Source organism: Rhizobium sp. ERR 1071, from assembly GCF_007828675.1.
Taxonomy (GTDB): Bacteria; Pseudomonadota; Alphaproteobacteria; order Rhizobiales; family Rhizobiaceae; genus Rhizobium; species Rhizobium dioscoreae.
The window spans coordinates 109,172-956,136 of the sequence record NZ_VITM01000003.1; the positions used below are offsets into that span (position 1 = coordinate 109,172).

835 protein-coding genes, 9 tRNA genes, 3 pseudogenes and 2 riboswitches (1 of these 849 cut by a window edge) are annotated in these 846,965 nt (G+C 60.5%); of the genes and pseudogenes, 377 read left to right on the plus strand and 470 right to left on the minus strand.

What is annotated here, in order from left to right; genetic code table 11:
* The 4 genes and pseudogenes from betA to FBZ99_RS10635 form a co-directional block, all read left to right on the plus strand.
* Positions 1–950, plus strand: the 3' portion of a protein-coding gene (betA, locus tag FBZ99_RS10620) for a choline dehydrogenase (RefSeq protein ID WP_113353952.1). The gene continues 703 nt to the left of window position 1, outside the view; 950 of the gene's 1,653 nt are visible here — the last part of the coding sequence; the start codon falls outside the window, past its left edge; its stop codon occupies positions 948–950.
* 85 nt (positions 951–1,035) lie between these two features.
* On the plus strand, positions 1,036–1,305 hold the full coding sequence (locus FBZ99_RS10625; RefSeq protein ID WP_113353951.1) for a type II toxin-antitoxin system Phd/YefM family antitoxin: 270 nt from the start codon (positions 1,036–1,038) through the stop codon (positions 1,303–1,305).
* Positions 1,292–1,722 (plus strand): annotated as a pseudogene (locus FBZ99_RS10630) (plasmid maintenance toxin (PemK-like)). Before FBZ99_RS10625 ends, FBZ99_RS10630 begins: the two are co-directional and overlap by 14 nt.
* 33 nt (positions 1,723–1,755) lie before the next feature.
* Positions 1,756–3,117 (plus strand): chloride channel protein, encoded by a 1,362-nt coding sequence (locus FBZ99_RS10635; RefSeq protein ID WP_113353950.1) that lies wholly within the window; start codon positions 1,756–1,758, stop codon positions 3,115–3,117.
* A 63-nt stretch (positions 3,118–3,180) separates the two neighbouring features.
* Here the strand turns inward: FBZ99_RS10635 and FBZ99_RS10640 are convergent, their stop codons facing one another.
* Positions 3,181–3,627 (minus strand): RrF2 family transcriptional regulator, encoded by a 447-nt coding sequence (locus FBZ99_RS10640; protein ID WP_069613821.1) that lies wholly within the window; start codon positions 3,625–3,627, stop codon positions 3,181–3,183.
* A gap of 489 nt (positions 3,628–4,116) precedes the next feature.
* On the opposite strand from FBZ99_RS10640, the gene FBZ99_RS10645 reads away from it, so the two are divergent.
* The 4 genes from FBZ99_RS10645 to FBZ99_RS10660 all read left to right on the plus strand — a co-directional run bounded on the left by FBZ99_RS10645 (position 4,117) and on the right by FBZ99_RS10660 (position 8,380).
* Positions 4,117–4,857, plus strand: coding sequence for a phosphoadenylyl-sulfate reductase (locus FBZ99_RS10645; protein WP_145633024.1), 741 nt, complete (start codon positions 4,117–4,119; stop codon positions 4,855–4,857).
* A gap of 126 nt (positions 4,858–4,983) precedes the next feature.
* Positions 4,984–5,937, plus strand: a complete 954-nt coding sequence (cysD, locus tag FBZ99_RS10650) for a sulfate adenylyltransferase subunit CysD (RefSeq protein ID WP_113331917.1) — start codon at positions 4,984–4,986, stop codon at positions 5,935–5,937.
* A 1-nt stretch (position 5,938) separates the two neighbouring features.
* Positions 5,939–7,441, plus strand: a complete 1,503-nt coding sequence (gene cysN / locus FBZ99_RS10655; RefSeq protein ID WP_145633027.1) for a sulfate adenylyltransferase subunit CysN — start codon at positions 5,939–5,941, stop codon at positions 7,439–7,441.
* 162 nt (positions 7,442–7,603) lie between these two features.
* Complete coding sequence (locus FBZ99_RS10660; protein WP_145633905.1) at positions 7,604–8,380, plus strand: alpha/beta fold hydrolase; 777 nt, start codon at positions 7,604–7,606, stop codon at positions 8,378–8,380.
* A gap of 94 nt (positions 8,381–8,474) precedes the next feature.
* On the opposite strand, the gene FBZ99_RS10665 is transcribed toward FBZ99_RS10660, so the two are convergent.
* Positions 8,475–8,774, minus strand: coding sequence for an ArsR/SmtB family transcription factor (locus tag FBZ99_RS10665; protein WP_113331920.1), 300 nt, complete (start codon positions 8,772–8,774; stop codon positions 8,475–8,477).
* 55 nt (positions 8,775–8,829) lie between these two features.
* Here FBZ99_RS10665 and FBZ99_RS10670 point away from each other — a divergent pair, with 55 nt between their 5' ends.
* Positions 8,830–9,774: a threonine/serine dehydratase gene (locus tag FBZ99_RS10670; RefSeq protein ID WP_145633030.1), complete on the plus strand. Its 945-nt coding sequence runs from the start codon at positions 8,830–8,832 to the stop codon at positions 9,772–9,774.
* A 54-nt stretch (positions 9,775–9,828) separates the two neighbouring features.
* Here the strand turns inward: FBZ99_RS10670 and hisC are convergent, their stop codons facing one another.
* Together hisC and FBZ99_RS10680 are read right to left on the minus strand one after the other, a co-directional pair.
* Entirely contained in the window at positions 9,829–10,887 is a 1,059-nt protein-coding gene (hisC, locus tag FBZ99_RS10675) for a histidinol-phosphate transaminase (protein ID WP_145633033.1), read from the minus strand.
* Positions 10,888–11,058: 171 nt separating this feature from the next.
* Entirely contained in the window at positions 11,059–11,982 is a 924-nt protein-coding gene (locus tag FBZ99_RS10680; RefSeq protein ID WP_113331923.1) for a LysR family transcriptional regulator, read from the minus strand.
* A 179-nt stretch (positions 11,983–12,161) separates the two neighbouring features.
* On the opposite strand from FBZ99_RS10680, the gene FBZ99_RS10685 reads away from it, so the two are divergent.
* The 4 genes from FBZ99_RS10685 to FBZ99_RS10700 all read left to right on the plus strand — a co-directional run bounded on the left by FBZ99_RS10685 (position 12,162) and on the right by FBZ99_RS10700 (position 17,226).
* Complete coding sequence (locus tag FBZ99_RS10685; protein ID WP_145320834.1) at positions 12,162–13,724, plus strand: MFS transporter; 1,563 nt, start codon at positions 12,162–12,164, stop codon at positions 13,722–13,724.
* Positions 13,725–13,964: 240 nt separating this feature from the next.
* Positions 13,965–14,312, plus strand: a complete 348-nt coding sequence (locus FBZ99_RS10690) for a hypothetical protein (protein WP_113353945.1) — start codon at positions 13,965–13,967, stop codon at positions 14,310–14,312.
* A gap of 431 nt (positions 14,313–14,743) precedes the next feature.
* Positions 14,744–15,805, plus strand: a complete 1,062-nt coding sequence (locus FBZ99_RS10695) for a porin (RefSeq protein WP_113331924.1) — start codon at positions 14,744–14,746, stop codon at positions 15,803–15,805.
* Between the two features lie 338 nt (positions 15,806–16,143).
* Complete coding sequence (locus FBZ99_RS10700) at positions 16,144–17,226, plus strand: 3-deoxy-7-phosphoheptulonate synthase (protein WP_173002495.1); 1,083 nt, start codon at positions 16,144–16,146, stop codon at positions 17,224–17,226.
* A gap of 31 nt (positions 17,227–17,257) precedes the next feature.
* On the opposite strand, the gene FBZ99_RS10705 is transcribed toward FBZ99_RS10700, so the two are convergent.
* From FBZ99_RS10705 to FBZ99_RS10730, 6 genes are all read right to left on the minus strand, one after another.
* Positions 17,258–17,674 carry a DUF6314 family protein gene (locus FBZ99_RS10705; RefSeq protein WP_145633036.1) on the minus strand — a complete coding sequence of 139 codons (417 nt, stop codon included), beginning with the start codon at positions 17,672–17,674 and terminating at the stop codon, positions 17,258–17,260.
* Complete coding sequence (gene msrA, locus FBZ99_RS10710; RefSeq protein ID WP_113331928.1) at positions 17,671–18,198, minus strand: peptide-methionine (S)-S-oxide reductase MsrA; 528 nt, start codon at positions 18,196–18,198, stop codon at positions 17,671–17,673. Before msrA ends, FBZ99_RS10705 begins: the two co-directional genes overlap by 4 nt.
* Positions 18,195–18,644: a peptide-methionine (R)-S-oxide reductase MsrB gene (gene msrB / locus FBZ99_RS10715; RefSeq protein ID WP_069613810.1), complete on the minus strand. Its 450-nt coding sequence runs from the start codon at positions 18,642–18,644 to the stop codon at positions 18,195–18,197. Before msrB ends, msrA begins: the two co-directional genes overlap by 4 nt.
* Positions 18,645–18,821: 177 nt before the next feature.
* On the minus strand, positions 18,822–19,319 hold the full coding sequence (locus tag FBZ99_RS10720) for a GAF domain-containing protein (protein ID WP_145633039.1): 498 nt from the start codon (positions 19,317–19,319) through the stop codon (positions 18,822–18,824).
* Positions 19,320–19,355: 36 nt separating this feature from the next.
* Positions 19,356–20,060, minus strand: a complete 705-nt coding sequence (locus FBZ99_RS10725) for a pentapeptide repeat-containing protein (protein ID WP_374430690.1) — start codon at positions 20,058–20,060, stop codon at positions 19,356–19,358.
* 440 nt (positions 20,061–20,500) lie between these two features.
* Positions 20,501–20,577: transfer RNA gene (locus FBZ99_RS10730), tRNA-Pro, on the minus strand.
* Positions 20,578–20,881: 304 nt separating this feature from the next.
* Between FBZ99_RS10730 and FBZ99_RS10735 the strand changes: the two genes are divergently transcribed.
* A complete protein-coding gene (locus tag FBZ99_RS10735; RefSeq protein ID WP_145633043.1) occupies positions 20,882–21,307 on the plus strand; it encodes a hypothetical protein in 426 nt (141 codons plus the stop codon).
* A 178-nt stretch (positions 21,308–21,485) separates the two neighbouring features.
* Entirely contained in the window at positions 21,486–21,866 is a 381-nt protein-coding gene (locus tag FBZ99_RS10740) for a hypothetical protein (RefSeq protein WP_145633046.1), read from the plus strand.
* A 23-nt stretch (positions 21,867–21,889) separates the two neighbouring features.
* Here FBZ99_RS10740 and FBZ99_RS10745 read toward each other — a convergent pair.
* Positions 21,890–21,964, minus strand: a tRNA-Gln gene (locus FBZ99_RS10745).
* Positions 21,965–22,121: 157 nt separating this feature from the next.
* Here FBZ99_RS10745 and FBZ99_RS10750 point away from each other — a divergent pair.
* Positions 22,122–22,424, plus strand: coding sequence for a cupin domain-containing protein (locus FBZ99_RS10750; RefSeq protein WP_145633050.1), 303 nt, complete (start codon positions 22,122–22,124; stop codon positions 22,422–22,424).
* Complete coding sequence (locus tag FBZ99_RS10755) at positions 22,421–23,329, plus strand: MBL fold metallo-hydrolase (protein WP_145633053.1); 909 nt, start codon at positions 22,421–22,423, stop codon at positions 23,327–23,329. The genes FBZ99_RS10750 and FBZ99_RS10755 overlap by 4 nt, the downstream gene beginning before the upstream one ends.
* Before the next feature lie 6 nt (positions 23,330–23,335).
* Here the strand turns inward: FBZ99_RS10755 and FBZ99_RS10760 are convergent, their stop codons facing one another.
* The gene (locus FBZ99_RS10760; protein WP_145633056.1) at positions 23,336–24,268 is read right to left on the minus strand and encodes a DUF1499 domain-containing protein; all 933 of its coding nucleotides are present in this window, start codon (positions 24,266–24,268) and stop codon (positions 23,336–23,338) included.
* 241 nt (positions 24,269–24,509) lie between these two features.
* Here FBZ99_RS10760 and FBZ99_RS10765 point away from each other — a divergent pair, with 241 nt between their 5' ends.
* Entirely contained in the window at positions 24,510–24,926 is a 417-nt protein-coding gene (locus FBZ99_RS10765; RefSeq protein ID WP_113331985.1) for a hypothetical protein, read from the plus strand.
* A gap of 91 nt (positions 24,927–25,017) precedes the next feature.
* Positions 25,018–25,299: a hypothetical protein gene (locus FBZ99_RS10770; protein ID WP_113353938.1), complete on the plus strand. Its 282-nt coding sequence runs from the start codon at positions 25,018–25,020 to the stop codon at positions 25,297–25,299.
* 24 nt (positions 25,300–25,323) lie between these two features.
* Here FBZ99_RS10770 and ppdK read toward each other — a convergent pair whose 3' ends face one another.
* The 7 genes from ppdK to FBZ99_RS10805 all read right to left on the minus strand — a co-directional run bounded on the left by ppdK (position 25,324) and on the right by FBZ99_RS10805 (position 35,188).
* A complete protein-coding gene (ppdK, locus tag FBZ99_RS10775; protein ID WP_145320857.1) occupies positions 25,324–27,990 on the minus strand; it encodes a pyruvate, phosphate dikinase in 2,667 nt (888 codons plus the stop codon).
* A gap of 168 nt (positions 27,991–28,158) precedes the next feature.
* Positions 28,159–29,484 (minus strand): hemolysin family protein, encoded by a 1,326-nt coding sequence (locus FBZ99_RS10780; RefSeq protein WP_145633059.1) that lies wholly within the window; start codon positions 29,482–29,484, stop codon positions 28,159–28,161.
* A gap of 125 nt (positions 29,485–29,609) precedes the next feature.
* Positions 29,610–33,071 (minus strand): chromosome segregation protein SMC, encoded by a 3,462-nt coding sequence (gene smc / locus FBZ99_RS10785; RefSeq protein WP_145633063.1) that lies wholly within the window; start codon positions 33,069–33,071, stop codon positions 29,610–29,612.
* A 186-nt stretch (positions 33,072–33,257) separates the two neighbouring features.
* The gene (locus tag FBZ99_RS10790) at positions 33,258–33,947 is read right to left on the minus strand and encodes a DsbA family protein (protein ID WP_069613791.1); all 690 of its coding nucleotides are present in this window, start codon (positions 33,945–33,947) and stop codon (positions 33,258–33,260) included.
* 181 nt (positions 33,948–34,128) lie between these two features.
* Complete coding sequence (locus FBZ99_RS10795; RefSeq protein WP_113331941.1) at positions 34,129–34,401, minus strand: type II toxin-antitoxin system RelE family toxin; 273 nt, start codon at positions 34,399–34,401, stop codon at positions 34,129–34,131.
* Positions 34,385–34,609, minus strand: coding sequence for a type II toxin-antitoxin system RelB family antitoxin (gene relB, locus FBZ99_RS10800; protein ID WP_069613789.1), 225 nt, complete (start codon positions 34,607–34,609; stop codon positions 34,385–34,387). The genes FBZ99_RS10795 and relB overlap by 17 nt, the downstream gene beginning before the upstream one ends.
* Before the next feature lie 84 nt (positions 34,610–34,693).
* Entirely contained in the window at positions 34,694–35,188 is a 495-nt protein-coding gene (locus FBZ99_RS10805) for a DUF721 domain-containing protein (protein ID WP_095434185.1), read from the minus strand.
* 95 nt (positions 35,189–35,283) lie between these two features.
* Here FBZ99_RS10805 and mutY point away from each other — a divergent pair, with 95 nt between their 5' ends.
* From mutY to FBZ99_RS10820, 3 genes are read left to right on the plus strand one after another with little or no spacing between them, the layout of a single operon-like run.
* Positions 35,284–36,399, plus strand: coding sequence for an A/G-specific adenine glycosylase (gene mutY, locus FBZ99_RS10810; protein WP_186450310.1), 1,116 nt, complete (start codon positions 35,284–35,286; stop codon positions 36,397–36,399).
* Positions 36,396–37,010, plus strand: a complete 615-nt coding sequence (locus tag FBZ99_RS10815) for an HAD family hydrolase (protein WP_145633072.1) — start codon at positions 36,396–36,398, stop codon at positions 37,008–37,010. Before mutY ends, FBZ99_RS10815 begins: the two co-directional genes overlap by 4 nt.
* 4 nt (positions 37,011–37,014) lie before the next feature.
* Entirely contained in the window at positions 37,015–37,380 is a 366-nt protein-coding gene (locus FBZ99_RS10820) for a nuclear transport factor 2 family protein (RefSeq protein ID WP_145633075.1), read from the plus strand.
* A 130-nt stretch (positions 37,381–37,510) separates the two neighbouring features.
* On the opposite strand, the gene FBZ99_RS10825 is transcribed toward FBZ99_RS10820, so the two are convergent.
* The 3 genes from FBZ99_RS10825 to FBZ99_RS10835 form a co-directional block, all read right to left on the minus strand.
* Positions 37,511–38,641 (minus strand): site-specific DNA-methyltransferase, encoded by a 1,131-nt coding sequence (locus FBZ99_RS10825; protein ID WP_095434181.1) that lies wholly within the window; start codon positions 38,639–38,641, stop codon positions 37,511–37,513.
* A gap of 157 nt (positions 38,642–38,798) precedes the next feature.
* Positions 38,799–39,146, minus strand: a complete 348-nt coding sequence (locus FBZ99_RS10830; protein ID WP_113353929.1) for an antibiotic biosynthesis monooxygenase family protein — start codon at positions 39,144–39,146, stop codon at positions 38,799–38,801.
* Positions 39,143–39,472 (minus strand): NIPSNAP family protein, encoded by a 330-nt coding sequence (locus FBZ99_RS10835; protein ID WP_113353928.1) that lies wholly within the window; start codon positions 39,470–39,472, stop codon positions 39,143–39,145. The genes FBZ99_RS10830 and FBZ99_RS10835 overlap by 4 nt, the downstream gene beginning before the upstream one ends.
* 72 nt (positions 39,473–39,544) lie before the next feature.
* Here FBZ99_RS10835 and FBZ99_RS10840 point away from each other — a divergent pair, with 72 nt between their 5' ends.
* Positions 39,545–40,285, plus strand: a complete 741-nt coding sequence (locus tag FBZ99_RS10840) for an ArsR/SmtB family transcription factor (protein WP_113390357.1) — start codon at positions 39,545–39,547, stop codon at positions 40,283–40,285.
* On the opposite strand, the gene FBZ99_RS10845 is transcribed toward FBZ99_RS10840, so the two are convergent.
* From FBZ99_RS10845 to FBZ99_RS10855, 3 genes are all read right to left on the minus strand, one after another.
* A complete protein-coding gene (locus FBZ99_RS10845) occupies positions 40,282–40,707 on the minus strand; it encodes a DUF1284 domain-containing protein (RefSeq protein ID WP_113390358.1) in 426 nt (141 codons plus the stop codon). The genes FBZ99_RS10840 and FBZ99_RS10845 overlap by 4 nt on opposite strands.
* The gene (locus tag FBZ99_RS10850) at positions 40,704–41,294 is read right to left on the minus strand and encodes a biotin transporter BioY (RefSeq protein WP_145633078.1); all 591 of its coding nucleotides are present in this window, start codon (positions 41,292–41,294) and stop codon (positions 40,704–40,706) included. Before FBZ99_RS10850 ends, FBZ99_RS10845 begins: the two co-directional genes overlap by 4 nt.
* 264 nt (positions 41,295–41,558) lie before the next feature.
* Positions 41,559–42,224, minus strand: coding sequence for a GntR family transcriptional regulator (locus tag FBZ99_RS10855; RefSeq protein WP_145633081.1), 666 nt, complete (start codon positions 42,222–42,224; stop codon positions 41,559–41,561).
* Between the two features lie 243 nt (positions 42,225–42,467).
* Here FBZ99_RS10855 and FBZ99_RS10860 point away from each other — a divergent pair, with 243 nt between their 5' ends.
* Positions 42,468–43,160 (plus strand): HAD family hydrolase, encoded by a 693-nt coding sequence (locus FBZ99_RS10860; RefSeq protein WP_113331986.1) that lies wholly within the window; start codon positions 42,468–42,470, stop codon positions 43,158–43,160.
* An 89-nt stretch (positions 43,161–43,249) separates the two neighbouring features.
* Here FBZ99_RS10860 and FBZ99_RS10865 read toward each other — a convergent pair whose 3' ends face one another.
* Positions 43,250–43,870: a hypothetical protein gene (locus tag FBZ99_RS10865; RefSeq protein WP_113331952.1), complete on the minus strand. Its 621-nt coding sequence runs from the start codon at positions 43,868–43,870 to the stop codon at positions 43,250–43,252.
* A gap of 313 nt (positions 43,871–44,183) precedes the next feature.
* Here FBZ99_RS10865 and thrC point away from each other — a divergent pair, with 313 nt between their 5' ends.
* From thrC to FBZ99_RS10885, 4 genes are read left to right on the plus strand one after another with little or no spacing between them, the layout of a single operon-like run.
* The gene (thrC, locus tag FBZ99_RS10870) at positions 44,184–45,581 is read left to right on the plus strand and encodes a threonine synthase (RefSeq protein WP_113390360.1); all 1,398 of its coding nucleotides are present in this window, start codon (positions 44,184–44,186) and stop codon (positions 45,579–45,581) included.
* Positions 45,582–45,601: 20 nt separating this feature from the next.
* The gene (locus tag FBZ99_RS10875) at positions 45,602–46,900 is read left to right on the plus strand and encodes a M16 family metallopeptidase (protein ID WP_113390361.1); all 1,299 of its coding nucleotides are present in this window, start codon (positions 45,602–45,604) and stop codon (positions 46,898–46,900) included.
* Between the two features lie 50 nt (positions 46,901–46,950).
* Complete coding sequence (locus FBZ99_RS10880; protein WP_113331954.1) at positions 46,951–47,565, plus strand: GNAT family N-acetyltransferase; 615 nt, start codon at positions 46,951–46,953, stop codon at positions 47,563–47,565.
* Entirely contained in the window at positions 47,562–50,474 is a 2,913-nt protein-coding gene (locus FBZ99_RS10885) for a sensor domain-containing phosphodiesterase (protein WP_371864889.1), read from the plus strand. Before FBZ99_RS10880 ends, FBZ99_RS10885 begins: the two co-directional genes overlap by 4 nt.
* A gap of 39 nt (positions 50,475–50,513) precedes the next feature.
* Here FBZ99_RS10885 and FBZ99_RS10890 read toward each other — a convergent pair whose 3' ends face one another.
* The 3 genes from FBZ99_RS10890 to FBZ99_RS10900 form a co-directional block, all read right to left on the minus strand.
* Complete coding sequence (locus FBZ99_RS10890; RefSeq protein WP_113390362.1) at positions 50,514–51,569, minus strand: zinc-binding metallopeptidase family protein; 1,056 nt, start codon at positions 51,567–51,569, stop codon at positions 50,514–50,516.
* 137 nt (positions 51,570–51,706) lie between these two features.
* The gene (locus FBZ99_RS10895; RefSeq protein ID WP_069613771.1) at positions 51,707–51,898 is read right to left on the minus strand and encodes a CsbD family protein; all 192 of its coding nucleotides are present in this window, start codon (positions 51,896–51,898) and stop codon (positions 51,707–51,709) included.
* A 95-nt stretch (positions 51,899–51,993) separates the two neighbouring features.
* On the minus strand, positions 51,994–52,599 hold the full coding sequence (locus tag FBZ99_RS10900; RefSeq protein ID WP_069613770.1) for a YqgE/AlgH family protein: 606 nt from the start codon (positions 52,597–52,599) through the stop codon (positions 51,994–51,996).
* 140 nt (positions 52,600–52,739) lie between these two features.
* Here FBZ99_RS10900 and FBZ99_RS10905 point away from each other — a divergent pair, with 140 nt between their 5' ends.
* On the plus strand, positions 52,740–53,567 hold the full coding sequence (locus tag FBZ99_RS10905) for a protein-disulfide reductase DsbD domain-containing protein (protein ID WP_145633084.1): 828 nt from the start codon (positions 52,740–52,742) through the stop codon (positions 53,565–53,567).
* 83 nt (positions 53,568–53,650) lie between these two features.
* Positions 53,651–54,136 carry a peroxiredoxin gene (locus FBZ99_RS10910; RefSeq protein WP_113390363.1) on the plus strand — a complete coding sequence of 162 codons (486 nt, stop codon included), beginning with the start codon at positions 53,651–53,653 and terminating at the stop codon, positions 54,134–54,136.
* A gap of 85 nt (positions 54,137–54,221) precedes the next feature.
* Here the strand turns inward: FBZ99_RS10910 and FBZ99_RS10915 are convergent, their stop codons facing one another.
* The gene (locus tag FBZ99_RS10915) at positions 54,222–54,590 is read right to left on the minus strand and encodes a VOC family protein (RefSeq protein WP_113390364.1); all 369 of its coding nucleotides are present in this window, start codon (positions 54,588–54,590) and stop codon (positions 54,222–54,224) included.
* A 101-nt stretch (positions 54,591–54,691) separates the two neighbouring features.
* Here FBZ99_RS10915 and FBZ99_RS10920 point away from each other — a divergent pair, with 101 nt between their 5' ends.
* The 4 genes from FBZ99_RS10920 to FBZ99_RS10935 are packed head-to-tail and all read left to right on the plus strand — an operon-like array spanning position 54,692 to position 57,492.
* Positions 54,692–54,922, plus strand: a complete 231-nt coding sequence (locus tag FBZ99_RS10920) for a hypothetical protein (protein ID WP_145633087.1) — start codon at positions 54,692–54,694, stop codon at positions 54,920–54,922.
* A complete protein-coding gene (locus tag FBZ99_RS10925) occupies positions 54,919–55,701 on the plus strand; it encodes a metal ABC transporter ATP-binding protein (protein ID WP_113390365.1) in 783 nt (260 codons plus the stop codon). Before FBZ99_RS10920 ends, FBZ99_RS10925 begins: the two co-directional genes overlap by 4 nt.
* Positions 55,698–56,570 carry a metal ABC transporter permease gene (locus FBZ99_RS10930; protein WP_113390366.1) on the plus strand — a complete coding sequence of 291 codons (873 nt, stop codon included), beginning with the start codon at positions 55,698–55,700 and terminating at the stop codon, positions 56,568–56,570. Before FBZ99_RS10925 ends, FBZ99_RS10930 begins: the two co-directional genes overlap by 4 nt.
* A gap of 19 nt (positions 56,571–56,589) precedes the next feature.
* The gene (locus FBZ99_RS10935; protein ID WP_113353915.1) at positions 56,590–57,492 is read left to right on the plus strand and encodes a metal ABC transporter solute-binding protein, Zn/Mn family; all 903 of its coding nucleotides are present in this window, start codon (positions 56,590–56,592) and stop codon (positions 57,490–57,492) included.
* 56 nt (positions 57,493–57,548) lie between these two features.
* On the opposite strand, the gene FBZ99_RS10940 is transcribed toward FBZ99_RS10935, so the two are convergent.
* Both FBZ99_RS10940 and FBZ99_RS10945 read right to left on the minus strand, forming a co-directional pair.
* A complete protein-coding gene (locus FBZ99_RS10940) occupies positions 57,549–57,857 on the minus strand; it encodes a Dabb family protein (protein ID WP_113331963.1) in 309 nt (102 codons plus the stop codon).
* A 120-nt stretch (positions 57,858–57,977) separates the two neighbouring features.
* Positions 57,978–58,877 carry a LysR family transcriptional regulator ArgP gene (locus FBZ99_RS10945; protein ID WP_113353914.1) on the minus strand — a complete coding sequence of 300 codons (900 nt, stop codon included), beginning with the start codon at positions 58,875–58,877 and terminating at the stop codon, positions 57,978–57,980.
* Between the two features lie 100 nt (positions 58,878–58,977).
* Here FBZ99_RS10945 and FBZ99_RS10950 point away from each other — a divergent pair, with 100 nt between their 5' ends.
* Positions 58,978–59,586 (plus strand): LysE/ArgO family amino acid transporter, encoded by a 609-nt coding sequence (locus FBZ99_RS10950; protein ID WP_113353913.1) that lies wholly within the window; start codon positions 58,978–58,980, stop codon positions 59,584–59,586.
* 111 nt (positions 59,587–59,697) lie between these two features.
* A complete protein-coding gene (locus FBZ99_RS10955) occupies positions 59,698–60,588 on the plus strand; it encodes a dihydrodipicolinate synthase family protein (RefSeq protein WP_113353912.1) in 891 nt (296 codons plus the stop codon).
* A gap of 45 nt (positions 60,589–60,633) precedes the next feature.
* On the opposite strand, the gene rnhA is transcribed toward FBZ99_RS10955, so the two are convergent.
* The 5 genes from rnhA to FBZ99_RS10980 form a co-directional block, all read right to left on the minus strand.
* Complete coding sequence (gene rnhA, locus FBZ99_RS10960) at positions 60,634–61,074, minus strand: ribonuclease HI (RefSeq protein WP_113353911.1); 441 nt, start codon at positions 61,072–61,074, stop codon at positions 60,634–60,636.
* On the minus strand, positions 61,071–62,036 hold the full coding sequence (locus tag FBZ99_RS10965) for a homoserine kinase (RefSeq protein ID WP_113353910.1): 966 nt from the start codon (positions 62,034–62,036) through the stop codon (positions 61,071–61,073). Before FBZ99_RS10965 ends, rnhA begins: the two co-directional genes overlap by 4 nt.
* Before the next feature lie 33 nt (positions 62,037–62,069).
* Positions 62,070–63,077 (minus strand): 4-hydroxy-3-methylbut-2-enyl diphosphate reductase, encoded by a 1,008-nt coding sequence (gene ispH, locus FBZ99_RS10970; protein WP_112722479.1) that lies wholly within the window; start codon positions 63,075–63,077, stop codon positions 62,070–62,072.
* 158 nt (positions 63,078–63,235) lie between these two features.
* A complete protein-coding gene (locus FBZ99_RS10975; protein ID WP_145633090.1) occupies positions 63,236–63,997 on the minus strand; it encodes an SURF1 family protein in 762 nt (253 codons plus the stop codon).
* On the minus strand, positions 63,990–64,409 hold the full coding sequence (locus tag FBZ99_RS10980; protein ID WP_069613871.1) for a DUF983 domain-containing protein: 420 nt from the start codon (positions 64,407–64,409) through the stop codon (positions 63,990–63,992). The genes FBZ99_RS10975 and FBZ99_RS10980 overlap by 8 nt, the downstream gene beginning before the upstream one ends.
* Positions 64,410–64,557: 148 nt before the next feature.
* On the opposite strand from FBZ99_RS10980, the gene FBZ99_RS10985 reads away from it, so the two are divergent.
* Entirely contained in the window at positions 64,558–65,208 is a 651-nt protein-coding gene (locus tag FBZ99_RS10985) for a chloramphenicol phosphotransferase CPT family protein (RefSeq protein WP_145633093.1), read from the plus strand.
* 61 nt (positions 65,209–65,269) lie between these two features.
* On the opposite strand, the gene FBZ99_RS10990 is transcribed toward FBZ99_RS10985, so the two are convergent.
* From FBZ99_RS10990 to coxB, 6 genes are all read right to left on the minus strand, one after another.
* Positions 65,270–66,148, minus strand: coding sequence for a cytochrome c oxidase subunit 3 (locus FBZ99_RS10990; RefSeq protein WP_145633096.1), 879 nt, complete (start codon positions 66,146–66,148; stop codon positions 65,270–65,272).
* Positions 66,149–66,211: 63 nt separating this feature from the next.
* Positions 66,212–66,823, minus strand: coding sequence for a cytochrome c oxidase assembly protein (locus FBZ99_RS10995; RefSeq protein ID WP_113331972.1), 612 nt, complete (start codon positions 66,821–66,823; stop codon positions 66,212–66,214).
* Positions 66,824–66,832: 9 nt separating this feature from the next.
* Positions 66,833–66,973 carry a hypothetical protein gene (locus tag FBZ99_RS11000; protein ID WP_015339051.1) on the minus strand — a complete coding sequence of 47 codons (141 nt, stop codon included), beginning with the start codon at positions 66,971–66,973 and terminating at the stop codon, positions 66,833–66,835.
* Positions 66,970–67,929 carry a heme o synthase gene (locus tag FBZ99_RS11005; RefSeq protein ID WP_113353907.1) on the minus strand — a complete coding sequence of 320 codons (960 nt, stop codon included), beginning with the start codon at positions 67,927–67,929 and terminating at the stop codon, positions 66,970–66,972. Before FBZ99_RS11005 ends, FBZ99_RS11000 begins: the two co-directional genes overlap by 4 nt.
* A gap of 58 nt (positions 67,930–67,987) precedes the next feature.
* Positions 67,988–69,682: a cytochrome c oxidase subunit I gene (gene ctaD / locus FBZ99_RS11010; RefSeq protein ID WP_145633099.1), complete on the minus strand. Its 1,695-nt coding sequence runs from the start codon at positions 69,680–69,682 to the stop codon at positions 67,988–67,990.
* A 13-nt stretch (positions 69,683–69,695) separates the two neighbouring features.
* Positions 69,696–70,586 (minus strand): cytochrome c oxidase subunit II, encoded by an 891-nt coding sequence (coxB, locus tag FBZ99_RS11015; protein ID WP_145633102.1) that lies wholly within the window; start codon positions 70,584–70,586, stop codon positions 69,696–69,698.
* Between the two features lie 337 nt (positions 70,587–70,923).
* On the opposite strand from coxB, the gene FBZ99_RS11020 reads away from it, so the two are divergent.
* On the plus strand, positions 70,924–71,547 hold the full coding sequence (locus FBZ99_RS11020) for an invasion associated locus B family protein (RefSeq protein ID WP_095436197.1): 624 nt from the start codon (positions 70,924–70,926) through the stop codon (positions 71,545–71,547).
* Between the two features lie 63 nt (positions 71,548–71,610).
* Positions 71,611–73,026 (plus strand): metalloprotease TldD, encoded by a 1,416-nt coding sequence (gene tldD / locus FBZ99_RS11025; RefSeq protein WP_145633105.1) that lies wholly within the window; start codon positions 71,611–71,613, stop codon positions 73,024–73,026.
* Positions 73,027–73,039: 13 nt separating this feature from the next.
* Here the strand turns inward: tldD and FBZ99_RS11030 are convergent, their stop codons facing one another.
* Positions 73,040–73,345 carry a pyrophosphatase gene (locus FBZ99_RS11030; protein WP_113331988.1) on the minus strand — a complete coding sequence of 102 codons (306 nt, stop codon included), beginning with the start codon at positions 73,343–73,345 and terminating at the stop codon, positions 73,040–73,042.
* A 106-nt stretch (positions 73,346–73,451) separates the two neighbouring features.
* Positions 73,452–74,771, minus strand: coding sequence for a D-alanyl-D-alanine carboxypeptidase family protein (locus FBZ99_RS11035; protein WP_113353903.1), 1,320 nt, complete (start codon positions 74,769–74,771; stop codon positions 73,452–73,454).
* Positions 74,772–74,998: 227 nt separating this feature from the next.
* On the opposite strand from FBZ99_RS11035, the gene FBZ99_RS11040 reads away from it, so the two are divergent.
* The gene (locus tag FBZ99_RS11040) at positions 74,999–76,051 is read left to right on the plus strand and encodes a polysaccharide deacetylase family protein (protein WP_113353902.1); all 1,053 of its coding nucleotides are present in this window, start codon (positions 74,999–75,001) and stop codon (positions 76,049–76,051) included.
* A 3-nt stretch (positions 76,052–76,054) separates the two neighbouring features.
* Here FBZ99_RS11040 and pdxH read toward each other — a convergent pair whose 3' ends face one another.
* Positions 76,055–76,675 (minus strand): pyridoxamine 5'-phosphate oxidase, encoded by a 621-nt coding sequence (pdxH, locus tag FBZ99_RS11045; protein WP_112605952.1) that lies wholly within the window; start codon positions 76,673–76,675, stop codon positions 76,055–76,057.
* Positions 76,676–76,739: 64 nt separating this feature from the next.
* Between pdxH and FBZ99_RS11050 the strand changes: the two genes are divergently transcribed.
* The 4 genes from FBZ99_RS11050 (at position 76,740) to FBZ99_RS11065 (ending at position 80,232) form a co-directional block, all read left to right on the plus strand.
* Entirely contained in the window at positions 76,740–77,198 is a 459-nt protein-coding gene (locus tag FBZ99_RS11050) for an RT0821/Lpp0805 family surface protein (RefSeq protein WP_069613743.1), read from the plus strand.
* A gap of 315 nt (positions 77,199–77,513) precedes the next feature.
* The gene (locus FBZ99_RS11055; protein WP_145633108.1) at positions 77,514–78,677 is read left to right on the plus strand and encodes a DnaJ domain-containing protein; all 1,164 of its coding nucleotides are present in this window, start codon (positions 77,514–77,516) and stop codon (positions 78,675–78,677) included.
* 122 nt (positions 78,678–78,799) lie between these two features.
* Positions 78,800–79,618 (plus strand): enoyl-ACP reductase FabI, encoded by an 819-nt coding sequence (gene fabI / locus FBZ99_RS11060; RefSeq protein ID WP_069613741.1) that lies wholly within the window; start codon positions 78,800–78,802, stop codon positions 79,616–79,618.
* Between the two features lie 17 nt (positions 79,619–79,635).
* A complete protein-coding gene (locus FBZ99_RS11065; RefSeq protein WP_069613740.1) occupies positions 79,636–80,232 on the plus strand; it encodes a histidine phosphatase family protein in 597 nt (198 codons plus the stop codon).
* Positions 80,233–80,449: 217 nt separating this feature from the next.
* Here FBZ99_RS11065 and FBZ99_RS11070 read toward each other — a convergent pair whose 3' ends face one another.
* Positions 80,450–80,710, minus strand: coding sequence for a DUF1344 domain-containing protein (locus tag FBZ99_RS11070; protein ID WP_015339036.1), 261 nt, complete (start codon positions 80,708–80,710; stop codon positions 80,450–80,452).
* A gap of 308 nt (positions 80,711–81,018) precedes the next feature.
* Here FBZ99_RS11070 and aroC point away from each other — a divergent pair, with 308 nt between their 5' ends.
* Together aroC and ribB are read left to right on the plus strand one after the other, a co-directional pair.
* Positions 81,019–82,116 carry a chorismate synthase gene (gene aroC, locus FBZ99_RS11075; RefSeq protein WP_145633110.1) on the plus strand — a complete coding sequence of 366 codons (1,098 nt, stop codon included), beginning with the start codon at positions 81,019–81,021 and terminating at the stop codon, positions 82,114–82,116.
* Positions 82,117–82,126: 10 nt separating this feature from the next.
* Positions 82,127–83,230, plus strand: coding sequence for a 3,4-dihydroxy-2-butanone-4-phosphate synthase (gene ribB, locus FBZ99_RS11080; RefSeq protein ID WP_145633113.1), 1,104 nt, complete (start codon positions 82,127–82,129; stop codon positions 83,228–83,230).
* A gap of 96 nt (positions 83,231–83,326) precedes the next feature.
* On the opposite strand, the gene FBZ99_RS11085 is transcribed toward ribB, so the two are convergent.
* From FBZ99_RS11085 to FBZ99_RS11095, 3 genes are all read right to left on the minus strand, one after another.
* Positions 83,327–83,872, minus strand: a complete 546-nt coding sequence (locus tag FBZ99_RS11085) for a GNAT family N-acetyltransferase (protein WP_145633116.1) — start codon at positions 83,870–83,872, stop codon at positions 83,327–83,329.
* 75 nt (positions 83,873–83,947) lie between these two features.
* The gene (locus tag FBZ99_RS11090; protein ID WP_145633121.1) at positions 83,948–85,006 is read right to left on the minus strand and encodes a dipeptidase; all 1,059 of its coding nucleotides are present in this window, start codon (positions 85,004–85,006) and stop codon (positions 83,948–83,950) included.
* An 85-nt stretch (positions 85,007–85,091) separates the two neighbouring features.
* Complete coding sequence (locus FBZ99_RS11095; protein WP_186450301.1) at positions 85,092–86,282, minus strand: winged helix-turn-helix domain-containing protein; 1,191 nt, start codon at positions 86,280–86,282, stop codon at positions 85,092–85,094.
* A gap of 107 nt (positions 86,283–86,389) precedes the next feature.
* Here FBZ99_RS11095 and FBZ99_RS11100 point away from each other — a divergent pair, with 107 nt between their 5' ends.
* From FBZ99_RS11100 to FBZ99_RS11110, 3 genes are read left to right on the plus strand one after another with little or no spacing between them, the layout of a single operon-like run.
* On the plus strand, positions 86,390–87,067 hold the full coding sequence (locus FBZ99_RS11100; RefSeq protein ID WP_113333627.1) for an energy-coupling factor ABC transporter ATP-binding protein: 678 nt from the start codon (positions 86,390–86,392) through the stop codon (positions 87,065–87,067).
* Complete coding sequence (locus FBZ99_RS11105; RefSeq protein WP_113333628.1) at positions 87,067–87,669, plus strand: energy-coupling factor transporter transmembrane component T family protein; 603 nt, start codon at positions 87,067–87,069, stop codon at positions 87,667–87,669. The genes FBZ99_RS11100 and FBZ99_RS11105 overlap by 1 nt, the downstream gene beginning before the upstream one ends.
* A gap of 28 nt (positions 87,670–87,697) precedes the next feature.
* On the plus strand, positions 87,698–88,255 hold the full coding sequence (locus tag FBZ99_RS11110) for a biotin transporter BioY (RefSeq protein ID WP_069613734.1): 558 nt from the start codon (positions 87,698–87,700) through the stop codon (positions 88,253–88,255).
* A 7-nt stretch (positions 88,256–88,262) separates the two neighbouring features.
* On the opposite strand, the gene FBZ99_RS11115 is transcribed toward FBZ99_RS11110, so the two are convergent.
* On the minus strand, positions 88,263–88,664 hold the full coding sequence (locus FBZ99_RS11115) for an acyl-CoA thioesterase (RefSeq protein ID WP_113353896.1): 402 nt from the start codon (positions 88,662–88,664) through the stop codon (positions 88,263–88,265).
* Between the two features lie 167 nt (positions 88,665–88,831).
* Between FBZ99_RS11115 and FBZ99_RS11120 the strand changes: the two genes are divergently transcribed.
* Positions 88,832–89,773 (plus strand): histone deacetylase family protein, encoded by a 942-nt coding sequence (locus FBZ99_RS11120; protein ID WP_113353895.1) that lies wholly within the window; start codon positions 88,832–88,834, stop codon positions 89,771–89,773.
* Positions 89,774–89,775: 2 nt separating this feature from the next.
* Complete coding sequence (locus FBZ99_RS11125) at positions 89,776–90,027, plus strand: exodeoxyribonuclease VII small subunit (protein WP_113353894.1); 252 nt, start codon at positions 89,776–89,778, stop codon at positions 90,025–90,027.
* Between the two features lie 75 nt (positions 90,028–90,102).
* Here FBZ99_RS11125 and FBZ99_RS11130 read toward each other — a convergent pair whose 3' ends face one another.
* Complete coding sequence (locus FBZ99_RS11130) at positions 90,103–90,636, minus strand: hypothetical protein (protein ID WP_113353893.1); 534 nt, start codon at positions 90,634–90,636, stop codon at positions 90,103–90,105.
* Between the two features lie 150 nt (positions 90,637–90,786).
* Between FBZ99_RS11130 and FBZ99_RS11135 the strand changes: the two genes are divergently transcribed.
* The gene (locus tag FBZ99_RS11135) at positions 90,787–91,710 is read left to right on the plus strand and encodes a pirin family protein (protein ID WP_113333633.1); all 924 of its coding nucleotides are present in this window, start codon (positions 90,787–90,789) and stop codon (positions 91,708–91,710) included.
* Positions 91,711–91,835: 125 nt separating this feature from the next.
* Positions 91,836–93,752 (plus strand): 1-deoxy-D-xylulose-5-phosphate synthase, encoded by a 1,917-nt coding sequence (dxs, locus tag FBZ99_RS11140; RefSeq protein ID WP_113353892.1) that lies wholly within the window; start codon positions 91,836–91,838, stop codon positions 93,750–93,752.
* Between the two features lie 72 nt (positions 93,753–93,824).
* Here dxs and FBZ99_RS11145 read toward each other — a convergent pair whose 3' ends face one another.
* Positions 93,825–95,807 carry a methyl-accepting chemotaxis protein gene (locus tag FBZ99_RS11145; RefSeq protein WP_113353891.1) on the minus strand — a complete coding sequence of 661 codons (1,983 nt, stop codon included), beginning with the start codon at positions 95,805–95,807 and terminating at the stop codon, positions 93,825–93,827.
* A gap of 224 nt (positions 95,808–96,031) precedes the next feature.
* Positions 96,032–97,039 carry a DUF4424 domain-containing protein gene (locus tag FBZ99_RS11150; protein ID WP_113353890.1) on the minus strand — a complete coding sequence of 336 codons (1,008 nt, stop codon included), beginning with the start codon at positions 97,037–97,039 and terminating at the stop codon, positions 96,032–96,034.
* A gap of 112 nt (positions 97,040–97,151) precedes the next feature.
* On the opposite strand from FBZ99_RS11150, the gene FBZ99_RS11155 reads away from it, so the two are divergent.
* Both FBZ99_RS11155 and FBZ99_RS11160 read left to right on the plus strand, forming a co-directional pair.
* Positions 97,152–97,892, plus strand: coding sequence for a TlyA family RNA methyltransferase (locus tag FBZ99_RS11155; protein ID WP_113353889.1), 741 nt, complete (start codon positions 97,152–97,154; stop codon positions 97,890–97,892).
* Entirely contained in the window at positions 97,889–99,139 is a 1,251-nt protein-coding gene (locus tag FBZ99_RS11160) for a class I SAM-dependent RNA methyltransferase (protein ID WP_113353888.1), read from the plus strand. Before FBZ99_RS11155 ends, FBZ99_RS11160 begins: the two co-directional genes overlap by 4 nt.
* Before the next feature lie 170 nt (positions 99,140–99,309).
* Here the strand turns inward: FBZ99_RS11160 and FBZ99_RS11165 are convergent, their stop codons facing one another.
* Positions 99,310–100,062, minus strand: coding sequence for a crotonase/enoyl-CoA hydratase family protein (locus tag FBZ99_RS11165; protein WP_145633125.1), 753 nt, complete (start codon positions 100,060–100,062; stop codon positions 99,310–99,312).
* Positions 100,063–100,071: 9 nt separating this feature from the next.
* Positions 100,072–101,850 carry an acyl-CoA dehydrogenase gene (locus FBZ99_RS11170; RefSeq protein ID WP_145633128.1) on the minus strand — a complete coding sequence of 593 codons (1,779 nt, stop codon included), beginning with the start codon at positions 101,848–101,850 and terminating at the stop codon, positions 100,072–100,074.
* Between the two features lie 289 nt (positions 101,851–102,139).
* Between FBZ99_RS11170 and FBZ99_RS11175 the strand changes: the two genes are divergently transcribed.
* Positions 102,140–103,141 carry a transporter gene (locus FBZ99_RS11175; RefSeq protein ID WP_113330486.1) on the plus strand — a complete coding sequence of 334 codons (1,002 nt, stop codon included), beginning with the start codon at positions 102,140–102,142 and terminating at the stop codon, positions 103,139–103,141.
* Positions 103,142–103,211: 70 nt separating this feature from the next.
* On the opposite strand, the gene FBZ99_RS11180 is transcribed toward FBZ99_RS11175, so the two are convergent.
* Positions 103,212–103,679, minus strand: coding sequence for a BA14K family protein (locus tag FBZ99_RS11180; RefSeq protein ID WP_145633131.1), 468 nt, complete (start codon positions 103,677–103,679; stop codon positions 103,212–103,214).
* Positions 103,680–103,985: 306 nt separating this feature from the next.
* Between FBZ99_RS11180 and FBZ99_RS11185 the strand changes: the two genes are divergently transcribed.
* Positions 103,986–104,936 carry a glycoside hydrolase family 25 protein gene (locus tag FBZ99_RS11185; RefSeq protein ID WP_246661114.1) on the plus strand — a complete coding sequence of 317 codons (951 nt, stop codon included), beginning with the start codon at positions 103,986–103,988 and terminating at the stop codon, positions 104,934–104,936.
* Between the two features lie 94 nt (positions 104,937–105,030).
* On the opposite strand, the gene FBZ99_RS11190 is transcribed toward FBZ99_RS11185, so the two are convergent.
* Positions 105,031–106,119, minus strand: coding sequence for a hybrid-cluster NAD(P)-dependent oxidoreductase (locus FBZ99_RS11190; RefSeq protein ID WP_145633136.1), 1,089 nt, complete (start codon positions 106,117–106,119; stop codon positions 105,031–105,033).
* A 2-nt stretch (positions 106,120–106,121) separates the two neighbouring features.
* Positions 106,122–107,366 (minus strand): aromatic ring-hydroxylating oxygenase subunit alpha, encoded by a 1,245-nt coding sequence (locus FBZ99_RS11195; RefSeq protein WP_145633139.1) that lies wholly within the window; start codon positions 107,364–107,366, stop codon positions 106,122–106,124.
* 96 nt (positions 107,367–107,462) lie between these two features.
* A riboswitch (cobalamin riboswitch) is annotated at positions 107,463–107,666 on the minus strand.
* Between the two features lie 349 nt (positions 107,667–108,015).
* Between FBZ99_RS11195 and FBZ99_RS11200 the strand changes: the two genes are divergently transcribed.
* The 3 genes from FBZ99_RS11200 to FBZ99_RS11210 are packed head-to-tail and all read left to right on the plus strand — an operon-like array spanning position 108,016 to position 111,131.
* Positions 108,016–108,633 (plus strand): DUF6656 family protein, encoded by a 618-nt coding sequence (locus FBZ99_RS11200; protein ID WP_145633142.1) that lies wholly within the window; start codon positions 108,016–108,018, stop codon positions 108,631–108,633.
* Positions 108,634–108,692: 59 nt separating this feature from the next.
* Entirely contained in the window at positions 108,693–109,667 is a 975-nt protein-coding gene (locus tag FBZ99_RS11205; RefSeq protein WP_145633145.1) for an L-threonylcarbamoyladenylate synthase, read from the plus strand.
* Positions 109,668–109,700: 33 nt separating this feature from the next.
* Complete coding sequence (locus FBZ99_RS11210; RefSeq protein WP_145633148.1) at positions 109,701–111,131, plus strand: FAD-binding oxidoreductase; 1,431 nt, start codon at positions 109,701–109,703, stop codon at positions 111,129–111,131.
* A 3-nt stretch (positions 111,132–111,134) separates the two neighbouring features.
* On the opposite strand, the gene phnF (FBZ99_RS11215) is transcribed toward FBZ99_RS11210, so the two are convergent.
* Positions 111,135–111,869, minus strand: a complete 735-nt coding sequence (gene phnF, locus FBZ99_RS11215) for a phosphonate metabolism transcriptional regulator PhnF (RefSeq protein ID WP_145633151.1) — start codon at positions 111,867–111,869, stop codon at positions 111,135–111,137.
* A gap of 72 nt (positions 111,870–111,941) precedes the next feature.
* On the opposite strand from phnF (FBZ99_RS11215), the gene FBZ99_RS11220 reads away from it, so the two are divergent.
* Positions 111,942–112,493: an MOSC domain-containing protein gene (locus tag FBZ99_RS11220; RefSeq protein WP_145633155.1), complete on the plus strand. Its 552-nt coding sequence runs from the start codon at positions 111,942–111,944 to the stop codon at positions 112,491–112,493.
* Between the two features lie 286 nt (positions 112,494–112,779).
* On the opposite strand, the gene FBZ99_RS11225 is transcribed toward FBZ99_RS11220, so the two are convergent.
* The gene (locus FBZ99_RS11225) at positions 112,780–115,464 is read right to left on the minus strand and encodes a DNA translocase FtsK (RefSeq protein WP_442966482.1); all 2,685 of its coding nucleotides are present in this window, start codon (positions 115,462–115,464) and stop codon (positions 112,780–112,782) included.
* A 512-nt stretch (positions 115,465–115,976) separates the two neighbouring features.
* Positions 115,977–118,493: a DUF1217 domain-containing protein gene (locus FBZ99_RS11230; protein ID WP_145633161.1), complete on the minus strand. Its 2,517-nt coding sequence runs from the start codon at positions 118,491–118,493 to the stop codon at positions 115,977–115,979.
* Positions 118,494–118,811: 318 nt separating this feature from the next.
* On the opposite strand from FBZ99_RS11230, the gene FBZ99_RS11235 reads away from it, so the two are divergent.
* Entirely contained in the window at positions 118,812–119,378 is a 567-nt protein-coding gene (locus FBZ99_RS11235) for a DUF6101 family protein (protein WP_069613709.1), read from the plus strand.
* Between the two features lie 69 nt (positions 119,379–119,447).
* On the opposite strand, the gene FBZ99_RS11240 is transcribed toward FBZ99_RS11235, so the two are convergent.
* From FBZ99_RS11240 to FBZ99_RS11250, 3 genes are all read right to left on the minus strand, one after another.
* Positions 119,448–119,903 (minus strand): GNAT family N-acetyltransferase, encoded by a 456-nt coding sequence (locus FBZ99_RS11240; protein ID WP_113353874.1) that lies wholly within the window; start codon positions 119,901–119,903, stop codon positions 119,448–119,450.
* A 40-nt stretch (positions 119,904–119,943) separates the two neighbouring features.
* Positions 119,944–120,906 carry a 4-hydroxybenzoate octaprenyltransferase gene (ubiA, locus tag FBZ99_RS11245; protein WP_145633907.1) on the minus strand — a complete coding sequence of 321 codons (963 nt, stop codon included), beginning with the start codon at positions 120,904–120,906 and terminating at the stop codon, positions 119,944–119,946.
* Positions 120,907–120,980: 74 nt separating this feature from the next.
* Complete coding sequence (locus tag FBZ99_RS11250; RefSeq protein WP_145633909.1) at positions 120,981–121,766, minus strand: MipA/OmpV family protein; 786 nt, start codon at positions 121,764–121,766, stop codon at positions 120,981–120,983.
* A gap of 294 nt (positions 121,767–122,060) precedes the next feature.
* On the opposite strand from FBZ99_RS11250, the gene FBZ99_RS11255 reads away from it, so the two are divergent.
* Positions 122,061–122,495: a hypothetical protein gene (locus FBZ99_RS11255; RefSeq protein ID WP_113353871.1), complete on the plus strand. Its 435-nt coding sequence runs from the start codon at positions 122,061–122,063 to the stop codon at positions 122,493–122,495.
* An 88-nt stretch (positions 122,496–122,583) separates the two neighbouring features.
* Here the strand turns inward: FBZ99_RS11255 and FBZ99_RS11260 are convergent, their stop codons facing one another.
* Together FBZ99_RS11260 and FBZ99_RS11265 are read right to left on the minus strand one after the other, a co-directional pair.
* On the minus strand, positions 122,584–123,843 hold the full coding sequence (locus FBZ99_RS11260) for an SAM-dependent methyltransferase (protein WP_145633164.1): 1,260 nt from the start codon (positions 123,841–123,843) through the stop codon (positions 122,584–122,586).
* Positions 123,844–123,987: 144 nt separating this feature from the next.
* A complete protein-coding gene (locus tag FBZ99_RS11265; RefSeq protein WP_145633167.1) occupies positions 123,988–126,297 on the minus strand; it encodes a Tex family protein in 2,310 nt (769 codons plus the stop codon).
* A 247-nt stretch (positions 126,298–126,544) separates the two neighbouring features.
* On the opposite strand from FBZ99_RS11265, the gene purD reads away from it, so the two are divergent.
* The 3 genes from purD (at position 126,545) to FBZ99_RS11280 (ending at position 130,528) form a co-directional block, all read left to right on the plus strand.
* Complete coding sequence (purD, locus tag FBZ99_RS11270) at positions 126,545–127,813, plus strand: phosphoribosylamine--glycine ligase (RefSeq protein WP_145633170.1); 1,269 nt, start codon at positions 126,545–126,547, stop codon at positions 127,811–127,813.
* A 112-nt stretch (positions 127,814–127,925) separates the two neighbouring features.
* Positions 127,926–128,354: a plant virulence effector HPE1-like domain-containing protein gene (locus tag FBZ99_RS11275; RefSeq protein WP_145633173.1), complete on the plus strand. Its 429-nt coding sequence runs from the start codon at positions 127,926–127,928 to the stop codon at positions 128,352–128,354.
* Between the two features lie 359 nt (positions 128,355–128,713).
* Positions 128,714–130,528 carry a methyl-accepting chemotaxis protein gene (locus FBZ99_RS11280; RefSeq protein WP_145633176.1) on the plus strand — a complete coding sequence of 605 codons (1,815 nt, stop codon included), beginning with the start codon at positions 128,714–128,716 and terminating at the stop codon, positions 130,526–130,528.
* A 75-nt stretch (positions 130,529–130,603) separates the two neighbouring features.
* On the opposite strand, the gene FBZ99_RS11285 is transcribed toward FBZ99_RS11280, so the two are convergent.
* The 10 genes from FBZ99_RS11285 to FBZ99_RS11330 form a co-directional block, all read right to left on the minus strand.
* On the minus strand, positions 130,604–131,098 hold the full coding sequence (locus tag FBZ99_RS11285) for a DUF523 domain-containing protein (protein ID WP_145633179.1): 495 nt from the start codon (positions 131,096–131,098) through the stop codon (positions 130,604–130,606).
* A gap of 14 nt (positions 131,099–131,112) precedes the next feature.
* A complete protein-coding gene (gene glyS / locus FBZ99_RS11290) occupies positions 131,113–133,227 on the minus strand; it encodes a glycine--tRNA ligase subunit beta (RefSeq protein WP_145633182.1) in 2,115 nt (704 codons plus the stop codon).
* Between the two features lie 85 nt (positions 133,228–133,312).
* Positions 133,313–135,247, minus strand: coding sequence for a DUF2207 domain-containing protein (locus FBZ99_RS11295; protein ID WP_145633187.1), 1,935 nt, complete (start codon positions 135,245–135,247; stop codon positions 133,313–133,315).
* Positions 135,248–135,341: 94 nt separating this feature from the next.
* A complete protein-coding gene (locus tag FBZ99_RS11300; protein WP_173004581.1) occupies positions 135,342–136,598 on the minus strand; it encodes a 3-phosphoshikimate 1-carboxyvinyltransferase in 1,257 nt (418 codons plus the stop codon).
* Between the two features lie 87 nt (positions 136,599–136,685).
* On the minus strand, positions 136,686–137,237 hold the full coding sequence (locus FBZ99_RS11305) for a LemA family protein (RefSeq protein WP_113353865.1): 552 nt from the start codon (positions 137,235–137,237) through the stop codon (positions 136,686–136,688).
* Positions 137,238–137,362: 125 nt separating this feature from the next.
* On the minus strand, positions 137,363–138,322 hold the full coding sequence (locus FBZ99_RS11310) for a glycine--tRNA ligase subunit alpha (RefSeq protein WP_113353864.1): 960 nt from the start codon (positions 138,320–138,322) through the stop codon (positions 137,363–137,365).
* Positions 138,323–138,441: 119 nt separating this feature from the next.
* Complete coding sequence (locus tag FBZ99_RS11315) at positions 138,442–138,633, minus strand: NfeD family protein (protein WP_113353863.1); 192 nt, start codon at positions 138,631–138,633, stop codon at positions 138,442–138,444.
* A gap of 16 nt (positions 138,634–138,649) precedes the next feature.
* Entirely contained in the window at positions 138,650–139,510 is an 861-nt protein-coding gene (locus FBZ99_RS11320) for a S49 family peptidase (RefSeq protein ID WP_145633189.1), read from the minus strand.
* Positions 139,511–139,619: 109 nt separating this feature from the next.
* The gene (locus tag FBZ99_RS11325) at positions 139,620–140,396 is read right to left on the minus strand and encodes a tRNA1(Val) (adenine(37)-N6)-methyltransferase (RefSeq protein WP_113353861.1); all 777 of its coding nucleotides are present in this window, start codon (positions 140,394–140,396) and stop codon (positions 139,620–139,622) included.
* Between the two features lie 8 nt (positions 140,397–140,404).
* Positions 140,405–140,635, minus strand: a complete 231-nt coding sequence (locus tag FBZ99_RS11330; protein ID WP_069612438.1) for a putative signal transducing protein — start codon at positions 140,633–140,635, stop codon at positions 140,405–140,407.
* A gap of 108 nt (positions 140,636–140,743) precedes the next feature.
* On the opposite strand from FBZ99_RS11330, the gene FBZ99_RS11335 reads away from it, so the two are divergent.
* The 4 genes from FBZ99_RS11335 (at position 140,744) to moaB (ending at position 145,217) form a co-directional block, all read left to right on the plus strand.
* On the plus strand, positions 140,744–141,760 hold the full coding sequence (locus FBZ99_RS11335) for a polyprenyl synthetase family protein (RefSeq protein WP_069612437.1): 1,017 nt from the start codon (positions 140,744–140,746) through the stop codon (positions 141,758–141,760).
* Positions 141,761–141,884: 124 nt separating this feature from the next.
* Positions 141,885–143,741, plus strand: a complete 1,857-nt coding sequence (locus FBZ99_RS11340) for a tetratricopeptide repeat protein (protein ID WP_113353860.1) — start codon at positions 141,885–141,887, stop codon at positions 143,739–143,741.
* Between the two features lie 7 nt (positions 143,742–143,748).
* Positions 143,749–144,663 (plus strand): 4-(cytidine 5'-diphospho)-2-C-methyl-D-erythritol kinase, encoded by a 915-nt coding sequence (locus FBZ99_RS11345; RefSeq protein ID WP_113330984.1) that lies wholly within the window; start codon positions 143,749–143,751, stop codon positions 144,661–144,663.
* Complete coding sequence (gene moaB, locus FBZ99_RS11350) at positions 144,663–145,217, plus strand: molybdenum cofactor biosynthesis protein B (RefSeq protein ID WP_113353859.1); 555 nt, start codon at positions 144,663–144,665, stop codon at positions 145,215–145,217. Before FBZ99_RS11345 ends, moaB begins: the two co-directional genes overlap by 1 nt.
* 31 nt (positions 145,218–145,248) lie before the next feature.
* Here the strand turns inward: moaB and FBZ99_RS11355 are convergent, their stop codons facing one another.
* Together FBZ99_RS11355 and FBZ99_RS11360 are read right to left on the minus strand one after the other, a co-directional pair.
* Positions 145,249–145,557 (minus strand): hypothetical protein, encoded by a 309-nt coding sequence (locus FBZ99_RS11355; protein WP_145633192.1) that lies wholly within the window; start codon positions 145,555–145,557, stop codon positions 145,249–145,251.
* 278 nt (positions 145,558–145,835) lie between these two features.
* Positions 145,836–146,354: a glycosyl transferase gene (locus FBZ99_RS11360; protein ID WP_113354075.1), complete on the minus strand. Its 519-nt coding sequence runs from the start codon at positions 146,352–146,354 to the stop codon at positions 145,836–145,838.
* A gap of 240 nt (positions 146,355–146,594) precedes the next feature.
* On the opposite strand from FBZ99_RS11360, the gene FBZ99_RS11365 reads away from it, so the two are divergent.
* Together FBZ99_RS11365 and FBZ99_RS11370 are read left to right on the plus strand one after the other, a co-directional pair.
* Positions 146,595–147,752, plus strand: coding sequence for a PA0069 family radical SAM protein (locus tag FBZ99_RS11365; protein ID WP_113330981.1), 1,158 nt, complete (start codon positions 146,595–146,597; stop codon positions 147,750–147,752).
* Between the two features lie 105 nt (positions 147,753–147,857).
* A complete protein-coding gene (locus FBZ99_RS11370; RefSeq protein ID WP_113330980.1) occupies positions 147,858–148,517 on the plus strand; it encodes a ribonuclease HII in 660 nt (219 codons plus the stop codon).
* Between the two features lie 4 nt (positions 148,518–148,521).
* On the opposite strand, the gene FBZ99_RS11375 is transcribed toward FBZ99_RS11370, so the two are convergent.
* The 12 genes from FBZ99_RS11375 to FBZ99_RS11430 all read right to left on the minus strand — a co-directional run bounded on the left by FBZ99_RS11375 (position 148,522) and on the right by FBZ99_RS11430 (position 160,673).
* A complete protein-coding gene (locus FBZ99_RS11375) occupies positions 148,522–149,286 on the minus strand; it encodes a phosphotransferase (protein WP_113353858.1) in 765 nt (254 codons plus the stop codon).
* 117 nt (positions 149,287–149,403) lie between these two features.
* Entirely contained in the window at positions 149,404–149,895 is a 492-nt protein-coding gene (locus FBZ99_RS11380) for a F0F1 ATP synthase subunit B (RefSeq protein WP_069612429.1), read from the minus strand.
* 3 nt (positions 149,896–149,898) lie between these two features.
* Positions 149,899–150,492: a F0F1 ATP synthase subunit B gene (locus tag FBZ99_RS11385; RefSeq protein ID WP_069612428.1), complete on the minus strand. Its 594-nt coding sequence runs from the start codon at positions 150,490–150,492 to the stop codon at positions 149,899–149,901.
* 78 nt (positions 150,493–150,570) lie between these two features.
* Positions 150,571–150,798, minus strand: coding sequence for a F0F1 ATP synthase subunit C (locus tag FBZ99_RS11390; RefSeq protein ID WP_015338972.1), 228 nt, complete (start codon positions 150,796–150,798; stop codon positions 150,571–150,573).
* A gap of 66 nt (positions 150,799–150,864) precedes the next feature.
* On the minus strand, positions 150,865–151,617 hold the full coding sequence (locus FBZ99_RS11395) for a F0F1 ATP synthase subunit A (RefSeq protein ID WP_092709533.1): 753 nt from the start codon (positions 151,615–151,617) through the stop codon (positions 150,865–150,867).
* A gap of 78 nt (positions 151,618–151,695) precedes the next feature.
* Complete coding sequence (locus FBZ99_RS11400; protein ID WP_113353857.1) at positions 151,696–152,040, minus strand: AtpZ/AtpI family protein; 345 nt, start codon at positions 152,038–152,040, stop codon at positions 151,696–151,698.
* Positions 152,041–152,353: 313 nt separating this feature from the next.
* A complete protein-coding gene (locus FBZ99_RS11405) occupies positions 152,354–153,532 on the minus strand; it encodes a cell wall hydrolase (RefSeq protein WP_113353856.1) in 1,179 nt (392 codons plus the stop codon).
* Between the two features lie 169 nt (positions 153,533–153,701).
* A complete protein-coding gene (locus tag FBZ99_RS11410) occupies positions 153,702–155,567 on the minus strand; it encodes a potassium transporter Kup (RefSeq protein WP_371864861.1) in 1,866 nt (621 codons plus the stop codon).
* A 53-nt stretch (positions 155,568–155,620) separates the two neighbouring features.
* Positions 155,621–156,598 (minus strand): magnesium transporter CorA family protein, encoded by a 978-nt coding sequence (locus FBZ99_RS11415; protein ID WP_113330975.1) that lies wholly within the window; start codon positions 156,596–156,598, stop codon positions 155,621–155,623.
* 414 nt (positions 156,599–157,012) lie between these two features.
* The gene (gene apbC, locus FBZ99_RS11420; RefSeq protein ID WP_145633195.1) at positions 157,013–158,173 is read right to left on the minus strand and encodes an iron-sulfur cluster carrier protein ApbC; all 1,161 of its coding nucleotides are present in this window, start codon (positions 158,171–158,173) and stop codon (positions 157,013–157,015) included.
* 622 nt (positions 158,174–158,795) lie between these two features.
* Positions 158,796–159,536: a helix-turn-helix transcriptional regulator gene (locus FBZ99_RS11425; protein WP_442966469.1), complete on the minus strand. Its 741-nt coding sequence runs from the start codon at positions 159,534–159,536 to the stop codon at positions 158,796–158,798.
* Positions 159,537–159,857: 321 nt separating this feature from the next.
* Positions 159,858–160,673 (minus strand): IclR family transcriptional regulator, encoded by an 816-nt coding sequence (locus tag FBZ99_RS11430; protein WP_113330973.1) that lies wholly within the window; start codon positions 160,671–160,673, stop codon positions 159,858–159,860.
* 119 nt (positions 160,674–160,792) lie between these two features.
* Between FBZ99_RS11430 and FBZ99_RS11435 the strand changes: the two genes are divergently transcribed.
* The 5 genes from FBZ99_RS11435 to FBZ99_RS11455 all read left to right on the plus strand — a co-directional run bounded on the left by FBZ99_RS11435 (position 160,793) and on the right by FBZ99_RS11455 (position 165,046).
* Positions 160,793–161,563 (plus strand): SDR family NAD(P)-dependent oxidoreductase, encoded by a 771-nt coding sequence (locus tag FBZ99_RS11435; protein WP_113353854.1) that lies wholly within the window; start codon positions 160,793–160,795, stop codon positions 161,561–161,563.
* A 37-nt stretch (positions 161,564–161,600) separates the two neighbouring features.
* Positions 161,601–162,533 carry a 2-dehydro-3-deoxygalactonokinase gene (locus FBZ99_RS11440; protein ID WP_145633198.1) on the plus strand — a complete coding sequence of 311 codons (933 nt, stop codon included), beginning with the start codon at positions 161,601–161,603 and terminating at the stop codon, positions 162,531–162,533.
* Complete coding sequence (locus FBZ99_RS11445; RefSeq protein WP_113353852.1) at positions 162,533–163,168, plus strand: 2-dehydro-3-deoxy-6-phosphogalactonate aldolase; 636 nt, start codon at positions 162,533–162,535, stop codon at positions 163,166–163,168. Before FBZ99_RS11440 ends, FBZ99_RS11445 begins: the two co-directional genes overlap by 1 nt.
* A 3-nt stretch (positions 163,169–163,171) precedes the next feature.
* Positions 163,172–164,059, plus strand: a complete 888-nt coding sequence (locus tag FBZ99_RS11450) for an SMP-30/gluconolactonase/LRE family protein (RefSeq protein ID WP_113353851.1) — start codon at positions 163,172–163,174, stop codon at positions 164,057–164,059.
* Between the two features lie 351 nt (positions 164,060–164,410).
* On the plus strand, positions 164,411–165,046 hold the full coding sequence (locus FBZ99_RS11455) for a PRC-barrel domain-containing protein (RefSeq protein WP_113330968.1): 636 nt from the start codon (positions 164,411–164,413) through the stop codon (positions 165,044–165,046).
* A gap of 87 nt (positions 165,047–165,133) precedes the next feature.
* On the opposite strand, the gene FBZ99_RS11460 is transcribed toward FBZ99_RS11455, so the two are convergent.
* Together FBZ99_RS11460 and FBZ99_RS11465 are read right to left on the minus strand one after the other, a co-directional pair.
* Positions 165,134–166,489, minus strand: coding sequence for a putative bifunctional diguanylate cyclase/phosphodiesterase (locus FBZ99_RS11460; RefSeq protein WP_113330967.1), 1,356 nt, complete (start codon positions 166,487–166,489; stop codon positions 165,134–165,136).
* Between the two features lie 127 nt (positions 166,490–166,616).
* Entirely contained in the window at positions 166,617–168,350 is a 1,734-nt protein-coding gene (locus FBZ99_RS11465) for a response regulator (protein WP_113353850.1), read from the minus strand.
* 344 nt (positions 168,351–168,694) lie between these two features.
* On the opposite strand from FBZ99_RS11465, the gene mutL reads away from it, so the two are divergent.
* The gene (gene mutL, locus FBZ99_RS11470) at positions 168,695–170,527 is read left to right on the plus strand and encodes a DNA mismatch repair endonuclease MutL (protein ID WP_145633201.1); all 1,833 of its coding nucleotides are present in this window, start codon (positions 168,695–168,697) and stop codon (positions 170,525–170,527) included.
* Positions 170,528–170,689: 162 nt separating this feature from the next.
* On the plus strand, positions 170,690–170,920 hold the full coding sequence (locus FBZ99_RS11475) for a DUF2093 domain-containing protein (protein ID WP_069612411.1): 231 nt from the start codon (positions 170,690–170,692) through the stop codon (positions 170,918–170,920).
* A 26-nt stretch (positions 170,921–170,946) separates the two neighbouring features.
* Here FBZ99_RS11475 and lpxK read toward each other — a convergent pair whose 3' ends face one another.
* The 6 genes from lpxK to FBZ99_RS11505 all read right to left on the minus strand — a co-directional run bounded on the left by lpxK (position 170,947) and on the right by FBZ99_RS11505 (position 176,813).
* Positions 170,947–171,993, minus strand: a complete 1,047-nt coding sequence (gene lpxK, locus FBZ99_RS11480; protein WP_145633204.1) for a tetraacyldisaccharide 4'-kinase — start codon at positions 171,991–171,993, stop codon at positions 170,947–170,949.
* 84 nt (positions 171,994–172,077) lie between these two features.
* Entirely contained in the window at positions 172,078–172,809 is a 732-nt protein-coding gene (locus tag FBZ99_RS11485) for an HAD family hydrolase (RefSeq protein ID WP_113420906.1), read from the minus strand.
* Positions 172,810–172,821: 12 nt separating this feature from the next.
* Positions 172,822–174,141, minus strand: coding sequence for a lipid IV(A) 3-deoxy-D-manno-octulosonic acid transferase (gene waaA / locus FBZ99_RS11490; RefSeq protein WP_113330962.1), 1,320 nt, complete (start codon positions 174,139–174,141; stop codon positions 172,822–172,824).
* 178 nt (positions 174,142–174,319) lie between these two features.
* Positions 174,320–174,565 carry a DUF4170 domain-containing protein gene (locus FBZ99_RS11495; protein ID WP_015338950.1) on the minus strand — a complete coding sequence of 82 codons (246 nt, stop codon included), beginning with the start codon at positions 174,563–174,565 and terminating at the stop codon, positions 174,320–174,322.
* A gap of 61 nt (positions 174,566–174,626) precedes the next feature.
* Positions 174,627–175,433, minus strand: a complete 807-nt coding sequence (locus FBZ99_RS11500) for a 3'(2'),5'-bisphosphate nucleotidase CysQ (RefSeq protein WP_113420907.1) — start codon at positions 175,431–175,433, stop codon at positions 174,627–174,629.
* Between the two features lie 27 nt (positions 175,434–175,460).
* A complete protein-coding gene (locus FBZ99_RS11505) occupies positions 175,461–176,813 on the minus strand; it encodes a TldD/PmbA family protein (RefSeq protein ID WP_145633209.1) in 1,353 nt (450 codons plus the stop codon).
* 150 nt (positions 176,814–176,963) lie between these two features.
* On the opposite strand from FBZ99_RS11505, the gene FBZ99_RS11510 reads away from it, so the two are divergent.
* On the plus strand, positions 176,964–178,784 hold the full coding sequence (locus FBZ99_RS11510; protein WP_113330959.1) for a monovalent cation:proton antiporter-2 (CPA2) family protein: 1,821 nt from the start codon (positions 176,964–176,966) through the stop codon (positions 178,782–178,784).
* Positions 178,785–178,838: 54 nt separating this feature from the next.
* Here FBZ99_RS11510 and FBZ99_RS11515 read toward each other — a convergent pair whose 3' ends face one another.
* From FBZ99_RS11515 to FBZ99_RS11525, 3 genes are read right to left on the minus strand one after another with little or no spacing between them, the layout of a single operon-like run.
* Complete coding sequence (locus FBZ99_RS11515; RefSeq protein WP_113330958.1) at positions 178,839–179,705, minus strand: patatin-like phospholipase family protein; 867 nt, start codon at positions 179,703–179,705, stop codon at positions 178,839–178,841.
* A gap of 17 nt (positions 179,706–179,722) precedes the next feature.
* Complete coding sequence (rsmD, locus tag FBZ99_RS11520) at positions 179,723–180,289, minus strand: 16S rRNA (guanine(966)-N(2))-methyltransferase RsmD (RefSeq protein WP_113353844.1); 567 nt, start codon at positions 180,287–180,289, stop codon at positions 179,723–179,725.
* A gap of 6 nt (positions 180,290–180,295) precedes the next feature.
* Positions 180,296–182,248 carry a pseudouridine synthase gene (locus FBZ99_RS11525; RefSeq protein WP_145633212.1) on the minus strand — a complete coding sequence of 651 codons (1,953 nt, stop codon included), beginning with the start codon at positions 182,246–182,248 and terminating at the stop codon, positions 180,296–180,298.
* Positions 182,249–182,320: 72 nt separating this feature from the next.
* Here FBZ99_RS11525 and FBZ99_RS11530 point away from each other — a divergent pair, with 72 nt between their 5' ends.
* Complete coding sequence (locus tag FBZ99_RS11530) at positions 182,321–182,779, plus strand: nucleoside deaminase (RefSeq protein ID WP_145633215.1); 459 nt, start codon at positions 182,321–182,323, stop codon at positions 182,777–182,779.
* A gap of 97 nt (positions 182,780–182,876) precedes the next feature.
* Here FBZ99_RS11530 and FBZ99_RS11535 read toward each other — a convergent pair whose 3' ends face one another.
* The 8 genes from FBZ99_RS11535 to FBZ99_RS11570 form a co-directional block, all read right to left on the minus strand.
* Entirely contained in the window at positions 182,877–183,506 is a 630-nt protein-coding gene (locus tag FBZ99_RS11535) for a hypothetical protein (protein WP_145633218.1), read from the minus strand.
* A gap of 134 nt (positions 183,507–183,640) precedes the next feature.
* Positions 183,641–186,523: an isoleucine--tRNA ligase gene (gene ileS, locus FBZ99_RS11540; protein WP_145633912.1), complete on the minus strand. Its 2,883-nt coding sequence runs from the start codon at positions 186,521–186,523 to the stop codon at positions 183,641–183,643.
* 299 nt (positions 186,524–186,822) lie between these two features.
* Positions 186,823–188,298 (minus strand): monocarboxylate uptake permease MctP, encoded by a 1,476-nt coding sequence (mctP, locus tag FBZ99_RS11545; RefSeq protein ID WP_113421450.1) that lies wholly within the window; start codon positions 188,296–188,298, stop codon positions 186,823–186,825.
* Positions 188,288–188,485, minus strand: a complete 198-nt coding sequence (locus FBZ99_RS11550) for a DUF3311 domain-containing protein (protein WP_068391887.1) — start codon at positions 188,483–188,485, stop codon at positions 188,288–188,290. The genes mctP and FBZ99_RS11550 overlap by 11 nt, the downstream gene beginning before the upstream one ends.
* A gap of 267 nt (positions 188,486–188,752) precedes the next feature.
* Positions 188,753–189,394: a response regulator gene (locus FBZ99_RS11555; RefSeq protein WP_145633222.1), complete on the minus strand. Its 642-nt coding sequence runs from the start codon at positions 189,392–189,394 to the stop codon at positions 188,753–188,755.
* Positions 189,391–190,767 (minus strand): cache domain-containing protein, encoded by a 1,377-nt coding sequence (locus tag FBZ99_RS11560; protein ID WP_113330951.1) that lies wholly within the window; start codon positions 190,765–190,767, stop codon positions 189,391–189,393. The genes FBZ99_RS11555 and FBZ99_RS11560 overlap by 4 nt, the downstream gene beginning before the upstream one ends.
* Positions 190,768–190,912: 145 nt before the next feature.
* Positions 190,913–191,896 (minus strand): bifunctional riboflavin kinase/FAD synthetase, encoded by a 984-nt coding sequence (locus FBZ99_RS11565; RefSeq protein ID WP_145633226.1) that lies wholly within the window; start codon positions 191,894–191,896, stop codon positions 190,913–190,915.
* A 15-nt stretch (positions 191,897–191,911) separates the two neighbouring features.
* Positions 191,912–192,760: a TIGR01459 family HAD-type hydrolase gene (locus FBZ99_RS11570; RefSeq protein ID WP_113330949.1), complete on the minus strand. Its 849-nt coding sequence runs from the start codon at positions 192,758–192,760 to the stop codon at positions 191,912–191,914.
* A gap of 424 nt (positions 192,761–193,184) precedes the next feature.
* On the opposite strand from FBZ99_RS11570, the gene groES reads away from it, so the two are divergent.
* The 3 genes from groES to FBZ99_RS11585 all read left to right on the plus strand — a co-directional run bounded on the left by groES (position 193,185) and on the right by FBZ99_RS11585 (position 196,325).
* Positions 193,185–193,481, plus strand: coding sequence for a co-chaperone GroES (gene groES / locus FBZ99_RS11575; protein ID WP_004109735.1), 297 nt, complete (start codon positions 193,185–193,187; stop codon positions 193,479–193,481).
* A gap of 75 nt (positions 193,482–193,556) precedes the next feature.
* Positions 193,557–195,197 carry a chaperonin GroEL gene (gene groL / locus FBZ99_RS11580; RefSeq protein WP_113330948.1) on the plus strand — a complete coding sequence of 547 codons (1,641 nt, stop codon included), beginning with the start codon at positions 193,557–193,559 and terminating at the stop codon, positions 195,195–195,197.
* Between the two features lie 681 nt (positions 195,198–195,878).
* Complete coding sequence (locus tag FBZ99_RS11585; RefSeq protein WP_246661099.1) at positions 195,879–196,325, plus strand: hypothetical protein; 447 nt, start codon at positions 195,879–195,881, stop codon at positions 196,323–196,325.
* Between the two features lie 57 nt (positions 196,326–196,382).
* On the opposite strand, the gene FBZ99_RS11590 is transcribed toward FBZ99_RS11585, so the two are convergent.
* The gene (locus tag FBZ99_RS11590) at positions 196,383–197,090 is read right to left on the minus strand and encodes a glutathione binding-like protein (protein WP_113353839.1); all 708 of its coding nucleotides are present in this window, start codon (positions 197,088–197,090) and stop codon (positions 196,383–196,385) included.
* Between the two features lie 214 nt (positions 197,091–197,304).
* Between FBZ99_RS11590 and FBZ99_RS11595 the strand changes: the two genes are divergently transcribed.
* Entirely contained in the window at positions 197,305–197,748 is a 444-nt protein-coding gene (locus FBZ99_RS11595) for a DoxX family protein (protein WP_113353838.1), read from the plus strand.
* A 76-nt stretch (positions 197,749–197,824) separates the two neighbouring features.
* Here the strand turns inward: FBZ99_RS11595 and hisG are convergent, their stop codons facing one another.
* From hisG to hisS, 3 genes are all read right to left on the minus strand, one after another.
* Positions 197,825–198,520, minus strand: coding sequence for an ATP phosphoribosyltransferase (gene hisG, locus FBZ99_RS11600; protein WP_113353837.1), 696 nt, complete (start codon positions 198,518–198,520; stop codon positions 197,825–197,827).
* Positions 198,520–199,638, minus strand: a complete 1,119-nt coding sequence (locus FBZ99_RS11605; RefSeq protein ID WP_145633230.1) for an ATP phosphoribosyltransferase regulatory subunit — start codon at positions 199,636–199,638, stop codon at positions 198,520–198,522. Before FBZ99_RS11605 ends, hisG begins: the two co-directional genes overlap by 1 nt.
* A 195-nt stretch (positions 199,639–199,833) precedes the next feature.
* Positions 199,834–201,357 carry a histidine--tRNA ligase gene (gene hisS / locus FBZ99_RS11610; RefSeq protein WP_113353835.1) on the minus strand — a complete coding sequence of 508 codons (1,524 nt, stop codon included), beginning with the start codon at positions 201,355–201,357 and terminating at the stop codon, positions 199,834–199,836.
* 126 nt (positions 201,358–201,483) lie between these two features.
* On the opposite strand from hisS, the gene FBZ99_RS11615 reads away from it, so the two are divergent.
* The 3 genes from FBZ99_RS11615 (at position 201,484) to copM (ending at position 202,893) form a co-directional block, all read left to right on the plus strand.
* Positions 201,484–202,011, plus strand: a complete 528-nt coding sequence (locus tag FBZ99_RS11615; RefSeq protein WP_113353834.1) for a 2'-5' RNA ligase family protein — start codon at positions 201,484–201,486, stop codon at positions 202,009–202,011.
* Positions 202,012–202,041: 30 nt separating this feature from the next.
* Positions 202,042–202,452, plus strand: coding sequence for a hypothetical protein (locus FBZ99_RS11620; protein WP_233788598.1), 411 nt, complete (start codon positions 202,042–202,044; stop codon positions 202,450–202,452).
* A gap of 72 nt (positions 202,453–202,524) precedes the next feature.
* The gene (gene copM, locus FBZ99_RS11625; RefSeq protein WP_113353833.1) at positions 202,525–202,893 is read left to right on the plus strand and encodes a CopM family metallochaperone; all 369 of its coding nucleotides are present in this window, start codon (positions 202,525–202,527) and stop codon (positions 202,891–202,893) included.
* 39 nt (positions 202,894–202,932) lie between these two features.
* Here copM and FBZ99_RS11630 read toward each other — a convergent pair whose 3' ends face one another.
* Positions 202,933–203,817, minus strand: coding sequence for a LysR family transcriptional regulator (locus FBZ99_RS11630; protein ID WP_246661100.1), 885 nt, complete (start codon positions 203,815–203,817; stop codon positions 202,933–202,935).
* Between the two features lie 84 nt (positions 203,818–203,901).
* On the opposite strand from FBZ99_RS11630, the gene FBZ99_RS11635 reads away from it, so the two are divergent.
* Positions 203,902–204,198, plus strand: a complete 297-nt coding sequence (locus tag FBZ99_RS11635; protein WP_113330149.1) for a YciI family protein — start codon at positions 203,902–203,904, stop codon at positions 204,196–204,198.
* 20 nt (positions 204,199–204,218) lie between these two features.
* Here the strand turns inward: FBZ99_RS11635 and FBZ99_RS11640 are convergent, their stop codons facing one another.
* On the minus strand, positions 204,219–205,118 hold the full coding sequence (locus FBZ99_RS11640; RefSeq protein WP_113353832.1) for a LysR family transcriptional regulator: 900 nt from the start codon (positions 205,116–205,118) through the stop codon (positions 204,219–204,221).
* A gap of 110 nt (positions 205,119–205,228) precedes the next feature.
* Here FBZ99_RS11640 and FBZ99_RS11645 point away from each other — a divergent pair, with 110 nt between their 5' ends.
* Positions 205,229–206,254, plus strand: a complete 1,026-nt coding sequence (locus FBZ99_RS11645) for a zinc-dependent alcohol dehydrogenase family protein (protein WP_113421432.1) — start codon at positions 205,229–205,231, stop codon at positions 206,252–206,254.
* Positions 206,255–206,302: 48 nt separating this feature from the next.
* Here FBZ99_RS11645 and FBZ99_RS11650 read toward each other — a convergent pair whose 3' ends face one another.
* Positions 206,303–207,352, minus strand: a complete 1,050-nt coding sequence (locus FBZ99_RS11650) for an aldo/keto reductase (RefSeq protein ID WP_145633234.1) — start codon at positions 207,350–207,352, stop codon at positions 206,303–206,305.
* 303 nt (positions 207,353–207,655) lie between these two features.
* On the opposite strand from FBZ99_RS11650, the gene FBZ99_RS11655 reads away from it, so the two are divergent.
* Positions 207,656–208,360 (plus strand): HAD family hydrolase, encoded by a 705-nt coding sequence (locus tag FBZ99_RS11655; RefSeq protein WP_015338919.1) that lies wholly within the window; start codon positions 207,656–207,658, stop codon positions 208,358–208,360.
* Positions 208,361–208,378: 18 nt separating this feature from the next.
* On the opposite strand, the gene FBZ99_RS11660 is transcribed toward FBZ99_RS11655, so the two are convergent.
* A complete protein-coding gene (locus FBZ99_RS11660) occupies positions 208,379–208,906 on the minus strand; it encodes a hypothetical protein (protein ID WP_442966475.1) in 528 nt (175 codons plus the stop codon).
* Positions 208,903–209,532 (minus strand): DNA-3-methyladenine glycosylase I, encoded by a 630-nt coding sequence (locus tag FBZ99_RS11665; protein WP_113421429.1) that lies wholly within the window; start codon positions 209,530–209,532, stop codon positions 208,903–208,905. Before FBZ99_RS11665 ends, FBZ99_RS11660 begins: the two co-directional genes overlap by 4 nt.
* Before the next feature lie 302 nt (positions 209,533–209,834).
* Between FBZ99_RS11665 and FBZ99_RS11670 the strand changes: the two genes are divergently transcribed.
* The 4 genes from FBZ99_RS11670 to FBZ99_RS11685 all read left to right on the plus strand — a co-directional run bounded on the left by FBZ99_RS11670 (position 209,835) and on the right by FBZ99_RS11685 (position 212,929).
* Entirely contained in the window at positions 209,835–210,617 is a 783-nt protein-coding gene (locus FBZ99_RS11670) for a L,D-transpeptidase (protein WP_113330142.1), read from the plus strand.
* Between the two features lie 216 nt (positions 210,618–210,833).
* Positions 210,834–211,532, plus strand: a complete 699-nt coding sequence (locus FBZ99_RS11675) for a L,D-transpeptidase (RefSeq protein ID WP_113353828.1) — start codon at positions 210,834–210,836, stop codon at positions 211,530–211,532.
* A 302-nt stretch (positions 211,533–211,834) separates the two neighbouring features.
* Positions 211,835–212,506, plus strand: coding sequence for an outer membrane protein (locus FBZ99_RS11680; RefSeq protein WP_113421428.1), 672 nt, complete (start codon positions 211,835–211,837; stop codon positions 212,504–212,506).
* A 75-nt stretch (positions 212,507–212,581) separates the two neighbouring features.
* Positions 212,582–212,929 (plus strand): DUF6881 domain-containing protein, encoded by a 348-nt coding sequence (locus FBZ99_RS11685; RefSeq protein ID WP_113353826.1) that lies wholly within the window; start codon positions 212,582–212,584, stop codon positions 212,927–212,929.
* Positions 212,930–212,977: 48 nt separating this feature from the next.
* Here the strand turns inward: FBZ99_RS11685 and glcF are convergent, their stop codons facing one another.
* The 3 genes from glcF to FBZ99_RS11700 form a co-directional block, all read right to left on the minus strand.
* Positions 212,978–214,297: a glycolate oxidase subunit GlcF gene (gene glcF, locus FBZ99_RS11690; RefSeq protein WP_113421427.1), complete on the minus strand. Its 1,320-nt coding sequence runs from the start codon at positions 214,295–214,297 to the stop codon at positions 212,978–212,980.
* A 231-nt stretch (positions 214,298–214,528) separates the two neighbouring features.
* The gene (locus FBZ99_RS11695; RefSeq protein ID WP_113353823.1) at positions 214,529–215,728 is read right to left on the minus strand and encodes an FAD-binding protein; all 1,200 of its coding nucleotides are present in this window, start codon (positions 215,726–215,728) and stop codon (positions 214,529–214,531) included.
* Entirely contained in the window at positions 215,725–217,164 is a 1,440-nt protein-coding gene (locus FBZ99_RS11700; protein WP_113353822.1) for an FAD-linked oxidase C-terminal domain-containing protein, read from the minus strand. The genes FBZ99_RS11695 and FBZ99_RS11700 overlap by 4 nt, the downstream gene beginning before the upstream one ends.
* Before the next feature lie 120 nt (positions 217,165–217,284).
* Here FBZ99_RS11700 and FBZ99_RS11705 point away from each other — a divergent pair, with 120 nt between their 5' ends.
* Positions 217,285–218,181 (plus strand): LysR family transcriptional regulator, encoded by an 897-nt coding sequence (locus FBZ99_RS11705; protein WP_112409939.1) that lies wholly within the window; start codon positions 217,285–217,287, stop codon positions 218,179–218,181.
* 28 nt (positions 218,182–218,209) lie between these two features.
* On the plus strand, positions 218,210–218,773 hold the full coding sequence (locus FBZ99_RS11710) for an O-acetyl-ADP-ribose deacetylase (protein ID WP_113353821.1): 564 nt from the start codon (positions 218,210–218,212) through the stop codon (positions 218,771–218,773).
* Between the two features lie 3 nt (positions 218,774–218,776).
* Here the strand turns inward: FBZ99_RS11710 and FBZ99_RS11715 are convergent, their stop codons facing one another.
* Positions 218,777–219,940: an adenosylhomocysteinase gene (locus tag FBZ99_RS11715; RefSeq protein WP_113353820.1), complete on the minus strand. Its 1,164-nt coding sequence runs from the start codon at positions 219,938–219,940 to the stop codon at positions 218,777–218,779.
* 127 nt (positions 219,941–220,067) lie between these two features.
* Positions 220,068–220,976, minus strand: coding sequence for a LysR substrate-binding domain-containing protein (locus FBZ99_RS11720; protein WP_113390235.1), 909 nt, complete (start codon positions 220,974–220,976; stop codon positions 220,068–220,070).
* Positions 220,977–221,278: 302 nt separating this feature from the next.
* On the opposite strand from FBZ99_RS11720, the gene FBZ99_RS11725 reads away from it, so the two are divergent.
* The 3 genes from FBZ99_RS11725 to FBZ99_RS11735 all read left to right on the plus strand — a co-directional run bounded on the left by FBZ99_RS11725 (position 221,279) and on the right by FBZ99_RS11735 (position 224,178).
* Positions 221,279–221,737, plus strand: coding sequence for an NUDIX hydrolase (locus tag FBZ99_RS11725; RefSeq protein ID WP_113390236.1), 459 nt, complete (start codon positions 221,279–221,281; stop codon positions 221,735–221,737).
* A gap of 96 nt (positions 221,738–221,833) precedes the next feature.
* Positions 221,834–223,369 (plus strand): inorganic phosphate transporter, encoded by a 1,536-nt coding sequence (locus FBZ99_RS11730; RefSeq protein ID WP_113353819.1) that lies wholly within the window; start codon positions 221,834–221,836, stop codon positions 223,367–223,369.
* A gap of 71 nt (positions 223,370–223,440) precedes the next feature.
* Positions 223,441–224,178 (plus strand): 16S rRNA (uracil(1498)-N(3))-methyltransferase, encoded by a 738-nt coding sequence (locus tag FBZ99_RS11735; protein ID WP_113395713.1) that lies wholly within the window; start codon positions 223,441–223,443, stop codon positions 224,176–224,178.
* Positions 224,179–224,182: 4 nt separating this feature from the next.
* Here FBZ99_RS11735 and FBZ99_RS11740 read toward each other — a convergent pair whose 3' ends face one another.
* Positions 224,183–224,797 carry a LysE family translocator gene (locus FBZ99_RS11740; protein WP_113330128.1) on the minus strand — a complete coding sequence of 205 codons (615 nt, stop codon included), beginning with the start codon at positions 224,795–224,797 and terminating at the stop codon, positions 224,183–224,185.
* Positions 224,798–225,040: 243 nt separating this feature from the next.
* Here FBZ99_RS11740 and FBZ99_RS11745 point away from each other — a divergent pair, with 243 nt between their 5' ends.
* The 3 genes from FBZ99_RS11745 (at position 225,041) to FBZ99_RS11755 (ending at position 228,537) form a co-directional block, all read left to right on the plus strand.
* Positions 225,041–226,414 (plus strand): glutamate--cysteine ligase, encoded by a 1,374-nt coding sequence (locus FBZ99_RS11745; RefSeq protein ID WP_113395714.1) that lies wholly within the window; start codon positions 225,041–225,043, stop codon positions 226,412–226,414.
* Positions 226,415–226,661: 247 nt separating this feature from the next.
* A complete protein-coding gene (locus tag FBZ99_RS11750; RefSeq protein WP_113395715.1) occupies positions 226,662–227,531 on the plus strand; it encodes a DUF937 domain-containing protein in 870 nt (289 codons plus the stop codon).
* Between the two features lie 127 nt (positions 227,532–227,658).
* Positions 227,659–228,537, plus strand: a complete 879-nt coding sequence (locus tag FBZ99_RS11755) for an aldo/keto reductase family oxidoreductase (RefSeq protein WP_113395716.1) — start codon at positions 227,659–227,661, stop codon at positions 228,535–228,537.
* A gap of 7 nt (positions 228,538–228,544) precedes the next feature.
* Here the strand turns inward: FBZ99_RS11755 and FBZ99_RS11760 are convergent, their stop codons facing one another.
* Positions 228,545–230,143, minus strand: coding sequence for an ABC-F family ATP-binding cassette domain-containing protein (locus tag FBZ99_RS11760; protein ID WP_145633237.1), 1,599 nt, complete (start codon positions 230,141–230,143; stop codon positions 228,545–228,547).
* Here FBZ99_RS11760 and FBZ99_RS33085 point away from each other — a divergent pair.
* The gene (locus tag FBZ99_RS33085; protein ID WP_186450304.1) at positions 230,142–230,279 is read left to right on the plus strand and encodes a hypothetical protein; all 138 of its coding nucleotides are present in this window, start codon (positions 230,142–230,144) and stop codon (positions 230,277–230,279) included. The genes FBZ99_RS11760 and FBZ99_RS33085 overlap by 2 nt on opposite strands.
* A 13-nt stretch (positions 230,280–230,292) precedes the next feature.
* Here the strand turns inward: FBZ99_RS33085 and FBZ99_RS11765 are convergent, their stop codons facing one another.
* Together FBZ99_RS11765 and FBZ99_RS11770 are read right to left on the minus strand one after the other, a co-directional pair.
* Positions 230,293–230,871 carry a dienelactone hydrolase family protein gene (locus FBZ99_RS11765; protein WP_145633240.1) on the minus strand — a complete coding sequence of 193 codons (579 nt, stop codon included), beginning with the start codon at positions 230,869–230,871 and terminating at the stop codon, positions 230,293–230,295.
* A gap of 191 nt (positions 230,872–231,062) precedes the next feature.
* Positions 231,063–231,362, minus strand: a complete 300-nt coding sequence (locus FBZ99_RS11770) for a DUF1127 domain-containing protein (protein ID WP_145633242.1) — start codon at positions 231,360–231,362, stop codon at positions 231,063–231,065.
* Between the two features lie 201 nt (positions 231,363–231,563).
* Between FBZ99_RS11770 and FBZ99_RS11775 the strand changes: the two genes are divergently transcribed.
* Positions 231,564–232,517, plus strand: a complete 954-nt coding sequence (locus FBZ99_RS11775; protein ID WP_069612360.1) for a LysR substrate-binding domain-containing protein — start codon at positions 231,564–231,566, stop codon at positions 232,515–232,517.
* Positions 232,518–232,551: 34 nt separating this feature from the next.
* On the opposite strand, the gene FBZ99_RS11780 is transcribed toward FBZ99_RS11775, so the two are convergent.
* From FBZ99_RS11780 to guaB, 5 genes and pseudogenes are all read right to left on the minus strand, one after another.
* The gene (locus FBZ99_RS11780; protein ID WP_145633244.1) at positions 232,552–233,184 is read right to left on the minus strand and encodes a TetR/AcrR family transcriptional regulator; all 633 of its coding nucleotides are present in this window, start codon (positions 233,182–233,184) and stop codon (positions 232,552–232,554) included.
* Between the two features lie 209 nt (positions 233,185–233,393).
* A pseudogene (locus tag FBZ99_RS11785) lies at positions 233,394–234,274 on the minus strand (dienelactone hydrolase family protein).
* Positions 234,275–234,418: 144 nt separating this feature from the next.
* Entirely contained in the window at positions 234,419–234,841 is a 423-nt protein-coding gene (locus FBZ99_RS11790) for an MAPEG family protein (RefSeq protein ID WP_113353810.1), read from the minus strand.
* A gap of 98 nt (positions 234,842–234,939) precedes the next feature.
* Complete coding sequence (locus FBZ99_RS11795; protein WP_113390245.1) at positions 234,940–235,530, minus strand: hypothetical protein; 591 nt, start codon at positions 235,528–235,530, stop codon at positions 234,940–234,942.
* Positions 235,531–235,533: 3 nt separating this feature from the next.
* Positions 235,534–237,018 carry an IMP dehydrogenase gene (guaB, locus tag FBZ99_RS11800; RefSeq protein WP_113353808.1) on the minus strand — a complete coding sequence of 495 codons (1,485 nt, stop codon included), beginning with the start codon at positions 237,016–237,018 and terminating at the stop codon, positions 235,534–235,536.
* Between the two features lie 326 nt (positions 237,019–237,344).
* Between guaB and FBZ99_RS11805 the strand changes: the two genes are divergently transcribed.
* The 3 genes and pseudogenes from FBZ99_RS11805 to FBZ99_RS11815 all read left to right on the plus strand — a co-directional run bounded on the left by FBZ99_RS11805 (position 237,345) and on the right by FBZ99_RS11815 (position 239,420).
* Entirely contained in the window at positions 237,345–237,716 is a 372-nt protein-coding gene (locus FBZ99_RS11805) for an NIPSNAP family protein (RefSeq protein WP_113390246.1), read from the plus strand.
* Positions 237,717–237,731: 15 nt separating this feature from the next.
* Positions 237,732–238,403 carry a glycerol-3-phosphate 1-O-acyltransferase PlsY gene (gene plsY / locus FBZ99_RS11810; protein WP_113390247.1) on the plus strand — a complete coding sequence of 224 codons (672 nt, stop codon included), beginning with the start codon at positions 237,732–237,734 and terminating at the stop codon, positions 238,401–238,403.
* 99 nt (positions 238,404–238,502) lie between these two features.
* A pseudogene (locus FBZ99_RS11815) lies at positions 238,503–239,420 on the plus strand (alpha/beta fold hydrolase).
* Positions 239,421–239,449: 29 nt separating this feature from the next.
* Here FBZ99_RS11815 and FBZ99_RS11820 read toward each other — a convergent pair.
* Positions 239,450–240,322, minus strand: coding sequence for an MBL fold metallo-hydrolase (locus tag FBZ99_RS11820; protein WP_113353805.1), 873 nt, complete (start codon positions 240,320–240,322; stop codon positions 239,450–239,452).
* A 347-nt stretch (positions 240,323–240,669) separates the two neighbouring features.
* Here FBZ99_RS11820 and FBZ99_RS11825 point away from each other — a divergent pair, with 347 nt between their 5' ends.
* Positions 240,670–242,100: an MFS transporter gene (locus FBZ99_RS11825; protein ID WP_113353804.1), complete on the plus strand. Its 1,431-nt coding sequence runs from the start codon at positions 240,670–240,672 to the stop codon at positions 242,098–242,100.
* 77 nt (positions 242,101–242,177) lie between these two features.
* Here FBZ99_RS11825 and FBZ99_RS11830 read toward each other — a convergent pair whose 3' ends face one another.
* From FBZ99_RS11830 to FBZ99_RS11850, 5 genes are all read right to left on the minus strand, one after another.
* Positions 242,178–242,915, minus strand: coding sequence for an RlmE family RNA methyltransferase (locus FBZ99_RS11830; RefSeq protein WP_113353803.1), 738 nt, complete (start codon positions 242,913–242,915; stop codon positions 242,178–242,180).
* Complete coding sequence (locus tag FBZ99_RS11835) at positions 242,912–244,489, minus strand: Ppx/GppA phosphatase family protein (RefSeq protein WP_113330115.1); 1,578 nt, start codon at positions 244,487–244,489, stop codon at positions 242,912–242,914. Before FBZ99_RS11835 ends, FBZ99_RS11830 begins: the two co-directional genes overlap by 4 nt.
* 145 nt (positions 244,490–244,634) lie before the next feature.
* Positions 244,635–245,438: an anti-sigma factor family protein gene (locus FBZ99_RS11840; protein ID WP_113354069.1), complete on the minus strand. Its 804-nt coding sequence runs from the start codon at positions 245,436–245,438 to the stop codon at positions 244,635–244,637.
* Positions 245,431–246,075 carry an RNA polymerase sigma factor gene (locus FBZ99_RS11845; protein WP_113330114.1) on the minus strand — a complete coding sequence of 215 codons (645 nt, stop codon included), beginning with the start codon at positions 246,073–246,075 and terminating at the stop codon, positions 245,431–245,433. The genes FBZ99_RS11840 and FBZ99_RS11845 overlap by 8 nt, the downstream gene beginning before the upstream one ends.
* 62 nt (positions 246,076–246,137) lie before the next feature.
* The gene (locus tag FBZ99_RS11850) at positions 246,138–246,680 is read right to left on the minus strand and encodes a tetratricopeptide repeat protein (RefSeq protein ID WP_069612348.1); all 543 of its coding nucleotides are present in this window, start codon (positions 246,678–246,680) and stop codon (positions 246,138–246,140) included.
* Between the two features lie 197 nt (positions 246,681–246,877).
* Here FBZ99_RS11850 and FBZ99_RS11855 point away from each other — a divergent pair, with 197 nt between their 5' ends.
* The 3 genes from FBZ99_RS11855 to FBZ99_RS11865 all read left to right on the plus strand — a co-directional run bounded on the left by FBZ99_RS11855 (position 246,878) and on the right by FBZ99_RS11865 (position 249,792).
* Positions 246,878–247,930 carry a type III polyketide synthase gene (locus tag FBZ99_RS11855; RefSeq protein WP_145633247.1) on the plus strand — a complete coding sequence of 351 codons (1,053 nt, stop codon included), beginning with the start codon at positions 246,878–246,880 and terminating at the stop codon, positions 247,928–247,930.
* Positions 247,930–248,427, plus strand: a complete 498-nt coding sequence (locus FBZ99_RS11860) for an isoprenylcysteine carboxyl methyltransferase family protein (RefSeq protein ID WP_113353801.1) — start codon at positions 247,930–247,932, stop codon at positions 248,425–248,427. The genes FBZ99_RS11855 and FBZ99_RS11860 overlap by 1 nt, the downstream gene beginning before the upstream one ends.
* A 117-nt stretch (positions 248,428–248,544) precedes the next feature.
* Positions 248,545–249,792 (plus strand): NAD(P)/FAD-dependent oxidoreductase, encoded by a 1,248-nt coding sequence (locus FBZ99_RS11865; RefSeq protein WP_145633249.1) that lies wholly within the window; start codon positions 248,545–248,547, stop codon positions 249,790–249,792.
* Between the two features lie 7 nt (positions 249,793–249,799).
* Here FBZ99_RS11865 and FBZ99_RS11870 read toward each other — a convergent pair whose 3' ends face one another.
* The 9 genes from FBZ99_RS11870 to FBZ99_RS11910 all read right to left on the minus strand — a co-directional run bounded on the left by FBZ99_RS11870 (position 249,800) and on the right by FBZ99_RS11910 (position 258,952).
* The gene (locus FBZ99_RS11870) at positions 249,800–250,327 is read right to left on the minus strand and encodes a gluconokinase (RefSeq protein ID WP_145633251.1); all 528 of its coding nucleotides are present in this window, start codon (positions 250,325–250,327) and stop codon (positions 249,800–249,802) included.
* Between the two features lie 74 nt (positions 250,328–250,401).
* Positions 250,402–251,355 carry a peptide ABC transporter ATP-binding protein gene (locus tag FBZ99_RS11875; RefSeq protein ID WP_145322539.1) on the minus strand — a complete coding sequence of 318 codons (954 nt, stop codon included), beginning with the start codon at positions 251,353–251,355 and terminating at the stop codon, positions 250,402–250,404.
* Positions 251,352–252,368 (minus strand): ABC transporter ATP-binding protein, encoded by a 1,017-nt coding sequence (locus FBZ99_RS11880; protein WP_145633254.1) that lies wholly within the window; start codon positions 252,366–252,368, stop codon positions 251,352–251,354. Before FBZ99_RS11880 ends, FBZ99_RS11875 begins: the two co-directional genes overlap by 4 nt.
* The gene (locus FBZ99_RS11885) at positions 252,368–253,276 is read right to left on the minus strand and encodes an ABC transporter permease subunit (protein WP_113330107.1); all 909 of its coding nucleotides are present in this window, start codon (positions 253,274–253,276) and stop codon (positions 252,368–252,370) included. Before FBZ99_RS11885 ends, FBZ99_RS11880 begins: the two co-directional genes overlap by 1 nt.
* Before the next feature lie 10 nt (positions 253,277–253,286).
* Positions 253,287–254,291 carry an ABC transporter permease subunit gene (locus tag FBZ99_RS11890; RefSeq protein ID WP_145633256.1) on the minus strand — a complete coding sequence of 335 codons (1,005 nt, stop codon included), beginning with the start codon at positions 254,289–254,291 and terminating at the stop codon, positions 253,287–253,289.
* Positions 254,292–254,380: 89 nt separating this feature from the next.
* The gene (locus FBZ99_RS11895; RefSeq protein WP_113330106.1) at positions 254,381–255,976 is read right to left on the minus strand and encodes an ABC transporter substrate-binding protein; all 1,596 of its coding nucleotides are present in this window, start codon (positions 255,974–255,976) and stop codon (positions 254,381–254,383) included.
* 342 nt (positions 255,977–256,318) lie between these two features.
* The gene (gene rirA, locus FBZ99_RS11900; protein ID WP_113330105.1) at positions 256,319–256,807 is read right to left on the minus strand and encodes an iron-responsive transcriptional regulator RirA; all 489 of its coding nucleotides are present in this window, start codon (positions 256,805–256,807) and stop codon (positions 256,319–256,321) included.
* Between the two features lie 156 nt (positions 256,808–256,963).
* On the minus strand, positions 256,964–257,311 hold the full coding sequence (locus tag FBZ99_RS11905; protein ID WP_106996675.1) for a VOC family protein: 348 nt from the start codon (positions 257,309–257,311) through the stop codon (positions 256,964–256,966).
* Between the two features lie 144 nt (positions 257,312–257,455).
* Positions 257,456–258,952: a CoA-acylating methylmalonate-semialdehyde dehydrogenase gene (locus FBZ99_RS11910; RefSeq protein WP_113330103.1), complete on the minus strand. Its 1,497-nt coding sequence runs from the start codon at positions 258,950–258,952 to the stop codon at positions 257,456–257,458.
* A 126-nt stretch (positions 258,953–259,078) separates the two neighbouring features.
* Between FBZ99_RS11910 and FBZ99_RS11915 the strand changes: the two genes are divergently transcribed.
* Positions 259,079–259,960: a LysR family transcriptional regulator gene (locus FBZ99_RS11915; protein WP_113330102.1), complete on the plus strand. Its 882-nt coding sequence runs from the start codon at positions 259,079–259,081 to the stop codon at positions 259,958–259,960.
* A gap of 40 nt (positions 259,961–260,000) precedes the next feature.
* Here the strand turns inward: FBZ99_RS11915 and FBZ99_RS11920 are convergent, their stop codons facing one another.
* Positions 260,001–260,207: a hypothetical protein gene (locus FBZ99_RS11920; RefSeq protein ID WP_145322533.1), complete on the minus strand. Its 207-nt coding sequence runs from the start codon at positions 260,205–260,207 to the stop codon at positions 260,001–260,003.
* Positions 260,208–260,397: 190 nt separating this feature from the next.
* On the opposite strand from FBZ99_RS11920, the gene FBZ99_RS33090 reads away from it, so the two are divergent.
* Positions 260,398–260,544, plus strand: coding sequence for a hypothetical protein (locus FBZ99_RS33090; protein ID WP_167078186.1), 147 nt, complete (start codon positions 260,398–260,400; stop codon positions 260,542–260,544).
* Positions 260,545–260,596: 52 nt separating this feature from the next.
* Here FBZ99_RS33090 and FBZ99_RS11925 read toward each other — a convergent pair.
* Positions 260,597–260,673, minus strand: a tRNA-His gene (locus tag FBZ99_RS11925).
* A 220-nt stretch (positions 260,674–260,893) separates the two neighbouring features.
* Positions 260,894–261,340 (minus strand): phasin, encoded by a 447-nt coding sequence (locus FBZ99_RS11930; protein ID WP_069612335.1) that lies wholly within the window; start codon positions 261,338–261,340, stop codon positions 260,894–260,896.
* A 222-nt stretch (positions 261,341–261,562) separates the two neighbouring features.
* Here FBZ99_RS11930 and FBZ99_RS11935 point away from each other — a divergent pair, with 222 nt between their 5' ends.
* Positions 261,563–265,240, plus strand: coding sequence for an ATP-binding protein (locus FBZ99_RS11935; protein ID WP_145633258.1), 3,678 nt, complete (start codon positions 261,563–261,565; stop codon positions 265,238–265,240).
* Positions 265,241–265,258: 18 nt separating this feature from the next.
* On the opposite strand, the gene FBZ99_RS11940 is transcribed toward FBZ99_RS11935, so the two are convergent.
* The 3 genes from FBZ99_RS11940 to FBZ99_RS11950 form a co-directional block, all read right to left on the minus strand.
* Positions 265,259–265,660, minus strand: a complete 402-nt coding sequence (locus tag FBZ99_RS11940) for a GFA family protein (protein WP_145633260.1) — start codon at positions 265,658–265,660, stop codon at positions 265,259–265,261.
* A gap of 127 nt (positions 265,661–265,787) precedes the next feature.
* Complete coding sequence (gene chrA / locus FBZ99_RS11945; protein WP_145633262.1) at positions 265,788–267,191, minus strand: chromate efflux transporter; 1,404 nt, start codon at positions 267,189–267,191, stop codon at positions 265,788–265,790.
* Positions 267,192–267,197: 6 nt separating this feature from the next.
* Complete coding sequence (locus FBZ99_RS11950) at positions 267,198–268,010, minus strand: chromate resistance protein ChrB domain-containing protein (RefSeq protein ID WP_145633264.1); 813 nt, start codon at positions 268,008–268,010, stop codon at positions 267,198–267,200.
* A 358-nt stretch (positions 268,011–268,368) separates the two neighbouring features.
* Here FBZ99_RS11950 and FBZ99_RS11955 point away from each other — a divergent pair, with 358 nt between their 5' ends.
* Positions 268,369–269,391 carry a class I SAM-dependent methyltransferase gene (locus tag FBZ99_RS11955; protein WP_145633266.1) on the plus strand — a complete coding sequence of 341 codons (1,023 nt, stop codon included), beginning with the start codon at positions 268,369–268,371 and terminating at the stop codon, positions 269,389–269,391.
* An 88-nt stretch (positions 269,392–269,479) separates the two neighbouring features.
* On the opposite strand, the gene FBZ99_RS11960 is transcribed toward FBZ99_RS11955, so the two are convergent.
* Together FBZ99_RS11960 and FBZ99_RS11965 are read right to left on the minus strand one after the other, a co-directional pair.
* Entirely contained in the window at positions 269,480–271,396 is a 1,917-nt protein-coding gene (locus FBZ99_RS11960) for a DEAD/DEAH box helicase (RefSeq protein ID WP_145633916.1), read from the minus strand.
* Positions 271,397–271,750: 354 nt separating this feature from the next.
* Positions 271,751–273,703, minus strand: a complete 1,953-nt coding sequence (locus FBZ99_RS11965) for an acetoacetate--CoA ligase (protein WP_145633268.1) — start codon at positions 273,701–273,703, stop codon at positions 271,751–271,753.
* 166 nt (positions 273,704–273,869) lie between these two features.
* Here FBZ99_RS11965 and FBZ99_RS11970 point away from each other — a divergent pair, with 166 nt between their 5' ends.
* A complete protein-coding gene (locus tag FBZ99_RS11970; protein ID WP_145633270.1) occupies positions 273,870–275,765 on the plus strand; it encodes an AsmA family protein in 1,896 nt (631 codons plus the stop codon).
* 28 nt (positions 275,766–275,793) lie between these two features.
* On the opposite strand, the gene FBZ99_RS11975 is transcribed toward FBZ99_RS11970, so the two are convergent.
* The 4 genes from FBZ99_RS11975 to FBZ99_RS11990 all read right to left on the minus strand — a co-directional run bounded on the left by FBZ99_RS11975 (position 275,794) and on the right by FBZ99_RS11990 (position 279,887).
* Positions 275,794–276,609 carry an ABC transporter permease subunit gene (locus FBZ99_RS11975; RefSeq protein WP_113330093.1) on the minus strand — a complete coding sequence of 272 codons (816 nt, stop codon included), beginning with the start codon at positions 276,607–276,609 and terminating at the stop codon, positions 275,794–275,796.
* 3 nt (positions 276,610–276,612) lie between these two features.
* Positions 276,613–277,524, minus strand: coding sequence for an ABC transporter permease subunit (locus FBZ99_RS11980; RefSeq protein ID WP_113330092.1), 912 nt, complete (start codon positions 277,522–277,524; stop codon positions 276,613–276,615).
* 2 nt (positions 277,525–277,526) lie between these two features.
* On the minus strand, positions 277,527–278,669 hold the full coding sequence (locus FBZ99_RS11985; RefSeq protein ID WP_113353788.1) for an ABC transporter ATP-binding protein: 1,143 nt from the start codon (positions 278,667–278,669) through the stop codon (positions 277,527–277,529).
* Positions 278,670–278,798: 129 nt separating this feature from the next.
* Positions 278,799–279,887, minus strand: a complete 1,089-nt coding sequence (locus tag FBZ99_RS11990; protein ID WP_233788612.1) for a polyamine ABC transporter substrate-binding protein — start codon at positions 279,885–279,887, stop codon at positions 278,799–278,801.
* A gap of 339 nt (positions 279,888–280,226) precedes the next feature.
* Between FBZ99_RS11990 and FBZ99_RS11995 the strand changes: the two genes are divergently transcribed.
* Complete coding sequence (locus FBZ99_RS11995; protein WP_113353787.1) at positions 280,227–281,225, plus strand: aldo/keto reductase; 999 nt, start codon at positions 280,227–280,229, stop codon at positions 281,223–281,225.
* Between the two features lie 36 nt (positions 281,226–281,261).
* Here the strand turns inward: FBZ99_RS11995 and FBZ99_RS12000 are convergent, their stop codons facing one another.
* On the minus strand, positions 281,262–282,134 hold the full coding sequence (locus FBZ99_RS12000) for a LysR family transcriptional regulator (protein ID WP_145633272.1): 873 nt from the start codon (positions 282,132–282,134) through the stop codon (positions 281,262–281,264).
* An 87-nt stretch (positions 282,135–282,221) separates the two neighbouring features.
* Between FBZ99_RS12000 and FBZ99_RS12005 the strand changes: the two genes are divergently transcribed.
* Positions 282,222–282,479 carry a hypothetical protein gene (locus FBZ99_RS12005; protein ID WP_113353786.1) on the plus strand — a complete coding sequence of 86 codons (258 nt, stop codon included), beginning with the start codon at positions 282,222–282,224 and terminating at the stop codon, positions 282,477–282,479.
* Here the strand turns inward: FBZ99_RS12005 and FBZ99_RS12010 are convergent.
* The 3 genes from FBZ99_RS12010 to FBZ99_RS12015 form a co-directional block, all read right to left on the minus strand.
* A complete protein-coding gene (locus FBZ99_RS12010; RefSeq protein ID WP_145633275.1) occupies positions 282,455–284,992 on the minus strand; it encodes a methyl-accepting chemotaxis protein in 2,538 nt (845 codons plus the stop codon). The two genes, FBZ99_RS12005 and FBZ99_RS12010, sit on opposite strands and share 25 nt — an antisense overlap.
* A gap of 323 nt (positions 284,993–285,315) precedes the next feature.
* A complete protein-coding gene (locus tag FBZ99_RS33095) occupies positions 285,316–285,459 on the minus strand; it encodes a hypothetical protein (protein WP_173002499.1) in 144 nt (47 codons plus the stop codon).
* A 154-nt stretch (positions 285,460–285,613) separates the two neighbouring features.
* The gene (locus tag FBZ99_RS12015; RefSeq protein WP_113353784.1) at positions 285,614–286,795 is read right to left on the minus strand and encodes an NAD(P)/FAD-dependent oxidoreductase; all 1,182 of its coding nucleotides are present in this window, start codon (positions 286,793–286,795) and stop codon (positions 285,614–285,616) included.
* Between the two features lie 137 nt (positions 286,796–286,932).
* Between FBZ99_RS12015 and FBZ99_RS12020 the strand changes: the two genes are divergently transcribed.
* The 5 genes from FBZ99_RS12020 to edd all read left to right on the plus strand — a co-directional run bounded on the left by FBZ99_RS12020 (position 286,933) and on the right by edd (position 293,991).
* Positions 286,933–288,369, plus strand: coding sequence for a glutamine synthetase family protein (locus tag FBZ99_RS12020; RefSeq protein WP_113390257.1), 1,437 nt, complete (start codon positions 286,933–286,935; stop codon positions 288,367–288,369).
* A gap of 12 nt (positions 288,370–288,381) precedes the next feature.
* On the plus strand, positions 288,382–289,680 hold the full coding sequence (locus FBZ99_RS12025; RefSeq protein ID WP_145633278.1) for an NAD(P)/FAD-dependent oxidoreductase: 1,299 nt from the start codon (positions 288,382–288,384) through the stop codon (positions 289,678–289,680).
* A gap of 131 nt (positions 289,681–289,811) precedes the next feature.
* A complete protein-coding gene (gene zwf, locus FBZ99_RS12030; protein ID WP_095433980.1) occupies positions 289,812–291,287 on the plus strand; it encodes a glucose-6-phosphate dehydrogenase in 1,476 nt (491 codons plus the stop codon).
* Positions 291,288–291,302: 15 nt separating this feature from the next.
* Positions 291,303–292,001 carry a 6-phosphogluconolactonase gene (gene pgl / locus FBZ99_RS12035; protein ID WP_113330082.1) on the plus strand — a complete coding sequence of 233 codons (699 nt, stop codon included), beginning with the start codon at positions 291,303–291,305 and terminating at the stop codon, positions 291,999–292,001.
* Positions 292,002–292,167: 166 nt separating this feature from the next.
* Positions 292,168–293,991: a phosphogluconate dehydratase gene (gene edd / locus FBZ99_RS12040; RefSeq protein ID WP_145633281.1), complete on the plus strand. Its 1,824-nt coding sequence runs from the start codon at positions 292,168–292,170 to the stop codon at positions 293,989–293,991.
* A gap of 41 nt (positions 293,992–294,032) precedes the next feature.
* Here edd and FBZ99_RS12045 read toward each other — a convergent pair whose 3' ends face one another.
* Positions 294,033–294,863: a DUF3313 domain-containing protein gene (locus FBZ99_RS12045; protein WP_442966476.1), complete on the minus strand. Its 831-nt coding sequence runs from the start codon at positions 294,861–294,863 to the stop codon at positions 294,033–294,035.
* Between the two features lie 294 nt (positions 294,864–295,157).
* Between FBZ99_RS12045 and FBZ99_RS12050 the strand changes: the two genes are divergently transcribed.
* The gene (locus FBZ99_RS12050) at positions 295,158–295,754 is read left to right on the plus strand and encodes a TetR/AcrR family transcriptional regulator (RefSeq protein ID WP_113353779.1); all 597 of its coding nucleotides are present in this window, start codon (positions 295,158–295,160) and stop codon (positions 295,752–295,754) included.
* A gap of 46 nt (positions 295,755–295,800) precedes the next feature.
* Here FBZ99_RS12050 and FBZ99_RS12055 read toward each other — a convergent pair whose 3' ends face one another.
* From FBZ99_RS12055 to FBZ99_RS12080, 6 genes are all read right to left on the minus strand, one after another.
* Positions 295,801–296,154, minus strand: coding sequence for a hypothetical protein (locus FBZ99_RS12055; protein ID WP_113330160.1), 354 nt, complete (start codon positions 296,152–296,154; stop codon positions 295,801–295,803).
* Positions 296,155–296,345: 191 nt separating this feature from the next.
* Positions 296,346–297,434 (minus strand): ABC transporter ATP-binding protein, encoded by a 1,089-nt coding sequence (locus FBZ99_RS12060; RefSeq protein ID WP_145633284.1) that lies wholly within the window; start codon positions 297,432–297,434, stop codon positions 296,346–296,348.
* A 21-nt stretch (positions 297,435–297,455) separates the two neighbouring features.
* Positions 297,456–299,108 carry a beta-galactosidase BglA gene (gene bglA, locus FBZ99_RS12065; protein WP_113353777.1) on the minus strand — a complete coding sequence of 551 codons (1,653 nt, stop codon included), beginning with the start codon at positions 299,106–299,108 and terminating at the stop codon, positions 297,456–297,458.
* A 36-nt stretch (positions 299,109–299,144) separates the two neighbouring features.
* Positions 299,145–300,299: a carbohydrate ABC transporter permease gene (locus FBZ99_RS12070; RefSeq protein WP_145633287.1), complete on the minus strand. Its 1,155-nt coding sequence runs from the start codon at positions 300,297–300,299 to the stop codon at positions 299,145–299,147.
* A 1-nt stretch (position 300,300) separates the two neighbouring features.
* A complete protein-coding gene (locus tag FBZ99_RS12075) occupies positions 300,301–301,317 on the minus strand; it encodes a carbohydrate ABC transporter permease (protein WP_145633290.1) in 1,017 nt (338 codons plus the stop codon).
* Positions 301,318–301,441: 124 nt separating this feature from the next.
* Positions 301,442–302,803, minus strand: a complete 1,362-nt coding sequence (locus FBZ99_RS12080) for an ABC transporter substrate-binding protein (protein WP_145633293.1) — start codon at positions 302,801–302,803, stop codon at positions 301,442–301,444.
* Between the two features lie 310 nt (positions 302,804–303,113).
* Here FBZ99_RS12080 and FBZ99_RS12085 point away from each other — a divergent pair, with 310 nt between their 5' ends.
* On the plus strand, positions 303,114–304,145 hold the full coding sequence (locus FBZ99_RS12085) for a substrate-binding domain-containing protein (protein WP_113330073.1): 1,032 nt from the start codon (positions 303,114–303,116) through the stop codon (positions 304,143–304,145).
* Between the two features lie 7 nt (positions 304,146–304,152).
* Here FBZ99_RS12085 and folD read toward each other — a convergent pair whose 3' ends face one another.
* The 24 genes from folD to FBZ99_RS12205 form a co-directional block, all read right to left on the minus strand.
* A complete protein-coding gene (folD, locus tag FBZ99_RS12090; protein ID WP_145633297.1) occupies positions 304,153–305,052 on the minus strand; it encodes a bifunctional methylenetetrahydrofolate dehydrogenase/methenyltetrahydrofolate cyclohydrolase FolD in 900 nt (299 codons plus the stop codon).
* 117 nt (positions 305,053–305,169) lie between these two features.
* Positions 305,170–306,969 (minus strand): GumC family protein, encoded by a 1,800-nt coding sequence (locus FBZ99_RS12095; RefSeq protein ID WP_246661102.1) that lies wholly within the window; start codon positions 306,967–306,969, stop codon positions 305,170–305,172.
* A gap of 219 nt (positions 306,970–307,188) precedes the next feature.
* A complete protein-coding gene (locus tag FBZ99_RS12100) occupies positions 307,189–308,028 on the minus strand; it encodes a WecB/TagA/CpsF family glycosyltransferase (protein WP_113355693.1) in 840 nt (279 codons plus the stop codon).
* 253 nt (positions 308,029–308,281) lie between these two features.
* Positions 308,282–308,809: a hypothetical protein gene (locus FBZ99_RS12105; protein ID WP_145633301.1), complete on the minus strand. Its 528-nt coding sequence runs from the start codon at positions 308,807–308,809 to the stop codon at positions 308,282–308,284.
* Positions 308,806–309,174, minus strand: a complete 369-nt coding sequence (locus FBZ99_RS12110; RefSeq protein ID WP_095433968.1) for a hypothetical protein — start codon at positions 309,172–309,174, stop codon at positions 308,806–308,808. The genes FBZ99_RS12105 and FBZ99_RS12110 overlap by 4 nt, the downstream gene beginning before the upstream one ends.
* A gap of 23 nt (positions 309,175–309,197) precedes the next feature.
* Positions 309,198–309,785, minus strand: a complete 588-nt coding sequence (locus tag FBZ99_RS12115; RefSeq protein ID WP_145633304.1) for a rod-binding protein — start codon at positions 309,783–309,785, stop codon at positions 309,198–309,200.
* Positions 309,786–309,919: 134 nt separating this feature from the next.
* Positions 309,920–310,336, minus strand: a complete 417-nt coding sequence (locus FBZ99_RS12120; RefSeq protein WP_069611339.1) for a hypothetical protein — start codon at positions 310,334–310,336, stop codon at positions 309,920–309,922.
* 71 nt (positions 310,337–310,407) lie between these two features.
* Positions 310,408–311,160: a flagellar biosynthetic protein FliR gene (gene fliR, locus FBZ99_RS12125; RefSeq protein WP_069611338.1), complete on the minus strand. Its 753-nt coding sequence runs from the start codon at positions 311,158–311,160 to the stop codon at positions 310,408–310,410.
* Positions 311,157–313,244 (minus strand): flagellar biosynthesis protein FlhA, encoded by a 2,088-nt coding sequence (gene flhA, locus FBZ99_RS12130; RefSeq protein WP_113355679.1) that lies wholly within the window; start codon positions 313,242–313,244, stop codon positions 311,157–311,159. Before flhA ends, fliR begins: the two co-directional genes overlap by 4 nt.
* 148 nt (positions 313,245–313,392) lie before the next feature.
* Complete coding sequence (fliQ, locus tag FBZ99_RS12135) at positions 313,393–313,659, minus strand: flagellar biosynthesis protein FliQ (protein WP_075855152.1); 267 nt, start codon at positions 313,657–313,659, stop codon at positions 313,393–313,395.
* A 29-nt stretch (positions 313,660–313,688) separates the two neighbouring features.
* Complete coding sequence (gene flgD / locus FBZ99_RS12140; protein ID WP_113355681.1) at positions 313,689–314,186, minus strand: flagellar hook assembly protein FlgD; 498 nt, start codon at positions 314,184–314,186, stop codon at positions 313,689–313,691.
* Entirely contained in the window at positions 314,174–314,626 is a 453-nt protein-coding gene (gene flbT, locus FBZ99_RS12145; protein WP_095433964.1) for a flagellar biosynthesis repressor FlbT, read from the minus strand. The genes flgD and flbT overlap by 13 nt, the downstream gene beginning before the upstream one ends.
* Positions 314,623–314,970, minus strand: coding sequence for a flagellar biosynthesis regulator FlaF (flaF, locus tag FBZ99_RS12150; protein ID WP_113330066.1), 348 nt, complete (start codon positions 314,968–314,970; stop codon positions 314,623–314,625). The genes flbT and flaF overlap by 4 nt, the downstream gene beginning before the upstream one ends.
* A 37-nt stretch (positions 314,971–315,007) precedes the next feature.
* A complete protein-coding gene (locus tag FBZ99_RS12155) occupies positions 315,008–316,057 on the minus strand; it encodes a flagellar hook-associated family protein (protein ID WP_145633307.1) in 1,050 nt (349 codons plus the stop codon).
* A gap of 3 nt (positions 316,058–316,060) precedes the next feature.
* Positions 316,061–317,551, minus strand: a complete 1,491-nt coding sequence (gene flgK / locus FBZ99_RS12160) for a flagellar hook-associated protein FlgK (protein ID WP_145633310.1) — start codon at positions 317,549–317,551, stop codon at positions 316,061–316,063.
* 24 nt (positions 317,552–317,575) lie between these two features.
* Positions 317,576–317,839, minus strand: coding sequence for a hypothetical protein (locus FBZ99_RS12165; RefSeq protein ID WP_145633313.1), 264 nt, complete (start codon positions 317,837–317,839; stop codon positions 317,576–317,578).
* 288 nt (positions 317,840–318,127) lie between these two features.
* A complete protein-coding gene (rem, locus tag FBZ99_RS12170) occupies positions 318,128–318,799 on the minus strand; it encodes a transcriptional activator Rem (protein WP_069611329.1) in 672 nt (223 codons plus the stop codon).
* Positions 318,800–319,078: 279 nt separating this feature from the next.
* On the minus strand, positions 319,079–319,702 hold the full coding sequence (locus FBZ99_RS12175) for a lytic transglycosylase domain-containing protein (RefSeq protein WP_442966478.1): 624 nt from the start codon (positions 319,700–319,702) through the stop codon (positions 319,079–319,081).
* Entirely contained in the window at positions 319,614–321,254 is a 1,641-nt protein-coding gene (fliK, locus tag FBZ99_RS12180) for a flagellar hook-length control protein FliK (protein WP_145633316.1), read from the minus strand. Before fliK ends, FBZ99_RS12175 begins: the two co-directional genes overlap by 89 nt.
* A gap of 1 nt (position 321,255) precedes the next feature.
* Positions 321,256–322,560, minus strand: a complete 1,305-nt coding sequence (motC, locus tag FBZ99_RS12185) for a chemotaxis protein MotC (RefSeq protein ID WP_113355686.1) — start codon at positions 322,558–322,560, stop codon at positions 321,256–321,258.
* A 3-nt stretch (positions 322,561–322,563) separates the two neighbouring features.
* Positions 322,564–323,994 (minus strand): MotB family protein, encoded by a 1,431-nt coding sequence (locus tag FBZ99_RS12190; RefSeq protein WP_145633319.1) that lies wholly within the window; start codon positions 323,992–323,994, stop codon positions 322,564–322,566.
* Positions 323,991–324,623 carry a hypothetical protein gene (locus tag FBZ99_RS12195; protein WP_145633321.1) on the minus strand — a complete coding sequence of 211 codons (633 nt, stop codon included), beginning with the start codon at positions 324,621–324,623 and terminating at the stop codon, positions 323,991–323,993. Before FBZ99_RS12195 ends, FBZ99_RS12190 begins: the two co-directional genes overlap by 4 nt.
* 243 nt (positions 324,624–324,866) lie before the next feature.
* On the minus strand, positions 324,867–325,847 hold the full coding sequence (locus FBZ99_RS12200; RefSeq protein ID WP_113330057.1) for a flagellin N-terminal helical domain-containing protein: 981 nt from the start codon (positions 325,845–325,847) through the stop codon (positions 324,867–324,869).
* A 255-nt stretch (positions 325,848–326,102) separates the two neighbouring features.
* Positions 326,103–327,023: a flagellin N-terminal helical domain-containing protein gene (locus FBZ99_RS12205; protein WP_113330056.1), complete on the minus strand. Its 921-nt coding sequence runs from the start codon at positions 327,021–327,023 to the stop codon at positions 326,103–326,105.
* A gap of 451 nt (positions 327,024–327,474) precedes the next feature.
* Between FBZ99_RS12205 and FBZ99_RS12210 the strand changes: the two genes are divergently transcribed.
* Positions 327,475–328,962: a pyridoxal phosphate-dependent decarboxylase family protein gene (locus tag FBZ99_RS12210; protein ID WP_145633324.1), complete on the plus strand. Its 1,488-nt coding sequence runs from the start codon at positions 327,475–327,477 to the stop codon at positions 328,960–328,962.
* On the plus strand, positions 328,956–330,206 hold the full coding sequence (locus FBZ99_RS12215) for an ATP-grasp domain-containing protein (RefSeq protein ID WP_113330054.1): 1,251 nt from the start codon (positions 328,956–328,958) through the stop codon (positions 330,204–330,206). Before FBZ99_RS12210 ends, FBZ99_RS12215 begins: the two co-directional genes overlap by 7 nt.
* A gap of 206 nt (positions 330,207–330,412) precedes the next feature.
* On the opposite strand, the gene FBZ99_RS12220 is transcribed toward FBZ99_RS12215, so the two are convergent.
* Together FBZ99_RS12220 and FBZ99_RS12225 are read right to left on the minus strand one after the other, a co-directional pair.
* Positions 330,413–331,327 carry a flagellin N-terminal helical domain-containing protein gene (locus FBZ99_RS12220; protein WP_145633327.1) on the minus strand — a complete coding sequence of 305 codons (915 nt, stop codon included), beginning with the start codon at positions 331,325–331,327 and terminating at the stop codon, positions 330,413–330,415.
* Positions 331,328–331,582: 255 nt separating this feature from the next.
* Positions 331,583–332,497, minus strand: coding sequence for a flagellin N-terminal helical domain-containing protein (locus tag FBZ99_RS12225; RefSeq protein WP_113406423.1), 915 nt, complete (start codon positions 332,495–332,497; stop codon positions 331,583–331,585).
* Positions 332,498–332,829: 332 nt separating this feature from the next.
* Here FBZ99_RS12225 and FBZ99_RS12230 point away from each other — a divergent pair, with 332 nt between their 5' ends.
* Positions 332,830–334,773, plus strand: a complete 1,944-nt coding sequence (locus FBZ99_RS12230) for an O-linked N-acetylglucosamine transferase, SPINDLY family protein (protein ID WP_145633331.1) — start codon at positions 332,830–332,832, stop codon at positions 334,771–334,773.
* A 53-nt stretch (positions 334,774–334,826) separates the two neighbouring features.
* Here FBZ99_RS12230 and fliP read toward each other — a convergent pair whose 3' ends face one another.
* The 13 genes from fliP to flgF form a co-directional block, all read right to left on the minus strand.
* Positions 334,827–335,585, minus strand: a complete 759-nt coding sequence (gene fliP, locus FBZ99_RS12235) for a flagellar type III secretion system pore protein FliP (protein ID WP_162748776.1) — start codon at positions 335,583–335,585, stop codon at positions 334,827–334,829.
* Complete coding sequence (locus FBZ99_RS12240; RefSeq protein WP_113332083.1) at positions 335,582–336,076, minus strand: flagellar basal body-associated FliL family protein; 495 nt, start codon at positions 336,074–336,076, stop codon at positions 335,582–335,584. The genes fliP and FBZ99_RS12240 overlap by 4 nt, the downstream gene beginning before the upstream one ends.
* A 24-nt stretch (positions 336,077–336,100) precedes the next feature.
* On the minus strand, positions 336,101–336,814 hold the full coding sequence (gene flgH, locus FBZ99_RS12245; RefSeq protein WP_092709116.1) for a flagellar basal body L-ring protein FlgH: 714 nt from the start codon (positions 336,812–336,814) through the stop codon (positions 336,101–336,103).
* On the minus strand, positions 336,811–337,341 hold the full coding sequence (locus FBZ99_RS12250) for a MotE family protein (protein WP_113332082.1): 531 nt from the start codon (positions 337,339–337,341) through the stop codon (positions 336,811–336,813). Before FBZ99_RS12250 ends, flgH begins: the two co-directional genes overlap by 4 nt.
* The gene (locus FBZ99_RS12255; RefSeq protein ID WP_069611314.1) at positions 337,338–338,456 is read right to left on the minus strand and encodes a flagellar basal body P-ring protein FlgI; all 1,119 of its coding nucleotides are present in this window, start codon (positions 338,454–338,456) and stop codon (positions 337,338–337,340) included. The genes FBZ99_RS12250 and FBZ99_RS12255 overlap by 4 nt, the downstream gene beginning before the upstream one ends.
* Positions 338,453–338,938, minus strand: a complete 486-nt coding sequence (gene flgA, locus FBZ99_RS12260) for a flagellar basal body P-ring formation chaperone FlgA (RefSeq protein ID WP_371865506.1) — start codon at positions 338,936–338,938, stop codon at positions 338,453–338,455. Before flgA ends, FBZ99_RS12255 begins: the two co-directional genes overlap by 4 nt.
* Before the next feature lie 34 nt (positions 338,939–338,972).
* Positions 338,973–339,761 carry a flagellar basal-body rod protein FlgG gene (flgG, locus tag FBZ99_RS12265; protein WP_092709105.1) on the minus strand — a complete coding sequence of 263 codons (789 nt, stop codon included), beginning with the start codon at positions 339,759–339,761 and terminating at the stop codon, positions 338,973–338,975.
* Between the two features lie 97 nt (positions 339,762–339,858).
* The gene (locus FBZ99_RS12270) at positions 339,859–340,209 is read right to left on the minus strand and encodes a flagellar hook-basal body complex protein FliE (RefSeq protein WP_113332081.1); all 351 of its coding nucleotides are present in this window, start codon (positions 340,207–340,209) and stop codon (positions 339,859–339,861) included.
* A complete protein-coding gene (flgC, locus tag FBZ99_RS12275; protein WP_069611310.1) occupies positions 340,206–340,622 on the minus strand; it encodes a flagellar basal body rod protein FlgC in 417 nt (138 codons plus the stop codon). Before flgC ends, FBZ99_RS12270 begins: the two co-directional genes overlap by 4 nt.
* 16 nt (positions 340,623–340,638) lie before the next feature.
* The gene (gene flgB / locus FBZ99_RS12280) at positions 340,639–341,031 is read right to left on the minus strand and encodes a flagellar basal body rod protein FlgB (protein ID WP_069611309.1); all 393 of its coding nucleotides are present in this window, start codon (positions 341,029–341,031) and stop codon (positions 340,639–340,641) included.
* Positions 341,032–341,150: 119 nt separating this feature from the next.
* The gene (locus FBZ99_RS12285) at positions 341,151–341,696 is read right to left on the minus strand and encodes a flagellar protein (RefSeq protein WP_113332080.1); all 546 of its coding nucleotides are present in this window, start codon (positions 341,694–341,696) and stop codon (positions 341,151–341,153) included.
* Between the two features lie 85 nt (positions 341,697–341,781).
* On the minus strand, positions 341,782–343,167 hold the full coding sequence (fliI, locus tag FBZ99_RS12290; RefSeq protein ID WP_145633335.1) for a flagellar protein export ATPase FliI: 1,386 nt from the start codon (positions 343,165–343,167) through the stop codon (positions 341,782–341,784).
* A 12-nt stretch (positions 343,168–343,179) separates the two neighbouring features.
* On the minus strand, positions 343,180–343,914 hold the full coding sequence (gene flgF, locus FBZ99_RS12295; RefSeq protein WP_113332078.1) for a flagellar basal-body rod protein FlgF: 735 nt from the start codon (positions 343,912–343,914) through the stop codon (positions 343,180–343,182).
* 223 nt (positions 343,915–344,137) lie between these two features.
* On the opposite strand from flgF, the gene motA reads away from it, so the two are divergent.
* From motA to FBZ99_RS12325, 6 genes are all read left to right on the plus strand, one after another.
* Positions 344,138–345,010, plus strand: a complete 873-nt coding sequence (gene motA / locus FBZ99_RS12300) for a flagellar motor stator protein MotA (RefSeq protein WP_069611305.1) — start codon at positions 344,138–344,140, stop codon at positions 345,008–345,010.
* A 2-nt stretch (positions 345,011–345,012) separates the two neighbouring features.
* Complete coding sequence (locus FBZ99_RS12305) at positions 345,013–345,960, plus strand: FliM/FliN family flagellar motor switch protein (RefSeq protein ID WP_371864870.1); 948 nt, start codon at positions 345,013–345,015, stop codon at positions 345,958–345,960.
* Positions 345,961–346,023: 63 nt separating this feature from the next.
* Complete coding sequence (fliN, locus tag FBZ99_RS12310) at positions 346,024–346,554, plus strand: flagellar motor switch protein FliN (protein ID WP_113332076.1); 531 nt, start codon at positions 346,024–346,026, stop codon at positions 346,552–346,554.
* 50 nt (positions 346,555–346,604) lie between these two features.
* Positions 346,605–347,648, plus strand: a complete 1,044-nt coding sequence (gene fliG, locus FBZ99_RS12315) for a flagellar motor switch protein FliG (protein WP_069611302.1) — start codon at positions 346,605–346,607, stop codon at positions 347,646–347,648.
* Positions 347,649–347,741: 93 nt separating this feature from the next.
* The gene (gene flhB, locus FBZ99_RS12320; RefSeq protein WP_113332074.1) at positions 347,742–348,821 is read left to right on the plus strand and encodes a flagellar biosynthesis protein FlhB; all 1,080 of its coding nucleotides are present in this window, start codon (positions 347,742–347,744) and stop codon (positions 348,819–348,821) included.
* A gap of 5 nt (positions 348,822–348,826) precedes the next feature.
* A complete protein-coding gene (locus FBZ99_RS12325) occupies positions 348,827–349,267 on the plus strand; it encodes a hypothetical protein (protein ID WP_092709076.1) in 441 nt (146 codons plus the stop codon).
* Between the two features lie 143 nt (positions 349,268–349,410).
* On the opposite strand, the gene visR is transcribed toward FBZ99_RS12325, so the two are convergent.
* The 13 genes from visR to FBZ99_RS12390 form a co-directional block, all read right to left on the minus strand.
* Positions 349,411–350,157, minus strand: coding sequence for a transcriptional regulator VisR (visR, locus tag FBZ99_RS12330; RefSeq protein ID WP_371864866.1), 747 nt, complete (start codon positions 350,155–350,157; stop codon positions 349,411–349,413).
* A gap of 11 nt (positions 350,158–350,168) precedes the next feature.
* Positions 350,169–350,906, minus strand: coding sequence for a transcriptional regulator VisN (visN, locus tag FBZ99_RS12335; protein ID WP_113332073.1), 738 nt, complete (start codon positions 350,904–350,906; stop codon positions 350,169–350,171).
* Between the two features lie 520 nt (positions 350,907–351,426).
* Positions 351,427–353,103 (minus strand): flagellar basal-body MS-ring/collar protein FliF, encoded by a 1,677-nt coding sequence (gene fliF / locus FBZ99_RS12340; protein WP_113332072.1) that lies wholly within the window; start codon positions 353,101–353,103, stop codon positions 351,427–351,429.
* Between the two features lie 168 nt (positions 353,104–353,271).
* Positions 353,272–353,673, minus strand: a complete 402-nt coding sequence (cheT, locus tag FBZ99_RS12345; RefSeq protein WP_113332071.1) for a chemotaxis protein CheT — start codon at positions 353,671–353,673, stop codon at positions 353,272–353,274.
* Positions 353,674–353,689: 16 nt separating this feature from the next.
* Positions 353,690–354,244 carry a chemoreceptor glutamine deamidase CheD gene (gene cheD / locus FBZ99_RS12350; RefSeq protein WP_095433934.1) on the minus strand — a complete coding sequence of 185 codons (555 nt, stop codon included), beginning with the start codon at positions 354,242–354,244 and terminating at the stop codon, positions 353,690–353,692.
* Positions 354,241–354,630, minus strand: a complete 390-nt coding sequence (locus FBZ99_RS12355; protein WP_095433933.1) for a response regulator — start codon at positions 354,628–354,630, stop codon at positions 354,241–354,243. Before FBZ99_RS12355 ends, cheD begins: the two co-directional genes overlap by 4 nt.
* Positions 354,630–355,673, minus strand: coding sequence for a protein-glutamate O-methylesterase CheB (gene cheB, locus FBZ99_RS12360; protein WP_113332070.1), 1,044 nt, complete (start codon positions 355,671–355,673; stop codon positions 354,630–354,632). Before cheB ends, FBZ99_RS12355 begins: the two co-directional genes overlap by 1 nt.
* Positions 355,670–356,578 carry a protein-glutamate O-methyltransferase CheR gene (gene cheR / locus FBZ99_RS12365; protein WP_113332069.1) on the minus strand — a complete coding sequence of 303 codons (909 nt, stop codon included), beginning with the start codon at positions 356,576–356,578 and terminating at the stop codon, positions 355,670–355,672. The genes cheB and cheR overlap by 4 nt, the downstream gene beginning before the upstream one ends.
* On the minus strand, positions 356,575–357,042 hold the full coding sequence (locus tag FBZ99_RS12370; protein ID WP_113332068.1) for a chemotaxis protein CheW: 468 nt from the start codon (positions 357,040–357,042) through the stop codon (positions 356,575–356,577). Before FBZ99_RS12370 ends, cheR begins: the two co-directional genes overlap by 4 nt.
* Before the next feature lie 4 nt (positions 357,043–357,046).
* Positions 357,047–359,332, minus strand: coding sequence for a chemotaxis protein CheA (locus tag FBZ99_RS12375; RefSeq protein WP_113332067.1), 2,286 nt, complete (start codon positions 359,330–359,332; stop codon positions 357,047–357,049).
* Positions 359,333–359,348: 16 nt separating this feature from the next.
* Entirely contained in the window at positions 359,349–359,714 is a 366-nt protein-coding gene (gene cheY1, locus FBZ99_RS12380) for a chemotaxis response regulator CheY1 (RefSeq protein WP_004128526.1), read from the minus strand.
* The gene (locus FBZ99_RS12385) at positions 359,711–360,007 is read right to left on the minus strand and encodes an STAS domain-containing protein (protein WP_069611290.1); all 297 of its coding nucleotides are present in this window, start codon (positions 360,005–360,007) and stop codon (positions 359,711–359,713) included. The genes cheY1 and FBZ99_RS12385 overlap by 4 nt, the downstream gene beginning before the upstream one ends.
* Before the next feature lie 62 nt (positions 360,008–360,069).
* A complete protein-coding gene (locus tag FBZ99_RS12390; RefSeq protein ID WP_145633921.1) occupies positions 360,070–361,716 on the minus strand; it encodes a globin-coupled sensor protein in 1,647 nt (548 codons plus the stop codon).
* Positions 361,717–362,434: 718 nt separating this feature from the next.
* On the opposite strand from FBZ99_RS12390, the gene FBZ99_RS12395 reads away from it, so the two are divergent.
* From FBZ99_RS12395 to secD, 3 genes are all read left to right on the plus strand, one after another.
* Positions 362,435–363,955: an ArnT family glycosyltransferase gene (locus FBZ99_RS12395; protein ID WP_145633341.1), complete on the plus strand. Its 1,521-nt coding sequence runs from the start codon at positions 362,435–362,437 to the stop codon at positions 363,953–363,955.
* Positions 363,956–364,092: 137 nt separating this feature from the next.
* Entirely contained in the window at positions 364,093–364,512 is a 420-nt protein-coding gene (locus FBZ99_RS12400; protein WP_145633344.1) for a hypothetical protein, read from the plus strand.
* Positions 364,513–364,605: 93 nt separating this feature from the next.
* On the plus strand, positions 364,606–367,161 hold the full coding sequence (gene secD, locus FBZ99_RS12405; RefSeq protein WP_113351218.1) for a protein translocase subunit SecD: 2,556 nt from the start codon (positions 364,606–364,608) through the stop codon (positions 367,159–367,161).
* Between the two features lie 48 nt (positions 367,162–367,209).
* Here secD and FBZ99_RS12410 read toward each other — a convergent pair whose 3' ends face one another.
* Entirely contained in the window at positions 367,210–368,085 is an 876-nt protein-coding gene (locus tag FBZ99_RS12410) for an SMP-30/gluconolactonase/LRE family protein (RefSeq protein ID WP_145633347.1), read from the minus strand.
* Between the two features lie 271 nt (positions 368,086–368,356).
* On the opposite strand from FBZ99_RS12410, the gene FBZ99_RS12415 reads away from it, so the two are divergent.
* A complete protein-coding gene (locus FBZ99_RS12415) occupies positions 368,357–370,426 on the plus strand; it encodes an ATP-dependent helicase (protein ID WP_145633351.1) in 2,070 nt (689 codons plus the stop codon).
* 292 nt (positions 370,427–370,718) lie between these two features.
* Here the strand turns inward: FBZ99_RS12415 and mmsB are convergent, their stop codons facing one another.
* The 8 genes from mmsB to FBZ99_RS12455 form a co-directional block, all read right to left on the minus strand.
* Positions 370,719–371,600, minus strand: a complete 882-nt coding sequence (gene mmsB, locus FBZ99_RS12420) for a 3-hydroxyisobutyrate dehydrogenase (protein ID WP_145633354.1) — start codon at positions 371,598–371,600, stop codon at positions 370,719–370,721.
* Between the two features lie 22 nt (positions 371,601–371,622).
* The gene (locus tag FBZ99_RS12425) at positions 371,623–372,681 is read right to left on the minus strand and encodes an enoyl-CoA hydratase/isomerase family protein (protein ID WP_145633357.1); all 1,059 of its coding nucleotides are present in this window, start codon (positions 372,679–372,681) and stop codon (positions 371,623–371,625) included.
* A gap of 38 nt (positions 372,682–372,719) precedes the next feature.
* Positions 372,720–374,315: a GMC family oxidoreductase gene (locus FBZ99_RS12430; protein ID WP_145633361.1), complete on the minus strand. Its 1,596-nt coding sequence runs from the start codon at positions 374,313–374,315 to the stop codon at positions 372,720–372,722.
* Between the two features lie 386 nt (positions 374,316–374,701).
* The gene (locus FBZ99_RS12435; RefSeq protein WP_145633364.1) at positions 374,702–375,685 is read right to left on the minus strand and encodes a branched-chain amino acid ABC transporter permease; all 984 of its coding nucleotides are present in this window, start codon (positions 375,683–375,685) and stop codon (positions 374,702–374,704) included.
* A 1-nt stretch (position 375,686) separates the two neighbouring features.
* Positions 375,687–376,574, minus strand: coding sequence for a branched-chain amino acid ABC transporter permease (locus FBZ99_RS12440; RefSeq protein ID WP_113332057.1), 888 nt, complete (start codon positions 376,572–376,574; stop codon positions 375,687–375,689).
* Between the two features lie 2 nt (positions 376,575–376,576).
* The gene (locus FBZ99_RS12445) at positions 376,577–377,278 is read right to left on the minus strand and encodes an ABC transporter ATP-binding protein (RefSeq protein WP_113332056.1); all 702 of its coding nucleotides are present in this window, start codon (positions 377,276–377,278) and stop codon (positions 376,577–376,579) included.
* Between the two features lie 2 nt (positions 377,279–377,280).
* A complete protein-coding gene (locus FBZ99_RS12450) occupies positions 377,281–378,063 on the minus strand; it encodes an ABC transporter ATP-binding protein (RefSeq protein ID WP_113351225.1) in 783 nt (260 codons plus the stop codon).
* Between the two features lie 15 nt (positions 378,064–378,078).
* Positions 378,079–379,287 carry an ABC transporter substrate-binding protein gene (locus FBZ99_RS12455; protein ID WP_069611277.1) on the minus strand — a complete coding sequence of 403 codons (1,209 nt, stop codon included), beginning with the start codon at positions 379,285–379,287 and terminating at the stop codon, positions 378,079–378,081.
* Positions 379,288–379,459: 172 nt separating this feature from the next.
* Here FBZ99_RS12455 and FBZ99_RS12460 point away from each other — a divergent pair, with 172 nt between their 5' ends.
* A complete protein-coding gene (locus tag FBZ99_RS12460) occupies positions 379,460–380,386 on the plus strand; it encodes a LysR family transcriptional regulator (protein WP_145633369.1) in 927 nt (308 codons plus the stop codon).
* 12 nt (positions 380,387–380,398) lie between these two features.
* Here FBZ99_RS12460 and galE read toward each other — a convergent pair whose 3' ends face one another.
* The 4 genes from galE to FBZ99_RS12480 all read right to left on the minus strand — a co-directional run bounded on the left by galE (position 380,399) and on the right by FBZ99_RS12480 (position 384,409).
* Positions 380,399–381,436 (minus strand): UDP-glucose 4-epimerase GalE, encoded by a 1,038-nt coding sequence (galE, locus tag FBZ99_RS12465; RefSeq protein WP_145633372.1) that lies wholly within the window; start codon positions 381,434–381,436, stop codon positions 380,399–380,401.
* Positions 381,437–381,856: 420 nt separating this feature from the next.
* Positions 381,857–383,023 (minus strand): pyridoxal phosphate-dependent aminotransferase, encoded by a 1,167-nt coding sequence (locus FBZ99_RS12470; RefSeq protein ID WP_113332052.1) that lies wholly within the window; start codon positions 383,021–383,023, stop codon positions 381,857–381,859.
* A 144-nt stretch (positions 383,024–383,167) separates the two neighbouring features.
* A complete protein-coding gene (mscL, locus tag FBZ99_RS12475; RefSeq protein ID WP_145633375.1) occupies positions 383,168–383,593 on the minus strand; it encodes a large conductance mechanosensitive channel protein MscL in 426 nt (141 codons plus the stop codon).
* 249 nt (positions 383,594–383,842) lie between these two features.
* Positions 383,843–384,409: a TetR/AcrR family transcriptional regulator gene (locus FBZ99_RS12480; RefSeq protein WP_113332050.1), complete on the minus strand. Its 567-nt coding sequence runs from the start codon at positions 384,407–384,409 to the stop codon at positions 383,843–383,845.
* Positions 384,410–384,546: 137 nt separating this feature from the next.
* Here FBZ99_RS12480 and FBZ99_RS12485 point away from each other — a divergent pair, with 137 nt between their 5' ends.
* On the plus strand, positions 384,547–385,758 hold the full coding sequence (locus tag FBZ99_RS12485; RefSeq protein WP_145633378.1) for an MFS transporter: 1,212 nt from the start codon (positions 384,547–384,549) through the stop codon (positions 385,756–385,758).
* Positions 385,759–385,865: 107 nt separating this feature from the next.
* On the opposite strand, the gene FBZ99_RS12490 is transcribed toward FBZ99_RS12485, so the two are convergent.
* The 4 genes from FBZ99_RS12490 to FBZ99_RS12505 form a co-directional block, all read right to left on the minus strand.
* Positions 385,866–388,076 carry a 3-hydroxyacyl-CoA dehydrogenase NAD-binding domain-containing protein gene (locus FBZ99_RS12490; protein ID WP_145322407.1) on the minus strand — a complete coding sequence of 737 codons (2,211 nt, stop codon included), beginning with the start codon at positions 388,074–388,076 and terminating at the stop codon, positions 385,866–385,868.
* A 13-nt stretch (positions 388,077–388,089) separates the two neighbouring features.
* On the minus strand, positions 388,090–389,298 hold the full coding sequence (locus FBZ99_RS12495; RefSeq protein ID WP_145633383.1) for an acetyl-CoA C-acetyltransferase: 1,209 nt from the start codon (positions 389,296–389,298) through the stop codon (positions 388,090–388,092).
* Between the two features lie 35 nt (positions 389,299–389,333).
* Positions 389,334–391,130 (minus strand): acyl-CoA dehydrogenase C-terminal domain-containing protein, encoded by a 1,797-nt coding sequence (locus tag FBZ99_RS12500; protein WP_145633386.1) that lies wholly within the window; start codon positions 391,128–391,130, stop codon positions 389,334–389,336.
* 85 nt (positions 391,131–391,215) lie between these two features.
* Positions 391,216–391,572 (minus strand): hypothetical protein, encoded by a 357-nt coding sequence (locus FBZ99_RS12505; RefSeq protein WP_145633389.1) that lies wholly within the window; start codon positions 391,570–391,572, stop codon positions 391,216–391,218.
* A gap of 39 nt (positions 391,573–391,611) precedes the next feature.
* Here FBZ99_RS12505 and FBZ99_RS12510 point away from each other — a divergent pair, with 39 nt between their 5' ends.
* The 3 genes from FBZ99_RS12510 to FBZ99_RS12520 all read left to right on the plus strand — a co-directional run bounded on the left by FBZ99_RS12510 (position 391,612) and on the right by FBZ99_RS12520 (position 397,312).
* A complete protein-coding gene (locus FBZ99_RS12510) occupies positions 391,612–395,295 on the plus strand; it encodes a peptidoglycan-binding protein (RefSeq protein ID WP_145633392.1) in 3,684 nt (1,227 codons plus the stop codon).
* Between the two features lie 287 nt (positions 395,296–395,582).
* On the plus strand, positions 395,583–396,506 hold the full coding sequence (locus FBZ99_RS12515) for a sulfite exporter TauE/SafE family protein (protein ID WP_113332044.1): 924 nt from the start codon (positions 395,583–395,585) through the stop codon (positions 396,504–396,506).
* A complete protein-coding gene (locus FBZ99_RS12520) occupies positions 396,503–397,312 on the plus strand; it encodes a TIGR02186 family protein (RefSeq protein ID WP_145633394.1) in 810 nt (269 codons plus the stop codon). Before FBZ99_RS12515 ends, FBZ99_RS12520 begins: the two co-directional genes overlap by 4 nt.
* Here FBZ99_RS12520 and FBZ99_RS12525 read toward each other — a convergent pair whose 3' ends face one another.
* Positions 397,313–397,816 (minus strand): winged helix-turn-helix transcriptional regulator, encoded by a 504-nt coding sequence (locus FBZ99_RS12525; protein ID WP_113351237.1) that lies wholly within the window; start codon positions 397,814–397,816, stop codon positions 397,313–397,315. It lies immediately after the preceding gene.
* A 111-nt stretch (positions 397,817–397,927) separates the two neighbouring features.
* Here FBZ99_RS12525 and FBZ99_RS12530 point away from each other — a divergent pair, with 111 nt between their 5' ends.
* Positions 397,928–398,488 carry a dihydrofolate reductase family protein gene (locus FBZ99_RS12530; protein ID WP_145633397.1) on the plus strand — a complete coding sequence of 187 codons (561 nt, stop codon included), beginning with the start codon at positions 397,928–397,930 and terminating at the stop codon, positions 398,486–398,488.
* On the opposite strand, the gene pdeM is transcribed toward FBZ99_RS12530, so the two are convergent.
* Together pdeM and FBZ99_RS12540 are read right to left on the minus strand one after the other, a co-directional pair.
* Positions 398,485–399,219, minus strand: coding sequence for a ligase-associated DNA damage response endonuclease PdeM (gene pdeM / locus FBZ99_RS12535; RefSeq protein ID WP_113332040.1), 735 nt, complete (start codon positions 399,217–399,219; stop codon positions 398,485–398,487). The two genes, FBZ99_RS12530 and pdeM, sit on opposite strands and share 4 nt — an antisense overlap.
* Positions 399,220–399,260: 41 nt before the next feature.
* On the minus strand, positions 399,261–401,771 hold the full coding sequence (locus tag FBZ99_RS12540) for a ligase-associated DNA damage response DEXH box helicase (protein ID WP_145633400.1): 2,511 nt from the start codon (positions 401,769–401,771) through the stop codon (positions 399,261–399,263).
* A gap of 227 nt (positions 401,772–401,998) precedes the next feature.
* Here FBZ99_RS12540 and FBZ99_RS12545 point away from each other — a divergent pair, with 227 nt between their 5' ends.
* Positions 401,999–402,502 (plus strand): RrF2 family transcriptional regulator, encoded by a 504-nt coding sequence (locus FBZ99_RS12545; protein ID WP_113332039.1) that lies wholly within the window; start codon positions 401,999–402,001, stop codon positions 402,500–402,502.
* Between the two features lie 29 nt (positions 402,503–402,531).
* Entirely contained in the window at positions 402,532–402,993 is a 462-nt protein-coding gene (locus FBZ99_RS12550; RefSeq protein WP_145633403.1) for a carboxymuconolactone decarboxylase family protein, read from the plus strand.
* 87 nt (positions 402,994–403,080) lie between these two features.
* Here the strand turns inward: FBZ99_RS12550 and FBZ99_RS12555 are convergent, their stop codons facing one another.
* On the minus strand, positions 403,081–404,121 hold the full coding sequence (locus FBZ99_RS12555; RefSeq protein WP_145633407.1) for a glutamine synthetase beta-grasp domain-containing protein: 1,041 nt from the start codon (positions 404,119–404,121) through the stop codon (positions 403,081–403,083).
* A gap of 445 nt (positions 404,122–404,566) precedes the next feature.
* Here FBZ99_RS12555 and FBZ99_RS12560 point away from each other — a divergent pair, with 445 nt between their 5' ends.
* Positions 404,567–404,758 (plus strand): DUF2735 domain-containing protein, encoded by a 192-nt coding sequence (locus FBZ99_RS12560; protein WP_015338743.1) that lies wholly within the window; start codon positions 404,567–404,569, stop codon positions 404,756–404,758.
* A 9-nt stretch (positions 404,759–404,767) separates the two neighbouring features.
* Here the strand turns inward: FBZ99_RS12560 and FBZ99_RS12565 are convergent, their stop codons facing one another.
* Positions 404,768–405,403, minus strand: a complete 636-nt coding sequence (locus FBZ99_RS12565) for a YitT family protein (protein WP_113332037.1) — start codon at positions 405,401–405,403, stop codon at positions 404,768–404,770.
* A 107-nt stretch (positions 405,404–405,510) separates the two neighbouring features.
* Positions 405,511–406,455, minus strand: a complete 945-nt coding sequence (locus FBZ99_RS12570) for a methyltransferase domain-containing protein (protein WP_145633410.1) — start codon at positions 406,453–406,455, stop codon at positions 405,511–405,513.
* A 165-nt stretch (positions 406,456–406,620) separates the two neighbouring features.
* Here FBZ99_RS12570 and FBZ99_RS12575 point away from each other — a divergent pair, with 165 nt between their 5' ends.
* Genes FBZ99_RS12575 through FBZ99_RS12585 form a run of 3 tightly spaced genes read left to right on the plus strand, consistent with a single transcriptional unit; the run spans position 406,621 to position 408,758 of the window.
* Positions 406,621–406,887 (plus strand): DUF6460 domain-containing protein, encoded by a 267-nt coding sequence (locus tag FBZ99_RS12575; protein ID WP_145633413.1) that lies wholly within the window; start codon positions 406,621–406,623, stop codon positions 406,885–406,887.
* 1 nt (position 406,888) lies between these two features.
* Entirely contained in the window at positions 406,889–407,392 is a 504-nt protein-coding gene (locus FBZ99_RS12580; protein WP_113332034.1) for a CAP domain-containing protein, read from the plus strand.
* Between the two features lie 16 nt (positions 407,393–407,408).
* Positions 407,409–408,758 (plus strand): MATE family efflux transporter, encoded by a 1,350-nt coding sequence (locus tag FBZ99_RS12585; RefSeq protein WP_145633416.1) that lies wholly within the window; start codon positions 407,409–407,411, stop codon positions 408,756–408,758.
* On the opposite strand, the gene FBZ99_RS12590 is transcribed toward FBZ99_RS12585, so the two are convergent.
* The gene (locus tag FBZ99_RS12590) at positions 408,734–409,822 is read right to left on the minus strand and encodes a quinone-dependent dihydroorotate dehydrogenase (RefSeq protein ID WP_145633419.1); all 1,089 of its coding nucleotides are present in this window, start codon (positions 409,820–409,822) and stop codon (positions 408,734–408,736) included. The genes FBZ99_RS12585 and FBZ99_RS12590 overlap by 25 nt on opposite strands.
* A complete protein-coding gene (locus tag FBZ99_RS12595; protein ID WP_145633422.1) occupies positions 409,819–410,175 on the minus strand; it encodes a DUF952 domain-containing protein in 357 nt (118 codons plus the stop codon). Before FBZ99_RS12595 ends, FBZ99_RS12590 begins: the two co-directional genes overlap by 4 nt.
* Before the next feature lie 104 nt (positions 410,176–410,279).
* On the opposite strand from FBZ99_RS12595, the gene FBZ99_RS12600 reads away from it, so the two are divergent.
* From FBZ99_RS12600 to FBZ99_RS12615, 4 genes are all read left to right on the plus strand, one after another.
* Positions 410,280–410,708 (plus strand): hypothetical protein, encoded by a 429-nt coding sequence (locus FBZ99_RS12600; protein ID WP_113332092.1) that lies wholly within the window; start codon positions 410,280–410,282, stop codon positions 410,706–410,708.
* Positions 410,709–410,845: 137 nt separating this feature from the next.
* Positions 410,846–411,514 carry a S24 family peptidase gene (locus tag FBZ99_RS12605; protein ID WP_113332030.1) on the plus strand — a complete coding sequence of 223 codons (669 nt, stop codon included), beginning with the start codon at positions 410,846–410,848 and terminating at the stop codon, positions 411,512–411,514.
* A 15-nt stretch (positions 411,515–411,529) separates the two neighbouring features.
* Positions 411,530–412,807, plus strand: coding sequence for a hypothetical protein (locus tag FBZ99_RS12610; RefSeq protein WP_113332029.1), 1,278 nt, complete (start codon positions 411,530–411,532; stop codon positions 412,805–412,807).
* Between the two features lie 178 nt (positions 412,808–412,985).
* Positions 412,986–413,399: a tellurite resistance TerB family protein gene (locus tag FBZ99_RS12615; protein ID WP_015338732.1), complete on the plus strand. Its 414-nt coding sequence runs from the start codon at positions 412,986–412,988 to the stop codon at positions 413,397–413,399.
* Between the two features lie 24 nt (positions 413,400–413,423).
* Here the strand turns inward: FBZ99_RS12615 and FBZ99_RS12620 are convergent, their stop codons facing one another.
* The 3 genes from FBZ99_RS12620 to FBZ99_RS12630 form a co-directional block, all read right to left on the minus strand.
* On the minus strand, positions 413,424–414,233 hold the full coding sequence (locus tag FBZ99_RS12620; RefSeq protein WP_233788613.1) for a transporter substrate-binding domain-containing protein: 810 nt from the start codon (positions 414,231–414,233) through the stop codon (positions 413,424–413,426).
* 200 nt (positions 414,234–414,433) lie between these two features.
* On the minus strand, positions 414,434–415,009 hold the full coding sequence (locus tag FBZ99_RS12625; RefSeq protein WP_113351252.1) for an acyltransferase: 576 nt from the start codon (positions 415,007–415,009) through the stop codon (positions 414,434–414,436).
* A 112-nt stretch (positions 415,010–415,121) separates the two neighbouring features.
* On the minus strand, positions 415,122–416,348 hold the full coding sequence (locus tag FBZ99_RS12630; protein ID WP_145633425.1) for an MFS transporter: 1,227 nt from the start codon (positions 416,346–416,348) through the stop codon (positions 415,122–415,124).
* A 99-nt stretch (positions 416,349–416,447) separates the two neighbouring features.
* Here FBZ99_RS12630 and FBZ99_RS12635 point away from each other — a divergent pair, with 99 nt between their 5' ends.
* Positions 416,448–417,356 carry a LysR family transcriptional regulator gene (locus FBZ99_RS12635; RefSeq protein WP_112722064.1) on the plus strand — a complete coding sequence of 303 codons (909 nt, stop codon included), beginning with the start codon at positions 416,448–416,450 and terminating at the stop codon, positions 417,354–417,356.
* Between the two features lie 6 nt (positions 417,357–417,362).
* Here the strand turns inward: FBZ99_RS12635 and FBZ99_RS12640 are convergent.
* Together FBZ99_RS12640 and FBZ99_RS12645 are read right to left on the minus strand one after the other, a co-directional pair.
* Positions 417,363–417,436 (minus strand) — tRNA-Gly (locus FBZ99_RS12640).
* A 58-nt stretch (positions 417,437–417,494) separates the two neighbouring features.
* The gene (locus FBZ99_RS12645; protein WP_069611245.1) at positions 417,495–418,589 is read right to left on the minus strand and encodes a 2'-deoxycytidine 5'-triphosphate deaminase; all 1,095 of its coding nucleotides are present in this window, start codon (positions 418,587–418,589) and stop codon (positions 417,495–417,497) included.
* A gap of 72 nt (positions 418,590–418,661) precedes the next feature.
* Positions 418,662–418,740: riboswitch (SAM riboswitch) on the plus strand.
* A gap of 43 nt (positions 418,741–418,783) precedes the next feature.
* Between FBZ99_RS12645 and FBZ99_RS12650 the strand changes: the two genes are divergently transcribed.
* Positions 418,784–419,971, plus strand: a complete 1,188-nt coding sequence (locus FBZ99_RS12650; RefSeq protein WP_113332023.1) for an O-succinylhomoserine sulfhydrylase — start codon at positions 418,784–418,786, stop codon at positions 419,969–419,971.
* A gap of 80 nt (positions 419,972–420,051) precedes the next feature.
* Here FBZ99_RS12650 and FBZ99_RS12655 read toward each other — a convergent pair whose 3' ends face one another.
* Complete coding sequence (locus tag FBZ99_RS12655; protein WP_145633428.1) at positions 420,052–420,765, minus strand: DNA helicase; 714 nt, start codon at positions 420,763–420,765, stop codon at positions 420,052–420,054.
* A gap of 610 nt (positions 420,766–421,375) precedes the next feature.
* On the opposite strand from FBZ99_RS12655, the gene apaG reads away from it, so the two are divergent.
* Positions 421,376–421,768 (plus strand): Co2+/Mg2+ efflux protein ApaG, encoded by a 393-nt coding sequence (gene apaG, locus FBZ99_RS12660; protein ID WP_113332090.1) that lies wholly within the window; start codon positions 421,376–421,378, stop codon positions 421,766–421,768.
* Positions 421,769–421,787: 19 nt separating this feature from the next.
* Here the strand turns inward: apaG and FBZ99_RS12665 are convergent, their stop codons facing one another.
* The 3 genes from FBZ99_RS12665 to FBZ99_RS12675 all read right to left on the minus strand — a co-directional run bounded on the left by FBZ99_RS12665 (position 421,788) and on the right by FBZ99_RS12675 (position 425,016).
* On the minus strand, positions 421,788–422,777 hold the full coding sequence (locus FBZ99_RS12665; protein WP_145633431.1) for an Hsp33 family molecular chaperone: 990 nt from the start codon (positions 422,775–422,777) through the stop codon (positions 421,788–421,790).
* Positions 422,778–422,825: 48 nt separating this feature from the next.
* Positions 422,826–423,743: an ornithine carbamoyltransferase gene (gene argF, locus FBZ99_RS12670; protein WP_069611241.1), complete on the minus strand. Its 918-nt coding sequence runs from the start codon at positions 423,741–423,743 to the stop codon at positions 422,826–422,828.
* A 73-nt stretch (positions 423,744–423,816) separates the two neighbouring features.
* Positions 423,817–425,016: an aspartate aminotransferase family protein gene (locus FBZ99_RS12675; RefSeq protein ID WP_113332020.1), complete on the minus strand. Its 1,200-nt coding sequence runs from the start codon at positions 425,014–425,016 to the stop codon at positions 423,817–423,819.
* Between the two features lie 424 nt (positions 425,017–425,440).
* On the opposite strand from FBZ99_RS12675, the gene FBZ99_RS12685 reads away from it, so the two are divergent.
* Positions 425,441–425,968: a GcrA family cell cycle regulator gene (locus FBZ99_RS12685; protein ID WP_113332019.1), complete on the plus strand. Its 528-nt coding sequence runs from the start codon at positions 425,441–425,443 to the stop codon at positions 425,966–425,968.
* A gap of 89 nt (positions 425,969–426,057) precedes the next feature.
* Here FBZ99_RS12685 and phoB read toward each other — a convergent pair whose 3' ends face one another.
* The 7 genes from phoB to phoR all read right to left on the minus strand — a co-directional run bounded on the left by phoB (position 426,058) and on the right by phoR (position 433,718).
* Positions 426,058–426,741, minus strand: coding sequence for a phosphate regulon transcriptional regulator PhoB (phoB, locus tag FBZ99_RS12690; RefSeq protein ID WP_004128368.1), 684 nt, complete (start codon positions 426,739–426,741; stop codon positions 426,058–426,060).
* Between the two features lie 31 nt (positions 426,742–426,772).
* Positions 426,773–427,486: a phosphate signaling complex protein PhoU gene (gene phoU / locus FBZ99_RS12695; protein WP_015338719.1), complete on the minus strand. Its 714-nt coding sequence runs from the start codon at positions 427,484–427,486 to the stop codon at positions 426,773–426,775.
* A 50-nt stretch (positions 427,487–427,536) separates the two neighbouring features.
* Complete coding sequence (gene pstB, locus FBZ99_RS12700) at positions 427,537–428,352, minus strand: phosphate ABC transporter ATP-binding protein PstB (RefSeq protein WP_113332018.1); 816 nt, start codon at positions 428,350–428,352, stop codon at positions 427,537–427,539.
* Positions 428,353–428,367: 15 nt separating this feature from the next.
* Positions 428,368–429,702: a PstA family ABC transporter permease gene (gene pstA, locus FBZ99_RS12705; protein WP_442966479.1), complete on the minus strand. Its 1,335-nt coding sequence runs from the start codon at positions 429,700–429,702 to the stop codon at positions 428,368–428,370.
* Positions 429,699–431,180, minus strand: a complete 1,482-nt coding sequence (gene pstC, locus FBZ99_RS12710; RefSeq protein WP_145633434.1) for a phosphate ABC transporter permease subunit PstC — start codon at positions 431,178–431,180, stop codon at positions 429,699–429,701. The genes pstA and pstC overlap by 4 nt, the downstream gene beginning before the upstream one ends.
* A gap of 62 nt (positions 431,181–431,242) precedes the next feature.
* A complete protein-coding gene (locus FBZ99_RS12715; protein ID WP_113351261.1) occupies positions 431,243–432,277 on the minus strand; it encodes a substrate-binding domain-containing protein in 1,035 nt (344 codons plus the stop codon).
* A 184-nt stretch (positions 432,278–432,461) separates the two neighbouring features.
* A complete protein-coding gene (phoR, locus tag FBZ99_RS12720; RefSeq protein WP_145633438.1) occupies positions 432,462–433,718 on the minus strand; it encodes a phosphate regulon sensor histidine kinase PhoR in 1,257 nt (418 codons plus the stop codon).
* A 243-nt stretch (positions 433,719–433,961) separates the two neighbouring features.
* Between phoR and ppk2 the strand changes: the two genes are divergently transcribed.
* Entirely contained in the window at positions 433,962–434,843 is an 882-nt protein-coding gene (gene ppk2, locus FBZ99_RS12725; protein WP_113332014.1) for a polyphosphate kinase 2, read from the plus strand.
* A 24-nt stretch (positions 434,844–434,867) separates the two neighbouring features.
* Here ppk2 and FBZ99_RS12730 read toward each other — a convergent pair whose 3' ends face one another.
* Complete coding sequence (locus FBZ99_RS12730; protein ID WP_113332013.1) at positions 434,868–436,115, minus strand: hypothetical protein; 1,248 nt, start codon at positions 436,113–436,115, stop codon at positions 434,868–434,870.
* A gap of 352 nt (positions 436,116–436,467) precedes the next feature.
* Here FBZ99_RS12730 and FBZ99_RS12735 point away from each other — a divergent pair, with 352 nt between their 5' ends.
* The 4 genes from FBZ99_RS12735 (at position 436,468) to FBZ99_RS12750 (ending at position 438,491) form a co-directional block, all read left to right on the plus strand.
* The gene (locus tag FBZ99_RS12735; protein WP_145633441.1) at positions 436,468–437,427 is read left to right on the plus strand and encodes an NAD(P)H-dependent flavin oxidoreductase; all 960 of its coding nucleotides are present in this window, start codon (positions 436,468–436,470) and stop codon (positions 437,425–437,427) included.
* A gap of 138 nt (positions 437,428–437,565) precedes the next feature.
* Positions 437,566–437,641, plus strand: a tRNA-Thr gene (locus tag FBZ99_RS12740).
* A 276-nt stretch (positions 437,642–437,917) separates the two neighbouring features.
* On the plus strand, positions 437,918–438,166 hold the full coding sequence (locus FBZ99_RS12745; protein ID WP_113351266.1) for a DUF982 domain-containing protein: 249 nt from the start codon (positions 437,918–437,920) through the stop codon (positions 438,164–438,166).
* Positions 438,167–438,239: 73 nt separating this feature from the next.
* Entirely contained in the window at positions 438,240–438,491 is a 252-nt protein-coding gene (locus FBZ99_RS12750; RefSeq protein ID WP_069611230.1) for a DUF982 domain-containing protein, read from the plus strand.
* Between the two features lie 264 nt (positions 438,492–438,755).
* Here the strand turns inward: FBZ99_RS12750 and FBZ99_RS12755 are convergent, their stop codons facing one another.
* Positions 438,756–439,361, minus strand: coding sequence for a class I SAM-dependent methyltransferase (locus FBZ99_RS12755; RefSeq protein ID WP_069611385.1), 606 nt, complete (start codon positions 439,359–439,361; stop codon positions 438,756–438,758).
* Between the two features lie 302 nt (positions 439,362–439,663).
* Between FBZ99_RS12755 and FBZ99_RS12760 the strand changes: the two genes are divergently transcribed.
* Both FBZ99_RS12760 and FBZ99_RS12765 read left to right on the plus strand, forming a co-directional pair.
* Entirely contained in the window at positions 439,664–440,542 is an 879-nt protein-coding gene (locus tag FBZ99_RS12760; protein ID WP_145633444.1) for a glycosyltransferase family 2 protein, read from the plus strand.
* 152 nt (positions 440,543–440,694) lie between these two features.
* Positions 440,695–440,994, plus strand: coding sequence for a putative quinol monooxygenase (locus FBZ99_RS12765; RefSeq protein WP_092708861.1), 300 nt, complete (start codon positions 440,695–440,697; stop codon positions 440,992–440,994).
* Positions 440,995–441,071: 77 nt separating this feature from the next.
* Here FBZ99_RS12765 and FBZ99_RS12770 read toward each other — a convergent pair whose 3' ends face one another.
* From FBZ99_RS12770 to FBZ99_RS12780, 3 genes are all read right to left on the minus strand, one after another.
* The gene (locus FBZ99_RS12770) at positions 441,072–441,470 is read right to left on the minus strand and encodes a hypothetical protein (RefSeq protein ID WP_186450305.1); all 399 of its coding nucleotides are present in this window, start codon (positions 441,468–441,470) and stop codon (positions 441,072–441,074) included.
* Between the two features lie 275 nt (positions 441,471–441,745).
* Complete coding sequence (locus FBZ99_RS12775; RefSeq protein ID WP_145633446.1) at positions 441,746–441,958, minus strand: hypothetical protein; 213 nt, start codon at positions 441,956–441,958, stop codon at positions 441,746–441,748.
* Positions 441,959–442,053: 95 nt separating this feature from the next.
* Complete coding sequence (locus FBZ99_RS12780) at positions 442,054–443,250, minus strand: LysR family transcriptional regulator (RefSeq protein WP_246661117.1); 1,197 nt, start codon at positions 443,248–443,250, stop codon at positions 442,054–442,056.
* Here FBZ99_RS12780 and FBZ99_RS33435 point away from each other — a divergent pair.
* From FBZ99_RS33435 to FBZ99_RS12800, 5 genes are all read left to right on the plus strand, one after another.
* Positions 443,147–443,437: a hypothetical protein gene (locus FBZ99_RS33435; RefSeq protein ID WP_233789963.1), complete on the plus strand. Its 291-nt coding sequence runs from the start codon at positions 443,147–443,149 to the stop codon at positions 443,435–443,437. The two genes, FBZ99_RS12780 and FBZ99_RS33435, sit on opposite strands and share 104 nt — an antisense overlap.
* Before the next feature lie 287 nt (positions 443,438–443,724).
* Complete coding sequence (osmF, locus tag FBZ99_RS12785) at positions 443,725–444,633, plus strand: glycine betaine ABC transporter substrate-binding protein OsmF (protein WP_145633451.1); 909 nt, start codon at positions 443,725–443,727, stop codon at positions 444,631–444,633.
* A gap of 233 nt (positions 444,634–444,866) precedes the next feature.
* On the plus strand, positions 444,867–446,033 hold the full coding sequence (locus tag FBZ99_RS12790) for an ABC transporter permease (RefSeq protein WP_113332006.1): 1,167 nt from the start codon (positions 444,867–444,869) through the stop codon (positions 446,031–446,033).
* Positions 446,030–446,977 carry an ABC transporter ATP-binding protein gene (locus FBZ99_RS12795; RefSeq protein WP_113332005.1) on the plus strand — a complete coding sequence of 316 codons (948 nt, stop codon included), beginning with the start codon at positions 446,030–446,032 and terminating at the stop codon, positions 446,975–446,977. The genes FBZ99_RS12790 and FBZ99_RS12795 overlap by 4 nt, the downstream gene beginning before the upstream one ends.
* Positions 446,974–447,723, plus strand: a complete 750-nt coding sequence (locus FBZ99_RS12800; protein ID WP_113332004.1) for an ABC transporter permease — start codon at positions 446,974–446,976, stop codon at positions 447,721–447,723. Before FBZ99_RS12795 ends, FBZ99_RS12800 begins: the two co-directional genes overlap by 4 nt.
* 12 nt (positions 447,724–447,735) lie before the next feature.
* Here the strand turns inward: FBZ99_RS12800 and FBZ99_RS12805 are convergent, their stop codons facing one another.
* A complete protein-coding gene (locus tag FBZ99_RS12805) occupies positions 447,736–448,131 on the minus strand; it encodes a YciI family protein (RefSeq protein WP_145633454.1) in 396 nt (131 codons plus the stop codon).
* A gap of 178 nt (positions 448,132–448,309) precedes the next feature.
* On the opposite strand from FBZ99_RS12805, the gene FBZ99_RS12810 reads away from it, so the two are divergent.
* Positions 448,310–448,705 carry a VOC family protein gene (locus tag FBZ99_RS12810; RefSeq protein WP_145633456.1) on the plus strand — a complete coding sequence of 132 codons (396 nt, stop codon included), beginning with the start codon at positions 448,310–448,312 and terminating at the stop codon, positions 448,703–448,705.
* A gap of 57 nt (positions 448,706–448,762) precedes the next feature.
* Here the strand turns inward: FBZ99_RS12810 and FBZ99_RS12815 are convergent, their stop codons facing one another.
* Entirely contained in the window at positions 448,763–449,155 is a 393-nt protein-coding gene (locus FBZ99_RS12815) for a PRC-barrel domain-containing protein (protein WP_095433862.1), read from the minus strand.
* 348 nt (positions 449,156–449,503) lie between these two features.
* On the opposite strand from FBZ99_RS12815, the gene FBZ99_RS12820 reads away from it, so the two are divergent.
* Both FBZ99_RS12820 and pgi read left to right on the plus strand, forming a co-directional pair.
* Positions 449,504–451,201, plus strand: coding sequence for a long-chain fatty acid--CoA ligase (locus FBZ99_RS12820; protein WP_113351277.1), 1,698 nt, complete (start codon positions 449,504–449,506; stop codon positions 451,199–451,201).
* 174 nt (positions 451,202–451,375) lie between these two features.
* Positions 451,376–453,001 (plus strand): glucose-6-phosphate isomerase, encoded by a 1,626-nt coding sequence (pgi, locus tag FBZ99_RS12825; RefSeq protein ID WP_095433860.1) that lies wholly within the window; start codon positions 451,376–451,378, stop codon positions 452,999–453,001.
* A 397-nt stretch (positions 453,002–453,398) separates the two neighbouring features.
* Here the strand turns inward: pgi and FBZ99_RS12830 are convergent, their stop codons facing one another.
* The 3 genes from FBZ99_RS12830 to FBZ99_RS12840 all read right to left on the minus strand — a co-directional run bounded on the left by FBZ99_RS12830 (position 453,399) and on the right by FBZ99_RS12840 (position 455,877).
* The gene (locus FBZ99_RS12830; RefSeq protein WP_113332000.1) at positions 453,399–454,325 is read right to left on the minus strand and encodes a carbohydrate kinase family protein; all 927 of its coding nucleotides are present in this window, start codon (positions 454,323–454,325) and stop codon (positions 453,399–453,401) included.
* Positions 454,326–454,402: 77 nt separating this feature from the next.
* On the minus strand, positions 454,403–455,101 hold the full coding sequence (locus FBZ99_RS12835) for an orotate phosphoribosyltransferase (RefSeq protein WP_095433858.1): 699 nt from the start codon (positions 455,099–455,101) through the stop codon (positions 454,403–454,405).
* Between the two features lie 125 nt (positions 455,102–455,226).
* Positions 455,227–455,877, minus strand: coding sequence for a TetR/AcrR family transcriptional regulator (locus tag FBZ99_RS12840; RefSeq protein WP_145322344.1), 651 nt, complete (start codon positions 455,875–455,877; stop codon positions 455,227–455,229).
* A gap of 99 nt (positions 455,878–455,976) precedes the next feature.
* Here FBZ99_RS12840 and FBZ99_RS12845 point away from each other — a divergent pair, with 99 nt between their 5' ends.
* Positions 455,977–456,807 carry an NmrA family NAD(P)-binding protein gene (locus FBZ99_RS12845; protein WP_145633459.1) on the plus strand — a complete coding sequence of 277 codons (831 nt, stop codon included), beginning with the start codon at positions 455,977–455,979 and terminating at the stop codon, positions 456,805–456,807.
* Entirely contained in the window at positions 456,804–457,283 is a 480-nt protein-coding gene (locus tag FBZ99_RS12850; RefSeq protein ID WP_442966480.1) for an anthrone oxygenase family protein, read from the plus strand. The genes FBZ99_RS12845 and FBZ99_RS12850 overlap by 4 nt, the downstream gene beginning before the upstream one ends.
* Before the next feature lie 38 nt (positions 457,284–457,321).
* On the opposite strand, the gene FBZ99_RS12855 is transcribed toward FBZ99_RS12850, so the two are convergent.
* From FBZ99_RS12855 to FBZ99_RS12880, 6 genes are all read right to left on the minus strand, one after another.
* On the minus strand, positions 457,322–458,473 hold the full coding sequence (locus FBZ99_RS12855) for a GGDEF domain-containing protein (RefSeq protein WP_113332086.1): 1,152 nt from the start codon (positions 458,471–458,473) through the stop codon (positions 457,322–457,324).
* Positions 458,474–458,670: 197 nt separating this feature from the next.
* Complete coding sequence (pyrC, locus tag FBZ99_RS12860; RefSeq protein ID WP_113390028.1) at positions 458,671–459,711, minus strand: dihydroorotase; 1,041 nt, start codon at positions 459,709–459,711, stop codon at positions 458,671–458,673.
* 142 nt (positions 459,712–459,853) lie between these two features.
* Positions 459,854–460,486, minus strand: a complete 633-nt coding sequence (locus FBZ99_RS12865) for a nucleoside triphosphate hydrolase (protein WP_113351280.1) — start codon at positions 460,484–460,486, stop codon at positions 459,854–459,856.
* Positions 460,483–461,292 (minus strand): ATP-binding cassette domain-containing protein, encoded by an 810-nt coding sequence (locus FBZ99_RS12870; RefSeq protein ID WP_173002500.1) that lies wholly within the window; start codon positions 461,290–461,292, stop codon positions 460,483–460,485. The genes FBZ99_RS12865 and FBZ99_RS12870 overlap by 4 nt, the downstream gene beginning before the upstream one ends.
* Positions 461,268–462,332 carry an ABC transporter permease gene (locus FBZ99_RS12875; protein WP_113331993.1) on the minus strand — a complete coding sequence of 355 codons (1,065 nt, stop codon included), beginning with the start codon at positions 462,330–462,332 and terminating at the stop codon, positions 461,268–461,270. The genes FBZ99_RS12870 and FBZ99_RS12875 overlap by 25 nt, the downstream gene beginning before the upstream one ends.
* A 171-nt stretch (positions 462,333–462,503) precedes the next feature.
* Positions 462,504–463,529: a sugar ABC transporter substrate-binding protein gene (locus FBZ99_RS12880; protein ID WP_113331992.1), complete on the minus strand. Its 1,026-nt coding sequence runs from the start codon at positions 463,527–463,529 to the stop codon at positions 462,504–462,506.
* 245 nt (positions 463,530–463,774) lie between these two features.
* Here FBZ99_RS12880 and FBZ99_RS12885 point away from each other — a divergent pair, with 245 nt between their 5' ends.
* Both FBZ99_RS12885 and FBZ99_RS12890 read left to right on the plus strand, forming a co-directional pair.
* Positions 463,775–465,022 (plus strand): ROK family transcriptional regulator, encoded by a 1,248-nt coding sequence (locus tag FBZ99_RS12885; RefSeq protein WP_145633462.1) that lies wholly within the window; start codon positions 463,775–463,777, stop codon positions 465,020–465,022.
* Positions 465,006–465,440: an RbsD/FucU family protein gene (locus FBZ99_RS12890; protein ID WP_113331990.1), complete on the plus strand. Its 435-nt coding sequence runs from the start codon at positions 465,006–465,008 to the stop codon at positions 465,438–465,440. The genes FBZ99_RS12885 and FBZ99_RS12890 overlap by 17 nt, the downstream gene beginning before the upstream one ends.
* Before the next feature lie 198 nt (positions 465,441–465,638).
* Here FBZ99_RS12890 and FBZ99_RS12895 read toward each other — a convergent pair whose 3' ends face one another.
* The 5 genes from FBZ99_RS12895 to FBZ99_RS12920 form a co-directional block, all read right to left on the minus strand.
* Complete coding sequence (locus FBZ99_RS12895; RefSeq protein ID WP_145322336.1) at positions 465,639–466,676, minus strand: 4-hydroxyproline epimerase; 1,038 nt, start codon at positions 466,674–466,676, stop codon at positions 465,639–465,641.
* A gap of 174 nt (positions 466,677–466,850) precedes the next feature.
* Complete coding sequence (locus FBZ99_RS12900) at positions 466,851–468,143, minus strand: alpha/beta hydrolase (RefSeq protein WP_442966483.1); 1,293 nt, start codon at positions 468,141–468,143, stop codon at positions 466,851–466,853.
* A gap of 556 nt (positions 468,144–468,699) precedes the next feature.
* Positions 468,700–469,581, minus strand: coding sequence for an aldo/keto reductase (locus tag FBZ99_RS12910; RefSeq protein WP_113330032.1), 882 nt, complete (start codon positions 469,579–469,581; stop codon positions 468,700–468,702).
* 212 nt (positions 469,582–469,793) lie between these two features.
* Positions 469,794–470,438, minus strand: a complete 645-nt coding sequence (locus FBZ99_RS12915; protein ID WP_145633471.1) for a TetR family transcriptional regulator — start codon at positions 470,436–470,438, stop codon at positions 469,794–469,796.
* 59 nt (positions 470,439–470,497) lie between these two features.
* Positions 470,498–471,145 (minus strand): class I SAM-dependent methyltransferase, encoded by a 648-nt coding sequence (locus FBZ99_RS12920; RefSeq protein WP_113390021.1) that lies wholly within the window; start codon positions 471,143–471,145, stop codon positions 470,498–470,500.
* Positions 471,146–471,362: 217 nt separating this feature from the next.
* Between FBZ99_RS12920 and FBZ99_RS12925 the strand changes: the two genes are divergently transcribed.
* Positions 471,363–472,283 (plus strand): oxidoreductase, encoded by a 921-nt coding sequence (locus FBZ99_RS12925; RefSeq protein ID WP_145633474.1) that lies wholly within the window; start codon positions 471,363–471,365, stop codon positions 472,281–472,283.
* A gap of 74 nt (positions 472,284–472,357) precedes the next feature.
* Here the strand turns inward: FBZ99_RS12925 and FBZ99_RS12930 are convergent, their stop codons facing one another.
* Entirely contained in the window at positions 472,358–472,690 is a 333-nt protein-coding gene (locus FBZ99_RS12930) for a BA14K family protein (RefSeq protein ID WP_233788615.1), read from the minus strand.
* A 290-nt stretch (positions 472,691–472,980) separates the two neighbouring features.
* Here FBZ99_RS12930 and FBZ99_RS12935 point away from each other — a divergent pair, with 290 nt between their 5' ends.
* Both FBZ99_RS12935 and FBZ99_RS12940 read left to right on the plus strand, forming a co-directional pair.
* Complete coding sequence (locus FBZ99_RS12935) at positions 472,981–473,430, plus strand: MarR family winged helix-turn-helix transcriptional regulator (protein WP_113330027.1); 450 nt, start codon at positions 472,981–472,983, stop codon at positions 473,428–473,430.
* The gene (locus FBZ99_RS12940; protein ID WP_113390018.1) at positions 473,427–474,983 is read left to right on the plus strand and encodes an MDR family MFS transporter; all 1,557 of its coding nucleotides are present in this window, start codon (positions 473,427–473,429) and stop codon (positions 474,981–474,983) included. The genes FBZ99_RS12935 and FBZ99_RS12940 overlap by 4 nt, the downstream gene beginning before the upstream one ends.
* Positions 474,984–475,073: 90 nt before the next feature.
* Here the strand turns inward: FBZ99_RS12940 and FBZ99_RS12945 are convergent, their stop codons facing one another.
* Positions 475,074–475,517 (minus strand): SgcJ/EcaC family oxidoreductase, encoded by a 444-nt coding sequence (locus FBZ99_RS12945; protein WP_113330025.1) that lies wholly within the window; start codon positions 475,515–475,517, stop codon positions 475,074–475,076.
* A gap of 61 nt (positions 475,518–475,578) precedes the next feature.
* On the opposite strand from FBZ99_RS12945, the gene FBZ99_RS12950 reads away from it, so the two are divergent.
* On the plus strand, positions 475,579–476,019 hold the full coding sequence (locus FBZ99_RS12950; protein WP_113330024.1) for a MarR family winged helix-turn-helix transcriptional regulator: 441 nt from the start codon (positions 475,579–475,581) through the stop codon (positions 476,017–476,019).
* 243 nt (positions 476,020–476,262) lie between these two features.
* On the opposite strand, the gene FBZ99_RS12955 is transcribed toward FBZ99_RS12950, so the two are convergent.
* The 3 genes from FBZ99_RS12955 to FBZ99_RS12965 form a co-directional block, all read right to left on the minus strand.
* Positions 476,263–476,339, minus strand: a tRNA-Arg gene (locus FBZ99_RS12955).
* A gap of 125 nt (positions 476,340–476,464) precedes the next feature.
* On the minus strand, positions 476,465–477,985 hold the full coding sequence (locus tag FBZ99_RS12960; RefSeq protein ID WP_113390017.1) for a sensor histidine kinase: 1,521 nt from the start codon (positions 477,983–477,985) through the stop codon (positions 476,465–476,467).
* Between the two features lie 173 nt (positions 477,986–478,158).
* Positions 478,159–480,165 (minus strand): HAMP domain-containing methyl-accepting chemotaxis protein, encoded by a 2,007-nt coding sequence (locus tag FBZ99_RS12965; RefSeq protein WP_113390016.1) that lies wholly within the window; start codon positions 480,163–480,165, stop codon positions 478,159–478,161.
* A 419-nt stretch (positions 480,166–480,584) separates the two neighbouring features.
* On the opposite strand from FBZ99_RS12965, the gene rpmH reads away from it, so the two are divergent.
* The 3 genes from rpmH to yidC are packed head-to-tail and all read left to right on the plus strand — an operon-like array spanning position 480,585 to position 482,948.
* Positions 480,585–480,719, plus strand: coding sequence for a 50S ribosomal protein L34 (gene rpmH, locus FBZ99_RS12970; protein WP_041677194.1), 135 nt, complete (start codon positions 480,585–480,587; stop codon positions 480,717–480,719).
* 25 nt (positions 480,720–480,744) lie between these two features.
* A complete protein-coding gene (gene rnpA / locus FBZ99_RS12975) occupies positions 480,745–481,146 on the plus strand; it encodes a ribonuclease P protein component (protein WP_015338668.1) in 402 nt (133 codons plus the stop codon).
* Positions 481,146–482,948: a membrane protein insertase YidC gene (yidC, locus tag FBZ99_RS12980; RefSeq protein ID WP_113330022.1), complete on the plus strand. Its 1,803-nt coding sequence runs from the start codon at positions 481,146–481,148 to the stop codon at positions 482,946–482,948. The genes rnpA and yidC overlap by 1 nt, the downstream gene beginning before the upstream one ends.
* Before the next feature lie 91 nt (positions 482,949–483,039).
* On the opposite strand, the gene arsK is transcribed toward yidC, so the two are convergent.
* From arsK to FBZ99_RS13000, 4 genes are read right to left on the minus strand one after another with little or no spacing between them, the layout of a single operon-like run.
* Positions 483,040–484,233 (minus strand): arsenite efflux MFS transporter ArsK, encoded by a 1,194-nt coding sequence (arsK, locus tag FBZ99_RS12985; RefSeq protein ID WP_113351293.1) that lies wholly within the window; start codon positions 484,231–484,233, stop codon positions 483,040–483,042.
* The gene (gene arsC, locus FBZ99_RS12990; protein WP_113330021.1) at positions 484,208–484,636 is read right to left on the minus strand and encodes an arsenate reductase (glutaredoxin); all 429 of its coding nucleotides are present in this window, start codon (positions 484,634–484,636) and stop codon (positions 484,208–484,210) included. Before arsC (FBZ99_RS12990) ends, arsK begins: the two co-directional genes overlap by 26 nt.
* Positions 484,633–485,334 carry an aquaporin gene (locus tag FBZ99_RS12995; protein ID WP_113390015.1) on the minus strand — a complete coding sequence of 234 codons (702 nt, stop codon included), beginning with the start codon at positions 485,332–485,334 and terminating at the stop codon, positions 484,633–484,635. Before FBZ99_RS12995 ends, arsC (FBZ99_RS12990) begins: the two co-directional genes overlap by 4 nt.
* A gap of 25 nt (positions 485,335–485,359) precedes the next feature.
* Positions 485,360–485,713, minus strand: coding sequence for an ArsR/SmtB family transcription factor (locus FBZ99_RS13000; RefSeq protein WP_113330020.1), 354 nt, complete (start codon positions 485,711–485,713; stop codon positions 485,360–485,362).
* 42 nt (positions 485,714–485,755) lie between these two features.
* On the opposite strand from FBZ99_RS13000, the gene FBZ99_RS13005 reads away from it, so the two are divergent.
* A complete protein-coding gene (locus FBZ99_RS13005; RefSeq protein ID WP_113390014.1) occupies positions 485,756–486,268 on the plus strand; it encodes a DUF6428 family protein in 513 nt (170 codons plus the stop codon).
* Between the two features lie 124 nt (positions 486,269–486,392).
* Entirely contained in the window at positions 486,393–487,052 is a 660-nt protein-coding gene (yihA, locus tag FBZ99_RS13010) for a ribosome biogenesis GTP-binding protein YihA/YsxC (RefSeq protein ID WP_113231905.1), read from the plus strand.
* A gap of 73 nt (positions 487,053–487,125) precedes the next feature.
* On the opposite strand, the gene FBZ99_RS13015 is transcribed toward yihA, so the two are convergent.
* The 3 genes from FBZ99_RS13015 to FBZ99_RS13025 all read right to left on the minus strand — a co-directional run bounded on the left by FBZ99_RS13015 (position 487,126) and on the right by FBZ99_RS13025 (position 489,040).
* Entirely contained in the window at positions 487,126–487,683 is a 558-nt protein-coding gene (locus tag FBZ99_RS13015) for a fasciclin domain-containing protein (RefSeq protein ID WP_113390013.1), read from the minus strand.
* A gap of 107 nt (positions 487,684–487,790) precedes the next feature.
* A complete protein-coding gene (locus tag FBZ99_RS13020) occupies positions 487,791–488,504 on the minus strand; it encodes an anti-sigma factor (protein WP_092715039.1) in 714 nt (237 codons plus the stop codon).
* Complete coding sequence (locus FBZ99_RS13025) at positions 488,501–489,040, minus strand: sigma-70 family RNA polymerase sigma factor (RefSeq protein ID WP_113390012.1); 540 nt, start codon at positions 489,038–489,040, stop codon at positions 488,501–488,503. Before FBZ99_RS13025 ends, FBZ99_RS13020 begins: the two co-directional genes overlap by 4 nt.
* Before the next feature lie 285 nt (positions 489,041–489,325).
* Between FBZ99_RS13025 and argB the strand changes: the two genes are divergently transcribed.
* The gene (gene argB, locus FBZ99_RS13030) at positions 489,326–490,213 is read left to right on the plus strand and encodes an acetylglutamate kinase (protein ID WP_015338657.1); all 888 of its coding nucleotides are present in this window, start codon (positions 489,326–489,328) and stop codon (positions 490,211–490,213) included.
* A 66-nt stretch (positions 490,214–490,279) separates the two neighbouring features.
* Here the strand turns inward: argB and FBZ99_RS13035 are convergent, their stop codons facing one another.
* Entirely contained in the window at positions 490,280–491,050 is a 771-nt protein-coding gene (locus FBZ99_RS13035) for an isocitrate lyase/PEP mutase family protein (RefSeq protein ID WP_095433830.1), read from the minus strand.
* A 217-nt stretch (positions 491,051–491,267) separates the two neighbouring features.
* On the opposite strand from FBZ99_RS13035, the gene FBZ99_RS13040 reads away from it, so the two are divergent.
* Together FBZ99_RS13040 and FBZ99_RS13045 are read left to right on the plus strand one after the other, a co-directional pair.
* Positions 491,268–491,972: a pyrimidine 5'-nucleotidase gene (locus FBZ99_RS13040; protein ID WP_113390011.1), complete on the plus strand. Its 705-nt coding sequence runs from the start codon at positions 491,268–491,270 to the stop codon at positions 491,970–491,972.
* A 113-nt stretch (positions 491,973–492,085) separates the two neighbouring features.
* The gene (locus FBZ99_RS13045; protein WP_113390010.1) at positions 492,086–492,751 is read left to right on the plus strand and encodes a calcium-binding protein; all 666 of its coding nucleotides are present in this window, start codon (positions 492,086–492,088) and stop codon (positions 492,749–492,751) included.
* Positions 492,752–492,822: 71 nt separating this feature from the next.
* Here FBZ99_RS13045 and FBZ99_RS13050 read toward each other — a convergent pair whose 3' ends face one another.
* On the minus strand, positions 492,823–493,695 hold the full coding sequence (locus FBZ99_RS13050; protein ID WP_145633477.1) for an LOG family protein: 873 nt from the start codon (positions 493,693–493,695) through the stop codon (positions 492,823–492,825).
* A gap of 215 nt (positions 493,696–493,910) precedes the next feature.
* Here FBZ99_RS13050 and dapD point away from each other — a divergent pair, with 215 nt between their 5' ends.
* The 3 genes from dapD to FBZ99_RS13065 all read left to right on the plus strand — a co-directional run bounded on the left by dapD (position 493,911) and on the right by FBZ99_RS13065 (position 496,707).
* A complete protein-coding gene (dapD, locus tag FBZ99_RS13055) occupies positions 493,911–494,768 on the plus strand; it encodes a 2,3,4,5-tetrahydropyridine-2,6-dicarboxylate N-succinyltransferase (protein ID WP_145633480.1) in 858 nt (285 codons plus the stop codon).
* Positions 494,769–494,927: 159 nt separating this feature from the next.
* Positions 494,928–496,121 (plus strand): succinyl-diaminopimelate desuccinylase, encoded by a 1,194-nt coding sequence (gene dapE, locus FBZ99_RS13060; RefSeq protein ID WP_113390008.1) that lies wholly within the window; start codon positions 494,928–494,930, stop codon positions 496,119–496,121.
* Entirely contained in the window at positions 496,108–496,707 is a 600-nt protein-coding gene (locus tag FBZ99_RS13065; protein WP_069611175.1) for a hypothetical protein, read from the plus strand. The genes dapE and FBZ99_RS13065 overlap by 14 nt, the downstream gene beginning before the upstream one ends.
* A 12-nt stretch (positions 496,708–496,719) precedes the next feature.
* Here the strand turns inward: FBZ99_RS13065 and arsC (FBZ99_RS13070) are convergent, their stop codons facing one another.
* From arsC (FBZ99_RS13070) to def, 6 genes are all read right to left on the minus strand, one after another.
* Entirely contained in the window at positions 496,720–497,121 is a 402-nt protein-coding gene (gene arsC / locus FBZ99_RS13070) for an arsenate reductase (glutaredoxin) (protein ID WP_145633483.1), read from the minus strand.
* On the minus strand, positions 497,099–497,905 hold the full coding sequence (truA, locus tag FBZ99_RS13075; protein WP_145633486.1) for a tRNA pseudouridine(38-40) synthase TruA: 807 nt from the start codon (positions 497,903–497,905) through the stop codon (positions 497,099–497,101). Before truA ends, arsC (FBZ99_RS13070) begins: the two co-directional genes overlap by 23 nt.
* On the minus strand, positions 497,905–498,852 hold the full coding sequence (fmt, locus tag FBZ99_RS13080; RefSeq protein ID WP_145633489.1) for a methionyl-tRNA formyltransferase: 948 nt from the start codon (positions 498,850–498,852) through the stop codon (positions 497,905–497,907). The genes truA and fmt overlap by 1 nt, the downstream gene beginning before the upstream one ends.
* Positions 498,853–498,924: 72 nt before the next feature.
* Complete coding sequence (locus FBZ99_RS13085; protein WP_113330006.1) at positions 498,925–499,344, minus strand: type II toxin-antitoxin system VapC family toxin; 420 nt, start codon at positions 499,342–499,344, stop codon at positions 498,925–498,927.
* 15 nt (positions 499,345–499,359) lie between these two features.
* A complete protein-coding gene (locus FBZ99_RS13090; RefSeq protein ID WP_145633492.1) occupies positions 499,360–499,620 on the minus strand; it encodes a FitA-like ribbon-helix-helix domain-containing protein in 261 nt (86 codons plus the stop codon).
* Between the two features lie 65 nt (positions 499,621–499,685).
* Positions 499,686–500,201: a peptide deformylase gene (gene def, locus FBZ99_RS13095; RefSeq protein ID WP_145633495.1), complete on the minus strand. Its 516-nt coding sequence runs from the start codon at positions 500,199–500,201 to the stop codon at positions 499,686–499,688.
* Positions 500,202–500,387: 186 nt separating this feature from the next.
* Here def and FBZ99_RS13100 point away from each other — a divergent pair, with 186 nt between their 5' ends.
* The 3 genes from FBZ99_RS13100 (at position 500,388) to FBZ99_RS13110 (ending at position 505,107) form a co-directional block, all read left to right on the plus strand.
* On the plus strand, positions 500,388–501,566 hold the full coding sequence (locus FBZ99_RS13100) for a DNA recombination protein RmuC (RefSeq protein WP_145633497.1): 1,179 nt from the start codon (positions 500,388–500,390) through the stop codon (positions 501,564–501,566).
* 101 nt (positions 501,567–501,667) lie between these two features.
* Complete coding sequence (locus FBZ99_RS13105) at positions 501,668–502,567, plus strand: ribokinase (protein WP_145633500.1); 900 nt, start codon at positions 501,668–501,670, stop codon at positions 502,565–502,567.
* Between the two features lie 194 nt (positions 502,568–502,761).
* Positions 502,762–505,107: a methyl-accepting chemotaxis protein gene (locus FBZ99_RS13110; protein WP_145633503.1), complete on the plus strand. Its 2,346-nt coding sequence runs from the start codon at positions 502,762–502,764 to the stop codon at positions 505,105–505,107.
* Positions 505,108–505,175: 68 nt separating this feature from the next.
* Here FBZ99_RS13110 and FBZ99_RS13115 read toward each other — a convergent pair whose 3' ends face one another.
* Complete coding sequence (locus FBZ99_RS13115; protein WP_113351306.1) at positions 505,176–506,120, minus strand: nucleoside hydrolase; 945 nt, start codon at positions 506,118–506,120, stop codon at positions 505,176–505,178.
* A gap of 231 nt (positions 506,121–506,351) precedes the next feature.
* On the opposite strand from FBZ99_RS13115, the gene FBZ99_RS13120 reads away from it, so the two are divergent.
* Complete coding sequence (locus FBZ99_RS13120) at positions 506,352–506,783, plus strand: Hsp20 family protein (protein WP_113351307.1); 432 nt, start codon at positions 506,352–506,354, stop codon at positions 506,781–506,783.
* Positions 506,784–506,940: 157 nt separating this feature from the next.
* Complete coding sequence (locus FBZ99_RS13125; RefSeq protein WP_069611167.1) at positions 506,941–507,198, plus strand: DUF1150 family protein; 258 nt, start codon at positions 506,941–506,943, stop codon at positions 507,196–507,198.
* Between the two features lie 161 nt (positions 507,199–507,359).
* Here FBZ99_RS13125 and trmB read toward each other — a convergent pair whose 3' ends face one another.
* The 20 genes from trmB to mutS form a co-directional block, all read right to left on the minus strand.
* A complete protein-coding gene (gene trmB, locus FBZ99_RS13130; RefSeq protein ID WP_113351308.1) occupies positions 507,360–508,061 on the minus strand; it encodes a tRNA (guanine(46)-N(7))-methyltransferase TrmB in 702 nt (233 codons plus the stop codon).
* Complete coding sequence (gene metK, locus FBZ99_RS13135; protein WP_095433815.1) at positions 508,058–509,311, minus strand: methionine adenosyltransferase; 1,254 nt, start codon at positions 509,309–509,311, stop codon at positions 508,058–508,060. Before metK ends, trmB begins: the two co-directional genes overlap by 4 nt.
* 187 nt (positions 509,312–509,498) lie before the next feature.
* Entirely contained in the window at positions 509,499–509,918 is a 420-nt protein-coding gene (locus FBZ99_RS13140; RefSeq protein WP_041677790.1) for a helix-turn-helix domain-containing protein, read from the minus strand.
* Between the two features lie 151 nt (positions 509,919–510,069).
* Entirely contained in the window at positions 510,070–511,671 is a 1,602-nt protein-coding gene (gene lnt / locus FBZ99_RS13145; protein ID WP_113351309.1) for an apolipoprotein N-acyltransferase, read from the minus strand.
* Between the two features lie 78 nt (positions 511,672–511,749).
* Positions 511,750–512,922, minus strand: a complete 1,173-nt coding sequence (locus tag FBZ99_RS13150) for a hemolysin family protein (RefSeq protein ID WP_145633506.1) — start codon at positions 512,920–512,922, stop codon at positions 511,750–511,752.
* Positions 512,923–512,947: 25 nt separating this feature from the next.
* Positions 512,948–513,454, minus strand: a complete 507-nt coding sequence (gene ybeY / locus FBZ99_RS13155; RefSeq protein ID WP_113329998.1) for an rRNA maturation RNase YbeY — start codon at positions 513,452–513,454, stop codon at positions 512,948–512,950.
* A gap of 19 nt (positions 513,455–513,473) precedes the next feature.
* Positions 513,474–514,526, minus strand: a complete 1,053-nt coding sequence (locus FBZ99_RS13160; RefSeq protein WP_069611161.1) for a PhoH family protein — start codon at positions 514,524–514,526, stop codon at positions 513,474–513,476.
* 30 nt (positions 514,527–514,556) lie between these two features.
* Positions 514,557–515,969, minus strand: coding sequence for a tRNA (N6-isopentenyl adenosine(37)-C2)-methylthiotransferase MiaB (gene miaB / locus FBZ99_RS13165; RefSeq protein WP_113329997.1), 1,413 nt, complete (start codon positions 515,967–515,969; stop codon positions 514,557–514,559).
* A 61-nt stretch (positions 515,970–516,030) separates the two neighbouring features.
* Positions 516,031–516,828 carry a lysophospholipid acyltransferase family protein gene (locus FBZ99_RS13170; protein WP_145633509.1) on the minus strand — a complete coding sequence of 266 codons (798 nt, stop codon included), beginning with the start codon at positions 516,826–516,828 and terminating at the stop codon, positions 516,031–516,033.
* A gap of 30 nt (positions 516,829–516,858) precedes the next feature.
* The gene (locus FBZ99_RS13175) at positions 516,859–517,287 is read right to left on the minus strand and encodes a Fur family transcriptional regulator (RefSeq protein WP_095433808.1); all 429 of its coding nucleotides are present in this window, start codon (positions 517,285–517,287) and stop codon (positions 516,859–516,861) included.
* Between the two features lie 39 nt (positions 517,288–517,326).
* Positions 517,327–517,821 carry a GNAT family N-acetyltransferase gene (locus FBZ99_RS13180; RefSeq protein WP_113329994.1) on the minus strand — a complete coding sequence of 165 codons (495 nt, stop codon included), beginning with the start codon at positions 517,819–517,821 and terminating at the stop codon, positions 517,327–517,329.
* 2 nt (positions 517,822–517,823) lie between these two features.
* Positions 517,824–518,480: a tRNA (adenosine(37)-N6)-threonylcarbamoyltransferase complex dimerization subunit type 1 TsaB gene (gene tsaB, locus FBZ99_RS13185; RefSeq protein ID WP_145633512.1), complete on the minus strand. Its 657-nt coding sequence runs from the start codon at positions 518,478–518,480 to the stop codon at positions 517,824–517,826.
* A gap of 24 nt (positions 518,481–518,504) precedes the next feature.
* Entirely contained in the window at positions 518,505–519,071 is a 567-nt protein-coding gene (locus FBZ99_RS13190; RefSeq protein WP_069611377.1) for a NifU family protein, read from the minus strand.
* Positions 519,072–519,187: 116 nt separating this feature from the next.
* Entirely contained in the window at positions 519,188–519,679 is a 492-nt protein-coding gene (locus FBZ99_RS13195; protein WP_095433804.1) for a universal stress protein, read from the minus strand.
* Between the two features lie 75 nt (positions 519,680–519,754).
* Complete coding sequence (gene trpS / locus FBZ99_RS13200) at positions 519,755–520,819, minus strand: tryptophan--tRNA ligase (RefSeq protein WP_112722011.1); 1,065 nt, start codon at positions 520,817–520,819, stop codon at positions 519,755–519,757.
* Between the two features lie 111 nt (positions 520,820–520,930).
* On the minus strand, positions 520,931–521,323 hold the full coding sequence (locus tag FBZ99_RS13205) for a VOC family protein (RefSeq protein ID WP_145633514.1): 393 nt from the start codon (positions 521,321–521,323) through the stop codon (positions 520,931–520,933).
* Between the two features lie 115 nt (positions 521,324–521,438).
* On the minus strand, positions 521,439–523,040 hold the full coding sequence (murJ, locus tag FBZ99_RS13210; RefSeq protein WP_113329991.1) for a murein biosynthesis integral membrane protein MurJ: 1,602 nt from the start codon (positions 523,038–523,040) through the stop codon (positions 521,439–521,441).
* Positions 523,037–525,952 carry a [protein-PII] uridylyltransferase gene (locus FBZ99_RS13215; RefSeq protein ID WP_113351316.1) on the minus strand — a complete coding sequence of 972 codons (2,916 nt, stop codon included), beginning with the start codon at positions 525,950–525,952 and terminating at the stop codon, positions 523,037–523,039. The genes murJ and FBZ99_RS13215 overlap by 4 nt, the downstream gene beginning before the upstream one ends.
* Before the next feature lie 158 nt (positions 525,953–526,110).
* Complete coding sequence (locus FBZ99_RS13220) at positions 526,111–526,407, minus strand: hypothetical protein (protein ID WP_244575268.1); 297 nt, start codon at positions 526,405–526,407, stop codon at positions 526,111–526,113.
* Between the two features lie 25 nt (positions 526,408–526,432).
* Positions 526,433–529,090 carry a DNA mismatch repair protein MutS gene (gene mutS, locus FBZ99_RS13225; RefSeq protein WP_442966484.1) on the minus strand — a complete coding sequence of 886 codons (2,658 nt, stop codon included), beginning with the start codon at positions 529,088–529,090 and terminating at the stop codon, positions 526,433–526,435.
* A 197-nt stretch (positions 529,091–529,287) separates the two neighbouring features.
* On the opposite strand from mutS, the gene FBZ99_RS13230 reads away from it, so the two are divergent.
* Both FBZ99_RS13230 and FBZ99_RS13235 read left to right on the plus strand, forming a co-directional pair.
* Complete coding sequence (locus FBZ99_RS13230) at positions 529,288–531,576, plus strand: NADP-dependent malic enzyme (RefSeq protein WP_145633520.1); 2,289 nt, start codon at positions 529,288–529,290, stop codon at positions 531,574–531,576.
* A gap of 77 nt (positions 531,577–531,653) precedes the next feature.
* Complete coding sequence (locus tag FBZ99_RS13235; RefSeq protein WP_113329986.1) at positions 531,654–533,063, plus strand: adenylate/guanylate cyclase domain-containing protein; 1,410 nt, start codon at positions 531,654–531,656, stop codon at positions 533,061–533,063.
* Positions 533,064–533,069: 6 nt separating this feature from the next.
* On the opposite strand, the gene FBZ99_RS13240 is transcribed toward FBZ99_RS13235, so the two are convergent.
* From FBZ99_RS13240 to FBZ99_RS13260, 5 genes are all read right to left on the minus strand, one after another.
* The gene (locus FBZ99_RS13240; protein WP_113329985.1) at positions 533,070–533,948 is read right to left on the minus strand and encodes a GNAT family N-acetyltransferase; all 879 of its coding nucleotides are present in this window, start codon (positions 533,946–533,948) and stop codon (positions 533,070–533,072) included.
* Between the two features lie 231 nt (positions 533,949–534,179).
* Positions 534,180–536,465, minus strand: a complete 2,286-nt coding sequence (locus FBZ99_RS13245) for a hybrid sensor histidine kinase/response regulator (protein ID WP_145633523.1) — start codon at positions 536,463–536,465, stop codon at positions 534,180–534,182.
* A gap of 55 nt (positions 536,466–536,520) precedes the next feature.
* Positions 536,521–537,039 carry a signal peptidase II gene (gene lspA, locus FBZ99_RS13250; RefSeq protein WP_069611144.1) on the minus strand — a complete coding sequence of 173 codons (519 nt, stop codon included), beginning with the start codon at positions 537,037–537,039 and terminating at the stop codon, positions 536,521–536,523.
* Positions 537,036–537,896, minus strand: a complete 861-nt coding sequence (locus tag FBZ99_RS13255; protein WP_113351321.1) for a TrmH family RNA methyltransferase — start codon at positions 537,894–537,896, stop codon at positions 537,036–537,038. Before FBZ99_RS13255 ends, lspA begins: the two co-directional genes overlap by 4 nt.
* Positions 537,893–539,041, minus strand: a complete 1,149-nt coding sequence (locus FBZ99_RS13260) for a class I SAM-dependent methyltransferase (RefSeq protein ID WP_145633526.1) — start codon at positions 539,039–539,041, stop codon at positions 537,893–537,895. The genes FBZ99_RS13255 and FBZ99_RS13260 overlap by 4 nt, the downstream gene beginning before the upstream one ends.
* Positions 539,042–539,153: 112 nt before the next feature.
* Here FBZ99_RS13260 and FBZ99_RS13265 point away from each other — a divergent pair, with 112 nt between their 5' ends.
* Together FBZ99_RS13265 and FBZ99_RS13270 are read left to right on the plus strand one after the other, a co-directional pair.
* Complete coding sequence (locus FBZ99_RS13265) at positions 539,154–539,606, plus strand: SRPBCC family protein (RefSeq protein WP_113329981.1); 453 nt, start codon at positions 539,154–539,156, stop codon at positions 539,604–539,606.
* A gap of 36 nt (positions 539,607–539,642) precedes the next feature.
* Positions 539,643–540,101 (plus strand): GNAT family N-acetyltransferase, encoded by a 459-nt coding sequence (locus FBZ99_RS13270; protein WP_145633529.1) that lies wholly within the window; start codon positions 539,643–539,645, stop codon positions 540,099–540,101.
* Here FBZ99_RS13270 and FBZ99_RS13275 read toward each other — a convergent pair.
* The 3 genes from FBZ99_RS13275 to sppA all read right to left on the minus strand — a co-directional run bounded on the left by FBZ99_RS13275 (position 540,093) and on the right by sppA (position 541,884).
* Positions 540,093–540,425 carry a LapA family protein gene (locus FBZ99_RS13275; RefSeq protein WP_145633532.1) on the minus strand — a complete coding sequence of 111 codons (333 nt, stop codon included), beginning with the start codon at positions 540,423–540,425 and terminating at the stop codon, positions 540,093–540,095. The two genes, FBZ99_RS13270 and FBZ99_RS13275, sit on opposite strands and share 9 nt — an antisense overlap.
* A 167-nt stretch (positions 540,426–540,592) precedes the next feature.
* Positions 540,593–540,901, minus strand: a complete 309-nt coding sequence (locus FBZ99_RS13280; RefSeq protein WP_015338608.1) for an integration host factor subunit beta — start codon at positions 540,899–540,901, stop codon at positions 540,593–540,595.
* Between the two features lie 26 nt (positions 540,902–540,927).
* The gene (gene sppA / locus FBZ99_RS13285; protein ID WP_113390000.1) at positions 540,928–541,884 is read right to left on the minus strand and encodes a signal peptide peptidase SppA; all 957 of its coding nucleotides are present in this window, start codon (positions 541,882–541,884) and stop codon (positions 540,928–540,930) included.
* Between the two features lie 325 nt (positions 541,885–542,209).
* Here sppA and lptC point away from each other — a divergent pair, with 325 nt between their 5' ends.
* The 6 genes from lptC (at position 542,210) to ptsN (ending at position 547,506) form a co-directional block, all read left to right on the plus strand.
* A complete protein-coding gene (lptC, locus tag FBZ99_RS13290) occupies positions 542,210–542,896 on the plus strand; it encodes an LPS export ABC transporter periplasmic protein LptC (protein ID WP_113329978.1) in 687 nt (228 codons plus the stop codon).
* Positions 542,893–543,546: an LptA/OstA family protein gene (locus FBZ99_RS13295; RefSeq protein WP_113351325.1), complete on the plus strand. Its 654-nt coding sequence runs from the start codon at positions 542,893–542,895 to the stop codon at positions 543,544–543,546. The genes lptC and FBZ99_RS13295 overlap by 4 nt, the downstream gene beginning before the upstream one ends.
* A gap of 37 nt (positions 543,547–543,583) precedes the next feature.
* Complete coding sequence (gene lptB, locus FBZ99_RS13300; RefSeq protein WP_208409503.1) at positions 543,584–544,372, plus strand: LPS export ABC transporter ATP-binding protein; 789 nt, start codon at positions 543,584–543,586, stop codon at positions 544,370–544,372.
* A gap of 195 nt (positions 544,373–544,567) precedes the next feature.
* Positions 544,568–546,127 (plus strand): RNA polymerase factor sigma-54, encoded by a 1,560-nt coding sequence (rpoN, locus tag FBZ99_RS13305; RefSeq protein WP_113351326.1) that lies wholly within the window; start codon positions 544,568–544,570, stop codon positions 546,125–546,127.
* A gap of 250 nt (positions 546,128–546,377) precedes the next feature.
* The gene (gene hpf, locus FBZ99_RS13310; protein ID WP_095433787.1) at positions 546,378–546,953 is read left to right on the plus strand and encodes a ribosome hibernation-promoting factor, HPF/YfiA family; all 576 of its coding nucleotides are present in this window, start codon (positions 546,378–546,380) and stop codon (positions 546,951–546,953) included.
* 88 nt (positions 546,954–547,041) lie between these two features.
* Positions 547,042–547,506, plus strand: coding sequence for a PTS IIA-like nitrogen regulatory protein PtsN (ptsN, locus tag FBZ99_RS13315; RefSeq protein ID WP_113329975.1), 465 nt, complete (start codon positions 547,042–547,044; stop codon positions 547,504–547,506).
* 92 nt (positions 547,507–547,598) lie between these two features.
* Here the strand turns inward: ptsN and grpE are convergent, their stop codons facing one another.
* The gene (grpE, locus tag FBZ99_RS13320) at positions 547,599–548,240 is read right to left on the minus strand and encodes a nucleotide exchange factor GrpE (RefSeq protein ID WP_112722001.1); all 642 of its coding nucleotides are present in this window, start codon (positions 548,238–548,240) and stop codon (positions 547,599–547,601) included.
* A 215-nt stretch (positions 548,241–548,455) separates the two neighbouring features.
* Between grpE and FBZ99_RS13325 the strand changes: the two genes are divergently transcribed.
* On the plus strand, positions 548,456–548,890 hold the full coding sequence (locus FBZ99_RS13325) for a GFA family protein (protein WP_145633534.1): 435 nt from the start codon (positions 548,456–548,458) through the stop codon (positions 548,888–548,890).
* A gap of 22 nt (positions 548,891–548,912) precedes the next feature.
* Here the strand turns inward: FBZ99_RS13325 and hrcA are convergent, their stop codons facing one another.
* Positions 548,913–550,001, minus strand: a complete 1,089-nt coding sequence (gene hrcA, locus FBZ99_RS13330) for a heat-inducible transcriptional repressor HrcA (protein ID WP_069611131.1) — start codon at positions 549,999–550,001, stop codon at positions 548,913–548,915.
* 172 nt (positions 550,002–550,173) lie between these two features.
* Between hrcA and rph the strand changes: the two genes are divergently transcribed.
* From rph to hemW, 4 genes are read left to right on the plus strand one after another with little or no spacing between them, the layout of a single operon-like run.
* A complete protein-coding gene (gene rph, locus FBZ99_RS13335; protein ID WP_015338597.1) occupies positions 550,174–550,890 on the plus strand; it encodes a ribonuclease PH in 717 nt (238 codons plus the stop codon).
* Positions 550,891–550,901: 11 nt separating this feature from the next.
* Positions 550,902–551,318 carry a VOC family protein gene (locus tag FBZ99_RS13340; RefSeq protein ID WP_145633537.1) on the plus strand — a complete coding sequence of 139 codons (417 nt, stop codon included), beginning with the start codon at positions 550,902–550,904 and terminating at the stop codon, positions 551,316–551,318.
* 11 nt (positions 551,319–551,329) lie between these two features.
* The gene (gene rdgB, locus FBZ99_RS13345) at positions 551,330–551,974 is read left to right on the plus strand and encodes an RdgB/HAM1 family non-canonical purine NTP pyrophosphatase (protein ID WP_113351329.1); all 645 of its coding nucleotides are present in this window, start codon (positions 551,330–551,332) and stop codon (positions 551,972–551,974) included.
* 36 nt (positions 551,975–552,010) lie between these two features.
* On the plus strand, positions 552,011–553,186 hold the full coding sequence (hemW, locus tag FBZ99_RS13350) for a radical SAM family heme chaperone HemW (protein ID WP_112722000.1): 1,176 nt from the start codon (positions 552,011–552,013) through the stop codon (positions 553,184–553,186).
* 293 nt (positions 553,187–553,479) lie between these two features.
* Here the strand turns inward: hemW and FBZ99_RS13355 are convergent, their stop codons facing one another.
* Entirely contained in the window at positions 553,480–554,409 is a 930-nt protein-coding gene (locus FBZ99_RS13355) for a DMT family transporter (RefSeq protein ID WP_145633540.1), read from the minus strand.
* 151 nt (positions 554,410–554,560) lie between these two features.
* On the opposite strand from FBZ99_RS13355, the gene gcvA reads away from it, so the two are divergent.
* Positions 554,561–555,457 (plus strand): transcriptional regulator GcvA, encoded by an 897-nt coding sequence (gene gcvA / locus FBZ99_RS13360; RefSeq protein WP_173004585.1) that lies wholly within the window; start codon positions 554,561–554,563, stop codon positions 555,455–555,457.
* A 78-nt stretch (positions 555,458–555,535) separates the two neighbouring features.
* Here the strand turns inward: gcvA and dnaA are convergent, their stop codons facing one another.
* The 4 genes from dnaA to mutM form a co-directional block, all read right to left on the minus strand.
* Positions 555,536–557,086, minus strand: coding sequence for a chromosomal replication initiator protein DnaA (gene dnaA / locus FBZ99_RS13365; protein WP_069611125.1), 1,551 nt, complete (start codon positions 557,084–557,086; stop codon positions 555,536–555,538).
* 871 nt (positions 557,087–557,957) lie between these two features.
* The gene (rpsT, locus tag FBZ99_RS13370; protein WP_004108374.1) at positions 557,958–558,233 is read right to left on the minus strand and encodes a 30S ribosomal protein S20; all 276 of its coding nucleotides are present in this window, start codon (positions 558,231–558,233) and stop codon (positions 557,958–557,960) included.
* Between the two features lie 193 nt (positions 558,234–558,426).
* A complete protein-coding gene (locus FBZ99_RS13375) occupies positions 558,427–559,200 on the minus strand; it encodes an enoyl-CoA hydratase (RefSeq protein ID WP_113351333.1) in 774 nt (257 codons plus the stop codon).
* 34 nt (positions 559,201–559,234) lie between these two features.
* Positions 559,235–560,125, minus strand: a complete 891-nt coding sequence (mutM, locus tag FBZ99_RS13380) for a bifunctional DNA-formamidopyrimidine glycosylase/DNA-(apurinic or apyrimidinic site) lyase (RefSeq protein WP_113351334.1) — start codon at positions 560,123–560,125, stop codon at positions 559,235–559,237.
* 246 nt (positions 560,126–560,371) lie between these two features.
* Here mutM and ubiE point away from each other — a divergent pair, with 246 nt between their 5' ends.
* The 11 genes from ubiE (at position 560,372) to FBZ99_RS13435 (ending at position 572,078) form a co-directional block, all read left to right on the plus strand.
* A complete protein-coding gene (ubiE, locus tag FBZ99_RS13385; protein ID WP_113351335.1) occupies positions 560,372–561,148 on the plus strand; it encodes a bifunctional demethylmenaquinone methyltransferase/2-methoxy-6-polyprenyl-1,4-benzoquinol methylase UbiE in 777 nt (258 codons plus the stop codon).
* Between the two features lie 62 nt (positions 561,149–561,210).
* On the plus strand, positions 561,211–562,785 hold the full coding sequence (gene ubiB / locus FBZ99_RS13390; RefSeq protein WP_145322233.1) for a 2-polyprenylphenol 6-hydroxylase: 1,575 nt from the start codon (positions 561,211–561,213) through the stop codon (positions 562,783–562,785).
* 209 nt (positions 562,786–562,994) lie between these two features.
* Positions 562,995–564,578: an aromatic amino acid lyase gene (locus FBZ99_RS13395; protein ID WP_113329965.1), complete on the plus strand. Its 1,584-nt coding sequence runs from the start codon at positions 562,995–562,997 to the stop codon at positions 564,576–564,578.
* A 26-nt stretch (positions 564,579–564,604) separates the two neighbouring features.
* Complete coding sequence (locus FBZ99_RS13400) at positions 564,605–565,987, plus strand: dihydroorotase (protein WP_145633546.1); 1,383 nt, start codon at positions 564,605–564,607, stop codon at positions 565,985–565,987.
* A complete protein-coding gene (locus FBZ99_RS13405) occupies positions 565,987–567,261 on the plus strand; it encodes a Zn-dependent hydrolase (RefSeq protein ID WP_145633549.1) in 1,275 nt (424 codons plus the stop codon). Before FBZ99_RS13400 ends, FBZ99_RS13405 begins: the two co-directional genes overlap by 1 nt.
* A 3-nt stretch (positions 567,262–567,264) precedes the next feature.
* The gene (locus FBZ99_RS13410) at positions 567,265–568,365 is read left to right on the plus strand and encodes a DUF917 domain-containing protein (RefSeq protein WP_145633552.1); all 1,101 of its coding nucleotides are present in this window, start codon (positions 567,265–567,267) and stop codon (positions 568,363–568,365) included.
* A 30-nt stretch (positions 568,366–568,395) separates the two neighbouring features.
* Entirely contained in the window at positions 568,396–568,725 is a 330-nt protein-coding gene (locus FBZ99_RS13415) for a TfoX/Sxy family protein (RefSeq protein WP_145633555.1), read from the plus strand.
* A 239-nt stretch (positions 568,726–568,964) separates the two neighbouring features.
* The gene (locus tag FBZ99_RS13420; protein WP_145633558.1) at positions 568,965–570,626 is read left to right on the plus strand and encodes a urocanate hydratase; all 1,662 of its coding nucleotides are present in this window, start codon (positions 568,965–568,967) and stop codon (positions 570,624–570,626) included.
* A gap of 68 nt (positions 570,627–570,694) precedes the next feature.
* Positions 570,695–571,369, plus strand: coding sequence for a spermidine synthase (locus FBZ99_RS13425; protein WP_113329960.1), 675 nt, complete (start codon positions 570,695–570,697; stop codon positions 571,367–571,369).
* A gap of 65 nt (positions 571,370–571,434) precedes the next feature.
* A complete protein-coding gene (gene vapB, locus FBZ99_RS13430) occupies positions 571,435–571,677 on the plus strand; it encodes a type II toxin-antitoxin system antitoxin VapB (protein WP_113351342.1) in 243 nt (80 codons plus the stop codon).
* On the plus strand, positions 571,674–572,078 hold the full coding sequence (locus tag FBZ99_RS13435) for a type II toxin-antitoxin system VapC family toxin (protein ID WP_113351343.1): 405 nt from the start codon (positions 571,674–571,676) through the stop codon (positions 572,076–572,078). The genes vapB and FBZ99_RS13435 overlap by 4 nt, the downstream gene beginning before the upstream one ends.
* Here FBZ99_RS13435 and FBZ99_RS13440 read toward each other — a convergent pair.
* The 5 genes from FBZ99_RS13440 to FBZ99_RS13460 all read right to left on the minus strand — a co-directional run bounded on the left by FBZ99_RS13440 (position 572,075) and on the right by FBZ99_RS13460 (position 575,068).
* Positions 572,075–572,479: a GFA family protein gene (locus FBZ99_RS13440; protein WP_145633561.1), complete on the minus strand. Its 405-nt coding sequence runs from the start codon at positions 572,477–572,479 to the stop codon at positions 572,075–572,077. The genes FBZ99_RS13435 and FBZ99_RS13440 overlap by 4 nt on opposite strands.
* Before the next feature lie 5 nt (positions 572,480–572,484).
* A complete protein-coding gene (locus tag FBZ99_RS13445; RefSeq protein ID WP_145633565.1) occupies positions 572,485–572,967 on the minus strand; it encodes an SRPBCC family protein in 483 nt (160 codons plus the stop codon).
* Positions 572,951–573,292, minus strand: a complete 342-nt coding sequence (locus tag FBZ99_RS13450) for an ArsR/SmtB family transcription factor (protein ID WP_113329955.1) — start codon at positions 573,290–573,292, stop codon at positions 572,951–572,953. The genes FBZ99_RS13445 and FBZ99_RS13450 overlap by 17 nt, the downstream gene beginning before the upstream one ends.
* A gap of 91 nt (positions 573,293–573,383) precedes the next feature.
* A complete protein-coding gene (locus FBZ99_RS13455) occupies positions 573,384–573,770 on the minus strand; it encodes a VOC family protein (protein ID WP_069611110.1) in 387 nt (128 codons plus the stop codon).
* Between the two features lie 14 nt (positions 573,771–573,784).
* On the minus strand, positions 573,785–575,068 hold the full coding sequence (locus FBZ99_RS13460) for an MFS transporter (protein ID WP_145633569.1): 1,284 nt from the start codon (positions 575,066–575,068) through the stop codon (positions 573,785–573,787).
* 97 nt (positions 575,069–575,165) lie between these two features.
* On the opposite strand from FBZ99_RS13460, the gene FBZ99_RS13465 reads away from it, so the two are divergent.
* Positions 575,166–576,041 carry a LysR family transcriptional regulator gene (locus FBZ99_RS13465; protein ID WP_145633572.1) on the plus strand — a complete coding sequence of 292 codons (876 nt, stop codon included), beginning with the start codon at positions 575,166–575,168 and terminating at the stop codon, positions 576,039–576,041.
* On the opposite strand, the gene FBZ99_RS13470 is transcribed toward FBZ99_RS13465, so the two are convergent.
* Positions 576,042–576,947 carry a LysR family transcriptional regulator gene (locus FBZ99_RS13470; RefSeq protein WP_145633575.1) on the minus strand — a complete coding sequence of 302 codons (906 nt, stop codon included), beginning with the start codon at positions 576,945–576,947 and terminating at the stop codon, positions 576,042–576,044.
* 119 nt (positions 576,948–577,066) lie between these two features.
* Between FBZ99_RS13470 and FBZ99_RS13475 the strand changes: the two genes are divergently transcribed.
* Positions 577,067–577,831, plus strand: a complete 765-nt coding sequence (locus FBZ99_RS13475) for an SDR family oxidoreductase (protein WP_145633578.1) — start codon at positions 577,067–577,069, stop codon at positions 577,829–577,831.
* A gap of 141 nt (positions 577,832–577,972) precedes the next feature.
* Here FBZ99_RS13475 and FBZ99_RS13480 read toward each other — a convergent pair whose 3' ends face one another.
* Positions 577,973–578,419 (minus strand): nuclear transport factor 2 family protein, encoded by a 447-nt coding sequence (locus FBZ99_RS13480; RefSeq protein WP_186450311.1) that lies wholly within the window; start codon positions 578,417–578,419, stop codon positions 577,973–577,975.
* Positions 578,420–578,655: 236 nt separating this feature from the next.
* Here FBZ99_RS13480 and coaBC point away from each other — a divergent pair, with 236 nt between their 5' ends.
* Positions 578,656–579,867 carry a bifunctional phosphopantothenoylcysteine decarboxylase/phosphopantothenate--cysteine ligase CoaBC gene (gene coaBC, locus FBZ99_RS13485; RefSeq protein ID WP_113351352.1) on the plus strand — a complete coding sequence of 404 codons (1,212 nt, stop codon included), beginning with the start codon at positions 578,656–578,658 and terminating at the stop codon, positions 579,865–579,867.
* Here the strand turns inward: coaBC and FBZ99_RS13490 are convergent.
* Positions 579,854–580,669 (minus strand): class II glutamine amidotransferase, encoded by an 816-nt coding sequence (locus FBZ99_RS13490; protein ID WP_113351353.1) that lies wholly within the window; start codon positions 580,667–580,669, stop codon positions 579,854–579,856. The two genes, coaBC and FBZ99_RS13490, sit on opposite strands and share 14 nt — an antisense overlap.
* 659 nt (positions 580,670–581,328) lie before the next feature.
* On the opposite strand from FBZ99_RS13490, the gene otsB reads away from it, so the two are divergent.
* Together otsB and otsA are read left to right on the plus strand one after the other, a co-directional pair.
* Positions 581,329–582,123 (plus strand): trehalose-phosphatase, encoded by a 795-nt coding sequence (gene otsB, locus FBZ99_RS13495; protein WP_113389997.1) that lies wholly within the window; start codon positions 581,329–581,331, stop codon positions 582,121–582,123.
* A gap of 51 nt (positions 582,124–582,174) precedes the next feature.
* The gene (gene otsA / locus FBZ99_RS13500) at positions 582,175–583,551 is read left to right on the plus strand and encodes an alpha,alpha-trehalose-phosphate synthase (UDP-forming) (protein WP_113329945.1); all 1,377 of its coding nucleotides are present in this window, start codon (positions 582,175–582,177) and stop codon (positions 583,549–583,551) included.
* A gap of 10 nt (positions 583,552–583,561) precedes the next feature.
* On the opposite strand, the gene FBZ99_RS13505 is transcribed toward otsA, so the two are convergent.
* The gene (locus FBZ99_RS13505; protein ID WP_145633581.1) at positions 583,562–584,464 is read right to left on the minus strand and encodes a choline sulfate utilization transcriptional regulator; all 903 of its coding nucleotides are present in this window, start codon (positions 584,462–584,464) and stop codon (positions 583,562–583,564) included.
* Between the two features lie 99 nt (positions 584,465–584,563).
* Here FBZ99_RS13505 and FBZ99_RS13510 point away from each other — a divergent pair, with 99 nt between their 5' ends.
* The 3 genes from FBZ99_RS13510 (at position 584,564) to FBZ99_RS13520 (ending at position 587,320) form a co-directional block, all read left to right on the plus strand.
* Entirely contained in the window at positions 584,564–585,511 is a 948-nt protein-coding gene (locus FBZ99_RS13510) for a choline ABC transporter substrate-binding protein (RefSeq protein ID WP_246661103.1), read from the plus strand.
* A gap of 20 nt (positions 585,512–585,531) precedes the next feature.
* Positions 585,532–587,046 (plus strand): choline-sulfatase, encoded by a 1,515-nt coding sequence (gene betC, locus FBZ99_RS13515; RefSeq protein WP_145633584.1) that lies wholly within the window; start codon positions 585,532–585,534, stop codon positions 587,044–587,046.
* 64 nt (positions 587,047–587,110) lie between these two features.
* Entirely contained in the window at positions 587,111–587,320 is a 210-nt protein-coding gene (locus tag FBZ99_RS13520; RefSeq protein WP_145633587.1) for a TOBE domain-containing protein, read from the plus strand.
* Positions 587,321–587,374: 54 nt separating this feature from the next.
* On the opposite strand, the gene tsaA is transcribed toward FBZ99_RS13520, so the two are convergent.
* Both tsaA and FBZ99_RS13530 read right to left on the minus strand, forming a co-directional pair.
* Complete coding sequence (gene tsaA / locus FBZ99_RS13525; RefSeq protein WP_145633590.1) at positions 587,375–587,905, minus strand: tRNA (N6-threonylcarbamoyladenosine(37)-N6)-methyltransferase TrmO; 531 nt, start codon at positions 587,903–587,905, stop codon at positions 587,375–587,377.
* Positions 587,906–587,928: 23 nt separating this feature from the next.
* Positions 587,929–588,954: an iron ABC transporter substrate-binding protein gene (locus FBZ99_RS13530; RefSeq protein WP_113329939.1), complete on the minus strand. Its 1,026-nt coding sequence runs from the start codon at positions 588,952–588,954 to the stop codon at positions 587,929–587,931.
* Between the two features lie 302 nt (positions 588,955–589,256).
* Between FBZ99_RS13530 and FBZ99_RS13535 the strand changes: the two genes are divergently transcribed.
* Positions 589,257–589,649, plus strand: a complete 393-nt coding sequence (locus tag FBZ99_RS13535) for a nuclear transport factor 2 family protein (protein WP_113421023.1) — start codon at positions 589,257–589,259, stop codon at positions 589,647–589,649.
* A gap of 69 nt (positions 589,650–589,718) precedes the next feature.
* Positions 589,719–590,546 (plus strand): helix-turn-helix domain-containing protein, encoded by an 828-nt coding sequence (locus tag FBZ99_RS13540; protein WP_145633593.1) that lies wholly within the window; start codon positions 589,719–589,721, stop codon positions 590,544–590,546.
* 39 nt (positions 590,547–590,585) lie between these two features.
* Here FBZ99_RS13540 and FBZ99_RS13545 read toward each other — a convergent pair whose 3' ends face one another.
* Entirely contained in the window at positions 590,586–592,169 is a 1,584-nt protein-coding gene (locus FBZ99_RS13545; RefSeq protein WP_113329936.1) for a peptide chain release factor 3, read from the minus strand.
* A gap of 91 nt (positions 592,170–592,260) precedes the next feature.
* On the opposite strand from FBZ99_RS13545, the gene dut reads away from it, so the two are divergent.
* Complete coding sequence (gene dut / locus FBZ99_RS13550) at positions 592,261–592,731, plus strand: dUTP diphosphatase (RefSeq protein WP_145633596.1); 471 nt, start codon at positions 592,261–592,263, stop codon at positions 592,729–592,731.
* On the plus strand, positions 592,731–593,624 hold the full coding sequence (locus FBZ99_RS13555; protein WP_145633599.1) for a GNAT family N-acetyltransferase: 894 nt from the start codon (positions 592,731–592,733) through the stop codon (positions 593,622–593,624). The genes dut and FBZ99_RS13555 overlap by 1 nt, the downstream gene beginning before the upstream one ends.
* A 77-nt stretch (positions 593,625–593,701) precedes the next feature.
* Here FBZ99_RS13555 and FBZ99_RS13560 read toward each other — a convergent pair whose 3' ends face one another.
* Positions 593,702–594,166, minus strand: a complete 465-nt coding sequence (locus FBZ99_RS13560; RefSeq protein WP_145633929.1) for an Lrp/AsnC family transcriptional regulator — start codon at positions 594,164–594,166, stop codon at positions 593,702–593,704.
* A gap of 108 nt (positions 594,167–594,274) precedes the next feature.
* Here FBZ99_RS13560 and FBZ99_RS13565 point away from each other — a divergent pair, with 108 nt between their 5' ends.
* Positions 594,275–595,189, plus strand: coding sequence for a DMT family transporter (locus FBZ99_RS13565; protein WP_113351364.1), 915 nt, complete (start codon positions 594,275–594,277; stop codon positions 595,187–595,189).
* Complete coding sequence (locus FBZ99_RS13570; RefSeq protein ID WP_113329931.1) at positions 595,186–595,488, plus strand: NIPSNAP family protein; 303 nt, start codon at positions 595,186–595,188, stop codon at positions 595,486–595,488. The genes FBZ99_RS13565 and FBZ99_RS13570 overlap by 4 nt, the downstream gene beginning before the upstream one ends.
* Positions 595,489–595,490: 2 nt before the next feature.
* Here the strand turns inward: FBZ99_RS13570 and FBZ99_RS13575 are convergent, their stop codons facing one another.
* From FBZ99_RS13575 to FBZ99_RS13585, 3 genes are read right to left on the minus strand one after another with little or no spacing between them, the layout of a single operon-like run.
* The gene (locus FBZ99_RS13575; RefSeq protein WP_113351365.1) at positions 595,491–596,117 is read right to left on the minus strand and encodes a hypothetical protein; all 627 of its coding nucleotides are present in this window, start codon (positions 596,115–596,117) and stop codon (positions 595,491–595,493) included.
* Positions 596,117–596,749 carry a LysE family translocator gene (locus tag FBZ99_RS13580; RefSeq protein ID WP_113329929.1) on the minus strand — a complete coding sequence of 211 codons (633 nt, stop codon included), beginning with the start codon at positions 596,747–596,749 and terminating at the stop codon, positions 596,117–596,119. Before FBZ99_RS13580 ends, FBZ99_RS13575 begins: the two co-directional genes overlap by 1 nt.
* Positions 596,750–596,771: 22 nt before the next feature.
* Positions 596,772–597,329, minus strand: coding sequence for a cysteine hydrolase family protein (locus tag FBZ99_RS13585; RefSeq protein ID WP_113351366.1), 558 nt, complete (start codon positions 597,327–597,329; stop codon positions 596,772–596,774).
* Positions 597,330–597,458: 129 nt separating this feature from the next.
* On the opposite strand from FBZ99_RS13585, the gene FBZ99_RS13590 reads away from it, so the two are divergent.
* Positions 597,459–598,076, plus strand: coding sequence for a LysE family translocator (locus FBZ99_RS13590; RefSeq protein WP_145633602.1), 618 nt, complete (start codon positions 597,459–597,461; stop codon positions 598,074–598,076).
* Between the two features lie 136 nt (positions 598,077–598,212).
* Positions 598,213–599,181: a cysteine synthase A gene (gene cysK / locus FBZ99_RS13595; protein WP_145322177.1), complete on the plus strand. Its 969-nt coding sequence runs from the start codon at positions 598,213–598,215 to the stop codon at positions 599,179–599,181.
* Positions 599,182–599,282: 101 nt separating this feature from the next.
* Here the strand turns inward: cysK and FBZ99_RS13600 are convergent, their stop codons facing one another.
* The 6 genes from FBZ99_RS13600 to rsmI form a co-directional block, all read right to left on the minus strand.
* Positions 599,283–600,815: a YifB family Mg chelatase-like AAA ATPase gene (locus FBZ99_RS13600; protein WP_069611083.1), complete on the minus strand. Its 1,533-nt coding sequence runs from the start codon at positions 600,813–600,815 to the stop codon at positions 599,283–599,285.
* 191 nt (positions 600,816–601,006) lie between these two features.
* On the minus strand, positions 601,007–601,954 hold the full coding sequence (gene gshB / locus FBZ99_RS13605) for a glutathione synthase (protein WP_145633607.1): 948 nt from the start codon (positions 601,952–601,954) through the stop codon (positions 601,007–601,009).
* A 90-nt stretch (positions 601,955–602,044) separates the two neighbouring features.
* Complete coding sequence (locus FBZ99_RS13610) at positions 602,045–602,548, minus strand: cupin domain-containing protein (RefSeq protein ID WP_095433739.1); 504 nt, start codon at positions 602,546–602,548, stop codon at positions 602,045–602,047.
* A gap of 98 nt (positions 602,549–602,646) precedes the next feature.
* Positions 602,647–603,642: an endonuclease/exonuclease/phosphatase family protein gene (locus FBZ99_RS13615; protein ID WP_145633610.1), complete on the minus strand. Its 996-nt coding sequence runs from the start codon at positions 603,640–603,642 to the stop codon at positions 602,647–602,649.
* A gap of 100 nt (positions 603,643–603,742) precedes the next feature.
* On the minus strand, positions 603,743–604,123 hold the full coding sequence (locus FBZ99_RS13620; protein WP_113351371.1) for a YraN family protein: 381 nt from the start codon (positions 604,121–604,123) through the stop codon (positions 603,743–603,745).
* A complete protein-coding gene (gene rsmI / locus FBZ99_RS13625; RefSeq protein ID WP_145633613.1) occupies positions 604,116–605,024 on the minus strand; it encodes a 16S rRNA (cytidine(1402)-2'-O)-methyltransferase in 909 nt (302 codons plus the stop codon). The genes FBZ99_RS13620 and rsmI overlap by 8 nt, the downstream gene beginning before the upstream one ends.
* Before the next feature lie 252 nt (positions 605,025–605,276).
* Here rsmI and dnaN point away from each other — a divergent pair, with 252 nt between their 5' ends.
* From dnaN to FBZ99_RS33100, 7 genes are all read left to right on the plus strand, one after another.
* Positions 605,277–606,395, plus strand: coding sequence for a DNA polymerase III subunit beta (dnaN, locus tag FBZ99_RS13630; RefSeq protein ID WP_113329920.1), 1,119 nt, complete (start codon positions 605,277–605,279; stop codon positions 606,393–606,395).
* A 160-nt stretch (positions 606,396–606,555) separates the two neighbouring features.
* Positions 606,556–607,149 carry a phospholipid N-methyltransferase PmtA gene (gene pmtA, locus FBZ99_RS13635; RefSeq protein WP_145633617.1) on the plus strand — a complete coding sequence of 198 codons (594 nt, stop codon included), beginning with the start codon at positions 606,556–606,558 and terminating at the stop codon, positions 607,147–607,149.
* 19 nt (positions 607,150–607,168) lie between these two features.
* Positions 607,169–607,756: a histidine phosphatase family protein gene (locus FBZ99_RS13640; protein ID WP_145322141.1), complete on the plus strand. Its 588-nt coding sequence runs from the start codon at positions 607,169–607,171 to the stop codon at positions 607,754–607,756.
* 1 nt (position 607,757) lies between these two features.
* A complete protein-coding gene (gene pyrF, locus FBZ99_RS13645; protein WP_113329917.1) occupies positions 607,758–608,450 on the plus strand; it encodes an orotidine-5'-phosphate decarboxylase in 693 nt (230 codons plus the stop codon).
* A 27-nt stretch (positions 608,451–608,477) separates the two neighbouring features.
* Positions 608,478–608,765, plus strand: a complete 288-nt coding sequence (locus tag FBZ99_RS13650) for a DUF1330 domain-containing protein (RefSeq protein WP_015338538.1) — start codon at positions 608,478–608,480, stop codon at positions 608,763–608,765.
* 112 nt (positions 608,766–608,877) lie between these two features.
* Positions 608,878–609,858 (plus strand): complex I NDUFA9 subunit family protein, encoded by a 981-nt coding sequence (locus FBZ99_RS13655; protein WP_145633620.1) that lies wholly within the window; start codon positions 608,878–608,880, stop codon positions 609,856–609,858.
* Positions 609,859–610,145: 287 nt separating this feature from the next.
* Positions 610,146–610,310: a hypothetical protein gene (locus FBZ99_RS33100; RefSeq protein WP_186450306.1), complete on the plus strand. Its 165-nt coding sequence runs from the start codon at positions 610,146–610,148 to the stop codon at positions 610,308–610,310.
* A 68-nt stretch (positions 610,311–610,378) separates the two neighbouring features.
* On the opposite strand, the gene FBZ99_RS13660 is transcribed toward FBZ99_RS33100, so the two are convergent.
* Complete coding sequence (locus FBZ99_RS13660; protein ID WP_145633623.1) at positions 610,379–611,176, minus strand: undecaprenyl-diphosphate phosphatase; 798 nt, start codon at positions 611,174–611,176, stop codon at positions 610,379–610,381.
* 151 nt (positions 611,177–611,327) lie between these two features.
* On the opposite strand from FBZ99_RS13660, the gene FBZ99_RS13665 reads away from it, so the two are divergent.
* From FBZ99_RS13665 to FBZ99_RS13715, 10 genes are all read left to right on the plus strand, one after another.
* A complete protein-coding gene (locus tag FBZ99_RS13665) occupies positions 611,328–612,020 on the plus strand; it encodes a glutathione S-transferase family protein (protein WP_015338534.1) in 693 nt (230 codons plus the stop codon).
* Positions 612,021–612,095: 75 nt separating this feature from the next.
* The gene (gene queG, locus FBZ99_RS13670) at positions 612,096–613,253 is read left to right on the plus strand and encodes a tRNA epoxyqueuosine(34) reductase QueG (RefSeq protein ID WP_145633626.1); all 1,158 of its coding nucleotides are present in this window, start codon (positions 612,096–612,098) and stop codon (positions 613,251–613,253) included.
* Complete coding sequence (locus FBZ99_RS13675; protein ID WP_145633629.1) at positions 613,253–614,125, plus strand: SDR family oxidoreductase; 873 nt, start codon at positions 613,253–613,255, stop codon at positions 614,123–614,125. Before queG ends, FBZ99_RS13675 begins: the two co-directional genes overlap by 1 nt.
* A gap of 397 nt (positions 614,126–614,522) precedes the next feature.
* A complete protein-coding gene (locus tag FBZ99_RS13680) occupies positions 614,523–614,891 on the plus strand; it encodes a septal ring lytic transglycosylase RlpA family protein (RefSeq protein WP_069611070.1) in 369 nt (122 codons plus the stop codon).
* A 208-nt stretch (positions 614,892–615,099) separates the two neighbouring features.
* The gene (locus FBZ99_RS13685) at positions 615,100–616,389 is read left to right on the plus strand and encodes an RsmB/NOP family class I SAM-dependent RNA methyltransferase (protein ID WP_113389992.1); all 1,290 of its coding nucleotides are present in this window, start codon (positions 615,100–615,102) and stop codon (positions 616,387–616,389) included.
* Between the two features lie 220 nt (positions 616,390–616,609).
* Positions 616,610–617,899: an imelysin family protein gene (locus FBZ99_RS13690; protein ID WP_113389991.1), complete on the plus strand. Its 1,290-nt coding sequence runs from the start codon at positions 616,610–616,612 to the stop codon at positions 617,897–617,899.
* A 45-nt stretch (positions 617,900–617,944) separates the two neighbouring features.
* On the plus strand, positions 617,945–619,504 hold the full coding sequence (locus FBZ99_RS13695; protein WP_113390066.1) for a di-heme oxidoreductase family protein: 1,560 nt from the start codon (positions 617,945–617,947) through the stop codon (positions 619,502–619,504).
* Entirely contained in the window at positions 619,504–620,613 is a 1,110-nt protein-coding gene (locus FBZ99_RS13700; RefSeq protein ID WP_113389990.1) for an imelysin family protein, read from the plus strand. Before FBZ99_RS13695 ends, FBZ99_RS13700 begins: the two co-directional genes overlap by 1 nt.
* A gap of 5 nt (positions 620,614–620,618) precedes the next feature.
* The gene (locus FBZ99_RS13705; RefSeq protein WP_145633633.1) at positions 620,619–621,704 is read left to right on the plus strand and encodes a DUF1513 domain-containing protein; all 1,086 of its coding nucleotides are present in this window, start codon (positions 620,619–620,621) and stop codon (positions 621,702–621,704) included.
* A 531-nt stretch (positions 621,705–622,235) separates the two neighbouring features.
* Positions 622,236–623,039 (plus strand): alpha/beta fold hydrolase, encoded by an 804-nt coding sequence (locus FBZ99_RS13715; protein ID WP_145633636.1) that lies wholly within the window; start codon positions 622,236–622,238, stop codon positions 623,037–623,039.
* A 14-nt stretch (positions 623,040–623,053) separates the two neighbouring features.
* On the opposite strand, the gene FBZ99_RS13720 is transcribed toward FBZ99_RS13715, so the two are convergent.
* A complete protein-coding gene (locus FBZ99_RS13720; protein ID WP_145633931.1) occupies positions 623,054–624,130 on the minus strand; it encodes a DUF2252 family protein in 1,077 nt (358 codons plus the stop codon).
* A gap of 162 nt (positions 624,131–624,292) precedes the next feature.
* On the opposite strand from FBZ99_RS13720, the gene FBZ99_RS13725 reads away from it, so the two are divergent.
* The 3 genes from FBZ99_RS13725 to guaA all read left to right on the plus strand — a co-directional run bounded on the left by FBZ99_RS13725 (position 624,293) and on the right by guaA (position 627,058).
* On the plus strand, positions 624,293–624,754 hold the full coding sequence (locus FBZ99_RS13725; protein WP_145633640.1) for a PaaI family thioesterase: 462 nt from the start codon (positions 624,293–624,295) through the stop codon (positions 624,752–624,754).
* A complete protein-coding gene (locus FBZ99_RS13730; protein ID WP_069611064.1) occupies positions 624,751–625,392 on the plus strand; it encodes a 5'-methylthioadenosine/S-adenosylhomocysteine nucleosidase in 642 nt (213 codons plus the stop codon). The genes FBZ99_RS13725 and FBZ99_RS13730 overlap by 4 nt, the downstream gene beginning before the upstream one ends.
* Positions 625,393–625,495: 103 nt before the next feature.
* Positions 625,496–627,058 (plus strand): glutamine-hydrolyzing GMP synthase, encoded by a 1,563-nt coding sequence (gene guaA, locus FBZ99_RS13735; protein ID WP_069611063.1) that lies wholly within the window; start codon positions 625,496–625,498, stop codon positions 627,056–627,058.
* Positions 627,059–627,293: 235 nt separating this feature from the next.
* Here guaA and FBZ99_RS13740 read toward each other — a convergent pair whose 3' ends face one another.
* Positions 627,294–627,857, minus strand: a complete 564-nt coding sequence (locus FBZ99_RS13740) for a TetR/AcrR family transcriptional regulator (protein ID WP_145322127.1) — start codon at positions 627,855–627,857, stop codon at positions 627,294–627,296.
* A gap of 81 nt (positions 627,858–627,938) precedes the next feature.
* Here FBZ99_RS13740 and FBZ99_RS13745 point away from each other — a divergent pair, with 81 nt between their 5' ends.
* Entirely contained in the window at positions 627,939–628,988 is a 1,050-nt protein-coding gene (locus tag FBZ99_RS13745; protein WP_145633643.1) for an aldo/keto reductase, read from the plus strand.
* A 200-nt stretch (positions 628,989–629,188) separates the two neighbouring features.
* On the opposite strand, the gene FBZ99_RS13750 is transcribed toward FBZ99_RS13745, so the two are convergent.
* A complete protein-coding gene (locus FBZ99_RS13750) occupies positions 629,189–630,112 on the minus strand; it encodes an AraC family transcriptional regulator (RefSeq protein ID WP_145633646.1) in 924 nt (307 codons plus the stop codon).
* 130 nt (positions 630,113–630,242) lie between these two features.
* On the opposite strand from FBZ99_RS13750, the gene FBZ99_RS13755 reads away from it, so the two are divergent.
* Complete coding sequence (locus FBZ99_RS13755) at positions 630,243–630,965, plus strand: SDR family oxidoreductase (RefSeq protein WP_145633648.1); 723 nt, start codon at positions 630,243–630,245, stop codon at positions 630,963–630,965.
* Between the two features lie 288 nt (positions 630,966–631,253).
* Here the strand turns inward: FBZ99_RS13755 and FBZ99_RS13760 are convergent, their stop codons facing one another.
* Positions 631,254–631,694: a hypothetical protein gene (locus tag FBZ99_RS13760; protein WP_069611058.1), complete on the minus strand. Its 441-nt coding sequence runs from the start codon at positions 631,692–631,694 to the stop codon at positions 631,254–631,256.
* 303 nt (positions 631,695–631,997) lie between these two features.
* Positions 631,998–632,969: a LysR family transcriptional regulator gene (locus tag FBZ99_RS13765; RefSeq protein ID WP_145633651.1), complete on the minus strand. Its 972-nt coding sequence runs from the start codon at positions 632,967–632,969 to the stop codon at positions 631,998–632,000.
* Positions 632,970–633,122: 153 nt separating this feature from the next.
* Between FBZ99_RS13765 and FBZ99_RS13770 the strand changes: the two genes are divergently transcribed.
* From FBZ99_RS13770 to FBZ99_RS13785, 4 genes are all read left to right on the plus strand, one after another.
* Positions 633,123–633,467 (plus strand): hypothetical protein, encoded by a 345-nt coding sequence (locus FBZ99_RS13770; RefSeq protein WP_233788606.1) that lies wholly within the window; start codon positions 633,123–633,125, stop codon positions 633,465–633,467.
* 76 nt (positions 633,468–633,543) lie between these two features.
* Positions 633,544–634,047 carry a hypothetical protein gene (locus tag FBZ99_RS13775; protein WP_113351388.1) on the plus strand — a complete coding sequence of 168 codons (504 nt, stop codon included), beginning with the start codon at positions 633,544–633,546 and terminating at the stop codon, positions 634,045–634,047.
* 164 nt (positions 634,048–634,211) lie between these two features.
* On the plus strand, positions 634,212–634,586 hold the full coding sequence (locus FBZ99_RS13780) for a DUF4180 domain-containing protein (protein WP_113351389.1): 375 nt from the start codon (positions 634,212–634,214) through the stop codon (positions 634,584–634,586).
* A gap of 17 nt (positions 634,587–634,603) precedes the next feature.
* Positions 634,604–635,152 carry a GNAT family N-acetyltransferase gene (locus tag FBZ99_RS13785; RefSeq protein WP_113351390.1) on the plus strand — a complete coding sequence of 183 codons (549 nt, stop codon included), beginning with the start codon at positions 634,604–634,606 and terminating at the stop codon, positions 635,150–635,152.
* 39 nt (positions 635,153–635,191) lie between these two features.
* On the opposite strand, the gene FBZ99_RS13790 is transcribed toward FBZ99_RS13785, so the two are convergent.
* Positions 635,192–635,755 carry a methylated-DNA--[protein]-cysteine S-methyltransferase gene (locus FBZ99_RS13790; protein WP_113351391.1) on the minus strand — a complete coding sequence of 188 codons (564 nt, stop codon included), beginning with the start codon at positions 635,753–635,755 and terminating at the stop codon, positions 635,192–635,194.
* 501 nt (positions 635,756–636,256) lie between these two features.
* Here FBZ99_RS13790 and FBZ99_RS13795 point away from each other — a divergent pair.
* A complete protein-coding gene (locus FBZ99_RS13795) occupies positions 636,257–636,868 on the plus strand; it encodes a 2'-5' RNA ligase family protein (protein ID WP_113351393.1) in 612 nt (203 codons plus the stop codon).
* A 9-nt stretch (positions 636,869–636,877) separates the two neighbouring features.
* Here the strand turns inward: FBZ99_RS13795 and FBZ99_RS13800 are convergent, their stop codons facing one another.
* Positions 636,878–638,521, minus strand: a complete 1,644-nt coding sequence (locus FBZ99_RS13800) for a SulP family inorganic anion transporter (protein WP_145633656.1) — start codon at positions 638,519–638,521, stop codon at positions 636,878–636,880.
* Between the two features lie 90 nt (positions 638,522–638,611).
* Entirely contained in the window at positions 638,612–639,493 is an 882-nt protein-coding gene (locus tag FBZ99_RS13805; protein WP_113390065.1) for a LysR family transcriptional regulator, read from the minus strand.
* A gap of 91 nt (positions 639,494–639,584) precedes the next feature.
* Here FBZ99_RS13805 and FBZ99_RS13810 point away from each other — a divergent pair, with 91 nt between their 5' ends.
* From FBZ99_RS13810 to FBZ99_RS13820, 3 genes are all read left to right on the plus strand, one after another.
* Positions 639,585–640,559 carry a quinone oxidoreductase family protein gene (locus FBZ99_RS13810; protein WP_145633659.1) on the plus strand — a complete coding sequence of 325 codons (975 nt, stop codon included), beginning with the start codon at positions 639,585–639,587 and terminating at the stop codon, positions 640,557–640,559.
* Between the two features lie 291 nt (positions 640,560–640,850).
* Positions 640,851–642,032, plus strand: a complete 1,182-nt coding sequence (locus tag FBZ99_RS13815; RefSeq protein ID WP_145633662.1) for an MFS transporter — start codon at positions 640,851–640,853, stop codon at positions 642,030–642,032.
* Positions 642,033–642,150: 118 nt separating this feature from the next.
* Complete coding sequence (locus FBZ99_RS13820; protein WP_145323450.1) at positions 642,151–643,215, plus strand: M14 family zinc carboxypeptidase; 1,065 nt, start codon at positions 642,151–642,153, stop codon at positions 643,213–643,215.
* Positions 643,216–643,221: 6 nt separating this feature from the next.
* Here FBZ99_RS13820 and FBZ99_RS33105 read toward each other — a convergent pair whose 3' ends face one another.
* The gene (locus FBZ99_RS33105; RefSeq protein ID WP_186450307.1) at positions 643,222–643,374 is read right to left on the minus strand and encodes a hypothetical protein; all 153 of its coding nucleotides are present in this window, start codon (positions 643,372–643,374) and stop codon (positions 643,222–643,224) included.
* A 131-nt stretch (positions 643,375–643,505) separates the two neighbouring features.
* Positions 643,506–644,027 carry a MarR family winged helix-turn-helix transcriptional regulator gene (locus tag FBZ99_RS13825; protein ID WP_145633665.1) on the minus strand — a complete coding sequence of 174 codons (522 nt, stop codon included), beginning with the start codon at positions 644,025–644,027 and terminating at the stop codon, positions 643,506–643,508.
* A gap of 155 nt (positions 644,028–644,182) precedes the next feature.
* Between FBZ99_RS13825 and FBZ99_RS13830 the strand changes: the two genes are divergently transcribed.
* The 3 genes from FBZ99_RS13830 to FBZ99_RS13840 all read left to right on the plus strand — a co-directional run bounded on the left by FBZ99_RS13830 (position 644,183) and on the right by FBZ99_RS13840 (position 646,370).
* Positions 644,183–644,539 carry an ArsC family reductase gene (locus tag FBZ99_RS13830; RefSeq protein WP_145633668.1) on the plus strand — a complete coding sequence of 119 codons (357 nt, stop codon included), beginning with the start codon at positions 644,183–644,185 and terminating at the stop codon, positions 644,537–644,539.
* Positions 644,540–644,548: 9 nt separating this feature from the next.
* Positions 644,549–645,022 (plus strand): Cys-tRNA(Pro) deacylase, encoded by a 474-nt coding sequence (gene ybaK / locus FBZ99_RS13835; RefSeq protein WP_113390838.1) that lies wholly within the window; start codon positions 644,549–644,551, stop codon positions 645,020–645,022.
* 94 nt (positions 645,023–645,116) lie between these two features.
* Positions 645,117–646,370: an aminopeptidase gene (locus tag FBZ99_RS13840; protein ID WP_145633673.1), complete on the plus strand. Its 1,254-nt coding sequence runs from the start codon at positions 645,117–645,119 to the stop codon at positions 646,368–646,370.
* A gap of 73 nt (positions 646,371–646,443) precedes the next feature.
* Here FBZ99_RS13840 and FBZ99_RS13845 read toward each other — a convergent pair whose 3' ends face one another.
* Positions 646,444–647,034, minus strand: a complete 591-nt coding sequence (locus FBZ99_RS13845; RefSeq protein WP_145633677.1) for an NAD(P)H-dependent oxidoreductase — start codon at positions 647,032–647,034, stop codon at positions 646,444–646,446.
* Positions 647,034–648,650 (minus strand): exodeoxyribonuclease VII large subunit, encoded by a 1,617-nt coding sequence (gene xseA / locus FBZ99_RS13850; RefSeq protein ID WP_145633679.1) that lies wholly within the window; start codon positions 648,648–648,650, stop codon positions 647,034–647,036. The genes FBZ99_RS13845 and xseA overlap by 1 nt, the downstream gene beginning before the upstream one ends.
* 237 nt (positions 648,651–648,887) lie before the next feature.
* Here xseA and FBZ99_RS13855 point away from each other — a divergent pair, with 237 nt between their 5' ends.
* Positions 648,888–649,115 (plus strand): homogentisate export protein, encoded by a 228-nt coding sequence (locus tag FBZ99_RS13855; protein ID WP_069611044.1) that lies wholly within the window; start codon positions 648,888–648,890, stop codon positions 649,113–649,115.
* Between the two features lie 89 nt (positions 649,116–649,204).
* Here FBZ99_RS13855 and FBZ99_RS13860 read toward each other — a convergent pair whose 3' ends face one another.
* Complete coding sequence (locus FBZ99_RS13860) at positions 649,205–651,043, minus strand: hypothetical protein (RefSeq protein ID WP_145633682.1); 1,839 nt, start codon at positions 651,041–651,043, stop codon at positions 649,205–649,207.
* A 239-nt stretch (positions 651,044–651,282) separates the two neighbouring features.
* On the opposite strand from FBZ99_RS13860, the gene FBZ99_RS13865 reads away from it, so the two are divergent.
* Positions 651,283–652,296: a glycosyltransferase gene (locus tag FBZ99_RS13865; protein ID WP_113390834.1), complete on the plus strand. Its 1,014-nt coding sequence runs from the start codon at positions 651,283–651,285 to the stop codon at positions 652,294–652,296.
* Positions 652,293–652,679: a GtrA family protein gene (locus FBZ99_RS13870; protein WP_113390833.1), complete on the plus strand. Its 387-nt coding sequence runs from the start codon at positions 652,293–652,295 to the stop codon at positions 652,677–652,679. Before FBZ99_RS13865 ends, FBZ99_RS13870 begins: the two co-directional genes overlap by 4 nt.
* Before the next feature lie 63 nt (positions 652,680–652,742).
* On the opposite strand, the gene FBZ99_RS13875 is transcribed toward FBZ99_RS13870, so the two are convergent.
* Entirely contained in the window at positions 652,743–653,729 is a 987-nt protein-coding gene (locus FBZ99_RS13875) for a Gfo/Idh/MocA family protein (protein ID WP_113390832.1), read from the minus strand.
* Positions 653,730–654,046: 317 nt separating this feature from the next.
* Between FBZ99_RS13875 and FBZ99_RS13880 the strand changes: the two genes are divergently transcribed.
* From FBZ99_RS13880 to FBZ99_RS13895, 4 genes are all read left to right on the plus strand, one after another.
* Positions 654,047–654,616, plus strand: coding sequence for an isochorismatase family protein (locus tag FBZ99_RS13880; RefSeq protein WP_145633686.1), 570 nt, complete (start codon positions 654,047–654,049; stop codon positions 654,614–654,616).
* Positions 654,613–655,611 carry a GlxA family transcriptional regulator gene (locus FBZ99_RS13885; RefSeq protein ID WP_145633689.1) on the plus strand — a complete coding sequence of 333 codons (999 nt, stop codon included), beginning with the start codon at positions 654,613–654,615 and terminating at the stop codon, positions 655,609–655,611. The genes FBZ99_RS13880 and FBZ99_RS13885 overlap by 4 nt, the downstream gene beginning before the upstream one ends.
* A gap of 104 nt (positions 655,612–655,715) precedes the next feature.
* Positions 655,716–656,666, plus strand: coding sequence for an aldo/keto reductase (locus tag FBZ99_RS13890; RefSeq protein ID WP_145633692.1), 951 nt, complete (start codon positions 655,716–655,718; stop codon positions 656,664–656,666).
* A 13-nt stretch (positions 656,667–656,679) separates the two neighbouring features.
* Positions 656,680–657,123 carry a GNAT family N-acetyltransferase gene (locus FBZ99_RS13895; RefSeq protein ID WP_113351406.1) on the plus strand — a complete coding sequence of 148 codons (444 nt, stop codon included), beginning with the start codon at positions 656,680–656,682 and terminating at the stop codon, positions 657,121–657,123.
* Here the strand turns inward: FBZ99_RS13895 and FBZ99_RS13900 are convergent.
* The gene (locus FBZ99_RS13900) at positions 657,113–657,730 is read right to left on the minus strand and encodes a hypothetical protein (protein WP_145633697.1); all 618 of its coding nucleotides are present in this window, start codon (positions 657,728–657,730) and stop codon (positions 657,113–657,115) included. The two genes, FBZ99_RS13895 and FBZ99_RS13900, sit on opposite strands and share 11 nt — an antisense overlap.
* Before the next feature lie 83 nt (positions 657,731–657,813).
* The gene (locus FBZ99_RS13905; protein WP_145633700.1) at positions 657,814–658,707 is read right to left on the minus strand and encodes a LysR family transcriptional regulator; all 894 of its coding nucleotides are present in this window, start codon (positions 658,705–658,707) and stop codon (positions 657,814–657,816) included.
* A 131-nt stretch (positions 658,708–658,838) separates the two neighbouring features.
* On the opposite strand from FBZ99_RS13905, the gene FBZ99_RS13910 reads away from it, so the two are divergent.
* From FBZ99_RS13910 to FBZ99_RS13925, 4 genes are all read left to right on the plus strand, one after another.
* Positions 658,839–659,834, plus strand: a complete 996-nt coding sequence (locus FBZ99_RS13910) for an aldo/keto reductase (protein ID WP_113351409.1) — start codon at positions 658,839–658,841, stop codon at positions 659,832–659,834.
* A gap of 255 nt (positions 659,835–660,089) precedes the next feature.
* Positions 660,090–665,612 (plus strand): alpha-2-macroglobulin family protein, encoded by a 5,523-nt coding sequence (locus FBZ99_RS13915; protein WP_145633703.1) that lies wholly within the window; start codon positions 660,090–660,092, stop codon positions 665,610–665,612.
* 9 nt (positions 665,613–665,621) lie between these two features.
* The gene (gene pbpC, locus FBZ99_RS13920; RefSeq protein ID WP_145633706.1) at positions 665,622–667,709 is read left to right on the plus strand and encodes a penicillin-binding protein 1C; all 2,088 of its coding nucleotides are present in this window, start codon (positions 665,622–665,624) and stop codon (positions 667,707–667,709) included.
* Positions 667,710–667,802: 93 nt separating this feature from the next.
* Entirely contained in the window at positions 667,803–668,162 is a 360-nt protein-coding gene (locus FBZ99_RS13925) for a nuclear transport factor 2 family protein (RefSeq protein ID WP_113329872.1), read from the plus strand.
* Positions 668,163–668,425: 263 nt separating this feature from the next.
* Here FBZ99_RS13925 and pheT read toward each other — a convergent pair whose 3' ends face one another.
* The 6 genes from pheT to infC form a co-directional block, all read right to left on the minus strand.
* A complete protein-coding gene (pheT, locus tag FBZ99_RS13930; protein WP_145633709.1) occupies positions 668,426–670,849 on the minus strand; it encodes a phenylalanine--tRNA ligase subunit beta in 2,424 nt (807 codons plus the stop codon).
* 16 nt (positions 670,850–670,865) lie between these two features.
* Positions 670,866–671,948 carry a phenylalanine--tRNA ligase subunit alpha gene (pheS, locus tag FBZ99_RS13935; RefSeq protein WP_112722780.1) on the minus strand — a complete coding sequence of 361 codons (1,083 nt, stop codon included), beginning with the start codon at positions 671,946–671,948 and terminating at the stop codon, positions 670,866–670,868.
* 36 nt (positions 671,949–671,984) lie between these two features.
* Entirely contained in the window at positions 671,985–672,821 is an 837-nt protein-coding gene (locus FBZ99_RS13940) for a serine/threonine protein phosphatase (protein WP_246661105.1), read from the minus strand.
* 138 nt (positions 672,822–672,959) lie between these two features.
* Entirely contained in the window at positions 672,960–673,364 is a 405-nt protein-coding gene (gene rplT / locus FBZ99_RS13945; RefSeq protein ID WP_069611027.1) for a 50S ribosomal protein L20, read from the minus strand.
* 37 nt (positions 673,365–673,401) lie between these two features.
* On the minus strand, positions 673,402–673,605 hold the full coding sequence (gene rpmI, locus FBZ99_RS13950; protein WP_069611026.1) for a 50S ribosomal protein L35: 204 nt from the start codon (positions 673,603–673,605) through the stop codon (positions 673,402–673,404).
* A gap of 321 nt (positions 673,606–673,926) precedes the next feature.
* Entirely contained in the window at positions 673,927–674,463 is a 537-nt protein-coding gene (infC, locus tag FBZ99_RS13955) for a translation initiation factor IF-3 (protein ID WP_173002511.1), read from the minus strand.
* A 278-nt stretch (positions 674,464–674,741) separates the two neighbouring features.
* Here infC and FBZ99_RS13960 point away from each other — a divergent pair, with 278 nt between their 5' ends.
* Together FBZ99_RS13960 and FBZ99_RS13965 are read left to right on the plus strand one after the other, a co-directional pair.
* Positions 674,742–675,554 (plus strand): alpha/beta hydrolase, encoded by an 813-nt coding sequence (locus FBZ99_RS13960; protein WP_113329869.1) that lies wholly within the window; start codon positions 674,742–674,744, stop codon positions 675,552–675,554.
* Between the two features lie 235 nt (positions 675,555–675,789).
* Positions 675,790–676,389 carry a transglutaminase-like cysteine peptidase gene (locus tag FBZ99_RS13965; RefSeq protein WP_113329868.1) on the plus strand — a complete coding sequence of 200 codons (600 nt, stop codon included), beginning with the start codon at positions 675,790–675,792 and terminating at the stop codon, positions 676,387–676,389.
* Positions 676,390–676,512: 123 nt separating this feature from the next.
* On the opposite strand, the gene FBZ99_RS13970 is transcribed toward FBZ99_RS13965, so the two are convergent.
* Positions 676,513–676,701 carry a hypothetical protein gene (locus FBZ99_RS13970; RefSeq protein WP_069611022.1) on the minus strand — a complete coding sequence of 63 codons (189 nt, stop codon included), beginning with the start codon at positions 676,699–676,701 and terminating at the stop codon, positions 676,513–676,515.
* A gap of 239 nt (positions 676,702–676,940) precedes the next feature.
* Positions 676,941–677,924 carry an iron exporter MbfA gene (gene mbfA, locus FBZ99_RS13975; protein ID WP_113329866.1) on the minus strand — a complete coding sequence of 328 codons (984 nt, stop codon included), beginning with the start codon at positions 677,922–677,924 and terminating at the stop codon, positions 676,941–676,943.
* Positions 677,925–678,186: 262 nt separating this feature from the next.
* Here mbfA and FBZ99_RS13980 point away from each other — a divergent pair, with 262 nt between their 5' ends.
* Entirely contained in the window at positions 678,187–678,654 is a 468-nt protein-coding gene (locus FBZ99_RS13980) for a group III truncated hemoglobin (protein WP_113329865.1), read from the plus strand.
* Between the two features lie 65 nt (positions 678,655–678,719).
* Here FBZ99_RS13980 and FBZ99_RS13985 read toward each other — a convergent pair whose 3' ends face one another.
* A complete protein-coding gene (locus tag FBZ99_RS13985) occupies positions 678,720–679,277 on the minus strand; it encodes a DUF308 domain-containing protein (protein WP_113329864.1) in 558 nt (185 codons plus the stop codon).
* Positions 679,278–679,416: 139 nt separating this feature from the next.
* Between FBZ99_RS13985 and FBZ99_RS13990 the strand changes: the two genes are divergently transcribed.
* The gene (locus FBZ99_RS13990; protein ID WP_145633711.1) at positions 679,417–680,001 is read left to right on the plus strand and encodes a TetR/AcrR family transcriptional regulator; all 585 of its coding nucleotides are present in this window, start codon (positions 679,417–679,419) and stop codon (positions 679,999–680,001) included.
* Between the two features lie 53 nt (positions 680,002–680,054).
* Here FBZ99_RS13990 and FBZ99_RS13995 read toward each other — a convergent pair whose 3' ends face one another.
* Together FBZ99_RS13995 and FBZ99_RS14000 are read right to left on the minus strand one after the other, a co-directional pair.
* Positions 680,055–680,969, minus strand: a complete 915-nt coding sequence (locus FBZ99_RS13995) for an EamA family transporter (RefSeq protein ID WP_173002502.1) — start codon at positions 680,967–680,969, stop codon at positions 680,055–680,057.
* A gap of 96 nt (positions 680,970–681,065) precedes the next feature.
* Positions 681,066–682,091, minus strand: coding sequence for a histone deacetylase family protein (locus FBZ99_RS14000; protein WP_113351417.1), 1,026 nt, complete (start codon positions 682,089–682,091; stop codon positions 681,066–681,068).
* Positions 682,092–682,239: 148 nt separating this feature from the next.
* Between FBZ99_RS14000 and FBZ99_RS14005 the strand changes: the two genes are divergently transcribed.
* Positions 682,240–682,845: an HAD-IA family hydrolase gene (locus FBZ99_RS14005; RefSeq protein WP_113329862.1), complete on the plus strand. Its 606-nt coding sequence runs from the start codon at positions 682,240–682,242 to the stop codon at positions 682,843–682,845.
* Positions 682,846–682,854: 9 nt separating this feature from the next.
* On the opposite strand, the gene FBZ99_RS14010 is transcribed toward FBZ99_RS14005, so the two are convergent.
* Positions 682,855–683,376, minus strand: a complete 522-nt coding sequence (locus FBZ99_RS14010; protein ID WP_113351419.1) for a GNAT family N-acetyltransferase — start codon at positions 683,374–683,376, stop codon at positions 682,855–682,857.
* A gap of 17 nt (positions 683,377–683,393) precedes the next feature.
* Positions 683,394–683,966, minus strand: a complete 573-nt coding sequence (locus tag FBZ99_RS14015) for a helix-turn-helix domain-containing protein (protein ID WP_145633714.1) — start codon at positions 683,964–683,966, stop codon at positions 683,394–683,396.
* Between the two features lie 171 nt (positions 683,967–684,137).
* Between FBZ99_RS14015 and lepA the strand changes: the two genes are divergently transcribed.
* The 3 genes from lepA to FBZ99_RS14030 are packed head-to-tail and all read left to right on the plus strand — an operon-like array spanning position 684,138 to position 686,559.
* Entirely contained in the window at positions 684,138–685,970 is a 1,833-nt protein-coding gene (lepA, locus tag FBZ99_RS14020) for a translation elongation factor 4 (RefSeq protein WP_113329859.1), read from the plus strand.
* Between the two features lie 59 nt (positions 685,971–686,029).
* Positions 686,030–686,260 (plus strand): type II toxin-antitoxin system CcdA family antitoxin, encoded by a 231-nt coding sequence (locus FBZ99_RS14025; RefSeq protein WP_112508970.1) that lies wholly within the window; start codon positions 686,030–686,032, stop codon positions 686,258–686,260.
* A complete protein-coding gene (locus FBZ99_RS14030) occupies positions 686,260–686,559 on the plus strand; it encodes a CcdB family protein (protein WP_113329858.1) in 300 nt (99 codons plus the stop codon). Before FBZ99_RS14025 ends, FBZ99_RS14030 begins: the two co-directional genes overlap by 1 nt.
* 2 nt (positions 686,560–686,561) lie before the next feature.
* Here the strand turns inward: FBZ99_RS14030 and FBZ99_RS14035 are convergent, their stop codons facing one another.
* Both FBZ99_RS14035 and FBZ99_RS14040 read right to left on the minus strand, forming a co-directional pair.
* Entirely contained in the window at positions 686,562–687,017 is a 456-nt protein-coding gene (locus FBZ99_RS14035; protein WP_145633717.1) for a GFA family protein, read from the minus strand.
* 85 nt (positions 687,018–687,102) lie between these two features.
* Entirely contained in the window at positions 687,103–687,837 is a 735-nt protein-coding gene (locus tag FBZ99_RS14040; RefSeq protein ID WP_145633720.1) for a type 1 glutamine amidotransferase, read from the minus strand.
* Between the two features lie 226 nt (positions 687,838–688,063).
* Between FBZ99_RS14040 and FBZ99_RS14045 the strand changes: the two genes are divergently transcribed.
* On the plus strand, positions 688,064–688,357 hold the full coding sequence (locus FBZ99_RS14045; protein ID WP_034514177.1) for a SelT/SelW/SelH family protein: 294 nt from the start codon (positions 688,064–688,066) through the stop codon (positions 688,355–688,357).
* A 16-nt stretch (positions 688,358–688,373) separates the two neighbouring features.
* Here FBZ99_RS14045 and FBZ99_RS14050 read toward each other — a convergent pair whose 3' ends face one another.
* The gene (locus FBZ99_RS14050; protein WP_113329855.1) at positions 688,374–688,802 is read right to left on the minus strand and encodes a BA14K family protein; all 429 of its coding nucleotides are present in this window, start codon (positions 688,800–688,802) and stop codon (positions 688,374–688,376) included.
* Between the two features lie 189 nt (positions 688,803–688,991).
* Here FBZ99_RS14050 and FBZ99_RS14055 point away from each other — a divergent pair, with 189 nt between their 5' ends.
* The 3 genes from FBZ99_RS14055 to FBZ99_RS33770 all read left to right on the plus strand — a co-directional run bounded on the left by FBZ99_RS14055 (position 688,992) and on the right by FBZ99_RS33770 (position 691,006).
* A complete protein-coding gene (locus tag FBZ99_RS14055) occupies positions 688,992–690,413 on the plus strand; it encodes a phosphomannomutase (RefSeq protein WP_186450312.1) in 1,422 nt (473 codons plus the stop codon).
* Between the two features lie 92 nt (positions 690,414–690,505).
* Positions 690,506–690,590 (plus strand) — tRNA-Leu (locus tag FBZ99_RS14060).
* A 287-nt stretch (positions 690,591–690,877) separates the two neighbouring features.
* Entirely contained in the window at positions 690,878–691,006 is a 129-nt protein-coding gene (locus FBZ99_RS33770; RefSeq protein ID WP_257714003.1) for a hypothetical protein, read from the plus strand.
* 43 nt (positions 691,007–691,049) lie between these two features.
* Here FBZ99_RS33770 and FBZ99_RS14065 read toward each other — a convergent pair whose 3' ends face one another.
* On the minus strand, positions 691,050–691,316 hold the full coding sequence (locus FBZ99_RS14065; protein WP_113390827.1) for a DUF982 domain-containing protein: 267 nt from the start codon (positions 691,314–691,316) through the stop codon (positions 691,050–691,052).
* A gap of 302 nt (positions 691,317–691,618) precedes the next feature.
* Between FBZ99_RS14065 and FBZ99_RS14070 the strand changes: the two genes are divergently transcribed.
* Positions 691,619–691,801 (plus strand): hypothetical protein, encoded by a 183-nt coding sequence (locus FBZ99_RS14070; RefSeq protein ID WP_069611006.1) that lies wholly within the window; start codon positions 691,619–691,621, stop codon positions 691,799–691,801.
* A 225-nt stretch (positions 691,802–692,026) separates the two neighbouring features.
* On the opposite strand, the gene FBZ99_RS14075 is transcribed toward FBZ99_RS14070, so the two are convergent.
* Both FBZ99_RS14075 and FBZ99_RS14080 read right to left on the minus strand, forming a co-directional pair.
* Complete coding sequence (locus FBZ99_RS14075; protein ID WP_113351427.1) at positions 692,027–692,803, minus strand: SDR family oxidoreductase; 777 nt, start codon at positions 692,801–692,803, stop codon at positions 692,027–692,029.
* A gap of 105 nt (positions 692,804–692,908) precedes the next feature.
* A complete protein-coding gene (locus tag FBZ99_RS14080; protein ID WP_113329839.1) occupies positions 692,909–693,772 on the minus strand; it encodes a MurR/RpiR family transcriptional regulator in 864 nt (287 codons plus the stop codon).
* A 274-nt stretch (positions 693,773–694,046) separates the two neighbouring features.
* On the opposite strand from FBZ99_RS14080, the gene FBZ99_RS14085 reads away from it, so the two are divergent.
* From FBZ99_RS14085 to FBZ99_RS14095, 3 genes are read left to right on the plus strand one after another with little or no spacing between them, the layout of a single operon-like run.
* On the plus strand, positions 694,047–694,532 hold the full coding sequence (locus tag FBZ99_RS14085; RefSeq protein ID WP_113390843.1) for a hypothetical protein: 486 nt from the start codon (positions 694,047–694,049) through the stop codon (positions 694,530–694,532).
* Between the two features lie 11 nt (positions 694,533–694,543).
* Entirely contained in the window at positions 694,544–696,019 is a 1,476-nt protein-coding gene (locus tag FBZ99_RS14090) for a M81 family metallopeptidase (protein ID WP_145633726.1), read from the plus strand.
* Between the two features lies 1 nt (position 696,020).
* Entirely contained in the window at positions 696,021–697,136 is a 1,116-nt protein-coding gene (locus FBZ99_RS14095; RefSeq protein ID WP_246661106.1) for a D-TA family PLP-dependent enzyme, read from the plus strand.
* 171 nt (positions 697,137–697,307) lie between these two features.
* Here the strand turns inward: FBZ99_RS14095 and FBZ99_RS14100 are convergent, their stop codons facing one another.
* The 6 genes from FBZ99_RS14100 to FBZ99_RS14125 form a co-directional block, all read right to left on the minus strand.
* Entirely contained in the window at positions 697,308–698,441 is a 1,134-nt protein-coding gene (locus tag FBZ99_RS14100; protein ID WP_145633729.1) for an ABC transporter ATP-binding protein, read from the minus strand.
* 84 nt (positions 698,442–698,525) lie between these two features.
* Entirely contained in the window at positions 698,526–699,755 is a 1,230-nt protein-coding gene (locus tag FBZ99_RS14105) for an ABC transporter substrate-binding protein (RefSeq protein ID WP_113329836.1), read from the minus strand.
* Positions 699,756–699,791: 36 nt separating this feature from the next.
* Positions 699,792–700,649 carry a carbohydrate ABC transporter permease gene (locus tag FBZ99_RS14110; protein ID WP_112722798.1) on the minus strand — a complete coding sequence of 286 codons (858 nt, stop codon included), beginning with the start codon at positions 700,647–700,649 and terminating at the stop codon, positions 699,792–699,794.
* Positions 700,646–701,533: a carbohydrate ABC transporter permease gene (locus FBZ99_RS14115; protein WP_113329835.1), complete on the minus strand. Its 888-nt coding sequence runs from the start codon at positions 701,531–701,533 to the stop codon at positions 700,646–700,648. Before FBZ99_RS14115 ends, FBZ99_RS14110 begins: the two co-directional genes overlap by 4 nt.
* A gap of 13 nt (positions 701,534–701,546) precedes the next feature.
* Positions 701,547–702,704: a Gfo/Idh/MocA family protein gene (locus tag FBZ99_RS14120; RefSeq protein ID WP_095433652.1), complete on the minus strand. Its 1,158-nt coding sequence runs from the start codon at positions 702,702–702,704 to the stop codon at positions 701,547–701,549.
* A gap of 192 nt (positions 702,705–702,896) precedes the next feature.
* A complete protein-coding gene (locus FBZ99_RS14125) occupies positions 702,897–703,229 on the minus strand; it encodes a hypothetical protein (protein WP_113329833.1) in 333 nt (110 codons plus the stop codon).
* Positions 703,230–703,477: 248 nt separating this feature from the next.
* Between FBZ99_RS14125 and FBZ99_RS14130 the strand changes: the two genes are divergently transcribed.
* A complete protein-coding gene (locus FBZ99_RS14130) occupies positions 703,478–704,338 on the plus strand; it encodes a glycosyltransferase family 25 protein (protein WP_246661107.1) in 861 nt (286 codons plus the stop codon).
* Between the two features lie 68 nt (positions 704,339–704,406).
* Here FBZ99_RS14130 and FBZ99_RS14135 read toward each other — a convergent pair whose 3' ends face one another.
* Positions 704,407–706,392, minus strand: coding sequence for a polysaccharide biosynthesis protein (locus FBZ99_RS14135; RefSeq protein WP_113329832.1), 1,986 nt, complete (start codon positions 706,390–706,392; stop codon positions 704,407–704,409).
* Between the two features lie 215 nt (positions 706,393–706,607).
* A complete protein-coding gene (locus tag FBZ99_RS14140) occupies positions 706,608–708,284 on the minus strand; it encodes a GumC family protein (protein ID WP_145633733.1) in 1,677 nt (558 codons plus the stop codon).
* Positions 708,285–708,478: 194 nt separating this feature from the next.
* Between FBZ99_RS14140 and FBZ99_RS14145 the strand changes: the two genes are divergently transcribed.
* From FBZ99_RS14145 to FBZ99_RS14200, 12 genes are all read left to right on the plus strand, one after another.
* Positions 708,479–709,558: a glycoside hydrolase family 5 protein gene (locus tag FBZ99_RS14145; RefSeq protein ID WP_145323477.1), complete on the plus strand. Its 1,080-nt coding sequence runs from the start codon at positions 708,479–708,481 to the stop codon at positions 709,556–709,558.
* Positions 709,559–709,646: 88 nt separating this feature from the next.
* Positions 709,647–710,882 (plus strand): hypothetical protein, encoded by a 1,236-nt coding sequence (locus FBZ99_RS14150; RefSeq protein ID WP_112722803.1) that lies wholly within the window; start codon positions 709,647–709,649, stop codon positions 710,880–710,882.
* 154 nt (positions 710,883–711,036) lie between these two features.
* The gene (gene purU, locus FBZ99_RS14155; RefSeq protein ID WP_145633736.1) at positions 711,037–711,921 is read left to right on the plus strand and encodes a formyltetrahydrofolate deformylase; all 885 of its coding nucleotides are present in this window, start codon (positions 711,037–711,039) and stop codon (positions 711,919–711,921) included.
* 99 nt (positions 711,922–712,020) lie between these two features.
* Positions 712,021–712,572, plus strand: a complete 552-nt coding sequence (locus tag FBZ99_RS14160) for a hypothetical protein (protein ID WP_145633741.1) — start codon at positions 712,021–712,023, stop codon at positions 712,570–712,572.
* Between the two features lie 134 nt (positions 712,573–712,706).
* Positions 712,707–715,634 carry an aminotransferase gene (locus tag FBZ99_RS14165; RefSeq protein WP_145633746.1) on the plus strand — a complete coding sequence of 976 codons (2,928 nt, stop codon included), beginning with the start codon at positions 712,707–712,709 and terminating at the stop codon, positions 715,632–715,634.
* A 509-nt stretch (positions 715,635–716,143) separates the two neighbouring features.
* A complete protein-coding gene (locus FBZ99_RS14170; RefSeq protein ID WP_015338438.1) occupies positions 716,144–716,338 on the plus strand; it encodes a hypothetical protein in 195 nt (64 codons plus the stop codon).
* Positions 716,339–716,599: 261 nt separating this feature from the next.
* Positions 716,600–717,598 carry a P1 family peptidase gene (locus tag FBZ99_RS14175; RefSeq protein ID WP_145633749.1) on the plus strand — a complete coding sequence of 333 codons (999 nt, stop codon included), beginning with the start codon at positions 716,600–716,602 and terminating at the stop codon, positions 717,596–717,598.
* 15 nt (positions 717,599–717,613) lie between these two features.
* Complete coding sequence (locus tag FBZ99_RS14180) at positions 717,614–718,531, plus strand: LysR substrate-binding domain-containing protein (protein WP_145633754.1); 918 nt, start codon at positions 717,614–717,616, stop codon at positions 718,529–718,531.
* 156 nt (positions 718,532–718,687) lie between these two features.
* Positions 718,688–720,217, plus strand: a complete 1,530-nt coding sequence (locus FBZ99_RS14185) for an ABC transporter substrate-binding protein (protein ID WP_145633758.1) — start codon at positions 718,688–718,690, stop codon at positions 720,215–720,217.
* A gap of 277 nt (positions 720,218–720,494) precedes the next feature.
* A complete protein-coding gene (locus tag FBZ99_RS14190) occupies positions 720,495–721,448 on the plus strand; it encodes an ABC transporter permease (protein ID WP_145633761.1) in 954 nt (317 codons plus the stop codon).
* Positions 721,445–722,311, plus strand: a complete 867-nt coding sequence (locus FBZ99_RS14195; protein ID WP_145633765.1) for an ABC transporter permease — start codon at positions 721,445–721,447, stop codon at positions 722,309–722,311. The genes FBZ99_RS14190 and FBZ99_RS14195 overlap by 4 nt, the downstream gene beginning before the upstream one ends.
* Positions 722,312–722,334: 23 nt before the next feature.
* Complete coding sequence (locus tag FBZ99_RS14200) at positions 722,335–723,726, plus strand: amidase (protein WP_145633769.1); 1,392 nt, start codon at positions 722,335–722,337, stop codon at positions 723,724–723,726.
* Positions 723,727–723,747: 21 nt separating this feature from the next.
* Here FBZ99_RS14200 and FBZ99_RS14205 read toward each other — a convergent pair whose 3' ends face one another.
* Positions 723,748–724,227, minus strand: coding sequence for an Lrp/AsnC family transcriptional regulator (locus FBZ99_RS14205; RefSeq protein WP_113330459.1), 480 nt, complete (start codon positions 724,225–724,227; stop codon positions 723,748–723,750).
* Between the two features lie 124 nt (positions 724,228–724,351).
* Here FBZ99_RS14205 and FBZ99_RS14210 point away from each other — a divergent pair, with 124 nt between their 5' ends.
* Positions 724,352–725,278, plus strand: coding sequence for a DMT family transporter (locus FBZ99_RS14210; protein ID WP_145633773.1), 927 nt, complete (start codon positions 724,352–724,354; stop codon positions 725,276–725,278).
* A 55-nt stretch (positions 725,279–725,333) separates the two neighbouring features.
* Here the strand turns inward: FBZ99_RS14210 and FBZ99_RS14215 are convergent, their stop codons facing one another.
* The 3 genes from FBZ99_RS14215 to FBZ99_RS14225 form a co-directional block, all read right to left on the minus strand.
* Complete coding sequence (locus tag FBZ99_RS14215) at positions 725,334–726,188, minus strand: C40 family peptidase (RefSeq protein WP_145633778.1); 855 nt, start codon at positions 726,186–726,188, stop codon at positions 725,334–725,336.
* Between the two features lie 16 nt (positions 726,189–726,204).
* Entirely contained in the window at positions 726,205–726,549 is a 345-nt protein-coding gene (locus tag FBZ99_RS14220; RefSeq protein ID WP_145633783.1) for a MarR family transcriptional regulator, read from the minus strand.
* A gap of 572 nt (positions 726,550–727,121) precedes the next feature.
* Entirely contained in the window at positions 727,122–728,513 is a 1,392-nt protein-coding gene (locus tag FBZ99_RS14225) for a leucyl aminopeptidase family protein (protein ID WP_145633788.1), read from the minus strand.
* 148 nt (positions 728,514–728,661) lie between these two features.
* Here FBZ99_RS14225 and FBZ99_RS14230 point away from each other — a divergent pair, with 148 nt between their 5' ends.
* Complete coding sequence (locus tag FBZ99_RS14230) at positions 728,662–729,492, plus strand: tetratricopeptide repeat protein (protein ID WP_113330643.1); 831 nt, start codon at positions 728,662–728,664, stop codon at positions 729,490–729,492.
* A gap of 194 nt (positions 729,493–729,686) precedes the next feature.
* Here the strand turns inward: FBZ99_RS14230 and FBZ99_RS14235 are convergent, their stop codons facing one another.
* The 10 genes from FBZ99_RS14235 to FBZ99_RS14280 form a co-directional block, all read right to left on the minus strand.
* Positions 729,687–730,331: a LysE family translocator gene (locus FBZ99_RS14235; RefSeq protein WP_113351445.1), complete on the minus strand. Its 645-nt coding sequence runs from the start codon at positions 730,329–730,331 to the stop codon at positions 729,687–729,689.
* 123 nt (positions 730,332–730,454) lie between these two features.
* Positions 730,455–731,432 carry a type II secretion system F family protein gene (locus FBZ99_RS14240; protein WP_069610978.1) on the minus strand — a complete coding sequence of 326 codons (978 nt, stop codon included), beginning with the start codon at positions 731,430–731,432 and terminating at the stop codon, positions 730,455–730,457.
* 21 nt (positions 731,433–731,453) lie between these two features.
* Entirely contained in the window at positions 731,454–732,461 is a 1,008-nt protein-coding gene (locus FBZ99_RS14245; RefSeq protein ID WP_145633791.1) for a type II secretion system F family protein, read from the minus strand.
* Positions 732,462–732,469: 8 nt separating this feature from the next.
* The gene (locus FBZ99_RS14250; protein WP_145633796.1) at positions 732,470–733,954 is read right to left on the minus strand and encodes a CpaF family protein; all 1,485 of its coding nucleotides are present in this window, start codon (positions 733,952–733,954) and stop codon (positions 732,470–732,472) included.
* A 77-nt stretch (positions 733,955–734,031) separates the two neighbouring features.
* On the minus strand, positions 734,032–735,303 hold the full coding sequence (locus FBZ99_RS14255; protein WP_145633799.1) for an AAA family ATPase: 1,272 nt from the start codon (positions 735,301–735,303) through the stop codon (positions 734,032–734,034).
* Between the two features lie 31 nt (positions 735,304–735,334).
* Positions 735,335–736,066: a CpaD family pilus assembly protein gene (locus FBZ99_RS14260; RefSeq protein ID WP_145633804.1), complete on the minus strand. Its 732-nt coding sequence runs from the start codon at positions 736,064–736,066 to the stop codon at positions 735,335–735,337.
* Between the two features lie 53 nt (positions 736,067–736,119).
* On the minus strand, positions 736,120–737,652 hold the full coding sequence (locus FBZ99_RS14265; protein ID WP_145633807.1) for a type II and III secretion system protein family protein: 1,533 nt from the start codon (positions 737,650–737,652) through the stop codon (positions 736,120–736,122).
* A gap of 14 nt (positions 737,653–737,666) precedes the next feature.
* Complete coding sequence (cpaB, locus tag FBZ99_RS14270; RefSeq protein ID WP_145633810.1) at positions 737,667–738,482, minus strand: Flp pilus assembly protein CpaB; 816 nt, start codon at positions 738,480–738,482, stop codon at positions 737,667–737,669.
* A 156-nt stretch (positions 738,483–738,638) separates the two neighbouring features.
* The gene (locus FBZ99_RS14275) at positions 738,639–739,151 is read right to left on the minus strand and encodes an A24 family peptidase (RefSeq protein ID WP_145633813.1); all 513 of its coding nucleotides are present in this window, start codon (positions 739,149–739,151) and stop codon (positions 738,639–738,641) included.
* Positions 739,152–739,248: 97 nt separating this feature from the next.
* Entirely contained in the window at positions 739,249–739,434 is a 186-nt protein-coding gene (locus tag FBZ99_RS14280; RefSeq protein ID WP_113351451.1) for a Flp family type IVb pilin, read from the minus strand.
* A 403-nt stretch (positions 739,435–739,837) separates the two neighbouring features.
* On the opposite strand from FBZ99_RS14280, the gene FBZ99_RS14285 reads away from it, so the two are divergent.
* From FBZ99_RS14285 to FBZ99_RS14315, 7 genes are all read left to right on the plus strand, one after another.
* Positions 739,838–740,266, plus strand: a complete 429-nt coding sequence (locus tag FBZ99_RS14285) for a pilus assembly protein N-terminal domain-containing protein (protein ID WP_113420610.1) — start codon at positions 739,838–739,840, stop codon at positions 740,264–740,266.
* A gap of 154 nt (positions 740,267–740,420) precedes the next feature.
* Positions 740,421–741,041 (plus strand): TadE/TadG family type IV pilus assembly protein, encoded by a 621-nt coding sequence (locus tag FBZ99_RS14290; RefSeq protein ID WP_113391022.1) that lies wholly within the window; start codon positions 740,421–740,423, stop codon positions 741,039–741,041.
* 14 nt (positions 741,042–741,055) lie between these two features.
* Entirely contained in the window at positions 741,056–741,628 is a 573-nt protein-coding gene (locus tag FBZ99_RS14295; protein WP_113391040.1) for a TadE/TadG family type IV pilus assembly protein, read from the plus strand.
* 128 nt (positions 741,629–741,756) lie between these two features.
* Entirely contained in the window at positions 741,757–742,977 is a 1,221-nt protein-coding gene (locus FBZ99_RS14300) for a phosphopentomutase (protein WP_145633815.1), read from the plus strand.
* Positions 742,974–743,954, plus strand: a complete 981-nt coding sequence (locus tag FBZ99_RS14305) for an adenosine deaminase (protein WP_145633819.1) — start codon at positions 742,974–742,976, stop codon at positions 743,952–743,954. Before FBZ99_RS14300 ends, FBZ99_RS14305 begins: the two co-directional genes overlap by 4 nt.
* 109 nt (positions 743,955–744,063) lie before the next feature.
* Positions 744,064–744,693 (plus strand): uracil phosphoribosyltransferase, encoded by a 630-nt coding sequence (gene upp / locus FBZ99_RS14310; protein WP_015338410.1) that lies wholly within the window; start codon positions 744,064–744,066, stop codon positions 744,691–744,693.
* Between the two features lie 126 nt (positions 744,694–744,819).
* Positions 744,820–745,344 (plus strand): TIGR02281 family clan AA aspartic protease, encoded by a 525-nt coding sequence (locus tag FBZ99_RS14315; RefSeq protein ID WP_113420611.1) that lies wholly within the window; start codon positions 744,820–744,822, stop codon positions 745,342–745,344.
* A gap of 47 nt (positions 745,345–745,391) precedes the next feature.
* On the opposite strand, the gene deoA is transcribed toward FBZ99_RS14315, so the two are convergent.
* From deoA to FBZ99_RS14360, 9 genes are all read right to left on the minus strand, one after another.
* Entirely contained in the window at positions 745,392–746,699 is a 1,308-nt protein-coding gene (gene deoA, locus FBZ99_RS14320; RefSeq protein WP_145633822.1) for a thymidine phosphorylase, read from the minus strand.
* Positions 746,700–746,702: 3 nt separating this feature from the next.
* Positions 746,703–747,476 (minus strand): deoxyribose-phosphate aldolase, encoded by a 774-nt coding sequence (gene deoC / locus FBZ99_RS14325; protein ID WP_113391017.1) that lies wholly within the window; start codon positions 747,474–747,476, stop codon positions 746,703–746,705.
* Positions 747,473–748,279, minus strand: a complete 807-nt coding sequence (locus FBZ99_RS14330) for a purine-nucleoside phosphorylase (RefSeq protein ID WP_145633824.1) — start codon at positions 748,277–748,279, stop codon at positions 747,473–747,475. Before FBZ99_RS14330 ends, deoC begins: the two co-directional genes overlap by 4 nt.
* Positions 748,276–748,668, minus strand: a complete 393-nt coding sequence (locus FBZ99_RS14335; protein WP_069610963.1) for a cytidine deaminase — start codon at positions 748,666–748,668, stop codon at positions 748,276–748,278. The genes FBZ99_RS14330 and FBZ99_RS14335 overlap by 4 nt, the downstream gene beginning before the upstream one ends.
* Before the next feature lie 4 nt (positions 748,669–748,672).
* A complete protein-coding gene (locus FBZ99_RS14340; protein WP_145633827.1) occupies positions 748,673–749,644 on the minus strand; it encodes an ABC transporter permease in 972 nt (323 codons plus the stop codon).
* Between the two features lie 10 nt (positions 749,645–749,654).
* Positions 749,655–750,758 carry an ABC transporter permease gene (locus FBZ99_RS14345; protein WP_113330623.1) on the minus strand — a complete coding sequence of 368 codons (1,104 nt, stop codon included), beginning with the start codon at positions 750,756–750,758 and terminating at the stop codon, positions 749,655–749,657.
* A gap of 7 nt (positions 750,759–750,765) precedes the next feature.
* Positions 750,766–752,277: an ABC transporter ATP-binding protein gene (locus tag FBZ99_RS14350; protein ID WP_113391014.1), complete on the minus strand. Its 1,512-nt coding sequence runs from the start codon at positions 752,275–752,277 to the stop codon at positions 750,766–750,768.
* Between the two features lie 80 nt (positions 752,278–752,357).
* Positions 752,358–753,353, minus strand: a complete 996-nt coding sequence (locus FBZ99_RS14355; RefSeq protein ID WP_113391013.1) for a BMP family lipoprotein — start codon at positions 753,351–753,353, stop codon at positions 752,358–752,360.
* 370 nt (positions 753,354–753,723) lie between these two features.
* Positions 753,724–754,041, minus strand: a complete 318-nt coding sequence (locus FBZ99_RS14360; protein WP_075856392.1) for a hypothetical protein — start codon at positions 754,039–754,041, stop codon at positions 753,724–753,726.
* 233 nt (positions 754,042–754,274) lie between these two features.
* Here FBZ99_RS14360 and FBZ99_RS14365 point away from each other — a divergent pair.
* Positions 754,275–754,364: transfer RNA gene (locus FBZ99_RS14365), tRNA-Ser, on the plus strand.
* Positions 754,365–754,390: 26 nt separating this feature from the next.
* Here FBZ99_RS14365 and FBZ99_RS14370 read toward each other — a convergent pair.
* From FBZ99_RS14370 to FBZ99_RS14380, 3 genes are read right to left on the minus strand one after another with little or no spacing between them, the layout of a single operon-like run.
* Positions 754,391–754,969: a TetR/AcrR family transcriptional regulator gene (locus tag FBZ99_RS14370; RefSeq protein ID WP_145633830.1), complete on the minus strand. Its 579-nt coding sequence runs from the start codon at positions 754,967–754,969 to the stop codon at positions 754,391–754,393.
* On the minus strand, positions 754,966–755,502 hold the full coding sequence (locus tag FBZ99_RS14375) for a dihydrofolate reductase family protein (RefSeq protein ID WP_113391011.1): 537 nt from the start codon (positions 755,500–755,502) through the stop codon (positions 754,966–754,968). Before FBZ99_RS14375 ends, FBZ99_RS14370 begins: the two co-directional genes overlap by 4 nt.
* Before the next feature lie 30 nt (positions 755,503–755,532).
* A complete protein-coding gene (locus tag FBZ99_RS14380; RefSeq protein ID WP_145633833.1) occupies positions 755,533–757,119 on the minus strand; it encodes an FAD-dependent monooxygenase in 1,587 nt (528 codons plus the stop codon).
* A 219-nt stretch (positions 757,120–757,338) separates the two neighbouring features.
* Between FBZ99_RS14380 and FBZ99_RS14385 the strand changes: the two genes are divergently transcribed.
* On the plus strand, positions 757,339–757,965 hold the full coding sequence (locus FBZ99_RS14385; RefSeq protein WP_145323330.1) for a TetR/AcrR family transcriptional regulator: 627 nt from the start codon (positions 757,339–757,341) through the stop codon (positions 757,963–757,965).
* Positions 757,966–758,088: 123 nt separating this feature from the next.
* Here the strand turns inward: FBZ99_RS14385 and FBZ99_RS14390 are convergent, their stop codons facing one another.
* Entirely contained in the window at positions 758,089–758,985 is an 897-nt protein-coding gene (locus tag FBZ99_RS14390) for an SDR family oxidoreductase (RefSeq protein WP_145633836.1), read from the minus strand.
* A gap of 93 nt (positions 758,986–759,078) precedes the next feature.
* Here FBZ99_RS14390 and FBZ99_RS14395 point away from each other — a divergent pair, with 93 nt between their 5' ends.
* Both FBZ99_RS14395 and FBZ99_RS14400 read left to right on the plus strand, forming a co-directional pair.
* Positions 759,079–759,912, plus strand: a complete 834-nt coding sequence (locus FBZ99_RS14395; protein WP_145633840.1) for a helix-turn-helix transcriptional regulator — start codon at positions 759,079–759,081, stop codon at positions 759,910–759,912.
* Positions 759,913–760,154: 242 nt separating this feature from the next.
* Positions 760,155–761,096 carry an SDR family oxidoreductase gene (locus FBZ99_RS14400; protein WP_186450308.1) on the plus strand — a complete coding sequence of 314 codons (942 nt, stop codon included), beginning with the start codon at positions 760,155–760,157 and terminating at the stop codon, positions 761,094–761,096.
* A 16-nt stretch (positions 761,097–761,112) separates the two neighbouring features.
* Here the strand turns inward: FBZ99_RS14400 and attM are convergent, their stop codons facing one another.
* On the minus strand, positions 761,113–761,904 hold the full coding sequence (attM, locus tag FBZ99_RS14405; protein ID WP_145633842.1) for an AttM family quorum-quenching N-acyl homoserine lactonase: 792 nt from the start codon (positions 761,902–761,904) through the stop codon (positions 761,113–761,115).
* A 122-nt stretch (positions 761,905–762,026) separates the two neighbouring features.
* On the opposite strand from attM, the gene FBZ99_RS14410 reads away from it, so the two are divergent.
* On the plus strand, positions 762,027–762,929 hold the full coding sequence (locus FBZ99_RS14410; protein ID WP_145633844.1) for a LysR family transcriptional regulator: 903 nt from the start codon (positions 762,027–762,029) through the stop codon (positions 762,927–762,929).
* 11 nt (positions 762,930–762,940) lie between these two features.
* On the opposite strand, the gene FBZ99_RS14415 is transcribed toward FBZ99_RS14410, so the two are convergent.
* On the minus strand, positions 762,941–764,239 hold the full coding sequence (locus FBZ99_RS14415; protein ID WP_145633846.1) for an MFS transporter: 1,299 nt from the start codon (positions 764,237–764,239) through the stop codon (positions 762,941–762,943).
* A gap of 109 nt (positions 764,240–764,348) precedes the next feature.
* On the opposite strand from FBZ99_RS14415, the gene FBZ99_RS14420 reads away from it, so the two are divergent.
* Positions 764,349–764,801, plus strand: coding sequence for a winged helix-turn-helix transcriptional regulator (locus FBZ99_RS14420; protein WP_145633848.1), 453 nt, complete (start codon positions 764,349–764,351; stop codon positions 764,799–764,801).
* Between the two features lie 48 nt (positions 764,802–764,849).
* Here the strand turns inward: FBZ99_RS14420 and FBZ99_RS14425 are convergent, their stop codons facing one another.
* The 4 genes from FBZ99_RS14425 to FBZ99_RS14440 form a co-directional block, all read right to left on the minus strand.
* The gene (locus FBZ99_RS14425) at positions 764,850–765,731 is read right to left on the minus strand and encodes an NAD(P)/FAD-dependent oxidoreductase (protein ID WP_145633940.1); all 882 of its coding nucleotides are present in this window, start codon (positions 765,729–765,731) and stop codon (positions 764,850–764,852) included.
* Positions 765,728–766,177: an RrF2 family transcriptional regulator gene (locus FBZ99_RS14430; protein WP_145633851.1), complete on the minus strand. Its 450-nt coding sequence runs from the start codon at positions 766,175–766,177 to the stop codon at positions 765,728–765,730. The genes FBZ99_RS14425 and FBZ99_RS14430 overlap by 4 nt, the downstream gene beginning before the upstream one ends.
* A gap of 68 nt (positions 766,178–766,245) precedes the next feature.
* On the minus strand, positions 766,246–766,830 hold the full coding sequence (locus FBZ99_RS14435; RefSeq protein ID WP_145633854.1) for an isochorismatase family protein: 585 nt from the start codon (positions 766,828–766,830) through the stop codon (positions 766,246–766,248).
* 79 nt (positions 766,831–766,909) lie between these two features.
* A complete protein-coding gene (locus FBZ99_RS14440; protein ID WP_145633857.1) occupies positions 766,910–767,659 on the minus strand; it encodes a sulfite exporter TauE/SafE family protein in 750 nt (249 codons plus the stop codon).
* A 98-nt stretch (positions 767,660–767,757) separates the two neighbouring features.
* Here FBZ99_RS14440 and FBZ99_RS14445 point away from each other — a divergent pair, with 98 nt between their 5' ends.
* The 4 genes from FBZ99_RS14445 (at position 767,758) to FBZ99_RS14460 (ending at position 771,513) form a co-directional block, all read left to right on the plus strand.
* Complete coding sequence (locus FBZ99_RS14445; RefSeq protein ID WP_145633859.1) at positions 767,758–768,639, plus strand: LysR family transcriptional regulator; 882 nt, start codon at positions 767,758–767,760, stop codon at positions 768,637–768,639.
* Between the two features lie 84 nt (positions 768,640–768,723).
* On the plus strand, positions 768,724–769,530 hold the full coding sequence (locus FBZ99_RS14450; RefSeq protein WP_145633863.1) for an alpha/beta fold hydrolase: 807 nt from the start codon (positions 768,724–768,726) through the stop codon (positions 769,528–769,530).
* A gap of 136 nt (positions 769,531–769,666) precedes the next feature.
* Positions 769,667–770,788 carry an alkene reductase gene (locus tag FBZ99_RS14455; protein WP_145633866.1) on the plus strand — a complete coding sequence of 374 codons (1,122 nt, stop codon included), beginning with the start codon at positions 769,667–769,669 and terminating at the stop codon, positions 770,786–770,788.
* Positions 770,785–771,513 (plus strand): SDR family NAD(P)-dependent oxidoreductase, encoded by a 729-nt coding sequence (locus FBZ99_RS14460; RefSeq protein WP_145633868.1) that lies wholly within the window; start codon positions 770,785–770,787, stop codon positions 771,511–771,513. Before FBZ99_RS14455 ends, FBZ99_RS14460 begins: the two co-directional genes overlap by 4 nt.
* 31 nt (positions 771,514–771,544) lie before the next feature.
* Here FBZ99_RS14460 and FBZ99_RS14465 read toward each other — a convergent pair whose 3' ends face one another.
* Positions 771,545–771,832, minus strand: a complete 288-nt coding sequence (locus FBZ99_RS14465; protein WP_145633871.1) for a hypothetical protein — start codon at positions 771,830–771,832, stop codon at positions 771,545–771,547.
* A gap of 151 nt (positions 771,833–771,983) precedes the next feature.
* Between FBZ99_RS14465 and FBZ99_RS14470 the strand changes: the two genes are divergently transcribed.
* Complete coding sequence (locus FBZ99_RS14470; RefSeq protein ID WP_145633874.1) at positions 771,984–773,051, plus strand: LacI family DNA-binding transcriptional regulator; 1,068 nt, start codon at positions 771,984–771,986, stop codon at positions 773,049–773,051.
* Between the two features lie 97 nt (positions 773,052–773,148).
* Here FBZ99_RS14470 and FBZ99_RS14475 read toward each other — a convergent pair whose 3' ends face one another.
* Positions 773,149–775,335 carry a mechanosensitive ion channel family protein gene (locus FBZ99_RS14475; protein WP_145633876.1) on the minus strand — a complete coding sequence of 729 codons (2,187 nt, stop codon included), beginning with the start codon at positions 775,333–775,335 and terminating at the stop codon, positions 773,149–773,151.
* A 166-nt stretch (positions 775,336–775,501) separates the two neighbouring features.
* Between FBZ99_RS14475 and FBZ99_RS14480 the strand changes: the two genes are divergently transcribed.
* Positions 775,502–776,473 carry a hypothetical protein gene (locus FBZ99_RS14480; RefSeq protein WP_246661109.1) on the plus strand — a complete coding sequence of 324 codons (972 nt, stop codon included), beginning with the start codon at positions 775,502–775,504 and terminating at the stop codon, positions 776,471–776,473.
* A 30-nt stretch (positions 776,474–776,503) separates the two neighbouring features.
* Here the strand turns inward: FBZ99_RS14480 and pncB are convergent, their stop codons facing one another.
* From pncB to FBZ99_RS14525, 9 genes are all read right to left on the minus strand, one after another.
* Entirely contained in the window at positions 776,504–777,808 is a 1,305-nt protein-coding gene (pncB, locus tag FBZ99_RS14485) for a nicotinate phosphoribosyltransferase (RefSeq protein WP_113351483.1), read from the minus strand.
* 196 nt (positions 777,809–778,004) lie between these two features.
* The gene (locus tag FBZ99_RS14490) at positions 778,005–778,964 is read right to left on the minus strand and encodes a 2-hydroxyacid dehydrogenase (RefSeq protein WP_145323299.1); all 960 of its coding nucleotides are present in this window, start codon (positions 778,962–778,964) and stop codon (positions 778,005–778,007) included.
* 11 nt (positions 778,965–778,975) lie between these two features.
* Positions 778,976–780,604, minus strand: a complete 1,629-nt coding sequence (locus tag FBZ99_RS14495) for an ABC transporter ATP-binding protein (RefSeq protein WP_145633881.1) — start codon at positions 780,602–780,604, stop codon at positions 778,976–778,978.
* Positions 780,601–781,098: a type II toxin-antitoxin system VapC family toxin gene (locus FBZ99_RS14500; RefSeq protein WP_145633884.1), complete on the minus strand. Its 498-nt coding sequence runs from the start codon at positions 781,096–781,098 to the stop codon at positions 780,601–780,603. Before FBZ99_RS14500 ends, FBZ99_RS14495 begins: the two co-directional genes overlap by 4 nt.
* Complete coding sequence (locus FBZ99_RS14505; protein ID WP_145633886.1) at positions 781,095–781,385, minus strand: hypothetical protein; 291 nt, start codon at positions 781,383–781,385, stop codon at positions 781,095–781,097. The genes FBZ99_RS14500 and FBZ99_RS14505 overlap by 4 nt, the downstream gene beginning before the upstream one ends.
* Positions 781,386–781,454: 69 nt before the next feature.
* Positions 781,455–782,609, minus strand: coding sequence for an ABC transporter permease (locus FBZ99_RS14510; protein WP_113397335.1), 1,155 nt, complete (start codon positions 782,607–782,609; stop codon positions 781,455–781,457).
* On the minus strand, positions 782,609–783,703 hold the full coding sequence (locus FBZ99_RS14515; RefSeq protein WP_113351489.1) for a microcin C ABC transporter permease YejB: 1,095 nt from the start codon (positions 783,701–783,703) through the stop codon (positions 782,609–782,611). The genes FBZ99_RS14510 and FBZ99_RS14515 overlap by 1 nt, the downstream gene beginning before the upstream one ends.
* Positions 783,704–783,874: 171 nt before the next feature.
* The gene (locus FBZ99_RS14520) at positions 783,875–785,728 is read right to left on the minus strand and encodes an extracellular solute-binding protein (protein WP_113351490.1); all 1,854 of its coding nucleotides are present in this window, start codon (positions 785,726–785,728) and stop codon (positions 783,875–783,877) included.
* Positions 785,729–785,834: 106 nt separating this feature from the next.
* On the minus strand, positions 785,835–786,455 hold the full coding sequence (locus FBZ99_RS14525; RefSeq protein WP_113351491.1) for a TetR/AcrR family transcriptional regulator: 621 nt from the start codon (positions 786,453–786,455) through the stop codon (positions 785,835–785,837).
* A gap of 52 nt (positions 786,456–786,507) precedes the next feature.
* On the opposite strand from FBZ99_RS14525, the gene FBZ99_RS14530 reads away from it, so the two are divergent.
* The 9 genes from FBZ99_RS14530 to FBZ99_RS14570 all read left to right on the plus strand — a co-directional run bounded on the left by FBZ99_RS14530 (position 786,508) and on the right by FBZ99_RS14570 (position 794,075).
* The gene (locus FBZ99_RS14530) at positions 786,508–787,134 is read left to right on the plus strand and encodes an isochorismatase family protein (protein WP_145633887.1); all 627 of its coding nucleotides are present in this window, start codon (positions 786,508–786,510) and stop codon (positions 787,132–787,134) included.
* Positions 787,135–787,220: 86 nt separating this feature from the next.
* Entirely contained in the window at positions 787,221–788,255 is a 1,035-nt protein-coding gene (gene mepA, locus FBZ99_RS14535; RefSeq protein ID WP_145633888.1) for a penicillin-insensitive murein endopeptidase, read from the plus strand.
* Positions 788,256–788,354: 99 nt separating this feature from the next.
* On the plus strand, positions 788,355–788,735 hold the full coding sequence (locus tag FBZ99_RS14540) for a methylglyoxal synthase (RefSeq protein ID WP_113330590.1): 381 nt from the start codon (positions 788,355–788,357) through the stop codon (positions 788,733–788,735).
* Positions 788,736–788,769: 34 nt separating this feature from the next.
* Positions 788,770–789,792 (plus strand): glucokinase, encoded by a 1,023-nt coding sequence (locus FBZ99_RS14545; protein WP_113390795.1) that lies wholly within the window; start codon positions 788,770–788,772, stop codon positions 789,790–789,792.
* 262 nt (positions 789,793–790,054) lie between these two features.
* On the plus strand, positions 790,055–791,794 hold the full coding sequence (locus FBZ99_RS14550; protein ID WP_371864951.1) for an ABC transporter ATP-binding protein: 1,740 nt from the start codon (positions 790,055–790,057) through the stop codon (positions 791,792–791,794).
* A 14-nt stretch (positions 791,795–791,808) separates the two neighbouring features.
* A complete protein-coding gene (gene dapB, locus FBZ99_RS14555) occupies positions 791,809–792,633 on the plus strand; it encodes a 4-hydroxy-tetrahydrodipicolinate reductase (protein WP_113390793.1) in 825 nt (274 codons plus the stop codon).
* Positions 792,634–792,754: 121 nt separating this feature from the next.
* Complete coding sequence (locus FBZ99_RS14560) at positions 792,755–793,390, plus strand: 2,3-bisphosphoglycerate-dependent phosphoglycerate mutase (RefSeq protein WP_113333851.1); 636 nt, start codon at positions 792,755–792,757, stop codon at positions 793,388–793,390.
* 101 nt (positions 793,391–793,491) lie between these two features.
* The gene (locus FBZ99_RS14565) at positions 793,492–793,782 is read left to right on the plus strand and encodes a CopG family ribbon-helix-helix protein (protein ID WP_113390792.1); all 291 of its coding nucleotides are present in this window, start codon (positions 793,492–793,494) and stop codon (positions 793,780–793,782) included.
* Between the two features lie 41 nt (positions 793,783–793,823).
* Entirely contained in the window at positions 793,824–794,075 is a 252-nt protein-coding gene (locus FBZ99_RS14570) for a type II toxin-antitoxin system RelE/ParE family toxin (protein ID WP_113333853.1), read from the plus strand.
* 7 nt (positions 794,076–794,082) lie between these two features.
* On the opposite strand, the gene phnF (FBZ99_RS14575) is transcribed toward FBZ99_RS14570, so the two are convergent.
* Positions 794,083–794,817, minus strand: a complete 735-nt coding sequence (gene phnF / locus FBZ99_RS14575) for a phosphonate metabolism transcriptional regulator PhnF (RefSeq protein WP_113333854.1) — start codon at positions 794,815–794,817, stop codon at positions 794,083–794,085.
* Between the two features lie 101 nt (positions 794,818–794,918).
* Here phnF (FBZ99_RS14575) and phnG point away from each other — a divergent pair, with 101 nt between their 5' ends.
* The 15 genes from phnG to phnN all read left to right on the plus strand — a co-directional run bounded on the left by phnG (position 794,919) and on the right by phnN (position 807,910).
* Entirely contained in the window at positions 794,919–795,395 is a 477-nt protein-coding gene (gene phnG / locus FBZ99_RS14580; RefSeq protein WP_113333855.1) for a phosphonate C-P lyase system protein PhnG, read from the plus strand.
* On the plus strand, positions 795,395–796,021 hold the full coding sequence (gene phnH / locus FBZ99_RS14585; RefSeq protein ID WP_113390790.1) for a phosphonate C-P lyase system protein PhnH: 627 nt from the start codon (positions 795,395–795,397) through the stop codon (positions 796,019–796,021). The genes phnG and phnH overlap by 1 nt, the downstream gene beginning before the upstream one ends.
* A gap of 3 nt (positions 796,022–796,024) precedes the next feature.
* The gene (locus FBZ99_RS14590) at positions 796,025–797,134 is read left to right on the plus strand and encodes a carbon-phosphorus lyase complex subunit PhnI (RefSeq protein ID WP_113333857.1); all 1,110 of its coding nucleotides are present in this window, start codon (positions 796,025–796,027) and stop codon (positions 797,132–797,134) included.
* Positions 797,131–798,024: an alpha-D-ribose 1-methylphosphonate 5-phosphate C-P-lyase PhnJ gene (locus tag FBZ99_RS14595; protein ID WP_113333858.1), complete on the plus strand. Its 894-nt coding sequence runs from the start codon at positions 797,131–797,133 to the stop codon at positions 798,022–798,024. Before FBZ99_RS14590 ends, FBZ99_RS14595 begins: the two co-directional genes overlap by 4 nt.
* Positions 798,021–798,797 (plus strand): phosphonate C-P lyase system protein PhnK, encoded by a 777-nt coding sequence (phnK, locus tag FBZ99_RS14600; RefSeq protein ID WP_015338361.1) that lies wholly within the window; start codon positions 798,021–798,023, stop codon positions 798,795–798,797. Before FBZ99_RS14595 ends, phnK begins: the two co-directional genes overlap by 4 nt.
* A 9-nt stretch (positions 798,798–798,806) precedes the next feature.
* Complete coding sequence (gene phnL / locus FBZ99_RS14605) at positions 798,807–799,514, plus strand: phosphonate C-P lyase system protein PhnL (RefSeq protein ID WP_113333859.1); 708 nt, start codon at positions 798,807–798,809, stop codon at positions 799,512–799,514.
* The gene (locus FBZ99_RS14610) at positions 799,511–800,128 is read left to right on the plus strand and encodes a DapH/DapD/GlmU-related protein (protein WP_113333860.1); all 618 of its coding nucleotides are present in this window, start codon (positions 799,511–799,513) and stop codon (positions 800,126–800,128) included. Before phnL ends, FBZ99_RS14610 begins: the two co-directional genes overlap by 4 nt.
* A 90-nt stretch (positions 800,129–800,218) precedes the next feature.
* The gene (locus tag FBZ99_RS14615; RefSeq protein ID WP_113333861.1) at positions 800,219–800,773 is read left to right on the plus strand and encodes a pyridoxamine 5'-phosphate oxidase family protein; all 555 of its coding nucleotides are present in this window, start codon (positions 800,219–800,221) and stop codon (positions 800,771–800,773) included.
* A 224-nt stretch (positions 800,774–800,997) separates the two neighbouring features.
* Positions 800,998–801,852, plus strand: coding sequence for a phosphonate ABC transporter ATP-binding protein (phnC, locus tag FBZ99_RS14620; RefSeq protein WP_112722839.1), 855 nt, complete (start codon positions 800,998–801,000; stop codon positions 801,850–801,852).
* A 95-nt stretch (positions 801,853–801,947) separates the two neighbouring features.
* Positions 801,948–802,859 carry a phosphonate ABC transporter substrate-binding protein gene (phnD, locus tag FBZ99_RS14625; RefSeq protein ID WP_113333862.1) on the plus strand — a complete coding sequence of 304 codons (912 nt, stop codon included), beginning with the start codon at positions 801,948–801,950 and terminating at the stop codon, positions 802,857–802,859.
* Between the two features lie 82 nt (positions 802,860–802,941).
* A complete protein-coding gene (phnE, locus tag FBZ99_RS14630; protein ID WP_113351507.1) occupies positions 802,942–803,922 on the plus strand; it encodes a phosphonate ABC transporter, permease protein PhnE in 981 nt (326 codons plus the stop codon).
* An 8-nt stretch (positions 803,923–803,930) separates the two neighbouring features.
* Complete coding sequence (phnE, locus tag FBZ99_RS14635; RefSeq protein WP_113390788.1) at positions 803,931–805,277, plus strand: phosphonate ABC transporter, permease protein PhnE; 1,347 nt, start codon at positions 803,931–803,933, stop codon at positions 805,275–805,277.
* A gap of 189 nt (positions 805,278–805,466) precedes the next feature.
* Entirely contained in the window at positions 805,467–806,153 is a 687-nt protein-coding gene (locus tag FBZ99_RS14640) for a DUF1045 domain-containing protein (RefSeq protein WP_113351508.1), read from the plus strand.
* A gap of 15 nt (positions 806,154–806,168) precedes the next feature.
* On the plus strand, positions 806,169–807,308 hold the full coding sequence (locus FBZ99_RS14645; protein WP_113351509.1) for an alpha-D-ribose 1-methylphosphonate 5-triphosphate diphosphatase: 1,140 nt from the start codon (positions 806,169–806,171) through the stop codon (positions 807,306–807,308).
* On the plus strand, positions 807,305–807,910 hold the full coding sequence (phnN, locus tag FBZ99_RS14650; protein WP_113351510.1) for a phosphonate metabolism protein/1,5-bisphosphokinase (PRPP-forming) PhnN: 606 nt from the start codon (positions 807,305–807,307) through the stop codon (positions 807,908–807,910). Before FBZ99_RS14645 ends, phnN begins: the two co-directional genes overlap by 4 nt.
* A gap of 21 nt (positions 807,911–807,931) precedes the next feature.
* On the opposite strand, the gene FBZ99_RS33875 is transcribed toward phnN, so the two are convergent.
* On the minus strand, positions 807,932–808,270 hold the full coding sequence (locus tag FBZ99_RS33875) for an immunity protein Imm33 domain-containing protein (RefSeq protein WP_442966481.1): 339 nt from the start codon (positions 808,268–808,270) through the stop codon (positions 807,932–807,934).
* Complete coding sequence (gene polA, locus FBZ99_RS14660) at positions 808,233–811,235, minus strand: DNA polymerase I (RefSeq protein WP_113395912.1); 3,003 nt, start codon at positions 811,233–811,235, stop codon at positions 808,233–808,235. Before polA ends, FBZ99_RS33875 begins: the two co-directional genes overlap by 38 nt.
* Before the next feature lie 537 nt (positions 811,236–811,772).
* Between polA and FBZ99_RS14665 the strand changes: the two genes are divergently transcribed.
* Positions 811,773–812,189 (plus strand): MarR family winged helix-turn-helix transcriptional regulator, encoded by a 417-nt coding sequence (locus FBZ99_RS14665; RefSeq protein ID WP_145633890.1) that lies wholly within the window; start codon positions 811,773–811,775, stop codon positions 812,187–812,189.
* Between the two features lie 79 nt (positions 812,190–812,268).
* Here the strand turns inward: FBZ99_RS14665 and FBZ99_RS14670 are convergent, their stop codons facing one another.
* Positions 812,269–814,611 (minus strand): bifunctional diguanylate cyclase/phosphodiesterase, encoded by a 2,343-nt coding sequence (locus FBZ99_RS14670; protein WP_113352063.1) that lies wholly within the window; start codon positions 814,609–814,611, stop codon positions 812,269–812,271.
* A gap of 199 nt (positions 814,612–814,810) precedes the next feature.
* Here FBZ99_RS14670 and FBZ99_RS14675 point away from each other — a divergent pair, with 199 nt between their 5' ends.
* On the plus strand, positions 814,811–816,199 hold the full coding sequence (locus FBZ99_RS14675; RefSeq protein ID WP_113352064.1) for a M20/M25/M40 family metallo-hydrolase: 1,389 nt from the start codon (positions 814,811–814,813) through the stop codon (positions 816,197–816,199).
* 126 nt (positions 816,200–816,325) lie between these two features.
* A complete protein-coding gene (locus FBZ99_RS14680; protein ID WP_145633892.1) occupies positions 816,326–817,249 on the plus strand; it encodes a nucleoside hydrolase in 924 nt (307 codons plus the stop codon).
* Positions 817,250–817,333: 84 nt separating this feature from the next.
* On the opposite strand, the gene FBZ99_RS14685 is transcribed toward FBZ99_RS14680, so the two are convergent.
* From FBZ99_RS14685 to FBZ99_RS14705, 5 genes are all read right to left on the minus strand, one after another.
* Complete coding sequence (locus FBZ99_RS14685; RefSeq protein WP_113352066.1) at positions 817,334–818,506, minus strand: M20 aminoacylase family protein; 1,173 nt, start codon at positions 818,504–818,506, stop codon at positions 817,334–817,336.
* A 185-nt stretch (positions 818,507–818,691) separates the two neighbouring features.
* Positions 818,692–819,753 (minus strand): ABC transporter ATP-binding protein, encoded by a 1,062-nt coding sequence (locus tag FBZ99_RS14690; RefSeq protein ID WP_113352067.1) that lies wholly within the window; start codon positions 819,751–819,753, stop codon positions 818,692–818,694.
* Entirely contained in the window at positions 819,750–821,297 is a 1,548-nt protein-coding gene (locus FBZ99_RS14695) for an ABC transporter permease (protein ID WP_233790154.1), read from the minus strand. Before FBZ99_RS14695 ends, FBZ99_RS14690 begins: the two co-directional genes overlap by 4 nt.
* Before the next feature lie 217 nt (positions 821,298–821,514).
* The gene (locus tag FBZ99_RS14700; protein WP_113420626.1) at positions 821,515–822,531 is read right to left on the minus strand and encodes an iron ABC transporter substrate-binding protein; all 1,017 of its coding nucleotides are present in this window, start codon (positions 822,529–822,531) and stop codon (positions 821,515–821,517) included.
* A 119-nt stretch (positions 822,532–822,650) separates the two neighbouring features.
* A complete protein-coding gene (locus FBZ99_RS14705) occupies positions 822,651–823,535 on the minus strand; it encodes a LysR family transcriptional regulator (protein WP_173002579.1) in 885 nt (294 codons plus the stop codon).
* 98 nt (positions 823,536–823,633) lie between these two features.
* On the opposite strand from FBZ99_RS14705, the gene FBZ99_RS14710 reads away from it, so the two are divergent.
* Both FBZ99_RS14710 and FBZ99_RS14715 read left to right on the plus strand, forming a co-directional pair.
* Positions 823,634–824,041, plus strand: coding sequence for a CidA/LrgA family protein (locus FBZ99_RS14710; protein ID WP_113390784.1), 408 nt, complete (start codon positions 823,634–823,636; stop codon positions 824,039–824,041).
* Positions 824,028–824,732: an LrgB family protein gene (locus FBZ99_RS14715; RefSeq protein ID WP_145633894.1), complete on the plus strand. Its 705-nt coding sequence runs from the start codon at positions 824,028–824,030 to the stop codon at positions 824,730–824,732. The genes FBZ99_RS14710 and FBZ99_RS14715 overlap by 14 nt, the downstream gene beginning before the upstream one ends.
* A 57-nt stretch (positions 824,733–824,789) precedes the next feature.
* Here the strand turns inward: FBZ99_RS14715 and FBZ99_RS14720 are convergent, their stop codons facing one another.
* Positions 824,790–826,127, minus strand: coding sequence for an MFS transporter (locus FBZ99_RS14720; protein ID WP_095433551.1), 1,338 nt, complete (start codon positions 826,125–826,127; stop codon positions 824,790–824,792).
* Positions 826,128–826,519: 392 nt separating this feature from the next.
* On the opposite strand from FBZ99_RS14720, the gene cyoA reads away from it, so the two are divergent.
* The 5 genes from cyoA to FBZ99_RS14745 all read left to right on the plus strand — a co-directional run bounded on the left by cyoA (position 826,520) and on the right by FBZ99_RS14745 (position 831,675).
* On the plus strand, positions 826,520–827,638 hold the full coding sequence (cyoA, locus tag FBZ99_RS14725) for a ubiquinol oxidase subunit II (protein WP_113352072.1): 1,119 nt from the start codon (positions 826,520–826,522) through the stop codon (positions 827,636–827,638).
* Positions 827,639–827,685: 47 nt separating this feature from the next.
* Positions 827,686–829,689 carry a cytochrome o ubiquinol oxidase subunit I gene (gene cyoB / locus FBZ99_RS14730; RefSeq protein ID WP_069610896.1) on the plus strand — a complete coding sequence of 668 codons (2,004 nt, stop codon included), beginning with the start codon at positions 827,686–827,688 and terminating at the stop codon, positions 829,687–829,689.
* 5 nt (positions 829,690–829,694) lie between these two features.
* A complete protein-coding gene (cyoC, locus tag FBZ99_RS14735; protein ID WP_095433549.1) occupies positions 829,695–830,324 on the plus strand; it encodes a cytochrome o ubiquinol oxidase subunit III in 630 nt (209 codons plus the stop codon).
* A complete protein-coding gene (cyoD, locus tag FBZ99_RS14740; protein WP_092714481.1) occupies positions 830,321–830,725 on the plus strand; it encodes a cytochrome o ubiquinol oxidase subunit IV in 405 nt (134 codons plus the stop codon). The genes cyoC and cyoD overlap by 4 nt, the downstream gene beginning before the upstream one ends.
* A 185-nt stretch (positions 830,726–830,910) precedes the next feature.
* A complete protein-coding gene (locus tag FBZ99_RS14745) occupies positions 830,911–831,675 on the plus strand; it encodes an SURF1 family protein (RefSeq protein WP_113352073.1) in 765 nt (254 codons plus the stop codon).
* Between the two features lie 239 nt (positions 831,676–831,914).
* On the opposite strand, the gene FBZ99_RS33335 is transcribed toward FBZ99_RS14745, so the two are convergent.
* Together FBZ99_RS33335 and FBZ99_RS14750 are read right to left on the minus strand one after the other, a co-directional pair.
* The gene (locus tag FBZ99_RS33335) at positions 831,915–832,193 is read right to left on the minus strand and encodes a hypothetical protein (RefSeq protein ID WP_210248378.1); all 279 of its coding nucleotides are present in this window, start codon (positions 832,191–832,193) and stop codon (positions 831,915–831,917) included.
* Positions 832,194–832,220: 27 nt separating this feature from the next.
* Entirely contained in the window at positions 832,221–832,787 is a 567-nt protein-coding gene (locus FBZ99_RS14750; RefSeq protein ID WP_113352074.1) for a histidine phosphatase family protein, read from the minus strand.
* Between the two features lie 245 nt (positions 832,788–833,032).
* On the opposite strand from FBZ99_RS14750, the gene FBZ99_RS14755 reads away from it, so the two are divergent.
* From FBZ99_RS14755 to FBZ99_RS14765, 3 genes are read left to right on the plus strand one after another with little or no spacing between them, the layout of a single operon-like run.
* Positions 833,033–833,242: a CbtB domain-containing protein gene (locus FBZ99_RS14755; protein WP_113352075.1), complete on the plus strand. Its 210-nt coding sequence runs from the start codon at positions 833,033–833,035 to the stop codon at positions 833,240–833,242.
* A 12-nt stretch (positions 833,243–833,254) separates the two neighbouring features.
* Positions 833,255–833,995: a CbtA family protein gene (locus FBZ99_RS14760; RefSeq protein WP_113395918.1), complete on the plus strand. Its 741-nt coding sequence runs from the start codon at positions 833,255–833,257 to the stop codon at positions 833,993–833,995.
* Positions 833,996–834,029: 34 nt separating this feature from the next.
* On the plus strand, positions 834,030–834,656 hold the full coding sequence (locus tag FBZ99_RS14765; RefSeq protein ID WP_113395919.1) for a hypothetical protein: 627 nt from the start codon (positions 834,030–834,032) through the stop codon (positions 834,654–834,656).
* Between the two features lie 72 nt (positions 834,657–834,728).
* On the opposite strand, the gene FBZ99_RS14770 is transcribed toward FBZ99_RS14765, so the two are convergent.
* Positions 834,729–835,037, minus strand: a complete 309-nt coding sequence (locus FBZ99_RS14770; protein ID WP_095433542.1) for a GCG_CRPN prefix-to-repeats domain-containing protein — start codon at positions 835,035–835,037, stop codon at positions 834,729–834,731.
* A 240-nt stretch (positions 835,038–835,277) separates the two neighbouring features.
* Between FBZ99_RS14770 and FBZ99_RS14775 the strand changes: the two genes are divergently transcribed.
* Positions 835,278–836,885, plus strand: coding sequence for an inorganic phosphate transporter (locus FBZ99_RS14775; RefSeq protein ID WP_113352078.1), 1,608 nt, complete (start codon positions 835,278–835,280; stop codon positions 836,883–836,885).
* A gap of 209 nt (positions 836,886–837,094) precedes the next feature.
* On the opposite strand, the gene FBZ99_RS14780 is transcribed toward FBZ99_RS14775, so the two are convergent.
* The 5 genes from FBZ99_RS14780 to FBZ99_RS14800 form a co-directional block, all read right to left on the minus strand.
* On the minus strand, positions 837,095–837,544 hold the full coding sequence (locus FBZ99_RS14780) for a MucR family transcriptional regulator (RefSeq protein ID WP_113352079.1): 450 nt from the start codon (positions 837,542–837,544) through the stop codon (positions 837,095–837,097).
* 170 nt (positions 837,545–837,714) lie between these two features.
* Complete coding sequence (locus tag FBZ99_RS14785; RefSeq protein WP_186450309.1) at positions 837,715–838,302, minus strand: helix-turn-helix domain-containing protein; 588 nt, start codon at positions 838,300–838,302, stop codon at positions 837,715–837,717.
* Between the two features lie 100 nt (positions 838,303–838,402).
* The gene (locus FBZ99_RS14790) at positions 838,403–839,191 is read right to left on the minus strand and encodes an EAL domain-containing protein (RefSeq protein ID WP_145633896.1); all 789 of its coding nucleotides are present in this window, start codon (positions 839,189–839,191) and stop codon (positions 838,403–838,405) included.
* Positions 839,192–839,524: 333 nt separating this feature from the next.
* Positions 839,525–840,298, minus strand: coding sequence for a sugar phosphate isomerase/epimerase family protein (locus FBZ99_RS14795; protein WP_246661110.1), 774 nt, complete (start codon positions 840,296–840,298; stop codon positions 839,525–839,527).
* A 284-nt stretch (positions 840,299–840,582) separates the two neighbouring features.
* Entirely contained in the window at positions 840,583–842,460 is a 1,878-nt protein-coding gene (locus tag FBZ99_RS14800) for an adenine deaminase (RefSeq protein ID WP_113420636.1), read from the minus strand.
* 496 nt (positions 842,461–842,956) lie between these two features.
* Between FBZ99_RS14800 and FBZ99_RS14805 the strand changes: the two genes are divergently transcribed.
* Genes FBZ99_RS14805 through FBZ99_RS14820 form a run of 4 tightly spaced genes read left to right on the plus strand, consistent with a single transcriptional unit; the run spans position 842,957 to position 846,660 of the window.
* The gene (locus FBZ99_RS14805; protein WP_246661118.1) at positions 842,957–843,934 is read left to right on the plus strand and encodes an ABC transporter substrate-binding protein; all 978 of its coding nucleotides are present in this window, start codon (positions 842,957–842,959) and stop codon (positions 843,932–843,934) included.
* A gap of 45 nt (positions 843,935–843,979) precedes the next feature.
* The gene (locus FBZ99_RS14810; RefSeq protein WP_113420631.1) at positions 843,980–844,804 is read left to right on the plus strand and encodes an ABC transporter permease; all 825 of its coding nucleotides are present in this window, start codon (positions 843,980–843,982) and stop codon (positions 844,802–844,804) included.
* On the plus strand, positions 844,804–845,595 hold the full coding sequence (locus FBZ99_RS14815) for an ABC transporter permease (RefSeq protein ID WP_145633942.1): 792 nt from the start codon (positions 844,804–844,806) through the stop codon (positions 845,593–845,595). Before FBZ99_RS14810 ends, FBZ99_RS14815 begins: the two co-directional genes overlap by 1 nt.
* 6 nt (positions 845,596–845,601) lie before the next feature.
* Positions 845,602–846,660 (plus strand): ABC transporter ATP-binding protein, encoded by a 1,059-nt coding sequence (locus FBZ99_RS14820; RefSeq protein WP_113352085.1) that lies wholly within the window; start codon positions 845,602–845,604, stop codon positions 846,658–846,660.
* A gap of 210 nt (positions 846,661–846,870) precedes the next feature.
* Here FBZ99_RS14820 and FBZ99_RS14825 read toward each other — a convergent pair.
* A tRNA-Met gene (locus FBZ99_RS14825) sits at positions 846,871–846,947 on the minus strand.
* Between the last annotated feature and the right edge of the window lie 18 nt (positions 846,948–846,965).

Consider the following 846,965-nt stretch of genomic DNA (forward strand, 5'->3'; position numbering starts at 1 on the left):
ACGGCAAGATCGAGATCGTTAAGGCAAACCGCGAGGTGATCGTCTCCGCCTCCTCGTTCAATTCTCCGAAGCTGCTGATGCTATCCGGCATCGGGCCTGGGCAGCATCTGCGCGACATGGGCATCGAGGTGAAGGCCGACCGGCCGGGCGTCGGCGCCAACCTGCAGGACCATATGGAATTCTATTTCCAGCAGACCAGTCTGAAGCCGGTGTCGCTCTATTCCTGGCTTCCCTGGTACATGCAGGGGATTGCCGGCGCGCAATGGCTCTTCTTCAAGAAGGGCCTCGGCACCTCCAACCAGTTCGAGGCCTGCGCCTTCCTGCGGTCCGCGCCCGGCGTCAAACAGCCCGACATTCAGTACCACTTCCTTCCCGTCGCCATCAGCTATGACGGCAAGGCGGCCGCCAAGAGCCATGGCTTCCAGGTGCATGTCGGCTACAACCTCTCGAAATCGCGCGGCAACGTCACGCTGCGCTCTTCCGACCCGAAGGCGGATCCCGTTATCCGCTTCAACTATATGAGCCATCCGGAAGACTGGGAGAAGTTCCGCCACTGCGTGCGCCTTACCCGCGAGATCTTCGGGCAGAAGGCCTTCGACGAATATCGTGGACCGGAAATCCAGCCCGGACCGAACGTTCAGACCGACGACGAGATCGACGCCTTCCTGCGCGAACATCTGGAAAGCGCCTATCATCCCTGCGGCACCTGCAAAATGGGCTCAAAGGACGATCCCATGGCGGTGGTCGATCCCGACACCCGCGTCATCGGCGTCGACGGCCTGCGTGTCGCCGACAGCTCGATCTTCCCGCATGTGACCTATGGAAACCTGAACGGCCCTTCGATCATGACAGGCGAAAAGGCGGCCGATCACATTCTCGGCAAGCCGAGGCTGGCACGCTCGAACCAGGAGCCCTGGATCAATCCGCGGTGGGAGACCAGCGATCGGTGAGATTTCCGTCGGGGCGGTACCAATTCCATGGGATAACTTGCGGGATTTACGGAAAGTCCGTATAATTTCGTCAAGGAGATTTTTCATGAAGACGGTAACTGCCGCCGAAGCTTCCAAGAATTTTGGCGCATTTCAAGATGCAGCCATGCGCGATCCGGTTGTCATTACCAAGAACGGCCGGCCGCGAACGGTGCTGCTCGCTTATGAAGATTATCAGCGCCTGCTGCGACGAGATAGGCAGGTCCAACTGACAGCTGAGCTTTCAGAGGCCGATATTGCCGCCGTCGAAGCAGCCGAGATGGAAACCGGTCACGAGCATCTTGATGATGAACTAAAGCCGCATGCTGCCCGCTGAAGTCAAGGTCGGTTTCGTCTTTCGCTATTCCTATCTTTGGCACAGGGAGCGACTTGAGGGACGCGAAGAAGGCGTGAAGGATCGCCCCTGCCTCGTGTTGGCACTTGTTGTCGATGATGCGGATGGAACCAAGCGGGTTCGTGTCCTTCCTGTCACGCATTCGCTGCCGGACAACGCCTCCATGGCCATCGAACTTCCAGCACCGGTAAAATTCCGGCTTGGTCTGGACGACATCCCTTCATGGATCATCCTTTCAGAAAGCAACTATTTTGCCTGGCCGGGACCGGATATTCGCCCGTCGGAAACGAAAGCGGCTATCTCGGACCATTGCCACCCAGTCTTTTCAACGAAGTGAAACATCGTTTCGTGGCTTTGGCACGACAATCGGTGCATAGATCGGTTGCCAGGACAGAATAGTGCCCACCAATTCCCCGCCCTGAAGAGCGTCTCATGCCCCCTATCTATCGCAAGTCCAAGCTGCTCCGCCGTTCCCGCGTCATCTGGGGCTCGTTCAATCTCTGGCGACCGCGTCTGGTGTTCTGGACGGGCGCTCTGGCTATCGGCGTCATTAGTGTCGGCTTTGCCAAGCTCGCCGATGTGGCGCAGCGGGCTTTTACCGGCGTAACGCAATCGGATGAATGGATGTGGCTGCTGCCGCTGCTTTTGACGCCGCTCGGTTTCGTCCTGTCTGCATATCTGGCTGCGACGCTGTTTCCCAATTCGCAAGGGAGCGGCATTCCGCAGGCGATTGCCGCGCGGCACCTGCATCATGAAGAGGATCGAACAAAGCTGCTCTCGCTCAGGCTGGCTTTCGGCAAGATCGTGCTGACAATATTGGGGCTTCTAAGCGGAGCCTCGATCGGCCGCGAGGGGCCGACGGTGCAGGTTGGCGCGTCCTTCATGCTGGCCGTTGCCCGCTTCGGCGGCATGGCGCAGGCCAAGGGGCTTATCCTTGCCGGTTCCGCCGCCGGCATCGCCGCTGCCTTCAACACGCCGCTTGCGGGTATCGTCTTTGCCATCGAGGAGATGAGCCGGACCTATGAATCCCGGGCCAACGGTCTGGTTCTGACCGCCGTCATTCTTTCCGGCCTTGCCGCACTCGGCCTTTCCGGCAGCTACAATTATTTCGGTACGGCCGATGCGGCGCCGACGATGCTTCGGGACTGGATCGTCATGCTGATCTGCGGTGTCGGCGGCGGTGCACTCGGTGCCACCTTCAGCGGATTGGCGCTTTATGCCGGCATTCGCATCCGCCGCTGGGCACAACCACAGCCGCTGAAACGCATGCTGATCCTTGCCGGCCTCTGTGGCCTTGTCGTTGCCGCCGTCGGCGTGCTTTCCGGCGGCCAAACCTTCGGCACCGGTTACGAGCAAGCCCGCGGCGCGGTGGAAGGACACGCCCTGCCCCTGCTCTTCTTCGTCGAGAAGCTGCTGGCAAGCTTCCTGTCGATGATATCAGGCATTCCCGGCGGCATCTTCGCGCCATCACTTGCCGTCGGTGCCGGTTTCGGCAGCACGGTCGGCACACTGGTCGGTGGCGGCGTGGCGCTTGCGGCGATCCTCGGCATGGCCGGCTATTTCGCCGGCGTGGTGCAGGCGCCGATGACGGCCTTCGTCATCATCCTGGAAATGACGGGCGATCACCAGGCCGTCATCCCGATCATGGCTGTATCGATGATCGGCTATGTGACCTCGCGGCTACTGTCGCGCGAGCCCTTGTATCATGGGCTGTCCCGCGTCTTCATCGCAGCAGCAATCCGCGCCCGGCGTGCCATGGAAAAGGAAGGTGGCGAGGAACACGCCACCCACTGAATGCCGAAGCTCTGCCGATGCCGGAGAAAGGCACATGGTAGGCCTTTCCCGGCCTTGACCTATCTAAGCCATCAACCTGGCGACTTCCGCGCCATCAGGCTGAGCGATGGCATCGGCTATGGTCGTCGAGAAGAGAACCTTGCGGGTCGCATCCGCCACCCGGGCAAAGACGTGGCGGATCTCGCAATTCTGCTCACCGTCGCAGTCGTCGCAGCGACGATAGGCGGTGAGCGAGAGACAGGGTAGCGGCGCCAGCGGCCCGTCGATAACCCGCAGGATTTCGCCGAAGGTGATCTCATCCGCCGGCTTGCGCAGGAGATAACCGCCCTGCTTGCCGCGACGGCTGATGACAATGCCCTGATGCTTCAGGTCGAGAAGGATCTGTTCGAGGAATTTCTTCGGGATCTTTTGCTGGGCAGCGATGTCGGAAATCATCATCGGCTCACCCGCCTCGGATTGGGCCAAGGCAGACAGCGCCCGCAGCGCATATTTTGCTTTCTGAGTAATCATTTCGAACCGCTTCACACACACATGCGATACGTCCGGTCGAGCGATTCGGCCGGTCCGCTCCAGAACTCCTCAGCCCTCGTCCCCGGGGCAATTTCGAAGCACTCACACCCTTGGCGCACGGCCAGGAAACGTTAGCAACCCAGACTTGTTATCATTCTTTGTCGCTATGCCCATAGTTTAGCGCAAAATCCACCGCAGTGCATCATTTTGGGCATCACTTCCGATTTCCATTTGACAAGCTATGTGTAACTCTACTATTTCTATAGACATTAAAGCAAGCACTTAAACATGGTCAGCCATATCGAGTGCTTCCGAAGGGCCGCTTCCCGCGGCAAAACGCCTTGGTTAACAGCCGAGGCGGTCGCTTTTCCTTATCGGCGCTGCTTCATGGAGATATTTACTCTCCAGCCGCTCCCTTTCGAAATCTATTTTTCTGTCCGCTGCCGTTGCGAACTGCGATACTCCCGGCAACATCAGGACAGGATCCCCATGACTGCCATTACCCTTATTGAAGATGCCGCGACGCTCAACAGCCAGCTTGCATCGCTCGATCTTGCCGGCCGTCTGTCTCTCGTGGCCGGCCTCGGTGGCCGTGCCGTGTTTACGACGTCGCTCGGGATCGAAGATCAGGTGATCACAGCGGAGATCGGCAATCACCGCCTGCCGATCGAAGTGGCGACCCTGCAGACCGGCCGTCTCTTCCCGGAAACGCTCGCCCTGATCGACGAGACGGAAAGCCAATACGATATCAAGATCGTCCGCTACGAGCCGGAACAGGCCGATATCGACGCCTATGCGGAAAAATACGGTCTGAACGGTTTCTACGAGAGCGTCGAAGCCAGGCATGCCTGTTGCGGCGTGCGCAAGTTGAAGCCGCTTTCGCGAGCACTTTCGGGCGCCAACATCTGGATCACCGGCCTGCGCCGCGGCCAGTCCGCCAACCGCGCCGATACGCCCTTCGCCGAATTCGACCCCGAGCGCAACCTGGTCAAGATCAACCCACTCGCAGACTGGGATATCGACGCGATCCGCGCCTATGTCGCCGATAACAGCGTTCCGGTGAACCCGCTGCATGCACGCGGCTACCCCTCGATCGGCTGCGAGCCCTGCACCCGCGCCATCAAGCCGGGCGAGCCCGAGCGGGCCGGCCGCTGGTGGTGGGAAAACGATGAGAAGCGCGAATGCGGCCTGCATGTCCACGAAGAAGGCGCTGCCGCAACAGCACAATAAGACACCCGCCGGCTCCCGGCATCGATCCGAAGCGCGTTTCCTACGCCGCTGTTCAACCGGGAACCAACGCATCCATTCTTTCCGACCAAGTTTCGGTCGGGACATTTGAAAGTTCTGGAGTCATCAATGCCCGATAGCCGTCCGGATACGGAAATCTCCCATCCGCAAAGCGTCAAGCCGCCCCTCGATCCCCATCTGAAGGCGCTCGAAAACGAAGCGATTCATATCTTCCGTGAGGTTGCTGCCGAGTTCGAGCGTCCGGTCATGCTCTATTCGATCGGCAAGGATTCGTCGGTGCTGCTGCATCTGGCGCGCAAGGCCTTTTATCCCGGCCGCGTCCCCTTCCCGCTCCTGCATGTGAACACCGGCTGGAAATTCGCCGAGATGATCACCTTCCGCGACGAGATCGTGAAGAAGTATGATCTCGATCTCATCGAGCACATCAATCCGCGCGGCAAGGCTGAGAATATCACGCCCTTCACCTATGGCTCGGCCCGCTACACCGACATCATGAAAACGGAAGCGCTGCGCCATGCGCTCGATGCCGGCCAGTTCGACGCAGCTTTCGGCGGTGCTCGCCGCGACGAGGAAGCCTCGCGCGCCAAGGAGCGCATCTATTCCTTCCGCACGCCGGACCATCGCTGGGATCCGCGCAACCAGCGCCCGGAACTCTGGAACATCTATAACGGCCAGATCCGCAAGGGCGAAAGCGTTCGCGTCTTCCCGCTCTCCAACTGGACCGAGGTCGATATCTGGCGCTACATCCAGGCCGAGGAAATCCCGATCGTGCCGCTCTATTTCGCGGCCAAGCGCCCGATCGTCGAGCGCGACGGCATGATGATCATGGCAGCAGATCCAAGGCTCGAGCTGCTGCCGGGCGAAACCAAGCGCGAGGAAGTGATCCGCTTCCGCACCCTCGGCTGCTTCCCACTGACCGGGGCCATCCGTTCCACTGCGACGACACTCGAAGACATTATTGCAGAGCTGGAAATCGCCACGGTTTCCGAACGGCAGGGCCGCGCAATCGACCGCGACCAGTCCGGCTCCATGGAAAAGAAGAAGCGTGAAGGATATTTCTGAGATGACCGCAAACGCCAACGTCGTCACGATGCCCGTTGTTGGGCCCGCTGTTGGGTCTGCCGCCGAACCGGCCAAGGCTCTCCGCGATTCGCGTCCGCTTCGCCTGATTACCTGCGGCAGCGTGGATGACGGCAAGTCCACGCTGATCGGCCGTCTCCTTTGGGATACCAAGGCAGTCAAGGAAGACCAGGCCGCCACGCTCCAGCGCGATTCCACCGGCAAGCAGAACGATCTCGGCCTGCCCGATTTCGCATTGCTGCTCGACGGTCTGCAGGCCGAGCGCGAACAAGGCATCACCATCGATGTCGCCTATCGCTATTTCTCGACCGACAAGCGCTCCTTCATCGTTGCCGACACGCCAGGCCACGAGCAGTACACCCGCAACATGGCAACCGGTGCCTCGACCGCCGACCTCGCCGTGCTGCTGGTCGATGCGCGTATGGGCATCCTCGAACAGACCCGCCGCCATGCGACTATCGCGTCGCTGCTCGGCATCAAGCAGTTCGTGCTCGCCGTCAACAAGATCGACCTGACGAATTACGACCGCGCCGGTTTCGAAAAGATTTCCAACGACTTCCGCGAGTTTGCCTTGTCGCTCGGCGTCAAGCAGATCACCGCCATCCCGATGTCAGCGCTGAAGGGTGAAAACGTCGTCTATTCCGGCCAAGCCGCCATGCCGTGGTACACCGGCCCGACGCTGGTCGAAACGCTGGAACTAGCGACTGTTCGCTCGGCGCAGACGGTCGGCTTTCGCCTTTCAGTGCAGCGCGTCTCCCGCCCGGGTGAGAGCTTCCGCGGCTATCAGGGAACGGTTGCCGGCGGCTCGGTCAAGCCCGGCGATAGCGTCATGATCCTGCCCTCGGGCATGGTCGCCAATGTCTCGAAGATCGTCACCTTCGATCTCGTGCGCAACGCGGCGGTCGCCGGCGATGCCATCACCCTCGTTCTTGACCGCCAGGTGGACGTATCGCGCGGCGACATGATCGTCGCCATCGACAGCCAGCCGCAGACGGGCCTTTCCTTCGACGCGCAGATCGTAGCACTACAGCCGGAAGGCATCGAACCCGGCAAGCGCTATTGGTTGAAGAGCGGCAGCCGCCGTCAGCGTGTGCAAGTGCAGCCGCTCGCCCAGCTCGAGCTGAAGACCGGCGCCTGGGCACCGGCGCAGGCGCTGTGGATGAACGCGATCGGCAAGGTTCGCCTGACCTTCGACGAGAGCGCCATCTTCGACCCCTACGAGCAGAACCGTTCGACAGGCTCCTTCATCCTGATCGATCCCGACAGCAACAACACGGTTGCCGGCGGCATGATCACCGGTAAGCGTTCCGATGTCGGCGGTATCCACAAGGATGGCCAGCGCGTTCTCCTGTCGCTGCCGGCCGATCTCGCCGAGCAGATCATGGCAAGCGAACTCTTCGCCAGCCGCCGCGACGAAACGGACGTGCGCCGCGTCACCGCTGCGCAGGCCGCGGAAATCTGGGCGAACGCGGCAAGCGACATCTGATCGCTCAACCTCCGGCTCACTGATCGGCGGCTCTGTCAAAAGATTTGCCGCCGGTCAGAACCTGACTGACCCCTACGGGCGCTCGTGCTGGCAGCAAGGTTGCGCCCATGTCTGGATGAGACGCAGCTCGATTACGCGAAACAACAATTATCGGGTCGTAGCGTGAAAACTTTCCAATCAGGAACGGCACAAGGCGCCATAAGATTTCATGACATACCGGGACCAGAGGATGAGCCGCCGTTGCTCTTCATCCACGGTCTCGGATGCGCATCTTCGTGCGACTATCCCACGGTTGCGGCAAATCCGGCCCTGTCAGGACGGAGATTATTGCTGATCGATTTGCCGGGGTCAGGTTTCAGCGACCACCCTGCCGATTTCGGATATGGCATTACCGATCACGCTCAAACGATCGTCGAATTTATCCGCGTCTCGAAGCTGGAGTCCGTCGATCTTTTCGGCCACAGCATGGGCGGCGCCGTCGCCATCAAGGTCGCTCATCTTCTACGTGAGTGCGTGCGGCATCTTGTGTTGAGCGAACCCAATCTCGATTCGGGAGGCGGTTTCTTTAGCCGCAAGATTGCCGAGATGAGCGAGGCCGACTATCTGGCACATGGCCATGCTGACCTCATTCGGACCTGCATGACGGACGGAAACGACATCTGGGGTGCATCTCTATCGATATCATCGCCCTACGCCGTTCATCGTTCCGCATCTTCCCTGGTCCTGGGCGATTCTCCGACCTGGCGCGAACAATTATATCAATTGCCCATGCCAAGGACGGTGATCTTCGGCGAAAACTCGCTGCCCGATCCGGATTGGGAAGCTCTGCCAAGACACGGAATCGGTGTGGAAATGGTCGATCGGGCGGGGCACTCGATGGCTTGGGAAAACCCTCAAGGCTTGGCGGCTGCCATAAAACGAGGTTTGATCCTGCAATAGGTCTTCCCCCGATTTCTTGTCCATGAGCCGGTTCCAGCTCACTACGCCATTTTCGCTTGGAGACGCCCGTTAGGCCAGCAGCGCAGTGATACACCTAAAGGTCCGCAACGAGCGCAGCCAGCAGTGCCATACGATCTTCATCGCGCTTGTAAAAAATCCACTGCTTGATTCGCTTAGGCCGAACGAGACCGGCTTGCACCAGAATGCGCATGTGCTCGCTCAACGTTGCCTGCGAGATCTCCAGTTTCTCGGCGATGAGAAGCGCGCAGACGCCATCCTCGACCAGATCACCATCGATCTGTGGTGGGAAATGAGCCCGGGGCTCCCTCAGCCACCTGAGAATCCTGATGCGGCGTTCGTTCGCCAAAGCCTTGATGAGATCGACCTCTTGCATTTCGTCAGTTTGCTAAGTAACAAAATACTTGTCAACCTCCGCCCGCGAGATGCCTATGCTTGCCGACACAACAATCACCCCCGAACGCATCGCACAGACCGAAAAGCGCATCCGCCCGCATATCCGCCACACGCCGGTTCTGCGGGCGGATTTGGCGGACTTCGGCCTTGCTTCCGGCTCCGTCGATTTCAAGCTCGAGTTTCTGCAGCATTCCGGCACGTTCAAAGCGCGCGGCGCCTTTTCGAGCCTGCTCGGCAGAGAGGTGCCGAAAGCCGGCGTTGTTGCCGCCTCCGGCGGCAATCACGGCGCGGCAGTCGCCTACGCCGCCATGCGGCTCGGCATTCCGGCGACGATCTTCGTGCCGAGCGTGACGTCGCCAGCCAAGGCCGAGCGCATCCGCGGCTACGGAGCCAACCTCGTGATCGGCGGCGAGCGCTATGCCGATGCGCTGGCGGCCAGCCAGCAATGGGTCGAGGAACGCGGTGCGATGGCGATCCATGCCTTTGACCAGCCGGAGACCTTGCTGGGACAAGGAACCACCGGGCTTGAGATCGAGGCTGACATTCCCGATATCGACACGCTGCTGGTCGCTGTCGGCGGCGGTGGACTGATCGGCGGCATTGCCGCATGGTTCCGGGGTCGCGTCCGGGTCGTCGCTGTCGAACCAGATGGGGCGCCGACACTCTGGAAGGCCTTCGAGGCCGGTAAACCTGTCGAAGCGCCGGCAGGCAGCATTGCCGCCGATTCACTTGCGCCGAAGCGTGTCGGAGACATCATGTTCCCGATTGCACAAGCCTATGTGCAGCGCCCCGTGCTCGTATCCGACGACGAAATCCGGCTGGGGCAACAGGTTTTGTGGGATCGGCTGCGGATTGTCGCCGAACCAGGCGGCGCGACGGCCTTTGCCGCACTACTTGCCGGCAAATATGTTCCCGCTCCGGACGAGCGGGTGGCCGTGCTGCTTTGTGGCGCCAACACCACCGCGGTTCGGTTTGACTGAGGTAATCGGCCCTTCTGGCATTCTGCCTCAAAGTGACCGTCCGAGGCCGTTAGCTCACTGCAAAATGTCGCCGAGCGCCGTCACCAGCCGGTCGCACTCCTCATCCGTGCCGATGCTGATGCGCAGGAAGTCGCCGATACGCTCGCCGGAAAACCGTCTTACCAGAATGTTCCTGCTCCGCAACTCTGCCGCCAGTTCCGCGCCTGGCCGGCTCGGATGCCGCGCGAAAAGAAAATTGGTGGATGACGGTAGGACTTGAAAGCCCAGTTCCCTGAGATCGGCAGCCAGCCGTTCCCGGCTGGCGATGATCATGGCGCGATGGCGCTCGAACCAGTCCCGATCCTTCCAGGCCGCTATGGCACCTGCCTGCGCAAGCCGATCAAGAGGATAGGAATTGAAGCTGTCCTTGACCCTTTCCAGTGCCTCGATGAGCGGCCTTTGCCCGACGGCGAAGCCCACCCGCAAGCCGGCAAGCCCGCGCGACTTCGAGAGGGTCTGAATGACAAGCAGATTCGGATATGTGCGGACGAGTGGAACCGCGCTCTCGCCGCCGAAATCGACATAGGCTTCGTCGATAACAACGACCTGATCGGGATGATCCTTGAGGAGGCTTTCGATATCGACCAGAGGCAGGCCGATCCCTGTGGGCGCATTGGGATTGGGCAGGATGATTGCGCCGCAGGGCTGGCGATAATCGTCAATGCGGACGCGCATTTCGGTGTCGACCGGAATCTGCCGGAACTCGATCCCATAGAGGCGGCAATAGGTGGGGTAGAAGCTATAGGTAATATCGGGGAAAAGCAGCGGTTCCTCATGGTTCAGCAGCGCCTGGAACGTATGGGCCAAAACCTCGTCCGATCCATTGCCGACGAAGACCTCGTCCTTGTCGAGCCCGAAGCTTTCGGCAATTGCGATGCGCAGCTCCTGCGCCGTCGGATCCGGATAGAGCCGAAGCGTATCGGATGTAGCCTTAGAGATCGCCTCCAGGGCAAGCGGCGAAGGACCGTAAGGGCTCTCATTGGTATTGAGCTTGGTTATTCCGCCGGTTGTCGGCTGCTCGCCGGCGACATAGGGGGTCAAGGAATGAACAATCGGGCTCCAGAAGCGGCTCATTGGGATTTCCAAATTTTGGCGGTTGGGAACTGCGGATTGCTGCGGCAGGTCTGCATATGAAGCCAACACCGTCGCAAAATCGAACTCCCACGACAACTGTCTCTCAGGCGATTCTGGAAATTATCATTATGACCAACAGAGGGTATTCGAGCCGGCCCCAAAGCTTCTGTCCTAAGCGGCAGTGGTCGCCGGCAAGACATCGCAGCTTTTCGCGAACAGCCGCTCGCTCAGAAAATCGACGAAAACGCGGACCTTGGGCGACATATGGCGGTTGGATGGCCAGAGCAGGTGGAAATGGCCGGGTTCATCGATGAAATCGTCGAGAACCGTTCTGAGCTTTCCTTCCGCAAGCGTGCTGCGCACGAGGAAATCCGGCATGCAGCCGATGCCGAGGCCGGCGACGGTCGCGCCGCGCACCGCTTCCATATTGTTGCAGGAGAAAGCCGTTCGCATTCGAAGATCCGCCTCGCTCTCGGGCATTTTCAATGGCCAATCCTGCAGCTTGCCGCTATTCGGGAAACGAAACCTGACGGCCAGATGCTCGTTGAGATCACGCGGGCAACCGGGAATGCCGAAGCGTTCGAGATAGCTGGGCGCGGCGCAGAGCAACATCTGAAACGGGCGCAAGGTGCGCGATATCAGCCGCGAATCCGGCAGATCACCGCTGCGGATCGCGACATCGACCCCCTCCTCGATCATATCGACGATACGGTCGTTGAAATCGATGTCGAGCTCGACCTCGGGATAACGAGCAACGAATTCCGGCACGACGGGCAAGAGGAAGTGATAGCTGACGATGGGCACGCTGACCCGCAGCCGCCCGCGCGGCACCGCGACAGCCTGCGCAAGCGAGGCTTGCGCATCGTCGAGATCGTCAAGCACGCGCCGGCAACGCTCGTGAAAGAGCCGCCCTTCCTCGGTCAACCGAATGCTGCGCGTGGAACGCTGCAGCAACCGGACGCCAAGCTGATGCTCCAGATTGCTGACCGCCTTGCCGACAGCGGAGGCCGAAAGGCCGAGCACGCGTCCGGCAGCGGCAAAGCTGCCGAGATCCGCGGTGCGAACGAAGGCTGTCAATCCGCTTAAACGATCCATGGGCGCGCTCCATTCGAGAGTTTTATTCCGGTATATACGGAAAAATAGCGCAATTATCATCTGATTGCAGCGAATATATCTTGCTCAGGTCATTTGAAGCGCAGGCGCGGGCCTTTGGCCAACATCACTCCCAGGATTGCCTGCCGCTTCCTTCCTTGCTCAAACCCAACGGTAATCCGATGACCTCTCCCCAGACAAAGGTCGCAAGTCCGACCGAGAAATTCTTCGTCCTTGTCGCCGTCTGCTGCGCTGCAGCGGCGATGCCGCTAACATTCACCGGCCCAGCCGTCGCCCTGCCGGCCATCAGCCGCATGCTCGGCGGCAGCCCGATCGCGCTCAACTGGGTCACCAACGCCTTCATGCTGACCTTCGGCAGCTGCCTGATGGCCTCGGGCGCGCTGGCTGACAGCTTTGGCCGCCGGCGCATCTTTCTGACCGGCGTCGGTTGCTTCGCGCTGTTCTCAGCCGGATTGGCGCTGGCCAACAACATCGTCTGGTTCGATATACTGAGGGCACTGCAGGGCCTCGGCGCTGCGGCCGCCTTTTCCGGTGGCATGGCCTCGCTGGCTCAGGAGTTCGACGGGGCGGCAAGGATGCGTGCCTTCAGCATCGTCGGCTCCAGCTTCGGCGTAGGTCTCGCCTTCGGGCCGATCGCCTCCGGTCTGATGATCGATGCCTTCGGCTGGCCCTCCATCTTCATCCTCGTGGTTGCGCTGGCATTGCTCGCACTTGGCCTCGGCGCCTGTTTCCTGCGCGAATCCAAAGATCCCGATGCGGCGGGGCTAGATTGGCCGGGCGCCCTGAGCTTTACACTTGCCTTGACGCTCTTCACCTATGGCGTTCTGCGCGCGCCGGAAACCGGCTGGAGTGATCCGCTCGTCATCGCCCTGCTGGCCGGCGCCGCAGTGCTCTTTCTTGCCTTCGCTATCATCGAGCGCGTCGTGAAGCGACCCATGCTGGATCTCAGCCTGTTTCGCTATCCGCGTTTCGTCGGCGTGCAGCTTCTGGCGGCGGCACCGGCTTACGCCTTCGTCGTATTGCTGATCCTGCTGCCCGTGCGTTTCGTCGGCATCGAAGGCATGAGCGAGATCGCCGCCGGGCGGATGATGGTCGCGCTTTCGGCGCCGCTGCTCATCCTGCCGATCGTCGCCGGGCTCCTCACCCGCTGGTTCAGCCCCGCAACGATCTGCGGCGCCGGTCTCATTATCTCGGCGACGGGCCTTTTCTGGCTTAGCCATTTTGCCGCCGGCTCGGCCCCATCCGCTCTCATCGGCCCGCTGCTGACGATCGGGGTCGGCATCAGCTTGCCCTGGGGCCTAATGGACGGGCTTGCCGTCAGCGTCGTCCCCAAGGAGCGAGCCGGCATGGCGACCGGCATCTTCAGCACCACCCGCGTCGCCGGCGAAGGGGTGGCGCTTGCCGTCGTCAGCGCCATCCTCTCCGCCTTCATTCAATCGAATCTCGGCGTATCCGCTGGCGAGCACGCCGCTATGGCTGCCCAGCAGCTAGTAACAGGCAATCTGACCGCCGCGGCATCGACTGTGCCGGCAATCGGGCATGACACGCTTATTCTGGGTTATGGCAACGCCTTCGGCGCGCTCCTCTGGCTTCTGACTGCCATCACCGTCCTGACGGCGATCGTCGTCTTTTCCTTCCTCGGCCGTTCATCATCAACCGTTGCCGCAGACGATGAAGAGCAATTGGACGAGGATGAAGATGCGCTTCGCGTATCGAAAGCTTAAGCAGCATTGATGACTGGCCGGAAAGGTAACGCGGCCAGTCCACTCACTGACGGCGGCACAGCAAGAAGGCGAATCGAAGGCCAAACACGGCCGAAAACCTTACCGCGCCGCAACAGAATATTTCGAAACCACATAAAATGTGCGCGCTAGATTCGTGCGCCAACGATCTTCGCAGCGGCGTCAGGCTGGCGTTTATATTCGCCGCTGCTATATCATATCCTCATGATATCAGACCGGTTTTTGAAGATTATTGCCTGGACCTATATTGCGGCGCTTATCGGCGTAACGCTTGCTCATCTCAATTGGCAGGCCACATTCGGCAATCCGTTTGACATCTTTCGCGCCCTTGCGCTCTGCGTAGCAGGCATGCTTGCCCGCCTCGCCTACCCGCAGTCTCCCTCCTTCACTTGTCTCCTGATGATCGGCAGCGTGCTGGCGCTTTCCCTTTCGCATCTGTTGGCAAGCGGCAATTACGGTTCGCCGCTCGACATCATCGTCGGCATGACCAGCGGGCTCTGGGGCATCATGATCGGCTCTATATTAAGCAAACTCATCGTCTCAGCCTCGAAGCGACCAGCCTCATACTAACCGACCGGAAGAGCTGGCGATGGCCTGAATAGACCCCTTGGCTGCCGCGAGAGGGCGATGACGTGGTGTAGCCACCAAATGGGCAACTGCATTTGGCCGAGCACGCCGCAATAAATATTATCAAATAATATTCGAATAAGATAAGGAACCGTATTCTATCTTAAAATGACTATTGCGTAGCCAATATTATGCAGAACTTATCATTTTGTTTACGCCTGTTGCTTTCTTGCAACTCGAACTTAAATTTCACGAAAAAGTCATCCCGAGAAAAATATATCATATAACTTTGCAGGAATTCGTCTTTAATAGCGACCAGAAGCGGGTGGGGCCCGTTTCTCCCGAGTCGGGGTTTTTAAACAGGGATAGGGTTAAGGCACGTCGATTTTTCGGCGCGATTGCCTATGCCCAATCTATATTGGATTGGAGTTTTTATGAACATCAAGAGCCTTCTTCTCGGCTCCGCTGCTGCCCTGGCAGTAGTTTCTGGCGCTCAGGCAGCCGACGCTATCGTTGCTGCCGAGCCGGAACCGCTGGAATACGTTCGCATCTGCGACGCATATGGCGCTGGCTACTTCTTCATCCCGGGTACGGAAACCTGCCTCAAGATCGGCGGTTATGTCCGTACCGAAGGCAAGTGGTACGACGCCTACAACCCGAACAGCCACAATGGCACGCTCTGGCACACGCGCGCTCATCTGAGCCTCGACACTGCGACCGACACCGAATATGGCCCGCTGAAGACCAACACGGTCATCCGTTGGGACTGGCAGGATGGCGGCTCGACCACCACGAAGCTGCTGTTCGCAAACATCAGCCTCGGTGGCTTTCTGGTCGGTAAGGCTGACTCCCAGTACAACTCGTACATCGGTTACGCTGGCAATGTCATCAACGACGACGTGGTCAATGACGGCCCGTACGAACTCAACCAGTTGACCTACAACTATGACGCCGGCAACGGCTTCACGGCTGTGATCTCGGTTGAAGACTCGAACTCCGGTTCGGGCGCTACGGGTGCAAACGGCGAAAACAGCACCAACCACTACGCTCCGGACGTTGTTGCCGGTGCTGGTTACAAGGCTGGTAACTTCGGCTTTAAGATCGTCGGCGGTTATGACTCCATCGTCGAAGAAGGCGCCATCAAGGCTCGCGTCGATGCCGACTTCGGCGTCTTCAAGGCCTTCTTGATGGGCGGCTGGAACACCGATGGCGACAAGCTGAACAAGTATGCAAACGCCAACGGCGCTGGCTCTGCCAAGGGCATCGGCTGGGGCGACTGGGCTGTCTGGGGCGGCTTCACCGTTCCGATCAACGAAAAGCTGCAGGCGAACGCTCAGGTTGCCTACACCGACTCGAAGATTTTCGCAGCCACCGCGAACGTCCGTTGGAACCCGGTCAAGAACCTGCAGATCACGCCGGAAGTATCCTACACCAACTGGGACTCCATCAATCAGGACCAGTGGGCTGGCGTTCTCCGCTTCCAGCGTAGCTTCTAAGACCACTTTACTGAGATCTGATCTGACTTGACCCCTGATCGGATGGGGATCGGCCTTACTTCCAGCGAAGTCGGGCCGATCCTTCCGAGACAGGGGTAAGTCATTTTTTCTGAAGGCTGGCTCTGCAGCATGCCGTCTGAAATCTCAATCTTCCTCATCGACACCAGGCATTTTTTATCGTAGAGACAGCCCATGTCTTTCGCTCACGCATATTCCGCACGATTTTATTCGTACCGCTGCTCTCAGCGGAGACGGGCCTGTGCGTAGTTAGAAAAGACACGACAGCAAAGACCCGAACAGCCGCTAGTTCTACCTGGCGGCTTTTTTGTCGCCACGGTATGACCCCAAAAGGAACCGATACCGTGTTGAATTCCACTGACGACTTGCGCATTGTCGAGATCACGGCGCTGACACCGCCATCTCGAATTATCGATGAAATCCCCCGCGACGAGGCGGTGACAGCGACCGTCACCGGGGCGCGCAACGCCGTCCACAACATCCTGCGCGACGAAGACGACCGACTGATCGTTGTGATCGGCCCCTGCTCCATTCACGATCCGGCTGCTGCCCACGAGTATGCCGCCCTGCTCAGGGAACAACGGGACCGCTTCGCGGACGATCTCGAAATCATCATGCGCGTCTATTTCGAGAAGCCACGTACGACGGTTGGCTGGAAGGGTCTGATCAACGACCCGCATCTCGACGGCAGCTACCGCATCGAGGAAGGCCTGCGCATCGCCCGCAAGCTGCTGTTCGACGTCAACGAGATCGGTCTGCCGGCAGGCTGCGAATATCTCGATACGATCACGCCGCAATATATTTCCGATCTCGTGAGCTGGGGCGCGATCGGCGCGAGGACGACCGAAAGCCAGGTGCATCGGCAGCTCGCATCCGGCCTCTCCTGCCCTGTCGGCTTCAAGAACGGCACGAATGGCGACGTGCGCATCGCGCTCGACGCAATCGTCGCGGCATCGCAACCGCATCACTTCCCGGCCGTGACCAAGGAAGGCCTTGCCGCGATCGCCTCGACCCGCGGCAACGAGGATTGTCACATCATCCTGCGAGGCGGCAGAGAGCCCAATTATGACGCCGAAAGCGTGCAGTCGACGGCAGAACAGTCCCTCAAGGTCGGGCTCGAGCCGCGCATCATCATCGACGCCAGCCATGCCAACAGCAGCAAGAACCCGGAAAACCAACCGCTCGTCGTCACATCGGTCGCGGAGCAGGTCGCAGGCGGGGATCGGCGGATCAAAGGCATGATGATGGAGAGCAATCTCGTCGCCGGCCGCCAGGATCTCGTGCCGGGCAAGCCTTTGGTTTACGGCCAAAGCATCACGGATGGCTGCATCGACTGGCCGACCTCGGTGCGCACGCTGGAAGATTTGGCGAAGGCCGTCCGGGCACGGCGCCAGGCTCGCTAACGCGGCCTCCCATTCGGGAGACCGGTTCCGATCAAATGCGTCGGTAGTGCGCGAGGCTCAGGTAGTTTTTTCTGGGCCCGCGCACATGCCACATCTCCGCCCAATCATCCGACGTGCGAAAGAACAGACGGCCTCGATAAAGATCGGGACCGCAGTGATGGGTGACGCGCTGCGAGGCGCCCTCACCGATGCGAATGAATTCCGAAAGATTGGGGAAACGCACGACGAGATCGTCGTCGGCATCGTCAAGCCGATAGGTGCGGCTGCTTCTCAGCGTTGCATGGTCGCTTCGCGTATCGCCATATTCCTCGAACTGGACAGGCGTAACGAACGCCTGCCCTTCGAATGTGACCAAGGAGCGATTGAAGCGATCGATGATCCGCCGCTTCACCTCCCATGAGCCAAGGAAGGAGTCCAGCCGGCCAGCGCCGGCCGATCCTTTCATCATGACGCCGCGCGCTGCGCTGCGTCGGCCTGCCGGCGCGGCAGTTTCCAGCCCGGCCGGATGAAGTGGCAGGTATAGCCGTTCGGATAGCGCTCCAGATAATCCTGGTGCTCCGGCTCTGCCTGCCAGAAATCGCCGACGGGGGCGACCTCAGTGACGACCTTGCCGGGCCAAAGGCCGGAAGCGTCGACATCGGCGATCGTATCCAACGCGACCTGCTTCTGCTCTTCGCTGGTGTAGAAGATCGCCGAGCGGTAGCTCAAACCGACATCGTTGCCCTGCCGGTTGCGCGTGGTCGGATCATGGATCTGGAAGAAGAATTCCAGCAGATCGCGATAGCTGATCTTCTGCGGATCGAAAATGATTTCGATCGCCTCGGCATGGGTGCCGTGGTTGCGGTAGGTGGCGTTGCGGACATCGCCGCCGCTATAGCCGACGCGCGTCGAGATGACGCCGTTGTAACGGCGGATGAGATCCTGCATGCCCCAGAAGCAACCGCCGGCGAGAACTGCACGTTCCGTTGTCATCTTACATCCTCCACTTGATCGATATAGGCACCATAGCCCTCTGCCTCCATGCGGTCACGCGGCACGAAGCGAAGCGAGGCGGAATTGATGCAATAGCGCAAGCCGCCGCGATCGATCGGACCATCCGGGAAAACATGGCCCAGATGGCTGTCGCCATTGGCCGAGCGCACTTCGACGCGCACCATGCCATGCGACATGTCGGTCAATTCGCTGACATTGGCGGGTTCGATCGGCTTGGTGAAGCTCGGCCAGCCGCAGCCGGAATCGAATTTGTCGGCGGAAGCAAAAAGCGGCTCGCCCGAGACGATATCGACATAGATGCCCGGCTGCTTGTTATAGAGATATTCACCGGAGCCGGGACGTTCCGTGCCGCTCTGCTGCGTCACGCGATACTGCTCAGGGGTAAGCTTGGCGATGGCCTCTGCCGTCTTGCTGTATTTGCCCATTGTTGTTCTCCTTGCCCCTCGGCACGCCCTCCGAGCTTGGCCTGGTCCTGGGGACACGGAGAGGGCCGGATGAAGCTCGAGCAGCGCTGAGGGAGTGTTTGCAGGGCCAATATAGGTATCACGCGATCGATTTGCCATATCGATCACGACTGCGTGACGCCCAGCCCTTCCTGCAGCTTAGCCATTCGCCTCGCTTGAGGCCGCATAAATCGCGGCGAGCGCCTCGATACCGGCTTGATCGTCACCATCGAAGCGGCCGGGCAGCGGGCTATCGAGATCGATGACGCCGAAGACATTCCCATCGCGAAAGAGCGGCACGACCAGCTCCGATCGCGAGGCCGCATCGCAGGCGATATGCCCGGGAAAGGCATGCACATCCTCGACGAGGACCGACTGCGCCCTTTCGACCGCTGTTCCGCAGACGCCGCGACCGACGGCAATGCGGACACAAGCGGGCTTGCCTTGAAACGGCCCCAACACAAGCTCGTCTTCCCTGTGAAGGAAATAAAAGCCCGCCCAATTAAGCTCCGGCAGCATCTGGAAGATCAGCGCCGAGGTATTGGCCGCATTGGCAATCCCATCGCGCTCACCATCAAGCAAGGCCTTCAGCTGATCCGCAAGCTCTCGATAGAATTCGAGCTTGCTGTCGTGTGAGATCGATTTTTCTACGAACATGGGTTGCTCTTTCAAGTGTCTGTCGCGAAAAGACCGTCAGTCCTTCTCATCGGGCGGGCAAGGCCAGCTGGACGGCGCCTTCAGCCAGGACGGCAATATGGTCGTATTGTCCCCACAAGCCAGATTGATCTGCGCCTGCTGCAGACCGCTTGCCTTCGAAAGATCAAGACCCTCGATGCGCGTCAGATACATGAAGGCGCCACTGAAGGAGGTCGACCCGTCCATCACCGCGCCATTCAACGTGGCGCGCGAGAGATTGGCGAAGGAGAAATTCGCGCCCGTCAGCACGGCCTTGTCGAAATCGGCACGGCCGAGCTCCGCCTTCTGAAAATCGGCGTTCTTCAGCTGCGCGCCGGCAAATTCGGCGCGCTGCAATTCGGCATTGGCAAAGGACGCGCCATTGGCGGAGGCGTTGCTGAAATCGGAGCGATATGCCTCGATCTTGGCGAAGTTGGCGCCGTCGGCCTTGGCATTCTTCAGCCAGGCACGCACCAGAGTCGCTTTCTCGAGATTGGCCGAGGTCAGATTGGTGTCGCTGAGATCGGTGCTGTCGAAATGCGCGCCGGCCAGATTGGCACCGTGAAGGTCGCTGCTCTGCAGCATGATATTGGTCTTGCTGCAGCCGCTCCAGTCAAGCCCAGGTCCGGCGACATTGCCGCAATCGGCGGCACGCAGGGCATTGCTGCTGGAACCCAGAAGAAATGCGGCGCTCAACGCCAGCACACTGAAGCCGGTAGCGATTCCCAATCTCTTTCCAACGGCCTTACTGCGCAAAGCGCTGTTAGTCTGCCGTCGCCCCATGATCGTCTCCCCAGCCAATCTGGCCACCCCGTCAACAAGACCCATTCCGTTACTCCGCTCCAGCACCTGCCAGCCGAACTCTCGCCTGAGTCGGATGCACGTCCCTCTTCCTTGTATATGGTGCTTCGGGCGACAAAAAGAGCTGGTTTTGTAAAAGCGTACCTGAGGCGCGGTTTGGATGTGAGCTTATGAAAGGGGGGAATAGGCGACAGGTACCAGAAGGATTGCGGCAAAGCCTCATACGCCCGTCCTTGAAGAGCGAGACGGTCTGATCGAAACGCCGCCATCAGGCATTGGCGAAACCCCGCCCGGCCCTGTAAGGCGAGCAGACAGCACTCTTAAATGGGAGATTTTTCGGGAACAAGATCAGTATTTTAAGCTGGTCGGAGTGGAGTGATTCGAACACTCGACCCCCACGTCCCGAACGTGGTGCGCTACCAGACTGCGCTACACTCCGTGACCAGCGGCGCTTCTATAGACCAGCCGTTTTTGATGCACAAGCACCAATCTCAAAAAACCTTTTGATTTTTGACGAAAAAATTACAACCGCATCTGCCTAGAAAACCGGCAGGAAACAGCGGCCGAAAATGCCGGCGTGCAAAAGACGCAACAGATCAAGTAAAATCCCGTTTGTACACGCTGATGGGAATTTTCTTTTGCCGGCTTTGGCGCTAAAGCCCTAAGCGGGACAGGTGGAAATGTCGTGGGACAGCGCGGCTTTTCCGCAACCTTATGCGTGACAGAAGCTCAAGGACGACACGATGAATATCCGCATGATGACCGCGGCTGGACTGTTGCTGGCGCTGGCCGGTTGCAGCACCACGACGACAACAACGACAGCAGCCCTGCCGCTGCTTGCGAAGAACCCCGTTCAGGATCGCTGGCAGGGCCAGTCCGCAGGCCGCTTCTTCGCGGCTTACGGCCCGCCGATCTCAGATCGCGATGAAGGCGGTAATCGCGTCTACACCTGGCGTGGCGGCTACAAGAACGTCACCATCGTCAACAAGGACGGCAAGAAAGCCGGCAAGCGCTCCCTCAGCTGCAAGGCCGACATCGTCACCAACCAGAGCTACGAAATCCGCTCGGTTAAAATCCTCGGCGACCAGCCCGGCGTCAGCGGACCATCCTATTGCGCCGAGCTTCTGGCTCCACCGGAAAAGGCTGCAAAAGCCGAACAAGCGGACTAAGGCCAAAAGCTTCATCCCGAAACAATATCAGCGGGCGGCCTGCGAGGGCTGCCTGTTTTTGTGTGCAAGTCACCCACCTAGGGATTTCTCCTCACCCTTCGTTATTTCACTATAGACATCTTAAAAGTTATATCGTTGATTGCAACTTCAACGTTAATTTACTTTTATTGGTGCTAATATGAAGTTGAAATCCCTTGCGGCATTGGCCGGAATATCTGCGCTCGCAAGCTGTGCAACCACCCCCGGATCGCCGATGGAAACTTACCTAAACCGCTATGCGGGCGCGGAAACGATTGCCACGAACTGTCCGGCTTACGGTGGATACAGCTCGGTTGTACAAATGCGCGCCGATGCCGAGAAAAACCTTGCCCAGGCGAAAGCACTCGGCGCGACGGACGCGGACGTTAAGAAGGCTCGCGACCGGGTGAACGGAAACTTCGTAGGCGCATCGATCTTGGTTGGCGACATGCAGGCTTGCAGCGCATTCATGAACAAGCTTGCATGGGCAGGATCAACACCTGTTGAGCCCGCGGTCGTCAAGCCGAAGAAGGTCAACTAATCACTGCTTTGTCGGATGTCGTGTGGCTGGGGCGCCAGGATTCGAACCTGGGAATGCCGGTACCAAAAACCGGTGCCTTACCGCTTGGCGACGCCCCAACAGAGAAATAGCTGTCATGCCAGCCAAATCGGCGTCTGATTAGCAAAGGTCGCATCGCGCTACAATGACTAAGTGATGTGCGGATGCATATTTCTGTGTGCTTTCTGCGCGGCTATGATAGGTCTTGTTGCACCGCATTTGAAGTGAAGAGGTCCGATGAGCCAGTTTCGCGCCCGCCCTCCGGCCATGCCCACCGTGCTTCTCGACGACGCTGTCTGCCGCATCACGCGCTGGGATTTCGAGCCTGGCGCCGATACCGGCCATCATGTGCATGGCCTTGGCTATGTCGTGGTGCCGATGACCGATTGCCAGTTTCTGCTGGAGGAGCCCGGCGGTATCAAGCGTGTCGATATCGCCAGGGGCGCTGCCTACCGGCGCGAGGCGGGCGTGGAGCACAATGTCGTCAATGCCGGCACCGAGCCGATGTCATTCATCGAAATCGAATACAAGCAATCATGAGCACGCCCGACTTCGACCTCGCCTTCGAGCCCGCCTATGGCCGCGCTGTCCCCGTTGCGCCTGGCATCAAGCGGATGACGGTCAACAATCCCAGCGCCTTCACGTTCCACGGCACCAACAGCTACATCGTCGGCGGCTCTTCCGTCGCCATCATCGACCCGGGCCCGGAGAATGAAGAGCATTTCGCTGCCCTGATGGCGGCGCTGAAGGGGCGCGAGGTCACGCATATCTTTGTCAGCCATACTCATCGCGATCACTCTCCGCTGGCGAAGCGGCTGAAGGAGGCGACGGGGGCGCTGACCGTCGGCGAAGGGCCGCATCGGGCTGCGCGGCCGCTGCATCAGGGCGAGGTCAATCCCTTTGCCGAAAGCTCCGACATGGAGTTTCAGCCCGATATCGTGCTCGCCGATGGTCAAAACGTCTCTGGAGACGGTTGGACGATGACGGCGCTGCTGACGCCTGGCCATACGGCCAACCACGCTTGCTTCGCGCTCGAGGGCACGGGCATCGTCTTTTCCGCCGATCATGTCATGGCCTGGGCGACCTCGATCGTCGCGCCTCCTGACGGATCGATGGCGGATTACATGGCCTCGCTGGAGCGGCTTCTCGCCCGCGACGACGAGCTGTTCCTGCCCGGACATGGCGGGCCGGTGAAGGAGCCGGCCTCCTTCATGCGCGGCCTCAGAACCCACCGGCGCATGCGCGAGCGCGCCGTGCTGGAACGCATCAAGGCCGGCGACCGGCTGATCCCGGACATGGTGAAGGCCATTTATCGCGATACGGACCCGCGCCTGCATGGCGCAGCAGCACTTTCGGTGCTGGCGCATCTGGAAGACTTAGTGGAGAAGGGGCAGGTGGAAACCGATGGGCCGCCGGCGCTGTTGGGAACATATCGACCGGCTTGAGCCGTCTCAGCTTCCGGCGATGCCGAGCAGTTCGGCATCCAGCGCCTTCAGGTAACCATCGGCCAGATCGGCGCTGACCCCGAGATCATCCTGGCCGTAGCGGGAGGCAACACGGATATCGACCAGCGTCGTTTCCGCCTCCTCGCGAATACGGATCAGTATGTCGCATGGCAGGCCAAAAATGCGGGTTCGTACCTCGCCCTGCAGAATGACGTCGGTATTCTGGCGGATGAGTTCCGCCACTCCGTCACGGAAGGGACGTGGCGTCGGCACAGGAACGATAGCGGGCACATCGCCGGCGGCGCTGTCATCCTGGGCTGGATTGACGGTCTGCGGGCGTCCACGCCGTTTCGGCCTCACATTGCCATTCGGATCGGCCACATCGGCGCCTTCGGCCTTGACGATGGTGATGTGATAATCATGCGCAACCTTGCGCACCGCCTCCAACACACGGTCGGCAGCGCCCTCGTAGCGGCGGCTGATCAAAGCGGGATAGGCATCGAACTGCGCCTCGCGTTCCTGCTGCGTCACCAGATGGCGCGGCGGCAGCCACAACTGCCGCGCATCCGGCGTCGCCAGCCATTCCGGCGGATCGTTGAGATCGGTCGAAATCTCGTAGATATGCGGCCGGGTCCAGTAGCGCTCGGCACCGAAACCGAAAATCGCCAGCGGCAGGGCGGCATAGACGAGCGCCTTGACGGCGGAGACACCACCGATGGCGGCACTCTGCCAGAGCTGAGCAAGACCGACCAGCGCGAGCAGCACCGCCAGGATGGCGCAGCCAGCAGAAATCAGGAGCAGCAGAACGAAGTAAGGCGTTTCCAGCGGCCCGAAGCGGTGGCCGATCAGCGTCACTCCGCAGAGAACCAATGCAAACGAAGCGATCAAACGCGCGGCGCGGGCGGCATGTGAAACAGGACGGTCGAAACGAATGGTCATCAAAGGCTCGTCGGCGCGTCGGATCGGAAGCCGGATGCACCGAATCCCAGAAAGCGACTTATGTTTAGATCAAGAAATGCCGAAAATAAATCGAATGTCACGGCATCGGTGTCCAATGTTTTGTCCAAGCTCAAACCAGTAACGCCTAGACCAAAAACGTGAGCACTTGCTTAAATTCCTAAAAAAGGCCATTCTTTAGCGTTTTATCGAGGCTGTGAAAGGACTTGATGAGATGGAACCGATGCTTTCTCAAGACGTCACTGCCAAATCAGTGCCGGGAGCGGCGATTGCCGGAACCGATACGATCGACCCGTTCCTGCCGCTGGAGCTGCTTGAACTGGAGCTTTCGCTTGAGGGTTTTTCCGGCGGCGAACCTGGCTTCTGCGAAGCCGTGCGCAAGGCCGCTTCGGCCGTGCAGGGCGACTTCCTGTTCGATCTGCCGGCTGAAGGGCTGATACCCGATTGCCGCAGATTGGCGGTGCTGCGAATTCCCGAAGGGAATGCAACGATGCGCACCCTCTTTGCCGCTCTGGACGAAGACGGTGCGGAAATCCGCCTGCTGCAGCCGGATGAAGACACCGCGCACCTGCTGCGCTTCGCCGATGCCTTTGTCGATCTCTTGCAGCGGATGCCGACAAAGCCGAAGGAAGCGGCCTAAGCAACCTGGCTGCGGTGGTAATACGTCTTTCGCGCCACCACGCGCGACGCTATAGTTTGTGCCTGTAAATCCGCATTCAGGATAACATGTCATGCGTATCGCAGCTTCCGCACTATCTCTTCTCGCCATTATGCTTGCACTCTCCTCCTGCCAGACGGCCGAAGAAATCCGGGCGGCCGATGCGTCAAGATGCAGCGGCTATGGCTTTAAGCCAGGCACCCAGAACTTTGCCAATTGCCTGATGAATCAGGATCTTAGCCGGCGCGCGGATCAGCGGGCTTTCATGGAAAGCAATGACGACTTCTTCTGGGGTCCGACCATTGTCGTCGGCGGTCCGGGATATTACTACCATCGCGGCTACTGGCGCCACTGACCTGCATATTTCAGAATTAGAGAATCAGGCTCGCCCCTTGATCGCTGCTTGCGCCGCCGCAAGCCGCGCGATCGGCACGCGGAACGGCGAACAGGATACGTAATCCAATCCGATATCCTCGCAGAAATGGATAGACGCGGGATCGCCGCCATGCTCGCCGCAGATGCCGAGCTTCATGTCGTTGCGCGTGCGGCGGCCGCGCTCCGACGCGATGCGGATGAGTTCGCCGACCCCGTCGAAATCGAGCGATATGAAGGGGTCATGCTCGATGATGCCCTTGCGCTGATAGGTCGGGATGAAGGCGGCAGCGTCATCGCGTGACATGCCGAATGTCGTCTGCGTCAGATCGTTCGTACCGAAGGAGAAAAATTCGGCAGCCTCCGCGATGATATGGGCACGCAAGGCCGCGCGCGGCAGCTCGATCATCGTGCCGACGAGATAGTCGATCTTCATTTTCGCTTCGGTCATCACGGCACGCGCCACCTCATCGATGCGGGCCTTGACGTAATCGAGCTCCGAGCGCAGACCGACGAGCGGCACCATGATTTCGGGCACAACGGCAGCCCCCGTCTCGCGTGCAGCGAGGACCGCCGCCTCGAAGATGGCGCGGGCCTGCATTTCGACGATCTCCGGATAGGAAATCGCCAGGCGACAACCGCGATGGCCAAGCATGGGATTGAACTCGTGCAGCGCATCCACCCGCTGGCGCAGCGCGGCCGGCTCCATGCTCATGATGCCGGCAACCTCGGCAATCTCCTCATCCGTTTTCGGCAGGAATTCGTGCAGTGGCGGATCAAGCAGGCGGATCGTCACCGGCAGGCCATGCATGATGGTGAAAAGGCCGGTGAAATCGAGCCGCTGCATCGGCATGAGCTTGGCGAGGGCGGCGCGGCGCCCCGTTTCGTCCTCCGCAAGGATCATCTCGCGCATCACATGGATACGGTCGCCTTCGAAGAACATGTGCTCGGTGCGGCAAAGGCCGATGCCCTCGGCGCCGAAGGAGCGGGCCGCGCGCGCATCGGCAGGTGTGTCGGCGTTGGTGCGCACCGTCATGCGGCGCGAGCGGTCCGCCCAGGCCATGATGCGCCCGAAATCACCTGACAATTCCGGCTGTATCATCGGCACTTCGCCCTTCAGGACCTGGCCGGTAGAGCCGTCTATCGTGACGATATCGCCCCTCTTCAAGGTGACGCCAATACCGATCAGCTTCTCATTACGCATGTCAATGCGCATGGTGCCGGCGCCGACGACGCAAGGAATGCCCATGCCGCGGGCAACGACGGCCGCGTGGCTGGTCATGCCGCCGCGGGTGGTCAGGATCGCCTCGGCGGCATGCATGCCGTGAATATCTTCGGGGCTCGTCTCGATCCGTACGAGAATGGCTTTGCGGCCTTCTTCCTCGGCAATGATCGCCTCTTCCGCGGTGAAGACGATTTCGCCCGTCGCAGCCCCCGGAGATGCGGGCAAGCCGGAGCCGATGACCTCGCGGTGGACGCGCGGGTCGATCGTCGGATGCAGAAGCTGGTCCAGCGACGTCGGATCGATGCGGGAAACAGCTTCGTCTTCGGTAATCAATCCCTCATCGACCATGTCGACGGCGATCTTCATCGCCGCCTTGGTGGTTCGCTTGGCATTCCGCGTCTGCAGCATCCAAAGCTTGCCGCGCTCGATGGTGAACTCCAGGTCCTGCACGTCGCGGTAATGCGCTTCCAGCTGTGCGCAAATGCTGCGGAACTCGGCAAAGGCTTCCGGCATCAGCTTTTCCATCGACGGCTTGTCATAGCCCGACGCGATCCGGGCGACTTCCGTGATGCTTTGCGGCGTGCGGATGCCGGCAACGACATCCTCCCCTTGCGCATTGACGAGGAATTCGCCGTAAAGCTCCTTCTCGCCCGTCGACGGATTTCGCGTGAAGGCGACGCCTGTCGCGGACGAATTGCCGAGATTGCCGAACACCATCGCCTGGATATTAACGGCGGTGCCCCAGGCCTCTGGAATATTATGCAGATTGCGATAGGTGACGGCGCGCGCGTTCATCCAGCTGGCAAAAACGGCACCGACAGCGCCCCAGAGCTGAACTTCCGGCTCCTGTGGGAAGGCCTCGCCCAATTCTTCCTCGATGACTGCCTTGTAGATCGAGACGACATGCTGCCATTCGACGGCGGTCAGATCGGTATCGAACTCATGACCGAACCGGGCCTTCTCATCCTCCAGGATCTCTTCGAAGACCTCATTGTCGAGACCCATGACGACATCGGCATACATCTGGATGAACCGGCGATAGCTGTCCCACGCAAAACGGGCATCGCCGGCATCGTGGCCGAGCGCCTGCACTGTAGCGTCATTGAGCCCGAGATTGAGAACTGTATCCATCATGCCCGGCATAGAGGCGCGGCCGCCGGAGCGCACGGATACCAGCAGCGGTCGTTCCGTATCGCCGAACTTGCGCCCGGTGATGGCCTCCATTCGCTGCAGACCTCGCATGACCTGCGGCTTCAGCTCTTCAGGGATTTTACGGCCGTTCTTGTAATAGAAGCTGCAGACATCGCTGACGATCGTCAGTCCCGGTGGAACCGGCAGGCCGAGATTGCACATTTCAGCAAGATTTGCGCCCTTGCCGCCGAGCCGTTCAAAATCGCCGGCGCCCCCCTCGGCCTTACCGTCGCCGAATGTGTAGACCCAATTCGTCATCGTCTCCGTCCAACTCCTCCGGTTGAACTTAATTCACTGCAGCACAAATGAAAATCGACAAATATGGCAAAATGTTGCAGTGCACAATAAATATGACCCGGCGGCTCCCGATTTCAATCGATTGATCGGAATCGGGAGCCTTCGGGTCCATCCAGAGCGACTTGACGGCTAAGGTTGCGGCTCGCGCTTGGCGAGAATCTTGTCGATGCGCATGCCGTCGAGATCGACGATCTCGAAATGCCAGCCGCCGAAGGAGAAGCTTTCGCCCACTTCTGGCAGATGGCCGAGCTGGTAAAGCGCAAAGCCTGCGAGCGTGTGGAAATTGACGTCCTCGTCGCTGAAACGCAGTCCCAGCCGCGCGAAGGCATCATAGACAGGCATCATCCCCTCCATCAGCAAGGATCCGTCGGCCCGCTCGACGACATCGGGCGTGTCGTTTTCCAGATCGGGCAGATCGCCGGCGATCGCTTCCAGAAGGTCCGTCTGAGTGACGATTCCTTCCAGACTGCCATATTCGTCGATGACCATGGCGAGGCGGACTGGCGCACGTTTGAAGTTTTCAAGCACCTTGAAGACGGCCGTGGATTCATGAACGACCAGCGGCTGGCGGATGACGGCCATCGGGTTCAGCGGCTCGCCGTTCAGAAGCTGGTCAAGCAAATCCTTCTTCAGGATCATGCCGATCGGCTCGTCGATCGATCCGCGGCCGACGAGAAGCTGCTCAAACCGACTTTCGCGGATGGTTTTCTGCATTTCCTCCGGTGGGTCTTCGGCATCGATCCATTCGACCTCGAGCCGCGGCGTCATGATGTCGGAGACGTCGCGGTCGCCGATATTGAAGACGCGTTCGACCAGATCCTGCTGCGCCTGTTCCAACAGACCAGCCTCCTGGCTTTCGGCGATCAGGAGCTTGATCTCGGCCGGCGAATGCAGCGAGCCCTCGCCGGCACCGGGACGCAGGCCGAAAAGGCGGAGCACGAGATTGCCGAGGCCGTTCAGCACGGTAATGGCCGGACGCAGCAAGAAGAGGAACAGGCCGAGCGGACGCACGACGCCAAGCGCGGTGCCTTCGCTGCGCTGCAACGCCAGGCTCTTCGGCGCAAGCTCGCCAAGCACGATATGAAGCGCCGTGATGATGATAAAGGAAATGGCGACGGCGATCGCATGCGACCCAGCCGCAGCCCATGTTCCGGGCAGAAAATCGAGCAGCGGCTCGAGCAGATGAGCAAGAGCGGGTTCGCCGACCCAACCGAGGGCAAGCGAGGAAATGGTGATGCCGAGCTGCGTGGCGGCGAGATTGGCATCGAGATTATCGACCGCCTTCTGCAGCGCCTTGGCGTTCATGCGCCCTTCGGCAACGAGCTCCGTCACGCGGCTGCGGCGGACGGACACCAGAGAAAACTCCGCCGCAACGAAAAAACCGTTGGCGGCGACGAGCAGCAATACGGCAAGTATTCCGAGGATATCGAAAATACCGCCAGTCGAGTCAGACATACTTCCCTTCCGGGCGGATCAGCGCCCATGTTGTTGATTTAAAGACGACGCTAGCACGCTTTAGGGCTGTGCGGCAGACGACGGAGCAATTTCTTGTCGAAACGGGAACAGTTTTATCATCGCTCTCAGGCGATCTCGCGCAGCCGTTCGGCGGTCTGCAGGTCGACGGAGACGAGCTGCGAGACGCCCTGCTCCGCCATGGTGACGCCGAAGAGACGATCCATGCGGGCCATGGTGATGGGATTGTGGGTGATGACCACGAAGCGAGTCTCAGTAGAGGCCGCCATCTCGTCCATAAGGTTGCAGTAGCGCTCGACATTGTGGTCATCGAGCGGCGCATCCACTTCGTCCAGAACGCAGATCGGCGCGGGATTGGTGAGGAACACCGCAAAGATCAGCGCCATGGCCGTCAGTGCCTGCTCGCCGCCGGAAAGCAGCGTCATGGTCTGCGGCTTCTTGCCGGGCGGCCGGGCGAGAATTTCGAGGCCTGCCTCCAGCGGATCGTCGGATTCGATCAGCTGCAGTTCGGCCGTGCCACCGCCGAAAAGATGGGTGAACAGCCGCTGGAACTGCGCATTGACGATGTCGAAGGCGACAATCAGGCGTTCGCGGCCCTCGCGGTTGAGGCTCTGGATCGCACCGCGCAGCTTCCGGATGGCGTCGATGACGTCATCGCGTTCCTTGATCAGCGCCTGCAGCCGCTCCGTCAGCTCCTTGCTTTCCTCTTCTGCGCGCAGATTGACGGCACCGAGACGCTCGCGCTCGATCTTCAGCCGCTCCAGCTCGCGCTCGACTTCGCGGAGGTCAGGCACGTTTTGCGATACTGAAAGGCCGGTCAGGCGCATCGCCTCATGCGGCTCGACGTTCAGGGCTTGGCGGATGCGCAATTCGCTTTCCTGCCGACGCTCACGCGCCGACACCAGCCGCTCCTCGACGCGGCCGCGCTTTTCCCGGCTTTCGGCGAGCTCGGAGAGTGCCGTCGCCGCATGGCGATCGGCTTCGCGCTGGATGCCTTCAGCTTCGGCAAGACGGTCTGCGGCCTGTCGGCGGGCATCCTCGGCCTTCTGCAGCTCGTTCATCAAGGCGCGGCGCTTGTCATCGAACTCATCGGGTGCCAGATCGAGCTCAGCCGCCTCTTCGCGCGCTTCCTCTTCACGGTCGCGCAGCGTCTGAATGTGCTCCTCGGCGCTGGCGGCGCGCTGATGCCAGGTGTCGCGCTCCTGCTGGATCGCCAGGATACGACGTTGCCGCGCCTCGTTTTCGCGGTTCAAGCCCTCATGGCGGGCGCGTGCTTCGGCCAGCACGCCCCGATCCGTTGCGACTTCGGCCTGCTGGTCGCGCAACTTCAGATCGATGGCGTCGAGATTCGGCGCGTCTTCCAGCTCGATGCGGGCATTTTCATCCTGCATGACAACGTCTTCCAGCTGCTCCTGCAGCCGGCTGACGGCCTCAATGATGACGTCACGGCGGCGGATGAGATCGCCGGAAGCGCGCTCTGCGGCAGCGAGCGCTTCGCGCGCCTCGGCCAGATGACGGGCAGCAAGACGGCTTGCGTCACGGGCGGTCGTGAGATGACCTTCTTCTGCGCGGATCGCATCGGCGGCTGCTGACAGGCGCTCCTCGGCCTCGGCTAGCACATCGCGCGCAAGCTCCGCTTCGGCTTCCAACTCAGAAAGACGGTTCTTCTGGGCAAGCCGCAGGGCAGCCGCACTCGGCGCATCCGCTCCGGTCACGTGACCGTCCCAGCGAAACACGGCGCCATCCCTGGTCACCAGCCGCTGTCCCGGCTTCAGCTCGGGCATCAGCCGCAGCGCGTCTTCCACCGAGACAATGCCGATCTGGCGCAGACGCCGCGTCAATGCCGCCGGCGCGCCGACATGGGTAATCAACGGCGCGGCACCTTCCGGCAAGGCCGGGTCGTTCGCACCGCTGCCATTATCCGACCAATAGACGGGTGCCTCGGAGCTGAGCGAGGATTCCAGATCATCGCCAAGGGCTGCGCCAAGCGCCGTTTCGAAGCCACGGTCGACACGCAGCTCTTCGGCGACAGGGGAAAAGGCACCGGACGTATCGCCCGCCGCCAGCATCTTGGAAATGGTCCGCGCCTCGGTTTCCAGCGCATTCAGACGCGCCCGCGCCTGCTCAACGGGGCCACGCGACAGCGCCTCGGTTTCACGCGCCTTGGCAAGAACGGCTTCGACACGCTGGATCTCGCTTTCCGCATCCGCAACGACGTTTTCCGCCGCCTCGACCATGTCGCGCTTTTCACTCGGGTCGGGCAGATCGGCCATCTTTTCGTCGATGGCGGCAAGCTCGCGGTTCGCTTCATCGGCCTGTCGCTCGAGCCGCATCTTGCGATCGGCCAGATCGCGGATGGCGCGCTCCAGCTGATTGCGAGCGGCGGCAGCTTCAGCACGTTCTGCGGTCAGCGTCGTAAATATCCGCTCGCTGTCGGCGAGCTTGGTGGCCGCTTCCTCGAAGGCTAAGCGCGTTTCTTCGGCAAGCCTGCCGGAATCGGCAAGAATATCGGCGAGATCGGCTTCTTCCGCGTCGAGTTTTGCCAAAATAGCAGCGTTGTCGGCGACAAGCCGCTGCTCGCGGCTGATGTCCTCCGCCAGCTGTGCCAGCCGACGAATCAATTCATCCCGCCGGCGGAGGATGCGGTTGACATCTTCCTCCAGCTGGGAGCGGGCGATCTGCAGACGCTGCAAAGCGGCGGCGGCTTTCGCCTCCTCGTCGCGCAGTTCAGGTAGCTTGAGGCTGGCGATGCCCTGTGCCTTTGCCGCTTCCATCTGGATCTGCGCCTTTTCGGCGACGAGCACTGTTGCCTGGTTGAGCGCACTATCGGCTTCGGCTTCGGCTTCCTTGGCCTGCACCCAGTGGATATGCAGCAGCATGGCCTCGCGGGCGCGGATATCGGCCGAGAGCATCTTGAAGCGATTGGCCTGCCGCGCCTGGCGCTTCAGGCTCTCGATCTGGCTTTCGAGCTGCGATGTTACATCATCTAGGCGCTCAAGATTGCTTTCGGCCGCACGCAGACGAAGTTCGGCTTCATGACGGCGCGAATGCAGGCCGGAAATGCCGGCTGCTTCTTCAAGCAGCTGGCGCCTCGCCTGCGGCTTGGCTTGAATGAGTTCGCCAATACGCCCCTGCCCGACCATGGAAGGCGAACGGGCACCGGTGGAAGCATCGGCAAACAGCAGCTGCACATCCTTGGCGCGCGCTTCCTTGCCGTTGATGCGATAGATTGAGCCCTGTTCGCGCTCGATGCGGCGCGTGACCTGGATCTCGTCGCTGTCGTTGAAGGCGGCAGGCGCGGTGCGATCGCTATTGTCGAGGTAGAGGCCGACTTCGGCGGTGTTGCGGGCCGGGCGATTGCCGGATCCGGAGAAGATCACGTCATCCATGCCGGACGCGCGCATGTTCTTGTAGGAATTCTCGCCCATGACCCAGCGCAGGGCTTCGACAAGATTGGACTTGCCGCAGCCATTCGGACCGACGACACCGGTCAGGCCACGCTCAATGACGAATTCCGCCGGTTCGACGAAGGATTTGAAGCCGACAAGTCTCAGCCTGTTGAATTTCATCGGCTGATCTCCACCCTCCCCTTGAAGGGCAGAGTCGGACCTGAGGTCCGGGGCGAGGTAATCATGCGTTCACCCCGGAAATCACCCCCACCCGCGCGTTCCACGCGACCTCCCCCCTCGAGAGGGAGGTAATGGAAAACAGGCGTGCAATCTCGGCCGCCCGCCTGTGATGTAAAAAGGCGCGGATCAGAGCAGGCTGTCGATAAGCTTCGACATGGCAGCAACAGACATGTCCCCTGCATAGCGCTTGCCATTGATCAGGAAGGTCGGCGTCGCATTGACGCCGAAATCCTTGGCTGCGCGTTCCCGTACGGAATTGACATCATCCAGAAGCTTCTGGTTCGTCAAGCATTTCGTGAAGCTATCCTCAGTAAAACCAGCGAGTTTCGACATCTGGAGCAACGCGGCACGGCCGTCGACATCTGGAGAAGCCCAGGCGATCTGCTGCTTGAAGAGCATTTCGACCATCGGCATGTACTGTTCCTGCGGGGCGCAGCGGGCCAGCATGAAGGCTGCGGCAGCGCGCGGATCGAAGGGGAATTCGCGGATGATGAAGCGAACCTTGCCGGTATCGACATATTTCTGCTTGATCGTGTCGAAGGTCGTGACGGCAAAATGCGCGCAGTGCGGGCAGGTCAGCGACATGTATTCCACGATCTTGACCGGCGCATCTTCCTTGCCGAGTGCGATCTCCGGCAGCGGGCCGGGCTTCAGCACTTCATTCATGTCGACATTGCCGTCCGACGGCGGAACTTCGTCTTCTGCAGTTGCGGCGGATGCGGTGCCTGCAACGGCAGAGAACGCCACGGAAAGGGCTGCAACGGCAGAACCGCCCAGCAGGTGGCGTTTGGTCAAGAGCATGTCGGACATCGGCATAGAGTCACCCGTCGTTAAAGAGGCTTCGAATGTTTCATGCGATATAACGGCAGCTTGCCGCTAACAAGGCACGGTTGGCCAACTTTCTTCAAAGAATTGTGACCGGGGAAAGACAAAAAGCTAAAATTGCTGCCGGAATCGCAACCAGACAATTAGCTGTATCGAATACAGCATGGTCGGATTATTTTCGATAGACTTCACGTCTGTTGCCGATTCGAACGATCAGTATCCGCACGGCTCTATCTTCTATGTGCGCGATAATACGATAATCCCCTACTCTGTATTTCCAGAAATCGCCGAGTTCCGAGCCCTTCAGCGCCTCTCCGATGGCACGCGGATCATCCAGCTTGGCAACACGGTCGTAAAGAAACTTCAAGATTCGGCGGGAAACCTCATGTCCGAGTTTGTCTAATTCGCGCTCGGCGGCTCGTTGAAATTCAATCTGCCACGCCATAACGCGCCATCAGTTCGGCCAGCGAAACGGTGTCACTCTCACCACGGCGAAGCTCTTCGAGACGCTTTTCCGCCAAATAGATATCCTCAAGATCATCAAGATGCTCGAGAATTGCTTCGCGCGCATAGAAACTCTTGCTGCGCCCCGTACGCTTGGCGAGCTCATCGAGCCTTGCTTCAATTTCCGGCGGAAGCCTCAGGGCCAGCATAACATTAAACTCCGTTTGCTATACAAATATAGCAACTCGGGAGCGGATATCCAACCGGATTTCGAAATTCAGCTCCGCTATCTTCTAGCGCCGTTTCCAAGCCATGGCCGTTCCTAAACGCTGAACGGCGGCCCTGATCTTCTCATCTTCAATGCCGTCCATCATGTCAGCCAGCTTGCGGGCCGCCTCGCCCTTCAGTGGCGGCGGCGTGCGCGAACGCTTGGACGCGACCGAAACCGGCTTCTGCACGATGCGGATCTGGTTGACGGCATAGAAACCGAAGAAGCTGTTAATGCGCTGGATGAGTTCACCCTGGGCATGGGTCAGGAAGAGCGCGCGGGCGCCCTCGCAGGCGATCGTCAGCACGCCAGGCTGATAGCGGTCGTCCATGCCGGGACCGGTTCGCTTCGCCCACGCGATCTTCTCCGGCCGTGTGCAATCGGCAAAGTCCTCGCCGGCGATCTCGTCCCAGCAGCCGAGCAGCGTTGTATTGATACCTGCGCGCTTTGCCAGCACGGGATCGACAATGCCGTTGGTCAGCTCGGAAATCTGCTTTTCGCCTTTTCGGGGATAACTCATTTCAACTGGGTCTCTACACAGGCTTTATGCGTCCGGCACCTTGATCGCCCGACACAGCTTGGCCAAGTATAGAGCACTTCCCCTCGACGCGGCAAATCATGACGACGACTTTAGAATCCCCCACGGCCGCATCGCTGCTTGCCTGGTACGACCGCCATCATCGCGACCTGCCCTGGCGGGTTTCGCCAGCGATGGCAGCACGCGGCGTGAAGCCGGACCCCTATCGCGTCTGGCTGTCGGAAGTGATGCTGCAGCAGACGACCGTGCCGGCGGTCAAAGCCTATTTCGCGAAATTCCTGGAGCGCTGGCCGACTGTCAATGATCTCGCCGCCGCTGCGAATGAAGACGTCATGGCCGCCTGGGCGGGGCTCGGCTATTACGCGCGCGCCCGCAATCTGAAGAAATGCGCCGAAGCGGTTGCCGCAGACCATGCTGGCCGCTTTCCCGATACCGAGGAAGGGCTGCGAGCGCTTCCAGGCATCGGCGATTATACATCCGCCGCCGTCGCCGCCATCGCGTTCAATCGCCAGGCGGCCGTGATGGACGGCAATGTCGAGCGCGTCATTTCCCGCCTCTACGCGATTTCGACGCCGCTCCCCGGCGCCAAGCCGCTGATGAAACAGAAGGTGGCAGCGCTGACGCCGGCCGACCGGCCGGGCGATTTTGCCCAGGCGATGATGGATCTCGGCGCGACGATCTGCACGCCGAAGCGTCCGGTCTGTTCGCTCTGTCCCTTCAACGGCGCTTGTCAGGCGCTGGCTGCGCATGATCCCGAACGTTTCCCGGTCAAGGCAGCCAAGAAGGAAAAGCCGGTGCGCCAGGGCGCGGCCTTCGTCGCCGTCAATGACGAGGGGGAAATCTTCCTGCGGCGGCGTGTGGAAAGCGGGTTGCTCGGGGGCATGACCGAGGTTCCGACGACCGGCTGGACGGCGCGGATCGACGGCGAGACCGGCATCGAGGCCGCGCCCTTTCCGGCCGACTGGCAGCCGGCAGGCTCGGTGACGCATGTCTTCACGCATTTCGAATTGAGATTGTCGATCTGGCGTGCCAAGTCGGTGACGCAGAAGGACAACCATGACGGATGGTGGGCGCCGGTTACAAATCTTGAAGAGCAGGCACTCCCGACAGTCATGAAAAAAGCAATCGCTCAGGCTATTCCCAATGCGTTCGCAAAAATGCCTTTAGAGCAAAAATCAGGAATTCATTCATGACGACGGAAATACGGCACATCGTTTTCGATATTGGCAAGGTTCTCATCCACTATGATCCAAACCTTCCCTACAGCCGGATCATTCCGGACGATGCTGAGCGAGAATGGTTCTTCGCCAATGTCTGCACTCATGAATGGAACCTCGAGCAGGATCGCGGCCGCACCTGGAGCGATGCCGAGGCGCTGCTGATCGCCGATCATCCCGAACGGGAAGAGCAAATCCGCAGCTTTCGCAAATATTGGCACGAGATGGTTCCGCATGCCTATGAAGACAGCGTCGCTATTCTGGAACAGCTCATCGCGGAAGGCCGCGATGTCACCATGCTGACCAATTTCGCCTCTGACACGTTCCGCGAAGCACAGGAGCGCTATCCCTTCCTCAAGAAGCCGCGCGGCGTGACGGTTTCGGGCGATATCGGCCTGATCAAGCCGGATGTCGCGATTTATGATACCCACGCCAAGAGCTTCGGTCTCGACCCTGCCTCGACGATCTTTATCGATGATTCCCAGGCGAACGTCGAAGGCGCGCGCGCTGCCGGCTGGCATGCTGTTCACTTCACCGGCGCCGAGAAGCTGCGCAGCGATCTCGCCGCCCATGGCATAAAGGTTTAAGCCGATGACCTTCGATCCCGCAGAACGCATTGAGCTGTTCCATGACGCGATCAACCGCCTCGACTATGAGGCGATCGAAAATTTCTTCGCCGAGGATGCGACCTATGTCTCCAACGGCGTCGGCAGCCTTGCCGGCCGCGCGGCGATCATGGAAGCCTTCCGCGGCTATTTCGACACCTATCCGGATCAGACCGCATCCAACTCGCTGGTGGAGACGCGGACCCCACTGTCCGGCCGTGCCGTCTGGTCTGTCCGCGCAACCAACAGCAAGACGGGCAAGCCGCTGATCCGCGAAGGCGAGGAAACGATTACCTTTAACGAGGACGGTCGCGTCGTGCGCGTCGATGTCACGGATTACCAGGACTTCTAAAATCTGAAGTTAAAGACGCGCAGGGCCTTGCCGGATAGATCGTCCGGCAAGGCCCTGCGCATTTCACCTTCTTCCCTGACTGGAGGTACACGGCGGAAGAAGGCGGATATGTTGCGGAAAATGGCTGAGGCTATTCAACCTTGGCCAGATCGCTGCGGATGATGGCTCTGAGTTCGTCGATCGGACGCAGGGAACGGCCGTCGTCGAAATGCCAGAACATCCACCCATTGCATGCATCAAGGCCCTGAACTTTCGCGCCAAGGCGATGAATGGAACCGGCCTCGCCGCCGGAAGCGACCGTGCCATCAGCCCGCACGATGGCACTATAGCGGCGCTTTGCATCGGTCAGCACCTGGCCGGGTTTGATGAGGCCGCTCTCGATCAGAACGTTGAACGCAACGCGCACTTCCGCCTTCTTGCCGGTCATGACGGTCAGTTCCGCCTTGCCGAGCGGCTCGACGGCGGCGATACGGGCGCTGGCCGCATCGATATAATCCTGCTCGCGCTCGATGCCGACGAAGTGGCGGCCGAGACGCTTGGCAACCGCGCCCGTCGTGCCCGATCCAAAGAAGGGATCGAGAATGATGTCGCCAGGCTTCGACGAAGCCATAATGACACGGGCCAGCAGCGCTTCCGGCTTCTGCGTCGGATGCACCTTCTTGCCGTCGTCGCCCTTCAGCCGCTCATTGCCGCTGCAGATCGGAAACAGCCAATCGGAGCGCATCTGCACATCGTCGTTGGCGGCCTTCATCGCATCATAGTTGAAGGTATAGCCCTTCGCCTTGGCGTTCGGGCTCGCCCAGATCATCGTCTCATGCGCGTTCTGGAAGCGGCGGCCCTTGAAATTCGGCATCGGGTTGGTCTTGCGCCAGACGATGTCGTTGAGGATCCAGAAGTTCAGATCCTGCAGCGTCGCGCCGACGCGGAAGATGTTGTGATAGGAGCCGATGACCCAGATCGTGCCCGTTGGCTTCAGCACGCGGCGGCAGGCGAGCAGCCAGGCGCGGGTGAAGGCGTCGTAGGCTTCGAAAGAGGCGAACTGGTCCCATTCGTCATCGACTGCATCGACAAGCGACTGGTCCGGACGATGCAGCGTGCCGCCAAGCTGGAGGTTGTATGGTGGGTCGGCGAAGATGACGTCGACGGATTGATTGGGCAGTGCCTCAAGAGCGGCCACGCAATCGCCCTTGATGATCGTGTCGATCCAGGACCCCGGAACGGCTGAAGTCCTGAGGTCGGCAAGCGGGAAAACTGACGCCATGTGATACTCGCTGTTACACTTACTCGGTGCTCTTAACTGAGTGTTATGGTTACCTAACTTGGTTACCAAAGGCTAAAGCGGCGTCATATTTTCTGCATTCCCAACGAAGCCGCCGGGAATGCAGGCCTCATCGTAAGGCGCTATCGCGTTGAAAGCCCTAGATATCGTGGACTGCGTGACTGTCGTCGGGCGCTTCCGCGCGTTCCGTCATACCGTAATCGCGAAGCACCTGCGCGACACGCAAACGATAGTCGGCAAAGACTGTCTTGCGCCCCGCTTTCTGGGCGGCGCGATGCGCCTCGCGGTTTCGCCATTCGCGAACGGCGGCCTCGTCGCGCCAGAAGGACAGCGACAGGATCTTGCCCGGCTGGGTCAGGCTTTCGAAGCGTTCGATGGAGACGAAACCGTCGATCGCTTCCAGTTCCGAACGCAGCCTTGCGGCAATATCGAGATAGTGCTGGCGTTCGTCGGGATGGGGAATAACTTCGAAAATGACTGCGATCACGGCGATATCCTCGGAGCATGCGGCAGCGAGACATTCTTCAGGAAAATGCGGTCTTCCTGCAAGATGAAGCGCTCGCGGCGAGCAAAATCGAGATTGGCCTGCGCCAGCGGATCGGCGGCTAGGCTCTTGCGATAAGCCTCGTAGGCGGCGAGATTTTCGATGTTGTAGATGCCATAGGCTGTTGTCAGCGAGCCTTCATGCGGAGCGAAATAGCCGATCAGGTCCGCGCCATTGCGTGGGATGACCTGGCCCCAGGCTTTGCCATACGCTGCGAAGGCGTCCTGCTTGAACGGGTCGATCTGGTAGCGGATGAGACAGGTAATCATGGGTTTTCTCCTTTGCTGATGCCGCTGTTTTCGCACATTGCAGCACGGAGATGGTTCGGTTACGATCGAAGTATGAAAGAAGGTCCAGACATAGCACAGATCGGCTCGCTGATCGGCGATCCCGCGCGAGCGAACATTTTGACAGCGCTGATGGGCGGCCGGGCGTTGACGGCAACGGAACTGGCGGCGGCTGCCGGCGTGACATTGCAGACCGCCAGCGCCCATCTTGCCAAACTTGAAGCGGGAGGCCTGCTGGCACAACGCAAGCAGGGCCGCCATCGCTATTTCACGCTGGCAGACGATCGCGTCGGCAAGCTGCTTGAGGGTATCATGGGTTTTGCAGCCAGCCGTGGCCATCTGCGCCATCGTCCCGGCCCGAAGGAGCCGGCCCTGCGCAAGGCACGCATCTGCTACGACCATCTAGCCGGCGATTACGGCGTGCGCATGCTCGACAGCCTGATCGAGGCCGGGTCGATCTCCGCGGTCGGCGAAGGTCTGAGCCTGACGGACGATGGCGAAAGGCATCTTGGAACGATCGGCATCGACGTCTCCGGATTGCGCTCGAGCCGCCGCCCGCTTTGCCGATCCTGCCTGGATTGGAGCGAGCGGCGCGCGCATCTTGCAGGCAGCCTCGGCAAGGCGCTGCTTTCGAATTTTCTCGACAAGGGTTGGGCGCGGCGAACCGAAAACAGCCGCTCGATCTTCTTCACGCCCGAGGGCGAGCGCCGCTTTTTGGCGCTCTTTCCACTTGAGTTGAGCGATGGCGCCCGGCAGCCAGAGGCCTCACAGCCAGAGCTGGATAACACGCCTTAAGCTGCCTTGATCAGGACACCGCTGAAATTGCTTGCAGCAATGCGGCTGCAGAGGTCGCCCCATTCGCAGCCGATGCAGGCATGACGGATTTCACCGCCGGCGAAATTGCGGCGAAGCTTAGAAAGCAGGATGGCATCAGGCACCAGCACCGTGCCTATGCCGATCTCTTCGCCCAGCAAGGCCGCGACATCGGCAAGGGCAGTTGCATCCCGCTCGATGACCGAAGCCTTGAAGCAGTGTGGCTCCTCCCCGTTCAGGAGCGGAGCGCAGACGTCATCGGGGCCGGAGACCAGTTTGATCTTCTCCCCTTCCGACAGCCGCTCGGCGATGCGGCGATAATTGTCGGTGAAGGCTGAGGTATAGCCTTCACCGACGAAGGTCAGCATGCAGAGCAGATGATGGGCGCGAAGCCTGACGGTCAATTCAGACGCGCCTTGCCGCTATAGACCTGAATGGTCTTCAGCACTGCGGCTGCAAGCGCGGACTTGAGGACGGCGCCGAGGATGAAGGGCGCCACGCCAAGCAGCCAGCCTTTTTCCGCACCGATCAGCGCTGCAAGCCATGCGCCGCCGATCGCAAGGCAGAGAATGTTAGCCGAGAGATGCGCCAGAAAGCTGCGCACGACGCGGTTGCCGCTCCAACCTCGCTCGCCAAGCCAGCCGACGAGGGCTGCGATGATCGGGAAGGATGCGAGATAACCCGCCGTCGGACCCATGAAGGGCGCAATGCCGCCTGCCCCGCCGGCGAGCACCGGAAAGCCGATCGCGGCTTCGCCCAGCCACGCGAGAACCGTAACTGCGCCAAGACGCCAGCCATAAAGAGCACCGATCATGGTAATCGCGAATGTCTGCATGGTGATCGGCACCGGTATCATCGGCACCGAGATTCGCGATGCGAGTGCCAGGATCAGTGTTCCGGCGAGAACGAATACAGTCTTGGCAACAAGCGAACGCTGACCAAGGCGAAGCGGATCGAAAGCGACTTCATCGTGATGCTGCAACAGGGACATAGGCTCTCCTTTCAAAATTATAGATAATTTTTGAGTCTCATCTATTTTATGAGAGAGATTGCGAAATCAGGCAAGTGGCAAGCTCCGGATATTTTGAGTAAGCGCGAAATCCTTTTGAAAAATAAGTGTAATAAATCCGGAAAGCGCGGCGAACCGCAGCTGAAATGCTGATCGAGATGCAACAGCGGCAAAACGAAGAAACTCCGCGCGGAGTACAGTTCGCGAGGCACGCCCTACAAGGCATCTCAAAATTATCTATAATTTTTAGCCGACGATTGCAAAGGCGTCGCGTGTCGATCCGGTAGGTGTGCGCACCGGCGCGCGGCCGATCCATTGCACATGCTTCTGCAGAATAGCAGCCGCCTCGTCTGCCCGCCCTTGGCGCAGCGCCGCCAGAATGGCGCGGTGGTCATGATCCGTGCGTTTTTCCCAGCCGGGCCAGGCAGAAAAGAGAAAGCGGGCGCTCGCCGCATGCAAATCATCGATAGCGGCAAGAAGACGCGCCATGCCGCAAGGCGCCAGGATCAGGCGATGGAAACGGCGGTTTGCTTCCTCCCAGGCGTGGACGTCACCGGCGGCATCGCCATCGCGTGTCGCCTGCTCGGCCTCGTCCAGAATGGCTGACGTCAGATGCGGGGCCGCATGCTTGAGTGCAAGACCTTCAAGGGCTGCGCGCATCTCCGCGACCTCGCGGACCTCCTTGAGATCGAAGGAGGCGACGCGCACGCCGCGACGCGGAAGGCTGATCGCCAGCCCCTGCGCCTCGAGCCGCCGGAACGCCTCACGCACGGGCACATGGCTGGTGCCGAACTCCTCGGCGATGTGATCCTGCCGCAGGCGGGCATCGGGCGCGATCTCGCCGCGGATGATGCGGTCGGCAAGCACCCGGCTGATGCGGCTGGCAATGGTGTCGTCGCGCTCCTTGGCCATGGCCGATCCTTAAAGGCGGGTCAATCCGATGTCGAGGGCCGATATCGAGCGACAAGAAATCGTCATCACCTCTTTTGCGCATTTCGACCTTTTCGCTCACTGCAGCGCAGCCATGCCCGCCAATTGGTTGAGCTTTGCCGACATATCGTGTAAAGCCCGGCGGTCATTTTTCAGAGCATGCCCCGAAACATCAATGGTTTCCTGTAGCGTGCCGAACTCAGCCACATCAAAGGCAGCAATTTCATGAGCAATGGCTTCGACCTCATCATCTTCGACTGCGACGGCGTTCTGGTCGATTCGGAAATCATCGCGGCACAAGTCGAATCCAAACTGCTGACCGATGCGGGCTATCCGATCAGCACCGAGGAAATGGGTGAACGCTTCGCCGGCATGACCTGGCGCAACATCCTGTTCGAAGTCGAGCGCGAGGCCAGTATTCCCCTCTCCGCTTCGCTGCTCGACAAATCGGAAAAGCTGCTCGACCTGGCGCTTGCCAGCGACGTTCAGCCTATCCCTGGCGTTCCGCTGGCGCTGTCACGCCTGCCGATACCGCGCTGCATCTGCTCGAATTCCAGCTTCGCCCGCATCGAGATGATGCTGACGAAGGTCGGCTACCTCAAACTGTTTGCTCCTAATATCTTTTCCGCCAAGGATCTCGGCGCCGACCGCGTCAAGCCCAAACCGGACATTTTCCTGCATGGCGCCAAGCAGATGAATGTCAGCCCAGCCAATACTATTGTCGTCGAAGATTCGGTTCACGGCGTTCAGGCAGCGCGCGCCGCCGGCATGCGCGTCATCGGCTTCACCGGCGCATCGCACACCTATCCTTCGCATGCCGACCGTCTGACCGATGCCGGCGCCGAAACCGTCGTCAGCCGCATGGCCGACTTGCCGGGCGTGGTCATGGCGCTCGCCGAATGGGACGGCGTGCTCTGAGGCAATAGGCAATAGGCAAGATGTTGCGGCCATAGTGCCGGCGGCAGCAGGGACAAGGTGATCTTTTCCTACTGCCTACTGCTCCAACCTTAGTGACGCTTCTTGCGCGCTGGCTTCTCGCCCTTTGCCGGCTTCTGCGGGCCTTGGTCGAAGCCGATCTGGACGATGGTGAAGCCGCCCGAGCCGCCGGCAACCTGGATGTCGTCATCCGTGAAGAGGAACTGCGCCGTGCTTTCGCCCGGCGGGATTTCCGCCGTATACATGATGGTCTTGCTATAGAGCGCGTTGTCATTGTCCATGACCGCAACATGGATCGGCAGGGTTACCTTGCCGGAGCTGCCCATGGGGCCAGCAACCAGGCGCCCCTGCGCCACGACGTGAATGCCGAGGCTTGTTCCATCGGTGGTGCACTGGCGGGTCGCCTGCGCCAGCGAAGCCTGATAGACCAGCTGGTTCGGATCGTCCTTGGCGCCCTTGGCGTAGGTGCGATAGACCGAATCCTCGTCGCGGATGACCGCCTGCGGGCACTTGCCGGCAACATAGGTCTGGCCGCCCGTAGGTGCGGCAGTCGTGGCTCCGGTTTGCGGCGCTACCGTTACATCCGTTGCCGGCTGTTTTTCACTGTTGCCGCCGATGCCGAGAGTGCTGCAACCCGTCAGGAATGCCAGAAGCGAAGCGGAGAAAAGACGACGCGAAACCTTGCCAAACACTATAATTCCACCCTCTCCATATATTTCATATAATCGGCCTGCAGCCTGTCAAACGGGCCTTTTATGACACTTGGCGATGGTCTATACCAGCGACGCAGCGAAAAATCGATTGGGTAGACACCGTTTTGGCTCACTTTTCGAGATCGACACATTGCCACAAACAGACGCCACATGGCGCCGATCCCACGCGCCTTGCGCAAACGCGAAAACCACGCGGCTGATCCGACGCAAAAAGACCGGCCGTCGTCTCTTCGTTCCTCTACCCTCTCAATCGATCACTCAGGCAATTTTGCGACCAAAGGAATTCTAGACCGTGGACTATATTTCAACGCGGGGAGAAGCCCCTGCCCTTGGCTTCTGCGACGCCCTCCTGGCCGGCCTTGCTCGTGACGGCGGGCTCTATGTTCCCCGTGAATGGCCGGTCCTGACGAAGAAGGAAATCCGCGCCTTTCGCGGCAAGAGCTATCAGGATGTCGCCTTCGCGGTGCTTTCGCCCTTCACCAATGGCGAGATTCCGGCAGATGTCTTCCGCGGCATGATCGATGATGCCTACGCCACGTTCCGGCATCCGGCAGTGGCGCCGCTCCTCCAGACCGGGCCGAACAGTTTCGTCATGGAGCTTTTTCACGGCACGACACTCGCCTTCAAGGATGTCGCCATGCAGCTGCTGGCGCGGCTGATGGACTATGCGCTGGAGAAGCGCGGCCAGCGGGCGACCATCGTCGGCGCGACCTCGGGCGATACCGGCGGCGCGGCAATCGACGCCTTTGCCGGACGCGAGCGCACCGATATCTTCATTCTCTTCCCGCATGGAAAAGTCTCGCCGGTACAGCAGCGGCAGATGACCACGTCGACGGCAGCGAATGTGCATGCGCTGGCCATCAAGGGCAATTTCGACGATTGCCAGAACCTCGTCAAAGCCATGTTCAACGATGCCCCCTTCCGCGACAAGGTGAGGCTCTCCGGCGTCAATTCCATCAACTGGGCGCGAATCATGGCGCAGGTGGTCTACTATTTCACCACCGCTGTTGCTCTCGGCGGCCCTGACCGAAAGATTTCCTTCACGGTGCCGACGGGCAATTTCGGCGACATTTTCGCCGGCTACGTCGCAAAGCGCATGGGCCTGCCGATCGAAAAACTGGTCATCGCCACCAACGAGAACGATATTCTGGCGCGCATGCTGAAGTCAGGCCGCTATGAGATGCGCTCGGTAAAAGCCACCACCTCGCCGTCGATGGATATCCAGATCTCCTCCAATTTCGAGCGCCTGCTGTTCGAGGCCAACGGCCGGGATGCCTCCAAGGTGCGCGCCGCCATGGAAAGCCTGAAGCAGTCGAACGGATTTTCAGTCAGCGAAGAAGCCCTGAAGCTTATCAAGAAGGACTTCCGAGCCGGCCGCGCCAGCGAGAAGCAGGTGGCCGAAACGATCCGCAAAACCCTTGCCGACACAGGCTATTTGCTCGATCCGCATACGGCGATCGGCGTCTTCATTGCGGACAAAAACGAGCGTCCCAGCAGCCCGATGGTGACGCTTGCGACAGCACACCCGGCAAAATTCCCCGCCGCAGTAAAATCCGCATCCGGTATTGACCCGGCGCTTCCGACGTGGCTTGCTGGTCTGATGACCAGGGAGGAGCGTTTCGACATTCTCGATCCGGAACTTAAAGCCGTTGAAAGCTTTATCGGCAAGCATGCCCGGACCGGCGAATAACAGACGCGGAAAGACAGGCGATGACAGTGGAGTGCACCCGGCTAGCGTCCGGGCTGACAGTAGCGACCCAATCGATGCCACACCTCGAAAGCGTGGCACTCGGCGTTTGGATCAAGTCGGGTTCGCGTAACGAAACCGAGGCAGAACACGGTATCGCGCATCTGCTCGAACATATGGCGTTCAAGGGCACAGCGCGGCGCTCCGCCCGGCAGATCGCCGAGGAAATCGAGAATGTCGGCGGCGAAGTCAACGCCGCCACCTCGACGGAAACCACGTCTTATTATGCCCGCGTGCTGAAGGATCATGTGCCGCTCGCCGTCGATATCCTTGCCGATATCCTAACGGAATCCGCTTTCGACGAGGAAGAGCTGGCGCGCGAAAAACAGGTCATCCTGCAGGAAATCAATGCCGCGAACGACACGCCCGACGATGTCGTCTTCGACAAGTTTTCCGAGGTCGCCTATCGCGGCCAGACGCTTGGGCGCGCCATTCTCGGCACACCGGAGACTGTCGTCTCCTTCTCGCCAGAACAGATCCGCCATTATCTCGGCCGCAACTATACGACCGACCGCATGTTCGTCGTGGCGGCCGGCGCAGTCGACCATGAAAGCTTCGTGCGGCAGGTCGAGGAGCGCTTCTCCACTCTTCCGACGAAACCGTCCGCTCCACCCGTTATCGAGCCGGCGCGTTATATCGGCGGCAACATTCGCGAAACCCGCGATCTGATGGATGCGCAGATCCTGCTCGGCTTCGAAGGCCGCGCCTATCATACCCGCGATTTCTACTGCTCGCAGATCCTCGCCAATATCCTCGGCGGCGGCATGTCCTCGCGGCTATTCCAGGAAGTGCGCGAATTCCGCGGCCTCTGTTATTCGGTCTATGCCTTTCATTGGGGCTTCTCCGACACGGGCATCTTCGGCATCCATGCGGCGACCGGCGGCGAGAACCTGCCGGAACTGCTGCCCGTCATTGTCGACGAGCTGCATAAATCCTCGCATGACATTCAGCAGCAGGAAATCGAGCGCGCCCGCGCCCAGATCCGCGCGCAGCTGCTGATGGGCCAGGAAAGCCCGGCTGCCCGCGCCGGCCAGGTCGCACGACAGATGATGCTTTATGGCCGCCCCATCCCGAACCAGGAGATGCTGGAGCGCCTGGAAGGCATCACGATCGACCGCCTGACGGATCTTGCCGGTCGCTTGTTCTTCGATACAGTACCGACGCTTTCTGCGATCGGACCGCTGGAGCAGCTCGCCCCGATGGAGGACATCGTAACCTCGCTGTCGGCGCCGGTCCCTGCCTCCAGAAGCGCGAGCGGCTAAGGGCACGCCGCGGGCCTATGGGTGCAATTCTCGGGGGAGTGCTTGGCGGCATGCAAAAATCTGTCTTTCGGTTTCTCTCACGTCATACGGACGCGGTTGAACTCGAAAACGACAATTATTTGCTGCGTTTGCCACGCTACTCCGATTTCAATCAATGGCATAAGCTTCGGGCGGAAAGCCGGCGCTTTCTCGAACCCTGGGAGCCTACCTGGCGACACGACGAGCTGACCGAGGGCGCCTATCGGGCACGCATCATCCGCGGAAAGCAGGAATACAGCTCCGGCCAGGCCATACCGCTCTTCATTTTTCTCAGGGAAAACATGACGCTGGTTGGCGGCATCACGATCGGCTATATTCGCCGAGGTGCTGCGCAGAGCTGCATGATCGGATATTGGATGGGCGAGCGCTACTCCGGTCAGGGCCATATGTTCGCCGCACTTCAGTTGGTTATACCCTATATCTTTTCCGGACTTGAGTTGCACCGAATTGAAGCAGCCTGTATTCCGGATAACGAGCGTAGCATGCGGCTTTTGGAAAAAGCCGGTTTCCAGCGGGAAGGTCATTTGCGCGGTTATCTTAAAATCAACGGTCAGTGGCGCGACCATGTGATGTTTTCAAGGTTGGCATCCGACACCAACCCGAACCGAAGCTTCGACCAGCGATGATCGCCGGAATGATGCAGACGTGGCCAACGGCCCGCCGGCTATGCGCCGTGATCGCAACGCTCGCGGCCGCCATGCTGCTGTTGACCGCCGGAATGGCCGATGCAGCCGAGCCCGTGAAGATCTCGCGCGACGATACTGCGCTCGATCTCACAGCGACGACCGAAATCTACACCAATCAGGGTGAAGCCTTCCAAGTTTCGACAGCGGCCGGCGCCGACGGCATCCGCCGCCGCATCGAGGTTCGCTCCTCTTCACCTAATCATCAGGGCGACTGGGCGGTTTTCGCGCTCGCCAACGTTTCCGAAGAGCAGCTTGAGCGCGTCATCGTCGCGCCGCATTTCCGTCTCGTGAATTCAAAGGTCTTCTGGCCCGATCTCGGCTCGCAGCGCATCGTCGCGATCACGCCGAGCGAAGGTTTTGCGCTCGATCGTCAGCCGAGCGACGAGGCTGACGTCTTCCGTATCACGTTGAACCCCGGCGCCGTCGTCACCTTCGTTGCCGAACTTTCGTCACCGAACCTGCCGCAGCTCTATCTCTGGGAACCAAACGCCTACAAGGATACGGTCAACGCCTTCACGCTCTATCGCGGCATCGTGCTCGGGATTGCCGGCCTGCTAGCGGTGTTCCTGACCATTCTTTTCGTCGTCAAGGGCACGTCGATGCTGCCGGCCACGGCGGCGCTCGCTTGGGCGGTGCTCGGCTATATCTGCGTGGACTTCGGCTTCCTCGGCAAGCTCATCAGCATCACGTCAAGCGACCAGCGAATATGGCGCGCCTGTGCGGAAGTGGCGCTAGCGTCGAGCCTGGTGATCTTCCTCTTCACCTATCTCAATCTCAATCGCTGGCACGCCCATCTCGGTTATGTGACACTTGCCTGGGTGCTCGGCCTTGCCCTCCTCTTCGGCGTGGCGATCTACGATCCGTCGATTGCAGCCGGCATTGCGCGGCTGTCGCTGGCACTGACGGCAACAGCCGGCCTGCTGCTCATCATCTATCTCGGCTTCAGCCGTTATGACCGGGCCATCCTGCTCGTGCCGGCCTGGGCCCTGATCCTCGTCTGGCTGTTCGGCGCCTGGATGACGGTCATGGGCAAGCTCGACAATGACATCATCCAGCCGGCACTCGGCGGCGGCCTCGTTCTCATCGTCCTGCTGATCGGCTTCACTGTCATGCAGCACGCTTTTGCCGGCGGCGCCTTCCAGCAGGGCCTGTTCTCGGATCTGGAGCGGCAGTCCCTGGCGCTGACAGGCTCCGGCGATACCGTATGGGACTGGGACGTGGCGCGCGACCGCGTAGTGACGACGCCCGATATCTCGGTGAAGCTCGGCCTCTCGCCCGGAACCATGCATGGCGCGGCGCGCAACTGGCTGCCGCGGCTGCATCCCGACGACCGCGACCGCTTCCGAGCGACGCTCGACGTCCTTCTGGAGCATCGGCGCGGCCGATTGAACCATGAATTCCGCATCCGCGCGGAGGATGGACATTTCCACTGGCTGTCGATCCGCGCCCGGCCGGTGCTGGGGTCGAACGGCGAGATCATTCGCTGCGTCGGCACGATCGTCGACATTACCGAACAAAAGAATTCAGTCGAACGATTGCTGCACGACGCTGTGCACGACAATCTGACCGGGCTCCCGAACCGTCAGGTCTTCCTCGATCGCTTGCAAGCCGTTCTGACGCTGGCTTCCGATGGAAATCAATTGCGGCCGACGGTTATGGTCATCGACATCGATCGCTATAAACTCGTCAACGATACGCTTGGCTTTGCCGCAGGCGACAATATCCTAATCGCATTGACCCGTCGCCTTCGCCGCCTGATGAAGCCGCAGGATACGCTGGCGCGTCTTTCGGGCGACCAGTTCGGCCTCATCCTCGTTTCCGAACGCGATCCCGCCAAGGTCGCCGACTTCGCAGACGCGATCAGCAAGGCGATCATGGTGCCGATCAATTTCGCCAACCGCGAGATCATTTTGACGGCATCGGTCGGGTTGACCTCGTGGGTCGACCAGCAGGAAAATGCGGCCGGGATGCTGAGCGATGCGGAACTCGCCATGTATCGCGCCAAGCGCGCCGGCGGCAACCGCGTCGAACCTTTCCAACCCGCCTTCCGCAGCTTCGGCACCGACCGGCTGCAGCTCGAAACCGATCTGCGCCGCGCCGTCGAACGCAAGGAACTTTCGCTCGTCTATCAGCCGATCGTTCGGCTTGAGGATGCAGAAATCGCAGGCTTCGAGGCGCTGATGCGCTGGGAGCATCCGAAGCGCGGTAACATTCCGCCATCGGAATTCATCCCGATCGCGGAGGCTTCCGACATCATCGGTCCGCTCGGCATGTTCGCACTGGAGCAGGCAACCAACGACCTCAAGGCATGGCAACGACAGACTGGCGACCTGCCGCTGTTCGTCTCCATCAACCTTTCCAGCGTGCAACTGCTCAACAACGAGCTTTACGACGATATCCGCGCCCTGCTCGCCAAGACCCATTGCGATCCAAGCCGCATCAAGCTGGAATTGACGGAATCGCAGGTGATGGAGAATCCGGAACAGGCGCGGCTCGTGCTCGACAAGCTGCGCGAAGCCGGCATCGGTTTGGCGCTCGATGATTTCGGCACCGGCTATTCCTCGCTCGCCTATCTCACCCGCTTCCCCTTCGATACGATCAAGCTCGACAAGGCGATGGTCCGCGACGATAGCGACAAGAAGGCTGTCCTGTTGCGCTCGGTCATTTCCATGGCGCGCGAACTCAATATGCGCGTCGTCGCCGAGGGCATCGAATCGGAAGAGGATGCGCTGGAGCTCGCCAAGATCGGCTGCAGCTACGGCCAGAGTTTCATCTTTGGTCCGCCGATGGGCTCGGATTCGGTGATCCGTCTGCTCAAGGAACGCTTTCCGCTGACGAAGCGCGCCTGAGGCCTTCGCGAACCGCCTTCGACGATGTGCGGCGCCTCATCAGGCGTTGTCGATCAATTCTCTTATGTAGTCGAGCTTCGCGACCACCGGCGGCGAGAGAATGAAGGGATAGGAATCCGGCTGCCCCATGCTGCGCTGGATGGAATTGATCGCTACGCTCAAAGGGATCCAGGCGCTGACGAGCTGCTCGGCGCTTTCTGCCTTGTAAGGATTGAAATCCACCTCGGCCGCCATGTCGTGATAGCGATGGGGATCGATCGCCAGGCCGAAGGAACGCGCCGTTTCCAGCGTATCGACGATGTGCAGATAATGCGCAAAGCATTCGGCGAAATCCTCCCAGGGATGGGAGCTGGCATAGGCGCTGATGAAACTTTCCTGCCAGCTTGCAGGCGGGCCATGGTCGTAATGGGCCTGGAGTGCGGCGCCATAATCGGCGCGCTCGTCGCCGAAGACGGCGCGAAAGGCATCGAATTGTCCACGATCGCGGACAAGCTTGTTCCAGATGAAATGGCCGGTCTCGTGGCGGAAGTGGCCAAGCAAGGTGCGATAGGGCTCATTCATGGAAGTACGCGCCTGTTCGCGCGTCACATCGTCGGCCTCGGCGGCCCGAATGGCGATCAGTCCCTCCTCGTGACCGGTCATCGCCGGGACCACGGTATTGCCCTGCACCTCATCCTCCAGGAAATCGAAGACGAGCCCACCTTCGGGGTCCTGCTGCCGATCGGGATGCGGCAGGTTCCACCGCAAGAGCGAATAAAACAAATGCCGCTGCGCCTGGCTGATGCGCCGCCAGCGATCTATACCCTGTTGCGTGCCGGTGTTCGGCACGAGACGATTGTGCCGACATGCAACGCAATAGGGCTGCGGATCGTCCGCATCAATGAGCCAATTGCAGATATCGAGTTCGGCATTCGCGCAGAAGCGAACATGCCGGGTCTGTTCGGAGACCGGGTACCAGTTCGTCTCAGTTTCTGCTTCCAGGGCATATATCGCCAAGCGATCCGGGACGAAACCGAGCTGATGACCACATCGAATGCATTGCCTGTTATCGAAATGAACAGGCTGTCCGCAATGATCGCACGTGAAAAGCCGCATGCTCCCCTCGGAAAACTTATTGGCAGGCAATAAAGAGCCTGCCACGTTTCCGTAACAGGCTCCTCCTCCCAACATCGCCGCTTCGACGTCAATTCAGACGGAGCAGCGACCATGGATTGACAAAAACAAGCAGCCGGTCACATCCGGTCCACCGCTCCCTTGACCTTATCCTTGGCCTTGCCAACGGCGGTTTGCACCTTACCCTTGGCTTCCTGTGCAGCGCCCTTGGCGCGCATTTCCTTGTCATTCGTCGCCTTGCCGGCCATCTGCTTGGCCTTGCCGGCAATTTCGTTCGCCTTACCGGACACCTTGTCGGTCGTGCTGCTCATGTCTGACGCCTCCTTGGCTGCGACAGCGGAATTGCCGTCGCTCTGTCGGGAAAACGTCACGCACGCTACTTCGTTCCAAAACAACGCAAATCGGCTCAGCTATGGCCGGCATGCGGTGACAGCATGACCGGATTGATACCCATGAGAGCCAGCGCACGATCATACTTGTTCTCGAGGCTGCGATCGAAGATCAATTCTTCGTTTGCAGGGCAGTTCAGCCAGCCATTGTTGCCGATCTCCGCCTCGAGCTGACCAGCGCCCCAGCCGGCATAGCCGAGCAACATCGTCGCGCGCTTCGGACCGCTCCCCTTGGAAATGGCCCTGACGATATCGAGCGTCGCCGTCAGGCTGATATCGTCACTGACCGGAATGCTGCTGTCGCTGATGTAATCGTCGGAATGCAGGACGAAACCTCGGCCGCTTTCGACGGGACCGCCGGTCTGGATCGGGAAATCGCGCGCCATCTGCGGAAGCACGATAGCATCGTCGTCCTTGATCATTTCGAGATGCAAGAGGACGTCGGTGAATGTCAGCTTCTGAGCCCGGTTGATGACGAAGCCCATGGCACCGGCATCGGAATGGGCACAGATATAAACAACCGTGCGATGAAAGTTCCGATCCTCCATGCCGGGCATGGCGATCAGGAACTGACCGTCGAGAAAACCTCTTTCGCGTCTATTCTTCAGCGTCGATAGGGACATCGTGCCTCCTGACCGCAGTTCGCAACTGCGCCGCCTCATACCAAGATGGGGCAATGTCATAAATCAATCAACTGAAAATGATCATTTACCTCTTCGGTCGTGCTGGCTCCCGGCGACCCAATCCGCTAAATCCTTGTTCCATGATCGAAATAAGTACCGTTGCCCGCCTGTCGGCGCTTCTCACCACTTTGTTTTTCAGCACCGCGGCGGCTCATGCCGCAACGAGTGAGTGGATAGACAATCAGGGCGGCAGAATGCGTCTGATCGCACTGGCGCCGGACGCAGAAGGGCATATCCGCGCCGCCTTGCAGATCGAGCCGGAGCCGGGCTGGATCACCTATTGGCGCGAGCCGGGTGAGGGCGGAATTCCGCCGCAAATAACGCCGGCAGCCGGCAGCGGCGTAACACTGGAAAGGGCGGACTATCCCGCGCCGAAGCCGATCCGCGTCGGCCCCATCCAGGAAATCGGCTACGACGCGCCGGTCACGTTTCCGCTCGATCTGCGCGTCACCGGCAAGGCGCCGGCAAAGCTTGAGCTGACGGCCTTCATCGGCCTCTGCAAGGATATCTGCATCCCTTTCCAGGCCGAATATTCCCTGCCCTTGCCGGCAGATGTGCAGCCAACCTCGCATGAACTGGCTTTGCTCTATGCGGCAAAGGCCGTGCTACCGCAGCCTCCCTCCCCGGATTTCGCCGTCCAGAGCCATAAGTTCTCCAACGACGGCAAGAGCCTTTCCCTGCATCTGACACTGCCGGAAGCGAGCGGAAATGCACCTGAGATCTATGTCACGGGGCCATCCGGCTATGTGTTCTTTCAGCAAGCGAATGCGAAGCGGGAGGGAATTTCCTTCTCGGCCGATATAGTAATCGGCAAACTACCGAAGGATTATGATCCGAAGGGCCAAAGCTGGGGTATTCTGGTCGTCGATGGCGATCGGGCGATGGAAACCACCCTTGCGCTCGAATAGGCGGGATCTATAGTTCTCTGAACCGTCTTCAAACCATCGGCGGCCGTTCGAGCGCCCCGAAACAACGACCCAAGGAGAGAGCCATGACTATCGCCATCGGCGACACGCTGCCTGCCGCCACCTTCAAGGAAAAGACCGCCGACGGACCGGTCGAGATCAGCACCGAGCAGCTGTTTGCCGGCAAGCGCGTCGTCCTCTTCGCCGTTCCCGGCGCATTTACGCCCACCTGCTCGCTCAATCACCTGCCGGGCTTCCTCGAAAACCGCGACGCCATTCTCGCCAAGGGCATCGATGATATCGCCGTCGTTTCCATCAACGACTGGCACGTCATGGGCGCCTGGGCGCAGTCGTCCGGTGGCCTCGGCAAGATCCACTTCCTCGCCGATTGGGACGGCGCCTTCACCAAGGCGCTCGGCCTCGACGTCGATCTCTCGGCCGGCGGCCTCGGCATTCGCTCCAAGCGCTATTCCATGCTGGTGGAAAACGGCGTGGTGAAGACGCTCAATATCGAGGAAAGCCCCGGTCAGGCCACGGTTTCGGGCGCCGCTGCCATGATGGAGCAGCTTTAGAATTCTGATGGATTTGGAATGCCGGGCGCTCCTGCGCCCGGCCTATCTTCGGGCTGTGGAAGGCTCAAGTCATCCCTTAATCCTTTTACCTGCTTGTTACCCGGATATAATAGCCATCAGGATCTACGATACGGAAATCGCGCAGCCCCCATGGCTGCAAGGCAAGCTTGGATACCGGATGGCCGCCGGCTTTAGCGATACCATAGAAACTTTCCACATCCTCGACGCTTAGCACGATTTCGATGCCAAGACCTGGTCGTTCGCCATTGGCAGCTCGAAGTGGATGATCAGGCCCAAGAGCCTCCCGCTTGTTGACGGAAATGATAGCCTCGCCATTCGAGAGCATCGTGTATTGCTCGCCTGTCTCGCCAACCACCTGGAAGTTCAGTGTCCGTCGATAGAATTCTATCGACGCCGTCACATCGGCAACAAACAGCTCAAGCCTTAGCTTCATGACATTGTCTCCTACCCGCCTCGTAAATTTTGTCGCTCGATGCTGCGTGAAAATATAACTGTCGTGAGCCTCATGGCGATAAGGCGCGGACATTATTGCCGGTGAATATTCCAGCGTTGTTCACCGCAGTTCACCGCCGCCTCTTTTTCGCCGCATTTCATCGGCTACAACACGTAATGTTATTACATAATGAAAGCCCTGAAATGCCTTTTGACCGTGATCCCTTCGCTTCGTCCCTCATGGGGCGCTCGGCTTTGATGCGCCTTGCCTATGTGGCGGTGGGCATTGCAGTGCTTTGGGCTGCTATCGGCTGGGCGGTGGCTTTGGCATGAATGATCTGATCCGCCTCAACAATCTCACCGTCACCTATGAACGTCATCCAGCCGTACACCATCTCTCTGGCGGCTTTGCTGCCGGCAGCCTGACGGCGATTGCCGGGCCGAACGGTGCCGGAAAGTCGACTTTACTGAAGGCGATTGTCGGAGAGCTGCGGCCGGCGGAAGGGTCGATCGATCGTGGCAAGCTGACGCGCAACGATTTTGGCTATCTGCCCCAAGTGGCCGATATCGCCAGGCGCTTTCCGATTTCGGTTGCCGATACCGTCATGCTCGGTGCCTGGAAGAATGCCGGCGCCTTTGGGCGGTTCTCGCGGAAAGACGCCGAGCGGGCGCGCGAGGCGCTCGGCATCGTCGGGCTTTCGGGCTTCGAACGGCGGCATATCGGCTCGCTTTCGGCCGGACAGTTCCAGCGCGTGCTGTTTGCGCGGCTGCTGCTGCAGGATGCTCGTGTCATCTTGCTGGACGAACCCTTCACGGCGATCGACCAGCGCACGACGCGCGATCTTCTCGACCTCGTGCTGCGATGGAACCGGGAGGGACGCACGGTCATCGCCGTACTGCACGATTTCGAGCAGGTGCGAAGCTATTTCCCCGAAACGCTGCTGATCGCCCGCAAACTCGTGGGATGGGGCAGGACGGAAGATGTCATGAGCCCAACGAACCTCATCAAAGCGCGCGCCATGGCCGAGCGCTGGGATGAGGAGGCCGCGACATGCCTCCCCGAAGAAGAGCACGACGAAGGCGGCCTCGTGAAGCGGGAGCCGGCCGAATGACCGTCTACGATATCTTCCTCACACCCTTTGCGGACTATGGTTTCATGCGGCGCGCGCTGATTGCCTGCGTCTGCCTCGGCCTCGGCTCCGGCCCGATCGGCGTCTTCCTGATGCTCAGGCGCATGAGCCTGATGGGCGATGCCATGAGTCATGCCGTTCTGCCTGGCGCCGCTATCGGCTACCTCATTGCCGGCTCGCTGTCGCTGACCGCGATGGGGCTTGGCGGGCTCGTGGCCGGCCTTTCGGTGGCGCTGCTCTCCGGGCTCGTCAGCCGCGCGACCGTGCTGCAGGAGGATGCGAGCTTTGCCAGCTTCTATCTGACCTCGCTGGCGCTCGGCGTCCTCATCGTGTCACTACGCGGCTCCAACATCGATCTCCTGCATGTGCTCTTCGGCACCATTCTCGCGATCGATGCGCCGGCTCTCTACCAGATCGGTGCGATTACGACGGTGACGCTGCTGGCTCTCGCCGTCATCTACCGGCCGCTTGTCATGGAATGCTTCGATCCGGGTTTCCTGCGTGCTGTCGGCGGGCGCGGACCGCTCTATCATTTCCTGTTTCTGCTGCTGGTCGTGCTCAATCTCGTCGCGAGCTTTCAGGCGCTCGGTACGCTGATGGCCGTCGGGCTGATGATGCTGCCGGCCGCCGTGGCTCAGCTCTGGTCGCGCAGCCTACCCGCCATGATGATGATTGCGACGGGAACGGCGATAGTGGCAGGCTATCTAGGCCTCATCGCATCATACCATCTCGAATTTGCATCAGGCCCGACCATCATCATCACCGCCAGCCTGATCTACGGCTTCTCCATTCTCTTCGCACCTTCGGGCCTTGCCCGGCGGCTCTTCCCCCGTCCCCATCTCCGGGGCTAATCTGAACAAGGAGACCCACATGAACAAACAGAGACTGCTTCTCTCAGCCGCCGCGGCAGCCTTCGTCGCCTTCGGCGTCGCTGCACCAGCCTCCGCCGAGACACTCAATGTCGTTGCGTCCTTCACCGTGCTTGCCGATGTCGTCAAGCAGGTCGGCGGCAATCATGTGAAGGTGTCGAGCCTCGTCGGCCCGAATGGCGACCCCCATGAATTCGAGCCCTCGCCAGCCGATGCCAAGACGTTGAATGCCGCCAAGGTCGTCTTCGTCAGCGGCGAAGGCCTGGAAGGCTGGATGGACCGGCTGATTACCGCGTCCGGCTACAAGGGAACGCCCGTTGTCACCTCCGAAGGCGTCAACACCCGCACCATGGTCGACGATGGCAAGACCGTCACCGATCCGCATGTCTGGAATAGCCCGGTCAATGTGAAGGTCTGGGTCGCCAATATCGAAAAGGCTCTTTCCGCCGCCGATCCGGCTGACGCCGCCGACTTCAAGGCCAATGCCGAGCGCTATACGAAGGTGCTGACGGAGCTTGACGCCTATGCGCACGGCAAGTTCGACAAGATCCCGGACGATCGCCGCAAGGTGCTGACCAGCCACGACGCCTTTGGCTATTTCGGCCGCGAATACAAGGTCAACTTCCTCTCGCCGCTCGGCGTTTCGACGGAGACGGAGGCGTCGGCCGCCGACGTCGCCAAGCTGATCGAGCAGATCAAGACCGAGCATGTGAAGACCTATTTCTTCGAGAATTCGAACGATCCGCGCCTCGTCAAGCAGGTCGCCAAGGCAACCGGCGCCGAGCCGGGCGGCGAGCTCTATGTCGAATCGCTGTCAAAGGCCAACGGGCCGGCTTCGACTTACGAAAAAATGTTCCGTTATAACGTTGACCAGCTCGCCGCTGCGATGGCGAAATCGAGCTGATCGACCGGATCCGGTCGCAGGCTTACCCCGTCTGCGGCCGGATCCTGGCGGCTATTTCAAAGATTGAAATCAAAAACCATTAGGCCGGCCAGACCGCCGTCGGTGGAGGAAACGATGCGTTCGCCGACAGCCACATGTTCGGGATGGATGAGATAGGCATCACGCGCCTCCACACTCTCGAAGGTGACGGCAAATCCATCGGCGAAGCCGCCATGCAAGCCTTCGGGCGATACGTTTGGCCCATATTTCACATCGACAATGCCCGGAATGACCTTCTGCAAGGCGACGACAGAGTCGAAGAGCGCGGTCTTCTCATCCTGTGTCAGGGCGGATTTGAGTCTAAGAAAAACGCAATGCAGGATCATAAAACAATCTCCCTGGAAGTCGGGGGCAGCATAGAGGGAAAGGACAGCCGGGCAAGGCACCAATTCGCGAACATTGCGTTCCGGCAGCGAGGCGAATGGCAAGGTGTTTAGAAGCATTGCTCATGCTGACAGATGAGCTTTGGCTGCCGCTGTGATCTCGCGCGTCAGCTCGGCAAGCCGGTCGGCTGCGAGACGATTCACTTGCCAATATAATGGAATGTCCAGCGGCGTGTCGGGGATCAGTTCCACCAAGCGCCCAGCCTCCAGATGCTCCCGCACAAGCTGAATGGGATTCATGCCCCATCCCATGCCTGCAAGGCTGGCATCGACGAAGCCCTGCGTCGACGGCAGCCAATGGCTCGGATAGGCAAAATCCTCTCCGAAAGTCTGGCGTAACCACCGGCTTTGAAGCCTGTCCTTCTGGTTGAAGGTCAGGGCCGGCGCATTCCGGATCGCTTGCGGGGTAACGCCCTGTGCAAAATGCCGGGCAACGAAATCCGGGCTTGCCGTCGCATGGTAGCGGAGGGCGCCGAGGGACATGCGCCGGCATCCCTGGATCGGCTTCTCCAGGCCGGTGACGGCGGCGATGACCCGGCCGCGCTGCAGCCATTCGGCGGTATGATCCTGGTCGTCGATGGCGATATTCAGCAGATAGGGGGAGCGTTTGGCAAAACCCGATATGGCTTCCACGAACCACGTCCCGAGGCTATCGGCGTTCGTGGCGATGTGAAGCGTAACCCTTTGCTTGGGCTCCTCGGGATCGATGAGTGCCGGCAAACGTCCGAAAAGCTCGTCTTCGAGCATGCCGACATTCTCCATATGGCGGCAGAGCCATTCGCCCTTCTCCGTTGCGGTGCAGGGATTACCCCTGACGATCAGGACGATGCCCAGGCGTTCTTCCAGCTGCTTCACCCGCTGCGAGACGGCCGAAGGCGTGACGCTGAGAAGGGTCGCCGCCTTTTCGAAACTGCCTGTCTGGACGACCATGGAGACGGCACGGAGAGCAGAATAATCGAGCATGGATTAGTTTTTCTTAATCAGGATTAGCAACATTAACTAGCCTAAATCTTCTTGTGCCGATACCGGAAATGCTCATTGATTTTGGAGCATTTCGGCTAGGATGAATTTTTCGATCTATATGACGGGCCTGATGATGGGGCTCAGCCTGATTGTCGCGATCGGCGCGCAAAATGCCTTCGTCCTGCGTCAGGGCCTCCGCAACGAGCATGTCTTAGCCGTATGCCTTGCATGCGCGCTCTCCGATGCCGCGCTCATCATCCTCGGGGTGACGAGCTTCCGCCAGATCTCGGCGCTGTTGCCCTGGCTCGATCCTGTCATGCGCTATGCCGGGGCAGCCTTCCTCATCTGGTACGGAGCCAGGAGCCTCTACTCCGCCTTTCGCTCGTCCGCGGTGCTGGCCGCCGGAGAAGCGAAATCATCGAGCTTCCGGCAGACGCTTGCCATGTGCCTGGCGCTCACCTGGCTCAACCCGCATGTCTATCTCGATACCGTCGCGCTGCTCGGCACGATCTCGACCCGATTTCCGGGAAACGAGGCCTCATTTGCGGCGGGGGCCATGACCGGCTCTTTCCTGTTCTTCTTTTCGCTTGGCTTTGGCGCGCGATGGCTAAGGCCGATCTTCGCGAAGCCCGCCTCCTGGCGCGTTCTGGAAACGCTCATCGCGCTTACCATGTGGATGATCGCCACCAAGTTGCTGAGCGGAGTATGATTTTACAACATATTCTATCGACAGCCATACGGCGCTCAGCATAGGAGGATTCCAGGCTCTGCTTTTCGATCGCTACCGCTGCTCATGGCCTGACAGAGAAGGAAAACAATTGTGACGCTCTTTACAGGACTTTCGGCCTTTCCAATTACTCCGACCGACGCTTCCGGACGCGTGGATGTTGCAGCTCTCACCCACCTGCTTGAACGCATTCAACGGGCGGGCGCTGATTCCATCGGGTTGCTCGGCAGTACGGGCGGTTACGCCTTTCTGTCACGCGACGAGCGCCGGCGGGCAGTACAGGCGGCGATGACAAGTGTCGGCGGCAAGATCCCGGTCATCGTCGGTGTCGGAGCATTGCGGACCGACGAAGCTCAGGCATTGGCGCGTGATGCCAAGTCGGCCGGCGCGGATGGGCTACTGCTGGCGCCCGTATCCTATACTCCACTCACAGAGGAAGAGGTCTACCAGCACTTCGCAGCCGTCGCGGAGGCCGGCGAGCTGCCGCTCTGCATCTACAACAATCCCGGCACAACGAAATTCACATTCAGCGATCGACTGATTGTACGGCTGGCAAAGGTGGCGAACATCGTGGCGGTGAAGATGCCTCTGCCGCAAGATGGCGATTTCAAGGGAGAGATAGCGCGCCTGCGCCAGGAAACGTCAAAGGGTTTCGCCATCGGCTATAGCGGCGATTGGGGGGCCGCAGCCGGGCTACTGGCCGGCGCCGACGCCTGGTACAGCGTGATCGCCGGCCTCCTGCCCGCCGAGGCGCTGGCGCTCACACGGGCCGCCCAGGCCGGCAACGTCGCCGAAGCCGAACGGCTCGATCAAAAATTCCAGCCGCTATGGAGCCTGTTCAAGGAGTTCGGCAGCTTCCGTGTCATGTATGCGATTGCGGAAGCACTCGATCTTTGCCGGATCGATCCACCGCGCCCAATCCTGCCCCTCTCCGCAACCGAAAAGCCAAGAGTGAGAAGCGCGCTCGATCATATCTTAGCGTGATCGAGTTCTATGTGACGCGGCTAGTCCGAGTTTATTGCCGACGAGCTACTTCCGCTTAAACGGCTCCATGCCCTTGCGGGCCAGCTCGTCGGCCCGCTCGTTCTCCGGGTGTCCTGCATGCCCCTTTACCCAGTGCAGCATCACCTTGTGTCTGTTATAGGCCTCGTCCAGCGCCTGCCAGAGCTCGGCATTCTTCACCGGCTTCTTGTCTGCGGTCTTCCAGCCGTTCTTCTTCCAGCCGAAGATCCACTTGGTGATGCCGTCCTTGACGTAGACGCTGTCAGTATAGAGATCGACCTCGCATGGGCTCTTCAGGGCGCCGAGTGCCGAGATCGCGGCCATCAGCTCCATGCGGTTGTTGGTCGTCTCTGCCTCGCCGCCGGAGAGTTCCTTTTCCACCTCGCCGTAACGAAGCACGGCGCCCCAGCCGCCGGGGCCGGGATTGCCGGAGCAGGCGCCGTCGGTAAAAATATCGACGTGCTTCATGCCTTCAGCCCATATTCGGCGGCCGCGGCAATCTGGCGGTGGAAGCGCAGCTTGCGCAGATATTCGATCGGATCTTTCTTGGTGACGAGAGCGCCGGCGGGGGTCGTCAGCCAGTCGTAGAGACGTGTCAGGAAGAAGCGCAACGCCGAGCCGCGGGCCAGCGTCGGCAGGGCGGCGATTTCAGCCTCGCTCAACGGCCGCACGCTCTGATATCCCTCAAGCAGCGCCATTCCCTTGGTGATGTTGTAGGCGTGATCTTTCTCGAAGCACCAGGCATTCAGGCAGATCGCGACATCGTAGGCGAGCTGATCGTTGCAGGCGAAATAGAAATCGATCAAGCCGGACAGGGTGTCGCCGAGGAAGAAGACATTGTCCGGGAAAAGATCGGCGTGGATGACGCCTTCGGACAGACCCTTCGGCCAATGCTTTCCAAGGAAATCGAGTTCGCCGCGGATCTCACCCTGCAGGCCGGCCTCGACTTCGTCGGCGCGGGCCTCTGATTTTTCCCAGAGCGCTTGCCAGCCCTCAAGCGACAGCGCGTTCGGGCGGCGGATCTCGAAACCCTCACCGGCAATATGCATAGCGGCCAGCGCTTTGCCGACTTCGCGGCAGTGATGTGCCTCGGGCTTGCGCAGCCACATGCCCTCGAGGAAGGAGATCAGGGCGGCAGGACGCCCGGAGAGATGACCGAGCAAGGCACCGTCACGGCGCGGCAGGGGTAGCGGGCAGGACAGGCCGCGGCTCGCCAGATGCTGCATCAGCCCCAGGAAGAACGGCAGATCGCCCTTGTCGACGCGCTTCTCATAAAGCGTCAGGATCAGCGGATCGCGGCTCGTATGCAGCAGGAAGTTCGAATTCTCGACGCCTTCGGCAATGCCCTTGTAGGAGAGCAATTCACCGACATCATATTCGGTCAGGAACCACTTCAAATCGTCTTCGGTAATATCGGTATAAACGGCCACGAAACAGTCCCGAACTTGAGCGCCTTAGGTCGGCTATTCGCCGTTGACGAAAGCCATGTCTGCTGTCGTCAGCTCTATACTGCGAAGCTCGCGATTGACGAGGAAATTCTCGGTTTCCTTCACAGTTTCAGCGAGTTCCACCACAGCATTATAGCGGGCGCGGAAAGCTTCGATAATCTCGTTGACGATGACTTCTGGCGCAGATGCACCAGCCGAGAGGCCAACGGTCTTGATATCGCCGATATCGTCCCAATCGATCTCGGCGGCGCGCTGGACGAGAACGGATTTCTTCGCCCCTGCCCTCAACGCCACTTCGACGAGGCGCTTGGAATTCGACGAATTCGGCGCACCGACGACGATGAAGAGATCGCAGCCCGGCGCCGCCTCCTTTACCACTTCCTGGCGGTTGGTCGTGGCATAGCAAATCGAGTCCGCCGCTGGCGCAGTCAGATTGGGGAAGCGCTCCTGCAGCCGCGCGATGACGCCGGCGGTATCATCGACCGAAAGCGTCGTCTGCGTGACGAAGCCGAGATTGTCGGGATCATCAGGCTGGTAGACATCGGCATCCTCCACCGTTTCGATCAGCGACACGGCACCTTCCGGCAGCTGGCCCATCGTACCGATCACTTCCGGGTGGCCGGCATGGCCGATCAGGACGACGTGGCGGCCAAGGCGATTGTGGCGCATGGCCTGCTTGTGCACCTTGGAGACAAGCGGACAGGTGGCATCGAGATAGAAGAGATTGCGCGCATCGGCATCGGCCGGCACGGATTTCGGCACGCCATGCGCCGAGAAGACGACGGGCTGGGCGCGATGCTCGGCCGGGATTTCATCCAGCTCCTCAACGAAGATGGCGCCCTTGGCTTCCAGACCTTCAACGACATAGCGATTGTGCACGATCTCGTGGCGGACATAGACAGGCGCGCCATAGGCCTTCAGCGCCAGAACGACGATCTGGATGGCTCGGTCGACGCCGGCGCAGAAGCCGCGCGGCCCGCAAAGCCGGATGGTCAGGTCAGGTTTGGAAACAGCTATGTTCATATCTCTTCCGAAATGCGACAGAGGCTCGAGCCATAGATAGGGCTGCCCTGCCGCCTGCTCCACTGGTCCGCGCGATCCTATTGAAACCGCTGCGCACTTTTTGGGATCATGCTCTAGCGGAATATTCCATCGAAATGAAGCTATTCTATTGCATGCCTCTACTGTGAGGGCGCGTCCGGATGGCGTTTGCGCCGCCAGGATATGGCGACGATCGCTGCCAGCGCCACCGCTAAGCCATACCAGGTCACCGCATATTGCAGGTGATTGTTCGGCAGATCGATGATGGTGACGCCGCCGATCGGCACCCCCCCTGGATTGGGTGTCTTGTCGGCGTCGATGAAGAAGGGCAGCACCTTGTCCTTCGGCAGGCCGACGCTGGCAGCCATGACATCCAGATCCTTCCAGAAGAAGATGTTCTTGCCGAGATCATTGTCCGGCATGCCGTCGGGCCGGGCGACGAGCTTTGCGCGAGCGAGACCGATAACGGTCTGTTCGCCCGTCAGTTCGCCCTGCTTGCGCTTTTCGGGGTCCTTCGCCTCTGTAGGAACGAAGCCTCGATTAACGAAGATGAAGCGGCCGTCATCCAGCTGCAGCGGCGTATAAATGTGATAGCCGGGATCGCCATCGTAGGTGGCGAGGAAATGCCGCTCCTTGTCGTTGAGGTAATGGCCGGTGGCGGTTACGACGCGATATTCGATATCGCCGCCGGATGCCGCCATCGTCTCGATCGCCGACAAGGGCATAGCCGGTGCGTCCTTGCGGGCCGCGATGTCGGCCAGCAGTCCCTCTTTCCATTGCAGCCGCTCGACCTGCCATGTTCCAAGCCCGATGAGGATGACGAGCGCCGCGAGAAGAAGCAGTGCCTTGGCGATCTGCCACAAGGGATTGGCACGACGCACAGGCACTGCGGACTCAGTCACGATGGACGCGCCCTTCGGCGGCGTTGTTGCGATATTGCAGGGCGATCAGGATGCCCTTGCACCAGCGTAACGATAGAAGCGAAAGGATGATCGTCAGCGGCGCGAACAACACGATATAGACCCAGATCGGCGGCGCATAGTTGATCTGCATCCACAGGACCGAGCCGATAATGATGAAGCCGACGATCAGGATGACGAAGACCGCCGGGCCATCGCCCGCATCCGCGAAGGCGTAATCGAGATCGCAGGCCGCACAGCGCGGTTTCAGCGACAATAATCCATCGAAGAGCTTGCCTTGGCCGCAACGCGGGCAACATCCCTGTATGCCGACCTTAAAGGGATCGACGGGCGCAAAGAGGGCGCTGTCGCTGTGGGATGCCTCGTTTGGCGTCTTGTCTTGCTCTGAGCTCAAAGTTCTGTCTCGATCAGCCTAAAATAGCGGGCGATCACATGAACCTCGCCCCTATCATTATAACTAACTGCGAAGCATGCATCCGTCCAATCGAAAAGCTCTCAGCTCCTCCTCATCAGCCTCAAAACAAGCAAAGGGGATCGAATTCATGCCATTCAGCGAAAGCCGGCCGGCTGGCCAGATCGTCATTCTCAACGGTGCGCCGCGATCCGGAAAAAGCAGCATCGTCGAGGCGATACAGGCCGATTTTGAAGGCGTGTGGGTGAATCTCGGCGTCGACGCCTATGTGCGGCATATCACGCCTCCACGCTACCGTCCGGGCATCGGCTTGCGTCCCGGTGGCGAGCGGCCTGATCTCGAGCCGCTGGTTGCGCGCCTTTATGCCGCACTCTATGCCTCGATCGCCGCACATAGCCGCATGGGATTGAATGTCGTCGCCGAATTCGGTCATCATGACAGCTATTCGCAGCCGCTCGGCATTCTCGCTGATTGCGCCCGGCTGCTGACGGGGCTGCCCGTTCTGTTCGTCGGCGTGCGCTGCCCACTCGATGTCGTGATGGGGCGGCGGCTGGCCGAAGGGCCGGAAAGACGAGACACTTACGTCAAGCTCGAGGCTGGCATGCCTGTCCCTGCGCCGGTCATTGCCTGGCAGGAACAGGTACATCGGCCCGGAATCTATGATCTGGAGGTCGATACGTCGGTGAAAAGCCCCAAGGCATGCGCCGAGCAAATCCGGCAGTTGCTCGCTGAAGGTCTGCCTCATCCGACGGCATTCGAGAGGATTGCCTCAAGGGATTGAGGCCAAAAAATAAAAGGCGGTCGTCCAGCGCCCGCCTTTTGTTTTCAGAGATCGATACCGATCAGCCCGCCGCAAGCGGTGCGCCCCAGCTGCCCCAGACATAGATGCAGAAGAACAGGAACAGCCAGACGACGTCGACGAAGTGCCAGTACCAGGCGGCCGCTTCGAAGCCGAAATGCTGCTTCGGTGTGAAATCGCCCCGGATGGCGCGGACGAGGCAGACCAACAGGAAGATCGTACCGATCAGAACGTGGAAGCCGTGGAAGCCTGTCGCCATGAAGAAGGTCGCGCCATAGATCGAGTTTCTGAACTCGAACGGCGCGTGGGCATATTCATAGGCCTGGACGCAGGAGAACAAAGCGCCGAGCAGAACGGTGAGCGTCAGGCCCTGGATTAGGCCCTTGCGGTCGCCATGCAGCAACGCGTGGTGAGCCCAGGTGACGGTCGTGCCCGACAGCAGCAGGATGATGGTGTTGTAGATCGGCAGGTGCCAGGGGTCGAGAACCTCAACGCCTTTCGGCGGGAACTGGCCGCCAAGGAAGGCCGTGCGCGACGCCTGGATCGCCTCGTTCGGGAACAGGCTGACATCGAAATAGGCCCAGAACCAGGCGACGAAGAACATCACTTCGGAAGCGATGAACATGATCATGCCGTAGCGCAGATGCAGCGATACGACGCGGGTATGCGCGCCCTCATGCGCCTCCTTGATCGTGTCGGCCCACCAGCCATACATGACGTAGAGGATCACGGCGAGGCCGATGAAGAACAGCCAGGGCTGCGCGAAATTGATCCCGAACAGATGCACCGCGCCGCCATTCAGGTAGCGCATGAAGCAGACGCCGCCGAAGGTGATCACGAAGGCCCCAAGGGCCGCAATGATCGGCCACGGGCTGGGATCGATAATGTGATAATCATGTTTTCTCTGATGCGCCTCGGCCATATCAGCAATCCCCGAATAACTTTTTCCCATATTGCTTCCGGTCAAACCGAGAAGCACTCTCCATCAAAGTTTCTTTTCCACCGGCTTCGTACTGCCGTCATTGGAAGCCACGGGCTTTACGCCTTCCCGTGGGTAATAGGTATAGGACAGTGTCAGCGCATTGATCGTCTTGGTTTCCACAGCCTTGGTGATCTCAGGATCGACATAGAAAACCACCGACATCTCGCGCTTTTCGCCGGGCGCGAGATCCGTCTCGTTGAAGCAGAAACACTGGACCTTGTTGAAATAGACCCCGGCTTCCAGCGGCGTGACATTGAAGATCGCCTGGCCGCGCTCCATCTTGTCCGACTTGTTTTCGATCTGGAACTTGACCTCGACCGTCTCGCCGATCTTCGGGTTCACCGACTTCTGCAGCGGCTTGAAATCCCACGGCAGGCCCGGCGCGACATTGGCGTCGAACGAAACCTGGATCTGCTTGTCGAGGATGACGTTCGAGACCTGCTCGACGCGCTGCGTCGTGCCGTTATAGCCCGTCACCTGGCAGAACATGCGATAGAGCGGCACGGCAGCGGCGCACATGGCGCTCATGCCGACGACGAAGCTCAGGCACATGGCAACGATCATGCCGTTGTTACGGCCGCCGCTTCTCGTGCTCTTTGTGACCTCCCCCTCCATGACGCCTCCTCAAACGTGTCCGGAACCGACCTTGATGATGGTGATTGCGTAAAACAGCACCACCAGACCGGCAAGCACCAGCCCGAGCGCGATATTGCGCCCTCGCCGCGATTTCTTCTGCGCCTCGGTCAGCTTGACGAGTTCGATCATAGCCAGCCTCCACCGCTGCCCGACATCAGAACGGTAACGAGCCGGTCGATCAGCAGCGCGGAAAAGATCGCGAAAAGATAGAAAATGGAGAAGCCGAAGAGCTTCTTTGCCGGCACCATCTTCACGTCGCCATCGGCCATGCGCCAGACGGCGATGGAACAGTGCACGAAGATCACGCCGAGGATCGCGGCAACAATACCATAGCCAAGGCTCGCAAAGCCCATGAAGGCCGGCACGACGCCGACGATCGCGGTCAACACCGCATAGACGACGATCTGATTCTTCGTTGTCTGGATACCCGAGACATTCGGCAGCATCGGCACGTCGACGGCCTCGTAATCACCCATCTTGAAGAGCGCCAGTGCCCAGAAATGGGCCGGCGTCCAAAGGAAAATGATGAGGAAGAGCACGATGCTCTCGACCGGCACGCTGCCGGTCACGCAGGCCCAGCCGATCACGGGCGGGAAAGCGCCGGCTGCACCGCCGATGACGATGTTTTGCGGCGTCGAGCGCTTCAGCCACATCGTGTAGACGACGGCATAGAAGAAAATGGTGAAGGCAAGAATGCCGGCGGAAAGCCAATTGATTGCAAGACCGAGGATCGTCACCGAGAAGCCTGACAGCACCAGGCCGAAGGCCAGGGCTTCCGACGGATTGATACGGCCTGAAGGTATCGGCCGGCTCTTGGTGCGGGTCATGACGGCGTCGATATCGGCGTCGTACCACATGTTCAAGGCACCAGATGCACCGGCACCGACCGCAATGCAGAGGATAGCAATGAAGCCGAGAACGGGGTTGATATGACCGGGGGCCAGCACCAGGCCGGTGAAGGCAGTAAAGACGACCAGCGACATCACGCGCGGCTTCAGAAGCTCGAAATAATCGCGCGCACCCGCTTCCGACAGGCCGGTTTCGCCTTGCTTTGCGAGCGCTTCGTGATTGTCGATGACCGTCATTCTCTCTTCCAATTATCCGTTGAGCCGGACGCCGCTGATCACGGCGTCCGGAAATGAGCTACTTGATGCGCGGCAGCTCTTCCCACTGATGGTGCGGCGGCGGCGACGACAGCTGCCATTCCAGCGTGGTCGCACCATCGCCCCAGGGATTATCGCCTGCGACGCGCTTCTTTACGAAGGCATCTATAACGCCCCAGAAGAAGAAGCAAAGGCCTACGGCTGCGACATAGGAGCCGATGGAGGATACGAAGTTCCAGCCGGCATAGGCATCCGGATAGTCGATATAGCGGCGCGGCATGCCCGCACGGCCCAGGAAGTGCTGCGGGAAGAACACCATGTTGACACCGATGAAGGTGATCCAGAAGTGCCAGTTGCCGATCCGCTCATTGTACATGTAGCCGGTCATCTTCGGGAACCAGTAGTACCAGGCGGCGAAGATGGCAAAGACGGCGCCGAGCGACAGAACGTAGTGGAAGTGAGCCACCACGTAATAGGTCGCATGCAGTTCGCGGTCGAGGCCGGCATTGGCGAGCTGGACGCCAGTGACGCCGCCGAGCGTGAACAGGAAGATGAAGCCGAGCGCCCAGATCATCGGCGTGCGGAACTGGATCGAACCGCCCCACATGGTCGCGATCCACGAGAAGACCTTCACGCCTGTCGGAACCGCGATGACCATCGTCGCGAAGACGAAGTAGCGCTGGGTGTCGAGCGAGAGGCCGGTCACGTACATGTGGTGGGCCCAGACGACGAAGCCGACGGCGCCGATCGCGACCATGGCGTAGGCCATGCCGAGATAGCCGAAGATCGGCTTGCGCGAGAAGGTCGAGATGATGTGGCTGATCATGCCGAAACCGGGCAGGATCAGGATGTAGACTTCCGGATGGCCAAAGAACCAGAAGAGGTGCTGATAGAGCAGCGGGTCGCCGCCGCCTTCCGGCGCGAAGAAGGTCGTGCCGAAGTTGCGATCCGTCAGAACCATGGTGATGGCGCCAGCCAAAACCGGGAGCGACAGCAGCAGCAGGAAGGCGGTGATCAGAACCGACCAGGCAAACAGCGGCATCTTGTGCAGCGTCATGCCGGGAGCGCGCATGTTCAGGATCGTGGTGATGAAGTTGATCGCACCGAGAATCGATGAGGCACCGGCAATGTGCAGCGCGAAGATGACCAGATCGATCGCCGGGCCGGGATGGCCGACCGTGCCAGACAAGGGCACATACATCGTCCAGCCGCCGCCTGCGCCGTAAGCGCCTGCCGGGCCTTCGACAAACATCGAGAGAATGAGCAGCAGGAAGGCCGGAACGAGCAGCCAGAACGAAATGTTGTTCAGGCGCGGGAACGCCATATCGGGCGCGCCGATCATGATCGGCACCATCCAGTTGGCAAAGCCGCCGATCATCGCCGGCATGACCATGAAGAAGATCATGATCAGCGCGTGGGCGGTGACGAAGACGTTGTACATCTGCTTGCCGCCATCAATGGCAGCATCGCCCGAAAAGCCGTAGACCATCGACGCCAGACCGCTGAAGATCTGGATGCCGGGCTCCTGCAATTCCATGCGAATGGCAACGGAGAGGAGGAAGCCGATCACACCCGCGAAGATCGCGAAGATCAGATAGAGCGTGCCGATGTCCTTGTGATTCGTCGAAAACAGCCAACGTTCGGCGAAGGTCTGCTTGTATGCGTGATGATCGTCATGCGCGTGAGCGTCGTGAAGCTCATTCGAGTGATCGTCGTGTGCCTTGGATCCAGCCATTGTTCCTACCCTCTTACTTCGCCGTGTTTTCCGCGACATTGACGGTCGTCGGCTGATCGACGGCGGCCATCAGAGCCTTGTTCGCCTTGCCGACGTCGGTTGCAGCAGCGGCAAGCCACTGCTTATACTGATCATCGGAGACGACGCGGATGGCGATCGGCATGAAAGAGTGATCCTTGCCGCAGAGCTCGGAACACTGTCCATAGTACAAGCCTTCGCGGTCGGCATTGAACCAGGTTTCGTTCAGACGGCCCGGAATGGCATCGATCCTGATGCCGAAGGCGGGCATGGCGAAGGAATGGATGACGTCGGCCGGTGCGGCGGTGACAAGAAGGCGAACGTTCTTGCCGACAGGCACGACCATTTCATTGTCGACGGCAAGCAGCCGCGGATATTTCGACTTGTCGTCCTTGCCGGCGGCGGTGCGGTCCTGCTCCTTCAGCATGAAGGAATCGAAAGCAACCGGCGTCGCGCCGCTGCCCTCATATTCATAATTCCACTGCCATTGCGTCGCCGTCGCCTTGACGGTGACATCCGTCTTCTCCGGGAAGGTCAGCTGATCGGTCAGTAGATTGAAGGAGGGAATGGCCAGGAAGAGAAGAATGAGGACCGGCCCGATGGTCCAGATGACTTCGATCAGCGTGTTGTGACTCGTCTTGGATGGAACCGGGTTCTTGGAGGCCCGGAACTTGACCATGACCACCACCAGGAGGGCCAGAACAAGCAGCGTGATCGGAATGATAAACCAAAGCGTGTATGCCTCAAACCAGCGGATTTGATGCATGTTGCCGGTTGCCGCCTGCTGCATACCGGTTTCCCAAGGTCTCGGCTGATCGGCGTAGCTACCTGTCGCAAAAAGCAGACAGATCATAGCTGCCAGAGCCGCGTAAGCTCTCTTAATCACGATGTCTCTCCCTCCAGCGTTTGATCCCAGATCTTCCTCAAACGCAGTATCCCTACAATCCATTGCGCTTCAAACCACAGTTTGGGGTACTCCGCAACAACTCAAGACATTTGTTAGTGCGGCATTTTTGCGCGAATATCCCCCCATGCTTGTCCCGGACATGGCAAGCATTTCATCATCATACGAAAAATTGCATCGCGGTCCATGGCGCCGCCGGGACAAAATGGAGTAGACGTCGTATTTCCGCCGTAGTCGGTTGGAATCCAGCAGCCGGGGCTTTTCATTTGCCGGCCTGGGCTTCAACAATAGCGGCACTGATTCGAATCTAGAGGTTTCCATGGGTTTTCGTTCCCTCGCCCGGCTTTTGCTTGTTACCGGCAGCGTCGCTGCCGCAGTTGCCGCACCCGCATGGGCGCAACAGGCACAGCAGACTCAGCCGCCGGCGCAGCAGACCCAACAGTTGCAGCCGGACCAGCCGGGCCAACAGCAGCCGCATACGCAGCAGGTGCCAACGAGCCAGGTTCCGCAGCCGCCGGGTACGGTTCGCTCCAGCCATGGCGCATGGTCCGTCGTCTGCGACAAGCCGGCAGGCGCGGCAACCGAGCAATGCGCGCTGATGCAGAACGTGATTGCGGAGGATCGTCCCGAAATCGGTTTGTCCGTCGTCGTGCTGAAGACGGCTGACCGCAAATCCAAGATCCTTCGCGTGCTGGCGCCGCTCGGCGTGCTGCTGCCCAACGGTCTCGGCCTCAATATCGATGGTAAGGATATCGGCCGCGCCTATTTCGTGCGCTGCTTCTCCGATGGCTGCTACGCCGAAGTCGTGCTGGAGGATCAATTGCTGAAGACGCTGCGCAGCGGCGCCACGGCAACCTTCATCGTCTTCCAGTCGCCGGAAGAAGGGATCGGCATCCCTGTGGACTTGAAGGGCTTCGCGGACGGCTACGACGCCCTTCCCTGACCGGATGGGCTTGCTCTTGCGCGGTGCGAAGCCTACATCGGCTCTGAACGGAGCACATGACCCATGAATACCGATCTCCTTACCCTTTTCGATGCCGATGAAGCCAAGCTGCGCGGCATCGTGGCCGAGGCACTGTCCGGCGCCGACGACGGCGAACTCTTCGTCGAGCATGTCCAGGCGGAATCGCTGACCTTCGACAATGGACGTATGAAGGGCGGCAGCTTCAACACCGAGCAGGGCTTCGGCCTTCGCGCCGTTGCCGGCGAAGCGGTGGGCTATGCCCATGCGGGCGACCTGTCCGAAGCCGCCCTGAAGCGCGCCGCCGATGCGGTACGTGCGGTGACATCGGGCTATGCCGGCTCCTATGCAGCAGCGCCACAGCGTACCAACAAGGTGCTCTATGGCGACGAGAACCCGATCGGCACGCCGAGCTTCGAGGAAAAGGCAAAGCTCCTGCAGCGGATCGACAGCTATCTGCGCGACAAGAACGACAAGGTGCGCCAGGTGACGGCATCCATCGCCGCAAGCTGGCAGGTGGTCGACATTCTGCGCGCCGATGGTCATCGCCTCCGCGATGTCAGGCCGATGACGCGCGTCAATATCTCTGTCATCGTGGGTGACGGCGACCGGCAGGAATCCGGCTCCTTCGGCACTGGCGGCCGCATCGGCTTCGGCGATTTCGTCACAGAAGACAATTGGCATCACGGCGCCGACGAGGCGCTTCGCCAGGCGCTCGTCAATCTCGAGGCGATCGAGGCACCCGCCGGCACGATGGATGTCGTGCTCGGCTCCGGCTGGCCGGGCGTCATGCTGCACGAAGCCGTCGGCCACGGGCTGGAAGGCGATTTCAACCGCAAGAAGACATCGGCTTTCGCGGGGCTGCTCGGCCAGATGGTCGCCACTCCCGGCGTTACCGTCGTCGATGACGGCACGATCGAGAACCGCCGCGGCTCAATCACCGTCGACGATGAAGGCACGCCTTCGGCCTACAACGTGCTGATCGAGAATGGCAAACTGGTGGGCTACATGCAGGACCGACAGAATGCCCGGCTGATGGGCATGAAGGCGACCGGCAACGGCCGCCGCCAGGGCTATGCCCATACGCCGATGCCGCGCATGACCAACACCTATATGCTTGGCGGCGACAAGACGCCGGACGAAATCATCGCTTCGGTGAAGAAGGGCATCTACGCCGTTTCCTTCGGCGGTGGTCAGGTGGATATCACCTCAGGCAAATTCGTCTTCGGCTGCACCGAAGCCTACCTCATCGAGGATGGCAAGGTCGGCGCTCCTATCAAGGGAGCCATGCTGATCGGCAACGGGCCGGATGCGATGAAGCGCGTTTCGATGATCGGCAACGACATGAAACTCGATACCGGCATCGGCAATTGCGGCAAAGCCGGCCAATGGGTTCCCGTCGGCGTCGGTCAGCCGCATCTGCGCATGGACCAGATCACGGTGGGCGGCACCAAGGCTTAACCGCCCCGGCCTGCTACGCCTGAGGGCGAAAGAGCCACTTGCGCTCGACGGCAGCCGGCAGATCGAGGCCGTTGCGATGCGCGAATAGAAGAATATGGCCGAGCACATCGGCCGTTTCATCGGCAAGCGCCGTCGCAAGATCCGCGTCGCTCATGCCCTTGCGCCGCCCGCGGCCGGTGACCTTGTTCCAGATCTGGACCAACTCGCCCATTTCTTCCTGGAGTTTCAACACGAACCAGTCGTCGTCGCGCTCCATGCCGTTGTCGGCGGCGTAGCGTGCCGAAGCCGTTTCGAATTGCTCCATCAGATCTTTCAGCATCGAAATCGTTCCCTTTATGTTCCATTCAAATGAACGATTCCCGCAAAAAAGTCGAGCCGGCGGAGATTTGCTCCGCCGGCTCGCTTCTATCCAATCAAGATTGTGTTCAGCCCTTGCTCGGCAGGAGCATGCAATCGAAGTCCTTGCGCTTCAGAGCGGAGCAGGCCGAACTTGCATCGTCGCGGCTTGCAAAGCCGGTGAAGCGGGCGCGATAGACCGTGCTGGCGCCCTTGCCGACGGCTTCGGTATAGGGCGAGGCATTGGCGAGCGCATTGCCGGCCTTGGACTTCGCTTCCGAGAGCAAATCCTTGGCAGCCTGAGCGGTTGGCGTCGCCGCGATCTGCACCTGCCAGCTTCCGGATACCATCGGCTTGCTGGCGGCTGCCGCCTGCTTGTTGTCGACGAGGATCTCGTCCATCGCAGCCGGGCGATCCATCGGCACGGTGACGTTCGAGGTGGCGGCGAATGCCATTGGGACAACCTCGGTACGCTTGCGCGCCGGCGCAGGTGTCGTCGTGGCAGTGGTTTGGGCATCGACATCGACGGCAACATCGTCCGATGCAGACGCCACTTCAACCTGCTTGCCCATCTTGCCGCCGCCGACGCTCGCCATCAGGCGCGATGTTGCGATGGGGGCTGCCTTGGGCACATAGCGGTCCAGCAGCGACGCCATCATCGCGTCGCGACCGCGCGCCGTGGCGCCGCCCATGACGACGCCGATCACGCGGCGATTGCCCTGGCGCACGGCGCTGACGAGGTTGAAGCCGGAGGCATTCGTATAGCCGGTCTTGATACCGTCCATGCCCTCATAGCGATACATCAGGTTGTTATGGCCGCGCACGTAGTGGCCGCGGTAGTTGAAGCTCGTCTGCGAGAAGAGCCGGTACTCCTGGGGATAGTTATTGATGAGCGCGACGGCGAGCGTCGACATATCTCGCGCCGTCGTCCACTGCTGCATGTTCGGAAGACCGGATGCATTCAGGAAGGTGGTGCGGCGCATGCCGAGTTCGCGTGCTTTCTGCGTCATCATCCGCGCAAAACCGCTCTCGCTGCCGCCGAGCGCTTCCGCCATGGCGGTAGCGGCATCGTTGGCGGACTTGATGATCATGCCATCGACGGCTTCGCGGACAGTCACCGTACCACCGGGCTTGAGGCCCAGCTTGGTTGGCGGCTTGGCGGCAGCGAAGCGCGAAACCAGGATCCGCGTGTTCCAGCTCAGCTTGCCGCGATGGATCGCCTCGAAGGTCATGTAAAGGGTCATCATCTTCGTCAGCGATGCCGGATGGTTGAGGTCATCCGCATTGCTCGACGCCAGCACTTTGCCGGTCTTCGCATCCATGATGAAATAGGCGCTGCCGGCGAAGCTCGCTACAGGAGCGCTCAACAGCAAGACGGCCGCAGACAAAGCCATCAGAAGTCGTTTCATAATTGTCCCCAACCGAAAGAATGCCAACACACCGCATCAATCCCTGTATGATTTTGCGACAAAAAGCCTGATACCGGTGCGATATTGAGGCAACAGCCTCGATAGTTCTTCAATTTTGCCTTTCCTGGTAAAATAAGCATTAACGCATTGGAAATTATGACGAAGATTCAGTAAGGTTTAACGGGAATGCGCTACAGCGTTGACATTGGTCAACCGGGTCGAGCCGCATGGAACAGGGCATCAAGGTCCGCCTCAAGCGCACGATGATCTCAAGCGGGCTTGAGGCTGCCGCACTTTTGAAAGGTGCGGGGCTGATGCGCGATGTTGCCGGCCTCGGCACGATCTTCACCCTTCATCACGTCCGCCCTGCCCTCCCCTGCCGTTTTACACCCAATGCGCATCTGGAGGTCTCGCCCGACTTTCTCGATCAGGCGATCGCCCGGCTAAAACGGGACGGTTACGAGTTCATTGCACTCGACGCTCTTCCGTCACGGGCAAAAGAGGCCGGCAAGCCACCCTTCGTCGCCGTCACGCTCGACGATGGCAATCGGGACAATCTTGAACACGCCCTGCCAATCTTCGCACGCCACGATGTGCCCTTCACCGTCTTCGTCGCCCAGGGGCTTTCGGAGCGGACGCATAGTTTATGGTGGGAGACGCTGGGCGAACTGCTTGGCCGGCTTGATCGCCTGACATTCGATTTCGGGTCAGGAGAAGAGTTTCTGCCATTCGGCAAGGATAGCCAGAAGCATGCGGCATTTGCCCGCTTCGCCGCCTTTGTCCATAGTCATGAAGAAAGCGAAGCCGTCGGCCGGATCGATGAGCTTGCCCGGCGTCATGGTCTGGAACCGGTCGATATCGTCCGTGCATCTATCATGGATCGAGATGAATTGCGGCAGCTCGCTCGCCATCCCCTTGCCTCGCTCGGCGCCCATACGGTGAGCCATCGGGCCTTGGCAAGGCTCCCCGAAGCGGAGGCTGTCGCGGAGATGGCGCTTTCGGCCGATTATGTCGCCGACATCACCGGAAAGCGGCCAACCACGATCGCCTACCCCTATGGCACGAACGAGGCAGTCTCGGCGCGCGAGGGACGGCTTGCGGCTGAACTCGGCTTCTCCGTCGGCGTCACGACCCGCCCCGGCACGATCACGGCAGCAAACGGCAACTCCCTGCTATTGCCGCGGCTATCGCTGAACGGCCATTACCAGAAGCCCCGCTATGCGTCGGCGCTTGCATCCGGCATCCCCATGCGGCTGATGGGGCGCCGGGAAACGGCATAGGATTTACGGATACATCCGCACCTTTTGCCAGGCACCCTCCGGTACGTCACGGCGAAATTCGATGCGATCGTGCAGGCGGAACTGGCGGTCGTGCCAGAATTCGATCGACAGTGGCCGGATGCGGAAGCCGGACCAGTAAGGCGGGCGCGGAATATCGCCGATCGCGTAACGGGCGGTATATTCGGCAACGGCCTTTTCCAGCGCGAAGCGGCCTTCCAGTGGTCGCGACTGCTTTGAGGCCCAAGCGCCGATGCGGCTGCCGCGAGGCCTTGTCTTATAATATTCGTCGGCTTCCTTATCGCTCACCACTTCAACCAGGCCACGCAGGCGCACCTGGCGACGCAACGACTTCCAGTGGAAGCACATGGCCGCTTTCTTCTGGGAAAGAATTTCTTGGCCTTTCTGGCTCTCGAAATTTGTATAGAATACGAATCCGTCGCTATCGAAACCTTTCAGAAGAACCATGCGGACATTTGGCAGGCCATCCTTATCCACCGTTGCCAGCGCTACCGCATTCGGATCGTTCGGTTCGGTGGTCTCCGCCTCACGCAGCCAGGACGCAAAGAGACTGAAAGGTTCATTCTGCTCAGTGAAGTCACCGCTTGTTAACTCGTTTTCCGACATATTAATTCAAAAGCTCCGCAATTCCTAATAACCGCCGGCCCCTCTGGCTGGCCAAGACGTTCGGGTGGAAGTCATAGCAAAGTCGATCGTTCATACAAAGCGCAAGCTTGCAAAAGGCGTGACGATGGCTGTCGCCCTAGTCTCCCTTTTCACCCTTGGCGGCTGCGTCGGCGGCGGCATGGACTATCTGAGCTCGGCCAAAGTGGATCGCAGCGTATCGACGGGCACCGTGCCGACGGCCCCCGTAACGACGGACAGCATCTCCGACGAGACCACGGTGCGCAATGCCGTTACCTCGGCGGATCTCCACAAACTCAACGGTCAGCCCATACCCTGGGCAAACACCTCAACCGGCAGTGCCGGTGTCATCGACACGATTGTCGAAAGCAATGCGTCCGGCGTGGTCTGCCGCCAATTCCGCACCAGCCGGCACTCTTATCAGGGCGTCGCCAACTTCTCCGGCAGGACTTGCCTCGTCGGGCTTGGTGAATGGCAGTTGCTCAGCTTCCAGCAGGCGGGCTGATCGCCGCCCTCCTGTTTTTCGGCGCCTCTAAAGCATTTTGGTTCCGCACGCATGATGTTGACATCTGCGCCCACGATTTGGCTGCGAATTTCGGGCATCATCTGTTAGCGATTGGCTAACCATGCCTCAAAATGGGGATCTGCTGCCCCTCTCCCTCGTAACGCCTGATTAGCAACTCCTCCCGCAGGATCGGCTCATCGGCGCACCAGCCTTGCCTCCCATGACGGGGGCAGGATGGCGAAGCGCTATCAATTGGTTCTTTGCTTGGGGTGCTGCGATGGGGCTCGGCACCACCCACGAATGATGGCGGGAAAGATGCGCGATCCGTATAAGGTGCTGGGCGTTAGGAAAGATGCGGGGACGGACGACATCAAATCGGCCTGGCGTAGCTTGGCCAAGACCGCGCATCCCGATCACAATCCTGGCGATCCGACCGCGTCGGAACGGTTTGCCGAAATCGGCCGGGCTTACGAGACGCTGAAGGATCCGCAAAAGCGCAGCCGCTACGACCAGATCGCACGTATGGCCGAGGCAAAGGGTCAGAGCCAGGAACAGACGATCATGCAGCAGCGGCAGGCGGCTCGCGAGGCTGCCGAGCGGGCCAAGGCCGCGCGCGCCAATGCCGACAAGATCATGGAAGAGCTCGCGCGGGCCAACGCCCGCAAAGCGGCAGCCTCTGCTGCATCCGGCCAACAGGGCAATGCCACCGAATCTCCGGAAGACATGGTCGAACGCATTTTCGGAGTGAAGACCGGCCAGGCGCCGCAGGCACCGGCCACGGCGGCAACAGGCGTAAAGCAGGCGGAAAAACCGCAGGAGCAACCCGATACCGCGGCACCGGAAGAGCCGCAGGTGGAAGAGGAGCAGCTTGCCACGGTTTCAGCAGCTGCCGGCTCGCGCTCCGCCTTCGGCATCCTCGGCTCTCTGGTACGACGCATCACGGGCGGCAGTGCGCCCGAAAAGCCGCCGGAGAAAACCCCGGAGGTCGCCGCCGAAGCCACGGTAACGCTCGACGACATGCTGAAGAGCCGCTGGATTGCCGTTCCGCTGCCCGACAACCGGGAGGCGCGCTTTCAGGCGACGACTGATATCTCCAATGGCCAGGTGCTTCACCTCAAGGGCCAGGGACTGAAACTGCAGGGCATGTTGCGCGGCGATGTCGCCGTCACCGTTCACCTATCGACCGACGGACGCTTCACGCTCGACGGAAGCGATGTGCGTACAATATTACCCATTACGATAGAGAATGCCGTTCTAGGTTGCGAAACCACGGTCGAAGGATTGAACGGACCGGTCAGGATCACGGTGCCGGCCTGGTCCGGTTCGGATCAGGTCGTGCGCATTTCCGGCGAGGGATTGCCCGACGGCAATGGCGGAAAAGGCGATCTCATCGTCGAATTGCGGCTGATGCTGTGGGAAAAACCCGACGATAAGGTCACGGATCTCATGCGCAGCATGCGCGAGGGGCTTTTCCTGTGAAATTTTGGTGACAACAGCACCCTTTGTTACGATCCCTAACAGTTGATGATCTTTACGATGCTTGAACAGGGGAACGGCCTATGCCATAGGCAGGGTCATTCGAAAGTTCAAGGGAGCAGAATATGGCTCAATCCACTGGCCTCATGGCAGGCAAACGCGGCGTCATCCTCGGCGTAGCAAACAACCGTTCGATAGCGTGGGGTATTGCCAAGGCCTGTTCGGATGCCGGAGCCGAAATCGCATTGACGTGGCAGGGCGATGCCCTGAAGAAGCGCGTCGAGCCGCTTGCTCAGGAACTCGGCGCATTTATGGCTGGCCATTGCGACGTAACCGAGCCGGCAACGATCGATGCCGTCATGGACACGCTTGAGGCGAAATGGGGCAAGATCGATTTCGTCGTGCATGCCATCGCGTTTTCCGACAAGGACGAGCTGACCGGCCGTTACCTCGATACCAGCCGCGACAACTTCACGAAGACGATGGATATCTCCGTCTATTCCTTCACGGCGGTTGCACAGCGCGCCGAGCGAATCATGAATGACGGCGGCTCGATGATCACCCTCACCTATTACGGTGCGGAAAAGGTCATGCCGCACTACAACGTCATGGGTGTCGCGAAGGCTGCTTTGGAAGCCAGCGTGCGCTACCTCGCAGTCGATCTCGGCAGCCGCGGTATTCGCGTCAACGCGATCTCGGCAGGTCCGATCAAGACGCTCGCAGCGTCCGGCATCGGCGACTTCCGCTACATCCTGAAGTGGAATGAGTACAACGCACCGCTGAAGCGGACCGTCACGATCGACGAAGTCGGCAATTCCGCCCTCTATCTGCTGTCCGATCTGTCGACGGCCGTGACCGGCGAAATCCATCACGTCGATTCGGGCTATCATACGGTCGGCATGAAGGCCGTGGACGCGCCCGACATTTCCGTCGCGAAGGACTGACCAACAGGAAGCTGACCGTGTCGCCCATCCTCTATGTGATACGTCACGGTCAGACCGACTGGAATGCCGAGCGTCGCCTGCAGGGGCAGAAAGACATCGATCTCAACGCCATCGGCCGCGAACAGGCGCGGCAGAACGGCATCGATCTCGCCGAAATCCTCGCATTCGAAAACCGGCCCTTCGATTTCGTCGCCAGCCCCTTGCGGCGCACGCGCGAAACCATGGAAATCGCCAGAGATGCCATGGGCCTGCCGCCCAAGGACTATGCGACCGACGACAGGCTCGTCGAACTGTCCTTCGGAGCCTGGGAAGGCTTTACACTCAAGGAATTGAAGGCAACAGCGCCCGACCGGCTCGCGGAGCGCAAGGCGAATAAATGGGACTTCATCCCGCCTGGCGAAGATGCCGAAAGCTATGAAATCCTCTCCTGGCGCGTCGGCTCATGGCTGGCATCCGTCGACCGCCCGACGGTCTGCGTCACGCATGGCGGCGTCATCCGTACGCTGTTCCGTCTGATCGGCGATGTCGAAAAGGAAGAGGCGGCGGAAATCCCGATCCATCAGGACCAGATCCTGAAGGTCGATCCGCAGATGAAGATCATCGGTTGGATGTAGACGGTTCCCGATTAAAGCATGTCGCGCAGAAGTGTGCAGCGGTTTGGGACAATGACATACCCAAATCAAAGATCTAAAGCGCAAGAAGCGAATCCGAAAGATCGCGATGCGCTTCGGGCGCGGATGGCTGCGTGATTTGGGAGCGAGCGAAGAAGAATAATCACCTTGAAGGCGGGAAAACCGTCCAAGACCGCCGGCTGCCCGGCGGCAGCGCTATCTACTGGACGATATCGAGATCGTTGACGACGCGCTTGCCGTCGACTTCCGTATAGAAGACCACCACCTTCACACCGGCCTGCAGGCCACTGAAATCGAAATCCTCCGGCACCTGATAGCTCTTTCCGTCATCCAGCGTGATGTTGAAGTTCTTCGCGTCGACCTTCTTGATGACGGCTTCGACATCGGCGCTTTCAGCAAAACCGGCGACAGGAGCAAGCAGGCTTGCCGTGGCCAAAAGCGTCGCTACAAAGAAGCGCATCGTCGTCACCCTTCAGGTAAATTGATTATGATTTCTTATGCGGGCTAGAAAACACGTCGAATATGGCGGAAGTTGCCCCCAATAATGACTTCGCCCGCCCAAATGGTGAATGCTTCGTCACAATCCACAATTCGGATTAATCTTTGTTTACCATGCCGATGCTTGAGGAGGAAAAGGGCCGGTCGCCGTTTCCGAGGCAAGTGAAAGAAAGATTTTGTCTTGTCGGCATTTTGGCCTATGAGTGGGCCGAAATTGCAAGAGACAAGACGCGGCCTGCCGGTCAGGCTGCGCTAATCCGGTCGTTTTACATGTCGCACAATACATTCGGTCACCTCTTCCGCGTCACCACCTGGGGCGAAAGCCACGGTCCAGCGCTCGGCTGCGTCGTCGACGGCTGTCCTCCAGGCCTCCGTTTCAAGCTGCAGGACATTCAAACCTGGCTCGACAAGCGCAAGCCGGGCCAATCGCGCTTCGTGACGCAGCGGCGCGAGGACGATCTCGTCAAGGTTCTGTCGGGCGTCATGATGGACGAGGACGGCGAGACGATGATCTCGACCGGCACACCGATCTCGATGCTGATCGAGAATACCGATCAGCGCTCGAAGGATTACGGCGAGATCGCTAGGCGTTACCGCCCCGGCCATGCAGACTACACCTATGATGTCAAATACGGCATTCGCGACTACCGCGGCGGCGGCCGCTCATCAGCCCGCGAAACCGCGGCGCGCGTCGCTGCCGGCGGCATCGCCCGTCTCGTAGTGCCCGGCGTGACGATCCGTGGCGCGCTGGTGCAAATCGGCAAGCACAAGATCAACCGTGCCAACTGGGATTGGGCGCAGGTGGATCAGAACCCGTTCTTTGCGCCTGATCCCGAAATCGTGCCTATTTGGGAAGACTATCTCGACGGTATCCGCAAGGCCGGCTCCTCGATCGGTGCCGTGGTGGAAGTGGTGGCGGAAGGCGTGCCGGCCGGTCTCGGCGCTCCGATCTATGGCAAGCTCGACCAGGATATCGCCTCGCTGCTGATGTCGATCAATGCCGTCAAGGGCGTCGAAATCGGTGAGGGTTTCGCCTCCGCTGAACTCACAGGCGAGGAAAATGCCGATGCCATGCGCATGGGCAATGACGGCAAGCGCATCTTCCTGTCCAATCATGCCGGCGGCATCCTGGGTGGCATTTCCACCGGCGAGCCCATCGTCGCGCGCTTTGCCATCAAGCCGACCTCCTCGATCCTGACGGAACGCCAGTCGATCGATGCCGATGGCAACAATGTCGATGTCCGCACCAAGGGCCGCCACGATCCTTGCGTCGGCATTCGTGCCGTGCCGATCGGCGAGGCGATGGTCGCCTGCGCCGTTGCCGATCATTATCTGAGGGATCGCGGCCAGACGGGCCAGCAGAGGTAGGAACTTCGAGATGTCTTACGACCAGAAGCGTGTTGTCGATGCCATAAGGGCTTTCGAAGCCGGCGAGATCGTCGTCGTCATGGACGACAATGACCGCGAGAACGAAGGCGATCTGATCGTTGCCGCCGTTCACTGCACGCCGGACAAGATGGCTTTCATCGTCCGGCACACGTCCGGCATCGTCTGCACGCCGATGCCGCGCGAAGAAGCCAAGCGGCTCAACCTCAATGCCATGGTCGCAGAAAACGACTCAGCACATACGACGGCCTTCACCGTTTCCGTCGATTTCAAGCATGGCACCACAACAGGCATTTCCGCCGACGACCGGACCCTGACGGTTCGAAACCTCGCCAATCCGAATGTCGGGCCGACGGATTTCGTTCGTCCGGGCCATATCTTCCCGCTGGTTGCGCGCGAAGGCGGCGTGCTCATGCGTTCGGGCCATACGGAAGCCGCCGTCGATCTCTGCAAGCTTGCCGGCCTGCCGCCGATCGGCGTCATCAGCGAGCTCGTCAATGATGACGGTACGGTGACGCGCGGCCAGCAAGTGGTGGAATTCGCCGAGCAGAACGGGCTGAAGCTGGTTTCCGTCGCCGACCTCATCGCCTATCGCCAGCGCAAGGAAACCCTCATCGAGCTCGGCACCAGCTTCGACATCGAAACATCGTTCGGCAAGGCGCGCGCCCATACCTATTCCCTGCCCTGGGACCCGATGCAGCATCTTGCCGTCGTTTTCGGCGATATTCGCGACGGCGTCGATATCCCGGTTCGACTGCATCCGGAAAATGTCGCCGAGGATCTGTTCGGCAAGCGCCGTCCGGTCGATTTCTACATGAAGAAGATCGCCGAGGAAGGCCGGGGCGTCATCGTCTATTTGCGCGAAGGCTCCGTCGGTGTCGGTCATTTCGACAATGGTCGCAAGGCGCGTCAGGCCGAGCGCGAGAGCCACGCCGAGGCACAGGCGCGCGACAGCGAATGGCTGGAAATCGGGCTTGGCGCGCAGATCCTGAAGGATCTCGGCGTCAGCTCGATCAAGCTGCTCACTAGCCGCGAACGGCACTATGTCGGCTTGGAAGGGTTCGGCATCAAGATTGCCAAGACGGAGATCTGCTGATCTTTGTCCTCCCCTCGAGCAGGAGGGGTCTGGGTGGGGTGATGTCTGACGGCACTCATGGGTCATTCCACCCGCGCGCTGCGCGTGACCGCCCCCTCAAAGGCGAGGTGCCGAAAACTCGCGATCCAGCAGGCCCATCATGATGTCGTCGTGCCAGCGGCCATTGACGTAAGCGGTCTCCCGCTCCCTCCCTTCGACGATGAAGCCGCATTTTTCATAGGCGCGGATGGCGCGCTCGTTGTAGGCGAGCACGCGTATTCCGATGCGATGCAGTCTCATCTCGCCGAAGGCATGATCCAGCAGAAGAGTGATCGCTTCCGTGCCAAAGCCTTTACCAAGCAGCGCCGGATTATAGATCCCGATTGCCATCGTCGCGCGTCGGTCCTGGCGATTGACGTTGTCCAATCGGATTATGCCGGCAAAGACGCCGTCGATTTCGATAACCCAGGCATGAGGCTGATCGGCAAGGCCCTGAACCCATCGCGTTGCGCCCTCCCGGGTGATGGGCTCGATGTCCTCCTTGTTAACGCCATACATCTCCGCGATCTCGGCATTCGTACCTAAAGCGAAGCGCACATCGGCGTCCTCGGCACATGGCGGGCGGAGCCTAACATTGCGGCCTTTTAGAATCAGCGACGACAACGAACTCTCCTCTTCGGGTGTTCTTCTGCCTATTGGACTCTGTTAGTTATGTCCCTTCAAGGGGGGTGACAAAGCTTACGATCGATCCGGCCATGTGGCATCGAATAGGCGAAGCCAATTGTCATAGGCGAATTTTCGCAGGGTTAATTCATCGAATCCGCTTTGGCGCATGGCCTCCACGAGCCGCGGCAAGCCGCTTGCGTCTCCGATCTCACGAGGCATGACGGCGCCATCGAAATCCGATCCAAGCGCGACCCCATCCGCGCCGATGCGGGCGCTGAGATAGTCGATCTGGCGAACGACCGCTTCGAGCGGGGTATCCTCGTCAAGATTGGCATCCGCGCGGATATCGTTGACGGCAAGATTCAACCCAACGACGCCACCTGTATCGCGGATGGCGTCCAATTGCCGGTCGGTGAGGTTTCGGGTCGACGGGCATATGGCATGAGCGCAGGCATGCGTGGCGACAAGCGGAGCGGTGCTCAATGCGGCCACGTCCCAAAATCCGCGCTCGTTCAGATGGGAAACATCGATCATGATCCCGAGTTCGTTGCACCTTCTGACCAGACCCTTTCCCAAATCCGTGAGGCCGGGTCCAGTATCTGGCGATCTCGGATAGGCGAACGGAACGCCGTAACCAAAGATATTCGGGCGGCTCCATACGATGCCCAGGGATCGAAGGCCGGCATTGTGGAGGCTATCCAGATAGCCGAGATCGGGGCCGATGGCGTCGGCGCCTTCCATATGGAGTACGATGGCGAATGCGCCGTCATATTCAGCCGCCTTGATCTCCCTTACGCTCGTTGCCACACGGATTTTATCGCCCGAGCGTCCAATCAGCTTCCTTATCGCCGCAAGCTGCCCGTCGATTTGCCGACGGGCATGATCCTGATGCAAAGCTTCGGCATAGCGAACTTCGTAGCCATTTTGGGTGATCGTCAGATCATCTACCGGCTCATGCTCCGGCGCGGCGTACATCGCAAACAATCCGCCGGCTAAGCCTCCTTCGAGTGCTCGCGGAAGATCGAGATGCCCAGCCTCGGACCGGGCCAAAAAATCACGGCCGTCAGGCTTGTAATCCAGCATGAACTGGACCGCATCATTATGCCCATCGAAGATTCGGATAGTGTTCATGCGATCGCAGTCCCGATAGGTCAGAGGCAGTTTCGCTCTCGCGTCAACGCAATTCGCTGCCGATTCCCCGAAAAAGGAATATCGGTTATCCCCGCCAGCCGTCGAGAAACACGACCTTCTCGACGCCGGTGAAACGGGCAACACGTTCCAGCTCCGCTTCCAGCTTCTCCAGCCGGCCGGCCGATGCCTTGACGCCCGGCTCCAGCCACAGGCGTTTGACATCGAGCGTCCCCGCCTTGCGGTCGGCCTTCATGTCGATCCGTCCGATCAACCGGTCGCCCTCCAGCAATGGGAAGACGTAGTAGCCGTATTCGCGCTTCGGTTCGGGCACGAAAATCTCGATGCGGTAGAAGAAGCCGAAGAGACGTTCGGTCCGATTGCGATCGCGCAGAGTCGGATCGAAGGGGCTCAGCACGCGGATGCGCGCCGGTGCCTCGGCATGACTGTCGAGCGTGTCATGGAAATCGAGGAAGGCGAAGGACGAGCGCGGCTTGCCGCCGGCGGCAGGCTCGACCAGTACTTCGGTCAATTCGTCTCGATGAGTCTCGACCCAGCTCTTGGCTTCCTGCGGCGTGACCAGATCCCAGAAGGCGGCGATTTCGCCCGAGGTGGCAAAGCCGAGGCGCTGCAGCGCGCTTCGGCAAGCCCAGTCGACAAATTCGTCATGCTCCACTTCGGGCTCATGGAAATGGGCCGGAAGGACGCGTTCGACGAGGTCGTAGACCTTTTGAAAATTAGTGCGGCCGGCGATGGCAAACTTGCCGGTGCGCCAGAAATATTCGAGCGCCGTCTTGTTTGGGTGCCAATTCCACCAGCCGCCGGAGACATGATCCTCCGCCTTGACCTCGCGGGCGGTGATCGCGCCGTTCTTCAGCACGCGCTCGTAGGTTTCCTCGAAAGCCGCCTCGAAGCCCTCCCCGCGCCATTTGCGCCAGCGTGCGATGATTGCCTCATCCTCGCGGCGGAAGCGGTGCTTCCAATAGACGAAGAAGGCGCTCGGCAGGATGGAGGCATCATGCGTCCAGTTCTCGAAGAGTGCACCGTCCTTCTCCAAGAGTTCGGTCAGATGTTCACGCCGATAGGTCTGGTTGCGCGAAAACAGGATCTGGTGATGGGCGCGCTCGACGGTGGCGATACTGTCCACCTGCACGAAGCCGATGTCGTGGATGAGCTGCAGCAGCCCCGCCTTGGTCAAGGCGCGGTTCGGCGGATTGGCAAGACCTTGCTTGGCAAGGAACACGCGGCGGGCGTCACGATTCGAAAGCAGATTCGTCATTGCAGGATCATAGGCATAAATTCCCATGCTTTCAAAGAGGCGTCGATTTGATAATTCGATGCAATGCGCTATAGCTCCGCGATCACACTACCGAACAGGAAAGCCGCTTGGACATCCGCTTCGAAACCGCTGGCGTCGATTATGGCAAGCGCACTGCGCTGTTTCCTCTGAATCTCACGCTTCAGGAGCGCCGCATCGGGGTGATCGGCCTCAACGGTTCCGGCAAGACGACCTTCGCGCGGCTGATCAACGGGCTCATCAAGCCAACAACGGGGCGCGTCGTGGTTGATGGGCTCGACACGGTCGGCGATGCTGCCAAGGTGCTCGGCAAGGTCGGTTATATCTTCCAGTCGCCGCAAAACCAGATCATCCTGCCCATTGTGCGCGACGACATCGCCTTCGGCCTCAAGGCGCGCGGATATGACAAGGCGCAGATCGATGCGGCGGTCGAGGGCATTCTTGGCCGCTTCGGCGTCGGTCATCTCGGCGCGCGGCGGGCACATGAGCTCTCCGGGGGCGAATTACAGATGGCTGCCCTTTGCTCGGTGCTGGTGACTGGCCCGGATATCCTCATTCTGGACGAGCCGACGAACCAACTCGACCTCAAGAACCGGGCGCTGGTGCAGAAGACCATGATGGGGCTGCCGGAAAGTGTCATCGTCATCAGCCACGACCTACCCCTGCTCGAAGGTTTCGAGCGGGTGCTTTTGTTCGACCAAGGCCGGCTCGTCGCCGACGCTCCGGCAGCGGAGGCGATTGCACGCTATAGGGAGATGGCGGGCTGATGCAGACGCTGCATGTCGATGTCGATACCTGGCTGCACCGGCTTTCGCCGCGCGTGAAGCTGCTGGTACTGACCGCATTCGGCATATTGCTTTTCCTGACGCAGTCCATCGCGGTGCTTGCCTGCGCAAGCCTTGTCGGCGCCGCCCTTTATCTTCGCAGCGGTCTGCCGGTCGGAGACGCATTGAAGCGGCTGCGGCCGATCCTGATCTCGATTGCCGTGCTCGCAATTTTCGCAGCGCTCGTCGGCCCGCTTCACGCCGCCATCGTCACGGCGCTCAGACTGACAGCGCTGGCAATGTTCGCCGCCACGGTGACGGCCACGACCTCGATGGCCGCCTTTATCGATGAAATCACCGCGCTTGCCATGCCGCTCGAAAAGATCGGCTTGCTCAAGGCCGCCGATATCGGACTTGCGATCGGCCTCGTTATTCGTTTCGTCCCCGAGATCCTCGATCGTTATCATGCGATCCGCGAAGCGCATCAGGCGCGCGGGATCAAGGTTCGCCTGGCAACCACGCTCGCGCCGCTCATCATCCTGACGCTGCGCGATGCGGACAATATTGCGGCGGCGATTGACGCGCGGGGCATTCGGCGTCAATGAACATAGGTCTTTTTCGGAAGGAGCCGCCATGAACACCCGCGATCTCGTCCTCTCGGCGCTGTTTGCCGCCATCATCGTGGCGCTCGGCCTGTTGCCGCCGATCCCCATCGGCATCATTCCGGTTCCGATCACCGCCCAGTCGCTCGGCGTCATGCTCGCCGGCGTCGTCCTCGGCGCCAAGCGCGGGACGATCGCGGTGCTGCTGGTAGTGGTGCTTGTTTCGATCGGCCTGCCGGTCCTTTCCGGCGGCCGCGGCGGCCTTGCCGTCTTTGCCGGCCCGACAGCCGGCTTCTTCGTCGGCTGGATCTTCGCTGCCTTCATCACCGGCTATCTCTCGGAACGATTGGTGAAGCCGGAACAGAGCGGCCTGGTTCAAGGTGTCGGCTTCTTCATCGCTGCTGTTATCGGTGGGGTGGTGGTGCTGTACGCGTTCGGCATTGCCTGGCTCGCCATCAATATCGGTTTCAGCAAGGCGTTTATCGGGTCCCTGGGCTTCGTGCCGGGCGATGTCATCAAGGCCGTCGTCGCAGCCCTGGTCGGCCGCGCTGTCATGGTCGGCTATCCGCTTCTGCCGCAGCGGAGCTAAATCGAGACTAAGCCAGATATTTGTAGAGCCAGTCGCGCGTGTCTTCCGGCAGTGGCACCGGGTCATGCTCATCGCCACGCACCGCGAGCCAGAGGATTTCCACCTCCGCTGCCAATTCGTTGCCAGTTTCAACCGCGACAACGAAACCGATCGACTTGCCGCCAATCTTGTTGACGCTGATCGAGTAACGGGCAAGGTCGTCATAGTGCAGGGCGCGGTGCAGCGAGCACGATGCCTTCTTGGCGATATAGAGAGGCTCGTCGTCGACCAGCGGCCGCGTGCGCCAAAAGTTGGAGAGTGCGGTCTCGGCTTGCGAGATGTAGGAGGCGATAAACATCTGGCCGTGCCGGTCGACATCACGCGGCGGCACCCTTACCTCGATGACATCGGATCGTTCTACTCTCGCCATCACGCAACAACCCTGGCCGACGCCGTACTGACCTTAATGAAAGCTTAACACCGCGCCTCGATAAGTAAACGGCGCCACTTCAAAGTGGTTAAGATGGATTGTTGACATTGTAGTGACATTGTCCATGTCCTGTAATAGGCGTCATACCTCGTTTATAGATTGGCCCCATGAGCACACGTCTTTACGAACATCCGATCTTTCTTGAACACATCGTTCCTCCTGGCCATCCGGAGCGACCGGACCGGCTTCGCTCGCTGAACATTGCGCTGGAGCATCCAAATTTCGAGAGGCTGGACCGGCGAAAGGCGCCGCCCGCGCATGAGGATGCGATCCTGCTTGCGCATCCCGAGGAGCATCTGGATTTCGTGCTGCGTTCGATGCCGGACAGAGGTGACGAGGGCGAGATCAACCAGATCGAGGCGGATACCTATGCCAGCCCGAAGACGCTGCAGGCGATCATGCATGGCGTCGGCGGCGCCATGGCGGCGGTCGACGACGTCTTCTCCGGTGCGGCCGACAATGTCTTCGTCGCGGCCCGGCCGCCCGGCCACCATGCCGAGAAGACCAAGGCCATGGGTTTCTGCTTCTTCAACAATGCCGCGATCGCCGCCCGCCATGCGCAAAAGGCCCATGGTGCCGAGCGCGTCGCCATCGTCGATTGGGACGTGCATCACGGCAATGGCACGCAGGATATCTTCTGGGACGATCCGTCCGTGCTCTTCTGTTCCACTCACCAGATGCCACTCTATCCCGGCACGGGCAAGAAGGACGAACGCGGCGCGCACAACACCATCGTCAATGCGCCGCTGTCCCCCAATACCGGCGGCGATCATTTTCGCGAAGCCTTCAAGTCCCGCGTGCTGCCGGCGCTCACCGACTTCCGCCCCGACCTCATCATCATCTCGGCGGGCTTCGATGCCCATCACCGCGATCCCCTGGCGCAGCTGAACCTGACGGGCGAGGATTTCGACTGGGCGACGGGGCGACTGCTCGAGGTTGCCGACCGCAGCGCCAAGAACCGGGTCGTCAGCCTGCTCGAAGGCGGCTATGATCTGGAAGGTCTCGCCGAGTCGGCGGGAATGCATATTCTACGCATGATGAAAGGTTGACGATGAGCGAGAACGCCAAGGCAGATGTATCAGGCTATTCCTTCGAGAAGGCCGTGGCGGAGCTGGAAAGCATCGTTGCCCGGCTCGAACGCGGCGATGTGGCGCTGGATGAATCTATCGCCATCTACGAGCGCGGCGAAGCGCTGAAGAAGCATTGCGAGGCGCTGCTTTCGGCTGCGGAAAACCGCATCGAGAAGATCAGGCTCGATCGCGCCGGCAAGCCGCATGGCACGGAAGCGCTGGATGGCGCGTGAGGCGGGCGGCTGCACGCGCCTACCGGAATCGCCATGAGTCTCGCGCAGGCGCTTTGATGCGGATGAACGATTTCGTCAAGGCGACATGAACTGTATGTAACCATCGTGGTTGAGCGAAAACCCGAAGCTGGTCCGCTTTCCGTTTATGGATACGTGATACTCTCTGCCTCTATCGCCAATTTTGAACGCATCCGGATATTTTGTTTTGATGACGTCTGCGAATTGGCGTTCGATCGTCTCATCGTCTGCCATCCCTGGATGACGGCGATACTTCGTATCACATAGTCCGTCTGGATTGATGATAACAATCAGCGATCGATCGTCCGTTGCCCCCTCGAAATATGTATACTTGCCAGAAATCAAACTCGAACCTTGCTTGGTTTGAAACGACTTAACCCCATAGCGGGCTGCAGCCGCCCGAGCCTGCGTATAGGGCGCGCTAGAAGCAAAGCAAATATCTCGAAACGCAGCAACCGCAGGTTCAATTGCCGTCGGATCGGCAGCTTTTTTAGCAAACTGCTGCTCAGGCCGGTCACCCGTCGTGGTGCATGCGGCCAGCATTCCTCCCAAGAGAAAGGCAAACAGTACTTTGCTTCCGCGCATGTCCATGCTTATTCGTCTCCAAAATTACCCCGCTGTTCACATAGCGCGCAATGTTAAACAACCCTTTGAAACAATCCTTATAAACGCCTGGACAGCGGAATTTGAGTTTCCCAACCTTTCTCGCTAGGTTGAGCCCCAACCGAAAGGAGAGCCTTCATGTCCTTCTTCCCAGGAAACGATCCGCAGGCGGGTGACGCCTTCGCCTGCGATGCGATCGAGAATCTGATTATCCCGCGCACCAGCGACCTCGGCGGCTTCTCCGTGCGGCGCGCGCTTCCGAGCAGCCGGCGCCGGCTGGTGGGACCGTTCATCTTCTTCGACCGCATGGGGCCAGCCATTTTGCGGCCGGGCCAAGCGCTCGATGTGCGCCCACATCCGCATATTGGCCTTTCCACCGTCACCTACCTCTTCGACGGCGAGATCCGCCATATGGACAGCCTCGGCACGGCCAAGGTGATCCGTCCCGGCGACATCAACCTGATGACGGCCGGGCGCGGCATCGTGCATTCCGAGCGCACGCCGGAGAACCTGCGCGACCATCCATTTTCCATGTCCGGCCTGCAGACATGGCTGGCGCTGCCCGACGACAAGGAGGAGATCGATCCCTCCTTCGCCCACACGGAAAAGGACGAGCTGCCTGTCATCGCCGATGGCGGCGTGAGCGGGCGCGTGGTGATCGGTAATTTCGAGGGCCTGGAATCGCCGGTGAAATCCTTCTCGGACACTCTCTATGTCGATCTTCAGCTGCAGCCGAACACGACGTTTCCTTTTGGGGCAGCGCATGAGGAACGGGCAGTCTATATTCTCTCCGGTTCGCTCGTCGTCGCCGGCGACCGTTTCGAGCAGGATCAGCTTCTCGTCTTCCGCCCCGGTGACGCGATAACGCTGGGGGCCGGCGAAAAAGGCTGTCATCTCATGCTTTTTGGCGGTGCAGCGCTTAATTCGAAGCGCTATATCTGGTGGAATTTCGTCTCGTCCTCGAAGGAGCGTATCGAAAAAGCCAAAGAAGAATGGCGCACGGGCCGCTTCGATATCGTGCCGGGCGACGAGGAAGAGTTCATTCCCCTGCCGGAGGGCTAACGGGTTCATAACACTCCCACATGTTTCTTGTTCGGGAGCACCTTGAATTCGGCGTCTTTTGTCGCAATCTGTTTTGACGTAAAGGCGGACAACCGCCCAAGAATAGCAAGAAAGAGGCATCAGCCTTGACACAAATGCCAGAGACGCCCCTGCTCGACCGGGTCCAATATCCCTCCGACCTGCGAAAGCTGGAGGACCGGGAACTGCCGCAGCTCGCCCGCGAAGTCCGCGACGAGATGATCGATGCGGTTTCGCGCACCGGCGGACATCTTGGTGCCGGCCTCGGCGTGGTCGAATTGACCATTGCCATCCACAGCGTCTTCGATACGCCGAACGATCGTTTGATCTTCGATGTCGGACATCAGTGTTATCCGCACAAGATCCTGACTGGGCGTCGCGACCGCATTCGCACGCTGCGCCAGGAAAACGGTCTTTCCGGCTTCACGCGCCGGGCCGAAAGCGAGTACGATCCTTTCGGCGCAGCGCATTCCTCGACTTCCATTTCCGCCGGCCTCGGCATGGCTGTTGCCGCCGAGCTCGAAAACAGCGACCGCCGGGTGATCGCCGTCATCGGCGACGGTGCCATGTCAGCCGGCATGGCTTATGAGGCGCTGAACAATGCCGGCGCGCTCGATGCCCGGCTGATCGTCATTCTCAACGACAATGACATGTCGATTGCCCCGCCGACGGGAGCGATGAGCGCCTATCTCGCCCGCCTCGCCTCCGGCCGCACCTATATGGGCTTCCGGGATTTTGGAAAGAAACTGACCGCTTATCTCGGCAAGAAGGTCGACCGCGCCATCACGCGGGCAGTCGAACACGCACGGGGCTATGTAACCGGCGGCACCATGTTCGAGGAGATGGGCTTCTACCATATCGGTCCGATCGACGGCCATTCCTTCGAACATCTGCTGCCCGTGCTGCGCAATGTGCGCGACAATGCACAGGGACCGGTGCTGATCCATGTCGTGACGCAGAAGGGCAAGGGCTATCCCCCAGCCGAAGCGGCTGCCGACAAATATCATGGCGTCAACAAGTTCGACGTCATCACCGGCGCTCAGACGAAAGTGAAGCCGAATGCGCCGAGCTACACAAGCGTCTTTGCGGACGCTTTGGTGCAGGAAGCGACGCTCGACGACAAAATCGTCGGTATCACCGCCGCCATGCCGAACGGCACCGGCCTCGACAAGCTGCAGGAGTTCTTCCCGAAGCGCTGTTTCGATGTCGGAATTGCCGAGCAGCATGCCGTGACTTTCGCCGCCGGCCTCGCTGCAGAAGGTTATAAGCCCTTCGCCGCCCTTTATTCCACCTTCCTGCAGCGCGCCTATGACCAGGTGGTGCATGATGTGGCCATTCAAGGGCTGCCGGTCCGTTTCCCGATCGACCGCGCCGGCTTCGTCGGTGCCGATGGCCCGACGCATGCTGGCTCCTTCGACACCGCTTTCCTCGCGACTCTGCCGGGCTTCGTCGTCATGGCCGCGGCAGACGAGGCGGAGCTGAAGCACATGGTGCGCACCGCTGCCGCCTATGATCTGGGTCCGATCTCCTTCCGCTATCCGCGCGGTGAAGGCGTCGGCGTCGATCTGCCGGAACGCGGCCAGATCCTCGAAATCGGCAAGGGTCGCGTCATCAAGCAGGGCACGAAGGTCGCCCTACTCTCCTTCGGCACGCGTCTCGCCGATAGTCTTGCAGCCGCCGAGGATCTCGATGCCGCCGGTCTTTCGACGACAGTTGCGGACGCGCGCTTCGCCAAGCCGCTCGATCACGACCTCATCCGCCAGCTTGCCGCCCATCACGAGATGCTGATCACCATCGAGGAAGGTTCGGTCGGCGGCTTCGGCAGCCAGGTCATGCAGTTCCTTGCCAATGAGGGCCTGCTGGACAACGGCCTGAAAATCCGTTCGCTCGTCATGCCCGATATCTGGATGGAACAGGCAAAGCCCGAAGCCATGAATGCCCGGGCCGGTCTCGACCGTGCCGGCATCGTGCAAACGGTCTTCCGCACGCTCGGCCACGGCCGCATCGTCGAAGCTGCTGGATAGCTTTACCTCCCCTTGTGGGCTGGGCTATCGCATACGGGCGATAGCTCTGCCATCAAAGGGAGGGTTGCTTAATCAGAATTCTTCCCAATCGTCCTGGGGTGCGGCGGCGGAAGCCGTTGCCTTACCGGCAAAGGCCTTGGCGACCGTACGCCCGAGAGCGCGGGCCGGAGACATGGCCGGCTTCGAATGCGCCGTTGCCGCGACTGGCCGTGCCGGCGTTGCCGATATGGGCCGGGCGGGCATTACCCGAGCAGGTGCAGCCTGCACGGAATTGCCGAGACGGAATTGCTGCAGCAGCTCGTTGAGTGCAGCTGCTTCGCGGGCGAGCGCATGGCTTGCCGCCGTCTGCTCCTCGACCATCGCGGCATTCTTCTGGGTGCCCTGGTCCATATTGTTGACGGCCGTGTTGATCTCCTGCAGGCCGGTCGACTGCTCGCGGGTCGCCGTCACGATCGCGCCGACATGGCGGTTGATCTCTTGCACTTCGGATACGATCAATTCCAGCGCCTTGCCGGTCTCGCCGACCAGCGACACACCCGTATTGACCTGATCGCTCGATGTCGTGATGAGCGACTTGATTTCCTTGGCGGCATTGGCCGAACGCTGTGCAAGCTCGCGCACTTCCTGGGCGACGACGGCAAAGCCCTTGCCGGCATCTCCGGCACGTGCTGCCTCGACGCCGGCATTCAGCGCCAGAAGATTGGTCTGGAACGCGATGTCGTCGATGACGCTGATGATGTTGCTGATCTCGCCCGAGGATCTTTCAATCTGCTGCATGGCCGCGACGGCTTTGCGAACCACTTCGCCCGATCGCTCCGCACCGAGGCGGGCGCGTTCGACGAGATGGCCGACATCCTCGGCGCGCTTGGCAGAGTCACGAACGGTCGTCGTGACCTGTTCCAGTGCTGCGGCAGTCTCCTCGACAGCGGCAGCCTGCTGCTCGGTGCGATGCGCCAGATCATCGGCGGCCGCACGAATTTCGTCAGCACCTGCATTGATGGCGCGGGCATTGGAGCCGACAGACTGCAGGGCGGCCTCCAGCTTCTCGACTGCATTGTTGAAATCAGCGCGAACGCTGTCGAATTGCGGTGCAAAGCTGTTGTTAAGGCGGGTTGCGACATTACCCGACGATAGAGCCGAGAGGCCGCCGGCGAGCGCTTCCATGGCGAAGCGGATTTCGCCTTCTTCACGCGCCTTCTGCTCGTCATTCATCAGGCGCTGACGTTCGGCATCACCACGCATGCGCTCGGTCTCGCCAGCAAGACGCAGCTTCTCGATGCCGGCCTCCTTGAAGACGAGGACGGCATCCGCCATACGGCCGATTTCGTCGCCGCGGCCGACAGCCGGGACTTCGATATCGTGCTCGCCGTTTGCCAGACGGCCCATGGCCGCCGTCATGCCGACGATCGGGCGCACGATAATGCGCGAGAGCAGCCAGGCAAGCACAGCGGCGGCTAGCGAGGCCAAGATACTGCCAAGAATGAGGGTCAGGCGAAGATCGCCATTGGCATCGTCCTGCATGGCTGCCAGGTCGCTCGCCCTGGCGCGTGCGGCCTTCTTGATCTTGGCGGCAGCTTCACGGAAGCCGTCAAGCTGACCCTTGGTTTCGTTCTGGCCGATCTTGACGATCTGATCGAGCGGCATCTCGGTTTCCTTGCGCGCCTTGGCCTGTGGCTCCGCGAGCTGATGGAAATAGAGATCGGCAGCCTTCTGCATGTTGTCGATCGCCTGCAGCAGATCCGGAGAATCGGCGGCCGCCTCCTTGGCGGCTGCGATGCTCTTCAGCATCCGCTCGCGATTGTTGAAGATATCGCCATAGGTGCTGTCGCTGCGCAGAAGCAGAAAGCCGCGCAGGTTGACGGCCTGTTCCAGCATGGCCTGCAGCGAATCATCGATCAGGCTGACAAGCTGCTGCGATTTTGCCTGCTCATCGGCGGCTCCGGCCGAGACGTCCTGCTTTGCATAGACGAAAGCAGAAACACAGGCAAAAATGGCGATCAGAGCCGTAAATGTAATGGCAAGCTTGCCATTCAAAGAGAGTTTTTTCGCAAACATGAGCGAGCGCCTCCTGAGCGCCGGTCCTGGCGAGCATCCTCCGGCCGTCATTGGGAGGGAGTACGGCCGATGCTCGAAGAATTCAGGGAGGGCATGATTGGGACGCAGACGCGTGAAGCCTTCATGGCAGGCGGTGATCTGGAAGCGGATCACCGCAATCCTCGGCATGAGTAGAGGTTTCGGCTTTAAATTTATTTAATTTGCGCGGACTGCTCAGCTTAGCGCTAGTTCACCGCCGCCGCGGCCAGGATCAGGATTTCCAGATCGTGCTCCGGGTAAAAATCCTGCGCTGTCATCTGGAACGTCGTCGCGCCGATCTTCTTCACATTCGTACCGCAAAAGCTGATGTAGTTCTCGGGACTGCCCTTATCGACTGTCAGCTCGAAATGCTTGATCGGGCCGGACCAGTTGGCACCTGTCGTCAGCACATAGGAGATCCAGCTTTCGGTATAGCCGCGACCACCCTTGTCGGCCGCTGCGGCAAGCTTGACGGCCGTCTTCAGAAAGGCCTCATCGAGGCAATATTTGGCGCGATAGTTCTGCAGCTGCTGCTTCTGGTAATCTTCGTCGCCGGCAAAGGTGATGGCGACGGTTCCGCCGACGCTCGGCTTGTAGCGATGCTCCACGGCGATCCTGGCCTTGGCCGGAAACTTGGTGCGCCACCAATAGGTCGTGTGCAGCGTCCACATCGGCGTCGGATGATGTTTCATGCCCTGGCCGTCGGCGTCGTATTCATCATCGGCGATCAGTCCGCGGGCTCTCCAATCCTCGAGCACATCGACGGGCAATTTAGCGACAGCATCCGTCGCCGCCTTGCTGAGCGGCAGCAGCGGCACGCCGTGAGCCTTCAGTTCGTCGGTCATGTCGACTCCGGCAACCGATACGCGCTGCTGCAGGATCGGCGTGATGGCCTTGCCGCCCTGTGTGACGGTGAAGCCGAGGAAATTGTCGGAATCGACATTTCCGGCATCAACCATGCTGTCGATGTCGCCCTTGATATCGGGCATCGGAAAGGCGACGACGCTTTCGACGTCCTTATCGGACATGTTTTCAAAGACGTAATCGACACGGACCTGTTCTGGCGAAATGAACAACTTTTCCTGATCCATGCTGATATCGCCGGTGCGGACATAGGCGAGACCGCCCGTCTTCAGCTCGGCCATCGTGTCGTTCGCCATAGCCGGAGCCGCTGACATCGCCATCAGCGCAGCATAGCCACCAATCTTCCACATGATGCCCCTCGCCCATTGATCGCGGCGATTATGGCTGGCCGCTATCCGACGTCAACGCCGATTACAGCATAAAAGGCTTGCAACATAATGCATTGCCCGGCATGGACAGCCCATGTCCGAACCGCAACGCCTCGATCAGCTTCTTGTCACCCTTTCGCTCTTCGCCAGCCGCTCGCGCGCTCGCGATGCGATCCAGCGCGGTACGGTCACCGTGAACGGCAAGATCGTGACGAAGCCGGGAGCACTTTTTTCCGAAAATGCCAAGATCAGTATCGACGATCCGGCGCAGGATTATGTTTCCCGCGCCGCGTTGAAGCTGGTGGCGGCGCTCGATCATTTCGGTCTCGATCCGCGCGGACAGCATTGCCTCGATGTTGGCGCATCGACAGGCGGCTTTACCGAAGTGCTGCTTCAGCGCGGCGCTACTCATGTCACGGCAATCGATGTCGGCCACGACCAGATGCATCCGCGCATAGCGGACGATCCACGCGTCACCAATATCGAGGGGCTCAACGCGCGCAACCTGACGGCAGAAGATATCGGCGAACCTTTCACCTTCGTCGTTTCCGATGTCTCCTTCATTTCGCTGAAGCTAGCTCTCGCGCCGGTGCTCGCGCTCGCCGAACCCGGCGCGCGGGCGGCGCTGCTGGTCAAGCCGCAATTCGAGGCGGGCCGCGATGCGATCGGCAAGGCCGGGCTTTTGAAGGACCCCTCCTCCGCTCCGGCTGTGGCCGCCGAACTCGAGCGCTGGTTCACCGAAGACATGGGTTGGCAAAGCCTCGGCCTCATCGCCTCGCCGATCGCTGGCGGCGACGGCAATCAGGAATTTCTTCTCGCAGGGATCAAGCCATGAGCACCGAAACCATTACCATTCAAAAGCTCGGCGCCCAGGGCGACGGCATCGCGCAGGGCACCGATGGCCCGATCTACGTGCCCTTCACCCTACCGGGCGAAAACGTCGCCATCGCGCGGGTGAAAAGCCAAGGCACGTTGATGTCGATTACGACGGCCTCACCGGATCGCCAGGAGCCGCACTGTCGGCATTTCGGCCCACATGGCGTCAACGGCGCCTGCGGCGGCTGCACCCTGCAACATTATGCCGATGCGCCCTATCGCGCCTTCAAGCGTCAGCTCGTGGTCGATGCCCTGCGCTCCAAGGGCCTGACGCCCGAAGTGGACGATATCGTCGCCGCGCATCCGGGCGAGCGCCGCAGGGTCGTCTTCGCCGCGCGCAAGACTGAAAAGGATATGCTGATCGGCTTCAATCAGGCCGAAAGCCACCACATCGTCGCCATCGAGGAATGTCCCATCGCCTCGGCCGGCATCATGGCCAGGCTGCCCGCCATCAAGACGATTGCAGCGGCAATCGCCATCAATGCCGAAGCCTTCCGCATCTCCGTATTGGAGACGCAGACGGGCCTCGATCTCGCCGTCGACGGCATCAAATCTCTTTCGGACAAACAGCGCCGCAGCACGATCGAAACCGTGCTGTCACTTCGTGGCATCGCCCGCGTCTCGCTGAACGGCGAAATTCTGGTGGAGCCGGTAAAGCCGATCATCGATTTCGGCGGCGTACAGGTTGCGCCGCCGCCGGGTGCCTTCACACAGGCGACCAAGCAGGCCGAGGACGCCATGGCGGAGCTGGTTGCAACCCATGTCGGCAAGGCCAAGCGTATCGCCGATCTCTTCGCCGGCAGCGGCACCTTCTCGCTTCGCCTGGCACGGATCGGGCGGGTGCATGCGGTCGAAGGTGAGGCCAAGCCACTTGCCGCTTTGGATCATGCCGCCCGCAACACGCAGGGACTGAAGCCGGTCACCGTGGAACGCCGCGATCTTTTCCGCCGGCCCTTGATGGCGCAGGAATTGAAGGTCTACGATGCCGCTGTCTTCGACCCGCCGCGCGCCGGCGCGGAATTCCAGAGCAAGGAACTGGCCCGCTCCCAAGTCAAGAAGATCGTTGCCGTCTCCTGCAATCCGCTGACCCTCGCCCGCGATCTCGCTATCCTGGTCGAGGGCGGCTACCGCATTACGCGGGTGACGCCGATCGACCAGTTCCTGTGGACCTCGCATGTCGAAGTCGTTGCGGCGCTGGAGAAGTAGCTCTCTTCGCCAGAAGTTTGGTGGTCGGCCCTCGTGGTTCGAGGCTACGCCCTCTGGGCTTCGCACCTCACCATGAGGGCGGAGTAGCTCACGATCGAGATGCGCCAGAGATTAGCCTTCATGCTGAGGAGGCCCGAAGGGCCGTCTCGAAGCACGAGGGCGGGTGAGCTTCACCGCTTCATGAAGGCTTCGAAAGCCGCGCGGGCCTCGGCGCTTTTCAGCTGGGCGGCGAAATATTCGGCTTCCTCCTGGATGCGGTCGAGGACGGCATCGGTTGGGTCTCGCATCAAGTCACGCGCAATCCGCAGAGCCTCGGGCGGCTTGGCGGCGAGTTTTGCAGCCAGCGACAGCGTTTCGGTCTCCACCGTTTCCGGTGACGCCACCTTCCAGATCAGGCCCGCCTCCTTCGCTTTGGAAGCGGAGAATCCTTCGCCGAGAGCAAGCAGGGCGAAGGCACGCTGATGTCCCATCACGCGCGGAGCAAGCAGGCTTGAAGCCGCTTCCGGAACCAGCGCAAGATCGACGAAGGGTGTCTTGAACAGACTGCGGTCGGAAGCGACCGTCAAGTCGCAATGAAGGTGGATCGTGGTGCCAATGCCGATCGCCAGACCATCGACACCAGAGACGACGGGCTTCTTTGTGCTCGCCAGTGCAACGAGAAAATCAATGACTTCGCGCCCCATATTGCCGCTCATGGCGAAGGCAAGGAAATCCGCCAGATCGTTGCCGGCGGAAAAACAGCCTTCCGTGCCAAGAAAGACGTGGACGCGGATATCCGGCGCAGCTTCCGCTGCCTTGAGCGCATCGGTCATGGCCTGATACATGGCGCGCGTGATGGCATTCTTCTTTTCCGGCCGGTTGAAGCGGATGATCTGGACCTGCGGCGCAGTCTCGGGGCGTTCGATCAGGATGTGGTCGGTCATGGCTTTTCCTCAGGCTAGTGCGGCGCGGGCGGCTTCGAGGCTGGATGCGCCGGCGATGACCCGATCAGAGAGAGCGGCGGTCTCGGCCAGAAGATTTTCGGCAGCGAACCGGCAGAGTGCTATGCGCTTGGCGCCTTCGCCGTCGCCTGCATCGGCAAGGCCACCCTTGGCTAGATACGAGCCGGTCAGCACCAGGCCGAAAAGCCGCTGGTAAGGCGTGGCGCCCGCCAGAGCTTCGGCAACGGCGCCTTCTGCCTGTTTCGACAGGAGCCATTCGCTCGTCTTTTCGAGATCGACAATGGCTGCTTGCAGCCGCGGCGCCGTTTCACCGAAGCCTTCGAGATTGGATTTCGCGACACTATCGGCAATCTCACGCAGTTCAGCAATGACGCCGCGCACATGATCGCCATTGCCGATTGTCAGCTTGCGCGTCACCAGATCGATCGCCTGGATGCCGTTGGTGCCCTCGTAGATCGGTGCGATGCGCACATCGCGCAGCAGGCGTGCTGCCCCCGTCTCCTCGATGAAGCCCATGCCGCCATGAACCTGTATGCCAAGCGATGCGGCATCGACGCCGGCATCGGTGGAAAAGGATTTGGCGATCGGCGTCAGCAATGCTGCACGCTCCTGCCAATATTTCGCCCTCTCGGGATCGCGATGCGACATGTCGATCGCCTGTGCACAGGCGTAGCAGATCGCGCGCCCCCCTTGAGTCAGGGCTTTCATCGTCAGCAGCATACGCGCGACATCGGGATGCTCGATGATGGGGCTCATGCCTGATACGGCCGTGCCCGGCGCGCGGCCCTGGGTGCGCTCCCGGCTATAGGCGATGGCCTTCTGGGTTGCCGCTTCCGCAATCGCCACGCCCTGAATGCCGACAGCCAATCTGGCATTGTTCATCATCGTGAACATGCAGGCGAGGCCCTTGTTCTCCTCGCCCACCAGCCAGCCGACGGCGCCCTTTTCCGCACCATATTTGCCATCGCCATAGATCATCGTGCAGGTCGGTGAACCATGGATGCCGAGCTTATGTTCCAGCGAATGCACGAAAAGATCGTTGCGGGCGCCGAGCGAACCATCCTCATTCACAAGGAATTTCGGCACGAGAAACAGCGAAATGCCGCGCGTGCCGGCCGGCGCATCCGGAAGGCGGGCGAGAACGAGATGGATGATGTTCTCGGTCGCTTCGTGATCGCCCCAGGTGATGAAAATCTTCTGGCCGAAGATGCGATAGGTGCCGTCATCGCGGCGTTCGGCGCGGGAGCGCAGAGCGCCGACATCGGAACCCGCATGCGGCTCCGTCAGGTTCATGGTCCCCGTCCACTCGCCCGAGACGAGCTTTGCCAGATATGTCTTCTTGAGGTCTTCGCTGCCGTGAGCCCGCAGCGCTTCGACCGCTCCCATGGTCAGCGTCGGCGCGAGGCCGAAGGCCATCGAGGCGGAATTCCACATTTCCAGCGTCGCGATGTTCAGCATGTGCGGCAGACCCTGCCCACCGAACTCCTCGGGCGCGGTCAGGCCATTCCAACCGCCAGCGATCCAGTCGCGGTAGAGCTTCTCCCAGCCATCGGGAAGAACCACCTTGCCATCCGCCAGCCTTGCGCCTTGCTTATCGCCATTCTCGGCAAGCGGCTCCACCTCTTCGCCGGCGAAACGCCCGGCTTCCGACAGGATGGCATCGACAAGATCGGTGCTGAGATCGCCGAGAACGCCCTCTTCCATGGCGCGCTCCATGCCAACGACATGTTTCAGGGTGAACGCGATTTCTTCGACAGGCGCCTTGTACATGATGATTTCCTCCGGATCGATACGAGCGATGGCCCGCCTCATCCGGACCATCGGCCATTTGTGGTTATAGCTAGTTTATTTTTACGTAAACGTCAATTTTCTCAAATTGCAGGAAGCATCGATTTCCATCATCTCGCGAACCCGAACGTGACATGTGTCTTACGCGTGCCGAGCGGCCGTGACATCGCCGCCTATATCCGCGATTATTCCGCCAAAGCAGCGACTTGCATAAACAATCGTCATGAACGAAGACTAAGGCAACTGTTCAGACAATGCGAATGATGCCCCCATGAACACGCTCACGTCAGCCAACACCATACCAGGCTTTATCTGGGCATACCGTCTCCGTCCCGGCGAAACCAAGCCGGAGCGCCTACCTGACGATACCGATCGTTCGAGGCTGTTCGGCGACGACGGCTTTCTCTGGCTGCATCTCAATCTCGTGGATGCCCGGGTGCCGGCCTTCCTCGAGGATGCGCCGGGGCTGAACGAAGCCGCCCGCATAGCGCTGACCACGCATGAGACACATGCAACGATTACGGTCGACGAACAGATGCTTTTCGGCACATTGGTCGACTTCCAGCGCGACTTTGCCCACAACACCCACGACATCGGCTGGCTGCATTTCGCACTGACCGATCGCCTGCTGATAACAACCCGGCTGCAGCCGCTGCGCAGCCTGGACAGGACCCGGGTGCTGATCGAAAAAAACGCCGCACGATTTTCCAATCCTGTTGATATTTTCGAGCTGATCGTCGTCGAGTTCCAACGAACCCTGATCTCCGTCGTCATCGAAATCAGCGAAGAGCTGAATGGCATTGAGGATTTCGTCCACGGCAATACGTCGCGCGACGAGCGTGCCAAGCTGCCGCCCATCCGCAGGACGATCGTGCGCCTGCATCGCCATCTGCGGACCGTTCTCTCGTTGATGCGCCACGCCGCTGCCTCCGACGACGAGGAAATGCCGCTCGGCTTCGAGGATGTCGCCGGCCGGCTGACGGGACGCCTCGAAGCGGTCGAGCACGACGTCTATGCACTGCAGGAACGGGCGAGGCTGCTGCACGAAGAGATCGATTCGAAGCTTGCCTCCGAGATCAATCGGCATCTCTACATCCTGTCGATCATGACCGCGTTTCTGCTGCCGCCGACGCTGGTGACCGGATTCTTCGGCATGAACACATCAGGGTTGCCGCTGGCGAGCGGTGCAAGTGGCACCGGATATGCGGTTGGCTTCATCATCGCCTCCATGCTGCTGGCATGGTGGCTACTCAAGCGGGTCAATATTCTCTGACGTCGAATCATGCAAAAAGCCGCCCGGCGAAAAACCGGACGGCTGGCATTGGTCGTTCTGGAAACGCTGCTTAGAAATACGGCGAATAGCACTGACGGCGCGGGCCGGAATTCGGCTGGAAGGTATTGTCGTAGGCGCGATAGGAGCGATAGCGTGACTCGCACCAGGCGACATGGCGCGGGTTGATGCCCGCGGACGGAGCCGGAGCCGGCTCATAGTAGCGCGGCTGGCTGGCGATCGCGCCGCCGATCAGCGCGCCTGCGCCGAAGGCAGCCAGCGGGAACCAATAGCCGTCATGATAGCGATAGCCATGACGATACCCTCGATAACCACGATAGCCGCCATACCAGCCGCGGCGGTAGTAGCCACCATGGCGCCACTGCACCTGTTCGACATTACCAGGCGCGGCCTGGGTGGGCGCGGCCTGTTTTACAATCGGTGCGGCCGGCATCTGCATGGCAAAAGACGGTGTGAAGCTCGTCAGGGCGACGGCAGCCGTTAAGGTGACTGTCGCGATTTTTGCACGGAAACCAAGCATTTTCATCTCCATTCCCTGGTTTGACTTGATACTCAAGCCTGTAGCGTTTCATGTCGGGAATGCTTCCCGAGCAAGGTTTCGCCGCCTGCTTCGTCGCATATCCGAATAGACGGCAAGAAACGCGGCAGCGCGTTATTTAGTTCCTCAAATCCCTACCGATTTAAGGAGTTACGAGGGGCTCCACGATGAACTTATAGTGATTGCTTTCTTAACCCAAGATTAACCAGCAATCCTTACTATTATTTCATGAAAGGATACCGAAAGAGTAACCTCCTCATTTACAGCTTGCTGACGATCCTGGCCCTGATGGGGCCGGTCTCCAAGCCGTCGGCCGGCGAAAGCCAGCCCTGGGGCGATCCGAAAAACGCCCTGATTGTCGATGCTTACGAGCTGAACACCATCGACTGGAACGCGTTTCTGCAGGACAAACGGATAGCCGGCTTCATCTCCAAGGCGTCCGACGGACTTCCTGAAAGCTTCAGTTGCACAGGCGACCATGGCGGCGATACGGTGGCCCATTGCAGGACGATGTGGCGCAAATACGCAGTTAGCCGCGAACTGTTTCAAACCCGTCGCATGCTGGCAAAGACGAATGGCCTGTTATGGGGCGCCTATCATCTGGGACGCCCGGGCAATCCGATCGATCAGGCCAATCATTTTCTCGACTACGCCAACCCTCAGCCCGATGAACTGATGGTGCTCGATATCGACGGCATGGACGCGGCGCAGTTCATGTCGCTGGATGACGCGCAGATCTATGTTGCCCACATCAAGGTCAGGACCGGGCGCTACCCCATTCTCTACGTCAATCACAACACGGCCCGATACATAGCCGACCATCGCGGCACTTATCCGCTGCTGTCGCGGCTGCCCTTGTGGTATGCGCGCTACAAGCCCGATGTCAAAGGCACTTTTCCACTCGGCAACTGGGACAATTATGCCATCTGGCAGTTCGCTTCCTCAGACAATTGCTCGGAGAAAAGCTGCCCCTATCGCGTGCCGGGCACGCTCACCGATATCGACGTCAATGTCGTGCCGATGACGAAGATTCAGCTTGCCAAAATCTGGCCGCAGGGTGATCTCCTGCCGGCCAAACCCCTGCCCGCACCGGACGTGACGATCGCGCTCGCACAGATGTGCAGCGGGCCGCGGCAGACGCTCGTTTCGCTCATGGCCGACGTCGACCCAGTCGTCACTGCCTCGACCCCGCGATCGAAGCCGGTCGAGATCAACGAGCTGAATTACCAGGATTTCTAGAGTATCTTCGCTTTTCCTCGAATCGCGAAAACGCTCTATCTTCTTGTTTGTTTACGCATTCCGGACGGAAAACCGCTGCGCACCTGGAAATGCTCTACGCCTCGATCTGCACATCCGTCTTCGGGCGCGAACAGCAGGCGAGGATATAGCCCTCGTCGATCTCGTCATCGAGGATGCCGCCATTGTGGCTCATCTCGACTTCGCCGGAGAGCTTCATGACCCGGCATGTCCCGCAAAGACCGGATTCGCAGGCGGCACCGATGCGCACGCCGGCGCCACGGGCCGCCTGAAGCACGGTCTGGCCCGCTGCGCAGGCCACATCCTTGCCCGCCATGGTGAAACGGATCGTGGTCGCCGCCTCGCCCGATGCATCGTCCGAGACCTCTGCAAGCGGCGTTGCCGCATTGGCCGGCTGGAAGCTTTCCTGATGATAGCGCGACATGTCGAAACCATGCGCTTCCAGCATGGAACGCACGGCATCCATGAAGACTTCCGGGCCGCAGCAGAAGATCGTCCGGTCCATGAAATCGGGTGCCAGCAGACCGATCTTCGCCTTGTCGATGCGGCCCTTCAAACCCGACCAGAGATCGGTGCGGCCGCAGCCCTCGACGATGAAGCCGAGATTGAGGTTCGGCATGAAGCGGGCGAGATATTCGAGCTCGGAGCGGAAGATGATGTCCGTCGGGCTGCGGGAGCAATTAACGAAAGTAATGTCAGACAGCGGTGCTATATCGGACATATACCGCGTCATCGACATCATCGGCGTGATGCCGGAGCCGGCCGAGACGAAGAGATATTTCTCGCCGGGATGGCGGATGTGGCTGAAATCGCCGAGCGGACCGAAAGCCTTGATGCGCATGCTCGGTTTCAGGTTCTCGAACATCCAGCGCGTGCCGATGCTGTCCTTCTGCGCCTTCACCGTCACGGCGACCGAGAAGGGCCGCGACGGCGTCGACGACAGCGTATACGTGCGCATGACCGGCTCCGGAGCGGTCGGCAATTCCAGCGTGACGAACTGGCCCGGCAGATAGCGGAACCAGTTATCCTTGTCGGACCTGAAGGTGAAGGTCATCACGTCGGGCGCTTCGGGCGTTGCCGAGAGGCACTCAAGCACATGCTGCCTGTCATTCCAGGGCTGCATCTGGTCGAGATGGCGATGCGGATAGGAGACGGTCATGTTCATGCTCAAGCAACCGCCGACAGCTTGGCCTGATCGCCCTGCAGCCGGTTGATCATGAAGGTCGTGTACCATTCGACGAACTGCATGACGCCGCCTTCATGGATCTCCGAATAGGGACCGGGTTCATAGGCCGGCGAGCGGATGCCGAAGGCATTTTCCTCGACGATGCGGCGATCCTGGTCGTTGGTTTCGGTCCAGACGTGCGTCAGTTCCTCGATATTGTAGTCCACGCCTTCGACCGCATCCTTGTGAACGAGCCACTTCGTGGTGACGGCCGTTTCCTCTGCGCTGATCGGCAGGACGCGGAAGGAGATCGCGTGGTCGCCGAGGATGTGGTTCCAGGTCGTCGGATAGTGGAACAGCAGCATGGTGCCGATGCCGTTGATCGTCACGTCAGATGAAAGCGGCCGCCTGACGGCATTCTGGCCGGACATGGTGTAGCTCTCGGCCCCTTCGATCAGCGGCATGCGGGCGGCGCGGAACTGTCCATCCGGCGAGATCTTGAACTCGCTCGGCAGGCCGGCAGCTTCGCAGCGCTGCCAGTGTTCAGCGATAACGGGGTCGTTCATCGCGCCCTGCACGCCGGTGACGGTCGGAGCTTCCGGGAAGGTGCGGCAAAGTTCGGGGTGATTAGCCGCGCAATGGTAGCATTCGCGGTTGTTTTCCCAGACGAGTTTCCAGTTGCCCTTTTCGATAATGGTGCTCTGGAAGGCGACCTTGGCTTCGCTGATGCGATGCGGCGCCATGTAGGGCTCGATCGTCGCGCGAACCGGGGCGAAATCGGGAGCGTTCTGCGCGAGGCAGATGAAGATGTAGCCACCGACACTTTCGCAGTGAATCGGCTTTAGCGAATACTGGCTCTTGTCGAAATCCTCCGCCATCTGGCGGGCAAAGAGCAGCGAGCCGTCAAGTTCGTAGGTCCACTGGTGATAGGGGCAGACGAGCTTTGCCGAGGAGCCGCGCTCGGTGGTGCAGACGCGTGAGCCGCGATGGCGACAGCTATTGTGGAAGGCGCGGATGACCTGATCGCGGCCGCGGACGATGACGACGGGATAATCGCCGATCTGGACAGTGAAATAGTTGCCCGCACGCGGCACTTCGCAATCGTGGCCGATGAAGAGCCAATCGCGATAGTAGATCGTCTCCATGTCGAGCTTGAAGTAATCCTGATCGATGTAGAAGGGTTGCTCCAGGCTGAAACCCGTCCGGTGGTTCTTCAGTTGCCGCAGAACTTTGCTGCCGATGTCCATTTGCCTATCCTTAGCAGTACCAGGAGGCGGGCAAAGGACATGCACGGCCGATTGGGAGCGGCCAAAAGCAATGTCCCGACCACCCGCCGCGGTCAGTAAACCTATGTGCCCAAGGCTGGTTTCCGGGCTCTGGAGCGGCCCTGTTTCCAGAGCCCCATGGCACCTTCCCAGGTCGATCGACCCAGTGGCTTTATCCGCCATGCCTCACTCCACCACCGTTGCGGGGGCAGCGCCGGATTTTGACCGGCTTCCCAATTCTCCGTCTCCCTAGCGGACGGCACCTTGAGATTGATGGCATCATAGCTCCCGGCTCCGCCAGCCGCTGCGCTGCAATGCGACATCGGCTCCGAAATTGACGACAGGCGAAACGGGGCGCCGGGACGGTTGCATATCATGAAGATATTGGAAGGTGATTCAATCATTTAGTCGCCCGCGCGAGAGGTGGCCCGAGCATCGCATTTGCATTCTGCCAATGACGCTTTATTCTGATTGCGACAAGCCCGCGAGCGGTCGCTAATCAGGAGAATAAGTGGGCGGCGGAGAGCGCCTGCAGAGTCGGTAGCGGTAGTCTTGGCTCAGGCGCGATCAAGCTCGGCTCAAGCTCCGTAATCCATCATGTTCTCCAAAGAGTTTTATAGCGAGATCCGGCATGGCCAAACTCAGATATTTCGACGCTGGGAAGCCCGCCGAGCCCGAACCGGCGCCACCGGTATCGACGACGGGCTACAGCGAATTCCTGCGCACCGGCCGCATCAACCGCAACAGGCCACATTGGCTGGCAGAAGAGCGGGAATATCTTACCCATGAGCAGGTGGCTGTGCGCACGGCACAGAAGCTCAGGGATGCCGGCGAAAAGACCCATGACCGGCTCAACAGCTTCCATAAATCCATCCGCTTTCCGAAGCTCATCTTTCATCACACGCTGAAGGACACGCCGCATCTCGGCTACTGCCACGTCACCGCGGCGCGGACGCAGTTCGCGCATTACGAGGACGTGAACTGGGCCTTCTATATCGCCAATTTCTTTGCCCGCATCGGCCAGGAAGAGAACTTCTTCGAGGACATCAGCCTCAAATATTCGCGGATGTATTTCGCCGTCGCCATCCACCCGGACAAGGGCACGGAAGACAAAAAGCTGACGATCAATCGCGACGTCAGAGGCAATGGCGTGCTGTTCCACACTCACGATCCGCAGATCGCCATCCGCAACGTTCTTCTGCTCGGCGCCCGCAACGAACAGCTTCGCGACATCATTCGCCAGCTTTGACGATTGATCCGAAAACTCGAAGGGCATAAGAAACGGCCTGAACTGCAAGCAGGCAGGCCATGGCACGACACATAGACATTCTCGAACATCCGCAAACGGCAATAGAAGTGGCGACGGCAACGCTTGCCGAGGGTCTGCCGATCGGGCTGCCGACGGAGACGGTCTACGGCCTTGCCGCCGATGCCACCAATCCCGCCGCGATTACCCGGATCTATGAGACGAAGGGCCGTCCGCGCTTCAATCCACTGATCTGCCATATGAGCGATCTCGCCATGGCCGAACGCTATGCGGTCTTCGATCCTACCTCCCGTAAATTGGCGGAAGCTTTCTGGCCCGGCCCGCTGACGCTGGTGCTACCGCTGAGACCCGACAGCGGCATCCATCCGCTCGCGACCGCAGGGCTCGATACGGTCGGCATCCGCGTGCCGCAGGGCTTTGCCGGCGATCTGATCCGCGCCTTCGGCCGTCCGCTTGCCGCGCCGAGCGCCAATACTTCGGGCAAGATCAGCGCCACAAGCGCCGATCATGTGAGTGACGACCTCGGGGAGCGGATCACGCTCATCCTCGATGCCGGGGCCTCGATCGTCGGCGTGGAATCGACCATCGTCAAGGTCGAGGATGGCGAGATGCGGCTCCTGCGGCCCGGCGGGCTGGCGGCCAGCGAGATCGAACGAGTGGCCGGCAAGGCGCTGAAGCGCAAGAAGAAGGCTTCAGCTGCCATCGAGGCGCCCGGCATGCTCGCTTCGCATTATGCACCGGGCGCTGCCGTGCGGCTCGACGCGACTGAGGTTTCCGCGAACGAAGCGCTGATCCGCTTTGGAACACCAGATATTCCCGGCATCGAAAAGGCTATTGCCGTACTGGATCTGAGCGCCAGCGGCGATCTTTCGGAAGCTGCCGCAAACCTTTTCGATTTCATGAAGCGCGCCGATGCCACCGGCGCGACAACGATTGCTTTCTCGCATATTCCCGACGAGGGCCTCGGCGAGGCCATCAACGACCGGCTGCGCCGCGCCGCCGCGCCCAGAGAATAAATCAGCCCGACGTCATCAGGCAAAGGACACGCCATGAGCAGCTCCGCCCCCTCTTCCGACCTTCTCGATCGCTTCGCCGCCATCGTCGGCGAAAAGCATGCCATACGGGACCCGGCGGAAATTGCGCCGCATCTGGTGGAAAACCGCGGGCTCTATCACGGCACCTCGCCCATGCTGCTTAAGCCCGGCTCGGTAGAAGAGGTTTCGGCCATCCTCAAGCTTGCCAGCGAGACCGGCGCGGCCATCGTTCCCCAGACCGGCAATACCGGCCTTGTCGGCGGGCAAACGCCGCGCGAGGGTGGTTCCGACATCATCCTTTCGCTGGAGCGCATGAACCGCATCCGCGATATCGATCCGGTCGGCAACACCATGATCGTCGACGGTGGCTGCATTCTCGCGGATGTCCATAAGGCTGCGGCCGAGCATGGCCGCATGTTTCCGCTTTCGCTTGGTTCCGAGGGCTCCTGCCGTGTCGCCGGCAATCTTTCCACCAACGCCGGGGGTACGGCCGTTCTCGCCTATGGCAACATGCGCCAGCTTTGCCTCGGCCTCGAAGTTGTGCTGCCCACGGGCGAGATCTGGAACGGACTGCGCCGTCTGAAGAAGGACAATACCGGCTACGATCTGCGCGATCTCTTCATCGGCGCGGAAGGCACGCTCGGCGTCATCACCGGCGCGGTGCTGAAGCTTTTCCCGCAGCCGCTTGGCCATCAGGTGGCCTTTGCCGGCCTGCAATCGGTCGATGACGCGCTGACTTTATTCAAGAATGCCTCCAGCCTCTGCGGCACGGCACTGACTGGTTTCGAGCTGATGCCGCGCATCGGCGTCGAGTTCACCACGCGGCATATTCCGGGCGTGCGCGACCCGCTCGACACAGCCCATCCCTGGTATGTCCTGATCGATATTTCCACCTCGGATTCGGCTGAGACCGCCGAGCGGATGATGACGGCGCTGCTCGAGCAAGGCTATGAGGCCGGACTGATCCAGGATGCGACCATTGCCAGCTCGGAAGCGCAGCAGAAGGCCATCTGGCATATGCGTGAGAGCATGTCGGATGCACAGAAGCCGGAAGGCGGCTCGATCAAGCACGATGTTTCCGTGCCGGTCGCGCAAATCCCGCAATTCATGGCGGAAGCCGAAAAGGCCGTTGTCGGTGCCATGCCGGGCGCGCGTGTCTGCGCCTTCGGCCATATGGGCGACGGCAATATTCACTACAACATCTCGCAGCCCGTCGGCGCCGACAAGGCGGAGTTCATCGGCCGGTGGCGCGAGATGAACAAGATCGTGCATGGTCTGGTGCTACAGCATGGCGGCTCGATCTCGGCCGAGCACGGCATCGGCCAGCTGAAGCGCGACGAGCTTGCTTCCATCCGCTCGGAGATCGAAATCGACCTGATGCGCCGGATCAAGACGGCTTTCGATCCGGCAGGCATCATGAATCCGGGCAAGGTCCTCAAGGTCTGAGGCTCAAACCGTCACGACGACCCGCTCCGAAGCAAAGCAGCCAATCTGGCAGGAAATCACATTGCCATCGGCATCGATGTCTTCGCCGGCATAGGCAAGCACTGGCGCGAGGCGCGATTGCTGCAGCAGACGGGCTTCCGCTTCAGTCGGCATGCGCGCGGTGATGTCGGTGGAGCGTCGCCAATAGTCGGCCACGCCATAATCCTTCAGCGCCGCCGTGAATGAGCCCATTACGGTGAATTTCTCTGCCAAACCGGGGAAGCGCTTGGCCGAGCAGCTGCGCATCACGACCGAGACGGGAAGCGCATCGGCATAGGCTACCAGGCACATTTCCAGCACCGCCTCGCCCGGCTGAAGATTGAGCCGCGTGGCGATATCGGCAATTGCCGGAACTTCCCTGGCTGAGACAACCTTGCGCGTGAGGTTCGCATCCGTCGCGGTCAGATCCTTGATGAACCGTACCTTGTCGCCCAACTGGAAACGAACGGGCATATCGGCACGGACATAGGCGCCGCTGCCGCGCGCCACGCGCAACAAGCCCTCCCCTTCCAGCTCGGCAATCGCGCGGCGCATCGTCACCCGGGAGACACCGAATTGTTCGGACAAAGCGCGCTCGCCCGGCAGCCGGCTGCCGGGCGCATGCGTGCCCGTATCGATGGCATTTCTCAGCTTCGCGGCAACGGCCGCCCAGCCTCCCGCAGCCCTTACGCCTTTGTCCTGTCGATTTTTCTCTTCCATCACCAATCTATTGCCTTGAAATTGGTATATACCAATTTATAAAGATCCAGCTCGTTTATGGAAGGGATCGGCATGGGCGACAAGCGGATATATGTCACGTCGGTTAGCAGCAGCGGTGTTCACGCGTTCAGCAAGCAGACCAAGGATCATATTCAATTGTTGGCCGGACTTGGCGTCGAAGGCGACGCGCATATGGGGGTGACGGTGAAGCATCGCTCGCGCGTCGCGATCGACCCAACCCAACCCAACCTGCGCCAGGTGCACCTCATTCAGGAAGAGTTGTTCGACGAGCTCACTGAAAAGGGTTTTTCCGTTTCGCCGGGTGACATGGGCGAGAATATTGCCACCCGAGGGATCGATCTGCTTTCTCTGCCGCAAGGCACGCGCCTGCATATCGGCGTTGAAGCGATCGTCGAGGTGACGGGCTTGCGCAATCCCTGCAAGCAGATCGACAATTTTCAGAAAGGCCTGCTGCATGCCGTGCTCGACAAGGATGCTGATGGCGGGTTGGTCCGCAAGGCGGGCATCATGGGCATCGTCTCGAGGGGCGGCCGTGTGCAGCCCGATGACGAGATCCGTATCGAGTTGCCGCCGCTGCCGCATGTGAAGCTTGAGCGGGTTTGATGCGCTCCGTATGAAGAGAAGTTAGCCTTGAATATGTTGTGCCTCTGATACCCCCCTCTGTCACTTACGTGACATCTCCCCCACAAGGGGGGGAGATTGTTGGGAGTATGTCGCACCGCTTTGCCAAATCATCGTGCTTTGGTTTCTGCAGGCGGGAGGTTCGTTTGCGGCGACAAAGTGCTACGGGCCGCCAATCTCCCCCCCTTGTGGGGGAGATGTCCCGATAGGGACAGAGGGGGGTGCGCACTCTCAGCAACAACCGCGGCCAGCGTCACCCCCCGCTGGATCAATCGAAATCGTCCTGGCCCGAATTGCCGCCGCCATTGCGGTTGCCGGAGATGATCTCGCGTTTGCCGACATGGTTGGCGGGGCCGACGAGACCGTCTTTTTCCATGCGCTCGACCAGCGATGCCGCGCGGTTGTAGCCGATGCCGAGGCGGCGCTGGATGTAAGAGGTCGAGCACTTCTTGTCGCGCATGACCACCTTGATCGCCTGCTCGTAGAGATCGTCGCCGTCTTCCGAGGCAATCGCACCCTTGTCGAAGACGGCTGTGTCTTCTTCCTCGTCTTCCTCATCCTCGTCGGCGGTCACCGTGTCGAGATATTCCGGACGGCCCTGCAGCTTCAGATGTGCCACGACCTTCTCGACTTCCTCGTCGGAGACGAAGGGGCCGTGGACACGGGAGATGCGGCCGCCGCCGGCCATGTGCAGCATATCACCCTGGCCGAGGAGCTGTTCGGCCCCCTGCTCGCCGAGAATGGTGCGGCTGTCGATCTTCGACGTCACCTGGAAGGAGATGCGGGTCGGGAAGTTTGCCTTGATCGTGCCGGTGATGACGTCGACTGAGGGACGCTGCGTCGCCATGATCAGGTGGATGCCAGCGGCGCGCGCCATCTGCGCCAGACGCTGGATCGCACCTTCGATCTCCTTGCCGGCGACCATCATCAGATCGGCCATTTCGTCGACGATGACCACGATATAGGGCATCGGCGTCAGGTCCATTTCCTGTTGCTCTTCGATCGGGGCACCAGTGCCCTTGTCGAAGCCGGTCTGGACCATGACGTGGATCGTCTCGCCCTTTTCCTTGGCGGAGGCAACGCGGCTGTTGTAGCCGTCGATGTTGCGCACGCCGAGGCGCGACATCTTCTTGTAGCGATCCTCCATTTCGCGCACGGCCCATTTCAGCGCCATGACGGCTTTCTTGGGATCGGTCACGACCGGGGTCAGCAGGTGCGGAATGCCGTCATAGACGGAGAGTTCCAGCATCTTCGGATCGACCATGATCAGGCGGCACTGTTCCGGGGTCATGCGATAGAGCAGCGACAGGATCATCGTGTTGATGGCGACGGACTTGCCCGAGCCGGTGGTGCCGGCCACGAGCAGATGCGGCATCTTCGCGAGTTCTGCGATGACAGGCTCGCCGCCGATTGTCTTGCCGAGGCCGAGCGCCAGCTTGTAGCCGCTCTTCTCGAAATCGGGCGAATCGATCATCTCGCGGAAATAAACCGTCTCGCGGTTGACGTTCGGCAGTTCGATGCCAATGACGTTGCGGCCGGGAACGACGGCAACGCGAGCCGAGAGGGCCGACATCGAACGGGCGATATCGTCCGCAAGGTTGATGACGCGCGAGGATTTGACGCCGGGCGCCGGCTCGAATTCATAAAGGGTTACGACCGGGCCTGGACGAACATGGATGATCTCGCCCTTGACGCCGAAATCCTCGAGCACGCTTTCCAACAGGCCAGCATTCTGCTCCAGCGTTTCCTGCGTCATGATTACGCCGGAACGGGCAACAGGCTCCTGCAGCAATTCACGCGGCGGCAGCTCATATTCGCCATCAGCGGTGCGGGCAATCGGGCGCCATTCGGGCGGCGTCAGGGAGACGGGCCGGCGCGGCGAGATCGGCAAAGGCGGCGCGTCGATCAAACGCTGAGCAGCGGCCTCGACGGCGGGAATGGTGGATATAGCCTTGGCAACCGGTTCAGCAGCGGCCGGAGCGGCGACCTTCGCCGGCATCGGTGCCACGACCATGACGGGAGCGGGGCGCGTTTCGACGGCCGGAGCGCTTTCAGCACCATAAACGGCGGTGACGAAGGCAGGCGGAACGAATGTCTCGGCTGAGGCCTCAACGACAGGCTGCGGCTCCGGCTGCGGCGCTTCCTCAGAAGCTGCCACAACTTCGATGACCGGAGCCAGAATGGCAGCCTCCAGCGCTGCGAGCTCGTCCATGGCAGGGTTGCTCAGATCTGCCGCCGGCTGGCTGGAAATGGTTTCGACTGGTGCTGGAACCTCTACTGACGGAGGCTGCACGGCAACGGGCTGCGGCTCGATGGCCGCTGCCGGGCGGCGGCACTCGACGACGCGGAACTTTGCGATGATCGATTCGGCATCGACTTCCGGCCTGGACGGCGCGGGCTGCTTCGGCTCACCCCTGAGGGCAGAAACGAACTCGCCGTCGAACGGCATCGCGTCCCAGAAAGCGAAATCGGAAAGATGGGCAAGACGCGACTCGACCACAGGCGCGGCTACGGACTCGGGAACACTTGACTGTACAGGGGAAGCATCCAGCGCGATCGCGGGAGCTTTCGAGAATGCGGTAGCGATAACGGTCATCTCCAATGCGTCCGGCTCGGTTGCCGGGGAATTCTGAATTACTGTCGGAATATAGCCTTCCACCACCAGCGGCATGTCTTCGAGCGGTGGCAGATGGAACTCGTCCTGCCGCACGGGCGGGACGACAATGGCTGCAGCAGGTGCTTCGGCCACAACACGCGGCTCCATCACCCGCATCGCGGCATGCGCGGAAGCTTGCAGCCGGATCTCGGGCTTCGGCTCGGCAGGCGGACGGCGGCTGATGATTTCGTTTTCACGCGTGCGGGTAAAGCGCACGTTCGGCCCCATCAGGAAGGCATTCTGCCAACCTGGAGACGCGAGATCTTCCGCAGAGATCCCCTGCGGCAGAACCGGCATTTCCTGTTCGCTCGTAACCGCAGCGGCTTGCAACGCCTCTACAACGGGCGGTGGCGCAGCGGCGGTGCGCTTCCTCACCTCGTCGGCAAGGCGCTTTTCCTCGGCTTGGCGCTGCTCTTCCGCCTTGCGCTTGGCTTCGCGGGCATTGCGAATCTTCTCTTCCAGAAACGCGCGGCGAGCAGCGATCTGCTCGGCCCGGCGGGCCTCTTCGGCCGCCTGCTCCGGGTCGAGATCCCCCTCCGGCTGGACGCCTTGCGAGGCATTGGAAAGTGTCGTTCGGGAAAGACGCATGAGACCTGCAACCCAGTCATTGATATTGCCGTTGGCTTCTCAAATCGAATAGGGCAAGGATGGTTAATAAGTTCCTTCCTGCCGTTGTGGAAAGCTGCCATTCCACACCCGAAAAACACGTCCGAATATGCTCAGAAACCCTGCGAAAACAAGGGTATGGCAAGCCCCCGCCGCGCGGAAGCGCAACGGGGGAGACAGGTTAGATTTTTTGCGGGAACCTTTTACCGCGACGAGGACAGCTGCGCGATGGAAAGCAGCGTATCGGCGCTGATGCCGGAGCTCGACGACGAGCCCGTGAGAATCGATAGCGCCGGCGATGTCGAGGAGGTCGTATTGTTCTCCATGTCATACATCGCGGAGAATCGCTGTAGCAGCTGATTGACCTTATCCGGGTCCTGCAGATCGCTCACATTTACGAACTTGCTCAGCATGCTGGCCTGGGTATCGACATCCATATTGGAGATCGAGCTTGGCAGGTTGTAGGTGGTGGTGATGACCTCATAAAGCGCCGAATCGCCCATGATGTCATAGATCGAGTTGATATCGGGCGCCTTGCGCTGGAAGTAGAGCGCCAGTCGCACGCCGGGATTGGTCTCGCCTTGCTGATCTTCCAACGTTTGATGCAGAAAGAGATCATTGGTCGCCGCAAGGGCGCCCTGGTTTTGCGCGGTGCCGAGCTTGCTGTCGGTCAGGTTGCCGTCGGTGCCGAAATTGAACGCCTCGACGATGCTCTTGAACTTGGCGCCATCGGTCGTGTTGATGAAGCTCTTCGAATCGGACGGATCGGAGGCGAAAGCCTTCTTCAGCGTCGCCGTATCGACCGTCTTCGGATCGATGCCATTGGCCGTCAGGATGAAATTCGTAAGCTTGCTGTCGGCCAGGAGATCCGTGACGCTGGTCACCTTGACGATATTGGTTGCGAAATAGGTGCCTGCGGTTTTGGCATCGCTGGTGGCTTTGGTCAGCTCGGCGCCCGACAGTCCCGCCGTGGTGCGGCTGGAATATTCCGAGATATAGCTGTTGATTTGCGTTTGCGACAAAGACTGCACCGGAGCCTTCAGATTGCCTTTGCTGTCGAAATTGAAGGCCTTGGCAAGCGCGGTAAAACGAGAGTCCTTGAGCGAGTTGACATAGCTCTTCGGATCGTAAGGATCGCTTTCGAGAATCTTCGTCAGCTGAGACTTCGTGACTTCGTTCTCGCCGATGCCATAGGCACGCAGCGCCATCTGATAGAGTTCCGGCGCACTGTCGTTGGAGGTATCACTGTCGGACGTATTGCTCGCAAAGAAATCCTTGATGGTCTTCACGTCAGCGATGCGGTTCTTGTAGTTGTTGACCGCATCCGTGGTCAGGGTCGATTGCGACGACTGATAGTTGCTCATATAGGCCTTGGAGGCCGCGTCGATCTCAGACTGGGACTGCGCGGTCTGACCGGAAGCAAGCGTCCCGTCCGACTGGAAATTGAATTGGGAGACGACATCGGTCAGACCGAAGATGGCGGCGGTCGTCGAATCGCCGAAGGCGTTCTTGAAGACGACGGCTGGCGTCGTCGGATCGATGCCGTAAGCCGTCTTGATGTAATCGAAAAGGCGCGTGTCCGACGTCAGCTGGTCGACCGACGTGATGGAGCTGATATGATTCTTGTAATAGAGATCGTTGTCGGTTGCGCCGACGCTCGTCGTGAACGAAGGCACGGTGGAATTGTAGGCGCTCATCACATCGGCCTGCTGGCTGAGCGTCTGCGGCCCTCCGGGATAGTTCGCGGTATAGCCTGCCGTGGTGGCGCTTATCTGGTCAGATGTCTGTGCTTGTGAACCGGATGCGACGGTGCCGTCGCTCTGGAAGTTGAATTCCGCCATGACGGCGGTCAGCCCGTTCGAACTTGCGGTGCTGGCATCCTTGGCCGAAGCATTGAACTGGTCTGCCGTAATGTAGGACGGAATATTGAATGCCGTCTTGACGTACTGGAACAGCTGCGGATTGGACGTCAGCTGATCGACCGAGGTGACGCTGCCGATATTGGCCTCGTAATAGGCCGTGTCGCCGTCCGGCGTCGATGTCTTGACCGTGCCATCGGCATTGAAATTGAATTCCGCCACTAGGGCCTTGTCGGCAGTGCCGCCATTCTGATTGACGTAGCTGTTCGGATCGCTGAGATCGCTCGTCAGCATCTGCTTCAGAGCCGAATTCGACACATAGGTCGGGTCGATACCGTAGGCCTGCAGCACATAATTACGTAGGCGGGTATTACCGAGCAGGTCATCGACCGTCTTAACCGAGCTGATATTCTGGCTGTAATAGGTCGTTTCGGTCGCCGCCGACGTCTCCTCATTCGTAAAGGATTGTTGGTAAAGCCCGATGAGGTCGTCTTCCTGCGTGCTGGTTTGTGCCGTATTCGTCGTACCCGTCGCGCTCGTGCCGAAATTGAACGCCGCAGCGAATTCTTTGTAGCGCGGATCGGTGAGCTTATTGGCAAAACTGCTGGAGTCGCTCAGGTCGCTGGTCAGGACCTGTTTCATAAAGGCCTTGGCGTAGGTCATGTCGGAAAGCCCGTAGGCTTCCATTGCGTAACTGTATAATTGATAGTCATTCAGGAAGCTGTCGACGTCCGTTACTTTGCCGATATTGGCGTTGTAATAGTCGATCAAACGCTTGTTTTGCGACTGCCGCGCCACCTGGTTGAGTGAGGTCGCCATATCTCTGGTTGCGATCGTATAACCAAGATAAGTGGAAATCATCAGCAGAATCCCAATAGATCTCTAATAAAGGGGGCGAATCTGGCTGACATTATTTCATACAAACCTTACCTGAGACTTACACGCACTCACCTTATGCGTGCACTATACTGACCCACCACCCTGCCCTGTGTTCACCTTATGGAAACCCTGATGCATTCGACTTTGCTAACCATTTGAGGACGCAAAGTTTTCTTAACCTCGATTTTTAAGCTGTCTGGAAGGGACGGCGCCTAATCTGCCCCACAACGAGAGGACAAAAGTTCTCCGAGAGAAGACCGGAACAACCGGCTCTCAGGTAAAGCAAGGGTAGAAAAATCGATGACTAATACCGTCCTGAAGCCCGACTGGGCTGGAACCACACTGCGGCTTGATCCGGCGCGCTTCCCGCAACAGGTCAGCTACGCCATGCGAGGTGCCGAAGGTGATGTCACCATTACGATCGACGAGCGCGGCGCAGTGCTGCGCAAGATCCTGCCGTCCAGCGGCCTGCCGCTGTCCGTTGCCTTGCCCAAGCGTGCATTCCAGGGTGTAGCCGCCCGCGCCATAGATCACGGCGACGGCGAAGTCACCGTCACGCTGGAACTGCATCACTCCGATCCAGACCTCTGCATCCCCCTTCTCGTGGCCCACGATTTGAGCGACATCGCCGCCGACTGGCGCTCCTGGTCGGAAGCCTTCCGTATTCCGATGCTGATGATCGAAGCCGACGGCGTGGCCCGTCCGCTGGAAGAACATCTCGGCGGTGTCCGCTCGCAGGACAGCCAGCCGCGTCGCCGCCATTCCTACTTCGCAAATCGCCGCCCACGCTTCCTCGTGCGCCGCACGACCGGCAAGCTCGGCATCAAGATGAAAATTCAGGGTCGCGAGATCATCGCCAGACATTAAGCCGATAAGGCTTGAAACCGAATATCGCCAGAAACCGGCCGCGGGAAAACCGATTCCGCGGCCGAACTCTTATGGTATCAGCGAGCGTTCCATGATGATCGTTCGTTCATCGCCATGGAAACTCTCGCCGACAGCATGGAAGCCGAGCTTTTCGTAAAAGCCCTGCGCGGTAATCGACGAGGGGACGGACAGGGTAGTATTGCCACCTACCCTCGCCGCCCGTTCGATTGCCGCCATCAGGTAGGCGCCAATGCCACGTCGCTGCGCGGAGGGAGAGACGAACACCGTGCGCACGACGGCGCGGTCAAGGCTCGCGGTGCCGACAATGTTTCCATCTTCGACCGCCACGAAGACCGTTCTGCTGCTCATGAGCCTGCGCGAGCCAGCGGGACTAAAGCTTTCGGCAACGCGCGCGATGATATCGGGGGAATAATCCTGAGCGTTGCTCTCGTGAAGTGCGGTCAGGATTACGCCGCTGATCGCCTCGGTGTCCGCCTCTGAGGCCAGACGGATTTCGCATGCCATGACGCCCTCCTCTGGAACCTGATGCGGCGCATCCCTTCCTTCAGGGAGCAAGAAACAGGAACGACAGGAAAAGACCGGCGAAGATGATCAGCCCGACCCGATTGTTTGATTTGAAGAGGGCCAGGCATTGTGCGCCGTCGTTGATATCGAGCACGGCGATCTGATAGGCGAACATGCCGCCGGCGACGGCTAGGCCGAGATAGGCCAGCCAGCTTGTACCTGCGAGTGCAAAGGATAGCAGCATCAGAAGCAGCGTCGCCCCATAGAGCCCGACCAGCCAGAGGCGCGTCTGATCGCCGAAAAGCCGGGCAGTCGAGCGCACACCGATCAGCTCATCATCCTCCTTGTCCTGATGCGCGTAGATCGTATCGTAACCGATGGTCCAGAGGATGGCGGCGAGATAGAGCACGATCGGGGCAAGCGACAGGCTGCCGAAGAGACCCGCCCAGCCCATCAGAGCGCCCCAGGAAAAGGCAAGGCCAAGGAAGAATTGCGGCCAGTCGGTAAAGCGCTTTGCAAAGGGATAGAGCGCAACGATGCCGAGCGACAGGACACCGAGCACGACGGCAAACCAATTGAACTGCAGCAGCACCAGCAAGCCGACGAGAGCCTGCAATGCGATGAACACTTTGGCCTGAAGGCGCGTTACGCGGCCCGATGGCAGCGGGCGCGAGCGGGTGCGCGCCACCGACATATCGATCTCGTGGTCGACCAGATCGTTGTAGGTACAGCCGGCACCGCGCATCGCGACGGCGCCGATGAAATAGAGGAAGAGATGGTAGATCACTACGAAGCCGGGGGAGCCATGTCCCAGGGCGACGGAGGCATTGGCCGCAAGCGCGACGGACCAGAAACATGGCCACATCAGGAGCTGCCAGCCGATCGGCCTGTCCCAGCGTGCAAGCTGGGCGTATGGCCAAAGCGTCGGGGGCAGAACGCGGTAGACCCAGTTGCCGGATGGCGCGTCAGCGACGCGCCCGTTGATGTCGCCTGTGTTTTGCATAGGCGAGTAGTAGTGATATCCGGCACCCGAGGTCAAGCGGCGAGGCCATAACGAGATATGACCTCGTCCGTTGCTCAGTTCATCGTGAAATTGAACTTGTAGCTGGCGGAAACCCCGATCAGCAGCTGGTTACGGTCGCCACGCTCGCGCACGAGGCTGCTGTCGGCAGCCGGGCCGGTGAGCCGGGTATATTCGAGGAAGGTGCTGGTGGTCCAGTTCTGCGAGGCCTTCCAGGTCAGTGCGCCGCCGAAACCGACCGATTTGACGCCGCCGCCGGGCTTGTAGCCGCTGAGGCCGGAGGCAGCCGATTCGCGCGCATTGACGCCATAATAGGTGTTGAAATAGTCGCTGCTGGCGAGCGTCATGCGCGGACCGGCCGAGGCGCGAAGCTCCGGCGTGATGTCGGTAAAGGCATCCACCGCGGCATCGGCGACGACGCCGCTATGGGCGCGAATGCCCTGGCGAACTTCGACGCGGGCACGCAGCCAGTCCGTGGGATAGGCTTCAGCAAAGCCGCCGGCTTCCACACCCCACTTGACCTTCTTCAATCCCCTCAGCTCGTGCCCATCGCTGCTGTCGCGGCTCGGCACAAACTTGCCGACGATGCCGATGCGGAATGCATCGCTTTCGATCAGGGCGAAGGAGGGATTGTCGTTGCGCGAGGAAAAGCGAGGGCCAGGACCCTGCCGGCCGATGGATACCAACGGCGACCATTGCAGCTTGTTGTGCTTGCCGCCTTCGAACTTCGGTGCAGAGAAACCGGCCGCACCGACGCTTAGGTACCAGTCACCGGACCACAAATGCTGGCCGTCGCCCGCCTCAGCAGCGCCGCCATAGGCGATAGCGGAGAGGCCGCCAATGAAAAGGAACCTTAACTTTGTAAACACAACGAAACTCCATGATACGCAATACAAAGGGCCGGAGGACCCGAGAGTTGCCTCAAATTATGCGGATCGCGTTACCGCTCCCTTAACCACAAGACGCCGAATCCAGTCAGAACATCAAATTCAGGTTGCTCTAACCGGATGCCATTCGACATGCGCAGGCCTATCGTGCTGATTTAATTTCTGTATAGATACTCAATCGTGGGTAATGGTCGCAATTGCCAAGTGCCCGCCATCTCATAGCCCCCAATTTCAAAAGATGAGAAACGAATGAAGAACATATCCCTGATCTCCTTAGGTCTGATCCTGACTGCCGGCGTGGCGCTTTCCGGCTGCGTCGGCACTCCGATCGGCGGGGCGAAACAAAGTCATTTTTCGGGAAGCGTCGCCCCCGGCAAGAAGACGAAGATTACGAGTACTTCGCTCGTGAAACAGGACTGCACCTTTGCGGGATTTCCCTATACGGGCGTCATCAAGCAGCCTGCCCACGGCAAGGTTGACGTCGAGCATGGCCCGGTCGCGGCAAAGTTCCCGAAAGACAGCAATGCCTATCTGTGCTCGGGCAAGACGGTCCAGGGGAACATTGTCTACTACACGCCGAATCCCGGTTTCTCGGGCACCGACCAATTCACCCTGCGCCTTGCGGGACTGAATACGGATGGTACGGTGCAAGACGGCACCTTCACCGTCCATGTCGGCAGATAGCAACTTTGACGACCTGCAGGCATGAATAAAAAAGCCGGACCGTGGCTTTCCGCGGTCCGGCCCCGTCAAACGGCGCGATGACGGAGGCTCAGAACGTCACCTTCTCCAAAGGTACACGCCCCGCCTCGAATTCCTTCAGCTTCGCCTCGCGTTCCGCGATGTAATTGCGGTTGTCGGGGACGGCGAACTGGTTCTTGGTGATCTGGAGCTGCATGATGAAGAGCTCATCCCAGCGGAAGCCCATTTCGGAGCCGGCCAGATAGAACTCCCACATGCGGAAGAATTTTTCGTCGTAGAGCGCGACGGCATCGGCCTTGTGCATCACGAAGCGGTTGCGCCAATGCCTCAGCGTATAGGCATAGTGCATCGGCAGGGTCTCGACATCACGCGTGAGCAAACCCGCCTTTTCCAGCGGCGGCGTGGTCTCGCCGATCGACGGAATGTAGCCGCCAGGGAAAATATATTTTTCGATGAAGGCGTTGGTGGCAAAGCTCGGCTTCGGGCGGGCGATGGAGTGCAACAGCATGACCCCGTTATCATCAAGCAGCTCCGAAACCTTGCGGAAGAACTTGCCGTAATCGCCGATGCCGACATGCTCGAACATGCCAACCGAGACGATACGGTCGAATTTCTTGCCGGTCATGTAGCGATAATCCTGCAGCTCGAAGCGGACGCGATCGGAGAGGCCACGCTTGGCCGCCCGCTCACGCGATACCTTGAGCTGCTCTTCGCTGAGCGTGATGCCGGTCACGTCGAGGCCGGGATAGGCCTCGGCGAGATACATGGCCATACCGCCCCAGCCGGAGCCGATTTCCAATACCTTCTGGCCGGGCTCGACCAGCAGTTTGGCAGCGATGTGCCGTTTCTTGGCGACCTGCGCTTCATCCAGGCTGATGCCAGGCGGATTGAAATAGGCGCAGGAATATTGCCAGTCCTCATCGAGGAAGAGATCGAAGAGCTTCGCTGAGAGATCGTAGTGATGCGCGACATTGTATTTGTTGCGATTGATCGGCGAGCGGCTCTTGATCTGCTGCCAGGCGATACGACCGATCAGCAGCGCCGCCATGCGGAAGTCGAAGACCTCATTGGTGGTATTCTGCTTCACCAGCGACAGGAACTCGTAAATGTCGCCCTGCTCCAGGATGAAGCGGCCTTCCATATACATTTCGCCGAGCTTGAGCGTCGGATCGCGGGCAACCGCATCTTCAGCCTGCTGATCGGCAAACCGGACGGCTACCGTCTCTCCGGTTCCGTCGCCGACCACATGGGTCTCGCCGGATGCGAGCGTAAGCCTGAGTGAACCTTTACGGATGATTTTCTGGACGAGAGGAAAAAGGGTCGACGCCATGGACGCCTCGAATGTTATGACATGACATTAAGGCAACTTTAACGCCTCACAGCGTCGTGGCAAGCGCACCTTTTCACAGTCATTGGCACTCTGGCAACAACACTGCCAGAGTGTGACATTCTTGCACGAAGTTCCGCTAAGTCCTTATTTTCGTTTGAGTGCATCGGCCAACGCGGCGCCAAAACTACCCTGCTGCTCGGTCTTCGGACGAGGATTTCCCTTAACGCCCGCGTTGCGCGGACCACCCTGTTCGCGTGTATCCCGCCCGGACGGCGCCGCCACAGTGCTGCCATCTTTACGCATGGAGAGGCCGATTCGCTTGCGCTTCGCGTCGACTTCCACAACCCTGACCTTGACGACATCGCCGGCCTTCACGACCTCATGCGGGTCCTCGATGAAGCGATCCGCCAACTGCGAGACATGCACCAAACCGTCCTGATGGACGCCGATGTCGACGAAGGCGCCGAAGGCCGCGACATTCGTTACGGTGCCTTCCAGCAGCATTCCCGGCTTGAGGTCGCTGATCTCGTTGACACCGTCGGCGAAGGTTGCGGTCTTGAAGCTCGGGCGCGGGTCGCGGCCCGGTTTTTCCAATTCGGCGATGATGTCGCGCACGGTCGGGAGGCCGAATTTGTCGTCGATAAACTGCCGGGGATCGATGGCCTTCAGCGTTGCCGTATCGCCCATCAGCGTGCGGAGATCACGGCCGCAGGCAGCGACGATCTTCTTGGCCACACCATAGGCCTCCGGGTGCACCGAGGAAGCGTCGAGCGGCTCCTTGCCATTCGGGATGCGCAGGAAGCCGGCGCATTGCTCGAAGGTGCGCTGGCCGAGACGGGCGACTTTCAGGAGATCGCGCCGCGTCTCGAATGGCCCCTCGCCGTCGCGATGCCTAACGATAGCATCGGCGATCGACGGCCCGAGGCCGGAGACGCGGGAAAGCAGCGGCGCCGAGGCCGTGTTCAGGTCGACACCAACGGCATTCACCGCATCCTCGACCACGGCATCCAGCGAGCGCGACAGCTTCTGCTGGTCGACATCGTGCTGGTACTGGCCGACGCCGATCGACTTCGGCTCGATCTTTACCAGTTCGGCCAGCGGGTCTTGCAGGCGGCGGGCGATGGAGACGGCGCCACGCAGCGAGACGTCAAGCCCGGGGAATTCAAGCGCAGCCGTTTCCGAGGCAGAGTAAACCGATGCACCGGCTTCGGAGACGATGACCTTGGTCGGCTTCGGCGCCGGCAGTTCGGCCAGCATGTCGGCCACCAGCTTTTCGGTTTCGCGGCTGCCGGTGCCGTTGCCGATCGCGATCAGCTCGACCTTGTGCTTGCGGATGAGCGAGGCAAGTGCGGCCTGTGTGCCGTGTACGTCGTTCTTCGGCGGAAAGGGATAGACCGTCGTCGTCTCTAGCAGCTTGCCCGTACCGTCCACCACGGCGACCTTGACGCCGGTGCGGATGCCGGGATCGAGGCCCATAGTAGCGCGCGAGCCCGCCGGCGCTGCCAGCAGCAGATCCTTCAAATTGCGGGCGAAGACGTGGATCGCTTCTTCTTCGGCACGTTCGCGCAGTTCGCGCATCAGGTCGAGCGACAGCGACATCGAAAGTTTGACGCGCCAGGTCCAGCTTGCGACTTCCGTCAGCCAGCGGTCGCCGGGCCGGCTGGCGCCGATATCATAGGCCGCAGTGATCATGCGCTCGACCGGCTTGTTGGGCGAGACGGCATCCGTATCAACCTCAATGGTCAGCGTCAGCACCTCTTCGTTCCAGCCGCGCAGCATGGCGAGCGCCCGATGACCGGGCGCTGTCGCCCAACGCTCCTGATGGGCGAAATAGTCGGAGAACTTGGCGCCTGCCTCCTGCTTGCCGTCGACGACAGCGGCCTTCAGCGTGGCACGGGTCTTCATATAATTGCGCAGCTTACCGAGCAGATCGGCATTTTCAGCAATGCCTTCGGCGATGATATCGCGCGCGCCTTCCAGCGCCGTCTTCACGTCAGGCACATCGGCCGTGATAAAGCCCTCGGCCAACACCGTGGGATCCTTGGAGCGATCACCGAGGATCGTGTCGGCCAAGGGGCCGAGGCCGCGCTCCCTGGCAATCTCGGCGCGCGTGCGGCGCTTCGGCTTGTAGGGCAGATAGAGGTCTTCCAGCTCGGACTTGGTGGCGACGGTGCCGATCTTGGCCATCAACTCGTCGGTCATCTTGCCCTGGCTGGTGATGGATTCAATGATGGCCGCACGGCGAGCCTCGAGTTCACGCAGATAGACGAGACGTTCCGAGAGCGTGCGAAGCTGGGTATCGTCGAGGCCACCGGTTACTTCCTTGCGGTAGCGCGCGATGAAGGGCACGGTCGCGCCTTCATCCAGGAGTTCAATGGCGGCCTTGGCTTGATCCGGGCGGGCATTGATCTCGGCGGCGATGGTTGCGGCAAGGGAACGGATATCAGCGGCCATGTGTCTCTCTGAACTGAACGAGCGTGATGGGGACCATAAGCATGATCCCGCGGACATAAGAAGCGGTTTTCGCCACGCAACACGTTAATCCCGGCGCGGAGATGGCGTGGAGGGCGAAAGCCGTTTCCGCTTTAGCGGGATAAAAAGGCATGGCAATGTTGCCGGCCCTGCCTCCACAGGATTTGCCGCTTGACCTTTGGCTCAACCCCCCTTAACCGCGCAAAAGGACGCAACGAAAGGGCAAGCCATGAGAGTTCTGTTGATCGGATCGGGCGGACGCGAACACGCACTGGCCTGGAAACTGGCGCAATCGCCCCTGATGACGGAATTCTACGCCGCACCCGGCAATCCCGGCATTGCCGAGCACGCGACGCTTGCGGCGCTCGACATCGACAATCATGACGCCGTTGTCGCCTTCTGCAAGGACAAGGCCATCGACTTCGTCGTGGTCGGCCCGGAAGCGCCTCTGGTCGCCGGCATTGCCGATGCGCTGCGCGCCGCCGGCATAGCCGTCTTCGGCCCTTCCGCGGCGGCAGCCCAGCTCGAAGGGTCCAAGGGTTTCACCAAAGATATCTGCGCCCGCTACAATATTCCGACAGGTGCCTACCAGCGCTTCAACAATGCGCCGAAGGCAAAAGCCTATGTCCGCGCTCAGGGCGCGCCGATCGTCGTGAAGGCAGACGGCCTTGCGGCAGGCAAGGGCGTCACCGTCGCCATGACCATCGACGAAGCACTTGCCGCGATCGACGATTGCTTCGAGGGCGCTTTCGGCGAGGCCGGGGCGGAAGTGGTGATCGAGGCCTATCTCGACGGCGAGGAGGCAAGCTTCTTCTGCCTTTGCGATGGCAAGCACGCGCTGGCGCTGGCGACCGCCCAGGACCATAAGCGCGTCGGCGATGGCGATACCGGCCCGAACACTGGCGGCATGGGCGCGTACTCCCCTGCTCCCGTGATGACGCCAGACATGGTCGAGCGCACCATGAAGGAAATCATCGAGCCGACGATGCGCGGCATGGCGGAAAGCGGCCATCCCTTCAGCGGCGTCTTCTTCGCCGGGCTGATGATCACCGCCAAGGGGCCAGAACTGATCGAATACAATGTCCGCTTCGGCGATCCCGAATGCCAGGTGCTGATGATGCGGCTGAAGAGCGATCTGCTGCCGCTGCTTTATGCCTGCGCCAACGGCACCCTGGATCAGATGACGGCCGAATGGAGCGACGACCCGGCGCTGACCGTCGTCATGGCCTCGAAGGGCTATCCCGGTTCCTATGCCAAGAACACGCCGATCACAGCGCTGCCCGCGGATGGTGAAAACGAGAAGGTGTTCCATGCCGGCACAGCCCTGAAGGACGGGGCGCTGGTTGCAACCGGTGGTCGGGTGCTGAATATTACCGCAACGGGCAACACAGTGGGCGAAGCAAAGGAACGCGCCTATGCCCTGGCCAGCAAGGTGAAATGGGATAACGGCTTCTATCGCAATGATATCGGCTGGCGTGCAGTGGAGCGCGAAAAGTAAACATCCCTGCGGCTCTGCAATTGCAAGTCCATTAAATTTTTACCTAATCTCCTGACGGGATGGAAATAAAGCGACACTAATGTCTTCGTCACTATAGGCGGAGTTCTTGGTTATGCGTTCCTTTTTTCTGACCTTGGCGTGCGTACTGGCCGGCGGCTCCGCCATGGCGTCGTCGATTCAGCCGATCAACGGCACGATGATCGGCGGCAGAGGCAGCATTATCGACAAGAGCTGTGCCGAATGCCCTCCGCTGAAGCCGCCGGTCACGGAAAAGGAATATACCGTGCCGGCGCTGGAGCCTGGCACCCAATCCGTGGTCGTGCGCAATATCGATGGTCAGAAAAGGGTCGTCCGCACCGAAGCGTGGATGGGCGGCTCGCCTGTTAACTTCGTCAGCAAACCGACGCCAGAAGCGCTTGCTGCGGCCGGTGAACCTGCCGATGGGATCGACATGACCGCTCAGACGGCGGCTTTGCCCAACTCCTCCGTAGCTCGCGAACCTGCGCCGCTCGATATTTCAGGCTTCCAGCTTCGCCAGTAATCTTCACAAGGCGTTCCCGCGTTTGGGCGTGTGCGAAATGCCGACTATATTCATACTTCGAAATATATCATTTTCATATTCGGCAGAATTAAATAATCCTTCACAAAACCTAAGTTTCACTTGTGTGATCTTCAAATATAATTACGTATTACTTACAATGATTGCGCATATCTGCGGTTTAATTCGAAATTAAATACAACCAAACCCAGCGATTAAAGCTTTTTTAGACATAAACAGCGATTTTACTGTCACCGGACAGCAGCATGTCATTTAAGCGGCGGCAAGCGTATTGGGATTCTCTCAGGCGATCGCACAGGCGGTAGGAAACCGCACCGGTATTCACCCCTGTGGGAGGCACCATGAAGAATCTCAAGATATCGCATCAATTGTTTGCCCTGCTTGGCGTCCTGATGGCCGCCTTCGCGGTGGCCACTTATTTCCAGATCCGGTCCCAGGCCGATTCCATTTACGATGATCGCTTCGACATGCTGCGCACGCAGGTCGAATCCGGCATCTCGGTTTTGAATCAGTATTATCAGCGCGAAAAATCCGGCGAGATGAGCCATGAGGCGGCCCAGGCCGAAGCCTTCAAGGTCCTGTCGCACGTCAGCTTTGCGCCGGCAGGCTATCTCTTCGGTTTCGATTACAATGTGATCCAGCGCATTCATCCGAGCCCCGTCAATATCGGCAAGGATATGTCCGGCCAAGTCGACAAGAATGGCACCCATTTCAGCAAGGAAATGGTCGAGAAGGGCATCAAGGGCGGCGGCCGCACCATCTATTACTGGAACAAGCCGGGTCACTCCGACAGCGAGTTCTTCCTGAAGGGCAGCTATTCGGCAGCTTTCGCTCCCTGGCAGATCGTGCTCGGCTGCGGTGTCTACATGGATGACCTCGAGGCACAGATCAATGCCACGATGTGGCGTGCTCTCATGATCTGCGGCATCGTCTTCCTGATCGGTATCGGCGCCGCCTTCTACTTCATCCGCGGCATCACGAAGCCGCTGACCGACGTCCACGCAGCCCTGAAGGCCGTCGCGGACGAAGACGTGAAGACCGCCATCCCGCATACCGAGATGCGCAATGAAATCGGCCTGATGGCGAAGGCGACCCAGGCGCTGCAGGAAAAGGTTCGCGAACGTCATGCGCTTGCCGACCGTCAGGCGGCACAGGAGCTGGAAATCAGCAACGAACGCGAACAGAACCTGCGCCAGCAGCAGGACGAGGCCCGCGAACAGGCCCGCGTCGTTGCGGTCATCGGCAAGTCGCTCGAAGAGCTTGCTCGCGGCGATCTGACGGTGCGCTGCGGCGATCTCGGCGCCAGCTATGCCGGCCTTCGCAACAACTTCAATGAGGCACTGTCGCACCTCGAAGCCGCCATGGGTCGCGTCAACGCCAAGGGCAACGACATCGGCCTCAGCAAGGAAGAAATCCGTCGCGCCTCCAACGAGCTGTCGCAGCGCACCGAGCGACAGGCCGCAAGCCTGGAAGAAACCTCGGCAGCGCTCGACGAACTCACTGTCGCCGTCCGTCAGACCGCGGAAGGCGCCGATGAGGCCAGCAAGCGCGTCCATGCCGTCAGCGCCGAAGCATCGCGCAGCGATGCTGTGGTTGCTCAGGCGATCGAAGCGATGAGCGGCATCGAGAAATCTTCGGCCGAAATCGGCAAGATCATCGGCGTCATCGACGAGATCGCCTTCCAGACCAACCTGTTGGCGCTCAACGCCGGTGTGGAAGCGGCTCGTGCCGGCGAATCCGGCAAGGGCTTTGCGGTCGTCGCCCAGGAAGTGCGTGAACTCGCCCAGCGCTCCGCCGCAGCCGCGAAGGAGATCAAGGACCAGATCGCCCGCTCTTCCGGTCAGGTCGATCAGGGCGTTCGCCTTGTCGGTGAGGCAGGCGAAGCGCTGAAACGCATCTCCGGTCAGATCAAGGCAGCCAATGAGATCGTCTCGAAGATCGCCCACAGCGCCTCCGAGCAGGATACGACGCTGCGCTCGATCTCGTCCTCGATGAACCAGCTCGATGCCGCCACGCAGCAGAACGCCGCCATGGCTGAGGAAACCACCGCATCGGCCGAGACGCTCGCCGCCGACACGGAAGATCTTCTTGCCCTCATCCGCGGCTTCCGTGTCAACGAAGGCCGCGCAACCATGGATCATCGCCGCGCCGCCTGATCAGTACAGCTGCAAAAATGGGAAACCGCCGGCCTCGCATCCGGCGGTTTTCTTTTGAGCAAAGCTTTTGCTGCGTCAGTCTGCGACCTTCAACCGCTCGACCAACCTGTCGATCTCGCGATCGGAATAGACCTCGATACCGGCCTGCTGGAGCAGCGCCGCCGTGACGCCGCGGCCGTTCTGCTTGCCGCCGGAAAATGTGCCGTCATAGATGAAGCCGGAGCCGCAGGATGGGCTGCCGTCGATCAGGAGAGCGTAACGACAGCCGGTTTCCGTTGCGAGCGCCAGCGCATTTTCCGCCGCCTGGCGAAATTCCGCCGTGACATCGCCGCCGGTGATTTCCATTACCCGTGCGGTGCCGGCAAGCACATCCTCGCCCGTGGCACCGCCTGCAATTTCGGCAGGCGGTCTTGGAACCGCCATGCCGGCGGACATTTCCGGGCAGATCGTCACCAACCGCCCCTCCTCCCGCCAGCGATCGATCGCCGGATGGACAAGAGCCTTGGAGCGGCCGTCATAGCGGACGGCATGGCCCATGAGGCAGGCGCTGACGAGGATCTTTCCGGTCATCGCGCCCCCATGTCTTATCCCGCGATCTTCGAGAAGTCAGCGACCGTGCCGGTTGCCTCACGGATCAGGCGCAGCAGCGCCAGGCGATTGGCGCGGATAGCGGCGTCTTCGTCATTGACGAGTACATCCTCGAAGAAGCGGTCGACGGACGCGCGCAGCTTGGAAAGGGCGGCCATGGCCGAGCGGAAGTCTTCCTTGGCGATCGCGGCGGAAGCCTCGGCGGAAGCAGCCTTGACGGCGGCGAAGAGATCCTTTTCCGCATCGAGCTTCAGCAGCGCTTCCGAAACGCCGTCAGCGACGACCGTGCCCTTCTTTTCCTCGGCGGCGAGCAGCTGCGTGGCACGCTTGGTGCCGGCGAGCAGGTTCTTGCCATCCTCGGAGGTGATGAAGGCGGTCAGCGCCTCGACGCGGCGGGCGACCATCAGCAGATCATCGGCCTCCGGGGTCAGCACGGCATCGATGAGGTCATGACGGGCGCCGAGATCGCGCAGATAGACCTTCAGGCGATCGTGGAAGAAGGCAAGCAGATCGGCATCCCTGGTGGTCGCCAGCAGCGGCAGGCGCACGCCGCGCTCCAATAGGATACGGACGACACCGAGGGCTGCGCGGCGCAGTGCATAAGGGTCCTTCGAGCCCGTGGGCTTTTCATCGATCGCCCAGAAGCCGACGAGCGTATCCAGCTTGTCGGCAAGCGCAACCGTGATCGCAACCTTGTCCTCGGGGACACGGTCGGACGGACCTTGCGGCTTGTAGTGGTCTTCGATAGCCGTTGCCACAGAAGCGTTCTCGCCCTGTAGCGATGCGTATTTGCGGCCCATGACGCCTTGCAGCTCGGGGAATTCGCCGACGGCTTCGGTGCGCAGATCGGCCTTGGCGAGCACGACGGCGCGGTCGACCAGAGCGGCATCGGCGCCGGTGATCTTGGCGAGGTCAGCGGCCAGCGCGCGGATGCGGGCGACGCGCTCGCCCTGGCTGCCAAGCTTGGCATGGAAGGTGACGTTCAGGGCATCGAGCTTGGCCATGCGCTGATCGAGCGGCTTCTTTAGATCGAGGCCGAACTTTTTGGCGGAGGCTTCCAGCATCTCGAGATCGGGCAGATCGCCCTGGTCGCGCTTCCAAAAGTGCAGCGCGTCGGACAGACGAGCGCGCACGACCTTGCCGTTGCCGTGGATGATTTCCTTGCCGCCATCCGTCGCCTGGATATTGGCGACGAGAATGAAGCGGTTGGACAGCGTCTCGCCGGCCGGTGGCCGCGTGACGAAACACTTCTGATTGGTCTTGATGGTCAGGCGGATGATTTCCGACGGGATCGAGAGATAATCCTCCTCGAAGGAGCCCATCAGCACCTGCGGCCATTCGACGAGGCCGGAAACTTCCTCCAGCAGGCCTTCATCCTCGACCAGTTCCAGGCCGTTGGCAAAGGCGATGTCGCGGGCATCGTGCAGGATAATGTCCTTGCGGCGCTCGGCATCGAGAACGACATAAGCCTTTTCCAGGCTCGCGACATAATCATCGAAGCGCTTGACCGTGATCGGGCCTGGCGCATGGAAGCGATGGCCATAGGTCACATTCGAGGCGACGATGCCGTCGATCTCGAAGGGGATGACGACGGTTTCCTCATGCTCGGTGCCGTAGACGCAGACGATCGATTGCAGCGGGCGCACCCAGCGCAGCGAGCCGGGCTTTACTGATGCCTTACCCCAGCGCATCGATTTCGGCCAAGGGAAGTTGCGGATGATATCGGGCATCACGGAAGCGACAATCTCTTCCGCGGCGCGGCCGGGCTTGGAAATCACCGCAACGTAGAAATCGCCCTTCTTCGGGTCGCTTTGCACCTGTGCCTCGGCAATGGAGGACAGGCCGGCGCCGCGCAGGAAGCCTTCGATCGCCTTTTCATTGGCATCGGTGCGCGGACCCTTGCGCTCCTCGCGCACGTCGGCGGAGCGCGCCGTCAGCCCGCGAATGTCGAGCGTGAGGCGCCGCGGCGTCCAATATTCCCTGGCGCCCTCATAGGACAGACCAGCCTCGACCAGCGCATCGGTCACCAGCTTCTTCAGGTCGCCGGCAGCCTTGCGCTGCATACGGGCGGGAATTTCCTCGGAGCGGAGTTCGAGAAGGAGATCGGGCATGGGAGCTGTCTTTACGTTGAGGCAGAAATGATCCGGGCGGACTTAGCAAGCCCGGCGGCAAAAGTCACCAAGGCAAACGGCGAATTTACCACCCTCCTCCGCCTCCACCGCCTCCTCCACCACCGGAAGATCCACCATCGCCGCCTCCACCGCCGAAAGCGGAGGATGAATTCGATGCCGGTGCAGGAATCGTCGAGGCTATGGCCGACGCCATGGAAGAGGAAAAGTCGCCGATCCTGCCGCCGATATTACCAGGGCGGAAATCGCCGGAATACCAGACCGGTGCGTAGGCTGCCGCGGCTGCACCTGCGGCGGTCGCAAGCCAGGTCTCGAAAGCGCTCGACCAGGGCTTTTCGACACCGAGCGCGACCGCATAGGGCAGCAGTTTTTCGAAATGCTGCGGCGACATCTGCGGCGCGCCCTGCATGTTCATCCGGTCTCGTTCGGCGAGCGTCAGATATTGCCGGAGGCCGGCGATGCCATCCATCATCTTGCGTCCAAGCGGTGTCGGCGCGCCCATCAGGAAATAGAAGACGACGTTGAGCGCAAAAATGCCGACGATGCCCGCCACTAGCGGCAGCAGGCCCGCTTCCCACAGTGGCACGACCGCGGCGGCAAAGCCGTTGACCGCGACGGATACCAATACGAAGCCGAAGAAGGCGCAGATCAGAACGGAAAGAATTCGCTGGCCGAGACTGGCGTTGGGACGCCGGAATCTTCGACCGATGATATTGGTAAAGATGGTCACGAAAATCGACAGGACACCGGGCATGACGATCAGCGGCACCGCATTTTCATGCAACCGCCCGAAGATGATGATGGATGCCAGGATCAAAACCGAGAGAGCAACACCGACCACGACATAGAGCGAGTTGGCCTTGTAATACTCGCCGCGATGATCGCGCTCGATCGCGCTGCGAAACTTCGCACCCAAACCCTGCACCGCCTCGCCGTTTTCCTTGTCTATGACGAGCGGAGAAAATGGTCCGACGGCCTGCATCAGCACCTTGTCGCCGCCGCTGAGATCGCCGCCGGCCTTGCCGGTCGGGCGGACAACGACCTTTTCCTTCAGATCATCGAGAATGACATAGCCGCGCACGGCAAGGTCGATTGCCGTCGCAGAGAATGCCGTCCAGCCGGAACTGGCGAAGCCCCTGTTATCGATATAGTTCACGAGCGCCGGCGAAATACCGTCAGGCGGGTCCCAGCGTGGGACCATAACACCTGCAGGCGGATCTCGCCCGACTGCGATCCAGCTTCGCATGTAATAGGCAAACAGCAGGATCAACCCGCCGATGGCTATGATCGTATCGAGATGATCCCGAAGGAACCAGCCCCATTGCTGGCTGTCGCTCGGCGGCGCGATCGCTCCTTTGGCCAGCTTGATGGCGATCGTCAGGCCCTCGGCGGTGGCGAGCGGCCTGGTTGTCGCGAAGGTAACAATATTGCCCTGTTGGCTCGCACTTGCGTTCTTGCCCGTAGCGCCGAGCGGCCCCGTAAAGAAGGCAAGCTGCTGCGGCTGCACGCCGTCGGGCAAGGTGACGATTGCCTTCGCGTTGATGATCGGGAACAGCCAGCCGTTGCCCGTCACGTTCCAGTAAAGCTCGTCGTGATCACCGAAATAGCGCATCTGCCTGTTGGTGTCATACGTCAGGCGAAATGTATGCGGGCCTGGGTTTAGAATACGATCGGCCTTGCCGATATAGATGCGTTCGCCGCCGCTGATACGCTCGCTGCGCCAATCCTCCGGCTGGCCGTCACGCTCGACGGAGACCACCTTGAAATCCACCTCGATTTCGCGGCCGGCGGCATCTGTCATCGTCAGCGGGAAATCCCGGAAGATGCCGCGGCGGATATCACGCCCCTCTGCATTTACGGAGATCGTCTCGACGACCCGCATGGAGCCGTCGCGATGCAGCGCGATTGCCTGATCGAAATTGGTGATGAGCTCGGCTGCCGTCACCGCCGTTGCACAAATCAGCAGGCACAGAGCCAGAAAGAATCCGCAAAGCCGTGTCATCACTCCCCCAAAGGATGGCCGCGGCGCCGCTGCTGCCGGCGCCGCTTTGCGTCATGATTATTCCGCGCTCAGCCTCCCTTGAGATGGCGGAGCGTCAGTCTTCGTAGGTGACTCCCAGCGACGCCAGCACGTTCCAATAGGATGGGAAAGTCTTGGCGACGCAATCGGGGTCGAGAATGGTGATGCCGCCGATCTTCAGGCCGGCAAGCGCGAAGCTCATGGCAATGCGATGATCGGCGAAACTGTCGATCTCCGCCGGCAGCAGCTTGCCGGCAAGGCTCGGATCGGAGGCGACGATCAGATCATCTCCCTCTTCCGTGCCGAGGCCGGGCACGATGCGCGACAGGCCGCTCGACAGCGCCCGGACGCGGTCGCATTCCTTGACGCGGAGATTGGCGATGCCGACGAAGCGCACCGGCGTCTCGTTGAAGGCGGCGAGAACAGCAAGCGTCGGAATGGCGTCCTGCATCTGCGATCCGTCGATGACGGCGGGCAGGTGCGGGAATTGCGAAATCACCTCATAGGCGCGCGCATCCGGCTGCGAAAATTCGCTTGCCGGCGTGCCGAGATCGATCTTGCCGCCGGTCAGCACTTCCGCCGCCCAGAGATAGGTCGCGGCCGAGGCGTCCGGCTCGATGAGGAAGTCCGCCGCGTGATAACCGGTCGGCTCCACCCGCCAGGCGACCGGGCTGACGCGTTCGACCCTGGCGCCGAAGGCGCGCATGGCGGCCACAGTCAGATCGATATAGCCGAGAGCGCCGATATCCTCGCCCAGCAGCTCGACGTCGACGGGCCGGTCGCCGCCGGCGGCCATCATCAGAAGCGCAGAGACATATTGGCTGGACAGGCCGCCATCGATCTGCACGCGGCTTGCTTCGAAGCGGCCGGTGCCATTGATGGTGACAGGCGGGCAGCCAGTTTCCGTGGAGGCATCGATGCCGAGCGAGCGCAGCGCGTCGACGAGCGGGCCGATCGGCCGCTTGCGCATATGGGCGTCGCCATCGACGACGACCTTGCCCTCGACCAGCGCAGCAGCGGCCGTCAGGAAGCGCGTCGCGGTGCCGGCATTGCCGAGAAAGAGAGGGGCAGCAGGCGCCTTCAGCTTGCCGCTACCGGTCACGATGAAGGTCGTGTCGTCGGGCTCGTCGATGACAACGTCCATGGCGCGCAACGCTTCGGCCATATAGCGGGTATCGTCGCTCTTTAGCGCGCCGGTCAGCCGGCTCGTGCCCTTGGCAAGGCCAGCCAGCAGCAGTGCGCGATTGGTAATCGACTTCGATCCGGGCGGCATGGCGCGTCCGGTCAAAGGCTTGCCCGGCGGGATAATCGTGAGTTTGGCTCTACCCATCATCATTCTCTTTGGTCAGTCAGGAAGCCGGCCGATGGCCGGCGGTCGGCATCCTTTACCGCCTCGCATGAAAAACCGATAGCGGGAATCTCAGAACTTTACCGTAGGAACGGCGCGGTCGGCTTCGTTGGTGATCTCGAAATAGGCCTTCTTGGTAAATCCGAAGGGGCCGGCGATGAGATTGTTTGGGAAGGTCTCGACCTTGACGTTCAGATCGCGCGCAGCGCCATTGTAATAGCGGCGGGACATCTGGATCTCGCCTTCCACGCCCTCGAGTGAGCGCTGCAGTTCCAGGAAGTTGGTATTGGCCTTGAGGTCGGGATAGGCTTCGGCGAGCGCGATCACCCGGCCAAGCGCCTGCGACAACAAGCCCTCCACTTGACCACGTGCCGCGACATCCCCTGCTGGCACCGCCTGCGCCTTGTTCCGCAGTTCAACAACCTCTTCCAAGGTTTGGCGCTCATGCCCGGCATAGCCTTTGACCGTCTCGACCAGATTGGGAATGAGGTCGGCGCGGCGCTTCAACTGCACGTCGATGCCTGACCAGGCCTCCTCAGCCACCTGACGTGCGCGGACGAGCCCGTTATAGGCGAACACGACATAGAGCGCGGCCAGCACTATGATCGCGAGAAGAATAAGCATCTGAAATCCCCCGTGGCGACTACAACCCAAGGGACACTAGGCAGATTTCACGCCAATGTCACCCGGCTTTAACGGTAGCGCAGAGCCAAGATAGGGCCGCAATGCCCAATCCTGGGGAGCTTGCCTCAAGCGGCCTGCTGGTTCCAGTTGACGCCGCCGGCATCCGTCAGCAGGAAGGCTTCGCCGCAAGCCTTGGCGAGCGTGCGCACGCGCAGGATGTAGCTCTGGCGTTCCGTCACCGAGATGACGCCACGGGCGTCGAGCAGGTTGAAGACGTGGCTCGCCTTGATGCACTGGTCGTAAGCCGGGAAGACGCATTTGTGCAGGCGATGGTTTTCGCTGTCGCCGGGGGCGCCGGCAGCCAGCAATGCCTGGCATTCCTTTTCGGCATCGATGAAATGGCGATGCAGCGTCTCGGTATTGGCATATTCGAAATTATGCCGGGAGTATTCCTGCTCGGCCTGGAGAAAGACATCGCCGTAGGTGATCTTGTCTTCGCCTTCGAGGCCGTTGAAGTTCAGGTCATAGACGCTGTCGACGCCCTGAACATAGGTCGCAAGACGCTCTAAGCCGTAGGTCAGCTCACCGGCGACGGGAGCGCATTCGATGCCGCAGACCTGCTGGAAATAGGTGAACTGTGAGACTTCCATGCCATCGCACCAGCATTCCCAGCCGAGGCCCCATGCGCCGAGCGTCGGGCTTTCCCAATCGTCCTCGACGAAGCGGATATCGTGCAGAAGCGGATCGAGGCCGATCGCCTTCAACGAGCCGAGATAGAGCTCCTGCAGATTAGGCGGATTAGGCTTCAGGATGACCTGATACTGATAATAGTGCTGCAGGCGGTTCGGATTCTCGCCATAGCGGCCATCGGACGGGCGGCGCGACGGCTGGACATAGGCAGCGCGCCACGGCTTGGGACCGAGCGAGCGCAGCGTGGTCGCCGGATGGAACGTGCCGGCGCCGACCTCCATGTCGTACGGCTGCAGAACCGCGCAACCCTTATCGGCCCAGTAATTGTGCAGCGTCAGGATCAGCGCCTGAAAGGAGCGCTTCGGGTTCATATGGTCGGGCACGTTGGCAGTCATGGGAACTGATTTCTTCCGCTAGCGAATGGTTTGGCGGACAGGTGCCACGGCGGGACGAACGGGTCAAGGCTTTGCAGCACAAACGGCGCTGCAGCCTACCTCATCGAGGCATATGAGTTTTATTCATCCTCGCGCTTCACGTGATACTCGCCGGTCTTCGGGTCCTTGACCAAGGTTCCCATCGCGCCGGTACGGCGTTCCGTTTCGGCGCGATGGGATTTTTCGGCGAGCTTCTGTGCATCGCGCACGAAACGCCGATAGAGCAGCCAGAGGCCGCCGACGGCGACGACAAAGAAGATGATCTGGGGCATTACCCAGCGCTCCCGCTTACAATCCGTACCGGCTCCACAATGCCCTTCCCTCTGCCGCTTCCGCAAGCCCGGATGCAAGCCCGGCGCCGAGGCCATCCATGCTCCCAAGCGAGATGCCCGGAGCCTTGCGGCCGAAAAGGCTGCGCGGCGTGGTGATCAACATAGGCTTGACCTTATCGCCGAAGCGCTTCCTCAGCTCCTGGCGCATGTCGCCGAGACCATCGATCAGGCCGAGCTCCAGCCCGCGGCTGCCGGTCCAGAACAGGCCGGAGAACACCGTTTCGTCAGCCGAGAGTTTTCCTGTACGACGCTCGAGCACCATTTCGATTAAGACCTTGTGGATCTCCAGCTGCAGGCTCTTTAGATATTCAATGTCCTTTTCCTTCTCCGGCTTGAAGGGATCGAGGATCACCTTGTTCTCGCCGGCGGTATAGACGCGGCGCTCGACGCCGATCTTCTTCAGGAGCTCCGGAAATCCGAACCCGCCGGAAACGACGCCGATCGAACCTACGATCGAGGTGGCATCGGCAATGATTTCATCGCCGGCCAATGCAATCATGTAGCCACCGGAGGCCGCAACGTCCTCGACGAAGACCAGAACCTTCTTGTTTTTCTCGGCGGCCAGATCGCGGATACGATTGTAGATCATCCGCGACTGCACCGGAGAGCCGCCCGGCGAATTGACGATAATGGCGACAGCCGGCGCCGGCTTCATACCGAAGGCTTTTTCAAGAGCCTGGGATGAGCCTGCCAGATTCAGCGATTGCCGCAGCGGCCCTCCCCCGGAAGAGATGACGCCGCTCAGGCGGACGACGGGGACGATCACCTCCTCCTTGCGGAAGCGCTTCGGAAGCATGCGTCTCAAGAACCCAACCATTCGTCATCCCTGTTTCATGATGTTTGTTGCCCGTGATGTATGCATGGAAATGGCAAACGCAATATTGCGGATTGTATTTGATGCTCTGACGCTGAGGGCAGCCGAATGGCTATCGGCGCGGATACGAAGCGCGGCCGTTGTTCATATCATCGACGAAATCGGTGAATTTATGCGTCCCTTCGCCGTGCATGATCAGAGGTGCGCGCAGCGCCAGCCTCGCCCTCGAACCCTTGATCGCCGTCACCAGGATGCGCACCGCACTCTCGCCTTCGCGGGGATGGATCGGTGTGATTTCAATGCCGCCGAAGCGGCGACCGCAGGCGGCGATGATCTCGCCGATCGACTCCGGCCGGGCGATCAGCGACAGCTGCCCACCAGGGATCATGATCGCACCTGCCGTGCGAATCCATTTCTCGAACAGTCCGTCCGTCATGGCATGTGCCTCTGCCTTCAAGGCGTCGGGCGTCAACCGGTCGCTGGCATCGTTGAAAGGCGGGTTCATGATGACATGGTGGAAGCTGTCGTCGACAAGCCCCGCCTCGTTGCGATCCTTGCCGGTCAGCGTCACGTCGGCCTCGATAACGGACACGCGGCCGGCAAAACGGGCATTTTCCGGCAACGAAAGGCTCCTGCGCGCGAACTCGGCCATGTCGGACGAGCGCTCGAACAGCACGACCTCCGCCCGGTCGAGTCTCGAGGCCACGGCCATTCCGGCTGCTCCAGCACCTGCGCCGAGATCCGCCACCCGGATCGTCCGCTCATCTGCGACGAGGGCCGCCAGCAACATGGCATCCATACCGGAGCGGTGCCCCCTGCCTTTCGGCTGCACGACATGGAAAGCGCCGCGGTGGAAGGCATCGATGGTTTCGGAGGGCTTGCCGGTCATGGCCGACCTCAGGTCCGCACCGGGCGCAGTTCGTCACCGAGACCGGCATCAATGAGGATGCGGCGCGCCAGATCGGCACGCTCTTCTTCCACCAGAAAGCGGCGGGGCAGCATGCCGAGCGAACCCTCCAGAACGCTCATCGCCTGATCCGCCACCAGGCAATGGATTCCTGCATCCTTCATCAGACTCTCCGCAAATGAGAGAAGGACCGGGTCGTTGGTGCGGATCAGCTCGTGCATAAGCCTTAGAATTCCTGTCAAATTTACGCGACGAGACAATTCGCCTCTTGCCGCCTCTTTCGCCCCTTCTTATTGTGCTTTGCAGGAAATGAACAGGAGTCCGGATCGTTGGGCGTCGTGATACCGCTGGAAGAAAGCAAGAATAAACTGGCATCCATCAAGCCTTTGGTGGACCTGACCAAGGCGGACATGGAACGCGTCAATCAGCTCATCCTGTCCAAGGCCGGCTCCGATGTGCAGATGATCCCCGAGGTTGCGGAGCACCTCATCTCCTCCGGCGGCAAGCGTTTGCGGCCGATGCTGACGATCGCGTCCGCCGCACTTTACGGCTATCAGGGCGACAATCACATCAAGCTCGCGACATCGGTCGAATTCCTGCATACGGCGACGCTGCTGCACGACGACGTCGTCGATGAAAGCGATCTGCGCCGCGGCAAATCCACGGCCCGGATGATCTGGGGCAACCAGGCGAGCGTTCTGGTCGGCGATTTCCTGCTCGGCCAGGCTTTCCGCATGATGGTGGAAGTCGGCTCGCTCGAAGCGCTCGACGTACTCTCTTCGGCAGCCTGCGTTATCGCGGAAGGCGAAGTGCTGCAGCTTTCCGTTTCCAAGAACATGGAGACGACGGAAGACGATTATCTCTCGGTCATCCGCGCCAAGACCGCGGCGCTCTTTGCCGCCGCGGCCGAAGTCGGCCCGATCGTCGCCAATGCCGGCAAGGCGGAGCGCAATGCGCTGAAATCCTACGGCACCAATCTCGGCCTAGCCTTCCAGCTCGTCGACGATGCGCTCGATTACGGCGGCAAGGCTGCCGACCTCGGCAAGAATGTCGGCGACGATTTCCGCGAGGGCAAGATCACGCTTCCGGTGATCCTCGCCTATCGCCGCGGCACCGAGAAGGAACGCGCCTTCTGGCGTGAGGCCATCGAAACCGGCGATAACAGCGACGAGAATCTCGAAAAGGCCCTCGGCCTGATCACGAAATACGGCGCGTTGGCTGACACAATTGCCCGCGCCGTACACTACGGCACGATTGCCCGCGACGCCTTGGCGCCATTGCCGGAAACGCCCTGGAAATCGGCACTTCTGGAAGTGATCGATTTCTGCATCGAACGCGTTAATTGATGGCGGTGGCCTGAATTTGTTGCAGGGCCGCTTCAAAAAAGCCATCCTGTTGTGAATCAGTTGACACGAATGCGTTGTGCCGCCGGCGAAGTCGCCGGCCATTCCCTTGATGAAAGGCTTTCTAATGCGGCAGAGACTTGCCATCCGTTTCCTTTCGGGCGTAGCCTTGGCGGCAATCCTTTCGGTGTCCGCCCTGACTGGCGCGCGCGCAGAGGATAAGCCGGCAGCGCCGGAGGCCAGTGCTCCGGTCACTTCTTTCGATCCGGATAGCGTCGATACGTTCGCAGGCGCGTTCCTCGCCGCCCGTACCGCAGATGTCGATCATGACTACGATACTGCCATTGCGCTCTACAAAAAGGCACTGATGATCGATCCGAGCAATCCGGAAATTCGCCAGCGGCTGATGATCTCGCTGCTGCTGAACGGCAATCTGGAAGAAGGCGTCAAATACGCCAACGAGTTGAAGAGCGATCCTTCGGTCGAGCGTGTCACGACGATCGTGCGTGGCATGGATGCCATCCGCCGCCATGAATACCGCACCGCGCAGGAAATCCTCAAATATAACGGTCCGAACGATCTCGACCGGATGATGACCAACCTGCTCGCCGCCTGGGCGCGTGCCGGATCCGGCCGCGGCAAGGAAGCAATCTCGATGATCGACAAGATGAAGGGCCCGGATTGGTTCAACATCTTCAAGAACTATCATGCCGGCGCCATTGCGCTGACGCTGGGCGACCTGAAGTCGGCACGCTCTCACCTTAACGATGCCATCCTCGACAAGACCGGCGGCGCGACCGCACCTGACACCTTCATGCGCGCCGTCATGGCGCTCGCACGCCTCGAAGCCAAGGCCGGAGACAAGCAGAAGGCCCTGGATGCGATTTCCGTCGGCGACAATCTCGTCAGCAATTATGCGCCGCTGAATGCACTGCGCGACAGCATCAGCAAGGGCGATACGCCGGATCAGCAGGTGACGAACGCCAGCGAGGGTGCGGCCGCCGTTCTCTTCACCATCGGTGCCGCGCTGAACCGCGACGGGGCCGAAGATGTCGTCTCGCTCTATCTACAGATTGCCAATTCTCTCGACCCGAAGGCGGCCGATACGCTGGTCCTGCTCGGCGGGCTGGCCGAAAAACAGGAGCAGACCGATCGCGCGATCGCCTTCTACAAGAAGGTGCCCGATAATTCGCCGATGGCCCGCATCTCCGAGCTGCAGCTCGGCCTCGCACTCGCCCAGGCAGGTAAAATCGACGATGCACGCAAACATCTCAAGGCGCTGATCGATTCCGATCCCAACGATGTCCGCAGCTATCTCGCCTACGGCAGCGTGCTTTCCGACGCCAAGGACTTCCAGTCCATGGCCGATAATTACGACAAGGCCGTGCAGATCATCGGCCCAGTGCCGAAGCGCAGCGACTGGGCGGTTTTCTTCCAGCGCGGCATTGCCTATGAGCGGCTGAAGAAATGGGCGGATGCCGAGCCGAACTTCAAGAAGGCCCTCGAACTCAATCCGGACCAACCGCAGGTGCTGAATTATCTGGGCTATTCCTGGGTCGACATGAACATGAACCTCGACCAGGGTTTGGACATGATCAAGAAGGCCGTCGATCTGAGGCCGGATGACGGCTATATCGTCGATTCCCTTGGCTGGGCCTATTTCCGCCTCAACCGTTTCGATGATGCGGTGAGCGAATTGGAGCGGGCAGCGCAGCTCAAGGCCGGCGATCCGACGATCAACGACCATCTCGGCGACGCCTACTGGCGCGTCAATCGCAAGCTCGAAGCCGTCTATCAGTGGAACCGGGCGCTCGCCTCGAAGCCGGAAGAGGCCGATATTCCGAAGATCAAGGAGAAGGTCGAGAAGGGCTTGCCGCCGCTCGACAACGACCCGAAGACTGTTGACAAAAGCAAGCTGCCCGATCCAGCACCCGCGCCCTCGCCCGACACGAACGCTCCGGCGCCGGTCGACAAGAAGTCCTAAGATTTCCATGAGCACGATCTTGGCTGCGGGCGATTTCGACCTCACGGAAGAAGCGCCCGCAAAGATCAATCTTGCACTGCATGTCACGGGCCGCCGAGCCGATGGCTATCATTTGCTCGATATGCTCGTCAGCTTTGCCCGCCATGGCGACCGTCTTTTCTTTCGCGCAAGTGCGGATGACGATTTCAGTCTCTCTGGACGTTTTGGCCCGTTGCTTTCGGCCGATGCCGAGGCCGGCGACAATCTCGTTCTCAAGGCGCGCGATCTCTTGCGGCAGGCAGTCAACTCGGCCGGCTTCGATGCCCCCCCTGCCCATATTCATCTGGAAAAGAATCTACCGATCGCATCCGGCATCGGCGGCGGCTCGGCGGACGCGGCGGCGACCTTGCGCGGGCTGATGCGGCTATGGCGCGTTACCCTGCCGGAGGCGACGGTCAAAACCATCGCCTTGAAACTCGGCGCCGATGTGCCGATGTGCCTTGCCAGCCAACCACTGGTCGCGCGCGGGATTGGCGAGGCGATAGACCTGCTGCGGGGATTTCCCGCCTTTGCCGTGGTTCTCGGCAATCCGCTTGTCGGCGTCTCGACATCGGATGTGTTTCGGCAGCTCACCCGCAAGGACAATCCGCCGCTCTTGTTTCCATCACAGATGCCGCAGGGACACGGCGAATGGATCGACACGATCAAGACCCTGCGCAACGATCTGGAACCGCCGGCACGCTCGATCTGCGGTGAGATTTCAGCGCTCTCCGGCCTGATCGAAAGCCAGGGGCCGATCATGACGCGCATGTCCGGTTCCGGTGCGACGTGCTTCGGTATTTTCAACGATATCGAACAGGCGACGGCCGCCGCCGCTTCGCTTCACAGGCAGCGGCCGGACTGGTATTTCCAGGTAACCGAAACGATCGCGGGAGAGGCATGATGGCAGCGTTAGGCAACGAAAGATCCTTCATTCCCGTCGGCATCGCCGTGCTGACCGTTTCCGATACACGCACGCTCGCTGACGATAAATCCGGCGATACGCTGGTTGCCCGCATTGCAGAGGCGGGTCACAGGCTTGCCGCCCGCGCCATCGTGCCAGACGACAAGGAGCGCATCCGCGCGCAGGTGGAAGCCTGGACGAAGGACGATGCGATTGATGTGGTGATTACCACCGGCGGGACTGGCTTTACCGGCCGCGATGTCACGCCCGAGGCGCTGGAGCCGCTGTTCGAGAAGCGGATGGATGGGTTTTCCGAGGTCTTCCATCGCATTTCCTACGACAAGATCGGCACGGCGACGATCCAGTCACGGGCCACCGGCGGTGTGGTCAATGCCACCTTCATTTTCGTACTGCCGGGTTCGCCTGGCGCCTGCAAGGATGCATGGGACGGCATCTTGAAGGCGCAACTCGACTATCGCCACATGCCCTGCAATTTCGTGGAGATCATGCCGCGCCTCGACGAGCATCTAAAGCGCGGCGCCGGCTCGAGATAGGTCTTCTGCTCAACGCGATATTGCGCGTCGATCATGCCTTCGGCAGAACAGGAATTGATTCCCAAGAATCGCCGGTGAGAATGATGCAGCTCCGGCCGGATACGTCGCTCATCAGCAGTGTCCAGTTGCCGCTCTCGGCGGCGTAGATCTCAACAATCGTGCTCTGATCGAGCTTGCCGACGGCCGAAAGCTTTTCCGAAAGATGGTCGCCAAGAAACGCGACGATATCGACGCGTTGAGCGCAGGCCAAGGTCACCTGAGCGGCGGCAATGCCGGGGAAAAGAGTTGCACTTGCAACGAAGATCGTTGTCATGAGGCGGTAGAGCATCGTGCGTTTCATAACGCACCTCCTTTCGCCGAAATCCCGGCAGAAAAGGAGAGTTCCGCTGACCAGTTCCGCCTGATATCGGCATCTTCATGGTCGGCCGCCTGACGCGACACGCATAAGGTGCCGCCACATGCAAATTATCGCAGCTATTCGCGCGTTTACAAATGGAATCTGCGGAACGCTAGAGCAGTTCCAGCAAAAGTGCGAAGCGATTTTGCGTCCGGAGCTGCGTAAAAACAAAAAGATGGAGCGTTTTTGCAATTCGAAGAAATGCGGAAATGCTCTAGGCCCTATCGCGCCGCGCGTGCCACCCAGGACGGAATGAGCTCGCTTGAAAGCCGTCGGCCCTTCTGTCCCTTGGCGAACTCCGCCAGCCCCATGCCCGACCTGGCGACGGCGATCGCCTGGTGCTTGGAAAGCAGCAACCCCAGTTCCAGCGGCGCCGTACGACGGCCGATTCGCTTCAGAAACGGGCGACGATAGCCGCGCGATGCTGTAAAGCGCGCCGGCACCTTGTTCAGCGAGACATATTCGGCGATCTCATCGATCCAGCCGGCTTGCGGCCGTGCGCCCGGCTCGATCAGCAGCAACCATTCGCCCCTCGCAGACCGCAATATATCCTTGATATCCCACTGCGAATAAAAGCGGCAGCCGGCGGCATCGGCCACCTTCGATGTGCCGTCCCTGGAACCGTGATCAAGCACGACCACGTCGCTGACCAGCCCTTCGACCGCTCCTGCCACCAATGCCGCCAATGTCTGCGCCAGCTCGGGTTCGTGATCCTGGCATTCGATGATGACCGTCAACATTGCCCATTTATAGAGCGGCGCATAATTTATTGCCAGCACCTAACCCTCAGGCTCGAGCGTTTAAGAAAAGCATCATAAGCGGCCGAAATTCTCACGGCCGGCGCCGCCGAATACCTCCCGTGAATGAGATGGAAAATGACGGTCGCGGATTTTTGTTCTTGCAATGTTCTCATTTGTCGGATAGGAATTTAATCATCTTAGACGCGGCATGCGATGGCATGAGCCGCCCTGGAGCTACCGATGAACGAGCAGTCCCTTGCAGGGCAGGCCGCTTTCGCGCCTGCCAACACGGCAGATGTTGCCAATGCTTTGATCGCCGATGCCGGTCTCAGGGTCGACGTCGAGCGCCGGCGTGGGCGCGGCGCCGGATTGAACCCGAGCGGCCGGTTCGAGCCGCAGCAGCGCGAAGCTTTCGACGACGGCTGGCAAAGCTGGGAAGAGTTGCCGCCATTCAAAACCGAAGTGCAGGTGGAGAAGCCGCGCACGGCCATTACCCGCAACGAATCCCCCGATATTCCCTTCGACCGATCAATCAATCCTTATCGCGGCTGCGAGCACGGCTGCATCTATTGCTTCGCACGGCCGACGCATGCCTATATGGGACTGTCGGCGGGGCTGGATTTCGAATCGAAGCTCTTTGCCAAGCCGGATGCCGCCAAACTTCTGGAGCGTGAGCTGGCAAAGCCCGGCTACAAGCCGCGGGTGATTGCCATCGGCACCAATACCGACCCCTATCAGCCGATCGAGAAGGAATGGCGGATCATGCGCCAGATTCTCGAAGTGCTGAACCGGGCGAACCATCCGGTTGCCATCGTCACCAAGTCGGCGCTGATCATGCGCGATATCGACATTCTGAAAGAGATGGCCGCCAAGAACCTGGTGCGCGTAGGCCTGTCGGTGACGACACTCGACCGCAAGCTCGCGCGCACCATGGAGCCGCGAGCCGCGACGCCGCCGCGGCGGCTGGAGGCGATCCAGGCTTTGAGCGAGGCGGGGATCCGCACCTCGATCATGGTGGCACCAATCATTCCAGCGCTCAACGACCATGAGATCGAGCGTATCCTCGACGCCGGCAAGGCGGCCGGTGCGCTGGAGGCAAGCTATGTCATCCTGCGGCTGCCGCTGGAAGTAAGCCCGCTCTTCCGCGACTGGCTGCTGCAGCATTATCCGGATCGCTATCGTCACGTCATGTCGCTGATCCGCTCGATGCGCGGTGGCAAGGATTACGATGCCGAATTCGGCAAGCGCATGAAGGGTGCCGGACCCTATGCCTGGCAGATCAGCCGCCGTTTCGAGATGGCGACCCGCCGGCTCGCGCTCACACGCCGCAATATTGCGCTACGCGACGACCTGTTCGTGCCGCCGGATGGCAGCGGCGTGCAGCTGTCGCTGCTCTGACGATCCCTGCGGGTTTTCCCTGTACCCGCTGGAAAAGCCCCTGGCTTCGCCGCCATGATCCACCGGGGGCTTGCAGGAGATCGGGTGGTGTGCGAGCTTCGCCGCATGTCACGCCGTGCACCACCCGATTCTCCAATGCTGTTCGAGGATGTTCCGCTCGTCCCCACTTTCGAGCTGGAACTGATTGCGCGCCGTGCCGGCCATTGGCCGGTTGCCGGGGCCGATGAGGCAGGCCGAGGCCCACTTGCCGGACCGGTCGTGGCGGCCGCCGTCATTCTCGATCCAGAGCGTATCCCGAACGGGCTAAACGATTCCAAACAGCTGACAGCCGCCAGACGTGAGGAACTGTTCGTCGAAATCCTGGCGACGGCAACCGTGTCCATCGCCTCGTCGAGTGCCGGCCGTATCGACACGACCGATATTCGCAAGGCAAGCCTCGATGCGATGCGCCGTGCCATTTGCGGGCTTGCCGTGCCGGCGAGCTATGTGTTGACCGATGGGCTCGACGTGCCTGTTGGGCTCGCCTGCCCAGGAAAAGCCGTGGTCAAAGGTGATGCGCGCTCCTTCTCCATTGCTGCCGCTTCGATCGTGGCCAAGGTGACACGCGACAGAATGATGGCGCGTGCTGGTGTCGTTTTTCCGGCCTATGGTTTCGCGGCCCATGCCGGCTATGGCACGGCGCAGCATCGTGCAGGTATCGAGGAGCATGGTCCCTGCCCGCTGCACCGCATGAGCTTTCGCCCCTTGCGCAAAGAGGTCATCTAAGCACTCAGCCCGTCAGCCCCGCGGCGATTTCAGCCGACCGCTTTCTGATATATGCAACATCTTCTCTGTAGACGCGGTCATGTCCCTCGTGGAGATTCCGACGATATCTCTCGATGCCGCGGGCAGCTTCCCGTTCCATGAAGGCCAAAAGAGCCTCGAGCCGCTCGACGATGACGTCAGGCAATGAGGGACGCTCGGCAATGGACAGGCCATAGGCATCGACAAAGACGCGGGCGCGACCAACTTGGGCGGCAAGTGTGTCCATTCCGTCGACGGCGACGCTGGAGGACAGCGGCGCCCAGCGATAGACGGCATAGGCCAGATCCCACATTCGCGAACCGGGATGCGCAGCCTCGAAATCGATGATACCGGTCACTTCGCCATCGTTCAGGACGACATTGTAGGGAGCAAAATCCCCATGGCAGATGACCTCGCAAGGCGAGCGGGCCGGCAGTTGCCAGGTGTGATCGGCCTCAAGGTCCTTTGCGAACAAGCGGGAACAATCGTGATAGCGACGCAGCAGCGATGCAGCCGACCGCAGCGCCATTTCGCCGCGCATATCAATGCAGTCATCGAGATCGCCCGTATCCCCGAGCAGATAGGTTACCCGCTCCCAGGCCTCGTCATATCCAGCCGAAATCGGAGCTGCATCGAATCCGTGCCGATGCAGCGCAGCCAGCAAGGCGTGGACGCCGGGTGTCCATGCCGCAGCCGGTCTCACGATGAGATCGCCTTGACGAAACGGTTCGCCGCCTGTCGCTGCCTGCATCCATCCCTCCTCAATCTCATGATTTTGCTGTTGGTTCCGGCAATGATCAAGCCAGCAGGAGGGAAATAAAAAACCCCGCCGAAGCGGGGCTCTTTCGAATTTCGATATTCCCAGGGCTTAGTTCAGCCGCGTCTTCACTTCCTTGACGGCATCGCTGAAGAGACCGGACTGGACGTTCCCATCGGCCTTCTTGGCAAGCACCGATTCAGCAGCGGCGATCGCGAGGTCGACAGCAGCGGAGCGGACCGCCTTCATCGCATCGGCTTCAGCCTGCTTGATCTTCTGCTCGGACAAAGCCGTGCGGTTGGCAACGAATTCCTCGGTCTTCTTGCGAGCCTCGGTCGTCAGCATTTCCGCTTCGCGCTCAGCTGCGGCAACGATGTGTGCTGCCTCAGCCTCGGCTTCCTTGCGCTTGCGCTGATATTCGGCCAGCAGATGCTGGGCCTCTTCACGCAGGCGCTTGGCTTCCGCCAGCTCGTTGCGGATCTGATCTGCGCGGTCGTCCAGCGACTTTGCCATCATGCCCGGAACCTTCAGGTAAACGATCAGGCCGAGGAAGATGAGAAGGCTGACAAAGGCGAAGAAGGTGTTGTCTAAAGCGAACTCCATGGATCACCCCTCCTGCTTGGCGGCGGCGGCTGCAACCGCAGAGGCGACATCGGCCTTGCCGGCGACATTGCCGACCAGCTGCTCGACGACAGCGCTAGCCGTCTCCTCGGCAATCGCACCGACATCACCGAAGGCTTTCGCCTTGATTTCAGCAATGCGGCCTTCTGCGGCCTTGAGCTTCTCAGCCAGGCTTGCCTCGATCGCCTTGCGATCCTCTTCGGCCTTGGCCTTGGCGGCATCGCGGGCAGTGGCGCCGATGGAATTCGCCTTGGCGCGCGCAGCGGCCAATTCGCTTTCATAGGTCGCGACGGCGGCATCGGCTTCAGCCTTCAGACGCGAGGCCTCTTCGATATCCTGGGCGATCCGGTCGTGCCGGCTTTCCAGAATGCTGCCGACGCGCGGAATAACGATCTTCTGCATGGCCACGTAGAAGATGACGAAGGTGATCACCAGCCAAAACAGCTGTGACGGATACGTCGTATGGTCAAACGGCGGGAATACGCCGCCGTGATGGCCTTCATTCGGCGCACCCGTTTCCGTGTGCACCGCTCCGGCGGCCGGCGGTGCTTCTTCAGCATATGCCGGGGTCACAAACATGCTCACCTCCAGGTGGTCTGCAAATACAAAGAATCACGGCTCGCTGCCCGCGAACCGTGATCTATGACGCCGCTGATATCAGACGGCGAAGAGCAGGAGGAGAGCGACGAGCAGCGAGAAGATGCCCAGAGCTTCCGTAACGGCGAAGCCGAATACCAGACGGCCGAACTGGCTGTCAGCAGCCGACGGGTTGCGCAGTGCGCCGGACAGGTAGCTGCCGAAGATATTGCCGAGGCCGAGAGCCGTGCCGGCCATACCAAAGCAAGCCAAACCTGCGCCGATGAACTTTGCTGCTTCCGCGTCCATGTTGAACTCCTTTGAAATGGTTGTGCGGTGAATGACTGACGCCGTTAGACGCCAATGTCTTTATCCTTAGTGGCCGCCCGGATGGATTGCGTCGTTGAGGTACATGCAAGTCAGCACCGCAAAGACGTAAGCCTGAAGGAAGGCGACAAGGAACTCGAGACCGGTGAGGGCGACGGTCATGATAAGAGGGAGAACAGCCCCGCCGATACCAAGCGCGCCGAGTGCTCCGAGCGAGGCGACGAAGCCCGCGAACACCTTAAGCGTGATATGACCGGCCAGCATGTTGGCGAAAAGACGAACGGAGAGCGAAACCGGACGGGACAGGAAGGAGATGATCTCAATCGCCACTACCAGCGGCAGAAGAACACCCGGAACACCCTGCGGGACGAAGATCTTGAAGAAGCCGAAACCATGCTTGATCAAGCCGTAGAAGATAACGGTGAAGATGACAAGCAGCGCAAGCGCCAGTGTCACGATGATCTGGCTGGTGACGGTGTAGAAGTAAGGAACAAGGCCGAGCAGGTTTGCCGTCAGGACGAACATGAAGAGAGAGAAGACCAGCGGGAAGAACTTCATTCCCTTTGTCCCCGCCCCCTCTTTCAACATCGAGGCAATGAACTCATAGGCCATTTCCGCCACCGACTGCGAGCGCGTCGGGATGACGCCGCGCGGCGCACTGGCGAAATAAAGGAAGCCAGCGGAGAGAACTGCGGAGGCAACCATGAACAGCGAGGCGTTGGTGAACGAAAAATCAATTCCGCCGATATCGATCGGGATAATCTTGAAGATCAGGAACTGATGGGTAGGATCGTTTGCCACCGCTTGTTCTCTTTCATTTTTCCGCTCCACCGAGCGGATGCTTCTCATCTGGAAACAGCGCCGCAGCGTTGCCTCCGCTCATTTCTTATCAGGCCTACCCTCGCCCGGCACCGGTGTCGCCACCTTGCCCGCAGAGCGCAGCACATTCAAAACGCCGGCACAAAATCCGAGAAGCAGCAAGATAATCATGCCCCACGGCGTCGTACCGACAAAACGGTCGAAGACATAGCCCAGAACGGCGCCAACGATGATTGCGGCTATGAACTCGCTGGAAAGCTTCATCGCCTGAGCGTAGCCCTTACGGCTTTCCTCGGCGCGAACCTCCCCGCGTTCATCCTCTCTCACCGCAGCGCGCTTGGTCGCCAATTCGGCTTCCAGCTGCGCCCGCCGCTGTTCCAGACCTTCGTCGCGGTCATCCGTCATGGTGGCATCCTCCCCATTTTCGTTGCGCGTAATCCCTGTACCCCGGTCAACGCGTAAACGAACAGCAGGTTTCGCCACCTTTCGGCCCGTTTTGAAGTCGCGCGCAACATAGTTTTAGGAAAAAGCATAGTCAAGGCGTAGGCGTCATCTGTCCAGCCATAAATTAGCCCAATTAAATCATGATCTTAGAGCGAAAGAGCCATATTGACCGAAAACTGAGCCGAAGAATCCTCTTCAGCCCGCGCTTTCCTGTGGCTTTTTTGCCAGGAGAAGCGACCTCGCCCGCGGTGTCAATCTGCCGGAACCGGGCGCATCAGCTCCAGCCGCCGCCATAGGTCCTGTAAAAGATGTGCATGCCTATGCGGCCGACCTTCACCATTTCGGCAGCCCATTTCGGCCGGACATAGACAGCATGGTAATGAGTGGCGGAACCGACTTCCGGCAGCCAGATCTTGCCGGCGGTCACGGCCATGGCGACCTGACGGGCAATGCGCCAGTGTTCGGGAGAATTGACGCGCTCCTTGACGTTGTCGCAGGCGAAGGAAAACTGGCAAGCGTTGGTCCAATCCTCGTTCTGATAGACGACGCCGCAAATGGTCTTCGGGTAGGCCGGGTTGCGGACACGATTGAGGATGACCTGGGCAACGGCCGCCTGTCCTTTCACGGACTCGCCCCTCGCCTCGAAATAGATGCCAGTGGCAAGGCACTGCTGCTCGTCGGGCGAGAAAACCGATGGCGGCAGGACATTGGCGGCCCAGGCATGATCCTTCGGGCCGATCTGCGGCACGAAGCGGCCTTCACCGTCCTGATCCCTGGCGAGAATGGAATCGAAGGGCGAGACACGGGCATAGTCCGGCGCCGGCGAGGCATAGGCCGCGGCCAGAACATCGGCATTCTGATTGGTGACCAGATTGGCGATATAGGCCGGCACGCTATCATCAGGCTTTGGCGGCTCTTTCTTGTAGAAGGCGGTGGCAATCTGGATTTCCTTGCCGCCGAGCTTCGGCTTCAGGAAGGCGGTGCGCTCGCCAGTCGCAGATTCCGGCCGAAGCAGCATGCTCTGGCGCTGCAGCACCGAGCCTGCGGAAAAATCCTTCGGCGGCTGCATCGGCGTGATGGCCACCACCCTGCCTTTCTTGTCCTGCCGGTTGATGCGGTCTTCATCGGGCCGGGGATCGCTGCCCTTGGCTTCGGATTGGAACGCGACGCGGCGCCCGTCCGGCAACACCAGACCGCCATCTCCAATGGCGGCAGAAGCCTTGACATCACCGAAGGCCAGTTCCGCCTGATGGGTGGAGCCGGCCGGCGAGTCCGTCATCACCATGCGCCAATTGGCCCCTTCCCTGTCGATCCCGGCAAGCAGGCCGGCAAGGTCGCCATAGGCTGCTGTCGATGGAAAAATAAGCCAGGCGCAAAGCCCGAAGACGGCTGGAGAGGTCCAATTTTGTGGCAGGAACCGCGACTTGCGGCTAACGGAACGCGAGCGAGACAACACCGGACTCCAAACGGCACTCGAAACTAGGAGCCGGAATAATCTCCCATTAACCTTGATGGATGGTTAATTCGGACGAATCTATGGTTATGCAGGTGGTGAACCGAAAACAAAAAAGGCCTGGCGGAGATCCGCCAGGCCTTTTGAACGAACAGCACGAATATCTGCGTCAGATGATGACGTGCGAACCCAGTTCCACAACGCGGTTGGCAGGCAGGCGGAAGTAGTCGGAGGGGTCGGTCGCGGCGTTGGCGAGCGCGATATAGAGCCGGTCCTGCCAGTGCGGCATACCGGATTTCGCATCCGGCACCAGCTTGCGGCGGCCGAGATAGAAGGAGGTCGACATGATGTCGAACTTCAGGCCCGTCTTGCGCAGGGTTGCGAGCGCCTGCGAGACATTCTGCGATTCCATGAAGCCGAAGCGCAGCTCGACGCGCGAGAAGCGCTCCGAGACCTTCTCGACCGAATAGCGATCCTCCTGGGCGACGCGCGGCTTGTTGATGGTGCGGATCGTCAGGATGACGTTCTTGTCGTGCAGGACGTGATTGTGCTTCAGATTGTGCAGCAGCGCGGCGGGCGCAGATTCCGGATCGCTGGTCAGGAAGATTGCCGTACCGGGCACATGCGCGGGCGAATGATCGCTCTTGCGCTCGATGGAGCTGACGAAGGACGACAGCGGGATATCGGTGTGCCGCGTCTTTTCCATCAAGATCGAGGTGCCGCGGCGCCAGGTCCACATGATCACCGTGAAGGCCGTTGCGATCATGACGGGAACATAGCCGCCGTCGTGGATCTTCAGGAGGTTGGCGCCGAGGAAGACGAATTCCAGCAGCAAAAGCGGTGTGAGCACGGCAACCGCCATCGGCAGCGTCCAGTTCCAGCGGACTCGGACGAATTCAAATGCCATGATCGAGGTGACGACCATCGCGCCAGTCACCGAAATACCATAGGCCGTTGCCAACGCATCCGAGGTCTTGAAGGCCAATACGAGGAAGATGACGCCGAAGAACAGGACCGTATTGACCGATGGCAGGAAGATCTGCCCGGTATTGGTCTCGGAGGTAAAGAGGATTTCCATACGCGGCAGGAAGCCGAGGTGAATCGCCTGACGCGTGAGCGAGAAAGCACCCGTGATGACGGCCTGGCTCGCAATGATCGTCGCCATCGTGGCGAGAATGACCACCGGCAGAATCGCCCAATGCGGATACATCAGGAAGAACGGGTCCGACATAGCCATGGGCTCGCGCAGCACCAGCGCGCCCTGACCGAAGTAGTTCAAGGTCAGCGACGGAAACACCAGTACGAACCAGGCCCACTGAATCGGGCGGCGGCCGAAATGGCCGAGGTCGGCATAGAGCGCTTCCGCGCCCGTCACCGTCAGGAACACAGCACCGAGAACGACGACGCCGAGGAAGCCCTCGCGCATCAGAAAGCTCACCGCATACCAGGGATTCAGCGCTGCCAGAATGCTGTAATCATCGGAAATATGCATGATGCCGGCAAGACCCATGACGATGAACCAAAGCGCCGTGATCGGACCGAAGAAACGGGCGACGGCACCGGTACCATGCGACTGGATCGCGAAAAGCAATGCCAGGATCGCCACCGATATCGGGACGATATAATCCGACAATTGCGGGGTCACCAGCTTCAGACCCTCGACAGCGGAAAGAACGGAAAGCGCCGGAGTGATCATCGCATCACCGAGGAAGAGCGCGGCACCCAAAAGGCCCAGCAGCATCAGGATGGCCGTGTGGCCATTCGCCGTCTTCATCAACAGCGCCAGCAGCGACAAGGTGCCGCCTTCGCCGTCGTTGTCCGCACGCAGCAGAAAAAGGACATATTTGATCGTGACGATGATGGTCAGCGTCCAGAACATCAGCGACACGACGCTGATGACTTCGCCGCGCGTCAGACCATCGGCGGCCACCGGCTTCAATGCTTCGCGAAAGGCATAAAGCGGGCTCGTACCAATGTCGCCATAAACAACGCCGATCGAGCCGAGGGCGAGGTATGCGAGCTTACGAGCGTTCATTTTCCCGTCGGGAGAATGATGGGTTTCGTTAGACATTCAGGATCACTAGACTCTCAGAGCCAGCCTTTCCAGCGAAAAAAGAAAAACGGAACGATGGCGGAAACCACCATCAGCAACAACGATGTCGGGTAACCGTAGGCAAAGTGCAGTTCGGGCATATGCTCGAAATTCATGCCGTAGACGGACGCCACGAGCGTCGGCGGCAGAAATACCACCGAAGCGATCGAAAAGATCTTGATGATGGCATTCTGCTCGATATTGATCAGCCCGAGCGATGCATCCAGCAGGAAGGTGATGTTTCCCGCGACGAAGGATGCATGCTCCGACAGTGACTGCACATCCCGCGAGACGTTGCGACACAGTTCCCTGGCCTCGTGGTCCTGCTGCATGGCGGGGATGGTATGAAGAAAGGTCAGCAGCCGGGACAGCGAACTCAGACTGTCACGCACCTTGCTGAGCGTACGGTGATAGCCTGCGATGTCCTTGAGCTTTTCTTCCAGATAGTTCGCCGGGCGGCGGATCTTCTTTACGCGATCGCCGAACACGTGCACCGACAATATATCGATACCCGCCACGGTCTGTTCAAGGACCTCGGCGGTACGGTCGACGATGGTTTCGAGAAGCTTGGCAAGAAGCGCGACACCCGTGCGCCGCTCCTGCGGAATACGCTGCAGCGCTGCGATGAAGAGTGCGAAGGACTTCGGCTGCGCATAGCGGATGGTGACCAGCCGATGTCCCGTCAGGATGAAGGCGACATCGGTGAGCATCGGCAGATTGGTGTCGGCCTTCCACAGCAGCGAGGCCGTGAGAAAGACAGAGCCGTTTTCGACATAGAGGCGGCTCGACGGCTCGATGTCCTTCATGTCCTCGCGCGTGGGCACCTCGAGCCCAAGCAGGCGCTCGATATTGGCCTCTTCCTCACGCGTGGGATCGACCATATCGATCCAGACGGCATTGTCAGGCAAGCGGTCGGCGGCCGAAAGATCGGGCAGCTGAAGCGGCTTGGAATCTGAGCAATAGGCAGTTATCAACTGCTTGCTCCCACAGCAGCGGAGAGGAAGCCGCCATCAAGGCGCCTTGCGCGCTCTTGCCGCGATCCCACCAATGGCCAATGAAAAAAGCTCATAAAACCCCGGTCGTATCCCGCCGGTCCGGCCGGGAATCCGTGTCCATGTTCCATTGCGCTGCTGTACCAATCCTTCGCCCGTCCTGGCGAAGCCGCCTGCTCGGACGAAATAAAACCACCATGCGGCGGAGGGCGGTCATCGGAAATGCCCGACCAGTTCCACGCCGGCGGCGCATATGCAGCAAAGCTCGCAAAGAATCAAGTCACAACCTCTTCATTGCGCGATTTCACCGCAGTTTGGCTAAACTTGCGAAGTCATAGCACAGGACGCCGACAAGACAATCCGTCACTATACGGAAAGCAGACATGTCTTTGTGAATTATTCAAATACGATCGATGGCGCCGCGCGCTGCGGTGCGCCTGCCACTTGCTTCCAGACATTGGCTGCGATCTCGCGATAAATATTCGCAACCACCCCATTTGGCTCGGCAGCGACGAGCGGCGTGCCGGCATCCGAAGTTTCGCGGATGCCCATGGTCAGAGGCACCTCCCCCAGGAAAGGCACGCCGATGCGTTCTGCCTCCTTGCGGGCGCCACCATGGCCAAAGATATCGTAGCGCGCACCGGTATCCGGCGCGATGAAATAGCTCATGTTCTCGACAATGCCGAGGACAGGAACCTCGACCTTGCGGAACATGTTCAGGCCCTTGCGCGCATCGATCAAGGCCAGATCCTGCGGCGTAGACACGATAACGGCACCGGCAAGCGGCACCTGCTGCGCCATGGTGAGCTGCACGTCCCCGGTGCCGGGCGGCATGTCCACCACGAGCACGTCAAGCTCGCCCCAGGCGACCTCGCGCAGCATCTGCAGCAGAGCGGACTGCACCATCGGCCCGCGCCAGATCATCGCCGTTTCCTCTTCGACGAGGAAGCCCATCGACATGACCTTGAGGCCGTAGTTCTCCATGGGATTGATGATGCGCCCATCGATCTGGGTGGGCCGTCCGGAAATCTTCAGGAGGCGCGGCATCGAAGGACCGTAGATATCGGCATCCAGGATGCCGACCTTCAGGCCGTTGGCAAGCAGCCCCAGCGCCAGATTGACCGCCGTCGTCGATTTGCCGACACCGCCCTTGCCCGAGGCGACCGCGATGATGGCCTTGACGCCCGGAACACCGATCTTGGCGGCGCGGGGCGGCTGTTGCGGCGCGTGCTGATGAGGATGCGAATGGGAATGGCCTCGCGGGGCAGCTTGCACAGGCGCGGCCCGCGGCGCCGGAGCGCCAGCCTTCTTGTCGGCCGTCAGCGCGACCAGGGCGCCTTTGACACCGGGCATATCCTTGACGACACGCTCGGCGGCAAGACGCATCGGCTCCAGATCCTTGGCGCGCTCGGCGGGTACGGTGATGGAGAAATAGACCTTACCATCGGAGATGAAGACATCCGACACCATGCCGAGTTCGACGATGTTGTGCTCCAGGTCCGGGCCGCGAACCGTCTTCAACGTTTCCAGCACCTGTTCCTTGGTGATGTCTGCCATTTCATCCTCACTGCAGAATCCTTTTCGGCAGCGCCGCAGGGAGCGCACGCTTTCCGAAATCATTCTGGCTTAGATAGTAGAGAGGCGGGACTTCGCCAAACGAAATTCGGAACGCCGTCGATAAAATGCGTCTTCGTTGCGGCCGGCAGGTCCGCCGGGTCCATAAAGAACCCTTACCAGCCGCAACGCGCTCCCAATTCGGGAAGACATGATCGCGGGCCGAGATAGAACACTCGTCTGAAAGGAATAGGGCAAAGGCGCGAAAATCGTCCCACAAGCGCGCCCGAAATTGCTAAGCGTGTTAAATAAGCAACAACCGCCGCCGACCCCCTCGCCGGGAGAAGCTATGGCGACGGGGCATCGGCGACGGTCGTTTGATCCGCGCACGTTTCATCGGCGCTGTTATCAAAGTCCCCTCTGGACCTCTGCCTTTTTATAAGCAGGAAGCGTGCCAGTTTTCAGAAAACCAGGGAAATAACGGTATTTCAATTTGTTAGTCGCTGTCCGCCTGGATCGGCATGATCGATCATCGCCATAGGGTTCGTCATATTTTATTCGCAGCGCACAAAATTCATTCACACGCTGCTCGAATCTCGATCATCACGTGGAGACGACAACGTCATTATTTGATCAATCCAACGCGCAAAGCCTTGGCGACGGCCTGAGTGCGGTTGACGGTGTCGAGCTTCTTGGTGGCGCGGTTGAGGTAGTGATTGACCGTATGTTCGGACAGAGACAGGATTTCGGCGATCTCGGCGCTGGTCTTTCCGGCCGCTGTCCAGTTCAGGCAATCGATCTCCCGGTCGGTCAGGGCATCGACGACGCGAACATCGAGATTGCGGATTTCCGCAAGCCGGTCATAGACGTGAACTGCTATATAGAAAAGGTCCTTGACCTCCTCCATCGAAAAGAGCTCGCGATCGCCAGCCAAACAAACCGCGCCGCGAAGACCGGAGGCATCGTGCGTCGGGAAATAGACGAAGCGCGTCATGCGGAAACGTTCGAACAGAGCCACCACGAGCTGCGACTTGCTCTCCTCGCGATTGGGGCTTGTTGTCACCTCATAAAGAAAGGGCAGCGTGGAGCCGCGCAGACGCTGCAGCGGGGGGCTGGTCGACAACAGGTTTTCCTGATCGTAGATCGACAGCAGCTCTGCCGGCCAATTGTTGATGACTGAATTGCTCTGCAGGTCCGAGGACGTAATAGGCGGCAGATTGAGCACCATGAAGGCCCGGCAACGATAGGCCTCCGTCAGGCCCTTCATGAAACGGAACACATCGAACTGCGTCTTAAGCCTGCTGATTTCCTCGATAAAGTCCTCGCCACGAGGGGACATGCCCGCCTGTATCAATGCCGCCATCATCAGTCTTCTTTATGTAAAAGAGGAAGAAAATACGAAACTTCCGTCTCTTGTCCCTCACGATTATCGTACGGCAGCCGGTCTCAGCCGCTCGGCAAAATATAAGTTTTCCAAAATCATGACTGCATCAACGCCCGTTACTATTATGTCCGCCCAACACCTCGCCAAATCCTGTATGGTTCCAATAATCACTTGCGGATAATGGCAGTTCTTCCGCATATCTCAACAGTAAAATTCAAGATAAACGAGCAATTTCGCTAAGATCAGGCACCGACAGCATTAAATCCGCGAGTTTCCGACAGCCGTTGCGCGAAATTTATGGAGTCAGCGCTTAGGCCCCATGCGGTTGCGCATGTCCGTCATGATCGAATCAGCAGCAGCAACCACCAAAGGCGCCCATGCCTTCAACTTTTCCAGTGTGACGCGATAGGCCGGGCCGGTCACCGAGACGCCGGCCAGCATATGCCCATCGTCGGAACGGATCGGGGCGGCAACGCAGCAAATGCCGCTTTCATGCTCCTCGAGATCGAAGGCATAGCCTCGCTTCCTGATTTCCGAAACATCGAAAAGCAGCTCCGAGACATTGCGAAGCGTATGCTCGGTATAAGGGCGATATTCGAGGCATGAGATTCTCGCATCCAGCTCGGCATCGTCGAGCGCGGAAAGCGCCGCCTTGCCTACACCGGTACAATAGGCCGGAGATGCATTGCCGACCTGCGAATACATGCGTACGGATTGGCGACCCTCGACCTTGTCGAGATAGATGACCTCCGTGCCACGCAGGACGCCAAGATGGACGGTTTCGCCGGTCACCTCCTGCAGGCGGTGCAGATGTGGCTCAGCAACCGCGCGAAACTCGTTGCGCGCCCAGCTGCGCGAGGCAAGCGTCAAGAGCCGCAATCCAATCAGATAACGACCATCGCGGTCGACCTCCAGCAGCCCTTCCTCGACAAGGTGCGACAATTGGCGATGCAATGTGCCGCGCGGCTGATCGGAGAGCGAAAGGATGTCGGTAAAGCGCATCGGGCCATCGGCGAGCGCGACAAGATCGAGCAGGGAGACGAGCTTTCCCAGCGTTCCGGTTTCCCGGTCGCGATGCCCTTTATTTTTTCCACCCTCTGAACCCAGATCCACGTTCATTCATTTATCTCTGGCAGAGCCGCACTATCCTTGACACCGCGCAAGGGTAGATCGATAATTCCATATAGTCAAATTATGTTCCGAATAATGGAACTTTCGATTGATCCGGGAGGAGACATTTGGTGGATACTCAGGCGCAATTTCCCGATCTGAAAGATCGCACCGTCCTCATCACCGGCGGCGGCTCCGGCATCGGCGCAAGCCTTGTGGAGGCCTTTGCCAATCAGGGCGCAAAGGTTGCCTTCATCGATATCATCGAAGAAGCGAGCAAGGCACTGGCGGCCAAGCTTTCGACGCAATCCGCCCATCCTGTTTCCTTCTATCACGCTGACCTGCGTGATATCGGCGCGATCAAAAGCGCGATTGCTGCGGTTGAGTCCGATCTCGGGGCGATCCGTGTCCTCGTCAACAATGCAGCCTGGGACGACCGGCACGATATCGACACCACGACCGAAGAATACTGGGACAACAATCAGGCAATCAACCTGAAGCAGGTCTTCTTCGTCTCGCAGGCGGCTGCACCCGGCATGCGCGCCGCCGGCGGCGGGGCCATCATCAATTTCTCCTCGATCGTCTTCAAGATGAACCCGCCGCTGCTGTCCTCCTACGCGACCGCGAAGTCCGGTATCATCGGGTTGACCAAGAGCTTTGCCGGGCGCTTCGGTCCCGAGAACATCCGCGTCAATGCCGTCCTGCCGGGAATGATCGTCACCAAGCGACAGCTCGACCTCTGGCTGACCGAAGAGGGCATGGCGAAGACGATAGACCGGCAATGCCTGAAGCGCGTGCTGAGCGCCGACGATCTGGTCGGGCCGGTGCTCTTCCTGGCTTCGGACTGCTCCGGCGCCATGACCGGACAAGCTATCACCGTCGACGGCGGTATTTTCTAATCTCAAGAGTTCTGACGTAAGACTTGGAGCATTTCTCATGACGAAACCCGCATATGTCGCGGTGGACTGGGGCACCAGCAGTTTCCGGCTGTGGCTGACTGGCGAAGACGGCAGCATACTGGCAGAGCGCCGCAGCGGCGAAGGCATGACCACGGCGGCCCAGATCGGCTTTGCCAAGGTCTTGCAATCGCATCTCGATGCCATATCCGCACCGGACGCCCTTCCCGTCATCGTCTGCGGCATGGCCGGAGCGCGCCAGGGCTGGGTGGAAGCCGGATATATCGACACGCCGACCTCACTTGCCGCCATCCTGACAGGCGCCGTTTCCGTGCCCGGACAATCCCGCGACGTGCGCATCCTGCCGGGTCTCGCACAGCGCAGCCAGCAGATGCCCGATGTCATGCGCGGCGAGGAAACGCAGCTGCTCGGCGCGATTGCCGCCGATGCGAAGGGCGAACAGCTCGTGTGCATGCCGGGAACGCATTCGAAATGGGTGCGCGTGCTGGATGGCCAGGTGACAGGTTTTTCCACCTTCATGACGGGCGAGCTTTTCGACGTCATTACCAAGCACAGCATCCTGTCGCATGCCGTTGCCGGCGCTGCGGACATGCCGCCCGACACGAAGGCGTTCGAGGCTGCCCTCAAGACGGCCCTCGACAAGCCGGCCCTCGTCACCAACCTGCTGTTCACGGCCCGCTCCGGCCAGCTCCTGAACGGGCTTACGGCCGCCGGCGCCCAGGCACTGATCTCGAGCACCCTGATCGGTGCGGAAATCGCCGGCGCGCTCGATTCGGCGGGGCAGAATGCGGCCATCACGCTGGTCGCTTCCGGCCGCCTCCAGGCTCTCTATGAAGACGCCTTCCGCACCCTTTCCCTCAATTACAAGACCATCGATGCCGATGCCGCCGTCCGTCGCGGACTGTCCGCTGCGGCCGAAGCGATCTGGTTCAAGAAAGAAAGCAAAAGCTGATGACGACCCGCATTCCCTTCCCGCCCATGAAGCGCCCGCTCATTGCCATTCTTCGCGGCATCAAGCCGGAGGAGACGGCCGATATCGTCGGCACGCTGATCGAGACAGGTTTCACGGCAATCGAAATTCCGCTGAATTCGCCGGAACCGTTCCGCTCTATCGAGATCGCCGCCAAGATGGCGCCTGCGGATTGCCTGATCGGCGCAGGCACGGTGCTGACGGTGGAAGACGTCGACCGGCTGGATGGCGCCGGCGGCAAGCTCTTGGTGACACCGAATGTCGAGCCCACGGTCATCAGCCGCGCCCGCGACAAGGGCATGGTGACGATGCCCGGCGTCTTCACCGCCACGGAAGCGCTTTCGGCCGCCCGCGCCGGTGCCACCGGTCTCAAATTCTTCCCCGCCGGCGTGCTCGGCGCCTCCGGTATCACAGCCATTCGCGCCGTCTTGCCGCCCGAGCTCGTCATTGCGGCGGTCGGCGGCGTTTCGGACAAGAATTTCGCCGATTACACCAAGGCCGGCGTGCTCGCCTTCGGCCTCGGCACCAGTCTTTACAAGCCGGGAATGACGGCTGCAGAGGTTGCCGAACGCGCCAAGGTCACCATTTACGCCTATGATGCAGCCGTAGGAGCCTGATCTATGACCGATATTCATGATTTCCAGGGCAATATTCTCTGCAACACGTCCTCCGTCCTGGGAGAAGGCCCGACCTACGACCCCGATACAGACACCGTATGGTGGTTCAACATCCTCGGCAAGGAACTGCACGAACTGCACCTGCCGACCGGAAAGAAACAGGTTCACGAGCTGCCGATGATGGCAAGCGTGCTGGCTCGCGTCGATGCGGAGCGGCAGATGATCGCCACCGAGCAGGGACTGTTCCTGCGCGATATCGCAACCGGCGAATTGAGCTTCTATACGGCCATTGAAGCAGACAAGCCTGAAAACCGTTCCAATGACGGGCGCACGCATGTTTCCGGATCGCTCTGGATCGGCACCATGGGCAAGCGCGCCGAGATGCAGGCAGGCGCGATCTATCATGTCGCCGGCGGCAAGGTTACGAAGATCTTCGACCAGATCAGCATTCCGAATTCCATCTGCTTTTCTCCCGATGGCACGATCGGCTATTTCACCGATACCCGCGTCAGTCAGCTGATGCGCGTGCTCGTCGACCCCGAGACGGGACTCCCGACCGGCGAGCCGATCGTCATGGTCGACAGCATGGAAGATCCTGGCGGCCTTGATGGTTCGGTCTGCGACGCGGACGGCTATATCTGGAATGCGCGCTGGGGTTCCGGCTTCGTCGACAAATACAGCCCGGACGGCCTGCGCATCGAGCGCTATCGCGTGCCCGCCATGCAGCCCTCCTGCCCCGCCTTCATCGGCAAGAATGCGGACCGGCTGGCCGTGACGACCGCCTGGGAAGGCTTGGATGAGGAAGCGCGCTCCATGCAGCCGCAGGCGGGTGCTCTTCTGGAACTCGGCCTGACGGTGAAGGGCGTTTTCGACCCTCCATACAAGCTTTGATTGAAATCCCTCCTCAGCCGTTCGATGCGGAAGAGGAGATTACTTCTATGATCGATGCGATATCCAGCTTTTCCGGCTTGCGAAAAAACCGCGATCCGCATCGATCCATTCTCTAATTCGGCCAATCCCCAGGTTGTTTCTCAAAACGTCGACCCGCTGTTTTCATGCTATATTCCGTCCGTTTTCAACTTCCGCCTGTTGGCTTCTGCAACTTTTGACGGAACCAAAACCTCACTAATCCATTTGCCCTTATGACCGGTACGATGAAGGCCGGCAAACGGAGGTTTCACCGCGCTGGTCAGCATGCGCGCCCGATAAAGCATGCCCATCGGAATGAAAGGTAGGTTCACGATGACTGGGAAACTCTTCACTTCTGTCGCTGCAGGCGCAATCTTCGCCACGGCCTCGGTACTTTCGCCGATGGCGTTCGCTCAAGCGCAACAACCGTCGAACGGGGGAGCCGGCAATACCGGCAACAATGCGCCAATGACGCAATCCGCCCCGGCGACACCGGATGCCACAAAGCCGAGTAACCCGACGCCGCAAACCAAGGCTCAGGCACCCGCACCGTCGCCAGGCGCCGAACAGGCCGGCGGCTATATGACCACGCAGTCGGCCGATCAGATCAGTGCCAGGACCTATATGGGTCAGTCTGTCTATAACGGCCAGAATGAAAGCATTGGCAGCATCAACGACCTGATCCTGCAGAAGCAGGGCGGTGTTATCGCCGCGGTCGTCGGCGTCGGCGGTTTCCTTGGCCTCGGCCAGAAAAACGTCGCCGTACCGTTCGACAAGATCAACGCCACGCAGAATCCGCAGGACGGCACCGTCAAGCTCACGACGACCGAAACGGCCGACTCGCTGAAGGCTGCCCCAGAATTCAAGACCCTGTCGATGCAGGCTTCCGAAAAGGCGGCTCAATCGTCCGGTACGTCGACAATGCCGGCCACCGACAACACCACGACTTCGTCGACCACCAACAAGTAACTATCGACAAAGGTTGGACGAAATACAGAAGCGGCGGCCTTATGGGCCGCCGTTTTCTTTGACCATCTTTCACCCTGCTTTTTAGGATTAGGCAATTTCGCGTTCGTGGCTGAGATCGAAATAATGGGTCTGCAGGTAGCGAAGCGTCGCAGCGCTATCGACCGGCTTTCCAAAATAGTAGCCCTGCCCCATGGCGCAGCCCAGTGCCTTCAGCTTCGCCGCTTCAGCATGGTCCTCGATACCTTCCGCGACCACACGCAGGTCAAGCCCTTCGCACATGGCAAGAACAGCCTTGATGATGTGCTCGGAGGCCCTGTCCGAATTCATGCGCGAGACGAAGGCCCGATCGATCTTGACCTTATCGAAGATGAATTCGCGCAAGCGTCCAAGGCTGGACTGACCGGTGCCGAAATCATCGAGAGAGATGCGCACGCCGACCGCTCGAAGATCGGCGATGATGCGATGGGCGGTATCGGCCGAGCTCATGACGGCCGTTTCCGTGATTTCAAGTTCGAGGCGGTGCGGGTCCAGACCGGCGCGTGTCAGGATGGCGAGAATGCTGCTGCTGGTGCCGGGATCCATCAGCTGCGCCGAGGAGAGATTGAAGGACAGAAACAGTTCGCGCGGCCACGAGAGCGCCGCCTCCGCCGCTTTTCGCAGCAGCGTTTCGGATAGCGCATCGATAAAGCCTCGTTCCTCGGCAAGCGGCACGAAGACAGCCGGTGAGACAAAGCCGAGATCCGGATCGTTCCAACGCGCCAAGGCCTCGAAACCGAGAACCATGTTGTTGGCAAGCGAGACGATCGGCTGGAAATGCACATCGATGGAGTCGGAAATGATGGCGTTGCGCAGCGCCTGCTCCAGCTGCGTCGCACGCTTCATCTCCTGCGCAATCTCTCTGGAATAGACGGTGATCTGGCCGCGGCCGCGACGCTTGGAGCGATAGAGCGCCGTATCCGCATTTTTCAGGAGATCGTCGAATTCTTCTCCGGCGAAAGGATGAATGGCAAAGCCGAAGGATGCGGAAAGGCGGACATTGCGATCGCCAAGATCATAGGGCGCTGACAGCACTTCGCGGATCATCTGCCCGAATTTCTCGGCGCCGACGCGTTCGAAGACAAGCGGCAGTACAAAGGCGAATTCATCGCCGTCGTGACGCGTCACCAGTGCGCCGTCGGGTATGCAGGCCTTCAGACGGTGAGCAACCTGGCAGAGGATCTCATCGCCCGCGTCGACGCCGAACAGGTCATTGATCGGCTTGAAGGCATCGAGATTGACGATGCCGATCGTAAAGGGTGCAGGATCGCCGGCACGCTCAAGCGAAAGCGCGCGCGCACGCTCGCGCATGCGATGGCGATTGCCCAACCCGGTGAGCGGATCGGTATAAGCGATTGCCTGCGGCTGCTGATTGACTGGCCCCGGCAGCATCTCAGTCGATTTCATATTTGGTTCCGGCCTTTTCTCCACCCGGGGGAAGAGCATGCCGAGGAAGTCTTAACAAAGGATGCCAAGATGACAGTCATTCGGCGTCGGCGATAAGTTGCCGTCGGGGGTGATATCATTGTAACATTTATCTATTTTGCGCCTTCAGGGCACCGCGCATATGCTTCTGAAATACCGTTTCGATGATATCGGGACTAACCGGTTTCAGGATGACGTCGTCCATGCCGACATCGGCGCACTCCTTGCGGTCGCGCTCGAAAGCCTGCGTCAGAACACCGATGATCGGCGTATAGGAGCCGGTACCCTTTTCCGCGCCGCGGATCAGCCGGGTGGATTCAAAGCCGTTCAGTCCCGGCAACGAAATGTCCATCAGGATCAGTTCCGGACGATGCTCCTGCCACAGGCGCACCGCCTCGTCACCACTTGCGGCGATCACATAGCTGTATCCCAAGCCCTCGAGGATCTGCGAGAAGACGATCTGGTTGATATCATTGTCTTCAGCGACCAGAATCTGCGCCCGGCGCTCCTCGCCGGTCGCACGCCGCCATTCGGGCGCGAGCCCCGGCTCCATGCTCTCGCCAGGCTCGCCACGGATGTTGCGATTGAAATGGCGCGCGATCAGGAAGGCAAGCTCGGTTGCCAGCTGCGATCCGTTCAGCGACAACGCGGCTAGGTTCTGCCGCTCGGCCAGCTCAATTCCGCGCTTGCCGAGCTGGTTGTCGACGATGACCAGATCGATCTTGACGCCATGCGCGCTTGCCACGTCCAGAAATGCCGCCTCTTCATTCTCGTTGTGCACGACGCAGGCTTCGAAGCCGTATTTCTCGAGCGTCTTCAGAGCCGCCGTTTCGGCAGCGAAATCCGGCGTCACGACGAGCACCTTGCGGCCGCTGAAATTCTCCGGAACGAAGGTCTCCATCGCCGCCGGACGGCGCGAAATGGTCTGTAGCGCGACCATCGGAACATAGGCGCGGCGATAGGAGCGATCGCCGTTTTCCCGAATGCTCGACGCGAGCGCGAACTCGTCGAAGTCGCCGCCATCCTTGGGCAGGTCCTGCATGGTGCAGACCAGGAAATAGCGGCCCGGCTTGCCGATGCGCTGCTTGCGGGTGACGATGTCGCGCTCGACACCGTCGCGGGCGATCTGACGCTGCCGCGAGATCGACATTTCACCGGTCTCGATCACATGCCGATCGCTCTCATAGAAGCGATTGGCAAGGTCGGTGGAAAAGATATCGATGCTCTTGCGACCGCGCACTTCGTCAGCCGCCGTCTGGTACTTGTCGCAGAACGCCCGGTTGACTGCGACGTAGACGAGATTCTGGTCCTTGACGAAAACCGGAAAGGGCAAGTTGTCGAGAATATCCTCGGTCAGCTGCACGCGCTCCATGTCGACGCGCCATTGATCTTCGCGTTTCCTGGCTTCGGAAACATCGGAAATGATGCAGAAGCCGATGCCCGAGGATAGTCGTCGGTTGAGGATGCGCACCCAGCGGTCGTCGGCAAAATGCTCGGTGGTCTCGTAGCGTTCACGCCAATGGGTGGCTATGCGCTGCGATATCCAATCGTCGCGGCTCGCAGCTGTTTTGGTCTGATGCCGCTGATAGGCTACTCCAGTATCGAAGACGGCGCCTAGAAAATCGCGCAGCCGCGTGGAAGGTTGCAGGAAATCAGGCGTGATTGGGAAGAAGTTCAGAACCTGACGGCTGGCAAACAGCAAGAGGTCGTTCTTGTCGTAGGCGAAAAAGGCGCTGGAAAGACCATCGCAAAAGGCATCGAAGAACATCGTCTGCAGACTGCCGCCGAAAGGGGCATCAGCCGTCATCATTGCCAAAGCTGCCTTTTCAGTCTCGGCAGTCATTCGTCGGATTCCTACGCTCAACCAGTTTCACAACACGGCAAATCGACAGGGCGGCATTCGCTCTGCAAGGCAAGTTCATGGGAGTTGCATGCTGGCCTTGGCACTTGAAGCAGATGGCACCTGGCTCCATTTTGACTGATGGCCACCAACCTGCCATCGAGAGCCGTCAGCATGCACGAAACGCGCCACCTGCGGTCATTTCAAGTTCTGTCTCCGCAACCTGTCATCATTCCCTTAAACATTGATTAAATTTCTTAACAAAGTCGCCATGTAAACGGGTGGATCAAGGCGGCAAAATCGCCTTTCCTCTTCCCTCGCCGCCGCGAATCCACGAGAATGCAGCCATGGCCATCAAGCAACTTTCCGAGACCCTGATCAATCAGATCGCCGCCGGCGAAGTCATCGAACGCCCGGCGAGCGCCGCCAAGGAACTGATCGAAAACGCGCTCGATGCCGGTGCAACCCGCATCGAGATCGCGACCGCTGGCGGCGGCAAGGCTCTGCTAAGGGTGACCGATAACGGCTCGGGCATGGAGGAAACCGACCTCGAACTCGCGGTACGGCGCCACTGCACCTCGAAGATTTCCGATACGCTGGAAGACATTCGCACCCTCGGTTTTCGCGGCGAGGCCTTGCCCTCCATCGGCTCGGTGGCGAAGCTTTCGATCGCAAGCCGCAGAGTGGGTGCGGCCGGCGGCGCCGAGATCGCGGTTGCAGGCGGCAAGGTTCTGCATCTGCGCCCGGTGGCCGCCAATCCGGGCACGATCGTCGAGGTACGCGACCTGTTTTTTGCGACGCCGGCGCGCCTGAAATTCCTGAAGACGGAAAAGGCGGAGGCGGCCGCGATCACCGAAGTCGTCAAGCGCATGGCAATTGCCTTTCCGCGCGTGCGCTTCGTTCTGTCGGGCACCGACCGCTCGACGCTGGAATTTCCCGCGACCGGCGATGATCATCTCGCCCGCATGGCACAGATACTGGGTGCCGATTTCAAGGACAATGCTATCGCGCTCGATGCCGTGCGTGAGGATGTGAGCCTTACCGGTTTTGCCGGCGTGCCGACCTTCAACCGCGGCAACTCCGCGCATCAATATGCTTTCGTCAATGGCCGGCCGGTGCAGGACAAGCTGATCCTCTCGGCGATCCGCGGCGCCTATGCCGAAACCATCCCCGCCGGACGCTATCCTATCGCTGTCCTTTCGCTGACGCTCGATCCGGCGCTGGTCGACGTCAACGTGCATCCGGCGAAATCCGACGTGCGCTTCCGCGATCCCGGTCTCGTACGCGGCCTGATCGTCGGCGCTGTGCGCGAAGCGCTCTCGCGGGAGGGCGACCGCGCAGCAACGACCGGCGCTGACGGCATGCTGCGGGCGTTTACCGCCGGACGCTCCGCCTTTCAGCAGGGTTGGCGACCCTCGCCGGCAGCGGCTCCCTGGACGCCGACAACGTCTCCATCTCGTCCCTATGAGCAAGCCGCGGCAACAGCAGGTTACGGATTTGCCGAAAGACCGCAGGCGGCTTTCGAGGGACTTGCCATGCCCACCGCTCGCGCCGAAGCACCGCCGCCGGCCGAAACGACGCGTGCCGAGGAACCCGCGCGATTCCCGCTGGGTGCCGCCCGCGCGCAGCTGCACGAGAATTATATCGTCGCCCAGACGGAGAACGGACTTGTGATCGTCGATCAGCACGCCGCGCATGAGCGGCTGGTGTTCGAGGCCATGCGCAAGGCCCTGCATTCGAAACGTCTGTCCTCGCAGGTCTTGCTCATTCCCGAGATCGTCGACCTGCCCGAGGAGGATTGCGACCGGCTGATGGTGTTTGCCGAAGAGCTGGGCGAGCTTGGCCTCGCCATCGAACGCTTCGGCCCCGGCGCAGTCGCCGTACGGGAGACGCCGGCGATGCTCGGCGAAGTCGATGCGCAGGGCCTGATCCGACAGCTGGCCGACGAGATCGCCGAATGGGATACCGCCTCTGGCCTTGCCGCCAAGCTGGAATATGTGGCCGCGACCATGGCCTGCCACGGTTCGGTGCGATCCGGCCGGCGCCTACGCCCGGAAGAGATGAATGCGCTTTTGCGCCAGATGGAGGCAACGCCAGGCTCCGGGCAGTGCAATCACGGCAGGCCGACCTATATAGAGTTGAAGCTTACAGACATCGAACGACTGTTCGGGCGCAGCTAACCTCAGCTATTTCCAAAAGGAACTTTTCCGGGAAATAGTCTGGAAAAGTCGCGTCTGCTGCGTAATTTTAAAGTGCCACAGCGACCTTTGCGCGTCATATTTGACGCGCGGCGCTGTAGTGCGGTATGGCAATTAGGTGACAGAGATCGAGGACGGCATCAGATGAATCTTTTCGAAGGACATGGAAACCGCGAGGCGAAAGTTCGCTATCTCGACGGCGATTTCCAGATCCTGATGCCGGGCTCCTATGTCGTCTGCGCCATGACTGGCAAACATATCGCGCTCGACGAGCTGCGCTACTGGAGCGTTGCCCGCCAAGAGCCTTATGCCGACGTCATCACCTCGCTCGAAGCCGAAAAACGCGCCGGCGCACTGCCCAATCAGAAGCGCTGATTTCCCGCTGAGCAGCTGATCTAGTTCTAAGCCGGTTTGCCGCGCTTTTCCCGCAGGCGACGCTCTCTGGCGGCTGCAACAGCCCTGTCGATAATCAGGGCCGGAGCCAGCGGATCGTCAAAGACCATATCGATCTCAATTACCCTGCAGCGCTGCAGCAATTCCTCGGTGCGGCCATGATGGCCGATCAAGCGCACGTAGTCCTTCGAGGTGGTGACGATCTCGAGCCCTTCGCGCGAGGCGATGTCGAGCATGTCGGAGACGTCGTCTTCGCCAGGATGTTCGTGATCTCCGAAGCTGCGCCGGACGGCGATCTCAGCCCCTAGCGTCTCCACTGTGCGGAAGAACTTGGCGGGATCGGCGATGCCGGCAAAGGCAAGTACCTTGCGGCCGCGCATATCCTCCTGCCCGCGCACCCTGACGCTTGCGGAAAAGAAGGGCTTCCCCGCCCTTGCCGCAAGGCGAACGACGCGATCGGCGGCAGTGCCCTCGCCGACTTTTAGCAGGCCGGATGCAAAGAGGAGTTGCGTGCGCAGCGGCGCGCGCACAGGACCGCCTGGAACGAGGTGCCCGTTGCCGATACCTCTGCCGGCATCGATCACCACAAGGGCATAGTCGATGGCGAGCTGCGCGCTCTGGAAACCGTCATCCATGATGATGATGTCGGCGCCCTCGCGCACCAGCCTTTCCGCGCCATCGCCCCGACGACGGGCAATGACCGTCAGCGCCTCGCGGGCAAGCAGCAGCGGCTCGTCGCCAACAGCCGTGGCATGATGGTGCGAGGGATCAACGATCGTGGTGACATCGAGCGAGCCGCCATAACCACGGCTCAGGAAACCAGGCTTCAGCCCCTTCGCCTTCACGGCCTGGGCAAGTGCAAGCGCCGTCGGCGTCTTGCCGGCGCCGCCGACCGTGAAATTACCGACGCAGATAACAGGCACCGGCACGGAAGCCCGTTTGCCATTCACCATGCGATGCCCGGCGATACGGCCATACAGGAACGAAAAGGGTAAGAGCCCCCAGGCACGCCAATCCGGCTTTCGCCACCAAAAAGGTGGGGCCTCCGATACCATGCGTCTAATCCAGCCCTATTCTTGTGCCCACGACAAAGCGGCAAGAAAGGCCAGATTGCGTGAAAAAGCAAGCCATTGCCATGATCAGGCCGATTGCGCCACAGGCAAGAGCAGGCTTTCCAGCTCGGTAATGTCGTTGAGACAATAGTCGGAGCCCGCTGTCAGCGTTTCGCGCGAGCCGGTGCCCGTCAGCACGCCGACGGTCAGGCCCACACCGGCATTGCGGCCCATGTGGAGATCATGATTATTGTCGCCGACGACGGCGACCTGTGCCGGCGAAAGGCCGGTCGCGGCGTAAAAGCCGAGCACCATTCCAGGCTCCGGCTTGGTGCCGAAGCCACTGTCGTAGCCGGCGATATAATCGACATAGTCGATGAAGCCGAAGCGGCGCGCCGTCTGGCGGATGGAGCGCTCATTATCGCTGGAGGCAACGCCGAGTTTGTAGCCGCGCTCATGCAGGCGCCGGAAGAAGGCGGCGAGATCTGTCACGGGCGAAGAGAAATCGGCTGCATGTGCAAAAAGCGCGTCGAGTTTTTCCACTAGCTCCGCGACATCCACTTTCGAGCCGGCGGCCACCAGCCCCTCGGAAATCTGCCTGGTATTGCCGGCAGCAAGCAGGCTGTCGGGCACAATGTGACCGGAAATCGGGTCCATGCCGCAGGCGGAGAGAAGGTGATCGGCGAGGATAGGATCGTCTTGAGCAGCGATGCGTGCGAGCTCACGATTGACCGGCAGCCAGCTCTGGTCATAGTCGAGCAACGTGCCGTCCTTGTCAAAAAGAATGCCCGCAATCGCTCCCAGCTTGGCCGCTGTCATGCCCTTCCCTTCTTATCCGTTCGCCATCGTCTTCGGCATCAGCCGTGCCTTGACCGAAAGCGGATTGATATAAGGCTCCAGCCCCTTCACCGTTGCTGCCAGTGCACCACGCATTTCATGCACGGCTGCGAAGCCGGCATCGATCATGCTGCGTCGTGCCGTGTCGTTGGTGAGCAAATAATGGACGCCGCGCGCCAGCATCTCGGTATCGCGCACCATGCGGGCGCTGCCGCGGCGGGCGAGCAGCTGATAGGAATCGCGGAAATTCTGGACATGACCGCCGGTCAAAATCGCGCAGCCGAGCATGGCCGGCTCAAGCGGATTCTGGCCGCCTTCATTGAACAGCGACTTGCCCATGAAGGCGACTTCGGTCATCCGCAGATAAAGCCCCATCTCACCTATGGTATCGCCAAGGAAGACATCGACATCCGACGAAAGGATATCGTTGCGAGTGCGGCGCGCCACTTTGAGACCCTGTTCCGCGAGCATAGCCTCGATCGCGTCGCTGCGCTCGGGATGGCGCGGCACGATGATGGTAAGCTGGCCGTTATGCTCCTTTAGCATCGAGTGGACGGAGGCTGCAGCACCCTCCTCGCCCTCGAAAGTGGAGACCGCGGCCCAGGTCTTGCGGTCGCCAATCTGCTTCATGTAGCCGGCGAGTGTCGGTGCATCATAGGACGGTGCATCCGTATCCACCTTGAGATTGCCCGATTTCAGAACCTGCAAAGCGCCAAGATCGCGGAAGCGTTCGGCGTCGAGGTCGGACTGGGCCACGACCAGCGCCAGATTTTCAAACAACGCCTCGGCAAGCGAGAGATGCCGGCTCCAGCGTTCAAAGGATCGATCCGACATGCGGGCGTTGACGAGGATCTGCGGAATGCGCTTGCGGCCAAGCTCCATGATCGTTGTCGGCCAGATCTCGGATTCGGCAAAAATGGCGCAATCGGGCTGCCAGTAGTCGAGGAAGCGCTTGATGGCGGGCTTGAGATCGAGCGGCACGTATTGATGGATGACCTCTTCGCCAAGACGTTGCTGCGCAACCTTGGCCGAGGTCATCGTGCCCGTCGTCAGGATAACGTGAATGTCGCGGCGACGGATCTCGCGGATCAACGGAATGACGGCCGAGGTTTCCCCCACGCTCGCGGCATGGAACCAGATCAACGGCCCCTGCGGGCGGTTGGCGCTCGCATAACCCGAGCGCTCCAGTTTGCGGGAACTATCTTCCTTGCCCTTGGCCGCGCGAACCGCGAGATAAGGCCCGATGAATGGATAGACTGCGATTCCGCCAAAGCGATAGGCGCTCAAGGCAAGACGCGCCCTGAGGCTACTCATTTCGTTCGCCTCCTATCCCAGCTGATCACCATCAATGCCAAATCCCGATTATCAACCGGCCGAATAAACAGCCGAATTTTCGTTCTTATTGTGTCAAAGATACTGCTTCATGACCGGATTTAAAGCGACGGGGCTGTACCGGATAGAGATATCAAATGCAAAATTCGGTGCGAGGCGCTTAGGATGCCGCTTTTTCCTGCGGATCGAGCAAGCGATGCAGATGGACAATGAAATAACGCATATGGGCATTGTCAACGGTCTGCTGCGCCTTGGACTTCCATGCCACCAGCGCGCTTGCATAGTCGGGATACATGCCGACGATATCGAGCTCGTTGAGATTGCGGAACTGGACCTCTTCGAGGTTTTCCAATTCACCGCCGAAGACAAGGTGCAGGAGCTGCTTTTTGCCGCTGGTATCAGTCATTTTCGTCTCTTTCTACTGTCGTCCCCCTCCGTCCTTCATCTGCGGGATTTTGACGGAAAGGTCAACCGTCTCGTCGGTTCGATAGTTGATGGAGAAACTCCGGTAATTGCGATGCCGATGCGCCGCAAAGCTCGTCATGCGATACTTCGGCGCGATTGTAGCTGAGGGTATTGCCCGAAAGGTCCACGAGCGCGCCGCCGGCCCGCTCCAGAATGAGATCGGCGGCGGCCAGATCCCAGTCATGCGAGTTGCGCTTGACGATCGTTCCTTCGAGGCGCCCGTCCGCCACCATGGCGAGGCGATAGGCAAGTGACGGCACGTGCTTCACCCGCTCGACCGTCTTGCGGAAATCCGGATCGACGCCCTTCAGCATATCCTCGCCGGTCGCCAGCCGATGGATGTCATCACCGACTCTCTGAGACACGCGGATCGGCTTGCCGTTCTTCAGGGCCTCCCCACCAGCCGTCGCCACGAAGAGCTCGTCAAGCGCCGGCGCGTAGAGCACGCCCGCCACAGGCCGCCCATCGGTGACGACGGCGACGCTGACGCACCAAAGATCCAGGCCCGCAAGAAATCCCCTGGTGCCGTCGATGGGATCGACGACGAAGACGGTCTCGTGCTTCAGACGCTCGGCATCGTCGTCGGTTTCCTCGGAAAGCCAGCCGTAGTCCGGGCGCGCCGAGCGCAATGTGACGGCAAGGCTTTCGTTCGCCGCAAAATCGGCAGCACTGACCGGGGACTGGCCGTTGTTCTTCCACCAGACCTCCGGCGATTGCCGGAAGAAACCGAGAGCGATCTTGCCCGCCTCGAGCGCGGCACCCACGATCAGGTTCACGTCGCTCAATTGGCCGGCCTTGCTATCGATCATTGATTAATTCCAATCTCCGCTCGTTTCTCAGCGGCCTGCCAGCGTCATGCCCTCAATGGCAAGCGTCGGAGCAGCGATGCCGAAATCGCGGTCGATGTCGTTTGCCGGCGTGACGCGCATGAACATGTCCTTCAGGTTGGAGGCGATCGTCACCTCTGAAACCGGGAAGGTCAATTCGCCGTTCTCGATCCAGAAACCGGTGGCGCCGCGGCTGTACTCGCCTGTTATCATGTTGACGCCCTGGCCGATCAACTCGGTAACATAGAAGCCGGTTCCGACGTTGCGGATCAGGTCCTCCGGCGAAATATCGCCCGGCTCCAGCGCCAGGTTGGTGGACGCGGGTGATACGGACGTACCACCGCGCACGCCGCGGCCGTTGGTCTTCAGTCCGCCGCCGATTTCCCGCGCGGTTGCCGTGGACAGGAACCAGGACTGCAGCACGCCGTCCTCGATCATGACGAGCCGCTTGCCCGATACGCCCTCGCCGTCGAAGGGGCGCGAGGATGGGCCACGCACGATCAGCGGATCGTCCGTGATCGAGAGGCCCGATTTCAGCACCTGCTGGCCCATCTTGTCGCGCAGGAAGCTGGTCTTGCGGGCGATGGAAGCGCCATTGATCGCGCCGGCAATATGGCCGACGAAGCCGCGGGCGACGCGCGGGTCGAAAACGACGGTGACGTTCTTGCCCGTCGGAACCTGGCGCGGATTGAGCCGTTTGACGACTCGTTCGCCGGCGCGGCGGCCGATCTCCCCGGCCGCATCAAGATCGGCGAAATAGAGGCGGCTGTCGAAATCATAGTCGCGCTCCATGCCGGTGCCTTCGCCAGCAATGACGCTGACGGAGCGCCCGAAGCGCGAGCCCATATAGTGGCCGGCAAAACCATGTGAGGTGACGAGCACGAGGCCGCCCATGCCGGCCGAAGCGCCGGCACCGGAAGAATTGGTGACGCCAGGAACAGCGAGTGCCGCAGCTTCGGTCGCAAGGGCCGCTTCGCGCAGCTGCTCCGTGGAGACCTCGGTCGGATCGAACAGTTCGAGGTCGGGATAGCTCTTGGCGAGATCCGCTTCGTCAGCGAGGCAGGCAAAGGGATCTTCCGGAGAAACCTTGGCCATGGCGACCGCGCGTTCGGCAAGAGCGTTGAGATCGAAGCCGGGATTGGCCGAAACACTCGCCACGCGATTGCCGACGAAGACCCTCAGCGAGAAGTCGTCGCTCTCGGAGGATTCCGTGCCTTCGACCTTGCCGAGACGGATGCTGACGGAATGGGCCCTCGACCGCACCACGACGGCATCGGCGGCATCCGCACCGGCTTTCCGGGCGAGGTCGATCAACTGGCTGGCACGGGAAAGCAGAGTGGCGGAATCGATTTCAGAGGTCATGACTTGGCCTTTCCTTCGCGTTCCATTTATTGTGCACTACATGAAGCATCAAGGGCGGCAAAGCCGATTCTTGTTCTAATCCCTTCACGCATGGTTGTTTATCATGATCATGCGTCGCAACACCGCCTGCCCGATAGAAAGAAACAGACGATGTCCGCCCCCAATACGCTTTTCACTGAAACCCTGCTGCTGCTCGGCGGTGCCGTCGTCACGGCGCCTATCTTCAAGAAACTGGGGCTTGGCACCGTGCTCGGCTATCTCGCCGCCGGCGTTGTGATCGGGCCGATTCTCCACAGCATCAGCGACAGCGAGGCCGTGCTGGCCGTGGCCGAACTCGGCGTCGTCTTCCTGCTCTTCATCATCGGCCTGGAACTGAAGCCGTCCCGCCTCTGGCAGATGCGCCGGGATATTTTCGGTCTCGGCACGGCACAGGTGGTTCTCAGCGGACTTGCGCTGATGGTGGCCGCCTATTTCGGGGGCATTGCCGGCTGGAAGGGCAGCATCATCATCGGCTTCGGCCTGGCGCTTTCCTCGACGGCGTTTGCGATGCAGATCCTCGAGCAACAGGGCGACGTCAACACGAAATACGGCCAGCGCTCCTTCTCGATGCTGCTGCTGCAGGATCTTGCCATCGTGCCGCTGCTGGCGCTGATCACCGTTCTCGACGGCGTGCAGGAAACCGCCAATCCACTGCCAAGTCTCGCCATTGCCATCGGCGCAGTGGCAGCGATGATCATCGCAGGGCGCTATCTGCTGACGCCGCTGTTTCAGGTGATCGCACGCACCGGCGCACGGGAAGCGATGATTGCCGCCGCCCTATTCGTCGTCATGGGATCGGCAACGCTGATGCAGCTTGCCGGCCTCTCCATGGCGATGGGTGCCTTCCTCTCCGGTGTGATGCTGGCCGAATCCTCCTATCGGCATGAGCTGGAAGCAGATATCGAGCCCTTCCGCGGCGTATTGCTCGCCATTTTCTTCATCGCAGTCGGCCTGTCACTGAAACTCGACGTCATCCTCGACAACTGGGTGATGATCGTGCTCGCCGTCCCGGTAATGATGGTCATCAAGGCGGTCGTGATCTATGCGCTCTGCCGGGTCGCAGGCTCACCGCACAATGATGCCGTCCGTATCGCGGGGCTGCTGCCGCAAGGCGGCGAATTCGGTTTCGTGCTCTTCAGCGCGGCCAGCGCCAGCGGCAATCTTTTCTCGGCGAACACGGCATCGATGCTGATCGCCATCGTGACACTATCGATGGCGCTGACACCGCTCAGTTCCGCGCTGGCGAAACGGCTGGTGAAGGGCGATACGCAGGAAGAGCTGGATGAGGATTTCGAAGGGGCCGGTTCCGATGTGCTGATGATCGGCTTTTCGCGTTTCGGTCAGATCGCCGCACAGATCCTGCTTGCCAGCGGTCGCGACGTGACCGTCATCGATTTCTCCGCCGACCGCATCCGCCAGGCATCGAGCTTCGGCTTCCGGATCTATTTCGGCGACGGCACACGCAAGGACGTGCTGCGCTCTGCTGGTATCGATCGCGCCAAGATCGTCGTCGTCAGCACGCATCTGCGCGAGGTGACGGACAAGATCGTCGAACTTGTGCAGACGGACTATCCGCATGCGCGCCTTTTCGTCCGCTCTTATGATCGTATTCACTCGATCGAACTGCGTCACAAGGGCGTGGATTATGAGCTGCGCGAGACGCTGGAATCCGGCCTGCTCTTCGGCCGCCGCACCCTGGAAGCACTTGGCGTCAGCGAAGCCGAGGCCTATGAAATCGGCGAGGATATCCGCAAGCGCGACGAGCAAAGGCTCGTACTACAGGTGAGCGAGGGCCTGCAGGCCGGGACAGACATGCTCTATTCGCGCCCGGTCAAGCCCGAACCGCTGGTCAAGCCGAAGCGTGCCGCCGACACTTACAGCGACGCCGACGATCTGGTGGCATTGCCACAAGAAGAGCCGGAGCGGGTTTAGTCGCTTCGTTTGCATAATCCTGGCGAAACACAGCCAGCGGCTTACTGGCGGATACTAATTCTTCGCGGTCATCACCCGGTCGAGCGCGAATTTCAGCTCGTCCTTGATGCCGGCCGACATGGCGAGAATGTCGCGCGCCTTCAGGAAATCGAGGACGCCGGTGCGGCCGACAGCGGGGCGCAGGAAGATTTGAGGTGCTTGCAGGCGCAGCTTCAGGGCAATATTGGACTGCATGGTGAGCTGGCCGGCACCGAACAGGCTCTCGATACGGTTCGGAACCTGTCGGCCACTGCCTTCCGGCCCGCCGACGACGTCGATGCCGATGATGATATCGGCAAGACCGGCCAAATGTTCATAAGGAACCGGATTCATGATACCGCCATCGATCATCACGCGATCTCCGAGCTTAACCGGCATGAATACGGCGGGAATGGCCGCAGAAGCGGCGAGCACGGGGAAGAGTTCGCCCTTCTCGATGACGACCTCCGCCTGGTCGTAATAATCGGTCGTGACCACCTTCAGCGGGATGTGCAGCTCGGAAAAGCTTTCCGGGATGGCCGGCGGCAGGAAGGTGCGCAGAATGCGTTCGAGATTGAATTGACCGAAGCGGATGCTGCGCATGCTGACCGGCCGCAGGCTCCAGATCTTGTTGAGAACGGCCGGGCGATTACCGACGGTTGCCAGGGTATAATCGCGGATCTCAGCACCGCTCATGCCGACGGCCATGGCCGCGCCCATGATCGAGCCGATGGAGGAGCCTGCTATGGCGACGGGGCGAATGCCGAGCTCGTCCAGCGCCTCTATGATATGAATATGGGCGAGACCGCGCGCACCGCCGCAGCCGAAGGCGACTGCGACGCTCGGCGTGCCGGAGGCGGCGAGCGGATAGTCGCTGCCGACGAAATCAGCATAATCGCCCATGTTGCTCTCCTCCTCCGTCAGGCCGCCAGCGGCTGGTAGCGGAAGAAATGCATCTTGCTGTCGCCGAAGGTTCGCTCCTCCAGAAACAGGAAATCCGATGGCGCGGCAATTGTGACATCGGCGCGCTCCTCGAGGATCGCCAGAGCACCCGGTACCAGCCAGCCACCGGCGGCAGCGGCTGCGAAAGCCTTCTCGCCCAGCCCCTTGCCGTATGGCGGATCGGCGAAGAGAAAATCGAAGGGTTCGAGATTGCCGACGCTGCCGAGGTCCGTCGCGTCACGACGCAGCATGCGCGTGCGGCCATGCAGGCCGAGCGCATCGATGTTCTCCCAGAGAAGGCCCCTGCCCTCGACGCTGCTTTCCACGAAGAGCACGTGACGGCAGCCCCGCGAGGCTGCCTCCAGCCCGACGGCGCCGGTGCCGGCAAAAACGTCCATCATCCGCGTGCCATCGATGGCCTCGGGATAGGCGTGGTTCAGAATGTTGAACAGGCTTTCGCGCGTGCGATCCGCCGTCGGACGAATATCGTTCGACTTCGGCGTTGCAAGCGAGCGACCGCGAAACTCACCGCCGACGATCCTCACCGCGCGTCAGCCCCTGCCGCCCTTGGGGCCGCCCCTGCCGGGGCCACCCCGACCGGAACCGCCGCGCGGACCGCCGGATGGGCGACCTGCGCCACCCGGCTTGCCGCCAAAGCCACGCGAGCCACCGGGCTTTCCGCCCGGCTTACCGCCAAAGGATTTGCCGCCAGGCTTCTTGCCGAAGGGCTTGCCGGCCGGCCGATCGCCGAAGGAACGTTCGCCCTGAGGACGATCACCGAAGGGTCGGTCACCACGGGGCGGACGATCACCAAACGGGCGATCGCCGCGGGGGCGTTCGGAGCGCTGTTCACCGCCGAAAGACTTGCTACGCGGACGCTCGTCTCCCTCGGCACGCGGACGCCGGTCGCCACGAGGCTTGTCGCCGAAAGGCCGGTCACCGCGAGCAGGTCGATCTCCGAAGGACCGTTCGGAGCGGGCTTCACCCTGGAAGGACTTCGCACGAGGACGGTCACCACTCTCCGACCGAGAACTGCGTTCGCCGCGCGGACGATCGCCAAACGCCCGATCGCCGCGGGGACGATCACCAAACGGTCGTTCCCCACGGGCGGGACGATCACCCTGGGGGCGATCGCCGCGCGAGCGCTTGCGATCGAAGCCCTCGTCGTCGCCACGCGACCTGCGCGGCGCTTCCTCGCTCGAACGAATCCATTCGCCATCGCCTTCGTCGACGCGATTGATGCGGACGCGCGGGCCTTCGTCTGGACGGTCGAAGCCGCTGCGCTGTGGGCGTTCAATCTCGCCACGGCGGAAGGTGGTCTTTGCATTCTTGGCGGCCTTCGCTGCCGCCTTTTCACCGAGCGGGCGGGCGCCTGGCGCCATCCAGACGTTGGCGCTGCGGCGCGGGCCGAGCGACTGGCGCTTCGCCCGGTCGTCGTCCTTGTGGCCGCCTTCGCGGCGATCATCACGCTTGGCATCGCGCTTGGTGTCCAGACGGCTCAAGGCGCGCTCGCGCTTATCCTCGGGACGCTCGCGACGCGGGCGCTCTTCCTTGGCCGTGCGAGCCGGCTTCCCAGCATCCGCCTCTTCCGGCTCGGCCACGGCCGGGGCGTTATAGAGCGGCGCATCGAAATTCGCCTTGGCATCTTCGACTAGGCGCGGACCGAGCTGATCGCGCAGCGTGCGGCCGCGCACCTCGAGCACATGGCCTTCCGGCAACTCGCCGAGCTGGAACGGGCCATAGGAGATGCGGATCAGGCGATTGACCTCGAGGCCGAGCGCGCCGAGCACGTTCTTGATTTCGCGGTTCTTGCCTTCGCGCAGGCCCATGGTGATCCAGACGTTGGACCCTTGCGTGCGATCAAGCGTCGCGTCGATCGAGCCGTAAAGCACGCCGTCGACAGCAATGCCTTCCTTCAGCTTGTCGAGCGCTTCCTGATCGATCTCGCCATGAGCGCGCACGCGGTAGCGGCGCAGCCAGCCGGTGGTCGGCAATTCCAGAACGCGGGCAAGGCCGCCGTCATTGGTCAGCAGCAGCAAACCTTCGGTGTTGATATCGAGGCGGCCGATCGACATGACGCGCGGCAGTTCTTCCGGCAGGTTGTCGAAAACGGTTGGACGCCCTTCCGGATCGGCATTGGTGGTCACCAGGCCTGCCGGCTTGTGATAGAGCCACAGGCGGGTGCGCTCGATGCCGCGGATCGGCACGCCGTCGACCTCGATCTTGTCGGCGAGCGTCACATTGACCACGGGCGTATCGAGGAGCACGCCGTTGAGCTTGACGCGGCCATCCAGGATCATGCGCTCGATATCGCGGCGAGACGCCACGCCGGCGCGCGCCATCACCTTGGAAATGCGCTCGGCCTTTCCCTCCTCGACCGCGGTCGCTTCCGCAGCTTTAACGGCTGCGGCCTTCGCAGGCTTCGCGCCATCGCGCTTTATCGTCTTCTTGTCGCCAGCAAAGGGTTTAGACCCAGGCCGCTTGGGCTTGTCATTCATCGTCATTTGTTGTTTGCCTGAATTTTTAACGCGTGTTCCTATCAGGTCACGCCCTTGCGGTTAAGTGGAAAAACTTGAATGGCGGCTACAAATCAATTCATGGAGCTTGCTTTGGTCGAAGCGCGCCGCGCTGGAGAACGTGGCGAAGTGCCGATCGGCGCCGTCGTCGTGCTCGACAACAAGGTCATCGCGGCGGCCGGCAACCGCACTCGCGAGTTCAATGACGTCACCGCCCATGCCGAAATCGTCGCCATCCGCCTGGCCTGCGAGGAACTGGGCCAGGAACGTCTTGCGGGCGCCGATCTCTATGTGACGCTGGAACCCTGTACCATGTGCGCCGCTGCCATTTCGTTCGCGCGCATCCGCCGTCTCTATTATGGTGCCGAAGATCCGAAGGGCGGCGGTGTCGACAATGGCGTGCGCTTCTATCGTCAACCAACCTGTCATCATGCGCCGGAGGTCTATTCCGGCCTCGGCGAAACCGCATCCGCCGACATCCTCAGAGGTTTCTTCCAAGCGAAACGCTCCGAAGACTGAAAAAAGCGGCGCTGCAACACTTTAAAATTCTGCATAATTTTCCCTTAAATCGATTCCGATTTAAGGATTATGCAGCTGCCGCCGCCTTGAAATCTTTTTACTGGAAAGGCTTCCACCAGCTGCTGTTGTTGGTCTGCTGTGCGGCTTCGGCATCCTTCTTGCGCTTCTTTTCCTTCTTCGACTCGGGCGTGCCGAGATCGTTCAAAGCAGACTGATCGGATACCTGGCGATATTGCTGCGGCGGGTCGATCAGATAGCGACGCTGATCGATATAGGTGCCAGCCTGGTCCTGACGGGCAGCGCGATAGGCAGCGGTCTGCTGCGCTTCGCTCAGATGGTTCTTGGCGCTGTCGGCCTGAGCCAGCGGCGAGCGATAGTTGACGTCGTTCTTCTTCTCGTCGGCTTCTGCGGCAAGGCGCTTGCGGGCATCTTCCGGCGATTCCAGCCAGGCCGGGTTGTCCTTGCTGGCCAGCGACTGCTGCGGCTGAGTCAGGGTGTTCTTGTCGCCACCAATAACCAGACCAGGTCTGTTCGGGTATTTTACACCCTTGTCTTTCGGCGTTGCGGCAGAAACGGAGGCGATATCGCCGAGGTCATCGAGGAGCTGGACGCCGGCCGTCTTGTCGGTGCCGTAAGTCGGGCTGCTAAGGCAACCGGACATGGCGCCGCAGCCAACCACAAGTGCCGCCAAGCTGACGCCGACACGAACCTTATGCATCGCTCTCATGAAAACCCTTCCCAGCCATGCCGGAATAAACGCAATAGGACCCCATTCAACGGCAACTGCCGTAAAATTCTGGCCATTTTCAGGCAGCTTTTACCGGATGAACGCCGCAAAGGCAATTCATCCGGCAATTTTCTTCAGTTGATAGCTGCAAGCTCGCGGAGTGCCGCAGCGTCGCGCGCCGAGACATCCGGGTATTCCGGATCCGAGCCGACATCCGTGGTGATGCGCCACGAACGGGCGCATTTGCGGCCTTCGGCAAGCTTGGGCACGACGCTGACCTTCGCGTCGTCGTCGAGACGGAAGGCATCCGCAGGCCCCTGTTCGCCAAGGATGGTGATACCGGAGGTGATGCAGATTTCGGAGAAGTCCTGCCCTTCGAGCACCTTCAGCAGCTCGGGATCGGCGACATAGACCACCGGGGCAGCCTCCAGCGAGGAGCCGATGCGCTTGTCCTTGCGCTCGATTTCCAGAGCGCCGGTGACGACGCTGCGCACAGCGCGGATCTTCTTCCACTTCTCGGCCAGCGCCTCGTTCTTCCATTCGGCCGGAACGGTGACGAACTGCTCGAGATGAACGGAAACCGCCGACGGATTGCGCGAGAGCCAAGCCTCTTCCGTGGTGAAGGGCAGCATCGGCGCCAGCCACGTCACCATGCAATCGAAGATCGTGCGGATAACGGCGAGAGCGGCACGGCGGCGCAGGCTCGACGGCGCATCACAGTAGAGCGCATCCTTGCGAACGTCGAAGTAGAAGGCCGACAGCTCGACATTGGCGAAATCGATCAAGGCGCGGGCGATGCGCTTGAAGTCGAAGGCGTCGTAGCTTTCGCGCACCAGCTCGTCGAGCTCGGCGAGACGGTGCAGCATCAGCTGCTCAAGCTCCGGCATGTCGGCATAGGCGATCACTTCGCCCTTATCGTGCGCCAGCGTGCCGAGCATCCAGCGGATGGTGTTGCGCAGCTTGCGATAGGCATCGACATTGGTCTGGATGATAGCCTTGCCAAGGCGCTGATCTTCCCAGTAGTCCGTGGTCATGACCCAGAGGCGCAGGATATCGGCGCCAGCGTCCTTCATCACGTCCTGCGGGGCAACGACGTTGCCGAGCGACTTCGACTGTTTGCGGCCCTGTTCGTCCATGGTGAAGCCATGCGTGACGACCGTATCGTAAGGCGCACGGCCGCGGGTCGCGGCACTTTCGAGCAGCGACGAGTGGAACCAGCCGCGATGCTGGTCGGAGCCTTCGAGATAGACATCCGCCGGCCACTTCAGGTCCGGGCGGTCTTCCAGCGTGAAGGTGTGGGTCGAACCGGAATCGAACCATACGTCGAGGATGTCCATGACCTGCGTCCAGGGCTCGTTGGCCTTCTCGCCAAGGAAGCGCTCGCGCGCGCCTTCCGCGAACCAGGCATCGGCGCCTTCCTGCTCGAAAGCCTCGAGGATACGGGCATTCACGCCGTCATCCTGCAGGATGTTGCCCTGCTCGTCGACGAAGATCGCGATCGGCACGCCCCAGGCGCGCTGGCGCGACAACACCCAATCCGGGCGCTGTTCGATCATGGCGCGCAGGCGGTTCTGGCCGGCAGCCGGCACGAAGCGGGTGTCGTGGATCGCCTTCAAGGCGCGCGAACGCAGCGTCGAACCGTCAGCGAAGTCCTTGTCCATATAGACGAACCACTGCGGCGTGTTGCGGAAAATGACCGGCTTTTTCGACCGCCAGGAATGCGGATAGGAATGCTTCAGCCTGCCGCGCGCAAACAGCGTGTTCGTCTCGATCAGCGCCTTGATGACGAGATCGTTGGCATTGCCCTTCTTGCCGTTGTCGTCCATGACGCGGCCGCCTTCGAAGCCGGGGGCATCGGCGGTGTAGAAGCCTGCGTCATCGACCGGGAACGGGATGGCGGAGGAGATGCCACGCTTTTCGAGGTCGCGTGCATGCGACATCCAGGCATCAAAGTCCTCGCGGCCGTGGCTGGGTGCGGTGTGCACGAAGCCCGTACCGGCATCATCGGTGACGTGATCGCCATCGAGCAGCGGCACCTTGAAGCCATAACCGAGCGAGACAAGCGGGTGCGAGCAGGTGACTGCGGCCAGATCGGCAGCGGTCACATCCGCCAGTCGCTTGTATTGCAGCTTTGCCTTGGCGAAGGATTCCTCGGCGAGCTTGTCGGCAAAGATCAGCTTCTCGCCGGGACGCGGACCGAAATCATTGGCGGCTTCCGTGACCTCATAGAGGCCATAGGACACGCGCGAGGAGTATGCGATCGCGCGATTACCGGGGATCGTCCAGGGAGTGGTCGTCCAGATGACGACGAAGGCACCGGCGAGATGCGCCGGGCCTTCAGCCACCGGGAACTTCACCCAGATCGTGTCACTCTCGACATCGGCATATTCGACTTCGGCTTCGGCAAGCGCCGTGCGCTCGACCACCGACCACATGACCGGCTTGGAGCCGCGATAAAGCTGACCGGTACGGGCAATCTTCAGAAGCTCGCCGGCGATGCGGGATTCCGCATGGAAGTTCATGGTGAGATAGGGATTGTCGAAATCGCCCGTAATGCCCAAACGCTTGAACTCCTCGGACTGGATCTTGATCCAGCCGGCAGCGAAGTCGCGGCACTCCTGGCGAAACTCGTTCACCGGAACTTCGTCCTTGTTCTTGCCCTTCTCACGGTACTTTTCCTCGATCTTCCATTCGATCGGCAGACCGTGGCAATCCCAGCCGGGAACGTAGTTGCTGTCATAGCCGCGCATCTGAAACGAGCGGGTGATGACGTCCTTGAGGATCTTGTTGAGCGCATGGCCGATGTGGATATGGCCATTGGCGTAGGGCGGGCCGTCATGCAGCACGAACTTTTCGCGGCCGACGGCGGAAGCGCGCAGCTTCTTATAAAGGTTCATCTCCTCCCAGCGCTTCACCAGTTCCGGCTCCTTCTGCGGCAGCCCGGCCCGCATCGGAAAATCGGTTTCCGGCAGGTAAAGGGTCTTGGAGTAATCCATCTTTTCAGCGGTATCGGTCATAGTCGTGACAATTGCCTCGGTGTCTCGGGCGTCTTGCGCCTGAACTGGCGCAGCCATATGGGGATTTTTCGGCGGCGGAAAGCGCCTCTTGAACGAGACGCCAAAAACCCGGACCTTCCGGCAGCTTAGAGCGCGCGGAAGGCCGGGCCAATAATTCGTATCGATAGGCTCAGCCGAAATTGGGTCATGGTCGCCGGTTCATAGGCGTTTTTTCCAAGGAAAGGAAGAGGAAACAACGCAGCCGGCATAGAGAATGGCCGCGAACGTTTCCATCCGCGGCCATATGGGCATTGTTCGGATCAGGCCCGTGCTTCCGCCCGCGCCGGCATCACCGCATTGACGATGATCGCCACGACGATATTGGCAAGAAGCGCCAGCAGTCCGGTGTAGACAGTGAAACCCGCTTCGCCGAGGGGGACCATATGCAGCGGCTTCCAGCCGGCATCCCAGACGAGATAGGTGCCGCCAAAGAAGCCGACGAACCAGCCGACAAGCAGAGCCGGCGCACGGAACCACTTGGTGTAGAGGCCGAAGACCAGGGCCGGCAGCGTCTGCAGAATCCAGATGCCGCCGAGCAGCTGGAGATCGAGCGCGAATTGCGTCGGCAGGAAAATGATGACCAGAAGTGCGCCGATCTTGACGACGAGCGAGGTCATCTTGGCAACCTTTGCCTCGCCGGCATCGGAAACCTGCGGATCGACATAGGCCTTCCAGAAGTTGCGGGTGAAGAGATTGGCAGCGCCAATGCTCATCACGGCCGCGGGAACCAGCGCGCCGATGGCGATGGCCGCGAAGGCGAAACCTGCAAACCAGCTCGAGAAGAGCGTCTGGAATAGCGCCGGAACGACATCGTTCGGGCTATCCAGCTTCAGTTGCGCCGCATGGCCCATATAGCCGAGCAGTGCCAGGAGACCGAGCAGCAGCGTATAGGCCGGCAGCAGCACCGCATTCTTGCGGATGGTATTACCGCTGTTGGAGGCGAAGATGCCGGTCAGCGTATGCGGATACATGAAGGCCGCCAGCGCCGAGCCGAGCGCCAAAGTCGCGTAGGCGACGTACTGGTTGCCGCCGAGCAGCAGGCTGCCTGCTCCCTTGGCCTTGAAATCCGCATCGGCGGCCGCAAAGACATTGGCATAACCACCGAGCTTGGCCGGAATGAGTGCGATCGCCGCGATCACCACGATATAGATCATGATGTCCTTGACGAAGGCAATCAGCGCCGGAGCGCGAAGGCCGGCCGAATAGGTATAGAGCGCCAGAATGATGAAGGCGACGGCAAGCGGCAATTCGCCATGAAGTCCGAGCGCCTTGAACACCGCCGTCATGCCGACGAGCTGCAGGGCAATGTAGGGCATGGTGGCGATGACGCCCGTCAGAGCGACCGCCAGTTCCAGCGCCCGCGAGCCATATTGCCCGTGGACGACATCGCCCGCCGTGACATAGCCGTGGTCCTTCGCACGCCTCCAGAGAAGCGGCATGACCATGAAGACGAACGGGTAGACGACGATCGTATAGGGCAGCGCGAAGAAGCCATAGGCACCGACCGTGTAGACCAGGGCTGGAACCGCGATGACCGTATAGGCGGTGTAAAAGTCGCCGCCGACGAGGAACCAGGTGATCCAGGTGCCGAAGGTGCGGCCGCCAAGACCCCATTCATCAATATGGGCAAGAGTCTTCGGTCGGCGCCAGCGGGCAGCGACAAAGCCCATGACGGTCACGAGGGCCAGGAAGAAGATGAAGACGGCAAGAGCTGTCGGATCGATATCAGTCATCATGGCGCATGCTCCGATAGGCGATCCAGGTCAGGAAGGCGGTGATCGGCACCCAGGCCAGCTGATACCAGTAGAAGAAGGGGAAACCCAACAGCACCGGATCGTGGCTGTTGTAGAAGGGGACCCAAAGCAAGCCTATGTAGGGAATGACGAGCAGCCAGCAGGCCGCCGTCCCGAAACGTTTGTCCATGTCCGATACCTCTCACGCGGTGTCTGCGCGCCACCTTGTTGCAGTTGTCAGAGTGGAAGGGGTGCATCAGTCTGCGATTGCAATGTAGGCCCTAGGACCGGAGCCGAGGAGCTTTGGCTATGCAGAGCCAGACCAACGAATGTGAATTCCTCCCAACGGCCCGCCTGCGGGCAGCCGCTGATAAAGTCCTACGGCGAGTCTACCATCCGAACAAGATATTAGCTGATGCGAAATCGTCAAACCTACCCAGAAGTGGGTAGGCGGACGTTAGCCCGCCGCGGTTGCGATGCCGTGGTCAAGCGCGTAGCGGATCAGACCGGCGGTCGTTGCGATGCCAAGCTTCTTCTTCAAATTCTTGCGATGCGTTTCCGCCGTCGCGGGCGTGATCTGAAGCTCTTCGGCAATCTCGCGATTACTCCTGCCTGTAACGATCAAGCCCAGAATGTGCCGCTCGCGCGGGGTCAGAGGATCAGCCTCATTTTGCGCCGTATCTGCCACCAGTATGTCGCGAACGCCGGACGAGAAATAAGTCCCGCCGGCTGCTACCGTCTCGATGGCGCAGACGACTTCATCCGTCGAAACATCCTTGAGGATATATCCGACCGCACCGCGCATGATCGACGAGGAGATGTATTCGCGGCTGTCATGCATGGACAGCATCACGATCCGCGTCTCCGGAAGCTCCCGGCGAAAGAGCTCGATCGCCTCGATACCGCTCAGCTTCGGCATATTGATATCCATCAAGGTAACCTGTGGGAGCGTCCGTCGTCCGACCTCCAGGCCGATCTGCGCAAGGTTTGCCGTCCCGACCACCTCTATGTGGTCGAACGTCTCCAGCACGGCTTTCAATCCGTCCAACACCACGGGATGATTGTCGATCAACAGAACACTGATCCTGTCGCTTTTCATGCCGCATCCACCTTTGCTCTTGGCGAGGCATTGGCCGATTTCGGCAGCATCGCAATCAGTGTCGTACCATCAGCCTTGCTCTGGACAAGAAGCAGGCCGCGGAAATGTGCCATCCGCTCCTGCATGTTCCTCAGCCCAAGTCCGCCTTTGCCGTCGCCAGTGCCGTCAAAACCAATGCCGTTGTCCGAAATTCTCAAGCGTGCGCGCCCACGATCACTCCAAAGTTTGATCGCAAGAACCGTCGCCCCGGAATGGCGCTCCACATTGTTCAAGGCCTCCTGCGCGACACGGTAGAGCGCGGTATTGGCTTCCGGCTTCAGCATGCTGGTGAAGCCGGAAGCCTCGATCTCGGTTGCGATGCCGGTCCGCTCGGCGAAATTGTTCGCGAGTGCGGTCAGCGCCGCCGTCAAGCCGAGATCATCCAGCACGCGGGGACGCAGATCATGCGAGAGCCGCCTGATGTCCTTGATTGCGCTGTTCAGAGTATCGATACCCTTCTCGATCGTCGTGGCGGCATCATCGACCTGGTTTCGTACCTTGCGGTTGGCAAGGTCCATGACATAGCGCACGCCGAGGAGATTCTGCGACACGCCATCGTGCAGTTCACGCGCAAGGCGGGCGCGTTCCTCCTCCTGCGTATCAATCACTCTTTGCGTCAGCTCCTTCAGCCGACCATCGGCCATGCGTCGCTCACGGAAGGTCAAGAGCATGCAAGTCGTGAAGACGACCAGAACAGCAGGGACGGCAATGAGTGTGACGACGACAAAGGTTCCTTTTATGTTTGCCCGCATGGCGGCATTGGCCGCAGCAGTCTGGGTAAAAATATCATCCAGATAGACGCCGGTTCCGACAACCCAGTGCCATTTATCAAGGCCGACAGCGAATGAGAGCTTATCGGCGACACGGCCGGTGGAAGGCTTCTCCCATTTGTACTGGTGCAGACCCCCGCCGGCTTTTGCGGTCTTGATGAGCTCCGCGATGACCTTGTCGCCGTCCGGATCGGTCAAATCGATCCAATTGCGCCCGTTACGAAATCTCTCGCGCGGATGAACGATGTTGTTGCCATCATAGTCGTAGACGAAGAAGTATCCGTCCGGGCCATAATCAAGCGACGTCAGGATCGCGGCTACCTTGTCCTTAGCGGCTTGATCGTCCGGGGCTGCGTCCCGATAGATCGCCTGAATGGCCGACACGGCAAGATTTGTAAGGTTGACGATCTCCGTTTCCTTCGCCCTCAGCATGTTCTGTTCGAAGGTCTCGATATTGCTCTTGGTAAGATTGGTCGACTGCCAGGTAATGAAGGCAGTGATTGCCAGGATCGAGATGACGAGAGGCGCGAGCGCGAGCGCAATAATCTGGTTGCGTAGTGTCAACGATTGCTCCTCCCAAAAACCGGCGCGGAACAATGATCCTTGTCGGGCATGAATTCAACAGTCTCTTGGCGGCGTTGATGTCAGCCCGAAATCGGAGCGATGATACGAGGCGGAAAACCTTTTCCACCCCATCACTTCGCGAATATCAGTCGAAGGCGATGACGCGATCAAGCTCGCCGAGCGGCTGGACGCCGGCAAGCAGCGCGCGCGCCTCATCCTCGTCCTTGCGGATCTGTGCGACCAGCGGGTCGAGACCTTCGAACTTCAGTTCGGGGCGGAGATAGCCGAAGAAAGAGACCGAACAGACCTGTCCGTAGAGATCGCCGCTGAAATCGAAGACAAAGGTCTCCAGCAGCGGCGCGCCGTTATCCGTCACCGTCGGACGCCGGCCGTAGCTGGCGACGCCATCGCGGACGATACCATCGGCCGTTCGGAAGCGAACCGCATAGATGCCTGCCCTCAGCGATGACTCTGGCGGCAGCTGCATATTTGCCGTAGGGAAGCCGAGCGTGCGGCCAAGCTTCTCGCCGCCGATAACGGGCGCCTGAACGGTATAGCGATAGCCAAGCAGACCGGCGGCTTGGGCGACATCGCCTTCCGCGAGCAGCGCACGAATGCGGCTCGACGAGATGACCTCCGTGTTTTCGTCGCGGAAGGCATCGATAAGCGTCACGCCGAAACCGTTGTGACTGCCGGCATTCATGAGGAAGGCGGGGCCTCCCTGGCGATCATGGCCGAAATGGAAATCGAAGCCAGTGACAACTTCCGACGCGTGCAGCCAGTCGATCAGGATCGAGTGGACGAACTCGTCCGCCGAACGCTGCGAGAAGGTGCGATCGAAGGGATATTCGATGACCGCGTTGAAGCCGAGCGCTTCGAGGAGACGTGCTCGAAGCGGCGCAGGCGTCAGACGGAAAACAGGCTGATCGGGCTTGAAGACGGTGCGCGGATGCGGCTCGAAGGTGAGCACCAGCGCCGGCACGCCGCGCTCCCTGGCGATCTCCAGCGCACGTGTCAGCACAGACTGATGGCCGCGGTGCACACCGTCGAAATTGCCGATGGCGACCACCCCGCCCTTCAGGGCATCGGGAAGCGGCTCGCGGGTTTCGTTGCGATGGAAAACGGTCATCGACTGCCACTCTCCTCAGACAAGGCGCGGCATCCACCACTTCGGCGAGGCCTGCTCGCGCGCCAGGAAGGCGCCGAGCGCGGCCTCATCCGTATGCCCCTCGACGACATATTCGCGGGCGTGGATGCCATGGCTGATATAAAGAAGATCGAGGCCGTAATCGAGTGCGCCGCGCACGTCGGTCGGCATGCCGTCGCCGATCGCCACGACACGCGACAGCGGAAACTCGCTTTTCACCTCGCGGGCCGCCGCGATCGCGGCATCATAGATCGGCTGGTGCGGCTTGCCGGCGATGCGCGTCTGGCCACCAAGCCGCTCATAATAGGCGGCCATAGCGCCGGCGCAGGGGATCATGCGGTGGCCGCGCTCGACCACAAGATCCGGATTGGCGCAGATCAGCGGCACCTTGCGAGCCGACCAGGCCGTCAGCATGTCGGTATAATCGTCAGGTGTTTCGGTCTCGTCGTCAAAGAAACCTGTGCAGACGATGCTTTCGGCCTCGCCAGCGTCGACGCGCTGAACGTCAAGGCCTTCCAGGATGCCGATGTCACGCTCGGGGCCGAGCAGAAACACCTTTTTCGGTCCCTCGGCAATCAGCCTGCGGGTGACATCGCCCGAGGTGATGATGCGATCGTAAACGCTGTCGGGAACCCCGATCGCACGCAGCTGCTCGACGACCTTCGGAGCGACGCGTGGAGAGTTGGTGATGAGGACGACAGCAAGGCCTTCGCCGCGGGCCGCTTCGAGCGCGATGGAGGCCTCCTTGTAGGCCGTGACGCCGTTATGGAGCACGCCCCAGACATCGCAGAGCGCAACATCATAAAGTCCGCCGATGTCGCGAAAGCTCTCGATCCGTTTGCCCATGCCATCCTCGCATCAAATAAATCACGGGCTGACATCGCAAACCGGCCGGCAAATTACAAGAGCGGCATGCAAGGTTTTTGCGTCGCACAAGGCCTGAGAAGCAGACATGTGCAAGCTCGGCGAGCGGCAAGATTGCGCAGCGGAAGCAACAGCATGACGCTCTCGAAAAGGTGCGACCTGACCCTTTCTGAAGAGGGGAAAATGAGAGGAGCTTCGCAACGACGTGCTACACGCCACTGCCATGGGCGTTAATCATCCTCAAAACAAGCCGTTACGCGCCGCAAAAAATTCACAGTGCTGTCCTTGACTCGTCCGGAAGCCACCCCTAAATCACCGTCGCTAGCACTCTCCAAGGATGAGTGCTAACAAAATCCATACGGATCTCCGCTGATCCGTGAATGTCATTTGATCGAGGGATTAGACAATGGCAAGCACCAATTTCCGCCCCCTTCATGACCGCGTCGTCGTTCGCCGCGTCGAGTCGGAAGAAAAGACCAAGGGTGGCATCATCATTCCCGATACCGCCAAGGAAAAGCCGCAGGAAGGCGAAATCGTCGCCGTCGGCTCCGGCGCTCGCGATGAATCCGGCAAGGTCGTAGCACTCGACGTCAAGGTTGGCGATCGCGTTCTGTTCGGCAAGTGGTCCGGCACCGAAGTCAAGCTCAACGGCGAAGACCTTCTGATCATGAAGGAAGCCGACATCATGGGCATCATCGGCTAATCCGGCCGGTTCCCTTTATCCGATACAGCTGACGGGCCTTAAAGCCCGGAAAACGCGAATTCAGGAGTTTCAAACATGGCAGCTAAAGAAGTAAAATTCGGCCGCAGCGCCCGCGAAAAGATGCTTCGTGGCGTCGACATCCTCGCTGACGCAGTGAAGGTCACGCTCGGCCCGAAGGGTCGTAACGTCGTTATCGACAAGTCCTTCGGCGCTCCGCGCATCACCAAGGACGGCGTTTCTGTCGCCAAGGAAATCGAACTCGAAGACAAGTTCGAGAACATGGGCGCCCAGATGGTCCGCGAAGTCGCTTCGAAGACCAACGATGTCGCTGGTGACGGCACCACCACCGCAACCGTTCTTGCCCAGGCAATCGTTCGCGAAGGCGCTAAGGCTGTTGCAGCCGGCATGAACCCGATGGATCTGAAGCGCGGCATCGACCTCGCTGTTGCAGAAGTCGTCAAGGACCTGCTCGCCAAGGCCAAGAAGATCAACACTTCGGAAGAAGTTGCCCAGGTCGGCACGATCTCCGCAAACGGCGAAAAGCAGATCGGTCTCGATATTGCCGAAGCCATGCAGAAGGTCGGCAACGAAGGCGTCATCACGGTTGAAGAAGCCAAGACCGCCGAAACCGAACTCGAAGTCGTCGAAGGCATGCAGTTCGACCGTGGCTACCTCAGCCCCTACTTCGTAACCAACCCGGAAAAGATGGTGGCCGACCTCGAAGACGCCTTCATCCTCCTGCACGAGAAGAAGCTCTCGAACCTGCAGGCCATGCTCCCGGTTCTCGAAGCCGTCGTTCAGACCGGCAAGCCGCTCCTCATCATCGCTGAGGACGTCGAAGGCGAAGCGCTTGCGACCCTCGTCGTCAACAAGCTGCGTGGCGGCCTGAAGATCGCTGCTGTCAAGGCTCCGGGCTTCGGCGATCGCCGTAAGGCCATGCTGGAAGACATCGCCATCCTGACGGGCGGCACTGTCATCTCCGAAGATCTCGGCATCAAGCTCGAGTCTGTCACCCTCGACATGCTCGGCCGCGCCAAGAAGGTTTCGATCTCCAAGGAAAACACCACGATCGTCGACGGCGCTGGCGCCAAGTCCGACATCGAAGGCCGTGTTGCCCAGATCAAGGCCCAGATCGAAGAAACCACCTCTGACTACGACCGCGAAAAGCTGCAGGAACGCCTTGCCAAGCTCGCTGGCGGCGTTGCCGTTATCCGCGTTGGCGGCTCGACGGAAATCGAAGTCAAGGAAAAGAAGGACCGCATCGACGACGCTCTGAACGCGACGCGCGCTGCCGTTCAGGAAGGCATCGTACCGGGCGGCGGTACCGCTCTGCTGCGTTCTTCCGTCAAGATCTCGGTCAAGGGCGAAAACGAAGACCAGGAAGCCGGCATCAACATCGTTCGCCGCGCTCTGCAGTCCCCGGCTCGCCAGATCGCTGAAAACGCTGGTGACGAAGCTTCGATCGTTGTCGGCAAGATCCTCGACAAGAACGAAGACAACTGGGGCTACAATGCTCAGACGGGCGTCTACGGCGATATGATCGCCATGGGCATCGTCGACCCGGTCAAGGTCGTTCGCACGGCTCTGCAGGATGCAGCTTCGGTTGCTTCGCTGCTGATCACCACCGAAGCCATGATCGCCGAACTGCCGAAGAAGGATGCCCCTGCTGGCATGCCGGGCGGCATGGGTGGCATGGGCGGCATGGACATGATGTGATAGGCCAACAGGCCTAATCGCAGGAATGTCCATAAAGCTTCGCCCATGCACTTTAGTGCTTCAGGCCGCCAAGCGGCCTGAAGTGGCGGCATGGACATGATGTGATAGGCCAACAGGCCTAATCGCAGGAATGTCCATAAAGCTTCGCCCATGCATTTTAGTGCTTCAGGCCGCCAAGCGGCCTGAAGTGGCGGCATGGACATGATGTGATAGGCCAACGCCTGTTGCGATTGTTCAATCCGACATCCGGAATTGATGAAGGGCGGCCCTCGGGTCGCCCTTTTTAATTGTGCCGAAACTGCACAACTGCAATTCCTGCAAGATTCTATCGTGTTGCAAATTTTGCAACTTGCCCATTGCTGTTTTCGAAAAAGCCCCTATAACTCGCAGCGCAGCGATTTTGGAGAGTTAGCTGCAATACACGTAATTTTTACTTCTTTTGGACAGGCTTAATCTGCGGCTTGGCATGATCATAACCTTGCGCGCTGGCGCTGTCCTGATTTATTACTTGAAATGACTTCATAAACTGGAACGCCATCCCGAAAAGCATTGTCGACAGCGAAGCAGCGGAGGCACGCCTCGGCCATAAGCTGCGGCGCAAAATGCAGGGGGACCTTCCATCCGGGGAAATACGGAATTGAAGTGAGGCGCGGGAAACCATGCGCTCTTGTGGGGATCATCTTGTTCAAGATTGCCAAAGCCAATTTTTCCGCACCATTTGCTCCCGGCTCGCTGGAGTTCGAAGGCCATAACCCCGATCTTCTGGCACAATTCTGTGTTTCCGAGGGATGGACCGGCGATCTTTCAAGCGGCATCATCAAACTTGGGCAGTGGAGCACGATGCTGCACGGGCTGAGCTCCTCGGAATGTGGCTTGCTGAGCCTCATGCATTGCTATGATCCGCACGATCGAGCGCGTATCCTCGATCTCTTCGAGCAGGCGGCAACCGCAAACTCTTCTTTCTGTTATTCCACGACGACGCTCGGCACCGGCGGCCATCGCCAGCCGGTCTTTTGCGTTGGCGAATCCGTTGCCGCCGACAAGCAACGTGCCGGCAGCATGGTCGGCGTCTTCCTGTTTCCACGCTTCAAGCTGGAACCGGGCAGCCAGCTCGCCACCCGGCAGTAAACCGCTGTCGATGATGGTCGGGTGAGTTCGCCTGACCCGTTACTTGGTTCAACCTGATCAATCCCGCTTGGGAATGCTGAGACCACGCTGGCTTGCCGGGCGCGCAAGGGCTCGCTCCAGCCAGGCCATGACCGAGGGGAAACTTTCGAACTCCAGAACCTCGCGGCCGCCATAGAAGACGTCGACGCCGCGGACCCAAGGGAAAGTGGTGATGTCGGCGATGGTGTATTCATCGCCCATGATCCATTCGCGTCCCTGCAGGCGGCTCTCCAGAACGCCGAGAAGGCGCTTGGCCTCGTCGCGATAACGCTCGACCGGATAGGGGTTATTGGCGACCTTTTCGGCAGCGAATTTGAAGAAATGGCCGAACTGCCCGAACATCGGACCGACGCCGGCCATCTGGAAGAAAACCCATTCCAGCGTTTCGTAACGCCTAGCTGCGTCGCTTGGCATGAGCTTGCCGGTCTTCTCCGCCAGATAGACCAGGATCGCGCCGGATTCGAACAGACCGATCGGCTTGCCGCCGGGACCATTGGGATCGATGATTGCCGGAATGCGGCCATTCGGATTCAGCGAAACGAATTCAGGAGACTTCTGGTCGTTGGTGCCGAAGGAGATCAGATGCGGCTCATAGGGCAGACCAAGCTCTTCCAGCGCGATCGACACCTTGACGCCGTTCGGCGTCGGCAGCGAGTAGAGCTGGATAATATCCGGATTGCTGGCAGGCCAGCGTTTCGTGATCGGAAAGGACGACAGATCGGCCATGGGCTTGCTCCTGAAGGCTATGATTTGACAACTGATTTGCCGCCACAATAGCCGATAGGGCTTGTATGGGAAGTGTTATCTCAGCGGCCCATTGTTCAATGATTGTGAACTAATTGTGCGCAGTTGTTTATCTTTCCAACCTCCCAAAAATCACGAATATCTGTCTCCAGAAATTGTCGCCACCCGATCCCGAGTGAATTTACTGGAGACTGTCATGTCCAATACCAACAACGTCATCATTCTTGTGGCGCGCATCCTGCTCGCCTTCATGTTCATCTTTGCCGGCTTCGGCAAGCTGACCGATCCTGCAGGTACCGCCGGCATGATTGCCGGCGCCGGTATGCCTGCCGCAACGCTGCTTACCTATCTTGCCGGCGCGTTTGAATTCGTCACCGGCGTCTGCGTCCTCATCGGCTTCCAGGTCCGTATCGTCGGCTGGCTTCTTGCCCTCTTCTGTGTCTTCACCGGCGTCGTCTTCCACCTGCCGACCGTCAATGTTCCGGACTTCCCGGCTGCCGCCAACGGCTGGATCAACGGCCTAAACTTCGTGAACTTCCTGAAGAACATCACGCTCGCCGGCGCCTACATCATGCTCGCCACCAACGGCGCAGGCGTCTACTCGGTCGACGCACGCCGCGGTGCCTACGCAGCCGCCTGATTGCTGCATATTTCCCAAGAAAAAAGGCCCGCCGGAATTCCGGCGGGCCTTTTCGCATGAATAGGAAATTGGAAAATCAGAGCGCGCTGCGCACGGCAGATATGATGCGCTCAACCATCGGATCGCCATTGTGGCTCTCCTTGCGGGCACGCACCAGACACGCCTCAGAGCGCAGGATGACGCCATCCGACAGGACCTTCAGATGGTTCGCCTTAAGCGTCGAGCCGGTGGAGGTGATGTCGACGATGATGTCGGCCGAGCCGGCAGCGGGTGCCCCTTCCGTCGCACCGAGACTTTCGACGATGCGATAGAGCTGAATGCCATGCTGGCTGGAGAAGAACTGCTGCGTCAGCCGCCAGTATTTGGTCGCGACCGTCAGCCTGCGGCCGTGACGAGCGCGGAAATCGGCGGCGACATCGCCGAGATCGGCCATCGTGTCGACATCGAGCCAGATATCCGGCACGGCGACGACGACATCGGCATGGCCGAAGCCGAGCCTGGCGCAGAATTCGACGCGGCGATCAGCCTCCGCCATGCCCTCGCGCACGAGGTCTTCGCCGGTGATGCCGAAATCGACGCTGCCATTGCCGATCTCTCGCGAGATTTCCGAGGCCGACAGGAAGGCGATCTCGACACCTTCAAAGCCTTCGACACGGCCGCGATAGGAACGGTCATTGCCGACGGCGACGATCGGCATGCCGGCGCGCTCGAAGATCGCGGCGCAATCGTCCTTCATCCGGCCCTTTGAAGGAATCGCTATCGTAATGGTCATCAGGCTGCCCTCACGGTTTCGATACGGTCGAGCCAGAGCGCGAAGCCGACAGCCGGGATATGGTCCTTGGCACCGAGCAGGGTCATCAACCGGTCGAAGCGGCCGCCGCCGGCCAGCACCGCGCTCGACCCTTCCACCGTCACCTCGAAGACGAGACCGGTATAGTAGTCGAGCGGACGACCGAAGGCGGCACGATAGTCGATCTTGGAAGCATCGACACCGGCGCGGGCCAATGCCGCGACGCGGGCGTCGAAGCTTTCCAGGGCCTTCCCCAGCTTCAGACCTGCCGCGTCGGCAAAACCCGCTAGTGCGGCGGAAGCATCCGAGAGCGGTACGCTCAGGGACAAGAACTCCTCCAGCACGCGGAAGGCCGCATCGTCGAGCCGCGTTTCCGATAGGACCAGCTTCTCACGAAGGCGGCGAGCGATCTCCTGCGGCGAGCGGCTGGCATTGGTGGAATAGCCGGTTGCGTGCATGGTGGCATCGATATGCCTGACCAGCCCCTGTTCGTCGCCACGGCTCAGGAAATCGAGCACATGGGCATCGAGCCCGGTGACCGGCTGCGGGCTTGCAAGATTCGCCAGCAGGGTTTCGAGCTGCATCATGTTGCCGAAAGCGTGGATCAGCCGCTTCTGCCAGCCGGATGGCAGGCCGAGCGCCTGCACAACGGCCTCGAACACGGCCTGATCGCCAAGCGTCACGGAGAGCGGTTTACCGGGCACCACGCGATCGAGGATACCGATGGCATCGCTGATGGCGCGAGCATCGGCGCTCGCCGTATTGCCATCACCCAAATCCTCTATGCCGGCCTGATAGAACTCATGGCCGCCTTCGCGGCGCTGGCGAAAGATCTCGCCGAGATAGGAGTAACGCTTCGGGGTGCCGGTGGCGGTCTCGATATGGCGCAGACAGACGGGAATGGTGAACTCCGGGCGCAGGCAAAGGCTGGCACCGGTTTCGCTTTCGGTCATGAAGATGCGCCGGCGGAGATCCTCGCCGGCCATATCGAGAAAGGGCTCGGCCGGCTGGATGATGGGCGTATCCACCCTCTCCGTCCCACGAACGGAAAATTCGTCCAGCAGGTCGCTGGCAAAATTCGGGAGGTTGATCAGAGGCATGGGGCTATTCTCCCCTTCTCCCCGGCGGGGAGAAGGTGCCCGACAGGGCGGATGAGGGGGCCGAGGAACGAAGTGACGAGGATTCTGAGCGCCAACGTACGAATAGCTCGCGTGAGCCCAGAGCCCCCCTCATCCGACCCTTCGGGCCACCTTCTCCCCGAGGGGAGAAGGGGAAAGCGAGACTGCTCGATCCACTCAGACATTGCCGAGCGCCCTCTTCCGGTCTTCCGCCTGTGCCGCCAAGATAGCTTTGACCTTCTCGATCAGCTCGGCTTCCGGCACGGTTTCCTGGGCCACGCGGGCTTCGCGCCAGCTGGCATTGTCCTCGATCTCGCCGGAAAGGCGCTTGCCTTCAATCAGATCCTTGATCTGGACGACGCCCTGGGCACGCTCGTCGCCGCCCTGGATGATGGCGATCGGGCAGCCGCGGCGATCGGCATATTTCAGCTGATTGCCGAACTTCTTCCAGTTGCCCTGGAACATCTCAGCGCGGATGCCGGCGGCGCGCAGATGCTGCGTGAAGCGCTGGTAGCGTCCCATGGCATCGACATCGCCGTCCATGACGGTGACAAGCACGGGCTCGATCACCTCGTCCATGCCGAGCTTGCCGAGATTCTTCAGCGCCGTCATCAGGCGCGACACGCCGATGGAAAAGCCTGTGGCCGGCACCGGCTGGCCCATGAAGCGCGAGACGAGCCCGTCGTAACGACCGCCCCCACCCACCGAGCCGAAGACGACCTTCTCGCCCTTCTCGTTGGTGACGTCGAACAGCAACTCGGCTTCGTAGACGGGGCCGGTATAATATTCGAGACCACGCACGACGGACGGATCGATCTTGATGCGATCCGCTCCATAGCCGGCGCTTGTCACAAGGCTGCCGATGAAATTCAGCTCCTCGACGCCTTCGCCGCCTTTGGACGTGCCGGCGACAAGCGCGGCAAGCTGGGCGGCACTTTCGGCATAGTCCTTGATGCCAACAAAGAAGAGCACCTTCTCGATCTGGTCGCTGTTGAGGCCTGCACCCTTGGTGAAGTCGCCGGACTCATCCTTGCGGCCGGGGCCGAGCAGCAGCGCCACGCCTTCCGGACCGAACTTGTCGAGCTTGTCGATGGCGCGCAGCACGTTCAGCCGCTGGGCAGCCTTGTCATCGCCACCGAGGCCGATGGCTTCCAATACACCATCGAGAACCTTGCGGTTGTTGACGCGAACCACATAGTCGCCCCGCTTGATACCCAAGGCTTCCAGAGTGTCCGCCATCATCATGCACATTTCGGCATCGGCCTGTACGCCCGGCGCGCCGACGGTATCAGCGTCAAACTGCATGAACTGGCGGAAGCGGCCCGGGCCCGGCTTCTCGTTGCGGAAGACATAGCCGGCGCGATAGGTGCGGTAGGGAAGCTGGATCTCGTTGAAATTCTCAGCGACATGACGGGCGAGCGGCGCCGTCAGATCATAGCGCAGCGACATCCACTGTTCGTCGTCATCCTGTAGCGAGAAAACGCCCTCGTTCGGCCGGTCGCTATCGGGCAGGAACTTGCCCAGCGCATCGGTATATTCGAACAGCGGCGTTTCAACGGGATCGAAGCCATAATGCTCGTAAACTGCCCGGATCTTGGAGGTCATCTCGTTAACGGCGCGAATGTCGCTGGCCGAACGATCGACAAAGCCGCGCGGCAGGCGGGCCTTGAGCTTCTGCAGTTTCTTTTGTTTGTCGCTCATCTCTAGGGTAATCCGGTATGGGAACAGTCGCGGTTAACTAGCGGATTGGGCTGAATGCGGCAAGGATTGTTATATGTTAGCGGCCGACAAAACCGAGAAAAGCCGGAGAAGGCAGCATAGGGAACCATGCCACACGCAATCGTTTTGAAATGCACGGATAACAGCGCCGGTCCGGTTCTCGATCTCTGGCGGGAGGCGAGCCGGTTCGAAACCTCTCCATCGATGCTGGCACTCAACTATCCGCCGCATCTGACATTTGCAGTCTATGAAGACATTGCCGTTTCCTCCCTCGTCGCCGCCGCTCAAAAGGCCTTCGCGAACGTGCCGCCGCTATCGGTCGAGTTTTCGGGGATCAGCCATTTTCCGGACGAGATGCTGGTGCTTTGGGCGCGCCCAGCCGACGATCGCGTGCTGAGATGCATACACCGCGCCATTCACGACGAGATCGACCCTAGCCTTTGTCATGAGCATTCCCGCCCGGATCGCTGGCAGCCGCACTGCACCATTGCGATGAAGATCCCGGCGAACGCGGCGGAAGAGGCTCTGAGATGGTCGGCCGCAAGGCCAGCCCAGTTTACGCTCACCTTCGATGTGGTGGATTGCATCCGCTTTCCGCCGATCGAAATCATCAGGGAAGTCAAACTGCTGCCTTGATCGCCTTCCAGTGTCCGGGGAATGCAATTCATGCTTGCTTTCACGGATTGCACGGCTAGGTTTCTGTTTATGCGCGCGCTTGCGATCCTGACAATGCTGATTGCCTGGTTGCTTTACGGTGCCATGCCGGCGCTGGCGAATTGCCCTGTCTGCGCTTCCGCCATGTCCCTGTCGGCGACCATGAGCATACATGATGGCATCACCGATATGCCTGGCATGGCCGGTCACGGCAACATGGGCAAGCCCCAGCAAACGAAGCCGGAAAATCCTTGCGCCGGCGGCATGGCGCATGTGGCGTCTTGCGCTGCCTGCCTTGCCTTGATGCCGACCCTTGCAGTCGAAGACGGCAAACACGCCATCTCCTATCCAGTGCCGGCGCCCGGCCAGCGCCTTGCCGGTTCCCTGCCGCAGCCGACAGCGCCCCCTCCCCGTTTCACCTGACGATCTCCTGCATTCAATCGACGAGCGCTGCCGCTCAAATCCAGATACCGTTCAGAAACGGAGAGAATCCCTATGTCTACTTCAAAATCGCTGATGCTTGCCGGCGTATTCGCCTTTGCGATCGCCCTTCCTGCCCTTGCCGACGACATGAAGAGCATGGACATGAGCAAGCCGATGGGCGACCAGAGCGCTTCCAGCAAGGCGTTCAACGACGCCATGGGCAAGATGCACAAGGACATGATGATCCACTATAGCGGCGATGCCGATGCGGATTTCGTCCGCGGCATGATCCCGCACCATCAGGGCGCGATCGACATGGCGAAGATCGAGCTGAAATACGGCAAGGATCCCGAACTGCGCAAACTGGCGGAAGCCGTCATTACCGCGCAGGAAGCCGAGATCAAGGAAATGAAAGCCTGGCTGCAGAAGCACGGCAAGTAATTCACCCGATCACGAGAGGCGGCATCCCTGCCGCCTCTCTTACCGCTCCGAATGCGGACGGCGGAATATCCCATCCAACCAACCGGAAACGGCGCGAATGCGCACGAGTGGACGAAGCTCGGCATGCATCAGCAGCCACATCTCTCGCACCGGCAGATTGCTGTCGCCGCTATTGACGCGGCAAAGACCTCCCACATTCCCGGCCAGGATTTTCGGCAGCAGTGCGCGCCCCAATCCTGAAGCTGCGGCCTGCAGCAGAGCCTCGGCATCGTTGACCGCAAGCTGGCTGGAACGACCTGACTTTTCTGCCTGTGCGGCAATCCAGCGGGCATGCGGCAGATGCGCCATTGCCTCTTCATAGATGATCCACGGCAAATCTTCTGCATGCCTCTCCTGCCCGGCAGCGACGTAGACGGCATAGTCAAGCGTCGCGATCCGCCTGGCGACGACTTTGCCGTTTGTCATATCGGCAGGTCTTGCAAGGCGCAGCGCCATGTCTGCCTCGCGCCGCGTCAGGTTGAGATTTCTGGAATCGCCGATGAGTTCCAATTGCAGGCCGGAATGCTGCGCCAACAGGCTGGGTAGCGCGGGGATCAACAGCCGGCTGATGAAGGATGGCGCCGCCGTGAGGCGTACCTTGCCGAGTGCCATGGGATCGGCTGCATCCAACGCACCCGACAGCGCCATGACTTCGGCCTCGATCGTCTCGGCCTTCGCGACCGCGATCTCGCCCGCTGGCGTCGGCAATAAGGCGCCACCTCCATCGCGCGCAAACAGCGTCGTGCCGAGGCGTTTTTCCAGAATGCGCAGGCGGCGACCGACCGTCGTCGCATCAGTGCCAAGCACTCTGCCGGCGGCGGCAAAGGATCCACCCCGCGCGAGCGCCAGAATATGGCGCAGGTCATTCCAATCGACGTCGTGCAATTTTGCAGCTCCTTACGGCAAACTTACCGCGTGTATCGGCATTATTGCAGTCATAGACTGGAAATATCCAGTAAGGAGATAACGATGACCCTGTTCGCTGTCCTGTTCGAGGATGATCAACAAAACGCCGCCGCGATCCGCAAGGAATATCTGCCTCGTCACTTCGCTTTCCTGGAGGCGAATGCCGCTTCCATCAGGACGGCGGGACCACTCAGCCGGGAGGGCGATGCTTTTGCCGGCGGCCTGTGGCTCGTCGAAGTGGAGACCGCCGATGCCATCGATCGTCTGGTGAAGGAAGATCCATTCTGGGCGGCAGGCCTGCGCAAATCCGTCAAGGTCTTTCGTTGGAACCAGGTATTTGCGGAGGGCGCACTCCTTTAACCGGAGGCATCGTCACATGCTCAGTCCATGATTGCAGGCAGGCGCGCGGCGAGCAGGTCGATGACCACGCGCATCTTCAGCGAAAGCTGTGGCACCTGCGGCCAGACGGCATAGACGTTGACGGGCCGGCTGGAGACATTGAGCACCTGCATGAGCTTACCGGCGCGCACATAGTCCCGCACCAGCCAACAGGGCAGCCACGCAATGCCCATCCCCGCGGCAGCCGCATCCGCAATGACCTCCAGGTCATCGAGACGCAACCGCGTCTGCGGAAAATAGTCGACGGCCGCTCCATCTTCCTGCAGGAAGGTCCATCTCTTGGCTTCTCCCGATCTGGCATAGACGACGAGATCGTGGCTATCGAGATCGGCAATGGTCTGGGGCGTACCTCTGGCGACTAGATAATCCGGCGAGGCGCATAGCGTCATGCGATGGAGGGCGATCTTGCGCGCGGCAAGGCCGGCTTCGTCCCGCAACACGCCGTTGCGAATGGCGAGATCGAAACCCTCGTCGAAGAGATCGACCACGCGATCGCTGAAGGAAAGGTCGAGCTCAAGTTTGGGGTGGATACGCGCCAATTCCAGCAACAGCGGAGCAGCGCAGCGACGACCGAAAAGGACAGGCATGGAGATACGAAGACGTCCGGTAACCTCCCGCTTGCCCGATTCCAGCATAGCCTCGCCAGACTGTATCTCATCCAGCGCCCGGCGGCAGCGCTCATAAAAAGCTTGGCCTTCGTCCGTCAGGCTCTGCATGCGGGTGGTGCGGTGAAAGAGGCGCACATTCAGGCGCCGCTCCAGTCTGGCGATGGTCTTGCCGATCGCCGAGCGGGAGAGATTCATGCGCGCCGCCGCGGCCGAAAAGCCGCCGGCCTCGACCGCCTCCACGAATTCGGGAATGCCGTTGAGCATGTCATTCATGATGATTGCTTCCCTTAAGGAACCAGTAAGCGGAAATAATATCGCCACTGGCGATCAGAAAGCAACGATATGCTCGGTCCATTGCTTCCAATTTCTCTCAGGAGATCATGATGACGAAGACTATGAAGCGCTGGACTCTTGATACGATTGCCGTCGGTGCTCCCTTGAACCTCACGGAAACGGCAGTATCCAAACCCGCGCGCGGCGAAGTGCTTGTGCGAGTCAAAGCCGTTTCACTGAACTATCGCGACAAGCTCGTGCGTGAGACCGGCATGGGCCTACCGATCCAATTTCCCTTCGTGCCGGCCTCCGATATGGCGGGCGTCGTCGAAGCGGTGGGAGACGACGTAACCAGATTCTCCGTCGGCGATCGGGTCATTTCGACTTTCCATCCGGGCTGGATCGACGGCAAGCCGCTCGGCGATGCACGTACACCGCCCTACAAGACGCTTGGCGGCTTCTATCCCGGCGTGCTCTCCGAATATATCGCCATGCCGGAGGGTTGGTTCGTATCGGCACCCAAGAGCCTCGATTATGCCGAGGCAAGCACCCTGCCCTGCGCCGGTCTCACGGCCTGGTTCGCGCTGGTGGAGCGCGGCAAGGTCAAGCCCGGTGACAGCGTATTGGTGCAGGGAACGGGCGGCGTGGCGCTGTTTGGCCTGCAGATCGCCGCGGCCCAGGGCGCCGAGGTCTTCGTAACCTCCTCTGGACCGGAAAAGCTCGAGCGGGCAAAGGCTTTGGGCGCTCATCACGGCATTGACCGCAACAAAGCCGATTGGGTGGAAGAGGTCTATCGCCTCACCAACGATCGCGGCATCGACCATATCATCGAAATTGCCGGTGGCCCGAATTTCGGCCAGTCCCTGAAGGCGGTGGCGCCTCATGGCCAGATCTCCGTTATCGGTGTCCTCGAGGGCTTCGACATCTCCGGTCCGGTGGCACCGCTGCTGCTAAAGTCTCCCACCGTGCAGGGCATCGGCGTCGGCCATCGCCGCTCGCTTGAAGACTTCGTGCTCGCGGTCGACAGCATCGGCCTGAAGCCCGTCATCGGCCATCGCTATGCACTCAGCGAGGTGCCGGCCGCCTTCGACCAGCTCGATCGCGGCCCCTTCGGCAAGATCGTCATCGAGCTTTGACGTGGAGCCGGGCCGCCGCGAGAAGCTGCGGCCCGGCTTTGAACGATATCAGGCCTTCGGTTCGAAGGGCTGCGGCACGCGTTGGGCACCCTGACGGGCCAGCATCCAGCCGGGATATTCGGGCGCAAGCGCGCTGACCTCATCGAGCTTGGCCATATCGTCGGCATCGAGCTTCAGCTTGACGGCCGCCAAATTCTGATCGAGCTGATCGAGGCGCTTGGCGCCGATGATGATGCTCGTGACGAAGGGCTTCGCCAGGATCCAGGCAAGTGCCACCGTGGCGACGCTTGCACCATGCTTCTCGGCAACTTCGCGCATGGCGGCGACGCAGGCCCAGGCTCGATCCTTGTCGACGGGCGGGAAATCGAAGCTCGCACGCCGGCCCTCGCCGTTGCCCGGGGCGCCCGGGCCATACTTGCCCGAGAGCAGACCACCGGCGAGCGGCGACCAGACCATGAGCCCGAGCTTTTCCTCAGCCATGACAGGCACGATTTCACGCTCCAGATCGCGGCCGGCGATGGAATAATAGGCCTGCACCGTCTCGAAGCGGGCGAAACCGCGGCGCTCAGAAATGCCGAGCGCCTTGGCGATGCGCCAAGCCTGCCAGTTGGAGACGCCGACATAACGCACAAGACCGCGCGAAACGAGATCGTCCAGCGCCCGCAGCGTCTCGTCGATCGGTGTCACGATATCGGTGCCGTGGATCTGATAGAGATCGATATGATCGGTCTGCAGTCGGTCAAGGCTTGCTTGCACCGAGTCCATGATATGGCCGCGCGAGGCGCCGCGATCGTTCGGCTTGTCGCCCATGACGCCATAGACCTTGGTAGCGATGACGACATCCTTGCGGGGAACGCCGAGATTCTTGAGAGCTTGGCCGAGCAGCTCTTCGGAATTGCCGAAGGAATAGACGTCGGCGGTGTCGATGAAGTTGACGCCGGCGGCGAGCGAGCCTTCGACGATCTTGTCGGCCAGCGCCTGGTCCACATCTGCGATCGAGCCCCAGGGCGTGTTGGGATTGGCTTCACCGAAGGTCATCGTCCCCAGGCAGAGTTCGGAGACGAAAAGGCCGGTATTGCCGAGTTGGTTATAACGCATAGGAGAAATTCCCTTGTGGTCAGCCGGAAGACTCTTCCGGCCGGTGAACGCTTATCTTTTCGCTATAGATTGGCCTCGGCATGGCAGCCGCTGTCGGCGCTGCCCTGGGAGGTCATAAGACAGTCGTCGAGGCCGGGCTCTGGCTCCGCGGCGATCGAGACAACAAGGACATAATGCACCGGAAACCGATTTCAACGCGAGACCTCGGACCGATCACGATGCGGTGACCGACGCTTGCTCTTGCGTCCGACCAGGCGCGGATTAGACTCCAGCCTTCATATCATGCGCAGAACGGATAGATCGATGACGCAACGTCCCCTAACGACAATCGGCTTCGACGCCGATGACACGCTCTGGCAGAACGAACAATTCTATCGGCTGACGGAACTGCAGTTTACCGAGTTACTCGCCGATCACGCCGCAAGCGATGTCATTTCCGCGCGCCTGCTGGAGGCGGAGAAGCGTAATCTTCGTCACTATGGCTTCGGCATCAAAGGCTTTACCCTCTCGATGATCGAAACAGCCATCGAGATCACCGAGGGCGAAGTGCCATCGACCGTCATCGCGCAGATCCTCGATATCGGCCGCGATCTCCTCGCCCACCCCGTCGAGACATTGCCGCATGTTCGCCAAACGCTGGAGGCCCTCTCGGGAAAGTATCTGTTGGTGCTGATTACCAAGGGCGATCTGTTCGATCAGGAGCGCAAGCTTGCCCAATCCGGGCTCGGCGACCTCTTCGATGCGGTCGAAATCGTCTCGGACAAGAATGCGTCCACCTATCGCCGCATCTTTTCCAAGGTGGGCGACGGGCCGGAACGGGCGATGATGATCGGCAATTCGCTGAAATCGGACATCGTGCCGGCGCTTGCTGCCGGCAGCTACGGCGTCTTCGTACCGCACGAGCTTACATGGTCGTTCGAGCATGTCGAGGAACCGACCGACGCACCACGTTTCCGCAAGATCGGCCATCTCGGCGAATTGCATGGCGTGATCGAAGCGTTGCAATAACCCTTACTGTCCCTGCGTCTACTGTCCCTGCTTCGAACGCGGCGGAAACAGCATCGGTCCCTGATCCTTCTGCTGATCAGCCGGCGCCTGCTGCGCGGCCGGCGGATTGGGGTCGATGAGGATCTCGTATGGCGCGCCGAGACCGCGCCGGCGCGTGACGCGCGAATAATAGGGCTTGATCAGCCAGGTCGTATCCTCATTGACGGTGACGTCGGCGGTGTTGCCGTCTTCATCCGTGCCGAAGAAGGATTCATCCTCGCTCGACGAGAGGTCGAAGATCGCCATATAGGCATATTTGCTCTTCGAGTTGAAGGTAATCCGCACATGCTGGCCCTTCTTCAGCGGCAGCATGTAGACCTTGCCCTTGCCGAATTTCGTCCAGCCCGTCAGCCGCTCGAGGACGGCCGGCAGGGCGATCTTTTCAAGCTTTTCGCCACGATCGAGCTGCGGCAGCTGCTGTTGCTGGGTATTGCTTTGCGCATGGGCCACTGCGGCGTTGAACAGCGCAACCATCGTCAGCGAAAGACCAAGAAGCACAGCTCTCACGGTCGCACCAATGCGCAACGCATCGCCTCCACCTCTTTCCGGCAATAGCAGCCCTCGATGTGGTCGTTGACCAGGCCCATGGCCTGCATGAAGGCATAAACTGTGGTCGGGCCGACAAAGGTCCAGCCGCGTTTCTTCAGATCCTTCGAAATCCGCACCGAAGCCGCTGTGGTCGGATTGGCGCGCAGATGGGCAAGGTCGAAGATCTCCGGTCGCTCGGCGGCGGTCGGCTCATGGCTCCAGAAATAGCGGGCGAGCGAACCGAATTCGTCGCGCATCTCAATGGCGCGGCGAGCATTGTTGATGGTGGAAACGATCTTGCCGCGATGGCGGATGATGCCGGCATCGCCGAGGCAGCGCTCGATATCAGCCTCGCCAAACTTGGCGACTTTCTCGAAATCGAAGCCCGCAAAAGCGGCGCGAAAATTCTCGCGCTTGCGCAGTATCGTCAGCCAGGACAGGCCCGACTGGAAGCCTTCGAGGCAGATCTTTTCAAACAGCCTGACGTCATTGACAACAGGCCGCCCCCATTCCTCGTCGTGATAGCGCTGATATTCCGGCAGATTGCCGTGCCAGAAGCAGCGGTTCTTGCCATCTTCGCCGGTGATAATGCCTGTTTCGGCCATTTTCGCGTTTCGTCCCCTATTTCAGCAGGCGCTACCGGGAGCCGGTATGCAACTATCGGATAAATTGAGATCAATCAAACGCTTAAATTCATAGACTGACTTCGACGACCGCGCATTCCGATTCATGATTTACCACTTGCAAACCATCTTTCCAAACCAAGCGGTAACCCTGACAAAGCTTTATCGGCTTCGCGGCATTTTGATGAATAGATGTTTACCATTCGCTCGCGTGCAAGTGGCACCATGGTTTCGACCGGGTGCTTTCGCGCCCATCTTCGGCCCATGTGTAGAGAGTTTGTCCGATGATGAAACATGCCGTCCTGTTTGCCGCGGGCGCTCTAAGCCTGCTTGCCTCCACCGCCTTTGCCGACGATCGCTATCAGTCGCGCCCGCCCGTCATCGTCAGTCCCGATCTGACCGCCCCCTGGGTGATGCAGCTTGGCGGCGGCAACGTGCAGCCGGTCGTCTATCCCCGCCCGATGGCGCGCCGCGCCGCCGATCCCAGAATGGAGCAGCAGGCCAATCCGCAGGTGCGCCAGGTCGTGCAGCCGCGCGGGCTGTTTGCACGTCCCGCCGTGCAGCAGGTCGCCATGGCCCGTCCGCAATATCCGGCAATCCGTGGCCAGATCGATCCGCAGTTCCTGCCGCAGATCGTCGACTATCAGACGAAGGAAAAGCCCGGCAGCATCGTCATTGATACCAACAACCGTTTCCTTTATCTGGTGATGGATGGCGGCAAGGCGCGGCGCTATGGCGTCGGCGTCGGCAAGCCGGGCTTCGAATGGGCCGGCGCTCACACCGTGACCCGCAAGCAGGAATGGCCGGACTGGACGCCGCCGGCCGAAATGATCTCCCGCGAAGCAGCCAAGGGCCATTATCTGCCGGCGCACATGGAAGGCGGTGAAGGCAATCCGCTCGGCGCCCGCGCCATGTATCTCGGCTCCACCCTCTATCGCATCCATGGCACCAACGCGCCCTGGACGATCGGCAGTGCCGTCTCCTCCGGCTGCATCCGGCTTCGCAACGAGGATGTCATCGACCTCTACAACCGCGTCAAGGTCGGCACCCGCGTCACCGTCATGTAATCTTGAAGGACGGCGACCTATGCGGCGATACTATCCCATCGAAGGGGCAGTATTCGCCGCACCGGAAAGCCCTCCACTATAATTCAGACTATAGTCTGATCCGCGATAGAAGAGAGGCCGGTTCTTCCAGGCCATTCTCCTTATCGGGCATTTTGATCTTGATCCCTTCGTCGGTTCCGGTAGTTTCCTAGCGAATTCAACGAGGGGAATGCCATTATGAAAGCAGCATTGTCGATCGTGACGACAGGTGTCGTTGCGGCGTGTCTTCTTGCAGCATCGAACGCAGCAGCCTTCACCGCTTCAGCACCCATTGCGACGTCGGCCACGCGCGCCGACGTAATCAAGGTGGCGATGGAACCGCAGGGCCAGGTAAAGCCGCAGTTTCAGCGGCGCATGGTGCGGCTGGCAACGAACGAGGAGCCGGGCACCGTCATCGTCGACACCAACAACAAGTATCTCTACCTCGTCGAAGGCAATAATCGCGCAAGACGCTACGGCATCGGCGTCGGCCGCGACGGCTTCGGCTGGTCGGGCGTGGTCAAGGTCGGCCGCAAGGCGGAATGGCCCGGCTGGACTCCGCCGCCGGAAATGATCGTTCGCGAAGCCAAGAAGGGCCACAAGCTGCCGGCCTATCAGGAAGGCGGCGAAGATAACCCGCTCGGCGCGCGCGCCATGTACCTCTATCGCAACGGTAACGACACCGCCTTCCGCATCCATGGGACCAACCAGCCATGGAGCATCGGCCTCAACATGTCCTCCGGCTGCATCCGCATGATGAACAAGGATGTGATCGATCTCTATGACCGCGTTCCGGTCGGCACGAAGGTCATCGTCGTCGGTCCCGGCAACAAGCAGGGCGAGGTCAGCTATCAGGATCGCGGCGTCGATGTGCTGAGAACCCTGTTCGGCGGCTGATAGATTCCGCCCGAATCAGGCATCAAGATAACGGGCGTCCTTTCCTGGCATGGCATCATTCACGCCACGGAAGGATGCCCGTATCACTTGCAATAGCTCATTGCGTGCAGGCGCGGATGGAGACACTGTTGCGCCGGTGTTACAGCCTGCAACTTATCACGCTGCACCGCTGAAAAACGGCGCGTCGCCTTCAGTTTGACGTCAGTTTTCCCGCCTAAGCCGTACTTGCCTACCCATGACTGCAATAGAAGTGTCATGGAAGCGCGTTTAGATGGCGGCACTTTGGCATTCGGGGATTTCATATGCATCGTGCATTTCGCATCAAGCAGCCGGCATTCGCCGCGCTTGCGACTTCCGCATTCATATTTGCCGCAAGCTCTGCCTCGGCAGAGATGCAATTTTCCGCTTACGGCGGCATACAGGGCGCGACGGGCAGCAATGTGACCACGTCGGACGGCGCCGATTTCGACCCGAACTGGTCGGGCAAATCCTTCAAGATGCCGCCCTATTTCGGCTTCCGCGGCATCTGGTGGCTCGATGAGTTCGACAAGCCGAACTGGGGCGTGTCGCTCGATTATACCCATGCGAAGGTCTATGGCGATCTCGGCAATACGCCCGGCTGGTCGCATTTCGAATTCACAGACGGCCTGAACATGCTGACGCTGAACGCGCTCTACCGCTTCCAGGATCCGAGCCGCAACTGGACGCCCTATGTGGGCTTGGGTGCCGGTATCAACGTGCCGCACGTCGAAGTCACCCGCGCATCGGGCACAACCTTCGACTACCAGTTCGGCGGTGCTTCGCTGCAGGCACAGGCGGGCGTCAGCTATCAGTTCGCCAAGCACTGGTCGACCTTCGTCGAATACAAGGGCAACTACAACTTCGTGAACAACGTCTCGATCGACAGCGGCGATACGCTGAAGACCAGGGTCTTTACGCACGCGCTCGACTTCGGCATTTCGTTCAACTTCTGACGTTCCTCAGGCTGAAGTCGCAATCGATCCCTCAAACCGGTTCAGGCTTGGGGGATCTTGTGCTATGTTTCAGCCATGAGCTTTTTCTACTACCGATGTGACTGGATCCATCCGGAAAGCGAGGAGCCAGTCATCGTTTATTATGAAGTCGATGTCGCCGGCGATGTTCCGCGACTGATCGACGTGTTCGCGGACGGCCGCCGGCATTGTATGTCGGTTGCCGACTATGCTGCATTGGGCCGTGAGAGGCCGCGAGTCACCAGCCTTGTGGAAGGCTCGTTCTATGACGGCATCGCCGGCCTGGTGGATGGCCTCTTCTTCGAGGAAGGACAGGATCGCATCAGCATGACGCAGATTGCCGCCGACCGGTTCGAGGTCGAATGGCAGGCTCATCGCCTGCCCACGCCGGACAAGCTGCATTAGGACGCAATTCCAGACGAAAAACCGCTCTGCACTTTTCCTGGAATTGCTCTAAGCAGCAGCCGGCTGCAGGCCCTTCAGTTTCGCCGGTATCTCGCCGCCATAGGCCCAATCCAGCAATTCCACCGTATGCAGGATGGGAATGCCGGTTCCGGTGGCGATCTGGGTGATGCAGCCGATGTTGCCCGTTGCGATGATATCGGCTTTCGTCGCCTCGATGTTCCTGACCTTGCGCGCTTTCAGCTCGGCCGAAATTTCCGGCTGCATGATGTTGTAGGTGCCGGCCGAGCCGCAACAAAGATGTCCCTCCGCCGGGTCGCGCACCGTGAAGCCGGCCGCCTTCAAAAGCAGCTTCGGCGCCATTGTGATCTTCTGCCCATGCTGCATGGAGCAGGCGGAATGATAGGCGACCGCGATGCCGCGCGGCATATGTGACGGAAGGTCGAGACTTGCGAGATATTCCGTGACGTCCTTGGCAAGCGCCGAGACCCTTGCCGCCTCGTCGGCATAGGCCGGATCGAGGCGCAGCATATGACCATAATCCTTGATCGTCGTGCCGCAGCCTGAAGCGGTGACGATGATGGCATCAAGCCCTCCGGCCTCGATCTCGCGTAGCCACACATCCACATTGGCGCGGGCGGCGGCGAGCGCCTGTTCCTCGCGGCCCATGTGATGAACCAGCGAACCGCAGCACACTTCCCCCTCCGGCACGACGACCTCGATACCAAGGCGCGTCAGCAGGCGGATGGTGGCCGCGTTGATTTCGGGATCGAGCACCGGCTGGGCGCAGCCCGTCAGGATCGCCACGCGACCGCGCCGCTCCGCTTGCGGCTCGTAGCGGGCGGGCTTGGCAAAGGTAGATGGCGCTGGGATGCTGCGCGGCGCAAGATCGAGCATGGCAGCGAAAGCCTTCAATGCTGGAACGCGCTTCAACAGCCCCTTGAACGGTCGGCCAAAATTCGCAAGCTGCAGGGCCAGCCGGAAGCGGCGGGGATAGGGCAAAACAGCGGCCAGCACATTGCGGGTCAGCCGGTCCATCAGCGGACGTTTGTAGGTATTCTCGACATGGACGCGCGCGTGGTCGATCAGGCGCATGTAATCGACACCGGAAGGACAGGTCGTGGTGCAGGCAAGGCAGGAAAGGCAGCGGTCGATATGTGTCACCACTTCGGCATCGGCTGGCCGGCCGTTTTCCAGCATATCCTTGATGAGATAGATGCGGCCGCGCGGGCTGTCGAGCTCATTGCCGAGCGTCACGTAGGTCGGACAGGTGGCGGTGCAGAAGCCGCAATGGACGCATTTGCGCAGGATCGCCTCGGATTCGGCCACATGCGGATCGGCAAGCTGTTCGGGCGTGAAATTGGTTTGCATCAGCCGAGCCCTCGATTCTTGCCTACCAGAACAAAGGCGCCCATCATATCCCGTCGAGCCCCCTCATCCGCGCTGTCGGGCACCTTCTCCCCAGGGGGAGAAGGAGGAATCCATCTTCCTCCTCCCCTGCCGGAAAGAAAATCGTGGAATCGCGGCAAACAAGGTCATTCCCTCTCCGCCGCAGGGAGAGGGCTAGGGTGAGGGGGTAACCAGCCAAAGACTCCATCCGCATCACCCCATCTTCCCCGGATTGAAAATCCCGGCCGGATCAAATTTTTCCTTCACGCGCACAGACAGCAGCGCCACCGCTTCGGGCTGCGGCTGGAAAGCCGCTGTCGTCGCGCGGTGGGCCGGGGTGGCGCGCATCAAGGTGGCATGCCCACCGCCTAAAGCATGAATGTAGCGCCTGAGCATATCGCCTTCGGGTTCTGCTTCCATGCGCATCCAGACAAGACCACCCTGCCAGTCATAATAGGCATCCACGCCTTCTTCCAGACGAAGTGCCGCGACGAGCTGGTGGCCGATGCTGGGTGCCACGGACACACGCCAAACGGGGCGCGTCGTGCCATCCGCATAGGGCTTTACATCGCGGATCTCGCGCCAGAGCCTGCGGCTGTCATCTTCTGCAAGGCGCTTCACCGACCCGAGCCGGGCCATCGCGGCGGTAAGCTTTTCGCCGCGGACCGAGACGGAGCCCGGAAGCCCCTCAATGCGCAGCACAGTCGCCTCCCCTTGCGGCAGCTTGCCGTCGAGAAAGAACCAGGCGACGGTCAGCGGCAGATGGGCGGCGCCCGATACCTCGAGCGGCAGAGCCATGGCCGCAGCCATGGCATTGGCGGCTTCCGCATCGTTGAGGCCGGAGACGACGATCGTTTCCTCCGTCTTCGGCTTTGGCGGCACGCGGAACGTTACTTCGGTCAGAAGGCCGAGCGTACCGTGCGAGCCGGCCATCAGCTTGACCAGATCGAGGCCGGTGACATTCTTCATCACCCTCCCCCCGGCCTTGACGATTTCACCCCTGCCATTGACGAAGCGGACGCCGAGCAGGCTGTCGCGCGCGGCACCGCTGACGAAACGGCGCGGCCCGGAGACATTGGCCGCGAAGATGCCGCCGATCGTCGGCTCACCTTCAGTCGCCATCAGCGGCCTATGATCCATGGGCTCGAAGGCCATCATCTGGCCGGCCTCGGCAAGAGCGGCCTCGATCTCCGCGGCCGGGGTGCCGGCGCGAGCCGTCATCACCATCTCACCTGGATTGTAGGCGACAATACCGGTCAGGTCACTTGACGAGAGCACCGCTTCGGACGCGACCGCATTGCCGAAGCCGGATCGCGTGTTGCCGCCGACGACTGCAAGAGCCGCAGCGCGCGCGGCATGATCACTGATGATGGAGGCCGCTTCCTCCTCAGTCCTGGGGTGAAATTCCGTCATGCGGCATTGCGTCCATCGAGGGGGAAGACCTTGGATGGGTTGAGGATCCAGCCCGGGTCGAAAGCGGCGCGGACCGACATCATCTGGGCAAGATCGACATCGGCATATTGATGACGCATCAGGTCGCGCTTCTCGATGCCCACACCATGCTCGCCGGTGAGGCAACCGCCGGCATCGACGCAGAGCCGCAGGATATCGTTGCCGGCCGCTTCCGCCCTGGCTGCCTCATCGGGGTCATTGGCATTGAAGAGGATCAGTGGATGCATATTGCCATCGCCTGCGTGGAAAACATTGGCGACGCGCAAGCCATAGCGATCGACGATCTCCGTCGTCTTCTGCAGGACATAGGAGAGCTGGCTGAGCGGCACGGTGCCGTCCATGCAGATATAGTCGGCAATGCGGCCAGTGGCACCGAAGGCGGATTTCCGGCCTTTCCAGATCAGCGCCGCCTCGGTCGCCGACTGGCATTCGCGCACGGTCTTGACCTTGTGGGTGCGGGCAATGGCGACGATGCTAGTCAGCATATCGTCCATTTCGGCTTCCGAGCCTTCAACCTCGACGATCAGCAGGGCCCCTACATCAAGGGGATAGCCGGCTTTGGCAAAGGCTTCACAGATCTCGATCGCCGGCTTGTCCATGAATTCAATGGCAACAGGGATGATCCCGGCGGCAATCACATCGGCCACACAGGCGCCGGCCTCCTCGGAACTGTCGAAGCCGAAGAGCACCGGCCGGGCGCCTTCTGGCTTGGCGATGAGCCGCACCGTCGCCTCTGTGACAATGCCGAGCTGGCCTTCGGAGCCGCAGACAAGGCCGAGCAGATCGTAGCCCGCCGCATCCAGCGCCTTGCCGCCGAGATCGATGACGGTGCCGTCGGTCAACACCAGCTTGACGCCGAGCAGATTGTTCGTCGTGACACCGTATTTCAAGCAGTGGGCGCCGCCGGAATTCATGCCGATATTGCCGCCGATGGTGCAGGCGAGCTGCGAACTCGGATCGGGCGCATAGAAGAAGCCGTCAGCCGAAACGCTTTCGGAGACGTGCAGGTTCGTCACCCCCGCCTGCACGGTCGCAGTGCGGTTGGCATAATCGATATCGAGGATGCGGTTCATCTTGGAGAGGCCGAGAACGACGGCATCCTCCTGCGGGATGGCGCCGCCGGAGAGCGATGTGCCGGCACCGCGCGGCACGACGGGAATGCCGTAGCGGTGACAATATTTCATGACGGCCGCCACTTCCGCCGTCGAGCGTGGCAAGGCGACGGCGAGCGGCAGGCGGCGATAGGACACGAAGGCATCAGTTTCGAAGGGCACGAGTTCGCGCTGCTCGTGGATCAGGCATTCCGGCGCGAGAAGATCCGCGAGGTCTGCAACGATCGCGCTGCGCCGCGCCAGAACATCCGCACGCGGCTCCAGAAATGAAATGGCCTCGGCCATGCGGTCCTCCTTCTGCATCCCATTACGGACGCAGCCCCTTTTAGCGCATTACAGGCTTAGCGCTTTCCCAAGTTTGGAGCAAATGATAAGCACTTATTCCAAAACAGGAAATAATTCTGCATGACCAATTTAGGGGATCTCGAAATCTTCGCCAGCGTAGTTGCGACCGGCAGCATGTCCCTGACAGGCCGCGCACTCGGCTTTTCGCCGGCCGTCATTTCCAAGCGGATCAAGCGCCTTGAAGACAGGCTCGGCACGCGGCTTCTGCAGCGTACCACGCGGCAGATTTCGCTGACGGAAGCGGGTCAGGGGTTCTACGATCGGGTGCTTGCCATTCTTGCCGGGCTGGAAGAAGCGGAAGCCTATATTGCCGGGCGCTCTTCGCAGATGCACGGCACCCTGAAAATCTCCGCTCCGACATCTTTCGGCCGGCTGCATATCGCGCCACATCTGAAATCCTTCATGCAGGCCCATCCCGAACTGGCGCTCAATCTGGTGCTCAGCGACGAATTCGTCGATATCGTCGGCGGCGGCTTCGATCTTGCCATCCGCATTGCCGAGCTCACGGATTCCAGTCTCGTCGCGCGCAGGCTCGCGCCGGTGCGTCGTGTGCTCTGCGCCTCCCCTGCCTATATCGACGCCCATGGCATGCCCGAGGATATCGACGATCTGCGCCGGCATATCTGCCTACCTGCGCACAATCTCGATCCGTGGCGGCTGGAGGGACCGAAAGGCAGCCTGATCTTCCGCCCCGAGGGCAGGCTCATCACCAATTCCAGCGAGGTCGTGCGCGAAGCCGTCATCGCCGGCCTCGGCATTGCGCTGCGTTCCACCTGGGATATCGGGCCGGAATTGCGGGACGGCCGCCTCGTTCAGGTGCTGCCAGCCTATGAAGGCTCGCACAATGTGACGCTATCAGCCGTTTACCCCAGCCGGCAGTTCCTGCCGGCGAAAGTGCGCGTCTTCATCGACTTTCTGGCGGAACTTTACGGCCCTGTTCCCTATTGGGAGCGATGAGAACCCTTATAGGATCGAGGAGACCGTCATGTCCGCGCCCGAGACCATCCGTTCCGATCTTGATCTCAACTCGAAGACGCGCCTCACCGTGATGCTTGGCGATATCACCAAGCTTTCGGTCGATGCCATCGTCAATGCGGCCAATAGCAGCCTGCTCGGCGGCGGTGGCGTGGACGGGGCGATCCATCGCGCCGCCGGGCCAGATCTCCTGGCGGAATGCCGGACACTGAATGGTTGCAAGACCGGCCAGGCAAAGATGACCGGCGGATATCGTCTGCCTGCAACGCATGTGATCCATACTGTCGGCCCCGTCTGGAATGGCGGAAACCATGGCGAAGAGGAGCTGCTTGCCGACTGCTATCGCAACAGTCTCAACCTTGCCCGGCAACACGATCTGAAGACCATCGCCTTTCCTGCCATTTCCACCGGCGTCTATCGCTTTCCCGCCGAGCCGGCAGCGGGAATCGCGATCCGTGCTACCCTTGCCGAAAGCGAGGATGGCGCGTTCGATGAGATCATCTTCTGCTGCTTCGGCGACGAAATGGCGGCACTCTACGAACGATTGCTGCCGCAGGCGCTGTCCGGAACCTGATGCCTATCGCGCCAGGTCGAGATAGGCGGAGGCGACTAGGGCATCGATGTCAGTGGGAACGGGGATGACGCAGGCTTCCTTGCCAAGGCTGCCCTTGGCGACCCTCTCCAGGCATCGCGCCTGCAGGGCAAAGCCGAGATCCATGGATTCGACGGTATTCCCCAGCGGACGCGGGCCGGCCAGATTGGCCATGTGGCCGCCGCCGAGAATGTGGAAGGCACGGCCATCTCGCATGCGGACGGTCTCGATCTGCTCAGCTTCGTACTGATCGACGCCGGCGACATCGGGACTGTCGCGGAAGCCTTCGACATCAATCTCATGCGGGAAGTGGCCGCCGTTCATCAAGATCGCGCCATCCTTGATCAAGGGCAGATCGGCAACCGTGATGATGCCTGGATAGCCTGTCACAGTGATCAGGATATCGGCAGAGCGGATCGCCGATTCACGTAGCGGCGTCGTGAAGCCGTCGAGATGTGCTTCAAGCGTCGTGACCGGATCGATATCGACAACGCTGACGGTGGAGAATGCATTGCGGAAGCATGTAGCGGTGCCCTTGCCACAGGCACCGTAACCAAAGACGGTCACATGTTTGCCATTGGTGGAGCGGTTGGTGAAGCGCAGATAGCTCTCGAAGAGGCTTTGCCCGACAGCATGCCGGTTTTCGGCGAACTGCTTGATCGGGCTGTCGTTGATAATGAGGATCGGCATGTTGAGCTTGTCGCGCATCGGCATCAGCCGGGTGCGGCCGGATGTGGTTTCCTCGGTGCCGCCAAGCAGATTAGCATAGGGCCTGTCGGCCGCGCGGGCGAAGAGATCGCCGCCATTGTCGAGCAGCAGGTCCGGCTTTTCCGCCAGGATCGCGTCGAGACTCGCACCATGCTCCTCAGCGTCGCGGGTCTGTGTCGCAAAGACCTTGATGCCCTGAGCGCGCAGATAGTCCACCGTTTCCGGCTGGGTGCTGTTGAGATTGCCGGTGCAGACGAGATCCGCGCCGCCGGCACGCAGCGTCATCAGCAGCGCAACGGTCTTCGGCTCGAGGTGAATGCCGGTGCCGATTGTGAGGCCGGCAAAGGGTTTTGTGTCACGAAATTCCGCTGTTGTGGCCGCCAGCAGACGGCAGCTGCGCGCCACCCAGTCGATACGCGAAAGAGAAGAAGGCTGATCCATGATGCGCTCCTGCCGGTTGGTTCGATGCCGCGATCTGGCATGATCCCGAAGGAGGTGTCGATGGACATTGCACTGCGTTGCATGGCAGAAAATCTGCCATATGAATGCGTCTCTCTTTGATGTTGTGCTAAGCTGGTTCGGCCCCCGCCTTGCTTAGCCAATCCGCCAATCGCACCAACGCCGGGTCCTTCACATCGCTGCTGCGAAGGCTGAGGCTATAGCCCGCCGGCCTACGGATGAAGCCGAATGGCGCGACCAAAGTACCGCGATCGAAATCCTCGCCAATGGCGGTGCGCGGGGCGATGGCGACCCCGAGACCCGAGCGGGCGGCGCCGAGCGCAAGCAGCAGGTCTTCAAATTCGCGACTGCCGGCAAAGCGGATGGGGGCGTGACCGCTTTCGGCAAACCAATCCTCCCACAGGCTCGGGGCGGAACGGCTTGCAAGGGCAACAGCTCCGGCAAGTGCCGGAACACCGTTGGCAAGTCCGAGGCGATCGGCGACATCGGGCGTTGCGATGGGACCGAACTCATCCTCCATGAAGCGGATAGCGGTGATATCGCGCATCGGCCGGTATTCGCCGCCCATGATGACCGCTTCCAGGTCGGGGCGCTTGGCAAGCGGCTCGACTGTCGCCATCGGCACGATGTCGATATCGATATCCTGAAGTACCGTCTGAAGCGCGGCGACGCGCGGCATCAGCCACCAGACGGCAAAAGCCGAGGGAACGCCGAGTCGAATCGACCGCGGTTCGCCAACGGAAAGTTCGGCGGAGGCCCGCGTGAGGATGCCAAAGGCGACACCAACGGAATCGGCGAATGCCCTGCCCTTCGCCGTCAACACCAGCCTGCCATTCTCCCGGTCGAACAGGGGTACGCCAAAATGTGCCTCCAGCAGGTTCAGCTGTTGCCTGATAGCCCCGCGCACGACGCCAAGCTCATCGGCCGCCTTCAGGATGCTGCCGCAGCGCGCAACCGCATCGAAGGCACGCAGCGCGTTCAAGGGCGGCAGGCGTCGAGGCGGGATGCGTTCGGACATAATAAGTTTTTTCTTTCTTTCCAAAACGATAGCAGCCACATCCATACGATTGCGCCATCTGCGGCACGAAAATGCTGTTGAATGTCGCTTTCAGCACAATCGCTGGCGAATATCAGAAGACAAATCTTTGCATTTTTCTCTACGCAACACTCAATAATTTTGTGGGGAAATACCATATAGCCTTATATGGAGCGCAAAATTTTTCCGCACCGTGATAATATAGATTCCAGCCTTCACTCCAACTCTCAAAGGTGAACCGACAATTGGCCTTTCTCAGCCGCATAGCAAATGATGTGCAACTCATGTTTCGGCGTCCGCCGCGACAGCAATATGCTGCGCTTTGTTATCGGGTGAAAAAGAAAACCGGTCATCTTGAGATTTTGTTGCTGACCAGCCGCGACACCGGTCGCTGGGTCATCCCCAAGGGATGGCCTATGCCCGGCAAGCTCTCCCATGAAGTTGCTGCTCGCGAAGCCTATGAAGAGGCAGGCGTGCGCGGCGTGGTGGAAACTGAGCCGCTCGGCTCGTTCGGCTACGACAAGGTGCTCAAGGACGGCATCCAGGTGCCATGCCGCGTGCAGGTCTACGCTCTCGAAGTCAACGAACTCGTCAAGAACTTCAAGGAAAAGGGCGAGCGCTCCATGGAGTGGGTCTCCTGCGAGGAAGCAGCCGAACGCGTTCGCGAACCGGAACTGCACGATCTCATTCTCGCCTTCGCCCGCCGGATGCCGGCCGCTCCGGTGGTTTCGCAGGCCGAGTAAGCCACATTACTCACAAAAAACTGTGCCAGTATGCTTGGTGGATATTGCGCGCCTTATCGGTCAGCGCAATACGAGAGTTTTGATTCAGAGAATCGCATGCCCGACCGACCGGCCACACCTGTAAAAAGGACGCTCGACAAGGACCTCGACAAATTCACCTATGTCGAGGACGCGACGCATCACGTCACGAGGCGTCTGGTGGCGCCGGGTATCGGCCTAATCTTCCTCGGTCTCGCCATGGTCTTCGCCGGCATCTACGTTTTCAACCAGCCGCGCGCGACGCTGATCTTTGCCGCCGTAGCCCTTGCCGGCTACATGGCCATGAACATCGGCGCGAAAGACGTCGCCAACAATGTCGGTGCGGCGGTCGGTGCGCGCGCGATCACCATGACGCAGGCCCTCGTCATGGCCGCCATCTTCGAGATCCTCGGCGCGACGATTGCCGGCGGCCCAGTCATCAATACGATCTCGACGCATATCGTCGATACCAATCGCATCGTCAGCATCGGCAAACTTGCCTGGCTGATGATGGCGGCCCTGCTTGCCGCAGCACTCTGGATCAATTTCGCCACCTGGCTGAAAGCGCCGGTTTCGACGACACATACGATCGTCGGCGCCGTCGTGGGTGCAGGCTTTGCCGCTGTCGGCCCGGAACTCGTGAACTGGAACACGCTGGCGGCCATCTCGGCCGGCTGGGTGATAACACCCTTTCTCGGCGGCACCATCGCGGCCAGCATCCTCTACTTCATCGAGACCTTCATCATCTATCGCGACGACAAGATTGCCGCCGCCAGATATTGGATTCCGATCCTGATCGGACTGATGGCCGGCGCCTTCTCGGGCTATCTCGTGGTCCAGCTCGAACCCAAAGGTACGATACCCAATATCCTCAATCTTGCGATCGGCCTCAGTGTCGGCATCATCGCGTGGCTCGGCGCATGGCCGCTTGTGGCGGCGCAATCGGCGGGATTGGAAAACAAGAACAGCTCGTTGCGCAAGCTTTTCCGCCTGCCGTTGATCTGCTCTGCAGCCCTGATGTCCTTCGCGCATGGCGCCAACGACGTCGCCAACGCCATCGGCCCGCTCGCTGCGATCGTTCGCGATGTCGGGCTTGGCGGCTCGCTCACCGTGCTGGCCGAGACAAGCACGCAGAAGGCGCCCTTCTGGGTCGTCATGATCGGCGGCTGCGGCATCTCCGTTGGCGTTCTGCTCTATGGGCCGCGGCTCATCCGTCTGCTTGGCGAACAGATCACCAAGCTCAATCCGATGCGTGCCTATTGCGTCGCCGTGTCTGCGGCCCTCACCGTCATCGTCGCCGCCTGGTTCGGTTTCCCCGTGAGCTCGACCCACATTACCGTTGGCGCGGTCTTCGGCGTTGGCTTCTTTCGCGAGTGGTCCACCGTCCGTTCCAAGCGGCGATTTGACTATATGCGTAAAAAGGCCGAGGCGGCGGGCATACCCTGGAGCGAGCCGGAAGCCACCGATGAGCGCAATCCCGATGAGGTTCATCGCCGCCGGCTCGTGCGCCGCTCGCATTTCATGACCATCATCGCCGCCTGGGCGATCACCGTGCCGGTCGCTGCCCTGCTTGCCGCCGCCGTATATTGGGTTATGGTCGCGCTCTTCATTTAGAGCGGTTCGGCTTCTCGCCGGATCTTCGAGCCGCTCCATCTCAGTGTTCCAGTTAATTCCGGGGGTAATCCATGCGCGCCAATTTCCGCATGCAGCGGCTGTACGTGACGGCAGACATCAAGGCTGGTACCGCCATCGAGGCTGACCAGGATCAGTTCAACTATCTCGCCAACGTGCTGCGCATGGAGGATGGTGCTGAACTTCTTGTCTTCAACGGCCGCGACGGAGAGTGGAAAGTCCGTGTCTCATTCCCCACCCGCAAGCGCATCCTGCTGACGCCGGTCGAGGAGACACGCCCGCAGCCGGCCCCCTCCGACCTGCACTACCTTTTCGCGCCGCTGAAAGTCGGGCGATTGGATTATCTCGTGCAGAAGGCGGTCGAAATGGGCGCCGGCCTCTTGCAGCCGGTGATGACACAGCATGTGCAAGGCAAGATCACCAACCTCGACAAGGTCAGGGCCAATGTCATCGAGGCGGCAGAGCAGTGCGGCATCCTCGGCATTCCCGACGTAGCCGAACCTGTGAAGCTTGCCGATCTGCTCGCCCGCTGGCCGCGCGAGCGCCGCATCATCTATTGCGACGAGGGCGATGCCGGCCAAAATCCGCTGCCGCTTTTGACGCGGGTAAAGGAGAAGCATCTGGCGCTGCTGGTCGGCCCCGAAGGCGGTTTTTCCGAAGAAGAGCGCTCCCTCTTGCGCAGCCTCGATTTCGTCACCGCCATTCCGCTTGGCCCGCGTATCCTGCGTGCCGATACGGCGGCTGTTGCGGCCATGGCGGTGATCCAGGCCGCGATCGGCGACTGGAACTGAGGCTTCACTCCAGTATGGCAGCGACGGTCGCAACGATCAGCAGGATCGCCAACGAGATGTTGACGATCCGCGAGATCTTCGGATCTTGAAGGAAACGGGATAGGGAAGCACCAACGAGAAGCCAGACCATATGGATGGCGACGATCATGGCCATGAGCAGCGCGATCTTGGCGGCGGCGTCGAGCAGCCTCTGATCCTGGAACAGGCTGACACCGGCAAAGACGGCTGCGATCGCGAGATAGGCCTTGGGATTGGCGACGGCCAGCAGGAACCCACCGGAAAAGGCAGGCGCCGCGACCTGATCGTCGCGGCGAGACAGCGGCGGCGCGGTGGCGATCTTGAAGGCGAGATAAAGGATATAGAGCGCCGAGACCACAGTCAGCAGGAGGGCACCATGCGGCACCGACAGCAGGACGGCAACGACGCCAGCCGCTACCGCGAGCAGAACAGCCACGGTGCCCGCAATAAGGCCGGAGACGTAACCGAGCGACCGTCGGAAGCCGTAGGCCGCTCCCATCGCCGTCGCGCTGATGGTCGAGGGACCGGGACTTCCCATGATGACGAGCGAGGCCAGAAGCAGCGTCAGTATAGGATAGTAAAGGTCGTTCGGACCGTTCATCGATATGCTCCGCCTGATGTCAGTGGAAGCAAAGCTATCGGCGTGACTAGCGGGATGTCTTGAACGCTTGTGCAAATATGCCGGTGGCTGACACGGCTGTGATGCAGTTGCGAGACATAAAATCCTATTTTTTTGAACGACCCTTGAAAGAAATTCACTTGCACCGTACCTCAATCCGCGTCAATCACCCTCCTATTGACCTGCGGCTTGCGCGGGTTCTCCTCCGAGATCTAAGGTAATACCATGGCGCGCGATACTACCGACCAGACTCCGCTCTCCTCGGTCTCGGAAATGACGGCCTATCTGGCCGCAGGCAGCAAACCGCAGGAGAAATTTCGCATCGGCACCGAGCACGAGAAATTCGTGTTCTTCCGCGCCGACAACAGCCCTGTGCCCTATTTCGGCGAGGCCAGCATTTCCGCGCTCCTCACGGGGCTGCAGAAGAAGAGCGGCTGGGATCCCATCATGGACGGCGACAATATCATCGGGCTCGGTGAACCCTCGGGCATGGGCGCCATCTCGATCGAGCCGGGCGGGCAGTTCGAACTCTCCGGCGCGCCGCTCGAAACCATTCACCAGACCTGTAAAGAATCGAATGCCCATCTAGCGACGGTGCGCGAAATTGCCGAGCCGATGGGCATTCGCTTCCTCGGCATCGGCGGCAGCCCGAAATGGACGCTCGCCGAAACGCCGCGCATGCCGAAATCGCGTTATGAGATCATGACCCGCTACATGCCGAAGGTCGGCACCATGGGTCTCGACATGATGTACCGCACCTGCACCATCCAGGTGAACCTCGACTTTTCGTCGGAAGCCGACATGCGCCGCAAGATGCGCGTGTCGATGAAACTGCAGTCGCTGGCAACGGCGCTCTTCGCCTCCTCCCCTTTCACCGATGGCATGCCAAACGGGCTTTCCTCCTGGCGCGGCGAAATATGGAAAGATACAGACAACCGCCGCGGCGGCCTGCTCGATTTCACCTTCAGGGATGATTTCGGCTTCGAAGACTATGTGAAGTGGGCGCTCGATGTGCCTATGTATTTCGTCGTTCGCGACGGCCGCTATCACGACTGTACGCACGTCACCTTCCGCCAGTTCATGGACGGTGCGCTGAAGGGTGAGATCGCCGATTGGGAGCCGACGATGGGCGACTGGACGAACCATCTCTCGACGCTGTTCCCCGATGTCCGCCTCAAGCGCTTCCTTGAGATGCGCGGCGCGGACGGCGGCCCCTGGCGCCGCATCTGTGCGCTGCCGGCCTTCTGGGTCGGCCTGCTCTATGACGACGAGGCACTGACAGCCGCCGACGAGCTGACCAAGGACTGGAACTTCCAAGAGGTCAATGCGCTGCGGAACGTCGTACCGGCACAGGGCCTGAAGGCGGCGATCAAGGGCCATGGCCTCCTCGAAATCGCTCGCGAAGTGGTCGGCATTTCCCGTCTCGGGCTGAAGAACCGCAATCGCTTGAATGGCGACGGGCAGGATGAAACCGTCTTCCTCGCACCGCTCGACGAAGTGCTCGCCAAGAAGGGCACGCTCGCCGACGATCTCTTGATGCTCTACAACGGCCGCTGGAACCAGTCGGTCGAGCCGATCTTCGAGGAATATCAGTACTGATAGGCGCTTATCTGCCGTCGCTGCCCGGCGACCCCACGGCAGAAACCGGTATGCGCCCTCCCTTTTCCGCTATACTATCGGAATCAAGCGCCGCCTGATTCCGAAGCGGCCTCCTAGAGCCGGATGATTTTAGGTCTGTTCGACCTAAAATCTGAATCCGCTCTAGAATCAAAGAAATAGAGCGTGATGTCATCCGAAAACCGCCTACACTTTTCGGCATCACGCTCTAGCGGGGAAAGGGACTTCGATGCTGCCACTCTTCGACATGATGATGCAGGCACAGAATGGCGCCGCCACGGACGCCATGGCCAAGCAGTTCAATCTGGCGCAGGAGCAGGCGACGAAGGCCATGGCCGCTCTGATGCCGGCCTTTTCCTCCGGCTTCAAGCGCAGCGCCACCGATCCCTATAATTTCGTCGGCGTGATGAGGGATATCTCGTCCGGCAATTATGCCAAATATTTCGAGGACATGACCAAGGCCTTTACGCCCGAGGGCATTGCCGACGGCAATGCCGTGCTCGGACGGCTGTTCGGCTCGAAGGAGGTTTCCCGCGCGGTCGCTGCCCAGGCCGCACAGATGACCGGCATCGGCCAGGAGATTTACAAGCGCATGCTGCCGGCCATGGCGGATACGCTGATGGGCGGTCTCTTCAAGGAAACCAGCGGCCAGATCCCGCAGATGGCCAATCCCTTCCTCAACACCGATATGGGCGAGATGATGCAGGGCTGGCTGCAGAGCATCGGCTTTGCGCCCAAGCAGCAGCCGACGCCGCAGGCGAGCATCTTCGACAATCCTTTCACCCAGGCAATGGAGCTGATGTTCGGCGCCGATTCGGTCAAGCGCGAGAAGCCGGCGCCGACCAATCCTTTCCTCGACAATCCCTTCGCCAAGGCGTTTCAGGACATGATGAAGAACTTCCCGATGCCGTCAGAGCCGCCGAAGGAAGAGCCGAAGGCCAAGCCCGCCGTCGGCGTCGACATGGCGGCCTATACCGAGATGTTCAACGCCATGTTCGACAGCGGCCTCGAAGTGCAGAAGACCTATCAGAAAAACATGGAAGCGATCTTCGACAGCTATTTGAAGAGCGAGGACAAGCCTGCTCCGAAACAGAAGTGATGCTTGGCTACTCGCTTTCGATTCCTGCTCACTGTTCACAATTCCGCACAGCCCGTACGCATTGCGCCCGGTTATCATACACTGCGACTGAGCCTATTTCTGCTTTCATCTTGAAAAGGAGATAGCCATGTCCAGCATCGATCAATCCGGAAGCTTCACCCTCGGCAACCTCAAGGTCAAACGGCTCGGCTACGGCGCCATGCAGCTTGCGGGCCCCGGCGTGTTCGGCCCGCCGAAGGACCACGAGACGGCACTCGCGGTTCTGCGCGAAGCCATCGCCTCCGGCATTGACCATATCGATACCAGCGATTTCTACGGTCCGCATGTAACCAACCAGCTGATCCGGGAAGCGCTCCATCCCTATCGCGACGATCTCGTCATCGTCACAAAAATCGGCGCACGGCGCGGTGCAGATGCCTCCTGGCTCCCGGCCTTCTCCGCCGATGAGCTGAAGCAGGCGGTGCACGATAATTTAAGCAATCTGGGACTGGATGTACTCGACGTCGTCAATCTCCGCGTCATGATCAACCCGCACCACCCGACCGAGGGTTCGATCGAGGCACCACTGACCGCCCTTGCGGAACTTAAGCAGCAGGGTCTGGTGCGCCATATCGGGCTGAGCAACGTCACACGCAGCCAGATTGCCGAGGGACGCAAGATCACCGAGATCGTCTGCGTCCAGAACCTCTACAATCTGGCGCAGCGTACGGATGACGCGCTGGTTGATGAGCTTGAGCGCGACGGGATCGCCTATGTGCCCTTCTTCCCGCTCGGCGGCTTCACGCCGCTGCAGTCCTCAGCGCTTTCCGATGTCGCTGCCCGGCTGAACGCGACGCCCATGCAGGTGGCTCTTGCCTGGCTGCTGCAGCGTGCCCCCAATATCCTGCTCATTCCCGGTACGTCGTCGCTTACGCATCTCAAGCAGAATATCGCGGCTGCGGAACTCAAGCTGCCGGAGGATGCGATTGCCGAACTCGATCGCATCGCCAGCACCAGCCACGCCTGACGCCCCTTCACCGATCCGAGGGGAATCGAGCAGGCAACTCGAGCCGCCTCTCTATGCCGATATTGTCGAGAAACACCTCATCGTGGCTGACGACCAGAAGCGAGCCGTCATAGGCCCGCAGCCCGGCCTCGACCGCCGCGATCGAATCGATATCGAGATGGTTGGTCGGTTCGTCGAGGATCAACAGCGATGGCGGCACCGTGCCGCCGAGCACGCAGGCAAGCCCGGCGCGCAGAAGCTGGCCGCCGCTCAGACTGGAGGCGGTCTGCAACGCGGCATTAGCCCGGAACATGAAGCGCGCCAGGGCAGCCCGGCAGGCATTTTCATCCGCATCAGGGTTGATCCTGCGGAAATTGTCGCGGATCGAAATCGATGGATCGAGAAGGCTGACCCTTTGGTCCAGTAAAGCGGAATGGACGACCCGCACCGTGCCGCTCCAGGGTTTTAGCGCGCCGGAGACCAGCGTCAGCAGTGTCGTCTTGCCCGAGCCGTTCGGCCCGGTGACGGCAACGCGTTCCGGCCCCGTCATGATGAAATTGAAGTCGCGCAGGATTGGCCGCTCTGGCTCGTAGCCAGCAGTGACGCCTTCCATCTTGAGGACGATCCTGTTTGCTGGCAATCCTGATGTCGGCAGCTTCACGGTCAGCGGCTGTAGAACCTCTATCTTCTCGCGGGCGGCAGCGGCATCCTGCAGAGCCTGGGCGCGGCGGCGTTCGGCGAGCCGCGTATTCTCCGCGCTTGTCATTTCAGCCCGCTCCTTCAAGCCGCCGAGCATGATGCGCGGAATACCGCCCTTGGCCGCCATCTTCCGGCCCGCCTTGTCTCGCCGTGCCTGCCGTTCGATGGCCGCCTGGGCACTTCTTTCCACTTCGGCGACACGCTTCTCTGCCTCGGTAAAATCATGTTCGGCGGCGGAAAGCTCCAGCGCCTTGCGTTCGCGATACTGCGTCCAGTTGCCGCCATAACGGGAGGCGCCGAGCGATGTCAGTTCGACAATCGCATCCATGATGTCGAGCAACTCGCGATCGTGGCTGATGACGATGGCACCTGCCCTCCAGCCCGCAAGCAGATCGATGACAGCTGCGCGGCCGTCGCGATCGAGATTGTTTGTGGGTTCGTCGAGGATCAGGAAATCAGGATCGTCGACGATAAGGGCAGCAAGACCGCAACGGGTGCGCTGTCCCCCCGACAGGGTCGCGAGAGGCGTTTCCGGGACGACGTCCAGCCCGACACGATCAAGAGCCGCGGCGATGCGTGACTCGAGAGTCCAGTCAGCCAATGCGAGTTCATCATTGGTCGCCTCGCCGGCTTCCGCCCGCTTCAGGACAGCAAGGGCTTCGCTTGCACCGAAGAGATCGGCGACGGTTTCGTCCGCCTCCACCTGCACGCTCTGGCGCAGGATTCCCAATCGGCCGTTGAACGAGATGCTGCCGGATTGCGGCTGCAGCTCGCCGGAGATCAGCTTGGTCAGCGTCGTCTTGCCGACGCCGTTGCGTCCGACAAGGCCGGTGCGCTCGGCGCCGAAGCTCAGATCGAGATGGGAAAGAAGCGGCCGGCCGTCAGGCGTGGACCACGAGAGATTGGATAGAACGATGGATATGGGCATGAGCAAGAATGTCCTCGATGGCAAGGCTGAACGGCATTGCGGTCGAGATGGAATCCATTGCTGCACACATCCTGTTGGTATCAACGATGCTCATAAATTAGGCGAGCGGCATCATCAGTTCAAGTCCTACGAGTGAAGATGCAGGCATTTCACGTATTGGCATCGATGGCGCCAAGGAAGTCGATGACACGCTTCCAGGTGAGATCGGCGGCCTGGGCGTTATAATCCGGCAGGCTGGCATCGGTGTATAGGTGGCCGCCGCCCGGATACCGAAAGATTTCTGCCGCGATGCCGGACTTGGTGACGCCTTGCCGCCAGGTGGCAACGTCTTCCTCCGGTTCGAACGGATCGGGATCTGCCAGATGAAGCTGCAGGGGCAGACCCTTGCGGGCATTTTCGGCGATGGAGGCAATGCCATGCAGGAACAGGATGCCGGCGGTCTTTTCCCGCTTCGGCCAGAGGCTGGCGGCGACGGCGGCGCCCATCGAAAAGCCCGCCAGCACGGTCGAGGCCGGCAGACCGGCCAACGCCCATTCGGCGCGCTCGCAGATCGTTGCCCAGCCGATCTCGTCCTTGAATTCGAACCCTTCTTCGATCGATCGGGCGATCAGGCCGTCATAGAGATCCGGCGCGAAAGCCTTGTGGCCTGCCGCCTGCACACGCTCGACCGCCTCATGCTCGAGCGAGCGCAGACCATAGACGGAGTGGAAGAAGATCACGGTTGCCATCGTTGCTTCCCTATTGTTCGGATCTGGTCGTTAGATAAGACGGTTGCCGCCGTAGGCAACTTGCCCGCGCATCATCTATGACAGAAACCGGTCTTCAGAAAGAAAAAACCCGGTGTTGGCCCTTGGGCCGAACACCGGGAAAGAGGCAGGGCTTATTGGCTATCACCCTGCGGGGAAACTATTGTCCGCCATCAGCCTCTTAAGCTGCTGGAGGCAGAGAGGCGCGTGCAGCGACGCGCGGAATTGGTGAGATGGCCGGACGGATCCCCGAAGAAGGTCGAGGTGGTCAGCGCAGCGTTCAGATCCTGCCTGGTGAGGCCGATATCGTGCAGCTGACTGTCGTTCAGCTCATTCAGATATTCGATTTCCTTGCGATTTCGGATTGCGCGCCAGATCGATGCGACATTGCTCAAAGCAAGCATACCCCGTGCCGTCAGCGACAGCGATGGCGTTGCTAGGCCGAGGTCAAGGGTCCGATCTGTCGTGCGCATTTCCGTATTCCTTTTCTTTGGGCACACGCGAGCCCAGCCCCTTTTCGGCGATCCGGAAAAGGGGTGTAGGCCGGGAGGAGTTCGACAGGTGTTTCTGTTCGATTGGTATGCTGAATTACATTCAGAAGATGCCAAAGGCCTATTGATCAGTCCAACGAATGTTTCTAATGATAACTATCAAACTCCTTTATAGGTGAGCCCATGTCCGCGCCGCTTGATATCGATCAGTTGCAGACCTTCATCGCAATCGTGGATTCCGGAAGCTTCACCAAGGCGGCCGACCGCGTGTTCAAGACGCAATCGGCCGTCTCCATGCAGATGCGGCGACTGGAAGAGCGCGTCGGCAAGCAGCTTTTCATCAAGGACGGCCGCGGCAACCGCCTGACGGCGGAAGGCGACAAGCTGCTGAACTATGCCCGCCGCATCATTCGCCTGAACAACGAAGCCATCGCCGCTTTCGATGACAACCGTCTCGAAGGCACGCTGCGCATCGGCACACCGGACGATTATGCCGACCGCTACATGCCCGAAATCATCGGCCGCTTCGCCAAGACGCATCCGAATGTCGAGCTCTACATCGTCTGCGAACCCTCGGTCGACCTTGCCGAGCGCATGCATCGCGGCGAGCTCGATATCGCGCTCGTCACCCACAATCCGCGCGAACGCATGTCGGACGTCGTTCGAACGGAACCGCTCTGCTGGGTCGGCTCGGCCAACCATCCGCTGCGCGACGATGCGCCCATTCCGCTCGCCGTCGGCCGTCGTGATTGTCAGTGGCGCCAGCTCGCCTGCTCGGCGCTTGATGCCGGCGGCCGCGACTATCAGATCCTGTTCACCAGCTGGTCCTGCACTGTCGTTGCCGCGGCCGTGCTGGCCGGCATGGCGGTTTCGGTCATGCCGGAATCGGCGCTCAGGACCGGCATGAAGGTACTGACCCAAGCCGATGGCTTCCCACCGCTGCCGCCGGTGCAGATCGGCATCATGAAGCGGGCCGGCCTTTCCGTATCGCTGATGAACGCCATCACAGCGCATATCTCGGCCTGCCTCGACAACATCACGCCGGCTGCGGTGGATGACGATCTTGATGGCGAGGTGAAAACCTACACGCGCTTCTATCCGCGACTGCGCGCCGGGCACATTCTACCGGGCTGGTGAGCTCGAAGCGCACCAGCCTGTTACTTTCGAGTGGTTACTGCTCCGGCTCCGCCAGCAGGGTGGCGCGGATCACCTGCTTCCATTCGTGCAACATGCGCTTTGCCATCTCGTCGTCGCTCATGATGGCAAAACGGACGGATGCGCCGATCAGATGGCTGAACAGCTGCGTGCGCGCCTCGAGGTCGATGCGGCTTTCAGCCGGCAGAAAAGGCCGAATGCTGTCCAGGAAAATTTCGGCGACACGATTGCTGTGTTGAATGTTGAGCTGAAGGATATCCCTGTCGATGTCCGTACCTAGCCAGACGCCGAGATAGGCGGGATCGCTGCGAAACTCGTGATAATACCAATCGATCATGGTGCAGACGAGCTCGATGGCGTGATCGAGCGATGTCACGAAGGCAAAAGCCTCTCCCACCTTTAGCCTGATGCGGCTGGAATGCCGTTCGAGCAAGGCACGGACGATCGCCGCCTTGTCCGGAAAATACTGATAGACGGAGCCGATCGGGATCGCGGCAACCGCAGCCAGCTCGGTCATCTTCATTGCGCTCACCCCCTTCTCGGCGATCAGCGCGGCCGCGACCGACAGAATGGCATCGACACGCTGGATGCTTCGCTCCTGCTGTGGCCTCTTTCGGAACGTAATGCGGTCGGGACTATCCGGATTCATGCTCTTCCCGTTTCATTCTCACACTGAACGGCGCTCAAGCGCGCAGACGCTATGACACCAGACGCGTTCAATGCGCGTAAACGGGAAAAGCTCAATTTTAATCATCACTTAGGAGCCGTAATCAGACTCCGGAAAACGAGGCCGAAACATGGTTTCGCCCTCGTAACCAACCGATCGCCGACACGTCGACATCGGCGATTTGTGTCGTTCTAGGACACGTATTTCTTCAAGAATTCCACCGTCCTTCCCCAGGCGAGATCGGCTGCCTTCTTGTCGTAACGGGCGGCCGACGTGTCATTGTTGAAAGCATGATTGACGCCTTCATAGACGAAGATTTCGAAGGTCTTACCGCCTGCCTGCAGCTCCTTGCGATAGGCATCGATACCGGCGTTGATACGATCGTCGAGGCCGGCATAGTGTAGCAATAGGGCCGCCTTGATTTTCGGAACCTCGCCCGCAGGCGGCTGCGCGCCGTAATAGGCAACGCCTGCCTTCAGCTCCGGCGAGATGGTCGCAAAACGGTTGACTAGGCCACCACCCCAGCAGAAGCCGACGGCACCGACCTTGCCGTTGGCGCCATCCGTCTTTGCGAGGTAAGTCAGGCTCGCTTCGGCATTGGCGGCCGTCAATGCCGGATCGAGATTGGTGAACATGTCGCGTGCCTTGTCCTCATCCTCGGGCGTGCCGCCGAGCGGAGACAAGAAATCCGGCGCCAGCGCCACGAAACCTTCCAGCGCCACGCGGCGGGCGACATCGCGGATATGCGGGTTGAGGCCTCGGTTCTCGTGGATGACGATGACACCACCGAGCTTGTCGGCCGCATCTTTCGGGCGGGCGAGATACCCCTTCATCTCGCCCTTGCTGCCGGCAAAGGTCACGTCCTTCGTGTCCAGCCTGCTATCGTCGGCGGCAATGATCTCGGCACTCGCCTTTTGGCGGCAAGCAGCGGCGCGATGGCGGCGGCGGCCCCGGCCGAGCCTGCGAGCTTGGTCAGCTTTTCCATGAAACCCCGACGATCGAGCGTCAGATGCGTGTATTCGTCATAGGCGTTGATCATCGCCTGCGTCACAACCGGCTTTTCCGTGCTCATGATCCTGTTCTCCCTGTTTCCCCGGCAGCAGGCAACAAACGACCGGCCACCCGCTGACAAGATAGGTCAGCGGATCTCACCGCAATGGGAAAGGAAAAACACAAACGCGTTACCGCAGGTTGCGGCTGCGGTCGTCATCCTGCATCAGGAGAAGGTGAGCCAGATGCCGAGCCAGCCCCACATGCAGACCAGGGCTGCAAAACCAAGGGCGAAGAGCGGACTGCGATAGCGCAGATCGTTGCTGGTCACATGCACGAAGGCATGAGCGTAGCGTGCCGCGACAAAAATCCAGGCGAGGATCACGGCCGCCAGATTATCGGCCTGTGTGGTGTAGAGTACGATGCAGCAGGCATGGAAGAGCAAGGGAAGTTCGAACTGATTGGCGAGGCTGTTTCGCACTACCAAGCTTTCCGCTGGCTCATCGGCTGCATGATTTTCGCGGAATTGCTCTGGCTGAATGCGGCCGGCCTTCACCAGCACACGGCGGCGCCATCCCAGGAGCGCATAGAGGATGAAAACCAGTACCGCATGCGCCACCATGGGCCAGAACATTTCATAGCCTGTCACGCGGCCAACTCCTTTGGAACTTCCGAAAGCTATACAGTAGATCTGAAATGCTGCAGCGACCTTTGCGCGTCGCATATGACGCGCGGCACTGTAGTCGATCAGGACGGTTTGGAACTGTCGCGCGATAGGTAGCGAAAAATCGCAAAACGGACCAGCAGAATCACTGTCACAACCAGCGTCAGAAATTTCAGCCTGATGATGATGGGCAGGAGGGTCGCAAGCAGCGATACCGTGGCATCGGAGGGCATTGCCGGCGGATAGAGCATCAGGCCGGCGATATTCTCGGCATAATCGACAAGCGTATAAAAGATCGGCAGGCAGAAAATGACCGTGGTCCCACCCGGTGGGATCGGCCGGCCGAAGAAAAAACCGCCGGGGCCGACCAGCCGCATCAGGCAAAACAGCAACCCGCCCAGCACCAGCGGGAAGATCAGCTCCGGCCCGAGATACATAGAATGCAGGATCGCGGCCGGATCGGGATGCTCCTTGAGATAGCGCAGCATGGCGATGACATCTTCGCTCTCATAGCCGCCGATGCGCACATCGAGCATCGACTGGCCGGCGGCGGCATCGCTGAATGCTCTTGCGAAGCCGGCATAGATCCAGGCGAAGAGTGCCAGCGAAAGAGCCGCAAGGATCGCCGCCAGGCCCTGTAAGGACCTGGCGTTGCCCGAAGCGCGATCTGCCATCAATCAGCCGCCTGCGCCCGGATAGTTCGGGCTTTCGCGGGTGATCGTGACGTCATGGGCATGGCTTTCGCGCAGGCCCGCGCCGGAGATGCGCACGAAGGTCGCGCGCTCCTGGAAATCCTTGAGGTCGGCACCGCCGACATAGCCCATGGCCGCTTTGAGGCCGCCTGCGAGCTGATGCAGCACGCCGGAGACAGGCCCCTTATAGGGAACCTGGCCTTCGATGCCTTCCGGCACGAGCTTCAACGTGTCGCGGACCTCGGCCTGGAAGTAGCGGTCGGCCGAGCCGCGCGCCATGGCGCCGACGGAGCCCATGCCGCGATAGGCCTTGAAGGAGCGGCCCTGGTAGAGATAAACCTCGCCCGGGCTTTCATCCGTACCGGCAAGCAGCGAGCCGATCATCGCTGCGGAAGCGCCGGCGGCGATCGCCTTTGCCAGGTCGCCGGAGAACTTGATGCCGCCATCGGCGATGACGGGAATGTTCTGAGCCTGCGCAGCCTCGACCGCCGACATGATGGCTGCGAGCTGCGGCACACCAACACCAGCGACGATACGGGTCGTGCAGATGGAGCCGGGGCCGATACCGACCTTGACGGCGTCAGCGCCGGCATCGATCAACGCCCGCGTGCCGTCATAGGTGGCGACATTGCCGGCCATGATGCGGACGGAGTTGGACAGCTTCTTGACGCGGGTGACGGCATCGAGAACGCGCTGCGAGTGACCATGGGCGGTATCGACGACCAGAAGGTCGACGCCAGCCTCAATCAGGCGTTCGGCACGTTCGAAACCGTCATCGCCGACGCTGATGGCGGCGGCAGCGCGCAGGCGGCCCTGAGCATCCTTCGAAGCGTTCGGGTTCAGCTGCGACTTCTCGATATCCTTGACGGTGATCAAACCGACCAGACGGCTGTCAGCGTCAACGACAAGCAGCTTTTCGATGCGGTGCTTGTGCAGCAGGCGCTTGGCTTCCTGTTGCTGGACGCTTTCTGCGACCGTGACCAGATTTTCGCGGGTCATCAGCTCGAAGATCTTCTGGGAGGGGTCGGAGGCGAAGCGGACGTCGCGATTGGTGAGGATGCCGACGAGGCGGTGCGACTTTTCGACGACCGGGATTCCGGAAATGCCGTGGGCCTTCATCAGAGCAAGCGCTTCGGCAAGCGTGGCGTCGGGGCCGATGGTGACCGGATTGACCACCATGCCGCTTTCGAACTTCTTGACCTGGCGGACCTCTTCGGCCTGCTGCACCGGTGTCAGATTGCGGTGGATAACACCCATGCCGCCGGCTTGGGCCATGGCGATCGCAAGACGGCTTTCCGTGACCGTATCCATGGCGGCGGAGAGGATCGGCAGGTTGAGCTCGATGTCCTGGGCGATGCGGGTGGCGATATTCGTCTGGCCCGGCATGACCTCCGAGTGTCCCGGCTGCAGGAGCACGTCGTCGAATGTGAGGGCATCCAACCCGGTTGACGTTTCAATAATGCGTGCCATGGCCAATTCCTTCGTCTGTGAAAAACAGGAAAGCCCGGAACGAATCGTCTACCGGGCGATCTTGCAAGTGTTGCTTGGAAGTTGGCGAGGGCTGGTAACACGTTCATGACAGGAAGGGAATAGCAAAAAGCGAGGGGCAGATATGCTAAGCCTTGGCTTCAGCGCGGGATTCGGCTCCACGTCATCGTCAGGCGCTTCCGACAGGGGCAACGGCGGCAGTCTATTCCGGAAAATTGTGCCATGACATACTGTGCCATGGCATAAGGTATCACGGTCGGCCGGACGCAGGAGCCCTTGGGCCTGCTGGTTAAAGAAATGGTCTTTCAATGCACAAAAGCCCGGTTACATGCGAAGTTCGCTACCGCATCGATCACCATAGAATTTCGGAATTCGAAGCCTATGGTCGGATTTGGATCGAACTCATCGAACGCCATGGCGGAACGCATCACGGCTACTTCATACCCAGAGACAAGCCGGCAGAGGCGGGAGTGAGCTTTCCGGGCATAGGTGAAGAAGGCTCCGGCGACATTGCGGTCGCATTATTCACATTTCCAGATGAGACAACCTACCTGCAATACCGCGAGCGTGTTGCAGCCGATCCGGACGGAATTGCCGCAAACGAACGCTTCGGTAGGAGTCCACCATTCATCAGCTACGAGCGAACTTTCTTGCGGCCGGTGCTACGGGTAAAGTCTTAAACAGAGGTGACACTCATGGGTTTCTGGATAGCAAGCGTCGCGGGATTGGCGATCGCCTATCTCTTCGGCTCCATACCCACGGGCTATCTGGCGGGGAGACTGCTCAAGGGCGTTGATATTCGGGACCTCGGTTCCAAATCGACTGGCGCAACGAACGTATTGCGGACCCTTGGGAAGTGGCCAGCCTTGGCGGTGCTCCTGGTCGATGTGCTGAAAGGGGCCGCGGCGATCGTCTTTGCCCGTTGGTTCTATCCTTGGCTCCAAACATTGCCGTCCGTGTCGCCGCCAACTGCGCTTGATCAGCAAAACTTCGTTTTGTGGGCGGTTTGCTTAGCGGGACTCGCAGTCTTGCTGGGGCATAGCCGCCCGATCTGGCTGAATTTTAAGGGCGGCAAATCCGTCGCAACGGGACTTGGCCTGTTGCTGGCGATAGCCTGGCCGGTGGGATTAGGTGCAGTGACCGTTTTTGGCATTACGCTGGCTATTTTTCGGATTGTTTCTCTCGGCTCAATCCTGGCAGCTTTGACGGCGATTGCCCTTGTCTGCGGCTTGGAGCAGCCGTTGCCATATCGATTGCTGGTGATTGCCGGTAGCCTTTATGTGATCGTGCGCCATCGTATGAATATTCAGCGACTGCTGGCAGGAACGGAACCTCGTCTCGGGCGAAGTGCCGTGATCCGGAATTGAATGCGCGGAGCTTTTGCGAATTTCGGTTGTGACCTGGAGCCGGTTTTGCCATGCTGAAATGCCTCTCGGATGCACCATTGATCGGTAGAGGAATGCCACATGAAGACAGTCACAGCCGGCGTTCTGGAAATCGCTTATCGGGAAAGCGGGCCGCCCGACGGCCAGCCGGTGATCCTTTTGCACGGCTTCCCGTATGACATTCATGCTTACGATCAGGTGGCCGAGCGACTCGCTTGAGATGGATGGCATTGCTTCGTGCCGTTCCTGCGTGGATTCGGCTCGACGCGATTCCTTTCCGACGAAACCTTCCGGTCAGGAGAGCAAGCCGCTCTCGGTTCGGACCTTCTGGCTTTCATGGACGCGCTTGGTATTTCTTCGGCGACGCTTGGCGGCTATGATTGGGGTGGCCGGGCAGCCTGTATTGTCGCTGCCCTTTGGCCCGAGCGTGTTCGCGGTTTGGTAAGCTGCGGGACGGGATACAACATCCAGAACATCACCGCCGCCGGCCAACCCGCGTCGCCCGAAGAGGAATATCGCTATTGGTATCAATATTACTTCCATTCGGAGCGTGGCCGAAGAGGACTGAGCGAGAAACGCTGCGAGCTTTGCCGTTTCATCTGGAAGCTATGGTCTCCCACATGGAGTTTTGTTGACGCAACTTACGAACAGAGCTTTGCGGCATTTGAAAATCCGGATTTTGTGGATGTCGTCATTCATTCCTATCGACATCGGTTCGGCGGTACTCCCGGAGATCCAGAGCTCCAGTCCATAGAGGCAGAACTAGCCAAGCAACCTGATATCGTCGTGCCAACCTTTGTTCTGCAAGGTGCCGACGACGGTGTCGATCCACCTGATGCAATCGACCATGCCGCGCCGCATTTCAAGGCCGCGTTTTACCAACGACGTATTATTGCAGGGGTTGGACACAATCTGCCGCAGGAGGCGCCTGCTGCTTTTGCAGGCGCCATCCGTGCCGTTACGCATCAAGATAATGGTCTCTTTCGCGACCGTTCTTGAGCTTACATCCCGCCATCAAGTCGCTGTCTTCAAACATCGAACTGGTAGCTTTTCGGAATGTAGCGAAAACCTTCCGACTGTTTTTCGACGAAGCCAACGGCGGGGAAAGGCATGTGGAAGCCGAGGAAGGGAATGCGGTCGGCGGCGATCATATCGAAGATGCGGCGGCGGGTTTTCGCGGCCTGCGCCTTGTCCGCATCGAAGCGGACTTCCCAATCCGGGCGGCCGAGCGATAGGACATAATGGTTGGCGGTATCGCCGGTCATGACGAGTTGGCTGCCGCCGGATTCCAGGTGGAAGACGAGATGGCCGGGCGTGTGGCCGGGCGCCAGCATGGCGGTCATGCCGCTGACGATCTGGTCGCCATCCCTAAGGAAGGTCATCTTTTCGGCGAAGGGCACGACATTGGCGAGGACGGCCTTATGGCCGCCTTCCGCCGGTGTTCCCTCACGCGCCGTATCGGTCCAGAACCCATATTCGATCTCGCCGGCAACGTAGCGAGCATTCGGAAAGGCCGGGCCATCCTCCTCCATCAATCCATTGATATGATCGCCGTGTAGATGCGTGAGAGCGACGACCGTGACCTGCTCAGGCGTGTAGCCGACCGCCTTCAGCCCTTCGCGAAAGCGGCCGAGGCCACGAGCGCGACCGGCGGCACCAAAGCCGGTATCGACGACGATCACGTCGGAGCCGGTGTCGATGATGGCGGGCGCGTAGCTGTTGACGAATTTTTCCGTCGGCAGGAAATTCTGCTCCAGCAGTTTGCGAACGGTGTCCGGCGCCTGGTTCGAGCCGAAAGTTTCCCAGGGGTTGTCCATGATGTTAGCGCCGTCCTTGACGACGGTGACGGTGCAGGATCCCAATTTGAACCGATGCGTATCCGGGGGCAGGACGGCAGTCATGAACTCACTCCTTATGTTGATGCGCAGCGTAAGCTGCGCCTATCGCAGCCTCCGGTGACGGCGGCCTGGAAGTTGCGCGTCTACGACCGAAAATTTGGTCATGACAACACAATCCAAATCCGCTAATAGACCGGACGACGTTTTATGCGTTTAGCATTTCCATGCTCTTAGCATATGTCAAATCCTGCGTCCCACCCGATGCGGCAGTGGATATCACGAAGACGTGATCCCCAGGCGCTGATGGAGCAAAATCCAGGATTGGCAGCAGCCTCGCATAGGACTACAGAGCGGCTGATCGCACCCTGAGCGGCGGCTTTCCGAAGACAGACCTATCAAGGCGGATGCCCATGAATCGCATCGTTCCATTGATCCTCGCCGTAGCCCTTTTCATGGAACAGATGGATTCCACCGTCATCGCGACAGCGCTGCCGGCCATCGCCAATGATCTGCATGTCGGCCCGATCACGCTAAAGCTGGCGCTGACCTCCTACATGGTATCGCTGGCCGTCTTCATCCCGATCAGCGGCTGGATGGCGGATCGCTTTGGCGCGAAGAACATTTTCCGCGTGGCCATCTGTGTCTTCGTTATCGGCTCCATCATGTGCGCCTTCTCGGGCGGCCTCGTGGAATTCGTCTTCGCCCGCTTCCTGCAGGGCGTCGGCGGCTCGATGATGACGCCGGTCGGGCGCCTTGTGCTGGTGCGCACCACGCAGAAGAGCGATCTCGTTTCGGCGATGGCGCTGCTCTCCATTCCCGCGCTCGTGGGCCCGCTTGCCGGTCCTCCGCTCGGCGGCTTCATCACCACCTACGCTTCCTGGCACTGGATCTTCCTGATCAACGTGCCCGTCGGCATCCTCGGCGTGATCTTGGCGTCAATCTTCCTGCCCGATGTGGAAGCGACAATGCCGCCGAAGCTCGATGTCATCGGTTTCCTGCTGACCTCTTTCGCCGCATCCGGCATAGTCTTCGGCATGTCCGTCATCAGCCTGCCGGCTCTACCGCCCTATATCGGCATCTCCGCCGTCGTCATCGGCTTCGTCTGCGGCTTTCTCTATATCGGCCATGCGCGCCGTCACCCGGCCCCGATCCTTGATCTCACGCTGCTGAAGAACGCCACCTTCCGCGCCTCGGTCACCGGCGGCACGCTGTTCCGCATCTGCATCGGCGCCATGCCCTTCCTGACACCCTTGATGCTGCAGCTCGGCTTCGGCCTCAATCCATTCCAGTCCGGCCTCATCACCTTTGCCGGTGCCATCGGCGCGATCTCGACGAAATTCATCGCCCGCCGGGTCTTTACCGCCGTGGGCTTCAAGACAGCGCTGCTTTCGGCCGCGGCCATCACCACCCTGACGACGATCTGCACGGGCTTCTTCCAGCCCTGGACGCCGCACCTCATCATTGTCGGCATCCTGCTGATTGGCGGCTTCTCGCGCTCCTTCTTCTTCACCGGCATCAATGCGCTTGCCTTCGCCGATATCAACGACAAGCAGGCAAGCCAGGCGACATCGATGAGCTCGGTCATGCAGCAGATCAGCCTGGCGCTCGGTGTTGCCGTCGCCGCCATGATCCTGGAAACCTCGACCTTCTTCAGCGGGACGGAACTGCAGGTCCGCGATTTCCATATCGCCTTCTTCTGCATCTCGGTTCTGACCGTACTTGCGACCATCCCCTTCATCCGGATGGATCGCAGTGCCGGTGCCATGGTCTCCGGCCATAAGGCCGGTCTCAAGCGCGTCGCCGCCCTTCAGCCGCAGGTGCAGCAGCCGGCCGCAAAATGACAACACGATCCCTACGCTTGGGCAACGCCGTAGCGTAATCGAGATCTCGCCGATTCATGGATCGAGAGCCGCCGAACTTAACGCACGGCGGCGGCTTCCGCCTCTTCTGTCTCGCCTTCCGGCTTCCGGCCCTTGAAACCCTTCGCCAGCAGGAACATTTCCACCGACTCGGCTCTGGATGCGCCGGGCTTCACATGGATGACCTGACGGAAATTCTGCTTCAGGAAGGTCAAGAGGTCACGCTCGGTACCCCCCTGGAAGGTCTTGGCAAGGAAATGGCCACCTTCGGCCAGCACCTCGACGGCGAAATGCGCAGCCACTTCGCAAAGATGCATCGTGCGCAGATGGTCGGTGCGGTGATGGCCCGTCGTCGGCGCCGCCATATCGGATATCACGAGATCCGGTGTGCCGCCGACGGCATCGATCAGCCGCTGCGGCGCTGCCGGATCGAGGAAATCGAGCTGCAGGATACTGACGCCGGGTATCGGCGCCATTTCGAGGAAATCGATGGCGGCGACGCGGATATCCTCCTCGGTCGAGTCGGTCACCTTGGCGGCGATCTGTGACCAGCTGCCCGGAGCGGCACCCAGATCGATGATGCGTCGCGCGCCCTTGAGGATCTGATGCTTCTCGTCGATCTCCAGCAGCTTGAAAGCGGCGCGGGCACGATAGCCTTCCAGCTGGGCGCGCTGCACATAGGGATCGTTGATATGGCGCTGCAGCCATTGCCGCGACGAGGCCTTCAGCTTCTTTTTCTTGACGCGCTGGCCGAGCTTGCGGCCCGTGCGGTTGCCGGCGATGGTTGGCTTGGTCACGTCTGCGGCCCCTTCATATCCCTCGGTCGATGACCCCGGCGCGAGCGGCCTCGCCGCCAAACGCCGTCGTCTGCCATCATGTCGGTCAGCAGTCCCTCGCGCAGGCCGCGATCAGCAACGCGCATGCGCGGGCTCGGCCAGCGGCGGCGGATCGCCTCTAGAATGGCGCAACCCGCCAGCACCAGATCGGCACGATCCGGCCCGATGCAGGGATTGGCGGCGCGGCCGGCAAAATCCCAGGACAGGAGCTTCGCCTGCATCGCACTCACTTCATCATCCGACAGCCAGACGCCATCGACCCGGCGCCGATCGTAGCGCGGCAGATCAAGATGGACGCCTGCAAGCGTTGTCACCGTGCCTGAAGTCCCGATCAAGTGGAAGTCGCCGCTGTCACGTGCGGCGCCATGAACCGGCGGGCAATCGAAACGCTCGAGCATGCGCTGAACCTCACACACCATCGTCTCGAACAGCTCCGGCGTTACATCGCGCCCGCCATGCCGTTCCGAGAGGGTGACGACACCGACCGGCAGCGAAGTCCAATGGGTGATGTGATTGGCCAGCCGGCTGGAGCGATTCTCGCCGATGCGGATAACGGCAATTTCCGAAGAGCCGCCGCCAATATCGAACAGCACGACCGAGCGCGCCTCCGGTCCCACGAGCGACGAGCAACCGGAAACGGCAAGCCGCGCCTCGGTTTCGCGGTCGATGATTTCGAGCTGCAATCCGGTCTCTTCGGTCACCCTTGCTAGAAACGCTTCGCCGTTGTCAGCGGCGCGGCAGGCCTCGGTCGCGATCAGCCGCATGCGCCGGATCTCGCGGGTCTTCAGCTTGGCCGCGCAGATGCGCAGCGCTTCCACGGCGCGGTCCATGGCATCGCTGGAGAGACGGCCACTGGCGCCGAGCCCTTCGCCAAGACGCACGATGCGGGAAAATGCATCAACCACTCGGAACTGACCCGGACGTGTCGGCTGCGCGATCAGCAGACGGCAATTGTTGGTGCCGAGATCGAGAGCGGCATAGAGATCGAGCGGACGGGAATCAGCCTCGGCATAATGGTGCTGCCCCTGGCCTTCACGTCGCGGCTGAGGCTGCCGGTTCTGACGGTGATCGTCGTGGGTCGGAGCGTGGACATTCGCCTGCGTATTCGCTGGAGCGACGATCTGCGCCGTCTTCTCATGCACGAGAGGCCGACCCTGCAGGCCGCGCTTGCTGCGATGCTTGCGCCGATTCTTGCCGCTCTTATGCGAGGAGGGATGGCCATGCTCAGTCGAAGCGCGATGCTCCGCCTGTGATGAAAACTGCTGTGTTGACGAAGAAGGCTGCGCGCCACCCTGGGCTGCGCCGCGTGCACGGCGGCGGCGCTTGCGCTTTCTAGCCGGCGAGCCGGCCTCATCCTCTGCTGGGCGCTGCGCCACCTGGCTGGACTTACCTGCCTGGCTAGCCTCCGCAGAATGAGCGTTCGGGCGGCCATGACCGCGCTTACGCTTCGCGCGCCGGGAGGATTTACCCTTCCTGCGCTCTGCTGCCGGCGCCCCGTCTGCCTGCGGCGCTAGGCCGCTTTCGGGGTCACTCACGTATCTTTTCCACCGCACCGCGCAAGGCCTTGGGGGCATGCTGCTGGCGCTCGTTCGATTTTCGTTGGGCAAAGAATACCAGCAGGATGGGTTTTCGCCAAATTCTTTTTGAATCACGCCATTTTAGTCGCACCGGAAACAGCCCTCAGGCGATGAGGTGCGCCCTGACATCAGCTGCAAGTTGCTGCATCCGATCGATCGGCGCGTGACCGATCAGCATGAAGGCGTGTGTGGCGCTCGACCAATAGACGACATTCATGCCGCGACGATTTTCCATGTCCGGCGCGGCCATACCCCTGGTGGACCGAACGATGCAGAGTGCCATCGGGCCGCTTTCCGGATCGAGATAGGCGATCTGGGCGAGTGGCTTGCTGTCATAATTCAGGATCTGAGCACGCTTGAACTCTATGCCCGGCATGGCAATCGCCTCGGGCGCCAGCGGCAAATCCAACTTGGCACCGACCTCATTCAACTGCGCGACCTGCTGCGCATGGTCTCCGGCCGGAGCACTCAGCGTATCCGCCGTATAGAGCGAAAGATATTCCGCCACGACGGCACGCCATTCGGCATCCTCGTCCGGCTTCGAAAGCTTACGGCCGATGCCGATCACAGCGCGGTCGATGGCGATGGCGGCTACGAAACTCGCAGCCATTGCGGCCAGGAAACCGCGGCGGCCAATGCCAGCGGCGCGGACCTTGCTTTCCTTTGACGAGGGAATGGCGGCAAGCATGGCATCCAGCTTCGCAGCCGGCGCCTTGGCGAGCATCGGCTGAAACGCTTCAGAAAAGGGCAGCGTGCTGCGCGACAAAAAATCGAAACGCTCCGCCACGTGCTCGTCGCTGGCGATTAGCCCCTCGATCCTATCGCGGTCGGCAGCATCCAGCTCGCCATCGATGAAGGCGGTGAGCTGTTCGTCCGTAACCGTCGGTCCTTTGTTCAATTCACTCATTTCCATTCCCCAGTCGCCCACCTCCGGATGCATTTCCGTCAGCCGCCACCCCCATGCCATCAGCGAGCTTCGCCCGCGCTGCCGCCAATCGGCTCATGACGGTTCCGATCGGCACATCGAGAATTTCAGCCACTTCACGATAGGAAAGCCCCTCGACATAGGCCAGGAACACGGCAGTGCGCTGTGCTTCCGGCAATGCCTGCACGCGCTGCAAGACCTGCCCGGCGAGAACACGCGTTTCGGTTTCCTGTGCGCCGTCAAATACGAGCGTCTCGTCGGCATCGACGAAGCCCTGCCCCATACGCACACGGCGCGAACGGACCTCGTTCAGCCAGATCGAATGAAGGATGGCAAACAGCCAGCGGTCGAGCCTCGTGCCGGCGGTAAACTGCGCCGCCCGCTCCAAAGCTCTGACGCAGGTCGCCTGCACGAGATCATCCGCCACGTCGCGCTGGCGCGACAGCACCACGCCGTAGCGCCACAACCGCGTCAGATGCTGGGACAGGCCTGCCCTGATATCCTCTTCGCTCGCTATGACATCCTCCGCGGCATTCGCAGGTCCGGAAACCGCCGACCTTTTCGGCGGCTCCGTTGCTGTCAGACTATAAGCAGAAATAGCACCACGAGCGACCGGCATCACTCCCATATCTCTCGCAAGGCTCCCTGCTTGCCGTCTTTATCACTGACCCGGACCTGCGATCACAGGCTGGACGGATTCATGATCGCGGCGTGGAGATCGCGATACTCCTCGCAGCTCGTATTGCCGCAGAGCGTCTTGATCGTGTTCAGCTGATCCTTGGCGAGGTCCATCTGACCCTTGATGACGTAGGCTTCGCCGAGATATTCACGAACCAGCGTGTACTTCGGATCCATGGCGACGGACTTCTGGTAATAGGAAATGCCTTCGTCAGTGCGGCCGAGCTTGCGGGTAACATAGCCGCGATAGTTCAGCGCTTCTGCCGTATTCGGGTTCTTCATCGTGTCGAGAACCGCCAGGGCTTCCTCGTAACGATGATCCTTCTTGGCGAGCGAATAGGCGTAGTCGGCGCGGTTTTCGTCGGTGACATTGGCGCTCTGCTGCTTGACGCACTTCTTCGCCTTCTGATCGTAGATCTCGCCCTTCTTGCAGGTCGGCGTCGTGCTGGAATCGTCGCCGGCGGCGAAGACGGGAACGGCGAAAGCGCCGAGGGTCAGGCCTGCACCGAGGGCGATGGAAGCCAGGCGAAATGCTTTGGTCGTCATGGAATGTCTCCTTGGCAAAATGAACGTTGCGAGGGGAGAACACACCGTCTGCATATTTTATTCGAACGACCCGAGAATTTTTTCGACGCATCCTATGTCGAGACGCCGTCACTGTTTCGTGACTGCTCTGGCATCGAATAGACCACCGCTATCGCGTGTTTCAGCCGACATGCCCCTCAAGGGCACAGGAGAAACTCGTGACCGATACCGTCAAACTTCTAAGCCTTGCCGTCGCAACGCCCGACAACATCATCCTCCAGACCGAAGCCGCCGAGACGGCGGGCCGTCTGTTCTCGGACCGTTTTCAGGATTTCAAATATCTCGCCCGCGTGTTCGAGAGCACCGGCATTCGCCAGCGCCATCTGGCGCGGCCGCTTTCCTGGTTCGAACAGCCGCATGGCTGGCAGGACCGCATGGCCGCCTATGCGGACGAGGCCTCCGAACTTTTCCGCCGCTCCGCAACAGCAGCGCTACAGCGGGCCGGTCTCGAGGCCAGAGAGGTCGACTGCATCGTCACGGCTTCGTCCACAGGGCTTGCGACGCCGAGCCTCGAGGCACGGCTTGCGAGCGAGATGGGCTTCCGCCTGGATATCGAGCGCGTGCCGATCTTCGGGCTCGGCTGTGCTGCCGGCGTATCCGGCCTTGCCGTTGCGACGAAGATGGCAAGAAGCCGGCCGGGCGCCGTCGTGCTCTTCGTCGCGATCGAGCTCTGCTCGCTCGCCTTCCGCCTAGACGAACTGACACGGCCCAACATTATAGCCACCGCGCTGTTCGGCGATGGAGCAGCAGCCTGTGTGCTGCGAGCCGGCGAAGGCGGCATTGCGGAAATCGAAACGACAGGCGAACATCTTTTCCCCGACAGCCTCGGCATCATGGGCTGGAAGATCGACGATACCGGTTTTGGCATCATCCTCGAACAATCACTGCCGGTCTTCGCCGAAACGCATCTGAGGCGCGCGGTTGCCGGGATTCTGGAGCGATCCAGGCTTTTGATCTCCGATGTCGACCGCTTCATTTGCCATCCCGGCGGCGCCAAGGTGTTGTCGGCCCTCGAGAAGTCGCTCGGCCTTGAAGAAGGTTCGCTCGATATCGAGCGCGAGGTGATCGGCGACTATGGCAACATGTCCTCTCCCACCGTGCTGTTCGTGCTGGAGCGGGTGATTGCGGCCGGATTGCCGGAGCGTTCCGCCCTACTCGCCATGGGGCCGGGATTTTCGGCAAGCTGCATTACCCTGAGGAGGGTTGCATGATGCTGTGGCCATCGATCGCGCTTCTGACCTTCGTGACGCTGCAGCGGCTGGCAGAGCTCGTCTATGCCAGGCACAATACCGCGGCGCTCCTTGCCCGCGGCGCTCGGGAACATGCGCCGGAGCATTATCCCTTCATGGTGGCGATGCATACGACATGGCTGATAGGATTGTGGTTGCTCGCCATCGGCCGGTCGGTCGATCCCGCCTGGTTTGTGCTCTTCATGGTGCTGCAGGGACTGCGTCTCTGGGTGCTGGTGACACTCAAGGATCGTTGGACGACACGCATCATCATCCTGCCCCGCGCGGCGCTGGTGACCAAAGGACCCTATCGCTTCCTCAGCCATCCGAACTATGCCGTTGTCGTCGGCGAGATCGCCGTCTTGCCGCTCGCTTTCGGCATGCCGCTTTATGCCGCGATCTTTTCTCTGCTCAACGGCATCATTCTTGCGATCCGCATCCGCGCCGAAAACGCCTGCCTGCGACAGACTGCAAGCTGATCCGCATTTTTCAATTGCGCCACTGAAATTTGGCAGGCATTTTCGATGCTTAGAGCGCGGTCAGGCAATGCGGAGCGACCGGGCGCAATGCGATGAGCATGCGGATAGCAGGGTAAGATGACAAAGGACGCAATCGTTCTCGGTGCTGGTATCGTCGGGGTTTCGACGGCAATCCATCTGCAGCGGCGGGGACGGCAAGTCGTCCTCGTCGATCGCCAGCCACCGGGTCAGGGAACGTCCTTCGGCAATGCCGGCCTCATCCAGCGCGAGGGCGTGGTGCCCTATGGCTTCCCCCAGCAGTTCGGCCTGCTGCTGCGCTATGCCTTCAATAACCGCATCGACGCGCATTACCATCTGCGCGCGCTGCCGGCGCAGATCGCCTTTCTTGCCCGCTATTGGTGGAACTCCAATACCAAGCGCCATGAGATGATTTCGCGCGCCTATGCGCCGCTCATCGAACATTCCGTCAGCGAACACAACGATCTCATCCAAGCCTCGCATGCCGAGGAGCTCATTCGCAAGAATGGCTGGATGGAGCTCTTCCGCTCGAACGAGAAGCGGGATGCCGAGTTTGCCGAAGCGGAGCGCCTCAGCCGCGAATTCGGCATCGGCTATGACGCGCTGAACAGCGCAGAGATCGCAAGTGCCGAGCCGCATCTGAGAGGCAGCTTTGCCGGAGCACTTCGCTGGCGCGATCCCTGGTCGGTGCTGGACCCGCACGGATTGACGGCCGCCTATCGGCGATATTTCGAAAGCATTGGCGGCCGTGTGACGACCGGAGACGCGGTTTCGCTCGGCATGGCAGGTTCGGCCTGGAGAATGGTGACGGCGGAGGGATCGATCGAGGCGGAGGATGTCGTCGTCGCACTCGGCCCCTGGGCTGATATCGTCACGAAACGCTTCGGCTATGCTTTCCCGCTCGGCGTCAAGCGCGGCTACCACATGCATTACGCCGCCGAGGGCAATGCCATCCTCAACAACTGGATGCTGGATGCCGAGCGTGGCTATCTGCTGGCGCCGATGAGCCGGGGCATCCGGCTGACGACCGGCGCCGAATTCGCCCTGCGCGATGCTCCGAAGACGCCGGTCCAGCTCGATCGCGCGGAGGCCGTCGCCCGCACCACCTTTCCGCTCGGCGAACGGCTCGATCCGGAACCCTGGATGGGCGCGCGCCCCTGTACGCCCGACATGATGCCGATTATCGGCAAGGCGCCGCGCCACAATGGCCTATGGTTCGCCTTCGGCCATGCGCATCATGGATTGACGCTCGGCCCGGTGACCGGCCGCGTGCTCGCCGAACTCATCACCGGTGAGAAGCCGTTCATCGATATTTCGGCTTATGCTCCTAGCCGATTCGCGCCCTGAGCCTTTTTTAGAGAATAGCCTTGAGACTTTTGACGGAGGCCTCGACGATCTCCTCGATCGTCGCGTCGATGTCGACGGTCACGACGCCGGGCTCGCCGGTCGGCACTTCCAAAGTCTGCAGCTGACTTTCGAGCAGTGACGCCGGCATGAAATGCCCCTTGCGCTCGCCCATGCGCTTCGTCAGCAGTTCCTTCGAGCCTTCGAGATAGATGAAATAGAGATGGCCGCCGGCAGACGCCCGCAGGCGTTCGCGATAGACACGCTTGAGCGCCGAGCAGGTAACGACAACGCCCTCGTTTTTTGCAAGGCTTGCCGATATTTCCTGACCGATCTTTTCGAGCCAGGGCCAACGATCCTCGTCCGTCAGGGGGATGCCCTTGCTCATCTTCTCGACATTGGCGGCCGGATGCAGCGCGTCGCCTTCGATAAAATGGATGCCAAGCTTGGCCGCGACACCCTCACCGATTGAGGATTTGCCACTGCCGCTCACACCCATGACGATGATGGCAAGGGGAACGTCTTGATTATCGCGCATAAGGCCTGTCCGGAATGATTGACTTGAACGGGGCACGACCGGTCTCGCCAGCCGTGCCCGACTCACAACTTGGATCAATCCAGCGGAAAGAAACAGGAAAATTTATGCGTTCCCTCGCCCGCGAGTTCCGGTTCGACCTGCCGGCACTTGTCTTGGGCACGCCAGCAGCGCGGATTGAAGTGGCAGCCCTTCGGCGGATTGAGCGGCGACGGCAATTCGCCCTGAAGGCGGATGCGGTTCTTTTCGCGATCCGGATCGGCGATCGGCGTCGCCGACAGAAGGGCGGCAGTATAGGGATGGCGCGGCCGGGTGAAGACCTCTTCCGCCGTGCCGGTTTCCACCGGGCGTCCGAGATACATAACCATCACGTCGTCTGCGATGTGACGGACGACGGAAAGGCCATGCGAGATAAAGAGGTAGGCAAGGCCCATCTCTTTCTGCAGGTCCATCAGCAAGTTCAGGACCTGCGCCTGAATCGACAGATCGAGTGCGGACACCGGCTCATCGAGCACCAGCACCTTCGGCCGCAGCATCAGGGCGCGTGCGATGGCGATGCGCTGGCGCTGGCCGCCCGAGAACATATGCGGATAACGATCGTAGTGTTCCGGGCGCAGACCGACGCGCGCCATCATCTCCTCCACCTTGCGGCGGCGCGTCGCGGCATCATCATCCGTGTTGATCTTCAGTGGCTCTTCCAGGATGGAGCCGACCTTCTGACGCGGGTTCAGCGAGCCATAGGGGTTCTGAAACACGATCTGCACGGCGCTGCGCAGGCTGCGATCGCCGAGCCTGGCGGGCTTGCCGTCGATCAGCAATTCGCCGGCCGTCGGATTTTCGATCATCGTCACCAGGCGAGCGAGCGTCGACTTACCGCAGCCGGATTCGCCGACGACAGCGAGCGTGCGGCCCGACTGCAGGCTGAAGCTGACACCGTTCAGCGCCTTGACGGTCGCTTCCGGTTTGAAGGTGCCGCGCTTGACGGTGTAGAAACGGGCGAGATCGCGCCCTTCGAGAACAGCGCCGGTCATGCGGCACCTCCTGCTTTTTGCGTGGCGGCAATCCCGGGGTGGCCGAGCGGCTTGCCATGTTGCAGCGGATAATTGCATAGGGCTACGCCCAGTTCAGGCCCCTGACGCTTGACGCCCTTGTCGCATTCCGGCGTTGCAAAGGAGCAGCGCGGCGCAAAGAGACAGCCCCTGGGACGATCGTGCTGGCCGGGAACGACGCCGGCGATCGATGGCAGGCGCTCGCCGACTTCGGCACGCTCCGGCAGAGCCGAGAGAAGGGCTGCCGTGTAGGGATGATGCGGATCGCGGAACAGAGCCTTGACCGGCTGCTCCTCGACCTTCTGGCCGGCATATTGCACCTGCACGCGCTCGGCGGTTTCCGCAACCACACCCATGTCGTGGGTGATGAGCACGAGCGCCATGCCCTGCTCCCGCTGCAGGCGCACGAGCAGATCGAGGATCTGCGCCTGGATCGTCACGTCGAGCGCGGTCGTGGGCTCATCGGCGATCAGAAGCTTCGGATTGCAGGCGAGCGCCATGGCGATCATGACGCGCTGGCTCATGCCACCAGACATCTGATGCGGAAAGTTCGACAGACGATCCTCGGGAGCTGGAATGCCAACGAGATTCAGCAGTTCGATCGAACGCTGGCGGCGCGCTTTACGGTCGAGGCCCATGTGGATGCGCAGTGTCTCGCCGAGCTGGAAGCCGACCGTGAAGCACGGATTGAGGCTCGACATGGGTTCCTGGAAGATCATTGCCATGTCCTTGCCGATGATCTTACGGCGCTGGCGCGAGGAGATGCCGCGCAGATCCTTGCCATCGAACATCATGCGGTCGGCGGTGATCTTCGCCGTCCAGGGCAGAAGGCCCATCATGGCAAGCATGGAGACGGATTTGCCGGAACCGGATTCGCCGACGATCGAGAGGATTTCTCCCTTGTCGCAGGTGAGCGAAACACCATCGACCGCCCGGAACAGGCCGGACGAGGTCTGGAATTCAACGGATAGGTTTTCAATATCGAGGAGTGCCATTACGACCTCTTCAGCTTCGGGTCGAACGCATCGCGCAGGCCGTCGCCCATCAGATTGATGGCGAGCACCGTGATCAGGATGCAGAGACCGGGGAAAGTAACGAGCCAAGGGTTGCTCTGGAAGAATTCGCGCGAGTCGGCGAGCATCGTGCCCCATTCCGGCGTCGGCGGCTGGGCGCCTTGACCGAGAAAGCCGAGGGCTGCGGCATCGAGAATGGCGGCCGAAAAGGCAAGCGTCGCCTGCACGATCAGCGGACCGAGGCAATTCGGCAGGATCGTCTTGAACATCAGCCGCAGAGGACCGGCGCCGGCAACACGCGAGGCGATGACATATTCCTTGTCGCGCTCAGCCATGACGGAAGCGCGGGTCAGACGAACGAAATGCGGCTGGTTGACGATGGAGATCGCGATCATCGCATTGGTCAGGCCCGGTCCGAGGATTGCCACCAGCACCAGGGCAAGCAGCAATGACGGGATGGCAAGAATGATGTCCATGATGCGCATTATGATCGTATCGATGCGGCCACGGGCGTAGCCGGCGACAAGGCCTATCAAGATGCCGGCGATCGCCGAAAGCGAGGCAACGACGAGGCCGATAAACAGCGAGAAGCGCGTGCCGTAGATGAGGCGCGACAGGAGATCGCGACCATTGGCATCGGTGCCGAGCAGGAAACTGCTGTTGCTGCCCTCCGCCCAAGCTGGCGGCAGGCGCTGCATGTCGCTGCCGTAAGCGGCATCGGGATTGTGAGGCGCCACGACGCCGGCAAAGATTGCCAGAAACAGGACGAAGAGGAAGATCGCAAGGCCGATGACGGCGCCTTTGTTGCGAGAGAAATAATACCAGAACTCCGCAAGAGCGGAAGGACGGTCGGATTTGACACTAACCGTTTTGACGCTAACCGTGCTCATGGGGCCGCTCCTAGTGACGAATGCGTGGGTTGACGAAGCCGTAGAGCAGGTCGACAGCAAGATTGACGAGCATGACGATGCCAGCGATCAGCAACAGGCCACCCTGCACCACCGGATAATCGCGCTTGAAGACGGCGTCGATCATCCATTTGCCGATGCCTGGCCAGGAGAAGATGCTTTCCGTCAGGATGGCGCCGCCAAGCAGCACACCGACCTGCAGGCCGATCGTGGTGACGACGGGGATCATCGCATTTCGCAACGCATGCACGGAAACGACGCGCAGCGGTGAGAGCCCCTTGGAGCGCGCCGTGCGCACATAATCCTCGCCCAGCACTTCCAGCATGGCTGAGCGCGTCTGGCGCGCAATGACGGCCAGCGGAATGGTGCCGAGCACGATGGTCGGCAGGATCAGCGAATTCAAAGCGGACCAGAAGGCGCCCTTCTGACCGGAGAGGAGGCTATCGATCAGCATGAAGCCGGTGATCGGCTTGAAGAAATAGATGAGGCCGATGCGGCCGGAAACCGGCGTCCAGTGCAAATAGCCGTTGAAGACGATGATCAGCAGCAGGCCCCACCAGAAGATCGGCATGGAATAGCCGACAAGAGCCACACCCATGACGCTTTGATCGAACCATGTGCCGCGCTTGACGGCGGCGAAAACGCCGGCCGGAATGCCAAGACAGATCGCAAGGATCATGGCGCAGATCGACAATTCGAGCGTTGCCGGGAAGAAGGTCAGGAAATCGGTCAGCACGTCACGCTTTGTCGTGATCGAGGTGCCGAGGTCGCCGTGAAGAGCATTCCAGATATATCGGCCGTACTGGACGATCATCGGCTGGTCGTAACCGAGATCGTGGGTGATCTGCGCATGGCGTTCCGGCGACATGACGCGTTCGCCCGACAGCAGCATGACAGGATCGCCAGGAAGCAGGCGGATGAAGGAGAAGGCGACGATCGATACGCCGAGAAATGTCGGGATCAGCACCGCTAGCCGGCTGAGAAGAAATCGCAACATGGCAGATGTCCAAATTTTTCCGGCGGTCAGACAGGGTGTCTGACCGCCGGGTCGCCCGGTCTTAGCCGGGCATTCTCACAGATTTTTCGTTATTCGGCGATATCGACGCCATCGAAGCGGTGAACGCCGACCGGATCCTGGAAGTAACCGGAGACATTCTTCGTCATCGGGATGAACTCTTCGGAATGGTCGATGGTCATCCAGGGAGCTTCGCGCTTGAAGACGACCTGAGCCTGTTCGTAGAGCTTGGTGCGCTCCTTGACGTCGGCTGTCTGCTTGGCCTTCTTCACGAGATCGTCGAATTCCTTGTTGCACCACTGCGCGCGGTTGTTGCCGCCGACGGCATCGCAGCCGAGAAGCGTGTCAAGGAAGTTATCCGGATCGCCGTTGTCACCGGTCCAGCCGAGGATGGCCGCACCGTCGCGGTCCTTGGCGGAGGAGAGCTTCAGGTACTGAGCCCAGTCGTAGGTGACGATCTCGACCTTGACGCCGATCTTGGCGAGGTCTGCCTGCATAAGTTCGGCGGCACGGCGGGCGTTCAGCATGTACGGACGCGAAACCGGCATTGCCCAGATCTTCATGCTCAGATCCTTGACGCCAGCCTTTTCAAGCAGCTTCTTGGCTTCGTCCGGATTGTAGGCGTCGTCCTTCACGTCCTTGTTGTAGGACCACATGGTCGGCGGGATCGGGTTGGTCGCAACCTTGCCGGAACCCTGGAAGACGGCGTCGACGATGGCCTGTTTGTTGACGGCCATGTTGATCGCCTTGCGAACTTCGACCTTGTCGAACGGCGCAACGAGCGTGTTGTAGGCGAGGTAGGAAACGTTCAGGCCGGCCTGTTCGAGAACCTTGAGGTTCTTGTCAGCCTTCAGATCCTTGATGTCGGCGGCGTTCGGGTAAGGCATGAGGTTGCATTCGCCGGACTTCAGCTTCTGCGCGCGGACGGATGCATCCGGCGTAATCGCGAAGACGAGATCGTCGATCTTCTCCTTGCCCTTGAAGTAGGTTTCGTTCGCCTTGTAGCGGATGACGGCATCCGGCTGGTACGCGACGAAGGTGAACGCGCCGGTGCCGAGCGGCTGCTGGTTCATCTGCTCCATCTTCTTGTCGGCCTGCAGCTTGTCTGCATATTCCTTCGACAGGATCGAGGCGAAGTCCATGGCGAGGTCGGCGAGGAACGGAGCTTCCGGACGGTTCAGAACGAACTTGACGGTGAGGTCATCAACCTTGTCGATCGACTTGATGAGCTTGGGGAAGCCCATGCCGTCGGCATATTCATAGGAACCGCCGGCAACATACTTGGCCCACGGATTGTCCGTACCGAGCTGACGGCCGATCGAGAAGATGACGTCGTCGGCATTGAGGTCACGCGTCGGCGTGAAGAAATCGGTCGTCTGGAACTTCACGCCCTTGCGAAGCTTGAAGGTGTATTCCTTGCCGTCGGGGGAAACGGTCCAGCTTTCGGCGAGGCCGGGTTCGATCTCGGTGCTGCCGTGCTTGAATTCGACAAGACGGCTATAAACCGTGCGCGAGGAAGCATCAAATGTGGTGCCGGCGGTATAGATGCCGGGATCGAAACCTTCCGGCGAACCTTCCGAGCAATAGACAAGCGTTTTCGACCAGGCGGACGTCGCCATGACCGAAGCCAAGGCTGTCACTGCCAGCAGGACAGAAATCTTTTTCATGATATCGTTTCCCAGATTTGTTATTCTTTTGAAGCCGTGGACACCACCAGAGGTTCCCATCCGGATCGCGCCGATGGAACTTTATTTTAAGTTTGAAAGCAACAAGCGCCGCCTAAAATTTTTCCAATTTCTATAGTTTGGAAATTTTTGGGCGAAAAAACCTTTGAATTGGTAATTTTCTGGCAAAAAATTACGTGCTTTTGGTTGATTCAGAATGATTTGCCGTTTTCCTCTTTCCATCCGCCAACGGCCTATTGCCCGGATAGGAGGCAATACAAACGAAAATCCGCAGCTACCGGCGGTAACTGCGGACCAAAACATGACCGAACTTCGGATAACCGATTAGGCGGCCGGGGCCGCGACCACCGGCTTCTTCGCAATCGCCTTGTGATCTTTGTCGGTGAGGCCGAGCAGGAAGTTGATCTGCGGGCGGGCCTTGACGAGGTCGTCGATGGAATATTCGGTCAGAACGTCGAAGAAAGCATTGAGCGCCTTGCGCAACGCCGAGTTGAGGCCGCAGCTATCGACTAGCGGGCATTCCACCACCCCATCCTCGAAGCACTCCGCCATGGCGAAACTGTCCTCGGTGACGCGGACAACGTCGAACAGGCTGATATCGGTCGCCGGCTTCGCAAGCCGCACACCGCCATTGCGGCCACGCACAGTTTCAACGAGACCTGCCTTGGTCAGCGGCTGCAGGATCTTGAAGAGGAACAGCTCGGACACGCTGTATGCCTTGGCGATCTCCGGGATGCGGCTGAGATGGCCTTCATTGGCGGCGCAATACATCAGCATGCGCACGGCGTAATTGGTCTGCTTGGTCAAGCGCATGCCGATCTCCTGGAATCAAGGCTGCTTAGGGGCTGACCCCGTATATAGTGGCTTTCTTAGTTTTGAACAATTCCAAAATATGAAATTCATATTCAGCTTATTTAGAAAGCCTGCCCTCCAGCCCCTGCCGACCTCCAATCGGCGATGCCCCGAAGCTCATGGCACGGAAATCCAGACCGCCATTTCGCAGCCGCCCGGCTCGCGGAAATGAAACCGACGGCCGCCCGGAAAATCGAAAGCCGGACGGGTGATGACGCCGCCGGCAAATTCGACGGCGCGCTGTGCGGCCTCCAGATCGGTGGTGCGCACGACGGGCAAAGGCGTGCCGGCCGCCTCCCCCGCATCTCCGTCAATGCCGGCATCTATTCCGGCCGCCTCGATGACATGGTAGGTCGGCCCATAGCTGACGAAGCTCCAGTCGAAGGCTTCCTCGAAGAAGCGGCGGGTCTTCAGGCCATCTTTCGACGGAAATTCGAGATAGTCGATCTGATAGGTCATGGCCATCGCTCAGCCCTCCCGTTGTTCTTGTTTTGTTCTAGATGAAAACAGCGGCCCTGACAAGATGACTCCATCGAAAACAAACGCAATAAAAAAGCCGCCGCCCGAAAATACCGGACGACGGCTGATACGAGCCGGTGATTGCGATGCTTACTTCATCGTCGGCATCACGAATTCCGCACCGTCCTTGATGCCCGACGGCCAGCGGGCAGTGATCGTCTTGGTGCGCGTCCAGAACTTAATCGAATCCGTGCCGTGCTGGTTGAGATCGCCGAAGCTCGATGCCTTCCAGCCGCCGAAGGAGTGGTAGGCGAGCGGAACCGGGATTGGAACGTTGACGCCAATCATGCCGATATTGATGCGCGAGGCGAAATCGCGGGCAGCATCGCCGTCGCGGGTGTAGATGGCGACGCCGTTGCCGTATTCGTGCTTCATCGGCAGATCGAGCGCTTCTTCGTAGTTCTTGGCGCGAACGACCGAGAGAACCGGTCCGAAGATCTCGGTCTTGTAGATATCCATGTCCGGCTTGACGTGATCGAACAGCGTGCCGCCGACAAAATAGCCGTCCTCATAGCCCTGCAGCTTGAAGCCGCGACCGTCGACGACCAACTTGGCGCCTTCCTCGACACCGCGATCGATTAGGCCGTTGACGCGGTTATAGGCATCCTTGGTGACGAGCGGGCCCATGTCTGCCTTGTCATCGGTATAGGGGCCGATGCGCAGGGATTCGATCTTCGGCACCAGCTTCTCGACGAGACGGTTAGCGGTCTCTTCGCCGACCGGAACTGCTACAGAGACCGCCATGCAGCGTTCGCCGGCAGAGCCGTAGCCGGCGCCCATCAGGGCGTTGACGGCCTGGTCCATATCCGCGTCGGGCATGATGATCATGTGGTTCTTGGCGCCGCCGAAGCACTGGGCGCGCTTGCCGTTCATCGCGGCCGTGCCATAGACGTAGCGGGCGATCGGCGTGGAGCCGACGAAGGAAACGGCAGCGATATCCGGATCGGTCAGGATGGCGTCGACGGCGGCCTTGTCGCCGTTGACGACGTTGAGGATGCCGGCAGGCAGGCCGGCTTCGATCATCAGTTCGGCCAGGCGGAGCGGCACGGACGGATCGCGCTCGGACGGCTTCAGGATGAAGGCGTTACCGCAGGCGATGGCCGGGGCGAACATCCACATCGGGATCATGGCCGGAAAGTTGAACGGCGTGATGCCGGCGCCGACGCCGACAGCTTGGCGGATGGAATACATGTCGATCGCCGGGCCGGCGCCTTCGGTAAACTCACCCTTCTGCAGATGCGGAATGCCGCAGACGAATTCGCAGACTTCGAGGCCGCGGACGATATCGCCCTTGGAATCCTCGACCGTCTTGCCGTGCTCCTTGGAAAGAAGCGTCGCCAGCTCGTCCATGTTCTGGTTCAGAAGCTCGACGAATTTGAAGAAGACGCGGGCGCGACGCTGCGGGTTGGTGGCGGCCCATTTCGGCTGAGCGGCCTTGGCATTTTCGACGGCTGCGCGCAGTTCCTCGACGCTGGCGAGCGCGACGGTTGCCTGCACTTCGCCGGTTGCCGGATTGTAGACGTTGCTCGTACGTCCGCTCGTACCGGCGACGTGCTTGCCGCCGATGAAATGACCGATCTCACGCATGGATGTGCCTCCTCGTTTTCTTGGATGATGACAGGATGGCACTTCAATTTGCACAAATCAATGAGCTGCTATAAGCAACCGCTGTGCAGAAATTGAAGTCCTTCTTGTGCAAGAGAGGGTGTGTGAATGGATTGGGATGATGTCCGGATGTTTCTGGCTGTGGCCCGCACGGGCCAAATCCTGGCCGCTTCGAAACGGCTCGGCGTCAACCACGCCACCCTCTCCCGTCGCGTGACGACGCTGGAAGAGCGCTTGAAGACGCGGTTGCTCGTGCGCCGCACCAATGGCTGCGATCTGACCGCCGAAGGCGAGATCTTCCTGCACGCGGCGGAGCGCATGGAAACGGAGATGCTGCGCGCGCAGGCGAGCGTCGGCCACCTCGACAGCGCGATCACCGGGACGGTGCGCATCGGCGCGCCTGATGGCTTCGGCGTTTCCTTTCTCGCGCCGCGGCTCGGGCGGCTGATCGCCCGTTATCCGGAGCTGCGTATCCAGCTTGTGCCTGTTCCCCGCTCTTTCTCGCTGTCGCAGCGCGAGGCCGATATCGCCATCACGCTCGAACGTCCCGAGCAAGGTCGCCTGGTCTCATCGAAGCTGACGGATTACACGCTCGGGCTCTATGCTTCCAAAGCCTATCTGGAACAGGCCGGATTGCCCGACAGCGTGGAAGCACTAAAGCTGCATCCGCGCGTGGGCTATGTCGAAGACCTGATCTTTACGGCTTCGCTCAATTTTTCCGGCGAGATCATGCGCAGTTGGGACGCCTCCTTCGAGATATCCACAGCGATTGGCCAAACGGAAGCGGTGCGCTCCGGCGCCGGCATCGGCATCCTGCATGATTACATCGCCAGGCAGTTTCCGGAGCTGACGCGCATCCTGCCCGATATCTCCATTAAGCGTGCCTATTGGACGACCTACCATGAAAGTGCCCGCGACCTGGTGCGTGTGCGCACCGTCGCGGACTTCCTGCAGGAGCTTGTCAGCGAGGAGCGGCGGATCTTCCTGTAAAATGATGCCGATAGACGCGCTTCCTGCTCGCAGGCAGAGGTCACGGCATCAAGCTACACCACCATGACGGCGCATGCGGCGGCTGAGTTTCCGCATGCTTCGGCGGTTCCTCATTCTCATCCGGATTGGGAACGGGAACTTCATCCGGCAGCCTGTCCGGATCCGGCTCCTCGACAGGCGGCTTCGGTGTCCAGCCGGGTTCGGGCATCGGAGGCGTCTCGGGGATCGGCTCGTTCGGTACAGACATGTCCGCTCCTTTCGTCTCGTTGCCGATATGGACACAACGACCAGCAATGCGGACGGTTCCAAGATATTTCGGCATGCGGCCCGCATTTGTGGCGTGGGCGGGTCCGGCACTCCTCCCCGTTCGTCCCTCGCCGCTGGACAAAGGCCGGACGAAGCCTAGTATTTTAGACAGAGATCAGGGAGCCAGGACGATGAGCGACAAGAAGCAGCAGAAACTGGACGAGAAAAAGCACAAGGAACAGGACGATTATCTGGAGGAAGCGCTGGAAGAGACTTTTCCGGCAAGCGATCCGATATCGCCAGGTCACGTGTCCAAGAAGCCTGAAGACAAGAAATAATCCCACAAGGCTAAAGGCGTCGGTATCTTGTAAAGGATGGATCGGGAGAGAATGGTACGGTTGAGTGGGGTCGAACCACTGACCTCAGGTGCCACAAACCTGCGCTCTAACCAACTGAGCTACAACCGCACATGATCGCGTTGCCGCGTCAACGGGGGTCACATACGAGGACTTTGAAATTATTTCAAGTCCTATCTCCCCGCAATATAAAAAAGCTTTGCAGATATCCAAATGATGATGCTGGGCCGGATATCGGCCAAGCCGGCTTGAGCTGCAAATGAAAAGTCCCGCCCCAGGGTTTTCACCTGGGAACGGGACATTCATGCCTTGGGAGGCTTATTGGAAATGATCAGGCCTTGAAGGAGGCCATTGCCTTTTCAGCGGCGTCCTTGGCGGGCTTTGCCAGCTTTTCGGCAACCTTCTTGGTGGTGTCCTGAATGGACTTGGCCTGCTCGACGGTGACTTCGGCCTGCTTGCGGATGAAGGCGGTCTGAAGTTCGAAGAGTTCTGCAACGGACTTGACGCGAAGCAGGGCTTCCATGTGAGCCAGCGAGCTTTCGGCATTGGTGCGCAGAACGTCGATGGCCTTGAGGCCGATTTCGACCGAGCCGGCCTGTGCGGTCTGCACGGTTGCCTCAACCGTCTTGCCGGCTTCCTCGGTGGCAGCCTTCAGCTTGGCAAAGGCTTCCTTGGACTGGGCAGCACCCTTTTCCGCGAAATCGCGGAAGGATTCGGAGAACTTGGACGGATCGAATGCAGCCGTTGAAAAAACGTCGTCTTTCTTTACAGTAGCCATGATTACGCTCCTAAAAGGGCCCTCCCTGAGGCGCCCGTCGTGAACTTGTGTGAGGGGTATATAATATAAAATATTGTGCAGTGCAACATATTTGTGCGTCGCACAATACGTTAACCTTTCCGGCCGAAAAATGGGCCGCTCGCTGGACCGAAAAGCGGGGCGCCGTTATTAATAAACTGTTAAATCACGAGAGGCGATCACGCCCGCAAAACAGGTTGGAAAATGCCCGCAATTCAATATCCGTTCATTGACATTGCCGTGCATCCGCGCGTTCGGGAGCGTTTCGCGCGCGGTGAAGCCATGGTCATGTTCTCGACCGGCATGGATCGCGTGCTCTGGGCCAATGGCGCCGGCGCCAACCTTTTCGGCTATGATGTCATTTACGATTTCGTCGAACAGGGACCGAAGCCAGGCGACGTCTCGTTCCGCCAGATCGAGGCGACGGCGCGCGGCCTTGGTACTATCGGCGATCAGCGCACATTCCTGATCCGCATGGCTTCCGGCTTCCAGCGGGCTGTCGTCAATGCCGCCGTCGAGCTGATCCGCATTCAGGCCGGCGAAGAGGCTGTGCTGTTTTCCTCTCCGGTCTCTTCGAAGCCGCTTTCCTCGGCCGAATGCGCCAAGCGCATGATCGACGGGTTCGACGATCCTGATACCCATATTGCCGTCATCGGCCGCGACGGCGAAATCGTTACCGCCTCTGCTGGCTTCAGAACACTCGGCGTAACGCCGCAGACCGCACGGATGCTGACGACCATGGCCGGCGCCCAGCCGGACCGGCTGATCAAGCGGCCCATCCCGACCGGACGTGGCTATCTGCCTGCCGCCATCGGCAAGCTCTCCGAAATTCCGGCCCTACACCTGCTCTTCGTTGTCGAAACAGTGCTTGGCCATCTCGACCCGACGGGAAGCCTTGCCGAGGAGACCAGCCTTGCCGCCGTCGAGCCGCAGGCGGAGGAAGTCCGTAAGGAGCTGGAGGCAGCGGCGCCGGACGAGGAGCCGAAAGCTGCTCCGGCCGCACCTTTCGGCGATGTTATCGATGCGGTAGCCGGCATCGAAGAGCTGGACGAAACGCCGGAATATCGCGAGGACGAACAAGCGGAGGCGACCCCGGCCAACGGAAGCTCCGGTGAGACCGGAACGGACGCGACCGCCGATGCGGATGGCACGCCCGGCGCAGTTGCCGAGACCGAAGTTCACGCCAATGAGCATCAGCCGGAAACCGTGCCGGATAGCGAAGATAAGGCCGCCTCAGAGACAAAGACGGCAGCGGAACCGCCTCCGCCGGAAACTCACACCAATCCGGAAACCCGCACCGATATTGAAAACACCCCTGCGGAAGGTTTCAGCTTCAAGCACAACGGGCGCGCCACCCGTTTCGTCTGGAAGATCGATGCCGCCGGCCATTTCAGCGAGGTTTCCCGCGAATTTGCCGATGCCGTGGGACCGCATGCCGCCCAGATTGCCGGCACGGCCTTTGCCGATGTCGCCCGCCGCTTCAATCTCGATCCGGACGGCAAGATCGCGGAACTATTGGCGCGGCGCGACACATGGTCCGGCCGCACGATCTACTGGCCGGTGGAGGGCACGAGCCTGACCGTGCCGGTCGATCTCGCCGCTTTGCCGACCTATACCCGCAGCCGCGAATTCGATGGCTTCCGGGGCTTCGGCGTCGTCCGCCTGGCGGATGCCATCGAAGATCCGATGAAGCGCGGCATGACCCTCGGCACCCATGCAGTTGGAGACGCCGCGCCTATCGCCGAATTGCCCCCCGAAGTGGAAACTGCATCCAACGAGCAATCACCCGCTACCGAAGCTGAACTATCCCCAGCGACGGAAGAGATTGAAAATCCGGCTCAGGATAGCGCAGAATCCGCCCCGATCTCGCATTACGAACCGCCGGCACTGCGGATTTCCGAGACGCCGAACCGTCGCGAGTCGGACAAGGTCGTTCGTCTGCACGAGCGTCGGACATTGACGCAGACTGCCCTTTCGCTGAGCGAACAGGCAGCCTTCCGCGAAATCGCACGACAGCTCGAACCTTTCGGCAAGCGCACGGAACCGCCAGCGGAGCAGCCTCACGACGGGCAGCATGAGCATGAGGAGGGTACAGACACTCCTCCACAACCGAATGCGGCCGACGAAATCCTCTCCGAGGCATCCGAAACAACGGACGGACACGGCCATGCCGATGACCAGCCGCCAGCAGCGGCAATTGCGGAAGAGAACGTCGCGACGCCAGTTGTGACATTCGTCGAGGCTGCGGATGATAAGAGCGCAAAAGCGGCTGACGGAGCCGCAGCCGAAGCATCGCCGGCATCGGCCGAGCCGGAGGAGGATTTCGACCCGCTGGATGTCCTGAACAACGCGATTCCGCCGCGCGTGAAGATGCGCACCGGCCTGTCGCCGGACATCATCGACCAGCTGCCGCTCGCGATCCTCATCCACGCCGGGGATCGCCTGATCCACGGCAATCCGGAATTCCTGCGGCTGACCGGCTATGACAGCCTTGATGAGCTCGAGCAGGTCGGCGGACTTGATGCGCTGCTGCAACGCAACGATCTCGAAGGCAAGACCGAGCAGCCCGGCACGATGATGGTCGTGCGCGCCGACGATGCACTGGTGCCGGTGACGGCTCGGCTGCAGTCGATCCGTTGGGAAGACGGCACAGCCTTGATGCTGGCGTTGATGCCGGTGGAAAGAAGCGAGCCGCCAGCACCGCCGCCACAACCAATTCCTGAAGAGGCTCGCCCGGAGCGCATCCTCGAAAAGGTCGCGAAGCTGCAGGTCGAGATCGAGGAACTGCGCTCGACGCTGGAAACGGCGACGGATGGCGTGATCATCATCGGCCAGGACGGCGAGATCCGCTCGATGAACCGCTCGGCGAGCGCCCTCTTCAACTATGACGACCAGGAGACCCGCGGCAAACCCTTCGTCATGCTGTTTGCGCATGAAAGCCAGAAGGCAGTGCTCGACTATCTCGGCGGCCTTTCGGGCCATGGCGTCGCCAGCGTGCTGAACGACGGCCGCGAAGTGATCGGCCGCGAGGCTTCCGGCGGTTTCGTGCCGCTGTTCATGACCATGGGTCGGCTGAATTCCTCGAACGGTTACTGCGCCGTCATCCGCGACATCACGCAATGGAAGCGCACCGAAGAAGAGCTGCGCAACGCCAAGCGTGCCGCCGAAACCGCCAACGCGCACAAGACCGACTTTCTGGCTCGCGTCAGCCATGAAATCCGCACGCCGCTCAACGCCATCATCGGCTTTTCCGACATGATGGCCGGTGAGCGTTTCGGGCCGATCGGCCATTCGCGCTATGTCGAATATGCGACCGATATCGGCCGCTCCGGTCGCCACGTGCTGGACATCGTGAACGACCTTCTCGACATCTCGAAGATTGAAGCCGGCGAGATGGACTTGGATTTCGCATCGGTCGGCCTGAACGAAGCGATCACCGAAGCGGTGTCGCTGGTGCAACCGCAGGCTAACAGCCAGCGCGTCATCATCCGCACCGCACTTTCTCAGGCTGTGCCTAATGTCGTGGCCGATTTGCGCTCGATCAAGCAAATTGCGCTCAACATTCTCTCCAATGCCATCCGCTTCACGCCATCGGGCGGGCAGATCGTCGTGTCGACTGCGTATGAGGGCAATGGCAGCGTCGTGATGCGCATCCGGGATACCGGCGTCGGCATGACACGCTCGGAGCTGGAGCAGGCCATGAAGCCGTTCCGGCAGGTGTCCACCAATTCCCGCAAGCGCGGCGACGGCACCGGCCTCGGCCTGCCACTGACCAAGGCGATGGTCGATGCCAACCGCGCGACCTTCTCGATCAATTCCGCCCCGAACGAGGGCACGCTGGTCGAGATCACCTTCCCCTCGCCGCGGGTGCTGGCAAACTGAGACAGTCTCGGCTCGCCATCAAAACCAAAGATCGCGCACGCATCGTCCGTCGGAAGGAAGATCTTCAAACGTGTCGAGCCCATCGAAATGATCGATCGGGAGGTCGGCAACGAGATCCGGCGGCGCCAGCCGAACATTGACCGCCATGCGCCGGCGGCCATCCTTTTGCAGCCTTAAGCCCCGCCAGCTCACGACGCAGGCGCAGGACGGGCAGAACAGTATTTCGAGAGAGGGCTTGTTCTTGCCGACGCGGGTATAGGAGGCAGTCTGGCCCGTGACGGAGACCCGCTCCTCTTCGTAGTCATAGGCCCACAGCGCACCGTAACGCCGGCAGAGCGTGCAGTTGCAGGCTGTAATTGAGCCTGGATCGCCTTCAAGCGTCCAGCCCGCCTTGCCGCAATGACAGGAGCCGATCAGCATGGGTGCACCACTCCATTCGCTGCCTGGTCGAAGGAGCGGCATTCTGCCTTAGTCACGAGATCCCTGCAAATGCGCGGGAGAACACGAATTCTCACTCCCGGCCACCGACGCGACGAATGCTCGGCTTTCAGGAAACGAGGACAGTCCAGCCAACACCCAAAGCGGCAGATGCCAACAAGGTCGATATTACTGACATCTTCAGGCGAAAAATGGCCATCGCTGCCAACAGGGTCAGCACCAGCGAGGGTAATGAAAGCGACGTCAGGACGGGCACATCCATCGCCCAGGAGCCATAGGTGAAACTCGTGGTCTCACGGAACAGCACATGGAGCCCGAACCAAATCGCGAGATTGAGGATGACGCCCACCACCGCTGCCGTTATTGCCGACATGGCGCCGGTCAGCGCGACATTCCCGCGCATCTTCTCGATGAATGGCGCGCCTGCGAAAATCCAAAGGAAGCTCGGCAGGAAGGTGACCCATGTTGTCAGCACCGCGGCAAAGGTTGCTGCCGCAAGAGGGCTGAGGGTGCCGGGATTACGATAGCCTGCCAGGAAACCAACGAACTGCGTGACCATGATCAGCGGTCCAGGCGTCGTTTCCGCCATCCCTAAACCATCGAGCATCTCGCCCGGCCGCAGCCAGCCCAGCTGCTGCACGGCCTCCTGCGCGACATAGGCCAGCACGGCATAGGCGCCGCCAAAGGTGACAACTGCCATCTCGCTGAAGAATATGCCGATTTTGGAAAAGACGTTATCGGGGTCGAGCGTAACCAGCAGGGCCGCGACTGGAATGAGCCACGCGGCCGCCAGCGCACCTGACGTCTTCAAAGACCAGGCGAGGTTCGGTCGCGCGTGCAAAGGGATCTCCTCGCCAAGAACGGAGTCCTTATCTTCCAGAATTGCCCCGGAGCCCGACTTGTGTCCGCCGCCCATCCTAAAGGCCGCGACCCCTGCCTGGGAGGCCAGGTAGCCGATAAGTCCGGCTCCAACGATGATGACGGGGAATGGAACATGCAGGAAGAAGATCGCCACAAAGGCAGCGGCGGCCAAAGCGACCATAGCCCTGCTTTTGAGGGCTCGACTCCCGATGCGAAAGACCGCCTGGACGACGACCGCCAGCACGGCGCATTTGAGCCCGAAGAACATCCCTTCGATAAAGGTCAGGCTCCCGAACAGGACGTAGACATAACTGAGCGCAAGGATTGCAATGAAGCCCGGCAGGACGAATAGAATGCCGGCGATCATGCCACCCAGCGTCCTGTTCAGCAGCCAGCCGATATAGATAGCGAGCTGATGCGCTTCGGGGCCTGGCAGCAACATGCAGTAGTTCAGGGCATGAAGGAACCTGTGCTCTCCCACCCATTTCTTCTCATCGACGACGATGCGGTGCATGACGGCGATCTGCCCCGCCGGCCCGCCGAAGCTCAAGGCGGCAACGCGGGTCCAGACCTTGACGGCCTCATGAAGGGGGACGATGTCCCGATCAGCCGCGCTTGATCGCTCGGCTGTATTTTTTACGAGATCGGTCATAGTCGGTTATATCTTCCTTGGATTTGGCCAGTTGTGCGTCTCTTCTGTCGCGTCACGACACCAACGATAGAAGGCATCATAGAGCGTCATGCCGGCTTCCAGCTGTTGCAGGTCGTCGTTGAACATTCGCGAAAGGCCAAGCGAGGCCGCAAGCAACCCCGGCACTTCAGGCGCGAGCTCGGGCCGGGCGGTATCGGCTCCCCGAACGATGGTTGCAAGATGAAGGAGAGGTTCAGTGCCGAGACCGAATTCCTCGATCATGACATCGAAGGTGCATAACTCGCCACGATGGCTCCAGAAGACGTCTTCGATATCGAATGGTGTTGCCTTGAAGCGATCGGCAACAGGCGCAACTTCGGTTGCCGGAACGAACAGGAAGATCGCTGACGGATCGATAAAGCGCCGGATCAGCCATGGGCAGGCGATGCGATCGATCTTCGGCCGTGCCCTCGTTACCCATACGGTTCGCCCCTTGGCATCGCGGAGAGGCAGCTTTTCCTCGGCGACCAACATGTACTTCGCGCTGCGCCACGCTTCGAACCCACCTTCAAGGACCTCCGCCTCCTTTCCGACGACACGCAGATGGGCAGCAACTCCGTGAGCGAGTTTCTGTCCTTTCTGGCAGAGTATGATGGCAGGTCCCGCCAGTTCGTTCGCCCAGTCCGCTACCCTTCGATAGTCGCGGCGGATGGAGCCGGGAATAAGACGGGGATCGGCGGCGAAATCCTCGTCATTGCGGACATCGATAATCGTCGGCAAACCGGGCGTGCCGATAATACGATTAAGCTTGTCGGGTGTGATTTCCAGAAATGACGGCATGGCGCGTCCTCCGTTGGCTCGGTTTTAAGGACGCGATTCTTCAGCCGTAGCCTCGTGGGGTGATCGCAACCCCATAATTAATTTTCTGCCTGACGCGTTCCAAATGTCAAGCCGAATAACCGCGTGCTGCACCGGCAGGCATTTTTCGGCTTCTGCAGCCACTTACAGATTACCTATGACGTCGTGGTGTCGCGAAGTTCTGCGGCAACGATGAAAGACCGCGCTGCCGATCAAGAATATCTGATGTACCTCTGAAGTATTATCGACGACAAACTTAAAGTCCGTCGCCTTTTGTGAGATAATTCATCGTTGCGACCGACTATTCCGGTCGGTCATTGGGCACATAAGGGGGGATCCAATGTCAACGACGGCAGTAGAAGCAGACGTAGGCGAAGTTTCACCTAATCTAGTGGTCGATGCGATGTTTGCGTGCCGAAAGACGGCCGCCATCGTAGCCGCCATAGAACTCGATCTTTTTACTCTAATCGGTGACGGCAGCAATGCGGCATCCTTGGCGGCCGCAGCAAATGCAGCCGAAAGAGGCGTGCGCATTCTGTGCGACTATCTTGTTGTGAACGGCTTTCTCACGAAAACAGGCAATCAATACGCTCTGACACCATCCAGCCGGGTCTTCCTCGACCGGCATTCGCCAGCCTATATGGGCGCGGCCATCGAATTCCTGGCCGCACCGGAAATCCTCAAGCAGATCCTAGACAATCCGGCTTCCTATGTCCGCAACGGCGGATCCATTGGATTGGCAAATATGTCTCCGGACAATCCGGTTTGGGTGAAATTTGCTCGCGGCATGGGCTCGTTCACAGGCGGCAGCGCCATCAGCCTCGCTGCCGAAATGTCCAATTTGCCCATGCAGCCAAGGAAAATACTTGATATTGCCGCAGGGCACGGACTTTTCGGGATCGAGATGGCGAAGGCTTTTCCTTCGGCCGAGATCGTTGCGGTCGATTGGGGCTCCGTTCTGGAATTGGCCAAACATAATGCGCAGCAATTTGGCGTCGCCGAGCGCTACAAGGTCATTCCGGGCAGTGCATTCGAAGTCGACTGGGGCACGGATTATGATCTTATCCTGCTGCCGAACTTCCTGCATCACTTCGACCTGGAAACCTGTGCAGGATTGCTGCGGAAGAGCCGAGCCAGCCTGAGCACCGAGGGTAAGGTGGTTGCGGTGGAATTCGTGCCGAACGATGATCTCGTATCCCCGCCCTTCCCCGCCGCTTTCTCATGGGAGATGCTGGCCAGTACGCCAAAAGGCGAGGCCTACCCGCAGAAGGACCTGGCTGAGATGGCTAGGCGTGCCGGTTTTCATAATGTGAGGATAAAGCCACTACCACCGTCGCCGGCAAGCCTGATCTTCTTCGAGTAGCAATGCCGGGAGTACCGGTCTCCTCTTGCCGGCAGATGCGGAGATAGCGCCGAGGGGGCCGCCGCCCCCTTGAACTCGCTGATAGAAGTTAATTGTCCTGCGCCCGCGCGGCCTTGCGCTTGGCCCTCGAATTCGGCTTGCCTGCTGGCGGGCCGTCGTTCTTGGCGAAGCCCGGTTTGCCGGGCTTTTTCGCCCAGGGCTTCTTGTCGGAACGCTCGGAAATGCCGCCCTCGCCCGCATGCGCCCGTTCCGGCTTGCGGTCGGACTTCCATTTCGGCTTGGGCGTGTCGTTCGAGCGGGCGCCCTTGTCGGCAAAAGGCTTCTTCTTTGCGAAGCCGCCTTCCCGCTTGGCCTGGAAATCCGGCACGCCGGCAAGCGGCTTGACACGGATGCCGCGCTCGAGGGTCTTGTCGGGGCCGATGGCCGCGAGGAAGCGCTCGAAACTCTCCTGCGAGAGCTCGACGAAGGTCTCCTCGGGCTGCATCTTGATGGCGCCGATGTCGCGCTTGGTCAGATTGCCATTGCGGCAAAGCATGGGGATCAGCCAGCGCGGTTCGGCATTCTGCTTGCGTCCGACAGAGAGCGATACCCAGAGGCCATCGGTGAAGTCGTTGCGTCCCGCAGACGAGCCCTCATCGCGTGGCGTGACCGGAAAGTCATCCCGACGTGGCTTTCTGCGCTCGCCTTCGGCCGGCACGTCCTGCAGCTCCTCGGGCGCAGAATGGCCGGCGCGATATTGCCGCAGGAATGCAGCTGCCACCTGCTCGGCGCCATGGCGCTCCAGCAGCTGTTGAACGATCGACTGCTCGTCTTCGGCAAGCGGCGCTGTAAAGACCGGATCGGCGAGAAGACGCTCATCATCCCGCTGGCTCACCTCGTCGGCTGACGGCGGCTTTGCCCAGGTGGCGCGGATACGGGCGGCTTCCAGCAGGCGCTCCGTGCGGCGACGGGCGCTCAGCGGCACGATCATGGCGCTGACGCCCTTGTTGCCGGCGCGGCCAGTGCGGCCGCTGCGATGCAGCAGCGTTTCCGGATTGGTCGGCAGATCGGCATGGATGACCAGTTCCAGGCCCGGCAGATCGATGCCGCGGGCCGCGACGTCGGTTGCGATACAGACGCGGGCGCGGCCGTCGCGCATGGCCTGCAGGGCGTGCGTGCGCTCGTTCTGGCTGAGCTCGCCCGAGAGAGCGACAACCGAAAAGCCGCGATTGTTGAAGCGGGCCGTCAGATGATTGACGGCGGCGCGCGTCGAACAGAAGACGATGGCATTGCGCGCCTCATAGTAGCGCAGCACGTTGATGATGGCGTTTTCCCTGTCGCTCGGAACCACGGTCAGCGCGCGATAGTCGATATCGACATGCTGCTTGGCTTCGGAAGCCGTGGCGATGCGGACAGCGTCGCGCTGGTAGTTTTCGGCAAGCTTGGCGATCGAGCGCGGCACCGTGGCGGAAAACATCAGGGTGCGGCGCTCGGAGGGTGCTGCTTCCAGGATGAATTCCAGATCCTCGCGGAAACCGAGATCAAGCATCTCGTCCGCCTCGTCGAGCACAACGGCCTTGAGTTCGGAGATATCGAGCGAGTTGCGGCGGATGTGATCGCAGAGACGGCCGGGTGTGCCGACGACGATATGAGCGCCGCGCTCGAGCGTGCGTCGCTCCGTGCGCATGTCCATGCCGCCGACGCAGGACGCAATGGTCGCACCCGTCAGCCCATAGAGCCATTCCAGCTCGCGCTGCACCTGCAGCGCCAGTTCGCGGGTCGGTGCAATCGCCAGCGCCAGCGGAGCACCTGCGCGGCCAAACCGTTCCGCGCCGTCAAGGAGGCCGGGCGCCAGCGCCAAGCCGAAGGCAACCGTCTTGCCCGAGCCGGTCTGAGCCGAGACAAGCGCATCTTTGCCAGCGAGGCCGGGATCGAGCATGGCCTTTTGCACCGGCGTCAGCGTTTCATACCCGCGCTTCGCCAAAGCCTGGGCGATCGCAGGAGCGATGCCTTCGAATTCAGTCATCATCTGTCTTTCGGAATTCTTCGCACACCATCAGGTGGCGATCATCGTGGTTCGCACGTCGCGAACCTCTTCTTCAGGCGTGCACATACTTGCTCAATGCGTCAATGTACAGAGCAGACACGGATTCGTGACGAGGAAACGAAAAAAAGGCAGCGAACCGCGCTGCCTTTGAAGTTTATGCTGTCGAAAGCAAGCTCGAGTCGGGGAACTTCATGTCTCGGGAGCCGAGAGTGGCTCCAATCCGCTCCAGCTCATGCGAACGGCCTCAAGTTAGCCTTTACTTTTGACCAAGCTTTCTTAACGCGAGGTTAGCAAACGATGGTCATCGTTTGCCCCTCAATTTTAAGGCTCACCTTAACTTCTGAGTTCTTCCAGCCCGGCAAAGAGATCCAGCGCTTCCGGATTGGCGAGCGCCTCCTTGTTCTTGACCGGACGGCCATGCACCACCTCGCGCACCGCAAGCTCGACGATCTTGCCGGATTTCGTGCGGGGGATATCGGCAACGGCGATGATCTTGGCCGGCACATGGCGCGGTGAGGCGCCGGTGCGGATGCGGGTCTTCATCGCCTTGACGAGATCTTCGGTCAGGGAGACGCCGGCGGCAAGGCGAACGAAGAGCACGACGCGGACATCATCATCCCAATCCTGACCGATACAGAGCGCCTCCAGAACCTCGGGAATCTGCTCGACCTGGTTGTAGATCTCGGCCGTGCCGATGCGCACGCCGCCGGGATTGAGCGTGGCGTCGGAGCGGCCGTGAATGATGAGGCCGCCATGCTCTGTCCACTCTGCGAAATCCCCGTGGCACCAGATATTGTCGAAGCGCTCGAAATAGGCAGCCCGATATTTGGCGCGCTCCGGATCATTCCAGAACATGACCGGCATGGAGGGGAAGGCTTTGGTGCAGACAAGCTCGCCCTTCTCGCCGCGCACCGGCTTGCCTTCGTCGTTCCAGACATCGACGGCAAGTCCGAGGCCCGGCCCCTGGATCTCACCGCGCCAGACCGCTTGCAGCGGATTGCCGAGCACGAAACAGGAGACGATATCCGTGCCGCCGGAAATGGAGGCCAGCTGGATATCGTCCTTGATGCCCTCATAGACGAAGGTGAAGCCCTCGGGCGACAGCGGCGAGCCGGTGGAGGTCATCAGCCGCAGGCTCGAAAGATCATGCGAGGTCTTCGGCGTCAGGCCGCTCTTATGGACTGCGTCGATATATTTGGCCGAGGTGCCGAACAGCGCGAATTTCTCTTCTTGCGCATAGTCGAACAAAATGCTGCCATCGGGGGCGAAGGGGGAACCATCGTAAAGGCAGAGCGTCGCGCCGGCGGCAAGGCCGGTCGCCAGCCAGTTCCACATCATCCAGCCGCAGGTGGTGAAATAGAAGACCTTTTCGCCGGGCACGACGCCGCAATGGAGGCGATGCTCCTTGAGGAGCTGCAGCAGCGCGCCTCCGGTGGAGTGCACGATGCATTTCGGAACGCCTGTGGTGCCTGAAGAAAACAGGATGAATAGCGGGTGGGAGAAGGACACGGGCACAAACTCGACCGGCTTCGCCTCGAAGGGCGCGACTAGATCACCAAGGGTCCTCGCGCCCGGTGTCGCTGCCACGACGGCTTCGGCATTGCCGGCATAGGGCACGATTATGGTAGGCGCTTTCAGGCGCTGGGCGATGGCGCTGACCTTTGCTGTGACGTCCTGCAGCTTGCCGCTGTACCAATAGCCGCTGCACGCGATGAAGAGCTTCGGCTCGATCTGGCCGAAACGATCCATGACGCCCTGCTCGCCGAAATCCGGCGAACAGGAGGACCAGATCGCACCGATCGACGCGGCCGCCAGCATGCAGGCGATGGTTTCGGGCATGTTCGGCATCATTGCAGCGATGCGGTCGCCCTTGCCGATACCCTCGGCGCGATAGGCCTGCTGCAGGCGGGAGACCATGGCGGCCAGCCGATCCCACGACCAGCGATCGCGCACCTTGTCCTCGCCCCAGAACACAAGCGCATCGCCCTCGCCGCTTCGCGAGAGCAGGTTTTCCGCGAAATTCAGCTCGGCATCGGGAAAGAAGCGGGCATCCAGCATGACATCGCCATGGATTAACGCCCGTTCACCGCGCTTGCCCTTCACACCGCAGAAATCCCAGACCGCCGACCAGAAGTTCTCACGGTCGGCGATGGACCAGGCGTGGAGGCTGGCAAAGTCGGACAGCGGGAGGTCGAAACGGCGGTTGCATTCCTGCATGAAAGCGAACATCGGACTCTGGCGGCGAAACGTTTCCGATGGTGTCCAGAGCGGCTGCTGATCCTGCATATTTCTCTCCCCGCGTTTCGCTCTATATATAGCGATGTTGCAGCGCATTATAAAACATGGTGTTGTGGGCATTGCCAGTGCGTGACGTTTGCATCCGACAAACATTTCCTATATCCGGCAAACTCAGGCAGATTATCCCTATCAGTTCAAGAGTCTCCTCGGGATCATGAGTGCTTCGAAAAACAACAAGTGGCGGTTGACGATGCGTTCGGCCTCGCGCTGGCTGCCTGCTGTTGCTCGCACGACCGGCATCATTCTTCTCACGATCCTCATCGTGTTCGCTGTCTTCAGAGCGACCGCGCCTTTCCTGATTTCAAGCGGTCTGGTGCGCTCCGGCATCGAGAAGGCATTATCGGACTGGACGGGATATCGAGCCCAGATCGAAGGCGACCCGACGCTCGAATTCTGGCCGACCCCGCGCGTGACGCTCAATCAGGTCACCATCCGTGAGCCGTCGCGAAACGGCAAGGTCCTCGGCCATGTCGACAGCCTCTCCGCGGATTTCTCGCTATGGTCGGCGATCCGCGGGCATGCGCATTTTCACGAATTCCATTTCCTGCGCCCGATCCTCTATATCCGCCGCGACGAGAACGGCCTGATCGACTGGACGAACGAAGGCCGCCTTTCCAAGGCGATCGAACAGGCCGAAACCTCCTCCGGCCAGGGCATGCGGATGAGCAAGGAACAGGATGCCGCCATCGGCATGCTGACTATCGAGGACGGAAGCGTCGAAATGACCGACGAGCGCAGCGGCAGCATCTACAAGCTGAACGCCGTCAATGCCGACATCGCCTGGCCGCGGCTTTCCCAGTCGCTGAGCGCTGTCATTCTTGCCCGCTTCAACGGTCAGGACATCAAGCTGAACTTCGACTCGACGCAGCCCCTGCTCTTCTTCGCCGGCAAGAATGTGAACACCACGACCAGCTTCGTTTCGCCGCTGATCAGCTGGACCTATACAGGCATTACCAGCATATCGGATTTTTCGGCACTTTCGGGCAATCTGGATCTGAGTGTGCCCAACGTGCCCTCCTTCATCGCCTGGAGCGGGCAGCACCTGCCGGCAGCCGACGCCCTTAAGAATATTTCGCTCAGCGCCAATATCGCAGCAATCGATAACGGCCTGCGCTTCAACAACCTCAGCTTCAAAGTCAACGATTCCGCCGCTTCCGGCATCATGGATCTGAACTATACGAAATCGGGCAAGCCGAAGATTTCCGGTACGCTTGCCTTCGACCAGATGAACCTCAATCCGTTCCTGGCCGCCTTCTCCATGCGTCTGGCCGCGGAAACCGCGATTGATGCGCTGTTGAACGGCAATCCGCTGCAGCGGCTCGATCTCGATATGCGGCTGTCGTCGAGCAAGGCAGCTCTCGGCCCCTTCCAGTTCGAGAATATCGGCGCCAGCCTGCTGGTGGCAGGCGGCAAGGCGAAATTCGACATAGGCGACAGCAGCTTCGAGAGCGGTTCGCTGACCGCGCATCTGGAGGTCGCACCAGGCGATTTCGATGGCGGCGGCAAATTGCAGATATCGATCCGCAACGCCGATTTTGGTGGCCTCTTCACGCGCCTGAAGCTGGTAGGCCCGTTGCCGATGCCCTCATCGGCTTCACTGGATCTTTCGCTCAGCACCTCGAAGCCGATCTGGGTTGCCACGCTCAGCGACGTCGCCGGCACGCTGCACTTCACCTCGTCGGCAGGATCGTTTCGCCAATTCGATATCTCGACCTTCCGAACGCTCGCCGCCGAGAAGGCTTTCTTCCGGATGAGCGATATCGCCGATTCTTCTTTCGACTTCGATAGCATCAGCGTGGATGCCAGTTTTGCGAAGGGGTCCGCCGAGGTGCAGAACGCAGCCATTGCGGGCCGCAACGAAACGATCAGCTTCAACGGCGTCGTTCCGTTCCGCACCAACGGGCTGGCACTCTCCGGCGCGCTCGAGGCGACCTCGCCCTCCGACGCGGACGAACTGCCGATGCTGCCCTTCTTCATCGGCGGCAGCTGGCCGAATCCGGTGATTTCGCCGGTCGCAACGCTTCTGCAGAAGCCCATGCAACAGCCGTAGTTCTTTCACGCCGTTCAGCCGCAGCACTTCAAGCTGCTGCAGCCGCCTGCTCGTCCCTCTGCCGTTGGACCTCCCGGCGCTTCGTCGCGATGGAGGCGCAGATAACGCCCACGGCGACCACGCCGATCAGGATGGTGCAGATGGCGTTGATTTCCGGCGTCACGCCAAGCTTCACCTGACTATAGATCAGCATCGGCAGGGTCTTGGCGCCGGCACCCGAAGCGAAAGTGGCAATGACCAGATCGTCGAGCGACAGGGTGAGTGCCAGCACCCAGCCGGAGAAGACCGCCGGTGCGATGATCGGCAGCGTCACCTCGAAGAAGGTGCGCACCGGCGGCGCACCGAGATCCATCGCCGCTTCCTCGATCGAGCGATCGAAGGTCAGCAGGCGCGACTGCACGACAACGGCGACGAAGCACATGGTGAGCGTCGTATGCGCCATGACGATCGTCCAGAAGCCGCGATCGACGCCTGACGTGACGAAGAGCAGCAACAGCGACAAGCCGGTGATGACATCTGGCATGACCAGCGGCGCATAGATCATGCCCGAAAACAGAATGCGGCCGCGGAAGCGCGTATAGCGCACAAGGGTAATGGCCGCGAGCGTGCCGAGCACCGTCGCAATCGTCGCCGAGAGCAACGCGATGCGCACTGTAAGCCAGGCGGCGCTCAGCATCGTATCATTGCTGAAGAGGTGCACGTACCATTGCGTCGAGAAGCCGCCCCAGACGGTGACGAGGCGCGAGCTGTTGAATGAATAGATGACCAGCAGCAGGATCGGCAGGTAGAGGAAGGCCAGACCGAGGGTGACCGAGACGATGTTGAAGCGGGACCAGCGGATCATAAGTTATCTCCCCTTCTCATCGGCTTTCGCCTGGAAATGCTGGAAGAAGACGATGGGCACCACCAGCACCAGAAGCAGGATGGTCGCCACCGCCGAGGCGAGCGGCCAGTCTGTATTGCTGTAGAATTCCGTCCAGAGCACCTTGCCGATCATCAGGGTTTGCGAGCCGCCGAGCAGGTCGGGGATGACGAACTCACCGACAGCTGGGATGAAGACCAGCATGCAGCCGGCGATAACACCAGGAACCGAGAGCGGAAAGGTGACGCGCCAGAAGGCGCCGATCGGCGTGCAGCCGAGATCCTGCGCGGCCTCTATCAGCGTGCCGTCCATCTTTTCCAGCGCGGAATAGAGCGGCAGCACCATAAACGGCAGGTAGGAATAGACCATGCCGATATAGACGGCGGTATTGGTGTTCAGGATGACGAGCGGCTCATGGATGATGCCGAGCGCCATCAGCAACTGGTTCAACAGGCCCGTCGTGCTCAGGATCGACATCCAGGAATAGACGCGGATCAGAAAGCTCGTCCAGAAGGGCAGGATGACCAGCATCAGCAAGGTCGGCCGGATCGTGCGCGGCGCCTGCGCCATGCCATAAGCGATCGGATAGGCGATGATCAGCGTCAATAACGTAGAGATGCCGGCGATCTGCAGGCTCTCGATATAGGCGTTCATATAGAGCGGGTCGCCGGCAAGCCATGTGTAATTGTCGAACGACATGGTCTGCAGCTTGTCCCACCAGTCGCTGAAACTGTCGCTCCAGGCGAAGGACGGGTCGTAGGGCGGCACCGACAAGGCCTTCGTCGACAGCGAGATGCGGAAGACGATGAGGAAGGGCGCGAGAAAGAAGATCAGCAACCAAGCATAGGGAACGATGATCACGAGGCGCTGATAGATTAGGGAACCGAGCGCTTTCATGATCAATCCTTCAGCAAGACGCCGGCATTTTCGTCGAAGGAGACCCAGACGTTCTGGTCGTAGGCGAATGGCTCTTCCACGGCGCGGACAGCGTTCAGCGACGAGGCCTTGACCACCTGCCCGCTCTTCAGCTTGACGTGGAAGACGGTCATGTCGCCGAGATAGGCGATATCCCATATCTCGCCTTCGGCCGCATTGACCGAGGCATTGGCCGGCGGGCGCGGCGTCACTCTGAGCTTCTCCGGACGGATGGCGAGGCTGGCTCGGCTTCCCGCCGAGGGCGTGTCTCCGGAAGCCGTGCGCACCGTGAAGCCCGATTCGACCGCTATCTCGACGATGCCGGATTGTGCCGAGGTGACGTTGCCGTCGAGGATGTTCACATCGCCGATGAAGTCTGCAACGAAGCGGCAATTGGGCGCCTCGTAGATCTCGGCCGGCGTTGCCACCTGCACCACCTTGCCGTGGCTCATGACCGCGATGCGGTCGGCCATGGTCATTGCTTCTTCCTGGTCGTGGGTGACGACGACGAAGGTCAGCCCCAGGCTCTGCTGCAGATCCATGAGTTCGAACTGCGTCTCTTCGCGCAGCTTCTTGTCGAGCGCGCCAAGGGGTTCGTCAAGCAGCAGCACTTTCGGGCGCTTTGCAAGCGAGCGGGCCAAGGCCACGCGCTGGCGCTGGCCGCCGGACAGCTGATTGGGCTTGCGCTTGGCGAATTGCTCCAGCTTGACGAGCTTCAGCATCTGCCCGACTCGATCGTCGATCTCAGCTTTCGGCATGCCATCCTGGCGCAAGCCAAAGGCTATGTTCTTTTCCACCGACATATGCGGAAACAGCGCGTAGGACTGGAACATCATGTTGACTGGGCGGCGATAGGGCGGCGTACCGGCGAGATCCTGACCATCGAGCACGATCTCGCCCGTCGTCGGCTGTTCGAAGCCCGCGAGCATGCGCAAAAGCGTAGATTTGCCGCAGCCGGATGCGCCGAGAAGGGCAAAGAATTCACGATTGTAGATATTCAGGGAGAGGTTATCGACGGCGGTGAAATCTCCGAACTTCTTGGTCACGTTCTTGAAGGAAATGTAAGGCTTGGCCGAAGGATCGATCCAAGGAGCAAAAGAACGCCGGATATTACCGAGTGACTTCATTATCTATCCCCAATTGAACGCCATTGTAGCGCGCGTCGCGCCGGCTCTTCCCCATCCCGGCACGTTCGTGATTCCTGACTTTATCCTCATAAGGAAAGGCCCGGACGTTGCCGTCCGGGCCGCTTCGATTTATTGGCCTGTCGTGACCTTTGTCCACAAGCGCGTCGCCAAGCGCTGCGTTTTAGAGTCCCAAGGGGTCAGCGTGTACAGTTTCTCGCGAACCGCATCCGTGGGATAAACGGCCGGATCATCGAGTACATCCTTGCTCACGAACTGCTGCGACGCCTTGTTGCCGTTGGCATAGGCAGTGAAGTTGCTGGCCTTGGCGATGACCTCAGGCTTCATGATGTAGTTGAGGAAGATATGCGCCTCCTCGACATGCGGCGCATCGGCAGGGATCGCCATGACGTCGAACCACATCTGCGCGCCCTTGGTGGGAATCGAATAGGCGATGTTGACGCCGTTCTTCGCTTCGGCGGCGCGGTTGCGGGCCTGCAGCACGTCGCCGGAATAACCAAACGCCAGGCAGATATCGCCATTGGCAAGCGCGTTAATGTATTCGGAGGAGTGGAACTTGCGCACGAAGGGACGGATCGCGGTCAGGAGATCCTCGGCCTTCTTGAAGTCCTCCTGCTTTGTCGAATTCGGGTCGAGGCCCAGATAGCGCAGCGCGGCCGGGATGACGTCGGTCGGTGAATCCAGCACGTAAATGCCGCAATCCTTGAACTTTGCGGCGAGCTTCGGATCGAAGATCACGTTGATATCGGGAGCGTCGTCGGTGCCGAGGATCTGCTTCACCTTGTCGACGTTGTAGCCGACACCGCTCGTGCCCCACATATAGTCGATGGCGTATTGGTTACCAGGATCATAGGTGGCGATGCGCTGCTGCACCGTATCCCACATGTTGGAGATGTTTGGCAGCTTGGACTTGTCGAGCTTCTGGAAGACGCCGGCCTTGATCTGGCGCTGCAGGAAATAGGCGGTCGGGACGACGATGTCGTAGCCGGTCTTGCCGGCCAGCAGCTTGGTTTCCAGCGTCTCGTTCTGGTCGAAGGTATCGTAGACGACCTTGATGCCGGTTTCCTTGGTGAAATCCTCCAGGATCGAATTGTCGATATAATCCGACCAGTTGTAGATATTGACGACCTTGTCTTCTGCCTGAGCGACCGTTGCCAGCGAAACGACGGCAAACGCCGTTGCTGCAAGCCGTGCGAACATGGACTTCATAGTCTCTCCTGTTTTGTTCAAGGGCATCCAGGCGATACCCAACCCTCTGTTTTTCCCGCTAGACTAGAAAGGAAATCGGAAGGCGACAAGGGAAAAAGCAAGCCGGCATAAGCTTTAGCCGTTTTCCCCGAAAACGACCGATCTCCAAGCAAAATTGCCCGCCAAGAGACAATGCCGTTCGCACGCAATTGTGAATGCAGGGCTTGCTTCGCACGTGAATGCGGAAGCAGGCTTTGCTAACATCGAGACGTTCTCGTCCACAAACATTCTCACGCCTGTTTCGCCATCCTGCCCAGCGGGCAAACTCAAACCCATCAGCGGGGACCTATCATGCAGTATCAAAAATTCGGCAATACCGGTCTCAGCGTCTCGCGCCTGTGTCTCGGCACGATGACCTTCGGCCTGCAGATCGAGCAGGAAGAGATCGCCCATGCCATTCTCGACAAGGCGGCCGATGCCGGAGTCAATTTCATCGACACCGCCGATGTCTACCCGCTCGGCGGCGGCGAGCAGCTTGCCGGCCGCACCGAGGAGATTGTCGGCCGCTGGCTGAAGGGCAAGCGCGACCGCTTCATCGTCGCGACGAAGGCTGTCGGAAAGGTCGGCCCGTCTCCTTGGGATCAGGGCGCGTCGCGCAAGCATCTTCTCGACGCCATCGACGCTTCGCTGCGGCGCCTGGGCACCGATTATGTCGACCTTTACCAGCTGCATTCGGACGATCGCGAGACGCCGATCGACGAGACGCTGGAGGCGCTCGATACCATCGTGCGCTCCGGCAAGGCCCGCTATGTCGGCGTGTCGAACTTCCTCGCCTACCGGCTGGCACTGGCGCTCGGCCGCGCCGATTTCCTGCGCACCGCGCGCTTCGTGTCGGTGCAGCCGCGCTACAATCTCTTGTTCCGCCAGATCGAGCGCGAGCTTCTGCCGCTTGCCGAAGAACAGCACCTCGCCGTCATCCCCTACAACCCGATCGCCGGCGGCCTCCTTACCGGTAAGCACAAGCACGATGTCGCACCGACAGAAGGTCGCTTCAGCGCGCAGCTGCGCAGCGCCGGCAGCAATTATCTGCAGCGCTATTGGCATGAACGCGAATTTGCCACGATCGAGAAGTTGCGCGGCATAGCCGAAGAGGCCGGGCAATCGCTGACCAAGCTTGCCGTCGCCTGGGTGGCCGCCAATCCGGTCATCACGTCAGCCATTATCGGCGCCAGCCGCCCCGAACAGCTCACGGACACGCTGGCCGCCATCGACCTGAAGCTTGATCCGGAACTGAAGGCGAAGCTTGACGAGGCCACGGTCGAATATCGCTGGGGCGACGCAGCTCGGTGACGAAGCACGATCGGCGGTCAATTGCCGCGGGTTTCTTTACAGATAGGTCGGACGCTTGCCGGCAAAGAGCTCGGCGTGGCTTTTCAGCAATTTGGTCATGCGGTCGACCACGGTGCGGATTTCCCGGCGATGACGGTCGGCATTGTTCATGACGATCCACTGCCGATGGCGCAGCTCCGGAATTTCCTCGCCGACCCGCGCCAGCCACGGCTCCTGGTCGCCGACGAAGCAGGGCAGAACGGCAATGCCGGAGCCGGCAAGCACCAGATCGCGTAGCGAACGCGGCCGGCTGACCGTGAAAACGATTTCCTCGCGCTTGTTCTGGTGCGGCCAGCGCAGATAGGCCGAGATCGCCTCCTCCTCCGCTACCGCGATCCAGCGCTGCGGGCCGGAAAAGCGCATGTTGCGGGCCTGATAGGCAGCATAGGCGACATCGCCGATCTTGATGGCGGCGAGATTGGTCTCCTCCGGCTCGAAGGCACGGATGCCGATATCGCTTTCGCGATGGGCGAGGCTGGCGCGGCGTTCGCCGAGATGAAGGTCGATGCCAAACCCGTCACGTTCAGAGCAGATAGTCGGCATGTTCTGGCTGAGCAGCCAGCCGACCCAGGTGCCGGCAGCGATACGCACGATCGATGCACCCTGAGCATCGCGCTGCCAGCTATCGACCTTGCGGGCGGCGGCTTCCATCTCCAGCAGTTGGTCGAACAGCGCCTGGCCATTGCCGGTCAGCGTGTAGCCAGCCTGGCTACGCTCGAACAGCGGGCGTCCGATCTGTCCCTCCAGCTCCAGCATGCGCCGGCCGATCGTCGCCGGGCTCAAGCCGCTGGAAGCAACCGCGCCGGTCAGGCCGCCACCACGGGCGACATCCAGAAAAAGCTGATAGGAATCCCATGTCGTGTTTTTCATAATTGAAAAACATAAGATGATCATGGCTGTTTATAAAGCAAATTCGTATGTGTAGTTGAAGGGATGCCTCACGGAAGGAGACATCTCATGATGGACAGCATGGCCCTGGCGAAAGCCATAGAAATACAGAGCCTGGCGCGCGAAGAGCAATGGCGCTGCAACGAAGATTTATTCTACCTTGACTACGGGCTCGAGCCGCCGCGGCTCTTCATATGGATTGAGCGGATATTTGTCGCTTTGAGCACCCGACTCCAGGCAATGAAAAAGGCGGACCGGCCGGAAATGGGCCGATCCGCCTGCGATAGCAACGCCCGCTGCGGTCAGGCCGCCTGCTCACGCATGTAGTTCGCGCTATAGCCGGTCTCGATCTTGAACTGCAGGATAAGGTGCAGCAGGGCATCGGCCTCGGTGGCGAGCTCGCGGCTCGCCGCCGTGGTTTCTTCTACCATGCCGGCATTCTGTTGGGTCATCTGATCCATGTGATTGACCGAGGAGTTGACCTCCTGCAGCGCGCTTGCCTGATCGTGGCTGGCGCGGGCGATCATCTCCACGTGGTGGCTGATCGTCACGATCTGGCTGCTGATCCGCGCGAGCACCGAACCGGCCTCCTGCACATACTGCGAACCGGAATTGACCTCCTCGGTCGACTTGTTGATGAGCCCCTTGATCTCCTTGGCGGCAGCGGCCGAGCGCTGTGCCAGCTCGCGCACCTCCATGGCGACGACCGCGAAGCCCTTGCCCGCATCGCCTGCGCGGGCGGCTTCGATACCGGCATTGAGCGCAAGAAGGTTGGTCTGGAAAGCGATCTCGTCGATGACGCCGATGATCTGCTCGATCCGGCGCGAGGCCTCCTCGATACGCGACATGGCATCGATGGCGTTGCCGACGACGACAGAGCTGTCATCGGCACTGCGCTTGGCTTCGCGCACGATTGCATCCGCGTCCTTCGCGCGCTCGGCAGATGAACGGACCGTCGTGGTGATCTGGTCGACGGCAGCGGCGGTCTGCTCCAGCGATGAGGCCTGCTGCTCGGTGCGCTTGGAGAGATCCTCGGCGGAAGCCGCCATCTGAGCGCCGTTGCTCTGGATCATCTCGACATTGCTGCGGACCTGGCTCAGCGTCTGTTGCAGGCGGGACAGCGAACTGTTGAAGTCCTGGCGCAGCTGCTCGAGGCGGCCGATGAAAGGCGTGTCGATCGTCGCCGAGATATCGCCCTGGGCAAGGCGCTCGAGACCGGCGGCAAGCTCGCTGACGGCATAGTCGATCTGACGGTCGAGCTCGCGCTTTTCGGCATCGTTGCGCTGGCGTTCGTGCTCTGCGGCAGCACGCTCCTCGTCACTCTGCTCCTCGATGCGGATCTTCGAAATGGCGTTTTCCTTGAAGATGCCGAGGGCTCTGGCCATGTCGCCGATCTCGTCGCGACGCTGCTCGCCGGAGATCGAAGTCTCCAGCATGCCATCGGCGATGCGGCGCATGGCGGCGGTGATCTGCCCGATCGGACGCTGCAGGGTCAGGACGAGCGCGATGCCACCAGCAACCGAGAGGATGATGCCAAGTGCAGTTGCCAGGATGGATATGGAATTTGCCTGGTTGCGCTCGCTGCCGGCGCTCTGCTTCTGCGTCTCGGCGAAAGCGGTCAGCTGGCCCCAGACCTGATCGAGCTGCTGGCGGGCACTGGCATATTCGCCGATCCGCTGATTGATGGTATCGACCAGCTTGCCGCCGGCCTCATCCATGGACTTGATGGCCGGACGAATGGCCGAGTCGATGTCGCCGGCGAAATCCATGCTCTTCGCGCTCTGGTTCAGCGTATCGATATCGCCACCGAGCTTGGAGACTTCCTGGCGCAGGCGGACGAGATTGTCCTTGTTCGTATTGGCGTTGAAATCGGCCAGCACGAGCTGCAGCGAATAGATCGAGTCTTCAAGGCGGCGCGTGTCCTGCAGGACCGAATTGGTCTGTGCGACTCGGGCATCGAGGGAGACGAAGGTCGTGGTCGCCTGGCGCATCATCTGCGTCGCCGTCAGCTGCGTATAGGTCGAGGTCTGGCGGAAGCGCGAAAGCAGCCGGCTGATATTGGTGATCGTATCGTCGGTCGGAATATCCGTGCTTTCGGTGAAGGCAGCAAGATCCTTGATGGTACCCACGAGCGACTGGACAACGCTCTTCTGGTTCTGCGGCAAGGCAAGGTCGATGGAGCGCTGCGCCTTGTTCAGGTCCGGCAGCCGGTCCTTCAGTACCTTGACCTTGTCGGCCGGTGTCGCGGCCTTGTTGAAGTCTTCGGCAACAGAGGCCAGCATATCGCCGCCCTTCAGCAGGCGGTCGGCGGAGCGCAACGTGGAGGTCGCGTCCGCCTGGTCCTGACGCATCCGGTCTTCCAGCTGCTGGCTGTTGAAATTGACGTTGAAGCGGGCACTGATCAAGGCGCGCTGGGCGTCGTCGATCGTCTTGCGCAGCGAGAGTTCCTGTTCGTGCAGAGACCACAGCCTGCCGACGAGGTTGGACATGTCGGCGGTCTTTGCCATCGCGTCGGTCAGATTGTCGCGACCATCCGCATCCGCACCGAGCTGGCCGAGAGTCGCATTCAGCACGCCCTGCTGCGACTTGATGTCCTCATAGAGCTTGTCGCGCTGCTGTGTGTTCGTGATGCGCAGGAAGTCATCCATGGAACCATAGAGGTTCTTGAACCCGGTCAGGGACTGCAGGACGCTGTTGGAGATCTCCATGCGGCCCTGAAGCAGGCCCGACGCATAAAGCCCGGTAAGGCCCACGGCGGAAATGCTGATGACGAACGGCAGGACGAATATCAGAACTTTCGTCTTGATGTTGAAACGCGACAATATCTTGTCAATGAACATTTTGGCCCAGACCTCTCACACACCGCTCCCCCGTCGACGCCGCCTCGGCGCTGACCGGATGTATAATCATCATTCTTGAAATATCAGCAGGCGGGGTTCCCGAGTATAAGTCGGGAAGCAATCATTGCTTCGGCTCCAGCTTGCAGTAGAGCGCCCCAAGAAATCGACAGGGATTGTCGGCGTGATTAATTAATTTTCAGATAAGGATGTAGTGTGACCCGCAGCATACAATCGAACGCTGAAAAGCGGAGGGAGAGATCTATCTCTGTGCGCGAGCCAAGGCTGCCGTTCGACGACGGCCAAGAGCAATGTGGCGGCTGAAATCAGAAGCCGCGTACGGTAAGGTAGGCGATGCAAGCGGCAGTAACGCCGGTCGCCAACATCAACAGTCTTGCCGCCAAAAGCTTGGCATTGTCACGGGTCTGAGCGATTGCAATAGCGCGAGCGCGACGATGTGTTCTGTTCATGAGTATATTCCCATTTTCGCACTGACACGATAACCGGCAAATGGTGCTTTCGGCAACTGCCAATGTATTCACTAATAATGTAGGAAAGGAAAACGCGAGAAACAGAGGCCGGTTCCATTTTCTCAAGGCGCCGACAAGGCCTTGAAACGGCAGTTCAAGCCGCTTCGCCGGCTACATGCCCGGAGGCCCACGCCCATTGGAAATTATAGCCGCCGAGCCAGCCGGTCACGTCGACGCATTCGCCGATGAAGAACAGGCCGGGATTGGTTTTCGCCTGCATCGTCCGCGAATCGAGGCAAGCCGTATCGATGCCGCCGAGGGTCACTTCGGCGGTGCGATAGCCTTCCGATCCGGAAGGTTTGACCGGCCAGGACTGAATAGAAGCCGCGAGCTGCTGCAGGCGTTTGTCCGACAGATCGGCCATGTTGCCGGAAATGCCCTCGCTCTCGACAATGTGCTGAGCCAACCGTTTCGGCAGGATTTCCGCAAGCGCCGTCTGCGCAGATTGCCGGCCATTGACCTGCTTGGCCTTCTTCAGCAGTGCGAAAATGTCGATATCGGGCTCGATCGCGACGGTGATGTCCTCGCCTTCCCGCCAATAGGAGGAAATCTGCAGAATGGCGGGGCCGCTGAGGCCGCGATGGGTAAAGAGCAGGGCCTCGCGGAATGCCGTCTTGCCGTGGCGGATCTCGGCGGGGGCAGCAATGCCCGACAACGGAGCCAGACGCTGAAGCAATTGCGGATCGAGCGTCAGCGGCACAAGGCCCGGCCGCGTTTCGACGACAGGCACGCCGAATTGCTCGGCAATGCGATAGGCAAAACCTGTCGCGCCCATCTTCGGGATCGACTTCCCGCCCGTGGCGACGACCAGCGAGGATGCTTCGAAGGCGCCTTCGGATGTGCTGACACGATAGCCGCCCGCCTTCTGCTCGATGCCGCTGATCTCCGTTCGCAGTCGCAGTTGCGCACCGGCCGCACGCATCTCGTCGGTCAGCATGCGGATGATATCCTTGGCGCTATCATCGCAGAAGAGTTGGCCGAGCGTCTTTTCATGCCAGCCGATGCCATGGCGCTCGACCATGGCCAGAAAATCGGCAGGCGTGAAACGCGCCAGCGCCGATTTGGCGAAATGCGGATTGGCGGACAGGAAGTTCTTCGGACCGGCATGGATATTGGTGAAATTGCAGCGGCCGCCGCCGGAAATGCGGATCTTTTCGCCGGGTGCGGCGGCATGATCGAGCACGAGAACGGACCGACCGCGCTGGCCGGCGCGGATGGCGCACATCATGCCGGCAGCGCCTGCGCCAAGGACGATCACATCATATCTGCCGGTCACGCTTCAGCCCTTTATTCTTCGCCGCGCTCTCTCGTCATTTTTCCATCATACGGCGAAAGTCCGAGCGGTTTTCCCCCTCGCCAATTGGCAAACTGCAGTTATGATGCACTCACCGATCAACCCAAATACGGTGTTTTATGCCCGCGAGAAAGACCCCGCTGAAAGCTTCCATACCCGTCTCGAAAGCCCCTACAGTCCCTCCTTCTCTGAGATCGGCGCGCGGCGTGGCAAACTGGAAGGAAGCGGCTCAATGGCTGCGGGCACGCGGGATCGAGGACATAGAATGCATCACGCCGGACCTTGCCGGCGTGCCGCGCGGCAAGATGATGCCGACATCGAAATTCACCTCCAACACATCGCTGGCACTGCCCTCGGCGATCTATCGACACACGATCTCCGGCGAATATCCGGAAGAGACCGAAAGCTTCCGCTACGAGCCGCGGGACAATGACCTGAAGCTGGTCCCCGACCTGTCGACGCTGTCAGTCGTGCCCTGGGAAACGGATCCGACCGCGCAGGTCATCTGCGATATCGTCAATTCCGAGGGACAGGAAGTCTCCTATACGCCGCGCAACGTGCTGAAGCGCATCATGGGGCTCTATTGCGATCGCGGCTGGAAGCCGGTGGTGGCGCCGGAAATCGAATTCTATCTCGTCGCCAAGAATGACGATCCGGATTATCCGCTGCACCCGCCGAAGGGTCGTTCCGGCCGCTCGATCCTCGGCGGCCAAGGCTATTCGATCGCCGGCATCAACGAGTTCGACGAGCTGATCGACGACATCTATCACTTCTCCGAGAAGCAGGGCCTTGAGATCGATACGCTGATCCATGAAGAAGGGCCGGCGCAGCTGGAAATCAACCTGCGCCATGGCGATCCGATCGAGCTTGCCGACCAGGTGTTCATGTTCAAGCGCACGATCCGCGAGGCGGCGCTGAAGCACGGCATCTACGCGACCTTCATGGCCAAACCGATGCAGAGCCAGCCTGGCTCGGCGATGCACATCCATCAGTCTGTCGTGAACATCGAGACGGGCAAGAACGTCTTCACCAATCCGGATGGCAGTCCCTCGCCCGAATTCTTCCATTTCATCGGCGGCATGCAGCGCTTCGTGCCGAATGCGCTCGCTATGCTCGCGCCCTATGTGAACTCCTATCGCCGGCTGGCGCCGAACATGTCCTGCCCTGTCAACAATGCCTGGGGCTACGACAACCGTACCACAGCTTTCCGCGTGCCAATCTCCGATCCGCAGGCGAGACGTGTGGAAAACCGGCTGCCGAGCTCGGATGCCAATCCCTATCTGGCGCTCGCAGCCTCGCTTGCCTCCGGCCTGCTCGGCATCATGAAAAAGGTGGAGCCGACGGCGCCAACCGAGGATTCCGCCAACGAAGGCTCCATCGACCTGCCGCGCGGTCTCCTCGAAGCCATCGCACTGATGGAAGACGAGCCGGCCTTCGAAGAGGTCTTCGGCCAGGATTTCATCGGTATCTATGCCGGCGTGAAACGCGGCGAGTTCGAGACCTTCATGCAGGTGATCAGCCCGTGGGAGCGGGAATTCCTTCTGCTCAACGTGTGAGGGAGATCGCCCATGACATTGCAGGAAACTTGGCAGAGCCCGATTGCTCCAGGCCTTTCCTTCTACCAGGCGACCGTCGGCCCGCGTCCGATCTATCCGAAGCTCGACGGCTCGCGCCGCGCAGATGTCGCGATCATCGGCGGTGGCTATACCGGCCTTCAGGCCGCCTACAACCTCGCCAAAGGCGGTGTCGACGTCGTTCTGATCGACGCCAACCGCTTCGGCGACGGCGCGTCCGGGCGTAACGGCGGACAGCTCGGCACCGGCCAGCGCTGGTGGCCGGAAGAGCTCGAAGAGAAAATTGGCTATGAGCGATCGAAGGCCCTCTTCGATCTGGCCGAAGATGCCAAGCGGCATCTTCTCGATTTCGCGTCCGAGCATGGCATCGACATCGATTTCCTGCCCGGCCAGATGAATGTCACGCATAAGCGCAGCTACAAGCGCGACTATATGGACAGTGCGGAGATCGCAGCGACCCGCTACGGCTATCCGCATATGACGTTCATGGATGAGGCCGAAACCCAGGAGCGGCTGGGGTCGAGGTTCTATCTCTATGGCGTTCGCGATATGGGCACGGGTCATATCCACCCGCTGAAGCTACTGATCGGCCTTGCCCGCATCGCGGCTGAGGCCGGTGCGTCTCTCTTCGAGATGACCAAGGCGAAGGGTTTTCAGCGGGCCGGCGGCAAGACGATCATCGAAACGGATGGCGGCGAGATCACCGCCGACCGCGTGCTGATCGCCTGCAACGGCTACATCGGCAATCTGGAGCCGGTGACGGCAAGTCACGTCATGCCGATCCGCTCCTTCATCGGTGCGACCGAACCGCTCGACCGCTTTCCGCAGGTTCTTCCCGGCAACGAGGCGGTGGCCGATTCGCGATTCGTCGTGCGCTATTTCCGCAAATCGAGGGATGGACGTCTGCTGTTCGGCGGGCGCGAGGCTTATACATCAGACAATCCGCGCGACATAACGCAGCACATCCGCCGGCAAATCACCGAAATCTATCCTGCTCTCGGCGATATCAGGATCGACTATGCCTGGGGCGGTTCGGTCGGCATCACCATGCCGCGCCAGCCCTTCGTGCGCGAAGTCATGCCGGGCGTGACCTCGATCGGCGGCTATTCCGGCCATGGGGTGATGCTGTCAAATTATTGCGGTAAACTCTATGCGAAAACGGTTCTCGGGAATGCGGACGAGCTTCATCTCTTCAAGGAGCTGAACATTCCGCCCTTCCCCGGCGGTGCGCGCATGCGGGCGCCTCTGTTGTTCCTGGCGCTCTCGTGGTTTGCGTTGCGCGACAGGTTTTGAAAACCGGAAGATGATTTCTTCCGCCGGCAATCCGCTCTAAAAAGCGCATCTGAATTTTGCGATGCACACTGGCCTTTTTAAATCGATTAGATTAAAAGGGGCCTCAACCAAGACCGATTGAGAGATAGCTCATGAGCAGCCAGATCATTCCCGTTGAACCATTTGATTATGTCGTTTTCGGCGGCAGCGGCGACCTTGCCGAACGCAAGCTCCTGCCCGCTCTTTACCATCGTCAGGTCGAAGGTCAGTTTTCCGAGCCAACCCGCATCATCGGCGCTTCGCGCAGCGCGCTTTCCAATGAGGAATATCGCAAATTTGCCGACGCCGCCCTCAAGGAACACCTGAAGAAGGGCGAATATGACGACGCCGAGGTCAAGAAGTTCCTCGCTCGTCTGTTCTACGTACCCGTTGACGCCCGCAGCGACGCCGGCTGGGATCAGCTCAAGAAGATCCTGGACGAAGGCAAGGAGCGCGTGCGCGCCTTCTATCTCGCCGTCGCTCCGGGCATCTTCGGCGACATCTCGCAGAAGATCCACGATCACAAGCTGATCACCAAGCAGACCCGTATCGTCGTCGAAAAGCCGATCGGCCGCGACCTTGCATCCGCCCTGCAGCTGAACGACACGATCGGCAAGGTCTTCAAGGAAGAGCAGATTTTCCGCATCGACCACTATCTCGGCAAGGAAACGGTGCAGAACCTGATGGCGCTGCGCTTTGCCAATGCGCTCTACGAGCCGCTATGGAACGCCAATCATATCGACCACGTCCAGATCACCGTCGCTGAATCGGTCGGTCTCGAAGGCCGCGCCGGCTACTACGACACCGCCGGCGCCCTGCGCGACATGGTACAGAACCACATCCTGCAGCTGCTTTGCCTGACCGCGATGGAAATCCCCTCCTCGATGGATTCGGAAGCCGTTCGCGACGAGAAGCTGAAGGTGCTGCGCGCGCTGAAGCCGATCGACGCTTCCAACGTCGAGCAAGCAACGGTTCGCGGTCAGTACCGCGCCGGCGCCTCGGCAGGCGGTCCGGTCAAGGGCTACCTCGACGAACTGGAAGGCGGCGTTTCCAACACCGAAACCTTCGTCGCCATCAAGGCCGAAATCGGCAACTGGCGCTGGGCTGGCGTTCCCTTCTACATCCGCACCGGCAAGCGTCTTGCCGGCCGTATGTCGGAGATCGTCATCACCTTCAAGCACATTCCCCACACCATCTTCGATCAGGCTGCCGGCCGCATCGTCGCCAACCAGCTCATCATCCGCCTGCAGCCGGATGAAGGCGTCAAGCAGTCGCTGATGATCAAGGACCCAGGCCCGGGCGGCATGCGCCTGCGCAACGTCTCACTCGATATGAGCTTCGCGTCTGCCTTCAACGTCCGTAATCCGGATGCCTACGAGCGCCTGCTGATGGACGTCATCCGCTCCAACCAGACGCTGTTCATGCGCCGCGACGAAGTCGAAGCCGCATGGGAATGGGTCGACCCGATCCTCAAGGGTTGGGAAGAAGCCAGCCAGCAGGTGCAGGGCTACACGGCAGGCACCTGGGGTCCGAGCCAGGCTATTGCGCTTATCGAGCGTGACGGCCGCACCTGGCACGACGATATCTAATCTGGGACGATAACGATGACAGCGAATATGCATGCTTTTGCCAATGGTGCCGAACTCGCCGGCAAGCTCGCGGACAAGGTGGCCGAGACCCTCTCGGTCGCCGTCGCGACGCGCGGCTCCGCAAGCATCGCGGTCTCCGGTGGCTCGACGCCGAAGGCCTTCTTCCAGGCGCTGTCATCGCGCTCGATCGAATGGGGCAAGGTGACGATCACCCTCGTCGACGAACGCTTCGTGCCGGCGGACAATCCGCGTTCGAACCACCTGCTCGTTCAGGAAAACCTGCTGAAGGACAAGGCGGCAGCCGCCAAGTTCCTTCCGCTCTATCAGGCTGCGGCCTCTGTCGAAGAGGCTGCAGTTATCGCCACGGAAGAAACCAAGGCTATCGGCCATCCCTTCGATGTCGCCATTCTCGGCATGGGCAATGACGGCCACACCGCCTCCTTCTTTCCCGGCGGCAGCAATCTCAAGACCGCACTCGATCCGAACACCCCGCGCGGCATCATCACGATGGAAGCGGAAGGTGCCGGTGAGCCGCGGCTGACATTCACTTTCTCCAGCCTTCAGGATGCCCGATTGCTGGTGCTCCATATCGAGGGAGAAGGAAAGAAAGAGGTTCTCGCCAAAGCCGAAGCGGCGGGCGAGGAAACCGAGATGCCGATCCGCTCCATGCTGCGACGGGCGGCTTCCCCGGTCGAGATTTATTGGGCTCCCTGACACGGCCGACAGGCCTCGTCATCGAACCCTGAATGACACAGCAACCTATGCTGCGCCATGTGCCCTTGCGGGCGCAGCGACAAAGCATTGACTTTTGGACCCCGCGCCACGCCCCACCGAGACAGATCTTCGGGCATTGCGCAGAACAGACGGAGGCAGATCGACCATGGCCGCTGACGCCCGCATTTCCAAGATCACCACACGCATCGTCGAGCGCTCGAAGCCGACGCGCGAACGCTATCTGGACCGCCTGCGCAATGCCGCAACGAAGGGCGCGCAGCGCTCCGTGCTTGGCTGCGCCAATCTTGCGCATGGCTTCGCCATCTGTTCCCCCTCCGAGAAGGATGCGCTGGCCGGAGACCGCGTGCCCAATCTCGGGATCATCACCTCCTACAACGATATGCTCTCGGCACATCAGCCCTTTGAGACTTATCCTGCGATCATTCGCGAGGCGGCGGCGCAAGCGGGCGGTATCGCCCAGGTGGCTGGCGGCGTGCCGGCCATGTGCGACGGCGTCACGCAGGGCCAGCCCGGCATGGAGCTCTCGCTCTTCTCGCGGGACCTGATTGCCATGTCGGCTGCCGTCGGCCTGTCGCACAATATGTTCGATGCGGCCGTCTTCCTCGGCGTCTGCGACAAGATCGTTCCCGGCCTCGTCATCGCCGCTCTCTCCTTCGGCCATCTGCCTGCCGTCTTCATCCCGGCCGGCCCGATGACCTCGGGGTTGCCGAACGACGAGAAGTCACGCGTACGCCAGCTCTATGCCGAAGGTAAGGTCGGCCGCGCTGAACTCCTCGAAGCGGAATCGAAATCCTATCATGGCCCCGGCACCTGCACCTTCTACGGCACGGCCAATTCCAATCAGATGCTGATGGAGATCATGGGCTTCCACATGCCAGGCGCCTCCTTTATCAATCCCGGCACGCCGCTGCGCGAGGCTCTGACGCGCGAGGCGACCAAGCGCGCACTCGCCATCACCGCCATGGGCAATGAATTCACGCCGGCCGGCGAGATGATCGACGAGCGCTCGATCGTCAACGGCGTCGTCGGCCTGCATGCGACCGGCGGCTCGACGAACCACACAATGCACATCGTCGCCATGGCTCGCGCGGCCGGCATCGTGCTCACCTGGCAGGATATTTCCGAGCTTTCCGACATCATCCCGCTGCTTGCCCGCGTCTATCCGAACGGGCTTGCCGACGTGAACCATTTCCATGCTGCCGGCGGTATGGGCTTCCTCATCAAGGAACTTCTGAAGAAGGGGCTGCTGCACGACGACGTGCGCACCGTCTACGGCCAGGGCCTCGAGAGCTACTCCATCGACGTCAAGCTCGGTGCTGACGGCAATGTGGTGCGCGAGCCAGCCCCGGACAAAAGCCACGACCCGAAAGTGCTGGCAAGCATCGACACGCCCTTCCAGAGCAATGGCGGCCTGAAGATGCTGCGCGGCAATATCGGCAAGGCGGTCATCAAGATTTCCGCCGTCAAGGCGGAGCGCCACATCATCGAAGCGCCGGCCGTGATCTTCCACGACCAGCTCGAGATGCAGCAGGCCTTCAAGGACGGCAAGCTGAACCGCGATTTCGTCGCCGTCGTCCGCTTCCAAGGACCGAAGGCCAACGGCATGCCCGAGCTGCACAAGCTGACGCCGGCACTCGGCGTGCTGCAGGATCGCGGTTTCCGCGTGGCTCTGTTGACCGACGGCCGCATGTCGGGCGCATCGGGCAAGGTCCCGGCCGCCATTCACGTAACGCCGGAGGCCGTCGACGGTGGCCCTATCGCCCGTATTCGCGAAGGCGACATCATCCGCATCGATGCGATCGCCGGTACGCTGGAAGTCCTCGTCGATGCCGCCGATATGGCGGAGCGGGAGCCCGTGGTCGCCGATCTCTCGGAGAATGAATTCGGCATGGGCCGCGAGCTCTTCGTACCGTTCCGCCACGCCGCGGGGCCGGCGGATCAGGGCGCAAGCGTCCTGTTCCGCCACTGAGATTGTCCGCCGGATTTCGGCAGGGCGACATCGAAGGCTGCTCAAGGAGCTTTCGATGCCGTATTTCCTGCTGCCGGCGGAGCCTTGTCCGTCCATGCCGGCGGAAGGCCGAGGCGCGCTCCGACGAAGCCTGTCACGCCGGGGGACTTCCCGAATACCTTGCAGGCATCGTATTTCGGGGCGCGGCCGACGAGGGCCGCCAATTTCGCCTTGGAAGGGAACGAGGGCACCGCGCCGAACGGCGTCTTGCCCTTGACCAGCATCTTGCTGAAATCGCCGCCGAATTTGGCGGCGAGGCTATAGGCATCCCCTTCCTTGGCGATGGTGCCCGAATCAAAAAATGCGTTCGCGCCACGTCCCCAGATCATGACAGCCTTCTGTACGCCTTGGGGATTGAAAGCCTCTGCCTCGAGCGAGAGGCTGCCCATGCCGATCGGAATACGCGGAACCGGAACCGGTACACCCGGCAGCAATACGCTCTTGCCCACAGACGCAACTTTCGAGACTCCGACGGCGGTGGCATTCGTTGCCCTGACCTGTGTCACGACGGCGCGGACGGTCAAATCCGCTGGCTCGGACAGACCGACGACGGCAAAGCGTTCGCTCAATCCGGAACAAAGCGCCCTGTCGACGGCATTGGTGACGAGATCGCGCTGTTTGGGTGTAAAGGCGGCGTTTTCGGCGCGCATGGAAAAAGCCGTGGGAATGATCTTCACGGTTTTGGCCGCAAGAACATCGTCCTTGCTCACCCTCAGAAGCGAGTGTGCGACCAGCCCGTCCGATCGGGCCAGGCCATCATAGGATCGCAGGGATCCCGCCCGATCCAGCGGCGCGGCGGCACAGCCTCCTAGCACGCTCAACAGCAGAGCCATCGAGCAAATATCGCGCCTCCGACGGCTTTCGGCGGCATATGGACCATACGTCTTACTTCCATCGTGATTTGAGATTGCATTGGCTGCCATGGATGTTTGTGCTCCTGCACCGGGTTATGAACATCAGCATCAACATTAAATATCGCACTGAGTGTAATATTAATATCGGCCGATTTGCGGCAATCGGGGAGCGAAGCGGAGAATTTATTTCACCAGAGATGGAGACCACAGAGAAGGAGCCACGGGGCATGCGCCAGATTTGAGCGGCGTTGCGACTCATGCCAAAATGATCCAATGCACGATGCACCATCCAAGCCGGAAGGCCTGCGCCAACAGAAGCGCCGCGTGACCTTTCAACGCATAGCGGACGTCGGAATGAAATCCTTTCTTGAGAAAGGTTATCAGGAAACGACAATCGAGGAGATTGCGGCAGCAGCCGGGATTTCCCGCCGGACTTTCTTTTATTACTTCAAGAGCAAGGACGATATTCTTCTGGCGCATCAACGCCGATATATGGATGCGCTGCGGACTGGCATCATGGAGAGTGCCTCAGCCGGGCGCCCCCTAGAGGTCGTCCATCAAGCCACCCTGGGACTTGTGGTCCGTATCGAGGCGGAAGCGCCTCGGCTTCTGGAGACTGCCAAGCTTTTACGTCAAAGCGAGATCTTGCGCGCCCGCGCACGAGGCAACTCTTTGGAGCTCGAGCAAATCGCCTACCAAACCCTGTGCGAATTGTTTCCGACGAAGGACCCAGACGGTCTGCGGCTGGTTTCGATGATCGCAGTCAGTCCGCTGCGCCTGTCGGTCGACAAATGGTTGCGGGAAAATGGCAGACTGCCGCTGATCAAATATCTTGAGGATGCGCTCGAAAAATGGCGGACGGAAATCTGAACCGTCTGCCGTACGGATCGCTATGCCCGTTTCTTGTGGCCGTCGATCAGGCGCGGATATCGAGCACGCGGTTCTTATGGGCCGGATGCGTGCTGTAGACGAAGATCTTGTTCATTTCCTTCTCGGTGAGAAGACGCAGGAAACGAACTTCGACGGTGTTGTTGGAGAAGACCTTCATCAACACGCAGCCGATCTTGGTAATGCGCGCGTCGGGGATATCCAGATAGAATTGCTTCGGCAGATTATACTGGGTGAGGATCGCGAGAACCGCACTGCTCTGCGAGATACGAATAATATCGCAGCGGCGGGACGCAAGGTTCATCACACCCTTTTCGGTGTATTCGAGGCGCGCCGCATTCATCGTATCTTCCATGCGGAACCGCACCTCGCGGTCATACATGAAGGATTCTTCTTTGTTGAGGAAATGCTGACCCGAATTAGCTCTGCCGAACGCGGCCATCTTGGTAGACCCCTGAAGTATATTATGGAGGGAGACTATCAGCCGGTCTTTAACAGAAGGTTTGAACGCGCCGGCCCAAGATGAATTTTGTTATTCACCTTTGTTTGAGCCGGCGACGCTCCCGTAAGCCACTACTTGCGATAGGAATGGCCGCTGGCATCGAACAGATGCAGCTTCTGCCGGTCGGCCGTAAAGCGCATCTTCTGCCCGCGATGAATATCGGCAATGCCGGGAATCTTGACGATAATCGGCTCGCCATCGACCAGACCTTCGAGATAGAGCTGGGTCACTTCGCCAAGCGCCTCGACGATGGAAACCTCGCCTTCGAAGAGATAGTCGTCACCGGTTGCGACGCGCAGGTCTTCCGGACGCACACCGAAGCTCGCCGTCTTGCCCTTCTCGTCGGCCGTCGTCGGAACATCCAGCGTCACGGCCTTGCCGCCCGTCAGCGTCACGGTGGTCGTCGAGCCGGTTTCGGTTACCGTCGCCGGGATGATGTTCATGGCGGGCGAGCCGATGAACTTGGCGACGAACAGATTGGCCGGGCGCTCGTAAAGCTCGAGCGGTGCACCGACCTGTTCGACGCGGCCGGCTGACAGCACCACGATGCGATCGGCCAGCGTCATGGCCTCCACCTGGTCGTGGGTGACGTAAATCATCGTCGTCTCTGGCATCGACTGGCTGAGCTTGGCGATCTCGATGCGGGTCGCGACACGGAGCGCGGCGTCGAGGTTCGACAGCGGCTCGTCGAACAGGAAGACCTTCGGATTGCGGCAGATGGCGCGGCCGATGGCGACGCGCTGGCGCTGACCACCCGAAAGTGCCTTCGGCAGACGCTCCAGATATTGCGTGAGTTGCAGGCTCGCTGCCGCCGCCCTCACGCGACGGGCGATCTCCTGCTTGCTTTCGCCGGCGATGCGCATGCCGAAGGCCATGTTGTCGTAGACCGTCATATGCGGGTAGAGCGCGTAGGATTGGAAGACCATGGCAATGCCGCGCCGCGACGGCGGCACCTCATTCACCTTCTGCCCGGCGATCATCATATCCCCGGCCGTGATGCTCTCCAGGCCGGCGATCATCCTGAGCAAGGTGGACTTGCCGCAGCCGGAGGGGCCGACGAAGACGATGAATTCGCCTTCGTTGATCTCCAGATCGATGCCGTGCAGCACATGCACGCTGCCGTAGGATTTCTTGATATCCTTCAGAACAAGTCCCGTCATTATGCTTCCTCCTCCCAAAGGTCAGGCAAGACGCGCGAAGTAGGCGCCCCAGGCCGGAATATCGATCTTGTTGCCGTAGTTGTTGCTGGTAAATCCGTGTCCCGTCAACGCCTGCCAATTGCCATCAGGCAGGGCTGCCAGCGTTTCGACAGGGCTCATGTTGAAGACGCAGAGAATGGTCTCACCGGCATAAGTGCGGGTGTAGATCAGCACGTCGCCCTGCGGCTCCGAAAAGGCAATCTCGCCCTTGGCGAAGGCCGGATGCTGCTTCCGGAAGGCGAGGAAGCGACGGTACTGCTCCAGCACCGAATTTTCATCGCCCTGCTGGACGCTGACGGCGCGCAGAATATGCTCGACCGGCACCGGCAGCCAAGGTTTGACGGTGGAAAAGCCTCCCTGCGCCACCTGGCTGTCCCAGACCATCGGCGTACGGCAACCATCTCGCCCCTTGAATTCCGGCCAGAACTGGATGCCATAGGGGTCCTGCAGGTCCTGATAGGCGAGATCGGCTTCCGTCAGCGCCAGTTCCTCACCCTGATAGAGGCAGACGGAGCCGCGCAGGGTCAGCAGCAGCGCCGCATAGAGCTTGGCGAAAGCATCGCGGTCCGCCACCAGATTGCCCCAGCGGCTGACATGGCGCACGACGTCGTGGTTGGAGAAGGCCCAGCACGCCCAGCCTTCTGGAGCAGCCGTGTCGAAGTCGTTCATCACCTCTTCGACGCGATCCGGCGACAGTGCATCCGGCGCCAGGAATTCGAAGGCGTAGCACATATGCATCTTGTCGCCGCCGGAGGTGTATTCGCCGACGATTTCGAGGCCACGCTGGCTGTCGCCCACTTCGCCGACGGCGGCAATCGCCGGATATTCGTCGAGGACGGCACGGAAGCGCTTCAGGAATTCCAGGTTCTCGGGACGATTCTTGTCGTAGAGATGCTCCTGGAAGTTATAGGGATTGACCGCCGGCGCGGTGGAGGCGTTGCGGCGCGAGGGCTCCAGCGCCGGGTTGTCGCGCAATTCCTTGTCGTGGAAGTAAAAATTGATGGTGTCAAGGCGGAAGCCATCGACGCCGCGATCGAGCCAGAAACGTACGACGTCAAGCAAGCGATCCTGCACCTCGGGATTATGCAGGTTCATATCCGGCTGCGAGGTCAGGAAGTTGTGCAGGTAATATTGCATGCGGGTCGGATCCCACGCCCAGGCCGAGCCGCCGAAGATCGACAGCCAGTTGTTGGGCGGCGTGCCGTCCGGCTTGGCATCGGCCCAGACGTACCAGTCGGCCTTGGGGTTATTCTTGCTCGAACGGCTCTCGACGAACCAGGGATGGCGATCCGAGCTGTGCGACAGCACCAGATCGATCATCACCTTGATGCCGAGACGATGAGCTTCCGTCACCATCGCATCGAAATCGGCGAGCGAACCGAAGATCGGATCGACGTCCTCGTAATTGGAGACGTCATAGCCGAAATCGCGCATCGGCGACGTGAAGAACGGCGAAATCCAGATCGCATCGACGCCAAGCGATGCGACATGCGGCAGGCGGACGGCGATGCCCTTGAGATCGCCGATGCCGTCGCCGTTGGAGTCCTGATAGGAACGCGGATAGATCTGATAGATCACGGCGCCGCGCCACCAGTCCTTGTCAACTTCCGAAGCCGATTGAAGAGCAATGCTCATGCTGAATGGGTCCTGTAGTAAGTACGTGTTTTTGAATCAGCCCCCCTTCACCGACCCGGCAAGCAGACCGCGCACGAGATAGCGCTGCAGACCAAAGAAGACGAGGAGTGGGATAAGGATGGTGACGAAGGCCGAGGCCGTCAGGATTTCCCAGTTGCCGCCGCGCGAGCCGAGCAGCGCGTTGAGGGCGGCCGTGAGCACGAGGTGATCTTTGTCGGTGCCGAGGAAGACCATCGCGATCAGAAGGTCGTTCCACACCCAGAGAAACTGGAAGATCGCGAAGGAGGCCAGTGCCGGGAATGACAGCGGCACGATGATCTTGACGAAGATATCGAAATCGCTGGCGCCATCGACGCGGGCGGATTCGATGATTTCCTTCGGCAGGCCGGCAATATAGTTGCGCAGGAGATAGATGGCGAGCGGCAGACCGAAGGCCGTATGCGCCAGCCAGATGCCGGGATAGGTCTTCGACGGCACGCCGAACATCTGGCCGATCTCGTTATAGATGCGCAGGAGCGGAATCAGCGACATCTGCAGCGGCACGACGATCAGGCCGACGACGAGCGCAATCAGAATCGCGCGGCCTGGAAACTCCATCCAGGCAAGCGCATAGGCCGCAAAGGCAGCGATCAGGATCGGAATGACCGTCGCGGGAATCGTTACCGTCAGCGAGTTGATGAAGGACTGGCCGATACCCTCGCCGCCCAGCACGTTGCGATAGTTGTCGAGCGTGAATTGCGGCGGCGTGGCGACCGTCAAATAGACGCGCTTCGCCCGCGCATCAGCTTCGAACGGGCCATTCTTCTGATAGCGATAGCTTCCGTCAGAGTTGATTGTCAGCGTCTCACCATTTTCCAGCGCGGCGGGAGCGCCAGCCTTGTAGGCTGCCGGCTCCTGTACGCGCAGGCCGAAGGACTGGATCTTGCCGCCGCCTTCGACGGCGAGCGTGCCTGATATCACGAAATTTGCGCCGTCCGGCTTTGCCTTATCCGGACCGTCGAGGCGGGCTGCCGTGGTGCGCGACGAGCCGGCAAAGGCCGTCCACCAGCCGGAAGCGACGATCTGATCCTTGTCGCGCAGTGCCGTGACGAAGATGCCGAGCGTCGGCAACAGCCAGATAAGGACGATGAGCAATACCGCGGCGTGAACGAAGATGCGGGCGGGGCCGATGCGACCGAGATTTCCAATCATGTCAGCGCCCCTTCGTTTCTGCGTTTGCACGGCGAATGTTCCAGATCATGATCGGCGTGACCGCGATCATGATGACCAACGCGATGACGGCGCTTCGACCACTGTCGCCGCCGCCGCGGAACATCCAGTTGAACATCAGGTTGGCGAGCACCATCGTGTTCCATTGACCGTTGGTCATGGTGAGCACGATGTCGAACACCTTGAGGACAAGGATGGTGATCGTGGTCCAAACCGTGGCAATCGTGCCCCAGACCTGTGGCACCATGATCTTCCAGAAGATCTGCCAGCCATTGGCGCCATCGATGACGGCCGCTTCGATCGTCTCCTCCGGAATGCCGCGCAGGGCCGCCGAAAGGATGACCATGGCAAAACCGGTCTGGATCCAGATCAGCATGACCATCAGGAAGAAGTTGTTCCAGAACGGAATGGTGATCCAGACCTCCGGCGTGCCGCCGAACAACTGGACGATGGCATTCAGTAGGCCGATCTGCGCGTCGGTGCCGCCACGATATTCATAGATGAATTTCCAGATGACCGAGGCGCCGACGAAGGAAATCGCCATCGGCATGAAGATGACGGCCTTGGCGATGTTGCCCCACCAGATGCGGTCGGTCATGACGGCGATGACGAGGCCGAAGAAGGTGCAGGCGGCCGGAACCACGGCCAACCAGAGAATGTTGTTGAAGATCGACTGGCGGAATTCGGTGTCGTTGAGCGCCCACATATAGTTGGCACCGCCGACGAATTTGCTGCCGTCCGGCCCGTAGAAGGACAGGATGAAGGTCGCGACGACGGGATAGACGAGATAGACGACGAGCAGGAGCAGTGCCGGCCCCAAAAACAGCCAGGGGCGGATGAGGCCACGGCGGCGAAGATTGACAGCCGCCTGATGGACGTCGTCACCCTCCCGCGCCGGGAAAATCACGTCCAGAAACTTGTTGGAGAACCAAAAATAAGCGGCGCAAATGGCAACGCCGAATATCATGGCGCCAATCGCCGATACGATCTGCGAAAACATCCCTTCCCTCCCCGAATTCTCTGCTTTTGTCCATCAGTCGGGCATCGGCCGCGCTGAAGGGCGCGTCGTTATATGCAGTATGGCGCCGCCGGCGAAATGCCGGCGACGGCAGGGCTATGATGTCTTACTTGATGGCGTCCCAGGACTTCTGGATACCGTCGGCTATATCCTGAGCGGACTTGCCGCCGACGAAATCCACCATGCCCGTCCAGAACGAGCCTGCGCCGATCTTACCCGGCATCAGGTCGGAACCGTCGAAGCGGAAGGTGGTCGCCGTGGTCAGAATTTCGCCTTCCTTACGCAGCGTGTCGTTGGCGTAGGCAGCCGTGTTGACGGACTTGTAGGGCGTCAGGAAGCCGGACTGGGCCATCCAGACTTCCTGGGCGATCGGCGTCTGCAGGAACTGGATAAAGGCGCGAGCGGCCTTCGAATCCTTGGTGATGGCTGCCAGCGTGCCGGCACCGAGAACCGGCTTACCGAGTTCAGGATGCGCGGCGCTGGGCGGGAAGTAGAAGAAGTCCGCATCCTGGCCGAGCTTGGTGCCTTCCGGGAAGAAGGACGGGATGAAGGATGCCTGCTTGTGAAGGTAGCACTTCGGTGGGACCGTGAAGAGGCCCTTCGGGCTGTCACGGAAGTCGGTCGAGGCAACGGCCGCAACACCGCCGGCAACATATTTCGGATTCTTTGCAAACTTGCCGAATTCATCGATCGCCGCAACGACCTTCGGATCGTTGAACTTCAGCGAGTTATCGACCCAGTGATCATAATCCTGCGGCGTATTCAGACGCAGCATCAGATCTTCCACCCAGTCGGTTGCCGGCCAGCCGGTCGCACCGCCAGAACCGAGGCCGATGCACCAGGGGGTACCGCCATCCTTGACGATCTGATCCGAAAGCTTGATCAGGTCCTCCATGGTCGTCGGAACCTTGTAGCCGGCTTCCTCGAAATTCTCAGGCACATACCAAACCAGCGACTTCAGGTCGGCCTTGTAGGGGAAGGCATAGAAGGCGTCCTTGCCGTCCTTGCCCTTGTAGGTGCCGTAGCCGACCCAGCTGTCGCCGGCGCCGTAATTGGTCTTGACCCAGGACGAGAGATCATCACCGAGCGGCGTTAGATAGCCCTTGCTGGCAAGGTTCGCGAGCAGGCCCGGCTGCGGGAGAATGGCGACATTCGGCGGCGACCCCGCCTGCGTGTCGATGACGATCTGCTGCTCGTAGTTTTCCGAGGACGAATATTTGGCGTTTACGCCGGTCGCTTCGGTGAAGTAGTTCAGGACGCTGGTGAAGAGAGCCTCGTCCTCGCCGCGCCAGGGGCCGAAGATGGTCAGCGTCTCGCCCTTCAGGTCGGCATGCGCCGCCTTGAAGTCGTCATAGCTCTTCCAGTTGAACTTGGAGTCCTGGCCCGGCTGGAACTTCAGATCGGCAGCCATCGCCGTACCGGCCACCAGAGCGGCGGCAGCGACGGTCATCAGAAACATTTTCTTCATGCGGTTGTCCTCCCTAATAACGAAACCCATGAGCCCGGCACCGTTTTGTGCTGCGCGCCCCATTCCTCAAAGCGCTTTGGCTACTCCTGTCATCCATTGAGAGCGGGATAAAGTCAAGCGATTTTCAGATTTCAGCCAGTATACACAGCAATTCTCGCGTTGCAGCATAGAATGCATGTCGATTTTTCACTAATTATCTTGTTTCCCACGCTTCTGCTGCTACATAATTGAAAGCGCTTTGAAAGCCTGAGACTTTTCGGGAGGTTGTCTCGGCATCGTGGCGGCATGCAGTTGGAGGAGCCGAAATACCGTGAATCTGAAACAGCTATCGCACATGCTCGGGCTGTCGCAGACGACAGTCAGCCGGGCATTGAACGGATATCCGGAGGTCAATCGCGAGACTCGCGAGCGCGTTCTCAAAGCGGTTCGGGAAACCGGCTACCGACCGAACAAGGCGGCCCAGAGACTAGCGACCGGCAAAGCCGGCTCAATCGGGCTCGTCATGCCGACCTCACCCGGAAATTCCTCGGATGTGCACTTCTCGGAGTTTCTGACCGGCCTTGGCGAAGAAGCCTTGCGGCACGACTTCCATTTCGTATTGACTCCGGCGGATCCGAATGATGAGGTCGGCGCCTTGCGGCGGCTGGCCGCCAGCGGCAATGTCGACGCGCTGTTCGTCAACTATATGCGCGGCCACGACCCCCGCCTGGAAATGCTGAAGTCGCTCTCCATGCCCTTCCTCGTGCATGGACGATCGATCGGCTCCGAGCCGGACTATCCCTTCCTGGATCTCGACAACGAAGCCGCTTTCTACGATGCCACGAAGCTGCTGCTGCAGCTCGGCCATCGGCGCTTTGCTCTTCTGAACGGCCCGATCTACCTCGATTTCGCCATTCGCCGGAAGAACGGCGTGGATGCGGCCCTCGCCGAACGTGGCCTGGCGCTTGAGGAGGCCTGCACCAGCCATACGCCGATGACGGACGAACAGGGCCTGCTCGTCATGGAACGCATTCTGCAGATGGAAAAAGATAAGCGCCCGACGGCCGTGCTTTGCTCGAGTACGGTGCTGGCGCTCGGCGCCGTTCGCGCCATCAATCAGGCAAAGCTCAGGCTTGGCGAGGACATCTCGATGATTGCCCATGACGACGTGTTGACCTTGCTCAAGCCGGAAAACTTCACCGTGCCGCTGACGACCACGCGCTCATCACTGCGAGCCGCCGGCGTGCGCATCGCCGAACGGCTCATCGGGGAAATCAAGCACACCGAAACATTTCCTGCGCAGGAATTGTGGAAGGCGGAACTGATCGTACGCGCATCGACCGGCGTTGCGCCGGCCGACTGATATCTGTTTAGAATTTCGGCGGCTTCTGACCCGCGGCGCGATGGGCAGCGATGACGGTATTGGCCATCAGCATGGCGATCGTCATCGGTCCGACACCGCCTGGAACCGGCGTGATCGCGGCGGCGACTTCGGATGCTTCACCATAGGCGACATCGCCCACCAGCCGGCTCTTGCCTTCGCCGCGCTCCGGTGCTTCGATCCGGTTGATGCCGACATCGATGACGGTGGCACCGGGCTTCACCCAATCGGCCTTGACCAGCTCCGGACGTCCCACAGCCGCCACCAGAATATCGGCGCCTCTTGCCACCGAGGCGAGATCCTTCGTGCGCGAATGCGCCGTGGTCACCGTCGCATTGGCGGAAAGCAGCAATTGCGCCATCGGCTTGCCGAACAGGTTGGAGCGGCCGATGACGACGGCATTCAGCCCCGACAGGTCCTCGCCATGGATGGAGCGTACCAAAAGCATGGCGCCGGCCGGCGTGCACGAGATCAGCCCGGTTTCGAGATCGCCGGTCGCAAGCTTGCCTGCATTGACAACATGTAGGCCATCGACATCCTTCTCAGGACGGATCGACTGAATGATCGCATCGGAATTCAGATGCTTCGGCAGCGGCAGCTGCACGAGAATGCCGTGGATAGAGGGATCGTCGTTCAGGGAAGCCACGAGCTTCGCTAGTTCTTCCTGCGTCGTTTCCGCCGGCAGCGTGTGCTGGATGGACTTGAAGCCGCACTCCTTGGCCATCTTGCTCTTGGAGTTCACATAGGCGTGGCTGGCCGGATCATCGCCGACGATGACGACCGCAAGCCCGGTCTTCACACCGGCCTCCGCCTCAAGCCCAGCCGCTGCAGCCTTCACGGCCTCGATCACCGAAGCCGCCGCTTTCTTACCGTCGATCACTGTCGTCACGCTCGTCTCCCGATCATGAATTCGCTGGCAATCTACAGGCCATCCGCCCGAGGGAGTTGCCTGCCAACGCCCTATGGTGTCTGAAAGCGGTAATTGCAAGGTAAAACGATGGGGCGCTCAGCCGCGATCCTGATGCCGGCGCACCGCGTAGGTTTCGACTTTGGCACGGAGGGATGCAAGTTCCTGCTGGATGCGGACCCACTCGTCCGCCATATCGAGCCGATCTGCACCATCGGAAACAAGAGCAGCCGATGGTTCCGGCGCGATCGCCGGCAATGATGGGAGCTCCATATCATCGTCATGATGCAAAGCGTGAGCCATCGGCATGATGCTCTCCTCGTCCGCTTGGTCTTCTGCCAGTTCCGCGCTGGCCAGCCACTTGCGCAGGAATATGGCGCAAAGTGCCAGGCCAAACCCCGCGAGGAAGCCAGCAGCCTGATTGCTCGCAAGATGATCATCCAGCGGCGCGGCGGAAGCGACCGCCTGGGACAATACCGTCAGCGGTGGCTTGGCTTCCGACACCGTCATGGCGGCATTCTGCTGGTCCGCCTCATAGTGGCTCTGCGCTGTCGCGACGGCATTCTGGAGCTGTGCGAGACGGCCGAGATCGACATCGCTCCCCGCCTGACTGACGGCAGTCATTTGCGAAGAGAGAGAAGCCTGTTTCTCAAGAGCCGCTTTCACGTCCGCTTCGCTGCTGACGGCCAGACGTTGTAGCTGGCTGCGCATATTGGCCGCAAGATCATCGACGGTGGCCTGCTGTGCAAGCAGGCGAGGATGGCGCGGGCCGAGCTGCACCGAGAGCTGGGTCAGCTGTGATTTGGCGGCGTTGTAACGGCTGCGCAGATCATCAAGTCCCGGCGACGAAAGATCGCCTGACAATGCACCGGTCAGCACCGATGCCAGCGTGGCCGATTTGACGGCCGCGAGACGGGCCTTGGCGGTGCGTACCGCCAGATCGGCTGCCTTTATCTGCGCATCCAGCTGCTGACGCTGCTGCCGGAGCGCTTCCGCCGCAGCAATCCTGTCTTCGCCATAGCGCGCCTTGAATTCGGCAAGGGCGGCGGAGGCGCGATCGAGCTCCTTTCGGCTGCGATCAGCCGCCGTTTCGACCTCAAGCGACGTACCGGCCGCCTTTGCAACAGCGGGATCATAAAGGGAAGCGATAACAAGCCGGTTGGCAATATCGGCCGATCTGGCAGGATCGCCCGACGTAACGCTGAGACGTAGCAGACCCGTCTGATTATCGATATCGACGGCAATGTCTTTGCGCAGCGTTGCCTGCGCGCGTGACGGCGCGTCGGATGCGTTGCCGCTGCCGGAAAGCAGCTCGACGGCAACTCCGAGAGCGCCTGCGCGACTGCCGGTAAATTCCGGATCGCGGTCAAGCTTCATCCTGGCGACAATGTCAGACAATACGGCTGGAGCGACGAGACGCGTCGCCGCGACATCCAGCAGGGCCTGACGCCCGCGACCTTCGCCCTCCGCATGCAAAACAGCCTGCGACACATAGAGCGGCGGCGGGGCAAGCAGGGTGGGAATAGCCGCCCCCATCAGCGCGGCCGCGGCAATGAAACAGAGAGCGCCAAAGCTGAGGGACCAGCGTCCGGCCCGAGATACTTGTTCAACGACAACCGGAGCGAGGGCGACCTGCCGCGGAAGCTCCCCTATGCCTTCAAGCAGATCGGGCACGAATTCCAGCAAATCGGGCGTAGGCTCCGATGCCTGCTCGGATATTTCGCGGCGTTCCGGGCGGTAGACGTGCGAGACATCTTCCGTCTGCTCAGCCGCCGTTCCGATCTCCGGCGATCGTCCTCGACCGGACACCGGATAGGGATCGCCATTCAACCGTCTGCGCAGGATGGCGCGCAGTTCTGCATCGCGCGGGTCGTCGGAGTTGGCAGCGCGTAAGTTCACCGTGCTACCCAAGCCATCATCTTCATCGTAAGGGGAGATATGCCGGACGGATCGCCGCGAAACCTTTTGGGTTTCCGCATCGTCGGGGTGGAATCCGGTCCTGGCTTTGCTTTCAAACATGGCGGGTTATCTCGCGCACATGGTCCGAGACCAATGCAAATGGTTAACCCACTCTAAAATTTCATGCCAAAGAAAGAGTTAACGCCAAGCCCGCAAATACTAGCTTGCTAATTTATTCGGCGGGGCAATACGCCGCTGCGGCAAAGGATGCGGCTCTGCGCGAAGGACGCGCTCCTTGCGACCGAACTGATGCCTGACAACCTGATAGAAGAATAGCGGTATGCCCAGCATGTAACGCCGCCAGAGCCTATTCGGCTCCAACACCAGACGAAACAGCCACTCGCTGCGCATCGCACGCACGAGCCTTGGCGCCCGCGGCACCGTCTCGGAAATGAAATCGAACAAAGCGCCGACGGTCAGGACGAGGCGTGCATGCTGCGGCCCGACATGTTCGGCAACCCATTTTTCCTGCAGCGGCGTGCCCATTCCGACGATCAGCACGTCGATCTTCTGGCGGCTGATTTCCGCGGTCACTGCATTGCTCCGCGCCGGATCGAAGAAACCGTCCGATACGACGATGAACTGGTGCCACGGGGCGTGCTGGCGAAATTTCTCCGCTGCCTTCTCGACGACGGAGCGCTTGCCGCCCAAGAGACCGATCCGCCTCGGCCGCTCCATGAATGTCAGCAGCGCGGGCACGAAATCCGTGCCGTTCAGATTGGCCGGGAAAGGTTCGCCATGAGCGACGCGCGATGCGATGTCGAGGCCAACGCCGTCAGGAAGAACCAGATTATGCTCAAGGACATTGCGGTAGCTGTCATCGCGCAGCATGACCAGCATGTTATGGGCATTGACGAAGGAGATCGAGGTCTGTCCGACCGGCAGGGACGCAAGCTCGTTGACAAACGTCAGCGCGTCATCCCAGCCCAGATCGCATACCGGCAGATCGAAGATCATGCGGCGCGACGCGACGACGGCAAAATCGGCTACCTGGTTCAATCCAACACCCTCCTGCCCGGCATCGCTAACGCGCATGATGCGGGTACGCATAAAGCCCATGCCCCTCACCGTTCATCGGTGCGGCGACTGGGAGGCATGGCTTGGAGGAGTTTATAGCAAGACAAATCCAACTTTCCGTTAGGAAGGAAGGTTGGATTTGCCGGATGTCAGCAGGGATCTGTTAAGCATATCTGCAGAATGTAAGATATTGCTTACATTCTTGCGTGAATCGACATCTTGCGGCCGGGAAATATTACTCGACCGGCACCTTGTCCTTGGCCGCATCCTGCACGACCTTGACAGGCTTGACCGTTCTCTTGCCCACGCTTTCCCCGCCATGGGTTTCTTCCTTGGAGAGATAGTCAAGCTGTTCGATCAGCACGTCGGCGACGTAATCGCCGCCGAGCCGCTCGTTCATCCGCTTCTTCAGATCGGCGCGGAAGGCGGCAACGTCGAAATTCTGTGCATGCGAGATATCGATCGTCTTGTTGCCGATCAACAGCGAAAAGAGCTCGTCGGTCGTCAACTCCGGCAGAGGTATCTGAAACGCATTCGCCTTGCCCTTTTCCATCATGAAGGAAATGCGCGTCAGGAAATAGCCGGTCACCTGGCCGTTGGAGATAACGGGGACGTTGATCGACTCGCCCTTGACGAGCTCCTGCTGCGCCTTCTTGGCGTCATCAGGACTGATCGCGGGCGCCGTCGCCACCTGCACCGAAAAATAGACCGAGGCCAATGTTACGGCGCAGACCCACAGGCCGGTGATAACGAGCTTGATCATCCGGCCTCACGGACGCGGAATTGCTCCTGCGAATAGGTGCCATCCGCATCGGCATTCTGCACGGCATTCTTCAAAATCTCGGCGACGGCGCGCACGGCCTCGAGATGAGCCTCGACGCGGCGGGCGTTCAGAACCAGCTTCTTCTTCAGATCATGCAGCTGCTCGATATGGGCGGCGGCGAGATCGGCCGGATCGGTATCGCGAAACAGCATCGACAATTCGTAAAGGCAGCGGCTCTTGTGAGCGTTCGATACCTTGAGATCGAATTCCGGGTCGGTGCCGATCCGGTTGTTCTCATTGTCGATGATCATCTCCAGGCGGCCAAGGACAGACTTGATCCGATAGTCCTGCGACATCATTTCCATGTTTGTTTCCTCGCTCATGCTTTCTAGGACGTCAACGAATTCTGGTTGGTGATGCTGTTGTTGCCGTCATTATCGGCATCGGCGGCGGCCAGCGTCTTGCGCTGAAAATCGGTAATCGCACTAAGCGCCATCTTCTTGTCATTCTCATCGGTCGCGGAGTGGATGGCGCCGGTATTGCGCATCTTGTCGACCTGCTCCTTGTACATTTTCTCAGCGATGCCCACGCCGCCATTCTTGGAGATCGTGTCGCCCAACTGCTCGGCCATCATGCCCTTCCAGATTTCGCCGGCGGAACCCTTGCCGTAGAGCGTCTCGCTGCTCGGCAGCATGTTCTTCACGAAGTTCTGCAGCACCATGGACTCGAACTTGCGATAGGCCTGCGGGACCTTGGTCCCAGCCACATGCGTACTGGCGTTGGCGAGGCCCGCCTGGGTGGCGGCGCTGTTCATCGCATCCACCGTCGCGCCGAAGCCATTGCCGTTTTCGGCCAGGCTGGTGGCGGCGAAAGCGGCCCGATTGGCAGCAAGCTTGGCCTGCGCGGCCTCGACATCGGCGGGATTTGCCGCCTTGACGACATCGAGGACCAAATCACTCGGAGGCGAAATAGCCACGTCACGTCTCCTTCTGCTCTCGCATATCCGGAAAATGCGCAGCTCAGCGCCTATCTCAGGACATGTCGAATCAAACTGTTAGAGCAGGTCGGCAACCCAACGCTGCGAATCCCGCTCCATGATCGCGACGATTATTATTTTTGAACCTTGCTGGAGGCTGGCGTTGCGCCGGCGAAACGCTGATCGATGATATCGTAGACGGCATTGTCGTCCGATTCTCGCAATTCGAGCTCGCGCGCATCCTTCATGTGCTCTTCCAGCCTGTCGGCCTTGGTGCGCTCCTGCTGGACCTTCATCTGAATGAGCGTCTGGATGCTTTCCAGCTGCTGATCCCGGATCATCAGGCGGCCGTAACGCTCGGCGTAATGGATCGAGAACGCCATGTGCACCGGATCGACCGAACCGATGGCAACCATGACCCGCTCCATCGCTTCCGTCACTTCGGCGCGCTGCCGGGTCGTATCGGCAAGCTCGTTTTCCGCCATCCGTTCCAGATGGCGCTGCACTGCGACCAGGCGCTTCAGTTTTTCGGAGCGGTTTTTCTCCGCCATCGTCTACCTACCCGCCGGCTGCTTTTGCCGGCCCTGCCCGAATCGGGCTTCGTCATCTGTCCGCCTACGGGCTAATGCCCGTTAAAGACGGTGAGGAACGCACTGGAAAACTGACTGACCAGGGCCGCGATGCTGAGATAGAGCATGAACAGCCCTCCCATCAGCAGATACGGCGTGGAAATGAAATAGATCGGTATCTGCGGTGCCAGCTTGTTGATGAAGCCGATCGAAATCTGGAACATCAGGCCGTAGAGCACGAAGGGGCTTGCCAGCCGCAGCATGATGAAGAAGGTCGTCTCCAGCGTATCCGTAATCGAGATCAGCGCGGCGCGCGGCTCAATGTGGCCACCGAAGGGGATGACCGAATAGGAATCGACCAGCGCCTGCAAAACATAATGGTGAAAATCCATAATGAAGAGAATCATCAGCCCGCAAAAGCTGACGAGGCTGGTGAGCGATGTTTCGTTCGATTCCTCGATGATGTCGGCGCCGCCGGGCGCGTTGAATCCGATCATCATCGATATGACCGTGCCGGTGAATTGCAGGCCCAGCGTATAGATCCTGGCCATCATCCCATACATCAATCCGATGACGGTTTCGGTAAAGATGAGGCCGATATAGTTCGCATCGCCCTTCGACACCTGCGGATAGATCGTGTTCCAGAGCAACGGCAGGATCGCCATCGTCAGTGCTGCGGAAAGAAGCAGCCTGATCTGCGGGGGAACGCGACCGGAGGAAAATCCCGGGAGGACCATCATGCAGCCGCCGATGCGGCAGAAGGCGACGAACAACGCCAGAATGGTCCCCTGCGGGTCTGAAATCATGAAATCGAACCTAGAATCTTGATCTCGATCCCCTTGGCCAATTCCACATGCGACAGAACCGGAAGCGTCGCGAACAGGCGTTCGATGATCATGCGTACATAGGAGCGCGTTTCCGGCGACGTGACAAGAACGAAGGGCATGCCCCGGTCCATGTATTCACGGATAACTTTTCCGGCCTGCTCGCTGAACTCTTCCAGGCTGCGCGGGTCGATGTCGAATTCGACGATTTCGCCCTTCTGGTCGCGCTTCAGCGCCTGGTGGAAAATCAGATCCCATTTGCTGCCGAGTCTGAGGACGCGCAGCACGCCGTTATCGGCCAGATCGCCGCAGAGTTGCTGCGCCATGCGTACGCGCACGTGCTCGACGATCTGCTCGGTCTTGCGCACATGCGGCGCGAGTTCAGCGACCGCTTCGAGAATGAGGTGCAGGTTGCGGATCGAGACGCGTTCGGCAAGCAACAGCTTCAGCACGGCCTGCAGGCCGGAATAGGACATGTGCGACGAGCAGATTTCGTCGGCGAGCTTCTTGTATTCCGGATCGAGACGTTCGATTAGGATCTTGACGTCCTTGTAGGACAGCAATGCCGGCAGGTTGTTGCGGATGACTTCGCTCATATGGGTGAGCACGACGGAGACGTTGTCGATCGGCTGGAAACCCTCGCGCTTCAGATCCTCGGTAAAGGCTTCGAGAACGGAGACGGCGGGCATGCCGAAAGCGGGTTCGCGAATCTCATCACCCGGAACGGTCGGCTTGCGGCCGGAACCTGTGACGACAAGCACTTCGCCGACACGCAGCATGTTGGAGGCGATCGTCGTGCCGTGGATGCGAATCTGATACGACTTGTCGGCAATCGCCATGTCGTCGATAACCTTGATCTCCGGCACGACGAAGCCGTATTGCGTCGCGAACTTCTTACGCATCTTGCCGACGCGGAAGGCGAGCTCCTGGTGAGCGCCGAGCAGGCGGGTAGAGACGATCTTGCCGAGCGCCAGTTCGATTTCGGCAGTCTTCAGAACCGACTTGACCGAATCCTTTTCCATTTCCTTCGTCTGCATCACCTTCTGCTCTTCAGCATCGCGGCGAAGCTTGTTCTCGGCTTCGATCTGGCGCGGAATGAACCAGGCGCCGGCAGCCATCAGGCCGCCAAGGAAAACGAAGGGAAGGAAGGGCATGCCAGGCATGATGGCTAGGATGCCCATGAGAACCGCCGAGACGGCGAGCGCGCGCGGATAGCCGCTCAGCTGATTGACGACGGCCTGGTCGGTAGAGCCGGCCGTGCCGCCGCGCGAAACGAGAAGGCCGGCAGCGAGAGAGACGATGAGCGCCGGCATCTGCGAAACCAGACCGTCGCCGACGGAGAGCTTCACGAAAACGTCGGCAGCCTGGCCGATCGGCATGCCATGACGGAAATAGCCGATAATGATGCCGCCGAAGACGTTGATGCAGGTAATCAGAAGGCCGGCAACCGCGTCACCGCGTACGAATTTGGAGGCACCGTCCATCGCGCCGAAGAAGGAGCTTTCCTCTTCCAGTTCGCGGCGGCGGCGCTGCGCTTCCTTCTCATCGATGAGGCCGGCGGAAAGATCGGCGTCGATCGCCATCTGCTTGCCGGGGATGGCATCGAGAGTGAAGCGGGCGCCCACTTCGGCGATACGGGTCGCACCCTTGGTGATGACGATGAAGTTGATGGTGATGAGGATCAGGAAGACGATCAGACCGATGACGAAATCGCCGGACATGACCAGGCTGGAAAAGCCGGCGATGACGCCGCCGGCGGCATCGTGCCCTTCATAGCCGTGCGAAAGGATGACGCGGGTCGTGGCGATGTTCAGCGCCAGACGCGTCATCGTCGCGATCAGCAGGATCGTCGGGAAAGACGAGAATTCCAGCGGCTTCTTGATCCAGAGCGCCACCATGAGGATCAGCACGGAGAACGCGATCGAGAAAGCCAGTCCAAGGTCGATCAGAAACGGCGGGATCGGCAGGAACAGCACGCACAGGATGACCATGATACCGAGGGCAAACCCGATATCGCGTATGCTGGGATTGGCTTTGGGAAGTGCTATTGCGGGTGGTTGTGCCATCGACCGGTTCCGTCTCTTCATGAGAGGTGGCAAACGGCTGACCCGCCTGCCCTATTGGAACCGACCTCTAAAGGTCGAAGCTTGCGCGAGCATGGCCGTTGCCATTGATGCGCGCGATCCGGAGGCCGAAATGGCCTTCAGACTTATCTTAGAAACCCGATTGGATGCGGGAGAAGACGAGATTGGTGAAGATCGAAATCTGCGCGCCGACGAACGGTGCCGAGATGCCGATCGTGACCATGACGGCGACGATCTTCGGCACGAAGGTCAAGGTCGCTTCCTGCACCTGGGTCAGCGCCTGGATCAGGGCGATCACCAGACCGACGACCATGGCGGCGACGACAGCCGGACCGGAAGCCACAAGTACCGTCCAGATCGCAGCCTGGAAAATATCTAAGGCATCGGCTTCATTCATGGCATGTCCACTCCCGGTTCAGCGGCTCCTCATGAGCTGCTGGTCGAATCCGTGCTCGACGAATCGCTGCTGGTGCTACTATCGCTCGACGTGGCCGGCGGATCAATGGTCGTGCCTGCCGGAGCGATCGTAACGCCGGCCTGGATCAGGATCTTGTCGCCGGCATCGGTCTGGGCGATGATGCCGTCCGTGTAGACGGTCACTTCCTTGATCGTGCCCGTCGTCTTACCATCGGCGCTCATGATCTGCTTGCCGATATAGTCCGACGCCTGCGAGATCCATTGGTTCTGCAACACCGTTTCCAGATGCGAGTTCGTCTGGATCTGTTGTTCGACCTGAGAGAAGCTCGCCAGCTGAGAAATCTGCTGGCTGGCGTCCATCGGGTCGGTCGGATCCTGGTTCTGCATCTGCGCGATGAGAAGCTGCAGGAAGTCGTTATAATTTAGGTTGGCGCTCGCCGATGCGGCAGCAGCAGTCTTCGAGGAGCTGCTGCTCGTGCTGCTGTTGACGGCGTCTACCGTTGCCATGGAGCAATCTCCCGACGGATGTGCTCGATCGTCGCCGCCGGCATTTCCTGATTGTTCAGAATATTGTCTTCGACCGGGTAGAGACCGCGGATCGCCTTCAGCGCATCGAAGGCGCGGCCGGTGGCAACGAGGCCGTCGATGCGCTTCAGCTCGGCCAGCACTTCCTCATTGTGGAAGCACGACAGCAGCATGACGATCGACTTGCGGAACATCGCCGTCGACTGTTCCTTGCCTTCCGGATTGATGAGAATCATCTGCGCGATGAAATAGAGCTGACGCAAGGGCGTCGTTGCGTCCTCCGGCTGGAGCACGTGGTTCTCGAGCAGGAATGTCACATCATTCAGGAATTCCAGAGCAACCTTGCGATCGACGCGCAGGACGGCCCCGTTGATAAAGATCTTTTCCCCGGCTTTAAGCGATATGCGAAGCGTACTTTTCATTTAAGTCCATCCCTGATGATGGTGGTGACATCGATGATGCCTTGATAGTTTTCCGACTGGCGCCGCCTGATCCGTTCGCATTCCTTTAATATCCAGATGGCGATCGAAATCAGATTGGCGCGCAGCTCGACGTTGAGCTGGTTCTCCGGGCTTTTGAGGTCCTCGACAAAGCTTACCCATAGGCGTCGCGTATAGAAGAGAGCCTCGATCGCTTCACGGCCGTATTTCCCCGCATCACGGGCCGCAGAGAGAAGAGCTATCGACCGGTCCAGAACTTGTCGTTCTCGTTCCTTGGCGTCGGCCACTGCATCCTGCATGACTTCCGCATATGAGAACTGATACATTCATGCATCCTTCCTGGTCATTACTTCCCTTTGATCATCAAAGGTAATTTACAAGGCTTAACTGCTGGATCTTTGAAACAATCGTGTAAGCCGTTTCGAGCTGGGTCTCGAGACTGTTGACCTTGGTCGATGCCTCATAAGGATCGACTCCGGTCAAGTCACCGATACTGGTGTTGAGAATAGCCTTCTGGGCATTCAGCGTCGTATTCGCGTCCGACAGTCGCGACTGCGAGAGACCGAGCTGACTTGCCTGGCTGTTCAACCCGTCGATCGACTGGCGCGTATAGCTGATGGCCTGCTGTGTGACGGCATTCACCGCACTTTGATTGAGGCCTGGCGGCGTACCCATCAGCGCATTGGTCACGCTGGTCGCGAGTGCCAGATACCGCATGCCGGACGAATTCGAGTTCGTCGAGGTTTCGATGACTTCCGAATTATTGATGCGGCTCGTCATATTCTGATCGGACGCACTCGACCAGCTCGACCAGCTGCTGTCTGATGTGAACATCGGCCCGACGGTATTGGTGATGAAATCCGTTATCTGGTCGGCTGATATGGTATCTGCAGTTACCGGCGGTGACTGATTTGCCATGTAAGTCGCAAGCTGCGCCTGAATATCCGAGTTCGTTGCCGAGGAATTATCCGTCATCGGCTGGACATCGGTATTGGTTCCGGCAAAGAGATACTCGCCATTCACCATCGTATTGGCCGATGCAATGACGCTCGACAGGGTCGAGCTCGCCGTCTGCTGCGCCAGGGCAACGCTGCTGCCATCGGTGTTGCCGCTCAGCGCCACGAGCTGGTCCATCAGGTTCTGTGCCTGCGTGCCCATGCCGGTCAAGGCGGTTTGCGACGTCGTCATACGCTGGTTCGCAATGGAATTGCTGCTGAGAATGGAATCGATGCGCGACACTTCCCGCGTCAGATTCACATTGAGCGACGTGTTGCTGCCAAGCGCTACGCCGATGTCGGCATAGACGCCCGTGGTCGCCTCGGTCGATGCACTCGTCATCTCATTCTGCGCCTGACGAATCGTCTGACGCATGGCGTTCTGAATGGCCGTGCTCGAAATGAAAGAAAGTTTCATGGCTTAGCTCGCAATATCCAGTACAGATTGAAGCATTTCATTGACTGCGTTCAATATCTTCGTTCCAGCCTTGTAGGACTGTTCGATATCCATCATCAGCGTCAGTTCTTCATCGAGATTGACGCCCGTCGCATTCGAATAGGCGCTCGAGGAGCGCGATAGAGCAGCAGAGGTATTTTCCCCCGCCGTCGTTGCCGTGCTGCGCTGGCCCTCGAGCCAACCGATGGAGCTCGCCGAATAATCCATGAGCGTGGCATTGGTGTCGGAGCCAGCGGCAGGATCGAACGCCATCTTCGTATTCATGGCAGTGATAAAGCCATCAAGCTGGGTGGAATATCCACTGTCGCCGCTGGTATTCTTGGTATAACCGGTTTCACCAGTAGTACTATCGTTATTAATACCACCATCACGTAGCAACGTCGGGTCACCACCTTGAGACGTGATTAATTTCGAATTAACGGTTATCGAGCCCGCCAAGCCCGTGACTGCCGTACCGCTGGCCGGAACGGTGCCACCGCTCCAGGTGAACAGGCCAGGCAGAGTCGGTTTTGAAGAATCGCTGTTCGTTTCCGCAAAGACCGTAACCAGCCCTCGAGCCATTTCATCAAGCTGCTTCTGATAGGTCGGCGCAACATCATCGCGAATCTGAAGTGCCGCCTGAAGCGTGCCTTGTGCCGTCGTATTCGCGCCCTGGCCTGGAGTCAGCGCAACCCCATCGATGTAAACGCTGTTGCCTGTCGTGTCTGCCGTGTAGGTACTCGTCGGCTGGAACGTCACCGAGCGCGGAATGGTCTCGAACAGGGTCGTTCCGCTCGTGGTGTAAAGCGCCATGTCGTTGTTGCCGCGCGTCACGGTTGTCACGCCGACGATCTTCGAAATCTGGTTCAGGATCGAATCGCGCTGGTCCATCGCGTCGGCAAGGGCGCTCGATGTCGGGCCAGCCGTGGTCGTTGCCGATTTCACCGCGTCGTTGGCGGTCTGGAACTGCTTCAGCAGGCTGTTCAGCGTATCGACGTCGGAGCTGATCTGCTTGTCGGCGTCGGTACGGGCGCTCTGCACTGCCGCCGTGGCATTGTTGAGCGATGTCGCCAGGCTTTGGGCCGCATTGATCGCAGATTGCGCAGCCGTCGCGTTGGATGGCGATCCCGCATAGTTCTGCATCGCATCCTGAAATGCCGACAGATAAGTCGACGGCGCGATCTCGTTGTCGTTGCCGCCAAGCGTGGCCGACTGAAGGTTGCTGTAGGCATTCAGCAGCAGCTGCTGTGCCGAATCCGACGAGGCCGAGCTGAGATAGGCCTTCTGTAATGCCGGTTCGCTGCTGCGGGCAATCTGCACCACCTGAGCACCAGCCATATTGGTCGTCACCACCGCCTGACGACGCGAATAATTCGTGTTGTTGGCATTGGCGATATTGTTCGACACGACGCTGCTCTGCGTGCCGGTATTGTTGAATATTGCCTGCGCGTTATTGAGAGCTGTTGTGAGCGACATGACTGACTCGATACCCTATTCGTTTTAGCGCGGCAGATTGGCCGAAGGCGCGCAGGAAGTGTCGGAATAGCCTGTCAGAGCAAGGCCGGCGAAATAGACCAGATTTTCATTAGCAGATGGACGACCACCGGAACGAACCGGAGCCACCCTCCCGCAAACATGGCGCAAGACGAGAGCACCGTCGCCTGCAGAGATAGCACGGCGAACCGGCGTCACACCGACACAGCCGCCAAAAGCGGCGCCGAGGCGAAGCGCCTGCGCATCCACTTCCGCAAGTGCAGTCTTCATGCTGCCGAAATTCCTCATCTGGAATCCTCGTTATCCTTCATACGACTGAGAGTAGGTGGCGGGCCTTGCGTGAAGCTGTCTGAGAGGACGAAAAACCGATCATCGCGAAAAGCTTCGTCAAGAGCGCCATCGGGCGATCATGCTACGGACTGCTGTGCACCGAAATGGTAAGGAATAACGTACCTTCCGGCGCCGTGCCGATCAGGCAGCCGAAAAGGAACAGGCCCGAGAATCAGCTGATTCTCGGGCCTGTTCATGAGTTTAGTATGGGGATGTACGACCGGAACATCAGCTCCAGTCGATGCAGTAGCCGAGGAAGCGCTTCGAATCGACGGGGTCGAAGCCGAGCTTCTTGCGCAGCTTCTTGCGCAGCTTCGAAATATGGCTTTCGACGACATTCTCTTCGACTTCCTCGTCGAAGATGCCGTAGATGGCGTTGAAGATCTGGGTCTTCGTCACACGGCGACCGCGATTGGCGATCAAATATTCGAGGATGCGGCGCTCGCGGCGCGGCAAGGCGAATACGGAACCGTTGATTTCCGGATCGCGGCCATCTGCGAAGACGCGAATGGGGCCAATATCGGTATAGTTGCTGATCGCCTTCAAGCGGCGGCGGATCGCCGCGGCCCTGGCAAGAATTTCGCGAGGATGCACCGGCTTGCGCACGACATCGTCGACGCCACAATCGAAAAGTGCAAGCGTGGCTTCCAGCGAGGGCTGGTCGCTCACCGCGATAACAGGTGCTGCCGTCCGGTCGCGAATCGCCCTTGGAAGCTCATGCACCTGCTGACCCTGTCCGATCAGAAAGGCTTCCACCGCAGCAATATCGCCCTCTGCTGCCGTCGTCACCCATTCGCCGAATTCACGCGGATCAAATCCCGTCGAAGGGATGCCCTCGCGTCCAAACAGTGATGTATATCCGTCCTTAACGAGCTCTCGCTCATCAACCACTACGATCATTCGTCCGCCTCCGAATCAGTGTGGTGTTTCGATGATCTATGGGTACGAATCGGGCGAATCACGAACAACTGTCGGAAATGAGTGGCAGAAATTAATAATTGATTAACTTTGTAGGGGCGATTTGCACTAGATATAGTAGGTGGTCGGCGCTTTACACCGATAAAAAAGTTGTTAGTGGACGTATTATTAACATGCGCATTTTAGGCAAATCGACGGCAGTCAACCGCTTCGATTGGGTTAGCGCCGGCTAACCGGAGAGCACATACAACCTGTAATTGCTTACTCCCGGCAGAACATCGCCGCATTGGGCGTCCATTTTCCGTAGCCTGTGGCGACCAGATTGGCGATCACCCGGCAGACATAGACCTTCTGGGCGGGGTCATTGTTCGGGCCAGCATGGTATCTAGCTACCGCCATCGTCCAGGTCTCATGCCTGTCATGCAGATTGCGGAGAAACTTTGCGGCATACTCGACATTGCTACGCGGGTCGAACATGGCGTTGACGGATGTAAAGTTTTCGCCGTGGAAATACTGATTGATCTGCATGCAGCCGACATCGATAAGCTTCGCCCCGTTCTGCCGTGCCGCAGCGAATATCTGCAGGGCGGCGTCCTCGGATGGTGGAAAGATCGGCCGCCCCTCGACATTGAGAGCGTAGGGATAGAGCGATCCCTTGCGACCCGTTTCCGTTAGACCCACCGAATAAAGAATCCCTTCCGGTATTCCGTATTTCGCGGCGGCAGACTGGATTTCGCGTTCGCAAAGACCGGCTGCACCATTGTCAGGCGGTGCCGGATTGCCCGACGCATGCGCCTCAGAGGTAAACCGCCCCAGAGCGAGAACGCTGCACGCCACCAGCAGCGCCGTCCTCAACACCGCGCTCACCCGAACTGCGATTGCCATCGTTTCCATTTGCCTGCTGCCCTGAATAGTTCTGGCCTCTCGGGCGTGCGTCGCCCCCCTGTCCCTGGTTCAAAAGGGACTGTTGCTGTGGCTGGTTCGATCCGGAATTGCGGCCGCTATCCGACTGCTGGTCGGCATTGGACGCCATGGAGACGGTGATATTGTCGACCTGATAGCCTTGTGCGCGCAATGCATCGACCATGCGGCTTTGATCGGCGTGAAGCTGCCTGTAGGCTTCGCTCGTCTGAACCTTCAGATCGACGCTCAGCTGGTCTCCGGAGAGCCGCATGGTTGCCGTCACGTCGCCGAGATTGTCGGGGCGCAGCTGGATCTTCAGCGTATTGACGACCTTGCCGGTGCTGGTCAGGTTCGCGGCGTTGGAGAGCGCCGAGCCTGGCTGCATCGCCGCCGACCATTCGTGGTCGCCCGCCAGGGTTCCAGCAACGAGTGCCGAGTTGGAATTGGCGGCAAGCCCGAGATAGCGGCGCGAATCCAGCACGGTGACCGCCACCGCATCGCCGCCTGTAGCAGCACCGACTTTGACATCGGCAACGTCATCGCCGCTCTTGCTGATCGACAGGTCGAGCGCGCTGCCACGGCCATCCGCCCGCGTCAGGCGGAATGTTTGCGCAACATCCGCTCCCTTGCCGTCGTCTGGCAGCGTCAAGGCCGTGTCCGAGGCGTCCGCGAGGGCAGCTTTGCCTGATGGCAATGTCTGGACCTTGGCATCGTCTGTTGTCTTGCCCGCCAGCGTCGTGCTGACCTGGGTTGTGCTGGCCTGGGTCGTGCTAACCTGCGTCACCGCGATGGGCTGCGCAACGTTCAGCAGCGACAATGCATCGGAAATCGTATTGGCCGGCTGGCTGCCTTGCGTCGATGCAGGCTTACCGTCATCCGTGGACTGGACATCCTTTCCATCCTTCACCGCGGGCATCTTACCGTCGCCCTTGATCGGCGCCGTCTGACCGTCAGTCGTCGCGACATCGGCCAGTTGCTGCGCGATCTCGGCCAGCTGATCGAGCGCCGTCGGAGGCACCTGCACCTTGCCGGTGTCAATCGTCGGCGTGGTGGGATCGGCGGCTGCGGCCGGCTGATCGCCATCGATAGGGGTAGCCTCGCCTTCGCCAGCCGCGGAGGCTGCCTTCTGCAACTCGATCAGCGATTTCGAGAGCGAGGCGACACCGGCGGGCTGCGAAGCTTTCGTGCCCTTGGCAAGGCCGGCGGGATTGGCGAGATTGGCTCCGGACGTATCGATCATTCCAACTCCGGCATTGGCGCTGTCATCGACGGTAAGGGTTATCGCGGCGAGATTGCTCGCTGCCGTCTTCACCGCGCCAGTGTCGTCATCCGCATTGTCACCAGTTGTCGTGTTCGCGTCCGTCGCCACATCGGTTCCGGTATTCGAACCGGCAGATTTGCGTCCATTGCCGAGCGAACTGGTCAGAGCATCGATAAAACCCTTGCCGTCATCCTGCTTTGTCGAGCGAGTGCCTTTGGCAACAGCAAGAATATCCGCCCCCGATGAGGCGCCAGACACACCGATGTCGTTCATATCAATGACTTTCCTGCTTCAACAGGCCGTCGATGGCATCCAGCTTCGAGCGGCTCGTCGTGACGAATGCGTTGAACGAAGAGTCGGCCTCCTGCCGCCCTCCTTTCGGGGCGGGAGCCGCGTTTGGCGGGGCTCCCTGCTCAACACCCGCCGTGCCGGGAGATTGGCCTCCCGATTGATTCGTCACAGCAGCATCGTGTTCAGTCTTCTGTTGGTTGGGCAGGTTAGGAACATTGCCTTGCCCGAGGCTTGCAGCGTCGGGCGTGCGCAGTATCTCTGCCGCCACAGCCTTTGCGGCGTCGCGCAGAGCCCGGTCGCGCGCATTCAGTTCGCCCGCCGGCATCTGGTTCACATCGTTGATCGCCGACTTCCATTCGGGCGTGGATATGCCCGCCACACCGCCATAGAAGTTCGCCAGCGCGCCAAAGGCATCGCCGCCGTCATTAGAGATTGCCTGGGCGCGGTTGGCTGCGAGCGCGGCAAGATCGGCCTTGCCGGCGATCGCGGCACGGCGTGCCATGCGCAGATAGATCTCCCGCTGTCTCGGCGGGTCCATGAAGGATAGGATGTCGATGATGTCCTGTTGCTTGACATCGGAATCGTGATCCACCACCAGCTGCACAAAAAGATCCGCAAACTGGCTGGCGTAGGGCGAATGCAGGAAGCGCCGCGTATAACGCTGCGCATAATCAAGCCCTTGCGGCACCATGCCCGCATCGGCGCAGAGAGCCAGCGAGCGGCGTAGCGCCGATTCCTCGACGATCGTGCCGGGCGCCATCAGCCGCGCCCAGTCGTAAAGCGGCAAGGCGGCCTTGGCGTTCTTGCCCGACATGACGTTGCCGGCAACCAACGAGAGGTAGGGGCCGATCGGCTTGTCGCGATATTCCTTGGAAATATCGACAAGCGTGTTGACGACCAGCAGACCCTTGCCGTTCAGGTATTTCCGCAGAACATCCGCAACGCGATTGTCGAAATTGCCATTGACGTCACGCGACATCAGATATTCGAGCGTTTCGGGATTGCCGCCGCTCATGGCGTAGATCAGTGCCGCGTCGACGTTACGGTTGTCCTCGAATACGGATTTGTCCGCATTGCGCAAGCGCTCGTCTATGGTGGCGAGCAGAAAGCGCTGCATCTCTCCGGCGGAACTATCGCCGGCAACAACGGAATCCTGGACGAATTCGAGCGAGCGCAGCATCTTGTAGAGCGGCAGGTTGTCCTGCCCCTCAGCGCTTGCAGCCCCCGGCATCAACATGCCGAGGGTAAGCGTGAGCGCAAGGTGATGACGATGCTGTTTGCGCGCCATGGACTATCCCTGCTTGCCTTGGCTCGACTTGCTCTTGCCCGAAGCGGGCTTCGCGGGAGCCTGCGTTCCCGAAGCCGCGGGATCCGTCGCTGCCTGGTTCGAGGGGTTAGCGATCAGGATCTCGATACGGCGGTTGGCATCGTTAAAGGGATCGTTGGGCAGTTTCAGACGCCTGTCCGCAAAACCGGACACTTGAACGATCCGCTTCTCGTCCAGCCCGCCGCTCGTCAGCATGTAATAGGCGCTCTGGGCACGATCGAGCGACAGGCGCCAGTTGTCATTGCGACCGCCGACCATATAGGGGCGTCCGTCGGTATGGCCGCGGATCAAGATCGATCCCTTGTGTTCCGAGAGGATCTTTCCGATCTTTTCCATCGCCAGCACCATCTCGCGCCGGGGAACTGCCGAACCGATATTGAACATCGGATCGTTTGTTTGATCGGAGATCGTTACGAGCACGCCGCCTTCCGCGGCGCTGACCTGCAGCCCTTCGGCCAGCTGACCGGCAACACCCTTGATCTCGGCCTGGATGGTCTGCTGCAGATCTTTGGCCTCCTGCTGCTGCGCCTTCGTCGGCTGAACATCCTTGTTCTCCGCCGAAGCGGCATTGTCCTCAGGCGCGGATGCATCGCTCTGCATAGTGGCCTTGGCAACCTGCTGAGCCTGCGTCGGCTTTTCCGGCGCCTTGCCGGCCGCTTGCTGCTCGCTCACCGTCGGCTGTTGTTCAGGCGTTTGCGGCTGATCGGCTGGCTGACCCGTATCCGCAGCTGTCGCCCTCGACAGAGCGATGACCTCACCCTTGGGCGATTGATCCGACTTGGCGGACTGTTCCTCGTTCGCCTTCTTCGAAGCGCTGGAAACCTGAACCTGCTTGGTCCAGAAATCCGGATCGAACGGATCGCGATAGGCCTGGCCGCCATCGGCACCGGTCGCTGGACCTGACTGAGCCGCCCCACCCTCGCCCTTGGCGCTGACATTGGCCTGCTGACCGACTTCCTGTGCGATCTCGGCCAGGACCGAATAGGGATTCTCGAAGAAATCCGCTTCGGAATAGTTCGTCTGATCGCCCGATGTCGAGGTCAGGTCCTCGCCGGTCTTAGCCGATTTGCCATCATTCGGCTTTTCCTGCGGCTTGTCGGACTTCTGCTGATTCTTTTCACCCTGAGCCTGATCGACGGGTTTCTTGAGACCCTTTTCCGTCGGCTTCTCGTCGGCGAGCTTGATCGGATTGAAATAGGAGGCGACCGAGGCCTTCGTCTCTTCATTGGCAGCGTTCACCAGCCACATGACCAGGAAGAAGGCCATCATGGCCGTCATGAAGTCGGCATAGGCGATTTTCCACGCGCCGCCATGGCCGCCTTCGTGATCACCGCCGCCGTGGCGCTTGACGATGATGATCTCGTGCTTGCCGTGATTTTGATCGCCGTCGCTCATTTCAGGATCTCTTTCAGGCTAGCGGCCCAGGCGGACATACGGGTCACGAGAACGCTCTCGCCGATCGTAACGGTGAGATCGACATCATCAGCCTCGACGTGGCGCAGCAACGCGCCGTCATCGCCGAGATGATCATGAAGGACCTCGAAAAGATGACGCGGACCGCTGACCGAGATCGGCCCGGCGCTGCCGTCGAGGATCGCGGCCCTGACCAGTTCGGCAAGATCGGCGACGGCCTTGGCCGTCAGCGTCTCGGTCATGACCGGCGCAAGAATGGCGGCGGCTTCGGTGCTGATCGCCTGCCCGAGCATCGTGGCGATGCGCGTCATATCCGCAGCGATCTTGTCCGCCGCCTGCTCTTCGTAGCGTATCCGCAGCGCATCCATTTCGGCGCGAAACGACTGGGCCATGGCATCGATCTCGGCCTGATGCCTTTGCGTCAGTTCCTGCGTCGCCGCCTCATGCCCTTCCGCATAGGCGACACGGCGCTCGGCCTCGACATCAACAGGCGGCTCGAGCGGGCTTTCGGCAAACTCGACCGGTTCCGCAAACGCCATATCCTCGACATGGGGCAGCGGGGCCTGTTCGGCGCTGAAATCCTTGAGATATCGGGACAGTGTCAAGCTCACGCGCGCATCTCCCCATTCGCGCCGCAGAGACGCTGCAAGTCGATGCCGACAGCCGGCCGATCCATTCCCATTCTCAAAACGTCGATCATCACGCTTCCGGTTTCCGTCCTCAGGCAGCACCTTCCGGGACCAATGTCACCGGCACATTGTGCAGCCAAGCCACTGCGAAGGACCGTAGGCAGCCAAACTTGTGCGAGGATGAATGCGATGCGGTATTGCCGATCGGACGGCGGCACCCGGCAATCATTTCGACTGGAGAATAATCAGCACCTTGCTCGCCATGCTATTGGCGATCGACAATGCCTGCACACCCATCTGCTGCGCCGTCTGCAGGGCGCTCTGCCGCGCAGAGGCCTCTTCCATATTCGTATCGACGAGATCGCCGACGCTGCTCTTGATGGCATCGCTGAGCTTGGAAATATAATCCGACTGATCGTCGATGTTCGACTTCATCAGGCCCAATGTCGAATCCGCCGATGTTGCCGACTTCAGGAGCGAGTTGGTAACATTGATCATATCGGTCAGTTCGTCATCGGTCGTGCTGCTCGATAGGGCGATCTCGGTTCCGCCCGTCGGCGTCGTGCCGCCGGTGGCGGAGAGGAGGTAATAATTGCGAGGCGTGCTGCTGCCGCTGCCCGAAGCATCGAAGGTGCTTGCATCAACATTCTTCGTCAACAAACCCCGCTCGGGTTTGACAGTATCGACCATCAAGGTCTGGGAACTGTCATAGCTGATCGTCGTGAAGCTGATCTGGCCGCCCGTTCCACGCGTGAAGTTGCTGATCACCGACTGCTGGGTGGAGGGTTGCTGCTCCGTATTATAGAGCCAGTTCTCGCCGGAAAAGGATGCCGACTGGGTGACGGATTGCAGCTGGTTCTTGAGCTGCTGGATGTCGGAGTTGATAGCGTTCTTGTCGGTGCCTGGCTCCTTTGCCGAAACCAGCTTGGACTGAATCTGGGTCAGAAGGCTGACGACCGTATCCATGGCGGTGGATGCGGTATCGACCTTGGACGCACCGAGGCCCAGCGCGTCCGTAATCGTGGAAAGGCTGCTCTGGTCCGAGCGCATGGTGGTCGCCATAGACCAATAGGTGGGATCATCGCTCGCCGTCTGGATGCGGTAACCGGACGAAACCTGCTGCTGCACGACATCGAGATCTTTGTTGATACCGCGCAACACGGTCAGCGCCGCCGACGTGGTGGGATTCGTCGTCACATTGCTCATCTGAAAATCCGTAGTTCCATTGGGACTGGCAAGCCGGACCGATCCGGCAGCAACGATTGGCCTCATGCCCACCAGCGGGAGATATCCCAGCGCGGCCCGTCGCTAAAGCGCGATCCGGCAATCGCTTGGAAGGAGAACGGAGCCGGATCTGCGCAGAGACTGCAAATCAATTAGCGGCAACGTTAACAAAAGCTTATACGCGGCGACAAGAGGGAAAAGCCGCCGCGCCATTTCAACGCAAGCTCCAGTCAAGGCTCACTTGAAGAGAGCAAGAACATTCTGCGCGCTCGTGTTGGCAATCTGCAGCGACTGGATGGCCAGCTGCTGCTGGGTCTGCAGCGCCGAGAGCCTGCTCGATTCTTCTTCCATATCCGCGTCGACGAGCTTGCCGACGCCGGAATCGATGGTATCGCGCAGGGTGGAGACGAAGCTCGTCTGCAGATCGATGCGGGTCGAGAGAGAGCCGAGCTGCGACGCCGTGCTGTTCATGGCGTTAAGGGCGCCCTGCACCAGGTTCATCGCCAAGCCGATATCGCCGCTCGTCATGTTGGTGATATCGAGGCTGAAGACGGAATAGTCGTTGCCGTTGATGGTCTGCTTGCTGCCGAGGATGCCCGAGCTCGTATCGATCGTCCCGCTGCTGTTCGCGCCGAAGAGGACGTTGCCCTGCGAGCTGGTATCGAAGGCGTAGCTGGTGCTGTTGACGGAAACCGTACCGTCATTGTTGCGCACGAAGGAGGAGACGACGGAGGCCGAGGCGCCATTGACCGCATACATCCAGTTCTGCCCGGAGAAGGATGCGGATTGCGCAATGCTCTCCAGCTGCTGTTGCAGCTGCGTGACCTCTTCCTGGACGTCGGCCTTCGACACGCTGTTTTCCGTTGCCGCGACGAGCTTGTCCTTGATCTGCTGAACGACCGTGATGGCGTTGTCCATCGCCGTATAGGCAGTGTCGACCTTTGCCGCGCCCAGGCCCAATGCGTCCGAGACGGCTGAAAGCGCGCTATTGTCGGACCGCATGGTCGTTGCGATCGACCAATAGGCGGCATTGTCAGCTGCCTTGGCTACCTTGTAGCCCGAGGAAACGCGGCTCTGCGTATCCTGCAGGTTCGTGTTGATGGAGCGCAGGGTCTGGAGGGCGGACATCGCCGCGTCGTTGGTGAGAATGCTGGTCATCGAAAAGTGCCCCTTATGGCTGAATTTGGAAGGGACATTCCGGTCTGCGGCCGGGAACGGCAATCAGCCTCATGCTTGTTAACCGCCTCTTAGGGGAGGTTAACCAACCGTTGCGCTAGCTGCAACTGACAGGAATAGGGTTAATAAAAGATTAATGCCGACCATAAAAGTTAATGGAATCATCCTTTCCGTTATATGGCCGTCAGGTATCGTGGCATCGCCTGCGCTACCTTTCATTGAACCCGAGGGAGGCCTATCCGCGCAGCGCGTGTCGACATGCCGCTTTCCAGCCGGATATCATCGTTTGACGCGCAGCAAGTACCGCAAGTCAGCCTCGCGCCACCTTCGGCATCGTAGATAGCCGCTATCAGTCCAATGTCGGACGAAGACGGCCGTCTTCTGCAGCGTCCCGGCGATGATGCCGGCACCAGCGGCCATATGTGAGGTTGAGATGTTCAGTTTGCAGGACGCCGGATGGGCGGCGGTTGATCGCCAAGAGCGAACAAGCCTCGACCCCGACGACTGGCAGGCTCTGCGCAGGCAGGGTCACCAGATGCTCGACGACATGTTCGATCATCTCCAGACGCTCGGAACAAAGCCGGTCTGGCAACACGCCCCCTCCTCCGCCCGCGCCCTGTTCGATGCGCCTCTGCCGGTCGAAGCCAGCGAGCTGGCCGAAGTCCACGCCATTTTTCGGGAAAATATCCTCCCCTATGGCAGCGGCAATATTCACCCGGGTTTCATGGGCTGGGTCCAGGGCGGCGGCACGGTTACCGGCATGCTGGCCGAAATGCTCGCCGGCGGGTTGAATGCCAATCTCGGCGGACGCGACCATATGCCGATCGAAGTCGAGCGCCAGATCATCCGCTGGGCGCGCGAGATCTTCTCCTTTCCGGAGACGGCAGGCGGTATTTTCCTCACCGGCGCATCGCAGGCCAATTTCGTCGCGGTGCAGATCGCCAGATGCCGGAAGCTCGGCCGCGATGTGCGCGCAACCGGTCTGTCCGACGAATCCCGGCTCGTCGCCTATGCATCGAACGAGGTTCATGGCTGTGTTCCCCGCGCGTTCGAAATGTCCGGTATCGGCAGCGCTCAGCTCCGGCGCATTGCCGTCAATGACCTTGGCCAGATCGATATCGGCGCGCTGGAAGAGGCGATCCTTCGCGACAAACGGGAAGGTCTTGTGCCGTTCCTCGTCATCGGCAGTGCGGGAACGGTCAATACCGGTGCCGTCGATGACCTCGCCGGTTTGCGGCATATCGCCGACAGTTACGATCTTCATTTTCACGTCGACGGCGCGCTGGGCGCCCTCGGCGTGTTGAGCCCCGACCTTGCGCATCTGTTCGCAGGGATCGACAGTTGCGATTCGCTCGCTTTCGATTTCCACAAATGGGGCCAGGTGCCATACGATGCCGGCTTCCTGCTCGTGCGCGACAGTGAATGGCAGCGGCAGACCTTTGCCTCGGACGCCGCCTATCTCAGCCGCGCAGCCACCGGGCTTGCAGGCGGAGACTGGTGGCCCTGCGACTACGGTCCGGATCTGTCGCGCGGTTTCAGGGCGCTGAAGACCTGGTTCACGCTGAAAACCTACGGCGTCAAAGCTCTCGGAGACGCCATAAGCGCCAACTGCCGGCTGGCCCGCAGGCTGGCCGAGAGCATCGAACAGGAACCTCGGCTGACATTGCTCGCACCGGTCGCGCTCAATATCGTCTGCTTCGCCTATGTCGGCGAGGATGGAACTGTACCTGCATCCGTCAACTCCCAGATCGTCGAGCGGCTGCACGCCGAAGGCCGCGTCGCTCCATCCCTGACCCATCTGAACGGACAACCGGCAATCCGCGCCGCGATCGTGAACCATCGCACGCGACGGGCGGATATCGACGAGCTCGTTCATAGCGTTTTGACAATCGGCCCCCGACAGGATTTCCCCCAATGCTGATGACCAAAGCCCCAGGCATCGAACCGGCTTCGACCAATATGCCGGACGCCTCCCGAATTCTCGGCATGCAGAGAATCGTCTCGCTCGTCTATGCCGGCCGCGACGTAACGCCGCTATGGAACGAGCTCATGCAGCGTGTGACGGCCGATTCGGCCGATGCGGCCGCACTCATGGACCTGGCGATCATCCTGCAAACGCTCGGCCGCACCGAAGAGGCACGCCAGATCCTGAAGAACGCCGTGCAGCTGCGGCGGGACTTCCGCGTCGTCCACGGCAACGGAACCGGACCGCGCCTCTTGGCCTTCGTCACCGAAGGCGATTTCATGGCCAACACGCCGCTGGATTTTCTGCTGGCGGGCAGCGATTGCGTACTATGGCTGCGCTATGTCGACCTGCAAACCTCTGCACTCATCGGTCTGCCGGAGCATGACGTCGCCTTCATGGCAATCGGAGAGTCAACTGAAAACGCGCCCCTGCTCGCCCATATGCGGGGGCTTCTTGCGAAGTTCGACGGTCTCGTGATGAACCGCAACCCGGAACTGATCGCGAGGCTTACGCGCGACGGAGTGAGCGGAATGCTGGCAAACGAACCGTCGATCCTCTCCCCTACCACCCATCGCGTATCGCGCGACGATCTCGCAGCCGTCGCCGTCGGCGCCAAGCAGCTGAAAGACTGCGCCCCAGGCCTGGCCTTCCCGCTGGTCGTGCGCCCGCTCAGCACACATGCCGGTAATGGAATGGAGCGCGTCTCCGATCCGGCTGAACTGGCAGCCTTTCTCGCAGCACAGCCGGCATCCGAGCTTTACGTGGCACCCTTCATCGATTTCCGCGGGGCCGACGGCTATTACAACAAGCAGCGCGTCGTATTCATCGACGGCAAGGCCTTCGCCAGCCACATGGCGCTCTCGGACCACTGGATCGTGCACTATCTGAGTGCCGGGATGGGTCAGAGTGCCGCAAAACGAGCTGTCGAACAGGCATGGATGGAAGATTTCGACTGCGATTTCGCCGTCCGCCACGAAGAGAGTTTTGCAGCACTCTGCCGTCATATCAAACTCGACTATTTCGGCATCGACTGCGCGGAGCTTCCTGACGGTCGTCTGTTGGTATTCGAGCTCGATGTGGCAATGGTGGTCCACAATATGGATGACCCTGTCGTCTATCCCTACAAGCAGGTTGCCATGCGCAAGCTGTTCGATGGCTTCGTCGATGCCATCAGGCGAAGGGCGAATAGTGCGCTTTAGAGCAATTCCAGGAAAAGTGCGCAGCGGTTTTCCGTCCGGAATTGCGAGACAACAAAGAGATAGAGCGGCTCAGAGATTCTGTGAAAAACTGAACCGCTCCAGGCTCGCAGCCGGATTGCGACGTCGCGCAAAACGAAAACCGCGCCTTCCGGAGAAGGCGCGGCAAGGTCGTATCCTGTTTGGCCAACGTGTGCTGGCGCTTCCTATTAACGGAAGAGCGACAGGATCTGCTGGGTCGAGGAGTTGGCGATCGACAGGGACTGAACAGCCAGCTGCTGCTGCGTCTGCAGAGCAGACAGCTTGCTCGATTCTTCTTCCATGTCGGCGTCAACCAGCTTGCCAACGCCCGACTGGATCGAGTCGGAGAGCGAGGAAGCGAAGCTCGTCTGCAGGTCGATACGGCTGGAGATGGAGCCGAGCTTCGAACCCAGGCTGGTGAGCGAGTTCAGAGCGGTCTGAACCATGTTGAGCGCGCTGGAGATCTGGCCGCCCGTCATGTTGGTGATGTCGAGGCTGAAGACCGAAGCGCCGACGGTGCTGTCCTTCGTGCCGAGGATGCCCGAAGCCGTGTCGATCGTGCCGGCTGCATTGGCGCCGAACAGAACGTTGCCGGTTGCGCCGGTGTTGAAGGCGTAGGAGGTCGAGCTGACCGAAACGGTGCCGTTGGTGCCGCGGATGAACGAGGAAACAACCGAAGCCGAGTCGTTGTTTGCGGCCATGACCCAGTTTTCGCCGTTGAACGAAGCGGACTGGGCAACGCTCTGAAGCTGCTGCTGCAGCTGCGTGATTTCTTCCTGAACAGACTTCTTGTCGACCGACGGTTCCATCGCGGTTGCAAGCTTGTCCTTGATCTGGCCGACGACGTCGATCGCGCTGGTGACGGCCGTCGATGCGGTGTCAACCTTGGCAGCGCCGAGGCCGAGAGCGTCGGAAACGGCGCCGATGGCGCTGTTGTCGGACTTCATGCTGGTGGCGATCGACCAGTAGGCAGCGTTGTCGGAAGCCTTGGAGATGCGCAGGCCAGAAGAAACGGCGTTCTGCGTGTCCTGCAGGTTCGAGCCGATGGTACGCAGCGTCTGGAGAGCAGCCATTGCGGCGTTGTTGGTAAGAATGCTCGTCATGATATTTGCCCCTTTGGCAGTGGTTGAATAAGGGACATTCCGGACCTAAAACCGGTAACGGCATTCAGCATCATGCCTATTAACCAAATTCGTTAAGGTTAACTCGCCGCTTCGATGGTCCTAAGAAACAGCAATATAGTTAAGAAAAGCTGAACCGCGTTTGGCCAAAAAATATAAAAAAAACCGCGCCTTAGATAGGCGCGGTTAACTTGTTGTTTAGGATTTTCGACCAACGCGCCGCGTTGGCGCTTCCTATTAACGGAAGAGCGACAGGATCGACTGGGTCGAGGAGTTGGCGATCGACAGGGACTGGATAGCCAGCTGCTGCTGCGTCTGCAGAGCAGACAGCTTGCTGGATTCCTGTTCCATGTCGGCGTCAACCAGCTTGCCAACGCCCGACTGGATCGAGTCGGAGAGCGACGAAGCGAAGCTCGTCTGCAGGTCGATACGGCTGGAGATGGAGCCGAGCTTCGAACCCAGGCTGGTCATGGAGTTCAGAGCAGTCTGAACCATGTTGAGCGCGCTGGAGATCTGGCCGGAAGTCATGCTGCTGATGTCGAGGCTGAAGACCGAAGCGCCGACGGTGGTGTCCTTCGTGCCGAGGATGCCCGAAGCCGTGTCGATCGTGCCGGCTGCATTGGCGCCGAACAGAACGTTGCCGGTTGCGCCGGTGTTGAAGGCGTAGGAGGTCGTGCTGACCGAAACGGTGCCGTTGGTGCCGCGGATGAACGAGGAAACAACCGAAGCCGAGCCGTTGTTTGCAGCCATGACCCAGTTTTCGCCGTTGAACGAAGCCGACTGGGCAACGCTCTGAAGCTGCTGCTGCAGCTGGCCGATTTCTTCCTGAACGGACTTCTTGTCGACCGAGCCTTCCATGGCGGTTGCAAGCTTGTCCTTGATCTGGCCGACGATGTCGATCGCGCTGGTGACGGCCGTCGATGCGGTGTCAACCTTGGCAGCGCCGAGGCCGAGAGCGTCGGAAACGGCGCCGATGGCGCTGTTGTCGGACTTCATGCTCGTGGCGATCGACCAGTAAGCAGCGTTGTCGGAAGCCTTGGAGATGCGCAAGCCGGAAGAAACGGCGTTCTGCGTGTCCTGCAGGTTGCTGCTGATGTTCTGCAGCGTCTGGAGGGCGGCCATTGCGGAATTGTTGGTGATAATGCTGGTCATAGGAGTGTCCCCTGGAAACTGGATACAAAAGGAGGACATACCGGACTGGAAATACCGGCGATGACGGAGCAGCTTCATGCCCCTCGATCCATTTTCCTAGAGGACCAAACCCGTCATGTCGCGAGAAAGTTCGCATCCATTGCTTGCCAATTTCTTAAATCCGGGACCAGTGGACACCGCCTCTCTGGAACGTGGCTAAGAATCCGTAAAGGCAATTTCGACCGGTGCTTCGGTTTCAGGCAAGCTCCGTGAGGGATCATGAAGCGAATCCATGATGCCGGCCCTCGCCCTTCGGCGGGAGCCAGTCAACATATCGCTCGGAGTTCTCGCTCGTGAATACAAAAAATGCCTTTGTGACAGCGTCCGGCTTCTACCAGAAGGGCCAATATACACGCGCACTCGAAACGCTGAACGAGCTGCTGAACATCGACAGATCGCCCAAGACCTATGCGCTGCTGGCAAAGACGCTGCTGAAACTCGGCTTCCGATCGGATGCGGCAAGCGCCTACGAGCTAGCCGGCCGGCAAAAGCCACAGCGCGACGACTATCTTCGGGAAGCTCTGCTGCTGCACGGCGACTGCGGCAACGACGATCAGGCTCTCGCGATCGGAAGTCTGATCCTGCCCCTGGCATTCAAGGATCCGGACCTTGCCTTCGTCCTCAGCCGCATCTTTCTCGCCCGTCAGCAAAAGGATTTGCTGACGGGCTTCAAGACGGTGCTCGTCGAAGGACCGGAACTCAAGCATCGCCAGATGGCCGCAAGGCTGCTGACCGACGATCTCTATGACGAAAGCAACCGGCACATCGTCACAACCCTGTTCAAGAAGCATCCCGACCATGTCATTTTCCGCGCGCTCTACCTGATCTTCGCGCGCGAGGTGTCCGATCTGGCCGCCGTCGAAAAACATATGGCCCCGGTCCTGGCATCGCTTGCACAGGGCAAGCTCGAGCATGTCATTCCGGACAATCCCTTCTTCCATCTCCATTGGTGCGGCGACGAGGCGCTTAACAAGCTCGCGGTCCACGACACCGATCCATTGCCGGCGGGCCATGCGGAAGCCCGCCGCAAGCTGCCGCATACATGGGGCGGCAAGATCCGCATCGGCTATCTCTCCTCCGATTTCTGGCCGGGACACGCGACGATGAAGCTAATGCAGCGCGTCCTCGAGTTGCACGACAAGGATCGGTTCGAAATCACCCTTTTCGACCACTCGGAGACGGCTCACCAGAAAGAGGAGGCTTTCGACTATTCGGCAATGGGGACCACGGTCGACATTCGCGGCCTTTCCAACCAGGCTGCAGCAGAAGCGATCCGCGCCCGTGGAATCGACATTCTCGTCGATCTCAAGGGGCATACAAAGGGAAGTCGCGCTTTTATCCTCAACTACATGCCGGCTCCGATCCATGTCGCCTGGCTGGGCTTTCCGGGCACGACCGTCAACATCGACCTCGACTACATCGTCGGCGACCATTACGTCCTGCCGGATCAGTCGAAGGCGCATTTCTACGAAAAATATTGTCGCCTGCCCGAATGCTACCAGCCGAACGATCCGCTCAACCGCCCGAAGCCGCGGCCGACAACGCGCGCGGAACACGGGCTGCCCGAGGACGCTTTCGTTTACGCTTCCTTCAACGGCAACCGCAAGATCACACCGCAGATGGTCGACGTATGGTGCAATATTCTCAAGCGCAGCAAGAACAGCGTGCTCTGGCTGCTGTGCAACGGCCCTCGCGCGGAGGCCAATATCTGGTCGCGCCTGGAAGCCCGCGGCGTCAACCGCAAGCGGGTCGTCTTTACCAGCCGCATTCGCTACGAGGACCATATCGACCGCCAGCAGCTTGCCGATCTCGGCCTCGATACCTTCCCCGTCAACGGCCATACGACGACCTCGGAACAGCTCTGGGGCGGCCTGCCGGTTCTCACCATCAAGGGCACCAATTTCGCTTCGCGCGTCAGCGAAAGCCTGCTGAATGCCATCGGCCTGCCGGAATTGGTGGCCGACGACGTCCAGGCCTATGAAGACATGGCCGTGCAGCTCGCCGGCCAGCCGGAGCGGATTGCCCAGTTCAAGGAAACGCTAGCGGCCAATCGCTACATCAAGCCGCTCTTCGATGCCGAACGCTTCACGCATCATCTGGAGACGGCCTTTGAGATGATGGCAGCGCGGGCCAAGCAGGGGCTTGCACCCGATCACATGGACGTGCCGGCACTGCCGCCGCGCGCGGAACCGTTCATGGAAGACGACCGGAATTCGGCGGCAATCGCGGCCGAATAAGTTTCAGCGATCATCGGGGCAAGAGCTCCGGTGATCGCCTTCCGCTCATAATATCAGTGGAAAGAGCGGACCAGGCTGCCGACCAGAAGGTTCCAGCCGTCGATCAGCACAAAAAAGAGAATCTTGAACGGCAGAGAGATCGAGGTTGGCGGCAGCATCATCATGCCCATCGCCATGACGATGGTCGAAACGATCAGGTCGATGACCAGAAACGGCAGGACCACAAGGAAACCGATTTCGAAGCCTCGGCGAATTTCCGAGATCATGAAGGCCGGGATCAGCACGCGATAATCGATCTTGTTGTCGACCACCGTCGTCTGGCCGCGTTCCTGTGCGAGGTCGACGAAAAGCTTCAGGTCCTTGTCGCGCGTATTGTTGGACATGAAGGTGCGGAAGGGCTCGGCGATGCGCTGCACTGCGTCCGCTTCCGAAATCTGATTGGCCAGCAGCGGCTGCACGCCATCCTTCCAGGCCTGATCGAAGGTCGGCGACATGACGTAGAAAGTCATGAAAAGGGCGAGGCTCAGCAGGATCATGTTCGACGGCGTCGTCGCAAGGCCCATGCCGGTGCGCAGGATCGAAAAGGCGATGATGAAGCGCGGAAAGCTCGTCACCATGATCAGGATACCCGGCGCGATCGACAGGATCGTCAGAAGCCCGAAGGTACGGATGATCCAGGCGGCAACCGAGCCGTTGACCGGCGCGTTCAGAAGATCGGTCGGAAGCTGCTGCGACAATTGCTGCGCCGCCGCCAGCTCAGGCGACAAGACAGCAATCACGAATATAAATAGAGCAAGTGCTGGTCGACTCATTCGATCACGAAAGTTCTGAAGATAACTTTCGATACTCGTCCTTCCGAGCGCAGGTCAACACGCTCCTGAATGTCATCCCTAAGATATTGCAGGCCCCGTGCACCTTCGATCTGCTGCAAGGAAACCGTGCGGATATAAGCCAGGATATCCTGATGGATCGCCTGGGCGAGCTGTGCGTCCGGCGGCCCCTTGAAAACCAGCGCAAGCTCCAGCCTGATCCAGCTCTGCGAGGGATAAGCGAGATTGGTGGTGATCGGATCGAGCGCAACGATGCCGTTTGCCTGGGCGGCTGCCGCAGCCTGCTTGCTGTCGCCGCCGGCCTTTGCAATCGCCTGCACGGCCGCAGTGGCCTCCTTGATCCGCGGCGCCACCATGGTTCCCAGGACCCAGCCGCCGCCGCCGCCGAGCACGGTCAGCACCAGTAGCCCGACAATCATCATGATCATCGGCGATCCCTTGCCCTTTGCCGGTTCGTCTGCGGCTGCTGCCATATTCCCTATCCGTTCACTGTCAAATCAGAGCGGCGAGAGCAGGTCGACGGCCTGCTGCCCCCTCGGCGGCTGCTGTATTTCCGTCAGGCGGCCACGGCCGCCATAGGAGATGCGCGCCTCGGCGATCTTGTCGTAGGAAATGGTATTCTCGGAGGTGACGTCTTGCGGCCGGACGATGCCGGCGACGTTGAGAATGCGGATTTCCTGGTTCATGCGCACTTCCTGCGAACCGCTGATCATCAGGTTGCCGTTTTCGAGAATGCCCGTTACGACAGCTGCGACCAGAAGGTTGATCTGCTCGGAACGCTGCATCTTGCCTTTGCTGTCGGTGCTGGTGTCAGAGCCTGAAGTCGCGTCAGCATTGGTGCTTGGCTGCCAGCCAAAGATCTTGGCGGTGATGTTCCAGTTCATATCGCTCTTGTTCGTGCGATTGCGATTGGTCTCGTTATCCCAATTCGCCTTGTCATTGATCTGGATCGTAACAGTCAGGATGTCGCCGACATTGAGTGCACGCGCATCCTTGAACAGGGCGGCCTGCGAATCATTCCAGAGCGAATAGCCCTGCGCGACTTGATGGGGCCGCTTCGGATACTGCGACATCTGCGGCGTCTGCGCATATTGCAGGCCGCTGCCGATCGGACTCATGGCAGGCGCCCTGCCGATTTCCTTGAGGGCCTGCGACTGGCAACCGGCGAGGAAGACGACGATTGCGCAGGCGGCCGTAAGACGCGTGTTCATGAGGGGTCCTTCGACTTCGATGTATTCGGGTCGGATGCGCTGGCGATGATATTGGTGATCATGGCCGCCTTCTTCGCATCCATTTCCGCCAGGATCAGGCTCGACTGGCGCGCAGAAAGCTTCATGATGATGGCTGCGGCAGTTACGGTCCTGACATCGTTGAGGCTTGCCGCTGCGGCATCCGGCTTCATGTTCTTGTAGATATCGACCAGGCCGAGATCGGCCGTCTTGAGGAAGTCGTCGCGCTTTTTCAGCCAATCCTCATATTCGGCCTTGCGCTTGTCCATGGTGGCAATGCGCTGATCGACATCCGCCTGCAGCTTTTCCAATTCCTGCTTTTGCAGCAGATAGCGCTGGTCTCGAGCCGGATCGGCGATATTGGTGCAGAACTGGCGGATCTCGTCCTGGCTCGAAGCTGGATCGGCGACCGGCTTCGGCGCCTCTTGCGCCGCGGCCGTCGTCAGCGACAACAGCGCGGCGAGGCTGGCGGTGATCAGCATTTTTCTGGCAATGGCGGTCGAGATCATTGCAATACGAGCTCCGCTTGCAGGGCGCCGGCCGACTTGATGCCTTGCAGGATGGCGATGATGCCGTCCGGCTTGACGCCGATATTGTTGAGGCCGGAGACCAGCGTCTTCAGATCAGGCCCTTCCAGCACGGCCACGCGGCCGCCGCTCTTGGTGGCAGTGATATCGGTCTGATCCTGGATCGCCGTCTGGCCGTCCGAGAAGGGTTCCGGCTGGATCACCTGCGGGTTCTCGCTCACCTGCACGGTCAGCGTTCCGTAGCTGACGGCGACCGGCGAGACGCGGACATCGGCACCAATGACGATCGTTCCGGTGCGCTCGTTGATGACGACCTTGGCCGGCGTATCGGTCTGAACGTTGAGATTTTCGATGTCGGCCATCAGCCGCGTCAGATCCGCCATCTTCGGCTTGGCGATCGTCACCTCCTGTGAATCCTTGGCTTCTGCGATCGGCGCACCGAAACGCGAGGTCGCCCAGGTATTGACCGTATCGGCGATGCGAATCGAGGTGGAGAAGTCCGGATTGCGCAGTTGCAGGACCAGGTTAACGGAATCCTTGAAGCGCGACGGCAGTTCGCGCTCGATGATGGCGCCGCCGGGCACGCGGCCAGCCGTCGTGACACCTTCGGTCACCGTGGCGGCGGCGCCCTGCGCCTGGAAACCGGATACGATGACCGAGCCCTGCGCCACGGCATAGATCTGCCCGTCGGCGCCGCTCAGAGAAGTCATGATCAGCGTGCCGCCGCGCAGCGACGTCGCATCGCCGAGCGAGCTGACCGTCACGTCGATGCGACTGCCCGGGCTTGCAAAGGGCGGCAGGTTCGCCGTCACCATGACGGCGGCGGTGTTCTTGGCGGCAGACTGGCCACCCTGCGTCGAGATGCCGAGGTTCTGCAGCATCGCGCGCATAGACTGTTCGGTGAATGGCGAGGAACGCAGACCGTCGCCGGTCCCCTGGAGACCGACGATCAGGCCGTAGCCGATCAGCTGATTGTCGCGGCCGGATTGCAGCGAGGCAATATCCTTGATGCGCGATTGCATCGCGAGAGCCGGATCGGCCGCGATCAGGCTCGGCAATGCGAACAGGATTGCGAGTAGTTGACGAAGCCGTTTCATTTCGCGACCACGCGGATCGTACCGTTTTGCAGGACCGTGCCGTTCACGATGATGCCGGAGTCCATGTTGCGGGCGCGGACGTTATCGCCGACGGCGCCATCATCCAGCGGCGTGCCGGCCGCCGTGATCGTCATGGTACCCATGCTCATCACCAGACGGACATTGGAGCCGCGCGTTACCGCATAGGGCTGGCGCAGCGCGGAGATGGAAATCGTGCGGCCGGGAAGAAGCGTGCGCTTCGACACCAGACCGGTGACCTCGCGGAGCCGCTTGGCATAGTCGCCGCTCAGGTTTGGATTGGTGACCTCGACCTCCTCGAGCTGGCCGCTGCTGATGATATCGCCCGGATAGATCGTCTCGGTCGGCACCACGGCAGTTCCGAGGCTGGAGCCGTCGGCACTCATTGCGCCGGCCGGCGCAGCCGACGCGAATACGACGGAGAGGCTCGCTGCGGCGAACCATGCCATTGCCAAGCTTTTCATCCGGCGAAACCTCATGTTCGGCCCGTCCCTCTTGCTACTTCAGGTTCTTGCTGACGATCTGCGCCATTTCGTCGGCCGTCGTAATGACCTTCGAATTCATCTCGTAGGCGCGTTGCGCAGTGATCAGATCGGTGATTTCCTTGACCGGATCGACATTCGACGATTCCAGATAGTTTTGCTTCAGATAGGCAAAGCCGTTCTGGTTCGGATCGGAGACGACGGGATCGCCGGAGGCAGGCGTCTGCGTGAAGAGGTTGCTGCCCATCGGCTGCAGGCCGGCTTCATTGACGAAATTGGCGATCTGCAGCTGGCCGAGTACAGTCGGCGTGGTCGCCGTGCCGATGATCGCCGACACCTGGCCGGATTGGCTGATGGTGAGGCTGCTGGCATTGTTCGGGATCGTGATGCCAGGCTCCAATACGTTGCCATCGGGGGTGACGATCTGGCCGGTGTCGCTCTTGTTGAAGGAGCCGGCGCGGGTATATGCGGTCGTGCCGTCGGGCATCTGGATCTGGAACCAGCCGCGACCGACGAGGGCTACGTCGAGCTCGTTCTGGGTCTGCGACAGCTCGCCCTGCACCTGGATGTTGCGCACGGCTACGGTCTGAACGCCGAGGCCGATGTTAGCGCCTTCCGGCACGACTGCCTGGTTCGGCCTGTTGGCGATGCCCTTGGCGCGCTCGGTCTGGTAGAGAAGGTCGGAAAACTCGGCGCGCGAGCGCTTGTAACCCGTCGTATTGATGTTCGCGATGTTGTTCGCGATCACTTCGAGATTGGTCTGCTGGGCGTCCATGCCCGTCGCGGCAATTGCGAGCGCTCTCATGCTTTCGTCCTTCGAGCCAGGGCGGAACCTTCGAAACCGCGAAGCGGCCTGCGAACAACTCACGCCAAATCAATTAATTAGAGCGGGAAACCCCGCGCTAGATCTGCATCTTCGTAATATCGAGGAACGCCGAGACCACCTTGTCGCGCAGTGCGATCGCGGTCTGCAGGGTCTGATCGGCCTGCATGACCTTGTCGACGACTTCGCGGGTACTCATCGTGCCCTTGATGCCGGCGAAGGAGGCGTTTTCGGCGTCCTTCAGCGAGTTGATGGAATCCTTCGCGACATTCGACATGACCGACGCGAAGCTCATTCCGGCATCCGCGCCCGCAGCGACGGCCGGCGAGGCATTCAGGGCGCTGGAAGCGGCGGAGGTCAGATCCGTGGCGATGCTGCCGAGGCCGCGGGTCGCCGAAAGAGAGGCTACATTCTTAACCGAGTCGATCATTGGTTCTTCAGCAGATCAATAGTGGAGGAAATGAGATCACGGGCCTGTCTGACCGTCTGCAGATTGGCCTCGTAGGAACGGTTGGCCTCCCGCATATCGGCCATCTCGACGAGAATGTTGACGTTGGGCATCTTGACGTAGCCCTTTTGGTCGGCGGCCGGATTACTGGGATCGTATTCTTCGACGAATTTGCCCGTGTCCTCGCCGAGCTTCTTGACGCCGACCGTGGTGACGCCGTTAGCGCGATCCATCTCGGCGCCGAAGGTCACGGTCTTGCGCCGATAGGGATCGGCACCCGGCGTATCGCCCGTCGAACGGGCGTTGGCGATATTTTCGGAGACAATGCGCAGACGAGTCGATTGAGCCTCCAGGCCGGAGCCCGCAATCTTCAATGCGGCTGATAAAGGGTCCATGACATCTTCACTTCATCTATTGTTTTACGGTCATCAACATCATGCGATGAAAGGAGCCGACGAGAGCGGTGTTCAAGCTGTACTGGCGCTTGATTTCACCGGCCTTGGCGAGCTCGTCTTCCAGGCCGACGGTGTTACCCGACTCCTGGACACCAATTTCCTGATTGAGCGGCGCTTCCTCCACGTTGACGTTGCCGCTCGTGCTGAATTCGCTGCCCGAAAGATGCGCGGGATTGGTCCGGACCATACCGACGTTCTGGTTGTCCAGAACGGCCTGGAATGGCGTGACATCCTTGGCGTGAAACTTCGGCGTATTGGCATTGGCGATATTGCCGGCAACAACCTGCTGACGTACCTGGAGCCACTCGGCTTGCCGCGAGGCCAGGTCAAAGAGCTGAATGGGTTGCATGGGCTTCTCTCCGTTCTTACACTGTGAATCTAGCGGGATAATCTTGCGTGGGACTTGCGAGAAATGCGTTCCTGTAAAGTCTTCGAAGTGCCTGAAATCCAGGCGATTCCGGGTTTTCCTCAATTGTTGCCGTAGACATCGCCCGTCGAGGTGACGATGACCCATTTTCCCTCTCGCTGTTCGATCGAGGCCAACCGGCTGTTGTCGGGCAAAAGCGATCCGACGCGCACGACATACATGCCGGTGCCGTCCTCGATCAGCGCGCGGCCATTGGCGACATGCAGCAGCTGGAAGGCGGACTTGCCGGGGAACGGCTGCTGATCGGCCGGCGGCCCCTTGTCCTCCTCACGGCCGGCATTGCTGACCGTCGCCGTCGTCAGCGGATCGGGAATCAAATCTTTCGGCTCGGAGGGATTCTTGTTCACCATGGCGAGCGGCGACACGCTGACGATGGTGCGGCCAGGCCAGTTCGGAAGATCGCGGGTGCGATCGCCTTCGGCCACCTGAATGCCGAATTTGTCCGGGTTCAGAAAGACGTACCAGGGGAAGAAGGCAGAGGCACCGGCAAGCGCCAGTCCAGTAAAGGCCAGAGCCTTGTCCGTAACGGTTCGCCTTCTCGCCGATTTCGGCGGGGCGACCGGTTCGTCAGCGTCGGATTCTTTCACTTCTGGTCCCTTTTTAGGCATGACATTCGGCGATATCCGGCAGATTGCGGACAAGGAAAAATCGAGGTAGTGCTGTGCCCAACCATCACTTGGCTCTGGCGGGGACACCGCTCGAAGCGTTTCTGAGAGCCGTCGCAAGATCGGTGAAGGCATCCACCGACGGCTCTTCACCCGGGGTCTGCTTCAGTATGTCGTAGATGATCGGTACCTGACGCACGGCGATGTCGAGATCGGCGTCGCTGCCCTGGCGATAGCCGCCGATCAGGCGCAGATCGCGCGTCTCCTCGTAGCGGTGCACCAGCGCCTTCAGGCGGGACACCAGTTTTTCCTGATCGGAAGTCCAGGCCTTGCGGGCAAGACGCGATACGGATGCCAATGGATCGATCGGCGGGTAACGCCCTTCTTCGGCAAGGCTGCGCTGCAGGACGATGTGACCGTCGAGAATGCCGCGGGTGGAATCGGCGATCGGATCGTTGTGGTTGTCGCCATCGACGAGGATGGAGATGATCGCGGTGATGGTGCCGGTGCCTTCCGGTCCGGGGCCTGCCCGCTCGAGAAGGCGCGGCAATTCGGTGAAGACGGACGCTGGATATCCGCGTGCGATCGGCGGCTCGCCGGAGGCAGTGGCCACTTCGCGGATGGCATGGGCGAAACGGGTGACGCTGTCGACGATCAGGAGAACGTTGTCGCCCTTGTCGCGGAAATGTTCGGCGATTGTGATGGCCGAAAGCGGCGCCATCTTGCGCAGCATCGGGCTCTCGTCGCTGGTCGCAACGACGGCGACCGACTTCTGCATGTGGGAACCGAGCGTATCCTCGATAAACTCACGCACTTCGCGGCCGCGTTCGCCGACGAGCGCAATCACCACCTTGTCGAAGGCTTCGGCCCTCGCCAGCATCGACAGCAGCGTCGACTTGCCGACGCCGGAGCCGGCAAAGATGCCGAGGCGTTGTCCCAGGCAGAGCGGCGAGAAGATATCGATGGCACGCACGCCGGTCTTGAAGCCGGTTTCGACGCGCTTTCGCGTCATCGAAGGCGGAGCCGTATTGGAGATTGGGCGTGCTTCCAGACCCGTTGTCAGCGGCCCCAACCCATCGATCGGCTCGCCGAGCGAGTTGATCGTGCGGCCGCACCAGCTGTCATCGGGTGCGATACGGAAGGCGCCCTTGCGGATGATGGTATCCTGGATGCCGATCGGCTCGCCGGGTTCGATCGGACAGACATAGGTGAGATCCGGTTCGACGCGGACGACCTCGCCGAGGTGGATGCCCGTCTGCGACCGATGCGCAACGAAATCGCCGAGACGCACCTGCCTGGAAAGGCCGGCAACCGTATAGTGTCCGGCAGCGATGGTGCGCACATGACCACCATGGGCCACGGCATTCTCCGCCATCGCATATTGGCCCGCCAGAAGGGCCATATGCGAAAGCTTCGGCGATATTGCGCCCTCCGGCAACCGATCCTCGACCATGACAAGCCCTCTTTACTGGCTGCCGCCGAGGGTCTTGATGGCATCGGTGAGCGTGCCTTCACTGCTGCTGGTGAGCGTGCTGATATTGTCGAAGGCGCGGCTGACCTCGATCAGATTGGTCATTTCCCGCATGCCGTTGACGTTGGAATTTTCGAGATAGCCCTGGGCGATGCCGATGTTCGAGCGGTCGATGACCGCCTGTGGCGCATCGGTCGGCAGGATGCCGCTGTTTTCATAGCGCAGGAAGCCCTTGCTGACATCGGCACTATAGAGACCGATCTGGCCCATGCTGCGGCCGTTCTGCATGATGGTCCCGTTCGACGCGACACTCGGCGGGCCACCGGCGGGGTCGAGCTGGATCGGCGCACCGCCAGGATCGAGGACCGGGAAGCCACGCGTGGAAACCAGCGCGCCGCTTTCAGTCATGGTGAAGCGGCCGTCGCGCGTCAGCACCAGGCCAGCCGGCGTGTTCATGCCGAAATAGGCATCGCCCTTGACGGCGAAATCGAAGAGATTGCCGGTGTTCTGAAGTTCGCCATTGTCAGTGGAGAGATAGTCGTTGCCTTGCGAGACGAAGGCGACCTTGGCGTTGAGCTTGTTTTGCGTATTGCTGAGGACCTGATCGAACTTGACCTCGGTACCGCGGAAGCCCGTCGTATTCACGTTGGCCAAATTGTCGGCGATCGTCGTCAGACGCCGCTCGAGCGCCATCTGGGACGACAGCGCGACATAAATACCAGACTGCATTTTCAACGCCCTCCGGACATTGGAGAATAACGGGAAAGGAAACGCCGCCGGCGCTCCTACATTTCGTTAGCGGGGCATGGATGCCCTTACCCGCCATCCTGCAGGGCTTGGCTTGTGCGAAGCTGACAAGGCAAAAAGGATGTTCGGAGACCCATCGAACAGCCTCACGCAAGGCAGGTCCCCTAGTTCATCGTATGAAGCAACGTTCAGGTGTGGACCGACGATGAATATTATTATCGGATTTGTAGTGACCTGCGGCTGCATCATAGGCAGCTTTATGGCTATGGGCGGAGACGTAGGCGCGCTGTTCCAGCCCTTCGAATTTGTCATTATCGCAGGCGCCGGTCTCGGCGGCTTCATTATGGCCAATCCGATGAAGGTGGTGAAGGATTCGGGCAAGGCGCTCGGAGAGGCCTTCCGCCATGCGGTTCCCAAGGAGCGCGACTATCTCGACACGCTCGGCGTGCTCTATGCTCTGATGCGCGATCTGCGCACCAAGTCGCGCAACGAGATCGAAGCCCATATCGACAATCCCGACGAATCGACGATCTTCAAGGCCGCTCCGACGGTTCTGAAGAACAAGGATCTGACCGCCTTCATCTGCGACTATGTCCGCCTCATCATCATCGGCAACGCCCGCTCGCACGAGATCGAGGCGCTGATGGACGAAGAGCTCGACACGATGCAGCACGACAAGATGAAGCCCTATCATTCGATCACGATCATGGGCGATTCCTTCCCGGCGATCGGTATCGTCGCCGCCGTTCTCGGCGTCATCAAGGCGATGAGCCACATCAACGAATCACCGGAAGTGCTCGGCCACCTCATCGGCTCGGCGCTGGTCGGCACCTTCCTCGGCATCATCCTGTCCTATTCCGTCTGCGCACCGCTGGTTTCCCAGATCAAGGTCGTGCGCAACAAGCAGCATCGCCTCTACGTCATCGTGAAGCAGACGCTGCTTGCCTACATGAACGGATCGGTGCCGCAGGTCGCACTCGAATACGGCCGCAAGACCATCTCCTCCTATGAGCGCCCCTCGATCGACGCCGTCGAGCAGGAAATGATGAACCCCGGCGGTGAAAGCAAGGCAGCCTGACGATCATGAGCCAGCAATCCGCGCATAGGGCACAGACGATGGACCGCACCCTTTTTGCCAAGCTCACCGGCAATCTCGGCGATCAGGCAACACTTGCGAAACTCGGCACCGCCTTCGCCCAGGTTTATGCCGAATTCCTGCCCGACATCATCAAGACCGAGACAGGCCTGGATATCAACGTCGCCTATGCCGGCTGCCAGTCCGGTTCGATGAACGAGCTGATCGCCAAGCTGGGCGGCAACCACGCACTGGTCAACGGTTCGCTGCGCAACTGGGCCCCGAACTTCATCCTCGGCTGCGGCGCCGGCTTCATCATGACGCTGATGGAGCATATGCTTGGCGCGCGCGCCGAAGATATGGAAGCGCCGGTCGCGCGCCCGCTTTCGGTGATCGAACTCGATCTTTCCGTCATGGTGTTCGAAAAGATCGCCAAAGTGCTTCGCTCGGCGGTGAATGCTGCCGGCGGTTTCGAGCCCTACCTCGATCCGCCCTACAATATCGAGGATCGCCCGGTTGCCATCGGTGACAACGGTAACGACTTTGCCGCTGCGATCACGATGACGATCTCGCTCGGCAAATCGATTTCCCATATCGTCATCATCGTACCGCAACGGGATCTGCTGCGCACCGTCGTCAGCACGCCTCGCGCCAAGAACCCGACCGCCGCTTCCCAGGCATGGTCGGAGCAGCTCAGCGAGCAGGTCCGCCGCTCGCAGGTGACGCTTGAGGCGCGAATTCGGCTCGAATCGCTGACGCTCGACACCATTTCCAAGCTTGCGGTTGGCGATATCATTCCTTTCATGGACACGGGCGATGTCCGCGTCGAAGTCAGCGCCAACAACAAAGACCTTTACATCTGCGAATTCGGCCGCTCTGGCGAAAATTATACGGTGCGCGTCAAGGACAACGTCAATTCCGACGACGAGCTTCTCAGACACTTGATGAATTGATCGGCTGGCGCGTGGCCCCGCACACGGCAGCTTGAGGCAAGTTTCAACTGGAATAGTGATTTCATGGCTACGAAGACGACACAGCAAAGCAGCGAGGAATCGCTGGAGATTTCAAACAGCGACGCCGCCTTAGATGAGGCCATCGATGGTCTGCGCGGCGTCCTGAAGAAAGACAATGAAGGCGGTCTGCCCGATTTCGAGGCCGACGCATTCGGCGCGCAAACAGGCACGGATCTCTCCACCTTCGGCGATTTCGGGGACGACAACTCCGCTCCAGCCTTCGATGACGGCGAGTTCGGCGGCGTGTCTGCGGCACCGGCTGCCCCCGGCAGCGCGCTCACTGCGAATATGGACCTGATCATGGATATCCCGATCGACGTCCAGATCGTGCTCGGCAGCAGCCGCATGCCGGTGTCCGGCCTGATGAACCTGGCCGAGGGCGCAATCATCGCACTGGACAAGAAGATCGGCGAACCGGTCGAAATTACCGTGAACGGCCGCAAGATCGGCCGGGGCGAGATTACCGTTCTGGAACATGACGACACCAGATTCGGCATCAAGCTCACTGAAATTTATAACGCGAAGAAAAGCTGAACCCGGCTCAGGATGAGCCCACTCCCCCTGGCGGGACGGAGACGAAGACCATGATGGACTTTGACGATTTCAGCGGCGCGATCGCCGAGAAACCGTTATCTCAGACTGAAAAGGCAGCCGCCGTCCTTCTCGCCATGGGCAAGCAAGTGGCGGGACGGCTGCTGAAATACTTCACGCAGGCCGAGCTGCAGATGATCATCGCCTCAGCGCAATCACTGCGGGTTATTCCGCCGGACGAGCTGGCACAGCTCGTCGCGGAATTCGAAGACCTCTTCACCGAGGGCGCCGGCCTCATGGACAACGCCAAGGCCATCGAGAGCATTCTCGAAGAGGGCCTGACACCGGACGAGGTCGACAGCCTGCTTGGCCGTCGCACGGCGTTCCAGGCCTACGAGACATCCATCTGGGATCGCCTGGGCGAGGCCGATCCGGTCTTCGTCGCCAAGTTCTTCCTGCGCGAGCATCCTCAGACGATCGCCTATGTGCTTTCCATGATGCCTTCGGCCTTCGGCGCGAAGATCCTGCTGCAGCTCCCCGAAGCCCAGCGCGCCGACATCATGAACCGCACCGTCAATATCAAGGACGTCAGCCCCAAGGCTGCCCAGATAATCGAAAACCGCGTTCTCGGGCTGATGGCTGAGATCGACGCCGAACGCAACGCGTCCGGTTCCACGAAGGTTGCCGATCTGATGAACGAACTCGACAAGCCGGTGGTCGATACGCTGCTGAGTTCGCTGGAATCGATCAACAAGGAATCGGTCGAGAAGGTTCGCCCGAAGATCTTCCTCTTCGACGATCTCACCCGTATGCCGCAGCCGAGCCGCGTCCTGCTGCTCAACGACATCGCCGCCGACATCCTGACGATGGCGCTGCGGGGATCCGGCAACGAGATCCGCGAGATCGTGCTGTCCTCGATCAGCCCGCGTCAGCGCCGCATGATCGAATCCGACCTGCAGATGGGCAATGCCGGCATAAACCCGCGCGAAATCGCGATTGCCCGGCGTGCCATCGCCCAGGAAGCCATTCGTCTGGCCAACTCCGGCCAGATCGAGCTCAAGACCAAGGAAAATACGCCTGTGGAAGAAGCGGCGTAAACGCGGCGCGACTCAGCTAAAACATCATAGACTGACAAGCTATGGGCCGCGCATGATGCGCGGCCTCTTTCCGTTTCGCAGAGGGCGGCTGCTTTGGCTGACGAAGACAAGGACAGTAAAACAGAAAAACCGACGGAGAAAAAACTCCGCGATACGATCGAGAAGGGCAATGTCCCTCACTCCAGGGAAGCAACGCTCTTTGCTTCCATGCTCGCGACCGTCATCTACGTCACCTTCTTTCTCCCCGAACGCATGGGCCGCATGGGCGAGGTTCTGCGCGATCTCTTCGAAAAGCCGGATCAATGGCAGCTGGAGACAGGCCCCGACGCCATCTCGCTGTTTACGCGCATAGGCTGGGAAGTCGGCAACATGGTGCTGCCGGCGGTCGTGCTCTTCTTCGTCTTCGGGATCGGCGCCTCGATCTTCCAGAACCTGCCTACCCCCGTTCTCGAACGAATCAGGCCACAGTTTTCGCGCATATCGCCGGCGAAAGGTTTCACGCGCATCTTCAGCGCGACCGGCATGGTGGAATTTGGCAAATCCCTCGCAAAAATCGTGCTGGTCAGCATCGTCATGTTTTTCGTGCTGCGCAGCCAGTACTTCCATGCGATGGATTCGATGGTGTCCGACCCGCAGACCATCTTCGTGCGTCTGTCGACGATCGTTCAGCGCATCCTGATCATCGTGCTGATGGCGACCGTCGTCGTCGGTGTTGCCGACCTGTTGTGGAGCCGGCATCACTGGTTCGACCAATTGAAGATGACGAAGCAGGAGGTCAAGGACGAGCACAAGCAGTCGCAGGGTGACCCGATCGTCAAGTCTCGCCAGCGCTCGATCGCGCGCGACCGCGCCCGCCGCCGCATGATGAAGCAGGTGCCGCGCGCCACCCTCGTCATCGCCAACCCGACTCACTTCGCCGTCGCACTTCGCTATGTGCGCGAGGAAAACGACGCCCCTGTCGTCGTCGCCAAAGGCCAGGACCTGATTGCTCTGAAAATCAGGGAGATAGCCGAGGCCAACAATATTCCCGTTTTCGAAGACCCGCCGCTCGCGCGCTCCATGTTTGCGCAAGTCTCGGTTGATAGCGTCATACCGTCAGTATTTTACAAGGCTGTCGCAGAACTCATCCATCGGATCTATGCCGCGCAGTCGAATAGAAAACGGGTACGATAAACCAAATGAAAAAATGCCCCTACTCTGCCCAGCGTGAACAAATACTAGCCGAAGCCATCAGCCCGGTCGCAAGCGAGCTGCGCCTCCTCGATGCCGCCGATCTGATCTCGCTGCTGCGCTTCGAACGATATGGCAACCTCGCTGACCTCGTCGCCTCGGCCGCAGAGCTCTATTTTCTTCCCGGCACGGTCAATTTCGGGCTCGGCGGCGACTACAAGCTCGATTGGGGCGGGCCGGCGGAAGTGACGCTCGATCTGGAGATCAAGCCGCGGGGCGTTACCATCTATGCCAAGCTTTCGCTGGCGGAGCACCATGCGGGCATCGAGATCAACCACATTGCCTTCGACAAGGCCTCCGTCGATCCCGACGAGAACACGGCGCTGCTCGCCCGCAGCCTAAGGGACGCGCGTTACGTCGTCCGCGGCGAGGCCGCACACGCATTCTGAGGAATTCCTTTTTCAAAAATCGGCAAAGTGATTCGCGAGAGCGGCGTGCATCCGGCAGAAACCGGAACGCCGCTCAATTCATTTGTTCAGCAAGGTGTCGCAGGTGATTTCGTCTTGCGGCAGTGCCCCAAGGCGCCGCTATCTCAGCTTATGTAGCCGAAGCGGATCGCCTTCGCGATGGCCTGGATGCGGTTGACGCTGTCGAGCTTGATCGTCGCCGATCCGAGATAAGCGTTGACGGTATGCACCGACAATCCAAGCTTGTCGGCAATCTCTTCGCTGATGCGCCCGTCGCCGGCAAGCTGCAGGCAGGCGATTTCGCGCTCGCTCAGCGCTTCGGCCGCCTGTGAACGGCGCTCATCCAGCGACAGGAGCTGCATCATGATCTGGCAACTGCGGCCGTGCAGCTCGACGATCATATCGCTCGAGAGATCCATGAACTTGGCCGTAAAGACGGTGTAGCCGTTGCCGACGGCGCCGAGCCGCACGGGAAAGGCGGCGCCGGCAAAAGGCAGGAGATGCGGCTTCAGGCGCTGCGTGAAGACGGCAAAATCCGGCGTCTCGGCGGTGCTGTCGCTGTCGCGCCCGTTCCACATCAGCGGCAGCAGCGATTTGTCGATATGCTCGATCAGTGCTTCGCCATAGGCCTCCACAAAGGATTTGCCGACGACGGAGTTGGCCGAGCCCCAATTATCGAGTTCGCATACCAGGCGCTGCTTATGCGGCAGGCCGGAGCCGTGCAGGCGATAAACGGCAAAATGCTGCGCGTCGATCAGCTTTTGCATCGATACCAGCTTCGGGAACAGATCGGAGCGGCCGGAGATCCGTCCGGAACGGGTAAGCCGTGATTCGCCCGGCATATCCGTCGTCCTGTCTGGCTGATAGCGCATCCGGTCGGCCCTTAAACGAGATTATTGCGCACTGCAAAGGCGATAGCCTCCGAGCGGGTCTTGGTGGCGGTCTTGCGCATGACGCTGGTAATATAGTTGTTGATGGTATTGCGCGAGATCCCGAGGATCATCGCGATCTCATCGCTCGTCTTGCCTTCGGCGATCCAGAACAGGCATTCCAGCTCGCGCTCGGTCAGATCGAAATCGCGCTCCAGCTTGCCCTCGAAGCAACGCGTGGAACTGGCGAGATAGCCGGCCAGGAGGCCGACATCCCTCAACCGCTCGGGCAGAAGCACCGCCGCTTCGCTCGCCAGCAGCAGCAGGGAGAAGCGGGTGCGACCGACATTGAACGTCAAGGCATGATATTGCCGGCCCACACCGTCAGGCAGCGAGACATCATCGGGAAGCAGCGCCAGGCTTGGCTGAAACAGCGCCATGCACTTTTCAAGCTCGCCGATGCGGCCATAACCGCTTGTCAGCTCCGTTGCCAGACGCCGGACGAGATCGAAGGGCCAATCGGAGGAAATCACGAAGTCGAGCCCGCTTTCCTGGATGAGATCGGACCTGACAAGAAGATAATGGGAGGCGCCGGCGTAGCTCGCCAAGGCGTGAAGGCCGGCTTGAAGATAGGCAGGGCCTGAAACGGCATTCAGCTGCAGAATGAGCTGCTCGCGCGACATAGCTCCGGCGGACGCGATCGATCGCGCATCCCTATCGCCTTTGCTCATCTGCGATATCTGCATGTCCATACTTGCATTTCCTGCCGCTGTTGGACGATCGGCCGTCAACGAGAGCATTGTTCCGTCAGAACCCAATCCCTTCACCTCAGAGAATCGGCAGCGAATCTCGACGAGGCATCGAAGCCGGATCTTTCTCTACCGCGACCCAACACTTCCGGCGGATACGGATGGATGGGCGCATGTCTCATCCCTGAATTCGACACCCGCAATCGCACCGGCGCGCACTGCCGCAAGCACGATCTACGAATCATGAGCTAATTTCCCGCTCCGGAATCTACAAACTTAAAACATGCGAAACGCGGAAAACGATGGTCGATTCGCTCGGAATACACAGTTGTTACGCAATAGATACAGTATTTGTAAGTCGATTCTTTATACCCAGCAACCGTATATCCATTGAAATTCCATCTTACGAACACGTCAATTCGGCTAGCCGCGACTAATTGATCACAGGTGGCATCGACAATGATGCAAGTTCAAATGTCATCCCCTGGATAGAAAAAGGACCGGGAATTTCCCGGTCCTTTTGTCAGGCGGCCTGGTCGACGGCCCATTTTCTGAGGATCTTTGCAGCGCGTTCTTCGCTGATTTCCACCATGCGGGACAGGCGGCGCTCCGGCCCTTCCTTGACGCGGCGGTTGAAGGTTCCGCCATCGTCGCCCATCGTCAGCAGGTCGTCGGTGCTGTCGAAGCCGAAGTCCGAGCCGAAGCCGTCCATCAGTGCCGCGCCGGGGCCGCCGACCGCCGGCGCGAAATCCGGCAATTCCAGGCCCGCTGCTTCCGGAAGAGCCGTGCTACTGGACGAGCCGCCGAGCGAGCGGATCAGCGGACGGAAGCCCATCCAGACGATCAGGAAGGCGACCGCGACGAAGGCCAGCGAGTTGATGATGCCAGCCATGTTGCGGCTCAACATATCGGTAATGCTGAAGCTGGAGGATGTGTCTTCAAGCAGCTGGTTGTCGAGGAAGTCCATGGCATTGACGGTAACGATGTCGCCGCGGGCCGGATCAACGCCTGCAGCGGTGGCGACGATCTTCTGCATTTCCGCAATATAGGCGTCGATCTTGGCCTGATCAGCGCCCTGGCCGACCATTTGCGCGATGCGGCCCTTATTGACCACCACGGCGACGGACAGTTTTTCGATCTTGTAGCTGGTGCGGGTCGTGGCCGTCGTCTTGCTGTTGATTTCGTAGTTGGTCTGCTCCTCGCGCTTGTCGGACTGATCGTTCGACGTCGGCGTGTTGCCGCCGGATTGCGGGGCCGCCTGCGGAATATTCTGCTCCACGGTCGCGGCGCTGTCGGGCTGGCTCTGCTGCGACTTCTGCGCTTCCTTCACGGTGCGGACGGAGCGTTCGACCTTCGAGTCCGGATCGTATGTGGTTTCCTGCACCTGCTGGCTGTCGGTATTCAGCTGTGCCGTCACACTGGAGCGGAAATTATCCATGCCGAGGAAGGGCGCCAAGGCCTTATCGATGTTGGATTCGACTTCGCTCTGCACGTTCTGCACGATGCCGAGATTGCGGCTGAGAGCGCCGTTGCCGGGATCGTCGCCCGATGCGAGCAACTGGCCCGTGGAGTCGAGGATCGTTACATCATCGACCTCCAGGCCAGGAACGGCTGACGCGACGAGGTGGCGGATAGCCGAAGCCGATTTGCGGGCAGCTTCCGCACTCGCGCGGATCATGACGGATGCCGTCGGCTTCTGATCCGCCTTCCGGAAATTGCCGACATCCTGCATGACGATATGGACGCGGGCGGCGCTGATGCCGGCGATCGAGGTGATGGTGCGGCTGATTTCGCCCTCGAGGGCACGGACGCGGGTGACTTCCTGCATGAAGGAGGTTAGACCGAGCGAACCGACATTGTCGAAGAGCTCATAGCCGGCCTTGCCGCTGGTGGGCAGGCCGCGTTCAGCAAGAAGCGCGCGGGCCTTGCCGGTCATGCCCGCCGGAACGGTCAGGCTGGAGCCATCCGTACCGACCTGGAAATTGATCTTGGCTTCCGCGAGCGCGATGCTGATCTGGTTGAGATCCGTCGCATCCAGGCCGACATACAATGTCTCCTGTGCGGGCTTATTGACATAGAGGGCTGCAAAAAGGATCAGCAGCATGGACACGGCGCCCACGCCCCCCAGGATCATCAGCCGCGTTCTCCCGAGATTCTGAAGATTCCGAAGCAGGGGAACTAATTGATTTAACAGATTCATTCTGTTCTCGCACGATTCGTCAAAGACCTGATGGCTTTGTGCTATGCGGCGAAAATAGAAATCGAAACTTGTGCGAACGTTTCGTCCGGCCAGAAGAGCCCAGGAAAAAGCCGGGAAGAAATGCAGGAGATTATATAAGAAAAACAGTATCTATTGCTGACGACGCGGTCAGAAGAAATCGAAATCGCCGGCAGCCTTTGCCATGGGTTGGGCCATGGTCTGCGAATGCGCGTGAAAACCGCCGCCGCCGAGCGCCTTTTGCATCTCCGTCAGCTTGACCAGGCTCAGCGCCGTCGCGAGATCCACCGTCCAGCCCTCGGGCATGGTGCCGGCAATGGTATCGATGAATTCGGCGATGCCGCGCGTCTTCTGCACGGCGAGATCAATACCCTGGACGACCTTCATGGCCTCCGGCGAGGCCAGTATATTGGCGTCGCTGATGTCAAGCAGCTGGGGCTCGATGCGTTCGATCAGATAGGCGATGTCATGCAATTCGGAAACGATGCGCAGAAGGATAGCCGGAAGCGTCTCCTCGATGGCAGCCGTCTCAACGCGCTGGAAGGGGGTCATGCGCTTGCCTCGTTGATCAGAAAAATTCGATCGTGTTGTCAACCGGCTTCGGAGCAATGACCGGACGCTGCTCCAGCGCCACGGTCTTCTGTGTCTCGGCGCCGGTCAGCGGATATTGCCTGGCCCTTCCGGAGATTGGCCAATATTCGATCTTGCGCCCGTGTTCGCCGCCGGTGCTGGAGCTGACGACCGGGATGCCTTCGTCTTTCAGAAATTGCATGGCAAAGACCGCGTTCTGCTCGCCGACATTGGAGAAGGTCGCGATCGTCTTGGCGCCGCCGAAAACTTTCGCCTCGAGCCGGTCACGCCTTGCGCCCTTCTTCAGGAGGCCGTTGATCAAAAGTTCCATCAGGTGCACGCCGTAACGCGTCGCATCGCCGCCGCTCATCGGCGAGTTCGCCATTCCCGGAAGAAGGAAATGGTTCATCCCGCCAACGCCAGCGATGGGATCGCGCAGGCAAGCCGCCACGCAAGAGCCGAGAATGGTCGTCAGCACCACTTCGGGATCGCTGATGACCTTGTACTCGCCCTGAATAATATGCACGCGGCGGGCAGCACCTTCGACGATCATTTTAGAGCTCCGAAGACGGCCTCGATGGCAGCTTTCATCTTTTCGATGGTAAAGGGCTTGGCGAGCACGTTGTTGGCACCGAGCTGCGCCGCCTTCTGAACCAGCGCACGGTCGCCCTGCGCCGTCAGGATGATGAAGGCCGCCTTCTTGGTCGTCGGGTTGGTGCGCACCGCCTGCAGGAGGCCGAGCCCGTCCATCTTCGGCATGTTGAAATCGGAGATGACGAGATGATGCGGCTGCTGCTGCATGATCTTCATCCCCTGCTCACCGTCGCCGGCAGCCGTGATCTGCTTGAATCCGAGCTGCGTCAGCGCATCGCTCAGCAGCAGGCGGCTGGTGACCTGATCGTCAACGATCAGAACTTTGATTTTCTCCGCTAGAGACATTATTCGCTCCCTTCCTTTCGGGCGGCTGTGGCTTTCAAAATTTCCTCGCCAATGGCGTTCAGCGGAAACTGCTGTTCGACTGCACCAAGCTCGTGGGCGACCCTCGGCATACCGTAGACCACGCAGGTCTTCTCGTTCTGCCCGATGGTGCGCGCGCCGGCATGGCGCATCTTGAGGAGACCGGCGGCGCCGTCGCGCCCCATGCCGGTCAGGATCACGCCGACGGCATTGCGGCCTGCCAGTTCGGCAACCGAATCAAAAAGCACGTCGACGGAAGGGCGATGGCCGTTCACCGGCCCGCCGTCTACCAGACGGCAATGGGGGGCGGATGCATTGGCGACCCTGAGGTGCCTTTCGCCGCCCGGCGCCAGATAGATTTTGCCGATTTCGAGCCGCGCACCATCGGTCGCCTCCTGGACGACCGGGGCGCAGAGGCGATTCAGGCGCTCGGCGAAGCTGCGCGTGAAGGTCGGCGGCATATGCTGCGTGATGACCGTCGGCGGACAATTGACCGGGAACTTCTGCAAGACGTTGATCAGCGCCTCGACGCCGCCGGTGGAGGAACCGATCGCGACGATCTTGCGGCCCACACGGAAATCCGCGACGGCCGGCGGCTGCGCGCGCTGGGCGGCGGGCTTCACATATTGACGTTGAGAGCGGGCAGCCGCCTTTACCTTCTCTGCCAGATCGCCGAAGGGATGCGGCTCGCCCGGGGACGGCTTTCCGACGCAATCGAACGCACCGATTTCGAGCGCGGCAAGCGTCGCATCGGCGCCGCGATGGGTCATCGTGGAAACCATGATGACGGGCATGGGCCTGAGCGTCATGATCTTTTCCAGGAATTCGAGGCCGTTCATGTTCGGCATCTCGATATCGAGCGTGACGACATCCGGATTGAGCGCCTTGATGGCGGCGCGCGCTTCCATCGCATCGCCGGCCTGGCCGATGACATCGACCTCTGGATCGGCACGCAGGACGGCGGTGATCAGGCCGCGCATCGTCGGGGAGTCATCGACCACGAGAACACGAGCAGGAGAATTCATGGCTTCCTCCCCGCGGTCTTGCCGAGATAGCGATAGGTGGTGATGCCGATATTATCGAAGACGTGCTTGGCCTCGCCGGCGACCCGCTCGGAGTGGCCGATATAGAGATGGCCGGCATCCTGCAGCTGGCCGGCAAAGCGCGTCCAGATCTTCGTCTGCGTCGGCTCGTCGAAGTAGATGACGACGTTGCGGCAGAAGATGACGTCGAACAGGCCCTTGAAGGGCCATTGCCCGAGCAGGTTCAGCTCGTTGAAGGTAATGAGCCGCTTGACGCGATCGTCGATCTGGAATTTGCGGCGGCCCTGGACATTGACTTCCTGGAACCACTGCTTGCGCATGGCCGGAGAAACCGTTTCGAGAGAAGACTCGTCATAGGCACCAGCGCGGGCAAGCCCGAGGATCTTGGGGTCGATATCCGTTGCCAGGATCTTGAAATCGAAATCGGCGACATTCGGCATCAAGGCAAGCACCGTCAGCGCGATCGAGTAAGGCTCCTGCCCGTCAGAACAGGCGGCCGACCAGATGCGCACCCGGCCGCCAGCCTTGGCGCGCGCCAGGAGACCCGGCAGAACCTCGTCGCGCAGATGATCGAAATGATGGTTTTCGCGGAAGAAGCGGGTGAAATTGGTCGTCAGATGCGACAGCATCTCGCGACGCGCCGCACTTCCTGCGGGCGAAGACACCAGCTGGCAGTAGTCGCGGAAGCCGGAGAGCCCCAGCGCGCGGATATGCTTCGACAGCCTGGAATAGACGAGCGATGCCTTGCTCTCATTGAGAGAAATGCCCGCATCCGAATAGATCATGGCGGCGATTTCCGAGAGGTCGCGGCGCGTCAGCGGATATTCGCCGCTCGCCAGCACCTCATCGGGAGACGCCTTGAAATCCATTGCTCCCATCACGCTCATGCAGCCTCGCTTTCGCTTTCAGGGAACAGGGCTTCCAGTTCGATCAGACAGATCATGCGGCGGTCGATCGCCACGATGCCGCGGGCAAACTGCCGCTCGTGATCGGAGGAGACTTCCGGCGTTGGCTGGATGCTGTCGTCGGTGATCGTCAGAATGTCCGATACGGCGTCAACAAGAAGACCGACCACCTTGCGCTTCACTTGCGCGACGATGATCACATGCCGAGCCGTCGGTTCCGCACGCTTCATGCCGAGCCGGGCGGAGAGATCGATGATCGGCAGCACGGCGCCGCGCAGGTTGATGACGCCGAGCATGTAACCGGGCGCATGCGGCATGGCCGTTGCCGGGGTCCAGCCGCGGATTTCACGAACCGACATGATGTCGACGCAGAATTCCTGGTCGCCGATGCGGAAGGCGATCAGCTCGCGATTGCCCTGGCTCAGGCTCTTGACGGCATAGGACATCAACTCACCCCACCGCCGCATAAGACATTTCAGGCTTCAGCGACTGGCCGCGCGAAGCGCCGACCACTGCATCGACGTCAAGGATCAGCGCCACGCGTCCATCGCCGAGGATGGTTGCCGCCGCAATGCCCGGGACATGCGTGTAGTTGGCCTCGAGGCTCTTGATGACGACTTGGCGCTGGCCCTGAATGGCATCGACCATGAGGGCGCGCTGACCGCCGCCTTCCGATTCCACCAGCAGCGCGACGCCTTCGACCGGATTGGCCTGCGTGGCACGGAAATTCAGGATGCGGCCGACATCGACCAGCGGGCAGAAGCTGTTGCGGATCGAGATCAGACGATGGTTCGCACCGAAGGAGTGGATAGCGGACGCTTCGGGCTGCAGCGTTTCGACGATCGCCGTCAGCGGCACGACGAGCGTCTGGCCGGCAACGGTGACCACCATGCCGTCGAGGACTGCGAGCGTCAGCGGCAGGCTCATCGTGAAGACAGAACCCTGCCCCGGCTTGGAGCTGATGTTGATGCGGCCGCCGAGCGCCTGGATCGAGCGCTTGACCACGTCCATGCCGACGCCTCGGCCTGAGATGTCAGAGATCTTGTCGGCGGTCGAGAAGCCCGGCAGGAAGATCAGGTTGTCGACTTCCTCATCCGAAAGATTGGCATCGGCTGCGATCAGGTCGTTATCGATCGCCTTCTGGCGGACTTTCTCGCGGTTGATGCCGGCCCCATCGTCGGCAAGCTCGATGAGGATGCGGCCGGAGCGATGCTTTGCCGTCAGGCGAACGGTGCCTTCCGGGTTCTTGCCGAGTGCCGCGCGTTTTTCCGGCGTTTCGACGCCATGGTCGACCGCATTGCGGATCATGTGGGTGAGCGGCTCGGCAAGCTTGTCGATGACGGTCTTGTCGACTTCGGTGTTCTCGCCCTCGGTGATCAGGCGGATCGACTTGCCGGTCATGTCGGCGATTTCGCGGACGATACGCGACATACGCTGGAAGACCGGCTTCACCGGCTGGGCGCGGATCGCCATGACGCTGTCCTGAATCTCGCGGGTGAGCTGCTGCAGCTCTTCGAGACCCATGTTGATGGAGGATGCGCCGTTGTTGTCGTTCTCGATGACGCTCTGGGAGAGCATCGCCTGATTGATGACAAGCTCGCCGACAAGGTTGATCAGGCGGTCGACACGATCGAGATCGACACGGATGGTCTGGCCGGCGGCGGCAGCGGCGGCACTGTTCTGCGCCGCGGCTGCATTGGAAGCGGCAGCGGCGGCAAGGGCGGCTTCCTTCTTTTCGACGCGTGCGGCAGCGGAGGCGAGCTGCGTGACGTTGCTTGCGGTTTCCGCAGCAGCCACGGCGGCAGCGACGTCGTTTCTCGGCGCGGATGTCTCCTCTATGGTTTCGGCAGCCGGTGCGGCGCCGTCATCGAGGATCGAGAGATCGAAGGGCACCGGTATCATCGGCAATTCTTCGCCACTCGAAGACCCGCCGCTTCCAGCCAGCTGGACATCGAGATCGCAGTCCCATTCAGCAAATTCGAAGACGGTGCGAATGGCGTCTTCGCCCTTGTCCGTCTTAATGGAGATCGCCCATTTGAAATAGGCGCCTTCGGGATCGAGATCGATAAGACCCGGCAGCGCATCCATATCGCAGAAGATATTCATCTCGCCGAGCCGCGAGAGATCGCGCAGCAGCAGCGTCGCATCATTGCCCTTGGCGTAGAGATCGGACCGCGGCTTGAAATTGACTTCATATTCCGGCCTGGCATCGACGGCAGGCTCATCGCTGCCGAAATCGTCGTCGAAGCTGAAGGGAATCGGCTGGAAACCGCTTTCGTCCGTGGGCGCAGGCGCGGCCACGACGGGCTTCGAAGCAACATCGGCAACCGCCGCTGCCGACGGCGCGGGAATATCGCCATTTGCCAGCGCTTCCAGTTCCTTGACGAGGCCGCGGCTGCGCGCCGGATCGACACTGCCGCCATCACGGGCGGCGTTGGTGAGATCCGCCAGCACGTCGGCCGCCTTGAGCATGACCTTCAGGACATCCTGGGTCGGCTCCAGCTTGTTGGATCGAACGCAATCGAGTGTGGTCTCGAAGACGTGGGCGAATGCGACCAGGTCGTCCAGACCGAAGGCCCCTGCCCCACCCTTGATGGAATGAACGGCGCGGAATACGGCATTGACGGTTTCCGGGTCACGGTCGCCATCATTCAATTTCAGGAGACCGGATTCCAGTTCAGCGAGCTGCTCTTCGCACTCCTGGAAGAAAATCTCTTTGATTTCGTTCATATCCATAAGGGGCGGATCCTGTTTAGGCGGTTACGCGCTCGATGGCATCGATCAGCTTGGCGGGATCGAACGGCTTGACGATCCAGCCGGTCGCGCCGGCCTGGCGGGCACGGTTCTTCTTTTCCGCATCACTCTCCGTCGTCAGCACGAGGATCGGCACGGCGCGGTATCTGTCGTTGCGGCGAACGCCCTCGATGAAGCCAAAGCCGTCAAGGCGCGGCATATTGATGTCGGTGACGATGACATCGGGATTGGCTTCTTCCAGAATTTCCAGGCCTTCGACACCGTCTTCGGCCTGAATGGTCTCGAAACCCGCATTGTTGAGAGTGACGAGAAGCATGTTTCGAATGGTCCGTGAATCATCCACGGTCAGCACTTTTTTCTTCATTGCCGGATCTCCTTGGCAAGCAGATGGGAGATATCCACCCCGATCACCTGCATCGTTTTTTGAAATGCATCCGACACCTTGGAGAAGGTGAAGGAGAGCTTGTCCTCATCCCAGGTCTTGGCGGCGGCCATGATGACCTGCACGCACAAGGTCCCGATCCTTTCGACGCCGGACGCATCGATCGCGACATTGCTGCCGCGCAACCCCATCAACGTGCCGCGAAGGGCGGAGGCCTCGTTGAGGTCCAGCACCGCGGCCAGACTGATTGTCTTTTCGCCTTTCCTGCTCGGCATCGCGTCATTCCCCGTTGTCTGAAATCAGGCCCGTCGGCCCGCATATGCATGAAACTGAAAGATCAATAGGCATTGCGATCGCCTCCCGCTGCGGTCCTGCGAAGCGGGAAGCCGAAATCGGCCATCTCCTCGTCATTCTGCGCAGCGCCGAATTCCTCGCGGGCGGGGAGCTGTCGCTGCTGCGCGGCTCTGACCGGCACGCCAGCGACGGCATGCCGCCGCTCGCGCTCGATGCGGAACTCGCGGATGGTTCGGCCGAGCTCGACGACGACGGTATGCAGGTGATCGGCATCTTGCTCGGAGCGGCTGGCATTGCTGCCGGCGGCGGCCGCCCGCTCGCTGTGGCCGCCGATATCCGATGTCAGCGCCTGAAGGCCGGCAACCTGTTCGTCGCTCGCAGCCGCAATTCCGGAAATGGCTTCGTTGATATCCGTCACCTGGCGCACAATGCTGCCGATCGCGTCCTGGGTGCGGCCGACCATCTGGACGCCCGCATCTACCTGCGCCTTGGTTCCCGTCACCAGCACCTTGATCTCGCGGGCCGCATCGGCGGAACGCTGGGCAAGCGCGCGAACTTCCTGCGCGACGACGGCAAAGCCGCGGCCACTGTCGCCGGCGCGGGCTGCCTCGATGCCGGCATTGAGTGCGAGAAGATTGGTCTGGAAGGCAATCTCATCGATGACGCCGATGATCTGGCCGATCTTTTCGGCTGACGTTTCGATATCGGCCATAGCGGAGATCGCCTGCCCGACGATCCTTCCGCTGTCTTCCGCCGCGATGCGGGTCGATGCCGTCACGCGCTCGGCAGAACGGGTGTTGGCCGCATTGCCGCGCACCTGATCGGCTAGCTCTGCAAGCTGCTTTGCGGAGGCCGCAAGTCCTCGCGACTGTTCGGACGATTTTTCAGCCAAGGATTTCGCGGAGCGGGAAATGGCGCCGCTCGTCGCTTCAGCCGCCTCCACACCACCGGACAGGGCCGAAAACTGCTGCTGAATGTCCTCCAGCGCCGCATTCAAAGCTTCCGCGACCTCGGCATAGGCTTCAGGACAATCCATTGGCACCCGGGTCGTCAGATCGCGATCGGCAAGGCCATTGGCAAGCTCGGTAATAAAAGCCGCAGCCTCGGCGCGATCGGTAGCCCGCTGTTCGGCCAGTGCCCGCTGGTGACCGACCCGCAATTCGTTGAACCGCAACGAGACAGCAATTTCGACATCGACCATCACCAGGCGCACGACCGATGTCACGAGTTCGCCCAATTCACGGGCGCGACGCTTGGCTCCGGGCAGGATGGCTCGGCTGCCCATGTCTTCGAGAAGGCCGGCAAGAAGATGCTCCAGCACGACCCCATGGCCCGCAACGTGCCAGCGTGGATCGAGCCCCATCTTGCTTTCGCTGTCGGACAGAACCTTGACGCGCTCGGCATAAAGGCTGTCGAAGCGTGCATCCGTCAGCACATCCCAATGGGAGGATTGCAGATCCTGAAGGCGTTCGAGCTGGCTTTCGCTCGAAAAATTGCGCGCGGCGTCCGGATAGGCCTGAAAGCGGTGGAAAAGATCGCGCAGGCCGGCTTTCAGATGCGCTTCGAGCATTGGCCGGTGACGGCGCAAGGTTTCGCATTGCCCGGCATCGAGACCAGCAAAACGCAAACGGTCGCGAAGGCTGCCAGCCTGCGCCCTGCGTGCCTGATCTGACGGCGAATCCTGCGCCAAAGTCGTCCCTGCCGAACTGCCGCGCATTCAAGCGCCGGCGAAACCGCTGATGATCCGCGCCAGGCGCAATGAGGAGGCGAGGAAAGGCAGCCGTAGCCGTCGATCATGTGATCGAGGCACCGAAGCTCGCTCGTTCATCAAAGTCTATTGCGGACCTGTTTGATGACATGGATACCGGATCGGACCCGGTACGACGGGGCGGCTTCATGCCTGCTGAGAACGAGTCACAATTTTCCCATTCCGACGTTCAGGCTCAATATTTATGGTTAATTCCTTGCCCGAAGGTTAATGACGGAAGAAGGCATGTCTCCTACTGATCTATACTAAATTAGCGATTACTTTCAGATATAGTTTGTCGCCGTGGAAGAACATCGATCGCAAGTCACGAGCAAGCTTCATCCCTTACTACCCAAGGGATAGACACTTCCGATGTCGCTACGGAGAGAGCAATGATTGTTCTTGGTTTGACCGCCTCGCTGATGGCCAGCTTGACGCTTGCGGCCTTCATGCTTCTGTCCCGCATCGAAGCGGCGCGCGGCAAAGCTACCCCTCGCATTCTCTAGGAGCTTTAACGGACATCTGATATCCGAAATCGGACATATGGCACTTCGCGGCCACACGATGCGAGCGCTGTAGTTCCCGCGGATGGCAGGAGCTAGCTTTGGCCTCAATAGTTCCGTATTAAGCCTCACGATCAGGCACCGAGACCCATCCTTTAATGCTCGACACGACCCATTCCCGAACAAATGCCCAGAAACTTTCGCTGGGCCTCGCCCTTGCGATCATCTTCGGAGTAACGCTCTGGCGCGTGCTCATGTTGCTCCTCAACAGGACGGACCTCTTCGTCGATGAGGCACAATATTGGTTCTGGGGCCAGAATCTGGATTTCGGCTATTATTCCAAGCCGCCGATGATTGCCTGGGTCATCCGCTTCTTCAATACGATCTCCGGCTCGGATTCGACCTTCTGGATCCGCATATCGGCGCCGCTCTTCCATCTTGCCACCGCCCTGATGCTGATGTGCACGACGCGGCGGCTGATCGACGACGAGACCGGACGCGAGATCGCGCCATGGGTCGGCGTCATCTTCATCACGCTGCCGGCTGCCTCGCTTTCCGCCGTGCTGGTATCGACGGACACGATCCAGATCCTGTTCGTAACCATCGCCATCTGGGCTTTTATCGGGCTGACCAGGCGTTCCTCGGTGCTGGAAGCTGTCATCCTCGGTGCCAGCCTCGGCATCGCCTTCCTGACGAAATATTCGGTGCTCTTCCTTCTGCCCGGTGTCGGCATTGCCATGCTGACGATGCGTTCGGCGCGTATCGCCTGGCGGGACGTTGCCATTGCCGCCATTATCGGGGCCATCGTCGTTTCCCCCAATCTCTGGTGGAATCTCACCCATGATGCGACGACCATAAAGCACACCGAAAACATCGCCCAATGGAGCAAGAGCGGCGGCGGCAACACCCTGCTGAAGCACATACTCAACGGGCTCAGCTTCTTCGGTGCCCAGTTCGGCGTCGTCGGCCCGGTCGTCTTCTACGCGCTTTTGTGGGCGACGTGGCGATTGATCCGCGGGCAGAGCGACGACCGGGAAAAGCTGCTGTTCTGGCTCTCTGTGCCTGTCGTGGCGCTGATCACGCTGCAGGCCCTCCTCGCCAAGGCCTATGCCAACTGGGCCGTCTCGGCTTATGCCGCAGGCACCATTCTCGCCGTCTGGCTGCTCTATCGCCTGACGAAAAAGGGGCTGAGCACCTCGCTTATCATAGGCGCCGTCGTCGCCTTCGTGATCCCGGTGCTGACGGTGTTTGCCTATGACATCAAGCTGCCGAACGGCGATCTTGTCATGAAGCGCTATGTCGGCCGCAGCGTCATCAGTGAAGAAATCGCCAATATCGCCACGGAGGCGAAACTGACTGAAATCGTTGCCCAGGACCGCGATATCCTCGCCGATCTCTACTACACGCTGAAAGGCAAGCCGTTCCACATCTATGCCCGCCACTTCGGCGGCTTCCCCGCGAATTATTACGAGCAGGATTTCTCCCTGCCGGTCAGCGTGACCGGTCCGGTCTTGTTCGTCGACAACGATCCGATCGATTGCCCGGAAGGCCAGGCCGAACTCATCAAGAGCTGGTCGCCACCCTATGGCGAGATGAAGGGCAAGACGCTTTATGCCTATCGCGTCCCGGCATCCTGCCTGGCGCCTAAATCGTCGGCAGCGGGTGCGACGGAAAATTAAGAAATCGAGCCGGGACTGTTGACCGGCTCGTGCAACTGCATCATGACAGGCCACACTAGGAAGACGCCAAGCGTCCTGTTATCATGACCGAACCGCTGGAGTTCGCTCCGGCAAAGGAATGAAGGCATTTTGGACCGTTGAGCCCGCTTGAATTCGGCGCCGCCGACAGCGAAGATAGAGACGACAGGACGCACCGCGCCGGAGCGCGCGTGATCGCCTCGCTGTTCGTCGCATTCTTCGCCTATATCGGATTGGCGCTTGGCGGTGGCATCAACCTTGCCGCGCGCGCCGATGCGGACGCGCTCTCCTCGGGCAAAGACACCCAGCCTCTCTATCTATCACTGCGTGACCCGGTCCGCGGAATCGTCGTTGCCGATCGGCTGGTGACGCCGAAAGCTACATGGCACGATATAGGGCCTGCAACGCTTGCTGCCCTCCCTACCCTCGGATATCCGGCAACCTCGTGGCAATCGTACCGCCCGGATGATGCCACACGGTTCGAATCCCTGGCGTTTCACGCCTATCTCGCACGTGCGCCTCCAGGCGCGCTCGCCTAAGCGTTTGGCGCAGACGCGCTGAATTTCCGACACGACCTCAAGTCCGCCTGCGGCCAGACCGTCGGCATAAGCCTATTTTCAAGGATAATACCCATGCGTACCTCACCATGGCTCGTGGCACTCTATACGGTGATCATCGTCATTGGCTTTCTGATCGCACTGCCGAACGCGCTGCCGCCGTCGGTTCTCAGCAAGATCCCATCCTGGCTGCCTCATAGCCAGGTTTCGCTCGGCCTCGACCTTCGCGGCGGCTCCTATCTCGTTCTCGAAGTCGACGAGAAGGACCTGACGAACGGCCGGCTGCAATCGCTGCAGCAGGACGCGCGCCGCGTGCTGCGCGACAAGAACATCCAGACCCGCTCGATCGTCCGCAATGGCGACCAGATCGTCGTGACGCTCAGCGACGCCTCGCAGAGCAGCGATGCCGTGACGCAGCTGCAGACGCTGGCCAATACGATCACGTCGGGCCTCTCGGCCGGCCAGTCCGATCTCAACATCAAGCCGAATGGCGCGACGATCGCGATGTCCTTCTCGCCGGCCGGTATTTCGGCCAACGTCGATTCCGCCGTTCAGCAGAGCCTTGAAGTTATCCGCAAGCGCGTCGACCAGGTGGGCGTTGCCGAGCCAACCATTCAGCGCGTCGGTCCGAACCGCGTTCTCGTCCAGCTTCCCGGCGCACAGGATCCGTCGCACCTGCGCGAGCTTCTCGGCTCGACCGCGAAGATGTCCTTCCATCTGCTGGCCGATAACGTCGACCCGAACAATCCCGGCCCCGGCGTCACCATCATGAAGGACGAGCAGGGCAACAGCTATCCGGTTCTCGACCGCATCGAACTGTCCGGCGACCGCCTGACGGATGCCCGCGTCAGCTTCGATCCGAACACGCACGAGCCGCTCGTCACCTTCCGCTTCGACAGCGCCGGCGCCAACCGGTTTGCCGAAATCACCCGCGAAAATGTCGGCAAGCCCTTCGCCATCGTCCTCGACAACAAGGTTCTGAGTGCGCCTAATATCCGCGAGCCGATCACCGGCGGCTCGGGCCAGATCTCCGGCAACTTCACCGCAGACAGCGCCACCACGCTTGCAGCCTTGCTGCGCGCCGGTGCCCTGCCGGCCAAGCTCACCGTCATCGAGGAGCGCACCGTCGGCGCCGACCTTGGTAGCGACGCGATCCAGAAGGGCATCTATAGCGGCCTGGTCGGCTTCGTTCTGGTTGCCGCCTTCATCTTCGTGCTCTATGGCGCCTGGGGGATTCTGGCGAATGTTGCCCTGCTCATCCACACGGTCCTGACCTTCTCGGCCCTGACGCTTGTCGGCGCCACGCTGACGCTGCCCGGCATCGCCGGCGTCGTCCTTGGTATCGGCCTCGCGGTTGATGCCAACGTTCTCATCAACGAGCGCATCCGCGAAGAAACCCGGAAGGGCCGCGGCGCCTTCGCCGCCATCGATAACGGTTTCAAGAAGGCTTATTCGACGATCATCGACGGCAACATGACGGCGCTGATTGCCGCCGCCATCCTGTTCTACTTCGGCTCCGGCCCGGTTCGCGGCTTTGCCGTGACCATGGGTCTCGGCCTCATCATCTCAATGTTCACCTCCGTCGCCTTCGTGCGTGTCGTGATGATCGCCATCACCCGTCGCCGCAAGCTGAAGGTGATCAACATCAGGCCGCTGATCCCCTTCAGCCCCTATGACAAGCACATCCAGTTCATGAAGGCCCGCTTCTTCGGCGTCACCGTCTCGGCGATCCTGTCGCTCGCCTCGGTGGTCCTGTTCATCCATCCGGGCCTCAACTACGGCGTTGATTTCCGCGGCGGTATCCAGATGTCGGTCAAGACCAAGGACGCGGCCGATCTGGCGACGTTCCGCGAGGGTCTGAACACGCTCGGCCTCGGCGAAATCGCACTGCAGTCCTTCGGCGACAATAACAGCCTCCTTGTCCGCGCCCAGCGCCAGGACGGCGGCGAAGAGGCGCAGACGGCGGCAGTGACCAAGCTTAAAGCCGAAATCGTCAAGATCGACCCGAGCGCGACCATCGAAGGCACCGATGTCATCGGTCCGAAGGTTTCGGGCGAGCTTGCCTGGGCCGGCATCCTGTCGGTCGTGATCGCCAGCCTGGCGATGCTGTTCTACATCTGGTATCGCTTCGAATGGCCGTTCGCGGTCGGCGCCATCGTGACGCTGGTGCTCGACGTCACCAAGGCGATCGGCTTCTTCGCGATCACCGGCCTCGATTTCAACCTGACGGCCATCGCCGCGATCCTGACGCTTGTGGGATATTCGGTGAACGACAAGGTCGTGGTCTATGACCGCATGCGTGAAAACATGCGGCTCTACAAGTCGATGCCGCTGCGCGACATCATCGACAAATCGATCAACGAGACCCTGGCGCGAAGCCTCTATACCAACGCCACTGCCTTCCTGGCGCTGGTGCCGATGGCAATCTGGGGCGGCAGCGCCGTCTCCAGCTTCGCGATCCCGATGGTGTTCGGCATCCTCGTTGCCGGCGCCTCGTCGGTCTTCATCGCCGCACCGATCCTGCTGTTCCTCGGCGACTGGCGCCGCCGTCATGCCAAGCCGGTTGCCAATGATACGGCATCGACAGACGGCAAATCCGGTAAGGACAACAAGCAGATTCCTGCGGCATAATAAATGAAAAGAGGACATGCCCGGCTTCGGGGCATGTCCTTCGCCGCCCTACGAAATCGGCGGCATATGCAAAGGCAAGCCCGGACGCGGCGCCGTAATCTTTTCCACGACACCGTTTTCCTGTTCGCTGACGAGCAGATGTTTGCCGTCGACGGTAAAAGCAATATTAGCTGGGCGCGCGCCGTCCGTGCGGATATGACCGGCCATTTTTCCCTCGGCGTCCACCATGGAAATTTCACCCAGGCCGTACATGGCGCAGTAAAGCATGCCGCTGCGATCAAAGGCGAGGCCGGCCGGCCCGCGCAGCGCGTTCACGGCGGGCGATGTCATCGACTGGACAAACATTTCCTGCCTGCCGCCAACGACCTGCCGATAGATTTTTCCAGTCAGTGTTTCACTATAATAGAGCAATCCATCGGCATCGAAGGCAATGCCGCTCGCAAAGAGCAGACCGGCTGCGAGGACACGGATGACCCGTCCCTCAGCCGGATCGATCTGATAGACGCAGCCATTGTAAGCCGCCTTGAAGAAATCGGGATGGATGTGGCCGCCTTCGAGAAGATTGGCAAGACGGATGCCAGAATCAGTCATGTAAAGCAGGCCGTCGGGTCCGAAAGCGAGTGCATTCGGATGCAGAAACGGACCATCCGCGCTACCCTCGATGACTTGCAGGACGCGGCCTTGCGCCGATAATCTGACAAGAGAATTCTCCGGGCCGTTGGCTACCCAGAAACATCCGTCGCCATCGACCGCAATCCCCATCGGCCGGCCGCCGACCCGGCAAAGTTCCTGCGGTACGCCGCTTGCGTCGAAAAGTTTCAGACAGCGGCGACTGGCATCCATTTCCACGACCGTCAGGCGGCCGTCCGGCAAAGCCACGAGGCCGCTAGGCAGACGCAGCCCGGTGGCAATCGTTTCGTTCATGTTTTGAAACCTTCATTCTACGCATTACGAAGCCCCAAAAACTCAAAATGCTGCGCCGGAATGATACATAAGCACGAAGAAGATCCTTTTCGAGCCGGACGAGTGCAAATCCGGATAAGATTCTTGCGCCGGAGGTCATCCGCGTGCAGGCCCTGTTCATCTTGACAGGCTTTGGCGATTCGGAACATCCATAGAACGTCCCTATATTTTCGCGCTTGCGATTCGCCGCATGCCGCGCTCCGCCTGCTGCCGGAGGTATTCAGGAGAGTTGATGACCGCCGCCTATCTGGAAAAGCTGAACCCGGAGCAACGGCTGGCGGTGGAACATGGCACGACGGCAGGCGACGGTCATATTGCCGGGCCGCTGCTCGTCATCGCCGGGGCCGGCTCCGGCAAGACGAATACGCTTGCCCATCGCGTCGCGCATCTAATCGTTAGAGGTGCGGACCCGCGCCGCATCCTGCTGATGACCTTTTCGCGCCGCGCTGCCGCCGAGATGGGCCGTCGCGTCGAGCGGATCTGCCGCGAGGTGCTGGGGGCCAATGCCGGTATCACCGCCGACGCGCTTGCCTGGAGCGGCACATTCCACGGTATCGGCGCGCGTCTGTTACGGGATTATGCCGAGCAGATCGGCATCGACCCGGCCTTCACGATCCACGACCGGGAAGACAGCGCCGATCTCATGAACCTCGCGCGCCACGACCTCGGCTTTTCGAAGACGGAGAACCGCTTCCCGACCAAGGCGACGTGCCTTGCGATCTATTCGCGCTCCGTCAATGCGGAAGCGCCGCTCGACGGCGTGCTGCGGGATTACTTCCCGTGGTGCGCCATGTGGGAGCAGCAGCTGCGTGATCTCTTCGCCTCTTATGTCGAGGCGAAACAGGCGCAGAACGTGCTCGATTACGACGACTTGCTGCTCTATTGGGCGCATATGCTGCAGGAGCCGCTGATCGCCGAGGATATCGGCAGCCGCTTCGACCATGTGCTTGTCGACGAATATCAGGACACCAACCGGCTGCAGTCCTCCATTCTGCTGGCTCTCAAGCCCGATGGCCGCGGACTGACCGTCGTCGGTGACGATGCGCAGTCGATCTATTCCTTCCGCGCCGCGACCGTGCGCAACATTCTCGACTTCCCGAAAGCCTTCACACCCTCGGCCGATATCGTGACGCTCGACCGCAACTACCGTTCGACGCAGCCGATCCTTGCTGCCGCCAACGCTGTAATCGATCTCGCCTCGGAGCGCTTCACCAAGAACCTGCGCACCGAACGGCAAAGCACGGAACGGCCGCGGCTGGTGACGGTGCGCGACGAGGCCGATCAGGCGCGCTACATCGCCGATCAGATACTGGAAAATCGTGAGGGCGGCGTAAGGCTGAAGCAACAGGCAGTGCTATTCCGCACCTCCAGCCATAGCGGCCCGCTGGAAGTGGAACTCACCCGGCGCAACATTCCCTTCGTCAAGTTCGGTGGGCTGAAGTTCCTCGATAGCGCTCATGTCAAGGATATGCTGGCGGCGCTTCGCTTCGCCCAGAACCCGCGCGATCGCGTCGCCGGCTTCCGCCTGATGCAGCTCTTGCCCGGCGTCGGCCCCTCCACGGCGCAGCGCGTGCTCGACCAGATCGGCGAAGAGGCAAGCCCGATTACCGCACTCACCGAACTGCCGCCACCGCCGCGCACGGGAGACGACTGGGCCGCTTTCGTCGAGACGATGCGCAAGGTCAAAAGCGGCAAGGCCGGCTGGCCGGCGGAAATCGGCCTCGTTCGCCAATGGTACGAGCCACATCTGGAACGCGCGCATGAGGATGCCGCGACCCGCCAGGCGGATCTCGTCCAGCTCGAACAGATCGCCGCGGGCTACGGCTCGCGCGAGCGCTTCCTCACGGAATTGACGCTTGATCCGCCTGACGCCACCAGCGATCAGGCCGGCGTGCCGCTGCTGGACGAGGACTACCTGATCCTGTCGACTATCCATTCCGCCAAGGGCCAGGAATGGACGAAGGTCTTCATCCTCAACGCCGTCGACGGCTGCATCCCCGCCGATCTCGCGGTCGGATCATCGGCCGAGATCGAGGAGGAACGGCGGCTGCTCTACGTCGCTATGACCAGGGCGAAGGACAATCTCGACCTCGTCATTCCGCAGCGCTTCTTCGTGCACGGCCAGCATGCGCAGGGCGACAAGCATGTCTTTGCCTCGCGCACCCGTTTCATTCCCGCGACCTTGCTGCAGTTCTTCGAGATTTGCGGCTGGCCGCAGGCACGGCCTGAAAGTGCCGCCGCGATCCGGGCGCGGGAGGTACGCGTCGATGTGGGCGCGCGGATGCGGGGCATGTGGCGGTGAATTGGGGTTATTGAGGCCGGGCGGGTCAGGCATGTTCTTCGATGCCGCCTCCGCAAGTTCCTTCTCCCCTCGGGGAGAAGGTGGCCCGAAGGGTCGGATGAGGGGGTGACGGATTTGAATACGCGGGCTTTCGTGCTCTTGGCGGCCCCCTCATCCGCCTGTCGGCACCTTCTCCCCGAGGGGAGAAGGGGTGCGTAGCAACGACCTCATTTCATATGCGATTCCCCTGCCGCGGGCGGGGGGAGGGTCGGGTGAGGGGCAGCCCTGCACCCGGCTAACTATCCAGCCATCCTCACTTGGCCTCGCGAAACATCTCGATGATTGCCGAAAAATCGCGGCCGCCATTGCCGAGCTTTTCGAAGAGCGCGTAGAGCTGCGCCGCCTCTGCGCCCAGCGGTGTTGACGCGCCGCTGGAGAGTGCCGCTTCCTGAGATAGCCGTAGATCCTTGAGCATCAACGCCGCCGCAAAGCCGGGCTTGTAATCATTGTTGGCCGGAGATGTCGGCACGGGACCGGGCACCGGGCAATAAGTATTGATCGACCAGCATTGGCCGGAGGAAGTCGAGGCGACATCGAAGAGAGCCTGATGCGAGAGGCCGAGCTTTTCGCCAAGCACGAAGGCCTCGCAGACGCCGATCATCGAGATACCGAGAATCATGTTGTTGCAGATCTTCGCCGCCTGGCCGGCGCCGGCATCGCCGCAATGGACGATCTTCTTGCCCATCACCTCGAGCAACGGCTTGGCGGCAGTAAAGCTCTCCGTCGAGCCGCCCGCCATGAAAGTCAGCGTTCCCGCTGCGGCGCCGCCTGTGCCGCCGGAAACGGGCGCATCGAGCGAGAGGCAACCAGCATCACCGGCCATCGCATGCGCCTTGCGGGCGCTATCGACATCGATGGTGGAGCTGTCGATCAACAGGGTCCCCTTGGGCACGGAGCGCAGCACGTCGGTCCAGACGGTGAGGACATGCTGGCCCTTCGGCAGCATGGTCACGACCACCTCTGCATCCGCCAGGGCTTCGGTGAGCACGCTGGCAGGCTTTACCCCCGATGCTTCGGCTGCCTTCAGCACATCATGCGAAAGGTCGAATCCTGTGACGGCGTGGCTGGCCTTGACGAGATTGGCGGCCATCGGGCCCCCCATATTGCCGAGGCCGATGAAGGCGATCCGTGTCATGATGTTTTCCTCCCATGATCGGTTATTTTGCGAAAAGCGGTGGCTGCGCCGGTATGAAGAAGCGGTCGATGGCAGCCGCCGTCACTTCGGCAAGGCTCGCCGGCGACCATTTCGGATTGCGGTCCTTGTCGATGACGGCAGCACGCACGCCTTCGTAGAAATCGTGATTATACAATATGCCCTTGCAGGCGCCGAGTTCACGATTGAGGCATTCGGCAAGATCGGCGCTCCTTCGCCCTGCCCTGAGAAGCCGCAAGGTCAGCTTCAGGCTGGTCGGCGAGCGGCTGGCAATCACGCTTGCGGCTTCAGCGGCAAACTCTCCGGGCTCACCGGCCAAGGCCTTCAGAATCTCCTCCACCGTGTTTGCCGAAAACGCCCGGTCGATCACATCCCGATTTGCGGCAAGCCGGCTTTCGCCGGCGTCTACCGCCATCGTCCGGATCAGCGCATGCACGTCTGGTGCCGTGGCCGAGGTAGACAATGCCGCAATCGCATCGACCAGAGCCGGCAGTTGCGACGATACCACACAGTGATCGGCAAAGCCGGCATGGATGACATCGGCGGCGCCGATGGTCAGGCCTGTTAGGCCCATCCAGGTGCCGGCTTCCCCCGGTGCCTGCGGCAGCAGCCAGGTGGCGCCGACATCCGGGAAATAGCCGATGCCGGTTTCGGGCATGGCGAGGCGCGTACGCTCGGTGACGACCCGATGGCTGCCATGCGCCGAAAGTCCGACGCCGCCGCCCATGGTGATGCCATCCATCAGCACCACATAAGGTTTGGGATAGCGCGAGATGGCGTGGTTGAGCAGGAATTCCTCGCGCCAGAAGGTTTCCGCTTCATCGGAGCCGTCCTTGCCGCTCTGATGCAGCAGGCGGATATCGCCGCCGGCGCAGAAGCCGCGCTCCCCCTCGCCCAAAACGATGACGCTCGCAATGGCCGGATCGGCGGCGAAATCCTCCAGTGCCGGAGCGATGACCCGCACCATCGGCAATGTCAAGCTATTCAACGCCTTCGGCCGGTTGAGCCTGATAATCCCGGCCGACCCGCGCCGCTCGATGATGACTTCGTCCGTGCTATCCATGCAAATCTCCTGTCCTGCTGCCACCGATCCTCAGGGATTCATCTATTGTCGGCAAGGATCATTTCGGCTGCCTTTTCGGCGATCATGATGGTTGGCGAATTGGTGTTACCAGACGTGATCGACGGCATGACAGACGCATCGGCGATGCGCAGCCTTGCCAATGCCCTGAGCCGCAGGCGCGGATCAACGACGCTTTGCGCGTCACCGCCCATGCGGCATGTGCCGACCGGATGGAAAATCGTCGTGCCGATATCGCCGGCGGCGCGTTCCAGATCGGCGTCCGTCTCGTAGGTCGGCCCGGGCTTGAACTCCTCCGGTCTGAACCGGGCAAAGGAAGGCTGCGCCACAATCCGCCGCGTCAGGCGAATGGAGCGTACGGCGATCTCCCGATCTCGCGCAGCAGAAAGATAATTCGGGCTGATGGCCGGCTGCAGGGCGAAATCGGGGCTGCGCACATGCACCGAGCCGCGGCTTTCGGGTCGCAGATTGCAGACGCTGGCGGTGATGGCTGGAAAAGGGTGGACAGGATCGCCGAACTTGTCGAGCGAGACCGGCTGCACATGGTATTGCAGATCCGGCGTTTCCTTGTCCGGCCCCGAGCGGGTGAAGATACCGAGCTGGCTTGGCGCCATTGCCATAGGGCCTGAACGGCGAACCAGATATTCGAGGCCGATCGCAGCCTTGCCGATCAGCTTGGTCGCCTTCTCGTTCAACGTAGGGACGCCGGTCACCTTATAGGCAAGGCGCAGCTGCAGATGATCCTGCAGGTTCTCGCCGACGGACCGGACCTCGCGGACGACGTCGATACCGGCTTTGCTCAGCACCTCGCCGTTGCCGATGCCTGACAGCTCCAGAATATGCGGCGATCCGATGGAACCGGCCGATAGCACCGTCTCCTTGTTCGCATAGGCGCGCTTTGCCACGCCATCATGCTGGAACTCGACGCCGGTCACGGCATCGTCCTCGACGATCAGGCGACGGACCTGCGCCTTGGTATAGACGGTGAGATTGCCGCGCTTCATCGCCGGACGCAGGAAGGCTTTCGTGGTGTTCCAGCGGATGCCGGCGCGCTGGTTGACGTCGAAATAGCCGGAACCTTCGTTGTTGCCGCGATTGAAATCCGCCGTCTCGGGGATACCGGCCTCCTTGGCCGCGGCCTGGAAAGCGTCGAGCACGGCCCAGCGCACGCGGGCCTTCTCGACCCGCCATTCGCCGCCGGCGCCATGCATCTCATCCTTGCCGCGATAATGATCCTCGGACTTGATGAAATAGGGCAATACGTCGTCCCAACCCCAGCCGGCGCAGCCGAGTTGGCGCCAGAGATCGTAGTCGCGCGACTGGCCGCGCATGTAGATCATGCCGTTGATGGAGGAGCAGCCGCCGAGCACCTTGCCACGCGGATAGTTCAGCGATCGACCGTTGAGACCTGCTTCGGGGGACGTGGTGAAACACCAGTCGGTGCGGGGATTGTTGATGCAATAGAGATAGCCGACCGGGATGTGGATCCAGTGGTAATTATCTTTGCCGCCGGCTTCCAGCAGCAGCACCCTGTTGTTGTGATCGGCCGAAAGCCGGTTGGCAAGCACGCATCCGGCACTGCCGGCACCGATGATGATGTAGTCGAAGCGGTCCATTGGCATGCCCCCTCACCCTAACCCTCTCCCCGAGGGGGAGAGGGGACTATTTCGGCATTTGCCTCGGCCCCGTATCCGATGATCGTCAAAGACAGTTCCCCCTCTCCCCTCGGGGCAGGGGTATCGCATATGAGCGGAGATCGCCGCCGTCCCCCTTCTCCCCAGCGGGGAGAAGGTGCCGACAGGCGGATGAGGGGGTGCCTGCCAAGACCACAAAAATCCATGAATTCAAATCGATAACCCCCTCGTCCGACCCTTCGGGCCACCTTCTCCCCAAGGGGAGAAGAAGCTTATGGTGCTCGTCCGCCTCCATATGCGATAGCCCTGCCCCTCGGGGAGAGGGCTGGGGTGAGGGGGTGCACAACAAGTACGCATAGGTTTGATCATTACCGCCGATATTCAAACCCCAGCTTCCGTCCCAGCCGCGAGGCATAGAATTCGCCGATAACCCCGCGGCGGAAGAGCAAGACGCAGACCATGAAGACGATGCCGGTGATGATGGTGACGGGGAATTCCGAGGTGGCGAGATAGTTTTCCAGCGTCGCCACGAACCCCGCGCCAAAAATCGGGCCGATCAACGTGCCGATGCCGCCAAGCAAGGTCATGAGAATGACTTCGCCGGACATCTGCCAGGCGACGTCCGTCAGCGTCGCGAACTGGAAGACCAGCGCCTTGACCGCTCCGGCAAGCCCCGCAAGTGCCGCCGACATGACGAAGGCGCCGAGCTTATAATGCGCGACGGAATAGCCAAGCGAAATCGCCCGCTGCTCGTTCTCGCGGATCGATTTCAGGATCATGCCGAAGGGCGAATTGATGAAACGCCAGATGATCAGCACGCCGATCAGGAAGATCGCGAGGACGAAATAGTACATGTTGAAGGAGTTGTTGAGATCGAGGACGCCTAGGAGGTAGCCGCGCGGCACCGACTGAATGCCATCCTCGCCATGGGTAAATGCCGCCTGCAGGCAGAAGAAATAGAACATGTAGGAGAGCGCCAGCGTGATCATGGCGAAATAGATGCCCTGCCTGCGGATGGCGACGAAGCCCATGACGAGGCCGAGCAGCGACGCGCCGGCGACGCCGATCAGGATGCCGAGTTCGGGCGGAAGCCCCCACTCCTTCACCGCATGGGCGGCGAAATAAGCGGCCCCGCCGAAGAAGGTGGCATGGCCGAAGGAGAGCAGACCGGCATAGCCGAGCAGCAGATTGAAGGCGCAAGCGAACAGCGCGAAGCAGAGCACCTTCATGACGAAGATCGGGTAGATGAAGAACGGCGCCCAGATCAGGCCAACGAGGCCGAGGATCAGCAACAGCTTCCGCACCGAAAGCTTCGGACGCTCCTTGGAACTCAAGCTGATCAATCCAGCCATATCACGCCTCCCGACCGAAGAGACCCGCGGGCCTCAGAAGCAGCACGATTGCCATGATGACAAAGATGACGATGTTGGAAGCTTCCGGATAGAAGACCTTGGTCAGGCCCTCGGCAATCCCAAGCATATAGCCTGTCACGATCGCCCCCATGATCGAGCCCATGCCGCCGACGACCACGACGGCGAAGACGATGATGATCATGTTCGACCCCATCAGCGGCGAAACCTGATAGATCGGTGCTGCGAGCACCCCGGCGAAGGCGGCAAGCGCGACGCCGAAACCATAGGTCAGCGTCAGGAGCACCGGCACGTTGACGCCGAAAACCTGGACGAGCGTGGAATTCTCGGTCGCGGCGCGCAGATAAGCGCCAAGCTTGGTCTTTTCGATCAGCAGCCAAGTGCCGATGCAGACGACCAGCGAGGCAATAACCACCCAGCCGCGATAGACGGGCAGGAACATGAAGCCGATATTTTTTGCTCCCGCCAATTCCGTCGGGACGGCATAGGGCTGGCCGGAGGAGCCGTAGAGATAGCGGAAGGTCCCTTCGATGGTCAGCGCCATGCCGAAGGTGAAGAGCAAGCCATAGAGCGGGTCGACCCTGTAGAGCCGACGCAGGCAGAACCGCTCGACCAGCGCGCCAAACAGGCCGACAGTCAGCGGTGCCAAAACGAGGGCCGGCCAATAGCCGATGCCTGTATAGGCGAGCAGCAGATAGGCGGTGAAGGCGCCGAGCATATAGAGCGCGCCATGGGCGAAATTGATGACCCTGAGCATGCCGAAGATGATCGCGAGGCCAAGGCTCAGCAAGGCGTAGAAGGAGCCGTTGATCAGCCCGATCAGCAATTGACCGAGAAGAGCCTGGGCGGGGATGCCGAATATCGTCGTCATGCTCAGACCCCCAGAACCTTGTGCAGCATATCCATGCGCTCGGAGAGTTCGCCGACCGGGAATTCCGAGACCATCTGGCCGTGATCCATCACATAGAAGCGATCGGCGATGCGGCTGGCAAAGCGGAAATTCTGCTCGACGAGCAATATGGTCATGCCGCGGCCTTTCAGCTTCTGCAGGACTTCGCCGATGCGCTGAACGATGACCGGGGCAAGGCCCTCGGTCGGTTCGTCAAGCAGCAGCATACGGACGCCGGTGCGCAGGATGCGGGCCATGGCGAGCATCTGCTGCTCGCCGCCGGAGAGCCTTGTACCGATACTATTGCGCCGCTCATGCAGGTTTGGAAATAGCTCGAAGATCTCGTCGAGCGTCATGCCGCCTGCCGCCACGACCGGCGGCAGCATCAGGTTTTCATAGACGCTGAGCGTGGAAAATATGCCGCGCTCTTCCGGCACGAAGCCGATACCCTGATGTGCCGTCTTGTGCAGCGGCACCTGCATCATGTCCTTGCCGGCAAAGGTGACCCTGCCCTTGCGGGCGCGGACGATGCCGACGATGGTGCGCAATGTCGTCGTCTTGCCGACGCCGTTGCGGCCGAGGATGGTAACGGTTTCCCCCTCGCCCACACGCATGTCGACGCCATGCAGGATGTGACTTTCACCATACCAGGCATTGAGGTCCTGAACGTCCAGAAGCGGCGCCATCGTCAAGCCTCCTCCGTGCCCATATAGGCTTCGCGGACGCGCGGGTCTTTGCTGACCGTCGCATAATCGCCCTGGGCCAGGATTTCGCCGCGCTGCAGCACGGTGACATGATGGCAGATATCGGCAACGACCGAGAGATTGTGCTCCACCATGAGCACAGCCCTGTCGCGCGCCACATCTCGGATGATGGCGGAAACGGTGTTTACGTCCTCCAGCCCCATGCCGGCCATCGGCTCGTCGAGCAGCAGCACCTTCGGGTCGAGCGCAAGCGTCGTCGCGATCTCCAGCACGCGCTTGCGGCCATAGGAAAGATCGGCTGCTACAGCATCACGCTCCTTCGACAGACCGACAGAGGCGATGAGCTGTTCGGCGCGGGCATTGAGGCTGTCGAGAGCGGATAGCGGCCGCCAGAACTGGTGGGCGAGATTGTTCGGCCGCTGCAAGGCGACACGGACATTGTCCAGCACCGTCAGATGCGGGAAGACGGCGGAAATCTGGAAGGAGCGCACGAGACCCATGCGCGCGACCTTGTCAGGTCTTGTCTTGGTGATATCGGTGCCGAGCAGCGTGATCGTGCCATGCGTCGGCTGCAGGAATTTGGTCAGGAGATTAAAGACCGTCGTCTTGCCGGCGCCATTCGGGCCGATCAGCGCATGGACTTGGGCGTGATGTACGTCAAGATCGACATTCTTGACGGCGGTGAATCCGCCGAAATCGCGCCGCAGTCCCCGGGCGGATAAGACCACCCGGGGCTCTTCATGCGGATGTGTCGCGGACATCGCCATGAGCTGTTCCAAGCCCTATTGCTTGACGAGGTCGCAGCCGCTCTTGGCCGGATCGATATAGGCTTCCTTGCCGGGAATCGTCGCCAGCACGTTGAAGTAATCCCACGGCTCCTTGCTCTCTTCCGGCTTCTTGACCTGAAGCAGATACATGTCGTGGATCATGCGGCCGTTGGCGCCGACCGTGCCACCACGGCCGAAGAAATCATCAACAGGCATTTCATGCAGCTGCTTGGCAACGGCGTCGGTATCATCCGTGCCGGCTTTCTGCACGGCCTTCAGATATTGCATCACGGCGGAATAGGTGCCCGCATGGATCATGTTCGGCATCTTGCCGGTGCGGGCAAAGAAGCGCTTGCCGAATTCGCGGCTCTTGTCGTCGAGGTTCCAGTAGTAGCCTTCGGTCAGCGTCAGGCCTTGCGCCGCCTGCAGCCCGAGGCCGTGCACTTCGGCGAGCGTGAAGAGCAGTGCCGCCAGATGCTGGCCGCCCTGGGTGATGCCGAATTCCGAGGCCTGCTTGATGGCGTTTGACGTGTCGAGGCCGGCATTGGCAAGGCCGATGACCTTGGCGCCAGAGGACTGCGCCTGCAGCAGGAAGGAAGAGAAATCATTGGTCGACAGCGGATGGCGGACGGAGCCGAGCACCTTACCACCGCTTGCCTTGACGAAATCGCTGGTCTGCTGCTCAAGCGAGTAGCCGAAAGCGTAGTCCGCGGTCAGGAAGAACCATGTGTCGCCGCCCTGCTTGACGAGCGCGCCGCCGGTACCGACGGCCAGGGCATGCGTGTCATAGGCCCAGTGGAAGCCATAGGGCGAGCATTGCTTGCCGGTGAGATCGGTGGTCGCGGCGCCGGTGACGATATCGATCTTCTTCTTTTCCTTGGCGACCGCCTGCACGGCGAGCGCGACCGACGAGGTCGTCAGCTCCATGATGGCATCGACCTTGTCCTGGTCGTACCATTGGCGGGCGATGTTGGAGGCGATATCGGGCTTGTTCTGGTGGTCGGCATCGACGATCTCGATCGGCACACCTAGAACCTTGCCGCCGAAATCCTCGGCGGCCATCTTGGCGGCCGCTACCGACGACTTGCCGCCGAAATCCGCATAGACTCCGGACTGATCGTTCAGAATGCCGATCTTGACGACACCATCGGATGGGCCGGCGGCGAAGGCCGCGGTGCCGGCTGCAAGCAGAAATGCAAGGGATGCAATAAGACTCTTTCGCATATCCTCTCCTCCCAGAGATTTGGCAAAAACGAATCTGTTCAAAATTGGCCAGCCGTTTTCCTCAAAACGGCTTTTCCCGATAGGCAAGATCACGGAATTCGCGCGTTGACGCAAGTCGCGATTGCAACTAATTCCAAACAAGGTCTGTTCATTTTTGAACAGAGGGGGAGGCATGAAGCGCACGCCGCATTTTACCTGGGACGATCTGCAGTTCTTCCTCGCCGTTGCGCGAACGGGGCAACTTTCGACTGCGGCGCGACAGCTGCGTACCAGCCATGCCACGGTCTCGCGCCGTATCGACCGGCTGGAATTCGCCTTGAAGGTCAAGCTCTTCGAGCGCAATCCGCGCGGCTACATGCTGACCGGAATGGGGCAGCGCTTCGTCGACACGGCCGAAAGAATGGAGCAGGAAACCGAGCGTCTGCGGACCGACCTTTCGACGGGATCGGCAGCCCAAGGCGGCGTGGTGCGCATCAGTGCGCCGGAGGGATTTTCCAATTTCTTCTTCACCGGCGTTCTGCCGGAATTCACTGCGAAACATCCGAACATTTCGCTGGAGCTAATCACCATCCAGCAGATCATGTCGCTCTCGCGCAAGGAAGCCGACATCGTCGTGGTGCTCGACCCGCCAAAGGCGGGACCCTACTTCACCGAAAAACTGACAGACTATCATCTGCAGGTCTACGGATCGCGCGATTACCTTGCCCGCCATCCGCCAATCGAAAGCCGCGACGACCTGCCTGACTTCACCTTCATCGGCTATATCGAGGATATGATCTTCGCGCCGGGTCTTGATTATCTCGATGACGTCCATCCGCGTATCAGGCCGCAATTCCAGAGCTCGAGCATCTTTGCGCAGCTGACGGCAACAAAGAACGGCCAGGGGCTGTGCGTGCTGCCGTTCTTCATCGCCGGCAAACATCCGGATCTGCAGGTCGTGCTACCACATGAGGTGGATCTCAAGCGCCACTACTGGATCACCTGCCACCGCGATCTGCGCCAATCGCCACGCGTGCGCACCGTCATCGATTTTTTGGCGGAAGCCGTACGCAGGAACGCACCGGCGTTTCTAGGCCCCTGGAGAAAAACCGAGAACTGAGATCGCTTCAGGCTATAGCGTGCTCGGGGCAGCATAGATCTTGCCGAGCCCGGCGGCATCGAAGCTCGCCCGCTCGACGAGGCGAAGCTCCCAATCCAGCGACGAACGCACGATCGTTTCCAAGCTGTCGTGTTTTGGAACCCAGCCCAGCTCGCGACGAGCAAGCGTCGCGTCCGCGACAATGCTCGCCATATCGCCGGCCCGGCGCGGAGCGATATGGATGCGGAAGGAACGGCCATGGATGCGCATGACCATGTTGAGCACGTCAAGCACGGAATAACCGTGGCCATAGCCGCAATTGGCAACCAGCGAGCGGCCGCCATCGCGCAGATGGCGCAAGGCCACGAGATGCGCCTCAACAAGATCGCTCACGTGGATGTAGTCGCGCACGCCGGTGCCGTCATGTGTCGCGTAATCCGTGCCGTAGATATCCACCTGACGGCGGCGGCCGAGGGCCGCCTCGCAGGCGACCTTGATGAGATGGGTGGCACCATCAGTGGACTGACCAGCCCTTCCCCCAGGATCAGCGCCGGCGACATTGAAATAACGCAGCGCCACATAGCGGAAATCATAGGCCGCGGCGGCATCGCGCAGCATCAGCTCGGACATCAGCTTGGATTGACCATAGGGGGATTCAGGCCGCAACGGCACATCTTCGCTAACCGGTCGATCCGCGGGCTGCTGACCATAAACAGCAGCGGTGGACGAGAAGACGAAATGGCGGATGCCGGCCCTGACGGCGGCGCTCATCAGGGCGCGGGTCTTGCCGGTGTTGTTTTCGTAATAGGCAAGAGGATCCTCGATCGACATCGGCACGACGGCAGAGCCAGCGAAATGGATGATGGCTTCTATATCGTTTTCGGCGAAAATCGTTTTGAGCAGCGCCTCGTCAGCGACATCGCCGAGATAGAAGCGGGCCGCGGGCGGCACTGCCCAGCGAAAGCCTGTGGAAAGGCAATCGAGAACAACAACGTCCTCGCCCGCGTCAAGCAATCTCCAGACCATGTGGCTGCCGATATAGCCGGCTCCGCCCGTCACCAAGACAGTCATTCTTCGCGTCCCCGCCAAGTCTTATCGGCGATATATGAGGCCGCTTCCCCTGCGAAATTGATTAAAAGCCGGAGGTGGGGCGGGAAAGATTGCGGGAATGGTTAGAGGGGGCTTTCGCAGTTTGATTGGATTTTATGGATTGGGTGTGCGACGGCAGGCCTCGCATATATCGGAGAGTGCATACCCCCCTCTGTCACTTCGTGACATCTCCCCCACAAGGGGGGAGATCGTTGGGAGGTTGCTGCCCCCTTCACCAAAACAATGAAGTTTCGGCTTCAGCAGATATGATGTTCTTGGGTGTGAGAAGCTGCCGCGAGTTTCCAATCTCCCCCCTTGTGGGGGAGATGTCGCGAAAGCGACAGAGGGGGGTATCGGGACCAGCCAAATCAAACGCTGTCGGCCGCAGCACACAGATCGTACCTACAAACTCAAAATATACCGGCTCAACCTTTCCGCGGCATCCGCCACCTGCACCGGATCGCGCAGGAAGCAGGCGCGCATGAACAGCTCTCCGCCCAAACCGAAGGCCGTTCCGGGTGCTAGGCCGACGCCGGTCTTATCGACGATGTCAATGGCGGCCTTGCGGCTGTCGGTGACGCCGTCGATCCTGAGGAAGGAATAGAGCGCGCCATCCGGCTTCAGCGTCTGCACGCGATTGGTGGCGATCAGCGCGTCGCAGAGGATGTCGCGCGAGCGAGTGGCCTTTTCGATATTGGAGCGAACGAAATCATCGCCCTCGTTCAGCGCTGCAACCGCGCCTCTCTGCATGAACTGCGCGACGCCGGAAGTCGAATATTGCACGAGGTTTTCGATCACCTGTCCGAGCTCGGCCGGTGCGACGATCCAGCCGACACGCCAGCCGGTCATCGACCAGTTCTTCGAGAAAGAATTGACGAAGAGAATCTTGTCGTCGGCTTCCTTGACATCCAGGAAGCTCGGCGCGCGGCCGCCCGCATAGTAATAGAGCGCGTAGATTTCATCGGCCATGATCCAGAGATCATGCTTGCGCGCCAAAGCGAGGATATCGCGAAGATCCTGATGGGTCGCCGTCCAGCCTGTGGGGTTGGACGGGGTATTGATGAAGAGGCCCTTGGTCTTCGGCGTAATCGCCGCTTCCAGCCGGTTGAGATCGAGCGACCATTTGCCGTGTTCAAACTGTAAGGGTACGGCGACGGAACGGGCGCCTGCGATCTCGAGCGCCGCAGCAATGTTCGGCCAGGCGGGCGACAGATAGACCATCTCGTCGCCGGGAGCGGTGATCGCCTGCACGGACAGCTGGATCGCCTGCATGCCGGAGCCGACGACATAGAAATTCTCCATCGGCAGCAAGGTGCCGAAATGCCGGCCATAATAATCGGCGAGCGCCTGACGCAGCTCGGGAATACCGCGCTGCCAGGTGTAAAAGGTTTCGCCGGCGTTGAGCGAGGCCATGGCGGCGCGGTTGATGAAATCCGGCGTCGGCAGATCGCCCTCACCGACCCAGAGTGGCAACAGGCCCTCACGGCCGCGGGCATAGTTGACAACTTCCACGATCCCGCTTTCGGGTGCTGCGAGCGCGCGTGGGCTGAGGCTATCTAGTATCGACATGCAAAGTCTCCGGTTTCTGCCTTCATAAAGCAGAGCGGCGGACAAATCCCATGACTTTGCCTTAGTGACCGATCGATTTTGGTGATGAATAAAGCCCCGATCCTTCCGGAAACCGGGGCTTTGAAAGAGGTTGAAGCAAGCCCGTCAGCGCTTGGCGAGAAGATCGCGGATTTCGGTGAGCAACTGAACGTCGGCCGGCGGCGGAGCTGCCTCGGCAACCTTGTCTTCCTTGCGCTCCAGCTGGGCACGCAGCGTGTTCACGCCCTTGACCATCAGGAAGATGATCCAGGCGAGGATGAGGAAGTTGATGAGGACGGTGATGAAGTTGCCGTAAGCGAAGACCGCCCCCTGGGCACGGGCGGCTGCCAGCGTCGGCGCATTGACCGTCGAGGAAAGGCCGATGAAGTAATTGGAAAAATCGAAGCCGCCGAAAATCGCGCCGACGATCGGCATGATGATATCGTCAACCAGCGATTTCACGATGCCGCCGAAAGCGCCGCCGATGATCACGCCGACTGCGAGATCCATGACATTGCCGCGGGCGATAAATGCCTTGAATTCATTTAGCATTGAGCAGTCCCCTTCGCGTTGCCGTTGAATTCACTGATGATAATTAGCACCATCTTTTTCCTTATTTTTCAACAGCAAATTGATCAGGAGCCATGTCCAGGCATGCATATCCCATGATAATTTCACCACATTAGCAACTTTAGGGCGCATATATTCGGCAGCTTGTTCGTCAGTTGCGAGCAACCGAGCCGAGGCCCCTGGATGTACATCAGGGATCTCGGTGAGTCGTTCGGCATAGTCGGCCGCGCTTCAAGCGCTGACCGCACTCTCCCGCATCACTTTCGCGACGAGCTTGCGAACGTAGTCAGGACCGGGCGCCTGATCGAAGAGAATGCGATAGATGATCGGCGAGATGACGTGATCCATCAGTTCCACCAAAGTCGGAAAGGGCTCGCCAGCCGCCTCCGCCCGCGCAATAAATACGCTTAGTTGGCAGCGTGTATAGGTGCAGCATTTTTCCGCATTTGCGCTATCGGGTACCGCGAGAACATCGCGCAGCAGTTGCCGTCCGACTCCCGAGGCCATTTCATCGGCATATTGCTCGACCCAGGCCTCCAGGTCCTCCCGGGCGCTGCCAATCCTGGCGGGCTCGCCTTCAGGCTGCAGGCGCGATGCGGCGACGTCGGCCAAAAGCGCCTGAAGATCGCCCCAGCGGCGGTAGATCGTCGACGGCGTGACATTGGCGCGCTGCGCGATCAGCGGGATCGTCACATCGGCGCGATCCATCGTCGCCAGCATGTCGCGGACGGATTGATGCACGGCCGCTTGCACTCTGGCGCTGCGCCCGCCGGGGCGGGGATTTTCTCTGTAGCCCATAAGCCCTTGCCAATTTTTCCCGTTTTGCGGATCGTGAATGATCGTGGACATTCACTAACGCAAATTATTTGTTTTTATACATCAGGCGCCCTATATGCGTCTAACGCAATCTTTTAGCTTTAGGTAGGATATAGTCGATGACCGAACTCGATTCCACCGGCAGCGCTCCGATTTCACCAGCCAGACGCCTGGCGCCTTTCTATTATGCCGCAACCAGCGCGCTGTTTTTGGCTGCCTCGTCCGTACCGACGCCTCTCTATCGCCTTTATCAGCAGGCCTTTGCCTTTTCGCCGGTGCTGCTTACGGTGATCTTCGCCGTCTATGCCTTCTCCCTTCTCGCCGCGCTCCTCATCGTCGGCTCGATCTCCGACCATCTCGGCCGTCGGCCTGTGATCTTTGCTTCGATCCTCCTCAATATGGTGGCGATAGTCCTGTTTTTAATGGCCAGGGGTTCGGATTGGCTGATTGCCGCGCGCATCGTGCAGGGCTTCGCGACGGGCACCGCCGTCAGTTCCGTCGGTGCCGCCCTTGTCGATCTCGATCCGATCAGGGGATCGATCACCAACAGCCTTGCCCCGCTTGTGGGCATGGCGATCGGCACGATCGGTACGAGCCTGCTGATCCAGTTTGCGCCGGCCCCGACCGTACTCGTCTATATCGTCACGCTTGCCCTGCTGGCGCTGCAAGCCGCGCTGCTATGGCTGATGCCGGAGACTACAAGCCGACGGGCCGGCGTGCTCGCATCGCTGAAGCCGGAAGTCGCCGTTCCCCAGCAGGCGCGGCGGACGCTGCTGGCGCTGACGCCGATCAATATCGCAGTTTGGGCGCTCGCCGGCTTCTATCTGTCGCTGGTACCCTCGCTGGTCACTGCGACCACCGGCAGCACGGCGCCGCTGGTCGGCGGCTCCGTGGTCGCAGCCTTGACGATCAGCGGCGCGGCAGCCGTCTTCCTGCTACGCAAGAAATCCGCCGTCACGATCATGAAGTTCGGCATACCAACCATGAGCTTCGGCATACTGACCATCATCGCCGGCATGCATGCGGCTGAAGTGTCGATCCTCGCTCTGGGAACTCTGATTGCCGGCTCGGGCTTCGGGGCAGCTTTCCTCGGCACGGTCAGAAGCATCATGCCACTGGCAAAGCCCGACGAACGCGCCGGGTTGCTTTCGGCCTTCTACATCCAGAGCTACCTCGCCTTCAGCGTCCCCACCATCCTCGCCGGCTTCCTATCGAAAGCGCTCGGCTTTGCCGAAGCCGCCGATATCTATGCGGCGGCGATCCTTCTACTCATCGGCTGGGGCGTCGTTGCGCTGAGGGCGGGGCAAGAGAAGCCATTGAGCAACGCGTAAGCAAAATCTTACGTATTCGCCATTGATCTAGGCTGAACCAATCAACAAAAAAGGGCCGCTCCTGACAGGGGCGGCCCATGATTTGTCGCGAGCAATAGCTCTCCGGTTCAGGCCGCCTTCTTGGCGCCATAGGGATCGAAGCGGCCGTAGAAGGTCTCGCCCTTTGCGGCCATATCCTTCAGAAGCGCTGTGGGCTGGAAATGCGGGCCGTAGGGGGCCGCCAGCTTTTCGCAGAGCTCCACGAAAGCCTTCACACCCATGCCATCGATGTAGGACAGCGCACCGCCGGTATAGGGCGCGAAGCCGAAGCCGAGGATGGAGCCGACATCGGCCTCGCGCGGGTCGGTGACGATGCCTTCCTCGATGGTGCGGGCAGCTTCCAGCGCGATCGTGACGAGGAAGCGCTGCTTCAGCACGTTGACATCGATCTCATCGGCCTTCTTCTGCGGATAGAGATCCTTGAGGCCTGGCCAGAGCGACTTCTTCGCCGGCTTCGGCGGGTAATCGTAGAAGCCCCTGGAGTTCTTCCGGCCTAAACGACCCTCGCCTTCGACGAGACCGCTGATCAGCTGCATGTGACGCGGGTCGACGGCTTTCTCGCCGAGATCGGCAACCGTCGCCTTCAGGATCTTGTAGGACAGATCGATAGCGACTTCATCGTTCAGCGCCAGAGGCCCGACAGGCATACCAGCCATCTTGGCGGCATTCTCGATCATGGCTGCGGGCACGCCTTCGATCAGCATGTCATAGGCTTCGTGGATATAGCGGAAGACGCAGCGATTGACGAAGAAGCCACGGGTATCATTGACGACGATCGGCGTCTTCTTGATGGCGGCGACATAGTCGAGCGCAACCGCCAGCGCATGGTCGCCGGTTTCCTTGCCGAGGATGACTTCGGTCAGCATCATCTTCTCGACCGGCGAGAAGAAGTGGACGCCGATGAAATCGACCGGGCCCTTGGAATTCTTCGCAAGGCCGGTGATCGGCAGCGTCGAGGTGTTGGAGGCAAAGACGGCGCCGGCCGGCAGCACGGCTTCGACGGCCTCGATAACGGCCTTCTTGACGTCGCGATCCTCGAACACGGCTTCGATGACGAGATCGGCATCCTTGAGATCGGCGTAATCGGCCGACGGCGTGATGCGCGAGAGCAGAGCTGCGCCTTCGTCCTGCGTCAACCTTCCCTTACCGATCGAGTCCTTGACCAGCCCCTCGCCGACGCCCTTGCCCTTGGTTGCGGCTTCGATATCGCGGTCGATAAGCGTGACCGGGATGCCGGCGGCAGCCGTGACATAGGCGATGGACGCGCCCATGAAGCCGGCGCCGACGACGCCGACCTTCTTCAGCTCCGTCTTCGGCTGGCCGGCCGGGCGGCGGGCGCCCTTGCCGAGTTCCTGCATGGAGATGAACAGCGAGCGGATCATCGAATAGGCTTCGGTGGTCTGCAGCACATGGGTGAAATAGCGCTGCTCGATCTTCAGGCCGGTATCGAAGGGAACCTGCAGGCCTTCATAGACGCATTTGAGGATGGCGAGCGCTGCCGGATAATTGCCCGATGTCTCGCGACGCAGGATGGCCGGGGCTGCCGGCCAGAGCTGGGCCGCGGCCGGCGTCCAGATGCCGCCGCCCGGTGCCTTGAAGCCCTTTTCGTCCCAGGGGGCGACGGGCTTCAAGCCATCCTTGATCATCTGCTTGGCGGCCGGGATCAGCTGATCCGGCTCGACCACCTGATGCACGAGGTTCATCGCCTTGGCGCGCGCCGCCGTCAGCGACTGGCCCGTCGTCATCATCTGCAGCGCCGATTGTGCATCCGTCAGGCGCGAGATGCGCTGCGTGCCGCCGGCGCCGGGGAAGATGCCGACCTTGACCTCGGGCAGCGCAATCTTGACGCTCTTGGCGCTCGACGCAACACGGCCGTGGCAGGCGAGCGACAGCTCGAAAGCGCCGCCCATGCAGGTGCCGTTGATGGCCGAAACCCAGGGCTTGCCGCAGGTTTCGAGCTTGCGGAACAGGCCCGTCATGCGCCCGACGAGATCGAAGAGCTTCTGTGTGGCAGCGGCCGGGTCCTTCGCCTTTTCCTCCTGATAGAAGGAAAACATCGACTTGATCATCGAGAGATCGGCGCCGCCGGAGAAGGAGGATTTGCCTGAGGTGAAGACCACGCCCTTGACGGCCGCATCGGCAACCGTGGCATCGATGATGGCGTTCAGCTCTTCCAAGACCTCGGCGGTGAAGACGTTCATGGACTTGCCGGGCATGTCCCAGGTAACGAGGGCTATGCCGTCTGCGTCGGTTTCGACGGTGAAATTCGTGTAAGCCATTGGTTTCCCCTCCTCAGACGCGTTCGACGATCGTAGCCGTGCCCATGCCGGCGCCGATGCAGAGTGTCACGAGCGCCGTATTGAGATCGCGGCGTTCCAGCTCGTCCAGCACGGTGCCGAGGATCATCGCGCCGGTGGCACCCAGCGGATGGCCCATGGCGATGGCGCCGCCATTGACGTTGATCTTGTCGTGCTCGATATCGAAGGCCTGCATGTAGCGCAGCACGACGGCGGCAAAGGCTTCGTTGAGTTCGAAAAGATCGATGTCGGCAAGCGTCAAGCCGCTGCGCTTCAAGAGCTTTTCGGTAACGTCGACCGGGCCGGTCAGCATCAGTGCCGGGTCGGAGCCGATATTGGCGAAGGCCTTGATGCGGCCGCGTGGCTTCAGCCCCATGCTCTCACCGCCCGCCTTGGAGCCGAGCAGAACGGCAGCGGCGCCATCGACGATGCCGGAGGAGTTGCCGGCATGGTGGACGTAGTTGATGCGCTCGACTTCCGGATGGGCCTGGATGGCGACGGCTTCGAAGCCGCCCATCTCGCCGGGCATCTGGAAGGACGGATTGAGCGAGGCGAGTGCCTGCATATCGGTGCCGGGGCGCATGTACTCGTCGCGGTCGAGAATGGTCAGGCCGTTGATGTCCTTCACCGGAATGACCGAATTCTTGAAGTAGCCCTTCTCCCAGGCATTGGCGGCGCGCTTCTGGCTTTCGACGGCATAAGCATCGACGTCATCGCGCGAGAAACCGTATTTGGTGGCGATGAGATCGGCCGAGACGCCCTGCGGCATGAAATAGGCCGGGAAGTTGACGGAGGGGTCCATGAACCAGGCACCACCCGACATGCCCAAGCCGACGCGCGACATGCTTTCGACGCCGCCGGCGATGACGATGTCATCAGCCCCTTGCGCGATCTTGGCCGCGCCGAAATTCACGGCATCAAGGCCCGAGGCGCAGAAGCGGGAAATTTGCATGCCTGGCGCCTTGGTGGAATAGCCGGCTTCGAAGGCAGCGCCCCTCGGGATAACGGCGCCTGCTTCCATGACAGGATCGACGCAGCCCATAATGATGTCATCAACCGTTTCGGTATCGAGGCCGTTGCGGTCGCGGATCGCCTCCAGCGTCTTGGCGGCAAGGCGCACGGAAGGCACTTCGTGCAGCGCCCCATCCTTCTTGCCCCGCCCGCGCGGCGTGCGCACGTGGTCGTAAATGAAAACCTCGGTCATGTCTCATCTCCCTGCAGCGGCTGGCGCCGCCTTGATCAAAAGGCTTCCGCCGCCAGTTCCATCATCGTGTCGGCACCGGTTTCGATGCGCGCCTTGCGCAGCGCCGTTTCCGGCATGATGCGCTCCATGTAGAACCGCGCCGTGACAAGCTTGTTCTTCAGATAATCCTCGCGCGCGCTGTCGCCAGCCGCAAGGCCTGCCTGCGCCGCCTTGGCCATCTTCGCCCACATGTAGCCGAGAACGACGAGGCCGAAGAGGTGCATGTAATCGGTCGAGCCGGCACCGGCATTGTCGGGCTTAGCCATGGCATTCTGCATGAACCACATGGTCGCGGCCTGTACATCGTTCAAGCCCTTCTTCAGATGCTTGGTGAAGAAGGCCATCTGCTCGTCGCTGCGGTTTTCCTCGCAGAAATCGCCGATTTCCTTGAAGAGCGCCATGACGGCGCGGCCGCCGTTCAGCGCCAGCTTGCGGCCCACGAGATCGAGCGCCTGAATGCCGTTGGCACCCTCGTAAATCATGGTAATGCGGGCATCGCGGACATACTGGCTCATGCCATGCTCTTCGATGTAGCCATGACCGCCGAAGACCTGTTGCGCCATGACGGCATGCTCGAAGCCCTTGTCGGTCAGGACGCCCTTCAGGATCGGCGTCGCCAGACCCAGGATATCGTCGGCTGCCTGCCGTTCCTTCTCGTCCGGGGAGCGATGGGCGATATCGGATTTCAGCGCGGTCCAGAGCAGGAAGGCGCGGCCGGCCTCGTTGAAGGCGCGGATGGTCATCAGCGAGCGACGGATATCCGGATGGACGATGATCGGGTCCGCCTTCTTGTCGGGCGCCTTCGGGCCGGAGAGCGAGCGGCCCTGAATGCGCTCGCGGGCATAATTGGCCGCGTTCTGATAGGCGATCTCGGCGATGGAGAGACCCTGCAGGCCGACGCCGAGGCGAGCCTCGTTCATCATCACGAACATGGCGTTGAGGCCCTTGTTCTCCGCACCGATCAGGAAGCCTGTGGCCTCATCATAGTTCATGACGCAAGTGGCATTGCCGTGGATGCCCATCTTGTGCTCGATCGCGCCGCAGGAGACAGGGTTGCGATCACCGAGCGAACCGTCTTCCTTGACGAGGAACTTCGGCACGATGAACAGCGAGATGCCCTTGGTGCCTTCGGGTGCACCTTCGATGCGGGCAAGGACGAGATGGACGATATTATCCGTCATGTCGTGCTCACCGGCCGAAATGAAGATCTTCTGGCCTGATATCTTGTAGCTGCCGTCGGCTTGCGGAACCGCCTTGGTGCGCAGCAAGCCGAGATCGGTGCCGCAATGCGGCTCGGTGAGGTTCATGGTACCGGACCAGCTGCCCTCCACCATCTTCGGCAGATAAGTCTGCTTCTGTGCATCGGTGCCATGCACGAGGATGGCGGCAATCGCGCCCTGCGTCAGGCCCGGATACATCATCAGCGACATGTTGGCGGCGGAGGTATATTCGCCGACGGCGCAGTGCAGCACATAGGGAAGCCCCTGCCCGCCGAATTCTTCCGGCACGGCAAGACCCAGCCAGCCGCCTTCGCGATAGGCGTGATAGGCTTCCTTGAAGCCCTTCGGCGTGGAGACGGTGCCGTCGTCATGGCGCACGCAGCCTTCCTGATCGCCGGAATAATTGAGCGGGAAAAGCACCTCTTCCGACATCTTGGCCGCTTCGCCGACGATCGCTTCGATCATGTCAGGCGCGGCATCAGCATAACCCGGAAGATTGTTGTAGCGCTCCAGCCCAAGCACATCGTTCAGGACGAAGAGCGTATCGTTCACCGGGGCCTTGTAGACTGGCATTTCTCGAATTCCTCCAATTCGCCGCCGGACCTTGAGATTCCGGCCACTGTCATACTCTTACAAAATATTGACGTTTGCGTAAACGTCAAATTCGTGTCTCGCGGTGAAATTTTGGTGAAGCCGATGAGGGAGAGCATTCCGCATGTCGCCGATACCTCCCCTCTGCCCAAGCAAACTGGTGCTGCCTCAGCGCAAGAATATCAGGCGGCGGTACAGCAGAACCAAAATAAAAGGTTAAGACATCAGGCAAACTTAACGAGTTGTTTACCACGTTTCGTAAATTGTACGAGTTGAGCAGCAGTGCTTCGCGTTTTTTCAACTTATGCTTGGAAATCGCGCTGTCTTTGCCGCTCTGTTTGAGGAAAGCCAATAGATTTATCCCTTTCCGAACGGCGGGATGCAGACAGCAAGGCGATGCAGCAACGTCTTCTTTCGTCAGCATGACGGCCTGGTGGTCCACAGTTCGAGGCGAGCAAGAGATATGAGCGGATCGCGATCAAATCATACCGGAACCGGTGACTGGACGTCGCTGGATGCTCTGAGCCGCACAATCGAGGGGCTGGAAGCACGCATCGAAGGGCTGATGGGAACTGCCGCCGCGCGCGATACGCGCCAGCGCGTCGCTGCCGGCTATGCGCCTGCTCCCGAACGAGCCGCACCCGAGCGGATGCCGCCCCGCCCCGAACGCGAACAATATGCCAGCCGCGCTTACGAGCGCCCGCTGCGCAACGAACGCCATGAGAGCGACCTTCGCTCCGATCCGTTTGCCGAAATCCGTCAGCGTCAGCGCACGCTGGAAGCAAACCGCGAACGTCTGCAGCCACGGCGTGAGGAAATCGCGCATGCAGAACTGCAGCCGGCACGACGTCCGATCGACAGCTATCCCCAGCGCCAGCCGATGCGGGCCGCTGCCGCCGACGCACCGGTCGATATCGCCCAGGCGCTCGTCAACCTTCGCCAGGATCTGAAGCGCGACATCGCCGATAGCGTGAGCCGCGAAGTTACTGCCCTGCGTGCCGAAATCCGCGATATCCGCGAAAACGCCGAGGACAAGCATTTCGTCGCCGATGTCCGCCAGGACATGGCCAGGCTTGCCGACAGCATCAACCAGCTCGCCGGTCAGCCGGAGACTGCCGGACTGAAAGCGGAATTCGACGAGCTGCGTTCGCTGATGGACGGTCTCGCCCGCGAAGAGTCGCTTCACCATGTCGAGCGCCAGGTGAAGGCGATCGACACGTCGGGCCTGCAGGACGAGCTCGTCTCGCTTGCCTATCGTCTCGATGACATCAAGCAGCATCTCGGCGGCATGAACGACAGCCCGGCCGTGCATGCGCTGGAAACCAAGCTGCTGACGATCGCGACCGCGATGGAAAGCCTCGGTTCGATGATGCAGCCGCAGGACCAGGCCATGCAGCGGCTGGAAGGCCGCCTCAGCGGCCTTGCCGATCAGATCGACCTGATGAGCCGCGATGCAGGCCGGCGTCAGCCTGCCGACGACCTTTCCGGCCGCCTTGAAGCGCTCGCCATGCGCATCGACGAACTCGGCAGCGCCAAGGCCGTCGCCCGCCTCGAGGAGCGGCTGGACCAGCTTTCGCATCTGATGGAGCGTTCGCAGAAGGCCACGCCGCAGCCGGAGCTCGTCACCTATCTCGCCGACATCTCCCATAAGATCGATGCGCTGGAACATGGGTCTGTCGGCAACGCGCTGGCCGACCGGCTGGATTATCTCGCTCGCCGCATCGACGAGATCGATTTCCATCCGTCCGCGCCAGCCGCAAGCCTCGACGACAGCATGGCACGCCGGCTCGAAGGCCGTCTCTCCGATATCGCGGCCCGGCTGGAAGCGAGCACTGCCGCTCCGCCGACGGATACGCAGGCGCTGCGCAGTCTCGAAGAGCAGATCGCCCATCTCTCGACATTGCTGACGGCCGAGCCTCGCGCCGGCGGCGATCATCTGCCTCCGGATTTCGATCGCCGCATGAGCGCGATCGAGGACTATATGGCGACCAACGACGAATATATCATCGAAGCGGCCCGCCATGCGGCGGAAACCGTCGTCGAAGCGTATTCGCGCGAAGGCGCAATGGCTCATGGTGCACAGGCGGCCGATATGGCGGCATTGACGGCACTTGCCGAAGACCTTCGTCATCTTGAGGACCTCAGCCGCGCCAGCGACGAGCGCACGCACCGCACCTTCGAGGCTCTGCACGATACGCTGCTGCAGATCGCCGACCGTCTCGATCATATGGAACAGCGCAAGCCGGCGCCCGCCATGCCGGCCGCGACATTCGAAAGCGACGTCTTTGCCGAAGAGGATGCTCCGGCGCTGAGGCCGCCAATGGCCGCGCAGCAGAAGGCGGGTCCGATCATCCGCACGATGGCGCCTGCCGAAGCCTCGGTTTCAGCCGAAGTCGCGGTCGCGCAGGCGATCGACGCCAACACGAAGGCTGAAATCAAGGCGGCAGCCAAGAAGAGCGGCAAGACCAGCCTGTTTGCCAGCCTCGGCAAGCGCTTCTTCATGCCAGAAAAGGCCGAACCGATCTTTCTGCCGGACCGCCCGGTCATCGAGCAGGCGCCGTCGATCGATCCCGCCGACGTGATGCCCGGCGAAGAGGCCAACGAACTGCTGGAGCCGGGCTCCGGCGCGCCTGACATCAAGAAGATCCTCGAGCGCGTGCGCGCCAGCCAGAACACGTCGCGCAGCGGAAACGCCCGCCAGCCGAGCGAGAACGAACGGGCCGATTATATCGCGGCCGCCCGCCGTGCCGCACAGGCCGCGGCCATGGAAGTCGACCAGACGCAGCGCTCGGCTCCTGCTTCCAAGAAAGATGCCAAGAAGGGCGGCGCGTTCTCACGCTTCCGCCGGCCTATCCTGCTTGCGCTGGGTGCAGTCATGCTCGCCATCATGGCTTATCCGCTGGCGAACACGCTGACACGCGGCCAGAAGGCGCCGGCACCGGCCCAGGTATCGACAATGGTCGCGCCTGCCGATAGTACCGCGATCAATACCGTCGCTGCCAACACGAACCCGGCCGCCAGCAATCAGCAGCCTGCTGCAAACCAGGCCGCCGCACCCTCGATTTCCACGACGGAGACGGCGGAAGTCCAGCCTGCACCCACGGCCACCGATCCCGCCGCCGCACCCGCGAATGATCACCTGACGGCAGCTACGCCGCTCGACGGCAACCAGACGGCAAGCGAAGAGTTGGCTCCTGCCGGCAGCGCACCTGCACAGCAGGCCACCGCCTTCGTTCAGACTGAGAACACATCCGCTGCCTCTCCCGCCACCACGCCGGCAGCGCCGGAAATCGCGGTACCCGACGGCATCCAGCCGCCATCGCTCGTCGCTGCCGCTAAATCGGCCGATCCGGTGGCGCTCTTCGAAATCGGCGCACGCTATACGGATGGCCGCGGCGTTGCTGCCGATATGAAGCAGGCTGCAACCTGGTATCAGCTTTCGGCCGACAAGGGTTATGCCCCGGCCCAGTATCGCCTCGCCAGCATGTATGAGAAGGGCAACGGCGTCGATCGCGACCTCGTCAAAGCCAAGCAGTATTACGAACAGGCCGCCAATCAGGGCAATGCCAGCGCCATGCACAATCTCGCGGTTCTCTACGCCTCGGGCACAGTAGGACCGCAGGATTATGATAGCGCGGCGAACTGGTTCGTCCGCGCCGCCAACCTCGGCGTCTCCGACAGCCAGTTCAACCTCGCAATCCTCTATGCGCGCGGCAACGGCGTGAAACAGGACCTGCAGGAATCCTACAAATGGTTCGCGATCGCCGCCAAGAGCGGTGACAAGGACGCCGCGCAGAAGCGTGACGAAGTGGCCAACGCCATGAAACCGGCCGATCTCGAAAGTGCGCGTGCCAAGGTCGATCTCTGGAAAGTGCAGCCGGCCGATCCGAAGGCCAACGGCACCGACATCCCCGACGAATGGACCACCGGCAAGGGCGTGAACACGGCTTCGATCGACATGAAGAAGGCGATCCGCAACATTCAGGCCATCCTCAACAAGAATGGCTTCGACGCCGGTGCACCCGACGGCACCATGGGAGACAAGACGGTAGCCGCCCTGAAGAGCTTCCAGAAATCTGTCGGCTTGCCGGCGGATGGACGGGTCACCGATCAGGTGGTCAAGGAGCTTCTCGCCCGCAACAAGTAGCTTCGGGCTGTCGTGCGAAAACGATCAACCAAAATGCCGGCGTCAGCACGCCGGCATTTTGTTTAGGTAGCTCAAAGCTGCCGCATCCCCTGCCAGCACCCACCATTCCGCTATACAGCGTCACAGAAAAGTGGAAAAAGCCGGGTTAGGGTGAATGCGGCAATTCGAAAACTGGGGCAGCTCGGCCTTTCCTAAGGCTCTGGCAATGATTTCAGATTAGAATCCGCCATTTAAGGGGAAATGGGCTTCGGTCACCGCGCCGAAAAGCCCGCAAATGGGAACAAGGCGTGACGATCTATCTGCCGATCGCAGAATTGTCGGTGAATATTTTGATTATTCTCGGCATGGGAGCAGCCGTAGGGTTTCTCTCCGGCATGTTTGGCGTCGGCGGCGGCTTCCTCATCACGCCTCTTCTGATTTTCTACAACATCCCGCCTGTTGTTGCCGTCGCCACCGGCTCCAATCAGGTCGTCGCCTCCTCGGTTTCGGGAGCGCTCAGCCATTTCCGCCGTGGCTCGCTCGACCTGAAACTGGGCTCGATCCTGCTGGCCGGCGGTCTCGCGGGGGCGACGTTCGGCCTCTGGCTATTCGTGCTCTTGCGAAGGCTCGGCCAGATCGACCTGATCATTTCCCTGATCTACGTGATTCTCCTCGGCACCGTAGGCTCGCTGATGCTATGGGAAAGCGTGCGAGCCATGCGCCGCGCAGCCGGCAAACTGCCCCCGGCAACCGGCAAGCCGCGCCATCACAACTGGGTACAGCGGCTGCCGTTGAAACTGCGGTTCAAGAAATCCAAGCTCTATCTCAGCGCCATTCCGGTCATCGGTCTTGGTTTCTTCGTCGGCATGCTGACGCCGATGGGTATCGGCGGCGGCTTCATTCTTGTGCCCGCCATGATCTATCTGCTGCGCGTGCCCACAAATGTCGTTGTCGGCACCTCGTTGTTCCAGGTCATTTTCGTGACGGCCTTTACGACAATCGTCCAGGCAGCCACCAACTATTCCGTCGATATCATCCTGGCCTTCCTCTTGATGGTGGCGGGCGTCGTCGGCGCGCAATACGGCGTGCGTGTCGGCCAGAAGCTGCGCGGCGAGCAATTGCGCGCACTCCTCGGCCTCCTCGTCCTGGCCGTCGGCCTTCGCCTCGTCATCACTCTCGTGGTGACGCCGGCGGACGTTTACTCCGTCGTCATGGAAGGGGTGAGCCGATGAGAGGATTCGGACTGCTCCTTGCCGCCGCATTGCTGCTCACTCCGTTCACCGCGCCGGCGCAAGTGCTGCTCGATCAGCCGACGACCTCGACCACGGCGCGGGAGACGATGGAGATCGGCACATCGACGAGCGAAATCGCCATCACCTCGGACTTCACCGGCGCCGATCTGACGATCTTCGGCGCCCTTTCCAACACCGACCAGCTGCTTCTGGCAATCGGCCAGTACGATATCGTCGTCGTGCTGGAGGGGCCGCGCGAGAATGCAACGGTTCGCAGGAAAGAGCGCGTCTTCGGCATATGGGTCAACACCCGCTCGATGACGTTCGAGCATGTGCCGGAAGCCTATTCGCTCTCGAGCACGCGTGCGGTCGACAATATCACCACGCCGCTCGAACTCAGCGACCGCGGCATTGGCGTCGACCATCTTCCGCTGACGCCGGTCGGCTTCGTCGGCAATGTTGGCGATGTCCCGGAATTCCGCAACGCCTTCCGACGCCTGCAGAAAGCCGGCGGGCTCTATGAAAGCGACCCCGCCGGCGTTCGCTTCGTCAGCTCCTCGCTCTTCAAGGCAACGCTCAGGGTTCCAGCCGATGTGCCGAATGGGGTGCATACAGTGCGCGCCTATCTTTTCAAGAGCGGCAAGTTCCTGAGCGAGAAATCGCTGCCGCTGCGCGTCATCAAGACGGGTATAGAGCAGACGATTACGGATGCGGCGCATCAGCGGCCGATCACCTATGGCATTTTCTCGGTGCTGCTCGCCCTCGTCACCGGCTGGGGCGCAAGCTTCATCTTCCGGAAGAACTGATCAACCGCTTTTCCGGCGATTGGCGACCTCGATATACGCTTCGGTCAACCGGCCGAGCACCGAGGGCGTGCCCGGGAGCAGCACCTTGCCGAGATGCTTGGCACGCAACTCCTCCATGAAATCATCCCAGAGTTTTGGGCCGCCATCCTCCAGGAGTTCGGCCCGGATCGACAGCTCCTCGGAAACCGGCAGATGCTTGCGGCCCCAGGCACCCATATGGGCAAAAATGGGCACGAGGTCGATCGACATTTCCGTCAGGCTGTAGACGGCCTTCTGCTTGTGAGTGGGATCGCTTTCGCGGGTCAGCAGACCACGTTCCACCAGCCGCTTCAGCCGATCGGCGAGAATATTGGAAGCAATCCTCTCCTGCGAATTCTGCAGCAACTCGCGAAAATGCCGGCGATTGCCGAACATGATGTCCCTGATGACGATCAGGCTCCAGCGATCACCGAGGATTTCCAGGGTCAAATTGATCGGGCAGCCGGAACGATGCACTGCGTCCATAAGGGCCTCCAAAAGACCGCTTGCATTTTGCTATCAGTACGATTAATTTGCAACTACTTTCTTTTAGCAACTAGTTTTGATTATGGTACGGTTATCACAATGGAGGAAGTGATGAGGAAGCTCGTTATCTGGAATCTCATGACGCTCGACGGCTATTTCGAGGGAACCAAGCCGTGGGACCTTGATTTTCATATGCTCGCCTGGGGCGATGAGCTGGAATATTATGCGACCGAGCTCGGCAAGGAAGGCGATCTGCTGATCTTCGGCCGCAAAACCTATGAAGGCATGGCCGCCTATTGGCCGACCGCGACGGAAGCGCCCGACATCGCCGCCTACATGAACGGTATCGCCAAGATTGCAGCCTCGCGGACGCTCGACAAGGCGGAGTGGAACAATACCCGCGTCGTTGGTGACATCGTCGCTGAGGTGAAAAAGCTGAAGCAAGAACCCGGCAAGACCATGTTCGTCTTCGGCAGCGCTGAAGTGACCGATGCATTGCTCAAGGCGGGGCTGGTCGATGAGCTCAGGATCTGCCTCGTTCCTGTCGTCCTCGGTGCCGGCAATCCGCATTTTAAACCGGCAGCCGACCAGCGCCCGATGAAGCTCATCGGCTCCACGCCCCTCAAAACCGGGGCTGTCATCCTGCGTTACGAACCGGCGAACGCGGCCTAGGCCGAGAGATTGCCGAACCGCACGGAGTAGATGCGGTCGCGGCCCAGCAGGTGCGCGATCAAGCTCTCGCGCTCGAAAAGGCCGGCCATGGCCTTGTGGCGAAGATCGAGGCCGCCGGTCATCACGCCGAAGGCGGGCATCAGCAGGCGGGCGCCATCGGTGGCAAAGCACGGGCGGCGCACCGATTTCTCGCGACGCCGAACGGTGGCCGAGGGATGCAGGTGGCCGGCGATCTCGCCGGCCTGCAACCCGGCCTTTGGCTCATGGCGGAACGTTAAACCACCGTAATGCATCTCATCAACCGAATGGCCGGGGAGATCGACGGTGCCATCCGGATCATGATTGCCGTTGATCCAGATCCATTCGCGGCCGCGCGCCATGTTAACGATCAGGCTGCGAAACTCTTCCGGCAAGTGCTGCGAACCGATCCGATCGTGGAAATTGTCGCCCAGCGACACCACGAGTTTCGGATCATAGCGGGAGATGACGGCGGAGAGGACCGTCAGGGTCGCCAGCGTATCGTAGGGCGGCAGCATCATGCCTCGGCGGGCAAAGGCCGCGCCCTTTTCCAGATGCAGATCGGAGACGACGAGAATGCCCGCATCCGGCAGATAGAGCGCGCCGAGCGGATCGCAGACGGCGGCGACGCCATGAATGACGGCCTCGACACCCAGCGCACTGGTTGCGCCGTTGCCTTCATTCATATCTCGCGCTAGCGCCAGGCGGTTCATCACCGTAACAATCTACCTTCGTCGTCTGCTTTGCAGCATCCCTATTCCATCGCTTCGCGGATCAGGTCGTCAGCCGCTTCCGCAAGCAGAGAATCGTGAGCCTCGCCCGGTACCGGCACCTTGCCGATTTCCAGCATCACCGGAACGGCGAGCGGAGAAATATGGTCCAGCGCGCGATGGGTGATATGGCCCCTGATTCGCTTCAGCATATCCGCAAGACGGCCAATATCCAAAAGTCCGGTCGCGGCATCCTGCCTCGTTGCCTGCAGCAGGATATGATCGGGCTCGTGGCTGCGCAGCACGTCGTAGATCAGATCGGCCGAGACGGTCACCTGCCGGCCGGTCTTTTCCTTGCCCGGATGCCGGCGCTCGATCAAGCCTGCAATCACGGCGCAATTGCGGAAGGTCCGCTTCAGCAGGAAAGATTCATCGAGCCAGGCTTCGAGATCGTCGCCGAGCATATCCTCGTCGAAGAGATCGGAGAGGCTGAGGCGCCCGTTGGCGATCATCAGTCCCATATCTTCAAGGCCCCAAATGCCGAGAGAATAATCGGTCGCGACGAAGCCCATGGGCTTGGCGCCGGCGCGCTCCAGCCTTCGGGTCAGCAGCATGCCGAGCGTCTGGTGCGCCAGCCTTCCCTCGAAAGGATAGGCAACCATGTAGGCGCGGCTGCCGCGCGGGAAGGTTTCGATCAGAAACTCGTCGCGCTTCGGCAGCAGCGACTTCTCGTTCTGAATTTCCAGCCAATCGCGCACCTGATCCGGCAGGCGGTGCCGCCGGTCGGGATCGGCTATCATCGCCCGCACCTGATCGGCCAGGTAGGTGGACAGCGGGAACTTGCCGCCGGCATAGGAGGGAATTTTCGGATCCAGCGAGAAGGCCTGCGACGCGAGGCATTCGCTCTCGCGGATGCCTTCGAAGCGCAGAACCTTGCCGGAAAAGAGGAAGGTATCGCCGGGTGACAACTGCTCGACGAAATATTCCTCGACCTTGCCGAGCGGCGCGCCGCCTCTTCCGAGTGAGCCCAGCGCGTTGCGCTTTACCAGGCGGATGTTGAGCATCGCCTCTTCGACGATCGTGCCGAGGTTCAGCCGGTATTGCTGGGCGACCTGCGGATTGGAGACGCGCCAGCGCCCATCCGCCGTCTTGCGGATACGGGCATAGCGCTCGTAAGTTCGGAGCGCATAGCCGCCGGTGGCGACGAAATCGATGATGCGCTCGAAGGTCTCCCAGGAAAGCTCGGCATACGGTGCTGCACTCTGCACCTCGTCATAAAGTTCGAGCATGTCAAAGGGCTCGGCGCAGGCCATGCCGAGCACATGCTGGGCGAGAACGTCGAGCGCTCCGGCGCCAATGGGTGGTGTGTCCTGCGCGCCGGTATAGTTGGCATCAAGCGCTCCCTGGCATTCCATGACTTCGAAGCGGTTGGCCGGCACAAGAATTGCTTTCGAGGGTTCATCCATGCGGTGATTGGCACGGCCGATGCGCTGGGCAAGGCGGCTTGCGCCTTTCGGCGCGCCGACATGAATGACAAGATCGACGTCGCCCCAATCTATACCGAGATCGAGCGTGGAGGTGGCGACGACGGCGCGCAGCCGGTTCTCCGCCATAGCCGCCTCCACCTTTCGGCGCTGGCCGACATCGAGCGAGCCGTGGTGCAGGGCGATCGGCAGATTGTCGTCATTGGCCGACCATAGCTCCTGGAACAGCATTTCGGCCTGCGAGCGCGTGTTGACGAAGAGCAGCGTCGTGCGATGGGCCTTCAGCTCGCGATAGATATCGGGGATCGCATATTTGGCCGAGTGGCCGGACCAGGGGATGCGCTCTTCCGTCGCAAGGATCGAGATATCGGGCTTGGCGCCACCTTCGACGATGACGAGGCCCGCATGGCGCTCCTCCCCCGGCCGCTGCGCTACCAGCCATTTCTGCAGATCTATGGGGTCGGCAACCGTCGCTGAAAGACCGATGGTCTGCACGCGCGGCGCCAGCTTGCGGATGCGGGCAAGGCCAAGGGACAGCATATGACCGCGCTTGGAGGTGACGAGCGAATGCAGTTCATCGAAGACGATGTATTTCAAATCCTTGAAGAAGCGCTCGGCCTCACGATTGGCGAGCAGCAGCGCCACCTGCTCCGGCGTCGTCAGCAGGATATCGGGCGGGTTGAGCTTCTGCCGCTGCCGCTTGCCGCTCGGCGTATCGCCGGTGCGGTTTTCGACCGTGACAGGCAGGCCCATCTCCGAAACGGGCTTCATCAGGTTGCGCTCGATATCGACCGCCAGCGCCTTCAGCGGCGAGATGTAGAGCGTATGGATGCCGGTGAAGGCCGAACCTGGTGGGATCTTGCCGCGCCGAGTGAGATCCGTCAGCGACGGCAGGAAGCCGGCGAGCGTCTTGCCGGCGCCAGTGGGCGCAATCAGCAGCGTGCTTTCGCCGGCTTCGGCGCGGGCCAGCAGCTCCAGCTGATGCGCACGCGGCTGCCAGCCCTTTTCCGCAAACCAGCGGAGAAAAGGGGCAGGTAAGACAAAGGGGTACTGCGCGTCGATCTGGTCCACGGGCTTCAATGTAATGGATATGCGGCGGATGAGAAGCGGGGAGACTTCGTGTCCTTTCGTTTCAGCGTTTGCGGAGAACGCAATACCCCCCTCTGTCACTGTTGTGACAGAGGGGGGTGTCAGACGTCCGACATATTCAAATGCAGCTTACATGCCGCTCATTTCAAGGGCCTTGACTCCCACCATAATCGTGGATAAAAATTATCTACAATTAGAAAGGCACCAAGATGAAGCTCGGAGACGGCGTCGAACAATCCATCCATTGCGTTGCCATGCTGTCGGGTTTGTCCGATGGCGGCGTGCTCTCGGCTGCGGCGCTTGCGGAATTTCACGGCGTTTCGGTCAGTTATCTTCTGAAGCACCTGCAGGCGCTTTCTGGCGCCGGCATTCTCGATACCGTGCCGGGGCCGAAGGGCGGATATCGGCTGGCGCGCAAGCCGGAGGAGATCACGCTTCTCGATATCGTACTGGCGGCTGAAGGCCCAGCACCCGCCTTCCGCTGCGCGGAAATCCGCCAGCGCGGCCCGAACCCGCTGGAAGGGCGCTACTTCGCCAAGCCCTGCGGCATCAATGCCGCCATGCTGGCAGCAGAACGCGTCTATCGGGCCGAATTGGCAAAGACAACGATCGCCGACGTGCTGACCGACCTCCGGCAGACGGACACGGACGGTGGCATAGCCGCGAGAGGCTGCGCCTTTCTCGAGCTGCATGAACGCAAGACCAGAAACTGAACCTCAATTTAAAACCCAAGGAGAAGACCATGCATCCGCGTTTCAATTTCGCCAAAGCCTCCCCGGACTCCTACAAGGCCGTCGTCGCGCTGGAAAACTTCGTTCAGAGCAGCGGCCTTGAGCGCCGCTTCATTCACCTGATCAAGCTCCGCGCCTCGCAGATCAACGGCTGCGCCTATTGCGTCGACATGCATGTGAAGGAAGCCCGCCACGATGGCTTGAGCGAACAGTGGATCAACCTGATGTGCGTCTGGTGGGAATCGCCAGTTTATGACGACCGCGAGCGTGCCCTGCTTCGGTGGGTCGATTCCGTCACCAAGATCGCCCAGACCGGCATTCCGGATGCCGATTTCGAACCGCTGAAACAGCATTTCAGCGAAGAAGAGATCGTCAAGATCACGGTCGCAATCGGCACGATCAACATCTGGAACCGTCTTGCCGTCGGCTTCCGCTCGCAGCATCCGTTGGATGCGGCAAGCAAGGCTGCCTAGAACCGTTATCATCAAAGCAAAAAGCGCGGGACCGGAATCCCGCGCTTTTCGTTTATCTCCGCCTCGGAAAACCGAGATCGAAATACGTCAGGCAGCAACCGAGCCGAAGCCAGCGGTCGGAACTTCCGAGATGGTCTTCAGAACCTGGGAAGCGATCTGGTAGGGGTCGCCTTGCGAGTTCGGGCGACGATCTTCGAGGTAGCCCTTGTAGTCGTTCTTGATGAACGAGTGCGGAACGCGGATCGAGGCGCCGCGGTCGGCAACGCCGTAGCTGAACTTGTTCCACGGAGCCGTTTCATGCTTGCCGGTCAGGCGCATGTGGTTGTCCGGACCGTAAACAGCGATGTGGGCTTCGAGGTTCTTGTCGAACTGAGCCATGAGTGCTTCGAAATAGGCCTTGCCGCCGACTTCGCGCATGAACTTGGTCGAGAAGTTGCAGTGCATGCCCGAGCCGTTCCAGTCGGTGTCGCCAAGCGGCTTGCAGTGGAACTCGATGTCGATGCCGTACTTTTCGCACAGACGCAGCAGCAGGTAGCGTGCCATCCAGATCTGGTCGGCGGCTTTCTTGGAGCCTTTGCCGAAAATCTGGAATTCCCACTGACCCTTGGCCACTTCGGCGTTGATGCCTTCGTGGTTGATGCCGGCTTCGAGGCAGAGGTCGAGGTGCTCTTCAACGATTTCGCGAGCGACATCGCCGACGTTCTTGTAGCCGACGCCAGTGTAGTACGGGCCCTGCGGAGCCGGATAGCCGGATTCCGGGAAGCCGAGCGGACGGCCGTCCTTGTAGAAGAAGTATTCCTGCTCGAAACCGAACCATGCGTCTTCATCGTCAAGGATGGTCGCGCGGCTGTTGGATTCGTGCGGGGTAACGCCATCAGGCATCATGACTTCGCACATGACGAGAGCGCCGTTGGTGCGGGCCGGGTCCGGATAGATAGCGACGGGCTTCAGCACGCAGTCGGAGCTGCGGCCTTCGGCCTGCATCGTCGACGAACCGTCGAAGCCCCAAAGCGGAAGCTGCTCGAGCGTCGGAAATGCGTCGAATTCCTTGATCTGCGTTTTACCGCGCAGGTTCGGTACCGGGGTGTACCCGTCGAGCCAGATGTACTCGAGCTTAAACTTCGTCATTACGCACCTCATAACAGTTAATCAGGCGAAGTAGGAAAAACTTGGCCGGCGCGCCCGCCGGAAAATTCCTCACTACGAACGGCTGCCAAGAGAGATGCATGTGCCGTGCCAGATCGCATCGACACCTAGCCCGCCAGGCGAGATTTTTATGATTGAGGCGTGTTCGGGCAAGATTTCCCAGTGCCAAGCATCAGATTCTTTTCAAATCGCCGCCATGGCTCCAATCGAGCTGCCAAAGTGTCGCAGGCTCGACCGGGCCCTAAAACGGATTGGAAAATCGGCAGACCAAAGAAACGGCATCGGCGACACCATCGTCGATTTGCCTATAATTTCATCATTTAGCATTTTTTTTAAGCGAAATGGTGATATTCGCCTTCGGCTTTGCTATATATGAGTTGTCTCTTGAAGCGCGCCCGCTTGAACACCAAAAAGGGAGAGACAAAGAATGGCAATCGGTACTCGGCACGAAACCGCAAAGATCTATCAGTTTCCCGTTACGGCTCGCCCCACGGCGCTCAGCCAGCGTCCGAAGGTGAACCTCACCCCGGATATCGGCCCGTCCATTGCCACGGCCGCATTCGATAGCTGGTATCACGAAGCCGCGATCGTCGAATCTGACGAGACCCGCAAGCAGTAGGCTTTAGCTTTACAGCGCTATATAGCGATCCGAGCGATGATTGATCGCGACGAAGAGATTGAGTGCGATTGCACCGATCACCGAGCAGATGACCACAGCAGGCGTGGTCACCGCAAAAGCGACCGCGAGCACGCATAGGTCGATTGCAAGCTGCACCAACCCTGCCCTCATGCCGAAACGCTCCTGCAGGTAAATCCCCAGAATGCCGACGCCGCCGAGGCTTGCCCGATGGCGATAGAGCGCGAGCAGCCCGAAGCCGAGCAGAATGCCGCCGAGCACCGCCGACCAGAGCGCGTTGATATGCGCGACATCGAAGAGCAGCGGCTGCAGGTTGGTCAGCAGCGAGGTGAGCGCAATGGCGATGAAGGTCTTGATGGTGAAGACCGGGCCGAGCTGTTTCAGAGACAGATAGAAGAACGGCAGATTGACCACGAAAAAGGCGAGGCCGAAATTCACGCCGGTCGCGTAATGCAGCAGGAAGGCGATGCCGGCAGTGCTGCCGGTCAGAAGGCCGGCGCTTGAAAGGCAAAATAGCCCAAGCGAGGAAATCAGACTGCCGGAGACGATGCCCTGAATATCCTCGATCCACGAATGCCGGGTCGCGGACGTATTCCAGATACCAAATGCGCTCTTTGCGTTTGCCATGTGATTTCCCCTGGGTTTCAAGGCTTTTTGCTGAAAGCTCAGGCGATAATCAAGCGAAAATACGTAAGCAATGCTGACCTATTTCAAATTCGCAAGATTCGAAATCATCAAGCCGATTTCCGGGTAAGGAACAGAATGCCGTGGACCGGTTTTCCGCCATCCATGCGAATGGTGCTGCGGGTGACATTCAGCACCGCAAAACCATGAGCGGCCAAAATCCGCCTGACATAGGCTTCCGAATGGGCGAACCGCAGGGAATCGCGCAGCACATAGCCGTCCGGCTGCTCCGCATCTTCAACCGAAAAGGCAAAGACGGCGCCATCGGCCGAAAGTTTCTGCACGATCGCCGTCACGCCATGCAAATCGCCGAGATACATCAGCACGTCGGCCGCAGTGATCAGATCTGCGCGGCCGGCCTCAAGCTCACCACCGAAAATGCCTGACAATTCCGGCTCAAGCGCGAGATCGGCCTGGCCGAGGTGATCGTAGACATTCTTTTCGGCCGCCTTGGCGAGCATGCCCTTCGACAGGTCGTAGCCTTCCAGCCGATCGACCCGGGCGCGGATTTCCGGCCCGAGCAGGCCCGTGCCGCAGCCAAGATCGATCGCGAGGCGGAAATGTTTCGGGATACCAGCCGTTTCGACAATTAGGCCGGCAAGCTTGCCGGGCACGCTGTAGCCGAGCTTCTCGACCAGCGAGGTTTCGAAGCGGTCGGCATAGTCGTCGAACAACCGCTCGACATAGAGGCTCGGTGGCCGGTCCGGCACATCGGCACCGCCGAGAACGGCAAGCTTGAGGCGGGCGCCGAAGACATCGCCTTGATCGAGCATCAGCACTTCGTTCAGCGCCGCGATTGCGCCGGATGCATCGCCGGCCTTCTCGCGATAGGTCGCAAGCGTGAACCAGCCCGCCGCCCAGCGTGGTACCAGCTCCAGCGCCTGCTCCATCAGCTCGGCCGCACTCGCGGGATCTCCGCTCTCGGCAAGCATCTTCGCATAATCGGCGCGGCGGTCGGCGATGACATCGCCGGAGGAAAGCTGGCTTGGCAGCATGTGTTTCATCCTGTTTGATGCTCGCCTTTGAACGCGGCCATAAAAAAACTCAAGTCCTATTTCAGGCAGGCGCTGGTTTAGGGTGTAAGCTGGGCGAAAGTGCTTGCGAGTCGCAGGTGCCGGCCCTATCTCAGCACCGACCGACTGCCATATGGAGACGTCAGCATGTCCGATCAGGTGAACAGATTCCTTGGCGACTCGCCAGGCAGAACGCTGGTGAAGCTCGTCATCGTGTCGCTCGTGGTCGGCTTCGTGATGAAGTTCTTCGGCTGGCGGCCGCTCGATTTCCTCTATGGCGTCCGTCGCTTCCTGCTCGATCTCTGGCACAGCGGCTTCGCTGCGCTTGGCGAGTTCGGCGATTATGTGCTGCTCGGCGCCTCCATCGTCATTCCCGTCTTCATCATACTTCGTTTGTTCCACTACCGCCGCTGACATGACCTCCCAGACACTGACCTGCACGCGCCGCGATGCGCTGCGCCTCGCCGCTCTTGCGCTCACCGCATCCGTCGCAAGCTGCGCCACGCCGCCTGCCCGGATTTCCAGCATCCCTGCCAGCGACCAGACCGCCTCTGCTCTGCCGCTCGTCAATGCACTGCGCGCCAAGAACGGCTTGCCACCATTGAAGATCGATACCGCTGCCAGCACCGCCGCCGTCTATCAGGCGAGGCGGATGGCGGATGCCGGCAAGATGGAGCACCTGATCGGCCTCGGCGACGATTTCGGCAAGCGGGTCAAGGCAAGCGGCGTCAAGCTGCCGGCAGCGGAGAACATTGCCGAGGGCCAGCGCGACGTGAATGCGGCGGTGACGGCCTGGATCAATTCGCCGAAGCATTTGCACAACATGCTCGGCAAATATGATGGCCTTGGCGTCGCTCTTGCCTATGCCCCCTCTTCCGGCGACAGGCCTTATTGGTCCATGGTGCTTTCCTCGAACTGAGGAGGCGTAACGTCAAATGGATGTCCAGCAAGGGAGCCGGCGGATTCTGCCCTTCGACGTGACGCATCGGCTCGTGCTGTCGATCGCGATTCCGATGACGCTCGGCTTCATGACGACACCGCTGCTCGGCCTTGTCGATACGGCCGTCGTCGGGCATCTCGGCCAGCCGGACGCGCTGGCGGGGCTTGCGATCGGCGCCGTGTTGTTTGATCTCCTTTTCTCAAGCTTCAACTTCCTGCGCGCCTCGACGACAGGGCTCACCGCGCAAGCCTACGGCCGTCATGACCGGCACGAACAGCAGGCCGTCTTCTGGCGCGCGCTGATATCGGCGCTCACATCAGGCATCCTGATCGTGCTCTTGTCGCCTCTTCTCCTTTGGCTCGGCCTCAAGCTCATGGGACCGCAAGGCGGCATCGCGGAGGCGACGCGCACCTATTTCTCCATCCGCATGCTGTCGGGACCGGCAGCGCTTGCCAATTACGCGCTGCTCGGCTTCGTGCTCGGCCGTGGTCAAGGCCGCATCGGGCTTTTGCTGCAGACCGTCATCAATGGCGTCAATATGGTGCTCGCCATCCTGCTCGGGCTCTATCTGGGCTGGGGTGTGGCGGGTGTTGCCTGGGGCACACTGATCGGCGAAGCGAGCGGCATGCTGCTCGGACTTTTGATCGTGCTGCGCAGTTTTGCCGGCGAGGAGCGCCCGGCGCGCGCGGAGCTGCTCTCGCGCACCAAGCTCACGCAGCTCTTCGCGCTCAACCGCGATATCCTCATCCGCACCTTCGTGCTGATTGCCGCCTTCACGCTGATGACGCGTATCGGCAACAGCTTCGGCGCCGTCATGCTCGCCGCCAATGCGGTGCTGATGAACTTCTTCCTGCTGTCGGGCTATTATCTCGACGGGCTCGCGAACGCAGCCGAGCAGATCACCGGCCGCTCGATCGGCGCCAATTACAGGCCGGCCTTCGAGCGCGGCTTGAAACTGACAGCGCTCTGGTCCTTCGGGTTGGCGCTTGCCGCCGCCATTTTTTTCTTTACGGTTGGGCCGGCGCTGATCCGCCTGCTGACAACTTCCGAAGAGGTGCGCCTCGCTGCGGAGACCTATCTGCCCTGGGCGGCAATCACCGGCCTGACTGGGGCGCTCGCCTTCCTGATGGATGGAGTCTTTATTGGCGCCACATGGTCGCGCGAGATGCGCAACAAGATGCTGCTATCCTTCGGCGGCTATCTCATAGCGCTCGCCGTCTTCGTGCCGACGCTTGGCAATCATGGCCTGTGGATGGCCATGAACGCCTTCCTGCTGTTTCGCGGCATCTTCCTGGCCATGGGCCTGAAGAAGCGGGCGGATCAGACGTTCCGATTCGCCCAGTAGTCCAGCTTGGTATCGCGCAGGTCGCGGATCGAGCCGGCGCGCTCGCGATCGAGCAACTTCGAGAGATCCGCCACGACGCGGCCCGGCAATCCCGGGCCTTCATAGACCATGCAGGAATAAAGTTGCACGAGATCCGCGCCGGCCTTGATCTTCTCCAGCGCCGTTTCCGCTGAGGAAACGCCGCCAACACCGATGATCGGCAGTGCGGCACCGACGCGGCGGCGCATCTTGGCAAGCACCACAGTCGATTTTTCGAAGACCGGCTTGCCGGAAAGGCCGCCTGCCTCTTTCGCCTGACGCTGGTCTTTCAAGCCATCACGCGAGAGCGTGGTGTTGGAGACAATCAGGCCATCGAGCGCATGCGACAATACTTCCGCGGCGATGTCATCCATGCCCTCCTCGGTAAGATCTGGCGCGATCTTGAGAAAGACGGGAATGCGCTTGCCGGCCTTGGCCGCTTCCTCGTCGCGCGCGGCAAGCACCGCCGACAAAAGGGCCGACAGGCTTTCGCGCGCCTGAAGATCGCGCAGGCCCGGCGTATTCGGCGAGGAGATATTGGCGGTGAAATAGCGCGCCACGGAATAGAAGCGGCGGATACCGGCGACATAATCGGCGATGCGGTCAGCGCTATCCTTGTTGGCGCCGATGTTGACGCCGATGATGCCGTTGCCGCGGATGGTTTTGAGGCGCTGAAATGCTGCCTCATGGCCCTCATTGTTGAAGCCCAGGCGGTTGATGACGCCTTCGTCTTCGACCAGCCGGAAGATGCGTGGGCGCGGATTGCCCGACTGCGCCTTCGGCGTGACCGTGCCGATCTCGGTGAAGCCGAAACCAAGCTTCAGCAGCGCCTCCGGCACTTCGGCATTCTTGTCGTAGCCGGCGGCCATGCCGATGGGGTTGACAAAGTCGAGCCCTGCCACGGTCTGGCGCAGGCGGGGATCGTTGCGTGTGCGGCAAGCGGGAACGAGGCCGGATTTCAGCGCCGCAATCGACATGCCGTGTGCCGTTTCCGGATCGAACAGGAACAGGCCGCGCCGGCCGAGGTCGCGAAAGGCGCCGATCATTCCGCCATCTCCGGAAAGAGGTGAGCTCCATCGTCGCCAATCGGCAGCGGCTTTTCCCAGAGCACGACCGAAAGTGGCAGCGGCGCATAGAGATGCGGGAAGAGATCGCCACCGCGCGAGGGTTCAAACACCACCTTGTCGCCGAGCGCGTCGCCGTCCACCGCCACCAGCAGCAAGCCGGTCTGTCCGGCGAAATGGCGCGCCGCCGTCTCTCTCGCTTGCTTCGCAGTGGAGAAATGAATGTAGCCATCGGTCAGATCGATCGCCGCGCCATGAAAAACGCCGGTTTGTCTGGCTTGCTGCCAGAGCGTGTCCGGCACGATCTTGTAAACCACTGGCATGGCGGTCATCATCCCTCTGTAAAGCTGTGCTGATAGGCTTTGCACGAAAACATCAGCCGATGTCCACGGTTTCCGTGATGGATTTGGGTTTTAACGCAGAAAATCCGGAGGATGACATGACGAAGGAACTGAAAATCGGTCTTGCAGCCATGCTGGTGCCCACTGCTATTCTTCTCTCCACGCCGGCTCTTTCAGCCGAACCGGATGCCGAACGCTTCCAGCTGGAGCGCAGTGGCGATCATTTCATCCGCCTCGACAAGCAGACCGGGGCGATGTCCATCTGCCAGGATCAGGGCGGCAATCTCGTCTGCCGCATGGCCGCCGACGAGCGCAGCGCCTATGACGACGAGCTCGATCGACTGTCCGATCGCGTGACGAAGCTGGAAAAGACCGTTGCCGCAAACAAGGGATCGAGCCTGCCCGACGACGCCGAGATCGACCGTACGCTCGGGATCATGCAGAAATTCATGCGTGGCTTCATGGGCATGGCGAAGGAATTCCAGAACGAGCAGCCGGACGCGAAGCCGCAGCCGCAGAAGACTTGAGACCGCGAAAAACCGCGGGCGAAAGCACGGGGATAAAGGACCGTATTCCTATACCGGTCTTTACTCGCCAAAATGCCTCGGTTAACCTTTTCTGAAGAGCAAAGCGCCGGGCGAGCCGGCGCGGATACCGAGCGGCGATGCTGTCACACGAGCAGATATGGGGTGCGATCGACCGGCTTGCCGAGCGGCATGCCCTGACCCCTTCCGGTCTCGCCCGCCGCGCCGGCCTCGATGCCACCTCCTTCAACAAATCGAAGCGGCTGAGCCAAGACGGACGCCTGCGCTGGCCCTCGACGGAATCGATCGCCAAGATCCTCGATGCGACGGGTGCCAGCCTGGAGCAGTTCCTGAGCTTCATCCGGCCCGCCGAGACGCCGGGCGCTACGACTCCACCAAACGGGATTTTGCCGGCCGGCAACGCCATACCTCTGATCGGCTTTGCCCAAGCGGGCGCAGGCGGCTTCTTCGACGATGGCGGATTTCCAGCCGGTCAGGGCTGGGACATGGTGGAATTTCCCGTCGCTGCCGGGCACAGGACCGGCGCCTACGCGCTGGAGGTGCAGGGCGAAAGCATGTTGCCGCTCTATCGCGACGGGGATATTCTGATTGTCGAGCCAGGTGCTCAGATCAGGAAAAACGACCGTGTCGTCGTGAAGACCCGCGAGGGCGAAGTCATGGCCAAGGTTCTGCTGCGGCAGAGCGCCAAGTCGATTGAGCTTTTGTCGCTCAATCCCGAACACCCCAACCGCAGCTTCGATCTTGCGGATGTGGAATGGATTGCCCGGATCATTTGGGCCAGCCAATAGGAAAGTTTTCTCGTTATGCGTCGTAATATTTGGCTTGCAGGTGCGGCAGGCGCGATCGTCGGTTCTTGGTTGACCCTCGTCGCGATTCAGGTCAGCGAGCGTGGTTTCAGCCTGCCCCACCGAGACCACAGCGACACGACGGCTCAAAGCAAGCCGGCTGTGACTGGGCCGGGCGAGACCGCCAAGGCCGGCACCACACCACCAAAGGCTATAGAAGCACCCAAGCCAGCCGAGACCACGAAGCAGAACGACGCAAATTCAGGTCAGGCGCAATCGGAGGGCCAACCGGTAGCGCAAGCCGCCGGCTCGGCCACGCAAGCAGCGAAGGATAAGGCAACGATCCTCGCCACAGCGTCCCCATCGACAAGCAGTTCCGACGGCAGTCCCGAGCTGTCCGCCGCTGCCATGGCGGCGGCTGCGGCGGCGAGCGATGGCGACGAGACTAAGGCCGCGGAAAACAAGACGGCGGCAGCGCCGCCGGTGACGCAACAGGACGACAAGGTTCCGACCGACGCTGCCCGTTCGAACGACGTATCGACGAAGCCAGAGGAAATCCAAAAGCTGCCGCCTGCGACAGATATGGCGAGCGGCAAGGACGCCGCCACGTCCCAGGCCCAGCAGTCAAGCGAAAACACGCCGGGCAAGGCGGTAGCCGCTTCATCGGAGACTGGGTCTGACGACCAGGCCAAGACCGATCCCATCCCGGACAACCGGATACCGGCCGACCAGATCGACAGGGAGACGGCGGCGGCCGAACATCGAACCCTGCCGCCGGAATTGCCGCGGCAGCAGCCAGCGTCTCAGTCCGAACAGGCAGCACTTGATCCCGCATCCAAGCCGCAGGAGCAGACGACAACGATCGAACTCGTCCGCCCCTTCTCGGATCAGGCCGGCATATTGACCATCACCGGTAGGAGCGTACAGCTCACCGGGATCATTCCGACCGATGTCGATCGAATGTGCACCGGCCCGAGCGGGAAGGACTGGCCCTGCGGCCAAGCCGCGCGCACGGCATTCCGCATGTATCTGCGTGGCCGATCGATCGATTGCGATGTGCCCGATGCCAACTGGAAAGGCACCGTCAAGGGCGCCTGCCGCTATGTCCGCGTCGATCTCAGCGCCTGGCTGGTGCGCTTCGGCTGGGCCGATCCGGAGCCAGGTTCGCCGCTTGCATCGCTCGTCGACGAGGCCAAGCAGAAGAAGCGCGGCATGTATGGCGACGATCCGCGCAAGAATGGAAAATCGACGCTCGGGCCGGCCTTGCCCAAGGAAGATCCGCTCAATCCGATCTGACGTCTTGCTTCAGCCACCACAGCGCCGCGCGTCATATATCGCGCGCAAAGGCCGCTACGGCACTTCCAATCCGCCGCATAATTCCTTAAATCGATTCCGATTCAAGGAATTATGCAGTAACTTTTGCCATGGGACGCGCGACTTTTCAGCTTGCCAAATTCAAAGGACTTCGCCTGTCATGAACAAGCCGCTTTCTGCTCACGAGGCCCTGATCTACGTCATGGTACTGGCCTCGGCCGTCGATCGCACGATGAACGACCGGGAGCTCAGCCGCATCGGGGAGCTCATTCACGCCCTGCCGGTCTTCAAGGGGTTCGACGACGAGAAGCTGATTTCCGTCTCTCGCGATTGCGCCAAGCTTCTTTCGAACAATGAGGGATTGGACATCGTGCTCGAAACCGTGCGCGATACGCTTCCCGCCCGTCTTTATGACACAGCCTACGCCCTTGCCGTCGAAGTCGCTTCGGCCGACCTGTCGGTCAAGGCCGAGGAATTGCGCCTGCTCAGCCTGCTTCGCGACCGTCTCGGCCTCGACAAACTGACTTGTGCGGCCATCGAACGCAGCGCAATCGCCCGTTATCGCAAGGCCTAGAGGCTTTTTCCGAAATTGCGCTAATCAGTAAAGCCCATAGGGAAAATAGCGCAGATAAATTTCCTGCAGCCTGCCATCGCGAGACAGCGTGGCAAGCGCATGGTTGATCGCCGCCGTCAGATCGGCGTCCTGCTGGCGCAGCATGATGGTCATGCCTTCGCCGAGAAATTGCTGTGACAGGTAGGGACCGTCAAAAAGAGCGCAGCATTTTTCCGCCGCCGGCGACGAGACCCAGAAGGAAAGCTGCAGGCCATCGGCAAATGCGGCATCGACCTTGCCGTCCTTGACGGCGGCCAGAAGCCCATCCTTGTCATCGAAGGGCACCGGCTTGATCGCCGGGAAGAAGGCCGTCAGCATTGCCTCATGCACTGTGCCCTTGACGACGCCAACAGGATGTCCCGAGAGCGAGGCAGCTGTCGTGCCGCCGATCAATGCCTTGAGATTGCGCACGAAACGGGCAGGCAACATCAGGAACGGCCGTGAAAAGGCGAAGGTCTTGCGCAGTTCGGGTGTGACCGCAACGCCGGCGATGACGGCATCGCCTTGCGAAGCGGCAAGTGCGCCCTGCAATTCGCCAAAGGGCAAGGCCTGGATCTGGCACTTGTCCGCTATTGCCAGCTCGTCGCAGATCTTGCGCGCCAGCTCGACATGGAAGCCGGTGAGCTTGCCGTTCTGATCGAGGAAATTGAAGGGCGGAAAGTCGATCGACGTCAGGAAGCGCAGTCTGACCAGCGAAGACAGATCCGGCTTCGGCAGGCGCTCACGCGCATCGAACAGGATCGGCAGGCTCGGCGGCTTCGTCTCCTGAGCGGCAAGCGGCAGGGTGCAGGACATGGCGATCAAGGCCGTAAGCGCAAGATGCCGGGCGGCCGACATGATCGAGGAAAGGCAAACACGCATGGTCTGGATCGGGCCTCCGGTCGTGGATGCACATTTCTGGTTTCACGAATCCGATGTAGCAGAGTCATGCCGCAGGGGGAATATCGCGGTCTGCTGATGGCCGAAGCTCCGGGATGAGCGACGTTCGAGCTTTTTTACTTTTTCTGCAGGACGAGCCGTTCAATCTTTCCCGATCGGGTGCCGCCCGCCTCTCCGCGCCGCTTCAACAGCCTTGCCGGGGTACCGACATAGATGCCGTAAGGCTCGGTCCTACCCTTGATGACAGCGTTGGCGCCGATAACGCATCCTTTGGAAATATGGGAGCCACCGAGGATCTTGGCGCCCGCTCCGATCCAGACATCGTCTTCGATGACGATCGGCTTCTTCGTCACGCCCTGAAGACGAATTGGGCGGGAAATATCATCGAAATTGTGATCGAAGGAAACGATCATCGCATGCGCAGCGATGCGTACATCATTGCCTATGACGATCCCGCCGCGGCCCAGCAGAATGCTGTAATCGTTGAAGGAGACGTGATTACCGATCTCGATGCTGCCTTCCTGTGCATCGATGACGACTCCCTTGCGGAAATGCACTCTTTCCCCGATGCGAACGTCGCCGCGCCGCCAGATGATCCTGGTGCCGAGAGGTACTTTCGTGCTGCGGGCAATCTTCAGCGCACCGCTTCGAAAGAGCGCCCTCAGCCTGTAAACCCAAGCTATTCCACGCATTCCGACGCTCCTGACAAGGGGCGCCTGTTTTTGCATGCTTGTCTGGCGGCCACCTGAATGCGTCACAGATGGCGATGCGGCAGCGCAGCCACAAGTGCTGTCCTTGCATTGCTCAGGTGCGCGCAGCAAGACCCGTGATCAATGCAATCACGCCAAAGCCCGCCGCCCCTGCGCATACGGCAGCCCAGCCGCCGAAATCCCATGCCGTGCCGGCGAGCGCCGATCCGAGAGCTCCGCCGAGGAAGAAGATGCCGACGAACAGACCATTGATCCGCCCGCGCGCCTCCGGCTTCAGGAGATTGACGGCACGGCGACCTAAGGTCTGATCGCCGGTGACGCCGACATCGAGCAAGACGGCGCTCATGCCCAGAAGGATCAACAGGGCCACGGAGCTGCCCGAGCGTATTCCACCCACCCAGGCGGCCAGCGCCATCGCGGCAAGCACGATCACATGGGAGGCCAATGTCGCCGTCCGCGTCCATCCCCTGTCGCCCATACGGCCGAAGACGGAGGTCGCCGCGGCACCACCGGCACCCACAAGGGCAAACAGCGCGATGCCGGATTGGCCGAGCGAGAACGGCGGCTGCGCCAGACGCAGTGCGACGGAAGTCCAGAACAGGCTGAAGCTCGCCATCATCAAGGCCGCCGTGAAGGCGCGCAGCCGCAGCACCGGTTCCTCCTGCAAAAGCTTGAAGAGCGAACCGATCAAGGCCCCGTAGTTCGTGCTGATCAGAGGGCGCCGCTCGGGCAGGCGCAGGGCAAGCACAGCGGCGAGGAGCGCAAGCGTTGCGGCGCTCAGGGCATAGAAACTTCTCCAGCCCCAAAAGTCGGCAATCAGGCTCGCCAAAGGGCGTGAGACAAGAATGCCGACCATGACGCCGCTCATGACATTGCCGATCACCCGGCCGCGATGTTCGGGCGGCGCCATCGCTGCCGCGATCGGCACGAGGATCTGGATGGCGGAGCAGGCCGCTCCCAGAAGGAAGAGGAAGATCAACAGGCTCCAGCCGGTCGGCGCGAAGGCGGCGGCAACGGCCATGACCAGAGCCGAAAGGAGCATGCGCAGCACCAGCTGCCGGTTCTCCATAAGGTCCGCCAGCGGCACCAGAAAGAACAGGCCGGCGGCGTAGCCAAGCAGCGAGGCCATGGCCACCAGGCCGGCACCGCTTTCGGAAAAGCCGAGCGACGGACCGATGATGCCGACCAGTGTCTGAGGCGCGAAAAGATTGATGATGATGACGCCGGTCGCGATGGCGAACAACAATGTCGAGGGAGCGGCCGTTGCTGCGGAAACCTCTTCCTCCGACTCGCTCGTGATGCATTCCGGGACCTGCGACATGATCTCTCCAAATTTCTGATAATAAAGATAGCCATCTTTATCGCTTCGTTGCATAATGCGGCAATTGAAATGAACTAATAATGATTATGCGAGCTCAGCATGAACATTCATGACCTGGAAGCTTTCGTCGCAGTGGTGGAAACAGGTTCGATCGTTGCCGCCTCCGCACGCATCAATCTGACCCAGCCAGGCATCACCCGCCGCATACAGAACCTGGAAGACAGCCTCGGCATCGCGCTGCTCGACCGGCAATCGAAGCCCTTGCGGCCGACGGCGGCAGGACGCGAGGCCTATGAGCATGGCCGTCGGGTGCTGCGCTCGCTCGACGATCTCAAGGCCGGCGTTTCGCCCGGCGGCACGATCGGCGGCGAATTCCGCCTCGGGATCATGCCCTATCTCTCCGAAGCGGCCTTATCGGCCCCGCTCGACGAATTGCGCGGCCAGTTTCCGCAATTGACGCTGCGCGTCGTCACCGGCTGGTCGCCGCAACTGATCGAACAGGTCGCTCACAGTCAGCTCGATGCGGCAACCGTCTGCCTCGCGGAAGGGCTGCAGCCGCCGGATAATGTCGTCGGCGAAATGCTCGGAGTCCATGCCGTCATTCTCGTCGCGGCACCGTCGCTGGGCGTCCCCAAGGAACCGAGATTGGAAGATCTCTCCCGCTTCCCGTGGATCATGAACCAGAGCGGCTGCGGCTTTCGCGCCTTCATCCAGCATCGCTTCGAAGCCGAACGCCTGCCCTTCGACGTCGGCGTCGAGGCCATGAGCGCCGATCTCAGAATGTCGCTGGTCGCGCGCGGTCTCGGCATCGGTGTTTTAACACCTGCCGCACTGGCGGACAGCCGCTGGCGCGATTTGGTCGAAATCGTCGAAGCCCCGGATTTCAGCCCGAAAGTCGTCAACTGGCTGGTGCATCGGCCGCCGGCGGGGCGGCTGGCGCGGCCGATCGCAATTTTTGGGGAAGCGCTGAAGGAAACGCTGAAAACGAAGAGACCGCTTCTGGCGTGAAGATTATGGAGCGGGTGAAGGGAATCGAACCCTCGTATTCAGCTTGGGAAGCTGCTGCTCTACCATTGAGCTACACCCGCCTGACATCGTGAGATGTCCAACAGTTACCGGCCTCTGTCAAGGCCGGTCGGCAATCGATCAAAGCCGGAAGTGCTTGGAGAGCTTCAGGCCCTGTGCCTGGTAGTTCGAGCCGAGGCCGGAGCCGTAGAGGCTGCTTGGCTGTTCCAGCATGTGTTCATAGATCAGGCGACCGACGATCTGGCCATCCTCGAGGATGAAGGGCACTTCGTGGCTGCGCACTTCAAGCACGGCGCGGCTGCCGCGGCCGCCGGCCGGGGCATGGCCGAAGCCGGGATCGAAGAAGCCGGCATAGTGGACGCGGAATTCGCCGACCAGCGGATCGAACGGCGTCATCTCGGCGGCGAAATGCGGCGGCACATGCACAGCCTCGCGCGAGACGAGGATGTAGAATTCATCGGGATCGAGGATCAGCTCGGTGCGGCCGCGGCTATAGAGCGGTTCCCAGAAATCGAAAATATCGTGCTGGGCCTTTTTGTCGACGTCGACGACGGCGGTATGGTGCTTGCCGCGATAGCCGATCAGGCCTTCCTTGTCGCCGGCAAGATCGATCGAGAGCGCGATGCCGCCGCCGGTGATATTCGGCTTCTTGCTGGCGACCAGCGTCTCGCTCTCGTGTAGCGCCAGCAGTTCCGGCTCGGTGAGCAGGGCCTGGCCGACGCGGAAGCGGATCTGCGACAGGCGCGAACCGCGGCGAACGACGATCGGGAAGGTGCGCGGGCTGATTTCGAGATAGAGCGGGCCGGAATAGCCGGCCGGGATCTTGTCGAACTCCTGCGCCCGGTCGGTGATGACGCGGGTGAAGATGTCGAGACGGCCGGTCGAGCTCTTCGGATTGGCGGAGGCCGACATATCCTCGGGTAGATCCAGCCGCTCCATCAGCGGCACAATATAGACGCAGCCCGTTTCCAGCACAGCGCCTTCGGAGAGATCGACCACATGCAGTTTCAGCCGGTCGAGCTTGTCGGCGACGAGATGTGATGGACCGGGCATGAAGCTGGCGCGGACGCGGAAGGCATGCGAGCCGAGCCGCAGGTCAAGGCTTGCCGGCTGGATCTGATCGACGTCCAGTTCTCTCTCGCTCGTCAGCCGCCCCGTTTCAAACAGCGCTGCGATGGCGCGATCGGCCAAAATTCCAGTATTGCGAGCCATCATGCTTCTCTCATAATTTGTCGCAGACAAAACCAAACTCGGGGAATTGACGCAAGCCGTCAACGGCAGTATTGCAACTTATCCCGTGGTGATTTGGCCGGTCGGCTTGCAGCCACGTTAAACAAATGGCTAAAAAGACCGGGGTTGAACCGGTCTGCTTTCGCGACCGGTTTTTTTGTTTTGAAAGTGGTGATGGCATGAGCAAGACTTGGCGCCCCGCAACCCAGCTCGTACACAACGGAACGCTCCGTTCGCAATTCGGCGAGACCTCCGAAGCAATCTATCTGACCCAGGGCTTCGTCTATGAGACCTCGGAAGCGGCGGAAGCCCGCTTCAAGGGCGAGACGGATGGTTTCATCTACGCCCGCTACGGCAGCCCCACCAACGACATGTTCGAAAAGCGCATGTGCGCGCTGGAAGGCGCTGAAGACGCCCGCGCCACCGCGTCCGGCATGGCCGCTGTCTCCGCAGCCATCCTTTGCCAGCTGAAGGCCGGCGATCATATCGTCGCTGCCCGCGCCCTCTTCGGCTCCTGCCGCTGGGTGGTCGAGACGCTGGCGCCGAAATACGGCATCGAATGCACGCTGGTCGACGGCCGCTTTACCGAGAACTGGGAAAAGGCCATCCGCCCGAACACCAAGGTGTTCTTCCTCGAAAGCCCGACCAACCCGACGCTGGAAGTGGTCGATATTGCCGCCGTCGCCAAGCTCGCCAACCAGATCGGCGCAAAGGTCGTGGTCGACAACGTCTTCGCCACGCCGCTCTTCCAAAAGCCTTTGGAACTCGGCGCCCATATCGTCGTCTACTCCGCCACCAAACATATCGACGGCCAAGGTCGTTCGCTTGGTGGCGTCATCCTTTCCGACAAGCAGTGGATCGACGAGAACCTGCAGGACTATTTCCGCCACACCGGCCCGGCCATGTCTCCCTTTACCGCCTGGACGCTGCTGAAAGGCATTGAGACGCTGCCGCTGCGCGTTGCGCAGCAGACGGCGAACGCCTCCAAGGTTGCCGATTTCCTCGCCGAGCAGACCAACAAGGTCGCCCGCGTGATCTATCCCGGCCGCAAGGACCATCCGCAGGCCGATATCATCGCCAAGCAGATGAGCGGCGGCTCTACGCTGGTCGCCTTCGAGCTCAAGGGCGGCAAGGAAGCGGCCTTCAAGCTGCAGAATGCGCTGGAGATCGTCAAGATTTCCAACAATCTCGGCGACTCGAAGAGCCTGATCACCCATCCTGCCACCACGACGCACAAGAACCTCACCGACGAGGCCCGCGCCGAGCTCGGCATTTCGCCGGGCACCGTGCGCTTCTCCGCCGGCATCGAAGACAGCGCGGATCTGGTCGAGGACTTCGCCCGCGCGCTCGAGCAGGTTTCCGCCTGATATCAATCGAGCCGCCCGGATTTTTCCGGGCGGCTCGACCTGCCCCCATCGGGCAATCTCGCGAAAGATAGGGTAGCTCGTCAGCTAGCGGCCTTGAATTCAACCAGACCGTTGTTCAGGAAGACCGTCTTGTCGAACAATTTAAGATCCAGCGGATTCGGCAGGCGAACATCCGAGAGATCGGGCACTGGTTTCAGCGCCGGATCATAGGAACGGTCGATCTGCGAGACAAAGACGACGATCACGCCTCTGGCGCGCGCAAACGCCTTCAGCGCCCGGACCTGGATCATCAGCTCCGGTTTTTCCCGTTTCTGATCGAGCAGCTGCAGAAAATCGACGACCGCCAACGTGCCACGCGGCGCACCGGCCAGCCTCTCGACGATATAATCGGCGCTGATGGCATCTGAATTGTCGAATTCAAACAGATCGGCAAATTCCGCATAATCGGCACCGATGACAGGAAAACGGTCCAGGACGACCTTTTCCGTGTCCTCCAGCGTGAAGAAGACACCGCGATTGCCAGCCTTCATGGCTTCGACGGCGAGCCGCAAGCTCATTAGGGTCTTGCCGTGACCGCGCCGCGCGCCGATCAGCACCAGATCGCCCGGGCTCAGACGCGAATATAGCTCACCGATGGGCACAGCTGAGCTCGTTTTGCTTGCGAGCAAGCTCCAGCCCGCAAAGCCTTCGCCAGCCGCGACGCGATCCAGCGCGGCGTGCAAGGGGATTTTCTGCTGGCGAGACAGGAGCCTAGCCTTGCGCTTTAAATGATAAACAGGGGCAGAAAGCCTCATCTAAACCTCCTATTGCGAGCAATGACCGCAACCCCTCCTTATGCCAGGCGCTCAAACAGTCGGTTTTGATATCGACGGCCCCGCATGAAATATACTTTCCCGAATGGAGGGGGGAGGCACGGGCCATGCCAGAATCAGATGATAGCCGAAATGCCTTCCGATGAAAATTGCGGTCACACCCCCAGGGAACATAAGATGAAATGAGGAATTATATGAGCTGGAGATTTTGATCGGCGGGCTGCAGATATGACGGGCAACCTACAAGTGCACCTTTGGCTGCGGCAAGCGTTTCTTCTCACCAAAAGTGGAGAGAGAGGCTTCATGTCAGAGAATACCAAATGACAGACGATTTGAGATACTTCTTTCGACGTCTCGTTAACCTTCGTTATTAGCTGTAATAGCTAAATGCCGGGAAGGCTCTACCCGTTCACGCAAGTTTTCATCACGCCGTTCCTTGACGGAGCGGGCTGGTTATAGGATACCGCTAGATATCCCGCTCTTGGCGGGGGTGGTGGAATGCGGATAATATGCCGCGAATGTGGAAATGCTGAAGCGGCAGTGAGGCTTGGAGAAGCGCTCGGCGCTTCAGGGCAGTGGCAAGGTATCAGGCATGTATCGCGCCCTAACACGCGACATCGAGGTTGTCGTCGAACCTTTTTATCTGGAGGAGCAATCCGATCCGGACGACGATCGCTATGTCTGGGGATACCGCATCGTCATATCCAACCATTCGAAGAAGGCCGTGAAGCTGGTGACACGCTACTGGCACATCACCGACATGAATGGCATGGTGGATGAGGTGACGGGGCCGGGCGTCGTCGGCGAGCAGCCGCATCTGAAACCCGGCGATACCTATGAATATTCATCGGGCTGCCCGCTGGATACGCCGTCAGGCATGATGTTCGGCCATTACCAGATGGAAACGGACGACGGAGAGCAATTCCATGTCAAGATCCCCGCCTTTTCTCTGGATACGCCCAACCTGTTGCGCACGCTGAACTGAGCCGACAAAATCGGCAACATCAGGCCGCCTCTATCTCCGACACGTCGAAGCGATACGTCGTAGAGCAGAATTCACAAGTGACGGCGATCTCGCCATTCTCCTGGCTGGCCTCGATCTCCTCGGCCGTGAAGCCCTTCAAGACGCCCTTCAGCTTGTCGCGCGAGCACGAACAGCGGTCATAGACGGCCTTCGGCTCGTAGACGCGTACGCCACGCTCGTGGAACAGGCGATAGAGAAGGCGCTCGGTGCCAACCTGCGGATCCGTCAGCTCATCGGCATCGATGGTTTCCACCAGGCTGCGTGCCTCCGCCCAGGCATCGTCTTCGACATGATCGCGCACGCCGGTATCGCCATCGCCGCCATGCAGGTCCGGCTGACGCATACGCTCGGGCGCTTCGGGCAGGAACTGCGCGATCAGGCCACCGGCCCGCCAGCGGTGACGCGGCTTGCCGTTCTCATCACGGTCGAAAAGTTCTGCCGCCCCCAGACGCACGCGCGTCGGGATCTGCTCCGACTGACGGAAATAGGTGCCGGCAATCTCTTCGAGCGAGGCGCCATCAAGCGCGACAATGCCCTGATAGGGCTGGCTGAAACGGCCCTGATCGATGGTGAAGGCGAGGACGCCCTTGCCGAGCAGCTGTTCCGGCTCGGTCCGGCCTTCGGCGACTGCCTTTTCCAGTGCTTCTTCGTCGAAACGGGCATAGGCGCGAACGTTTTCCGGCGTCGTGAAATCGGCAACCAGAAGGTCGACGGGACCGTCGCCCTTGGTCTGTACGGTAAACTTGCCTTCGAATTTCAGCGACGTGCCAAGCAGGACGGTCAGGACGATGGCCTCCGCCAGAAGGCGTGCAACCGGCGTCGGATAGTCATGCCGGGCAAGGATCGCGTCCAGCAGCGGACCGAGCTGTACGGCACGGCCGCGCACGTCCAGACCTTCCACCTGGAAGGGAACGACATGATCGTCACCGGCGAAATCAAACTGACCCAGCGTTGCGGCATTTTCGGCCATTGCTTTACTCCTACTGCGCCCGCGCCCTTGAGACGCGGTTTAATATCTTCAGATCGCGCCCAGGCACCAAGCAAGAATCGACTTTTGCGCATGAAGGCGGTTTTCCGCCTCATCGAAGACAACGGATTGCGGGCCATCGATCACCTCGTCCGTCACCTCCTCCCCGCGATGAGCAGGCAGGCAATGCATGAACAAAGCGTCTTTGCCGGCCTGTGCCATCAAAGCCTTGTTGACCTGATAGGGCTGGAAGACGTTGTGACCGCGTGCCCGGTGCTCCTGATTCATGGAAACCCAGGTATCGGTTACCACGCAATCGGCGCCGGCGACCGCACGGTCTGCATCATGCGAGAGCATGATTTCGGCGCCCTCGTTGCGGGCCCAGTTCAGATAGTGATCCTTCGGCTCGGAGCCAAGGGGTACCGCCATATTCATGCGATAGCCGAAGCGCGCGGCCCCTTCGATCAGCGAATGCAGCACGTTGTTGCCGTCGCCCGTCCAGGCGAGCGTCTTGCCCTTGATCGGGCCGCGATGCTCTTCGAAGGTCATGATGTCGGCCATGATCTGGCAAGGATGCGTATCGTCGGTCAGCGCATTGATGACGGGAACCGTCGCATGTTCCGCCAGCTCCAGCAGGCGCGAATGATCGGTCGTGCGGATCATGATGGCATCGACATAGCGCGACAGCACCTTGGCCGTATCGCCGATCGTTTCGGCGCGGCCAAGCTGCATTTCGGTGCCGGAGAGGAACAGCGTCTCGCCGCCCAGCTGTCGCATGCCGACATCGAAGGAAACGCGGGTTCGGGTGGACGGCTTCTCGAAGATCATCGCCAGCATCTTGCCGGCCAGCGGCTTGTCGGCAGTGCCGGCCTTCTGCGCGCTCTTTCGCACGATCGCGTCATCGATGATGTTGCGCAGATCGGCCGCCGGAACGGCAGAGAGGTCGAGAAAGTGTTTCGGAGAAGCCATGTCCTTACCTGTGCTCCAGAAAAAACAATAACGCCCGCGTGGGGCAGGAACGCCCCATCTACGGGCGTTGAACTCAAGCCGATTTCTTGGTGCGAGCTGCGCGCGCACGCTCGGCGGCACGCTCCAGGCGGGCAAGACCTTCGCGTGCTTCTTCGGCGGTGACGACCAGCGGCGGCAGAAGGCGGATGACGTTATCGCCGGCCGGCACGCCGAGCAGATGCTCGGCACGGATAGCCTGCAGCAGCTCTGCCTGCGGAATGGCCGCCTTGATGCCGAGCATCAGACCTTCGCCGCGAACGTCCTCGATGATGTCAGGAAAACGATCCTTGAGCGAGGCGAGCCCCTGGCGGAAGACCAGCGAGACATCGCGCACATGCTGCAGGAAGCCTTCGGCAAGCACGATATCGAGAACGGCATTTCCGACCGCCATGGCGAGCGGATTGCCGCCATAGGTGGAACCGTGGGTGCCTGCCTTCATGCCTGAGGCGGCTTCCGCCGTCGCAAGGCAGGCACCGAGCGGGAAACCGCCGCCGATGCCCTTGGCGACAGCCATGATATCAGGCTTGATGCCGGCCCATTCATAGGCGAAAAGCTTGCCAGTGCGGCCGACGCCACACTGTACTTCGTCGAGGATCAGCAGCAGGCCGTGTTCGTCGCAGATCTCACGCAGCCCGCGCAGGAATTCATTGGTGGCCGGACGGATGCCGCCCTCACCCTGGACCGGCTCGATCAGGATCCCGGCTGTCGCATCCGTGATGGCGGCACGCACGGCATCGAGATCACCGAACTGCACTTGGTCAAAACCCGGTGCCTTAGGCCCGAAGCCCTCGATATACTTCTCCTGGCCGCCGGCGGCGATGGTCGCGATGGTGCGGCCGTGGAAGGCGCCCTCGAAGGTGATGATGTGGAACTTTTCGGGATGCCCCTTGGCGAATTGATAGCGCCGCGCCGTCTTGATGGCGCATTCCAGCGCCTCGGCGCCCGAATTGGTGAAGAATACCTTGTCGGCGAAGGTCGCTTCCGTCAGCCGCTTCGACAGCTTCTCCTGACCGGGCACCTCGTAGAGGTTCGACAGGTGCCAGACCTTGTCGGCCTGGGCCTTCAATTCGGCGACGAGATGAGGATGGGCGTGACCGAGCGAGTTGACCGCGACGCCGGCTGCGAAATCGAGGTAGCGCTCGCCATTTTCGGTGACCAGCCAGACGCCCTCGCCTCGCTCGAACCGTAACGGAGCGCGCATATAGGTGTCATAAAGCGGCGTGGTCTCGGCCATGGCCATATCTCCTGATCACAACTTTAAGGACCGATCGCTTCGATTTGATGAAACGGGTCCGAAAAAATCAAAAATGCCGCCTTGCGGCGGCCCGGGCACTATTGATGTTTTGCATCGCGATGTCAACAAAACTGGCGTTTTAGCAGGTGCGAGATAGCGCTTGCGGGCAAAAGAGATAGGTTCGGCGGCGCCTATTGCAGAAATGCCACGCCTAGGCAGCAAGTTGGGGAAAACCTCGAAATCGATTCCTCAAGATTCTCGCGACTCTTGTCACGGAGTCAGCCTCACACTAGGTTAAAAAGCAATTGCTAGACTGCATGCGGCGGAACTAGTCACCACAATTTTAGAGCGTTTCGCGCCTCGTTCCCATGCGAGGCAATGGTGAGGGATTCTGCCATCGGAAACGCGACAGCGGAGACAGGGCATGAATTGGACAGACGAACGCGTCGAGAAGCTGAAAAAGCTATGGTCCGAAGGGTTGAGCGCCAGCCAGATCGCTGCGCAGCTCGGTGGCGTGAGCCGTAATGCCGTTATCGGCAAGGTGCACCGCCTGAACCTTCCTGGCCGAGCGAAGGCGGGCGGCACGGCAACCGCGACGCGCACGCCAAAGCGCAGTGCCGCGGCTCCTCGCGCAACGACCTACGGCTCGCGCGTCGCTACCCGCACCGTGGTCGCCCGCCAGCAGGGTGCAACCATGCTGAAGGAAGAGATCGAGATCGATTCCGTCAATGAAATTCAGTATCGCCCGGCATCGAACGTCGTCGTTCCGATCTCCCGCCGCCTCGGCCTGACGGAGCTGACGGAACGCACCTGCAAATGGCCGGTCGGGGATCCGCTGAAGGACGACTTCCACTTCTGCGGCAATGACAGCCCGGATTCGTCGCCCTACTGCACCTATCATCAGCGCATGGCCTACCAGCCGGTGCATGACCGCCGTCGCAACAACGGCTGAAAGTTACCGCAAGACAAAGAGAAACGGGCCCCTCGAGGCCCGTTTTTCTATTTCCGCCGCTATTTAGTAACACCCGAGCGGCAAGCCGCTCAGGCTTCCATGGAATAGCCCGCGCCGCGAACGGTACGGATGACATCCTGCATATTGGAGAAATTGAGCGCCTTGCGCAGACGGCCGACATGGACGTCGACCGTGCGTTCATCGACGTAGATATCGTGCCCCCATACGCCATCGAGTAGCTGCGAACGCGAGAAGACGCGGCCTGGCGAGGACATCAGGAACTCCAGCAGGCGGAATTCTGTCGGCCCCAGCCGGACTTCGCGGCTCTTGCGGTGGACGCGATGGGTTTCGCGGTCCAGCTCGATATCGCCGCAACGCAGCACCGTGGAGAGAACCTCCGGGCGGGCGCGCCGCAGCATCGCCTTGACGCGGGCCATCAGCTCCGGCGTCGAGAACGGCTTGACGACGTAATCGTCCGCGCCGGTCGAAAGTCCGCGCACGCGCTCGCTTTCCTCGCCGCGAGCCGTCAGCATGATGATCGGCAAGCGCTCCGTCTCCGGCCGCATACGCAGCCGGCGGCAGAGCTCGATGCCGGACACGCCGGGGAGCATCCAGTCGAGGATCAGGAGATCGGGGATGCGCTCCTGGAGACGCAGCTCGGCCTCATCACCTCTGAGGATCGTGTCGACCTCGAAGCCTTCGGCCTCAAGATTGTAGCGCAGCAGAACGCTAAGCGCTTCCTCGTCTTCTACAACAGCAACTCTCGGAACCATGCGCCTATGGTCTCCTTTCTTCGCTTCCAGATTATTCCGTCACTGCGCCGACGGTGTTGGCGGTATCGTCCTTCGGGCGCTCGCCTTCCGGCTGAGCACCGGTCGCCATGTAATAGATCGTCTCGGCGATGTTGGTGGCATGGTCGCCGATGCGCTCGATGTTCTTGGCGCAGAAGAGAAGATGCGTGCAGGTGGTGATGTTGCGCGGATCTTCCATCATGTAGGTCAGCATCTCGCGGAAGAGCGAGGTGTACATGGCGTCGATTTCCTCGTCGCGTTCGCGGATCGACACGGCCTTATCGGGCGAGCGGGTCGCGTAAACATCAAGAACTTCCTTGAGCTGGCTCAGTGCCAGTTCGGAGAGGTGTTCGATGCCACGAGCGAGACGACGCGGCACGCCCGTGCCCTGAACGGCGATGACGCGCTTTGCGGTATTCTTGCCGAGATCACCGACGCGCTCCAGATCGGAGGCGATGCGGATCGAGCCCATGATTTCGCGCAGGTCCGCTGCCATCGGCTGACGACGAGCGATGGTGACGATCGCCTTGTCACCAACTTCGCGCTCGGCATGGTCGAGAACGACGTCGTCGGAGATGACCTTCTGGGCCAGGGCCGCGTCGCTGTTGACGAGAGCGCGTACGCTGTCGCTAACCATCTGCTCGGCCAGGCCGCCCATTTCGGCAATGCGACGCGTCAGAAACTTCAGGTCTTCGTCATAGGCTGAGAGAATGTGAGTGGAGACCATTTTTCTATCCTCAAGTGAACTGTGTGAAAGGAGCCGCGCGCCTGCCATCATCAACCAAAACGGCCCATGATGTAATCCTGCGTGCGGAAATCGTCGGGATTGGTGAACATCTTATCGGTGTCGTTCTCCTCGACCAGGTGGCCGAGATGGAACATTGCGGTACGCTGCGAGACACGAGCGGCCTGCTGCATGGAATGCGTCACGATGACGATGGTAAAATTCTCCCGAAGCTCGTGGATGAGATCCTCGACCTTGGCGGTTGCGATCGGATCGAGCGCCGAGCACGGCTCATCCATCAGGATCACCTCCGGGCTGACAGCAACGGCGCGCGCGATGCAGAGGCGCTGCTGCTGGCCGCCCGACAGGCTCGTGCCGGCATCATGGAGCCGATCCTTCACCTCACCCCATAGACCGGCCTTCTGCAGACTGGTTTCGACGATATGCTCGAGATCGGCCTTTGAGCGATGCAGGCCATGGATGCGCGGGCCGTAGGCGACGTTCTCGTAGATCGACTTCGGAAACGGGTTGGGCTTCTGGAAGACCATGCCGACGCGGGCGCGCAATTCCACGACATCGATGCTGTCGTCGTAGACATCCTGATCGTCGAGCGTGATCTTGCCGGTGACGCGGCAGGTCTCGATCGTATCGTTCATGCGGTTGAGGCAGCGCAGGAAGGTGGACTTGCCACAGCCGGAAGGGCCGATCAGGGCCGTGACCGTATTGGCGCGGATCTTCAGATTGACGTCGAAGAGCGCCCGCTTGTCGCCGTAGAACACAGAAACGTCCTGGCCGATCATCTTGTAAGGGATCGTCGTCATCTTCTTGGCCAAGGCTCTTTCGCTGGCAGCTTCCGTCATCATGTTCATTTCGTGCGCCCTCCCTTACCAGCGCCGCTCGAAGCGGCGGCGCAGCAGGATGGCGCCGATGTTCATCGCGACGAGGAAGAAGAGGAGCACGATGATGGCGCCGGACGTTCTTTCGACGAAGGCTCGCTCGGCTTCGCTCGCCCACATATAGATCTGCACCGGCAACGCCGTCGAAGGATCGAGCGGCGATGCCGGATAATTGGCGACAAAGGCGACCATGCCGATCAGAAGCAGTGGCGCGGTCTCTCCGAGCGCATGGGCAAGCCCTAGGATCGTGCCCGTCAGAATGCCAGGCATCGCGAGCGGCAGAACATGATGTAAGACCATCTGCATGCGCGATGCGCCAAGACCGAGCGCCGCGCTGCGGATCGACGGCGGCACGGCACGCAAGGCCGAGCGCGTGGCGATGATGATCATCGGCAGCGTCATCAGGCTCAGTACAAGGCCGCCGACCAGCGATGCCGAGCGCGGCAGCCCCATCATGTTGATGAAGACCGAGAGACCCAGCAGGCCATAGACGATCGAGGGGACGGCAGCGAGATTGTTGATGTTGACCTCGATCAGATCCGTCAGCCGGTTCTTCGGTGCGAACTCTTCCAGATAGATCGAGGCAGCAACGCCGACCGGCAAGGCAAGCACGAGAACGGTCAGCATCAGGTAGAGCGAGCCGATCAGCGCGACACCAAGCCCGGCGGCTTCCGGCCGGCTCGAATTGCCCGACAGAAAGAGACCGCTGTTGAAGGCCTTGTGAAGCGCGCCGCTTTCGCTGAGTTGCTTCATCCATGCGACCTGGCGGTCGGAAATCTTGCGATCCTTCTCGCTGACGGTCAGATCGATCTGCCCCTTGTTGGCGGAATCGATGTTGGCGCTGGCCAGAAATGTGACGTTCTGTGTCGTCCCGATGATCGAGGGGTTGGCAACGACTCTGTCGCGCAACACGATCCTGGCACTGTCCGACACCATCGCCATCGCCTCGCGCACAAGCGTGCGATTGGCCGGATCGATGCCAAGCGCTTTCACCAACGCATCGCGCACCAGTACGGGGTAATTGGCAGCGATCAGCACCTTCGGATCGTTCATGCGCTTACCCGTCGGGTCGATTACCTTCTCGGTAAATTCGATCGGCAGGGTGATCGAAGTCTGGACAAAGGCGGTATAGCCTGTGCGGACCACGGTCGAGACCAGGATGATAAGGAAGACGAGACCGAAGATGACGGCGGTCATCCCATAGGCGCGAAAGCGACGCTCGGCGGCATAGCGCCGCTTAATGCCGATATCGCGGTGTACAGACGCACCCGGCGTCAGACCGCGCGGCATGTTGAGCTGAGAGGAAGATACGACGTCGCTCATTCGTATTGCTCCCTGTATCGACGGACAATGTAGAGCGCATAGACGTTGAGGCACAGCGTCAGGCAGAACAGCGTGATGCCGAGGGCGAAGGCGACGAGCGTCTGCGGCGAAGTGAACTCCAGATCGCCGGTCAGCTGATTGACGATCTTCACCGTGACCGTCGTCATCGGTTCGAAGGGATCGAGCTGCATGCGCGCGGCAACGCCTGCGGCCAGCACCACGATCATGGTTTCGCCGATCGCCCGCGACGCGGTCATCAGCAGCGCGCCGACGATGCCGGGAAGAGCGGCCGGCAGCAGGACGCGCTTGACCGTTTCCGAGCGGGTGGCGCCGAGGCCGAGCGAGCCGTCGCGCAGCGACCGCGGCACGGCCATGATGATATCGTCCGACAGCGAGGAGACGTAAGGGATGAGCATCACGCCCATGACGAAGCCAGCCGTCAAAACGCTCTGCGCCTCGATGAAGCTTCTGTAGTTTCCGGTCATAAGCCCGTCGATCTCGGCGGAGATATCGCGCAGGAAGGGGCCGACTGTGACAAGGGCGAAGAAGCCGTAGACGATCGTTGGAATGCCGGCCAGAACCTCCAGCATCGGCTTGGCGATGGAGCGAACGCGAGCCGAGGCATATTCGGCCATGTAGATCGCGGCGAACAGGCCGATAGGCACGGCAAAGAGCATGGCGACGAAGCCGATATAGACCGTACCTGCCAGGAGCGGGATCAGACCGAAGGTGCCCGAGGTCTGCGCGCCGGCGCCGGTGAAGCGCGGGTCCCAGACGGTACCGAAGAAGAACTCGCTGGCCGGCACCATACTGAAGAAACGCGCCGCTTCCGAAAGCATGGAAACGACGATGCCGACCGTTGTCAGCACCGCGATGGAGGAGGCAACGATCAGGGCTCCGAGGATGACCTGCTCGACCCGGTTGCGGGCGCGAAAACGCGGCGCAATCGCGTGAAGGCCATGGGCCGCGCAAAGCAACGACAGGACGATCGCCGCCGCCGCCATGACCATGCGGCTCAATTCGCGCATGCCATTATATCTATTCGCGGCCTCGATCATGTAGCCCGTGGGGCGTACGGCGAGTGGAACGCCCTTCTGCGCCAGCAGCAACTGAAGATCGGCCTTGCCGCCATCGACATCGGCAAGCTCCTGGCTATCGAGCATGCGCATGCCGCGGGCGATGCTGCGCACCATGCCGTAGCTGAGATTGAGCTCAGCCGGCGGCAGAGACTGAACCTCCTCGGGAAAGGATTTGGTCACCAGGCGGTCGATGACGATGGGACTGACGATCAGCCAGGCGCAGATGAGCGCCAGGGGCGGAAGTACCGCCCATATGGCGGCATAGGCACCGTGATAGCCGAGCCGGGAATGCATGGACGAAGACCTGCCGCCCGACAGCGCGGCCGCCCTCACCCGCCCCAGCACGAAAGCGGAGGCGCCGAAGACCGACAAGCAGAGCAGCAGCAGCGATACACTCATTCCCATTCCCCGGCGAACCCCGGGGCAGCCGAAAGCCGCCCTGGTGCCCGACCCTTCAGCAGTCACATGATCTTCCCGCCCGCGAAATCCTTGCGGATCTGGTCGCGTTCAGCATCCGGCGCCGGCACGAGGCCATATTCCGCCAGCGGGCCGTCCGGTCCGATCATCTGATCGCTCGTGAAGAAATCGACATATTCCTTGAGCCCCGGGACCACACCCAGATGGGCTTTCTTGACGTAGAAGAACAGCGGCCGCGATACCGGATAGGTGCCATCGGCGATCGTCTCGCCCGAGGGCACAATGCCGCTGACGGTGGCGACCTTCAGCTTGTCGGCGTTGTTCTGGAAAAAATACAGGCCGAACACGCCAATGCCATGCTTGTTGGCATTGATGCGGGCCAAGGTTTCGGGATAGTCGCCATCGATATCGACTGCGGCGCCATCCTTGCGCACGGCAATGCATTTCTTGGCCTGCTGAGCCGCGTCGGAGAATGCTACCTTGATGACATCGGCCGCGCCGGAAGCCTTGCAGCCGGCAGCAAGCACCTTCTCTTCGAAAACTTCGCGCGTGCCATGCTTCTCGCCCGGAATATAGGCGGCGATTTCAAAATCCGGCAGCGATGGATTGATCTCAGACCACTTCTTATAAGGATTGGCGACGAGCTTGCCATCGACGACGACCTCGGCAGCAAGCGCCTTGTAGAGATCGACCGGTTCGAACCTGATATCCGGATTGCTTTTGTCGAAAGCAAAGACGATGCCGTCATAGCCGATCTTGACCTGCTGGATGTCAGCGACACCGGCAGCCTTGCAGGCTGCGACTTCGCTGTCCTTGATGGGACGCGACGAATTGGCGATGTCGATCGAATCCGTTCCCACACCCTTGCAGAATTCCTTCAGGCCGGCTCCGGAGCCGCCGGACTCGACCACCGGGGTCTTAAAGTTGGTGAAGGTCTCGCCGAAAGTTTCGGCCACGATCTTGGCATATGGGAATACGGTCGATGAACCGGCGATCTGAATTTGATCGCGGGCGGTTGCAGTGCCGGCAAGGGCAACCGATGCAACCAGCGCAAGAATGGATATTTTCAAAGCATTCACAACGAATCCCCCTGATGAGCTTTGAAGAGCGCCGAGGTGGAGGCCACATCCACTTTTTCAGCAGTCCATTCTTACTGGCGAAAACACCGCCCTTTTATGTCAGGCGAGTGAAACAATTATGACAGGCTATATGCCTGATATAATTTGGATAAATCGCCACCTAAACCGGGGCAGGTAGAGCTTGTCAGAAGCGAACCGTAAAGTCGGTTCCCTTTCCGACTTCCGACTTGACGATCAGTCTGGCGCGATGGCGGGTCAGAATGTGCTTGACGATGGCAAGCCCGAGACCGGTTCCCTTCTTGGACCGGCTATCCTCAACGTTAACGCGATAGAAGCGCTCGGTCAGGCGCGGCACATGTTCTGCGGGTATCCCCGGCCCCTTGTCCGAGACGACGACCTCGACGGCCTGGCCGGCACCGTTCAGCAGCGAAACCTCGACCGACTTGCCTTCCTGGCCGTATTTGCAGGCATTCTCGATCAGGTTTTCGAAGACCTGCACCAGCTCGTCGCGATCGCCCAATACTTCCACCTTGCCCGCCGGCAAATGCAGATTGATGCTGACATCGAGATCACCGGCCAGCGGCAACAGGGAGTCTCGCACGTGGCCGAGCAGGGGCACGAGATCCACCTTCTGATCCGGCGCGATATGCGACTTCAGCTCCAGACGCGACAGCGACAGGAGGTCGTCGACCAGCCTGCTCATGCGCGTCGTCTGATCGAGCATGATGCCGAGGAAACGCTGCTGCGCCTTCGGATCGGCTTTGGCAGGTCCCTGGATCGTCTCGATGAAGCCTCGCAGCGACGCCAGCGGCGTGCGCAATTCGTGGCTGGCATTGGCGACGAAATCGGATCGCATGCGGTCGATGTGGCGCAGCTCCGATATGTCGCGGAAGGAGAGCAGGAAGAGCGCATCTTCCTGCCTGTCGATCTCCGGCAGATCAATCGGCGCGATGCGGACGACATAGACCCGTTCCGAAGGCAGGCGCTCGGAATGCTCGATCTGGTTCGGCGTATTGGTCGCGATGGTCTCGCGCACCATGTCGAGCAGACCCGGCGAGCGCAGCTTGGAGGAAATATGTGCGCCGATCGGAAAGGCACCGAAGGCTTTTTCGACGGCCATGTTCTGCACCAGCACCGATGCCTCTCGGTCGATGATCAGCACTGGCATATCGAGTGCTGCCAGTCCTGCAAAGGCGGTGCGGAGCAGGGCTTGCGCATCAACGGACGGAGTCTCGGCCTGCGACGGAACCTCGACCCGCTCGACGAGCGGCGGGCGAAGCAGTGTGACGATCATGACAATCGCCCAGATCCAGAATACGGCGCCGGTATTGATGCCTTCAAACAGGGCGAGTGCGGCAATCAGCGTCGCCAGAACCAGGATGGCGCTCTCCTGCCGCAGCCGAACTGCCAACCTCCTGACAAATGACCATTCGTCTTCCAACTGCGCCGTCCTTCGCCTGCCATCATGGAACGCTGGATTCCGCGTCTTATCTGCGATTCATGACAGAAGTATTCGGCTCTATCCACAGAAGCCAGTAACTGACAAAAATAAATGTAGCCGGCAAAGGAGGGTAGCCGTAAAGGGCTTGAAACTATTGAACAAAAGCTCCAGTTTCCTGGCCAAGCTTTTTTACCGCTGCCAGCGGTAGGGTTAACGCCGTGTAAACAGCCGAGGAGCCGACATATGGGGGAGAAGACAGAAAGCCGGGCAGTAGAGTTGGATATCCATGGCATCAAGCGCATATTCGATGTCGATGACCCCGTGCTCCCAAGCTGGATCGAAGACGAGGCGCTGACCTCGGGCGGCTATCCCTACAAGAAGAAGCTGAAGGAAGACGAATATCTCGACGAGCTGAAAGCGCTGCAGATCGAACTCATCAAGGTGCAGTTCTGGCTGCAGGCGACCGGCAAGCGAGTGATGGCGCTCTTCGAGGGGCGTGACGCCGCCGGCAAAGGAGGCTCGATCGCCGCGACGTCAGCCCATATGAACCCCCGTCTGGCGCGCGTGGTGGCGCTGACGAAGCCGACCGATCGCGAGGCCGGCCAATGGTATTTCCAGCGCTATGTCGCCCAGTTCCCGACGGCGGGCGAATTCGTGCTCTTCGACCGCTCATGGTACAACCGCGCTGGCGTCGAACCGGTCATGGGCTTCTGCACGCCGCAGCAATACGAGCAGTTCCTAAAGCAGGCCCCAAGGATGGAAAAGCTCATCGTCCAGGACGACATCTACTTCTTCAAATTCTATCTCGATATCGGCCGGGAGATGCAGCTGAAGCGCTTCCACGACCGGCGCCACGATCCGCGCGCCGTCTGGAAACTCTCCTCGATGGATATCGCCGCCCTGCCGAAATGGAAGGACTATAGCGAGAAGCGCGACCGCATGCTGAAGGATACGCATACGGACCACGCACCCTGGACTGTCCTCCGCGCCAACGACAAGCGGCGCGCACGCCTAAATCTTATCCGTCACATTCTGCTGACGCTCGACTATGACGGCAAGGACAAGGAAGCCATCGGCAAGGTCGACGACAAGATTCTCGGCATGGGATCGGATATCCTTGCCTGACGAGGTCGAGGCATCGCCCCGGGGTTATTGCCCGGGCAGGACGCGGATGGCGTAGATATTGATGCCGCGGGCCTTGCCATCGACATCGCTGTTGATGATGAGGCGTCCCGAACCCGTCGGCGCCATGGCGCGATCGAACTTGACCTGGAACAACGAATCCGTTTTTTGCCGGCTGACGGTGAAACGGTGCCGGCCGCAACGACCGAGAGAACCGAAATCGCACTCCACGGTGATCTGCGACGGCGCATCCGAGGTGGACTGCAATGTCAGCGCGACCGTCGAAGCCTTGCCGGCCATCTGCTGCAACACATTGACGGGCACCTCGACCGAGCCACTGCCGTCCGGACCGCTGCTAAGCGAGGTCAGCCTCACGGCCGGCCCTTCGTTTTCCGATACATTCTCGGCCTTCGATTGCGAGCCGGTCGTCACCTTCGGCGCGTCGGTGGGCTTCAATACCTCCAACCATTCCGCGGAGAAGCTGTTCTGCGGATCGATGGTCGCAAGGCCCGGATTGACCGGACCGCTATTGTCGTCCTGGTCCGAGGTATCGTCATCGTTGCTGTTGCCGCTGAAATCCTGCGAATCGACATGCGCCGGCGGATTGGGCACACTCGTATCCCTCTGGGATGCAGACATGAGCAAGCCCGAGGTCTTGATCCACCAGGCACCGACGCCGAGGAAGGCCAGCAGAATGCAGAAGACGAGCAGGCGCGAGAAGAACTTGCGCGGCTTGCGGCGCACGGCCGCCCGCTCCGGCTTGAAATTCATCGACCGCGGCGGCGGCGCATCAGCCGTCGGACGCACATCACTGTCCGCCCCGAGATGATCGGCCGGGCCGGCGCGCATATCGCCGAAATCGTCTTCACGTGCCGCCAGCTCGGTCGAGGTCGGCTCGGGCGGAACGGCCGGGCCTGCCGACGTTGGCGGATCACGTGTTTCTCCGCGCACGCTCATGACAGGCTCCTGCGGTCGTGCCGCTGCCTGCCTTGCATCGGACCTGGGTACGGAAGGAGAAACATGCGGAGCATCCAGCTCCGGTGAAACCGGCATCGCCTGCATGGGGCGGGCGCGTTCGTCGGCCTCAATCTCGCGGATCGTCGCCTCCAGACGCTGACGCTGGGCTGCAATGACGTTGATATCGGTAATGTCCTGCTTGCGAAGGCCGGCTTCCAGAGCCTGACGCGCCGATTGATAGATGCGAGCGCGAATTTCCGGATTGGCGCGATCAGACCGATCCAAGGCGCTTCTGATAGCCGTTTCTAATCCGCTCACATCCGATCCTTTACGCTCACTCGCAACATACGCGCATACTCTACCGATAAGGCAGCCATATTTTCATCATCCGTTAACCGGATTCGGTAACGCCCCGTTCTGCAATACGCAAGCCTCCGCCTTGGGTTAAGGGCACTCGGGCGGGGATAAACGGCAAAGACGACGCAAATGGGGTGGAGGTGAGGCAGTGGGCAGTGGGCGAAGGTATCGGACCGGGGCGGTCAAGCGCTATTCCTGTTGCCTATTGCCTATTGCCTACTGCCTTTCCCTGCCTCTTCCACCATCTTCCCCTCTCGATAGACATCTGCTATCCCTTTTGACGTTTTCGTAAACGTCAAAAGGGATGATGTTCATGGCCCTCCCCTCCATCCTGACCGAGCGTCTGCGCCTGCCGGTTGTGGCTTCGCCGCTTTTCATTATCTCGCACCCCGCTTTGACGCTCGCGCAATGCAAGGCCGGCGTTGTCGGCTCCTTTCCGGCGCTGAACGCACGTCCGGAAAGCCAGCTCGACGAATGGCTTGCCATGATCACAGAGGATCTTGCCGCACACAATGCCGCAAATCCGGACCGTCCGGCAGCTCCATTTGCGGTCAATCAGATCGTCCATACGTCGAACAAACGCCTCGAGCACGATCTGATGCTTTGCGTGAAATACAAGGTGCCGATCGTCATTTCCTCGCTCGGCGCCGTATCCGAGGTGAACGCCGCCGTGCATTCCTATGGCGGCATCGTGCTGCATGACATCATCAACAACCGGCATGCCAATTCGGCGATCCGCAAGGGTGCGGACGGGCTGATTGCCGTCGCTGCCGGCGCCGGCGGCCATGCCGGCCAGCTTTCGCCCTTCGCGCTGGTGCAGGAAATCCGCGAATGGTTCGATGGGCCGCTGCTCCTGGCCGGCGCCATCGCCACCGGCGGCGCCGTCCTGGCCGCCCAAGCGGCCGGCGCCGATCTTGCCTATATCGGCTCGCCCTTCATCGCCACGGAGGAGGCGCGCGCCGTGGACGCCTACAAGCAGGCGATCGTCGAGGGAACCGCCGCCGATATCGTCTACTCCAACTATTTCACCGGCGTTCTTGGGAATTATCTGAAGCCCTCCATTCGCGCCGCCGGCCTCGATCCGGACAATTTGCCAGAGGCCGATCCTTCCAAGATGGATTTCGAGGCCGCCACGACCGGCGTGAAGGCCTGGAAGGATATCTGGGGGTCCGGCCAGGGTATCGGCGCCGTCAAATCCATCCAGCCCGTATCCGCCCTCGTCGACAGGCTTGAGAGAGAATACCGACTGGCACGCGCCCGACTGGCACTTTGATCGGACGCGAAAGGTGGCATTTTTTTCACAAGCATCTCGCTTTTTTGCCAATTGGCAATTTGAGCGCTTGAAATCTCGCCACATAGACTGTATCAGCGCCATGCAAATCGCGGGGCCGAACCGAATGCTCCGCAGAATGCCGCTTTAGCTCAGTCGGTAGAGCACATCATTCGTAATGATGGGGTCACGTGTTCGAGTCACGTAAGCGGCACCATTTATCCCGTCTACTGCCCGAATATCCTCAGCTCCATTCCAGGCATCGCCAATCCTCAGCAAGTTCGCCCGCGCTGTCGACCAATTTGCCGCGAGAATTATCGATCCTGGCGTGATTGGTCAGCGCCCCACTCAGGCGCGATTTTGCTGATATCGCAGGCGTGCGGGCGAAGATTGATCACATATGCCTCAAAGCGGCCGGCGGATTAAGAAAGTTAAATGCGCGCCCAGTGGCAAAAGGGCCAAAACAGCCTCTGCCTTGACGGAGTCTGCTATCATGAACATCGTGCCGCACTTCTCTCCCATCCGCGTCATTCGCAACGGTTCCGGTGAAGCGAAGTCCGTAGGCACCGCCGAGGAAGTCTGGAAGACGCTTCTCGATGACTGGCCTTCGGAGGAAGGCGACTGCTTTCTGTCGGCATTGCTCATCTGCATCGACGTCCAGCGCGGCTGGCGAGCGCCTGAGGAAGCGCGCGTCGCCTTCATTGCCGCAGCGGCCGAAGCGGGAGTTCCCTTGCTGTCGTGACGGCGCGGATCCGGCCGACGGGGCTGCGGAACATTCCAGCCAACGGCACGTTGACCGCGGAAGGAGAAACCTCATGGCCCAATGGTGGAGCAAACCCGTAATCGTCGAGACCCGCAAAACGGGCGACCGGCTGGTGATATCGAATGCGGAACGCGCCATGGAATACATGGCGAAGGAGTGGCCGACGCTCGAGGACGGGCAAGCCTACAGGACCGCCAGAAAAGCGCTGCTGGACGCGCATGAGGGTAAGCTTGACGCGGAGAAAGCCAGGGAGGCCTTCATCGCGGCTTTGCAGGAAGGCGACATCTTTATTTTCGAGGATTGAGCCTGCATCGGTCCATGATCGGCCGGTGTTCAAATGCAGGCGGGAAGCTCCTCGCCAATAGGCCGGCCGCTGCAATCATCTCACGTCAGGCGCCGAACGGCAGCGGCCTTATTGAGCCCGCATCGGCGACGGGGTGCCTGCCGGCCATAGGCCATGACACCCAAAGCGCGGCGCGATCTTTCAGATTCGCTTTTCGCGCTTCAGATCTTTGATTTTGTGCATGTCATTGTCGCAAAACCGCTGCGCATTTTTACGCGACATGCTTCAAAGCCGCTTCAGCGAGAACGAAAAATGCCCATGGGATTCCAAGGTCATGTATTCGAACTGCCAATGGAAATCCTTACAGAACTTGGTGCAGGCTTCGACCACGCCATATGGAATGGCATCGACGACATTGCCGGTGCAGAAGTCGTGGCCGGCAATGCGGCCGTCCTGCTTGACCTTGAAGTGGCTGATCTGCAGCTCCTCCAGAGTCGTCTCGTAGCTGTGATTGGTGTCGACATAGACCCAATCGAAAAAGCTGTTGGGAAATTCCGAAAGCCGCACGGTGGAGTAGCCCTGGACGATGCGCAGGCGGCCTTGATCCAAGGCGCCCCGGAATTTTGACCTGATCTGCTCCAGGCCCTCCTGATAGCGGGGCGTATCCCACGCGTCGATCAGGTAAAGCTCTCGCGGCGCGTTCTTTTCAAAAATCTCGGCGGTGAAATCGCCGAAAGCCGCGCCGATCTCGGCGCAGACGCCGCCATGCGGCAGGCGGTGCAGCAGCTCGCCGCGATCGGGCAGCAGTCGGGCATTTTCCATGTGATGCAGGCCGAGCTGCGTATGCGGCATGCCGCTCTTGTACTGAAATCTCGAGTCGCGCGTTTGCATTTGGCAGCGGATACCTTCGATATTGGCTGAAGGGCAGATCGCATGGACGACCTGCTTCTGGACCGTGGGTGCTGTAAGTCTTGGCATTCATGGCTTGCGTCAGGCATTCGAGCCGATCGCAAATGCCGGCCCGCGAGACGGCCCCCTCTTTCGAAACGCTCCATCGACGGCTGTAAATGGGTCGGCCGCCGGCAACGAAACAGCTTTCGCGCGCAATCCGTTGAATGCATGCGATTAGCACAACCAAAGATTCAGCTTTTGGTGGTTCCGTGCGCCTTGGGATCATATTCTGGGGATGCATCATGAAAATTGCCGTTGGCGTGGCGACATGCGGTCGCAAGGCGATTCTGGGGGCGATGATCGACAGGCTTGCCGGACAGGCGCGCAAGCCGGATCATCTCTTCCTGTGCCCGGTCAAGAGTGACGACATCGACACGGAACGCTTACGTTCTGCGCCTTTTCCGGTGACGATCGTCTCCTCACCGCAGGGAAGCTGCCCGCAGCGCAATGCCATCATCGATGCGGCCGTCGGCATGGATGTGGTCGTCTTCTTCGATGACGATTTCTTCCCGGCAACCAACTATCTCGCCGAAACGGAAGCCCTGTTCGAGGCGGATGAGGAGATCGTCGTGGCGACCGGCGAAGTCGTCCTCGACGGTATCCTTGGACCGGGCCTGACGGCGGACGAGGCGGACGCGGCGCTCGCAGCCGATGCCACTCCCTTTCCGGCGCCAACGATCGAGGACACGCACAACGCCTATGGCTGCAATATGATTTTCCGCCGGAAGCAGATGCTCGCAAACGGCATCTATTTCGACGAGGATCTGCCGCTCTATGCCTGGCAGGAGGATGTGGATCTGTGCCGGCGGCTGCGTCCTTTCGGCAAGATCGTCAAGTTCAATCGCCTGCGTGGCGTCCATCTTGGCGTCAAGACTGGCCGCACATCGGGCTTGCGCCTTGGGTACTCCCAGGTCGCCAATCCGCTCTATCTCGTCAAGAAGCGCTCGGTCTCGCTGAAATGGGCGCTGAAGCTGATGGGCGGCAATATCGCCTCGAATGTTGTCGGCTCCGTCAACCCACCGCCCTATATCGACCGGCGGGGTCGCCTGCAGGGCAATCTCCTCGCGGTCGGCCATTTGCTGAGCGGATCGCTCGATCCGAAATACATTAATCGGATGTGAACGCCGCAATCCGGCAAGAATCCCATGCGCGATAAAAATTGAAGTTCGGCGTTCGGACGAACCTGTTCCGTGGTAATGGTTGAAACCGGCCGCACATCCGGTGGCGTCCGTTATTTTCCATCCTTATTGAATATCGCTTCAAGGACATCTCCATGATTCACGTACTCGCCATCCTCACCGCCCATCCCGGCAAGCGCGCCGAAGTGCTCGAAGCGTTCCAAGCGAATGTTCCGGCCGTCCACGCCGAAGACGGTTGTATCGAATATACCGCCGTCGTGGATGTCGAAGGGGCCGATCCGGCCTTTGGGCCTGACACCTTCGTCGTGGTCGAGAAATGGGAAAGCCTGGCAGCGCTGAAGGCGCATGCCGCTTCCGCGCATATGGCTGCCTACGGCGAGAAGGTGAAGCATCTGATGGCCGATCGCGCCGTTCACGTCCTGAACCCGGCGTGAACCTGTCGCTGCCGGACAGCTTCTGATGTCATCATGAAACGGCGCCCGGAGGCGCCGTTTTGCCAGCGGCCAGGCCGTCAATTGTGCGAGAAGTGCGGCTGGCTGTAATAGCGCCAGTGGCCACCCCCGCCGTGCCATCCGCGATGGCCGCCGGCATACCAGCCGTGATGGTATCCGCGCCCGCCATACCAACCGTGGTGGTGGCGATAGCCGCCATAGCCGCCGAAAACACCGAATACCCCTAAAGGATAGTAGGGCTGGTAATAACCGTAATAGGGTCGGTCATAGCCATAATACGGCGCGTAATAGCCGTAATAGGGGCGATAGTAGTGATGGCGGTAATAGTAGTGGTGGTGATAATGCCGATGGACGAACACCCGATGGTGGTGCCCATGGTGATGGGGACGCGCCTCGGCATAGGTTGCCGGCAACACGACCATACCTAGCGCAACCAGCGCTGTTGCCAGAATTTTCATTTCCAGCCTCCTTCAATGCCGGACGTAAACGCTACTCGTATTACTCGCGTCCTCCGGACGATATAGTAAACGCAACAGCGCCTTCGAAAGTTCCGTTATCCCCTGGAGAGCAGGCGTTTTCGCGACATCGCCATAGGTCCGCCGAAGCACGATCACGCGCTTGCCGGCCGATGGTTTCAACCGGCATCGTCAAGACGGAATGAGGAGGACGCAAGGGATGGGACAGTCGCAAAAACGGCGCCCCAGGGCGCCGTTTTCATACCCGCCTACAGCCATCAGGCATGCGAGAAATGCGGCTTGCTGTGCCAGCGATGATGGCGATGTCCATGCCGCCATCCCTCATGGCGATGCCAGCCATGATGATGAGGGCGATAGTCGCGATGGTGATGTTGATGCCAGCGGTGGTGGTGATGATCACGCGCCTCGGCATAGGTAGCGGGTAGAACAATAATGCCCAATGCGACGAGCGCAGTTGCAAGAATTTTCATCTATGGTCTCTCCTTGGGTGCCGAACGAGCCCCCCGGCTGCGTACGCCCGGACTAACCTAACCCACCTAAACGCGAATATGCCACGTTTGTTCCGCTACCCGCGGGACGACAGCCGCTTTCGTGCCGTTCCCATCTCTCCAACCAGTTCACCAACCGCCTGCTGGATCAACCGGCAGGCTTCCACCGAGGCTTTGCGGCCGTTATGGGCGAGATGATAGGACAGCGGCAATATCTCATCCGGATCGACGATGCGGACCTTGTCGGCGATCGGAAGCGCGCTGACCCGGCCGAGAAACGAGACGTAGCCGTGATTGGCAACGAGGTCGACGATGACGGGCAGCGAGTCGGCCGAGGTAATGTCGCGGCCGCGAAACCGGCGGCGGTCGCGACTGTCATAGCCGAAGGCCGTCGCGGCATTGCCGATACCGGTCCGGGGGCTCGGCACGCAGAGCGGATGATTTTCGACGAGCGCGGCGAATGTCTGCTCCGTGCTGTCGGGCGGGGCGATCGCCACCATGTCCGTGGCGATCAGTTCCACATGTTCGAAGGCATCGAGGCCGAAGACGGAATCGACGATGGCGACATCGATACGGCCTGATCGAAGCGCCTCGCGCAGATCATCGGCCGTCATCAGCATTAGCGACAGCATGTTGCGGTTGCCGCCGATGTTCCAGCGCGACACCAGGCTTGCAAGCGAGCGGGCGACCCAGCTTTCCGAACCGGTTGGAATGATCGAGCCGATGCGGACCGCGCGTGCAGTGCGCTGAAAGCGCTCGTCCGCCGCCGCTTTCATCTCGTCCCAGGCCTGCGCAATGGCGGAGAGAATGGCGTGAACCTGCTGTCCGGCCTCCGTCAGCATGGAGCCTTGCGCCTGCCGCGCGAACAGGCGGCAGCCGAACAATTCCTCCAGATTGGCGATCTGCAAGGAGAGCTGCGGCTGGCCAAGACGCAGGCGGCGGGCCGCACGATTGATGCTGCCCTGATCGGCAACCTCCAGAAAGCGTTCTATGGTGGCGATCTTCAGCGGCAGGCGCGCGGCCCATTGGTCATAGTCCCCGGGCGCCGGCGGCTCCTTCACCAGGGCGGAAAGCTGACGCATGCTCGCGAGAATAGGTTGCAGGCCCTTTTGAACCTTCGAACTCGCCAGAAGGGTTGCAAGCTCGCCGGAGGCGCGCTCGACAAGCTTCATGGCCAGCTCGGTCTCGAGCCGACGCAACGCGCTTGAGACGGTCGAAGCGGAAAAAGACAGCCGCCGCGCGGTCTCCCTCACCGAGCCGATGGAGAACACCATATCGGCTATGAACAATGCGCCGAGATACAAATCAGATCTCCTCAGCCGCAGCGCGCATCCTGGCTCGACCGCAGCAATATCAACAATATCCCGACGATATGCCGTGTTCTCGAAAAAAGATATCCCTAAGCCGAAAAGCGACGGCTATCGTTTCCTTGCCGCCTTACCGATCCAGCCGCAAAAATGAGATCGGAACAGCGCCAAACGGGTAAGGGGAACAAAAACAAACGCACTTGCCCCCGAAAAAAGAAATCCAATTTCGCGCGAATGTCGAGTACGCTCGTCATAATCGCGCGACTGCAACGGGTATCCGAAGCACATCGACTTTTCCGCGATGAGCGCTACCTGCCTGAAGCAGCCACGAATTCGCCTGTGGGCTGACGCCCGCTCCAAGCCTGCCTGTCCGGACTGCGGCCTTTCAAGGCGGCTCGGGCAAGCAGAAGAACGATTTAACGGGGTACAAAGGGAAACATCATGTTCAAGAAGCTTGCACTTGCCGCCACGCTGACGGCTCTCCTTGCCAGTGGCGCGAGCGCCGCCGACGTCGTCGTCTCCTCGAAGATCGACACCGAAGGCACGCTGCTCGGCAACATTATCCTCGCGGCGCTCAATGCCAACGGCATCAAGGCGCAGGACCGCATCGCGCTCGGCACGACGCCGGTCGTGCGCAAGGCGATTACCGCGGGCGAAATCGACATCTATGCCGAATATACCGGCAATGCCGGCTTCTTCTTCAACAAGGCCGACGATGCGGCCTGGAAAAACCCGCAGCAGGGCTACGATCTGGCGAAGACGCTGGACTATGACGCCAACAAGATCGTCTGGCTGACGCCCTCGCCCGCCAACAACACCTGGGCGATCGCTGTGCGCAGTGACGTCGCCGGCCCGGCCAAGCTGAAAACCATGTCGGACTTCGGCAAGTGGGTTGCCGGCGGCGGCTCTGTGAAGATCGCGGCCTCTTCCGAATTCGTCAACTCGCCGGCGGCTCTGCCGGCCTTCGAGACCACCTATAGCTTCAAGCTGAAGCCGGATCAGGAAGTGGTGCTTTCGGGAGGCGATACTGCGGCGACGATCAAGGCTGCGGCCGACCAAACCAACGGCGTCAACACGGCCATGGTCTACGGCACCGACGGCGCCATCGAAGCGGCGGAACTGACCGTGCTCGAGGACGACAAGAGCGTGCAGCCGGTCTATGCGCCAACGCCGATCATCCGCGAGGCCGTGCTGAAGGCCAATCCGAAGATCGAAGAGGTTCTGGCTCCGATCTTCAAGGGTCTGACCGCCGACGTGCTGCGCAAGCTCAACGGCCGCATCCAGGTCGATGGCGAGCCGGCCAAGGCTGTTGCCGAATCCTACCTCAAGGACAATGGCTTCCTGAAGTAAGGCATTGACGCTGCTCTCGAGCATGATGCCGAAAAGTGTCAACGGTTTTCGGACGACATCATGCTCTACTCCTCTGGTTCCGGAGCGGATTCAGATTTTAGGTCTAGCAGACCTAAAATCATCCTTTCCGGCGGCTCCATTTTGATAAGGTGGAGCCGCGGACATTCGAATGAGCATGATCTTGTCCGAACCCGCCTCGAATTCTGGGCTCATGCGCTGACGGAGCTTGCCTGATGGAAGATGCGCTAGCGGTCCGCAGAGTGGACCGTCTCGGAGTGGTATTGGTGGCCGGCGGCGTGCTGGCAACGGCCTGGATGCCGTTCATCATCGTCAAGGCAAACCGTATCGCCGCCGGCAAGCCGCAACTGCTGACGCAGCTCATTGCCCAGCCGTCCGCGCTATGCCTGCTCGTCCTTCTGGCCGCAGCCGCGCTCGCCGCGCTTTTCCTGCGCAACCAGGTCATTCGCCTCGGGATCGCAACACTCGCGATCGCCATGCTGATCGTGACCCTCGGACTGGTCTCGACGGCCGCGACGCCTGCGGGCAGCACCGTGGCACGTATTACGCCCGGCGGCTGCTTCTGGGTGCTGCTCGCAGTCGTGGGATTGATGATTTCGGATGCGCTGGTCAAGCTGCGGCTGACACCCTGGTTGCGGGTCGCGGCGCTGGCTGTTTATGCCGCCCTGCTTGCCGTCGTTCTGCGCTCCGGCCTGCTCAACAATCTCTCGATCATGAAGGAATACGCCAACAATGCCGACAAATTCTGGCATGAGGCGCTCAACCATGTGTTCCTGTCTCTGGGCTCGGTCGCCATCGCCATCGTGCTGGCGCTGCCGCTCGGCATCTTCTGCTATTGGCAACCTGGCATCCGCGCCGTGGTGCTGCGGGCGCTGAGCCTGGTGCAGACCATCCCCAGCCTTGCCCTATTCGGCATTCTCATGCTGCCGCTCGGCTATATCGCCGCGACCGTGCCTTTCGCCGCCGAGATCGGCGTCAAAGGCATTGGCGTGGCACCGGCGCTGGTAGCGCTCGTCATCTATTCCCTGCTGCCGATCGTCGCCAATACGGTCGTCGGCCTTGCCGGCGTCGACCCTTCCGTGCGAGATTCCGCCGCCGGCATGGGCCTGACGCGCCGGCAGATCCTCACCGGCATCGACCTGCCGCTCGCCTTCCCCGTCATCCTCACGGGCATCCGCATCGTGCTGGTACAGGCAATCGGCCTCGTCACCGTGGCGGCGCTGATCGGCGGCGGCGGCTTCGGTCTTTTCATCTTCCAGGGCATCGGCCAGACGGCCAATGACCTCGTGCTGCTCGGCGCCGTGCCGACGGTCTTTCTCGCCTTCTCATCGGCCGTCATCCTCGATGCGGTCATCGACAGCATCCGGGGACAACGCGTATGACCAGCATGATCGAGCTCAAGGGCGTCACCAAGCGGTATGGCAACGCAACGGTCGTCGACAATGTCAGCATGAGCATGGAGAAGGGCACAATCACCGTCATCGTCGGCACCTCCGGCTCCGGCAAATCGACGCTGATGCGCATGATCAACCGGCTGGTGCCGATATCGGGGGGCCACATCTCCGTTGCCGGCGAGGACATCATGAATGTGCCGGCGACCGAGCTTCGCCGCCGTATCGGCTATGCCATTCAGGGGCACGGGCTCTTTCCGCATCGCACCGTTGCGCAGAATATTGCTACCGTCCCCGAGCTGCTCGGCTGGGAAAAGACGCGCATCGACGGCCGTGTCGAAGAGCTCCTCAATCTTTTCCATCTCGACCCCGGCACCTTTGCCGGCAAATATCCAAGCCAGCTTTCCGGTGGCCAGCAACAGCGCGTCGGCGTCGCACGCGCGCTTGCAGCGGAACCGGAATTGCTGCTGATGGACGAGCCCTTCGGCGCACTCGACCCGGTCATCCGCGGCAAGGCGCAGGACGACCTGCTCGCCATCCAGAAGCAGTTCGGCACGACCATCGTCCTCGTCACCCACGATATGGACGAGGCCTTTCATCTCGGCGACCAGATCGCCGTCATGAGCGGCGGCAAGCTGCTGCAATGTTCCGAGCCCGAGAAGATCCTGACCGAGCCGGCCGATCCCTTCGTGCAGCAGCTGACCGGCACATCCGATCGTGCCTTGAAGCTGATGTCCCTGCTGCCGCTGAAGGAAAGCATGCAGCCGCCGCGGCCGGGCCTAGGCTACAGCCTGCCGCAAACCCTCAATCTTCGCGACGCTTTGGCCGAACTGATCTGGCAGGGCAAGGACGAGGCGACGGTCGAGGACGAGCGCAAAGTGCCCGTCGGCTCGATCTCGATCCAGCACCTGATCGAGCTGGGCCGCAAAGCATGAGATTTCTCGCCGCCAATCTCTTTCGCCTCCTGGCTCTGGCGCTGCTGCTGGTGATGCTCTTCCGTCCGGAATGGCTGATACCTGTTCTGGCACCGCTGACCAAATTCGGGGCGTCTCCGATCTATACGCAGAACAGCCTGCCGAGCCTGGCGCTCAGCCATCTCGAGCTGATCCTTGTCTCGATCGCCGCAAGCGGGATCCTGGCCGTGCTTGGCGGCATCTTCGTCACGCGGCCGATCGGCGCCGACTTCCTGCCGCTGTCGCGAGCGATCGCCAATGCCGGCCAGACCTTCCCGCCGGTTGCCGTGCTGGCGCTTGCGATCTCAACCACCGGCTTCGGCGCCGTCCCGACATTCATCGCGCTGTTTCTCTACGCGCTGCTGCCGATCTTCGAGAACACGGTCGCAGGCTTGCAGCAGGTACCCGCCTCGGTGCTCGAGGCCGCCGACGGCATGGGCATGAGCGGCTGGCAGCGGCTCTTCCGCGTCGAGCTGCCGCTCGCCCTGCCGCTCATCATCGAAGGGCTGAAAATCGCGACCGTGATCAATATTGGCACGGCGACGATCGGCTCCACCGTCGCCGCCAAGGGGCTGGGTGAAGTCATCATCGCCGGGCTCATCAACGACAACACCGCCTTCATCTTGCAGGGCGGCCTGATCGTCGGCCTCATGGCGGTGCTGATCTATGACGGCATGGAGATGATCGAGCGGTCGGTCACCAGCAAGATCGGCCTTCAACCTCATTGAGGTCGACGCCGATCACAGCTCCCCATCCTTGCCCTCGCCTGACGGCAAGGATGCGCCCGGCAGATAAAGCAGGACCGGCCTGATTTCGTAGATGGCTGTCGGATTGGCGCGGCGCAACTCGCGCGCGGCCTCCACCGCGCCCTCAATCGTCGGAAAATCGACGACGTAGAAGCCCAGCAGTTGCTCCTTGGTTTCTGCAAACGGTCCATCGATCACCATTCCCGCACCTGGCCCCCGCAAAGTGACGGCGTTTTGGGTCGATCCGAGACGCGCAGCCGGCCCCAGCGATTTCTGCGCGACCATGCGGTCATTGATCTCCAAAAGCTCCTTCATGAGCGCGGTATCCTCCTCCTTGCTCCAGGATTCGACGATACTTTCCTCGTGATAGGCCAGAATGGCGTAGTACATGGTTTCTCCCCCTTGAGCCCTATACGTGAGCGCCGGGGAGTTAAGCAGACCGATCGCAATCCGGGAACCCCGGATCTATGCTCGGCTGAAGATATGGCGAATTTCCCCATGCTTGCCTTCACTGGCTGCCGATGGCATTGGCTGCAATGATATGTTCCGACGATTTATGGAGGCACCGATGGCCAAGATGATTCACTCGATGATCCGCGTGCTGGACGAGGCGCGCTCGATCGAATTCTACGACAAGGCTTTCGGCCTGAAGGTTGCCGACCGTATTGCCTTCGAGACCTTTACCCTGGTCTATCTCAGCAATGCCGAGACCGGCTTCGAGCTGGAATTGACCATCAATCAGGGCCGCATCGAGCCTTATGCGCAAGGGGATGCCTACGGCCATCTCGCGGTTTCAGTTTCGGAACTGAAGGACGAGCATGCGCGTATGACCAAACTCGGGCTCAACCCCGGCAAGATCATCGAACTCAATCGTGATGGGAAGCTTTTTGCATTGCTGTTCTTCGTCACCGACCCCGATGGTTACAAGATCGAGGTGGTGCAAAGGCTTGGGCGGTTCAACTAGCCCAAACAGGGAGCGAGCCCCGCATCGGCGGGGCATCCGGCAGTTCCGCCAGCGCGCTCACATCCAATAGGGCGGCACGCCAAAATAATCGTGGCTCTTGTGGCCATGATTCTTATGGTCGTGGTCGTCCTTGGCAGCGAAGCGGCACGCCTTTTCGATGTCGTTCTTGGTCATGCTGACGCGATAGCCATCAATGTGGGCATCGTAGCGCAACTTCTCCCACGGCAGCCGGTAGTGCTCCTGGCCGATGCCGAAGAAACCGCCGAAGCTCAGAATGACGAAAGCGATGCGTCCATCACTTTTTTCCAGCATCAGCCGCTCGATATGACCAATCTGTTTGCCGTCTGAGCCGTACACTCTCGACCCTTCGACGCGATCGCAGGCGACCAGCATCGACATGTCCTTGATGTAAAGGTCACGACCCGAAAAATCGGCACTCTCTTTATGCATATGCGCACCTCCTTTTGGATACGCGTCACATAAACTATGGAGCGTCCGATCTGCTCTTTGGGGCAGCACGATGCTCCGATGGGTTTAAACCCATGGCGCTATTAACGCTCCGTTGTCATAAAAGTTCCAGTACTTTTTTCAAGATTGTAAAAAAACGTGAGCGCAAGACGATTATTGACGTTTACGTCAAGGTTATTGTAGCGTCGGTTTCGCTCCAATGATTTAGTTGAGAGCAAAGACTGCGGCGATGTGAAAAGCGGGAGACTTTTTGATCGTCCAATGACACTCTGCATAGCCGCCGCATATGACGGCGGGGCGTGGTGATGGTGCGTAGAGGAGGAAATGCGCATGAATTCAGTCTCCGCTCCTTCGGATAGACCGCAGGTCAAGAAAATATGGCTCGCCTCCTATCCGGATATCGTACCGGCGGAGCTGCCGCCGCTGGAACATGCATCGCTCGCCGAACTGCTGGAGGAAAGCTGCGCGCGTTATGCCGACAGACCCGCCTTCACCAGCATGGGCAAATCCATCACTTATCGCGATCTCGATCTGCAGACGCGCAAGATTGCCGCCTGGCTGCAGAGCCTTGGCCTGCAGAAGGGTGATCGCGTTGCCGTCATGATGCCGAACGTGCTGCAAAATCCGATCGCAGTTTATGGCATTCTTCGCGCCGGGCTCGTCGTCGTCAACGTCAACCCGCTCTACACGCCACGCGAGCTCGAACATCAGCTGCGCGATTGCGGCGCCAAGGCGATCTTCGTTCTGGAAAACTTCGCCCATACGGTCGAGCAGGTTCTGGCCCATACGGATGTACGCCATGTCGTCGTCACCGCGCTCGGCGACATGCTCGGCGCCAAGGGCCACATTGTCAACTTCATCGTCCGCAAAGTGAAGAAGCTGGTTCCAGCCTGGTCCATTCCCGGCCATCGCAGTTTCAAGAGCGTGATCGCCGAGGGCTCGCGTCTGCCCTTGAAGCTATCGGAACTGACCGGCAGCGACATCGCATTTCTGCAATATACCGGCGGTACGACCGGCGTCGCCAAGGGCGCGATCCTTACCCATGCCAATCTGCTCGCCAACCAGCTGCAATTGCTGCTCTGGCTCCAATCCGCCTATATCAACAAGCCGCGCCCGGAGCAGCTGACCTTTGTCTGCGCCTTGCCGCTCTATCATATCTTTGCACTGACGGTGAATTCGCTGATGGGCATGTCGCTCGGCGGCCATAATGTGCTGATCGCCAATCCACGCGACATACCGGCCTTCATCAAGGAGCTCGGTAAATACAAGTTCGACATGTTCCCCGGCCTGAACACGCTATTCAACGCGCTGATGAACAATCCGGAGTTTAGCAAACTCGACCTGTCCAATACCGCAACGCTTGCTGGCGGCATGGCGGTTCAGCGGCCAGTCGCCGAACGGTGGCAGAAGATGACGGGCGCCTGGATCACGGAGGGCTACGGCCTTTCCGAGACGTCGCCGGTTGCCAGCGCCAATCGTTTCGACAGCCCGGAATTTACCGGCACGATCGGCCTGCCGATTACGGGTACGGATTTCGATATTCGCGACGAGAACGGCAATTCCCTGCCGCTCGGCGAAGTCGGCGAAATCTGCATTCGCGGGCCGCAGGTCATGGCAGGCTACTGGAAGCAGCCGGCAGAGACCGCGCGCGTGATGACGCCGGACGGCTTCTTCCGCAGCGGCGACATGGGCTTCATGGACGAGCGCGGTTATACTAAGATCGTCGATCGCAAGAAGGATATGATCCTGGTCTCGGGCTTCAATGTCTATCCGAACGAGATCGAGGAAGTCGCCGTCATGCATCCGGGCGTTCTTGAGGCCGCGGCAATCGGCGTACCCGACCCGCATTCCGGTGAAGCGGTGAAGCTCTTCATCGTCAAGAAGGATCCGGCTTTGACGGAGGCCGATGTCAAGGCTCATTGCGCGGAAAACCTTACCAACTACAAGCGTCCGCGCTTCATTGAATTCCGCACCGAACTGCCGAAATCGAATGTCGGCAAGATCCTGCGCAAGGAGTTGCGCGGCTAACATAATTCGATGTCATTCAGGAAGCCGCTCGTGCTTTTTCACGAGCGGCTTTTTTCGTTTTGGGCGATAGGTGAACTTGATTTACGCCCTACATAGGGAATAGTTTTCGCGACCAATCTCAAAGCGCTTGGCCCGGTTTTGAAGGCCAGCAGCGCGAACCGCAAGGAGCCTCCCATGAACGCCCTCGTCGACCAACTGAAGAGCACCGCATCGGCAACGAAGGCCACGGATATTCGCGCCGCCTTCGCCGCCGATCCGAAACGCTTTTCCCGCTTCAGCGCCTCGTTCGACGATCTGTTGATGGATTACTCCAAGACGGCTGTTAACGACGATATCCTCGCCCTGCTCGAGAAGCTCGCAGCCGAGGGCGGCGTTGCCGCCAAGCGCGAGGAAATGTTTTCCGGCGTCGCGATCAACTTCACCGAAAATCGCGCCGTTCTGCACACTGCGCTGCGCAACCGCTCGAACAAGCCGGTGCTCGTCGACGGCAAGGATGTCATGCCCGACGTCAATGCTGTTCTGGCCGCCATGGGCAAGTTTGCCGACGGCATCCGCTCTGGCGCACTCAAGGGCTCCACGGGCAAGGCGATCACCGATGTCATCAATATCGGCATCGGCGGCTCCGATCTCGGGCCGGTCATGGCAACGCTGGCGCTCGCCCCCTACCACGACGGCCCGCGTTCGCACTTCATCTCGAATATCGATGGCGCCCATATCGCCGATATCCTGAAGCTCGTTAAGCCGGAAACGACGCTCTTCATCGTTGCTTCGAAGACCTTCACGACCATCGAGACGATGACGAACGCCCAGACGGCGCGCAAGTTCATCGCCGACGCGCTCGGCGAAGCTGCCGTGCAGCATCACTTCGCCGCCGTTTCGACGGCGCTCGATAAGGTCGCCGCCTTCGGTATCGACAGTGAACGCGTCTTTGGCTTCTGGGATTGGGTTGGCGGCCGCTATTCGATCTGGTCGGCGATCGGCCTGCCGCTGATGATCGCGATCGGCCCGGAAAACTTCGGCAAATTCCTCGATGGCGCGCATGCGATGGACAACCATTTCCGCCAGGCGCCATTCAAGGAAAACCTGCCGATGCTGCTCGGCCTTATCGGCTTCTATCACCGCAACGTGCTCGGCTATCCGACGCGTGCGATCCTGCCCTATGACCAGCGTCTCTCGCGCTTCCCGGCCTATCTGCAGCAGCTGGATATGGAATCGAACGGCAAGGGTGTCACCATCGACGGCACGCCGGTCGAAGGCAATTCCGGCCCGGTCGTCTGGGGCGAGCCCGGCACCAACGGCCAGCACGCCTTCTATCAGCTCATCCATCAGGGTACGAGCATCATCCCGGCCGAATTCATGATCGCCGCCAACGGCTTCGAGCCGGAGCTGCGCCACCAGCACGACCTGCTGATGGCCAACTGCCTGGCACAGTCGGAAGCGCTGATGAAGGGCCGCACCTTCGAGGAAGCCAAGGCTCAGCTCACCTCCAAGGGCATGGACGACAAGAAGGCTGATTTCATCGCGCCGCACCGCGTCTTCACCGGCAACCGCCCGTCGATCACCTTCGTCTATGACAAGCTGACGCCCTTTGCGCTCGGCCGCCTGATCGCGCTTTACGAACATCGCGTCTTCGTCGAGGGCGTGCTCTTCCGCATCAACTCCTTCGACCAATGGGGCGTCGAGCTCGGCAAGGAACTGGCAACAGGCCTGCTTCCGGTCATCGAAGGCAAGGAAAGCGCCGCCGGCCACGATTCCTCGACGCAAGGGCTGGTGGCAGCGCTCGCAAGCCGCGCGAAGTAAGCTGATTATCCACCTCCTCCTTGACGGGGGAGGTCGCCGCAAGGCGACGGGTGGGGGTGATTGAGCTCTCCGCATCGGAACGACCAAAGGATCACCCCACCTCGGCATGACGTGTCGACCCTCCCCTCAAGGGGAGGGTTTTGCTGGCTGAACGCTCTATCCGAATATGTCGTGAAAGTACCCCCCTCTGTCAGCTTCGCTGACATCTCCCCCACAAGGGGGGAGATCATTGGGAGTTTGCCGCGCGCTCCGCAAACAAAGCAAGCGCAGTCGGTTCGATATCAGCTTGAGGTGATGAAGCGCCGCGAATTACCGATCTCCCCCCTTGTGGGGGAGATGTCACGACAGTGACAGAGGGGGTGCAGCACTCTCCCCGCTTCCGAAAGCCGATAAACGATTACAGCCCGATCTCATGTGCCCAGGGCGGATTTGCACCCGCGCGCGACACAGTCACCGCCGCAGCCTTGGCGCCCAGAGCAAGCGCATCCTGCAACGCCTTCTCGTTCAGCGATGCCACCTGCGCCTTGGTCAGCAGATTGTTCATCTTCAGCGATGCCAGGATGCCGGCATCGAAGGTATCACCCGCCCCGACCGTATCGACGACCGTGACGCGCTCGCTCGGCACCGAGACCTTCAGCGACTTCGTATAGCCGGTTGCGCCTTCGGCACCCTTGGTGATGACGACGAGCTTGGCGCCCTGGTTCAGCCAATGGGCGGCGAGTTCGTCGTGATTGCCAGCAATACCGAACCATTCCAGATCCTCATCGGAGAATTTGAGAATGTCGGACATGGCAGCCATCCGGCTGATGCGACCCATATGAGCCGCCTTGTCCTTGATGAAGCCCGGACGAATGTTCGGATCTAGCGAGATGACGCGGCTCTGGTGCTCGCGCTTCATCAGCGCCTCATAGGTCGCGCCGCAGGGATCGGGGATGAGGCTGATCGCACCGAAATGCAGAGCTTCGCAATCAGTACCGAGCGTCGGGAGATCCGCCTCGGTGATCATGCGGCCAGCCGTGCCTTCATCGTAGAAGGCATAGGTCGCCTGACCATTGACGAGCTTGACGAAAGCAATCGTGCTTGGACGCGGCGTGATGGCGCAATAGCTGAAATCCACCTTGGCGGCCGACAACGTGTCGCGCAGGATTTCGCCCATCATGTCATCGGCAATGCCGGTGAAGAAGCCCGTGGGAATGCCGAGACGACCAAGCGCGATCGCAGTGTTGAAGATCGCGCCGCCGGCGTAAGGGGCGAAGCCCTTCTCACCCAGCGTCGTATCCCGCGGCAGCATATCGATCAAAGCTTCGCCACAGCACAATATCATTCCGGCCTCCCAAAGAGCGCGTCTGTCTTATCCAGTTACATAAATCGATTAGATAGATTCAATGCAAAAGCAAAGTGTCAGTTTGTCGGCAGCTCCGAAATGCCGCCATTCCAGCCGGACCAGGCGAGCGGCGCATTGAGAAAGGCCTCGACTTCTTCCAGCGTCTTGTCGTCGAACAGCTTCTGCTCCTTGGCGACGGCGAGCACTTCGCGCCAGGTCGTGATGTATTGCAGGCTGACTTTCCGGTTGGCAAAGCGTTCGACCGCCTCGGGGAAGATGCCGTAATAGAACAGCGCCATGCCATGATCGACAATGCCGCCGGCTGCGCGGATCGCATCGATGAAGGTGAACATGCTGCCGCCAGCCGTCGTCAGATCCTCGATGACGAGCACGCGCGCGCCGTCCTTCATGTCGCCTTCGATCTGCGCGTTGCGGCCATGGCCCTTCGGCTGCTTGCGCACATAGATCATCGGCAGGTTCAGGCGCTCGGCGAGGAAGGCGGCAAAGGGGATGCCCGCCGTCTCGCCGCCGGCGACGCAATCGAACTGCTCGAAGCCGACATTGCGAACGATGAGGCTTGCGGCGAAATCCATGACTGTCGAGCGGATGCGCGGATAGGAAATCAGCTTGCGGCAATCGATATAGACAGGACTCGCCATGCCGGACGCGAATTTGTAGGGCTTGTCGGCATTGAAGTGGACCGCCTTGATCTCCCAAAGCATCCTGGCCATCAGCTCGGCCATGACAGTGCGATCGGTGAATATCATCTGGGTCATACGAGGCCTCCTTCGCGAGCGCTAATGTTCCAGCGGCAATAGCAGCAAGCGGCCCGAGTTTCCAGACGTATGAAAGCTTTTGCCAATATCCTCTCGGCTGGCGCCCGCAGGGCGAGCCGAAGCAATCAGCGCAGTATACCAAGATCGGCAAGAAGCATGGCCTTGAACAGCTCGATGACCTTATCGCCTTCTTCTCTTTCGATCGAAATCGCATAGCGCACCGCGGCCGCGACGAGCTGCATGGTCAATCGGGCCGTTCTTGCAAGTTCGGAATCGTCGCGCTCCGGCCATAGGCGTTTTAGGACGGTCAGAAACGCCTGCGAATGCCATTCCATGTCTTCAGCATCGACCTTCTGCAGCAGCTTGTCGGCCTGAGTGGCATGCCAGATGTCGCGCATGACCGGCTCATTGAGAAACATGGCGTAGTAGCCATCGACAATGCGGCCAAGAGCGGATTGGAGCTGATCGCGGCTCTTGATCGTCGCCAACTCATCCTCGACGCATTGCCTGCCCTGCTCGTTGAAGCGCTCAGCCAGCACGCGGATGATCGCCGTCTTGTCGGGGAAATATTGGTAGAGCGAACCGAAGGAGACGCCTGCCTTTTCGACGATCTCGCCCATGCGTAGCGCATCGCTGCCGTTTTTCGCAATCAGCTCGGATGCCACCGAAAGGATGAGGTCGACGCGCTCGCGGCCGCGCTGCTGGCTGGGTATGCGTCGTGGTGTGCCCGCCTCATCCTTGCTGCGCCTGCGTCTCGCGATCAGTTCCCGCGCCATACCATTCCCCGCCTGTGCCTGTTGACAGGCAATATAAGAGAGTTTATCACATTTCGCAAATGAGAGAATTTATCACGTTTTGCGCTGGAGGAGCTTGAAATGCAGATCTCGACAATTGCCATCATCGGTGGATTGGGAAAAACCGGCGGCCGGGTCGCCGAGCGGCTGAAAGAGCGCGGCATCACGGCTCGCGCAGCCTCCCGCTCAACGACACCACGCTTCGATTGGCAGGACCGCAGCACATGGCGGCAGGCACTGGAAGGCGCTTCTGCCGCTTACGTCACGTTCCAGCCGGACCTTTCGGTCGATCGGGCGGCAGAAACCATCGGCGCTCTGGCAAAAGCCGCTATCGAGGCTGGTGTGGAACACATCGTGCTGCTTTCCGGGCGTGGTGAAGACGGAGCCGTTCGCAGCGAGGAAAAACTCAAGGCCACCGGCATCGGCTATACGGTGCTGCGCGCCAGCTGGTTCAACCAGAATTTCAGTGAGGGCGCCTTCGTGGACGGCCTCTTGCAGGGCAAGCTCGCTCTACCGGCCGGCGATGTCCCTGAGCCTTTCATCGACGCAGACGACATAGCGGATGCGGCCGTCGAATGTCTTATCGATCCGCGTCACCGCAACCAAACCTACGAACTGACGGGACCCCGCGCTTTAACCTTCCGCCAGGCGGTTTCCGAAATCGCGACGGCTTCGGACAGGACCATCGAATACGAAACGGTTCCGATCGACGCCTTCATCGCCGAGATGACTGCCTACGGCCTGCCACAGGAAACCACCGACCTCCTGCGTGAGCTTTTCACGCAGGTTCTTGACGGCCGCAATTCACCTGTCATGCACGGCATAAGGCAGATTCTCGGCAGGCAGCCTAAAGATTTTTCCGATTACGCCCGTGAAACCGCCGCAACCGGCATCTGGAGTATCCAGTCATGACCTTTCCGATCATGAATATCGCTCTCATCATCGCCGCGCTCAGCAGCGGTCTTCTCGCCGGCGTCTATTTCGCCTTCTCGACGTTTGTTATGCAGTCCCTCGCCCGCCTTCCGGTCGATCAAGGGATTGCTGCCATGCAATCAATCAACGTTACGATCGTGCGTTCGCCCTTCATCGTGCTGTTCCTGCTGACGGCAGCGCTGTCAGTCTTCATCGCCGTTATGGCCATCATCCATTGGCGGGGCAGCGTGAGCGTGATGATGCTGACGGGCGCCGCGCTCTATATCGTCGCGAGCTTTCTTTCGACCATGGTATTCAACGTGCCGCTGAACGACGCGCTCGACAAGATCGATGGCCATTCAGCCGAGGCGGTACAATTTTGGTCGACCTATCTCAGCGACTGGATGCGATGGAACCATGTGCGCACGGTCGCCTCGCTGCTCGCCGCATGCGCCTTCGTGAAGGCCATGTTCTGAAAACCTGGAAACGATCGGGCACCAGCCAAAGCGACCGGCTAGACAGCCCGCAGATAGGCCGCGACCTCCACACGGTTGCGGCCGTTTCGTTTTGCTTCGTAAAGCGCCTTGTCGGCGGCACGTAACACATCGTCGAAGCCGAGCCCTTTGGCAGTGCCGGTCGCGATACCGGCACTGACGGTGCAGGCGAGAGATTTGTCTTCGATGCTGATCGCCCGTGCTGCAAAGGCATCGCGCACCCGCTCGGCGACCTGCTCGGCCCGGCCCGGCAGCATATTGTCAAGCACGAGCGCGAACTCCTCGCCGCCGAGGCGGGCCACAGTGTCGGACGACCGCAGGCCGAAGGAGAGCTCCTCCGCGAAAAGCTTAAGCACAAGATCGCCGGCAGCATGGCCATGTTGATCGTTGATCGTCTTGAAGCGGTCTATATCGAAAATGATGACAGCCATCGAGGGACCGAAGGACCGGCGGCCGTAGAGATCGAACAGCGCGCGGCGATTGAGCAGCCCGGTCAGGGCATCGGTGATCGCCTCCTGACGATGAAATGCTGCTTGGCGCCACTGGTGCAAAGCGAGGGATAGAGCCCCGATCCCGGTCATTCCGGCGATGCAGACGGCGAGGCTGACATCCTCCGCCCAGTTATCCGGCGCATGACCGAGCACGAGCTTACCATCGGCAATCAGCACGGCCGCGCATAAGGCAAAGGAAATCGCCGTCAGCGTGTAAAGCGCCGTAATGCCGTAAAGCGGCGTCGGCGCCTCGCGCCGGCTGAGCCAATATTCGCGCGCCGTCAGAAGCAGCAGCACGCAGATGACAAGATTATCAGCGATGAAAGCCAGACCGTCGTAACCGACAAGCATCGGTCCGATCGATACTGTCATGCCAGACAAGCAACCAAGGGCAAAGCGGATCTTGGAAAGGCGACCCTTGCGAAACTGATAACCCGCCACCCATATCGTCGCGAAGCCGAGGAAGAATAAGACGAACGTCAAAATGGCGAAAATCGGCCTGGGATGGTCAACATAGGCGCCATAGGTGAAGATGCCACCGACGATAGGCACAAGACCGGCAGAACACGTCAGGAGGAAGGTATCGGGCCGACGCGAAAACCAGCTTCCGACCAACGTGACCGCCAGGCATGAGGCGGAAACGCCGAGGGCCAGAAGAAGCGAGTTGTAATCGACCAGCATCATGCTCTTTCAACGGTTTGGTTTCTACCGCAGGGGATTGCTGCCACGCTAGGCCGTCAGGGGTATCAAATTAGTTACGGCAAATAATAAAGAAAATGTATTTCAACAAAATATACGTTTCAAATCCCGGCATACACCAATGAAGTGTCGCAATACGTCTTATATGTTTATATTTACTTATGTAGATTAATCTGAAATTAAATCTCGACGTCCCAGTGCAAAGGGAACATCGGGTCGAAGACGGTGACCGGACCGGCGCCAGTTTCGATCTTTGCCGGGAAGGTTACAGCCTCGGGCCGGCGCACGAGGGTAATACTGTCCTCGTTGACCGGCAGGCCGTACCAGGTTGGGCCGTTCAGCGAAGCAAAGGCTTCGAGCCTGTCCAGCGCGCCTTCCTGCTCGAAGACATGGGCAAGACAGCTCATGGTGTTGATCGATGTATAAATGCCGGCGCAGCCACAGGCGCATTCCTTCAGCGGATCGACATGCGGAGCCGAATCCGTGCCGAGGAAGAACCGGGTATCGCCGCTGGTTGCGGCCGCACGCAGCGCCAGGCGATGGCTTTCGCGCTTGGCGACCGGCAGGCAATAATAATGTGGACGGATGCCGCCGACGAGGATGGCGTTGCGGTTGATGATCAGGTGATGCGTCGTGATCGAGCCGGCGAGGTTGGCCTTTGCCGATTTGATGTAGTTGATGCCATCTGACGTGGTCACATGCTCCATCGTGACCTTCAGTTCCGGCAAGCGCTGGCGCAAGGGATCGAGCACGGTTTCGATGAACACTGCCTCGCGATCGAAAATATCCACCTCCGGCGTCGTGACCTCGCCATGAACGCAGAGCGGCAGACCGATCTTTGCCATGCGCTCCAGCACCGGCATTGCCTTGTTCAGATCGCGCACGCCGCCATGCGAATTGGTCGTCGCGCCGGCCGGATAGAGTTTGACGGCGGTGATAAGGCCGCTCTTCTTGCCCTCTTCGACGTCGTCGGGGCTGGTATGCTCGGTAAGATAAAGCGTCATGAGCGGTTCGAACCGATCACCCGTCGGCAATGCCTTTAGGATGCGCTCGCGATAGGCAGTCGCATCCGCCGTGGTCACGACCGGCGGCACGAGATTGGGCATGATGATGGCGCGGGCGAAATGTTTGGAGGTATCAGCAATCACACCCTCCAGCATGGCTCCGTCACGCAAATGCAGATGCCAGTCGTCAGGACGGCGGATGGTGAGCTTTTGCATGGGCGCGACCTCTGGAAATGTGAGCGCAATCTCGTCAGGAAACCGTCTCGGCTTCTTCGGGATCGTGCTCTTTGATATCGCGCTTCGATAGCACCATACGCCCCCGCAAAACAATCCGCGACGGCGCTTAAATGATAGATGGTCAATCCTGCACGATGTCGATGGTGACGTCGGCCGGGCGGCGGTTCTCCAGAATCAGCCGGCCATTCGGCAGGTCGTTGCCATAGACCTTGGCATGAGCGGCCTCCTCATCGAGCTTGTAGCCCCGCCAGCGTGCCCATAGCCGCTCTTCCAGCACTTCCATCGGTGGGGCGAGCATGATCGAATAATCGAACATGCCTTCCAGCTCAGCCCATTTTCCCTGGCTGAACAGCAGATAATTCCCCTCGATGACGATGAAGCGATGATCGGCCGAGACGATGCGGGCAGAGGCGATCGCAATCTCCCGCGAACGGTCGAAGACCGGCACGAGGACCTCCTGATCGGCGGCACGCACGGCCTTGACGATATCGAGGAAGGCGCGCACGTCGAAACTGTCAGGCACACCCTTCCGTTTCAAAAGTCCCTTCTCGATCAGGACGGCATTGTCCATATGAAAGCCGTCCATCGGCAGGACTTCGGCGCTCTCGCCTCTCGCCTTCAAGACCTTGGCAACATTGTCGGCCAGGGTGGACTTGCCGGCACCGGGAGGGCCGGCAATCGCGACCAGGAATCGTTTCCTGTTGCCGGCGCGCGCGATGATCTCGCCGGCAACATCGTCAAGAGAGACGCTCATGCAGCAACATTCTCGACCGGCGGAGCTTTGGCGCCGGTCATGAAAGCAACAGCATCGGACATGGAATAATCCTTGGGATTGATGACGGTCAGGCGCCGTCCCAGGCGATGGATGTGAATACGATCCGCAACCTCGAAGACATGCGGCATATTGTGCGAGATCAGGACGATCGGCAAGCCGCGGGCGCGTACGTCGAGGATGAGTTCGAGAACCTTGCGGCTTTCCTTGACGCCAAGGGCGGCCGTCGGTTCGTCCATGATGACGACCTTGGAGCCGAAGGCGGCGGCACGCGCCACGGCGACACCCTGCCGCTGGCCGCCGGATAGCGTTTCCACCGCCTGGTTAATGTTCTGGATCGTCATCAGACCGAGCTCAGAGAGCTTGTCGCGGGCGCGCTTTTCCATAGCCGGGCGGTCGAGCATCCGGAACACGGAGCCGAGAATGCCCGGCCTGCGCACTTCGCGGCCTAGGAACATGTTGTCGGCGATCGAGAGCGCCGGCGACAGAGCCAGGTTCTGGTAGACCGTTTCGATGCCGGCCTCCCGCGCCTCCATGGGCGAGCGGAAGTGAACGGGCTTGCCTTCCAGCTTGATCTCGCCCTCATCGGGGGTGACTGCGCCGGAGATCGCCTTGATCAGCGAGGACTTGCCGGCGCCGTTATCGCCGATCACGGCAAGGATCTCGCCGGGATAGAGGTCGAAATCGGCATTGTCGAGGGCGGTCACGCGGCCATAGCGCTTCACGAGACCGCGGGCAGTGAGGATGGGTTCGACGGTCGTGGTCATGCCGATACCTTTCTGATCCATTGATCGATCGCGACGGCGCCGATGATGAGCACGCCCGTCAGGAGCACCTTCCACTGCGGATCGGCGCCGAGCATGTTGAGGCCCATGGAAACGACACCGACGATCATGGCGCCGAAGAGCGTGCCGAGGATCGAGCCGCGGCCGCCGAAGAGCGAGATGCCGCCGATCACGGTTGCTGTGATTGCCTGAAGATTGAAATCGGTCACCGCGGAAGACGGCGAGACCGACCCGTTGCGGCCGATGGAGACCCAGGCGGCAAGCGCTGCGATCAATCCCGAGACGCCATAGACGGCAAGAAGCACTTTCTTGGTCTGGATACCGGCGAGTTTCGCCGCTTCCGGATCGTCGCCGACGGCATAGACATGCCTGCCCCAGGCGGTGTGATTGAGGACATACCAGAGGCCGATGACGAGGAGCACCATGGCGATGACGCCGAGGGTGAGCACGGCACCGCCGACGCGGAAGCTCGCTGCGAAAAGATGCAGCAGCGGCGCCTTTTCATCGACATCGGTGTCGCGGATGGTTTCATTGGCCGAATAGATGAAGTTCGTCGCCATGACGATATTCCACGTGCCAAGCGTCACGATGAACGGCGGCAGCTTCATATTGGCGACAAGGAAGCCGTTGAGCAGCCCGCAGATGCCGCCCACGACCAGGCCGGCGACGATTGCTACAGGTGTCGGCAAGCCGTATGTCACGGCGACATTGCCCATGACGACCGAGGAGATGACCATGATGACGCCGATCGAGAGATCGATGCCGGCGGTCAGGATGACCAGCGTCTGGGCCGCGCCGAGAATGCCGACGATGGCGATCTGCTGCAGGATGAGCGTCAGCGTATAGGCGGAAAAGAACCTCCCGCCAATCGCGATACCAAAGATCACGATCGCCAGCACCAGGACGATCAGCGGCACCGCCGCCGGCGTCGAATGCAGAAAGTGCTGCACGCGCTTCAAAAGAGAGACATCGTTGTGCTCGAACGAAGCGACGTTCTTGTCGCTGCCGTCGAGAACACGTTCGAATTCCTGTGCTCCGGACATAATTATTCCTCCGCCACCGCGCACATGCGCGGAAACCGCCGGCTGTTGGGGGCCAGCCAGGATCTGAGCCCGACCGACGTGACTGTTGCGATTGTCTTCTCCCTGTCAAAGAGCCGCGCCATGAGGCGCATGACGCGGCTCTGAAGGGACTATATCACATTCGTGAGGGGCTTAGCCCCAGCACTTGTTGAGACCTTCCTTGGTGTCGATGGACTTCAGACCGGAGACCGGCTTGTCCGTCACCAGGGAAACGCCAGTGTCGAAGAAGGTCTTGCCTTCGGTCGGCTTCGGCTTCTCACCCGAGTCGGCGAACTTCTTGATCGCCTCGACGCCGAGGGCCGCCATCATCAGCGGATACTGCTGCGCAGTCGCGCCGATTACGCCATCCTTGACCGACTTGACGCCCGGGCAACCGCCGTCGATCGACACGATCAGCACCTGCTTTTCGAGGCCGACGGCCTTCAAAGCCTGATAGGCGCCGGTTGCAGCCGGCTCGTTGATCGTGTGGATGACGTTGATGCTGGAATCCTTCTGCAGAAGGTTTTCCATGGCCTTGCGGCCGCCCTCTTCGTTACCGTTGGTGACGTCATGGCCGACGATGCGCGCATCGGTTTCGTCACCGATCTTGTTCGGATCCTTCGGGTCGATGCCGAAGCCGATCATGAAGCCCTGGTCGCGCAGAACGTCGACCGACGGCTGCGACGGCGTCAGATCGAGGAAGCCGATCTTGGCGTCTTTGGCCTTGTCGCCCAGCGTTTCCTTGGCCCACTGGCCAACGAGTTTGCCGGCAAGCAGATTGTCCGTGGCAAAGGTGGCGTCGGCCGCATCGGCCGGCTCAAGCGGAGTGTCGAGCGCGATGACCAGCAGGCCGGCATCGCGTGCCTTCTTGACCGAGGGAACGATGCCCTTGGTGTCGGAGGCGGTGATCAGGATGCCCTTCGCGCCATCTGCGATGCAGCTCTCGATCGCAGCAACCTGGCTTTCGCTATCGCCATCGATCTTGCCGGCATAGGACTTCAGCGTCACGCCGAGTTCCTTGGCCTTGGCGGTCGCGCCCTCTTTCATCTTGACGAAGAAGGGATTGGTATCGGTCTTGGTGATGAGGCAGGCGGATACGCCGGCAGCCTTCGCAGGTGCGGCAAAAGCAACGCCGAGCGCCAGGGCGGCGACGGCGGCGGAAATAACAGATTTCTTCATTCAATCCTCCCGATGTTTAAAAGCCGGACCTTCCGGCAGCCCCGGGCCTCAACCCGGCTTGAAGACGCGCCATGCCTGTCGGATTATTTCCAGTGGACCTCCTCCACGGCCATATGCGCATCTCCTACCCCCATATCTGAACCTAAAGATTTCCAGCTGTCAATAAATAAATCGGATTGAATTATTAATTCGATGTGGCATTCTTGAAAAAAATCAGGCATGGCCATGATGGAAGGAGCAGGCCCATGTCTCTCGTGCAGGACCCGGAGGACACACCCACAACACCGGCGATTCTCGACCCCTCCGGGGGCGCGAACCAGCTTGGCGTGCGCGCCCATAACGAGCGGCTCGTGCTTTCGCTCGTTCGCCGTCACGGCGCGCTGTCGAAGGCCGATATCGCGCGGCGCAGCGGGCTTTCGGCGCAGACAGTCTCCGTCATCATGCGCGCGCTGGAGAAGGACGGGCTGCTATCCCGCGATGCTCCGGTGCGCGGCCGTGTCGGCCAGCCATCCATTCCCATGCGGCTCAACCCGGATGCGGTGCTCTCCTTCGGCGTCAAGATCGGCCGGCGCAGCGCCGACCTTGTGCTGATGGATTTTGTCGGCGGTATCAGGATGCAGCTGCATCAGACCTACCCATATCCGCTGCCGCAAGACATCATCGCCTTCGTCACGGCCGGCATCAGGGAATTGGAGGGACGCCTCCATGATGACCAGCGCCGCAAGATTGCCGGAATGGGCGTCGCGGCACCTTTCGAGCTCTGGAATTGGGCCGAGCAGGTAGGTGCCCCGCCCGGTGCGATGGATGCCTGGCGCGGCTTCGATCTGAGAACCGAAATCGCTTCGCGCGTCGCTTACCCTGTCTTCCTGCAGAACGACGCCACCAGCGCCTGCGGTGCCGAGCTGGTCTTCGGCGTCGGCCCGCATTATCCTGATTTCGTCTATTTCTTCATCGGTTCCTTCATCGGCGGCGGCATCGTCCTCAATTCATCCGTCTTTGTTGGCCGGACCGGGACGGCCGGCGCGCTCGGCCCTCTGCCCGTGCGCGGCCGCAACGGCGAGAACCGGCAGCTTCTGGAAATCGCCTCGATCTTCGTGCTGGAAAACCTATTGCGGGATCACGGTTTCGATCCACGCCCTCTCTGGTATTCGGGGGATAATTGGATCGATTTCGGCGAGCCGCTGGAGATCTGGATCCAGGATACGGCCAAGGCACTGGCACAGGCGATCGTCGCCTCTGCCTCCGTTCTTGATTTCAGCGCTGCCGTCATCGATGGCGGCTTCCCCGGCTGGGTGCGGGAACGCGTGGTGCGCGCAACCATCAAGGCAGCGGCGGAACTGGATCTTCAAGGTGTCGTCATGCCCGAGATCATCGAGGGCGCCGTGGGGCCGCAGGCCCGCGCCATCGGCGGCGCCAGCCTGCCGATCTTCGCGCGCTACCTCATCGACCAAAACGTTCTTTTCAAGGAGATTGAGCATGCTGAAGGGCATTGACCCGCTGTTGAGCCCGGAACTTCTGGCGACGCTACGCGCCATGGGCCACGGCGACGAGATCGCCCTTGTCGACGGCAATTATCCCGGTCTCGAACATGGACGCCGCCTCATCCGCCTCGACGGCCATGGCGTCATTCCCGTGCTCGATGCAGTGCTAAGCGTGCTGCCGATCGACGATTTCGTGCCGCAGGCGATTTTCCGGGCAACCGTCAAGCAGGACCGCGATGCCGTCGACCCCGTTCATGCGGAGATGATCGAGTGCTGTGCCCGTCATGTGCCAGATATGAATGTCGTGCCGCTACTGCCGGCGGAATTCTACGAGCGGGTGAAGCAGGCACATGCGCTGATCCAGACCAGCGAGCCCCGGCTCTATGGGAATATCATTCTGCGCAAGGGTGTGATTTATCCAGCAAAATAGCAGGCCCGCCGCTCATCCGGCCTTCGGCCACCTCTCCCCGCATGCGGGGAGAAGGAGATGGGCGCAACCGCAGCCTTCCTTCCCACACTTTACTCAGACGAGGATACAGGACTAGTCCCCTCTCCCCGCCTGCGGGGAGAGGGTTAGGGTGAGGGGCGAAACTCTCATAGATGGCAGAAGCTAATCATCCGCCTACCCTCAAATATCTCCAGCTGAAGGCCCCCAGACATCCGTCATGGCAAAACCTTCCGCCATCGGGTCGAAGGGATCGAGCGCCACCTGGCTCAAGCCAAAGGTGAAGCCGCGGCCGGTGATGGTCGGGATGACGGCCGGCTTGCCGGCAACTTCGGTCTCCGCCAGCAGGCCTACCTCGAACTCCGAACCGATGATCGAGCGGGATTTAAAGACATCGCCGACCTTGGCCTTGCCGCGGGCATGCAGCGTCGCCAGATTGGCGGAATTGCCGGTGCCGCAGGGCGAACGGTCGGCGCGGCCGGGCCACATGGTCGTGCAGGTGCGGATCGCGCCATCGGCGTCGATATCGCGGAACATGACATAGGCGACGCCGGAAATTGCGGGAATTTCCGGGTGGACCACGGTCATCGCCCGGTTGATCGCTTCCTTGAGGATCATGCCGGCCTGCACGAGGGCGGCTGCATTGGCCTTTTCGATCTTCAATCCGATCTGGCCGACATCAACAAGCGCATAGAAAATCCCGCCATAGCAGAGATCGAGCTTGATCCTGCCCCATTGCGGCGTCTCAAGCTCGACATCCAGCTCATGCACAAAGGACGGCACCATAGTCAGACGCACCTTTTCGCAGCGGCCGTCGCGGCAGGTCGCAGTCGCGCGCACGAGACCGGCGGCCGTATCGAGCGTGACGACGGTTTCAGGCTCCTTCATCTCGACAATGCCGGATTCGAGCAAAGCGGTGGTCACGCAGATGGAGTTCGAGCCGGAGCTTGCATGTGCCTGATCCGGCTGCAGGATGATGAAACCGGCATCGGCTTCAGGATGCTTAGCCGGCAACAGCAGGTTGACGGAGCCGATCGGCGCACCGCGCGGCTCCAGCACAAGGAAGCGCCGCAGTTCCTGACCCTTCGGATCCGTGTTCAGCCAATGCAGCTGCTCGGCAATGCTGTTGCCGGGGATTTTTGGGACGCCGCCGATGGCAACCTTGCCGATTTCACCTTCGCAGTGGACATCCAGCAGCTGGATTGTGCGCTTCCATCTCATTTCACAGGCTCCCATCGGACGTGTTGCGTCATGTCGCCGCCAACGCAGGCATTCTGGAGGGTAAACCGAGCGAGCGCCATGCACACCCCTCTGATATATCAGATCGAGCGGCGTGGCTATGGCGTTTTGCGGCGGCGCTGAAACGCCTCCGCTGAGGGACATGCCGCGACAGCGCTATTGCTTCAATGCGTCGCCGACATTGTTGCCGGTCGCCTCGACGCTATCGCCGAGCGAGCCGACGGTATTGTTCGCCGACGCACCGACGCGACGCCATTGCTCGCCGTAATTCGCCCGCGTCCGAGGATCGAAAATGGCAATCGGAGCGCTGACGGCAGCACCTGCGACACTGCCGACCGTCTGGGCAGCACCCATGGCGACCGCGCCGACGGCATCGCCGATGCCGACATCGGAATCGGTGATCGTCTGGCCCTCAATCAGCCGCGCGCCGATCAGCTTCACCACTTCCGGGCTTTCGGCGAACTTGCCGTGATTGAGGCCATCGCCAGTCTTGAGCTTGGTGAGATCCAGCACGGTGATCCCCTGTTTTTCCAGCTCGCTGCGATAGGGTTCAGCCGTCGGATCGATCTGGCCGAGGCGATCGATATTGCCGGAGATGCGCCGCGACAGCGAAAGCGCGCGGTCATCCCGCGAGACGAACAGCGTGAAATGCGGCTTGTCCTTGCCGAGTGCCGCGAACTGCCTTCCGAAGACATCGACGTCGAGATCGGGCGACGCCAGGATGACGTTCTTGATCTTCGGCGCGACGCGGCCATTGCGGATCGCCATCTGCCGCAGCGATTCGACCGCGAGCCAGCTGCCCATCGAATGCGCCATGACGGTGATGTCGCCGACAGCCGGATCGGCCGCAACGCGACGCAACAATTCCTCAAGCGAGTCGCGGGAATAGTTGGTGCTCTCCTTGTCGTAGGCATAATCGAAAATGCTGGCGCGCGACGGCCAGGTGAACACGATCGGCGCGACGTCGGCGTGCGAATCGTGAACAATCTGCGCGAAGCGGTAGACGGCATCCTCGTAGCGGTTGTTGAAGCCATGCACGAAAATCAGCACACGCTTGTTTTTCGGCAGTTCCGCATGCACCCAGGCTCGCCCGTCCGCCTCCGTCGCCAAAGGCTTGACGGCCGTCGTGACGAAATTCTTCAACGGATCGCCTGGCAGACGGCTCGGCCACTGCACCTGACCGACCTTGCGATTGGCCTCCGGCGGAATGGAAACACTGACGGCATCCACCTTGAGCCCCGGCCCGCGCTCGCCGGAAAACAGAATGGCCGGGTCCTTGTCCGGCAGGCGTGTCGTCGCGACGAGGAGATCGACCTTGGATGTGCCAGGCACGTTTTCACTGATGGGCTGCATAACCCCGATGGGACGGCCGCATCCGGCCAGCGACAATGTGGCAACGACAGCTACAGTTCGGAAAAACAGCTTTCCCCATCCGTCCGAACCCGCCATGCGCTGCATCATGCAACCCTTCCTTACCGCCATAACGTCGCGCCACTCTACGCATGGATACCTGCGGCGCAAGCGACTCCAGCGGTTCTTGACCACATGATGCGATGCTAATTCGCGGAAGCATTGCAAAGGCGCAACGCCTTTAAAGATCCGGGAAAATCACTGAAGAAGATAAAAAAAGAGCCCGACGCGGGAGGAGGATGCATCGGGCTCTTGATCCGGATTGGCAACTGGGAGGAGGAGGAGTGTTGCCAATCATTGAAGGAGCGCTGGGAGGAGGAGTGCGCTGCCTTCGAGGGAGTAGATATAATGCTCGCGACAGCATGAACAGATCATCTTTCGCATTGCAGCAATGCAATGAGCGCATTGCTTTCTCCGCAGATGCCAAAAATATCGCATAGCCACGGCATTTCCGAGGTTCCAACGCCTATTTTGCAGTCGTTATCGACCTAAATCCTCAGATTCACATGATTGTGATCGGCGTTTCTGCATGGGAAAGCACCCTCGCCGACGCTTGTCCGGTCAGCAACAGCCGACCGGACGAACGAATTTCGGCTTATGCGGCCTTGAAGGCTTTCTTGCCCTCGGCATCGAGCGCAGCAAACTCCTCGTCGGACAGAACGATATCGACCGCTGCGGTATTTTCCTCAAGATGCTTGACCTTGCCGGTTCCAGGAATCGGCAGCATTACGGGGCTGCGCTTCAGCACCCAGGCAAGTGCGATCTGGCTCGGAGCGGCATTGTGCTTCTTCGCGATGGTATCGAGCAGCGAGCCTTCCTTGGCGAGGTCGCCGGCGGCCAGCGGGAACCACGGGATGAAGCCGATGCCGTGCTTTTCGCAATAGTCGAGCACGTCTTCGCTGGTGCGATCGACCAGATTGTAACGGTTCTGCACCGTCACGACCTTGAAATGCTTCGATGCGGCTTCGATGTCGGCAACGGAGACTTCGCTCAAGCCCGCATGACGGATGATGCCGTCACTTAGCAACGATTTCACGGCGTCGAATTGCTCCGCCGCCGGCACCTTGGAATCGATGCGATGCAGTTGCCAGAGATCGATGCGATCGACGCCGAGGTTGCGCAGGCTCTTGTGCGCCTGCTGGATCAGATATTCAGGGCGACCCACGGGCACCCAGACATTCGGGCCGGTTCGGGTCAAACCGCCTTTGGTCGCGACCACGAGGCCATGACCGTAGGGATGGAGAGCCTCCTTGATCAGACGTTCGGAAACATCCGGACCATAGGAATCGGCCGTATCGATGAAATTGATGCCGAGTTCCGGCAGGCGCCTCAGCGTACGGACGGCTTCGTCATGATCCTCTGGCTCACCCCAGATACCGGCGCCGGTAATGCGCATGGCGCCGAAACCGAGACGATGAACGGGAAGGTCACCGCCGATCTTGAACTGACCGGACTTGGCTGCGTCGAATTCTGACATGGTTATAGTCCCTTTTGCTGATCTGAAATGTAGCTGGCGTTTCCGGCATCCGAGGGGAGCCGAGATTCGAGGGGCAAATCGAGGGTTTCGCGAGGGAGAGATACAGTCGCGATCCGATACTAGATGGGTCTGCATCGCGGCATATGCAATGTATCGATACGCGATGCGTCGCGACCGATCAGGGCGGTTTCCCTTAGTCTAGCCTGGTGCAGTCATGTACGCCGTTGCACCTGTTTGCCGAGATCGGCAAGCGTGGCCCAAAGTTCATCGAAGAGGTTACGAGCGAACTGCTCTACGGAAACATCCTGCGGAGATTGCATCCAGCGCTCGCTGCCGATGCGCAGCATCGTCACGACCGCGGCCGCAAGCATGCCAAGACGAAGACGCTCCTCCTCGCTGCCGCTGCCACGGGCAAACAGTGCATCCGCAAGCTTCTTCTCCAGCTTGGCATATTTGAGTTGGTCGCGTGCTTGAAGCGTCGGCGTATTGTGAATCAGGGCAGCCAGAGCAAGGCTCTGCGGATCGGCGATGGCAGCACGAAGGGCAGAATTAACAGCCCTCTCAATGACGTCGACGATCGAAACATCTTCGGGCTGCGCCGCGACCGCGCCGATCAGCTCACGGGCAAAACCATCCTGCCAGGCGGTGACCACATCTTCTTTGCTGGGGAAATAATCGAAGAAGCTGCGCTTGGAAACATCGGCAGCTTCCGTGATGTCCTCGATGGTGGTGGCCTCGAAGCCACGCTCGAGGAACAGCCGCAAGGCGGCGGATTCGATGCGTTCGCGGGTTTGACGACGCTTGCGTTCGCGCCGGCCTTCCTTCACCGCGCTATCGACATCCGGCTTTTTCGCCATCCGCTACCCCCGGAACTCACTTCGGGCCGCCCCAAATCGGCCTTGCCGGCTTCCGGCGCCTAAGCGCTGATTCCGGCATTCTCTCCGGTGCTACGATATTTGGAGCCAGCAATCGAGAGCTCCAGAGGATTTTGCCGCGATATCCTGTAGACGCCCGCCGGCGGAATGTTGCGCACCGTACCGCCGATGCGCTTTGCCGTAAGCCCCAGGCTTTCAAGGATCGGTTTCTGCACCGGACAGCGCGGGCCGTAGGTGAACTGATAGAAAGCCCCTCCCGGCTTCATCGTTTCAAAGGCGCCACCGACAATGGCCACGACCTTGGAGGGCGGCATGGACAGCAGCGGCAGGCCGCTGATGACGGCGCCGAAAGGCGCGTCATCGAAAAGTCCGCATCGGCCGAGCTGCGCCGCATCCATATGCACCACCCGCGCCGCCGGAAAACGCTCCCGCAGGCGAACAGCGAACTCCTCGCCGAATTCGACGAGTGTCAGCGCACTTTCGGGGACGCCACGCGCCAGCAGCGCCCGCGTGAATACGCCGGTGCCCGGACCAAGTTCGAGGATCGGACCATCGAACGGCTCGATCTCCTGGGTCATCAGCCTTGCCAGCCTCTCACCGGAGGGCGCCACAGCCGCAACACGCAGGGGATCGCTGACCCAGGAGCGGAAGAACTGCACAAAATCAGCGCATGAGGTCTTTGTCGTCATTCCGCAAATCCAATCTTCGGTCACATAATTTTATGAGGGCCGAACAGCGTGGCAATTCGAAGGCATGCCACGCCATTAGACCGTCGAAAGCCATTGATATGCAAGCATCATCGCATATTTTGCACTTACATATTTTCATTTATTGCAAACTTGCATTTAGTGTAGAAATTACCAGATACAATGGGCAATGCCAAAATCTCTTCACAGGAGCTCCGCAATGCCAGACTGGACAATAAAAGATATTCCGCCGCAGACGGGCCGCATCGCAGTCATTACCGGCGCCAACAGCGGTATCGGCTACGAAGCAGCAAAGGCTCTGGCAGGCGCCGGCGCAAAGGTCATCATCGCCTCACGAAACGAGGCCAGGGCCAATGAGGCACTCGCCAAGATCCGTGCGGCGACACCAGGCGCAGACGTGACATTCGAAGCGCTTGATCTTGCCAGCCTCGATTCCGTCGCGCGCACGGCAACCCGCATCGGCGATAGACTGCCGCATATCGATCTGCTCATCAACAATGCCGGTGTCATGGCCATCCCGGACCGGCATGAGACCGAAGATGGTTTCGAAATGCAGATGGGCGCCAATTATATCGGCCATTTCGCCTGGACGATGCGGCTGTTGCCAAAGGTTTCTGCTGCGGAAAATCCGCGAGTGGTCACGGTGAGCAGCCTGGCGCATCGCAGCGGCAGGATCAATTTCGACGATCTGCAGTGGCGCAAGCGCTATCGTCCCTGGCCCGCCTATTGCCAATCGAAGCTGGCAACGCTGCTGTTCAGCCTGGAGCTCGATCGCATCGCCCGCGCCGAAGGCTGGAAGCTGAAAAGCGTTGCCGCTCATCCCGGCTATGCCGCGACCGGCCTGCAGACCACGGGTCCGCGCATGGGCCGTGATCGGGCCGGCGGTCTCGAAATCGCGACAAAATTGCTGGGGCCGTTTCTATCGCATACGGCAGCAGCCGGCGCCCTCCCGACCCTCTTTGCGGCCACCTCGCCTACGGCGGAAGGCGGCGCCATGTATGGCCCGAACGGTTTCTATGAGCTCAAAGGTCCGCCGGTGCGTGCCAAGATTGCCGCTCATGCCCGTGATCAGGCGATCTGGCGGCGGCTGTGGGACGTCTCCGAACAGTTGACCGGTTGAAGACACCCTTCCCGCGACGGTCTGAAAAGAAATCCCTCTCCGCGAAACGGAGAGGGATTTCGATCTATTTCGTATTACGGGCTGACGCACTGGCGGCGCGGACCATTGGTCGGCTGATAGGTATTGTCCGACGCACGATAGGTCTTGTAGCGGCTTGCACACCAGCGGACATGCGCACTGCCGCGCGGCGGCTGCGAAACGGCTCCGCCAATGATCGCGCCGGCGGTGAAGGCGGCCATCGGATACCACCAGCCACCATGACGCCGGTAGCCCGGACGGTGATAGCGATAGCCGCGATGGCCATGCCAATAACCCGGGCGATGATGCGGACGGTAGTGAGGACGATAATGCGGACGGTGACGCCCGCGATAGTGCCTGTTGTGGTGGCGATATTGAACTTCGGTCAGGCCAGCGAGCTGATTGTCGGTCTGCTGGATTGCCGGCTGGATCAGCGGCTGAATCGGTGCAGCGGCCGCGGGGTCGAAAGACACTACCGCAAGCAGGGCGCTCAGGGCAGTCACTGTTACGGTTGTCAGGAATCGTTTCACAGCTCTTCTCCTCCTATCGAGTCGTAATACTGATGAACAACGCGCAATGATTGAAAATCTTTCACAATATTATTGCTTGCGCAAGTACATGCCGCACGATAGGTATATAGATAGGAAGCCTATCTATCTAGATGTGAACGAGTCTATCGATGAGCAAAGCCGACCGTCATCACGGAATCGAGGAAGCCTACGCGCTGGCCGAGGTGTTGCGTCCTGCCCTCCATCGCCTGCATCGACAATTGCGGCGCGAGAGCGACGAGGCCGGACTGTCGCCGCTGCATGCCTTGTTGCTCGTCGCCATCATGCGCCAGCCGGGCATCGGCGTTGCCGAATTGGCGCGGATGGAGAAGCTGCGCGGACCGACGATTTCAGGGCATGTGAAAGCCATGGAGCGGGATGGCCTCATCGCCCGTTCGGAACCGGACCCGAGCGACCGGCGCCGCAATGGTCTGGTGGCGACGGAGAAAGGTGAGGACATCATCCGCAGCCTGAAACGGCGGAGAACCGACTGGCTCGCCTCCGAACTCGCCAAACTGTCGCCGCAGCAGCGTGACGCCATTCGTGCCGCAATCGAACCGCTCATGGAGATCGGACAATGAATACCGCTCGCCCGAATGTTGCCCCACCATCCGCTCCGGCGGCAGGCGACCCGCCCGATCGTCGCGAGATTCGCGCCGTGATCCTCGGACTGATGATCGTTCTCGGCCTCGGCGCCATAGACCAGAGCATCGTCGCGACGGCGCTGCCGCGTATCGTCAGCGATCTCGGCGGGCTGACGCACCTCTCCTGGGTGGTCAGCGCCTATGTGCTCGCCTCAACCAGCACCATGCCGCTCTACGGCAAGCTCAGCGACCAATATGGCCGGAAGCCGATGATCTATGCGGCGATCCTCATCTTCCTTCTCGGCTCGGTGCTGAGCGGCATCGCGCAGACGCTGCCGCAGCTCATCATCTTCCGGGCGATCCAGGGTATCGGCGCCGGGGGATTGCTGCCGCTGGCCCAGATCATCATCGGCGATATCGTGCCGCCAGCCAGACGCGGCCGCAATCAAGGTTCGATCGCAGCCGTCTTCGCCATCTGCAGCGTCATCGGCCCGATCGCCGGTGGCGTCATCACCGATCTCCTGTCATGGCACTGGATCTTCTACGTCAACCTGCCGATCGGCGCCGTCGCGCTCGTTATGATCGGCCGGGCACTGAAGCGGCCGCATCAGGCGCGCAGCCGCCGCATCGACTATCTCGGCGCGGCGCTGCTGACCAGCTGCACGACCAGCTTCCTGCTGGTGCTGGCCCTCGGCGGCAATGAATGGTCCTGGAATTCGCCTGAGATTTTCGGGCTTTCCGCCCTTGCGTTCGTTCTCTTCGTCTTTTTCATTCTGCATATCCGGCATGAACCAGAGCCGGTGCTGCCGCCCGATCTCTTCCGCAACCGGCTGTTCGTCGTCGCCTGCACCGTGCTCGCCCTGACCTTCATGGGAATGCTGGGCGCAAGCCTCTTCTTTCCGCTGTTCTTTCAGATGGTCATGGGGGTCAGCCCATCGCATTCCGGCCTGCTCACCGGCCCGCTGATGATCGGCGTAGTCATCTCCTCCATGGTCAACGGTCGGGTGCTGCTGCATCGCTTCGGGCGCTACAAGCCGGCGCAGCTCTGCGGTCTCAGCCTCGCAACCGCTGCCTTCGCCGTACTCGCCTGGGCTGCAGCCACCAGTCAGGGCTTCTGGATCATCGAGCCGACGGTCTTTGCACTCGGCCTCGGTCTTGGCCTCGTCATGCCCACAATGACGATCGCGGTGCAGAATGCCCTGCCCCTAGCCCATCGCGGCGTGGGAACGGCGACGCTCGCCTTCTTCCGCTCGCTCGGCGGCCTTATCGGCGTTACCGGCTCCGGCGCCATCCTTGCCTATCGCGTTCAGAACGCTGGCGGCGCGCTGGATGGGATGCATGTATCGTCCTTGACCGAGGCTGGCATGAAACAGCTCGCTACGGTCTCTCCCGAGGCTCATGCCGCCGCGATAGCACTCTATCGTCACGCGATCGCCATGACCTTCGCAACGGGAACAGCCATCGTGGCGCTGGCGCTGATCGTGCTGTTGTTTCTGCCGGAATTGCCGCTGAAGATGGAGCATGGGCCGGAAAAGGCACGCCCAAGCTGAGCTGCGCACAATATGGCCACGGAAGCAGTAGTCCGGCGTCCCCATGCTTATTCGCAGGGACGCCCGCTTCGCTGGGTTCTGAAGAGTGCGTCAACTCTGCAGCTTACGCTGAGCTTCCGCTTTGCCGTCCTCGGGCAGGTCCATGTTGTGCATGACGGCGATCGACCAGACATCGTGTTCGCGCACGATCACCATGTTGATCAGCCCATGGCGTTCAGGCCATTCATTCCCTTGCGGATCGCGCGCGCCCGTCATGCTCCAGTGAATGTCGAGTGCGGCAACATCGGAGCGGATAGGACGCATTTGGGTTTTGGTGGCTTTGAGCTGACTGTCCTTGAACATCGTCTCGAATATGGGCCTATGAAACTGCTCGATCGATGATCGGCCCGTTGCCTTCATTCCAAATACGTTCGTGAAATCGGCGTCTTGCGCAAATATCGCGGAAAAGGCGCTGGCATCGTGGCTATTCCATGCGGCAACGAACGCATCAACGATTTGTTGCGCGGCCTGTCCAACGTCCGGATGCAGTGACATCTCACACTCCCTCCTTTAGTATGAATACCATACTATATGGCAACCGGACTTATTTGGAAATATGGTAACACCCTACACGCAATCACTTCTGCTCTACGCCTACCAGGCTTCCGCACAGGCGCTCATCCAGACACTGCACGAGCGCGGTCATCCAGCCATCAGACCGAAGCATGGCGCAGTCTTTGCCAATATTGATGAAGAAGGAACCAGAGCCAGCCTACTTGCCGAAAGGGCGGGCATGGGCAAGGCCGCAATGGGCGAACTGATCGATGACCTGGAACGTCTTGGCTATGTCAAGCGGGTGCCGGTTCCTACGGACAGGCGCGCCAAGCTCGTCACCGCCAGGCCGGAGGCGCGGCAGGTGATGCAAATCGTTCACGAATTTAACGACGGGATCGAACGGCAATATCGTGAGCTGTTGGGAGAGCAAGCCTATCAGATATTGCGCACCGCCCTGCGGACCATCGCGGCAAAGGAGGACATACAGCCCAGAATTCGTTAAGGCAAAGAAGCAGGCAGATATTCAGGCGGCGCAACATCGCTGACCGCGCAGCGGCATGGACATCACAGGCTATTGCGAATGCTTGCGCAGGTCGAAGCTAAGACATGTCGCGCAGAAGTGTTCGGCGGCTTTGCTGCAGCGACTGCGCAATATCAAAGACCCAACGCGCGAGAAGCGAATCTCAAGGATCGCGATACGCATTAGATAAGAAGATGCCAAGCTTGTTCTGGAATAGTGAAAAAATGGCGCACCCGAAGAGATTCGAACTCCTGACCCCCAGATTCGTAGTCTGGTGCTCTATCCAGCTGAGCTACGGGTGCGTGGCCGAAACGGAAGAAACCGTTGGCGTGGGCGGTTCTCTAAAGCCTCCCTTGAGGGAATGCAAGTGGATTTCTGAAAAAGATCGCGATTTTCGTGCATATTGACGCCAAGCAGCTGAAAACAATCAGTTTTCTTGGAGGCTTCTGCTCCGGTAGTCATCGAGGGATACCGGGCGGTCGGGAATTTCGATGCGAAACTGCGTGCCGGCCGCCGGTTTTTCGACGAGCGCAATGGTACCGCCATGGGCAAGGACGAGTTCACGGGCGATTGCCAGGCCAAGGCCGGTGCCGCCCGAGCGGGCTGAACCACGGAAAGCCGTGAACAGGTTCTCCCGCGCCTTTTGCGGCATGCCCGGCCCCGTATCGTCGACGGTAATGCTGACGACACTGCCGATTCGATGCGCCGAAACCGTGATCCGCCTGACGCTGTCGGGCTCCGCCTCGCCGAAAGCGATCAGCGCCTGATGGGCGTTGCGGCAAAGATTATGAATGACGCGGAACAGCTGCTCGCTGTCGGCATCGACCTCCAGGTCGGGGCTGAGCTGTTCGATGAACTCGATGCCGCTATCCGGATCGATCGCCAGAATATCGCGGACCTCCTCGACAAGCTCGAATATGCGAATCTTGCGCCGGCGCGGCGCCGATTCGGAGGTCTGGCCAAAGGAAAGAACTTCGGTCGTATAGCCGACGGCACGATCGATGGTGCGCAGCAGCTTCGGGGCGAAGCGCTTGACCATCGGGTCATCGACATCGACCAGGCGGTCCGACATCAGCTGCGCGGCCGAGAGAATATTGCGCATGTCATGGTTGATCTTCGACACGGCGAGGCCAAGGGCGGCAAGATTTTTCTGCTGCTTCAGCGTCTTCTGCAGCTGCGATTGCATCGAGGCCAAATGGCGTCCGGCAACAGCAAGCTCATCGCCGCCCTTGTCGGGAACGAGAACGCGGCCGGGATCCTCCGGATCATCGGAATAGGCCTGCATGCTGTCCGTCAGCCGGCGGATGGGACGAATCATCATGCGGTTGATCGCAAAGAAGATCAGTGTTGCGGTGAACAGCGAGATGAGAATGGACACGAAGAAGACGCTGGTCGAATAGGCAAGCATCGCATTGCGGAGACGTGTATCCTTCAGCACAACCTCGATACCGGTGTTGGCATCGCCGCCGACGGGGCCGAACACGCGGATGATGCGATTGCCGCCGAACAGCAGCGTATCGAGCGCATCCTTGATGGCGGTGAGCTGCGACACGTCGCTGAGATCGTATTTCTCATCGACGGAGGCTGGCATCTCGGCCGTCGCCAGCAGGCGCGACGTGCCGTCCTTGCGCAGGACGATGGCCCGCGTGCCAGTCGCCATCAGCGTCTCCTTTTGCAGAGCACGCGGCAACTCAGCCGGCTGCAGGCCGTCGATGACGATGGCGGCGGCGGCGGCGGTGTTCAGCCGATCCTCCAGCCATCGCAGCCGCATGTTGGCGACAGAGGGCACGAAGATCAGCACTTCCGCCAACGAAATGAAAACGACGGTGAGAATGAGAAGCTTGCCGGAGAGGCCGCCGAAAATGCCTGTAGGACGGCAAAGCTGGGACAGACGGCTTTTTTCAACCTTGCCGTCCTTTACGGCACCCTTATCCTGCCCACTGTCCATTTCAATTATCCCGCTTCGCCGCAAAGCGATCTGATGCGACCTGATCGAAACTAGATAATAGGCGATTGTCGGCTTTTTTCCAATCGGCTCCGGATTTTGACGCAAGACCAAGGCCGGCAACGACGCCCAAGCGCCGCAGCCAGCCTCATATCGGTGAGATCAGATCGGCAGGATCAGAACTCTTCCCAGCCCTGCGCAGCGGCAGCCGGAGCAAGCGCTCCTCCGCCAAATGCAGTCGCGACCCTGTCGATCATGCGCCGGGCCGGCGAAGCGGTCGGGCGATGCGTCTCGGCGCGCGCTGGAACGGGAGCGGAAACATTGGCTGCGTCGACCTTGAAACGCGAAACGAGGTGGACAAGACCATCCGCCTCGGCTGCCAATCGATGGGTCGCGGCCGAGGTTTCCTCGACCATGGCGGCGTTGCGCTGTGTGACTTCGTCCATCTGGTTGACAGCGTTGTTGACCTCGGACAGGCCAGTTGCCTGCTCGCGCGCCGCCGTTGCGATCGAGTGTATGTGGTCGTTGATCTTGAGGACGCGCGCTTCGATGGACGACAGCGCCTCGCCGGTCGCCTGCACAAGCTTGACGCCGATCTGCACCTCGCTACCGGACTTGCCGATCAAGGCCTTGATATCCTTGGCAGCTGTTGCGGAGCGCTGCGCAAGCTCGCGTACTTCCTGGGCAACTACCGCGAAGCCCTTGCCTGCCTCGCCGGCACGTGCGGCCTCGACGCCCGCATTCAATGCCAGAAGATTGGTCTGGAAGGCGATATCGTCGATCACACCGATGATCTGGCTGATCTCGCCCGATGCCTGCTCGATGCGTCCCATGGCGTCGATAGCGTTACGCACGACCGTGCCGGAACGGGCCGCATCGTCCTTGGCCTCGCTCACCATGACACTGGCTTCGCGTGCCCGCTCCGTGGAATTCTGCACGACGGAGGTGATCTGATCGAGCGCCGCCGAGGTCTCCTCCAGGGCGGCCGCCTGCTGTTCGGTGCGCTTGGAGAGGTCGTCGCTGGCGTGGCGGAGCTCGTTGGTGTTGGAGTTGATCGAACCAGTGGTCGCCCGCACCTCGCTCATGGTGCTCTTCAGCGTCGCAAGCGTCGTATTGACGTTCTGCTGCAGCTCGGCAAAGGCGCCCTGGAATTCGCCCTTCATCGCCTGGGTCAGATCTCCGTCAGCCAGGCTTGCAATGACGCGGCGGACCTCGCCGATTCCCGTGTCGACGCTGATCAGGAGCTCGTTGACGTTGCGCGCGAAGCGGTTGAGATTGACGTCACCGTAGTCCTTCTCGATGCGCTGGCTGAAATCGCCGGCTGCCGCGGCAGATACTGCGAGAGACATGCTCGATTGAAGCTCGTCGCTCTTGGCGCGCATGGCTGTTTCTTCGGCATTCATGCGGCGCACGGCATTGCCGTTTTCCTTGAAGACGTCGACGGCCGCGGCCATCTCGCCGATTTCGTCCCGGCGGCCGGCAAACGGCACCTCGATATCGAACTGGCCGTTGGCGACATTCTTTATCGCATCCGTCACCTTGCGGATCGGGCGGCTCAGGTGGACGGTTCCGATATAGGCTCCGAGGCCGACGCCCGCCACGATACCGGCAATCATGATGCCGAGGACGACCCACAGGACGTTGCTATGAAAAGCTGCAATCTCGGCTTCGGCTTTCGCCAGCTCCGCCTTGTCGGTCTGGACGATCGCATCGATCTCGGCCTGGAAAGCCTTGCGGTTGGCGCGGTTCGCCTCGTTGTTGCCCTGCTTGCCGGCGGCGTCCGGGCCATCGGTCACGCCGAGCCTGGCCGTTTCCGTGCGAAAGACGCGGAACTCCTGGGCGCGGGCCTGCAGCTTTGCGAATTCGGGCTTCTGCATCTCCGGCACCAGAGGCGCCCAGCTCGTCAGCACCTTGTCGATTTCGTCGAGATCGGCCATCAGCCCATCGGCAAAGGGTTTGGAATCCTTTGCCGCGGCAGCGGCATAGATGCCGCGCGCCTCCATGACCACTGCGGTCACGTAGCGATTCAGGCGCTCGCCCATGTAAGCGCGGCTCGCCGTCTGCTCATAGCTCTGTAATTTCTGGTCATATTGATGCAACGCATAGAGGGCAGTGGCGCCAATCAGAAGCGCCGCCCCGGCCATGACAGATACAAGCAGATTTATTTTGCCGCGAATTTTCACAATACCCCTCCGGCGCAGATCCCATCCCCCATAAATCGATGGGTTTTACGACATAGAGCTAGATATCGGCTAAAATCATTAACGTTATATTGAAGTATTTTTAATCTAAACGTACGGCATTCCTAACTATACTTTCCATATATTTTAGAATATCCTCAACCTATATTTAAGGTTGCGCACACATTCCGGCGAGCATTGCCGCCCAAGCACGTTGCCGCGGCCGATTGGCGCGAATTTGCCTGATTTCAAGGAATCTGCGCTCCTATAATTGACTTCCGGGGCCTTGATCCGTATAAGCCCGCGCACGTCCGGTCATGGAGCCTGCTTTTGCGGGCCAAGTCCGTTCGCCATAATCAACAACGCTCCTTGCTATTCAAAGCAAAGCTCAAGAAGGGCCGCACTCCGCGGTGTTTAAATAAATGAAGCGTACCTACCAACCATCCAAGCTTGTCCGCAAGCGTCGTCACGGCTTCCGTGCGCGTATGGCCACCAAGGGCGGCCGTGCGGTTCTTTCCGCTCGCCGTAACCGCGGCCGCAAGCGTCTTTCGGCCTAAGGGCCGAAGTGCCCGATAATCCAGGATGGCGGGCAAATTGACGAATGAACGACCCAAAAAGACTGTCGGGCGGCTGAAAAGCCGGCCGCAGTTTCTTGCAGTCCGCGAAGGCGAGAAGCGCAGAGGCAGCTTCTTTCTCATCGAAATGCTGGATCGCAAGACCGCCGACGCCGAACCCCGCGTCGGTTTTACCGTCACCAAAAAACATGGCAACGCGGTGGAGCGCAACCGCATGCGGCGCAGGCTGAAAGAAGCCGTGCGGCTTCACGCCGGATTTGCAATGCAGCCCGGACACGACTATGTGGTTGTCGCGCGACGCGAGGTGCTGACCGCGCCTTTCGAAAAACTGGCGAGCGAACTCGTAAGCCGCATCGAAACCAGGCCGAAACACCGGCGGTCGGAAAAGGACCGCTCCAGGAAAGTATGATGGAAAACAACCGCAATTACTTCATTGCAATTGCACTGTCTGTGCTGATTGTTCTCGGCTGGCAGTTTTTCTACATGAACCCGCGCCTCGAAGCGCAGCGTCAGGCCGAGCAAGCCGCCAAGCAGCACCAGCAGGCGCAGCAGGCCCAGACGACGCAGCCAGCTCCCGCGGGCACTGCGGTCAACGGTTCGCTGCCGGCGAATGGCCAGACGACCTCGGCGGTCCTCACCCGTGACCAGTCCGTCGAAAAGACCGCATCCGCGCGCGTTGTCATCGATACGCCCGCCCTTGCCGGCTCCATCAACCTGGAAGGCGCTCGCCTCGACGATCTCCGTCTGAAGGCCTATCACGAGACGGTCGACAAGAGCAGCCCGATCATCACCCTGTTCAGCCCGGCCGACACCAAGGACGGTTATTTCACCGAACTCGGCTATGTTGGCAGCGATGCGACCGGCGCAGTCCCAGGCCCTTCGACCCTGTGGAAGCTCACGAGCGGCGACAAGCTGACCGACAAGACGCCGGTGACACTGTCCTACACCAATGACAAGGGCATCACCTTCAGCCGCACGATCTCCGTCGACGATCGCTATATGTTCACGATCACCGACAAGATCGCCAACGCCAGCCAGGCGCCGATTGCACTGTCGAGCTATGGCCGCGTCACCCGCTACAACAAGCCCGAGACGCCTTCCGCCTACGTCCTGCATGAAGGCTTCATCGGCGTTATCGGCGATGACGGCCTGATCGAGACCAAATATGCGTCTACCGAAAAGGAAGCCACGACGCCCGCCAAGGCGACCGGCGGCTGGCTCGGCATGACGGACAAGTATTGGGCTGCAACCATCGTGCCGCCGCAGTCGACCGCTTATGACGCCCGCTTCTCGCACTTCGCGGATGGCACGCCGCGTTATCAGGCAGACTACAAGCAGGATGCGATCACGGTAGCCCCCGGCCAGTCGATTGACCTGAAGAACCTCGTCTTCGCCGGCGCCAAGGAAGTTCCGGTCATCGACCGCTATGAGACCAGCTATTCGATCCCGCGCTTCGACCGCCTGATCGACTGGGGCTGGTTCTATTTCATCACCAAGCCGATGTTCAAGCTGATGGATTTCTTCTTCCGCTACTTCGGCAATTTCGGCGTCGCCATCCTCTGCACCACCATCGTCGTCAAGGCGCTCTTCTTCCCGCTCGCCAGCCGGCAGTATGCCTCCATGGCGAACATGAAGCGCGTGCAGCCGAAGATGGAGGAGCTGAAGGCCAAATTCGGCGACGACCGCATGGCCCTGCAGCAGGCGACCATGCAGCTCTACAAGGAAGAGAAGATCAATCCGATCGCGGGTTGCTGGCCGGTGCTCTTGCAGATCCCGATCTTTTTCTCGCTCTACAAGGTGATCTACATCACCATCGAGATGCGCCATGCGCCGTTCTTCGGCTGGATCCAGGATCTTTCGGCTCCGGACCCGACCTCGATCGTCAACCTGTTCGGCCTGCTGCCGTTCGCGGCTCCGACCTTCCTGCATCTCGGCGTCTGGCCGCTGATCATGGGCGTCACCATGTTCCTGCAGATGCGCATGAACCCGACGCCTCCCGATCCGACCCAGGCGATGATCTTCAACTGGATGCCGCTGGTATTCATGTTCATGCTGGCAAGCTTCCCGGCCGGACTCGTGATCTACTGGGCCTGGAACAACACGCTCTCGGTCATCCAGCAGTCGATTATCATGAAGCGCCACGGCGTGAAGGTGGAGCTCTTCGACAATCTGAAGGGCCTCTTCAAACGAAAACCGGCACCATCGAAATGACGACAAAAGCCCTGCTCCGGTGGGGCTTTTTCTTTATCCGGCGGAGGTGCGATCGACGCGACCTCCAGCACCGATACACCGCCCATAATGGTCATCGCAATGCTGCGATGGAAGATAGCGCAACGATGGAAAGCCCGCCGAGAGCGGCCGTGACGGCGAGTGACGGCGTAATGCCGATATTCTCCATCGCGAAGGCCAGAGCGAACGGGGCAAGAGCTGAAAGGATCAGCCGCGCCGCCATCATCTTCCCCTGAAGCTTCCCGTAGCCGTCACTGCCGAAAAGATGCAGAGGCAGCGTGCCGGTGACGATGCTGAGGAGGCCGTTGCCCATGCCGAAGATTATCGCGAAGGCCATGGCGCCGGGCACGGAGGGAGCCGAAAGCAGAAGCACCAGCAGCCCGCCCGGAATCAGCGTCGAAGCGATCACGGCCAGATGGAGTGCTGGCAGGTTCTTGCCGAACACCATATTGGTGAGGCGGCTGCCGACCTGCGATGGGCCGAAGAGCGTCCCTACGAGAACCGCGGTCGCACTAAGACCAAGGCCGGACAGCAGCGGCACCAGATGCACCAGAACGGCCGAACTGACCAGCGACATCAGCGAAAAACCCGTAACCATGATTGCAAAGCCAAGGCGACGGCGAGCAGGTGGCAACACACCCTCTACGCGCCGAGCTACGGTCGATGCCTTCACCCCGCGCGAGACTCCCTGATGCGACAACCAGGCGTGGATTGGCAGGCAGATACAGAGGTTGAGCACGGCGAAAGCCAAATAGACGTTCTGCCATGTGAGATGCGCATGAAGTGCCGTGGTCATCGGCCAGAAGATTGTCGAGGCGAATCCGCCGATCAGCGTCAGATAGGTAATACTGCGGGAGGCGACCTGCGGTCGGATTTGCACGAGCAGCGCAAAGGCCGCGCCATACTGGACCAGATTGGCGGAAGCTTCGATCGCAACAAGTGCAGCGACATAGGCTGCCTTGTTGGGTGCAAAGGCACAGGCGGCCAGGGCGACAGCCGCCATGAGGGAGCCGATCGTCATCACCCGGGCGGCGCCGAGCCTGTCGAACAGCACGCCGAGCCACGGTGCGGTGAGGCCGCCGATCAGAAGCGCGACCGACAGCGCACCGAAAACCCATTCACTCGACCACGCGAACTGCGCGACCATATCGGGCGCGAGGATGCTGAAGCTGTAGTAGAGAGTGCCGTACCCGATGATCTGCGTGATGCCGAGCGCAAGCACTGCAAGAAGAGGCACCCGTTCAGACAAGGCGCTTGCCGTCAGCATCGAGAACCTGCTCGCCATCTTCCTTGGCGAACGGGCCTTTATGCGTATCGGGCAGGATATCCAGGACGACTTCCGAAGGCCGGGCAAGACGCGTGCCCATGGGCGTGACGACGAACGGGCGGTTGATCAGGATCGGATCCTTCAACATGGCATCGAGCAACTGGGCATCGGTCAGGTCCGGATTGTCGAGGCCGAGTTCGGCATAGGGCGTGCCATTTTGGCGGATCGCCTGCCGGACAGTCAAACCCGCATCGGCTATCATCTTGATGAGATCATCGCGACTTGGGGGATTGCTCAGATATTCGATGACGGTGGGCTCGATGCCGGCATTACGGATCATCGCCAGCGTGTTGCGCGAGGTGCCACAGTCTGGATTGTGGTAGATCGTGACATCCATGGTCATGGGGCAAGTTCCGTTTCAGCGAGAGTTTGAGGATTGCGGGCTTCCATTAGCAGCCAGCTCGCGAGCAACACCGCCAGCAATGCGCCGAGGATTTCCGCGACGATGAAACCCGACAGATCGACAGGACGGATGCCGGCGAAGGTGTTCGTCAGCGAGCGGGCGATTGCGACAGCCGGATTGGCGAAAGAGGTGGAAGCGGTGAACCAGTAGGCAGCCGTGATGTAGAGGCCGACCAGCCACGCCACGGCGTCGGCGCGAAACCGCAGGCCGGCGAGGATGAAGAAGACAAGGCCGAAGGTGGCCGTCACCTCGGCCAGCCATTGCGCGCCGCCGCTGCGAATGGTGGTCGAGGCCTGCAGCAACGGCAGTTCGAACATGGCATGCGCAAGGATCGTTCCGAAAATCCCGCCAAGGATCTGGGCGACGACATAGCCCAAAGCCGACATCGCGGTCAGCTCGCGCCGTATCGCAAAGACCAGCGATACGACCGGGTTGAAGTGAGCGCCGGATATCGGCCCCAGGACGGTGATCAGCACGACGAGGATCGCACCCGTAGGCAGCGTATTGGTGAGCAGCGCAAGCGCCGTATCGGTCGTCAGCCTGTCCGCCATGATGCCCGAACCGACCACCGTCGTGACCAGAAGACCCGTGCCCAAGGCCTCAGAGACAAGACGGCGCGAAAGCGGAAAAGATGTCATGGTTTCAGGCCCGAGATCAGCATATTCATGGAACGTTTCTCGCAGCTGGTACGCAGCAGGCAGCGACTTGCGTCGCCGGCGCGCAGACCTCCGGGTGCCCCGCGCAGCAGTCTTCCATCAGGAAGCGGACGAGACCTCCGAGCACATGGTAGTTGGCGGTGTAGACGATAGAGCGGGATTCCCGTTGCTGGCCAATGAGGCCGGCCCGATCCAGTTCCTTCAGATGGAATGAGACATTCGAGGGCGATACGCCGAGCTTCTCCGCAATCGCGCCCGCAGCCATGCCGTCAGGACCAGCAACGACGAGCATGCGGACGATCTGCAGGCGGGTCTCCTGAGAGAGAGCGCCGAACGAAGCGAGGGCTTGACCTTCATCCATATTTCAATAATCCTTGAAACGTTGAAATATGGAGTACCTCAAATGAACGCGATCGACAAGACCCCAGCTTCGGATATCAGCATCGGCCTTCTGCTTGAGACCTTGGCCGCTTCCCGCGATCTGCCCCTTGTATTCCGCTATAACGGACGGCCGGTGAGGCCAGGCTATCACGTCACAGAAGTCAAAGCCGGGCAGTTTTCGGCACTGGACTGCGGGGCCAATCCGGAAACATGGGCGGAGATTTTCGTGCAGCTTTGGGATATCGACGAAGGCAACCGCACGCATATGCCAGCGGGCAAATTCGCCGCTATCATCCGCAAAGTTTCCGAGCACGTGCAGCTCGACGGTTCCGCAAGGCTGACCTTTGAGGTAAGCGACGGGGTGCAGCCGATGCAGCTCTACTGCGCATCGACTCCCGCTATCGGTAACGGCGCGGTGCATGTTAACCTCATTCCCCGCGCAGCTAGCTGCAAGCCGCGTGACCGGTGGCTGGTCGCGCAAGCTCAAGCGGCGGCTTGCTGTGGCCCAGCAAATGCCGTCACGTGTTGCGGTTAGCCATTACCGACTCTTTGAGGCGGCATCGAAGCTCGGCGGCACGAAGCCAAATGCCGATCCAAACTTGACTTTCGCGGATAAAACCTCGAAGCCAATCCACTCATTCAAGCAAAAGACTGAGTAAATGGCAGATCAGACGACAAAAGACGACAAGCCGCTTTTCGGGCGTCCGTGGATTTTCATCCGTGGCGTGCCGTCGATGAAATTTCTGCCGCCGGAAGGGCCGCCGGAAATTGCTTTTGCCGGCCGCTCCAATGTCGGCAAGTCGTCGCTGATCAATGCCCTGGTCGGGCATAAGGGCCTGGCGCGTACCTCGAATACGCCGGGGCGCACGCAGGAGCTCAACTATTTCGTTCCCGACGGCTTTTCCGGCGAGGGCGGCGATCTGCCGCCGATGGCTCTGGTCGATATGCCGGGCTACGGTTATGCCGAAGCGCCGAAGGATCAGGTCGATGCCTGGACGAAGCTCGTCTTCGACTATCTGCGCGGGCGCACGACGCTGAAGCGCGTCTATGTGCTGATCGACAGCCGCCACGGTATCAAGAAGAACGATGCGGAGGTCCTGGACCTTCTCGACAAAGCTGCCGTTTCCTATCAGATCGTGCTGACCAAGACCGACAAGATCAAGGAAGCAGGCATACCGAAGCTGCTGGCCGATACCGCTGAAAAAATCCGCAAGCGCCCCGCCGCTTATCCCGGCATCCTCGCCACCTCATCGGAAAAAGGCGCTGGCCTTCAGGAATTGCGCGAGGCCATTGGCCTGACGGTCGGCATCCAGGTCTGAAGACCGACCGGTCAAGTGAGGCCGCCGCCCCCAACCCCGCATAAGGCGACGGCGGCCGTGTTGCCGCTAAGGATTACATCTTCGGCAACAACACCTTGTCGACCACATGGATCACGCCATTCGACTGCTTGACGTCGGCGATGCTGATATGGGCAATGCCGCCGGCTTCGTCGGTCAACGTCAGCTTGCCGCCCTTGTCCACGGCCTTGATCGTGCAGCCGCCGACCGTCTTCAGATCGTATTCGCCGCCCTTGCTCATTGCCCATTTCTTGATGGCGGCGGCCATGTCATCACCGGCGACGACGTGGCAGGTCAGCACCTTGACGAGCTTCTCCTTGTTCTCGGGCTTCAGCAGGGTTTCGACCGTGCCTGCTGGCAGCTGCTTGAAGGCTTCATTGGTCGGCGCAAAGACGGTGAATGGGCCTTTGCCTTCGAAGGTATCGACGAGGCCGGCCGCCTTGACGGCTGCGACCAGGGTCGTGTGATCCTTGGAATTGACGGCATTCTGGATGATGTTCTTGCTGGCATACATCGCAGCACCGCCCACCATCGGGTCCTTGGCATAGGCTAGGCTGCTTGCGGCCGACAGGATTGCGGCAGCGGCGGCAATGCGAAACACGGTCTTGATCATAACGTACCTCTTCCTCTCTGTTGCCCCGATCGGGCGGGGTCGGAAGAAGATACGGAGCATGCTGTCAGAGAGTTTCAGCCGCGAACGTTTTCGGGAGGCGAAATTCCTCAGGGCAAATGGATCGTGCCGGAAGCAACCACATCGCCCGTTGGTTTGCCGGTCGGCGAGCCGCCAAAGGGCTCGACACTGACGGCGATGATGGCGCCTTCAGTCAATTTGGCGTGAAGTTCCGGCGACAAGACGATTTCCCCATCGCCGGTCGGTGGCAGTATGCCCAGCGCCTCGGCGGGATCGCTGCCGCGAATCAGCCAGAGCTCCAGCGATTTCTCCTCGGGTTTGCCGGCGGCGACCGGCGTAATTTTCAGGCGCCCATTGGCGACGTCGTAATTGGCGAGGAGATTGAAGGGACTGTTCTGGCCGGAAAGGGATGCGGTGAGCTGCTTGCCCGGGCTCGTGCGCAAGCCGCCTTCATTCGTGATGGCGAAGACGAGTACGCCGGCCGCCAAGAACAGCGAGCCGAAGGCGACCGAGCGCCACAGCATCAGCGAATTCCAGAGATGGGCGCCGAACGCCGCTTCACCGAAAATCCGCTTTTCGATCTTCGGAAATACGGCGGCCGCAGGCGTCACCGCCTCATATTCCTCGTTGAATTCCGAGAGATTCTGCTCCCAGCGGCTGACGATTGCGGCGAACTGCCGGTCGCTGCGCATGCGGCGCTCGACCTTCTGCCGGTCTTCCAGGGAAAGCACGCCAAGCACATATTCTCCGGCCAGGACTTCATCGCGGGAGCGGCCTCCCTTGCTTTGATCGGGCGTACTCATCGGTCCATGCACTCTCTCAGTCTGATTAGGCTTCGGCGCAGCCAGGTGCGCATAGTATTCAATGGCACAGCGTGTTGGTCGGCGAGCTCCTGGTAGCTCAAGCCCTCGACATAGGCGCTGCGAACAGCCCGCGCACGATCAGCTTCCAACTCTTCCATGCACCTGTCAATCCGCCTTCCCTCTCCCTTCACGATTGCTTGCTCTTCGGGGCCGGGTTCCAGGTCGGCGAGATCGTAAGCGCTGTCTATTTCGTCAGCTACGGGCTTGCGGGCACGGACGAAATCGATGGCGCGATTGCGCGCGATCGTCATCAGCCAGGCCATTGCCGGCCCTTCCGCAACAGCAAATTGCTCGGCCCGCTGCCAGACCTTGATATAGACCTCCTGCAAAACCTCTTCAGCATCCGCCTTGTTGCCAACGATGCTCAGGCAAACACCGAGAAGTTTCGGGCTGGTACGCTTGTAGAGTGCGGCAAAGGCTTTCTGGTCGCGCATGGCAATGCGGCCAATCAGCGCTTCCGTCTCCTCGCTCGCCATCCAAATCCCCGGGGTACAACGCCTGCACCATCTTTAGAAGAAAACTCCGCCTCGGCAAACGCATCCGCACCATCAATTTCGGCGACGCTAATGTGACATAGCGTCAACGAAAGTGCAGCGCGATCTTTCAGATGCACTTTTCGCGCTTTAGGTCTTTGGTTTTTCGCATATCGTTGTCGCAAAACCGCTGAACACCTTTGCGCGACATGCTTTAATCCCGAGATCATTATTCCCTCTGTCAAAAACTTGAGATAAAAGGCCGCGATCAATTTCGAAGGGTGCACCATGTCCGAAGCCCAAAGCGAACTCCAAGCCAACCTGCTCGCACAGGCGCTGCCCTATATGCAGCGTTACGAAAACAAGACCATCGTCGTGAAATATGGTGGTCATGCCATGGGCAATGTCGAACTTGGCAAGGCCTTTGCGGCCGATATCGCGCTCCTGAAGCAGTCCGGCGTCAATCCGATCGTCGTCCATGGCGGCGGCCCGCAGATCGGCGCCATGCTGACGAAGATGGGCATCGAATCGAAGTTCGAAGGCGGCTTGCGGGTCACCGACCAGAAGACAGTCGAGATCGTCGAAATGGTGCTCGCCGGCTCGATCAACAAGGAAATCGTCGCGCTGATCAACCAAACCGGTGAATGGGCGATCGGCCTTTGCGGCAAGGACGGCAACATGGTCTTCGCCGAAAAAGCGCGCAAGACTATCAAGGACCCCGATTCCAACATCGAACGCGTACTCGATCTCGGTTTCGTCGGCGAAGTGGTCGAAGTCGATCGCACGCTGCTCGATCTGCTTGCCAAGTCCGAGATGATTCCGGTCATTGCCCCGGTCGCCCCCGGCCGCGACGGCGCGACCTATAACATCAACGCCGATACCTTTGCCGGCGCGATCGCAGGTGCGCTCAGTGCCACGCGCCTGCTTTTCCTCACGGATGTTCCCGGCGTCCTCGACAAGCAGGGCCAGCTCATCAAGGAATTGTCCGTCGCCCAGGCCCATGCGCTGATTGCCGACGGCACGATTTCCGGCGGCATGATTCCGAAGGTCGAGACCTGCATCGACGCCATCAAGGCCGGTGTTCAGGGCGTCGTTATCCTCAACGGCAAGACGGCCCATTCCGTGCTGCTCGAGATCTTTACCGAGCGCGGTGCGGGTACGTTGATCGTTCCCTGATAGGGCACACTCATTGAGAAAATTCAGGCGCTCCGCAAACGAGATTGCGAAGCGCCGAGGGGCTCGTCAGGACGGCCGATAGATCGCTTCGGCCTCGCTTTTCAGCATTCCCATGACCGAACGATAGGGAGCCGGCCCATAGCTGATGCGGCTGACACCCAGCCTTGCCATGGTCTCATTGTCCGGCGTGGTCGGCCGCACCATGATGTTAACAGGCAAAGGCGAGCGTTCGCAGAGGGCGCCGATCAAATCCGGTTCGACCAGGCCCGGCGCGAAGAAACCGCTGGCACCGGCCTCGGCAAAAGCATCGGCGCGCTGAAAGGCATCGTCCAGCAGCAGCTGATGATGCGCCGTATCGCTTTCCTGCAGGAAAAGATCGGTACGAGCGTTGATGAACAAGGGCATTTCCCGGCGATCGGCCATCTCGCGGATGGCGCGGATGCGTGCTGCCTGCGTTTCGATAGGATGAACGCCCTGGCCGCCGATCACCTGATCTTCGAAATTGATGCCGATGGCGCCGTGATCCATGATCTTTTCGACATTGGCGGCGACTTCCTCAGGCTCGACGGCATAACCGCCCTCGAAATCGACCGACAGAGGCAACGGGCTCGTCACCGAAATCAGCCTGGCGGTCACCGCCAGCAGCGATAGCGGGATTGCCTGGCCGTCCCCGAAACCATTGGCAGCGGCGACCGACCAACTCCCCGTTGCCAGCGCCTTAGCGCCGGCTTCAGTGACAGCCTTGGCAGAGCCCGCATCCCAAATATTGAAAAGGATCAGCGGCTCACCCTTCTTGTGCAGCCGCGCGAATTCCTGCGCCTTTTCCACCTGACTCATCGCATCCCCTCCGAAAAGCCCGGCCGGGTGATTTCTCCTCCGCGACCCAAAAGAGCGTAAGCTCTCCCTCACATGGCAAATAGAGTAAAACCCCGGAAATCAATGGTAAAATCATAGCCGGCATTAGATCGCACGGCAATCTCCCCAAAATGGTTGAGATGCGGCAGCATGAATATTTCCCTTCCCCCGTCCGGAGCGGGCGTGCCATAAGACAGGCATGAGCCAGACAAAAACACTATCCGAGCCAGCCGATTTCTCCCACATCCGTGATTGGGTATTCGATCTCGACAACACGCTCTATCCGCATCATGTCGATCTCTTCGCGCAGATCGATAAGAACATGACGGCTTACGTCTCCGCCCTTCTGCACATGGAGCGCGAAGAGGCCCGCAAGCTGCAAAAGCAATATTATCTCGATCACGGCACGACGCTGCAGGGTTTGATGATCCATCACGGCATCGACCCCAACGACTTCCTGGAGAAAGCGCACGCGATCGACTATTCGGCGCTGACGCCGCAGCCGGAGCTCGCCGCCGCCATCAAGGCACTGCCGGGACGCAAGTTCATCTTCACCAATGGCAGCGTCAAACACGCCCAGGCGACGGCCGGTGCACTCGGCATCCTCGATGGCTTCGACGATATTTTCGATATCGTCGCGGCTGACTATGTGCCGAAGCCTGCCGGCAGCACTTACGACAAATTCATGAGCCTTCATCGTGTCGATACGAACAGAGCGGCCATGTTCGAGGACCTGCCGCGCAATCTCACGGTACCCAAAGCGCTCGGCATGAAGACGGTACTTCTTGTACCGCAAAATCTCGAGACGACGGTCGTCGAATGGTGGGAACGGACCACCGGCGAAGACGACCACATCGACTACGTGACCGACGACCTCACTACCTTCCTGAAAGCGCTGGTTTAACTGTTCATTAGGACTTGGTTACCAAAGTTTCATGCGCCTTACAGAGGTTTAATTGGTCGTTTTCGACCGCCAACCGTATCGTTTGATCATTCCTCGACACGAAAGGAAAAACGATGAACGGGAAAAAACTTCTTCTGGCCGGACTTTCCGCAACCCTGCTTCTCGGCGGTGCCGCCCAGGTGGCGCTCGCCGCTTCGCATGATGGCGACCGTGGGGGCAGGCATCATTACGGCCGCTGGCACAGACCGCATATTTCGCCCGAAGTCCTTTACGTGCGCATGCTGAAGGAATTCGGCAATCCCGGTGACACGAAGCTCACCAAGGATGAGGTCAAGGCTGGCGTCGACAAGATCTTCGACCAGATCGACGTGAACCACGACGGTGAGATCACCCCCGGCGAATATCGCGCCTACCGCCAGGAGCAGATGAAGCAGTGGCGAGCCGAACATGCCAAAGCTGAGGGCGACAAGGCTCAAGATGGCCAGGCTCAGGGCGGCGATCAGACTCAAAGCAATCAGGCTCCGGCCGACCAGTCCAAGAGCGATCAGGCTCAAAACGACAATGACAACGACAAGGGTGGCGAAGCCCATCGCCATCACAGACCGCATGGCCGCTTCATGCACGAAGCTATGGTCTTCCGCTTTGCCGATACCGATCAAAGCGGCCAGATCAGCAAGAAGGAGGCCGAAGACGCCATGAACAAGCTCTTCGACCGGCTGGATCGCAATCATGATGGCGTCGTCAACCTTGACGACATGCCGGGCCGCCCGCTGCTCTAAGCCGATCGCTCCGGCAACAAACCCATGAACAAAGGCCCGCCCTCGCCCAAGCGACGGCGGGCTTTTCGTTATCAGTGCCCGTTGTCGTGCTCGTAGAAATCGGCGACGATCTTCCAGGCCTCGTCGGCGGTATCGACGAAGCTGATGAGGTTCACATCGTCCGGCGCGATGGTGCCGAACTCCGCCAGCGCATCGAAATTGATGATGCTGCGCCAGAACTTCTCACCAAAGAGAATGAGCGGCAGGCGCTCCATGCGGCCGGTCTGGATGAGCGTCAGGCATTCGAACAGTTCGTCGAGCGTGCCGAAGCCGCCCGGGAACACCGCGATCGCCTTGGCTCGCACCATGAAGTGCATCTTGCGGATCGCGAAATAATGGAAGTTGAAGCTGAGCTCCGGCGTCACATAGGCGTTCGGCGCCTGCTCGTGCGGCAACACGATGTTGAGGCCAATCGAGGGCGCGCCTTCTTCTGCCGCGCCGCGATTGCCTGCTTCCATGACGCCTGGACCGCCGCCGGTGACGACGACATATTCGTGGTAATCGAAGCCGGCGGAATAACGGGAGCAGAGTCGGGCGAACTTGCGCGCCTCCTCGTAATAGACCGATGCGGCTTCGAGATTGGCACGCTGCACGTCATTGCGGGCAGCCCAGGCGTTGGTGCCGGGGGGGGGAATGCGTGCGCCGCCGAACATCACGACAGTCGACTTGATGCCGCGCTCGGTCAGCGACATTTCGGTCTTCAGCAATTCCAGCTGCAGGCGGATGGGCCGCAATTCCTCACGGCAGAGGAAATCCTCATCGGCATAGGCAAGCCGGTAGGATGGCGACATCGACTGCGGCGTGCGCGGCACCGACTCGGCCCGCTGCTTGTCCGCCGAGCTCGTCTTCAACGGGTCCCAAACCCCGTCCTTGCGCCTCAGCCTGCCGTTCTTCCCCTTGCTCATCTATTCATGCCTTTCGAATCGATCATGACGGGCCTTTCCTGCCGAAGGACAGGAATGCCCAAGTTCTTGCATATGCCCCTACAACGCCTTGAATCCAAGCTCAATCGGCGCGGAAAAGACATTCCATTTTCGGCATGCATGCTATAGGACCAATCGACCGCATCCGGAGCTTTATCCGGAAAACACGATAGGCCCTGACGTTGTAAGGAATTCCCATGAGCGCTACCGATCTCGCCTCCCTCGAAAAGTCCATCGAGGCTGCCTTCGACAATCGCGACAATGTGAACACGTCGACGCGCGGCGAAGTCCGCGATGCCGTCGAAACGGCGCTCAATCTCCTCGATAGCGGCAAGGTTCGCGTGGCCGAACGTGGTGCCGATGGCAACTGGATCGTCAACCAGTGGCTCAAGAAAGCGGTTCTGCTCTCCTTCCGCCTCAACGACATGAAGATCGTCGAAGGTGGCTCCGGCGGCGCCACCTGGTGGGACAAGGTTCCCTCGAAGTTCGAAGGCTGGGGTGAAAATCGCTTCCGCGAAGCCGGCTTCCGCGCCGTGCCGAACGCCGTCGTGCGTCACTCCGCCTATATTGCCCCCAACGCCATCCTGATGCCGTCCTTCGTCAATCTCGGCGCCTATGTCGGCGAAGGCACCATGGTCGATACCTGGGCAACCGTCGGCTCCTGCGCCCAGATCGGCAAGCATGTGCATCTTTCCGGCGGCGTCGGCATCGGCGGCGTGCTGGAGCCGATGCAGGCCGGCCCGACCATCATCGAAGACAATTGCTTCATCGGCGCCCGCTCCGAAGTCGTCGAAGGCTGCATTATCCGCGAAGGCTCCGTGCTTGGCATGGGCGTGTTCATCGGCAAGTCCACCAAGATCGTCGATCGCGCCACCGGCGAGATCACCTATGGCGAAGTTCCGCCATATTCGGTCGTCGTCGCCGGCTCTCTGCCGAGCGGCAACACCATGGCGAACGGCCAGCCGGCCCCGAGCCTCTATTGCGCCGTCATCGTCAAGCGCGTCGATGAAAAGACCCGCTCGAAGACCGGCATCAACGAGCTGCTGCGCGACTAATCTCGCAAAATTTGGGAAGCGCGGTTGCTATATCGCGCTTCCCTCATGCTTGCCGGGTGAGCATGCCTGTGCGATTGCTGGAATCGCGGCAAAGATTTTCGAGTCGTTACCGATCCTTTGCCATCGCTTTGCCATTTCCCGCCGGATAAGTTGCCTCCGATGACTGTTACCAATCCCATTACGAACCTGCAGACTCTGATCCGCTGCGCCTCCGTCACCCCGGCCGAAGGCGGCGCGCTGACCGCGCTTGCCGATATGCTGCAGCCACTCGGCTTCAAGATCGATCGCATGACGGCGAGCGAGGCGGGAACGCCCGATATAGAAAATCTCTATGCGCGGCTCGGCACGGACGGACCGCATCTGATGTTTGCCGGCCATACGGATGTCGTGCCGGTCGGCGATGCCGCTTCGTGGAGCCATCCGCCCTTTGCCGCCGAGATCGCCGATGGCGAGCTTTTCGGCCGTGGCGCCGTCGACATGAAGGGCGGCATCGCCTGCTTCGTGGCAGCGGTTGCGCGTCATATCGAAAAGCATGGCAGACCCGCCGGCTCAATCTCCTTCCTGATTACCGGTGACGAAGAAGGACCCGCGATCAACGGCACCGTGAAGCTGCTGCAATGGGCGGCCGAGCGCGGCGAGACATGGGATGCCTCCCTCGTCGGCGAACCGACCAATCCTGACCGGCTCGGCGACATGATCAAGATCGGTCGCCGCGGCTCGATTTCCGGCACCATCACCGTCCACGGCGTTCAGGGCCATGCCGCCTATCCGCACCTTGCCGACAATCCCGTGCGAAGCATTATCAAGCTGACGGAATCGCTGCTCGATCCCCCCTTCGATGCCGGCACGGACAATTTCCAGCCGTCGAACCTCGAAGTGACGACGATCGACGTCGGCAATACCGCCACCAATGTCATTCCCGCCAAGGCGACTGCTGCCTTCAACATCCGTTTCAACGACACCTGGACCGCCGATACGCTGAAGGCGGAAATCCTGGCGCGCCTGGATGCGGCCGCCGCCGACCAGACGTTGCGGCCCGGGCGTCCGCCGGCGAAATACGACATCGTCTGGTCGGAGCGCCCGAGCCAAGTCTTCCTGACGCGAAACAATGCGCTGATCGCCTCGCTCTCCTCTGCCATCGAAAACATCACCGGTCAAAGGCCGGCGTTGTCGACCACCGGCGGCACGTCCGATGCCCGCTTCATCAAGGACTACTGCCCCGTCGTGGAATTCGGGCTTGTCGGCCAGACCATGCATATGATCGACGAGCGTGTGGCGCTCTCGGATCTCGAAACGCTGACCGGGATCTACCAGACCTTCATCCAGCGCTGGTTCGAGAATGCCGAGCTTTAAGGAAGTCCAATACTACCTGTCCGGCCTGTGGCTGCTGATCCGGATGGATGCACGCGGCTTCCAGTATCTGGACATATCGGACCGCGGCATGATGCGCTCCTTCTGGGCAATTCTCTGGTGCTTGCCGTCGATCGGCATTTCATGGCTGTGGTGGCAGAAGGCCTATTTAACTGCCATGCCGCCGGAGACATCGACGGGCCTTGCTTTTTTTCTGCGCCTGGCCTTGGTGGAATTTGCGAACTGGTTGATCCCGCTCGTGCTTGCTGGCGTGTTGCTGCTGATTTTTCGCTTCGGCGACAAGTTCACGCCGATCGTTGTCGTCGTGAACTGGCTTGGCGTGCCGACATCCTACCTCAATGCGCTGCTCATCGCCTTGATCGCCTTCGTTCCCGGGTCCAGCGGGTTGGCGGCGCTGCTGTGGCTGGCACTGATGATGGCGATCATCTTTTCGCTGGCGCGCATGCTCAGAATGATCTGCGGCACGCATCCGCTCTTCATCGGCACGCTGACGCTGGTGCTGCTCATTCCGACCATGCTGCTGACGGACTTCCTGCAGCGCTTCCTCGGCGTCTATCCGCCGGGCTGAGGCAGTCGCGTTCTAACGGTTGACGACCTCACCATCTTCCTTGGTAAAAGGGCCGATGTCCGGGTTCGGCAGGATATCGAGCACGAGTTCGGAGGGGCGGCAGAGACGCACGCCTTTCTCCGTCACCACGATCGGGCGGTTGATCAGGATCGGGTGCTCGATCATCCCGTCAAGCAGCTGATCGTCGGTGAGATAGGGATTGCCAAGACCGAGTTCGTCATAGGGCGTTCCCTTTTGGCGGAGAAGATCACGAACCGTCAGGCCCATGGCGGCAATGAGCTCCACCAGCTGTTCGCGGCTGGGCGGCGTTTTCAGATATTCGATAACGACGGGTTCTTCGCCGGACTGGCGGATCATCGCCAGCGTATTGCGAGAGGTGCCGCAGGCGGGATTATGATAGATCGTCACCGTCATCGATATCCTCCCCTTCACTGCCGGCCGAACCGGCACCGTCACGATAATCCACCTGCATGAAATAGAGCCCATCTGGTGGGGCGACAGGGCCACAGGCTTTGCGATCCTTGGCTTCCAGCGCCGCGCGCACATCCTCGGGTGTCCATTTGCCCTCGCCCGCAAGCTTCAGCGTACCGGCGAATGAGCGGATCTGATTGTGCAGGAAGCTTTGCGCGGTGGCGCGGATCTCGATCAGTTCGCCGCTGCGCGTCACGTCCAGCCGGTCGAGAGTACGCACCGGGCTGTTTGCCTGGCAATGCGCGGAGCGAAAGGTGGTGAAATCATGCCGTCCCACAAGGGTCTGCGCCGCGGCGTGCATGACCTCATGATCCATATCCTTCGGCACCCACCATGCACGCCCGGCTTCCAAAGCCAAAGGTGCGCGGCGGGCGATGATACGATAGAGATAGTGGCGGCGGATGGCCGAGAAGCGTGCATCGAAGCTTTGGTCGACCTCGACGATATCGAGAATGGCAATGCGGTCACCGGCCATCCTCAGATGGGCATTGAGCGCATTGCGCAGCGTATAGACCTTCCACTCCTTGGAAAGATCGGCATGCATGACCTGCCCCATGGCATGGACGCCGGAATCGGTACGTCCCGCCCCGCGGATCGAAACGGTTTCGCCAGTCAAGGACAGGATGGCGCCTTCGATCGCGCCCTGCACGGAGGGCCCGTTTTCCTGGCGCTGCCAGCCGACATAGGGAACGCCGTCATATTCGACGGTCATTTTGTAACGCGGCATCAGGCTTGCTCCGAGGCGAGCACGGTGCCCAGCGAGATCGGCGTGCCGCGCAGGAAATCCGCCGCCGCCAAAGGCTTGCCGCCGGCCTTCTGCAACTTCGTGAGTCTGATGGCGCCGGAGGCGCAGGCAATGACGAGATCCTCTGTCAGCACCTGGCCAGGCGCTCCATTACCATCGGCCAATTCCGAACCCAGCACCTTGATGCGCTCGAGGCGGCCGGCGATTTCGGCCTCGAACCAGGCGCCGGGAAAGGGCGACAGGCCGCGAATATGATTATGGACATCGGCTGCCGACTTGCCGAAATCGATGCGCGTTTCACCCTTGTCGATCTTTGCGGCATAAAGAACACCCTCGGATGGCTGCGCGGTCAGTGGCAGTTCATCGTGCTCCAGCTTATTCATGGCCTCGGCCATGGCTTTTGCGCCGACGAGCATCAGCTTGTCATGCAGTTCACCCGCGGTCATGGCGTCACCGATCTCGACTTCGCGTGTCAGCGCAACCGGACCGGTATCGAGCCCCTTATCCATCTTCATCACCATCATGCCGGTTTTTTTGTCGCCGGCCATGATCGCCCGTTGGATAGGGGCTGCGCCGCGCCAGCGCGGCAGTAGGGAGGCATGGCCGTTGTAGCAGCCGAGACGCGTGCCCGACAGAATTGCCTCCGGCAGCAGCAGGCCATAGGCGACGACGACGGCGACATCCGCGTTCAGATCGCGAAAGCGCTGGCGTTCGTCGGGATCCTTGAAATTGACCGGCGTGAACACTGGCAGCCCCAACAGCTCAGCCGCTTGATGCACCGGCGATTTCTGCAGATCCAACCCTCGCCGGCCGCCGGGGCGCGGCGGTTGCGTATAAACGGCACGAATCTTATGTCCGGCATCGATCAGGGACCGCAATGTCGGCACGGAGAATTCGGGCGTTCCCATAAAGATGATATTGAGCGACATGCGATCCATCCGGCTAAGATATCAGGTTTCGAATGACCCCGCGGTGATGGCACGCGCCATCGGGGTCCGACGCTAGCCGCCTTCAAACGGGTTTATGAGCTTGAGATCAAGCCCCTCGAAGTCTTTTGTGTTGCGCGTCGCCAATGTCGCGCCGTTCGCAAGGCAGATGGCGGCGATCATGGCGTCCTTCGTTTCCATCCTTCGCCCAATCTTGTGGCGCTGAGCGGAGATTACTCCGTATTGATGGGCAGCATTGCTCGAAAATCCCAGAACGCGGCCCGAAAACTCTGCCTCTATCGCGTCCAGCTCCGCAATCAACGCCGCCTTGCGCTTCCCGTCAGCCAGGAGCTCCAGTCCGAACCGGATCTCGCCGATGGTGATGGTTGTCAGAAAAACGGCCTCGATGGCGACGCTATCAAGCCAGGACAATATGCGTTCACTATGCAGCCGCCCTTGCAGCTCCGATACAACATTCGTGTCCAGAACGATCATGCGCAGGCCACGGGGCTAGTCGAAATGGGGCGGTTCGCGATCCGGCGCATTTCGAAACGTGTTGATCGCCTCAATTTCTTCTTCGCTCAGCTTTTCTACGCCGAGAACAGCTCTCAATCGCTGCCCCGCCGACTCGCTTCCATCCCGCTCGCGCTCGAGCGACTGACGCAGCAGTTCGATCGCCTCATCCGAGAGGCTGCGGCCATGCCTGCTGGCATTGGCCTGCAACTGCTTCTTCAAGCTGTCCTCGATGCCGCGCAACAACAAATCGCCCATTCGCGCCTCCATTTGATATCAATGATATCATAGGCATCTCAGGCCGATCTTTCAATGGCCGGGGACTATAGAGCCTTCGACTTGGCGGCCTTGGTGAACTTCTTGATCACCATCTCACGCTTCAAGCGCGAGATATAGTCGATGAAGAGCACACCGTTCAGGTGATCGATCTCGTGCTGCACGCAGGTCGCCAGTAGGCCGTCGGCTTCGGTGAGCTGTTCCTTTCCGTCGCGATCCAGATGCTTGACGGTGACACGCGCGGGGCGCTCCACCTCGGCATAGTAATCCGGAATGGAGAGGCAGCCCTCCTCATAGACCGAGCGCTCATCCGAAGACGCGACGATCTCCGGATTGATGAACACCAGCGGCTTCTTATCTTCGCCTTCTCGCGCGACATCGATGACGAGCATGCGGCGGGGAACGCCGATCTGGATCGCCGCAAGGCCGATGCCCGGCGCGTCATACATGGTTTCCAACATGTCGTCGGCGAGGCGCTGAATTTCGGTATCGATCTGCTCGATGGGCTTCGAAGCCTGGCGGAGCAGCGGGTCGGGCAAAATGATAAGTGGCTTGATCGTCATGACGTTTCCCATAACGCATCTTGTTGTGCGATGGAATCGCCAAGATGGCGGTGAGGCAGTGTTTTTTCAACGGCAGCGATCCAAACGGCCACGGATGGCCTCGAAATTTTGTTCACGGTTTGATCTGGATATTCACAACGATTTTGCTATGCTTGCGCGAAGAACTTCATCAGCGCGCCAGGTTTCATGTCTTTCATCATCTTCGGCCAAGCCATTTCCACGGTCCAGCTTCTGACCGGCCTCGTTTTCCTGCTTGCGATCGCAGTCATCGTCCTTTTCGTCCGCGGCAGGGCGCAGGCGGAGGACGATGAGCTCGATGCCGAGCATACGATGGCGGCGCTGCTGCGGTCGCAGGCGGAGATGCAGGGACGGCTTGCCACCATGGCGGAAGTCTTCGGCTCCAGACAGGCCGAGCTCAATCAGGCCATCGGCCAGCGTCTCGACGGGATGTCGCAGCGGATGACGGCGACCATCGGCGAGCAGACGCGCACGACCCATGAGAATCTGCGCCGCCTGCAGGAACGGCTCGCCGTCATCGATGCCGCCCAGACCAATATCCAGACATTGGCAAAGGATGTCGTCGGCCTGCAGGCCATCCTTTCCAACAAGCAGACGCGTGGCGCCTTCGGCCAGGCACGCATGGAAACTATCATCGCCGATGGGCTGCCGATGGGCGCCTATGCATTCCAGGCGACGCTATCGAACGGCTCCCGACCTGACTGTACCGTTCGCATGCCCAACGGTTCGCCACCGCTTGTGATCGACGCGAAATTTCCGCTGGAGGCCTGGAACGCCATTCGTGCTGCCGCCAATCCCGATCAAGGCCGGATCGCGGCCCAGCAATTCCGTAGGGATTTGGAGCTGCATATTCGCGACATTGCCGAGAAATACCTCATTCCCGGCGAGACGCAGGATACGGCCTTCCTCTTCGTGCCGTCCGAGTCGATCTTCGCCGAGATCCACGAGAATTTCGAGGCGATCGTGCAGAAGGCCCAGCGCGCCCGCATCGTCATCGTCTCGCCCTCGCTGCTGATGCTGTCGATCCAGGTCATTCAAGCCGTGCTGAAGGATCAGCGCATGCGCGAGCAGGCTCATGTCATCCAGAGCGAAGTCGCGCATCTGATGGACGACCTCTCGCGCCTGGACGAACGCGTGCGCAAGCTGCAGGGTCATTTCGCCATGGCGCAGAAGGATGTCGACATGATCGTCACCTCGGCCGACAAGCTGGCAAGGCGCGGAGAGCGCATAGAAGCGCTGGAATTCGAGACGGCGAAAGAGCCTGCCAAGACACGCGCGGAAGAACGGCCCAAGCCGGTCGACAACCGCACAAGCCAACTCAAGCTTAGGGTGGTTGACGAAGACTGATCGCTTCGGCAGTGTCGCGCCCAATCGTTGCATGATCCGAAAAGACAAAGGCAGCCTTCGGGCAGGATCATGCAGGCGCAACACCCAGGGCAGGACATTGCATGATCACTATTTTCGGCTCCATCAACATGGACCTCATCGCCACCACGGATCGTTTGCCAAAGCCGGGCGAAACGGTTGCCGGCAACGGCTTTTCCACGGCAGCCGGCGGCAAGGGCGCCAATCAGGCGCTGGCTGCCCGGAGGGCCGGCGCGACAGTGCGCATGAGCGGTGCCGTCGGCAATGACGGCTTTGCGGAGCCCGCACTGGACCTGCTTCAGGCGGCAGGTACGGATCTTTCCACTGTCCGGCGGGTGTCCGAGCCGACCGGTACCGCTCTCATTCTCGTCGGCGGCGACGGCGAGAACATGATCGCAGTCGTTCCCGGTGCCAACGGCACGAACACGGCCGAAGACGCAACAGCCGCCGTGGCGGCCCTAAACCCCGGCGATACGTTGATGCTGCAGTTTGAGATCCCGGTCGCAGCCATCGAAACCGCGCTCAACGCCGCGAAGGCAAAGGGCGTGCGCACAGTGCTCAATCTTGCTCCTCTGATCCCGGAGGCTTCTCGCCTCGGCCGCCTTGCCGATATCGTCATCGCCAACGAGACCGAATTCGAGAGACTGGCCGGCCAGGACAACATGTCGGCATCCGAGCGCGAGGCTGCCCTCGTTCGCCTGCACGGCGAAACCGGCCAGACGCTAATCGTCACGCTCGGCGGCGACGGCGTCATCGCCATCCGCGACGGCGAGCTTTCTCGCGCCAAGGGTCTCGTGATCGAGCCGGTGGACACCGTCGGTGCCGGCGACACCTTTTGCGGCTATTTTGCCGCAAGCCTCGATCAGGGCCTGGATTTCCACGCCAGCCTGCGCCGTGCCGCCGTTGCCGGTTCGCTGGCCTGCCTGAAGCCGGGCGCACAGCCTTCCATACCGGTTGCCAGCGAAGTCGCCGAAAAGCTTTAAAGCTAAAATTCCATAAGCATTGCGAAGCGCAATTAATTAAATTTTTGCGCTTCCACATCATTCTCCTCTGGCCTGGCGCGTATGACCTTCCACACGCGGCAGGAATTCTCACGGCGGCTCCATGACAGGGCCATCCTGCGCCGACCTTGCATTCGGATAATGCGTATCCGACGCATCGCTTTTTCGAGGAAATGATGTTCATCTTTCGTATGAAGTCGCTTGCGGCCAAGCTCATCTTGGTCACTGGACTGGCGATCGCACTCGTTCTGCTGGTTTCCAATTTTCTGCTGATTTCCCAGACCCGCGATCGCGTCGAGACGCTGACGATGGATCAGGCGAATACCGAGGCCAAGTCCATTTCCAATGAGATTGCGGCAAATGTCGGCGAACTGGCGAGCGCCGCCCGCTCCATGGCTGGTATCCTCGGCCGCGGTCACGAAGGTCACACCTTCGATCGCAAAGGCATCATCAATATCCTCAAGGCGAATGTCGAACAGAATGCTTTTGCCTTCGGCAGCTGGTTCTGCGAACAGCTCGGTGCTTTCGACGGCAAAACGACGGAGCTTGCCAACAACAAGGATCAGGGTGTCAACGACAAAGGCGCCTTTACGCCCTATTGGTCAAAGACCAAGGATGGTGGCATCCAGTTCTCCACGTTCGACAATGATTATACCGCTGCCTGGTGGAAGCTCGCCGCCACGAGCGGCAAGGGCGCAATCACCCCGCCCTATATGGCAGAAGGCACAGACGTTCCGACGACCATGAGCTCGATCGCCTACCCCGTCATGTCGGGCGGCAAGCTGATCGGCGTCGCAGGTGTCGACATCTCCCTTGCTTCGCTTTCCACCAAGCTTCAGAAGCTGCAGCCGTTCGGCACCGGCCGCGTGCTGCTCGTTTCGCAGGATAACAAGTGGTTGGTCGCGCCAAGCGCGAATCTGCTGATGAAGGACTATAATGGTTCCGGCGCCGACACCATCAAGGCCGCGCTGACCTCCTCATCAGCAAGCATCCTCAGAAACCTCTCCGAAGACGGTAGCGAAGAATTCGACCGTGTCGTCTATCCCTTCGCCGTTCCCGGCCTGAACGCCACCTGGGTCGTTCTGATCGACGTTCCGCACAGCGCAATTGCAGCGCCGGTCCGGGATCAGACCTATATGATGATCGTCTCCGGCTTCATCGTGCTGGCTGCAGTCATGTTGGCGCTCTATGCCGCCGTGCGCGGCTTCGTTCAGAAGCCACTTGCCGGTCTTGTCGCAAGCGTCAATCGCCTCAGCGCCGGCAATTATGCCGAGCCGGTCGCAGGACAGGCCCGTGCCGATGAGGTTGGCTCGGTCGCCAAGGCCCTGGAAGGTTTCCGCTTTGCGCTTGCCGACACCAAGCGTCTCGAAAGTGAAGCCAACGACCAGCGCCTGGCTGCCGAGGGCGAACGCCGCCGCTCGGAAAATGAACGCAACGAGAGCGTCGCCCTGCAGCGCCATATCGTCAGCATTCTCGGCCAAAGCCTCGCTGAGCTATCAAAGGGTAACCTCACTCAGCGGATCACGGACGACTTCCCCGGCGAATATGCCCAGCTCAAGCAAGACTTCAATGCCGCGCTGGCGAGCCTCGAGGAGACGGTTCATACCGTTAATGTCAGCGTCGGCAATATCGGGAGCGGCACGGGCGAAATCAGCAACAGTGCCTCGGACCTCGCCCGCCGCACCGAACAGCAGGCGGCAAGCCTGGAAGAGACTGCGGCAGCCCTCAACGAGCTGACCGCGCAGGTCAATTCCAGCGCCGAAAATGCACGCACGGCGGCCAGCAGCGTCAATGCCGCATCAGAGGATGCCGAGCATTCCGGCGAGATCGTGCAAAAGGCTATCGCCTCCATGCACGGCATCGAGCAATCGTCGCAGGAGGTGTCGCGCATTATCGGCGTTATCGACGAAATCGCCTTCCAGACCAACCTTCTGGCACTCAATGCCGGCGTGGAAGCGGCCCGTGCCGGAGAGGCCGGCAAGGGCTTTGCCGTTGTCGCGCAGGAAGTGCGCGAGCTGGCCCAGCGCTCGGCCAATGCCGCCAAGGAGATCAAGACTTTGATCAACGCCTCGGCGGGACAGGTCAAGGAAGGCGTCGATCTTGTCGGCCGCACGGGCGACGCCCTGCACAAGATCGCCCAGCAGGTCATGGAGATCAACGGCCTGATCCGCCAAATTTCGGCTTCCGCGAGCGAGCAGGCGATCGGCCTGAAGGAAATCAACTCGGCCATGAACCAGATGGATCAGGTCACTCAGCAGAATGCCGCAATGGTCGAGGAAACCACCGCTTCGAGCGTCACGCTTGCCGAGGAAGCCCAATCGCTCAGAGCGCTCGTTGCACGCTTCCGCACCGGCCGTGCTGCCCAGGACAACGCCAGCGCATTGCGAGCGACTGCTCAGCAGATGCGGGCTCCGGTTACACCGCGCAGACCGGCAGCAGCCGTTAGTGCACCGGCACGTAAAGCAATTCCGCAGACCCAGGGCGCCAATGCACTCGCCCAGGACGAATGGGAAGAATTCTGAGCTCACCTTGGGTGGATAAAATACAAAGGCCGCCGGATCGCTCCGGCGGCCTTTTGCGTGAATCCTGATCAGATCCGGGCGAAGCGTTCCGTCAGCAGCGCGAAGAAGCCATCGGCATCGACATCGCGCATGACCTTGGCGTTGCGCTTGCGGTCGGTAACGTGCCACCAGTCGACGACGGTCATGCCGACGGTCAGTTCCGATGTCACTTCGATCTCGACATTGCATTCGCGACCCTTGAAGAGCTCAGGCTTCAGAAGGTAGGCGATCACGGTCGGGTCATGCAGCGGACCGCCGTCCGAACCGTATTTCTCGATATCGAAGCGCTCGAAGAATTGCAGCATTTCGACCATGGCCTTGGCAGGCGGCGTGCCGACCGCGGCGATGCGCTCGACGCGATCCTTTCGCGTCAGCAGCTTGTGGGTGACATCGAGTGGCATCATGACGATGGGAACGCCCGAACGGAACACGACATCTGCCGCCTCCGGATCGACATAGATGTTGAACTCGGCCGCCGGCGTAATGTTGCCGCCCTCGAAAAAGCCGCCGCCCATCATCACGAGCTCGCGCACGCGGCCGACGATGTCAGGCGCTTTTTGGAAAGCCATTGCGATATTGGTCAGCGGCCCAAGCGTGCAGAGGGTCACGGCGCCTTCCGGTTTCTTGCGCAGCGTGTCGATGATGAAATCGACGGCGTGGCCCGGCTGCAGCTCCATTGTCGGCTCGGACAGTTCGGGGCCGTCAAGGCCGGTCTTGCCGTGCACATGCTCGGCCGTGACCAGCTTGCGTTTGAGCGGCGCATCAGCGCCGGCAAACACCTTGACGTCGCGGCGATTGCAGAGCTCGCAGACGATGCGGGCGTTGCGGCTGGTCAGCCGCAGCGGCACGTTGCCGGCAACCGTCGTGATGCCGAGCACCTCGATCTCCTCGCGGCTGCCGAAGGCGAGAAAGATCGCCGCAGCGTCATCCTGACCGGGGTCGGTATCGATGATGATTTTTCTAGGTTCGGTCATGTCTTCAACTTTCCTCCGGTGCAGATCGACAGGCTTTGTCGCGGGTCCGGTCCGGCTTTGTCAAGCGCTCGCTCGTCATGTCACAAAACGATTTTTCACCACGGAATTCGATCTCGCAAATGCGAAGACCTCATGGCTTGCACTCGCAGGCGCGTACTCCCATATTAGGGACAACCGGGTGCTGAAGATCAGGTCCGGAACGGTCGCTTGACACCCAAGGACTTTGAGACGATGAGCCGGACGACTCCCTTTGCCAGCCCGCTGCTTCTGGGCTTCGACACTATGGAAAAGACGCTTGAGCGGATTGCCAAGGTCAGCGACGGTTACCCTCCCTATAATATCGAAAGAATGCGCGCGGACCGCCTGTCGGGCGAACCGGAGCGTCTGCGCATCACATTGGCGGTCGCAGGCTTTTCCGAGGATGAGCTTGATGTCACCACGGAAGAGAACCAGCTGCTGATCCGTGGACGCCAGATGGAACAGGGCGAGCGCGACTATCTCTACCGGGGCATCGCTGCCCGGCAATTCCAACGTGTTTTCGTCCTTGCCGACGGCATGCAGGTGCTCGGCGCCACGCTGAAGAACGGTCTGCTCTCCGTCGATCTCATTCGGCCGGAACCGGACCGCGTGGTAAAGAAAATTAACATTTCGGTCTCACAGTAGAACAACGGCCTAGAGCCGCATGATTCAGGTCGAATCGGTCTGAAGTCTGAATCGGCTCTAGAATCAAAGAACTAGAGCACGACGTCACCTAAAAGCCGCTCACACTTTTGGTCATCATGCTCTGGAGCCGTTGGTCCCTCATACTGGAGGTACGAGCATGTTGTTAAAAGAAGCCACCGCCCGCCTGACCCAATCCGAACTTGCCAATATCGGCACCGGTGAGGTCGCCTACATCAGAAAAATGGATTGGTCCGAAGTATCCCGCTGCTTCCCGGAAGCGCCCGATATCGATCCGGATGTGGATCTCTGGGCGCTTTTTGGCGCCGACGGCACCCCGATCCTCTTGACGGACAATCGCTCCAGCACCTTCTATCGTGCTGCCGAGGACGAATTGAAGACGGTCAGCTTGCACTGACCATGAGCGTCGCCCGACGGTGAACGTCACCGTCCGCAAGGACCGCATCGAACCGGCCCCACCTGGCAACGCGCGCGCATGATCCAGACCGCCCAACGGCGGTCGTCACGCAGGATAGTGTGAATATTTCAATCTGAAATTCTCGCCCGTAATTGGAGCGATCAGACCCTCTTGAAGGTCAGATAGGCCGACGAGCGCCCTTCGCGCCTGGCCTTCGCTTCGTAGCGCGTGCTCGGCCAGCCCTCATAGGGCGTCAGCCAGTCGGCGGCGTTCTGCGCGGTCCACTCGAAGCCGCCATGCGCCTGGCAATGCTGCAGCGTCCAATTCACATAGGTGTCGATATCGGAGGCGAAGCAGAAGAGCGCGCCCGGCTTCAGGACGCGATGGAAGCGGGCAAGATTCACCCGAGAGACGAAACGGCGCTTCCAGTGCTTCTTCTTCGGCCAGGGATCAGGATAGAGCAGATCGATCTGATCTAGGCAGCCGTCAGGCAGCCAATCCAGTACCTGCGTCGCGTCGTCATTGTAGACGCGAATATTGCGTGCACCCGCGTCGTCGACGCTAGCAAGCAACTTCTGCATCGAGTTGACGAAAGGTTCCACGCCGATGAAGCCGGTCTTTGGCTGCTCCAGCGCCCGGTGAATCAGATGCTCTCCACCGCCGAAACCGATTTCAAGGCGCAGACGCTCGGTCGGCACCGGGAAAAGGTCGTTCAGCGGCTGCGGCGCCTGGGCGGAAAGGTCGACGATGAACTGCGGCAGCAATGCTTCCAGCTTTTCAGCCTGCTGGCCGCGCAAGGCTTTACCCTTGCGCCGGCCGAAGAATGCTTCCGTCGCCCGCGACCGGCGCTCGGTATCGATCATGCGGCTTCCCGGAGCTTTACGGCTTCCTTGAGGGCCTTCACCAGGTCCGTACGCTCCCAGGAGAAGGAGCCGTCACGGCCGGCCTTGCGGCCGAAGTGACCGTAAGCCGAAGTCTTGGCGTAGATCGGCTTGTTGAGGTCGAGGTGGCGGCGGATGCCTGTTGGCGAGAGGTCCATGTTCTTGCGGATGGCCGCTTCGACCTGATCCTCGGTGACGCCCTTGCCCGTGCCGTGCAGGTCGACATAGATCGACAGCGGCTGAGCAACGCCGATGGCGTAGGAGAGCTGGATCGTGCAGCGATCCGAAAGACCGGCGGCAACGACGTTCTTCGCCAGATAGCGGGCAGCATAGGCTGCGGAACGGTCGACCTTGGTCGTGTCCTTGCCGGAGAATGCACCGCCGCCATGCGGGGCTGCGCCGCCATAGGTATCGACGATGATCTTGCGGCCGGTGAGGCCGGCGTCGCCGTCCGGACCGCCGATGACGAACTTGCCCGTGGGATTGATGTACCACTTGCAATCGGAAGCGATCTTCAGGTCGCCGAGCGCTTCGACGATATAGGGCTCGACAACGGCACGAACCTTCTTCGAATCCCAGCTCTCGTCGAGATGCTGGGTGGAAAGCACGATCGAGGTCACTTCGGACGGCTTGCCGTCGACGTAACGGACCGTCACCTGGCTCTTGGCGTCCGGGCCGAGCTTGGCAACTTCACCATCACCCTTCTTGCGGGCGGTAGCGAGCAGCTGCAGAATCTTGTGCGAATAGTAGATCGGCGCCGGCATGAGATCAGGCGTTTCCTTGCAGGCGTAGCCGAACATGATGCCCTGGTCGCCAGCACCTTCGTCGCCCTGCTGGTCGGCGGCATTGTCGACGCCCTGGGCGATATCGGCAGACTGCGAATGCAGGAGCACGTCGATGCGGGCCTTCTTCCAGTGGAAGCCGTCCTGCTCGTAGCCGATGTCCTTAATGGCGCGGCGTGCGGCAGCCTTGAACTTCGAAGGATTGATGACGTCGTTGCCATCCTTGTCCTTCTTCATCAGGCTCGGCGGCAAACGCACTTCACCGGCGATGACGACGCGATTGGTGGTGGCAAGGGTCTCGCATGCAATGCGCACGGTCCATGGGTTTACGCCGGTCTTTGCAGCCTCGCGGTAAACCAGATCGACGATTTCATCGGAAATGCGGTCACAAACTTTATCCGGGTGACCTTCGGCAACAGACTCACTCGTAAACAGATAATTCGCGCGCATGCGGGATTCCCCTCAAAGAACAAATCTCTGCTTTTGATATTCGTCTCCGCCTCGAAAAACAAGCCGCACAAGGACATAAATATATCTTTATATCCCCGCTCAAGTGATAAAATTTTGCCGTAAATAACGAAAAGGCGGCCAAAATGACCGCCTCTCGACTTTGTCGGTTTAACCCCGCTTCGAAGGGTTATTCGGCATCCGCCTCGGCCGCGAGCGCCTTGACCAGCTCGACAACCTTGCGTCGGACCTTGCCATCGGAAATTTTCACGAAGGCGCGGTTGAGCTGCAATCCTTCGGAAGACGACAGAAAGTCGACGACGTAGTTGGAGCTGGACGCCTCTGCCATGCCGCCCGCACCGGCCGCGTGTTCGCCCGGCGCATCCTCGAAAAAGAAGGAAACCGGGACATTGAGGATGCTGGAGATATTCTGGAGGCGGCTGGCGCCAACGCGGTTGGTGCCTTTTTCGTATTTCTGGATTTGTTGAAACGTGATTCCGAGGCTTTCGCCGAGCTTCTCCTGGCTCATGCCAAGCATCGTGCGGCGGAGGCGTATGCGGCTACCGACATGAATGTCGATGGGGTTCGGCTTCTTTTTATTCTCAATCATCATTTTACCCTAACATAGGTTGAATTCAGGACCTGCCACCCGGTACCCTTCACCACCCCTATAACGCCACGTTGCAGCCGACGCCCCCAAGGCCTCCAGTCTACGTTCGAAAGGCGGACATCTAGCACTATGCAATTTTAGGGTTTTTTGGTCAATTCACCCTGAAAATAAAACCCATGCGCGAAATCACGGCAATCATGCCGACTGCTCCGATGATCAACCAAAAGTATGTTTTTCTGGCTTTATCGTCGATGCGCGATACGGTTGCGCCACCCAAAGTAGTATCTATAAAGCCTTGCTGATTATAATCGATACCGGAAAGCACTCGTCCGTGTGCATCAACAAATGCTGAAATGCCGGTATTGGCGCTTCGAATCAACGGCAGCCCCTGCTCCACCACCCTCACCCTTGCCTGCTGGAAATGCTGGTATGGGCCAGGCGTATCGCCGAACCAGCCGTCGTTCGTGACGTTCAAGATGGCGTCGGCCTGCTGGATCTCCGGAGTCATCTCGTTCGGAAAAATGATCTCGTAACAGATCAGCGGATAGAATTTCAGGCCATCCGGCATGCTCAGCAATTCCCGTTTGGCGGCCGCTGAAAACCCTCCCGGCAGTTCCACGACGTTCTCGATGCCGAGATAGCTCAGAATGTGCTCGAAGGGCACGTATTCGCCGAAGGGGACGAGATGGGTCTTGTCGGACGCACCGATGATCTGTCCGCGACCGTCGATCACATAGATCGAATTGTAATAGCGCGGCTCGACTCCCGGCCCCATGTCTTCGACGCGGACGGCGCCGGTGATCAGGATCTGATCGTCTTCGAGCTGATCGGCAATACGGGCGAGCGCATCGCGGTTATCGGTGAGGATGAAGGGCACGGCCGTTTCCGGCCAGACAATGATGTCGGGCCGTTTGCCGCCATTGGCAGGCGGCTGGACCGAGAGCGCCAAATGCTTGTCGAAGATGGCGGCACGGTCGGCGGCCGTATCCATCTTGGTTTCCTGGTCGATGGACGGCTGAACGATACGTACCACAGGTGCCGTCTTGGCATCGGCCAACGGCGCTTCCGGCTGGCCCAGTGCGTAATAACCATAACCGAAATGAGCGGCGGCGATGAGGACAGCAAGGCCGATCCCCGGCACCCGCCCCTGGCGCGTGCCGAGCAGCGCAGGTGTCGCAAAGACGAAGACGGCAAGCACGGTCACTCCGAGCACGCCGACGACATGCGCCGACTGCATCATCAGCGGAATGGGCATGGCGCCATAGCCAATTGCATTCCAGGGAAAGCCGGTGAAAAGAAAGCTGCGCAGCCATTCCAGGATACCGAAACTGAAGGCAAGCGCGGCGATGCGCCCCATGCCGTCGGACCACAGGATCCGTGCAAGCACGGTCGCGACGCCGTAGAAAACGGCCAGAAAGGCCGGCAGGCCCAGGATTGCCAGCGGCAGCGCCCAGGCGAACTCATCGGCATCGATCAGCAGCGCATGGCCGAGCCACCAGAGGCCGGCGACAAAATAGCCGAAGCCGAACAGCCAGCCGGTGAAGAAGGCGGGCCAGAGGCGCCCGAGCAGACCGCTATCCGGGCCGGCAGCAACGCCATCCAGCAGCCAGATGAGCAGCGTGAACGAGACGAACATTGCCGCGAAGAAGCCGAAGGGCGGCAGCGCAAGCACGCCGATGGCACCGGCCAAGACCGTAAGCAACGCACGTTTGAAACCCCAGACGAGGATCACCCTGCCCGAAAGCCATTCCATGCGTCAGCTCCGTCCAATCGCGAATCAATTGGGCGCAGTCTTTCAAAAATGCAGCGATTTGTCCCGCTTTCGCGCCATTTATTGGCGGGCGGCGTTACGCTCGGCCGGCGTTTCTTCGGCGATCGTTTCCGGTGCCGGCAAATCGCGCTCCGGCGTACCGGCATCGCCTTCCAGCTTGACGGTCGGTCGGCGGCGGGCGGCGTGACGCTTACGCGTGATGCGCACCCGCTTAATGCGGCGCGGATCGGCATCGAGAATATGGAATTCGAAACCGGGAAGCGCCTGCACCACCTCGCCACGCACCGGAATGCGGCCCAGCGCGGAGAAGATCAGGCCGCCGAGCGTGTCCACCTCGTCCACCTGCTCGGCGATGTCGAAATCCGGACCGATCGCGGCTGCGATCTCCTCCAGCTCGACACGGGCGTCGGCTACGAAGACATCCTCGGAGACGCGCTTGAACATGACTTCTTCGTCGTCGTGCTCGTCATCAATATCGCCGACGACCATTTCGACGATGTCCTCATGCGACGCCAGGCCGTCCGTGCCACCGTATTCATCGATCACGAGGGCCATCTGCGTTCGGTTGACCTGCATGCGGCGCAGGAGATCGGAGGCAAGCATCGAAGGCGGCACGAACAGGATCTTGCGGATGATACCAGCCTCGACCAGCGTCTTCTGCAGATCGACCCGCGATAGATCGAAGTTCGGCTTGGCCGAGCGTGCCGGCTTTTCGGCTGCAGGTGCAGCCGTTGCAGCAGCCGCCGACTTAGCACTGCCGCTGCGGCGCTTGTTGCGGGCCTGTTTGGCGACATAGGACAGCAGGTCGCGGATATGCACCATGCCGCGCGGATCATCGAGCGTATCGGCATAGACGGGCATGCGCGAGCGGCCGCTTTCCTCGAAGAGGATCATCAGCTCGCCGATGGTGATGTTCTGATCCACGGCCTCGATATCGGCGCGCGGCACCATGACATCCTCGACGCGCACCTCGCGGAAGCGCAGGATGTTGTGCAGCATTGCACGCTCATCGGGCGAAAAGGCATCATCACCGGCAGCGTTGGTCATCAACGCGTCGGCAAGGTCCTCGCGCAAACGGGCGGCGTCCTGTGCCGGGCGCAGAATCCGCGCGGCACGTGCCCAGAATGAAGAGTGGGATCGCTTGCCGTTGCTACTACTGCCTACCTCGTCGGAGGAGGCTGCGTCGGCTCCGTCTTTGGCCTCGGGGGCCGATCTTGTCGTAAAGTCGCTCATTGTTCCTGGTCAGACAGGGTTCAGATCAAATGGGGTCTTGTCCCGCATAGGGATCAGATAGGCCAAGACTCGCCAAAATGCGAGTCTCCAGCCCCTCCATTCTTTCGGCTTCGCTATTATTCATATGGTCGTAGCCGAAGAGATGCAAGAAACCATGCACCATCAAATGCGTCAGATGGTCGTCAAAACTCTTTTCGAGATCCACCGCCTCACGCTCCACCGTCTCCCTGGCGATGATGATATCGCCCAGCATCGGACCGGGCTTGCCGCCCGGTTCGAGCGGAAAAGCCGGAAAGGACAGAACGTTCGTCGCCTTGTCCTGAGAGCGCCATTCCGCATTGATCTCGCGGATCGAAGCGTCGTCGGTAAAGACCAGCGACAATTCAGGGGCCATTTTTGGAAATGGCTGCTTCTCGTGCTTCTTGAGATAATTTGCAGCTTCGCCCAGCACCCGCTCGGCAAGCGACTGCAATATCTCTTCGGAGGGCCAATCGCCCTCCTCCACGCTGATCTGTATATCGAGTTCGGCCATGATCTTTCGTAACCGCAGATCAGATCTGCGGATCGCTTTCCTCTGCCTTTGCGGCATAGGTGGAATCGTAGGCCCGGACGATGCGCGCCACCAGCGGATGGCGGACGACGTCCGTATCCTTGAAGCGGACGATGGTGATGCCCTCGACGCCATCCAGCAGCTGCAGCGCTTCCACCAGGCCGGACTTGACGCCGCGCGGCAGGTCGATCTGGCTCGGATCGCCGGTCACGATCATCCGCGAGTTCTCGCCGAGGCGCGTCAGAAACATCTTCATCTGCATGGATGTCGTGTTCTGCGCCTCATCGAGGATAACGGCGGCATTGGAGAGCGTGCGGCCACGCATGAAGGCGAGCGGCGCGATCTCAATGACGCCTGCCGTGATAGCACGCTCGACCTTGTCGCCGGGCATCATGTCGTAAAGCGCGTCATAGAGCGGGCGGAGGTATGGATCGACCTTTTCCTTCATGTCGCCAGGCAGGAAGCCGAGCCGCTCGCCGGCTTCGACGGCCGGGCGCGACAGGATGATCTTTTCAACGGCACCGCGCTCCAGAAGCTGGGCGGCGTGCGCGACGGCGAGATAGGTCTTGCCCGTACCGGCAGGTCCGACACCGAGGACGAGCTCGGACCGCTCCAGCGCCCGCATATAGGCATCCTGGGTCGGCGTCCGCGCGATGATCGTCTTCTTGCGCGTTGAAATCTGCGCCATCGTCAACTTGGCTTTTCTCTCCATGGTCGGCAGCGTCAATTGGTCGTCGGCGGCAACCGCCATGCGGATTGCCCCTTCCACATCGGAACGCTCTACATTGCCGCCTTTTTGCAGCTTGTCATAGAGATAATCGAGCGTGCGGCGTGCCTGATTGGTGGCCAGTACATCGCCTGTGATGACGACGGAATTGCCGCGAGCGCGAGCATCAATGCCGAGGCGCTCCTCAAGCAGCTTCAAATTCTGGTCGAACTGCCCGAAAAGCTCACTGGCGAACCGATTATTCTCGAACGTCAGGGTGAAGTGATTGGCGTCGCTCGCGGTGCGGGGCTGGCGCGATGAAGAAGAAACCAATTCCTGTCCGTTCAAGCGGTGCGGCTCCTTGTGCCCGTCCGGAACCTAGAGCAATTCAGCAAAAAGGCTGTTGGTGCTGGTTCCGGTGATTCGTACGTTAATAATGTCACCGATTTGCGATGCTTTTGCATCAACATTCACAGACTGCAGCCAGGGAGAGCGTCCGATCAACTGGCCCGGCATCCGGCCCGGCTTTTCCAGAAGGATATCCACTGTTTTGCCCACACAGGCCTCGGCAAACGCATGCTGCTGCTTCAGCAACAATGCCTGCAAACGCTCCAGCCGCTCGGTCTTGACCTCTTCGGGCACCTGATCCTTCAATTCCGCGCCGGGTGTGCCCGGCCGCGTGGAATATTTGAACGAGAAGGCCTGTGCATAATTCACCTCCTCGATAAGCTTCAGTGTATCCTCAAAATCCTGGTCTGTCTCCCCCGGGAAGCCGACGATGAAATCGCCCGAAAGAGCGATATCCGGGCGTGCAGTGCGGATCTTCTCGATGAGCGTCAGATATTCCGCGGCCGTATGCCGCCTGTTCATCGCCTTCAGGATGCGGTCGGAGCCCGCCTGAACGGGCAGATGCAGATAGGGCATCAGCGTCCGCAGGTCGCGATGGGCGCCGATGAGGCGGTCGTCCATGTCGCGCGGGTGGCTGGTGGTGTAACGCAGGCGCGCGAGGCCGGGGATCTCGGCGAGACGATAGAGGAGATCGCCGAGGCTCCAAGCCTCGCCCTTCGGGCCAGCGCCATGCCAGGCATTGACGTTCTGGCCGAGCAGCGTGATTTCGCGCACGCCGCCATCGACCAGTTTCTCGGCCTCTTCGACGATCTGCGCGACCGGGCGGGAGACCTCGGAGCCGCGCGTATATGGCACGACACAGAAGGTGCAGAACTTGTCACAGCCTTCCTGCACCGTCAGAAAGGCAGTGACGCCGCGGGCGCGGATCTTCGTCTTTTCGGCGATCGGCAGATGCTCGAACTTGTCCTCGATCGCATATTCCGTGTCGACGACGCGCTGGCCCTCCTTGGCGCGGCGAAGCGCATCCGGCAGGCGATGATACGTTTGCGGGCCGATGACGACATCGACGGCAGGCGCGCGCCGCAGGATTTCCTCGCCCTCCGCTTGCGCGACGCAGCCGGTGACGCCGATCATCATCTCGCGACCATCGGCCGCTTTGCGCTTCTTCATTTCGCGCAGTCGGCCGAGCGCGGAATAGACCTTTTCGGCAGCCTTCTCGCGGATATGACAGGTGTTCAACAGGACGAGATCGGCCTCTTCCATGTCCTCCGTCGGCTCATAGCCGTCACGGGAAAGCGCATCGCTCATCCGCGTGGAATCATAGACGTTCATCTGGCAGCCGTAGGTCTTGATGAAAACCTTGCGGCTGTTGGAGCCATCGCGGGGACCGAGCTGCAAAGCGTCGGCCGCCGGGGCGTCGAGGGTTAGGCTGTCCTTGGTCATGGGCCGCTATGTAGTGGCTTTTGCTTTCGGAGAAAATGAAAAAGTTGGAATCACCTGGAAATCAGGCGATCTCGCGCCCGAGCAGGCGGCTGGCAAGCATATTGCGGATGCGCCTGGCGATGGTGGCGCTGACTTCCTTGCGATTGGTGCCGGCGCGATAATCCACCGCCTCGCCAAAGCAGACATCGACATCGATGGCACCGCACTGGATGATGCCCTTCAGATGCGGTACGAGCTCGATATCGCCAGGCCATGCCGTCAGCGGGCGATAATAGCGGCCCATCGGCGTTCCATGGACACGGGTGTAGGCAACAGCGACCGGCTGGACATGCACGATGGCGCCCGGCGCCTTCGGCAGGGCGGCAGCGGCCGCACCGAACAGCGAGGACTTGACCTCGAGCAGGCGATTGCCATCCGAGGTGGTGCCCTCGGGAAAGAGCACCATGATTTCGCCATCGGCCATCCGATCGCCGATCTCGTTCACCTGCTCGCCAGTCTTGCGCTTCTGCTCGCGCTCCACGAACACGCTCTTCTGCCACTGGGCAAGAAGGCCGAAGACCGGCCAGTCCCGCACTTCCGACTTGGCGATGAAGGAAATATCGGCAACTGCCGACAGGACGAGAATATCCAGCCAGGACGAATGGTTGGAGGCCAGCATCAAAGGCCGGCTCGTCTCCATCTTGCCGATCACATGGATGCGGACACCAAGCCAATAGCAGACGATGCGATGCCAGTAGCGCGGCAGATAGCGCCGGAGCTTCCAGTCAAAGCGCAGGCAGAGGATCTGCAGCGGCAGCATCACCGCGCTGACGACACAAATAACCACGGCGGCACAGCCGATGCGCAGCCAGGTCATCAAATCGCTCGCTCCTGCATGAAAGCCTTCACGTCAACCTTCGTCCTTCTTCAGCGGGATGCCGTAAAGCTCCAGCCGGTGGTCGACGAGTTTGAAGCCGTGTTCGCGGGCGATACGCTCCTGCAGCGCCTCGATCTCCGGCGAGTGGAATTCGATCACTTGACCGCTCTTCAGATCGATCAGATGGTCGTGGTGCTCTTCCGGCACGGTCTCGTAGCGGGAGCGCCCATCGCGGAAATCATGGCGGGCAAGAAGGCCGGCGTCCTCGAACAGCTTGACGGTGCGGTACACCGTGGAGATCGAGATTTTCGCATCCACTTCCACCGAGCGGCGATAGAGCTCCTCGACATCCGGGTGATCGCCGGAGCTCTCGATGATGCGCGCAATGACCCGGCGCTGCTCCGTCATGCGCATGCCGCGCTCGGCGCAAAGCTCCTCCAGGGATTTTACGGCGTCTTCCATCAATCGCTGTCTTCGGTCCAAATGAACTGTGACAAGGGACTAGCGAAGAACGCGGCGCATGACAAGCGCCGTCGATTTTTGTCCGTTTTCGCCGGCATAATAGGCCTTGCGCTCGCCGACCGTCTCGAAACCGAGCTTGCGATAGAGGCCGAGGGCCGGCTGATTGCTGCCGTCGACTTCGAGAAACATAGTTTCGCCGCCGCGATTGCGAGTTTCACGCAACGCCGCCTGCATGAGGCGCCAGCCAAGGCCGGAGCGTCCGAGTTTGGCATTGACGGCGATTGTCAGGATTTCGCCCTCGCCCGCCACATGCCGGGCCAGCACGAAGCCGGGAAGCGCCTTTTTAAGGATGGCATTGGTCTGGCGGGCAACGAAGCCGAAGGTGGTCTCCTGCGAAAGGAGACCCTGAAATTCAGTTTCGTCCCATACCCGCGGGAAGCGTTCGCCATGCAGGAGCGCCACTTCGGCGCAATCCTTCAGTTCCATCGGGACGATTTCGTATTCGGCTTTCAAGGTCAGATAGGATTCGAGCATGTCTATTGCCTGGCAACTGCGTATCCGGCCTGCGGTCTGGCATCGGGTCCGCGAAGATAAAGCGGCTTCGGCTTTTCGCCAGCAGGCTTGCCAGCGCCCAGCCGGGCGACGATGGCAATCGGAAATGCGTCTGGCCGCTCCGCAGGCGGCGCGTCGCTCAACCGGGCGACGGCCGTTCCGGTGACGACGCCATCGAATGCGCCGGCGATTGCCCGCGCTTCGTCGATCGTCACGGCCCGAGCCTCGTCCAGCGGGTTGCCATCGGCATCGAAGCTCTGGAGATAGATCTCCTCGCGCTTGGCATCGATGGCAGCCAGAACCGACTTGCCCGGATTCTGCGCTCTGGCGGTCGCGGCCATGGCCTCGAGGGTCGTGACACCAACCGCTGGAACATTGAGGGAAAGTGCAAAACCGCGCGCGGCTGCAACGCCAATGCGGATGCCGGTGAAGGAACCGGGGCCGACAGTCACGACAACACGCTCAATGGCCGAAAGCGCCACACCGGCTTTCGCCAGCGCCTCGTCGACAACGTGCATCAGATGCTCGGCATGCCCCCGTCCGATCGTTTCCGTGACCTCCCCCATCACAGAATCACTGCCGCTATCATACACAGCGGCAGCGCAATCCACACCTGCCGTGTCGAGCGCCAGTACGATCATGTCAATTTTTCCGCTAGGCCGGGATTAGACGGCTTCGACTTCCTGCACTTCCGGGACGAAATGGCGCAGCAGGTTCTGCACGCCATGCTTCAGAGTTGCCGTGGAGGACGGGCAGCCCGAGCACGATCCCTTCATGTTGAGGTAGACCTTGCCGTCACGGAAGCCGCGGAAGGTGATGTCGCCGCCATCCTGGGCAACGGCGGGACGAACGCGGGTATCGAGCAGCTCCTTGATGGTCAGCACGATGGCCTCGTCACCTTCATCGAAGAATTCGCCGCCGGCATCCTGCACTTCGGACAGAACGGATGCCGAGCCCATGACCGGCTTGCCGGACATGAAGTGCTCCATGATCGAACCGAGGATGGCGGGCTTCAGATGCTGCCATTCCTGATTTTCCTTGGAGACGGAAATGAAGTCATAGCCGAAGTAAACGCCGATCACGCCCGGGATTTCGAAGAGGCGAGCAGCGAGCGGCGAAGCTTCGGCTTCCTCGGCGCTGCGGAACTCGGCCGTGCCGTTTTCCATCACCACTTTGCCCGGCAGAAACTTGAGGGTCGCGGGGTTCGGCGTCGCTTCGGTCTGAATGAACATCTTGATCTCCATGCGGCGGGCAGACGCCCGATCCCGACTTTAGAATATTTCAAAAGAAAATAGGCCTTTTGGCCATTCTATTCAAGAGAGTGTTTCTCAAGAAATGGCACACGCGATCAACTCAGCGCGTCGATTTCCTCGTTGCTCAGCGTATCCGGGAGCACCGTCACCGGGATCGGGAAAGCGGCGGCACGACCGGCGATCGACGAGACGAGCGGGCCTGGGCCTTCCTTGGCGGAACCGGCGGCAAGCACGAGAAGAGCGATATCTCGATCCTCTTCAATCACGGCATTGATCTGCTCGGCGGCAGCACCCTCACGGATGACGATTTCCGCGTCGATGCCGATGTTTTCGCGCACGGTTTGCGCAGCCTTTGCGGTTGCGGCCTCGGCCTCCTCGCGCGCTTCCGCCCGCATGATCTCCTCGACCCCAAGCCATTGCTGGAAGTCGCCCTCGGGGATCACATAGAGTAGCACGAGGCCGCCATTGGAATTCTTGGCGCGCCGGCCGGCATAATGGACGGCGCGCTGGCATTCAGGCGTGCCGTCGATGACCGCCATGAACTTGCGGCGATGACCTTCGAGCCGTGAGAGACGTTTTGAAACCATGCAGCGACTCTGACACCCGAAGGCGGCGTTTTGCAAGCCCCCGTTTGGGACCGAGAGGCCTGCATGACGATATCATCAATAGAGAAAGCCGATAATGTCGCGAATCTGCTTCATGGTCACGTCGGCGCGGGCGCGGGCGCGGGCACTGCCATCGCGCAGAACGGCGTCGATATGGCCAGGGTCGGCCATCAAGCGGCGCATTTCCATCGTGATCGGCGAAAGCACATGCACGGCGAGATCGACGAGTGCCGGCTTGAAGACCGAGAATTGCTGACCGCCGAATTCCGAGAGAACGTCAGCCTTCGACTTGTCGGCAAGCGCCGCATAGATGCCAACCAGATTGTCGGCTTCAGGCCGGCCGGCAAGACCGGCGATTTCGCTCGGCAAGCCATCCGGATCGGTCTTGGCCTTGCGGATCTTCTTCGAGATGTTTTCCTCGTCGTCGAGCAGGTTGATGCGCGAGAGGTCCGATGCGTCGGATTTCGACATCTTCTTCGTGCCGTCACGCAGCGACATGACGCGCGGCGCCGGGCCATCGATCAGCGGCTCGACCATGGGGAAATAGGCATGCACCGGCTCATCGCCGACGGTGATGTCGATGCCGTAGCCCGTGCGGCGAATATGCTCCATATAGTCCAGATTGAACTTCATGGCGATGTCGCGGGTCAGCTCTAGATGCTGCTTCTGGTCGTCGCCGACCGGGACATGGGTGGCGCGATAGAGCAGAATGTCCGCCGCCATCAGGCTCGGATAGGCGTAAAGGCCGAGCGAAGCCTGCTCGCGGTCCTTGCCGGCCTTGTCCTTGAACTGCGTCATGCGGTTCATCCAGCCGATGCGGGCGACGCAGTTGAAGATCCAGGCAAGCTCAGCATGGCCGGGCACGGCCGATTGATTGAAGACGATGTGCTTTTCCGGATCGATGCCGGCGGCAAGGAAGGCCGCGGTGATCGAGCGCGTCTGGTTCGGCATGTCCTCATGGACCAGCTGCGCCGTCAGCGCATGCATGTCGACGACGCAGTAGATGCAGTCGTTATTGGCCTGCAGGGCCACGAACTTGCGGATTGCGCCGAGATAGTTGCCGAGGTGGAGGTTGCCGGTAGGCTGAACGCCGGAGAATACGAGCGGCTTGAATTCGGTCATGTCGTCCTCAAAAGGCTTGTGGAGGGCCCGGGTGAGCTCGCGCTCGACCCTTGGTTTCGAGCGGCTTATGCACGGCGGATAGGTTGGGATCAAGAGGTTATATGGGCAGTCTCAGGAAGAATGCTGGATCAGGTCCCAGGTGTTGCCGTAGGGATCGGCAAAGACCGCGACCGTGCCATAGACTTCATGGCGCGGTTCCTCCAGAAAATGCACGCCCTTTGCCTTCATAGCTGCATGATCGCGGGCGAAATCATCGGTCTTGAGGAAGAAGCCGACGCGGCCACCGGTCTGGTTGCCGATCGCCGTGCGCTGGCTGTCGCTGGCGGCCTGGGCGAGCAATAGCGCGGCGCCCTCGGTGCCTTTCGGTCTGACCACGACCCAGCGCTTGCCCTCCGGCTGCACCTCGTCGGCCAAGCACTCGAAGCCGAGGGCATCGCAATAGAAGGCTTTCGCGCGATCATAGTCATCGACGACGAGGGCGACGAGGAAGAGGGATTGGGGCATGGGAACTCCGTCTTATTTCCTGGCACGGCAGCATTAGCTACGATTCTCGGCTCGAAATAAAAACCTATAAAACGGATTCAATCTCGCACCGTTCGATCGGGCGAAGGAGCCTTTGTTATTCCCCGTTCGCCACCTCGGCATCTGGAGCGGTCGCGGCCCGCTTGCGCTTCAAATTGCGGCGTACCATGCCCAAATCCACGCCACCGATCAGGAAGGCGACAATGAAATACACCGCCATCGCAATCAATATGAGCAAGCCCAGGATGCCGGTTTTGATGAGCAGCGACGAGCTCCCCCCCAGAAGCGGCTCCCAGCGATCAGACAAATATACGATAACGCCGCCCATGACGGCGGAGGATACGAGCAGCATCACAGTGCGGCGCGCCAGCGACCATTCCCAGGCGAGATGTCCGCGGCGATAGAGCGTGACGAAGAGCTGCACGGCGTTCAGCCATCCGGCAACCGCCTCAGCGAGCGCAATGCCGCGTTCGGCCAGCACCGGGAAAAGCAAGATGGACAGCGCCGAATTGACGGCGACGGCGACCGCCGTGTAGCGCATCGGCGATTTCGTATCTTCGCGGGCATAAAAGCCGGGCTGCAGTGCTTTAATCAGCACGAAAGCCGGCAGACCAAGACCGAAGATTGCGAGGATGGAGCCGACCAGCTTTGTATTTTCCGAGTTAAAGGCGCCGCGCTCGTAAAGCACGCGGATGATATCATCGGAGAGCAGCCAGAGGGCAATAGCGGCCGGCAGGGTCAGGAACAGCACAAATTCGATCGAGCGGTTCTGGATATTGGCAGCTTCCTTGATGTGGCCTGATTTCAGCGAGCGGGCTAGTTCCGGCAGAAGCACGATTCCGACCGCGACGCCGACGACGCCGAGCGGCAACTGGTAGATGCGGTCTGCATATTGCAGGGCGGCGATCGCGCCTTCCTTGCCCGAGGCAATTGCCTGGCCGATCACCAGATTGATCTGAGTGACGCCGCCGGTGATGGCCGCCGGGATCGCAAGAAGCAGGAGCCGTTTGACATTGGGCGTGAAGCGCGGAAAGCGCAGACCGATACTGATGCCGGCATGACGCACGCCGATATAGACGACCGCCAGCTGCAGCACGCCTGCCACCAGTACCGACCAGGACAAATACCAGGCTGTGCTCAGCGGATCGGCGCCGTAGTAGATCGCATAGAACAGCGCACTGATCATCACCAGGTTTAGGAAGATCGGAGCCACGGCGGCAGCGAAGAAATGATGCAGCGAGTTCAGCATGCCGCTCATCATCGCCGTCAGCGACATCGACATGAGATAAGGGAACATCACGGCGGCCAACCGGACCGTCAGATCGAATTTCTCGGCATCGTCGGCGAAACCAGGTGCGATGACCCAACGCACCAGGAGCGGCATGGCTAGTTCCATGACGATAGTGATCAGCAGCAGGACCGAGAAGAGAACGCCGAATACTTCCTCGGAAAACCGCTTGGCGCCGTCGATGCCATTCGCCTCGATCTCTTTTGCAAAAAGCGGCACGAAGGCGGCGTTGAAGGCGCCTTCGGCAAACAATCGGCGGAAGAGATTCGGAAAGCGGAAGGCGGCGTAGAAGACGTCGGCCATCGGCCCGGTGCCGAGGGCAGCGGCCATCAGCGTTTCGCGGGCGAAGCCGAAGATGCGGCTGCCGAGCGTCGCGCCACCGACCGTGATGAATTTCTTGACTAGGCTCATGCGGCTGAACCGGCTTTCTTCTCAGTGTCTGACTTTTCGACGGCGACGCCGCGCGTGGCGGCGGGCGCGATGATGCCGGAGGGCATGCGCTCGCGCATTTCATCCTCTTCGCCGGCCATGACGGCTTTCAGGCGGGCGGTGATATAGGCTCGCCTGTTCTCGTTGGAAATCTTCTGGCCCACCAGGTCGGCGACATAGAAGGTATCGATGACCTTTTCGCCGAAGGTGGTGATCCGCGCAGACTGGATATCGAGAGACAGGTCCGAAAGAACGGCCGTGATTTCCGACAGCAGGCCGGGGCGGTCGAGGCATTCGACCTCGATGACCGTGAACTTGTTGGAGAGGCTGTTGGTGATGATGACCGACGGCGGGATGACGAAAGCCTTGTTCTTGCGGCGGTTCTTCGTGCGCGTCGCGATGACCTCCGGTAGCCGCTTGCGGCCGGCCAGCACGTCCTCGATCATCTTGCCGATGGTGCCGGCGCGGCGCAGTTCGTCGGCATCATCAGGAAATTCGCGGCTGACATGGATGGTGTCGAGCGCGCGGCCATCCGATGTCGTGAAGATCTGCGCATCGGCGATATTAGCGCCCGCAGCAGCGCAGGCGCCGGCAATCACGGTCAAAAGACGCGGATGGTCAGGCGAGAGCACGGTGATCTCGGTGATGGCGTGGAAGCTGTCGGTGCGCACCATGGTGGCGAGGACTTTGCCCGCCTTGTCGGATTCACGCATGAACTGCGTATGGCGGACCTGATCTTCCAGCGGCACGGACAGCAGATAGGGCTGATAGTGCAGCTTGACGTAGGCCTTGCGCTCCTTCTGGCTCCAATCCGCGAGTGCGTGTTCCAGCGCTTCGGCAGCAGCTTCGGCGCGTTCCTTGCGCGAAACTTCGGAGAAACCTCCTGACAGCAGCAGCTCCGTTTCATAATAGAGCGTGCGCAACAGCTGGCCCTTCCAGCCGTTCCAGACGCCGGGGCCTACGGCGCGGATATCACAGACGGTCAGGATCAGCAGCATCTTCAACCGGTCAAGCGACTGCACCCGGTCGGCGAAATCGATAATGGTCTTGCGGTCGGTCAGGTCGCGCGTCTGAGCGACCATCGACATGGTCAGATGTTCCGCGATCAGCCAGACCACCAGCTCCGTCTGCTTCGGCGAAAGGCCGAAGCGTGGGCAAAGCTTGCGTGCAACCGCGGCGCCGGCTTCCGAATGGTCCTCCTCGCGGCCCTTGGCAATGTCGTGCAGGAGGACGGCGACATAGAGCGCGTCGCGATCCTCGATGCCAGGCATCAGCTTGTTGGTCAGCGGATGGATATCCTCGGCCTTGCCCTTGTCGATCTCCGATAGCACCTCAACGGCGCGGATCAGATGCTCGTCCACCGTATAGTGATGATACATGTTGAACTGCATCATCGAGACGATCTTGCCAAATTCCGGAATGAAGCGGCCGAGCACGCCGGCCTCGTTCATGCGGCGCAGGATGAGTGCGGGATCGCGCTTCGAGGTGAGGATGGAGAGGAAGAGCCGGTTCGCCTCCTCGTTCTCGCGCAGATCGTTGTCGATGAGGTTCAGCGAGCGGGTGACGCGCTTCAACGCGTCCGGATGGAATTCCAGCCCATTGATATCGGCAACGAAGAACAGCCGGATAAGGCTGACCGGATCGCGCTTGAAGACATCGGGATTGGCAAGCGCGATGCGGCCGCGGTCTTCGACGAATTCGACGGTGCCGGGGATCTTGCGCGAGCGGTTGGCAAAACGGCTGATGACGCCGGTGAGCCCCGGCGTGGCTTTCGCCTGCTGGTCCTCCAGTGCGGCGCAGAGGATGCGGGTGAGATCGCCGACATCCTTGGCGACAAGGAAATAATGCTTCATGAAGCGCTCGACGGCCGAAAGGCCCGGGCGGGCGTTATAGTCGAGGGCTGCGGCGATATCGCGCTGGATATCGAAGGAAAGCCGCTCTTCCGCCTTGCCGGTCAGGAAATGCATATGGCAGCGCACGGCCCAGAGGAAATCCTCGGCCTTCTCAAAGAGACGATATTCCTGTTTCGAGAGCACGCCGAGCTTTACCAGCTCGGCTGGATCGCGGACGTGATAGTAATATTTCGAGATCCAGAACAGCGTGTGCAGGTCGCGCAGGCCACCCTTGCCTTCCTTGACGTTGGGCTCGACGAGATAGCGGGTGTCGCCCGCCTTGCGGTGGCGCTCGTCACGCTCGGCGAGCTTGGCGGCGATGAATTCCGGGCCGGTATTGGTGACGATCTCCTTGTCGAAACGGGCTTGCAGCTCGCGCTCCAGCGCGATGTTGCCGCAGATATAGCGGGTTTCGAGAATGGCGGTGCGCACCGTCATGTCGGACTTGGCCTCTCGGATGCACTCCTCGACCGTGCGCGTGGCGTGGCCGACTTTGAAGCCCATGTCCCACAGCATATAGAGAATGAATTCGACCGCCTTGTGCGTCTCGCTCTCCGGCTTCGGCCGGAAGAGGAAGAGAAGGTCGATATCGGAGCCCGGCGCCAGCGTATCGCGGCCATAGCCGCCGACGGCGGTGACGGAGAAGGCGCCGGCCTGCTTCGGATAGACGTGATGGACGGTGAAATCGTAGAGGACGGTGATGATCTGGTCCTGCAGCCAGGAAATCCGGTGCGCGCAATTAAGCCCGCTGCCGTCGGCGATCAGCAACCGCCGCGCTTCTTCCCGTCCATCCTGGCTTGCCTTTTTCAACAGCGCCAGCAGTGCGGAGCGCTCTTCATTCTTATCCAGGCCGCGTTTGGTGAGGGTCTCGCACTCCGCCTTCAGCGCGGATACATCGAGAATGGTCGAAAAATCGATATGATGCGTTTCCATGCTCTGCCGATCGGCTTTCTCTTCGCTGACCGCGGTCCGTTGCCGGCGCGCCCGTCTTTTCGTCTGCATGCGCTATAGCCTCTTTGCCCAGCGATTGACACAGGCATTCTACGCCCGCATCCCCAAAGCCAGCTGGAGCCGATCATCTCGAATCGATGATCCGTCAAGATTTCTATCGGGCCAAGGTTGACGAAGCGTGACGGCCATCGACGCAGAAATCGGCAGTTTTAGGGCCTTGCCGGCTCAAGTGCCCGTCTGAGCTCGTTCAAACTATATAGTATGTTTCGCGATTGAGCGCCGATCTGCGTCACCATTTCGCGCTCGCATTCCCAATAACCGGCCTTGGCGATCTTGGAGCAGATATCGGAAATGCGGCTGCAGGACAGCGTGATATCGAGCAGGCCCCGATCGGATTCACAGTCCGGGGCTTCGCCCTCGCCGCAGATCTTGCCGCGCGCGGCGATCGGAGAGAAGCGCTCACCCAGAATGCGGACTTCGGCGAGAAGAACTTCGAGATACATCATATTGCCTTTGGAATATCGCCTGCGGTCAACTGGTCTTGGTAAGCGTTTTCTTCAGTTCATAGAGTACATCCAGGGCGGCTCGCGGCGTCAGATCGTCAAGATCGAGCGTTTTCAGCCGTTCCTCAACCTTGGACGGCTCGCGCCGGCCAACGGCTTCCTCCCGGCGGACGGCCACCTGGAAGAGGGGGAGATCATCAATGAGCTGGCTTGCCGGATTCTTGCGGTCGGCATCTTCAAGCCGCGTCAGGACATCGCGGGCGCGCGCCACAACGGAAGCCGGCAGACCGGCGAGTCGCGCCACCTGGATACCGTAGGAGCGATCGGCAGCCCCCGGCCCAACCTCGTGCAGGAAGATGACATCGCCATCCCATTCCTTGACGCGCATGGTGGCATTGGAAAGCCGGCCGAGCTTTTCCGAGAGCACGGTCAGCTCGTGGAAATGCGTGGCGAACAGACCGCGGCATCGGTTGGCTTCATGCAGATGCTCGACGGCTGCCCATGCGATCGAAAGACCGTCGAAGGTCGCGGTGCCACGACCGATCTCGTCGAGGATGACGAGGGAGCGTTCCGTTGCCTGGTTGAGGATCGCCGCCGTCTCGACCATCTCGACCATGAAGGTCGAGCGGCCACGGGCAAGATCATCGGAAGCGCCGACGCGCGAGAAGAGCCGGTCGACGATACCGATATGGGCCGAAGCGGCGGGCACGAAGGAGCCCATCTGCGCTAGAATAGCGATCAAAGCATTCTGGCGCAGGAAGGTGGATTTACCGCCCATGTTCGGGCCGGTCAGGAGCCAGATCGCGCCATCCTTGCCGTCGGCTTTCGGCGAAAGATCGCAATTGTTGGCGACGAACGGACCGCCGGCCTGACGGCGCAGCGCCTGTTCGACGACTGGATGACGGCCGCCTTCGATCGCGAACATGCGGCTGCCGTCGACGACGGGCCGGCAATAGGCCTGCTCCTCGGCAAGCAGTGCAAGCCCCGCCGCGACATCGATCACCGACAACGCGCGGGCGCCGGTCTTGATCGCCTCGGCAGCAGCCACAACGGCCGCAACCATGCGGTCGAAGGCCTCGAGTTCGATCGCCAGCGCCTTGTCGGCGGCATTGGCAATGCGGCTTTCAAGATCGGCAAGTTCTGTAGTGGTGAAGCGCATGGCATTCGCCATGGTCTGGCGATGGATGAAGCGCGCCTTGGCTTCGCTGGTGTCCGTCATCGGACCGGCATTGCCGGCGGTGACCTCGATAAAGTAGCCGAGCACATTATTGTGCTTGATCTTCAGCGACTTGATGCCGGTTTCCTCGGCATATTGCAGCTGCAGGCCGGCGATGACGCGGCGCGACTGGTCGCGCAGTGCCCGCACTTCATCCAGCTCGGCATTCGCCCCTTCCCGCAGGAAACCTCCGTCGCGCTTCAGCAGGGGCAGCTCGTCGGCAAGATTCGCCGCAAGCATGGCTTCGAGATCAGCCGGTAAAGCTTTCAGTCCGTCCAGTGCGGCGGCAAGCTCTTCCGGCAGCAAGGCGCCATCGAGAAGCCGGGCAAGATCGGCCGCCGCCGCCAGCCCCTGACGGATCGCCCAGAGATCGCGCGGACCACCACGATCGAGCGCAAGGCGCGACAGGGCACGCGGCATGTCAGGCACATGCTTCAATGCCGAACGCAGATCGCTGCAGAGCGACGGCTCCTCGGTCAGAAAGCCGATCGAATCCAACCTTTCGTTGATACGGGCAGGGTCGGTCAGCGGCGACATCAGCCGCTCGGCAAGAAGGCGGGCACCGCCGCCGGTCACGGTACGGTCGATCGCCTTCAGCAGCGAACCGTTGCGATCGCCGGAGAGCGTGCGAACCAGTTCGAGATTGGCGCGCGTGGCGGGATCGATGAAAAGTGTCGAGGCGCCGCTTTCGCGCTCCGGCAATCCCAGCGGGGGCCGCTCGGCGAGCTGGGTTTTTTCGACATAGGCAATTGCAGCCGCAGCCGCAGCCAATTCGGCGCGGCTGAACGTGCCAAAACCATCGAGTGTCGACACGCCGAAGTAACGCGTGATCCGTCCCTCGGCGCTGGCGCTGTCGAAGAGCACCGCCGGCTGCGGAACAGCGGTCCGGCCGAGGATATCGAAAACGGGCTTCAGCTCCGGATCATGAAACATCGTATCCGGCAGGATCAGTTCTCTCGGATCGATGCGCAGGATATCGGCGAGCAGCCGCGACGTCTCCGTTTCTGCAAGACGGAAGACGCCTGTCGAAATATCGATCCAGGCAAGCGCCAGCTGCGGCTCGACGCCACCGCGAATACGGGTGAGCGCCATCAGATAATTGGATTCCGAGGGCGAAAGCAGCTTTTCTTCGGTGATCGTACCCGGCGTCACCAGGCGCACGACATCGCGCCGCACCACCGATTTGCCGCCGCGCTTTTTCGCTTCGGCAGGATCCTCCACCTGCTCGCATACAGCAACGCGAAAGCCGAGACCGATCAGTTTCTGCAGATAATCATCGGCAGCGTGAACCGGAACGCCGCACATCGGGATGTCCTGCCCCATGTGCTGGCCGCGCTTCGTCAGCGTGATGCCGAGCGCACGCGACGCATCGATGGCGTCTTCGAAGAACAGTTCGTAGAAGTCGCCCATGCGATAGAACAGCAGCGAACCGGGATTGTTCGCCTTGATCTCGATATATTGCTCCATCATCGGAGTGGCCGAGGCACGGCTTTCCTCCGAGGCAAGCTCGGCGGCCGAGAAAGCATCGATGCTGGCGTTAATACGTTCGTTCACGGAGGTGCAGTTTTTCCAAAAAAATGAGGTGCCACCCTATCCGCGCGCCGCTATAGAAGACAACAGCTATCGGACAAGAGGGACCGGTCGCCCACAGGAGGTTTGGAGGAACAATGGCTGACAGCAAGAGCAAGTCGCGTCCGGGAACGGGGATCACCGATCAGGAAGCACTGGACTTCCACAAGAACGGACGCCCCGGCAAGCTTGAGATCAATCCGACCAAGCCGATGGCGACACAACGCGATCTTTCCCTTGCTTATTCGCCCGGTGTCGCCGTTCCCGTAAAGGCGATCGCTGCAGATCCGGCCACCGCCTACGACTATACTTCGCGCGGCAACATGGTCGCCGTCATTTCGAACGGCACAGCTATTCTCGGCCTCGGCAATCTCGGCGCACTCGCCTCCAAGCCGGTCATGGAAGGCAAATCGGTGCTGTTCAAGCGCTTCGCCGACGTCGATTCAATCGATCTCGAGATCGACACCGAGAATGTCGACGAATTCATCAATTGCGTACGCTATCTCGGCCCATCCTTCGGTGGCATTAATCTCGAGGACATCAAGGCGCCGGACTGCTTCATCATCGAGCAGCGGCTGCGCGAGCTCATGGATATCCCCGTGTTCCATGACGACCAGCACGGCACCGCCATCATCGCCGCTGCCGGCCTCATCAACGCGCTGGAGCTGACCGGCCGCGACCTGAAGACCACCAAGCTCGTCTGCAACGGCGCCGGCGCTGCCGCCATCGCCTGCATCGAGCTGATCAAGTCGATGGGCTTCGCCCCGGACAACATCGTCCTTTGCGACACCAAGGGCGTGATCTACCAGGGTCGCAGCGAAGGCATGAACCAGTGGAAGTCGGCACACGCCGTCAAGACCGACAAGCGCACGCTAGCGGAAGCAATGAAGGGCGCCGGCGTCGTGTTCGGCCTCTCGCAGAAGGGCGCCTTTTCCGAGGATATGATCCGTTCTATGGCCGACCGGCCGATCATTTTCGCCATGGCCAATCCGGATCCGGAAATCACGCCGGAAGAAGTCGCCCGCATCCGCGACGACGCCATCATGGCGACGGGGCGCTCGGACTATCCGAACCAGGTCAACAATGTCCTCGGCTTCCCCTATATCTTCCGCGGCGCCCTCGACGTGCGCGCCACCACCATCAACGACGAGATGAAGATCGCCGCCGTCAACGCGCTGGCGAGCCTTGCGCGCGAAGACGTGCCTGACGATGTCGTGGCAGCCTATCAGGGCGCGCGGCCGCGCTTCGGCGCGCAGTACATCATCCCTGTGCCCTTCGATCCGCGGCTCATCTCGGCAATCCCGGTGGCTGTCGCAAAAGCCGCGATCGAGAGCGGCGTCGCGCGCCGCGAAATTGCCGACATGGCCGCTTATGCGCGCGAACTCTCTGCCCGGCGGGATCCGATTGCTTCGACACTGGCGCAGCTATACGAGCGTGTCCGCCGGCACCAGAAGCGCATCGTCTTTGCCGAAGCGGAAGAAGAGCAGGTCATGCGCGCCGCCCTCTCCTACGTCAATCAGGGGCTCGGCACGGCGATCCTGCTCGGCCGCGAGGATCTGATCCAGGCAACCGCCGAGCGCGCCGGCATCGATCTCAACCGCCCAGGCCTCGAGATCGTCAATGCCCGCATCTCGAAGCGCGGTGATGCCTATATCGATTATCTCTATGCCCGGCTGCAGCGCCAGGGCTACCTGCATCGTGACGTGACGCGCCTGATCCACAACGACCGCAATCATTTTGCCGCGTGCATGGTCGCACTGGGCGATGCCGACGGCATGGTGACGGGCGTGACGCGCAACTATTCGACTGCGCTCGGCGATGTACGCCGCTGCATCGACGCCAAACCGGGACACCGGGTCATCGGCATATCGATCGTGCTTGCCCGCGGCCGAACCGTCTTCGTTGCCGATACCGCCGTGCATGACATGCCGACCTCCGAAGAACTGGCCGATATCGCCGAGGAAGCTGCCGGCTTCGCCCGGCGCATGGGCTATGAGCCGCGCGTCGCCATGCTCGCTTATTCCACCTTCGGCCATCCCCCAGGCGAACGCTCCGAGCGGGTGCGTGAAGCGGTTAATATTCTCGACAAGCGATACGTCAATTTTGAATTCGACGGCGAAATGGCGGCGGATGTGGCGCTGGACCGCAAGCTCATGGAAAACCTCTATCCCTTCTCGCGACTTTCCGGACCGGCAAACGTGCTTGTCATGCCCGCCTTCCACTCTGCGGCGATCTCCACCAAGATGCTGCAGGAGCTCGGCGGCTCGACGGTCATCGGGCCGCTGCTCGTAGGTCTCGACAAGCCGGTGCAGATCACATCGATGGGCGCCAAGGATTCCGATATCGTCAACATGGCCGCCATCGCGGCTTATGGCGCGGGCTCGTAACCACTACCCCATAAGACTGAGCCGGCGACCCAACAAAGGTGATGGGCTGCCGTATCAATTCGGTGTAAAATAGGGGGATGAGTGAAGCTCAGGTCCTGTTCGGAGTGCTGCGCCATTCAGCGCAGCCTGACATTGTCGATGCTATCGAGCGGCTCGTTCTTGAGGCACCCGACCGCAAGCTCAACCGTGTGAATGCGCTCGCCTTTGCGGCAGGCCACGGCTTCGATGAAGAACAGGCCGTCAATGCCTTTCTGCACGCCTCGCGCCTCGGCCTGTTCGAGATGTCGTGGAATGTTCTTTGCCCCGGCTGCGGCGGAGTGTTGGATGCTAATACTTCACTCAAAACTGTGCAGAGCGATACCTATAACTGCACGCTTTGCGCCGCCGGATACGAGCCGACGCTCGACGAGATGGTCGAAGTCACCTTCACCGTCAGTCCACGCGTGCGCCACATAGAAGCGCACAATCCGCACGATCTGCCGCCGCTCGAATATTTCCGCCAGATTTATTGGGGCTCAGGCATCGACCTTCCCGACGAGGGTTACGAAGAAAAAGTCGATCAGTTCGTTTTGGAATCCCTGGAACTGCCGCCGGGCGAGAAAGCGGTCATATCGCTTCAATTGCCGGCGGAATTCACCATCATCTTCGAGCCGGTCACGCATGCGGCGCAATTCCTCGACGTGAAGGGAGAACCATCGAAGGAGCGGCAGGCTCTCTCGCTCGTTTTCGATCGCATGCATCGCCATAGCGAGGCCATAGAATTGCGGCCCGGCCCGCTACGCGTCCAGATGGAGAACCACACGGACCTTCGCGTGCTGCCATCGATCTGCGTGGCCAACGACGCTCTTCACACGCTGCTTGGACAACGCCGGCCATTTCTGACCGCCAAGCGCCTGCTTTCCAACCAGACCTTCCGTGACATCTATCGGACGGACACGATTGACATCGATCAGCGGCTGAAGATCACCAGCCTCACCTTTCTGTTCACCGACCTGCGCGGTTCGACGGAATTATACGAAAGGGTTGGCGATCTTGCGGCCTTCGATCTGGTCAAAACGCATTTCGGCATCCTGCATGAGATCGTGGCGGCAGAGGCGGGCGCGGTCGTCAAGACAATCGGCGATGCGGTCATGGCGACCTTCCCGACCCCGGACCGGGCGCTCACTGCGGCGATGCGGATGCGAGAGGCCATGCTCAGCCTCAACGAAGAGCGCGGCAATGATGATCTTCTTCTGAAAATCGGCATCCATGAGGGGCCGTGCATCGCCGTGAGCCTGAACGAACGACAGGATTATTTCGGGCAGACGGTCAATATCGCATCCCGCGTCCAGCACCTCGCCACATCACGCGAGATCTTTGCCACCAGCTCGGTGCTCGATCATCCTCGCGCTGCCGAACTGATGACAAGGCGCGGCCTCACGCCGCAATCGCATCATGTCGCGCTGCGCGGCATCACGGATGCGATCGATATTTTCGCGATCCCTTGATAGTCCTCAGCTGGCGAAGCGACCGGCATCCGCGCCGTAATAATTCACGTAGCGGTTGGAAATGCTGGCGATCGGCAGGACGATCAGAACGTCTGTCGTGTTGAAAGCTTGATCGACCACGGCGGTCGAGCCGACCATGGCGCCGAGACGCAGATAGCCCTTGATCAAGGGCGGCAGCGACATCAGCGCCTTCTTCGGATTGACGGCCTCGACCGGCATCAGATCCATGTTGCGTGCCAGCGATGGCAGCGCGCCAACGGCCCATTCGTCCTTGGCGAGAACATTGTGATAGAGGAAGGAAAGCGCCAGCGCATGCTGCTCCGGCAGAATGCCCGGGAAGGATGCGCAACCGAACATGGCACCCATGCCATGCTTCAGCGCATAGGCCCAATTGCCCTGCCAGAGCAGTTCCACCGTACGCTTGTTGCGGTAATCCGGCAGCACGCAGGAACGGCCGAGCTCCATGAAGCGCTTATCGGGATGACGGGCGAGCAGCGCATCGATGTCGAATTCCGATGAGGAATAGAAGCCGCCATTGGCCATGGCCACTTCCTGGCGCAGCAGGCGATAGGTGCCGACGATCTGGTCTTCCGGATCGCCCTCAAGCGAGCGGTCCAGCACCAGAAGATGGTCGCAAATGTCGTCCCAGCTGTCGACATCACGCTGACGACGCATGGCGTCAGCCGGCAGTTGCGCGTTCATCTCCTCGACGAAAACGCGGTAGCGGACGGCCTGAGCGGCATCGATTTCGCGCGCCGTGCGGGCAAGGCGCGTTTCGAGATTTCCGATGCGTCCGAGCACATCGCTGGCAACTGGCTCAACCGTTGCCTTTGAAGACTGAACCATTTCGCCCTGAGCTTCGCGATTCAAAATTTCGATGGACATGGCGATTCTCCCCCTGCGGGCCGATATAGCGCCATAAACCAAATTCGTGCGACAGGAAAGTGACACGCAGCTTGGCTAAAAGCAAGAACCGTGCCCGTTGCAATTTTTCGAATGGACGCGCCATCCCCAACTTAGCGAGGACGATTGCCATAAGTTGAGCCATGTCAACCGCCGCTATCAAGCATTGATGAGCCGGCTTTGCAATTTTCATCCGCAGATAGCCGATGATTTCTAGGCGCGTTCGAAGACCGATCTCGACAGGCCGCGTAGCGCGGCCGTCAGCTTTTCGGGATCGACCGGCTTGACGATGACGGCATCGGCTCCGGCCAGCAGTGCCTGGCGACGGATCGAATCGCGGCTGTCCGCGGTCAGCACTATGATCGGAAGCGGCGGCAGGCCATGCCTGCGTTCATGAGCGCGCAATTGCGCAAGCACAGCCGCGCCCGTACCGCCCGGCATGTTGAAATCCGTCACCAGCACCTCCGGTCGCGCTTCGCCGTCTTCGGTGCGGGCTCGAAGACCGTCGAAATCCTCGACGAGGCGAACCCTGTGGCCAGCCTTGGAGAGCATGGCCCGAACCAGCATCGCATTGACCGGATCATCCTCACCCAGCAGAATATCGAGCGCGCGGTCTTCCGACTCTGGTGTCGTTATGCCGATCTCGGAGACTGCCTCGATCAAGGCTTCGCGCTTTTCCATGCCGCGCATGCGGCCTCTCAGCACATCGATCAGCGACTGTTCGCGCAGCGGCCGGATGAGCCAGGCGTCGAAAAGATCGAGCGGATGGGTGTTGCGCTCCTCGGGATTGACCAGGAAGATCTTGCGCAGCCTCGGCACCGCAAGCGCATTTCCCTCGCTGAAGTACCAGGGCGCCATGCGATGGTCGACGATGAGATCCGTCCAGACCCCGCCCTCGCCCATCGGAAACGAAGGCAGCAGGTCATCCATGTCGCCCGGGCCGATCAGCCGGCAATGGCCGCCAAGGGTCTGGATGGTTCGCATGATGGCCGTGCTTGCCGCCCCTTGGGGAGCCAGCAGCAGGATACGAGATCCCCTAAGCATGGTATTGCGCCGATCGTATCCGTCTTCGCCGGCAATCAGGCCGACCGGGAAGGAGATGACGAATTCGCTGCCCTCGCCGCGCTCGCTGGCAACGCTGAGCCCGCCGCCGAATTCGCGCAGGATGCGGGCGGAGATTGCAAGGCCAAGGCCGGTGCCGGCGCTTCTTTCCACCGTGGTGCCGGCCTGCTCGAATTCGCCGAAGACGCGGGCCTGTTCTTCCTCGGTCATGCCGGGACCGCTATCGCGCACCGATATCGTCAAATCCGGGCCGTTGAGGTCGACACTGACAAGCACACCGCCGGTCTGGGTGAACTTCACCGCATTGCCGATGACGTTGAACAGGATCTGGCGCAGCCGGGCTGGATCGAATTCCATGCTCTCGGGAACGTCGGCCGCAACGCTCGCGGCAATTTCGATGCCCTTCTCATGGGCTCGATGCGCAAGCATCTCGATGACGCCTTCCAGCAGCGGCCGCAAAGCCTCCGTGCGCGGATGCAACTGGAAGCGACCGACTTCGATCGTGGAGAAATCAAGGAGATCTTCGACCAGCTGCACCAGCGCGTGACCCGACTGACGAATGCCCGTCAGGTAATTTGCCTGCTCCAGGGTCAGCGGCGTCTGGGCAAGCAGATGGTTCATGCCGAGAATGCCCGACAGCGGCGTGCGGATCTCATGGCTGACGGTGGCGAGCAGCCTCGATTTGGCGGCACTGTTGTATTCGGCCTTCAGCCGCGCGTCTTCGCGCAGGCGGGCTGCCTGCCGCTCCTCCGTCACGTCGCGCGCGATGCTCTGTATGCATAATTGCCCGGTCGTCGCATCGCGGAACATGACATCGTGCCAGGCGAAGATGCGCCGGCCCTCGGGTGTCGCGATTTCCGCATCCTGATGCTTCGCATCGGTGACGGCACGGAATACGAGGCCAGCTTCTTCCAGCGTCAGGCCTTCGGGGTGCGACCTTCCGGTCAATCTGCTGAAGGTGGCGTTGGCGTGCAGAATCCGGCGATCGATACTGCGCGTGACCGCGATGTCGCCAAGCGCATCGTGGACGGTGGCAAGGAGGCTGGTGCTTTCCTTGTGCTCCCATAGGCGATCGTGATCGCTCTCGCTGAAATCGGCAGCGTCAATCTCGGGCTCGCGCGCAGCGCCTCGCGTTTTGACGATGCCGACGGCTGCCAGCGCAACGGCTGCGAGGCCAAGAAAGCCTAAAAGCACCAGAGGACCTCCGGCGAAGCCGATCGCGAGAAAGGCGGCCCCGGCCACAAGACCGCCACCATTCAGCCAATGGCTTTGCAGCCACCAGGCTTGCGCAGGCGGCGCCGAGTGCCGGCCTGCCTCACGCGATACGGTCGATTTTGCAAGCGACGACTCGTCGGCGGCCGACCCATCGATCGGTCCCGTTTGATCGTGAACTGCCGCCGCGGCAAGCTTTTCCTGCAAATCTGCCAGAGTGCTCATGCAGTCTGGCTAACATGGGCATTCTTCCTGATGCCTTCAGGGATTCGCTAGAATTTTAAACTTTTGCCTTTTTGGGCATCAGAAGCTCGTCGAGAATGACGCAGCCTGCCCCGACGGTGATGAAACTGTCGGCAAGATTGAAAACCGCGAAAGACCATGTCTGCGTATGAAACAGGATATAATCGATCACGTGACCGTAGAGAAAGCGATCAAGCAGATTGCCGAGCGCGCCGGCAATGATCAGGGCAAAGCCCATATGCGCGAGCCAGCGATGATCGGGCGTGCGCCGCCAGAGCCACAGCACGAAGGCGACGATGACGAGCCGCATCCCGACGATGAACCAGCCGTCCATGCCCGAAAGCATGGAGAAGGCCACGCCTAGATTATAGGTGCGATAGAGCGCCAGCATCGGAATGACCGGCACCATCTCCTGCAGCGGCAGCCAATGATCCACCATAATCTTGATGGCCTGGTCGAGAATGACCGCAACCACGATGAAGATCAGGATCGGCAGGGGCCGTGAAAACAGGGCCGGCTTTGCAGTCGGCTGCTCATGGGTCTCGCTATCGGTCATCGGGTCTCGCTCAGGGTCAGGATATGGCGGCGTGCTTCGAACAGCATGACTGCCGTCGCGACCGCCAGATTGAGGCTATCCGCGCGGCCGGCCTGCGGGATACGGGCGAGCGCGTCGGCCTCTTTCGCCAGGGCATCCGGCAAGCCGGACTGCTCGTTACCCATCAGGATGACGACGGGCTTCTTCTTGTAATCGATGGTGCGGTAATCGACGGCGCCCGCCAGATGGGTGGCGACGACAGCGACACCGGCCGTCTTCTTCCAGATCAGAAACTCCTCCGGCGTCGCTTTAACGACAGGAACGGCAAAGACCGAGCCCATGGTGGCACGCACGGTTTCCAGCGAAAACGGATCGGTCGTTTCTCCGACGAGGATGACACCGGAAGCGCCGGCCGCATCGGCAGTGCGGATGATGGTGCCGAGATTGCCGGGATCGCGCACGCGATCGAGCGCCACCCAGGTCTCGCCCGCCTTCGGCTTGACGTCGCGAAGCGGCCGCCAGCGCTGCTCGAAGACGCCGACCACCATCTGCGGATTGTCGCGGCGTGTAATGGAGCCAATGACCTTTTCGCTGACCTCCAGCACCAGCCCGCCGGCCGCGACCGTCTTGGCGGCGACCTGTTCGACGAGAGGCTTGCCCTTGGCGGCCTTGGCGTAAACAAGCGTGCGGATCGTCCAGCCGAGCTCGAGCGCATCGATGACGAGCTTCAGTCCTTCGGCCAGGAAGGCGCCGCTTTCCTCGCGAGACTTCTTGACCGTCAGCGCCTTGATATCCTTGACGATCGGATTGGCAAGCGAGGTAACCTCTTTGACCTGTCCGACCTTGCGCGGGCCGTCACTACGAAAATCCTGGTTCATTTCGGCACCCAGCGGCTGAAGAGAGAGGTGGAAAGCGCCCTGCCCGGCGTGCGGCCATCGAGGCCGGCCTCGCGGATGACGAGTTCGCCGGATTCGACGGCGCCGCCGGCACCGCGCATCGTCTCGCGCATCAGCTCATGAATAGAATAGAAGCTGGCGCGGATGGAATAGGCCGTCAGCACCAGGCCGAGCGCCTTCGGCGACAGGATCTCGCGGCAGATATCGAGCATCAGCGGCAAGTGTTCGAACAGATGCCAGACCTCGCCATTCGGGCCGCGGCCGAACTTCGGCGGGTCGGTGAGAATGATGTCGTATTTGTTGCCGCGCCGCTCCTCGCGCAGGATGAACTTCATCGCATCCTCGCAGATCCAGCGGATCGGCAGTTTTTCCATGCGGCCCAAAGCCTGGTTTTCGCGCGCCCAGCCGATCGCCTTCTTCGAAGCGTCAACATGCGTCACTTCAGCCCCGGCAGCAGCCGCCACCAGGGAGGCGACGCCGGTGTAGCCGAATAGATTCAGGACCTTCAGTGGCCGTTGCGCCGCCTCGACCTGCTCCTTCATCCATGCCCAGTGCACGATCTGCTCCGGGAAGACGCCGACATGGCGAAATGCGGTGAAGCGACCGAGAAAATCGACACCGAGCAATTGCAGCGGCCATGTCTCGCCGAGCGCCTCGCGCGGAAAACGCCAGCGGCCCATGCCGTCCTCATCGGTATCGCCGGTGAAGATCGCATCGGCATTATCCCAGATATGCGCGGCAAGCGACGGCGGCCACAGCGCCTGTGCCTCAGGCCGGACGATGCGGTAGGGACCGTATTGCTCGAGCTTGAGGCCATTGCCGCTGTCGATCAGGTGGAAATCACCGGCACCGAGCGATTCCAGGATAACCGGCACGCGCTCCGGCGGACGCTCACCGGTTCGGGCGATCAGCGGGCGTTCCGGCGCTGCAGCGGCAGGTGCTGCAGAACGCGACTCGGCAACATTCCCGCCATGATAGCGCGGAGGCTTGGCATCACGCAAAGGCTTGGCTGGCCTTGAAGCATGCGCGGGCTTTGCCGGCGGCTTGCCGGGCATGTCACGCCGGGGTCTCGCCCCAAGGCCGCCCGTATTTTTCTGGCCGGGCCGGCTTTCCCTATGTTTCACCATGCTTGTCTCAAAATTGATATGTGCGTGCAAATAGCATCTGGCCGCCACTTGGCAAAGCGCTTTCCGATCTGCGATGATCCATGCACAAAATGTCACATTGGGAGGATTGTGCATGGACATGACCGGTGAGGAACGGATCGCAGCACCCAGAGACGCCGTTTGGGCTGCGCTGAACAATTCCGAAATCCTCAAACAATGCATTCCCGGCTGTCAAAGCCTCGACTGGGTCTCCCCGACGGAGCTGACGGCAACCGTCAAGCTGAAGATCGGCCCCGTTTCGGCTTCCTTCAACGGCGAGGTCAAGCTTTCCAACATCAATGCGCCGGAAAGCTATACGATCTCGGGAGAAGGAAAGGGCGGCATTGCCGGCTTTGCCAAGGGCGGCGCGGACGTCATACTCAAGGAAGACGGCAACGAGACCATCCTGCAATATGAGGCGAAGGCGCAGGTCGGCGGCAAGATCGCGCAGCTTGGCTCCCGCCTGGTCGATTCCAGCGCCAAGAAGCTGGCGCAGCAGTTTTTTGCCGATTTCACCGCTGCCATCAACGGCCAGGCGAGCGCCTGATTGCCAGCGGAATATTTCGGCCCCATATAGTCGATCATGACATCGAAATTCGAGACCTGGGCCGTCCGGCCTGCACGCGAACAGGACATGCAGCAGCTTGCGGAGATCTATCTCCGTGTCCGTCGCGAAACGTTCCTATGGGTCGATCCCGGGCATTTCGCCCTTGAAGATTTTGCCATTCATACCAATGGCGAACGCCTGTTCGTCTGCGAGGACGGGCATGGTGTAATTGCCGGCTTTGCCGCAGTCTGGGAGCCGGATGACTTCATCCATATGCTTTACGTTCTGCCGGCCTTCCAGGGCCGCGGCGTCGGCAAGGCACTACTTGCCGGCCTGCCGGATTGGCCTCGGCGTCGCTATCGGCTGAAATGCCTGGTCAAAAACATCCGCGCCATGGCCTTTTATAGGAGGCTCGGCTTCGAGATCGTCGGCGACGGCGCCTCGCCGGAGGGCGACTATAAAGAGATGCGGCTCGCCGACTTCACGTCACTTTGACGGCAGCTGCCCGGCGATTTCTTCGGCACGCGTGCGATGCTTATCGGCTTCGGCCTGCCAGCGCACCGCTTCCCGCGATTGATTGCGGGCACGTTTACGATGCTTTCCCTGATTGAACCAGGTGACCGCGGCCCCGACGATCATACCGAGGATCAGCGCCGCAAATAGCAAAACGAACAGCGGCGCATTCAGCGACAGCACCTGATCTTCCGGTCGGAACGGATTGAGGGCCAATGTCACGGATTGCCTGTTGGCGACGCAGAATATGATGAGGATGATGCCGAGCGGCAGCAATATCAGCAGATTGACGATCTTCTTGGCCATTGCGCAGCTCCTTTGTCCGCGGCCATGGATGTCCCGCACCCAAGCCGCCTTCAGCCGCAGAATAGAAAAGAGACGGCTGAATTCAAGTGCCACCGCGTCGCGGCACAATCATGTCCGACAACTATTTCCGTCGGCGCATTTGGGGAAACTCGACCGGACTGGCCCGATCAGTTGTCGTCTTCCTCGTCGTCGCCGGCGCCCGGATTCAAGCGCTCGCGCAATTCCTTGCCGGTCTTGAAGAAGGGAACCCATTTTTCTTCGACGAAGACCGTATCGCCGGTGCGCGGGTTGCGACCGGAGCGCGAAGGCCGGTTCTTGACGGAAAAAGCACCGAAGCCGCGAAGCTCAACCCGGTTTCCCGCTGCGAGCGCATCGGTGATCTCATCCAAGACAGCATTGACGATATTTTCGACGTCGCGGTGATAGAGATGCGGGTTGCGGGCGGCAACGATCTGCACCAGTTCCGACTTGATCACAGCTATCCCCTTAAATCATTGATTTATCAATTGGCTGCACCCTGCCAAACAGAAAGCAGGCCGTCAAGAAACAACTTATCGGTCATGATTTTCTGGAGACTCTCTCCTTTAATAAAATCATCATAACCGAGACGATTTAGCAACCAGGAAGCGGCACCTGGCCAAAAGAAGGACGAAGTTTTGTCTTCCGGCTTCCAATCGACGATGGGCAGACCCTTCTTGACCTTGCGCGTTTCGAGATAGGCGAGGATTTCGTCCTCGCCGCCGAGTGTGTCAATCAGCTTGTTCTGAAGCGCCTGGCGGCCGGTGAAGATGCTGCCGTCGGCAAGCTTCAGCACTTCGTCGCGCGACAGCTTGCGGCGATCCGCCACCAGATCGACGAACCAGCCATAGCTATCCATGACCATGTTGCGGATCATGTTCTTGGCGTCTTCGCTGGCAGGATGGAAGGGCGACGGTTCGGCCTTCAGCGGTGCCGACTTGATCTCATCGAGCGAAACGCCGACCTTGTCGAGCAGGTCCTTGACCTGCGGATACTGGAAGATGACGCCGATCGACCCGGTGATGGAGGTATCGCCCGCAACGATATCATCGCCGGCTGTCGCTATCATGTAGCCGGCAGAAGCTGCGACGGTGCGGATGTCCGATACCACCGGCTTCTTGGCGGCGACGGCGCGGATTGCCTTGAAGATGCGTTCGCCGCCATAGGTCGTTCCGCCAGTCGAAGAGATCGACACGATCAGCGCCTTGACCTGATCATTGTCGCGGATCTTCTTCAGCCGCTCCAGCAGCTCCGGATCATCCTGAATGAGCCCGGAAATCTTGACGCGGGCGATCTGCGGGCCCCGCGCATCCGGCAGGTCGGCCGAAACAAAGCGATAAAGCGCAAAACCCAATGCCACAAGGAGCAAAACGGCAACAATGCGCCAGAAACCAACCTTGCGGCGCAATTGTCGCCGATCCGCGATTGCAGAACTGTCCATCACGCCTTATTTCTCCCTGCAACAAATTGAAAGCGCCACAAACCGGATGTATGACACCTTGAAACGGGCACAATCCTTAGAGAAAAGCGTTTCCCGTTTTCGATGTCGTCGACGGACGCCGCTCTGCTGGTTCATGAGATAGGACATCGCCCGACCTGATGAAACCGGCTTATGGTATATTTTTCTGCTAAAATTCGCCCACAGCAGGAAAAAATCCATATTGGCAAGCCAGTGCAATAATGCGAAACGATCCGATAGGGCTTTTTGGCACAGCCTCGCATAGCGTGAATGCGGTTCTCCGGATCATAAAAGACGGACCTGTTGCATGCTCAATACGATCGAGCCCCCCGGCGAGGCAATACGCTCGGTGCCGGAACGGAACGCGTATAAAGACGCGATTTTCCATTCTAACCGCGTAAAGCGGCTCAGGGTGCTGCTGCCGCTTGCCGCCATCATCATCTCACTCCTTTTTATTGCCGTCTCTGTCATCCGCGCCTATCTGCCGGCAAACATTCAGATCGAGGGCGCCAAGATCGAGGATGGCAAGGTCGTCATGGAACGCCCCGCTATTGCCGGGCGCAACAAGGATGGTATCAACTACTCGCTGCTTGCCGAAAAAGCGCTTCAGGATATCAAGAATCCCAACATGATCACGCTCAAGACCATCAAGGCATCAATGCCGGTCAATACCGACGTGATCGCCCATGTTACGGCCGCGAGCGCGGATTTCGACCGCCAGGCCGATACACTGAAGCTGACCGAGCCCTTTACCATCCTGATGGACAACGGGCTGCACGCCGAATTCAAGACCGCCTTCCTGGATGTGAAGAAGGGGGACCTTTCCAGCCAGGACGAGGTTGCTATCACCCGCGGTGGTATGTCGGTTGTTGCGCGTTCGCTCAAGATGACGGATAAGGGGAGCGTAATCGAATTCGACGGGCAGGTTCGGATGAACATCGAACCTGCCGCTCTCCATAATTCAGATAGCCAACAGAAGCCGGGCGGTTCATGATAAAGTATTGGCCTAATTCAATTTTCAATTCCGGCTTGCGCAAGGCCGGCCTTCTCTGTGCTTTTGGCGCAGCCGCCTTCTTTGCGGCCGCAAGCGCCGGCGCGCAGTCGACGACCAGCTCGATGCCGGGTCTTGCCCTCTCCAAGGATCAACCGATCCAGATCGAAAGCGACAAGCTCGAGATCCATGACCAGGAGAGCCAGGCGGTCTTCACCGGCAATGTCAAGGTGGTCCAGGGCACCACGACCATGCAGGCCGGCAAGATGACGGTCTTCTATAAGAAGAAGCAGGCAGGAGATGCCAAGCAGCCCGACAATCCGGTCGCCAAGGCTGCCAAGGAGCAGAACCAGTCGCTCGTGTCGGGCGATGCCAACATCGACCACATTCTGGTCACCGACAAGGTCTACCTCGTTTCCGGAACGCAGACGGCGACGGCGGAGGACGGCTCCTTCGACATGGCCAACCAGCTTGCGATCCTCAAGGGCAAGAAGGTGGTTCTGACCGACGGACCGAATGTTTTCACAGGCTGCCAGCTCACCGTGCATATGGCGACGGGTGAAGCACAGCTGGATTCCTGTGGCGGTCGCGTCCAGATTCAGCTCGACCCGAAGTCGCAGCAAGTGCAGCAACAACAACAAAAGAAAAACTGATACCGGCCCCCTCGTGACGACATCGACCACATCCACCTTGCCCGGCGTGCCCGGGCCGTCTTCTGCGGCATCGAGCGCACCGGCCGCGGACAAGGCACGCTATAAGGGCACGCTGATCGCCCGGGGCCTCACCAAGACCTACCGGACGCGACGTGTCGTCAACGGTGTTTCGCTGGTGGTGCGCCGCGGCGAGGCAGTCGGGCTGCTGGGGCCGAACGGCGCCGGCAAGACGACGTGCTTCTACATGATCACCGGACTGGTGCCGGTCGATGAAGGCACGATCGAGATCGACGGCAACAATGTTACCTCGATGCCGATGTATCGCCGGGCGCGGCTCGGTGTCGGCTACCTGCCGCAGGAAGCCTCGATCTTCCGTGGACTGACCGTGGAAGAAAACATCCGCGCCGTGCTCGAAGTCCACGAAAGGGACAAGACGAAGCGGGAGCGCAAGATCGACGAATTGCTGGAGGAATTCCACATTCGCAATCTGCGCAGCGTGCCGGCGATCGCGCTTTCAGGCGGCGAGCGGCGGCGCCTGGAAATCGCCCGCGCGCTGGCCACCGATCCGACCTTCATGCTGCTCGACGAACCTTTTGCCGGCGTCGACCCGATCTCGGTCGCCGACATTCAGAACCTCGTGCATCACCTGACGGCGCGCGGCATCGGCGTGTTGATCACGGACCACAATGTGCGCGAGACGCTCGGCCTGATCGACCGCGCCTATATCATCCATGCGGGTGAAGTCCTCACCCATGGCAGGGCGAACGACATCGTCAGCAATCCTGAAGTACGCAAGCTGTATCTGGGTGACAATTTCAGCCTCTGATAGGCTGAAATTCCTTCCTCCCATCCGCCAATATTAGCGAATGCTACCGCGCGCCGGAAATTTACTTCGGCTTCACAGTTCCGCTTGACCAAATCCAATAAAAAAGCAATTTTTGGGCCAGTTGGAATTTCGCGAGAATTTTAGTGAAAAGAGGCGCGGATTCCCGAGGAGTTCAAGGGGAGTCCCGCGTCCGCCATGGCATTATCGGCCAATCTTTTCCTGCGCCAAAGCCAGAGCCTGGTGATGACACCGCAACTGATGCAATCCATCCAGTTGCTGCAGATGACGCATTTCGAGCTCACGCAGTTCATCGCACAGGAAGTCGAAAAGAACCCGCTGCTGGAATTTGCGTCAAATGACGAGGATATAGGCAGCGGCGGCGATCGCGAGGCCAGGGACGAACGCTTCGAGACCATGGAAGAAGCCCATGGCGAGGATGGCTCCGAACGCAATGCCGGCGATCTTGCGAGCGACTGGTACGAGAGCGACAATACCGGCAACGCCAACCGGCTAAGCGACGAGCTCGACACCAATTTCAGCGACGTCTTTCCCGATGACGGCAACCCGCAGCGCGCCGATGCGCCGGAGCTGCTCAGCCAGTGGAAATCCATGCCCGGCGGCGATGCCGGTGAAGGCTACGACCTGGACGATTTCGTCGCGGGCCAGGTGTCGCTGCGCGATCATCTCAACGAACAGATTCCCTTCTCTCTTCCCGCCATGGGCGACCGGCTGATCGCCCAGCATCTCGTCGACCAACTCGACGACTGTGGCTATCTGCGCGGCGAACTCGGTGAGACGGCCGAACGCCTCGGTGCGACGCCTGCCGACGTCGAGCGCGTGCTGGAGGCCCTACAGCAACTCGATCCGCCCGGCGTGTTTGCCCGCTCCCTCAGCGAATGCCTGGCAATCCAGCTCCGGCAGAAGGATCGCTTCGATCCCGCCATGGAGCGGTTGATCGAGAATCTCGAGCTGCTTGCCCGGCGCGATTTCGCCACGCTGAAGCGGCTCTGCGGCGTCGATGAGGAAGACCTGCTCGACATGATGGCGGAAATCCGCCAGCTCAACCCGAAGCCCGGCAGCGGTTTCGAAACAGACATATCGGAGGCGATCATGCCCGATATCGTCGTGCGTCCCTCTGCGGACGGTAGCTGGCTGGTAGAACTCAATCCCGATGCGCTGCCGCGGGTATTGGTGAGCCAGTCCTATTTCGCCTCCGTCTCCAAGACCAGCCAGGACCATGCCTTTCTTTCGGAATGCCTGCAGAATGCCAACTGGTTGACCCGCAGCCTGGACCAGCGCGCCAAGACGATCATGAAGGTGGCAAGCGAGATCGTGCGGCAACAGGACGCGTTCCTACTGCATGGCGTCGACCATCTGCGGCCGCTCAACCTGAAAACCGTGGCGGATGCCATCAAGATGCATGAATCGACGGTCAGCCGCGTGACCTCGAACAAGTACATGCTGACGCCACGCGGGCTGTTCGAGCTCAAATATTTCTTCACGGTTTCGATCGGCGCCGTCGAGGGCGGAGACAGCCATTCTGCAGAGGCCGTGCGCCACAAGATCCGTCTGCTGATCTCGAACGAGAGCCCGGATGCGGTCCTCTCCGACGACGATATCGTCGATACGCTGAAGAAGGGCGGGATAGAGCTTGCTCGCCGCACGGTTGCAAAGTACCGCGAAGCCATGAACATCCCCTCCTCCGTGCAACGGCGCCGAGAGAAGCGGGCTCTAGCCAAAGTTTCTGGTTTCTGACGGCCGGCAACCTTCAACCACCGGATGTCAAACTCCTAACGGTCCGTTAAGATGCAGTTGACTTTCGTATGAGGCAGGGCTAGAAGCCCGCCGCAATCGCTGCAGGACAGCACGACCATGAAACTTATCCCCACCATCCAAAAGGCGGTCGATATACGCAATTTGCCTTTGACTGCGTGAAGTGCTTGGATGAGCTTGAGGCTTGGCGTAAACTGATACGCGCAATAACCACTACAAGAAGGGAAACTCCATGAGTGTGCGTGTCTCCGGTAAACATATGGAAATTGGCGACTCCTTCCGTCAGCGGATCGAGGACCAGATCGGTATGGCCGTGACCAAATACTTCGACGGGGGGTATTCGGGTCAGGTAACTGTGCAGAAGTCCAGTTCGCGTTTTGCGGCCGATTGCAAGCTTCACCTCGATAGCGGTGTCGTATTGCATGCTGCCGGCGAAGCCATGGATCCGCAGCTTGCTTTCGACGCTGCCTCCGAGCGCATCGAAAAGCGTCTGCGTCGTTACAAGCGCAAACTCAAGGACCATCAGGCAGGCAACCACGTGAACGGTCAGGCGGAAGTCGCCTATACCGTCATGGACGGCGTTCCCGATGACGACGAGGAGATCCCTGCCGACTTCGCGCCGGCAATCGTCGCAGAGAGCACGAAACAACTGAAAACCATGTCGGTGGCGACCGCCGTGATGGCGCTCGACATGACCGACGAGCCGCTGTTGCTCTTCCGCAGCCCCGGCAACGAACACTTGAACATCGTCTATCGCCGTCAGGACGGCAACATTGGCTGGATCGACGCAGCCAATATCAAAGGCTGAGAATAGAAGATAAGCGGCGGCTGCGCATCATCGCAGCTGGCCGCCGCTTGCCCGTCATCGGTTCTCGGCGACACGAAGGATAAAGAGAATGGCATTGGCAGATTTGCTACAGCAAGATGCGATCATCCCCGCCTTGAAGGCAAATTCCAAAAAACAACTGCTTCAGGAGCTGGCCGCCAAAGCCTCCAAGCTCACCGGACTGCCCGAGCGCGAAATCTTCGACGTCGTGCTGCAGCGCGAGCGCCTCGGCTCCACCGGCGTCGGCAACGGTATCGCCATTCCCCACGGCAAGCTTGCCAGCATCAAGTCCATCGCCGGCATTTTCGCGCGCCTTGAAGCGCCCGTCGATTTCGAGGCGCTGGACGACCAGCCTGTCGATCTCGTCTTCCTGCTGCTCGCACCTGAAGGTGCCGGCGCGGACCACCTGAAGGCGCTCTCGCGCATCGCCCGCGTTCTGCGGGACCAGGATCTCGTCGCGAAGCTCCGCGCCACCGATTCCGCCACCGCCATCTACGCCTTCCTCAACGAAGAGCAGGCATCCAACGCCGCCTAACCGCTTGGATTACACTGGACCAAGGCAAAAATAAGAGCCGGATGATCCGAGATCGTCCGGCTCTCTTCTTTTATTGGCGTTGCCAAAAAAGATCAGGCGTCTTTCTCGTCCAGCGGGCTGTTGGCGCCCTGCTCGGCATTTTCGACGATCTTCGGGCCACCCTTGGCGACGCCGACCATGGCCGGGCGCAGAACGCGGTCGCCGATGACGAAACCGGCCTGCACCACCTGGACGACAGTGTTGTTCGGCACTTCCGGGTTCGGCACTTCGAACATGGCCTGATGGAAATTGGGATCGAACTTCTGCCCGATCGGCTCGAGCTGACGCACACCGTGACGCTCAAGGGCCGAGAGCATTGAACGCTCGGTCATCTCGACACCTTCGATCAGCGTCTTCAGGCCGGCATCGGCGCCATCACGGGCGTCGGCCGGAATGGCATCCAGCGTGCGGCGCAGGTTGTCGGCCACCGAGAGCATGTCGCGGGCAAAGCTTGCCACGGAATAGGACTTTGCATCCTTCACGTCGCGCTCGGTGCGGCGACGGAGGTTGTCCATCTCGGCAGCAAGGCGAAGGTAGCGATCACGCAGTTCGCCGTTCTCGGCCTTCAGCAGCTCAACCGGATCTGGCTGAGACGGCTCGGCTGCATCAACGGTTTCCGCTGCATCCTGCGCGAAATCCGCTGACGTGTCAGCCGCCGTGGCGTCAGGTCCGGTTTTTGTTGTTTCGTCGGTCATGACGGTCTCCGAATTGCTTGGTCTTTGGATGTGCCCGATATCGAGGTTTGGCCGGAAAAAATCAAGGCTTTGTCGAGAAGAACAGCCAAATCCTGGCTTTGCGGCGGCGGCAATACGGCTCGCCGCTCCCGGACGCTGTTCAAGACGTCGACTGTTCAGCCCTCCTTCCTGGTGGTATGCTGAACTGCGTCTCAGCACAGCGTGAGGTGACATCAATGTCTAATGGCAAATCCCTTTCAGGCAAGTGTTTCTGTGGCGCGGTGGAAATCGCAGTCGATGGCGAGCCAATGGCGATGGGTTACTGTCATTGCGACTCCTGTCGGGAATGGTCGGCAGGGCCGGTCAATGCCTTCTCGCTCTGGCCGCCGGAAGCCGTTCACATCACCAAGGGCACGGACAAAATCGGCAGTTATCAGAAAACCGAAAAGAGCGTGCGCAAGTGGTGCACGGTCTGCGGCGGCCATCTTTTGACCGAGCATCCGCCGTGGGGCGTCACGGACGTCTATGCAGCGGTCCTTCCCGACCTCGATTTTCAGCCTGGCATGCATGTCAACTACGAGACGACAGTGCTGCATCTGAGAGACGGGCTGCCAAAGCAGAAGGACTTTCCAGCCGAGATGGGCGGATCTGGAACTTTGCTTCCCGATTGACCGCAGCAGCTAAATCCGCTCCTCAGATTCCAGGCCGGGACAGCCGCGAAATCAGCTGAGCGGTATAATCGACCATGGGCACGATGCGCGCATAATTCAGCCGCGTCGGGCCGATAACGCCGACCGCGCCGACGATGCGATCGTCCTCGTCGCGATAGGGTGCGACGATGAGCGAGGAGCCGGACAGTGAGAAGAGCTTGTTTTCCGAGCCGATGAAGATGCGCACGCCCGGTCCGCTCTCGGCAAGATTGAGGATCTCGATGAGGCTGTCCTTCTTTTCGAGATCATCGAAGAGGAGGCGCAGGCGATCCAGATCCTCCGCGCCGCCGATTTCGGCCAGCAGGTTGGAGTGGCCGCGCACGATCAGCTGCGTCGGCTTGCCGTCGTCATCGCCACCGGACCATACGGCAATACCGCGCTCAACCAGCTGATGTGACAGGCTGTCCAGCTCCTGGCGCACGCTTTCCTTGAGGCTCTGCAATTGCCGCCGCAATTCCGGCATCGTCTGGCCGGTCATATGGGCGTTGAGGAAGTTGGCGGCCTCCGTCAGCTGCGACGAGGTCGTGCCGGCCGGCAGCTCGATGATGCGGTTTTCGACCTGATCGTGCTCGCCGACGAGCACGGCGAGCGCCTTGGTCGGCTCCAGCCGGATAAATTCCACATGCTTGAGAACGGGATCGCTCTTGGAGGTAATGACGAGCCCGGCACCGCGCGAAATGCCCGATAGCACCCGGCTTGCTTCCGACATCATCGATTCCACCGGCTGGTCACGATTGCCGCCGCGCACCTGCCGATCGATATTGGCTCGATCCTCGGCGGAGAGATCCCCGACCTGCATGAAAGCATCGACGAAGAAGCGCAGACCGACCTGAGTCGGCAAGCGCCCGGCGCTCACATGCGGCGAATAGATGAGTCCCAGCTCCTCCAGATCGCTCATGACATTGCGCACGGAAGCCGGCGACAGCGACATGGGCAGCAGGCGCGAGAGATTGCGCGAACCCAGCGGCTCGCCGTTTTCGAGATAGCCTTCGACGATGCGGCGGAAGATTTCCTTGGAGCGTTCGTCCAGTGCAGCAATGACATCCGAGACCGACGATGTCGTGAATACCATTTCGCTGTCAGATCCATTCCGTTGAGCCTTAGGCAAAATATAATCATTCAGTTAGCAATGGCAAAAGGGAAAAATGTCGCCGCCGCCGCCGAGCGTCTTTCCGGCCTGCTTTTCCTTTGCAAAAGCGGCCTGCGGGTCGTAGAAGCGGTCAACGAACATTCAGGAGAGTGGAATGAGGCCTTCAGGCAGAAAAACCGACCAGATGCGCAAGGTGTCGTTCGAGCGCAATTTTTCCAAGCATGCGGAAGGCTCCTGCCTGGTAAAATTCGGCGATACGCATGTGCTCTGCACGGCAAGCCTGGAAGACAAGACGCCGCCATGGCTGCGCAACAGCGGCAAGGGCTGGGTCACGGCCGAATATGGCATGCTGCCGCGCGCGACCGGCGAGCGCATGAAGCGCGAAGCCGCCGCCGGCAAGCAGGGGGGCCGCACGCAGGAAATCCAGCGCCTCATCGGCCGTTCGCTGCGCGCCGTCGTCGACCTCAAGGAACTGGGCGAACGCCAGATCACCGTTGACTGCGACGTCATCCAAGCGGATGGCGGCACACGCACGGCCTCGATCACCGGGGGCTGGATCGCGCTCTACGACTGCCTGAAGTGGATGGAAAGCCGCAACATGGTCAAGGTCGAGCGCGTGCTGAAGGATCACATCGCCGCCATCTCCTGCGGTATCTTTGCCGATCAGCCTGTCATCGATCTCGATTATCTCGAGGATTCCTCGGCTGAGACCGACGCCAATTTCGTCATGACCGGCAAGGGCGGCATCGTCGAGATCCAGGGAACGGCTGAGGGCGCGCCCTTCAGCGAAGAGGAATTCGCCACGCTGATGCATCTGGCCAAGAACGGCATTGCCGAACTGGTGGAGCTGCAGAAGCAGGCCATCGCCTGAGGATATCTTGAATGGCTGACCCGGCCCTCGCAGGCATTCTTGAAACTGCCCTCTATGCAGACGATCTCGATGCCGTCGAAGCCTTTTATGGCGGCATACTCGGCTTGGAAAAGATATCGCGAGGCGGCAACCGCCACGTCTTCTATCGCTGCGGGCCGGGTGTGCTCCTGATCTTCAACAGTGAAGAAACGGTCAAGCCGCACGAGCCGGGCGCCCTGCCCGTGCCGCCGCATGGGACTAAGGGTCATGGTCACGTTTGCTTCCGTGTCGATGGCAACGATATCGAGGCCATGGCCGAGAAGCTGAAGGCTGCCGGTGTCGATATCGAAGCCGATTTTCACTGGCCGAATGGCGGCCGTTCGATCTATTTCCGCGATCCGGCCGGCAACAGTCTGGAATGCGCCGAACCCCGCATCTGGGGCCTATGACAGGACAGCACATGCGCAAGCTCGATACTAAGACTATCGTCGTCGCCAGCCACAATGCCGGCAAGATCCAGGAAATCCGCGATCTGATCGGGCCGCTCGGCTTTACCGCCAAGTCCGCCGCCGATCTCAACTTCATCGAACCGGACGAAACGGGCACGACCTTCGAAGAAAATGCGACGATCAAGGCGCTGGCCTCCGCCAATGCCTCCGGCCTGCCGGCACTCTCGGACGATTCCGGTCTGGTTATCGATGCACTCGGCGGCGATCCCGGCGTCTATACGGCCAATTGGGCGGAGACGGCTGACGGGACGCGTGACTTCGCCATGGCCATGCGGAAGGTCGAAACCGCCCTGGAAAAGGCCGGCGCCACCACGCCGGAGAGCCGCACGGCCCGCTTCGTCAGCGTGCTCTGCCTTGCCTGGCCCGATGGACATACCGAGCTTTTCCGCGGCGAAGTGGAAGGCACGGTCGTCTGGCCGCCGCGCGGCAGCCAAGGCTTCGGCTACGACCCGGTCTTCCAGCCGGAGGGATACCAGACCACATTCGGCGAAATGAGCGCCGAGCAAAAGCATGGCTGGAAGCCCGGCGACGAGCAGGCGCTGTCGCACCGCGCCCGCGCCTTCAAGATCTTTGTCGAAACCTGCCTGGAGGCGTAAGCTAATCCCGTGGAAATCGTGGACACACAAGATCTGATGCACGGGGCGCAATTGCTGCCCGATACCGGCGAACCCGGTTTCGGCGTCTATGTGCATTGGCCCTTCTGCGCGGCCAAGTGTCCCTACTGCGATTTCAACAGCCATGTCCGCCATCAGCCTGTTGATCAGGAGCGCTTTGCTGCCGCCTTTCTGAAGGAAATGGCGACGATGCGCATGATCAGCGGCCCGAAGACAGTGACAAGCGTCTTCCTCGGCGGCGGCACGCCTTCGCTGATGAAGCCGGAAACGGTGGGCGCGGTGCTCGATGGCATTGCTAGGACATGGCATGTGCCCGACGGTATCGAGATCACCATGGAAGCCAATCCCTCGAGCGTCGAGGCCGAGCGCTTTCGCGGCTATCGCGCCGCTGGCGTCAATCGCGTATCGATGGGCGTGCAGGCGCTGAACGACCGCGACCTGAAATTCCTCGGACGTCTGCACGATGTCGCCGATGCGCTGAAGGCGATTAGGCTGGCGCGCGAGATCTTTCCGCGTATGTCCTTCGACCTCATTTATGCCCGCCCCAACCAGACCGTCGAGGAATGGGAGCGCGAGCTAAAAGAGGCAATCTCCTATGCGGTCGATCACCTCTCGCTCTATCAGCTGACGATCGAGGAAGGCACGCCCTTCTACGGCCTTCACAAGGCCGGAAAGCTGATCGTGCCCGATGGCGATCAGTCGGCGCTGCTTTATGAAGCGACGCAGGAAATCACCGAGCGCGAGGGCATGCCGGCCTATGAGGTCTCCAATCACGCGCGCCCCGGCGCCGAGAGCCGGCACAATCTCACCTATTGGCGCTACGGAGACTATGCAGGCATCGGCCCCGGCGCCCACGGCCGCCTTACCAGAGGCCCGCAGAAGCTGGCGACCGCGACCGAGCGCAAGCCTGAGAGCTGGCTCGAGATGGTCGAGCGGGACGGGCACGGCATGGTCGACCAGGAAATGCTTGGGTTTGATGAACAGGCCGACGAATTGCTGCTGATGGGCCTGCGGCTGCGGGAGGGCGTCGATCTCGCCCGCTGGCAGCAGCTTTCCGGCCGCGATCCCGACCCGCAACGCGAGGCGTTTTTACTGGAACACGGTTTCATAGAGCGGATCGGCAATTCCCGCCTGCGCTGCACGCCGGCGGGAATGCTGGTGCTCGACTCGGTCGTCGCCGATCTCGCCTGCTGACCACTTTCTCCTGGAGAGGGGCGCCACGAAGCGGCAGATGGGGGTGATCCCGCATGTGAGATGATGACTCGGCTGTTGACGAGATCGCCCCACCCCGGCACTACGTGCCGACCCTCCCCCTCAAGGGAAGGGTAATCGCATATGGACAGGTTAGCCCCTCATCCGTCCTCTCACAGTTCGCTTCGCTCAACTGTTCGAGTCCACCTTCTCCCCGCACGCGGGGCGAAGGGAGTTGATGAGATCGCCCCCTCTCCCCGTCAAAACGGGGAGAGGGCTGGGGTGAGGGGCACCTTCTATTTCATATGCAATGGCCCTACCCTCGAGGGAAGGGTGAAGAGGCGGCCATCGATTGCCGCCAGACCCACCGCGATCAAGGCCATGCCGATGAAATGCTTCGGCTGCAGGCTTTCGCCGAGAATGAGCGCGCCGAGCAGTATGGCGCTGACAGGGATCAGGAAAGTCACCAGCATCAGATTGGTGGCGCCGGCCGTCGCCAGGATGCGGAAGAACAGCACATAGGCGATGGCGGTCGACAGGATGGCCAGGCCGGCCAGCGCCGCCCAAGTCTCGGTGGACGGCATTGCCAGCGTCCACGGGCGATCGACCAAGAGCGCGATTGGCAGCAGCATTATCGCCGAGCCCGTAACCTGACCGGCGGCCGGAATGATCGGTGCCAGCCCCATGCGGCGGAAGCGCCGCCCGAAAATACCGGCGAGTGAGTAGCTGAAAGCAGCGCCCAACACAGCCAGCTGCGCCAACACGTTGGAACCGAGGCTCGTCAGCACCGAGGGGCCGATCATCAGGGCCACGCCGACAAAGCCGACGATGACGCCGAGCAGGCGGTTGCCGGTCATCTTCTCATCCTCCGTCAGGAAATGGGCGACGACCACGGCAAAGAGCGGCGTGGTGGCATTGAGGATGGATGCAAGCCCGCTGGCGATATGGGTTTGCCCCCAGACGATCAGCAGGAAGGGAATGACATTGTTAAGGAAGCCCATGCCAAAGAAGGCGAGCCAGGTCTGACGGTCTTTCGGCGTCGCATGTCCGGTGGCACGCACGATGACATGCAGAGCAATGGCGGCGAGTGCGACGCGCGCCGTGACGATGGTGAAGGGCGGCAGCTCACGCACCAGAATGCCGTTGAACAGGAAGGAGCCGCCCCATAGGATGGATAGCCCCACCAGCATGCTCCATTCGACCGCGCCCATGGATTTCTGTGCCATCTGATCATCTCCAGCGCTAATTGAGTTTTACTTATTTGTTGCCAATCGCGACATGATTGCCAACCACCGTAATTGCTGGAATAATCGCGCTATATGGAGGCTCTGGCAAACGAGTCTTTTTCGAATTATGGTTTAGCTGAGCTCAATCATCATGGATCAACTGCCATCCCTTTCGGCGCTGCGCGCCTTCGAGGCCTCCGCCCGGCATCTCAGCATGACGCTGGCTGCAAGCGAGCTGCATGTGACGCCAGGCGCCATCAGCCTGCAGATCCGCGACCTCGAAAGCAGCCTCGGGGTACGACTTTTCGAGCGGCGAGCCCGCAGCCTGGCGCTGACGAGTGAAGGCGCCGAGTATTTCGCGACAATGCGAACGGCCTTCCGCCTCATCCGCGAGGCGACAGCGGCCTTGGCGATGCGCGCCAAGGATACGGTGCTGACCCTTACCTGCACTGCCGGCTTTGCCACGCACTGGCTGGTGCCGCGGCTGCGGCGCTTCGAGGAGGCCCATCCCGATATCGACCTGCGCATCAGCGCTTCCTATCGCATGATGGATTTCCAGCGGGATGGGATCGACATTGCCATTCGCCACGGCCTCGGCGGCTACGAGGGACTGGCAAGCGAGAGATTTCTCGATGATGAATATGTGCCGGTCTGCGCGCCGGAAATGGCAGCGGCGCTTGGCCCCTCTCCCGCTGTCGATGACTTGGCCGGCCTGACGCTGATCCACGATGTCTATCGGCGCGACTGGGAGCTCTGGCTGAAGGCGGTCGGCGCCACGCGGGTGGATGCCATGCACGGACCGGTCTTCACCGATGGCATGGGCGCTTATCACGCCATGAAGGCAGGCCTCGGCATCGCGCTGATGCGCCGGTCCTTCGTGGAGCAGGAGCTGGCTGAGGGCACGCTCGTTGCGCCTTTCCCGACCGGATTTGCGAGCGCGCTTGCCTATCATCTCGTCTATCAGCCGGGTGCGCTGGAAAGGCCGGCCGTCGCGGCCCTGCGCGCCTGGTTATTTTCAGAGGTATCGCGCACGACGCCGCCGACCTAAAGTGCGCTTGGAGCGCAAAAAGAAACGGCCGGCGATCAAGCCGGCCGTAGACTATGTGGTGAATGCCGATCGCTCGGCTTATTCGTTGATGAGACGCTTCAGCAGCTCGATCTCGTGCGACAGCTTGCTGTCGCCGGCGATCAGTTCCTCGATCTTGCGCACCGCATGCAGGACCGTGGTGTGATCGCGGCCACCGAAGCGACGGCCGATTTCCGGAAAGGAACGCGGCGTCAGCGTCTTCGACAGGTACATGGCGATCTGGCGTGGCTTTACAATGACGCGCGTGCGGCGGTTCGAAACCAGTTCCTGGCGCGACACATTGTAGTGGCGGGCGACGATGCGCTGGATGTCCTCGATGCGGACGCGGCGCGGCTCGCCGGAGCCGACCAGATGCGCCAGCAGCTCGTCGACGCGCTCGACCGTCAGGTTCGGCTCAAAGGAGCGGCGGAAGATAAGCTGGTTGAAGGCTCCTTCCAGCTCGCGGCCGCTGGCGGTGACGTTGCGGGCGACATGCGAGAGGATTTCGGCCGGGATTTCCAGCGACGGATCATCCTGACGGGCAGCATCGAGACGGCGCTTGAGGATCTCAAGGCGCATTTCATAGTCCGGCGCCTCGACTTCGATCGCTACACCGCCCTGCAGGCGCGAACGAACGCGGGGATCGAGCGATTCCAGCTCCCAGGGAGCGCGATCGGCAGCAACGACGACCTGCTTGGCGCTGTCGAGCAGCATGTTCAACAGATGGCAGAACTCGTGCTGGATCATCTTGCCCTGCAGGAACTGCATGTCGTCGATGATGAGCAGGTCGATATTGCGCAGCGAGTCCTTCAGCGTCAGCGCGTCATTATCGCGGATAGCGGTTGCGAAGCGCCACATGAAGTATTCCGCCGTCAGATAGACGACACGCAGGCCGCGCGGGTTCTGCACCGCTGCATTGGCGATCGCCTGCAGCAGATGCGTCTTGCCGAGACCAACGGTCGCATGGACGAAGAGCGGATTGAAACGCACGGCGCCGGAGCCGGCTTCGGCGATGGTCTTTGCCGCGGCAAGGCTGACGCGGTTCGAGCTGCCTTCGACGAACGTATCGAAGGTGAAGCGGGAATCGAGCGGAGAGCCGAAGAGCGGCGCACCCGCCGTCGCGGGCCGGGCAGCCGCAGCCGCGCTCACCGCCTGGGCAACCACCTGGCCAGCCGGCTGGGCGACGGCGCGGCGGATCGGCGCGACAGCCGTTTGATCCGGCACCGCCGGCTGCTCATCGGCGCATGGCTTCGCGCCCTGCCGGGTCGCGGTGCGCACCAGAATTTCGACTTTGAGGATCTCGGCATCCTCAGCCTGGAACAGGCTGGTGATGAGATCGAGATAGCGATTGTTGATCCAGGACTTCAGAAATGTCGTCGGGACCGTGAGGCGAACGACGCTCTTCGATACCGAATGAAGCTTGAGCCGCGCAAACCAGCTGGCATAGACATCGGGTCCGACCTGAGCCTTCAAGCGCGCGCTGACGCGCTCGAACAAGTTACTTTGCGCCACGTCACCCTTTTCCCCCGCCGCTTCTAAGCAAACCGCACCGAACGCCTGCGCATTGTCCCCATTTTCCAACGCACCCGTCGCCCTCGTATGTATCTGCATATAGTGCCGCCTTCCACAGTCTCTTTATAGGGCGGGAGCACATCACTGCCGCCCTTGGTTCTTCGCCATGGCATGACGGTCACGCTCGTTGTCCAAGCTGCGCCGCATACCGGTTCATCAGCCACGCCCGGCCTGCGGGCTTTACAGGAACACTGTGGCAAAAACCGCTCTTTAAAGCAGCCTTCGTCTCGGCGTCTGTAACCGGAGCATCAATCGGCCCTCGTATTCCGACTGACCGCTCCAATGGCTGTCAATTTTTCTCCCCTCCCCGCAGCCACGCCAATGATTTGGGCCGCAAAGGACAGACAAGCTTCCTCGTTCCGCAAGCGTCGCCGCTTCCGGTTCTTACTCGTCAACTGTTTGAAAAAACGGAACTGAACTGCTCCGTCACAAGAGACAAAACCACCTCCACCGCCATATGTGACGGTGTTTGCCGAAGCCGTTTAAGGTGAGATCCGCGCCCCTTGTTGAAATCCATTTAGGCAGGATCGAAGGCAGATATCAACGATGAATTTTACACAAAATTAAGAGGCGGCCATTGACTCCGGAGGCCATTTTTGACTGTCACAAGCCCTTCAAAAAAGAATCGCTGTTGAATCAAAGAGATTCCTGTCGAACGCGATTCCCACAGCTTTCAAAAGAAAAAAAATAAAAAATCCCTTGACTCAGTTGTGAGCCGGCAATGCGTCATGCAGATCACCCAGCGCTGGGATATCCTGCCGCAACCCTTTGTTTCCAAAGGTATATTTCTGTCACGTCAATGACATGATCGACCGGCCATTTTTGGCAATGCGGCATTTTTTTGGCCGAATCCAAAAAGCCCGGCGCGAGGGCCGGGCTTAACTCTAACGATTAAATCGTTAACGAAAGATTATGCAGTCGGGGCCGAAAGGGCCTTCACACGCTTGGCAAGACGCGAAACCTTGCGGGAAGCGGTGTTGGCGTGAAGCACGCCCTTGGTGGCTGCGCGAGCCAGTTCCGGCTGAGCAGCAACGAAAGCTGCCTTTGCGCGATCTGCATCACCCGATGCGATGGCTTCTTCGACCTGGCGAACGAACGTGCGAACGCGCGAGCGACGAGCCTTGTTGACATCGGTGCGGCGGGCGATCTTGCGGGTCGCTTTTTTCGCCGAGGTAGTATTGGCCATGTATGCCTCTCTTAGAATTCGAACAAAACTCCATCCTTGCGGCGCGGGCCCCATGGCCACTTCATCCAGCAATGCGGGAGCAATTGCGGAAAACCAGAGCGGCTTTCCAAACTGTGGCGGGCATATAACCGGAATGAGCCGCGGCGTCAACGCGGATTCTCGCCAAACCCGCGTAATTCCTGAATCCCGACCCTTAGCGGTTCTTGAAGGACGGCTTGCGCTTCTCAACGAAGGCCGCCATGCCCTCCTTCTGATCCTCTGTGGCAAACAGGCTATGGAACAGGCGGCGTTCGAAGCGCAACCCCTCCTCAAGCGTGGTTTCGAAAGCGCGGTTGACCGCTTCCTTGGCCATCAGCACTGAGGGAAGCGATAGCGATGCGATCTTGGCGGCGGCGGCCAGCGCTTCGTCCAAGAGCTTGTCCGCCGGCACGACACGCGCCACCAAGCCCGAACGCTCCGCCTCCTCCGCATCCATCATCCGGCCTGTTAATACCAGGTCCATTGCCTTTGCCTTGCCGACCGCGCGCGTGAGACGCTGTGAGCCGCCCATGCCAGGGATGACGCCGAGCGTGATTTCTGGCTGGCCGAATTTGGCGGTCTCCGATGCGATGATGAAATCGCACATCATCGCCACCTCGCAGCCGCCGCCGAGCGCGAAGCCGCTGACCGCCGCGATAACGGGCTTGCGGGCATTGGCGATCTCGGCCCAGCCGCTGAAGAAGTCATTCTTGTAAGCGTCGACGAAATCGAGCGACTGCATTTCCTTGATGTCGGCGCCGGCGGCAAAGGCCTTTTCCGAGCCGGTGAGCACGATCGCGCCGATGGCATCATCGAGATGAAAAGCGGCATAGGCCTGCTTTAATTCGGAGAGGACCGTTGAATTCAGCGCATTCAGCGCCTGCGGCCGATTGATCCTGATGAGACCGACGGCCCCATGTGTTTCGACGATGAGGGTTTCGTAAGCCACGTCTCTCTCCCTTTTACCAGCTTTGGACCTTCAATCAGCCTTGGCAGGAAGCGCAGTAGAAAGAAGAGCGCCCCGCCTGGACGATGCGACTGACCGTACCGCCGCAACCGGGCGTACTGCAAGGCTGGCTTTCACGATCATAGACGGAAAAGGAATGCTGGAAATAGCCGAGCGAACCGTCCGTCTGGATATGATCGCGCAACGACGAACCGCCTGCGGCTATCGCATCGGCAATGACCTCGCGGATCGCCTCGACCAGCGCCAGCAGCGCTTCGGTCGGTTTGCCGGTATCCATAACCAGCGTGCCGGCGGCACGCAACGGCGACAGGTGAGAGCGCCACAGCGCCTCGCATACATATATATTGCCGAGACCGGCGATGTTCTTCTGGTCCAGCAGCGCGCTCTTCAGCGGCTGCGCCTTGCCGGCGAAACGCTTAGCCAGATAATCGGCATCGAGTTCATTACCCGTGGGTTCCGGCCCGAGATCGCGGAAGAAGGGATGGCTGGCCATCTCGGTCCGCCTGACCATGTCCATGAAGCCAAAGCGACGGGGGTCATTATAGATGACGCGCGCATCACCGCCAGCGCTCGCCAGATGGAAGACCACATGATCGTGCTTCTCGTCCTTGGAACGGGGATGATGGAATTCGCCCGGCGTTCGCGCTTCCCGACCGGCTTCGACCCGAAACGAGCCGGACATGCCGAGATGCGCGACGATCGTCTTGCCATCGTCGAGATCGATCAGCAGGTATTTGGCACGGCGCGACAGCGACGCGATGCCGCGGCCCGAAACGGCCTCAGCGAAATCGACAGGGAAAGGAAAGCGCAGATCGTTGCGGCGCAGCTCCAATTCCTTGAGAACCGCACCTTCCATGGAAGGTGCCAGCCCGCGTCTGACGGTTTCGACCTCTGGTAATTCCGGCATGGCTATCCATCTTTATGTTTCAACCGCTTATGATCTGAGCTATAGGCCAAAGCATTGCGGCTGTTGATCTGGCTGATGAGATAGCGTGGCAAACGCGATTTCGCTATGGTCCGCCGCTGAATACTGCATAATTCCTTAGACCGGAATCGATTTAAGGAGAGAATTATGCAGCAAGTTTAAAGTGTTACAGCGACCTTTGCGCGCCATAAATGACGCGCGGCGCTGTAATGTAACGGAGTTGAGCCGATGGCAGACAGCCGCACCTCCGCCGATGGCGGCATGGAAACATCCTATGGCTTCCGCGAAGTAGCCGATGGTGAAAAGCAGGGCCTCGTCAACGAGGTGTTCCACAAGGTCGCCAAGCGCTACGACGTCATGAATGATGTCATGTCCATGGGCATGCATCGCGCCTGGAAGGATGCGATGGTCGCGGCGCTCAACCCGCGCAAGGATCCCGCCTACAAGGTGCTCGATGTTGCCGGCGGCACGGGCGATATCGCCTTCCGGATTGTCGAGGCCTCGAACCGGCTGGCGCACGCGACGGTGCTCGACATTAACGGCTCGATGCTGGGCGTCGGTGCCGAACGCGCTGAAAAGAAGAAGCTCTCCGACAATCTCACTTTCGTCGAGGCGAATGCCGAGGAACTGCCTTTCGAGCCGAATTCCTTCGACGCCTATACGATCGCCTTCGGCATCCGCAACGTTCCACATATCGATGTGGCATTGAAGGAAGCCTATCGCGTGCTGAAGCGCGGCGGCCGGCTGCTCGTGCTCGAATTCTCCGAAGTCGACCTGCCGCTGCTCGACCGCGTCTACGACGCCTGGTCCTTCAACGCCATTCCGAAGTTCGGCAAGGCGATCACCGGCGATGCCGAGCCCTATCAATATCTGGTGGAATCGATCCGCAAGTTCCCGAACCAGCAGGACTTCGCGACGATGATCCGCGAGGCTGGCTTCGCGCGCGTGAGCTTCACCAATTACACCGGCGGCATTGCCGCGCTGCACTCCGGCTGGAAGCTCTGAAGCATGATATCCAGTCACCCGATCCGGCTTTTGGCCTCCATATTCCGAGACCTTGAGACGATATGAGTGCTTTCAGCGCATATTTCGGCCTTGTTCGGGTCGGCTGGGTGCTCGTGCGCGAAGGCGTGGTCATGGCGCTGCCATCGGAAGGGCTGCCGCCCTCCGTCAGCCTCGCCAAATCCTTCGTCAGCATCTTTGCCCGCCGCAAGGCGAAGAGCCAGGCCCGCAGCGACCGGCTTGCCCAGGCAGTCGAGCGGCTCGGGCCTTCCTATGTGAAGATCGGCCAGTTCTTGGCGACTCGACCCGATGTCGTCGGCGTCGACATGGCAAACGACCTGTCGAAGCTTCAGGACCGGATGGCTTTTTTTCCGCATACTATGGCGACGGCAGCGATCGAGGCGTCGCTCGGGCGGCGGATCGACGATCTCTACGCCAGCTTCGGCGAGCCGATTGCCGCCGCTTCGATAGCGCAGGTGCATCCGGCAGAGGTCGACACGGCCGAAGGGCGCAAGCGCGTTGCCGTCAAGGTGGTCCGGCCTGGCGTGCGCCAGCGTTTTTCTAACGATATCAAGGCAATGTATCTCGTCGCGGGTATGCAGGAGCGGTTCATGCCCTCCAGCCGGCGCCTCCGGCCCGTGGAAGTGACCAAGACGCTCGAGCAGACCACGAAGGTCGAGATGGATCTGCGGCTGGAAGCGGCTGCACTCTCCGAGATCGCCGAAAACACTGAGAAGGATCCCGGCTTCCGCGTTCCGAAGGTCGACTGGGAACGCACCGGCCGCGACGTCATCACCATGGAGTGGATCGACGGCGTGAAGATGTCCGACGTCGAGGGCTTAAAAGCCGCCGGACACGATCTTAACGCACTCGCCGACACGCTGATCCAATCCTTCCTGCGCCACACACTGCGCGACGGCTTCTTCCATGCCGACATGCACCCCGGCAACCTCTTCGTCGATCCCACCGGCATGATCGTCGCCGTCGACATGGGCATCGTCGGCCGCCTGGGAAAGAAGGAGCGCCGCTTCCTCGCCGAAATCCTGTACGGCTTCATCACCCGCGATTATATCCGGGTGGCCGAAGTACATTTCGAAGCCGGCTACGTGCCCGCCCATCACAATACCGAGAGTTTTGCGCAGGCCATCCGTGCCATTGGCGAGCCGATCCATGGCCAACCGGCCGAAACCATCTCCATGGGCAAGCTTCTGACGCTGCTCTTCGAAGTGACCGAACTCTTCGACATGGAAACGCGGCCCGAACTGGTGATGCTGCAGAAAACCATGGTCGTGGTCGAGGGCGTATCGCGCATGCTCAATCCGCGCTTCAACATGTGGAAGGCGTCCGAACCGGTGGTCGGCGACTGGATCCGCACCAATCTCGGCCCGAAGCGGATCATGACCGATCTGAAGGATGGTTTGAAGGCAGCCGTGAAGCTCGCCGAAGCCGCGCCTGAGATTGCGGCCAAGACCGAAAAATTCCACCACGAACTGCTGCATATGAGCGAAAACGGCCTGCGTTTCGATCCGCAGACCGCCGAAGCGATCGGCAAGGCCGAGGCCAAGCACAGCCGCTCCGGCCGCTTCGCGCTTTGGGTGATTGCGCTGACGCTGCTTTACATCGCCTGGCATCTTGGCTGATCGCCAAGCTTTCTGATGCTTCTTTCTCGCCCCGGCCGAAATAGCTTGGCCGGTGCGGGAAGCCGCATGCGCGCGCAAACATAGAGTTGCGCGATGTGCGCACTCGTCCCAAAATCAGTCTGTCCGGCACGGATCAAGGTGTTCGCCATTTGGGATATCCCATTGACGATAAGGCTCGCATAGCCTTGCAAAAAAGGAGAACAGCAGAGATGGAGCGTCAGAGAGCCGGCATCGAACTCACCGGGCAACCCCTTGGGTTCAGCGATCTGGTGCGGATCGGCGCGGGGGCGGTGCTGCCGTCGGCATCGGAAAGCGGCATGGCGCGGGTGCGACTGGCGCGCAACGTTCTCGAAAGCACCATTCAATCGGGCATGCCGGTCTACGGCTCGACAACGGGTGTCGGAGCCATGAAAGATGTCGAATGGTCCCCCGAGGATCTCGATGCCTTCAATCTCGGTCTCGTGCGCGCCCATCATTTCGGCACAGGCGCCCCCTTCTCCATGTCGGTCGTCCGCAATGCCATGGCGATCCGCGTCAATACGGCTCTCACCGGTCAGGTCGGTTGTTCGCAAGAATTGATCGAAGCCTATCTGCAGCTCTTGAGCTCGGATGTCATTCCCGTCGTCAGGCGCACGGGCTCGATCGGCTGCGCGGATATCGGTCTGATGGGCCAGATCGGCGCGGTTCTGACCGGCGTTGGCGAAGCCGTCTATCGCGGCCGACGCATGCAGGCTGCCGATGCCTTCGATGCCGCCGGCATCGCTCCGGTCAGGATGATGCCGCGCGACAGCTTGGCCTCGCTCAGCGTCAATGCGGTCAGCTTCGCAGCCGCTGCCGAGACGACCCGCAACGCCGCCGCCTCGATCCGCGTGCTGCTTGCGACTGGCATGATGGCGGCTGGCGCGCTCGGCGCCTCTCGCGATCCGTGGATTTCCGTGCGCCATGTCGGCACCGCGCGCGAAGCCCTGATTGGTGCCTGGCTCTGTAACGCCTCGGAAGAATGGCCCTGGCCGGTTGCGACCCATGTGCAGGACCCGCTCAGCCTGCGCATGATCGCCCAGGTCTTCGGCGCCGTCATCGAAAACCTCCTGACCGCCGGCCATAAGATTCTGGCCGCGACCGGCCGTTCGGATGACAACCCGGTCATCGTCGATGGCCGTGTGATGACCTCGGGCGGCTCTCTTCCGCTCGATGTCACCGTGCTTCTAGAAGCGGCCGTCATCTGCATGGCCCATGCCGCCCGCAATGCCTTCAATCGCTGCGTCCTGCTCGGCAACGGCCAGCGGCGCGGCCTGCCCGTCAATCTGGTGCCCGAAGGCAGGATCGCGACCGGCTTCGGCCCGATCATCAAGCTTGCCGGCGAGATCTTCTCGCGCGTGCTCTCCATGTCCAATCCGGTCTCGGCACAGTCACTGGTGGTTGCGGCAGGTATGGAGGACGAAGCCGCCTTCCTGCCGCTTGTGATCGAACGTTTCGAGCGGCAGATGCGGGCGCTGAAGCGTCTTGCCGCCCTTGAGGCCCTGCTGTCGGCGCAAGCAATGGATATTCTCGGCGACAAGCCTGAGGGCGTTGCGCGCATGCTTTATGACGTGGTGCGCAAGCATGCCGACTTCTATGTCGTCGACCGGCCACTTTCGGCCGAAGTCGAGGCGATCGAGGAGGAGCTCGGCTCGGAGTCCTTCGTCTCTGACTTGATCGCCCACAAGCCGATCATCGCCTATGATGACTTCTTCGCGCTCGGCTCGCTGGAGCGGGTCGAAGAGCGGCTTTATCGCGACACCATTGCCATCTGAACCAACCGACGAGCGAGGGAATGCACATGGCCGATTTCGATCTTGTTCTGCAAGGCACTGTGGTTCTGCCTGAACGCATCGTGGAAGCCGGCTATGTCGCCGTGCGTGACGGCAAGATCGCCGAGATCGGCATCGGCGTGCCTCCGGCCGCGCGCGAGCGGCATCTGCTCGGCAAGGCGCTGATCCTGCCTGGTGCGATCGACGCACAAGTTCACTCCCTCTCGCAGAAAGACCAGGAGGATTTCATCTGGTCGACCCGCTCTGCAGCGGCCGGCGGCGTCACCACCATCGTCGACATGCCCTATGACGAAGGCAATCTCGTCTGCTCGGCAGCGGCGGTGAAGAAGAAGATCGACCATGCCGCGCCGCAATCGCGCGTCGACTTTGCCCTCTACGGCACGGTCGATCCGGAGGAAGGCCCGGCGCGCATCGCGGAAATGGTCGAGGCCGGTGTGGCCGCCTTCAAATTCTCCACCTTCGGCACCGACCCCAAGCGTTTCCCGCGCATTCCGCCCGCCCTGCTCGAGGCCTGCTTTGCCGCCATCGCGCCCACGGGCCTGACAGCCGGCGTGCACAACGAGGATGACGAAGCGGTCCGCACCTACATGGAGCAGGTGAAGGCGAGCGGTATCACCGACTATCGCGCCCACGGCCTGTCCCGCCCGCCTATCACCGAGCTTCTGGCCATGCACACGATCTTCGAGACGGGCGCTGATACCGGCTGCCCAGCGCATGTCGTGCATTGCTCGCTGGGGCGCGGCTATGACATCGCCCGCGCCTATCGCCGCGACGGTTTCGAAGCGACGGTCGAGTGCTGCATCCATTACCTGACGCTCGATGAGGAAAACGATGTGAGGCGCCTCGGCGGCAAGGCGAAAATTAATCCGCCGATCCGCCCCCGCGCCGAAGTGGAAACCTTGTGGCGCAAGGTAGCGGAGGGCAATGTCTGGCTCGTCTCGACCGATCATGTCAGCTGGTCGGAAAACCGCAAAACCAATCCGGATATGCTGGCGAATGCTTCCGGCGTGCCGGGACTGGAGGTCATGGTGCCGCTCTTCGTAAAGGGTGCTCTGGAGCGCGGCGTGCCGCTGACCTGGGCGGCGAAGCTGATGGCGGAAAACCCAGCTAAGCATTTCCGCCTCGACCATATCAAAGGCGCGCTGACGCCGGGCAAGGACGCCGATATCGTCGTTCTGGAACCGCGCGAAACGATCTATGACGCGGCGGCCAGCGGCAATAACGTCGTCGGCTGGAGCCCCTATAACGGCATCCGCCTGCCCTGGACTGTGTCCGCCGCCTATCTTAGAGGCAAGCAGATCACCGAGGGACAGAAGGTGCTGGCCGAACCCGGCTCCGGCAGCTTTGTCCGTCCCTTGCCTCGCCAAGTCATTGCCGGAGATGCAGCCTGATGACCGAAACCAAGCGCCACAACCTGCCCGTAAACGCCGATCGCATCGCCGAGGATATCGATGCGCTGGCAAGGATTACCGATCCGGGCCACCCGTGGACCCGCCGCGCCTTCTCGCCGCTCTTCCTCGAAGGGCGCGCCTATATCGAGGCACGGATGAAGGCGGCAGGGCTTGAGACCCGCATCGACGCCGCCGGCAATCTGATCGGCCGGCGTACCGGCGCCAAGCCTGGCCTCGGAACGATCCTTGTCGGCTCGCATTCCGACACCGTGCCCGACGGGGGCCGTTTCGATGGCATTGCCGGCACGATCGCAGCGCTCGAAGTTGCGCGCTCCTTGAAGGATCGCGGCATCGAGCTCGACCATGATCTGGAAATCGTCGATTTCCTCGCCGAAGAAGTCAGCATCTTCGGCGTCTCCTGCATCGGCAGCCGCGGCATGACCGGGCAGATCCCCGAGGCGTGGCTCTCCCGCGTGAGCGGCGACCGCACGCTTTCTGAAGGAATTGCCGAAGTCGGCGGTGATCCCTCCGTGCTGCTCTCCCAGAAGCGGCCGGATCTCGCCGGCTTCCTGGAGCTGCATATCGAGCAGGGCCCGGTGCTGGAAGCCGAGAACAAGGATATCGGCATCGTCACCGCGATCGCCGGCATCACCCGCATCGAAATCACCGTGGAAGGCCGCGCCGATCATGCCGGCACGACGCCGATGGACCGCCGTGCAGATGCGCTGGTGGCGGCCTCGCAGCTCGTCCTCGATATTCGTCAACGCGCGGCGGAGCAGGCGAAAACGCCGGGCCATTTCGCCGCGACCGTCGGCGAATTCCGCATCGAGCCGAATGCCGCCAATGTCGTGCCATCCAAGGTCGTGCTGTTGATCGACGGCCGCGCCGAAATCCGCCGCGACATGGAGGATTTCCTGGCCTGGATTGACGGTGAGGTGAAGACCATCGCCGCCGATTATGGCGTGACGATCAACCCGCCGGTGCGTGTCTCCGACAACATGCCGACGCCGGGCGCTCCGGTACTGCTCGAAACGCTCGAACGCGCCTGCGAGACTGTCGGCGCCAAACATCGCCGTATGGCCTCCGGCGCCGGTCACGACACGGCCTGGATCGCTAAGGTCGCGCCGGCCGCCATGATCTTCGTGCCCTGCAAGGAAGGCCGCAGCCATTGCGCCGAGGAATGGGCCGAGAAGGACGACATCGCCATGGGCGCCGCCGTGCTTTTCGAAGCGGTGCGCGACATGGACAAGAACCTCAAACAGAACCGGGAGTAGCCGATGGGACGCATACTCGTTGCCAAGGATGTGGAAGCGGCCGTCAAGGGCGGCTCCGTTTACGCCGCAGGCGGTGGCGGCTGGGCCGATCATGGCCGCATGCTGGGCTATGCAGCCGTCAATGTCGGCAAGCCGGAGCTGGTGTCGATCGACGAATTGAACGACAGCGACTGGATCGCCACGGCTGCCGCCATCGGCGCGCCGGCCTCCACCACCCCGTGGGAAATGCAAGGCATCGATTACGTGAAAGCCGTGCAGCTGCTGCAGGACGAGCTTGGCGAAAAGCTTTCCGGCCTGATCATCGGCCAGAACGGCAGGTCCTCGACGCTGAACGGCTGGCTACCGTCGGCCATTCTCGGAACGAAGGTGGTGGACGCGGTGGGTGACATCCGCGCCCACCCGACTGGTGATATGGGATCGATCGGCATGGCCGGCTCGCCTGAGCAGATGATCCAGACCGCCGTCGGCGGCAACCGCGCCGAGAACCGCTATATCGAACTGGTCGTGAAGGGCGCGACGGCGAAGATTTCGCCGATCCTGCGTGCGGCCTCCGATCAATCCGGCGGCTTCATCGCCTCCTGCCGCAACCCACTTCGCGCTTCCTACGTCCGCACCCATGCGGCGCTCGGCGGCATCTCCATGGCGCTTTCGCTCGGCGAGGCAATCATCGAGGCGGAAAAGAAAGGCGGCAACGCCGTCATCGACGCCATCTGCAAGACCACCGGCGGCCATATCCTGGCCGAAGGTACGATCACAAAGAAGGACGTCGTCTACACGAAGGAAGCCTTCGACATCGGCACCATTACGGTCGGCAGCGGCGACAAGGCCGTCATCATGCATGTGATGAACGAATACATGGCCGTCGAGGATGCCGGCAGCAAGCGCCTGGCAACCTTCCCCTCCGTCATCACCACGCTGTCGCCGGAAGGCGAACCTCTGAGCGTCGGCCAGCTGCACGAGGGTATGACGGTCTTCATCCTGCATGTACCGATGGATATCATTCCGCTGTCTGCCAGCGTGCTCGACCCCACGGTCTATCCCTCTGTCGAAAAAGCCATGGGTATCGAGATCGCGAGATACGCTCTGGCCGGCAAGAAGAACTGACGGGAAAGCTTGGAAGCGCGGGAGGCGCAGATGGCTCGTGACACAGGTCTTGAAGAATTGCTGAGAGAAGAGCTCGGGCGACGGCCCGGGCTCAGGGAGAAAGGAATGTTCGGCGGCTGGGCCTTTCTGCTCAATGGCCATCTCATGTGCGGCGCCCGTGATGATGGGATGCTGATCCGCCTCGGCAAAGGCAATGATGCCTGGGCGCTGGAGCAGCGTGACGTCAAACCCATGCAGTTGGGCGGCCGAAAAATGCTGGGATGGGTGCGCGCCGGGCCGGACGCTTATGGCAATGACATGCTGCGCAAGCGGCTGCTTCTGGCTGCGCTAGACTTCGTCGAAGGCCTGCCGCCGAAGTGAACGCGTATTGAAGAACACTCCTCTTCTCCCCAGCGGGGAGAAGATGTCCGTCAGGACAGATGAGGGGATGAGAGACTAAGGAGCGAACGTCTGAGCGGTACGCGAAGACGATATGTGCCGCATCGCCCCCTCATCCGACCCTTCGGGCCACCAACCGGGGTCGAGCCACGGGTCTCGACCTGTCCTTCGAACCCCCGCTGGGGAGAAGGAGAGACTATCAAACAAGAGGAAAAGCAATCATGCCGAAAGCCAATCCACGTCACCCGAAATTCCCCATTCCGGGCGGGCCGGAGCTGCGTGCCAAGGGCTGGCGACAGGAGGCCCTGTTGCGCCTGCTCGAAAACGTGCTTTCGGTCGGTGAAGATCCCGACAATCTCGTCGTCTACGCCGCCCTCGGCAAGGCAGCGCGCAACTGGGCGGCGCATAAGGGCATCGTCAAGGCGCTGACCGAAATGGATGAGAACCAGACCCTGCTCATCCAATCCGGCAAGCCGATTGGCCTCATCCGCACGCATGACAAGGCGCCGCTCGTTATCATGGCGAACTGCAACATCGTCGGGCAATGGGCGAAGGCGGAAGTCTTCTACGAATTGCAGCGCAAGGGCTTGATCTGTTGGGGTGGCCTGACGGCCGGCGCCTGGCAATATATCGGCAGCCAGGGCGTCATCCAGGGCACCTACGAAATCTTCATGCGAATCGCCGAGCGCCGCTTTGGCGGCGATCTCTTCGGCCGCTTTGTGCTGACGGCGGGTCTCGGCGGAATGGGCGGCGCGCAGCCGCTCGCCGGTCGCATGGCGGGGGCGGCGATCCTCTGCGTCGATATCGATGCCGAGCGCGCGAGGAAGCGCCAGGAAATAGGCTACCTGCAGGAAATCGCTCCGGATCTCGATTCGGCGCTGGCGATGATCGACGCCGCCGTCAAGGAAAAGCGGGCGCTTTCCGTCGGCCTCGTCGGCAATGCCGCCGAAATCTATCCCGAGATTGCGCGGCGCGGCATCGTGCCCGATATAGTTACCGACCAGACCTCGGCCCACGATCTCGTCTATGGTTATGTGCCGAAGGGCATGAGCCTGCAGCAAGTTCGGGATCTCCGCGACGATGGCCAGGGTCAGCTCATGGCTGCAAGCCGCGCCTCGATCGTCGAGCATGTGAAGGCCATGCTGGACTTTCAGAAAAAGGGCTCCGAAGTCTTCGACAACGGCAACCTGATCCGCACACAGGCGAAGGAAGGCGGCGTTGCGAACGCCTTCGATATTCCGATCTTCACCGAAGCCTATCTCAGGCCGCTCTTCTGCCGTGCCATCGGGCCCTTCCGCTGGATGGCGCTTTCAGGCGAGGAAAGCGATATCGCGCGCATCGACGATCTGCTGCTGGAAATGTTCCCGGACAACAAGATCATTACCAACTGGATCAAGCTCGCCCGTCAGCACGTGCCCTTCGAAGGGCTGCCGGCGCGTATCGCGTGGCTCGGCCACGGAGAGCGCACCGCCCTTGCCCTCCGTGTCAATGAGCTTGTGGCAGGCGGAGAGCTGAAGGGGCCGATCGCCTTTTCGCGCGACCATCTCGATGCCGGCGCCATGGCCCATCCGAACATCATGACCGAGCGCATGAAGGACGGCTCCGACGCGATTGCCGACTGGCCGCTGATCGACGCGATGATGCTCTGCTCGTCCATGGCCGATCTCGTCGTCGTCCATTCCGGCGGTGGCGGCTATGCCGGCTATATGACCAGCTGTGGCGTCACCGTCGTCGCCGATGGCACGCAAGCCGCCGACGAACGGCTCGACCACGCGCTGACCAACGACACGGCACTCGGCGTCATGCGTTATGCCGATGCCGGCTATGAGGAAGCGCTTGATGAAGTTGCGAAAAAGGATGTGCCCTATATCCGTTTGGGATAAGCGCGTCTGTTCTTAGCGGCACCGAAAGACTATGGTCCGGGCAATTCAAAATGAGTTGAGAGTTGCCCGTGATCCCCTGGACCTTGCTTGACACTGCGAAAATCCCTGGCGGCGGTGAGCTGCGCCTGAAGCAGCGCGGCCAGGAATTTTCCATCATGCTCGGCACCAACGAGCTGATGAACAGCCGCCTGAGCGGCTCCGAGCGCGCGCTAGCCAGTCTTTCCTGCGAGAAGATCAAGGGCCGGAAGGCGCCGCACATATTGATCGGCGGCCTCGGGATGGGCTTTACCCTGCGCGCTGCCCTCGGCGAACTCGGTGCGGACGCCAAGGTCACGGTCGCGGAACTGGTTCCGGCTGTCGTGACCTGGGCACGCGGGCCGATGGCAACGGTCTTCGACGGCTGCCTCGATGATCCGCGCGTCGCCATTCATGAAGGGGATGTGCGTCCACTCATCCGCGCTCGCAAGGCGGCCTACGACGCCATTCTGCTCGATGTCGACAACGGGCCGGATGGCATCACATCCGAAGCTAATGACGGCCTTTACGATTATCAGGGCCTGAAAGCGGCGCGCGATGCGCTGCGTTCCGGCGGCGTCCTCGCCGTCTGGTCTTCGGGACCCGACGACCGCTTCACACGGCGGCTGCGCGACAGCGGTTTTGCCGCCGAGGTGGTCAATACGCGCGCCAATGGCAAGACAGGCGCGCGCCACGTCATTTGGCTCGCGACAAGATCGGGATCGTGACGCCTCGAATTGAAATCAGACTTGAGATGCTATATATCAATGTCATATCTCAAGGGAGTTATGGCATGGACACCGCAAAGATCTTCTGGTCCGGCCGGTCGCAGGCCGTGCGCTTGCCGAAGGAATTCCGCCTCGACGGCGAGGAAGTGCGCATCCGCCGGCAGGGAAAGGCAATCATTCTGGAGCCGATCCCCGAAGATTGGGACTGGCTGGAAGCCGTAACAGGCCCGATCGATGATGACTTTGTAGAAGCAGCGACCGAGCAACCGGCTGAGCAGCAACGCCCCGAGTTGGATATCTTCAAGTGAAATATCTGCTCGACAGCAATGCCGTCATCGCGCTGATGAAAGGACACCCGGGCTTCGTCAACGAGCTTCGCAGGCACAAGCCGCAGGATTTCGCCATTCCGGCCATCGTCGCACACGAGCTGTTTTATGGTGCCTATAAGGGGCAGCGCGTTTCCGACAATCTGGCACGTGTCGATGCCTTGCAATTCGAGACGCTGGATTTCGATAAGCAAGATGCCCGTGTAGCCGGCGAAATTCGCGCAAGCCTTGCTTCCCTCGGCACACCGATCGGTGCCTACGACGTTTTGATCGCGGGACAAGCGGTCGCCCGCGATCTGATCCTGATAACGCACAATGTCAGAGAATTTGGACGGGTTCAAAAGCTGCGTTTCGAAGACTGGGAGTCCTTGCCGAGCGGCTAAAGATAACGCGTTTCTTCCGGTGCACGATCGAAGCGGTCGTCGCGGCCATCGAAGTAGCCGACGGGAAGCGAGGCGAGTTCCTCATCGGTGGCATCGTCCAGGCAGCTGATGCTGATCGCATAGAACTTGCCGCCGAGTGCGGGATTTTCACCCCAGTTGAAGGAGCTGATGCCGCAAGTCTTGCAGAAGAGATGATGAAGAATGCGCGGGCCGAACTGATATTCGCCAATGCTGTCCTCGCCCGAGGTCAGGCGGAAATCGGCGGGCGTGGCGACAGCCAGCCAATTGCGCTTCTTCTTGCAGATCGAGCAATTGCATTTGAAGGTGCCGCCCTGCAGATCGAGATCGGCTTCGTAAGCGACGGCACCGCAATGGCAGCTTCCGTGATAGGTCTTTTTCATCACTCTCATCCTTCCCTTGAGGTGGCTTCTGCGTAAGCGACATATTTGTCGAGCGCCTGTTCCCAGCCGCCAGTCTGAAGCTTCAGCTCTCTGTCGTCAGGCAATTCGGCCTTTCGGAAGACAAGGCGCGTCTTCTCGCCAAGCTCATGGAATTCCACGGTCACCTGCATCGGATGTTCGGCCCTACCCTCCTGATTTTCCCAGGCGAAGGTGAAGACGAGGCGCTCGGGCGGTACGATCTCCAGATAGCGGCCATGGCTCCAATATTCCCTACCTTCCGGCGTGAGAATGCAGTGCCGCCAGGCGCCCCCTTCCCGCAGGTCGACAAAGATGGATGGCGCCGTCATGTTCTGGGGCGCCCACCAGCGCACCATATGCTCCGGCTCCGTCCAGAGACGAAACAGCAAGTCGCGCGGTGCGGCTATTTCGCGGGTCAGCACGATCTCGCGTAGCGGCCGCATGCTGCCGCCCTCAATTGCTGGGGTCATCCATTCCTCCCTTTTGCAATAGCGCCGCATAGGCTTCCAGGCGATCGAGATTGTCGTTCCAGAACTGCCTGTAGCTTTCCAGCCAGTCATCGACCTGCCGCAGCGGCTTGGGCTCCAGTCGGCAGGGTCGCCATTGCGCTTCCCTTCCCTTCGAAATCAGGCCGGCTCTCTCCAGCACCTTCAGATGCTTGGAAACGGCGACCAGCGACATATCGAAGGGCTCGGCCAGTTCCGAGACGGATGCCTCGCCGGTCGCCAGCCGCGCCAGGATCGCCCGGCGGGTAGGATCGGCAAGGGCCGAGAGGGTTGTGCTCAATGTGTCCATACGACTCAATAAACCATGAAGTTAATTAACTTATTGGTTTAATATATGATACAAACAAATGATGTCAAGAAGGGCTTTCTGACGCCCAATCTCAGGGAATGACGTTGGACACTTCGATCAGGTTTTGATCGGGGTCGCGGAAATAGACCGAGAGAATGGGGCCGGTCGCACCGGTTCGGCGCACCGGGCCTTCCTCAATCGCAACGCCCTCTGCCTGCAAGTGAGCAATGACCTCATCCAGAGGCGTTGTGCTGATGAAGCAAAGATCGGCCGAGCCCGGTGTCGGCCGTTCAGCCTTGGGCTCGAATTCATGTCCGGCGCGATGCAGATTGATCTTCTGATTACTGAAGGTCAGGGCCTTGCGGCCTTCCCCGAAAGTTTCAACGCCCATTCCGAGGACACGGGCATAGAAATCGCAGCTCTCCTCGATGCTCGCGACCGTGAGCACCAGATGATCGAGATGGTCGATGCGGATCATGGCGGCCTCCTGAGTCAACGACGCGCCAGCCTGGCGACGGCAAGAGCGCTGACGAGACAGAGTGCCAGCATGACGAGGATGAAGGCAACCACGGCATTCCAGCCATCGGCAAGCCAGAAATAGCCTCCGACCGAGCCCGCAATGCTGGAGCCGAGATAATAGGCCAGCAGGTAGAGCGAGGAGGCATGGCCCTTGAAGCCATGGGCCAGCCGCCCCACAAGCGCGCTGGCAACGGAATGGGTCATGAAGAAACCGATCGTCACCAGGATGATGCCGAGAATGATCAGCGGCAAGGAGCTGGAAAGCGTCACCGCCGCCCCGAGTGCGGCGATCAGCACGCCCACCGGCAGCACGACGAAATGGCCGATGCGATCACCGAGCAGGCCGGCCGCCCAGGATGCGACGATCCCGAAGAGATAGGCGGTGAAGATCAGGCCCAATTCGGTCTGGCTGAGATCATAGGGGTCAGCGACCAAACGGAAGCCGGCATAGTTATAGACGGTGACGAAGGAGCCCATGACGAGAAAGCCGATGGCAAAGAGCAGCGGCAGCGCGGCATTGCCAAAGTGACAGCTCCAGGCCTTCAGATGGAAGGCCACATCGAAGCCCTTGCGCGGGGTGAAATTGCGCGAAGGCGGCAGGAGATAGAGGAAGCCGACGGCGGCGACAAGGCCGAGAATGCCGACCGCTGCCAATGCCGGCCGCCAGTTCAGATATTCGGCGATCGTACCGGTCACCACGCGCCCGGCCATGCCGCCAAAGGCGTTGCCGGCGATATAGAGGCCCATGGCGCCGCCGAGGCCGCGCGGTTCGATTTCCTCGGCCAGATAGGTCATGGCGACAGCTGGCACGCCGCCCAAGAGAAAGCCCTCAAGAGCGCGGACGGCGAGAAGCATATGCCAGCTTGGCGACACCGCGCAGATGATCGTGCAGACGGCCGCGCCGAGCAGCGAAATGAACATCAGGCTGCGGCGGCCGAGGCTTTCGGAAACGGCGGCTGCGCCGAAGATCGCGAAGGCCAGGAAGCCAGTCGAAAGCGAGAGCGAGAGCGAGCTTGCAGCCGGCGTGACACCGAAATCCTCAGAGAAGATCGGCATCAGCGGCTGGACGCAATAGAGCAGCGAGAAAGTGGCGAAACCGGAGAGAAACAGCCCAATGGTCGCGCGGCGGAAGGCAGGCGTGCCGCGCGTTAGAAACTGGCGGGTCTCGGCCGGCGGCTCGTTCCTGACGAGCGTCAATTCGGGGCGGGAGGGAACTTCGGACGCAGTGGTTTGCTGCTGACTTACGGCGCGAAACATTGGTGGCACCTGACCTTTCTTGCCTGGAATCTAGCCAGACCAGCTCCATTAGTCCAATATATGGAACAGGCGATCTTAATAGCTTTTGGAGATAGCGATGGAATTGCGTCATATCCGCTATTTTCTGGCGCTGGCGGAAGCGGGAAACTTCACCCGCGCGGCGGCCAGTCTCGGCATCGGCCAGCCGCCGCTCAGCCAGCAGATCCGGGACCTGGAAAACGAGGTGGGCGCGCAACTGTTCCATCGCGTGCCGCATGGCGCAGAACTGACGGCTGCCGGCGAGGCTTTTCTGGCCGAGGCGAGGACGGCGATCGATGCTGCGGAAAAGGCGAAGCTCGCGGCCCAGCGCGCCAATCGCGGCGAGATCGGCCGCCTGTCGCTCGGCTTTACCGCCTCCTCCGCCTTCAACACCATCGTCACATCAACCATTCGCGAGTTTCGGCGGCACTGGCCGGAGGTGCGGCTGTCACTCACAGAGATGAACACCAATGCGCTGATGGAGCGGCTGATGCGCGGTGAGATCGACGCGGCATTCATTCGCCCGGGCCTGGAGGATCCGCGGGATGTTCGCCTGAAGCGCTTTGCCGACGAACCGATGCTGATCGCGCTACCGGCCCATCATCCGCTTGCGAAAAAGGAACGCGTGCCGGTTGCGGCGCTCGCGGGCGAGCCCTTCATCCTCTTTCCGCGCATGGTGGGGCTCAGCCTCTATGACGACATTGTCGCTGCATGCCGCGAAGCCGGCTTCGACCTCGTAGTGACGCAGGAGGCGCCGCAGATCCCCTCCGTCGTCAATCTCGTCGCCGCCAATCTCGGCGTTTCCATCGTTCCGGCTTCGATCGCACAAATCAAGCTCGACGGCGTCGCCTATCGGCAAATCGATGGGCCGTCGGTCGTGGCGCGGCTCGGTCTTGCCAGCCTCAAGGCGCAGCGATCACCTGTTATCGCCAACCTCATGAGCCTGATTGCGTAATTATTTGTTCCGCTCCCAATAGGGCGGATCGCCGAACGCTTTTTTCAGATGATCGGCGATGGCGCGCAGCTTGGCCGAGGGATTGCGTCCCTCCGGATGGGCCATGAAGATGAATTCCGGCTCCGGCCGGTAGCCGACATCGATCTCGACAAGCCGCCCGTCCCTCACCGAAGGCGCGGCAATGAAGGCCGGCAGCAAGGCGATACCGAGGCCGGCAATCGCGGCATCGTGGAGGACATCGCCATTGTTGACACCCAGTGCCAGCTTCGCACGAATGACGACGGCGCCCTCTGGTCGCTCGAAACGCCAGTCCGCGACGCCGCGATTCGTGTAGAAAATCCCGCGGTGATCCTCAAGATCGGAGAGCGACGTGGGTTTGCCGTGACGACTGAGATAATCCGGCGAGGCCACGAGAAGGCGGCGGCTGCGGGCGAGCTTCCAGGCGATGAGGCGCGAGTCGGCGATCAGGCCGTGGCGAATGATCGCATCATAGCCATCCGAGGCGGCATCGACGCGACGGTCGTCGAGATCGAGCGTCAGCTCGATCTCTGGATGATCGGCGAGAAACGGATAGAGGGCCGGCCCCAGATGCAGGCGGCCGAAGGTGACGGGTGCGGCAATGCGCAGAGGCCCCATCAGCGTGCCGCGCCGCTCGGCAAGATCGGCCGCCGCCTCGCGCACCTCCTGCGCGATGCGTGTGGCGCGCTGCAGGAAAGCGGTGCCATCTTCCGTCAGGGTCAGCTTGCGGGTCGTGCGGTGAAGCAGGGTTGCCCCCAATGCTTTCTCCATTTCCGACAAGCGCTCGCTGACCACGGATTTCGACAGGCGCAGGCGCCGCGCCGCCTCGCTGATCGAGCCGGCCTCGGCTACAGTTACGAACGTCACGATCCCGTCGATCTTCAGCATCGTTCGGAAACTCCGAATTCGAATTCCTCTTTTTGAAGACTAATCCGAACGATCGAAAAAGGCCATCTTCCTCGTATCGGACAAACCGAAAGACACGTCCTTACACAGGAGATGGAACAATGAACCGCTTGAATGGAAAAGTCGCAATCGTCACCGGCGCCAGTTCCGGCATCGGCCGCGTCACGGCAAAGCTCTTTGCCGCCGAAGGCGCAAAGGTTGTCGTCGGCGCTCGCCGTGTTGCGGAGCTGGAAAGCCTTGCCGCCGAGATCAAGGCGGCCGGCGGAGAAGCAGCCGTCTTGGCCGGCGATGTGCGCTCAGAAGACTATCACAAGGCGCTGGTCACCCTTGCAGTCGAGCGTTACGGCAAGCTTGATATCGCCTTCAACAATGCCGGCACGCTCGGCGAGGCCCGTCCCAGCACCGAGGTTTCGGAGGCAGGCTTTTCCGAAGCGCTGGCGATCAACCTCACCGCGTCCTTCCTAGCCGCCAAGCACCAAATCGGCGAAATGATCAAGCACGGCGGTGGTTCCGTGATTTTCACGTCGACCTTTGTCGGCCACACGGTCAGCTTCCCGGGCGTCGCCGCCTATGCCGCCAGCAAATCCGGCCTGATCGGCCTGACGCAAACGCTCGCCGCCGAATTCGGCCCGCAGAATGTCCGCGTCAATGCCGTCCTGCCAGGTGCGGTCGATACCGATATGTATCGCGATATGAACGACACGGCCGAAAAGCAGGCTTTCATCACCAACCTGCATGCGCTGAAGCGCGTCGCCGGCCCGGAAGAGATCGCTCGCTCGGTCCTTTATCTCGCCTCCGATGACGCAAGCTTCGTGAGCGGCACGGCATCGCTCGTCGACGGCGGCCTGTCGATCACGCGTACCTGACCGAGTGTTTTGCCGACACAATGATCGCGCCGGCAGCTTCGGAACGCGGACGTAATCCCGCAACATAGGAAATGGTTGCGGGATCAGGTCGCTCGAATGCTTTGAACGAGCCGCGGATTCTATTTCCCACGGCCTTTCCGCTCAGAACATCGTATTGCTGTTCTTCGAGGTCTCGGGGATCGGCTGCACCGAGTCCCAATGTTCCTGGATCTTGTTGTCCTCGAGGCGGAAGATATCGACGATGGCGCTGCCGCGGTCGCCCGGCTGGCGAATGGCGTGGACGCGCAGGATCACATAATCGCCATCGACCATCACGCGCTTGATCTCGCTCTTCGACTGCGGATAGTTTTTCTTTAGGTACTCCAGGAAACCGCGCAGGCCTTCGGGGCCATCGGCGGCAAGAGGATTATGCTGGATGTACTTGCCGAGATACCTGGAAGCCGCGTCGAAATCCTTGTCGTTTAGCGCCTTCTGGTAGAAGTCCAGAACGATTTCCTTGTTCTTCTGCTCCTGTGGTGAATAGGCACGCTCGGCAAAGGCCGGCATGGCGGCAGCCATGATTGGCAGGGCGATGACCGCGACTTTCATCAGTTTCAAAGCGTTGCTCCTTTGGTCGTTAACACGTTCACTTTCGTCGAGGGCGAAGATGCCCGCAAATGACAAGTCGGTGATGCCGGCGTGATCATTGGCTGCAAATAGCCAAAAATCCGATCGCCCGCATCGCAATCACCGACACGCCGAGCTCGATGGAAGCACGCGGCGATTGCCTATGACACACCAAAGGCTTAGGCTTGTCGGCAAAAGAACAGGCGACGGGTTCAGGCATGGTTCTCGCAGGAAAGCGCATCCTTCTCATTATCTCCGGCGGTATCGCGGCCTATAAAAGCCTCGATCTCATCCGCCGGCTGCGCGAGCGCGGCGCAAGCGTCCGGCCGGTCATGACGGCTGGTGCGCAGCAGTTCATCACGCCGCTTGCCGTCGGCGCGCTGGCCGCCGACCATGTCTTCACCGATCTGTTTTCGCGAGAGGACGAGCAAGATGTCGGCCATATCAGGCTGGCGCGCGACTGTGATCTCGTGCTGATCGCGCCGGCGACTGCCGATCTGCTCGCCAAGATGGCGAACGGGCTGGCCGACGATCTCGCCTCGACCATATTGCTCGCCACCGACCGGGCAGTCCTCGCAGCCCCCGCGATGAACCCGAAGATGTGGGCCCATCCCGCCACCAGGCGCAACGTCGAAACTCTACGCAGCGACGGCATCGCCTTCGTCGGTCCTATGACCGGCGAAATGGCCGAGAGCGGCGAGAGCGGCGCTGGCCGGATGGCGGAGCCGCTCGATATCGTCGCCGCCGTCGAGCGTCGGCTGGATGACGGCACCAAGCCGCTTGCCGGCAGGAAGGCGGTCGTCACCTCCGGGCCGACGCATGAACCGATCGATCCCGTGCGCTACATCGCCAACCGCTCGTCAGGACGGCAGGGCCATGCCATCGCAGCGGCGCTTGCTGCGCTCGGCGCCGATGTCACGCTCGTCTCCGGCCCGGTCACCATACCCGATCCGGTCGGTCTCAACGTGATCCACGTCGAACGGGCAGACGAGATGCGCGATGCCGTTCTGGCTGCTCTGCCGGCCGATATCGCCGTCATGGTGGCCGCGGTCGCGGACTGGCGCGTCGCTTCCGCTTCCGATCAGAAGATCAAGAAGCATCCAGGCGAATCGATCCCAACGCTGGCGCTCACCGAAAATCCGGACATATTGAAAACCGTCGGCCATCATACACAGCGGCCGAAACTCGTCATCGGCTTTGCGGCCGAAACCCAGGATGTCGAGAGCAATGCCCGTGCGAAGTTGGAGCGCAAGGGCGCCGACTTCATCGTCGCCAACGACGTCTCGCCCGCAACCGGCATCATGGGCGGCACGCGCAATCGCGTGAAGATTATCAGCCATCACGGCGTCGAGCAGTGGCCGGATCTCGACAAGGATGAGGTGGCGGTGCGGCTGGCGGCGCTGATATCGGAACAGCTCAAGCAGGAATAGCAGCCGGCGTCCGGATCTCTCCGGCGGCATGCTCTTCCGGCTGGAAGGGCGTGACATGGACGCCCGTATCGTCGATCAGAACGGCGCTGCCATCGGGGATCTCGCGCCAGGCATCGACATCGTCGTTCAGCGGCTCCGACACGAGGCAATAGCCTGACCCGACCGGAGAGGCATACAGCGTCGGCGCCTTGCGATCGGTCGCATAGCGGATGGCGTAGAGCGACTTACCGTCGGAGAAGGCCGCCGTGAAGCGCACCAGTACCGAACCCGTCAGATGCAGCGACAGGCCTTCGACGAAGCCGATGGTCTGCGCGATCGCCGCGGTCGGATTTGTCATGAGACCGAGTTGCATCGCCAACAGGAACAGGAGCTCGGAATCGGTGGTGCCGCTGCGGGCATGGAACAGCCGGTCGTCGAGCATGGCTTCCATCGGCCGGCGCAGGCGGTCGAAATTGGAAATCTGGCCGTTGTGCTGGAATGACCAGTTCTCGAAAACAAAGGGATGGCAATTGTCGCGGCGTGTGCCGCCGCCTGTGGCAGCACGGACGTGGGCGAGGAAGAGCGGCGAACGGATCTGCCGCGCCAGGCTCTTCAGATTGCAATCGGACCAGGCCGGCAGGATATCGCGGTAACGGCCCGGTTCCGGCCGATCGCCATACCAGGCGATGCCGAAGCCGTCACCATTGGTCGCCGTCTTGGCGCGCGTGGCGCAATGGGATTGTTCGATCAGGGAGTGGGCGGGCGAAGACACCAGCTCCTCCAGATAGAGGGGGTCTCCACGATAGGCTGCCCAGCGACACATGCGTCTTCTACTCCGATTCCCGCTGTCTTTCTGTCCCGCGGGAGAATGGCAAATCCAGAGCGTGATGCCGAAAAGTGTAGGCGGTTTTCGGACGACATCACGCTCTACTTCTTCGATTCCAGAGCGGCTCAGATTTTAGGTCGAGCCGACCTAAAATCATCCGGCTCTAGGACGATTGTTTATGCGGAATGGGTAATAAAGTCTTAATTTTCCATCCCGTGCAGCGCAAGATGACAGATATTTGACGCTTCGTCCGTTCACGTTTCGCATCGCAACATTTTCTTCGTGAAGGCCGCTACGGCAGGGCTCTGCTCGAGATGCGGCGGGCAACACATTTCACTGCGACAATAAGTGTGAAGCTCCCCGAGGCCGTGCCTCTTGCATCAAGTCAAATTTGAGCTACGTTAAGCTTGTCTGAAACGTAACGAAAGGAAGGTGATCCAATGTCTAGTGAGATTTCGGTCTTTGTATACGGCATGGAAATGGTTGTGAGCGTTGCGAGGCAGCCCTCGCTCTGATCAACACCTTCCCGAAGCGTTCGCCGCTTCAGGCCAGTTACGGGCCAAAGCTCATGGGGGGTCGCTTAAGGCGGCCCCTTTTGATTTTGAGCTGTTATTTTTTGCCTTGCCAAACGAGAAGAGCGCCTTAGCTAACCCAGCATGTCTTCTCAGGAACAGCCCGAACAGGGTGAAGCCAAACAGAGGCCGCTGAACGAGCCGGCCCTTACCGCACTCTCATTGTATCCGCAGGACTGGGCCTTGTTCCTCGATATTGACGGAACCCTGCTCGATCTCGCCGAAAGGCCGGAAGCGATCGTCGTGCCCGACTATCTGCCCGGCACGCTGCATGCGCTCTCTCGTCAGCTTGGAGGCGCGCTCGCCTTGGTGACGGGCCGCGCCATCGAATTCGTCGATCCCCTTTTTGCCCCATTCCGCTTTCCCGTCGCCGGCTTGCATGGCGCGGAACGCCGCGATGCGGCGGGACGGCTGCGGCGCGCGCATATTCCGCCTGCCTTCCAGGAGATGAAGCAGGTCATTCGGCACGAAGCGCTCGCCTGGCCCGGCGCCATTGTCGAGGACAAGGGGGCTGCGGTCGCGGTTCACTTTCGGCACGCACCCGCATACGAGGCCGAAATCGGCGAAGTCATGCAACGCCATCTGGAGGAAGCCGGTCCCGACTGGAACCTTCAGCGCGGCAAGATGGTCCTTGAAATCTGCCCTTCCCACGCCAGCAAGGGACATGCCGTCGAGGCGTTTCTTGCCGAAACGCCTTTCGAGGGGCGCCGCCCGGTCGCGATCGGCGACGACGTGACCGACGAGACGATGTTTGCCGCCGCCAACCGTCTCGGCGGCCAATCCGTGCGCATCGGCGATGCCAACGGAAAAACGCTTGCGCGTGCATCCATTGGCTCGCCTGCGCGTTTAAGAGACGTGCTGGGAACACTCGTCAAGTAATCCGTCGATCACATCGACACCGATCCCAGCCTTCTCGAAAGGAAGTTACCGTTGAGTCGTCTCATCATCGTTTCCAACCGCGTTTCCGTGCCCGATCACAAGGGCGCAGCAGCTGCGGGCGGCCTTGCCGTGGCGTTGCAGGCAGCCCTTGCCGAGCGCGGCGGCATCTGGATGGGCTGGTCCGGCAAATCGAGCGGCGACGTCGAGCCTGAGCCGCTGCAGATGACGCAGGACGGCAACATCACCTATGCGCTGACCGATCTTACCCAGACCGATGTCGAGGAATATTATCAGGGCTTTGCCAACCGCGTGCTCTGGCCGATCTGTCATTACCGGCTCGATCTCGCCGAATATGCCCGCAAGGAAATGACCGGCTATTTCCGCGTCAACCGCTTCTTTGCCCACCGGCTCGCACCGCTGATCGAACCTGACGACATTATTTGGGTGCACGACTATCATCTCATTCCACTGGCGGCAGAGCTGCGGCAGATGGGCTTGAAGAACCGCATCGGCTTCTTCCTGCACATTCCCTGGCCGCCGGCGGACGTCGTGCTTGCCATGCCGGTGCATGAGGAGATCATGCGTGGCCTTTCTTCCTACGACCTGCTCGGTTTTCAGACGGACCATGATCTTGAGAACTTTGCAGGTTGCCTGAAGCGCGAGGGAATGGGCATCGAGAAAAGCCCCGGCCATTTCAGCGCGCACGGTCATGACTTTCGCGGCGGCGCCTATTCGATCGGCATCGAGACGGCGGGCTTTGCCGAATTCGCCCGCAGGGCCGCGTCGCATAGCATGGTGCAGAAGGTGCGGCAAAGCATTGAAGGCCGCGACCTGATCCTCGGCGTCGACCGGCTCGATTATTCCAAGGGCATCACGCAGCGCATCGATGCCTTCGAGCGCTTCATTACCAACAATCCCGCGCATCGGCGCAGCGTCACCTATCTGCAGATCACGCCGAAATCTCGCTCGGAAGTGCCGGAATATGAGGCGATGCAGCACGCGGTCGCCGAACAGGCCGGCCGGGTCAACGGTGCGATCGGCACGGTCGACTGGGTGCCGATCCGCTACATCAACCGCTCGATCAGCCGCCCGATCCTGGCCGGCCTCTACCGGCTTGCGAAGGTTGGGCTGGTGACTCCCTTGCGCGACGGCATGAATCTGGTCGCCAAGGAATATGTCGCGGCGCAAGACCCGGACAATCCCGGCGTGCTGGTGCTATCCCGCTTTGCCGGGGCGGCGCGCAAGCTAAAAGGTGCTCTGCTGGTCAACCCCTATGATGTCGACGGCACCGCCAATGCGCTGGCGCGCGCCATCAACATGCCGCTGCAGGAGCGGCAGGAACGCTGGCGCGGCATGATGGATTATCTGCTTGAAAATGACGTATCGCGCTGGTGCGAGACGTTTCTTGCCGATCTTACGGCGGAATAGAGCATAATGATCATCCGGCGGCGGCTTCGGTGAGCAGCCATTGCGCCAGCCGCTCCGCCTGCGGGTTCGCGGCGGCCGGCGGCAGCAGCCAATAACCGCGCTCCGGCGCCTCCAGCATCGGGCCGGCCGTCACTAGCGTCCGGGCGGCAAGCAGAGAATCGACAAGGCCCATCCAGCCAATGGCAACGCCCTGCTCGCTGAGCGCTGCCTGCACAACCAGCGAATAGGTGTTGAAGCGCAGATCGCCGCGGCCGGCATAGGCGTCGCGGGCAATGCCGAAGGCAGAAAGATAGCTTTCCCAGTCGAACCAGGGCGATGGCATCTCCGAATCGAGATGGACGAGCGTGGTGCCTGCGAGCTGCGAGGGATCGGTGAACGGGCCGTGACGCTCCGCGAAACCCCTGGTACAGATCGGCACGACCTTTTCCGGCAAAAGCAAGGTGGCGGCGGGACCGAATTCGCTGCGCGTGCCGAAGAAGACGGCGATATCGCCACTTTCCGGCGCGCCACGATCCAGCCGCTGTGTGGCGACGATCTGGATATCCACTTCTGGGTGAAGCAACCGGAACGCATGCATGCGCGGAATGAGCCACAGCGCGGAAAAAGCATAATCCGTGCGCAGGCGAACGGATGGCCGTTCCGCCTCGGCGCGGAAACTGCGCACCAGATGGTCGACGCTGCCGACGGATTTTTCGACGATCTCGAACAGGCGCTGCCCTTCCGGCGAGAGCACAACGCCGCGATGCTGGCGGCGAAACAGGGGCACACCCATCTGCTCCTCGATGCGGCGGATCTGATAGCTGACGGCCGGTTGCGTCAGGCCAAGCGCTGCAGCGGCGCCGGAGAGGCTGCCGGAGCGGCCCACTTCCAGGAATATCCGCAGCCAACCGAGATCGACAAAACGTTCAGCCATAAAATTTCCTTTTGGCATCTATCGAAAAATGCCTGCTTCACAGCGGCGACTCTAGTGATGTTCAATAAAATAATCCAATAACAAGAGGGAACTTTCGTCATGCGCATGTCTGCAATGGGCCGGCTCGCCGCCGGCGCTCTTCTTTCCGTCCTTTCCCTTGCCGGCATCGCCCGGGCTGATGGCGACAGCTGCAAGACGATCCACCTTTCGGACCCCGGCTGGACCGATATCACCTCGACCAACGGCGTGACCGGCGTGCTCTTAACCGCGCTCGGCTACGAGCCCGACATCAAGACGCTCTCCGTGCCCATCGGCTACCAGGCGATGAAGACAGGCGAGATCGACGTTTTCCTCGGCAACTGGATGCCGGCGCAGAAGGCCTTCGTCGACGATCTCAACAAGGCGAAGGCAGCCGAAGTGCTAAACCGTAACCTTCAGGGCGCGAAGTTCACGCTCGCCGTCCCTACCTACGTCGCCGACAAGGGCATCAAAGACTTTTCCGACCTGCAGAAGTATGGCGACGATTTCGGCCGCAAGATCTACGGCATCGAGCCGGGCGCGCCCGCGAATGCCAATATCCAGAAGATGATCGACGCTAACGACTTCGGCCTGAAGGGTTGGGAACTGGTGGAATCGAGCGAGCAGGCCATGCTGTCGCAAGTGGAGCGCGCATCGAAGGACAAGCAGGCGATCGTCTTCCTCGCCTGGGCGCCGCATCCGATGAACGAGCGCTTCAAGATTGCCTATCTTTCCGGTGGCGATGCCTATTTCGGCGCGAATTACGGCGGCGCCGAGGTCTACACGCTGGCGCGCACCGGCTGGTCGGCGCAATGCCCGAACGCCGCCAAGCTCTTCCATAACCTAACCTTCGACATCGGCATGGAGAATTCGCTGATGGGATCGATCCTCGGCGGCGAGAGCGCCAAGGACGCGGGCACTGCCTGGCTGAAGGCGCATCCGGACGCCTTGACGCCCTGGCTTTCCGGCGTCACCACTATCGACGGCAAGCCTGGCCTCGAGGCCGTCAAAGCCGCCATCGGCCTCTGACCCGCAAGAAAGACATCTGCATGTCCCGCCCAAACATCCTTATCCTCATGGTCGATCAGTTCAACGGGACGTTCTTCCCCGACGGCCCGGCCGAGTTCCTGCATGCGCCGGTCCTGAAGGCCCTGGCGAAGCGCTCCGTTCGCTTTGCCAATAGCTATACGGCAAGCCCGCTCTGCGCGCCGGCACGCGCCTCCTTCATGTCCGGTCAACTGCCGAGTCGTACGCGCGTCTATGACAATGCCGCCGAATTCTGCTCGGACATTCCGACGTTCGCCCACCATCTGCGCGCCGCCGGCTACCAGACAGCACTCTCTGGCAAGATGCATTTCGTCGGTCCGGATCAGATGCACGGTTTCGAGGAGCGGCTGACGACGGACATCTACCCCGCCGATTTCGGCTGGACGCCGGACTATACGAAGCCCGGCGAGCGCATTGACTGGTGGTATCACAATCTCGGTTCCGTGACCGGGGCAGGTGTCGCCGAGATCAGCAACCAGATGGAATATGACGACGAGGTTGCTTATCACGCGACCCGCAAGCTCTACGACCTCTCTCGCCGCCAAGACGAAAGGCCATGGTGCCTGACGGTCAGCTTCACGCATCCGCACGACCCCTATGTCGCGCGCCGCCGCTTCTGGGATCTCTATGAAGATTGCCCGGCGCTCGATCCCGAAGTCGGCGAAATTCCATTCGAGCAACAGGACTCGCATTCACAGCGGCTGATGAAGGCCTGCGACCACACCGCCTTCGACATCACGCCGGAACAGATCCGCCGGGCACGCCGCGGCTATTTCGCCAATATCTCCTATGTCGACGAAAAGATCGGCGAAATATTGGACACGCTCGAGCGCGGCCGCATGGCCGACAACACGATCATCCTCTTCGTCTCCGACCACGGCGACATGCTCGGCGAGCGCGGCCTGTGGTTCAAGATGAACTTCTTCGAAGGATCGGCCCGCGTGCCGCTGATGATCGCAGCCCCCGGCTGGCAACCGAAGCGGATCGACCATCCAGTTTCGACGCTCGACGTGACGCCGACGCTTGCCGCCCTTGCCGGGATCGACATCGCATCGCTGCACCGCTGGACCGATGGCGAGGACTTGACGCCGCTGGCTCTTGGAACCGGAGGCCGCAGTCCCGTGCCGATGGAATATGCCGCGGAAGGCTCGGAAGCACCGCTGGTGGCCTTACGCGACGGCAATTACAAGCTGACCCTTTGCGAGAAGGATCCACCCATGCTCTTCGACATCGACGCGGACCCGAAGGAGCTGACCAATCTGGCAGGCGACCCGGCCTATACGGAAACGCTGGAGAGACTGACGGCGCAGGCCATGGCCCGCTGGGATCTTTCAAGTTTCGACGCTGCCGTGCGCGAGAGCCAAGCACGGCGATGGGTCGTCTACACGGCGCTTCGCAACGGCGCCTACTACCCCTGGGATTATCAGCCGCTGCAAAAGGCTTCGGAGCGCTACATGCGCAACCATATGGACCTCAACGTGCTGGAGGAAAACCAGCGCTATCCGCGCGGCGAATAGGATTTCGATGGCCCGTCGCCGGAGACGACGATATTGTCGCGCCGGTCACAAGGGAGAAACATCCATGAAAATCAGTGCTAGAAACCGCCTCAAGGGCAAGATCGTTGAAATCACCAAGGGCGCGACGACGGCGCATGTCCGCATCGATATCGGCAACGGCTCGATCGTCACCTCCTCGATCACCAACGAGGCTGTCGACGAGTTGGGCCTGACGGTAGGCTCCTCAGCCTATGCCGTGATCAAGGCGTCTGACGTGATGGTTGCAGTCGACTAAAGCAATTGCAGGATAAGTGCGCAGCGGTTTTCCGTCAGGAATTGCGTGAAACAATTAAGCATCGCGCTTCTGGCAGTAATGCACCGTCTCGCCGTCGCCGGTCTGGAAATCTCCGGGCTGTGGCGGCGCGATCGGTTTGAACAGAGTGCGATCCGGCTTCAGATCGAGTAGCGGCGTACCATCAAGACAATCGAGGCCACGCACCAGCAGCGCGGCACCTTCGACGGCTTCCAATTTGACGATAGAGGTGCCGATGGGGTTCGGCCGTACTGGCGAGCGCAGCGAAAAAGTGCCGTGTACCTTGCCGTTGCTAGCCGGGCTCTGCAGCACGAGATCCCGGCGAGACCGATCCAGCCAATAGAGAACCTCCAGCCGCTCGAAAACATCCACGCCCTTCAACGCTGCCACCCAGGGCTCGAAGATCTCGATCCGGCAGATCGGGCCGTCGTGCCGACCCTGACGCGGCGTTTCCATGCGCGATGTCCAGGGCGTCGAAATGCGCCCGATGAAGATAAGACCGGCATCCGAGGCTGCGGGCGGCTCGACAGCCACCTCGTTTTCGCGAATTTCGTTCTCCCGGACCATGAACGCCTTCCTTATCAGAGTGGTTACTTCATGCCCTTCAGCAATGCCGCCAGCTGATCGTCGGTCAGATCGACTTGGTAGAACAGCTTGTAGAATTCCTTCACATCGTCGGAAAAATCGCTGCGGAAGAGCTTCGGATAGAGCAACTTCTCCATCCAGCGCACGCCGAGCAGCCGGTTGACGCCGGGCGGGGAATCGAACCAGCCGAAAGGCAGAGACGGCGGTACGAAGATCTTGCCGTCCTTGACAGCCTTGATGCCGGCCCATTGCGGGTCGCTCTTCACCGAAGCGGCAAAGGCAGGGCTCTCGGCGATGATGATATCTGGGTTCCAGCCGGCGACCTGCTGCGGCGTCACCTTGGCGAGGCCACCCTTGCCGGCAGCGGCGGCGACATTCATCGTGCCAACGGCATCGAGGATCTCGAGATTGATCGAGCCGGAAAGCCCGGTTTCGAGGCCATCGGCACCACGGCCATAATAGACGCGTGGTCGTGGATCGTTCGGCAGCGTCGCGAGCTTGTCGTTCAGATCCTTGATCGCTGAATCGGCATAGTCGGCAAGCTTGTTCGCACGGTCCTCGACACCGATCAGTGCTCCGACGTCGCGAAGCGTATCGGCCGTGCGGGCAAAGCTGCCATCCACAAGGATATACGGAATGTGCGTTTCCGATTGCACCTTGTCGGCGAGCGCCTTGTAGGTCGGGTCGACCGTGCCGGCATCGAGAATGATGTCCGGCTTGGCATCGATGACTGCCTGCGTGCTGATCGTGCCGTCCTTGCCCGTCAGGCGCCCGATTGTCGGCAGCGACCGCACCGATGGCGTCAGATAGGCCTTGGCGGCATCATCAGGGGCATGAACCCAACCCACCAGTTTTTCGGGCGCCAGCACATAGACCAGCGCTGTTGCCGGCGGCCCGGCCACCAGAATGCGGTTGATCTTATCCGGCACAGATACCGTGCGTCCGGCCGCATCGGTGATGATTCGCGCCTCGGCTGCGACCGGCATCAGACCGACAACGGCCAGAGCAAGAACCGCAAGAAATTTCATCATGAAAGCTGCTCGTTCTGATCGAGGGGACCTCGGGGCGGCACTATGGCATAGCGCTATATCGGATGGAACATCGCGATGGCACTATTCCAAAATGAAACGCATCCGAACCAATCACCTCGACTTGAGAGCTCATGGACCATGCTTTCATTACATCGCATGTAATTGAGAACGGCATCCGTCTCGGGGTATCTAACGACCACCTTCTTGCAGGAAGAGCTTTTCAGCCCTTCAACGAAAGAAAGCCTTCCGGGATGACGTCGATGGCCACGACATCATTCCAAAGGCAGGCTTAGGAGAATTCCATGACGACCATGTCATTCACCAAGACGGAAGCCCCGCAATGGCTGCTCGCCTTCTGGCGCGAAATCGACGACAAGACCTTCGGCGAAGGCTTTGATTGTCTCGCGGAAGACGCCACATGCAATCTCGGCATTGCCGATTGGAAGGGACGCGAAACCATTCGCCGGAATTTGCGCGCCTTCATCGACACCGGTTTCACGGCATTGCATGATGTCACCGAATATTGGGACGCCGGATCGCTCAAGGTGTTCCGAGGAACCGTCACAATGAGCCCGAATGATCGCACGCAGGCGGTGGTCAAGCCGGTCATGACGCACTTCTTTTACATGGATGAGGCAGATCCGACGAAAGTGCGCCACTGGTACGGTTCGGTCGGACCTGTTGCCTTCTCATAAGAACTGAGGCTGGCGGGGATGTCGAATACAGCCCCGCCATACCAAACGGACGAAGCGAGGCTTTGCAGGATGAGTTCTTTCCCCGCAGAACTGAGATTGCCAAACGAGTTGGGACCGCAGCTACGTGCATGGCGCGACACGCGTGGCAAGAGCCAGCTCGAGCTTTCGCTCGACACCGGCATTTCGCAGCGCCAGATCAGCTTCATCGAAAGCGGCAGGAGCACGCCCGGCCGCCAGAATGTGTTGCGACTCGCCGATGCCCTGGACGTGCCCTTCCGCGAGCGCAACACGCTGCTGCTCGCCGCCGGCTATGCGCCGATCTATTCCGAAGGAAGCTTCGATGATCAGGAGATGCAGGGCATTACCAATGCGCTGAAACGCATGCTTCGCCAGCACGAGCCTTTTCCGGCCATCGTGATGGATCGCTACTGGAATGTGCTGATGACTAATGATGCAACGCTTCGCTTCTTCGGCCAGTTCACCGACATGGATGCCCGCCCGAAACCGCGCAATCTCCTGCATCTCATGTTCGACCCCTTGGGCATGCGGCCCTTCATTGCGGATTGGGAGAAGACGGCAGAAAGCCTTTTGGGGCGCGTCTTCCGCGAGTCCGTGGGCCGTGTCATCGACGGACGGACGAAGGAGCTGATCGACAGTCTGCTCGCCTACCCCGATGTGAATGCCGAATGGCAGACATCGCCGGCTATCGAGAATGCGCCGCTGATCCCTTTGTCCTTCGTGAAGGACAGGCATGTCCTGAGATTTTTCTCGTTGGTGACGACGGTCGGCACCGCGCAGATGATCACGACGCAGGAGCTGCGGGTCGAATGCATGTTTCCGCTGGATGAGGCCACCGAGGTGCGCTACGCGGAGCTGATGAGTACAATAGCGCCGTGAGCCACAGGCTCGTCGCCTGCGGCTGCAACGTCTTCGATATCAAGCCGCCTTGACGGCGTGATATTCCTTGATCGCGGCCATCTTGATAGCCGGGTAACGTTCCGCTTCATAGCGCAGCGAGAAGCCGTCCTGGGCGAGGAAGACCGGATCGCCATCGAGATCGCGGGCGATGTCGCCGCGACGGGCGGTGACGAACTTTTCGAGATCGGCGGACTGGTCGGCCGAGATCCAGCGGCAGACCGAAAAGCGCGACATTTCGAACGACACCGGCAGGCCGTATTCGGCCATCAGGCGCTCCTTCAGCACATCGAGCTGCAAGGCGCCGACGACGCCGACGATGGCGGGTGAGCCATCTTCGGGCGAGAAGAGCTGCACGACGCCTTCTTCGGCCATCTGCTGCAAGGCTTCCTTGAGCTTCTTTGCCTTCATCGCATCTTCAAGACGAACACGGCGCAGGATTTCCGGCGAGAAGTTCGGCACGCCCTGGAAGACGAGCGATTCACCTTCCGTCAGCGTATCGCCGATGCGCAGGGTCCCGTGGTTCGGAATGCCGACGACATCGCCGGCATAGGCGGTATCGGCGAGCTGGCGCTGCGAGGCGAAGAAGAATTGCGGCGCGGTGAGACCGAGCTGCTTGCCGGTGCGCGACAGCCGCGCCTTCATGCCGCGTTCCAGCTTGCCGGAGCAGATGCGGGCAAAGGCGATACGGTCACGATGGTTCGGGTCCATGTTGGCCTGGATCTTGAAGACAAAGGCCGTCATCTTGTCGTCGGTGGCGTGCACCGTCCTGATATCGGCGACCTGATCGCGCGGCGGCGGCGCGAATGCACCGAGCGCATTGATGAGATCACGAACGCCGAAGTTGCGCAGCGCCGAGCCGAAGAAGACGGGTGTCATGTGGCCTTCGAGGAAGGAGACCCGGTCGAAGGGACGGCAGGCTTCGATCGCCAGTTCCGTCTCGTCGATAAAGGCCTGGCGCTCGTTTTCCGGCAGCCGGTCGGCGACCGCCTGTGGGCCGTTCACCTTGGTCGCCTCGACCTCGGTATCGGAACCGCGCACCGTATTGTCAGCCAGATGGTAGGAGCCGCAGAAAGTCTTGGAGCGACCGATCGGCCACGTGACCGGAGCCGTATCCAGCGCCAGCTTCTCTTCGACTTCATCGAGAATTTCGAAGGGATCGCGGCTTTCGCGGTCCATCTTGTTGATGAAGGTGATGATCGGGATGTCGCGCATGCGGCAGACTTCGAACAGCTTCAGCGTTCGTGGCTCGATACCCTTGGCGGCGTCGATGACCATGACCGCGGCGTCGACGGCCGTCAGCGTGCGGTAGGTATCGTCGGCGAAGTCTTCGTGGCCGGGCGTATCGAGAATGTTGAAGACGTTGCCTTCATATTCGAAGGTCATGACTGATGTCACGACCGAGATGCCGCGCTCGCGCTCGATCTTCATCCAGTCGGAGCGCGTCTGCATGCGATCCTTCTTCGCCTTGACTTCACCAGCGAGCTGAATGGCACCGCCGAACAGCAGCAGTTTTTCGGTGAGCGTTGTCTTACCCGCGTCCGGGTGAGCGATAATAGCGAATGTGCGGCGGCGGGAAACCGCCTCGGCGAGACTTTCAGCCATGCGTGTGAATCCTGTGAATTGCGGCCGTATCTAGCGACTCAAAGCCCCAAATGCAATTGACCTCCGGCTTTCAAACGCAAACTATTGCCGCATGACCATTCACACCGACATCACTCCGACCCTGAACCTCGTCCGCCTGCCGCATGGGGAGGGCCTGGAACTACCCGCCTACGAAACCAAGGGCGCGGCCGGTATGGACCTGCGCGCTGCCATCGATGATGGTGTGACGCTGACGATCGCACCGTGGAATCGGGTTCTCGTCCCAACGGGTTTTGTCTTCGAAGTTCCTGAAGGCTTCGAGGCGCAGATCCGCCCGCGTTCAGGGCTTGCCTTCAGGCATGGGATTACCTGCCTGAACTCGCCCGGCACAGTTGACAGCGACTATCGCGGCGAAGTGAAGGTGCTACTGGCCAACCTTAGCGAGGAGCCGTTCGAGATCACCCGCGGCATGCGCATCGCGCAGATGGTTATAGCGCCAGTCATGCAGGTGCGTATCGCCGAGATTGCGGAGATCAGCGAAACCACGCGCGGCGCAGGCGGTTTCGGCTCGACCGGCGTGTGATGTCGGAGATTGCCCAGACGCATGGCCTGACCTTACGACAGGACTATTTCGGCGATCAAGCTGCGTGGAAGGGTCTTGTCGACCTGCTTGAAGATACGTTCTCCATCGACGTCGGTATTCAGGATCGATTGGGTGGCCCTGATCCCACAAGCATGCCGTTTGGCTATTTCGATGCCGATGGCCGTTGCATCGCCAATTTCACCGCCTTCTCCATGCCGCTGATCGTCAACGGCCGTACCGTCAGGGCAGCGGGATATCAGTCCGGCGCGGTGCGGCCGGAATGGCGTGGGCGCGGGCTCTATCGCGACCTCATGCAGCGTGCCTTTGCTCGCACCCAGGCGGAGGGCTACGAGCTCGATCTCCTGCTCACCGACAAGCCTGCGCTTTATGCGCGTTACGGCTTTCGCTCTCTACCGCAACATGTCTTCGTCGCGGAGATGCCGAAGTTTGGAAATGCCTGCTCGACTGCCCGGCAACTGTCGCTCGAAGCGCCCGATGATCTGCGCCTGATCAAGACGCTGCTGCAAAACCGGCAGCCGGTCTCTGCCCAATTTGCCGTTGTCAGACAGACGGAGATGTTTCTGCTGAATGCCTCCTTTAACGCCGCGATCCGCCTGACGGCATTGGGGGATGACGTGGTCATCGCATGGACGTTCGACGGCGCGACTCTCTGGCTTCTCGATGTCGTGGCAACGGCCATCCCCTCTCTGGCGACCATCCTGTCCGCGCTTGATATCGAACCCGATCGCATCGAGATCTGCTTTTCACCGGATCGGCTGGATTGCCCGGTATCGCTGCAGCCCTACGAAGGTTACACGACGCTAATGGCACGCGGTAAAGCGGCCCATGATATTGCCGGGCCGCTCATGCTTTCGCCCATGGCGGAATTCTAGAGCCGTTAAGCGGCTCTAGCTTGTTGGATTCTGCAATTCCCAACGGAAAACTGCTGCCCACTTTCCCAAGGATTGCTCTAGCGCGAAAGCGGCGGCAGCCGGCGCTTGACCGGTGTCGCCTTTATCATCGATGTGTTCGTCTCGGCCCGCTCGGTGATCTTGTCCAATATCCCATCGAGCTCGCTCATCGACCGCACCACCAGGCGCCCGATGAAACAATCGTCGCCGGTGACCTTGTCGCATTCGATGAATTCGGGCGTCTCCTGCATGATCCGCTCGACGACATGCAGCTGGCCAGGCAGAGGCCGGATGCGGACGATCGCCTGCAGGGGATAGCCGATCGCCTCCGGCGCGATATCGACGGTGAAGGCCGAGATGATGCCGCGCTCCTCCAAGCGCCGCAGACGTTCCCCCGCACTCGGCGACGACAGGCCGGCCGCTTCCGCCAGTTCCTTCAGCGATATGCGGGCATTGCGCGCCAGCGACTCCAGCATCCGCTGATCGATCTCATCCAGACCCAGGCTTGCATTAGGAACACCCATCATTCACCCTCATTTATTTAGGCATATGAGCTCTATTGCCTTACTAAACCTATATCACCGGCTCCGATACCGCAATATGATTGGCGTAGATAGACGGGAGCAAAGGCAATGAGCGAGATTAAGCGCGGCACGGTGGAAATGACGGCGGCGATGCTGATTTCAGGCACCATCGGCTGGTTCGTGCTGATATCCGGGCAAGCCGTGACTGGCGTCGTCTTCTGGCGCTGCTTCTTCGGGGCGCTGACACTGCTCGTTATCTGCGGGACCATGGGCCTGCTGCGTCCCGGCATCCTCAATCTGAAGACATTCTCCATCGCCGTCGGTGGCGGGATCGCCATCGTGCTCAACTGGCTGCTGCTTTTCGCGGCCTATTCCCACGCCTCCATTTCCATCGCCACGACCATCTACAACACGCAGCCCTTCATGCTGCTGGGTCTCGGCGCTCTGTTCCTGGGCGAACGGATCACTTTCACCAAGCTCTTCTGGTTAGGCCTCGCCTTTGCCGGCATGGCCGTGATCGTCGAAGGCAAGCCGGCGGGGGCAGCGAGTGGTGGAAGCTATGCGATCGGCATCCTGCTCTCGCTGGGTGCGGCCTTCTTCTATGCGCTGGCGGCGATCGCCGCCAAATGGCTGAAAGGTACGCCGCCACACCTGATCGCGCTCATTCAGGTCTCTACTGGCATCCTCATGTTAGCGCCCTTTACCGATTTCTCGGCCGCCCCCCAGGATGCCGGGGGATGGTCGATCCTCGTCACCATGGGCGTGGTCCATACCGGGTTGATGTATGTGCTGCTCTATGGCGCCATTCAGAAGCTGCCGACGCATCTGACCGGGGCGCTCTCCTTCGTCTATCCAATCGCTGCCATCGTGGTCGATCGCTTCGCCTTCGGCCATGTGCTTGGCCTGGCGCAGATCCTCGGCGCAGTCATCATTCTCGCAGCTGCTGCCGGCATGAATCTGGGATGGACGATCCCCCTGCCCTGGAATAGAAACCACCATGTTTCCAAGGGAGCCGCCGAATGATCACCTGCTATCTTCGCTACGTTATCGATCCCTATAAGCTTGCCCAGTTCGAGCATTACGCCAAGCTCTGGATTCCGCTGGTCAACCGTATGGGCGGCACGCATCACGGCTATTTCATGCCGCATGAAGGCGCCAGCAACATCGCCTTGGCGCTCTTCAGCTTCCCGAGCCTTGCTGCCTATGAGGAATATCGGCTGAAAATACCCGAGGATGCGGAGTGCCAGGCAGCTCTTGCCTATGGCGAGGAAACGCGCTGCATCCTCAGCTACGAACGCAGCTTCATGCGGCCGGTGTTCTAGGTTTACTTAGCCGGATTCGGACAGACTTCGGAGCGATCGTCGAGACCTTCCGCCATCTTTTCGAATGTTGCCGCCGATCCCGCCTTGCCTCCGCCGATCCGCAGCACGTAGAGGCTGTCGAAATCCTTGCCATGCCATTTCGGCACCGCTTTTTCATCGCCACCATTCTCGCTCATCAGCTGGCGGGCGAGATCGACGATCTGCTTATGCTCCCAGGCGACGAAGATCAGCTTGCCGGCATAGGCAGGCTTCTTCAGCTCGGCTTTCAGATCATCGATATCCTTATAGCCGAAGCTGGTATCGACAGGCATTCCAAAGGCAATTGCCGTCGGTTCGATAGTCGCGAGCGGCCGGATGTAATCGTAGGAAGTGCCAGAATCGTCCTTTCGCTTCGACGGATCCGGCGCAAAGATCGCAGCAGGCTTGCCGAAGAGCTTGCTTAGCACCGAGGGCAGAGCCAAAGACCGGTTGAGACCTTGGCAGCTCAGTTGGCCGAGACCTGCTTCCGGCTTTTCGCCATGGCGCATGAAGACGATCGTCTGCACGTCCTTCTCCGCTGCCGAGGTAGGCGGCGCGAAGGTTGCTAACATCAGAAGACCGGCGGTGACTGCTGTTGTCACAACTCGCATTAGCGCTGAGCCTCAAAAGCCATGCGCACAGCGAGCCCGGCAAGCACAGTGCCCATGAGCCAGCGCTGCACCAGCGCGAAGGACGGACGGCGGGTGAGGAACATCGCGATCCAGCCGGCACTCAGCGCGAAGATAGCATTGAATGTCACGCTGATGATGATCTGTGCAAAGCCGAGAATGATCGACTGGGTGAAGACGCTGCCGGCGCTAGGATCGACGAACTGCGGCAGCAGCGACAAATAAAGGATCGCCACTTTCGGATTGAGCAGGCTGGTCACCAGCCCCATCGTGAAGAGCCGGCGCGCGCTATCCTTCGGCAGCTCGCGCACCTGAAAGGCCGAACGGCCACCGGGTTTCAGCGCATTCCAGGCGAGCCATCCAAGATAGGCGGCACCCGCCAGCCTCAGCGCATCATAGGCAAAAGGCACGGCAAAGACGAAAGCGGTAATGCCGAGTGCGGCCGAGAGCATGTAAAAGAGGAAGCCGCAGGCGACACCGCCAAGGGAGATCAGGCCTGCCGCAGGTCCCTGCGAGATCGAGCGCGACACCAGATAGATCATGTTCGGCCCGGGTGTCAGCACCATGCCGAGAGCGATCAGGGCAAAGGTGATCATGCTGGTCAGATGCGGCATGGAGGCTCCGGCAGGAAGGGCTTCAGAAGGAGATTTCGGTGGATGCAACCAGCTTGATTTCATGCGGCCCGGCATCGAAACCGTCAAGCAGCATATTGTGATGGGTGACAATCTCTTCTGAGCTCAGTTTGCCCATATCCGCCGTGGTGTGTCCGTCGGAGATCAGCGAGACATCGAAACCGAGTGAGACGGCGCGCCGCACGGTCGTATCGACGCAGAACTGCGTCATGCAACCACCGACGATGAGATGAGTGACGCCGCGCGCTCGCAGCTTTGCCTCCAGATCCGTCTCGAAGAAGGAATCGCAGCTCGTCTTGTGCACGACGGCATCGCCGGCTTCCGGCGCGACTTCCCGGCGCAGCTGCCAGCCTTCGCTGCGCTTGGCCAAACGATGGGTGGGACCGCCGTCATGCTGGACGATGAAGGTGGGAATGCCGGCGGCACGCGCCTTGTGCTTCAGCGCCGCCAGCCTAGTGACAACCCCCTCCAGTGCGGCATCTATCACGGGCTGACGATCCGGCGTGCCGAGGCCCGTCAGGATGGAGTTCTGAAGATCGATCAGGAGCAATGCGGAAGACATGATATCCTTGTGCAAAGCAGTTGCGACGCGGCGTTAATGCCTTGGTAATATGTTCGCTGCACCGGCGCAATCGCTTGAAAACGCAAAGGTGGTGAGATAGAGCGAATACCATCTCAGGAGGAGAATTCCATGACGCTCGCGGCCTTGTTTGCCTATTGCGGCGCCCTCTTCATCGCCGCTGCGATCCCAGGTCCCGGTATCACGGCAATCGTGGCGCGCGCCCTCGGCTCCGGCTTTCGCGAGACCTTCTTCATGGGCCTCGGCCTTGTGCTCGGCGACACGATCTACCTGACGGCCGTCATCCTCGGGCTTGCCTTTGTCGCGCAGACTTTCACCGAGGTCTTCATCGTCATCAAGATCGCCGGTGCGCTTTATCTCGGCTATATCGCCTGGAAGCTCTGGACGGCGGGCCTGCTTGCGGCCGATATCGCCGCGAAGAAATCGAACAGCGCCGGCATGTCCTTCCTCTCCGGCCTGCTTGTCACGCTCGGCAACCCCAAGACCATGCTTTTCTACGTCGCACTGGTGCCGACCCTGATCGATATCGACAGCATCGGGCTGCGCGAATATGCGACGCTGGTGACGGCGACTTTCATCGTCCTGCTGATCGTTCTGGTGCCCTATATGCTGCTGGCGTCGCGAGCGCGCACCTTTCTCAAGAAGCCGAGGGCGCTGCAGATCCTGAACCGGGTCGCCGCCAGCATCCTCGCCGCGACCGCTGCCTTCATCGCCATGCGCACCGCCTGAAAAAAACATCCTCAAGTAAGACCGTTATGAGATTCTTTTCTCACGTGCTTTACGCGAGGAACGGCTGCGCACTCTGGTTTCCGCGGGCGTTTGATCCTATTGTCATTGCATAATTCCAATATAGGGAGAGCTACCCATGTCCGACACCCGCAAACCCGGCCGCGGCCGCGTCTATGCCTCGATCACCGAGACCATCGGCGATACGCCGATCGTGCGCCTCGACAAGCTGGCGAAGGAGAAGGGCGTCAAGGCCAACATCTTGGCAAAGCTCGAGTTCTTCAATCCGATCGCTTCCGTGAAGGACCGTATCGGCGTCGCCATGATCGAAAGCCTGGAAGCCCAGGGCAAGATCGCTCCCGGCCGGTCGGTGCTGATCGAGCCGACCTCGGGCAACACGGGCATTGCGCTCGCCTTTGCCGCTGCCGCCAAGGGCTATAGGCTGATCCTCACCATGCCGGAAACCATGTCGATCGAGCGTCGCAAGATGCTGGCGCTGCTTGGCGCCGAGCTGGTGCTGACTGAGGGACCGAAGGGCATGAAGGGCGCGATCGCCAAGGCCGAAGAGCTGGCCGCGTCGCTGCCGGATGCGATTATTCCGCAGCAGTTCGAAAATCCGGCCAATCCGGAAATCCATCGTAAGACGACGGCCGAAGAAATCTGGAACGACACCGAAGGCAAGGTCGATATCTTCGTTTCCGGTATCGGCACCGGCGGCACGATCACCGGCGTCGGCCAGGTGCTGAAAGCACGCAAGCCCGACATCAAGGTCATCGCCGTCGAGCCGGCGGATTCGCCAGTTCTGTCCGGCGGCAATCCCGGCCCACACAAGATCCAGGGCATCGGCGCCGGCTTCGCACCAAAAGTTCTCGATACGCATGTCTATGACGAGGTAGTGACCGTCAGCAATGACGAGGCGTTCCAGCAGGCGCGGCTCGTCGCCAAGCTCGAAGGCGTGCCGGTCGGCATTTCCTCCGGCGCGGCGCTTACGGCGGCTATCAAGATCGGCCAGCGTCCCGAAAACGAAGGCAAGACTATCGTCGTCGTCATCCCGTCCTTCGCCGAGCGCTATCTCTCGACGGCGCTCTTCGAGGGTCTCGGTGGCTGACAAAGCCATTCGCCATCTTGATTTGGAAAAAGGGGGGTTTCGGCACCCCTTTTTTCATTAGGCCGGCTGGAGACGATCAGATGCTGTAGAGTCCCGCATTGTCAGGCATGCGCGGTCAGCCGCTCTCCGGCGATGCGATAGGAGATGGCTTCGGCGAGATGGATGCGCCCGACGGTCGGCTTGTCGTCGAGATCGGCGAGAGTGCGCGCCACCTTGAGAATGCGATGATAGCCGCGGGCGGAGAATTTCATCTTCTCGGCCGCATCGCGCAGCAATTGCAGGCCGGCGGCATCCGGCTCGGCGATGGTCTCGATCATCGCCGTCGAGCAGCGGGCATTGGTGCTGACATCCTTCATGCCGGCTCGTTCGAAGCGTTCCCGCTGCCGCTCGCGGGCGCGTGCAACGCGGAGTGCGACATCGGCGCTGCTTTCCGAGGCTGTCGGCCGGATGAGGTCGGCGGCGGAGACTGCCGGCACGTCGATGCGGATGTCGATACGATCGAGCAAGGGGCCGGAAATGCGGCCCTGATAATCGGAAGCGCAACGCGGTCCTCGGGCGCAAGTGTGCCCCGGCTCGCCGGCCATGCCACAGCGGCAGGGGTTCATCGCCGCGACAAGCTGGATGCCGGCCGGATAGGAGACACGGTGGTTTGCTCTGGCAATGACGCACTCGCCGGTTTCCAGTGGCTGGCGCAGCGCATCGAGTGCCTGCGGCGAAAACTCCGGCAGCTCATCGAGGAACAGAATGCCGTGATGGGCGAGTGAGACTTCGCCCGGCCTGGCGCGCAGGCCGCCACCGACGAGCGCCGCCATGGTGGCGGAATGATGCGGTGCGCGATAGGGCCGCCGGTCCGAGAGCTTGCCGCCGGAAAGCTGGCCGGCGATCGAATGGATCATCGACACCTCCAGCAACTCGTTGGTCGACAAGGGCGGCAGGATCGACGGCAGGCGCGAGGCGAGCATGGATTTGCCGGAGCCGGGAGGCCCGACGAAAAGCAGATTATGGCCACCGGCGGCCGCCACTTCCAGCGCGCGCTTGGCGCTTTCCTGGCCCTTGATATCGGCAAGATCGGGTAGATTGGCGGCATTGGCGCGAACGGATGGCTCCGGCCGCGAGAGAACCTGCGTACCGCGGAAATGATTGGCGAGCGCAATCAGGCTGCGCGGCGCCAGAATATCGATCTCCTTGCCGGCCCAGGCCGCTTCCGGTCCGCTTTCGGCCGGGCAGATCAGCCCCTTGCCCATGGCATTGGCGGCGATCGCGGCGGGAAGAGCGCCGGCAACGGGCGCGATCGTGCCGTCGAGATTGAGTTCGCCGATGACGGTGTAGGAGGACAGGGCATCGGCTGGGATCGCGCCGAGCGCCGCCATCAGACCAAGCGCGATGGCAAGATCGAAATGACTGCCCTCTTTGGGCAGGTCCGCCGGTGCAAGATTGACAGTGACTTTCTTCGGCGGCAAGGCAAGGCCAGAGGCATGTAGTGCTGCCTGAACCCTCTCACGGCTCTCCGCGACAGCCTTGTCCGGCAGACCGACGATATGCATCAGCACCTTGCCCGGCGCGATCATCACTTGCACTTCGACGGGTACGCCCTCAATGCCCTGAAATGCCACCGTACTGACGCGCGCTACCATTCCCTATCCCCTGTCGCCGAACCCGTTTGCCGTTACGTGCCCCGATCAGCAAACTTCGGGTTGCAATCTGGCATAAGACAAAGAATGAAACAAGAACAATAAACGAACAAAAATTTCACCCCGCATATCGAAATCAACGACATGCGGGGTGACTAGATCGTTCAGCCGAAAGCGTGGCGGGGAACTGCCGATCAGGCTCGCTTGGCCTCGATCGCGTCCCAGAGCAGGCTGGCGATATCGGCGCCGCCGAAACGTTTGACTTCGCGGATGCCGGTCGGCGACGTCACGTTGATTTCGGTCATATAGTCGCCGATGACGTCGATGCCGACGAGCAGGAAGCCGCGTTCCTTCAGGGCCGGTCCAATGCGCTTGCAGATTTCCTGTTCGCGCGCTGTTAGTTCGGTGGCTTCGGCGCGGCCGCCGACATGCATGTTGGAACGGGCGTCATGCTCTGCCGGCACGCGGTTGATCGCGCCCACAGCTTCGCCATCGACGAGGATGATGCGCTTGTCGCCCTTGCGCACGTCAGGCAGGTATTGCTGGGCAATGAAGGGCTCACGGAAGAGCTGGCCGAACATTTCCAGCAGCGACGAGAGATTGCGGTCGTCACGCGTCGAGTGGAAGACGCCGGCGCCGCCATTGCCGTAGAGCGGCTTCAGGATGATATCGCCCATTTCATCGCGGAAACGTCGGATTTCAGCCGGATCGCGGGTGATGAGCGTCTTCGGCATCAGATCGGCGAATTCGGTGACGAAGATCTTTTCCGGCGAATTGCGCACCCAGGCCGGATCGTTGACGACGAGCGTCTTCGGATGGATGCGCTCGAGCAGATGTGTCGAGGTGATATAGGCCATGTCGAATGGCGGGTCCTGGCGCAGCAGCACCACGTCCATGGTGGAAAGATCGATGCGCTCCGGCTCGCCGAGCTCGAAATGATCACCCTTGACGTCGCGCAGGATCATCGGCTCGACCGAGGCATAGATCTTGCCGTCGCGCATGCTGAGCCGCTCCGGCGTATAGTGGAAGAGCTTGTAGCCCCGGTTCTGCGCCTCGAGGCTCATGGCGAAGGTGGAGTCACCCGCAATGTTGATGCTCTTCACATGGTCCATCTGGACCGCAACATTCTTGATACCAGCCATAGTCAGCCCTCGTTCGGATTTGCGGACAGATGTAGGTCGGCCTGCATGCAAACGCAACGGCTATTCAATGGCTTCCCTCAAGTGGCCCGCTTAGGCAGCAAGGCCTTGTGCACCGCCCTGGCGGACGAAGTTGCGCAGGCGATAAGCCATGGTCAGAGGCTTCGGGAACGGCTTGCGCAGAAAGGCAACCTTGCGCAGGTAGCGATCGATGCGCCATGTCGCCCAGGTGCCACCGGCAAAATAAGCGACATCGCCGGCGCTGAGCGTCCGCTCGACGCCGTCTTCCGTGGTGATATGCACCTCGCCCTCAAGGATCATCACCGTTTCGTCCCAGCCGAAATACCAGCGGAACTCGCCCGCGGTGCAATCCCACAGCGCCGTCATTGCGGCATCGTCCTGCCCCCGCGAGTGCTCGGCGATACGGGCGACCGGATTACCCGACAAAACCCAGGAGGGTTCGATCGGCGATGGCTTCATTTCCATTTCGTTGCTGGCGCCCGCCACGAAGCTCTTCGACTGCGGCATCGCGAGCACGATCGGCGCGGCACGGGTGGCAAAGGCCGCCATGCTCGCCAACATCAGTTTCAAGACCATGCAATCCCCCAAAATTCCATGTGCGTCTGCGATCTCATCGCATGGAAGCGGTAATGGCACGGTTCATGAAACCGCACGCATTTTAACGATTGCAGCGATCAGGCGGAAAAACCCTCGATTGTGCAGACGACCATATCGTGGTCGGAGAGCGGCTTGCCTTCTCCGTTCAGGGAGGAAACAAGGTGGCTTTCGCCGATCTTCAAGCCGCGGGTGATGAACCAGTCGAGCTTCATGGTGCGATCGGGAAAGCGCGTGATCAGGCTCGGGCGCGTGCTTGTCTGATCGAGCGGTCCGCCATGGCATTCGAAACCACGGCCTTCGGCCATGGCGAATAGGGTATCGGTCGAATAATCGCCACCGGTGTGATTGCCGGTGTTGAGATCGCCGCCGATCAAGATCGGCAGACCGGGTGCGAAGGCCTCGACTTCATCGATCAACGCCGCCAACTGCCGCTCGCGATAGGCAGCGGTTGCGACACTTTCGAGATGAACGGAAACGGCGATCATGGGACCAGCTTCTGTCTCAACAATGGCGCCGACAGCGCAACGATCGCCAATGCGCGGCTGCTCGTTGCTGTCATTGAACCAGACGGCCTCGCCGGGCAGACGGATCATGAAGGCATCCTTTAGGGCGATGGAGGCCATCAGGGCGTTGCCGTGAAAGCCCTTCTCATTGAAATCGTCCTTGCAGTAGGAGCGTTCGATTTCCGAACCGAGACTGAGTTCGAGGAATTCGACACCATAGGCGTAATTCATGCTGAGTTCGCCAGCTATGATGACCGTCGGGTCGCGCTGCTCGGTGCGGGCCATGCCATAATCCATCTCCGACAATAGGACGAGCGGCGCGCTGGTTTCCCGCAGCTTGGCCGCGCTTTCCTCGGGAAAGAGGCAGCGCTCCAGATTCCAGGCTGCGACGGTAAAGGGGAAGGAGAGAACCTCGACCTTGGCATCCGCCCCGCCGACGCGCACCGCATTCAGGCAGGCGAGCGATGCAAGCTTCTCGGCGTGAACGACCGCGGTCCTTTCGAGTGAAATAAAGCTCTCGCGCTCTTCCTGCGAGGGAACGGTGAATGCGGAAACGATGTTGCGGATCATATTGAAGCCTGTCGAAATAGCATTGTGAGCGCGGCGGAAGTCGCAAACGCTTATCGGTCCGGCAATAGGCTGATTTTATGACGGTCCTGTAACGCCGTGTTCAAAACGCATCCGGAAAATGCTGCGGCCAGCGGCCGGGCAGCATGGCGACGATGTCATAGCGTTGCGACAGGCGGGCAAAATCCGGCTGTCGGGCAAGCCAGAGATCGCTCGCGGCACGGATGCGATTTTGCGACGAGAAGGAAACGGCGTCGATCGCCTCCTGCGCCCCTCGCCTCGATTTGACCTCCACGAAGACTGCGAGATCGCCCTTGCGGGCGACGATATCGATTTCGCCAAGCTTGGTGCGGTGGCGGATCGCCAGGATACGATAGCCCTTGAGCATCAGGAAGGCAGCCGCGAGATATTCGGCCACATGGCCGCGACGCCAGGCTTGTTGTCGCTTCAGCTTCTCGCCGGACCCGGGCTTCGTATCAGCCATGGCGCTCCTTCATGTCGAGCAGGCGCTGGTACAGCTCCTTTCGCGGTAGGCCAGTGAGGCGCGCAGCCTCGGTCGCGGCCTTGGCTGTCGGCATCGTCCCTGAGAGATCGGCGAGGATGGCATCGACATCGGCCTCCGCGGCAACGCTTTCCGCTGGCGGTCCCACAAGCCAGACGATCTCGCCCTTCACATTGTCGACCGCGTCAAAGAATGACGCGAGTTCGGACAATGTGCCGCGCCGGAATTCCTCGAAGGTCTTCGTCAGCTCGCGGCAGACGGCGCCCGCGCGCTCACCGCCAAGCACATCGGCGGCGGCGGCAAGGGTGGCGGCAATGCGATGCGGCGATTCAAAGAAGATGAGGGTCGCCGGCACCGCTGCCAGTTCGGCCAGACGGTCGCGGCGGCCCTTATCCTTGGCAGGCAGGAAACCGGCGAAGAAGAAGGCATCGTTCGGCAGGCCGGAGCCGACCAGAGCAGCCAGAGGGGCCGAGGCACCGGGAATGGGCACGACCTTGTGTCCCGCTTCGATCGCCTGCACCGCAAGGCGGTAGCCAGGATCGGAGACGAGCGGCGTGCCGGCATCGGAGACCAGCGCGACAGATCGGCCGGCCTCCAAAGCCTGCAGAAGCCGTGGCCCGGCCTCGTCGGCGTTGTGCTCGTGGTAGGCGTAGGGCTTGTTCTGGATGCCATAGCGATCGAGCAGGACGCGCGTCACGCGCGTATCCTCGCAGGCGAGCACATCGGCACCAGCCAGCGTTTCCAGTGCCCTCAGCGTGATGTCGCCGAGATTGCCAATCGGGGTGGCGACCAGATAGAGCGCCGGTTCGAGAGGACGGGCCAGGATCTGATTGTTATGCAGGCGGAAACTGCGCGCTCCGCTGCCTGATTGGTCTTCGCTCATGCCGGTCCTGAATTCATCTCGGATAAGCAGCCTTTATGGGCGAGGTGCGCACAGACGGCAAGAGCGGCGCAATTCCTGTGGAGCATTGCCGTCGAAATGGCGAATTGGCGCTAGGCAAAACGTCTATGCCTCTTGCATTCGGATGGAGAAGTCTGCCAAGTTGCCTGTCCAATCTTTCGGGCCTTGTCCGAAAACATGTCGCTCGGGCGCCTCGGGCCGCCCGGCTAGTCACGGTCGAAAGCGGTAGCATCCATGCGTATTACAATTGAGCGGTCGAACCTCCTGAAGTCGCTGAACCACGTGCATCGCGTGGTCGAGCGTCGCAACACGATCCCGATCCTGTCCAACGTGCTGCTCAAGGCCGATGGCACGAACCTCGACATGAAGGCGACCGACCTTGACCTCGAAATCACCGAGGCAACGCCCGCGAATGTCGAACAGGCCGGCGCCACCACGGTTCCCGCGCATCTGCTCTATGATATCGTGCGCAAGCTCCCCGACGGCTCGGAAGTGCTTCTCGCCACCAACACCGATGGCAGCTCGATGACGGTTGCCTCCGGGCGCTCGAAGTTCTCGCTGCAATGCCTGCCGGAATCCGATTTCCCGGATCTCACTGCCGGCAGCTTCAGCCATTCCTTCAAGCTGAAGGCGAGCGATCTGAAGATGCTCATCGACCGCACGCAGTTTGCGATCTCCACGGAGGAGACGCGTTACTACCTCAACGGCATCTTCTTCCACACCATCGAAAGCGGCGGCGACCTGAAGCTCAGGGCCGTCGCCACGGACGGCCATCGCCTGGCACGCGCCGATGTCAGCGCTCCCTCTGGCTCCGAAGGCATGCCCGGGATCATCATCCCGCGCAAGACGGTGGGTGAACTGCAGAAGCTCGTGGACACGCCGGATGCGATCGTAACCGTCGAAGTCTCCGACGCGAAGATCCGCCTGACCATCGGTTCCATCGTCATGACCTCGAAGCTGATCGACGGCACCTTCCCGGACTATCAGCGCGTTATTCCGGCCAACAATGACAAGGAAATGCGGGTCGATTGCCAGACCTTCGCCCAGGCCGTCGACCGCGTGTCGACGATCTCTTCGGAGCGCGGCCGGGCTGTGAAGCTAGCTCTGTCTGACGGCCAGCTGCTGCTGACCGTCAACAATCCGGATTCGGGCAGTGCGACCGAGGAGGTTGCCGTCGGTTACGAGATGGACCCGATGGAAATCGGCTTCAACGCCAAATACCTGCTCGACATTACCGCGCAGCTTTCCGGCGACGCGGCCATATTCCTGCTGGCCGACGCCGGTTCGCCGACGCTCATCCGCGACACGGCCGGGGACGACGCGCTTTATGTGCTGATGCCGATGCGGGTGTAGCGAAACTAAAGCGCCCTTCATGCGTTTAACCTACGCAAGGGCGCTTTTATTTGGTCTTTTGTCGATTGCGACATTTTCTCTTGTTATTGCGTCATTCCGTTGCAAGATCCTAGAGAAGCAATATGTAAGTCGCGACGGTAACATCTGATGGGGGGAGAGCATGGCGCTGCGTCTCAAGGAACGGCTAGGCAAGAAATTCGACGAGGAGATCCGCTTCTTCAAGGGCATGATGCAAGGCCCCAAGACCGTCGGCTCGATCGTTCCTACGTCGTCGATCACGGCCCGCAAGATGGCTGGTGTCATCAACCCGCAATCAGGTCTACCTGTGCTGGAGCTTGGGCCGGGAACCGGGGCGATCACCAAGGCGATCCTCGAACGCGGTGTAGAGCCGCAAAATCTCGTCGCCATCGAATATTCCACCGATTTCTACAATCATCTCGTCCGCCGTTACCCCGGCGTCAATTTCATCAATGGCGATGCCTTCGATCTCGATGAGACGCTCGGCGTACTGCGCGGGCAGACCTTCGATTCCGTCGTCTCGGGCATTCCTCTCCTCAATTTCCCGATGAAGGCGCGCGTCGCATTGCTGGAAAGCCTGCTGGACCGCATGCCGGCCGGCCGGCCGGTGGTGCAGATCTCCTACGGCCCGGTCTCGCCGATCATCGCCAAGCCGGATCGCTATCATATCCGCCACTACGACTTCATCGTCCGCAATATTCCGCCGGCCCAGCTATGGGTCTATAGCCGCGGCTGAGGCAATCGCTGAGAGATCCATGTACGCTCTTTATATTACGCATCCGCAGGTGCGCATCGACGCGAATGTGCCGGTGCCGCAATGGGGCTTATCCGACATTGGCGCCGAGCGGGCGCGGCTGGCGGCAAGCCGGCCTTGGGCGGGCAAGCTGAGCCTCATCGTCTCCAGCGGCGAGCGCAAGGCGATCGAGACGGCCGAGGCTCTGGCGACGGCAAGCGGTGCGCCGATCGAGGTCATCGAGGCCATGCATGAAAACGACCGCAGTGCCACAGGTTTTCTGGCGCCGCCGGAGTTTGAGAAAGCAGCGGACTGGTTCTTCGCCAACCCGCATGAGAGCTTCAAGGGCTGGGAGCGCGCCGTCGATGCACAGGCGAGAATCGTCTCCAACGTCGAGGCCGTTCTTGCGCGGCACGATCCGAACGTGCCGATCGCCTTCGTCGGCCATGGCGGCGTCGGCACGCTGCTGAAATGCCATCTGGAGGGAAAGCCGATCGCGCGGCAGGGGGATCAACCGCCAGGGGGCGGCAATCTTTTCTGTTTCGATCTTGCGAAGCGCGCCGTCTCATGCGACTGGACACCCATGGAAGATTGGATGGGATGGGCTTGATATGACCGCACGCGACCGCTTGATCGTTGGACTGGATGTTCCAAACCTTCAGGAGGCCGAAAAAGTGGTCGGCGCCCTCGGCGACGATATTCTCTATTACAAGATCGGCTATCAGCTCGCCTTTGCCGGCGGCCTAGAATTCGCGCGCGACCTTGCCGCCAGCGGCAAGAAGATCTTCCTCGATATGAAGCTGCTCGACATCGACAATACTGTCGCCTCCGGCGTGGAAAACATCGTCAAGATGGGCATGTCGATGCTGACGCTGCACGCCTATCCGAAAGCCATGAAGGCGGCTGTCGAAGCGGCGAAGGGCTCCGACCTCTGCCTGCTCGGTGTCACCGTGCTGACCTCGATGGACGAAGGCGATCTGATCGCCGCCGGTTACGAATATGACCCGCATACGCTGGTGCTGCGCCGGGCCGAACAGGCCCATCTGGCCGGCATGGGCGGCATCGTCTGCTCGGCCGAAGAGTCCGCCGCCGTCCGCAAGATCATCGGGCCGGATATGGCGCTGGTGACCCCCGGCATCCGCCCGGCAGGGAGCGATAAGGGCGACCAGAAGCGCGTGATGACGCCGGCCGCTGCCATCAAGGCCGGCTCCAGCCATCTGGTCGTCGCACGGCCGATCGTCAAGGCGGCCGATCCGAGGCAAGCCGCCCACGCCATTCTCGCCGAAATGGACGCTGCACTTTAAACCACCACAACAATCCGGGAGGTCGATATGGCAAAGGGATATTGGATCGCGCGCGTGGATGTCCGCGACCCCGAGCGCTACAAGGATTATGTCGCAGCCGCGAAACCCGCTTTCGAGAAGTACGGCGCGAATTTCCTAGCGCGCGGCGGCGCCTTCACGCCGCTTGAGGGACAGGCGCGCGGCCGCAACGTTGTGATCGAGTTTCCGTCGCTGCAGCACGCCGTCGATTGCTATAATTCGCCGGAATACCAGATCGCGGCCAAAATCCGGCAGCAGGTGGCAGACGCGGAAATGGTGGTCGTCGAAGGGGTTTAAATCGCTTGAAAAGCCGACGCTGCAATGCAGCGCGATAGCACTTCACCTCGGCGCGCGGATCGGCTAAGACGAAACCAGATAAGCCCAATCAAAGCCTTTCGAGGAGCCTGCCATGACCCTGTCCAACCTCCCGCCGCTCGTCACCGTGTTCGGAGGATCAGGTTTCATCGGGCGACACACCGTGCGTGCGCTTGCCAAGCGCGGCTATCGCATCCGTGTCGCTGTTCGCCGCCCCGATCTTGCCGGTTTCCTGCAGCCGCTCGGCAATCTCGGCCAGATTTCGATCGTCCAGGCCAATGTGCGCTACCGCAATTCCATCGACCGTGCCGTTGAAGGCGCTCAGCATGTCGTCAACTGCGTCGGCATTCTCGCCGAAAGCGGCCGCAACACGTTCGACGCTGTACAGGAATTCGGTGCCAAGGCGATTGCGGAAGCCGCCCGCAATGCCGGCGCTTCGCTGACGCATATTTCCTCCCTCAGCGCCGATGCCAATTCGCCCTCGGCCTATGCCCGAACCAAGGCACGCGCCGAAGCCGCCATCCTATCGATCAAGCCGGATGCAATCATCCTGCGTCCTTCGATCGTGTTCGGTCCGGAAGATGAATTCTTCAACAAGTTCGCCGACATGTCGCGCACCGCGCCCTTCCTGCCGCTGATTGGTGGCGGCAAGACCAAGTTCCAGCCGGTCTATGTGCAGGACATCGCGGAAACCGTCGCCCGCAGCGTCGACGGAAAACTGAAGGCCGGCACGACCTATGAGCTCGGCGGTCCGGAAGTGTTGTCCTTCCGCGAATGTCTCGAGACCACGCTTTCAGTCATCAACCGGAAGAAGTCGCTCGTCTCCATTCCGTTCGGCCTGGCTTCGCTGATCGGCTCGATCGCCTCGCTGGTGCCGCTGATCAAGCCGCCAATCACCGCCGATCAGGTAACGCTGCTGAAGAGCGACAACGTCGTTTCCAAGCAGGCGGAAGCGGAAGGACGCACTCTGAAGGGCATCGGCCTGCTGCCGACATTGCTCGTCTCCGTGCTGCCGTCCTATCTGGTGCGCTACCGTCCGCAGGGCCAGTTCACCGGCTCTGGCAAAGCCGCCTGACGATTCGGCTGTTCCACGAATTCATGCGCCGCCCGGCTTTGCTGGGCGGCGTTTTTTATTGCTCCTCAACGGCAGAAACCTGCTCCAGCAAGCTGGCGGGCCGCCGCCATTCACAGCTCAGCGTTGCTTAAAAGACGCAGTGCGGAAATAGTAGCATTAACGTCAAATTTAATATGAACATTTATTGCTATTGCTCATCTCACTGACTAACACAGCCGCGCGTCTCAGACTCGAACAACAGACCGGTCCGTGGCGCGCTTCACACTTCTGCGGAAAGGCATTCTTCGATGGGCAAGTCTATCGCGCTTTTGTTTGCGTGCGCGGCACTGGTGATTCTCGCAGGCTCCTTCGTGGCTCGCGGCAGCATCGCCTCGATCAAGGGCGAATGTGCGCCGACCTACGGCGTCGACCCCTGCACGACGAGTTCCATCGACGCGTCCTCCCGAAACTGATCGGGTATGAAAAAGGCCGGTTTTGACCGGCCTTCACTTTTTCAGGATATCAGCACCAACGATCGGTCTCAGCCGAAATAGAGACCGATGAGGCCGATTGCGCCGACGGCAATGCGCCACCATGCGAAAGGGGCGTAACCACGGCGGGATACGAAGTCGAGCAGCGCACGCACGACAAAGAGCGCCGAAATAAAGGCCATGAAGAAGCCGATGACGATCAGCTGACCATCGGCAAAGCTGAGATCATGGCGGCTCTTCCACAAATCCAGCGTGAAGGCGCCGACCATTGTCGGCATGGCGAGGAAGAAGGAAAACTCGGCGGCCGAACGCTTGTCGGCACCGAGCAGCAGGGCACCGACGATGGTGGAACCGGAGCGCGACGTTCCCGGGATCATGGCCAGGCACTGGAAGAAGCCGATCTTGACCGCCATGGGCCAGGAAAATTCGTAGGCGCTGGTGTATTTCGGCTTGAACTCGATCTTGTCGATGACGAGCAGAACGATGCCGCCGAGGATCAGCGAGATACAGATGACCTTCGGCGAATCGAACAGCACGGTCTTGATGAAATCATGCGCCAGTGCGCCGATGACGGCGGCGGGCAGGAAGCCGAATAGGACTGCGAGCACGAAGTGACGAGCCTTGGCGCTGACGGGCAGCGCCTTGGCGATCTGGACAAGGCGATTGAAATAGACAAGCAGAATGGCGAGAATCGCGCCGAGCTGGATCAAAACTTCAAAAGTACCGGCCGATTTGAAGCCGAGAAAATGTCCAAGCAGTATCAGATGGCCTGTCGAGGAGACCGGAATGAACTCCGTAAGCCCCTCTACAAGGCCTAAAACCAACGCGATAACAATTTGTTCAGCCATATCGTGTCCTTTGTCTAACGGCAGGGCGGCCCGATTCGCTTGTGCAAACTAGGCCAAGATCCTATAGCTTCAACCGATGACAAATGACTAGGGCCGCAGGATCGCGACCGAAAAGACTTCCGTAGCATCAATCAGAAACACCCGAGTACCAATGCCGACGCTGTATCATCACCCAATGTCATCTTCCTCCCGGTTCGTTCGTCTGATCCTGACGGAATATGGCTATCAGACGGAGCTGATCGAGGAACAGACCTGGGAAAAGCGCCGCGATTTCCTGGCGCTGAACCCGGCTGGCACCCTGCCTGTCTACGTCGATGACAGCATGCGGGCGCTCTGCGGTGCCTCGGTCATTTCCGAATATCTTGACGAGACGCATGGTGTCCTGAAGCGCGACCGCCGGCTTCTGGCCGAAGATCCGTTCCAGCGCGCCGAAATCCGCCGGCTGACGGAATGGTTCATGCAGAAGATGGAGCAGGATGTGACGCGGCCGCTGACGCGCGAGCGCGTCTTCAAGCTTCAGATGACCGCCGAACAGGGCGGCGGCGCGCCGGATTCCAAGGTCATGCGCATGGCGCGCGGCAATATCCGCCAGCATATGAAGTATCTTTCCTGGCTCGCAGGTTCGCGGCAGTGGCTGGCCGGCGAGCGGCTGAGCTATGCCGATCTCGCCGCCGCGGCCTCGGTTTCCGTGCTAGATTATCTGGGTGAGATCGACTGGACGGAATCGCCCGTTGCCAAGGAATGGTATCAGCGGCTGAAGTCGCGCCCTTCCTTCAGGCCGATCCTGGCAGAGCGTGTGCGCGGTGTCACCCCGGTCTCACATTACGCCGATCTGGATTTCTAGAGCGTTTTTCACGCAATTCCGAACGGAAAACCGCTAACGCACCTTATCCTGGAATTGCTATGACGAGGGCTCGATATGCCCGATGATCGCGAAACGGAAAAAGTGGACAAGCGCAGAAGCACGCTGACGGCTTTCGTGCGAGAGGAAGCGCGAGCCCAGGGTTTCGATCTCTGTCGCATCACCAGGCCGGATGCCATTCCGGAAGCGGCCGTCCGGCTCAGCCAGTTTCTCGACAAGGGCTATCAGGGCACCATGGGCTGGATGGAGGAGACCCGCGACCGCCGAGGCGATCCGCGCGTACTCTGGAGCGAGACGCGGTCCATCGTCGTCTTCGGCCTCAATTACGGCCCTAACGAAGATCCACGGGGCATTCTGGAGAAGAAGGACAGGGCGGCAATCTCCGTCTATGCCCGAAACCGCGACTATCACGATGTCATCAAAGGACGGCTGAAGGAGATCGCCACCCGCTTCGCGGCGCGCTCGAAAGAGGACGTCAAGGTCTTCGTCGATACGGCGCCGGTCATGGAGAAGCCTCTGGCAGCGGCTGCCGGCCTCGGCTGGCAGGGCAAGCATACCAATCTCGTCAGCCGTGGCTTTGGCTCCTGGCTCTTTCTCGGCTCGATGTTCACCACGGCCGATCTCGAGCCCGATGAGCCGGAGATAGACCATTGCGGCTCCTGCCGGGCTTGCCTTGACGTCTGCCCGACCGCTGCCTTCCCGGCCCCCTATCAGCTCGATGCGCGTCGCTGCATTTCCTATCTGACCATTGAGCACAAGGGTCCGATCGATCCTGAGCTTCGGCCGTTGATCGGCAACCGCATCTACGGCTGCGACGACTGTCTTGCCGCCTGTCCCTGGAACAAGTTCGCCAGTGCCGCTTCGGAGATGAAGCTGTTGGCTCGGGATGATCTCAAGGAACCGTCCATCGCCTTCCTGCTCGATCTGGATGATGCAAGCTTCCGCACATTCTTCAGCGGTTCGCCGGTCAAGCGCATCGGTCGCGACCGCTTCATCCGCAATGTGCTGATCGCTGCCGGCAATTCGCGCGATCGCTTCCTTATAGAGAGATGTCGCCAACTGGCTGGAGACCCCTCGCCAGTCGTGCGCGGCATGGCGGTCTGGGCGCTGTCCCGGCTGATGACGGCTGGCGAATTCCACGCGTTTGCGGCAGAAAGAAATGACGAGGCGGACGAAGAAGTCCGCGCCGAATGGAAACTGGCAGGGGTATCGTGATGCATATGATGATTTTCGGCTGCGGCTATTCCGGAACGGCCATCGCCAAGGCCTTCGCCGGCTCCGGCATTCGCATCACCGGCACGACCCGCTCCGCCGACAAGGCCGAGCAGCTGACGAAAGATGGCATCGAAGCCTTCGTCTTCGATGGCGAGACCCTCGACCCGGCTCTCTCGGAGGCGATGCAAAGCGCCACGCATCTGGTGCAATCGATCGCACCGGGCAAATCAGGCGATCCGCTACTGCGGCTGGCGCAGCTCAATCTCAAGGCATTGATGCCGAAGCTGGAATGGATCTGCTATCTCTCGACCGTCGGCGTCTATGGCGACCACAAGGGCGCCTGGGTCAGCGAGCAGACATCACTGCATCCAATCGCCGATCGTTCCGTCGAGCGGGTAGAGGCAGAAGACGGCTGGCTGCGCGTCGGCATCCGGCTCGGCCTCCCCGTTGCCGTGCTGCGGCTTTCCGGCATTTACGGCCCGGGCCGCAATGCCTTCTGCAATCTGGAAAAGGGAACCGCGCGGCGGCTCATCAAGGCGAACCAGGTGTTCAATCGCATCCGCGTCGAGGATATCGGCGCCTGCGCCCGCTTCCTGTCCGATCGCAAGCTCGGCGGCATATATAATGTCACCGATGACGAACCTGCACCGCCGCAGGATGTCGTTGCCGAGGCCGCTCGCCTGATGGGCGTCGAACCGCCACCGGAACAGCCTTTCGAAACAGCTGAGCTGACGCCGATGGCACGCTCCTTCTATGGCGAGAACAAGCGCGTTTCGAACGCGAAACTGCGCGCGCTCGGCTTCCAGTTCCGCTACCCAGAGTATCGCATGTCGCTTGCCGAACTCTGGTCCTCTGGAGCATGGCGCGGCTGAGAAATCGCTCCCGGTATCCCCGCTATATCGCATGAAAATTCCTACTTAGCCGGCTGCCTTAGTTCAATTTGCTCCGCATTTATGGTTAATGACTCTAAAATTGCACAAGTGCGGCAGTGATTATGGCAAAGCCGGAAAATTATTTTTCCGATTTTTGTGATGCCTGGCATCGGTCGATGCTTACGAGAAAATTCGTTCCATTTTTAACTGATTTTATTGGGTTTTTTCCACAATCAAGCAAATCCGCTGAATAGCCCTAGTATTCCCTTAACATCACAAATATTACAGATTGTAACATTCCGTGATCGATGGTGGCACTTTTTCGCCATTTTTGGCCTGATTTAAGCCCCGCCGCCTACCGAGGGCGCAAGTTCAATAGCTTGAGGGAAAAATCGGTTTGAAGAAAATCGCACGTTCTTTGGCAATCGCCGCAACTATATCCGCCTCCATTGCTGTCGTTTCGACTCCGGCATTTGCATCCGCTGGCTGCGGAGGCGCTTCATGGTACGGGGGAAGCTCCCGAACTGCTTCCGGGGAACGTATGAGTTCCAGAAATCTTACTGCCGCCCATCGTTCGCTCGCCTTCGGCACGCGCCTCCGGGTCACCAACAAGCACAATGGCCGCAGCGTCGTCGTTCGCATCAACGACCGTGGGCCTTTCATTCGCGGACGTGTTCTCGATCTCTCCCGCGCTGCTGCACAGAACATCGGCATGGTCGCTTCGGGTACCGCCAAAGTCTGTTACGAGGTCGTCGCCTCGAAGTAATCGCCGCAAGCCGGAACCATCCGGCAAATCGGCATGACGCTTGCTCTCTCGGCCAATCGCGGCTACCACGCGATTGAGACGTCTCAAAATCCGCCGCCTTGGGCACTATTTACGCGGATTGGCGAGCCGTCAGCGATTTTTGGTAGGGCGCCGAGTCCCAAGATGAGCTCCAACGGGTTCCGGGTCATGCGCGAGCAGGAGAGTGTGAATGCGTCTGGGCGGCCGATTGCAGGGGGCCATCGAAGTTCTTGCCGATATCGAAGCGCGCAAGCGACCGGTGGCCGATGCCCTGAAAGATTGGGGCCTGGCCCATCGCTTCGCCGGCTCCGGCGACAGGGCCGCGATCGGCAACATCGTCTATGACGCCCTGCGCATGCGGCTTTCGCATGCCTGGCTGATGGAAGACGACAGCGCGTCCGCGCTTGCCCATGCCGTACTCTTCCGCCAATGGGGCCTGACGCCGGAGGCGCTGGCTGCCGAGCTGGACGGCGATAAATTCGCACCCGAGGCGCCGAGCGCCGAAACATTGGCCGCCTTTGCGGCCCGCAAGCTCGAAGATGCGCCTCGTCACGTCCAGGGTGATATTCCCGAATGGGTCGAGCCCTCCTTCAGCCAAGCCTTCGGCGATGGCTGGCTTGCCGAAGCCAAAGCCCTTGCCGAGCGCCCGACGCTCGACCTTCGCGCCAATGCGCTGAAGGCCGAGCGCGCCAAAGTCGTGAAGGCACTGGAGCGCGCCGGCGGGCAGCCATCGAACATCGCCCGTTTCGGCATCCGCATTCCGGCCGGTGAAGGCGCCTCCCGCCTGCCGAACGTCACGGCCGAACTTTCGTTCCAGAAGGGCTGGTTCGAGGTGCAGGATGAAGGCTCGCAGATCGTCGCCGATCTGGTCCTGCCTGATGAAGGCGACCAGGTGCTTGATTATTGCGCCGGCGGTGGCGGCAAGACGCTCGCCATGTCGGCCGCGATGCACAACAAGGGCCAGGTCCATGCCTATGACAGCGACCGGCGGCGGCTGGCACCGATCATAGAGCGCCTGAAGCGAGCGGGCACCCGCAACGTTCAGGTCCACGACGACCGCAATGGCCTGCTTCAACTGCGCGGCAAGTTCGACAAGGTTCTGGTCGATGCTCCCTGCACCGGCACCGGCACCTGGCGGCGGCGTCCCGATACCAAATGGCGGCTGACACAGAAAAACCTCGACGAACGCACCAGCCAGCAACAGGAAGCCCTGGCGCAGGCCGGCGAATTCGTCCGCCCCGGCGGCGCTCTGCTCTATGTCACCTGCTCGGTGCTGCCGGAGGAGAATGAGGCACAGGTGAACCGTTTCGCCGCCCAGAATCCGGATTTCGAAGTGGTGGAAACCCTGAGCTCCTGGGAGACGCTGTTCGGCAAGGATGCCGCAAAGCCGCGCTCCTCCGACGGCAAGACCATTACCCTGACACCGGCCTCCACAGATACCGACGGCTTCTTCTTCAGCCGCCTTCAACGGAAAATGTGAGCTGGCGGCGAGCGAGCCTGCTTCCACTGCCCTGCCGACGTAATATCAAACGCCCCATAGCTGCGCATTCGCGAGCGAATCCATTTCGCTTGCGACGTTAAACCCTTGGTCTCTCGCCTTAAAATCGTTCTAAACTAGAGCGTTTGACACAAGTTTGTTTTTCATACATGACACAAATTGCCAAGTTTTGACGGTGCCCCCGCTGTCACAGGAGAGGAACATGAAACTGAAAAACAGAATTGGCGCCGCGCTCGCGGTGGCCGTGATCACGACCGCCGCATTCAGCCTGCCGGCTCTTGCAGCCGCTCCCGAGCCGGCCGCCGTTCTCAAGCATTATGCGGACCTGGCACATGCCAAATATGAGGATGCGCTGACGACGGCGAAAGCACTCGACAAGGCGATCGACGCTCTGCTCGCCAACCCCAGCGACAAGACGCTGAAGGCGGCACGTGCGGCCTGGATCAAGGCCCGTGTTCCCTATGCGCAGACGGAAGTCTACCGCTTCGGCAACCCGATCGTCGACGATTGGGAAGGCAAGGTCAATTCCTGGCCGCTGGACGAGGGACTGATCGATTATGTCGACGCCTCCTACGGCACGGAAAGCGATGAGAACGCGCTCTATGTCGCGAACGTCATCGCCAACAAGACGATCAAGATCAACGGCAAGGATGTCGACGCCTCGCATCTGACGCCGGAATTCCTCTCGGGCACGCTGCATCAGGCCGGCGGTGTTGAGGCCAATGTCGCGACGGGTTATCACGCCATCGAGTTCCTATTGTGGGGACAGGACCTGCACGGCACGGGTGCCGGCGCCGGCGAACGTCCCGCCACCGATTACGATCTGAAGAATTGCACGCACGGCAATTGCGACCGCCGCGCCGAATATCTGAAATCGGCCTCGACGCTGCTGGTTTCGGATTTGCAGGAGATGACCGACAAGTGGGCGGCGGACGGCGAAGCCACCAAGCATGTGGAAGCCGATCCGAAGGCCGGCCTGACCACCATCCTGACCGGCATGGGCTCGCTCTCCTATGGTGAGCTTGCCGGCGAGCGTATGAAGCTCGGCCTGCTGCTGCACGATCCGGAAGAAGAGCAGGATTGCTTCTCCGACAATACCTATAACGAGCACAATGGCGACGCCATCGGCATCGCGTCTGCCTATACCGGCAATTACACTCGCGTCGACGGCACCAAGCTGAAAGGCCCGTCGCTGCACGATCTGGTCAAGGCCAAGGATCCGGCGCTCGACAAGGAAATGGAAGGCAAGCTCGACGCGACGCTTGCCGCCATGAAGGCGATGGTGCATCGCGGCGAGACGGTCGAGAAATACGATCAGATGATCGGCGAGGGCAACAAGGAAGGCAACGCCACCGTGCAGAAGGCCATCGACGGCCTGCTCGACCAGACGAAGAGCATCCAGCGGGTCATCGCCGCTCTCGATCTCGGCACGATCAAGCTCGAAGGTTCGGACAGCCTGGACAACCCGAACGCCGTCTTCACCAAGAAATAATAAGGGATGGCGGCAGCGCGACAAGGCGTTGCCGCCCCGACACCCATGACACGCATCCCGGCCAATCGCGCCCTTTTGCCCGCCCTCGCTGCGGGTTTTTTGGTTTTTTCCATCACGCTGGCAGCCGCCGATATTCTCGATTTTCCGAGCACGCGTAGCGATCTCTCTACGGAAGAGCTGAAGCGCGTGCGCGACGTGACTCGCGCAACCAGCAACTTCCTCAAGGCCGAACCCTATGAAACGATGCAGGGCGGCGGCCTGACCTCGATCGACAAGGTCACGCGCGATATTTTCTCCCAGCCTTCCGCCAAGCTAGACCCACAACAGGGCCAGGACTTTCATCTCGGCAATGCACTCTTCCGCAAGCTTTGGGTCTCCGCGCCCTCCTCCACGCAAGCATCCGACGGCCTGGGGCCGCTGTTCAATGCCCGCTCTTGCCAGAGCTGCCATATCCGCGACGGGCGCGGCCATCCGCCCGAGGAAGCGGGGGCTGCCGCGACCTCGATGGTCTTGCGCCTTGCACGGCCTGCCGTGACGCCAGAGGAAGAGCAGGCCGTCAAGGATTTTCACGCGCTCAATTTTCCGGATTCGACGTACGGGGCACAGCTGCAGGATCTAGCCGTCCCCGGCCTTGCGGCCGAAGGCAAGGTGACCGTCAGCTATAGCGAGGAGACGGTGACGCTTGCCGGCGGGGAAACCGTGATCTTGCGCAAGCCCCATTACGACGTCAGCGATCTCGCCTACGGGCCGATGGATGCAAGCACCACCCTTTCGCCACGTATCGCGCCGCCGATGATCGGGCTCGGGCTGATCGAAGCCATTCCGGATGCCGATATTCTCGCCAATGCCGACCCGGACGACAGGAAAGGCACCGGCATACGCGGTCGCCCCGCCATCGTCCGCGATCATCGCACTGGTAAGATCGCGCTCGGCCGATTCGGCTGGAAAGCACAGAACGCCACCGTGCGCGACCAGGTGGCCGACGCCTTTTCCGCCGATATCGGCATTTCGACGCCGGACCGGCCAAACGCCTATGGCGACTGCACGCCCAAGGAAGCCCACTGCCTGACAATGCCGACTGGCGTGCAGAAGCGGCTGGGCGACACGGAAGCGCCGGACCCCGTGCTGCCCCTCGTCACCTTTTATTCCGAAAATCTCGCCGTGCCGGCCCGACGCGCGACGAGCCAGTCCGCCGTATTGCACGGCAAGGAGATGTTTTACCGCTCCGGCTGTGCGGCCTGCCACACACCGAAGTTCGTGACGCGGGACGGCTTGAAGGGCAGCGACGGCAAGGTTTCGCCGCAGGCTTTCCAGCTGATCTGGCCCTATTCCGATTTCCTGCTGCACGACATGGGCGAAGGTCTTTCGGATGGGCAGCAGGTGGGCGTGGCATCCGGTCGCGATTGGCGCACGCCGCCGCTCTGGGGTATAGGCCTGACACAGACGGTAAGCGGCCGGCAGGCCTATCTGCATGACGGCCGCGCCCGGACATTGACCGAAGCCATCCTCTGGCATGGAGGAGAGGCGGAAAAAGCCCGCAACGCATTCGCCGGTCTTTCGAAGGACGATCGGCAAGCCCTCATCAACTTTCTGGAGTCCCTCTGATGCGCCAATGGAAATGCCTTGCGTTCGGCCTGCTGCTTACCGTTGCGGCCCTGCCTGCCCATGCCGAGGATGCGACGACCGCTGGTACGGGCTTGAATGAGGCAGCGGTGCCAGCCACTCTGCAGAAGGCGGTGGATGACGTGATTCGTCCCGGCTACCGCGCCATGCACGACTCCGCCTCGAAACTGACTGTCGCGATGAAGACGCTTTGCGCCGATCCCACGGACGCCACCCTTTCCGGCGCCAAATCGGCTTTCGGCGACACCGTGAAGAGCTGGTCGCGCATCGAGATCGTCGATACCGGCCCGATCATCGAACAGAACCGCTTCGAACACATCCTCTTCTATCCCGACCGCAAGGGTGTCGGCCTCAAGCAGGTACAGGCGCTGATCGCCAAAGCGGACGAGCAGGATACGACCGTCGAAGCCGTCGCCGGCAAGAGCGTGGCGCTGATGAGCATGACGGCGCTGGAATATGTACTTTTCGGCAACGGCTCCGATGTCCTCGGCAAGGAGAAGCAGAGCTTCCGCTGCCGCTATGGCGCGGCGGTTGCCGGCAACATCGAAAACACCGCCAAGGAAATCGCCGACGAATGGGACGCGCCCGACGGCGTGCAGAAATCCTGGAAATTCCCGGGCAAGACCAGCGACGATTTCATGGATAACAAGGAGGCCGTCACTGCACTGCTCGGCATCCTCGTGCACAGCGCCGCCAATATGCGCGACCAGCGGCTGGAAACCTTCTACAAGGGCGATCCGGCGGCGGCGCGGCCGAAGATGGCGATCTACTGGCGCTCGGCCAATACATGGACCTCGTTTACGGGCAATATCGAGGGCCTGAAGACGCTCTGGGAAAAGGCCGACATGGCAAGCCTGCTGCCGGCAGACAAGCGCGCCGTCGCCACCAAGATCGATAGCTTGTTGAATGAGCTTGCCACGACAGCGTCATCGATCAATCCGGATATTGAGGCGGCCATCGGCAACGATGCGGAGCGCGCCAAGATCGACAAGCTGCTCTCCGTCAGCCGCGATCTCGCCACCAGCTTCAGCGACGAGTACGGCGGCGCCATCGGCCTTTCGGCCGGCTTCTCCTTCGCAGACGGAGACTGAGGGCGATGCGCAGCGGCCTGATCGATCGGAGAGCTTTTGTCAAAGCCGCGGGGCTGACCTTCCTTGCAGCTCTGAAGCCTAGCGCGCTGATGGGGCTGGAGCGGGCGGATGCTGTCTATGCCTCCGGCATCCGCGCCGCCGACGGCTCCTTCGCCGTTGCGACGGTGACCGAACAGGGGCGCATCATCGATCAGGTGGCGCTGCCCGCCCGCGCCCATGGCATGGCCTTCTCAAAGGCAACAGGCAAGACCGTCGCCTTCGCGCGCCGGCCCGGCACCTATGCGATGATCTTCGATCCCTGGAACAAGGCCGAGCCGATCGTCATTTCCGCTAGAGAAGGCCGGCATTTCTACGGGCACGGCACGTTTTCGCCGGATGGCAGGCTGCTCTATGCCAGCGAGAATGATTTCGACAATAATCGCGGCATCATCGGGCTCTACGACAGCAGCAACCGTTTTGCCCGCATCGGCGAATACGAGACCTATGGCGTCGGCCCGCACGACATGACGGTTTCAGACGATGGCAGATTCCTGATCGTCGCCAATGGTGGCATCGAGACCCATCCGGATTTCGGCCGCACCAAGCTCAACCTCGATCACATGGAACCGTCGCTGACGCTGATCGACGCCGCGAGCGGCCAGCTGATCGAAAAACATACGCTGCCGGCGCAATATGCGCAGGTCTCGACCCGGCATGTCGATATCGACGCCAGTGGCCGCGTCTGGTTCGCTTGCCAATATGAAGGGCATCGCAACGACCTGCCGCCGCTTGTCGGCCATTTCGCGAGAGGCGAGGACCTGAGTTTCGTCACCCTGCCCGACGAGACCACGCGGGCACTCGGCAATTACGTCGGCGCCATCGCCGTCAATCGCGCCGAAAATCTGGTCGGCGTGACATCACCGATCGAAGGAACCTCGGTTACGCTGGATGCGCCGACGGGCCAGGTGCTGAAGGTGGAGAGCATCGCCGATGCGGCCGGCATCGCGCCGGCACGGCATGGTTTTGCCGTCTCATCCTACGACGGCAATTTCCTCGGTGCGCACAGCGATGTCGCCTGGGATCAGCATATCGTGCGGATCGCCCGCGGCTGAGCCGGACTTTGGCTGCAATGCTCAGGTAAGCTTGCTGCCTCGATAAAGCGCCGCAATGCCGTCGCGGCATTCAGCATATGTCTCCACATGGGCCGCGACGCCATTTCCCCATCCTCTTCTGCTATAGCCTGCACGATGGTTTCGGGCTGTGAATACGCTCCGACAGCAACTCGCGATCTTCAACAACGTCGCCCACCATCGCTCCTACCTCGGCAAGGTCAACCAAGGCTGTATGCAAAAGCATATCACCTCATTGTGTTCGCATACATATAACCCATCACGCAACCGTTACGCATCCAATTATTGACCAAATCCGCCACTTCGAATACACAAACAATCAACAGTCTCCGCTTTGCATACACAAGGTAAGCTCGACGCTGAACAGGAATACAGGATCGGCCATATTTGATCCGCGCGTTTGATCATATGCCGCTCCGAGACATACAGAATTTCAGAAGCTTTGCCGCTCCGACATTCGGCGCGGACGGCTTTCTGGCGCCTATTAATCCTCCAACCATAAGGATCACGATCATGATGATGACCAGACGGAGTTTCTCGACCGCCATTATCGCCGGCGCCGCTGCCTCCCTCGTTTCCGCGCGCGGCGTGGCCGCCAGCAATGCGAAACCCGCATCCGGAGCGGTTAAGTCTGCGCCATTGAAGGCACGCAATGTCGTCCTGGCCCACGGACTTTTCGCAGACGGCTCCTGCTGGACGGAGGTTATCGCCCGGCTGCAGTCCAGGGGGCTGAACTGCACGGCGGTACAAAATCCGTTGACGACACTTCCGGAAGCGGTGGGGGCCGCGCAGCGGGTTCTCGATCGTCAGGACGGCCCGACTGTCCTCGTCGGCCATTCCTTCTCCGGCATGATCGTCACCGAAGCCGGTGTGCATCCGAAGGTTTCCGCGCTCGTCTATGTCGCCGCCCGCGCACCGGATGCCGGCGAAGACTATACGGCGCTCGCCAAGACATATCCGACACCGCCGGCATCAGCCGGCATCGTCTTTGATGGTGACGAAGGACGGTTGACCGAGGAAGCGTTCCTGCGCGACTTCGCCGGCGACTTGCCTAAGGCCAAGGCCGAGGTGCTCTATGCCGTGCAGCAGCCCTTCCAGAAGGCGCTTCTGTCCGGCAAGACCACGCAGGCCGCCTGGCGCAGCAAGCCCAGCTGGTATGCGGTCTCCACCGAAGACAGGACGATCAATCCGGATCTGGAGCACTTCATGGCCAAGCGGATGGGCGCGACGACGATCGAGGTGAAGGCCAGCCATCTCTCGCTGATCTCGCATCCCGATACAATCGCCCATCTGATCCTGGAAGCTGCTGGGCATTGACCGGTTCGCCGGCCTTAGCCTCTTCCCGCAAATTCCGCCTGCTCCGCCGTGACCGCTGCGGCCGCCGCCTTGGCGGCCACACGCAGCCAATCGGCATTGCGCGCATCGAGATCGGCCAGAATACCGGGAACGAGCGAAGCATCGTTGGCGTGGCAATTGGCGATTTCAAACCCCATCAGATCGAGCATGTCAGGCGACAGCAGCACCTCGGCATCACCGTCGACTTCGATCTTGCGGCTGTTGGGCGAGAGCCGGCGCACCAGCAAGCCTCCGTCCACCTGATAGCGCGGATCGGGTGAGCGCGCCCGCCCGCCGGCGATAATACCCGTCCGGATCGTCCTGTCCGACGGATCGTGCTTCAGCGACCAGCCGGATTGCAGAAGCGCCTTGACCTCGCGCAGTACCGGGCCGCCGCGCCATTCGACATAGGCGATGAAGCGCGGACGGCCCAGGCTGCCGGTGCCGGCCAGACGCGGTTTCGGCTCGAATGTCGTCGCTGGTTCGGGCAATGCCTTGCGCAGTGCCTTGAGGTAGCGGTCCGCCACGGGATCCGTCGCCGGCGGCAGGTTGCGGTATTTCTCCCAAAAGGCCTTGCGCTCGGCATTCGGCAGCAAGACGGCATTGCGCAGCCATTTGTAATCGCGCTCGAGAATGACGGGAGACGGCTGGCGCAGTCCGCGGCGATAGCCGGCAAGGATGCTGTCGGCAACAACACGCAGCGTCGGGCCATCCTCGCCGCGCGCCAGCATGGCACTCGTGGCAAGGCGTACAAGATCGAGCGCATAGGGCATGACGGCCGCCTCGTCGAAATCATTGGCGCCCCAGACGAGGCGGCCTTCTTCATCGCGCCAGGTGCCGAAATTTTCCAGATGCGTATCGCCGATCGCCAGCAATTGCGGCGCGCTCTTGAGCTCGGGGCAGACGTCGAGGATGGTTTCCGCCCAGCGCCAATAGGTACCGCGCAGGAAGGAGAAGCTGTCGGCCTTCATCAGCTTGTGCTTCTTTGCCAGACCCGCTTCGACCAGATCGGCGCCGAGCTGCGCCCGCATCCAGGTCTCGTAGGCATCCACCGATTGCCGGATCGTCGTCATCTGCGCCCTCACCACAAGCATCATCGCTTCGGATAGCATGACGATCCGATCGTGGAAATTCGATGTCCGGAGTGGAGGCTGGAACGCCTCCGCTTTTCCACCGGATAACCCTTGTCCAAACCGCCTCCCCGTGCCAATTTCGCACCCGCGAAAGGGGACGGCATGACAGGGGCAGACGATACGGGGACCAGCGGCGATTTTCGGAGCCGTATCAGGACCAGCTTCGAGCGGCAGGCCGCCATGGGGACAATCGGCGCAGAGCTGACGCGCGTCGAACACGGAACGGTCGAGATCGAGCTGCCCTTCGATATCAAGCTGACGCAGCAGCATGGCATATTGCACGCCGGCATCATTGCCGCAGCGCTGGATTCGGCCTGCGGCTTTGCCGCCTATAGCGTCATCGACCCTTCCGCATCGATCCTCACGATCGAATTCAAGATCAATCTGATGTCGCCGGGGCGCGGCGAGCGCTTCCTGTTTCGCGGCGATGTCACCAAGCCCGGCACGACGATCATCGTCGCCGACGGTCGCGGCTATGCCATCGGCGATGGGCCAGCCAAGCTGATCGCCTCGATGACGGGAACGATGATGGTCATCCGGGGCAGAGAGGGAATTAGCGGATGAAATTCGAATTGAAGCGGGTATCGGGCAAATCGATCCTGTTCGTCATGGCGGCCGAGGCCGAGTATGGCCCGTTCCTGCGCTCGCGCATCGATCCGCTGATGACCGGCGTCGGGCCGGTGGAGGCGGCCATCGCGCTTACCCGCGCCTTCGCGCAGCTCGAAGCTCAGGGCGATCTTCCCGATCTCGTGGTGTCGCTCGGCTCGGCTGGTTCCGCCAGGCTGGAACAGACGGAAGTCTACCAAGTCACCTCGGTTTCCTACCGCGACATGGATGCCTCGCCGCTCGGCTTCGAGAAAGGCCGTACGCCCTTTCTCGATCTGCCCGCGACGATCGAACTGCCGCTGCGCATCCCGACCATTGCGGAGGGCAGCCTTTCGACCGGCGCCAATATCGTCTCCGGCGCGGAGGCCTATGAGCGCATCGGCACCGACATGGTCGACATGGAAACCTTCGCGGTGCTGCGCGCCTGCCAGACCTATGGCCTGCCGCTGATCGGCCTGCGGGGCATTTCCGACGGGAAGGTCGATCTGCAGCACATTTCCGACTGGACGGAATATCTGCATGTGATCGACCGCAAACTCTCCTATGCCGTCGACGGCCTGTTTACGGCGCTGGAAGACGGCGTATTCTGGTTCTGAGGGGCCAGAAACTAAGCGAAGTAAGGACAATCGGGACAATAAAATCGGCTCTCGCGTGATTTGCCCGATTGCCAGGGAAAGCGCTTTTCATTAAAGGCTCGTCATGACCCAGACAGCACATCCCGATACCGTTCTCATCGTCGATTTTGGCAGCCAGGTGACGCAGCTCATCGCACGGCGTGTGCGCGAAGCGGGCGTCTACTGCGAAATCGTTCCCTTCCAATCCGCCGAAGCCGGCTTCAAGCGGCTGCAGCCGAAGGCCGTGATCCTGTCGGGCAGTCCGGCCTCGACCGTGGACGAAGGCTCGCCGCGGGCGCCGCAGATCATCTTCGACAGCGGCATCCCGGTCTTCGGCATCTGCTACGGCCAGCAGACCATGTGCATGCAGCTCGGCGGCAAGGTCGAGAGCGGCCATCACCGTGAATTCGGCCGCGCCTTCCTGGAAGTTGACAAGGATTGCGCTCTCTTCGAAGGATTGTGGTCCAACGGTTCGCGCCATCAGGTCTGGATGAGCCACGGCGACCGCGTCACCGCGCTGCCGGAAGGTTTCGAAGTGGTCGCGACGTCCTCGAATGCGCCTTACGCCTTTATCGCCGACGAGAAGCGCAAATATTACGGCGTGCAGTTCCATCCGGAAGTCGTGCATACGCCCGATGGCGCCAAGCTGATCGGCAACTTCATCCACAACATCGCCGGCATCAAGGGCGACTGGTCGATGTCGGCCTACCGCGCCAAGGCGGTGCAGGCGATCCGCGATCAGGTGGGCGACAAGCGCGTCATCTGCGCTCTTTCCGGCGGCGTCGATTCCTCCGTTGCCGCCCTGCTGATCCACGAGGCAGTCGGCGATCAGCTGACCTGCATCCTTGTCGACCACGGCCTGATGCGCAAGGACGAGGCGGCAAACGTCGTCGCCATGTTCCGTGAGCACTACAATCTGCATTTGATCCATGTCGATGCTTCCGACCGCTTCATCGGCGAGCTCGAGGGTGTTTCCGACCCCGAAACCAAGCGCAAGATCATCGGCCGGCTCTTCATCGAAACCTTCGAGGATGAGGCCAAGAAGCTCGGCGGCGCTGATTTCCTCGGCCAGGGCACGCTCTATCCCGACGTCATCGAGAGCGTTTCCTTCACCGGCGGTCCCTCGGTCACCATCAAGTCGCACCACAATGTGGGCGGCCTGCCGGAGCGCATGAAGATGCAGCTCGTCGAGCCGCTGCGCGAACTCTTCAAGGACGAAGTGCGCGTGCTCGGCAAAGAGCTTGGCCTGCCCGACAGCTTCATCGGCCGCCATCCCTTCCCCGGTCCCGGCCTCGCGATCCGTTGTCCGGGCGGCATCACGCGCGAGAAGTTGGAAATCCTGCGCGAAGCCGATGCCATCTATCTCGACGAAATCCGCAAGGCCGGCCTTTACGACGCGATCTGGCAGGCCTTCGCGGTACTGCTGCCGGTCCAAACCGTCGGCGTCATGGGCGACGGCCGCACCTACGAATTCGTCTGCGCGCTGCGCGCCGTCACCTCCGTCGACGGCATGACGGCGGATTTCTATCACTACGACATGGAATTCCTCGGCCGCGCCGCGACCCGCATCATCAACGAAGTCCGCGGCATCAACCGCGTGGTCTACGACGTCACTTCGAAGCCGCCCGGCACGATCGAGTGGGAGTGACGGGGGATACAGCCAGATAGTTTTGGCTATTGTAGTGTAAGTTGCTCCGTCGGTAGCACGGAATAGCAATTGAGCGACAGCCAGGCCCTTCGCTAACCTTTTGACGCAGGCGCGCACCGGCTGGATTTCTCCTCAACGTTACAATTGCGCCGGCTACGTTTGGGACCTTGGAGGTCAATCGGCTTCTGGCTGTGAGCGACGAGTAAGCTGCCAATCGTCCGAGTTACCGGCAGCCTCAGTGATCCTCACTTCGCTCCAGCCCGTGGAAGGCTAGCTTTAGTAGGCGCTCGCTGCGTGCTGTGCCTTCCGCTGTAGGCGGTAGTTGGGTGAGCAAGGCCAGCAACTGCAGAAAGTCCTCGGCGTCGACCGGCTTCGAGACCTCGCCCGCATCGACGCAAGCGTCCATCAGAAGCCTGACGGCGTCGACCATGGGCCAATAGGTTTCCCGAAAGTCCTGGTCGGTCATGGCGGCCCGCAGCATATCCGCGACACCGTGCTTCTTGCGGCCGTAATCGACGAACCGCTCCGCCCATCTTCGGAAGGCTTCGAGTGGCTTGAACGCCTCGAGGAGCGACGGTGCGAGGCTCACCAGCTCGTCGATACTGTCGCGATAGATGCCGAGGACGAGCGATTCCCGGGTCGGGAAGTGGCGGTACAGCGTGCCCTGCCCCACGCCCGCGGCCTTGGCGATGGAATGCAGCGAGGCCGTTGGATCGATTGCAAGGGCGTCTCGTGCGACAGCCAGGATGCGGTCGCGATTGGTGCGGGCGTCGGCGCGACGCTTATGGGTTTCGGTCATCAGCCTTGACTAAACGGACAATTGTCCATATCCATATCGAGAAATCGGACATATGTCCGTTTCTATACGGTGGAGGCGTTTATGCAATATGTAAAGCTCGGCAACTCGGGACTCGACGTGTCGCCCGTCTGCATCGGTTGCATGGGGTTCGGCGATCCGGCCAAGGGCCATCCGGCCTGGTCAGTGGAAGAAAGCTCGAGCCGGGAGTTGATCCATCACGCCCTCAGGACCGGGATCAACTTCTTCGACACAGCCAACATGTACTCCACCGGCACAAGCGAGGAATTCCTCGGGCGCGCGATCAAGGATTTCGTGAACCGGGATGCTGTCGTCATCGCCACCAAGGTTGCGGGCGCGACACGCAACGGCCCCAATGCGATCGGGCTATCGCGCAAGGCCATCATGGCTGAACTTGATCACAGCCTGCGGCGGCTCGGCACGGACTATATCGATCTCTACCAGATACACCGCCGCGACCAGCTGACCCCGTGGGAGGAAACGCTCGAAGCGCTTCACGACGCCGTGAAAGCAGGCAAGGTACGCTATCTCGGTGCCTCGTCGATGAAGGCGTGGGAGTTTGCCAAAGCGTTGCACATCCAGCAGTCCAACGGCTGGATGCGCTTCATCTCTATGCAGCACAATTACAATCTGGTCGCGCGCGAAGAAGAACGCGAGATGATCCCGCTCTGTGCCGATGAGGGTGTGTCGACCCTGATCTACAGTCCGCTCGCGCGTGGGAAATTGGCCCGCCCATGGGGGATGACGACGACGCGGACGGAGACCGAACCGTCCGGTGCCCAGCAAAATCCGGATACGGCGGCCAGCGATCGGGCAATCGTCGAAGCGGTGAATGCCATCGCCGCGGAACGTAATGTCGGCGCCGCCGAGATTTCCCTGGCGTGGTTACGTCGAAATCGCGTGGTCGCTGCGCCGATCGTGGGCGCACTGAAGACCAAGCATATCGACGATGCCGTGGCTTCGCTGTCGGTCGTGTTGAGCGACGAGGAGGCGGAGCGACTCGAGAAGGCTTACACGCCCCGCCTGGATCAACAGGGAGTATCTATTCCGGCTTTGTTGCATCGCTCCATCGAAGCATCGACTGGCTTCAAAAGGGATGCTCCTCTCGTTTAGGTCTGTCCGCTTCCGGTCCCTGTTTTAGGGCGTGATGCCTAAAAGTATGAGGGGATTTCGAACGACATCACGCTCTACTTTTTTGGTTCGGGAACGGATTTCAGATTTTAGGTCGGCTCGACCTAAAATCATCCGGCTCCAGGCGCGCGTGCGCCTGGAACGGTGGCTGGATCGGGACAATTGCTATCGAGGGCACATGTTCACGACGGGGCTTGGCGCTCCCGCGCGGCGAACGTCTTGGGCGAGACGCCGACAAATCGGGTGAAGGCGGTGCTAAAGGCGCTTGGTGACAGGAAGCCTATGGCGAGCCCGATCTCGCCAATAGTTTTGTCACCGCGACGCAACGCATCCTTCGCAACGGCCATGCGCCAGTGCTGAAGATAGCCGATCGGCGCCATGCCGACCACGCTGCGGAACCGGCTCGAAAGGCTGGATCGGGAAACACCGCAGAGCCGCGCCAAGTCTGCCAGCGTCCAGTCTTTCGCGGCGTCTTCGTGCAGTGCCGTCAGCGCCCGGGCTGTCACGGGATCATTCAATCCGGCGAGCAAGCCCCTGTGCTCCCGGGTTGCGTCAGGGACGGCGCCGCGAAGAATCTCGACAAATGTCAATTCCATCAAGCGCGTAATGACGAAGTCGCTACCGGCTCTCGGTTGCGATGACTCCGACAGGTTCAAACTCAGCAAACTGCGAACACGCCAAGAGGAGACGTCATCACGCATGACATGGACAAAGGATGGCATTAGCCAGGTGAGGAGGCCCTCGTTCGCGGTGTCGAAGACGAACCGCCCGCCACGTAATACCACAGGCGCTTCCGAGCCTGCACCCATCCTCAGAAGCGTTTTACCTGTGGTTGCGACCATCGCCTCGCTGTCCTGAGCGACAGCTTGCGCGTCCGAGGCAAGGACAAAGCTCTTGTCGGTTCTGATGAGGACGAAGTCGCCTTCCTGCAGCAGGAGCGGTTCCTTGTCGGCTCGGATCAGCTGGCAGGCGCCGCGCTCCAGCCAGCAGAACAGCAGGTCGTCCCGATTGCGGAACGACACGGCCCATCGGCCATAGCCCTCGATCCCGCCCCAGAGCGTGGCGCGCGGGCGAAGCAAATGGATGAGGTCGAGAAAAGGATCCAAATTTCGGCCGATTGATAAATTAATATGGCAGATACATTATCGATCGAATGATTAGATCGAAGTAGTCTTTCCTTCAAGAGGCGGGCCGCACTCAACGGATAACCCATCCGCATCTGCGAAAGGAAAAGTCATGTTGCATAACAAGCGGGTCGCGATCCTTGGCGGATCTCGTGGTATCGGCTTTGCGGTGGCTCAAGGAGCCGTCCATGAAGGGGCTCATGTTATCATCGCTTCCAGCCAACAAGAGAATGTCGCGGGCGCCATCACGCGTTTACCGGAAGGAACCGCCACAGGTGCGGTCGTCGATGTAAGGTCGATGGAGTCCCTCTCGGCATTCTTCACGACGCTCGGCGCGTTCGACCACCTGGTCTTCACTGCCGGCGAGCCTTTGCCGTTCGGCAAGCCCGTCGCCGAAATCGATCTGGCGACCGCACGCAGCTTTTTTGAATTGCGCTATTGGGGTGCGGTCGCTGCCGTGAAGGCAGCACAGCCACACATGCGCGATGGCGGGTCTATCGTGTTGACGAGCGGAACCTCGGCCCGGCGGCCGCCGGCAGGTTTTGCCTTCGCGGCAAGCATTTGCGGCGCAATCGAATCCCTGACGCGCGCGCTTGCCCTCGATCTCGCGCCTCTGCGCGTCAATGTTGTGACGCCCGGGATGGTTGCCACCGATCTGTGGTCCGGTATCCCATCCGAGGCACGGGACCAGATCTTCCGCTCGGTGGGCGGGAAGTTGCCCGTGGGACGTGTCGGCGAGCCGTCGGATATCGCTGAAGCGTACCTGTCGTTCATGCGCAATGCCTATGTCACCGGCCAATCCGTAATCGTGGATGGCGGTGCCGTGCTCGTCTAGAGCCTTTTGTTTTTACGCAATGCCGGGAGCAGCGGTCGTTCTCCCCGTGCCAGCACGACAACGTCATCGAGGCCCTTTCCAATGACCAGCGCAGTACTGGTGCCAGCGGGCTGGCTTGATACTTCGTCAAGGATGGCGGCTATGCGACATCTCGCACCGACGGAGAAGCTGTTCATCGCGCGCTTCAAGGGCATGGAAAGAAGGAGGAAACCATACCTTCTCCTGAAAAGCCCGAACGCTAATTCCGCCGATCGGGCTCTTCTGCACCATAGGCTTGGACTGGTGACCTTACTTCACGGTGATGCTCAGGCCGCTGAGATCGGCGTTGACCTGCAGGCCGACCTGCCTGCCCGTCAGTTCGAGCTGGGCGCCCTTGTCATTGGTCATGACGATCATCTGAGCACCCTTGCCGATCGCGCCGCCGCCGCCGGCGGCACCGTAGACACCGCCTACATCGCGGGCGCGGCGAATATTGCGCACTGTGCCCTGGAAATAGGTCTTGGAGGCACCAAAGGCGAGGCCGCCCGAGATGCCGCCGATCGAGATGGGATATTTGCGGCCATGGAAGGTCAGCGTGCCCTCGCCTCCGGAGCCGCCGACGAAAAAAGCCGCCTTGTAGACGGAAAAGCGGATCGTGCCGCTATCGGCATGCGCGACGCCGGCAAAGCCGATCCCCGCAGCAGCAATAGCGGCAACCGCAACCGAACGAAATCCAGATGAAATCCTCATATTAAGACACTCCTCAAAAGCGCCGCTTACCCAGCCGGCCGGTCACGACGTCAGCGCCGTGTCAAAGTCAGAGATAAACGGTCTCGCACGACTTTTAGTTCCAAAACACATTAAAACAAAGCGTTAGAATACATCCAGACAACCGAATGGAAATGAGGAGATGGTAGCGCTGAATGAAACAGATCAACGCGACGTATCAGATGCAATGGCGCCCTTGCAACCGCAGTCGAGACCTCACATCCTGGCCCGCAGCACCTGGTAACTTCAATTCAATCCGGTTCAAGCCGGTCAACGCCTCCGACATCAGCGCTTTTTCGCCTCGCGTGTTCGTTTGTCATCGATGCGTCTTTGTGTTTTGCTGATAGTGCCCGAATGGCTTTTTACGTGATCAATAAAAGCACGCAGCTTCGGCATCATTTGATGGCGGTTGGGATAGTATAGAAACACTCCCGGCGCCAACGGCGCGAATGACTCCAGAACCTGCACGAGCTTGCCTGCTTTCATCAGGCTCAGGGCAATCGGCTCAGGCACTTGTGCAAGTCCCATATCCTCCCCGGCCGCACCAAGAATGGTGGGAAAATCACGAGCAATCAGCGGGCCTGAGACGATTGCCTCGATCGGCCTGTTGCCATCGACAAAGGACCATGGTGCGATCGACGCGTCCGAGCGGCGCATGCGCAAACAGGCGTGCTGGCGCAGATCATCGATACGTTCGGGCCTTCCCCGCCGGCGAAGATACTCGGGGGTACCAACGACCACCAGCGGAAAGGGCGGGGTAAGCCGAACCGCAACCATGTCAGCGGCAATGAACTGCCCCAGCCGGATGCCGGCGTCAAATCCCTCGGCAGCGATATCGACCAGATCTGCGCTTGCGGCGATCTCCACCTCGACCTGAGGATAAGCTTGGCAGAAGGATGCGATCAGCGGCTCCAGCAGGATTGGCATCACTGCCCGCGGTACGGTGAGGCGCAGCAGTCCCGCAGGCCGCTGCCCAAGGTCACGCGCGACCTCGCTTGCCGCGACAAGCTCCTCGAAAGCAGGCTTTGCGCGCAAGTGAAATCGTTCGCCGGCTTCGCTCAGGCTGACACTGCGCGTCGTGCGAATAAAAAGTGCGGCGCCGACGCGCGCCTCAAGTGAGCGTACCGCCTGGCTGATTGCCGATGGCGTTACCCCCAGCTCGGCCGCTGCTTTGCGAAAACTACGATGCTGGGCGACGCTCAGAAAGGCTTCCACGCCATCGAGTGCACCCTGCCTGACTGTGAAGTTCTGCTTCATAACTCGTCGACATTATCGAGAATAGTCGCTCATGGAAAGTGGCCTTATACGTGAGTTGCAAATCGGGAGCATCGCAAACGCCAAGCCCGAACGTTTGTGACGTCCCGGCTCTGCAACCTCTTCCTGGTCTTTACTCTCACAGGAGCTACTTCCATGAACGATCACGCAACCCCTGCTCAAGCGCAAGCCGTCTCACCCGTAGTCACCGGAGTGATGGTCATCCTCACCGTGAAGGCGGGCGTCACACGCGAGCGGGTGATGGCTATCATGCCAGATGAAATCCGGCGGACCGCGCAGCTCTATCTCGATGGAAAAATACGCGAATGGTATTCGCGAGGCGATGGCCGGGGAGCCGTGTTCCTGCTGGATTCGAGAGATGTCGCCGACGCTCACGCAATCATGGAAGGCTTGCCGTTGGCCAAGCAAAATCTCATGGATCACGAATATATCGCGATCGGTCCGCTTTTGCCGCTCCGCCTGCTCTTGGCCAATGCCTAAACGCCCGAAGGCAGCGAAATACACTTATTGATTTCGATGCCGTCAGACCAGAAAGATAAACACGAAGGAAACCGAGATGCCACCGGAACTCAATCTCCCATTCGTTCTAAGTGTCGCCGGCGCCTTCCTGACAAGTTCGGTGATAGCCTATGTCTATGTCTGGCCAGCGCTTCGCACAATGCGGCGTTATGAGGCTCTAAGACTTCTTGCTGCTTTCCATGCGTTCCGGTTCTTGGGGATGAATTTTCTGGTATCCGGATTCGTATCTCCGCAGTTGAGCTCGGATTTTGCCAACAAGGTCGGATGGGGCGATCTCATCTCGGCTATACTCGCGCTCGCTTCCATGGCCGCCCTTTCCTGGCGGTCGCCGATCGCCATTCCGGCTGTCTGGATATTCAACATTTGGGGAACTCTGGATCTTCTGAATGCCTATTACATGGGCGTAACGAAAATCGGAAATCCCGGTCTCTTCGGCGCAGGCATTTATATACCGACGCTTTACGTGCCGCTGCTCCTTGTGAGTCACATTCTCGCCTTCATCGTCCTATTGCGGATGAGATCACCAGATCAAGTGATATGACGCAGCGGCGATAACGCGTTAGGCTAGGATTTGGCTCCGATCTCCGAAAAAGAATTGCGGATATCAATGAAGCATAAGGATGGTGACTGACGCCTTGAAACCACTATCAACTTAGAGCAACAACAAACAACCTTTCCCTCGATGGAATGCAAAGTCGAACCAGCATGTACACCGTCAAAGAATTCTCCGGCCGAAAAGTCGTTATCGGCGATGACGACGGTCCCCTCCTCGCCAGCGAAAGGGATGTGAATGACTGGGTCAGCGCTGCATGGGACGCTGAAGCACAGCTGGTGGTCGTTCCGACATCACGGCTGAGCCAGGAGTTTTTCCGGCTCTCAACCCGCATTGCCGGCGCAATCATCCAGAAATTCGTCAACTATCGTTCGCAGCTCGTCATTCTCGGCGACGTCTCCGGATGGATCGCGAGCAGTAATGCCCTGCGCGATTTCGTGTATGAATCCAATAGGGGTCGCGAGGTCTGGTTTCTGCCCGATCTGGATGCGCTTGCGGAGCGCCTGCAGCAGAATGCCCAAAGCTAACTCAAAGGTCTGCCTTTATGGAAGTAACGCTTTCTCCGCCGCGACTTGAGACCGAACGGCTTATCCTGACGGGACATACGGTCGATGATTTCGAGCCGCTTGCGGGCATGTGGAGCGATCCTCTGGTCGTGAGGCATATTTTCGGCAATGTGGTCTCCACTTCCAGGGAGTCGTGGATGCGGATGCTGTCCTATCATGGTCTGTGGCCGCTGCTCGGGCATGGCTATTGGGCAATCCGCGAAAAATCCTCCGGCCGCTACGTCGGCGATCTCGGCTTTGCCGACTTTCACAGGGTGATGGAACCGCCAATCAGGGGTATTCCGGAGGCCGGCTGGGCACTGGCCGCGTGGGCGCATGGCAAAGGCTTTGCGACGGAAGCCCTGGCGGCCGCCGTCGCCTGGCTCGACCAGCAGCCGCGATTTGATCGCAGCGTCTGCCTGATCTCGCCCGACAATGCGGCCTCGATCCGTGTTGCCGAAAAAGCCGGCTATGGCGATCCGAAGCCAATGCGCCTCAATGACAAGCAGACACTGTTGTTCTCCCGCGCCCGTCAGCCGAAGGAATAGGGGGCGGGCAGCTTTAGCCGCACACCCGGATCGACTGGCTCAAAACGCCAGCGACTGCTGCACCGGCTTCGGCGGCGCCAGCTGAACGCCTTCCAGCTCCAGCATGCGAGCCTTGGAGTTGGAGCCGCCCGGCGCGGAAAAGCCGCCGATCTTGCCGCCAGCCGCCAGAACGCGATGGCAGGGAATGATCAGCGCCACCGGGTTCTTCGCCATGGCCTGCCCGACATCGCGCGCGGCTTCCGGCCCTGCTCCAAGCTGCTTGGCCAATGTGCCGTAGGTCGTCGTATGGCCCCAAGCGACCTGACGGGCGGCATCGTAGATCTGTCTGAAGAAGGCGTCCTGCTCGCCGAGATCGAGCGTGACGTCGGAAAAGTCGATCTCCTCACCGGCAAAATAGCGTTTCACCTTGGCGACCACTCCCGCAATCTCCGTGCTCGGCGCGCCGGGCTGCGCGTTCGGCAAACGCCGCAGAAGCAGGCGTTCGGTCGCGCCCGCATCCTTGGTCGGCAATTGAAAGCGCAGCACGCCGACATCATTCCAGGCGATGCCGCAGAAGCCGCCGGCGGTTTCGAAAATCAGATAATTTTGCCTTGTCTCGTTCATGACGAAAGCTCCCGTGTTTCCACTTGTCATCAAAATCGTCCTCGGGAGCCTCGAATTCAACCCGATTCTTGCAAAGATCGGGAATTGCCACCGTTTTGACGGCCGCCGAGCGGATTCAGGGCGATTGACAGAACGGGATCAATATCCGCCGCCAGTCGGAGGCGCGTTCAGCGTCATGCCGCCGCCGGAATTGTGATCTCCCGACGTAGAGCAAGCGGAAATGCTGAGCCCGATGAGGACGAGAAATACGGCTGAAAAGATGGCCCTGGTAAACATAGACGGTCATTCCTTGTTGGAGAGAATGGAGAGCAAGCCTCGCTTGGAATGAACAGATCAGACAGGACTTTTATTCGATCGCATTTTTGAAACGAGGATGTCGGTATTCTGATTTATGAATCTGCCATTTGTTCTCGTTTTGTTCTTGAAATCCTTGTCGTTGAGTCATATGCTTTAGAGATCAGGGAAAAAGGAGGCAAAGCCAAGCCGGTTTTGAATGAAGCCATGCAGCACATCGATCAATTATCATTTGATCTCGGCAAACCGCCAATTAATCGCAAGGACAAAAGCCCGCCAAAACGTCGGCAAGCTCTCTACTTTGCGGCGTTGCCGGACCCGGAAATCGCTAAATTGGCTGCAGAAATGACCGTCGACCAAAGTCGGCGAAATGGATTGATGCGCACAGCCAGAAAGCATGATCTCTACCATGCCACCATCTATCCCATCGACATTGTCTCTCGCTCCCAGGAGGAAGCCACCTTCGCTGCGTTAGAGGCCGGGTCAACCATCTGCTTAAAATCGTTTCCCCTGACATTCGATCGGGCAGGCACATTCGGCAACGGCAACAACCGTCAATATGTACTCTGGTGTAGGGAGGGAAACGAGGGGCTAACGACACTCCGTCGGGAATTGGATACTGCAATGCAAAGTATGGGCTTTGAAAGCGGCATATCCACTTCGTTCCAACCCCACATGACGCTGTTTTATTGCAACCACATTCTTCCCGAAGTGATTTTGGAAGAGCCGATTGCTTGGACAGTCAAAACGTTCACGCTGGTCAACAGCTTTCAGGGCGACGGCGAGCATGGCCATGTCTGGCACTGGCCATTGCTCTGAATCTGGCGCTTACGGTTTCGGAACAGGTTCAACTGCCGCCATCACCGCGGCCACGGCATCATCGACGCTGAAGCTGCAGCGCTTGTCGACGTCGACCATGCCCGCGACCGTCATGAGATCGCGAACGCGGTCATGCACACGGGCGAACTGGACGCGGAGGCCGGCTCGCTGCATCGCGCTGTCGAACTCCATCAAGGCATCCATCGCCGTACTGTCGATATCGGAGCTTTCTTCCAGGCTGAGAATAGCTGCCTGCAACCCGGCTTCGTTGCGACTGCCGGACAATATCTCGCCGAAGATCGTATCGGCATTGCCGAAAAACAGGGTTTCGCCGGGGCGCCAGATGGCAATGCCCGGTATCTCGGACGCATCGTCATGCCTACTGACATCGACGAAGTCATGGCCGTTGTTGAGCCGCCCCAAACGGGCGACATGCGGCGAGGCCAGACGATGCATCATGGCGGCAAGCGAGAGCGCGATCGCCAGCAGCATGCCATTGAGAACGCCGAAGGCGAGCACGCCGACAGCGGCACCCACTGCCACGTAGAAATCGCGATGCAGGCGGAGCAGGCGCAGAATGGGGCTGGGGTCAAGCGCATGCGTAAGGGCCGCGATCACGACGGCGGCGAGCACCGGTTCTGGCAGAAGCGCCACCAATGGTTCCGCACAGGCAATCAGGATCGCCAGGCCGATTGCAGCGAAAACGGTCGTCGCTCGCGTCTTCGCGCCAGCCGCCTCACTGGCGAAGCCTGCGGAAAAACCGGCGCCGACTGGCATGCCCTGAACGACGGCACTGGCGATATTGGCGGCGCCCAACGCTCCAAGCTCGCGATTGACCTCAAGCGTCTCGCCATAACGCAGGGCGAGTGCTCGCATGGTTCCCCAGGACTCAGCAAAGAGGATGAGGACCAGAGGCACGGTGAACTGTACCAGCCGCGAATAGGCGGTCCAGTTGGCGTCCGGCAGCGACGGCCATTGCGGCAGGATCTCGATGGGGCCGACCAGCTTGACGCCATGGCCTTCCAAGCCGAACAGATAGGAGGTGAAGATGCCGGCGACGAGCACGAGGAAAGCGCCGGGAATGCCCGGCAATCGCTTCAAGAGCAGCAATGCCGCCAACGCGACGATGCCGACTATGACGCTGATCGGATTCCACTGCAGAATAGCGCCGAAGAGTGCCGCCGCGTAGCTCAGGATATTCGAGCCCTGCACGGGCACGCCCACCAGAATCGGCAGCTGATGCAGGATGATGGTGATCGCCAGCCCGAGCGCGAAGCCCCGCAGGACCGGCCGCGAGATGAAACCGGTGATACCGCCCAGCCGCAAGGCACCGGCGATGACGAAGAGAATGCCGGCGAGCGCCACGGCGACCGTGGCAAGCCCCGCCTTGATCGTGGCATCGCCCGGCACCACCGCCAAGGTGGCTGCGAGAATGGCTGCGGACGAGGATGTGGGAGAGACGATGGCAAAGCGGCTGCGGCCGAATATGGCATAGACGAGACATCCGGCGATGCCGGCGAGGATTGCACGATGCGGCGGCAGGCCGGCAATGCCTGCGTAAGCGACCGCTTCCGGCAGCATCAGTCCGGCAACCGATATGCCCGCGACCAGATCCGCCCTGTCCACCACGAACCAGCTGCTCAGCTTCGTCATCAATCACCGACCATAGGGATGGCGCATCCGTTTATGGATAGAGATTCGCGTCTGGTCTGCAACAGGAAAATGATAAGCAAAACCAGTGTGTCACGCTGCGGCATCGCTGCCGTTGCGCAACGGACAGCTTCGCCCGATGGTATCGGCTACGAAATCCATGACGGCGCGGATCGCCGGAGAGCGGCGCAGATCCGGATATGTCACGAGCCAGAGGTCGCGCGCAGGCGACGGCACCGCCACCGGCAGGCGTACCAATGCCGGCTCGCCATCGCCCAGAAAGGCGGGAAGCGCCACGACGCCGAGGCCGGTTCGGGCAGCCTCCAGCTGGCCGAAGACATCGGTGGCGCGGAACACGATCGGGCGGCCTTCCAATAGGCTGCGCAGCCAGGTCTGCTGCGTCAGATGCTCCATCGCCGCATCGTAACCGATGAACACCCAATCCTTCTCCGGCACCTGCGCCACGCTCGGAATGGCGTAGAGGCCGAAGCGCATGACGCCGATGCGGCGCACCAGGAGGTCACTTTCCTCCGGCCTGGTCATGCGAACGGCGATATCTGCCTCGCCGTAATTCAGCGCGGCGCGACGGGTGACACCGGCAATGGTCAGCGTGATATCGGGGTGCTCTTCACGAAAAAGCGTCGCCTTCGGAGCGAGAAGGTGGGCAGCGATCGATGGCGGCGCACTGACCTTGACCGCGGCGGAAAGGCCGGCGACGGCGCTCTTCGAATAACGTCTGATGGCCTCGACATTTTCCTCCATGCCCGCCACCAGTTCGGCGATGGCGCGGCCATCGGCCGTCAAGGGCGAGGTGCGTGGCCGCCGGTCGATGAGGCGCAGGTCGAGCGCACGTTCCAGCGCCGCAATGCGCCTGCCGACCGTTGCATGGTCGACACCCAACTCGCGCGCCGCCGCAGAGAGGGAGCCGGTTCGAGCGAGAGCGGCGAAATGGTGAAGGTCCTGCCAATCAATCATCGGTGCATTATTGCACAGATATGGTGAGTTCATACCGAATTTATTCAGGTCGACGCTTATGGTCAAAGATCTCCTGAAAGGAGACTTGTCTATGCCCCTAGCGATTGCCATTACCGGTCCCGGCGGACCCGAAGCCATGAAAGCCGTCGATCTACCAGTCACTGAACCCGGCCCCGGCCAGGCGCGGATCCGCCAGAGCATTTCCGGCGTCAATTTCGTCGACATCTATGTCCGTTCCGGGCTCTATCCGCTCCCACCCGGCCAGAGCGTGCTCGGCTTCGAAGGCGCCGGCATCATCGAGGCGATCGGCCCGGAAGTCGAAGGGCTCAAGGTCGGCGACCGCGTCGCCTATATCGGCCATCCCCTCGGCAGCTATGCCGAGGTGCGCACTCTTTCCGCCGCTCGGCTGGTGAAATTGCCAGACGGCGTCAGCGAGCGGGCTGCCGGCAGCACGATGCTGCGCGGGCTGACGGCGCAAATGGTGCTGCAGAAGGTCTATCCCGTGAAAGCAGGCGAATGGGTGCTGGTGCATGCCGGCGCCGGCGGCCTCGGCCAGCTCCTCATCCGCCTTGCCAAGCGGATCGGGGCAAACGTCATCGCCACGGTCGGCTCCGAAGCCAAGACCGGCTTTGCCCATGAGGCCGGAGCCGACGTGGTTCTCCTCCATACATCTGAGGATTGGGGGCAGGAAACACGCCGCATAGCCGATCGCCGCGGCGTACATCTTGCCGTCGACGGGATCGGCGGCACCATGCTCTCGCAAACACTTGCGGTCGTCCGCCCCTTCGGCATGGTCGCAAGCCTCGGCCAGCCGGCCGGCCCTATTCCCCCGATCCAGATAGAGGAGCTGACCGCGCCTCGCGCCATCGGCCTGTCGCGCCCGAGCGTATTGACCTATGCCAGCGATCCGGACCTCTACCGCCAGGGCACAACGGCGCTGATGGCGGCGCTGCAGGACGGGCTCGTCAACCCGATTGGCGCCGAATACAAGCTGAAGGATGCCGCCCAAGCTCATGCCGACCTCGAAGCGGGCCGAACGACGGCCAGCGTCGTCCTGACGATGTGACGCCCGGTGAGCGGAGCCTCCTGGCAGGCTCCGCTCATTGCGATGAGGCGGCGGGGCGATGGGGCGGCGGGGCGATGGGGTGTTTTATCTTCGACGCACAATCCATTCATCCCGTCAATGGTTTTTGCTGCAAGGCAGCAATTCGTTGACCATGCCTGCTCCTGCCTGATACCGGTTGCATATGGCGACGTACAGCTCTCAGGCCGCCGCCGTCATGGCTATCCGATACGAACCCGATCCTTCGTGGCAAACAGCATGGACACCGCTGCCGGTGCCCACAGGCGATATCCCGTGAACACTGCTTCCCAGACCATCCGGTCCACTTCGACCCTGTCCCTCATATCGATCGTGGCGCTGACATTCTTCGGCTACCTTGCCATCGGATTGCCGCTTGCAGTGTTGCCGACCTATGTCGACAGCAGCCTCGGCTTCGGCGTCGTCTGGGCCGGCATCGCCGTCAGCACGCAATATGTCGCAACCATCGTCAGCCGCGCCCATGTCGGGCGGCTCTGCGATCAATATGGACCCCGCCGCTCAGTCTTTCTGGGCTTCCTTGCCTACGGTCTGTCGGGTGCGCTCACCATCGCTTCCACCTTTACGATCCAAGTCCCGGCAGCAAGCCTTGCCCTTCTGCTTGCGGGACGGCTGGCGCTCGGCATCGGCGAGAGCTGGGTGAGCACGGCGGCGATCACCTGGGCGATCGGCCTGATGGGATCGCGTGAAACCGTGCGCATCATCTCTTGGAACGGCATCGCCACTTACGGCGGCATTGCGCTCGCCGCCCCGATCGGCGCTTGGCTGCAAGGGCAATACGGCTTCTTCGCCATCGGCGTCGTCACTATCATCCTTGCGGTTGCCGGCTTTATGCTCGCGCAAACGCGGCCGCCGGTTCCGGGCGTAAAGGAAAAGGGCATCGGCACCGGCCAGGTGCTGAGCCGCGTTGCACCGTACGGCGTCGCGCTTGCGCTTGCCTCGAGCGGCTTCGGCGTCGTCATGGCCTTCGTCGCGCTGTTCTTCCATAGCCGTAGCTGGGAAGGCGCCTCCTTTGCACTCAGCGCCTTTGGCCTTGCCTTCATGGGCGTGCGCCTGGGTCTTGCGCAAGCTGTCGCCCGCTTCGGCGGTCTGCCGCTGGTGCGCATCTCGCTTGTCATCGAGATCATCGGCCTGGCGGCGCTTGCCTTCGCGCCATCGCCGATAGTCGCCATCATCGGCGCGGCTCTCGCCGGCGCCGGCTTTGCGCCCGTCTTCCCCGCGCTCGGCAATGAGGCCATGGAACGTATCCCGCCGCAGAACCGTGGCGTCGCGCTCGGGCTCTATTCGATCTTCCTCGACGTGTCGCTTGGGAGCACCGGCCCTATCGCCGGCCTGTTCGCGGATCATCTCGGTTATGCAGCACCCTTCTCCTTCGGTGTCGGCGCGGTATTGCTCAGCCTGATCCTGAGCTTCTGCCTGCGCAGGAATGGCAGCCGCTGAAAGCTGTTTTGGCGCTGTTTGTCCCCGGTCCTGATTTTGGCATGTGGCGACAAACGGTTGCAGGCTGCCGTTAAGGCTTGATATGGGTCTCTGATCATCATCAGCAGGAGGCCCGCCCATGAACGTCACCGAAATCGTCATCGAAGGCGATACTCCGGGGATCGCCTGGCGGCTGCCGGTCCTGCATTTTGCCGGCAGCAAGGCAGACGCACCGAAGATCTATATTCAGGCCGCGTTGCATGCAGGCGAGCTGCCGGGCACGGCCTTGGTGCATTTCCTCTGTGAGCGGCTTCGGAAAGCGGAAGCCGAAGGCGCCATTCTAAGCGATATCATCGTGGTGCCGCACGCCAATCCGATCGGCGCGGCGCAATCGCATTTCGGCGAGATGCAAGGGCGCTTCGACTTGGGCTCGCGCACCAACTTCAACCGCGACTTTCCGCTGATCTCGCTTCGCGACCGCGATCTCCTGATCGAAAATCTGGAACGCTACCCCGCCGTCGATCGGCTGAAACGTCAGCTGATCCATATGGCGCTCGGTGCCGATCTGGTGATCGACCTGCATTGCGATGACGAATCCCTGCAATATGCCTATATCGACGAGGCATTCTGGCCTGAAGCCGCCGATCTTGCCGCGGCGCTCAAGATGGATGCGGTACTGCTGTCGGATGGTGAAAGCTCGGCCTTCGAGGAGGCCGTCAGCTTCGCCTGGAAATACGAAGTGCCGGGGGAGAAGAAGGCAAGGCTGCCGGGCAAGCTTTCAGTTACGGTAGAATTGCGCGGCACCCGCGATGTCTATCCCGAAATGGCAAAGAACGATGCCGAAGGGCTCTGGCGCTTCCTGGCCGCGCGTGGCGCGGTACAGGACGACAGCGTCGCGCCCGGCACCTCCTTTAGCGGACCGGCCGTGCCGCTCGACAATGTCGAAATGATCCGCGCACCACAGGCCGGCACGGTGCTCTTCCATCGCAATATCGGCGAGCGCGTTGAAGAAGGTGATCTGCTGGCGACGATCATCACCGCGCCGGGCATGCCGGACGGCGCCATCGATATCCGCGCGCCGCAAGCGGGTCTGATCGTCACCCGTGTTTCGGACCGGCTGGTGCGCCGGCGCGGCGATCTGATGAAGATCGGTTCGGACAGACCAAGCTCCGTCGCCCGCAAACCGGGGACACTTGAGGATTGATTTCCTTTAGCGGCGATCGATCACCTTGCAGCGCATGATGAAAGCGATCGCCGCCGCCTCGCGGAGAAGCACACCGAAACGATTGACACGATGCTGCGTTCCGGCAAGCGCGGCACGCGCTTTACCCCTTAGCCGGGCAAGAATTGTACGATTTTCCATCGCGATCATGCCTCCGATCGAGTTGATGCAGGCAATGTTCATGTCATCGAGGGCGACAATTCATCGCCTTTCGAAATATATGTATGCAGTGTGCATATATATAATGAAAATGTCAAGACGCTGTTCCGGGCCTATGTCATGAAGGCAATCGGGCAGCGATCCTGATCGCAAACGCCTTGGTCGCACACGCGGCAGACCACATCCTGGTCATCGCCGAGATCGACCAAGGCGGGCAGCAGCTTTTCGACCAAGCGGCCGAACTCGGCCGTCTCCTCCGGGCTGAGAACGCCAAACGCCCGATGGATGACGGTTTGGCGGGCGGAGAGACTTCTATCAAACAACAAGTGGCCTTTTTCTGTCAGCTGCAGCGCGCGGGCTCGCTTGTCACCCTCGACGCCGCCGCCCCGCAGCACGAGGCCGGACGCCACCAGCTGATCGACCAGGCGCACAGTGGCGGAATGGGAGAGCGCGATCATCCGCCGCAGGGTCTCGATCGTCAGGCCCGGCTCGGTGCCGATTTGAACGAGTGCGGCCGTCGCGCGTGGGCCAAGGCCGGTTTCATCGGCGAAAGCCCTCTCCATCTTGTCCACCAGAGCAAGGCTCATGGCGCCAAAGAGGTTTTCCAGCCGCAATATTTCCTTGTTCGTCGCCATGCTTTCAACCCGCACCATAAATATGCATGCTGCATATTTATGCGAATATCGTTGGCAACTGCAACGGGTGAGAGAACCGCTTCCCCATCCGAGCGGCTTTCATACGCCTTTATCCGCATGCTATGCGCTATTGGACAGCAAAAGACGGATTCGCCATGACGATCACCATTTACGGCATCAAGAACTGCGACACGATGAAGAAGGCCCGGACCTGGCTCGAAAGCCACGGCATTGCCTATGACTTCCACGACTACAAGGCCGTCGGCATCGACAGGGAACATCTGGAGCGCTGGACGAAGGAAGCGGGATGGGAAGTCGTGCTCAACCGCGCCGGCACCACCTTCAAGGCCTTGCCGGAAACGGACCGCACCGATCTTTCGAAGGACAAGGCCATTCAGCTGATGTTGGCACAGCCCTCGATGATCAAGCGTCCGGTGCTGGAAGCGGACGGCAAATTGCTCATCGGCTTCAAGCCGGATATTTATGCGGCTGCATTCGGCAAGGCGGCCTAGAGGCAAGCAATGTCAAAAACCACCCGCGCCACGCAAGTCCTGACCCAGGCGAAAGTCGTCTTTACCGTGCATGCCTATGACTACGATCCGAATGCGGAGCGTGTCGGTCTGCAGGCGGCAGAGGCGCTGGGCGAAGAGCCGCACCGCGTGCTGAAGACTCTAATGGCGGAGGTGGATGGCAAGCCTGTCTGCGCTGTCGTGCCCTCGGATCATGAAGTCAGCATGAAGAAGCTCGCCGCAGCCTTCGGCGGCAAATCGGCTGCCATGATGAAGCCCGCGGATGCCGAGCGTCTGACGGGCTATCATGTCGGCGGCATCAGCCCCTTCGGCCAGAAGAAGATCGTGCCGACGGCGATCGAGGCGCAGGCGATGACCGAAGCCTACGTCTATATCAACGGCGGCCAGCGCGGGCTGCAGGTGCGCCTCAGTCCGCAGGATGCCTTGAGCGCTCTTAAAGCCAAGGCTGCACCCCTGATTGCCTAACGATCTTCAAGATCGGACATAGCGCCTTCAATTTCGCCGCAAACCGGTCTAAGTCTTTGGACCATCTTTCGATAGCAAGCACGCAGGTTTCGCCATGACATCAGCCATCCCCAACCATCATCCCGTCGATCATGCCAAGCTGGAAAAGCTTGCGGAAGTAGCCGTAAGGGTCGGGTTGCAGCTACAGGCGGGCCAGGATCTGCTGATGACGGCGCCGGTGGCGGCGATGCCGCTGGTGCGGCTGATCACCCGCGAAGCCTACAAGGCCGGCGCCGGCCTCGTCTCGACCTTCTATTCCGACGAAGAGACGACGCTCGCCCGCTACGAATACGGCCAGGACGCGAGCTTCGACCGGGCCGCGACGTGGCTTTACGAGGGCATGGCCAAGGCCTTCTCCAACAACACAGCACGCCTCGCCATTGCCGGTGACAACCCGATGCTCCTGTCCAATCAGGACCCGAACAAGGTGGCGCGTGCCAATCGCGCCAATTCGGCCGCCTATAAGCCGGCGCTGGAAAAGATCTCGAATTTCGATACCAACTGGAACATCGTCTCCTACCCGAATCCCTCCTGGGCGAAGCTGGTCTTCCCGAATGATCCGGAGGCGATCGCGGTCGCAAAACTTGCCAAGGCGATCTTCTCTGCCTCGCGCGTCGATGTCGAAGATCCGATCGCGGCTTGGACGGAGCACAATGCCAATCTGCACAAGCGCTCGGCTTGGATGAACGGCCAGCGTTTTTCCGCCCTGCATTTCCAGGGACCCGGCACCGACCTGACCGTCGGTCTGGCGGATGGCCATGAATGGCATGGCGGCGCGTCTACCGCCAAGAACGGCATCACCTGCAATCCGAACATCCCGACCGAAGAGGTCTTCACCACGCCGCATGCGCTGCGTGTCGAAGGCCATGTCTCGTCGACGAAGCCGCTGTCGCATCAGGGCACACTCATCGACAATATTCAGGTACGCTTCAAAGGCGGCCGCATTGTCGAGGCCAAGGCAACGCGAGGCGAAGAAGTGCTGAACAAGGTGCTCGACACGGATGAAGGCGCGCGCCGGCTCGGCGAAGTGGCGCTGGTGCCGCATTCCTCGCCGATTTCGGCGAGCGGCATCCTGTTCTACAACACGCTCTTCGACGAAAACGCCTCCTGCCACATCGCGCTCGGCCAGTGCTATTCCAAGTGCTTCATCGATGGCGCCAAGCTCAGCCAGGAGCAGATCAAGGCGCAGGGCGGCAATTCCAGCCTAATTCACATCGACTGGATGATCGGCTCCGATAAGGTTGATATCGACGGCATCAATGCCGATGGCTCGCGCGTACCCGTCATGCGCAAGGGCGAGTGGGCATAACCCAATTCAGATATTCGAATGCGATCGTGCCGCGGTATCTCTGCCGCGGCATTTTTTTGGCTGAAGCGCAGGATCAGATCGTCGCCAGCGCTTTCCTGACACGGTCGAGATGCGCCTTGCGCCCGGTTTCGGTTACGCGGTCCATGTCATGCAGCGCCAGCATGCGGAAATTGAGCCGTTTGGCGCAGAAGGCGGCGATGCCGCGCTTCAACAGGCGCCGCACCGGATTGCCCATATAGAGATGCACGATCCACCAGGGCGAGCCTGTCGTCGTCAGCGCCCAGAACAGGCGGATATTGGTCAGTTCAGGCACGATGCGCCCGCCGGCCGGATCATGGGTGAAGGCGACGCCGGGCGCAAAGGCGCGATCGAAGAAACCCTTGAGGATCGCCGGGAAATTGAACCACCATTGCGGAAAGACAAGGATCAGTCCCTCCGCCGCTCGCAGTCGCGCGACGATATCGCTGACACCTGAGACATCGTAAGGCTGGTCGAAATAGCCGCGCCGCTCGGCCACGGACAGGCACGGATCGAAGCCCTCGCGATAGAGATCGAGCAGATCGACCTCGTGCCCACCGGCGACGAGCGTCTCCTGCGCGAGCTTTGCCACGGCGGCGGCAAAACTATCCTCCAGCGGATGGGCCAGCACCAGCAGGATACGCATCAGAAGAGGCTTCCTTGTTTCGGTGGCGCGGCAGGCTCGGCCGGTTTGGTGGCGCGTTTCTTCGAAGGCGCAGTGCCTGATGGCGGCGTGGATGAAGACGGTGGGGGGACATCATCGCCGGTGACTGCACCGATGCGGCCGTCCGCAAACTCGATCGAAATCGCGGCACCGGTCGAAAGGGCCGCGGCCAGCGAAACCGGGCGATCATCCTCGTCGCGCACGACAGCGTATCCGCGCTTCAAGACATTCTTGTAGGAAAGCGACTGCAGAATGCGCTCCTGCGCCGTGAGTTCGCTGCGCGCTCGGGTCAGCTGATGGCGGATGGCGGTATCGGCGTGACGGACGAGATTGCCGAGACGATCGCGAGCCCTCCCCGTCTGCGCTTCGAGGCGCGACGGCAGCGTGGCGAAGACGGCATCGGCGCGCTCGATACGGGCACGGGACCGGTCGAGCATGCGTTCGATGGTCCGCTCGGCACGGGTCATCCGCTCGCCCAATTGCTGGCGACGCTCGGCGATGCGGTTCGACAGGATATCCGGCCGCAGCTGCGAGGCCGTACGCTCGAAGGAACGGCGCTTGTTCAGCGTGTTCAGCTCCAAGCCGCGGCCGAGACCGGCGGCTGCCTCATCGAAGCGGCGACGCGGCAGAGCCAGGATCTGGTCGAGCGACGGCAGGGCGCGCAGCAGCGCGCGGACCGCCTGCCGCCGTTGATCCATCTGCCTCGTCATTCCGCCCTGCAGCCGGGCGGCGAGGCTTGCAAGCTGCGCCTCCAGTTCGGCCCGGACGGGCACTGCCATTTCCGCCGCGCCCGTCGGCGTCGGAGCCCGCACGTCGGCGGCATAATCGATCAAGGTCCAGTCGGTCTCGTGGCCGACAGCCGAGATCAACGGAATCTCGCTCGCGGCAGCCGCGCGAACGACGGCCTCGTCATTGAAACTCCAGAGATCCTCCAGACTGCCGCCGCCACGCGCGACGATCAGCACATCCGGGCGCGGGATCGGGCCGCCTGGTGCAAACTCGTTGAAGCCGCGAATGGCGTTCGCCACCTCATCGCCAGAGCCATCACCCTGCACCTTGACCGGCCAGACCAGCACATGCACCGGAAAACGATCCGAGATACGGTGCAGGATATCGCGGATGACGGCGCCGGTCGGCGACGTGACGACGCCGATCACCTTGGGCATGAAGGGCAGCCGGCGTTTGCGCTCGGGATCGAAGAGACCCTCGGCGCCGAGCTTGCGCTTGCGTTCCTCCAGGAGCGCCATCAGGGCGCCGGCGCCTGCCGGCTCCAGGGTCTCGATGACGATCTGATATTTCGATGAGCCCGGAAAGGTCGTCACCTTGCCGGTTGCGATGACTTCCATCCCCTCCTCGGGGCGGAATTTCAGCTTGGAGAACGTGCCTTTCCAGATGACCGCATCGATGCGGGCCCTGTCGTCCTTCAGCGAGAAATAGGCGTGCCCCGAGGAATGCGGCCCGCGATAGCCGGAGATTTCCCCGCGCACACGCACCTGGTCGAACGCATTCTCGACCGTGCGCTTGATCGATCCGGATAGTTCCGAGACGGAGTATTCCGTCAGGTTCGAAGGCGAATCATTCTCAAAAAAGCTGCTCATGTCCCCCTTCTACCCGATGTCGCGGTAAATGCGGAGCCTGCTTCATACCGCTTAAGTCTGAATCGATCGAAAGACGGGATTGTGCGCATACTTGAGATGCTTCCGCCTCCTTGCATGTCTCACAAAGGGCGCGGAGCCTATTGCTTCATCAAGCGTTAACCCTGCTGACAAAGGCTTTCTTAGCCATCTGCGCGTAAACCTGTGCAAACTGATTCTTGGTAAAGAGGATATGGAGCGATGATATTCGCGACCGCCACGATCATCGGAATTGCCGCCGGCCTGCAGCGCTCGACGATCGGCGCGCTGCTCGGCGTGGCACTCGTGAGCATCGCTTTCATGGCCGCCGTCGCCACATCGATCGTTCCGCCGCCGCTGACGACGCTGTTCATCGCGCTCGGCGGCTACAATCTCGGCTTCATCGGTTACCTCGTCACCATCGACATGGTGGAGCATCGCCGCGCTTAAAAGCAACGTCAGGAAGTGTCTGGCGATTTCGCCAATTTAAGTGACGCGGAGTGATTCAAAGAATCCAGGAGGAGCTGAAACGCTCCAAATCAATCCTGCGGCTTGACGCGGAAGAACCGCACATCCGATTCCGCCGGCGCCGCAATCGGCTCCAGATAGACCGGGATATGCCCGGCAGTCAGCTGCGCATAAAGCCCCTTCGGCGCCCGCTCACTCACTAACTCCACCTGGGGATCCCTCTTACAGAAGGCGACAATCGTCACCTTTGCCTCATGCAGAAGCGCTTCCGCCCGTTGCGGCTCTGCAAGACCGATATGCAGCTCGGCCAGCATCCCGTCGGGATCGCGATGATAGGGACCGGAAAGGGTACGGTGCGGCGTGAAGCGCAGAAGCGGCGCTCCCATATTGGAGGCCGCTGCGACGACGCCCGGCTCGAGACCCGCAATCGGTGCCAGAGCCTGCCTGGAGGCACAATTGGCAGTCTCTTCCGCCTTGACCGGCGCTGCGACCATAAAACCATTGACGACCCCCTTGCTTGCAAGCGCGCCGCCCACGGCCCAAACGGCTGGGACAGAGGCCAATAGCGTCCCTGCATAGAGCAGGATCGAACGCAGATTTCTGGGATCGGCCATGTAGTCTTTTCGCAATTCGGCAATCAACAACGCCAATGGCGGAATGGCCAGGAGATTGGCAAATTCGGCTCCGCGCACCTGCACCAGCGTAATCACCCAATTGATCGCGATCAGTGCCATCAGCATTGCATGGAGGCTCGCGCGGTTGCCCCGCAGGATACGAAAGCCGCAGACGAGCATCGCCAGAAGACCCGTTGCGTAGAAAACGCCGAGCGTATCGGGCTGTTGGTGGGCTACGGAGATAATCGATTGCGCCTCGCTCACTCTGCTGAGCCAGAGATCCACCAGCATGGGATCCAGATCGGAAAGCGGATTGCGCAGGCATTGCGGCGCGAGGGCTACTGTCGTAGCCAACACGAATGCGCCGTTGGCCGCGAGAATTGCAATGCGCCAGGGGCGGGAGAGATGGCTGGCAAAAAGGGACGACAGGAGAAGCCCGACGCAGCCGGCGCTGGTAATGCCATAAAAGCCGAGCGAGAGATTGTCGCATGTGACCATCGAATAAAGGCGCGGCGGCACCAGCGAAAAGAAGGCGGCGCTGACGGCAACCGTCAACGTCAGCGCAAAAGCTTTTGCAGCGGGTGCGAATATCTCGCCTTTCCAAGCCCACAAACAGGCAACAGACATGCAGGCGATGGCGACAAAGGGCGTCGTCTCTGCGCCGATACCGAGCTGGGCGGCGAGGGCGATGGCAGCGATTGCAAAGTTGCGAGGCCTGTAACTTTCGTCGACCAGCATTGCGACAGTGAGCGCGACGAGGCCGAGCTGGACATTATCGTGATCGATGGAGCCCGGCACGAAGCGCGGCGAGAGCAGAACGAAGAGTGCCGTCAGGATCAGCGAGAAGTGCATGCCCTGCAGACCGGCGATCCGCCTGCCCGCAAGACCCATGAAGAACATCAGCGGCAGGACGAGCATCAGCGGCCAGACGGTCAGTGCCGCCGCCTCGGCGCTTTCCGGTGAAAGGAACATTCGGAAGAAGAGGATGAGGCTTGCGATCGGCAGATCGATGAAGCGCGACCAGTGCATCAGCGTCCCGCCCGCAAGGCCGAGACGGTACTGCATCATGTCGAACCAGCCCTGGCCGGCGAGAAAATCGCGCACTTCGACAAGGCGCATGGCGTCGTCATTATCCGGCCCGACATAGTCCGTGAGGTTGCGATGAATGATAAGCTGCGCGACGATGACAATGGCGGCATAGACGAGCGCAGCGAAAGCAGGATGAGACCAGCGCATGGGCGCCTTCTTCTCTGCCGTTCCGGCTGCCTCGGGCGGCATTGCCAGCGTTTGCGCCATCTCGGTGAACCCCATGTTGAAAGGATAGTCGGGGCGATACGCTAACGGTTGCCGATCAAAAAAAAGTAAAGCTGCTGCCTTCAGCCGCTTTCATCACGAGAATGTTTTTCACAACGCCGGTACCCCGCCTTTTTTATTTCGCAGCCATAGGGTCTTATTAACAGCCAGCGGGATAAGCTCTCGTCCGGATCGTCAATCGGGCCTCGACTTGACTTCACACGCAGCAACCGGCCAAGACCATGTCGAATGAGAAGCTGAACATCGCTGTCCTCCTGCCCTGCTACAACGAAGCCGCAACGATCGGCGAGGTCGTGCGCGGCTTCCGCAAGGCACTGCCGCAGGCCGCGATCTATGTCTACGACAATAATTCAACCGACGGCACCGCGCTGCATGCCATGCTCGCCGGCGCAACCGTCGTGCGCGAGCGTCGGCAGGGCAAGGGACATGTGGTGCGCCGCATGTTCGCCGATATCGAAGCCGACATCTATCTGATGGCCGACGGCGACGGAACCTATGCGCCCGAGGACGGAGAAGAGCTGATCCGCACGCTGCTGACCGAGGGATCGGATATGGTGGTCGGTACGCGACGCAACGTGCATAATGATGCAGGCAGGCAGGGACACGCCTTCGGCAACCGCATTTTCAACTGGCTCTATCGCACCATATTCGGTGCCGATTTCACGGATATCTTTTCCGGCTACCGCGCCTTCTCGCGCCGCTTCGTCAAAAGTTTTCCGGCCGTTTCGGGCGGCTTTGAAATCGAGACCGAGATGTCGGTGCATGCCTCCAGGCTGAAGCTGCCTGTGAGCGAGCTGGAACTCGATTACGGACGACGGCCGGAAGGTTCGCATTCGAAGCTTTCCACTTTCCGCGACGGTGGCAAGATCCTCTGGATGTTCGCGATGCTGATGAAGGAAACCCGGCCTTTTGCCTTCTTTGGCATCCTGAGCGCCATTGCCATGGAGCTCAGCATCGGCTTCTCCATCCCGGTCTTCATCGAGTATTTCGAAACCGGACAGGTATTGCGCATGCCGAGTTGGATGCTCTCCCTGGCACTGACAATGATCGCCTTCATGCTGTTTACGGCCGGTATCATCCTCGATTCCGTGGCACGCGCCCGCGCCGAACAGCTACGCATCCACTATATGAGCCTGCCGAAACCGTCCTCGCGTGAAAGCGGCGATGACCGGACCGTTTACGTGGCACAGCTCGAAAAGCCGGCAAGCCGGAAGAAAAGGGCCAAGGCTGCATGAAGAAGCTCTTTCGCTTCCTGATCGCTGGCAGTGTCGGCTTCGTGGTCGATGCGGGCGTGCTGCATCTGTTGCTGTGGTTTACGCCTTTCGGACCCTTCGTCGGCCGCGCCATCTCGATCCCGAGTGCGCTGCTTGCCACCTGGGTGCTCAACCGCAACTTCACCTTCGGCCGGTCCGACCGCTCGCTTGCGGCGGAGGGCTTCCGCTACGGTTCGGTCGGGTTGACCTCGGCCCTGCTGAACTACGCCCTTTTCAGCTCGTTGCTGATGACCGAGCCGTCATTAAGACCGATCATTGCGCTGACGCTGGCATCAGCGGCGGCAACGGCGTTCAGCTTCTTCGGCTATTCACGCTTCGTCTTCCGCCACCGACAAAATTCCTGAAGCAATTCCCGGAAAAGTGCGCAGCGGTTTTCCGGGAATTGCGTCAGACAATAAGGAACGCCCTCAGACCGGCTCCCAGCCATCCTTCTCGCTGGCGCGGTAGATGGCGTCGATGACCTTCTGGTTGAGTTTCGAACTTTCCAGCGACACGACCTCTGCGCCTTGACCAACCGCAGCAGAGGCGAAGGCCTCAGCCTCGCGCCTGTACTGGCGGCTGTCTGGGAAACGGAAAATCTGTGATTCCGAATGGCCGCGATTGGTCAGTTCCAGCTCTTCCGCGCCGTAACGGTCGGCATTGAAAGGCGACTTCACCTCGATGAAGCCTTCCGTGCCGTGGAAGACCATGACCTGGCGATTGGCCATCTGTGTCGAGATATAGAAGGTCAGCTCGAAGTCGCCGAAATCTGCCTTGACGCTGGAATAGATGTCTGTGCCGAATTCCGGGTCGCGCTCCGTCACCGCCTGAATACGCAGGGGTTCGCGGCCCGTGACGAAGCGGGTGCTGATCGTCGGGTAGACCCCGATATCGGGCAGACCACCGCCGCCAAGCGCAGGAATGTTGCGCATGTTGCCGGCGTCGCGGTTGAAATAGGTGAAGGCGCCCTGGATGTGGCGCAGGCGGCCGATGGCACCGTCCACCAGCAGCGAGCGAACCTTCCGCCAGACCGGCGCATAGGTGACCATATAGGCTTCCGTCACCAGCACCTTGTTGCGATCGCGCGCGGCGATCAGGCTGTCGATCTCATCCGCCTTGAGGGCGATCGGCTTTTCGCAGAGCACGTGTTTGCCGGCATCGGCAGCCTTGATCGTCCATTCGACATGCTGCGAGGTCGGCAGCGGGATATAGACGGCATCGATCGTGTCGGAGGCAAGCATCTCCTCATAGGAGCCGAAAGCATGCGGCACGGAGAAGCGGTCTGCCATCTGCCGGGCGCGGGCGAGATCACGGCTGGCTATCGCCGTCACAACGCAGTTTTCCGCATCCTGAATGGCGGGCACGACCAGATCGCGGCCGATTTTGGCCGTCGACAGAATTCCGAAGCGCAGCATGATCTCTCTCCTGAAGCATTGTCCCGAAGCAGACGGCCGCATGGCGATGATCGCTACACGGGCTTTCCGGCGGGATCCTTTGTGAACACGGTGGGGTAAAGCGAAACGGGGCATTCCGCTCTGAATGAAATCGACGCCAATCTTATTCGGCCCCTGCCGAAGGCGCAACGCCCGAGACGGCCCACAGGCGCGAACCCGAGGACATAAGGACCATCTCACCATGTCCGTATTTGTCCCTTTTCTGTCCGCCAGATGGCTTTCGAAGCTTTCAAGCGACGCCTAATCTCGGCTATCCTTCAAGCACAGGAGATACGAAAATGTCCCATGCGGATACCGCACTGCTCGTCATCGATGTCCAGGAATCCTTTCGCCAGCGTCCCTACTGGAGAACGGACGACCTGCCGGTCTTTACCGACCGCCTGCAGGCGCTGATCAATGGCGCCAAGGTGAGAGGCATTCCCGTCGTCCAGATTTTCCATATCGAGGACAGCGACGCGCATTTCAGCCTGAAGAGCGGCTATGTGCGCAAGCTCGATGAGATCTCGCTGGAGGCCGATGCCGTCTTCCACAAACGCCGCCATTCGGCGCTCGTCGGCTCCGGTCTCGAAGTCTGGCTGGTGGCAAACGGCATCCGCAAGGTGATCGTCTCGGGTATCCGCACCGAGCAATGCTGCGAGACGACGACCCGGCACGCCTCCGATCTCGGCTATGAGGTCGACTATGTCACCGAGGCGACGCTGACCTTCCCGATGACACATGCCTCGGGCACGGTCTTCAGCGTCGATGATATCAAGAAGCGCAGCGAACTGGTGCTGTCGGGCCGTTTCGCCCGTATCGCAACGGTCGAAGAGGCGCTCGCCGATGCAACGATCCGGAATGCCGCATGATCCAAAGCGACCGGCGCCTCCATCGGCGGTTCATTCCTGTCTACGTGCTTCTGCCGCCCTATACGCTGCTGATGGACGTGGCCGGGCCGGTGGAGGTTTTACGCCGCGCCAATATCGAACAGGACGACGTCCTGTTCGACTATCAGTTCATCGCTGCCCAGCCGTCACAGACGACTTCGGTCGGGCTGACGCTTGCCGATCTCAGGCCGTTGCCGGATCACATTCCTGATGGCGCCTATGTCATCCTGTCCGGCAGCGTCACGCCGCCCGACGATGCCGAGGATATCGAGCCGGAGCTAGCCACGCTCGCGGCGTGGCTGAAAAGCGCGATCCGTCCGGGCATCACCCTCGTCACCATCTGCTCCGGAGCCGTGCTCGCCGCCCGCGCCGGGCTGATGGACGGCTATGCCTGCACCACACATGCCGCCTGTCTCGACGAAGTCAGGGAATTTGCTCCGACGGCCAGGGTTCTCGACAACCGGCTCTACGTCGAAGACCGCGATCGCTATTCGAGCGCCGGCATCACCACAGGCACCGATCTGATGCTGCATCTCGCCTCCAAGCTGACTTCACCGATGACGGCTCTGACCATTGCCCGGCACATGGTCGTCTATATGCGCAGGACCGGCGCCGAGCCGCAGCTCTCGCCCTGGCTCAGCGGTCGCAACCACGTCCACCCCGCCATCCATCGCGTTCAGGATGCGATCATGGCCGATCCGGCCCACGGCTGGTCGCTTGCCGAGCTTGCCGGCATCGGCGCAATGAGCGCACGGCATATTTCGCGGCTGTTTCAGGAACATGCTGGCCTGTCGGTGACGGCCTATGTCAATCTGATGCGCGTGACGCTGGCCCGCGACGTGCTTGCCAATTCGCGGCTGGATATGGAGCGCGTGGCGGAAAAATCCGGTTTCGCCTCGCCGCGGCATATGCGGCGTGTCTGGTCGAAATACAACGCGCTGCCGCCCAGCCACTATCGGCGCTCGACAACGGAATAAAGAAATTGTGTGTGGTCTTCGCCGCGAAAGGCCGATAGCCTGCCTTGTCCCTTCCTCCGGCGTCCGCTCGCCGGTTTACCTTTCAAATGACCTGGAGAAATAGCATGGACACGCGCAAGCTTGGACGAACCGATCTGTTTGTCGCCCCCATCGTTTTCGGCGGCAACGTCTTCGGCTGGACGGCCGATGAGAAAACCTCCTACGCACTGCTCGACGCTTTCTTCGATGCCGGCTTCAACACGATCGACACGGCCGACGTCTATTCCCGCTGGGTCCCCGGCAACAAGGGCGGCGATTCCGAGGAGATCATCGGCAAGTGGCTGAAGCAGGGCCGCGCTTCGCGCGACAAGGCCATCATCATCACCAAGGTCGGATCGGAGATGGGGCCGGGCAAGAAAGGCCTCAAGGCCGGCTATATCATCGAGGCGGCCGAGGCTTCTCTGAAGCGGCTGCAGACCGATCACATCGACCTTTATCTCTCGCACTGGCCGGACCCCGAGACGCCGCATGAGGAATCGCTCGCCGCCTATGCCAAGCTGAAGGAACAGGGCAAGATCCGCCATGTCGGCTGCTCGAACCTCGATGCGACGCAGCTCCAGGCTTCGCTCGATGCTGCCGCAAAGGCCGGCTTGCCTCGCTACGACGTGCTGCAGCCGGAATATAACCTCTACGCCCGCGATAGCTTCGAAGGTCCGCTTGCGGATCTCTGCGTCAAGGAAGAGATCGGCGTCATCACCTATTTCAGCCTCGCGGCCGGCTTCCTGACCGGCAAGTACCGCACCAAGGCGGATACGGAGGGACGGGCACGCGAGAACCGGGTTGCCGCCTATTTCGACGACAAGGGCCTGCGCATCCTCGCAGCCCTCGACAAGGTTGCAGCCGAAACCGGCGCCAAGCCCGCCGAGATCGCGCTTGCCTGGCTCTTGCGCAAGCGCGGCGTCACCGCTCCGATCGCCAGCGCCACCAGCCTCGGCCAGCTCGACGCGCTCATCAATTCGGCAAAGCTTTCGCTTTCCGATGACGCCATGCGTCTGCTCGACGCAGCCGGCGAATAAGAAAGGCAGGCCTATGACGGTGACGATCCGCGACGCCAGACCCGAAGACGAAGCCCGTTGGCGCGCGCTTTGGGACGGCTATCTGGCCTTCTATGGCGTCACCGTCGCGCCTGATATCACCGATGCGACCTGGCGCAGGGTCTTCGATCCGGCGTCGGCGATCTTCATGCGCGTGGCCGAGGTCGATGGCGAAGTGAAGGGCTTTACCCTCAGTCTCACGCATGAGGGCACCTGGGTGCGCGCGCCCGACTGCTATCTGGAAGATCTTTTCGTCGACGAAAGCGCCAGAGGCCGCGGCGTCGGCCGGGCGCTGCTGGATGATCTCGTTGCGCTCTGCAAGACGAACGGCTGGGCACGTCTCTACTGGCATACGGAAGAGGGCAATGCGACCGCCCGCAAGCTCTACGACACCTATGTTGAGAGCGACGGGCATATTCGCTATCGCATCAGCTTCTAAGCTTCGGAAAACCCTCGTAATGAGCGGAATGGTCGCCTTCCCAGTTGGCCATGCCCGGTTTGGTCAGCATGCCGCGTGGACTGACGAAGCTCTGAATGGCCCGCTTGGGCCGCTCGTGCCATTGGATGTTGAAGGCCCAAAGTTTCGGGAAGAAGCAGAGCGAGGCATAGGGCAGATGGTCGTGGATCCACCAGGCGAGCCTCTGCCAATCGCCCTCGTGACTATGGTGATCGATCAGCCAGGGCACGACGATGCAGACGGCCGCGCCCATGCAGCCATCGAGATCGCGCATATCCCAGATGTGGTGCGCGGCGGTATGGGGATTGGTCGAGCAGTTCAATCCATTCCTGTTACCGAAGGCATTGACCTCGGGTGAGCGATAGCCGGAACGGATATGTAGCCGGCCAAATGTCGCCTCCAGCGGTTCCAGCAATTCCTCGCAAAGCCGGCGGCCGGTTTCGATCGCCAAATCGGGATCTTCCGGGATGTTGGGAATGCGATAGAAATCCGCAATTTCCGAATGCAGGAAATCGCGAAAGAAGAAATTCTTCGACAGCCTGACGCGCCCGAGCTCCTCAAGCCCCTTCATCGATCCCGGTTTTCTCATCGCTATAATCCCTTCCTGAAACCATTCGATCAGTCGAGACGAGTTATGGCACTGCCGCCACCCGATTTCTGTCAGCAGCTATGTCAGGGTCCGGTATATTTGAAGAAATCGATGAAGGCTCTGAGCGCCGGGCGCATCTGGCGGCGGCTCGGATAGTAGATGCAGAAGCCGGGATAGGGCGGGCACCAGTCCTCGAGCACGCGGATGAGCTTGCCCTCGGCCAATTCCTGCTGCACGCGAATGTCGAAAAGATAGGCGAGGCCGGCGCCATTGAGGGCGGCCAAAACGCCGAGCCGATCCTCGATCACGATCAGGGGGCCATCGACGGCAACGACCAGTTCGCGGCCGTCTTTCTCGAATTCCCAGCGATAGATCGAGCCATCGGTAAATCGCCGCTTGATGCAGCGGTGATGGACGAGATCGCGTGGATGCAGCGGCTTCGGATGCTTCTCGAAATAGGCAGGCGACCCGGCGATGACCGTGCGTATATCCGGAGAGACCTTCACCGCGATCATATCGCCTTCGATACTCTCCGCCAGCCGGATGCCGGCATCGTAGCCTTCCTTGACGATATTGCTGAAGCCATCCTCGTTGGCGATCTCGAGCGTGATATCGGGATAGGTGTTGAGGAAATCGCCAAGCCGAGGTGCCATCAGGAGGTCAGAGGCAAAACGCGGCGCGGTGATGCGCAACGTCCCCGCCGGGCGGCCTCGGGTCGCAAGCGCATCCTCAAGCGCGATATCGATTTCCTCCAGGGCCGGCCCCAACCGTAGCAATAGCGCCTGCCCCTCCTCGGTCGGAAGCACACTGCGCGTGGTGCGGGCAAGCAGCCGCACGCCGAGGCTTTCCTCAAGGCTGGAGACGGCGTGGCTGACCGCCGATGGCGCGATCGACAATTCCTTGCCGGCAGCGCGAAAGCTGCGATGGGCGGCGACAGCAGCAAAAACCGCAAGCTGAGAGAGCTGTGTTCTGTTCATTGATCTAAATTATAGAACAACCTGTAAGAATTTGCATGGATTTTCATTCATTGTCCGGAACCCTAACTTGAACTCGTAGGCAGCGGACACGAGCCCCTGTCGCTCCCATACGTCTCAAGAAGGAATACATCATGAAAACCCGCAGGCTAGGTAAGGATCTCACCGTTTCCGCCGTTGGACTGGGCTGCATGGGCATGAGCTTTGCCTATGGCGCCACCGACGAGACCGAATCCGTCAAGACGCTCCATCGCGCCGTCGATCTCGGCGTCACCTTTTTCGATACCGCCGAGGTCTACGGCCCCTTCACCAATGAAGAGCTGCTCGGCCGCACGCTGAAGTCTGTGCGTGACCGCGTTGTCATCGCCACCAAATTCGGTTTCAAGCTCGATCTCACGAAAAGTGGCCCGGCGGCGATGATCGGCGTCGACAGCCGGCCCGAGCATGTCAAGGAAGTCGCCGAAGCTTCCCTTAAGCGACTTGGCACGGATGTCATCGACCTCTTCTACCAGCATCGCGTCGACCCGAATGTGCCGATCGAAGATACGGTCGGCGCCATGGCGGAGCTTGTGAAAGAGGGCAAGGTGCGCACACTCGGCCTATCCGAAGCCGGCTCTGCCACCATCCGCCGCGCCCATGCCGTACATCCGATCGCTGCAGTGCAGAGCGAATATTCGCTCTGGAGCCGCGATCCCGAGGAAGACGTGCTCGCCACCTGCCGCGAACTCGGCATCGGCTTCGTGCCCTACAGCCCGCTTGGCCGCGGCTTCCTGACCGGAGCGATCCACAAGACGGAGGATCTCGCCGACGACGATTTCCGCCGCTCGCTGCCACGCTTCCAGAGCGAGAATTTCGATGCCAACGCGGCCTTGGTCGCAAGGCTTCAAGCTCTTGCCGAAGAAAAGAATGTCACGGCGGCACAACTGGCGCTCGCATGGGTGCTGCATCAGGGTGACGACATCGTGCCGATCCCCGGCGCACGCAAACTGCACCATCTCGAGCAGAACGCCGCCGCTGCCGATATCGCGCTGTCGCCGCAGGAGTTGAAGGAACTTGGTGGCATCATCTCGCCCGAAACGGTCGCCGGCAAACGATACACCGATGCCTCCCTGGCGATGACGAATATATGACAAACGGGCTGCTCCTTCTGCCCACACAAAGACATCGGCCGCAAAGGTCGGTGTCTTTTTGGGACCGAAAAGAAAAGTGAAGCATCGCAGAGAAGATGGCCGAACATGCGAATCGCCTGAATTGCAGGCTTTTTCAAATTCCTAGATTGATCGTCATGGACGCGAAGCTCGTTCGAAAGCTCCACGCTCGGTTGACAAACGGGTGCGAAATTTGAAGATTGCCGCCATCAAAAACGGGCAGCGTGGGGAGGACTTATGTCTAGGCGCGCGTTTATCGGCTTCTCTGCTTTTCTTCTCGCCACTTTCGCATCTCTGACCCCTTCGGTCGCCGCTGACGTCAAGCGCCAGGTGGTCACCACGAAGGATGGCGACTACTTCGGGTTCGATCTGCGCACAGAGCAGAATGTGACGCTGGATCAGTGCTCCGCCTCCTGCATCGGCGACAAGTCCTGCAAGGCCTTCACCTACAATCCCAAGGTGAAGTGGTGCTTCATGAAGTCGGACTTCAATCAGCTCAACAGTTTCCCCGGCGCGATCGCCGGCAAGATCGTCGAGACGGCCGCCACCAGCGAGCCGGATATCGGCGCTGCCCCTGCCCTTTCCTTCCTTTCCGACAATTTCGTCCAGAGCGCGCGCGATGCAAAGAACACGCTGACGCTCGGCAACGAGCTGAAGGGCCAGGGCGTCGAAAGCCTGATCGCGCTCGGCCGCATCGAACTGACTTCGGGCAATGTCAACGATGCCCTAAACGCCTTCCAGGGCGCGCTTTCAATCAATCCCGACAATGGTGATCTGTGGATCGAGATGGCGCGCGCCGCCAATACGATCACGAACGACACGTCCGTCGCCACGCGGGCCGCCTATGCCGCGCTCAACGGCTACCAACTGACCCGCACGACGAGCAGCCGCGCCGATGCGCTGGCTGTGCTCGCCGAAGCGCTAAAGAACGCGCAGAACTATCGCCCCGCGCTCAGCGCCTACAAGGCAAGCCTCAATCTCGTCAGCTCCGCCGCCGTCCAGGCAGCCTATAACGATCTTCTGGCTCGCCAGGGCTTCCGCGTGACCGGCAATACGCTCGACAACGACAATGCCTCGCCCCGCGCCTGCGTGCAGTTCTCCGAAAAGCTGGTGAAGAGCGGCGTCGACTACACGCCCTTCGTCACCCTCAACGACGCCACGCCGAAGGGTGTCGACGCCAAGGACAACCAGATCTGTGTCGAAGGCCTGGAATTCGGCCAGCACTATCGCATTTCGCTGCGCGCCGGCCTGCCCTCCTCCGTGGATGAAAACCTCGCCTCGCAGGTCAATGTCGATATCTACGTCAAGGATCGCACGGCTTCGCTGCGCTTCACCGGCGACAATTTCGTCCTGCCTTCGACTGCACGCCGCGGCATCCCGATCGTTTCGGTCAACGCCAACACGGCCAATCTCAAGCTCTATCGCATCGGCGACCGCAATATCGCGCAGCTTCTGAACAACTCGCAGTTCCTGACACAGGTGGACAGCTACAGCGCCCAGACTATCCAGGACACCAATGGCGAGCTGGTCTGGCAGGGCGCCATCGAGATCAAGCAGGAACTCAACAAGGAAGTCGCGACCAGCTTCCCTGTGGACGAGGCATTACCGAAGCGCAAGCCCGGCGTCTATGTGCTGACGGCGGTTGCGCCCGAGAGCGGCGGTCATGAATGGGACCCGCAGGCGACGCAGTGGTTCGTCGTTTCCGACATCGGCGTCACCACCTATGCCGGCACCGACGGGCTCAACGTTTTCGCCCGCTCGCTCGGCAGCGCCAAGCCGCTGGCCGGCATCCAGCTGCAGCTGCTCGCCAAGAACAATGAAATCCTCGGCACGGCGAAGACCGACGACAACGGACGCGCCGTCTTCAGCGCCGGCCTGATGCGCGGTACTGCTGGCATGACGCCGGTCGTGATTACCGCCCAAAACGGCGATCAGGATTATGTCTTCCTCGACATGACGCGCGCCGGCTTCGATCTTTCCGATCGCGGCGTCGCCGGTCGAACCGCGCCTGGTGCGATCGATCTTTTGACCTGGACGGAACGCGGCATCTACCGTGCCGGCGAGACGGTGCATGCCTCCGCCCTTGCCCGCGACGTCAGCTCGACGGCGGTCGAAAACCTGCCGCTCACCTTCGTCTTCCTCCGCCCGGATGGCGTCGAGGATCGCCGCATCGTCACCGATGGCGGCAAGCTGGGCGGCTATAATGTCGATCTGCCGCTGCAGCAGACCTCGATGCGCGGCACCTGGACGATGAATATCTATACCGACCCGAAGGGTTCCTCTATCGGCTCACAGACCTTCCTCGTCGACGATTTCGTGCCGGATCGCATCGAATTCGACATGAAGAGCGACGCCAAGGAGATCGAAGTCGGCCAGCCGACGCCGATCAATGTCGACGGACGCTATCTCTATGGCGCACCGGCCGCCGGCCTCAATCTGGAAGGCGAAGTGACGCTGAAGCCGACGCGCCAGAGCGACGCCTACAAGGGCTATCAGTTCGGCCTCGCCGACGAAGGCGCCGGCAAGGCAAACGCAAACAATGACGACGAGGACAGCGGCAGCGGCGACAGCAAGGCCGAGAGCACGCAGGTTCCCCTTGAAGACCTGCAGGCGCTGGATGAAAACGGCAAGACCACCTTCAACGTCACGATCAACGATACGCCCTCGACCACGCAGCTCCTGAACGCCAATATCACGGTGCGCATGCAGGAAGCCGGCGGCCGCGCCGTCGAGCGCTCGCTGACGCTGCCCGTCAAGGCAGATGGGCCGCGCATCGGCATCAAACCGGAATTCGACGGCGATCTCGGGGAAAACTCCGTCGGCAACTTCCACGTCATCGTTGTCGACGCCAATGGCCAGAAACAGGCCATGCAGGGCCTGACCTGGAAGCTGCTCAGCGTCGAGCGCAATTATCAATGGTATCGCGACGGCAGCAGCTGGAAGTTCGAGCCGATCATGTCCACCAAGCAGGTGGCGGTCGGCACGGTCAATGCCACGACGGACGGCGCGGCGATTTCCATGCCCGTTACCTGGGGCCGCTACCGGCTCGAAGTCTCTACCGCCGACGCGAACGGCCCGGAATCGAGCGTCGAGTTCAATGCCGGCTGGTATGTCGCCTCCACCTCAACGGAAACGCCTGACGCGCTCGAAATCGCGCTCGACAAGGAGAGCTACCATGTCGGTGATACGGCCAAGCTGAAGGTTACTTCGCGCTATGCCGGCCAGCTGATGGTGACGGCCGGTTCGGAGACGCTGATCTCGGTCACCAATGCCGATATCGGCGCCAACGGCGGCGAAGTGGACGTTCCCGTGACCGCCGACTGGGGCGCGGGTACATACTTGACGGCCACGCTGTTCCGCCCGGGCGAAGCCCAGGAAAGCCGGATGCCGATGCGCGCCATCGGCATCAAATGGGCTCCCGTGGATCCCGGCGAACGCAAGCTGCAGATCAAGATCGACGCGCCGCAGAAGACGCTGCCGCGCCAGCCGCTTGATATCAGCCTGCAGGTCGCCGGCGCAGGCGCCAACGAGGACGCCTACGTCACGATCGCCGCCGTCGATGTCGGCATCCTCAATCTCACGCGTTATCAGCCGCCGGCACCGGATGACTGGTATTACGGCCAGCGCCAGCTCGGCCTCGAAATCCGCGACATCTACGGTCGCCTCATCGATGGCTCGCTCGGCGCCACCGGCAAGCTGCGCACCGGCGGCGACGGCGGACAGGCGGCTTTACAAGCAAGCCCGCCGAAGGAAAAGCTGATCGCCTTCTTCTCCGGTCCCATAAAGCTTGATGCCAATGGCAAGGCCAATGTCAGCTTCGACATTCCGCAGTTCAACGGCACGGCGCGGCTGATGGCGGTTGCCTGGTCGAAGGCCGGCGTCGGTCACGCGACGCAGGACGTCATCATCCGCGATCCTGTCGTCGTCACCGCCAGCCTGCCGAAGTTCCTGGCGCCCGGAGACAAGGCCAACCTGCGTCTCGACGTCGCCAACACCGATGCGCCTGCCGGCGAGTACACGCTCGCGGTAACAGGCAATAGCGCCGTGACGGTGGATGCAAACGCTACCCAACAGAAGATCAACCTCGAAACCGGCGGCAAATACGCGATCACCTTGCCGCTGACCGGCGGACAGCCGGGCGACGGCACGGTTTCGATCAAGCTGTCGAATGCTTCGGGCATGTCGCTCGATCAATCGGTCGATATCCCGGTTCGTCCGTCGCAGCTGCCGGTCACCGAACGGCGCGTCATCGCGCTGGCCCCCGGCAAGAGCCTCACCGTCAATGCCGATCTTCTTGCCGATAGCGTGCTACCCGGCGCCTCTGTCAGCGTGAATGTCAGCCGCTCCAGCGCCTTCGATGTGCCGGCGCTGCTGATGAGCCTTAGCCGCTACCCCTATGGCTGCGCGGAACAGACGGCGAGCAGCGCCATGCCCCTGCTCTACTTCAGCGACATGGCCATCAAGAATGGCCTTGCCGATGACGCCGAGATCCAGAAGCGCGTGCAGGATTCGATCTATCGCGAATTGTCCTACCAGTCTTCGACCGGCAGCTTTGGTCTCTGGGGACCGGGCTCGGGCGATCTCTGGCTTGATGCCTACGTCATGGACTTCCTGACCCGCGCCCGCGAGCAGAAGTACAACGTGCCGGACCAGGCGATGGTGCAGGGCCTCGAAAACCTCCAGAATGCGCTCAGCGCCAATACCAACGTCAAGGACAACGGAAACGAGATCGCCTATGCGCTCTACGTACTGGCGCGCAACAAGAAGGCCTCGATCAGCGATCTGCGATATTATGCGGACACGATGCTGAACGACTTCCCGACGCCGCTCTCCAAGGCGCATCTGGCCGCGGCTCTCGCGCTCTATGGGGATGCTCAGCGCTCTCGCAACATTTTCGTGGACTCGCTGCAGATGTCGCAGAAGGCGGCAGTCACAAAGGTCAGCTTCGTCCGCTCGGATTACGGCTCGTCGCTGCGCGACGGTGCGGCCGTGCTGGCACTGGCGGCCGAAAGCCGCCCGGTGCCGCCGATCATTCCGGAACTCGCCAGCGTCGTCGCCAAGGATTGGCAGAGCCGGAAATATACCAGCACCCAGGAACAGACCTGGATGCTGCTCGCCGCCCGCGCCCTGCAGAACGGCGATGACGGCCTGACGATCGACGTCAATGGTGCTGCCCATAGCGGCACCTATATGGCGCAGATGTCCGGCGATGCGCTGATGGGCCATCCGCTGACCGTCACCAACACGACGCGCCAGCCGCTGTCGGCTGCGGTGACCACTGTGGCAGCTCCGGTCGCGCCGCTGCCGGCCGGTGGCAACGGCTTCAAGATCGAGCGCAAGTACTACACGCTCGATGGCGAAGAGGCGAATGTCAGCCAGGCACAGCAGAACGAGCGCTACGTGGTCGTGCTGCACGTGACCGAGGACAATGACTGGCCACAGCGCATCCTCGTGACCGATCTCCTGCCGGCAGGCTTCGAGATCGATAATCCGAGCATCGTTAACAGCGCCCAGTTGTCGAACTTCGACTGGCTTAGCGAAGTTCAGCCGGCCCATGTCGAATTCCGCAACGACCGCTTTGTCGCCGCCTTCGACCAGGGTTCGGGCGCGGACCGTGACATGACCTTCGCCTATGTCGTGCGCGCCGTAACCCCGGGCGTCTACGATCATCCGGCCGCAAGCGTCGAGGACATGTATCGTCCGCAGTTTTCGGCCCGCACGGCGATGGGCCGCATGGAGGTGCTGGGCGCCCAGCAGTAAGAAGCAGACATGAAGGCGCAGTGGAAAATTGCGATCGGCTTTGGAGCCACTGCCGCAACAGTGGCGGCTCTGGTCTTCGGCCTGGAGGCTGCGGACCGTGCCTATCCGCCGCCGCTGGACAATGCCCGCGTGGTTTCGGCCGAGGTGCTCGACGCCAATGGCGATCTCCTGCGCGCCTTCGCCACTCCCGAGGGCCGCTGGCGGCTGAAGACCGGCGTTGCCGATGTCGATCCGCAATATCTGCGCATGCTGGTCGCCTATGAGGACCGGCGATTCTACGACCACCACGGCGTCGACCCGATGGCGATCGGACGTGCCTTCCTGCAGCTCCTCACCCATGGCCGCATCGTCTCCGGCGGCTCGACGCTCTCCATGCAGGTCGCCCGTCTGATCGAGCCGCGCAGCGAGCGCTCGATGACGGCAAAGCTCCTGCAGGTCGCTCGTGCCATCCAGATCGAGCGGCGGCTGACCAAGGAACAGATCCTCGATCTCTATCTGACGCACGCTCCCTATGGCGGCAATCTGGAAGGCGTGCGCGCGGCGAGCCTTGCCTATTTCGGCAAGGAGCCGCGACACCTGACAGTCGCGCAGGCAGGCTTGCTCGTGGCGCTTCCACAGTTGCCGGAAAAGCGCCGGCCGGACCGCAATCTCGCGGCAGCCCAGGCTGCCCGCCATCGCGTGCTCGAGCGTGCGGCGGTGGCAGCTGTTATCGGCGAAGGCGAAGCGGAGCGCGCCTCGCTCTCCCCCATTCCGGCTCAGCGTCGGCAACTCCCGGCCTATGCCGCGCATCTGGCCGAACTTACGCTGCGCAAACAGCCCGGCATTATCAAGCACAAGACGACGCTGCGGCGCGACGTGCAGCAGGGCCTCGAAGCCGTTGCCGATGCGGCGGCAAAGCGGCTCGGGCCGAAGGTGTCGGTCGCGATGATCATGGCCGATGCCAAGACCGGCGAGATCATCGGCGAGGTCGGCTCGGCCAATTATTTCGATTCCTCGCGCGCCGGTTGGGTCGATATGACCCGGGTGCTGCGCTCGCCCGGCTCTACGCTGAAGCCCTTCATCTACGGCCTTGCCTTCGAGCAGGGCTATGTGGCCCAGGAAACGATCATCGAGGATCGCCCCGCCGATTTCTACGGCTATCGTCCCCGCAATTTCGACATGAGCTACCAGGGCGATGTCAGCGTACGGCAGGCGCTGCAATTGTCGTTGAATGTGCCGGCCGTGCGGCTGCTCGATGCCGTAGGTCCGACGCGGCTGCTGGTGCGCTTCCGTCGCGCGGAGGTGAAGCCGAAGCTGCCGCCGAACGAAGCGCCCGGGCTTGCCATCGGCCTCGGCGGCGTCGGCGTGACGCTGAAGGACCTCGTGCAGCTCTATGCCGGGCTTGCCAATCGCGGCAAGGCGGTGCGGATCGGCGATGGCGTTCAGGACGAGCCGGGGCCGATCGACGGCGAGCCGCTGATGGAGCCGATCGCGGTCTGGAATATCACCGACATTCTCTCCGACATCATCGCGCCGCGCGGCAGCAAGCAGCTCGGCATCGCCTACAAGACCGGCACCAGCTACGGCAACCGCGATGCCTGGTCGATCGGCTATGACGGCGCGCATGTACTCGGCGTCTGGGTCGGCCGTCCGGACAATGGCGCCGTGCCGGGGCTGGCGGGCTATGTTTCCGCCGCTCCCATCCTGTTCGAAGCCTTTGCCAAATCCGGCGTTGCCATAACCCCCTTCCCTGCCGCTCCTATGGGCGCCGTGCGCATCGCGCCGACCGAACTGCCGATCAGCCAGCGGCGTTTTTCCGTCACCGCCGCCGGGCTGCTGGCGGCGTCCAGCCGCGAGCCCGCCCCGCAGATCGTCTACCCGCCGGAAGGCGCGCGCGTCGATCTCGGCGCCAGCGGCAGCAACGATCAGATCATGCCGTTGGCGCTGAAGCTGCAAGGCGGGCGGGCGCCGTTCCGCTGGCTCGCCAATGGCAAGCCGCTGCCCGACATGTCGCGCCGACGCACCAATCAATGGACGCCCGACGGCGCCGGCTATTCGACGCTGACCGTCATCGATGCCGCCGGACGTGCGGCAAGCGTGCGGGTTTTTGTCGAATAATATAAGTCAAATCATTGCGATCACGACCTCGCATTTTTGTCAGCCGCCGGCGTCTATGATATCTTAGGCATAACTCAAACGAGGAATGACGAGATGTCGGAAGAGCAGGCAATCCGTGCGGTCGTTCATCTCTATGTCGATGGCATGGCATTCGCGAATGAGCCGGCACTGCGCAAGGCCTTCCATCCGCGAGCAGCGATCATCGGCAATTACCAGGGCGCGGTGGAATGGATGACGCGGGATGAATTTATCGCGGCGATCGTCGAGGAAGGCAGCGCGCCGCCCGGCACCATACCGCTGATGGAGATCGAGTTGATCGACATCGAAGGCGATGCGGCAACCGTCAAGGTCGTCGACGAATTCGCCGGCATGCGGTTTTCGGATTATCTATCGCTGGTGAAGATCGATGGGCGGTGGAGTGTGGTGAACAAGGTTTATCATCTGCATCGGTAGGTGGGCGTTCCGAGCCGTGCGCCTTCTATGCCGAGCGTCTGATACCCCCCTCTGTCACTTCGTGACATCTCCCCCACAAGGGGGGAGATTGTTGGGAGTTTGCCGCTCACCTTCGTTGGAGTAGCAACTTCAATTTCAGCAGATGCGGTGTCAGCTTGAGGCAGGCGAGCGCCGCGAGTTACCAATCTCCCCCCTTGTGGGGGAGATGTCGCGACAGCGACAGAGGGGGGTAACTCACCCTCCGCGAACTCTGCAGCAGCCGATTACCCTCTCAGCACCCCACCCGTCGACTTCGTGACGTTTGCCACGATCTTCTGGGTCAGTGCCTCGAAATCCTCATCAGTCAGCGTACGCTCTGCCGGCTGGATCTGCACCTCGATGGCGATGGACTTCTTGCCCTCGCCAAGCGATGCACCCTCGAAAATGTCGAAGACGTTTACACCGGTGACCAGCTTGCGGTCGGCACCGGTCGCAGCGCGGATGATCGCGCCGGCTTCCACCGACTTGTCGACCACGAAGGCGAAGTCACGCTTGACGGCCTGGAAGGGTGAAAGCTCCAGCGCCGGCTTCGTACGGGTCGCCTTCTTCTTTGGTTCGGGCATGGCATCGATATAGACTTCGAAGCCGGCGAGAGCACCCGACACGTCGAGCGCTTCCAGCGTCTTCGGATGGAATTCGCCGAAATAGCCGAGCACGACCTTCGGCCCCATCTTGATGGTGCCGGAGCGGCCGGGGTGATACCAGGCCGGCCCGCCTTGCTCGATCTGGATATTGCCCATCGGCAGGCCGCAGGCCTCGATGACGGCCAAAGCGTCGGCCTTGGCGTCGAAGACATCGACCGGCTTGCCGCCGCCCTTGGTTGCGTTCGACCACATCCGGCCGGCGCCGGCAAGCGTTGCCGTGCCGCGGCGGATGCCGCCGGCAACACGACGCTGGCCCTCGGGCCTATCGTTCTCATAGGTGCCAGAGACTTCGAAGATCGCGACGTCGCCATAGCCTTTATCGGCATTGCGCTGCGCGGCCGAAAGCAAACCCGGTAGCAGCGAGGGACGCATGTCGGACATATCAGCGGCGATCGGGTTCGCAAGCTTCAGCGCGTTGGAGCCGCCGCCGAAGAGCTTGGCCTGATCTTCCGAGATGAAAGACCAGGTGACCGCTTCCAGCATGCCGCGCGCAGCGAGCGCCCGCTTGGCGGTGCGCGTGCGGATCTGCAGCGTCGTCAGGATCTTGCCGTTCACGGCGGTGTGGCTTGCCAACGGCTGCGGCTTAATATTGTCGACGCCATGGATGCGCATGATCTCTTCGACGAAGTCAGCCTTACCATCGACATCCGGACGCCAGGAGGGAACAGCGACCGAGATGCGCTCACCCGAACCGGAGACCGAGAAGCCGAGCTTCGTCAAAATGGACTTGCTCTCATCGGCCGAGACTTCGAGACCGGTCAGGCGCTTGACTTCCGATAGCGGGAAATCGACCACCTTTGCCTCATAGCCCTTGTAGCCCTCGACGCGGGCCTTGGCGGCCGTGCCACCACAGCAGGCAAGCACCAGTTCCGTCGTGCGCTCAAGGCCGGGCACCATATATTCCGGATCGACACCGCGCTCGAAACGATAGCGCGCATCGGTGATGATGCCGAGGCTGCGGCCGCTCTTGGCGATGTTCATCGGGTCCCAGAGCGCCGATTCGATCAGCACGTCCGTGGTGTTCTCGTCACAGCCGGAATGCTCGCCGCCCATGATGCCGCCGATCGATTCGACGCCGTTGTCATCGGCGATGACGACGTTACTGGGGTTGAGCTTGTATTCGCGCTCATCGAGCGCCAGCACGGTTTCGCCGTCCCTGGCGCGGCGCACGACCAGATTGCCCTTGACCTTGGCGGCGTCGAAGACATGCATCGGCCGGCCCTGATCGAAGGTCATGTAGTTGGTGATATCGACCAGCGCGCTGATCGGACGGAGACCGATGGCGAGCAGGCGTTGTTGCATCCACTTCGGGCTCGGGCCATTTTTGACGCCGCGCACGAGGCGCAGCGAAAAGCCAGGGCACAGGCGCGCATCATCCAGCTCGATCTTGAGCTCGGTCGGCGTTTCGCCCTGGACAGGAAAGGTTGGCGTGAGGCGAGGTTTCAGGGTGCCAAGGCCGGAGGCAGCGAGATCGCGGGCGATGCCATAGACACCGGTGCAATCCGGACGGTTCGGCGTCAGATTGATCTCGATGACTGGATCGTCAAGACCGACATAGGCAGCAAAGCTCGTGCCAACAGGCGCATCTTCCGGAAGGTCGATGATGCCGTCATGGCTGTCCGAGATTTCCAGCTCCTTTTCCGAGCACATCATGCCGCGGCTTTCGACACCGCGGATGTTGCCAATGGCGAGCGTCACATCGATACCAGGAACATAGGTGCCGGGGGCAGCGAAGGCACCGACGAGGCCGGCGCGCGCATTCGGTGCGCCGCAGACGACCTGAACGGGCGCACCGCTGCCGGTATCGACCATCAGCACCTTCAGGCGATCGGCCTGGGGATGCTTTTCTGCCGAGAGAACCTTGGCGATGACGAAGGGCTTGAACGCCGCCTTGTCGTCGACCTCTTCCACTTCCAGCCCGATCATCGTCAGGCGGGCGCAGATCTCGTCGAGCGTGGCGTCGGTTTCCAGATGCTCTTTCAGCCAGGAGAGTGTGAATTTCATGTGCTTTATCCCTTCCTTACGCGCTCAGGCCGCCGAACAGCGTCGGCATGTCGAGCGGGCGGAAGCCATAGTGGTTCATCCAGCGGACATCGGCGTTGAAGAAGTCGCGCAGGTCGGGCATGCCGTATTTCAGCATGGCAATACGATCGAGGCCCATGCCCCAGGCAAAGCCCTGATATTCGTCCGGATCGAGACCGCCATAGCGCAGTACGTTCGGATGCACCATGCCGCAGCCGAGGATTTCCATCCAATCGGTGCCTTCGCCGAACTTGACGATCGGGCCGGAGCGGTCGCACTGGATATCCACTTCGAAGGACGGCTCCGTGAAGGGGAAGAAGGACGGGCGGAAGCGCATCGTCACATTGTCGACCTCGAAGAAGGTCTTGCAGAACTCTTCGAGCACCCAGCGGATGTTGGCGACGTTCGCCGTCTTGTCGATGACGAGGCCTTCGACCTGATGGAACATCGGTGAATGCGTGGCGTCCGAATCCTGGCGGTAGGTTTTTCCCGGGATGATGATGCGGATTGGCGGCTTCTGCGCTTCCATGGTGCGCACCTGCACCGGCGAGGTGTGCGTGCGCAGCACCTTGCGCTCACCCTTTTCATCCGGCTGGAAGAAGAAGGTGTCGTGCATTTCGCGGGCCGGATGTCCTTCCGGGAAGTTCAGCGCCGTGAAGTTATAATAATCGGTCTCGACATCGGGACCTTCGGCGATCGAGAAGCCCATGTCGCCGAAGATGGCGGTGATTTCGTCGACGATCTGGCTGATCGGGTGAATGCGGCCGCGTTCGGCCGGCGAGGAGCGAACCGGCAGGCTGACATCGACGGTCTCCGCCTTCAGCTTCGCCTCGATCGCCGCATCGCGCAACTCGCCCTTGCGGGCGTTAATGGCATCGGTGACGGAATTCTTGAGAGCATTGATGGCCGCGCCGCGTGTCTGCCGTTCTTCCGGCGACATCGAGCCCAGCGTCTTCAGCAGTTCAGAAACCGAGCCCTTCTTGCCGAGCGCAGCAACCCTGACCGCCTCGATCGCCTGCTCGTCGTTCGCCGCGGCCACCTCGGCCATGAGTTGGGTTTCAAGTGTTACGAGTTCCGTCATCTGGTCCTGCCTTGCGGACCAGGGGCCATCGGGCTCTCAGTCCACGGAATAAGTGGTGAACGCATGCATCAGAAAGCTTGTCGCAACGATGAAGCGCTGGAGATCACTACCCATGTGCACGCGGCCAATCAACCGGGCAAGGAACAAAAAACCGCCTAGAAAGCGAATCATGCGCTGAAGCTCGGCGCGCGCAGCCGCTGGTGCCTGCTCCGACCAGGCTTCATAGGCTCTGTTCTGCGTCGCAAGCCCGAGGCGAGCGCCGGTTGCGATCTGCAGGAAGAGCAGCCAAATATCACGGGCCTGCGCCACTGCAAGCGACATGACTGTCTGCGGGTCCTCCTCGAAATCCATGAAGCCAAGCCGATCGCCGGCGAAGAACATGTCGCGCGGATAGGGCCTGCCATGACAAAGCCCCTTGGCATGCAGCCGGCCGAGCTCGGCAGCGCAAGCGACCATGAGTTCATCGTGAGCAGCGGGATCGCTCTCCTTCAGCTGCGCAAGGCGGCGCTGAACCGTGATCCCGGCGTCCGCAAGAACAAGCGCGCCATTCGAAGCGTAGAGAACCTCCGGAACGGCTACACCCCGCTGCCTGAACAAGCCGATGCGCTGCATTTCCCGCTCGGCCATCTGCCGCGCAGACAGATAGGCGCAGGGGCGCAGGAAGGCGAGCGGGACAATGCGTGAAAAGACCCTCTGCAGATGACGCCAGGTAGAGGGTTTCTTCGTGCCGTATCGCTTGATCCAGACCTGACAGGCAGAAAGGGCAACTCGCTCGACACGGCTGGAACCGTTCACCAGCACCGTCAGCAAGGCCTCTATGTCCTTACCGTTCAGATTGGGTATGAAGTTCAGTTCCGCAGTCTTGCCATTCAACAATTTCACCCATTCCCGATACCGGGAATCCTCAAGGTGACTATCGCAAATTGATTGTATTGCAAAAAATACAAAACCCGCGCTAGTTACACAAGCGCGGGTTTCATAAATATGACAAAAACTGTCTAGTAGACGCTCTTAGCCAACGGCGGCTTCGAACTCGTTCTTCGTGCCAGCGTCCTTGAGGTACTCAAGTGCCTTCTTGGAGGCAGCGACGAGGGCGCCGAAAGCTTCCGGCTCATGGATTGCCATGTCGGAGAGAACCTTGCGGTCGACTTCGATGCCAGCCTTGTTCAGACCGTCGATAAAGCGGCCGTAGGTCAGGCCGAATTCGCGGACGGCAGCGTTGATGCGCTGGATCCAGAGGGCGCGGAAGTTGCGCTTGTTGACCTTGCGGTCGCGGTAAGCGTACTGCTTGGAACGGTCGACGGCGGCCTTGGCGGTACGGATGGTGTTCTTGCGGCGGCCGTAGAAGCCCTTGGCTGCCTTCAGAACCTTCTTGTGCTTGGCGTGGGCGGTAACGCCTCTTTTTACGCGTGCCATTTCATGATCTCCTTAGTCTATAGCGTTACGAATAGTCTTAGAGACCGTTCGGCAAGTAGTTCTTGACAACCTTACGGCCATCCGGTTCTGCGAGAACCATGGTGCCGCGGGCATCGCGAATGAACTTGTTGCTACGCTTGATCATGCCGTGGCGCTTGCCAGCAGCGGCTGCCTTGACCTTGCCGGATGCGGTGATCTTGAACCGCTTCTTGGCAGAGGACTTCGTCTTCATCTTGGGCATTTTGCTACTCCTTCGATGCTTCCTGGCGCGCTTTGCTTAAAGCCCTTCCCACAGATCCGGACTGGCCGGGCTGCAACAAGGTGCCGGAGCGTTTGTTGTTGAACGGCGGATACGGTGACGAACCGCTCCACCAGCATTCTGAACTGCCACGGCATGCCCTGCCGGTCAGTTCGGACGCGCGCTTATAACCGCACTTGCCCCGAAGTGCAACGGTGCGAATGCGGGAATCTTTGCAGATCGATGACAGGCATCGACCCCTGCCGCAGAAAAGGAAAAAGCCGTCCAAGGGACGGCTCCGGCCTCTCTACTCCGACTTGCGCCTCACTTCGGCGCAAGCACCATCATCATCTGGCGGCCTTCGAGCTTGGGCTCGGCCTCTACCTTGGCAATCTCGATCGTATCTTCCTTGACCTGCTGAAGCAGCTTCATGCCAAGTTCCTGATGGGCCATTTCGCGGCCGCGGAACTTCAAGGTCACCTTCACCTTGTCGCCTTCTTCAAAGAAACGACCGATCGCCTTCATCTTCACCTCATAGTCATGGGTGTCGATGTTGGGACGCATCTTAATTTCTTTGACTTCGACGATCTTCTGCTTCTTGCGCGCCTCGGCGGCCTTCTTCTGGTTGGCGTATTTCAGCTTGCCCAGATCGAGGATCTTGCACACAGGCGGTTCAGCATTGGGGGAAATCTCTACCAGATCGAGACCGGCCTCCTCTGCCATTCTCAATGCCTGGTCGGTCGGGACGATGCCCATATTCTGGCCGTCAGCCGTAATGAGCTGAACTTTGGGAATGCGAATTTCCCTGTTGGAACGCGGCCCGTCCTTTACGGGCGCGTCGGCTTTAAAAGGTCTGCGAATGGTCGTATTCTCCACGAATTGTTTCGGATAGCTGCAGCCTCTCGCTCCCCGTCGGCGCAACTGACGGAAATGTCGTAAAAGCTGTGTTGAAGTCAATAGCATGACAGCAGGAAAAAAGCACCTCCCGCGTGTCAATGGAGTGTCCTGGAAGCGCGAGATGCGCGAAGGACACAGTATCCTTCTCCCTTTATATAGAAACTACAGCGAAAAGATCGAGGATTTTTCAGGTCACGCGGACGCGAATCTGTTCTATAGGGCAGAAAATCCGGGAGTTTTCCATGTCCGAGACCGCCACATCCATCCAACCGACCTTCCTTCCCGTTGGCACGGGCGAGAGCGAGCGCCAGATCGCCATCATCGAGCGCACCGCCGGTAAGGGTGCCAGGAATGTCAGCTTCGTCTGGTTGTCCGGCTATCGATCCGACATGAGCGGCACCAAGGCCGTGGAGCTGGATGCGCTGGCGGAGCGGCTTGGTATCGGCTGTATTCGCTTCGACTATTCCGGCCACGGGCAGTCCGGCGGCAAGTTCACCAACGGCACGATTTCGCGCTGGCTGGAAGAGGCACTTGCCGTCATCGATCATACCAAGCCGAAGAAGATCGTTCTCGTCGGCTCGTCGATGGGCGGCTGGATCGCGCTCAGGGTCATCCAGGAACTGCGCAAACGCAAAAAGACAGCCGCCATCGCCGGCCTCGTGCTTATCGCGCCTGCTCCCGATTTCACCATCGATCTCATCGAGCCGAACCTTTCCGATGTCGAGCGGCGCTCGCTGGCGGAGCGCGGCTATTTCGAGGAGCCTTCGGAATACAGCCCCGAGCCGAACATCTTCACGCGCGCCCTCATCGAGGACGGCCGCGCCAATCGCGTGCTGACTGGCATCATCGAGACCGGCTGCCCGGTACATATATTGCAGGGCATGCAGGATGCAGACGTGCCTTTCTCGCATTCGTTAAAGCTGGTCGAGCATCTGCCGGCGGACGATGTCGTGTTAACGCTTGTGCGCGACGGCGATCATCGCCTGTCGCGGCCGCAGGACATCGAGCGCATGCTCGCTGTGGCCGAGACGTTGGCACTACATAAAGCGCCATAAAAACAAATAGATATCTGCAAAATTCTCAGCGCGCTGGCCCCTTTTCCGGCGGCCTCGGGGGCGCGCTTGCGTAATCGCAGGCAGCAGGAAATTATGGCAACTATCTCCTTGATTGTGCCGAAATTAACCATAGGAGCCGGTTCCGGTGTTAACACTTAAGTAACGATTGACTTCGCGCACCCCCCTACATTAACAATTTGTTAACAAATGCAGGGACGATACAAGGATAGTGGGCGTGCGTATTAAGGGCTTGTTGATTGCCTTCGCTGCTATAGTTGCGATGTCGTCGGCGGCGATGCCGGCACCTCAGCAGGGCGTTTCGATGACCGTCGGCAACGTGACCTCCCAGCCGATCGGACACTACGACTTCTGTCAGAGACATACAGACGAATGCGGTCCGACCCGTAATGTCGGTCCCGTCGACATGAACGCGGCCGCCTGGGCTCTCGTCAACCAGATCAACCTGCGCGTCAACAAGACGATCCGCCCGGCGACCGACATGGAAGTCTACGGCCAGGAGGAATATTGGGAATATCCGAAGACCGCTGGCGACTGCGAGGATTTTGCCCTGCTGAAGCGCAAGCTCCTCATCCAGAGCGGCATTTCCGCCTCCAACCTGTTGATGACGGTCGTTCGCAAGCCTGATGGCGAAGGACATGCGGTGCTGACGCTGCGCACCAAGCAGGGCGATTTTATCCTCGACAACCTTGAGGACGAGATCAAGGTCTGGACCAAAACTCCCTATTCCTATCTGAAGCGTCAGGCGAGCTTCAATGCCGGCCGCTGGGTCACCATCGAGAACGGCAACGACGTCCTGGTTGGCGCCGTCAAGTAAGCGCGAGCTAATTTCTCGTTACACAAGAAGGCCGGCCCATCGGACCGGCCTTTCGCTTTTTCGTCTTGTAATAAGACCCGTCCTCACTCCTGTGTGCGGACGAATTTGCTACTACCACGAGCGTCAAGAGTTCTTGTGGCTCTGCTGGCCGGCCTTGACGTGCTGCTCGTGGGTGCCGCCGCGTGAGCTGGCAGAGTGCTGCTCACGGGAGCCGGTGGACGAAGCATTCCTGGTGTTGTCGTTGTCCATGCGCTTGTGGCTTTGCTGGCCAGCCTTCACATGCTGCTCGTGGGTTCCACCTTGGTTTGCCATTGGATCATCTCCTTTGGTTTGCAGACGAGGCCAAGAGCGGCCTCGTGTTGCTAACCGGTGGCGGCGGAAGGCGTTCCGAAATTTAACATTTCGTGATCTCGGAGTGTCTTTGCCCTTTCGGGGGCGACAAAACCACAAAACATTGCCCGTCCCTCACCGCCGGCTCTTCGCCTGGGCTCGGGGCGTTCGGCGCTCGAAACGATTCACCGGATCGTTTCGTCGGCTATGCCGAACGCGTCTCACCCATTTCCGATCAGAATGCCGGCACCCAGCACCAGCGAGCCGCCGAGGACGACCTGGAAGGCAGCCCGCAGGAACGGCGTCTCCATATATTTGTTCTGGATGAAGGCGATGGCCCAAAGCTCGAAGAAGACGACGATTGCGGCCGTAATCGTCGCGGTCCAGAAATGCGGGATAAGGTAGGGCAGCGCATGGCCAAGGCCGCCGAGCGCGGTCATGATGCCGCAGGCAAGGCCGCGCTTGATCGGCGAACCGCGACCGGAGATCTTGCCGTCGTCATGGGCTGCCTCGGTGAAACCCATGGAGATACCGGCGCCGACCGAAGCCGAAAGGCCGACGAGAAAGGTCTGCCAGGTCTGCTGCGTGGCGAAGGCGGCGGCAAAGATCGGCGCGAGCGTGGAGACGGAGCCATCCATCAGCCCGGCGAGACCCGGCTGCACATAGGTCAGCACGAACTGGCGGCGCGCCTGCGCATCTTCCTCGTGCTTGACCTCTTCCGGCGTATGCTTCTCGCCAAGCAGGCGGGCAACATCTTCATGACCCTGCTCGGCAAGTGCGAGATCGCCGAGAAGCTGGCGCGTCGAGGCATCGGATACCTGCTTGGCTGCTTCGACATAGAAATTATAGGCCTGCTGCTCCATCGCCTCGGCCTCGTCGCGCATGGCATCGAGGGAGAGGTTCTTGCGCAGCCAATCGGGTTTGCGCTCGTAAAAGCCGCGCACATGCTCACGCCTGATCAGCGGGATACGCTCGCCGAAGCGGCGGCGGTGCATGTCGATCAATGTCTTGCGATGCGTATCCTCGACCTCGGCCATATCCTCGAAAACCTTGGCGGACTCGGGATAATGCGGGCGGAGCGTATCGGCATAGGCGAGATAAATGCGTGAATCGTCTTCCTCTGCCGCAATGGCAATCGCCAAAATCTCCTGTTCGGAAAGAGAGGTGAAGGGACGTTTCGACGGGCGAAATAAGCCTAGCAGCATCGGGGCAACCTCATAACTTTAGAATTATTCTAATTCTAAAGTCGGCAATTGCGCTGGTCAAGCACGGAGACGTCATTGCGGAGGGAAAATCGTGCCGGAAAATTTGTGGCCCGCCGAACGAGGCCGCGGAAATAGCAGCGCGACTTTGACAGATTGCCGCAACATCTCCATGACGTCTTGGTCGCGCTGAGAAATTGCATACATAGGGACCTGAAAGACGTCGGAGCAGCGGTTCTCCACGCGCCGGCACCCGGAGAATATAATGGAAAACGAGATACAGGCTCGCGCCGCCCATCTTGCCGGCATCCGCGAAAGGGCCGAGGCGGAGATGGCGCGGATGGGCATCGATCCCGCCTTCATCGACAGGCTGGTCGACACGTTCTATGGGCGCGTTCAGGCGCATCCCCGGCTCGGACCGGTCTTCGACGGGCGCCTTGCCGGGCGCTGGCCCGACCACATGGAAAAGATGAAGCGCTTCTGGTCCTCCGTTGCCTTCAAGAACGGCGCCTATGGCGGCAAACCGGTCCAGGCGCATCTCGGCGTCGAGGGCATCGCCGCCGACCTCTTTCCAGAATGGCTGGCGCTTTTCTCCGAAACCCTTACCGATATCGCGCCTTCCAAAGAGGCAAGAGACTGGTTCATGGCGACGGCCGAGCGCATCGCCAAGAGTCTGACGCTCTCACTCTTCTATAATCCAGCGCTGGACGATCCCGCGAGAACGACGGCTTAAGGCAGGCCGCGCGAAAATACGGCGGCAAGTCACTTCAAACTCGCCGCCACAAGATCGGGTAGCGCCTATGCATGTGCTTTGCGATAGGCCGTGACCGCAAGCCAGATTGCGGAAAGCAGGAAATAGAAGGCTCCGAACGCCGCGTAGGGGACGATATCCAGAATGGTCGGCTCGACCGTGCCGAGGGATCGGCTGAGCATGAAACCGCCAGCAAGCGCCGACTGCGCGCCGCTCAGGATCATTACCCATTGAGCGCCGTAGATACGCCAGCGCCTCACGCCGGTGTAGAGTTGCAGCAAGCCCGAGAGGATCGCCCAAGCCCCAAACACGGCCAGGACGGCATAGGTGCTATTGTAGGCGGCCACGACAACGGCGAGCGCCGTGACGATGCTGACGACAACATTCAACGCCTGGGACGGATTGACCTTCAGGCCGCCGTTAACCCGGGCGTCCACCAGATTGGCGAGGGCATCCCAGACAGGATAGATCACCAGCAGAAACGCGGCGGATGGCGGTTTTGCGCTGAGGAAGATCGCGGCTGCAATCCAGACGATCGAGAACAGGGCACGTGTAAAATAGTAGGATTGCAGCCAGTTGGGCTGCGATGAAATGCGACTTTGCATCGGGAGGCTCCTTGTATTTACCTACCTACTAGTAGGAAGATACACTCACTAAGTCAACACAGGCTCGAACACCGTTTCGTGAGAGCCAGAAGTGGTGCGGCAATCTTGACAACCAGCCTACCAAAAGGTAGGCAGCGATATGAAATCAATAGCTTCCACTTCAGAAAAAATTCTCGACATTGCGCAGGCTCTTATCGTGGCCGGAGGCTACAACGGCTTCAGCTATGCCGACATCTCCGCTGCGATCGGCATCCGGAAGGCAAGCATCCACCATCACTTTCCGACAAAGGCCGAACTAGTTTCGGTGCTGGTGGGCCGTTACAGGCAGCAGACGGAAGCGGGTCTGAAGTCTTTGCGCGAAAGCATCTCGAGCCCCGCTGAACAGCTGCAGGCCTATGTGAGCTACTGGCACTCATGCATTCGGGACGCCTCCCTGCCCTTCTGCGTCTGTGCGATGCTTGCCAGCGAGATGCAGATGCTGCCGGAAGAGGTCGCATCCCAGGTGCGAGGCCATTTTCATAGCCTCGCCGTATGGCTTACGTCGGTGCTGCAGGCGGGAAGCGAGAATGGCCTCTTCCGGCTGAACAAACGGCCCGAGGAAGAGGCGCAAATCCTGATGGCCTCGGTTCATGGAGCAATGCTCTCGGCGAGAGCTTTCGGCGATCCAGAACTGTTCATCGCAATCGTTGCACCCCAGATCGCCAGGCTTCAAGCCGCGGATTGACGGAGAGTTGCCGGGCCAAACTCAAAGCAACGACGGCTTACCCCCCGCCAGTCTTAGCCTTTCGCAGCGAAGATCGTCGCCCCGATACTGGCTGCAACAACAAGCGCGGTGCCGAACATCTGAGACGGCGTCATCGGCTGCGACAGGATGACGAAGCCGGCAAAGGCGCCGATGGCAGGCTCGAGGCTCATGAGGATGCCGAAGGACGAGGTGGGCATGCGCCGCAGCGCCACCATTTCCAGCACATAGGGCATCAGCGGAACGAGCAGCGCAAGCCCGGCTATTTCGAGCAGGCCGAAGGCCGTCAGATGCGGGACGGCCGAGGCAAAGCCGAAGGGGGTGGAAACGACCGCTGCAACCAGCAGCGACATGGAAAGCCCCTCGAGGCCCTGAAAGGCATTGCCGACCTTCTTCGTCAAAAGAATGTAGCAGGCCCAGCCCGCGCCTGCGCCGATGGCAAAGAGAATGCCGGGGAGATTGCCGACCCATTCTTCGCCATCATAGGCCAGGAGCAGAACGCCGATTGCCGCAAGGATTGGCCAGAGAAGTTGGCGGCTGAGTCCGAAGCCGAGGGTCGCAACCAGCAGCGGCCCGAGAAATTCGATGGCGACGGCAAGCCCTAGGGGAATGCGCGCGATTGCCGAAAAGAAAGAAGTCGTCATCAGCGCCGAGACTGTGCCGAGCGCCAGCACGCCGAGCCATTGCGAGCGGCTGTAGCTCGTGATCTTCGGGCGAACGATGATCGCCAACGCGATGGAGGCGAAGACGAGCCGCAGCCACGTTGCGCCCGCCGGCCCATAGGCGTTGATGATCGGAGCCGACAGGGCCGAGCCGAACTGGATTGACGACATCGACATCACGCACATCAGCACGCCGGCAGCAATGCCGCCGGTCGATGGCGCGACATCCGGATGCGGCATCAGCCCCGCGCCGCCATCCGATCCACTGTCGACAAGCTTCTGTTCCATAAACACCCCCAACTAGGCGGCGTTTTAGAGGCGTGGCCATGCAGTGGCAAATTCAAACTTTTCATCCTGCGATCAGGCACTTTGATGCAAGACGCCTCAGGCTTCGAGACCCTTCAGCACATTGGCGACGTTCAGCCCGATCTCGGGCACGCCATAGCCACCCTCCATGCAGACGAGGACGGGCAGGCCTGCGGCAGCAACCCGCTCGCCCATGCGGATGAAGTCCTGCGATGTCAGCCTGAAGAAGGAGATCGGATCGCGCTCGAACGTATCGACACCGAGTGAAAGCACGATCGCCTCCGCACCGAAGGCCTTGATGCGGGCAAGCGCATCGTCGAGCGCCGCCGACCAGACCTCCCAAAGCGTGCCGCGCGGCATGGGGTAATTGCGGTTGGCGCCCAAGCCCTCACCCTCGCCTTCCTCATCAGCATGGCCAAGGAAATAGGGAAAGGCGTGGATGGGATCACCATGCAAGGACGCTGTGAAAACATCGCCGCGTCGGTAGAAAAGGTCCTGCGTGCCGTTGCCGTGATGGAAATCGACATCGAGCACCGCCACCTTGGCCGCGCCGTGATCACGCAGCCGCTGCGCCGCGACGCCGGCATTGTTGATGAAGCAATAACCGCCGAAGAGATCGATGCCGGCATGATGGCCGGGCGGCCGGCAAAGTGCGAAGACGAAGCGGTTGCCGGCGTTGAGCCAGTCGGCGCCTGTCAGAGCGCAGCGCATGGAAGCGAGCGCCGCCTCATAGGACCCTTTCGTGATCGAGGTATCGGCCGCGTTGGCATAATGGCCGATCATGCCGACGATATTGTCAGGCACGCGCTGGCTGGTGCGCCTGACGGGAAAGGAATTGGCGATCGCCTCACCCGTATAGCCGGCGGCGACCCAGCGCTCCCAGACCGCGCCGAGAAAATCGAGATAGGCCGGATCATGCACCTTTCGCGCCGTTTCCAGCCCGTGGGCATGAGGTGCAACCACATCGGCAAAGCCGGCTTCCTTCACGGCGGCAAGGATCCATTCGGCGCGGAAGGGCGCCTCGAAGGGTGTGACGAGCTGGCCATCATGCAGCTCGGTCTTCGCGTCTCTGAGCTTGTGATCCTCCGAATAGATGACCCGCATGTTCGCCTCCCCATCGCCCACTTAGTTCTGCTGATGACACGAAGGCTTACATGCATCGCGTCCGAGAAAAAAGGGTGACATGCAATCTTGAATGCTGCTGCAAACAACTGCACCTTCCGCCTGCGTTTGAGGAATTGGAGGCGGCCGCATGAAACTCCTGATGGTCGATGTCGACGGCGTGTTGGTGCACGGCCGGCCAAGCGACGGATTGCCGCTGTTCACCTATCTGGAGCGCGATCTGGGCTTGCGGCTGGATGTGCTTCAACAGGCGTTCTTCAAAACCTATTGGGTCGATATCGTCACCGGCCGCGATGCGCTGGAGCCGAAGCTTGCAGAAGTTCTCGGCAAAATCGCTCCTCATCTCAGTGCCCGAACGCTGATCGACTACTGGTTCGAGAATGATTCCCGCCTGGACCACGTCCTGCTCGACGATCTCGCCGCCCTGCGGGCCGGGGGAACGAGGATGTTCCTTGCGACCAATCAGGAGCATATGCGCGCCGCCTATCTGATGGGCGAACTCGGGCTCTCCTCTCGCTTCGACGGCATCTTCTATTCCGCCGCCCTCGGCTATCAGAAGCCAGCAGCCGAATTCTTCCGGCTGGCAACCGAACGTGTCGGGATATCCGCAAGCGAGATCGGCTTCATTGATGACGTGGAGGCCAATATCGAGGCCGCACGGCACTTCGGCTGGAAGGCGATGCAATGGACAGCGGGATCGACATTGCAGGATGCCATTGCCGCTTTCTCAGCCTGAATAGCCTTCTCAGGCTGCAATGCGCTTATAGAAAATGGTCGTGTCGCAAAGGCCGCCCTCCGGCCACATCGCATAATCCGGCACGACGCCGACGCGCTGCCAGCCGAGGCGCGGATAGATCGCCTCGGCATCGCTGCCGGTTGCCGTATCGAGCACAAGCAGGGTCTTGCCGATACGGGCTGCCTCGCGCTCAGCCGCCTCCATCAAGAGGCGGGCAAGTCCCTTACCCCGCGCGGATCGGTGCACCAGCAACTTCTTGAGATCGCCGCGATGCGGCTGGTTCGGCATCTGGGCTGCGCCCACCTGCACCGTGCCTACGACCCTGCCCTCGATCACGGCGACAAAAAGCAATGTCCCGCCGCTTTCGACGCTGTCTGCGACGCTCTGCCAATAAGGCAATGCGTCGGCAGGCATATAAGGCTGCATGAAGCCGACGGAAGCGCCGCCATTGACGCAATCGGCAAGCACATCGCAGAGATCCCGCAGGACAGTACGAGCCTCAACGGCGGAGAGAAGACGAATATCGGGCATGAGAAGGTCCTTGGGTGTTATGAACGGCCGCGATCGAGGATGACGCTGTAGCGCGCCGGCACCTCGCCGGGATTGTGGAAGGCGTGGCCATTGCCGACGCCCATGAAGAGGCAATCGCCAGGCATGAGGCGGTGCACGATGTCGCGGTGCGTCACCTCCATTTCGCCCTCGAACAGCCAGACATGCTGGGTCATGCCGGCACTTGCCGAATTCGGCGGGAAGATGACGCGCGCGCCGGCGGGGAAGATGACTTCGACGACATCGACCTTCGAGTCGGTTCCCGGCGGCGAGACGGCGCGTCTGACATAGCCGGTTCCCGGGTCGCGCCAGATCGCCTGCTGATCGCGGCGGGCAAGCGGCGACACCTCCTTATCCTCCTCGGCAAAAAAGGCCGAAAGCGAAAGTCCAAGCGCTGCGCAAAGCCGCGACAGCAGCGAGGCCGTCGGGCTCGCCTCGGCCCGCTCGATGCGCGAGATCATGGCACGGCTGACGGCCGAGGCATTGGCAAGCTCATCCAGCGTCAGGCCGCGGGTGATGCGCAGCTCCTTGATGCGCGCACCGATCGCCAGTTCCAGATCATCATCCGCCATGACTCATGTCTCACGCTTCGTGATTCTACTATATGAGAAATACATGATCGCATGATGGAATCAAGAGCATTGTGACACTCGGCAGCGGCGAGCCAGAAAAGGCTAACATAACGTGAAGATACCAGCCAAAGCCCCGCTTTTCCGCTTTGCGGCGCGGGGCGGCGCTGCTATATGGCGCGCATGAGCACCAATTCCACTACTCCGCTTTCGCATATCCGCAACTTCTCGATCGTGGCCCATATCGACCACGGCAAATCGACGCTGGCCGATCGCCTGATCCAGACGACGGGCGGCCTTGCCGAACGCGAGATGTCCGAGCAGGTGCTTGATAATATGGAGATCGAGCGCGAACGCGGCATCACCATCAAGGCCCAGACCGTGCGCCTGCACTACAAGGCTCAGAACGGCGAAACCTACATCCTCAACCTGATCGACACGCCCGGGCACGTCGACTTCGCCTATGAAGTCTCGCGCTCGCTGTCGGCCTGCGAGGGATCGCTGCTTGTCGTCGACGCCTCTCAGGGTGTGGAAGCGCAGACGCTTGCCAACGTCTATCAGGCGATCGACAACAATCACGAGCTTGTCACCGTCCTCAACAAGATCGACCTGCCGGCAGCCGAACCCGACCGCATCAAGGAACAGATTGAGGAAGTGATCGGCATCGATGCCTCCGACGCCGTGCTGATTTCGGCCAAGACCGGCCTCGGCATTCCCGACGTGCTGGAAGCCATCGTGCACAAGCTGCCGGCGCCAAAGAGCGCAGGCGGCGAGAAGGCACCGCTCAAGGCGCTGCTGGTCGACAGCTGGTACGACACCTATCTCGGCGTCATGGTTCTCGTGCGCATCATCGACGGCACGCTGACCAAGGGCCAGACCATCCGCATGATGGGCACGGACGCGAAGTACCAGATCGAGCGTGTCGGCGTTCTCACGCCGAAGATGGTCGCCGTCGACAGCCTTGGCCCCGGCGAGATCGGCTTCATCACCGCTTCGATCAAGGAAGTGGCCGATACCCGCGTCGGCGATACCATCACCGAAGACAAGCGCCCGACCGCCGAACCGCTGCCGGGCTTCAAGCCGGCGCAGCCTGTCGTGTTCTGCGGCCTCTTCCCGGTCGATGCCGCCGATTTCGAAGATCTGCGCTCGGCCATGGGCAAGCTGCGCCTCAACGACGCCAGCTTCTCCTTTGAAATGGAATCTTCTGCCGCTCTCGGCTTCGGCTTCCGCTGCGGCTTCCTCGGCCTGCTGCACCTGGAAATCATCCAAGAACGCCTGGAGCGCGAATTCAATCTCGACCTGATTGCGACGGCTCCCTCGGTCGTCTATCAGCTCACCATGACCGACGGCACCGAGATCGAGCTGCACAACCCGGCCGATATGCCAGATGTCGTCAAGATTTCCGAATTCCGTGAGCCGTGGATCAAGGCGACGATCCTGACGCCGGACGATTATCTCGGCTCGATCCTGAAACTCTGCCAGGACCGCCGCGGCATCCAGACCGAGCTGACCTATGTCGGCAACCGCGCCATGATCACCTATGACCTGCCGCTTAACGAAGTCGTCTTCGACTTCTACGACCGCCTGAAGTCGATTTCGAAGGGCTATGCCTCCTTCGACTACAGCCTGACAGACTATCGCGAGAGCGACCTCGTCAAAATGTCGATCCTCGTCAATGCCGAGCCGGTGGATGCGCTCTCCATGCTCGTGCACCGCTCGGCGGCTGAAAAGCGCGGCCGCGTCATGTGCGAGAAGCTGAAAGACCTGATCCCGCAGCACATGTTCCAGATCCCGATCCAGGCCGCCATCGGCGGACGCATCATTGCGCGCGAAACGGTGAAGGCGCTGCGCAAGGACGTGACCGCCAAGTGCTACGGCGGCGACGCCACCCGCAAGCGCAAGCTGCTCGACAAGCAGAAGGAAGGCAAGAAGCGCATGCGGCAGTTCGGCAAGGTCGAAATCCCGCAGGAAGCGTTCATTGCCGCGCTGAAGATGGGGGATGAGTGAGGCTCTTCCCAATAACACATTATGCGCATATAGTATGCGCATAATGTGAGGAATGCCTTATGACCCAAGCGACGCGAAAAGCTGCAAATTTGTCTCTCGACGAAGGGCTGGTTTCAGACGCACGCGAGTTGAAAATCAATATCTCACGTGCTGCCGAAGACGGCATAGCGCGCGCCATCAAGGCTGAGCGCGAGCGCCTATGGCTTTTGGAAAATGCCGAAGCAATCGACCAGGCCAATGCCTATGTTGAAAAACATGGCCTGCCCTTTGGAAAATACCGACAGTTCTGATGGCGAGATTTCATGTCTATCGCCTGAAACAAAGTCGAATTCTCGCGTTGGATCTTCAGTCTGATTTGCTGGAAAGACTAAATACGCGAATGGTGGCGCCACTACTCCGCGCAGAGGAGGTGTCTATGCCAATGGCACGGCTCAACCCACAATTTACTCTCGCTGGCGAGCCCTACATCATGGCGACCCAGCTGATGACAGCTATATCGCTTACCGAAATAGGAGAATTGGTTACCGATCTGAGTCCGCACGGCGATCAGATTACCGCCGCGACCGACTTTCTTTTCCAAGGCTTTTGACCTCAGTTTCCTGCCATATATTCCTTCGTCAGGCCCTCATACTCCTCCATCGCCGGCAGTGCGGCATAGCTGTGCTTGGCCGGCGTCGTCACCCAGGGCAGCTTTTCGCTCGTCCAGGTCTCGATGAAGGGCGTGAACCAGCTGGTGTCGTCGAGCATGGTGGCGCGGACATTGACGAACCAGTCGACGCCTTCGAGCTTCGTGAACATCCAGCTCATGCAATGCGGGCAAAAATAGTGATGGATGACATCGCCGTGCAGACCGCCGATGACAGGCTCGCCCTGCGTTACCTCGAAACCCTGCGTGGGGATGGCGGCGCTCAGCGAATAGGGGCCTGCCGTCATGCGCTGGCAGCCGGTGCAGTGGCAGGCCATGGTGAGCATCGGCTTGGCGCTGATCTTCAGCCGCACCTGCCCGCAACGGCAGCTGCCTTCGCTCGGTAATTCCAGCGTGCTCATGATGTCATTTACTCCTATTTCAAAATCGTCGGTGTACGGCATGTCGCCATCGGATTGATCGGACGTGTCCGATCATCAGCCACCCTCAAGCCTCGGCCGCCTCAGGACGCTCCACCTGCACTCTTATGGTTCTCACCCAGGCTCTGGCGATCGCAAGGCCGGCCGTCTCAGCCGCTGCTGCATGCTTGGCCACAAGTTCCGGATACCGCTCGAGCCATCCCGGCTCCTTGCGTTCGATCGTTTCCCTGAATTCGTCGCGCCAGCGCTCGACCACGGCGGCATTGGCTTCGAAGTGAAACTGCGTGCCATAGGTGGCGCGGCCGATGCGGAAGGCTTGGTTCGGCGTGACGCCGTTGGCGGCCAGGCGCGTGGCGCCAGCAGGCAAGGTAAAGGTGTCGCCATGCCATTCGAAGATGGTGAATTCGTCGCCGAGATCGGCGAGCAGCGGGTCCTTCCTTCCCTCGTCGGTCAGGCCGACCGTCTTCCAGCCGAATTCATGGGCGGTGCCGAGCAGATTTTCGGCCTCATAGGCGCGCGCCAGGATCTGGCTGCCGAGGCAGATGCCGAGCACGGCCTTATCCTCGCTTTCGAAGCGGCGCATGAGCCGCGCCAGCTCCGGCAGATAGGGATGGGTGTCGTCGTCGCGGGCGCTCTGCTCGCCACCGAGCACGGCCAGCGCATCCAAGGACGAGGTGTCCTTCGGCAAAGCCTCCCCGCTCCAGGGGCGAAACCAGTCAAGCTCGGCTCCGGCCTCCTCCAGCGCGATACCGAGAGCGCCAAGCGGGGTGTTCTTCATATTCTCGATGATGGCGACGCGCATACCGTTGATTCCCGAGCAATGTGACCACCGGAGATGAGCATGAGGCGGCGGGAGAGGCAAGTGGCCAGAGCGTTTCAACAGTCAACGGAAATGTCGAACCACTCCGGCCGTCTTTCCTTGCGCAATCCCGGACGGAAAACCGCCTGGCACTTTTCCTGGAATTGCTTTGGCTTGCAGCGGACTAAAGTTGAGCCTAGATCTCAGCAAACAACGAAGGATCAGGACGATGAGCGACAAGCCGCGGATCACCATTCTCTACTGCACGCAATGCAACTGGCTGCTTCGCTCCGGCTGGATGGCGCAGGAGCTGCTGCAGACCTTTACCGACAGCCTTGGCGAAGTGGCGCTGATCCCCGGCACCGGCGGGGTCTTCGAAATCCGCATCGACGGCGAGCTGCTTTGGGAACGCAAGCGGGATGGCGGCTTTCCCGGGCCGAAGGAGCTGAAGCAGCGGGTGCGGGATGTCATCGACCCCGAACGCGATCTCGGCCATACCGACCGCGCATCGCTGGAGAGCTAGGCCCGCTGCGCGGGCATCAGTCGAAGGGCGAACGACAGGGCCTGGTACCGTTGTTGATCGTCGTATAGCTGTCGGTGCCGGGATTGTAGGTCCGGTAGCGCTCGGCGCACCAGGTCTGATGTCGCTTGAGCTGCTGGGCCGGCGAGGGATAGACTGTTCTCGGCGGTGGCGTAAAGGTTTCGCGCGGAGGAACCTGGACTCGCGGGCTGCCAAAGCGATTGAGGCCCCCGTTATAGGGCGGCGTGATCGGAAGCGGCTGACCTGGGCGGGTGTAGAACTGCCGCTCGCCGAAACCGAAACAGCCACGGGAATCGCAGATGACCGTATTGGTGCGCGGCGGAGTGATGAGCTTCCGGGAGTCCGAGGCGGCCGTAGCGAAATCCACCTGCGACAGCGAGGCAAGCGCGAGGACGCAGCCAAACGCGATCCTATGAAAAACAGCCATGACATACTCCTGTTCCAGACGCTGCGAACCTATGGCGGGCCGCCGCACCTCTTATCTTAGTTGGGGTCATGACGATGGCAAAACCAGTGCTGCTGCAACCGGAACCTATCGATCCACGATGAGTTGATCGCCGCCACCGCTTGCGCCATAACAGCCCAACCATTGCAAGGGAGATTGCCTGTGAGCAGCTTGAAATTCGGCACCAGCGGCCTTCGCGGCCTATCCGCAGACCTTACCGGACGGGCATCGGCGCTCTACGCGACGGCCTTTGCCCGTCATCTGCTGAAAAACGGCCATGCCAAACCGGGCGACCTCATCCTCGTCGGCCGCGATTTCCGCGAATCGAGCCCGGCGATCTCGGCCACCTGCATCGGCGCGCTGAAGCGGGCCGGCCTGAAGCCGATCGACTGCGGCACATTGCCGACGCCGGCGCTGGCGCTTTACGGCCTGCAGCTGAAGGCCGCCTCGCTGATGATCACCGGCTCGCATATCCCCGCCGACCGCAACGGCATCAAATTCTATCGACCTGATGGCGAAATCGACAAGCGCGACGAAGTGGCGATCAGCGAAGAGGCGTTTGCGATTGGCGATTCAGTGCTCGACGAAACCCCTGCCGAGGCGGAAAACCGCACGGCGGAGACGGAGGCGCTGTTCCTGGAGCGCAACAAGGGCCTGCTGCCTCCAGGCAGCCTCGCCGGCCTCACCATCGGCGTCTATCAGCACAGCACGGTGGCACGTGATCTCTTCGGTCAGGTGCTTACCCATTACGGCGCCCGCGTCGTGCCGCTCGGCCGCTCCGACAGCTTCATTCCGGTCGACACCGAAGCGGTCTCCGCCGAAACCATCCGCCTCATGAAGGCTTGGGCGCCCGAGCACGGCCTGGATGCCATCGTCTCGGCCGATGGCGACGGTGACCGGCCGCTGGTCACGGACGAAACCGGCGAGCCCCTGCGCGGCGATCTGCTTGGCCTCATCGCAGCAAATTTCCTCGGCGCCGATGTTGTGGTGACGCCGGTCACCTCGAATTCCGGCATCGAGGCCGCCGGTTCCTATGCCGTCACCCGCACCCGCGTCGGCTCTCCCTATGTGATCGCCGGCATGGACGAGGCCATCGCGGCCGGCAAGGCCAATGTCATGGGCTTCGAGGCCAATGGTGGCACGTTGACGGCCAGCCGCTTCACCGTCGAGGGAAAACCCTTCGAGCCGCTGCCGACGCGCGACAGCTTTCTGCCGATTCTCGCGACGCTCTATGCCGCCGCCAAGGCACGCAAACCGCTTTCGGCGGTTGCCAGCAGCTACCGCCTGCCCTTTGCCGCCGCCGACCGTCTGGAGAATTTTCCCGTGGAAACCAGTGCCGCGCTGATGGCCTATCTGCGCGCCTCCGACGCCAATCTTTCGGATTTCCTGAAGCCGATCGCGACGGTCGCTTCCAAGAGCGATATCGACGGCCTGCGGGTGACACTTGTGGATAACCGAATCATCCATTTCCGCCCTTCCGGCAACGCGCCGGAAATGCGCTGCTACGTGGAAGCATCGAGCGAAAGCGAGGCAAAGGCCCTGCTGGAACAGGGACTTGGCCTGATCAGCGCATGGGCCGCAGCCCGGGTTTGACCCGGGCTCCACCCGCTTTTTTGACGATTGCCACGAAAACTTCAAAAACCCTGTTGACACCGGACGGCCACCCCCTTACATGCGTGTCCGTCGCCCAGATGGCGGAATTGGTAGACGCGCAGGTTTCAGGTACCTGTGCCGCGAGGCGTGGAGGTTCGAGTCCTCTTCTGGGCACCATTTCCTTTCTTGAGAAACACGGATTTCTCAAAGATTTCAAGATTTAGCGAGCTCTTGCAATGCCGCTTCCGGTTCGCCGGGAGTTCATAAGAACTTGTCTTGAAATCGGCTATCCGGATGAAAGCCGGCCTTTCGGCATCCCTGAATAATCGTCCTTTGAACGGATCCCTGATGCCCGCCGCTGGCAGGCGATGAATGCCTGGTCAACAGCTGCCGCCCAGTGTCTTTAAATCATTGACTATCGAAGAAGAGATCGACCTAATGGGGCAAACCCTGAGGGACGTTTGATGGACCACAAGAGCGACTGGTACGACCTGATTGTTGGCAACGGCAATGTCAACGAAGGACTAGGGAGGATGATAGGGTTCATCCTCGCCGTCATCATAATCCTCAGCCTTATCTTCTGGGCAATCTGAGCGCCTCTCGCCGAGGGAGGCTGTCGCCCCTGTCTTACATCAACTAGTGAAGGCTTCCCGAATCCGGCCTGACGCTAAGTCCGGCCTCACGCACCGCCTCCAGAAAAGCCTTTCGCGACCGCTCGGCGGAAACCTTGCCAAGAACGGCATCGAGGCAAACCAGCACGGCCTCATCCATTGCCGGGCCGCCATTGACCGGCCACTCCTCGCTCATGCAGTTTGCCGCGTCCAGCGCGTTGGTGATGATCGCGAAATGGCCGATGCCATCGAGATCGACTATGACGGGATTGTTCCAATCACCATATTCCATGGCAGCCCTCCTCGCCTTTACGCTACAAGCCCATAACGGGAGCAGCGGCGAGATGTTCCTGGGCTCTGCGCAGGGCGTTAAGATTTTCTTGCGGCGCCTCATCGGATGTGACCGGATACGAGACGCTCTGTATGGAAACCGCGATGGGCAACCACCAGTCAAATATCCCAATCAGGGCAGTGACCGAGATCCGCGCTTCCCGCTGTGTGCAAACCTCCATCCCGTTATGGCGCTACCTCGCGCAACGTTATCTCGTTAACTTTTGCCGAAGGGAGGAAAAGACGAATAAGGGGAACAATAAAATGGACCACGTCTGCAACCTGCTCTGGCTCGCCTTCAGTGTCGCTCTTCTCTTTGCCGCGTTGAACCGGCGGCTCGTCGGTGATTACGTCGCCATGTGGTATCTGCTCGTTATTACCGTGGTGACAGTGATGGCCTGGGCGGGTTTCTTCCCGACCGACATGGCGACGCTGCGCGCAGGCTAGAGCGCTCCGGCGCCACAACCATGCAATTCTGCCTACCTTTGCTCGATAACAGTCAGGCACCAAAAGCCGCCGAAAACCTATCTCGGCAGCCTGAAGCATGAATAAAGGTCCAGCCGGCGCTCCAAAGCGCGTCCATGTCGACCGACCATACTCCCGCGCTCGCGAGACCAGCTGTTTTGGGGATGATAGGGACGGCTGTATTCCATTCCCCTTCGGCGTAGCCCGTCAGTAGTGCTCGGACTGGGAGAAAGTATGGGCGAGCTCCGCCTGCCCCGCCGTCAGGCCGCAATCGACAGGCAGGCAAACGCCAGTGATCGCCGAGGCAAGCGGACTTGCGAGGAAAGAGACGGCATTGGCGACATCGGCCGGATCGACGACGCGCCGCAGCGCATACCAGCGTTTTGCCTCCTCGAAGACATTCGGGTTTGCGGCGGCGCGCGCTTCCCAGGCCTGGGTGCGCACTGTGCCGGGCGCGACCGCATTCGAACGGATGCCGAACTTGCCGTATTCGACCGCGACCAGCCGGGTGAAATGCAGAAGCCCGGCCTTGGCCGCGCTATAGGCCGGATGGCCGAAGACGGCCATACCGTTGACGGAGGCGATATTGATCACCGACCCCTTCGACGCCTTCAGCATGTCCTCGACGGCGCGGAAGCAGAGAAAAGCCGCTTCGAGATTGAGGGCATTGTCGGCACGCCAGATGGCCGGCGTGGTATCATGAAGACTGACGGCGCGAGCGGCACCGGCATTGTTGACGAGCGTCTTCACCCCGCCGAGATCCGATGCGGCCTTTGCCATGGCGGCAACATCGGCATCGCTGGTGATATCCGCCTTGAACGTGACGAAACGCTCCGCCGGGCCGAGTTCTCCAACAGCCTTCTGCATGGCCGCCTCGTCGATATCGACGAGCAGGATGATGTCGTGGTCATCCGCCAGGCGTTTTGCAATGGCACGGCCGATATCGCCGGCAGCCCCCGTGACGATGGCGACGGATTTGCTCATATCATATTCCTTCGATCGATTCCCCGAGCGGCTTGATCCGCCACCCTATGTTGTTGTTTCGGCGGAGCCCAATGTGATGAGCGTCGCCGACTTCGCGAAACTGCTCTAATCTCCAAGAAGCTGACGGTCGTCGCCATCGCGATGGGTGACGAGCTGCTGCTTGATACGGCGCAGCGTCACCGTTGCCTGCGGCTGAATGCGATAGGCGACCAGGCTAGCGAGAATGTCCACCACGGCCAGATAGGCGATGCGGGTCGATGTCGGCCGATAGATATTGTCTCCTTCCGGCAGGTCGACGGGCACCGTAATCTCGGCGGCGCGGGCCACCGGACTTTCACTCTGCGTCAGGGCGATGGTCGGCACCTTGGCTTCGCGTGCCAGCGCAAAAGCGCGCACCAGCTCGGCGTTGCGGCCGGAGAAGGAAGAGCCGATCAGCACGTCCGTCGGCTTGGCGGCGGCAGCCATCATCAGCTGCATGCTGTGGTCGGAGCTCGCGGTAATGCGAAGGCCGAGCCGGAACAGGCGGTTCTGCAGCTCGGTCGCGATCATAGAGGAATTGCCACCGGAGCCGAAGGCATAGATCATCTCCGCACTGGCGAGGCGGTTCGCCGCCCGCTCGATGGCGGCAACATCCAGCCCGCGATGCAGCAGGAAGAGTGCGTTCTGCGCCTTGGTAATAATATCCTGGGCAACGTCGGCCGGTGCGATGCTCTTCGGCTCGGGCTTCAGATAGCGCATGCCGACATAGGCTGTCCGCGCAAGCTGCACCTTGAAATCGGAAAAGCTTTCGCAGCCCAGACGTCGGCAGAAACGCGTCACCGTCGGCGGCGAGACATCCGCCTTGCCCGCAAGCTCGATAATGGAAGCATTGACGGCGAATTCGAAATCATTGAGGACGATGTCGGCGATACGGATTTCCGATTGCGAAAGCCGGCCTCTCTCTTCCTGCATGGTCGTGAAGATATCCATCAGCCCCCCTTCGTCGCTGCTTCACCCACGTTTGACACGTAGTCAGCGACACGATCCATCTCAATCTTCCTGATCCCGCCGGCGCCTGTGGACAGGCGTATGCGCAGAAGCAGCTCGTCATTCGTTCTCGTTTCGCCGGAACCGTGACATGCGATGGCCACCATGCGGTTCCTGCAAATTATTTTCTTGATACGTTGACAAATGACCATAGAAAGCGGAATTTGGCCAGTGAAAATCGCAAATTATGAAAAGAATTTAAATGACGGCGGATGCTATGCGTGATCCTTTCAAGAATCCCTTCCCTGCCAGCGATACCGCCAGGCATTCGATCTGGGAGATGCTCGTCCCGCGCGATATCGATGCTTTTCTTGCCGCCGACTGGTCGATGGTCGCGGGCGATTTCGTCGAAGAGGGCTTTATCGGCATCGATGGCAAGCGCGCGGTCAGCCCGGACAAATGGCGCCTCGCCTTCCCGACGCTGTCCGCCTATCGCGACGAGTGGCTGCGCCAGGCACGCGACTTCGCCACGCAATCCTTCGCCGAAGATCCGCGCACGGCCATCTTCATCACAACGACCCTCGAAGACATCGAGATCGAAGGCGATATGGCACTGGTGCGCAAGAAGTTCGACGGCAGCCTGAAGAAGTCGGATGGCGGCATCGACGTGATGAAGTGGCAGACACTTTATTACTGCCGCCTGCATGAAGGACGCTGGAAGATCTGCGGCTTCACCGGCTATCTGCCGAACCCCATGGAATAGAGGCGACAGCATTGCGCATTTTCACGGCGGCCCTTGCGACCGAGACGAATACCTTCTCTCCTATCTGCGTCGACCGGCGCGCCTTCGAAGCCTCTCTTTATGCGCCGCCGGGCACGCATCCGGAAACGCCGACGCTATGTTCCGCACCGATCACTGTGGGACGCCGTATCGCGGTGGAAAAGGGCTGGGAGGTGATCGAGGGTACCGCCACCTGGGCCGATCCGGCCGGGTTGGTCAATCGCCGTACCTATGAGGAACTGCGCGACGAAATTCTCGAGCAGTTGCGGGCGGCAATGCCTGTCGATGCCGTCGTTCTCGGACTGCACGGCGCCATGGTTGCGGATGGTTACGAGGATACGGAAGGTGATTTCCTATCGCGCGTGCGCGGGATCGTCGGGCCGGATATCCTAGTCTGCGCCGAACTCGATCCGCATAGCCACCTTACGGCGAAGCGCCTCGCGGCCGCTGATTTCTTCGTCTATTTCAAGGAATTCCCGCATACGGATTTCGTCGATCGTGCCGAGGACCTCTGGCGGATCGCAATCGATACGCTAGAAGGCCGCGTGAAGCCGGTCATGTCGGTCTTCGACTGCCGCATGATCGATGTCTTTCCGACGTCGCGCGAGCCGATGCGTTCCTTCGTCGACAAGATTATGGCGATGGAAAAAAGTGACGCCGATATTCTTTCGATTTCGGTCATTCATGGTTTCATGGCCGGCGACGTGCCGGAGATGGGTACGAAGCTGCTCGTCGCTACCGATAATAAGCCGGATAAAGGTTCCGCAATCGCCCGCGATCTCGGCCTGGAACTCTTCTCAAAGCGCGGCACCTTCATCATGCCGCAGATCGACGAGAAGCAGGCGGTAAGCGAGGCCATGGCTGCCGCTTCGGGTCCGGTCGTCATAGCCGATCTCTGGGACAATCCCGGCGGCGGCACGGCAGGCGACGCAACGGTCATCCTGCAGGAATTGCTCGATCGCGGCGCTACCGACACGGCGATCGGCACGATCTGGGACCCGATGGCGGTGCAGATCTGCATGGCGGCCGGCGAAGGTGCCGAAATTCCATTGCGCTTCGGCGCGAAATCGGCGCCGGGCACGGGCAATCCGATCGACGGCCTCGTCAAGATCATCCGCCTTGTCCCCAATGCCGAGATGCGCTTCGGCGAGAGCTTCGCGCCCTTCGGCGATGCTGTGCATATTCAGCTCGATGGCATCGACATCATCCTGAACTCGACGCGCGCGCAGAGCTTCGATCCGAGCCTGTTTTCCGTCATGGGCATCGACCCGACAACGAAGAAAATCCTGGTCATCAAATCGACCAATCATTTCTATGCGTCTTTCTCGAAGATCGCATCGCAGATCCTTTACTGCTCCGCAGGAACGCCTTATCCCAACAATCCGGCGCGCACGCCCTACCGCCGCGCGCGAAAGGATATCTGGCCGATGGTGGCGGACCCCTTTGCAGAAGAACGGAAAGACGCCTGACATGGCTCCGAGTATCGCTCACGACATCGCCTTGGAAATCAGCCCCAAGCCGGGCGACACGATCGACAGCCTCTCCACGCCCCGCCCGATCATCGACGAAGACCGGCTGGCTGCGAATATTGCGCGCGTGCAGTCCTACATGGATGCGCACGGACTGAATTTCCGCCCGCACATTAAGACTCACAAGATTCCGGCCCTCGCACGCGCCCAGGTCGCCGCCGGCGCCAAGGGCATCAACTGCCAGAAGATCACAGAGGCGGAAGTGTTCGCCAATGCAGGTTTCGAAGATATCCTGATCACCTTCAATATTATCGGGGCTGAAAAGCTCGCACGGCTTTCGGCTTTGAACGACCGTATATCCGGCCTCAAGGTCGTGGCCGACAGCACCGTGACGGTTGACGGCCTTTCCGGCTGGTTCGCCGCTCGCAAGCCGCTGACCGTGCTGGTCGAATGCGATACCGGCGGCGCGCGCTGCGGCGTGCAATCGCCAGAGCAGGCGGCCGCTCTCGGCAAGCATATCGCCAGCAAGCCCGGTCTCGTCTTCGGTGGCTTGATGAGCTATCCAAAGCCGAACAACGCCGCCGCGACGCAGGCTTTCCTCGTCGAAGCCATAGCGCTGCTGAAGAATGATGGCATCGAATGCCCGATCGTCAGCAATGGCGGCACCCCAAGCCTTTTTGAGGCCCACCTCGTGACGGCCGCTACCGAGCATCGCGCCGGAACCTACATCTATAATGACCGCTCGATGGTACGTGCGGGCCATTGCCGGGAAGAGGATTGCGCCATGCACATCCTTGCGACCGTCGTTTCCCGACCAACCGAAGACCGCGCCGTCATCGATGCCGGCTCGAAGGCTTTGACTTCCGACCTTCTCGGTTTTGCCGATTACGGTCAGGTGGTCGACTATCCCGATGCCGTCATCAAGGGGCTATCGGAAGAGCATGGTGTCATCGATCTGTCGAACTGCGCAGGCGCTCGTCCTGAGATCGGCGACAAGATCCGCATCATACCGAACCACACCTGCGTCGTTTCCAATCTCTTCGACCAGATGGTGTTCCATCGCGATGGCATTGTGACCCGCGTCGAAGACGTGGCGGCTCGCGGTCTGGTCTGGTAGGGCGATCCCTCACCCGCTCTCGTGGTTCGAGACGGCCCTTTGGGCCTCCTCACCAAGAGGGCTGATTCTCTACGCTGTAGCCAAAGAACGGTAAGCCGTATTGAGGACCAGGTTTACCCCATCCTCACCCTGAGCTTGTCGAAGGGCGAGGATGGCCAGCACCACCTCCCGTCAGGAGGCGGCTCGGTTCAGCAGGTCCATGTCGATTTCGGTCAGTTCCACCCGCCGCTCGAAAGCCTGGCCGTTTTCATCGAAGAGATGGCAATCGCCGAGGCGGATACCAGTCTTCAGGGGTGCGTCCATGCGGATGGCGGCGCTGCCGGGCAGCGTCGCACAGAAATTCTCGTCGATGCCATCAGCCGTGGCATAGGCAACGGTTTGCGCGCCAAGACGCTCCACGACCGTCGGTACGATCGTGAGGGTCAGATCACCATCGCCAAGCTGGACATGCTCCGGCCGGATGCCGAGGGTCAATGCCTTGCCGGCAAAGCCTGGACGCGGCGTGACGGGCAGTACGGCCTTCTGGCCCTTGTAGTCCACCTCCACACCGGCATCGCTGACATTGGTACAAGTGACGGGCAGGAAGTTCATCTTGGGATTGCCGATGAAGCGGGCAACGAAGGTATTTGCCGGCTTGTGATAAAGCTCCAGCGGCGCACCGACCTGCGATATCTCGCCGGCATTCAGGACGACGATCCGGTCGGCCATTGTCATGGCCTCGACCTGATCGTGCGTCACGTAGATCATGGTTGCCTGCAACTGGCGGTGCAGCTTGGCGAGCTCGATGCGCATATCGGCACGCAGAGCTGCATCGAGGTTGGACAGCGGCTCGTCAAAGAGGAAGATCTTCGGCTCGCGCACGATCGCACGGCCGATGGCGACGCGCTGGCGCTGGCCGCCGGACAACTGACCCGGCTTTTCCTGAAGGCGTTTATCGAGGTGCAGGATGCGGGCGGCATTCTCGACCTTGGCCTTGAGCTTGTCCTCCGCCATCTTCTCCACCCGCAGCGGGAAGGCGATGTTTTCGAACACCGACATATGCGGATAGAGAGCATAGGACTGGAAGACCATGGCGATGCCGCGCTTGACGGGCGGCAGATCATTGACGCGCGCGCCATCGATCTTGATGTCGCCGCTGGTCACATCGTCGAGACCTGCGATCATGCGCAGCAAGGTCGACTTGCCACAGCCGGACGGGCCGACGAAGACGATGAACTCACCGTCATTGACGTCGAGCTCGACGCCCTTGATGACCTCAAAATGACCGTAAGATTTTTTGACCTGATTAAGGTGCAGCTTTCCCAAACTCTGTCTCCGCGCGGCGCCGCCATGGGGCGGGCAGGGCTCCAAAGGCCGCGCGCATTGCGCGCGGCCCGGTGACTTGCAGGCTTACTTGTACTGCTCGAGATCGGCAGCGGCCTTCTTCAGCGCATCCGCCGGCTGAGCCTGACCGGTGACGACCGACTGGACCATGGAGATCATCACGTTCTGGAAGCCCTTGTAGTCCTTGAAGAGCGGCTCGGGACCACCATAGGCGATGCCGTCGATGAACGGCTTCCAGGAAGCATCCTTCTTGACGAACTCGTCAACCATCGGAGACGGGCGCAGCGGCGTGAGGCCTGCGCCGCCCTGGAGTTCGTATTCGCCCTGCGGGCCGGGAGACGTGATGAACTTGGCGAATTCGATCGCCTTGTCCTCGACGCCGCTGCCCTTGAAGACGGCAAGGCTGTCGGTGATGAGCAGCGTGCCCTGACCCTTGGCCGAAGGACCGAGCGGCAGCGGTGCCACGCCCCAATTGATCTTTGTTTCCTTCAGACGAGCGGCGGCACCGGAGCCGGCCTGGATCATGCCGACCTTGCCATCGAGGAAGATGGCCCGCATTTCGTTCTGTTCGTAAGCGGTCGGCCCTTCGACCGAGTAGGGCGTGATGTCCTTGTAGGCCTGGAGAGCTGCCAGAACCTCGGGGCTATCGAGAACGATCTTGTCGCCGTCGATGACCTTGCCGTTGTTGGTGTAAACCCAATGCAGGAACTGGTGCATGGTGTTATCGAAGGTCTTGGCCGAAAGGCCATAGCCGGGAATGCCGGTCTTTTCCTTGATCGCCTTGGCGTCGGCGATTTCTTCAGCCCAGGTGGTCGGCGGCTTTTCCGGATCAAGACCTGCCTTCTTGAAGAGATCCTTGTTCCAGTAGAGCGCCTTTGTCGAGAAGGCGATCGGTGTGCCCCACTGCTGCCCATCGAAGGTAACCGTCCCAACGATGCCCGGATAATAAGCCTTCTTCTCTTCGTCCGTCATCGGGATCGGAACGATCAGGTCGTTGTCAGCGAACTGCTTCAGCGTGCGCGAGCCGACATAAGCCATGGCAACCGGCGTGCCGGCTGCGGCGAGCGTGGTTGCCTTGTCCTGGCACTGCTCCCAACCGACGACCTCAGGCTTGACGGCCCAGCCCGGATTCTTGTCTTCCCACTGCTTGATGTACTTCACATGGATCGGATCGATGCTGTCGCCGCAATAGATCCAGCTGATTTCCTTGTCGGCGGCCTGGGCGTTTACGGCGCCAAGCACGGTGGAGCCGAGCAAAGCAAGGGCGAGAAGCCCCGTCTTGAAATGGAATGTCACGTTTAAGCTCCCGTTCTCTCTGGTGGTTGATTGATTTTATTGCTTCACCGCGCCAGCGGTCAAACCGCTGACGAGATACCGTTGCAGGAAGAAGATCACGACCAGAGCCGGCGCGATGCCGACGAAACTTGCGGCCATGAGTTCGTTCCAGACGACCTCCTGCCGGCCAAAATAGGCAAAAAGCCCAACTGGCAGCGGCATGTATTCCGTCTTCGAATTGAAGGTGAGCGCATAGATGAACTGCTGCGCGTAGGAACCGATGAAAGTGGTAATGGCGACGACGGTGATGCCCGGCATGGCGATCGGCAGGATGACGCGGCGCAGCGTATAGAAATGGCTTGCTCCATCGACAAAGGCCGCTTCGTCGAGTTCCTTCGGAATGCGCATCATATAGGTGCGCAGCAACCAAATCCCAGAGGGAATGAGGAAAGCGACACCCGGTACGATCATGGCAAGATAGGTGTTCAAAAAGCCGAAAGAGCGCATGAGCCGGAACAGCGGGATCAGCAGTACGGCACCGGAAAACATGTTGACTGCCAGGAAGGCGCCGAGCAGCAGGCCAGAACCTCGGAACTCGAAACGAGCGAAGGCATAGGCGGCCGGCACGACGAGAATCAGCACGATGACAGTGCTCACACCGGAAATCAGGAAGGAATTGAAGATATACCAGCCGAAACCGGGCACGCTGGTCCACATCGTGCGATAGGCTGCAAAGGAACCATTTTCGGGAATGAACCGATAGGGCGACGAGAAAAGCTGGCTGAGCGGCTTCAGCGAGACCAGGAACCCCTCGACGAAGGGCGCCAGCACGAAGGTCAGGAACAGGAGGATCCCGGCATAGATGCCGATGAGTTCGTACCACTTGTAGCGATTGATCATGGCGGGCTGGCTCATCGCTGCTTTGCTCCCGTGGAAAAGCGGCTGGTCAGGCGGAAATAGGCAAGGCAGAAGATCGACAGGAAGATGCAGATCAGCACCGCGCGGGCAGCGCCTTCACCATATTTGTAAGATCCGATCGCAGTGCGATAGGTGTCGATGATCATCGTCGTCGTCTCGCCGTTCGGGCCGCCGCGCGTCAGGATCCAGATGATATCGAAGGAATTGAAAGTGGCGATCAGCGACAACATCGACATGGTGACCAGCGACGGCACCAGCAGCGGCAGGGTGATGCGGCGGAAGCGATAGAAGCGGCCGGCGCCATCCGTCCAGGCAGCTTCGTAGAGATCATGCGGGATCGCCTGCATGGCCGCCAGCATATAAAGAGTGACCATCGGCACGCCGATCCAGACGTCGGTAATGATCGTCGCCCAGAAGGCCGTGCTGCCATAGGCGAGGAACGCCACCGGGCTGTCGACGATGCCGAAACGCTGCAGCATGCCCGAAATCATGCCGAACTGGCCATTATACATCCAGCCCCACATGAAGATGCCGATCGCCATCGGCACAACCCAGGGCGGCATGGTCAAGACGCGGAAAAGCGCGCGGCCCGGAACAGCGGAATTCAACAGCGCCGCGCCCAGCGTGCCGATGATCATTTTGATCGACACGGAGAAGAACGTCCAGATGAAAGTCCGGACGATGACGCCTGCGAAAGTGTCGTTGAAGATCTTCGCGTAGTTCTCGAAACCGACCCAATTCGTCACCTTCTTCAACGATGCATCGGTGAAGGACAGGATTATGGTGTCGACCAGCGGATAGGCGACGATGACGGTGACGTAAAGGAGAGCCGGAAAAAGAAGGAGCCAGGCGAAGATGACCGTGCCGCGTTGAACACCCATCCTGCGCCCCTCCCTAGGCGGCTCTTGAATGAAGCGCTTCGTCGAACTCGTCCCAGATCGGCCGGAGATCGACGACGGTCTTCTTCATGCGGGCCTCGTCCATCGAGAGCGCGAGAATGCCGGCTTCCAGCGCATTCTGGGTCGACACCGGCAGATGCAGGCCCGTCTTGACGTGCGCGATAATATCGGCGGCCATCTGTTCGTCGGCGCCATAGTGCTGCGAAAGCGTGGTGGCCGCGTAGGTCTTCTCGATCACCTTCTTGCCGGTCAGCATCTCATGGACATTGAAATAACCGCGGATGAAATCGCCCTCGGCCATGCCGCGCGAGCCCATGATGGCGAAACGGCGGAACTGGTCCGGCACATTGAGATTGGTGTGGAAGTTCATGCCGACACCATTGGCATACTCAATGATCGCGACCTGATAGTCTATGATGTCGCCGTCACTGTCGAAGACCTTGTCAGACCCCATCCAACCGCTCGGCTTGCGATGGAAGAGCTCGAGATCGTTGATGCCTTCCCGCGCGGGATCGTTTTCCGGAATGAAGCTCTTGCGGCCGCCAAAGCTTGCGACCCGCTCCGGCCGCGCGCCAACCACGCCATTATAGAGATCGAGGTCGTGGCAGCATTTTTCCAGCATGAAGCTGCCGGAATAATGTTCGTATCGGCGCCAGTCACGCATGAAGAAGGCGCCGTGATAGGGTTCGATATGCTCGGCAGCCTCGATGGAAACGACATGGCCGAGCTTCCCCTCGGCCTGGGCGGCCAGGAGATCGCGATACATCGGCGAATAGCGCAGCACGAGACCGACATTCAGGCGCTCATGACCGAATTTCGCCATCAGGCGGGCAAGTTCGATACTGTCCTTGATGGTTGTGACGATCGGCTTTTCGCAGAAGATCTTGAGGCCGGCCTCGAGGCCGATGCGGATGTGATCGAGATGCATGTGGTTCGGTGAACCGATCATCAAGAGGTCGATCTTTTCGTTGGCGATCAGATCCTGGGGTGTTGCGTAGGCCTTTCCGGCTGAGATGCCCCGTTCGAGCAAACCGGGCAGGCCCGCGGGTTCCGGATCGACATATCCTGCAATCTCGAAGCTCTCGTCGATCGCCTTGAAGACATAGCCCAGATAGCCTAGGCGGAATCCCAGCCCAATGATTCCAACGCGCATGCTTTTATGTTCCCATTACGTAATTTATTTTCGTAACCTTGGGGCAAATTTTCGCATTCGTCAACGACGTTCGCGCATTTAACCAAAAACATGAAATTTATTTTCAGACCACCAACAAAACCTACCGACGCGAACATGAAGCCACGCTCGCTTTGATTGCGCTGCTGCTTAATTCGGCAGAATGCCTACGACTTATCTATCCGGCCCGTTATATTGCCAATATTGGTAGTTCGGCTTTCTGGTGCTGCTGGAAATGACGCCATTCTGATCGCAAACGTAACCGAGGCGCGGCAAGCCGCGGTAGAACGGACCTTCGTGAAAATAATCGGCGTACACGGTAGCGGTGCGACATTGAAACTTCTCGTCATCAGCCATTTTCGGCGCAGTAACTCCCGGAAGGTCCTTGTAAGGATAGACGGGAGCTACATATGGCTTGGGGAGGAGCGGATTGTCGGCAAGTGCGGCCGCCGGCATCAAGACCGCAAGGGACAGGGCAGCAATGGCGATTTTCGACTTGATCCACATATACTGCTACGCTCCTTTACAAATGCGAGCGCAACGACCACACGCCGCATATCACAGATATAATGGGGCTGGGGTCATGCGCCAACGGGTTCCCCGATCAAAATCATGCGCACGGGATGGTTTCCGCATCGCCGACGCGGGCCATTCACGCTACGTTACACCAAAAAAAATGCTTTTATCTGCAAATACAATGCAGGCGTGTGCAAGCGATTTGCGACAAGTCATAAGCATGTTATATAGTATGAAAATTGTCATCCTGGTTGTTGTCGGCGCGATTTCTGTTTGAAGGAGTAACAGTCATTCTCGAACAGATTAATCGTATCCCGCCTCTTGTTGACCCGGAGATTGCTGACGATGCCGCTCAGCAGGTTTCCATTTATGTCATCAATCTTGATCGCTCGCGTGATCGCTGGGAACGACTGTGCAACAAGGCCGTCGAATATGATCTGCATATCACGCGCGTTCCTGCCGTCGACGGACGTGTCGTCGCGGAGGCAGACCGCGTCGATTTTCATCCGCATTCGTTCATCTATCACAACGGCCGCAAGCTCCTGCCGGGAGAGTACGGATGCTACCGCAGCCATCTGATCGCGCTGGAGCAATTCGTCGCAAGCGGCGACAAGATGGCGATCATCATGGAAGACGACGTCGAGCTCAACGAGAAGCTTATCCCGCGTGCAATCGCAGCGATGGAAAGCGTCCAGGGGGCGCGTCTCGTCAAGCTCGTCAACCATCGCCTTGTCGGCTTCAAGCCGATCTGCGAAACCAGCGAAAACGATGTCGTCGGTCGCTGCATGCATGGTCCGCAGGGATCGGCTGCCTGTTATATCGTCAACCGCAAGGCGGCCAAGAAGCTGCTGACGACGCTGAAGCCCATGCTTCTTCCCTACGACGTCGCTTTGGAACGCGGCTGGTCAACCGGCGTCGAGACATTCACGACCTTTGAAAACCTGGTCGATTTCAGCCCGCACCGCGCCCACACCACGATCGGCAAACGCGTGCATTACCGCGCGGTAAAGCGGCATCCGCTGTTGCGGCTCACGGCACATTGGTTCCGCACCTGCGATCAAGTGCGCCGCTGGTACTACGCCATCGCAATGAAGCAGTAGCTGCGGCAAAGCTGCGAGGCCAAGCCCGAAAGCACTAAGAGACGCCGGTGTCGTGACAGGACACGCGCCTATAGCTGTGCAACGTTATCAAGGTTGGGCTGATCGACCGTCAGATCCGTCTCGCGCTCGCGATAGACCAGATCAACCACTTCGCTGCTCGGCGCATAGCCGGAAACGAGCTTTTGCAGCAGGGCTTTCGCCAAGGGAATGTCGTTTTCATCCAGTGCCGCCTCGAGTGCGGCGAGCCGCCTCGACAGCTCCGGCCAGGGCAGGAAATCCTCCTTGGCCTGCATGATGCGCGGATGGCTGGTCGGCTGCGGGTTGTCGCCGATCAACAGTTCCTCAAAAAGCTTCTCGCCCGGTCGAAGGCCGGTGATTTCAAGCTCGATATCGCCATCCGGCTCGTCCTGGTCCCGCACGGTCAGACCGGACAATTCCACCATTCGCCGCGCGAGATCGGCAATGCGTACCGGTTCGCCCATGTCGAGCAGGAAGACATCGCCGCCGCCCGACATCGCGCCCGCCTGGATCACAAGCTGCGACGCCTCGGGAATGGTCATGAAATAGCGGGTGATATCGGGATGCGTCAGCGTGATCGGGCCGCCGTCGCGGATCTGCTGGCGAAAAAGCGGCACGACCGAACCGGATGAGCCGAGCACGTTGCCGAAACGCACCATCGCGAAATTGGTACTGTCGGTGCCGGGCTTGCGATCTGCATCCATCGCCTGCAGCACCATTTCCGCCAACCGCTTGCTGGCGCCCATGATGTTGGTCGGACGCACAGCCTTGTCGGTGCTGATGAGGACGAAATTTTCGACACCATGATCGCGCGCGGCTTCAGCCGCTATCCGCGTTCCCTGCACATTGTTGCGAATGCCTTCGACGGGATTGTATTCGACGAGCGGCACATGCTTGTACGCAGCGGCATGATAGACGGTCTTCGGCCGCCAGGCCTGCATGATCTGTCTGATCCGCTGGCCATCGCGGACGGAAGCCAGGAAGGGAATGATGCGCACATCGGCGGCGTGGCCGGCGGAGGCGGCCGCCTTCTCCAGCTCGCCGTGAATGGCATAAAGGGCGAACTCGCTCTGTTCGATCAGCAACAGGGAGGACGGACCGTTCTTCAGGATCTGGCGGCAGAGTTCGCTGCCGATCGAGCCGCCGGCACCGGTGACCATGACGACCTTGCCGCGAATGTTCTTCTCGATCAGACCGCGATCGGGAGCGATCACGTTGCGGCCGAGCAGATCCTCGATATCAAGCTCGCGCAGATCCGAAACCGCGACGCGGCCCTGCGCGAGCGCCGTCAGATCTGGCATGGTCCGTACGGTGACGCGAGCTTTGCGCATGTCTTCGAGGATTTCGTTGCGCCGCTGTCGCGTGGCATTCGGCAGGGCGAGCAAGACGCCCTTGATCTCGCCTGAGACTACGAGCGCCGGCAGATCGGCCGGATCATAGATCGGCAGCCCGCCCATAATGCTGCCATGCAGGTTGCGATCGTCATCGAGATAGCCGACGACGTTCAGCTCCGCGCTGTTGGCAAGCGCACCCGCAAGCTGACGCCCTGAAGCACCGGCGCCGTAGACCAGCACCTTGGCAAGCTGATTGCGATTGAGAAGGCGCTGATAGGCGTTGCCAAGCCAGTAGCGTGTCCACATGCGCGACAGGCCGATCGCGATCAGCAGCAGCAAGGGCTGCAATATGCCGACGGTGCGCGGCACGCCCGGCACGCTGATGGCGGTAAAGATCGTCATGAAGGCGAGCGCATAGATCGCCACCGCCTTGACGACCGTCACGAACGCCGAAAGGCCGGCATAGCGGAAGATGGCGCGGTAAAGGCCGAGGACGATGAAGATCGGAATGGCGAGCAGAAGGGAGACGATCGCCGGCAGCCACTCGACGCCTTCGAGGATGACCCAATCGTCAAGGCGAAGACAATAGGCAAACCAGACCGTCAGCACACACAAGCTGGCATCGACCAGCAGCGCAAGCGCGCGCTTGGTGGAGCGCGGCAACGCCAGAAACGGTAGAACGAGTTTATCCGCGGGCACCATCGATCAGCTTTCCCTGGCGCCAGTCATCGGAGCAACGCACCGCTTTTCTCGCATAGATTGTCTCACAAAGTATCGCACAACGCTTAATGACCGTATCGCGCTTCCATTAGCAAGACCCAATCATCCCCAGCGCCGATTTACATTTAGAACAGTCGACGCGCAATTGCATCCTCAATGCTGAAAAAGGCGGCCGATGCGAAAGGGTAAGACGATGGTCACTTGCCGAAATAGCTGCGGATGACGGGATGCCGAAACAGGCCGAGGAGAACGGCAAACGCCATGCCAAGACCGGCACCAAAGATTGCGCCGGCGATCAGCCCGGCCACCATCATCACCTTGCGGCTCGGCCCATCCGCCTTCAGTGGCGGTTCCGCCTCCGAGATCACGCGAATATTGCTCTGCGAGAGGTCCTGGGCATCGCTCGCCTGACCGGACCGTTTCAGCAGTGATTCATAGAGATTGCGAGCCGCGGTCGCCTTGCGCTGCAGCTCGTTCAGGCCGACAAGCTTGCCTGAGGTATTGACCTGCGAGGCCTTCTGTACTGCCAGTTCTTTGGCGATATCCTGCTCGGCCTTCTGTGCCTGCTCATAATCGGCGCGGGCCGAGGTCATCTGCCGCTGCAGCTCCGCGCGGATTTCGGCGGCGAGGCTATCCAGCGACGATTTCGCGGCGAGCAGGCGCGGATGGCGGGTGCCGAGCTGGCTTTGAAGGCTGCCGACATTGGCCGCCATCGTCGCGTATTGCTGCCGCAGGCTGCTCAATGCCGTCGATGTCACCCCTGCGGACGGATTGTTGGAGACCACATCTTCAAAGCTGAGCTTGCCGGCAGCGTCCGCGCGGGCTCTTGCCTCGATCGTTTTCTGCTGGGCCGTTACCAATAGGTCGTTCAGAGCGGTCAGACGTTTGTCGGAGATCAGATTGCCCTCGACGGCCACCATGTCGTTGTCGGCGCGATAGGTTTCGACGGCCTTTTCGGCTGACAGTACCTGCTGGCGCAGATCCTCCAGGCGGGAATCGAGCGCCGTATTGCTGTTCTTGTAGGTGCTCGCAGCCGCCTTGCTCTCTTCCTCCATGAAGGAGGTCACAAGCTGGTTGGCGATCTCGGCCGATTTTTGAGGATCGCTCGTCGTCACCTTGGCATTGACGACGTAGGTGCTGGATTCGCGGGCGATCTGCACGGCTTTCGCCAAGGCGGCGGTGGCCACATAATTTGCCGCCTCGCCAGTGGCGCCACCATTGAATTTCGGATCCTGATCGAGTTTCAGCGCATCGACGACGCGCCCTAGCACCTTGCCGGAAGACAGGATCTGCGTCTGGCTGTCGATCATCGTCGTGATCAATTCCGGTGGCGTCGGCGCCTGCTGGGCGGAATCGGAGCCTCCGACCGGCCGAGGGTCGAAATAGAGGCTGGTCTCGGCGGTGAATTTCTGCGGAATAAGGGGAATGACCGCTCCGCCCAGAACGGCGCCGGCGCCTGCCAGGGCAAGAACAACGAACTTCTTCGCCCAGATCGAAGCGATGGCCGATCGAAGATCAAGCAAAGGCAATTTTGCCGCCGGTATCGATGCCGTCGGAGCAGCGACAGATGCCGGTACAACAGCAACCTGCTCGACAGTAGGCACCGCAGCGGTGACAACCGGCTCGGAAACGGAGCGGGGGGCCACCGGCTCCTCAACATCGGATCGCTTCGGCTGACTTTGCGGAACGGCGGCATCCGGAATGGGCGCCTCAAGCTCTTCGGAATGTGCCATGGGCTCAGCAGCGGCGACGAAATCCCGAGGGCGCAAGACAGGACTGCGCAAGCGCATACCGTCGCGCCGTATGTCAGACGGCTCGGTATCGCGCCAACCCGCAAGTCGGTCCGATCTCTTGCTTCGTTCCATTGAGCTCATGGCAGACTTTCAATGCTCCGCAGACGCATTCCACGCAGCAGGTGCCGGAAGTTTAGAAACGTTTGGCTAACGGAACATTAAGGACGCTCTCAGGAAATCGCGTGGCACGCGCGCGCATGATCCATCCCTTCATCATTGCTCAACACCATTATCCCTATGAAAAGCCACACGCGCACGGAAGGCAGGGCCATGCAATGACCGCATCGATGACGAAAACTCTGCGACGCCTGCTGGCCGCCACGATCATGCTCGCTTTCACGGCGCAGGCGGAGAGCCCCCTTGCGGCGCAGCAACTATGCTATCGCGGCGTCAATCTGTCCGGTGCGGAATATGGCGAGCGCGGCGGGGTCGTGAATGTGAATTACACATATCCGTCCGAACAGACCGTGCGCTATTTCGCGGAAAAAGGCATGAATACAATCCGCCTTCCCTTCCGATGGGAACGGCTGCAGCCCGTGCTCGGAGCACCTCTCGATGATGACGAACTGCAGCGGCTGAAGGATGCCGTCGATCTCATCCAGAAGCATGGAATGACAGTCGTTCTCGATCCCCACAATTACGCCTATTACGACAAGACGCAGCTCAAGCAGGCTCCCGCGACCGATCTTGCTTTCGGCGATTTCTGGGCGCGGCTTGCGGTGGAGTTCTCCAATCGAAAGGGCGTCGCCTTCGGCCTGATGAACGAGCCCCACGATATCAAGGCTCCCGATTGGCTCGAACTTGCCAACACCGCCATCCGCAGCATCCGAACCATCGGCGCGCGCAATCTCATTCTCGTACCCGGAACGAACTGGACGGGGGCGCATAGCTGGTCGGCCGACGTTCTGGGCGGCGGCGCCAATGGCACGGTCATGCTCGGCGTCAAGGACCCGATCGATTTCTACGCCTTCGAATTCCACCAATATCTGGATTCGGACAGTTCGGGCACGCACCCGGTCTGCGACGGCACCGACAAAGCCGTGAAGGGCATGAACGACGTTACCGACTGGCTGCGCAAGAACGGGAAGCGCGGATTCCTCGGTGAATTCGGCGTCGCCGCCAATGATGGTTGCCTCGACGGTCTCAAACAGGTTCTCGACATCATGAACGCCAACAGCGACGTGTGGCTCGGCTGGACCTATTGGGCCGCCGGCGACTGGTGGCCGCCGGAGGAGCCGCTCAACGTCCAGCCACACAACGGCCGCGACAAGCCGCAGATGAAGGTTCTTACCGAGGGGCTCAATCGAAAAGTGTCGCTGGCAGCCTCATGCGCGTTGGTCAAGCCGGCGAAATGATCAGTGACGGGCAGCCGGCTCTTTGTCGCGAATCATCGGCCTGATATGCTGCCGCCGCCAGTGAAGACGTCACCACTCCGGATATCTGATGCAACGTTCAGGCGAAAAGCAGCCGATCAATTTCGTCATTCTCACGATTTCGCTGCTGGCGGTCTGCTATAACTGCATCCTTGCCTTCATCAATCACAATATCACACCGCTGACGCCGAGCTCCGTCGTGCTGTCCGAAGTGCTGTTGCAGGTCGCCGCCTTCACCTACCTGCTGACGAAAGGCATATATGAGGAGGACATAGCACCGCTCCTTTATCTGCTGCTGACCATCGTGCTGACGGTTTTCGTCATCGCCATCAACAAGCAGGCCTATATCGATCATCTCCGCAACGTGATGATCATCTTCGCTTTTTCGATCATGGGGCGGCTTGCCAACGAGCGCACCGTCAAGCTTGCCTTCAAGATTTCATGCTTCATCGTGCTTGCCGTGCTTGTCCTGGAAATCGTGTCGGTCAAGGAATATGTCGCGCTGTTCCATCCGGCCGAATATTTCCAGAATACGCGTGGGGTGCCGCCGGCGACCTATAGCGATATCGGCCTGTTTCGCGGCGCGCTTGGATTCGAGGGCCGGTTCTCTTTCGGCCTGATCGACCACCGATCGTCCTCCATCTTCCTGGAGCAGGTCTCGCTTGCCAATTTCTGCGGCGTGATGGTGCTGTATCTGATCAGCTTCTCCAATCGTCTCGGTTTGCTGGACCGGCTGCTGTTTTTCTCGACGGTCGTGCTGATCCTGCTGACGAACGACACACGCACGATGCTGATCTTCAGCCTCATCTGCGTTGCGGGCTATTTCATCTATCCATGGCTCCCGAAGACGCTCGACCTGCTGACGATGCCCGGCATCATCGTTGTCGGCTTCGTCATTCACGCGCTCGAGCCGAGCGTGACGGGCGATAATTTCGTCGGGCGCATCAATGGCACGGTCAAAGCCTTCCTCGGCATGGACCTGCAGAGCACGATCGGGCTGCAGCTCGATCAGGTCGGCATCTTTTTCGACAGCGGATATGTCTACATCATCTATGGCGCCACCATCTTCGGCCTGATTCTGTTCTGGCTCTACGCCTCGCTCTATCCGGGCGGCGAAACGGTCAATCAGCGACGCCTTGGCCATGCGCTTTCCCTTTTCCTGTTCCTCAATCTGATGATCGGCTCCACAGCCATCTTCTCCATGAAGACGGCCGGACTGGTCTGGCTTCTTGTGGGATTCCTGAAATTCAACGAGGGAAGTCTGGCGAAACCACCGCAAAAGCTTTCGCTGGCAACCGGCGGCTGAGGCGGGGATACGCCGTTCGAAGACGCAACGGGAACGGCTTTTTGCCCGTCATCCTGCCTAAATATCCGTCGAAACATGGCTGGGGGGAGGTATTTCCCAGACCTCCGATTTCATCTAAGCAGGCGGACATCCTCGGGATAGAAGAGATAAAGACATGACGAGCTATGTATTGACAGTGACGTGCCAATCGACGCGTGGGATCGTTGCGGCGATCTCGAACTATCTGGCCGGGCAGGGCTGCAACATCGTCGATTCCAGCCAGTTCGACGATCTCGACACCGGCATGTTCTTCATGCGCGTCTCCTTCATCTCCGAGGAGGGCGTCGGTGAGACGGCGCTTTCCGAAGGCTTCAAGCCGATCGCCGAGAAGTTCGCCATGGATGCCGAGATCCATGATGCCAAGAAGCGCATGAAGGTGCTGCTCATGGTCTCGCGCTTCGGCCATTGCCTGAACGACCTGCTTTATCGCTGGAAGATCGGCGCGCTGCCGATCGACATCGTCGGCGTCGTCTCCAACCATTTCGACTACCAGAAAGTGGTCGTCAATCACGACATCCCCTTCCACCACATCAAGGTGACGAAGGACAACAAGCCGCAGGCCGAAGCCCAGCTTTTGGAACTGGTCGAGCAGACCGGCACCGAACTCGTCGTACTGGCCCGCTACATGCAGGTTCTGTCGGATGCGCTGTGCCGGAAGATGTCGGGCCGCATCATCAACATCCATCATTCCTTCCTGCCGTCCTTCAAGGGAGCGAACCCCTATAAGCAGGCCTATGAGCGCGGGGTGAAGCTGATCGGGGCGACAGCGCATTACGTCACCGCCGATCTCGACGAAGGTCCGATCATCGAGCAGGACACGGCGCGCATCACGCATGCGCAGTCTGCCGAGGACTATGTCTCGATCGGCCGCGATGTCGAGAGCCAGGTGCTGGCCCGCGCCATCCATGCGCATATCCACTATCGCACTTTCCTCAACGGCAACCGCACCGTCGTCTTCCCGGCAAGCCCGGGATCCTACGCCTCCGAGCGCATGGGGTGAGGCGCAAGCGCGCGATTTCGGCTGGCTTCTTTCCCTTTTCGCTCCGACACGCGATTTGATATCACCGGTATCGAATCGCCCGGAGATCGAGGAGAGGACATGTCATTCTACCGCAACGGCGCGCTGCTGCTGGCGGCGCTCCTGCTATTTGCGCCGGCATCCCATGCCCAAACGGCAGAACAGGACCCTTCCAAGATCGATCTTGCCAAATTGATCGAATGCACGACCTATGACGTGCCAAGCTACAACAATTTCGCTCTATGGCTGACCGGACCGGAACGCGCCACGGCCATGAAACAATTCGGCATCAGCGAGCTGCCGTCGGATAATCCGTTGTTGCGCGAATTCCAGCTTTCGATGCCTATGATCGTTTTCGGGCGGCAGACGAACAGGATCGCCTTCGCCTCCACCGGGCCGCTTGCCGTGCTTGACGAGGCGGATCCGCATCCGCTCGCCAAGCAGCTTGGCGTCACAGCTTCCGTCGACCAGCCGAACAAGTTTCTCGGCGAGAAGATCGTCCTGTCGCGCAAGAACCAGCAGGAAAATTCGGACACCGTACTGGAAACGCGCATCTCGCTGAACGTCTCCACTGTCGATACCCATCCGGGCAAGACGCTAGCCGGTTGCAGCTATTCCATCGAGGTCGAATAGGCTGTTATGCCTAGCCGGCTGCATTCTGCGGCCTATCTTCCTCCTCGCTGCTCGACTACCCTATCTGTTTTGGGTAATTTTCTTTAGGATGGAATGGTTTAGTGTCGATGCGAATGAACCATCCGGGGGATGCCATGGCCGACGCCACGCTCGTGAACCGTATGCAACTGCCGAGACCGGACGTTACACCGGAGGAGGCGGCCGAGATCCTGCAGACGCATTACGGTCTGAGCGGAACACTGACCGAGCTCGGCAGCCAGCAGGACCGCAACTATCGCATCGATGCCGGCGAGAACGCCTATGTGCTGAAGATCTGCCGGGCCGAATACGAGCTGGTCGAGCTCGAGGCGCAGAATGCCGCGATCCGCCATCTGCACGCCAAGCCGGATGCGCCGCGCGTGCCCGAGGTCATCCCCTCACTGAATGGCCGCGATATCCTCGCCATCACTCTCCGCGAGCAGGATTACCTCGTCCGGCTGCTCCGCTTTCTCCCCGGCCAGACACTGACGCGGCGCAACTACCTGCCGCAGACCTCCGTGGCCGGGCTCGGCGCGCTTTCGGCTAGGCTTGCACGCGATCTTGCCGATTTCGATCATCCCGGCCTGCACCGCAGCCTTCAATGGGACCTGCGACGGGCAGGACCCGTTGCCGTGCAGCTGCTGTCGGCCATAACCGATCACGAGGCGCGCGACCGCATCGCCAAGGCAATGGTCGCCGCCGTCAAGCGCATCCAGCCGCTCGCGAGCCAATTGCGTGTTCAGCCGGTGCATCATGATGTCACCGACGACAATGTCGTCAGCCATCCCGATGCGCGCGGACAGCTCGTGCCCGATGGCGTCATCGACTTCGGCGATATCATCCAGGGCTGGCTGGTCGGCGATCTTGCTGTCACCTGTGCGTCGCTGCTACATCATGCAGGCGGCAACCCCTTCCACATCCTTCCGGCAATCAGTGCCTATCATGCGATCTATCCACTGGAGGAAGTCGAAGCCAAAGCCCTGTGGCCGCTGATCGTCGCGCGGGCCGTCATCCTCACCGCCAGCACCGAACAGCAGCTCGCTATCGACCCCGACAACGACTATGTGCGCGGCAATCTCGATTTCGAGCGCGAAATCTTCGATGTCGCAACCGAGGCGCAGCCGGATGTGATGGAAGCGGCGATCCTGCGGACGATCGGTTTTGATGTCGCCCCAGTCGTGACTGACGGCTGGTCGCCGCTGCTACCCGACATCGACTCCTCGCAGATTGCCGCCATCGATCTTTCCGCCACCGGGCCTGACTTCACGGACGGCAACTGGCAGAAGCCTGATATGGACTGGCGGCTGCTTGCCCAGACGGCAATCGCTTCCGGGGCTGCGGCGACCCGCTACGGCGAATTCCGCCTCTCCCTTGCTGCGCCGCTTAACATGAGGCAGCCACAGAATTTCGCGCTGCATTGCGATATCTGCCTGCCGGCTGGCGCGACAGTTGCGGCTCCCTTCCCTGGCCTTCTGCAACGGCAGGGCCAGCATTTCGTGCTGGTCGGTGAAGAAATCAGCCTGCATCTCGACGGTATCGAAAGCGCTCTCGAGGACGGAGCGGCTATCGAGCAAGGCGCGACAATAGGAACGATCGGCAGCGAGGGCTCGGCAATCGGAGGATTGCGCATTCAGCTTTGCCGCGTGCCCGGCCTTGTGCCGCCGCTTTTTGCGACGGCGGATCAGGCAGAGGGGTGGTCGGCCGTCTCCCCCTCGCCCGCCGCTCTTTTGAACCCGGCCTGCGAGGCGCCACGGCCGGACGCTTCCGCGCTGCTTTCTCTGCGCAATGCCCGTTTCGCGAAGCCGCAGAAGCACTATTACGAGTTCCCGCCACAGATCGAGCGCGGCTGGCGCGAATTCCTGTTCGACACGCGAGGGCGCTGCTACCTCGATATGGTCAACAACGTCACGACGCTCGGCCACGCCCATCCGCGCCTGACGGCAGCGATCGCCCAGCAATGGTCTCGCCTCAATACCAACTCCCGCTTCCATTATGCCGCCGTTGCCGAATTCTCCGAGCGACTGGCAACGCTGGCACCTGAGGGACTGGACAGCGTCTTCCTCGTCAATAGCGGCTCGGAAGCCAACGATCTGGCGATCCGCCTTGCATGGGCGCACACGGCCAAGAGAAACATGCTCTGCCTGCTGGAGGCCTATCACGGCTGGACGGTTGCGAGTGAGGCCGTCTCCACCTCGATTGCCGACAATCCGCAGGCGCTGACGACGCGGCCGGATTGGGTGCACCCCGTCCTCTCGCCGAATACCTATCGCGGGCCGTTCCGCGGCCCGGATTCTGCTCCGCATTATCTCGGCGACGTCATGGCGAAACTGCGGGCGATCGACGAAAAGGGCGACGGCCTTGCCGGCTTCATCGCCGAACCGGTCTATGGCAATGCCGGCGGCATCGCGCTGCCGCATGGCTATCTCGCAGGCGTTTATGACGCAGTGCGCCAACGCGGCGGCCTTTGCATCGCCGATGAAGTGCAGGTGGGCTACGGCCGTCTCGGCGAGCATTTTTGGGGCTTCGAAACGCAGGGTGTCACGCCCGACATCATCACCATCGCCAAGGGCATGGGGAACGGCCATCCGCTCGGCGCCGTCATCACCCGCCGCGAGATCGCCGAATCGCTGGAAAAGGAAGGCTATTTCTTCTCCTCCGCCGGCGGCAGCCCGGTGAGCTGCGTCGCCGGTCTCACCGTTCTCGATATCCTCAAGGATGAAAATCTGCAGGAAAATGCCCGCGTCATCGGTGACAGGCTGAAGGCGGGGCTGATCGCTCTCATGGATCGATTCCCGTTGATTGGCGCCGTGCATGGCACTGGGCTTTATCTTGGCGTGGAATTCGTGCGCGACCGCGAAATCCTGACGCCGGCGACCGAAGAAACGGCTGCGATCTGCGAACACCTGCTCGATCTCGGGGTCATCATGCAGCCGACCGGCGATCACTTGAATGTGTTGAAGATCAAGCCGCCGCTATGCCTCGCAGCCGAGAGCGCCGATTTCTTCGTGAAGGCCCTGGAAAAGGTGCTTGAGGATAGATTTTGACGTTCTCGTCACGCCATTAACCATTGAGGTGTTTTAGCGGCGCGTGAATTTTAATGCTGCCGGGGCATTGTCGAATCTCGCGCCAGTTCCTATCTGTTGCTCGGTGATCGGCGAGCCGTACCGACACGGGTAGCAATCCGAAGGTTTTAAGACAACCTTCCCTGCAACCCGCAAGACTCGGAATTTTATTTTCCCGATCGTCGACATTTTGACATCTTTCGGAATATGTTTCTGAGGATGCAATCGCTATTATCTACTAATTTAGTAGATAATAGTACATCGATCGCGGTGCCCCTCACGGGGGCCCTAACAAGTACAACGCCAATTGAGGAAGTGACATGCTGAATAGAAAAGTCATTGCTTCGATCCCTAGGCGGTCCGTGCTTGGCAATGACCGCTCGGGCGCGCTCTCCCGCCCGTGCTGTCGAATGTGACGTTCGTCCTCCTTACCGGAATCAAACAGTCAATTCGCCATGTCTGCGCTGTGCTTGCGCAGAGGGAGTCTATTTATGAAGAAGCAAGTCATCGAATACGCCGGCGTCCCCGTCGGCATCGTCGTTCCCGATCAGGATCGGCTCAAGTTCATCGCTGTAAAATATCATGTCCATGATCTGGACGAGCAGCATTTCAGAAATGCGGACGAAGTGAAGCTTGCGATCCGCGACCTTCTTTCCCGCCAGCAGGCAAAACCGATCCATGTTTGATGGGTCGGATCACCTGCGCTTTTACTCATTCCCATCCCCAGCCCTCACCCTTTGATAGAATCAGGGTGGGGGCTTTTTTATTTGAGGCCATCGCGGCGCCTCCTGCGAAGGAAGCGTCCGCCGGCTCCTTGTGAAACGCCGAAGCTCCAAAGCCTCCGGTCCCGGACCGCTCGGGTTGAACAAACCCATCTTGTCTTTTCCCCGTCTTTACGATCCTATCGCCATGGCGACCTCGCGTTGTAAACGGCGAAGGATTTTTCATTGGCTGACCTCCTCAATCTCCTGACCGATGTCGAAGGCGTCGCTGTCGGTCACTCCACCGACCTTACGCTCGGCTCCGGCGTCACCGCCATCGTCTTCGATGAGCCGGCTATCGCCTCCTGCGCCGTTCTCGGCGGCGCGCCGGGTGGGCGGGATACCGCATTGCTGGATCCTGCAATGACCGTCAGTGCTGTGGATGGTCTCGTGCTCTCAGGCGGCTCGGCCTTCGGCCTCGATGCGGCCGGCGGCGTGCAGGCAGGCTTGAGGGAGATGGGCCGCGGCTTGAAGGTTGGCGATGCGCTGGTGCCAATCGTGCCGCAGGCGATCCTGTTTGATCTCATCAACGGCGGCAACAAGGATTGGGGGCTGCACTCGCCCTATCGCGACATGGGATATGCCGCCTTCAAGGCTGCAAATAAAGGGCCGTTTGCGCTTGGAAGCGTCGGCGCCGGCACCGGTGCCACGACGGCAACGGTCAAGGGCGGCCTCGGCTCGGCAAGTGCCGTCAGCAGTCGCGGATACAGAATCGCCGCCATCGTCGCCGTCAATGCGCTCGGTTCCGCCACCATCGGCGACGGCCCGCATTTCTGGGCGGCTCCCTTCGAGCAGAATGGCGAATTTGGCGGTCTCGGCATGCCGCAGGTGGTCGATTCACGCCTGCGGCTGAAGGGCACCGACATCACCGCCACGACCATCGGCATCGTCGTCACCGACGCTCAGCTGACTAAGGCTGAGGCGCATCGCCTCTCCATCTGTGCTCACGACGGCTTTGCGCGTGCGCTTTTACCGACGCATCTGCCGCTCGACGGTGATACCGTATTTGCCGCTTCCACCGGCAGGCATACGCGCGACGATATGCCTGGTTTCATGGAGCTCTGCCACCTCGCCACCATTGTCATGGCGCGCGCCATCGCCCGCGGCGTCTACGAAGCGACGGCGCTGCCGGTCGAAGGCGGGCAAGTGGCGTGGCGGGATCGCTTCGCTAAGCCCGCCATCTAACGGGAGCTCCCGCGCATGCAGATCCGCGCGCTGATATATTTCGACGAGCTGGTGCGCACCAATTCGATGCGCCAGGCGGCTGAAAACCTGAACGTGGCGCCGACGGCCATCAGCCGTCAGATCGAGAATCTCGAATATCATTTCGGCACGCAACTGGTCGAACGCAGTGCCCGCGGCATCAAATTGACGGCTGCCGGCGAATTGCTGGCGGAACGCGCCGGCCGGACGCTGCGCGAGCTCGACCATGTTCACCAGTTGATCGAAGACCTGAAAGGCCTGCAGCGCGGGACCGTCAGTATCTTTGCCAATGGCGCGTCCGTCGCCAATATCCTCGCTCCGGCGCTGGCCGAATTCAGTCTGCGCTATCCCGGCCTACGCTTCGAAGTGACCATTACCAGCGCCCGCGGCGCCATCGAAGCCGTCAACAATGCCGAGGCCGATATTGCGGTGACGCTGTTTGCCCCGCCGCTTTCCGGCACAAAGGTGCGCCTGCGCTCCGAGCTCGTCTATGACGTGATCGCTGCCGCCTCTCATCCGCTTGCTGCCGCCAGCGAGATCACACTTGCGGAAATCTCGGCCCACGCGCTTGCCGTCCCCGATCGCTCCTTCGGCGCAAGACAGGCCTTCGACGCACTGTTCGAGCAGGAGGGGCTGAAGCTCGATCCAGTCTTTGAGACCGGCTCGCTTGAAATGCAGAAGGAGCTGGTGCTGCGCGGTGCGGCAATCACCATGCTGCCGGCACTCACCGTTCAAAGGGAGATCGAGGCGGGCCAGCTCGTCGCACGGCCCGTGGCGGGCGGCATGGGGGTGCGGACGCCGGTCGATCTCTGCGTCGCGCCCGATCGCCAGCTCTCCTTCGCCGCCGGCAAGCTGCTCGATTTCATCGAGCGCTTCATGCGCCACCAACTTTCCACCAGGAGGAGGCATGATTGAACGAAATGCTGTAACCACGAAAAGAGTGTAGCGGTTTCGGCTACACCGAGCACACATTTTCGGAATTGTGTGTGCGCCGATGAGATGACACTATCCTGAAAAAGACCGCAGGCCGGAAGGGAAGCCGGACATGCGGGCAAAAGCAAGGGAACCGACATGACCAAGTTTTCACGCCCGAGCCTGGGCGACGTCGCGCGGCGGCTTGCCTATGGCGCCGCAGTTTCTGCCGGCCTGCTGATGATGGGCCTGACACAGGCTGAAGCCGCGAAGACGACACTCAATCTCGGCATGAGCGTCGAGCCAACAGGGCTCGATCCGACGATCGCCGCGCCCGTCGCGATCGGCCAGGTCACCTGGCAAAACATTTTCGAAGGCCTGGTTGCGATCGACGAAAACGGCAAGATCGCGCCGCAGCTCGCCAAGAGCTGGGAGATTTCACCTGACGGCCTGACCTATACGTTCAAGCTGCAGACCGGCGTGAAATTCCATGACGGCGAAGCCTTCGATTCGGCTGCCGCCAAGTTCACGCTCGATCGCGCTCGTGGCGCCGACTCCGTCAACCCGCAGAAGCGCTTCTTTTCGACCATCGCCTCGATCGATACGCCGGATGCGGAAACGCTTGTACTGCATCTGTCCTCGCCAACCGGCAGCCTTCTCTATTGGCTAGGCTGGCCGAGCTCCGTGATGGTAGGGCCGAAATCCTCGGCCAATGACAAGACGACGCCCATCGGCACCGGCCCGTTCAAGTTCTCCTCCTGGGCGAAGGGCGATCATGTCGACCTCGTCAAGAACCCGGATTACTGGAACAAGTCGGTCGACGTGAAGCTCGAGAAGGTAACCTTCCGCTTCATTTCCGATCCGCAGGCGGAGGCGGCGGCGTTGAAGGCCGGCGATCTCGATGCCTTTCCGGAATTCGCCGCGCCGGAGCTCATGAGTTCCTTCGAGGGCGACGCCAGGCTGACGACCAAGGTCGGCAATACCGAACTCAAGGTCGTGGCCGGCATGAACAACACCCGCAAGCCCTTCGACGACAAGCGCGTGCGCCAGGCGCTGATGATGGCGCTCGACCGGAAGACGATCATCGAAGGCGCGTGGTCCGGTTTAGGCACCGCGATCGGCAGTCACTACACGCCGAACGATCCCGGCTACAAGGATTTGACCGGCACGCTGCCCTACGACACCGCCAAGGCCAAGGCGCTGCTTGCAGAGGCCGGCTATCCGAACGGTTTCACCTTTACCATCAAGACGCCGCAGATGGCTTATGCGCCGCGTAGCGCCCAGGTGATGCAGGCGATGTTTGCCGATATCGGCGTGACGATGAACATCGAGCCGACGGAATTCCCGGCGAAATGGGTGCAGGACGTCTTGACCGGCCGCAACTACGACATGACCATCGTCGCCCATGCCGAGCCGCTGGATATCGATATCTATTCGCGCGACCCCTATTACTTCAACTACAAGAATCCCGCCTTCAACGAGCTGATGAAGAAGATCCAGCTCACGTCCGATGTATCCGAGCAGAACAAGCTCTATGGCGAGGCGCAGAGCATTCTTGCCGAGGACGTGCCGGCGCTCTTTCTTTTCGTCATGCCGAAGCTCGGCGTCTGGGACAAGAAGCTGAAGGGGCTTTGGGAGAACGAACCGATCCCTTCCAACGTGCTGACCAACGTCTCCTGGGAAGACTGACCGCTCCAACAGTTTGATTGGGCATGATCTTGGTATTTCTTTCGCGCACGACGACCAACTCCTTATCCCCAGCGGGGAGAAGGTGGCCCAAAGGGTCGGATGAGGGGGCTGCCACGCCGAAAACTGCCTTTTGCTTGCGCTCAAGGCACTCGGGATTTCATCCCTCGTCCCCCTCAACCGCCCTATCGGGCACCTTCTCCCCGATGGGGAGAAGGAGGAGTCAAAGGCCGCACCAACTCCGTATTCTTAGCCGAATTAGCCTGGCCATGGACTTGCTATGATCGTACTGCTCACCCGCCGGATTTTCGGACTTGTGCTGACGCTGATTGCCGTCTCGCTGCTGGTCTTTGCCGTCATGGCGCTGCTGCCGGGCGACCCGGCCGCGATCACGCTCGGCACATCGGCGACGCCGGAAACACTTGCCGCGCTCCGGCATGATATGGGTCTCGATCAGCCGCTGATTGTCCGCTACGGCCAATGGCTCGCCGGCGCGCTGGCGGGGGATCTCGGCACGTCCTATACCTATGGCGTTCCGGTCGCAGGCCTGATTGCCGAGCGGCTTGCCGTTACCCTGCCGCTTGCGCTGCTTGCCATCCTGTTGTCGGTTCTTGTCGCCGTACCGCTCGGCGTTGCGGCAGCGGCAAGACGCGGCGGCGTCTTCGATATCATCGCCACGCTGTTTTCGCAGATGGGCATCGCCGTGCCGGGCTTCTGGGTCGGCCTGTTGCTGGTTCTTCTGTTCGCCACCTCCCTCGGCTGGATGCCGGCCGGCGGTTTTCCCGGTTGGGAAAGCGGATTCTGGCCCTCCCTGAAATCTTTGGTGTTACCCGCGATCGCGCTTGCGCTGCCGCAGGCGGCAGTGCTGACCCGCGTGACGCGGTCGGCCGTGCTCGACACGCTGCATGAGGATTTTGCCCGCACGGCGATTGCCAAGGGCCTGTCACGCAGCCGCGTGCTGTGGGGACATGTGGTGCCGAACGCGCTGGTACCGGTGCTGACCATTCTCGGGCTGCAATTCACCTTTCTCGTCGCCGGGGCCGTGTTGATCGAAAATGTCTTCACCCTGCCCGGCCTTGGCCGCCTCGCCTACCAGGCACTCAGCCAGCGCGACGTCATCGTTCTGCAGGATGTCGTGCTGTTCTTTGCCGGCCTCGTCATCGTCGTGAATTTTCTGGTCGATCTATCCTATCTCGTCATCGATCCGCGATTGCGAGCGGGAGGTGCACGATGACTGCTGTCGAGGCCAAAATCGCCGCGACGTCTTCCCGCCGTCGTTTTCGGGCGCTGCGGCGGATGAATCTGATCGTCGGCGCCCTCATTATCCTTGCTCTTGTCGGCGTCGCCATCGTCTCCTTGTTCTGGACACCGGTGCCGCCGGCGAAGATGCAGATCCTCCACAAGCTGCAGCCACCCTTCGGCTTCGGACTTCTCGGCACCGATCAGATCGGCCGTGATGTCCTGTCGATGCTGATGGCGGGCTGCTGGAATTCGCTGTCAATCTCCGTATCGGCGGTTGCGATCGGCGGGACGCTCGGAACGATCATCGGTGTTTCCGCCGCCGCCCAACGCGGCCTGTTCGAGGCGCTGGTCATGCGCGCCTGCGACGTGATCTTCGCCCTGCCGCCGATCCTTTCGGCCATGATCCTCGGTGCATTTCTTGGGACCGGGCGCTCGACGGCAATCATCGCCATTGCGGTTTTCATGGTGCCGGTCTTCGCCCGCGTCGCGCTCGGCTCTGCCTTGCAGGCGTGGAGCCGCGACTATGTGCTGGCGGCGCGCGCCATCGGCAATACGCAGCTTTCCATCACGCTGCGCCATGTCCTGCCCAACATCATGGGCAGTATCATCGTCCAGGCGACCATCCAGCTCGGCCTTGCGATCCTGACTGAGGCTGGGCTCGCTTTCCTGGGTTTGAGCGTACCGCCGCCCGCGCCGACCTGGGGTCGGATGCTGGCCGATGCGCAGACCTATTTCCACGTTGCGCCGTGGCTCGCCCTGCTGCCGGGGCTTGCCATTGCGCTCTCCGTGCTCGGCTTCAACCTGCTCGGCGACGGGCTGCGTGATCTCCTCGACCCCCGCGAGGCGACGCGCTGATTGAGACATGAAGAGTATAGATCATGACCGAACCTACCGATCTTTCCATCCGAGACCTCCGGCGCCAATTTGCCAACAAGAGCCTATCTCCCAGCGAATACTGGCTGGCACTCGAGACGCATATCGAGGCATGGGAGCCGACAATCGCCGCTCTTTACGCCTATGATCCGGAGGATGCTCGCCGGCAAGCCGCGGCCTCCACGGAGCGCTGGGCGAAGGGTACGCCGCTTGGAACCCTGGACGGCATTCCGGTAACGTTGAAGGAGCTAATCGCCACCAAAGGTCAGCCGGTGCCGCTCGGCACGGCGGCGGTCGAGCTCGTTCCCGCTGCCGAAGACGCGCCCATCGCCGCCCGGATGCGCGAGGATGGCGCGGTGATTTTCGCGAAAACCACCTGCCCCGATTACGGCATGCTCTCATCAGGCCTATCGAGCTTTCACAAGCTCAGCCGCAATCCCTGGGACCCCAGCCAAAATCCGGGCGGCTCCAGCGCCGGTGCGTCTGCCGCTGCCGCTGCCGGTTATGGACCGCTGCATATCGGTACCGATATCGGCGGCTCGATACGCCTGCCGGCAGGATGGACCGGCATTTTCGGCTTCAAGCCGAGCAATGGCCGTATTCCGATCGATCCCTATTATCTCGGGCGATGCGCCGGACCGATGACCCGCACGGTCGAGGATGCGGCCTTTTCCATGGCTACGCTCTCACGGCCCGACTGGCGCGACAGCACGAGCCTGCCGCCGAATGAGATCGACTGGATGAATCTCGACATCGACATCCGAGGCATGAAGATCGGCCTGATGCTCGATGCTGGCTGCGGCCTGCCGGTCGAGGACGAGATACGCGATGCGGTCGCTGCTGCCGCCAAGCGCTTCGAGGAAGCAGGCGCCATCATCATCGACGTCTCGCCGGTGCTGACCAGGCAGATGCTTGACGGACTCGATGCTTTCTGGCGTGCACGCTTCTGGGGCGATATGACGGCTTTGAGCGAGGAACGCCGCAACAGCATCCTGCCCTATATCTATAGCTGGGCGAAGGGCGGCGCCGGTATCAGCGGCGTCGATGCCGTTCGCGGCTTCAACCAGACCTACGAGATGCGCAAGAGCTGCGCCAAGCTCTTCGCGGAGGTGGATGCCGTGCTTTCGCCAACCAATCCGATCGTCTCCTATCCCGCCGAATGGGCTTCGCCCACCAACGACCCTGTGCGGCCGTTCGAGCACATCGCCTTCACCGTTCCGTGGAACATGTCGGAGCAGCCGGCGGCATCGATCAATTGCGGCTTCTCCCGCTCCGGTATGCCGATCGGCATGCAGATCATCGGCCCGCGCTTCGACGACATGCTGGTACTTCGTCTCTCGAAGGCTTTTGAGGACTGGACCGGCGGCGTGACGAACTGGCCGAAACGGCCGTCATGAAGCAAACTTGGAGACAGCCAGCTAGTCCAGCGACAATGGCAGCGAAAGGCCGACCTTGACCCGGTCCATGGTCACGAGCGACTTGAACTTCGTGACATTCGGATTGTCGTAGAAAAGACGCCGGGCCACCTCCTCATAGGCGGACATGCTGGGGACGACGATGATGAGCACGAAATCGGCCTCGCCGGTGACCCCGTAGCATTGCTGGACTTCCGGCGCTTCGAGGAAGCTGCGCTTGATCGCGTTGATGAGGTCGTACCGCTCGTTGGCGATATGGACCTCGACCACGATGGTGATCGGCAGGCCTATTGCCGCCGGATCGACGACCGCGATATTGGCCTGGATGACGCCGCTTTCCTGCATACGCTTGATACGCCGCTGCACGGCCGGCGCCGACAGGTTGATCCGTTCACCGATCTCCCGTTGCGGAACCGTACTGTCCTTTTGGAGAATCTCGAGAATTGCCAGGTCGAACTCATCGAGATCGGCGGGTTTGCGCATTTCAATACATCCTTACCGCAAAGAGGAAACAAAATTGCATGAAAGCCATCAAAATGGAGCCAAATCCTCTTCCCCTATGTACTAGCTTTGCGCCACAAATCACCTGACTTGCAAAGGCACGAGAATGTCACAGCGGGACACCGAATACGATATGCGCAGCGCGAGCCTCGGGGAAAGCGAAGATACGAAAGGCTTTCTTCTTGGCGTCGTCGCGATGATCCTCGCGGCGCTGGCCATGAGCATTTCGCCGAGCCTCGTGCGTCTTGCCGATGTCGGGCCTTTCGCCAGCGCCTTTTGGCGTGTCTTTCTGGCGCTGCCGATCCTTTGGATATGGATGCGATATGGCGAGGCTACCGAACCCGATGCACCCCGCGCCAGCTTTACGATACCGACGATCCTCGCCGGCATTGCCTTCACGGGCGACCTGTTCTTTTGGCATCTCTCGATCATGCGGACGACGATCGCCAACGCCACTTTCTTCGCAACGATGGCGCCGCTTTGGGTCGTCATCTTCGGCTGGCTTCTTTTGAGACAGCGTGTCAGCCGCGCCACGCTTCTCGGGCTTCTCATCTGCCTTGCGGGCGGATCGGCACTCGTCGTCCAAAGCCTGGCATTCAATCCGGACCGAGCCGTCGGCGATGCGCTCGCCATCATCACCGGCGCCTTCTTCGGCCTTTATTTCCTGGCAGTCGGCGCGGCACGCCCGGGGACCAATGCCGCGCGCGTTACCTTCGAATTAAGTATCATAACCTCGGCGATCCTGTTCCTGATCGCCTTCTTCTTCGAGCCGCGCATCCTGCCGCAGTCGATCTCGGGGTGGGGCGTGCTTCTCGCGCTCGGCCTGATCAGCCACGCCGGCGGACAGGGACTGCTTTCGGTGGCGCTCGGACGATTGCCAACCGTTTTCTCCTCGCTTGTCATTTTCCTAGAATCGATCGCGGCCGCCGTTTTCGCCTGGTTCCTATTCGGCGAAAACGTCACCCTGCTGCAGGCGCTCGGCGGCATCGTCATCGTCGCCGGCATCTGGATCGCGCGCCCTCGCACTCCGTAAACCGACCGATTGCGAATGCTGGTGGGCGTTGCGGCAACAGGGTTGCGCAGCGCGGTCAGTCGATGAAACGGCGGTAGCCGGTCGGCCGCTCATAGAGCCAGCCGATGCGTTCGATGGCGGCAGCGAAATTCTCCCGCGCGACGGTCATGGTATGGCCGTTGGCGTGAACAATGGTTTCCGGATCTTCCATGATCGCCACATGCCCCTTCCAGAAAACGAAGTCGCCGCGCTTCAGCTCCTCACGCTCGATTGGCTGGCCGAGGCCTGCGGCCTGCATGTCGGTATCGCGCGGTGCGGCGCGGCCCGTCATCGATAGCGCCAGCTGCACCAGCCCCGAGCAATCAATGCCGAGGCCCGAGCGGCCGCCCCAGAGATAGGGCGTCTCGAGGAAGCGTAAAGCAACGTCCACGAAATCGCCGCCCTCGTTGTAGCCGATCGGCTGGACATGCTTTGCGAAAATGGCAGTGCCATCCTCCAGGACGACATAGTGATTGCCCCGGGCCTCCGCCGTGCCGGTCACATTCACGAGGCTGCCCATGGAAAGCACTGCAGCGTGCGGCTTGCGCAGCTCCGGCTCAGGATAGAGGAAGGTGCGCTGCGGAACGATGACGTGGGTCGGCGCTGCCGCTCCCTGTTTGATCGTCGTTTCCGGGAGATAGCCGACGTAACCGTCTGACAGAGCCTTGACCCAGCACCAACCGTCGCGACGCTCGAATATCGTCACCTCTTCGCCCATCAAGAGCTCGGTATCGATGCCCGAGGCAAGATCCGGCTTCGGCCGTAGCGCAACGACGGGGACGGCAACGCGTGCAGCAATACCCTCGACGAAGCGCTCGGCTTCGACTTTGCCCTTAAGAGAAACCTCGGCGAGATCGGGCCTGAAAGCATTAAGACGGCGGTCGAGCATCATGGTGAAATTCCTGAGGTTACAATTTTCGGCCGTGCTCTATGATGAGATCGCCGAGTTTTTCAAGATAAAGCGCGCCGGTGACCGTTCGCTTAATGATGACATTGCGACGATCGCGCTCATCGCGGACACGGTCGACCAATCCCATCACGCCCATGGTATCAAGCGCCCGGGTGATGACCGGCTTGGTAACGCCGAGGGTCGCGGCCAGACCGCGCACGGTATGAGGAGGCGGCACAAGATAGATCTGCAGCAGAATCGCCGTCTGCCGCAGCGTCAAGTCATGATCCTCGCGGCGCACCTGAGCGAGCGTCACGCCATGCCAGAGGCCGAGAGCCTGTGAGGCGGTGAGTTCAAGCGGCAAGGGCAACCCCGGAATTCGTTACGCTGCCGTTCCAGTCTCGGCCAAGATCATGGCGGTTTCAAGGGAGTTTTGACTGGTTAGTCTTCGGAGCGGTGACCACAGAGTTCGTTGAGAGTGCACCCCCCTCTATCGCTTCGTGACATCTCCCCACAAGGGGGGAGATCGTTTGGAGTTTGTGGCCATTACCGATGAAACAATAGCTGAAATTTCTGCGGCTACGATGTTGCCTTGAGGCAGAAGGATGCAACGAGTTACCGATCTCGCCCCTTTAGGCAGGGCTATCGCATATGGAGGCGGACGAGCGCCATAAGCTCCTTCTCCCCTTGGGGAGAAGGTGGCCCGAAGGGTCGGATGAGGGGGTTATCGATTTGAATTCATGGATTTTGGTGGTCTTGGCGGGCACCCCCTCATCCGCCTGGCGGCACCTTCTCCCCGCTGGGGAGAAGGGGGACAGCGGCGATCTCCGCTCATATGCGATACCCCTGCCCACAAGGGGGGAGATGTCGCGGCAGCGACAGAGGGGGTGCCACGTGGGCGATGGACAGAGAAGCTCGCCTACCTGCAGCGACGGCCTACCGCACACTCTGCCTGATATGATGATACAGAGCCCGGATCGCCTGTGCCTCGCCGCCGCCGGGGGAATGCGGGCGTTCGCTCGGCGCCCAGCCGAAAATATCGAAATGCACCCAGCTTGGCGTCTTTGTCACGAAGCGCTTGAGGAACAGGGCAGCCGTAATGGAGCCGGCCATGCCGCCTGATGGAGCATTGGTGATATCGGCGAATTTGGTCCGGATGTCCTTGTCGTAGCCCATATAGAGCGGCATCCGCCACAGCGGATCATCCGTCTCCAGGCTCGCCTCGGTCAGATCGCTGGCAAGCTCGCTGTCGTCTGTGAAGAAAGGCGGCAGGTCGGGGCCGAGCGCAACGCGGGCTGCACCCGTCAGCGTTGCCATGTCGATCATCAGGTCCGGCGCATCTTCGTCGGCATAAGCCAGCGCATCGGCGAGGATCAGCCGGCCCTCGGCATCCGTATTGTCGATCTGCACGGTCAGGCCCTTGCGGCTCCTGTAGATATCGCCAGGACGGAAGGCGTTGGATGAAATCGAGTTCTCGACGACCGGAATGATGACGCGAAGATCGACCTTGAGCTTGGCGTCCATGATCATCAGCGCCAGGCCCATGACGTTGGCGGCACCGCCCATGTCCTTCTTCATCAGCAGCATGGAGGATGCCGGCTTGATATCGAGGCCACCGGTGTCGAAGCACACGCCCTTGCCGACCAGGGTGATACGGCGATGACCCTTCTTGCCCCAGCGCAGTTCCAGAAGGCGTGGTGCATCGGCGCTGGCGCGACCGACCGTGTGCACGAGAGGGAAATTCTCCTTCAGGAGATCATCGCCGATGATGACGGACATCTCTGCCTTGTAGTGCTCGGCAAGCGCCCGGAAGGCGGCTTCGAGCTGTTCCGGACCCATGTCGTTGGTCGGCGTGTTGATGAGATCGCGGGCAAGGAAGACACCGGCGAGCTGGCGCTTGATATCGGCGGCATCGGCATCGCGCGGGATCATCAGCGTCGGCATCGCGGCTTTTTCCGACTTATAGCGGTCGAAGCGATAGCTGCCGAGGCCGAAGCCAAGCGAGAGCCGGTTCGCCGTCAGCGGCGCCGTCTCGATATGCCAATCGCCGGCCGGCAGGCTGCGCGCCAGCTTGCCCGTGAGGAAGGGTTGTTCGGACGGGTTGGAGCCGAGGCCGAAGAGAGCGCCGCCCAGATGCCCTTGAGCGGTCGGGATCAGCAGCAACGAACCGCTCTCTGCCTTGTAACCAGCCTTGCGTGCCCAATCGAGCGCGATGGGATCGATGGTGCCGGTCTCGATATGCGCCGGGGTAACGGCAAAGATCGGCAGGGTCGCGCCACCCTTCGAATTGAAGGGCGTCGCGCGCTCGATGAATTGAAAGGGGGCCATGACTATCCTTTGGCGGTGATTGAGAAGAATCAAGAGTTAACTGTCTGTTAGGGTTAACAGATTATTGCTGGAGCGAACATTGCGTCGAACCTTTCCCTGTTCCGATTCTAGGCCGGGCGCAAGTATAAGGAATTCAGGGATACGCGACATGCCCGCCGTCTCAGCTACGTCTTCATTCAGAACCTTTCTTTTCCGCGGAGCTTCGGCAGCGCTTCTGGCGCTCGCGCTCGCAAGCTGCTCGACGACCGGAAAAGACCGGATGACGACGGGCTCGATTCCGAAGACGTCGCAGCCTCTCGATACGATGAACAGCACCGATCTCGCGCAGGCGACCGCGACGTTCGGCAAGGCCTACGACGCCAATCCCAAAGATCGCGATGCAGGCGTCAACTACGCCAACGCCTTGCGCATGAGCGGCCGCAACGACCAGGCGCTTGCGGTCATGCAGCAGGTGGCAATCGCCAATCCGACCGACCGCGGCGTGCTGGCCGCCTACGGCAAGGCACAGGCGGCAGCAGGGCAGCTCGACGAAGCGCTCTCGACCATTGACCGCGCTCAGCTGCCGGACCGGCCGGACTGGCGGCTGGTTTCCGCGCAGGGCGCCATTCTCGATCAGCTCGGACGTTCCAGCGATGCACGGGCCAAATATCGGGATGCGCTGGTGCTCGCCCCCAACGAGCCGACGGTCCTTTCCAATCTTGGTATGTCCTACGTCCTGACCGGCGATCTCAAGAATGCGGAAAACTATCTCCGCACGGCCGTCGCCCAGCCGGGCGCCGACAGCCGCGTGCGGCAGAATCTGGCGCTCGTCGTCGGCCTGCAGGGCCGCTTTGCGGAAGCCGAACAAATCGCTCGCCAGGAACTGACGCCGCAGCAGGCAAACGCCAATGTCGCCTATCTGCGTGGCATGCTGGCACAGCAGAACTCCTGGCAGAAGCTTGCCGCCAGTGGCGATAACAGGAAAGTAGCCCAGCAATAGAGCGGGAGAGCCGCAACGGCTTCCCTACCCAACTTTCGAAAACGGCACTCGTTAGAGCATTTCCGCTTTTCTTCGAATCGCGAAAACGCTCTATCTTCTTATTTTTACGCAGTTCCGGACGCAAAACCGCTTCGCACTTTTGCTGGAACTGCTCTAGCGGAGGGGTTGAGGCGCACGCCCGGTAGCCGTAGGCCTTAACGCCAGATGTGGCGCGGCAACCCCTCGGCGACAAGCCGCGCGCCGAGGGCGCCCATCACAACGCCGGCCACCCGATCTATCCATAGTTTCGCACCGAGATAGATGGCGCGCGGCCGGTTCGAAGAAAAGGCCAGCGTTACCACCGTGTACCAGCCTACTTCGACCAGGAAGACTGCGGGCGGAACCGTAAACAGCAGCCAGGGAGCCGGAGCCGCCGGCAGAAGTGCGGCAAAGATACTGCCGTAGAAAATGGCTGTCTTCGGATTGCTGAGCTGCGTGCCGAGCGCAAAGAGGAAATTGCGCATCACACCGCCTGCAGCCGGCGTCGTTGGTGCATCGATGGGAAGATCGTCCGCGGCGCTGCGCCAGATGCGGATGCCGACATAAATCAGATAGAGGCCACCGGCGACTTTTAGCGCCAGATATAGCCATTCGACTTTCATCAGCAATGCGCTCAAGCCGAAGAGGGCCAAGGTCGCGAAAATGACGCTGCCCGTTCCCATGCCGAAGGCCGCGGCAAGACCTGCCTTGCGTGAGCGGGAAACAGCGATGCGCGAAACGAGCACGAAGCTTGGGCCGGGGCTCACCGCTCCGATGAAGACTGCCGCGATGACACTGAAAAATATTGCCAAGGATGACATGCGAGACCTCCCAATATGGGCTACACGAACGCCCGGCGCCTTTCCGGAACGATGCGCCTGACGCCCGTCGGCGATATTGCGTGGAAGATAACCATGCCCGCATGCCGCGAGCAAGTCGGCGGCTCAGAATTTGTCCATTGCCTGAATGATCGCCGGGCCGAGAATGACCGCCATCAAGACCGGCAGGAAGAAGACGATCATCGGTACGGTGAGCTTCGGCGGCAGTGCGGCCGCTTTCTTTTCCGCCTCGTTCATGCGCTCGTCGCGGCCTTCCTGTGCCATGACACGCAAGGCCTGCGAGAGCGGCGTACCATAGCGTTCCGCCTGGATGAGCGCCTGCGTGACCGATTTGACGAGTTCGATCTGGGTGCGGGCGGCAAGATTGTCGAAGGCGGTGCGGCGATCCTGGAGGAAGGAAAGCTCGGCTGTGGTCAGCACCATTTCCTCGGCGAGTGCCGGGGACTGCTCGGCCATTTCCTCGGACACGCGATGCATGCCGGCTTCGATTGAAATGCCAGACTCCACGCAGATCAGCATCAGGTCGAGCGCATCCGGCCAGGCGCGCTTGATCGATTTCTGGCGCTTGGTCACCAGATTGGAGATATAGATGTTCGGCGCATAGAAGCCTAGATAGGCGAAGCCGATGACGCCAAGCAGCCGGATCGGCAGGGGCTTTGCGGCAAACCAGCCGAGAACGAAGACGATGACGATCGCAACTGCCAGAAAAAGGAAGGGCAGCAGGAATCGCGCCACCAGGAACATGTTGAGCGCATTTTCAGAACGCAGGCCGGCAGACCGCAAGCGATTGACGGTATTGGCATCGACAAGCGCATTGCGCAGGTTGAACCGCTCGACGATCTGTCTAACGTTTCGATTGTTGTGGCTCCGCAGCGATGCCTTGCCGCCCTCTGCGCTTAGCCGTGCGCGTTCACGGGCGCGAATCTGTTCGCGCTCTGTCGACACGGCCTTCATGCGCTTGCTGAGATCGCCACGCTCCAGCAGCGGTATGGCGATCGTGTAGAAGGTCGCGAAGACGGCGATGGCAACCACAACGGCAAGAAGGGTGCCAGGATCGGTCAAATTGGCTGCCAGATCGGACATGGGCGACGCGGCTCCTTCCGCTCAGATCTCGAAATTGACCATGTTGCGCATGATGAAGATGCCGAGCGACATCCAGATGCCGGCTCCAAGCAAGATCAGATGGCCGCGCGGATCGGTGAACAGGATCATCATGTATTGCGGCGATGTCAGATAGACGAGCAGCATCACGATGAAGGGCAGAGCGCCGATGATGACGGCGGATGCCTTGGCCTCCATCGACAATGCCTTGACCTTCGCCTTCATTTTCTTGCGTTCGCGCAGCACCTTTGAGAGGTTGCCCAGGGCTTCCGACAGGTTGCCGCCCGCCTGGGCCTGAATGGCGATGACGATCGAGAAGAAATTTACTTCCTGCAGCGGCATATGGTTCGCGATGCGTGCGCAGGCGTCCGACATGCTAAGACCGACCTGCTGCGCCTCGACCACCCGCCGAAACTCCGTCTTGACAGGCTCTCGCGCCTCGCCAGCCACCAGCCGCACTGCATCGTTGAGCGGCAGGCCCGAGCGAAGCGAGCGCGTGATGAGGTCAAGCGAGTTCGGAAACTCTTCGAGGAACTTGCTTTGCCGGCGCTTGATGAGGAAGCCGATGACCCAGCGCGGCAGGCCGAAGGCAGACGCAAAGAACATTCCCAAAATGACGAGAGGCAGCGCGCCGACGATGAAAAAGACCAGCATGACGAAAAGACCGAAGAGCACGCTGAAGATGTAGAAGCGCGACGGCGTCAACGACAGGCCGGCCTGCGCCAGACGCGCCTTGAGCGACTGCTTCTTCTTCGTATTTTCGCTCTGTCGCCGCTCCAGGTCCTTGAGGGTGTCCTGCACCGACTTGCGCCGCTTGGACATTTCCTGGACGCGATCGCGCGCGGCCTTGACCTTGACGCGATCGGTCTCAGCCTGCTTGACCCGGTTGACCCGGCTATCGGCCTTTTTCTGTGTCTCGATCCGTGAATAGAGAATGCCGTAGCAGACCGCGGCGGCGGAGACCGCCGTCAGCAGGACAATCAGCAGCACTATCGGATCGATACCAAACATCGCGAGCCCTATTGCGCTTTCTGTTCCATCTCATCGAGGGCGGCTGCCAGACGCCGCTCCTCGTTATAATAGCGAGCACGATCCCAGAAATGCGGCTTGCCGATACCGGTGGAGACGTGCCGCCCGATGATCCGGCCGTTCGCATCCTCGCCCTCGATTTCGTAGCGCATCAAATCCTGGGTAATGATCACATCCCCTTCCATGCCGATCACCTCGGTGATCTGGGTGATGCGGCGCGAACCGTCACGCAGGCGGGCAGCCTGGATGACGACGTCGACGGAGCTGGATATGATCTCACGGACGGTCTTGGCCGGCAGGCTGAAACCACCCATGGCGATCATCGATTCCATGCGGCTCAGGCATTCGCGCGGCGTATTGGCGTGGATCGTGCCCATGGAGCCGTCGTGACCCGTGTTCATCGCCTGCAGCAGGTCGAAGACCTCGGGTCCGCGCACTTCGCCGACGATGATGCGTTCGGGGCGCATACGCAGGCAGTTCTTGACGAGATCGCGCATGGTGATCTCACCCTCGCCCTCGATGTTGGGCGGACGGGTTTCGAGGCGCACCACGTGCGGCTGCTGCAATTGCAGTTCGGCGGTGTCTTCGCAGGTGATGACGCGTTCGTCTCGATCGATATAGTTGGTCAGGCAGTTCAGAAGCGTCGTCTTGCCCGAGCCCGTACCTCCCGAAATGACGACGTTGCAGCGCACGCGGCCGATGATCTGCAAAAGCGTCGCGCCCTCCGGCGTGATGGCGCCGAAGCGGACGAGCTGATCGAGCGTCAGCTTGTCCTTCTTGAATTTACGAATGGTCAGTGCAGGACCGTCGATTGCCAGTGGCGGAGCGATGACGTTGACGCGCGAACCATCGGGCAGGCGCGCATCGCAGATGGGGCTCGATTCATCGACGCGGCGGCCGACCTGGCTGACGATCCGCTGGCAAATGGACAGAAGCTGCGAATTGTCGCGAAAGCGGATTTCGGATTCGACGGTCTTGCCGCCGACTTCGATGAAGGTCTGGCCGGCGCCGTTGACCATGATGTCGGCGATGTCGTCGCGGGCGAGCAACGGCTCCAGCGGACCGTAGCCAAGCACGTCGTTGCAGATATCCTCGAGCAGCTCCTCCTGCTCGGAGATCGACATCGCGAAATTCTTGATCGTGATGATATCGTTGACGATATCGCGGATTTCCTCACGCGCCGCCTCGTTGCCGAGCTTGGAGAGCTGCGAGAGATCGATCGTATCGATCAGCGCGGAGAAGACCTGCGATTTCGTATCGTAATATTCTTCGGTACGCGCCACGCGACGCCGGCTAGGCGTCTGCATCGGCGGCGGAGCGACCTGCTGACGTGGCTGCGCGGCATCACGGGACGGCTCTATGAGCACAGCCGGCGCCGTTGGCCCGCCAGCGGGAGCGGGTGCACGCGCCGGTGCCGGCGGAGGCATTGCGCCGCCGCTCTTTGCAGGACCTTCACTTCCGCGCTTGCCAAACATGTCTTCGATCCAATTCTACTGCTGCTGCATGGCTTTCATGAAAGATCTGTTTTCGGAATCCATGCGAAATCATGAGGTTACTTCCGCTTTAAAAGACCAAGCAAACCGCCCTTTCTTGCCTTCTTCAAAGCAACACGCCCGGTGACGATGTGCGATATCTGCGAGAAAGTTTCCGCAATCGGCGACTTGGGATCAGTCTCGGAGATCATCTGTCCGCTGTTGGCGGCATTGCCGAACAGGTTGATGTCAAAGGGTATGATGGCGATCGGGTCGGTCTCCAGCGGCGCGCAGAATTCCGAAGGATTGATCTCCGGGCGCTTCGGCATGCCGACCTGATTGAGAATGAGGTGCGGTGCCTTATCGTTCGGCCGCAGCTTGCGCAGAGCGTCGATCAGGTTCTTGGCGTTGCGCAGATTGGCAAGATCGGGTGCGGCACAGATGACGACCTCGTCTACCGCGCCAAGCACCGAACGCGTCCATTCGGTCCAGACATGCGGCACGTCGAGAACCGCCACCGGCGCGCTGCGCTGGAGAACGTCGAGCACCGGCAGGAATGCCTGCCCTTCGAAATCATAGGCGCGATCCAGCATCGAGGGTGCCGCCAGCAGCGACAGATGCTGAGAGCATTTGGTCAGCAAGCGATCGAGGAAGACCTCGTCGAGGCGCTCCGGAGCATAAACGGCTTCCGCGATACCCTGCGCGGGATCCTGGTCAAAATCGATATTGGCGGTGCCGTAGGGCAGATCGAGATCGGCGAGAATGGTTTCGGTCGAGAAGAGGCTGGAGATGCCGAAGGCGCAATTATGGGCGATGGTGGATGCGCCCACCCCACCCTTGGCACCGATGAAGGCAATACTGCGGCCGAGCGGTTCGGCATCGGGGTCGATGAATATCGATGCCACCGCCGTCATCAGATCGATCATATCGGTCGGCTGTACGATATATTCTGAGATACCGTTGCGGATGAGTTCGCGGTAAAGACCGATGTCGTTGTGATAGCCGACGATGATGACCTTGGTGCTCGGATCGCAGACGGCGGCGAGCGGCTCGAGTTCCGCCAGGAGGCCGCGCGGGTTGGCGCGCGTCTCCAGAATGATCAGGTTCGGGGTCGGCGCCGAGGCGAACATGTTCGCCGCAGCCGCCACACCGCCGCTGGTGATCCGCAGGCTGACCTTGGACATGCGCCGATCGTTGGCGCACTGATCCATCACCTGCTGCAGCTGCTCGCTTTCGCAAAAGGCATGTATGGAAATACGCGGCAGCGGCCGCAGACTGTCGAGATTGCCCGAGCGCGAAGCTTCCTCCGCTTCCGAGGCAGTCGAGCCGATATCGTATTCGATGGCGTTCATGATCTCATCCCGTGGCGCCAGCCTCTTGCGTTCAATTTCCGCTACCGAAGCCGCCGACCGTCGCCGTGCTGGTCGGGGTTGAGCCGCTGCGATAATCGCTGATGACCTTGCTGCGCTGATCGGCATCGATCGGCGTCATCGCGCGCGGCGAAATCAAATCGGTCGGATTGGCGATCTGCGCTGCCAGATTGTGCTGGGTCGCACAGCCGAAATTATAATAGTTCTGATTGTCGAATGCGTTGTCGGAAAGGTCGTCCGGCCACTGGCCGCAGGCGTTGGTGGCCGCCGTCGTTGCGGTAAAGCGCAGGCGGATCGGCGCAGCATCGCCCGGGCCGCCCGCCGGGTAATAGCTGTTGACGATTCGCGCCGACGGAATGCCGTTCGTGACCAGCTCCCGACGGATTTGCGAGTTGAGCGCCGATGCGGCAAAGGCATTTGGCGATTGCCGCGGCGACAGGATTTCCACCGTGCCGCTTGCATGGGCGCGATAATCCTGAACGAAACCGCGAACCGTATCGCGCATGCCTGTTGTCAGGTGCCGGTCACTGGCCGCGACCGGTATATCGACGCTATGCTCCTTTTCGGTGAGCACGATGGGATGCCGTTGGCGATAGTCATCCCTGATGGCGCTCGTCGTCATGCCATCTGGGGAGCCGGCGCAACTGCTGACGGCCGATATCAGCGCCAATGTCGAGAGGATCAGCATCAATCTTGAAAAACGAGGCCGGGCACCACCGGGTGTATTGCGTTCGAGGCTGGCCATCTCTTGCTCTCTCGTTGACCTCGTTGAAAAGGCTGGCGTCATGGTCCTGCTCCTCACTTGTAGATGAAACCGACTGTGCCGTGGAAATCGGCATCGGCGACCGGCGGACCATCCTTGCGGCCGTAGATCTTGTTGACACGGTTCATGAAGAAGACACCGGCATCGTTCGTCGGAGAAAAATTGTCGTCGGGGCGGGCAAGCTTGTCGCGTGCTACGGGGCGCACGAGATAGGGTGTCGCGATAATCACAAGCTCGCTCTCATCCCGCTGGAAGCTCTTCTGACGGAACAGGGCACCCAGGATCGGAATCTTCGAGGCACCCGGCGTTCCCGAGGTCGTCTGCTGCACGTTATCGCTCAGCAAGCCGGCAAGAGCGATCGATCCCCCGGATGGCAGCTCGACCGAAGTATTGGCGGCCCGTTGGTTGTAGGTCGGGGTGGATGACGATGCGACCGGTTCCGAGACCTGGGTCTGCACATGCAGGCTGATGCGGCCACCGGCCAGGACCACAGGCGTGAAGGCCAGCGTGATACCATAGGTATAGGGCGTAATCGTCGTGTTGCCGTCCTTGTCGGTCGTGGAATAGAGCGTCTGACCACCGGAATTGAAGGTAGCAGCCTGTCCGGAAATGGCGGTCAATGTCGGCTCCGCCAAGGTGCGCACGGCACCTGCCTGTTCGAGAGCATTCAGATAGGTGCTGATATTGTATTTGCCGAGCGCGTATTTGAAGAGTGTCGAGATACCACCCGCGCCGGTAGCGTTTGTGGGATCGCCGTTTACTCCCAGGAAGTTCGTGGTTCCGCTGTTTCCGATATTGCCGAGTTGAGCGACGCCCAGGCCGGAGGAATTGCTGACCAGGTTGTCGAAACCAATCTGCTTCAGGACGCTGCGCTTGATTTCGGCGACGGTCACCTTGAGCGTCACCTGATCCTCGCCTTCGATCTGCAGCATGTTGACGATCTGCGAAGTCTGCCGCCCTTCGGCGAAAATGGCGACTGCGTTGTTGTCGCCGCTGCCGGAGGCAGTCTGGTTTCGTGTCGTCGCTTCGCCTCCCTTGAGGAAGGCTTGGGCGAGCTGCTGTGCGCGGATCGAATCCTGGGGCGTGCGCACGATGCCAGTGAGGACGATGTTGTCGGAGATGATCTCGACGTTGATATCGGAGTCCGGGATGAAGCGCTTGATATTATCCTGCAGGCCAGCAATATCGCGCTCGATCTGGAGATCGAGGCTGACGATCTCCTTGCCGTCGGCGCCGAAGATGAAGATGTTGGTCTGGCCGACCGTCTTGCCGAAAAGGTAGATGCGGCGCGAGGTCCGCGTCACCGCATCGGCCATCTTGGGATCGGACACAAGGATGTCATGGGCGTCGGCCGGCAGATCGACGACAAGCGCCTTGTTGAGACCAAGCTTCAAAGTGCGCTTGGTGCCGAGGCCGGCTATTGTGACGATACTGTCCGAGCCGCCTGCAAAAGCTGTGGGCGTGCGCAGAAAGGCCGGAACATCTACCAAGGGCAGGCCGGCAAAGGCAACCGAGAAGGAGAGGCTTACGGCAAGGGGGAGGCTGGCTTTCTTGCTTGTCTTTAACATGGTCTCGCCCCTTCTCATTGCGGTTTCGGCCCGCTGGGGCCGTCGGTCACGATCGCTCCCGATTTGATGACCTGGATCATGCTGCCACCATTGTCCCCGGCCAGCAGATAATCGGCGGCCGTCGTATCGGGTTGCTGCGCGTCGGCAACGGAGCGCAGTGCCAGCGTCAGGCGGTCGGCCATCTGATGCGCGACCGCCAGGACCTTCGTCTGGTCCGGCGTCAGCTCCAGCGTCGCGGTTGCCCCAACGACAGCCTTGCTTCCGTCCTGCTTTTCCTCGATTTGCTGATCGACCGCCAGAACGCGAACGTTGCTGAGCACGGTTTCGGTGACGAGCTGCTGCTGCGAACCCTTGCGCACCATGATGACATCGACGCGGTCATTCGGAAGGATGAAACCGCCTGCGCCGGTGGCGACGGAAATCTCGGTGGCGACGGCGCGCTTGCCCGCCGGTAGCAACGAAGAAAGGATACGGCTGTTGGAATCGGCGATCTTTTCCTCGCGGATCGGCTCGCCCTCGAATATCGGCAGGCGAACAACGGCACCGGTCAGATCTTTCAGCGCATTAGGGCGCTCGCGTTCAGTGATGAGACCTTTGACGATGCCGCTTTCGGGCCAGGGCATCCAATGGATCGATTGCTCGTTCAGACGCGAACCGACGGGCAGATTGGCACCGGCAACGAGGACATTGATCGTCGCCTCCTTCTCCACCACTGCCGCAATCTGCTGGGGAACGATATCGCGCGAACCAGCCAGGCGCATCGCGAGCAGACCGGCCATCCCGGCCGCGACGGCTGCCACTGCGAGTATCATTATGCGAGCGGGTTTCATGGTCATTCCTTGAGGAACAGGATTCTTCGCCCTGCAGAATGACCGATAATTGGTGTAATTATGGTTAATGGCTGGTTACATTTATTGTTATTTAACCATGATTACTTAGCGTATATTAGAAAATGTATATGTGCGAGTTTGTTTTTACTAGTCGACTCAAGCCAAGGCGCGCGTCGCCACAATCAACACCGGTGAAGATGGAAAGGCGAGAATGCCAGCAATCGCGATCGCGATGCCGTAAGGAATTTTCTTCGCGATCACCAGAGAGTTCGGCAGAGGAAGACCAATGGCCAAAATCGTGTTGGCCTGCGAGCGGAGCAAGATGATCAAAACCGTCAACGCCCCACCGATAAAGGCTACGTAGATCAAGAACTCTAGGAGGGATGCATCAAAGCCGAACCAAAGCGCGGCCGCGGCCAGGAGCTTGGCGTCACCGCCGCCCATGACATTTAATGCGAACAGTGCGAAGCAGGCGAGGAAGACGGCGATGGCACCGGCGAAATGAATACCGATTTCCGCAAACGACAAGCCGAAGATCTGCGCGAGTACCAGAAATGCGAGTGCGAGTGCCAGTGAAACGCGATTGGGGATCGTCATCGTCAGAAGATCGGAGATCGCCGCGATCGACATGCAGAGCGGAAATATTAACAATGTTGAAGCTTCAATCATTGAAGATACATCGCCTGTTGCGAAAGTAAAAACATCGAAAACCGCTCACTATACCGAGCGGTTTTCGCCAAGAATCTGCACTAAATATATACTGGGCTTATTTGTTGACCGCAGCAGCATTAGTCATGTGGTTCGAGATATTCTGAAAGGTGGTGTTCAATGTACTACCGAGGGTCGTCGCGCCGGTGATGATGGCGACCGAGATCAGGGCGGCGATCAGGCCGTATTCAATTGCGGTCGCGCCGGATTCATCCTTCAGGAAACGCGAAAAAAGCTTGGACATAAGTTTAACTCCACTTTGTTGACAGCACGTCCGCCAACTGTTGCCGTTGATCGGATGAGTTGCACGGTAGCTGTGCGCCGTTTCCATCGCTTTAAAGAATTAGGTTAATGTGCAGTAAATACAAAAGCGAAAATAGAATAGTTAATGTGACTTGCATGTTCTTCTGTACGTTTTTAAAGAAAATCTTCAGCCAAATAGAAATTATTAGATGTATGAATATTAGTACGATATACGATTCGTCTCGAATTAATACACGATCTGCGGAAGAAGGCGACGAGGAGGGTCCGCATGGGACATCTGCGCCATAATTACATGATAGAAGGCGAGCTTAATCGTTCATTCACCATTCTTTCTCATTCTATCGGGAAATTCTTTTCACTATCGCTTTCCAAGAGGCCAAGCCATGCCAATCGGCGGCAGAACAGCATTCCTTGCCTGCATTATTGCCGTGGCCGGCATGATGCCGCAGCTTTCCCACGCTGCCGGAGAAAGCATGCTGCGCGTCTATATGGATCACGCGCGCGTATTGAAGCTGGACCGCCCTGTCAGCAAGGTCATCGTCGGCAATTCGCAAGTCGCCGATGCAACGGTGGCCGATCCGAAAACCATCGTACTGACCGGCCGCAGCTTCGGGACGACGAATATCATCCTGCTCGATACCGACGGCAATGCCATCGTGGACGAGCAGATCCTGGTATCGATCGACGAAGGCAATACGGTCCGTGTCTTCCGCCAGACGGATCGCGCCGTGCTGTCGTGCACGCCCAATTGCGAACAGCATGCCCAGCAGAACAATACGACGACGACCCCAACGGCTGCAGCCGGACAATAGAAACATTCGATAACTCAAATATTCGAAAGTACTTTCAAAGAATTGAGCAGCAAACGATAATCCTTGTTTCCTCTAAATATGAAGAGAGAAGAGAAACGGATTATCAAGAAAGCAATTCTAGTGTCCTCCGCGTGTAAATCGCCGCGGACTTCCCATGACGCCAGATAATACCCCTCACGCCAATACAGGCCGCGCACGTCGCAGTGCCCGAAGCAGCTTGCGTGAATTGGTGCGTTCTCGGGACGGGACAGCAGCGATCGAATTTGCCTTGCTTGCGATCCCCTATTTTCTGATCGTCTTTGCCATTATCGAGACCTTCGTCGCCTTTACCGCGGAGCAAGTCGTCTCAAACGCCGTCGATACTCTGTCGCGCCAGATCCGGACCGGACAGATTACGGCAGCCAATACAACTTCGCAGCAGTTCCGGCAGGCATTCTGCAATCAGATTTCCGTGCTCATTACCTGCTCCTCCACCGAAGTACAGACGCCGGCAAGCCTCTATCTCGATGTGGAGAGCTATTCGAGTTTTGCGTCCATGCCGACGACAATCCCCCGCAAGTCGTCGACCGATCCTTATTCCGATCTGAGCACCACGGGATTCACTTTTACGCCCGGGGGCGCCAAGTCGCTGAACATGGTGCGCGCCTATTATCGCTGGCAGATCATAACGGATCTACTGCGCCCCTATCTTACCAACGTGCATCCAACCGACGGCTCGGCGTCGGTCTATCTCATCGTCGCAACCGCAGCCTTCCAGAACGAGAATTATCCGTGAGCGGCCTCAAGAGCATGATCGGGAAAGAAAGTACGCGCTTTAGCGTACTGAGACGCTTCGCTCGCAACAAAGATGGCGTCGGCGCGATCGAATTCGCCATTCTTTTTCCCGTATTGCTGATGCTTTATCTCGGTGCATTCGAGCTTACCGTCGGCCTCAATGCCTCGAAACGTGCCAGCCGTTCTGCAGGTTCGATCGCGGACATCGTCTCGCAGCAGCCGTCTGTCACCAAGTCCGTGCTTGCGGGCATGCCTTCCGTTGCCGGTGCGATCTTCGCACCCTATAGCACGACGGGCCTGACGCTGAAGATCACCGGCATTGCGATCGACACGGCCGGCAAGGCGACCGTCGCCTGGTCCTGGGCGCAGGACGGAACCAGACCGTATACACCAGGCTCCACGGTCACGGTGCCGGCCAACATGAACCAGGCGAGCACATTCCTCGTCCGTAGCGAGCTTGCCCTGCCCTATCAGCTCCTCAGCTTCGGTGCCAATTTCCTGCCAAGCGGCACAAACCAGATCACCATCAGCCGGCAATATTATTACCGGCAGCGCGTCGGCACTTCGATCAGCTGCAGCGATTGCTGAAAACGCCGAGGAAAGGCGCCTGACGGGTGCTTCCAAACGGAAAATTGCCAAGTCGATGCCTCCGTTATATGGGTGACGTCCAATAGCCCGGAAGACCTGCCGGGTGACGGCATTCTATCGGGTGATCTATGGCGCGCGCCTTTCTCTTCGTTCTGGATTCTTTCGGTGTAGGCGGCGGCCCGGATGCGGCGAGCTATGGTGACGAAGGCGCCGATACGCTTGGCCATATCGCCGAGTTCTGCGCCGCTGGCGCGGCCGATCGCGAGGGCCTGCGTCAGGGTCCGTTGACATTGCCGATCATGTCCGGTCTCGGCCTGCTGGAGATCGCCAAGGCGGCGACGGGCAATTATCCCGCCGGCATGCCTATGCCGGAAAAACTCTACGGCCTTTATGGCTGCGCCAATGAAGTTTCCCGCGGCAAGGATACACCATCCGGTCATTGGGAGATCGCCGGTACGCCGGTCATGTTCGACTGGGGTTACTTTCCGGCAGAGGGCGATGCCTTTCCGCCGGAGCTGGTGAAGGCCATCTGCGAAGCCGCCGATCTGCTAGGGATTCTCGGCAATTGCCATGCATCCGGCACGGATATCATCGCCAAGCTTGGCGAAGAGCACATCCGTAGCGGCAAGCCGATCTGCTACACCTCGTCGGACTCCGTCTTCCAGATTGCAGCACACGAACAGCATTTCGGGCTCGATCGGCTGATCGGCCTCTGCAAGATCGTGCGCACCCTGCTCGATTCTCACAATATCGGCCGCGTCATTGCCCGCCCCTTCGTCGGCGAGACCGCAGCGACCTTCGAGCGGACCGGAAACCGCCGAGATTTCTCCGTGCTGCCGCCAGAGCCGACGCTGCTCGATCGTCTCGTCAAGGCAGAGCGCACGGTGCATGCCGTCGGCAAGATCGGCGATATCTTCGCCCATCAGGGCATTTCAAGGGTCATCAAGGCCAATGGCAACATGGCTCTGATGGATGCGACGCTGAAGGCCATGGACGAAGCCGAGGATGGTGATCTGGTTTTCACCAATTTCGTCGATTTCGACATGGTCTATGGTCACCGCCGCGACGTGCCGGGTTATGCCGCAGCACTCGAGGCATTCGACGCGCGGCTGCCTGAAGTGCACAAGAAGCTGAAGGCGGGCGATCTTGTCATCCTGACCGCCGATCACGGCTGCGACCCGACCTGGCGCGGCACGGATCACACGCGCGAGCGCGTGCCCGTTATGGCTTACGGGCCAGGCATTCGATCCCGTTCCATCGGCGTCCGTCAGACCTATGCGGATATCGGCGAGACGGTTGCGAAACATCTGGGAATCGCGGCAGGGCCGCACGGGAGGAGCTTCCTTTGACATCGCATTTGAAGAAAGTGGAACTGCATTGCCATCTGGAAGGCGCAGCTCCACCGGCATTGACGCTCGCACAAGCAGAGAAATACGGGGTCGACACCAGCGCCTTCCTCAAGGACGGTGTTTACCTCTGGAAGGATTTTGCCGAGTTCCTCCTTTGCTACGACAAAGTTTCCGAGGTCTACCGCACCGAGGAGGACTATGCGCTGCTGACGGGAACCTACCTGGAAGAGCTTGCCGGTATCGGCACGATCTATAGCGAGCTCATCGTCTCGCCCGACCATGGCGATCGCATCGGCCTCGGCGCCGACGCCTATATGGCAGGCGTTTCCGCCGGGATCCGTGCCGCCAAGGCAAAGACCGGCATCGAGGCTCGGCTGATCGTAACCGGCGAACGCCATTTCGGCCCGGATCGCGTGGTGAAGGCGGCGGAATATGCCGCCAAGAGCGACAATCCCTTGATCACCGGTTTCAACATGGCCGGCGAAGAGCGCATGGGCCGAGTCGCCGATTACGCCCGCGCCTTCGATATCGCCCGCGAGGCGGGCCTCGGCATTACCATCCATGCCGGGGAGGTCTGCGGCGCATTCAGCGTCGCCGACGCGGTGGATCTGGTGCGCCCGCAGCGTATCGGCCATGGCGTGCGCGCCATTGAGGATATGGATCTCGTCAAGCGCCTTGCCGATCTGGGCACCGTGCTGGAAGTGTGCCCCGGCTCCAACGTCGCGCTCAACGTCTTCCCGGATTTCCAGTCGCACCCACTGCGCACGCTGCGCGACGCCGGCGTGAAGGTGACGATCAGCTCCGACGACCCGCCCTTCTTTCACACCTCGCTGAAGCGCGAATACGAACTGGCGTCGTCAGCCTTCGGCTTTAGCGACGACGAGATCGATGCCATGACCCGCACGGCGATCGAGGCGGCGTTCGTAGACGAGGCGACGCGGGCGACGCTGCTGGCGAAGCTCCAAATGCACAGTTAAGGCCCCATATTGGGGATGAAATCTCCAAAAGTGGCCTATTTTCTTGCACCAGAGGCGATTTCCGTGGAAGAACCATCTCATATCGCGGAATTACTGGAAGGCTGAAACCATGGACGGCGTCACTGTCATCGATCACCCGCTTGTGCAGCACAAGCTCACAATCATGCGCAAGAAGGACACGTCGACGGGAAGCTTCCGCCGGCTGCTGCGCGAGATTTCGACACTGCTCTGTTACGAAGTGACGCGCGACCTCGAACTGACCATCGAGACCATCGAGACGCCGCTGCAGCCGATGGATGCGCCGATCCTCGAGGGCAAGAAGCTGGTCTTCGCCTCGATCCTGCGCGCCGGAAACGGCCTGCTCGAGGGCATGCTCGACCTGGTGCCTTCAGCCCGCGTCTCGCACATCGGCGTCTACCGCGATCACGAAACGCTGCAGCCGGTCGAATATTACTTCAAGGCGCCCGAGGATATCTCAGAGCGCTTGATCATCGTCGTCGATCCGATGCTGGCAACAGGCAATTCCTCTATTGCCGCGATCGAGAAGCTGAAGGAGCGAGGCGCGCACAATATCCGCTTCCTGTGCCTGCTGGCGGCTCCCGAAGGCATCGCCAATTTCCGCAAGGCGCATCCGGATGTGCCGGTCTTCACGGCCGCCATCGACAGCCATCTCAACGAGAAGGGCTATATCGTGCCCGGTCTCGGCGATGCCGGCGACCGTATGTACGGCACGAAGTAAATCCGCTCTAATACTTTTCAGGGAGCCCGGCAGTTATTCAACTGTCGGGCTTTTTATTGATTGCATTAGCGTCCTTTCAGCACACTTGGCCTATAGATGGCATGGCCCGCAGGAGGGGCCTTGCCGATGCTCGTTCGTGTTCTTGCCTTTGCCGGTGTCATCGCCGTTGCGGCGACCCAGGTGCCGATGCTGGTAAGCAGCTATAGCGAACATGCCGCGAAACCCGCACCGGTCGAAGCGGTTTCGCTTGCTCCACCGAAGGCGGAAGCTCCCGTTTCCTATGGCAGCGTTCAGCTGCGCGCCAATGCGGGCGGTCACTATGAAGGCGATTTCACCATCAACGGCCGCGCCGTGCACGGGATGATCGATACCGGCGCGACCTATGTGGCAATGAACGAGAGCACGGCGCGCAGCCTCGGCTTCAGCGGCGTCGATCTCGACTATCGCTACACGGCCCAGACCGCGAATGGCGCTTCCAAAGTCGCCTACATCAAACTCGATCGTCTGGAAATCGGGACGATCCGCGTTCGCAATGTCGATGCCGTGGTGGCGAAGGATAGTGCGCTCAGCACGACGCTGATCGGTATGAGCTTCATGAAGAAGCTGAACTCTTTCGGGGTTCAGAACGGCAATTTGCTGCTGAAGCAGTAAGACAATCCACCTCACGGGCGCCGCTTACGCCTATCTGGCTGCGTCCGTCAGATCCTGCCGAGGATGACGGGCGACAAAGCCGGCGCCGCCTCCATAAGGCGATAGTTGGCCGAAAGATCGGCCACTGCCTTCTCCGCGCTTGCCTCGTCCGCCGCGTGTACGGTGGCGATGCGGTCACCTTTGCTCACCTTCGTGCCGAGCGGCAGGATGTCGCTAAAGCCGACGCGATGATCGATCCTGTCCTGCGGACGACGGCGACCGCCGCCGAGATCGATGACGCTCATGCCGATCCCGCGCGCATCGCAGGCGCCAAGCCAGCCATCGGCAGCAGCCAGAACCGGCTTCTGCACCGGTACGCTCACCAGATAGTGCTCCGGACGCTCAAGCAGATCGACCGGACCGCCAAGGCCATGCACCATGCGGCCGAATATCTCTGCCGCCTTGCCGGATGCCAAAGCCTCGCGCGCCCTGCCCTCCGCCTCGGCAGCGTTCGCAGCAATGCCGGCCTGAACGAGCATTTCGGATGCAAAGGCAAGGACGACCGTTTCGAGCCGCGTGCCCGCCTTGTTGCCCTTCAGGAAATCCAGACAGTTACGAAGCTCGACGACGTTGCCAGCGGCATCGGCCAAAGGCTGGTTCATGTCAGTGATCAGAGCCGAAGTCTTGACCCCACCGCCATTCGCCACCTCCACCAGCGAACGCGCCAGCGTCTCCGCTTCCTCAAGCGAAGTCATGAAGGCGCCGCTGCCGATCTTGACGTCGAGCACCAGCGTTTCCAGCCCGGCCGCCAGTTTCTTCGACAGGATGGACGCGGTAATCAATGGTACGGAATCGACGGTCGCAGTGACATCGCGCACCGCATAGAGTTTGCCGTCCGCGGGGGCCAGCGCGCCGGTCTGGCCGATGATGGCACAGCCGACTTCTTCGACTACCTTGCGGAAACGGGCCGCATCCGGCGTGATCCCGTAGCCGGGGATGGATTCCAGCTTGTCGAGCGTGCCGCCAGTATGGCCGAGACCGCGGCCGGAAATCATCGGCACGGCGAGGCCGCAGGCGGCCGCAATGGGCGCCAGCATCAGCGAGACATTGTCGCCGACACCGCCGGTCGAATGCTTGTCGGCAATCGGCCTGCCGATGCCATCCCAGGAGAGCGTATCGCCGGAGCGGGCCATGGCGAGCGTCAGCGCCACCGTCTCCTCGCGCGTCATGCCGCGAAACCAGACGGCCATGGCAAAGGCGCCGATCTGGCTTTCGGCCAGTTCGCCACGCCCCAATGCGCCGATAAACGCATCGATATCGGCGGCCGAGAGGGTGGCGCCGTTACGCTTCCGGCGGATGATCTCCTGCGGGATCATGGATCAGTAGCCTGACGAGGCCGTCTTGGACTCGCCGCCAGCCAGCACGTTCAGAATATCGTCGAGCAAGCTCGACGCACCGAAACGGAAGGTCGAAGGCATGGCCCAATCTGGTGCCATGATGGTCTCGGCAAGGCTCAGATAAAGCGCCGCATCGGAAACGGAGCCGATGCCGCCGGCAGGCTTGAAGCCGACCTTGCGACCGCTGGCGCGGATGGCCCGCAGCATGATGTCGGCAGCCTCGAGCGTCGCGTTGACAGCAACCTTGCCGGTGGACGTCTTGATGAAATCGGAGCCGGCGTCGATCGCAAGTTCCGACGCGCGCCGGATCAGCGCGGTATCCTTGATTTCGCCGGTTTCGAGGATGGTCTTCAAAAGCACCGGGCCTTTGCATTCTGCCCGCACGGCGGCGACCATATCGGTGACGGCCTGTTCATTGCCGGCCAGGAAGGTACGATAAGGAATGACCAGATCGATCTCGTCGGCGCCATCGGCAATCGCTTCGCGCGCTTCGGCGGCCACATCGGCCACCTCCATATCGCCGCCGGGGAAATTCACCACGGTCGCGATCTTCACGGCATGATCGGTGCCGAGAATGCCGCGCGCCTGCGCGACGAAGCGCGGCCAGATGCAGATGGCGGCCGTATTGCCATAGGGGGATTGCGCGCGGGCGCACAGCGCCTCGATCTGCGCCGGCGTGCAGTCATCCTTGAGATTGGTCAGGTCGAGAAGGGAAAGCGCAACGGCTGCCGTTTCTCTCAGGGAATGGCCCGTCATTCTGGGTCTCCTTCATCCGCGATCATTTCTTTCAGGATAGCGGCGAGGCGTGCGCCGCCGACCGGAGCCATGTCTTTCGTCTCTTCATGCGAGAGTTCTCCGCCGGTCATGCCAGCACCATAGTTAGTGATGACGGAGGCAGCGGCAACCCTCAAACCGAAAAGACGCGCCAGGATGACTTCCGGCACCGTCGACATGCCGACAGCATCGGCGCCAAGGATGCGCGCCATGCGGATCTCTGCCGGCGTTTCAAAGCTCGGGCCGGAAAACCACATATAGACGCCGTGCGAAAGCTTGATCTCGGCCTTTTCCGCCGCCTTGCGCATGCGCATGATGAGGTCGATGTCATAGGCGCTCGTCATGCCGACGAAGCGCCTGTCGCTTTCCTCGCCGATCAGCGGGTTCATGCCGGAATAGTTGATGTGATCGGTGATCTGCATCACCGATCCCGGCGGCATCTCTTCCCGCAGCGATCCGGCCGAGTTCGTCAGGATCAGCGTGTCGACGCCAAGCGCCTTCAGGGTTTCGATCGGCTCGCGCATGGCATTGGCGTCGCCCTTTTCGTAATAATGCACACGACCCGAGAGCATGATGACCGGGACATCGCCGAGCTTGCCTGCGACCAGCGTGCCGGCATGGCCTGAAACTGCGCTGACCGGGAAGCCGGGCAGGTCGGCATAGGGGATGCGCAACGCCTCCTTGACCTCATCCACGAGGGAGCCGAGGCCGGAGCCCAGGATGATGCCATAGCGCGGCTTCAATTCGCCGAGCTTCTCGGTGAGGATATCGACGGCCGCGCTCATCCGAGCACCTCCGTTTCGAAGCTGAAGGGCAGCATTTCGTCCATGGTCATGGTCTTCCTCACGCCGGTTTCGTCGCAAAGATAGATGCGCGTCTCCTTGCTGGCAAATTCGGCGATCTTCTGCCGGCAGCCGCCGCAAGGCGGGCAGAGCGGCAGTTTCTCGGCGATGACCGCGATCTCGACGATCTTCTTGGCGCCGCCCATGATCATCTGGCCGATCGCTGTCGGTTCGGCGCACCAGCCCTGAGGGAAGGAGAGATTTTCGATATTGGCGCCAGTATAGATCTTGCCGTCCTCGGCGCGGATCGCCGCGCCGACCGGGAATTTCGAATAGGGAGCATGCGCGAACGCCATCGCGCCACGCGCGGCCTCGAACAGATCATGTGACATGGGTTTAGCGCTCCTTGGTATAGGGCACGCCACCGGCCTTCGGAGGCTTGGCGACGCCGATAAAGCCTGCAAGCAGGATGCAGGTGAGGATATAGGGCAGCGCCTGGAAAATCTGTACCGGCACCTCGCCAATGCCCGGAACTGCCTTGCCCTGCATGAAATTGGCGAAGGCATCGAGAAAGCCGAACAGGAGGCAGGTAAACATTACCGGCACCGGTTTCCATTTTGCGAAGATCAGTGCGGCGAGAGCGATATAGCCCTTGCCCGCCGACATGTTGTTGATGAAGGCCGCCGACTGGGCAATGGCGAGATAGGTGCCGGAGAAGCCGCAGAGAATGCCGGCAACGATCAGGGAGCGATAGCGCAGCCATTCGACCGAGATGCCGGCGGTATCGACCGCGCCCGGATTTTCACCGACCGCACGCAGCCGCAGACCAAAGCGGGTGCGATAGAGGATCCACCAGGAGATCGGCACCGTGAGGAAGGCGAGATAGGTCAAGATATTGTTGCCCGAGATGACGTTGGCGTAGAGCGGCCCGATGAATGGAACGTCACGAATGGCATCGGCGCCCGGCAGAGTGATGCCCGAAAAACGGGCGGTGGCAGGCAAAGTCGGTGTACGGCCACCCTGACCGAACCAGGCTTGACCGAGAACGATGGTCAGGCCGGCCATCAGGAAGTTGATCGCGACGCCCGAGACGATCTGGTTGCCGCGATTGGTGATCGAGGCGAAGCCGTGCAGCAGACCGACGAGGACGGAGACGAGAACACCGGCGCCAAGACCGGCCCACGGCGAGCCGCTGATCGAGGCGACGCAGGCGGCAGCGAAGGCCGAAGCCAGCATCTTGCCTTCAAGGCCGATATCGAAGATGCCGGCGCGCTCGGAAAACAGGCCCGCCAGCGCTGTGAAAATCAACGGAATCGACAGGCGGATGGTCGAGCCCAATATGCTGATGAGAAGATCATAATAATCCATCGTCCGATCCTCACGTCCTGGCGAATGTCTGGTAGATGCGCACAAGCGCAGGTCGGAACATATATTCGAGCGCACCGGCAAACAGAATGACGAGACCCTGGATCACCACGATCATGTCGCGCGTGATGTTCGGCATGTCGAAAGAGAGCGCATCGCCACCCTGATAGAGAATGCCGAACAGGATCGCCGCCACGATGATGCCCAGTGGATGATTGCGACCCATCAGCGACACGGCAATGCCAACGAAGCCTGCACCGAGCACGAATTCCACCTGCAGACGCGCGGAAGCGCCCATGACGGGGTTAAGCGCCATCATGCCGGCAAGGCCACCGGAAAGCAGCATGGCGATGATGACCGTTCGGGCATAGGGAATGCCGGCATAGACCGCAGCGGTGGGGCTGAGGCCGAGCGTGCGCATTTCATAGCCGAGCTTGGTGCGCCAGATGAGCACCCAGACGAGGAAGCACATGACCAGCGCGATCAGAAAGGAGACGTTGAGCGGCGCAGCACCGATGGTCGAGCCGAACAGATCCATCAACCAGCCGAGCTTCGGCAGCTGGCCGCCCTCCAGAAAGGTGCGGGTCTCGGGAGCCATCTTGCCGGGCACAATCAGCACATGCACCAGCAGGAAGTTCATCATCGCCGAAGCGATGAAGTTGAACATGATCGTCGTGATGACGACGTGGCTGCCGCGCTTGGCCTGAAGCCAGGCCGGGATGAAGGCCCAGAGCGCTCCGAAAATCGCCGCACCGATAACCGCAAAGGGCATGGTCACGTACCAGGGCACGTAGCGGTCAAGTGTCAGCGCCACGAGGGCACAGCCGAGACCGCCGAGATAGGCCTGACCTTCCGAGCCGATATTGAACAGGCCGGCATGGATGGCGACGGCGACCGAAAGGCCGGTGAAGATGAAGCTCGTCGCATAATACAGCGTGAAGCCAATGCCTTCGCCGCTGCCGAGAGCGCCCTGCAGCAGCAGCACGAGCGCATCGAGCGGGCTCTCGCCGATGAACCAGACGACGAGGCCGGAAATCAGGAAGGCAACAATCAGGTTGAGAAGAGGGATCAGGCCGTAGGTGATCCAGTTCGGGAGCGGAACGGAAGCCGTGCTCATATACGCCTCACGCGGCAATGCCGGCCATCATCAGGCCGAGTGTTTGTTCACCGGCCTCAGCCGACTTTTCACCGACGATGTGGCCGGCGAACATGACGAGGATACGGTCCGAAAGCGCACGGATCTCATCCAGCTCCACCGACACCAGCAGGATCGCCTTGCCGGCGTCGCGCATCTCGATGATGCGGCGATGGATGAATTCGATGGCGCCGATATCGACGCCCCGCGTCGGCTGGCCGATCAGCAGCGCCTTCGGGTCGCGCTCGATCTCGCGGGCAACGACGATCTTCTGCTGGTTGCCGCCGGAGAAATTGGCTGTTTTCAGCCGCGCGTTCGGCGGGCGGATATCGTATTTCTCAATCTTCTCGATGGCATCCTTGCGCATGGCATCGAGATCGAGCATGCCGCCGCGCCCGTATTTGCGGTCGCGGTGATAGCCGAGCATGGAATTCTCATATTCCTCGAACTTGAGGACGAGGCCCATGTGATGGCGATCTTCCGGAATATGGGCAAGGCCAAGGTCACGGAGTGCTGCAGGATCGGCATTGCCGATCGGCTTGCCGTGCAGAAGGATCTCGCCCGAAGCCGGCTTGCGGATTCCGGCGATGGCCTCAAGCAATTCCGACTGGCCGTTGCCAGCGACGCCGGCGATGCCGACGATCTCGCCGGCGCGGACATCGAAGGAGACATTGTCGACCATGGTGACGCCACGGCCGTCCTTGACGGTAAGATTGCGCACCGAAAGCAGGATTTCGCCCGGATTGGGAGCGCCCTTCTCCACACGCAACAGCACGCGGCGTCCGACCATCAACTCGGCCAATTCCTCGACGGTGGTTTCCGCCGTCTTGCGGGTGGCAACCATTTCGCCGCGGCGCATGACCGATACCGTATCGGTGATCGCCATGATTTCGCGCAGCTTATGGGTGATGAGGATGATCGTCTTGCCCTGGTCGCGTAGCACGCGAAGGATGCGGAAGAGATTGTCGGCTTCGGCCGGCGTCAGAACGCCGGTAGGTTCGTCGAGAATGAGGATCTCGGCGCCGCGATACATCGCCTTCAGGATTTCGACGCGCTGCTGCTGGCCGACGGGAAGTTCCTCGATCAAGGCGTCCGGATCGACTTCCAGGCCGTAATCCTTCTCCAGCCGGTTGAGCTCGGCGCGCGCGGCAGCGACGCCCTTGGCGAGAAGTGCGCCGCCTTCGGCGCCCAGCATCACGTTTTCAAGGACGGTAAAATTGTCGACCAGCATGAAATGCTGGTGCACCATGCCGATACCGGCTGCGATCGCCGTCTGGCTGTCGCGAATGGCGATCGGGTTGCCGTTGATGCGGATCTCGCCGCTATCAGCATGATAGAAGCCGTAGATGATCGACATCAGAGTCGATTTCCCGGCACCGTTTTCGCCGATGATCCCGTGGATCGAGCCCTTGGCGACGGTCAGGTTGATATCTTTATTGGCGTGGACAGCACCGAACTTCTTGTCGATGCCCACGAGCTCGATGGCGGAGATTTGGTTCACTATAGGGGCTCCAGAAACCGGTTTCCGGATAAGAAAAGGGCGTATGACGTTTTTGCTCCGTCATACGCCCTTATTTCATATCAGTTTTTCGGGCAGGCGTTGTCGGTCAGATAGTCGTGGACCTTGATGGTGCCAGCGACGATATCGGTCCGCGCCTTGTCGACCGCAGTCTGCATTTCCGGAGTGACGAGCGGCTTGTTGTTGTCGTCCATGGCAACGGTGACGCCGTCTTCCTTCAGGCCCAGTTCCTGGGTGCCGGCCGTGAACTTGCCGTTCTTGGCATCGCTGAAGGCATTGTAGACTGCGAGGTCGACGCGCTTGACGACGGAGGTCAGAACGGAACCCGGATGCAGGTAGTTCTGGTTCGAGTCAACGCCGATCGAGAGCTTCTTGTTGTCAGCAGCCGTCTGCAGCACGCCGAGGCCGGTGGCACCGGCAGCCGCGTAAACCACGTCCGCGCCCTGGTCGATCTGGTTCTTGGTGAGCTCGCCGCCGCGAACCGGATCGTTCCAGGCAGCACCGGTCGTGCCGGTCATGTTCTGGAAGACTTCGATCTTCGGATTGGTGGCGCGTGCGCCAAGCTCATAGCCGCATTCGAACTTGCGGATCAGCGGAATGTCCATGCCGCCGACGAAACCGATCTTGCCGGACTTCGATGCAATGGCAGCCATGACGCCGGCGAGGTAGGAACCTTCGTTTTCCTTGAACTTGACGGAGCGGACGTTCGGCAGATCGAGGCTATCGTCGATCAGAACGAATTCGGTCTTCGGATATTCAGCAGCAACCTTCTGCAGCGCGGAGGTCCAGGCGAAAGAAACAGCGATAACAGGATTGAAACCCTTGCTGGCGAAGTTGCGCAGCGCCTGTTCGCCCTGGGTGTCGCCCGTCGGCTCGAAGTCGCGGTAAGCGATGCCGGTTTCCTTCTTGAACTTTTCAGCGCCGTTATAGGCAGCTTCGTTGAAGGACTTATCGAACTTGCCGCCGGTTCCGTAGACGATTGCCGGCTTGATATCGGCCGCAAGCGCCGTTGCCGACATGGCAGCCAGGGCGAAAAGGGTCAAAAGGGATTTTTTCATGTGGTGCAGCCCTATTGTTTCTATCTTGTTGGGTCCTCCCGCAAGCCCGTTGATCGGGCAAGTCTGCGGAACTGCCGGCCTCCCCCGAGGCCAAGCTGGCGCGCATCCTTGCATGGCTGCACGAAAAATTCACGAGAAATTTTTCAGTTGGTAAAGATTTGTGGGAATTGGTGAAAACCCATCCAAACGACCCGTTTTTTAAACAATTTCGGGCCAAAACTGCAATTTTATTGGTCAGAACAGCTGCCGCTCAGCTCTCCGCAACCGCCAGTTCTGCAGCTCGCCGCATTGCGATGGAGCCACCGCCAATTCCTTCCGACGCCATTCAATTCCCTGAATGGCACAGGCCGAAAGTCACACGCCGAACCCCTCACGCGCTGAAGCGGCCGGCTGCAGGCTGGCGCTTGTAGGCGACCATCCACAGCAACAGGGAAATCACCAGGAAGACGGCGAAGGCCGGCTGAAACAGCAGCCATTGCATCGCCATGTCATAGAAACGGGGATGGACGTAATAGGCGATCGCCGAGCGGAGGCTTGCGAGCGACGAAGGGCTGACATCATTCCACGCATCGCCCATCGGGGTCATGACCACGGCGGAAGCCGCAACGGATTGTATGGAATCGATGGTGCCGGCGATCACAGCCACCACCAGCGCGACAAGGCTGGCAAAACGCAACAGGAAACGCATAAACTCCTCCCGATACTTACTATGTTCAGCCTTCGCGGGCCGACCGGTCTTATGCCGCCTCATCTATTTCATTAGATAAGTTGCGTGCAAAATAAGCGCAATGGGGAGGAGATGCAGAGTTTTGCGCCAACAAGTCAAAAATCTGTCAGATTCGGGTTGATTGCCAGAAATTCATCGGTATATATCGCGGCCGTTCCGACGATTTGCTTCCTGACCGGGTGCGAAACGCCAAAGGACAGGTGGCCGAGTGGTTTAAGGCGCACGCCTGGAACGCGTGTGTACGTGAAAGCGTACCGAGGGTTCGAATCCCTCCCTGTCCGCCATTTTCATCCACTCTCTCCCGCTTGCATTACGCCTCCAGGCAATCCAACAGCTCAGAGATCGCTCGTTGATAGTTCGCCTGCTCCACATCGGCTGGTGTCGACTGGAAACCATCGCCCTCACTTTCTATGGCGACGGCAAGGGCTGCACCATGGGTGTAATCGACCAGAATATGCACCCACAGCAGCGCGCGCGATGGGGAAAGGCCAAGCTCCTCCAACAGATCCGTCAGGCTCTCCGTGATCCGCCTTGCATGGTCGGGGAACACGGCAGGCCGGTTGAAGATGGCAAGCGTCAGACCGGGATGGCGCAGCACCTTTGCCCGGTACGCTCCCAGCAGGCCCTCTATCCGCGACCGAACCGTTCCTTCCGGAGGCATGGCAACATCGGCATAGACGCTCTCCGCCAATGCCTTGATCAATCCGTCCCGATCCTGGAAATGATGATAGATCGTCATCGGGTTGACGTTCGCACGCATAGCGACTGCGCGCATCGTCAGATTTTCAAAACCCTCGTCATCAAGCAGAGCCAAGGCCTCTGAAAGGATCCTTGCCGGCGACACGCTGTTCTCGTCGGCACGCGGCCTGCCTCGGCTTCGCTTGGTCATGGTGCAATTGTGTAGGTCGATTGTACCAGCCCGGAGGGAAACGGGCGAGTACTTACATGCGTGAGATTGATGTCGCGCGAGACCGGGCCGAACAGCGGGCGGCCGCTGCCGAGCAGTATGGGAACGCGGGTGATCACCAGATCGCTGATCAAGCCTTCCCGAAGGAAAGACTGGATGATCCGTCCGCCGTCCACATAGACATGGCGGCAGCCTTCCGCTTCGAGCATGGCCATAGCCTGCTGCGGCGACTTCCGCGTGAAACGGACTTTGCCGGCCAACTCAGCCGGAACCGGCTGCTCCGCCAAATCGGCCGAAAGGACGAGCACCGGGCGCGTATAGAACCACGGCTTCATGTCGCGGACCGCCTCGAAGGTGCCGCGGCCCATGATGATGGCGTCGATGTCCCTGATGAAATCATTGTAGCCATGGTCTTCGCCGGACGCGTCATACTCGAGCAACCACTCGATGCCGCCGTCATCGCGAGCGATGAACCCGTCCAGGCTGGCTGCAATAAAAACGTGACCAGTGATCATTTCGCACCTCCATATTTATACATTGTATAATTATGGCTTGCTAGCGCTGTCAAGGATGGCTGATGCAAGGTTTCGCTGAGAGCCGCCGATGCGTCCCGGTTCGCCGAACCATCGCAACGCCGCTTCGGCAGCGGCATCCATGTCAGGCTCTGCCTCGCAGACCCAGGCAACGACGCCATCGGGCCGCACGAGCAAGGCGCTCAAGCCAAGCCGATCCCTGGCGTCGCTGGCGATATAGGTAATCCGGTCGCTCCAGCGGCTTGCAAGCGCTTCAAGGGAAGCACGAGCATCGAAATCCAGAAGCAGGCCCTTGCCCGTCCTGAGGAGATTGCCGAGCTTTGTCCCATCGGCGAGCTCAAAATCGGGAGCGCTGCGGCCGATGAGCGGATGGCTCCCGCCAAGTTCATAGCGGAGAGAAACGCCCCAGACGCGCTCGGCGAAATAGGTGGCGCCGTCGCGCGTCTCGATCAGATCGCGGATGATGGCTTCGAGCGCGCGAGAACTCCGGCTTGGCCGCATGATTGCGACTTGCGCGCGTGACCAATCAAGCACCTGCGCACCAACGGGATGCCGTTCGCTGGAATAGGTATCGAGCAGGCCGTCCGGCGCATCCCCACGGATCGTGGCGGCAAGCTTCCATCCAAGATTCATCGCATCGCCAAGTCCAAGGTTGAGCCCTTGGCCGCCCAAGGGGGAATGGATGTGCGCGGCATCGCCGGCAAGCAGAATGCGTCCCCTGCGATAGCTGGTTGCCTGATAGGCGCGGTCCGTCCATGTGGTGGCAAGCTTGAGCGCCGTTAGAGTGACATCGGTGACGGAGATGCGCCGCAGCACCGCCTGCACATGGTCGAGCGTGATCGGCTGGGTCCGGTGGAAAGCGCCGCCATCGAAGTCGACCATCGTGATCGTCCCGGGAGGCGCATAGGTGTACATGCCCGTCGCCGTGTAATGGCGGCCGGGACGAAGCTTGTCCGGGTCCACCATCTCGATTTCGGCGGAATAGCCGGTGAATTCGGGATCGGTGCCGACGAATTCGAAGCCGCCGGCCTTGCGGACAGTGCTGCGGCCGCCGTCACAGCCAACGAGCCAGCGCCCGCCAAAGGTCTCGCCTCCGGCGCGAACGATAACAGCTTCATCCGACTGTTCGAAGCTCTCGACACCGAAGCCGCGCCTGATCTCGACGCCCATGGCCTCCGCACGCGCCGCAAGGACAGCTTCGAAGCTTTCCATCTCCACCATCAAGCTGGTGCCGGCCGAGCTTGGCAGACGATAGAGCCACTTGGACGTGTCGATATTGTCGTAAAAGAACTGGATGCCGGCAAAATGGCCGCCTGGGCGGCGCGACTGGTGCATCCAGTGTGCGGCCAGTGAAGCGCGATCGCCCGAGCCGTCTTTGGCAGGTTTGGGCGCGGCAATATCATCCAGCAGACCGCGACGATAGAAGGCTTCGATGGTTGGCGAGGAAAGGCCGCGCATGCCGAAGGGAAGGCGCTTCAAGGGCGAGCGCCGATCCTCAGCCTGCTCCAGCACCGATACGGAGAGACCGGCGAGACGCAGCTCGCAGGCGAGAAACAAACCGACGGGTCCGCCGCCGGCAATCAGAACATCATAAATCAAGGCAGAACTCCTCAGGCGAACAGCGCCGCAAGGGCGTCAGACATTCCGGCTTCGGCCCATCTCAGCCGGCGCGAGTCGCTGAAAAACGTCCACGCCATTCGGGTGGCGACGTTTCCAGTCACGGGAACAGTCATAAAACCTGTGCCAATTTCACCGATTTCGTGATTGCAATGCAATTTTTACACTCGGTATAAATTTACTTATGGTATAAATATCGTCATGTCAAACCAAATCAAACTCCGGGACCGCAAGAAGGAGATGACGCGCCAAGCGATCTCCAACGTCGCGACACGCCTGTTTGTCGAACATGGCTTCGACAAAGTCTCCGTCGCCGATATCGCCTACGAGGCTGATGTCGCCAGGAAGACGGTGTTCAACTACTTCCGCCGCAAGGAGGATCTGGTCTTCGATCGCGAAGACGAAATACGGGAGTTGGTCCGGCAAGCGCTCGCCGATCGCGGCCGAGAGCCACCAGTCCGCGCGTTCCAGGCGCTGATGCGGGACCTAGAGGAAACGCAGCATCCTCTGTTTAGGATTACGGAACGCCCCATCCAATTCTGGCGCATGGTGGCGGAGAGCCCGACGCTGACGGCATATGCACGCGGGCTGCAGGTGACGCTTGCTGATGATCTCTCGAGAATGCTCTCCGACGCGGCGGGCCGGCCGCGCTCCGATGCGGATGCACATCTTGCAGGCGCAATGCTGATGGCGACGCTGGTGACCGCCTATGGCGAGGCGCTGCGCGTCTTTCGGGAAAAAGGAGATCCTCAAGCCGCTCTGCTTGGTGTCATGGAGCGGGGCTTTGCCGGTGTCGACGCCGCTCTTGCCGGGACGCCGTATGTCTGACTTTGAAGCTTTCTGGATCGCAGCCTGAAAGACGAAACCCGGCCGAAGAGTCGGCCGGGTCTTCGAATACATGGTCCGTCGGACCATCGACCATCCCGCGGATCGTGGCCGATGGCGCCGGCATCACGCGGCGGAGACCTGCAGCTCTGCAAGATCCTGAAGCAGCGTCGGGCCGGTGGGTTCCCAACCCAGCTTCTGCCGGGTCTTGGCGCTGGAGGCCGGCATGTCGCGGCCGGCGAACATGGCGAGCCAGCCGAAATAATCCTGCGCCTCTTCCCTGGCGATGGATTTGACCGGGAGGTTCAGGCGCCGCCCGATCGTCTCGACGATATCGCGCATGGGCACGCCTTCCTCGGCGGCCGCGTGATATTTGGCATTCGGTTCGGCGCGCTCGACGACGAGGCGGTAAAGACGGCCGACATCGGTAAAATGCGCCGCCGGCCAGCGGCTGAGCCCGTCTCCCACATAGGCGCAGGCACCCTTTTCCCGGAATATCTGGATCAAGGGCGTAATAAGCCCCTGACTGACCGGATCATGCACCTGGGGCAACCGCACGACCGAGACATTGACCCCGATCTCGCTTGCCAGGATTCCGGCTTCTTCGGAGGCCGCCCGCGGATGCATATCGGAACCGGCAATCGGGTTATCCTCTCTGGCCGGCTCGCCCGGCACCGTGTTGGCGATCGGCGTGCCCGACGTAATGACCAGCGGGCGGGCGGAACCGGCAAGTGCCGAGGCCAGCGTTGCGATGACCCGGCGGTCATCCTCGCAATTCTGGACGAATCTCGTGAAGTCATGGTTGAAGGCAAGGTGGATAACGCCGTCGGATTGCGAGGCGCCGCTTTTCAGGATTTCCGCATCCTCGATCGTGCCGTGAAGGACTTCGGCGCCGGCGGCGGCGAGCGCGACCGCCTTTTCCTTGGAACGCGAGAGGCCGAGCACCTGATGGCCCGCCCCGATCAATTCCCTGACGACATGCGAGCCGACATTTCCGGTCGCACCGGTAACGAATATACGCATATGCATTGTCTCCTTATTTCGTCGGAGACAAATCTGTGCCTATCGTTTATTCTGGTAAAGTAGTGACCTTATCATAGTAAAGACACTAACAGGATGACCGATCTCATCGAAACCGAAAACGTGCTCGGGACCTATCTGAGGGACCGCCGCGCAAAACTCGACCCATCCGCCCTGGGATTTGCCGGCGAACGGCGGCGCACGCCCGGACTTCGGCGCGAGGAAGTGGCGCAGCGCGCCAATATCAGCCCGACCTGGTACACATGGCTGGAACAGGGCCGCGGCGGCGCGCCTTCCGCCGACGTGCTCGACCGGATCGCTCGCGCGCTGATGCTGACGGAAGTGGAGCGCGAGCACCTGTTCCTGCTTGGCCTTGGGCGTCCGCCAGAAGCGCGTTACCGCAAAAATGATGGCGTTACGCCGCGGCTGCAGCGCGTGCTCGATGCGCTGGAGCCGAGCCCCGCCATTATCCGGACCGCCACCTGGGACGTCATCGCCTGGAACCGGGCAGCACCCGTGATGCTGGTCGATTACGGATCGTTGCCGCCGGAAGAACGCAACATTTTGCGCTATATCTTTCTCGATCCGCGTGCGCGCGCCGTGCAATATGATTGGGAAAGTGTCGCCCGTTTCGCGCTGGGCGCATTCCGTGTCGATGCGGCGCGCGCAGGCGCATCGAGTGAGATCGAGCCTTTCGTGGCGGAACTTTGCCGCATCAGCCCGGAATTCAGGGCCATGTGGCGCGAAAACGACGTTCCTGGCACCCATACCGAAGCCGTCAAGCATATACGCCATCCCATCCTCGGCCCGCTGGCATTCGAGTATTCGGCCTTTTCGGTCGACGGACGGACGGATCTCAGCATGATCGTCTACAATCCGGCAACGCCTGACGACGCCGAGCGGATCAGATCGCTGCTGCCCCGGCCATAAGGCAGGTACCGTGACACGCGCATCTTCCATTGACAGCATCCATGAAGCCGACCTAAATATCGTCCGTCGAAAATGGCTGGCTTGGTCTCGGTAGGCCCAGGCCCTTCTCCCTCCATGGAGAAGCTCTGTTCCGCGCTAGCGCGGATACCCCGACAGTCCCTGCGCCTCGTGCGTGTTTAGGGTCTGCGCGGTAGCCATTAGACGATGCTCCCTCAGCAGACCATGTTCGAAGGAGCCGTTATATGTCCACTATCGATCAGTCCCAACCCATCCTTGTCTATCTCGCTGCCGGTGTGCAAGGCAGCGCCGTCGTTCACGCAGCACTTCAGCGCGGCTTCAAGGTCCGCGCACTTGTGAGAGACCGAAGACGCGCCTCCGCACTCTCGGCGCTCGGCGTCGAGCTTGTCGAGGGGGATCTTCGCGATGCGGCTTCGCTTCGCGCCGCCAGCACCGGCATCACCCACGCCGTGCTGCAGATTCCGATCGGATCACAAGGCGACATGCGCATCCAGGCCGATAATGTGATATCGGCTTCGCTCGACCAAGGCCCGAAATCCCTTGTCCTCAAGCTCGCCAGCGCCAGCCGCCCAGCACCTTGCCAGGAGCCAAGCTTTGTTGCCAACGCGATGCTCGAAGATGTAGTCCGTGCATCAGGCCTGCCCTTCGCAATCGTCCGCCCCACAATGTATCTCGATAATCTCCTGAAGCCATCAGCGCGCAAAGACATTGTTGGCGAAGGGATCTTCGCGCCGCCGATTGCCGAAGCCCAGCGTATCGCCTGGACCTCGGTCGATGATTGCGCCCGGGCCGCCATTACCCTTCTGGAACGTGGCATCACCTCCGGCGATCATCGCATTGCCGGGCCGGAAAGCATTGATGGAAACGAACTCGTCTCGCGGATCGGTGCTGGACTCGGTCGCCTCATCACCTATCGCCAACAGCCGCTCGACGAGTTCGAGCGGGATGTCGATGCTGCGATGGGACCGGGAACGGGACGCCGTGTCGCCTCGAAATTCCGCTTCTTCGCATCGCATCGGGAAGAGGCGGATGCGATGCTGGCCGCGCCGTTCAAGCCGCAAGCCGGCCTTGAGGATTTCAAGCCGACAGGCATTGAGGAATGGGTTCGCCAACATCGGGCACAGTTCTTCGATACGAAACAAGCGCCATCAGGCGGCCAGGGCTGATCGACAGGATACGCCTTCAATCGTAATAGGCCGGGGCATGCTTGAGCCGAGGCCATGCCTCGGGATCATGCCCCGTCACCACCATCGCATCGGTCTGTTCGGCAAGCGTGCGAAGCTTGCCGACGGATCGCACCGTGTCAACGGCGGAAGCCATGAAGCCAGGAAGAGCCTTTTCGTTCCAGTGATCGAGCGTGTAGGCGGCATCGACGGTCAGTAATATTGCGCCTGCCTTCGGGAGCCGCACCAGGAAGGATTGGTGGCCGACGCTATGGCCTGGTGTGAAGATCATCCGCAGCGCGCCGTCACCATAGAGATCGTAGCCATCGGTGGCGGCACCCTCCAGGAAGTGCCATTTCAAGCCGGGACGATCGAAATCACGACGAACATGGGCGCCGGCGGCGAACCAGTCCGGCGCAAAGGCATATTCATATTCGCGGCGCTGGACGATGTGGGTCGCGTTGGGGAAGCGGCCGATCGCGCCGCTATGGTCGGAATGCAGATGAGAAAGCACGACGAAGCGGATATCTTCACCGGATATGCCGAGCTTCGCCAGCTGCGCAACGCATCCCTGCTCCTCGGTCATGAAGGGCTGATAGCTGTCGACCGCATCGCCCCAATAGCCGCGCGGATCGGCCAGACCTTCCGTCGCCAGCCCACCATCGATGATGACATTGCCCTTCGGATGCGTCAGCAGAAACCAAGGAACCGGAATTTCGTAATCGGCGCCACCGCTCTGGTTCATCCTGATGTCGTGGGCCTTGCAGCGCTGCGTGCCCGATTGAAACATATAAAGCCTGATGTCGCTCATAAGCCTGACCTGTGGTTTGCGATTGAGTGCGGAAACACGCGTCGTTTTCGGTGATCGAAGGCTCTGCCACTAGGCAGCATGATCCGCTTTCATTTATCGGCTAAGCCGATATATTGGCGCACATGGATCTATTGGTGGCGATGCGCGTCTATGTCAGAGTGGTGGAAAGAGGCAGCATGTCGGCCGCCGCCCGCGATCTTGGCATGGGTCAACCCGCCGTCAGCGAGCGGATTGATCGGCTGGAGCAATATCTCGGTGCGCGGCTATTGCTCAGAAATACGCGCAAGCTTTCCGTCACCGATGTCGGTGCCACCTTTTATGAGCGCAGCAAGCAGGTGCTCGAAAGTGCCAACGATGCGCTGGCCGTCGTGGATGGCGATCAGTCACTGCGCGGCACGCTCAGGATCGCAGCACCGCATGGTGTCGGCGAGGTCATCCTTCCGCCGATCCTGCTGCAGATGCGCAAGCGTCATCCGCTGCTCAAAATCGACCTGATCCTCAACGACAGGATCGTTGATCCCGTGACGGAGGGCGTCGACATCTCGCTGCGCCTGGGGGATCTCGGTGAGGGCAGCTTCATTGCCCGCAAGCTCGGCCATGTCGGCCGCGTGCTGGTGGCTTCACCCGCCTATCTCGATGAGCATGGGACGCCGACGACGCCCGATGAGCTTGCCGACCACGCCTTCCTGCGGGTCTCCGGCCTGTTCAACAACGGCCGGATTCCGTTGATCGATCCGAACGGACAGACCGAACTTGCCGCCGCCGATATCACCTTGAGCACCAGCCATTGGCGGCCGCTGCACCGCCTGCTGCTCGATGGCGCCGGTATCGGCGTGCTGCAGGAGCCGGTCTGCACCAAGGATCTTGCCGATGGCAGACTGATCTGTCTGCTGCCCGGCTTTACCGTGCCGGGCTTCGATCTCAATGCGCTCTATCCGGCGATAAGACCGATTCCGCCGCGGATTCGTGCGATGCTCTCGTTATTGGAAGAACAGTTGCCGAGGATTCTGATCAAGCAAGCCTAAACGCTGGAAAGCTAGCCGACGCTCTGGGTCGCCACCTTGGGTGTTGCCCGCAATGTCAGCGCCCAGAAAAGCAGCGTTGTGAGACTAATCGCAATGCCAGAGAGGCAGACGCCCGGCCAGCCGGCATGGGCATAGATGATCGTCGCTGTCGATGATCCCACTGCGCTGCCGATGGAGTAGAAGACCATATAGGCGGCGGTCAACCTGTTCTGCGCGTCCGGCCTGACACGATAGATCATGCCCTGATTGGTGACGTGCACCGCCTGCAGGCCGAAATCGATGACGAGGACACCGAGAATGAGCCAGAGGATCGAACGATCCAGCATCGAAATCGGTAGCCAGGCGACGAGCATCAGTGCAAGCGCTATGCCCGTCGTGCGTTGGCCATGGCCACGGTCGGCCCAGCGCCCTGCCCTGACGGCGCCGAGCGCGCCCGCCGCTCCGGCAAGGCCGAACAGGCCGACCTCGGTGTGAGACAGCGAGTAAGGCGGCGCGGTCAGCGGCAGCACCAGAGGGGCGAGCAGCGTGGTGATATTGGCGAAGATCAGCATGGCGATCACGGCGCGGATGCGCAGGATCGGTTCTTCAATCAGCAGAGTGCCCAACGAGCGGATGAGGCCGACATAGGAAAGTCCGCGCCTCGGCTTCTCTTGCCTCGGCAGCACGCGCCAGAGGAGAAGCGTGATTACCAATGTTAGCACGGCGGAGACGATGTAGACGGTCCGCCAGCCGGAGAAATCGGTCAGCGTGCCGGCAACGCTGCGCGCCAACAGGATGCCGAGGACGATGCCGCTTGTGACCATGCCGACGATATGGCCGCGCTCGGTAGGGTGCGCGAGGCTCGCCGCATAGGCGACCAGCGCCTGTGTCACGACGGCCAGAAAGCCGACGGCGGCCATGGAGGCGAGCAGCATCGCCGCACTGGACGAGAAGCCGACGCTGATGAGGGCCGCCACGCTCAACAGCGATTGCACGATGATGAGCTTGCGCCGGTCGACAAGGTCGCCGAGCGGCACCAGCAGGATCAGGCCGAGCCCATAGCCGAGCTGTGTTGCGCCGACGATGAGGCCGGCCACCGTGCGCGAGAGCTTCAGATCATCGGCCATGACATCGAGAAGCGGATGGGCGAAATAGGCATTGGCGACAGCGAGGCCGCTCGCGACGGCAAACAGGAAAATCGTCGCTCGCGTCAGCGGCGAACTGGCCTCTCCGGAGTATTCGGCGCCCTTAAACGAACCCTCTCGTGAGGAATGAGGGCGCAGAATGTCCTCCGCGCTGCCGGCCGGCGGCGCGTCCTGATCGATCGTCATTGCAAAACTCCCGATTCTTCGGTTTAATAATGAAACCAACGATCGAGTAACATTATTGGTTTAATCATGCAACCATTCTTGCGAACAAAAGACCGGAAAGGCTGAGCCGATGGTCGCGCGGAAAAGCCTGAAGGGTGACTATTGCCCAAGCGCGCGTTCGCTCGACGTGATCGGCGACTGGTGGTCGCTCCTGATCGTGCGCGATGCCTTCGATGGGCTGACGCGCTTCGGCGAATTTCAAAAGAGTCTTGGGATTGCCAAGAATATTCTCACGGAGCGCCTGCGCACGCTTGTCGCGAGCGGCATCCTGGAGCTTGTGCCAACAAGCGAACGCGGCTCGCGCATGGAATATCGGCTGACGGCGATGGGAAAGGATCTCTTCCCCGTCATGGTGGCATTGCGCCAATTCGGCGAGCGTCATCTCTTCGCGCCGGCGGAAGAGCATTCACTGCTGGTGGACCGGGCGACGGGTCAGCCGGTGCAGCTCGACATACGGGCGCAGGACGGCAGATCCATCGGCCCGGACGAAACAATTATCTTGAAGGTGCCGGAAGCGGAATAGGACAAGAACGCCGGTGTTCGGCAGACGAATAGTCCTTCGAACCGAAGCTTAAAACACCAGCGACCGGTGTAATTGCGCACCTGCCCAGGCGCCGTCGCCGACGGCAAGCGACACCGAATGCGGGATGCGAGCGGCATCGCCGCAGGCAAAGGCGCCCGGCACGGTCGTTTCCTTCATGGCGTCTGTCTGGATTTGCGTGCCGAAAGGCGTTTCTTCCAACGCGCAGCCGAGCCGCTCCGCAATCGTGCTTGAGGGCGATACGCGCGACGCAGTGAAGAGCCCGGCAAACGGCAGCAGGCGTCCATCGCTGAGCCGCACGTCGGCCTCTCCTTCCAGCCTTGCGACCGGCGTTTCCTCGATCGTCAAACCACGTGCGGCAAGATCGGCGCGCTGCACCTCATCGGGGACAAAGCTGCCGTTGAGGAAGAACGTCACGTCTCCCCATTCCGGCAGCAACTGCGCCTGATGTAGCGACATCGGGCCGGTGGCGATGCAACCGATGCGGCCTTGATCGAGCTCGTAGCCATGGCAATAGGGGCAATGGAAGACGCTTTTGCCCCAACGCTCGCCAAGTCCCTCGATCTCGGGTAAGGCATCGGAGACGCCGGTTGCGAAAAGCAGGCGCCGGCCATCATGGCGCGCGCCGTCTAGCGTGGTGACGACGAAGCCATCTTTCTCTCCCTCGGCCTTCTCGGCAGTGCCTTCGATCCAGGTCAGCGTCGGATAGATGAAAAGCTGCTCGCGCGCCTTGCGGGCGATCTCGGCGGGGTCGACGCCATCCTGGCCGAGAAAGCCGTGGGATTCCCGGGCAAAACGATTGCGGCGCTTGCCTGCATCGATGACAAGCACCTTGCGGCGGGCACGAAGAAGCTGGAGGGCGGCCGCCATTCCCGCGTAACTGCCCCCAATGACGATGACGTCATAGGTCATGACAAAGCCCTTTCTGAGCGCCATTGCGTGTGACGCCGCGCAAATTCGTCGGCGAGATCGGCAAGTGTGACGTTTTCAAAGCGCTGGAGGAGCAAGGCCTCGGCTTCGGCAAAAGCATCATCGAGGACGGAATTGACCGATTGCTCGACCAGGCACTCCGGCGTTTCGTTGCGATTGCCGATGGCAAAGACTGCCGGTTCGCCGAGTGCCTCATGCAACTGGCGCAGCGTGACGCTTTTGAGATCGGCCGCAATCGTCCAGCCGCCAGTGTGCCCCTTGGCGGAATGGACAATGCCCACCTCGCGCAATAGCCCCATGGTACGACGCACGACGACAGGATTGGTGTGCATGCATTGCGCCAGGGCTTCGGAGGTCAATGGTCCATCCTGCTCGGCCATGTGGAGCAAGGCATGGAGAACGGAAGAAAGTCGGCTATCGCGTTTCATGTAACTTCAATTATTACGATTCGATCCGACATTCAAGGGTGGCCTGTTGTGATGAAGCAGGGCTGCGGCTAAGCCCGCTGTTTGAAACGAACCTCGCGTGCCGAAGCGCAAATCCTGATCTCGTCGCCGAGCGACCATTCGGCTGCCCTTGCCGCCATGGCTGCAGGCACGCCCTGCGAGCCAGGCCCGGCGGGAACATCATAAGTGGCGTGCGCATCATGCGGCAGCAGCACACCATAACCGCGCTCAAGCGCCGCCCGCGCCGTTGCGGCAACGCACATGTCCGAGAGCACGCCGCAGATCACCAGATGCTTCGCGCCGAAAGCGGTCAGAATAGCGTCAAGATCGGTGCCATCGAAGCCATCATCCTCCGTTTTCCTGATGACCACCTCGCCAGATAGCGGCGGAAAATGGAGTTTCCACCCCGGTTGAAACGGCTCATCCAGTGCACCGGGCGGACCATCGTTCTGCAGGAAAATCACCGGCGCCCATGCCGACCGCGCCTTATCCAGCAGGAGTTCGACCATCGCTCTCAAGGTGGCATGGCCGGGAACCGCACTCGGCCCCTCCACGAAAGCATTCTGCACGTCGACAACAAGCAGGACATCGGCCGGCGGACGGTCATCGGAAATCTCTTGCTGCTCTCTTTCCATCGATCGGTCAGGCCTCACCTTCAAACAAACTCGGAAGCATATGGGTACCTGCAGGGCAACCCAGCAATGTGAGACCGCCTCAAAAAGCGGCTTTGACGATCATCTCGGCGCCAAGCACCAGAAGGCAGACCAGAAACCAGCGGCGGAAGGCCGCCGGGCTGACGCGATTGCGGATGACCTGGCCGGCCCACATGCCGGCAAGCGCCGGGGCGATCGCCAGGGTGGAGAGAGCGAGATTGTCGACATGGAATGCGCCGTGCCAGGCGAGCGCGGCGGCCAATGCCACGGTGGAGACAGTGAAGGAGAGGCCGAGCGCCTGGACCAGATCTTCCTTCTCCAGCCCGAGCGCCTGCAGGTAGGGCACGGCCGGCACGACGAAAACGCCGGTCGCGCCCGTCAAGAGGCCTGTGACCATGCCGATGACCGGCGATAGCAGCGGTTCCAGTGTCTGCGGCACGCGAAGCTGGCGGGCAAGCAAGGCGTAACCAGCATAAAGAAGGAGGGCCGCCCCCAGTGCTGCCGAGGTCATATGCGTATCGCCAGCGGCGAGCAGATATGAGCCGGCGAAGGTTCCGACGATGATGGCGCTGACCAGGAGAGAGAAACGACGCGCAAGCGCACCAAAGCTCGGGCCGGCCAGAAGCTGCCAGACATTGGTGACGAAGGAGGGCACGATCAGGAGGCTCGCTGCCGTTAGCGGCGAGATCAGTGTGCCCAGCACGCCCATTGCCACGGTCGGCAGCCCCATGCCGGTGACGCCCTTGACCATGCCGGCGATGAAGAAGGTCGCGAAGATCGCCGCGAGAAGCCATATCGAATGATCCATCATGCCCTTTCAGTAGCAGAGACAAAGACTGGCACAATGCGGATGATGCGAAGCCAGCCTTCGGCTATTCCGAAGACTGGACATGCGGTAATCTGCACGTCATGCGCTTCGATCTGACCGACCTTCGCCTTTTCCTCGCCGTCGTCGATGCCGGCAGCATCACGCATGGAGCCGCCGATATCGGGCTTTCGTTGCCGGCCGCCAGCGAGCGGCTGCGTGACATGGAGGCAAATGGCGGCGTACGGCTTCTGGAGCGCGGGCGACGCGGCGTGAGTCCGACGCCCGCCGGTGAGGCATTGGCCCATCATGCCCGGTTGATCCAGCGGCAGCTCACGCAAATGCGCGGCGAGCTTGGCGAGCACGCAAGCGGCCTGCGCGCAACCGTCCGGCTTCTCGCCAACACCGCGGCGATTGTCGAATACCTGCCGCCGCGCCTTGCCGAATGGATGGCCAGAAACCCGCGAACGGACATCGATCTCAAGGAGCGCCAGAGCATCGAGATCGCCCGGGCCGTTTCGGCCGGGCTGGCCGAGATCGGTATCCTGTCGGACGCGGCCGATACCTCCGGCCTGACATTGCGACCCTTCGCGATCGACCGGCTGGTGGTGGTGATATCTAGCGATCATGCGCTGGCAGCGGCAAAGCAGATCGCTTTCACGGAGATCCTGCATGAGCATTTCGTCGGACTTGCCGGCGGAGCGCTGCAGGATCACATCGACGCGCAGGCGGCCCGACTCGGCAGCCGGTTGAAAATGCGGGTGCGGATGCGGACATTTGAAGCCATCTGCCACATGGCCGGCCAGGGCATCGGCCTCGGCATCGTGCCCGAAACGGCGGCGCGTCGCTGCAGCCGATCCGCGAAAATTGCAGCCCTCCGCCTCACCGACCCATGGGCAACGCGCCGGCTTTCACTCTGCGCACGCTCCCTCGAAGAGCTTCCGTCGCCGGCCCGCGATCTTTTCGAGCATCTGGCAACGATATGACCGTAGCCTGTTGAAAAGACGCGTTGGGATCGACTAGTCTCGCCACGTGGCTGTCGGGGAGAGACGGCGCGATGGGAGGTCGGTATGGAATTTCACGACGACGAGCTTCACCGCTTCGAAGCCGAAGGGGCCGCTCCCTTGCCGCATACCGAGGTGGAAGGCCATGTCGATCATGATGGCGCGCGTATCTGGTATGCCTCCTATGGCAGCGGCGCTCCGGTGATCCTCCTGCATGGCGGGCTCGGAAACAGCGGCAATTGGGGCTACCAAGTGCCCGCACTCATCGACGCTGGCCATCAGCTTATCGTCATCGACAGCCGCGGCCATGGCCGCAGCATACGCGACGAGCGGCCTTATACCTACGAGCTCATGGCCACAGACGTTCTCGCCGTCATGGACAGGCTGAAGATCGACAAGGCGGCGATCGCCGGATGGAGCGACGGCGCCTGTATCGGCATGGTGCTTGGAAAAACCCATCCGGAACGCGTTTCCGGTGTCTTCTTCTTTGCCTGCAACATGGACCCGAGCGGTACCAAGGAATTCGTGGCGACGCCGATCATCGAGCGCTGCTTCTCACGCCATACGAAGGATTATGCTGCGCTTTCGGCGGCGCCCGACGCGTTCGATGCTTTCGTCGAGGCCGTTGGCCTGATGCAGCGGACCGAGCCGAACTACACGGTCAAAGATCTCACGGAGATCGATGTGCCTGTCGCCATCGTGCAGAGCGAGCATGACGAGTTCATCAAGCGGGAGCATGCCGATTATCTCGTGCGGCACATTCCAGGCGCGAAGCTGATTCTTCTGCCCGGCGTCAGCCATTTTGCCCCCTTGCAGCGTCCGGCGCAGTTCAACGCCGCCCTGCTCGGCTTTCTTGCAACGATTTCAGCCTGACGGCAGATTCAGTTGCGCAGGTCCGATCGTTCGGATAAATGATGATCATCATCTTATTCGAACTCCCGAGACCGAATCGCCGCTGACAGGCCCTTCCGCCCCGGGGAGCAATTTGGGCTCCAGGCAGGAGAATTTTATGACAGCCACTTTGTTTTCGCCTCTTTCCATTGGCCCTTATGAATTTGCGCATCGCGTCGTCATGGCGCCGCTGACCCGCATGCGGGCGAGCCAGCCGGGCAATGTGCCTTCGGCATTGAATGCCGAATATTACGCCCAGCGCGCCAGCGAGGGCGGGCTCATCATTTCCGAAGGGTCGCAGATTTCCCGAGCAGGCCAGGGCATGCCGGCAACGCCGGGCATCCACACGGCCGAACAAATCGCCGGCTGGAGGGCCGTGACGGATGCGGTTCATTGCAAGGGCGGCAAGATCTTTCTGCAGCTCTGGCATGTCGGCCGCATCTCCCATTCCTCACACCAGCCGGGCGGAGCGGCGCCGATCGCTCCTTCAGCCATTGCCGCCAAGGGTGATGCGTTTACCGCTTCCTTCGAGCGCGTTCCCTTCGAGACGCCACAGGCGATCGATATCGACCTGATGCCGCTTTTGATCGACGTCTATGCCCAGGCTGCCGCCAATGCCAAGCAGGCGGGCTTTGATGGCGTCGAGATTCATGGCGCCAATGGCTATCTGATCGAACAGTTCCTGCAGGCCCGCACCAACCAGCGCACCGACCAATATGGCGGCTCGATCGAGAATCGGTCGCGACTGCTGCTCGAGGTGGTCGAGGCGGTGTCCGAAGTTTGGGGTTCGGATCGCGTCGGTGTGCGTCTTTCGCCCTTCGGCATCGCCAATGATAGCGGCGAGGACGATCCATTGCGCCTCTACGGCCATGTCATTCGCGAACTGGACCGCCTCAACCTCGCCTATCTGCATCTGATCGAGCCGCGCGCCAGTGGTGCCGGCCAAGCCGAAGTCGACCATAAGAACGTGCCCTCGGCTGCAGAATTGTTCAGGCCCGCCTGGTCCGGCACGCTGATCGCCGCGGGCAATTTCCGGCCGGATACTGCCGAGGCAGCACTTGCCGCCGGCCATGCCGATGCCATCGCCTTCGGTCGTCTCTTCATCGCCAATCCCGACCTGCCGGAGCGCATTCGTCTCGGTGCCCCGCTCAACCCCTATCATCGCCCGACCTTCTATGGCGGCGGCGCCGAGGGTTACACCGATTATCCGACGCTGGATGCCAGGGAGGCCGCCGAATGAGCACGCCGAGCGCTATCGTCGTCGGAGTAGGAGCCGAACAGGGGCTGGGGGCGGCACTCTGCCGGCTTCTCGCAGACAAGGGCTATCATGTCGTCATTGCCGGGCGGACGGCAGCAAAGATCGATCAGGTGGCGGCTGGCATCCATGCGTCCGGCGGCAGTGCCGAGGCGATCGAAACGGACGCCACAGATGAAGCTGTGGTCATCCGGCTGTTCGATCATGCCTTTACCGCTCGAGACGATATTGCCGCGCCTGACTTCGTCGTCTTCAACGCGGGCATCAACCGCCAGATCGGTTTTCGTGCCGTCACCGCAGCGCAATTCGAGGAATTCTGGCGTGTCTGCTGCTTCGGCGGATTCCTGGTCGGGCGCGAGGCGGCGCGTCATCTCGCCCCGCTCGGCCGCGGCACGGTGATCTTCACCGGCGCCTCCGCAAGCCTGCGCGGCAAGGCGGGTTTCGCCCAGTTCGCCGCTGCCAAAGCCGGTCTTCGAATGATCAGCCAAAGCATGGCGCGGGAATTCGGACCGCTCGGCCTGCATGTCGCTCACACCATCATCGATGGCGGCATAGACGGCGAGCGGCTACGTTCGCGCCGGCCTGATGTGGATGCCGACGGGCTGCTGAACATCGATGCCATTGCCGAGAGCTACTGGCATATTCACCGGCAGCATCCTTCTGCCTGGACACAGGAACTCGATCTGCGTCCTTACAAGGAAAACTTCTGAGGCCGCCGTCGGAGCAACTCATGGCGTTGCTCTAGCAATTCCGCGACAGGGCTTTGGCGATGGCCAGGAATTTCGGGTCTTCTAACCCGGTACGATGCCGGATCTCTGCTTCCCCCTCCGCGGCCGATGTCTCGCTCGGAATCGTGAAGGACCACGCCGATGGTCGCTTCCGGTCGCGGAAGAACTGCGCCAGCCGGCTCAGCACGCTCTGTTTGTCAGCCCCGCCTCCACGTTCTGAAGGCGGATCGACGGCATTCGGATTGCAGGGATCACCCCATCGTTCATCATAGAGATCCTTGAAGAGATAATTGGTCAGCATTGGTTTGTCCTTATTTTGAATCGATTCAATTCCAGGTTACGCGGCTTTCTTGAATCGGTTCAATCCTACGCTTCGAAAATCCGCTGTCAAGAAGAATTGAACCGATACAACTTCATTGCTAGTATCCGCCGGAAACAATTGGAGGATTTCATTGGCCAAAGGCACCATCAGGCTCGCGGACGTCGCCAAGGCAGCAGGCGTATCGCAGGGAACCGCCTCCAATGTTTTCAGCCGGCCCGAAGTGGTGCGCGAAGAGGTGCGCGAGCATGTGCTCGAGACGGCCAAGCGGCTTGGCTATGCCGGGCCGAGCCTGACAGGCCGGCTGCTGCGGGCCGGAAAGGTCAATGCCATCGGCGTCGCCGTCGTCGAGCCGCTTTCCTATTTCTTCAACGATCCCTGGGCTAGGGCGCTCCTGGCTGCCGTGTCCCAGGTCTGCGATGCCAGCGGCACAGGTCTCGCCCTGGTCTCGGCCAAGGATCGGCACAAGCTCGACTGGAACATCAAGAGCGCGTTGGTCGACGGCTTCATTCTGCTCTGCGTGGAAGGCGGCGAAAAGCTGGTTCAGTTGACGCGCGAGCGGCAATTGCCTTTCGTTGCTCTCGCCCTGAATGACCAAGATGCGTCGATCCCCTCGATCAGCGTCGACAATCTTGGTGGTGCGGCCGTTGCTGCCCGGCATCTGGCGGAACTCGGCCATAGGCGTTTCGGCGTGCTCGCGACCGAGCTTTCGGACGATCATGTCGGGCCGGTCAGCATCGCCGGGATCGGTCGGGCGATGTATTCCACCTCGCGCGATCGCGCACTCGGCTATTGGCAGGCACTCGAAGCCTTCGGAATTCGGCGCGAAAACGTGCCGATCTTTGAGACGCTCAACGACAAGCCAAGCGTCGAAGCCGGGCTTGACTACCTGTTTTCCGCGCCGGAACCGCCGACGGCGATCCTCGCCATGTCCGATAACATCGCGCTTCTGGCGATCAACTGGCTGCGGGCACGGGGCCTTTCAGTGCCGCAGGACGTCTCCGTCATCGGCTTCGATGGCGTGCCAGAGGGCGGCATGGTGGAGCCGGGCCTGACGACGATGGCCCAGCCCTTTGCCGAGATCGCGGAACGCGCGGTGCAGGCCGTTCTTCACGATGCCGTACCGGCTGAGCGCGAGATGATCGGCGTCACGCTGATCGTACGCGGCAGCACGGCAGCGCCGAGACCCGACCGAATCTAGAGCGGTTCAGCTTTCACGGAATCTCCGAACCGCTCGATCTCTTTGGTTTAACGCAATTCCGGACGCAAAACCGCTTCGCACTTTTGCTGGAATTGCTCTAGCTCGCCTGCTGTGCGCCATCCACGTTTGCAGCCCGCATCTCGATAAGCTGCCGGGCAGCGGCGGCAGCGGCGTCCTTGTCGCTTGCCACCTGCACGGTGGGGAAGGCGAACTGGATGCCGTTTTCGTCGAAGGACTGCTTGATCAAAGCCAGCGCGCTGCGGCGGATGACGGAGAGCTCGTCGGGCTTGGCGGTGATGGCCAACCTGATCTCGATCGCGAAATCGCCGAACTGCTCGACACCCTTCATCTTCAGCGTCTGGATGATGCTCGGTTTCAGCTCCTCGTCGTCGAGCAGGCGCTGGCCGATGTCCTTGATGATGCGCTTCAGTTTCACGAGATCCGTATCGTAGGTCACCTTGACGATGATCTTATCGATTGCCCAGTCGCGGTTCATGTTGTTAACCGCACCGAGCGAGCCGAAGGGTATCGTCGCCAGCGGGCCGCGCTGGTGACGCAGCTTGACCGAACGCAGGCTGAAGGATTCCACCACGCCCTTGTAATGGCCGCTTTCGATATATTCGCCGATGCGGAAAGCATCGTCCCAGAGGTAGAAGATACCGCTGATGACATCCTTGACTATGGTCTGTGCGCCGAAGCCGACCGCAACGCCGACAACACCGGCGCCGGCGATCAGCGGCCCGATCTGAACGCCAAGGCCCGACAGCACCATCATGACCGCAATGATGCCGATGACGACGGCAAGAATGTTGCGGAAGATCGGAAGCAGCGTCTGCAGCCGGGCGCGGCTCGCCCTCATCTCATCCGATTCGCCGGCGGCCGGGAGGGATTGCATGACTTTGCCGTCGATATAGGTTTTTGCCAGCTGCCAGACGAGATCGGCAACCAGGAGAATGATGATGCCGCCGAGAATGCCGCGAGCGATGCGGCCGACATTCGATTCGCTGCCGCTCATCATCGCATGCGCCTCGACCCCCAGCATGTGGCCGAGCCATAAAGCCGCAAAGGTAATGATCAACGCCCGCAAGCCGCGGTCGAGCAACACGGCCGCGATCTTGCCGGTGCCGAAGATGCCGTCGGCTGCATCATGCAGGGCTTCGATTGCCTTCGTCGATACCGAGAGGATGCGCGGCAGCAATATCGCATAGATGCCGAGCCACAAAAGGCCATCGAAACCGGCCACCCAGAGACACCATAGCGCCGCGAAGAAAATCGTCAGCAGCCAGGAAATCGTCTTCGCCCCCCGCTTTTCCGGCGGAAGCGGCCTGGACCACACGGCAGCCGTGGCGATCAGAAACAGACCGATGCCGAGGGCGTAGCCGATGAGGTCGCGCGCCCCGACAGAAAAGTCCAGCGACGTGACGGCCTGTATGATCGCCCAGCCGCAGGCAAAATAGATGGCAAACAGCGTGCAGCGTCGATACCAATAGGATGCGACGTGCCGCCGTTCGGCGATGCGGGCGGCACCGCCGTCCTCATCCAGAACGTCGTTGGCGCGACGCATCGCTATCAATTCCATGACAAGCTTGCCGATGGAGATCGCCAGCCTGATCGACACCATCGCAATGACGCAAGCGATGGCAAAATTTTCAATGGCTGGCGGCCAATCGAAGGCAAGAAGCGGAACGAGCGTCACCAGGCCATGGATGATAGCGGGCACGACGCCGCCCAGAAACTGGAAGCGCGCTGCCTGCAGTTCCGTCTCGGTACCGGCAGCCCTCTCGGTGCGCTGCATATGCCTGGTGTTGATGAAGCGTGCAACGGCGAGTTCGGCCGCCAACCCCAGGAAGAAGAGCAGGACAATCTGGATGATGATGCGCACGAGGCCGACCGACTTGCCTTCGCCTTCCAGCTTTTCCGATGCGGTCATGACCTCATAGGGCAACGTCATCGCAGCGCCGGAGACCAGCTCAAGGTGATGCCGCGTATGGCCGAGCATGCCTGATAGAACCGACATCTGATTGCCGTCGGTCGGCGTCGGATCGCTGATGGTTGCGGGTTTATCGCTGGCAGGTGTCGGTTGACTATTGAGCTGCGCAGTAAGCCATTGCCTGACATCCGGCTCGTTCATCAGCTGGATCAGCTCGCGAACCTTGTCGGGCGGCGGGGCGGCCGGCTGTGGGGCAGCGGCATTCTGCGCGAACGCAGTCACAGGTGCAGCCAATGCAAAAAGACAAAAAAACAGGCCTCCGATCGTCCACCTGCCGCCCCCGACATTTCTCATCTGCGCTGCCCTTCCCGCAATCTGACCATTCGGCCCGCTCCTGCAGACTATACGCGTTTTTTGTACGGGCAAGCAGGCACTTACGGCCCCCACCCCCATCATGCCGCCATTGCCCCGCAACGGCTGCCGCGCTAGGTTCTACAGCAATACCGTTCGGTACTCGGGGATGCGCGTGTTCAATTTCCTGAAAAGGCTCTTCGGCAGAGGCAAGCGCGCGGAAATGCGCCCCGGCCATCCCTATCCGATGCAGGAGCCCGAGAGCGCGGCCGTTGCCAAAACCCTCGATCTCAACATTCCCGACGAAGCTTTGCAGGATGAAGCAGCCTTTGCCGCCTATCTGCAGGAACGCCTGCCGTTCTTCGGAGATCTGATCCGCGTCGATTACGATGCTGCCGCCGGCAGTCTGACGCTGCACAGCCGCAACGGCGATACGATGACGAAATTCCTGAGCAATGCGCTGCTAGCGCTGCGCGAAAAGCGCGGGCCGGCACGCGCGCAGGCGCTCCTCAACTATCTCAACATGACGGAAGCCATGGTCGACAGCGGTGAGCTCGCCAAGGTCCTGCCGGTCCTGAAAGCGCGCGATTTCGTCGAGGTTGCGCGGCAGCAGATGATGCAGGCCGCCAAGGACGAGCCCAATCCGCCGCAATTCGTCTACCTCGACGAGGCCGAAAACCTGATCAAGCTCTTCGTCGTCAACGGCGAGACGACGGTCAACTACGTGATGGCCGCAGCACTCGACGACTGGGGCATCGATGTCCGAGAACTCGCCGAAACGGCACAGGCCAACCTGCAGAAATTCCTCGCCAAGACCGGCGTTCAGATCGCCAAACGCAGCCGGTTCCAATATGTCGAGGTGGACGGCCAGTTCGAGTCCAGCATTGCGTTCCTGCCGAATTTCTGGGCGCAGGTGCAGGAGCAATCCGGCGGCGCCGCGCCGATCGCCGCCTTCCTGTCGCGCGACAAGGTGTTCTTCACACATGAGAACGATATCGAGGGCCTGCAGCTTCTGGAGCTGATCAGCGCCGATCTCAGCGACGTGCCATACGTTATTTCGCCGGATCAATATCGTTGGGAGAATGGCCGCTGGACGCTATTTCGCCGCGTCGCCCGGATGGAAGCGGCGATCCGCCACTAGACCTTTTACGCATTGCGGACGGAAAACGCCTTAAACCAGCACTTCCTGATCGACGCGATCCTCTGCACCGAAGAACTTCAGATAACGCTCGACTTCCGCAGGCTCGCCCGTCGCCTTCTGGGGATTGTCCGAGAGCTTAACGGCCGGTCGGCCATTTGCCTCGATGACCTTGCAGACGATCGAAATAGGATTGAGGCCCTTGAGTTCGGTGGGCGCGCAGCCGGCGAAATCGTTGGTAAGGTTGGTGCCCCAACCAAAACTCATGCGGACTCGACCGTCGAAATGCTTGTAGGTGTCGATGATGGCATCGACATCGAGGCCATCGGAGAAGATCAGCAGCTTCTGGCGGGGATCGCGGCCCATCTTCTTCCACCATTCGATGATCTTCTCGCCGCCCTCGATTGGCGGAGCGCTGTCGGGGCGGAAGCCGGTCCAGTCGGCCACCCATTCCGGCGCATTGCGCAGGAAGGAAGCCGTACCGAAGGCATCGGGCAGGACGACGAGCAGATTGCCGCCATAGAGACGGTTCCAGTCGCGCAGCACCTTATAGGGTGCCTTTCCGAGCTCTTCGTCATTTTTCGCAAGCGCTGCGGCGACCATCGGCAACTCATGGGCATTGGTGCCGACGGCTTCGAGATCGGAATCCATGGCCAACAGCACGTTGCTCGTGCCGGTGAATGCGTGCGGTACGCCTTCCTTCAATGCTTCGACGCACCAGCGCTGCCAGAGGAAGCTGTGACGGCGGCGCGTCCCGAAATCGGAGATGCGCAAACCGGGCAGCTCCCGCAGCCGCTCCACCTTCTCCCACATCTTGGCCTTGGCGCGGGCATAGAGCACATCGAGCGTGAAGGGGCCGAGCGCCTTTAGAGCCGAGCGCGAACGAAGCTCGTTGATGATGGCGAGCGCGGGGATTTCCCACATCGTCGTTTCCTTCCACGAGCCGTGGAAGTCGAGAATATATTGACCGTCGCGCTTCGATAGCTCGTATTCCGGCAGCTGGAAATTCGACAGCCAGGCGAGGAATTCCGGTTCGAAGATCTGGGCGCGGCCGTAGAAACTGTTACCCGCCAGCCAGATCATCTCCTTCTTGGAGAGGCGGAGCGTGCGGGCATGGTCGAGCTGCTCACGCAATTCTTTTTCGTCGATCACTTCTGCGAGGCGAACGCTCTTGGTGCGATTGATAAGCGAGAAGGTGGCATCGACATCTGGATAGAGCTTCCAGATCATTTGCAGCATGAGGAGCTTGTAGAAATCCGTGTCGATCAGGCTGCGGATGATCGGATCAAGCTTCCAGGTATGGTTATAGACGCGGGTGGCGATATCCGTCTTGGTCATGTCGTTCCTGCCCCGTCTCCTGCCCTGCGGACGTCATGCTTTTCGCCAGCGGCGTGCCGGCATGCGGTTGTAGCGCCCTGTTATCAAAAAATGTTGAGCGAAAGTCCAGTCGCTGAAAGAAAATTGATACCAGGGCAAATGCGTCGCATTTTGCCGGCGCCAGCCGAGACATAAGGCCCCGACCACCGCCATAGACTTAGTAACCCCGACCGCGATCTACCAGATGCTGCAGCGGTTCGCCGCGTTCGAAGCGGGCGATCTGCTCCTCGACGTAGCGCATCAGTGCCTTTTCGTCAGACACAGCGGAATCATGCGGCGTAATGATGACATTTTCCAGGTCCCAAAGCGGATCGTCCGCAGCCAGAGGCTCGACGGCGAAGACATCGAGGGAGGCGCCGCCGAGGATGCCGGTGCGAACAGCCGAAGCGATATCGGCCGCAACCTGGCTCTTGCCGCGGCCGGCATTGATGAAGACCGGCTTGCCGAGCGGGCCGTTGCGATGCAGCTTTGAAAAGAGCGAAGCGTTGTAAATTCCCGTCGTCTCTGCCGTCAGCGGCAGCAGGCCGACGAGAATGTCGGTACGTGCCAGAAACGCATCCAGCCCGGCTGCATCGAAGGTTTCCATACCGTCGATCTCTTTCTTGCTGCGGGACCAGCCGATGACGTTGAAGCCCATAACTTTCAATTTCGCGGCTGCATCGCAGCCGAGAACACCGAGGCCCATGACGCCGACAGTAACGTCAGCGGCTTCCGGACCATGCTGCGGCGCCCAGACATGCTGTCGCTGATTCCTGAAATGCCCCTGCACATCGCGCAGATGCATCAGGCATTGCATGACTACCCATTCGCTCATCCGCGTCGTGAGACTGCGATCCACGAAACGGACCATCGGGATGTCAGGCAGACCAGCAATCGACATCATGGAATCGACACCGGCGCCGCCCGAGAAGATGACCTTGAGATTGGGCGCGCGCTCGAAAAGATCGGCATCCGGCTTCCACAGCAGCGCATAGTCGACATGCCTCAGATCCAGCCCCTTGCTGGCGGGGTCAGCGAGATTGATGCTGCCGCGATCGGCAAAAGCGGTTTCGAGTGCCCTGGCGACGGTCTCGGGGTTGAATTTGAGGTCGACGAGAACGGGGCTTTTGGCCGGCATGATGATGGTCTCTATTGCTGGATGGCGGCGGTCGGCACCGCCTCGATGTTAAAGGCGGCAGCGAGAAGCGCCCTGGTGTAATCCTCTTTCGGCGCCCGGAAAATATCGGCGGATGCGCCCTGCTCGACGACCTTGCCGAAGCGCATGACGATCAGCTCGTTGGCGAGCGCCTTCACCACCTTCAGGTCGTGGCTGATGAAGAGATAGGCGAGATCGTGCTTCTGCTGCAGGTCACGCAACAGATCGACCACCTGCGCCTGCACGCTCATGTCGAGCGCCGAGGTGGGCTCGTCGAGCATGACGAAGCGTGGCTTCAACACCATGGCCCGGGCGATGGCGATGCGCTGACGCTGGCCGCCGGAGAACTCGTGCGGAAAACGCCAGCGGGTGGACGGATCGAGGCCGACCTCCTCCAGTGCCCAGCAGACGCGCTTGTCGCGCTCATCGGCCGAAAGCGACCGCTCATGCACCTTGAGCCCCTCGGCAATGATCTCGCCGACCGACATGCGCGGGCTGAGCGATCCATAAGGATCCTGGAAGACCACCTGCAGCTGGTTGCGCAGCGGCCGCATTTCGCGGAACGAATAGCCGGCTATATCCTTGCCGACAAAGGCGATACGGCCCTTGGAGGAAATAAGCCGGGCGAGCGCGAGGCCGAGCGTGGTCTTGCCTGAGCCGGATTCGCCGACGACGCCGAGCGTCTGGCCGGCGCGGAGCTTCAGATCGATGCCATCGACCGCCTTCACATGATCGACAACCTTGCGCATGAAGCCCGCCTTGATCGGGAACCAGACGCGAATATCGTTGCCTTCCATGACCACGGGCTTGTTCGTATCGCTTGCGGGCGGTTCACCGCGTGGTTCAGCGGCGAGGAGATGGCGGGTATAATCATGCTGCGGCCGCGTGAAGACATCCTCCACCGTGCCGGTCTCAACGATCTTGCCCTTGGTCATCACGCAGACGCGGTCGGCGAACTTGCGGACGATGCCGAGATCGTGGGTGATGAACAACATCGACATGCCATGCTGACCCTTGAGCTCGCGCAGCAGTTCGAGGATCTGTGCCTGCACGGTGACGTCGAGCGCCGTCGTCGGCTCGTCGGCGATCAGGAGTTCGGGACGATTGGCAAGCGCCATGGCGATCATTACGCGCTGGCGCTGGCCGCCCGACAGCTCATGCGGATAGGCCTTTAGGCGCTTTTCCGGTTCGCGGATGCCGACCTGGTTCAAGAGCTCCAGCGTGCGGTTGCGCGCGGCCTCACCCACCATGCCCTGATGCAGCGCCAGGATCTCGCTGATCTGCCGCTCGATGGTGTGGAGCGGATTGAGCGAGGTCATCGGCTCTTGGAAGATCATCGTGATATCGTTGCCGCGCACGGCGCGCAGCTCGTTGTCCGATGCCTTCAAGAGGTCCTTGCCCTTGAACAGGATCTCGCCGGAAGGGTGGCTTGCGGCCGGATATGGCAAGAGCTTCAGGATCGAATTGGCCGAAACCGACTTGCCGGAGCCGGATTCGCCGACCAGCGCGACGACCTCGCCCTTGCGGATATCGAAGGAGACGCCATCGACGGCGATCGAGGTCTGCCCGCCCTGATGAAAGGCGACGGAGAGATTGCGGACTGACAGCAGCGATTCGGTCATTCGGCCATGCTTTTTAGGAGGGATGTCAGAGTGGGCTCATCGGGGCGAAGGATCGTCAAAGGGGTGATATCCAACGGCCCCGAGAAAGGATGGACAAGGTCTGTGATATCGCCGATCCCCTTGTCCGCAGTCAGGAAGTGAGTGCAACGGCTATGAAGCGCGGTAGCGAGGTGGATCGCATCCGGCAATTTCAAACAGCCACGCGTTGCCCGCAGCAAGGCCGCACCATCAAGGATCGGCGGCGTGATGGACCAGATGTCCAGCCAGGAACGCGACGACGACCATTCTTCATAGGTTCTCAAAAGCTCGAAATTCTGCTGCTGTAACGGTTTGACCTTCAATTCGGCAAAGGTCAGCGCGCTGGTGGAGACGTAGACGGGTTTCTTCTCGATCACCTCTAAGATGGCCCAGAGAAGATCGTGAACGATGCCGCTTTGCTCCATCAACGCGACAACGACATTCGTGTCCCAATAGATGCCCCGTGGTGCGGTCATCTATCATCCCACTCATCGCGCAGTTCACGAATACGGGCAACGATCTCTTCAGTCGTGGCAGTTCCGGCGTATCTATCGGGGTGCGCCCTGCGATCCCGTAAGAGAGCCTTGAGATTCGCGGACTGTGCACTTTTCGGAGAGAGCGAAGCAAATGGCGAACGGCTGTCGGTGGAAGACTTCTCTTCCGCCTCCACCACAACGCGCACCAATGCTTCCTTGGGCAGATCGCCGCGAATATCGTCCGGCAACCTAGACGCCGGATAATGTTCCAGTACCACCTTATTCATCGCATCCATCCATTGCCTGTCGTCGCCGACTGCAGTTTATCTTGTGCGCTGACCAATTGCGAGCACTCCTCATCGGAACGTCTTCCTCGGATCGAAGGCGTCGCGCACGGCTTCGCCGATGAAAATCAGCAGCGACAGCATGATCGACATGGTGAAGAAGGCCGAGAGCCCCAGCCAGGGAGCCTGCAGATTGGATTTGCCCTGGGCGATCATTTCACCCAGCGACGGCGAGCCGGGCGGCATGCCGAAGCCCAGGAAATCCAGCGAGGTCAGGGTGGTGATCGAGCCCGACAGGATGAAGGGAACGAAGGTCAGCGTCGCCACCATCGCGTTCGGCAGCAGGTGGCGATACATGATGGTGCGGTTGTTGACGCCGAGCGCGCGGGCGGCGCGCACATATTCGAAATTGCGCGCCCGCAGGAATTCGGCGCGCACGACGCCGACGAGCCCTACCCAGGAAAACAGCAGCAATATGCCGAGCAGGATGAAGAAGCCCGGCGGCAGCACCGAGGCGATGATCAGCAGGATATAGAGCACCGGCATGGACGACCAGATTTCGATGAAACGCTGCATCAGGAGATCGGTCCAGCCACCGAAATAGCCCTGTATCGCACCGGCGCAGACGCCGACGACTGCCGAACAGATGGTGAGCGCCAGGCCGAATAGCACCGAGATGCGGAAACCGTAGATCAGGCGGGCGAGTACATCGCGGGCCTGATCGTCGGTGCCGAGCCAATTGAAATTGCTCCAGTTGCAGTTCGGATCGGCAACGCCGCCGGGATAGCCCGAGCAGCGCGTCTCCTTGCTCATTGCCCAGAAAGGCGGCGTCGGCGCCGACATTCCTGTGGGAAGGTTGGAATTGGCGGTCTGATAGGAATAATGGATCGGCGGCCAGATCATCCAGCCATGGGCATTGATTTCATCCTGAATATCCGGGGCGCGATAATCCGTCTGCGCCAGGAAACCGCCGAACTTCTCCTCGGGGTAATCCACGAAGACCGGCGCTAGGATCTCTCCCTTGTAAGAGACGAGGATCGGCCGGTCGTTGACGATGAATTCGGCCCCGAGGCTGAGGACGAACAGGACCAGGAAAATCCAGAGCGACCAGTAGCCACGGCGGTTTGCCTTGAAATTCTCCCAGCGGCGAATGTTGGTGGGCGAGAAAAGGCCTTTGCGGGGCGGCTTCACCGTCGTCGGAAGCGTCTGCTGATTGGCTGCGTCCATCACACGTCCCTCCGCTCGAAATCAATGCGCGGATCAATCCAGGTGTAGATTAGATCTGAGACGAGGCTGACGACGAGGCCGAGCAGCGAGAAGATGAAGAGAGTGGCAAAGACCACCGGATAGTCGCGCTGGACGACAGAGAGATAGCTCAGGCGCCCCAAGCCATCGAGCGAGAAGATATTTTCGATCAGCAGCGAGCCGGTGAAGAAGGCGGAGATAAAGGCGCCGGGAAAGCCGGCAATGACGATGAGCATGGCGTTGCGGAAGACATGGCCATAGAGCACGCGCCGTTCGGAAAGGCCCTTGGCGCGGGCGGTGATGACATATTGCTTCTTGATTTCCTCGATGAAGGAGTTCTTGGTCAGCAGCGTCGTGGTGGCGAAAGCGGCGAGCGACAGCGAAATCAGCGGCAGCACCAGATGCCAGAGATAATCGAGGATCTTCTGCCACCAGCTGAGATCGGCGAAATTATCCGAAACGAGACCGCGCAGCGGAAACCAGTCGAAGAAGGAGCCGCCGGCAAACAGCACGATCAGCATGATGCCGAACAGGAAGCTCGGGACGGCATAGCCGACGATGATAATGCCCGACGTCCAGACATCGAAAGTCGATCCGTCCTGCACCGCCTTGCGGATGCCGAGCGGAATGGAAATGGCATAGGAGAAGATCAGGATCCAGATGCCGAGCGAGATCGACACCGGCAGCTTCTGGCCGATGAGATCGATGACGGTGGTATTGCGGAAAAAGCTCTCGCCGAAATCGAAGCGGATATAATTCCACATCATCTGACCGAAGCGCTCGAGCGGCGGCTTGTCGAAGCCGAACTGCTTGTCGAGCTTGGCGATCAGCTCGGGATCGAGCCCCTGCGCGCCCCGATATTTCGAGCTGCTGTCATCGAAGGATTGCTGTGCAGCCAGGTCGGTACCGCCACCCGACAGGCGGCCATTGGCATTGTCGCCCTGGCCGGTCAGCTGCGCGATCACCTGCTCGACGGGACCGCCCGGCGCAAACTGCACGATGGTGAAGGAAATCGCCATGATGCCGACGATGGTCGGGATCATCAACAGGAGGCGTCGCAGAATATAGGCGCCCATCAGTCCGCCGCTCCCGCAAGCAGGGATAGGTTCCGCCTCGCCTCAATCCGTCCGTCGATCAAATCACATTCCCTTCCGCCGGATGCAAGCCGGCGCCGTCATATCAGCGTGAAACTATCCGAATCAGCCTGGATCATTTGGAGCCAGCAGGCCCCTCATTGCAAGAGAGGCTCACTTTCCGGCGCTTTTCGACCACCAGACATCGGGGAAGCCGATGGAGTATTCGGGCAGTTGGGCCGGATGCGCGAACTTATCCCAATAAGCGATATGGAAGCTGGTCGTGTAAAAGAGTGGAACCACGTAGTGATGAGCGAGCAACACACGGTCGAGCGCCTTGGCGACGGCATCCTTCTCCTCGACGTCTTTGGCGAAAATTACCTTGTTGACGAGGGCATCGATGCCTGGATCAGAAATGCCGGCAAAATTGCGCGAACCTTTACGATTGGCGGAGGCAGATCCCCAGAAATCAATCTGCTCGTTGCCCGGATTCAATGTTTGCGCCCAAACTGTCCAGATCATGTCATAGTCGAAGTTCTGCACACGATTGATGTATTGCGACGAATCGACCGTACGGACGCTAGCGTTGATGCCGATTCTCTTCAAATTCTGGGCATAGGGCAGAACCCACTTCTCCACGAAGGGACTGCCGAGCAGAATCTCGATCGATAAAGGTTTGCCCGTCTGGGCATTCACCATCTGGTTGCTCTTCAGAACATATCCTGCCTGTTTGAACAGATCGAGCGCTTTACGCAGATTATCGCGGGCCTTCTGCTGATCGCCGCCGACCGGGTTGGCATAAGGCGTCGTGAAAACTTCAGCCGGGACCTTGTCCTTCACTTCATTGAGAACGCTGAGCTCTTTACCTTCTGGCAGGCCCGACGAAGCGAGCTTCGTGCCGAAAAAGAAGCTATTGATGCGGCTGTACTGATTAAAAGCGATAGTACGGTTCAGCTCTTCGAAATCGAAAGCATAGTTCAGCGCCTCACGAACACGCTCGTCCTTGAACTGATCGCGGCGCATGTTCGGCACGAGCGCCTGCATAACGCCGGTGGCGCGAAGCGGATTGGGCACTTCCTCGCGCTTGATGCGGCCGTCCTTCGCCGCAGGAAAATCGTAGCCGGTGACCCAGCGGCTTGCGACGTTATCCTGCCAATAGTCTATAGTACCGCCGCGGAAGGCCTCGAATTCCACATCATTATCAGTGAAGTAGGTGTAGGAGATAGACTTTAAATTGTTCAGGCCAACATTGACGGGCAGGTCCTTGCCCCAATAATCGTCGCGCAATTCGTAACGGATGGTGGAACCGGGCGAGACCGAAACGATCTTGTAGGGTCCGGATCCCATAACGGGCTCGAGCGTGGTGCGGGAAATATCGCGTGGTTTACCGTCCGGCCCCGTACCTTCCCACCAATGCTTTGGCACGATTGGGAACTGGCCAAGAATCGACGGCAGTTCACGATTGTTCTTCTCGTCGAAGTAGAAGGTTACGTCGCGATCGCCGGTCTTCTCGGCGCGCGCCACATGGCTATAATAGCTGGTAAAGAGTGGATTGAGTTCCTTCGCCTTGTCGAAACTGAAGACGACATCCTCTGGCGTCACCGGCTGTCCGTCTGCCCATTTGGCTTCGGGCCGCAGGCGGAAAGTAGCACGGGAAATATCCTCCGGATAGGAAACGCCCTCGGCGAGCAATCCATAGGAGGAGGAAACCTCGTCATCCGCCGACTTCAGAAGGCTGTCAAAGACAAGGCCCGCACCCAGAGAACTTATCCCCGCAACCGTATTGCCCTTATAAAGTACCGGATTGAGGGTGTCGAAGGTGCCATTGCTAGACAGCTTCACCTCACCGCCTTTCGGCGCATCCGGATTGACATAATCGAAATGCTTGAAGCCGGGCTGATATTTCAAGTCGCCGAGAATGGCCGTGCCGATACGAAATTGCGGCTCTTGAGCTTTCGAGGATAGAGGCATTGCCAGCAGGCAAAAAAGAGAAACGACCAAGCCTGCTTTCAACCGCGACAATGCCATTCATGATCTCCTGATGATGTCTGAGGAATCAGCATACGGCAAATGAGGGCAAAAAACAGGACGCAACAATTCATCTCGTTGTAAAGGCTGAAGACATGTCTCGGGCTCAGTCTTTTACCGTGGCATCCTCAAGACGTTTGCGCAACATCAGCCGCAATTCGCCGGCGACGCGGCGATCCTCGGCAGCATCGGGCTCGGCGGCGACGGCGACGACGATGCGAAGCAGTTCGAGCACGATACCCGACATCAGCGCGATATCGTCCGATATCGGCGGCTGCGCCTGCTGCAGGATGCCGGCGATCAGCTCCTTCAGCTCTGCCCGTGAGCGCGCCTTGCGCTCCTTGGGAATATCACGGCGACTGGCCAGTACCGAAAACTCCGGATATTCCTCCATGAAAGCACCGAGCGCATCGAAGATCGCCTCGCCGCTATCGGCTGCGGAAAGGCCGATGCTCCGCTCTGCCATCCCTCGAAGCCCGGCCTTCAATCGCTCCAGGCGTTCGATATGCAGTGCTTCGGCAAGCAGGGGCTTGGTCGGGAAGAACTGATAGAGCGAGCCGATAGAGGAATTTGCCTCGGCCGCAATCTCCGTCATCGTTGCCGCCTCATAGCCCTTGCGCGCGAAAACCTTTGCGGCCGCCTCCAGCAGTATGACAACCCGATCATGGCCGCGCTGCCGCTTCGGCGTGCGCGTCTTCAATTCTTCACTTGATTTTTGTGAGGCCATCCTCATATTTCCATTGTGAGGATATCCTCATATTTTATGGAGCTACCGCCCGATGTCACTTTACGACCCCAAAACTACCGCTCTCATTTCTATCGACCTGCAAGGCCTCGTCCTGAGCCGGCCGCTCGCGCCCTACTCCGCCCAGCAGATCGTCACCAATACGGTCGCCATCGCAAACAAACTGAAGGCCGATGGCGGAACGACCGTTTTCGTGACGGTTGGATTTTCCGCAGACTATGCCGATGCTGTCAATCAGCCGACAGACGAAAGCTTTGCGCTTCCCCCAGGAGGTTTGCCGCCGGCCGCGCTCGAGGCTCCGGCCGAGATGGCAGCGCTGACGCCTGATGTCGCCATCGTCAAGCGCCAGTGGAGCGCCTTTTACGGCACGGAACTGGACCTGCAGCTTCGCCGTCGCGGCGTCAGGACGCTGATCCTGACCGGAGTCGCCACCAATTTCGGTGTCGAAGCAACCGTGCGCGATGCCTTCGCGGCAAACTACGCCGTCATTGTTGCCGAAGATGCGGTGACGACCTTCTCGCAGGACATGCAGGATTTCGCCTGCACGAAGGTCTTGCCGCGGCTGTCGCGTATCCGCAAGACGGCGGAAATCCTGGCGAACTCATCCATCCGAAGCAAAGGTCTATGCAAGCAAAGGCGGCCGACCGGTGGCCATCCGTGATTGGCGCGGATTCACTTCCATCCTGTTTCAGGATAGTCTCACGGCAAATCACTTCGGCTAATGCCGACCGCCTTTCAAGGATATGCATGGCTTCACTTCTGGCTCGCGCCTTTCGAACGATCGGCAAATTCTCTCTCGCCACCTCGATCGGGATGGGCCTTGTCGCCGGCGATGCGCTGGCGCAGCAGGCTACCCTTTCCCCCGGCAGCGCCAAGGCTGTTTTCGGCGCGGTCACGCTGCCGACGCAGGGACCGCCGCAATCGATCGGCTTCTATGCCAAGGGCTGCCTTGCCGGCGCGGTCGCCCTGCCCGCGGACGGCCCGACATGGCAGGCGATGCGCCTATCGCGCAATCGTCGCTGGGGACGACCGGAGATGATCGGCCTGCTCGAGCGCCTATCGCGCGATGCTGCGAAGAATGACGGCTGGCCGGGTTTGCTTGTCGGCGATATCTCGCAGCCGCGCGGCGGCCCGATGATCAACGGCCATGCCTCGCATCAGATCGGTCTCGACGCCGACGTCTGGCTGACGCCGATGCCGCGGCGCAAGATGACGGTGGAAGAGCGCGAAGCCCTGCCTTTCACCACGATGCTCGCCAAGGACAAGTTCCTGACGATCAACGACAAGGTCTGGACACCGGCACATGCCCGCCTCTTGATGCGCGCGGCAAGCTATCCGGAGGTCGAGCGCATCTTCGTCAACCCGGCGATCAAGAAGAAGATGTGCGGGACATGGACGGGCGACCGCACCAACCTCGGCAAGCTGCGGCCGGAATACGGGCACGACTCGCATTTCCATATCCGTCTCCGCTGCCCCGCAGGCTCCGTCGGCTGCACAGGACAGGCGCCGGTCGCCTCCGGCGATGGCTGCGACAAGTCGCTCGCCTGGTGGTTCGGGCCTGAGCCTTGGGCCAAGCCGAAGCCCAGCGACAAGCCGCCCCAAAAGCCGCGCGAAGTCATGGTTGCCGATCTGCCCAAGGCCTGCCAGGCCGTATTGGCGGCACCTTCGATTGCTTCCGCACGCCCCGCCGCCTCCGGCGCCAAAGCTGCCGACGTTTCAGCGGAGACGGACGCAATGCCGGTTTCGGGCGATACGCCGCCCGGTCAGATTCCGCAGCAGTAAGTCCTGCACCGTCCTTGCCGGAGGCGTCTTTCAAAACGCGCCCCCTTGGTATAGAAGGCGGGTAAATCGATTGAAAACATCGAGCGGAGCAAGGATTTCATGGCCGGCAGCAAATGCATTGCATTGATCGCGCATGATCAGAAAAAAGATGCGATGGCAGAATTTGCACGGCGTAACGAAGCCGCCCTTGCCGATTGGAACATCGTCGCCACGGGCACGACAGGCGGCCGCGTGCTGGATGCCTGCCCGGACCTCAAGGTCACCCGGCTGAAAAGCGGCCCGCTCGGTGGCGACCAGCAGATCGGCGCGCTCATCGCCACCGGCGAGATCGATATGCTCGTCTTCTTCATCGATCCCCTCACCCCCATGCCGCACGACGTCGACGTGAAGGCATTGACGCGGCTTGCCGTTCTCTACGACATTCCGATGGCGCTCAACGAATCCACTGCCGAGCGGCTGATCAAAACCCTGAACCATTAATCCGCCTTGCCGGCGGCAGACCACGGACCTGGCCATGCCCGAGCTCAATCACAGCGATGCCCCCCTGCCTTTCCCAATCCTGATCGGCGATATCGGCGGCACCAATGCGCGTTTCTCCATCCTCGTCGATGCGGACTCCGAACAGGAGCACTTCCCGGTCGTGCAGACGGCGAATTTCGCCACGATCGACGATGCGATCAAGCTCGCCCTCGAAAACAGCAAGGTTCGGCCCCGCTCGGCAATTCTTGCCATGGCAGGTCCCGTGCAGGGTGACGAGATTCCGTTGACCAATTGCGATTGGGTGATCCGTCCGAAGACGATGATCGCCAATCTCGGCATCGAGGACGTGCTCGTCATCAACGACTTCGAGGCGCAGGCGCTCGCGATCGCCGAGATTTCCGATGAGCATCGCCAGACCATCGGCAAAGCTTCCGGTAACATGGTTGCATCGCGCGCCGTGCTCGGGCCGGGCACCGGTCTTGGCGTCGGAGCCCTGGTCCATACCCAGCATCAGTGGGTGCCAGTACCGGGCGAAGGCGGGCATATCGATCTCGGGCCACGCACGGAACGCGACCTGCAGATCTGGCCGCATCTGGAACCCATCGAAGGCCGCATCTCGGCCGAGCAGGTGATCTGCGGTCGCGGCCTGCAGAACCTCTATCATGCGATCTGCGCGGCTGACGGCATCGAACCGAGCCTGAAGGAGCCAGCTGACATCACCAACCACGCGCTTGCCGGCACCAACAGGCAGGCCGAGGAGACGCTGACGCTGTTCGTCACCTATCTTGGCCGCGTCGCCGGCGATATCGCCATGATCTTCATGGCGCGCGGCGGCGTCTATCTCTCGGGTGGCATTCCGCAGAAGATCCTGCCGGCGCTGCAGAAGCCGGAATTCCGCGCCGCCTTCGAGGACAAGGCACCGCACACGGAGCTGATGAAGACGATTCCGACCCATGTGGTCGTCAATCCGCTGGCAGCACTTTCCGGCCTTGCGATCTATGCCCGCAAACCGACAAGCTTTGGCCTTGCCACGGACGGCCGTCGCTGGCGGCGTTGATTGCTTGCCAAACAGCTCATGGTGCGCTGAAACCCGGCGCACCATACTTTTTGAAGGGGCCGGCATCCTCTATAATGGGCGCGGCTCCGCGATCGGCCTTAACCAGCCCGGCAGGCCACGTCTAGCCAAAGCCGTGCTAAGTCTTTAATAGAACCGCGAAAGCACGTGCCAGATGCGGCTCGCTTGGTTCAAGACAGGAAGCCGATTATTGAAATTGCCTGACCCGAAAAGCAAAAACGTCGACAGCGAAGCCATCACCGGCATGCTGAAGCGCATTATCGCCGAGAACGGCCGCGATCATATTCGCGGCTACGCCATCGCGATTACCTGCCTGATCCTCGTTGCGCTTTCGACTGCTTACATCGGCTACATCGTCAAATCTGTCATCGACAGCGCCTTCATCGCCCGCGATATCGTCGATGCCTGGAAAATCTGCTTCAGCATCTTCCTCGTTTTCGTGGTGCGCGGTTTTGCCGGATATTTCCAGTCGGTCATCCTGTCGAAGATCGGCAACAACATCATCGCCCGCTACCAGCGCCGCCTCTATTCGCACCTGATGACACTGTCGGTCGGCTTCTTCAACGAAGCGCGCTCCGCCCAGCTCGCCGCCCGCATCAGCCAGAACGTCTCTGGTATCCGCGATGTCATGAACCTGACGATCACGTCGACGGCGCGCGACCTCCTGACCTTCATCTCCTTGCTCTGCGTCATGGTCTTCCAGGACCCGGTGCTCAGCATCGCATTCGTCGTCATCGCGCCGCCGCTTTTCCTCACGCTACGCTATATTTCCAAGCGCCTGCGCGCTGCCACGCGCGACGCAGTGGTCCTGAACAGCCATGTGCTCGGCGCGATGCAGGAGACCATTCAAGGCGTTTCCATCGTCAAGGCCTTCACGATGGAAGAGGAGCTCGAACGCAAGATCAACAAGCTGATCACCGCTGCAGAGCACCGGCAGAACCGCATCGCCCGTCTTTCGGAGCGCAACGGACCGCTGATCGAAACGGTCGCCGGTTTTGCGATCGCCAGCCTTTTCGCCTATGCCGCCTACCGCTCGATCTACGACAATGTCTCGCCGGGCGTGTTCTTCTCCTTCGCCACCTCGCTGCTGCTCGCTTATGATCCGGCCCGCCGCCTTGCCAAGCTGCAGGTGCAGCTGGAGCGCGCGGTCGTCAACGCGCGGATGATCTATGAGCTGCTCGACATGGAGCCGCGCCAGCGCGACCTCCCCGATGCCAAACCGCTCGTCGTAACCGACGCTCGCATCGAATTTCGCGACGTTCATTTCGCCTATGGCGACGAGGCCGTCCTGTGCGGTGTCAACTTCACGGCCGAGGGTGGCCAGACCACCGCACTCGTCGGCCCTTCCGGCGCCGGCAAGTCCACTGTCATCAATCTCATCCCGCGCTTCTATGATCCCAAGGCTGGCAGCATCTTCATCGACGGGCAGGACATCGCGCATGTGACGAAACAGTCGCTGCGGGAACAGCTCGCCTATGTTTCGCAGCAGCCCTATCTCTTTGAAGGCACGATCCGCGACAATATCCGCTACGGCCGTCCGAACGCGACGGATGCCGAGATCGAGGATGCGGCGCGCCTTGCCTATGCCCATGATTTCATCGAAGCGCAGCCGATGGGCTACGAGACGCCCGTCGGCGAAAACGGCGTAACGCTGTCCGGCGGCCAGCGCCAGCGCCTGTCGATCGCCCGCGCGCTGGTGCGCAATGCGCCGATCCTGCTTCTGGACGAAGCGACCTCGGCGCTCGACACGGAATCCGAAGCGGCCGTGCAGAAGGCGCTGGAAGAAGCGATGAGCGGCCGCACGGTCGTCGTCATCGCCCATCGCCTGTCGACGGTTGTCCGTGCCGAGAAGATCGTCGTCATGCAGAACGGCCGCGTTGTCGAAGAAGGCAACCACGAGACGCTTGCGACATCGGACAATGGCCTCTACGCTCGGCTCAACAACCTGCAGCTACCGGCGATTTCAAGCAATTCCCGCAAATAGACGATAGAGACGACATGAGCGACGATGCGATGAAGCTGGTGGTGGTGGGCGCGGCGGGCCGCATGGGACAGGCTCTCATCCGCATCATTCACGCCACCGACGGCGTAACCCTGCATGCAGCCGTCGCCCGCCCCGGCTCCGCCTTCATCGGCAAGGATGCCGGCGAGATCGCCGGACTGGGGCCGATCGGCGTTCCCGTCACCGACGATCCGCTTGCCGCTTTCCTGCATGCCGAAGGCGTCATCGATTTTACGACGCCGGCAACCAGCGTCACCTTCGCCGGTCTCGCCGCCCAGGCGCGCATCGTCCATATCATCGGCACGACCGGATGTTCGGACGAGGACGAGGCGAAGTTCAAGGCTGCCGCACGCCATGCCCGTGTCGTCAAATCGGGCAATATGGGCCTTGGCATCAATCTTTTGAGCGTGCTCGTCGAACAGGCGGCGCGGGCACTGCCTTCGAACGACTGGGACATCGAGGTGCTGGAGATGCATCATCGGCACAAGGTCGATGCGCCCTCGGGCACGGCACTCCTGCTTGGCCAGGCGGCGGCGAAGGGCCGCGGCATCGATCTCAATGACAATTCCGTGCGCGTGCGCGACGGGCATACCGGTCCGCGCGCGACGGGCACGATCGGCTTTGCGACCCTGCGCGGCGGCGGCGTGGTCGGCGATCATTCGGTGATCTTCGCCAGCGAAAGCGAACGGCTGACGCTGTCGCACAATGCCGGCGACCGGTCGCTGTTTGCGCGCGGCGCGCTGCAGGCAGCACTCTGGGCGCGCGACAAGAAACCCGGCTTCTATTCCATGCTCGATGTTCTCGGGCTTTCCACACGTTGATCCGATCCTGGAGCGGATCGGCCTGGAACTGCCGATCCGCTCCAGCCTTTTGTTGTCTCGCAATTCCGGACGGAAAACCGCTACACACTTTTCCTGGAATTGCTTCATTAAGGAGAAATTTATGAGCGGCACTCTCGTTCTCGTTCGCCACGGGCAGAGCGACTGGAATTTGAAAAATCTCTTTACCGGCTGGAAGGATCCCGATCTGACGGCGCTGGGCATGGAAGAGGCCAAGACCGGTGGCAAGGCTCTGGCCGATTACGGTATCAAGTACGATATCGCCTTCACCTCGGCGCTGACGCGCGCGCAGCACACGCTGAAGATCATTCTCGATGAAATCGGCCAGCCCGGCCTTGAAACGATCAAGGATCAGGCGCTGAACGAGCGCGACTACGGCGATCTCTCCGGCCTCAACAAGGATGACGCCCGCGCCAAGTGGGGCGAGGAGCAGGTTCACATCTGGCGCCGCTCCTACGACGTTCCGCCGCCCGGCGGCGAAAGCCTGCGCGACACCGGCGCCCGCGTCTGGCCCTATTATCTCACGGAAATCCTGCCGCGCGTGCTTGCCGGCCAGAATGTGCTGGTCGCGGCGCACGGCAACTCGCTGCGCTCGCTCGTCATGGTTCTCGATCGCCTGAGCAAGGCGCAGATCCTCGAGCTCAACCTCGCGACCGGCGTGCCGATGGTCTACAAGCTGAAGGCCGATTCCACTGTCGCCTCGAAGGAAGTCCTCGGCGACATGTCCGGCGCGCATTGAGCGGCTAAAAGATAAACCACCCCTGGCCAGAATGGGCTCGGGGGTGGAGAATCCACCCCGATGTGTTACATTGCACTGCGCATGCAACACACGGATCGAGAGTGGCAGACGCGAAATTTACCTTCAGAGTTGAAGAAGAGTTGAAGGCGGCTTTCAGCGAGGCTGCGAAAGCGCATGATCAAATCGGTGCGCAGTTGCTCCGGGCTTTCATGCGCGATTATGTGCGGCGCCAACAAGATGCCGCCGAATATGACATATGGTTTCACCAGCAGGTTCAGGCCGGTCTTGCTTCCGCCAACGCCGGCAATCTGATTCCTGACGACAATATAGATGCTGAATTTGCCGCCTTGCGAGAAGAAACACGCCGCAAACTCAGCGGGCGTTCTTCGTGAAACTTGCGTGGACTCCCGAAGCAAGAGCTGATTGACGCGCCATATATACCGACATCGAGGCCGAGAACGCCTCCGCGGCAATCGCGCTGGACGAACTTTTTGCAAAACGGCCGAAACAGCTGATTACCCATCCAATGACGGGCCGGCCCGGCCGCGTGTCCGGGACACGAGAGCTTGTCGTACATCGAAACTATTTGCTGATTTACGATCTCGCAGGCGAGACGGTGCGCATAATCCGCATCCTGCATGCCGCACAGCAATGGCCGCCAAACGATTTTCAGCCGATTCCCTAGTGCGGCATCAAATCTCAACGGTGAAGCGCACTCTATCGGCGGCGAAGCGGGAAATCGAATATTGCACAGGGACATTATCGAGATCCGCATTGAGCGCCTGGGCGATGAGAACGATGGCGCCCGGGGATAATTGCAGATCGGTGAGGTCGCCTTCGTCGGCATGCGTCGCGGTGATCTCGGTGACGACGCGGACGTAATCGGGCACACCAAGCTCCTTGAATGCCTTGGTGATCGATCCGGTCGTCCGATAGATCTCGGCGATATCGCCGAAACGATCCGCCGGGAACCAGCTTGTTGCGCGCGATACCGGACGATGATCCGCCTGGCCCAGCGTTTCCAGCCGGATCAACGGCGTACCTGCCTTGAGCTTGAGCTGTTTGGCCAATTCGGCGCTGGCAGCTTCTTCGCCCGATGCAAGCAGCACGCTGCGGGTCTCACGTACCTGGTCGCCGATCCCTTGCGAAAATCGCGTGCGCCTTGAAATCGGGAAACTCAGTCGCTCCTTGCGCTCGATCAGCGTGCCGCGCCCCTGCACGGCGCGGACGATCCCCTCCTGCGCCAGTGCTGCGAGCGCACTCCTGATCGTGTGCCTGTTGACGCCGAACTGCAGCGCCAGCACCGTTTCCGGCGGCACCATGCCCGTCTCGTCGAAGTCGCCGTGGTTGATCGAGGTCCGGATCCGGTCGGCAATCTGCCGCCAGAGCGCCACGCCCGTCTGCCTCTGTATCTTCTGCCCTGCCATCTCGCCCACTCGCCCTGTCACACGCTTGTCACGACTCACTAATAAATATAAAACTATCTTGTATGGTTGTCTATATCAATAGACATTTAGAGGAAGGCGCGATGAATTCAGCACAGAGGCAGGAAGCGGCGGCACAGGAGCGTCGGGAACGGAAGCGCGTCGCCGATCTCTTGGCGCAGGCAGAACGCGACGAGCTAGAGGCTGCCTGGGAGGCATTGCCGAGCAAGCCGACGGTACAGCCGGTGCGCGGACCAGAGACAGGGCTCGTCATGGTGCGCGGCCGCATCGGCGGCGGCGGCTCCCCCTTCAACCTCGGCGAAGTCACGGTGACGCGCGCTACCGTCCGGTTGGCATCCAACACGATCGGCCACGCGCACGCGCTCGGCACGGATCGGGAAAAGGCCCGGCTTTCGGCCATTTTCGATGCACTCTGGCAGCAATCGGCCACGAAGGATTTCGTCGAAAAGGCTCTTCTGCAGCCGGTTACCGAGCGTATCGCCGAATATGACCGCAAGCGCGCCGAAGAGACGGCGGCAACCCGCGTCGATTTCTTCACCATGGTTCGCGGAGAAGATTGATGAGCCTTTCCAGCACTCCGACCTTCGGCAACGAGGCCCTGACCGGCGGTTTCACCGATCCGGTCTTCGACGCGCAAAGCGTCTTCAAGATGACGATGGATGCCATGGCACGTCCAGGCACCCTGCAGACCGTTGAGGCTGACGTCGCGCCGCCCGCTCCACTCGGTGTTGCCGCAGGCGCCATCGGCCTCACCCTTTGCGATCACGACACGCCTGTCTGGCTCTCCAACAGCCTGGCAAGATCAAGCCTGGCGGAATGGCTGGCCTTCCACACCGGAGCGCCCGTCATTTCGGAACGGCTGGAGGCGCAGTTCGCCTTCATCGAAGCCGGCATGGCGCTTTCCTCCTTCAGCCAGTTCGGCATCGGCACCCAGGAATATCCCGATCGGTCGACCACGATCGTTCTGGAAATCGAAAGCCTGGTGGGCGGCAAACAACTGGCGCTTTCAGGCCCTGGCATCAAGGATCTGACCATGATCGCCCCGATCGGGCTGCCGGATGCGCTGCTGCGTATCTGGAACGACAATCGCGCGCTCTTCCCGCGCGGCGTCGATCTCATCCTGACGGCGGGCCGGCAATTCATCTGCCTGCCGCGCACCACCAAGATCACCGCGACGGAGTTGTGACATATGTATGTTGCCGTTAAGGGCGGCGAAGCCGCCATCGCCAATGCTCACCGGCTGCTGGCCGACCGTCGCCGCGGCGACCGTTCGCTGCCGGCCGTCGGCATCGACCAGATCGTGGCGCAACTGGCACTCGCCGTCGATCGCGTCATGGCCGAAGCCTCGCTTTATGACCGGACGCTGGCCGCACTTGCCGTTCGCCAGGCGCGCGGCGACATGATCGAAGCGATCTTCCTGCTCAGAGCCTACCGCACCACGCTGCCGCGCTTCGGTTATTCCCAGCCGCTTGACACTTCAGCGATGAAGATCGAGCGCCGCATTTCCGCGACCTACAAGGATTTGCCGGGCGGTCAGCTTCTCGGCCCAACCTTCGACTACACGCACCGCCTGCTCGACCCCAGCCTTTTGACAGATGAGCCGGTGGATGAGCCGATGCAGCGGCCGGCCGAGGACGGCCGCGTGATGCGCGTCTCGGAAATTCTCGGCCAGGAAGGACTGATCGAAGACGATGGCACCATGCCTGTCGATCATGAGATCGGCGACCTGACGCGCGAGCCGTTGGAATTCCCGATGACCCGGGACCTTCGCCTGCAGGCGCTCGCCCGCGGCGACGAAGGCTTCCTGCTGGCACTCGGCTATTCGACCCAGCGCGGCTATGGCCGCACCCACCCCTTCACCGGCGAAATCCGCATCGGCGAAGTAGAGGTCGAATTTGAGGTGCCGGAACTCGGCTTTGCCGTTTCGCTCGGCCGCATCCAGGTAACGGAATGCCAGATGGTCAACCAGTTTAAAGGTTCGGCCAAGGCACCGCCGCAGTTCACCCGCGGCTACGGCCTCGTCTTTGGCCAAAGCGAGCGCAAGGCGATGGCGATGTCGCTGGTGGACCGGGCGCTGCGGGCAGAGGAACTCGGCGAAGACATCGTTGCGCCAGCTCAGGACGAGGAATTCGTCATTTCCCACTCCGACAATGTGCAGGCGACCGGCTTCGTCGAACATCTGAAGCTGCCGCATTATGTCGACTTCCAGGCCGAGCTCGACCTGGTGCGGCGCATGCGCCGCGACTTCGAGGCCGCTCGCGATCGCGGCATGGAACCCATGACGGAGGCAGCCGAATGACCGAACTCGCCACCTACAACTTCGCCTATCTCGATGAGCAGACCAAGCGGATGATCCGCCGTGCCATCCTGAAGGCGATCGCCATTCCCGGCTATCAGGTACCTTTCGCCTCCCGCGAAATGCCGATGCCTTACGGCTGGGGCACCGGCGGCGTGCAGCTGACGGCGGCGATCATCGGCCCGCAGGACGTGCTGAAGGTCATCGACCAGGGTGCCGACGACACGACCAATGCCGTCTCCATCCGCGCCTTCTTCCAGAAGGTCGCCAATGTCGCCGTCACCACCCGCACGGACGAGGCGACCATCATCCAGACGCGTCACCGCATTCCGGAAGCCAAACTCGGGCCGAACCAGGTGCTCGTCTATCAGGTGCCGATCCCGGAGCCGTTGCGCTTCCTGGAGCCTCGCGAGACCGAGACGCGCAAGATGCATGCGCTTGAGGAATATGGCCTCATGCATGTGAAGCTCTATGAGGATATCGCCCGCAACGGCCGCATAGCCACGACCTACGCCTATCCGGTCAAGGTCGCCGGCCGCTACGTGATGGACCCATCGCCGACGCCGAAGTTCGACAATCCGAAAATGCATCTGTCGGATGCGCTGCAGCTCTTCGGCGCCGGCCGCGAAAAACGCATCTATGCCGTGCCGCCCTACACCGAAGTCGTCAGCCTGGATTTCGAGGATCACCCCTTCGAAGTGCAGCGCTTCGACAAGCCCTGCGCGCTTTGCGGCGCCGAGCAGGTCTATCTTGACGAGGTGATCCTCGACGACAAGGGCGGCCGCATGTTCGTCTGCTCCGATACCGATTTCTGCGAGGATCGCCGCGCCCACGGCCATGCCGGGCCTATGCTGGCGTCAAATGGGCTCGCATCCAAGGAGGCTGCCGAATGAGTGACTCACCCCTTCTCAAGGTCAAGGACGTCTCGAAATTCTACGGCAGCCGCATCGGTTGCCGCGATGTGTCCTTCGAACTCTGGCCCGGCGAAGTGTTGGCTATCGTCGGCGAATCCGGCTCCGGCAAGACGACGCTGCTCAACTGCATCTCGACCCGGCTGCTGCCGACGACGGGCAGTGTCGAATACCACATGCGCGACGAGACCTATCGCGATCTTTTCCGCATGAACGAGGCCGAGCGCCGCTTCCTGATGCGCACCGACTGGGGCTTCGTGCATCAGAACCCGGCCGATGGCCTGCGTATGACGGTGTCCGCCGGCGCCAATGTCGGCGAGCGGCTGATGGCGATCGGCAACCGCCACTATGGCAACATCCGCAATACCGCCATCGACTGGCTCGAGCGGGTCGAGATCGACGCCGACCGCATCGACGACCAGCCCCGCGCCTTCTCCGGCGGCATGCGCCAGCGCCTGCAGATCGCCCGCAACCTTGTGACCGGCCCGCGCCTCGTCTTCATGGACGAGCCGACCGGCGGTCTTGACGTCTCGGTGCAGGCCCGCCTGCTCGATCTGGTGCGCGGCCTCGTCAACGATCTCGGCCTCTCCGCCATCATCGTAACCCACGATCTCGCGGTCGCCCGTCTCCTGTCGCATCGCATGATGGTGATGAAGGACGGCCAGGTGATCGAGCACGGTCTCACCGACCGCGTGCTCGATGATCCGCGCGAACCCTATACGCAACTGCTGGTCTCTTCGATCCTGCAGGTCTGAGGAAGAAACATGGCAACCCCACTCGTCGTTTCCGAAGTCTTCAAAAGCTTCACCATGCATCTGCGCGACGGCATTCGCCTGCCTGTTGTCGCCGATGTCTCCTTTTCCGTCGCTTCGGGCGAATGCGTCGTGCTCGGCGGCCCGTCGGGTATCGGCAAGAGCTCGCTCTTGAAAATGATCTATGGCAATTATGCCGTCGACAGCGGCCAGATCCTTGTCACGCACAAGGGCAGGATCGTCGATCTTGCGACAGCCGATCCGCGTACCGTGCTCGACGTCCGCCGCCAGACCATGGGGTATGTCAGCCAGTTCCTGCGCACGGTGCCGCGCGTTGCCGCTATCGATGTCGTCGCCGAGCCGCTGCTCGCCCGCGGTGTGAGCGTGACCGATGCCCGCGACAGGGCAGCGGAACTGCTTGCACGGCTGAACCTGCCCAGGGAACTCTGGCAGCTGCCGCCCGCCACCTTTTCCGGCGGCGAGCAGCAACGCGTCAACATCGCCCGCGGCTTCATCACCGATCACGCCATCCTGCTGCTCGACGAGCCCACCGCGTCGCTCGACGCCCGTAACCGGGCCGTCGTCGTCGACATGATCGAGCAGAAGAAGGAAGCCGGCGTCGCACTGCTCGGCATCTTCCATGACGAGGAAGTGCGCGAAGCCGTCGGCAGCCGCATTCTCGACGTCTCGCAGTTCTCGCCGCGGAAGGCCGCCGCATGAGCCGCAAATTGGGCGAGACGCCCTTCATCAGCCCGTCGGCCAGCGTCAACAATTCGACGCTCGGCCGCTATACCGAAGTCTCCGACCGCTGCCGCATCGATGAAGTCGAGATGGGCGACTATTCCTACATCATGCAGGATGGTGCGGTCTGGTGCGCGACGATCGGCAAGTTCGTCAACATCGCCGCCGCCGTGCGCATCAATGCCACCAACCATCCGACATGGCGCGCGACGCTGCACCACTTCACCTATCGCGCCGCCGACTACTGGCCGGATGCCGATATGGAGACGGAGTTCTTCACCTGGCGGCGCGACAACCGGGTTGTGATCGGCCATGACGTCTGGATCGGGCATGGCGCGACCGTGCTGCCCGGCGTGACAGTCGGCAATGGTGCCGTCATCGGAGCCGGCGCCGTCGTTTCCAAGGACGTTGCGCCCTACACCATCGTCGGCGGTGTGCCGGCCAAGCTCATCCGCGAGCGTTTCACGTCCGAGGTCGGCGCGCGAATGGACAAGCTTTCATGGTGGGATTGGGATCACGATCGCCTGCGCACAGCGCTTGCGGATTTCCGCGCCCTTTCGGCGGAGGAATTTCTGGATCGCTACGAAGCCTGAGAACGGTTTCCACCCTCATCGGACTTGCAAGGCGCTGACAAGCGATCCAGCTTAGCCGGTCCTTTCAATGCGGGATCGAGAGGAGTTTTCATGGCAAAGCAGTTTTCCAGCATCGACGATCGGCTGCGCGATTTCATCGCGCGGCAACACATCTTCTTCACGGCATCCGCAACATCGGATTCCCGTGTCAATGTTTCGCCCCGCGAGACACTGTGCCTGCGCATCATCTCTCCGAACACCGTCATCTATCTCGACCGCACCGGCAGCGGCAACGAAACATCAGCGCATATGAAGGCGGACGGACGGCTGACCGTCATGTTCTGCGCCGTCGAAGGGCCGCCGATGATCCTCCGCCTCTATGGCCGCGGGCGGATCATCCATCGATCAACACCCGAATATCGGGAACTGCTACACGATCATTATGCGGATCAGGAGCCGCTCGGCGCACGGCAGATTGTGTGGCTGGACTTCGATCTCGTACAAACGTCCTGCGGTTTCGGCGTGCCGCTTTTCACCTATGAAGGCGAACGGCCGAGCCTGGACCAATGGGCGAAAGCCAAGGGTCCCGACGGCATTGAGGAATACCGGCGCGAGAAGAACAGCTTCAGCATAGACGGTCTGCCGACCGGCATGTTTGACGGCTAAACTTAAAGGAAAGCTCTCAGCCGGCTAATCTTGCAAAATCGCCGGGAATTGTAACAGCAGTTACACAAAACTGACATTGGAGCTTCATGAAGCGGGACTAATCGGTTGCCTTGTGGTTGGCGCCAGCCCCCTCGAAACTCCTTTCGAGACAGGGGCACGCGCCCGTTCTTAGCACCGGTACCGCTGAAATTTCTGCAGCCCGGGAGCCGCGAAAGGGAAGCACTATGTTCGAACTCAGGAATGTCTCACGCCGGTTTGGCAACAAGCTCGCCGTCGATTCCGTGACTTTGGACATACCGCAGGGACAGATGGTCGGCGTCATCGGCCGTTCCGGCGCCGGCAAGTCGACGCTGCTGCGCATGATCAACCGTCTGGCCGATCCGAGTTCCGGCTCCATTCATTTCTCCGGCACCGAAGTCTCCAAGCTGACCGGTCGTGCACTGCGCAGCTGGCAGCGCGATTGCGCCATGATCTTCCAGCAGTTCAATCTGGTGCCGCGCCTCGACGTGCTCACCAACGTCATGCTCGGCCGCCTCAACCATCGTTCGACGATGCTGAGTCTCCTTTCGGTCTTCACCCGCGAGGAGCGCATCGAGGCGATTGCGGCGCTGGAGCGCCTCGGCATCGAGCAGACGGCACTGCAGATGGCCGGCACGCTTTCCGGCGGCCAGCAGCAACGCGTTGCCATCGCCCGTGCCCTGATGCAGCAGCCGAAGATGATGCTGGCCGACGAGCCGATCGCCTCGCTCGATCCGCTGAACGCCAAGATCGTCATGGATGCGCTGCGCGATATCAATGAGCGCGAAGGCATCACCGTCATCACCAATCTGCATACGCTGGATACGGCGCGCAACTACTGCGAACGCATCGTCGGCATGGCGGCCGGCAAAGTCGTCTTCGACGGCAAGCCGGCCGATCTGACGGCAGCCGCCGTCAAGGAAATCTACGGCACCGACAAGGACGGCGCCGGCATCGACGAGACCATGACGTCGACATCGATCAACATTGCCGATCCAGCCGTGCAAGCCGCGGCGACTGAATCTGCCGGCCCGCAACCGCTGGCACTGGCCGGTCTCTGAGAGGGACGGCCGGGATCGAAGGCCCGCGTCAAGGGCGCATTTCTTCTATCAGACCGAAGACATCCGGGGACACCGGTTAATCAGGAGACGAACCCATGTTGAAGAAAGCACTCTTTGCCGCTACGGCGCTTGTTGCGCTCGCAGTCGGCGCTGCTGCCAACGCAGCAGACCTCAAGGAATTGCGCATCGGCATTCTCGGCGGCGAAAACGAAGCCGATCGCCTGCGCAATTACGCCTGCCTTTCCGACCACCTGAAGAAGGAATTCGGTTTCGAGAAGGTTTCGCTGTTCCCGGCCGCCGACTATAACGGCGTTATCCAGGGCCTGCTCGGCGGCACGCTCGACTTCGCCGAACTCGGCGCGTCCGGCTACGCAGCCGTCGCCATCAAGGACCCGAAGGCCGTTACCCCGATCCTGACGACGCAGCAGACCGACGGTTCGACCGGCTACTACTCGATCGGCCTCGCCCTCAAGTCTTCCGGCATCAAGACGATCATGGACGCCAAGGGTAAGAAGCTCGGCTACGCCGACCCGGACTCCACCTCGGGCTACCTTGTTCCGCTGACGCAGATTCCGAAGACCACCGGCGTGCCGAACGACAAGTTCTTCGGCTCGACCCAGTTTAATGGCGGCCATGAGAACAACCTGCTCGCCGCTTACGACGGCAAGGTCGATGTTGCTGTCGACGACTCCTCGGGTGTTGGCGATTTCAAGGACGGCTTCACCTCCGGTACCTTCCGCAAGGAAGTCGACAAGGGCGCCGTAGATCCGAACAAGCTCGTCGAAGTCTGGCGTTCGCCGCTGATCCCGAACGGCCCGCTCGTCGTTCGCAACGCTCTCGGCACCGAATGGCAGACGAAGCTGACGGACTTCTTCATGAAGCTCCCGACGGCTGACGCCAAGTGCTTCAACGCCATCGAAGGCGGCGACTTCAAGGGCTACGTCAAGGTTACTCCGGACTTCTACAACGCCGTCATCGACGTTCGTAAGGCTGCCATCGGCGGCTGATCCGCATTCCTATAATTGGGCGGCCGGCAACGGCCGCCCTTTTGCTATTCACACCCTTTGCTATTCACAAGGGCAGGATTTCATGACGATCGCCGATACGCACCCGAACATGCAAAGCGCGCCACAGAGCGCCAAGGAGATCGGCGACGCCTGGAGCAAGATGGTGGCCAAGCGCCGCTTCTACACCGGCATCGGTCTCGTGATCCTGCTCGTCGCCTTCGTCAGCTCGGTGCGCTTCGCCGACGAAAACAACGCCGGGCATTTCTTTGACCGCCTGCCGCATCTCTTCGATTTCCTGAGCTGGCTCATTCCGAAGGACTGGGCCGACGTCTACCGCGCGCTCTTCGACCTGCCGAGCCCGAACGGGGCCAATGGCGCCGGCGGCGAGGAATTCAATTTCCCGCTCGGTCGCGTCTATGTCTGGGGCGATTTCTATATCCCCGAATATTTCGAGCTGATGATCATCACGATCAACGTGGCACTGGTATCGACCATCATCGGCTTCGTCTTTGCCGTACCCTTGAGCTTCTTTGCCGCCCGCAACATGTCGCCGTCCCATCCGATCCGGCTGGTGACGAAGCGCATCATGGAACTTCTGCGCGCCTTTCCGGAAATCGTCATCGCCGGCCTGTTTTCGGCGATCTTGTCGATCGGCCCGATCGCCGCGATCATCGCCGTCGGCCTGCATACGATCGGCGCGCTTGGCAAGCTCTTCTACGAAGTGGTCGAGAATATCGACATGAAGCCTGACGAAGGCATGCGTGCCGTCGGCGCGAGCTGGAGCGAGCGCGTGCGCTTTGCCGCCCTGCCGCAAGTGCTGCCGAACTTCATGTCCTACGCGTTGCTGCGTCTGGAGATCAACGTTCGCGCCTCAACCATCATCGGCGCCGTCGGCGGCGGCGGCATCGGCGAGGAGCTCAAACTTGCGATTTCACGCGGTTTCGGCGCCAAGACATTGGCGCTGGTGCTGCTTCTCTTCCTGACGATCATCGCCGTCGACCAGTTTTCCGCATGGCTCCGCCGCCGCCTCGTCGGCGAGCATGCCTTCCTTTTGCAGCATTGAGGTTATCCATGTCCGTCATCGACGCCGGCCGCATGCAGGAAATCGAAGCGCGTTACCCGGAAGTTCTTCACCGGTCCTTCCGCCAGCGCTTCGGCGCGCTGATGATCTTAATCGGCGTCATCCTCTACGGCATCTATGCCGTGTGGTTCTTCGACCTGCCGAAGGTCATTTCGGAAGCGCATTGGGAGCGCGTCGGCATCTATCTCAGCGAATGGGTGAGCTATGACGTGCAGCCGGAATTCCGCATCTCCGGAGACAAGATCAGCATCAAATATCCGCGCTTTTCGCCCCTGGGCGATAATCCAAACCCGGACTGGGTGAAGACCAATCCCGATGGCAGCATGACCGTTTCTGTCAGCGGCACAAGCCGCACGGTAACCGTCACCAAGACGCAGGCCATCGTGACCGCGCATGGCATCACGATTCCGATCGATATTGCCGGCGATGTGCCGAAAATCGTCGGTTCCGAGCCCGTTCCAAGCTGGATGACCGTCTATGACGACAATATTCTCGTCAATCTCGGCTTTGCAGGCGACGCCAGCATTTCCACCGACCGCGTGAAGATCCGCAAGCGGTTCATCGGCTGGGCCAACTTCGTCTTCGATACGCATTCGCCCTTCTTCGACAAGCCGGCGAGCGAAGTCATCAGCCTGATCGTTTCGGGGCCGCGGCTCGATCCTGCTCAGTCCAATCTCTCGCTGGCCTTCGACAATATCTGGAACAATGGCGCATGGCAGCATGGCGACGTCTGGACCAAGCTGTTCCAGACCATCGTCATGGCCTTCCTCGGCACGCTGCTGGGCTCGCTCGCGGCCTTCCCACTCGCCTTCCTGGCGGCTCGCAACATCACGCCGAGCCGACTCGTCAACCAGATCCTCAAGCGCTTCTTCGATTTCCTGCGTTCGGTCGACATGCTGATCTGGGCGCTGTTCCTGACGCGCGCCTTCGGCCCCGGCCCGCTCGCGGGCAGCGGCGCGATCTTCCTCACCGAGACGGGCACGCTTGGCAAGCTCTATTCCGAGGGCCTCGAGAACATCGACAACAAGCCGCGCGAAGGCGTGAAATCCACCGGTTCGCCGACCATTCTCGTGCATCGCTACGGGATCATGCCGCAGATCGTGCCCGTCATCGTCAGCCAGACGCTCTACCAGTGGGAATCGAACGTGCGCGGCGCGACCATCATCGGCGCCGTCGGCGCGGGCGGCATCGGCCTCAAACTTTGGGAAGCAATGCGCACCAATGCCAACTGGGAAAACGTCGCCTATATGGTGCTGCTGATCCTCATCGTTGTCTTCCTGTTCGACGCCGCATCCAACGCCCTGCGCTCTCGGCTGATGGGCACGCGAACGAAATAAAAAAGAACGGGAAAAAATCGTTCCGCATCATCATTCTGTCACGGGAATCCGATAGCGCAGGCCGGCAAGACCGCAGCGGCCAAGCTGGCTTTAGCCGGATTCGAACCGTTGCTGCCTTGCTGCTCTTGCGGTTTGTCGCAAATCACCCAACAGTGTCTCGCGCAGCCGATTTTTCCAAGGAATGCAGCCTTGCGCTATGCTCTCTATTTCACGCCGCCCAAAGACGATCCGTTGACATCTCTCGCTGCCCGCTGGCTGGGCCGCGATGCATTTTCGAATGAGATTTTTTCAGACAAGGCCATGGCGCCGCTGCCGGAAGGTCATGCCGAGCTGACGGCCGATCCGCGCCGCTACGGCTTCCATGCCACGCTGAAGGCGCCGTTCGAGCTAGCCGCTTCTGTGACCGAGCGCGATCTCCTCGAAGTCGCCGCCGAATTCGCCTCGCAAACCAAGGCTTTCACCATTCCGGAGCTGGTGCTTGGCCAGCTCGGCCATTTCTTTGCGCTCGTTCCCGGTTCCGTTTACCAGCCGCTGCAGGATTTCGCCTCGCGCGTCGTCAAGACCTTCGAGCCATTCCGCGCGCCGCTGTCGGATCACGATATCGCGCGACGCAAGCCGGAAGGCCTGACCGAGCCGCAGCGCGCCAATCTGCTGCGCTGGGGCTATCCTTACGTCAACGACGAATTCCGCTTCCACATGACGCTGACGGGACGCGTACCTTCCGAGCGTCAGCCCGAATTGCAGGCAATCCTCGCCGAGCGCTTCGCCGAACATACCGGCAAGCCGCTCGATATCTCCGGCCTCGCCGTCTTCGTCGAAGAAGAGCGTAGTGCTCCCTTTACCGTCCGTTCCTGGCTGCCGCTTGCCGGCGCCTAATATGAAAGAGCCGATATGACCAAAGAAACCGTCCTTTCCAACGCCCGCATCGTCCTCGAAGACAAGATCGTCGAAGGTTCCGTGCTGATTCGCGACGGTCGCATTGCCGCCATTTCCGAGGGCAAGTCCGATATCGGCGAAGATTTCGAGGGCGATTTTCTGATCCCTGGTCTGGTCGAGCTGCATACCGACCATCTCGAGGCGCACTATTCTCCGCGCCCGGGCGTGCGGTGGAATAAGACGGCGGCGATCCAGGCGCATGATGCCCAGATCGTCACCTCGGGCATCACGACCGTGTTCGACTGCCTACGCATGGGCTCGGACGAGGACGGCGGTTTCGAAAAGGGCGAGATGCGTGATATGGCCGATGCCATCCAGGCCGCCCAAAGCGAAGATCGCCTGCGCGCCGATCACCTGATCCATCTGCGCTGCGAAGTCTCCTCCGACAACGTGCTCGACCACTTCCAGGATTTCGAGAAGGACCCTTACGTGCGTCTGGTCTCGCTGATGGACCATGCACCGGGTCAGCGCCAGTTCCAGACCATGGATCAGTATATCTTCTACTATCAGAAGAAGCGCGGGCTCAGCGACGAGGCCTTTGCCAAGTTCGTCGCCAAGCGCCAGGAGGAATCGGCCAAGTATGCTACGCCGCATCGCGACGCGATCTCCAAGGTCTGCGCCGATCGCGGCATCACCGTTGCCAGCCATGACGACGCGACGCTTGCCCATGTCGACGAAGCCATCAACTACGGCGTTCGCCTCGCCGAATTCCCGACCAGTATCGATGCCGCCAAGGCTTCGCACGGCGCCGGCATGAGCGTGCTGATGGGCGCGCCGAACATCGTCCGCGGCAAGTCGCATTCGGGCAATATCGCCGCCCGCGATCTGGCCGAACTCGGCGTCCTTGACGTGCTGTCTTCCGACTATGTGCCACTCAGCCTGCTGCATGCACCCTTCATCTTGGCTGATGAGGTTGAGGGCATTTCGCTGCCGCAGGCGATTGCCATGGTGACGGCGACGCCGGCAAAGACGGTCAGTCTCAATGACCGCGGCCGCATTGCCGAAGGGCTGCGGGCGGATCTCGTGCGCGTTCGCCGCGATCACGGCGTGCCGGTCACGCGCTCCGTCTGGCGAGAAGGGCGGCGGGTCGCATGAGCCCGGAAACCAAGATCAAGCCGGCTAACCTCGGCCTGACGGATGCGACAGCAGGCACGCTGGCCGTCGTTGTCGGGCCGAGCGGCGCCGGCAAGGATACACTGATGAATCTGGCCGCCCGGCATTTTGCCGGCCGGTCTGACGTGCATTTCGTCCGCCGCGTCATCACGCGGGACGGCGATGCCGGCAATGAAGACCACAGAAGCGTTTCCGAAGCTGACTTCGATGGAATGGAGCAAGCCGGCGCCTTTGCCGTTTCCTGGGAGGCGCATGGGCTGAAATACGGCATTCCGGCTGAAGTCACCGATGAACTCGCTCGCGGCAATCTGGTCATCGCCAATGGCTCGCGCTCGGCGCTTCACCGCTTCCAGGCCGCATTTCCGCGGCTGAAGGTCATCAACATCACGGCGTCCCGCGAAGTGCTGGCCGAACGACTGATGGCGCGCGGACGCGAGAGCCGCGAAGATGTGCTGAAGCGTCTGGAGAGAAGCGCACTGACCGTTCAGGGCAGCTACGACGTCGCCGATATCGACAATAGCGGCACGCTCGAAGAGGCCGAACGCGCCATTATTTCCGTCCTGGAAACGCTGGTCCGCAAATAGTCTGATGGCGACAATCGAAGATCATTCGACCCGCCACACATCCTCATAACCCTGATCGTCGATGATGAACCGCGTTCCGACCGGAAGCCGGAGGTATTTGACTACGCCAGGCAACAGCTCGCTTAGGTGGGCTGTGTGAACAGGCTGGTAAAAGTCTTCGGCGTCGGAATATTCACCGCAATAGAAGAACCAGCTGACGGTTCCGCCCTTCGGCATGGCCTGCCGCACGCCATAATCGGCATGCGGCCTATCGTCGATAAGGCGACGGCCACCATGTCTTCCGGCTCGGATTCCGGTTTGACCGGTTCCAGATCGCTTCCGCTCAGTGCGCCTCATCCCAATTGTGGGCGGCGCGCGCATCGACCTTCAGCGGCACGGCCATATCAACCGCCGGCATGGCAGCGTTTTCCATGACCGAGACAATGATCGGCGTGGTGCGCTCGACATCGGCATCCTCGACTTCGAAGATCAGTTCGTCGTGCACCTGCAAGAGCATGCGGACGCGATCGCCCAAGCCGGCCGAAGCTAGCGCCGGCTCCATCTTGATCATGGCGCGGCGGATGACATCAGCCGCCGAACCCTGGATCGGCGCGTTGATCGAGGCGCGTTCGTTAAAGGCGCGGACGGAGGGGTTGGAGGAGCGAATTTCCGGGAAATGGATGCGGCGGCCGAAAATCGTCTCGACATAGCCCTTGTCGCGAGCGGCCTGCTTGGTGCCTTCCATGTAATCGCGGATGCCGGGGAAGCGCTCGAAATACCTCTTGATGTAGTCACCGGCTTCCGAGCGCTCGATCGACAGCTGGTTGGCGAGACCGAAGGCGGAGATGCCGTAGATGATGCCGAAGTTGATCGCCTTGGCGCGGCGGCGCACCTCGCTCGGCATGCCATCCACAGGCACGCCGAACATTTCAGAGGCCGTCATGGCGTGAATATCGATGCCGTCCTCAAAGGCCTGCTTGAGCTGCGGGATGTTGGCGACATGCGCCAGGACGCGCAGTTCGATCTGGCTGTAGTCGGCGGAGACGAGCTTATGGCCCGGCGTCGAAATGAAGGCTGTGCGGATCTTGCGGCCTTCTGCCGTGCGCACCGGAATATTCTGCAGGTTCGGCTCGGAGGACGACAGGCGCCCTGTCGTGGTGGAGGCCAGCGAATAGGAGGTGTGAACGCGCTTCGTCTCGGGATGGACGTAGCTCGGCAGCGCATCCGTATAGGTGGACTTGAGCTTGGTGAGCTGACGCCAGTCGACGATCTTGCGCGGCAGCTCGAAACCGGCCGCGGCCAGATCTTCCAGCACCTGCGCCGAGGTGGACCATTGCCCGGTCTTGGTCTTGCTGCCGCCAGCCAATCCCATCTTGCCGAAAAGGATATCGCCGAGCTGCTTCGGGGAGCCGATATTGAAGCGCTCGCCAGCAAGATTGTAGATCTCGTCCTCGAGAGCGGCAGCACCCTGCGCCAGCTCGCCGGAAAGGCGCGAGAGTATCTGCCGGTCGATGGTGATGCCGCGCTCTTCCATGTGGGCAAGCACCGGCACCAGAGGCCGCTCCAACCGCTCGTAGACGACTGAGAGTTTTTCTGCCGCCAGTCGTGGTTTCAAGACCAGCCAGAGACGCAGCGTCACATCGGCATCCTCAGCGGCATAGGCTGTGGCGCGGTCGATATCGACGAGGTCGAAGGTGACATTGGACTTGCCGCTGCCGGCCACATCCTTGTAGGCAATCGGCTTGTGGCCGAGCCAGCGCTCGGAAAGGCTGTCCATGCCATGCGTGGCGTTGGCGCCGCCGTCGAGCACATAGGAGAGCAGCATCGTGTCATCGAACGATTTCATCTCGATGCCGTAACGCTTCATCAGAAGATAGTCGTATTTCAGGTTCTGCGCGATCTTCAGGATGGAGGCATCCTCCAGCAGATCCTTCAGGCGCGGCAGTGCATCGCGAAGCGGAATCTGGTTTTCCGCCAGGCCGCCGCCGAGCAGATCGCCGACACCGGTCTTGTGACCGAGCGGAACATAGGCGGCGCGGATGGAAGCGCCAGTCGGATCATCGCGATTATCGGCGATCGCCAGCGAGAAGCCGACGATTTCGGCCTGCATCGCATCGAGCGACATCGTTTCCGTATCGAAGGCGACGATGCCGGTTTCGCGCGCATCCGCGATCCATCGGTCGAGCGTGGCGAGATCGCGGATGGTCACATATTTCGAATGATCGATCGGCGCGCTCGCGAAACTTGCGGCGCGCGCCTTGGCGAGATCCTCCGGCGCAGTGGTGCCATCCAAAGCCAGACGCGCCTTGGCCGATGGCGCCGGGACCGATGCCCCTTCGGCTTCGACAACGCTGCCGGCGACGAGATCGACATTCTCGCCGACATCGAGATCGGGCCCATGAGCGCCCTCGCCCCATTCGATCTTGACGATGGAGGGCTCGATTGCCGCCGCATCGCAGTCGCAGGCCTCCGCCACGCGCCGCGTCAGGGTCGTGAATTCCATTGCCTTCAGGAAACCGATCAGCTTCGGGCCGTCCTGCGGATCGAGCACCAGCGCATCGAGCGCAAGTTCCAGCGGCACGTCGGTCCTCAGCGTCACCAGCTGCCGCGAAATGCGCGCGAGTTCAGCATTGGCGATGATGTTTTCGCGGCGCTTCTGCTGCTTGATCTCGCCGGCGCGGGCGAGCAGGGAATCGAGATCGCCGAATTCTTCCAGAAGCTGCGCCGCCGTCTTCGGGCCGATGCCGGGGATGCCGGGGACATTGTCGACGGAGTCGCCGGTCATGGCCTGCAGGTCGATCATCTTGTCGGGTGGCACGCCCCATTTTTCGATGACATCGGGAATGCCGATCTGCTTGTCCTTCATGCTGTCATACATGTGGACCATGGGTGTGACGAGCTGCATCAGATCCTTGTCGGACGAGATGATCGTCACGTCGGCGCCGGCTGCCTCCGCCTGACGGGCATAGGTGGCGATGATGTCGTCGGCCTCGAAGCCGTCAGTCTCGATGCAGGGCAGATTGAAGGCGCGGGTCGCCTCACGGATGAGGCCGAATTGCGGGATCAGCTCTTCCGGCGGCGCCGAGCGATTGGCCTTGTATTCCGGGAAGATGTCCTTGCGGAAGGTCTTCGACGAATAGTCGAAGATGACGGCGAAATGGGTCGGCGTCACCCCGACGGAGGTATCGCGCGCCGAAGTCAAAAGCTTCCACAGCATGTTGCAGAAACCCGAGACGGCGCCGACGGGCAATCCGTCCGACTTGCGCGTCAGCGGCGGCAGGGCGTGAAAGGCCCGGAATATGAAACCGGAGCCGTCGACGAGGAAGAGATGATCACCTTTTTTCATGGAAGCATGGATAGCGTGACGTACCTCCAACGTCCATATAAACTTCAGTTTTGCAGGCTAGAGCGCTTCCGCTTTTCTTCAAATCGCGCAAACGCTTTATCTTTTGTTTTTACGCAATTCCGGACGGAAAACCGCGATACACTTTTCCTGGAATTACTTTGGTGGGAAGGCCAAATCTCTCACCGAAACGTTACTAACTTTTAATCAATCTAATCTGCGCATTCCCTTGAAAAACCACATTCGAAACCTCAAATCATACTCACCGGCGATTGATACGCCGCGGGTCTGGCAACCGGCCTGTCCCCCGCCATGTCAGACTTGGACAAAGGCCTATCCCCTCTCCGGGCCTTTGTCCCCCTTTCGAAAGCCGCCATGGCGTCCCCTCCAGGCCATGGCGGCTTTTTCATGCAAAAAATACAACCAGTGAACGTGAAAAAATCGACTGAAGTTGCTGATTTCAGGGGTCTCTACCTGAATAATTGCCGATTGTCTTGACCTTGAATTGTCGGCATATTTGCAATCATGGGATTTAATCGGATGGACTCCGCCGCCTACCTTGCCAGTCAGATGGCAAAGGGATTCGCTCGCTCGCTACAACAACGCGCGGCGAAGCTCGGCTTTTCCCCCGGTCAGTTTCCAATCCTGCTGGAACTGTGGTCCGAGGATGGGCTCACGCAGAAACAGCTGCTCGATAGGGTCGACATCGAACAGGCGACAATGGCCAATACGCTGTCGCGCATGGAACGGGACGGATTGGTGGAGCGCCGCCAGCATCCTTCGGACAAGCGGGCGCAACTGGTCTTCCTGACGAACAAGGCCGCAGCCATGCAGGCGGAAGCGATCGAAGCCGCCATGGCCGCGGACACGGATCTCCTCAAAGACTTTCGTCAATTCGAGCGCGAACTGCTGCTGGAATATATCCGGCGTGTGCTAGAGAATGCCAAGCAGCTCTAGGGCATTCCATGGAAGGACTTAACGGTTTTCCGCCTAGGATTGCATGAAATGGCTGCACGCGTCAAAGCGGCAAAAAGCCCTAGCCCCGTCCGACCACCTTATCCAGCGCAGCTTGATGTTGGCTGGGTCCGACATCCGGCCTGCCGAAGAATATTCCCTGAAGCTGAGCGCAGCCTTCCTCGATGACGATGCGACGCTGGGTTTCCGTTTCCACACCTTCCGTAACGACAGGCATGTTCAGGCTGTGGCCGAGGCCGATGATGGCGCGGACGATCGAGCGTGCTGCCGGATCGTGTTCGAGGGCGCCGGTGAAGCTGCGGTCGACCTTGATCTTGTCGAAGGGGAAGGCGCGCAGATTGCTGAGCGAGGAAAAGCCGGTGCCGAAATCATCCATGACCACGCGCACACCGAGGCGATGCAGCCGCTGCAGGGTCGCGATGACAGCCGTGCGCTCGCGCATCAGGGCAGCCTCTGTGATCTCCAGTTCGAGGCGCTGCGGATCGAGGCCGGTTTTGCGCAGGATCCGTTCGATCTGGTCGTAAAGGGTCGGGACCATGAATTGCAGCGGTGAGAGATTGACCGCGACATTCGCGGGCTCGCTCCAGCGCGTCGCCTCCTGGCATGCCTGCTGCAGCACCCATTCGCCGATCGCCACAATCGATCCGCTTTCCTCGGCAATGGGAATAAACGTCTCCGGGTCGATCACGCCGCGATCCGGATGCGCCCAGCGCAATAGCGCCTCATAGCCGCTGACGCTGTCGCTGCCGACGTCGTAGATCGGCTGATATTCCAGAAAGAGCTGCCGGCGGAGAATGGCCTGGCGCAGATCGTTCTCTAGCTGACGGCGCGTGCGCACGGCCTTGTCCATTTCCGCATCGAAGAAGCAGGCATGGCCACGGCCCGCATGCTTGGCGCGATAAAGCGCCATATCCGCATTGGCGTAAAGCTGCTCTGCGCTCGTGCCGTCACGCGGATAGATGGCAATGCCGATGCTGACGCCGACAGCCGTCGGATCGCGCGCCGTATCCATCTCCATGCCGAATTCGGCGAGAATGCGCTCGGCAAGGCGGGTTGCTCCTTCGGGCTGCCGGCGCTTCGGCTGGATGATGGCGAACTCATCGCCCCCGAGCCTTGCCACCGTATCGCCATCCTCGATTGCGCGCTGCAGGATGCCGGCGACCTTGCAGAGGATACGGTCTCCTTCGGCGTGACCGAAGACATCATTGATCGCCTTGAAGCGGTCGAGGTCCAGGCAGAAGATCGCGACTTCGCCGCCCCTGCGGTTTACCATCTGCAGTGCCTGGCGCATGCGCTGATCGAACAGCGAGCGATTGGGCAGATCGGTCAATATATCGTGATGGGCCAGGTGCTCGATCATCTGTTGCGCCTGGCGACGCTCAGTCAGGTCGCGCACGACAAGCACGCTGCATTCGTGGCCTCGATAGGTGATGGAGCGCCGCACGGTCTCGACGGGGATCGCCTTGCCATCGCACCCCGACAGCGTTGTTTCCAGCGGAATGGCGGCTTCGGTATGGATATCCATGTCGATGCTCAGAAAGACATCTGGCGCGACACCGATCACCTGCTGCGCCGACCAGCCGGAAATGGCGAAGAACCGCTCGTTCGCGTCGATCACCCGACCGTCGCGGACGATGAGCAGCCCTTCCAGCGAAGCATTGGCGAAACCCCGGAGGTCGGTCAAATGACGATCGATGAAGATGGCGCCGAGAGCGATGAGGATCAGCCCCATCGCGGCAGCCATGACGATGCCGGCAAGGATGCTTCGATCCATGGCGAGGGCAGCACCCGGCAGGGTCACTTCGGGCGTCAGCGTGACGCCGCTCATCGCGGTGAAATGCAGGGAGCAAATCGCAAGCAGCAGAAGAAGAGCGCCAGCCATGATACGCCTGAAGCCAGGAAAGCTGCGAAACACTAGGAAAGCCAGTGAGGAGAAGACGCCACCAATGGCGATGGAAGCGACGACGCGCGGTATATCGAAGGAGAGCTCTGCCGAGGCCTCGACGGCCTGCATTCCCGTGAAATGCATGGCGGCTATTCCAAACGCCATCAGCATGCCGCCGACCGCAAAGGAAACGCGATTATCCCATTCGAAGGCAACGGCAATCGCGAGCCATGAGCCGACGATGGCAAAGACCACCGAAAGCACCGTCAGTGAAACGCCATAGGAGATCGGAAGACTGCTCTGATAGGCGAGCATGGCGATGAAATGCGTTGCCCAGATGCCGACACCGCTGGCAAAAGCCGCAGCAACAATCCAATAGCGGCGCTGATGCGACTGGCATTCCTGCGCACGCGAAAAAAGGAGCATGGTGGCAAGACTGCCGATAAGGCAGATGATCGCCGCTACAATAATAAGCCTGAAGTCATGATCGTCACGAATACATGCAATCACTGAAAACATTACGCGTCTCCAGAATACGCTTCTGGATTGACGTTATTTCTAATAATCTAAAAAACTTGTAAACTACATGCGCAACTAATCACATAAGAGCGTGCCTCGATCGAAAGACGCAAGCTACGGTAAATTTTCAGTTTTAACGCCTCGAAACCCGGCGGGCTTTGGTCTATCGTCCATCCAAATCTCATGTAAGGAGTCGGATATGACCGATCTATCGCCCGTTCTCGACCGCGCCGATCAGAACCTCCCTTCCAGCCTCGACAATCTCTTCGAACTGCTGCGCATCAAGTCCATCTCGACCGATCCGGACTACAAGGCGGAATGCCGCAAGGCGGCGGAATGGCTCGCCACCTACCTGAACTCGATCGGCTTCAAGGCCTCCCTGCGCGATACACCCGGCCATCCGATGGTGGTCGCCCATCACGATGCCGGCAGCGCAGATGCACCGCATGTGCTGTTCTACGGCCACTATGACGTGCAGCCCGTCGATCCGCTCGAGCTTTGGGAAAGCGACCCATTCGCTCCGGAAATCAAGGACCTGGGCGATGGCCGCAAGGTCCTAACCGGCCGCGGCACGTCCGACGACAAGGGGCAGCTGATGACCTTCGTCGAAGCGGTGCGCGCCTATAAGGAAACGAGGGGCGCACTGCCGGTGCGCATCACCATCCTCTTCGAAGGCGAAGAGGAATCCGGCTCGCCCTCGCTCAAGCCCTTCCTCGAAGCCAATGCCGCCGAGCTGAAGGCGGATTTCGCCCTCGTCTGCGATACCGGCATGTGGGATGGTGAAACGCCGTCCATCTCGGCCAGCCTGCGCGGCCTTGTCGGCGAGGAGATCATTATCAACGCCGCCGACCGCGACCTGCATTCGGGCATGTTCGGCGGTGCCGCCGCCAATCCGATCCACATCCTCTCCGATATTCTCGCCGGCCTGCATGACGAGACCGGGCGCGTAACGCTCGACGGCTTCTATGACGGCGTCGAGGAAACGCCGGCTAATATCAAGGCCTCCTGGGAAACGCTCGGGATGACGACGGAAAAATTCCTCGGCGAAGTCGGCCTGTCCATTCCCTCGGGGGAGAAGGGCCGTTCTGTAATGGAGCTGATCTGGGCGCGGCCGACCGCGGAAGTCAACGGCATCACCGGCGGCTATACCGGCGCCGGTTTCAAGACCGTGATCGCCGCCAAAGCATCGGCGAAGGTCTCCTTCCGCCTGGTCGGCCAGCAGAACCCGGCGGCGATCCGCGAGAGCTTCCGCGCCTATGTACGCTCGAAGATCCCTGGGGATTGCTCGGTGGAATTCCATGAGCATGGCGGCTCGCCGGCTATCCAGCTTTCCTACGACTCGCCGGTGCTGAGCAAGGCAAAGACGGCACTTTCCAACGAGTGGCCAAAGCCCGCTATCGTTGTCGGCGAAGGCGGCTCGATCCCGATCGTCGGCGACTTCCAAAGGATGCTCGGCATGGAATCGCTGCTCGTCGGTTTCGGCCTCTCCGACGACCGTATCCATTCGCCGAACGAGAAATACGAGCTGCGCTCCTATCACAAGGGCATCCGCTCCTGGATCCGCATCCTCGACGCCCTCGCCAGCTAAGCCATCTGCGGGTGCGCGTCCTTGCGCGCCCCGCGTCCATCTCGCCGGATGGCAAGGGATGCCGTCATCCGAAGCGACGGGCCGAGACGGCCGTCGCGTCAATTCATACCGTCGATGAGATAAGGCATGGGAATCTGGATCGATACCGATATGGGATTCGATGACATCGCCGCCATCCTGGTGGTGGCGCATTCGGATCTTGTCATCGACGGTGTTTCGCTTGTCAGCGGCAATGCGCCACTGTCTTATGTCCAGGTTAATGCCGCGAGCGCGGCTGCGGTTTTCAACTGGACGTTTCCGATCCATACCGGACGTGAGCTGCCCGTGCTTTGCAAGCTGGAGACGGCACAGGGCATTCTCGGCCAGACCGGCATTCCCACTGCGGGCAGAAGCCTGCCGCCGGCCAACCCGCTTCCGGCGAGCGATGCCTTTGACGCCCTCAGCAATTGGCTTTCCGACGGAAACGGCCCGAAGCGCATCCTGGCGCTCGGACCGCTTACGAACATCGCGGCGCTGGCGCTGGCACGGCCGGATCTCGCCGCCCGCATCGACGAGTTGACCTGGATGGGTGGCGGCGTCACCTCGGGCAACCACACGGCGTCGGCGGAATTCAATGCCTTTGCCGATCCGGAGGCGCTTGGGATCGCCCTTGCGCATGGCCTGCCATTGCGTATGGTCGATCTCGATATCTGCCGCAAGGTGCTGGCTTGGCCGGAAGATGTCACCCGTATCCGGAAGATAGCCGGAGAAAAGGCGCAACTGCTTGCAGACCTGCTGGAAGGCTACATCAACATCGCCGTCAGCCGCGGCAGACCGGCCATGGCGATCTACGATCCAACAGCGGCCGCCATTTTCGTCGAACCTGACATCGCCACCCTTCGGCATGCTCGGATCGACGCGGAACTGCAGGGGCAGCATACGCGCGGGCGCACCGTCGTCGAAACGCGGGCCTCGCATGGGCAAATCAATGCGCATTTCGCCGCGGAGATAGACGCGGAAAGGGCGCGCCGGATCGTCTTCGATGCGCTGATGCGGGAAGCCGGCCGCTGAGAAGTGACGGAGAAATATCGTATCTCAAACTCTCAAGCTGCGGTGATACAGGATGTACTGCAGTGAGGCACGTTGAGAATCGTCTCACTGCTCTCTCAATTCCTGCTCGACCAGTGTCGTCCAGAAGGCCACGCCGGAGGCGATCGCCTCGTCGTTGAAATCATAGGCGGTATTGTGATGCAGGGCACCGTCAACGGCGGGGCCATTGCCGAGCCAGACATAGCAGCCGGGGGCGTTCTGGCCGAAAAAGGCGAAATCGTCGCCGGCTGTCGATGGCGGAAAGCGGGTCAGCACATTCTCGCCGAAAACAGTCGTCGCAGCTTGCAGCGCCCGCGCCGTGGCATCGGCATCGTTGACGACGGGCGGGATGCGGCGCTCGAATTGATAGTCGACGGCAATGTTGAACATGGCTGCAGTCCCATGCGCCAGACGACCGATCTCCTCTTCCAGCTGATCGCGGACCTCAGGCGTATAGGCGCGCGCCGTGCCGCCGATCTCGACCGTATCTGGTATCACATTCAGCGCCTTGGGATCGCCCGCCTGTAGCGAGCAAGCGCTGACGACGGCTGGCTGCAGCGGATCGACGACGCGGCCGACGATGGTTTGCAGCGCGGAAATGAAGGTTGCTGCCGCCGTGATCGGGTCCTTGCCGAGATGCGGCTTGGCGCCGTGGGTTCCGGTACCGCGGAAGGTGATGCGCCAGCTGTCCGACGAGGCAAGCTGCGGCCCTTCGACAACGGCCATCTCGTCGACCGCGAGACCGGGCATATTGTGCAACCCGTAAACGGCATCGCAGGGAAAGAGATCGAAAAGGCCTTCGTCCACCATGCGCTTGGCACCACCTCGACCTTCTTCGGCGGGCTGGAAGATGAAATGCACCGTGCCGGAAAAGCTGCGCGTGGCCGCCAGATGACGAGCGGCACCGAGCAGCATGGTTGTATGGCCATCATGCCCGCAGGCATGCATCTTGCCCGGAATGGTGGATTTATACGGGCGATTGGCCTTTTCCGGCATGGCGAGTGCATCCATATCGGCGCGAAGGCCGATGCGACGCGTGCCATTGCCGACCTGCAGCGTGCCGACGACACCGGTCTTGCCGAGGCCGCGATGCACCGTCAGCCCTGCCTCTTCCAGCAAAGTGGCGACGATGCCGCTGGTGCGCTCCTCCTCGAAGCCGAGTTCGGGATGGGCATGAAGATTGCGGCGAAGCGAGGTGAGGAACGGAAGATCCGGCTCGATCTCGTCGGGAAAAGACATGGTAAGGTTCCTTCGGCATGGCGCATGATGATGGCGTGCCTAAAGCGCACCGAGATCTTTCAGATTCGCTTCTTGCGCTTTAGGATCTTGATTTGACGCAGGTCGTTGTCGCAAAACCGCTGCACACTTTTGCGCGACATGCTTTATCTTCCCGAAAGCATCGCCTGCTTCAACCCAAATGACGCTCAGGCCGTGAGCTTGTTGAAGACATGTGCCTTTCCGATGACGCTCACTGAAACCATGCTGCCGACCTCGGGCAGGCCGACGCCGGAGCTCTTGATATTCAAGGTCTCGGAGCCGTTGGCATTGGAGAGTACAACCGTAACGGCGCAGACGGCACCGCCGAATTCGATTTCCGTGACCTTGCCGATGCAGGCAGCTCCCGCTCCGGCCTCATCAATGGCCTCGAGGCGCAATTGCTCGGGCCGCAACATGATGTCGGTGCGTCCCTGGCGATTATCGGCATCGACCGCAATCTGCCCGAGGACGCATTTGGCAGACCCTTTGTCGAGATCAGCCGAAAGTACGATGGCATCGCCGAGAAAGAGCGCAGTCTCGCGATCCCTGGGGCTGAGATAGAGCGCCTGCGGCGTGCCGGCCTGTATGAGCCTGCCCTCGCGCAGGACAGCAACCTGATCGGCAAAGGACAGCGCCTCCGCCTGATCATGCGTCACCAGGACCGCGGTGATGCCGGCGATCTGCAGGACACGGGCGACGGCCTTGCGCATGTTTTCGCGCAAGCCGGTATCGAGAGCGGAAAAAGGCTCGTCGAGCAGCATCAATCGCGGCTTGCGGCCGAGCGCACGGGCAAGCGCGACGCGCTGCTGCTGGCCGCCGGAGAGCTGATGCGGGCGGCGATCGAGCATGCCGCGGTCGAGTTCGACCATATCGATGAGAGCATTGATGCGCTGATCGCGGTCGCGCGCGCCGCGCTCCATGCCGAAACCGATATTCTCCGATACGCTCAGATGCGGGAACAGGGCACCGTCCTGCGAGACGATGCCGATGCCACGGCGGTGCGCCGGCACGATGGCTTCGCCATCGGCCAGGGTCTCGCCCTGCAGCACCACTTGGCCCGCATCGGGAACCTCGAAGCCGGCGATGATCCGCAGCAGCGTCGTCTTGCCCGAACCGGACGGGCCGACGATCGCGGTGCGGCTGCCGGCAGCCACCGTGAGATCGATATTATCGAGCGCATGCACGGGGCCGTAGCGTTTGCTGATGTTCTTGATTGCCAGAAAGGTCATTGTCCGGCCGTTCGCTTGGATTGCACGTAAAGGAGAAGGGTGAGCGGCAGCGACAGGACGACCATCATGAAGGCGTAGGGTGCTGCGGAAACATAATCGATCTCGCTGGTCAGCGACCAGAATTTCGTCGCCAGCGTTTCCGTGCCGTTGGGAGAGAGCATCAGCGTCGCCGTCAGCTCGTTGGTGATGCCAAGCGCGACCAACGCGACGCTCGCGGCAAAGCCGGGCGCGGCAAGCCGCATGGTGATCTGCCGCACCGCCTGCGCTGGCGTGCGGCCGAGCGCCATGGCTGCACGCTCAAGCTCGACGGGCGCCTGGGCGATGCTGGCGCGCAGGCCGACCATGGCACGCGGCAGGAACAGAAGCACATAGGCGAGCAGCAGCGTCGCAAAGGTCTGGTAGAGCGGCAGGATCAGCCGGACGGTGATCGACACCAGGGCCAGGGCGACGACGACGCCGGGCAGCGAGCCGACATAATAGTGGCATGCTTCGAGAATGCGCTGCAGCCGGCCGGGCGCACGCACCGACAGCCATGCCATGGGGGCTGCTGCAATGGTGGCAAGAAGGCCTCCGGCGATCGCGAGAAGAATGGTCTGCAGCAAGGCCGAGCCGACCGTATCGATCCGCCAGACGTCGGCACCGCCAAGATAAAGCCAGCGCGCCAAGGTGACGAAGGGAATGCCGAGGGTCAGCGCAGCCGTGACGATGGGCAGCGCGACCGCGGGAACGACGAACCAGCCGAGACGACGGCGATCGGCGGGGCGGGCGGCACCCGAGCCGATACGGGCATAGCGCTCGTTGCCACGCACCAGCACCTCGATGCCGAGCAGCAGCAGGCAGCAGAAGACCAGCACGCCGCCGAGCATGTTTGCCGCTGGGCTGTTATAGGCGGACTGAAACTGGTCGACGATCGCCGTCGAGAAGGTATCGAAGCGGATCATCACGTAGAGGCCGTATTCCGCCAGGAGATGCAGGCCGATCAGCAGCGAGCCGCCGCAGATGGCGAGGCGAAGCTGCGGCAGGATTGCGCGGAAGAAAACGCGCCAGGGGCCGAGGCCGAGCGAGGCGGCGGCGTCCTCGATCGCCGGATCGAGCCGGCGCAGGGCGGCCGCGACCGGCAGGTAGAGGAAGGGAAAATAGGCGAGCACCGAGACCAGCACGCCACTCCAGAGCCCGCGCATGCTCGGCACGAGGCTGACCCAGGCATAGCTGTGCACGAAAGCGGGCACGGCAAGCGGTGCCGCCGCAAGCCAGGACCAGAGGCGCGCGCCCGGAATATCGGTGCGCTCCGTCAGCCAGGCGAGCGTGACCGCCAGCAGGATGGAAAGAGGGATGGTGCAGACTTCGAGCAGGACGGTATTGACGAGCAGCTCGCCGACGCGATTGCGGAAGATGAGCGCTATGACTTCGGCCCAGCCTGTGTCGATCGTGATCCAGACGATGAAGCCGAGGGGCACGAGGCTCAAAAGCGCGACGACGGAAGCAAGGGCGACAACGGAGGCATGCCGGACGCGGCTGCGGGGGGCAGCCGTCAACGGGGGCATTCGCATGGCGGCAGGCTCGCCGGCATATGTGTTTTTCTGCAGCAAATCCGAGCTGCCTTTCACGCCCTGAAATAGGAAGGCAACCGCCGTTGACGGCGATTGCCCGATCGGTCGGCCTTAAAGGCCATCCCATGCCCCTAGCAGGGCATGCGACTGCGATGCAAGAGCAAAGCCCGGCCGAACGCGCGCGAAAGGCGCTGCGGGACGGGCTTTCGCCTTAGATGAGACCAGCTTCCGTCATCAGATCGGTGACCTTCTTGCTATTCAGCTTCGAAGGCTCGATCTTTGGAGCCTGCAGGTCGGGAATCGGCACCAGCTTCGGATTGGAAGCTTTGCCGTTGCCGACGGCATATTCATAGGAATCGCCATCGCGCAGAACGGCCTGACCGCCCTTGCCGGTGATCCACTTCAGGAAAGCCTGCGCTTCCTTCTGATGCTGGCTGGATGCCAGGACGCCGCCGCCGGAGATGCTGACGAATGCACCCGGATCCTGGTTCTTGAAATAGTGCAGCGAGACATTCTTGCTGTTTTCGCCGGTCTTGGCCTGATCGCCGAACCAGTAATAGTGATAGATGACAGCGCCTTCGATCTCGCCGGCATTGACAGCCTTCATCGCGACACTGTTGCCCTTGTAGAAGCTCGCATTTTCCTTCATCGCCTTCAGCCAGGCACGGGTCGCGTCTTCGCCCTTCAGTTCCAGCAGCGCGCTGACGATCGCCTGGAAATCGGCGCCGGCCGGCGAAGCGCCCCAGCGGCCCTTCCACTTGGGATCTGCGAGATCGAGTAGAGATTTCGGCAGATCGGCTTCCTTCAGCTTGGTCTTGTCATAGGCGAAAACGGTGGAACGCGCGGCGACACCGACCCAGTTGCCATCGGCAGCCTTGAAGGTTTCCGGCACCTGGGCGAGCGTGGCGGCATCGACGGGAGCGAAGAGCTTGTTGGCATCGACCAGCGTCATGCCAGGGGAATTTTCCGTCAGATAGACGTCAGCGGGAGAGGCAGCACCTTCCTGGACGATCTGGTTGGCAAACTGCATATCGCTACCGTTGCGGATCGTGACCTTGATGCCGGTTTCCTTGGTGAAGCCATCCGCCCAGGCCTGCGTCAGCGCTTCATGTTGAGCGTTGTAGACGACGATGCCTTCGGAATCGGCGGCATTCGCCATCATCGGAGCAACCGCAAGGCCCGCGGCGAGCGCCAGCGCACTGGTGAGATGTGAAAAGGAAAAAGTCATTAAGTCCTCTCGCTTGGAAACCACCGCCTGCAGCGGCAATGGAATAGCCTATATTTTTCCTGACCGTTTATTTCAAGTTTACGGTCGTTCCCGCTTATCACAAAAGTTTGAGAATAGAGTCAAGATTTCGCCGCTATCTCAGCAGCGAGGTCGAGCCAGGCGCGACCGGCATGTGACAGATATCCGCCGCGCCGCCAGATCCAGGCCATGTTCCACTCCATGCCCGGTTCGACGACAAGCGCATGGGCGATGCCCGAACGCTGGCGCTGTTCGGCGATCAGCCGCGGCAGGAAACCTACACCGAGGCCCGCAGCGACCAGTTCGACAATGAAATTGATCTGGCTCGAGCGCGCGGCAATGTCAGGCGCAAAGCCAGCCGCGCGGCAGGCGTCGAGAATGATGCCGTTCAGCGCGAAGCCGGTTTCGAAGAGGAGAAAGGGATTGTCCTTGAGTGCCGCCAGCGGCACCGTTTGCTGCCCGGCGAGAGGATGCGCCGACGGTAGGAGGACATGCATCGGCTCGCAGCGCACGGTCTGCCACTCGAAGACATCGGGCATCGGCAACAGCGAGGCGCCGAGATCGACCTCATCGGCCAGTACCATTTCCTCGAGCCGCTTGGCGCCCTGCTCCACCAGTCTGATCTCTATGCCCGGATAACGATTGCGGAAGACGGCGAACACCGGAGCGAAGAGGGCATCATTGCCGATCGGCGGCAAGCCAAGCCGCAGGGCGCCGCGCGCGAGCCCACGAAGCTCCGACAATTCCGCCAGCAGATCGTCGCGCCCGGCAAGGATCGCAATTGCCCGACGATAGACCACCTCACCAGCATCGGTCAGGGTCACGCGATGGCCAATGCGGTTGAGCAGCGGCAGGCCAAGCTCGTCCTCCAGCTGGCGCACGGCTTTGCTGACGGCCGATTGCGTGGTGAACACCATCTTAGCGGCTTCCGAAAAGCCGCCCTGGCGCACCACTTCGACGAAGGCTTTCAGTGTCCGAAGCTCCATAAGTATTCCTTACAGGACTTGATTTTATGAAATCAATTCATTTTCTTCATGGAGAGGAAGCGCCTATTGTCAGGTCAAGAGATTTTCCCGAGCCTTCCATGCGTATCAATCCAAAGAATCATCCGAAATTGAGCTGCCTCGCTCAGATCCTGCTGCTGCTTGCCTTCTGGCAAGCGGGCGAAGCCATTGTCCGCCTGGCACATCTGCCAATACCCGGCGCCATCGCCGGCATGCTGCTGGTGCTGGTACTGTTTACGAGCGGTAAAGTGAAGCTGGCGAGCATGAAGCGTGGCGCGGAGTGGTTTCTCGCCGAAATGCTCTTGTTCTTCGTGCCGGCGGTGCTGGCTTTGCTCGATCATGGCGAATTCATCGGCATCATCGGGTTGAAAGTGCTTACGGTGATCTTCGCCGGCACCATCATCGTCATGGGTGTCACCGCGATAGCGATCGATTTCGGCTACCGGCTGATGATGCGCCAGGGGGCCTCAAGCCATGTCCAGCATTGAAAGTCTCGCAGCCGGCCTGTTCTGGCCGTTGGCGACGATCGGACTTTATTATCTTTCCAAGACGCTCTATCGGCATCGGCCTTCGCTCTGGCTGTCACCGCTGGTGGCTGCACCTGCTATCTTGATCGTGCTCGCACTGGCACTGCACGCAAATTACCAGGATTATATGCATGACAGCCGCTGGCTGCTCGCGCTGCTCGGACCGGCGACAGTGGCTTTTGCAGTGCCGATCTACGAGCAGCGGGGCCTCATCAAGCGGTATTGGCCGGTCCTGCTGTTCGGCGTAATCGTCGGCAGCGCCACGGCCATAGTTTCGGCCTGGGAGCTTGCAAGCCTTCTCGGCCTCGACGAGAGCCTGCGGCTCAGCCTGATGCCACGCTCGGTCAGCACGCCGTTCGCCATGGTGGTTTCAGGCGATATCGGCGGCGTCCCCAATCTGACAGCCGTCTTCGTCGTCATCACCGGCCTGTTCGGCGCCATGGTCGGCCAGGCACTGCTACGGCTGCTGCCACTGAAGTCGGGCATGGCCCGTGGTGCGCTTTACGGCATGGGGGCCCATGGCATCGGCGTCGCCAAGGCGCATGAGATCGGCCGCGAGGAAGGATCGATCGCCGGTCTCGTCATGGTGCTGGTGGGATTGACGAACGTGCTAGCGGCGCCGCTGATCGCGTGGCTCCTGCATTCAGCCTGAACGAAAAAGGCTGCGGCACTTTCATGCCGCAGCCTTGTTTCATTTCGCGAATCTGACTTAGTTGTCGCGCGTCTCCAGCGTTTTGCTGAAGAAGATGGCGACCAGCGTGCAGACGACGCCGGAGAGCAGATAGAGGCTGGTGTAGACGAGGCCGAACTGGCTGGAGAGGGCAAGCGCCACGAATGGCGCGAAGCCGGCACCGATCAGCCAGGAGAGATCCGACACCAGGGCCGAGCCGCTGTAACGATAGTTCTGGCTGAAGCGGGAAGCGCTGGCGCCCGCCGCCTGACCGAAGGAGAGGCCGAGCAGCGTGAAGCCGAGAACCACGTAGATGTGGCGGCCAGTCGCGCCGCCATCGAGCAGCCAGGGTGCCACGAAGGCGAAGCAGGCGATCAGCACCGCGCCGATGGCGAGCTGATTGCGGCGGCCAATCCGGTCGGCGAGCATACCGGAACAGATGATGGCGAGAATGCCGCAGATCGCGCCGAGGAACTCTACCAGCAGGAACGAACCGGGAGTCTGCTCGCTGTAAAGCGTCACCCAGCCGAGCGGGAAGACGGTCACGAGGTGGAAGGTCGCAAAGCTTGCCAGCGGCACGAAGGCGCCGATCAGGACATCGCGGCCATGCACGCGCAGCAGCTCCGTCATCTTCACGGGCTCAAGCTCATGACGCTCCAAGAGCGTGCCGAACTCCTCGGTGGCGACCAGGCGCAGACGGGCAAAGAGCGCGACGACGTTGACGGCGAAGGCGCAGAAGAAGGGATAGCGCCAGCCCCAATCCAGGAAGTCCGCCGTCGTGAGACTCGTGACGAAATAGGCAAACAGAGCGCTTGCCAGCATGAAACCGATCGGGGCGCCGAGCTGAGGGATCATCGCATACCAGCCACGATGGTTTGTCGGTGCGTTAAGCGCCAGGAGCGAAGCCAAGCCGTCCCATGCACCACCAAGTGCAAGGCCCTGACCGATGCGGAAAATGGCAAGCAGGATGATTGCGTAGACACCGACTTCCGAATAGCCGGGGAGGAAGCTCATCGCAGCCGTCGAGCCGCCAAGCAGGAACAGCGCGATCGTGAGTTTTACCCCGCGCCCGTAGCGCCGGTCGATCGCCATGAAGATGAACGAACCGATCGGGCGGGCGATGAAGGCCAGCGCGAAGACCAGGAAGGAAAGCATCGTGCCATGCAGCGGGTCGGCGAAGGGGAAGATGAGCTTCGGGAAGACCAGTACGGATGCAATGGCATAGACGAAGAAATCGAAGAATTCCGACGTGCGACCAATGATCACGCCGATGGCGATATTGCCGGGTGCGACCGAGCCCCCCGCATGCATGCTGCGGGCATCGCTCTCCAGAGTTGAAGATGTGGGGTTCAGTGATTCATGCGTTACGCTGACCATGCGCGGGAGCCTCCCTCTCCGAGCACGAATTCCTCCACGAATTCGCGCGTAATGAAAATGTCGATCAAACGTGCGAACATATCAAGTATCCAGCATGAAATAATTCGCAAATTAGCAATCGGTCGAGCCATTATCTGCCTTTGGCGCCGCGTTCCGGACGAAGAAAAACCGCCGGTGATGGCCATTTGTTCCGATCCAGGTATATTAGCGCCGGCAAAAGCGAACTGCCTGATAGAAAACCTTCTGGATTTCTGAGGGTTTTCCCGATACGTGGGACAGCATTCCATACCGCAATGCACTCAAGCTTGCTGCGGTGCGACGAAACACCTCATATCGTTCATGACCGCCGTCCTTTAGTCGCGGTAGGGTCGAAACAAAAAGAGCTTTAAGACGTGCCAAGACTATCGAAGATTTTCAGCCGTTTATCCGTCATCCCTTTGTTTTTGCTGCTCTCAGGTTGCAATCTGGTGGTGATGGCTCCCTCCGGCGATATCGCTATGCAGCAGCGAGACCTCATCATCGTCTCGGTCGTGCTGATGCTGATCATCATCATCCCGGTGATCTTCCTGACGCTGCTCTTCGCCTGGAGATACCGCCAGTCGAACAACGAGGCGACCTACGAGCCGGAGTGGCATCATTCGACACGTCTGGAGCTGGTCATCTGGTCCGCTCCGCTTGCCATCATCATCGCGCTCGGCGCGGTGACCTGGATCAGCACCCATCAGCTCGACCCCTACCGCCCGCTCGATCGCATCGCCGCCGACAAGCCGCTTAGCGCCGACGTCAAGCCGCTGACGGTGGAAGTGGTCGCGCTCGACTGGAAATGGCTCTTCTTCTATCCGGAATACGGCATCGCCACCGTCAACGAGATGGCGGCTCCCGTCGACCGCCCGATCAACTTCAAGATCACAGCCTCCTCGGTGATGAACTCCTTCTTCATCCCGGCGCTGGCAGGCCAGATCTACGCCATGCCGGGCATGGAGACGAAGCTCCACGCCGTCATCAATCATCCCGGCGAATTCCAGGGCCTGTCGGCCAACTATAGCGGCGCCGGCTTCTCGAACATGCGCTTCAAGTTCCACGGTTTGGATCAGGCCGGTTTCGACCAGTGGGTCCAGAAGGCAAAGAGCCAGGGCACGGCGCTCGGCCGCCAGGAGTACCTGGCGCTTGCCAAGCCCAGCGAACGCGAGCCGGTGCGCTACTTCAACGCCGTCGACGATGGTCTCTACAACGCCATCCTCAACATGTGCGCCGATCCGAGCAAGATGTGCATGAGCGAGATGATGCATATCGACGCCAAGGGCGGCGGCGGCAAGGAAAGCCACGAAAATCGCGAGCGCCTGATCTATGACAATCGCGACGGTGCCTCGGCCGAAGTTACGCCGGTCAAGGCCGACGGCAGCGCCAGCCACACCATGCAGCATGGCGACAACTCCATGCAGGGCATGGATATGGGCAACGGCTCTTCTTCCGATTCGTCGACCGGTTCGGCGCAGCATCAGGGTCATTGATCCGGTGCGCTCAATAACAAGACATTCATAAGGGACAGAGGCAATCCATGTTTTCCAACCCGGACCTCTATAAATTCATCTTCGGTCGGCTGACGCTCGACTCGATCCCGTATCACGAGCCGATCCTCGTCGTGACCTTCATCGGCGTCGCCATCGGCGGCATCGCCGTCCTCGGCCTGCTGACCTATTTCCGCCTCTGGGGCTACCTCTGGAAGGAATGGTTCACCAGCATCGACCACAAGAAGATCGGCATCATGTATGTCGTGCTGGCGCTGATCATGCTGCTGCGCGGTTTCTCCGACGCGCTGCTGATGCGCCTGCAGCAGGCGATCGCCTTCAACGGATCCGAAGGTTATCTGCCGCCGCATCACTACGACCAGATCTTCACGGCGCATGGCGTCATCATGATCTTCTTCGTGGCGATGCCCTTCGTCACCGGCCTGATGAACCTCGTGGTGCCGCTGCAGATCGGCGCCCGCGACGTTTCCTTCCCGTTCCTCAACAACTTCTCGTTCTGGATGACGACGGCGGGCGCGATTGTCATCATGATTTCGCTCTTCATCGGCGAATTCGCGAAAACCGGCTGGCTGGCTTATCCGCCGCTTTCCGGCATCGCCTATAGTCCCGACGTCGGCGTCGATTATTACATCTGGGGCCTGCAGGTCGCGGGTATCGGAACGACGCTTTCGGGCATCAACCTGATCGCCACCATCGTCAAGATGCGCGCGCCGGGCATGACCTTCATGAAAATGCCCGTCTTCACCTGGACGTCGCTCTGCACCAACATCCTGATCGTTGCGTCCTTCCCGATCCTGACCGCCACGCTCGCTCTGCTGACCCTCGACCGCTACGCCGGCACGAACTTCTTCACGAACGACCTCGGCGGCAATCCGATGATGTATGTCAACCTCATCTGGATCTGGGGCCACCCGGAAGTCTACATCCTGATCCTGCCGGCCTTCGGCGTCTTCTCGGAAGTCGTCGCCACCTTCTGCGGCAAGCGCCTCTTCGGCTACGCCTCGATGGTTTACGCCACCTGCGTGATCATGATCCTCTCCTACCTCGTCTGGCTGCACCACTTCTTCACGATGGGCTCGGGCGCCAGCGTCAACTCCTTCTTCGGCATCACGACGATGATCATCTCGATCCCGACGGGTGCGAAGCTCTTCAACTGGCTGTTCACGATGTATCACGGCCGCATCCGCTACGAGCCGCCGATGCTGTGGACCGTCGGGTTCATGGTGACCTTCACCATCGGCGGCATGACCGGCGTCATGCTCGCCGTTCCGCCGGCCGACTTCGTGCTGCACAACTCGCTGTTCCTGATCGCCCACTTCCATAATGTGATCATCGGCGGCGTGCTCTTCGGCATGTTCGCGGGCGTCAACTACTGGTTCCCGAAGGCCTTCGGCTTCAAGCTGGATCCGTTCTGGGGCAAGATGAGCTTCTGGTTCTGGCAGATCGGCTTCTGGTTCGCCTTCATGCCGCTCTATATCCTCGGCCTGATGGGCGTCACCCGCCGTGTCAGCCAGTTCGACGATCCGTCGCTGCAGATCTGGTTCATCATCGCCGCTTTCGGCGCCGGTCTCATTGCCATCGGCATCGCCTGCTTCCTCATCCAGCTGGCCGTCAGCTTCATGAAGCGCGAAGAGCTTCGCGATCATACCGGCGATCCCTGGGGCGGCCGCACGCTGGAATGGTCCACCTCGTCGCCGCCGCCGGCCTACAACTTCGCCTTCACGCCGATCGTCTACGATCACGACGCGTGGTGGGACATGAAGAACCGCGGCTATGTCAGGCCGACCGAAGGCTTCATTCCGATCCACATGCCGAAGAACACCGGCACGGGCATCATCCTCGGCGTTCTCTCCATCGGCTTCGCATTCGGGATGATCTGGTACATGTGGTGGCTTGCCGCCATCACCTTCGTCGCGATGATCGTCATCACGATCGGCCATACCTTCAACTACAAGCGCGACTACCACATCCCCGCCGACGAGGTCGTTAAGACCGAGAACGAGCGTACGAAACAGCTCGCAGGACAGGTGTAAGACTTATGACGACCCCAACCGCACACGCTCCCAAGGATGGCGAAACACCCGCCTTCTACATGACGGAAGAGCATCATCCGGAAGGCAGCACCATGCTGGGCTTCTGGATCTACATCATGAGCGACTGCCTGATCTTCGCAGTCCTCTTCGCCACCTTCGCCGTGCTCGGCCACAGCTATGCGGCCGGCCCGTCGCCGGCCGACCTCTTCGAGCTGCCGCTCGTCGCCCTCAACACGGCGATGCTGCTCTTCTCCTCCATCACCTATGGCTTCGCCATGCTGGCAATGGAGAAGGATAACAAGTCGGGCACGCTGATGTGGCTGACGATTACGGGCATCTTCGGCGCCCTCTTCATCTTCTTCGAACTCTATGAGTTTTATCACCTGATCCTCGACGGTGCCGGCCCGCAGCGCAGTGCCTTCCTGTCCGCCTTCTTCACGCTGGTCGGCACGCACGGTCTGCACGTCACCACCGGTATCGTCTGGCTGATCACGCTGATGGTGCAGGTCGGCCGCTATGGATTGATCCCGGAAAACAAGCGCCGCCTGATGTGCCTTTCGATGTTCTGGCACTTCCTGGACGTCGTCTGGATCGGCGTGTTTTCTCTCGTCTACCTCATGGGAGTTCTCGGATGAGCTCGAACGCTAACCATTCGCATCATTCCGGCGACGCCCACGGCCACGATCACCATGGCGGCCACGAGGCGGCGCACGGCACCTTCAAGAGCTACATGACGGGGTTTATCCTCTCCGTCATCCTGACCGCCATTCCCTTCTGGCTGGTCATGGCCAAGGTCATCCCCGATCCGGCCGTCACCGGAGCGATCGTCATGATCCTCGGTGCGATCCAGATCGTCGTGCACATGATCTACTTCCTGCACATGAACACCCGCTCAGAAGGCGGCTGGAACATGATGGCGCTGATCTTTACGATCGTGATCGTCATCATCGCGCTGTCCGGCTCGCTCTGGGTCATGCATCACCTCAACGCGAACATGATGCCCATGTCGCCCGAGATGATGCGCAACATGCCGTAAATTCGAACGGCGGGCCTTCAGGCGAAGGCCCGCCCTCTTCCGGCGTGAAATCCGCCGGGTGCTGCGCGTTGCATGCTTGAAATGCCGAAAGCCGCAGCCAAATCTTCCCGACCGCGCATGATCTTCAGCGAAGAGAATTGAACCTCCCGAAATCATGCGGCAGCGCCTCCCCGGAGATCAGCGCCATGACCGATATTTCCTCGAACACCTCTCAGGGCAAGCCGCGCACGACGCTGACCCTGGTCATCTGGGTGTCGCTGCTTCTGCTTCTGACGGCCCTCCTCATCGGTCTCGGCACCTGGCAAGTGAAGCGGCTGCATTGGAAGCTGGATCTGATCGCCCGGGTCGATGCACGCGTGCATGCTCCGGCGGTTCCGGCTCCCAGCACCGCAGAGTGGGCGGACGTCACGGCCGAAAACTCCGAATACAAGCATGTCCAGGCAAGCGGCACTTTCCTCAATGACAAGCAAGTGCAGGTCTATGCCTCGACCGCTCTCGGCGCAGGCTATTGGGTGCTGACGCCGCTAAAGCTTGCAGATGGCACGATCATCATCGTCAACCGTGGCTTCGTGCCAACCGAGAAGCGCAATCCGGCGACGCGCGCCGAAGGCGAGATTTCCGGTGAGACCACCGTTACCGGCCTATTGCGTATCAGCGAGCCCAAAGGCACGCTGCTGCGTTCAAACGTGCCGGCGGAGGAGCGCTGGTATTCGCGCGACGTGGCAGCCATCGCCGAGGCCCGGGGGCTGCAGAACGTGGCGCCCTACTTCATCGATGCCGACGATGCGAAAAATCCCGGCGGATTGCCCGTGGGCGGGCTGACGCAGATCACCTTCCACAACAGCCATCTCGTCTATGCCATCACCTGGTACGGACTGGCCGCCATGACATTAGGGCTGGCAGTCTATCTCGTCTATTTCGAGCGGCAGCGGGCAAAAGTGGCTCGTTGATCGCCACCCTTTGCTTTCACGTAATTTCCGACGCGAAACCGCGCTTTTGCTGAAACTACTCTAAGGTCTGTGGAGATTCATCGTGAATTAAGGGCGGCTGCGGCGAGATGGGTGATAGCACCATTAATGCCGTGTGGATGGGAATGTTATGATCGAAGTTGGATTCGGCGATGGTTTGAACAAAAGATGAAGGTGCTGAAGCAGCAGTCTTGAGTTAGCGCTCCTCACGATAGATAGTGTCAAGTAATAGCCTGGAAATATTCAAAATAATGGATTGGTTCCCTATAGTCTTCATTACGTTCAAAGTTCTCGTGTTGGGCACGGGCATGTTCTTCGCCATCAAATGGCATCATGATCAAGGAAAGAAGAAATAACGAAACCAGCGAATCGTAAGCGCCTGCCGAACACAGCTTGTCACTGCCGCTACGTACCGGATCGGTTGGTTGCAGACAATACGACGCCATCTTCGCCCATTGGGTGTCAATCAGAATAAGCGGTCCATCAAAGGCTTGAATCACATCAAGCCAATGTGAATCCCACAGACCTTAGATCGATATCTTCGGGAAGCGAAGCTGCCAGCGCCGGCCGTCGCTCGTCATTTCGACAATCCCGAACGGCTCGACATCAACAGCCCAGAATGCCGCAGGCGGCGCCTGCAAGGCCTGCAGAACGGCAGAGCGAATGACGCTCGCATGGGTGATGATGACGATATGGCCGGCATCCTCGATATGATTTCCCATCCATTCGCTGACACGTTTCATGACCGACAAGAGGGCTTCGCCGCCATGCGGCGCGACCGACGTGTCCGTCATCCAGAGCGCGAGGGACTCCGCATCCCTTTCATGCAGTTCGGCTAGTGATTGCCCCCGCCAGTCGCCATAATCGCATTCGCGCAAGGCGACATCCGGGATAGCGTCGAGACCGAGGACCGCGGCGGTCTGGCGCGCGCGCAGAGCCGGGCTCGCCCAGACCCGATCGATCGCCCCCAGCCTGAAGGATAAGGATTGAGCCTGCTGAGCCGCCTTCGCCTCCAAGGGTTCGTCATCCGGAAAGCAGCCATTCCGATTGGCTTGCGTTGCCCCATGGCAAATCCAGCTCAAACGCGTTTTCATGAAACTTCCTCTATTCCATCCCCCGGTGCGCTCTTGTCGCGATTTAGCATCGCAGTGGCGCTTGATTGACAATTATATTTGCAGATAGCTATAAACTTGCACTTGCGGGTGTGGAAGCCGGTGGAATCCCGGCGCGGTCGCGCCACTGTAATCGAAGACGGACGAGTTCCGCCTCCGAGAGCCAGACCCTTCCCGCAAGAACCCTTCCGCAAATGGAACGCGCTTTTCTTAAAGAGGGAAATACAATGTCCGACACCACTTTCGCCCCAACCGCAGTTCCACAGCCGATTCCGCTCGGCCAAATCCTGCCCTGGGCTATTTTTGCCGGCCTGCTGATGCTGCTTGCGATCTATTTCATCGGCGCAGAAGAAGGCGCGACCTCGCTCTTCTCGGGCATGTATGTGCACGAATTCGTGCATGATGCCCGCCACCTGCTCGGCTTCCCCTGCCACTAAGGGGTCAAGCACATGGTTGGACGTCTTTTGCTCCGCGGCATGATCGTCGGGGCCTTGACCGGTATTTTCGTTTTTGCTTTTGCCCACATCTTCGGCGAACCGCTGGTCGACTGGGCCATCGGGTTTGAAGAAAAGGCCGCGCAGGCGGCCGGCGAAGCTCCTGAACCAGAGATTGTCAGCCGCGCTACGCAGGCGGGCATCGGCCTCTTCACCGGCAGCGTGATCTTTTCCACCGCAATCGGCGGATTGTTCGCGCTGGTTTTCTCCTTCATCTACGGCCGCATCAGCCCCTTGGGTGCGCGCGGCACGGCAGCGCTGCTCGCGCTCGCCGCTTTCGTGACGATTTCGCTCGTGCCCGATCTCAAGTATCCGGCAAACCCACCGGCCGTCGGCAATCCCGATACGATCGGCGCGAGAACGGAACTGTTCTTCATCATGATCGTTGCCTCCGTCGTCGGCATGATCGTCGCGGTGGGCTTCGGTCGCAGGCTGGCAGCGCGATATGGTTCCTGGAACGGTGCGATCATTGCCGGCATTGGCTACATCGTCTTCATCGCGCTGATCCAATATCTGCTTCCCCCCATCAACGAAGTGCCCGAGCAATTTTCCGCCGTCGTGCTCTGGCGCTTCCGCGTCACCTCGCTCGGCATGCACGCCATTCTCTGGACGACGCTCGGCCTTGCCTTCGGAGCCTGGGCGGAACGTCAGTTGCCGCAGACACGTTACGGCAATGCGGCCCTACGCCGGGTTTAGTGTGGTAAATAGATCGCATCCCGCGCATGGCAACATGCGCGGGAGACGCCTGTATCCAGGTGGCGTCCTGTTTGCAATCTTCTGTCTCATCGTTGCAGGTTGGCCAGTTTCGGTTGCCGCACATGGCAGCGGCTCCTCCGGCAGCCAGGCCGGCATTCCGATTCCCAGTCTCACCCATGGCGAGATGGCTGTGATCTCTCCCTATTACGGGCGGATCATTTCGCTTGCCGAGAGCATATCGGATACCGACGAAACCTTCCGCCGTCTCCTGAACTTCGCGCAGATCCAGCGTGCCTATTGCCTATGGGGCGTGATGCCAGGCAGCGTCAGCGACGAGGAAAGCCCTTTCAACGAATGTTCGCACGCCTATCTTGCGGCTGCAAAAGCAGTGCTGCTGCAGATGCGTGCCATGAAAGTGGAAAAGGAACCGGTCGACGACCTCGTCTCCGATATCGATCTGGCACTCGTGCGCAACAACCTCTCGCTCATCCTGTGCAAATTCAGCGGCGAGAATTTCAATACGGCCGATCTCATCCGGCCGAAGCTTGCCGATATCGCGCTTCATGCGAAAAGCCTTGCTGCGATCTTATCGGCCAGCCTGTTCGTACTTGCAGGGCTATGGCTAGGCGCGCGCGCATTACGGCCGCAAGCTCAATCTTAGGAACCGCTGCGCACTGTTCCTCGAGCTGGCCTTAACAAAACACCGCCGCGAAGTGCGGCGGTGTTTCTGATCTTACCAGTAACGCGGGCGATCGCGCCAACGGTCATCGCGCCAGCCATCGCGATGATGGCGATGGCCGTGCCAACCCCATGGCGGCGGCGGTGGCGGCCTGTAGTAACCCCAGCGCCGGGGCGGCGGACCCCAGCGATTGGGGCGGCATTCGCCCCAGCGCGTCAGGTGCCAGCCACGACCGCAGGCATAGTCAACTTTCACGATCGGCGCTGAGGCCGCTGTCCCAACGGCTGGGATAGGCATTGCCTCTGCCGAAGATACAACCAGGCTGCCAAACAAGGCAGCGATGGCAATCACGGACGATCTCATTTTGATGGCCCTCTATCCAAGTCCCTTACATGCGGGATTTAACCCCTTGAGGTATGAACGCCGGCTGAACCGAAAAAGGCCATTTGACGGCGAAATCAAGATCAGACCAAACGCCTGACCGCAGCCCAGAAAGCGTCCTGTTGCCGGTATTTGCGGCCAGCCGCAACCTACTCGCGCGTCACGAGAGTTTCATGAAGGAGGCTTACACCAACGATATCAATTGCCATAAAGGAGTTTGGGATGGTCGACCTCGCTTCAAACACTTCGGAGGGTGGCAATGCCAACCATCCAATTCACGGCGCCGGTAGTTCGGCAAAATGGTTTCTGCCGATCTTCGGTGTCGTCGTGCTGGCCGGCCTTGCCTATGTCGGCTATGCCCTTGGCAGCGACCTCGCCGAAGCTGCCGCCGTTCCGTGGATCCTGCTCGGCCTGGCGCTGCTGATCGCGCTCGGCTTCGAATTCGTCAACGGCTTCCACGATACTGCCAACGCCGTCGCCACTGTCATCTATACGCGCTCGCTGCCGGCGGAATTCGCCGTCATCTGGTCGGGCTTCTTCAACTTCCTCGGTGTTCTCACTTCGTCGGGCGCCGTCGCCTTCGGCATCCTGGCGCTGCTGCCGGTCGAACTCATCCTGCAAGTCGGCTCCGGCTCCGGTCTCGCCATGGTCTTCGCCCTATTGACCGCCGCCATCATCTGGAACCTCGGCACCTGGTATCTCGGCCTGCCGGCCTCGAGCTCGCATACGCTCGTCGGCTCGATCATCGGGGTCGGCCTCGCCAACCAGTTCCTGGCACCCGCCGGCTCCGCCACCAGCGGTGTCGACTGGTCGCAGGCAAGCAGCGTCGGCATGTCGCTGCTCCTGTCGCCGATCATCGGCTTTGCCGCAGCTGCAATATTGCTGCTGGTCGCCAAGGTGCTGATCCGCAATAAGGAGCTTTATGAAGCGCCGAAGGGCAATACGCCGCCGCCTATCTGGATCCGCGGCCTGCTGATCTTCACCTGCACCGGCGTCAGCTTCGCTCACGGCTCGAACGACGGGCAGAAGGGCATGGGCCTCATCATGCTTATCCTCATCGGCCTGGTGCCGACGGCTTTTGCGCTGAACCGCACACCCGATGTCAACTATCTCGAGGCTTACAAGGCTGCCTCAACGCAGGTCGAGACCGTGCTTGGCAAGTATGTGAAGCCCGGCGTTGCCGCTCCGGCCGATCCGAAGGCTGCGGTCAGCGATGCTGTCAAGAGCAAGATCTGGTCGGATGCGACCACGCCGGCACTTCAGGCCTACATTCACGCCACCAGCGCCGAGATCGCCGCTTATCCGAGCGTCGAGAAGCTGCCGAACGGCCTCGTCAGCAACGTTCGTAACGACATCTACCTGATCGGTGAATCGCTGAAGCTGATCGACAAGCAAAAGCTGCTGCCGATGAGCGCCGACGACCTGAAGGCCGTTACGAACTATCACGCCGCCGTCGATCACGCGACCAAGTTCATTCCGCTCTGGGTGAAGGTCGCCGTGGCACTGGCACTCGGCCTCGGCACGATGGTTGGCTGGAAGCGCATCGTCGTCACCGTCGGCGAAAAGATCGGCAAGACGCATCTGACTTACGGCCAGGGTGCTGCCGCCGAAGTCGTCGCCATGCTGACGATCGGTGCTGCCGACCATCTCGGCCTGCCGGTCTCGACCACGCACGTCCTGTCCTCCGGCGTCGCCGGCACCATGGCCGCCAACGGTTCCGGCCTGCAATGGTCGACCGTTCGCAACATGCTGATGGCCTGGATCCTGACGCTGCCAGCTTCGATCGCGCTTGCCTTCGTGCTGTTCGTCGTGCTGCGCCAGGTCTTCTAATCGTCGCGATAAAGGCGTCGAACATTTTCGATAAGACTATGGCGCCCCTGACGGGGCGTCATTTCATTTGCAGCATTCCGCCGGCAGACGCGGCACTGCGGCCGGCATCGCAAAACGCATCGAAAGCGTTCGCGAGATCCGCCTGCATTCCCACGGAGCATCGAAGCCGAGCCGTCAGGAGCGCATGAGGCGCCTGTTTGCGGATTGCTTCAGCCGACGCCTTCCCTCTTGTTGCCGTTCGCACCGAGGCCGGAAATCTTGGCAAGTTCCGAGCGACGGTTGGCGTAATTCTGCGCAACCATCGGATAGTTGGGAGCAAGTCCCCATTTCTGTCTGTATTCCTCGGGCGTCATGCCATAATGCACGCGCAAATGGCGCTTCAGGGTCTTGAAGCGTTTGCCGTCTTCGAGGCAGACGATGTAGTCGTTTGTCACCGATTTCTTCAAATCCACCGCCGGCACCAAGTTGCTTCGATCGACGATCGAAGCCGACCCATCCAACGTTTGCAGCGCCTCGTGAATATCCTTGATAAGCCTGGGGAGGCTGTGAACAGGGATGGCATTATGGCTGACATAGGCTGAAACGATCTTCACGCAGCCATCGAACAAAGCAGGCGTCTTCTGGGGTACGGGGTCTTTTCTCTCGCTGAAAGAATCCATGATCTTTTCCCGGATCTCATTTGGTTCCTCGTGCGCCGCCCCGCTCGAATTGCATCATGCGCGATACCCGCAGCCGGGCAGCGCGCCGTTTCGATTTGCGCCCTGTTCCAGGAGCGCGATCCCGGTTTGGTAACCGGGGTACAATGCGACCGCATGAAATGCGTGCGCAATCACAGCCGGTAGCTTTTCGCTCCGTATCCCATATCCGCAGCGGTCTGCGGCAGTTCGCCGGCGGAGTCCGAGAAGTAGACCGCCAGCTTGTTGCAAAGAGTGACGAGCGGCATGCCGAGCATGAACGCCGTATGAGTGGGATCTCCGCCGCAATGCTGCAGCGTCTGGAGAATAAGCTTGCGCTCGACATCCTCCATCGTCTGGCCGACGAGGCTGCTAACGGCGGTATCGACCGCTCCCTGCAGCAAACGGCCATCGCCAAGATGGAGGGTGATCTCCTCGATCAATCGATTTTCGCTCGCGGTCACGATAACGACATCATCAGCATGACCGCCGAGCTCGCACAGGACGTAGAGCCCGGTCTCGGTATCTATGCTGACGCGGCCAATCGCTTCTGCCGCCTGATCGCAGATAAGAACATGCGGCTCGGTTCCGCCGACGAATGTGGCGACCAGCTCGCCGCTCCCGGAAAAGACGATGCGAAGCCGGCTCACAAAAGCGCGCAGCAATGTCTTTGTCTTGAGCTCGCTCGCAGCCCGGGCAGCCGAGATCTGATAGGCCGATGTGAAAGCCGGCTGCTTCATCATGACCTCACCTGCAGGGCCTTGATGGCAGGCTTCGGCGAAAGACCGGCAGACATACGCCATGCATAAGGTTTGGAGATCGCGGTCATATTCGGCGGGAAAATCATTCCACCCCCCGCAAGACGGCTTTCCGCTTATAGCGCCGGAGCTGGGCCAAGGAAACCGGCTTCGACAGCAGGAAGCCCTGTACATGCGTTGCGCCCGCTTCCCGCGCCACATCGAGTTGGGAGCTGGTTTCGATACCCTCGACGACGACAAAGGGAGCAAAGCAGGCGGCAAAACCGACGAGATGGGAGAGGCTGTCGCTTCCGTCGCGCCCTTGCCTGTTATCCCACACAAAGGCTGCATCGATCTTGACGATATCGGCGGGCACCTGCAACAGCGATGCCGGCGTGGCGAAACCCGACCCGAAATCGTCAATGGCGATACGACAGCCGAGGTCACGGATCATCTTCATGCGTTCGATGGATGCGCCAACCACGGGATAACTTTCGGTGACCTCGATGATGAGGCGCGAAGCAAGCTCCGGGCGGCGGCTGATTCGGCCGAATACATCGGCGAACCGATCACGGCGCGACAGGCTGGTGGCGGAAAGATTGAAACCGAGAACCAGCGCCTCATCCGCAGTCAGATCGGACAGCACCATATCCAGAATGCGCAGATCGAGATCGAACCAGCGATCCTGCCGCTCGAGCAGCGAGACGAAGGTGCCGGCCGTGTGCACGGTGCCGTCCGAGTCCGTTACGCGCGCCACGCTTTCCGCGTAGAATACCTTGCCGACATTTCCGGCATCATGAATCCATTGCGCCGCAAAACCCAGGCCACCTTCAGCGATCGCCTTCAAGATCAGGGCTCCATGCCCCTCCTCCTCGCGGCTTGCACTACCGTTCATCGGATTTCCCTTTCGGGGCGACGCGGCGATCGAGGAACATCCAGGAGCAGGAAACAGCGGATGATGAACGGCGCGTCTCGCTCCGAAACATCGGATTCCGGTGTCCATAATCCGCCTCTTCCATCTTCCAGACACCCTCAAACCTCAATCATTGAGGCCCCCTTCATCGAGCTGGAAATATTGCGCCGAAGACCATAGTCAACCCGGCACGGATATGCCTACGAGATAGTTATTTAATAATTGCTAATACACTAATTAACTAGCGCTGCAAAAGTCAATCTCCGCGCAGCTTCTCCCGCACAACTAAACTAAAATATTAATGCTCTTCAACAATTATTCAGCACTTGCCGTTTGGGACCACCAGCCACTTTGCCGCGCCGCCTGCAGGGCTAAATCCAGAGGCGGCAGATCCTGGTGCCACAATCTTTCCCACTCCAGACTCATGATGCCGGCATAACCATCGGCATCGAGCGCTGACCGCAATGCCGCCATCGGGAACTCGCCGGTACCGGGGAGCACGTAACTATAGGGCAGTCTCGGCCCCGGCACGGAAACGCTGTCCTTGATGTGGAGATGGTGCGTGTTGCGCCGAACCTGCTTCCAGGTTTCGACGGGATCTTGCCCGCCCTTGCGCCAAGTATGATGCGTATCCCAGATAAGAGCGCAATCGGGCGCTATTTCAAGGAAGCGTGGAATAGCGTCCGGCAGCGCAAGGAAATCATGTGTCTCGACGACCATAGCGGCATGAAAGCCTTCACGCTCCGCAGTCTCACGCCACCATTGCAGCGTCGCCAGCGCCTCGGCCAACTCGCCCTTGTCGGCGGTTTCGCCGCCGTCGAAAACCCGGAGCGAACGAACGCCGACGGCCTCCGCCCATGGAAGATAGCGCAGGAACTCCTCCTTCGCCTGCGCTGTCCCGCCGACAAGACGCAGCGAAGTATTGAAGGCACAGACGCTAACGGGAGAGGCCTGCAGCACTTTGGCCAAGCCGGCCGGAGAACCGAACCTTTCGGTGAAATAGGCAACCAGATCGACAGTGCCGCCAAGGGCGCGGATTTCGATGGCGCCGATGCCATGCTTCGCTGCCAATCCGAGGGCTTCGCTCAATTCGAATTCCGCACATCCCAGTGTGGAAAATGCCAACATTGTCCGCGACCTGTCACTATCAACTGTGATCACCAGAGCCTCCTCCGCCCGGTTGGCACCCGCTCAACGCGCGGATGGATACGCTCCACCCATCCGCGGTCTGTGGCTCGATATAAGTAACCAAATAGATAATTAAGGAGCTGGCTTCGGCCGTCAAGCTCCGATCGCAATCCGCCCCGTGGGGCAGCTCATTAGCGATCAACGGCACGGCGAGGGATATTCACAATAAGCAAGCCGGATATCCATCACCAGACGATCGGATGCGTTTCCCCGGTCGCGACATTGACGAAGCCTTCCGGCGCCCTTTCGGAGGGGGCAACCAGAACCCAGCGCCAGGGCGCGCAGGTGAGCGTCGCGAAGGAAAGCCGCTCGGGAAAGCCCGGCCACCAGCGTGGCGAGAAGGTCGGCTCATACATCCAATCGATCTCGGCGCCGGCCTTATATAACGCCTGCATCTCCGCATCCAGCTCTTCGGCCGAGCGCGCCGTCATCAGGCCGCCGACTTCGTAGCGGACACGGGCGACGACCTTTCCGCCCGAAACCAGCACCCAGCCGCCCTGCTGATCCTTCAGCGCATTGGCGACCATGGCCATGGCTTCATCGGAGGAGCCGACCACCCAGATATTGTGCTTATCGTGGCCGAGCGTTGCGCCAAGGGCGGTATCCGGCGTGCGCGGGCCAGTGCCCAGCCAGAACATGCGCGCGACCTTGGCCTCGCCGGAAAAGCGGTCGACGATCGCGAATTTCGTGACGTTACGATCATGATCACGCTGCACGGCGCCATCGCTGACGGGCAGATCCATGGTGATGAAATCATCGGCCCAGTGAAATGGCCGCAACAGGGCGGCCTTGGCCGTGCCGGACGCTGATGGAGCGGCAATGCGAAAATCTTCCGCCGTGACGGTCCGATCGATGCGAACCGTCTGCGTTGCCCATGCCGGCCAGTCGATCTCCGGGCGAACGCCGACAAAGGCCTTGCCTTCGGCTGCCGGCTTGCCATCGGCCCAGACCTTGGCAATCGACAACGTCTTCACATCGTCCAGCAGCACGATATCGGCAAAACGGCCTGGCGCGATCGAGCCGACCCATGGTGTCAGCCGCATGTGACGGGCAGGATTGATCGTCACGCATTGAATGGCAATTTCCGGCGACAGCCCATTCTCAATTGCCAGCCGGACATTATAGTCTGTCGCGCCGATCTTCAGCGTGTCGCTGGCGCTACGATCGTCAGTGACGAAGGCGATCTGCGACCAGTCGGACAATCCTTTCTCGATCAACCCCTTGATCACCTCGGGCAGGGAATGCGGCCTGAGCTCGATGAAGAGGCCATGCGTCAGCTTTTCCCAGATCTCGTCAAGAAACCAGCCCTCGTGATCGGAAGCGAGTCCGGCGCCGGCAAAAGCATTGATCGACGGCAGATCGCGCAGGCCCGCGCCATGACCCTCGACCACGCCGCGCTGTTCGAAGGTGGCCCGGATCATGCCCCAAAGGCGATCGTAAGCCGGATTCTCCGGGTTGCTCACCGACGGCCAGTCCATGACTTCGTCAAGGCCGGCCACCATCAGGCTTTCACGCAGAAACGACTGCTGCTCGTCATAGCCGAAGTGACCGCCACCCCATTCGTAAGCCGTCGGCGGCACGGCCGATCCGGGCAGCGGGAATATCTTCATCGGCGAGCCGCGGCGGCGCGCTTCCAGCCAGAATTCCAGATTGCGGGCGCCGTTCACGTTGGAAAACTCATGGCTCGCCTCGCAAGTCCAGGTGACACCATGCGGCATGACCAGAGCTGCTTCCCATTCCGGCGTCAGATGCGAACTTTCGATATGCTTATGCGCCTCGCCGAAACCGGGAACGGCGGCGAGATGCGGCTCGTGCGCGCGCTCGCTCACTTCGCCCGTGTAGCTACCGGCCGGGCCGACATAGGCGATCCGCCGGCCTTTGATGACGATTTCCTGATCGTCCAGCCAGGTACGGCTATGCACATCCAAAAGCCTGCCGACACGCAGCAGGCGATCCGCCGGACGGCGGGCGAGCGCGGTCAGCGTCAGATCCTGACGGATCAGCACTTCGTCCGCCGCATTGATGAGCAGATCGTCCGGAAGATTTGTGTTCGGGGATGTCATGAGAAGCATGCCTGCAGGATATTCGGTCAATTGAGGGTAGAGATGACCGATCCGCGTGTAAAGCTGCCCGGCCCACCGGCAGAATAATCGCATGTTAAATGAAGACATTGCTGAGCTACTCCTTCCCCCAAGGAGCAGGGCTATCGCATATGGAGCGGATGGGCACCGGAAGCTCCTTCTCCCCTCGGGGAGAAGGGGAGGTGGCAACGACTTCAGCTCATATGCGATAGCCCTTCGCCAAGGAGGGAGAGGAGTTCGCGGATCGCAACGATGTACAACGACTAGGCGTCGCAGCGTAGCGCAACATATTCATCCCATCAAAGGCAAAAACCACCATCCTGCCCATTTGTTGGGCTTGTAAAGCCGGTGCTCGAAAAATAGTATCCTGCAAGCTTGAAACATATGCCCGATTTCATTGACCAAAAGGATTTAGAGAATGAACGGCCTCACCCTTGCCCGTGTCGCGGGATTTGTTCTCCTTGCCGCGGCAACTGCGATGCCGGGCTTCGCCCAGGCAAAGACGCTGACTATCTCCTGGTGGGGCTATAATGGCGAGAAGATGCAGGCCAACATCATCGAGCCCTTCAAGAAGATCTGCGGCTGCGATGTCGTTTTCGAAACCGGCAACAATGCCGACCGCCTCAACAAGCTGAAGCTGCGCGGCGGTAAGGGCGTCGACGTCATCTATCTCACGGACAGCTATTCGCAGCTAGGCATCCAGCAGGGTCTCTTCCAGGAAGTCGACCGCAGCAAGCTCCCCAACCTTGCCGATCTCTACGATATCGCCAAGGCACCGCAAGGCAATTACGGCCCCGCCTACACGATCGGCCGCATCGGTATCGTCTATGATACGGCGAAGGTGAACCCACCGGTTTCCTCCTGGAACGATCTGTGGCGCGACGACCTGAAGGGCGCCGTTTCGCTTCCCGGCATCACCACAACGGGCGGGCCGCTGACGGTGCTCCAAGCCGGCAAGCATGCCGGCGCCGATCCCTATGCCGATGCCGACAAGGCGTTTGAGGCCATCGAGGCGCTGAAGCCGAATGTCGTCAAGAACTACAATACCGGCTCCGAACTGGTGAACCTGATCTCGACGGGCGAGGCCAAGGTGGCGATGACGCAGGACTTTGTTCTGTCATCCCTGCGATCGGCCGTTCCGACGATGGCCTGGGCCGATCTCAAGGATGGCGATATCGCCGTCCTCAACACGGTCAATATTCCGAAGGGCTCGGAAAACGTCGAGCTTGCGCACCAGTTCATCAACTTCATCCTGTCGAAGGACGTGCAGCAGGCGGAAGCCGAACAGGGCGTCGATGCGCCGGTCTCGACCAAAGTCGTGCTGCCGCCGGAAAAGGCCAAGCTCTGGACCTACGGCGCCGAAATGATCGCCAAGCTCAGCCGCATCGACTATCAGAAGCTGATCGAGGCGCAACCGGACTGGGTCGATCGCTGGAACGAGATCTTCGGCATGTAACAGGGCATGCCGCATAGTCTGCGGCGTTCTCACGGAATGTAGTTGATGAAGCATTTGATGAAATGGGGATTGGCGACGCCGGCGATTCTCGCCGTAACGCTCTTCCTGCTCGTTCCCGTCGTCATTACGATTGCGGCGACCTTCGGTGAACCTAAGGGGATTTTCTCCCCCTATGTCGCCTTCTTTTCCAGCGGCTTTCGCCGCACGGTGCTCTTCAGGACGATCGAAGTGGCGCTGATCACGACGGCAATCTCGCTGTTTATCGGCTTCATCGCCGCCTATGTGATCGCGCAGATGCCAGGCCGCGCCAAAAGCGTGATGATCATCGCCGCTGTCTTTCCGCTGCTGACCGGCGTGGTGGTGCGCTCCTTCGCCTGGCTGATCATTCTCGGCAAGAACGGCATTCTGAACACCATCCTCGTGTCGATCGGCGTCATCAGCGAGCCGCTCTCGATGCTCTACACTGAGGGCTCTGTCATTGTCGCGATGGTCTATCTCTTCGTGCCCTTGATGATCCTGACGCTCGTCGGCGTGCTTGAGGGCATACCGCAGGATCTCATTCAGGCGGCGACGTCGCTCGGTGCCACGCCGGCGGCGACCTTTCGCCAAATCATCCTGCCGCTGGCAACACCCGGCCTGATCGTCGGCGCGGTGCTAGTGTTCACCGGCAGCTTCACCTCCTACGCCACGCCGCAGCTGCTTGGCGGCGAAAAGCAGATGATGATGGGCACCTTCCTCTATCAGCGCGCCATGGTCACCTTCGATTGGGTCGGCGCCTCAACGATCGCCGCCATCATGGTGGTGGTCACGATCGGCATTGTAGCGATCATGAGCCGGCTCGCGCGACGGCTGAACCCGATGGCGGTGTGATCATGACAAGAACGGTCCATCCCGCGCTCATCGCTTTCACCGCCCTCGTCTTCCTCTTCCTGCTGGCGCCGCTCGTCATCATCATCGGTGCCGCCTTAAGCGACACAACCTATCTCACCTTCCCGCCGCAGGGCCTGACGCTGCGCTGGTTCTCGAACATCTTTCAGATTGAGGCCTTCCGCACGACGGCGATCACCAGCCTGGAGCTGGCCTTCCTCGGAACTGCACTGTCGCTGCTGATCGGCATTCCCGCCGCCTACGCCATCAGCCGTTACAGGGTCGAGTTGCCGCGCTGGCTTTCGACGCTTTTCGTGCTGCCGATCCTCGTTCCGGAAATCGTCTTCGGCTTCTCACTGATGAAATCGATCACGATCGGGCTCGGCCTGCCGATCTTCCCGAGCCTCTTGATCGGCCATGCGCTGCTGGTGCTGCCCTATTCGGTGCGCGTCGTCAGCGCCAGCCTCGCGAGCTTCGATTTTTCGATCGAGGAAGCGGCGATCAGCCTCGGCTGCCCACCCCTGAAGACCTTCCTGACAGTGATGCTGCCGAATATCCGCGCCGGCGTCATTGCCGCCTTCATCCTCGCCTTCATCACCTCGATCAACGATGTCTCGGTCTCGGTCTTCCTGACAGGCCCGGGCATCTCCACCCTTCCGATCCAGATCCTCGCCCATATGGAGCAGTTCTTCGATCCGACCATCGCCTCGGTTTCCGTGCTGCTGATGCTCGTCACCGTCGCCGTCATGGCGATCGTCGAAGCCACCCTGGGCCTCACCTTCCTGACAAAGTAGCCGCTCGTGACCGTATCGCTCTCCATTAATTCCATCAGCGCCCATTACGGCAAGACGGCCGTCCTGCAGGATCTTTCGCTGTCCGTCGCCGCCGGCGAACTCGTCTCGCTGCTCGGCTCCAGCGGCTGCGGCAAGACGACGACCTTGCGGCTCGTCGCCGGCTTCCTGCAGCCGACCAGCGGCACGATCAAGCTGGGTGACCGCGACCTGACGACACTGCCGGCGCATGCCAGAGATATTGGCTTGGTGTTCCAGAACTACGCGCTGTTTCCGCATCTGACGGTACTCGAAAATGTCGCCTTCGGCCTCAAGCAGCGCCGCATGCCGACGAAGGAGCGCCTTACGAAGGCCGGCGCCATGCTGGACCGCGTCGGCCTTTCCGGCCTAGGCGATCGCCTGCCCGGCGCACTCTCCGGCGGCCAGAAGCAGCGCGTCGCGCTCGCCCGCGCTCTCGTCATCGAGCCGCCGCTTCTGATGTTCGATGAGCCGCTATCCAATCTCGATGCCAAACTCAGGGTTGATATGCGTGTCGAGATACGCCAGTTGCAGCGCGCCAATGGCACGACCTCGCTTTACGTGACTCACGATCAGGAGGAAGCCTTCTCAATCTCGGATCGCGTCGCCATCATGAATGCCGGGCGTATCATGCAGCTCGATACACCCGAAACCCTCTACCGCAAGCCCGCCAACAGCTTTGTCGCCCGCTTCGTCGGCTTCGAAAACCTGCTGCCGCTGCAAGTCGTCGGTCGAGCGGGCGCAGTCGTGACTGCCGAGGCTGCGGGCGGCGCAAGGATCACTCTGTCGCAGGACGATTTCGGGCCGATCCCGGACAGTCTTGTCCTCGGCTGCCGCGCGGACGGGCTTTCGGTCCGACGCGAAGGCAACGGCCTGCCGGCGATTCTGGGAACACGCACCTATCTCGGCCGTGCCTATCAATACCAATGCGAAACAGCGGCCGGTGCTATCGTCGCCAATGGCGTCCTATCGGAGCCGATGGCCGCAGGAGATGCCGTCGTGCTGATACCCGTGCCTGAGCAATGCTGCATTCTTCAGCCGGAGCAATAGAATTCAGGCTTCCACCTCTTTTTGTGAGCTATGATTGCAATCGCCATCGGCGGGTAGCCTCTGCGCCATTGCTATTATGTGTATTGGGGAACGCTTGGTTCCGTGTTGCTGCATTGTTTGGCTTGTTGCGAGGGCTTGCTGTTGGTTTGGAGGCATGAGGCGTTGCTGGAACGCAAAAAGCCCGCGGGAAGCGGGCGTTGTGGGTAATATTGGTTGCGGGGGCAGGATTTGAACCTGCGGCCTTCAGGTTATGAGCCTGACGAGCTACCGGGCTGCTCCACCCCGCGTTACCAGCGTAAACCCGG

What these genes read in the sequence shown, in the direction of transcription:
- FBZ99_RS10625 (WP_113353951.1), top strand. Translation starts at nt 1,036, where the DNA reads ATGAAGACGGTAACTGCCGCCGAAGCTTCCAAGAATTTTGGCGCATTT.
- FBZ99_RS10635 (WP_113353950.1), top strand. Translation starts at nt 1,756, where the DNA reads ATGCCCCCTATCTATCGCAAGTCCAAGCTGCTCCGCCGTTCCCGCGTC.
- FBZ99_RS10640 (WP_069613821.1), bottom strand. Translation starts at nt 3,627, where the DNA reads ATGATTACTCAGAAAGCAAAATATGCGCTGCGGGCGCTGTCTGCCTTG.
- FBZ99_RS10645 (WP_145633024.1), top strand. Translation starts at nt 4,117, where the DNA reads ATGACTGCCATTACCCTTATTGAAGATGCCGCGACGCTCAACAGCCAG.
- cysD (WP_113331917.1), top strand. Translation starts at nt 4,984, where the DNA reads ATGCCCGATAGCCGTCCGGATACGGAAATCTCCCATCCGCAAAGCGTC.
- cysN (WP_145633027.1), top strand. Translation starts at nt 5,939, where the DNA reads ATGACCGCAAACGCCAACGTCGTCACGATGCCCGTTGTTGGGCCCGCT.
- FBZ99_RS10665 (WP_113331920.1), bottom strand. Translation starts at nt 8,774, where the DNA reads ATGCAAGAGGTCGATCTCATCAAGGCTTTGGCGAACGAACGCCGCATC.
- FBZ99_RS10670 (WP_145633030.1), top strand. Translation starts at nt 8,830, where the DNA reads ATGCTTGCCGACACAACAATCACCCCCGAACGCATCGCACAGACCGAA.
- hisC (WP_145633033.1), bottom strand. Translation starts at nt 10,887, where the DNA reads ATGAGCCGCTTCTGGAGCCCGATTGTTCATTCCTTGACCCCCTATGTC.
- FBZ99_RS10680 (WP_113331923.1), bottom strand. Translation starts at nt 11,982, where the DNA reads ATGGATCGTTTAAGCGGATTGACAGCCTTCGTTCGCACCGCGGATCTC.
- FBZ99_RS10685 (WP_145320834.1), top strand. Translation starts at nt 12,162, where the DNA reads ATGACCTCTCCCCAGACAAAGGTCGCAAGTCCGACCGAGAAATTCTTC.
- FBZ99_RS10695 (WP_113331924.1), top strand. Translation starts at nt 14,744, where the DNA reads ATGAACATCAAGAGCCTTCTTCTCGGCTCCGCTGCTGCCCTGGCAGTA.
- FBZ99_RS10700 (WP_173002495.1), top strand. Translation starts at nt 16,144, where the DNA reads ATGACCCCAAAAGGAACCGATACCGTGTTGAATTCCACTGACGACTTG.
- FBZ99_RS10705 (WP_145633036.1), bottom strand. Translation starts at nt 17,674, where the DNA reads ATGATGAAAGGATCGGCCGGCGCTGGCCGGCTGGACTCCTTCCTTGGC.
- msrA (WP_113331928.1), bottom strand. Translation starts at nt 18,198, where the DNA reads ATGACAACGGAACGTGCAGTTCTCGCCGGCGGTTGCTTCTGGGGCATG.
- msrB (WP_069613810.1), bottom strand. Translation starts at nt 18,644, where the DNA reads ATGGGCAAATACAGCAAGACGGCAGAGGCCATCGCCAAGCTTACCCCT.
- FBZ99_RS10720 (WP_145633039.1), bottom strand. Translation starts at nt 19,319, where the DNA reads ATGTTCGTAGAAAAATCGATCTCACACGACAGCAAGCTCGAATTCTAT.
- FBZ99_RS10735 (WP_145633043.1), top strand. Translation starts at nt 20,882, where the DNA reads ATGAATATCCGCATGATGACCGCGGCTGGACTGTTGCTGGCGCTGGCC.
- FBZ99_RS10740 (WP_145633046.1), top strand. Translation starts at nt 21,486, where the DNA reads ATGAAGTTGAAATCCCTTGCGGCATTGGCCGGAATATCTGCGCTCGCA.
- FBZ99_RS10750 (WP_145633050.1), top strand. Translation starts at nt 22,122, where the DNA reads ATGAGCCAGTTTCGCGCCCGCCCTCCGGCCATGCCCACCGTGCTTCTC.
- FBZ99_RS10755 (WP_145633053.1), top strand. Translation starts at nt 22,421, where the DNA reads ATGAGCACGCCCGACTTCGACCTCGCCTTCGAGCCCGCCTATGGCCGC.
- FBZ99_RS10760 (WP_145633056.1), bottom strand. Translation starts at nt 24,268, where the DNA reads ATGACCATTCGTTTCGACCGTCCTGTTTCACATGCCGCCCGCGCCGCG.
- FBZ99_RS10765 (WP_113331985.1), top strand. Translation starts at nt 24,510, where the DNA reads ATGCTTTCTCAAGACGTCACTGCCAAATCAGTGCCGGGAGCGGCGATT.
- FBZ99_RS10770 (WP_113353938.1), top strand. Translation starts at nt 25,018, where the DNA reads ATGCGTATCGCAGCTTCCGCACTATCTCTTCTCGCCATTATGCTTGCA.
- ppdK (WP_145320857.1), bottom strand. Translation starts at nt 27,990, where the DNA reads ATGACGAATTGGGTCTACACATTCGGCGACGGTAAGGCCGAGGGGGGC.
- FBZ99_RS10780 (WP_145633059.1), bottom strand. Translation starts at nt 29,484, where the DNA reads ATGTCTGACTCGACTGGCGGTATTTTCGATATCCTCGGAATACTTGCC.
- smc (WP_145633063.1), bottom strand. Translation starts at nt 33,071, where the DNA reads ATGAAATTCAACAGGCTGAGACTTGTCGGCTTCAAATCCTTCGTCGAA.
- FBZ99_RS10790 (WP_069613791.1), bottom strand. Translation starts at nt 33,947, where the DNA reads ATGCCGATGTCCGACATGCTCTTGACCAAACGCCACCTGCTGGGCGGT.
- FBZ99_RS10795 (WP_113331941.1), bottom strand. Translation starts at nt 34,401, where the DNA reads ATGGCGTGGCAGATTGAATTTCAACGAGCCGCCGAGCGCGAATTAGAC.
- relB (WP_069613789.1), bottom strand. Translation starts at nt 34,609, where the DNA reads ATGCTGGCCCTGAGGCTTCCGCCGGAAATTGAAGCAAGGCTCGATGAG.
- FBZ99_RS10805 (WP_095434185.1), bottom strand. Translation starts at nt 35,188, where the DNA reads ATGAGTTATCCCCGAAAAGGCGAAAAGCAGATTTCCGAGCTGACCAAC.
- FBZ99_RS10815 (WP_145633072.1), top strand. Translation starts at nt 36,396, where the DNA reads ATGACGACGGAAATACGGCACATCGTTTTCGATATTGGCAAGGTTCTC.
- FBZ99_RS10820 (WP_145633075.1), top strand. Translation starts at nt 37,015, where the DNA reads ATGACCTTCGATCCCGCAGAACGCATTGAGCTGTTCCATGACGCGATC.
- FBZ99_RS10825 (WP_095434181.1), bottom strand. Translation starts at nt 38,641, where the DNA reads ATGGCGTCAGTTTTCCCGCTTGCCGACCTCAGGACTTCAGCCGTTCCG.
- FBZ99_RS10835 (WP_113353928.1), bottom strand. Translation starts at nt 39,472, where the DNA reads ATGATTACCTGTCTCATCCGCTACCAGATCGACCCGTTCAAGCAGGAC.
- FBZ99_RS10840 (WP_113390357.1), top strand. Translation starts at nt 39,545, where the DNA reads ATGAAAGAAGGTCCAGACATAGCACAGATCGGCTCGCTGATCGGCGAT.
- FBZ99_RS10850 (WP_145633078.1), bottom strand. Translation starts at nt 41,294, where the DNA reads ATGTCCCTGTTGCAGCATCACGATGAAGTCGCTTTCGATCCGCTTCGC.
- FBZ99_RS10855 (WP_145633081.1), bottom strand. Translation starts at nt 42,224, where the DNA reads ATGGCCAAGGAGCGCGACGACACCATTGCCAGCCGCATCAGCCGGGTG.
- FBZ99_RS10860 (WP_113331986.1), top strand. Translation starts at nt 42,468, where the DNA reads ATGAGCAATGGCTTCGACCTCATCATCTTCGACTGCGACGGCGTTCTG.
- FBZ99_RS10875 (WP_113390361.1), top strand. Translation starts at nt 45,602, where the DNA reads ATGACAGTGGAGTGCACCCGGCTAGCGTCCGGGCTGACAGTAGCGACC.
- FBZ99_RS10880 (WP_113331954.1), top strand. Translation starts at nt 46,951, where the DNA reads ATGCAAAAATCTGTCTTTCGGTTTCTCTCACGTCATACGGACGCGGTT.
- FBZ99_RS10885 (WP_371864889.1), top strand. Translation starts at nt 47,562, where the DNA reads ATGATCGCCGGAATGATGCAGACGTGGCCAACGGCCCGCCGGCTATGC.
- FBZ99_RS10890 (WP_113390362.1), bottom strand. Translation starts at nt 51,569, where the DNA reads ATGCGGCTTTTCACGTGCGATCATTGCGGACAGCCTGTTCATTTCGAT.
- FBZ99_RS10895 (WP_069613771.1), bottom strand. Translation starts at nt 51,898, where the DNA reads ATGAGCAGCACGACCGACAAGGTGTCCGGTAAGGCGAACGAAATTGCC.
- FBZ99_RS10900 (WP_069613770.1), bottom strand. Translation starts at nt 52,599, where the DNA reads ATGTCCCTATCGACGCTGAAGAATAGACGCGAAAGAGGTTTTCTCGAC.
- FBZ99_RS10905 (WP_145633084.1), top strand. Translation starts at nt 52,740, where the DNA reads ATGATCGAAATAAGTACCGTTGCCCGCCTGTCGGCGCTTCTCACCACT.
- FBZ99_RS10910 (WP_113390363.1), top strand. Translation starts at nt 53,651, where the DNA reads ATGACTATCGCCATCGGCGACACGCTGCCTGCCGCCACCTTCAAGGAA.
- FBZ99_RS10915 (WP_113390364.1), bottom strand. Translation starts at nt 54,590, where the DNA reads ATGAAGCTAAGGCTTGAGCTGTTTGTTGCCGATGTGACGGCGTCGATA.
- FBZ99_RS10925 (WP_113390365.1), top strand. Translation starts at nt 54,919, where the DNA reads ATGAATGATCTGATCCGCCTCAACAATCTCACCGTCACCTATGAACGT.
- FBZ99_RS10930 (WP_113390366.1), top strand. Translation starts at nt 55,698, where the DNA reads ATGACCGTCTACGATATCTTCCTCACACCCTTTGCGGACTATGGTTTC.
- FBZ99_RS10935 (WP_113353915.1), top strand. Translation starts at nt 56,590, where the DNA reads ATGAACAAACAGAGACTGCTTCTCTCAGCCGCCGCGGCAGCCTTCGTC.
- FBZ99_RS10940 (WP_113331963.1), bottom strand. Translation starts at nt 57,857, where the DNA reads ATGATCCTGCATTGCGTTTTTCTTAGACTCAAATCCGCCCTGACACAG.
- FBZ99_RS10945 (WP_113353914.1), bottom strand. Translation starts at nt 58,877, where the DNA reads ATGCTCGATTATTCTGCTCTCCGTGCCGTCTCCATGGTCGTCCAGACA.
- FBZ99_RS10950 (WP_113353913.1), top strand. Translation starts at nt 58,978, where the DNA reads ATGAATTTTTCGATCTATATGACGGGCCTGATGATGGGGCTCAGCCTG.
- rnhA (WP_113353911.1), bottom strand. Translation starts at nt 61,074, where the DNA reads ATGAAGCACGTCGATATTTTTACCGACGGCGCCTGCTCCGGCAATCCC.
- ispH (WP_112722479.1), bottom strand. Translation starts at nt 63,077, where the DNA reads ATGAACATAGCTGTTTCCAAACCTGACCTGACCATCCGGCTTTGCGGG.
- FBZ99_RS10985 (WP_145633093.1), top strand. Translation starts at nt 64,558, where the DNA reads ATGCCATTCAGCGAAAGCCGGCCGGCTGGCCAGATCGTCATTCTCAAC.
- FBZ99_RS10990 (WP_145633096.1), bottom strand. Translation starts at nt 66,148, where the DNA reads ATGGCCGAGGCGCATCAGAGAAAACATGATTATCACATTATCGATCCC.
- FBZ99_RS10995 (WP_113331972.1), bottom strand. Translation starts at nt 66,823, where the DNA reads ATGGAGGGGGAGGTCACAAAGAGCACGAGAAGCGGCGGCCGTAACAAC.
- FBZ99_RS11000 (WP_015339051.1), bottom strand. Translation starts at nt 66,973, where the DNA reads ATGATCGAACTCGTCAAGCTGACCGAGGCGCAGAAGAAATCGCGGCGA.
- FBZ99_RS11005 (WP_113353907.1), bottom strand. Translation starts at nt 67,929, where the DNA reads ATGACGGTCATCGACAATCACGAAGCGCTCGCAAAGCAAGGCGAAACC.
- ctaD (WP_145633099.1), bottom strand. Translation starts at nt 69,682, where the DNA reads ATGGCTGGATCCAAGGCACACGACGATCACTCGAATGAGCTTCACGAC.
- FBZ99_RS11020 (WP_095436197.1), top strand. Translation starts at nt 70,924, where the DNA reads ATGGGTTTTCGTTCCCTCGCCCGGCTTTTGCTTGTTACCGGCAGCGTC.
- tldD (WP_145633105.1), top strand. Translation starts at nt 71,611, where the DNA reads ATGAATACCGATCTCCTTACCCTTTTCGATGCCGATGAAGCCAAGCTG.
- FBZ99_RS11030 (WP_113331988.1), bottom strand. Translation starts at nt 73,345, where the DNA reads ATGCTGAAAGATCTGATGGAGCAATTCGAAACGGCTTCGGCACGCTAC.
- FBZ99_RS11035 (WP_113353903.1), bottom strand. Translation starts at nt 74,771, where the DNA reads ATGAAACGACTTCTGATGGCTTTGTCTGCGGCCGTCTTGCTGTTGAGC.
- FBZ99_RS11040 (WP_113353902.1), top strand. Translation starts at nt 74,999, where the DNA reads ATGGAACAGGGCATCAAGGTCCGCCTCAAGCGCACGATGATCTCAAGC.
- pdxH (WP_112605952.1), bottom strand. Translation starts at nt 76,675, where the DNA reads ATGTCGGAAAACGAGTTAACAAGCGGTGACTTCACTGAGCAGAATGAA.
- FBZ99_RS11055 (WP_145633108.1), top strand. Translation starts at nt 77,514, where the DNA reads ATGCGCGATCCGTATAAGGTGCTGGGCGTTAGGAAAGATGCGGGGACG.
- fabI (WP_069613741.1), top strand. Translation starts at nt 78,800, where the DNA reads ATGGCTCAATCCACTGGCCTCATGGCAGGCAAACGCGGCGTCATCCTC.
- FBZ99_RS11070 (WP_015339036.1), bottom strand. Translation starts at nt 80,710, where the DNA reads ATGCGCTTCTTTGTAGCGACGCTTTTGGCCACGGCAAGCCTGCTTGCT.
- aroC (WP_145633110.1), top strand. Translation starts at nt 81,019, where the DNA reads ATGTCGCACAATACATTCGGTCACCTCTTCCGCGTCACCACCTGGGGC.
- ribB (WP_145633113.1), top strand. Translation starts at nt 82,127, where the DNA reads ATGTCTTACGACCAGAAGCGTGTTGTCGATGCCATAAGGGCTTTCGAA.
- FBZ99_RS11090 (WP_145633121.1), bottom strand. Translation starts at nt 85,006, where the DNA reads ATGAACACTATCCGAATCTTCGATGGGCATAATGATGCGGTCCAGTTC.
- FBZ99_RS11095 (WP_186450301.1), bottom strand. Translation starts at nt 86,282, where the DNA reads ATGACGAATCTGCTTTCGAATCGTGACGCCCGCCGCGTGTTCCTTGCC.
- FBZ99_RS11105 (WP_113333628.1), top strand. Translation starts at nt 87,067, where the DNA reads ATGCAGACGCTGCATGTCGATGTCGATACCTGGCTGCACCGGCTTTCG.
- FBZ99_RS11110 (WP_069613734.1), top strand. Translation starts at nt 87,698, where the DNA reads ATGAACACCCGCGATCTCGTCCTCTCGGCGCTGTTTGCCGCCATCATC.
- FBZ99_RS11115 (WP_113353896.1), bottom strand. Translation starts at nt 88,664, where the DNA reads ATGGCGAGAGTAGAACGATCCGATGTCATCGAGGTAAGGGTGCCGCCG.
- FBZ99_RS11120 (WP_113353895.1), top strand. Translation starts at nt 88,832, where the DNA reads ATGAGCACACGTCTTTACGAACATCCGATCTTTCTTGAACACATCGTT.
- FBZ99_RS11125 (WP_113353894.1), top strand. Translation starts at nt 89,776, where the DNA reads ATGAGCGAGAACGCCAAGGCAGATGTATCAGGCTATTCCTTCGAGAAG.
- FBZ99_RS11130 (WP_113353893.1), bottom strand. Translation starts at nt 90,636, where the DNA reads ATGGACATGCGCGGAAGCAAAGTACTGTTTGCCTTTCTCTTGGGAGGA.
- FBZ99_RS11135 (WP_113333633.1), top strand. Translation starts at nt 90,787, where the DNA reads ATGTCCTTCTTCCCAGGAAACGATCCGCAGGCGGGTGACGCCTTCGCC.
- FBZ99_RS11145 (WP_113353891.1), bottom strand. Translation starts at nt 95,807, where the DNA reads ATGTTTGCGAAAAAACTCTCTTTGAATGGCAAGCTTGCCATTACATTT.
- FBZ99_RS11150 (WP_113353890.1), bottom strand. Translation starts at nt 97,039, where the DNA reads ATGTGGAAGATTGGTGGCTATGCTGCGCTGATGGCGATGTCAGCGGCT.
- FBZ99_RS11155 (WP_113353889.1), top strand. Translation starts at nt 97,152, where the DNA reads ATGTCCGAACCGCAACGCCTCGATCAGCTTCTTGTCACCCTTTCGCTC.
- FBZ99_RS11160 (WP_113353888.1), top strand. Translation starts at nt 97,889, where the DNA reads ATGAGCACCGAAACCATTACCATTCAAAAGCTCGGCGCCCAGGGCGAC.
- FBZ99_RS11165 (WP_145633125.1), bottom strand. Translation starts at nt 100,062, where the DNA reads ATGACCGACCACATCCTGATCGAACGCCCCGAGACTGCGCCGCAGGTC.
- FBZ99_RS11170 (WP_145633128.1), bottom strand. Translation starts at nt 101,850, where the DNA reads ATGTACAAGGCGCCTGTCGAAGAAATCGCGTTCACCCTGAAACATGTC.
- FBZ99_RS11175 (WP_113330486.1), top strand. Translation starts at nt 102,140, where the DNA reads ATGAACACGCTCACGTCAGCCAACACCATACCAGGCTTTATCTGGGCA.
- FBZ99_RS11180 (WP_145633131.1), bottom strand. Translation starts at nt 103,679, where the DNA reads ATGCTTGGTTTCCGTGCAAAAATCGCGACAGTCACCTTAACGGCTGCC.
- FBZ99_RS11185 (WP_246661114.1), top strand. Translation starts at nt 103,986, where the DNA reads ATGGGGCCGGTCTCCAAGCCGTCGGCCGGCGAAAGCCAGCCCTGGGGC.
- FBZ99_RS11190 (WP_145633136.1), bottom strand. Translation starts at nt 106,119, where the DNA reads ATGAACATGACCGTCTCCTATCCGCATCGCCATCTCGACCAGATGCAG.
- FBZ99_RS11195 (WP_145633139.1), bottom strand. Translation starts at nt 107,366, where the DNA reads ATGGACATCGGCAGCAAAGTTCTGCGGCAACTGAAGAACCACCGGACG.
- FBZ99_RS11200 (WP_145633142.1), top strand. Translation starts at nt 108,016, where the DNA reads ATGGCCAAACTCAGATATTTCGACGCTGGGAAGCCCGCCGAGCCCGAA.
- FBZ99_RS11205 (WP_145633145.1), top strand. Translation starts at nt 108,693, where the DNA reads ATGGCACGACACATAGACATTCTCGAACATCCGCAAACGGCAATAGAA.
- FBZ99_RS11210 (WP_145633148.1), top strand. Translation starts at nt 109,701, where the DNA reads ATGAGCAGCTCCGCCCCCTCTTCCGACCTTCTCGATCGCTTCGCCGCC.
- phnF (WP_145633151.1), bottom strand. Translation starts at nt 111,869, where the DNA reads ATGGAAGAGAAAAATCGACAGGACAAAGGCGTAAGGGCTGCGGGAGGC.
- FBZ99_RS11220 (WP_145633155.1), top strand. Translation starts at nt 111,942, where the DNA reads ATGGGCGACAAGCGGATATATGTCACGTCGGTTAGCAGCAGCGGTGTT.
- FBZ99_RS11225 (WP_442966482.1), bottom strand. Translation starts at nt 115,464, where the DNA reads ATGCCGGTTCTGCCGCAGGGGATCTCTGCGGAAGATCTCGCGTCTCCA.
- FBZ99_RS11230 (WP_145633161.1), bottom strand. Translation starts at nt 118,493, where the DNA reads ATGATTTCCACTTATCTTGGTTATACGATCGCAACCAGAGATATGGCG.
- FBZ99_RS11235 (WP_069613709.1), top strand. Translation starts at nt 118,812, where the DNA reads ATGACTAATACCGTCCTGAAGCCCGACTGGGCTGGAACCACACTGCGG.
- FBZ99_RS11240 (WP_113353874.1), bottom strand. Translation starts at nt 119,903, where the DNA reads ATGGCATGCGAAATCCGTCTGGCCTCAGAGGCGGACACCGAGGCGATC.
- ubiA (WP_145633907.1), bottom strand. Translation starts at nt 120,906, where the DNA reads ATGCAAAACACAGGCGACATCAACGGGCGCGTCGCTGACGCGCCATCC.
- FBZ99_RS11255 (WP_113353871.1), top strand. Translation starts at nt 122,061, where the DNA reads ATGAAGAACATATCCCTGATCTCCTTAGGTCTGATCCTGACTGCCGGC.
- FBZ99_RS11260 (WP_145633164.1), bottom strand. Translation starts at nt 123,843, where the DNA reads ATGGCGTCGACCCTTTTTCCTCTCGTCCAGAAAATCATCCGTAAAGGT.
- FBZ99_RS11265 (WP_145633167.1), bottom strand. Translation starts at nt 126,297, where the DNA reads ATGGCCGCTGATATCCGTTCCCTTGCCGCAACCATCGCCGCCGAGATC.
- purD (WP_145633170.1), top strand. Translation starts at nt 126,545, where the DNA reads ATGAGAGTTCTGTTGATCGGATCGGGCGGACGCGAACACGCACTGGCC.
- FBZ99_RS11275 (WP_145633173.1), top strand. Translation starts at nt 127,926, where the DNA reads ATGCGTTCCTTTTTTCTGACCTTGGCGTGCGTACTGGCCGGCGGCTCC.
- FBZ99_RS11280 (WP_145633176.1), top strand. Translation starts at nt 128,714, where the DNA reads ATGAAGAATCTCAAGATATCGCATCAATTGTTTGCCCTGCTTGGCGTC.
- FBZ99_RS11285 (WP_145633179.1), bottom strand. Translation starts at nt 131,098, where the DNA reads ATGACCGGAAAGATCCTCGTCAGCGCCTGCCTCATGGGCCATGCCGTC.
- glyS (WP_145633182.1), bottom strand. Translation starts at nt 133,227, where the DNA reads ATGCCCGATCTCCTTCTCGAACTCCGCTCCGAGGAAATTCCCGCCCGT.
- FBZ99_RS11295 (WP_145633187.1), bottom strand. Translation starts at nt 135,247, where the DNA reads ATGACACGGCTTTGCGGATTCTTTCTGGCTCTGTGCCTGCTGATTTGT.
- FBZ99_RS11300 (WP_173004581.1), bottom strand. Translation starts at nt 136,598, where the DNA reads ATGATGGGTAGAGCCAAACTCACGATTATCCCGCCGGGCAAGCCTTTG.
- FBZ99_RS11305 (WP_113353865.1), bottom strand. Translation starts at nt 137,237, where the DNA reads ATGCTTATTCTTCTCGCGATCATAGTGCTGGCCGCGCTCTATGTCGTG.
- FBZ99_RS11310 (WP_113353864.1), bottom strand. Translation starts at nt 138,322, where the DNA reads ATGACTGCCAACGTGCCCGACCATATGAACCCGAAGCGCTCCTTTCAG.
- FBZ99_RS11315 (WP_113353863.1), bottom strand. Translation starts at nt 138,633, where the DNA reads ATGCCCCAGATCATCTTCTTTGTCGTCGCCGTCGGCGGCCTCTGGCTG.
- FBZ99_RS11320 (WP_145633189.1), bottom strand. Translation starts at nt 139,510, where the DNA reads ATGGTTGGGTTCTTGAGACGCATGCTTCCGAAGCGCTTCCGCAAGGAG.
- FBZ99_RS11325 (WP_113353861.1), bottom strand. Translation starts at nt 140,396, where the DNA reads ATGACCGGCAAGCCCTCCGAAACCATCGATGCCTTCCACCGCGGCGCT.
- FBZ99_RS11330 (WP_069612438.1), bottom strand. Translation starts at nt 140,635, where the DNA reads ATGCACGAGCTGATCCGCACCAACGACCCGGTCCTTCTCTCATTTGCG.
- FBZ99_RS11340 (WP_113353860.1), top strand. Translation starts at nt 141,885, where the DNA reads ATGCGGCAGAGACTTGCCATCCGTTTCCTTTCGGGCGTAGCCTTGGCG.
- FBZ99_RS11345 (WP_113330984.1), top strand. Translation starts at nt 143,749, where the DNA reads ATGAGCACGATCTTGGCTGCGGGCGATTTCGACCTCACGGAAGAAGCG.
- moaB (WP_113353859.1), top strand. Translation starts at nt 144,663, where the DNA reads ATGGCAGCGTTAGGCAACGAAAGATCCTTCATTCCCGTCGGCATCGCC.
- FBZ99_RS11355 (WP_145633192.1), bottom strand. Translation starts at nt 145,557, where the DNA reads ATGAAACGCACGATGCTCTACCGCCTCATGACAACGATCTTCGTTGCA.
- FBZ99_RS11360 (WP_113354075.1), bottom strand. Translation starts at nt 146,354, where the DNA reads ATGTTGACGGTCATCATCGAATGCCAGGATCACGAACCCGAGCTGGCG.
- FBZ99_RS11365 (WP_113330981.1), top strand. Translation starts at nt 146,595, where the DNA reads ATGAACGAGCAGTCCCTTGCAGGGCAGGCCGCTTTCGCGCCTGCCAAC.
- FBZ99_RS11370 (WP_113330980.1), top strand. Translation starts at nt 147,858, where the DNA reads ATGTCACGCCGTGCACCACCCGATTCTCCAATGCTGTTCGAGGATGTT.
- FBZ99_RS11375 (WP_113353858.1), bottom strand. Translation starts at nt 149,286, where the DNA reads ATGCAGGCAGCGACAGGCGGCGAACCGTTTCGTCAAGGCGATCTCATC.
- FBZ99_RS11380 (WP_069612429.1), bottom strand. Translation starts at nt 149,895, where the DNA reads ATGGAGTTCGCTTTAGACAACACCTTCTTCGCCTTTGTCAGCCTTCTC.
- FBZ99_RS11385 (WP_069612428.1), bottom strand. Translation starts at nt 150,492, where the DNA reads ATGTTTGTGACCCCGGCATATGCTGAAGAAGCACCGCCGGCCGCCGGA.
- FBZ99_RS11390 (WP_015338972.1), bottom strand. Translation starts at nt 150,798, where the DNA reads ATGGACGCGGAAGCAGCAAAGTTCATCGGCGCAGGTTTGGCTTGCTTT.
- FBZ99_RS11400 (WP_113353857.1), bottom strand. Translation starts at nt 152,040, where the DNA reads ATGACGGATGACCGCGACGAAGGTCTGGAACAGCGGCGGGCGCAGCTG.
- FBZ99_RS11410 (WP_371864861.1), bottom strand. Translation starts at nt 155,567, where the DNA reads ATGAACGCTCGTAAGCTCGCATACCTCGCCCTCGGCTCGATCGGCGTT.
- apbC (WP_145633195.1), bottom strand. Translation starts at nt 158,173, where the DNA reads ATGGCAGACATCACCAAGGAACAGGTGCTGGAAACGTTGAAGACGGTT.
- FBZ99_RS11425 (WP_442966469.1), bottom strand. Translation starts at nt 159,536, where the DNA reads ATGATGGCGGCATTGATACAGGCGGGCATGTCCCCTCGTGGCGAGGAC.
- FBZ99_RS11430 (WP_113330973.1), bottom strand. Translation starts at nt 160,673, where the DNA reads ATGAACGTGGATCTGGGTTCAGAGGGTGGAAAAAATAAAGGGCATCGC.
- FBZ99_RS11440 (WP_145633198.1), top strand. Translation starts at nt 161,601, where the DNA reads ATGACGAAACCCGCATATGTCGCGGTGGACTGGGGCACCAGCAGTTTC.
- FBZ99_RS11445 (WP_113353852.1), top strand. Translation starts at nt 162,533, where the DNA reads ATGACGACCCGCATTCCCTTCCCGCCCATGAAGCGCCCGCTCATTGCC.
- FBZ99_RS11450 (WP_113353851.1), top strand. Translation starts at nt 163,172, where the DNA reads ATGACCGATATTCATGATTTCCAGGGCAATATTCTCTGCAACACGTCC.
- FBZ99_RS11455 (WP_113330968.1), top strand. Translation starts at nt 164,411, where the DNA reads ATGACTGGGAAACTCTTCACTTCTGTCGCTGCAGGCGCAATCTTCGCC.
- FBZ99_RS11460 (WP_113330967.1), bottom strand. Translation starts at nt 166,489, where the DNA reads ATGAAATCGACTGAGATGCTGCCGGGGCCAGTCAATCAGCAGCCGCAG.
- FBZ99_RS11465 (WP_113353850.1), bottom strand. Translation starts at nt 168,350, where the DNA reads ATGACTGCCGAGACTGAAAAGGCAGCTTTGGCAATGATGACGGCTGAT.
- mutL (WP_145633201.1), top strand. Translation starts at nt 168,695, where the DNA reads ATGGCCATCAAGCAACTTTCCGAGACCCTGATCAATCAGATCGCCGCC.
- FBZ99_RS11475 (WP_069612411.1), top strand. Translation starts at nt 170,690, where the DNA reads ATGAATCTTTTCGAAGGACATGGAAACCGCGAGGCGAAAGTTCGCTAT.
- lpxK (WP_145633204.1), bottom strand. Translation starts at nt 171,993, where the DNA reads ATGGTATCGGAGGCCCCACCTTTTTGGTGGCGAAAGCCGGATTGGCGT.
- FBZ99_RS11485 (WP_113420906.1), bottom strand. Translation starts at nt 172,809, where the DNA reads ATGACAGCGGCCAAGCTGGGAGCGATTGCGGGCATTCTTTTTGACAAG.
- waaA (WP_113330962.1), bottom strand. Translation starts at nt 174,141, where the DNA reads ATGAGTAGCCTCAGGGCGCGTCTTGCCTTGAGCGCCTATCGCTTTGGC.
- FBZ99_RS11495 (WP_015338950.1), bottom strand. Translation starts at nt 174,565, where the DNA reads ATGACTGATACCAGCGGCAAAAAGCAGCTCCTGCACCTTGTCTTCGGC.
- FBZ99_RS11500 (WP_113420907.1), bottom strand. Translation starts at nt 175,433, where the DNA reads ATGATCGATAGCAAGGCCGGCCAATTGAGCGACGTGAACCTGATCGTG.
- FBZ99_RS11505 (WP_145633209.1), bottom strand. Translation starts at nt 176,813, where the DNA reads ATGACCTCTGAAATCGATTCCGCCACTCTGCTTTCCCGTGCCAGCCAG.
- FBZ99_RS11510 (WP_113330959.1), top strand. Translation starts at nt 176,964, where the DNA reads ATGTCCGCCCCCAATACGCTTTTCACTGAAACCCTGCTGCTGCTCGGC.
- FBZ99_RS11515 (WP_113330958.1), bottom strand. Translation starts at nt 179,705, where the DNA reads ATGGGCGATTATGCTGATTTCGTCGGCAGCGACTATCCGCTCGCCGCC.
- FBZ99_RS11525 (WP_145633212.1), bottom strand. Translation starts at nt 182,248, where the DNA reads ATGACGATGAATGACAAGCCCAAGCGGCCTGGGTCTAAACCCTTTGCT.
- FBZ99_RS11530 (WP_145633215.1), top strand. Translation starts at nt 182,321, where the DNA reads ATGGCGGCTACAAATCAATTCATGGAGCTTGCTTTGGTCGAAGCGCGC.
- FBZ99_RS11535 (WP_145633218.1), bottom strand. Translation starts at nt 183,506, where the DNA reads ATGAGAGCGATGCATAAGGTTCGTGTCGGCGTCAGCTTGGCGGCACTT.
- ileS (WP_145633912.1), bottom strand. Translation starts at nt 186,523, where the DNA reads ATGACCGATACCGCTGAAAAGATGGATTACTCCAAGACCCTTTACCTG.
- mctP (WP_113421450.1), bottom strand. Translation starts at nt 188,298, where the DNA reads ATGATGACTGATATCGATCCGACAGCTCTTGCCGTCTTCATCTTCTTC.
- FBZ99_RS11550 (WP_068391887.1), bottom strand. Translation starts at nt 188,485, where the DNA reads ATGGACAAACGTTTCGGGACGGCGGCCTGCTGGCTGCTCGTCATTCCC.
- FBZ99_RS11555 (WP_145633222.1), bottom strand. Translation starts at nt 189,394, where the DNA reads ATGAAAAGCGACAGGATCAGTGTTCTGTTGATCGACAATCATCCCGTG.
- FBZ99_RS11565 (WP_145633226.1), bottom strand. Translation starts at nt 191,896, where the DNA reads ATGACCGTTTTCCATCGCAACGAAACCCGCGAGCCGCTTCCCGATGCC.
- FBZ99_RS11570 (WP_113330949.1), bottom strand. Translation starts at nt 192,760, where the DNA reads ATGGGCAAACGGATCGAGAGCTTTCGCGACATCGGCGGACTTTATGAT.
- groES (WP_004109735.1), top strand. Translation starts at nt 193,185, where the DNA reads ATGGCAAGCACCAATTTCCGCCCCCTTCATGACCGCGTCGTCGTTCGC.
- groL (WP_113330948.1), top strand. Translation starts at nt 193,557, where the DNA reads ATGGCAGCTAAAGAAGTAAAATTCGGCCGCAGCGCCCGCGAAAAGATG.
- FBZ99_RS11590 (WP_113353839.1), bottom strand. Translation starts at nt 197,090, where the DNA reads ATGGCCGATCTGTCGTCCTTTCCGATCACGAAACGCTGGCCTGCCAGC.
- FBZ99_RS11595 (WP_113353838.1), top strand. Translation starts at nt 197,305, where the DNA reads ATGTCCAATACCAACAACGTCATCATTCTTGTGGCGCGCATCCTGCTC.
- hisG (WP_113353837.1), bottom strand. Translation starts at nt 198,520, where the DNA reads ATGACCATTACGATAGCGATTCCTTCAAAGGGCCGGATGAAGGACGAT.
- FBZ99_RS11605 (WP_145633230.1), bottom strand. Translation starts at nt 199,638, where the DNA reads ATGCCTCTGATCAACCTCCCGAATTTTGCCAGCGACCTGCTGGACGAA.
- hisS (WP_113353835.1), bottom strand. Translation starts at nt 201,357, where the DNA reads ATGAGCGACAAACAAAAGAAACTGCAGAAGCTCAAGGCCCGCCTGCCG.
- FBZ99_RS11615 (WP_113353834.1), top strand. Translation starts at nt 201,484, where the DNA reads ATGCCACACGCAATCGTTTTGAAATGCACGGATAACAGCGCCGGTCCG.
- FBZ99_RS11620 (WP_233788598.1), top strand. Translation starts at nt 202,042, where the DNA reads ATGCTTGCTTTCACGGATTGCACGGCTAGGTTTCTGTTTATGCGCGCG.
- copM (WP_113353833.1), top strand. Translation starts at nt 202,525, where the DNA reads ATGTCTACTTCAAAATCGCTGATGCTTGCCGGCGTATTCGCCTTTGCG.
- FBZ99_RS11635 (WP_113330149.1), top strand. Translation starts at nt 203,902, where the DNA reads ATGACCCTGTTCGCTGTCCTGTTCGAGGATGATCAACAAAACGCCGCC.
- FBZ99_RS11640 (WP_113353832.1), bottom strand. Translation starts at nt 205,118, where the DNA reads ATGAATGACATGCTCAACGGCATTCCCGAATTCGTGGAGGCGGTCGAG.
- FBZ99_RS11645 (WP_113421432.1), top strand. Translation starts at nt 205,229, where the DNA reads ATGACGAAGACTATGAAGCGCTGGACTCTTGATACGATTGCCGTCGGT.
- FBZ99_RS11650 (WP_145633234.1), bottom strand. Translation starts at nt 207,352, where the DNA reads ATGCGTTATAACCAACTCGGCAATACCGGCCTTTTCGTCTCCGAACTC.
- FBZ99_RS11655 (WP_015338919.1), top strand. Translation starts at nt 207,656, where the DNA reads ATGACGCAACGTCCCCTAACGACAATCGGCTTCGACGCCGATGACACG.
- FBZ99_RS11665 (WP_113421429.1), bottom strand. Translation starts at nt 209,532, where the DNA reads ATGGCCGAAACAGGCATTATCACCGGCGAAGATGGCAAGAACCGCTGC.
- FBZ99_RS11670 (WP_113330142.1), top strand. Translation starts at nt 209,835, where the DNA reads ATGATGAAACATGCCGTCCTGTTTGCCGCGGGCGCTCTAAGCCTGCTT.
- FBZ99_RS11675 (WP_113353828.1), top strand. Translation starts at nt 210,834, where the DNA reads ATGAAAGCAGCATTGTCGATCGTGACGACAGGTGTCGTTGCGGCGTGT.
- FBZ99_RS11680 (WP_113421428.1), top strand. Translation starts at nt 211,835, where the DNA reads ATGCATCGTGCATTTCGCATCAAGCAGCCGGCATTCGCCGCGCTTGCG.
- FBZ99_RS11685 (WP_113353826.1), top strand. Translation starts at nt 212,582, where the DNA reads ATGAGCTTTTTCTACTACCGATGTGACTGGATCCATCCGGAAAGCGAG.
- glcF (WP_113421427.1), bottom strand. Translation starts at nt 214,297, where the DNA reads ATGCAAACCAATTTCACGCCCGAACAGCTTGCCGATCCGCATGTGGCC.
- FBZ99_RS11695 (WP_113353823.1), bottom strand. Translation starts at nt 215,728, where the DNA reads ATGACGGAATTTCACCCCAGGACTGAGGAGGAAGCGGCCTCCATCATC.
- FBZ99_RS11700 (WP_113353822.1), bottom strand. Translation starts at nt 217,164, where the DNA reads ATGGCCGAGGCCATTTCATTTCTGGAGCCGCGTGCGGATGTTCTGGCG.
- FBZ99_RS11705 (WP_112409939.1), top strand. Translation starts at nt 217,285, where the DNA reads ATGACCAATTTAGGGGATCTCGAAATCTTCGCCAGCGTAGTTGCGACC.
- FBZ99_RS11710 (WP_113353821.1), top strand. Translation starts at nt 218,210, where the DNA reads ATGTCCGCGCCCGAGACCATCCGTTCCGATCTTGATCTCAACTCGAAG.
- FBZ99_RS11715 (WP_113353820.1), bottom strand. Translation starts at nt 219,940, where the DNA reads ATGGATCAGCCTTCTTCTCTTTCGCGTATCGACTGGGTGGCGCGCAGC.
- FBZ99_RS11720 (WP_113390235.1), bottom strand. Translation starts at nt 220,976, where the DNA reads ATGTCCGAACGCATCCCGCCTCGACGCCTGCCGCCCTTGAACGCGCTG.
- FBZ99_RS11725 (WP_113390236.1), top strand. Translation starts at nt 221,279, where the DNA reads ATGTTTCGGCGTCCGCCGCGACAGCAATATGCTGCGCTTTGTTATCGG.
- FBZ99_RS11730 (WP_113353819.1), top strand. Translation starts at nt 221,834, where the DNA reads ATGCCCGACCGACCGGCCACACCTGTAAAAAGGACGCTCGACAAGGAC.
- FBZ99_RS11735 (WP_113395713.1), top strand. Translation starts at nt 223,441, where the DNA reads ATGCGCGCCAATTTCCGCATGCAGCGGCTGTACGTGACGGCAGACATC.
- FBZ99_RS11740 (WP_113330128.1), bottom strand. Translation starts at nt 224,797, where the DNA reads ATGAACGGTCCGAACGACCTTTACTATCCTATACTGACGCTGCTTCTG.
- FBZ99_RS11745 (WP_113395714.1), top strand. Translation starts at nt 225,041, where the DNA reads ATGGCGCGCGATACTACCGACCAGACTCCGCTCTCCTCGGTCTCGGAA.
- FBZ99_RS11750 (WP_113395715.1), top strand. Translation starts at nt 226,662, where the DNA reads ATGCTGCCACTCTTCGACATGATGATGCAGGCACAGAATGGCGCCGCC.
- FBZ99_RS11755 (WP_113395716.1), top strand. Translation starts at nt 227,659, where the DNA reads ATGTCCAGCATCGATCAATCCGGAAGCTTCACCCTCGGCAACCTCAAG.
- FBZ99_RS33085 (WP_186450304.1), top strand. Translation starts at nt 230,142, where the DNA reads ATGAGCAAGAATGTCCTCGATGGCAAGGCTGAACGGCATTGCGGTCGA.
- FBZ99_RS11760 (WP_145633237.1), bottom strand. Translation starts at nt 230,143, where the DNA reads ATGCCCATATCCATCGTTCTATCCAATCTCTCGTGGTCCACGCCTGAC.
- FBZ99_RS11765 (WP_145633240.1), bottom strand. Translation starts at nt 230,871, where the DNA reads ATGGCAACCGTGATCTTCTTCCACTCCGTCTATGGTCTGCGCTCGCTC.
- FBZ99_RS11770 (WP_145633242.1), bottom strand. Translation starts at nt 231,362, where the DNA reads ATGCGCACGACAGATCGGACCCTTGACCTCGGCCTAGCAACGCCATCG.
- FBZ99_RS11775 (WP_069612360.1), top strand. Translation starts at nt 231,564, where the DNA reads ATGTCCGCGCCGCTTGATATCGATCAGTTGCAGACCTTCATCGCAATC.
- FBZ99_RS11780 (WP_145633244.1), bottom strand. Translation starts at nt 233,184, where the DNA reads ATGAATCCGGATAGTCCCGACCGCATTACGTTCCGAAAGAGGCCACAG.
- FBZ99_RS11795 (WP_113390245.1), bottom strand. Translation starts at nt 235,530, where the DNA reads ATGGCAGATCGCGCTTCGGGCAACGCCAGGTCCTTACAGGGCCTGGCG.
- guaB (WP_113353808.1), bottom strand. Translation starts at nt 237,018, where the DNA reads ATGGCACGCATTATTGAAACGTCAACCGGGTTGGATGCCCTCACATTC.
- FBZ99_RS11805 (WP_113390246.1), top strand. Translation starts at nt 237,345, where the DNA reads ATGCACAAAAGCCCGGTTACATGCGAAGTTCGCTACCGCATCGATCAC.
- plsY (WP_113390247.1), top strand. Translation starts at nt 237,732, where the DNA reads ATGGGTTTCTGGATAGCAAGCGTCGCGGGATTGGCGATCGCCTATCTC.
- FBZ99_RS11820 (WP_113353805.1), bottom strand. Translation starts at nt 240,322, where the DNA reads ATGACTGCCGTCCTGCCCCCGGATACGCATCGGTTCAAATTGGGATCC.
- FBZ99_RS11825 (WP_113353804.1), top strand. Translation starts at nt 240,670, where the DNA reads ATGAATCGCATCGTTCCATTGATCCTCGCCGTAGCCCTTTTCATGGAA.
- FBZ99_RS11840 (WP_113354069.1), bottom strand. Translation starts at nt 245,438, where the DNA reads ATGAGTGAATTGAACAAAGGACCGACGGTTACGGACGAACAGCTCACC.
- FBZ99_RS11845 (WP_113330114.1), bottom strand. Translation starts at nt 246,075, where the DNA reads ATGCCGGTCGCTCGTGGTGCTATTTCTGCTTATAGTCTGACAGCAACG.
- FBZ99_RS11850 (WP_069612348.1), bottom strand. Translation starts at nt 246,680, where the DNA reads ATGACGACCAAAGCATTTCGCCTGGCTTCCATCGCCCTCGGTGCAGGC.
- FBZ99_RS11860 (WP_113353801.1), top strand. Translation starts at nt 247,930, where the DNA reads ATGCTGTGGCCATCGATCGCGCTTCTGACCTTCGTGACGCTGCAGCGG.
- FBZ99_RS11865 (WP_145633249.1), top strand. Translation starts at nt 248,545, where the DNA reads ATGACAAAGGACGCAATCGTTCTCGGTGCTGGTATCGTCGGGGTTTCG.
- FBZ99_RS11870 (WP_145633251.1), bottom strand. Translation starts at nt 250,327, where the DNA reads ATGCGCGATAATCAAGACGTTCCCCTTGCCATCATCGTCATGGGTGTG.
- FBZ99_RS11875 (WP_145322539.1), bottom strand. Translation starts at nt 251,355, where the DNA reads ATGACCGGCGCTGTTCTCGAAGGGCGCGATCTCGCCCGTTTCTACACC.
- FBZ99_RS11880 (WP_145633254.1), bottom strand. Translation starts at nt 252,368, where the DNA reads ATGGCACTCCTCGATATTGAAAACCTATCCGTTGAATTCCAGACCTCG.
- FBZ99_RS11885 (WP_113330107.1), bottom strand. Translation starts at nt 253,276, where the DNA reads ATGAGCACGGTTAGCGTCAAAACGGTTAGTGTCAAATCCGACCGTCCT.
- FBZ99_RS11890 (WP_145633256.1), bottom strand. Translation starts at nt 254,291, where the DNA reads ATGTTGCGATTTCTTCTCAGCCGGCTAGCGGTGCTGATCCCGACATTT.
- FBZ99_RS11895 (WP_113330106.1), bottom strand. Translation starts at nt 255,976, where the DNA reads ATGAAAAAGATTTCTGTCCTGCTGGCAGTGACAGCCTTGGCTTCGGTC.
- rirA (WP_113330105.1), bottom strand. Translation starts at nt 256,807, where the DNA reads ATGCGCTTGACCAAGCAGACCAATTACGCCGTGCGCATGCTGATGTAT.
- FBZ99_RS11905 (WP_106996675.1), bottom strand. Translation starts at nt 257,311, where the DNA reads ATGGCCATGACCTATCAGATCGACTATCTCGAATTTCCGTCGAAAGAT.
- FBZ99_RS11910 (WP_113330103.1), bottom strand. Translation starts at nt 258,952, where the DNA reads ATGCGTGAGATCGGTCATTTCATCGGCGGCAAGCACGTCGCCGGTACG.
- FBZ99_RS11915 (WP_113330102.1), top strand. Translation starts at nt 259,079, where the DNA reads ATGGATTGGGATGATGTCCGGATGTTTCTGGCTGTGGCCCGCACGGGC.
- FBZ99_RS11920 (WP_145322533.1), bottom strand. Translation starts at nt 260,207, where the DNA reads ATGTCTGTACCGAACGAGCCGATCCCCGAGACGCCTCCGATGCCCGAA.
- FBZ99_RS33090 (WP_167078186.1), top strand. Translation starts at nt 260,398, where the DNA reads ATGAGCGACAAGAAGCAGCAGAAACTGGACGAGAAAAAGCACAAGGAA.
- FBZ99_RS11930 (WP_069612335.1), bottom strand. Translation starts at nt 261,340, where the DNA reads ATGGCTACTGTAAAGAAAGACGACGTTTTTTCAACGGCTGCATTCGAT.
- FBZ99_RS11935 (WP_145633258.1), top strand. Translation starts at nt 261,563, where the DNA reads ATGCCCGCAATTCAATATCCGTTCATTGACATTGCCGTGCATCCGCGC.
- FBZ99_RS11940 (WP_145633260.1), bottom strand. Translation starts at nt 265,660, where the DNA reads ATGCTGATCGGCTCCTGTCATTGCGGCAAGGCGGGCTGGACGCTTGAA.
- chrA (WP_145633262.1), bottom strand. Translation starts at nt 267,191, where the DNA reads ATGACCGATCTCGTAAAAAATACAGCCGAGCGATCAAGCGCGGCTGAT.
- FBZ99_RS11950 (WP_145633264.1), bottom strand. Translation starts at nt 268,010, where the DNA reads ATGCCGTCATTTCTGGAAATCACACCCGACAAGCTTAATCGTATTATC.
- FBZ99_RS11955 (WP_145633266.1), top strand. Translation starts at nt 268,369, where the DNA reads ATGTCAACGACGGCAGTAGAAGCAGACGTAGGCGAAGTTTCACCTAAT.
- FBZ99_RS11960 (WP_145633916.1), bottom strand. Translation starts at nt 271,396, where the DNA reads ATGACTGAATTCGAAGGCATCGCTCCTGCGATCGCCCAGGCTTTGGCG.
- FBZ99_RS11965 (WP_145633268.1), bottom strand. Translation starts at nt 273,703, where the DNA reads ATGCAGGATCAGCAGCCGCTCTGGACACCATCGGAAACGTTTCGCCGC.
- FBZ99_RS11970 (WP_145633270.1), top strand. Translation starts at nt 273,870, where the DNA reads ATGAGTGCTTCGAAAAACAACAAGTGGCGGTTGACGATGCGTTCGGCC.
- FBZ99_RS11975 (WP_113330093.1), bottom strand. Translation starts at nt 276,609, where the DNA reads ATGATCCGCTGGTCCCGCTTCAACATCGTCTCGGTCACCCTCGGTCTG.
- FBZ99_RS11980 (WP_113330092.1), bottom strand. Translation starts at nt 277,524, where the DNA reads ATGAAAGCGCTCGGTTCCCTAATCTATCAGCGCCTCGTGATCATCGTT.
- FBZ99_RS11985 (WP_113353788.1), bottom strand. Translation starts at nt 278,669, where the DNA reads ATGAAGTCACTCGGTAATATCCGGCGTTCTTTTGCTCCTTGGATCGAT.
- FBZ99_RS11990 (WP_233788612.1), bottom strand. Translation starts at nt 279,887, where the DNA reads ATGTTCGCACGGCTTGCAGCAACGGCGTTTGCCGTCGTTTCGCTGGCA.
- FBZ99_RS11995 (WP_113353787.1), top strand. Translation starts at nt 280,227, where the DNA reads ATGCAGTATCAAAAATTCGGCAATACCGGTCTCAGCGTCTCGCGCCTG.
- FBZ99_RS12000 (WP_145633272.1), bottom strand. Translation starts at nt 282,134, where the DNA reads ATGAAAAACACGACATGGGATTCCTATCAGCTTTTTCTGGATGTCGCC.
- FBZ99_RS12005 (WP_113353786.1), top strand. Translation starts at nt 282,222, where the DNA reads ATGATGGACAGCATGGCCCTGGCGAAAGCCATAGAAATACAGAGCCTG.
- FBZ99_RS12010 (WP_145633275.1), bottom strand. Translation starts at nt 284,992, where the DNA reads ATGTTCATTGACAAGATATTGTCGCGTTTCAACATCAAGACGAAAGTT.
- FBZ99_RS33095 (WP_173002499.1), bottom strand. Translation starts at nt 285,459, where the DNA reads ATGAACAGAACACATCGTCGCGCTCGCGCTATTGCAATCGCTCAGACC.
- FBZ99_RS12020 (WP_113390257.1), top strand. Translation starts at nt 286,933, where the DNA reads ATGCCCGCGAGAAAGACCCCGCTGAAAGCTTCCATACCCGTCTCGAAA.
- FBZ99_RS12025 (WP_145633278.1), top strand. Translation starts at nt 288,382, where the DNA reads ATGACATTGCAGGAAACTTGGCAGAGCCCGATTGCTCCAGGCCTTTCC.
- zwf (WP_095433980.1), top strand. Translation starts at nt 289,812, where the DNA reads ATGAGCAGCCAGATCATTCCCGTTGAACCATTTGATTATGTCGTTTTC.
- pgl (WP_113330082.1), top strand. Translation starts at nt 291,303, where the DNA reads ATGACAGCGAATATGCATGCTTTTGCCAATGGTGCCGAACTCGCCGGC.
- edd (WP_145633281.1), top strand. Translation starts at nt 292,168, where the DNA reads ATGGCCGCTGACGCCCGCATTTCCAAGATCACCACACGCATCGTCGAG.
- FBZ99_RS12045 (WP_442966476.1), bottom strand. Translation starts at nt 294,863, where the DNA reads ATGGCTCTGCTGTTGAGCGTGCTAGGAGGCTGTGCCGCCGCGCCGCTG.
- FBZ99_RS12050 (WP_113353779.1), top strand. Translation starts at nt 295,158, where the DNA reads ATGCACGATGCACCATCCAAGCCGGAAGGCCTGCGCCAACAGAAGCGC.
- FBZ99_RS12055 (WP_113330160.1), bottom strand. Translation starts at nt 296,154, where the DNA reads ATGTATGACCGCGAGGTGCGGTTCCGCATGGAAGATACGATGAATGCG.
- FBZ99_RS12060 (WP_145633284.1), bottom strand. Translation starts at nt 297,434, where the DNA reads ATGACGGGACTTGTTCTGAAGGATATCAAGAAATCCTACGGCAGCGTG.
- bglA (WP_113353777.1), bottom strand. Translation starts at nt 299,108, where the DNA reads ATGAGCATTGCTCTTCAATCGGCTTCGGAAGTTGACAAGGACTGGTGG.
- FBZ99_RS12070 (WP_145633287.1), bottom strand. Translation starts at nt 300,299, where the DNA reads ATGATTGGAAATCTCGGTCGCATCGGCCCCGCCCGCATCTTCGTTCAC.
- FBZ99_RS12075 (WP_145633290.1), bottom strand. Translation starts at nt 301,317, where the DNA reads ATGTTTTCGCAGATCGTATCGGCGATTGGCGCCATGATATTCGGCGTT.
- FBZ99_RS12080 (WP_145633293.1), bottom strand. Translation starts at nt 302,803, where the DNA reads ATGAAGAAAATGTTTCTGATGACCGTCGCTGCCGCCGCTCTGGTGGCC.
- FBZ99_RS12105 (WP_145633301.1), bottom strand. Translation starts at nt 308,809, where the DNA reads ATGATCAAGCTCGTTATCACCGGCCTGTGGGTCTGCGCCGTAACATTG.
- FBZ99_RS12110 (WP_095433968.1), bottom strand. Translation starts at nt 309,174, where the DNA reads ATGGAAATGATGTCGCAGGACTATCGGATCAAGTCTGTCCTTGGCCGC.
- FBZ99_RS12120 (WP_069611339.1), bottom strand. Translation starts at nt 310,336, where the DNA reads ATGGCGGAGAAAAACCGCTCCGAAAAACTGAAGCGCCTGGTCGCAGTG.
- fliR (WP_069611338.1), bottom strand. Translation starts at nt 311,160, where the DNA reads ATGATTTCAGACCCGCAGGGGACCATTCTGGCGTTGTTCGTCGCCTTC.
- flhA (WP_113355679.1), bottom strand. Translation starts at nt 313,244, where the DNA reads ATGGCACAACCACCCGCAATAGCACTTCCCAAAGCCAATCCCAGCATA.
- fliQ (WP_075855152.1), bottom strand. Translation starts at nt 313,659, where the DNA reads ATGAATGAAGCCGATGCCTTAGATATTTTCCAGGCTGCGATCTGGACG.
- flgD (WP_113355681.1), bottom strand. Translation starts at nt 314,186, where the DNA reads ATGGCAACGGTAGACGCCGTCAACAGCAGCACGAGCAGCAGCTCCTCG.
- flbT (WP_095433964.1), bottom strand. Translation starts at nt 314,626, where the DNA reads ATGAAAAGTACGCTTCGCATATCGCTTAAAGCCGGGGAAAAGATCTTT.
- flaF (WP_113330066.1), bottom strand. Translation starts at nt 314,970, where the DNA reads ATGTATCAGTTCTCATATGCGGAAGTCATGCAGGATGCAGTGGCCGAC.
- FBZ99_RS12155 (WP_145633307.1), bottom strand. Translation starts at nt 316,057, where the DNA reads ATGAAACTTTCTTTCATTTCGAGCACGGCCATTCAGAACGCCATGCGT.
- flgK (WP_145633310.1), bottom strand. Translation starts at nt 317,551, where the DNA reads ATGTCGCTCACAACAGCTCTCAATAACGCGCAGGCAATATTCAACAAT.
- FBZ99_RS12165 (WP_145633313.1), bottom strand. Translation starts at nt 317,839, where the DNA reads ATGAAGACTGCACTTGCGGAAGTGGATGCGCAGGCGCTTCGCCTCGGC.
- rem (WP_069611329.1), bottom strand. Translation starts at nt 318,799, where the DNA reads ATGATCGTAGTGGTTGATGAGCGAGAGCTCGTTAAGGACGGATATACA.
- FBZ99_RS12175 (WP_442966478.1), bottom strand. Translation starts at nt 319,702, where the DNA reads ATGGCAATCGCAGTTCGGGTGAGCGCGGTGTTGAGGACGGCGCTGCTG.
- fliK (WP_145633316.1), bottom strand. Translation starts at nt 321,254, where the DNA reads ATGAACGACATCGGTGTGTCTGGCGCCTCATCGGGGGCGGATATTCTT.
- motC (WP_113355686.1), bottom strand. Translation starts at nt 322,560, where the DNA reads ATGGCGCGCAAACAGCATCGTCATCACCTTGCGCTCACGCTTACCCTC.
- FBZ99_RS12190 (WP_145633319.1), bottom strand. Translation starts at nt 323,994, where the DNA reads ATGAGCGACGGCGATCAAAATCACGGCAAGCACGAGATCATCATCGTC.
- FBZ99_RS12200 (WP_113330057.1), bottom strand. Translation starts at nt 325,847, where the DNA reads ATGAGCAATGTGACGACGAATCCCACCACGTCGGCGGCGCTGACCGTG.
- FBZ99_RS12205 (WP_113330056.1), bottom strand. Translation starts at nt 327,023, where the DNA reads ATGACCAGCATTCTCACCAACGACGCGGCGATGTCCGCCCTCCAGACC.
- FBZ99_RS12210 (WP_145633324.1), top strand. Translation starts at nt 327,475, where the DNA reads ATGTTCAGTTTGCAGGACGCCGGATGGGCGGCGGTTGATCGCCAAGAG.
- FBZ99_RS12215 (WP_113330054.1), top strand. Translation starts at nt 328,956, where the DNA reads ATGCTGATGACCAAAGCCCCAGGCATCGAACCGGCTTCGACCAATATG.
- FBZ99_RS12220 (WP_145633327.1), bottom strand. Translation starts at nt 331,327, where the DNA reads ATGACGAGCATTCTTACCAACAACGCCGCAATGGCTGCTCTCCAGACG.
- FBZ99_RS12225 (WP_113406423.1), bottom strand. Translation starts at nt 332,497, where the DNA reads ATGACCAGCATTATCACCAACAATTCCGCAATGGCCGCCCTCCAGACG.
- fliP (WP_162748776.1), bottom strand. Translation starts at nt 335,585, where the DNA reads ATGAGTCGACCAGCACTTGCTCTATTTATATTCGTGATTGCTGTCTTG.
- FBZ99_RS12240 (WP_113332083.1), bottom strand. Translation starts at nt 336,076, where the DNA reads ATGGCAGCAGCCGCAGACGAACCGGCAAAGGGCAAGGGATCGCCGATG.
- flgH (WP_092709116.1), bottom strand. Translation starts at nt 336,814, where the DNA reads ATGAACACGCGTCTTACGGCCGCCTGCGCAATCGTCGTCTTCCTCGCC.
- FBZ99_RS12250 (WP_113332082.1), bottom strand. Translation starts at nt 337,341, where the DNA reads ATGATCTCGACCGCCATTGCCAGAAAAATGCTGATCACCGCCAGCCTC.
- FBZ99_RS12255 (WP_069611314.1), bottom strand. Translation starts at nt 338,456, where the DNA reads ATGAAACGGCTTCGTCAACTACTCGCAATCCTGTTCGCATTGCCGAGC.
- flgA (WP_371865506.1), bottom strand. Translation starts at nt 338,938, where the DNA reads ATGAAAAGCTTGGCAATGGCATGGTTCGCCGCAGCGAGCCTCTCCGTC.
- flgG (WP_092709105.1), bottom strand. Translation starts at nt 339,761, where the DNA reads ATGAGAGCGCTCGCAATTGCCGCGACGGGCATGGACGCCCAGCAGACC.
- FBZ99_RS12270 (WP_113332081.1), bottom strand. Translation starts at nt 340,209, where the DNA reads ATGATCGACTCGGTTAAGAATGTAGCCTCTCTTTCGGCGACCCGCGGC.
- flgC (WP_069611310.1), bottom strand. Translation starts at nt 340,622, where the DNA reads ATGGACCCTTTATCAGCCGCATTGAAGATTGCGGGCTCCGGCCTGGAG.
- flgB (WP_069611309.1), bottom strand. Translation starts at nt 341,031, where the DNA reads ATGCAACCCATTCAGCTCTTTGACCTGGCCTCGCGGCAAGCCGAGTGG.
- fliI (WP_145633335.1), bottom strand. Translation starts at nt 343,167, where the DNA reads ATGGTCGAGGATCGGTTGCCGGAGGGCGCAATATCGCCGAAGCTTTCG.
- flgF (WP_113332078.1), bottom strand. Translation starts at nt 343,914, where the DNA reads ATGCAGTCTGGTATTTATGTCGCGCTGTCGTCCCAGATGGCGCTCGAG.
- motA (WP_069611305.1), top strand. Translation starts at nt 344,138, where the DNA reads ATGAATATTATTATCGGATTTGTAGTGACCTGCGGCTGCATCATAGGC.
- fliN (WP_113332076.1), top strand. Translation starts at nt 346,024, where the DNA reads ATGGCTACGAAGACGACACAGCAAAGCAGCGAGGAATCGCTGGAGATT.
- fliG (WP_069611302.1), top strand. Translation starts at nt 346,605, where the DNA reads ATGATGGACTTTGACGATTTCAGCGGCGCGATCGCCGAGAAACCGTTA.
- FBZ99_RS12325 (WP_092709076.1), top strand. Translation starts at nt 348,827, where the DNA reads ATGAAAAAATGCCCCTACTCTGCCCAGCGTGAACAAATACTAGCCGAA.
- visR (WP_371864866.1), bottom strand. Translation starts at nt 350,157, where the DNA reads ATGCGCTATCAGCCAGACAGGACGACGGATATGCCGGGCGAATCACGG.
- visN (WP_113332073.1), bottom strand. Translation starts at nt 350,906, where the DNA reads ATGGACATGCAGATATCGCAGATGAGCAAAGGCGATAGGGATGCGCGA.
- fliF (WP_113332072.1), bottom strand. Translation starts at nt 353,103, where the DNA reads ATGAATCTGTTAAATCAATTAGTTCCCCTGCTTCGGAATCTTCAGAAT.
- cheT (WP_113332071.1), bottom strand. Translation starts at nt 353,673, where the DNA reads ATGACCCCCTTCCAGCGCGTTGAGACGGCTGCCATCGAGGAGACGCTT.
- cheD (WP_095433934.1), bottom strand. Translation starts at nt 354,244, where the DNA reads ATGATCGTCGAAGGTGCTGCCCGCCGCGTGCATATTATTCAGGGCGAG.
- FBZ99_RS12355 (WP_095433933.1), bottom strand. Translation starts at nt 354,630, where the DNA reads ATGTCTCTAGCGGAGAAAATCAAAGTTCTGATCGTTGACGATCAGGTC.
- cheB (WP_113332070.1), bottom strand. Translation starts at nt 355,673, where the DNA reads ATGAATTCTCCTGCTCGTGTTCTCGTGGTCGATGACTCCCCGACGATG.
- cheR (WP_113332069.1), bottom strand. Translation starts at nt 356,578, where the DNA reads ATGAGCGTGATGGGAGCAATGGATTTCAAGGCGTCTCCCGATGAGGTG.
- FBZ99_RS12370 (WP_113332068.1), bottom strand. Translation starts at nt 357,042, where the DNA reads ATGTCCTATGCCGTCAAGAGCCTGAGCCAGGGCAATCGCGAGCTGATC.
- FBZ99_RS12375 (WP_113332067.1), bottom strand. Translation starts at nt 359,332, where the DNA reads ATGGATATGAACGAAATCAAAGAGATTTTCTTCCAGGAGTGCGAAGAG.
- cheY1 (WP_004128526.1), bottom strand. Translation starts at nt 359,714, where the DNA reads ATGAAGAAAAAAGTGCTGACCGTGGATGATTCACGGACCATTCGAAAC.
- FBZ99_RS12385 (WP_069611290.1), bottom strand. Translation starts at nt 360,007, where the DNA reads ATGCCGAGCAGGAAAGGCGAAAAGACAATCAGTCTGGCCGCGGTGCTG.
- FBZ99_RS12395 (WP_145633341.1), top strand. Translation starts at nt 362,435, where the DNA reads ATGCTCGACACGACCCATTCCCGAACAAATGCCCAGAAACTTTCGCTG.
- secD (WP_113351218.1), top strand. Translation starts at nt 364,606, where the DNA reads ATGCGTACCTCACCATGGCTCGTGGCACTCTATACGGTGATCATCGTC.
- FBZ99_RS12410 (WP_145633347.1), bottom strand. Translation starts at nt 368,085, where the DNA reads ATGAACGAAACGATTGCCACCGGGCTGCGTCTGCCTAGCGGCCTCGTG.
- FBZ99_RS12415 (WP_145633351.1), top strand. Translation starts at nt 368,357, where the DNA reads ATGACCGCCGCCTATCTGGAAAAGCTGAACCCGGAGCAACGGCTGGCG.
- mmsB (WP_145633354.1), bottom strand. Translation starts at nt 371,600, where the DNA reads ATGACACGGATCGCCTTCATCGGCCTCGGCAATATGGGGGGCCCGATG.
- FBZ99_RS12425 (WP_145633357.1), bottom strand. Translation starts at nt 372,681, where the DNA reads ATGGATAGCACGGACGAAGTCATCATCGAGCGGCGCGGGTCGGCCGGG.
- FBZ99_RS12430 (WP_145633361.1), bottom strand. Translation starts at nt 374,315, where the DNA reads ATGGACCGCTTCGACTACATCATCATCGGTGCCGGCAGTGCCGGATGC.
- FBZ99_RS12435 (WP_145633364.1), bottom strand. Translation starts at nt 375,685, where the DNA reads ATGGCTGGATTGATCAGCTTGAGTTCCAAGGAGCGTCCGAAGCTTTCG.
- FBZ99_RS12440 (WP_113332057.1), bottom strand. Translation starts at nt 376,574, where the DNA reads ATGACGACGATATTCGGCATCCCCGCCCAGGCTCTTCTCGGTCAATTG.
- FBZ99_RS12445 (WP_113332056.1), bottom strand. Translation starts at nt 377,278, where the DNA reads ATGGCGCCGCTTCTGGACGTTCAGGACCTCAATGCCTGGTATGGTGAA.
- FBZ99_RS12450 (WP_113351225.1), bottom strand. Translation starts at nt 378,063, where the DNA reads ATGGCGATGTCCGCGACACATCCGCATGAAGAGCCCCGGGTGGTCTTA.
- FBZ99_RS12455 (WP_069611277.1), bottom strand. Translation starts at nt 379,287, where the DNA reads ATGCGAAAGAGTCTTATTGCATCCCTTGCATTTCTGCTTGCAGCCGGC.
- FBZ99_RS12460 (WP_145633369.1), top strand. Translation starts at nt 379,460, where the DNA reads ATGAAGCGCACGCCGCATTTTACCTGGGACGATCTGCAGTTCTTCCTC.
- galE (WP_145633372.1), bottom strand. Translation starts at nt 381,436, where the DNA reads ATGACTGTCTTGGTGACGGGCGGAGCCGGCTATATCGGCAGCCACATG.
- FBZ99_RS12470 (WP_113332052.1), bottom strand. Translation starts at nt 383,023, where the DNA reads ATGTCGATACTAGATAGCCTCAGCCCACGCGCGCTCGCAGCACCCGAA.
- mscL (WP_145633375.1), bottom strand. Translation starts at nt 383,593, where the DNA reads ATGCTAAATGAATTCAAGGCATTTATCGCCCGCGGCAATGTCATGGAT.
- FBZ99_RS12480 (WP_113332050.1), bottom strand. Translation starts at nt 384,409, where the DNA reads ATGGGCTACAGAGAAAATCCCCGCCCCGGCGGGCGCAGCGCCAGAGTG.
- FBZ99_RS12485 (WP_145633378.1), top strand. Translation starts at nt 384,547, where the DNA reads ATGACCGAACTCGATTCCACCGGCAGCGCTCCGATTTCACCAGCCAGA.
- FBZ99_RS12490 (WP_145322407.1), bottom strand. Translation starts at nt 388,076, where the DNA reads ATGGCTTACACGAATTTCACCGTCGAAACCGACGCAGACGGCATAGCC.
- FBZ99_RS12495 (WP_145633383.1), bottom strand. Translation starts at nt 389,298, where the DNA reads ATGACCGAGGTTTTCATTTACGACCACGTGCGCACGCCGCGCGGGCGG.
- FBZ99_RS12500 (WP_145633386.1), bottom strand. Translation starts at nt 391,130, where the DNA reads ATGCCAGTCTACAAGGCCCCGGTGAACGATACGCTCTTCGTCCTGAAC.
- FBZ99_RS12505 (WP_145633389.1), bottom strand. Translation starts at nt 391,572, where the DNA reads ATGCTGACGAAAGAAGACGTTGCTGCATCGCCTTGCTGTCTGCATCCC.
- FBZ99_RS12510 (WP_145633392.1), top strand. Translation starts at nt 391,612, where the DNA reads ATGAGCGGATCGCGATCAAATCATACCGGAACCGGTGACTGGACGTCG.
- FBZ99_RS12520 (WP_145633394.1), top strand. Translation starts at nt 396,503, where the DNA reads ATGAGAGGATTCGGACTGCTCCTTGCCGCCGCATTGCTGCTCACTCCG.
- FBZ99_RS12525 (WP_113351237.1), bottom strand. Translation starts at nt 397,816, where the DNA reads ATGGACGCAGTGCATCGTTCCGGCTGCCCGATCAATTTGACCCTGGAA.
- FBZ99_RS12530 (WP_145633397.1), top strand. Translation starts at nt 397,928, where the DNA reads ATGAGGAAGCTCGTTATCTGGAATCTCATGACGCTCGACGGCTATTTC.
- pdeM (WP_113332040.1), bottom strand. Translation starts at nt 399,219, where the DNA reads ATGAACCGCCTGGCGCTAGCGCGAGATATGAATGAAGGCAACGGCGCA.
- FBZ99_RS12545 (WP_113332039.1), top strand. Translation starts at nt 401,999, where the DNA reads ATGAAGCTCGGAGACGGCGTCGAACAATCCATCCATTGCGTTGCCATG.
- FBZ99_RS12550 (WP_145633403.1), top strand. Translation starts at nt 402,532, where the DNA reads ATGCATCCGCGTTTCAATTTCGCCAAAGCCTCCCCGGACTCCTACAAG.
- FBZ99_RS12555 (WP_145633407.1), bottom strand. Translation starts at nt 404,121, where the DNA reads ATGACGAAGTTTAAGCTCGAGTACATCTGGCTCGACGGGTACACCCCG.
- FBZ99_RS12560 (WP_015338743.1), top strand. Translation starts at nt 404,567, where the DNA reads ATGGCAATCGGTACTCGGCACGAAACCGCAAAGATCTATCAGTTTCCC.
- FBZ99_RS12565 (WP_113332037.1), bottom strand. Translation starts at nt 405,403, where the DNA reads ATGGCAAACGCAAAGAGCGCATTTGGTATCTGGAATACGTCCGCGACC.
- FBZ99_RS12570 (WP_145633410.1), bottom strand. Translation starts at nt 406,455, where the DNA reads ATGCTGCCAAGCCAGCTTTCCTCCGGCGATGTCATCGCCGACCGCCGC.
- FBZ99_RS12575 (WP_145633413.1), top strand. Translation starts at nt 406,621, where the DNA reads ATGTCCGATCAGGTGAACAGATTCCTTGGCGACTCGCCAGGCAGAACG.
- FBZ99_RS12580 (WP_113332034.1), top strand. Translation starts at nt 406,889, where the DNA reads ATGACCTCCCAGACACTGACCTGCACGCGCCGCGATGCGCTGCGCCTC.
- FBZ99_RS12585 (WP_145633416.1), top strand. Translation starts at nt 407,409, where the DNA reads ATGGATGTCCAGCAAGGGAGCCGGCGGATTCTGCCCTTCGACGTGACG.
- FBZ99_RS12590 (WP_145633419.1), bottom strand. Translation starts at nt 409,822, where the DNA reads ATGATCGGCGCCTTTCGCGACCTCGGCCGGCGCGGCCTGTTCCTGTTC.
- FBZ99_RS12595 (WP_145633422.1), bottom strand. Translation starts at nt 410,175, where the DNA reads ATGATGACCGCCATGCCAGTGGTTTACAAGATCGTGCCGGACACGCTC.
- FBZ99_RS12600 (WP_113332092.1), top strand. Translation starts at nt 410,280, where the DNA reads ATGACGAAGGAACTGAAAATCGGTCTTGCAGCCATGCTGGTGCCCACT.
- FBZ99_RS12605 (WP_113332030.1), top strand. Translation starts at nt 410,846, where the DNA reads ATGCTGTCACACGAGCAGATATGGGGTGCGATCGACCGGCTTGCCGAG.
- FBZ99_RS12610 (WP_113332029.1), top strand. Translation starts at nt 411,530, where the DNA reads ATGCGTCGTAATATTTGGCTTGCAGGTGCGGCAGGCGCGATCGTCGGT.
- FBZ99_RS12615 (WP_015338732.1), top strand. Translation starts at nt 412,986, where the DNA reads ATGAACAAGCCGCTTTCTGCTCACGAGGCCCTGATCTACGTCATGGTA.
- FBZ99_RS12620 (WP_233788613.1), bottom strand. Translation starts at nt 414,233, where the DNA reads ATGTCCTGCACCCTGCCGCTTGCCGCTCAGGAGACGAAGCCGCCGAGC.
- FBZ99_RS12625 (WP_113351252.1), bottom strand. Translation starts at nt 415,009, where the DNA reads ATGCGTGGAATAGCTTGGGTTTACAGGCTGAGGGCGCTCTTTCGAAGC.
- FBZ99_RS12630 (WP_145633425.1), bottom strand. Translation starts at nt 416,348, where the DNA reads ATGTCGCAGGTCCCGGAATGCATCACGAGCGAGTCGGAGGAAGAGGTT.
- FBZ99_RS12635 (WP_112722064.1), top strand. Translation starts at nt 416,448, where the DNA reads ATGAACATTCATGACCTGGAAGCTTTCGTCGCAGTGGTGGAAACAGGT.
- FBZ99_RS12645 (WP_069611245.1), bottom strand. Translation starts at nt 418,589, where the DNA reads ATGATGGCTCGCAATACTGGAATTTTGGCCGATCGCGCCATCGCAGCG.
- FBZ99_RS12650 (WP_113332023.1), top strand. Translation starts at nt 418,784, where the DNA reads ATGAGCAAGACTTGGCGCCCCGCAACCCAGCTCGTACACAACGGAACG.
- FBZ99_RS12655 (WP_145633428.1), bottom strand. Translation starts at nt 420,765, where the DNA reads ATGAGGCTTTCTGCCCCTGTTTATCATTTAAAGCGCAAGGCTAGGCTC.
- apaG (WP_113332090.1), top strand. Translation starts at nt 421,376, where the DNA reads ATGTATCGCGCCCTAACACGCGACATCGAGGTTGTCGTCGAACCTTTT.
- FBZ99_RS12665 (WP_145633431.1), bottom strand. Translation starts at nt 422,777, where the DNA reads ATGGCCGAAAATGCCGCAACGCTGGGTCAGTTTGATTTCGCCGGTGAC.
- argF (WP_069611241.1), bottom strand. Translation starts at nt 423,743, where the DNA reads ATGGCTTCTCCGAAACACTTTCTCGACCTCTCTGCCGTTCCGGCGGCC.
- FBZ99_RS12675 (WP_113332020.1), bottom strand. Translation starts at nt 425,016, where the DNA reads ATGGCCGAGACCACGCCGCTTTATGACACCTATATGCGCGCTCCGTTA.
- FBZ99_RS12685 (WP_113332019.1), top strand. Translation starts at nt 425,441, where the DNA reads ATGAATTGGACAGACGAACGCGTCGAGAAGCTGAAAAAGCTATGGTCC.
- phoB (WP_004128368.1), bottom strand. Translation starts at nt 426,741, where the DNA reads ATGGTTCCGAGAGTTGCTGTTGTAGAAGACGAGGAAGCGCTTAGCGTT.
- phoU (WP_015338719.1), bottom strand. Translation starts at nt 427,486, where the DNA reads ATGGTCTCCACTCACATTCTCTCAGCCTATGACGAAGACCTGAAGTTT.
- pstB (WP_113332018.1), bottom strand. Translation starts at nt 428,352, where the DNA reads ATGAACATGATGACGGAAGCTGCCAGCGAAAGAGCCTTGGCCAAGAAG.
- pstA (WP_442966479.1), bottom strand. Translation starts at nt 429,702, where the DNA reads ATGAGCGACGTCGTATCTTCCTCTCAGCTCAACATGCCGCGCGGTCTG.
- pstC (WP_145633434.1), bottom strand. Translation starts at nt 431,180, where the DNA reads ATGAGTGTATCGCTGCTGCTGCTCTGCTTGTCGGTCTTCGGCGCCTCC.
- ppk2 (WP_113332014.1), top strand. Translation starts at nt 433,962, where the DNA reads ATGGGGGAGAAGACAGAAAGCCGGGCAGTAGAGTTGGATATCCATGGC.
- FBZ99_RS12735 (WP_145633441.1), top strand. Translation starts at nt 436,468, where the DNA reads ATGGCCCTCCCCTCCATCCTGACCGAGCGTCTGCGCCTGCCGGTTGTG.
- FBZ99_RS12745 (WP_113351266.1), top strand. Translation starts at nt 437,918, where the DNA reads ATGAACATCGTGCCGCACTTCTCTCCCATCCGCGTCATTCGCAACGGT.
- FBZ99_RS12750 (WP_069611230.1), top strand. Translation starts at nt 438,240, where the DNA reads ATGGCCCAATGGTGGAGCAAACCCGTAATCGTCGAGACCCGCAAAACG.
- FBZ99_RS12755 (WP_069611385.1), bottom strand. Translation starts at nt 439,361, where the DNA reads ATGCAAACGCGCGACTCGAGATTTCAGTACAAGAGCGGCATGCCGCAT.
- FBZ99_RS12760 (WP_145633444.1), top strand. Translation starts at nt 439,664, where the DNA reads ATGAAAATTGCCGTTGGCGTGGCGACATGCGGTCGCAAGGCGATTCTG.
- FBZ99_RS12765 (WP_092708861.1), top strand. Translation starts at nt 440,695, where the DNA reads ATGATTCACGTACTCGCCATCCTCACCGCCCATCCCGGCAAGCGCGCC.
- FBZ99_RS12770 (WP_186450305.1), bottom strand. Translation starts at nt 441,470, where the DNA reads ATGAAAATTCTGGCAACAGCGCTGGTTGCGCTAGGTATGGTCGTGTTG.
- FBZ99_RS12775 (WP_145633446.1), bottom strand. Translation starts at nt 441,958, where the DNA reads ATGAAAATTCTTGCAACTGCGCTCGTCGCATTGGGCATTATTGTTCTA.
- FBZ99_RS33435 (WP_233789963.1), top strand. Translation starts at nt 443,147, where the DNA reads ATGGCCAGCTCGGTCTCGAGCCGACGCAACGCGCTTGAGACGGTCGAA.
- FBZ99_RS12780 (WP_246661117.1), bottom strand. Translation starts at nt 443,250, where the DNA reads ATGGTGTTCTCCATCGGCTCGGTGAGGGAGACCGCGCGGCGGCTGTCT.
- osmF (WP_145633451.1), top strand. Translation starts at nt 443,725, where the DNA reads ATGTTCAAGAAGCTTGCACTTGCCGCCACGCTGACGGCTCTCCTTGCC.
- FBZ99_RS12790 (WP_113332006.1), top strand. Translation starts at nt 444,867, where the DNA reads ATGGAAGATGCGCTAGCGGTCCGCAGAGTGGACCGTCTCGGAGTGGTA.
- FBZ99_RS12795 (WP_113332005.1), top strand. Translation starts at nt 446,030, where the DNA reads ATGACCAGCATGATCGAGCTCAAGGGCGTCACCAAGCGGTATGGCAAC.
- FBZ99_RS12800 (WP_113332004.1), top strand. Translation starts at nt 446,974, where the DNA reads ATGAGATTTCTCGCCGCCAATCTCTTTCGCCTCCTGGCTCTGGCGCTG.
- FBZ99_RS12805 (WP_145633454.1), bottom strand. Translation starts at nt 448,131, where the DNA reads ATGTACTACGCCATTCTGGCCTATCACGAGGAAAGTATCGTCGAATCC.
- FBZ99_RS12810 (WP_145633456.1), top strand. Translation starts at nt 448,310, where the DNA reads ATGGCCAAGATGATTCACTCGATGATCCGCGTGCTGGACGAGGCGCGC.
- FBZ99_RS12815 (WP_095433862.1), bottom strand. Translation starts at nt 449,155, where the DNA reads ATGCATAAAGAGAGTGCCGATTTTTCGGGTCGTGACCTTTACATCAAG.
- FBZ99_RS12820 (WP_113351277.1), top strand. Translation starts at nt 449,504, where the DNA reads ATGAATTCAGTCTCCGCTCCTTCGGATAGACCGCAGGTCAAGAAAATA.
- pgi (WP_095433860.1), top strand. Translation starts at nt 451,376, where the DNA reads ATGAACGCCCTCGTCGACCAACTGAAGAGCACCGCATCGGCAACGAAG.
- FBZ99_RS12830 (WP_113332000.1), bottom strand. Translation starts at nt 454,325, where the DNA reads ATGATATTGTGCTGTGGCGAAGCTTTGATCGATATGCTGCCGCGGGAT.
- FBZ99_RS12835 (WP_095433858.1), bottom strand. Translation starts at nt 455,101, where the DNA reads ATGACCCAGATGATATTCACCGATCGCACTGTCATGGCCGAGCTGATG.
- FBZ99_RS12840 (WP_145322344.1), bottom strand. Translation starts at nt 455,877, where the DNA reads ATGGCGCGGGAACTGATCGCGAGACGCAGGCGCAGCAAGGATGAGGCG.
- FBZ99_RS12845 (WP_145633459.1), top strand. Translation starts at nt 455,977, where the DNA reads ATGCAGATCTCGACAATTGCCATCATCGGTGGATTGGGAAAAACCGGC.
- FBZ99_RS12850 (WP_442966480.1), top strand. Translation starts at nt 456,804, where the DNA reads ATGACCTTTCCGATCATGAATATCGCTCTCATCATCGCCGCGCTCAGC.
- FBZ99_RS12855 (WP_113332086.1), bottom strand. Translation starts at nt 458,473, where the DNA reads ATGCTGGTCGATTACAACTCGCTTCTTCTGGCCCTCGGCGTTTCCGCC.
- pyrC (WP_113390028.1), bottom strand. Translation starts at nt 459,711, where the DNA reads ATGCAAAAGCTCACCATCCGCCGTCCTGACGACTGGCATCTGCATTTG.
- FBZ99_RS12865 (WP_113351280.1), bottom strand. Translation starts at nt 460,486, where the DNA reads ATGAGCGTCTCTCTTGACGATGTTGCCGGCGAGATCATCGCGCGCGCC.
- FBZ99_RS12870 (WP_173002500.1), bottom strand. Translation starts at nt 461,292, where the DNA reads ATGGATCAGAAAGGTATCGGCATGACCACGACCGTCGAACCCATCCTC.
- FBZ99_RS12875 (WP_113331993.1), bottom strand. Translation starts at nt 462,332, where the DNA reads ATGTCCGGAGCACAGGAATTCGAACGTGTTCTCGACGGCAGCGACAAG.
- FBZ99_RS12880 (WP_113331992.1), bottom strand. Translation starts at nt 463,529, where the DNA reads ATGAAGAAATCTGTTATTTCCGCCGCCGTCGCCGCCCTGGCGCTCGGC.
- FBZ99_RS12885 (WP_145633462.1), top strand. Translation starts at nt 463,775, where the DNA reads ATGTCTCTCGTGCAGGACCCGGAGGACACACCCACAACACCGGCGATT.
- FBZ99_RS12890 (WP_113331990.1), top strand. Translation starts at nt 465,006, where the DNA reads ATGCTGAAGGGCATTGACCCGCTGTTGAGCCCGGAACTTCTGGCGACG.
- FBZ99_RS12895 (WP_145322336.1), bottom strand. Translation starts at nt 466,676, where the DNA reads ATGAGATGGAAGCGCACAATCCAGCTGCTGGATGTCCACTGCGAAGGT.
- FBZ99_RS12900 (WP_442966483.1), bottom strand. Translation starts at nt 468,143, where the DNA reads ATGGCGGGTTCGGACGGATGGGGAAAGCTGTTTTTCCGAACTGTAGCT.
- FBZ99_RS12910 (WP_113330032.1), bottom strand. Translation starts at nt 469,581, where the DNA reads ATGTCAGAATTCGACGCAGCCAAGTCCGGTCAGTTCAAGATCGGCGGT.
- FBZ99_RS12915 (WP_145633471.1), bottom strand. Translation starts at nt 470,438, where the DNA reads ATGGCGAAAAAGCCGGATGTCGATAGCGCGGTGAAGGAAGGCCGGCGC.
- FBZ99_RS12920 (WP_113390021.1), bottom strand. Translation starts at nt 471,145, where the DNA reads ATGACGACAAAGACCTCATGCGCTGATTTTGTGCAGTTCTTCCGCTCC.
- FBZ99_RS12925 (WP_145633474.1), top strand. Translation starts at nt 471,363, where the DNA reads ATGCCAGACTGGACAATAAAAGATATTCCGCCGCAGACGGGCCGCATC.
- FBZ99_RS12935 (WP_113330027.1), top strand. Translation starts at nt 472,981, where the DNA reads ATGAGCAAAGCCGACCGTCATCACGGAATCGAGGAAGCCTACGCGCTG.
- FBZ99_RS12940 (WP_113390018.1), top strand. Translation starts at nt 473,427, where the DNA reads ATGAATACCGCTCGCCCGAATGTTGCCCCACCATCCGCTCCGGCGGCA.
- FBZ99_RS12945 (WP_113330025.1), bottom strand. Translation starts at nt 475,517, where the DNA reads ATGTCACTGCATCCGGACGTTGGACAGGCCGCGCAACAAATCGTTGAT.
- FBZ99_RS12950 (WP_113330024.1), top strand. Translation starts at nt 475,579, where the DNA reads ATGGTAACACCCTACACGCAATCACTTCTGCTCTACGCCTACCAGGCT.
- FBZ99_RS12960 (WP_113390017.1), bottom strand. Translation starts at nt 477,985, where the DNA reads ATGGACAGTGGGCAGGATAAGGGTGCCGTAAAGGACGGCAAGGTTGAA.
- rpmH (WP_041677194.1), top strand. Translation starts at nt 480,585, where the DNA reads ATGAAGCGTACCTACCAACCATCCAAGCTTGTCCGCAAGCGTCGTCAC.
- rnpA (WP_015338668.1), top strand. Translation starts at nt 480,745, where the DNA reads ATGGCGGGCAAATTGACGAATGAACGACCCAAAAAGACTGTCGGGCGG.
- yidC (WP_113330022.1), top strand. Translation starts at nt 481,146, where the DNA reads ATGGAAAACAACCGCAATTACTTCATTGCAATTGCACTGTCTGTGCTG.
- arsK (WP_113351293.1), bottom strand. Translation starts at nt 484,233, where the DNA reads ATGCTGACGGCAAGCGCCTTGTCTGAACGGGTGCCTCTTCTTGCAGTG.
- arsC (WP_113330021.1), bottom strand. Translation starts at nt 484,636, where the DNA reads ATGACCATGGATGTCACGATCTACCACAATCCAGACTGTGGCACCTCG.
- FBZ99_RS12995 (WP_113390015.1), bottom strand. Translation starts at nt 485,334, where the DNA reads ATGACATCTTTTCCGCTTTCGCGCCGTCTTGTCTCTGAGGCCTTGGGC.
- FBZ99_RS13000 (WP_113330020.1), bottom strand. Translation starts at nt 485,713, where the DNA reads ATGGATGAAGGTCAAGCCCTCGCTTCGTTCGGCGCTCTCTCTCAGGAG.
- FBZ99_RS13005 (WP_113390014.1), top strand. Translation starts at nt 485,756, where the DNA reads ATGAACGCGATCGACAAGACCCCAGCTTCGGATATCAGCATCGGCCTT.
- yihA (WP_113231905.1), top strand. Translation starts at nt 486,393, where the DNA reads ATGGCAGATCAGACGACAAAAGACGACAAGCCGCTTTTCGGGCGTCCG.
- FBZ99_RS13015 (WP_113390013.1), bottom strand. Translation starts at nt 487,683, where the DNA reads ATGATCAAGACCGTGTTTCGCATTGCCGCCGCTGCCGCAATCCTGTCG.
- FBZ99_RS13020 (WP_092715039.1), bottom strand. Translation starts at nt 488,504, where the DNA reads ATGAGTACGCCCGATCAAAGCAAGGGAGGCCGCTCCCGCGATGAAGTC.
- FBZ99_RS13025 (WP_113390012.1), bottom strand. Translation starts at nt 489,040, where the DNA reads ATGGCGAGCGAGGAGACGGAAGCGCTGATTGGCCGCATTGCCATGCGC.
- argB (WP_015338657.1), top strand. Translation starts at nt 489,326, where the DNA reads ATGTCCGAAGCCCAAAGCGAACTCCAAGCCAACCTGCTCGCACAGGCG.
- FBZ99_RS13035 (WP_095433830.1), bottom strand. Translation starts at nt 491,050, where the DNA reads ATGAGTCAGGTGGAAAAGGCGCAGGAATTCGCGCGGCTGCACAAGAAG.
- FBZ99_RS13040 (WP_113390011.1), top strand. Translation starts at nt 491,268, where the DNA reads ATGAGCCAGACAAAAACACTATCCGAGCCAGCCGATTTCTCCCACATC.
- FBZ99_RS13045 (WP_113390010.1), top strand. Translation starts at nt 492,086, where the DNA reads ATGAACGGGAAAAAACTTCTTCTGGCCGGACTTTCCGCAACCCTGCTT.
- FBZ99_RS13050 (WP_145633477.1), bottom strand. Translation starts at nt 493,695, where the DNA reads ATGAGCAAGGGGAAGAACGGCAGGCTGAGGCGCAAGGACGGGGTTTGG.
- dapD (WP_145633480.1), top strand. Translation starts at nt 493,911, where the DNA reads ATGAGCGCTACCGATCTCGCCTCCCTCGAAAAGTCCATCGAGGCTGCC.
- dapE (WP_113390008.1), top strand. Translation starts at nt 494,928, where the DNA reads ATGACTGTTACCAATCCCATTACGAACCTGCAGACTCTGATCCGCTGC.
- FBZ99_RS13065 (WP_069611175.1), top strand. Translation starts at nt 496,108, where the DNA reads ATGCCGAGCTTTAAGGAAGTCCAATACTACCTGTCCGGCCTGTGGCTG.
- arsC (WP_145633483.1), bottom strand. Translation starts at nt 497,121, where the DNA reads ATGACGGTGACGATCTATCATAATCCCGCCTGCGGCACCTCTCGCAAT.
- truA (WP_145633486.1), bottom strand. Translation starts at nt 497,905, where the DNA reads ATGCCGCGTTACAAAATGACCGTCGAATATGACGGCGTTCCCTATGTC.
- fmt (WP_145633489.1), bottom strand. Translation starts at nt 498,852, where the DNA reads ATGTCGCTCAATATCATCTTTATGGGAACGCCCGAATTCTCCGTGCCG.
- FBZ99_RS13085 (WP_113330006.1), bottom strand. Translation starts at nt 499,344, where the DNA reads ATGATCGTTCTGGACACGAATGTTGTATCGGAGCTGCAAGGGCGGCTG.
- FBZ99_RS13090 (WP_145633492.1), bottom strand. Translation starts at nt 499,620, where the DNA reads ATGGGCGATTTGTTGTTGCGCGGCATCGAGGACAGCTTGAAGAAGCAG.
- def (WP_145633495.1), bottom strand. Translation starts at nt 500,201, where the DNA reads ATGACGATCAAGCCACTTATCATTTTGCCCGACCCGCTGCTCCGCCAG.
- FBZ99_RS13100 (WP_145633497.1), top strand. Translation starts at nt 500,388, where the DNA reads ATGTCTTTCATCATCTTCGGCCAAGCCATTTCCACGGTCCAGCTTCTG.
- FBZ99_RS13105 (WP_145633500.1), top strand. Translation starts at nt 501,668, where the DNA reads ATGATCACTATTTTCGGCTCCATCAACATGGACCTCATCGCCACCACG.
- FBZ99_RS13110 (WP_145633503.1), top strand. Translation starts at nt 502,762, where the DNA reads ATGTTCATCTTTCGTATGAAGTCGCTTGCGGCCAAGCTCATCTTGGTC.
- FBZ99_RS13115 (WP_113351306.1), bottom strand. Translation starts at nt 506,120, where the DNA reads ATGACCGAACCTAGAAAAATCATCATCGATACCGACCCCGGTCAGGAT.
- FBZ99_RS13120 (WP_113351307.1), top strand. Translation starts at nt 506,352, where the DNA reads ATGAGCCGGACGACTCCCTTTGCCAGCCCGCTGCTTCTGGGCTTCGAC.
- FBZ99_RS13125 (WP_069611167.1), top strand. Translation starts at nt 506,941, where the DNA reads ATGTTGTTAAAAGAAGCCACCGCCCGCCTGACCCAATCCGAACTTGCC.
- trmB (WP_113351308.1), bottom strand. Translation starts at nt 508,061, where the DNA reads ATGATCGATACCGAGCGCCGGTCGCGGGCGACGGAAGCATTCTTCGGC.
- metK (WP_095433815.1), bottom strand. Translation starts at nt 509,311, where the DNA reads ATGCGCGCGAATTATCTGTTTACGAGTGAGTCTGTTGCCGAAGGTCAC.
- FBZ99_RS13140 (WP_041677790.1), bottom strand. Translation starts at nt 509,918, where the DNA reads ATGATTGAGAATAAAAAGAAGCCGAACCCCATCGACATTCATGTCGGT.
- lnt (WP_113351309.1), bottom strand. Translation starts at nt 511,671, where the DNA reads ATGGAATGGCTTTCGGGCAGGGTGATCCTCGTCTGGGGTTTCAAACGT.
- FBZ99_RS13150 (WP_145633506.1), bottom strand. Translation starts at nt 512,922, where the DNA reads ATGAGCGACTTTACGACAAGATCGGCCCCCGAGGCCAAAGACGGAGCC.
- ybeY (WP_113329998.1), bottom strand. Translation starts at nt 513,454, where the DNA reads ATGGCCGAACTCGATATACAGATCAGCGTGGAGGAGGGCGATTGGCCC.
- miaB (WP_113329997.1), bottom strand. Translation starts at nt 515,969, where the DNA reads ATGACCAAGGACAGCCTAACCCTCGACGCCCCGGCGGCCGACGCTTTG.
- FBZ99_RS13175 (WP_095433808.1), bottom strand. Translation starts at nt 517,287, where the DNA reads ATGGAAGACGCCGTAAAATCCCTGGAGGAGCTTTGCGCCGAGCGCGGC.
- FBZ99_RS13180 (WP_113329994.1), bottom strand. Translation starts at nt 517,821, where the DNA reads ATGCTCGAATCCTATCTGACCTTGAAAGCCGAATACGAAATCGTCCCG.
- tsaB (WP_145633512.1), bottom strand. Translation starts at nt 518,480, where the DNA reads ATGATCGTACTGGCGCTCGACACGGCAGGTGTGGATTGCGCTGCCGCT.
- FBZ99_RS13190 (WP_069611377.1), bottom strand. Translation starts at nt 519,071, where the DNA reads ATGTTCATTCAGACCGAAGCGACGCCGAACCCCGCGACCCTCAAGTTT.
- FBZ99_RS13195 (WP_095433804.1), bottom strand. Translation starts at nt 519,679, where the DNA reads ATGGTTTCAAAACGTCTCTCACGGCTCGAAGGTCATCGCCGCAAGTTC.
- trpS (WP_112722011.1), bottom strand. Translation starts at nt 520,819, where the DNA reads ATGACCGAATTCAAGCCGCTCGTATTCTCCGGCGTTCAGCCTACCGGC.
- FBZ99_RS13205 (WP_145633514.1), bottom strand. Translation starts at nt 521,323, where the DNA reads ATGCCCCAATCCCTCTTCCTCGTCGCCCTCGTCGTCGATGACTATGAT.
- murJ (WP_113329991.1), bottom strand. Translation starts at nt 523,040, where the DNA reads ATGAGCCTAGTCAAGAAATTCATCACGGTCGGTGGCGCGACGCTCGGC.
- FBZ99_RS13215 (WP_113351316.1), bottom strand. Translation starts at nt 525,952, where the DNA reads ATGCAGACGAAAAGACGGGCGCGCCGGCAACGGACCGCGGTCAGCGAA.
- FBZ99_RS13220 (WP_244575268.1), bottom strand. Translation starts at nt 526,407, where the DNA reads ATGATGTATCTCGAAGTTCTTCTCGCCGAAGTCCGCATTCTGGGTGAG.
- mutS (WP_442966484.1), bottom strand. Translation starts at nt 529,090, where the DNA reads ATGATGGAGCAATATATCGAGATCAAGGCGAACAATCCCGGTTCGCTG.
- FBZ99_RS13230 (WP_145633520.1), top strand. Translation starts at nt 529,288, where the DNA reads ATGGCTGACAGCAAGAGCAAGTCGCGTCCGGGAACGGGGATCACCGAT.
- FBZ99_RS13235 (WP_113329986.1), top strand. Translation starts at nt 531,654, where the DNA reads ATGAGTGAAGCTCAGGTCCTGTTCGGAGTGCTGCGCCATTCAGCGCAG.
- FBZ99_RS13240 (WP_113329985.1), bottom strand. Translation starts at nt 533,948, where the DNA reads ATGTCCATCGAAATTTTGAATCGCGAAGCTCAGGGCGAAATGGTTCAG.
- FBZ99_RS13245 (WP_145633523.1), bottom strand. Translation starts at nt 536,465, where the DNA reads ATGAGCACTCTGGCAGATTTGCAGGAAAAGCTTGCCGCGGCGGCAGTT.
- lspA (WP_069611144.1), bottom strand. Translation starts at nt 537,039, where the DNA reads ATGACCGATAGCGAGACCCATGAGCAGCCGACTGCAAAGCCGGCCCTG.
- FBZ99_RS13255 (WP_113351321.1), bottom strand. Translation starts at nt 537,896, where the DNA reads ATGAACCAGGATTTTCGTAGTGACGGCCCGCGCAAGGTCGGACAGGTC.
- FBZ99_RS13260 (WP_145633526.1), bottom strand. Translation starts at nt 539,041, where the DNA reads ATGGTGAAACATAGGGAAAGCCGGCCCGGCCAGAAAAATACGGGCGGC.
- FBZ99_RS13265 (WP_113329981.1), top strand. Translation starts at nt 539,154, where the DNA reads ATGGACATGACCGGTGAGGAACGGATCGCAGCACCCAGAGACGCCGTT.
- FBZ99_RS13270 (WP_145633529.1), top strand. Translation starts at nt 539,643, where the DNA reads ATGACATCGAAATTCGAGACCTGGGCCGTCCGGCCTGCACGCGAACAG.
- FBZ99_RS13275 (WP_145633532.1), bottom strand. Translation starts at nt 540,425, where the DNA reads ATGGCCAAGAAGATCGTCAATCTGCTGATATTGCTGCCGCTCGGCATC.
- sppA (WP_113390000.1), bottom strand. Translation starts at nt 541,884, where the DNA reads ATGGACAGTTCTGCAATCGCGGATCGGCGACAATTGCGCCGCAAGGTT.
- lptC (WP_113329978.1), top strand. Translation starts at nt 542,210, where the DNA reads ATGCTCAATACGATCGAGCCCCCCGGCGAGGCAATACGCTCGGTGCCG.
- FBZ99_RS13295 (WP_113351325.1), top strand. Translation starts at nt 542,893, where the DNA reads ATGATAAAGTATTGGCCTAATTCAATTTTCAATTCCGGCTTGCGCAAG.
- rpoN (WP_113351326.1), top strand. Translation starts at nt 544,568, where the DNA reads ATGGCATTATCGGCCAATCTTTTCCTGCGCCAAAGCCAGAGCCTGGTG.
- hpf (WP_095433787.1), top strand. Translation starts at nt 546,378, where the DNA reads ATGAGTGTGCGTGTCTCCGGTAAACATATGGAAATTGGCGACTCCTTC.
- ptsN (WP_113329975.1), top strand. Translation starts at nt 547,042, where the DNA reads ATGGCATTGGCAGATTTGCTACAGCAAGATGCGATCATCCCCGCCTTG.
- grpE (WP_112722001.1), bottom strand. Translation starts at nt 548,240, where the DNA reads ATGACCGACGAAACAACAAAAACCGGACCTGACGCCACGGCGGCTGAC.
- FBZ99_RS13325 (WP_145633534.1), top strand. Translation starts at nt 548,456, where the DNA reads ATGTCTAATGGCAAATCCCTTTCAGGCAAGTGTTTCTGTGGCGCGGTG.
- hrcA (WP_069611131.1), bottom strand. Translation starts at nt 550,001, where the DNA reads ATGGTATTCACGACATCGTCGGTCTCGGATGTCATTGCTGCACTGGAC.
- rph (WP_015338597.1), top strand. Translation starts at nt 550,174, where the DNA reads ATGAGGCCTTCAGGCAGAAAAACCGACCAGATGCGCAAGGTGTCGTTC.
- FBZ99_RS13340 (WP_145633537.1), top strand. Translation starts at nt 550,902, where the DNA reads ATGGCTGACCCGGCCCTCGCAGGCATTCTTGAAACTGCCCTCTATGCA.
- rdgB (WP_113351329.1), top strand. Translation starts at nt 551,330, where the DNA reads ATGCGCAAGCTCGATACTAAGACTATCGTCGTCGCCAGCCACAATGCC.
- hemW (WP_112722000.1), top strand. Translation starts at nt 552,011, where the DNA reads ATGCACGGGGCGCAATTGCTGCCCGATACCGGCGAACCCGGTTTCGGC.
- FBZ99_RS13355 (WP_145633540.1), bottom strand. Translation starts at nt 554,409, where the DNA reads ATGGCACAGAAATCCATGGGCGCGGTCGAATGGAGCATGCTGGTGGGG.
- gcvA (WP_173004585.1), top strand. Translation starts at nt 554,561, where the DNA reads ATGGATCAACTGCCATCCCTTTCGGCGCTGCGCGCCTTCGAGGCCTCC.
- dnaA (WP_069611125.1), bottom strand. Translation starts at nt 557,086, where the DNA reads ATGCAGATACATACGAGGGCGACGGGTGCGTTGGAAAATGGGGACAAT.
- rpsT (WP_004108374.1), bottom strand. Translation starts at nt 558,233, where the DNA reads ATGGCCAATACTACCTCGGCGAAAAAAGCGACCCGCAAGATCGCCCGC.
- mutM (WP_113351334.1), bottom strand. Translation starts at nt 560,125, where the DNA reads ATGCCGGAATTACCAGAGGTCGAAACCGTCAGACGCGGGCTGGCACCT.
- ubiE (WP_113351335.1), top strand. Translation starts at nt 560,372, where the DNA reads ATGGCAGACAGCCGCACCTCCGCCGATGGCGGCATGGAAACATCCTAT.
- ubiB (WP_145322233.1), top strand. Translation starts at nt 561,211, where the DNA reads ATGAGTGCTTTCAGCGCATATTTCGGCCTTGTTCGGGTCGGCTGGGTG.
- FBZ99_RS13395 (WP_113329965.1), top strand. Translation starts at nt 562,995, where the DNA reads ATGGAGCGTCAGAGAGCCGGCATCGAACTCACCGGGCAACCCCTTGGG.
- FBZ99_RS13400 (WP_145633546.1), top strand. Translation starts at nt 564,605, where the DNA reads ATGGCCGATTTCGATCTTGTTCTGCAAGGCACTGTGGTTCTGCCTGAA.
- FBZ99_RS13405 (WP_145633549.1), top strand. Translation starts at nt 565,987, where the DNA reads ATGACCGAAACCAAGCGCCACAACCTGCCCGTAAACGCCGATCGCATC.
- FBZ99_RS13410 (WP_145633552.1), top strand. Translation starts at nt 567,265, where the DNA reads ATGGGACGCATACTCGTTGCCAAGGATGTGGAAGCGGCCGTCAAGGGC.
- FBZ99_RS13415 (WP_145633555.1), top strand. Translation starts at nt 568,396, where the DNA reads ATGGCTCGTGACACAGGTCTTGAAGAATTGCTGAGAGAAGAGCTCGGG.
- FBZ99_RS13420 (WP_145633558.1), top strand. Translation starts at nt 568,965, where the DNA reads ATGCCGAAAGCCAATCCACGTCACCCGAAATTCCCCATTCCGGGCGGG.
- vapB (WP_113351342.1), top strand. Translation starts at nt 571,435, where the DNA reads ATGGACACCGCAAAGATCTTCTGGTCCGGCCGGTCGCAGGCCGTGCGC.
- FBZ99_RS13440 (WP_145633561.1), bottom strand. Translation starts at nt 572,479, where the DNA reads ATGAAAAAGACCTATCACGGAAGCTGCCATTGCGGTGCCGTCGCTTAC.
- FBZ99_RS13445 (WP_145633565.1), bottom strand. Translation starts at nt 572,967, where the DNA reads ATGACCCCAGCAATTGAGGGCGGCAGCATGCGGCCGCTACGCGAGATC.
- FBZ99_RS13450 (WP_113329955.1), bottom strand. Translation starts at nt 573,292, where the DNA reads ATGGACACATTGAGCACAACCCTCTCGGCCCTTGCCGATCCTACCCGC.
- FBZ99_RS13455 (WP_069611110.1), bottom strand. Translation starts at nt 573,770, where the DNA reads ATGATCCGCATCGACCATCTCGATCATCTGGTGCTCACGGTCGCGAGC.
- FBZ99_RS13460 (WP_145633569.1), bottom strand. Translation starts at nt 575,068, where the DNA reads ATGTTTCGCGCCGTAAGTCAGCAGCAAACCACTGCGTCCGAAGTTCCC.
- FBZ99_RS13465 (WP_145633572.1), top strand. Translation starts at nt 575,166, where the DNA reads ATGGAATTGCGTCATATCCGCTATTTTCTGGCGCTGGCGGAAGCGGGA.
- FBZ99_RS13470 (WP_145633575.1), bottom strand. Translation starts at nt 576,947, where the DNA reads ATGCTGAAGATCGACGGGATCGTGACGTTCGTAACTGTAGCCGAGGCC.
- FBZ99_RS13475 (WP_145633578.1), top strand. Translation starts at nt 577,067, where the DNA reads ATGAACCGCTTGAATGGAAAAGTCGCAATCGTCACCGGCGCCAGTTCC.
- FBZ99_RS13480 (WP_186450311.1), bottom strand. Translation starts at nt 578,419, where the DNA reads ATGAAAGTCGCGGTCATCGCCCTGCCAATCATGGCTGCCGCCATGCCG.
- coaBC (WP_113351352.1), top strand. Translation starts at nt 578,656, where the DNA reads ATGGTTCTCGCAGGAAAGCGCATCCTTCTCATTATCTCCGGCGGTATC.
- FBZ99_RS13490 (WP_113351353.1), bottom strand. Translation starts at nt 580,669, where the DNA reads ATGTGTCGCTGGGCAGCCTATCGTGGAGACCCCCTCTATCTGGAGGAG.
- otsB (WP_113389997.1), top strand. Translation starts at nt 581,329, where the DNA reads ATGTCTTCTCAGGAACAGCCCGAACAGGGTGAAGCCAAACAGAGGCCG.
- FBZ99_RS13505 (WP_145633581.1), bottom strand. Translation starts at nt 584,464, where the DNA reads ATGGCTGAACGTTTTGTCGATCTCGGTTGGCTGCGGATATTCCTGGAA.
- FBZ99_RS13510 (WP_246661103.1), top strand. Translation starts at nt 584,564, where the DNA reads ATGCGCATGTCTGCAATGGGCCGGCTCGCCGCCGGCGCTCTTCTTTCC.
- betC (WP_145633584.1), top strand. Translation starts at nt 585,532, where the DNA reads ATGTCCCGCCCAAACATCCTTATCCTCATGGTCGATCAGTTCAACGGG.
- FBZ99_RS13520 (WP_145633587.1), top strand. Translation starts at nt 587,111, where the DNA reads ATGAAAATCAGTGCTAGAAACCGCCTCAAGGGCAAGATCGTTGAAATC.
- tsaA (WP_145633590.1), bottom strand. Translation starts at nt 587,905, where the DNA reads ATGGTCCGGGAGAACGAAATTCGCGAAAACGAGGTGGCTGTCGAGCCG.
- FBZ99_RS13530 (WP_113329939.1), bottom strand. Translation starts at nt 588,954, where the DNA reads ATGATGAAATTTCTTGCGGTTCTTGCTCTGGCCGTTGTCGGTCTGATG.
- FBZ99_RS13535 (WP_113421023.1), top strand. Translation starts at nt 589,257, where the DNA reads ATGACGACCATGTCATTCACCAAGACGGAAGCCCCGCAATGGCTGCTC.
- FBZ99_RS13540 (WP_145633593.1), top strand. Translation starts at nt 589,719, where the DNA reads ATGAGTTCTTTCCCCGCAGAACTGAGATTGCCAAACGAGTTGGGACCG.
- FBZ99_RS13545 (WP_113329936.1), bottom strand. Translation starts at nt 592,169, where the DNA reads ATGGCTGAAAGTCTCGCCGAGGCGGTTTCCCGCCGCCGCACATTCGCT.
- dut (WP_145633596.1), top strand. Translation starts at nt 592,261, where the DNA reads ATGACCATTCACACCGACATCACTCCGACCCTGAACCTCGTCCGCCTG.
- FBZ99_RS13555 (WP_145633599.1), top strand. Translation starts at nt 592,731, where the DNA reads ATGTCGGAGATTGCCCAGACGCATGGCCTGACCTTACGACAGGACTAT.
- FBZ99_RS13560 (WP_145633929.1), bottom strand. Translation starts at nt 594,166, where the DNA reads ATGGGTGTTCCTAATGCAAGCCTGGGTCTGGATGAGATCGATCAGCGG.
- FBZ99_RS13565 (WP_113351364.1), top strand. Translation starts at nt 594,275, where the DNA reads ATGAGCGAGATTAAGCGCGGCACGGTGGAAATGACGGCGGCGATGCTG.
- FBZ99_RS13570 (WP_113329931.1), top strand. Translation starts at nt 595,186, where the DNA reads ATGATCACCTGCTATCTTCGCTACGTTATCGATCCCTATAAGCTTGCC.
- FBZ99_RS13575 (WP_113351365.1), bottom strand. Translation starts at nt 596,117, where the DNA reads ATGCGAGTTGTGACAACAGCAGTCACCGCCGGTCTTCTGATGTTAGCA.
- FBZ99_RS13580 (WP_113329929.1), bottom strand. Translation starts at nt 596,749, where the DNA reads ATGCCGCATCTGACCAGCATGATCACCTTTGCCCTGATCGCTCTCGGC.
- FBZ99_RS13585 (WP_113351366.1), bottom strand. Translation starts at nt 597,329, where the DNA reads ATGTCTTCCGCATTGCTCCTGATCGATCTTCAGAACTCCATCCTGACG.
- FBZ99_RS13590 (WP_145633602.1), top strand. Translation starts at nt 597,459, where the DNA reads ATGACGCTCGCGGCCTTGTTTGCCTATTGCGGCGCCCTCTTCATCGCC.
- cysK (WP_145322177.1), top strand. Translation starts at nt 598,213, where the DNA reads ATGTCCGACACCCGCAAACCCGGCCGCGGCCGCGTCTATGCCTCGATC.
- FBZ99_RS13600 (WP_069611083.1), bottom strand. Translation starts at nt 600,815, where the DNA reads ATGGTAGCGCGCGTCAGTACGGTGGCATTTCAGGGCATTGAGGGCGTA.
- gshB (WP_145633607.1), bottom strand. Translation starts at nt 601,954, where the DNA reads ATGGCTGGTATCAAGAATGTTGCGGTCCAGATGGACCATGTGAAGAGC.
- FBZ99_RS13610 (WP_095433739.1), bottom strand. Translation starts at nt 602,548, where the DNA reads ATGGTCTTGAAACTGATGTTGGCGAGCATGGCGGCCTTTGCCACCCGT.
- FBZ99_RS13615 (WP_145633610.1), bottom strand. Translation starts at nt 603,642, where the DNA reads ATGATCCGCAACATCGTTTCCGCATTCACCGTTCCCTCGCAGGAAGAG.
- FBZ99_RS13620 (WP_113351371.1), bottom strand. Translation starts at nt 604,123, where the DNA reads ATGGCTGATACGAAGCCCGGGTCCGGCGAGAAGCTGAAGCGACAACAA.
- rsmI (WP_145633613.1), bottom strand. Translation starts at nt 605,024, where the DNA reads ATGAGCGAAGACCAATCAGGCAGCGGAGCGCGCAGTTTCCGCCTGCAT.
- dnaN (WP_113329920.1), top strand. Translation starts at nt 605,277, where the DNA reads ATGCGTATTACAATTGAGCGGTCGAACCTCCTGAAGTCGCTGAACCAC.
- pmtA (WP_145633617.1), top strand. Translation starts at nt 606,556, where the DNA reads ATGGCGCTGCGTCTCAAGGAACGGCTAGGCAAGAAATTCGACGAGGAG.
- FBZ99_RS13640 (WP_145322141.1), top strand. Translation starts at nt 607,169, where the DNA reads ATGTACGCTCTTTATATTACGCATCCGCAGGTGCGCATCGACGCGAAT.
- pyrF (WP_113329917.1), top strand. Translation starts at nt 607,758, where the DNA reads ATGACCGCACGCGACCGCTTGATCGTTGGACTGGATGTTCCAAACCTT.
- FBZ99_RS13650 (WP_015338538.1), top strand. Translation starts at nt 608,478, where the DNA reads ATGGCAAAGGGATATTGGATCGCGCGCGTGGATGTCCGCGACCCCGAG.
- FBZ99_RS13655 (WP_145633620.1), top strand. Translation starts at nt 608,878, where the DNA reads ATGACCCTGTCCAACCTCCCGCCGCTCGTCACCGTGTTCGGAGGATCA.
- FBZ99_RS33100 (WP_186450306.1), top strand. Translation starts at nt 610,146, where the DNA reads ATGGGCAAGTCTATCGCGCTTTTGTTTGCGTGCGCGGCACTGGTGATT.
- FBZ99_RS13660 (WP_145633623.1), bottom strand. Translation starts at nt 611,176, where the DNA reads ATGGCTGAACAAATTGTTATCGCGTTGGTTTTAGGCCTTGTAGAGGGG.
- FBZ99_RS13665 (WP_015338534.1), top strand. Translation starts at nt 611,328, where the DNA reads ATGCCGACGCTGTATCATCACCCAATGTCATCTTCCTCCCGGTTCGTT.
- queG (WP_145633626.1), top strand. Translation starts at nt 612,096, where the DNA reads ATGCCCGATGATCGCGAAACGGAAAAAGTGGACAAGCGCAGAAGCACG.
- FBZ99_RS13675 (WP_145633629.1), top strand. Translation starts at nt 613,253, where the DNA reads ATGCATATGATGATTTTCGGCTGCGGCTATTCCGGAACGGCCATCGCC.
- FBZ99_RS13685 (WP_113389992.1), top strand. Translation starts at nt 615,100, where the DNA reads ATGCGTCTGGGCGGCCGATTGCAGGGGGCCATCGAAGTTCTTGCCGAT.
- FBZ99_RS13690 (WP_113389991.1), top strand. Translation starts at nt 616,610, where the DNA reads ATGAAACTGAAAAACAGAATTGGCGCCGCGCTCGCGGTGGCCGTGATC.
- FBZ99_RS13695 (WP_113390066.1), top strand. Translation starts at nt 617,945, where the DNA reads ATGACACGCATCCCGGCCAATCGCGCCCTTTTGCCCGCCCTCGCTGCG.
- FBZ99_RS13700 (WP_113389990.1), top strand. Translation starts at nt 619,504, where the DNA reads ATGCGCCAATGGAAATGCCTTGCGTTCGGCCTGCTGCTTACCGTTGCG.
- FBZ99_RS13705 (WP_145633633.1), top strand. Translation starts at nt 620,619, where the DNA reads ATGCGCAGCGGCCTGATCGATCGGAGAGCTTTTGTCAAAGCCGCGGGG.
- FBZ99_RS13715 (WP_145633636.1), top strand. Translation starts at nt 622,236, where the DNA reads ATGATGATGACCAGACGGAGTTTCTCGACCGCCATTATCGCCGGCGCC.
- FBZ99_RS13720 (WP_145633931.1), bottom strand. Translation starts at nt 624,130, where the DNA reads ATGACGACGATCCGGCAATCGGTGGATGCCTACGAGACCTGGATGCGG.
- FBZ99_RS13725 (WP_145633640.1), top strand. Translation starts at nt 624,293, where the DNA reads ATGACAGGGGCAGACGATACGGGGACCAGCGGCGATTTTCGGAGCCGT.
- FBZ99_RS13730 (WP_069611064.1), top strand. Translation starts at nt 624,751, where the DNA reads ATGAAATTCGAATTGAAGCGGGTATCGGGCAAATCGATCCTGTTCGTC.
- guaA (WP_069611063.1), top strand. Translation starts at nt 625,496, where the DNA reads ATGACCCAGACAGCACATCCCGATACCGTTCTCATCGTCGATTTTGGC.
- FBZ99_RS13740 (WP_145322127.1), bottom strand. Translation starts at nt 627,857, where the DNA reads ATGACCGAAACCCATAAGCGTCGCGCCGACGCCCGCACCAATCGCGAC.
- FBZ99_RS13745 (WP_145633643.1), top strand. Translation starts at nt 627,939, where the DNA reads ATGCAATATGTAAAGCTCGGCAACTCGGGACTCGACGTGTCGCCCGTC.
- FBZ99_RS13755 (WP_145633648.1), top strand. Translation starts at nt 630,243, where the DNA reads ATGTTGCATAACAAGCGGGTCGCGATCCTTGGCGGATCTCGTGGTATC.
- FBZ99_RS13760 (WP_069611058.1), bottom strand. Translation starts at nt 631,694, where the DNA reads ATGAGGATTTCATCTGGATTTCGTTCGGTTGCGGTTGCCGCTATTGCT.
- FBZ99_RS13765 (WP_145633651.1), bottom strand. Translation starts at nt 632,969, where the DNA reads ATGAAGCAGAACTTCACAGTCAGGCAGGGTGCACTCGATGGCGTGGAA.
- FBZ99_RS13770 (WP_233788606.1), top strand. Translation starts at nt 633,123, where the DNA reads ATGAACGATCACGCAACCCCTGCTCAAGCGCAAGCCGTCTCACCCGTA.
- FBZ99_RS13775 (WP_113351388.1), top strand. Translation starts at nt 633,544, where the DNA reads ATGCCACCGGAACTCAATCTCCCATTCGTTCTAAGTGTCGCCGGCGCC.
- FBZ99_RS13780 (WP_113351389.1), top strand. Translation starts at nt 634,212, where the DNA reads ATGTACACCGTCAAAGAATTCTCCGGCCGAAAAGTCGTTATCGGCGAT.
- FBZ99_RS13785 (WP_113351390.1), top strand. Translation starts at nt 634,604, where the DNA reads ATGGAAGTAACGCTTTCTCCGCCGCGACTTGAGACCGAACGGCTTATC.
- FBZ99_RS13790 (WP_113351391.1), bottom strand. Translation starts at nt 635,755, where the DNA reads ATGAACGAGACAAGGCAAAATTATCTGATTTTCGAAACCGCCGGCGGC.
- FBZ99_RS13795 (WP_113351393.1), top strand. Translation starts at nt 636,257, where the DNA reads ATGCAGCACATCGATCAATTATCATTTGATCTCGGCAAACCGCCAATT.
- FBZ99_RS13800 (WP_145633656.1), bottom strand. Translation starts at nt 638,521, where the DNA reads ATGACGAAGCTGAGCAGCTGGTTCGTGGTGGACAGGGCGGATCTGGTC.
- FBZ99_RS13805 (WP_113390065.1), bottom strand. Translation starts at nt 639,493, where the DNA reads ATGATTGATTGGCAGGACCTTCACCATTTCGCCGCTCTCGCTCGAACC.
- FBZ99_RS13810 (WP_145633659.1), top strand. Translation starts at nt 639,585, where the DNA reads ATGCCCCTAGCGATTGCCATTACCGGTCCCGGCGGACCCGAAGCCATG.
- FBZ99_RS13820 (WP_145323450.1), top strand. Translation starts at nt 642,151, where the DNA reads ATGAACGTCACCGAAATCGTCATCGAAGGCGATACTCCGGGGATCGCC.
- FBZ99_RS33105 (WP_186450307.1), bottom strand. Translation starts at nt 643,374, where the DNA reads ATGGAAAATCGTACAATTCTTGCCCGGCTAAGGGGTAAAGCGCGTGCC.
- FBZ99_RS13825 (WP_145633665.1), bottom strand. Translation starts at nt 644,027, where the DNA reads ATGGCGACGAACAAGGAAATATTGCGGCTGGAAAACCTCTTTGGCGCC.
- FBZ99_RS13830 (WP_145633668.1), top strand. Translation starts at nt 644,183, where the DNA reads ATGACGATCACCATTTACGGCATCAAGAACTGCGACACGATGAAGAAG.
- ybaK (WP_113390838.1), top strand. Translation starts at nt 644,549, where the DNA reads ATGTCAAAAACCACCCGCGCCACGCAAGTCCTGACCCAGGCGAAAGTC.
- FBZ99_RS13840 (WP_145633673.1), top strand. Translation starts at nt 645,117, where the DNA reads ATGACATCAGCCATCCCCAACCATCATCCCGTCGATCATGCCAAGCTG.
- FBZ99_RS13845 (WP_145633677.1), bottom strand. Translation starts at nt 647,034, where the DNA reads ATGCGTATCCTGCTGGTGCTGGCCCATCCGCTGGAGGATAGTTTTGCC.
- xseA (WP_145633679.1), bottom strand. Translation starts at nt 648,650, where the DNA reads ATGAGCAGCTTTTTTGAGAATGATTCGCCTTCGAACCTGACGGAATAC.
- FBZ99_RS13855 (WP_069611044.1), top strand. Translation starts at nt 648,888, where the DNA reads ATGATATTCGCGACCGCCACGATCATCGGAATTGCCGCCGGCCTGCAG.
- FBZ99_RS13860 (WP_145633682.1), bottom strand. Translation starts at nt 651,043, where the DNA reads ATGGCGCAAACGCTGGCAATGCCGCCCGAGGCAGCCGGAACGGCAGAG.
- FBZ99_RS13865 (WP_113390834.1), top strand. Translation starts at nt 651,283, where the DNA reads ATGTCGAATGAGAAGCTGAACATCGCTGTCCTCCTGCCCTGCTACAAC.
- FBZ99_RS13870 (WP_113390833.1), top strand. Translation starts at nt 652,293, where the DNA reads ATGAAGAAGCTCTTTCGCTTCCTGATCGCTGGCAGTGTCGGCTTCGTG.
- FBZ99_RS13875 (WP_113390832.1), bottom strand. Translation starts at nt 653,729, where the DNA reads ATGCTGCGCTTCGGAATTCTGTCGACGGCCAAAATCGGCCGCGATCTG.
- FBZ99_RS13880 (WP_145633686.1), top strand. Translation starts at nt 654,047, where the DNA reads ATGTCCCATGCGGATACCGCACTGCTCGTCATCGATGTCCAGGAATCC.
- FBZ99_RS13885 (WP_145633689.1), top strand. Translation starts at nt 654,613, where the DNA reads ATGATCCAAAGCGACCGGCGCCTCCATCGGCGGTTCATTCCTGTCTAC.
- FBZ99_RS13890 (WP_145633692.1), top strand. Translation starts at nt 655,716, where the DNA reads ATGGACACGCGCAAGCTTGGACGAACCGATCTGTTTGTCGCCCCCATC.
- FBZ99_RS13895 (WP_113351406.1), top strand. Translation starts at nt 656,680, where the DNA reads ATGACGGTGACGATCCGCGACGCCAGACCCGAAGACGAAGCCCGTTGG.
- FBZ99_RS13900 (WP_145633697.1), bottom strand. Translation starts at nt 657,730, where the DNA reads ATGAGAAAACCGGGATCGATGAAGGGGCTTGAGGAGCTCGGGCGCGTC.
- FBZ99_RS13905 (WP_145633700.1), bottom strand. Translation starts at nt 658,707, where the DNA reads ATGAACAGAACACAGCTCTCTCAGCTTGCGGTTTTTGCTGCTGTCGCC.
- FBZ99_RS13910 (WP_113351409.1), top strand. Translation starts at nt 658,839, where the DNA reads ATGAAAACCCGCAGGCTAGGTAAGGATCTCACCGTTTCCGCCGTTGGA.
- FBZ99_RS13915 (WP_145633703.1), top strand. Translation starts at nt 660,090, where the DNA reads ATGTCTAGGCGCGCGTTTATCGGCTTCTCTGCTTTTCTTCTCGCCACT.
- pbpC (WP_145633706.1), top strand. Translation starts at nt 665,622, where the DNA reads ATGAAGGCGCAGTGGAAAATTGCGATCGGCTTTGGAGCCACTGCCGCA.
- FBZ99_RS13925 (WP_113329872.1), top strand. Translation starts at nt 667,803, where the DNA reads ATGTCGGAAGAGCAGGCAATCCGTGCGGTCGTTCATCTCTATGTCGAT.
- pheT (WP_145633709.1), bottom strand. Translation starts at nt 670,849, where the DNA reads ATGAAATTCACACTCTCCTGGCTGAAAGAGCATCTGGAAACCGACGCC.
- pheS (WP_112722780.1), bottom strand. Translation starts at nt 671,948, where the DNA reads ATGACGGAACTCGTAACACTTGAAACCCAACTCATGGCCGAGGTGGCC.
- rplT (WP_069611027.1), bottom strand. Translation starts at nt 673,364, where the DNA reads ATGGCACGCGTAAAAAGAGGCGTTACCGCCCACGCCAAGCACAAGAAG.
- rpmI (WP_069611026.1), bottom strand. Translation starts at nt 673,605, where the DNA reads ATGCCCAAGATGAAGACGAAGTCCTCTGCCAAGAAGCGGTTCAAGATC.
- FBZ99_RS13960 (WP_113329869.1), top strand. Translation starts at nt 674,742, where the DNA reads ATGTCCGAGACCGCCACATCCATCCAACCGACCTTCCTTCCCGTTGGC.
- FBZ99_RS13970 (WP_069611022.1), bottom strand. Translation starts at nt 676,701, where the DNA reads ATGGCAAACCAAGGTGGAACCCACGAGCAGCATGTGAAGGCTGGCCAG.
- mbfA (WP_113329866.1), bottom strand. Translation starts at nt 677,924, where the DNA reads ATGCTGCTAGGCTTATTTCGCCCGTCGAAACGTCCCTTCACCTCTCTT.
- FBZ99_RS13980 (WP_113329865.1), top strand. Translation starts at nt 678,187, where the DNA reads ATGGAAAACGAGATACAGGCTCGCGCCGCCCATCTTGCCGGCATCCGC.
- FBZ99_RS13985 (WP_113329864.1), bottom strand. Translation starts at nt 679,277, where the DNA reads ATGCAAAGTCGCATTTCATCGCAGCCCAACTGGCTGCAATCCTACTAT.
- FBZ99_RS13990 (WP_145633711.1), top strand. Translation starts at nt 679,417, where the DNA reads ATGAAATCAATAGCTTCCACTTCAGAAAAAATTCTCGACATTGCGCAG.
- FBZ99_RS13995 (WP_173002502.1), bottom strand. Translation starts at nt 680,969, where the DNA reads ATGGAACAGAAGCTTGTCGACAGTGGATCGGATGGCGGCGCGGGGCTG.
- FBZ99_RS14000 (WP_113351417.1), bottom strand. Translation starts at nt 682,091, where the DNA reads ATGCGGGTCATCTATTCGGAGGATCACAAGCTCAGAGACGCGAAGACC.
- FBZ99_RS14005 (WP_113329862.1), top strand. Translation starts at nt 682,240, where the DNA reads ATGAAACTCCTGATGGTCGATGTCGACGGCGTGTTGGTGCACGGCCGG.
- FBZ99_RS14010 (WP_113351419.1), bottom strand. Translation starts at nt 683,376, where the DNA reads ATGCCCGATATTCGTCTTCTCTCCGCCGTTGAGGCTCGTACTGTCCTG.
- FBZ99_RS14015 (WP_145633714.1), bottom strand. Translation starts at nt 683,966, where the DNA reads ATGGCGGATGATGATCTGGAACTGGCGATCGGTGCGCGCATCAAGGAG.
- lepA (WP_113329859.1), top strand. Translation starts at nt 684,138, where the DNA reads ATGGCGCGCATGAGCACCAATTCCACTACTCCGCTTTCGCATATCCGC.
- FBZ99_RS14025 (WP_112508970.1), top strand. Translation starts at nt 686,030, where the DNA reads ATGACCCAAGCGACGCGAAAAGCTGCAAATTTGTCTCTCGACGAAGGG.
- FBZ99_RS14030 (WP_113329858.1), top strand. Translation starts at nt 686,260, where the DNA reads ATGGCGAGATTTCATGTCTATCGCCTGAAACAAAGTCGAATTCTCGCG.
- FBZ99_RS14035 (WP_145633717.1), bottom strand. Translation starts at nt 687,017, where the DNA reads ATGAGCACGCTGGAATTACCGAGCGAAGGCAGCTGCCGTTGCGGGCAG.
- FBZ99_RS14040 (WP_145633720.1), bottom strand. Translation starts at nt 687,837, where the DNA reads ATGCGCGTCGCCATCATCGAGAATATGAAGAACACCCCGCTTGGCGCT.
- FBZ99_RS14045 (WP_034514177.1), top strand. Translation starts at nt 688,064, where the DNA reads ATGAGCGACAAGCCGCGGATCACCATTCTCTACTGCACGCAATGCAAC.
- FBZ99_RS14050 (WP_113329855.1), bottom strand. Translation starts at nt 688,802, where the DNA reads ATGGCTGTTTTTCATAGGATCGCGTTTGGCTGCGTCCTCGCGCTTGCC.
- FBZ99_RS33770 (WP_257714003.1), top strand. Translation starts at nt 690,878, where the DNA reads ATGGACCACAAGAGCGACTGGTACGACCTGATTGTTGGCAACGGCAAT.
- FBZ99_RS14065 (WP_113390827.1), bottom strand. Translation starts at nt 691,316, where the DNA reads ATGGAATATGGTGATTGGAACAATCCCGTCATAGTCGATCTCGATGGC.
- FBZ99_RS14070 (WP_069611006.1), top strand. Translation starts at nt 691,619, where the DNA reads ATGGACCACGTCTGCAACCTGCTCTGGCTCGCCTTCAGTGTCGCTCTT.
- FBZ99_RS14075 (WP_113351427.1), bottom strand. Translation starts at nt 692,803, where the DNA reads ATGAGCAAATCCGTCGCCATCGTCACGGGGGCTGCCGGCGATATCGGC.
- FBZ99_RS14080 (WP_113329839.1), bottom strand. Translation starts at nt 693,772, where the DNA reads ATGGATATCTTCACGACCATGCAGGAAGAGAGAGGCCGGCTTTCGCAA.
- FBZ99_RS14085 (WP_113390843.1), top strand. Translation starts at nt 694,047, where the DNA reads ATGCGTGATCCTTTCAAGAATCCCTTCCCTGCCAGCGATACCGCCAGG.
- FBZ99_RS14095 (WP_246661106.1), top strand. Translation starts at nt 696,021, where the DNA reads ATGGCTCCGAGTATCGCTCACGACATCGCCTTGGAAATCAGCCCCAAG.
- FBZ99_RS14110 (WP_112722798.1), bottom strand. Translation starts at nt 700,649, where the DNA reads ATGAGCCAGCCCGCCATGATCAATCGCTACAAGTGGTACGAACTCATC.
- FBZ99_RS14115 (WP_113329835.1), bottom strand. Translation starts at nt 701,533, where the DNA reads ATGGGTGTTCAACGCGGCACGGTCATCTTCGCCTGGCTCCTTCTTTTT.
- FBZ99_RS14120 (WP_095433652.1), bottom strand. Translation starts at nt 702,704, where the DNA reads ATGCGCGTTGGAATCATTGGGCTGGGATTCCGCCTAGGCTATCTGGGC.
- FBZ99_RS14125 (WP_113329833.1), bottom strand. Translation starts at nt 703,229, where the DNA reads ATGTGGATCAAGTCGAAAATCGCCATTGCTGCCCTGTCCCTTGCGGTC.
- FBZ99_RS14135 (WP_113329832.1), bottom strand. Translation starts at nt 706,392, where the DNA reads ATGGTGCCCGCGGATAAACTCGTTCTACCGTTTCTGGCGTTGCCGCGC.
- FBZ99_RS14140 (WP_145633733.1), bottom strand. Translation starts at nt 708,284, where the DNA reads ATGAGCTCAATGGAACGAAGCAAGAGATCGGACCGACTTGCGGGTTGG.
- FBZ99_RS14145 (WP_145323477.1), top strand. Translation starts at nt 708,479, where the DNA reads ATGACCGCATCGATGACGAAAACTCTGCGACGCCTGCTGGCCGCCACG.
- FBZ99_RS14150 (WP_112722803.1), top strand. Translation starts at nt 709,647, where the DNA reads ATGCAACGTTCAGGCGAAAAGCAGCCGATCAATTTCGTCATTCTCACG.
- purU (WP_145633736.1), top strand. Translation starts at nt 711,037, where the DNA reads ATGACGAGCTATGTATTGACAGTGACGTGCCAATCGACGCGTGGGATC.
- FBZ99_RS14160 (WP_145633741.1), top strand. Translation starts at nt 712,021, where the DNA reads ATGTCATTCTACCGCAACGGCGCGCTGCTGCTGGCGGCGCTCCTGCTA.
- FBZ99_RS14165 (WP_145633746.1), top strand. Translation starts at nt 712,707, where the DNA reads ATGGCCGACGCCACGCTCGTGAACCGTATGCAACTGCCGAGACCGGAC.
- FBZ99_RS14170 (WP_015338438.1), top strand. Translation starts at nt 716,144, where the DNA reads ATGAAGAAGCAAGTCATCGAATACGCCGGCGTCCCCGTCGGCATCGTC.
- FBZ99_RS14180 (WP_145633754.1), top strand. Translation starts at nt 717,614, where the DNA reads ATGCAGATCCGCGCGCTGATATATTTCGACGAGCTGGTGCGCACCAAT.
- FBZ99_RS14185 (WP_145633758.1), top strand. Translation starts at nt 718,688, where the DNA reads ATGACCAAGTTTTCACGCCCGAGCCTGGGCGACGTCGCGCGGCGGCTT.
- FBZ99_RS14190 (WP_145633761.1), top strand. Translation starts at nt 720,495, where the DNA reads ATGATCGTACTGCTCACCCGCCGGATTTTCGGACTTGTGCTGACGCTG.
- FBZ99_RS14195 (WP_145633765.1), top strand. Translation starts at nt 721,445, where the DNA reads ATGACTGCTGTCGAGGCCAAAATCGCCGCGACGTCTTCCCGCCGTCGT.
- FBZ99_RS14200 (WP_145633769.1), top strand. Translation starts at nt 722,335, where the DNA reads ATGACCGAACCTACCGATCTTTCCATCCGAGACCTCCGGCGCCAATTT.
- FBZ99_RS14205 (WP_113330459.1), bottom strand. Translation starts at nt 724,227, where the DNA reads ATGCGCAAACCCGCCGATCTCGATGAGTTCGACCTGGCAATTCTCGAG.
- FBZ99_RS14210 (WP_145633773.1), top strand. Translation starts at nt 724,352, where the DNA reads ATGTCACAGCGGGACACCGAATACGATATGCGCAGCGCGAGCCTCGGG.
- FBZ99_RS14215 (WP_145633778.1), bottom strand. Translation starts at nt 726,188, where the DNA reads ATGATGCTCGACCGCCGTCTTAATGCTTTCAGGCCCGATCTCGCCGAG.
- FBZ99_RS14225 (WP_145633788.1), bottom strand. Translation starts at nt 728,513, where the DNA reads ATGGCCCCCTTTCAATTCATCGAGCGCGCGACGCCCTTCAATTCGAAG.
- FBZ99_RS14230 (WP_113330643.1), top strand. Translation starts at nt 728,662, where the DNA reads ATGCCCGCCGTCTCAGCTACGTCTTCATTCAGAACCTTTCTTTTCCGC.
- FBZ99_RS14235 (WP_113351445.1), bottom strand. Translation starts at nt 730,331, where the DNA reads ATGTCATCCTTGGCAATATTTTTCAGTGTCATCGCGGCAGTCTTCATC.
- FBZ99_RS14240 (WP_069610978.1), bottom strand. Translation starts at nt 731,432, where the DNA reads ATGTCCGATCTGGCAGCCAATTTGACCGATCCTGGCACCCTTCTTGCC.
- FBZ99_RS14245 (WP_145633791.1), bottom strand. Translation starts at nt 732,461, where the DNA reads ATGTTTGGTATCGATCCGATAGTGCTGCTGATTGTCCTGCTGACGGCG.
- FBZ99_RS14250 (WP_145633796.1), bottom strand. Translation starts at nt 733,954, where the DNA reads ATGTTTGGCAAGCGCGGAAGTGAAGGTCCTGCAAAGAGCGGCGGCGCA.
- FBZ99_RS14255 (WP_145633799.1), bottom strand. Translation starts at nt 735,303, where the DNA reads ATGAACGCCATCGAATACGATATCGGCTCGACTGCCTCGGAAGCGGAG.
- FBZ99_RS14260 (WP_145633804.1), bottom strand. Translation starts at nt 736,066, where the DNA reads ATGGCCAGCCTCGAACGCAATACACCCGGTGGTGCCCGGCCTCGTTTT.
- FBZ99_RS14265 (WP_145633807.1), bottom strand. Translation starts at nt 737,652, where the DNA reads ATGTTAAAGACAAGCAAGAAAGCCAGCCTCCCCCTTGCCGTAAGCCTC.
- cpaB (WP_145633810.1), bottom strand. Translation starts at nt 738,482, where the DNA reads ATGAAACCCGCTCGCATAATGATACTCGCAGTGGCAGCCGTCGCGGCC.
- FBZ99_RS14275 (WP_145633813.1), bottom strand. Translation starts at nt 739,151, where the DNA reads ATGATTGAAGCTTCAACATTGTTAATATTTCCGCTCTGCATGTCGATC.
- FBZ99_RS14280 (WP_113351451.1), bottom strand. Translation starts at nt 739,434, where the DNA reads ATGTCCAAGCTTTTTTCGCGTTTCCTGAAGGATGAATCCGGCGCGACC.
- FBZ99_RS14285 (WP_113420610.1), top strand. Translation starts at nt 739,838, where the DNA reads ATGCCAATCGGCGGCAGAACAGCATTCCTTGCCTGCATTATTGCCGTG.
- FBZ99_RS14290 (WP_113391022.1), top strand. Translation starts at nt 740,421, where the DNA reads ATGACGCCAGATAATACCCCTCACGCCAATACAGGCCGCGCACGTCGC.
- FBZ99_RS14295 (WP_113391040.1), top strand. Translation starts at nt 741,056, where the DNA reads ATGATCGGGAAAGAAAGTACGCGCTTTAGCGTACTGAGACGCTTCGCT.
- FBZ99_RS14300 (WP_145633815.1), top strand. Translation starts at nt 741,757, where the DNA reads ATGGCGCGCGCCTTTCTCTTCGTTCTGGATTCTTTCGGTGTAGGCGGC.
- upp (WP_015338410.1), top strand. Translation starts at nt 744,064, where the DNA reads ATGGACGGCGTCACTGTCATCGATCACCCGCTTGTGCAGCACAAGCTC.
- FBZ99_RS14315 (WP_113420611.1), top strand. Translation starts at nt 744,820, where the DNA reads ATGCTCGTTCGTGTTCTTGCCTTTGCCGGTGTCATCGCCGTTGCGGCG.
- deoA (WP_145633822.1), bottom strand. Translation starts at nt 746,699, where the DNA reads ATGATCCCGCAGGAGATCATCCGCCGGAAGCGTAACGGCGCCACCCTC.
- deoC (WP_113391017.1), bottom strand. Translation starts at nt 747,476, where the DNA reads ATGACGGGCCATTCCCTGAGAGAAACGGCAGCCGTTGCGCTTTCCCTT.
- FBZ99_RS14330 (WP_145633824.1), bottom strand. Translation starts at nt 748,279, where the DNA reads ATGAGCGCGGCCGTCGATATCCTCACCGAGAAGCTCGGCGAATTGAAG.
- FBZ99_RS14335 (WP_069610963.1), bottom strand. Translation starts at nt 748,668, where the DNA reads ATGTCACATGATCTGTTCGAGGCCGCGCGTGGCGCGATGGCGTTCGCG.
- FBZ99_RS14340 (WP_145633827.1), bottom strand. Translation starts at nt 749,644, where the DNA reads ATGGATTATTATGATCTTCTCATCAGCATATTGGGCTCGACCATCCGC.
- FBZ99_RS14345 (WP_113330623.1), bottom strand. Translation starts at nt 750,758, where the DNA reads ATGAGCACGGCTTCCGTTCCGCTCCCGAACTGGATCACCTACGGCCTG.
- FBZ99_RS14355 (WP_113391013.1), bottom strand. Translation starts at nt 753,353, where the DNA reads ATGAAAAAATCCCTTTTGACCCTTTTCGCCCTGGCTGCCATGTCGGCA.
- FBZ99_RS14360 (WP_075856392.1), bottom strand. Translation starts at nt 754,041, where the DNA reads ATGCGTTTCCTGTTGCGTTTTGCCAGCCTTGTCGCGCTGGTGGTGGCT.
- FBZ99_RS14370 (WP_145633830.1), bottom strand. Translation starts at nt 754,969, where the DNA reads ATGACCAAGCGAAGCCGAGGCAGGCCGCGTGCCGACGAGAACAGCGTG.
- FBZ99_RS14375 (WP_113391011.1), bottom strand. Translation starts at nt 755,502, where the DNA reads ATGATCACTGGTCACGTTTTTATTGCAGCCAGCCTGGACGGGTTCATC.
- FBZ99_RS14385 (WP_145323330.1), top strand. Translation starts at nt 757,339, where the DNA reads ATGTCAAACCAAATCAAACTCCGGGACCGCAAGAAGGAGATGACGCGC.
- FBZ99_RS14390 (WP_145633836.1), bottom strand. Translation starts at nt 758,985, where the DNA reads ATGCGTATATTCGTTACCGGTGCGACCGGAAATGTCGGCTCGCATGTC.
- FBZ99_RS14395 (WP_145633840.1), top strand. Translation starts at nt 759,079, where the DNA reads ATGACCGATCTCATCGAAACCGAAAACGTGCTCGGGACCTATCTGAGG.
- FBZ99_RS14400 (WP_186450308.1), top strand. Translation starts at nt 760,155, where the DNA reads ATGTCCACTATCGATCAGTCCCAACCCATCCTTGTCTATCTCGCTGCC.
- attM (WP_145633842.1), bottom strand. Translation starts at nt 761,904, where the DNA reads ATGAGCGACATCAGGCTTTATATGTTTCAATCGGGCACGCAGCGCTGC.
- FBZ99_RS14410 (WP_145633844.1), top strand. Translation starts at nt 762,027, where the DNA reads ATGGATCTATTGGTGGCGATGCGCGTCTATGTCAGAGTGGTGGAAAGA.
- FBZ99_RS14415 (WP_145633846.1), bottom strand. Translation starts at nt 764,239, where the DNA reads ATGACGATCGATCAGGACGCGCCGCCGGCCGGCAGCGCGGAGGACATT.
- FBZ99_RS14420 (WP_145633848.1), top strand. Translation starts at nt 764,349, where the DNA reads ATGGTCGCGCGGAAAAGCCTGAAGGGTGACTATTGCCCAAGCGCGCGT.
- FBZ99_RS14425 (WP_145633940.1), bottom strand. Translation starts at nt 765,731, where the DNA reads ATGACCTATGACGTCATCGTCATTGGGGGCAGTTACGCGGGAATGGCG.
- FBZ99_RS14430 (WP_145633851.1), bottom strand. Translation starts at nt 766,177, where the DNA reads ATGAAACGCGATAGCCGACTTTCTTCCGTTCTCCATGCCTTGCTCCAC.
- FBZ99_RS14435 (WP_145633854.1), bottom strand. Translation starts at nt 766,830, where the DNA reads ATGGAAAGAGAGCAGCAAGAGATTTCCGATGACCGTCCGCCGGCCGAT.
- FBZ99_RS14440 (WP_145633857.1), bottom strand. Translation starts at nt 767,659, where the DNA reads ATGATGGATCATTCGATATGGCTTCTCGCGGCGATCTTCGCGACCTTC.
- FBZ99_RS14445 (WP_145633859.1), top strand. Translation starts at nt 767,758, where the DNA reads ATGCGCTTCGATCTGACCGACCTTCGCCTTTTCCTCGCCGTCGTCGAT.
- FBZ99_RS14450 (WP_145633863.1), top strand. Translation starts at nt 768,724, where the DNA reads ATGGAATTTCACGACGACGAGCTTCACCGCTTCGAAGCCGAAGGGGCC.
- FBZ99_RS14455 (WP_145633866.1), top strand. Translation starts at nt 769,667, where the DNA reads ATGACAGCCACTTTGTTTTCGCCTCTTTCCATTGGCCCTTATGAATTT.
- FBZ99_RS14460 (WP_145633868.1), top strand. Translation starts at nt 770,785, where the DNA reads ATGAGCACGCCGAGCGCTATCGTCGTCGGAGTAGGAGCCGAACAGGGG.
- FBZ99_RS14465 (WP_145633871.1), bottom strand. Translation starts at nt 771,832, where the DNA reads ATGCTGACCAATTATCTCTTCAAGGATCTCTATGATGAACGATGGGGT.
- FBZ99_RS14475 (WP_145633876.1), bottom strand. Translation starts at nt 775,335, where the DNA reads ATGAGAAATGTCGGGGGCGGCAGGTGGACGATCGGAGGCCTGTTTTTT.
- FBZ99_RS14480 (WP_246661109.1), top strand. Translation starts at nt 775,502, where the DNA reads ATGCGCGTGTTCAATTTCCTGAAAAGGCTCTTCGGCAGAGGCAAGCGC.
- pncB (WP_113351483.1), bottom strand. Translation starts at nt 777,808, where the DNA reads ATGACCAAGACGGATATCGCCACCCGCGTCTATAACCATACCTGGAAG.
- FBZ99_RS14490 (WP_145323299.1), bottom strand. Translation starts at nt 778,964, where the DNA reads ATGCCGGCCAAAAGCCCCGTTCTCGTCGACCTCAAATTCAACCCCGAG.
- FBZ99_RS14495 (WP_145633881.1), bottom strand. Translation starts at nt 780,604, where the DNA reads ATGACCGAATCGCTGCTGTCAGTCCGCAATCTCTCCGTCGCCTTTCAT.
- FBZ99_RS14500 (WP_145633884.1), bottom strand. Translation starts at nt 781,098, where the DNA reads ATGACCGCACCACGGGGCATCTATTGGGACACGAATGTCGTTGTCGCG.
- FBZ99_RS14505 (WP_145633886.1), bottom strand. Translation starts at nt 781,385, where the DNA reads ATGAATAAGGTGGTACTGGAACATTATCCGGCGTCTAGGTTGCCGGAC.
- FBZ99_RS14510 (WP_113397335.1), bottom strand. Translation starts at nt 782,609, where the DNA reads ATGGACGCAGCCAATCAGCAGACGCTTCCGACGACGGTGAAGCCGCCC.
- FBZ99_RS14515 (WP_113351489.1), bottom strand. Translation starts at nt 783,703, where the DNA reads ATGGGCGCCTATATTCTGCGACGCCTCCTGTTGATGATCCCGACCATC.
- FBZ99_RS14520 (WP_113351490.1), bottom strand. Translation starts at nt 785,728, where the DNA reads ATGGCATTGTCGCGGTTGAAAGCAGGCTTGGTCGTTTCTCTTTTTTGC.
- FBZ99_RS14525 (WP_113351491.1), bottom strand. Translation starts at nt 786,455, where the DNA reads ATGGCCTCACAAAAATCAAGTGAAGAATTGAAGACGCGCACGCCGAAG.
- FBZ99_RS14530 (WP_145633887.1), top strand. Translation starts at nt 786,508, where the DNA reads ATGTCACTTTACGACCCCAAAACTACCGCTCTCATTTCTATCGACCTG.
- mepA (WP_145633888.1), top strand. Translation starts at nt 787,221, where the DNA reads ATGGCTTCACTTCTGGCTCGCGCCTTTCGAACGATCGGCAAATTCTCT.
- FBZ99_RS14540 (WP_113330590.1), top strand. Translation starts at nt 788,355, where the DNA reads ATGGCCGGCAGCAAATGCATTGCATTGATCGCGCATGATCAGAAAAAA.
- FBZ99_RS14545 (WP_113390795.1), top strand. Translation starts at nt 788,770, where the DNA reads ATGCCCGAGCTCAATCACAGCGATGCCCCCCTGCCTTTCCCAATCCTG.
- FBZ99_RS14550 (WP_371864951.1), top strand. Translation starts at nt 790,055, where the DNA reads ATGCTGAAGCGCATTATCGCCGAGAACGGCCGCGATCATATTCGCGGC.
- dapB (WP_113390793.1), top strand. Translation starts at nt 791,809, where the DNA reads ATGAGCGACGATGCGATGAAGCTGGTGGTGGTGGGCGCGGCGGGCCGC.
- FBZ99_RS14560 (WP_113333851.1), top strand. Translation starts at nt 792,755, where the DNA reads ATGAGCGGCACTCTCGTTCTCGTTCGCCACGGGCAGAGCGACTGGAAT.
- phnF (WP_113333854.1), bottom strand. Translation starts at nt 794,817, where the DNA reads ATGGCAGGGCAGAAGATACAGAGGCAGACGGGCGTGGCGCTCTGGCGG.
- phnG (WP_113333855.1), top strand. Translation starts at nt 794,919, where the DNA reads ATGAATTCAGCACAGAGGCAGGAAGCGGCGGCACAGGAGCGTCGGGAA.
- phnH (WP_113390790.1), top strand. Translation starts at nt 795,395, where the DNA reads ATGAGCCTTTCCAGCACTCCGACCTTCGGCAACGAGGCCCTGACCGGC.
- FBZ99_RS14590 (WP_113333857.1), top strand. Translation starts at nt 796,025, where the DNA reads ATGTATGTTGCCGTTAAGGGCGGCGAAGCCGCCATCGCCAATGCTCAC.
- FBZ99_RS14595 (WP_113333858.1), top strand. Translation starts at nt 797,131, where the DNA reads ATGACCGAACTCGCCACCTACAACTTCGCCTATCTCGATGAGCAGACC.
- phnK (WP_015338361.1), top strand. Translation starts at nt 798,021, where the DNA reads ATGAGTGACTCACCCCTTCTCAAGGTCAAGGACGTCTCGAAATTCTAC.
- phnL (WP_113333859.1), top strand. Translation starts at nt 798,807, where the DNA reads ATGGCAACCCCACTCGTCGTTTCCGAAGTCTTCAAAAGCTTCACCATG.
- FBZ99_RS14610 (WP_113333860.1), top strand. Translation starts at nt 799,511, where the DNA reads ATGAGCCGCAAATTGGGCGAGACGCCCTTCATCAGCCCGTCGGCCAGC.
- FBZ99_RS14615 (WP_113333861.1), top strand. Translation starts at nt 800,219, where the DNA reads ATGGCAAAGCAGTTTTCCAGCATCGACGATCGGCTGCGCGATTTCATC.
- phnC (WP_112722839.1), top strand. Translation starts at nt 800,998, where the DNA reads ATGTTCGAACTCAGGAATGTCTCACGCCGGTTTGGCAACAAGCTCGCC.
- phnD (WP_113333862.1), top strand. Translation starts at nt 801,948, where the DNA reads ATGTTGAAGAAAGCACTCTTTGCCGCTACGGCGCTTGTTGCGCTCGCA.
- phnE (WP_113351507.1), top strand. Translation starts at nt 802,942, where the DNA reads ATGACGATCGCCGATACGCACCCGAACATGCAAAGCGCGCCACAGAGC.
- phnE (WP_113390788.1), top strand. Translation starts at nt 803,931, where the DNA reads ATGTCCGTCATCGACGCCGGCCGCATGCAGGAAATCGAAGCGCGTTAC.
- FBZ99_RS14645 (WP_113351509.1), top strand. Translation starts at nt 806,169, where the DNA reads ATGACCAAAGAAACCGTCCTTTCCAACGCCCGCATCGTCCTCGAAGAC.
- phnN (WP_113351510.1), top strand. Translation starts at nt 807,305, where the DNA reads ATGAGCCCGGAAACCAAGATCAAGCCGGCTAACCTCGGCCTGACGGAT.
- FBZ99_RS33875 (WP_442966481.1), bottom strand. Translation starts at nt 808,270, where the DNA reads ATGCGCGCGCCGCCCACAATTGGGATGAGGCGCACTGAGCGGAAGCGA.
- polA (WP_113395912.1), bottom strand. Translation starts at nt 811,235, where the DNA reads ATGAAAAAAGGTGATCATCTCTTCCTCGTCGACGGCTCCGGTTTCATA.
- FBZ99_RS14665 (WP_145633890.1), top strand. Translation starts at nt 811,773, where the DNA reads ATGGACTCCGCCGCCTACCTTGCCAGTCAGATGGCAAAGGGATTCGCT.
- FBZ99_RS14670 (WP_113352063.1), bottom strand. Translation starts at nt 814,611, where the DNA reads ATGTTTTCAGTGATTGCATGTATTCGTGACGATCATGACTTCAGGCTT.
- FBZ99_RS14675 (WP_113352064.1), top strand. Translation starts at nt 814,811, where the DNA reads ATGACCGATCTATCGCCCGTTCTCGACCGCGCCGATCAGAACCTCCCT.
- FBZ99_RS14680 (WP_145633892.1), top strand. Translation starts at nt 816,326, where the DNA reads ATGGGAATCTGGATCGATACCGATATGGGATTCGATGACATCGCCGCC.
- FBZ99_RS14685 (WP_113352066.1), bottom strand. Translation starts at nt 818,506, where the DNA reads ATGTCTTTTCCCGACGAGATCGAGCCGGATCTTCCGTTCCTCACCTCG.
- FBZ99_RS14690 (WP_113352067.1), bottom strand. Translation starts at nt 819,753, where the DNA reads ATGACCTTTCTGGCAATCAAGAACATCAGCAAACGCTACGGCCCCGTG.
- FBZ99_RS14695 (WP_233790154.1), bottom strand. Translation starts at nt 821,297, where the DNA reads ATGCCCCCGTTGACGGCTGCCCCCCGCAGCCGCGTCCGGCATGCCTCC.
- FBZ99_RS14700 (WP_113420626.1), bottom strand. Translation starts at nt 822,531, where the DNA reads ATGACTTTTTCCTTTTCACATCTCACCAGTGCGCTGGCGCTCGCCGCG.
- FBZ99_RS14705 (WP_173002579.1), bottom strand. Translation starts at nt 823,535, where the DNA reads ATGGAGCTTCGGACACTGAAAGCCTTCGTCGAAGTGGTGCGCCAGGGC.
- FBZ99_RS14710 (WP_113390784.1), top strand. Translation starts at nt 823,634, where the DNA reads ATGCGTATCAATCCAAAGAATCATCCGAAATTGAGCTGCCTCGCTCAG.
- FBZ99_RS14715 (WP_145633894.1), top strand. Translation starts at nt 824,028, where the DNA reads ATGTCCAGCATTGAAAGTCTCGCAGCCGGCCTGTTCTGGCCGTTGGCG.
- FBZ99_RS14720 (WP_095433551.1), bottom strand. Translation starts at nt 826,127, where the DNA reads ATGGTCAGCGTAACGCATGAATCACTGAACCCCACATCTTCAACTCTG.
- cyoB (WP_069610896.1), top strand. Translation starts at nt 827,686, where the DNA reads ATGTTTTCCAACCCGGACCTCTATAAATTCATCTTCGGTCGGCTGACG.
- cyoC (WP_095433549.1), top strand. Translation starts at nt 829,695, where the DNA reads ATGACGACCCCAACCGCACACGCTCCCAAGGATGGCGAAACACCCGCC.
- cyoD (WP_092714481.1), top strand. Translation starts at nt 830,321, where the DNA reads ATGAGCTCGAACGCTAACCATTCGCATCATTCCGGCGACGCCCACGGC.
- FBZ99_RS14745 (WP_113352073.1), top strand. Translation starts at nt 830,911, where the DNA reads ATGACCGATATTTCCTCGAACACCTCTCAGGGCAAGCCGCGCACGACG.
- FBZ99_RS14750 (WP_113352074.1), bottom strand. Translation starts at nt 832,787, where the DNA reads ATGAAAACGCGTTTGAGCTGGATTTGCCATGGGGCAACGCAAGCCAAT.
- FBZ99_RS14755 (WP_113352075.1), top strand. Translation starts at nt 833,033, where the DNA reads ATGTCCGACACCACTTTCGCCCCAACCGCAGTTCCACAGCCGATTCCG.
- FBZ99_RS14760 (WP_113395918.1), top strand. Translation starts at nt 833,255, where the DNA reads ATGGTTGGACGTCTTTTGCTCCGCGGCATGATCGTCGGGGCCTTGACC.
- FBZ99_RS14765 (WP_113395919.1), top strand. Translation starts at nt 834,030, where the DNA reads ATGCGCGGGAGACGCCTGTATCCAGGTGGCGTCCTGTTTGCAATCTTC.
- FBZ99_RS14770 (WP_095433542.1), bottom strand. Translation starts at nt 835,037, where the DNA reads ATGAGATCGTCCGTGATTGCCATCGCTGCCTTGTTTGGCAGCCTGGTT.
- FBZ99_RS14775 (WP_113352078.1), top strand. Translation starts at nt 835,278, where the DNA reads ATGGTCGACCTCGCTTCAAACACTTCGGAGGGTGGCAATGCCAACCAT.
- FBZ99_RS14780 (WP_113352079.1), bottom strand. Translation starts at nt 837,544, where the DNA reads ATGGATTCTTTCAGCGAGAGAAAAGACCCCGTACCCCAGAAGACGCCT.
- FBZ99_RS14785 (WP_186450309.1), bottom strand. Translation starts at nt 838,302, where the DNA reads ATGATGAAGCAGCCGGCTTTCACATCGGCCTATCAGATCTCGGCTGCC.
- FBZ99_RS14790 (WP_145633896.1), bottom strand. Translation starts at nt 839,191, where the DNA reads ATGAACGGTAGTGCAAGCCGCGAGGAGGAGGGGCATGGAGCCCTGATC.
- FBZ99_RS14800 (WP_113420636.1), bottom strand. Translation starts at nt 842,460, where the DNA reads ATGACATCCCCGAACACAAATCTTCCGGACGATCTGCTCATCAATGCG.
- FBZ99_RS14805 (WP_246661118.1), top strand. Translation starts at nt 842,957, where the DNA reads ATGCCGGGCTTCGCCCAGGCAAAGACGCTGACTATCTCCTGGTGGGGC.
- FBZ99_RS14810 (WP_113420631.1), top strand. Translation starts at nt 843,980, where the DNA reads ATGAAGCATTTGATGAAATGGGGATTGGCGACGCCGGCGATTCTCGCC.